Source organism: Glutamicibacter soli (assembly GCF_052322135.1).
In the GTDB taxonomy this organism is placed as follows: domain Bacteria; phylum Actinomycetota; class Actinomycetes; order Actinomycetales; family Micrococcaceae; genus Glutamicibacter; species Glutamicibacter soli.
On the sequence record NZ_CM125969.1, the window covers coordinates 224,525 to 1,143,056 of the forward strand.

Sequence of the window (918,532 nt, forward strand, 5' to 3'; positions counted from 1 at the left end):
GGTGCTGGCCTACGGCATCCGCACGGACTTCCGCACCCATGCGTTCCCCGGCTCGGCCCGGCTCATGGAGCTGGCGCACTCGCTTGAAGAGTTGAAAACGATTTGCCGCTGCGGGCGCAAGGCCATGTTCAACACCCGGCGCATCGGCCAGAACGTGGTGTTCGACGGGGACCAGGTGGCCATCGACGGCGAGGACGTTTGGTACGAATCGCTGTGCGCGGCCTGCTATCTGGAGCTTTCCGGGGGAACGCTCGGTTAATCCTGCGCGGGGGCTGGCGCCGGGGAAAGCAGCCCGGCGACGGCCCGCTGCAGGCCCCAGTCGTAGCCGTCGCTTTCCTCCGAGTCCACGTCCAGCTGGATGAGGTTCTGGCGGTAGGCGACCGAGCCCAGCACGTGGTTGAGCAAAAGCTGCTGGCCGAAGCGCGCCTGCTCGGCAGTCAGCCCGGCCCGTTGCAAGAGGGCACGCAGGAGCAGCACCGGCTGAAGGTCCTTCACCTGCATGGCGCTGGCAACCTCGATGACCTCGGGGCTGTCCTGGATGGGAAGCAGCGCCAGATAGAGCTTGCGCATCAATTGCAGCACCGCCTCGCCCGGCGAAGCGAAGTCCTCGGCCCGCACCGCGAGCGCCGGGGTGTTCAGCAGCTTCGCCGCGACCTGGGCCAGCAGCTCCTGCTTGTTCTTCACGTGCCAGTACAGGGCGCCGACCTGGACATCCAGTTCCTTGGCCAGTCGACGCATCGACAAATCAGCCAATCCGAACTGTTGCAGGATGTCGACCGCGGTATCCACGACCGTTAACTGAGTCAATGCCATGCCTCAAGTCTAGACGTACGCCCTGTCCCACGGACCGGCGGCTATGCGCCGGCGAACTGGTGCTGCAGGATTTCAGCCTCCCCTGCGGCCGGTTGCGCGTGCTGGTGCGCCAGCCGCCGGATTAACGGACCCAGCTGGGCAGCAGCAGTCTGCGAGTGCTCCGGGTGCCACTGCACCGCTGTGGCCTTGGCGGAGTCGTGGACCACTGCCTCGATCACGCCGTCGCTGGACATGGCCGCGATCTGCAGCCCCGCCCCGAGGGCGTGGATGGCTTGATGGTGCGAGCATAGGTGGAGGTCCCCGGACGACAAGTCTTCGGCCAGCGCTTCGGCGACAAAGCCCACACGGGTCTGCGCAAACGGATCCGTCCCTTCGCGCCGGTGGTCCTGCACGTTGTGCAGGTGCTGCACCAGGGTTCCTCCCAAGGCGACGTTGAGCAGCTGCATGCCCCGGCAGATGCCCAGCAGGGGAGTGCCGGTGGCCATTGCGTAGCGGATGGCGGCGATCTGAATGCGGTCGGCCTGCGGCTCGTGGGTTCCGGATCCCGGGTAGTCTTCAGGGCCGTTGTAGAATTCCGGGTCCACATCTTCGCCGCCCATGATGATGACGGCATCCGAACAGTCCACGAGCTGCTGCACCTGTTCCAAGGACAGCTGCCAGGTCGCGACAAGTTCCGGTTCATGCCCCTCCGCGAGGATCTGTGTGGCGGCGCTGGCATTGAGCTCGTCCAGCTCCAGCTGGAATCCGGGGTCGTGCTCGCGAGTGTCGCGGATATGCAGGACGGCAATTTTCATCGGTTCCATGTCGGGCTCCATTTGGCCTTGGCCGCTCCCGGCAGATGCGTCGGAGCGGTAAATTCGCGGGGTGCCCTGCCAGTGTAAAACCGCGTGATTTCGTGATTAGGTCAGGATTGTTTCACCGGGATTTCCGGAAATTCTTCAATAGCCTTCCGTTAACAATCCCGTGCTGGCGTGTATGAATGTGCTCTCGAAAATACTCCCGGAGTGAATGCGAGGCAAAAATTATTTCGGGCAGCGACGCGCAATTTACATAAATGTCACGACCGCGATATGTGGCTCGAATAATGAAACATTCTGTTTCTTCGCAGAAACAAAATCGAAAGCACCGCGGAATCTCACGTCGATAGTTTGAACCCACTCGCACTCAAACTCTTCGAAAGGGGTCCCGAGATGGAAGCTGCTGACATGGCTTGGCTGCTGGCTGCATTCGCCATGGTCCTGCTGATGTTTCCTGGGCTGGCAATGCTGTACGGCGGCATGCTCAACGGACGCAACGTATTGAACATGATGCTCATGGTGCTCAGTTCACTGGCCGTGACCGGCGTCGTCTACGTCGTGGTCGGCCACGGGCTTGTACTCGGCGACTCGGTCGGCGGACTGGGGCTCATCGGCAACCCGCTGGACTTCTCGTTCTACACCGACTTCATGAGCGATGACGAGGCCGGCGGAACCTTCTGGGCGGCGTTCTACGTCTTGTTCGCCGCGATCTCCGCCGCCCTGGTGGCCTCGGGCGCCGCAGGCCGCATGAAATTCGGATCCTGGCTGGTTTTCGTGGCGTTGTGGGTTCTGGTGGTCTACAGCCCGCTGGCGCACTGGGTCTTCGCCTTCGACAATCCGGAAGCCGGGACCGTGGGCGGTTGGATGCGCAACCAGCTGGGCTTCCATGATTTCGCCGGCGGCACCGCGGTGCACATGAACGCCGGCGCCGCCGGCCTGGCGCTGGCGGTGGTGCTGGGCCGCCGCAAGGCGCAGGCCGGACGTCCGCACAACCTCCCGTTGATGATGATCGGCGTGGGCCTGCTGGCCACCGGCTGGATGGGCTTCAACGGCGGCACGGCCGGGGGCGCGAATTTCCTGGCCCAGTACGTGGTGCTCACCACCTTGCTGTCGCTGTGCGGCGGCATGCTCGGATTCATCGCGATCGAACGGATCCGCGACGGGCATGCCACCATGCTGGGCCTGGGAACCGGCGCGATCGCCGGCATGGTCGGCATCACCCCGGTGGCCGACGTGGTCGGCCCGGTCGGCGCCATCATGGTCGGCTTCTTGGCTGCGGCGGCCGCGGCCTGGGCCATCACCTGGAAACGCCGCCACCGCATCGACGACTCGCTGGATGTCTTCGCGGTGCACGGCATCGCGGGCATCACCGGCTCGCTGTTCGCCACGTTCTTCGCCAACCCGGCGGCTCCCGGCGAGATGGCGGGCATCGTCTTCGGCGGGGCGTTCTCTGAGCTGGGCAGCGAGCTGATCGCCATTGCGGTCACGCTGGGCTACAGCTTCGGCATGACCTTCGCGATCCTGTGGGTCATGAACAAGATCCGCCCGATCCGTGTGGACGAGGCGGACGAGGAAGCCGGACTTGACCGTTCGGTCCATGCCGAAACCGCCTACGACAGCCGTCCGTTCTAAGTCCCGCATCGAAAGGCAGGCAAATGAAACTCGTCACCGCAGTGATCAAGCCGATCCGGCTCGAAAGCGTGTGCGCCGCATTGGAGAAAGCCGGATTCACAGGAATGACCGCCACCGAGGTGCAGGGCCGCGGCGTCCAGGGCGGGCGCACCGAATACTACCGGGGCCAGGAATACTCGGTGAACTTCCGCACCAAGATCCGGCTGGAACTGCTCGTTCCGGACGCGAAGGTGGACAGCGCGCTGGACACCATTCTGGAGGCCGCGCGGACAGGCCCGGATGGCGAAATCGGCGACGGCAAGGTCTGGGTTGCCTCGCTGGAGCAGATCATCCGCGTCCGCACCGGCGAAACCGGCGAAGCGGCCATCTAGAAATCCACCAACCACCAGCTTCCGCACTTCATTCACGAAAGGTCCACCAATGACCGCAATCAACTTCCGCTACCTCAGCGAACAGGACATGATCGCCGCCGGCGTCACCGACATCGCCCGCTGCACCGACGTCATGGAAGAGGCATTGATTCTGCTCCGCAACGGGGACTACATGATGGCCGGCGAAAACGGCAACTCCCACGGGGCGATGATCACCTTCCCCGAGGTGCCGGTCCACGAGGGCATGCCCTGCGACGGCCCGGACCGCCGCTTCATGGCGATGCCCGCCTACCTCGGCGGCCGCTTCGGCACCACCGGGGTCAAGTGGTACGGCTCCAACACCGCCAACCGCGCCAAGGGCCTGCCCCGCTCCATCCACCTGTTCACCCTGAACGACACCGATACCGGGGCGCCGATGGCGATCATGAGCGCCAACCTGCTCAGCGCCTACCGCACCGGGGCGGTGCCGGGCGTGGGCGTCAAGCACCTGGCCAGGGAAGATGCGAAGATCGCCGCCGTGGTGGGGCCGGGGGGTGATCGCCAAGTCCGTCATCGACGCCACGCTGACCCTGCGCCCGGGCATCGACACCGTGCGCATCAAGGGGCGTTCGGCCGCCGGCGTGGAAACCTTTGCCGCGTACATCCGCGAGAACTTCCCGCAGGTGGCCAACGTCATCGCAGCGGAAACCATCGAGGAGGCCATCAAGGACGCGGACATCGTCATGGCTACCACCAGCACGGACATCGAGGGTTCCGGGGCCTTCCCGTACTTCCCGGCCTCCGCCATCAAGCCCGGGGCGCTGTTCCTGCTGCCGGCCGCGGCCAGGTTCGACGACGACTTCGTGATCAACCAGGCCCGCCTGGTGCTCGATGCCCGGGGGCTGTACGACGCCTGGGCCGAGGAATACGACACCCAGGCCTACGAGCTGCTGGGCATCCCCGGTACGCACTTCCACGACCTGATGCGCGAGGGCAAGCTGCCCGAGTCCAAGCTGGAGGAAATCGCGGACGTGGCCACCGGCAAGATCCCCGCGCGCCGCAATGACGAGGAGATCATCCTCTACTCGGTCGGCGGCATGCCGATCGAGGACGTGGCGTGGGCGACGGACCTGTACCGTTCGGCGGAGCAGAAGGACCTCGGCCAGGTGCTGAACCTGTGGCAGGCCCCGGTGCTCGCGTAGCGGCACCCGGCAAGAGACCCGGGCTTCGGAAACGGAGCCCGCATGGATGTAGTTCCCCGGACGGCGGAGTGTGGCCCCCGTCCGGGGAACTGCTATTTAACTGCTATTTAACGTCCGCGCCCGACCGCGTGGCGGGTGGGGCCGGATGCGCCGGACGGCCGATAGCATGGGGTCCTAGTGATGCACGGGGAGGTGCTTGTTGATGAGGCCAGCGGCCGAAGTTCTGTTTTTTGCGGCATCCGGCGCGGGGATTCTTTTGCTGCCGGGCTATGCAGCGGGCTGGCCGCAGCTGGCCCTCGCGGTGGTGTACTGGCTGGCGACACGCAACGCGGCGCGTTCCCAGCCGCGGTCGGTGGCGAGAGTCTACCGCCGCAACACGCTGATCCTCTTTGCCGCATGCTTGGCGGCCCTGCTGGGATTCACCACGGCCGCGGGGCTGCTGCTGCTCGTGCTCGGCCTGGTGGCCGCGGTACGTGCGCGAAACTACGGGCACCCGAATCCCGACCGGAACGATGTCCCGGCGCTGTTGAAGTCCTTCTGACTGGAACGAGCCTCGGGTTGCCGGTGGCAGCTTCGGCGGCGCGGGCGAAAGCCCGGGGCCGCATCCGGAATTCTCCGGATGCGGCCCCGGGCTTTCGCGCAGGGGGTTCGTCTGGCGCGGGGATCAGCTCAACAAGCCCTGCAGCGCGTCAGCCAGTGCCAGCGCGCCGAGCTCGGCATCCGCATCCTCGACGTATTCCTCGGGGGAGTGGGAGATGCCGCTGGGATTGCGGACGAACAGCATGGCGCTGGGAACGTGCCCGGCGAGCACGCCCGCATCATGGCCCGCTCCGGTGTCCAAGACGGGAGCGTTGCCCAGCGACGCGCCCAGCCTGCGGGACAAGTCGGCGTCGAAGCCGACGGTCGGACTGAGCGACTCCTGCGAGAATTCGAAGCCGCAGTCTTCTTCCGCCGCGATCTGCTGCGCGGCGCGGTGGATGTCCTGGACCACGGCTGCGGTGACCGCGTCGTCCGGGTGCCGGACATCCAGCCAGAAATCCACGCGCGAGGCAATGACATTGGTGCCGCCGGGAACGGGGTGCAGCCTTCCGACGGTGGCGCGGGCGTTGTCCTGGGCGCGGGCAATCTGCTGCACGGCGGCGATGGTCCGGCCGGCGGCGACCATGGGGTCGCGGCGGTCGCGCATGAGCGTGGTGCCGGCGTGGTTGCCCTGCCCGGACATGGACAGCTTCCAGCGCCCGTGGCCCAGGATGGATCCGCCCACGGCCACCGGATGCTGCAGCTGTCCAAGCCCGAGCCCCTGTTCCACATGCAGTTCGACAAAGGCGCCGAGCTGTCCGAGCAGCGCCGGATCCGCTCCGATGCGCCGTACGTCCAGCCCATGGTGCGCGGCGATTTCGGCGAAGGTGTTGCCGTCCGGATCGCGCAGGTTCAGCGCCTTGTCCCGGTCGATGGCGCCGGTCAGCAGCCGTGAACCCAGGCAGGCCACCCCGAAGCGGGATCCCTCCTCCTCGGGAAAGACTGCCAAGACCAGTGGGCGGGTGGGTTTCAGGTTCCTGGACCGCAGGATGTCCACGGCGGCCAGCGCGCTGGCTACCCCCAGCGGCCCGTCGAAGGCCCCGCCGCCGGGGACCGAGTCCAGATGGCTTCCGGTGGCCACGGCGTCCGCACGGATCCCGGAGGGAAGGTCCCACCAAGCCCACAGCGCGCCGTTGCCGTCCTGCTCCACGCTCAGCTGCCGCGCGGCGGCCTGCTCGGTGAACCAGCCGCGCAGGTCCAGCTCTGCAGTGGAATACACGGGACGGGTGTAGCCGCCGCGCAGCCGGTCCCGCCCGATGCCGGCGATCTGCCCCATCAGCGAGGCGACGGTGGAAGCGGGGATGGTGCTGGCGGTGTCAAGATGCTGCATGCGATTTCTCCTGCGGGTTCGCTCTAGGCCAGGGCCTTGGCATGGGAGGACAGGCGGAAGAGCTCCGGAACCGTGCCGGTTCCGGTGGCCAGGTCTGCGGCCAGGTCACCGAGCAGCGGGCCGAACTTCGCCCCGTGTCCCGAGCAGGGGGACATGATGGTGATGCCCTGGGCTTCGTCCATGATGAAGTCCTCGGTGGGCGTGGACGTGAAGATGCAGGTGGTCTCCGCATACGGGGTCGGGTCCAGACCGGGCAGGTAGCGCTTGACGTAGTCGATGACGCGTTCGCGGTTGGCCGGATCGATGCGCCCGTCCTGCGCCGCGGCGCTGTCCATTCGGCGCCCGCCCATGTATTCGGCGACCTTTTGACCGCGGAACCCGGCATCGCGTCCGCCAGGCAGGCCATAGGACTTGAATGCTGGATCCTTGTGGATATACGTGGGCCAGGCTAGGCGGGCCTCGGGATCCTGGTTGCGGTAGGGGAAGTGGTATGCGTTTTCCTGGTAGACGTCCATCGTCGGCACGCTGCCTGCGAAGCCCGCGGGCAGCGGCAGGTTGCCCAGCAGCCCGGGCAGCCACCCTCCGGCGGCCACGACGATTCTGGACCCGAGGTAGGAGCGCCCGTCCGCGCTGTTGACCCGGTAGCCGCTGCCGGCTGCTTCAACGGATGCGACGGGCCAGTTGGTTTCGACCCGAGCACCATGCGCCTTGGCCTGGGCGACCATGGCCTGCACCGACCGTTCGGCATCGATGACGCCGGCACCCGGATGCCAAAGCACCTCGGTGTCGAAGTCGATGCCCGCGAAGCGGTCGCGCGCTTCGGCTGCGCTGAGCAGTTCGTGCTCGACTCCCGCGGATTCCAATACCGACGCCAAATGGCGGGGGTTGCGCAATGCCCCGTAGTCGACCGAGCCGTGCGGGGAGATCAGCTGCTGCCCGCTGGCCAGCTCAAGTTCGTCCCAGGCGGTCCGCGCCCTGCAGACCAGATCCGTGTAGAAGCTGTCAGGGTAGGCGTAGCGGAAGATGCGCGCCGAGCCATGCGAACTGGCATCGGCCGCGGCGGGAACCTTGCGCTCGAGCAGTGCGACTTCGTGGCCGCGCTGGGCGAGCTTCCATGCGGCTGCGGCACCGCTCAAGCCCGCTCCGATGACAATGTATTCGGCGGATGGGGCGTGGGTCTTCTGGCTCATTGTGTGCTCCTGGACGACGGTGTGCGATTGTTCCGCTTCCAGTAACCCACAAAAATTATTATCTAGTCCAATACTATTTTCAATGAAATTATTAGTGTTCGTGCAACAATAGATGCATGGAACTTCGACAGCTTCAGTACTTTCTCGTGGTGGCCGAGCACCTGCACTTCGGGCGCGCCGCCGACTCGCTGCGGATGTCGCAACCGCCCTTGACCGTGGCGATCAAGAAGCTTGAGCAGGAGCTCGGGGTGCGGCTTTTCAGCCGCACCACGCGCAGCGTCGAGCTGACCCCTGCGGGGCGCGCCTATCGCGATCGGATAAGCCCGCTGTTGGCGGATCTTGAGCGGGCCAACCATGAGTTGACCGAGGCCGGGCTTGGGCTGCGGGGCAGGATCGCCGTGGGTTTCGTCAGTTCGGCCAGTTATGCGGCCCTGCCCGGTGCCATTAGGCTATTTCGCGAGCTGCGGCCCAGTGTGGATCTTGCGCTGCGCCCGTTGACCACCGATGAGCAGATTGACCAGCTGCTGGATGGGAAGCTGGATCTGGGAATCCTGCGTGACCCGGCTCCGGTTCCGGGACTCGTGCTCACCGAGGTGCTTGCCGAGCCGCTGGTAGCGGTGATCCAAGCGGACCACCGCCTCGCGGGGCAGGCGGAGCTGGAGATTGAGCAGCTTTTGGGTGAGGACTTTGTGCTCTTCCCCTACAAGTACATGAATGGTTTCTACACCTTGGTGCATTCGTTGTTCGAAGGCTTTTCCCCGCCACGCATCGTCGAACGCGCCATCCATCAGGAAACCATCCTGGGGCTCGTGGCCTCCGGGCTCGGGGTGTCGATCCTTCCGGCCTCGGTGTCGCGTTTCCAGATGCCGGAGGTGGTGTTCCGGCCGATCGCCGGCAATCCGCGCAGCGCCCTCTATGCGGCGGCGAGCTCGGATAATCCCGCGGCGGACGTGTTTCTGCGATGCCTGAAGGAAGCCGCGGGAACAACCTAGACTGATCGGTCTAACTAGACTAGTCTGTCTATTTAGACCGACCTGTCTACTTGGAGGTTCCCTTGTCCCCGCGCCTTGATGCCAGATCCAAGCTCCTGGATGCCGCGGCCCGGCTCTTCTATGCCCACGGCATTTCCGCCACGGGCATCGATGCAGTCATCGCGGAAGCCGGAGTGGCCAAGATGAGCCTCTATAACAATTTCGAATCCAAGTCGGGGCTGGTGGCGGCCTACCTGCAGGCCCGCCACGAGGAATGGCTGGAACTATATCGCGCCCGCCTCGGTGCGTCCTCGGATCCGGTCGGCGGCGTGCTGGCCATCGTGGACGCCTACCTCGACCATGCCGAGGCCGGTTATGAGCATGGTTTCCGCGGCTGCGGGCTGCTGAACGCGGCCGCGGAGCTGCCGGCGGGAGACCCCGGACGGTCCATCGTGGCCGGGCACAAGGCCCAAGTTGAAGACCTGCTCCGCGAACATCTTGAATCGCTGACCGATTCCAGGCAGGCCGCCGCGCTCGCCGAACAGATCTCTTTCCTGCTTGAGGGCGCCATCTCGCGGGCCGGCCTGGAAGGCCACAGCGAACTGCTGCACCGAGCCAAGTCGCTGATCACCAGCATGGTGCGTGCCCTGTGAAAAATCCGGCCGGCGGTGCGCAGGGCACAGCGGTGCTGATGCTGCTGGCGGCTTCGGTGCTCTGGGGAACCACCGGCACCGCCGCGGCGCAGGCCCACGGCGTCTCGCCCCTGGCCATCGGGGCTGCGTCGCTCGGCATCGGCGGGCTGCTCCAAGCGGTGCTCGGCGCACGTTCCCTGAAGGCAGCCCGAGTCCCGTTGGTGATCAACCGACGCCTGGTCATGCTCGGGGCCGTGGGCATCCTGGTTTATCCGCTGGCCTTCTATTCGTCCATGCATCTGGGCGGCGTCGCCCTGGGAACCGTGATTTCGCTGGGGACCGCACCGCTGTTCTCCGGACTTCTTGAGCGGCTCATCGACGGAATCAAGCTCACCACCCGCTGGTATCTGGCGGCGGCGCTGGGCATCTCCGGCAGTACGCTGCTGGGATTCGCCAGGGCCGCGGGGGACAACGCCAATGCCGATACGGTCTTTCCCAGCTGCCTGCTGGGACTTGCCGCCGGTGCCAGCTACGCAGTCTATTCCTGGGCCGCCGGACGGCTGATGGCCAACGGGATTCCACGGAAGGCAGCGGTGGGAGCGGTTTTCGGCCTGGGAGGTTTGCTGCTGATGCCGGTGTTGCTGGCCACCGGGGCGCCGCTGGTACAGGATCCGCTGAATTTCGCGGTCGCCGCCTATATGGCTTTGGTCCCGATGTTCCTGGGATACGTCCTGTTCGGGATCGCCCTGTCCCGGGTCCCGGCCAGTACCGCAACCACCGTCACGCTGAGCGAACCTGCCGTTGCCGCGGCGCTCGCCGTGTTCCTGCTGGGCGAGCGCGTGGGCCTGATGGGGTGGATTGGCATGGTGCTGATCGCCGCGGCGCTGGTTGTCCTGCTTCTGCGGCCCCGGTCCCGGGTGCCGCTGCGAGCCGGCGTGCTGCTGGACGTCGACTAGCTCCGCGCGTAGGGCTGCTGCAGTTCGGTGACCCAGTCGGACTGGTCCTCCGGTTCCGAGCGTACGTACAGTTCCCGGCACGGGCCGCTGGGGGCCGAACCCCGGTCGAGGATTTCCTGGTGCACCGCCTGCCAGCTTTCGTGGATGCGGTCCATGGACCCCAGATGCACCCCGCATAGCGCCGCCGGCTGCGCGCCAAGCTCAACGATGTCGCATCCGGCCACCGCCGGCCCTGCATATTCGAAACCCGCCGTGACTTCCAGCCCGTCTTCGACCGGACGGTACTGGGCAATGGCCATGGAGTCGGGAATTTCGGGAAGCGCGGCCTCGACTTGGGCGAACATGCCGCCGATGACGGTCGCGATTTCGGGCTGGGACTGCACGGTACGTGTCAGCGCGGCGAGTCGCAGCGCCGGCAACGGCTTGTCGATCAGTTCGATCCTGGACATGTGGTGCTCCTGTTCGATGAGATCCAACCGGCGTTGGACATCCGCCAGCCGGGTGGTTGCCAGTTCGTACTCGGCGGCGACATCAGACCTGCGGGCTTGAAGCAGGTCCTTGAGCCGTTCGAGATCTGCTGCGCCTTCGAGCATCAACGAGATTTCGGCCAGGCCGAACCCCAGCTGCCGCAGCGCGACGATCCGGTGCAGCCGATGCAGCTGCGAGGGATCGTAGGATCGATAGCCGCTGGCCCGGTCCACGTGAGCGGGGACCAAGAGGCCAGCGGTGTCCCAGTGCCTCAGCATGCGGTGGGTCACCTGGCCGATCTGCGCGAACTGCCCAATGGTCAACATGTCTTCAGTTATCCCATCTGACACGGTGTCAGGGTCAAGAATGAGGCAGATTTTCTTGCTGTCACTTGACGGAGACGCTGAGCATCATCGCCTTCAGGGTTCGGTATTCCTGCGATTTCATGATTTTCTTGGCCGCTTCGATTGTTACGTGGTCGTCGTCGATGCCCAATGCCTCTGGCAGATCGCCATCGGACTCGAAGATGGTATAGAAGTCGGCGACGGGCATGAAGTAGGACAACGCAGGGTCCGTGCCGCGGTCCTCGGCCCTTTCTTTGGTGCTCAGGAACATGACGAACTTTTCGTCATTCGAGTCGTCTCCGGATTCGGTCTGGACGAAGTGCTCCGCCACGAACACTGCGGGGGTGTGCAGCTTCGCCGGAACCTTTTCGGTTTCCAAGGTGGTGCGCTTGTAGGTGGCAAGATCGCCGTCGGTGTCCTTGGCTGAATTCGCCTCGAACGTGGCGATGGAGTGGCCTTTTTCGGTGACGATGTCCCAATCCTGATAGGGATTATCCGGATCGGGAGACGGGTCGTCCAAGTCATCCACGCGGATGGTCCAGTTGCTTGGATACTTGAAGGAAATGCCGTGGACGGCAAAGGTCTTCCAGTCGCGGGTGTCGACCTCGGCGGCTGACTCGGTTTCGGTGGTGCTTGGCGATTGCCGCGTTGGCGTAGCGCTCGGGCTATTTGTCATGGTCGGGCTTGATGATGCGGCCGTAGGAGTGCTGGAAGCCGTGGCCGAATCGCCCGCCGGCGCGTCCGGGGAGCCCGGCGTGCACGCGGCGAGAAGTGCCGCGATTGGAATGAGAGCCAGAAGACGAGGCTGCGTTTTCATCGGTTGTCCTTGCGTTGTGTACGGTCCTGTCGGTGCGGTGCAAACGGTGCGTGCCACGTGGTGCAAATGACTATCCGGCGCCGTCCATCCATACTGCCGTAGCTGCAGGATTAATCAAGGCTATGGAGTGAATTGAAGCCCAATGCATACCGTTTTTCCGGGCTTCTCGACGCGTGCAGAACCAGCCCACCACGCGCCGGAAGGCTTCCCGGCTCGCACTTCCGCTAGCGGTTCGGTAAACTTTGGTCGTAAGAGCCCCTAACTCTTGCGATGCCCGGCTCGGGCAAGTGAGCAGGACAGGGGCATATTTTTTGCCCGGTACCGTGCCGGGCCGGCGCGAAGCACGCCGCAACCGCTGCTTTTTATGCAAGGGGGAGGATCCCATGCCAGCAATCGTGATCGTCGGAGCCCAGTGGGGCGATGAAGGTAAAGGAAAGGCCACCGACCTGCTCGGCGGCAAAGTCGACTACGTAGTGAAGCCCAATGGCGGCAACAACGCCGGGCACACCGTGGTCGTTAACGGCGAAAAGTACGAGCTCAAGCTCCTGCCAGCCGGCATTCTTTCCCCTGACACCAACCCGATTATCGGCAACGGCTGCGTGGTGAACCTGGAAGCCCTCTTCGCGGAAATCGACGGCCTGGAATCCCGCGGTGCGGACACCTCGCGCCTGCGCGTCTCGGCCAACGCCCACCTGGTGGCCCCGTACCACCAGACCATGGACAAGGTGACCGAACGCTTCCTGGGCAAGCGCGCCATCGGCACCACCGGTCGCGGCATCGGCCCCGCCTACATGGACAAGGTCGGACGCCTGGGCATCCGCGTGCAGGATGTCTTCGACGAATCCATCCTGCGCCAGAAGGTCGAAGGCGCGCTGCGCCAGAAGAACGAACTGCTGGTCAAGATCTACAACCGCCGCAGCGTCATCGCCGAGGACATCGTGCAGTACTTCCTGTCCTACGCCGACCGCCTGCGTCCGCTGGTCATCGATTCCACCTACGTGCTGAACAAGGCGCTGGACGAGGGCAAGGTCGTGCTCATGGAAGGCGGCCAGGCCACCTTCCTGGACGTCGACCACGGCACCTACCCGTTCGTGACCTCGTCGAATCCGACCGCCGGCGGCGCATCCGTGGGCTCGGGCATCGGCCCGACCCGCATCACCCGCTCGATTGGCATCATCAAGGCCTACACCACCCGCGTGGGCGCAGGTCCCTTCCCGACCGAGCTGTTCGACGAAATGGGCGAGTACCTGCAGAAGACCGGCGGCGAATTCGGCGTGAACACCGGCCGCCCGCGCCGCTGCGGCTGGTACGACGCGGTACTGGCCCGCCACGCCTCGCGCGTGAACGGCTTCACCGACTACTTCGTCACCAAGCTGGACGTGCTGACCAACATCGAGCAGATCCCCGTCTGCGTGGCCTACGACGTGGACGGCGTGCGCCACGATGAAATGCCGATGACCCAGACCGACTTCCACCACGCGAAGCCGATCTTCGAGTACTTCCCGGGCTGGACCGAGGACATCTCCGGAGCCAAGACCCTTGAGGATCTGCCGGAGAACGCCCGCAACTACATCCTGGCCCTGGAGAAGATCAGCGGCACCCGCATCTCCGCCATCGGCGTGGGTCCGGACCGCGACCAGACCATCGTGCGCCACGACCTGCTGAGCGACAAGCTCTAAACAGGAGAAAAGCATCGAGCCACCTGCCCCTCCCGGGGCCGGTGGCTCGATGCTTTTGTGGTTGCTGCGCAGGCTAGTTGCGGGTTTCCGCCATGACGCCTTCTTCCTGCGATTTGCCCGAGACGCGCAGGTTCCAGTGCGCGAGCACCCCGGAATCGGTGGGCTTGGAGGCCAGCGACACCACGATGAAGGTCAGCGCGGAGGCGATCAGGCCGAAGTAGATCGGCTCGTTGGCGTAGACACCGTCGAACTTGTTCTCGGCCTGGATCTCCAGCACGATCATGGTGCCCAGGGTGACCAGCGTGCCGGCCGCCATCGAGGCGGTGGCCCCGAGGCCGTTGCCGCGCTTCCACAGCAGGCCGCCGATGATCGCGACCAGCAGTCCGCCGACCAGGATGTCGTAGGCGATGGTCAGCGCCGCAACCACGTCGTCCACCAGGATCGCCAGCGATACCGTCACCACGCCGAGCGCCAGCACCCAGATGCGGTTCGCGCGCACGTCGTGCTCCGGGTTTTCGTTCGAGTTCACTTCGATGGTGCGGCCGAACCAGCCGGCGACAAACGCGGTGACGTCGGTGCGGGCCACGGTCGCGGCGGCGATCAGCGCACCGGAAGCGGTGGACATCATGGCCGCCACGGCGGCCGCCATGACCAGGCCGCCCACGGCCACCGGCAGCAGCTGCGTGGCAACTTCCGCGTAGACGACATCCTTGTTGGTATCGGCCCCGGTGATGTCCGGCAGCGCCACTCGGGCGGCCATGCCGATCAGGGCGCCGGCTATGCCGTAGATGATGCAGTAGATGCCGGCGGTGGTGCCGCCCCAGCGGGCGACCTTCGGCGTCTTGGCAGTGAACACGCGCTGCCAGATGTCCTGGCCGATCAGCAGGCCCAGGGTGTAGACCACGAAGTAGGTGATGATGGACTGCAGCCCGATGCCGGTGATGTCGAAGAACTCGGCGCCGATGCGCTCGCGGATGCCGTCCATGCCTCCGGCCGCGTTCAGCGAGAACGGCAGCATCAGCGCGAAGATGCCGATGGTCTTGATGACGAACTGGACCTGGTCGGCCAGGGTGATGGACCACATGCCGCCGATGGTCGAGTAGACCACCACGATGGCGCCGCCCACGGCGATGGCCACCCACTTCTCCCAGTCGAAGAGCACCACGAAGATCGTGGCGTAGGCGCTGGTCGAGGTCGCGCACAGCATCAGCGTGTACGCCAGCATCACGATGCCGGAGGTGTTCGTGGCCGATTTGCTGCCGTAGCGCAGGCTCAGCATCTGGGAGACAGTGAAGACCTTCAGCTTCTGCAGCGTCGGGGCGAAGGCCAGGGACAGCAGGATGACGCCGGCGCCGATCGCCGCGACAAGCCACATGCCGGAGATGCCCCACTTGTAGCTCAGGCCCACGCCGCCCACGGTGGACGCGCCGCCCAGGACCACTGCGGCCATGGTGCCGGTGTAGAGCACCGGACCAAGTCGGCGCCCGGCTACCAGGTAGTCGCTGCTGTTTTTGGTCCGGGACTTGCCCCACCAGCCGAAGGCCAGCATGGCCGCGAGGTAGACCGCGACTATCGTTCCGTTAATGAATTCCATGGGAGAACCTAACTGGAGAGTTTGACTAGCCGGTGATTCCTGCCAGTAAACATTAGTTTTCTAATAGAATATTATTTCAACGTGATCTGGTCAACATTCCGGGTTGCGCGACGCCGTTTGGCGGGAGTGGATTTCAGTGATGAAGGACACTGTCCCACTGTTCGGAATTCTGTAGACAATATGAGCAAGGATATGCATGAAGTCGCGCATCATGTCATACTCGCGTAGCAATAGGTATTCATGCTGTGCAATTACTCTGGTTTTAGTAGTGTTTTTTGACGACGCAACGTTGCATCGCACGATCACAATGATCTTTTAACTCGTTGTTGCGTCTGACGACCTAGAAAAAGAAAGACGCCCCTAGAACATGAGTGAAAACGGTCAAGCGCAGATGCGGAAATCTGCCGGACATGTAATTGTCGATACGCTCGCCGCGCACGGTGTTGAGCGCACCTATGTCGTTCCGGGGGAGAGCTACCTCGACGTCCTTGACGGACTGCATAATTCGCCGATCGAGACAATCGTCTGCCGCCACGAAGGCGGGGCGACCTACATGGCCGAAGCCGACGGAAAGCTGCACCAGCGCCCGGGCGTCGCCATGGTGACCCGCGGCCCCGGCGCGGCCAACGCCCACGTCGGGCTGCATACCGCATGGCAGGACTCCACCCCGCTGGTGCTGTTCGTCGGCCTGATTCCCTTCGAGCACCGGGAAAAGGAAGCGTTCCAGGAATTCGATCCGAAGGCCTGGTTCGGCACCGGCGCCAAGCGCGTGATGATCCTCGACCATGCGGAGCGCGCCAGCGAAATCGTCGCCGAGGCAATGTTCGCGGCGATGTCCGGCCGCCCCGGCCCGGTGGTCGTGGGTCTGCCCGAGGACATCATCCGCCATGAAATCTCCGCCGAGCTGCACCCGGAGATTCCGGTGGCCACCGGCGGCATGACCGTGACCGACTGGAAGGCGCTGAACTCGGCCCTGCAGGAAGCCGAGAAGCCCTTGTTCGTCTTCGGCGGCAACGACTGGTCGCACGAGGGCGCCGCGGACTTCACCCGCTGGCTCGAAGAGCACGACCTGCCGGCAGCCGCGGAGTGGCGCTGCGAGGGCACCGTCCCGTTCAGCTCGCCGTCCTACGTCGGCCCGATCGGCTACGGACGTCCGAAGCCGACCTACGACCTGCTCGAAGAAACCGACCTGCTCGTCTTCGTCGGCACCGTTCCGGGCGACGTGATCACCGACGGGTTCAACGTCCGCCAGAACTGGGAAAAGAAGAACTTCATCGTGACCATCGACCCCGCCCTGCGTGGTCGTTCAGGTCCGGTTTCCCATCAGATCGTGGCCAAGCCGGACGTGTTCGTCCGCGACCTGCTGCTGATGGACCTGCCGGTCAAGGATTCCTGGAAGGAATGGACCTCGCGGATGCGCGGCGAGCAGGAGAAATTCGCGCAGCTTCCGCCGGCAGCTCCATCCGAGGGCCAGGCCAAGATGGCCACCATGATGGCCAATCTGGTGCAGTCGCTGCCCGAGGACGCCATGGTGACCTTCGGCGCCGGCGAGCACACCAACTGGGCTCACCGCTACTTCCCGACCAACGGATACGCCTCGATGATCTCGGCGCGCAACGGCTCCATGGGCTACTCCGTGCCGTCCGCCGTGGCGGCGTCGCTGAGCTACCCGGGCCGCCGCGTCGTCACCATCGCCGGCGATGGCGAGTTCCTCATGAACGGCCAGGAACTGGCTACCGCCGCGCAGTACGGCGCCACCCCGCTGGTGATCATCATGGACAACCAGCAGTACGGAACCATCCGCACCCACCAGGAGCGCCAGTATCCGGAGCGCGTCTCCGGCACCCAGCTGGCCAACCCCGACTTCGCGCTGATGGCCCAGGCCTTCGGTGGATTCGGCGTGCGCGTGGAGCAGGACGCCGAGGTTCCGGCGGCGCTGGAAGCGGCGCTGAAGGCCATCGACGAGGACAAGAAGTTTGCGCTGATCCACCTGATCGTGGAGCAGGGCGTCAAGGCCTACTAGGGGCTCCGTTCCGCGCGGCTGGTGTCGTGCGGAGGGGATTCCCCGGCTCAATAGACGTATAATTCCAGCGGGTGTCCTTTTTGGGCGCCCGCTGGATGCCTTTAAAAAGGCATTGCTCTGCTGTGCAGGAATCCGCGGCAGGGACGACGAGACTCGGGGAGCCGACAAACCGTGAACGAAGCCCTAATTGCCAGCCTGCAGCGCGCCGTTGAGCAGGCCCCCGAAGATCTGGAGCTCGGGCTGCACCTCGCGCAGCTGCTCCACGGAGCCAACCGCCAAGCGGAAGCACTGGCTCAGCTGAATCTCGTAATCCAGAAAGACCCCGGAAACGCGACTGCGCTGGGCCTGCTGGGCCAGGTGACCGCGGCACTGGTCGGCGGCACGGCTGCCGCCGAGCGCCCCGTGCAGCCGCCGCAGCCAACAGCGCCGGCCCCCTCCGCATCTGAACCCGACCCGGGATCCGGAACGGATGCAGCGGACGGCGGCTATGACTGGACCGCGGCCGCCGCGCAGTTCAGCGACGCGCTGGCCGCGCCCTTCATCGAGCAGCCCCTCCAGATCAGCGAGGATTCCGGCGCGCTGGAGCCGCCGCTGGAGCCGGCGGGCGAACCGGTGACATTGGCCGACGTGGGCGGGCTGCAGGCGGTCAAGGACCGGCTGAACGAATCCTTCCTGGCTCCCATGCGCAACGCGGCCATCGCCAAGGCCTTCGGCAAGTCGCTGCGCGGCGGGTTGCTGCTCTACGGCCCGCCGGGCTGCGGCAAGACCTTCGTGGCCAGGGCGGTTGCCGGCGAGCTGCAGGCGAACTTCATGGCCGTGACCATGACCGACATCCTCGACTCGCATGTGGGAGGTACCGAGAAGAACCTGAAGGCAGTGTTCGACAAGGCCCGCGCGAACGCCCCGACGGTGCTGTTCCTCGACGAAGTCGACGCGCTGGGCCTGCGCCGCGGCTCGCTGACCGGTTCCGCCTCCTGGCTGCGCCAGATGGTCAACCAGCTGCTGCTGGAAATGGACTCGCTCTCGGCCAACAACGACGGCCTCTACGTGCTGGCCGCCACCAATCATCCGTGGGATCTGGACGAGGCGCTGCTTCGCCCCGGACGACTGGACCGCTCCGTGCTGGTCACCCCTCCCGATGCCGAGGCCCGCGGGTCGATCCTGCGCCACCACCTGCAGCGCCGCCCCATCGCCGGTATCGATCTCAAATGGATCACCTCCCGCACCGACGGGTTCTCCGGAGCCGACCTGGAGCATCTGTGCACCACGGCCGCGGAGAAGGCCATGATGCAGTCCATCGAACGCAATGAGGTCGTTCCCGTGGACATGGGCCATGTCCAACAGGCCATCGGGGAGGTCAAGCCTTCCACGTTGCCGTGGCTCGAATCCGCGCGGAACGTGGTCCGCTTCGGCAACGAGCACGGCCGCTACGACGACCTGGCCGACTACCTGCGTTCGCGGAAAATGCTCTAGGGCGCACAGGAAAACTCGTCTGATGGAATTCGACGTACTGCGTACCCGGGTCAGCCACCACCTGGCGACCAGCCGCGCCGCGGAAGCGGTGGACCTGCTTAAGGAAAACCTGCAGCAGCACCAAGAGAATCCCGCATTTTGGGTGCACTACGCCTCCGGGCTGCTGCATCTGGACCGCCACGCCGAAGCAGCTGATGCCGCGCGTGCAGCGCTCAATCTGGATGTCGAGCAGCCCGAAGCGGGACTCTTCCTGGCCTTCGCGCTGATGCGGCTGGGGCAGCGCGACGAAGCCCTGCAGACGGTGTACTGGCTGATCGAGACCTGGCCGGAATTCGCTGATGCCCACTACCTGCTGGGCCTGATCCTGGCCGGTTCCGTGCGCAGCGCCGAAGACCGCATGCTGTCCCGGCAGGCCACCGAGCATGCGCTTCGGCTGCAACCGGAGAACCCCGAGTACTATCTCGGTGCGGCGATGGCCGCCCGGGTCTCGGGGGACCACCGCGCCGCCCTGGCCCACCTGCAGGCGGGCCTGGGCATCGACCCGCACCACCAGGGGATGCTGCGCTACGCCGCCGAGGTGGAGAACGGCCAGCAGCTTGTCGGCGACCGCGGGCAGCTGCTGCGCGGCCTGCTGGCCCGCGACCCCCTGAACCAGGGGCTGCACGAAGACTTCGCCGAAACCTTCATCGAAAAGCAGCGCGTCTACCGCAACCGCTTCTGGATCTTCATCCCGCTGCTGGCCTGCCTTGCCATGTTCGACTCGCTGGCTGAGGCTGCGGTCTTGGTCATCATGCCCGCGTTGATCGTGCTGGTGTCCGGCGCCTTCGCGCTGTGGAACCGGAAAACCTTCAAGAAAGCGTCCGAACCCCTGCCGGCAGGGTACGCCGGCGACATCCGCGCCCGGCACCCCTGGGTCTTTCGGGGGCTGCGGCTCTACCGGGCAAGCTGGGTCGCCGGGCTGGTTGGCGCGCTGCTGGCCTGCTTCGATGCCGCAAGCCTGCTGGGGACCGTTGTGCTGCTGCTTGGCGTGGCGGGCAGCCAGCTGGCCGCCGCATGGGTCGACCGGGAGGCCGCCGGTGTTCCGCAGGATCCCGCGGACCGCGAGGCGCGTCGGCTGTTCCTGCTGCGCCGCAGCGGGTGGCTGGCCTCCGGGTTCTGGATGCGGGTGCTGATGGTGTGCATCAACCTGGTGCTGTTCGGCTACTGCGCCGACGGCGGCAGCAGGCTGGCCACGGTGCCACTGGCGGCGCTGGGCTTGGGCCTGCTGTCAGTGGCGGTGCCCCTGATCGTCGCGCACATCCGGTTGGGCGCGGCGGGCAACGCATTTGCCTACGGCCAGGTCGTGGGTGCCTCCTCCAAGCACCGTCGCGCGGCGCTGGTCCACGGCAACGTGGCGGGGATCTACTTCATCGGGTTGCACCTGGTGCCCGGCCTGTTGGCGACTGGATTCGCCGCCGCGCTGCTGGTCATGGGCCCTTCCGGACTGGCCCCCACCGGCCCGTTGCCGATGGATCCCAAGCGGTCCGAGCTGGATTTCAACCTGCTCGACGAGAGCCTTGACGAGCTGCGCACCCAACGCCCGGAGATCGTTGAACTGCCCTCGCTGCCGGCCGTTGAGCTGCCCTAGCGGCCGTTGCCGCGAGGCATGGATCACGATGGCCCGGGTCGTCTTGGCACATGGAACGCCACAGCTTAAGATGAAGTGCTACCGAACTGCGCGCGCAGTTCACTTCCCGAGCACGAGGTGGAAAAACAGATGGCACAAATGAGCGAGGAGCTCATTGAGCAGTGGGCAGATGCCACTGCCGAAATCTACAATGAGTCCCTGACCGGTATTAATCTGACCAGGTTGCCCGATGCCGTGGCTCAGTACACTGATCTCTTCGCCCAGAGCGAGGACCTGACGTTCAATGAGGGCGCCACCCCGACCGACTACTTCGAGCACCATCCGTTCGTGGCGATCACCGCGATCCTCAACAGTCCCGATGCGCTCGAGGTGCTGGACTCGGACGCGCAGGACGCCTTGGACTCCATGGCCGACTTCGCCGAGGCCTGGTACAACTTCGACCTGGAGCAGGAGCCTGAACTCGGCATCTCCGAGGCGGACGAAGACGAAGACTGGTAAATCATCCCTCCCGCCCGGCCACCACGCCGGAAGGAAGGGCCGCAGGCCGGTTCACGCAGCGCCCCGGGCGCCGCGTGAGCCGGCCTGCGTTCTCCGAGCTTGCGCCGCAGCGTCCCGCGGCAGGGGCCGCGGGGCTTCCAGCCCTTGGCAAGACGGGCCGCGGATGGGACGATGCCGGTATGAGCCAGTTCAGCGTGTTCGAGAGCACCGTGACCATCCATCTTCCGGTGCATCGCGTCTGGGAGCTGCTGACCGACTGGGCGGCGGCACCCCTGTGGATGCACGGCATCGGATCCATGCATTCGGATGACCCCCAGCTGCGGGTGGGAACCACCTTGACCTACCGGGTCGCCGGGCACGAACGCCGGTACGAGGTCCGCGACCTCATCGAGAACCGGCTGCTGGTGCTGCACACCTCGCAGAACCCCGACGGGTTGTCCTACCGCTACGACCTGAAGGACGACGCCGGGTACACCGAAGTGGTGCTCCAGGTGGCAATCATCAATCCGGACCTGAGTGTGGAGGAGTGCGAGGAGCTGGCCGGGCATGTGCGTGAAAGCGAGGAAGACAAGCTCGACCAGCTGCGCATGTACGCCGAAACCGCTCCCTGACCCGACTCAGCCCTGCGCCGCCGCCGGGTGCGCGCCGCGCTCATAGGCGGCGCCGGGAACGAAGTCGGTTCCGGCGAAGAGCTGGTCGACGGTCACCAGGGTGTAGCCCTGCTCCTTGAGCTTTCCGACCAGGTCCGGGACCGCCTGGACCGAGCTCTCATGGATGTCGTGCATCAGGATGATCGAGCCGGGCTTGAGCTCTTCCATGGCGATCTTCACGGTCTTCACCGGATCGTGGTGCTTCCAGTCCAGCGTGTCCACGTCCCACAGCACCAGCGGGTAGGGGACCAGCCGGTCGTAGACCACGCCGTGGCTGCCATAGGGCGGGCGCAGCACATCGGGCTTGCGCCCGGAGGCCTTCTCGATGGCCTCGTCGGTCCACTGGACCTCGTGCTCGATCTTCTCCTTGGTCAGCGTCGTGATGTCCGCATGGTCCCAGGTGTGGCTGCCCAGCTCGTGCCCCTCGGCGACCATGCGCTTGACGGTGTCAGGGTATCTGCCCACGTTCTTGCCCACCATGAAGAAGGTGGCCGGGGCGTCGGCTTCCTTCAACTCATCCAGCAGCCGGTCGGTGAATTCGCCCGGCCCGTCGTCGAAGGTGAGCGCCACGCACTTGGCAACGGTGCAGTCGACCGGCGCGGCGCTTTCCTCCGGCGGGGCGCTCGCCGTCTCGGAGGGGGCGGGGCCGGAAGCGCACCCGGTGAGCAGGCCGAGGCTCAGCAGCACTGCGGCGGCGCGCGGCAAGATGGTGGACGAAGACCTCATGCGTCCACCATCTCGCTTTTCGCTCCGCGCCGCATCAATGCCACGCATCCGGTGCTGGATTTTCGGTGAACAACTAGCCGTTCTCCAGTTCAGCCACGGGATCCGGGGTATCCAACGGATTGGCCAGCTCGTCCTTGGCGAATTTCCCGGCTTTCCAGGCGATGATCCCGAAGACCGGGGAGATGACCCCGGCGCAGATGAAGATCGCCTGCAGGCTCAGCAGCTGGCTCAACGGCCCGGCCACCGCCATGGACACCGGCATCAGCGCCAGCGAGACGAAGAAGTCCAGGCTGGAAATCCGTCCCAGCAGGTGCTTCGGCACCCGCCGCTGCAGCAGCGTGCCCCAGATGACCATGCCCGCCGCGTCGGTCAGCCCGAAGACCACCAGGATGGCGAAGAGCATCCAGGCGGCGTCGACATAGCCGACGAGGGCCAGCGGCAGCGTGCCCAGGCACCAGCAGGCGGTCATCAGGCTGAGGTAGCGCCGCGGGAACCGGGAGGAGGCGATCAGCAGTGATCCCGCCGCCGAGCCGATTCCGAAGAACGCCAGCGCGTAGCCGAACAGCGTGGCGTCCCCGTGCAGCTGGTCGCTGACGATGAACGGCAGCAGCACCTCGAAGGGCCCGATGAAGGAGAACACCGAGACTGCCGAGAAAAGCAGCGTCCAGCGCAGCCAGCTGGTGCGCATTGTGTAGCCCACGCCTTCGCGCAGCTGTGTCAGGATGCCGGGCTGGCCGTGTTCGTCTTCCGGGGCCGCGGTGTCGTATTCCGGACGCCGCCGGATGAACTGCAGCACCGCCAGGGCCGTAAGATGGCACAACGCCACCCCGAGGATCGCATGGGCGGGGGAAATCAGCGCGACCAGGAAGCCCGCGGCCATGGGCCCCAGCGCGGTCTGCACGACCGGGCGGACAGTTCCCTCCAGCCCGTTCGCGGCCAGCAGCTGTTCCCCGGGAAGCATCCTGGGCAGCAGCGCGGAATACGCCGGGTAGAAGAAGGCCGCCCCGGCCCCTGCGAAGAAGCCGGTAACGCTCAGGTGCCACAGCTGCACCGCGCCGGTCAGCGACAGCACCGCGGTGCCGGACATGACCAGCAGGTACAGCCCCTGGATGCCGATCACGATCCTGCGGCTTGAATAGCGGTCGGCCGCGATCCCGCCGACCAGCACCAGCGCCAGCAGCCCGACGCTGTTCACGGTGGCGACCACCGACAGCTCCATCGGCCCGCCGCCCAACGCGCGCACCTGGTAGACCATTGCCACGGCCCACATGCCCGAGGCGAAGGTTGATGCCACCATGGCGCTGGCCAGCAGCGCATAGTCCCGTTGTGAAAATGGCCTGACCAGGCGCTGCATGGAAGTCGTCAAGGTGCTCATGACGTGCTCCTGTCCCGCATGTGTAGAAATCAATCATCAGGCCACTGATTGAATTTTGTCAATCACTATTTTTGCGATCTTGCGGGCAAAACAGCGGCGCCGGCGGCCCCGGGAAAATCGGGGCCGCCGGCGCCGTGGCCAGCTGCTGGAACTACTCGGAGTCGTGGTCGGTTTCCAGAACCTTGACCAGTTTGTCCAGGGCTTCCTCGGCGCCCTCGCCCTCGGCGCGCAGGATGACGGTGGTGCCGTATTCGGCGCCAAGCCCCATGAGGGAGAGGATGCTGGAGGCGTCCAGCGCGTCTTGGGCCGGTTCGCCTTCCAAGGCGATGGTGACCTCTACGGGGGCCTCGGCCGCGGCTTCGGCGAAGATGGCTGCCGGGCGGGCGTGCAGTCCCACGCGGCTGCCGATGATTGCTTGACGTTCTGCCATGACAGGCTCCTTTGATCTGGTGGTTTGTTTTCTTGGTTCTATAGGCCGAAGCGGTCCAGCTCCGGCAGTTCGGCGCGCACGAGCCGCCGGGCCTCGGAGGCCGAGTCGGCGTCCAGGGCGAGCGCTGCCAGACGTCGGGCGGCGGGCAGGTCCACCGTGCGCAGCACCGCCGCGACCGGGGACAGCGCCCGCTTGTTCATGGACAGTGTGTTCACGCCCAGGCCGACCAGCACCACGGCTAGCGCCGGGTCGGCCGCGGCCTCGCCGCACACGCCCACCGGCTTGCCTCCGGCGCTCCGGGCACCCTCGGAGGTGGCCTTGATCAGGTGCAGCACCGCCGGCTGCCACGGGTCGTTCAGCTCGGCCATGGCGCCCAGCTGGCGGTCGGCGGCCATCGTGTACTGGGTCAGGTCGTTGGTTCCCAGCGAGACGAAGTCGCAGCGGGACAGGATGCCGCCGGCCAGCACCGCCGCGGAGGGAACCTCGATCATGGCGCCGCCGGTGTGCAGGCCCGCCTCGGCGACCATGGCCGCGAACGCGCCGGCCTCGGCCGGGGTGGAGATCATCGGGGCCATGGTCCAGACCTCGGCCTGGTGCTCCCCGGCCGCCTGCGCGATGGCCGCCAGCTGGCGGGACAGCACGCCGGGGCTGGCCGCGTCAGTGCGGTAGCCGCGCACACCCAGGGCGGGGTTCGGCTCGGTGGTGTCGGTCAGGAAGGGCAGCGGCTTGTCCGCGCCGGCATCCAGCGTGCGCACCACGACCTTCTTGCCGGCGAAGGCCTCGAAGACCGCGCCGTAGGCGGCTACCTGCTCCTGGTGCGTCGGCTCGGCGTCGCGGCCCAGGAAGCAGAACTCGGTGCGCAGCAGTCCCACGCCCTGGGCACCGGCGGCCGCGGCCGCCTGGGCATCAGTCCCGCTGCCCACATTGGCCAGCAGCGGAACCAGATGCCCGTCGGCCAGCATGCCGTTGCCGTCGAAGTTCGGCAGCGGTTCGCGGTTTGCGTAGGTGGCTGCCAGGTGCTCCTGCTCGGCGCCGGGGTTCGTGGTTACGGTGCCGCTGATGCCGTCGGCGAAGACCAGCATGCCGTCGTCCAGCGCGGTGGTGCCGGCGGCGGCGACGATGGCGGGCAGGCCCAGCGAGCGGGCGATGATCGCGGTGTGCGACTGCGGCCCGCCGTCGGAGGTGACCAGGGCCAGTACCTTGGCCGGATCCAGGGTGGCGGTGTCGGCCGGGGCCAGATCCACCGCGGCCAGCACGAACGGCACGTCCGAGTCCGGGATGCCCGGGGCGGGCACCCCGCGCAGCTCGGCCACGATGCGGGCGCGCACGTCCAGCACGTCGCCGGCGCGTTCGGCCATGTAGCCGCCCAGCGCCGCGAGCTGGGTCGCCACCGCGTCGGCGGCTTCCCAAATGGCCGATTCGGCGCAGGTGCCGCCGGAGACCAGCTTGCTGGCGGACTTGAGCAGGGTGCGGTCGCTGGCCATCAGCGCGGTGGCCTTCAGCACGGCCTGCGCGTCTCCGGTGGCGGTGGCCGCGCGGGCCTTGAGGGCTGCGGCGACGGACTGCGTGGCCGCGGCCAGGCGCTCGATTTCAGCGTCGGCGGTGGAGCCTTCAGGCAGCGGGGCGCCGTCGGCCGGGGCGGTGATCGGATCGGGCATGCGCAGCACCGTCCCGATCACGCGCCCGGCGCTGACGCCGACGCCGTGGTAGGAAACCTGCTGCGTGCTCATGCTGCGACTCCTGCCGATTCGGCGGCTGCCGGCTGGGCCTGGACGGCCGGGGACTTGCGGACGAACTTCTTCAGGATGATGACCAGCAGCGCCGAGATCACCGTACCAATCACGGTGGCAAGCAGGAAGAGCGGCCAGGTGTTGTTCATCGCGAAGAAAACGAAGATGCCGCCGTGCGGGGCCTGGCTGACCACGTTGAAGACCATGACCAGCGAGCCGGTGACACCGGCGCCCACCATGGAGGCGGGGATGACGCGCAGCGGGTCGGCCGCGGCGAACGGGATGGCTCCCTCGGAGATGAAGGCGGCGCCCAGCAGCCAGGCGGCCTTGCCGTTCTCGCGCTCGGCCCCGCTGAACAGCTTCGGGGCGATCACGGTGGCCAGGGCCATGGCCAGCGGCGGCACCATGCCGGCGGCCATCACTGCGGCCATGATCATCAGCGGGGCGGGGTTCTCCACCAGCGAGCCGGCGCCCAGGCCAGCCACGGCGAAGGAGTAGGCGACCTTGTTGACCGGACCGCCCAGGTCCACTGCCATCATCAGGCCCAGGATCAGACCCAGACCGGCGGCTGCCACACCCGACATGCCCGAGAGCCAGTCGTTCAGCGCTTCGGTCAGGCGCGCGATCGGCCCGCCGAGCACCAGGAACATCAGCCCGGAAGCGATGATGGAGCCCAGCAGCGGCACGATGACCACCGGCATCAGCCCGCGCAGCCAGCGCGGCACGGACCAGGAGTTGATCCAGCGGCAGGCCAGGCCGGCGATCACGCCGCCGACGATGCCGCCGATGAAGCCTGCGCCCATGAATCCCGCCACCGCGCCGGCGGTGAAGCCAGGGGCGATGCCCGGACGGTCGGCGTAGGCGTAGGCGATATAGCCGGCCAGCGCCGGGACCAAAAAGCCCATCGACAGCGAGCCGATCTTGAAGGCGGCGGCGCCCAGGTAGGCGAGCAGCCCTGCCTCGGGCAGGTTCCAGAGCGTGTTCTCGCCCAGGTAGGTGTCGGCCACGTCGGTAATGGCGTAGCCGCCGAGCAGGAAGCCCAGCGCGATCAGCAGGCCGCCGCCGGCGACGAACGGGATCATGTAGGACACGCCGGTCAACAGCGCGCGCTTCAGCCCTCCGCCGAAGCTTTCCTTCGTGGCGTCCGGACCCTGGGCGGGATCCTCGGCCGCAGCTGCAGGGACCCGGCGGGCGTGCGGGTCGGTGGAGGCCGCCACCGCGTCGGTGAGCAGCTTGGCCGGCTCGTCCACGCCGCGCTTGACCGGCACCTGGATGACAGGCTTGCCGGCGAAGCGGCCGCGGTCGCGCACGTCCACGTCCACGGCGAAGATCACCGCGTCCGCCTCATTGATCAGCGCCGCATCCAGCGGGGTGGAGCCGGAGGAGCCCTGGGTTTCCACGGCGAAGTCGATGCCCAGCTCAGCGGCGGCCTGGGCCAGCGCGTCGGCAGCCATGTAGGTGTGCGCGATGCCGGTCGGGCAGGCGGTGACCGCGACGACCTTCGCGCGCTTGGTGACGGCCGGTTCGGCCGCTGCCGGTTCAGTCGCGGCCGGGGCTGCTGCTGGCGCGGCCGGGGCGTCGGAGATGACCTCGGCGACCAGGTCCACGATTTCCCGGGGGCTCTTGGCCTCGCGCAGCGCGGCGGTGAAGCTCTTCTTCACCAGCGCGCGGGCCAGCTTGGAGAGCAGCTTCAGGTGGTCCTTGTCCGCGCCTTCCGGGGCGGCGATGAAGAAGATCAGGTCGGCCGGGCCGTCCTTGGCGCCGAAGTCCACCGGATCGGCCAGCCGGGCCATGGCCAGGGTCGGGGCGGTCACCGCGGCCGAACGGCAATGCGGGATCGCGATGCCTCCGGGCACGCCGGTGGCGGTTTTCGCTTCGCGGGCCAGCGCGTGCTCGGCCAGTTCCGCGGCATCGGTGGCCCGGCCCTGCGCGGTGATCTGGTTGGCCAGATGCGTGATGACGTCATGGGTGGTGGTGCCCAGGGAGGCATCCAGAGTGACGAGTCCGGGGGTGATCAGATCGCTCATGGTTAGGATCCTTGTCTTGGCGTGAGAGCGGTGACGGCGACAGCGTCAGTGCGGAGGTCGTGGCGGGTGGGAATGGTCGAACCGGGCAGCGAGGCCGCGGCCGTTCCGTAGGCGATGGCCAGGCGCAGTTTCTGCGCCGGGTCCGCTCCCGCCGTATCTGCCAGCAGATAGCCGGCCAACGATGAATCCCCGGCGCCCACGGTGCTGCGCACGGTGATCGGGTCATGGATTCCATGCCAGGAGCCGTCCGCGGTGGACAGCACCGCCCCGGCGGCGCCCAGCGTGGCGAGCACGGCGCCGGCTCCGCGTTCCAGCAGCGTGGCGCTGGTGCGGGCAGTGAGTTCGGGGGAGGCTTCCAGCTCGTCCTCGGTGAGCGTGGATCCGGCCAGTTCGGCCAGTTCCTCGCCATTGGGCTTGAGCAGGTCCGGGACGTGCTGCGGGCCGTGGGCGAACAGCTGGCGCAGCGGGGCTCCGGAGGTGTCCACCGCGATCTTCGGGCAGCCGGTGCCCAGCCTCTGGCGCAGCCGCGCGGTCAGCTTGGCGTAGTAGTCGTCCGGGACCCCTGGGGGCAGCGAGCCTGCCATGACCAGCCAGGACGCCGAGGTGGCGGCCAGCTGCTCGGTGATCAGCTGTTCCAGCTGGGCCAGGGTGGCGGCGCCGAGCACCGGGCCCGGTTCATTGATCTTGGTGGTGACGCCTTGGCGGTCCACCAGCGTGATGTTGGTGCGCAGCGGGGCCGCGATGGGCAGCGCGCGGTGCGGGAGCTTGTCGGCGGCCAGCGCCATGACCAGCGGGTCGCTGGCGTCCCCGGGCAGCAGGGCCAGGGATCCTGATCCCGCGGCGGTGATGGCTCGGGTGACATTCACTCCCTTGCCGGCCGCCTGCACGCGGCTGGAGTCGGCGCGCTGCACGGCCCCCGGCACCAGCGCAGCGCCCAGCTCGATGGTCTTGTCCAGCGCCGGGTTGCAGGTCAGGGTGACGATCATGCCACGATCACCTCGACGTCGGCTGCTTCCAGCGCCGCGGCCAGCTCGGCGCCCGGCTGCCGGTCGGTGACCAGGGTGTCGATGGCGTCCAGCGACGCGAAGCGGACCAGGGTTTCCTGGTCGAATTTCGAGCCGTCGGCCAGCAGCACCACGCGGCGGGCGCTGGCCACCAGCGAGCGCTTGACCGCCGCCTCCAGCGGATCGGGGGTGCTCAGCCCGAAGTCCGCGGCGAGCCCGTTGGTTCCGATGAAGGCGATGTCCGCGCGGTAGTTGGCGTATTCCTGGGCGGTGCGGGCGCCGCTGGCCGCGCCGGTGATGCCGCGGACGCGTCCGCCGATCAGCTCCAGGGCGATGTGCTGGCTCTGCACGAGCACCGAGGCAATGGGCAGCGCGTGGGTGATGACCACCAGGCTGTTTCCGGTGTTCGTCTTGAGCATGCGCTCGGCCAGGATTTCGGTGCTGGTCCCGGCGTCCAGGATGACCGAGGCCTCGGAGACCGGGATCAGGCTCAGCGCGCGCTGGGCGATGCGGGCCTTGGCCTCGGCATGGATGGCGGTGCGCACCACGTAGCTTTCCTCGCGGGTGCTTGCTTCGCTGGTGGCTACGGCGCCGCCGTGCACGCGGCGCAGGTGGTTCTCGGATTCGAGCTGCGCCAGGTCCCGGCGCACGGTTTCACGGGTGATGCCGAAGCGGTCGGCGAGCTGCGCCACGGTGACTTTTCCGTCGACCGCGAGCTGCTCTACGATCAGCCGGTGTCGTTCTTCGGCGAACATTTCTGCCTCCGCTGGGATTCATGACCTGCAACACATGGATCTGTGTTTAGATGACTTTATGCCCGATTGCGTGGCTGGGTCAAGTGAAATGCGGAGAAACTTTTGGCTTTATCTGTGTTTGAGTGGGTTTTGCGGGCCGCGGGTGCGCCGGACTAGCGGATCTGGTTGCGGCTGGCGTAGGCGGTCGAGCTGTTGAACTCCTGCCCGTCGAACAGCTCGTCGATGGTGACTGGGGAGTAGCCCTGCTGCTTCAGCCGCTTGATGAGCTCGGGCACGGCCTTGACCGTGCTCTCATGGATGTCGTGCATCAGGATGATCGATCCGTCGCGCACTTCCTCCATGGCGATGCTCGCGACCTTCGCCGGGTCGCGGTGCTGCCAATCCAGCGTGTCCACGTCCCACAGCACCAGCGGGGCGTCGATGAGCGCATCGACCTGGGCGTTGTGCGCACCGTAGGGAGGACGCACGGTGCCGGGATGGACGCCGGTCAAATCCTTGATGATGGCAGCCGCCGTGTCGATCTCGTGGGTGATCTGCGAGCTGCTCAGCGCGGTGAGCGCCTTGTGGTCGTGGGTGTGGCTGCCCAGCTGGTGCCCTTCGATGACCATGCGGTGCAGGGTTTCCGGGTACTTCTGCGCGTTCTGCCCCAGCAGGTAGAACGTGGCCGGGACATCCGCGGCGGCCAGGTGGTCCAGCAGCCGCTCGGTGTGGCGCCCCGGCCCGTCGTCGAAGGTCAGCGCCACGCACTTGGACTGGTCGCAGTCGACCTCGGGGCGCGGATGCAGCCGCATCGGCCCGGCCGGCGCCACTACGGCGGGGATCTGTGGGGCGGCTTGCGCGAGAACGCCGGTGGACCCCGAAAGCCGAGGGCTTTCCTGGCCGGGAAGCAGCATCGTCACCGCCTGCTTGGCGAAGCCGTCCTCGGCTTGGACCTGCGAGGTGCAGGAGGCCAAAAGCAGTGCGGACGCGACGACAGGGAGCACCGCAAGGCGGCGGGAACGGGGAGGCATTAATCAACCTTCCCGCGCCGCCGCCGCGGTTTTCAAACTGGCGGACCGCGTCGTCCGCAAACTCCACCGAATTGTTATCAAAACCGCTGAAAACCACCGGAATTCCGGGGATAAATGTGCCTTGGGTCTCAGTCGGGCGTGCGGGGCGCTACCCGCGGACCTTCTGGGTTCCGCGATTGAGCAGGTACACCAGGTAGATGCCGCCGATGCAGACAGTTACCACACCTACCGGCAGTTGGATCGGGGCGAAAAGCCGCTGGGCCAGCAGGTCTCCCAGCGCCAGCAGGAAGGCCCCGGTCAGCGCCGTCGGGATCAGGTTCAACGAGCCCCCGCCCACCAGGCGCCGCGCCAGCTGCGGGGCGACCAGCGCAACGAAAGCGATCGGGCCGGCCAGGGCGGTCACCGCGGAAACCAGCAGGACCGCCAGCGTCACCAGCACCAGCTTGGTGTGCTCGACCTTCATGCCCAGGGCGCTGGCCAGGTCGTCGCCCATCTGCAGCATCTGCAGGGACTTCGAGCCGACAAGCACCGCGGCCAGGGAGGCCAGCACGACAATCGACACGGGAATCACCCCGGCCCAGGTCACGCCGTTCAGGGTGCCGGCGCCCCACACTGCGGCGGCCATGGCCACGTCCAGTTCCGCGCGCAGTACCAGGTAGTGGTTGAACGAGGCAAGCACCGCGGAGACGCCGATGCCCACCAGGATCAGCCGGAATCCGTGGGTGCCGTTGCGCCAGGCCAGCAGGTACACCACGAAGGCGGTCAGCAGGCCGCCGGCCAGCGCGCCGAGGCTGGTGGCGAGGAATCCGCCGCCGACCACCGTCAGCACCACCAGCGCCCCGGTGTAGGCGCCGGTGGAGAAGCCGATGATGTCGGGGGAGCCCAGCGGGTTGCGGGTCAGCGTCTGGAAGACCGCGCCGGACACGGCCAGGCCGGCGCCGAAGACCAGTGCGGCGGTCGCCCGGGGCATGCGCCATTGCCAGACGACGGTGGTCTCCAGCCCCTCGCCGCCGCCGAAGAGGATCGTCAGGACCCGCCACGGGCTGAGAGAGTACTCGCCGCCGGATACCGCGAAGACGGTGGCCAGCAGGACGGCGGCCGCCAGGGCAAGCCCGACCGAGCGGGAGCGGGTGGAACGCTTGAGGCTCCGGGTCTTGTTGGTCGATACGATGCTCACAGGGCCGCCGCCTTGGGGCTGCGGGCCAGCATGATCAGCATCGGCGCGCCGATGAACGCGCAGACCACGCCGGCCTGCAGCTCGCCGGGAAGCATGACGCGGCCCAGCACGTCCGCGACGAGCAGGAGCATGGGTGCCAGCAGGCAGGTGTAGGCCATGACCCAGCCGGTGCCGGAACCTGCCAGCCGGCGCGCGGCATGCGGCGCCATCAGGCCGATGAAGCCGATGGCGCCCACCGCGGCGGTGGCCGAAGCAGCCAGGATGGTGATGGCGATCAGCACCAGGATGCGGGTGTTGCGCACGTTCACGCCCAGCGCGGTGGCCGCGTCGTCTCCGAGCGCCAGCCCGTCCAGCGACCGCGCGCAGAGCGCAGCGAGCAGGATTCCGACGGCGGTCAGCAGCGCCAGCGGAACGATGATGGAGGCGTCCCGGCCCTGCAGCGAACCGATGGTCCAGGCGCGCAGCTGGTCGAAGGCCTGCGGGCGCACTAGCGACAGGGCGGTGCCAAGTCCGGTGAAGATCGCGCCGATGGCTACACCCGAGAGCACCAGGCGCACCGGGTCCGAGGAACCCGCGCGGGGACGGCCGATCAGGTAGACCAGCGCTGCGGTGAGCAGGGCGCCGAGGAAGGCGAAGGGGACATAGCCGGCGAACCCCGAGACGCCCAGGAACCCGACAGCGGTCACGATGGCCAGCGAGGCGCCGGCGTTGACACCCAGGATGCCCGGTTCGGCCAGCGGGTTGCGTGTCAGCGACTGGGCCAGCAACCCTGCCACACCCAGCCCGGCGCCGGCGAAGACTGCCAACAGCGCGCGCGGCAGCCGCGAGGACAGGATGAGGCTGCGCTCGACGGACTCCACGGGATCTGCCAGCGCGGAAAAAATTTGTTGCAGGCTCAGGGATTTTGAGCCGATGGTCAGCGACACGGTGGCCAGAGCGACCAGCAGGACCGCCAGCATCCCGAGAATCAACAAATGTTTGCTCGGTGACTTGCTACGTTGCAAATCATCGGGTGGAGATAAGGTCTTCACGGTGTGGGGGTCGCACTTTCACGCTGAGAATGGTGACTGGAACACCTTATCGTGAATGTGGCAGTAGATGATGCTTACCTATCAAGGTGCGCAACTGAATACGGTATATTGGCGTTGTGAATTTCTTGAACACTCGTACTTCGTGGGGCCGCACCATCCTCGGCGCCACCGCTGCACTCATGGTTGCAGTCACCGCCGGCTGCGGCGCAGCCACCAGCACCTCGGACTCCAACGCCGGTAACAAGGACGTTGCCGTAGGCGGCCAGAGCTTCACGACCGCGGATGAGGAAACCGCCAAGTTCGGCTCGGATGCCGAAGCCGGCCAGTTCCCCCGCACCGTGACCCACGCCAACGGCACCACCGAAATCCAGGCCAAACCGCAGCGCGTGGTCGTGCTGGATACCGGTGAGCTGGACGCGGTGCTCTCCCTGGGCGTCACCCCGGTAGGCATCCCGTCCACCGAGGGCGCGAACTCCGTGCCGAGCTACCTGGCCGACGAGGTCAAGGATGCCAAGACCGTGGGCACCATCCAGGAGCTGAACCTGGAGGCCATCGCCGCGCTGAACCCGGATCTGATCATCGGCTCCCAGCTGCGCGCAGACAAGCTGTACAGCCAGCTCAACCAGATCGCCCCGACCGTCTTCTCCATCCGCCCGGGCTTCCCGTGGAAGGAGAACTTCCTGCTGGCCGGCGAGGCGCTGGGCGAGGAAACCAAGGCGGTTTCCGTGCTGAACGACTACCAGGCCAAGGCCACCGCGCTGAACGAGGACGTCGAGGGCGATCCGAAGATCTCGCTGCTGCGCTTCATGCCGGAGAAGATCCGCCTGTATGCCAACAAGTCTCTGATCGGCGTGATCCTGGCCGACGCCGGATTCTCTCGTCCGGACAACCAGGACATCGACGACCTGGCCGCAGAAATCTCCGCGGAGAACCTGGCGGATGCCGACTCCGACTGGCTGTTCTACACCTCCTACGGAACCCCGGAAGCCACCGGCGAGAAGGCCGCGGTGGAAGGTCCGCTCTGGGGCCAGATGCAGGCGGTCAAGGACGGCCAGGCCATCCGCGTGAACGACGACGTCTGGTTCCTGGGCCTGGGCCCGACCGGCGCCAACCAGATCCTGGACGACCTGCGCGGCTACTTGGTCAAGTAGCGCCGAAAAAGACAACACAGCGGTGCCGCCCTTCATTCAGAAGGGCGGCACCGCCGTGTTCGTCCCGGAGATTCCCTAGGCCAGCAGCTGGCGCTTGGAGGAAATCACGCCGGTGTTGAATCCGGCCAGGCGCAGCCCGCCGTGGAAGCGGGCATGCTCGATCTTCACGCAGCGGTCCATGACCACGTTCAGGCCCGCGGCCTCGGCACGGTGGGCCACTTCTTCATGCCAGGTGCCCAGCTGCAGCCACAGGGTCTTCGCCCCGACCGCCAGCGCCTCGTCCAGCACGCCCGGGATGTCCTCGTGCTTGCGGAACACCTCGACCAGGTCCGGGGACTCCGGCAGGTCGGCCAGCGACTTGTACACCGGCTGGCCCAGGATCTCGTCCAGCACCGGGTTGATGAAGTACACCTTGTACTTCGAGGAGGACAGCAGGTAGGTGGCCACGAAGTAGCTGGCCCGCGAGGGCTTGTTCGAGGCGCCGACAATCGCGATGGTCTTGGTGTCGCGCAGGATGTTCAGGCGCTGCGCGGCGCCCGGGCCCTGCCAGGTGCGTTCAGCGGTGCTCATTAGTTCGCTCCCTTCGAAGCGGCGGGAACGGCGCAGGATGCTCCGTCGTAGGCCGGTGCCGCGAAGTCGGACTCCAGCGTGCCTTCCTGCGAGGCGGCCAGCGCCTGGTCGAGGTCCCAGAGGATGTCCTCGACGTCCTCCAGGCCGACCGACAGGCGGATCAGGTCTTCCGGAACGCCGGCGGCGACCAGCTGTTCGGCGCTGAGCTGCTGGTGGGTGGTTGAGGCGGGGTGCAGCACCAGGGTGCGGGCGTCGCCGATGTTCGCCAGGTGGCTTGCCAGCTGCAGCGCGTCGATGAACTTGGCGCCGGCCTCGCGGCCGCCCTTGACGCCGAAGCTGAAGACCGAGCCGACGCCCATCGGCAGCAGCTTGGCTGCCTGCTCGTGCTGCGGGTGGGATTCCAGCCCCGCGTAGTTCACGTAGGTGACTCGCTCGTCGGCTTCCAGCCAGGCGGCGACCTGCTTGGCGTTGGAAAGGTGGTTGTCCATGCGCTGGGGCAGGGTCTCCAAGCCCTGCAGCAGCTGGAAGGCCGACTGCGCCGGCAGCGCCGGGCCGAAGTCGCGCAGCTGCTCGCTGCGCAGCTTGGTCAGGAAACCGTATTCGCCGAAGTTGGCCCACCAGGAGACGTTGCCGTAGCTGGCCACCGGCTCGGTCATGGTCGGGAACTTGCCGTTGCCCCAGTTGAAGGTGCCTGATTCGATGACCACGCCACCCAGGGTCGTGCCGTGGCCGCCGATGAACTTGGTGGCCGAGTGGATCACGATGTCCGCGCCGTGCTCGATCGGGCGCAGGATGTACGGCGGAGTCAGCGTGGAGTCGACCACCAGCGGGATGTCGTGGCGGTGCGCCACCTCGGCCAGTCCGGCCAGGTCCGCGATGTCTCCGGAAGGGTTGGCCACGACCTCGGTGTAGACGGCCTTGGTGTTCTCGCCGATCGCCGCCTCGAAATCGGCCGGGTCGTTGGAGTCGACGAAGGTGGTGTCGATGCCGAAGCGGCGCAGCGAGACGTCCAGCTGCGTAATGGTGCCGCCGTAGAGCTTGGCCGAGGCCACGATGTGGTCGCCGGCCTGGGCCAGCGCGGCGAAGGTGACGAACTCCGCGGCCATGCCGGAGCCGGTGGCTACCGCGCCGAGGCCGCCTTCCAGCGAGGCCATGCGTTCCTCGAACGCGGCAACGGTCGGGTTGCCGATGCGCGAATAGATGTTCCCGTACTTCTGCAGGGCGAACAGGTTCGCGGCATCGTCGGCGTCCTTGAAGACGAACGAGGTGCTCTGGTAGATCGGCACCGCGCGGGCGCCGTGCTCGGCATCGGGGGTGCCTCCGGCGTGCAGCGCGCGGGTGCGGAATCCAAACTTGTGGTCTGCCATGGTGGCTTATGACTCCTTGTCGATACGTTCTTGGCCTCCGTGCCGAACACGGAAGCCATCGAGGCAGGAATCCCGGTCAATGTCGCTTGAACGCCGGGTAGGCGGAAAGCAGCTCCATCGTTTCTGGCGGTAGCACCGTATCCACCGGCTGTGGCAGGTTGCTGCGGCGTCATCGAACCAGATCTCTCGGCCGCTCGGGATGGTTGTAACAATCTTCGCAACATGACCGAAAATGACCCAACTATGAGTCGTAACGTTGCGTATTGCTTCCCTCGCCACAGATTCTTCGATACCTTTGCGCTGCGCTTATGCTCGAGTCATGGACACCGCGCTGGCATTGGTACGACATGGGCAGACCGACTGGAACCTGGCTGGCCGCCTGCAGGGCCGCACCGATATCGAGCTGAACGAGACCGGACGCCACCAAGCACGCAGCCTGGGGCGCTTCCTGAAGGGCAAAGGCTGGGATCTGCTGCTGGCCTCCCCGCTGGCCCGCGCCCAACAGACTGCGGCGCTGATCGCCGAGCAGCTTGGGGCGGAGACCGGACCGGCGGTGCACACCCTGACCGAGCGCAGTTTCGGCCCGCTGGAGGGGCGCATCATGGCCGAGGTCAGCGATCTGGAAGCCGCCGAGGTGCAGCACGAACTGGAAACCCACCAGCAGATCCTTGACCGGGCGCTGCCTGCGCTGCTCCAGCTGGTGCAGGAGCACGCGGGGCGCAGGATCATGGTCGTCAGCCACGGCGCGACCATGCGCACTATCCGCGACGCGCTCGCCGGAAGCCGGCAGCCCCAGGGCGTGGAGAACGGCGAAGTGATCGACATCGACCTGAAGCGGCTGGAAGAAATCGCCGCTGACTTGGACACGGTGCGCCTGTAGCTGGCTTCTCCGATTGCGCCTTGGCGCCGCGGAGCAAAAAATTTTCGCTCCCGACCTCACAAACGGCGCCTGCGGTACGTTTACAAGGTGAGAGCCCGCAAGGGGAAGCAGCTGCCGGGAGAGCCATGCAGATACCGTTCGAACGGATTGTCCAGGACCATGGGCTGGCCGTGCTGCGTGTGTGCCGTGCCCTGCTGGATGAGCATCGCGCCCAGGATGCGTGGTCGGAAACGTTCCTAGCCGCGCTCAAGGCCTATCCGGATCTGCCGGATGATGCCAACGTGCAGGCCTGGCTGGTCACCATCGCCCATCGCAAGGCCATCGACGAACTGCGCAAGAACCCGTCCGAGGTGTTGGCCGAGGTGCTGCCCGAGACAGAAGTCGGGCAGGCGGGACGGCCCGAAGCCAGGATCATGGATGGAGAACTGTGGCAGGCGGTCAAGGCGCTGCCTCAGAAGCAGCGTTTCGTGCTCGCCTACCGGTACCTGGGCGGGTTGAGCTACGCGCAGATCTCGCAGATCCTTTCAGGTTCCGAAGCGGCCGCCCGCCGCGCGGGCAGCGACGGAATCAAGAACCTGCGTGCCCATTGGAAGCACGCGCAGATGCTGGAGGAGTTGTCATGAGCGAACGGACTACCGCCTTCCCGGCGACGCAGGACGAAGAGCGGATCCTGGCCGAATTGAACAAAAAATTTGTTCATGATGCCCGCCGCCAGCAGTTGATCGAGATCTCCTACCGCATTGTCGACAGCCCGATCGGAGGGCTGCTGCTGGCCTCCACGGAGGCCGGGCTGGTCCGGGTGGCCTTTGAAACCGAGGGGCATGAGCGCATCCTCGATGTCCTGGCGCACAAGGTGGGCCCGCGGATCCTGAAGGACGACAGATCGCTCGACGACGCGGCCAGGCAGCTCGACCAATACTTCTCCGGCGCGCTGCAGGAGTTCAGCCTGCCGCTGGACCTGCGGCTTTCCACCGAGTTCCGTCGGCAGGTGCAACTGGAGCTGGGCCGCATCGCCTACGGGCAGACCCAGAGCTACGCCCAAGTGGCCGAGCACATCGGCAAGCCGAAGGCGGTGCGGGCCGTCGGCTCGGCCTGCGCCACGAACCCGCTGCCCATTGTGCTTCCGTGCCACCGCGTGCTGCGCACGGACGGTTCGCTGGGCGGCTACCTCGGGGGACTGGGCGTGAAAACGCAGCTGCTGAAGCTGGAGAACCCGGAATTCGGCGGCGGCGAAGCCACCCTGTTCTGAGCATGCCGCCAACACTGTGCCGGCAGCAACTGCAAATGAAGAGACCGGTGGCCGCCGCCTTCCCGAAGGAAGGCGGCGGCCACCGGCTTCTCAGCTAGAAGCTAGCGCAAGGGAACTAGTTCTTGCGGGCCAGCTCGAAGCGGTCTGCGTCCATGAGCTTGGCCCAAGCCGCTGCGAAGTCCTTGACGAACTTCTCCTTGGCATCGTCCGAAGCGTATACCTCGGCGAGGGCGCGCAGCTCGGAGTTGGAACCGAAGACCAGATCCACGCGGCTGCCGGTCCAACGGCCGTCGGTGGTGGTGTAGGTCTGCTCGTCTGCCGACGGGGTCCACTCCAGGCCGAGCTCCAGCAGGTTCGCGAAGAAGTCGTTGGTCAGTGCGCCCGGGGTGTCGGTGAAGACGCCCAGGTTGGAGCCGTCCCAGTTATTGCCGATAACGCGCAGGCCGCCGAGCAGCACGGTCATCTCCGGAGCCGACAGGCCCAGCAGGTTCGCGCGGTCGATCAGCAGGTACTCGCTTGGCAGGTCCAGGAAGCCCGAGTCGTAGTTGCGGAAGCCGTCGGCGACCGGCTCCAGCCAGGCGAACTGCTCGACGTCGGTCTGCTCCTGGGTGGCGTCTACACGACCCGGGGTGAACGGAACTTCTACCTGCTGGCCTGCGGCCAGGGCAGCCTGCTCGACACCCACGTTGCCGGCCAGGACCACGACATCGGCGAAGGAAGCCTTGATCTCGGAGGTGGCGTTGAACTGGTCAACGATTTCCTCGAGCTTGGCGATCACCGGCTTCAGCTGCGCTGGCTGGTTGACCGACCACGAAACCTGCGGCTCCAGGCGGATGCGGCCGCCGTTGACGCCGCCTCGCTTGTCCGAGGAACGGAAGGTCGCTGCGGCCTTCCACGCGGTGGAGACCAGCTGCTGCACCGACAGTTCGGCGCCGTTGATCAGGGACTTCAGCTCGGCGATTTCCTTGGCACCCAGGGTGACCTCAGGAGCTGCCGGCAGCGGATCCTGCCAGAGCAGATCCTCGGCCGGAACCTCCGGGCCGAAGTAGCGGGACTTCGGGCCCATGTCGCGGTGGGTCAGCTTGAACCAGGCACGGGCGAAGGCATCGGCGAACTGGTCCGGGTTCTCCTTGAAGTTCTTGGAGATCGGGCCGTAGATCGGGTCGAAGCGCAGAGCCAGGTCGCTGGTCAGCATGCGCGGTTCGCGGTGCTCCAGGGTATCGAATGCCGGCTGGACCAGGCCTGCGCCGCCGCCGTTGACCGGGCGCCATTGCTTGGCACCTGCCGGGGACTCGAAGAGCTCCCACTCGTAGGCGAAGAGGATGTGGAAGAACTCGTTGTCCCAACGGGTTGGGTGGTAGGTCCAGGTGACCTCGAGGCCGGAAGTCACGGTGTCCGCGCCCTTGCCGGTGCCGTGGCCGTTCTTCCAGCCCAGGCCCTGCATTTCCAGCGGGGCTGCTTCCGGATCCGGGCCGATCTTGTCATCGGCGTGGGCGCCGTGGGTCTTGCCGAAGGTGTGGCCGCCGGCGATCAGGGCTACGGTCTCTTCGTCGTTCATGCCCATGCGGCGGAAGGTTTCGCGGATGTCGATGGCCGAAGCCAGCGGATCCGGGTTGCCGTCCGGGCCCTCAGGGTTGACGTAGATCAGACCCATCTGGACTGCAGCCAGCGGGGCTTCCAGGTCACGCTTGCCGGTGTAGCGCTCGTTGTCCAGCCACACCTTCTCCGGGCCCCAGTAGACGTCGTCGTCAGCTTCCCAGACGTCCTTGCGTCCGCCGCCGAAACCGAAGGTCTCGAAGCCCATGTCTTCGAGAGCCACGTTGCCGGCAAGCAGGATCAGGTCGGCCCAGGAGATGGCCTGGCCGTACTTCTTCTTCACTGGCCACAGCAGACGGCGAGCCTTATCCAGCGACACGTTGTCCGGCCACGAGTTCAGTGGCGCGAAGCGCTGCTGGCCTGCGCCGCCGCCGCCACGGCCGTCGTGGGAGCGGTAGGTGCCGGCGGAGTGCCATGCCATGCGGATGAAGAACGGACCGTAGTGTCCGAAGTCTGCTGGCCACCAGTCGTGGGACTGGGTCATGATTTCAGCCAGATCGGCCTTGACGGCCGCCAAGTCGAGGGCGCTGAAGGCCTCGGTGTAGTCGAAGTCCTCGTCCAGCGGGTTCGAAACCTGCTGGTTCTTGGCCAGGATCTTCAGGTTCAGCTTGCTCGGCCACCACTCGGTGTTGGCGTTGCCCTGGGTTGGGTGCACTCGGCCAGCGCCGACTACTGGGCACTGACCTGCTGTCGTCTCAGACATATGCTCTTCCTTCCGGTTTAAGGGGTTTTTGGGGCAGCGTCCGCCGGGAGGCTTTCAGCCCATCCGGCGGGGCTTGGGAACTAAGGGGTGCTTTTCAGCTGTTCAAGGCTTGGCAATCCGGGCATTTGCCCCAGTAGATCACTTCGGCTTCATCTATCTGGAAGCCGTGATCGTCTGAGGCGTGCAAACACGGAGCTGCCCCGACCGAACAATCGACATCCGCCAAATGCCCGCAGGAGCGACACACCACATGGTGGTGATTGTCGTCAACGCGGGTCTCATAGCGGGCGATGTGCCCCTGAGGCTGGATCTGCCGCACAACACCCAGACTCGTGAAGAGCTTGAGCGAGTCGTATACCGCCTGGTGGGACACATGCGGATGCTCCTCATGCACAGCCGAAATAATGGTTTCGGTGTCGGCATGGGGGTTCGCAGTCACCGCCGCGAGTACCGCAACACGAGGTTGCGTCACCCGCATGGATGCCTCTTTCAGCACCTGCTCGATCCCTGCCTTTGATGTCATGTCTCAAGCATGCCTACTTATTTTGAATGAGTCAAGATAAGAATTGGTGTGTTGCGGGTTACTTTTTTCCGAACAAGGGATGAATGTTCTCGAATATCGCTTGACATGTATATATGCGTCTCCATGGATGTAATTGGTTTCAGGGATCCCGACTCTCCTTGATCCATGTGGTGGCCACGGAACTGCGCGCTTCGAGGTGGCGGGCGCCGCTCTCGGGCGTAGCGGGGCATCTTTGAGCGGTGTGAATTTCTTGAATTCACGATCATGAGAAAAAGTTTTCTGCAATCTTTCAAAAATCCTTTGTCGAAAATATCCGAATATATCCAACTTTATTGCGGTATAAATTAGACAAATTCAACCGGCGACGAAGCTCACATTTGATGCCTGCATCCCTCTAGTCACGGGAAACATCGATTGTAATTCCGTGGAATAGAAGCGCTGACTGATTTGTGAAGTTTGACCTTGCTGTCGATCTCGCTAAAGATGGAAAAGCCCTAATTGGGCCCGTTTGAGCCAAGGTTCGACAAATAATTTCCGCCAAATTGCCTGGTTTGTACGTAGAGTATGGGCACAAGCACGCAAGCTTTCATCGTGTGCCGCGGGTCGATCTTGGATTCAGTGAACCGAAGCAGTCAAAGCAATCCTCAACCGAATGCACTAGCCGGATGGCGTTCCCCCGCAAGGGAGCTGGCGCCCCCGATAGTCAGGTGGCCGATATGCTCGGCCCCTGCCTGGCTGGTGGGGAAAGAACGCAATGAAGCAGAGTGACCAATCAATAGAAGAGATCGTTGGCGAGCTGCACTCAGCTCGGCAGCGTAAGCCGAAGAAGTACAAGCTCGAAGGCACCGACTACTGGGTGTTCGGCATTGCCGGAGCACTCGCACTGGCCTTCATCATCTGGGGTTTCATCACGCCCGATGGACTGGGCACAGTAGCGGACGCAGCCCTTGACTGGGTCATTACCAATACGGGCTGGCTGTTCATCATCGCCGCCTCGGTCTTCGCCGTCTTCGCCATCGTCGTGGCGGCCAAGAACTTCGGCCGCATCCCGCTGGGCAAGGACGACGAGAAACCTCAATTCAGCACGGTGTCGTGGATTTCCATGATGTTCGCAACCGGCATGGGCATCGGACTGGTGTTCTACGGTGTCGGCGAACCCCTGTTCTTCTACATGTCCCCTCCACCGGGAACCGTCGAGGGGCAGACGGATGCGGCGCTGAGCACCGCCATGGGCACCACGCTGTTCCATTGGACCCTGTTCCCGTGGGCCATGTATGCAATCGTGGGCCTGGGCATGGCCTACGGCAGTTTCCGCCTGGGGCGCCCGCAGCTGTTCTCCTCGATGTTCACCCCGATCTTCGGCGACCGGGCCATCCATGGATGGGGCGGCCGCGTCATCAACATCCTGGCCATCATCGCCACGCTGTTCGGCTCGGCCTGTTCCCTGGGGTTGGGCGCGTTGCAGATCGGCGGCGGCATCCAGGCCACCGGCATGATGGAAAAGGTCGGATCCGGAGTCCTGGTCGTGATCATCGCGATCCTTACGGCGCTGTTCGTGGCCTCGGCGGTCTCCGGCATCGAGCGCGGCATCCAATGGCTGTCGAACACCAATATGGTGCTGGCAGTGATCCTCGCCCTGATCGTGTTCATCGGCGGGCCGACCCTGTTCATCCTCAACGTCATCCCGAACGCCATCGGTTCGTTCATCGGCGACCTGCCGCAGATGGCCTCGCGCACCGCGGCCTCGGGCGATGAAGCGGTTTCCTCCTGGCTGTCCTCGTGGACCGTGTTCTACTGGGCCTGGTGGGTCTCCTGGACCCCGTTCGTGGGCCTGTTCATCGCGCGTATTTCCCGCGGCCGCACCATCCGCCAGTTCGTGACCGGCGTGCTGCTGGTGCCTTCCACGGTGACTCTGCTGTGGTTCGCGATCTTCGGCGGCGGAGCCATCGGCATCCAGGAGCGCGCGGAGCGTGCCGGGGATACCTCGGCGCAGTTGGCGCAGATCGTGGACGGCGCGCCGGACATCAACTTCGACCTGATTCTCTTCGACATGCTGGGCCAGCTTCCGGTTGCCGGATGGGTGTCGGTAGTGCTGATGGTGCTGGCAGTGCTGCTCATCGCGATCTTCTTCGTCACCGGAGCGGACTCCGCGTCCATCGTGATGGGCGCCCTGAGCGAGAAGGGCGCCGAGAACCCCACGCGGAAATCGGTCGTCTTCTGGGGTGTGGCCACCGGAGCGGTGGCTGCCGTGATGCTGCTGGCCGGCGGCGACAATCCAGCCGAAGCGCTGAACGGCCTGAAGAACATCACCATTGTGTCGGCGCTGCCGTTTGTCGTCGTGATGCTTCTGTTGTGCGTGGCCATCTGGAAGGACCTGAGCAAGGATCCGCTGGTGCTGCGCAGCACCGTGGCGCGCCAGGTCCTGGAGAATTCGGTCTCGCGCGGCGTGGACCGCCATGAGGGCGGCGGATTCAGTCTGATGACCACCGAGATTCCGGTGGTCGAGGCGGCGAAGCTGGGCACCGAGGACGGGACGGTGGTGGAAGAGCGCGAAGTGCTGCTGGCCACCGAACCAGCTGACCCAACCGAGCCAACCGACACGGCCGGGCCGAAGCCCGGCGATCCGAAGAAATCCTGACACCGACTGATGGGCTGCCCCGGCAAGGCAACCGGAACTGAACAAGCTGGCCGGGCCCGTGCATGGTGCACGGGCCCGGCCAGCTTCTAATCAGTGCGGACAGCGGCTGCGGTCAGCCCCGGGCGCGGCAGATCTCGTTGATTTCCGGGATGCACGGCTCATTTTGCAGGCTTGTCGTGTCGCCCAGCGTGGTGCCCTCGAAGAGCTGGGTGAGCAGGCGCCGCATGATCTTCCCCGAGCGGGTCTTCGGGACGTCCGGAACCAGCACCACATCGCGCGGCTTGGCGATCGGGCCGATCTGAGCGGCCACGGTGCCGCGCAACTGGGCGATGAACTCGGCCTGGCGTGCGGCGGTGGCCTCATCGGGATCCAGCGCGATCAGCGACTTGTCCAGCGGGACCACGAACGCGGTGGCCGCATGCCCGGTCTTGGCATCCTGGGTCGGGCAGACCCCGGCCTCCACCACGCCGGCGTTGGTGACCAGTGCCGACTCGATCTCGATGGTGGACAGCCGGTGCCCGGAAATGTTGATCACGTCGTCCGTGCGGCCGAGGATGTAGATGTCCCCGTCCTCATCGAAGCGCGCGCCGTCCCCGGCGAGGAACCAGCCCTGCTCGACGTATTGCTGCCAGTAGCTGGTGTAGTAGCGCTGCGGGTTGCCCCACACGGTGCGGGCCATGGACGGCCCGGTCTCGGTGATGACGATGTTTCCCTGCTGGTTCGGCCCCACGGTGTTCCCCGCTGCATCCACGATGTCCACGCTCACCCCGGGCAGGGCGCGCGCGGCGCAGCCCGGCTTGAAGTGGGTGTCGGTGGGCAGCGGGGAGAGGATGGTCGCCCCGGACTCCGACTGCCACCAGGTATCCACCATGGCGATGCCTTCGGCGGTGTCGCGGCCTACCTGGGAGCGCAGCCAGCGCCAGGCCTCGGGGTTCACCGATTCGCCTACGGTGCCGCCGATCTTGATCGAGGACAGGTCATAGCTGGCAGGGATGCCGTCCGGGAACCAGCCCATCAGCGAACGGACCAGGGTCGGCGCGGTGTAGTAGCTGGTCACGCGGTAGCGTTCGATGATCTCGAAGTGGCGTCCCGGGTGCGGGGCATTCGGCACGCCCTCATAGATGACCTGGGTGACGCCGTTGGCCAGTGGACCGTAGATCTCGTAGGTGTGCGCGGTGACCCAGGCCAGGTCCGCGGTGCACCAGTGCACGTCGTCGGCGCGCTGGGTCCGGTCGGGGTTGGCGAACAGCAGGTTGTAGCTGTAGGCCGCCTGGGTGAGGTAGCCGCCGGTGGTGTGCACCAGGCCCTTGGGCTGGCCGGTGGTTCCGGAGGTGTACATGATGAACAGCGGCGTCTCGGAGTCGAAGAACTGTGGGGTGTGCTCGGTGGACTGGGTCTCGACGACCTCGTGCCACCACACGTCGCGGCCTTCGGTCCAAGCGATGTCATCGCCGGTGCGGCGGATGACCAGCACCTTCTCGATGCTGTTCTCCCCGGACACGGCCTGGTCGGCATTGTCCTTCACCGGCACCGAGGTGCCGCGGCGGAACTGCCCGTCGGTGGTGACCAGCAGCTTCGCCTTGGTGTCTTCCACGCGGAATTTCAGGGCCTCTGCGGAGAACCCGCCGAAGACCAGCGAGTGGATGGCGCCGATGCGGGCGCAGGCCAAGGTGATCACCACGGTTTCGATGAGCACCGGCAGGTAGATGACCACGCGGTCGCCCTTGGTGATGCCCAGCTCCAGCAGCGCGTTGGCGGCCTGCGAGACGCGTTCTTGCAGGTTCTTGTAGGTGACCGCGATGCGGTCGCCCGGTTCGCCCTCGAAGTACAGGGCCACCTTGTCCCCGTTGCCGGCGGCCACGTGGCGGTCCGCGCAGTTCACTGCGGCGTTCAGCGTGCCGCCCAGATACCAGGAGATCTGCGGGCCGCGCTGGGCCTGGGGATCCGCGGGAATGATCTGGCTGGTAGTGTGCCAGGGGGTTTCCCAATCCAGAAGGTTTGCCGCCTCGTCCCAGAATTCGTGGCGGGCTTTGTCCCGGTTGGTGAGATCTTGGTCGGATGAAATTTTGTCTAATACAGGAGCGGACAAGATGTCAGCCATATTTTCTCCAGGTTGGGTGGACGCGAGCTAGTGGCCCGTTGGAAGGGTGTGAATCGCGTGCGTGATGCGGTTATACGGTTTGTGCCGTTGGGGCCGGTGAATCGGTTTCGGCAAATCCATCTGGCGATTCGGTGGACTGTTCCTTGCGGGCAGTGGATTCGGTGCCGAAGAACAGTGCCATCGAGCTGCAGAAAACAACAATGAAGATGCCCATACCGACCAGGCCGTAGCCCTTGAGCCAGTCGTAGCTCAGCAGTAGGGCGACCAGTGCGGCCACGGCGCCCGCCGTAAACCGAAGCGAGATACGGCGTCGGGATGGAGCCGCATTCAGCTGCCAGCGGGTGGTTGCCAAGGTCACGAGAACCAGAGTCGTCAGGTTTGCGATCATGCCGACCCAGACCGGATGCGTCCCCAAGAAGAATGCCGTGGCGGACCAGCCGCCGACATGGTTCCAGAGTACGCCGGCGGTGAAACCGGTAATCATGGAAGCGTAGACAGCCTTTCGGGTGGCCAGCGGCCAGAAGAACACGGCAAGTACCGGGGCCAGAGTTGCGCCGTTGCGCAGGGTCCAGGCAAGGATGTTCCACCAGGCCGACTGCTCGGTGCGCAGGATGCTGAAGATGATCATCAAGGCGGTCAAAGCCACCAATGACCAGCGGGTATAGCGAATGAGCTGTGCTTCGCTCGCCTTCGGATTGACCGCGCTGCCAAAGTCCTTGCCCATCGACGTGGCGCCGGAGAACTGGCATGGTCCAGCCCAGCCCATGGCGCAGGCCCAGACCCCCAGGAAGAACAATCCAACCAGCGGCGCAGGGAGCACCTGTTCAAGGTAGTGCGGGATCGCAACCAGCGGAAGCTGCTGGTTCGGGTTGATGACGGCGGCGGAAGTGCCGATGAGGGCACCGATCAGAATGAACGGAATACCGAAAATAGCGGCCGTGTACAGGCCCTTCTGGCCGTCTGCCGGGGTGCGGCAGGACAGCGTCATCTGGAAGGCTGCCTGCGCCAGCGGGACATTGACGATGAAGGTGCCGAACCATGCTGCAATGAGCGAGACTCCGGCGTTGCCGAGATCGAACATTGCCGGGTCAGCCGCGGCGAAATCCTTGAGGCCTGCAATGCCAGGCTTGGCCAGAATTGCGTAGGCGCCCACCAGGAGCATGCCGATAAATGCGATGCAGTTCATGGTTTGGTTGAATGCCACCGAGCGCATGCCGCCGCCTGATAGATAAGCCAGCAGCAACAGGGCCGTGAAGATCACTGCCAGATGCAGGCTGATGCCGGTGAAGGCGCTCAGTGCGGAGGCGAAAGCAATGGTAGTTGCCACCGACCACATAGGGAAGGTGAAGGCGGTGATAAGTCCCGAGATGCCTTTGGCCGCGCGGCCGAACCTGTCGCCGATGATACCCGTGACCGTGACCACCAGTTTTTCGCGCAGGGGCTTGACCAGTAACAACGCGATGAGGAGGATCTGTACGGTTTCGGCGACGCCGTACCACAACGCGGAAATACCCGTGCGGTAGCTCAACTCCATGATGGCGATATAGGACGAACCCGAGAATAACCCGGTGATGCAGAACGCAACTGTCCAGGGGCTGAAGGACCGTCCGCCGACGAAGAATCCGCCGCTGGCTGCGGCATTTCTGCGCTGCACAATACGTCCGCCGAACAGGACGAGCACGGTGTAGATCAGGGCGAAACCGATAGTCCAGAATCCTGCGGCGCTCATACCCGTGCCTCCTTCTTCAGCGTTGCGTAACCCAACGCGGCGTTGCATGCTGTCTCCGCGTCATCTTCATGAACTTTCTCGGCGAAAACCCATGCGGTATCCAGTGAGACGCCGGCAGCGAGCACCAGATTGATTGCAGGGCAGCGTTTGTGGACCTGAGCTTTCAGCTCGTCAAGCAGAAGCGCATCGGCTAGTGATGTTTCGAGGTGGATTTCAAGCCGGCAAGAGTGGAAGAACGGCGAAACATCTGCAGTTCCCGCGAAGCCTCGCGTGTCCTGCGTGGCGATGGCGTAGGTCTGCAACGCGGTGAAGGGAACGCCGAGTTCTTTGGCGACTTGCTCTACCACGACGGAGACGCACCCGTTCAGTGCTCCGATGACGAACTCCATGGGTGTCGGGGCCGTATCGGTACCGCCGACTGGCACAGGTTCGTCGATGTCATAGCTGAAATTGCGTGTTTCGACGGTCGTTCGCATGGATCCCTGCCAAGTTCCTTTGGCACGAATTCGTTTGTTGAACGAAGCGTTTTCTGAGGGCGCGGAATGGCGCAGATCGGCAGAAGCCATGATCATCTCCATCGGTCCTGGCGGTAGCACCGGCCGTGAATTCCGGGAATTCAACGGTGGTTGCTGCGGCGTCGTAGAGCCAGATCTCTCGGCCGCTCGGGATGGTTACGCATCCATTACACGCATTCGAACGATTTCATTGCAAATCCTGCGTAACATGAAAAATATTCGATGTAAGCGCGTAATCTGTGGGATATTTCGTTATTTATTTCATTGAGCGTTGGTTTGATCGATCTTTGCCCCTCTTCCTTGGGTCATCTTCGGCGGTTCGCGGCAATCGGCACTCGCGAGCCCCTGCCACCCGTGCGTTTTCAGCGACGAAATATGACTTCGGGGCTTGGAGCCGCCCGATTGTTACGGCTACAAATGATTACGACCCATCCAGAGCGGCTGAGAGATCTGGCTCCACGACGCCGCAGCAACCACCCATGACAGGGACGGTGCTACCGCCAGGATCGATGGAAAGAATCGAGGACTTTTTATGTCTTTTGGCGCACCCCAAAACGATTTTGAGGTGGACTTCAACACGCTGAGCACCCCGGGCGCCGGCAATGCGCTGGAGCTCGACGAGTTCACCGAAGACCGTCCGACCCGCCAGCTGCTCAAGGTGACTCCGGGGCCGGGGGCCGACGAAGACTACGAGCGCCTTGCAGCGATTTTCCGTCCGGTGTTCGCCCAGATCGCCGCCGGCGCCAAGGAGCGCGACCGCAACCGCATCCTGCCCTTCGAGCAGGTGGGCCTGCTGAACCGCGACCGCTTCGGGGCGCTGCGCCTGCCGGTCGCCGACGGCGGCCACGGGGCCCGACTCAGCGACGTCTTGCGCCTGCTCATCGAGCTTTCCGAGGCCGATTCCCATATCGGCCAGCTCTGGCGCGCGCACATTGCCTTCGTCGAGGACGTGCTGCGCCTGCAGGACGAGCAGCTGAAGGCCAAGTGGTTCGCCCGCATCGCGGCCGGGCAGATCGTCGGCAACGCCTACACCGAAAGCGGCGGCAACGCGCTGGGCACGCTGAATACCAAGGCCAGCCAGGTCGACGGCCGCTGGGTGGTCAACGGCGAGAAGTACTACTGCACCGGCACCATTTTCGCTGACTGGACCACCGTCGCGGTGGCCCATCCGGAGCGCCCGGGACGCCAGATCGCCGTGGTCTCCACCCAGCACAGCGGGGTGAAGATCCTGGACGACTGGGACGGCTTCGGCCAGGGGCTGACCGGCACCGGAACCACCGAGTTCCACCAGGTGCCGGTGGACAGCTTCATGCCGGAGGATCCCAACGACCCCGAGGCCTCGATCTTCCAGCTGGTGCTCATGGCGGTGCAGGCAGGCATCGGCCGCGCGGCGCTGAACGACATGCGCAGCTCGGTGCAGGCGCGCACCCGCAGCTTCACCACCGGCACCGGCGTCCCGGTGCACCGCGAACCGCAGGTGCTGCAGCTGGTGGGGGAGGTCTCCGCGGAGGTCTTCGCCGCGGACTCGGTGGTCATCGGAGCGGTGCTGGAGGTCGAAGCCGCGCTGCAGGACGCGCAGCTGAACGCGGAGGAGCGATTTGCGGTCTGCGAGCTGGCCGCCAACCGGGCGCAGACCATCGTGCAGCCGCTGGTCATCAGCGCCACCAGCAAGCTCTTCGACGGGCTGGGCGCCTCGTCCACCCGCAGCAGCTGCAACATGGACCGGCATTGGCGCAACGCGCGCACCATCGCCACCCACAACCCTGCCATCTACAAGGCGCGCATCGTGGGGGACTACGAGATCAACGGGGTCCAGCCCCAGCGCCTCTCGGTCACCGGCGACCTCGCCGCACCCACCGGGCACCACGCCGGCTAGCGGCCGCCGCGCCGTGCACCCACCAGACTTCCACTTCTCAACCACGAACAAGGGGCACATCCATGAGCGAGAACCAGCCACATAACGCGAAGCGGGAAATCCTCTTCAACGCCTTCGACATGAACTGCGTCGCCCACCAGTCCCCGGGCCTGTGGCGCCACCCGAAGGACAAGGCCGCCGACTACAAGACCATCGGCTACTGGACCCACCTGGCCAAGGTGCTGGAAAAGGGCAAGTTCGACGGTCTGTTCATCGCCGACGTGCTGGGCACCTACGACGTGTACAACGGCACCAACGAGTCCCCGCTGCGCACCGGCGCCCAGGCCCCGGTCAACGACCCGTTCCTGCTGGTCTCCGCCATGGCCGCGGTGACCGAGAACCTCGGCTTCGGCGTCACCGCCGGCACCGCCTACGAGCACCCGTATCCCTTCGCACGCCGCCTGGCCACCCTCGACCACCTGACCAACGGCCGCGTGGGCTGGAACGTGGTCACCGGCTACCTGCCTTCGGCCGCCCGCAACATGGGCCAGGAAGACCAGATGGAGCACGACGAACGCTACGACCACGCCGACGAGTACCTCGAGGTGGTCTACAAGCTGCTCGAAGGCTCCTGGGAAGACGACGCGGTGCAGGCCGACAAGGAAACCGGCGTCTACACCGACCCGGCCAAGGTGCACCCGATCAACCACGATGGCAAGTACTTCAAGGTTCCGGGCATCGCCATCACCGAGCCGAGCACCCAGCGCACCCCGGTCATCTACCAGGCAGGCACCTCGCCGCGCGGCCTGAAGTTCGCCGCGCAGAACGCGGAGGCGGTTTTCGTGACCAGCCCGACCCGCGAAATGCTCAAGGACACCGTCACCAAGATCCGCGACCATGCCGAGGCCGCGGGCCGCGGCCGCTACGACATCAAGATCTTCGCGATGCAGACCATCATCACCGCCGAGGATTCGGCAGCAGCCCAGGCCAAGTACGAGGACTACAAGTCCTATGCGGACATCGAGGGCGCCATGGTGCTGATCTCCGGCTGGATGGGCATCGATTTGTCCACCTTCAACCCGGACGAGGTCATCGGCGCCGACGTGAAGTCCAACGCCATCCAGTCTTCCGTGGCCACCTTCCAGAAGGCCAGCGGCGACGAGGGCAACCCGTGGACCGTGCGCCAGCTGGCCGAATGGGTCGGCGTGGGCGGCTTCGGCCCGATCACCGTGGGCTCCGGCGCCGAGGTCGCCGAAAAGCTCATCGACTGGGTGGACTACACCGACGTCGACGGCTTCAACCTGGCCTACGCCATCACCCCGGGCACCTTCGAGGACATCGTCGAGTACGTGGTTCCCGAGTTGCAGGCCCGCGGCGCGTACAAGACCGAGTACGCCGACGGTTCGCTGCGCAACAAGCTGTTCGGCGCGGGCGACCACGTCAAGGACACCCACCGCGCGGCGTCCTTCAAGGTCTCCAACCGCTTGGCCGCCCAGGTCTGATCCCGGAACTACCGCACGGCCTACCGGCCCCGGAGCCCCGTCAAGGGCGGCGGGGCCGGCAGGCCGTTAACCAGTCGTGCCGCTGCGCCACAGGTCAGTGGATCGGCACGCCGGCGCTGTCCACGACCCACCACACGTCGCTGACCGCCTGGCCCTTGGTGTCGCCGGGTTTGCTGTCCGAAACGTAGTAGTACATGGGCCAGCCGTTCAGCGTCAGCTGCGGCTTGCCATCGGTGCCGGTGATGGTGCCCAGCTTCCCGGTGATGCCCTTGGCATCGCTCAGCGAGGCCGGGCCCGAGGGGACCGGAGGCCACAAGTCGAGGCATCCGCCGGTGCAGGAGGAATCCCCGGAGTTCTGCGTGTCCTCGTCGAACTGGTAGATGCTCATGCCCCGCTGGTCGGTGGTGATGCTGCCCAGCTCGGTCCGCCGCATTTCAAGGATCGCTCCGTTCTGCTTGAGATTCGGCACCGGGCTGCTGCCGGTATTCGGCACCCCGTAGTTCGAGGTTCCGGAATTGCCCTGGCCTGGATTGTCCTGGGCTGAACCGTTCTGGCCGGAGCACCCGGCCAGAACCAACGTCAAGGCTGCGGTGAGGACCGCGGCTTTCGAAAATGCCTTGCCCATGATCGTGCTCCTTGTTCGTCCTGGTTCCTCCCGCAGCGCCGAGGGCGGGAGCGTGGGAAACCGTACAAGGTGAGAACGAGATAGAGCCCGCTCCGGTTCAGCATCCCGCAAGCTTTTTTGCGCGGGCAGCCAGTGGCTTGGAACGCTGTGCCCCGTCCGCAGGCCGGACGGGGCGCAGGAGCGGCGCAGCGGGCGGCGCCCGCCGGGCTACTTGGCCGGCTTCACCACCATCGCGGAGCCGCCGCCGCGGCGCACTGGTTCGGCCGCCGCGGTGAGCTTGCCGTGGGAGTCGACCTCCACGGCCGCTACCGCGCCGATTTCAGCCTGCGGGGTGAACGAGTCCCCGGCAGGGGTCAGCTTGTGGCCGAAGGCCTCCAGCGCGGAACCGTAGGCGGTGATGAACTCCGGTTCGGCCGTGACCGCCGCGGTATTGCGCTGCGAGGCGCGCGGGGCGGCGATAGCCTGGCCGATGTCCATACCCAGGTCGATGCGGTTGACCAGGGTCTGCAGCACCGTGGTGATGATGGTCGAGCCGCCCGGCGAGCCGATGGCCAGCGCCGGCTGCCCGTCGCGCAGCACGATGGTCGGGGACATCGAGGAACGCGGGCGCTTGCCCGGTTCGATGCGGTTCGGATCCTCGGGGTTGTACACCGTGGAGAAGTCCGTCAGCTCGTTGTTCAGCAGGAAGCCGCGCCCCGGAACCATCATGCCGGACCCGCCGGTCTGCTCGATGGTCAGCGTGTAGGAGACCATGTTGCCCCAGCGGTCCACCACCGACAGGTGCGTGGTGGACACGTTCTCGGTGTCCTGCTCGTCCACCGGTGCGCCGGTTTCCGCCGGGCACAACCCGTCGAAGTTCTCGACGTCCCCGGGAGCCACCGGCTTAACGGCCGCACGGGTCGGATCCAGCGCGCAGGCTCGTTCAGCGCCGAAGAGCTGGCTGGTCAAGGTCCTGGTCGGCACATCCACGAACGCCGGGTCGCCGACGAACTTGCCGCGGTCGGCATAGGCCAGTGCGGTGGCTTCCAGGTAGTGGTGCAGCGCGGACGGGGTCTGCATGGAGGACAGGTCGAACTGCTCCAGGATGTTCAGCGATTCGCCGATGGTGGTGCCGCCGCTGGAGGACGGGGCCATGCCGAAGACCTCGAGCCCGCGGTACTCGACCTTGGTCGGCGCCTGCTCCACCACGGCGTAGTCGGCCAGGTCCTTTGCGGTGATGAAGCCGGCCGGCACCGGCAGGTCGGTGTCCGCGTTCTTGGGCGGCGCGGTGACGGTGTCAGCGATCTCCTGCGCAAGCTCTCCTTGGTAGAAGGCCTTCGGCCCGCTCTTGGCCAGCAGCCGGTAGGTGGCCGCCAGGTCGTGGTTCTTGAAGATGCTGCCGACCTTCGGGGCGTCCCCGCCGGGCAGGTAGAGCTCGCTGGTGTCGGGGAACGCCTCGAAGCGCTTCTTGTTGTCCAGCGTCTGTTCACGGAAGGTCGTATCCACCACGAACCCGCGCGACGCGGTCTGGATGGCGGGGTGCAGCACCTTCTTCAGGTCCTGGGTGCCCCAGTTGTCCAGCGCCCGCTGCCAGGTGGCAAGGGTTCCCGGAACGCCGACCGCGGCGCCGCTGGTGACCAGCTCGGGGGTGAAGTTGTAGGGTTTGCCGGTGGCCGGGTCGATGAACGCATCGTGCGGCATGGCCGCCGGGGCGGTCTCGCGCCCGTCGATGGTGCTGACCTTGCCGGTTTTGGCGTTGTAGTACATGAAATATCCGCCGCCGCCGATGCCGGCGCTATAGGGTTCGGTAACGCCCAGGGCCGCCGCAGTGGCGACCGCCGCGTCCACGGCGTTGCCGCCCTTGCGCAGGATCTCGATTCCCGCTGCGGAGGCCTGGGGGTCCACGGAGGCGACGGCGCCTCCGCTGCCCTGGGCGATGGGGTCCTTCTCGGTCTGTCTGGGATCGGCGCTCGCCGGTACTGCGGATGCTGCTCCCAGTCCTAGGGCCAGCGCTGCGGCGCAGGCAAGGGCCCGGATACGTGGTCGTGACATACCTGAATCTCCTCAGAAGATGGGGATGAAGTATGCGCCAATGTACGGGACAAACATCATTCCAGCGCCGCGTGACACGCGCCACATGCTGATTTCGGCCGATTATTAAACCGGCCGCGGGCATGGAAACGCCCGGGCGCACGCAACGCTGCGTGCCCCCCGGGGCGTCCTGCCGGCCTGTGCTTCGGCTACTTGATCGGGGTGCCGGCGGCATCCAGCACCCACCAGACGTCTTTCACGCCCTGGCCTGCGGTGTCGCCGGCCTTCTTGTCGCCGGCGAAGTAGTACAGCGGCCACCCGTCCAGCGTCAGCTGGCTTTCGCCGTTCACCCCGGTAATGGTGCCGGTCTTGCCGGTGACCCCGTCAACCGTGACATCGGTTCCGCCCGGGACCGCTGGCCACTGGTCTTCGCAGGGTCCGGTGCAGGCCGAGAAATCGGCGCCCTGGGTGTCCTTGTCGAACTGGTACACCGTCATGCCCTTGCCATCGACCACGATCTTGCCCAGCGAGGAGTCGGCGAGCGCCAGGGACGCGGCACCCATGTCGCCGCTCGGGCTGCTTTCCGCCGGGGCGGAGGACGCGGCGCTGGACTGGGCGTCGGCGGAGGGGGAAGCGGTATCGGTGGATCCCGAGTCGTTCGCGCATCCGGTCAGGGCGAATGCCAGGGCCGCGATGGCTGAGGTTGCTGCGCACCAGGACTTCAGTGACGATTTCATGAGCTGTGCCTTTCTCGTGGTGTCCGCGTGAGCGGCTTGCCTGCTACACGAGGCGCAGCCCGTCCCGGTTCACTGATCCAGCAAATTCTTGTCCATCGGCGACTGCAGGACCGTCAGCCCGGCCAGGGTCTTCACCGTCACCTCGGCGATCTGGTCGACCGGCAGCGAGGTGGCGGCCTGGAGGGTGATCTCCTTGCCGGGCACTGCCTTCCACGTGGCGACCTGCATGGTGCTTCCCTTGGTGTCGGTCACCAGCAGCGCGTAGGACCACGGGCCGTTGGCGTCGCCGAATTCGTAGCCTGCGGGATAGTCGCAGTCGATGTTCAGCCGGGTGCCCCACGCCACCGACTCGAAGCCGACGTCGGCGCTCAGCGACTGCCCGGCAACCTGCTGCAGGGCAAGCACCGGTCCGGGCGCGGCAGGGCGCAGCAGGAACGGCAGGCCGATGCCCAGGATCACGGCGACGGCGGCCGCGGCCAGCAGGAACATGCGGGTGCCGCGGCGCCGGCGCGCGGAGGCCGCGCGCCGGGCGGTCTTCTCGAACAGGTCCGCCGGGGGCTGCGGCACCAGGGCCGTCACCTCTTCCGGGTCGTGCGCGCGCGAGAGCAAGCCCGGCAGCGCGCTGAGCTCGGATACGGCGCCCTGGCAGCGTTCGCAGTTCTCCAAGTGCTCTTCGAACAGCCGGCGGTCGGCCGGCTCCAGCGCGCCCAGCACATAGGCGGCATCCCATTGGGCGAACTTCTCATGCTCGCTCATCGTGTTACTCCCCGTTCCTGGAGGGCCAGCTTCAAGGCCCTCATCCCATAATGCAGCCGGGACTTCACGGTTCCGTCCGCGATGCCCAATTCCGTTGCGATCTGCTGCGTGCTGTAGGCGCCGTAGTAGGCCAGCACCACCACCTGCCGGTGCGGTTCGCTGAGCGCAGCGAGCGCGTCATGAATGAGGATCTCGTCGAAAATCTGGTCGGCGTGATCCGCGGCGGGCTGATCAGGCAGCCGTTCGATGCTGCGTTCATGCCGTGAGCGTGCGCTGCGGGACTGGTCGATCACCAGGTTGCGGGCCACCGTGAACATCCACCCGCGGACCTCTTCCACCGGCTCGTCGAGAATCCGCGGGGAATTCCAGGCTTTGAGCAGGGTCTCCTGGACGATGTCCTCCGCCTGGTACGAGTCTCTGGTCAGCGAGAAGACATAACGCCACAGCGGCTGCGCGAATCTTTCATGCAGCAGCCGCAGGGTGGCGTCATCGCTGGTTGTCACGCGCCCCTTTCGCGGCCAGGATTTTCGGACCTGATTCTCACTCATGCAAGTTACACGAGCCAGCCGGGCTTTTTGTTCACCCCCGGGCCAAGGATATTCGCGCCGGGCCGGTGTGCGCTCGCCGGGACGGGGGCTGCCGGATTCCCGGCGCCTGCCCTAGCTGTCCAGGGCCTGCTTGATGGCCTTGCCCAGCGAGGTGGGTGCGTGGCCGATCAGCCGGGCGAGGTCCGAGCCGTGCACCTCAAGGGCGCCGTCGCGGATACGCACGTCGGTGTCCACCAGGATCTCGGCGTAAACCTTGGGAATTCCGGACTGTTCGTAGATGCCGGCCAGGGTCTGCGGGTCCAGATCCCGGTAGGTGACCTCTTGCCCGGTGGCGGCGCCGAGCGCTCCGGCCAGCTGGCCGAGCGTGAAGGGCTTGTCTCCGCCGAGCTCGTAGATGGTTCCCCCGGCAACCTGCTCATCCAGCAGGACGGCCGCTGCAGCCTCGGCGAAGTCCGCGCGGGTGGCGGCGCTGATTTTTCCCTCGCCCGCCGCGCCGAGGATCACCCCGCTGTTGAGGTAGCCCATGAGCTGGTCCGTGTAGTTCTCGGTGTACCAGCCGTTGCGCAGCAGGACATAGGGGATCCCGGATCCTGCCAGCAGGTCCTCGGTGGCCACGTGTTCGGCGGCCAGCTTCAGCTGGCCGGTGCGCGCGTTGGCGATGGATGTGTAGGCGATCAGCGACACGTCAACACGCCGGGCGGCATTGATGATGTTCTCATGCTGCGGGATCCGGTGGCCCACGTCGCTGCCGGAAATCAGCAGCAGCCTGTCGACGCCTTCGAGGGCCGCGACGAGCGTGTGCGCCGCGTTGTAGTCGGCGGCGCGGGTCTCCACGCCCTTGGCTGCCAAGGCGGCGAGTTTCTGCGGGGACCTGCCGAGCGCGACCAGGCTGCCCGCTGGGGCGCCCCGGGATAACAGCGCATCGATAACGAGGGTGCCGAGTTTTCCGGTAGCTCCGGCGACTGCGATCTTCATGAGTTTCCTCCGTTGACGGTTACCGTTGCCAACGACGTGCCGGCCGAAGGCATTCCCGCGGCCGGTGGCAGGTCGGTGCAGAACTTCCGAAAACCTAGGATGCGGCGCTCAGCTCGCTGGCGCTTGCCTTCAGCAGGTCCTCGAAGATCGCCTTGTTCCACTGGAACCCGCGCTTCGCCTCGTCCAGCACCGCTTCGGCATGCGAGGTGTTCGCCCCGAAAACATCGAGTTTGTCGCGGTAGGAATCCTTGTAGATTTTTGGCTTGTCGATGGCCTCGAACTTCCACATGTTCAATGCTTCATCGGGAATGGAATAGTGGCGGGGTACGAGCTTTCCGATGGCTAGGCCGCCGGACAGGTCTCCCAGGTAGCGCAGGTAGTGGTGGGCGACGAGGCGCGCCGGTTCCGCAGCCGAGGCGCGGATTGCCGCAACGTAGGCCTCGGTGGCCGGCAACGCCGCTGGGATCTCCTTCAACCCGTGGGCCGGCAGCAGGACATCCAGGTCTTTTGCAATCTGCCCACTGCGTTCAAGTGCCGCGTCCAAGATTTCGCCAAGTTCCGGATCCGCGGCAAGCACCCGGACTTCTTCTTCCAACGCACCGTAGATGTAGTGGTACTGGGCAATCAGCAACATGTAGTCGCGTGCCGAGCGTTCCCCGCCCATCAGCGTGGTGATGAAGTCGCTGGATTCTGCGGCGTGGTGATCTTCCTGGGTGACGCTGCGAAGCCGGGCGGAAAACTGTGTTGCGTCGGTGGCGCTCATGTTGCCCGTCTTTCTTAGCGAGATTGGAATGGCGAAATTTTTTATTAAGGCTAACCTAATTTCCGGTTTCAATCGAGGGTTGTTCCATTCTGCAGGAGACGGTGATTTCCGTGTTCACCGGACGGCGGACGCATCGGCTTGGGAAGGGCGGGCCGTGGTCGCTGATATCGCGATTTTGTCCAACCAGCTCCTTCATCCATGGAGCCGCAACAGATCTTGCTTCCTGGTGCCGAGTCAAGAATTTGTCAGAGCTGTCGACAAGAATCGTCACAAGACGCTTTGTGACGTGCAAAATGACTCGTTTCAAGAGCGTTGATAACCGTTGCTGGGTTTCATGACGTTTTACTTACGTCACGCTTGGTCATATTCAACTCCGTGTTCGACACTGAAATTGTTCAAGAAATTGGACACCACACCATCCAGAGCGACTGAGAGACCTGGCTCGTTGACGTCGCAGCAACCACCCGACATCGGGAGCGGTGCTAAGGCCAGGACCGATGGAGATTGCTAGATTTCGCAACGGTCCTTCAAGGGGAGATCTCTGCCTTCCCTCGAACTCGCTACAAGCGGATCGTTGAACATCAGGCGTAATCCTCGGGTCCAACACCGAGAGGAACACACGAAGATGCGTACTTCGCACCTGAGCTTGAAAGCAGCGGCCCTTGTCACCGTCCTAGGCCTGACGCTGACTGCCTGCGGCGGAAACTCGACAACTGCCGCCCCAGCGGAAGGCGCCCCGACCGCCTCCGGCGAACCGGTTGAAGGCGGCACCTTCACCTTCGCCGAGGTCACCCCGATCAACAACTGGCAGACCCAGGCAGCGCGCTTCTACGAGAAGGCCAACGTGCTGAACTCGGTCCTTGACCGCCTGACCTACTTCGACGTTGAATCCGGCAAGCTGGTGGGCTGGATTGCCAAGGATTTCAAGGCGAACAAGGAGCAGACGGAATTCACCTTCACCATTCGCGACGGAGTGACTTTTTCGGATGGATCCGCGCTTAATGCCGAAGCGGTCAAGCTGAATCTTGACGCGCTGGGTCTGGGCATCAAGGATGCACAGATCGCTCCAAACGTGGACTTCGGCGCCTACAAATCGGCCGAGGTCGTGGGGGAGAACCAGGTGAAGGTGACGCTGAAGCGTCCCGATGCCAACTTCCTGCGCGCTACTTCTTCGGTCGCCGCAGGCCTGGTCTCCCCGAAGACCTTGAAGCTGGACAATGCAGGCCAGTCAGCCATCGCCAAGATCGTCGGTTCCGGCCCGTTTGTCTTCGAATCGGAAAAGCCGGACGAAGAAGTGGTGTTCACCAGCCGCGACGACTACGCCTGGGCCCCGGAAACCGCCCCGAACCAGGGCGACGCATACCTTGACTCCCTCGTGGTCAAGTACCTGCCTGAAGTCGCAAGCCGCGCCGGCGCCGCCCAGTCGGGCCAGGTCGACCTGGTCCGAGGTCTGCAGCCGGTGGACGAGCAGGTACTGGCAGCCAACGGCGGCCAGGTCTTCGCCGCGCAGGGAGTGGACCTGACCACGAACCAGGCAGCAGTGCGCATCGGCTCCGGCAAGCTGGCGGACGCCAAGGTCCGCCAGGCGCTGCAGGTCGGAATCGACCGCCAAGCCATCAAGGACACTGTGCTGTCCGACAGCTACGTCGTGGCGGGATCGATCTTGAACCACAAGGCCCCGGGTTTCGTCGACCTGTCCTCTGAAATCGCCTACAACCCGGAGAAATCAAAGCAGCTCCTGGACGAAGCAGGCTGGAAGGTCGGCGCCGACGGCATCCGTGAGAAGGACGGCGAAAAGCTGGAAATCACGGTGGCCACCTCGAACAACTCGGTTGTCATCAAGCCGGCCTTCGAATTGATCGAGCAGCAGTGGCGCGACCTTGGCGTGAAGCTGGTCAACCGCGCGGCCGACAACACCTTCCTGGTCAACGCACTGGTCGACGACAAGGTCGAATTCTTCGGCACCCGCCAGTTCGCCCTCGGCGGCCTCGGCCCGGTGTACGCGCCGGCCAACAATACCCAGACCCTGAACTCCGACGAGGAACTGAACAAGCTCTTCGCCAAGGAACAGGCGGCAACCAGCGAAGAAGAGCATCTGAAGCTGGTCGAGGAAGAACAGCGTGCACTGGTGCTGGACAAGGCCCTGACGCTCGTACTGTGGGACGAGGTCCAGGTCTACGGCGCGAACGAGTCAGCCCACGTCGAGTTCACCTCCGGTACCGCCCCGATCTTCCAGGGCGCTTGGAAGAGCGAAGGCTAGGAGTCGAAGCCATGGGCGGATACATTGCCAAGCGCGTAGGCCAGGCCCTGCTGGTGATCTGGCTTGCCTACACCGCGGTATTCATCGCAGTTCAGTCGCTTCCCAACGACCCGGTGACGATTTTCCTGAACTCGGACTCGGCAGCTGATCCGGCGACTATCGCGCAGATGAAGGAGTACTACGGGTACGACCAACCGGTCATTGTCCAGTACTTCTCCCAGCTACTCGGTCTGCTGCGTGGAGATCTGGGATACTCCCTGTCCAGCGGCTCTGAAGTATCCGCCCGCATCGGCGAAGTCGCCGGTTCAACGTTGGTGCTGGCAGGCTCGGCCTTCGTTGTCGCGGTCGTTTTCGCTGTGGCGCTCACGGCCGCGGCCAGCCTGGCCCGCGGCGCCAAGCTGCGCAACCTGCTGCTGAATCTTCCGCCGCTCATGGTTTCCATCCCGGTCTTCTGGCTTGGGCTGGTGCTGCTGCAGCTGCTGGCGGTCCAGCTCGGCGTGATGTCGCTGTTCCCGGACGATTCGTTCCTCTCTCTGGCGGTGCCGATTTTCGTGCTGGCGGTGCATTTGAGCGCACCCATCGCCCAGGTGCTCATCAAGAGCGTGCAGGAAGTCAACACCCAGCCATTCGTGGACGTGCTGCGGGCCAAGGGCGCCAGCGAATCGTGGATTTTCTACCGCCATACGCTGAAGAACGCCGCGCCCGCCGCGCTGTCCATTGCCGGCATCACCATCGGAACGCTGCTTGCCGGGTCGGTGATCACCGAAACCGTTTTCGCCCGTGCAGGGTTGGGCCAGCTGATTCTCCAGTCGGTCACCGTCCAGGACATCCCGCTGGTCCAGGGGCTGGTCCTGCTGACCGCCGTCGTGTTCACAACAGTCAACCTGCTGGTTGACCTCATCCATCCGAAGCTCGATCCGCGTATCATCACCGCCCGCTCCGGTTCGCCCCGCGCGCTTGCGGCCTAGGGAAGGAAAAGTCCATGAGCCTTCTGGCAGACAACGTCGATACGACCGCCGCACCCCTGGCCGCTTCCGAACAGCCGGTTGCGCGGACCTCGGGATCCTCCGCGGCGCGGCGCCGGCTGGCGCGGTGGTGGGTCCTGGTTCCGCTGGCCATCGTGCTGTTGTGGGCCTTGGTTCCCTCGCTGTTCACCGGCCACGACCCGATCACCGGAGTGCCGGCGGACAAGCTCCTGGCTCCAAGCTCCGAGCACCTGTTCGGCACCGATCACCTGGGACGCGATGTCTTCTCCCGAGTTGTGTACGGAACCCGGCAGACGCTGCTCACCGCGGGGCTTGCCTGCCTGATCGGCAGCATTGTCGGTTCGATCCTCGGGCTGCTTGCCGGAACCGCCGGCAGGTTTGCCGATAGCGCAGCCATGCGCCTGGTGGATGTCATCCTGGCAGTCCCGGCGTTCCTGATCGCCCTGATCCTGGTGACAGCGACCGAACCCGGCCCGCTGTCGCTGGGACTCGGTGTCGGCATCGCTTCCATTGCGGCCTTCGCACGGCTGGTGCGCACCGAGGTGCTCCGGGTCCGTTCCCGGGACTTCGTGCAGGCCGCGCTGATGAGCGGGGGCGGATACTTCACCGTTCTGCGCCGACATATCATTCCACACGTGATCGGGCCAGTGCTCTCGCTGCTGGCCGTTGACCTCGGCGCGGCAATCCTGGCGATCTCGGGGCTCGGTTTCCTCGGCTTCGGTTCCCCGCCGCCGACCCCGGAGTGGGGTCTGCTGATCTCCGAGGGACGGCAGTACCTTTCTGTCGCCTGGTGGCTCACCACCCTTCCCGGCCTGGTCATCGTTGCCGCAGTGATGCTGATGGCCACCTTGGGGCGAGCCGTCAACAAAGCCTTCCGCTTCTAGCGCCGTACCCGGTTGAAAGGAGAGATCCATGAATGCCCCACAGAATACCGCCAATCCGGTGATCCGGATTGAAGACCTCACGGTTCAGTACGCGCAGGGAACCATCGCCGCGGACAACATCAACCTCCAGATTCCCGGCGGGCAGATCGTTGCCATCGTCGGCGAATCCGGCTCCGGCAAGTCGACGCTGACCAAGTCCCTGATCGGTTTGCTGCCCCAGGGCACCAAAAGCACCGGCAGCGTGCGCTTTGGCGGCACCGAAGTGACCACGTTGAACGTGCACGAATGGCGCAAGATCCGCGGGGCAGGCATCGGGCTGGTGCCGCAGGACCCGGGCGCCTCCCTGGACCCGGTGAAGACCATCGGCTCCCAGGTGATCGAGGTGTTCAGGCTGCACCCCAGCCGTTCGGTCCCCAAAGCCCAATGGCGTTCCAAGGCGATCGAGCTGCTGGAAAGCGTGGGCATTGACCGCGCCGAAAGCAGGATGTCGCAGTACCCGCATGAGCTGTCAGGCGGGTTGAAGCAGCGTGTACTGATCGCCATTGCGTTCGCACTGAACCCGAAGCTGCTCATCGCCGATGAGCCTACGAGCGCGCTGGATGTCACCGTGCAGCGGACCGTGCTGGAGATCTTCGTGTCGCTGGCACGCAAAAACGGAACCACCGTGCTGTTCGTGACCCACGACCTGGCCGTCGCCACGGATATCGCCGACCGCGTCCTGGTCATGAACTCCGGGCGCATCCTCGAAGACCGGAGCGTGGCGGAATTGGTCTCCCAGAGCATCGACCCGTATACCAAGGCGCTGCTTGACCAGGCCTACGCCACCGCGAACCAGCAGGACACGCGGAGCACCGATGACCTGGCGATCTCGGTCGCGAACCTCGGCAAGGTTTTCGGCAAGGGGACTGCGGCCCATACTGCGGTGTCTTCCGTGTCCTTCGACGTCGCCCGGGGGACCACGTTCTCTCTGGTCGGCGAATCCGGCTCGGGAAAATCCACCACCGCGAAAATCATCATGGGCCTGCTCGAAGCCAGCAACGGCAGCGCGCGAGTCAACGGCAACGAGGTGACCGGCATCGGAGGAAAGCAGCGCTACGCGCTGTGGCGCGAAGCCCAGCTGGTCTACCAGAACCCGGACTCCGCGCTGGATCCCCGGCAGCGGGTCGAAGCGATCATCGCCGAGCCAATGGTCAACTACCGCCTGGGCGACGCGGCCTGGCGTCGCGCTCGCGTGGCCCAGCTCATGGAACAGGTCAATCTGGGTGCGGAGCTTGCCTCCAAGCGGCCCGGCGAACTGTCGGGCGGCCAGCGGCAGCGGGTGGCCATCGCCCGGGCACTGGCAAGCGGCGCTAAGATCCTGGTGCTCGACGAGGCGCTGAGCGCACTGGACGTCCTGACGCAGGAACAAATCCTGGAACTGCTCGATACGCTGCAGCGCGAGAAAAACCTCACCTACCTGTTCATCTCCCACGACCTGCACGTGGTTGAACGCATCAGCCACCAGGTCGGCGTGATGCGCGGCGGCGAACTGGTCGAGGTCGGATCCGTCGCACAGGTCTTCTCCGACCCGCAGCACGAGTACACCCGAACACTGCTGGCAGCGAACCCCGGCCGCGTACTGCGCGAGCTCGCCGAGACGCGCAGCCGCTGAACATCCACGAACCACTTATTTCACTGAATTCCGAAAGAGATACTATGAGCACCGACGCCCTGGAATCGACCCTGACCATTACCGCACCGTACGGCAGCGAAGCCGCCTACCAGCAGCTCTCGGCCCGCTTCAGCGAGGTATTCGCGCGTATCGCCGAAGGCACCCGGGAACGCGAACAGCAGCGCATCCTGCCTTTCGAGCAGGTCCAGTGGCTGAAGGACGCCGGATTCACCACGTTGCGCGTGCCGGCAAGCCACGGCGGGGATCCGGTCAGCCACGAGCATCTTTTCCGCCTGCTCATTGAACTGTCGGCCGCCGACTCCAATGTGTCGCACCTGCTGCGCAGCCACTTCTCCTTCGTGGAAACCATTGCGCTGCAGCCGCAGGAATTCCAGGATCGCTGGTTCCCGCGTGTGCTCGCCGGGGAGATTTTCGGCAATGCCGCCACCGAGCGCGGCGGCAACGCGCTGGGCAGCACCAACACCAAGCTCGTCAAGACCGATGCCGGGTGGGTGCTGCGCGGCGAGAAGTACTACACCACCGGCTCGATCTTCGCCGACTGGGTAGTTGTCATGGCGACCACGGACGGCGTTGAGGGGCGCCAGTACGCGGTGGTCGACCGCCATGCCCAGGGCGTTGAGATCCTCGACGACTGGGACGGCTTCGGCCAGCCGCTGACCGGCACCGGCACCGCGATCTTCACCGACGTCGCGGTGGACGAGCAGAACATCATCCAGCGCAAGGTGGCCTCCACCCTGGAGCCCGCGTTCTTCCAGCTGTGCCTGCTTTCGGTGCTGGTCGGCATCGGCAAGGCGGCCCGCAACGAAGCCGCCCGCATTGTGGCCACCCGCACCCGTACCTTCAACACCGGCTCCGGCGCGCTGTTCAAGGACGACCCGCAGATCCAGGAGCTCGTGGGACGCCTGGCCTCCAACGTGTTCGCCGCGGAATCGATCGTGGTGTCGGCGGCCCGCGACCTGGACGCCGCGCTGGACCCGAGCCTCGGACTGGATGCGGAGGCCTCCTTCCTGCGCGCCGAGCTCGCGGTGCAGCAGGCGCACGTGGCGGCCCCGAAGCTGGTCCTGGACGCCACCAGCGAGCTCTTCGACGTCACCGGCGCCTCGGCGGTCTCCACCTCCAAGTCGCTTGACCGCTTCTGGCGCAATGCCCGCACCGTCGCCACCCACAACCCGGTCGCCTTCAAGGCCCGCTCGGTGGGCGACTACTTCATCAACGGAACCATCCCGATGGGCCTGCACTCGATCGGCGAAGCCAAGGGAGCCAAGTAGCCATGGGAACCTTCGACTCGCGGCCGCGCTTCCTGCTCTCGGCCTTCCTGATGAACACCTCCAGCCACATCCTCGGCGGCATGTGGCGCCACCCTCAGGCCGAGCAGCACAAGTTCAACGAGCTGGCGCTCTGGGTGGAGCTGGCCAAGAAGCTGGAAGACGCCAAGTTCGACAGCCTGTTCTTCGCCGACGTGGTGGGCTTGTACGGCGACCACGAGGGCGGCTGGGCCTCGCTGGTGCGCAAGGGGCTGCAGGTTCCGAGCCAGGACCCGCTGGTGCTGCTCTCCGCGCTGTCCGCCACCACCAGCGACATCGGGCTGGCCATGACCAGCTCGGTGGTGCAGGCGCACCCGTTCCAGTTTGCCCGCCAGGCCTCCACGCTCGACCACCTGTCCAACGGCCGCGTGGCCTGGAACATCGTGACCAGCGTGCTGGAGAACGCGCACCGAAACTTCGGCGGCGACAACCTGGTCGCGCACGACGACCGCTACGCCTGGGCCGAGGAGTACGTGGAAGCCGCCTACAAGCTCTGGGAGGGCTCCTGGGAGGACGATGCGCTCAAGGCAGACAAGGGGTCGGGCATCTACGCCGACCCGGCCCGGGTCAACAAGATCAACCACCGCGGCCAGCTGTACTCGATCGACGGACCGCACCTGGCCCTGCCCAGCGTCCAGCGCACCCCGTTCCTGTTTCAGGCGGGGTCCTCGCCGCGCGGCTCGCAGTTCGCCGCCACCCATGCGGAGGCGACGTTCCTGTTTGCGCCGCACCCGGAATACGTGGCCAAGAAAAACGCCCAGCTGATCGGCAACCTCGAAGCCGCCGGCCGCACCCGCACGGATATCAAGGTCTTCGCAGGGCTCTCCTTCGTGGTCGGTTCCACCGAAGCAGAGGCCAAGGCCCTGGAAGCGGAATACGACCAGTATCTAGACCTGGAGGCCATCGTTGCCCATATTGGGGGAGGCATCGGCGTCGACCTCGGCGGGCTGGACTTGGACACTCCACTGGGCGCGGTGAAGACCGAAGGCGCCCAGGGCGTGCTGGAAGCGGTACTGGCCTCGACCCCGGGACGCAATCCAACCCTGCGCGACCTGGCGAACTACCGGGCCAAGGCCCAGCAGATCGTGGGCACCCCGGAACAGATCGTCGACGAGCTGGAGCGCTGGCAGGATGCCGGGATCGACGGGCTGAACATCATGAACCACGTGCTGCCCGGCTCGTACGACAACTTCATCGAAGGCGTCCTTCCGGAGCTGCGCCGCCGCGGCCTGGCGCAGAGCGAGTATGCGCCGGGAAGCCTGCGGCAAAAGGTCTTCGGGCGCGGGGACAAGCTCCCGGCAAACCATCCGGCAGCCCAGTACCGCGGCGCCTTCACCGAATACTCGGCCGCAAATTCCGAGGCCAGCCTGCAGTACCAGGGCTAGCAACAAAGCTTGGCAGGCAGATCCAACTGGGAGGGGATCTGCCTGCCATTTCCTGATCCGCAGACTTTCACCGGCAACGGCGGTATCGTTGCGCACATGGGCACCAACCACGTAAACGATCCCGCAGTCATCCGGCGACTGCTGACAAATCGAGGCCGCTGGGCAGTTGTCGGCCTGACCAACAATCCGCGGCGCGTCGCGCCTTCGGTCGCACGCTTCCTCCAGGACTCGCTGGGCATGGAAATCATTCCGGTGTCGCTCACCGGGGAGTCGGTATTCGGCCGGAGCGGTTACGAGAAGCTGGCGGAGATCCCGGGCACGATCGACGTCGTGAACTGCTTCGTCAACTCGCAAAAAGTCGGCGAAATCGTAGACCAGGCAATCGCTGTCGGTGCGCGGGCAATCTGGCTCCAACTAGGGGTAATAGACCAGAGCGCGGCACAGAGGGCAGCCGCTGCCGGCTTGGACGTCGTCATGGACACCTGCCCCATGATCGAATTTCCGCGTATTTAGCGACCCGGTATCGTCGGGGCGCCGATAGCCCAGCACGAAGCCGATTCAGGCTGATACCGTTGGCTCCGAAACGTGGATCGTTGAGGGAACCGGGGAGCTCACAATGTCGGGCAATGGATCGTCGCATAGCGACAAGGAACGCACGGAAAATGCCTGGCGGGCCTTGTGCCTGCAGATGCCCCGCGCCTATGAAGACCATCCGTTCGGGCCGGAAACGACAGTCTTCAAGGTCGCCGGCAGGGACCGGGAGAACGGCAAGCTGTTTGCCTTGATCATGCACCTGCACGGCGAACTGCTGCTGAACCTGAAATGCGAACCCGCGCTGGCTGACCAGCAGCGAAGCGAGCACCCGGAGATCACCCCGGGATATCACATGAACAAGAAGCACTGGAATTCGGTGCGAATGGGGCTGGACGAGCAAACCATGCGCGAGCTCATCGAGGACTCCTATGATCTGGTCGTCGACGGAATGCCGAACCGGGACAAGGAAGTCATCCGCCGTTCCTGGTGAATGCCGGCCAAGCCGGCAAGGCAAAAAGTATCGGGAGGGGCGGCTCTCCACCGTATTGGGGGTAAGTGGAGAGCCTCGCTGCCGCACAAATAACTTGGGGGATTATTTGCGCCGCCCCGGCAACAATGGATGGTTGTAAGCGCCATCCTAAATTCAGTCTTGTCAGGATGAATTTGGAATTCAATATACGGCTCAATCATTCACTACCTATATTTGCCCAGGCTGCTACCTGCAAATAGAAACAAGCGGCTCCTGCTTTCGGCATCGCCCGGGCCGGACGCCTCTATCCAAGGCACCGGGCCTGCGGCGCATGGTCCTGCTTCCGGGAATCTGGGGCCTGAGTCCAGGTCGGGGACCGGAGCCTTCGCGGATGCTTGAGGCGAGCCGACGCGGGGCATTGACAGCGCATCGTCGAATGAGAACCATGGATTCATGAGCCTGTTCATTACGTGCCCCGTCCAGAGCATCGAGCGAGCGACTGCGTTCTACACAGCCCTCGGTTGGACGCTGAACTCTGAGATGTCCAGCGAACAGGTCGCCTGTTTCGCGATCTCGGCTGATCAGTATGTCATGCTCGGCAGCCGTGAAATGTATGCGAGTGTCGGAGGCGTGGAAGAACTTATCGCCGGGCCCGATACGCCCTCGAAGGTCACGGTGTCATTCGACCTGGGCAGCCGCGAAGCGGTCGACGAGCTGGTCGAGCGAGCTGGAGCCGCAGGAGGAAAAATCGGCGACACCGATGACTATCCGTTCATGTACCAGCGGCAGTTCGACGACCCGGACGGATACCACTATTCTCCGTTCTGGATGAAGGACGAGGCCGGCCCGACCACTTGAGCCCCTATCTGCCTCATGCCTTCTTGCCAGCCTCCGGAGAAGGTTCTGGCCGGGACCTGTGGACCACGGTTTCGCCAAAGGGACCAAGAATACATGTGCTGAAGGGCCCAAAACGCCGGTGGATCAATAGACTGGAAGCATGTACTTCATCGTTGTTAAATATCAGGTAAAGCCAGAATTCACCGACAGCTTCATGGACCACGTTGCCGAGTTCACCAAGGCCACCCGCGCCGAAGAAGGCAACCTGTGGTTTGACTGGTCGATCAGCGTCGAGGATCCCAACGAGTTCGTGCTCGTCGAGGCATTCCGCGATGACGAAGCCGCTGGCGCCCACGTCAACTCCGCACACTTCGCAGCCGGCCTGGAGTCCATGCGCCCGCTGCTGGTATCCACCCCGAAGATCGTCTCCCGCAAGGTCGACGGCGAGGACTGGGACACCATGGGCGAACTTGTCATCGACTAATTCACTCATTAAGCGTTGAAGGCGCGGACCCCGAACGGGGTCCGCGCCTTCGCTCTACGCAGCTGGTGCGGCGGTCAGCCTAGTGGCTGTTCTTGTTTCCGAAGCGGCGTACCAGCAGCAGGAGGATGCCCAGCAGGACAATGGCACCAGCGGCAATGCCGATCCAGGATGCGCTGAAACCGGTCTGCGCCAGGTCATCACGGTCATTCTGGTTGCCGTTGTCCGTCGGGGTGGCCGAAGCTGTCGGCGTGGCCGAGCTGGTCGGCTCGCCCGACTCGTCAGGAGTCTGTGTCGGGGACGGGCTTGCAGTTGGCGATGCGCTTTCCGAAGGCGTCGGGCTGGCTGGCGGCTCGGCGGCCACCACGGTGAACGTGGTGGAGATGCTTTCGCGCTGCACCTGCGAGATCAGCAGCTCGTAGTCGCCGGCCTCGGTGCCCTCGGCAATCGGCAGTGTGAAGCTGGTGGTTCCCTGCGCATCCGCCGCCGAGATGTCGGTGATTTCCAGCTCCCCGTTGAAGGCCGAGGCGGTGATCTGCGCGCCTTCCTCCAGACCGGAGACGGTGACCTCGATGTCCTGGCCGGCTTCTGCCTCGGTGGCGGAAAGCTCGACCTGGGCCCAGTCGGTGCCGGCGATCATCGCCCGTCCCAGCGGGGCTGGATCGACGACATCGTGGGACTTGAAGTAGTTCACGGTGGCATCTAGATCGATTTGGCCGGAATCCGCATGGTCGGCACCCTCGGCGAAGGCGGTGAAGTTGTCGCCGCCGGCCGCCAGGAACGCATTGGCCGCGACCTGGAAGGTGGCAGTTTCGTCCAGCGGTTCTCCGTTGAAGGTGATCGTCTTGATGTGCTCGCCGCGTGGGGCGTCTTCGACGTAGGTGTAGGAGAGTCCCTCGGAGATGCCCAGATGCAGCTTGGAACGCTCGGAACCCTCCGGCTGCCACTGCTGCTCCAGCGCCTCGCGGATTTGGGCGCCGGTCATTTCGAAGGTGATCAGCGTGTTGGCGAACGGCTGAACGTCTGCGGCGGCCTTGTAGGTCACCGTGCCGTCCTCGCCGTAGAGCAGGTCCGCGCGCAGGCCGCCCGGGTTCATGAACGCGATCTGCGCCGGGGTTCCGGCGAAGTCCTCGTTCGAGGTGGCCCAGAGGTGGATATCAGCTACGGTGTTGCCCAGCGTGGACTCCACGCCGCGGTCGGATCCCGGAATGTCGCCGCCTCGCAGGATATCGGCTGAAATTTCGCCGACCTTCACGTTGCCGACCTCTTCGGAATCCGCCAGCGCCTTATCGACGATGGATTGCACCGTTTCGTTCGCGGTGTAGTTCGGCTGCCAGTCGCCAGCCTCGCCCTCGGTTGCCAGTGGCAGCAGCGAAGGGGTGGAATCCACGACATCTCCGGTGGCGCTGTCGATTTCCAGGGAGACCTTGCCCAGCGTAGTGCCGTACTGGTGGGCCTGGATGACCGGGCGCTCGACGCCGTCAGGGCCCGCGACCATGCAGTCGTAAGCCTGGTGGGTGTGGCCGGAGACAATGGCTTCCACCTGCTCGCTGGCACCGCGCAGCAGCTTGCCGTAGCTGGTGTCCTCCGCTGCGATGGTCTCGCAGGTGTCGCTTTCGGAGCCGTTGTGGGTCAGCAGCACCAGCACGTCGGCTTCGCCGTTGCCTGCATTTCCATCCGACAGCTGCTTCGCGACGCGGTTGACGGCTTCGAGCTCGCTGCCGAAATCAAGGTCTTGGATGCCCGTAGGGGTGACCAGCGACGGGACGTCTTCGGTCACGGTGCCGATGAAGCCGACATTGATGCCGTTGACTTCGCGAATCGCGTATTCGCGCAGGGCTGGGGTCTTGGTGCCCTTCTTATACACATTCGCTCCGAGGGCGAAATCTTCGCCATCCTGTCCCGACGCGGCGGCGTAGCGGTCGACGACGCGCCCACTGAGGTCCGCGAAGCCCTTGTCGAATTCGTGGTTGCCGACCGCGGAAACATCGAGCCCGCCTGTAGCCAGCGCGTCGATGGTCGGGTTGTCGTCCTGCGAAGCCGAGGCGAAGGTCGAGGCTCCGATGTTGTCGCCAGCTGAGACGAACAAGGTGTCCGGGTTTTGCGCGCGCAGTTCGTCGACTGCTCCTGCCAGGACTGCTGCGCCGGCAGAGTCGCTGTTGGGAGCGATGCGCCCGTGGAAATCATTGATGTCCAAGATGTCCAAGGTGAAAGTTTCGGCAGCTGGCGCTGCCACCGTTGCGGCCTGGGCTACCGCGCAACCGGCCGCAACCAAGGATGCGGTAGCCAGGGAAGTCAGCGAAATGTTCTTGATCCGCCTGAGCGCAGGCATAGATTCTCCTCAGAGTTAAGCGTGTGACTTCTCTCATGTTTATCCCATGAAGGTGAACCTGTCGATGCTTGAGCGTAAATTTCACGTATAAAACAGATCTTTTTGTGCAGCAAGAGTCCTGTTCGGTGGGTTGCATCGCTGGAAATGCCGCATGCCCTGCCGAGCCGGCAGGCATGCGATGGAAATGGGGCGCAGGCTTTACCTCTGGCGCCTGCTGCGTGAATCGCCGGCGGTCACGGAGGATGATCCGACGATGCCGCTCAGAAGCAGCATGGCTGCCGCAATGAACATGAGGGTTGACGCGACCCAGCAGGTTGTTGCCAGGGAGCGCTGGGGGTTGTCCAGGGCGAACACGAAAATGCAGACGCTGGCAAGCAACAGTACTACGCCAAACAACCGTGACTTCATTGTGCACCCTTGAACTGTCGATTTTCGCCAAGTAATCGCGAAAACAATTCGCTATCAGCTGGAATAACATCCATGATGCCATATCTCCAGCCGGTTGAACATACATCCAGGGTGGTAATTTACTGTGAAATACTCAGCCCGGGGGCTGAGTGCGGTGCCGGAGGGCTTCTGCTATATGCAGGAGGTCAGGATCTTCTTGATGGAATCATGCTCGGCTTGTGTCATCCATGCACCGTACTTGGCCTTGACCTGGGTCTGCCGCGACACGTATTCGCAGCGGAAGTCCTTGTTGGGTGGCAGCCATGTTGCCGCGTCCTTGTCGCCCTTGGCGGCGTTTGTGGGTCCGTCCGAGGCGAGGAGATTCAACGGATCGTTGGCGAACTGGAGGCGCTCATCCTTGCTCCATTTCTGGGCGCCCTTCTGCCAGGCGTCCGACAGCGCGACGACATGGTCGATCTGTACGGCGGAACTTGTGGTTTGGCCGCGCTCGAAATTGATCGTCTTGCCCGTGTAGGGGTCATGGAAAGTTCCGCTCAATACCACGCAGTCGACCCGGGCCGGTTTGTATTCAACATTGTCCAGATCGCGAGCGAGGATATCGTTGCGCGCATCGCAGCCGTTGTTGTCGGTATCTTTCCATCCGTTGCTGAATTGCTCGCGAGAGTAGCCGGTCTTCGGTGCGCGACCCTTGATGGCGATGTCTTCCAATTGGTTCAGGGACGTGGCATACGTCGCCTGCTGATCGGCTGTCGGGGTCGCGGCCTGGGCGCCGTTTGTCCCGGTGAAATCCGTGGAAGCCAGCGATGAGCAGGAAACCAGTCCGAGGGTGGATGCGACGAGAACTAGGGACAGGGTGCGGCGCAGCAGTCGCATGCGGTGGTACTTCTCCTTGAATATGCGGCGGGACTGCAATCCGCGGTCCCAGCATTCGACTCTATGTGCCTGCACCGACGAAACTCTGATTCGCTCCAGGTGTCTTGCTGTGATTCTCTTCTCGGAAGTTGGCAGGCTGAATTGAAAAAGTTACCATTTTGCCGCCATAATCCGCTGTGACAAGTATTGTTTTCTTTCGGTAGGCGAAATATGGTCAGCATGATGCTGATTTGAATGACCATCGGGATGTTGCTGTGAAGAAGTTTCTGTATCCACTGCTGGCCGGCGTACTGCTGCTCAGTGCCTGTACGACACCCGTATCCAAGCTTAAACCCGTGGAACAGCAAGATCTCGGCGGGTATGACTCGGCCTGGGAAGCGGAACAACACGGTGACGATCCCTACGCGAAGTATTACCAAGAAGGTGTTCCGATTTTCTCAGAGCTGCAAACACAGGTTCTGCGAGCTACCCCGATCTTCGGCGACCTTGATACGCGTGATGATGGGGACGAATTTGCCATGGGACTTTCGGGATTTTTCCGATCCACGACCTTTATAGGCGAAAATGGCGAGCAAGAGGTTATCAACGATTCGACATCCATGAGCGGCACCGCGGAAGAAGCGGGTGATTACAAGGTTGAATTTGGTTGCTGGGGTGTTGGGCGCGCGGCCGTGCAGGTTTTCATCAACGTAGATTTTCCGGAAATTGGCATGGAGCCATCGGTCGAGATCCCATTGACCTGCGAGGTCCCCGCAGCAACCACCCACGGCGAGTTTGAAATCGGTCCATCCGCCGAGAGCTACAGCATTTTGGTTTCCGGTGATCCCGAAACCATCGGATCCTACGAACTCAACCTGTACCAAAATGATGGCAAGTGAGCGAATGAAGAAAATGCTGCCTCTGCTCGGAGCTGTAATTCTTGCGCTCACGTCCTGCACAACTCCGGTGTCCCAGCTCGGCCCGCTAGATCGCGAATCGCCCAGGCAACAGTCAAACACCCTCCAATTCCAGCAACCCGTCGAGGAATCGTCGCCTGAGGAGATCGCCCACCGCCAAGAAGTTGCACTGCACTACCCGCCGCTGATGTATCTGGCGATGGTCGGAATATCCTCAGACCCTACCGCTATGGACGGCATAGGATTCTGGCAGGGCGAAATCGAGCAGCGCGGATATCAAGGGTTGGTTGCATGGAACGCCGCACGCTTTCTGTACCAGCAAGGCGGAACCCTTGCGCCGGAAGAACTCTCCTTGGAAACAGATGGCTTACCGGGTCCCTATTTGATCAAGTTCAGTTGTTCAGGCGTGGGCCAGATCGACCTACGCGTCAGGGATGGGCAGAGCGCCCTGAAGCAAAAAATTGTCCAGTGCTCGACAGATCCGAATGTCGTGGAATTCGAACTTGACGAGAAAAATATCGAGAATCTGGTCATCGAGCTGATCCCGGAGCTCTCGGCTCCGGCGGGTTTTGAAGTCCAGGTCATCCAGTAGCTCCGGAAACACCCGGCGAAGACACGTGTTCGGCCGTCCCGGACGGCTTGTGGTACTAATGGGACGTAGTGACACGGGGTGCCGCCATGCGGCTGAGATAAAACCCGTCGAACCTGATCCAGTTAGCACTGGCGAAGGGAATGTCCTGGATACCTCGATGCCACGCATCTACGCCGGGGTCCCGTTCGCCTTGACACATCTTCAAGGAGTTCGAGCACCATGAACGCACACGCAGCAACCGACACCGCAGCATCCACCACCACCGCACTGCCGCTCAAGGAACAACTGGTGCTGGTCACCGGCGGCGCCCGCGGGCTGGGCGCGGCCATCAGCGCCGCTTTTCTGGACGCCGGGGCGAAGGTCGTCGTCAACTACCGCAGCTCGTCGCAGGCGGCCGAGGAACTTGCCGCCGCATTCCCCGGACAGGCGCTGGCATTGCAGGCCGACGTGCGCGACGCCGCCGGGCTGAAGGACCTGGCCGCCGCCGCGGCCGAGCACTTCGGCCGCCCGATCACCACCTTGGTCAACAACGCGCTGGTGGATTTCTCCTTCAACGCAGATGCCCGTTCCAAGGCAGACGAGCTGTCCGCCGAAGAGCTCACTGCCCAGTTCGCCGGTTCCGTGCTCGCACCTGTCGCCGCGATCCAGGCAGTGCTGCCGGGCATGCGCCAGGCGGGCTTCGGACGCATCGTCAACATCGGCACCAACCTGTTCCAGCACCCAGTGGTCCCGTACCACGACTACACCGCGACCAAGGCGGCGCTGCTCTCGCTGACCCGCACCTTCGCGGATGACCTGGGCCCGGAAGGCATCAACGTCAACATGGTTTCCGGGGGCCTGCTGCGCACCACGGATGCCTCGGCCGCCACTCCTGAAGAGGTCTTCGACCTGATCGCCTCCGGCACCCCGCTGCGCCGGGTGACCTCGCCGGCCGAGCTCGCCGACGCGGTGCTGTTCTTCGCCTCGCCGCTCTCGCGCGGGGTGACCGGACAGAACCTGATCGTCGACGGCGGCCTGGTCAAGGGATGAGCGCATCGAGGAAGCAGGCCCGGTTCAACCTGTTCATCTACGGCGCGGGGCACCACCAGGCGGCCTGGCGGGCGCCGGATTCCCCGGCCGAGCGGCTGGGCGAGACCGCGTACTACGTCGAATTGGCGCAGCTGGCCGAACGCGGCCTGCTGGACGCGGTGTTCCTGGCCGACGGCCAAGCCGTCTCCCCGGAGGCCGCGGCGGCAGGTCCTACTTGGTTCTTCGAACCGTTTACGCTGCTGTCCGCGCTGAGCCAGAAGACCAGCCGGATCGGTCTGGTCTGCACGGTGTCCTCCAGCTTCTACACCCCGTTCCACGCCGCGCGCATGCTGGCCAGCCTGGACCGGCTCTCCGGCGGCCGGGCCGGCGCCAATGTGGTCACCAGCATGTGGGATACCGAGGCGCAGAACCACGGGCGCGAAACCCTGGGCGACCATGCCTACCGCTACGGCCGCGCCGACGAGTTCATCACGGTGCTGCGGGGGCTGTTCGGATCCTACCCCTCAGCGGCGGTGCGGGCCGACCGCGCAGGCGTGTTCACCGACCCGCGGCAGCTGTCGGCCATCGACCACGCGGGCGAGCACTTCGGTGTGCGCGGGCCGCTGAATATCCCCGACGGGCCGCAAGGCTCCCCGGTGCTGTTCCAGGCAGGGGCCTCCGCCCAGGGGCGCGAGCTCGCGGCGGCCCATGCCGAGGCGATCTACGCGGTGGCCGCCGACCGGCAGATGGCGCTGGACTACGCACAGGACGTGCGGTCCCAGGCCGCCGCGGCCGGGCGCGATCCGCAGGCCCTGGCCATCATGCCGGGGCTGGTCGCCTACGTGGGCCGCACGCTGGAGGAGGCCAAGGACAAGCAGCGCCGGCTCAACGACCTGCTGCCCGTCGAGCAGGCACTGGCCCAGCTGGCGTTATTCGTGCAGCAGGACACCAGCGCCTGGGAGCTGGATGCACCGGTGCCCGAACTTCCCTCCGCCGCAGACTTCACCGGCCCGGCCGGACGCTACACGACGATCCTGCGGTTGATCGAGATCCACCAGCCGACGGTGCGCGAGCTGCTCGGGCTGCTGGCGGCCGGGGGAGGGCACTGCACCTTGGTCGGAACGCCGGAGATGATCGCCGACGAGATCGAGCTCTGGCTGGATACCGGGGCGGCTGACGGCTTCAACCTGATGCCGCCGAGCCTGCCCGACGGCTTGGCGGATTTCGTCGAGCTGGTGATCCCCGAGCTGCAGCGCCGCGGACGCTTCCGCACCGCCTACGAGCACCGCACGCTGCGCGGCAATCTGGGCCTGCCGGCGCCGGTGGCCGGGGGACGCGCTCGCCGGCCCGCATTAGGAGCTGCGTCGTGATGCGCTGGCGGGAAGACAAACGAAGTGGATTGCGTTCGTGGATTCTTCTCCGGGGCCGGCAGGCCGCCGGCACAGCGGTCAGCGCATCAGCCGTCCTTCGCGCAGCGTCCAGTAGGAGGAAATGTGGCTGGAGCGCTTCGACAGGTTCCAGCGCTCGCAGATGCGGCTGATGGCCTTGACGGTGCTTCGTTCAGCATGGGCCACGACACCCAGGCCTTGGCGCGGGACCGCCAGCGTCTGGAAAGCCTCGGCCAGGACGTCGCTGCGTCCTGCCGGCACGCCGTCGCGGGAAAGCCAGCGTAAATCAATGCCCTGGGGATGTTTCACGTCAAACATTGCTCCTTCGCCGGCAATTTCAAGCAGCGCCACACCCTGCGCGTACTCCGGCAGAGTTTCGAGGATCTTGGAGATCGCCGGTATCCCGGCTTCATCCGCGGCCAGCACATAGTAGTCGGCGCCCAGCTGGATGGAGGTCTTGCTGCGCGCCGGGGAAATGACCAGCGCCGCACCAGGCTCGACAGTGCCTGCCCAGTGCCCGACAGTTCCGGGCTCGCCGTGGATCACGAAGTCGATGGCCAGCTCATCGACCACCGGATCGATCCAGCGGATGGTGTAGGACTTCGAGCGCGGCACCTGCTCGCGCGGCAGCCGCTGGCGAAGCTCTCTCAGGTCGTAGGGCGGAACCAGCCCGAGGGCGGGATCCGCGGCATACACCTTGACGTATTCATCCAGTGCGCCGTTGGAGCGGTAGCCGTCGAGCTTCGGTGCGCTGGCCACGAGGCGCACCAGCTGGTCGCTGAGCTTCTGCACCCGGGTGATGGTCAGGACATGCTGGTCGACCTTGTGCCGAGGGGCTTCGACGTGGCTGACCGGCGGTGAATAGCGGGCCAACGACTCCTCGTAGGTTTCGGAATACGGCCGCGTCTCCTGCGCGGCAGCGGGTGCTGCGTCAGACGCCGCGCCGGGAGCCGGCGGAGCGTAGTGGCTCGGCCTGAATGAGGTGCGCAGCGTCTTGTCCAGGACCTTGCGCGCCGCGGTGAGCGCCGCCGCGGCCCCGGCCCGTTCGGCGGCGGCCAGCAGTTCGTCGGTCTGCTGCTCGTTCAGCAGCGACCCCCTGGCGATGCTCTGATACAGGTGTTCCTTGGCTGTTGCCTGCCCGGCTTGGGCTCCGGCCTTCTCGGCAAGCTTGAGCACCTCAAGAGTCAGGCCCTCCTTGGCGGAGAGGGACACCTGGGGGCCGTACTTGTTGTATTTGTGCTTCGACATGGTGTGCCTTCCCGCGCTGTTCGGGCTACTGCTCCTAGCCTGAGTATGAGCGAATCGGACCGGCCAGGCAAGGGCGAGTCCCACTGGCAGGGGTCTCTGCCGGCAGCCGGAAAACGCCCGCTTTGCGAAGAGGAATCCGCTTCCGTCCGATATTCGATTCGGTCGACAATAAACAGGTCAGCTCACTAAAATTAGCTCCATGTCTGATACTTTGCCGCCATGCCCGAACTGCTCCAGCGAGTACGCCTACCAGATGGATGCGCTGCTGGTCTGCCCCGAATGCGGCCATGAATGGAACGCCGAGGCCGAGACGGCTGAAACTGCCATGGCGGTCATCAAGGACGCCGTCGGAAACGTCCTGCAGGACGGGGATACCGTCAGCATCACCAAAACCATGAAGGTCAAGGGGGCGCAGAGTGCGCTGAAGGCCGGAACGAAGGTGCGCAATATCCGTCTGGTGCAGGGCACCGGAGACCACGACATCGCCGCCAAGGTCGACGGCTTCGGCCAGATGGAACTGAAGTCCTCGATCGTGAAGAAGATCTAGGTCTCGGATCTTTCCTGCTAGGTCAATGCCCGCCCCTTCGGTTGAAGGGGCGGGCATTTCCCTCTGCGCCTACTGTCCGGGGAGCGGGGCCGCCGGGACGGCCAGGCCGATGAGCTCGGCCAGCCGCTCGCGGTTCTGGTTCGCGCCGAATGCCGGCTGCCCGGGCTGCAGCCGCACGCCCTCGGCCAACGGGCCGATCGGCAGCGGATCGAAGCCGAAGGCATCGATGATCCGGCTGGTCTCCTCCACGTCCGCGGGACGGTCGCCGGCCAGCGCAATGGCCTTGCGCTGTTCGGCGCCAGCTGGACGGGCTTCGTCCTCAAGGTCGTGGTAGCCCATGTGGTTGAATGCCTTCACGAGCCGCGAGCCCGGCAGGAAGTCCTGGATCAGCGCGGAGGTGGAAACCCCCGGGGTGTTCAGGTCGTCGCGGATCCCGTCGGTCTCCCACCAGTAGTTCATGGCGTCGATGACCAGCTTGCCCTGAAGCTGCGCGGCCGGGATGCTCCGGTACTTGCCCAGCGGCAGGGCGAGGATGACGATGTCGGCCTGGCCGGCGGCGGTGGCAGGGTCCACGGCGACCGCGCCCGGGGTCAGCACCTCGATGGTCAGCGCGATGGCGCTCGGGTCGCCGGATCCGGCGATGAGCACCTTATAGCCTGCCGCCAGCGCGCGGCGGGCGAGCACGGTGCCGATCTTGCCGGCGCCGAGGATGCCGATGGTCTGCTGCTCCATGTTCTCTGCCTCCTGGCTGCTTAGTTGTTGATCTTGGCGGGCTTCTCGGCGAGCATTTCGCGCACCAGCGGGATGACCTTGGTGCCGTAGAGTTCCACGGCCCGCAGGCGGGCGCCGGCGTCCACTGCGCCGCCCGAGTAGATCAGGTCGAAACGTCCGATGTCCAGGCTCTGCACGGTGGTGGCGATCTTGCGCGCCACGGTCTCCGGGGAGCCGATGTACAGCGAACCTTCGGCGGCTTCATGCTCGAATTCGCTGCGGCTCATCGGGCTCCAGCCGCGCGAGGCGCCGATCCGGTCACGCTGTTCCTTGTAGGCGTCGAACATCAGCTCGCGGGCCAGCTCGTCGGTATCTGCCACGAAGCCGGGGGAGTGCAGGCCCACCGGAAGGGTCTCGTGCCCGAACTGGTCGTTGGCCCGGCGGTACAGGTCCACGTACGGGGCGAAGCGCTCCGGGGAGCCGCCGATCACGGCGAGCATCATGCGGAAGCCGTAGTGGGCGGTGCGGATCACCGACTGCGGCGAACCGCCCACGCCCACCCAGGTCTTCAGGCGCCCGGACTCGGTCTTCGGGAAGACCTCCACGTCCTGCAGCGCGGCGCGCGTGGTGCCGTTCCAGGTCACCGGCTTCTCGCCCAGCAGCTCGTTGAACAGGTTGATCTTCTCGTCGAAGAGGATTTCGTAGTCGGCCATGTCGTAGCCGAAGAGCGGGAAGGACTCGGTGAACGATCCACGGCCCAGCATGACTTCGGCGCGCCCGTTGGACAGGGCGTCGACCGTGGCGAAGCGCTGGAAGACGCGCACCGGGTCGTCGGAGGAGAGCACCGTGACCCCGGAGCTGAGGCGGATGTTCCGGGTGGCTGTCGCGATGCCTGCCAGGACGGTTTCGGGGCTGGAGATGGCGTACTCAGGGCGGTGGTGCTCGCCCACGGCGATCACGTCCACGCCGGCCTGGTCTGCGACCACGGCTTCCTGCACCGTGGCGCGGATGGCTTGGGCATGCGATACCAGCTCGCCCGACGGCCCGCTGGGCACGTCGCCGAAGGTGTCGATGCCGAATTCGATGTTCTCGATGGCGTTCATCTGCAGTCCCCGTTTCCGAAATAGGTTGATAGCCCAATCATGCATCAAACTTGTTGACGTGTCAACTATAGGAGATGAGATGGTGCGCGGCGGCCCGGAAATGCGCGACGGCGGCCGCTCCCGAAGTGGGAGCGGCCGCCGTGGCGCGGCAGTACGGTCGGGGCTAGCCGAAGTACTTTTCCATGGTGCCTTCGTGGGCTTCGCGCAGGTCGTCCACCGAAACGGTGAACTCGCCCTGGACCTCCAGGGCGCCGGACTGCGCGTCGACGACACCCAGGCGGGCCACGGTGACGCCGCGGGCGCTGGTCATGTCGTTGAAGCGGACCTCTTCGCTGCGCGGCACGGCCACCAGGGCGCGGGCCTGCGACTCGGAGAACAGCGCGGTGAACGCGTCGATGCCGTCGCGGGACTTGATCTCGTCAAGTGCCACGCGGGCGCCGACGCCGTAGCGCAGCACCATCTCGGACAGCGCGGCGGCCAGGCCGCCCTCCGAGAGGTCGTGCGCCGAGTCGATCATGCCGTCGCGGCTGGCGTTGATCAGGATCGCGCCCAGCGCCTTCTCGGCTGCCAGGTCGACCTTCGGCGGCAGGCCGCCGAGGTGTCCGCGCAGGTTGGCGAACTCGGAGCCGTCCAGTTCATCTTTGGTGGTGCCGATCAGGTAGATGGCCTGGCCGTCGGCCTCTTCGCGCCAGCCCGACGGGGTGCGGCGGGCGACGTCGTCCAGCTTGCCCAGGGTCGCAACCACCGGGGTCGGGTGGATGGCCTTGTCGCCGGTCTGGTTGTACAGCGAGACGTTGCCGCCGGTGACCGGGACACCCAGCTCCATGCAGGCGTCCGACAGGCCGCGGATGCCCTCTGCCAGCTGCCACATGACGTCCGGATCCTCGGGGGAGCCGTAGTTCAGGCAGTCGGAGACGGCCGCGGGGATGGCGCCGGAGGTGGCGACGTTGCGGTAGGACTCGGCCAGCGCCAGCTGGGCGCCGGCGTACGGGTCCAGGTAGGTGTAGCGGCCGTTGGCGTCGGTGGCGATAGCCACACCCAGGCCGGTTTCCTCGTCGATGCGGACCACGCCTGCATCATCCGGGGAGGCCAGGGCGGTGTTGCCGCCCACGTAGCGGTCGTACTGGCGGGTGATCCAGGACTTGTCGCACATGTTCGGGCTGGCGATCAGCTGAAGCACGGCGGCCTTGAGCTCTTCGCCGGATGTCGGAAGGTTCTTCCCGGCCTCCGAGGAGCGGAAGGTGTCGGCCTGCAGCGCATCCTGCCATTCCGGGCGGGCGTACGGGCGGTTGTATTCCGGGCCGTCCACCGCAACGGTGCTCGGGTCCACGTCGACGATGACCTCGCCGTTCCAGGTGATGGTCAGGCGGTTGTCGTCGGTCACCTCGCCCAGCCAGGAGTACTCGACGTTCCACTTGGCCATAACGGCTTCGAAGGCTTCCACGTTCTGCGGGGAAACCACTGCCATCATGCGTTCCTGCGACTCGGACATCAGGATCTCGCCCGGGGTCAGGGTGGAGTCGCGCAGCAGCACGTTGGTCAGCTCGACATTCATGCCGCCGTCGCCGTTGGCCGCCAGTTCCGAGGTGGCGCAGGAGATGCCCGCGGCCCCCAGGTCCTGGATGCCCTCGACCAGCGAGGCCTTGAACAGCTCCAGGCAGCACTCGATGAGCACCTTCTCGGCGAACGGGTCGCCGACCTGCACTGCAGGGCGCTTGGAGGGCTTGGTGTCGTCGAAGGACTCGCTGGCCAGCACCGAGGCGCCGCCGATGCCGTCGCCGCCGGTGCGGGCGCCGAAGAGCACCACCTTGTTGCCCACGCCGGAGGCGTTGGCCAGGCGCAGGTCCTCATGGCGCAGCGCGCCGACTGCCAGCGCGTTGACCAGAGGGTTGCCCTGGTAGATCGGGTCGAACACGGTCTCGCCGCCGATGTTCGGCAGGCCCAGCGAGTTGCCGTAGCCGCCGATGCCGGAGACCACGCCGTGCACCACGCGCTGCGAATCCTCGTGGTCGATCGCGCCGAAGCGCAGCGGATCCATCACGGCGATCGGGCGGGCGCCCATCGAGATGATGTCGCGCACGATGCCGCCGATGCCGGTGGCGGCACCCTGGTACGGCTCCACGTAGGACGGGGAGTTGTGCGACTCGATCTTGAAGGTCACGGCCCAGCCGTCGCCGAGGTCGGTGACACCGGCGTTTTCGCCCATGCCGACCATCAGGTCCTTCTTCATCTCGGGCGTGACCTTCTTGCCGAACTGGCTCAGGTGGGTCTTGGTGGATTTGTAGGAGCAGTGCTCGGACCACATGACCGAGTACATCGCCAGCTCCGCCGCGGTCGGGCGGCGGCCCAGGATCTTGACGATCTCGGCGAATTCGTTGTCCTTCAGGCCCAGCTCGGCCCACGGCAGCTCGACCTCGGGGGTCACTGCCGCGTTATCGACGGTGTCGATGTTGAATGCTTGAGTCTGCTCGCTCACTTCTTGCCTCCAACGAGGTGGGTCAAAACACTGGTGAAGAACGTCAGGCCGTCGGTGCCGCGGTGATCCGGTCCGAAGCCTGCCTCGATGGCGTGCTCCGGGTGCGGCATGAGGCCCACGACGTTGCCCGCCTCGTTGGTGATGCCGGCGATCGAGCGGCGCGAGCCGTTCGGGTTCCAGCCCACGTAGGAGAATGCGACGCGGCCTTCGCCCTGGAGCATGTCCAGGGTCTTCTCGTCGGCGACGTACTGGCCGTCCTGGTTCTTCAGGACGATGGTGATCTCCTGGCCGGCTTCGTAGCCGTTGGTCCAGGCGGTCTGGTTGTTCTCCACGCGCAGCACCTGGTCGCGGCAGATGAACTTCAGGTGGTCGTTCTTGATCATCGAGCCGGGCAGCAGGTGCGCCTCGGTGAGGATCTGGAAGCCGTTGCAGATGCCCAGCACGGGCAGCTTGGCGTCCGAGTTCGCGGCGTCCACGATCTTGCCCATCATCGGGGCGAAGCGGGAGATGGCGCCTGCGCGCAGGTAGTCGCCGTAGGAGAAGCCGCCGGGGATCACCACGGCGTCGACGTCCTGCAGGTCGGTGTCGGCGTGCCACAGGGACACTGCCTGGGCGCCGGCGGCGCGCACTGCACGTGCTGCGTCGCGGTCGTCGAGGGTGCCCGGGAAGGTCACCACGCCGATGCGGGCGCCCGACAGTTCAGCGGTTGGCGTCGAGTAGTCGCCAATCAGGGGAAGTTCGGTGCTCATTAGTCCGCAACGACCTCGACGTTGACAACATCTTCGATGACCGGGTTGGACAGCAGGGTCTCGGCGGCCTCGCGGGCCTGGGCCAGGATTGCGTCGGTCACCTCGCCGTCTACGGTGAGTTCAAAGCGCTTGCCCTGACGGACGGCCTCGAAGGAGTTGAATCCCAGGCGGGGCAGTGCTCCCGCAATGGCCTTACCCTGGGGGTCAAGGATTTCTGGCTTGAGCATGACATCTACAACGATGCGGGGCATCCGGCGTATCTCCTGTGCGCGAAGGGGTTAAATGCCACACGGAGACGTGCCGTCTCACACCAAGGGGATTTGGCGCTCCGCGAGCTTGCCTACCCAGTCTAGCGGGAATGTGACGGGTAAAACCGGCCTGTGCAGGCCTAGAACTGTTTCTCCTAGTTATTCGCCATGTGATTTTAGGCTCATGAACCGATTTCCGGGTGCCGCGCGTAAGCTGGACGGATGGAAATCACAGCCGACAACCCCTGCCCCTGCCGAGCGCTCGACGCGGACCAGGCCAGCTATGCGCAATGCTGCCAGCCGTTCCACGAGCACCGGGCCTCGGGGCAGGTGCTGCCGGCGACCGCCGAGCAGCTGATGCGCTCGCGCTACAGCGCCTTCGTGCTGGGCCTGGCCGATTACCTGCTGCAGTCCTGGCATGAAACCACCCGGCCGGCAGAGCTGCTGCTGGACGAGGACCTGCACTGGGAAGGGCTCGACATCGTGAAGACCCGCTCCGGTGGGGCCCAGGCGTCCCGCGGGGTCGTGGAGTTCACCGCGCACTATTCCCAGGACGGGCAGCGCGGAAGCCAGCATGAGGTCAGCACGTTCGTGCGCGAGAACGGGGCCTGGTTCTACCTCGACGCGCTCTACTAGCTGCTGGCCGCGACGAGCATGTTCAGCATCTGCGTCTGCTGGCGTTCCTTGGCCAGCGTGAAGGCATCCGAGCCAGTCTGGTCCTTCAGCGTCGGATTCGCTCCGTGGGTCACCAGCAAGCGGGCGATGGTGATGGAATTCGTGGTTCCCTGGCCCAGCACGATGGTTTCGTGCAGCGCCGTCCAGCCCAGATCGTTGACGTGGTCGACGGGAATGTCGGTCTTCAGCAGCGCCCGCACGGAACCGACCTGACCGTTCTCGGCGGCCACCGACAACGCGGTGCCGCCCACGCGGTTGGTCGAGCGGGTGTCGGCGCCCTTGTCCAGGAATGCGCTCAGCGTGCTGACCATGCCCGAGGCGCTGGCCCGCAGGAATGGCGACTCCTGGTAATCGTCCTTGGCGTTCGGATCCGAGCCCGCATCCAGCAGGTGCTTGCAAATGGCTGCATTTCCCACGATCACCGCGCGCATCAGCGGCGTGCGCCCGGAGGAATCCTTGGCGTGCAGATCAGCTCCGGCCTTGACTGCCTTGCGCACCGCATCCGGCTTGCCGTCCTCGATCGCGCGGTACAGCGCCGAGGTCTGCTTTGAGAGGCTGGCGGCCGCAGTCGGCAGCGCGCTGAGCGTCGCCCCCGCCACCGCGCCGGAGGACAGTGGCGCAACGCTCGCCGTAGGCGCAGCAGGGGCAACCGGGGCAGTGGTTTTCGGTGCTGCCGTGGGTTCCACCGATTCGGCGCCGGCGGCGGACTTCTCCGCTTCGGCTTTCGCCTGCGTCGTGGCCGGAGCCGGGGGCGCGGAGGACGCCGGGGAAGCAGGTTGTTCAGCGGAGGGCGACGGGCTGGACTGGACGCTTTCGGCCTGCGGCGCCGCTGGCCCGCACGCGGTGCAGGCGCCGATGACGGCGGCCAGCGGAAGAGCCAGCAACGCAACACCGCGACGGGTCGTGGTGAATCCGGTACGAGGTGCCATCGTTCCTTTCGCGGTCCGCAAACCTCGTTCGCAGCCGCAACGCGGCGTTGAACACTGCTCGGTAACTTACGTGATCTGCAATTGAGCTTAGCGCTCGAAGCTGAAAATTTGCGGGCAATCCGCGTCGAGAACTCTTGGCGTTCCGCCCCCGGGTTCTTCGCTAAAATCGTAGGCACCATGGAATGCCTTTATTTCTCCGCCGACCGCTGCCGCTCCTGCATCCTGATGACGGTGCCCTACGACCGACAGCTGCAGTCGAAGGTGGACCGCTGCCAGGAGCTGCTCTCGGATTTCGGGCAGCTGACCTTCCTGCCTGCCCAGGCGAGCCCCGAGCAGGGTTTCAGGAACAAGGCCAAGATGGTCATCTCCGGCACCACGGACAACCCCACCATCGGCATCCTCGACGCCGATGGCCACGGTGTTGACCTGAGAAACTGCGGTGTCATCGATCCCGCCCTGCGGGCCATGTTCCCGGTCATCGAACGCTTCATCCACGAGCTGAAGCTGATCCCCTATGACGTTCCCAAGCGCAAGGGCGAATTGAAGCACGTGATCCTGACCCTCTCGGATACCGGGGCGATCATGGTCCGCTGGGTGCTGCGCACCAAAAAGCACTTCGTGGCCCTGCGCAACTCGCTGCCGCAGTTCGTGGAGAAGATGCCCCCGGGCTCGGTGGTGTCGGTGAATTTCCTGCCCGAGCACAAGGCGGTGCTCGAAGGGCAGGAGGAGATCATCCTCACGCGCCGCACCACACTGCAATTCGAGCTCAACGGCATCCCCATGCACCTGCGCCCGCAGGGCTTCTTCCAGACCAACACCCACATCGCGGCGGCGCTCTACCGCCAGGCCCGCCAGTGGATCAACGACGTGGATCCGGAAAGCATCTGGGACCTGTACAGCGGCGTGGGCGGCTTCGCCCTGCACTGCGCCGGCGAAGGCCGCACCGTGCACGGCATCGAGACCAGCACCGAGGCAGTCGAAGCCGCCGCCACCAGTGCCCGCAGCCTGGGCCTGGAGGGCGTGGAATTCATCGCCGGCGACGCCACCGAGTACGCGCTGGGCGCGGGATGGGCCCCTAACGCGGTCATCGTGAATCCTCCGCGCCGCGGCATCTCCGCCGAGCTGGCCGCCTGGCTGAACGATTCGGACGTCGAGCACCTGGTCTATTCCAGCTGCAACGCCGAATCGCTGGCCCGCGACCTCAAGCGCCTGGACAAGTTCACCCCGCAGCTGGCCCGCGTCATGGACATGTTCCCGCAGACCGAGCACTACGAGGTCATCGTCAAGCTGCAGCGCAGCGCGGCCTGAAGTCCCGCTAGCGGTCCAGCGTCGCGGTGCGCCGGTCCAATCGGCCCATGATCTCGTCGACCAGATGCGGATCGACATTCGGCTCGCGCCGCGCCTTGAGCAGCTCGGCACGGGCAGCCTGCAGCGCGATGCCCTGGATGGCGTCGGCCTTGGCGATCACCGCGCGGATCTGCGTGTACTTCTCGTCGGTGATCGCATCGTGCGGGTCCGGGTCGGTGGCCAGGATGGTGTGCAGCGAATTCATGCGCCGGCGCACCGCCTGCTGGTAGTTCTCCGGCAAATCCTGCAGCTCCACGTTCTTCTTCAGCGTCGCAATGGCCACTGCCTCGGCCCGGCGGGCCAGCGCGCGGCGCGCCCGCTTGGTGTCCTGCTCATTGCCGCGCAGCTTCAGCACACGCATCAGCGCCGGCAGCGTCAGCCCAGGGATCACCAGGGTCATCAGCAGCACCGAGCACGCGGCGACCACCACGAAGTTGCGTCCCTCGATCGGCGCGCCGTCGGCGGTGACCTTGGGCAGCGCCAGCGCCAGGGCAAGCGTGGCCAGCCCGCGCATGCCGCACCAGGTGAGCACCAGCGTGTCCTTGGCGGCGGAGATCCTGGGGTTCTTGCGGTTGGGCAGGTAGTAGGTGGCGAACATCCACACGGCGCGCACGCCGATCACGACCACGCAGATCGCGATAATGCCCGGGATGAAGCCCAGCAGGTTGCTGCCCTCCTCCTGGATCACGGAGTTCATCTCGATGCCCATCAGGCCGAAGGCCAGGCCGGTGGCCAGCATCTCCAGCACCTCCCAGAAGGCGTGGCGGGTCAGCCGCTCCTGCGAATCCTGCGGGCGGTCGCGGCGCACCATTTCCAGCGCGGTCACCACCACGGCGATGACACCTGAGACGTGCACCTCCTCGGCCAGCATGTAGACCGCGTAGGGAGCCACCAGGGTCGCGGCGCAACGGGCCGCGAGGTTCGGCACGAAGCGGTTCAGCGCGCCAATCAGCCAGCCCATGGCCAGACCCAGGACCACCGCGCCGGCCGCGCCGAGCAGGAACTGCGGGATGATTTCCAGCCCGACCTCGGACTGGTTCTCGGTGGCCTGCACCGCGAGCTGGAAGATCACGATGGCCATCGCGTCGTTGAACAGGCCCTCGGTTTCCAGCAGCGAGGTCAGCCGCCGCGGCATCTTCACCTTGGTGGCGATCGCGTCCACCGCCACCGGGTCGGGCGGGGCGACCACGGCGCCGAGCGCCAGCGCCAGCGGAATCGAGGCGATGGGGGCGAAGGCCCAGGCCGCAGCGGCGACCAGCCCGGCGGTGACCACGATGAGGATCACGGCCAGGCGGATCAGCGCCTTCCAGCGGAACCGGAACACCGACCAGCTGCTGCGCTGCGCCGTGGCGAAGAGCAACGGCGGCAGGAAGATCGGCAGGATCAGCTCCGGATCGATGTGCATCTCCGGCATGAAGGGCAAAAAGCCCGCCAGCGTCGCGAAGATCAGCATCAGGATGGGATAGGGGAGCTTGATCCGCTCGCCAATACCCACGATCAGGATCGTGGCGAACAACAGTGCAATGACCAGCAGGAAAAACTCCATAGTCTTCCTATTCTAGTTCTCAGCCCCGCAGGATCAGGGATTTTAGTTGCTGTTTAACGCGCCATCGCCCAGCAGCGGAGCCGCGGCAGCCCAGTCGTCGATGGCGCAGCCGTTGTGCCGGTCGAAGGAGACGCTCACGCTGCGCCCGGCCAGCGTCCCGGTGATCTGCGCGGTGTCGGGGCCTCCGTAGATCTCGGTGCAGATCCGGTTCTGGTTGGCCGCGGGGGAGAGCACGGCGGGGTTGGAAGCGAGCAGCGCGCAGGCCGCCTCGGCGGTGGGCAGGGTGCTGCCCGCGCCGACCTGCTCGCCCTGGCACCGCAGCCGGTATTCGCCGGATACCGTCGCGCCGTCATTGCGGACCAGGATCTCCAGGTCCGTCGGGGAAGCCTGGGGTTCCGCCGCGGAACAGCTGGCCAGCGCAATTCCGGCGGCGAGCGCCGCGGCCGCAATCAACAACCCGGAGGCCAGCGGAGGGTGGCGTTTCAGCGTCTGCGCATCATCCATGGGCTCATTCTGCACGCCAGCCGCGCACATTGCCAGAGGTCGTGGCCGCAGGGCCGATCGGTCCGTTTATTCGGGCAGCACCAGGGCATTGGCCACCTCCAGCAGCCGGGCGCGCAGCACCTCGGCCCGCTGCGCGAAGTCCTTCTGCAGGCGCACGTACTCGGCCTTGCCCTCCGGGGTTTCGATGCGGATCGGCTCATGGCCCCAGTCGACCAAGTCGTAGGGGGAGGCCTGCATGTCCATGGTGCGGATGTCCCACGCCAGCTCGAAGCAGTCCATTACCAGGTCGCTGGGCACCGCGGGCGTGAGCTTGTACGCCCACTTGTACAGGTCCATGTTCGCGTGCAGGCAGCCGGGCTGCTCCAGGTCGCGCTGGGTATCACGGGTCGGCTGCAGCTCGTTGAGCGGCGCGGCCTGCGGGGTGTAGAAGCGGAACGCGTCGAAATGCGTGCAGCGGATCCGGTGCGATTCGACCACCTCGTCCGTGCCGGCGGCGCCCAGCCGCAAGGGCAGGTACTCGTGGCGGATGCCGTTGACCTCGGACTTGTAGGCCATGGCCCACTCGTGCAGGCCGAAGCAGGCGAAATTGCCCGGACGCTGCGCGGTACCGGCGAGGATGATGCGGGCGAACCGGATGGCCTCGGTGCGGGCCTGGCCGAAGGCCTCGGCATCCAAAGCCCAGCCGGGTCCGGCGGCGGTGTCCACCGGCCGATAGAACTTCCAGCTCTCGCGCTGCGCGGCCTCGGGCCCGGAAAGCACCACATCCATCCCGGGATGCCAGCGGTAGAGCTGGCCGGGCTTCTGCGTGTAGTAGGTGAACAGGAAGTCCTCGATGGGGTGCTTGCGCCCCTTCATCCTGCGGGCCACGAAGGGCTCGCCGAAGGCGCGGGCGCGCTGCTCGTGCGCGGCCGCCCGGGACAGCCAGTCGGCGGGAGCAAGGACCTCAAGGGTTTGGGGCATGGCTCAATTATCCGGTCTCGCGCGCGGCAACTCCACCTTTGGTACGCCAGTTCACACCTCCCCCAAACGCCGGGGGAGGCTGGCGGACGGCGCCGCGGCTGCGCATACTGCAAGGCAGGAACACCAAAAACCCAGAAGGCCGCACGATGAAGGAACCATTATGGGAGCCGCCGCTGGCCGGCACGGAAGCGCAGCACCTGTTCGGCATGCTTGACCGGCTGCGCGCGACCTTCCGCTACAAGGCCGACGGGCTGGGCATCGAGCAGCTGCGCTTCAGGCTTGCGTCCAGCGCGCTGAGCCTGGGCGGGCTGCTGCAGCACCTGGCCGCCGTGGAGGACGAGAAGTTCATCTGGCTGATCGCCCGGCGCAAGCCCGAAACGCTGCTGGCGCTGACCGCGGACGGGACCGACCAGTTCCAGGTCGTTGGCGAGGATCCCGCTGCGGTCTACCGGATCTACGACCGCGCCGTGGCCGCCAGCCGGGAGATCCAGCTCGAACTGCTGGAACCCGGGGCGCTGGAGAAGCCCAGCGCGCTGGATTTCGGCGGCGAACACCCCAGCATCCGTCGGCTGGTGTGCGACGTGATCGAGGAATACGGCAGGCATGCCGGCCATGCGGACCTGCTGCGCGAGGCGCTGGACGGCCGCGTCGGCGAGGACCCGCCCTGGGACTACCTGCCGCCGTGGTATCCGCGCAGCTGAAGGCAAAAAGCTGCGGCCCGCACCGCCACCGATCGGGTGGAGGTGCGGGCCGCAGGTGGCGGCGGATGCCGGGGGCAGATCCGCCAGGCGCCTAGCCCATGGCGATCGCGCCGAACAGCACGCCGGAGGCGAGCATGACCAGGCTGACCACCAGTGCACGCCACAACACCTTCTTGTGGTGGTCGCCCAAGTCCACGCGGGCCAGGGAGACCAGCAGGAGGATTGCCGGGACGAGCGGGGACTGCATGTGCACCGGCTGGCCGGTGATGGAGGCGCGGGCCATGTCCACCGCCGGAACTCCGAAGTGCGCTCCGGCCTCGGTGAGCACCGGCAGGATGCCGAAGTAGAAGGCGTCGTTGCTCATGAAGAAGGTTGCCGGGATGGAGATCAGGCCGGTGATCACCGCCATGTACTGGCCCAGCGAATCAGGGATGATCGTCACCAGCCACTGGCTCATCGCGTCGACCATGCCGGTGCCGGACAGCACGCCGGTGAGCACCGCGGCCCCGAGCACCATGGAGACTACCGCGATAATCTCGCTGGAGTGCGAGGCGATCATCTTGACCTGGTCGGAGACCTTCGGGAAGTTGACCACCAGTGCGATGGCGGTGCCGATCATGAACAGGTAGGACAGCGGCAGCACGTCCACGACCAGCAGCACCATGATGGCAACGGTCAGCGCGAGGTTGAAGAAGAACAGCTTCGGGCGCAGGGTTTCGCGGTTCGGATCCAGCACGGTGCCGTCCATGGTCGCGGTTTCGGTGCCGTCGCCCTTGGTGGCTACGGCTTCCAGCACGGCGATCGGGGAACCGGACACGCCGCCCCGGGTCTTGCCGCCCTTGCCGGAACCGCCCTGGCCGCCGGCGAGGTTGCCGCCGCCGAACGAGGTGCCCCACAGCTCGGGATGCTCGCGCTGCATGCGGCGGCGCTCGGCGATACCCATCTGCCAGGCGAAGATGCCGATGACCACCAGGGCGATGCCCAGCGACGGGAGCATCGGGACGAACACGTCGGAGGCCTCGACCCCCAGCGCCGCGGCGGCGCGGGCGGTCGGACCGCCCCACGGGACGATGTTCAGCGTGCCGTTGGTCAGGCCAGCCACGCAGGTCAGCACAACAGGGCTCAGGCCCAGGCGCTGGTAGATCGGCAACAGGGCCGCGGTCACCACGATGAAGGTGGTGGAGCCGTCGCCGTCCAGCGAGATCACCGCGGTCAGCAGGGCGGTGCCCACGACGACCTTGGCCGGGTCGTTGCCGACCAGCTTCTGGATGCCGGCGACCAGCCGGTCGAAGAGCCCGACGTCGATCATCAGGCCGAAGTACATGATGGCGAACATCAGCAGCGCCGCGGTGCCGGACATCGACTTGATGGCGTCCATGATCATGTCGCCCAGGCCGAAGCCGGCGCCGGCGAACAGGCCGAACGCGGTCGGGACGATGATCAGCGCCAGCAGCGGGGTCATGCGTTTGGTCATGATCAGGACCATGAAGGTGATGACCATGAGGAATCCGAGTGCAACGAGCATTGCCCCGACCTCCTTGGATCGTGGTGCCACATCGGCGTGGCATCCGGTGGAATGAGGAATCCCTTCCACGCTACGTGTCGGCGCTCACGTTGCGGGGCTTGTGCTGATTACCGCCCCCTTTTGGTCATTGGAATCTTTTTGCTCATAAAACTCACTCGGGCGCACTCCGGTGGATATGCTTGGTGCCATGCATTCCTCCCGACCCGGAACCCGGCACTTCGCCTCGCGCATCATGCGCCTGCAGTTCATCGTGGTCGGCTTCCTGATCGTGCTGGTCACGGCGGGAACGCTCTACGCCAGCTACAACCAGGTGTTCAACCGGGCCGAGGACCGCTCGCTGACCATCGCGCGTTCGGTGGCAGTCATGCCCTCGGTGGTCCAGGAGGTCGAGCGCTACGCGGCCCAGGACCGGCTCGATGTCCAGGCGCTGAGGACCGGCCCGCTGCAGGAGACGGCCCAGGCGATCGTGAACCGCGGAGATGCATACTTCGTCGTGATCACCGAGGACCGCGGCCTGCGCCTGAGCCATCCGAACCCCGCAGAACTGGGGCTGAAGGTCTCCACCGAGCCGGTGGCCCTGGCTGGTATCGAGGACGTTTCGCGCGAGCACGGCACCCTGGGCGAGTCGGTGCGCGCCAAGGTCCCGATATATTCCTCTTCCGGCATGGTCATAGGCGAGGTATCGGTTGGCGTGACCACCGATTCGCTGACCGGGGCGCTGGCGCAGTCCTTCAGCTGGATCGCGCTGTTCGCCCTGCTGGCCGCCGCGCTGGCGGTGCTCGCCGGACGCTACACGGTGCGCAAGCTCAAGCGGCAGACCCTGGGCCTGGAACCCTCGGAGATCGCGCAGCTGGTCCGCGACCAGCAGGCGGTGCTCTACGGCGTGACCGAAGGCGTCATGGGCATCGGCGTGGACAACCGGATCACGGTGCGCAACAAGGCGGCCCGACAGCTGCTGGGCCTGCCGCACCGCACGGAGCTGCAGGACGTCGTGGGGCGCCACTACGCGTCGGCCGGGCTTGATGCGGCCCTGGTGCGCGCCATCCGCGAGCACGACAAGGCGCCGCTGCGGTTGAACGCGAACGGGAATTCGCTGATCGCCCGCGTCACGGACGTGAACCGCGACGGCGTGGATCTCGGGCAGGTGGTGCTGTTCCACGACGTGACCACCGTCGAGGCGCTGGGCACCAAGCTTGACGCGGTGCAGGACATGGCCGATGCGCTGCGCGCCCAGCGCCACGAATTCGCCAACCGCATGCATGCGGTGCTGGGGCTGATCAACCTGGGCAAGATCGAGCAGGCCGAGCAGTACCTGCAGGAAGTCATGGAAACCGGGCCGAAGATCGCCCAGGTCCCCGGGCTCGAGGCAGTGCAGGACGCCTACCTGTCGGCATTCATCTCCGCCAAGGCGGTGCGCGCCCACGAGCAGGGCATCGAGCTGCGCGTCTCGCCGCAGTCGATGCTCTTCGGGCAGATCGCCTCCGCCCATGACGCGCAGGACGCCACCGCGGTGCTCGGCAACCTGCTGGACAACGCCTTCACCGCCGCGCTGCGCGGCGCCGGGGAACCCTGGGTGGAGGTGGACCTGCTCTCCGAGGGAACCACCTTGCACCTGGCCGTGGCGGACTCCGGGCCGGGCATCACCACCGGCCTGGACATCTTCTCGCCCGAGGTCTCTACCGGCTCCGCCCTGGGCGGCGAGCACGGCGCCGGGGTGGGGCTGCCGCTGATCCGCCGGCTGGCCCAGTCGCGCAGCGGGGACGTCTGGGTGGCAGACCCCGGGGGCGCCGACGGCGGGGCGGTGCTGGCTGCCCGGCTGCCCGCGGCGCTCGCCGAACCCCGAACCCCCACCGAAACCCCAACGGAAGGACAGCGCCCATGAGCGGCAAAACCACGGGAAACTACCGAGTGCTGATCGTCGACGACGACTTCCGCGTCGGCGCGCTGCACGCGGAGATGGTCAACGCGCTGCCAGGCTTCCAGGCGCTGGAACCGGTGCAGGATCCGCGGGTGGTGCCCAAGGTCGTCGCCGCGCAGAAGCCGGACCTGGTCCTGCTGGACCTGTACCTGCCGCATGTCAGCGGGCTGGAACTGCTGCCAGCCCTGGGCGTGGACGCGATCATGATCTCTGCGGCGACCGAGCCGGAGAACATCTCCCAGGCGATCTCGCGCGGGGCGCTGTCCTTCATCATCAAGCCCTTCGGCGCCAAGACGCTGTCCTCCAAGCTCAAGGGCTGGGCCCGCTACCGCCGGCAGCTGGAGGGCGCCGGGCAGCTGGACCAGCAGGGCATCGACCGGCTCTACAAGACGCTGCAGGGGGTGGACGACGCGGCCGCCGCAGGCGCGAGCGCCGCGCCCACCGAGCAGGCGGTGCTGGCCTGCGTGAAGCAGTCGGCGCAGCCGATGAGCGTCGCCGAAGTGGCCGAGGCGGTGGGCGTCGCGCGGGCCACCGCGCAGCGCTACCTCGCAGCGCTGGTGGCCAACGAGGCGCTGGAGCTTCAGCTGGGCTACGGGACGCGCGGCCGCCCCGAGCACCGCTATATCTCGCGTTAGGTGGCGTCCCAGAGGCGGCGGTAGAAGTCGATCTTCCGTTCATCGGGCTCGATGCCGTAGCCGGCGTACACCTCGGCCTGGACCCCTGCCCCGAAGTTCCATTCGGTGCTCCATGCGGCCACCGCCAGATCGGCCCAGCGGTCGCCCACGCCCAGCTCGCCGAAGTCCACGTGCCCGGTGACCTCGTACCCGGGGCCGACCAAGGTGTTCGGCGCGCAGGCGTCCCCGTGGCAGACCACCAGGTCTTCCTCGGGCGCCTCGGTGAGGAAACGCTCGCGCAGCTCGCCTGCGAGCCAGCCCGCGCGGGTGGCCACGTCCCAGCGGAACGGGCAGCGCTCGACCGGCAGCGCCTCGTGCAGCCGGCGCAGCCCGCGGCCCAGTGCGCGGGCCGCCAGCTTCGGTTCGGCCTTGCCGACATCGGAGACCAGGTTCTGGCCGGGCAGCGCGGCGGTGACCATGAGCTGGCCGTCGTCGAACTCCTCCAGCGACAGCACCCGCGGCACGGCCAGGTAGTCCGCGGCCCAGCACAGGCGCTCGGCCTCGAGGCGCAGGTCGAGCTCATCGGCGGCGCTGCGGCCCGCCCCGTTGGCCGAGGCCGTGTACGGGGACCACTTCGCGAAACGCTGCGCCGGTCCTTCGCCGAGGCGGTAGGTCACCCCGCCCAGCGCGTTGAGCCAGACCCCGTGGACCGCCTCGCCCCTGGCAGCCTGGAGCACGCGGGGCGGCACGGGAAGATTCTCCGGCGGGGCGGCGGCGAGGAAAAGGGGTTTGCTCATGCACCCAGCATGACAGCGCCGCGTCCGGCCCCGCAAAGCCCGCCGGCGCGTTAACGCCGCAGGCGGCCGGGCACCGAAGTGCCTGGCCGCCTGAGGATCCAGCGGATGGTGAGCCTAGCGGCCGGTGCCGCCGTATACGGTAGCTTCCACCTCGGTGTCCAGGTTGAACGCGGTGTGGATGGCGCGCACCGCGTCGTTGAGCTTGTCGGCGTCGGTCACCACGGAAATGCGGATCTCGGAGGTGGAGATCATGTCCACGTTCACTCCGGCCTGGTGCAGTGCCTCGAAGAAGGTGAAGGAGACGCCCGGGTTCGAGCGCATGCCGGCGCCGATCAGCGACAGCTTGCCGACCTCGTCGTTGTGCTCGATGTCCTCGAAGCCGATCTCGCCCTTGGCGGTGTTCAGCGCGTCCAGCACATGCTTGGTCTCGGTCATCGGCAGGGTGAAGGAGATGTCGGTCTTGCCCGAGCCGCGCGTCGAGATGTTCTGCACGATCATGTCGATGTTGGCCTGGGCCGCGGCGATCACGCCGAAGATCTGCGCCGCCTTGCCCGGGATGTCGGGGACACCGATGACGGTGACCTTCGCCTCGGAATGGTCGTGGGCAACACCGGAGATGATTGGCTGTTCCAAGGGTTCTCCCTCTTGAATCTTGATCTTGTCGTTGGGGTCCGGGAGCACCCAGGTGCCCTCGTTGGTGCTGAAGGAGGAGCGCACATGCAGCGGCACTCCGAAGCGGCGGGCGTATTCCACGCAGCGCAGGTGCAGGATCTTGGAGCCGCTGGCCGCCATCTCCAGCATTTCTTCGCTGGTGATCTGCTCGATCTTGGTTGCGGAAGGAACCACTCGGGGGTCGGCGGTGTAGACGCCGTCCACGTCGGTGTAGATCTCGCAGACGTCGGCGCCGAGCGCTGCGGCCAGCGCCACCGCGGTGGTGTCGGAGCCGCCGCGGCCCATCGTGGTGATGTTCTTCGATTCCTTGCTCATGCCCTGGAATCCGGCGACGATGGCGATGAATCCGCGGTCGATGGCGCGGCGCACGCGCTGCGGCGAGACCTCCATGATGCGGGCCTTGCCGTGGGTCGAGTCGGTGATCAGGCCGGCCTGGGAACCGGTGAAGGAGGCCGCGCGTTCGCCGAACTGGTCGATCGCCATGGCCAGCAAGGACATGGAGATGCGTTCGCCGGCGGATAGGAGCATATCCATTTCGCGGGCGGGCGCCTCGTCGGTCAGCTGGCCGGCAAGGTCCAGCAGGTCGTCGGTGGTGTCGCCCATGGCGGAGACCACCACGACCACTTCGTGGCCCTGGTTCTTGGTGTCAATAATTCGGCGCGCGACGCGTTTGATGCCTTCGGCATCCGATACGGACGAACCGCCGAACTTTTGCACAATTAGGCCCATGGGCACTCACTCCACCTGTTGAAAGCTGTGGCTCGCGCGCTTGTCCGAAGCACCGCCGACACCGCGGGTGGCGGGCGCAGGAAAATGCCGCGCGAGACATCTACCAGATAAATATTGTGACAGCTTCGCTCGATCATGACCTACTTGTGACGTTAACGGTTGGTCATATTGCCTAGAGGGCGCCGGGGAATGTGCCTTAAATCGCTCCCTATCCCTTGGTGCGAGCCAAAATTTGTCGCCAAAAGGACTTCCACTCCGACACCATCTCGGGGTTCCCAGCCTTAGTAACGTTTACGGCAATGCTGACTTTTTCGCCCTTGAGCCCAATGTCTACTTGGGTCTTGGTGCCGTCGCTGAAACTCGCCCGCCAGTAGCGCCAACGTTCGCTGGAGCTGAGCGCAGGGTCCTCGGCCAGCGTCTGCCCGTTGAATTCGGCCAAGCCGGAAACCGCCTGCAGCCAGCGTTCCAGTGCGCCGTCCAGCGTCGTCGGGAGCGTAGCGGTGGTCGATCCCTGGAAGCTTCCATCCTGGGCCTGGCCGGGAACTCGGCGGCCGATTTCCTGTTCGAAGGCCACCGCGACACTCTGGGCCCACCATTCAGGGTTCTTCAGGTCCTTCGGCATCAGCGTGGCGGCCAGCTGGGCAATCTGCTGATGGACCAGCTCGGTCGCCGAAGCCTCATGCAGGGCCTTCGACCATTGGCTCCACGGCCGTCCGGTGGCGCGGGCGATTGCTTCGGTGTTGCTGCTTCGTGTTGCCATGCTTGAAATCTAGCGTGAATGCACCGCACCCTCCAGTTGGGGACGTGTTATTGCCTGCAATAGGCGCACACGATGGAACGCGCCAGCATCAGGCGTTCGTTCTCCGGGACATTTCGGCGCAGCTTCGATTTTCTTGTCCGGATCCATAAACGAAAGGAGCCGCGGACTTCGATATGTGTCGAAGTCCGCGGCTATTCCGACGGCGTCCGGAATCTAGGCGGAGTCGAAGTCCAGGTTCAAGCGGCCGATCAGCGTGGTCAGCGCGCCGAGGTCGTCATCGCTCCATTGCTCCATGCGGGCCCTGAGGTCCAGCCGCCAGTTGTGCAGCCATTCGCGCCGCCGGGTCACCGCCAGCTCGGTGGGCAGCAGCTGCGAGACCCGGCGGTCGTCCGGATCCACTTCGCGGGTGACCAGGCCGAGTTCCTCGAGCTTGGTGACCATGCGAGAGAGCGCCGCCTTGTCGATCAGCAGGCGGTCGCAGATCTCGGACTGCGAGATGCCCTTGGAGCGAACGACCAGCCCGAGCACCGGCAGCGCCGCCGTCGTCAGCCGGTGCTCCATGCGTGCGGCGACTTCCCGCTTGGTGCGGGCGATGACCGCGATGAAGTCCAGCAACTGCTGCTCGGCGGCCTCGTAGAGTTCGGCGCGCTCAGCGCTGGTGCTGGCGACGCGGCCGTTCACGGTATCCATGGGCCTTCCTACGCCCCGGCGGGGGAGCCGGGCTTCTTCTCGTTGTCGCCGTCAGCGGTGGCAGGGGCTTCGGTGAGCAGGGTGCCTTCGGCGCGCTGCGCCTCCAAGCCCTTAGCGCCGTCAACGGCAGGGACCGAGGCAGGAGCCTGGCCTTCGCCTTCCTGATGGCGTTCAACCGCGGTCTGCGTGCGCAGCTTCTGGTTCGGCAGCAGGCACACGGCCACGACGGTGATCAGGGAGATCGGGGCGGCCACTGCGAACAGCGCCGCGACACCGTCGCCGTACACGGATTCGAAGATCACTCGCACCGGCTCAGGCAGCGTGGAGATGCTCGGCAGGCTGCCGGAAGCCAGCTGCGCGGAGACCTCGGCGGCCTTGTCACCCAGCGTGGCCATCGCCTTGGCCAGATCGGACTGGCGGTCGGCGATCATGTTCGGAATGTTGATTGCCAGCAGGGCGCCGAGCCCTGCGGTGCCGGCGGTGCCGCCCAGGGTGCGGAAGAAGTTCACGGCCGAGGAAGCCACGCCGAGTTCATTGACCGGAACGGCATTCTGCACCACCAGGACCATGTTCTGCATGACCAGGCCGACGCCGGCGCCCAGGATGAACATGTACACGCCCACCAGGACGAAGTTGGTGTCGTAGTGGATGGTGCCCAGCAGGAACAGGCCGACGACCTGAAGGATCGAGCCGGTGACCACGAAGGCCTTCCACTTGCCGAAGCGGGTGATCAGCGCGCCGGCGATGGTGGAGATGACCAGCAGGCCGGCCATCATCGGGAAGGTCATCAGACCGGCCTGGGTGGCGGTCGCGCCGCGGGCCATGATCATGTACTGGCTGAGGAACACCGAGGTGCCGAACATCGAGACGCCGATGGCCAGCGAGGCGATGACTGCAAAGGTGAAGGTGCGGTTCTTGAACAGATCCAGGTTCAGCAGCGGTTCGGCCGCCTTGAATTCCGTGAGCACGAACAGTGCCAGCAGAACCACGGAGCCGCCGGCCATCAGGTAGCTGGTGGTGGAGTTCCAGTCGAACTGCGAGCCGCCCATGGACATCCAGATCAGCAGCAGGGCTACGCCCGAGGACAGCAGCATGATGCCCAAGTAGTCGATCTTGACCTTGCGCTTGGCGAAGGCCGGAAGATGCAGGGTGCGCTGGATCAGCAGGATCGCGACCACGGCGAACGGCAGCGCCACGAAGAAGTTCCAGCGCCAGTTGATGGTGTCGGTGATGAAGCCGCCGATCAACGGTCCGCCCACGGTGCCCACGGCCATGACGGCGCCGAACAGGCCCATGTACTTGCCGCGTTCACGCGGGGAGAGGATGTCGGCCATGACGATCTGGCTCAGGGCACCCATGCCGCCGCCGGCCAGGCCCTGGACGACGCGCATGGCGATCAGGAATTCGGTGTTCTGCGCGAAGCCCGCGGCGGCCGAAGCCAGTACGAACATGGCCAGCGCCAGCTGCAGCAGCAGCTTGCGGTTGCCGAGGTCGGCGAGCTTTCCCCAGATCGGGGTGGAGATGGTGGTCGCCAGCAGCGTGGCGGTGACGACCCAGGTGAAGGCGGTCTGGCCGCCGTCCAGATCGGAAACGATCACTGGAAGTGAACTGGAAACGACGGTGCCGGCCAGGATGGAGACAAACATACCCATCAGCAGGCCCGTCAGGGACTGCATGATTTCGCGGTGGCTCATCTTGGGCTGGGCGACCGGTGCGGTTGCGGTCATAAGCGCTCCAAAGAAGAAGAGAAGAAAGGTTGATTCTCGTCAACTATAAATGATTAGTTGACAATCATCAACCATGTGTGGGGTGCTCCACAAAAGTGCCGCGGCGGGAATAAAAACACCCCGCCGACGGCGCGCTGAGCGCGGACGGCGAGGTGGATCCTGCGGAGAGCGGGTGGTCAGCGGGTCGCGCTGCGATGGTCGTCCATCTCCGGAACGACGAAGCGCGGCTGCGTTTCCGCACCGGCCTCGGAAGCCGGCTCCGGGTTTTGCTCGGCGGGCTGGTCCGGCGCAGGGGTGTCCTTGCGCGGCTGCGGCTCGGGAACCGGCAGCTGCGGCGCAACCTGCGGGGCGGCGGCCCGTCCGGCAACCCGGCGGCCCTCGAAGGCGCGCGCCAGCGTGACCTCGTCGGCGTACTCCAGGTCGCCGCCCACGGGGAGGCCGGAGGCCAGGCGGGTGATCTTGATGCCCAGCGGGGCCAGTGCGCGCACCAGGTACACCGCGGTGGCTTCGCCCTCGAGGTTCGGGTCGGTGGCCAGGATCAGCTCGGTGATCGAGTCGTCGGCCAGGCGGGTGACCAGCTCGCGGATGTGCAGCTGCTCGGGTCCCACCCCGGCCAGCGGATTGATGGAGCCGCCCAGCACGTGGTAGCGGCCGGCGAAGGCCCGGGTGCGCTCGATCGCCAGCACGTCCTTGGACTCCTCGACAATGCAGATCGTCGTGCCGTCGCGGCGCTCATCGCGGCAGATCGCGCAGGTGTCCTGCTCGGAGATGTTGAAGCAGATTTCGCAGAACTTCACCTTCTCCTTGACCAGCTGGATCGAGGCGGCCAGGCGGGTCATGTCCTCGGCGTCGGCATCGAGAATGTGGAAAGCGATGCGCTGCGCCGATTTCGGGCCGATCCCAGGCAGCCGACCGAGCTCATCGATCAGTTCCTGTACAGCACCTTCGTACACGTGCGCCTTCTTTCGTCGCTTGCAGGGATAGGTCTTGAGCGGCCCGCGGGCCGGTTGCGGGGAGGCCAACGCACCCCGCCAACGTACACACTAGTGTCTCACTCCGACAGTTGGTATGGCTGCCGGATCGGTCACAGGCTGCGCTTGATTTCCACGATGTTGCCGTTCACGTCGCGCTGCTCGATGACCATGCCGCCGAGCAGCCGCTCGACCGCAGGAACGCCGATCAGGGCGGAGTCCTCCACCTCGATGTCGTCGTCGCTCGGGACGAACTCGTAGGGATCCTCCATCGCAGGTTCGGGCGGCAGCGGCGCGCCACCCCAGCCGCTGGCGGACTGCACCGGCGCGGCGGCCGGAGCAGCGTCCTTTGCCTGGTTCATCAGCTGCTGGTAGCGGCTCATGCGCCCGGAGCCTGCGCTCGGACGCGGGTCCGCCGGGGTGCTCGCGGGCTGCGCGGCCGGATCCGGGGCGCCCCAAGACGGAGCGGTTTCCCGGGCAGGGGCCTGCGGCGGCTGCGCGGGCCGGAACTGCTGCGGAGCGCCGTGCGGCGCCGGGGCAACGGGTGCCGAAGCTGCCTGCTGGGACGGAGCTTGCTGCGCGGGGGCCTGGGACTGCGTCTGGATCGGTTCAGGAGCCTGCGGCTCGGGCTCGCGGGCGCTGGCCGCCGGCTCGAAGGAGTCGGTGGTGCTGCCCGGGCGCAGCGGCGTCGAGGACACCGGGCGGTCGATCGAGAAGCCGGGGCGTTCGGCCTGGCGGGCGTTCATCCCGGCGGTCATGCGCGGGCGCGGAGCCACCGGCGGGCCGTCGAAGGAACGCGGGGCGCTGCTGCGCTGCGGGGCCGGAGCCACCGGAGCCTGGAAAGTAGGTGCTTCAGGCTGGATCGGCTGGACCTGCTGGACCGGTGGCGCGGCGGGAGCCGCTGGCTGAGCCGGAGCAGGCGACGGAGCCTGGGGTTTCGTCGCTGCGTAGGGGTCGCCGAAGGTGCCGTCGTCAGGGAACGGCGGCTCGTCCATGTACGGCTCGTCGTACGGCGGAGGCACGTCGTCGTAGCTGGATACGTAGCCGTTGTCTCGCGCGGGCGCGGCGGCAGCCGGCGCAGCGGGTGCCGGGGACCTGCGTGTCGCCGGAGCGGCCGCGGTCCGGGCCGATGCAGGCTTCGAGGGGCGCGAAGCTACCCCAGCGGAATCAGCCTTGATGAACTTGGTTGGTGCTGGGGTTGGCGCCGGGATCGGCCGGCGCTCACCTTTTGGGGAACCACCGCCTGCAGGGTTCGAGCCGCCTTCGGTGATGACAACCTCGATCGGCCCGCCAGCCACCTGCGAAAGCACTCCGGTGAGCGTCTGCATCATGTCCGGCCGGTTTCTCAGATTGACGATCGGACCGGAATTGCTGAAGGCAAGCGTCAGCGTGCGGCCGTCGAATCCGGCGACCGATCCGTAGTTCGACACCATGGAGTGCAGCACGCGCGAGTTGGACTGCAGCTGTTCCAGAATCTGCGGCCAGGCCTGCTGGAACTTGGTGACCGGAGAAGCTCCGGCTGGAGCAGCCGTTGGCTGGTTTCCCTGCTGAGGGTGCTGCTGCTGGTACTGGTTCTGCTGCTGGGCGGCCTGCGCCTGCTGGCGCTGCGCCGCTTCGCGTTGGGCTTGTTCGCGCTGTGCCTGCTCTCGGGCGGCCTGTTCCTGGGCTGCGCGTTGGGCTGCTTCGCGCTCGGCCTGCTGGCGCTGGGCGGCTTCACGCTGCGCCTGTTCACGGGCGGCCTGTTCCTGGGCTGCACGCTGGGCTGCTTCATGTTCGGCCTGCTGGCGTTGGGCGGCTTCACGTTGGGCCTGCTCACGCTGAGCTTGTTCATAGGCGGCGCGCTGCTGTGCTTCGGAGTCCGGCTGGATTGGCGGGACCGGGGCGACATGCTGCTGCTGGTGTTGCTGCGGTGCCTGGCTCTGCTGAGCCGGGTTCTGCAAGTGCTGTGCCTGTTCGTAGGCGGCGCGCTGCTGTGCTTCGGAATCCGGCTGGATTGGCGGAACCGGGACTGCCTGCTGCTGTTGCGGGGCCTGGTTTTGCCGGGCAGCGGCCTGGGCTTGCTGCTGCGACTGCTGCTGGGCGCGGGTTTCTGCCGCGCGGCGGGCGAATTCAGCCATGGCAGGGTTCTGCTTGACGTCGTCGATGGAGACACCGGTCCCGAAGGACAGGTCTTCGCCGCTGGCTGGATCCGGCACCAGGCTGAACGGCGCGACGCCGTCGGGGCGCTCGGCCGGAACGCTCGGGCCGGGCTGGATCTCGGTGGTGACCGGGTTCCGGTCTTCCTTCGGTCCCCAAGTGGCGCCCCAATCGGCGTCCGCGCCGGTGTTCAGCGAGGCTGCCGCTCCCGGATCCAGCGGAGCGTTGAGATCGTCCGCGGCCTGAGCCTGGGCGGCGGTCTGCTGCTGTGCGTCTGGCTGCGGCTGGGCAGGCGCCTGGGAAGCGTGCGGAACCTGGGATTCTTGGTGCCGCTGGGCTGGCTGGGTGTGCTGATCCTGCGGGGCCGATGCGGGCTGCGCCGGAGCCTGCTGCACGGGAGCCTGCTGAACCGGTGCAGGCTGGGTTTCGGCCGGAGCTTCTGCAAGCGCTTCGGGAATCGGCTCTCCGTCGCGGCGGGCCTTGGCCGCGGCCAGAGCCTGGCGTACGGCGGCGGCGCCCTGGCGCGCTGCGCCAGGATTCGGCGCCGAGCCCATGGAGACGGCAACGTCCTCGGATCCCTCGCCATCCAGCGCGGGCAGCGCCCCGCCGGTCATGGCATGGCGCTCCAAGCGGTCCAGCCGGGCGGCGAAGGAACTGTCCGAGCTCTGCGAACCGGGAAGCAGCAGGCGCGCGGCCAGCAGCTCAAGGTGCAGGCGCGGGGAGGTTGCGCCGGTCATGTCGGTCAGCGCCTGATTGGTGACATCGGCCCAGCGGGACAGCTCGCCGGCTCCGGCCAGCCCGGCCTGCAGGTGCAGGGCTTCGAGCTGGTCGGCGGGAACTCCGCGCAGGATCTTCTCCAGGCCCTCCGGCATCGCCTTGGCGATCACCAGGTCGCGGAAGCGCTCCAGCAGGTCCTCGACGAAGCGACGCGGATCAAGTCCGGTCTGGATGATGCGGTCGATCGCGCTGAACAATCCGGCCCCGTCTGATTCGTGCAGGGAGAGGACGACCTCGTCCAGCAGCGTGGAGTGGGTGTAGCCCAGCAGCGCGATGGCGGTTTCGTAGTCCAGGATCCCTTCGCGGGCGCCGGCCATGAGCTGGTCAAGCACCGACAGGGTATCGCGGACCGAGCCTGCTCCGGCGCGAATGACCAGCGGCAGCACGCCATCGGCCACCGCGACGTTTTCGCGGTCGCAGAGGACCTTGAGGTATTCCAGCAGCGCCTCGGGCGGCACCAAGCGGAACGGGTAGTGGTGGGTGCGCGAACGGATGGTGCCGATGACCTTGTCCGGCTCGGTCGTCGCGAAGATGAACTTGATGTGCGCCGGCGGCTCTTCGACGATCTTCAGCAGCGCGTTGAAGCCTGCCGAGGTGACCATATGGGCCTCATCGATGATGAAAATCTTGTAGCGGTCGCGGGCAGGGGCGAACGTCGCACGCTCGCGCAAGTCGCGGGCATCTTCCACGCCACCGTGGCTGGCGGCGTCGATTTCGATGACGTCCAGGGAACCGGGGCCGCCGTTGGCCAGCTCGACGCAGCTCGGGCAAGTGCCGCAAGGGATCGGAGTGGGACCCTGCTCGCAGTTCAGGCAGCGCGCGAGGATGCGGGCCGAAGTGGTCTTGCCGCAACCGCGCGGTCCGGAGAACAGGTATGCGTGATTGACCCGGTTCTTCTCCAGAGCGGTCATCAGCGGAGCGGTAACGTGCTCCTGTCCAATGACGTCGGCGAAGGTATCGGGACGATATCTGCGGTAAAGCGCTGTAGTCACACCGGTTCCCTATCGGTTGCGCGATGCCGGGGGCATCAGCTGTTGGACAATGTTTTCAGGCCTCACGATCCACGGTTCGCGCGGAAGCGCGGCTGGGTCGAATGCCTCCAAGGCTGCCTGCAAATCCTGACCCGGCAAGCCCAATGACTCTAGCAAAAATGCACGTATTTCGGCTGGATGCACACCTTGTTCGGTGATCTCTTCGAGCGTTACAGCGCCATCGCGCTTGGCCAGCCGCTGGCCCTTCTCGTTCAGCGCCAGCGGTACGTGCGCGTACGTCGGAACGGTATAGCCGAGCAGCTGCGCGAGGTACGCCTGGCGTGGTGCCGACGAGAGCAAGTCATCGCCGCGGACTACTTGGTCGATTCCGCTGGCCGCATCGTCGACGACGACCGCCAAGTTGTACGCCGGTGCACCGTCGTTACGCACCAGGACGAAATCATCCACCGTCCCCGTGTAGCTGCCGGCGAGCTCGTCCTGAACAGTAAAAACGTTCGCTTCGGCGCGCAGACGCAGCGCCGCTGGCCTGTGCCGGGCCTTTTCGGCACGCTCTTCCGCGGTGAGGTTCCGGCAAGTTCCAGGATAGGAGCCCGGAGCGGCATGCGGAGCGCTGCCGGCCTCGGCAATGTCCTTGCGGGAACAGAAGCATTCGTAGACCAGCCCCTGCGCTTTGAGATCATCCACAATGGCGCGGTATACAGGCAACCGATCGGACTGACGCACCATTGTTCCGTCGAAACTTAGACCCAGCGCTTTGAGCTCGGCAAGCTGCTCGTCTTCGGATCCGGCACGAACGCGATCCAAGTCTTCGACGCGCAAAAGATAATCGCGGCCAGTGGAGCGGGCGAAAAGCCAAGCCAGGACAGCGGTGCGCAGGTTGCCGATGTGGAGGCGCCCTGACGGGCTAGGGGCGAAACGGCCAGCGCCCACGTGGACTCCATTCGGCTTGCGTAAAAAGTAAAGACCCCTCATGCACCTGTCAGAGCCCATCTACCCTTGCTACCTTCCGGTCCTGGGGGAGTTCAACAGGATGACACCACACGAGGGGTCACCAAAAATACTACCCGAGGAAGGGGTGTGGATAAAAATCGTAGGGCGTGCGCTTGCTCTCACCGGGTGCCCGCAAGTGAAAGTGAACCAAAAATCTGATCAGATTTCTCACGCGGCTCGTTTCCGGGTGGCCAGTCAATTGCTTGTCGGCGACTAAGGCCGGAGTTGACGCAAAATTTTGATCAAGAAATTTGTTCAGGCGAAGATCGGGCGTAGGCGGCTGAGATTTGTAATCCCTTGCGCTTGCGGTTTACAGAGTTAAAAATCTTGTCAAGATCTTTTAGTGCCACTGCGTGGGCTAGTGAGCTTGCGTCAGATGCACTCGTTGTGACGGCATTGCCCAGAATTCTGATCAAGAAATTTGATCAGGAAGACAACTAAGTCGCCAAGCGCCGGAGGCGGCGGCCTGCGCTGAAGGTCTCGGCGAACTGAACGAAAAATTTGATCAGAATTCGTCGAGGTCTCCAACTTGTACTCGCGGCTGCAGCCCTACGCATGATGAGCGAGGGCTGTTGCATATCTTGACCGGAGAATACGGCCATTTGGACCAGAACGACATGGCGATGTGAGCCCTTCTGAACGGGTCCACGACGTACGGGAAGAATACTTTGAATGTCGTGCGGCTGTCGAAAGAACTTTAGGGCTGGGTTTCTGATCAAAAAAATGGATCAGCATCTCATCAACTGGTGATCTGTTGCGGAGGCTATCCAGCAGCGGCTTCTGGAGGGTCGTACCAGCCAAGTACCCTGCGAACGCGATCAGTCATCTCAACCTCGGGAAGGACCGGCGTCTGGTTTCTCTCGAAGTCGAAGTTCTGTACTGATTTCACGCTCCCCGGAACCTCAAGACAAACAATCCCATTAGGTGTGCGCCAGTTGACAGATCCATCAGGGCGATAGGTTACTTCCCAACCCAACGCGTGTTTGAACAGCTGGTGCCTTTTGCATAGGAGTTCGGTATTAGTGCGTGATGTGTGGCCTCCCTGCGCCCAGCCATCAATATGGTCGGCCTCTGACTGCTCGGCCAGCCGATTGCAACCGGGAAAACGGCACTGAACGTCGCGGAAACGCAGAAGATCCTTTAGCGCCTTGCTTGGGCGATACTTTTCCCGGGCAACATCAATCGCGGCACCCGTCCACGGGTCTGTTAGCACCTTGATGAACGATGGTGCATCCCTTGCAATATTCAGTGCTGTACCAATAGGTATCGGACCGTAGCCTTCTAGCTCGGCGAGGGACTTTTTGGGGTCGGCCAACATTTCCAAGGCAGGGATAGTTACGGCTACGCGCGCTTTCAAAGGAGTGCCATTCGTGTCAGGCCAGCCATCAATCATTGCATCGCGGAAAATGTCAGCTCGGCGCTGCCGCTCGGTGCGCTCATCATCCTCATCAACATTCGTCACGGCGAACCAGTTGACTGTGTTGATCATACTGAAAATATCCTCCGCGGGAAGATAGACCTGAATCGTGGCCATGCCATTTTCATCCGCCCACCACGTAATGGAGCGACCTTCACGTGCCTCTTTATGTCGTTCGTCAAGGGGCTTCGGATGAAGCCGCTCTCTCATTCGGCGGGCTCTTTGCGAGATCGCTGAGTCTGTAGCTGTCTTGGCCAGGGGAAGCAATACGTGTTCCATCTGTTTGATGTCTTCAGGCTCCAGATCCTGAGATTGCTTGACTATTTCTTTGGCCGCTTTCGTAGTGATATCGCCATTGGCCAGAGCTGACAAGGTATCTACGCACAAGTTGCGCAGACCTTCCGCGGTGAACAGCTTGCCTTGAATGTGAGTTTCCGAATCTCGCATGGCGACTGCCGCTTCGGCGATGAAAGACGACCTGACCGTGATCTCGTCAGCCAAATTGACGCCGTAGTACTTAGCCGACAGCTCTCGGGCCTGATCGTCCTCCTGATCGAGCAAGGAATCTTGGACGCCCCTGTTGGCAGATTCGCGGGCACACATTTCCAAGGTGTCCGCCATGAGTGACGCTTCGGCTGCGTCCAGCATGCTTCGAAGCCGGCCGATGGCTTCAAGACGCCTGAACCCGTCAGCTGGTGTATCCACAGGCGGAAGGTTGTATAGATCCAAGGCGGTGGACGCGAATTTATTGAAGAACTTGTGCTGGTCAAGTTCCGCGTCCCACACTCCTCCTGAACCGAAATTCTTTCGAAGACCAGGAGGATACATCGGTAGACGATGGGCATCATCGTCGCTGTGAAATACCTCTCTTTTGCTCATGTTTTGAGTATCCTCCGCACTACGGACAGTTTGGTGGGGCCTGTTGCAGCGTGGGGAAAGCGCGGAAAATCGGCTAAATCTAGGGGATCGCGGAGTCGCTCGGAAAGCGATTTGCCAGCGCGTGGTCTTCGATTCGTGATTGTGTGGAAATTTAGATATGCTTGATTCTGCTCCACGGAGCAGACTGAGGAGGATTCGCCTAGCGGCCTATGGCGCACGCCTGGAACGCGTGTTGGGTTAACGCCCTCAGGGGTTCAAATCCCCTATCCTCCGCCAATGGAAAACCCCCGAGAAATCGGGGGTTTTTTCGTTTAATTTCACTGGAACGGGATCCCCGCCGTCCACGCGATCTTGAAGTGTTCTTGCAAGATGTCGGATTGCCAGCTGATTCGCCGTTACCTCCAAAGACAACTTGTAGTTTCGAGCCCTAGACAGCAATTGGACGCCTCAAAGTGATACGCGGTTCCCCTAGGATCTGGTCTTGGGCGAAGTTCAGCGAGGCGCTTTTTTGCTGATTCGCTGGCAACTTCCGGTTTGGTCGCGTTAAAGGGAGATAGGCGTATCATCCGAGGCGAAGGCGGTCATCCAAGTGCTGCCTGTGGAGCGGGAAGTTGTGGGCCATGTCCGTAGTCATCAGTGAGATTGCCATTGATTGTAAGAATCCAATGCTTGTTGCCAAGTTTTGGTGCGAAGTATTGGGCTATGAAGTTCGAGAAGAAGCCGCAGGCTTGGTGACCATTGGGCGGCGCGGAGATGGGTCAAATGAAGCAGTGATCTGTTTCGCGCAGGTGCCAGAGGAGAAGAGCATCAAGAACCGGATGCATCTTGACCTTCGGCCGCAGGGTAGTTCGCAACAGGACGAAGTCGACCGTGTGCTGGCGCTGGGGGCGCAGTACGCGGACGTCGGGCAACGCGACGACGAAGACTGGGTTGTTCTTTATGACCCGGAAGGTAACGAGTTCTGCGTGCTCTCCGGTAGCATTTAGTCCACGCAGCGGTCTGTAACGTTAGGCCGCCGCGATCGCCTTAACAGGGGATTGGGGAAAAACGTGGTTGGGGAAATAGCAAAGGCTGTCGTCATTGAGTACGACGAAGCCGTGCGTGGAAAAATGACAACTCTGCTTCGGCAGATCGGGTTTGCCATACAAGAGGAGTCCAGCGGGCAAAGGGGAGTTGCGCTGGCCCATAGGGCAAAGCCGGATCTCATTGTCGTGGGCTTTGGCCTGCCCGATATCGATGGCATCGAAACGATTCGCCGCTTAAGCGCCCATCTTGACGCGTACATCTTGGCGGTGATGGACGTCAGCGAAGAGATTGAAGTGGTTTTGGCCTTCGATGCAGGAGCAGACGGGTATTCTCCGAAGCCGCTGCGTGAACGTGAATTCCGGGCCAGGATCGATTCGTTCTCGCGACGTCAAGCCCGCATCAACCAGATGTTGAGCGACAGGCAGGGCTCCGCCGTCGAGGTGCTGAGTCATGGCGCGTTGCGCTTGGACTCTTCAACGTGGGAAGTTCATCTGGATGGCATGCCCATCGTCCTGACGGCTACCGAATTCACCCTCCTCCATGTGCTAATGCAAGTTCCGGGCAGGGTGCGCAGCAAGAAAGAGCTTGCTCGGAGGGTCAGCCTTGAAGGCGACGATCTTGAGCATGGCTATGTTTCCGACTCGGACGTTCGAAGCATTGAGGTTCACATAGCAAACCTCCGGCGCAAGTTAGGTGACTCTGCGCGTTCTTCGCAGTGGATTGAGACCGTGAGGGGCGTTGGATACAGATTGGTAAATGATCCCGGTTCATACTAGTGATACCTGAAGCTTTTTAAAGAAAACTATTGGATTTTCGGAGGCTTGATGCAATCTTGAGCTAATTGATAACACAGCTTAAGTGTGGTCTTGCACAATGAGTCCCATGGCCGAAAGGTCTAGCGAGAACTACGAAACTGAACGATGGCTGGTTTTTGGGGGAATGGCCAAATCGCCTTGGGGGAGGCGTCGGGTAAGACAGCAAGCTCGCGAAAAACGTGAAGACTTCGATGCGGTGGCGCAATACCCCGTCGAAGTCTTCACGTTTGTTCTGTCCGGAACCCGGTCGCTCATTGAGCTGTTGGGGTCAGGCGGTAGCCCGATTCTGGATCAGCTGCGGGTAGTGGATCGCAGCGGTCTGCGGATGGGCGCGCAGCCAACCCTTGAGCACGTTGGCCCCGTATGAGGCCAGCATCGGGTTGTGCGGGTCGTCTGAGACGCCGCGCGCGTCGGCGGCCAGCTCGGCCGGAAGCTCAACCTTGTCGATGACAGCGTCCAGGCGCGGGGAGTAGAAGAACGGCACCGAATAGCGGTCGACATTGGCCGGCGGGGCGATTACGCGGTGGATGGTGGCCATCAGGTAGCCGTCGGTGGCGACCTCGAGCATTTCTCCCAGGTTCACCACGAGTGCCCCTGGAGTCGGCGGAACCTCGATCCACGAATCCTGGCCGTAGGGCTGGACCTGCAGCCCGCCGACCTGGTCTTGTAGCAGCAGGGTGACGAAACCGTAATCCGCATGCAGACCGACGCCCTGGTTGCCGGCCTCCGGCACGATGCCGCCGCCCACGTAGTGCACCAGCTTGCCCATCCATGCGGGAGCTCCGGAGAACGGTTCGTCGAAGTAGTCCTCGCCCAGGCCCAGACCGACGGAGATCGCCGAGAGCAGTTCATGCCCGGTGCGGTTCATCAGCTCGGCCCATTCCATGGCGTGTTCGCGCAGTTGCGGGAAGTCCTCGGGGAACTGGTTGCGGCCCTGCAGGTTCAGGTACGGCTTGTCGGCCGGCACGACGGCCAGCGGCTCACGGTCCGGCCCGTAGTCGATCTGTTCGCGCGAGTCGGCGCGGCCTCGGGTGATCTCGGTGCCCAGGCGGGTGTAGCCGCGGAACTGGGCGCTGTTGCGGTTGTCGAGCCCGATCTTCTCCTCGACGGGCTTCGCGAAGAACTCGGCAACCGTGTCCAGCAGTTCCTGATCCTGGTTGGCGCGCGAGGCGTACCCGACGATCTGGAAGAAGCCGACGCGGTGGGCAGCGTCGAGCAGTGCGGCAACGAACTCGGGATTGAACGTGCCATCGGCATTCCGGGAAGTGGAGATATCAAGGACTGGGATCTCGGTTACTACGTTGTTCATAACCCTAGGGTGCACCCGACTGATGGATTGTTACTATCTAAAATGACGCACCGTTCCGCCACGTTTCAGCCGTTGTAACAATCCTTGCCAAGCCCTGAACCTGGGCGCATACTTTGCGCTCGCAGGGGTTCGGGACCGGATTTATCTGCGAAGCGGATGTTTGAGGTTCGCGATTCGGCGGTGGTCCGTTCGACGTGCATAATGCCCGATTCAGCGCCCGGCCCGGTGATCTGGTCGCTTCCTCGGGTAATTTGTTACGCGGGTGCCTATGCTTGAAGGGTGATTTTCAGAGCAGTGGGCGATTCGCGTCCGTACCCCGAGCACGAGTTGACCAGCACCCGCGACTGGAGCGCCATTCCGCCCTCGCAGGTCAAGCTCGACCAACTGGTAACCACCAAGTCAACGCTTGATCTGGAAACGCTGCTCTCCGAGGATTCGACGTTCTTCGGCGACTTGTTCCCGCACGTCGTGCGCTACCGGAACGTGCTGTATCTGGAGGACGGGCTGCACCGGGCGCTGCGCTCGGCGCTGCACCACCGTTCGGTGATCCACGCCAGGGTCTTGGATCTCGACGCGGATTAGGTATGCTTTCGCCACAAAGGGGAGCTGCCTGAAAGTGGGTGCGATGATGCACGAACGCGAGGACCCTGCGACGTTGCGCGGGGCTCACATCGTTGGCGAGCGAGAGCTGAGTTTCGTGTCCAACGCCCAGGCAAAGCGCGACGCGCGCAAGCGGCAGAACGTCATATTCTCGATCATGGCAATCATGGTGCTCGTGGCGTTCATCGCCGCCACGCTGGCCTTCACCGGGGTGCTGAAGATCGGCGGCGCGCCGACGGCGGTGCAGGCCGACGACCAGCCCGCGGAGCAGATTGCCAACCCGGCCTGCCCCACGGCCAGCTTCAGCTACCAGGACCCCGCAAGCTTCAAGGTGCGCGTGCTGAACACGACCACCATTTCGGGACTGGCCGGCAGGACCGCGGAGGCGCTGAAGGAGCGAGGCTTCCAGATTTCGGCCACCACCTCGGGGCTGGACAGGTATGAGGACAAGGTCGCCGTGGTGCTGGCCGGCCCCAAGGGGTACGCGCAGGCGCTGACCATCCAGCGTCAGGTGCCCGGCTCCGAGTTCGTCTACGACGAGATGATGTACGGCACCGAGGTGGACCTGGCGCTGGGCACCGGATTCGAGAACCTGGTCAAGGACCGCAAACTGAACACCGCCCCGGGCACGCTAGAGTGCATCGCGCAGCAGTAGCGGGGAACCGGCCCGGCAGCCGCTAGTTGGCGCCGACGGTTTCGGCGTGGACCTGGGTCAGCGCGTTGGCGAAGACCTCGGCCGGCTGCGCGCCGGAGATGCCGTACTTGCCGTCGAGGATGAAGAACGGCACCCCGGTGACGCCGATCTGGCGCGCTTGGGCGATGTCCGCGTTGACCTCGTCGGCGTAGCTGCCTGCCTCCAGCGCGGTGTGCAGCGCGGCGGCGTCAAGCCCGACCTCGGCGGCCAGCTGCAGCAGGGTGTCCACGTTGCCGGTGTCCAGGCCCTTCTCGAAGTGCGCGGAGAGCAGCGCTTCCTTCATTTCGCCGCCCAGCCCCTGCTGCTTGGCATGTTCCAGCACACGCAGCGCGGTGAACGAGTTGGCGACCACCAGCTTCCGGAAATCGTAGGACAGGCCTTCCTCGGCGGCCTGGGCGGTGACGTGCTCCAGCATGCCCTCGACCTGGGCCGGATCCATGCCCTTGGCCTTGGCCAAGTAGTCCAGCTCGCTGCCGTCGTAGTGCTCGGGCAGGGTCGGATCCAACTGGTAGGCGTGCCAGTAGACATCGACGTCCTGGGCCAGGCCGGAGGATTCCAGACCGGATTCGAAGCGGCGCTTGCCGATGAAGCACCACGGGCAGGCGATGTCGGAGAAGATATCCACGCGCAGGCGCTTGGCGTCGGCGGGATTCTGGGAAGCAGTGGTTTCACTCATGCCCGTATAACGCGCCGCGGCGCGCAGGCATTCCTTCAACGGGGCGTTGCCCGCGGCACGGGATAATGGCTTCAGGCGGGAAACCGCAGTCGGGGACGGAAAGGACGGGACGGCGTTCGGTGGCCAGGAATCTGGGATGGCGCGGAATTTTCTTCGCGGGGACGATCACCGCGATGGCGGGGTTCGTCGACGGCGTGGGCTTCATCCACCTCGGCGGCTACTTCCTGTCCTTCATGTCCGGCAACTCGACGCGTTCCTCGGCAGCCCTGCTCACCGGCGATGCCGGCGGCTGGTCCATGGCCATGGGCTTCGTGGGCAGCTTCGTGGGCGGTGTGGTGGTGGCGACCGTGCTCACCGCGCGGGCCGCGCGCTACCGCCGTCCGATCGTGATGTACCTCAGCGGTGCGCTGCTGGTCACCGCGGCGCTGCTCGGTTCGCTGGGCGAGCTGGGTTTCGGCGGGGCCTGCCTGCTGGCGGCCTCGATGGGCGCGGTCAACGTCTCCTACACGCGTTCGGGGGAGGTGTCGCTGGGCCTGACCTACATGACCGGCACGCTGGTCAAGCTCGGCCAACACCTGGGCGGCGCGATCCTGGGGCTGCTGACCGGCTCGGACCGCGGGTCCGGGCGGCTGCTCTGGGTCCGCTACGCGGTGCTGTGGGCGATGATCACCCTCGGCTCGCTGGCCGGGGTATTCTCCTACCTGCATCTGGGCCTGTCCAGCCTGTGGATCGCGGCCGGAGGCATGCTGCTGTGGGCCACGCTGGCGCTGGCGGCGGAACGGTGCACCGGGCCGGAGGTCCAAGCCCCCGCCCCGGCGCGCCGCGAGATCCATTAGCTGGGAGCCGGACCGTCTAGCGGCCGGTGGAGACAGCTTCCGAATCGCGCTCGCGGCCGTCCGCCGAAGGACCGCCGGAGGTGCCGCGCACCGCGAAGCGGTAGACCACGGCAAGGATGGCCAGCCACGCAACGCCGGTGTACAGGGCCACGCGGGTTTCGGCGCTCAGCGCCAGCAGCACCACGATGAAGACCATGAACGCCATGGCGATCCAGGCGGTGGCCGAACCGCCGGGAACCGCGTACTCGCGCGGGCCCTGCGAGGCCGCCGCGGCCTCCTTCTTCTCCGCCCGGCGCATGGCCAAGTAGGAGGCGAGGATCATGATCCAGACCCATACTGTCGCGAAGGTGGCGATCGAGGCGATGATGGTGAACAGCTTTTCGGGCAGCAGCGCGTTGAGCACCACGCCGACCAGCAGCACAATGGTCATGATGAGAACGGTCATCCACGGCACGCCGTTGGAGGAGACCTTCGCGAAGGACTTCGGGGCGTGGCCCTCGGCCGACATCGCGAAGAGCATGCGCCCGGCGCCGAAGGTGTCGGCGTTGATCGCGGACACGGCGGCGGTGATCACCACGGCGTTGAGCACGTGGGCCGCGGCCGGGATGCCCAGCGCGTCGAAGATCTGCACGAACGGGCTGGCGCTGCCGTCGATCTGGCGCCAGTCGAAGAGCATCATGATCACTGCCAGCGAGGCCACGTAGAACAGCAGGATGCGCCACGGCACGGTGTTGATCGCCGCAGGCACCGACCGCGAGGGGTCGTCCGCCTCGCCGGCGGTGATGCCGATGGTCTCGATGCCGCCGAAGGCGAACATCACCACGGCGAAGGACAGCAGCAGCCCGATGAAGCCGTTGGGGAACAGCGTTCCGGCGGCCATCAGGGTGTCGATGCCGGTCGCGGTCTGCGCGTCGGGGGCGTTGAAGCCGAAGATGATCAGCGCGATGCCGCCGCCGATCATCGCGATGATGGCGCTGACCTTGACGATCGCCAGCCAGAACTCGGTCTCGCCGAACACCTTGACCTTCATCAGGTTGATCGCCGCGATCAGCAGCACCACCGCTAGCACCCAGATCCAGGTGGCGACGTCGGGGAACCAGAAGCCCATGTAGACGCCGAAGGCTGTCACGTCGGCGATCGCCACGATCGCCATCTCGAAGGTGAAGGTCCACCCGGTGATGAATCCGGCGAAGCGGCCCAGGTAGCGGGAGGCGTAGTGCGCGAACGACCCGGAGACCGGATGCTTCACCGCCATCTCGCCCATGGCGCGCATGACGATGAAGACGGCGGCGCCGCCGATCATGTAGGCGAACAGCACGGCCGGGCCGGCGGCCTGGATGGCGGCGGACGAGCCGTAGAACAGGCCGGTTCCGATGGCCGAGCCCAGGGCCATGAAGCGGATGTGGCGGGCGGTGAGCCCGCGGGCGAGGGATGCCTTGATTTCGGTCACGATGAACTACTTGGATCCTCATATGGGGGATGGGGTGCGCGTGTCCCTGCGCCGCGCTGGGCGGGCGGAACATACCAAATCGTACGTGGGTCGGCAAGCAGATGGGGTAAAAATGTGTCTGGGCAAACCCGTGGGATTGCCCACACCCGCCGGGCGCGGACCCGTCGCGGTGGAAGAATGGTACGCATGAAGCTGGGATTCGTCCGCCATGGACAGACGCAATGGAACCTCGAAGGCCGCCTGCAGGGAAGCAGCAACATCCCGCTTAACGACACCGGGCGTGCCCAGGCTGCCGCGGCGGTACAGGTGCTCGCCGGCGGGAACTGGGACGTGGTCGTCTCCTCCCCGCTGGACCGCGCGCGGCAGACCGCGCAGATCATCGCCGACGGGCTGGGCCTTGAGCTGGGCCCGAGCTACGAGCTGCTGGTCGAGCGCGACTACGCGCAGGGCGAGGGCATGATCGAGGCCGAGGCGCTGCGCCGCTGGCCCGGGAAGCTCGGCGGCGGCATCGAGCCGCTGGAATCGGTGGTGGACCGCGGGCTGCGCGCCATCGGGCAGATCATGGAGGACTTCCCCGGGAAAAACGTCGCGGTCATCTGCCACGGCACGATCATCCGGTATACGCTGTCGGATTTCGCCGGCTACACGCTGGATACCATCCGCAACGGCTCGGTGGCGGTGCTCGAGCAGGACGAGCGCGGCCGGCTGCGCCTGGAACTGGTCAACGACCAGGCGCCCGCCGCGCTGTAGCGCCCGAGGGCCGGGTTAGGCGCCCGGAACCACGCGCCGCACGCTGGCGGTCAGCTGCGAGTCGTGCTGCCGGTTCTTGATCGCGGCCAGCCACGATCCCAGATCCAGGTAGGCCCGGGTGCGCACCGGCGGCGCGGAGAGGAAGACGTCGTGCAGGGCGTCGGCCAGCCGCACCAGGTGCAGCTCGCGGCCCAGGTCCAGGCTGCGCTCGGCGATCTGCTGCACGTTCAGCGCGACGTCCGACTTCGACGCGGCGTCCTGCCAGCGCGGCAGCAGGTAGTCCTTGGCCGAGAGCATCACCAGCACCGGCATCTGCAGGTCCAGGCCCTTCTTGACCTTCGCCTGCGCGTCGAAGACCGCGGAGATGAACCCGGTGGTGATCTTGAAGCCGTTGACCGGGCGCCAGGCCAGATCGTAGTCCCATTCGCCCTCGAACTGGCTGGAGACCGTGCGGGTGTAGAAACCGGGGTCGATGCTGGGCAGGAAGCGGTGCGGGTTGCGCGCGCTGGAGGCCTGGAACAGCCTGGACAGCGCGGTGCGCCCCAGCTCGCTGGCCTGGAATTCCAGCCACGGGCTGTTCAGCGCGAGCGCCTCGATCTTGTGCGGGTTCGCCGCCGCGTACAGCGACGCGCTCAGCCCGCCGGTCGAATGCCCCAGCAGCACCACCCGGGTGCCGGGGTGGGCGCTGGTGATGATGCGCAGCGCCGCGTCGAACTCTTCGAAGTACTGCTCCAGGTTGTTGGTGAATCCCGGCGGGGTCTGCCCGGCCGGGTCGCGCTCGGCGTCCAGCGGGAGGTTGCGTCCGTAGTGGCGCAGGTCCAGGGCGTAGAAGTCGGCCCCGGCATCGGTGAGGAACCGCGCCAGCTCGCCCTGGAAGAAGTAGTCCGACCAGCCGTGCACGTAGAGGATCGACAGCCCGCGCAGCGGCGGGGCCAGCCGCGGGAGGCGGGACGGCCGGCGGTGGCGGACCAGCGTGGCGGTGGAGCCGTCGAGCATCGGCAGCGTGCGCCGGGAGAAGCCCTCGCCCAGCAGGTCGGGCTCCCACAGCTGCTCGGCCGGGTTTTTGAACTGGAACGCCATGTGTTCAGCCTACCCAACACCGCAGGGCCGCAGGGCGCGAAAAACGGCATCCACCCGCGGGACTGGTTACCAACGGATGAATGCCGCAATTCGTGGCCGATTCACGAGGACGACTGGTTGACAATCGGCCGGGTCTCTAGGTGCTGCCTGCCTGCGGGGCTAGCCTGCCATTTCCAGTACTGGAACTGGCATGTCCAGGTAGCGCAGGTAGGCGTTGCGGGTCATGAAGGTCGGGAAGTCGTCGCGCAGTGCGCAGGCCTCGAAGATCTCCATGGCGGATTCGAAGCGGTCTCCCTCGAAGCGCTCCATGCGGTCCATGGTCTCCTCGGCCAGCTCCTGCACCCAGCGGCGGGTGACGATTTCGCCCTCGTCGGTGATGGCCGACTGGTGGATCCACTGCCACAGCTGCGAGCGGGAGATCTCGGCGGTGGCCGAATCCTCCATCAGGTTGCGCAGCACCACCGCGCCGTTGCCGCGCAGCCACGACTCGATGTAGCGGATGCCGATCTCGATGTTGTCGCGGATGCCCTGCTCGGTGATCTTGCCTTCCAGGCCGGCCACGTCCAGCAGCGCAGTGGCGGAAACCTGAACGTCTTCGCGGGTGCGGCCGATCTGGTTCGGGTTCTCGCCCAGCACCTCGGTGTACACCTCGCGGGCCACTGCCACCAGGTCCGGGTGGGCCACCCACGAGCCGTCGAAGCCGTCGGCTGCCTCGCGGGCCTTGTCCTCGCGCACCTTGGCCAGATTGAGCTCGTTGATCGAGGCGTCCTTGCGGCTTGGCACGAAGGTGCTCATGCCGCCAATGGCGGTGGCGCCGCGGCGGTGGCACGCACGCACCAGCTGCTCGGTGTAGGCCCGCATGAACGGTGCGGTCATGGTCACCGAATCGCGGTCCGGGAACACGAAGCGCGGTCCGCGGGAGCGGAAGTTCTTGATGATCGAGAAGATGTAGTCCCAGCGGCCGGCGTTCAGGCCCGAGGAGTGCTCACGCAGCTCGTAGAGGATCTCCTCCATCTCGAAGGCCGCGGTGATGCACTCGATGTGCACGGTGGCGCGGATGGTGCCGCGGTCGATGCCCAGCATGTCCTGCGCCATGTTGAACACGTCGTTCCACAGGCGTGCCTCCAGGTGGTTCTCCAGCTTCGGCAGGTAGTAGTACGGGCCGCGGCCGGCTGCCATCAGGCGCTTGGCGTTGTGGAAGAAGTGCAGTCCGAAGTCAACCAGCGAGGCCGACATCGGTGCGCCGTCCACCCGCAGGTGCTTCTCCGGCTGGTGCAGTGCGCGGGGGCGGACCACGATGGTCGGCAGCTGCTTCAGGTCGTGGGTGGCCAGCTTGTACTCGCGGCCGTCCGGTGCGGTGAAGTCCAGCTCGTTGTCAAGCACGCGGATCAGGTTCACCTGGTTCTTGATCACGTTCTGCCAGGTCGGGGAGCAGGCGTCCTCCATGTCGGCCAGCCAAACGTTGGCGCCGGAGTTCAGTGCGGCGATTGCTGCCTTGCGCTCGATCGGCCCGGTGATCTCCACGCGGCGGTCTTCCAGGCCCGGTGCGATCGGGGCGACCTGCCATGAAGCGTCCTCGCGGATGTTCCGGGTTTCTTCCAGGAACTTCGGGTCGCGGCCGTTGGCGATGCGGGCCCGGTTGAGCTGGCGGCTCTGCATCAGCTCGTTGCGGCGGTGTTCGAAACCCTGGTGCAGTGCGGAGAGGAAGTCCAGTGCCTCGCTGGTGAGGATCTGTTCCTGGTAGCGCACTTCGGTGGCGGTGATGGTGATGTTGTTCAGGGTGATCGGGGTGTTCATGGCAGCGTCCTTAAAAGCTTAAAAATGGTGGTGGTGCCGGCTGACGTCATTGTCAGCCGGCACCATCGACCCGTCAGGGTCTAATGGAATTGGCCTTCTTCGGTGGAACCAACCAGCGCCAGGGTGGAAGCGTTCGGGTTCAGCGTGGTGGAGATGGCATCGAAGTAGCCGGTGCCGACTTCGCGCTGGTGCTTCGTGGCGGTGTAGCCGTCAGCCTCGGCAGCGAATTCGCGCTCCTGCAGTTCGACGTAGGCGCTCATGCCGTCCTTCGCGTAGCCCTTGGCCAGATCGAACATCGAGTGGTTCAGTGCGTGGAAGCCGGCCAGGGTGATGAACTGGAAGCTGAAGCCCATGGCGCCGAGTTCGCGCTGGAACTTTGCGATGGTTGCGTCGTCCAGGTGCTTCTTCCAGTTGAAGGAAGGGGAGCAGTTGTACGAAAGCATCTGGTCCGGGAAGTCCTTCTTGACTGCCTCGGCGAACTTGCGGGCAAGTTCCAGGTCCGGGGTGCCGGTCTCCATCCAGATCAGGTCCGAGTACGGAGCGTAGGCCTTGGCACGGGCGATGCATGGCTCGATGCCGTTGCGGACCTTGTAGAAGCCTTCCGGGGTGCGCTCGCCGGTGATGAATTCCTGGTCGCGCTCGTCGACGTCGGAGGTGATCAGGGTTGCCGCCTCGGCGTCGGTGCGGGCGATGACGACGGACGGGGTGCCGGCGACGTCAGCTGCCAGACGTGCTGCGTTCAAGGTGCGGATGTGCTGCTGGGTCGGGATCAGGACCTTGCCGCCCAGGTGGCCGCACTTCTTCTCCGAGGCCAGCTGGTCTTCCCAGTGGACGCCCGAAGCGCCGGCGGTGATCATGGACTTCATCAGCTCGTAGGCGTTCAGCGGGCCGCCGAAGCCGGCCTCGGCGTCTGCGACGATCGGGACCATCCAGTCCTCGACGGTCTGGATGCCTTCGGAGAACTCGATCTGGTCTGCACGCTGCAACGCGTTGTTGATGCGGCGGACAACCTGCGGAACCGAGTTAGCCGGGTACAGCGACTGGTCCGGGTAGGTCTGGCCCGAGAGGTTTGCGTCGGCTGCAACCTGCCAGCCGGAAAGGTAGATGGCTCGCAGGCCGGCCTTGACCTGCTGGACTGCCTGGTTGCCGGTCAGTGCGCCCAGTGCGTTGGTGTAGCCGCCGGTCGGGGTTTCCTCGGTGAGCTGCTTCCAGAGCTTCTGGGAACCGCGCTTGGCCAGGGTGTGCTCTTCCTGGACCCGACCCTGGAGCTTCACGACGTCTGCAGCGGAGTAATCGCGGGTGACGCCTTCCCAGCGGGGGTTGGTTGCCCAGTCGTTTTCGAGGGCGGCGACGCGGTTCTCGATCGAATTCTCGTTGGTAGTCATGTTGCTGGCTCCTTCGCACAAGCTCGGTGTTCGTTCGGACCGGTGAACCTGGCGGTTTCGATCCGGTGAACTTCTTCGTGACAACAACTATTCCCTGCCTGCAACCCCTCCAACAGGGGAATTTCAGATTAAGATTCGCCGTTCTTCGTTTTTCTGGAAGGTTTGCACTTCTTGATGCTGATTGTGATCCAAGAGGCAGAAAGTCGCGATTTTGGGTCGAAATCGGTGTCAAGAAATCACGGAATTCCTTGTCTGAATGTCGGTGAGTGGGGTGCCTCCTTCGTTGCGGGAACTGCGACATGAAGTTGACATAGCAGGTGAGGGGCGTGCTTCGAGGCTGTATCCGGGAAACTTTTCGAGGGCTCGATGCGGATTCGGGGGCTGGCGAATTGCGCGCTTCCCATATGCCGCATGCTGTGCGCCACCTCACTGTCGCGCGAAAAGTGGAGGGGATATATCCGCGTGTGGCCGGTCGAAGAAATGGCGTTCTTTCAAAATGCTGTATTTCGCGATCGCCGGGGATTCGGGCGCAATTTCCGCGACACGGGGTTCTGGAAGCGCCGCAGGCACGCTTGGTCCTAGAAAAATGTGGCCCAACTGGCCCTTTGGGGTCGAGCAAGCGTTTGGCATAGTGACTTGAGCCACAGAAAAGATGAAACAAGAATATAGTTCTAGCCATGGCGTTTCGTTTGCGAAAGGGCGGACTGCACGCTGCGGACAGCGCGGCAGCTACACGAGCGCACAGCCAGCCACGACGATTTCTGGGGCATTTCAACCTGCCTTCGGATGAACGAGGGCAGCACGGTCGAAAAGATGCAAGGGAGACAAACGTGTCGAGTACCAAGGGTTCGGGCCTGAGTATTGCACCCGGGATCCCGCTCAAGCTGAGCGCGGTCGTGGGATTCTTGATCTTCGTGGAATTCACCAGCGGATTCGTGCAGGGCTACTACCTGCCGCTGTACGGAGCGCTGAGCCAGCGGCTTGGCATCTCCGATGCGGACATCACCTGGTTCGTCACCCTCTGGACCCTGTCCTCCGCGGTCTGCATACCGGTGCTGGCCAAGCTGGGAGACATCTTCGGGCATCGCAGGATGCTGCGGGTGGCGGTCTTGGCGGTGCTGGTGGGCGTCTGCTTCGTGGCGTTTTCCGGGAACTACGCGCTGGTGCTCATCGGGCGCATCCTCACCGGACCCCTTTCGGTCTGGCTCCCGCTGGAAATCGCGATGGTGCACGACCGGATTTCCGGGGACCGCGCGCGGCGTTCGGTCGGGTTGCTCATTTCCTTCCTGACCATCGGGGTGATTGCCGGCATGCTTGCCTCCGGTGTCATCGCCGGGCTGGGCTGGAACTTCACCACGGTGCTGCTGGTGCCGGCCATCGTGACCGGGCTGTGCATGATTGTTGTGCTGTTCCTGGTGCCCGAATCCACCGTGCGTTCGAAGTCCACCGTCGACTACCTGGGTTTCCTCGGCCTGGGCGCCTCCATGGTGACCATGCTGCTGGGCCTGAGCGGCATCCAGAAATTCGGCATTTCCTCTCCGCAGGTGCTGCTCACGCTCTTCGCCTGCGTGGTCATCACGGTGGCTTGGGTGTTCTGGGAGTCTAAAACCAGTTGCCCGGCGATCGACCTGAAGCTGGTCTGCTCGCGGCTGATGTGGCCGCCCTACCTCTCCGCGTTCCTCTACGGCACCGTCATGCTCGGCACCCAGACCATCGGCACGACGTTCCTGGCGGCCAAGCCGGAGGAAGTCGGTTTCGGCTTCGCCCTGGCCCCCGGGCTCATTTCGCTGCTCAGCGCCGGGCTGACGCTGCTCAGCTGCATCGCCGCGGCGATCTTCGCCTACGTGGCCAGGGTGACCGGCATGCGCGGGGTGCTGCTGCTCGGGGTGTGCCTGGGCGCGGCCGGACTGCTGCTGCTGGTCTTCTTCCATGACGTGTTCGCCATGGTCATCGCCTACCAGTGTCTGGCCGGACTGGGCTTCGGCATGCTGATGGGGGCCATGCCGGCGCTGGTCGCCGAGATCTCCCCGGTTGACCAGACCGGCATAGCCACCGGCATCTACAACTCGGTCAAGACCCTGGGCGGGGCAGTGGGCGGTGCGGTGTTCGGCGTCATCCTGGCCTCCACCGTGGGACCGGCCCAGGGCGCCTCGATAGACTCCTACCGCCTGGTGTGGATCATCTGCATCGCCGCGCTGGCGCTGTGCGTCATTTCGCTGCTGTTCATGCGCAACGACAAGGCCCCGCAAGCCGCGAAGCAGGCGCTGGAAACCGACCTGGCGCGGTAGGCTTCGCCGCCGCGCTTCACTACCGTACCCAAGAAGACCGGAGAACCCATGACATCGCAGACCATCATCTATCCCGCCCGCGCGGTCCACACCATGGATCCGTCCCGTCCCGCCGCCCAAGCGGTGGCGGTGCGCGAGGGGCGCATCCGCGCCGTGGGCAGCCTCGACGAGCTGCTGGGCTACCCGGACTGCGTGGTGGACGAGCGCTACCGCCACAAGGTGATCGTCCCGGGCTTCGTTGAGGCGCACGCCCATGCAGGATCCGGCGGGATGTGGGACGGACAGGTCTACGTGGGCTACTTCGACCGGACTGACCCCCAAGGGACAGTGTGGCCCGGCTGCAGGGATGCGCAGGCGATCCTTCGCCGGCTGCGCGAGGCGCTGGAACAGCTGGAGCCGGGCGCCCCGCTGAAGGCCTGGGGGCTGGATAACATCTACTTCCCGGACACCCGGATCCTGGCCCGGGAGCTTGATTCGGTCGCCGAGGACCGGCTGGTGCAGATCACCCACGCCAATGGCCATGTCGCGGTAGTGAACAGCGCGACGCTGCGCGCCGCAGGCATCGACGGCTCCACGCAGGTTCAGGGCGTGGAGAAATACCCCGACGGCACCCCCACCGGCGAACTGCGCGAGTTCGCCGCGCTGGGACTGGTGCATGAGCTGTTCGGCGGCGGGCTGCTGGAGCTCTCGGAGAAAAGCCTGCGCAACTTCGCGCAGGACGCGGTCAACCACGGGGTCACCACCATCACCGACCTGGGCAGCATGCGCCCGCTGAGCGAGGAAGGCCGGCGCGACTACTCGGACACCGTGGACGAGCACTTCCCGGTCCGGCTGAACGTCTTCCAGTTCGGAATGGGGCTGGGCACCGGGCCGCTGGCCGAGCAGACCGCGCGGCAGCTGGCTGGGATCAGAACGCTGGGGCACGAGAAGCTGCGCTTCGGGCATGTGAAGCTGATGCTCGACGGGTCCATCCAGGGGTTCACCGCGCGCCTGCAGGAACCGGGCTACCTGGGCACGCGCGAGAACGGCATCTGGAACACGTCCCCCGAGGAATTCGAGGCGGCCTTCAGCGCCTTCCACCAGGCGGGGCTGCTCATCCACGTGCACTGCAACGGCGACCAGGCCAGCGAGCTGTTCCTCGACACGCTGGAAAAGGTGCTGATCAAGCACCCGCGGCCGGACCACCGGCACACCATGACCCACTCGCAGCTGACCACCCAGGCGCAGTACCGCCGCGCCGCCGCGCTGGGCGCCTGCGCGAACATCTTCTCCAACCACCTGTGGTTCTGGGGAGACCAGCATGCGGACAAGATCCTCGGGATCGACAGGGCCTCGCGGATGAATGCCGCGCGCTCCGCGCTGCGTGCCGGGGTGCCGATCTCGCTGCACTGCGATACCCCGGTCACCGAGCTGAATCCGCTGCAGACAATGAAGCATGCGGTCACCCGGTTGACTCCGTCGGGCAGGGTGCTGGGCGACCACGAGCGGATCAGCGTCGAGCAGGCGCTGCACGCGGTGACGCTGGGCGCAGCCTACATGCTCAAGATGGACCACGAGGTCGGCTCCATCGAGGCCGGGAAGCGGGCCGACCTGGCCATCCTGGACGAAGACCCGTTCGAGGTCGAGCCCGAAGCGCTGGGCGGCATCCAGGTGCACGGTACGCTGCTGGGCGGGGTGCCCCAGCAGGCCCGCCACGGCGCGGCGCTGCAGGGACGGCGATGAGCAGCGCCGTCCCGCTGACGCTGCTCGGCGGCTACCTCGGGGCGGGCAAGACCACGCTGGTCAACGACCTGCTGGAACAGTCGGCGCAGCGCATCGCGGTGCTGGTCAACGACTTCGGCGCGGTGAACATCGACGCGAAACTCATCCGCACCGCCCGCTCCGATTCCGTCGAGCTGGCCAACGGGTGCCTGTGCTGTTCGCTGCGCGACAGCGTGGCCGAAACCCTGCAGCCGCTGGCCGGCCGCGGGGACTTCGACCGGGTCGTGGTGGAAGTTTCAGGGGTGGGCAACCCGGCAAAGCTCGCGCCCTGGCAGGGTTTTCCCGGGTTCGCGCCCGGGGGACTGGTGGTCTGCGCCGACGCCGGGGCGATCGGCAGGCAGCTGCGCGACGGGTTCATCGGCGACACCGTGCTGGACCAGCTGCGGGCGGCCGAACTGGTGCTGCTGTCCAAAACGGATCTGCTTCCCGAAGACCGGGCAAAACAGGCCGCGCAACTGGTGAGCCAGGCCGCCCCGCAGGCCGCGGTGCTCGCCTCGCCGCATGGCGCGGACCGCATCGCCGCATGGCGCGGACCGCATCGCCGGTCTTGAACGCTGGCTCGGGGCGCTGCCGGACCAAGCCGGGGCGCGGGAACTGGAACCGGAGCCGACGCCGGAGCACGGCGGGAACCACCCCTTTGCCAGCCTGGCCCTGCGCGGGACGCGGCCGGTCGACCGTGAGCGGCTGGAGCGCGCGCTGGCCGGGTGCCCGCAGGTCCTGCAGCGCGCCAAGGGCTTCCTCCGGCTCCAGGACAGCCCGCAGCGCCGCACGCTGGTGCAGTACAGCGGCTCCGGCCTGGAGCTCGAAGACTGCGGGGCCTGGTCCGGTGCACAGGAACCGCAGCTGGTGCTGATCGCCGCCGGCGAGCGCGCCGAGGACGTGCTGGCCCAGATCGCCGCCGCGCTTCCGGAGCTGCAGGCCTCGCCGGCGGATGGAACCTCCTAAGGGAGAGTGTGAAAATTTCCACCATAATTCGCGCCGATGCCGGTGAATTGCGGGTAACCATGGGAAATATGCCGGATTCTACTGGAAACTTTGCAACTTCTTCCCTTACTCTGGTCGTGTGACTGCTACCACATGGAATCGAGATGCCCGTCCCGAGGGGCCGGCCGCCGGCGCCGGAGTCGAGGAAGAGCTCGACGTGATCGCCCTGGGGCGGCGCATCCGCTACCTGCGCAAGGAAAAGGGCATGACCCTTGACGACATCTGTGCGCTGGTTGAAACCGCGCCAAGCCACCTGTCGCTGGTGGAGAACGGCAAGCGCGAGCCGAAGCTCTCGCTGCTCAAGTCGCTGGCCGCGGCGCTCGGCGTCAGCGTGGACGACCTGCTGGGGGCCGAGCCTCCCTCGCGGCGCGCCGCGCTGGAAATCGAGCTCGAACGCGCGCAGCGCGGTCCGCTCTACGACTCGCTGGGCCTGCCGAAGGTGAGGATCTCCAGCCGGCTGCCCATGGACGTGCTCGAATCCCTGGTCGGGCTGCAGCGCGAGCTGGAGCACCGGCTCGACGAGCAGGCGGCCACCCCGGAGGAAGCCCGCCGGGCCAATACCAAGCTGCGCGAGGAAATGCGCCAGCGCAACAACTACTACCAGGAGATCGAGCAGGAAGCCGGACGCATCCTGAAGGCCGCCGGGCACACCGGCGGGCCGCTGTCCCACCACCGCTCGGCCGATATCGCCGAATACCTGGGCTTCAGCCTGCGCTACGTCGGCAACCTTCCGCACTCCACCCGCTCGGTCACCGACCTGAAGAACCACCGGATCTACCTCACCCAGTCCACCCGCGCGGACCACGACCCGCGTTCGGTGCTGCTGCAGGCGCTGGGCCACTATGTGCTGGGGCACCAGACCCCGGTGAACTACGCCGATTTCCTGTCCCAGCGCGTGGCCACGAACTATTTCGCCGCGGCGCTGATGATGCCGGAGAAGGAAACCACCGACTTCCTGCATCAGGCGAAAAAGGAACGCGCGCTGGCCGTGGAGGACATCCGCGACGCCTTCGCGGTGTCCTACGAGTCGGCCGCGCACCGCTTCACGAACCTGGCCACCGAGCACCTGGGCATCACCTGCCACTTCCAGAAGGTGCACGAGTCGGGCATCCTGCATAAGGCCTATGAGAACGACGGGGTGAACTTCCCGGCCGACCACACCGGAGCCATCGAGGGCCAGACCATCTGCCGCTACTGGACCAGCCGGGTGGTCTTCGACGTGGCGGACAAGTTCCGCGCCTTCGAGCAGTTCACCGACACCGTCAACGGCACCTACTGGTGCACCGCCCGCACCGAGCGGCACTCGTCGGGGCTGTATTCGCTGTCCATCGGCGTGCCCTTCGAGCACGTGAAGTGGTTCCGCGGGCGCGACACCAAGGAACGCTGCCAGTCCAAGTGCCCGGACGAGAACTGCTGCCGCCGCCCTCCGGCGGATCTGTCGTCCACCTGGTTCGGCAATGCGTGGCCGGCCACGCGCGCGAATACGCACCTGCTGGCGGCCATGCCCACCGGGGCCTTCCCCGGCGTGGACGAGACCGAGGTCTATAAGTTCCTGGAGGAACAGGCTTAACCCATTGACGCCGGAAGGGCGGTAAAACGTGAAGTACGTGATTGGATGCACCGCGGATGAACGCGGCCGTGAGGCGATCTCGCTTGCACTGACGCTGGCGCGCTCATTGGCCGACCCGTCGACCGTCAGCTTGGAGCTGGTGCACATCATCAGGGGCGAGGCGCCGGAGAACACTGCCACGCAGAGCGAGAAGACCTTCCAGCAGTTTCAATACGATACCGCCATGGGCTGGATGCAGCGCTGCCTGGACCTGGTCCCGTCGGCGCTCGACGCGCAAATCCACATTCGGTTCGCGGATTCCATGGCCGGCGGCATGCTTGAAGCCGTCGCGGCCTTCAACGCGGACCTGGTGGTGATCGGCGCGGCGAGCCACGGCCCGCTGCGGCGCTTCACGGTAGGCAGCGTCGCCAACGCGCTGCTGCATTCCTCCCCGGTACCCGTGGCGCTGGCCCCCTCGGGGTACCGCCCGCCCCGGCTGCTGACGCGCATCACCTGCGCCCTGGGCACCAGGTCGGGGTCCGAAGCGGTACTGCAGTCGGCTGTCGAAGCCGCCGCGGCGCGCCACGTCCCGCTGCGTCTGGTGTCCCTGGTTGCGCTGGATCTCAGCCAGGCCCAGGGCATCAGCAACCTCGGCCAGCGCACCCAGGCGCATTCCAGCCGCGTGCTCGACGAAGCGGTCAGCGCCGTCGCCCACCGGACCGTGGTGACAGCCGAGGTGGCCCAGGGGCGTTCCATCGAGGCCGCGATCAACACCCTGGACTGGGACGAGGAAGAGCTGGTGCTGATCGGCTCAAGCCGTTTGGCCGAGCGCAGCAAGATCTTCATGGGGGCCACCGCGAACAAGATGCTGCGCGCCCTGCCGGTGCCCATGGTGGTGGTGCCGAGGTACCACATTGCCGCCGGCTCCGAACCCGCAGCCAGGCTGTAGGCGGTGACCGTGCAGGAGGAGGGCGCCCGGACAGTCGAAACGCAGGCCTTGGCCCCGATTTCCATCGGGGAGGATTCAGCCGAGCCGCTGTACCGGCAGCTCCGCCTGGCCCTGGAGCACCAGATCCATACGGGAAGCATCGTGCCAGGCTTGGCCCTGCCCAGCTCCCGCGAGCTCTCCCGTGAACTCGGGCTCTCGCGCAACACCGTGAATGCCGCGCTGCAGGAGCTTCTCGCCTCCGGGCTGATCGAGTCCAGGGCGCGCCGCGGATACTTCGTGAACACCCAAATGCTCTCCTCGAGGAACGTGCAGCGCGGACCGGGGAACTCGGGCGCTTCGCCCATCGACGTGCAGCGGCACATCAAGTCCCGCGTCGGGGCCGGGCGCCCCGAGATCACCAAGATCGGCAATTGGAGGGACTACCCCTACCCATTCGTCGCCGGCCAGGTGGATGAACGGGACTTTCCCCGCTTGGCGTGGGCTCGGGCGCTTCGCGAATCACTGGACCCGCCGCATCTGCACTATTCGCTGCGCGACTCGGTGGACGAAGACGACCCGTATCTGGTGGACATGCTCTGCCAGCGGGTGCTCCCGGCGCGCGGAATCATCGCACACCCGGAAAACATCCTGATTACCGCCGGGTCGCAGCAGGGGCTGGACCTGCTGGCGCAGACGACCATGGACTCGCGCACCACCGTGGCGGTGGAGAACCCCGGCTACGTGGACGCCCGCCACACCTTCGCCCGCACCGGCGCGCAGCTGCTGCCGCTGGAGGTGGATTCCCACGGGATGGTGCCGCCCGACTCGTTCGAGCGGATCGACACGGTGTACCTGACCCCGAGCCACCACAGCCCGACCAACGCGACCCTGAGCGTGACCCGCCGCCGCGCAATCCTCGACGCCACCGCGCGCAGCGGCACGCTGGTCATCGAAGACGACTACGACAGCGAATTCCGCTATCGGGGCAAGCCGACGCCTGCCCTGAAGGCGCTGAAGAATTCAGGCCATGTGGTGTACCTGGGATCCTTCACCAAGTTCCTGGCCCCCGGCCTGCGCATGGGCTACTTGGTCGGCGACGCGGCGCTGATCGCTGAATTGCGCACCCAGCGCCGGTACCGGGTCAGGCATATCGCAGGGCATCCGCAACGGGCGATGGCGCTCATGATCGATTCGGGCCAATACCAGCGCACCATTTCCCGCCGCAGGACCCAGCTGCAGCGCAAGTGGGTCAGCCTGACCGACGCCCTGCACGAGCATCTGCCCTGGGAGCTGAATACGCCCCCGGGCGGGGTGAGCATCTGGATCCAGGGGCCGCCGGACCTCGACTGCCGTGAGCTGGGCGCGCGGTGCCTGGAACGCGGAGTGGTGATCGAGCGCGGGGACATCTTCTTCGACAGCCCGGAGCTGCACCGGAACCACTTCCGCCTCGGGTTCGCGGCGATCGACGTGGAATCCATCGAGCCGGGGGTGCGGATCCTGGCCGACACGATCAAGACCCTGCTCGGCCGGCAGGCGTGAGCCCGCGGCGCTGGTCTTAGGAAAATCGGGGCGAACTGGGTCTGGGTGCCGTGCGGTTAATGGGTGACAGTTGGGACAATCAATCGCTACCAGGAGAAAGGCCCGACAATGCCCAGTCCCACGATTTTCCTCGACTCGGCGGCCCGGATCGACACCGCGAACCCGCAGCGCAGCGCGCTGATCGACCTCGGAGCCATCAGCGGCAATGTTGAAACGCTGCGCGGGATCGCGGGCACCGCGAAGCTGATGGCGGTGCTCAAGGCCGACGGCTACGGCCACGGGCTGGTCCCGGCAGCCCGCGCGGCCCTGCGCGGGGGCGCGGACTACCTGGGCACCGCCGTCCTGGAGGAGGCCTTCGCCTTGCGCGCCGCAGGAGTCGATGCCCCGATCTTCACTTGGCTCAATGCGCCCGGGAGCAACTACCTCCGGGCCATCGAGGAAGATATCGATCTGGCAGCCTACGACTGCGCCCAGCTCGAGGAGATCTGCCACGCGGCCCGGCAGGCCGGGCGGCCCGCGCGCGTCCATCTGAAGATCGACACCGGCATGTGGCGGGGCGGGGCAAGCGCCGAGGACTGGCCCCGGCTGTGCGGCGCGGCGCGGCGCGCCCTGGACGCCGGGCTGATCGAGGCCACCGGCATCTGGTCGCACCTGGCCGCGGCCGACGAACCGGAGAACCCGTCGACCTCGATGCAGCTGGCGGCATTCCGCGCCGCGCTCGCCGTGGCCCGGGACCTCGGAATCACCCCGAGACTGCGCCACATCGCCAACTCGGCGGCCACGCTCAGCAACCCGGAAGCCCACTTCGACCTGGTGCGGCCCGGGATCTCCGTCTACGGCATCAACCCGCTGCCGCCCGAATACCGCACCTCCCGGATGGACCTGCGCCCGGCCATGACCCTGCGCGCGGCCGTCGCGCATGTGAAAGCCGCCCCCGCCGGCGCCGCGGTGAGCTACGGGGGAACTGAACGCGCCGCGGCCGCCACCCAGCTGGCCATCATCCCCCTCGGGTACGCCGACGGGGTGATGCGCAGCGCCAGCAGCAAGGGACCGGTGCAGATCGGCGCCGGGAGGTACCGGGTGATCGGGCGCGTGTGCATGGACCAGTTCATGGTCCAGGTCGGTTCGGACGCCGTGGTGCCGGGCCAACAGGCCCTGCTTTTCGGGCCGGGAACCGACGGGGAGCCGCACCTGGACCAGTGGGCCCAAGCCGCGGACACGATCCCGTACGAAATCCTGACCCGCATCGGAACTCGGGTGCCCAGGATCTATCTCGAGTCGATTCCCGCCCCGGACGTTCCTGGTACCTAAAAAGTTGGTTCATTCTGGCTCTGGGAATGGACCCAGCAAGCGGGCAGAGTGATACACACCACATGGTGTCTCCATGGGTCACTAAAGGAGGAAAAAGATGACGACTTCAGATATCCGCACGCGGGCACAGCGCCACCTTTACCCGCACTTCACGACGGGGCAGATCTGGAACAGCGACCAGCTGCCGATCATCGTGCGCGGCGAGGGCAGCTACCTGTTCGACGAAGACGGCACCAAGTTCCTCGACGGACTGGCAGGCCTCTTCTGTGCGAATATCGGGCACGGGCGCCAGGACATCCCCAAGGCCGCCTACGAGCAGATGTCCAAGCTGGCCTACTGGACCAACTGGGGCTCGGCCCATCCGGCAGCCGTCGAGGCAGCCACCGCCATCGCCAACCTGGCTCCGGGCGACCTGGAGACGGTGTTTTTCGTCAACTCTGGCTCCGAGGCGGTGGAGTCGGCCATCAAGTTCGCCCGCCAGTACCACCGAGGCCAAGGCCAGCCTCAGCGCACCAAGATCATCGCCCGGAACATGGCCTACCACGGCACCACCCTCGGCGCCCTGGCGGTCACCGGCATTCCGGCCTACAAGGAGCCCTTCGGCACCCTGATGCCAGGAGTTTTCCACGTGCCGAACACCCTGGGTGAGAGCATCCCGGAGGGCGGCAGCGCAGCCGACCTGCCCTCGGTGCAGGCCATCCGCGAACTGATCGAGCGCGAAGGCGCGGAGACCATCGCCGCCCTGTTCGCCGAGCCGGTGCAGAACTCCCGCGGCGCACTGGTGCCGCCGGCCGGCTACTGGCAGGAACTGCGCGCCATCTGCGACAAGCACGGCATCCTGCTGGTCGCCGACGAAGTCATCACCGGTTTCGGACGCCTGGGCGAGTGGTTCGGCAGCATCAAGTTCGACGTGGTCCCGGACCTGATCACCTTCGCCAAGGGCTCCACCTCCGGCTACGCCCCGCTGGGCGGCGTGATCATCCGCAAGCCGCTGGCCGATGCCATGCTGGCCAGCGAGCAGGCAGGCATCTTCACCCACGGCGCCACCTGGGGCGGGCACCCGGTATCCACCGCGGTGGCGGTCGCCAACCTGCAGGCGCTGGCGGAAGAGAACATCACCGGCAACGTGCGCAGCCTCGAACCCTACTTCCAGAACGGCCTGGACAAGCTCGTGGCGGCCCATTCAAGCATCAAGGAATACCGGGGCGCAGGCTTCTTCTACGCCATCGAATTGATGGGCGACCGGAACAGCGGCCGGGAACTGAGCGCCGACGAGTCCAAGGCGCTGCTCACGCAGGTCATGCCGCAGGCCATGCGCGAGGTCAACCTGATCACCCGCCCGGACAACCGCGGAGCCACCATGCTCGTGCTCTCGCCGCCGCTGGTGGCCGACCAGGACGTGCTGGACGACCTGCTGGGCAAGGTGGACCACGTGATGAGCGCGGCCGATTCCTACCTCCGCCTCGGCGCACCGTCCCTGGCGCGGGCCTAAGGGCGGAAGGGCACACCATGCTGTTGGCCAGCGCGGTGCCGCAGCACGCGGACATCGACCCCATGCTGCATGAACGCTTTGCCCGGGTTCGCGCAGGCGGCGGCGCACAGCGCATCATCTTGCCGGAGGGCGACGATGCGCGGGTGCGCCAGGCCGCGGACATCCTGCGGTCGCTGGGCGCCGAACCCCGGCTACTGGGGGGAAGCTCGTCCGGCGCCGCCAGACAGGACCTTGTGCAGCTGCGCAGTGTCGCGGTGCTGGAGCATCTGGAGCGCGCGCTTGGCGCCCGCGGGCCGGAGGCCCTGCCCGAAGCGCTGGAGGATCCGCTGGCGGTCTCGATGGCGGCGGTGGCGGCAGGCGAGGCGCAGGCAGTAGTCGCCGGCGCCACCAGCCCCACCTCGCAGGTCATGCGGATGGCCTTCCGGGTCGTTGGCCCGTCAACCCCCGGCGGCACCGTCTCCTCCAGCTTCCTGATGCGTTTGTCATCGGGAGAGTACCAGTGCTTCGGCGACTGCGCGGTGATCCCCGATCCGACGGTGGAGCAGCTGGCGCAGATCGCCATCGCCACGGCAGATAGCTTCCGCGCCCTGACCGGCGGGGAACCGCGGGTCGCGATGCTGTCCTTCTCCACCGCAGGCAGCGCGGAACACGCCAGCGTGTCGGTAGTCCGCGAGGCCACAGCCAGGGTGCGCGCTCTGCGTCCCGGGCTGTGCATCGACGGGGAGCTGCAATTCGACGCCGCGGCCGACCAGCTGGTGGCTGCGGCCAAGGCTCCGGACTCGGCCGTCGCAGGACGGGCCAACGTCTATATCTTCCCCAACCTGGCGGCCGGAAACATCGGGTACAAAATCACCCAACGGCTCGCGGGCGCGCAGGCCTACGGCCCCATCCTCCAGGGGTTGGCCGCGCCGGTGAATGACTTGTCCCGCGGGGCGAGTGTTAGCGACATAGTCAATGTCTCCCTTATTTCCTTGGTGCAGGCGGCAGCCTACAACCCCCCTGGCGGCGAAACTCGTCGCGAGAGCGGCCCGCACCACCAACGAGCGAGGTTCTCATGAAGGTGACAACACCACAAGGCAGCAACCAGGCGGCAACACCCCAGTCTTCGGGAGGTGCCGGCATGCCCGGCGCGGCCCCGGGCAGTGAACAGCCCGAACGTCTTGCCAAGACGCTGAAGGCGCGCTGGGTCTGGGCCATTGCCCTGGGCTCCGCGGTCGGCTGGGGCGCATTCATCCTGCCGACCGACTGGCTCGCGGTCGGCGGGCCGGTCGGGGCGATCAGCGGATTCATGATCGGCGGCGCGCTGATGGTCCTGATCGCGGTCAGCTACGGTTTCCTGATCAAGTCATTCCCCGTGTCCGGCGGCGAGCTGGCCTTCGCACTGGTCGGCTTCGGCCGGACGCACGCCTACTTCTGCGGTTGGTACCTGACGCTGGGCTATACGTGCATCGTGGCGCTGAACGCCTCGGCCATGGCCTTGCTCTTCCGCAAGCTGATGCCCGATCTCGTCCAGCAGGGATACCTGTATACGGTGGCCGGCTGGGACGTCTACATCGTTGAAGTGGTCATTTCAATGACCGTGCTCGTCGTGTTCGCATTGCTCAACATCCGCGGCACCGCGCTCTCGGGGCGCATCCAGTTCATCGCCTGCGTGATCATGCTGATTGCCGTGGCCTGCATCCTGGTGGGTGTGCTGATCAGCCCGCAGACGGTGCTGTCCAACGCCACCCCCGCCTTCCCTGCGGGTGTGAACCCGGTGGCAGCCATTGCGGCGATCGTGGCCATCGCGCCGTGGGCCTTCATCGGCTTCGACAACGTGCCCCAGGCGGCCGAGGAATTCGACTTCCCGCCGGCCAAGGCCATGCGCTTGATCGTCCTGGCGCTGCTGGCAGCGGCCGTGCTGTACTGCGCAATGATCGCCTCGGTGGCATTCAGCGCACCATGGGAAGCCCTCGCCAACGGCGACTCGGCCTGGGGCAGCGCTGATGCGCTGACCGGCGTCATGGGCGGAATCGGCATGCTGCTGCTGAGCATCGGCATCACGATGGGCGTGAGCACCGGCTTGAACGGATTCTATGTATCCGCCAGCCGCATCCTGCTTGGGATGGGCCGTGCGCAAATGGTTCCCGCGATCTTCGCCCGGCTGCATCCCAAATACAAGACCCCGCACTACGGCGTGCTCTTCGTCGCAGCGGTCTGCCTGATCAGCCCCTGGTTCGGCCGTGCGGCACTGACCTGGGTCGTGGACATGTCGGCGGTCGGCGTGACCGTCGCCTACCTCTACACCTGCCTGTGCGCGTTCAAGCTCTTCCGAACCACGAATTCCAAGCGCGGCCAGAGCGAGCTGGGGGACGTGAACTCGACATCCAAGAAGGTGCTGAGCCTGCTGGGAGCCATCACGGCGCTGACCTTCATGGCGTTGCTGCTGATTCCGGGATCCCCGGGCGCTCTGGGCAAGGAATCGATGATCGCACTGGTGGTCTGGACCCTGCTGGGAGTGATTTTCTTCCTGATGCGCCGCAAGCACAACAAGACGCTGAGCGATGAACAGGTCGACATGCTGGTGCTGGGCGCTCCGCGGCCAAAGGGCACCGAATTGCGCCAGGGTTCCAGGAGCTAGGAAGCAGCACTGCCCACAAGAATACCGTTGTTGCCGGCCCGTGGAAGGGGCCGTCAACAACGGTATTTTTCAGCGGATGCGGAGCATACGCTGCAGCAGCTGCAGGAATTCGCGAATGCCCTGGGCGGTGGCCAACTGCCCGGTGTCCAAGGTGGTGCTGCAGTCGCCGAAGTAGTTGCTCATGTCCAATCCGACTCCGAGCGCGCCCACGTCGAGCCCGGTGCCTCGCGCGGCCCAGACGGCGTTGACCAGGTCGTGCTGGAGATATGACTCACCGTTGGCATTGCCGGTGGCGGCGTCCGACGGGCTGCCGTCCGACAGGACAATGAGCAATCGGCGCTCGGCAGGGGACTGGCCGAGCCGCTCAGCGGCCCAGCGAACAGCTTCCCCGTCGATCCCTTCCTTGTAGCGGGGCTGATGCAGCAGCGCCCCCAGGGAGAGCCGGCTGTTCCGCCAGCTTTGCTCCTCGGTCTTGAACACCAGGTGGGCCAGTTCGTTGAGGCGGCCGGGGTTCGGCTCAGCGCCTTGCTTGCGCCATGCAGCCAGCGCGCGGCCGCCGTTCCAGTTCCCGGTGGTGTATCCGAGGACTTCGGTGGGCACGTCGCAGCGCTCAAGGGCGCGCAGCAACAGGTGCAGGAACGCGGCGACCTGCGGCGCGTGATGGCGCATGGAACCCGAACAGTCCACCAGGAAACTCACTGCGGCGTACGGCGCCGAGCAGTGCTGGTCTTCGAGGAAGATGCGCCGTTCCTGCGGCATGGCGACAAGCTGGGCCAGCCGTGAGCCATCGAGCAATCCCTGCTCCGCACCACCGCAGCGCCCATCGACATCCGGCTGGCAGAGCAGGGCCCGAAGCTGTCGGGACAGCAGCGGCTGGTTGACCCCGGACCGCGCGGCGATGTCGTCGACGGTCTGGCGGTATTTTTCGAGTTGCGCACGGCGTATGGATTGGGCGGCAGGTATCTGCCGGTCGAAAGCCGTGGTGAAAATCCGGTAGTTTCCGGGGTCCGCCGCGCTGGCGCCGCCGTCGGACAAGGCCGCCTTGCCATAGTGCTGGGCTTCGTTGGCGACATCAAGATGCAGGGTAAATCCGCGCACGTCCTTTGCCGAGCGTGCAGGGGGTTGAGACCGGCCTCGTGCCGCCCGCCGTGCGGAAATATCCGCGTCAACCAGCGAGGCGATTTCCTGCGCTATTAATGCATAGGCCTGCTGGTCATGGCGGATCGCGCGCAAATTGGAAATGGCTGCGCCGAGCCCGGGAGGGAAGGCGGCCCTGGTCGCCTCGATGCGGTCGCCGATGTCGGTGGGCAGTTCGACCCCGTTGACCTTGGCGTGGGCGAGAACGCATACGGCCCAGAGCAACTGGCCCAGATCGGTTTCCGCCAGCGTTGACCCGTGAAACTGCCAGGCCCAGTGCCAGAAAGTGTGCCTGAGATTTGTCTTCACTCCCGGCAGGGAGCACAGGGATTCGCAGCGCAGCTGTTCGAGCAGTTCAAAGATGAAGCGTCCGCCGTCGGATTCCGGCAGGCGGCTTTGATGGCATTCCAAGGACGAGTGCCTGGTGCGCAGGGCTAGCCCGTCACTGGCCCCGCGCGCCAGACGGATATCGCTGCCGTCGAGTCTCGGGTACAGGTGCCCTGCGTTATACGGAAGCGGCAAGCCATGCTTCCACGCAGTTCCGCCGCGAAGCTCCAGCTGCGGCTCGGAGCTGACCGCGCGCAGGCTCGCGGCCTGCAGCCGCCGAAGCAGCTCCGTGCCCTGTGCGGCGCCCATCTAGGCCACCAAATCAGAAGAATCCAGGGATTCGGCAAGATCCGCATCGAAGCAGCGCTGGTAGTACTCGGCCAGCAGCGGGCGCTCGGCATCATCGCATTTGTTCAAGAACGACAGCCTGAAGGCGAGTGCCGGGTCCTGGAAGATTTCGATGTTCTGCGCCCAGGTGATCACCGTACGCGGCGACATCAGCGTGGAGAGGTCTCCTGCCGCGAATCCTTGGCGGGTTAAGGCCGCCAGCTCGATCATGCGTTCAATGAGCGTCCTGCCGGCGTTTCGGGCTGCCAGATGCGGGACACGCGATGCGACGATGTCCAGTTCCTGCTCGGCCGGCAGGTAATTCAAACTGGCCACGACATTCCAGCGGTCGAGCTGGGCATGGTTCAGGCGCTGCACGCCGTGGTAGAGACCCGTAAGATTGCCCAGTCCCACGGTATTGGCAGTGGCAAAAAGCCGGAAGTCAGGATGCGGCCGGATGACCCTGTTCTGATCGGGGAGAACCAAAGCACCATCTTGTTCCAGCAGGCGTTGGATCACGAACATGACATCAGGTCGTCCCGCGTCGTATTCGTCCAGGATCAGCGCCATCGGCTGGCTCATGGCCCAGGGCAGGACGCCTTCTTGGAAGACTGTCATCGGCTGGCCGTCGCGCAGGACGACTGCATCTTTTCCCACCAGGTCCAGTCGGCTGAGCTGCCCGTCGAGGTTCACCCGCATCACCGGCCACCGCAGCCGGGCCGCGACCTGCTCAATGTGGGTCGACTTGCCGGTTCCATGCATGCCTTGGACCAGAACGCGGGATTTGTGCGTGAAGCCGGCCAGGATGGCGAGGGTAGTTGACCTGTCGAATTGATATGAAGCGTCCAGCGTCGGGACCTGTGCCGTGGCGCGGGTAAAACGGCTCACCGTCAGGTTGCTGTCGATCCCGAAAAGCCCTCGGACGTTGACGTTTTCCCTGTCCGGTGCGTTTTCCTCGGCGACCGCTTGAGGGATTTCGGTAGTTTCCGGGACGTTCATGGGGCTCACCATCCTGATGCTTGGAGTTCGGAGTTGTCGGTCAGGTCTTCGATACGGGCAATGTCCGCGGCGGCGCGCTGCATCAGGGGAAGGAGGCCTTCGAGATCAGCTGCGCTCTTGCGCATGATCGGGGCTTGCACCGCAACACACATATTCGATCGTCCCGATGCATTGGGGACGAGCACTGCGAGGCACACCAGTCCGTCGAGGTATTCCTGCTGATCCAGCGCGTAGCCTTGCTGGCGGATCCGTGCGAGTTCGAATTCCAGTGCGGGGTAGTCGGTGAGCGTGTGGGCGGTGAAGCGGGTGAGCCGATCGTTGTTCAGCAGCCTTTCGCGCTGCGCGGTTCCGAACTGCGAAACAATCAACTTGCCGCTGGCAGAGCAATGCGCCGGAACCCTGGAACCCGGGCCCAGGTGGACGCGAATCGGTTCGGTCGTCTCCACGCGGTCCAGATAGATGACCTCGTTCCCGGACAGCGCCGTGACATTGCAGCTTTCGCCGATCTGGGCCACGAGGTCTTTCAGGATGGCGTTGCGCGCCCCGTTGCGGGTGTCGTTGAGAAGAGTATCCTCGGCAAGCCGGCGCATGCGCGAGCCTGTTGCGTAATGCCGGCCGTCGCTGTGCCGGGTCAAAAGGTTGGAACTTTCCAGCTGTTGCAGCATGCGGTGCAACGTGGGTTTGGGAATGCCGGTTTGGTCGACGAGTGACTGCAGGGTGAACAGCTGGTCGCGGGTGGTGATGAGTTCCAAAAGCGCGATCATTCGCAGAGCTGGCGTTTCACCTTGTACTGCTCCGCTGGGGCCCAAGGAGGGTTCGGTGAGGTTTTCCATTAGTTAGCTCCTAGCCTTGCGAGTTTCATTAAATATTAGCATTTGAAACAAAAAGCTGAACAGGGGTTGACGAATGTGACCCACGACGCATAGTTTTGATCTCAATCCCACTTTTTGTGGAATGTGCAGGCAAAAAATGAGACACAATCAAATGGCTCCTTAGGGGTCCGATGTCCGAAGGGGGCAACATGTCCGAGCAGATCATCGAATCAGCAAACGCCGAGGTTCAGAACTCGGTGGCCAAACGCGAAGCGGTCAAGGGCGCGCAGAAAATGACCTCGTCCGAGGCTTTTGTTGAAACGCTGGTTGCCAATGACGTCACCGATATCTTCGGAATCATGGGATCAGCCTTCATGGATGCCATGGACATCTTCGCTCCGGCAGGCATCCGCCTGGTTCCCGTGGTGCATGAACAGGGTGCAGCGCACATGGCCGACGGTTATGCCCGCGCTTCCGGCCGCCACGGTGTGGTGATCGGGCAGAACGGCCCGGGCATCTCCAACTGCGTGACCGGAATTGCCGCAGCATTCTGGGCCCACAGCCCGGTTGTCATCGTCACTCCGGAAGCCGGCACCAACACCATCGGCCTGGGCGGATTCCAGGAGGCGAACCAGCTGCCGATGTTCCAGGAGTTCACCAAGTACCAGGGGCATGTCACCCATCCGCATCGCATGGCTGAATACACCGCACGCTGCTTCGACCGGGCCATGAGCGAGATCGGCCCGACGCAGCTGAACATTCCTCGCGACTACTTCTACAGCGAGAGTGTCACCGAGATTCCGGCGCCGCGTCGTGTGGACCGCGGCGCCGGTGGAACCAAGTCCCTGGATGAAGCGGTGCAGCTGCTGGCCGAGGCCAAGTTCCCCGTGATCATTTCCGGCGGCGGCATCGTCATGGCAGACGGCGTCGAAGAGTGCAAGGCCCTGGCCGAACGCTTGGGCGCCCCCGTGGTCAACAGCTACCAGCACAACGACTCCTTCCCTGCGAGCCACCCGCTGTGGGCTGGCCCGCTGGGCTACCAGGGCTCCAAGGCAGGCATGAGCCTGATTGCCCAGGCGGACGTGGTTCTGGCCTTGGGCACCCGGCTTGGCCCATTCGGTACCCTGCCGCAGTACGGACAGGAATACTGGCCGAAGAACGCCAAGATCATCCAGGTGGACGCCGACCACAAGATGCTTGGACTGGTCAAGAAGATCTCCGTGGGTATCTGCGGCGACGCCAAGGCAGTGGCCACCGAGCTGGTTGCACGACTGAAGAACCAGGCGTTGGCCTCGGACGCCACCAAGGCCGAGCGCGCGGCGACGATCCAGGACGCCAAGCAGTCGTGGGAAGCGGAACTTGATAACTGGACCCATGAAAAGGACGACTACTCCCTGGACGTCATCGAGGAGGCGGAGCAGGAAGAAGGCAACTGGCTGCACCCTCGTCAGGTATTGCGCGAGCTGGAAAAGGCCATGCCTCGCGACGTGATGGTGTCCACCGATATCGGCAACATCAACTCGGTAGCCCACAGCTACCTGCGGTTCGAACGTCCGCGCAGTTTCTTCGCACCGATGTCCTTCGGCAATTGCGGTTACGCGTTGCCGACCATCATCGGCGCCAAGGCCGCGGCTCCGGAGCGCCCTGCAATCGCCTACGCAGGTGACGGAGCTTGGGCCATGAGCATGGGCGAGGTGCTCACCGCGGTACGCCATGACATCCCGGTGACTGCCATCGTGTTCCGCAACCGCCAGTGGGGCGCCGAGAAGAAGAACCAGGTCGAGTTCTACGGACGCCGTTTCGTGGCAGGCGAACTGGACAACGGCGAGAGCTTTGCAGAAATGGCACGCAGCATGGGTGCCGAGGGTGTTGTTGTCGACAAGCTGGAAGACGTAGGTCCTGCGCTGCAGGCAGCCATCGACGCGCAGATGGTCGACGGCAAGACCACGGTTATCGAAATCATGTGCACCCGCGAGCTGGGCGATCCGTTCCGCCGCGATGCGCTCTCCACCCCGGTCCGCCACCTTGAGAAGTACCAAGACTACGTATAAGTCATAGGTGCCAGCAACTCAACACTCCGATGCCCCTGAACCGTTTATGGTCCAGGGGCATCGGTGTATCTCGAATCCAGCGTTGATTCAGCCGCTGGCAAGGCAGGAAGCCATCCCGAGGCATGCTTCGGAGGCTGCCGGAAAATTGCGAGTCCCTCGGCGCCGGTGATGTTGGCACCTAGCAACCTAGCAACCTAGCGTGTTGCGTATCTGTCGTACCGTTCGGGCAACGGTGCCGGATGCATCGATGACGGTCCAGCCCTGCTGTGCCGCCATCGTCAGATATTCTCGTCGACTCGAAACCAGATAATCCAGTGTCTCGAAATCCTCCGCGCGCGCAACGATACGTTCCTGCGCGAGTGCGGGGTCAACGTCCAAGACGATGATCTGGGATTCCCGGACCATATATTTCGCAAGTTTGGGAAGCAGCAGGCCCGCTGGCTGGCCGCGGAGCCTGCGGAGCACCAACTGGCAGTGCAAGTGGCGATCCATGACGGTTAAGCCGTCGAAACGCGTTGCGGTAAAGGAATTGACTGCGACATTGAGCGTGCGAATGCACGATTCAAACAGGTCGAGCATTCGTACGGGGATCGTGCGGCCCTTGTCCGTGAATTGACGGGTGAACCAGCGACGCCCAGCCGGGTTTGCGACATTTCTTGCGGCTATTCCATCGCGTACGAGTTCATCGACCAAGGCATTGATGGTGGTGGTCTTGCCGCTTCCATCGCTGCCCACGATGATGAGTGTTCGGGAGCCCCCAGTCGGCAGCGGGGAATCGGTTCGGGGTTCTATAACGGTTAGCGCCATGGATGCTCCTGATGGACGTGGCGGGTGTAGTAGTAGAACGAACGAGCAAAAGAGTGGATTCCAGAATCAAGCTGTGAATTCGGTGAACAGATTTCAGGGTAGCGAAAGGCATGCGGAAATGAAGCGAGCCGTGGCCTGGGCAAGACCTGACCCGTCCTGCTCCGGGGTGCGCCCCGAGCGTGCCACCTTGAACGAGTGGTCTCCGCCTTCGAACCAAACCAGTTCGGTGCGGTTATTCAGCTTGGATGCCACATCCGCCATGATCTGCGGGTTGGCGAAGGGATCTCGGGTGCCTTCGAGGAAAAGCATCGGAACCTGCAACGGGTACAGGTGCTCGTCGCGCAGCTTCTCCTCTTTCTTCGGCGCATGCAGCGGGTAGCCGAGGAAGACCAAGCCTGCGGTGTCCATTCCCTCGGACACGGCCACGGATGCCATGCGGCCGCCGAAGGATTTGCCGGCGGCGAAGATGGGAAGATCGCCGGCAAGGTTCTCCGCGGCCCAGTCGCGCACGTGATTCCATACTGAGACAGCCGTCGGCGCCTTGTCCGGAAACTTCTTGCCTGCATCCATGTAGGGGAAGTTGAAGCGCAGGACGCAGATACCCAGTGCGGCGACCGCCTGCGCGTAGCCAGCCATAAACGGGTGGTCCTTGCCGGCTCCGGAGCCGTGCGCTACGACTAGCAGTGCGGTTGGATCATCCGCGGTGTCCAGCAGGGCGCTGACCGCACCGGATTCAACCGGGATTGAAAGTTCTAGGCTCATGGGACCAGCGTAGATGGCTTAGCCATTGATGGACTCATCGTATTCTTCGACGCTGGTGTCTTCGCCGCCGCGTGCTGTGACGGTCAGTTTCTCCAAAGGCTGCAGACCGTCGTTCTTTTCGTTGATGCGGATCATCATGTTGCTGGATACAAACCCTGATGCCGGCAAATCGTAGGTGCCGTCCATCCATGGTCCATCCTCGAGGGTTACCACAAGTTCACCGGGTGCGGGAGATTCAACTTTGTCGATGTAGGCATGCGGATCGCTCGGAATGCACTGACGGTAGATCTTGAGGCTGGTGATTTCCGCTTTGCAGAACGATTCGTAGGTGTCGTTCATGCTGTTCAGCCATTGGACGTATTTCTCCTGCGCCCAGGCTTCGCGGTCCTCCGGATCGGCCCCGGTCAATGCGCGGGTGTAGGTGCCTGAGTACTTGTTGTTTTCGGTGGAGAACGTAATGGTTTCAAGTTCGGGCGAGTCCTTGCCGATGCTCTCGAACATGATCAGACCCATGAATCGAAGCTCATCGGTCGGCCCTTGGTAGGACTCCTGCATTCCGTCCTTGTTGAAGACCATGTCATTCGCGAGCTTGATGTCGATGACTCCGGATTTGGGCGAGGTCCAGCCGGTCATTAAGTTGTAGGGGTACAGGAATCCCTTGGTGGACTTGATCCCGGAATTGTCAACCCACATCTGGATTTTCTCGTCGGCCCAGTCCTGCCCGGAATTCCGGAGTGGTTCCACCGATTGTTCTGCGGACTGGGTAGATGACGGTGCTACGGCCTCGGCGGCAGGGCTCGACGCGGTCGAACCCACTGCCGGGGGAGCCACCTCGGGCTGCTGTGGCGGGGCGGAGCTGCAACCAGACAGCAGGAATGCTGCGGTAACTGCAAGGCCCAGAATGCGGTTTCGGATGACGACCTCCAAGGATATGGCAGAATCTCCAGTCTATGTGCACGGCCGAGAAGAGCCTTCTTCGCACGCAAAAATGAACAATTCGCCGAACGCGGCTGGAAATACGCTAGCTGGCCGGGGTCGCTGCCACCAGTTCGGCCTTGCGGAGCAGCGGGTGCTTGACCAGCTCCCCGCCCAGCGCGTCCAGGATCGCCTGCGCGGAGTCGCCGTTGAAGACGAACACCGGCCCGTCGAAGCGGAAATAGACGTCCTCATGCCATCCGATGGTGCCGTCGCCCAGCGCACGGTGCAGCGCCAGCACGGTTGCTTCCAGATCCGCATCTAATTCCTCGGCCAGACGGGTGCGCAGCAGCACGTATTCGCTGGTGCCCAGCGCGGTGCGCTCGCCGTCGACCTCGATCCATGAACCGCGCGCCAGCCCGTTGGCCACCAGCCAACCGCTCACGGCCGCGACCAGCTTCTTCAGGTCCGGGCAGGAGACCTCGAACTGCACATCGCTGGAGAGCGGTTCCTCGTGCTCCGAGATCGCGGTTCCCGAAGCGACCACGCGCGCGGCGCACTGCTGCTTGGCCGCCGCCACTTCCAGCAGGGCCTGCTCCTGCTGCTGGCGCAGGCGGACGGTCATCGGCTGCGCGAAATGCACATCGATGCGGTGGGTTGCCGGCTGCGCGGACTTCTTGGAGAAAAGGCCCATGAGACTAGTCCCCGTGGGGATCCGATAAGCAGAAGACGATGCCGAAGGGGTCACGCAGTACGCTCCACCCGAAGTCGGGGTCATCCGTGTGCTCCTCGACCAGGGTGGCCCCGGCCGCCAGCAGCTCGTCGACTTCCTTGGCTCGGTCGGCCTTGGCCTCAAGGTCCAGATGCACCCGGTTCTTGCCTTCAGCCACCTCGTCGACCTGCTGGAAGCCGATTCTGGCCGGGAACCCGGGAATCGAGAGCATGGTGAAGCCGGGGTACTGGCCCGCGTATTCGCCGTGCAGCACCAGCCGCCACCAGGCAGCCGCCGACTGCTCGTCCAGGGTATCGAGAGTGATCATGCCGATATTCGCCATGGGTACCAACCTACCGGGGCGCGGGGATCTTGGGTAGGGCAACGCAAGCAATTGACCGGGACGGCGAAGGGCGGCCTGCGGGACCGTTGCCGGTTCCCGCAGGCCGCCCTTCGCTGGTCTGGCTGCGCTGGCTAGCTGCCGAAGAAGTCCATGACCTTTTCCTCGGCTGCCGGCGGAGCCGGGGGCGCGACCTGCTTGGCGACCTTCAGCTTCCCGTCGGCGTAGTCCACGGCGATGGTGTCCCCGGCGGCGACCGCGTCGTTGATCAGCAGGTCGGCAATCGCGTCCTGGACCTTGCGCTGCACCAGGCGGCGCAGCGGGCGGGCGCCGAACTCCGGGTCGTATCCTTCGTCGGCGAGCCAGGCCACAGCGGCGTCGCTGACATCCAGCGAGAGCTCCTGGTCGGCCAGGCGCTCGCCGGTTTCGGCCAGCACCAGCTTGACGATCTGCCCGATCTCCGACTGGCTCAGCTTGCTGAACAGCAGCACCTCGTCCAGCCGGTTCAGGAACTCGGGGCGCATGAACTCGCGCACCTTGCCCATCACCTTGGCGCGGATCTCGCCGGCCTCGCTGGCCGCATTGGCCGAGGTGAAGCCGAAGTTGCCTGCCTTGTTGGCCAGATACTCGCCGCCCAGGTTGCTGGTCATCAGGATCAGCGTGTTGGAGAAATCCACGGTGCGCCCGGCCGAGTCGGTCAGCCGGCCGTCGTCAAGCACCTGCAGCAGCACGTTGAACACGTCCGGGTGGGCCTTCTCGATCTCGTCGAGCAGGATCACCGAGTACGGGTTGCGGCGCACCTTTTCGGTCAACTGGCCGGGCTGGTCATGGCCGATGTAGCCCGGAGGCGCTCCGATCAGGCGTGCCACCGTGTGCTTCTCGCCGTATTCGCTCATGTCCACGCGGATCATCGCGTCGGCCGAGCCGAACAGGTTGGTCGCCAGGGCCTTGGCCAGCTCGGTCTTGCCCACGCCGGTCGGGCCGAGGAACAGGAAGGAGCCGATGGGGCGCTGGGCGGGGGACAGGCCGGTGCGGTTGCGGCGCACCGCGCGGGCCACCGCGGCCACGGCTTCGGACTGGCCGATCACCGAGGCGTGCAGCGACTCCTCCAGCGTCGACAGGCGCGCCTTGTCGTCTCCGGAGATCCGCGAGGCCGGGATGCCCGTGGAGCGGGAGATGACCTCGGAGATCTGGGCTTCGTCGACCACGCGGGTGATACCGGCGTCGCCGGCCTGCTCCGCCGCGGCAATGCGCTCGCTCAGCGCGGTGATATGGTCGCGCCAGGCTCCGGCGTCCTCGAAGCGCTCCTCGGAGATCGCCCGGGCCTTGTCGCGCTCTGCATCGACCAGCTCGGCGCGCAGGCCCTGGACGTCCTCGGTGTCCCCGGCCGCGATGGAACGGCGGGCGCCGGCGATGTCGATCAGGTCGATCGCCTTGTCCGGCAGGCGGCGGTCCGTCAGGTAGCGGGCCGACAGGCTCACCGCGGCCTTCAGCGCCTCAGGGGTGTACTGCACCTGGTGGTGGTCCTCGTAGGATTCGCGCAGGCCCTCGAGGATCGCCAGCGCGATCTCCTGGGACGGCTCCTCCACGGTGACCTTGCCGAAGCGGCGGGCCAGCGCGGAGTCCTTCTCCACCTTGCGGAACTCGTCCAGCGTGGTGGCGCCGATCAGGTGCAGCTCGCCGCGCGCCAGGCGCGGCTTGAGGATGTTGGCGGCGTCCATGTTGCCCGATTCGCCCGAGCCCGCGCCGACCAGCAGGTGCATCTCGTCGATGAAGACGATGGCCTGGCCCTCGGCGTCGGCGACCTCTTCCAGCAGGCCGGTCAGGCGCTGCTCGAAGTCGCCGCGGTAGCGGGTGCCTGCGAGCATGCCGGGCAGGTCGATGGAGATCAGCTGGGCGCCGCGGATCTGCTCCGGGACCTCATCCGCCACGATGGCGCGGGCCAGCCCCTCGGCGATGGCGGTCTTGCCCACGCCGGCTTCGCCGATGAGCACCGGGTTGTTCTTGGTGCGGCGGGCCAAGATCTCGATGACCTGGGCCAGCTCGTCGTCGCGTCCGATGACCGGGTCGATCTGGCCGTCCGCGGCCAATGCGGTCAGGTCGGTGCCGTAGCGCTCCAGCATCGAGACGTCGGACTCCTCGGAGTCCTGCGCCTGGCCGGACTGGGCACGCTGGACCTGCTCCATGGCTGCCTGCTGCAGCGACTGGCCGGTGATCCCGTGCTGGGCCAGCAGGTTGCTGACGGGGGATTCCGGATTGAAGACGAAAGCAAGGAACAGGTGGTCCGGGTCGATGTAGGTCGAACCGTAGTTGCGCGCCACCTGGTAGGCGTCGAACAGGCTGCGCTGTGCGGCGGAGGAAAGCCGGGTCGGCTTCTCCTGCTGGTCCTGGCTCTGCGGCAGGTGGGCGATGGCATCCTTGGACAGGGACTCGATGTCCGTGCCCATGGCTTCGAGGTGCGAACGGATGGGTTCGGTGCGCAACAGCGCAATGAGAAGGTGGAGCGAATCGATTTCGTCATGGCCGTGCTCATGCGAAATCGAGGCTGCGGTGGTGACTGCCTCATGGGTGCGTGCGGAAAGCAGGCGGGTGATATCGATCGGCCGGGCAGCTTGAGCGCGCGAGGAAAGGAACCGGGAGAGGAATTCCTCGAACGAGCCGTTGTCGGGTGAGCCGAAGAATGCTGGCAAGTGAACCTCCTAGTAGAAACTTGAGCGGTCTATGCTCATGTTCAACGTATTCGGCACAAATCTATTCCCGGCACCTGCCGGGAAGGCGTGTTAGGAGACCTATTTCACCATCGGCGAAGCTGCTTACTGATCGCGTGGAATCTCGATGAGGCCCATGCGCGTAGCGGCGACCAGCGCTTGGACGCGGTCGCGAACTTCGAGCTTGGAGAAGATCTTGGCCATATGCGTTTTTACGGTGGCTTCTGAAATCTTCAATTTTCGGCTGATTTCAGTGTTATTAAGTCCGTTCGCCAGAAGGTTCAGAATTTCCACCTCGCGCGCAGTGAGGCCGAGATCCTCGATCAGATCCCGGACTTCCTGACTGGTGTCCCGGTATGCCGATTGAATTGCGGAGACGAGATCCGAAGAAACCGAGGGGGAAATGGCTGCGGTTCCGTTGTGGACCGCATGGATCGCGCTGATGATCTCAGCCGGTTCGGTGTCTTTGACCAAGTAGCCTCCGGCTCCGGCAGCCAGCACGGGGACGAGGTAATCGTCCGAGGAGAAGGCGGTGATGGCCAGGATTGCGGGGCTGTTTCGAGTGGCCTTGATTTCGCGTGTAGCCTCGACGCCGTCCATGACCGGCATCTGCAAATCCATCAGAACAACGTCGACTTTATTGTCCCGGCAAAATTCAACCGCTTTTAATCCGTTATCTACAGATTCAAGCGTTACAATTCTCTGATCCGTTGCTAGGATTGTGCCCAGCGCATTCCGAATTAGAGGCTCGTCGTCGACGATGAGCACTTTGATCTGCTCCATCAGTTTCCTTAGAAAGATACTGCAGGCCAGGTCCGGACTGCTCACTCGAAACTATATATAAGAATACTCAACCATGGGGTGTGTTATGAAGGCACTGAAGATGCTCGCGGTAGCGGCATTGGTACTTGCGCCGGTTACTGCAGTTGCAGCTCCGGCATCGGCCGCAACCGCTGGCAGCCAGCTGATCTCGAAGGGTGGCGCAGTTGCGACCCCAGCTGGCTGGGGCACTGACTTCTCGAACTGGTTCTGCAAGAACTACGGTCTGGCCTGCTAAGAACTTCATCTGCTTGACTTCACCATCTAGCCAGTGAAGTATTCGGCGTATGAAAGCAAGGCTGAAAGACACCCTGACCAAGCAGTTTGCTGGTCGGGGTGTCGTTGTTTGGGGTGGCACCGCAGTACTGTTGGCGATTTCAGCCACCGAGATCATCACCATACTTCAAGATGGATTTAACGAAGCGCCTGAGAGGGCGATCCGTGGAGCGCTAGCAGGAGTGGTGCTTTGTACGGCGCTGATTATTGGCCGTCGCTGGGTTGGCGCGTCTTTGGGTATTTATATTGCCTCAGCGTTTTTTTTCTTCGGGAATGGGCAACTTCTCCTCTGGATAGTGCTTTCTTCTGTGGCGTTTTCGGCATTGGCTGCAACAGCATCATCCAAGCAAATTCGCGTTTGGTACCTGACTCTCTTTGTAGGTTGGATGGTGCAGTTCATTGCAAGAGCTGGTGACGATGCGATCCTAATTCTTATGGTGGCACCGTTTGCGGCATTGTCTTTCGCGCTGACGCGGAGCATCTTCGTTCTGCGTGAACGGAACGTCAAAGCAGTCAAAGATATTGAAGAAGCTGGCCGCAGGGCGCAGCAATCCATCGAAGACGAGCGGAAGAATATCGCACGCGATCTCCACGACATCGTGGCTCATGACATCACTGTAGTTGCGATGCAGTCCAAGGCTGCAAAATTCGCCAATGATGGACAGATGGCGTTGGATGCAATCGACGTTATCGCCAAGCTCAGTACCGAAACTCTTCATGACCTGCGCCTGATGCTCAATGTCTTGCGTACGGATGGAACCATGGCGGATCCGGCCGTGAGCGCCTCCGACAAGCCAGCGGCAACTACGGTTTATGCGGTCCAGGGCGTCGAGCTTTTCTCCCAACGGCTACGTGAGGCGAATTTTGTTGTGTCCTCGCACACCGAGGAAAAAATTTCCGACCTCCCGCGCTCGGCGCAAACCGCGCTCTATCGAGTCATGCAGGAGGCGACGACCAACGTCATTAAGCACGCATTGCCTGGCGGTGAATGCTCCATCTCTCTGACCGTTCATGGCAACGAGGCACGGCTTAAGATTACTAATCAGACCACGGATTCGAGCTCTGGAAAATCTTCCTTGCCAATCGGCGGCAGCGGCCTTATCGGCATGGAGGACCGCATGAAGGCTTTCGGCGGAAGATTCAATACTTCAGAGCGCAATGGGCGCTGGATTTTGACGGCCAGTATCCCGTTCTAGGCCTACCCTCCTACTAAAGTATGATTTCGCAATTCTTGCAGACACGATAAGTTATAGATGTATCGGTGAAGACCGATCACCGGTTAGGTACTTGGTGGTGTTTTGCGAGTGGCACCACGAAGGACCAAGGGTGATTAAAAGGTACGTTGCGTTACTGAGCGGACGATCTTTCATCGGCGTTGTGCCCCCATCGCACGCCGTTGTCCGCAAGTGACGTAACGTACCTTTTATAACGCAGGGCTTATGCGCATTCTAGTGACAGTGTTCACAAAGCGGCAATAGCGGCACGGGAACTTTATATCCTATTCACCAAGGATCCGTGAAAACTGCGAAAGCGAGCCCATGACCATTCAAGCTGAATCCAGCATCTACGAAGCACTTTCGATCGATCCGGCTGCCGCCGATCAACTTTTCTTCGAAGCCCGCAGCGCGAATTCATTCAGCGATGAGCCAGTATCCGATGAAACCCTCGATGCCATCTACGACGCGATGAAGATGGGTCCTACGCTGATGAACAATCAGCCGCTTCGCATTACCTGGGTCAAATCGGACGAAGCACGGCAAACCATCGCTGGAACCATGTCGGGAACGAATGCGCAGAAGGCGCTGACCGCTCCTGCGCTGGCGGTGCTGTCCTTCGACACCGAGTGGCATGAAGAATTCCCGAGCTTCTTCCCCCACGCTCCAGAGCGCAAGTCCATGTTCGAGAATCCCGACGTGCGCACCGCGGTGGGCAACAACAATGCCTGGCTCCAGGCCGGATACTTCATCATGGCCGTGCGCGCCGTCGGCTTGGCTGCCGGCCCCATGGGCGGTTTCGACAAGGCTGCTGTCGACCAGGCCATCAACGCGGACAACAACCACAAGTCGTTCCTGATCGTGAACGTCGGCAAGCCAGGCGAGAACCCGTGGTTCGACCGCCTGCCGCGCCACTCAAGCGAGCTGGCAACCCGCAGCATCTAGCGGATGGGTTGTTCAAGGAAATAAAGGCTGAAGGAGTGCGACGCATCTGTCGCACTCCTTCAGCCTTTAAGGTTTTCCGCGATGCGCCCTATTTGACCACATCGGCCTCAGCATCCTCGGATTCCGCGTTGCCGCCAAGTACGTGGTCGGAAACCTTGGCGAGCGCACGTTCCAGCGCGGAGCGCAGAGCGACAGGCACGGTGATCTCCTCGTCGATCACCACAAGCCCTTCGCGCTCGAAATTGCGCAGCAGGCTTTCGACCTGCGGGATGACAATCTCAAGGCTCGGGATCAGGTGGTGTTGCTCTTCCGGCAGGTCGTCGGTGGTTGGAACCTGCAGCGCGAACTCCGTGCGCGGAGGCGTGCTGGAGGCCGCGTTGCTCAGCACGCCGGCCGTCATTTCCGCGATGGTCGACTGGCCCGGGGTTTCCAGCGTATTGATCAGCACGTGCGAGAAGAGGACTTCCGCGATGAGTTCCTTGACCAGGCGTGAGCCGGGGCCGGTCGAGCCGAGCAATGCCTGGGCCAAAGGCTCGGTCGGCATGGCGTTCGGTGCCTGGTAACGCAGCATGGCGGTGCCGATCAGCGCGTCCCAGTAGGCCGAAAGGCGCGGGACTTCGGCCAGGCTGGATACGGTTGTGCCGTCTTCCGGCTCCCAGAGGACCGATCCGGCCGCCGCGGGTTCCGCGCTCTCGTCGACGGTGATCAGCAGGCCCAGTGCGGACGCCGCATCCTGAAGGGTCTGGCCGGTCAGCACGCCTGAAGGCGAAGTGGGTTTGCCTTCGCCGACCCAGTTGACCAGCTCGCGGGCGGCATAGACGTACGGCATGGATTCCAGCGCGGCGTTTGCCTCGTCGTCTTCGAGGAACGGTGCGATGATCGGCGAATCGCCGGCCATGCGGGAGAGGAACTCGAAGGTCTGCTTGAAGTCATCCACGCTGCCGCCGAAGTTGGCGGTGGTGCCCAGGAAGGTCAAATAGTGCTTGAGGATCGCCGCGCTGGCCTCGGCAACTTCCTTGCCCAGTGACGACAGATGGCCCAGCTGTTCGCCGAGAACTTCAGGGTCAAGCGTCTTCACGTCCACGGACTTGCGCAGCTGGGCGTGCACGGTCAGCAGCGTGGTCAGCCCTTCCAGCGCCGCACGGGTTTCGCTGGCAGGACGGCCCTCTTCCTGGAAATGGCGGAAGAGCTGGGACTTGAAAGGCTGCAGATCCTGTCGGACCTCGGATTCAAAGGGAACCGAGCTTGCGCCTTCACGGCGGGCTGGATGGCCCTGCGACTGCTTTTTCTTGGCTGGTTTGCGTGATGCCATAAGTTTGCTGATTTTCCTTAGCTAGGCAGGAAAGATGATTCCACTCCAGTCTACGCAGGCAGCGAAATCCTCGACCCACAACTGTGCGAATCAGTGGTGCTCCGGAGGCTTTTTATCCGTCGAAGCGTGATTGGCCGAAATAAATACGGCGCTTGAGTTTGATCTCCGTATAAAACGCAGATCACAGGTTGGTGTGTCCTCGCTCACCGTCGAATCCTCAGGACTCGTTGATTTTCGCCCTGTTTCACGCAAAAGTGAGTTGCGACGGCCCCGTGTGGAGGGGCTCTGAAAACTTAGGAGTGTGGATCATGGGTGCAGCTGTTCCTGATCATGTTGTAGTTGTCGGCGCAGGTTTCGTTGGCCTGTCGACCGCTTGGTACCTGCAGGAAGCCGGCGTCAAGGTGACCGTCGTGGACCGCGGCGGCGTGGCCTCCGGCTCGTCGTGGGGCAATGCCGGCTGGCTGACCCCGGCGCTGACCCTGCCGATCGCCGAACCGTCGGTGTTCTCCAACGGCCTGAAGATGATGCTGGATCCAGCTTCGCCGCTCTACATTCCGCTGAAGGCCGATGGGAAGCTGCTGCGCTTCCTGCTCGGCTTCGCCTGGCACTCGACCCCGAAGAAGTGGGAAGAAGCCATGCGCATCTTCTCCGAGGTGGGCCACACCGGCCTGGACGCATTCGACGAAATCGCCGAAGACACCTCCGCGGGACCGGGCGCCCGCGAGCTGACCAAGCCTGCAGACCCGTTCCTGACCGGCTTCGTTTCCATGAAGGACCGCGACGCGCTGCTGCATGAGTTCGAGATGATCCACAAGACCGGTGGCCATGTCGACTTCGACCTGCTTTCCGGGGACCAGCTGCGCAGCATCGAGCCGACCCTGTCGGACAACGTTGCCGCCGGCATCGCCATCAAGGGCCAGCGCTACCTGAACCCGCCGAAGTTCATGGAATCGCTCGCCGAGTCTGTGGTCGCCCGTGGCGGCGACATCATCGGCGCCTTCAACGTCACCGACGTGCGCGACAACGGCGGATCGGTCACCGTGATCGGTTCCGAGGGCCGCGCCATCACCGCCGACCACGTGGTGCTGGCAACCGGCGCATGGATGACCGACCTGGCGGCCAAGTTCGGTGTCAAGGTGGTTGTCCAGGCAGGCCGTGGCTACTCGTTCACCGTGGAACCGGAGAGCATGCCGACCCACCCGATCTACTTCCCGTCCCAGCGCGTGGCCTGCACCCCGCTCGGCGACCGCTTCCGCGTGGCCGGCACCATGGAGTTCCGCGACGTCAACCACAAGCTGGAACCGAAGCGCATCGAGGCCATCGTGGCCGCGGCCACCCCGGTCTACAAGGGAATCAACTGGGAGAACCGCAAGGAAGAATGGGTCGGCGGACGCCCGTGCACCGCTGACGGCCTGCCGCTGGTTGGCCAGACCTCCTCCTCGCGCGTCTCGGTCGGTGGCGGGCACGGCATGTGGGGCGTCGCCCTCGGCCCGCTGACCGGCAAGATCCTTGCCGCCCAGATCACCGGCCAGGCCGCACCGGCCATTTCCCGCCATTTCAACCCGCTGCGCAAGGGTTTCTAGCCCGTTTCGGTCCACACCCGGAACGTGAAAAGGCGAACCGGCCTGCACGCACCCATTCAGGTCGTGCAAGCCGGTTCGTTTACGTTTAACCGCTGCTCAGGGGTGGCGCGATGATTCCCCGGCCAGCACCGAGCGGTAGCCTTCGCGGTACCCGGGGAATGCCAGCGTGAAGCCGGTGGACAGCAGCTTGGAGTTATCGATCCTGCGGTCCGCGGCGCGCCGGGCGGCGGGTTCGGCGGCCGCCGGGGGAATCGGCAGGTCCAGCTCGCCGGCCAGGAACGTGAAGATGTCCTCCAGCTGCGCCGGTTCGTTGTCGGTCACCAGATACAGCTGCTCGGCGAGGTCGCCCAGTTCCGCCACATGGACGATGGCCCGGGCCAGGTCGTCGCGGTGGATGCGGTTGGTCCAGTGCGATCCGAAAGGCAGCCGTGCGGTGCCGTTGCGCACCTGGGTGATCAGGTGGTTGCGTCCCGGGCCGTAGATGCCCGAAGCGCGCAGCACCGTCACCGGCAGTCCCGAATCGAGCAGTGCCTGCTCGGTGCGGGCCAGCACCACCGAGGTTTCGCGGTTGGGTTCCGAAGGAGTTGACTCGTCCACCCAGTCTCCGTGGTCTCCGCCGGAGACCGCCGAGGAGGAAACATAGATGATGCGCTCAAGCTGCGGCGCCTGCTCCTTGAGTGCGGCGACCAGCTTGCCGGCCACCTGCAGGTAGGCCCGCTCGTAGCCCGGCACGTCGCGGCTGGCAGGCACCGGGGTGAGCACCGCGATCCGGGTTTCCGGGTCGATCCGCGGCCAGGGCTCGTCGCCCTGCAAATCGACGTCCTGGCCGTGCAGCGGCGCGGGCAGCTTGGAGCTGTTCCGGCGCCATCCGGTCACCTCATGGCCGAGGGCGGCGAAGCGCAGCCCGGCTTCGGTGGCCACGTCGCCGCAGCTGATCAGCAGAATTTTCACGGTACTCCTTGGCTGGAACGGTGCGGGCTGCGGATGCCGCGCTCTCCCAGCGTAGGTGCAGCCGTGTGCCCTGGCCATTTCGGGCTTCACAAATAGTCGTCGGCACGGTGTCGATCAAACAGGGTACAATTCCAATTGTTCGAAAGTTTATGCGAATAAATTCTCCGTGGGATGGATCGAAGCAGGTGAGAAAGCGGTGGCAGATGCGCAGCCGTACGTGCCGGAAGGCGCCAGCCAGGGGCCCGTGCAAGCGGTCTCCGCGATGGGCTTTCCTTCCCCCGCCCGCGACTATTTCGACGGCGGATTCGACCTGAACCGCCTGCTGGTCAAGGACCGGGTATCCACCTTCATCATGCGCGTGGGCGGAGGATCCATGCAGTCCGCCGGAATCTACGACGGCGACGAGATCATCGTGGACCGCTCGATGCCGGTACGCCACAACTCCGTGGTGGTCCTGACGCTCAACGGCCAGCTGCTGGTGCGCCGCTGGCAGATCGACGGACAGCGGGTCGGGCTGCTGTGCGACGAGTCCACTCTGCCGGTGGTGCTCGCCGAGGGGGACGACGTGAGCGTCTTCGGAGTGGTCACGAGGTGCCTGCACCATGTTCGGTGACCACGTCGCGCTCGTCGACGTCAACAACTTCTACGTCTCCTGCGAGCGTGTTTTCGACCGTTCGCTGATGAACCGGCCGGTTGTGGTGCTCTCCAATAACGACGGCTGCGTGGTGGCCCGCTCCCAGGAGGCCAAGGACCTGGGCATCGGGACCGGCGAGCCGTTCTTCAAGGTGCAGCGCTACATGCAAACCCACAACCTCGCCGTGCGCTCAAGCAACTACGAACTCTACGGCGACATCTCGGCGCGGGTCATGGAATTGCTCGGCCGCTTCGGCACCTGGCATGAGGTGTACTCCATCGACGAATCATTCGTCGGACTTGAGGGCGGCCTGGAACAGGTGCGCACCACGGCCGCGCAGATCCGTTCGTCCATCGACCGCCTGATCGGGGTCCCGGTGTGTGTCGGGGTGTCCTCGACCAAGACGCTGGCCAAGTTCGCCAACCACGTCGCCAAGCACAATGCGAACCTCGGCGGGGTGTGCGTGCAGGACCTCATGGACCCGGACGTGCTCGCACGGATCAAGTCGCTGGTGCCGGCCACGGATGTCTGGGGCGTCGGGCGCAAGACCGGCGCCAAGCTGGCCGGCATGGGCATCGAATCCATTGCGGACCTCGAAGCAGCCGACCCGATGCTGATCCGGCGAAAATTCTCGGTGGTCCTGCAACGCACGGTGTTCGAGCTCAACGGGCAACGGTGCATCGGCCCGGTCGAGGAGCGCAGCGACAAGGGGCAGGTCATGTTCACCCGATCCTTCTCCTCCCCGGTGCGCACCCGCGAAGCCATGGAAGAAGTCATGTCCATCTACGCGCAGAAGGCCGCCGCGCGCCTGGCCAAGGAAGGCCGCTATGCGTCGCTGCTGACGGTGATGGCCGGGACCAGCCGCTTCGCCCAGGGGGAGGCCTCCTTCCCCAGCACCCAGGTGCGGTTGCCCAAGCCCACCCGCGACCCGATCCTGCTGACGCGTCTGGCCGTGGCCGCCATGAACGGGCTGATGCACACCGGCGTGGACTATGTGCGCGGCGGAGTCATCCTCTCCGGGCTGAGCGACTCCCCGGGCGAAGCGCAGCTGGACCTCTTCGGCCAGGGCGGGAATGATCCGGAGCACGAACCGGTGAACGTCTCGGGCGTGGTGCAGGACATCTCGGCGCGATTCGGGGCCAAGGCCATTGGCCTTGGACGCGCGGGGATCGCGCAGGCTCCGGCATGGTCGATGAAGCGGGAGCACATCTCCCAGCGCTACACCACCGAGTGGGACGAGCTGCCCCTGGTGAAGGCCTGAGATTCCCGGCCCGCCAAGCCAAGTTTCCTCGCAGGATCGAATGGAAGAATGTTCCCATGACACCTTGTACGCGCCGGCTTGTTTCGCTGGGTATGCTTTCCGTCCTGGTGCTGGGCGGCTGCAGCGCCGCCCAGCCCGGCAACCAGAACCCCACCCCCAGCGCGTCCGCAACGTCTGCACCGGGGGTGGGCAGCTCAGCGTCCGCAAGCCCGCAGCCGTCCTCCACTCCGACCGAAGGCCCGGAGCAGAGCTCAGCGCCATCCAGCCAGGGCACCGAGTCCTCGACGCCCGCTGGCGGATCCGGCGTGCGGGAGCAGGCCGAGGCGCTGGTTGATGAGATGACTCTGGATGACCAGGCGGCCAGCCTGGTGATGGCCGGTGTTCCAGCCACCGGCGCCGGCGCAGCGCAGATCGCCGCGCTGGAGGAGCAGGGTATCTCGAATGTCTTCCTGCGCGGACGCTCGCAGCTCTCGGTCTCCCAAACTGCGGCGCAGGTCCGGAAAATCACCGACGCCCTGGACCGGAATGTCCCGGGCAAGCTGCCGGTATGGGTGGCCACCGACCAGGAAGGCGGCTTCGTCCGAGTCCTGCAGGGCCCCGGGTTCACCGAACTGCCCACTGCGTTGACACAGGGTGCCTGGTCCCAGGCCACGCTGAAATCAAGGATGTCCGCCGTTGGCGGCGAACTGGCCGAGGCAGGCATCAACGTGAACCTGGCGCCAGTGGCCGATGTGGTTCCTTCCAGCATCGGCACGGCCAACGACCCGATCGGCTACTTCGGCCGCGAGTATGCGAACAACGCCGCGGATGCCGCCGCGGACGTGCTGACGATCAACCAGGCGCTGGCGGCCGAAGGTGTCCAGCCGGTGGTCAAGCACTTCCCGGGGCTGGGGCGAGTCACCGCGAATACCGACACCTCAAGCTCCGTCACTGACACATCGGTTGGCGCCGGGTCCCAGGATCTTGAGCCCTTCAAGGAAGCGATTGCGCAGGACCTGTCCTGGGTGATGGTTTCCAACGCCCGCTACACGCAGATCGATGGGAAGAACGACGCGCCATTTTCGTCCAAGGTGATCACCGGGTTGCTGCGCGACAAGCTGGGATACGACGGACTGGTCATCTCCGATGACCTGTGCGAGGCGGAACAGGTGTCGAGCGTTTCGGTGGGGCAGCGTGCGGTGAAATTCGTTGCGGCCGGCGGCACCGTGCCGCTGTGCGTGAATACTTCGGACGCCGTCACGATGGCCGCGGCGCTGGCTCGTGAAGCCAAATCCGACAAGCAGTTCGCTGCCCAGGTCCGCGAGGCGGCGGTGATGGTGCTGGAGGAGAAGCTGGAAGGAAAATAGCCAGACTGCACCTCGGGGGAATCGTTTTTAACAGGCGGCGGCCCGGACGACTTCTTACTCGCGAAGAAGCCGTCCGGGCCGGTCTATTGCTGGGACGCTGGCTGGGAGCCTGCGGTCCTAGCGGATTTTGAGCACCTGGGCACGTTCGCCCGACTCATTGTGCAGGTGCAGCAGCAGCGCCTTGGCATCCTTGGCGTTGCGGGCAACCGAGACTGGCAGGCGGGTGTCGTCCAGGTCGGTGAACAAGGTTCCGGTTGCGCCGAAGTCGACCTTCGGAGCGGTCACATTGAACTTGACCCATCCGGTCTCGTCAATCGGAACCATCGAACCCTCCTCGTTGGTGTTGTACCAGGAGTAGCTCGCCACGCGGTAGGAGATGTCCGACGACTTCTCGGTCAGGCCCAGAGCAGCCAGCGACACCGGGAGGATTGCCGTGTTGGTGTCGAAGCTGTTGGTGTCCACATCGCCCAGTACGCCGTTGACCGGCTGCAGGTCGACCTGCTGGAGGGTCTTCAAATCGAAGGTTGCCACCAGATCGAGATCGATCTCGTCGATCGCGGTGGTGAAGCTGACAAAGTCGGCCTCGCCATCGTTGTTGGTGTCGATCTCGACATCAAGCTCGGTTCCGCCGGCCAGGTGAGCCCAGTTGGCGTAGGTCGAAATACCGACATTCAGCAGACCGTCGGCGACACCGGTGCGCGGAGCTGTGGTCGAGGCACCGACGTGCTGCAGGTCCATCGACCGTGCGCCTGGAATGGCGTCCAGCGAGGACGGGCCGCGCTTGCTGCTAGCGCCCAGTTCAAAGGCTCCCATCAGGGAGAAGACTTGGCTTGGGCCCTGGCCCGCGATGACGTCATCACCCTTGAGCGAAAGTTCCAGAGCCGAATCGTGCTTGCCGTTCTTGACCTTCTTGACCTTGGCCGACATGTCGGCGACTAGCTTCGGAGCAGCCTGGACAGGCACGCGCAGGGTTGGCGCGGACTTGCTGGTCAGCTCTACGCGTCCGGTGGCGTCTGCCAGCCACGCGCGGTCGAGGCCCGACTGCTGGGCGTCCATGGTTGGATCCATGGTCTTGGCCCAACGCTTCGGATCAACCTGCAAGGTGACCTTGACCTTGGTGCTCTTGCCCGGGGCGACAGTCACCGAACGGCGGTCGAGGCTGTAGGTGGCACCCGGAATCTCGGTGGCAGGTACATACTTCACCGCGTAGGTCTGGGTCTTCTTGCTGGTGTTCTTCACCGTGATGTCGCGGCTGGCCTTGTACTTCTTCTTGCCCTCAAGCTCGACAACCCCGAAGACAACGCTGGTCAGATCCGAGTCCTTGGACGCGTAGGCGTAGGCCGGAGTGGAGATGGCCTTGTCTGCCATGACGCGGCCGGCGCCCACGCGGTTCGGACCGTAGACGTCGCCGTCGGCATCCTTGATGTCGGTGGCGGCGGTGTTCATCACGATGCTCTTGGCCTGGGCCGGCGTCAGATCCGTGTCCTCAAGCACCAGTGCTGCAATGCCGGCAACCAGCGGGGTGGCCATGGACGTACCGGACATGACGGCGACGCCGTTGCCGGTGCCCACGCCGACCGAACCGATCTGGGTACCCATGGCGGCGACATCCGGCTTCACGATGCCGTTGGACCCATGCACGCCTCGCGACGAGGACGAGTTCAAGGTATCGAGCACACCGGAAGGGCTGGAAGCCGCGCCGGCGAAGTCGGGGGAGAGGGTGACCTTCAGCGTTCCGGCCTCGGCGGCAGGGCGCAGCTTGGTGGAATTATCCAAGGTCAGCTGGGCGCCGGGGATGGTCGTGTTGCCGGCGATGCCGGCGTCGAAGACGTTGGCTTCGGAATCCAGCAGGACACCGGTGGCGCCTGCAGCCTCCGCGTTATTGAATCGAGCTGCGGAACCGCAGGGGAATTCGCCGTTTTCACTCCACTGCAGCCAGACCCACTTGCCCTTCAGCGAACCGGGCTCGAACGGGCTGCAACCGAAGGCGTTGGACGAGGGGGCCATAACAACTTCGCCGGTCAGCTCGGCAGGATCTGCGTTGGTGTAATTGAAGTTCGCAGAGTACTGGCCAGCCACGTCACCGGCGACATCTGCCGGGGCGTCGACGCGAATCTTGTCCATGGTGAGCTTCGAGCCGACCGAGTTTGCCACGGTGAGCGAGCTGCGGGAGTTGCCCGGCGAGCCGCCCACATCGGTGACGTCGCCGGCGTTGCCGGAGGCCACCACGGAGAGGATGCCTGCAGCCGACAGCGCATCGACGATGTCATTTTCCGGATCTTCCACTGGGGAGTGGTCCGAACCGAGGGACATGTTCACCACGTCGGCGCGGTCGGAGAAATCGCCGTCGCCGTTGGGATCAAGTACGTAGTCAAGTGCCTGGCCCACCACGTCGGATGAACCGGTGCAGCCGAAGACGCGGATGCCGATCAGCTGCGCCTCCGGGGCGGAACCGGGACCGACCTTCATGCCCATGACGTCGTCAGCCTTGAGCTTGGAGTAGTCGCCGGTGAAGGTGGTGCCGTCCGCGTTGACGCCGTACCCGGCTGCGGTGCCTGCCACGTGGGATCCGTGCCCGGCGAGTTCGCAGTCCAACGGGTTGGGATCAGGATTCGGGATCGGCTGGTAGTCGTCGGCATCCGGGTCGGCGTTGTAGTTGTCTCCGACCAGGTCCCAGCCGCCGATGAACTTCTTCGGGTCCAGCAGGCCAGAATCCGCAGCGGGAAGGCCCTTCGATGCCTGGGCTTGCTTGTAGCCCTCCAGGGTTCCGGGGCCGCCGAAGCTGGCGTGGGTGTAGTCGATGCCGGTGTCCAGCACCGCGATCTTCACCCCGTCACCGGTCTTGTCCAGTGCCGTCCACGACTCCAGCGCGCCGGTATCGATAACCGACCCGCGGTTGGATGGTTTCTTGGGAACAATGGCGCTGATCTTGGCGACATCCGTGCGCTCGGCCAGTGCCCGGAGCGCGTCTGCGTCACCGGTCAATGCCACGCCGCGCACGGCGTTGGACGTCGAGTAGATGACCTCGGAATCCGCCTGGGCGGCGAGCTCCTTGCCCTTCTGCTTGACCTCTGAGCGGATCTTCTTGACCTTGGCCGCATCCTTGGACTTGCCGGACTTCTTGACCTCCTGGAAGGCTCCGTCGCCTTCCAGCTGGACGAAGACCGAGACTTCTCCGCTGGCCTTGGCCAAGGGCTTGGAAACCTTGAGGTTTGAAAGGGTATCGCTGCGGGTGACGGACAGCGAAGCTGCCTCATCCCCGTCCGCAGGTTGTGGAATATTGACTGCGCTTGCCGGACCGCCGATGGTGACCGCCAATGCCAAAGCAGTGGCTGATCCCAGCAGCAGGCGCGGCAGTGTGCCAGTGCGCCGTGTGACCATGATTCTCCTAGCCGAGCTGGACAGCGGAAATGCTCCCGAGGCCGGGCGGCCGATACGACAAAGCGGTGCGTGCCATGATGATCGTCCAGGGGCCGACGTCCGCCGAAGCATCAAGCCCCTAGTCTGGAATCATAGGTGACGCACGCCATATATCAAGGGGATATTGAACAATTATTGCGGGCCCGGCGGGCGGCCTGAATCCGTCTTTCATATTCAGTTGGCGGAAATTTCAACGGAGAATCGCCGATAGGTCAACGTGCGAGAGCCAAAATTTTTAGATTATTCCGTTCCGGGGCACGCGGCCTGTGACGGAAAGTGCATCGGCAGGGGAGGCGACGCCGGCGGAACAAGGCATGTTTCCCTGCTCCGCCGGAGGCCAGCTAGACGCGTTGGATGAAGCTGTCCACGCGCTCATCGAGCTGGATGATGCGCTGCGCAACGACCGCCATGGGATCGGGATTGATGGGGTCCTTCGGCGGAGCGATGCGTACGTTGGCGGAGCATTCGAAACGGGTGCAGAGCAGGGTGCCCAACGTGTCCCCGTCGCGGCCGGCCTGGCCGGAGCGGCGGGTGGTGAACATTCCCACCGCGCACGGCAAGGTGACGTCGCGACACATCTCGCACATGGCGGCGCTGCCACCCTTGCGCGCGCCGTCGGTGGCGCGCAGCAGCAGGCCGCGGGTTTCCCCTGCGGTATTCGTATAGATCATGTAGCCGCGCTGCGGCATCTTGGGATCGCGCCATCCGAGGTATTCCAGCGACTCCCAGTCGAGGCTGTTGAAGTTTTCCGGCAGGGTGAGTTTTTTGGCTTCCTGGCGGCTGGCGTTGATGAAGCTGGCGCGGATGGTTTTTTCGGTCAATGGCTGCATGGTAATTCCTTGGAGGTTCCGTCCGGTGCCCGGCGGGAATGCCGGACGGCGCGCCAAAGGCGCTGAATAGTGGGAAGGATCGGGTCCCGTCTAAGGCGCGGAAACGATGCAGGGCAGCAAGGCATTGGCCGTCAACGCTGGAGTTGAAGCCGTGCTATTTGCCAGTTGCCCCGTCCGCCGCAGGGACGAACGGGCAGAGCGTCAAAGTGGCGTGCATCGCCGACCGCCCTTTCCCGTGCCCAGGCACGCAACAAATTGAGATACTTCAACCACTTTAGCAAGCCGGCCCGCTTGCCCCCAAGAACGTCTGGTCAGGTGGTTAAATACAGACGCCGAGGAGAACGGTGGTTTTCCTCGGCGTCGGCGGTTCCGCGTGCAGGGCGGACTAGCGGCGGCCGCCCTGCCACAGGGCGTCGAATGGAGTCTTGCCGGCGACGCGGTTGCGGATGCCTTCGGTGACGAATGTCTTCGCGGTGCGTGCAGCCTCAAGCGGGGTCGCGCCCTTGGCCAGTTCGGAGGTCACTGCGGCGGCCAGGGAGCAGCCGGCGCCGGAAACGGCGACTTCGCCGATCTTCTTCTCGCGCAGGATTTCGAGGGTCTCGCCGTCGTAGAACACGTCCACGGCGTCGTCGCCCGCGATGCGGACTCCGCCCTTGGCGAGCACCGCTGCGCCGGAGATTTCATGGATCTTCTTGGCCGCGGCCACCAGATCCTCTTCCGAGGTGATGGTCAGCCCCGAGAGCTGTTCGGCCTCGAAGTGGTTCGGGGTGACGAAGGTGGCCAGCGGCAGCAGGTTGGCCTTCAGCGCCTCGTCGGTGTCCAGGGCATGGCCTGGCTCCTGGCCCTTGCAGATCAGGACCGGATCCAGCAGGATATTGTCCCACTCCTGGGACTTCAGTGCGGTGGCGACGGTGTTGATCGTGGCAGGCGAACCCATCATGCCCAGCTTCACGGTGCCGAGCTTGCCTTCGTAGCAGGTCTGGATGGCTTCGAGCTGGTCGGCGATGACCTGCTGATCCACTGGCACGAAGCGGTGGTTCCAGGAATCCTTGGGGTCGAAGGACACGATGCAAGTCAGCGCGACGATGCCGTAGGTTCCCAGTTCCTGGAAGGTCTTCAGGTCGGCCTGGGCACCGGCGCCGCCGGTGGCCTCGGAGCCTGCGATGGTCAGGGTGAGCGCAGGGCTGCTTCCGGTGTTTGTATTAGTCATAGTCCCATGAATGGTTGTGCGTACTGGTGGTTACTTTTAGCCCTGTTGCCAGAAGCTGAGGTCGGTGGCCTTGGACCAGCCTTCGGCCAACGTTCCCGCATTTTCGCTGGACGCGACCAATAACAGCCATGGTATACCGTGCCCGTAGGCAGCTCCGGCAAAGTTCGCGAGAATCGCCCGGCGGGCGGTATCGGGGTCGCTGGGCGCATGCAGGTCGGGATCCGACAGCAGGCCGAAGTTGGAACCGTAGTGCATTCGGCCGCGGGCAACCGGGCGATCGAAGTCCGTGACCTCGACGACGTCGTAGTCGTTCATGGGGGCTTCGAACAATGCCGAGGTGTCGGGAAGTTTCACGACCTGTTCGACGTCCTCCGGCTTGCCTGCCAGCAGCGACATCTTCGCGGTTTCCTTCCAGCCTGCATCCTGCAGGCCTGCCGCGGTCTGTTCGTCGACAGGTCCGAGGAAGATCAGTCGCTGGGCATCGGCCGGAGCGGTCCAGGAGGCATCCGGCCAGTATCCGAGGACCTCGACATCTTCGCCGTCATGGTTAACCGAACGAATCTCGCCGGGAGTGGGAAACGAAGCGATGCGGTCCCGCAGGAGCGCGTACGCCTCGGTCCAGGCTGGCAATTCACGTCGTGTTCCGCTCATGTTGTATCGCACTCCTTCGAAGCCAGTGTCACCGGTTGTCACTTCCGACTTTACGCCCAAAACATGGCACCGCCAGAATGCGAACCGTGAACGTCCTGTGCGAGGCGTGGAGCTCCGCTGTCGCTTGCCGCGCAGGGGCCCGAATCAAGAAGCTTTGAAAACCTTCGGATCCGATGCTTGGCCTTCCTCTTGATCCCGAATCGAGTTTCCCGAATCCATGAGGGACAGGACATCTTCGAACAAAGAGCGCACCACCGGCAGCCTGCAGAGCACCGCGAACTTTGCGACCACGGGCGCGGCGTTGTTCATGAGCAGCATCGAGCGTCGCTGGTTGGCTGACTGGTCGTAGGCCCAGGCGGAGAACAGCTGCCGCGACAGGAGCCAGAGGAATTTCGGCAGATCCCTACGGATGCCCAATGGGGGCAGCGGCCGTGCGCCGGAAACGGCTTTTTCCCAGAGGGAGAATTCCACCGCGGAAAGTTCGTTGTCCATCAGATCCTGGGACAGCAGAACCTTCAGGAATGCGGGCCCGAACTCATGGTAGGGCTGCATGACATGCAGGCCCGAGGTGAAAACTGAACGGATGTTGCTTTCGAGTGTGTTTCCTTCATTGAGTGCGGCGTGGCATTGATCGAATTGCTCGGTGCGCAGATTCAGCAACAGCCGGGCGACGATGTCCTCCTTGGAGGAGAAGTAGTAGTAGGCGTGGGAAAGCGAGACCCCGGCGCGCGCGGCAATGACACGCATGCTGGAGGCTTTATACCCTTCGGCGGCAAAGCAGTCCAGCGCCGTGTGCAGGAGTTTGGCTTGGGTTTCCTGCCCTTTGAGCGTGCGCGGCTGAATGGTCATGTGGACGATTCTACCGAGTTTTTGAACGCGTTCAAAAACATGTCGAGTTCATGCGGAAGTAGGGGAGGCTCGTCACCAGGCTTCTTCGTACCTCGATTTCATGTTCCAAAGAAGTTCAAGTGAGATGTCTCTTTTGCAACTCTTGAATACGCGAATCATTGTTACTATGAAGTAGGTCACTCGGCGGGGCGTGCTGGTGCATGGGATACTTGCTGGGTAAGTGCTAATACAGCGGGACAGCATGCTGAACGCCCTGCGCATCTCGAACCACGTACCGTGGCGAGGCGGCATCGGCCAAGGGCGGTCCTGGCGAACCACTTTGACAAGGAAAATAATCATGGGCGAATCCAACGCCAAAACCACTCTGCCCCCATCTTCAAAGGCGGTTTTCGCCGCTGCGGGGTCCCCGTACTTCTCCACCGTTCTGACCCTGATGGGAGCGGTGGTCATCCTCTCGAACATCGGCGCTTCCAAGGGCGTCACCCTAGGCCCGCTGGTGACCGATGGCGGGTTCTTCCTGTTTCCACTGGCCTATATCCTCGGCGACGTCATTTCCGAGGTCTACGGGCTGAAGGCGGCGCGGCGGTCGATCATCACCACCTTCGTGCTCGCATTCTTCGCGGTGGCCTGCTTCTGGATCATGATCCAGCTGCCAGCCGCCGACTTCTACGACGGCCAAGAAGCCCTTGAGCGTACGCTCGGACCGATCTGGCAGATCGTTGCCGCCTCGGCCGCCGGTTTCCTGGTGGGCCAGCTGGCCAACTCGTGGGTGCTGGTCAAGCTCAAGGAACGCACGGGCGAACGCGGACTGGTCGCGCGCCTGATCGGTTCCAGCGGCGTCGGCGAGCTGCTGGACACCATCATCTTCTGCGCCATCGCAGCTCCGGTCATCGGCATTGCCGACGCCCCGACGTTCATCAACTACGTGGTGGTCGGTTTCCTCTACAAGACCGCCGTGGAGATTATTTTCGTCCCCGTCACCTCGTTGGTGATCCGCTGGTTCAAGAAGCGCGAGCCGGGATACGGGCGGCTGGCGGCCGGACAGGAGTAATCCTCCAAGTCATCATTTCGAGCGACTCCCTGCCGTGCTCGCGCTCGATACGCTGGGCAGATGGCGACAGAATCAGAGACCCGGACGCATCTGGAAGCCCGCGGACTGGTCATCGGCTATCCGGAGCGCACAATCTGCGGCCCCCTGAACCTGAAGATCGGCACCGGCGACGGGCTGGGAATCATCGGTTCCAACGGCAGCGGCAAATCCACTTTGCTGGCAACCCTGCTCGGACGCACCCCGGCCCAATCCGGTGAAACAGCGTTCCGCGGCCTGCCCCTGGACGAGGATTCGCTGGACTTCCGCCGGAACGTTGCCGTGCAGGTCAGCGACGGCGCGTTCTTCGAAGAACTGAGTGTCGCCGAGCACCTGGAAATGGTGGCACGGGGGCATTCGGTGCCCGGCTGGGAAAAGAAAGTCCAGAACGAGCTGGAGTTCTTCGAGCTCACGACGGTCGCCGGCCACCTTCCGGGGGAACTCTCCTCGGGACAACGGCGCAAGCTGCTGCTCGCCGCGACGCTGATCCGCCCGGCCGAGCTCCTGATCCTCGACGAGCCCGAACAGCGCCTGGACCTGAGGATCCGCCAGCAGTTCTACGAGCGGCTGGCCGGGCTGCGCCGCGAAGCGGTCAGCATCTTGGCGGTGACGCACGATCCTGCCATGCTGCGGCTGTGCCTGGACCAGGCGCTCCTGCTGGACGGCGACACCGGGGAATACCTGGAGTCCGAGCGCGGAGCGCAGTGGCTTGAACGCTAGTCCAGGCATGCCATCGGCCACCAGTTACGATCCGCGCGAGATCCTTCGACGTGTGCGTTCGGCGCGCAGTTTTTCCGAACGCTTCGACTCGTTCTCCGACATCTACGTCTGGGTGCTCGCCGCCATCGTGGCGCTGACCTATCTGGCCAGCGCCCTCTATGGAACGATCTTCGTGCTGCTGGGCGAAGGCGTGCCGCACCTGGAGCTGGCCAGCGCGCGGTGGAGCCTTGATGCGGTGGTGCTGTTCCTGCTGCCGGTGCTGCTGTTGTTGGTCTTCCGGCTCATGCTTTATCTCGGTCCCAACGCCGTGGGACCCCAGCAGGCCGACTGGTGGTTGCCCCTGCCGGCGGACCGCCGGGTGCTGCTGCTCCCGGCTTGGCGCCGTGCACTGGGGCTGGGCGCCGCTGCCGGCATTTTCCTCGGGCTGCTGTGGGTGCTGGCGCTCTTCGCGCTGACGGGTACCTGGTCCCCGCCGCTGCTGATGTGGGCAGTGGGCTTTTTCGCGCTGGCCGGGCTCGGCTCGGCGGCAGCGGCCGGAGTGCTTCAAGGCGCCGGACGCCAGCAGGCCGCGAGGCGGTTCTGCTCCGCAGGGCTGCGGGTGCTCGCCGCCAGTTATGTGCTGCTGTGGGCGTCGCAGCTGTTCGGGATGGGCGCAGCCGACGCCGGGCAGGTGGCCTGGCAGCAGTCGCTGCTGGAGGTCGGGCTCTGGATGATTTTGTGCAGCGGCGCCCTGGCCGCCGCCGTGCCATGCATTCTCTGGTCATCGCGGCGGCTTGCCGGAACCCCCGGGGCGGCGCTGCGCGAGGGCGGGCTGCGCCAGCAGCAGCTTGCCGGAGCGATCATGCAGGCCGATGCGCGCGGCGTGCAACTGGATGCTGGCCGCAGGCGGAACCGCGGCAGTGGCCGGCTTGCCCGCGGGCTGCCGGTGGCCCTAGCGGTTATCGTCCTGCGCTGCGTGCGCGGAGGCTACTGGAAGCCGGCGCTGGGGTTCAGCGCGGCGATCCTGGTGCTGCTGCTCAGTGTCCGCGCTGCGGCCAATCCGCTGGCACTGGCCGGGGCTCTGGCAATCCTGTTGGTGGTCCTGGGCACGAGCCTGGCCGAGGTGCTCCGGCCCACCGCCACCCATCCGGAGCTCGGGCTGATGATCGGGGTGGCCCGCAGCCAGATGGAGCGCGCAATGACCGTGGTCGCTGTGGGACTGTCGTTGGCGGTCCTGGGCTTCTGGAGTCTCGGGCTGTGGGGTATCGGAGCGCTGGCGGAGGCGACCTGGTGGGCTTGGGCCGCGGCCGTGCTGTTCGCCGCGCTGGGCCTGGCCTCGGCAGGCCTGGCGCACGCGCGGCGTGCGGAGCGCGACTGGGAAGAAATCTTCGCCGGAGCCGCGAATGAGATGTCCCTCGCGGTGGTGCTCATCCCGCAGGCCTGGACCCTGTTGCGCGCAGCCGCCTCGGGAGCTGCGCTGTATGTCCTGATCCTCGCCCCGGCGGCCGCCGTCCCGTGGGGGATCTGGGCGGTGTGCCTGCTCAGCGCCGCCCCGTCGCTTAAAAAGATCGCCGGGTGACGAACCCCGAATCCTGCGGAGGTTCGCCGCCCGGCGGGTGGTGCGCGGCTCCTACTTGGCAGGCTGCGCTACCGGCTGGCCTTGGGGATCCGGTGCGCCGGCGTAGTAGCTGGCCAGCACCCGCTCCTTGAGCTGGAAGAACGTTCCGTCCTCGATCGCCTGGCGGGCGGACTCGACCAGGCTCACGGTGAAGTGCTCGTTGTGGATCGAGATCAGCGTGTGGCTGAGCAGCTCCTTGGCCTTGTACAGGTGGTGGATGTAGGCGCGGGAGAAATTCTGGCAGGCGTAGCATTCGCAGCCGTCCACCAGCGGGGTGAAATCGCGCTTGTACCGTGCTCCGGAGAGGTTGAAGCGGCCCCACGGGGTGTAGAACGCGGAGTTGCGCGCGACGCGGGTCGGGGAGACGCAGTCGAAGGTGTCAGCGCCGTTCTCGATCGCGGTGAAGATGTCGTCCGGCTCGGAAATGCCCAGCAGGTGCCGCGGCTTGTCCTCGGGCAGCTCCTCGGCGCACCAGCCGACGATGGTTCCCAGGTTCTCCTTCTCCAGCGCGCCGCCGATGCCGAAGCCGTCGAATGCCATGGCGCCGAGATCCCGGCAGGCCTTGCGGCGCAGGTCTTCGTACTGCGCGCCCTGGATGACCCCGAACAGCGCCTGGTAGTCCTTGCCCTCGCGGGAATCGGTCAGCGAGAAGTGCTCGGCAATGCAGCGCTCGGCCCAGCGGCGGGTGCGCTCCAGCGACTCGACCTGGTAGCCGCGCGAATTCTGCAGCGTGGTCAGCTCGTCGAAGGCGAACATGATGTCCGCGCCGATCTGGTGCTGCACGCCCATGGAGATCTCGGGGGAGAAGCGGTGGCGGTTTCCGTCCAGGTGGGACTTGAACCAGACGCCGTCCTCGTCCACGTTGGCCAGGCGTTCCTTGCCCGGGGCGACCGCGTCGTCCGGGCCTGACTGGTCCACGGACTTCATGTCGATGACCTTCTTGAAACCCGAGCCCAGGCTCATCACTTGGAATCCGCCGGAGTCGGTGAAGGTCGGGCCGTCCCAGCCCATGAACTTGCCCAGACCGCCGGCCTCGTCCAGGATGTCGGCGCCCGGCTGCAGGTACAGGTGGTAGGCGTTGGACAGCACCGCCTGGGCGCCGAGCTGCTTGACGTGCTCGGGGGTCAGCGCCTTGACTGTCGCCTTGGTGCCGACGGCGATGAACGCAGGGGTCTTCACTTCGCCATGCGGCGTGCGGATCACGCCGGTGCGTCCGAGCATCGGGGTTCCGTCCTCGGCAGTCAGTCGGGTCCCGACTTCAAAGCCGAATTCTTGCTGGCGCGGGTGGGGGGCACTGGGATCAAAGTTCATATCGGGCACGTACCAAGTTTGCCGTATTAAAGAGCCGGTGAGTAAAACGACAGTGTGATCCGGCCCCGAAACCTAGGCTTTCACATGGGAAAGAGCGAATAATGGAGGCTGTCTTGTTGTGTGCAACGCGACGGAAGGAAGCTGTGGGTCTAGAGCAATTGAAAGAATCCGCGAAGTCATTGATCACGCTAGGCCCTGCCCGCAAGGACCACTGGATCGGCCTGCGTACCGCCGTCGGCGTTTTCGCCCCGCTGATCTTCCTGATGGCCATCGACCGCCTGGACCTGGTGGTGTTCGCGGTCTTCGGCGCCTTCGTCGGCGTCTACGGCCGGGTGGACGGCTACTGGAACCGCCTGCGCATGCAGGTGCGTTCAAGCGCGCTGCTGTTCGGCGTCATCGCCGCGGCGCTGGCCGCTTCCCACCTGTGGATCGCCCACGACCAGCCGGAGCTCAAGGCATGGCAAATCGTCGGCGCCACGACGCTGGTTGCGGGGCTCTGCTCGGTGCTCGCTGGATTCCTGCGGCTGCGTCCGGCCGGTTCGCTGTTCCACATCTTCGCGTTTGCCGCGATTGCCTCCATTTCCAACCCGGTCCCGGCCTGGCAGGGACTGCTGGTGGCGGTGCTGACCATGATGCTGGCGCTGGTGATCGGCGCGGCCGGAGCATTGGGCCAGTGGTCGAGCCTGTGGCAGCGCACGCCGCTGCCACCGCTGTCGGACAACGTCCGCTCCGCGATCTGGTGGGAAGGGCTGTTCTACATCCTGACCGCCGGCATCGCCGGAGCCCTGGCCAACATCGTGGGAAGTCGGCTGGAAGCCGGCCACAACTACTGGGCCATGGTGGCCGCGGTGGTGCCGCTGGTCGGGCACACCACCAAGCTCAGGATGCGCCGCGGCATCCACCGCGTGCTGGGAACCCTGGTCGGGCTGGTGCTCATGGCGCTGCTGATCGTGCTGAATCCGCCGTTGTGGCTGCTGCTGACGCTGATCGGATTCTTCCAGTTCATGGCCGAGATGCTGGTCATGCGCAACTACTTCATGGCGCAGATCTTCGTCACCCCGCTGGCGCTGGTGGGCGTCTCCGTGATGTCGGGACTGTCCACGGCGCTGCTCTACGACCGCATGGTGGAAACCGTGATCGGTTCCGTGGTCGGAATCCTCGGGGTGCTCCTAGGGAGCTGGTTTGGCGGGATCAAGCGGCGCCAGGCCGGCATCGACCCGCCAAACCCGGGCAAGCAGTTCTAGATATTCACTCCGACGTGGGCTAATGCCTGCCGAAGAATATTTTCGCGGCCTCCGGCGAACTCGCCCTGGATGTCGCTGCTCAGCGCTTCGGCAGGGGTGAGCCAGGTCAGTTCCAGCGCGTCCTGGCGTGGCGAGGACTCGCCGCGCACCGGCACGATATAGCACATGGAGACCGCATGTTGGCGGTCGTCGGTCAGCCCGGTTTCGCTGGGCGCCGGGAAGTACTCGGCCACGGTGAACGGCACCGGGGACGCCGGGAGCTGCGGCAGCACCATGGTGCCCAGATCCTTCTCGATGTGCCGGATCAATGCGGCACGGATCGTTTCGCGGTACATGACGCGTCCGGAGACGAAGGTGCGCAACATGCGCCCGTCGTTGTCCGCGGTCAGCAGCAGGCCGACCTCGTTGACGTAGCCCAGCGGGTCCAGGCGCACCGGAATGGCCTCGACGTACAGCATGGGAAGGCGCTGGCGGGCCTCGTAGAGATCTTCCTCAGAGAGCCATCCAGGGTAGGGATCAGGCGTGCGCACGTTCATGGTTCCATCTTGGTACACAAACACCTCTTAGGCCATGAATCTGTATCCGTGTTGCGCAACTCACCAATCTGCTGCGCCCGCGCCCTAGTATCGCGCCGAGGCGCTCTGTAGAATTGATTGGGCTATCCCAATCAGAATGCATCTGACCCTGGACCGGCCGACCATTCCCGCACTTCTCTTGGAAGCAGACCTGTTGTGTCACACGCTCCGGACCGCTTGAGCAAACAAAATTTCACGACGATTGCCGTGCTGATCGTCTCCAGCTTCGTTGTCATCCTCAATGAAACCATCATGAACGTGGCACTGCCCGTGCTGATGGAGGAATTCAACGTCACCGCCGACGCCATCCAGTGGCTCGCCACGATCTTCATGCTGACCATGGCGGTGGTCATCCCGACCACCGGATTCCTGCTGCAGCGGCTGAGCACCCGCAAGGTCTTCGTGCTGGCCATCGGCCTGTTCACCCTGGGCACCGTGCTGGCCGCGGTCTCCCCGGGCTTCTCCGTGCTGCTGGTCGCCCGCGTCATCCAGGCCTGCGGCACCGCGATCATGATGCCGTTGCTGATGACCACGATCCTCGACCTGGTGCCGCCGGCACGCCGCGGGGTGCTGATGGGCAACGTGTCGATCGTGATCTCGGTGGCCCCTGCCATCGGCCCGACCCTGTCCGGCATCATCCTGCAGTACCTGTCCTGGCGGTTCATGTTCATCGTGATCATCCCGATCGCCGTGGCGGCGCTGCTGATCGGCACCCCGCGCCTGTCCAACGAACCGGGCGACAACTCCGCGCCGCTGTCCATCCCGTCGCTGATCCTGGCCGTGCCGGGCTTCGGCGGCCTGGTCTACGGCCTGAGCGGCCTGTCGGCCGGCGTGACCCCGCTGGGCCTCGGGATCCTGGCGGTCTCGGTGCTGTGCCTGACCGCCTTTGTGTTGCTGCAGGTCAAGCTGCAGCACGGGGACAAGGCCCTGCTGGACCTGCGCTCGCTGACCTACCGCGACTTCACGCTGTCGCTGGCGCTGATGATGTGCGCGATGATCTCCCTGTTCGGCGTGATCATCCTGCTGCCGCTGTTCTTCACGACGGTGCTGGGCATCGAGACGCTGACCACCGGCCTGATCATGCTGCCCGGCGGCCTGCTCATGGGCCTGCTGGCCCCGCTGGTCGGCAAGCTCTACGACAAGGTCGGCGCCCGCCCGCTGATCGTTCCGGGCTCCATCATCCTGCTGGCGTCGCTGTTCGGCTACGCGCTGATCCTGAACGCCGCCACCCCGATCTGGCTGCTGGTTCTGCTGCACCTGGTCATGAGCCTGGGCCTGGCCTTCATCTTCACCCCGGCGTTCACCACCGCGCTGAACCCGCTGCCGCACCACCTGCACTCGCACGGCTCGGCGCTGCTCTCCACCCTGCAGCAGCTGGCCGGCGCCATGGGCACCGCGCTGATCGTCGGCGTGGTGGCCGCGTCCACCGCCTCGAAGATCGCCGCAGGCACGGACGTCGTCACCGCGACGGTTCAGGGCTTCAAGCCCGGCTTCCTGGTGGGCGCCGCGTGCAGCATCGGCATCCTGGTCATCGGGATCCTGCTGGGCGGCAAGAAGCAGGAGACCCAGCAGCCTTCCGACCAGGCTCCGGTGGCATCCCACTAGCCAGAGCGGAATTCTCCGGCTTTGCCGCGCAGCCCGGCACCCTCGTGGTGCCGGGCTTTTGCGTGCCAGCGGGCTCCCGGGCACCGGGATCCGGATCTTCACCTTTGCCCATGCGGGCGATAGGCTGACCGGAGATTCACGACTATCGAAGGGGTTTGCATGCAGCTACGGGATTCGGTCGCGCTGGTGACTGGCGGACTGTCCGGGTTGGGACGGGCCACGGCCCAGAAACTGGCTGCGCAGGCCAAGCACGTGGTGGTGCTGGACCTGCCGCGCGAGGACGGGGATGAAATCGCCGCGGCGATCGGCGCGAACGTGCGCTACGCCCCGGCGGACGTCACCAGTTCCGAGGAAGTGGCAGACGTGATGGAGCGCGTGCGCGAGCTGGGCCAGCTGCGGGTGCTGGTGAACTGCGCAGGGGTGGCAACCCCGGGCAAGGTGCTGGGACGCGAGGGCGTGCTGCCGCTGGAGAAGTTCGCCAAGGTGCTCCAGATCAATGTCAACGGCACGTTCAACGTGATCCGCCTGGGCGCCGAGCTGATGGCGCACAGCGAGTCGCTCATCGACGCGCAGGGCACCGCCGAGCGCGGGGTCATCATCAACACCGCCTCCGTGGCGGCCTTCGACGGGCAGATCGGGCAGCCGGCCTACGCCGCCTCCAAGGGCGCCGTGGCCGCAATGACGCTGCCGCTGGCCCGTGAGCTGGCGCAGCACCAGATCCGCGTCATGACCATCGCCCCGGGCATCTTCCAGACGCCGATGATGGCAGGGCTGCCGCAGGCGGCGCAGGATTCGCTCGGCGCGCAGGTGCCGCACCCTTCGCGGTTGGGCCGCCCGGAGGAGTACGCGGCCTTGGTGGAGCACATCGTGGCCAACCCGATGCTCAACGGGGAGACGATCCGTTTGGACGGCGCGATCCGCATGGCGCCGCGCTGAACCCGCGGCGCAGACGGGCCGGACTCAGAAATCCAGGGTCCGGCCCGCCTGCACCCGGTGCTCGGCGTGGCTGATCTGGAACCGCCGGTTCTCCGCGCAGACGAACACCACGATCGCCAGGAACACCCACAGCACGCAGGCCCACAGCGGGGTGGCGCCCAGCATCCAGCCCTGGGCCGCGGCAGCGGCCAGCGCCAGGCCGAACCCGCTGGCGAAGGCATGCCTGCCGCGTTCGGAGTGGGCGAACACCGCCGCCGGCACCGCGGCGGCCACCGCGACCAGCGACACCGCCAGCGCATGGCCCGGCTCGTTCCAGCCGGCGGCTGCGAACACCAGCTGCAGCGTGTAGACCAGGGCGAATCCGGCGAAGAAGCCCAGCGGCATGTCCGTGGCGATACGCTCGGTCCGGTTGCGGGCGGTATTCAGGTTCAGCTGGTGCACCCCGTACAGCGCGATCCCGGCGGCCGCCGCGGAGACCGCCGCGGCGGTCCAGGGCAGGAACCCGGAGGCGAGCGTCAGCGCGCAGCTCAGCAGGGCCGCGGCGCTCAGCGCATGGATGCCGGCGGCGCGCTGCCGGCGCGAGGAGAGCTGGGCGGGCAGGGCGCTGAAGGCGGCGCTGGCGATCAGCGCGATCCCGATGACCGGCCAGATCACCGCATGCACCAGCCCGGTATCCAGCAGGCTGGCCTGGGTGCGGGCATCCATCCCGGCGCCGAAGGCCAGCGAGGTGGCCAGCAGCAGCACCCCGGACAGGGCGAACAGCCCGGCGCGGACCTTGTCGAAGACTTCCACCGCGGGATTGGGCCGCAGGTCAGGGGCCGTATAGGGCAGCTCGAACGCAGGCCTGCGCGTGGACTCGGCGATGGCCCGCTGGGCGGAGCCCACCAGGGTGCGCAGCTGCATATTGGGCTGTGGCTCGGCCATGGCATACCATCCTTCGTCGGGCCCGTGCAGGGGTGTGCAACAGCCTAGGGTAAATATGCCGAGGTGAGAAGAGGCGCTAGGCGGCCGGGGCTTCGCGCAGGCTCTGCGCGGAACTGAAGCTGCGCGCGGCGCCGGTGATCGGGTCGGTGAAGGAAATGGTGTGCGCCAGCAGCTGCAGCGGGCGGTCGTAGTCGTCCGGCGCCAGGTCCCACAGCCGCGGGTAGAAGGCATCGTTGACGATGCCCAGGCCCAGCGAGGCGAGGTGGATGCGCAGCTGGTGGGTTTTGCCCGAATGCGGCTCCAGATCCATCAGCGCCACCTCGGTGCCCGCGTGGAATCCGGCGCTGCGGCCGATGGCCTCCACGCTGATCAGCGTCTGCGCGTTGGGCTCGCCGTCCTCGACGATCGAGCGCAGCTGGCCCTTCACCTTGGACATGCGGTTCTCGTAGGTCATCGGCATGCCAGCCAGCAGGGCGCGCAGTTCTTCGCTGGTGCGTTGCTGGCTGTGCTCCCCATTGGCCTGCAGCACCACGCCGGTCTCCAGCCCGTCGCCGGGGGCCAGCGCGACCACCGCCTTGTAGCGTTTGGCGATCTCGCGGCGCTCGAAGAGCATCTGGTAGGCGCCGCGGGTTTCCGGGTTGACGGCGAAGAGGATCACCCCGGCGGTGGCCCGGTCCAGCCGGTGCATCGGCACCAGATCGTCGATGCCGGTCTGGTTGCGCAGCCGCACCAGGGCGGATTCCTGGATGAACTTGCCGCCCGGAGTGGTGGGCAGGAAGTGCGGTTTGTCCACCACCAGCAGGTGCTCGTCCTGGTGGAGGATCTTGGCTTCGAAGGGGATCGGGATCTCCACCGGCAGCGAGCGGTAGTACCAGATGAACTCGTGCTCGCCCATAGGCGTCTGCCGGTCCAGCTTCACCCCGCCGATTCCCACGATCTCGCCGTCATCGAAGCGGCGCAGGATGCCCTCGGGGTCCACATGCCCGAACCGTTCGAGCAGATACTGGGCCACCGTATCCCATGGACCGGTGCGCGGCAGGTGCAGACGGGTGGCGTTGACGCCGTTGCGGACGGGGAGCGGAGATGCCATGGCCATGGCTCCCATTCTTTCATCTTTGCCCCGGGCCGTTGTCCTCATCAGTGCGCAGCCGGCTGGCAGGAAGGGCAGAAGTAGCAGTCTCGCTCCAGGCCCGAATCCTCGGCCGCGATCTTCAGCAGCTGGATCTTCGCGCCGCAGCGCAGGCAGGGCTTGCCGGCGCGCCCGTACACCCAGTAGGGCTCGCGGGTCCGGGCCAGGCCGGTGGTGACCCTGCGGGAACGCTCCTTGTTGACTTCCAGCAGGCGCTGCGACATCTCGATGACCTTCCCGAGGTCCACGACCTGTCCCACGGGCGTGAGTGGGTGCAGCCGGGTGAGGAACAGGACCTCGCAGCGGTAGATGTTGCCCACCCCCGCCATCAGCCGCTGGTCCAGCAGCGCCTCGCCGATCCCGCGGTGCGGCTGCGCCCGGAAATTCGCGGCCGCCGCCTGCGCGTCCCAGCCGGGCCCCAGCAGGTCCGGGCCCAGATGCCCGACCAGCTGCGCTTCCTCGGCAGTGGGCACGAGCTTGACCTGGGCGATGTCGAAGCCGACCGCCACGACGCCGTCGCAGGCGAGCACCACGCGTGCGGTGTGCGCCGGACGCTTGAAGCGGGCTCCCGGACCGTAGAGATCCCACCGCCCCTCCATGAGCAGGTGCGAATGCAGGGTCAGCGGCGGCTGGTTGAAGGCAGGTTCCGCCGTGGCGGGAGGCTGCAGCCGCATGAGCAGGTGCTTGCCGCGCGGGAGGACCTCGGACACCGTGTAGCCGGCCAGGTCCACCGTGGACAGTGCCGGGACCCGGAAGTCCGAACGCAGGATGCTCTTCCCGGCCAGCGCATGGTGCAGCCTTGCGGTGGCCCGGTAAACGGAATCGCCTTCCGGCATGGTGCATCTCCTTTGCTGCTGCCAGCCGCCGCGTACAGCGCGCTGGTGTCCAGGCTACCGCCGGAAGCGGATGCCCTGCGGGGTCGAGTAGAAACCGGCGCCCAGCAGGGCGGCGGCCGCCGGGTGCTCCTGCACAGGTTCGCCGTTGACCGTGGCGATGGCGATCTTGTCCACCCCGGCACGGCGCAGCGCCGCAACCAGCCTGGCCGCCAGCAGCGCCCAGGCCTGCTCTCCGGGTTCGCCAAAGGCCAGCACGGTGCGTCCGCCGCGTTCGAGGTACAGCACCAGCTCGCCGTCCAGCATGCCCACGATCGCCCCGGCCTTGCGCCCGGGGCGGTGCCCGGTCTGCGTGGCGGGCCACGGCAGCGCCGCGCCATAGGGGTTGGCCGGGTCGGTGGCGGCTAGCACCACGGCTTCGGGCTGGCGGCGCGGGTCCTCGGGCAGCACGAAGCCGCGCAGCCGGTCAATGGTGTTCGAGGTGGAGAACTGCGCGGCGCCCAGCTTCTCGATGAAGTAGCCACGGCGCGCATGCCCGGCCTCCTCCAGCTTGGACAGCACCCGGTAAAGCTGTCCGAAGCCCCCCGGCACCGCCTCGGCGGCCACCGAGCCGCGGGTCAGCACCCCGTAGCGCTCAAGCATGATTTCCGCGGTGGCGTGCGCGGCGATGGTGGGGTCGCGCACCGGCTCGGGCAGCAGCGCCCAGCGCGCCGAACCGCGGGTGCTGCGCGCATGCACCACGCCCTGCTCGCGGGCCATGCGGCTGAGTCCGGACAGCCGGTTCAGCCGGGCGGCGCGGGCGCGCGGGGCGGGCTTGGCGATCTTGTGCGCGGTGCTGCCCCCGGCCAGGTAGCCGCGCACCGGCGCCAGGGTGTCAGGGGAGATGAACCCGGCCCAGAACAGCTGCCAGCAAGCCCCGGTGATCTCCTGCTCGCTGGGCGGGCGCCCCTCGCCGGGGTGGATGCGCGCGGCGATCTCCTGCACGAAGTACGCGCCGGTCGGGTCGAAGGATTCAAGCACCCGGCGGGCCAGCGCATCCAGCGGCGCGGGGTCCGGGATCGGCAGGCTCAGCGGGGCATGCTCGGCGGTATGCAGCGAGAGCCAGCCGTCCTTGCCCCCGGCCGCGCCGGCGCCGCAGATGAGCACGTCCCCGGCGCTGGTCAGCTCGTCCAGCCAGGCGCTCTGGTAGCCGGGCAGCCGGGCAGGCAGCACAAAGGACTCCAGCGCGGAGGCGGGCAGCTCGACGCCTGCCAGCTGCATCGCCACCTCGTAGACTCCGTCGCTGCCCTCCAGCCGGGAGCCGACCTGCTGCCAGGCCGGCAGGAAACGCGCGAAAGCCAGCTGGTCCACCGGCTCCACCTCGGCGCGCAGGGCGGCCAGCGAGCGGGTGCGGATGGTGCGCAGCACCTGCACGTCGCAGTACTCGTCCCCGCTGACGCCCTCGGGAATCAGCTCCACCGGGCGGAATGCTCCCAGCGAGAGCCGCCCGGCGGCGGTCATGGCATCCAGCACCGGGCGCAGCACCGCCACGCCCAGGCCCAGCACCCCGGAGATCTCGGTGAGCGTGAACGGGGCGTGGGTGCGGGCATAGCGCGAAACCAGGTCCTCGACGGGCTGGGCCGCGGGCTCCAGGAAGGCGGCGGGGATGCCGGTGGGCAGCGGGGTGCCCAGTGCGTCGCGCAGCTTGGCCGCGTCCTCGATTCCCGCGTAGGCCAGCTGCCCGCCGATCCGCAGGGTGAACGCACGCCGGGTGGCCACCAGCGATTCGGCGTGCGCGCGGGCCGCCGCCTCGGCCAGCGGGGCCTGCTCGTCGGCAGGATCACGCAGGCGTTCAGCCAGCTGAGCGGCGGTCAGGGGGCCCAGCAGCCGCAGCAGGTCCGCGGCCCCCTCCATGCCGGCCAGCCGGCGCTTGGGCGCCAGGTACTGCAGCTGCTGCGCCAGCTCGGCGATGACCTGCGGATCCAGGATCTCGCGCACGTCGTTGCGGCCCAGCAGCTCGCCCAGCAGCACCGGGTCCAGGCTCAGCGCCGCGGCCCGGCGTTCGGCCAGCGGAGCGTCGGATTCGTAGAGGAACTGCGCCACATAGCCGAAGAGCAGCGACTGCGCGAAGGGCGAAGGCAGCTCGGTGGTGACCTCCACCAGCCGGATGGCGCGCGAAGAGACCTGGGACAGGATCCGGGTCAGCGCTGGCAGGTCGTACACGTCGTTCAGGCATTCGCGTACGGTTTCCAGGATGATCGGGAAATCCGGGTAGTTGCGGGCCACGTCCAGCAGCTGGCTGGCGCGCTGGCGCTGCTGCCACAGCGGGGTGCGCTTGGTCGGGTTGATGCGCGGCAGCAGCAGCGCCCGGGCGGCGCATTCGCGGAAGCGCGCGGCGAACAGCGCCGAATTGGCCACCTGCCCGGTGACCAGATCCACGATCTCGTCGGACTCGAACGCGAACAGCTCGGCCCCGGGCGGCTCGTCGTCCATGGCGGGGATGCGCAGCACGATCCCGTCATCGGCGGCCATCGCGGAGGCGTCCAGCCCCCAGCGTTCACGCACCCGCGCACCGACTGCCAACGCCCACGGGGCGTGCACCGCCAGCCCGAAGGGCGAATGCAGGATCACCCGCCAGTCGCCCAGCTCGTCGTGGAAGCGCTCCACCACGAAGGTCTGGTGGTTGGGGACCTGCCCGGTGGCCTCGCGCTGCTCGCCCAGGTAGTTCAGCAGGTTCTGCGCGGCGAAGGCATCCAGTCCTCCTGCGCCCAGCTCTTCGGCGGCCTCGGAGCGTTCGCGGGCCAGCAGGCCGGTGGTGAATTCGCCCAACGCCGCGCCCAGCTCCACCGGGCGGCCCAGCCCGTCGCCGTGCCAGAAGGGCAGCTTGCCGGGCTGGCCGAAGGCGGGGGTGACCAGCACCCGGTCGTGGGTGATGTCCTCGATGCGCCAACTGGTGGCGCCCAGGGCGAACACGTCGCCCACCCGGGACTCGTAGACCATTTCCTCGTCCAGCTCGCCCACGCGTTTGGGCGCCTTGTCGTCCTCGGATCCGGCCAGGAACACGCCGAACAGCCCGCGGTCAGGGATGGTGCCGCCGGAGATCACGGCCAGGCGCTGCGCTCCGGGGCGCGCGGAGAGCACCCCGGCGTCGCGGTCCCAGATGATCCGCGGCTTGAGCGTGGCGAATTCGTCGGAGGGGTACTTGCCGGTGAGCATGTCCAGCGTGGCCAGGTACACGCTGCGCGGCAGCTGCTGGTAGGGGGCCGCGCGCCGGACGGTGTCGAACCATGCCTCGACGTCCAGGTCTTCCATGGCCACCGCGGCAAGGGTCTGCTGGGCCAGCACATCGAGCGGATTGGCAGGGATCGCCATCTTCTCGATCTTGCCCTCGCGCATGCGGGTGACCACCAGCGCGGTGGAGAGCAGGTCGGCGCGGTGCTTGGGGAAGAAGATTCCCTGGGAGACCGAACCCACTTGGTGGCCTGCGCGGCCCACGCGCTGCAGTCCGGAAGACACCGAGTTGGGGGACTCGACCTGGATCACCAGGTCCACCAGCCCCATGTCGATGCCCAGTTCCAGCGAGCTGGTGGCGACCACCGCGCGCAGCCGGCCGAGCTTCAAATCCTCCTCGATGGCCGCGCGGGCGTCCTTGGAGACCGAGCCGTGGTGGGCGCGGGCCAGCAGCGGCGCCTCGGGATCCGCGGCCGCGGTGGACCCGGCCTGCGCCATCATCACCGCGGGGGAGGAGGACAGCTGGTTCTCTACCGCGAAGCCCTCGCGCTCGGCATAGATTTCATTCAGCCGCCCGGTCAGCCGTTCGGCCAGCCGCCGGGAGTTGGCGAAGATGATGGTCGAGTGGTTGGCCAGCACCAGGTCCACCAGCTGGTTCTCCACGTGCGGCCAGATGCTGGCCGCGGCTGCCGGAGAGGAGCCGGGGCCCAGGTCGTGGGCGGCGGCAGCGGAGGGCAGGTCGGTCATGTCCTCGACCGGAACCCGCACCTCAAGCTCCCATTGCTTGGTGGATTCCGGGCGCACGGTGTTCACCGGGGCGGAGCCGGCCAGGAAGCGCGCGACTTCCTCGGGCGGCTCGACGGTGGCTGACAGGCCGATGCGCTGTGCCGGGGCGGCGAGCAGGGAATCCAGCCGTTCCAGGGACAGCGCCAGGTGGGTGCCGCGCTTGGTGTTGGCGATCGCGTGGATCTCGTCGATGATGACCGTGTGCACCTGCGACAGCGTGGTGCGCGCCTGGCTGGTCAGCATCAGGTACAGCGACTCGGGTGTGGTGATCAGGATGTCCGGGGGATTGCGCAGCAGCTGCCGGCGCTCGGAAGCGGGGGTGTCGCCCGAGCGCACGCCCACCGAGACCGAGGGCTGGGAGAGTCCCAGCTCGTGGGCGGTGGCCCGGATGCCGGCCAGCGGGGAGCGCAGGTTGCGCTCCACATCCACGCCCAGGGCCTTCAGCGGCGAAATGTAGAGCACCTTGGTGCCGGTGCCCGTCGGATGGTCGCTGTCCTGGTCCAGTCCGGGCAGCGCCGGGGCATCCAATTCCGCGTGGTGCAGCCGATCCAGCGCCCAGAGGAAGGCCGCCAAGGTCTTGCCGGAGCCGGTCGGGGCGATGACCAGCGTGTGGTTGCCTTCGGAGATGGATGTCCAGGCACCGACCTGTGCGGTGGTCGGCTCGGTGAAGACTTCGGTGAACCACTTCTGGGTGGCCGCGCCGAAGCGGGTCAGGACATCGCTCATGGAATCGATCCTACGTTCTGTCACGGACAGCTGGAGGGCTTATTCGCCCTCGGTGATTTTGCGCAGTGCCGCCAGATGGCCGACGTAGGCACGGCGGCCTTCCTTGCTCAGGCAGAGACGCACGTGGCTGCGGCCGAGCTTGGCGAAGCGTTCCACCTCCACGTATCCGGCATCGGTGAGCTGTTTCAGGTGTTTGCTCAGCACTGAATCGGCAACGTTCAAATTTTCCTTGAGGTGCGCGAACTCGGCCCATTGGACGGGTGCGAGGCTTGCGCAGATCCGCAGGCGCAACGGTGCGTGAATCAGGTCGTCAAAGCGTGGTTCAGCAGGCTTGCTCACTGCCGTCCTCCACGCGTTCCTGCGTCAGCGAAGCACGCATTTTGTGGGCTAGGACCCCGAGGATTGCACAGCAGACAACCATCTTTCCCGCGGCTTCGAACCAAGTAGATGCCTCCCACATACGCAGGAACATCGTGGCCAGAATGATCACCACCAGGTAGCAGCCAAAGGCTGTCGAATTGCCGGGCAGTGGCCGCTGCTTGGCGCGTTTGCGTAGAAAGACAGCCAACCAAATAATCAGGGGAATGAACAACGCGAAAAGCGAATACAGAATCTGGTCTGGAACGAGACCGTCGATACTTGTCAGCGTACTGATCAGCAGGACTACACAGGTGGTGAATCCGCGCGGAGAGTCGCTGCTTCGGACCATGTTCTGAGAGGCGGCCTGTGCGTCGGCAAGGAGACTGGAGGCCTCGTGCTTGGTCGGGTTCGCGGCTTCTTGCGGGTTCATGTTCCCTCACTTTCCGTTACGGAAAGTTTTGTCTTTCCAAGATGGAAAGTCAAAGATGGCTAAACGTGGTGGTACTTGCCGCCGGCCAGGATGTCCTGGGCGCGGTACAGCTGCTCGGTGAGGATCAGGCGGACCAGCTGGTGCGGGAACACCAGCTTGGACAGCGACCAGGTGAAGTTCGCCCGCGCGTGAACGGTTGGATCAACGCCGTAGGCTCCGCCGATGATGATCACGACATTTCGCGCAGAGTCGATCGGCGTGCGCAGGGTATTGGCCAGCGCTGGGGAGTCGACGTTCTTCCCGCGCTCATCGAGCAGCACCACGAAGTCCCGGTCGTCGATTTTGGCCAGGATGCGGGCCGACTCCTCGGTGCGTGCCGCGTCGTTTTCCCGCGAGGAATGCGAGAGCAGCTGCCACGACAGGTCGAAGGGTTTCTTCAGCCGCTTCTCATAGCGGGAGATCCCCTCGTCCACCCAAGACTCATGCTTCTTGCCGACGGCCAACACCTTGATTGTCATGGTTCTATTCTTCCGCATAGCCGCCGGTCAGCGAACACAGGGGGTCTGTGGATACGATGGAGACCATGCGATCTTCATGGTTTTTCCGCCCGGGTCAGCGATCACGCGGCGTGCAGGCGTTGTGGATCGCCTTTGGACTCATCGTGGTGCTGTTCTATTTCACCCGGCGAATGCTGGTCTCCCTCAGGATCGGGGGATGGTCCAAGGATGTCGACCTGCCGGTCGAGCAGTGGGTTCTGGCTCACCAGGATCCTGTGTGGCACTCGGTTGCCACCGTGCTCTATCTCTGGGGATCAACGCCCGGCATGACGGTGACCATGGTGATCCTGACGGCAATCATTTGCCTGTGGGCGCGCAGCTGGTGGCCTTTGGCCACGGTAGCCTTCACCGCCTTGGGGTCGGTGCTGCTGACGGTGGTGCTCAAATCAGTGCTGCAGGTTGCGCGCCCGACTGGCGTGCCCGGAGGCCCTGCGCCGCCGGGGTCCTTCTCGTTCCCCAGCGGGCACACGCTGAATGCGGCAGCTCTGATTGGCATCGCCACCTACCTGGCTGTGGTCTACGGATTGCGTCGCTACGCATACCTGCTGGGCGGCATAGCGGTGTTGTTCGTCGCGGCCATGGGAGCCTCCAGGGTCTACCTTTCCCACCACTGGGTTTCTGACGTCCTAGTCGGGTTGCTCATTGGCGCAGGCTGGGCGGCTGTTGTGGCTATCTTGCACTATTTCTTCGTCCCCTCGAAGAGGATTCGGCAATCTTCCTAGCTTGCTGAACATCCCCGGGTGGATGTGACATTAACTTCAAATATGATTCCGACATCGCGGGCCGACTTATCGGCCTGCGATGCGCTGCTTAACGACCCTGTTGGTGTTGCTCAACTAGCCCGGAGTTCAAAAGCGCCGCTTTAGCGCACGTCAGTACGCGGAACCTCGGGAGATTTCATGTTGTTCAACAATCCATTGGAGAATTTGGGCATGATTCCGGGGCGCTGCCGGCGAGGCACACCTTTTCCAGCGACTGAGAATTTGCCCCGATTCTTTCTCACTCGGTGAGAATTTCGATTTGTCCTCGCCGCATACATGACAGAACAATGGTTCATTGTGCCAATTTCCGCCGGCGGGCGGACCCGCACGAAAAAGTTGTTCACGGCCGTCCACGGCCTCTCGATGAAGGTGCCATGAGCGTAAGGAAAGAGTCCGATTCACAGACCGCACGGGTCTTGTGGATTCTCTCTGCATTGGCGAAGGTTCCGCAGGCAAGCGTGCGCGAGCTGTCCACCGAAACCGGCATTCCGGTGAGCTCGGTGTACCGTCTGCTGGACCACTTGGTGTTCTCCGGCTTCGTCCACAAAACTTCCTCCGGACACTACGGCGCCGGCGCCGCGGCCGTGCAGCTTGCCGAACGTTACTGGGATTCCAGCCTGGCGAGCGGAACCGTCGCCCCCTACCTGCGCCAGCTGTCGCAGGACTCCGGCGAACTCGCCGCCTTCATCGTGGCCCATGGCGCCGAATCGGTGTGCGTGGAAACCATCGAGTCCACCCAGGCGTTGCGGTGCAGCTACTCGGTGGGCACTTCCCACCCGCTGACCCTCGGGGCCTCGGGCACCATGCTGATGGCCCTGATGTCCCGGGAGCAACGCGCCGAAATCTTCGACTTCCATGATGTCGATGCTCCGTCGAGGACACGCCTTGAGCAGGCCTGCGAATCGGCCTTCCGAGCGGGCTACGCAGTCAGCCTCTCTGAGGTGGAGGAAGGCGTCTGGTGCGTCAGCTCCCCGGTCACGGACCTGAACGGAGAGCTGCAAGCAGTGGTGAGCCTAATGGCTCCCGCCCAGCGCAGCCTCGAACGCCAAGCTGAACTGATCCAACAAACCTGCAGAACCGCACTGAGCCTGAGTGGAGGAATCAAATGACCTGGAAACAGGCAACCGACTGGACCGGACGCAACGATGGTCCCGGTCCGGAGCATGCCCGCTGGCACAACACCATCCAGGCCTGGACAGCCGGGGCCGAACCCGGCGCCGCGCTGCTGGGTTTCGCCAGCGACGAAGGCGTGCGCCGCAACAAGGGCCGAGTGGGTGCGCGCGACGGGGCGCAGGCCCTGCGCACCGCGCTGTCCTCCATTGCCCTGCACGAACCGGTCAAGCTCTACGACGCCGGAGACATCGAGGTCGACGGCGAAGACCTGGAATCCGGGCAAGAGGCCTTCGCGGACGTGCTGGCCCAGCTGCTGCGCGAAGGACACTTCACCGTGGGTCTTGGCGGAGGCCACGAAATCACCTTCGCCAGCTACGCCGGACTGGCCCGCGCCCTCGGCGAAGACTCCAGCTGGAGTCTGGGCATACTGAACATCGATGCGCACTTCGACCTGCGCGAGGCGCCGCTGCCGAGCTCCGGCACCGGTTTCGCGCAGATCGCCAAGGCCCAGGCAGCCGCCGGGCGCCCCTTCCGCTATGCGGCCGTGGGCATCAGCGAAGCAGCCAACACCAAGGTGCTCTTCGACCGCGCCGCCGAGCTTGGCGTCGAGGTGCTTCTGGACACCGAATGCCATCTGGGCAACCTGCAGGCGGTGCGCGAATTCATCGCGAACTTCGCCGACTCGGTGGACCACCTGTACCTGACCATCGACCTGGACGCGCTGCCGGCCAGCGTGGCACCGGGCGTCAGCGCCCCGGCCGGCTTCGGCGTCAGCCTTGAAATGGTCCGCGAGATCGTCTTGGCCGCCGCCCGCAGCGGCAAGCTCAAGCACGCAGATATTGCTGAGCTCAACCCTCTCTTTGACATCGATCAGCGCACCGCCCGCACTGGCGCGCGACTGCTCAATGACCTGATCTTGAACCGAGGTTAAGATATATGGAATTACAACTATCCTTGGTCCAGACCGCGGCACTGGCGCTGATCCTGCTGGTCTTCGGCGAGTTCGCCCGCCGCCGCGTCGCCTTTCTGGAGAAGTTCTGCATCCCGGCCCCCGTGGTCGGCGGCTTCCTGTTCGCCCTGCTGGTGCTCGTGCTGCGCCAGACCGGCACCGTGGAAATCAGCCTGGACACCTCCCTGCAGACCCCGGCGATGATCGCCTTCTTCACCACCATCGGCCTGGCAGGTTCGCTGGCGACCATCAAGAAGGGCGGCAAGCTGCTGCTGATCTACCTGGTGGCCTGCTGGACGCTGGCCTTCGCGCAGAACATCATCGGCATGGGCATGGCCAAGCTGCTGGGCGTGGACCCGATGCTGGGCATCATGGCCGGCGCGGTCAGCCTCGAAGGCGGACACGGCGGCGCCGCGGCCTTCGGCCCTACCGCTGAATCCATGGGCGTCGAAGGCGCCACCACCGTGGCCATCGCCTCGGCCACCTTCGGCCTGGTGGCAGGCAGCCTGATCGGCGGCATGCTCGCCAGCTTCCTGATGCACCGCCACAAGCTGGAAGTTCCTGCCAAGCCGCAGACGATCGCCCAGAAGGTCGGCGCAGGCTACGGCGTGAAGAAGCTTGCAGGCGGCGGCGGTTTCGCCGGCGGCCCGGCCACCGGAGAGGACCTCGACGAGGCCATCAAGCAGCCGGGCGACGAGATCAGCAACTACTCCTCGATCCTCTCCACCTCCACCATCATCGGCATCATCATGGTGCTGGGCATGCTGCTGGGCGACTGGATCGCGCAGATGACCGGCTTCTCGCTGCCCGCCTACGTGGGCGCCATGATCGCCGCGGTGATCTTCCGCAACCTGAACGACAAGTTCAACTGGGTGAAGATCAATGACGACTCGGTCAACCTGATCTCCCAGCTGACCCTCGGCTTCTTCCTGACCCAGGCCATGATGAGCCTGAAGATCTGGGAACTGGCGAACCTCGCCGGCCCGCTGTCCATCATCCTGCTGGTGCAGCTGGTGTTCATCACCCTGTTTAGCGCGATCGTGGTCTTCCGCATCATGGGCAAGAACTACGACGCGGCCACCATGGTCGCAGGTTTCATGGGCCACGGCCTGGGCGCGACCCCCAACGCCCTGGCGAACATGGACTCCTTCAACGCCAAGTACGGCGTGCGCTCGGAGAAGGCGTTCCTGATCGTGCCGCTGGCCGGCGCGGTGCTCATCGACCTAGTGGCGCTGCCCTGGATCGTATGGTGCATGAACCTCGTGGCAGGTTAAATCCGCCCAACACCAAGTGCCCTCGGCGCATCGGGAATACGATGCGCCGAGGGCACTGCTGTCTGCACGGGATTAATTCAGCACCCGCACCGGTTTGCCCTTGGCCCAGGCCCGGATGTCCGCGGCCGCGTCCTGGTAGAATATCGCGAACTGCTCCACCGTCACATAGCCGATGTGCGGGGTGGCGATGACCCCACGGGTTGACGCCAGCCGGTCGCCTTGCGGCAGCGGCTCCACATCGAAGACGTCCACCGCGGCCAGGTAGAGCTGCTCGTTTTCCAACGCATCAATGAGCGCATCGGTCTGCACGATGCGGCTGCGCGAGGTGTTCACGAAAATCGCGTCAGGCTTCATCCAGGCCAGCTGCTTGGAGCCCACCACCCCGGTGCTGCGCTCGGAGAGCTTGAGGTGGATGGTCAGCACGTCGCTGGTCGCGAACAGCTCGTGCTCGCTGACCTTGCGCACGCCGACTTCCGCAGCGCGCTCCGCGGTCAGGTTCTGGCTGTAGGCGATCACGTGCATGCCGAAGGCCAGCCCGATCTTCGCCACGCGGGAGCCGAGGTTTCCCAGCCCGTAGACGCCCAGGGTCTTGCCCGACAAGCCGATGCCCATGGTGCTCTGCCACCCTGTGGAGTGCTCCAGCGGGCGCTGCGCGGAGAAGATCTCCACATCCAGGCGCCGGGCCGCGGCGAGGATCAGCGCCCAGGTGTGCTCGGCGGCGTCGGTGGCGATGTAGCCGGTATGGCTGACAACCACTCCGCGCTCCGCGGCCGCGTCGAGGTCGATGGAGCCGTTGCGCCGTCCGGTGGTCACCAGCAGCTTCAGGTTCGGCAGGGCCTGCAGCCGGGAGCGCGGAAACGGCGTGCGTTCGCGCATCGCGACGATGACGTCGAAGGGCTCAAGCGCCGCGATCACGGTGGCGTCGTCATGCCCCAGGAATTCGGTGAAGACGCTCAGTTCGGCGTCCAGCTCCTGGGCCAGGGACTGGAAATCGGCGAGCGTGCGGGAGATGTCGTGGTAATCGTCGAGGACGGCAATTCGCATGGCTCAATACTAAGCACCACCGGTGCCGGGAAACGAGAGTATTTCCCTTATTTCCGCTGACCAGCACGCACTCTGGCAGACTGGGTGGAAACTTCCGGGTGAAGGGAACATCCATGGACTTGAAACAATCCCTGCTCGCCGGGCGCCGCGGCCGCCGGCTGCTCAGCAGTATCGTGCTGTCCGGGACCGCCCCCGAGGCGCAACACCTGATGCGTTCGGTGTTCGACGCGTCCTTCGAATTGGCGCAGCAACGAGGCGACGGGGTTGTGCGCTTCACCATGGCCGAGGAAAGTGCAGGTGCAGAGCCGCAGGAATCCGCCGCGGATGAAACGGCGCCATCGATTGCCCAGATTGCGCAGATGCTCCGCACCGTGCCCCTGCCCGAAGCGATGCCCGAGCTGATTCGCTCAGCGCTGGCGGACAGCGTCGATTGGGCCATGTACTGGCAGCCTCCGGATGCCGAGGACACCTTGTTCGGCGACCCCCGACTCGTTCAAGCACTGGAGCGGGTAGCAGAGCATGTCGCGTCAACCGGCATCATCCAGAGCTGGATGGGCGCATCCACGCAGGCGAACCAGTGGATGATCACCTGGACGGGCGAAAGCGCCGAAGGCCAGTGGGAACCGGGCCTTGAACCTGCGCAATCCCAGCTGAAGGCGTGGAACCTCGATCTCGCGGAGAAAGAACGCGCCAGCAAGGCAGACCTGCGGGAAAAGATGGACCAGCTGGCCAGCGGGCACTGGTGGTCGAATCCGCCGGGCGGGCTGTACCGCAGCTTCGGAACCTTCGAGCTTGAAGAGCCCATCGGCCTGGCTTGTGTGGAGGACGGCATGGGATGGAGCTCGGCGCTGGTGCGGCGCCTGCAGATCGAATGCCGGAAGCCGGTATTCCACATCACCGAGCCAAGGCACTGGGCCGATTTGTGCCGCCGCTACCCGCTGGAAGTCAGCGCAACGATGCGGCGCAACTGGTTTGAAACGACCGGGCGCGACGGGCTCTGGGTCCAGCCGGACTGGCAGGCCGTGGCCGAGGACTACGACGGGGTGCATCTGGGCCTTGGCGCCTATCTGGCCGGAGCGGGGGAGATCATCGCGGTGGATGCCCGGCGCGCCAGCGTCATCGCCGGATGGAACCCCGATGAGACCTACTGGTTCACCGATGCCGTGCAACCGGTGGACGAGGTGCGTACGTGGGGAATCAGTGATGCGGGTGGGCGCGATGTTTGGTTGCGAAGATAGCCTTTGCGGTGCGCATGGACCCGGCATTCAGGACACTCCAGCGGGACGGTCCGCACTCGCGCAGCTCCAAGCTGTTCGGGTGCAAGCCGCCCCGCAGATTTTTTAGCGCCAATGCGCGACATCGCGGCGGCTAATGCGGTTCGGCGCGCCGCATGCGGATGAATCCCACCGCAAACGGCAGGAGAACCCATAGGGCAAATGAGGACAACGCAGTGCCTATACTTCCGTCGCCGATCAAGGAATTGGACATCGAGGCGGTTTGCAGGAAAGGTCCGATGCCACCGGGCAGCAACAACAGCAGATTGTCGATGAGCAGCACTTGGATGATCACTATCACCACCGAAAGCGGCGTCGACAGCAACGCGGAGCCCAATGCCGCACCGCTCAGCGAACCGGCAAACGACAACACAATTAGCATGCCGAGGACCTCCAGAGAACCTTGGGCAGTCCAGGCCATCCCAAAGGCGCTGGCCAGCCCGAAACTAACTGCCAGGCCGGTCGCGATGAACGCCGCGCAAAGAGCGACGCCGATGAGCACGGAGGTCACCAGTTTCGCCAGGAAAACACGGTGGCGACGTGGTTCCAACGCCAGAATCATCAGTATGTCCCGATGCTGCCAATCCATCGTATAGACCAGAATTCCAAGAATTGGGGTTCCCAAGGCAGCGCATACGGTAAACGCCATCATGATGACTGAGAAGGACAACTCGGCTTCCTCCTGGGCAATTAGCACCCAGCACACTCCGAAGGACAGCAAGAGCCCAAGCCCAAGCATGCTCCACAGCACTGACTGCCCGGAACGAACCGTTGTCAGTTTCCGAAATTCCAGCCCCACCAAGCGGCCCAGTGTGGGCCGGGATCCAACAAGCGGTTGCCGTTCTGGTGTATCAGTGGTTTTCATAGTCAAAGTACTTCCGTCCGGTGAACACTGTATTCACCCTGTGTAAGGCGCAGGTAGGCTTCCTCCAGCTGGTGTTCCTGTTGCGATCCCAGCGAGGTGATCAGTATTCTGTGCTCCATGGCAATCTGCGCCACCTGTCGATTGCTGGCCTGGACCTTGAGCCAACCAGGGACGGCATGGTCCGAGACGGCAAATCCATGAGCCAGCAGCAACTTGGCGAGTTTCTCCGGCTCGTCGGCTTCGACGCTGACTTGTGAATCCGGGTTGCTGAGATCCGACAGCGTGGATTCCGTCGCGACGCTGCCGCGGTCGATGATGACCACGCGATGAGCGTAGGATTGCAGCTCCTGCAGGAGATGGCTGGAAACCAAAACGCTTCCCCCGTCCTGGGCGAACCCTGTCAACAAGCCGCGCAGCCAGCTGATGGCTTCGATGTCCAGCCCGTTGACGGGCTCATCCAGGATCAGGCACCGAGGACGCCCCAGGATTGCAATTCCAAGCCCGACGCGCTGGCGCATCCCGAGAGAGAGGGACTTGAATCGTCGTTTGGCAACAGATTCCAATCCCATTTGCTCAATAACTTCGTCGCGGCGGCTGTTGCTGATCCCGAGCATGCCTGCTGCAAGACTGAAGCTGTCGCGAACATTTCGTCCTGGATGCCGAGCGGCTGCGTCCAGCAGCGAACCGACTGCCGCTCCCGGGTTCGGCAGGTCGGAATACCTGACCCCGTCGTAAAGAATGGAGCCTGAATCGGGGGTGCCCAGACCCAGCACCATTCGCATCAGCGTAGATTTTCCGGAACCGTTAGGGCCCAAAAGGCCGGTGATTTGTCCTGCAGGTATCGAGCACGATATCTCCTTGAGGATATGCGCCTTCCCGTAATGCTTGGATACCGAAGAAACTTGGATATGCATGCTTATTCAACGCCCTTTGGGATTCGATGATCTACCATTGCGCCAATGATCGAGCCGATGAAAGCTATGGCCAGCGCGCCGACGAGGGTCAGAACGCTGATCAGCGGGTTGGACTCCCCGGCTGTAGCAAACGAGGTAACCACCCGGCCGAGGACCACTAGTACGGCGACGGCAACAGCAACGGTGATGATCCAAAAACCCTTCGATGTGGCTTTCCCCTTGGTGAACGTTTCGGCGAAACTTTTCTCCGGACCGAAAAGTTCCAATGGGGTGCTTTGAGCCGCCTCGGATTCCGCGCGGACTTCCCGGAGGGTTTGTGCGACGACGGACTCCGGCATGCGGCGCCAGCGAAGCTGATAGGCCAGGTTCTTGAAGTATTCGTCGTTCATCATGTCAGTGCTTCTCTTCGTCTAGTAATTGATTGGTGACCGCAGTGAACTCACGCCACATTTTGGTCTCCGTTTTCAGAGCAACAAGGCCGGCGGCGGTGATTCGATATGTCTTGCGGCTTGGGCCGTGCTCCCCTTCTACCCATTCAGTCTCGACCAATTCGTCGTCGACGAGGCGTCGGAGGAGCGGATACAGGGTTCCTCCGCCAACATTCCCGAGGCCGTAGCCCGCCAACAATCCGATAACTTCATGCCCGTACGTTCCGCTGTGGCGATGGATGGTCCTCAGCACACATAGCGTCAAGGAAGCCTTGAGCCACCCGCTGGGCCATTTCTCCGCTTGATTCATAACTAGATCGTAATCCGATCTACAAAGGAAGTCAATGAAGGTCGCTTTGCGTTGCCAAGGAGCAGTAGCCAGCTGACCGCAAGGACCAGCGCAATATCCATGCCGAGAATCACGGGACCTACCAACAGCTCGCTGGCTGTTTCCGAAAGGGATATAACCATGAGATTGGCGATCAAGTGAGTGGCTGCAGAGGCAATCCATGAGCCAGTCAGCGCACATATGGCGAATGCCGCCAAGGAAAACAACGCTCGATCAGCAACTAGCCAGGGGTTGCTGATCGGGTGGGCTAGGCAGAATCCAACAGTCGCTGCAGCTGGGATCATCCATCGATGGCGTGGACGAAGATGCTTGCGCATCCTCCAGGGAAAGTACCTGAAGGCAAGCTCTTCGGCACATGAGGCGAGGGCCAGCCCGATGAGCACTGCGGGAGACGTCCACTGGGCGACTCCCGCGATCAAGGCGAATAGGACGGCGACCACGCCTATGAATTTTCCGGTAGACGGGCTTCCGGCTTCTGGATATTTTTCAGGGTTGTTGCAGATCAGGTAGGCGGCCGTGGCCGCGGTTGCCATAACGAGCGCGCCAAACCATTCGCTCGCCACGAGGTGATCCCATGCTAGCGCCAGGCTAGCGAGAGTTAGCATGGCGCTGATGGCCACATATGCAAGAAGTCTTGTCATTTCGAATTGGGTTCTACAGGGTCGCCCGCGTTGCTCGCGGGCGACCCGCTAGATGCTAGAAGAAGTAGTGCCAGAGAGCGTCGAAGAGCTCCCAGAGGCCACCCGAGGCAACGAAGTCGATTCCCCAGCGGATCCACGAAGCGAGGCTATTCCACCATTTCTTAAACGCGTTCCATCCTTTTTTGACGGCGGACTTCATGCTGTTCCAGATTTGAGGAGCATTTTTCTTGATCCAGTCAATGACTGGCTTGATGCTGATTCTCTTCTGCGCGTCGGAGGCCGAAGCTGTTCCGAGATCCGGGGAGGCGACGCTGCGCGTGCCGCTATCCGCAGCAATGGATCCGGACGATACGGTGCTCGCCGACGATGCGACAGTTTGGACGGACGAGATTGAGGGCTGGGCAATGGCGCTAGCGGCTCCGGTAACTGGCGCAAACAGCAGGGCGCCACAGAGTGCCGCAGCCAGGGTGCGACGCTTGATCGGATTGGCCGATGGCGTCGTCTTTCGAGCTTGACTCATTTCGAGTTCCTTTGTCTCTCTTGTGAATGATGATGGTCCTGCAGGATCCGAGACTAATGTATATAAATCCATCGCATTTATGTCCAATACGACAAAATGTTAAGGCAAGCGTGGTGCGTTCGGATATCCTGTAGCGGTTTGGCGGCAGAGTCATGTTATATTGCCGTAAGTTGACTAAACCCCAATTCATTCACGCTAAGTTATCAAGTATTAGCAAGCAAGATGACCTATCTTTGTCTTGAGATCATTCTGAATGCTTGTAGATGCGGTGCGTGTTTGGCCCCTGTTCGGCCGCCTGTTGCGTCTGGGGGATTGACGCAGTTCGCGGTTGGCGACACAAAACACTATCTGTTAGTGTTTTGAACTGCTTTCTGATGGGTTGCGCAGTCCGTCCGTTCGGGCGCGGCCTAGCCGCACTTCCGAAAAAGGTATTTAAGGTCGGAACTTGCTTTTGCCTGTGCGGCAACAGATGCGTACGCGACAGCCTTGTGGCTTCCGTCAGATCGTTCGCCGACAGGCAATGAATGAGTAGCAGATGACCCGGTCGATTCGAAACGTGGCCCGTGCGCGGCACGCGATGGCGGTTGCAGAAGCAACTCGCGCGGTGCCGTGGCCTCAAAGATTTTCAGCGTTGGTTCGAATGCCAGGTGTAATAGCGCCAAAGTTAAAGGTGCGCTGGGTGCCAAACGACAACGGGCTGTTCCGCCGGCCCCACGCATTCACGGACGCGGGGGCCAGCGACGAAGCATCGGCATTCGCGTCTGTGCCGGCCGCAGACCAAGAGCAAGGTGCAGCGGTTCAACCGGACGATGCTGGAGCAGTGGGCGTACGCGATCCGGTACCGCGCGGTGGCTGAGCCGGTTGCTGCTTTGCAGGGGTGGCTAGGTTATGAGAACTACCGTCGAGGGCAAGCTTCGCTGAAGGCCCGAGTACCGACCGACAGTGTTCTCAACCTTGGCAACACAGCTAGGAGGCCTCGTACTCGGCCAAAACTTTCTTGCCGATCTTGAACGCGACGTTGGCCGCGGGCACCGAGCAGTAGATGGCGCTCTGGAGGAAAACTTCCTTGATTTCATCAGGGGTCATGCCGTTGCGCAGGGCCGCATGCACGTGCATTTCCAGCTCCTCCCAGTAGCCGCCGGCGATCATGGCGGTCAGGGTGATGGCGCTGCGGGTGGTGCGCGGCAGGCCGTCGCGGGTCCAGATGGTGCCCCAGGCGTAGCGGGTGATCATCTTCTGGAACTCGTCGGTGAAGTCGTTCGAGGTGCTGGTGGCGCGGTCGACGTGCTCGCCGCCGAGCACTTCGCGGCGCACCACCATGCCGGCGTCGTAGGTGTCGCCGGGCAGGCGCTGGGAGTCAGTCATGTAGCTAGGCCTTTGCTAGTTGGCGGTGAAGAAGTTGATCAGTTCTCGTGCGGTCGCGGCCGGGTCCTCGGCCGGGGCCAGATGGGCCACGGTGTCGATGACGGCGAAGGCTCCCTTCGGGGCGTGCTCGGCGATGAACTGCGCGTCGCTTGGCGGGCAGACCTGGTCGTGGGCGCCGTTCAGGCCCAGGATCGGATCGGTCATGGCCGCCAGCTGCTCGCGCAGGTCGAACCCGGCCAGCGCACCGCAGACGTGGGCGTAGGAGAAGCGGTCGGCATCCTGCAGGTTGTGCAGCAGGTTGGTGGAGGTGACCGCGTCCTTCTCGATGAAGCCGGGGGCGAACCAGCGCTGCGCGGAGCCGACCACCATGGTCGGGGTGCCGGCCTGGGCGACCAGCTCGGCGCGTTCGGTCCAGGCTTCCGGGGTGCCGATCTTCGCCGCGGAGCAAACCACGGACAGAGCCTTGAAAACGCCTGCATGGTCGTTGGCCAGCTGCAGGGCGATGGCCCCGCCCACCGAGACTCCGGCGTAGTACAGCGCCGCGTCCTGGCCGATGACCCCGTCGCCGCGCAGCGCGTCGATGGCGTCCATGACGCCCTGGGCGAGCTGCGCCATGGTGAACGGTTCGGCGGACGGCTTGCTTTCGCCGTGGCCGGGCAGGTCCCAGGCGATGAGCTGGAAGTGGTCCTTGAGGAAAGGCGCGGCCGGCCCCCATAGGTGCAGCGAGGAGGTGCCCAGCGAGGGGCCCAGGATCAGCGTCGGCAGCGAGGTATCGAGGTTCAGCAGCGAGGGGGTTAGTTGTGGGACAGCCATGATTCCTTCCACAGGGCATAATCGGCAAGAACTGTATGGGTGAAGCGTGCGGCGCTGCCCAGGTATCCGGCGGGATCCAGCAGCGCGTCGAGCTGAGCGTCGGAGAGGTCCGCGTGGGAAACCTCCAGGCGCAGCAGCTGGCGCAGCCCGATCGGCTCGGTGAGCGAACGCAGCACAAGTTTCTGGATGGAGGGCTTGCCGCCGGTGATGACCGGGGCCAGCACGGTGGCGATGCGCTCGGAGAGCACCGCATCCCCGCCCAGGGCGAGGTTGCGGGCCAGCGCCGGCTCGTTGACGGTCAGCCCGTTGGCCAGCACATCCGCGTGCTCGGCGGCGCCAATTGCCAGGCGCAGCAGCTCGCGCAGCGCCGGCCATTCGGCATGCCAGCCGCCGTCCGGGCGCTCGTCCGCCGCGGTGCCGGCGGCGGTGAAGAGCGTGGAGACCAGGCCCGGGGCGCCCAGCGCCGCGGTGCGCAGCAGCAGCGAATGCACGGGGTTCTGCTTCTGCGGCATGGCCGAGGAGCCGCCCTTGCCTGCCTCGCGCGGTTCGGACAGCTCGCCGATTTCCGGGCGGGAGGCGGTGAGCACGTCGGTGCCGAAGGTGCCCAGCGCAGCGATCACCGCGCCCAAGGCGGAGCCTGCCTGCAGCAGCGGCACGCGGTTGGTGTGCCAGGGGACCTGCGGGTCGGCCAGCTGCAGCTGATTGGCCAATTGCGCGGCCAGCTGCGCGCTGTCCGCGGCGCTGTCCGAGGTCGAGAGGAACTGGTCCAGCGAGGCGAGGGTGCCCACCGCGCCGCCCCACTGCAGCTGCAGTCCGGCGGCCACCGATTCCAGCTGGCGGCCGGCGGCGAGCACCGCCGACAGCCAGGAGGCGGCCTTCCAGCCGAAGGTGGTGGGCAGCGCATGCTGGGTCAGCGACCGGGCGATGCACGGGGTGTCGTCGTAGCTGCGGGCCAGTTCAGCCAGCCCGGAGGCCGCCGAGCGCAGCCGAAGGAGCAGCTCGCGGATGCCGCGGGACAGCAGCAGCATCAGCGCGGTGTCGATGATGTCCTGGCTGGTGGCCCCGCGGTGCAGGGCAGTGCCTGAACCGGCCGGAGCGCCGTCGTCGACCAGCCGGGCGCGCATCATGCCCAGCAGCGGGATCAGCGCGTTGGCCCCGTCGGGGGTCAGCGCGGCCAGCTCGGCCAGGTCGTAACGCCCAACGTCGGCTACCGCCTCCACGGCGGCAGACTGCGCGGCGGTGCACAACCCGGCGGCCGCCTGCACGCGCACCCAGGCGGCCTCGACATCCAGCATCGCCTGCACGAAGGCCGCGTCATCGGCCAGCCGGGCGCCGGCCCCGCCGGCCCAGACCGGGTTCAGCACCCCGTAGTCGGCATTCATCATGGCAAAACCTCACTTGTGGCAGTACGTCCAATACCCCGCCGGGGTGGAAGGCCGCGGTGCGCGGGCACCTGCAGCTTCCACCCTAGCGGGGCACATGGTCTTCTTGTATTCAGCTTTCGCGCGGGTAGGACAGGAACACGGTCTCGTCCTCGCCCTGCAGGCGGATGTCGAAACGCAGCGAACCGTCCGCCTCGCGGGTGGCGATCAGCGTCTTGCGGCGGTCCTCGGGCAGCGAGGTCAGCAGCGGGTCATTGGCCAGCGCTTCGGTGTCCTCCGGCAGGTAGATGCGGGTGAACAGGCGGTTGAGCAGTCCGCGGGCGAAGACGGTGAGCATGATGAACGGGGCCTTGCCCTCCTCGGTGGCACCCGGGTTCACCGTCGTGAAGGTGTAGTGGCCCACGTTGTCCACCGGCACGCGGCCCCATCCGGTGAAGGTGTAGCCGTCGCGGACCAGCGAACCGTCGGCCGAGGCCACGTTGCCGTGCTCGTCCGCCTGCCAGATTTCAAGCATCGAGTCCGGGATGACCTCGCCGTTGCCGTCGTAGACCACGCCGTGCAGGCGCACCGCGGCCGGGTGGGCCTGGTTGACCAGCTCGCCGCCCTTCTCGAAGGGCAGCGCGTAGCCGTAGAACGGGCCGATGGTCTGTCCCGGGGTCGGGACGAGCTTCAGTTCAGGTGCCTGTGCCATTTAGTTCTCCCCCTCTTCGTCTTCCATCCAGGTGCGGTTGCTGCCGGTGAGCACGATGTCCCAGTTGTAGCCGGTGGCCCATTCGTGGCTCGTGATCGAATGGTCGTAGGTCGCGACCAGGCGGTCGCGTGCCTTCTGGTCGGTGATTGCCTGGTAGATCGGGTCCAGGGCGAACAGCGGGTCGCCCGGGAAGTACATCTGGGTGATCATGCGCTGGGTGAAGTCGGTGCCGAACAGCGAGAAGTGGATGTGTGCCGGGCGCCAGGCGTTGTGGTGGTTCTTCCACGGGTACGGGGCCGGCTTGATGGTGGTGAAGGAGTATTCGCCGTTCGGTCCGGTGATCGCGCGGCCCACGCCGGTGAAGTTCGGGTCGATCGGGGCCGGGTGCTGGTCGCGCTTGTGCACGTAGCGGCCGGCAGCGTTGGCCTGCCAGACCTCGATCAGCTGGCCCGCAACCGGGCGGCCGTCGCCGTCCAGCACGCGGCCAGCCACGACGATGCGCTCACCGATCGGTTCGCCGTTGTGCTGGATGGTCAAGTCGGATTCGAGGATGTGCACGTCGCGCTGGCCGAAGGCCGGGGAGTGCAGCTCGATGGTCTCCGGGTCGGTGTGGTGCAGGTCCTTGGTCGGATGGCGCAGCAGCGAGGAGCGGTAGGGCGCGAAGTCCACGCGCGGCTGCGTTTCTTCCTTGGCCCCGGCCAGCACCTGCTGGCGGTAGGCCGCGTGGGCGTCGCTGATTTCGGTGCTGATTTCCTCCTGTGACGCGGTGGACGCGGCGGGATCCAGGACGTGGGCGTTCTCGAAGGACTCGTCCGGTGCGGTCTGGGTGCTCATCGGTGGGCTCCTTTCGTGGTTTGGTGGGCGTGGGGTGCGGGAATTAGGAGTGCGGCCAGCCGGTGTAGGACTCGGCCAGGTACTGCATCCCATAGCGCGAGGAGGTCACGGTGTCGAGCTCCCCGAGGGCGCGCTGGGCCATGAACGGATCGGCGTCCACCGGCGTGTGCAGCATGGAGGTCATCCAGTAGGAGAAGTTCTGGGCCTTCCAGACCCGCTTCAGCGCGAGGTCCGAGTAGCCGCCCAGCAGCTTGTCGCTGCCGGTGGAGAAGAACGAGTCGAGCGCTTCGAAAAGCACCTTGACATCGGCGAATGCCAGGTTCAGGCCCTTGGCGCCGGTGGGCGGCACGGTGTGCCCGGCGTCGCCGATCAGGAACATGCGCCCGTGCGAGAGTGGCTGGCGCACAAAGGAGCGGAAGCCCAGCACGGTCTTGTCGAAGATCGGCCCGGTCTTCAGCTCGAAGCCGTCAGGCCCCGCCACGCGCTTGTTCAGCTCGGTCCAGATGCGGTCCTCGCTCCAGTTGTCCACGTTTTCGTTCGGGTCGCACTGGAAGTACATGCGCTGCACGGTTTCGCTGCGCTGGGAGATCAGCGCGAAGCCGTGCGGGGAGTTCGCGTAGATCAGCTCCGGGGAGGACTTCGGAGCCTCGGTGAGGATGCCGAACCAGGCGAACGGGTAGGTGACCTTGAAGTCCTGCTTCACGGAATCAGGCATCTGGCGGCGGGCGAAGGAGCGCGAGCCGTCGGCGCCGACGATCACGTCGGCGTGCACCTCGAATTCGACGCCCTCGGCGTCGGTGAAGCGGAACTTCGGGGTGCTGGTCTCCATGTCCAGGATCTCGGTGACCTCGCAGTTGAAGCGCACGTCGCCGTTGTCGCGGGCGCGGGCCGCAGCGAGGTCCACGAACACCTCGTTCTGCGCGTAGAGGGTGACGGTGGCGTCCACCAGGTCGCGGAAGTCCAGCGGGTGGGATTCGCCGTTGAAGCGCAGGTCGATGCCGGCGTGCTCGTCGCCGTGGGTCAGCACGCGCCCGTCGACGCCGGAATCGGTCAGCATGGCTACCGCCTGGGCCTCCAGGATGCCGGCGCGGTGGGTGTTGCGGATGGTCTCGTGGTCGCGCATCTCGACAACGACGTTGTCGATGCCTGACTTGGAGAGCAGGTGGGAGAGCATCAGGCCGGCGGGGCCGCCGCCGATGATGCCGACCTTGGTTTTCAGAATACGGGCTGCCTGCGCCATGGAGGCTCCTTTGCGTGTACTGCCATGTGTTGTGGGAGAGGACCGGCCAGCGCGGCCGCGTCGTCAACATGGACGCCGACGTTGAATCCTCTACAGCATGACGGTGCGGTGCCTCACACTTCGCCTTTGTTCTTATTGAATGGGAAAAGTGTCGGTGTGCGGGATGGTGGCTTGAGGGCCGTGACGACTTAGGCCTCGGCGTGTGAGGTGGCCTAAGCTGGCGGTAGCGCCCTTCGGCCTTCCGAGGGGCTGGCAATCATGCTGCACTACTGAATGGATGGTCATGGCCAGGGGCGCCGAACGACGAATTGGAGTCCTAGGGCACGGGGCCATCGGATCCCTGGTCGCCGCCCAGATAGCGGCCGGCCATGTGGCCGGGGGAGTGCTGGAAGGCGTGATCCTGCGCCGCCGGCAGGATCTTCCCTATGAGCAGTTTTCCCTGGACGAGGCGCTGGAGCGCTGCGACATGATTGTCGAATGCGCCGGGCAGCAGGCCGTGCGTGAGCATGCGGTGCGCATCCTTGAAGCCGGCGCGGACCTGTTGGTGATCTCGGTGGGAGTGATGGCAGACCGGGAATTCGCCGCGCGCCTGGAGCTGACAGGGCCTGGCCGGCTGTACTTCAGTTCCGGCGCGGTGGGCGGCTTGGACCTGCTGGCCTCCGGAGCCCGCATGGGTGCATTCTCCGAGGTTGTCATCACCACCCGCAAGCTTCCTACAACCCTGGCCCAGCCATGGATGAGCCAAGCGCAGCGCACCGAACTGGAATCTTCCGCGGCGCCGGTAGAGGTTTATTCCGGATCGGCGCGGCAGGCCGCGCAGCAGTTTCCCAAGTCCCTGAACGTCGCCGCGGCGGTGGCCCTGGCGGTCGGGAACTGGGATGTGGTCTTGGTGCGCCTGCTGGCCGACCCCGACGCCGCCTTGACCGAACACGTGATCGAGGCCCGTGGCGCCAGCGGGGAGTACAGTTTTTCGATCAGGAACCAGCCCTCGGCGCATAACCCGCGCACCAGCGGCGTGGTGCCCTGGGCGGTGCTGCGCTCGCTGGAAACCGCGCTCGGCGCGCGCGGAGGCCTTCTCTAAGAGCCGGTTCTAGGCGTCCGCCGCGTAGCCCAGCGCGCGGGAGATGCCGCGCGCCGCGGTGCGCAACGCCAGCGCGGCGGCCGGTAGTGTCGCGGAACCGCGCGGCACCACCACGGACAGCACCGCCAGCGCGTAGCCTTGCAGGTCCAGGATGGGCGCGGCCACGCCGGTGGTTTCCTCATCGATGTAGCCGTCCATGGAGGCGAAGCCGTTGCGGCGGATCTCGGCCATTTCCGCGCGGAAGTTCGGGTGGGTGGCCAGCATCAGCTCGCGGTGGCGTTCAAGGAACCCGTGGATGGCCTCCGGCCGGGAGAAGGCAAGCAGCGCCATGCCCATCGAGGTGCGGTGCACCGGCATGCGCCCGGCCACGCTCGCCTGGTTGACCACGGATCCCGGGCGGGAGAGCCGCTCGATGATCAGCACCTCGTCCTCGTGCAGCAGGGACAGCTGGGTGTTCTGCCCCAGCAGCGCGTTGATGTCCTCCATGAAGGGCAGCGCCGCCTTGCGCAGGCCCTGCGTCGCGGCGCTGCGGTTGGCCAGCTCCCACAAGCGCAGGCCCAGGGTTACCTGGCCGTCCTTGCCGCGGGAGAGCAGTCCGTGGGACACCATCTCGTCGAGCAGCCGGTACATGGTCGCCTTGGGAATCTGCGCGCGCCGGGCCAGCGCCAGTACGCTCATCGACGGCGTGTGCTGGTCGAACGCGTCGAGGATGCGGACCAGCCGGTCCAGCATCGAATCCCCACTGGGCGAATTGGCCATGGAACCTACTCTAACTGCCCGATCCGGCAGGCGGTCGGACGACGAACGCCGGGCCCTTGGGAGGGGCCCGGCGTTGCTCGAATGGAATTGATTGAGTGCGCCGCTAGGCGCTCTTGGGCTTCGGGATCTGCGCGATGACTAGGACCGCGATCAGCGCCGCGCCTCCGTAGAGGAAGAACGCGCCCGGGTAGGCGGTGCCGGCGGCCACCATCAGGCCGGTGACGTAGGGGCCGATGATCGCCCCGAAGCGTCCGATGCCCGAGGCCAGGCCGATACCGGTGGCCACCATGTCACGCGGGTACACGTGGCCTGCATACACGTACATCAGGCACTGCGAGCTGAAGACGAACACGCCGGTTACGAACAGCACGGTGTTCAGCAGCACCTGGCTGCCGAACGGCACTGCCAGCAGGACCAGGAAGACCGCGGAGGCGGCGAACCAGAGCAGCGAGATGAGCTTGATGCCCTTGGCATCGGCCGCGTAGGCGCTGATGATCAGGCCGGCGATCGCGCCGAGGTTCAGCACGAAGAGCATGGTCAGCGAATCGGCCACCGGGTAGCCGGCGGCGCCCATGATCTTCGGCAGCCAGGCGTTCAGGCCGTAGACCAGCACCAGGCCCATGAACGCGGCGATCCACAACCCGATGGAGCTGCGCAGGTACTTGGGCTTGAGCACGTCCATGATGGAGGTCCGCTCGCCGGACGGGGTGATGTCGCTTTCGGGCAGCTTGAACCACAGCAGCGCCAGCAGTACCAGGCCCAGGCCGCCGCCCAGGTAGTAGAGGAGCGACCAGTGGACCCCGGCGGCCTTGCCGGCCAGCGAGGCCAGTACCGCACCCAGGTGGTAGCCGACCATCGGCAGGTTGTTGGCCAGCGCGCGGCGTCCCACCGGGGCGTTCTCCTGCATCAGCGCCAACGCCACCGGCATGCAGCCGCCCAGGCCGAGACCTGCGATGAAGCGCACCAGGCCCATCAGGGTGGCCGAGGGCATGATCGGGAAGATGAGGGTGAAGATCGAGAAGACGAGCACCGCGAGCAGCAGCGGGCGGCGACGCCCGAAGCGGTCCGCCAGCCGGCCCATGAAGGCCGCGCCGACGCCCACGCCGATCAGGGAGAAGGTGTTGACCCAGTTCATTTCATCGACGCTGAAGCCGCCGACGTTCGGGTCGGTGAGCACTGGGATCGTCGCGCCCAGGGCGACGATGTCGTAGCCCTCGAAAACCACGATGAAGAAGCAGAGGGCGGCGATCCAGCCACCGAGTTTGACTCGGGTGGTGCCGGCGGATGTCGTGGCCAATTCAGGTCCTTTCGAAAACTACTCGCCATGAATGGTGACGCTTATCATGACCTAGTGAGACTAGCACCTCATTCGCAGTGTGGACAAATGTTCACTCTGCGAACTCCTTGAATCGATCGCTTTCATCCAAACCCTTGAGGTCGCAGGTGTGGGACTGGTAAAGTTCTTATTATGAACTTAAGTTCACACAGTGAACTTTTCAATCGTGATGGAGCAGTGACTATGCAGAAGGCCTACCTGTACGACGCAATCCGCACCCCGTTCGGCAAGATCGGCGGCACGCTGTCCGGGCACCGCCCTGACGACCTGGCCGCGCATGTGGTGCGCGAGCTGGTGGCCCGCTCGGCCTCGCTGGACCCGGCAACCATCGACGAGTCGATCTTCGGCAACGCCAACGGCGCCGGCGAGGAAAACCGCAACGTCGCGCGCATGGCCACCCTGCTGGCGGGGCTGCCCACCTCCATCCCCGGCACCACGATGAACCGCCTGTGCGGCTCCTCGCTGGACGCTGCCATCGCCGCCTCCCGCCAGGTCGCCACCGGGGACGCCGATCTGGTGCTGGTCGGCGGCGTCGAGTCGATGAGCCGCGCCCCGTGGGTGCTTCCCAAGACCGAGCGCCCCTTCCCGATGAGCAACCTCGAGCTGTCAAACACCACCCTGGGCTGGCGCCTGGTCAACCCTGCCATGCCCGGCGAATGGACTGTCTCGCTGGGCGAGGCCACCGAGCAGCTGCGCGAACGCCACCAGATCACCCGCGAGGACCAGGATGAATTCTCCGCCCGCTCGCACCAGCAGGCCGCCGCGGCCTGGGACGCCGGCAAGTACCAGGACCTGGTGGTCCCGGTGCCGCCGGCGAACAAGCGCGGAGCCGAAGTCACCCGCGATGAAACCATCCGCGCGGACTCCACCGCGCAGACCCTGGCCGGGCTGCGCACAGTCTTCCGCACCGGAGAGAACGCCACAGTCACCGCCGGCAACGCCTCGCCGATGTCCGACGGCGCCTCGGCGGCCTTCATCGGCTCCGAGCGCGGCGGCCAGCTGCTGGGCGCCAAGCCCATCGCCCGCATCGTCTCCAACGGAGCCTTCGCGCTGGATCCGCAGTTCTTCGGCTTCGCGCCGGTGGAAGCGGCCAACAAGGCAGTCGCCAAGGCCGGGCTGACCTGGAAGGACATCGCCGCGGTCGAGCTGAACGAGGCCTTCGCCGCCCAGTCGCTGGCCTGCGTGCGCGCCTGGGACATCGACGAATCCATCGTCAACGCCTGGGGCGGCGCCATCGCCATCGGCCACCCGCTGGGCGCCTCGGGCCTGCGCATCCTTGGCACCCTGGCCCGCCGCTTGGCCGAATCCGGCGAGCGCTACGGGGTGGCCGCCATCTGCATCGGCGTGGGCCAGGGCCTTGCCGTGGTCCTGGAAAACACCACCGCCTGACAGCTGACCAACGGGGGATGCGAACCCCCGGCCCCACGACATTCTGAACCTAGAGAGGCAACAAGATGGCACCACGCATCGCCACCAGCGCGGCCGACGCGGTCGCGCAGATCACCGACGGCTCCACCGTCCTGATCGGCGGCTTCGGCAACGCCGGGCAGCCCATGGAACTGATCGACGCGCTCATGGAGTGCGGCGCCACCGACCTCACGGTGGTCAACAACAACGCCGGACAGGCCGACGCCGGCCTGGCGCTGCTGATCAAGGAGCGCCGGGTCACAAAGATCATCTGCTCCTTCCCGCGCCAGTCCGACTCCTGGCACTTTGATGAGGCCTACCGCGCCGGGGACATCGAGCTGGAACTGGTCCCACAGGGCAACCTGGCCGAGCGCATCCGCGCCGCCGGCGCCGGCATCGGCGGCTTCTTCACCCCGACCGGCTACGGCACGCTGCTGGCAGAGGGCAAGGAAACCCGCATCATCGACGGCAAGGGCTACGTCCTTGAATCGCCGATCCACGCTGACTTCGCGCTGATCAAGGCGCTGCGCGCGGACAGCTTCGGCAACCTGGTCTACCGCAAGACCGCACGCAACTTCGGCCCCATCATGGCCACCGCGGCCGCGCAGGCCATCGTCCAGGTGGACGAAATCGTGTCGGCCGGCGGCATCGATCCGGAAAACGTGATCACCCCGGGAATCTACGTCGACACCTTGGTGGCGCTGGGAGGCAGTAACTAATGACTACGTACACGCCAGAAAAACTCACCCGCGATGAAATGGCGCAGCAGGTGGCAGCGGACATCCCCGCCGGCGCCTTCGTGAACCTGGGCATCGGCCAGCCGACCAACGTCTCGAACTTCCTCACCGCCGACCAGGGCGTCACCCTGCACACCGAGAACGGCATGCTGGGCATGGGCCCGGTCGCCACCGGCGATGACATCGACCCGGATCTGATCAACGCAGGCAAGATCCCTGTCACCGAGCTGCCCGGCGCCAGCTTCTTCCACCACGCCGACTCCTTCGCGATGATGCGCGGCGGGCACCTGGACGTCTGCGTGCTCGGCGCCTTCCAGATCTCCGAAGAAGGGGACCTGGCCAACTGGCACACCGGCGCCGAAGGCGCCATCCCCGCCGTGGGCGGCGCCATGGACCTGGCCATCGGCGCCAAGCAGACCTGGGTCATGATGAGCCTGTTCACCAAGGCCGGCGAATCCAAGCTGGTCAAGGAGCTGAGCTACCCGGTCACCGGGCTGGGCTGCGTCTCGCGCATCTACACCGAAGTGGCGGTGTTCGAGCTGCGCGATTCCAAGGTGTTCGTCCGCTCCACCCACGGCATCAGCTTCGAGGAATTGGAAGCCCGCATCCCGGTGGCGCTGGAGCGCGCCTAAGCGGATCGGCTTTGGCAGACCAAGTAGATTAGTGGGGGTGCCCGTTGCGGGCGCCCCCACTGGTATTTTTCGACGAATTTCAAAGGATGGCCGATGAGCGAGCAGAGTACGGGCACCGCCGGCGTGCAGTCCCTGGCCCGCGGCCTGCAGGTGATCAGCAGCTTCGACGCGGAGCACGCATCCATGACACTCTCCGAGGTGGCAGCCCGCACCGGCCTGTCCCGCGCCACCGCCCGGCGCTTCCTGCTCACCTTGCAACAGCTGGGCTACGTCCGCTCGGACGGCAAGTACTTCGAGCTGACTTCCAAGGTCCTGCAGCTGGGCTATGCCTATCTTTCCAGCGCCACGCTGCCGCAGCTGATCGAGCCGGTGCTCGAGAGCCTGTCGGCGGCCGTGGGCGAGTCAGCCTCCGCCGCCGTGCTGGAAGGCAGCGAGATCATGTACGTGGCCCGCGTGCATACCCGCTCCATCATGCGGGTGGGCATCTCGGTGGGCACCCGGTTCCCCGCGGCCAACACTTCGATGGGCCGGGTTCTGCTTGCCTTCTCGGACCCTGAAACCGTGGATCGGATTCTTGCCGACGGCGTACAGTCGTTGACCGGCCACGGGATCGACAACGCCGAGGATCTGCGATCCGAGCTTGAGAAAGTTCGTGCTCAGGGATACGCGCTTGTCGATCAGGAACTCGCGGTTGGGCTGCGTTCGGTGGCAGTTCCGGTGCTCGACCGGGAAGGAAACATCGTGGCCGCCATGAACGTGTCGATGAGCGTCGCAATGAACTCGAATGACAGCGTGTACGAGGCCGCTGAGCAGGTGCTCCCCAAGCTGCAAGAGGCGGCAAACCAGGTTCAGGAAGCCCTGGTTGCACGCCGCTGACTGCATTTTCCGCTGGTCTGGAACGCCTGGCTAATTGCGAATGCCGTCATCGGCGGTGAGCGGCAGGCTGGAATTCGAGATGTCTCGCAATGTAGCGGTTAGGATGTTGTCGCCTTTTGCCGCGACCACGCAGCGCCGGGAATCATTGGATTCCTGTTGTTCGACAGTTAGCTGAGTGGTGAAATTTGCGCTGCTGATTCCCAGATACCGTTCCGCGGCTTCCACGCAGTTTGCCGTTTCCGTTGATTCCGGAGCGAAGGTTTTGACGACCTCGGCCGTATGGATTTCGTTGCATCCGACATCACTATTCGTTTTCGCGTCGGAGCACAGTCTCATGAACTCGGAATTTTTGCTAGCCAAAAACATCGCCGCTGTCGTATTGAGCTGGATTTCAGGCGGCAAAGTCAGCACGCACCCTTTTCCCGACACCTCAGTGATGTCCAGACCCTGTCGCAGCACGTCAACACCCGGGACACCACCCAGATATTTGACCAGGGTTTGCTGGTTACAGGACTGAGCCGACGCAAAGATTTCTGCATTGTGCGGACTGTCACAAGCGATTCGATTCAGATTGCCCTGCTCAGCAAGAAAGCAACCCTCGTCAAAATCGTCGGACGACGAGGAAGAAAGCAGGTTGTCGGCTTCTGATGGTGTTGTTGCCGGAACTTGCGTCGCAGGGCTGGATTGGCTGGTTTGCCCCTGGTTGACGGCGAACTGGGAATCGGATGAACCAAAAATGTTTGTCCACAGGGTCGAACTGTCGGCAAGGAAGCCAACAAGCAGGGCTGGGACGGTAATGGCCCCGGCAATTGTCCACTTCGGCCATTTTTTCTTGGGCTTGTTTATGCCGGCGTGCTGCTTCTCAAAGTTCTGGTTTCCCGAGTTCATGCGATCGGCCTACTGGATCTTGATGTCGTAGAAGACCGCAAGTGCAGATCCGTCGCCGCAGTTTTCCGCTTCCTCATCGAGATATGTTTCAATTCGCAGCGCGTTGACTTCGGGAATGTCCACGCTGAACGACTGATAATTGTTGAACGGCACGCGATAGACCTCAAGTTCCTTGTTATTGCCTATTACCCGCACAACAAGTTTTTGATCTGTAGAAACGGAAAGATTGTCCTGTCCGACAGAGAAATCGAGCTTTTCGAAGATATTTCCCAGTCGAAGTTCCAGGGTTTGAGGGTTGTAATCGCCGCAACTAGGGCGTGTCTCTTATATCCGTAGCCAGACCAGAATCGCTGCCAACACCACTCCCGCACGATACGTGACCGCAAGCTTGTCATAACGAGTCGCAAGCCCCCGCCACTGCTTCATCAATCCAAACGCCCGCTCGACCACGTTGCGATCTTTATACTTCTCAGCATCGAACCCCGGCGGGCGCCCACCCGCGCGACCCCTACGCTTCCTGGCAGCGATCTCGTTAGATTTCTCCGGAATCACAGCAGTGATGCCCCGCTTACGCAGGTACGTGCGGTTCACTCGTGACGTGTAACCACGATCAGCAAGCAGCGACTCGGGGCGCGTCCGCGCGTTCCCCGACCCGGTTCTTGGCACTCGAATATCGCCGATTACTTCCTGGAGCATCGCGCCGTCGTGACGTTGCCCACCCGTGACCACAATCGATAATGGGCGGCCATGCCCATCGACCGCGAAATGCACCTTCGTGCTCAACCCTCCGCGCGATCTCCCTATCCCATGACCTTCCGGTTCAACCTCGCATAACGGCAGATTCTTGTAATTCGATAGAGCCCCCTGTGTCCTGGTCCGGACGCGGAAGGTTCGTGCCGTGCTGGTGAGCACGGCTGATCGTCGCGTCAATCGACACGTTCCAGTCAATATCACCTACGGCATCGGCCTCGGCGAGGATGTGCGCGAATACGCGGTCCCAGGTGCCGTCGGTTGCGTAGCGGCGATGCCGCTTCCAGACGGTCTGCCAAGGGCCATACCGGTCAGGGAGATCACGCCACGGGATTCCGGTCCGGTAACGGTAGATGATGCCTTCTACGACGCGGCGGTTGTCACTGAAGGGACGGCCTTTACGGCCTTCGTTCGATGGCAGGAGTGGTTCGACTCGTTCCCATTGCGCATTCGTGAACTGCGTAAATCTAGACCTTTGTGCCACGACTCAATCATGGCGCGTGCACACAACTAGATTTAGGAGACACGCCCTAGAAATTTCTTGCCCGATGCCGTTAACGTTCGATTTGCTGGCGATGTTGTATCGGTTCTGCTTCCATTCTGAATCCGGGCGGACGAAATCGGACAGTACCAGCGAGCGGCCGGCATCCTCCGGCCCGATCATCTTTACCCCATCGTCCGGTTCGGAGCTGGACGTGTCGAAGTCGTCGGTCTCGACAGGCTCTGTGGGTTCGAGTTCGGCCTCAGTGGTAACAGTCGGAACGGCTGATGTTGGAGTTGCCGTAACAATTTCTGTTGCCGTAACTGTCACCGTTGCGGTTGGTGCTGCGGTGTCACTGCCTTCCGCAGAGCTGCAGGAAGCCACAAACAACGTAATTGCTCCCAGCAAGAGGAGCGCACAACTTTTCCGCATCAAAGTCCCCAAATCATGAATGTCCAGTTTCGTTCATTGAACCATCGATCACTTTGCGGCATAAGGGTGATGGGCGATTATTTCGCATAAATGATCTGTTATTACCCTCTAAGACTGAAATTCAGTAAACCGCGGGGGCCTCAGCAAGTCAGGACCCTGGCGACTTAATGGTTGTCCAGCCATGCATCACGTGCTTGAGAAATTGGTCTCGGATATAGATTTTGGATTGGATACCCGCAATCATAATTTGCGGCTAACAACTTGGGCGCTATGTCTGAATGTTTCGCAGCGCCCTCCGGCGTGGCGGATCGATTCGACTCTCGCCTTGGGTCACCGCGATACCCTATGTGTTAGGTAGCAGCTTGGGGAACTACCCGATGCGGGCAAATCATCGGTTGGTAGAGGCTACCTGAGTAATCGAAACTCTTGTTAAAAACTCATCGGGGGAATGATGTCGGCACGCGATTGGCTTTGCCGGATTGAATTTACTGGTCGCAAACTCCTCGACCCTAAACTGGGATTATCGGCGAAGAAACTGCGCGGCCGGAAGTACCCCTGGCATCTGTGCCTGGTGGCGACCACCTTCTGGGTCGGGGAGATTTACGACCCCCAGGCCGCGGACGGCTCCCAGGTCATCAGCGCCTACGACGGCTGGTGGTACGAACGCTTCGGCGGCTGCGACGGGGTCATCGAGGACGGAATCTGCCAGACCGAGCCGCGCACCGCTCAGAACGGCTTCTTCCCCAGCTCGATGACGCCCCAGCAGAACCCCTTCTACCTTGACCTGCCCTTCGACGATGTGAACAACGATGCGGCCTTCGCGCTGCGCGGCCAGATCCCGTGGGCGCAGGATCCGGGGTATGCCGGGAAGCTGGAGGACCGCGAGTTCTCCTATATGAAGAACCGCTGGGTGCAGCTGCAGTACAAGGGCAACACCTGCTACGCGCAGATCCAGGATGCGGGCCCGGCCGAATACGACGACTTCGACTACGTCTTCGGCGACGGAAGCACCGGACCGAAGAGCACCAAGTTCGACGGCGCCGGGCTGGACGTCTCCCCGGCGGTGGTCGGCTGCCTGGGCTTCGAGGAACTGAACAGCACCCAGTCCGGGGTGTCCTGGCGCTTCGTGGACGATGTGGACGTGCCCGACGGGCCGTGGAAAACCATCGTCACCGACTCCGGCTACGACTGGACCAGCGGCGGACCGGGGAACTAGGGCAGCCGCGGATCAGGCTGGCGCGCGGTCCAGCAGCCGCACCAGCTGCTGCACCGTGTCGGCGGTCAGGAACCCGTCCTGGTGCCCGCGCGAGATGTCCAGGTGGTAGCTGACCCCGTCGCCGGCCAGCAGCGCCAGCTTGGCCAGCACCGGGTCGCCCAGCGCGTCGTTGAGCACCTGGTACCAGAGGTCGCGCCCGCGGCGCAGCGCCGCAGAGGCATCCTCGTTGCCGCGCTGGGCCAGCCGGGTGGCAGCCACGACCATGCGTTCGAGCGGCGAGTCCTCCTCCATGGAAGAGGCGAAATAGTAGTGCACCGCCTGCGCGGGATCCGCGCTCATCGTCGCCACGTCCGCGTCGATCAGCTCGTTCAGGCGCCTCACCAGTTCGGTGTCCAGCGCCTGGCGCGAGCGGAAGTGGTGCAGCAGCCCCGCCTTGGACAAGCCGCTGCGCTTGGCGGTGGCATCGATCGTCGCCTCGCGGGCGCCGTGCTCGTAGAGCAGCGCCACGTAGGCGTCGAGGATGATCTCCTGCTTGGTTGCGGTGCTCATGGGCGCGGTTTCTCCAGGGGCTCAGGGCTGCAAGTTTACTTTTCGACGATACCCCACGGCGAGCCATAGCCCGCCGGTTCGGCCGCAGCCAGCAGGTCGAGGAACGGGGTGGCCTCGAAGGCCTCCGGGCCGAGCACGCCGGCGCCTGACCAGGTGCCGTTGGCCAGCAGCTCCAGGGCGATGACCGGGTTCACCGCGGTCTGCCAGACCACTGCCTGGGAGTCGTCGCGGGCCATGGTGTCCTCGTTGTCAGCCACGTGGTACAGGTAGCGCGAGCCGGTGGACCCGTCCTTCAGCGTGCCGGTGACCAGCACGCCGGCGCAGGTCTTGCCCTTCATCAGCGGGCCCAGGGTGGCGGGATCCGGCAGGCAGGCGGCGACGACGTCGCGCGGGGAGACCTGCACTCCGCGCACCGGGACCGGGTCGGTGGAATCCAGGCCCAGCTTGTTCAGGGTCTTGAGCACCTCGATGAACTCGTTGCCCAGGCCGTACTTGAAGTCCACGCGCTGCGCGTCAAGCCAGCGCGGCATCATGGTGACTTCCTCGTGCTCCACGTTCACGCATTCGACCTCGCCGATGCCTTCCGGGAACTCGAAGACCGTTGGCTCGGAGAACGGCGCGGTGGTGTACCAGCCGCCCTTGGCCTTGTCGAACATCACCGGCGGGTTCAGGCATTCCTCGATGGTGGTCCAGATGGAGAAGGACGGGGCGAACTCGTAGCCTTCCACGCTCAGGTTGGCGCCGTCGCGCACGCTGAGCTCCTCGATCGTTTCGAACAGCTCGTCGGCGGCGTAGCGGGCCAGCACGTTGGACAGGCCCGGCTCCACGCCGATGCCCACCAAGGCCAGTTGCCCGTCGCGCTCCCATTCATCGGCCACGGCGAATTGCTCGTCGCCCAGCTTGATGTGGGTCTGGGTGAACGGCTGTTCGGGGTGGCGCTGGGACAGGCTCATGGCCATGTCCAGGTAGGTGACCCCGGCGGTTTTGCAGGCGTTGAAGATCGGCATCACGAAGCGCGGATCCACGGCGTTGAGCACGTGGGTGGCCCCGGTGGAACGGATCAGTTCCACCAGCGAGTCCTCGGACGAGGCATCGACCTGGGCGGCGGCGTAGCGGGCGTCGCCAATGGCCTCGATCAGCTGCTGCGGGCGGGCGGGGTCGTAGTCGGCGATGGTGAGCTTTTCGAAGAAGCTGCGGCGGGAGGCGATGCGGGCCGCCGCGGAGCCGACGCCGCCGGCGCCAATGATCAGGATCTGCATGGAAGGTGTTCCTTTGGTGGAGTAGCCGGGGGGGAGGAAGTTGCTCGGGTAACGGGGCCTGGGGCGCCTAGTTCTCGGGACGCCTACTGCTCCGGAACCAGTACCGGGGTGTCGCGGTTCAGCGAGCGGCCGGCGAAGTAGTCGCGCGACGCCGGGCGCAGCGCCCACAGCCCCATGACGACCAGGCCCAGGGCCAGCGAGCCGACACCCATCACGAAGGTGCCGCTGATGCCCAGGATGGTGGTGGTGCCGTATTCCGGGTCGAGCATGCTGATGGCCGAGTAGATGAACACCGCTGACATCATCAGCCCGCCGACCAGCGGCATGACCAGGCGGAAGCACAGGTTGCGCAGCGAGTCGGTCAGCGAGGAGCGGAAGTACCAGATGCAGGCGAAGGAGGTGATCGCGTAGTACAGGGCCACTGCCAGCGAGGTGCTTTCGATGGTGTCGGCCAGGATGTCGCCGGAGATGATGGTCATGCCCACGTAGAAGACCAGCGAGGCCGAGCCGGTGAACAGCGTCGAGAATGCAGGGGTCCTGAAGGCCTCGTTGACCACGCCGAAGCGCTTGGGCAGCGCGCCGTAGACGCCCATGGACAGGGTGCCGCGGGCGGTGGGGAGGATGGTGGTCTGGCAGGTGGCCAACGCGGAGATCGCCACGGCAAGCACCAGCAGCCAGCCCCAGGATCCCATGGCGTCCAAGCGCAGCGCGAAGAACACGTCGTCCGCGCCTTCAGGGTTGCCCAGTCCCTTGCCGGTGTCGCCGATGCCGGCGAACATCATGGTCAGCACCGTGATGCCGATGTAGGTCACCAGCAGCATGGCGGTGGACAGCAGTGCCGCCAGGCCCGGGGTGGTCCGCGGGTTCTTGGTTTCCTCGGCCAGCGCCAGGCAGGTGTCCCAGCCCCAGTAGATGAAGATCGCGATCAGCACACCCTGCACGAAGCCTGCAGGGTTGTCGGTGGCGAAGGGGTTGAACCAGTCCCAGGAGAACTTCAGGCCCAGTTCCGGCATGGTCTGGATCGCGAAGTACAGCCCGATGCAGAAGGCGATGATCGCCGCGTACTGCAGGGCCATCAGCAGGTACTGGGTGACCGCGCCGGTTTCCACGTCGCGGTAGGAAATCCACGTCATGGCGATGATGATCAGCGCGCCGAACGCGGTGACCAGCACCTTGGAGTCGGCGATCGAGCCGTCGCCGATGAGCAGCAACAGGTACTTGGAAGCGACCTCGGTCTGGCTGGACATCACGATCACGCCGGCGACCATCACTGCCCAGCCTGCCATCCAGCCGGTTTTCGGGCCGAAGGCTTTGGCGGCCCAGGTGAAGGCGGTGCCGCTGTCGGGGATCGCGGTGTTCAGCTCGCGGTAGGCGAAGGCGGTCAGGCACATCGGGACGAACGCGACGATCAGCGCCGCAGGGGTCTGCGCCCCGGCGGCCATGACGATGAAGCCCAGGGTCGCGGCCAGCGAGTACAGCGGCGCGGTGGAGGCCAGGCCGATGACGGTGGACTGCACCAGCCCGAGCTTTCCCGCCGCAAGCCCCTTGCTGGTCAGCTTCGGGGGTCTGCTCGTGTGCTGCTGCGTCGTCGTCATACGTGGAAGTCCTCCCGGGAAATACGTCAAGCATGAAATTTAACCAACCAACTGGTTGGTCTGCTATATCCTGCCAACTTCGGGGAAGTGAGTCAAGTTACACCCCCGGGTGACGCGCTGCACCACCGGGTGTGGGCGGGGTTACTTTGAATCGTTCAAGGAAACCTTCCCGGTGCGGTGTTTCCGCGGGCTGCGGATCCGGCGGCGCGGCGGTCCCTTCGACCGCAGGATGAATCAAGTGTTTCCTCGATTCTCATCCAGCGTTAATTCCTCCGTGGCTGGTCCTTTGCCGGACTTCGGCACAGTTGACGGCATCAAGGAGACCTACAGGAGGAACAAACCCATGACGTTGCGACCTCTCGCACTCGGCACCCTGGCTCTGGGCATGGCAGCAGGCATCGCGGTTCCAGCGGCGGCGGCTCCGGTGGACCACTCGGCGCAGGACGCCACCCTCATCGGCCACCGCGGGGCGGCCGGCGTGGCCCCCGAGAACACCCTGTCCGCCATCAAGGCCGGCAGCCAGTCGGGCGCCGACTACATCGAGATCGACGTCCAATTGAGCAAGGACGGCGTGCCCTTCATCTTCCACGACGAAACCCCGAACCGGACCACCAACGCCAAGGACGTGTTCCCGGGCCGGGAAAACGACCCGATCACCTCCTTCACCTGGGAGGAGCTGCAGCAGCTGGATGCCGGATCCTATTTCTCCGCGGCCTTCGCCGGCGAGAAGATCCCGCACTTCGACAGCGTGCCCGGAGCCCTGGCCGGCACCACCGGCGTCTACATCGAAATCAAGTCCCCGGCGAAGTCCCCGGGGGTGGAGCAGCTGGTGGCCGACGCGCTCGCCGAGGACAAGGGCTGGTCGCGGCTGCTGGAGCAGGACCGGATCGAGGTGCTCGGCTTCGATGCCGCCTCGAACCGGACCTTCGCCCAGCTGGCTCCCGAGGTGCCGCTGCAGCAGCTGGCCGGAAGCGTGCCGGACGCCGCGACCCTGGAAAGCTACGCGCAGTTCGCCGACTCCTTCGGCACCAGCTACCGCACGCTGGATGCCTCCGGCGCGCAGCGCGTGAAGGACGCCGGACTTCAGCTCGGGGTCTACACGGTGAACTCGACCGAGGCCGCCGAGCAGTCCCTGGATCTGGGTGTCGAGCGCATCACCGGCGACTTCCCGCAGCAGGTGGCGCGCCACCTGTCCGGGCGCAAGCCCTTCCCGTCCAACGACGGGCTGGTGATCGCGGAATCGGTGAACGACGTGCCGGGCAACGACCTGCAGCCTGAAACCGGGGAGCATGTGGTGCTGGAGAACACCGGGCGGCGCACGCTGTCCCTGGAGGGCTACCTGGTGCGCGATGCGGCGAACAACGTGATGCGCATTCCGGCCGGCTACCAGCTGGAGCCGGGCGAGCAGCTGCGCCTCTACCCGGGGCCGGGCACCAACAGCGCGCAGGCGGTCTACCTGGACGGCGGCGTCGCGGTGCTCAACAACGGCGGCGATTCGCTGGCGCTGTGGAACGCCAAGGCGAAGCTGATGGACACCTACGCCAACTAGGAGCGGTCGGAAAGCAGCAGGTCCCGGGCGAATACCCGGGACCTGCATCTCGTTAGCGGCGCGGGCCGTGCCCGTCGTCGGCCCGGGGACCGGAACGCTGCGTCAGCAGGTGCTCGAGGATCGGATCCAGCACTGCCAGCCCGTCCTCCACCCCGCCCGAGGAGCCTGGCAGCGTCACCACCAGCGTGCGGCCGGCGAATCCGGCCACCCCGCGGGTGATCACCGCCATGGGCGTGGAGCTTTCGCCGCGGCGGCGGACGGCCTCGATGATGCCAGGCAGCTGCACGTCCAGCAGCGGGGCGACCATTTCTGGGGTCTGGTCATCGGGGGAGACCCCGGTGCCGCCGGTGGTCAGCACCACCGAGGCCCCGGTGGCGATCTCCGCGTCCACCGCGAAGCGCACCGGCTGCCCGTCGGCGACCACCAGCGGGCCGGTCACGGTGAAGCCGCGCTCGGCCAGCCATCCGGCGAGCACCGGTCCGGTGGTGTCCGCGGCGCGCCCGGCCGCGGCGCTGGTGGAGGCCACGATGACCGAGGCGCGCCTACTCACCTGCATCACGGGCCCAGTCCCCGCTTTTGCCGCCGGACTTCGCCAGCACCTTCACCTCGGTGACCTCTGCCTGCTTGTCCACGGCCTTGACCATGTCGTACAAGGTCAGCGCCGCGACGCTGGCGGCGGTCAGCGCCTCCATCTCCACCCCGGTCACGCCCTTGGTGGTGACCTGCGCGGTCACCAGCACCGCGGAGTCCTGCGCCTCGAAGTCCACCGACACCTTGGAGATCGGCAGCGGATGGCACAGCGGGATCAGCTCCCAGGTGCGCTTGGCGGCCATGATGCCGGCGATGCGCGCGGTGCCCAGCGCCTCGCCCTTGGGCAGGTTGCCGGTCATCAGCATCTGCACCACCTCCGGGCGGGTGGTGAACAGCGCCTGCGCGGTGGCCACGCGCTTGGTCACGGCCTTGTCGCTGACGTCGACCATGTGGGCGCTGCCGTCCTCGCGCAAGTGGGTGAGTTTCTCAGACATTCATTCTCCAAACATCGATCATGGTTCCGGCGGCCAGCTGCTCGACTCCCACCGGGATGTGCACCAGCGCGTCCGTGCGGGCCAGGTCGTGCACGAGGTGCGATCCCGGATCCAGCACCCGGACCTTTCCCTGCTCCAGCAGCGCCCGGCGCACCTGGTGCTTGCCCGCAGGCGAGTGCACCTCCGCGGCCAGCTCGTACGGTTCGGGGACCGGCGCAGGCAGTGCGGCCAGCTGGCGCAGGGCCGGGGCGAGGAACAGTTCCAGCGAAAGCAGCGCGCTGACCGGGTTGCCCGGGAAGCAGAGCACCGGGGTGCCGTCCAGCTGCGCGAAACCCTGCGGTCCCCCGGGCTGCAGCGCCACGTGGTGGAAGCTGCCGCCGCGCGGGGCCAGCGCCTCGCGCACCACCTCGTAGGCGCCGGCGCTGATGCCGCCCACGGTGAGGATGAGATCGACCTGCCGGGCCTGCGCCTCCAGCGCGAGGCCCAGTGCCTGCGCGTCGTCGGGCAGCCGCAGGGTGTCCACCTGCGCGCCGTAGCCGCGCAGCGCGGCGGCGAGCATGGGCGAGTTCGAATCCGGGATCCGTCCGGCCTGAGAGGTTCCGTCCATCAGTTCGTTGCCGGTGGTGCACACCAGCACCCGCAGCTTCCTGCGCACCGCTACCTCGCGCACGCCGCTGGCCGCCAGCGCGCCGATCAGCGTGGGGGTCAGCCGCGCCCCGGCCTCGGCGACCAGTGCGCCTGCCTGCAGGTCCTGGCCGACGGGGCGGATGAAACGCCCGGGCTCGGACGGTGCGGTGAAGGTCGCAGAGCCAGTTGGCCCGCCTTCGCCGGCGCGCACCAGCTGCCCGAAAACGCCGTCCGAGGTGGCTTCCACGGGAACGACGGTGTCAGCCCCGGCCGGGATCACTGCCCCCGTCATCACCGGGGAGACGGTGCCGGGCAGCAGCTCGATCTGCCGATCCCCGGCCGCGGCGGTGAAGCCCAGCGGCAGGACGACCGGGTGCTCGTTGCTGGCGCCTGACAGCTCCGCGCTGCGGGCGGCATACCCGTCCATCTGGGAATTGGTGAAGGCGGGGATGGGAAGCAGTGCAGGCAGCTGGGCCGCGGCAACCCGTCCGGGCAGGTCCGCGGCTTCGACCGGCAGCGTTTCGGAACCCAGCGCCGCGATCGCCGGGACCAGCAGTGCGGCGATTTCCGCGCGGTGTCCATCCAGGGTGCAGGCCATGGCTTATCCGCCGGCGAAGGGCGGCAGCACGTCCACGGTCAGCTCGCCTTCCGGGCCGAGCTCGCCGTCATCGCGCCTCACCACCCCGTTGATCAGGAAGCTTCCGGCGCGCAGGACCTGGGCCATGGGATCGCCGTAGGCGCCGACCAGTTCGGCCCGCAGCTGGGCCAGGGACTCGGCGCGCGGCCAGCTCTCCTGCTCGGTGCCCGCCGCGGCCGCCGCGGCGGCGAAGTAGCGTATCGTAATCTGCGACATGACTTCATGCTATCGCCTATCATCCGGCGCGGCCGGGCGCGTAGGATCCGACTATGAGTGATCGCGCGTTTAAGCCCCTGGTCGACCCGGCCCCGGCGCTGAGCGACGAGCAGCAGGCCCGGGCCCAACGCCAGCTTGCCCTGCCCGGATTCGGGCCCGTTGCCCAGCGCCGCCTGGCCGCCGCCCGCGTGCTGGTGATCGGCGCCGGGGGACTGGGCAGCGCCAGCATCCCGTACGTCGTCGGAGCCGGGGTTGGCACCGTGGGCATCGTGGATGACGACGTGGTGGAACTGTCCAACCTGCACCGCCAGATCACCCACACCACCGCGAACATCGGGCTGCCCAAGACCGCCTCGCTGGCCGCCGCCGCGCGGGCGCTGGATCCTGGCGTGCGGATCATCGAGCACAACCTGCGGCTGACTTCCCGGAACGCGCTGGAAATCTTCTCCGGCTACGACCTGGTGATCGACGGCAGCGACAACTTCCCGACCCGCTACCTGAGCAATGACGCAGCCCAGCTGATCGGCATCCCGCTGGTCTGGGGCTCCATCCTGCAGCACCACGGGCAGGTCTCCGTCGCCTGGCATGAGCACGGCCCGGGCTACCGCGATTTGTTCCCCGTTCCTCCGGCCCCGGGCACCGTGGCCGACTGCGCTACCGGGGGCGTGCTGCCGGGACTGTGCGGCACCATCGGCTCGCTGCTGGCGACCGAAGCCCTGAAGCTGATCACCGGTATCGGCGCGCCGCTGGTGGGCCGGGTGCTGGTCTACGACGCGCTGGGTGCCAACACCCGCACCTTGGAGTACTCGCGGGATCCTGCCGCGACACCGGTGACCAGGCTGATCGACTACGAACTGTTCTGCGCGGGCGGGCTGCAGGAACCGGCGCAGATGGCTCCCGAAGACCTGGTTGCCGCCCTGCATTCCCAGGATCCTCCGGTGCTCCTGGACGTGCGGAACCAGGACGAGCGCGACGAGCTGAGCATTCCCGGCTCGATCTTCCTGCCGCTGCCCCAGCTGGAAGCTGCGGTGGACGCGGGGCAGGACTTGCCACAACTGCCCGAAGAACTGACCATATACTGTGCCAAGGGACCGCGTGCCATCCGCGCCGCCCAGCTGTTGGCGCGTCGGGGCATCACGACCCGCTACGTGCCCGGGGGAGTACCGGCGGTGGCCGCGCTCGCGCCCGAACTGACCGTCTCGAAAAGAGGAATGGATTGAGCTACGCGCTGATCACCGAGGACGTTATCGATGAAGCCGCCGTGCAGGCTGCCGTGCTCAGCGACACCGCGGGCGCCGTGGTCATGTTCCATGGCATCATCCGCAACCACGACGGCGGGAAGTCGGTGAATTCCCTGGACTACTCTCACCATCCCGAAGCCCAGAAGTTCCTAGAGAACATCATTGCCGAAGAAGAAGCGCGCACCGGCCTGAGGCTTGCCGCGGTGCACCGTGTTGGCCCTTTGACCATCGGGGATGCCGCGCTCATCGCGGCCAGCGCCGCCTCGCACCGCAAGGAAGCCTTTGACGCGATCGAGAACCTGGTGGAACGCATCAAGGCGGAGGTACCGATTTGGAAGCGCCAGCATTTTGCTTCCGGGTCTTCTGAATGGGTGGGCCTGTAGGCTCGCCGCTAGATGCGCAACCCTTCGAAGATTATTAACTTCGCCTAGTTCGGGTGTTCGATTCAGGAAGGTAATGGACCGCGCTCGGTCGACGTATGCAGGACGTACGCATGGGGCACGACATGTGCACACCGGTCGAATCAACTTGGCATAATTGAAGAGTTGAGGGCAGTAGCGCTCGAAAGTAGGCCCGGCAGTCCTCCGGAGGTGCGACGAGCCGGGTTAGCGTCAACCAAGACATCTGTCTACGTTTCAGAACCCTGCAGCAGTCTTGAGGACCAACCATTCAGCAGCTCGCGCAGTTCTGCAGGTTGCACCTCGCTGATCTTCGCCTCGCATAGCGCCAGACCGAACGCCACCCAGCGCAGGTCCGAGTCCTCGGCCCGTACCAAACAGCTGTGCTCATCAAGCTGCTGAATCTCGAACCACCTGCCGATCCGCGACTCCAGCTCGTCCGCTCTGGCATGCACCCGGGCGCTGACCCGCAGGTTTCCGGCTCCGCGCAGTCCGGCGCGGACGAACTGCGCCGCATCGCCGCCCGGGATTTCCCGGGGTGCGAAGCGTAGCGCCCGAGGCTCGGCATTTTCCGCCCGATCCACCCGGAAGCTGCGCCAATCAGCACGGTCCAGGTCGTAGGCCACCAAGTAATAGCGGTTGCCTACGTTGACCAGTTTGACCGGCTCCACTCGTCGTGAACTGGCATTGCCCCGTGCATCGCGGTAGTCGAAGGCAATACGTTCGCGGTCGCGGCATCCCTGGGCGAATACCACCAGCACCTGCGGATCCACCGGTTCCGGGGTGGAATGCTGCGAGTCAAGCGGGACGGTGCTCGCGGCCAGCGCCTGGGCCCGCTGCCGAAGTTTGGCCGGGAGCACCGGAACCACCTTGGACAGAGCGCGCAGCCCCGCATCGGCCAGCGCATCCTCGCCTCCGTGGATTATCGACTGCAGGCCGACGACCAGTGCCACCGCTTCCTCGTCGTCGAGCACCAGCGGAGGCAGCGCCGCACCGGCGGCCAGCTGGTAGCCGCCGCCCACACCGCGTTCGGCCTGCACCGGGTAGCCCAGTTCGCGCAGCTGGTCCACGTCGCGGCGCAGGGTACGCAGCGAGACCTCCAGGCGCTGCGCCAGCTCCTCGCCGGACCAGTAGCGCCGGGTCTGCAAAAGCGAGAGCAGGCGCAGGGATCGTTGGCTGGTACTCATAAAAATATTCTGCCTCTATTTAGGACAGAAACTGGCACTTATGGCTCCTATCGTGGATTTATCAGCACATCAAGAACGAGGAGCAAGACCATGAGCACCACCATGAAGGCCACCGAAACCACGCTCACCGGAGAGCGCGCCGACCTGCACCAAGCCCTGGCCAACGCCCGCCACTTCCTGCGTTTCACCGCCCAGAACCTGACCGACGAGCAGGCCACAACCCGCACCACCGTCAGCGAACTGACCCTCGGCGGATTGGTCAAGCACGTGAGCGCGGTGGAGCGCCAGTGGCAACAGTTCATGGTCAAGGGCAAGGCGGCCATGAATTGGGACGGGATGGACTTCAGCAATCCGACGCCGGAACAGTGGGAAGCCTTCGCCGTCGAATTCACCATGCAGCCCGGCGAGACACTTGAAGGGCTGCTGGAAAGCTACGCTCAGATCGCCGCAGAAACCGATGCGCTGCTGGCTGACATCGATCTGGACGCCACGCACGAGCTGCCCAAGGCCCCGTGGTTCGTGGACACCCACTGGTCCGTACGCCGCACGCTGCTGCACATCATCGCGGAGACCACCCAGCACGCCGGGCATGCGGACATCATCCGCGAGTCCCTGGACGGCCAGAAGTCCATGGGCTAAGACGGTACTTACGGTTCGGCGAGCGGACAAGGATAATTGAGCCTTATTCTGGCCATTTATGGCTGAGCCAAAGTCGCAAGGGGTCCAAATGTCCGTCCGAACCGAATCCGCCAGCGGTCTGATTTGGAACACTCAGAAGGAACAAATTCTTTTGGGCTCGGGCATCAAGAAAAAGCTGGTTCATGTTCGTGTCCGCTCGCTTCCCCAAAATGGTTATTTCATCGAGGAACTCGCTGCGGCTTGCCCCGAGGTCGGGGCCCTCACCATGGAGTTGGACGAATCCGACGCCCGCGGAACAGCCGTTGCCGACCTGTCGGGACTTGAAGCACTGGAGAATCTGGAATTCCTGAGTGCGGCGCCGCATGGCGAAGTCGTCGTCTCGGAGCGAATTGAGGTTTCGGATCTTCGACTGCGTAGGCTGTCCACCGGATATTTTCCGGGAATGACCGAGAATCTGGTGGGCGCACCGCGACTCAATGCCCTGGAAGTCGACGGCTCCACCATCGACATTTTGCTCGACGTGCGTGCGGACCTTCGGGAACTGACATTGTTCCGGACCCGAAAGTCCGACTGCCCCGCGGCGTGGAACGAAGTCTCAGGACTTCAGGAGCTGAACATCGATCAGGCAGGAACGCTCAAGGCCTACCCGCCGGAAAATGGATGGCCTCCCAGCGTCAGCATCCGCTGGGCCAAATCGGTGAAGGGCCTCGTCGAAGCGTCGCAGACTCGGCCTTTCCAACACCTGTACCTGAACGGCATCAGGCTGTTCGACGCTAGCTCCTCTCTATGGGATTTGAGGGCGGAGAGCATCTTCATCGATTTCGCAGACAAGCCGCCGAAATGGCTGGTCGAGGCTTGGCCCCACCGTCCCGCTGATTGGTCGGAGCGGTTCAAGGTCGCCTATCACCCGAGCCTTCCCGACTCGGAGGATTCGTTCAATTGACGAATTGCTTGGCGCCCGCAGCGGGCAATTTCCAAGGCACCTAGCTACCCGCCGATGTAGGACATCTCGATGCGCTTGCGGTTGCCAGGGGTGAGCGCGGCGCGCAGCTCCGAGTAGTTGTCGTCGCGCTGGCGCCAGCGACCGGTCAATGCCCGGGCCAGTTCCGCGTCATCGGCCCCGCCGCGCAGCAGCGCGCGCAGATCGAAGCCGGAGCCTGCGAACAGGCAGGTGAACATCTGCCCCTCGGCCGAGACCCGGGCCCGTGAGCAGGCCCCGCAGAACGCGTTGGTGACACTGGAGATGACGCCGATTTCCCCGCCGCCATCCGCGTAGCGCCAGCGGTTCGCGGTTTCGCCGGGTTCGGTCTTGGTCACCGGTTCCAGCGCCCAGCGCTTGTTGATCCGGGAGACCACTTCCGCCGAGGGGACCACGTCGTCGAGCTTCCAGCCGTTGGTGGTGCCCACGTCCATGTACTCGATGAAGCGCAGGATCTGCCCGGTGCCGCGGAAGTGCTCGGCCAGGGACAGGAGCTCGTCGTCGTTGACCCCGCGCTTGACCACAGTATTGATCTTGACCGGGCCCAGCCCCACCTGGCTGGCGACCTCGATGGCGTGCAGCACCCGGGAGACCGGGAAGTTCACGTCGTTGATCGACTTGAAACGGGCGTCGTCCAGCGAGTCCAGCGAGATTGTCACGCGGCGCAGCCCCGCGTCCTTGAGCTGCTGCGCCATCACCGGCAGCGCGGAGCCGTTGGTGGTCATCGCCAGGTCCACCGGCTTGCCGTCCGGGGTCGCCAGCTTCGAAAGCATGCCCACCAGGTCGACGATGCCGCGGCGCAGCAGCGGCTCGCCGCCGGTCAGCCGCAGCTTGTGCACCCCCAGGGACACCGCCACGCGGGCGAGGCGTTCGATCTCCTCGAAGCTGAGCAGCTCGGAGCGCTCGCGGAAGGCGAAGTCGCGCCCGAAGATCTCCTTGGGCATGCAGTACACGCAGCGGAAGTTGCAGCGGTCGGTGACCGAGATCCGCAGGTCGTGCAGCGGCCGGGAGCGTGCGTCGAGCAGCGCTGCCGCAGGTTGTGCCTTCATCCTCCCAGCGTAGCCCCTTGCCCGGCCGCTGCGAAGAGGCGCGAAAGTTCCAGCTCACCGGCGGTCACCTTGCTCCCGTCAGCGGCCTTGGCGGTTGTAGCATGGCAGGCAGGAGAGAACCGTCCGCCACTTCTAAGGAACCCCATGCGCCTTTCGCCGCCCGCCGCACTTCGCGCCCTCGCCCTGCTGGCCGCCGGGACCCTGGCGCTGGCCGGATGCGCGGGCCAGCCGGGCTCCCAGGATGGCGACGCAGTGGCCACCGCGGCGCCCACCAGCACGCTGACCATCTCCGCCGCCGCCTCGCTGCAGCGCTCCTTCGACGAGATCGTCAAGGAGTTCACCACCGCGCACCCCGAGACCGCGATCTCCACCATCGCCTACGACGGCTCCTCCACGCTGGCCACCCAGATCGTCGAGGGCGCCCCGGTGGACGTGTTCGCCTCGGCCGACGAGAAGAACATGGCAGTGGTGACCGACGCCGGCCTGGGCGGCGACCCGGTCATCTTCGCGACCAACACCCTGGTCATCGCGGTGCCGAAGGGCAACCCGGGCAAGGTCAAGTCCCTGGCGGACCTGGCCGGGGCGACCACCGTGCTGTGCGCCCCGCAGGTGCCGTGCGGCTCGGCCTCCGCCACGCTGCTGCAGAACCAGGGGGTTGAGGTGAAGGCCGCGAGCCAGGAGCAGAACGTCACCGCGGTGCTGCAGAAGGTCATCGCCGGGGAGGCGGACGCGGGCCTGGTCTACGCCACCGACGTGGCCGGCGAGGATGCAGTGGAATCCATCGTGCCCGCGGGAGCCGAGCAGGTCGTGAACTCCTACCCGATCACCGCGCTGGGCGAGCAGCCCGGCGCCCAGGACTTCGTGGACTTCGTGCTGGGCCCCGAGGGCCAGCAGATCCTCAAGGACCACGGTTTCGGCAGCGCCTCGGCGGGCGCCGATGGCTAGCGACACCGGGGTGCGCGCTCCGGGGCTGGCCATCGCCCCGGCGCTGCTGGGCATCGCCCTGCTGGTCATGCCGCTGGTGGCGCTGGTGGCCCGCGCCGGCTGGGACACTTTCCTCACCGACGTGACCAGCCCCGCCGCGCTGGACGCGCTGTGGCTTTCCCTGCGCACCGGCGCCGCGGCCACCGCCGCGTGCGTGCTGCTGGGGGTGCCGCTGGCGGTGCTCATGGCCCGCAGCGGCCCGAAGCTCGCCCAGCTGCTGCGTGCCCTGGTGGCGGTGCCGCTGGTGCTGCCGCCGATGGTCGGGGGCGTGGCGCTGCTGTTCCTGTTCGGGCGCACCAGCCCCATCGGGCAGTTCATCGACTCCGTCTGGGGGTTCACGCTGCCGTTTTCCACCGCCGCGGTGGTGATCGCGCAGAGCTTCGTCGCGCTGCCCTTCCTGGTGCTCTCGGTGGAGGGCTCGCTGCGCTCGCTGGGCACCGGGTACGAGCAGGCCGCCGCGACCCTGGGCGCCGGGCGGTGGATGGTGCTCACCCGCATCACCCTGCCGCTGGCCGCCCCGGGCCTGGTCGCCGGGGTGATCCTGTGCTTCGCGCGGGCCATCGGCGAATTCGGCGCGACCGCGCTGTTCGCGGGCAACGCGCCGGGCATCACCCAGACCATGCCGCTGGCCATCTACACCGCGTTCAACGGGGCCGGCGACGGGCGCGACGCCGCCGTGGCGCTGTCCCTGCTGCTGCTTGGCGCCGCCGTGCTGGTGCTGGTCTGCGTGCGCGCCTGGCGGCCAGGAGCCCTTAAATGAACGGGGCGCTGAAATGACGCTCACCGCCCGGCTGGAGATCCCGCGCACCGGCTTCACCGTGCGCGCCGAATTCACCGTGGAGTCCGGTCAGGTGCTGGCGCTCATGGGTCCCAGCGGCGCCGGCAAGTCGACGATCGTGCACGCGCTGGCAGGCATCCAGAAGCTGGGCGCCGGGCGGATCGAGCTGGACGGCGCGGTGCTGGCCGACGCCCGCACCCACGTGCCCCCGCACCGCCGGCAGATCGGCCTGCTGGGGCAGGACCCGCACCTGTTCCCGCACCTTGACGCGGCGAAGAACATCGCCTTCGGGGCGCGCGCCGGCGGCATGGACAAGGCCGCCGCCGCCCGCGAGGCGGCCCGCTGGCTGCACCGCCTGGGCCTGGGGGAGATCGCCGGGCAGCGCCCCGCCGCCCTGTCCGGGGGCCAGCGCCAGCGCATCGCCCTGGCCCGCGCGCTGGCCGCCGAGCCGCGGGTGCTGCTGATCGACGAGCCTTTCGCCTCGCTGGACGTGGAAGCCGCCGTGGACATGCGCCTGCTGGTGCGCGAACAGCTGCAGCGCACCGGCATCAGAGCGGTCATCGTCTCCCACGCCGCAGCCGACGCCCAGGCGCTCGCCGACCAGCTGCTGGTGCTCGAACGCGGGGCCGCCACCCACCACGGGCCGGTGGCGCAGGTCTTCGCCGCGCCGGCCACCCGCTTCATGCGCGCCGTCGTCGCCACGCTGCCAGCCGGCGCCCCCGCACAGCTCAAGGAGGCCATCGATGGCGCCTGATTCCCGTTCCGGCGCAGGCCCAGGCGCCGCCCCGGTCCCGCCCGAAGAGCACCTGCGCGCGGTGCTCCAGCTGGTCCGCCCGCTGCCGCCGGTGCAGCTCTCGTTGGCCGAGCCGGGGGACTTCGCCGCCCTGCACGGGGCCGTGCTGGCGCAGGATGTCGCCGCCGCGCACCCGCTGCCGTTGTGGGAGAACTCCGCGATGGACGGCTACGCGGTGCGCGCCGCGGACACCGCGCAGGCCCCGGTGGACCTCCAGGTGCTCGGCGTGGTGCCGGCCGGCAGCGGGGCCGACCCGGTGCTGGGTCCCGGGCAGACCGTGCGCATCATGACCGGCGCCCCGCTGCCCAGCAGCGCGGATGCGGTGGTGCGCGTGGAGGACACCAGCGGCTTCCACCCCGGCACGGTGCGCATCAACACCGCCGTGCAGCCCGGGCGCGACGTGCGCCGGGCGGGGGAGGACCGCGCCGCCGGCGCCCCGGTCGCGCTGGCCGGGGAACCGTTGACCGCCGCCCGGCTCTCCGCGCTGGCCGCCGCCGGGGCCGCAGCCCTGCTGGTGCGCCCCGCCCCGAAGATCGCGGTGCTGGTCACCGGCGCGGAACTGCGCACCCCGGGCAGCGCGCTGTCCCGCGGGCAGATCCCGGAGTCCAACTCGCTGCTGCTGGCAGGCCTGCTGGCCGAATCCGGGCTGCCGGCGGCCACCGTCGAGCACTGCCCCGACGATCCCGGGCTGGTCCGCCAGCGGCTGGACGCGCTGGGCGCGCAGCATGACGCGGTGATCTCCACCGGCGGGGTGGGCCCGGGCGAATACGACGTCATGCGCCAGGTCCTCGAGCAGGAGCCTGAGGTGCGCGCGGTGCGCCTGGCCCTGCGCCCCGGAGCCCCGCAGTGCGTGGGCCGGCTGCGCGCCGGCGCGTTGGTGTTCGCGCTGCCCGGCAACCCGGTCAGCGCCGCGGTCGGCTTCGAGCTGTTCGTCCGCCCCGCCCTGCGCGCCCTGCAGGGCCATGCCTCCCCGCGCCGCCCGGTGCTGCGCAGCACCGTGCTGCGTGGCTGGAAATCCCCGCCGGGCCGGCTGCAGGCGCTGCCGGTGGTGTTCGACGAGCACGGCGGCTGCGCCCCGGCCGTGGACGCCGCCAGCATCTCCCACTCGGTCGGCGGCTTCGGCGCCGCGCAGGGCTACGCGCTGATCGGCCCGGACACCTCCCAGGTCCGCCCGGGCGACACCGTCGACGTGCTCAGGCTGCAGCCGTGAGCGCCGGGCAGTTCCAGGCGCTGGTGCTGGCCGGCGGGCGCGGCTCCCGGCTGGGCGGGGCCGACAAGGCAGGGCTGCTGCTGCACGGGCGCCGGCTGGTGGACCGCGCGGTGGACGCCGCCCGCCGCGCCGGCGCCTCGCGCGTGGTGGTCATCGGCCCGGACACCGCCGGCACCCTGGCCGACGCGGTGCTGCGCGAGGACCCGCCCTTTTCCGGACCGCTGGCGGCCATCGCCGCCGGCCTGCCCGAGCTCACCGCGCCGTGGACCATGGTGCTGGCCTGCGACCTACAGCGCCCGGCCGCAGTGGCCTCCGCGTTGGCCGCCGCGCACGCCGCCGCCCTGGCGGAAGGCTCGGCCGGCGACGGCGCGCTGCTGCGCGATGCGGACGGCCGCATCCAGTGGCTCGCCGGGATCTACCGCACCCAGGCCCTGCGCACGGCCTGCACCGCCCTGGGGGACGGGGTCGCCAACGCGCCGGTGCGCCGGGTGCTGGGCGAACTGGACCTGCAGCAGCTGCCGGTGGACAACGACACCAGCAGCGACATCGATACCCCGCAGGCGCTGGAGCGCGCCCGCCAGAAGGAGAGGAACACTATGGGACAGTACCTGCCGCCCGAGGCCCTGGAGGCCTGGCTGACCGCGGCCGCCGCGGAGCTGGAGCTCGACGCCTCCGCCGTGGACATCGCCACCGTGCTCGACGCCGCCAAGCACGTCGCCCACGAGGTCGCCCGTCCGGCCGCCCCGCTGAGCACCTTCCTGCTCGGTCTGGCCGTCGGCAGCGGCAAGGGTGATCTCGCCGGGCTCTCCGCCCAGCTCATCGAGCGCGCGCACCGTTGGGCCGACGAGCACCCCGACGAATAAGCCCACCCAGTCAACCTGCTTTTCTGTGGATGGCCGGCATTGGACGATTGGCATTGAACGCACTCCGGCACCGGGCTGCTTTTGCACCGCGGGGTCGGAGGGCGTTTGCTGTTGCCCGGGTGGTTGTCCACATCCCGCCACCAACCGCCCCCACACCCAGCCTCATCAACCTACACTATGTCCCAACTTTCGAACCACACCTATAACATGCGGGGCGCTTTCAGGTCAAAATAAGTCTTCACATTCCCGTTATTCCGTCATATAATGGAGGTATGTTCGACTCATACGAAGCAGAGGAAGACTACTTCGAAGTCACTCCCTGGAAAGCCGGGACCTTCGAACAAAACCCCTGTCTGGACCCCTGGGATGCCACCTTCATCAACACCGCCCTGGGCTCTACCGACCCCGCTCTGCAGCTGCGGGTGCTGGAACAATGCGAACGGTTCAAATCCTTCTACGCCTCCATCCAGGCCCGCGCCGCCGCCCGCCTGGACTCCCTGACCGGCACCACCCCCGAGCACCACCCGTTGAGCGTCGAACGCGGCACCGCCCACGCCATTGCCCTGGCCCGCCACCAAACACCCCAAGGCTCCTTGGTCTACCTGCGTCGTATGCGCAACCTCATCCCCGACATGCCCTACCTTTTCTCGCGCTTCGAACATGGCCACCTCGGCGAAGAGATGATTCTGGCCATCATGACCCCCTTGGACGATTCCACCACCGCCGAGCGCCGCGAATTCGACCGCTTCTACGAGCAGCACCCCGACCTGTTCGACGGCGCCAGCACCACCCAAGCCAAGGACACCGCCCAAAAAGCGGTCGATCTCATGCGCGAAACCCCACGCACCGAAGAGATCGAACACGCCACCGCCGAACGCTACGTGCGCATCCGCAAGGGTAAGGACTGCATGCACATTAACGGGAAAGTCTCTCCTGAGATCGGGTTGGCCCTGGAGGACTTCCTCACCCGCGAAGTCGACAAGGCCCTGGCTGCCGGCGACCCCCGCTCGCGCAGTCAACTACGCGCCGATTTGTTCACCCGCGCCATCACCGGCCACAAACTCGATGAACCCCTGCCGGTCACCTTGCACGTGAACCTGGTCATGACCGACCGGGCCCTGTTCATGCGCACCCCAGACACCGCCAGCCTGCCCGGCTACGGCAGCATTCCGGCCGAATACGCCCGCCAGCTCATCGCCGACATTAAAGCCTCCTTCGGTGCCACCCCGCCCCAGCACATCCAGGAGAACTTCTCCGCCCGCGTGCACGCCTACCCGATGTTCCGTCGCCTGTTCATGGCCCCCAACTCCCAGGACCTGGTCACCATGGACTCCCACGAACGCAGCTACCGCGGCCAGCTGCGCCACCTGATCCAGCTGCGCGACCAGTTCTGCCGCACCCCCTACTGCACCAACAAGCCCGAACACCTGGACCACGTCCGCCAAGCCGCCAGGGGTGGGCGCACCAGCTTCGGCAACGGCGCCTTCAAATGCGCCAGCTGCAACCTCGCCAAGGAAGCGCCCGGCTGGGAAGAAGAAGTCGAATCCAGTGCCCCGCACCGCATCCGCATCCGCCCCACCTCCGGCGTCGAATACGTTTCCTCCAGCCCGCCGACCACCGGAATGGGACGGCTGAACCGCATGTTCTACGACGGGGAACACCTCATCCCGCCGGTCCCGGTGAAATACCCGCCACCCGATCCCGACGGCATCACCATCTACTAACCCACCACCAACCCGCCACGCTGGCATGACGGCATGGACGCTATGCCCTGTGGGCAGGCCCCTACCCCCTATTCCGGGGCTGGAGCCTGCCCACCACGCGCGCGTGCGAAAAACGGCCACTCGAATTCGCAGTACAGCAAATGCCGCCGTCTGAGGATGACGCGGTGGTCCGGTGGATCCATCACACACAGATGGATCGCACCGAAGCGAGATCCTCAAATTCGTAGAATAAATTTCCCTGGTGTCCTAGGCTGGAGCCATGGAGCCATGGAGCCATGGAGCCATTACGCCTCAGCCTTGCAGGTATCACGCTTATCGTCATGGCAACAATAGGGGTGGCTCTACTTCTCCAAGGAGATGCCGCAAATGCCCGGAGCACCTTCGCCCTCGGCATGATCGTGGGGCCGTCAGCGGCGCGTCGACGGTCTACCAAGTCAAGGCGTGGAAGCTCCAGACGCAGTCAGTGATCCATTTCGGGATCATGTTGGTCACGGTGCTACTCGCGATGTATCTCAGCGGCTGGTTCGCCTTGGGCAACGCCATGGACTATCTGCAGGTGCTCGGCATATTCCTCATGGTCGGCGTGGCCTTGTGGCTTCTGTTCTATCTGATTTTCGGGGAGCTTCAGCCCAGGTTCTCCTTCAAGCAGGTGAGCAGCTGATCCACAGCGTTTTAGGCATTTGTGCCGGTTCCACCAGAGTAGTGGAACCGGCACAAATGCTTATACGGTTATCGACTGCGCCGTCCGCGATTGTTCGGAGGAGTCGTGATCGGATCCCAGCCGCGGCGTACCGGGCGGGCGCCGGCACCCCGGGACTCATCCCGCGAACGGTAGACGATGTACGGGCGGAACAGGTACGGGATCGGCGCCGAGAACACGTGGACCAGACGGGTGAATGGCCACAACGCGAACAACAGGCATGCGGTGATCACGTGGAGCTGGAAGAAGATCGGAACCTGCTCCATCATTTCCGGGTGGGGCTGGAAGATGATCATCTGCCGAATCCACGGGGAGATCGACTCGCGGTAGGAGTAGCCCGCCCCGAAGACCTGGTACACCAGCGTGGCTAAGGTGCCGAAGAACAGCGTGGCCCCTAGGAACACGTACATGATCTTGTCCATCGGGGTCGTTGCCAGGAAGACCGGGCCGACCGTGCGGCGGCGGTAGATCAGGATCGCCAAGCCGGCCAGCGTCAGGATGGCAGCCGCGGTGCCGAGCCATGTCGCGCCCAGATGGTACATGTGCTCGCCGATGCCGATGGCGTACAGCCATTCGCGCGGGATCAGCAGGCCGACCACGTGGCCGGCGATCACCATCAGGATGCCCAGATGGAACATCGGCGAACCCCAGCGCAGCAGCCGGCTTTCGTAGGTCTGGCTGGAACGGGTGGTCCAGCCGAACTTGTCGAAGCGGTAGCGCCAGATGTGCCCGACGATGAAGACCACGGCGCAGGCGTAGGGAAGCACTACCCACAGCAGAAGCGATCCGGTACTCACGGGTTCCCCCTAGGACTGAACGGTGGAAGGTTTCCAAGGAATGAAAGGCCCACGGTTTCGGTGGGAGGCCCTTCGCTGACCAGCGCCAGCACCCGCTCCTGGGTGGCTGCGTCGACCGGAGGCAGGGACAAAGTGATGGTGCGGACCAGCGGTGCCCAGATGCTGCCAGTCGCTTCCAGCGCGGCGCGCAGCACCTCGATGCCCTCCACATGGGCGGCCAGCAGGGCCTCGGCGATCTCGTCTTCGCTGCGCGCGGAGAATTCCAGCACCGCGGGCAGGTAGTCCGGCAACTCCTCGGCCTCGAAGTCCCAGCCGGCGGCCCGGTACGCCTCGATGAAGGTGACCAACGCGGTGCCGCGCTTGCGGGTGTCCCCGGTAGCGAAGTAGCTCAGGTACAAGCTGCACTTGCGCTTCAAGTCGAAGGTGTCCACGTAGTCGCGCTGCAGCTGCCCGGCCCCGGTCTGCCGGGCGGCGTCGATGAACCCGGCGAAGAGGCCGGCGATCTGCGGGGGAACCCGGACCAGATGGGACTCGAGCTCGTCGAGCCGGGCGAACCAGGCCTCGTCCGGGTAGTCCAGCAGCAACGAGGCCAGCATGTGCACCCTGGAGCGCTCGGAGCGGTTCATCCTCACCGGCTCCAGCCGCCCGGGCAGCGGGCGGGTGGGGGTCGCCCGGTTGAATAGCCGCGGAATCATTTTTTCTCCTCAGGCGGGAACAATCCCTCGGGTTTGCCGTTGCCGTCCCAGTTCAGCAGGTTCACGCGCCCCGGACTGGATGGCCGGTCCGCTGTCTGCCGGTTCTTCAGCGAGTGGAAGTTCTCCACCGCCACCGGGACCGAGGCGCCGGAAGAGGAGCCGAATGGTCCGGCGCCGCCCATGCCAGGGCCGTCCTCGAAGTCCAGCGAGCAGCCCATTTCCTCCAAGTCGTGGGCCTGCTCGGCGTGTGCGGCCGGGATGACGTAGCGTTCCTCGTACTTCGCGATGGCCAGCAGCCGGTACATCTCTTCCATCTGCGCGCCGCTCATGCCCACCGCGTTCGCGATGGACTCCTCGCGCGTATCGTGCAACGAGATGCCGCGCATGTAGGAGCGCATGGCCGCCAGCTTGCGCAGCGACAGTTCCACCGGCGCCGGATCCCCGGCAGCGAACAGCTCCGCCAGGTAGCCCACCGGGATGCGCAGCTTGTCGATCGCGGCGAACAGGTTGTTCACGTCCTCGCCGTCGTTGCCGGTGTTGGTGACCACGTCCACCACCGGGGAGAGCGGCGGGATGTACCAGACCATCGGCATGGTGCGGTATTCCGGGTGCAGCGGCAGCGCGACCTCGTAGTCGCGGATCAGCCGCCAGATGGGGCTGGCCTGCGCGGCGGCGATCCAGTCCTCCGGAATGCCCTCGGCGCGGGCGGCCTCGATGACCGCCGGGTCGTTCGGGTCCAGCAGCACGTTGCGCTGGGCGTCGAGCAGCTGGTGCTCGTCCTCCACGCTGGCTGCCGCGGCCACCGCGTCCGCGTCGTAGAGCACCAGGCCCAGGTAGCGCAGCCGTCCCACGCAGGTTTCGGCGCAGACCGTGGGCAGGCCGACCTCGATGCGCGGGTAGCACAGCGTGCACTTCTCGGCCTTGCCGGTGCGGTGGTTGAAGTAGACCTTCTTGTACGGGCAGCCCGAGACGCACATGCGCCAGCCGCGGCAGGCGTCCTGGTCCACAAGCACGATCCCGTCCTCCGCGCGTTTGTACATCGCGCCCGAGGGGCAGGAAGCCACGCAGGAGGGGTTCAGGCAATGCTCGCAGATGCGCGGCAGGTAGAACATGAAGGCCTTCTCGTACTCGGCCTTCACCTCCTCGCTCATCTTGGCCAGCAGCGGGTCCTGGTCCATGGTCTCCAGCGAGCCGCCCAGGTTGTCGTCCCAGTTCGCGGACCAGGAGATCTTCATGTCCTTTCCAGTCAGCAGCGACTTCGGGGTGGCCACCGGGGTGTGCTCGCCGGAAGGCGAGTTCAGCAGCATGTCGTAGTCGTAGGTCCACGGCTCGTAGTAGTCGTGGATCTCGGGCAGCTTCGGGTTGGAGAAGATGCGCGAGAGCTTGTGCAGGCGCCCGCCGTCGCGCAGCCTCAGCCGACCGCGCTTGTTCAGCGTCCAGCCGCCGCGCCACTTGCCCTGGTCCTCATAGGTGCGCGGGTAGCCGACGCCGGGCCGGGTTTCCACGTTGTTGAACCACACGTACTCCACCCCGGACCGGTTGGTCCAGGCCTGCTTGCAGGTCACCGAGCAGGTGTGGCAGCCGATGCACTTGTCCAGGTTCATCACCATGGACATCTGGGCCATGACCTTCATCGGTACTGCACCTCCTGGTTGCGGCGGCGGATCGTGGTGACCTCGTCGCGCTGGTTTCCGGTGGGGCCGAGGTAGTTGAACGCCCAGGCCAGCTGCCCATAGCCGCCGATCAGGTGGCTGGGCTTCATGAGGATGCGGGTCAGCGAGTTGTGGATGCCGCCGCGTTTGCCGCTGGTTTCCGCGATCGGCACATCCACAGTGCGGTCCTTCGCGTGGTACATGTACACCGTGCCCTCGGGCATGCGATGCGAGACGATCGCGCGGGCGACCACCACGCCGTTGCGGTTGTAGGACTCGATCCACTCGTTGTCCCTCACTCCGATCTTCGCCGCGTCCTGCGGGGACATCCAGATGGTGGGGCCGCCGCGGGAGAGCGAGAGCATGAACAGGTTGTCCTGGTACTCGGAGTGGATGGACCACTTGGAGTGCGGGGTCAGGTAGCGCACCGCGACCTCGGCGTTGCCGGACTGGTGCGAGCCGACCTCGCCCAGCCGCGCGTCGCCGAACAGCCGGTGCATGTCCAGCGGCGGCCGGTAGATCGGCAGCGTCTCGCCCAGCTCCTGCATCCAGTCGTGGTCCAGATAGAAGTGCATGCGCCCGGTGAGCGTGTGGAAGGGCTTGAGGTGCTCGACGTTGATCGCGAACGCCGTGTAGCGCCGACCGCCGTGCTCCGAGCCTGACCACTCCGGGGAGGTGATGACGCTGCGCGGCTGCACCTGCACGTCCTTGAAGGAGATGCGCGAGCCCTCGTGCTCCTCGGAGAGGAACGCCATCTGCTGCCCGGTGTGCTCTTCCAGCTGCTTGAAGCCTGCAGTGGCCAGCCGTCCGTTGGAGGTTCCGGAGAAGGCAAGGATCATCTCGCAGGCCTTCTGGTCGGTGTCCAGCTTGACCGCGCCCTCGGCTGTGGCCCCGTTCAGGCTTCGCAGCGTCTCGATCTCCGGGGCGACCTGGTACTTCACTCCCTTGGTGACCATGCCGAGTTTCCCGGTCAGCGGTCCCAGGGTGCTCCAGCGCTCGTAGAGGTTCGGGTAGTCGCGCTCCACGACCGCCAGCTTGGGCATGGTCAGCCCCGGCACCCGCGGCGCATCCTGCGGCACCTGGCCCTTAACGGTGGCCATGGCATCCGGGGTGTCGTGCTGCAGCGGGGTCGCGACCAGGTCCTTGCGCTTGCCCAGGTGGGTCGCGGCGAACTGCCCGAAGCGCTTGGCCATCTGGCCGAACAGCTCGAAGTCGGTTTTCGTCTGCCACGGCGGGGCGATCGCCGGGTTGAAGGAGTGGATGAACGGGTGCATGTCGGTGGAGGACAGGTCGTACTTCTCGTACCAGGTGGCGGCCGGGAAGACCAGGTCGGAGAACAGCGTGGTGCTGGTCATGCGGAAATCCGCGGTGGCCAGCAGGTCGAGCTTGCCCTCCGGCGCCGCCTCGTGCCAGGCCATGTCCACCGGGCGCGAGCCTTCCGGGGTTTCCGGGGCGCGCACCGAGGCGTCGGTGCCCAGCAGGTGCTTGAGGAAGTACTCGTTGCCCTTGCCGGAGGAGCCCAGGATGTTCGCGCGCCAGATGAGCACCACCCGCGGGAAATTCTGCGGGGAGTCCGGGTCCTCGCAGGCAAAGGCCAGCGAGCCGTCATTCAGCGAGTCCACCACGTGGGCCGCGGGCTCCTTGCCCGCCGCCTCCGCCTCGTCCACCAGGTCCAGCGGATTGCGGTTGAACGTCGGGTAGTCGGGCATCCAGCCGCGCTTGATCGATTCGACCAGGCAGTCGGCGGTGGTGCGGCCGTCGAACTTGCCGGTGGCCAGCGGGGAAGCCAGCGAAGTGGCCGGCAGCCCGTCGTAGCGCCACTGGTCGGTGGCCAAATACCAGAAGGCGGTGCCGATGGTGTGCCGCGGCGGGCGGCCCCAGTCGCCGGCGGCCGCGTACTGCTGGTAGCCGGTGATAGGGCGGACCTTCTCCTGCCCGACGTAGTGCGCCCAGCCGCCGCCGTTCACGCCCTGGGTGCCGGTCATCATGGTCAGCGCCAGAAAGGTGCGGTAGATGGTGTCCGAGTGGAACCAGTGGTTGGTGCCCGCGCCCATCAGGATCATTGAGCGGCCCCCGGACTTCTGGGCGGTGTCGGCGAACTCGCGGGCGATGCGGATCGCCTGCTGCGGCGGGACCCCGGTGTGTTCCTCCTGCCAGGCCGGCGTGCCGACGGTGGAGGCGTCCATGAAGCCCCTCGGCCAGTCGCCGGGCAGCGAATCGCGCCCCACGCCGTACTGGGCGAGCATCAGATCGAATACCGTGGTCAGCTGCTTGCCGGCGATCCTCACCACCGGCACGCCACGAGAGAGCACCCCGGATCCGCCGGCATGCTCCTGCCCGGCCTCGGGGGCAAGGTCGAAGCGCGGCAGGCTGATCGCCGCCGCCTGCCCGTCCCAGCTGTCCAGGTCCATGACCGAGAGCATGGGAGTGATGTCTCCCAGATCCAGGTTCCACTGGCCCTTGTCCGCGCCGGAGAAGCGGTGGCCCAAGGTGCCGCGCGGGACGCGGGCGGTGCCGCTCGCATCCAGCAGGGCGGGCTTGAATGCCGCGTTCTCCTCCTGCTCCAGGCCCAGGTCCGCGGCGGTTAGGAACTTGCCGGGCACCGGGGTGCCGGTGGCGCTGTCGATTTCCACCAGGAACGGAGAGTCGGTGTAGCGGCGCATGTAGTCCTCGAAGGGCGCGGTGCGCTTCTCGACGTAGTGCTCCTTGAGGATCACGTGACCCATGGCCATGCCCAGCGCCGCGTCGGTGCCCGGCTGCAGTGCGACCCACTCGTCGGCGAACTTGGTGTTGTCGGTGTAGTCGGGGGAGACGGTGACGACTTTCTGCCCGCGGTAGCGCGCCTCGGCCATGAAGTGGGCGTCGGGGGTGCGCGTGACCGGGACGTTCGAGCCCCACATGATCAGGTACTGCGCATTCCACCAGTCGGCCGATTCAGGCACGTCGGTCTGGTCGCCGAACACCTGCGGGCTGGCCACCGGGAGGTCGGCGTACCAGTCGTAGAAGGAGAGCATGGTGCCGCCGATGAGGTTCAGGTACCTGGAGCCGGCGCCGTGCGAGACCATGGACATCGCCGGGATCGGGGAGAACCCGGCGATCCGGTCCGGGCCGTATGTCTTGACCGAGTAGACCTGGGCGGCCGCGGCGATTTCCAGCGCCTCGTCCCAGGTGGTGCGGATCAGCCCGCCCTTGCCGCGGGCCTTCTTGTAGCTCCTGGCCTTGGCCGGGTCCTCGACGATCGAGGCCCAGGCCTCCACCGGGTCGGGGTGCGCGGCCTTGGCCTCGCGGTACAGCTTGGCGAGCACGTCGCGGATGTACGGATAGCGGACCCGGGTGGGGGAGTAGGTGTACCAGCTGAACGCCGCGCCGCGCGGGCAGCCGCGGGGTTCGTATTCGGGGGAGTCCGGGCCGACGGAAGGGTAGTCGGTCTGCTGGGTTTCCCAGGTGATGATGCCGTCCTTGACGTACACCTTCCAGGAGCAGGACCCGGTGCAGTTCACCCCGTGGGTGGAGCGGACCACCTTGTCGTGAGACCATCGGTCGCGGTAGAAGACGTCGCCTTGGCGCCCTCCGGAAAGGAACATTGCTCGCAGGTCTTCACTGGTATCGCCGCGGCGCAGGAATCTGCCCATGGAAAGCAGCGAATCAGCGAGAGGGCCATCAGTGGCCGGCGGTGTGCGGTGTGGCCGATCTGTCATGGCTGGGTCTCCCTAACTGTGACTCGTACCACCAGCTTCGTCCTAAAGTTCGAGAGTTTCAAGGGGTGGGGTTCTAAAAGGTGTAGATCGAGTACCCGGTGTTCACTGGCGCGAATTTAGTCCCGGACTCTGGCGCGGGGCTGGATCTGCGTTTAGGGTGCTCAATAGAAGCTGTGTGAAAACTCTGTAACTTTGCCCCGTGGAGGGTTGAAATGAGCACGAATTCCGCACCGTCATCGGCGACCGCCCAGCCCGAGCTGCGCGGCCAATTTCCGCAGGTTCTGCTGGCCACCCTGGCCAGCGCCGTCGGCTTCTGGGCATGGATGCTGATCGCCCCGATCCAGAAGTACTACTCCGAAGGCATGAACCTTTCCGAGGGCCAGATCTCCCTCATGCTGGCCACTCCCGTGCTGGTCGGAGCGCTCGGGCGCATCGTCACCGGAGCGCTGACCGACCGCTTCGGGGCGCGCAAGATGTTCACCGTGGTGCTGCTGGCGTCGGTGCCGGCCGTGCTGCTCGTGGCGCTCGCCGGAACGATCGGAAGCTTCGTGCTGCTGATCGTCGCAGGCACCCTGCTGGGCATCGCCGGCACCATCTTCGCGGTGGGCGTCCCGTTCTCCAGCGCCTGGTACGAGCCGAAGCGGCGCGGCTTCGCCAACGGCGTGTTCGGCATGGGCATGATCGGCACCGCGGTCTCCGCGTTCTTCACCCCACGGCTGCTCAGCGGCTTGGGCTACTTCGGCACCCACCTGTTCATCGCCGGGCTACTGGTGGCCATGGCCGCGCTGGTGTGGTTCTTCCTGCGCGAGTCCCCGGCCTGGACGCCGAACGCCCAGCCGCTGGTCCCCAAGGTGATGGGAGCGCTGAAACTGCCGATCACCTGGCAGATGTCCTTCCTCTACGGCATAGTCTTCGGCGGGTTCGTGGCCTTCTCCACCTTCCTGCCCAAGTACCTGACCACCATCTATCCCGACCAGGTGGACCCGGTGGGCGCCGGCACGCGCACCGCGCTGTTCGCGGTGGCCGCGGTCATCGCCCGTCCGATCGGCGGCGTGCTAGCGGACAAGTTCGGGCCGAAGGTCATTGCGCTGATCTCGCTGGCCGGCATCGTGTCGCTGGCCTACATCGTGGGCCAGCAGCCGGAGGAAGGCATCCTCACCGGAACCGTGTTCATCCTGATGGCTTCCGCCATGGGTCTGGGCATGGGCGCGGTGTTCGCCTGGATCGGCCCGTCCACCCCGCCGGAGAAGGTCGGAGCGGTCTCCGGCGTGGTCGCGGCCGCCGGCGGCCTGGGCGGCTACTTCCCGCCGCTGGCCATGGGCGCGACCTACCATGCAGAAACCAACTCCTACGCGCTGGGCCTCTGGCTGCTGGTGCTGGTCGGCACCTTCGCGCTGGTGGTCGCCGGAATGCTGCGCGGCTCCCGGGACAAGGCCGCGTAGCAGGCTGGACTCATGGAAGAGCAGGCGGCGCTGTACAGCGAGCAGGGAGCCGTCATCGGCCGGGCCCCGCGGTCCCGGGTGCGGAGGGAGAACCTGCGCCACGGCGCCACCGGAATCGTGGTGTTCAACCCGCAGGGACAGGTCTACGTCCACCAGCGGACCTGGAGCAAGGACCTGTACCCCGGATTGTTCGACTTCACCGCGGGCGGGGTCATCCAGGCCGGGGAGGACCCGTTCGACTCGGCGCGCCGGGAGGCGGCCGAGGAGCTCGGGGTGCGCGGCGAGCTGGTGAGCCTGGGCGAGGCGGACTACGCCGACGCGCACGCCAGGTACCGCGCGTTCCGCTATTGGACGATCGCTCCCGGCCCGCTGGAACTGCAGGCCGCGGAGGTGCTGGGCGGGGAATGGATGGAGGTTTCCGAGCTGCTCGCCCAGGTCGACGCCGAGCGCTGGCGCTTCATGCCCGACGCGGTCGCGTTATTCCTGCCGTGGCTTGCTTCCTTGGCGGCGCTGCCGCCGGCCGCCGGCCGGTAAAATCGTGAACCATGGCTATTGGCGCAACTATACGGACCTTTGACATCCAGCTCTCCGACATGGATCGAGGGGTGTACGAGGAACTGTCCCTGCGCGTGGCGCAGCACCCTTCGGAAACCGACGCCTACTTGGTCACCCGGTTGCTGGCGTACTGCCTGGAATTCGAGGAGGGCATCGCCTTCGCCGCGGCCGGGGTGTCCAACGGTGAGGAGCCGGCCGTGCTGGTCAAGGACCTCACGGGCCTGACCACCGCCTGGATCGAGGTCGGCGCGCCTGACGCGCAGCGCCTGCATGCCGGCAGCAAGCTGGCGGACCGTGCGGCCGTCTACACCCACCGCGACCCGCAGCGGCTGCTGGCCTCCTGGAGCGGGAAAACCATCCACCGTGCCGAGGACATCGTGGTGCGTTCCTTCGACTCGAAGTTCGTCGACGCTGCCGCGGCAGAGCTGACCCGCCGCAACATCATGTCCCTGTCGGTCACCGAGGGCCAGCTTTACCTGGAGCTTAACGGCGCCTCGCTGGAAACCCAGATGCAGGAACACCAGATCGGCTAGGCGATGCGTCGGAAGCGGGGGCCCTCGTAGTCCCCGCGCTCGACGAGATCGTCGAACATCTCCAGCGGGCGGGCCCAGAAGCTGTAGTCGCCGTAGAGCGTGCGGTAGAAGACCAACTGCTCCTCGGTCTCGCTGTGCCTGCCCACGGCGAGCACCTCGTAGCGCTGTCCCTTGAAATGCTCATAGATTCCGGGTTCGATGCCCATGGATACGATCCTTCTGAAATGTTGTTGATCTGCAGATAGTGCGCGCGGATGGAACCGCGCGGCAACCGAATGGCATCTCCCGGGCGCGGTGGCCACGGGCCGTTTGGATGCGACCGGTCCGCCGGGGTTTTTGGTTCGCCGTGGCGTTTGGTCCGCGATTCGTCTTGCGGGTATCGCTGGCTGCGACATATGGCTCAAGCACGACGATGCGAAAGGCACCATCATCATATCTACGGCGGAACAACCGCGGCCTCCGACCTTCCCGAGCGGAAGAAGTCGATACTTGACGCGATCTAAACTGTGGCGCGCTGGCGGGAAATCCCTACCGTCGATACTTGCTTCCCCATCCGTTTCATTTTGGATTTTCAGGAAGTGGAAAAGTCAGTAGGCTAGCGATCTTCGACAGGAAAGGATTTCGATTTTCGCCGAAGCAACCAGCATCACGCATCTGCGGAGAATGGGATTGCCCATGGCCAACCATCCAGACGCAGGTATTCTCATTGCAAGAAGTGCCGTGCCACGTAGGCGCGCAGAGGCCTCTGTGCAGGCGACTGATATCTGGGGGGATACGGTGATCTACCACTTCTTCGGCTGGTCTCTGGTGCTGTGATGGCGGCAGAGACCAGCTTTCTAATTTGCCCCCCCAACAGAATGCCAAAGATGCCTCTTCTCGTGCATATGGGCCGCGAGCATGCTTGAAAGCCAAGACCCTCCCCGTGACCGTGCCGGCCGGCGAAAGTGGCATTGAAGAGCCAATCCTGAGTTGGTGGAGAGCGATCAATGGAGCAGGGGTCCTACTTCGCAAAGTAGGACCCCTGTCCTTGTCGTGCAGGCTAGGCCCGTTTACGCGTAAGCAGTCCCCAAATAATGAGGACGAGCAGCGAACCACCGATGGCCAGCAACCACGTCGAAAGCGACCAGAATTCGTTCACTCCGACACCGAATGCCGCGGAACCAATCCAGCCACCAATGACGGCGCCGACAACGCCGAGGAGCAACGTGGCGATCCAGCCGCCACCCTGCTCGCCTGGCTTGATCGCCTTAGCAATCGCACCGGCGATGAGGCCCAAAACAATCCAACCAATGAAACCCATAACTTCCTCCTAGTGGATCGAGTGACTTCGTTCAGCATCTGGACTGAGATGCACTTTATGAACGATAGCGTACCGATCAGTATGTGGTAAGCATGGACACGAGGGCATTTATTAGGCATTCGCCGAAATTCGGTTGTCTGCTGCGCAATATTGACACTTGTGCCATCCGCGATAGCATCCGTTGTGTCTACGATATCGGCTTGCGACAACTGGTTGCAGAGTAAAGCAATCCATCTGCGTGCCTCGATTGTTCGGTGCACGGTTCAGTTCGACGCCACAGATTATCGCCCTGGCATTCTGGGAAGGGTGAACAGGGTTAGGGGGTGTCGGGGAAACTTAGTATTCAAGTCCTGCCGTTGCCAAAGAAAAACAGGATCCTGCGTATTGAGGCGGGAGCTGGTCGGCGTGTGGAGGTGTTTCGGGCCCAGTAGGCAATGCCTGTTCCTTCTCCGACCCGATGAGCCCCTTGCCTCATCCAGCCGGAGGAGGACTGGGTTCTGCACCCGGGCTCCTGAGGGCACGCGTGCGTAGCCCGTCCGGCAGCCCCGGCAGGCTAGTGGTGTATTTCGTCCTGCTTACGCGATGCTCACAAAGGACACCTCAGACTGAGGTTTCCTGGGCGCAAGCGTGCGGGCCGGCGTGGTGGTGGAAGCCGTTCTCGCCATGCATGAGGGGCATGCCACGGCGACCTTCCACTGGACGACGCGCCCGCGCCCGGTGCGCAGCGTCTGATCATTAAAAGAAGAAAACCCCTAGCTAACTAGGGGTTTTCATTGGCGGTGACGGTGGGATTTGAACCCACGGTACGGGGTTACCGTACACAACATTTCGAGTGTTGCACCTTCGGCCGCTCGGACACGTCACCAGACCTGATAACTCTATAACGAACATCTGGCGAATGCCAAAACGAAGGGGCTCCAATCGGGCGCAAGTGGCCCGAAACACAGTTTTTCCGGCTGCGGCTCAGCGCTTGGATCTGAAGAAGTCGTGCAGCAGGCCGGCGCATTCCTGCTCCCTGACGCGGGGATAGACCTCGACCCAGTGGTTCAGCCGCGGTTCGCGCACGATATCGAACACCGAGCCGCAGGCCCCGGCCTTCTCGTCCCAGGCGCCGAACACCACCCGCGGGATGCGCGCGAGCACGATCGCTCCGGCGCACATCGCGCAGGGTTCCAGCGTGACCACCAGGGTGCAGTCCTCCAAGCGCCAGCCGTCGTCCTCGCCGCGCGCGGCCAGGGCGGAGACCGCGTTGCGGATGGCGACGACCTCGGCGTGGGCGGTGGGGTCCTTCAGGGCTTCGCGTTCATTGCGGCCGGTGGACAGCAGCTTTCCGTCGGGGGAGATGACCACCGCGCCGATGGGGACGTCGTCGGTGGCCAAGGCGGCCCGGGCCTCGTCCAGCGCGAGGTCCATCCAGGCTTCGTGTTCACGGTTCATAGTGCTCCAACCATACGTGTTCGGGTGCCGCCGCCGGGGACGGCGGGCGGTTTTACTGTTCGCTTGGGCACATAATCCGGATTTCCGTCGGGGAATTGCCGGAATTCCTCGATCGGGCAAAGGCCGGGCTGATAGATTTTGATGCATGCGCGTACAGGTAGTCGACCACCCGTTGGTGGCACACAAGGTCTCAGTTCTTCGTGACAAGAACACCCCGTCCTCGATTTTCCGCCAGCTGACCGATGAACTGGTCACCCTGCTGGCCTACGAGGCCACCCGCGAGGTGAAGACCGAGCAGGTCGAGGTCGTCACCCCGGTCGCGGTCACCACCGGTACCACCATCGCCAAGCCGACCCCGCTCGTCGTCCCGATCCTGCGCGCAGGCCTGGGCATGCTCGAAGGCATGACACGCCTGGTGCCGACCGCTGAGGTCGGCTTCCTGGGCATGGCCCGCAACGAGGAAACCCTGGACATCATCACCTACGCCGACCGCGTTCCGAACGACCTGTCCGGACGCCAGGTGTTCGTGCTGGATCCGATGCTGGCCACCGGCGGCACCCTGGCCGAGGCCATCAAGTTCATCTTCGAGCGCGGCGCCAGCTCGGTGACCTGCATCTGCCTGATCGCCGCGCCGGAGGGCGTCGAACGCCTGAAGTCGATCCACGGCGACGACGACCGCGTGCACGTGGTGCTGGCCTCGCTGGACGAGAAGCTGGACGATAAGTCCTACATCATCCCGGGCCTGGGAGATGCCGGCGACCGCTTGTACGGCGTCACCCCGCCGATCGCCTAGTTTTCCGGCGCCGGCGGTTCTCCGCCGGACAACGCGAAAGGGGCTGCCCGCACCACTGGTGCGGGCAGCCCTTTTCTCAATCCCCGATTCGCTCCTGCCCCTGGGCTAGACCGAGGCCTTGGGGGAACGTCCGGCTGAGCCGGCGGGTTCGGCGTCCTGGTCGATGAGCGGGAGCCTGACCTCGAAGACGGTGTCCCCGGGGACCGAGCGCACCGAGATGCTGCCGCCATGGGCTTCCACGATGCTCTTGGCGATCGGCAGGCCCAGCCCGGTGGTGCCGTCCGAGCCGGAGCGGGCCTTGTCCGCGCGGGTGAAGCGCTCGAAGACCGTGGGCAGGAAATCCGCGTCGATGCCTTCGCCGGTGTCGTGCACCAGCAGCACCGCCTCGTTGCTGTCCGGGTCCTGGCGGACCGTGGCGGTCACGGTGTTGCCGGGACTGGTGTGCTTGCGGGCGTTGGCCAGCAGGTTCGTGATCACCCGGCGCAGCGAGGAGGAGTCGGCGTAGACGAAGGTCTGCGGGTCCTGGCAGTCGAACTCCCAGATGTGGTCGTCCGCGGTGACCTTGAAGTCCTCGGTGATGTCGGCGGTGAGCAGCCCCAGATCCAGCTTGGTGCGGCGGAAGGCGTTCGCCTCGTCCAGCCGGGCCAGCAGCAGCAGGTTCTCCACCAGCGAGCCCATGCGGTGGCTCTGCTGCAGCACCCGCTCCACCGAACGCTGCCCGTCGGGGGAGAAGTGCTCGGTCGCGGCGAGCAGCTCGGTGTAGCCGCGGATGGAGGACAGCGGGGTGCGCAGCTCGTGCGAGGCGTCGGCGACGAACTGGCGCATCTGCGCCTGCGACTTCTCGCGGGCGGTCAGCGCCGTGGAGACGTTGTCGATCATCGCGTTCAGGGCGTAGCCCACGTTGCCGACCTCGGTGCCCGGGGTCGCGTCCTCCTCGGCCACGCGCTGGGTCAGTTCGACCTTGCCCGAATCCAGGTCGGTGTCGGCCACCGAGGCCGCCACCCCCGCCACGCGCTTGAGCGGAGCCAGCGAGCGGCTGATCAGCCAGGAGCCGGCCAGGCCCGCGCCGACGATCAGGATCATCGCGATGAACAGCGTCAGCCAGGCCATTTCGCGCAACGCCACGTCGGTGTCGGACAGCGGCAGGCCGACCACCAGCACGGTGTTGGTGCCGGCGTCCTGCACCGCGACCAGGTAGTAGTCGCCAACCGTCAGGTTTGCGCGGCGCGGGTGGAATGCTCCGGGGGTGTGCAGGTCGCTGACCGGCAGCTGCACCATCGGGATGGCGTCCTGCTGGCCCAGCTGCTTGAATTCACCGGTCTTCTTGTCCAGCACGCCGCCGACGAAGACCAACCGGTCGAAGCGCGCGGTGAGCGTGCCGGCGGACTGGCCGGGGGCCTCGATCCGGCCGTTGCCGGCTTCCTGCGAGTAGTTCAGGGCGCGCTCGGTGGTCAGCTTGAGCTGGTCGCCGAGCTGGTCCATGAGCGTCTGGCGCATGCCGGCGTTGTAGAGCAGCCCGAGCAGCGCGGAGACTGCCGTGACCGACGTGAGAAGGATGATCATCAGCTTGCGCTGCAGCGCATGCGGAGAACTCACCTTCGGGGTGGTGGTGAACATGCTCATGCAGCGGGCTTCAAAACGTATCCCACGCCGCGCACGGTGTGAATCATCGGTTCGGCGTCGACGTCGATCTTCTTGCGCAGGTAGGAAATGTACAGTTCAACGATGTTCGCCTGGCCGTCGAAGTCGTAGTGCCAGACATTGTCAAGGATCTGCGACTTGGACACCACGCGGCGCGCGTTGTTCATCAGGTAGGAAAGCAGGTCGAACTCGGTGGCGGTCAGCTGGATCTCGCGTCCGGCGCGGGAGACGTCGTGGGAGTCGAGATTCAGCACCAGGTCGCCGACCACCAGCTCCGCGGTATCTGCGGTGGTGGCTCCGGAGCGCTCGACCAGGCGGTGCAGGCGGATCAGCACCTCCTCCAGGCTGAAGGGCTTGGCGACGTAGTCGTCGGCGCCGGCGCCCAGGCCTTCAATGCGGTCCTCGACTGCATCCTTGGCGGTCAGGAACAGCACCGGGACGTCGGGCAGGTGGGTACGGACCTTGCGCAGCACCTCGGGACCGTCGAAGCCCGGCAGCATCCAGTCCAAGACCAGGACGTCAGGGGTGAAGGAACGTGCGGTGGCGACGGCTTCGGGGCCGTCATGGGCCATGGTCGCTTCCCACCCGAGCATGCGGGTTCCCATGGCTACCAGTTCGGCGAGCGATGGCTCGTCGTCAACCACCAGTACCTTGATCGGCGTGCCGTCCGGATGGGTGAGACGTGGAAGCTGGGCGGGAGAGAATCGGGAATCGTTCATGTTTAAGAGCATCCCCTATTGCCTTGGGCTGACTTTATGATTTACCTGTGCAGAAGCTATGTCCACATGACGATTTTATGCGAGATATTTGCAATCAGATAGCGCTTAATTTGGTCAAGGGTGCAGAACGGCGAATGTTTGAAGTGTGAACATCGAATGTCAATGAATGAATATTCAGACCTCTGCATAGGGTAGGCATACTGCGCATTGATCCAAAAAATCCTGAACATATTGAGTAGTTAAGCGCTTAGATCGCCATGTTTTGCCTAAAGTGGCGCACGTCACTTTCGGACACATCCGTCTCACATCGTGGACATGGGTGCTTATTGTTACTTGCAAGTTCCCAATGTTACGAGGAAACTAGAGGTGTGAGTAAGGCGCAGAGCAGTAAATGGAACCCCGGCGGGACATCGCCGCTGGCCTCCCTTTGCTGTTGTCGAATGCTCGGCGTCAGCGGCACCGCATCGAATTTCTGAGTTACTGGAATTCGGTTCACGGGCAGCCGTTGACGGGAAACCCAACTGCTGCTGGTGGACGAAGGCCGCTGGCAGCGCAAGCAAAACCCGAAGCATCAGCGCCAAATCACTTGGCCTTCGCACACATAGAGGAAAAGCAATATGTCGGCAGGATCCGGATACGTTCACGTTTCAATTCGCAATGCCCAGAACCGGGCAGCGGCGGCGCAGCGCGCGGCCGCAGGAAGCTATGCCCCGGCAGGCTATCGCCCGCTGCGCGCCGTTTCCAACGTGCATGAGACCCGCGAACCAATGCATCAGCCTGCCGCCGCACCTGTCCAGTCAGCAGGAGCCCAGAGCGCTGACACCTCGGCCCGCGGCTTCGTGCTGTATGTAGGCCTGGACGAAGCGGCAGCCCAGGCCCAGGGCACCTCGCTGGGCAAGCTGGCCACCCAGGTGCGCGCCTTCCTGGCGACCCTGTCGCCGCAGGCCCAGACCCACGCGGCCGTGGCACTGGCACCGACCAGCGCCCAGGGCGAGCCGATCGACGTCGTGCGCCAGGCGCTGGGCGATCCGACCCTCTCCCGCCGCCCGCGCGCCGAGGCGCGCCCGAGCACCCCGCGTCCGTCGGGCGTGCTGATCGACCTGTCGCGCCGCGAGGTCTACCTGGACGGCGAGACCCTGAACCTGACCTTCAAGGAATTCGAGCTGCTGAACTTCCTGGTGGAGAACGGCACCCGCACCGTGGGCCGCGAGGAGCTGCTGGAAAACCTGTGGCGCAATGCCGACGAGGTGCCCAACGAGCGCACCATCGACGTGCACATCCGCCGCCTGCGCTCGAAGCTGGGCCGTCTGGCGAACACTGTGCGCACCGTGCGCGGCCAGGGCTACCGTTTCTACGAGCACCCGGAGGTCGTTGTCTGGGCGGCGCCGGAATACTCCATCTAGTCTTCGGAGTCGGCGTCCCTGGGCGGGACGAACCGGCGGCGCGGCGGGCAAACCATTGGGTATGCCCGCCGCGCTTGTCTTAAGCTGGGGACTATGAATGCTGCCCAGACCCGCCGCCTGATCCTGATGCGCCATGCCAAGGCGGACTACCCGCTGGGCGTGCCCGACCACGAGCGCCCGCTGGCCTCGCGCGGGAACCGCGAAGCCCCCGCCGCCGGGGCCTGGCTCGTGGAGAACGACCTCATCCCGGACTACATCATCTGCTCCGACGCGCTGCGCACCCGGTCGACCTGCGCCTGGGTGCTCTCCGAGCTGGGGGAGAAGGGCCCGACCCCGTACATCGACTCGCGCATATATACCGCCTCGGTCTCCGCGCTGTGCTCGATCATCAACGAGGTGCCGGACACCGTGGGCACGCTGCTGGTCATCGGGCACCAGCCGGTGCTGCAGGAGCTGGCGCTGCGCCTGGCCTCGGCCGACTCCGACGAGGAAGCGGTCTACGAGCTGGCGATGAACTACCCGACCCTGGGCACCACGGTGCTGGAGACCGGCCACCCCTATTCGCACTTGGACGCGCGCGACGCGAAGGTCACCCACTTCGCCGTTCCACGGCCCTGAGCCCCGGCCAATCCGCGGGTCGGACGCCTGCGGCCCAAGATGAGAAAACCCTCACGGGATTCTCCTGACCATCTCATCGGATGTCCACGTTCGGTTAACCCTGGGCGACTTCACTGTAAATAGTCGAGCCGAACGGCCGGCCGCGGGGCCCAGGCTCCCCGTGGAAAGCGAGCAAGGAGAACCCGCCATGGGTATTGCACCAATCATCGAAGAGCACCCAACCCCATCGGCCGCGCCGTCGAGCGACCGCCAGGAGCTGGGCGCCCGCACCGTGGCCGCCATCCGCACCGCCTACACCACCCGCTTCGTCGGCGCGCAGCTGCAGCGCAACCCGGGCGACTTCCATCTTCTGGGTGGCGCCGCGCTGGCCCCTGCCGCCGGAGACGTGGTGGTGGCCCGCGTGACCGAGATCGGCCAGCACACCGCGCTGCAGTCGGCCGAGGGCCGCCGCCAGAAGCTGTTCGTCGGCCAGCTGGTGCTGGTGGCCTACGGCGACCGCTACGCCCCTGACCAGTTCCTGGCCCACGTGCCGCTGGACCTGGGCCCGTGCCAGCTGGTGGCCGGCGGCGGCGTGGCAAGCCGCGTGGAATCCATGCATGCTTCCATCGAGGCGGCTACCGAGCTGGAGCCGCTGGGCCTGCTGGCCCGCGACGGGCAGGTCGTGAACCTGGCCGACTTCGCCCCGCTGCAGGTGCACACCCCCTCGGCCGGCGCGAGCGCGCAGCCGGCCCGGACCGGCGTGCCGGTCATCGCGGTGCTGGGCACCTCGATGAACTCGGGCAAGTCCACCACCCTGGGCTGCCTGGTCAACGGGCTGACCAATGCCGGGCTGGATGTTGCAGCCGGCAAGGCCACCGGCACCGGGGCCGGCAACGACCCGAACCTCTTCAAGGACGCCGGCGCGGTGTCAGTGGCCGACTTCACCGACTTCGGCTACCCGACCACCTACATGGTGCGCTACGAGCAGGTCCGCGACCTGCTGGTGGCGATGATCCGCGAGCAGGCCGCCACCGGCGCCGACGTGGTCGTCATCGAGATCGCCGACGGATTGTTCCAGGGCGAGACCTCCCGCCTGCTGAACGACCCGGTCTTCTCCCGGCACGTGGACCGGGTGCTGTTCAGCGCCCAGGACGCGCTGGGCGCGCTGGCCGGCGAGCAGATCCTGCTCTCCGCCGGACTGGACCTGGCCGCGGTCTCCGGGCGCCTGACCGCCTCCCCGCTGGCCGCCGACGAGGCCCGCGCCAACCTGCGCACCCAGGTCATCGACACCTTCGAGCTGTGCGACCCGCAGGTCGCCACGGCGCTGCTGCCGCGCTCCTAGCCGCGGCGGCGAAGGCAAGCCATGCAGGAGAAGACGGACACCGGGATGGGCGCGCGGGCGCGGCGCGGCAGGCTGCCGGCCCTGTGGGCCCCCGGGCGCCGGGCGGCGTTGTCGTGGCTGCTGGGCCTGGGGCTTGGCATGGGCGCGCTCACGGTGCTGCTGGCCTGGCTCACCGGGCAGCTGACCCGCGCCTTCACCGTTTCCGGGCTCTGGCTGGTGCTGGGCCTGGCGCTCGCGTTCGGGCTGGGCAAGTTCGCCGAGCGGGTGCTGGCCGAGGAGCTGGGGCAGCACTACGTGGCGCAGCTGCGCGGCGGGCTGCTGAAGCAGTCGCTGACCGCCGACCGGGCCCCGGGGCTGGGCATCACCGTCGCCCGCTCCACCAACGACCTCTCCTCGGTGCGCAACTGGGTGATCCAGGGCATCGTGCCGCTCATGGCGGGCATCCCGCTGCTGCTCTTCGCGCTGGCCGGGCTGTACCTCAGCGCGCCGCCGCTGGCGCTGGCGCTGCTCATCCCGCTGGGACTGGAACTGCTGCTGCTCGGGGTGCTGGCCCCGGGAGCCTACGGCGCGGCCCGGGTGCTGCGCCGGCGCCGCGGGGCGCTGGCCTCGCGGATCGCCGAAACCCTGGACGCCGCCACCTCCGTGCGGGCCGCCGGGGGCGTGGGGCGCGAGGTGGGCCGGCTGCAGGGCGCCGCCGCTCGCATGGCAGCCGCCGCAGTGCACCGCGCGCGATTCGCCGGGGCGCTGCGCGCCAGCGCGCTGGCCGTGCCGCTGATGGGCAGCGTGCTGCTGGTGGGCCTTGCCTCCAGCGCCGGGCTGCCGGCCTCCGCGATCACCAGCGGACTGCTGCTGCTGGGCATCAGCAGCGCGGTGCTCGGGGAATTCGGGCGCATGGTCGAATACCGGCAGAACTACAAGGCCGCCCGGCGGATCCTGGCCCCGCTGCTGGCCCAATTGGCCGCGCGCGGCACCGGCGCCGGGACCCGGCTGCCGGTGGGCGCGCCTGGCAACACCCCGGACGTGGTGCGCCTGCAGCCGGCCGCCGGCCCGGACGGGCGGGCCTGGCCCACGCTGCTGGCAGGTCCGGGCGAGCGCATCGAGGTGGGCGGCGGCCGGGCCGCGCAGCAGCTGCTGCATCGGCTGGCCACCACCGGGCTGGCCTCGGATCCCCAGCCCCACGGGGCCTGGGTGGGCGGACGGAACCTCGGGCTGATCCCCGAACGCAGCCGGCGCCGGCTGCTGGGCGCCGCGCTGTCAGGGATGGTGCTCGAACGCGGGTCCATCGCCCGCGCGCTGCGCTACCGCCGCCCGCAGGGAAGCCTGGAGGAGGCGCTGCGGCTGGCGCAGCTGTTCGGGCTGGATGTCGACGAGCTGCCCGACGCGGAGGCGACCATGCTGCGCCGCGGCGGCGAACCGCTGGACGACGCGCAGCGCGCCGGGCTGCTGCTGGCGCGGGCGCTGCTGGAGAAGCCGGCGCTGCTGGTGCTCGACGGGCTGCCGGGGGCGCTGTCGCCGGGCGCCGCCCGCGAGGCGGGCAGGCTGCTGCAGGACTACCCGGGGGTGCTGCTCTACCGCGGGACGCTGCCCGGACTGCAGCCCACCCGCGGCTGGGAACCGCAGGCGCGCACCTAGCGAACGTCCCGGGACATCGCGCGCAGCCCGTGCACCGTGGCCATCACCGCCAGCGTATTGGTGTCCAGATCCGGCGGCGCCTCGCCGTCGGACCGTTCGCGCGCGGTGAGCAATGCGGCGCCGAACATCGCGCGGGCGGAAGCGGCCAGCAGCGGCTCGGGCACCTGCACCGCGCGGCGCAGCGCCTCGGTGATCTGGTCGGTGATCCGGTGGCGGAACTCCTGCACCTGCTCGCCCCACGGGCTTTCGCCGCGCTGCTGCTCGCTGACCCACAGCTGGGCGTAGGAGGGGTACTCCTGCACGAAGCCGAACGCGGAGCGCACCATCGCCTCCAGCGCCGCCATCGGATCCTCGACCGCCGCGTCCCGGCCCAGCTGGTCCAGCAGCTTGCGCGCGCCGAACTCCAGCAGCGCGCCGATCATCTTCTCCTTGGAGCCGAAGTTGTAGTAGACGGTGCCCTTGGAGACCCCTGCGGCGCGGGCGATCTCGTCGACCGACACCGCGTTGACCCCGCGCCGGCCCAGCAGCGCCATCGAGGCGGCGAACAGCCGCTCCTTCGAATCGGTGGCGCGCACCCGCGGGCGGGCGCCGAACTGCCCTGTCATTCGCCCAGCTCCGGCTGCAGGGTCTTCAGCGTCCAGGTCTTGTGCAGGCGCACCGCCAGCAGGCTGCAGCCCAGACCCAGCAGCGTGTAGCCAACCAGCACGCCGCCGATGGCCGACAGCATGCCCAGATCCGCCCCGTACATCAGGTGGCGCATGCCCAGCACCACCGAGCTCATCGGCAGGATCTGGTGCAGCACGTGCAGCGGCTCGGGCAGCGTCTCCCAGGGGAAGGTGCCGCCGGCGGTGACCAGCTGCAGCACCATCAGCACCAACACCACGAACTTGCCGGCGGTGCCCAGCAGGGCGTAGATGCCCTGGATCAGGGCGCTGAAGCACAGCGCCGCGAGAAGGAACAGGCCCCAGGTCAGCCACGGGTGGGCGGTGTTCAGGCCGAGCCCGAAGTGCACCACCGCGAACAGCAGGCTGGTCTGCAGCAGCGCCAGCCCGGCGAAGGGCAGCCAGCCGCCGATGGCGATCTTCCAGTTCACGCCGTTGGAGGCCAGCGCGCGGGTGGTGATCGGGCGGACCACCTGGGTCAGGATCAGCACGCCGATGAACGTCGCCAGGGTCATGAAGAACGGGGCCAGCCCCTCGCCGTAGGCGTGCGCCTCGGCCTGCTTCTGCTGGGTCACCGAGACCGGGTCGCCGATCACGTTCGCCAGCTTGTCGCTGGTCTTCGCATCCGGGTCGGGGACCTGTCCCACGCCGTCCGCCAGGCCGCTGGACAGCTCGCCCGAGCCGTCCTCCAGCTGGGTGGTGCCGTCCGAGAGTTCGCCGACGCCGTCGGAGAGCTGCACCAGCCCGGAGTGCAGCGCCCCGGAGCCGTCCACCAGCGCCCCGGCGCCGGAATCCAGCTCGCCGGCTCCCGAGGCCGCCTGGGTGGCGCCGTCCAGCGCGTCGTGCTGGCCGCCGGCCAGGGTAGAGGCCCCGGAGGCCAGGGTCTTGGCGCCGGACGCCAGGTCGGAGCCGCCGTCGGCGGCCGTGGAGATGCCCTCCACCAGGGAGGGGACCGCGGCGTTGAGCTTGCCGGTGCCCGCGGACAGGGTGCCCAGGCCCTTGGCGAGCTCGGCATTGCCGTCGGCCACCTGCTGGGAGCCGCCGGCCAGCGCGTCAAGGCTTGACTGCACGGCGCCCAGCTCGGCGCGGACCTTCGCCGCCTCGTCCTTCACCGCCTGGCTCGCGGTCGAGTCGTCCACGGCGCCGGCGAGGTCCTTGGCGATCTTCTCCGCCTGTTCTTCGCTCAGCGCGCCGGAGGCCACGAGTGCATCCAGGCGCTGGGACATCGCATCTTCCACCTGGCCCAGCCGGTCCTTCGCGTCGACCTGCAGCTGGTCGATCACCTCGATGGCCCCGTCCGCGGTGGCGGCGAGCTTGGCATTGCCGTCGGCGACCTGCTTGGAGCCGGCGGCCAGCTGGTCGGCGGCCTTCTTGGCGCTGTGCGCTCCGTCATCCAGCCGCTTTACCGAGTCAGGCAGCGCTGCGGTCTTGGACTCCAAGGTGTCCAGCCCGGCGGAGAGCTTGCCTGCGCCGGCGGAGAGTTCGGCGGCGCCGGAGGCGAGCGAGTCGGCCCCGTCGGCCAGCTTGCCCTGCCCGGCGACCAGCGAATCCAGCCCGGTGCTCAGCGAGCTGGTGCCGTCCTTGAGCGCGAGCGTGCCGTCGGCCAGCTGGGAGCTGCCGTCCACCAGCTTGGTGGTGCCGTCGGCCAGGGTGAGCACGCCGTCGCCCAGGGACAGGGTGCCCTCGTAGACCTGCTTGGCGCCGTCGGCGGCCTCGCCCATCGACTGGTGGATGTCCACGAAGCCGGCGATCATGGCGGAGGCGGTTTCGGTGCCGACCTCGTTGGCCACCGAGGTGCGCACCTCGCCGGCCAGGGTCTTGGCGAAGTTGCTGACCATGAAGTTGTTCGCGTCGTTGGTCAGCAGCTCGATGTCCGCCTGGGTGGCGTCCTTGAAGTCCCCCGGGGAGGTCAGCGCCGCGGAGAAGTCCTCGGGCAGGATCATCGCGAAGGCGTAGGTGCCGTCGGAGACCGCCTGCTCGGCCGCTTCGCGGGTGTCCAGCTGGGCCCAGCTGAAGGTGCCGTCCTCGTCCAGCGACTCGACCACGGTGTCGCCGACCTGCTTCTCCTTGCCGTCGACGGTGGCGCCCTCATCGAGGTTGACCACCGCGGCGGTGACATTGTCCAGGTTGGACTGCGGATCCCAGTTGGCGTAGAGGTAGAGCGCGCCGTACAGCAGCGGCACGCAGGTGATGGCGATGAGCGCGAGCTTGGGCAGCGTGCCGCGGGTCATGCGCTTGAGTTCGGAAAGCGCCAGACGCAGTGTCGTCATGGGTTAGTCCTTTGCTTGGCTGGGGTCGCTGGCCGGCCGCGGGGTCGGCGTGGGGGTGTCCTGTTCTTCCGGCGTTCCAGGTTCCGCGCTGGCCGATGGGTCTTGAACCGGTTCGGAAGGCTCGGGTTCGGCGGGCTCCGATTCGGCGGGCTCGTGCGGCGGTTCTGCGACGGCCGGCACCATGGCGGTGGCCGGCTCGATCGGCATAACCGGCTCGGCAGGCTCACCTGGTTCGGACGGTTCGACGTGCTCGTCCAGCCCGGTCCGGATCCGGTCATCGGAGTCCTCGGAGGTTTCTTCCGGCGCGGCGTCGGGGAGCGGTGCAGGTGCTTCATCCGATGCGAGGCCATCGGCCCATTCGGCCACCCCGAGGTAGGCCACCGGACCGGTCCAGCTGTCGGGGATCCGGGCCACCGTGGCGACCACGGCGAACTGGCGGTCCGACAGGGCAAAGCGCTCCAGGGCTTCGAGCCATGCCTCGTCCTCGCCCAGGTGCCGGTCGGGCGAATCCACGACCAGCAGCCTGATCTGCGGATTCTCGGCGGCCAGCTGCGTGAGCATCTCGGTCATGCGCACTGGATCGACCGCGTCGACCCAGTCGCCGGCGATGTCGCCGTAGCCGTGCTCCGCCATCCACTTCTTGGGATTCGGCTTGCGCCACGGCGGCGAGGGGATCAGCGAGAGGTCCTCGCTGACCACGTCCCGGACCTTCAGGTGCGCCTCGGGATCGTTGATGTTCGGGGAGTCGACCACCGCGCTGTGCTTGCGCAGGTGGGCCAGGCGCGAGCTGCTGCCCCAGGTCACCGTGCCGCCGCCGGGCTTCATCCGGCCTGAAAGCAGCAGGGCCAACGCGGTGCGCGCGCCCTGCGGTTCCCCGGCGACAAGCAGCATTTCCCCGGGCGCGACGCTCAGGGAAGTGGGCGGAACCAGTTCGCTATGGCGTCCCTGGAATGAAATCGAGTCTGCAACAAGCACGTTAACGAGACTAATTGAACTGACCGGTCAGTTCAATTAGTGGGAATATCTTTTGCATCACCTCTGGACGTAAAGCGCGTAATGCATTTGGATGATTCATGAGCTGTCACCGAGTGCGCCCGGGGGAATTCACGGCGAATTCAAGTTCGTCTGGTTTATTCGGTGCTGAGCTTACGGCGCGGTCACCTGTCCGCGCTCACGACACCGACGTTGGGAATCACATGCGCAAACGCACCAGCATGGCTCTTGCGGCCGCTGTTCTGGGCGCCAGCCTCGCGGCTGGCGGAATCGTGCCGGCCACGGCCGACGACCCCGGAATCACCTCGATCGAGGAAATCCAGGGAACCACCGACGCTTCTCCTCTCGCGGGGCAAAAGGTGACGGTCCAGGGTGTAGTCACCGGGGCCTATGCCGAAGGCGGCATCCGCGGCTTCTACCTGCAGACCGCGGGCAGCGGCGCGGAGATCTCGCCGCTGGGCAGCTCCGGCATCTTCATCTACGCGCCGCGGCAGGTTTCCTCGCTCGCCGTGGGCGACCACGTGGAAGTCGCGGGCACCGTGTCCGAATACTTCGGTCTGACCCAGATCAGCGCCTCCGGCGTGCAGCAGCTGGACGAACCGGCCGAAGCGGTCAAGCCGCTGGCGATCGCGCTGCCGGCCTCGGATGCCGCCCGCGAGCGCTTCGAATCCATGGTGGTCGACCCGCAGGGTCGGTTCACTGTCTCGGACAACTACTCGCTGAACCAGTTCGGCGAGGTCACCCTCGCGCAGGGAACCAGCAGCATCGTGCCCGGAGAGCGCACGCTGCGCCAGCCCACCGACGTCTTCGCCCCGGGCAGCGCCCAGGCCCTGCAGCTGGCCGCCGAGAACGAGCAGCGGGCCATCGTGCTGGACGACGGCGCGACGCTGAACTTCTCAAGCGCCTCCAACACCTCGGTGCCGCTGCCGTACCTCGATGCGCAGCGCCGGGTCACCGTGGGAGCGGCTGCGACCTTCACCGATCCGGTGATCATGGACTACCGCTACGACCTGTGGAGGCTGCAGCCGACCGGACAGGTGACCGGTGCGCAGGATGCTGACATCCCGGTCAGCTTCGAGCAGATCGACAGCGGCGAGCCGGAGGACGTCGGGGGCAATGTGAGCGTCGGCAGCTTCAACGTGCTCAACTACTTCACGACTACCGGCGACAGCCTCGAGGGCTGCACCTACTACAACGACCGCCAGGGTGTTCCGGTGACGGTGCGCGGGGGCTGCGACGCCCGCGGCGCGGCCACGGAGGCAAGTCTGGAGCGGCAGCAGTCCAAGATCGTGGCGGCGCTGAACAAGTTCGACGCCGACGTCGTGGTGCTTGAGGAGATCGAGAACTCGGCGCGCTTCGGCCAGGACCGCGACGCCGCGCTGGCGCACCTGGTTGGCGAGTTGAATGCCGCGGCCGGGGAGAACCGCTGGAGCTACGTGCCGAGCCCCGGCGCGGTTCGGGCCGACGAGGACGTGATTCGCACGGCGATGATCTACCAGCGCGATGCGGTGAAGCTGATCGGCAAGTCCACGATCCTCCAGGACCCCGCCTTCGACAACGCCCGCGACCCGATGGCCCAGGCCTTCCAGCGTGTGGGCGGCAACCAGAAGACCCGCTTCCTGGTGGTTGCCAACCACTTCAAGTCCAAGGGATCCGATCCCAAGGACGGGTCGGCCAACGCCGACAAGGGCGACGGCCAGGGCGCGTGGAACGCCGCGCGCGTCGAGCAGGCCACCGCGCTGGTCGAGTTCGCCGATTCGCTGAAGAAGACCTCGAACACCGACCAGATCCTGCTGGCCGGTGACTTCAACTCCTACTCGGCCGAGGATCCGATCAAGGTGCTGGCCGATGCCGGGTACGTCGACCTGGGCGCCAAGGCCGATTCGCGCAGCTACCTGTTTGCCGGGCTGACCGGTTCGCTAGACCACGTCTTCGCCTCGAAGCCGTTGGCGCGGAAGGTGGCAGGACAGGACATCTGGAACATCAACGCGACCGAATCCATCGGCTACGAGTACAGCCGCTACAACTACAACGTGACCCAGCTGGTCACCGGAGACCAGTACCGCTCCTCTGACCACGATCCGGTGCTGGTGGGCCTGCAGCTGGACAAGAAATAGCGGCGCCAGGCTAATAGCTGCCGGGCCCGGTCGCCTGCGCGCAGATTGCGTGCACGCGACCGGGCCGCTTGCGTCGACGCCCCGACGGCAGGGAAATTGGGGGTTGACACTTCGTGGATCCCCGGGCAATCTTAGTGGAGATGATTTGTGAGAGCGCTCACACGGTTGATGCGCGAGTGCTGTTGCGACTCATGCTGCATCGGAAACTCTGCGGAGTTTTATTTTTTCCTCAATTTTGAGAGCGCTCTCACGACATCTCGGGACGCTCGAAATTTCACTCGCAAGCTCAGCACTCTGAACGGAGTCACCGTGGACATCACACGCACATCCCGCATCGCCAAAGCGGCCGCCGTCGCCGGAAGCCTGGCCCTGCTGGCCACAGGTTGCGGCGGCAACAACAACGCGACCAGTGAACAGCCGGCATCCCCAGACAACCCGATCACCCTGACAGTGACCACCTTCGGCACCATGGGGCTGGATGACCTGTATACGAAGTACGAATCAGAGAATCCGGGAGTCAAGATCCAGGCGACGAACATTGATACCGGCGGCAACGCGCTGACCGACTGGAAAACCAAGCAGGCGGCAGGTGCGGGCCTTCCCGACGTGCAGGCCGTCGAGGAGGGGTGGCTTGGCCAGGTCATGACCGTCTCCGACTCGTTCACCGACCTGCGCGACTACGGCGCGGGTGACATTGCCGGCCAATGGGTCGACTGGAAGGTCCAGCAGGCCACCGACGACGAAGGCCGAATCATCGGCTACGGCACCGACATCGGGCCGATGGGGCTGTGCTACAACGCGGACCTCTTCAAGGAAGCGGGCCTGCCCAGCGAGCGCGATGCGGTGGCCGAACTCTTCGGTGGCGACAACGCCACCTGGGAGCAGTTCGTCGACGTTGGCAAGGACTACGTGAAGGCCTCGGACAAGGCCTTCTACGACCAATCCGGCTTCGTATGGAATTCCATGGTCAACCAGCTCGACGAGGGCTACTACAAGGCCGACGGAACCTTGAACATCGAGGGCAACACGCAGCTGCGCGAGCGCTGGGACCTGCTGGCCGATGCGGCCTCCAACGGACTGTCTTCCGGGCAGACCCAGTGGGACTGGGGCAAGGGACAGGCATTCGTCGACGGTTCCTTCGCCACCATGCCGTGTCCGGGATGGATGCTCGGAGTCGTCAAGGGGCAGATCGAGGGCGCCGGCGGCGATTCGACCGGCGGTTGGGACTTTGCCGACGTCTTCCCCGGCGGCCCTGCGAACTGGGGCGGAACCTTCCTGACCGTGCCTGCGACCTCGCAGCATCCGGCCGAGGCGGCGAAGCTGGCCCAGTGGCTGACCAGCGCGGATTCCCAAGCCGCCGCCTTCGAGGTGGCCGGAACCTTCCCGAGCAGCCTCGACACGCAGCAGTCCGAAGCGGTGACCGGAGCCAATGACCTGACCAAGTTCTTCAACGACGCGCCGATCGGGAAGATCCTGGCCAACCGCGCCGAGGGAGTCAAGGCCCAGTTCAAGGGGCCGAACGACTCGGTCATCCAGGAGCAGGTCTTCGGCCCGGCCACCATCGCGCTGGATTCCGGAACGGATGGACAGAAAGCGTGGAACGACGCGCTGGCAACCTTGAAGGACCTGGACATCAAGTAGCGGCCGACGCAATCGGTACCCGGGTCTGCCGACCCGGGTACCGAGGAAGAAGCGAACAATTTTCATGAGCACCATGACCAACAAGCCTCCCGGAGCCAGCACCGGGCCTGCCGGGCGCAAAGCTCGGCCGTCAGCACCCACACCCGAGAAGCTCCGGGAGGACCAGCTGACCGGGAAACAGCGGCACCGCCACTTCTTCAGCCGGCTGGACTACAAGTACTCGCCGTACCTCTACGTTGCACCGTTCTTCATCCTCTTCGCACTCGTCGGGCTCTTCCCGCTGGTCTACACCTTCGTGGTCTCCATCAACGACTGGGATCTGCTGGGCGGAGCGGGGGAGTGGGTGGGGCTGGAAAACTATACCGCGGAGTTGTCCTCGCCGCTGTTCTGGAACTCCCTGTTTAATACGTTCAGCATCTTCCTGCTCTCGGCCATCCCGCAGCTGGCGATCGCGACGTTCATCGCCGCGATGCTGGACCAGAACCTCCGAGCCAAGACCTTCTGGCGCATGAGCGTGCTGGTGCCATATGTGGTGACCCCGGTCGCCGTCACGCTGATCTTCTCCAACGCCTTCGACGAAAAATACGGCTTGATCAACAACCTGCTCCAGGTTTTCAACGTGGATCCAGTGGCTTGGAAGACCTCCGTGTTCCCATCCCACCTGGCCATAGCCACGATGGTGAACTGGCGCTGGACCGGATACAACGCGCTGATCCTGCTGGCCGCCATGCAGGCGGTTCCGCGCGAGCTGCACGAGTCGGCCGCGCTCGACGGCGCGGGCAAGCTGCGCAGGTTCTTCTCCATCACCCTGCCCAGCATCCGGCCGACCATGATCTTCGTGATCATCACGGCCACCATCGGCGGAATGCAGATCTTCACCGAGCCGAAGCTTTTCAACGCCAGCAGCTCGGTCCCCGGCGGACCCGACCGCCAATACCAGACAACCGTGCTGTATCTGTGGGATCTGGCGTTCAATCGCGGGGACTTCGGCCGGGCTTCGGCCGTGGCCTGGATGCTGTTCCTGATCATCATCCTCATCGGAGTCATCAACTTCCTGTTGTCCAGGAAGATCGCTTCCTCCGGCGAGAAGCGCGCCGGCCGCCGGCCAGCGCGTCGCGGCCGGAGAGCCGGCAAAACCGCCATACCGGCCAGCGGACAGGACATGGCAGAGGCCAGGAGGAGAAACCATGGTTAACCAGACCCTTAATAGGGCAGCCCCGCTGCCGCGACGCAAGCGGTCCCATAGCTTCACAACCGAAAGCCGGCCGGGATTCCTGGTCTACGGCATCCTGCTCGCGTTCTTCTTGGGCAGCACCTACCCGCTGTGGTATTCGATGGTCATCGGATCCTCGGATTCTGGGGTCTTCGCTTCGGCCAGGCCTCCGCTGCTGCCGGGCGGACACTTCTGGAGCAACGTGGCCGAGGTGTTCAACACCGTCGACTTCTGGGCGGCCCTGGGCAACAGCCTGGTGGTGTCCTCCGTGATCACGCTGTCGGTCGTGTCCTTCTCCACGCTGGCCGGGTACGCCTTCGCCAAGCTTCGTTTCCGCGGCCGCGAGGGCCTGCTGGTTTTCGTGATCGCGACCCTAGCGGTGCCCACCCAGCTGGGCATCATCCCGCTGTTCATGATGATGAAGGAATTCGGCTGGACCGGTTCGCTGGGAGCCATCATGATCCCGACCCTCGTCACAGCGTTCGGGGTGTTCTTCATGCGCCAGTATCTGGTGGACATCATCCCCGATGAACTGATCGAGGCCGCCCGCGTGGACGGCGCCAGCATGATCGGCACGTTCTGGCATGTGGGGGTTCCCGCCGCCCGCCCGGCCATGGCGATCCTGTCGCTATTCACCTTCATGACCGCATGGACCGACTACCTGTGGCCCATGCTGGTGGCCCCGCAGACCCCCACGCTGCAGGTGGCATTGAGCCAGCTGCAATCCGCCCGCTACGTCGACTACACCATTGTGATGGCCGGTGCGCTGATGGCCACCATTCCGCTGCTGGTGCTGTTCGTCGTGGCCGGCAAGCAACTCGTTTCCGGAATCATGACAGGAGCTGTCAAAGGCTAATGACTCGACATCTATCCCAATCATTCGCGTGGCCCGAGCACTTCATCTGGGGTTCGGCCACGGCGGCGGCACAGATCGAAGGCGCAGCGCATTCCCACGGAAAAGAGGATTCCATCTGGGACGCGTTCGCCCGCACTCCCGGGGCCATCGCTGGCGGGGACGACCTGCAGGTCGCGGTGGACCACTACCATCGCTACAGCGAAGACGTGGCCCTGATGCGCGAGCTGCATCTGGACTCCTATCGGTTCTCCACCAGCTGGGCCCGGATCGTGCCCGGAGGGCGGGCCGTCAACCAGCAGGGGCTGGACTTCTACTCGCGGCTGGTCGACGAGCTGCTGGAGCACGGCATCCTGCCCTGGCTGACGCTGTACCACTGGGACCTGCCGCAGGCACTGGAGGAACTCGGCGGCTGGGCCAACCGGGATACCGCGTTCCGATTCCTGGAGTATGCCGAGGTGGTCCATGCGAAGCTGGGGGACCGGGTCACCCACTGGACGACATTCAACGAGCCCTTGTGCTCATCGCTGATCGGCTACGCCGCTGGCGAGCACGCGCCGGGACGGCGGGAACCTGCCGCCGCGCTGGCCGCCGTGCACCACCAGCATCTGGCGCACGGGCTGGCCACTGCCCGGCTGCGCGAGCTGGGAGCAGAACACCTGGGCATCACCTTGAACCTGACCAACGCGGTGCCCGATGACCCCGCCGACCCGGTGGACCTTGAAGCCGCGCGCCGAATCGACGCCCTGTGGAACCGCATGTACCTGGACCCGATCTTGCGCGGCGGATACCCGGCAGACCTGTTGGAGGACGTCGGCGACCTCGGACTGAATGCGGTGATCAAGGACGCGGATGCGATGCTCATCGCGCAGCCCATCGATTTCCTCGGCGTCAACCACTACCATGACGACAATGTGTCCGGGCATCCGCTGGCCGCTGGCGAACCGGCGGCCCTGGTACCCACGGATTCGCCGAAATCCTCGCCGTTCGTCGGCAGCGAGCACGTCACCTTCCCCACCCGCCACCTTCCGCGCACGGCCATGGGCTGGGAGGTGAACCCGCAAGGGCTGCGCGTGCTGCTCAACCGGCTGCGGGACGACTATCCGAACTTGCCGCCGCTGTACATCACCGAAAACGGGGCGGCGTATGAGGACGCGGTCACCGCACAGGGCACGGTGGAGGACCCGGAGCGGGAGGAATACATTTTCAGCCATCTGGACGCGGTGGCCGGGGCCCTCTCCGACGGGGTGGACGTGCGGGGCTACTTTCTCTGGTCGCTGCTGGACAACTTCGAGTGGGCCTGGGGCTACAACAAGAGGTTTGGAATCATCCACGTGGACTACCGGACGCAGCAACGCACCATCAAGAACAGCGGCCGGGCCTACGCCAGGCTCATCGCCGCCAACCGTACAATGGCATGACGCCCGGACCCGGGGTGCGGCGATCAAACCGCGCCCCGGATCCCCAGCGTCCAGGATCGGCGAAAGCCCTTGAAGTAAAGAGAACAAGCATGTCCGAAGCACGCAAGCAGCAACCGACGCTGGAACTCGTTGCAGAGCGCGCCGGGGTCTCCCGCGCCACGGTGTCCCGCGTCGTCAATGGTTCGGAGAAGGTCAAACCGGAAGCGATGCGCGCGGTGGAACAGGCGATCCGAGAGCTGAACTACGTGCCCAACCGGGCGGCCCGCTCGCTGGCCCAAGGAAGAACCAATGCGATCGCGCTGGTGGTTCCGGAAAACACCGCAAAATTCTTCGCCGATCCGTATTTCGCAAAGGTGGTCCAGGGCGCCGCCCAGTATCTGGCTGATACCGAGTTCATGCTCTCGCTGCTGCTGTCCACCGAATCCGATCCCGGGAAAACCACACGCTATCTGCGCGGCGGCAATGTGGACGGCGCCCTGGTGCTGTCCCACCACTCCGCCGACCGTTCCTACGCGGATCTCGGCGGGCAGCTCCCGCTGGTGTTCGGCGGCCGAACCATGAGCACCGACCAGAACGAAATCTACGTGGTCGACATCGACAATATCGCCGCGGCGAAGCAGGCCACCAACGTGATCATCGATCGCGGACGCCGGCGCATCGCCACCATAGCCGGACCGCAGGATATGGGAGCGAGCCTCGACCGCCTGACCGGGTTCACCCAAGCGCTGGCCGAGTCGGGACTCGAACCAGCGGCGGTGCTGGAAGGCGATTTCACCCCCGATAGCGGACACCACCTGATGAGCCAGCTGATCGAATCGGGTGCAGACATCGACGGGTTGTTCGTGGCCAGCGCCCAAATGGCTTTCGGCGCGCTGCAGGCGATGGCGGGCGCCGGGCTCAATATTCCGCAGGATGTCTCCGTGACCACGGTCGACGACGACGCTTTCGCACGCAACGCCGTCCCGCCGCTGACCACGATTGCCCAGCATCCGGAGCGCCAAGGGGCGGTCATGGCCGAGATACTGATCAAACGGATCAATGGCGAAAGTGTGCCCGAATGGAGCATCATGGACACCGAATTGATCCTGCGCGCTTCGCACTAGCACTCTCCAGGATGTCCTGCGTTCCGGCGGGAAGCCGGAACGCAGGTTAAAACAGAAATTCCCACTCTTTCGAGCGGGAATTTCACTTTGTGCGCCCAAAGGGATTCGAACCCCTGACCTTCTGTTCCGTAGACAGACGCTCTATCCAGCTGAGCTATGGGCGCATATTCATTTGTTTGCCGCCTTGACGACTTGAATAACAATACACGAGATTCCGCGGCGGCAAAAATCGAAAAGGCCAAAAGTGCCCGGTCTCACATTGAAGGGAAGTCCTGCCCGGCAAGTGCCTCGTCGGGCCCGGTTTCCAGCAGGCGCTGGTAGAGGTTGTGGTCTTGCCAGTGGCCCGCGATCTTCAAATAGCGCGGCGCCATGCCGATCTGCTCGAAGCCGCATTTTTGCAGCACCCTTTGCGATGCGTGATTGTGCAGCAGCGTGCTGGCTTCGATGCGGTGCAGGCCAAGGGCCGAGCCGGCGATCCGGCAGGTGGCGCGCACCGCGAAGGTCGCTAATCCCCGGCCGGCCAGCTTGGCATCCATCCAGTATCCGAGGTTGGCGCTTTGAAAGGGCCCCCGGACAACCCCGGTGAGGGTGAAGCGTCCGATGATCCGGCCCTCCTCGAAGAGCGCCGCCGGATAGGCGAGCCCGGCGGCGTGGCTACCGAGCTGGATTTCGAGATTCCTCCGCTGCCAGTCCGGCGTGAAGAATTCCTCGGTGCGCTCGGGTTCCCAGGGGGCCAGGTGTTCCCTGTTTCGACGATAGGCGGCGGCCAATTCCTCAGCGTCGCCCAGGTGAAGGAGGCGCAGTATCGCGCCGTGGCTTGAACTCACTGGAAATTGCATAACGCTCCTCGGGAAGCAAAAAAATTCCCACTCTTTCGAGTGGGAATTTCACTTTGTGCGCCCAAAGGGATTCGAACCCCTGACCTTCTGTTCCGTAGACAGACGCTCTATCCAGCTGAGCTATGGGCGCATATTTATTTGTTTTGCTCCGCCGTGGCGAACCTCGAATAACTATACAGGTGGTTGCGTGTACGTACAAATCGAGGGCGCGTATCGCCGGGAAGCGGCGGAAAACCGGTTTTATGAAGAACCGAAAAGGGTACCGGTCTACGTGACCTTCATCACATTAACGCGGGGTGTTGAATTGGCAAACCCCCGGAATTCCGGGGATCTGTACTAACTCAGTTTAGCCCACCTTGAATCGTGAGGTTTGAGTCACAGGGTTTGGGGAAGTGCCACCCCCTAGCCTTGTTTTATCGCTAGTTCAGCCCAATGGAGGGAATCGACAATGAGCACGAGCTCGGATCAGAACGTAATCGACGCAGCGCCCACTTCGCATGTGAAGCTGGCAGCCTGGGTCGAGGAAGTTGCCGCACTGACGAAGCCGGATCGTGTTTATTGGGTTGACGGATCAGCTGAAGAGAATGACCGCCTGTGCGCCGAGCTTGTTGAAGCCGGCACCCTGGTCAAGCTGACCGACCCGAACTTCCCCAACTCCTACGCCGCATTCTCCGATCCCAAGGACGTTGCCCGCGTAGAAGAGCGCACCTTCATCTGCTCCGAAAAGGAAGAAGATGCGGGCTTCACCAACAACTGGGAAGACCCGAAGATCATGAAGGAGCGTCTGAACGGCCTGTTCGACGGCTCCATGCGCGGCCGCACCATGTACGTGATTCCTTTCGTCATGGGCCCGCTGGATGCAGAGCAGCCAGCCTACGGTGTCGAGCTCACCGACTCCGCCTACGTTGTCACCTCCATGCGCATCATGGCCAAGATCGGCAATGAAGTCCTGCGCAAGATGGAAGCGGAGAACGCTTTCTTCGTTCCTGCACTGCACTCGATTGGTGCCCCGCTTGAGCCGGGACAGGAAGATGTCGCCTGGCCGTGCAACGAAGACAAGTGGATCGTGCACTTCCCTGAAGAGCGCGCCATCATGTCCTACGGCTCCGGCTACGGCGGAAATGCCCTGCTGGGCAAGAAATGCTACTCGCTGCGCATTGCCTCGGCCATGGCCCGCGACGAGGGCTGGCTTGCCGAGCACATGCTCATCCTGAAGCTGACCAGCCCGCAGAACAAGTCGTACCACATCGCGGCCGCCTTCCCGTCGGCCTGCGGCAAGACCAACCTGGCGCTGCTGGATCCGACCATCGACGGCTGGAAGACCGAGACCCTGGGCGATGACATCAACTGGATGCGCATCGGCAAGGACGGCGAGCTGCGCGGCGTGAACCCGGAATACGGCCTGTTCGGCGTGGCACCGGGCACCGGCTGGTCCACCAACCCGAACGCCATGCGCGCCATCACCAAGGGCAACTCCATCTTCACCAACGTCGCGCTGACCGACGAAGGCGGCGTGTGGTGGGAAGGCATGACCGACGAGGCTCCTGCGCACCTGACCGACTGGCTGGGCAACGACTGGACCCCGGAGTCCGGCACCAAGGCAGCGCACCCGAACTCCCGCTTCTGCACCCCGATCGACCAGGTCGACATGCTGTCGCAGGACTACTACTCGCCAAACGGCGTGAAGATCGACGCGATCCTGTTCGGCGGCCGCCGCAAGACCACCATCCCGCTGGTGACCGAGGCCCGCAGCTGGACCAACGGCATTTTCATGGGCTCGACACTGTCCTCGGAGACCACCGCGGCAGCTGCCGGCGCCGTGGGCCAGGTCCGCCGCGACCCGATGGCCATGCTGCCATTCATCGGCTACAACGCCGGCGACTACCTGAACCACTGGGACCAGATCTCGGGCAAGCTCAACCCAGAGCAGATGCCGAAGATCTTCCTGGTCAACTGGTTCCGCCGCACCCCTGAGGGCGGCTTCGCCTGGCCTGGCTTCGGCGACAACTCGCGTGTCCTGAAGTGGGCAGTCGAGCGCATCGAGGGCACCGCGGACGCCAAGGAAACCGCCATCGGCTACGTGCCAACCGGCGAAGCCCTGGACCTGACCGGTCTGGACGGCTTCACCCCGGCCGACGTGGAAACCGCCGTTGCGGTGAACACCGACGAGTGGCTGACCGAGGTCGAGAGCATCGAAGAGTGGTACGCCAAGTTCGGCGAGGCGCTGCCGGCTTCGCTGCGCGCCGAGCTGGACGGCCTGAAGGCCCGCCTGAGCGCCTAGGCATTACAAGAGGATCCCCGGCCACCCGCCATCCGCCCTTCGGGGCGGAGCACGGGTGCCGGGGATTTTTTGCGCCCGCCGGGATTCCTAACCCAGCTTCGGCTGGTGGAAGCGGTCCGCGGTGTAGACCAGGGCGCTGGCCGCGACGATGGCGCAGGCGAGCGCGGTGATCGAGAAGGCAATGGGAGAGTTATCGCCGCTCAGGCCGACCAGCGGGGTGGCCACCGCGCCGATGAAGAACTGCGCGCAGCCCAGCAGCGCGGAGCCGGATCCGGAAACCTCGCGGACCTCGGCCACGGCCAGCCCGGTGGTATTGCCCATGGTGAAGCCCACCGAGGTCACCATGACGAAGATGACCGCGCCCAGGGCCAGGCTGCGCACCCCCAGCTGGGCCATGACGGCCATGGCGATGCTGGAGGCCAGCAGGACGCTCAACGCGATGCTGATCGTGCGGCGCAGCGGTACGCGTGTGGCCAGCCGGGCCGAGACCAGACCGGCGGTCACCAACCCCAGCGAATTGATGCCGAAGAAGACCGCATAGCCCTGCGGGCTCAGGCCCATCACGTTCTGGTACAAGAATGGCGAGGCGGAGATGTAGGCCATCATCGCGCCGAAGGCGAACGCGAACTGGATCATGTAGCCCACGAACCGGGGCTTGGACAGCGCGATGCGCAGCGGCGCCACGAAGCTTCCCGTCGAGCGCTGGTGCTGCGGGTGGGTTTCCCGGTAGATGCCGAAGGAGCCCGCCGCCATCAGCAGCGCAATCAGAGCGATGAACCACAGCACGGTGCGGAAACCGCCAAACTCGCCGAGCACCGAGCCGATCAACGGTGCCACAGCCGGTGCCACGCCGCCGAAGGTCATCAGCAGCGAGAAGATGCGGGCGGTCTGCACGCCCCGGGTGGTGTCAGCGACGATGGCCTTGGAAATCACCAGGCCTGCCGCGCCGCCCAGGCCCTGCAGGGCGCGGGCTATCGTCAGCGTCGTCAGCGTAGGCGCCACGGCTGCCACGATGGATGCGACGACAAACAGCGCGGTGCCCCAGCGCAGCGGCTTGGCCCGGCCCAGCCGGTCGGAGAGCGGCCCCCAGAAGATTTGGCCGAAGGCGATGCCCATCAGGAACGCGGTCAGCGTGAGCTGGATTCCCGAAGCGGACGTGGCGAATTCGCGGGTCATTGCCGGAAAAGACGGCAGGTACATGTCGGTGGCCAACGGGCCGGTGGTGCCCAGCAGGATCAGCAGGGCGAACAGCGGCGGCGTCAGGCGGGAACGTTCAGGGGCATTGGGCATGAGGCAATTCTATGGATCGCTGCAGGTGAACTGGGAAAGATGACCGCGCAATGCGCGGCGTATGAACCAAGGTCACAATCGGGGAACACTTTTCCCACGCCCGGGCGGGTGGGTGCAAAATCAACTAACTGTGAAAAGATGAAGTTATGGTTTTGGCACGATTGATCCTCGGGCTGTTGTGCTTGTCGCCGATGACCGGCTACGAGCTCAAGAAGCATTTTGACTCCTCTATTAACCACTTCTGGAATGCAGACAAGGCGCAGATCTACCGCACCCTGGCCCAGCTGGTGGACCAGGGGTACGCCACCGTGCGCACCGTCCCCCAGTCGAACTATCCGGACCGGCAGGAACACCACATCACCGAGGCCGGCCGGGAAGTGCTGAACCAGTGGCTTTCCAGCGGGGCCGCCCGCTCCCCGGAACGCGATCCGTTCATGGGGCAGGTCTTCTTCGCCGCGGAGCTGGAGCGCGAGGGCATCGAGCAGCTGCTGCTCGAACGCCGCCAAGCCACCCAATACGTGCTGGACGACTACCTTTCCCAGCGCGAGGGGATCGACATGCGTGCGGCAGCTGACCGCCGCAGCTTCCTCATGGCCGCCACCTTGGACCATGCAATCAGACAACAGGCCGCCGAGCTGGAGTGGCTTGACGCAGTATTGGAGCATTTGCCATGACCTCTGCCAACGACCAGGGAAAGAACCCTATGGCCGATCCGGCGCGGGACGCGACCGACTATCCCGAGGTGCATCCGGCGCGCCGAAAGCCCGAGGACAGCGCTCCGGTGCAGACCCTGGTCTTCCTGCACGGCGGCAACGTGGGCAACTGGAGCTGGGATCCGCAGGTGCTGGCCTTCGGGGACTTCAACATCCTCACCCTGCATCTGCCGGCGTTCGGCGCCCGGTTCGAGGAGAACTGGGAGGGCCTGGACTCCGCGGCGGACGATGTCGCAGCGCTGATCGCTGACGAGGTTTCCGAGGGCGGCGTCCACCTGGTGGGCATGTCCCTGGGCGGCGTCATCGCCCTGCACGTGGCGGCGCGCCACCCGGAGCTGGTCGAGTCGGTATTCGCCACCGGGGTGTCGATCGCACCGCTGGGCACCGCGGCCAAGGCGGTGCAGCGTATGCAGCTGAAGCTGATCGGCAGCGAGTGGTATTGGAAGTTCCAGGCTGGCGCCTACGGCATGGTGGACAACGAGCGCGAGCTGTTCGCCGAGCACGGGGTCAAGCTCAAGCCGGAGAACATGCGCGCGATCATGGGCGACCTCGATTCCGGCGGACTGCCGGCGGACCTGTCGGCCTACACCGGTCCCGCCCTGGTGCTGGCCGGCGCCAGCGAGCCGAAGTTCGTCCAGCGCTCCTTCCCGGCCATCGCCGAGGCCCTGCCGCAGGCGGCCATCCGCGTGGTTCCCGGCATGCACCACCAGTGGAATATCGAGAACCCGCTGCTGTTCAACTCGGTGCTGCGCCGCTGGATCACCGGGCAGCAGCTGCACCAGGTGCTGCGTGAGCCGGTGGAGCCCAAGCTGCGCGGTGCATCGTTCAAGCGCACCTCCACCCTGGAGGAAATCGACCCGCAGGAAGCAGAAGCCGCCGCCGGCGCGGCGCAGGCCCCTGACGCCGGCGCGGCCGATAGCGGCCAGCCCGCCCCGGAATCCAAGGCCAGGGGCTTCGCCGACCGGCTTGATCCGCGCAAGCTGGACCCGCGCAAGCTCGACCTGAAGAGCGCGCTGTCCAAGAAGCCCCCGGTGGCCAAGCGGCCTTCCGAATCCGACGGCTCCGCCGAATAGTTTCCCGGCAGACAGAACAGCCCGGACTGGACCCCCATATGGCCAGTCCGGGCTGTTCCGGTCTAGTGGGCTGCGCGCCTTAGGCGGCGAGCCAAACGTCCGGTCCGAAGACCTCGTAGTGGATGTGCTCGGCCGGTATGCCGGCGGCCAGCGCCTGCGAGCGCACCGCGTGCATGAACGGCAGCGGGCCGCAGAGATAGACCTGGCTGTCGGCGGTCAGCGAATCGGTCAGGTCCATGTAGCCGGCCTTGGCGTCCAGGCCCTCGGGCAGCTCGCCGCGCTCGAACCAGGTGCGGATCTTGGCGTTGGGCAGCTGGCCCAGCGATTCGAGCATCTGCTCGCGCAGCGGCCAGGAAGCGAACTCCTGGTCGGCATGCAGCACGGTGATCTCGCGGGTGGAGCCCGCCGCGGCCAGGGTCTGCAGGGCCGCGGCGCTCGGGGTGCAGCCGATGCCGGCCGTGGCGATGACCAGCGGGGCGCCCTCGGTGTCGATGACCAGGTCGCCGTACGGGTTGGACAGCTCCACGACGTCCCCGACCTTTAGCGAGTTGTGCAGGACCGGGGTGAATTCGCCGTCCACGTCCAGCTTCACGGTGACGGTGCGGCGGGTGGTGGACTCGACGTCGTTGCTCAGGGTGAACTGGCGGACCTGGCGGATGCCGTCGGCCATCGGCATGCGCATGGAGACGAACTGGCCCGGCTTGGCGATGGTGGCGGCGGTGTCATCGGCCGGTTCGAAGCTGAAGCTGACCGAATCCGCGCCGGTCGCGGTGCGCTCGACGAGCTTCCAGTTGCTGTAGATGGTGGCGTTGGCCTGCCGGGCGTAGAGGCCCTTCTCGATCTTGATCAGCGCCTGGGCCATCAGCCAGTACACCTCGGTCCAGGCTTCGGCGATTTCCGGGGTCAGCGCGTCGCCCAGGTCCTCGGCGATGGCTGCGAACAGGTGCTCGTACACGATGCCGTACTGCTCCTCGACGACGCCCAGCGAGGTGTGCTTGTGGGCGATGCGGGACAGCATGGTCTCCGGGGTGGTTTCCGGGTTGTTGACCAGGTAGGTGGCGAAGACCGCGATGGATCCGGCCAGCGCCTGCTGCTGGGTGCCGTTCTTCTGGTTCGAGCGGGAGAACATGCCATCCAGCAATTCCGGTCGGGCGGCGAACATGCGCTGGTAGAACTTCGGGGTGATGCTCGAAATTCGTTCGGCGATGATCGGCAGGGTTGCTTCGATGACCGGGCGGGACTGGGTGGACAGCATGGTGTATCTCCTCGGAGAGTGTCTGGTTTATCTTGCATTTGAAATGCAAGATTTATGCTTTAAGTTCTACGCCACGTAGAAACGAATTGCAAGTTGAGCTGCGGCACATCCGGAAAATTCCGGTTTGACTAGTGGTTTTCTGGTGGGAAAGATTACGCGCTGCGTCGCACGGTGGGGAAAGGCAGCAGCGTGATGGCCGGGGAAGTCTCGCAGATCTCCTGGATCGTCAGCGGATCCAGGGCCGCGTAGAAGGCCTCGCGGGCCGCGCGCAGGGCGCCGCGCAGGCGGCAGCCGCCGGCCAGCGGGCAGTTGCCGTTCGCGTCGTGGTCGGTGCAGTCAACGACGTCCTCGCGCTTGTCCAGGGTGCGCAGCAGGGCGCCGACCGAGGTCTGCAGGCCGGTCTGCGTGATTGAGGCGCCGCCGTTGCGGCCGCGCACCACGTCCAGCACGCCCAGCGTGCGCAGCTCCAGGACCGCCTTGGTGACGTGGTTGTAGGGCACCGAGACCAGGTCCGCGATCTCGCGGCTGGTCAGCTGGCCGGCTCCGGGCGCGCCCAGCACCATGACGGTCCGCAGGCAGACATCGGCAAAGGCGCTGAGTTTCATGTTCTCCAGTCTACGACGACGCCCTCCGGCCGGTCAGCGGTGCAGGTCACTGCTGGTCGGCCGGAGGGCGTGAAGTTGTTGCGGGCTCGTTTTAGCGGGCGTTGGCCCAGACGGCTTCTGCGGCTTCGGCGGCAGGGTCCTCGAAGGTCCACTCGCCGCCCGGCTCGGCCGGCATCAGGTAGGGCTGCACGATGGCCAGCGCGGCGCCGACCTTGTGCTCGGCCACCACGTGGATGGCGTCCTGGTCGTTCTCCTGGAGCAGCACGTCCGAGGCGATGGCGATGGCCTCGAAATGGGTGCCCTGCTGGTTGAGCACCTCCACCAGGTCCGCGGCCATGGCCTCGGTGTCGATGTCGGCTTCCGGATCCTCCGGGTCGTCCGTCGGCGGCACCGCGATCAGGCGCAGTTCGCCCTCGTCGGAGCCTTCCTGCGGCTCCAGGCCGATGGCGAAGGGCAGGAAGACGCCCTGCTCCTCCAGCTGCTCGCGGGCCACGCCCAGCGCGGTGCTCAGCACCTTGTTCAGCGCGTCCTTGACGCCTTCGTCCAGTGATTCGAAGTTCATGGCTGTCCCCTAGTCGGTTGGCTGTTCTTGGCGCACGATCGCCAGCACGGCGTCGCGGATCGGTTCGATGATTTCTGCGGTCGCGCCCTCGCCGTTGAACCGCAGGTACGGTTCGGTGTTCGACGGGCGCAGGTTGATCCACCAGCTGCCGTCGGCCGCGGCGATGGTGGTGCCGTCCATGGTGGAGATCTCCACCGGCTGGCCCTCGAAGCGGGCCACGACCCGGGCGGTGGCCCCGGCCTTGTCCTCCACCTCGGAGTTGATCTCCCCGGTGGCGACGTAGGGCTCGTATTCGGCGCCCAGCTGGGACAGCGGCAAGTCCTGCCCGCCCAGCGCCGCCAGCACGTGCATGGCGGCCAGCATGCCGGTGTCGGCATTGTAGAAGTCGCGGAAGTAGTAATGGGCCGAGTGCTCGCCGCCGAAGACCGCTCCCTGCTCGGCCATCTCCGCCTTGATGAACGAGTGGCCCACACGGGTCATCACCGGGGTGCCGCCGGCGCGGGTGACGAATTCAGGCACTGCCTTGGAGGTGATCAGGTTGTGGATGACCACCGGGCTTGCCTCGCCGGCAGCCTGCACGCGGGCGATTTCGCGCACTGCCACCAGCGCGGTGATGGCCGACGGGGACAGCGGCAGGCCGCGCTCGTCGATGACGAAGCAGCGGTCGGCGTCGCCGTCGAAGGCCAGGCCCAGGTCCGCGCCGTGCTTGAGCACCGCCGCCTGCAGGTCCTTGAGGTTCTCCGGCTCCAGCGGGTTGGCCGGGTGGTTCGGGAAGGTGCCGTCCAGCTCGAAGTACAGCGGCACGATGTCCAGCGGCAGGCCGTCAAGCACCGCGTCGCCCAGCACCGCAGGGGTGGTCAGCCCGCCCATGCCGTTGCCGGCGTCCACCACGATCTTCAGCGGGCGGATGGCGGACAGGTCGACCAGGCTGCGCAGGTAGCCGGAGTAGTCGGCCAGCACGTCGCGGCGGCTGACCGAGCCCTGCGGGGCGTCGGAGGAGACCGGCAGGCCCTCGTCGAGGTACTGCTGGGCCAGGTCGCGGATGTCGTACAGGCCGGTGTCCGAAGAGATCGGCAGCGCGCCGGCCTTGGACATCTTGATGCCGTTGTACTGGGCCGGGTTGTGGCTCGCGGTGAAGACGACGCCGGCGGCGTCCAGCTGGCCGGAGGCGAAGTACAGCTCGTCGGTGGAGATCTGCCCCAGCATCACCACGTTGGCGCCGCGGTAGGTGGCGCCCCGGGCGAAGGCCGCGGAGAATTCGGCCGAGGAGGGGCGCATGTCGCCGCCCACCAGCACGGTGTCCCCGGTCAGGCCCAGGATGTCGACGAAGGCCGCGCCGATGGCCTCCACTGCTTCGGCGTTCAGCGACTGTCCGACGATGCCGCGCACGTCGTAAGCCTTGAAGCTCTGGCTCAGATCAATTTCTTCACTCACATCTTTCAGCCTACCGGCTGGAACGGCACGTTGGCCGGTGGATCACGCCGTGGACCATGGGAATTGCCTTACATTTCAGGCCCGTGCCGCACCGCGGATCCCCAGCGCGCGTGCGGTGCGGGCATTTCGTGGGTGGGAACTGAAATACTGGGGGCATGGATGCCTCACTGCACTCGGACCTGCTGTCCTCCGCCACGGCCAAGCTGCGCGCCCTGGTGCGCAACCCGGACGCGCAGTTCCACGACGGCCAGTTCGAAGCGATCAGCGCGCTGGTGGCCCAGCGCCGCCGCGCCCTGGTGGTGCAGCGCACCGGCTGGGGCAAGTCCGCGGTGTACTTCATCGCCTCTCTGCTGCTGCGCGAGCAGGGCTTCGGGCCGACGCTGATCGTCTCCCCGCTGCTGGCGCTGATGCGCGACCAGGTGACCGCCGCCGAACGTGCAGGGGTGCGCGCCGCGGCGATCAACTCCGCGAACGTGCTTGAATGGCGCGAGATCCTGGAGAAGCTGCAACGCGACGAGATCGACGTGCTGCTGGTCTCCCCGGAACGGCTGAACAACCCGTCCTTCCGCGAACAGCAGCTGCCGATGCTGCTGGACCGACTGGGTCTGCTGGTGATCGACGAGGCGCACTGCATCTCCGACTGGGGCCACGACTTCCGCCCCGACTACCGCCGCATCCGCGATTTGATCAACAAGCTGCCTGCCGGGCTGCCGGTGCTGGCGACCACCGCGACGGCCAACTCCCGGGTGGTGGAGGACGTGGCCGAGCAGCTGGCCGGGGGAGCGGGGGAAGTGTTCACCCTGCGCGGCACGCTGGCCCGCGATTCGCTGCGCCTGGGGGTGCTGCGGCTGCCGTCCCCGCGCATGCAGCTGGCCTGGCTGCTGAGCCATATCGAGGATTTCACCGGTTCGGGCATCATCTACACGCTGACGGTCTCCGCCGCGGAGGACATCGCCCGGATGCTGCGCGAAGCCGGCCACCAGGTGGCCGCCTACACCGGGCGCACCGATCTGGAAGAGCGCGAACGCCTGGAAGCGGCATTGAAAAACAATGAGGTCAAGGCCCTGATCGCCACCAGCGCGCTGGGCATGGGCTTCGACAAGCCGGATCTGGGTTTCGTGATCCACATCGGAGCCCCCAGCTCTCCGGTGGCCTACTACCAGCAGGTCGGCCGCGCCGGCCGCGGCAGCATCAACGCCGACGTGCTGCTGCTCCCGGGGACCGACGACGCTGAGATCTGGGAGTACTTCGCCACCAGCTCCATGCCTGACCAGGTGCGCGCCACCGCGGTGCTGGAGGCGCTGGGCCAGGCCGACGGAGCGATGAGCGTCCCGGCGCTGGAGAGCGCGGTGAACTTGCGCCGTTCCCCGCTGGAACTGCTGCTGAAGGTGCTGGCCGTGGACGGCGCCGTGGAACGCGTGGCCGGCGGCTGGATGCGTACCGACCTGCCTTGGTCCTACGACGCTGACCGCTACAAGCGCGTGGCCGCCAGCCGCGTGCACGAACAGCGGCTGATGATCGACTACGAGAACACCCGCGGCTGCCGCATGGAGTTTTTGACCGCGTCGTTGGACGACCCGCGCTCCGCTGCCTGCGGGCGCTGCGACAACTGCGCCGGCGCCTGGTACAACGACCACATTCCCGAAGAGTCCAAGGACAACGCGCAAAATGCCCTGGGACGCGCCGGGGTGAGCATTGAACCGCGCAAGCTCTATCCCTCTGGACTGAATCGGCTGGGGCACACGCTCAAGGGCAAGATTCCCGAGGACGAGCAGGTCTCGATCGGCCGGGCGCTGGCGCGCCTGACCGATCTTGGCTGGGGCAACCGGCTACGCCAGCTCTTCGCCGATCCCGCCGACCGCCCGATCGACAAGACAATGTTCGAGGCCTGCATCAAGGTGCTCTCGGAATGGAACTGGGAACAGCGCCCGGTGGGCGTGGTGGCGATGCCGTCCTCCACCCGCCCGCAGCTGGTCACCTCGCTCGCGCAGCAGCTGGCCGCCGTGGGTCGGCTGAGGTACCTGGGACAGCTTGAATACCGGGGGAAGCCGCCGCAGAACGGGCCGGGCGGCAACTCGGCCTTCCGTGTTGCGGCGGTGGCCGATGCCTTCGAGATCCCGGAACCGCTCGAGGCGCTGCTGGCCAATGCCCCGGGGCCGGTCATGCTGGTCGACGACCTGACCGATTCGCGGTGGTCCTTGGCCATGGCCGGAAGGGCCCTGCGCATCGCCGGGGCTCCCGGTGTTTTGCCTTTCACTTTGGGAATCGCTGGGTAAATGTTCAGTTAAACGAAGTACGCTGGATGTATGGAATTTCTCATCTGGCTCATCGTCATCATTGCCGTGATTGGCCTGGGCTACCTCGGGTTGCAGTCGCTTCGCAAGAAGAACTCCGCGGAAGTTGCCCAAGCGGTGACGCGTGAGGCCGCGCAGGCGGCTAACGCGAAACTGGACGATGCCTCGCGCAACGCCATCTACCGTAACCTCGCCAAGGGCGATGTCATGGGGGCGGTGCAGAATTACCGCGCGGTGACCGGCGATACGGTGAAGAACTGCGTTATTGCCGTGCGCAGCCTCGACAAGTACCCGCAGACCGCACCGGCCAAGGAGCTTCCGGTCAGCGAAGAGGACATCCAGGCGCTGCGCGAAAAGCTGGAAGCGCAGACCGCCATCGATGAGGGAACCCCGGCTTCCGAGCCCGCCCAGGCAGAGCAGCTCCCTGCGGCAGGCCCGGCGTCTTCCGAGGATTCCTGGGTCATTCCGCAGGAATGGCATGACCAGTTCGGCTCCGAATCCGAGCCAAGCGCCACCCACTTCAAGATGGCGTTCGAACTCGACGGAGAGCAGCGTGAATTCTCCAGCGAGCAGCTTCCGCCCAATGAATACGACCAGCTGTTTTCCATGCTGCGCGATTCGAACTTCGCAGGCGCCGCAAGTGTCCTGCACGGCTACACGGGGCTGCCGCTGGAAGACCTGGAGCGCATGATCGCCTCCTCGCCGATGTCCGGAGACAACATCCAGGGCAATGTGGCGGACTTCCGTTTCGAGGGCCAGGGACCCGACGGTCCGGTGCACTTCGACGCAGCAGATCTGCCGGAAGCCGAACGCGAGGCGCTCTTCGACGCCATCGCCGATAACGACCTGCAGAGCATGACCGACATCATCGCCCGCCACACCTCGCTGCCGGACGACATCGTGCAGAACATGCTGCGCACGTTCGTCAAGCGCCAGGACTAGGTGCCGGCGTCGCGCGACTGGGAGATCCATGAACGTTGGGGACACGCCGTTGTACCAGTGGAAATGACTTGTTAGTCTGGATTCCACATTTCGCCGCAACGAATTGTGGAAGGGGATCGACCATGCCAGACAAGAAGGCCGACAGGTCCCAGCCGGGCGAGACAATCGGCGACGACGCACTGCGCAACGAGTTGCTCAATGCCGAAGCAGCCAAAAACCTCAAGCAGGCTGAAGACCAGGTCAAGGAGACGGCTCACGACGTTGAACGCAACCTCAAATAGATAGTGCTTTGCGAAAACCCCGGGTTTAGACCCGGGGTTTTCGCGTATCCGGAAGCGGCGACGCCACAAGCGCCCGGAATTATGAAACCGACGCGCGGAAAATTCCTCGAGAGTGTCCTTGTTCACTGTTTTCTTCAAGCAAATAAGGTTTAAACGCTCCTACCCAGAGCGTGAGGCTCGTCGCTACCTAGTTTGTCTTTGCAAACTACCTAGTTTTAGCGATCTGGTCGATATTTCTTGCTTCGGGATGAAATGAGCGGTAATCTCAGAAGTGCGTTAAGCGGTTGACTGGACATTATGGGGATGCTTCTGGTCGCTGGAACATTTGGTTGGGGGACCGGGTGTTCACCGTGTAGGCCCCGCAGGATTCGTTAGGATTCTGCGGGGCCTGACCATTTAAGTTGGAGAATGCCGGAACCGGACGTGCGGATCGCTTTACCGCGGCGCCGGATAGTCTCGGGGAGGAAGCTTGTTAAAAGCAAAACCCCCTAGTCATCTAGGGGGTTTTTGGCGGACACGGGGGGATTTGAACCCCACCCCAAAATCGGCTCGGAATCCGATTCTAGCCCGGAATCATGCGGATATTCAAGCGTTGACCCAGTTTCGAGAACAGCACTAAACAGCACTTGGAAACACTCTGAAATGCTAGGCATCCCCCCAATGGGGGGAGGTTTTCGTGTCACGCGGTGGCCAACTGTCGGCTTCTCGTTATAGGCTTGTCGCAACCTCTCATTCGAACATATCTACGAACAATTAGGGGAAGTAGTGCCTGAGAGCATCGACCAGACCAACGAGAAAAGCGCCACCGTTTTCACGATGACGCTTTCCCGCCTAACCGCAACAGATGTTGCAGCGCTTTCGCTAGTTACCGGACTCTGCCCCGGTGAACTCTTCGATAGCCTTTCGAAGCACTTCGCCAGGATCCAGATTTAGTTCCTTGCAGATTAGTGCGAAGAGCGGAGCCGGGATATCGCGCTTGCCGTTGATGTATCGGCTAAGTGAAACCAGTTTGATTCCGGTTCGCTCTGCCAGTTCCTTGACTGGCATTCCAGTTCGACCGCCCGTGACGTCTTGAAGCTGCTGGGCAATCGACTGGGATAGTGGGTTATTTATGTCCATATGGACACTATAGCACCAATTTGGACGTGAGCGCGTCCGAGTTGGTGCTTTATTACTTTATGTCCAAATGGGCTTGTGCGCGTCCAAATGGACGTGTACAGTCATAACCATGAACAACGAAATCGCAGAAAAGATTGCCAACGCAATCAACCGCACAGACGGAGCAACCCGATCCAGCACTGCGCTCGCATCAGGCATCGCCCGCAACACGTTCACCCGCAAGATGAACGGAGGCGGCGTAGACTTCACAGCCTACGAAATCGCCCGCATCGCAATCGCACTCAACATCCACCCAGCAGAACTCCTACCAAAGGAGTTCAAGAGCAAGAACGCTCACAAGGACGCGGCATGACACGACGCACCGCATCCTACGCAACAACTGAAGACCTCGCCGCAGAGTACAACATCAAACCGATCACCGTACAGCGCCGAGCAGCAGACGGAACCTGGCCAGCCGGCAAAGTAGGGAACCGATACAGGTTCTCCCCGGAACAGCAGGAAGAAATCCGCCAGATAGTCCTCGGCAACCGAGGCAACCGGTTCGACAAGAACCGCATCGCGGAAGCACTCCGCAAAATCGCCTAATCAGGCATCACACCACTCTTTGTATTACTTCCCCTTGGGTTCGTCCCTTGGAGTAAGGACTAATTGTCATGCCTAAAATCAGTTTGGCTTTCATGGAGAACAAGGCTCGTGAGGCTGTTCCAGAGCTTCCCCGCAGCGCTTATAAGAAGCTCGGGAAGGTCGCCTATAAGAGGTTCCAGGCGTTCACGTATGAGCCGTCTGAGGCTGAGGTGTTGGAACTGTTCCGCACGATTGTTTACGGGGACCCTACCGGCGATACAGCAGTACGTCACCTTATGAACCCTACTGAGTGCGAGCATCACGCGTCAGTTCAACGACGGCTAGCTGCCGCATAGGGATGGTAGTCATGCGCAAAACACTGCCGATAGCTGAACGCCTAGCTGCTAGAACCGAACGTCAGGGCGACTGCTTAGTGCTGACATCATCCATTCTCAGCAACGGGTATGGGTCGATACGTGCTGATGCTCCAAGCCGAAAGAATCTCAAAGCTCACCGGGTAGCTTACGAGCTCCACTACGGCCCTATCCCAGATGGGTTGGTGATCGACCATATCTGCAGAAACCGATCATGCGTAAATCCTGAGCATCTTCGGGCTGTGACTAAGAAGCAGAACTCTGAGAATCGGTCTAGGTTCAATGCTTCAACTGATTCTCACGTTCGTGGTGTTCATCTGAACAAGAAGGCGAATCTTTGGGGAGTCCGCGTGAAGCATAACGGTGTCACTCACTGGGGTGGCTATTTCAAGACAGTTGAGGAAGCGGACAAGGTTGCTACTGATTTACGCAATCGTTTGCATACTCACAATGACGCTGATCGCGTCACCAAATAAACGAAACCCACCAGCGGCTATCTGGTGGGTTTCTTCATTCCCGAAAGGAACAAACAACATGAGTAAGTCTAACCGATTCGATCCTGAGGCTGGCAAGGACTACGGGCGTTGCCGCGACTGCGATTTGACTCTGGAAACGAGAGAAGATGCTGAGTCTCATATGCATTCCAGCATGCAAGACGATGGCCGCGGTGGTCGTGCAAGCCATTCCGTTTCGGTTCTGAACCCACCACGACAGGCTCGTATCGATAGCGAGGTTCGTTGGGCGGTTTCAGGAGCCTTAGATGATGCCGTGGCTCAGTTGGAGAGGCTGTTGCGTGATGCTTCTGAGGATGAGATCAGTTCGGCGTTGTCTGGCTACCCGGATTTTCGGGATGCTTGGGAGGGGTTCTGTGATGAGCGGTAAGCCTTTGCCAGTGCCGATGGTTTTGGATGATCGTGCTGAGTGGTTTGAGGCGGCGAATAAGGGTATGGATGCTCTGATTGCCAGGAACTTCTCATTCACTGCGGACGATCTGAGGGACATGATTCCAGCCCCTTCTAATCCGAATTGGGTTGGCGCGGTTTTTACGGCGTATCAGTCGATGGGTTTGATCCGGTATGTGCAGCATGAGCGGTCGCGGTCTAGGTCGCGTCGTGGTGGTGCTGTAGCCCGGTGGGCGGCGGTGAAACAACGTGGATGAAATCGACTTTGAAACCCGCGCATGGGTTGCTGTTATCGGCCTCATGTCTGCACTTCTATTCGTAGCCTCGGTGAAGATCGTCGGGGCTTTACTCATGCTCACAGTAGGGAAAATCTGATGGAAAAGAATGTTGACGTTGAGCGGTTGAATCGGCACCTGAGCGAGTTGGCTTGGGCTCCAACTGTTGAAATTAGTAGGGCTGAGCTCGTTGCTGTCCTGTCCCGCCTCGAACAGGCTGAACAGGCCGTCGCAAGAGTGCGTGCGAAGCATGCTGAACGGGTTCTGGTTTATCCGAACGGAGCCGAGGAACACTATTGCGCTGCCGAAGAAAACTCAGCATGGCCATGCGATACCATCCGCGCCCTGGACGGTGATGGATGCCGGTTGGCTGACGACGCGCTCGGAGGTGACAACAATGGCTGATCTGTACGAGTTCAAAATGCGGTACGCCCAAGCCGATAAGACCGGTTACTACCACACCCGCTGGGATCAGGGTGGCGTCGCCGAAGTCATCGCATCGACCCGCGAAGAAGCGCACCAGAAGCTCTTGACGCTACTGGGCAGCTGCCCCCGCGGATTCGGATGGGGCTGGGCAGTCAAAATCCTATCCATCCGCGACCACCGAATCGTAGCCAAGGAGAAAACCGATGGCTAAGCAAATCTGCAAGGACTGTGCAGGCCGTGGATGGATTGCCGGGCCACTCTACGCACTGGAAGGTAGCTACAAGTGCCCCACCTGCGACGGCGCGGGTAAGGTCCACCGACCCCGCTGGAAAGTCGCGTGCATCAATTGGAGCCACCCCGGCGTGCCGAAAGCACTTGCATATCTGGTCGACAAAGACGGCTACTCAGTATTCGGCAGAGTATTCCCCACCCATGCCGAAGCCATCCGTTACGCCGACCGGGCCGCAAGATCAGGAGGTCCCAGCAATGGCATGCAAAGTTGATGACTGCGACGGAAAAGTGTTTGGGCACGGATGGTGTCAAAAGCACTACAACCGCTGGCGCAAATACGGCGACCCGGAGAAAGTCAACATCATCCGGGGAAATGATACCTCCAGATTTTGGGGGCATGTAGACAAGAGTGGATCGTGCTGGCTGTGGACTGGCCGTCTGAACCACGCGGGTTACGGGCAGATACGCATGGGTTCCATGAAACAAGCTCACCGAGTTTCCTATGAAATGACATTTGGTCACATACCCGAAGGTCTGGTAATTGACCACCTATGTCACAACCGTTCATGCGTTCGCCCGGATCATCTGAGGGCGGTCTCGGTGAAGCAGAACTGTGAGCATAAAAAGGGTGCAAGTAGGAGCTCAAAAACTGGCGTCCTGGGCGTATGGGTCGATTCAACTCGAACACCAGATAAGTTCTCAGCTGCTGTCAGGCATAACGGGAAGAAATATCACCTAGGGCTATTTGACTCGTTGGAAGATGCCGAATCTGCTGTCATCGCTAAGCGTCTGGAATTGTTCACGCATAACGAAGTGGACAAAGCCCATCACGCCCGCACCACCAAGAACGGAGACAACAAATGAGCGAAGTGAAGAAGTTCAAGAGTGCCCTAGATAGCCCGGTGACGCTTGAAGTTGAGGGGAACATCAATTCCCAGGGCGTTTTCTTGGCTGTTGATAATAGCACGATCCTACTCGCCCCGTCTGATGCGCCTGCCTTGTGCCTGGCTATCCTCGAAGCGGTGGGGGTCACTCGACAGGGGGAGGACTTCCTAGCCGGCGCGTTGGAAAGCTTGCAGTTCCACATCGAGGAACAGGAACGCGCTACCGCCGAAGCTCGGGAGCGGGTGGAGTTGGAAGCCGAAGCGCTGGAACTGTTCAACGTTGTGCGTGAACACGACGGGGAGCCCAGGGTAGCAACTTGGGACGGGTTCCATGCTGGAACCATGGAAGTCTACTTACTTCTCGCCCGCCGTGCCCGTGAGCTCGCTAAGGAGGCCACCAAGTGAACCAGCCCCCGCTAAACCCGGACGCTTTTGATGCTGCTTGGGAGGCGCTGTATGAAGCGTTTTCCGGGCGGATAGGTGATCTGAACGGCAATGACTGCGAGCGCATGGCTGAGACTGCGATCACCGCTTATCTCGCCGCCGCGCTGCCGGAAGTGACCAACGTCGAGCAGTGGGACGCGTTGCCCATCGGCACTATGGTTCGCGTTCACTTCAACGGCAATTCCGAACTCATCATCCGATGCCCAGCTAATTCGGGCGCCGGAATCGGTGGCATGTCATTTGTCGGCGGGCGCTGGTGGACTGAAGTGTTCACCGTATGGAGTGCAGACAAACTCGAAATCAAATACATCCCGGAGGTGAAGCGATGAGCATCCTCGAAATCCTCGAAGCGCACACGGTGAAGCGTCCGTGGAGTGAAGCGTCACGGATGCGGTGTAAGTGCGGTGAAACCGTAACCGCTGAGACAGAGGGGCAACTGTACGCCCTGCATCGCGCTCATGTTGTGCAGGTGCTCGAACAGCACGAACGGGAAGCGAAGGCCGGTGCGGTCGAGGGAACGGCAAAGTATCTACGGAAGCGGTTCAAACGTGTGGATAACCCTGAGCACATTTTCGGCGCGAACCTAGCGATCATGCTCATCGCCGAACATGCCGAAGAGATCAGGAACCCCTCATGATCGGTTCTTGGTTTTGGGAGTTCATATTTTCCGCTTACACGCATTGGATGCACTCATGGCTATAGGAGGCCAACAATGACTGGTAAAACCCGTTCGTTTGAGCGACCAACCCTACCCGTGTTCCAAGCATTCTGTGCTTGCGGATGGGTCGGCAAAGAGTGGTCGTTTGAAGCCACCGTCAGGGAAGAACAACAGGAACACAGGTGCGAACAATGAGCGACTACACGCCAACCACCGAGCAGGTACGTCACGCCTACCTCGACCACATGGAGTTTGCGGCTCATGTTCGCGGAGTTGACTCGTACGACAAAGAATCAGGTGACGCATTCGACCGCTGGTTAGCCTCAGTGAAAGCCCAAACGATCACAGATGTTGCCGACCAGATGCGTGACAAGTTCACAGCAGCATGGTTACGCGGCAAAGCACGAGAATACACGCACGGCCCTCGCAAAATTGTGGGGGCCTTCGCAATATCCGAAAGCAACCAGGAGGCCGACTGTGGCGACACTGATTTATGACTTGGATGAAGTCGAGTATCACGCGCACGAGGCTCTTGGATCCACGAGTATCAAGACTCTTTCGGATACGGGGATCAGCATGGCCGAGGTCAGAGTCATGCTGTCCACGAATGAGCACAAGCGGGTGTTTGATACCGGCACGTTGGCTCACGCATTGATCCTCGAAGGAAGCCTTGACCGGCTCGTGGAACGTGTGGACGTGGACGCATGGCGAACCAACGACGCGAAACAGGCGAAAGCCGCCGCTTATGCTGCGGGGAAGATCCCGATCAACAACAGCGAGGTCGATTCGATTCTTGCCCCGGTGGAACGCATGGCAGATAGCGTCATGAACCACCAGCTCGCATCCTCGTTGTTGACTGACTTCCAACCGGAGGTTAGCGCGTTTTGGGAGTCCGATGGCACACCGTTGAAAGCTCGTTTTGACGCGTACCGGCCAAACCACGGGCAGATCATCGACCTGAAAACAACCCGGTCAGCACGCCCCAACGACGTCCGCAAGTCAATCAGCGACTTCGGCTACTACATCCAAGCGCAACACTACTTGAACGGCGCACAGGCGGTCACAGGCTTCGTGCCCGACTGGAAGTTCATCTTCGTGCAAAACTGCGAACCCTACACGGTCAGTGTTGGTTCACTCGACCCCGAAGCGCTCCGACAAGCACAAGCACGCATCAACATCGCACTACGCCGATACCAGGAAGCCCAGTCATCGGGTAACTGGCCAGGCTACGAAACCGAATACACCTACACCCTCACGCCGTGGGAAAACATCCGAAACGAGGAAATGGAAAATGAGTGAAATTGTCCGCGTCGAACCGCAGCAGATCACGATGGCCGAGCAGATGCAGTGGTCGCAGATCGTCACCGAGGGCGACCTTGTGCCGCAGGCTTACCGTGGCAAGCCCGCCAACGCTTTAGTAGCTATCGGGCTTGGGCAGGCCATGGGGCTCGCGCCGGCAGAGTCCTTGTATCGCATCGACGTGATTCAGGGGAAGCCCACCGCCTCCGCTGAACTGATCGCGTCGAACGTGCGCAAGGCTGGCCACAAACTCCGCGTGGAGGTCGACGAGCAGGCCAAGAGCGTCCGGGCAACTATCTGGCGTGCCGACGACCCGGAGTACCCGCACACCGTGGTCAGGGACATGGCGTGGGCGCAGCAGATGGGGTTGTCCAACAAGGACAACTACAAGAAGCAACCCGTGACGATGCTTCAGTGGCGTGCCATCAGCGCGGTTGCCCGCCTCGCGTGTTCTGAAGCGCTCTACGGTGTCACGTACACGCCGGACGAGATGGAAGACATGGGCGAGATCAAAGCCCATTCCCCGCGCACCCCACAGCCAGCGCCAGCGCAAGAAGCACCCACGGTGCCGATGATCAACGAAGCCCAGTGGGGTGAGATCGTCACGGCCGCGACCGCGAAGGGCATCGAAAACCCTGGCGCGTTCGTCGCCCAAACCCTCGGGCGGCAGTTGCCCGGACCGAACGCAATCAAGGCAGACGAACTTCCCCTCATCATGAACACCCTCAACGAAATGGAGGCCATCAACAATGGCTAATGACACGGTGATTACCGTTATCGGCAATCTGACTGCGGATCCGGAGTTGCGTTTTACGCCTTCGGGTAGCGCGGTTGCGAATTTCACGATTGCTTCGACCCCGCGAACCTTTGACCGGAACACCAACGAGTGGAAGGACGGGGAAGCGTTGTTCTTGCGGTCGGCTGTCTGGCGTGAGGCCGCTGAGAACGTCGCTGAGACGCTAACCAAGGGCATGCGCGTGATTGCGCAGGGGCGGTTGCGTATGCGTTCTTACGACGATAAGGAGGGGAACCGTCGCACTGTGACCGAGTTGGAAGTGGACGAGATCGGCCCGTCGCTGACTTTCGCTTCCGCCAAGGTGACCCGTACTCAGCGGTCAGGCGGTGGCGGTACTCGTGCACCACAGCAGAATCAGCAGTCGGCTCCACCGCAGCAGGTTACTCCGCAGCCGAATGGTGGGGGTTCTTGGGCTGGTACTCCGGCGCAGGATCCTTGGGGTACTCAGTCGCAGCAGAACCCGGCGCAGGGCAACGGTGGCGGCTGGGGCAACCCGGGCAACGACGAACCGCCGTTCTGAGTTATCCACACCTAATCAACAAGCGCTAACCCAAACCGGGTAGCGCTTTTTTCATGCACCAAACACGGGGCTGGTTTCACATCTTGGGGGTGAGTAACCAGCCCCAAACCACAACCAAAGGAACAACAATGTCAGCAGTAGACACCGAACCAATCCGCCCATGCCAAGGCTGCAAACGACCAACCAGACCCAACGGATGGTCGCCCGAAGAATACCCCGGCACCGTCACCTACGGCGGATACGGGTACTGCACGAACTGCCGACGCGCACAGGTCAAAGAAGAACAAGCAAAGATGTTCGGGGAACCGCAAGCCGACCGCCCAACCACCGAACAAAACAAGGCCTCGTTGCTCGCCTACTTCAAGGAGCGCCGCCCATACCGTGAAGCACTCGGACAAACCCACTTCCCCGACCCACTAAACCCCTGGCCAACCCCAGCCTGCGGAACCCCAGCAGGCTACAAACACCACGTAAAGCGCAAAGAAAAGATCTGCGACCCGTGCAGGAAAGCCAGATCCGAACAGCGCCCCACACGCCGCACACGAGAGCTGAAGCCCTGCGGAACATACGCCGCATGGATGCGACACGACCGCAAAGGCGAAGAAAAAGACCTCGCCTGCGAAAACGCTTACACACTCCACAAAGCCGAGCAAAGAGAACGCGCACGAGCACGAAGGGCAGCCGCATGAATGAGTGCGATAAGTGCTGTCGTGGGTCCGCACCGTACTTCATGTGCCGTCGAAGTATGGACTGTATTTGCCACAAGATCCGTGACGAACAAGCCCGAACAACCCCGAATAACCTCCCGTGGGCTGATCACACGGCCAACACAGCAATAGGAAGAACCAAATGAGCATGTACAACGTAGGCGACCGGGTACTGGTCGATGCCGTCGATGGATCCACCGGGTTCGTAGAAGTGGAAATCACCGCACTCGAATACAACTACTTCAACGACCTCCGATACCGGGCAGGAAAACGAATCATCCACCCCAAAGAAATCCAAGGACACGCACAAGCACCCGCGCAGGAAACCGACACGGACGAACCCAACGAACGCGCCCGAATCCTTGCCGAGTCCGAACAGCTGATCAACGGTGACCGGGCGAAAGACTACGGCGACCCAAACGAAAACTTCGGCCGCATCGCCAACCTATGGAACGCACAATTCGCCCACAAACTCAACCAACCATTCACCGCACAAGACGTGGCCTACGCACTCATCCACCTGAAAATGTCACGCCTCGCAAACACCCCAGGACACCGCGACTCACTCATCGACGTCTGCGGATACGCCGCACTATCAGGAGAACTCAAATGAAACTCGAACAAGACCACCTCACGGAACTTGCAGAGCTTCGATTCGAGAAGCAGCAACTCGGATACCACCTAGCAGAAATACGAACCAAGCTCCGCGGAAATAACCACCATCGAGGCCTGATTGCGGCGCGAGTTAGAAAGCTCAATCGCCTAAAAGAAGTCGATACGCGTCTCGAAGAACTAAAGACTCTGATCGCAAGGAAGCCCTTTTCACAAATCGACCTAGTAGTTCTCATTGAGCGCTTGGCTGAACTCGAAGCAACCATCGTTGACCAAGGATACGAGGGCGGCCTCAGAGCATTGAGGGCATTCATCAAAGTCGTCATTGCAGACCAGAACCGCCTCAGCTCATTGGAAGGAGCAAGCGAATGACCACGTATCAGGCAGCAGTGAAGCGTGACCATGACGGTGCTGTTGCGGCGCTCATGGACGCGTACCTTGCTTACGGGCAATACCCGAACCATGAGGAATCTTTCCTCATCAACACCATCGTCACAACCTACATCGGCGCACCACTATCCTGCGCGCAGATCACCGAAGCGTTGGCGACGTGCCATGACATCCATTACCGGCGCACCACGCAACCCAACCTCATGTACCACGGTGCCGAGGTCATGCCAGAAGACGACCTCTACCAGGACGCTCTAGCCGACTACGAACACGACAACGAACTCACGTTGTACCGAATCATCCAAGAAGCAACCAAGTAAGGAGGCCAGCATGGGCTGGTTCAAAGTTGACGACCAGTTAGCCTTCCACCAAAAAGCCGTCGTCGCAGGAAACGCTGCAATGGGGTTATGGGTGCGCGCCGGCTCATGGTCATGTGCCCAACTCACAGACGGGTTCATAGCAAAAGCTATGGCAAATGCTATGGCAAACGAATGCGATGCCGATGCGCTTGTTCTAGCCGGACTATGGGACGAGGTCGAAGGCGGCTACCAGTTCCACGACTGGTCCGAGTTCCAACCAAGCGCCGAAGATGAGCGCGAAAAGCGAAAAGCCCGGAGTTTAGCGGGTAAAAAGGGTGCAGCCGCCCGATGGGCTAACAAACCGGATAGCAAATCGCATGGCAAACCGCATGGCAAAAACATGCGGTCGCAATGCCCCGACCCCGACCCCGATCCCTTAAATACTTCTTCCCCAACCCCTTCTTCACAGGAGGAAGAAAAGAAGCCAAGAAAGAAACCCTCAACCAAAATCCCAGACAACTGGCAACCCACCGAAGAACACGCAAAACGAGCACGAGACAAAAACCTCAACGTCAACGAACTCGCAGAACACTTCAAACTCCACGCCGAAACCCACGACCGCCGAGCCGCCAACTGGAACTCAGCATTCACCATGTGGATCACCAAAGCCCAACCACGACAAGCAACCGCCTGGGGATAACCCCAAGCGGTATTTCTTTACCCGAAAGGAGGCCACATGTCCGACCTCAACCACGCCGAACTATCCATCATCGGCGCACTCATCCTCTCCCAAGGCCGAGTCCTAGACGACCTCGAATTCGACCCAGCCGACTACACCCAACCCGTGTACGAGAAGATCCACCGCGCAGCAATGACCATGAAAACCGCTGGGCAACCCGTGGACATGGTCACCATCGCCGCACACATGCACAGCAACGGCGAAAAACTCGACCCCGCCTTGCTTCCGAAAGCCATGGAAACCACACCCACCGTGGCAAACGTCGGACACTACGCCAACATCGTCACCCAAGCCGCCATCGCACGACGCCTCATGGTCGCCGGACAGAAGATCCACCAACTCGCACAAACGAACGGTGGTTCACCGGAGGTCGTGGAGGAAGCACGCAAGACCCTCGACGATGCTTCAGCAAAAGAAACATCAGCACCAGTCACGTTCCTCGCCGAAACACTCGAAGAAACAATCGACCTGCTCGAATCCGACGTACGAGCCATCCCAACCCCCTGGCCACAAATGAACCGACTCATCACCGGCCTACAACCCGGAGCCGTGTACGTCGTCGGAGCCCGCCCAGCAGTCGGCAAATCAGTGATCGCAGTCCAACTCGCACAAGCCATGCTCAACCACGGGTCAGTCGCATTCATCAGCCTCGAAATGAGCCGAAACGACCTCAACCTCAGGATCATGGCGAACGAGCTGAAGATCCCGATGAACCGATTCATGGAACGAAACCTCGAACCATCGGACTGGCAGAAAATCGCCACATGGACGCAAGCACAAACCACCCGGCCGCTCGCAGTCCTCGACCGCCCATCATCGTCCATCACCGAAATCAAACGGTTCATCCGATCCACGCACCGACGCAAACCACTCGCCGGCATCGTTGTGGATTACCTGCAACTCATGTCGCAACCCAACGGTGACCGCCGTCCACGGCATGAGTTCGTATCGGACATGTCCCGTGAGCTGAAGATTCTCGCCATGGAATACGGGGTGCCAGTGATCGTCCTATCGCAGCTGAACCGCAACAGCACCAACCGTGCCGAAGCGTTACCGATGATGTCAGACCTGCGCGAATCGGGATCCATCGAGCAGGACGCAGACGTAGTGCTCCTGCTGCACCGCGAACCTTATGGGGAAGCTTCGGTGGATATGAAAATCGCGGTCGCCAAAAACCGGCGCGGACAAACCGGAGCCATCGAACTGGTCTTCCAAGGCCACTATTCCAACGCACACGACCCAGGAGCGTGAACCCAGTGAGAGAACACCTAGCCGAGCCTATGCGCCTCGGGGGCGTCATGGCCGAGTACCTGCTGGAGCTCGAAGCAACATGCGCTAACTACCAAGCCACTCTCAACGAGGGTGGCCATTCTTTTGCCACCAACCAGGAGGACCAGTGATCAACTTTTTTGTGCCGGGCATCGCAGCACCTCAGGGGTCGAAAAAGGCATTCAAGCGGGGGAAGAAGATCGTGCTCGTGGAGATGAGCGAGAAGCTTCCCGCATGGCGTGACGCGGTGGCTCGTGTTGCCGAGGGTCATGCGCCGGACGAACCATTGGATTGCGCGTTACGGGTCAGCATGGACTTCTACCTGCCAGCACCAGCGCGTTCACGTTTTGGGAAGCACCCTGCTGGCGTCCCGGATCTCGATAAGCTCGCACGTGCTGTCAACGACGGCATCACGGCCGGCGGACTTTGGGTGGACGACTCACGTGTTTGCTCATTGCACGTCCGCAAACACTGGGCAGCGGATACACCCGGCGTGCGCGTGACCGTTGAACCACTGTGGGACGCGCTAGAACGCGCCCTATAGCGCCTAACAGCCCCGCAACGGGCAAATACTCACCCAACACTATTCCAGCGCCCCCTAGGGCGCTTTATTCATTCCAGGAGCAAACGCATGGAGCTTTACCATGACCATTTCCAAAACCACCGACGCTACAACATACCGCCAGCACAACTAATCATTGCTGATATTCCGTACAACATCGGCACCAATGCCTACGGGTCAAACCCCCAGTGGTACGAAGACGGAGACCGAGCCAACGGCGAATCCGAACTCGCTGGAAAGCGTTTCTTCGACACCGATGAAGACTTCCGCATCAGCGAATTCATGCACTTCACCAGCCGCATGCTCAAAAAAGAGCCGAAGGAAAAGAACCAAGCTGGCTGCATGATTGTGTTCTGTGCCTTCGAACAACAGATGCAAGTCATCGAAGAAGGCAAAAAGTACGGGTACAAAAACTACATCAACCTCGTCTTTCGAAAGAACTTCTCACCCCAGGTGCTCAAGGCAAACATGCGTGTGGTAGGCAACACCGAGTATGCGATCATCCTGTACCGCGACAAACTACCAAAGTTCCGCAACAAGGGCCGAATGATCATGAACTGCATGGACTGGAAGCGGGACAGCCTCACACCGAAAGTCCACCCCACACAGAAACCGATCGGGGTCATCGGCCAACTAATCGAAACCTTCACCGACCCCGGCGACGTAGTAATCGACCCATGCGCAGGCTCCGGAGTCTCCCTGCTCGCAGCGGAGAACCTTGGGCGCAAATCGTTCGGCTTCGAAATCAACAAGAAGTTCGTTCACGGCTTCGAAACGCAGATGCGCCCAAACGTCCGAGAACTACTTTTCTAAGCGCCCCAACGCCGGGCGCTATTTTCATACCCGAAAGGCAACACCATGACCGCGTTCGTCAAAATCGCAGACACCTGGATCGAAACCGAATCCATCGAATCCATCACCGCAACACAAAAAGAGAACTACCTCGCGGCGAAAATTCAAACCGTCAACATCATCACTCGATCAGGACAGAAGCACACAGGAGAAATGGTCGAGTCTGAAGTCATCAAACTGCTGGAAAATCTGACTGGAACCAACCGATGACCCGCCGCAAGCAAGGCCACCCAGCACGCACCAACCGGGATGCGTTGCATGTGGAAGTCGAAAAACTCGCAACACGGATCACAAAGCTAGTTCCAGCGATCATCCGCGACCCACGGTTCGATCCAGAAGATGTCACCACCGCCAAAGCCGGATCCATAGCCATGCTCCACCTACTCGCAGTCATGGCCGACCGCCCAACCCCCGCCGAAATCTACGGCCACGGAAAACACGGATACCACAAATCGAAGGACAACAAATGAACACCGTAACCATCCACCTGCGCAACGGAAAAGAACTCACCTTCAAAGGCGAAAACCTTCGGGTAGAAACCCTCAGAAGTGGAAGTGAACTCACCAAGATCAATTGGACCGGACTCAAATATGGAGATTCGCCAATTTTCCTCGACCTATCCGAGATAGTCGCGGTCACTCAGGATCTCGGAGAAGCACCATGACCACCTACACGATCACGTCGCAGCACGGCACACACTGCCTCATGCTCGGAACCATGCTCATCGCACAATCTTCTGACCTCGAAGCCCTCGAAAGAGTGCGAGCCGGACTCGAACACCGCCACCCAGACAGGAAACAACCATGAGCCGACCAAGCATCGGGATAATCATCGAACACCAACGCCACGCATACCGGGTCCTCGAAGTCCGCGAACCACTCGATAGCAACTACCTCTACGAAGTAATCGTCGAACGACTCACCGGACACGCGCCCGGAACACACCACGGGATGAGGATCAAAAACCAACACAAACACTGGCGCGAAATCGGTGAACATTACGCAGTCTGCAACTGCTGCAACGAACTACCACCATGCAGTGGTATCCGCGCTGAACGAGCCGTTCAGCAGTCTGTCGAAGCCATGAAAGTCCCAGACGGATACTGCCCAGCCTGCAAAGAGCCAATCACGCACCGGCAAAAGAAATACGTGTTCCCCGGCCCGAACCTACTGAACCCATTCGGAGCCGACGGAGTGCAGTTCCATCAGCGCAGCAAATGCCAGTCCAGCGCCGCGGCCTACGAAGAAAAGTGGGTGAAAGCAGATCCCACCCGGGCGCGCTCGCTACTAACTCTCACCTGCCCAGGCCACGTGATCGTGCATCACGACGGCACCGGCGAATGCCACCGCGCAGACGGCGAAAGTTGCCCGCACATTCATGCTCGGCATCAGAGTTATTCCGCCTGCTATACCCAATCCCACGGGTGTGGGAAAGAATGCCCACGCAACGGCCATCCAGGATGCCGACTGCACCCCGACCTCACACCCGCCGGAACCATGAAAGGAATGATCCCATGATCCCCGCAATCATCTGCTGCGTCGTAGCCATGATCATCATCTTCACCGTGCTACTCGCATACGCCTGCGCAAAAGCCTCAACAAGGCCATACCCAACCAAGCCAGGGGCTTGTGAAAACAAGTACAAGAACAACCAGTGAGAGCAAGGAAAACACCCTAAAATCCGCATGATCACGCGGAATTTTGGTAGAATTAGGGATATAGAAACGGCCTACGAAGAGACGGGAATCTCGACGCAGGCCTAACCCGAATTCTGACCTAACCAGAAAGGGGGCTAGCAGACATGCTACCCAAAAACCCTTCCGCAAAGAAAATCTGCTTTACCAAAGGATGCGAGAAAGCATCAGTCGGAAGAGGCATGTGCGGAACACACTATGCAGCGTGGCGACGGGGCGGGGGTGTTACACGTGAACCCATCGTCAAGCCAAAAATCTGCATCATCGATGGTTGCTCAAAGAAAGTCATAGCACGCGGGTGGTGCCAAACCCACTATGGCCGGTGGCACGCCTATGGAGATCCGAACAGAGAACCAGGAGTCAAAGAGACGCGCTTCTGCTCCATCGACGGGTGCAACGAAAAGCATTATGGCAACGACCTTTGCAACCTTCACTATCAGAGGCTCCGGTTCAACGGAGATCCGAACAAAGTCCAGAGAATCCGAAACGATGACGAACTTCGCTTCGATAGCTTCGTGGACAAATCGGAATCATGCTGGAACTGGCAAGGCTACCGAAACGACCACGGATACGGGCGACTCAGCATTGGGCAGAAACCCATCCTGGCGCACAGGTACTCGTATGAGCGTCACTGCGGAGAGATACCCGAAGGTCTACTGGTAGATCACATGTGCCACAATCCAGCATGCGTAAACCCGGAGCACCTGCGTTTGGCCACGAATAAACAAAATCAGGAAAACCTGTCTGGACCAAGAGCAGATAACCGGCTTGGGGTTCGCGGGGTATCACTGACACGCACTGGGAAGTATAAAGCCAAAGTTGGCCATAATGGCGAAGTGATCGAAGTTGGAACGTTCGACTCACTAGAAGAAGCCGATCTTGCAGTTCGAGCCAAACGCAATGAGCTTTTCACGCACAACATACTCGATCGCAAAACGGCATAACTAGAACGAGGGCCACCAAACCGGTGGCCCTCAACTATTTAAGAAAGGACGGAACGATGACTGAGAAGTCTCAATGCTTTCTGTAAAAACCACATGGGCGGCATGAAAAACCAATACCCCAACAGAGACAAAGCCCTACAACAAGCAATCTGGCACGCACGCAAAGGACGAGGCGGCACATTCACCATCGTCGTATGCAAGTCAGACCCCCAGATATTCCATGTCATATCAAGCAGAGAGGCCAAAAAATGAGTAAGACGCGCACCACAGCAGGCGAACTCATTGCGATGCTCAGCGAACTAGACCCAGGCACGCACGTCTACGTCGACATCGGCTCATACGACTGGGAAGAATCAGACGCCATCGAACTTCGAACCACACAAGGAAGCATCTACGGAAACAAGAGCAACGGAGACGTACACCTCACCGGACTAAAAGCCGAAGACGTGGAACGGGCCAACACCATCGAAGGAGAAACACTGTGACCTTGCGATCCCTCGCGCAAGAGCTGACAGAACCGCACCTAACAATGATCGGCGGACAAATCGGAAAGGTGCCTGGACTATTGACCGAACTGCGTGAAGCAGTCAGCGGATCAAGCGACACAGGTGCAGGAGGAGCATCAAGCAAAGCACGCATCCTCGTAGACGCATCAGCCCTAGACCTACTCAACAACATCACCGACGAAGTCCGCATCGCGTACACCAACCGATACCAAGATGCTGCGCCCATCCTCGAAAAATGCATCATCAGAATCAGCCAGGACGCACACGAACCGGACTGGGAAACAACACTCGAAGCAACACTGAACTGGGCTAAAGGCCAGATCGAAACCTATCTTCGACCCAAGAAACTACGCAGACTCGACGGCGTAACCTGCCCAGCCTGCGGACAAGCAACCTACAGCGAAGACAGGCTCACCGCACTCTACGTAGACTGCTGGGCAGACAACGAAAACCTCAAACCCCACCAAGAATGGAGCGTTGAATGTAAAGCATGTGAAGCGCACTGGACAGGAACAAACGAAATCAAATGGGTACTAGTTGCACTGACCGCACGCACCTGTTAATCTGGTACCAGCTGCGGATACGTGTACCCACAGTCAGAAGCTTCAACCAAAAGGTTGGGGCTTATTTTATTGCCAAAAAACGGCAAGACCCCCGGACGCTGGCCAAACCGGGCGAACAAGCCAGCACCCCCGCGCAGACCTTCCCCCCAACGAAGTGTGCGCTGGGATACGAGAAGTCGCTCGCCTCGTATCCGGCATGCACGTCACTACCGTGCATAGAGCGTCAAACTTACAAAGCCCAGCTACCTTGGGGCCAGCGCGGCTGACTGGCTAACGATCACCCGCAACGCCGCCCGCGTCAGAACCATGGACAACTGACGCGGGTAGCAACAACAAAGGCGGTGACACGATGGCACGAGCCAAACGCATCTGCCCCAAGCCTGGATGCCCACAGGCCGCAGTCAAACGCTATTGCACTGAGCATGAGCGAGAGTACGAACGCGCACGAGGCAACAGCACCCAACGCGGATACGACTCTAAGCATCAAACACTGCGTAAGCAATGGCGCGAACGTATTGATCGAGGCGGAGTCAATTGCGCATCATGCGGACTGCCAATCCATCCAGGCACACCATTCGACCTCGGCCACACTGACGACCGCACAACATACAAAGGCGCAGAACACGCCCACTGCAACCGCTCAGACGGCGGACGCAGAGGACGCGCACAACAGAACTGAACCTGTGGAAAACTACCCGCAACAACCCACACAACCCCCACCCGGGGGGACCTAAGACGTGGTCAGACCAGACCGCCGGTGAGGTGGCTGAGATGCGCGGAGGGTTCAGAAGTTTCTGACTAGGCGTTTTTGGATGCTCTTCTTTCTGCTGGTGTTTGGGTTGCTCCACACTCGGTGCATCGGTAGTCTCCGGAGTCCATGCTGAAGTGGTATTCCTTCGACCAATGGTGATCTTCGTGTGGTGGTTTCCCTGACTTGGACCATGCGTCTTCGAGCTTGTTGGCTTCTTCGAACTGCATCTTTTCTTCTCTTTCTTGAGGTGGTGAGCACTTATGGCCCGTGGTGGTGCTCGTAATCGTTCTGGGCCTCAGGCTGATCCTACTTCGGGGCGCAGTGATGCGCGAGGTGTGAAGTTGGATGCTTTGCCGAATGAAGGGCGTGTCGGTGAGCCGCCTCTAGCTTGGCCTTTGGGTTCGCCGGCCGTTTACATCGACGTGATCGTGAACGGTAAGCCATCCCGTGAGCTTGATGAGGTTGCGACTGCCGAGCGACGTGATGCTGAGCTGGCTCTATGGGAAGAAGTTTGGACTTATCCGCAGGCTTGCGCTTGGGAGTTGGATCGGTGGCGTTGGAACATCGTGGCACTGTATGTCCGCACGTTCCTAGTCTGCGCTGGTCCTGAAGCTAAGGCGGCTGACAAGGCTTCGTTGCATCGTTTTGGCGATCAGTTGGGTCTCACTCCGGCTGGTTTGAAAGAGAACGGTTGGGCGATTGCACGCAGTGAGGTTGATATGAGGCGTGCTGAGAAGCCTAGCTTGTCGGTTATTGACGAAACGGAGCAGGAGCGCCCTCAGCGTCGTTTGAGGGGGTGATCTTGTGTCTGATTTCAAGGTTGATTTCCCAACCTTGGGCGATGTTGTTGATGCTTGGATCGCTCAGCATTGCAAGGTTCCGAATGGTTTTGATCGTGGTGCTTCGTTTGTGGAGTCTGACTGGCAGTTTTGGTGCACGGCGAATCATTATCGTGTGAAGGACGCAGCGCAGTGGGATCCTGTGAAGCCGTTGCGTGCTCAGGCGTTCCATTACCGCCGTTCTCAGATTGTTGCCCCACAGAAGACAGGTAAGGGGCCTTGGTCTGCTTCGATTGTTGCGGCTGAGGCTGTTGGGCCGACGTTCTTTGGTGGTTGGGCTGAGAAGGGCGATGTGTACCGCTGCGAGGATTTTGGTTGTCCTTGTGGCTGGTATTGGGAGTATGAGCCTGGTGAGCCTATGGGGATTCGTCAGCCGTCGCCGTTGATTCAGATGCTCGCTACGTCTGAGGATCAGGTGGATAACGTTTATGGTCCGTTGAAGGCGATGATCCTTTTGGGTCCGCTTGGTTCGTTGATGAAAGTCCGTGAGGGGTTCATTCGTATCCTGGGCGGTGAGGGTGGCGAGGATTTCGACAAGATCGAGGCTGTTTCGTCGTCGGCTGCTTCTCGCCTTGGTAATCCGATTAGTTTTGCTTTGCAGGATGAGACTGGCACTTATACGAAGACGAACAAGTTGATCAAGGTTGCTCAAACTCAGCGTCGTGGTCTTGCTGGTATGGGTGGTCGTTCGATTGAGACGACGAATGCTTGGGATCCTGCTGAGGCTTCGTTGGCGCAGCAGACGTTTGAGTCGCAGGCTCCGGATATTTTCAAGTTTTATCGTCAGCCGCCTGCCGACTTGTCTTACAGAAATAAGCGTGAGCGCAAGCGGATCCATGCGCATGTTTATGATGGGTCGCCTTGGGTGAATCTGGATGACATTGAAGCGGAAGCTGTGGAGCTTTTGGAGACGGATCCGGCGCAGGCTGAGCGGTTCTTTGGGAATCGTTTGGTGTCTGGTTCTGGTGCTTGGTTGAAGGATGGTCTGTGGGATGCAGCTTACGCAGGTAACTTGGTTGCCGAGTCCGCCTGATGGCACGCAGATCACGCTTGGGATGGACGGTTCGGAGAATGACGACTGGACCGCGATCCGTGCCGAAACCATTGACGGGCACCAATTCACGCCGCGTTATGGGCCGGATAAGCGGCCTGCCGTGTGGAATCCCGCCGAATGGGGTGGAGAGATCCCGCGTGGTGAGGTTGACGCTTGCGTTGATGAGCTGATGACCCGTTTCAAGGTGAAACGCATGTATTGCGACCCCCACGGCTGGTATACGGAGATCGGCAACTGGTCGGTCACGTATGGCGATGACGTTGTTTTTGAATGGAACTGTTCACGAATTTCTCGCATGTTCGAGGAAATTGTACGGTTCCAAACAGATTTGCGTGAGAAACGCATAACTCATGATGGTTGCCCGTATGCGGCGATGGCGTTTGCAAATGCCAGGAAGATCGCTAAGCCGGGTCAGAAGTACATTCTTGGGAAGCCTACGCAGCATCAGAAGATCGATGTGGCGATGTCTTCCATTCTTGCTCATACCGCTGCGGCGGACGCTCACACTGCTGGTTGGGGCGAGGAAACCGATAACCGTATGTGGTGTTTTGGATAGGGGGCCGTTTTGGCGTTGACCAATGAGATGACCTCTCTTGTCCAGGGGCTTGAGGATAAGCTTTCTGCTTTGTCTAGCAAGGATTTGCTGAACGACAGGTATTACGAGGGCGCTCAGCGTTTGGAGCATATTGGGTTGGCTGTGCCGCCTGAGCTTCGCCGTTTTGAGACTTCGGCTAATGCTTGCCGGATCACGGTGGATTCGGTGGCGAACCGTCAGAAGTTGAAGACGTTCTATCTGCCTGATTCGGATGAGGCTTCGGCTGAGTTGCGTGATGGTTGGGATGCGAACAACCTTGATTCTGAGTCGCAGTTGCTCAGCAAGGAGAAGCTGATCCTTGGGCGCGGTTTCGTGTCTGTGGGCACGAACGAGGAGGACAAGGATCATCCTCTGATTCGTGTTGAGTCGCCGCGTGAGATCGCTGTGGATGTGGATGTGCGTCATCGTCGGATGAACGCTGCTGCACGGTTCTACGGCGATTCTGTGGAGCCTGGGCGCGCTGAGTTTGCGACGTTGTATCTGCCGAATCAGACGCTCTGGTTGGAGCGTGGTTCTGGTGGTTGGAACGTTGTTGATCGGGATGATCACAAGCTTGGCCGTGTGCCGTTGGTGATGTTCTTGAACCGTCGTCGCTTGGGGCGCTGGAACGGTGTTTCGGAGATGGCGGACGTTATCCCGCTGGTTGATGCGGTCGCTCGCACGCTGACTAACTTGCAGTTGGCTGGCGAGACTCATTCTGTGCCTCAGAAGTATGTTCTTGGCATGTCCAAGGGCGATTTTGTGGACAAGGATGGGAAGCCTATCCCGGCGTGGGAGGCCTATTTCAATGCGATTTGGGCGAACGCGAACAAGGACGCGAAGGTTGGCCAGTTCGCGGCGTCGGATCTGAAGAATTTCCATGAGACGACGAACCATTACATGCAGCTGATTTCGGGTATCACGGGTTTGCCGGTCCGTTATTTCGGGCAGAACACGGCGAATCCTCCTGCTGAGGGTGCGCTGATCGCTGATGAGTCGCGTCTGATCCAGAACGTTGAGGCTAAGAACGCTGAGGATGGCGACTCTTGGGGCTGGGTCATGGGCTTGTATGAGCGTTTCCGTACTGGTGAGTGGGTCAACGGTAACCGGATCGCTACGGAGTGGTACAACCCTGCTACTCCGACTCAGGCGCAGACAGCTGATGCGGTGACGAAGATGTATGCAGGCGGTAATGGGCTGTTGTCTTTGGAGTCTGCTTGGGATTCCTTGGGCTGGTCTGAGGCGCAGAAGAAGCGTGAGTGGGAACGCCGTGAGCGTGAGTCTCGCATGAGTCTGACCATGTTGGAGAAGGACGTTGAACAGGAGCTCTAATGTCGGTTCCTGTTGCGGTGGTTTCTCAGTACAAGGCTAGTCAGCGGTTGCAGTCTCAAGCGGCTCTTGCGGCGCGGAGAGCTTGGGGGCAGGTTCAGGCCAGCTCCATCTCGGAGTCGTGGGAAGCGATTCTCAGGTCTTCGGGGCTGATTGCTTCGGTGTCTGCTGGCCAGTTGGCGAACGCTACGGCGGGGGCAAGCTATTCGGCCGATGCGTTGGCTCAGCAGGGCTTGTATGAGCCTCCTGAGGCGTTCGTGAACCCTGCCGGGTTTGCTGGTGTTGCTGCTGATGGGCGCACGCTTGAGGGATTGTTGTATTCGACGGCTCCTTATGTGAAGACGCTCATTGGCGGCGGCATGGACGTTTCTACGGCTATGGGTGCTGGTGCTAAGCATGTGCAGATGTTGGCGAAGACTACTGTTGCTGATGCTGGGCGTGGTGCTGCTGGCGTGGATATTGCTTCTCGTCGCGGTGTTGGTTATGTCCGCATGTTGAACCCGCCGTCGTGTTCGCGGTGCTCGGTGCTGGCTGGCAAGTTCTACCGTTGGAACACTGGTTTTCGCCGGCATCCTGGTTGTGATTGCGTGCATGTGGCTTCGACTGACAAGGCTGTTAGTGGCGGTAAGTCTGAGGGTCTGATTCATGACCCGTACGAGTATTTCCATGGGCTGTCGGAGGCCGAGCAGAACAAGCTTTATACAAAGGCTGGCGCGCAGGCTATCCGCGATGGAGCTGACTTGTTCCAAGTAGTGAACTCGCGCCGCGGCATGAAGCCTGGTGGTTTGGTCACTACTGAGGGCACTAGTCGGCGTGGCAATTTCGGGCGCGCTAACGGACCACGTCTGACACCTGAAGCGATCTACCAGAAGAATCTTTCACGCGCTGAGACTTTGAAGGAGCTTGAGCGGTACGGCTACATTCTGCCGGGTGGTCAGGATCCTTTGGGTGCGATTCGTGGTCAGCGTGATGGTTTCGGCGCACTGGGTCGTGGCGGTACACGTGTTGGTGCCCGCCAAGCGGCGCTAGAGGTTCGCAGGACGGGCGAACGCAAGCCGAACGACCGCTACAACATGACCGAGGCTGAACGGCGCTTATTCGAAGCTCAACTGCGCTGGAATGCCGTCCGCGAAGGACGTAACCCCTACAGCTCGAAGAAGCCTCTAACCCCTGATATTGCCGCGAGAGTTGAGAAAGACTTCCGGCGCTGGTTGGCCACGGGCGGCCAGGTTTTCTAATCAAGTTTTTGTTCTTCCCTTGCGTGCGATGCGCCGGGGTTATTTGCCGTGCGATGCGGCTGTCAATAAGGAGTATCCAATGTCTGATGCTGTGAATACCGAGACCAGCGAGAGTGCCGAGGCTTCTACTGCGACCACTGAACAGGTGCAGTCGCAGGAAGATAAGCCACTCGGTGAGAACGGTGAGAAAGCGTTGAAGGCTGAGCGTGAAGCACGCAAGGCAGCAGAGGCGCGTATCGCTGAATTCGAGGCCAAGGAGAAGGAAGCCGCGAAGGCGAACCTCTCCGAGGTTGAACGTGCTCAGGCCGAGGCTAGGGAAGCGCAGGAAGCTAGCGCTAAGGCTGCTGCTGAGCTTTCCGTGTACAAGCTGGCGGCTAAGCATGGCATCACTGATGAGGATGATTTGGAGCTCCTGTCTGCGGCCCCGGATGAGGCGACGCGTGAACGGCTTGCCGTGCGTATTTCTGCCGCCGGGTCTGCGCCAACCCCGAAACCGGACCTTTCGCAGGGCGCGAAGGGATCCGACAAGAAGTCCACCACTGGTCAGCAGTTCGAGGACTTCTTCAACAGCAATCTCGCAAACTAAGGAGCTGAAAAGCTATGGCAGGTATTGACCTGAACCGTACGTCCACCAACGTTGCGGCGCTGCTTCCAAAGGAAATCTCGCAGGAGATTTGGAGCAACGCTGTCAGCGATTCGGTGATCATGCAGGCTGCACGCCGCATCAACCTTCCAGGTTCGGGCGTGACCATCCCGATCATCACCGGCGATGCTGAGGCTGACTGGGTGAATGAGACCGATGAGAAGCCTGTATCTCAGGCGACTGTCGGCAACAAGTCGATCACCCCGTACAAGCTGGCTGTCATTGAGCTGTTCTCTGATGAGTTCCGCCGTGACCTGCCGGGCCTGTACGCTGAGCTGGCTCGCCGCCTGCCGTCTGCACTGGGCAAGAAGTTTGACCAGACCATTCTGCATGGCACCGCGCCGGGTTCGAACTTCGACGTTCTGACCAATTCGACCGCAGTTTCCTTGGACGCCACCGACACCATTGGTGATCTCGCTACCGCGCTGACCACTGTTGGTGCTGCTGGCGGCGACCTGTCGCACTGGATGATCTCCCCTCAGGCTGAGGGTCTGGTCATGACCGCCAAGGACGGCACCGGCAACTACGCGTTCCTACGTGATGCGCGTACCGACCGTGGCGCTATCGGTTCGATCTACGGCCGTCCGGTGCTGAAGTCCAACGCCGTGTACGCGAACCCGACCGACCCGACCCCGGACACCATCGGTTTCGCCGGCGACTTCGCCAACTCCGCCATCTGGGGTTCGGTCGAGGGCATCAAGGTTGACATCAGCAACCAGGCCACCGTGAACAAGGGCGGCACCCAGATCAACCTCTGGCAGCGCAACATGTTCGCGATCCGTGCCGAGGTTGAGGTGGGCTTCATTGTCCGCAATGGCGCTCACTTCGTGAAGCTGACCGGCGCGACTTCGGCTGACTAATGCTGTTGGTGAATCCGTTTACCGGGAAGCTGGTTGATGCTCCTAAGGAGCACGTTGATCAGCTTCTCGGTGCTGGCTTCAAGAAGCAGGAGTCAGCTGCGCAGGATCCTAAGGGTTCTGTTCCGGCCCGTCGTGGCCGTCCGCGTAAGACTGATAACTAGGTTAGGGGGTGCGCCGTGGCGTTTGTCGTGGTGTCTGATGTTGAGGCGCGTATGGGGCGCTCCCTAACTGTTGCTGAGGCAACTCAGGTTGAGGCGTGGATTGAGGATTTGGAAGCTGTTGTTTTGCAGCGGGTTCCGGATCTTCAGTCTCGGATTGAATCTGGGGAGATTTCGGCGGCGGTTGTGAAGTCGGTTTTCTGTTCGGCGATTATTCGTGTTCTTAGGAATCCGGGTGGTCTGCGGCAGCGTACCGAGTCGATTGATGACTATTCGGTGACTGAGACGATTGATTCGTCTAGCTCTGCTGGGTTGCTGTACTTGTCGGATGATGAGTGGGCGTTGATTATTCCTGGTGCTACTGGGGATGCGTTCAGTATTCGTTCGTATGGTGCGCCGGATCGGTTGTCGGGTTGGTGGGTTCATCCTGATCAGTGGGTGCCGTACCCATGATGGATGCTCAGGCTGTGACGTTGCGTGGCCGGTTGGCTGCTGAGGCGTTGATGATTGACATGTGTCGTGTTGAGCGGTCAATCGGTGAGGTTACTGATCCGGTGACGGGTGTTGTCACTGACGGTTGGGAAACGGTGTATGAGGGTGCTTGCAAGGTGCAGGGGCGGACGGCGCAGGCGACTGTCCCTGAAGCTGGTGGGCACGCTTTCACCGTGGAACAGCTGATGATTCATTTGCCGGTGTCTGCTCAGTCCAGGTTGGATGACCGGGTGACGATCCAATCGGCCGCGATGGATCCTGATCTGGTTGGTGCGATGTTCCGGCTCACTGAGTTGGCGCGTGGCACTTACCGTACTGCTGACCGTTGGAACGTTGAGTTGGTGACCGGATGAGCGGCGCTGATGAGCTTCGGAAGTTCGCACAGGACTTAGGCAAGGTTGCTGGCAAGGCGGTTCCTGACACTGACATGGTGCTGAAGAAGGGAGCGCAGAACATCAAGGATGACTTGGTGTCTGAGGCTCGCGGTTCGAAGCACTTCAAGGGCATGGCTGGTTCGATCAGCTATGACCCTATTGGTGGTATGGGTTCGCTCGGGTACGAAATCGGCCCTTCGAAGGATCGACGTGGTGGCGCGTTGGGTAACATCGCGTACTTTGGCACGTCGCGTGGCGGTGGCACTTTGGATCTTGAGGGTCCGCTTGGTCGTGAGTCTCCGGCGCTTGAGCGTGAGCTTGGCAAGCTGGTGGATAGGTGGGGTGATGCTCTTGAGTAGTCATTCTGAGTTCCTGGCTTTGCTTGCCACCTTGCCGAGTAAAGCGCCAATCCACAAGGGCACTGTGCCGGCTAACCCTACTTTCCCGTATGTGTTGGTGACTCGCGTGATCCCGTATGCGTCTGGGCGGTCGTTGAATCGTACTGTTCATGCGCGCACGAATCGGTGGTTACTGACCATCGCGGGGCTGAACGATACGTCGGTGGGGATCATTGCTGAGCAGTGCCAGCAGGTCCTTGAGGGTGCCCGTGTGGGCGGGCAACGGCTAGAGGAGATCCCTAACCGCCTCGGCATCGAACCCGACCTTGACGTGACACTCACTAACGGGGCCAACCCGTTGTACACAAAGCAAGAGTGGCACGTTTCTAACTAAATAATTTCCAGTTCAAGGAGTCATGCGTTTTCGTATGGCTCCTTTTTCAATGCCCAAAAGGTGGTTTCGCTATGGCGTTTGTACGCGTCAAAGACAAGGACACCGGTCATGAGTTCGACGTCCCGGAAACGGATTGGCGGATTGAGGCTGGGCTGTTCACCCGTGTTTCTGGCAAGGATTCCGTGGTTCGTCCGCGCCGGCCAAAACATCGTGTCGCATCAAAAGGTGTGACTTCCAAGCCGTCTTCGGCGGCCGAAAAGAAGGAGGCCAAGAATGGCTGAAATTCCTGCAACTCCGGCTGACGGAAATGTTGCCGTCTGGGTTGCCCCTGCTGTAGCTGCAACTGGTGCTCCGAAGCTGACTGAAGTCAGTGCCGGTGCTGTGGTTGACATTTCTTGCTACCTGACTGCGGATGGGTACAACGAGACTCTGGATGAGCAGGTGATCGCTGATGAGCGGTTGTGCTCGACTGAGACTTACGAGCAGCCGGGTCGTTCGCAGCGCACTTTGAGCGTGACTTACATTGACAACACGAACTCTGAGAACGAGGCCACCGACAACAAGGCCAAGGACACTCTGGTTCCTGGTTCGGTGCATTACCTCATTGTTCGTCGTGGTGTTGCGTTCGATGAGCCAGCTGCGGTGGGCCAGAAGGTCACTGTGTTGACTGTGAAGGCTGGGCAGTATTCGAATCTTCCGCCTGAGGCTAACTCGGTTTTGAAGACCACTCAGAAGCTGTTCATCACTGGCAAGACCCAGGTGGACGTGCCGCTAGTAGCCTAGCAATTCTTCAATGCTGGGTTGGAATTTTAGTGGTTTCAGCCCAGCATTGATAACACTTTTCTGGTAGAATTGGGATATTAATAAACCCCCACGTTGCGCTAACAACTGGGGGCACGGACAACACTCTAAGGAAGTGCTGACTTGTCTATTATTGCATGCTCTGTAGCTGGATGCGAAACGCCGAAGTTGAAGCGTGGTATGTGCGAAAAGCACTATCAATACCATCATCGAAACGGGTTGCTAGGTCAGGCCAAGAGAGGCCGTGTCTGCTCGATCGAGGGTTGCGAGCGAACCATTACCGGCAAGGGCATGTGTTCCATGCATTACCAACGGGCAAGGCGCGGCATTACGGACGTCAACATCGCCGATCCGGTGCGCGTATCTGGGCAGACAACTTGCACCTTCGGAGATTGCTCCAAGCCAGCTTTGTCCCTCCACTTGTGCTCGATGCATTATTGGAGGCAGCACGATTTCGGCCCGGAGGGTCTTGACCGTATTTCCATACACGATCCAAGGCATATCGTCGGGTATTCGGCAGTACATCAAGCACTGCGTCACAAGCGCGGCCCTGCCCGGAAGTTTGACTGCAACCACTGTGGAGGGTCTGCTGAGCAATGGGCCTTCGATCACAAGGTAGATGAACCTTTGTTTGACGCTAAGTGTCACAACATGCCGTACACCACTGACCTGAGTCATTACATCCCACTGTGTATCAAGTGCCATGTGGCATTGGATATGCAGCATTCCTACTAGAACTGATTGAAACCCGCTGGCTTCTGCTGGCGGGTTTCCTTATGCCAGCCGTGTGGCGCGCCTTGACAGGGAGCGCGTCGCACGGCTTTCCCTGTTTCCCTGTCCCAATAGTTTTAGGAGTACCCAGTGGCTTTGAAGGTGAAGCGTCCGGAGCGTCTTGTTGAGGTGTGCTTGGATGGTGCGCTCGTTGCAGAGTACGAGGCTGTTGAAGCTGAGTTGGAGATCAAGCGCCGTGAACGTGTTGTGGACAAGCGCATGAACGATCCTATTGTGGCGTTGGAGCGCCGTAAGGGCGAACTGTGGCTGGCTCAGAAGAAAGAAATGGTTGTCTTCAAGCTTCGTGCACTTCCTCGTGCGAAGTGGTCTGAGATCAAGCTGAGCAACCCGCCGCGCAAGGATCATGCTCTCGATGAGCATTATGGGTTCAATACTGACAAGACGTTCGATGCTGCGATGTCTGCTGAGGGAACCATTGTTGAGGTGACTCAGGGCGGAGAGCCAACTGAGTTCACTGGTGAGGATTGGGCTGAGTTTGCTGCGGATCTGACCGCCGGCCAGTTTGGTGCTTTTCAGGTCGCTTTGAATGAGATGAATGGGGGCCATTCTGAGGTCCCTTTCTCACCGACCGGATACAAGATGATCCAGGATTCCGACGCGAACTCCAAGTAGCCCGGTCTTTAGGGATCTCGCATGATGAGTTCTTGAATTGGGATGAGCGCGAGCAGGATAAGATGCTCGCGCTCAAACTGTATGAGGATACTCGTTTATGCCCGATGTGTGGCGGTCCGATTGAGGAGTGCACGAGTTCTGAGAACGAGATGCGTTATCGGGTTGATCCGCCGACTCGTTGCCATAAGCAGACTGCGATTCTCCGTTATATGGAGGGTGATGGTCAGTGGGATAAGCGCCCTCATAATCGGGCTCTTATGCTTGGCGCTCGGCTGGATCCGCGGTAGTCGCCATCTGTTCTTCGTAGATGCGTCGTTGCAACTGGTAGCTCTCTGTGGCGGCAGTCGCGGATTGCTTCAGGTATCCCACGGCCATCAGCAGTAGACCGAAAGTTATTCCAGAACCACCCGCAGCTATCACCGCTTCGCCGCCGGTGAACATTCCTAGAACGATCAAGCCCGCGCTGATGCAAGCAAGTACAGCTCCGGTTGTTACGAATGCGTCGCCGGCCATCGCGGATTTGTTTGGCAACGGCGATGCTGTGTTGTTTTTACTCATACCTCCGATCTTATCGGGGGTTTTCTTATTTAAGGAGTCCTGTTGACGCGAACAGTTAAATTAGAATTGACGGCCAGCGTCTCGGGACTTCAAGCTGGTTTGCGCACTGCTCAGCGTGCGACTGCGAATTTTGCTAAGGATCTTGATTCTTTCCAGAAGAAGCATGAGCAGTCACTGGACACGATTGGCGGCGCTGCCGGCAAAGCCGGCCTTGCAGCTGCGGCAGGTCTGGCGATGGTTGGCAAAGCTGCTATCGATTGGGAATCCGCTTGGACTGGCGTGAAGAAAACTGTGGACGGCACTCCGCAGCAGCTTGGGAAGGTCGAAGATGGGCTCCGTAATCTGGCCAAGACCTTGCCGTCTACCCATGAGGAGATCGCTGGTGTAGCTGAGGCTGCTGGTCAGCTTGGTGTTGCGACGAATGACATTGTGGGCTTCACGAAGACCATGATCGACCTCGGCGAGACGACGAACCTCACCGCCGAGGACGCGGCGACAAACATTGCTCAGATTTCCAACGTCATGGGCACTATGAAGCGTGAAGGCACTGACGGTGTTGAACGATTCGGTGCTGCTCTGGTAGCCCTTGGCAACGATGGTGCTTCGACTGAGGCTGAGATTCTTTCGATGTCTCAGCGTATTGCTGGTGCGGGTGCGACGATTGGCGCGTCCGAGTCGGATGTGTTGGCGCTGTCTAACACGCTCGCGTCGATGGGTGTGAATGCTGAACTTGGTGGCGGCGTGATGACTCGCGTTCTCCTGAAGATGCGCACTGCTGCGGATGAGGGTGGAGAGTCTCTAGAGTCTTTCGCAAAGGTTGCCGGCGTTTCGGCGGATGAGTTCGCAACAAAGTTCCGTGAAGCTCCGATGGAAGCTTTGGACCTTGTTGCTCAGGGTATCTCTCGGGTGAACTCTGAGGGTGGCAACGTTACTGCGACTTTGAAAGACATGGGGATCAAGGGTACTGAGGAAACTCAGGTCATGTTGCAGCTTGCCAATGCCGGTGATCTTTTGGCGGATTCGCTGACTCTTGGTAATCAGGCGTGGCAGGACAATACGGCGCTGTTGGCTGAGGCCGAGCAGCGGTACAACACCACTGAAGCGAAGATCAGTATCGCGTGGAACAAGATCAAGGATGCAGCTATTGAGGCTGGCGGAGCTATCCTGCCGATGGTGGCCAACATTGCGGATGCGATTGGTGGTCTTGCGGATTGGTTTGGAGACTTGCCTGGTCCGATTCAGAAATTCTTGACTGTTCTCGGCGGAGTTGGCGCTGCTGCTGGTCTGGGAACGGCTGGTCTAATCGCGGTTTCGCGTCAAGTGAGCCAGTTGTCCGAAGCGTTCGGAACAATTTATGGTTCCGGGGGCCGCGCTCAGGGAGCAATCAAAGGTGTTGGTAGGGCTCTTGGCGGCATAACCGCTGTGGGTGCTGGGATCATCGCATCTAAGCTGGCTATCGAGGCTATCAATCAGGCAGCTCGTGAGGGTCAGCCAGACCTTGAAGAATACTTCAATTTGCTGGCAACTGGCGGGTCAACCAGCGCCGTCCCTGAACTTGATTTCGGCGGCGGTGGCCGCGCCGTAGAAACCTACCGCAAGCAGCACGAAGAACTGGCTGGGCTGAGTGATGAGGCTGTGCGCGCTGCTCGTGCCATCGAGCAGATGGGCAAGCTGAATAGCCCCGTTGGCTGGCTTGAAGATATGAACGTTGGCCACTTGGCAGACGCTACGAATGAAGCCAAGCGTTTCCAGGACGCTATGGGAGCCACTGCTCGCTTGTTCGAGATGGGTGAGGTTTCCAAGGGTCAGGAGGCTTTGCAAGGGTTCGCCGATAAGCTCTCGCTGAGCGATGAACGTGTTGCCCAACTGATCAACAATGTTCCTCAGCTGAAGTCGGCTCTCATGGGTTTGGCGACTGAGCAGGGTATTCAGATTGATCCGAATGACGAGCTTGGTCTAGTTGATCTGGCTCTTGGTCGGATCAAGACTAGTGCGCCGGCCGCTTCCGGTGGTGTGGATCAGGCGAAGGCTTCACTCGAAGCTATGGGTGTCGCCGCTGATGGAACTGTGGATGAGCTGGACAAGATGCTGGAAAGCCTGCTGGCTTTGTCTACTGGGACTCTGTCTACTCGTGCTGCTGAGCGTCAGTTCCAGGAGTCCATTGATGCGGTTACTGAGTCGATCAAGACCAATGGTAAGAGCTTGGACGAGACAAAGGAGAAGGGTCGCGCTAACCAGGCGGTCTTGGATCAGGTGGCTTCGTCCGGTCTTGCTGTTGCTACGTCGATGGCTGAGGCTAAGGATTCGCAGGGTAACTATGTGAATTCACAGGCGGACGTGCAGAAGTCGTTACAGTCCACCTATGATGCCACGGTTAAATCTGCTGAGGCGTTCACTGGGAATAAGAAGGAAGCTGAAGCTTTAGCTCGTGAGCTTCTGGGCATCCCTAAGGGCGTTTCGGTCGAGACGTGGATGGATACTTTCGCTCGTGACACGGCGGAGCAGACCACAGCGGCTATTGAAGCTATGCCTGGTTACAAGGTTGTGCAGATCGCGGTTACTGAAGACGGAACTGCCGGCAGTGTCCAGTCGAAGATCAACGAGGTCACTGGTAAGACTGAATATGTGTTCGTCTCTGATGATGGGACGGTGCAGACGGTTCAGGCTGCGATTGTTTCCATCGACGGTAAAAACGTTCCTGTGTATGTGACTGATGATGGCACTGTGGTTGGTACGCAGGGTCAGATCAATGGCATCAAGGGCAAGAATGTCACCGTGACTGCTACTGCTGAGACTGCTGGCGCTGAAGCTCAGTTGAACTGGGTTGCTCGTCCGCGTACTTCGTCTATTCGGCAGCAGATCACCAAGGAAATCACTTCTATCGATAATGGGCCGGTGACTGGTCAGTTTGGTGGCCCTCGTCGCGCTAATGGTGGTTCGGTGTTTGGTCCGGGTACTGAGACTTCGGATTCGATTCCGGCGTGGTTGTCTACGAATGAGCATGTTCTTAGTGCGCGTGAGGTTCGTGGGCTGGGCGGTCACGGCAGTGTTGAGCGGTTGCGTGCATTGGCGCGTAACGGCCAAGCGCCAGCGTTCGCCACTGGTGGTCGTGTGGGTTGGTCGCAGGGGAAGGACAAGAGCCTGTCCGCGGCGGCGAAGATCGCGACAGCTGAGCGGAAGCAGGCCGAACGGGATCTGAAGGAAGCGGAGAAGGCACTGTCCAGTGCTGACAAAGCTGCTCAGAAAGCTTCCCGGCGTAGTGCTGACACTAAGGGTGGGAAGAAGAACGCGGCGGCTAAGACTTCGGCTAAGGCTGCTGCACGTGCGGCAGCGGACGCGAAGAAGGAAGCCGCAGCCAATGTGAAATCAGCGAAGAAGGCTGTGGATCGGCTGAAGAAAGCTGAAGACGCGGCCAAGGACCGGTTCAGCGACTCGCGGGCCCGCACCGGCCGTTTGTCTGAGGCAACGTTTGCTCTCCAACGGGACATGAAGCGCGGATCCATCACGGATGCGTTCACTTCAGGTTCCGGCATGAGCGTGGTCGACCGGTTGTTCGAGCAGTCGAACAACAAGGACTTGTCCACTGGGGCACGCAAGCAGATGCGGTCTTTGGCGTACAAGCTGGAGTCCGAACTGCTGCGGTTGGAGAAACGATCCGACAAGCTCGCTGAGTCTTTTGACAAGGCCAAGAGCAAGCGTGATGATCTCCTATCGGTGCGTAACAGTGTCGCGTCCGGGCTGCAGGGCGAGACGTCCCTGTCGGGGCTGATCAGTGAGCATCAAGCCACCCGGTACGGGAAGGTTACGACCGCTGGCATGGTGCAGCTGGGTAGGGCGAAGGTCGCGAAGCTGAAGGCTTTCGAGCAGAAGCTTCGCCAGCTGGGCGCCAAGGGCGTGTCCGGGGTCCTGGTGCAGGAGATCGCTGAGATGGGCGTTGAAGCTGGTACTGAAGCGGCGAACATCTTGCTTGCTTCGCCAGCGAATGACCTGAAGGCGTTGAACCAGGTTTACGCGGATGTGGAGAAGTACTCGCGCTGGTCGGGGGATCGGGTGACCGATGCTCTGTCTGGGGGCATGTACAAGTCCGGGTTGCATGCGGCGAACGGCCTGGTTGCGGGGTTGGAGTCCCAGCAGAAGCAGGTTGAGGACGCGTTCTACAAGCTGGGCAAGTCTGCTGAGACCTCGTTCAAGAAGTCTCTCGGGATCAAATCCCCATCGCGCAATGCGATGGGCTGGATGTCTGACGTGGTGGACGGGTCGGTGATCGGCATTGCGAAGAACACCGGCAAGCTTGAGAAGGCGATGCTGGGACTTGGGCAGGCTGGCGAGAACGCATTCTCCATGCAGGCCGCGTTATCGGTGCCTCCGTCGTTTGAGGTTGCGCGGTTTGCCCAGGCGCAGGCCGCGCCTCCGCAGTTCACGGTGATCGTTGAGAACCCGTGGACTGGCGAGCAGGTCGAAGCGAAAGTGCGAGCGGTCGCTGACCAGTCGGTCGCTGCCGGGCAACGGGCTGTCGCAGCCGGCGTGCGCAACAGCCGCGGGTAACCAATAGCCAACAGGGGGCTGGTCGCAGGTAGCGGCCAGCCCCCTGTTTGGCCGGTGTTCTGTTCAACCACACGATAAAGAGGATGTGAGCCGATGGCCTACGAGGTTACAGCCGAGATGACATCACAGACCGGCGAACCGCCCAGGGTGGCCTTGACCATCTTAAACATTCCCGGCGAGCAAGTCCTGAGGGTGGAACGCACCGTCTCAGGAGAAACGACCATTGTTCCGCGAGCCCGAAGGGTGCGCGCATCGACCGCCGTGCTGGTAACTGACTTCTTCCCGGGGTTGAATGTGCCGACCACGTATGTGGTGTGGGTTGGAGGTCAGGCCATGGCAACAACTACCATCACCGTGGCCTCCGAGGTCGGGTGGATCCAGGACCCGATCTACCCGGATCAAGCCATCCCGGTGTCAGGGAATCACGTAGCGGGAGCGTTGATGCTCACGAGCGACTCGCTGCAAGAGGTGAACTATGGTGCTGGCGGTGAGCAGATCCGAACGCTTGGCTCACGCTACGGGGTGGTCATCGGGGCGAACCGGTCCGCCGCGCAGAACGTCGTGCTGGCTGGTTCGTCGATGGATCGTGGCCTTGATGCCAAGATCAGGGAACTGGTAGCGCAAGCCGCTGTGCTGGTGCTGCGTCCACTGCCTGAAATGCTGCCCCTGCCTGGGGTGGCTTACCTGCATGCAGATTTCACCGACTCCCCGTTCACCACGCACTGGGGCGGAAACCTGGCAAGGTTCACGTTGTCGGGGAACTTGGTGCAGGCGATCACCGCCGCATACCGGTCAGGGCTTGCAACATACCAGGACGCCAGCACCGTCCTCTCGGGGTATACCTATGCTCAGGTCGCAGCCCTTCGTGCTGGGTTGCAATACGTTGACGTTCACAAAGACCCAACACGTGTTTAGGAGAAACGGTGGCACGAGAAATTTCTGAGACCCTCCAAGACGCGTTGGGCGGGTCCATGCCGGATGCGCGCATGACGTTCCACGCATGGTACGACGGGGAAGCGATGAATGAAGGAGAACCACTGCCGGTGTCGTCGTGGTCGTTGAATTGGGACGGCGGCGCGGACACGCTCATGCAAGGGGAATTGTCGCTCACGGTCGCGGACTCCACCGGAGAGCTCGCGCCGTGGGGATTCGACGAAGCGCTGGCTGTCGGCGGGGCGGAGATCCAAGCCAGGTTCGAGCATGCTGATGACGTGGTGGAGCTGGGCTGGTTCCGCAACCAGACCAGCTCACCTAACGAGCAGTGGACGGTTGGCCGTGACGGGTTATCGTTCAACAGTGTTGGTGCCTCGGTGCCTGTCAGTGGGAACGAACGTACCCAGCTGTTGATCAACGATGCGTTCCGGTCCCCGGAATCCCCGCGACCGGGTGGGACCGTCGTTTCGGAGATCCGCCGGCTGTGCGCCGGTATTGTGGCGGTCGTTTTCACGGGTGTCACTGATCGGTCGATCCCGTTGGACATGACCTACCGTGAAGATCGGATGGCGACCATCGCGGATCTGGCCAAGCTTGCCGGGGCCGGGTTCCGCATGACCGGTGACGGGGCTTTGGAAATCTACAAGCTCGTTCGCCCGCTATCAGCGCAGTGGGAGATCCTGCCGTGGGCAGGAAACATCCTGATCAATGTTGCCAGAGAGCAATCCGCGGACCGTATCTACAACTCGGCGGTGGCTACGGGCAACAATGCGGGCTTTGAAATTCGTGAATACGCGGATGCAGAGGGTGTGCTGGGCCCGGAAGGGCCGATGGGGCGCAAAACACTATTCGTTCAGTCGATGGAAACAACCCGTGATGGTGTTCTCGCCGATGCGCGAGCGGCGATCACCAAGACCGGGGTGGAAACCACCACGCAACTGAAAGTGACGTGTCTGCCGCACCCTGGCATGCAGATTGGTGACTGGGTGCAGGTCGTTTCACCGGCCGGCGCCGGCACTGTTCAGGGGTTGAAGGGGCGCATCGTGAGCATGGGGTTGAGTGGTAACGCGGAGTCCTTTGACGCGATGGCGTTGACTGTCGAATGTGATACCGCCGAGGTGCAGCGCATCGCCCAGATTGTGAGGTCATCACGTGAATGATGCCCTCATGTTAGCGCAGGTGCTGGGCAAGAGCAGCATGAAAGTTCGGGTGGAGAGCGGCTTCTGCGAGGAAGGGTCGAAGGTCTCCATCGGCGGTAACGTCCTTTCAGCGGTGTGGCTGAGCCATGTCGCCGCTGAACCTGGTGATCCGTTGACGATGCTGATCATCGACTATAACGATTCGACGTCCAGCGCACCGATCGTTGTAGGTGTCACGGGCATGTTTTCGCCGGCCCCCGTGGCGGTGCCGTTGCCCCTGGAAGGCACGGTGAAGACGTGGGCTGCCGGTTCGTTGACTGCCACCGTGACTACCACGCAGGGGGATAAGACTGCGGTGGTCTTGTCCAATTACACTCCGGTGGTCGGTGATAGGGTGCGCCTGCTCTGGCAAACTGCACCTAACGGCGGGGTGGTCTGCTCCGTGTTGGCGAAGATCGGTGCGGTAGCGCCGCCTGAACCGCCCGCGCCGCCGCCAGCAAAGCCGAAGCCCGAGAAACCCACCGCACCACCCCCGAAGCCAGCTACCGGTTCCACCGTGTTCGCTGCCTCCAATTCGGGCACGTGGTCCACCGGCACCGGATCGTGGAACTCTTACTACGCCACTGAGGTCATGACCGGGAGCGGTTATGGTGCGCCCGGTTCGCAGCATGGTGCGTGGTTCTACCATGACAAGCTCTCGAAGCTTGACGGGAAGAAGGCCACGCGGGTGCAAGTCTGGTTGCCGGTGCGGAAACGGGTTGGTAACTACAACTCGGAGACCACGTTCAGCTTGAACCTTCACACGGCGAAGAAACGACCGTCTGGAAACGTGAATGTGGTGGCCAGCATGAGCGTCACCCTGCCTGCCGGAAGCCGGGCCCAGTGGGTCGACGTGCCCAAAGCCTGGGGCGAGGACCTGATCCGGGGCCACGGATTGAGCATTAGCGGCGGCGGGTACGCAGGATTCGCGGGCGTTAAGAACGACATCAAGTCAGGTCGAGTCAGAATTTATTGGGAGGAATAATGCCAGAGACACTATGGAATAAGATCCGGGTTCCGGCACAACCGGATATGTGGGATCTGGTCCCAGATTTGAAGAAGCTCGCGGAATCGGTGAACGTGCCGGTGGTTGTCGCCTCGGCGTCTGAGCGTGATGCGTTGACGGGGCCCGCGGGCGGGCAGGTCCCCGAAGGCGCGTCGGTGATCCGCACTGATCTGGGTGGTGTTCGGGAAACCCGCATTGGTGGGGTTTGGGTTCGTCAGAACCCTTTCCGGCATCTTCGCTTGAATTCGGACCAGAACGTGGCGAACGCTAACTACACGACGATTTCCCTGATCGCTAGTGGTTCGGGTGACGATAGCGCTTCGGGCATCAGCGTTTCGGGTGGTATTGCTACGGTGTCCCGGTCGGGGATTTATGACATCGAGGGGCAGGTGACGTTCAATGCTAACGCGACGGGCGTGCGTTACGCGGCGTTCTTGATTGGATCTGATCGTTATCGCAGTTTGGGTGTAGCCGCGGGCAGTGCGTCTATGAGTGTAAACAACCATGTGAGGTTGCACATCCCTGCGGGTACGACAATCGCTTTCCAGGCGTATCAGACCAGTGGTGTGACGTTGACTTTGCCTGCGGGGATTGACACGACGCGGTGGTCGATCATGAAGGTCGGGTGACGTCGTGTGGATCAGATCCCTTGGGCGGCGATAGGTGCGCTCACGCCGTCGGGCATGCTCATGTTGGCGGTGTGGCTGATCCTGACTGGTCGTATCGTGCCGAAGTCCACCTACGAGGTGATGGTGAAAGCGCGGGATGATTGGCAGGCTACGGCGCAGAAGAAGCAGGAGATCATTCACACGTTGGCTGAGACGGTGCGGGAGCAGTCGGTGGTGTCTCAGACTGCGGCGAAGGTCATGACAGCGGTTCAGGAAGCGAACCGGGCTGGTGATACGCCATGAGTCTCTGGAAGCGCCGCCGACAAGTCGAAGCCGAAGCGTTGGAAGCTAAGGCTGCGAAGATCGAAGCCGACATCGAACTATCCGCCGTCAAACAAACACAACGCGAAGTGTCCAAACAATCGGAAACCCTCCGCGAAATCAACCGCACCAACCACTTTTCAGAAGGCCTCACCAAGGCATTCCGAGGAAGGCCAGCATGACAATCCAACCACTCACCGGCATCCTCATGTCCATTGCCTTACTGGAAACGCTGATTGTGATGATCGGGTGGCACGGTTTGACGGGTGGCACGTGGACACGCTTTCCTGCTGGGCGGGTGCTCATGGGGTTGCTGGCGGTCATGTCGGCAATCCTCACACTCGCGTCGTTCTCTGGGTTCTTCCCGGCGTTTCCCGGCAGGCCGTGGGTGTACATCGGCCTCTACACACTGCTGATCGGTGTGCTCGGCTGGCTTGGCTGGACGATCTTCAGAGAACAACAGAAACACAACAAGGACTAGCAACTGCTAGTCCATTTTTATGCCCCGTCACGGTGTGTGGCGGGGCTTCGTCATACCCACCGAAAGGGCTGGCCCATGCGCGAGCAGCTGGTCAAACACAAGGACAAGATTTACGACGGCACCAACGGGTGCACGTCGATCACGGTCCACGAAACCGCCAACACTTCCAAGGGCGCCGACGCCCAGGCCCACGCGAACCTGCAGTCCTCCGGCAACGTCCGGCAAGCGTCCTGGCACATCACCGTGGACGACACCGAAGCAATCCGCTCTTACCCAGACACCGCGCAATGCTGGCACGGCGGCACCCGCGAAGCTGCGGAATCCTCCATCGCCGTGGAGATCTGCGTCAACTCGGACGGCGACTACGACCAGGCATTCGAGAACGCAGCCAAGGTCGTCCGGGATCTGCGCCGCCAGCACGGCATCGGCCGCTCGAAGGTGTACGACCACGCGCACTGGACTGGCAAGGACTGCCCGTCGAAGATGCGCGCTGCAGGCCGCTGGAATGAATTCCTCGACCTCACCGAACCCAACCCGAAGGAGAAACCCGTGGGAATGATCAGCCCATTCGAAGGCCGGCTTACCGGCCATCATAACGACCGCGGAGGATACCCAGGGCATAAGGGCTTGGACATTGCCCCGCCGAAGCCGGGTCAGGTCGGCATGCCCGTATACGCGGCGTTCGACGGCACGATTCGCGTGCTGCATCGTACGGCGAAGCCCGGCAACAAGAACAGCACATGGGCCAAGGGGCGCACAGGCAACGGCATGCTGGTCTCCAACCCGGACGGCGAAGGCAACGGCTACAACCACATGCGCCCCCTGGACCACTTCAACGTGGGGGACAAGGTCGTCGCGGGGCAGCTGCTCGGCTACAACGACCGCTCCGGCAACCAGACCGGCCCGCACCTGCACTTCGAACTGTGGGCCGACTGGCGCAACTCGAACTCCGACTACGCGCCGGAGAAAGCCTTCGACAAGTTCGGCATTGATGAGGGTTCGGCACCGGAGCGTACCAGTGTTGCCCCGGTGAAGCCCGCCGGCGGCGGGTCCAAGCCAGCGGCCAAGCCATCCGTGCCGGCTGATGTGGTGAAGAAGCTCAAGGCCATGGGCTACAAGAACCCGGACACGGGCGACGTCGAGAAGTACCAGGCATGGCACGGACTCGTCCCAGACGGCAACTGGGGCGACCGCACAGAGGCGAAGTACCAAGAAGTCGTCCGCGCCCAGAACGCCACCAAGAAGATGAAGGGCGTCCCGGATAACTGGGCCTCCGACGGCTACTGGGGTGCCACCTCGAAGAAGTGGGCCGGCTACACCTCCGGCCGCAACGGGTGGAACAACCCGCACGGCTACCTCACCAAGAAGTACATCAACAATCTCAAGAAAGTGAAGGCCTGGTAATCATGTCCGAAACTGCTGCTGCCCTTTGGGCTTCCATCGTCCGCACCATCGTCCCGCTCGTGGTCGGCGGTGTGCTGTCGCTGGCCGTGGCCATCAACGTTCCGTTGGACCCGGAGTTCGAGAAGCTGCTCACTGCTCTGCTAACCGCTGCGCTGACCGCACTGTACTACGTCCTGGTGCGTCTCTTCGAGACGTACATCAGCCCGAAGCTCGGCTGGCTGCTCGGCTACGCCAAGTCGCCGGACTCGTACTCGGAAAACACCACCGGCAAGCACGTAGCCGAATAAGTGATAGTAAGGAATTCCCTTACTATCACTTAGAAAACAAGTGATAGTAAGCAAAAGAACCGCCCCATCCTCAGCGCGAGGGTGGGGCGGATTTCTGCGTTAACAACTAGAAATCCAATGGGTAACCCTGCGACTCAGCATCTTGCAATGTGATCACGTCAGCTTCACCGATCATGCCCCCAAGATCAATCGTCATCTTCGCGAACTCAGACGGTAACTCATCACCCGTAACTACAATGAATTCCTTCACCGCGCCCGGCTTTGCAGAATACTGCTCAGACTCAAACGCCGCTGAATAAAGATCGAACAACTCCTGATGCTGCTTCCACTCATCGCTCTCGGCTGTAGCGTTTTCAGGGGCATCTGGTAACGCCTCTTGAGTTGCCTCTACTAGATCCAAGGTGCGCATGAAAGTGTACTCCTTGCCAGCCTCATCGTAGCCGAATAGACCGTTCACGAAAGCATCCTCGAAGCCTTCGCGGTTATCAATTTTCACCGTCCAGAACTGAAGTACGTCTTTATAATCTTCACCCTGCGCCTCACTGCTCGCCTCAAGGAACGCCTTCAGTTCTTTGCTCGGCTCTCCCGACCGGGTTACCTTGCCAAACGTCATCCCCGTGGCGAAAGCAAACTCAGGCTCTTCCGTGCCACTGGACTCGGCAGCTGGCTTCTCTGTAGTTTCAGGTTTTACGGTGTCCGGTGCAGATGATTCGGACACAGCGGGCGGGGCTGGTTCTTCCGCTGTCACGGAGCAGCCAGCCAACGCAATAGACGATAATGCGATAGTGGACAGGACGACATAAGTCTTCTTCATATGGGTCTCCTAAGCGGCATGAGTGATTACTAACGAGTGTAGATGATCGGTGCGACAAGTTACGCTTCGATCGGCTCATCAATGATCTCGTTGACTTCAACCTCTTTAGGCTTCCCGGCGAGCGCGGTTTCCACCATTGCAGCAGCACGGAAGTGAGCATCAGGCACAAGGTGTCCATAGGTTTTCGTGGTGGTGGTGATCGACTCATGCCCTAACCGGTCTGCCAGCTCGAACAGGTTCATTCCTCCGGCGATCATCATGGAAGCGTGCGAGTGGCGGATGTCGTGGATCCTTGGCCGGCGTTCGATCTTCAGCGGGTCAAGTTCACTAGCCTTGGCAAGTTTGACCGCATCGTACCAAGCGTCAAGCCATTGTCGGTGCTGCGGGAATACCGTGGTGTCAGGGGAGATGCTGAACACTCGCTGTCCCGCGCTGGTGGACTCTACGCGCTCACGGATAGCGGCAACCGTAGACGGTGCGAGAGCCACAGTTCTACGTGCTTTCTTTGTCTTTGGTGCACCGATGCTCCAACCGTCTTCTACCTCCTGGAATGACTTTGTGATGCGCACAGACGGTATCTCAGCGTCCAGCTGGAAGTCTGACGGGGTGAGCGCAGTTGCTTCGCCTAGGCGCAGTCCTGAGCCGATCAGCAGGAGCCACATTGGTTTATGCCAGCGCGTAGCGTGGTCGATAATCTTGTTGATCTGTTCCATGGTGAGGAACATTGCTTTGTCTTCGGTCGCGTCATCCTTGGGCAGTAGCCGGCCGTTGCATGGATTGTCGGGGCGGAGCCGACGGCGCACAGCGGAGTTCATCCCGGCGTGAATGAAGCCGTGGACGTTGGCGATGGTCTTCGGGGAGCAACCTTTTTTCAGCATGTACTTGATCCAGCGGATCATGTCGTCTTCGGTGACTTGGTCTACTGGCAGGTGCGAGATGGGTTCGAAGTGGTTCTTGATGTAGCCCTTGTACCGTTTGATGGTGTAGTCGCGGACGTTGATCAGGCGTTCAATGTGGCCGCGTGCGACTTCTTCGAATGTGGGGGACTGGGAGGACTGCCGGAGTAAGGCGCGTTCTGCCTGTTTGGTGTCTTCGCCTACTGCTTCGAGTAGTGCTTTCCATTTGTCGGCTTCACCCTGAGTCTTGAATGACATGCGGGTTCTCTTGCCCTTGTCGGTCCATTCGACCCTGTAGCTGGTGATTTTGCCGTCTTTATTTTTGCGTGGTTCTACGCTTGCCATGAATCGACTCTACCTATCCTTGGGGGGATTTTCGCCGATAATGGGGGGAAGCCCGGAAACTTCGTTGAGTTTCCGGGCTTCTCGTGGCGGACACGGGGGGATTTGAACCCCCGGTCGAGTTTAACCCCGACCCTTCATTAGCAGTGAAGTCCATTCGGCCGCTCTGGCACGTGTCCATCCGCTGTTTCCAGCAGAATTAAGCCTACCCGAAGATGGGCGCGTGTTCCAAAACGAGGGTTCTACCTGACCTGGCGCCATAAGAACTCGTAGCTGGTCGCCAGCATCTTGGCCGTGGATTCATTGTCTGTCGACCCTGCGTGGCCACCGCCGTCCGGCTCGTGATAACGCACGTTCTCGATGCCCAGATCCATCATCTTGGCCGCCATGACGCGTGCCTGCGACGGTCCCACCCGGTCATCCGAGGTCGTTGTCCAGATCAGCGACGCCGGATAGTCGTCGTGCGCGTGAGGCTGGTCCGAGAGCCGGTGGACGGGGGAGAAGGTGCGCAGGAATTTCCAGTCCTCCTCGACCTCGGGATCGCCGTACTCGGCAATCCAGGAATGCCCGGCGGCCAGCTGGGTGTAGCGCTGCATGTCCAGCAGCGGGACCCCGCAGGAGATCGCGCCGAACAGCCGCGGGTATCCGGAGATCATGTTGCCCATGAGCAGTCCGCCGTTGGACCGGCCGGTGGCCGCCAAATGCGCCCGCCGGGTGACTCCTCGGGCCACGAGATCCTCGGCGATGGCCGCGAAGTCCTCGTACGCGCGGTGGCGCTTCTCCCGCAGCGCCGCGCGGTGCCAGGCCGGGCCGTATTCCCCGCCGCCGCGGATGTTGGTCATGACATAGACCGGGCGGCGGCCGCTGGCGGTGCTGCGGCTGAGCCATCCGGCGCCCATGGCCGGTGCATAACCGGGAATCATGCTGTGCTGGAACCCACCGTATCCGTCCATGAGCACCGGGTTCTTCCCGTCCAGTGGCATCTGCCGGGCCGAGACCTGGAAATACGGAATCCTGGTTCCATCGGCCGACCGCGCGAAATGCTGCGTGACTTCGAATCCGGTGGCATCGAAGCGCTCGGGCGAGGTCTTGACGGCAGCCTGGCCGCCGCCCACGGTGCCCCGCAGCAGCGTGGTTGGCGTTATGAAACCGGTGATGGTCATCCAGTAGTCGTCCGGCCGTTCGCCATCCTCGTCATCCACCGCGGCCACCGAGACGCTGAGCATCGGGTCTTCCAGCGGAAGCGTGGACTGATCAAAATTTTTGATCAAGTCGATGACGCGGACTTCCGCGGCAACGTCCTTCAGGACCGTCAGCAGCACATAATTCGCAGTGAAGCTCAGCGACTGCAGCGAGGTGCTGGCATCCGGGGTGAACAGTAGCCGTTCCAGCGTGCCGTCCTCCAAGAACGACTCAAGCTTGGCCAGAGCCAGCGAGCCGGCGGGGATCAGCTGGCCTTGGTGCGTCCAGTCGGTCTGCGGGGCCAGCAGCAGCCACTCGCGGTGCAGGCTGACCTCGACATCGGTGGGCACCTCGATGATCCGGTGCTCTGAGCCGAGCATCACGCCGGTGCGCGAGTTGTAGAAGTCGATGGCATCCGTGGTGACGATCCGCTCGAATCCCGGGGTGGAGTCGAAGTAGCCGAAAGCTGCCACGTGCGCCAGATCCACCTCGTAGACGACCTCGGCGGCTTCGAGGTCCGCCCCGCGGGAAAGCCGCCGCAGGGTGCTGGCGTAGGTGGAGCGCGTCGTGTTCGCCTCGGTGGTGGCGGACCCGACCAGCAAGGTGTCCGCATCGATCCAGGAGACGTTGGTCTTGGCGACGGGCAGGTCGAAGCCGTCCTCCGGGAAGTCGAGGGCATCCAGGTCGAATTCGCGCACCCGCACCTGGTCGCCGCCGTCGGGACTGAGCCGGATCAGGGCACGGCGGTGCGGTTCGCCTTCGGCGGGACGCAGCAGCTGCGAGCCGGCGAAGTGCCACTCGCTGCCTTGCTGCTCGGCGTAGGCGTCGAGGTCCAGCAGGGTTTCCCATCGGGGCGAGTCCGTCAGGTAGGAATCCCAGGTGGTGCGGCGCCACAAGCCCAGGCGGTGCTCGGCGTCGCGCCAGAAGTTGTAGTAGTGGTTCCCGCGCTTGGTGACCATCGGGATGCGGTCCTGGGAATCAAGCACGGTCTTGATGCGCTGGACGGTGCCGTCGAACTCGGTGTCGTACAACTCGGCCTCGGTGCGTTCGGTTTGCCGTCGGACCCAGTCCAAGGCGGTTGCATCGTGGATTCCCTCGAGCCAGGTATAGGTATCGGGCAGATGGGCGGCGGTGGAAGCGCGGTCAGTCATGCTCACAGTCTAAGGCTCGGTGCGGAACGTGCGCCGGAGGGTAATACCCTAGGAGTGTGAGCACCTTGACGCAGAACCCCCGACCCGAGTTCAGCCTGGCCATCGTCGGAGCCGGGCCGCGCGGCACGAGCGTTGTCGAGCGCCTCGCCGCACTGGCCCAGAAGCTTCCCGATGCGGCGGTGCGTGTACGCGTGACAGTTTTCGATCCGTACCGTCCGGGCTCGGGCCATGTCTGGAGCCCGAAGCAGTCGGACCACTTCCTGATGAACACTCCGGCCTCCTTCCCCACGGTGGCCCCGGAACGCCGGGGCAGCGAACCCGGGCTGAGCTTCCGCCAGTTCGTCGCCGCGCAGGGGGACGGCAAGCGGATGAGCGAAGCCCACGCTGCGCAGCTGCACGGCATCCAGGACGGCACCTATCCTGCCCGCGCGCTCTACGGCGAATACCTGGAGCACGTGTACGACACGAGTGCCGCGATCCTGGCCGCGCACCCCGGCTTCGAAATTTCCCATGTGCAGGCCGAGGTCGTGGCCGTGCGCCCCGAAGCGAACGGCTACCGCGTGGAATTCCGCCGCGGCCCGGAAGGGCAAGGCACAGCTGAAACGCTGGAAACCGACGGAGTGGTGCTCGCCCTGGGGCACCAGAGCGCGGAACTGAACCCGTGGCAGAAGCAGCTGCAGCGTTCGGCCGCCCAGTCCGGTGCCACCTACATGCCCCCAAACGTGCCAGCGGACCTGGACTACTCGCAGTTCGCCGAGGGCCAGCCCGCACTGGTCAGGGGACTGGGGCTGAACTTCTTCGACGGCATGGCGGAGCTGACCGCCGGCCGCGGAGGCATCTTCCGGGAAGTCGGCGACGAGCCCGGCTCCCGGTTCGAGTACGTGGCCTCCGGGCGTGAACCGCAGCTGGTGGTCGCCTCGCGCCGCGGAACGCCGTACTGGGGCAAGCCTGTGGTGGACCAGTTCATCCCGGACGAGATCAGCCTGCACCATTTCGACGCGGAAGAGCTCATCGGCAGGCTGGCCGAGGCGCGCGCCGGGAACCCAGAGGCGGCGCTGGTCTTCTCCCGGCATATCTGGCCGAGCCTGCACCGCGACATCCTGCTGGCCTACTACCGCCAGTGCGCCGTGAACTGCGACGGCCGCTGGGAGATTCCGGCCGCCGAATTCATCCGGTCGCTCGAGGCGATCCTGGACGCTGAGCACCACGAAGGCAGCCAGGTCTGGCTGGGCAAGCTGCGCGAATTCATCGCCGGCTTCCCGGAGCTCGAATGGCTGGACGTGCCGGCCCTGGCCCGCCCCTTCGACGAGGTGGGCTTCGGCTCCAGCGAGGAGTACCAGCAGGCGGTACGCGACTACATGCAGGAGAACGCGCGGCGCAGCGCCGCCGGACTGGAAGATCCGCTCTCCCGCGCCATCATGACCATGAACCTGGGGCGCATGGTCATCAAGGACCTGGTCGCCAATGGGATCCTGGACGAGCAGTCACGCATCGAGGAAGTGCAGGCGCACTTCGAGCCGCTGGTCGAAGGACTGTCCTCCGGACCGCCGCTGCAGCGCATCGAGCAGCTGCTCGCGCTGTCGCGCGCCGGACTGGTGACCTTCGTCGGGCCGGATCCGGAATTCGGTTTCGACGAGGTCAACGGCCAGTTCACCGCCTCGTCGCCCTGGGTAGATTCGGAAGTGCACACCGCCCGGACGCTGTGCGAGGCCATGATGCCCGCCAACCGCGTCCTGCAGAACGACACCCCGCTGATCACCCAGCTGCTGTCCGAGCATGTGGCCCGGGTGCACACCTGGAACAACGCCGAAGGCGGGGTGCTGCCGGGCAGCGGCTTCGACGTGGTGGGACAGCCCTACCGGCTGGTCAACAGCGAGGGGATGGCGCACCGGGGGATTTTCGTGCTGGGCTTGCAGCTGTCCTCGGTGCAGTGGGGCACTGCCATCGCAGCCCAGGCCGGGAGCATCGAGAACCCCGCGGCCAGAACCTTGCAGGACGCGCAGTATGTGGTCAACGAGGTCGCCCGGCTCGTGGGGCTTCCCTACAACGAGCTGCAGCTGGAGCACGGCGCACCCGCTTATGAGATGCAGCCGTAGGTTCCAAGGAGTTCCCGTGGAATGAAAAACCTCCGGAACTCGGGGAACCGAGAACCGGAGGTTTCTACTCACGCGGATGGTATGGGATTTGAACCCATGAGACGGGGTTGCCGCCTACTGGTTTTCAAGACCAGCTCCTTCGGCCGCTCGGACAACCATCCAACCCGAAAAATTATACGGCATGAATAGCTAGGGACAGGAATTGGCAACGATGAACGACGTTATGAACGCCTATATTTACCGCGAAGCCGGCGGCCCGGAAGTGATCGAAGCGCAGCAGCGCGAAGTGCCTGTGGCGGGGCCGGGGGAGGTGCTGATCAAGACCGCGGCCTTCGGGCTCAACCGGGCCGATGTCCAACAGCGCCGCGGCGTGTATCCGCCGCCGCCCGGCGCGAGCGACATCCCCGGACTGGAAGTGTCAGGAACCGTTGCGGCACTGGGTGAGGGCGTCACCGGGTGGAACCTCGGGGACCGGGTGGCCGCACTGTTGGCCGGCGGCGGCTACGCCCAATACGTCAACGTCGCCCAGGAACTGCTGATCCGCATCCCCGACGGCATGTCCTTCACCGACGCGGCCGCGCTGCCCGAGGTGGCCGCCACCGTGGTGTCCAACCTGTTCCTGGAAGGCGGGCTGCGCCAGGGGCAGAGCCTGCTGGTCCACGGCGGCGCCGGAGGCATCGGTTCCATGGCGATCCAGCTGGCCAAGGCCGCCGGGGCTACCGTCTACGTGACCGCGTCCTCGGCCGACAAGCTGGAGTACTGCGCGCGGCTGGGCGCGGATGCGGGGATCAACTACAAGGACGAGGACATCCTGGAACGCGTCAAGGAACTGACCGGCGGCCGCGGGGTGGATCTGATCCTGGACGTGGTCGGCGCCAAGTACCTGCAGTTGAACCTCAAGGCGCTCGCCGTCGGAGGCCGGCTGGTAGTCATCGGACTGCAGCAGGGTGCCAAGGCGGAGTTGAACCTGGGAGTGTTGCTGGCCAAGCGCGCCAGGATCATCGGCACCACGCTGCGGGCCAGGCCGCTGTCCGAGAAGTCGGAGATCATCCAGGAGACAGTGCAGCGCGTGATGCCCCTGCTGTCGGAGGGCAAGCTGGAGCTGAACGTCGGCAAGTCCTTTGAATTTTCCGAACTGGCCAGGGCCCATGAATATTTCGACTCCGGCGTGCATACCGGAAAAATTGTCATCGAAGTTTGATTTGTCCCCATCGGGTGGGCGTAGAGTGACAGGCATATCCCCAACATCGTGACCTGAGGCATAGCCGCGGGTCACGTGCATCACTTGTCCCCCTACGAGGAGGTTGCTCCGAGTGAGTACCCAGAACACCCTGCCCCCAGCCGGCGTGGATCCGGATGTGGCCGAACAGGAAGAGAAGCGCTGGACCCCGCTGCGCATCGCGGTGTGGATCGCCATTGCGCTGGTCGGCGGCATCGCCTGGTCCATGCTGGCTTTCTCCCGCGGCGAGACCATCAACGCCATCTGGTTCGTCTTCGCCGCGGTGGCGACCTATCTGATCGCCTACCGCTTCTACTCGAAGTTCATCGAGCGCAAGATCGCCAAGCCCAACGACTTCCGCGCGACCCCGGCCGAAAGCATCAACAACGGCCGCGACTACGTGCCCACCGACCGGCGTGTGCTCTTCGGCCACCACTTTGCCGCCATCGCCGGCGCAGGCCCGCTGGTCGGGCCGATCCTGGCAGCCCAGATGGGATACCTGCCGGGCACCATCTGGATCATCGTCGGCGTGGTGCTGGCCGGAGCAGTCCAGGACTATCTGGTCATGTTCTTCTCCATGCGCCGCGGCGGCCGTTCGCTGGGCCAGATGGCCCGCGAGGAGCTCGGCCTGATCGGCGGCACCGCCGCGCTGATCGCCACCTTGGCGATCATGATCATCATTACCGCCATCCTGGCGCTCGTGGTGGTCAATGCCCTGGGCGAATCCGCATGGGGCGTCTACTCGGTCGGGCTGACCATCCCGATCGCGCTGTTCATGGGCATCTACCTGCGCTTCATCCGCCCGGGCAAGGTGCTGGAAGTGTCGATCATCGGCTTCGCGCTGCTGATGTTCGCCATCATCTCCGGACGCTGGATCGCCGAGTCGCCGTGGGGCGCCGAGCTCTTCCATCTGGATCGCACCACCATCGCCTGGGCCATCATCATCTACGGATTCATCGCCGCGGTGCTGCCGGTCTGGCTGCTGCTGGCCCCGCGCGACTACCTGTCGACCTTCATGAAGATCGGCGTGATCCTGCTGCTGGCCGTGGCGATCCTGGTGGTCCAGCCGCAGATCAGCGTCCCGGCCGTGTCCGAGTTCGCTTCGCGCAACGACGGACCGGTGGTGGCAGGGCACCTGTTCCCGTTCCTGTTCGTGACCATCGCCTGCGGCGCGCTGTCCGGGTTCCACGCGCTGATCTCCTCGGGCACCACCCCGAAGCTTGTCGAGAAGGAAAAGCAGACTCGCTTCCTGGGCTACGGCGGCATGCTGATGGAATCCATGGTGGCCATCATGGCGCTGGTCGCGGCGATCTCCATCGACCGCGGCGTGTACTTCGCGATGAACGCCTCCTCGGCGGCCACCGGCGGCACCGTGGAAACCGCGGTGGCGTTCGTGAACTCGCTGGGCCTGGCCGGGGTGAACCTTGAACCGGGCACGCTGAACGAGCTGGCGAACAACGTCGGCGAGAACAGCGTGGTCTCGCGCACCGGCGGCGCACCGACGCTGGCCGTGGGCATCGCCCACATCATGCACCAGTGGTTCGGCGGCACCGCGATGATGGGCTTCTGGTACCACTTCGCGATCATGTTCGAGGCGCTGTTCATCCTGACCGCCGTTGACGCCGGTACCCGCGTGGCCCGCTTCATGCTGCAGGACACCATCGGCAACTTCCTCCCGAAGTTCAAGGACAATTCGTGGCGTCCGGGCGTCTGGGTGTGTACCGCCATCATGGTGGCCGGCTGGGGATACATCCTGATCCTCGGCGTGACCGACCCCCTGGGCGGCATCAACACGTTCTTCCCGCTGTTCGGCATCTCCAACCAGCTGCTCGCGGCCATTGCGCTGGCGGTCGTCATGGCCATCATGGCCAAGCGCAACCAGTTCAAGTACCTGTGGGTGGTGGTGCTGCCGCTGGCCTTCGCCGTGGTGGTCACGTTCGTCGCCAGCTGGCAGAAGATCTTCTCCCCGGACGTGAAGGTCGGCTACTTCGCCAACCATTTCGCGTACAAGGACGCGCTGGCCGCCGGCGAGACATCGCTGGGCTCGGCCAAGACCGTGGAGGCCATGGAAGCGGTGGTCCGCAACACCGGTGTCCAGGGCTGGCTGTCCGTGGTCTTCCTGATCCTGACCGCCGTGGTCATCACCTCGGCCATCGTCGCCACGGTGAAAGCGAAGATTAACGGTGGAGGAGTGGACACCGAGGATCCGGTGGTCGAATCCAAGATGTACGCCCCGTCGGGGCTGATTTCCAGCCCTGCCGAGAAGGAGCTGGCGGCGGCCTGGAAGCAGGTTGCCCCGGAGCACCGGATCCACCGGGGCGGGCACTAGCGATGGCCGGCCTGCGCGAACGCCTGGGCCAGGCAAAGCGGTTCGTCGACGGGGTGCTGGGCGCCGACAAGTACCAGCACTACCTGGAACACCACGCGCGGACCCATCCGGGGCAGACCCCGATGACCGAGCGGGCGTTCTGGAGGGACTACTCCGACTGGCAGGACAAGCACCCGCAGGGACGCTGCTGCTGACGCTGCGCATCCCCCGGGAAGAGCGGGCAACCACCCGGTGGTTGCCCGTTCTGCCGTCGTGGGTCGATTATGGCGTTCTGGGGTGCCGCCAACATCCGCGTCGCCGGCTCAGGGCTCTCGGATGATAAGTTCCTACCGTTCCTCGCCCAACTCGTCGGTGATCTGGACAAACGCTCCTCCAGCACCAGTGGCCGCAGCGGGCGCTCCGTCTCTAGCTCGATGCAGCGCGAGCGGATCTTGGACGTGGCCGATTTGGCGGCGCTCCCACGGGGTCGAGCGATCTTGACCAGCTCGGGCATGCCGGCTGGACTGATCGAGCTACAGCACTACTCCACCAAACCCTACGGAGAAGATGTGCAAGACTCGCAACGATATTACGAGGGACAGTTGAAGATCTAGCGAATCGCAGAAGTTGATTCCCGTTCGTCTGTTGCTACGACGAATATCGTTGCTCTGTCTGTTGACTAGGCTAAATAATTTTAAAGTTTTGAGGCTGGTCTTCAGCCTCTCGTTTCGTAAGATAATTGGCTAAATAACGTTTAGGATACTTTTTCCCCAGAGCGTTCTTTTTGGTATTTCGCGCGCGCCAGTTATAGCAGAATCTATGTGCTGGCTATGTGTCAGCTTAATTTCTTATCGAAAATTGGGGTCAAAGTGTACCTTCTCAGAGGGGATACCTCTGCGCGCCTGTGGACAGATTTCACAGTACGCAAGAGAAAAATCCTATCGACTATCGCGATCGCCAGCACCAGCGCATTGCTGGCCTCAGGACTCATCGCCCCGTCGGCGTTCGCCGACGAAGAACCGCAAGACGCCACACAAACCGTTCAAGACGTCACCGAACGTCCCGACGGGGTGTCCGCCCAAATTACCGCGAAAGCCACCGGCCACCGCGTCGAGGATTTGTCCCTCCGCACGGCCACCGAACAGGTGTTCGCCAACCCGGATGGAACCTGGACGTCCGAGACGACCTCAGCAGCCCGCTTCAAAGAAGAAAAAGGCAGCTTCGTGCCCTTGGGCACCGACGGGGAGCTCACCGACGCCGCATCCCCGGTCGTAGGTGATGGCACCGAGCTCACCGTCGCTGACGGCAAGGACGCGCTCGGTGATGGTCCCACCCAGGATTCGGTTGTGCTCGCTGAGCTGGAGTCCACCGGGGAGCACGAAGGATCTACCATGAAGCTGGGGTGGGAGGGCGAACTACCTGCCCCGCAGATCAGTGAGAACCAAGCCACCTATGCCGATCAGGTGCAGGTACCCGTCATCGAAGATCCATCCGGCGACGTCATGCCACAAACCTCCACCGTGGACCCAGTCCCTTCGGATACTCCTGCCGAGTCTCCCCGCGACACCAAGGCTCCGGAGGTCGCTGATGAGCAGCCCGCAGAGGGCGAGGATGACTCGTCTTCCGTCCCGACCCCTGAGCCTTCAGAGTCCTCCGCTGATTCATCGGAGCAAGCGGCCGAATCAGAAGCGCCGTCACTCGACATGCCCGCCGAATCCCAGCCGGTGGATGCGAGCGTGATCGTTGAGCCGCTGCGGTCGGGCTTCTCGCACCGCACCGTGCTGGAGCAGGCCCCTGAGGGTGAGGTGTCGCTGCGTTTCCCGATCAAGCTGTCCAAGGGCTTGAAGTTGAGCAAAGACCAGGACACCGGTGACCTGCGCGCGGTAAACAGCAAGGGCGAGACCGTGTTCTTCGCCCCGGCCCCACGATGTGGGATGCCAAGATCGATGAAGCCTCCGGACTGCACCCGGCCGAACGCCTGGTGGAAACCACCCTCACCGAAGAAGACGGCGTCCCGGTACTCACCTTGAACGCTGACGCCGCATGGTTGCAAGATCCGGAACGTCAGTACCCGGTCACCATTGACCCGACCTGGTCTTCCAATGCCTCCGATACCTGGGTGCAGGCCGACGTTCCCGGCTCCAAGGCCGGTGATCCGGAACTACGTGTGGGAACGTTCAACGGCGGGACATTGAAGTCCCGTTCTTTCCTGCAGTTCGCTTCCACCGCGCTGGACGGGAAGAAGATCACCAAGGCCGAACTGCGAATGCACAACTACCACTCGTACTCGTGCACCTCTTCCCCGGTGAAGGTCCAACGCGTCACCAGCGAATGGATTTCCACCGACGTCCGCTGGACCAAACAGCCAACCGCCACATCCAGTGGCGAAGGCACAAACAACGTGTCCAAAGGTTACTCTTCGAGCTGTGCTGCCGGGTACGTCTACTACCCGATCACTCCGATTGCCCAGTACTGGGCAGATAACCCCACCAAGAACTACGGGGTGCGGTTGATCGCGGCCGATGAGACGAACAACTACACCTGGAAACGCTACCGCTCAGCGAACTACGTCACAGGTGCGAACGATCCGAACGAACCCACATTCGTCGTCACCTACAATTCCTACCCCGGCACCCCCTCTGGTGTTTCTTTCAACTCCGGTGAATCGGTAAAGGATGGTTCAGGGAAGCTATGGGTGAAGTCGAAGACCCCGACGTTCCGTTCGACGGTCACCGACCCGGACGGTGGGAACGTCAAAGCCGAGTTCGACATGACCGGTACCGGCACACTGAGCAAGCAAGCCGGTTCCATGGTCGCCTCCAAGCAGGTTTCCCTTTACAAGGCCAACTTGGCAGAAAACGGCACTTATACCGTCAAGGCCTGGGCCAATGACGGGACGCTGCGGTCCAAAGCGGCCGGAGCTGCCACGACATTCACGGTCGACTCAATTGCACCCACAGCCCCGACCATCAGCTCATCAGCCGGGATCACTAACAACGGCTGGCAAGCATCTAAGCCTGGGTCGAACACCTTCACGTTCTCTTCCAGCGCGGACACCGACAAGTTTTCTTATCAGCTCAATAACGAGGCCTGGAAAACTGTCGCGGCTTCCTCTGGGAAATCTACGGTGTCTTGGAACCCGACCGGGGCGAACATCCTGCGGGTAAAAGCCATTGACAAGGCTGCCAATACATCGGGCACCATCACGTGGACCTTCGGCAACGGGGTGGCTTCCTTGACTTCTCCTGCAGCCGGGTCCACGACCTCCGATTCGTTCAAAGTCACCGGCCAAGGCCCCACCTCCTCCACTGGAGCGGTGACGCCGAAGGTGTATTGGCGCGAAGCTGACAGCGTGACCGCCGATACCGCCACCTACGGTTCCAACGCGGGATGGCATGAAGCAGCATCCCTGCCAGAGATCGCAGCGGGTCAGCCAGTCAAACTCGATACCATGATCGACATCTCTGCGGCTCCGGCCGGGAAGCTCAAAGAGCTGGGCAAGGACCGTATCGCCGCACTGGTGGAGCTGCAGGTATGTTTCGACTATGCCGGCGCACCAGCGGCCTCCAAGCTGCAATGCACCACCAACAAGTCCAAGAAACCAGTTCAGGTCACCAAGCTGCCGCACGCGTTCGGGGATAACTACCCCGTGGCCGAGGCCGGCGACGGCCAGGTCGCTCTGACCACTGGTGAGCTGAATCTTTCGGAAACCGATGTCGAGGTCAACGCCGGCAACACCGGCTTATCAGTAAGCCGTTCCTATTCCTCCTATTCCGGGATCGGAGCCAACTCCCGCATCTTCGGCAAAGGCTGGCGCGCTAACATCGACGGCCCGGACGAAGGCCTGGCAGGACTGCTGGTCGCTGAATCCACCGCATTGGATGGCACCATCACCCTGATCAGTGATGATGAAACCGCGGCGGTGTTCCGCCAGCCAGGTAACGGGCGTGTATCTCTGAAAACCGGCACCTATCAGCCTGCTAACGAAGATGCCATTGCGTCTGGTTGGAAACTGGTCGTATCAGGTTCAGGAACCAGCGCGCGGATCAAGATCACAGAAGAAGATGGAACGGTCACCACGTTCAAGCGCGGCGCCAACCTTGAGGGCAACCCCAAGATTTGGGAATGGATCGCCGAGACCGTCACCGGCGGCAACGGCACCGGGACTAGCAAATTCGTTTCGAATACCGCCGGTCAAACCACCATGGTCATCGCCGGTACTGAAACGAACCTTAACTGCGAAGCAGCGACACTTGTGCATACCGAGACGACTGCGGTGAAGGGGTGCCGTCGCATCAACCTGTCCTATGACGCCGCAGGCAAGATCACCAAGGTCACCTACACCGCCTGGGATCCTGCCACGAGCGCCATGAAGACCGTCAATATTGCTGAATACGGCTACGATGGCGCCAGCCTGGACTCCCGATTGACCAGCGTCAAGGATTCTCGCACCGGAGACATCACGACCTACACCTACGGGGCAGAATCTGCGGCAGGGGTACCCCTGCTTGCCTCAACGGAGGAGAAAACCAGTAGCGGCACCCGAGTAGATGCGCCAACCTACTACAAATACGGTAAGGCCAACGATTCAAACCGGTCCGATTGGCTGGAACTGGTCGAGCGAGGCAATGCCATCGATGGAAATACCAGAGTGCAGTATGCTCGGTTCGTGTATGGCCTGAACCCGTCAGGGGACGGAGCTAACACGCCCAAGCTGGCAGAGAGCCAGGTCAAGCTCTGGGAACAGGACGGTACCCACAAGCCGGTGACCGGTTATGCAGTGTTCGGTCCAGGCAAGAATATTGGTTCGTCCAAAGCGGCTTCGGTCGCGATGGCGGATTACAAGTACGCTGACCTGCAATACGTTGATGCGCAGAACCGCGTCGTTAACACCGCCTCCTATGCGGCAGGTGCGTGGCAGCTCACCGCGAACGTGTTCAACGCGGAGGGGAATATCGAGCGGGCCTATGATGCTAGAGCGATCCGCACCATCCAGGCTGCAGCAGGAACCCCCGCGAACGTCGTCAATGGGGTGTTGAACAGCCATGAAGAACACGCTCAGGTGAATGTCTACTACTCAGATCTGGAAACGCTGATTGACAAGGAGGGTAACGGACTCTCAACGAAAACTGACGCCACGGAGAAAGCTGAAGAAATTTCCAAGAATGAGGCGACCGCCGAGTTCCTGCGAGGCTACGTCACCGACACCTATTCACCGGTGACCACCGATGAAAACGATGAGCCCTCCCGGGTACATACCAAGACCAGCTACACTCCGATCACGGATGTTGATGCAGGGGGCATGCCGCGCATGCTGCCGACAACGGTGGCGACTTCGAAGGCCAGCTCCGGGAAGATTGATCGCGACGCTGACAACGAACCGATCATCACCCAGGTGGAGAACGGTTACAACGCCTACACCGTCGACAAGAACGGGAAGGCGACCACCGATAAGAACAATCTGCGTTCAGGTTGGGTGATCGGTTCACCCACTAAGGTCACCCAAGTCATGAGTACCAGCGGTGACAACATTGTGACCGAGACCCGGTTCGATGACCAAGGACGCGTGATCGAATCCCGGCAGCCGAAGTTCGCCGGCGCTGATGCTGGAACGACGAAGAGCATCTACTACACCGCTGGAGCGAACGCAGCGGATAGTGACTGCGGAAGCAAACCGGAATATGCGGGGTACTTGTGCAAGAACACCCCGCAGGGTGCCGGGTCGGTCGCTAAGCATCAGACCGGGTTCAACATCTACGGCCAGCCAGCCACGTTCACCGAGTCCTCGACCGGAACCGATGGGGCCAAGCGCATCACCACCCAGACGTACCGGGCTGATGGCCAGGAAGAGAAGACCACGGTCACCACTAGTGGAATCACCACCACTGCGGTACAGCCGGTGGAGAAGCTCTACGACGTCACCGGAGTACAGAACGGCGTGCGGGCAGTAGCTTCCGGCTCCCTGCCGCAATCCGAAGTGAAATGGACCCAGGACTTGTGGGGACGTACCACTTCCTACACCAACTCACTAGGAGAAACGACTACCACCGAATACGACCTGTTCGGCAACGTCTCCAAGACGGTCTCCCCGGTCTCGACCACTACGTATAAGTACGGGGCCCTATCCAATGACGCGGAGAACATGGGTGAATACCAAGGTGTAGTCACCAGCATGACCGTGTCCAAACACGGCGGCACCAACACCGCAACCTACAAAGCCACCTACGACGGGGATGGCAACGTCCTCACCCAGGCCATCCCCGGGGGCTTCATCCAGAGGATGGACTACGACGAATCCGGCAAGCAGGTCCGCCTGGCCTATGACGGACCGTTGAAAGCCGAAGACGGCACCAGCTCGATCGGCACCTGGATCGCGTGGGAACTGAATCGTGACGTCACCGGACGCATCATGGGTGAAACTACCCCTGAAGGAGATGTGCTCGCTGGCACCTCGACTGCCGGGGACCGTGCGGCGGCCTATGACCGTGCGTTCACCTATGACCGGGCTGGACGTCTCACCGAGGTCAAGGACATCACCGCTACCCCGGGAGAAACGGTGAACACCGACCCCGAGGAAGGGGCCGTGACTCCAACGACGGTGCGGAAGTATGCATTTGATAAGAACGGCAACCGCGCCTCGCTGACCACCACGGTCAACGGCACCCAGACCGCTAAGCGGACCTGGGCCTACGACGCCGCAGACCGTGTCGGTGTGGGCGCTGGGTATGTGTATGACGGGTTGGGACGGCAGACCACGATCCCAGCCGCCGATGCACCAGCAGCTGCTGGCGGGGTCAAGGCCGGGGCTGGGGCGATCACGGTGAAGTACTTCGCTGATGACGCTGCCGCAGCCATCACCCGCAACGGCACCACCTCTACCATCGCCCGGGATCCTGCAGGGCGCCGCCTGACGGTGACCTCGTCCGGAACCGCGGCTGCCGGAACCGAAACCAAGCACTACGCCGATGATTCGGATAACCCTGCCTGGACCACTCGTAAGCAAGGCACCGAAACCATCACCACCAGGTACGAATCCACCATCGGTGGAGACCTGGCGTTGACCATCACCGGGAACACTGTGGAACTTGCGGTGAATAACCCTCACGGGGACGTGGTCGCCACCGTGCCGTTGACCGGTACCGGGGCAGGGCAAGGTATCACCGGATGGGCGCAGTACGACGAGTACGGCAACCAGCTCACCGAACCAGTGAACACCGGCGCCACCACCTACGGATGGCACGGAGCCGATGAACGCGCCGTAGACACCAGCGGGCTGATCCTGATGGGCGCTCGACTCTACAACTCGGTCACTGGGCTGTTTAGCAGCCGGGACCCGGTCGAGGGCGGCAACACCACGACCTACGCCTACCCACAAGACCCAGTGGGAACGAATGACCTTAGTGGACTCTTTCAGTGGGGAAAATGGTTAGATCGAGCAAGCACAGGGCTCGCTGTCGCAGGTATGTTTGGGTGTGCGCTCTGTGCCGCAGGTTCTGCGGCTATTGGGCTTGGCAGAGGTATCTATAAAATACGTAACGGAAAAAAGGGCGAAGGCTGGGTAGATATCGCGGGCTCGGTTACCTTTGGCGTAGGTAAAGGACTTCGAGCTGCGGGTAAACTGTGGAAAAAATCCCAGATGAAGAAGTACCCTAAAGGTCACCGAGTCAACAAATATAAAAGGAAGAAAATAGCAAGAAAGTACCGAAAGTACAACAACAGAGTTGTAAAACGCTATGACAGATTTGACCGAATCTGGAGCACTGGTACCGCAAGCTATTCAAGCTATGGGATGTACACAGATTATAGGGCGTATAAAAAATCAAGACAAAGGAGGTAGTGTTCGTGGAAAATAACAAAAAAATATCATATTTGACAAAAAGTGATATTTTAACATCCTCATTATTCGGCATTGCCATCATTGCCTTGATGATATACATCGAAGAGTATGGATTTGCCTTGGTATTATCGCTGACAGTAGTTAGCGGTCTGATAATTAGCGCAAAAAAGCTTCGCTGGTCGCAAAAGTCTTGGGATGCAATGATGAGTAGCCTCAGAACGTCTAGTTTCAATTCAACATCAGCTCCACGGATCGGATATTGGATTGCTCGCACAACGTCCAGTTCAGAACGCACAACATACTGGTTCGGAAAAAGCTTTCTTGACCATTATGAATTCACTCGAGTGCCATCCAAGCTCGGAGAGAAATTCGAGACTACATTCGACGAGTCGAAGTATCCTCATTTTCAAAAGAAGAGTACGAAATATTCGATCGACGAACAAGCAATTAAAAACTTGTCGAAGTTCGTAAAATTCTAATATCTCGAAGATCGTTCTTTCGCATTAAGGAAACCTATTTTATAATACTGCCGAGTCGCAGAATGAATTCACCATTATTTAAATGAAATTCACTTAGCATATATCGGTATTTAATTATTGAAATACATCTGACAATCAATGCAATAAAACCTGGCCGGCTGAACTTAGCTGGCCAGGTTTTTCACTGTCCTCCCGAAACCACCGATGAGCGGAAGTACCCCTCCGGCGCCTCAGCCACCGGGAACATCTCTGGAAGCTGCGGGTGCATCACCTTGTCATACGCATGGAACGGGCCGTCCTGAGCGGTGAGCCGATCCATCAACGGATAGAAGTAGTCGCGATAGAACACCAAGATCTGCTGCGGTCCATCCCACCGCATCTGCTCCCACGTCTCCCACAACGCGGTAACCACCGAATACACTTCCGAGTACTCATACCAGTTCGGCGCCCACGCATGCCCCGAAGGACCGCACTTCCGCAGGTAACGCGGTAGCGCGTAGCCGCGCAACCACTGCTGCGCGTCCTCATACACGAAAGGCCGCTCCGAGACTGCGTGCTCGGTATCCTGCGGCGAGGTCGCCGGCTGCGCCGCGGGTTCCTGGGGCTCGTCACCGTCCAGATCCAGCTCATCATCATTCGGTGGGATGCCGACCATCGCGACAGCTCCTGTCCTTGGGTGCGGGCCGGCGCTGCCGCTGCCATACCGCGTTTGCGGTGCTTCATCGCCGTCTGCGGATTCTGGGTGCTCGGCGGCAACGGAAAATCAGCGTCCTTCCCGCCCTTCTGCTTCCAGACAGCGATCACCCGTTCCGACGCGGCACTATGCCGATCCAACGCCAGCGTGCCCGCATCCTCCGGGCCAGCCCCCGCCGGGGACGTTGTGCCCGCTTCCTTGGCTTCAGCGGTGCCAGCGTTGACCCGGTCAAGATGTTCTTGACCCTCAGCTCGTTCAGCTTGCCGCAGATGCGCGGCCTCGTCCTGCTGGGCTTCCGCCGCCTCGCCAGTAGTGGTCTCTCCGGTGGCAGCTTTGCACCCTCGGGCACCAGGTGCGGGAACTTCCCGGCAATCGCCCGGTCCACCTCATCGTCATGCCCATACCACGACGGAACAAAACTAATCGTGTCGCGCCCACCAATGGACGGGTCACGCACCGTATCCGCCGGCATCAGTTCCAAGCGACGCAGCACTTCCTGTTTGCTGATCTCCACAGGACGTTCCAAACCATCGTTGTAGTCATAATCCCGGAACGTCCCCTGCGGCTGCGCAAACCACGGCTCCTGGCCCATGGGTGGCTGCTCGGCCTTGGCTCGCTGGCCAGCCAAATAGTCATCCAGCGCATCGCGCAAGGCACGGTGCCGGTCAGTGGCCGCCGTGGGATGATCCCGATTCAGATCCTCAACGTTGATCCCGAACTGGTTGCGGATACGGTCAGCGCCAGCCATGAATGCCTGGGAGGCGGCTTCGTGCCGGCCCGCCAGTTCACTAGCCACGATCATACGATCTGCAATCGCTTCGCTGCCAGCAGTGTTCCAAAACTTTGGAGAGGATAAATCGCGGTGCACAAGCTGCGCGATGTTGCGTTCGTGTTCTGCGTTGGCGTTCGCTTCCGCACCTCGCATCTGCGCCCGACGCTGAGCGTGTACGACCAGTTGCATCCCTGAACCCAACTCAGCCTGCGCGACGCCACCGAAGTCCACTTCGATACTCCACGCGGCGGTACTGCCCGGTAGGCTTGGTACTGACTTGAAACGACAACTTGCAAAGTAGAGCGATGGCATTCTTCTCACGTTTGCGCGCACAGCGTGCGGCAAATCGCGAATTGGGCGAGGGCGTGTGGCGCCGTGCCCACGATCGCTTCACCCGATCCCTGGACCGCATTTTCCAGGTGCTCGAAGGCATCAACGACGTCGAGGTCTACAACCAGCTGGTGAAGCCGGCTAACGAGATGGCCGACCTGCTGCCCATGGTACGCCAGCTGTGCACCGATGCCCAGCGGATCACTCCCAGCGAGGATGAGGTGATTCCGCAGGCCACCGCCAGCGTGCACCGCTCGCTGACCAAGTCTGCCAACGACCTGGCGACCACCGCCCAGGTGATCGCCATGATGCGCATGCAGGCTGAAGCCGGTTCGCCGATCAATGTCCTGTCCGTCGTGCACCGCGCCCAGATCGTGAAAGAGGACGTCAACCGGGCTGCACAGCTTTTGGAAGCGCTCAAGTAAAGCTACCTTACGATGTTCCTGAAAATCCCTGCGGCCAGGGCTGGGGATGCACTAGATTAAGTGCATGACCCAAACTGTTCCAGAACTGAAATTCCACGACGGAAACACCATCGACCAGCTCGGCTACGGCGTATGGCAGGTGCCTGACGCCGAGGCTGAAATCGTGGTCGGCAAGGCCATCGATGCGGGCTACCGCCACATCGACACCGCCAAGATCTACGGCAACGAAGAAGGCGTCGGCCGCGCCATTGCCGCATCCAGCGTCCCGCGCGAAGAACTGTTCATCACCACCAAGGTGTGGAACGCCGACCAGGGCTACGAGAACACCCTGGCCGCTGCCGACGCGTCGCTGCAGCGTCTGGGCTTGGACTACGTCGACTTGTACCTGATCCACTGGCTGCAGCCCAAGCGCGGCACCTACGTGGACACCTGGAAGGCCTTGATCCAGCTGCAGAAGGACGGCAAGGCCAAGTCCATCGGCGTCTGCAACTTCACCATCGAGGCGCTGGAAGAGCTCTACGCCGAGACCGGCGTGCGCCCGGTGATCAACCAGGTGGAAACCCACCCGTACTTCCCGCAGTCCGAACTGCGCGCCTACGAGGCGCAGCACGGCATCCTGCACGAGTCCTGGTCCCCGTTGGGCCAGGGCGGCGACCTCCTGACCGACCCGGTTCTGGTGAAGATCGCCGAAAAGCACAAGGCCTCCGTGGCGCAGGTGGTCATCGCCTGGCACCTGGCCCTGGGCAACGTGGTCATCCCGAAGTCGGTGACCGATGCGCGCATCATCGAGAACTTCGCCTCGCTGCAGCTCACCCTGGATGACGAGGACCTGGCCGCGATCAACGGCCTGGACCGGGGAGCCGAAGGCCGTATCGCCGCCGACCCGGCCACCGCAGATTTCGCCTAGCACCCACTGCGGATGCGAAAAGGTCCTTGGTTTCAGCTGAAACCAAGGACCTTTTCTTCACATGGAGCCCCCTGCCGGATTTGAACCGGCGACCTGCTCTTTACGAGGGAGCTGCTCTACCCCTGAGCTAAGGAGGCCTGCGCCTGCAAGCAGGCACTGTGTAACTTTATCCAAGTAGAACTAGCAACGTCAAAACGACGGGCGAATTCGCGCTGCCAATTAGCAGACGGTGCCCGCTTCGGGGACCTTGCCGTCAATCAGGTAGCCGTCCACGGCGTCGGTGATGCACTGGTTGGAGCGTCCGTACGCGGTGTGGCCGTGGCCCTCGTAGGTCAGCAAGGTGGCGTTCTGAAGCTGTTCGGCCAGCGACTGCGACCAGGCGTATGGGGTGGCCGGGTCGCCGGTGGTGCCGACCACCAGGATCTGATTGGACCCCGGAGCGTCCAGCGACTCGGGCTGGCCGGTGGCCTTGTAGCTCCACTTGTCGCAGGTGAGCTCTCCGTAGGCCAAGTACTTGCCGATCGTCGGGGAGGCCTCTTCCAGCGCCTTGGCGTCAGCCTCCATGGCCTGCTCGCTCGCGTCCATCGGGCGGTCCAGGCAGTTGACCGCGGTGAACGCATCGGTCGAGTTGGACCCGTAGCTGCCGTCCTCCTGGCGGTCGGCGGACAGGTCGGAGAAGTACAGGATCGAATCCACGTCGCCCTGCATGGCCGCGGCCATGCCCTGGGTCAGGTACGGCCAGTTCATGTCGTCGTACAGCGGGATGATGAAGCCGTTGATGAAGTCGATGATCGGCACGGTGCGCCCGTCAGAGGACTCCAGCGGCTGCTCTTCGATGCGCGCGAAGAAGTCCTGCAGCTGGGTTTTGGCCTCGTCGAGATTTCCGGTGAACGGGCAGTTCTCGCCTTCAAGGCAGTTCTGCAGCCAGGCGTCGATCTCGCCTTCGAAGCCCTGGGCCTGGGCCAGGGTCAGTTGCTGCGCTGTGGCCAGCGGGTCCATGGCGCCGTCCAGCACGAACCGGCCGACCTTCTGCGGGAAGAGATCGGCGTAGGTGGAGCCGAGGAAGGTGCCATAGGAGTAGCCCAGGTAGTCAAGCTGGGTGTCGCCGAGCACGGCGCGGATGATGTCCATGTCCTTGGCCGCGGAGACGGTGTCCACATGTCCGAGCAGGTCTCCGGTGTTTTCCGCGCAGTCCTTGGCGTAGTCCTCGGTATCGGCCTCGACCTCGTCGCGGTCCGCCGGATCCCAGGCCTTGAGGTTCTCCTGGCGGCTAGCGTCGATTTCCTTGTCGGTTTGGCAGGTCACCGGGGTGCTCTGCCCCACGCCGCGGGGATCGAAGCCGATGATGTTGTAGGCACGCTGCAGGTCGTTGCTGAGCATCAGCTGGACCGATTCGGCGACCATGTCCAGCCCCGAGCCGCCGGGGCCTCCGGGGTTGACCAGCAGGTTGCCCTGCGCGCCGTCGACGGCGCGGCGGTTCAGCGCCAGCGTGATGCTGTCCTTTTCCGGTGCGGCATAGTCCAGCGGGACCTCGATGTCAGCGCATTCGATGGTGCTGCCGCACTTTTCCCAATCAACCTGCTGGGTGTAGTACTGCTGAAGTGCAGGGACCTCGGTCTTCGTAGCGTCGGCTGCGTTGCCCGCGCTGTCCTCGCCGGAGGTCGGCGCACAGGCGGTCAATCCCAGGGCGAGCGCGGCGGCCGTGGCGGACAGGCGGTACAGGTTGCGTCGTGCGGACAAGATGGTGGTTCTCCTTGGGGGTGGATGCGCAGTCCGGGTGGGGGAATCCGGGAAGCTAGCGGCGGCCGGGGTTCTGCAGCAGCCGGGCCATGAGGGCCTCGAGCGCCATGAGCTGGTTGACGTTGGCGGCGATGCGCTGGCGGGTTTCATCGATCGCGTCGATCTGCGACAGGGTCTTTTCGCGGCTCTGGTGGGCGGCGAAGGCGTTGAGCTTCTCGCGCAGGTGCTCGTTGACCAGCTCGACCTGGGTGTGCAGCTGCAGGCTGAGCACGTCGCGGAAGAAAGTGGTCAGGTCCGTCAGGGTGCGGTCGATGGCGTCGAAGCTGGCCCGCCGGGCGAAGCGCTTGGCGTTCTCTTCCAGCTCGCGGAACTGCCCGCGCAGCCCGGCGGGGATGTTCTCCTCCTCGCCCAGGCCGTTGGCCTTGCGCAGCTCGGCGACCTTGTGCTGCAGGTCGGCGCCGGTGATGTGCTCGGCGCGCTCGGCCGACAGCTTCGAGATCTCCGCGGCGGCCTCCATGGCCTGCGGCAGGGTGGTCACGCGCAAAGGCAGGGTGACGACCTTCTCGCGCTGGATGCGGGCCTGTTCGTCGCGGGCCAGCAGGCGGGCCACGCCGATGTGCGACTGCGAGGCGCGGGCGGCGAAGCGCGCCAGTTCCAGGTCCAGTCCGTCGCGGCGGACCAGCAGCTGGGCGACCTCTTCGGTGGAGGGGATGGACAGGTTCACTGCGCGGCAGCGCGAGCGGATGGTGACCAGCACGTCGGCCGGGGACGGCGCGCACAGGATCCAGATCATGTTCGCCGGTGGTTCCTCGATGGCCTTGAGCATCACGTTGCCGCTGCGCTCAGACATGCGGTCGGCGTCTTCGATGATGATGATGCGCCAGCGGGCCTGGGAAGCCTTGTCCTGGGCCTGGGTGATGATCTCCCGCACGTCCCTGACCTGGTACTCGAACTTCTCGGTCGAGATGAAGGTGACATCCGGGTGCTTGCCGGCAACGACGCTGACGCAGGTGGGGCAGGCGCCGCAGCCGGCGGGGGATTGGGTGCACTGCAGCGCCGCGGCGAAGGCGCGTGCGGCGGTGGTGCGCCCGGAACCCGGGGGACCGGTGAACAGCCATGCGTGGGTGGGGTCGCCCTGGTCGACCTGCTCGGTCAGCGTGGTGATGACACGCTGCTGGCCTGCCAGATCCGCGAAGACCGGGCGGATCACAGCAGGTCCTCCAGATGCGCGGTGATCTGCGCCTGCAGCTGCTCGATGCCCTGGTTGGCGTCGAGCACCAGGTAGCGTTCCGGCGACTTGGCGGCCAGGTCCGCGAAGGCGGTGCGGATGCGGTTGTGGAAGGCATCCGGCTCGGATTCTAGCCGGTCCGATTCCTCGACGCCGCCGGTGCCGGCGATGCGCCGGGAACGGCCGTCGGCCGCGGAGATGTCCAGCAGGATGGTGGCGTCCGGGGCCAGGCCGCCGGTGGCGAAATTGTTGATGGAGGCGACAGCCTCCACGCCGAGCTCGCGCCCCACGCCCTGGTAGGCCAGGGAGGAATCGACAAAACGGTCGCAGACCACGTGGGTGCCGGTTTCCAGCGCCGGGATGATGACCTGCTGGACGTGGGCCGCGCGGGCCGCGGCGTACATCAGGGCCTCGGTTCGGGCGTCGATCTCTCCGTGCCCGTGCTCCAGCACCAGGGCGCGCAGCTCCTCGCTGATCTGCGTGCCGCCCGGTTCGCGGGTGGTCAGCACGGTGGCGTTGCGCTCCCGCAGCCACTGGCTGGTGCGCTGGACCTGGGTGGACTTGCCGGCGCCGTCGCCGCCTTCAAAGACAATGAACAGGCCGCGGGCAGGGGCGGACGAATCGATACTCACCCCACTAGCCTAACGAACCTGCCTGTGGATCCCGTGCGATGAAATGAAGTGAAACGCTTCGGGACGCAGACAAACGCCAGGCGTAATCTGGTGGATATGACCAACCCCGCAGAATCCGCCGCCCCTGTTGCCTCTTGGGATCCCAAGACCTTGATCGTTGCCGGGGGACGTCCGGCCCATGGGCTGGACGCTCCGGTCAACCACCCGGTGACCTTCACCTCCACCTACCACTCGCAGGGGATCGCCGCTGCAGGCGAAAAGGTCTACGCGCGGTTCTCGAACCCCACCTGGGATCCCTTCGAGCAGGTGCTCGGCGCGCTGGAGCGCTCCGAGCTGCCGGCGCTGGTGTTCTCCTCCGGCATGGCGGCGATCGCCGCGGCGCTGAGCCTGGTGCCCGAGGGCGGGACCATGGTGCTGCCGGCCCACTCCTACAACGGCACGCTGGGCCTGGCCAAGGAACTGGAAACTGCCGGGCGCTTCACCCTGCACCCGGTGGACGTCGCCGACACCGAGCAGGTGCTCGGCGCGCTGCAGGGCGCGGACGTGCTGTGGCTGGAATCTCCCACCAACCCGATGCTGGAAGTCGCCGAGCTTCCGGCGCTGCTGGCCGCCGCCAAGGCGCAGGGCGTGCTGGGCATCGTGGACAACACCTTCGCCACCCCGCTGCTGCAGCGGCCGCTGGAACTGGGCGCGGACCTCGTGGTGCACTCGGTGACCAAATATCTGTCGGGGCATTCGGATGTCATCATGGGCGCGCTGGCCACCCGCGACGAAACGCTGCACACCAAGCTGCACGGCTACCGCACCCTGCACGGGGCGATCGCCTCCCCGATGGACGTCTTCCTGGCGCTGCGCGGGGTGCGCACCATGGCCGTCAGACTGGAGCGCTCGCAGGCCAACAGCCAGCTGCTCGCCGAGCGCCTGGCCGCGCACCCGAAGGTCAATGTGGTGCGCTATCCGGGCCTGCCGCAGGATCCCGGCCATGCGCGAGCCAGTGAGCTGATGGATGGCTTCGGCTCGGTCATCGCCTTCGAAGTCGGGTCCGCCGCGCAGGAGGCGGATGCGGTGGTCGCGGGCTTCGGCCTGATCACCGCGGCCACCTCGCTGGGCGGGGTTGAAACCCTGGCGGAACGCCGTGCGCGGCACGCCTCGGAGCCGGCCACTGTCCCGGCGAACCTGATCCGCCTTTCGGTGGGCATCGAGGACGTGGAAGACCTGTGGAACGACCTGTCCCAGGCGCTGGAACGGATCTGAGGCCAGCGCGGATATCAGTCGCGTGGCATGTGAAGCGCGGAGCACGAGTCGACGGTAAGGTGAAAACATGCAATTCATGAATCTTGCGTTCCTGATCGAGGCCTACATGCTGCGCGCCCTAGGGATTGTCATCCTGGTGCTGGCCGTCTGGGCAGTGGTTGATTGCCTGCGCCACCCGGCAGACCGCTTCGCCCAGGAGGGCAAGCGCACCAAGGGCTTCTGGACCGCGCTGACCGTCGGCAGTGCCGTGGTCGCGGCGTTGTCCGTGCTCAGCGCCGGCAGCGGCGGATTCCTCCAGCTGATCGGCGCCTGCGTCGCCTGCGTCTACCTGGCCGACGTGAAGCCCGCAGTGAGCGGCAAAGGCGGCGGCTGGTACAACTACTAGCCCGGTCCTCCGGCGAAGTTTTCGGCTCAACCCGGGTCGCAGCATGTAATACATGTCGCGGCCCGGGTTTTGCGTTCGGCGGTAACGTTCAGCCGGAGATGCCCCGCCATTGGATAAGATGGAAATCATGAGCCACACTTTGATTTTGCTTCGCCACGGACAGAGCGAATGGAACGAAAAGAACCTTTTCACCGGTTGGTACGACGTGTCGCTGACCGAAAAGGGTCGCGCAGAGGCCGCCCGCGGCGGCCAGCTGCTGGCCGAGGCAGGCTACAAGCCTGAGGTTCTGCACACCTCGCTGCTGACCCGCGCCATCGTCACCGCGAACCTGGCACTGGAAGCCGCCGGGCGTTCGTGGATCCCGGTCAACCGCGACTGGCGCCTGAACGAGCGCCACTACGGTGCGCTGCAGGGCAAGGACAAGGCCCAGACCCTGGCCGAATTCGGCGAGGACCAGTTCATGCAGTGGCGCCGCAGCTACGACACCCCGCCGCCGGCGCTGGCCGACGACTCCGAGTTCAGCCAGATCGGCGACGAGCGTTACGCCTCATTGGGCGACGACGCGCCGCGCACCGAATGCCTCAAGGACGTCCTCGAGCGCCTGCTGCCGTACTGGGAGAACAACATCAAGGCCGACCTGTCCTCAGGCAAGACCGTCATGGTGACCGCGCACGGCAACTCGCTGCGCGCACTGGTCAAGCACCTGGACGGCATCAGCGACGAGGACATCGCCGGACTGAACATCCCGACCGGCATCCCGCTGGTTTATGAACTGGACGACAACTTCCAGCCGATCACCGCCGGCGGAACCTACCTGGATCCAGAAGCCGCGGCCGACGCCATCAAGGCAGTCGCCAACCAGGGCCGCTAGCCAACCCGGCTTTTCGGCGGCACCGCCCCGGCCACCTCCCACAAGCTTGGCCAGCGGTGCCGCCGTTGCTGTTTAACGGGAGGTTGCCGTGAAATCTCTGGCTGTGAGCGAAACCATGACTAAGGATTGTCTTTTTGGTATTACTATGCTGTAATCTCCTATTTCGAATAGGCTCAATGGCTCACGTTAGGAATGCAATTCGTGGCAACTGATTACGACGAAGTCCGCCCGGACGTTGCCGAGGCGCGCAAGGCTTCTCTGGACGCGGTTAAGTCCGCCAACGCACCAGACGCCAAGTCCGTGGTGCGCGAGCTCGACGAAACCGATCACACCGACGGCATGGACCTGCCAGGTGCAGACCTGTCCAACGAGGAACTGACCGTTACGGTCATTCCGCAGAAAGACGACGAATTCATCTGTGGTTCGTGCTTCCTGATCCGCCACCGTTCACAGCTTGTACGTGAAGAGGGCAATGTAGGATTCTGCGTCGAGTGCGAAGGCTAAGCCTTCCCTAGACGCCGTGCTCTGCGAATGCGCAGAACACATTGACTGTAGAGGCCAACCGCCGAGGTGGCCTCTACAGTCGTTTAAGCCGGATTTCCGGGCCGCGTCAGGGGCTTGCCGTCGATTAAGCCAGGACGCCGCGGGCGCCGGGGAATTCTCCCCGGCGCCCGCGGCGTTCAAGCTGGTTTGGTGCGCCTAGACCTCTGACGGATCCCATTCACCGGTCACCAGGTAGGTGACCTTGCGGGCGACGGAGACGCCGTGGTCGCCGAAGCGCTCCAGATAGCGGCTAGTCAGCGACACGTCGACGGTGGTCGGCGCATTCGCGGTCCAGGCCTCGTCGGCCACCTGGGTGAACACGCTGGCGTGGAGGGCGTCCAAGCGGTGGTTCAGCTCGATGATGTCGCGGGCAATCTGCAGGTCGCGGGTGTCCAGGAGCTTCGCGACGGCCTGGGCGATCTGGATGTCGAGTTGGGCCATTTGCGAGAAGGTGCCGGTGATTTCCGACGGCAACGCACGGCTCGGGAAACGCAGGCGGGTCAACTGGGCCAGGTGGCGGGCCAGGTCTCCCATGCGTTCCAGCGAGGCGCTCATGCGCAGCGAGCCGACGATCATGCGCAGGTCCGAAGCCACCGGACCCTGCAGCGCGAGGGTGTCGATGGCGCGCTCATCAAGCTGGTTCTGCAGGAAGTCGATCTTCGCATCGGCGGCGATCACTTCCTGGGCCAGCTCCACATCGGCGTTGGCCAGCGATTCCCACGCCCGGTCCATGGCGACGGCAACCTGGTTCGCCATCTCAATCAGCTCTTCGCCGATCTGCTGCAGATCGGCCTGAAATACCTTGCGCACGTAATATTCCCTTTCAAGGTTCGGAAGGTGCTCACGCCCGCGTGAACATGGTTCTGTTTTCGGGCATGGCGGAGGGTCTGAATCCAGAATGCCAGCGGGTGATTAACGATTATTCCCGGAAAGGTGAACGTTTGGTGAACAGCGCGCCGAAATGGCTGTTTTCGCGTCATCTGCGGACAAAAGTCCCATGGATGAAAGATAGTCTAAAGATGTGAACGAAGTAATCTCGATCTTGATTGCCGCGGTGCTCGGGTTGGCGCTGGGAGTCGTGGGCATCTTGGCCTTCCGGTTCTCGCAAAACCGCACCGCCCGGCTGCCCGAGGTCGACGAGCCAGTCTTGCCGGAAGGCGCCGCCGCGGTGCTCTCCGTGATCGGGCGCGCCTTCGTCATCCTCGACGACGTCGACGGAGTGGTCCGCGCCAACCCCGCTTCCTACGCCTACGGTCTGGTCCGCGGGCACACCCTGGTGCACGACGAGCTGCTGGCGCTGGTGCGCCAGGTGCGCGCCGACGGCGTGATCGCCGAAAGCCAGTACGAGCTGCAGCGCGCGACCCTGGGTGCCGGGCAGCTGATCGTGCATGTGCGCGTGGCCCCGCTGGGGGACGAGTACATCCTGCTGCTGGCCGACGACCGCACCGAGATCACCCGCACCGAGGCGATGCGCAACGACTTCGTCGCGAACGTCTCGCATGAATTGAAGACCCCGGTCGGCGCGATCTCGCTGCTGGCCGAGGCGATCAGCGAAGCTGCCGACGACCCGCAGGCGGTGCTGCGCTTCTCCACGCGCATGGGCAAGGAATCACGGCGCCTGGCAGCCTTGGTGCAGGACATCATCGAGCTTTCGCGGCTGCAGTCCAGCGACGCGATCACCCACGGCCGCGAGTTCCAGCTCGCCCCGGTCATCGCCGAAGCGGTGGACCGCAACAAGCTGCTCGCAGAGGAAAAGGGCATCACCGTCTCGGTGGGCGGCAGCCTGGAGGAAGAGCTCCACGGGGATCCGGATCTGCTGATGACCGCGTTGCGCAACCTGATCGACAATGCGATCCGCTACTCCCCGCCGAACACCACCGTGGGCGTGGGGGTGCGGCAACGCGACGGCTACGCCCAGATTTCCGTGACCGACCAGGGCCCCGGCATTTCAGCGGAGGACCAGGAACGCGTATTCGAGCGCTTCTACCGCGTGGACGGCGCCCGCTCGCGCCAGACCGGCGGCACCGGGCTGGGCCTGAGCATTGTCAAGCACGTGCTGGCCAACCACGGCGGCGAGGTGTCGCTGTGGTCGCAGCCGGGCCAGGGCTCCACGTTCACACTCAGACTTCCCATGATGGATGAAGAACCGGCTGCAGCGCTTGAGCCGGCCGCAGATATGAAGAAGAAACAAGCGGTTGCCGCGTCTGCGGAAGACCGTGAAGGAGGACGCCGATGACCCGCATCTTGATTGTCGAGGACGAGGAATCGCTTTCGGACCCGCTGTCCTATTTGCTGGAGCGGGAGGGATTCGAGGTCAGGGTCGCCGACGACGGGATTGTCGCGGTGAGCGAGTTCGAACGCCATGGCGCGGACCTGGTCCTGCTGGATTTGATGCTCCCCGGCCAGCCCGGCACCGAGGTGATCCGCCAGATCCGCCTGAACAGCCAGGTTCCGGTCATCATGCTCACCGCCAAGGACTCGGAGATCGACAAGGTGGTCGGCCTGGAGCTGGGCGCCGACGACTACGTCACCAAGCCGTACTCCTCGCGCGAGCTGCTGGCCCGCATCCGGGCAGTACTGCGCCGCCAAGGCGAAAGCGAAGAGCTGGTCAGCAACGTGGTGACCGCCGGCCCGGTGCGCATGGACGTGGAGCGCCACATCGTGTCGGTCAACAACGCCGAGGTGGCCATGCCGCTGAAGGAGTTCGAACTGCTGGAAATGCTGCTGCGCAATGCCGGACGCGTGCTGACCCGCGGCCAGCTGATCGACCGCGTCTGGGGCAGCGACTACGTGGGCGACACGAAGACCCTGGACGTGCACGTCAAGCGCCTGCGCTCGAAGATCGAAGGCGACCCGGCGGCGCCGGAACTGCTGGTGACCGTGCGCGGCCTGGGATACAAGTTCGTGGCCTAGCGGGAACTGCCCTGCCGGGAGCCGCTGCGGGCGGCGGCCGCCGGCAAGCAGAAAACCCCGGCGGTGCCTCACTGTGCAGTGGGCGCCGCCGGGGTTCGTCTGTTCTGAAGCCTAGTGTCCGGACTCGGACTTAGGGCTTGGAACCAGGTGCTCGTTGGTGCTTGCCTCGTAGCCGCCCGGAACGAAGTCGCGGTATTCGGCCAGGGTTCCGTCAACCACTGGAACCGAGAAGTCTACGGTCGTGCCGGACACGGTGAACTTGGTGTCGGCGTGCTGGCCGGCCATGATGCCCAGGTCGCTGATGACGGTCTTGTTCTTCTCGTCTTCCAGCTTGGTCTGGCCCTCGGCGGCGACCTTGACGGTGACAGGCGAGGCGTTGCCGGCCTTGATCTGAAGGCTCAGGTCGGACTTGCCATCGTTGACGACGGTGCCGATCAGGCGAGCGTCGGTGGCCTCGGCGTTGGTCACGAACATCAGGTTGCGGACCTCGGCATCGGCAACGTCGACGTTGATTCCGTCGCTGGCTGCGTAGTCGATATCGGTGGCCTGCTGGTTGATGGCGCCACAGCTGGTGACACCGAATGCCAGGGCAGCCACAGCGAGGGACGCGGCAACGCGGCGTCCAACGGTCATGCGTGCGGTGATCACGACACTAACTCCTCGGTGAGAATAATGAGATGCTTCGGTTCGCGGCCGCGTGAAACGGTCGGCACCTAAGGATCAGTGCAGACAGCCGTATTGACCACGATTACCTCTAAGCCTAGCCGTTTTTTGGTCAAAGACGCGATTTAGCGACGTGCAACACACACTTTTCGACAGCTTGTAGACAGGTTGCCCGATGGGGAAAGGGGCAGGTGGGCAACGTGCACACTCTTTTCATACCACGTTCCTCCGGCGATTGGAAGAGGGAATTCCGCATGATTTCGCGGTTATTCGGGGCACGGTGGAACCGGCGTCCGCGCCAGACATGGTAGACTGGAAGGTGGGAAAGGGGTTTATCCACATGGTTTTTGAGGTTGGCGAGACTGTTGTCTACCCGCACCACGGCGCTGCAACGATCGAGGAGATCAAGCTGCGCAAGATCAAGGGCGAAGAGAAAATGTATCTCAAGCTTCGCGTAGCTCAGGGAGACCTGACTATCGAAGTTCCCGCCGACAAGATTGATCTGGTTGGCGTGCGAGACGTGGTAGATCCGGAGGGCTTGAACCATGTGTTCGATGTCCTGCGTGCTGAATTCACCGAAGAGCCGACCAACTGGTCGCGCCGTTACAAGGCGAACGTTGAGAAGCTTGCTTCCGGTGACGTCATCAAGGTGGCTGAGGTTGTCCGCGACCTGTGGCGCCGCGAGAACGACCGAGGCCTCTCCGCTGGCGAGAAGCGCATGCTGGCCAAGGCGCGCCAGGTCCTGATCAGCGAAATGGCGCTGGCCAAGGATCTCGACGAGACCAAGGCCGAGGGGTTGCTGGACGAGGTTCTGGCTTCCGCCTAGGAAGAATCACCTGACAACACCGCGGGGCGCATCACGCGCACCCGCGGTTTTGCATTTAACCCGACGGCCGGTGGCCGTCGCCCGGGCGCGATAAGCTCTTCCCTGTGAACCAAGTGAAACAGCGCAACGCATCGGTGATCCTGGTGGCCGCGGGAATGGGCACCCGGCTGGGCGCCGGAATCCCCAAGGCCCTGGTGGAAATCGCCGGCAAATCCCTGGCCGAGCACGCGGTGGACCGCATCCTGGAAGTGCCCGGGATTCGCGAGGTCATCGTGGTGACCCCGCCCGATGACGACCGCCTGGCCGAAGCGCTGCGTGGCTACCCCGATTCGGTGCGCACCGCCCCCGGCGGCTCGAGCCGCGCCGGATCCGTGCGCAACGGGCTGGCTCAGGTCTGTCCGGATGCCGAGCTCATCCTCGTCCACGATGCCGCCCGCCCCTTCGCCCCCGCCGCGTTGTTCCAGCGGGTGCTGGAGCAGCTGGAAGTTCCCGGCTGCGACGCGGCCATCCCCGCGCTGCCCGTCACCGACACCATTTCAGTCGTCGCTACGGACCCTGCCGGCAGCGAGCTGGTGGTCCAGACCCCCGACCGCTCGACCCTGCGCGCGGTGCAGACCCCGCAGGGATTCAGTGCCGCCACGCTGCGCGAAGCGCACGCCGGGCTCGGGACGCTGAGCGAAGAGCAGCTCGCTGCGGTCACCGACGACGCCTCGATCGTCCGCGCCGCCGGCGGCGCGGTCCATGTGGTGGCAGGGGACGCCCGGGCGCTGAAGGTCACCCACCCGGATGACCTGGCCGCCGCCGAACAGCTGGCCGCCGCAACCACCGAAGCACCCCACAGGAATGAGCCCCAGGACATGCTGCTGCCCCGCGTCGGCACCGGGATCGACATCCACGCCGTAAGCACCGACCCGGAGCGCGAAATGTGGCTGGCCGGGCTGTACTTCCCGGAAGACATCGGGCTGTCAGGGCACTCCGACGGCGACGCCGTGGCCCATGCCGCCTGCGATGCACTGTTCTCCGCCAGCGGCATCGGGGACCTGGGGACCCACTTCGGCGTCGACCGCCCGGAGTTCGCCGGGGCCAGCGGCGTCAGCCTGCTCACCGAAGCGGCGCGCCTGGTCCGCGAGGCAGGATTTGAGATCGGTAACATCGCGGTGCAGTTCGTCGGGCGGCGCCCGCGCTTCGGCGCACGCCGCGAGGAAGCCAACCGCGTGCTCTCCGCGGCGGCCGGAGCACCGGTGAGCATTACCGCCACCACCAGCGACGGGCTGGGATATGAAGGCGCCGGGGAAGGCATCACCGCCTACGCGACCGCACTGGTCTACGAACGCCCGTAGGCTCCATCCCGGAAGCTGGCGGGGCGGCGCTCAGCGCGGCGAGCTCCAAGCCCCGCACGCAAGCGGCAGGTTCTTCGGATAACCTTAAACCGTGAGCCTGCGATTCTATGACACCAAATCCGCTTCCGTACGCGACTTCCAGCCACTGACCGACGGTGAAGTGAAGCTGTACTACTGCGGCGCCACCGTGCAGGGCATGCCGCACGTGGGGCACGTGCGCAGCGCCATCGTCTTCGACGTGCTGGTGCGCTGGCTCGAGTACCGCGGCTTCGCGGTCACCACGGTGCGCAACGTGACGGATATTGAAGACAAGATCCTGGAAAAGTCGGCGAACTCCTTCGCCGAGGATTTCACCGCCGACGAGTACTACACGCCGCGCGAAGAATGGTTCGCGCTGGGCTACCGGTTCGAGCAGGAATTCGCCCGCGCCTACGAGACGCTGGGCGTGCGCCGCCCGACCTACGAGCCCCGCGCCACCGGCCACATCACCGAGATGCACGAGCTGATCCAGCTGCTGATCGACCGCGGCCACGCCTACCCGGCCACCGACGGCTCCGGGGACGTGTACTTCGACGTGCGTTCCTATCCGCAGTACGGCGCGCTGACCCGCCAGAACATCGACGACATGCAAGCGGCCACCGACGCGGATCCGCGCGGCAAGCGCGACCCGCGGGACTTCGCGCTGTGGAAGGGGCACAAGGACACCGATCCACTCACCGCGTCCTGGCCGAGCCCCTGGGGACGCGGACGCCCGGGCTGGCATCTTGAATGCTCCGCCATGGCCACCAAGTACCTCGGCACCCACTTCGACATCCACGGCGGCGGGCTGGACCTGCGTTTCCCGCACCACGAGAACGAGCTGGCGCAGTCCGCGGCCGCCGGCCACGGCTTCGCCAACTACTGGATGCACAACGGCATGGTCACCTACGAGGGCGAAAAGATGTCCAAGTCGGTGGGCAACACCATCTCCCCGCAAGAGATGCTGGAGCTGGCCGACGCCCGCGTGGTGCGCTACTTCCTGGGCCAGGCGCAGTACCGCTCCATGCTGGACTACCGCCCGGACTCCTTGACGGAGGCCGGCGCCGCGGTGGAGCGCATCGACACCTTCATCTCCAACGCCCGATACCGGCTGGGCGAGGCCGCCCAGGCCATCACCGCCACGCACGTGCCGCAGGCGTTCGGCGCCGCGATGGACGACGACCTGAATGTGCCGATGGCGCTGGCCTCGCTGCATGAGACGGTCCGCCACGGCAACGCCTCGCTGGACGCGCATGAGGACGGCGCGGTGGCCGAGGCGCTGGGCCAGGTACTGGCGATGACCCGGGTTCTGGGGCTGGACGACGCCCGCCAGGACACCGGAGCCGCGGCCTCGGCCGAACATCAGGTGCTTGACACGCTGATCCAGGCGCAGCTGGCTGAACGAGCCGAAGCCCGCGCCGCCAAGGACTGGGCCCGCTCGGATGCCATCCGCGACGCGCTGGCCTCCGCCGGAATCACCGTAGTTGATTCAGCGGACGGCGCCCGCTGGACCCTCGAGAACTAAAACGACTTCAAACCAAAGGACAAGCAGATGAGCAAGAAGGGCCCAACCAAGGGTAGTGGCGGTAAGGGACGCAGTTCCCTCAAGGGCAAGGGCCCGACCCCCAAGGCGGAAGACCGCCCGTACCACAAGGCCTACCGCAACAAGCAGCTGGCCGAGCGTTCGGCTGCCAAGCGGACCGAGAACAAGCGCACCGACCGCATCCGCGTCAACGCCGAATACGTCACCGGGCGCAACTCCGTGGTCGAAGCGCTGCGCGCCGGCATTCCGGCCAAGGCGTTGCACGTTGCCATCCGCATCGACGTCGACGACCGCGTCCGCGATTCCCTGAAGCTGGCCGCAGAGCAGGGCATCCCGCTGATGGAAGCCTCCAAGACCGAGCTCGACCGCATGACCGACGGCGCGATCCACCAGGGCCTGGCCCTGCAGATCCCTTCGTACGAGTACAAGGATGCAGTCCAGCTGGCGGCCAAGGTCGTCAAGGACTACGAAAAGGGCTACCGCACCGCGCAGCCGCTGCTTCTGGCCCTGGACGGCATTACCGATCCGCGCAACCTGGGCGCCATCGTGCGTTCGGCTTCCGCCTTCGGCGCCGACGGCGTGATCATCCCCGAGCGCCGCAGCGTCGGCATGACCGCTTCGGCCTGGAAGACCAGTGCCGGCGCAGCAGTCCGCGTCCCGGTGGCCAAGTGCACCAACCTCACCAATGCCCTGAAGGAAATCAAGGCCGCAGGCATCTTCGTGATCGGCCTGGACGCCGGCGGCGACATGCAGCTGCCGAACTTCGAACTGGCAACCGGTCCGCTGTGCATCGTGGTGGGCTCCGAAGGCAAGGGCCTGTCCCGGCTGGTCCGCGAGCACTGCGATGCGATCGTCTCGATCCCGATCAACTCCGCCATGGAATCGCTGAACGCGTCGATGGCGGTGGGCATCTCGCTGTACGAGGTCTCGCGACTGCGTGCAGAAGAAGCCAAGTAACTGCATCCCTGACCGATAAGGCTGTAATCCACGCACTGAAATGCGCAGATTACAGCCTTATTGCGTTAAGTGAGCCGCTTCATAAACATGTTTTTTGGGGTGATTTCGGGAATTCAAGCCTGTTTGAGCGGGGAAATCCCCGGAATCATGCGGAATTCCCGTCTCCTATCCGGGGAATAGGCCGATTTTGCGTGGGGGCGCAGGGCGTGTAAAGTTTTATCTCGCGCCGCTGACACGGACCGAACGGAAACGGACGGGAAGTCAACGCGAAGCGAACAGGCTTGGAACGCCGAGTTGACACTGGTCAACGAGGTGGTAAGCTTGAAAAGTTGCTCCGGAGCGAAGCAGCTCGAACCCTTCGGGTTCGGGATGCGGTGTCGAGAGTGTTTGTTGTTTGAGAACTCAATAGTGTGCCAAGTTTGTTGATACCAAATTATTTTTGTTTGGTGAATACGAAACATTTTGCTTGGGATGATGCACCCCCGTGTGTTGTTCCGAGTGTTTTTATTCGCCAGGATTTCATCACCACGTGTGGCTCCGTCTTTTTCCGGTGGGGTTGTGGTGGCTTTTTGTTTTTTATGGAGAGTTTGATCCTGGCTCAGGATGAACGCTGGCGGCGTGCTTAACACATGCAAGTCGAACGATGAAGCCCAGCTTGCTGGGTGGATTAGTGGCGAACGGGTGAGTAACACGTGAGTAACCTGCCCCTGACTCTGGGATAAGCCCGGGAAACTGGGTCTAATACCGGATATGACTTTTGACCGCATGGTTGAGGGTGGAAAGATTTATCGGTTGGGGATGGACTCGCGGCCTATCAGCTTGTTGGTGAGGTAATGGCTCACCAAGGCGACGACGGGTAGCCGGCCTGAGAGGGTGACCGGCCACACTGGGACTGAGACACGGCCCAGACTCCTACGGGAGGCAGCAGTGGGGAATATTGCACAATGGGCGCAAGCCTGATGCAGCGACGCCGCGTGAGGGATGACGGCCTTCGGGTTGTAAACCTCTTTCAGTAGGGAAGAAGCGAAAGTGACGGTACCTGCAGAAGAAGCGCCGGCTAACTACGTGCCAGCAGCCGCGGTAATACGTAGGGCGCAAGCGTTATCCGGATTTATTGGGCGTAAAGAGCTCGTAGGCGGTTTGTCGCGTCTATCGTGAAAGTCCGAGGCTCAACCTCGGATCTGCGGTGGGTACGGGCAGACTAGAGTGATGTAGGGGAGACTGGAATTCCTGGTGTAGCGGTGAAATGCGCAGATATCAGGAGGAACACCGATGGCGAAGGCAGGTCTCTGGGCATTTACTGACGCTGAGGAGCGAAAGCATGGGGAGCGAACAGGATTAGATACCCTGGTAGTCCATGCCGTAAACGTTGGGCACTAGGTGTGGGGGACATTCCACGTTTTCCGCGCCGTAGCTAACGCATTAAGTGCCCCGCCTGGGGAGTACGGCCGCAAGGCTAAAACTCAAAGGAATTGACGGGGGCCCGCACAAGCGGCGGAGCATGCGGATTAATTCGATGCAACGCGAAGAACCTTACCAAGGCTTGACATGTTCCAGATCGCCTCAGAGATGGGGTTTCCCTTCGGGGCTGGTTCACAGGTGGTGCATGGTTGTCGTCAGCTCGTGTCGTGAGATGTTGGGTTAAGTCCCGCAACGAGCGCAACCCTCGTTCCATGTTGCCAGCGGGTTATGCCGGGGACTCATGGGAGACTGCCGGGGTCAACTCGGAGGAAGGTGGGGATGACGTCAAATCATCATGCCCCTTATGTCTTGGGCTTCACGCATGCTACAATGGCCGGTACAATGGGTTGCGATACTGTGAGGTGGAGCTAATCCCTAAAAGCCGGTCTCAGTTCGGATTGGGGTCTGCAACTCGACCCCATGAAGTCGGAGTCGCTAGTAATCGCAGATCAGCAACGCTGCGGTGAATACGTTCCCGGGCCTTGTACACACCGCCCGTCAAGTCACGAAAGTTGGTAACACCCGAAGCCGATGGCCTAACCACCTTGTGTGGGGGGAGTCGTCGAAGGTGGGACTGGCGATTGGGACTAAGTCGTAACAAGGTAGCCGTACCGGAAGGTGCGGCTGGATCACCTCCTTTCTAAGGAGCTAACCAGTTTTGGTTGCCCATGTCTGTGCCCGAGTGTGGTGCAGGTGGGTTGCTCGAGGGTGGAATGTCAATGAACTCAACACTGGGAAACGGGTTTTCGAGGGCGATCGTGTGGTTGTTTTCGGGGGTTCGGGTGTTGGCATGGTTTGTGTTGTGTGGCGTGTGTGGTTTAGTACGCAGTGCCGGCCCTCTTGTGGGGTTGGTGGTGTTGGAAGGGCGCATGGGTCGTGTGATGCGAATGAGTATGTTTGGTGCACTGTTGGGTTTTGAGGCAACAAGCCTCCTGGCCGCCTGGTCCCTTTGCGGGGTTTGGTGGGTTGGGTGCTTGGTGTTTCGGTGTTTGTCCTGTGTCTGCTGGCATGGTGTCCTGGCTGGTCCTTTTGGGGCTGGTGTGTGGGGTGCTGTTGTTGGGGGTGCGGGGTTGTTGTTTGGGAACTGTATAGTGAACGCGAGCATCTTGCAGACAAGATGAGCTGTGCGTGCCTGTCCTGGGTGTGTGTGGTGTTTGAGTCTTGTTTGTAGTGATTTTGTTGATTGTTTTATAGCTCAATTTTTGAGAACTTTGTTTTGTGTTGAAGTTTTTAAGGGCGCACGGTGGATGCCTTGGCATCAAGAGCCGATGAAGGACGTGGGAATCTGCGATAAGCCTGGTGGAGTCGATAACCGGACGTTGAGGCCAGGATTTCCGAATGGGGGAACCCCGCACCATGTTATGTGGTGTGACCTGCAGCTGAATGTATAGGCTGTGTGGAGGGAACGCGGGGAAGTGAAACATCTCAGTACCCGCAGGAAGAGAAAACAATAGTGATTCCGTTAGTAGTGGCGAGCGAACGCGGATGGGGCTAAACCGGTTGGTGTGTGATAGCGGATAGGCGTTGCATCATCGGGGTTGTGGGGTCCACATGTACCAGTTCTATCTACGCTGGTGGGATGAGGTGCAGGCGTATAGGTGAATCGGTTGGAATGCCGGACCAGAGAGGGTGATAGTCCCGTAGGTGTAATGCGTGTCTGCCGTTCTTGTGTGGATGCCCGAGTAGCACGGGGCCCGTGAAACCTTGTGTGAATCTGCCAGGACCACCTGGTAAGCCTGAATACTACTTGATGACCGATAGTGAATCAGTACCGTGAGGGAATGGTGAAAAGTACCCCGGGAGGGGAGTGAAATAGTACCTGAAACCGTGCGCTTACAATCCGTTAGAGCAGCCACTTGTGGTTGTGATGGCGTGCCTTTTGAAGAATGAGCCTGCGAGTTAGTGTTACGTCGCGAGGTTAACCCGTGGGGGGAAGCCGTAGCGAAAGCGAGTCTGAATAGGGCGAGTGAGTGGCGTGATCTAGACCCGAAGCGAAGTGATCTACCCATGGCCAGGTTGAAGCGCGTGTAAGAGCGTGTGGAGGACCGAACCCACTTCAGTTGAAAATGGAGGGGATGAGCTGTGGGTAGGGGTGAAAGGCCAATCAAACTTCGTGATAGCTGGTTCTCCCCGAAATGCATTTAGGTGCAGCGTTGCGTGTTTCTTGCTGGAGGTAGAGCTACTGGATAGGCGATGGGCCCTACAAGGTTACTGACCTTAGCCAAACTCCGAATGCCGGTAAGTCAGAGCGCAGCAGTGAGACTGTGGGGGATAAGCTTCATAGTCGAGAGGGAAACAGCCCAGAACGCCAACTAAGGCCCCTAAGCGTGTGCTAAGTGGGAAAGGATGTGGAGTTGCTGTGACAACCAGGAGGTTGGCTTAGAAGCAGCCACCCTTGAAAGAGTGCGTAATAGCTCACTGGTCAAGTGATTCCGCGCCGATAATGTAGCGGGGCTCAAGCACACCGCCGAAGTTGCGTCATTCAAACATGTCATTGGCCTTTGTGGTCCAGTGGTTTGGATGGGTAGGGGAGCGTCGTGTGGACGGTGAAGTCGCGGTGGAAACCAGCGGTGGAGGCCACACGAGTGAGAATGCAGGCATGAGTAGCGAATGACGGGTGAGAAACCCGTCCGCCGAATGATCAAGGGTTCCAGGGTCAAGCTAATCTGCCCTGGGTTAGTCGGGACCTAAGGCGAGGCCGACAGGCGTAGTCGATGGACAACGGGTTGATATTCCCGTACCGGCGAAGGACCGCCCATACTGAGCAATGGATGCTAACCATGACGGATTCCAGCGTTGATGCCTTTTAGGTGTCTTGTTGGTTGGTGTGGTGGGAACCGATGTTGTGAGGTCAGCGTATTAACAGGTGTGACGCAGGAAGGTAGCCGAGCCAGGCAATGGAATTGACCTGGTCCAAGGGTGTAGGAAGAACGGTAGGCAAATCCGCTGTTCATTGTTTCTGAGACCTGATAGGCGCCCCGTTTGTGGGGTGATTCGGTGATCCTATGCTGCCTAGAAAAGCATCGGCGCGAGGTCCCAGTCCGCCCGTACCCTAAACCGACACAGGTGATCAGGTAGAGAATACTAAGGCGATCGAGAGAATCATGGTTAAGGAACTCGGCAAAATGCCCCCGTAACTTCGGAAGAAGGGGGGCCTGCCCCGTGAACCACCCTTGCGGTGGGGAGGCGGGTGTGGGCCGCAGAGACCAGGGGGAAGCGACTGTTTACTAAAAACACAGGTCCGTGCGAAGTCGCAAGACGATGTATACGGACTGACTCCTGCCCGGTGCTGGAAGGTTAAGAGGACCGGTTAGCACACTTGTGTGCGAAGCTGAGAATTTAAGCCCCAGTAAACGGCGGTGGTAACTATAACCATCCTAAGGTAGCGAAATTCCTTGTCGGGTAAGTTCCGACCTGCACGAATGGAGTAACGACTTCCCCGCTGTCTCAACCATGAACTCGGCGAAATTGCAGTACGAGTAAAGATGCTCGTTACGCGCAGCAGGACGGAAAGACCCCGAGACCTTTACTATAGTTTGGTATTGGTGTTCGGTGCAGCTTGTGTAGGATAGGTGGGAGACTGTGAAGCTCGGACGCTAGTTCGGGTGGAGTCATCGTTGAAATACCACTCTGGCTGTACCGGTCACCTAACTTCGGACCATGATCTGGTTCAGGGACAGTGCCTGATGGGTAGTTTAACTGGGGCGGTTGCCTCCTAAAATGTAACGGAGGCGCCCAAAGGTTCCCTCAGCCTGGTTGGCAATCAGGTGTTGAGTGTAAGTGCACAAGGGAGCTTGACTGTGAGAGTGACAGCTCGAGCAGGGACGAAAGTCGGGACTAGTGATCCGGCGGCACCTCGTGGAAGGGCCGTCGCTCAACGGATAAAAGGTACCTCGGGGATAACAGGCTGATCTTGCCCAAGAGTCCATATCGACGGCATGGTTTGGCACCTCGATGTCGGCTCGTCGCATCCTGGGGCTGGAGTAGGTCCCAAGGGTTGGGCTGTTCGCCCATTAAAGCGGTACGCGAGCTGGGTTTAGAACGTCGTGAGACAGTTCGGTCCCTATCCGCTGCGCGCGTTGGAAATTTGAGAAGGGCTGTCCTTAGTACGAGAGGACCGGGACGGACGAACCTCTGGTGTGTCAGTTGTACTGCCAAGTGCATCGCTGATTAGCTACGTTTGGAAGGGATAACCGCTGAAAGCATCTAAGCGGGAAGCCTGCTTCGAGATGAGATTTCCATCCACCTTGTGTGGGTGAGGCCCCCAGCTAGATTACTGGGTTGATAGGCAGGATGTGGAAGCAAGGACCAAAGACTTGTGTAGCTGACCTGTACTAATAGGCCGATGGCTTACAACACACTATCTAAACTGTGTGTCGACAAAATACGTTTTTCTGATTGTTCGCGTTCACTATGCGGTTACGAGACAACAACCTCGAACCACAAAATAAGAGACTTTGCAAGGACGAATCCACCGGACCACCATGGTTGGTTTGTGTGCTTCGTGATTGTTACGGCGGTCATAGCGTGGGGGAAACGCCCGGTCCCATACCGAACCCGGAAGCTAAGGCCCATTGCGCCGATGGTACTGCACTCGTGAGGGTGTGGGAGAGTAGGTCACCGCCGGACTTAACTTGAGAAGTGGGAGGCTCCAACAGTGTTGGGGCCTTCTGCTGGTTTAACCGGTGGATCCACGGGGCGGGTGGTCTGGCCGGGACGGCCTGGCTGGCCAGCTGGCTGGTGCGGTTGGCTTGGCCGGTGGGGTGGGGGAGTAGAAGCTCCCCCGTTTTGTTGTTTAAGCGGGGTTTTCGGTGGCGGCGCGGTGCCCTCTGGGCGGTCTGGGGTGCTGTCCTGCGGCCGGCCCCGTGGGGATGGCGTGGGGCAAGGGGAGCGCTGCCGGGGCCGCGGCGCGGTGCGGTTGGCTGCGGAGCGGGGAAGAGCCCGGACCACAACAAACCCCTCGGCAAGAGATGCTGAATATTGACGTCCGAGCAGCATAGGCACGATTCGTCAGGCATGTTCGGGTCGGTAATGCCTACCGATCCAGGAAAAGGTTTTGAATTCCGCCTGAGCACTTGAGAATCCACAGTGAGTCTTTGGCCACTGGAGGAAGAAGTCAACGGGCGCGGGACCGAATGCTGGTCCTTTTCAACTGCTCTCTCTGCGCTCACGAGCAGGCACCTTCAGTTTGGCACCGAACTCGTTGACGAACGTCTCGAAGGGATTGGGCGAAGTTGTCATTACCCGAGGCTGCATCGCTGCTGATAAACGAGGAGTGCCCCGATACCCTTGACAGCGCCAAGGCGATGATCGAGCCGCACGAGGCTTCTGAATCGTTGAAAAACAAGTACTCCAGGGTAGGAGCGGGTGCCAGTTGGCAATAGACCGGTACGGGCGTTTTGCGCGGAGTTCTCCCGCCCGTCCTTGCCTGACGGGTTCACCCGATTGCTGATGCGGGCCTCTGTACAGAAAACGTGGCAGAGAACGTGGCGACCAATGGATTGCACTCCATGATGCCGGCCATAGGCTTCGCGACCACGGATTTTTCGATACCCACAGGGCATACTCCTGGATAGAGCAATCGCGAGGAAGCTCCAACCCACGGACACGTATGCGATGGATATTTCCCGAACCGCCAGGGGACCAACATTTGGTGATGGCGCTAGTCCGGCCTTGCGTTTAGCAGCGCCGTGCGAGTTCCGTTGGCGACAAGTTCTCGGCGTACGTGTGCTTCAGCCATTTGCATGGCTTAGTCTCCCTTGAGTCATGCAGTTACTCATGCTGGGACCTGTGTTCCTTGAGTCGATACCTTCATCGTCGTGCCGGCGGCTCGAGGAGCCTCGACCTCGTATCGTGGCAACCGATGCCGGCCAGCCATTTGCGCATTGCGGTGGCGCGGACCTTGCCTCATTTTCCCTAAACGAAGCCTTCGACGATGCCCAGATGGTCGTCGATGGTCTTAGCCTGGCAGAGTATCCAGACCCGGGCGGGACCTCGGCACCCGTTCGATCAGCTGCATAACCGTGTGGCGGAAAGTGCCTGACGATTCACTGACGGAGTGAAATGACAACGCTGTTTCGTCGTAAGCTCTGTAGATTTCTTAGATGCCTCGGCCATGGCTCGTACGGAGCGGCTTCCGTGATCCGATGCGCATTGACGACTGGAATCGTCATCATTGATGGTGGAGCGCCAATGGGCATAGGTGACTTTTCATATGGCTAGTGACGAGAAAGAGATGATTGCGCCACGGTTCGCGGCCGCCTGCCGCAGCCTTTCGTCGGCGCTTACTGTCGCTCCTGGCGCTGTCAGATGTAGTGTCTGAACTATGAGCCCGAATGACCATGAAGTCAGACCACGCATGCGACGCAATAAGAAATTGCTTGATGAGCTCACGGCGAGATTTCCTGCAGGCATGGTATCCGTTAGTGATTCCGTGCTCATGGAAAATTCGAGAGATTTCGGCCAACTGGCAGATGAGCCCATGATGCCACTCGCTGTCGTTTTTCCAACAAAAGTTGGGCAAGTTCAGGAACTAATGCAGCTGGCCAGTGAACACCGGCTCTCGGTGATCAGCCGCGGTGCTGGTACTGGCGTATCGGGCGCCGTCCATGTCACTGATGAAGCTATCATCCTGAATCTCAGCAAGATGAACAGGATCATCGAGATTCGGCCTCAGGACGAAGTCGCGGTCGTCGAGCCCGGCGTGATTAACCATCATTTGAATCTTGCCGTCTCCGAGTTCGGTCTGATGTACGCTCCGGATCCGGCAAGTTACAAGATGTCGACCATCGGTGGAAACATTGCGACGAACGCCGGGGGATTGCGTTGCGCGAAGTACGGTGTCACCCGGGAGTCGGTTCTTGGGCTAGACGTTGTCTTGGCGGACGGGAGCCTAATACATGTTGGAAAGAATACGTTCAAGGGCGTTGCCGGCTATGATCTGACAGCCTTGTTCACAGGTTCCGAAGGAACATTGGGTGTGATCGTTCGCGCGGTGCTACGGCTTCGTTATTTGCCCGTTGACGAACGAGACGTCGCATTAGTTTTCGAGGATCTTGAAGTTGCTGTCGAAGGAGTCCAAAGGATTGCCAAGGCACGTATCCAACCAGCGATTCTGGAGTTGATCGATCACGCAACGATGAAGGTCTTGGACGCACAGTATGGGACAGCTCATGCTGGCAGTGGCGGTGCAATGCTGCTCGTTCGACTAGACGGATATGGTGCAGAGCAAGAAGAAGCGGTTCTTCGTGAAACCTTCAAGAACGACTCCGTACGGCTGAGCGAGAGCGGCGATGAATCTGCAACGGCTCTCATTGAAATGCGTCGCACCAGCCGTGGAGATGCGAAAGACGATGCGTACCGTACTGGTGAAGACGTAGCCGTCCCCAAAAGTCTCATGGTTGAGTACGTTCATCGTGTGCAACAAGCCGCGACGCAAGAACAGGTTCAGTTGAGGCTGATTTCCCACGCCGGTGACGGAAACCTGCATTCGACGTTCTACGTTGACCCCTCGGATGGGCCGAACCCGCTGGAGCGACTGGACCGCGCTGTGCAGGAGTCCGTTCGCATTGCCCTTGAAATGGGAGGCACGATTACGGGCGAGCACGGCGTCGGACTCATCAAGAAAGACTGGCTCCCCTGGGAGCAATCCAGCCAAGTTATCGAATTGCAGCAAAAGATCAAGGGGCTGCTGGATCCAATGAACATATTGAACCCGGGCAAGGCGATATAGACTGCGACAAGCGCTTCTATTACGACAGATACGTACGATGACAATCGAATCGAAGCCTCGATTATGCGATCTGAGGTAACCGGGTGTAGAGTAAAAACGTTCTTGATCACGGGATATGGCGCAGTTTGGTAGCGCGCGTCGTTCGGGACGACGAGGTCGCAGGTTCAAATCCTGTTATCCCGACCAGAACGCAAGGAGGAATCTTCGGATTCCTCCTTGTTGTTTAACTGAAGCTCGCAAATGCAGGCCGAACAGGCAGCGAGTCTTAGATCACTATCGAAAAGCTACTCAGGATGTGCGATATCCAGAATTACTGTGTATAGTTATATCTCGTGCTAAGGCATCCAAAAGATCATTACCTAGGTAATTGATTCTGGCGGAGGCCAAGTCATATTGGGATATGGTGTAATTGGCAACACAACGGTTTCTGGTTCCGTCATTCTAGGTTCGAGTCCTGGTATCCCAGCGCTTCACCGGAGCAATTCGGTGAGCTGAAGGAAACTTCAGCATACGGCCCCATCGTATAGCGGCCTAGTACTCCGCCCTCTCACGGCGGCAACACGGGTTCGAATCCCGTTGGGGTCACAAATCTAAACGCGGAACTTCGGTTCCGCGTTTTTTGTTTAACCAGTTCTTCTTGTCCGTCCGCAGGAAGAAAGTTCTTGACTCCGGGCTAGAGGCCAAAATGTGGGCTATAGGCAATAAAGTGTGTCTGGCCCGGACAGGTCGCCAAGGCCAGACCCCACTATTCACAAGATTCGCCACGCTGGCTGCAGAACCAATGAGAACCGGATAAGGGCTTGGGCCTATGGTGCGTACAAAGCGGAGTAGCTATGCGTTGGGGCCCGACTAGTTTCTTGGACCCAAAGTTCATGGTCATGCCAAGAGCTTAGGATAAGGAGCTGCGCACTTGGGCCGACAGCAATCGAAAGCAGTATGGCGACGCCCTGTGGGGCAACGAATGGTTCCACTAATTGACCGAACACCGATGGCGGCACTACAAGCCGGCCTTGTTTCCCGATGAGGTCAGACTGTATGAAAATTCGAGTGGGGTCCAGGCACGTGCGGTCAGCAAGCCATCGATTCATGGACATCTCCGCTAGCCCGCGCTTATTGGGTGACAAGTCATATGATTCTGGTCTGCGTTGAATTTGACGCCGCGAACGTCAACAGGCGGGCATTGACACTGCTCTCGTCGGACATGTCCAACACAGGGTGCAAGACATCTGCTGTATCAGTGGACCATGGATGCGACTACTAGCCAGGAACCATCCCGGATTGCTGTCGTTGGGTAAGCGGTTTGTTTTAGGAGGGAAGGTCGCCCTAGGGCTTAGTCTCACCGCGGTTACACGGAAACTTGGCAGCGTCAGATACCAAGACATCGTCGCAACGGATACCAGGAGTGAACCCATACATCGAACCGGGCAGCTATGAAACCCAATGAACTGTAGCTGGCGTCATCAGCTCATGCTGTCGACGGGATAAGGCCCATTGCCATGCTGTCCGTTCTGCCGGTGACCTCCGGCAGCATTCGGAGAGAACACCGCTTACAAGATTTCGACTGGCTGGCCCCGAGCCCGCAGTATCCAGCGAGCAGGGAACCGCGCTCTCCACAGACCGGAGCTCGTGCTGTCACGTTGGTGTGGCGCGGCAGCCTGTCCGGAGAGCAGGCGACATTGGGGAACTGCTTATCGTGCGCACCGGCCCTCTAATGCCTGTGGCGACAGTCACCCGGAAAAGTAGCCCTACGATTTGTAAGTGCCGAAAAAGGTGTGTATAGTTTTTATCTGTCGCCGAAACAAGGTTCGAGGAAATCTGAACCGAATTCGAAGCGAAAATCCCCGAGATTCAAATGATCTAAAAGATTTTTTTTGCAATTTCGGAAACTAACGCTGGACGATATCGCCTCCTGGAATAGGGGTGGCGGAGAACCGGTAAGTGTTTGTTGTTTGAGAACTCAATAGTGTGCCAAGTTTGTTGATACCAAATTATTTTTGTTTGGTGAATACGAAACATTTTGCTTGGGATGATGCACCCCCGTGTGTTGTTCCGAGTGTTTTTATTCGCCAGGATTTCATCACCACGTGTGGCTCCGTCTTTTTCCGGTGGGGTTGTGGTGGCTTTTTGTTTTTTATGGAGAGTTTGATCCTGGCTCAGGATGAACGCTGGCGGCGTGCTTAACACATGCAAGTCGAACGATGAAGCCCAGCTTGCTGGGTGGATTAGTGGCGAACGGGTGAGTAACACGTGAGTAACCTGCCCCTGACTCTGGGATAAGCCCGGGAAACTGGGTCTAATACCGGATATGACTTTTGACCGCATGGTTGAGGGTGGAAAGATTTATCGGTTGGGGATGGACTCGCGGCCTATCAGCTTGTTGGTGAGGTAATGGCTCACCAAGGCGACGACGGGTAGCCGGCCTGAGAGGGTGACCGGCCACACTGGGACTGAGACACGGCCCAGACTCCTACGGGAGGCAGCAGTGGGGAATATTGCACAATGGGCGCAAGCCTGATGCAGCGACGCCGCGTGAGGGATGACGGCCTTCGGGTTGTAAACCTCTTTCAGTAGGGAAGAAGCGAAAGTGACGGTACCTGCAGAAGAAGCGCCGGCTAACTACGTGCCAGCAGCCGCGGTAATACGTAGGGCGCAAGCGTTATCCGGATTTATTGGGCGTAAAGAGCTCGTAGGCGGTTTGTCGCGTCTATCGTGAAAGTCCGAGGCTCAACCTCGGATCTGCGGTGGGTACGGGCAGACTAGAGTGATGTAGGGGAGACTGGAATTCCTGGTGTAGCGGTGAAATGCGCAGATATCAGGAGGAACACCGATGGCGAAGGCAGGTCTCTGGGCATTTACTGACGCTGAGGAGCGAAAGCATGGGGAGCGAACAGGATTAGATACCCTGGTAGTCCATGCCGTAAACGTTGGGCACTAGGTGTGGGGGACATTCCACGTTTTCCGCGCCGTAGCTAACGCATTAAGTGCCCCGCCTGGGGAGTACGGCCGCAAGGCTAAAACTCAAAGGAATTGACGGGGGCCCGCACAAGCGGCGGAGCATGCGGATTAATTCGATGCAACGCGAAGAACCTTACCAAGGCTTGACATGTTCCAGATCGCCTCAGAGATGGGGTTTCCCTTCGGGGCTGGTTCACAGGTGGTGCATGGTTGTCGTCAGCTCGTGTCGTGAGATGTTGGGTTAAGTCCCGCAACGAGCGCAACCCTCGTTCCATGTTGCCAGCGGGTTATGCCGGGGACTCATGGGAGACTGCCGGGGTCAACTCGGAGGAAGGTGGGGATGACGTCAAATCATCATGCCCCTTATGTCTTGGGCTTCACGCATGCTACAATGGCCGGTACAATGGGTTGCGATACTGTGAGGTGGAGCTAATCCCTAAAAGCCGGTCTCAGTTCGGATTGGGGTCTGCAACTCGACCCCATGAAGTCGGAGTCGCTAGTAATCGCAGATCAGCAACGCTGCGGTGAATACGTTCCCGGGCCTTGTACACACCGCCCGTCAAGTCACGAAAGTTGGTAACACCCGAAGCCGATGGCCTAACCACCTTGTGTGGGGGGAGTCGTCGAAGGTGGGACTGGCGATTGGGACTAAGTCGTAACAAGGTAGCCGTACCGGAAGGTGCGGCTGGATCACCTCCTTTCTAAGGAGCTAACCAGTTTTGGTTGCCCATGTCTGTGCCCGAGTGTGGTGCAGGTGGGTTGCTCGAGGGTGGAATGTCAATGAACTCAACACTGGGAAACGGGTTTTCGAGGGCGATCGTGTGGTTGTTTTCGGGGGTTCGGGTGTTGGCATGGTTTGTGTTGTGTGGCGTGTGTGGTTTAGTACGCAGTGCCGGCCCTCTTGTGGGGTTGGTGGTGTTGGAAGGGCGCATGGGTCGTGTGATGCGAATGAGTATGTTTGGTGCACTGTTGGGTTTTGAGGCAACAAGCCTCCTGGCCGCCTGGTCCCTTTGCGGGGTTTGGTGGGTTGGGTGCTTGGTGTTTCGGTGTTTGTCCTGTGTCTGCTGGCATGGTGTCCTGGCTGGTCCTTTTGGGGCTGGTGTGTGGGGTGCTGTTGTTGGGGGTGCGGGGTTGTTGTTTGGGAACTGTATAGTGAACGCGAGCATCTTGCAGACAAGATGAGCTGTGCGTGCCTGTCCTGGGTGTGTGTGGTGTTTGAGTCTTGTTTGTAGTGATTTTGTTGATTGTTTTATAGCTCAATTTTTGAGAACTTTGTTTTGTGTTGAAGTTTTTAAGGGCGCACGGTGGATGCCTTGGCATCAAGAGCCGATGAAGGACGTGGGAATCTGCGATAAGCCTGGTGGAGTCGATAACCGGACGTTGAGGCCAGGATTTCCGAATGGGGGAACCCCGCACCATGTTATGTGGTGTGACCTGCAGCTGAATGTATAGGCTGTGTGGAGGGAACGCGGGGAAGTGAAACATCTCAGTACCCGCAGGAAGAGAAAACAATAGTGATTCCGTTAGTAGTGGCGAGCGAACGCGGATGGGGCTAAACCGGTTGGTGTGTGATAGCGGATAGGCGTTGCATCATCGGGGTTGTGGGGTCCACATGTACCAGTTCTATCTACGCTGGTGGGATGAGGTGCAGGCGTATAGGTGAATCGGTTGGAATGCCGGACCAGAGAGGGTGATAGTCCCGTAGGTGTAATGCGTGTCTGCCGTTCTTGTGTGGATGCCCGAGTAGCACGGGGCCCGTGAAACCTTGTGTGAATCTGCCAGGACCACCTGGTAAGCCTGAATACTACTTGATGACCGATAGTGAATCAGTACCGTGAGGGAATGGTGAAAAGTACCCCGGGAGGGGAGTGAAATAGTACCTGAAACCGTGCGCTTACAATCCGTTAGAGCAGCCACTTGTGGTTGTGATGGCGTGCCTTTTGAAGAATGAGCCTGCGAGTTAGTGTTACGTCGCGAGGTTAACCCGTGGGGGGAAGCCGTAGCGAAAGCGAGTCTGAATAGGGCGAGTGAGTGGCGTGATCTAGACCCGAAGCGAAGTGATCTACCCATGGCCAGGTTGAAGCGCGTGTAAGAGCGTGTGGAGGACCGAACCCACTTCAGTTGAAAATGGAGGGGATGAGCTGTGGGTAGGGGTGAAAGGCCAATCAAACTTCGTGATAGCTGGTTCTCCCCGAAATGCATTTAGGTGCAGCGTTGCGTGTTTCTTGCTGGAGGTAGAGCTACTGGATAGGCGATGGGCCCTACAAGGTTACTGACCTTAGCCAAACTCCGAATGCCGGTAAGTCAGAGCGCAGCAGTGAGACTGTGGGGGATAAGCTTCATAGTCGAGAGGGAAACAGCCCAGAACGCCAACTAAGGCCCCTAAGCGTGTGCTAAGTGGGAAAGGATGTGGAGTTGCTGTGACAACCAGGAGGTTGGCTTAGAAGCAGCCACCCTTGAAAGAGTGCGTAATAGCTCACTGGTCAAGTGATTCCGCGCCGATAATGTAGCGGGGCTCAAGCACACCGCCGAAGTTGCGTCATTCAAACATGTCATTGGCCTTTGTGGTCCAGTGGTTTGGATGGGTAGGGGAGCGTCGTGTGGACGGTGAAGTCGCGGTGGAAACCAGCGGTGGAGGCCACACGAGTGAGAATGCAGGCATGAGTAGCGAATGACGGGTGAGAAACCCGTCCGCCGAATGATCAAGGGTTCCAGGGTCAAGCTAATCTGCCCTGGGTTAGTCGGGACCTAAGGCGAGGCCGACAGGCGTAGTCGATGGACAACGGGTTGATATTCCCGTACCGGCGAAGGACCGCCCATACTGAGCAATGGATGCTAACCATGACGGATTCCAGCGTTGATGCCTTTTAGGTGTCTTGTTGGTTGGTGTGGTGGGAACCGATGTTGTGAGGTCAGCGTATTAACAGGTGTGACGCAGGAAGGTAGCCGAGCCAGGCAATGGAATTGACCTGGTCCAAGGGTGTAGGAAGAACGGTAGGCAAATCCGCTGTTCATTGTTTCTGAGACCTGATAGGCGCCCCGTTTGTGGGGTGATTCGGTGATCCTATGCTGCCTAGAAAAGCATCGGCGCGAGGTCCCAGTCCGCCCGTACCCTAAACCGACACAGGTGATCAGGTAGAGAATACTAAGGCGATCGAGAGAATCATGGTTAAGGAACTCGGCAAAATGCCCCCGTAACTTCGGAAGAAGGGGGGCCTGCCCCGTGAACCACCCTTGCGGTGGGGAGGCGGGTGTGGGCCGCAGAGACCAGGGGGAAGCGACTGTTTACTAAAAACACAGGTCCGTGCGAAGTCGCAAGACGATGTATACGGACTGACTCCTGCCCGGTGCTGGAAGGTTAAGAGGACCGGTTAGCACACTTGTGTGCGAAGCTGAGAATTTAAGCCCCAGTAAACGGCGGTGGTAACTATAACCATCCTAAGGTAGCGAAATTCCTTGTCGGGTAAGTTCCGACCTGCACGAATGGAGTAACGACTTCCCCGCTGTCTCAACCATGAACTCGGCGAAATTGCAGTACGAGTAAAGATGCTCGTTACGCGCAGCAGGACGGAAAGACCCCGAGACCTTTACTATAGTTTGGTATTGGTGTTCGGTGCAGCTTGTGTAGGATAGGTGGGAGACTGTGAAGCTCGGACGCTAGTTCGGGTGGAGTCATCGTTGAAATACCACTCTGGCTGTACCGGTCACCTAACTTCGGACCATGATCTGGTTCAGGGACAGTGCCTGATGGGTAGTTTAACTGGGGCGGTTGCCTCCTAAAATGTAACGGAGGCGCCCAAAGGTTCCCTCAGCCTGGTTGGCAATCAGGTGTTGAGTGTAAGTGCACAAGGGAGCTTGACTGTGAGAGTGACAGCTCGAGCAGGGACGAAAGTCGGGACTAGTGATCCGGCGGCACCTCGTGGAAGGGCCGTCGCTCAACGGATAAAAGGTACCTCGGGGATAACAGGCTGATCTTGCCCAAGAGTCCATATCGACGGCATGGTTTGGCACCTCGATGTCGGCTCGTCGCATCCTGGGGCTGGAGTAGGTCCCAAGGGTTGGGCTGTTCGCCCATTAAAGCGGTACGCGAGCTGGGTTTAGAACGTCGTGAGACAGTTCGGTCCCTATCCGCTGCGCGCGTTGGAAATTTGAGAAGGGCTGTCCTTAGTACGAGAGGACCGGGACGGACGAACCTCTGGTGTGTCAGTTGTACTGCCAAGTGCATCGCTGATTAGCTACGTTTGGAAGGGATAACCGCTGAAAGCATCTAAGCGGGAAGCCTGCTTCGAGATGAGATTTCCATCCACCTTGTGTGGGTGAGGCCCCCAGCTAGATTACTGGGTTGATAGGCAGGATGTGGAAGCAAGGACCAAAGACTTGTGTAGCTGACCTGTACTAATAGGCCGATGGCTTACAACACACTATCTAAACTGTGTGTCGACAAAATACGTTTTTCTGATTGTTCGCGTTCACTATGCGGTTACGAGACAACAACCTCGAACCACAAAATAAGAGACTTTGCAAGGACGAATCCACCGGACCACCATGGTTGGTTTGTGTGCTTCGTGATTGTTACGGCGGTCATAGCGTGGGGGAAACGCCCGGTCCCATACCGAACCCGGAAGCTAAGGCCCATTGCGCCGATGGTACTGCACTCGTGAGGGTGTGGGAGAGTAGGTCACCGCCGGACTTAACTTGAGAAGTGGGAGGCTCCAACAGTGTTGGGGCCTTCTGCTGGTTTAACCGGTGGATCCACGGGGCGGGTGGTCTGGCCGGGACGGCCTGGCTGGCCAGCTGGCTGGTGCGGTTGGCTTGGCCGGTGGGGTGGGGGAGTAGAAGCTCCCCCGTTTTGTTGTTTAAGCGGGGTTTTCGGTGGCGGCGCGGTGCCCTCTGGGCGGTCTGGGGTGCTGTCCTGCGGCCGGCCCCGTGGGGATGGCGTGGGGCAAGGGGAGCGCTGCCGGGGCCGCGGCGCGGTGCGGTTGGCTGCGGAGCGGGGAAGAGCCCGGACCACAACAAACCCCTGATTTCGAATCGCTAGTCCTTTCACGGCCTTCGTGCTTGCCGCCATTGGGATGAATGGCTCGCAGCGGCAGCGGTGGTAGCAGACTTCACCCATCCTTGCTTCACTGCGTAGTTGTGCTGGCTTTGCCGTTCCTGGGTACATGGCAAACCATCTGCGCTGCCGCTGGCGCGCACCCACGCCGCTCTCAAGCTCCAATCCAGAGCCGGACCGGCATGGGATTGCCAGGCGCTGTATCGTGGCCGGAGACTGGCGCCTGAGGCCTTCTGGAAGCTTAGATCGCCAGAAAGCATCTATGGCGAAGGCCACGTTGCCGAAAGAGTTCCTCGATTGGCGTGGAGGGCGGAGATCCTGCTATAGTTATGGAGTTGTCGCAATCGCGAATGACACCGTAGTTTTCCCACGGCCAAGCTGTGCGGGTTAGAGTTACGGCGATCATAGCGTGGGGGAAACGCCCGGTCCCATACCGAACCCGGAAGCTAAGACCCACTGCGCCGATGGTACTGCACTCGGGAGGGTGTGGGAGAGTAGGTCATCGCCGGGCACAATGTGCCGAAGGCCCCGAGATACCTCGGGGCCTTCGATGTTTAACAAGTCGATAAGGGTAGTGAGGCGGCGTCAGCAGCCGCCGGAGATACCGACGAAGACCAAGGGCTCGGATCCTCATGGATCCGAGCCCTTGGTCATGCGTCAGAGTCTTTGTGGACTAGCCAAGTCGCAGATCGGTTTCCGTATCGAACAGGTGCACATGCTGCAGCTTCGGTGCGATGTTCAGCCGCTGGCCACGGGCCGGTGGGGTGCGGCCATCAACGCGGACAACGATGGTCTGCGGGCGGCCTGCCAGCTCGGCGGTTGCGTAGACATAGGCATCGGCGCCGAGCTCTTCGACGACGTCGATGGTGATCTCCACACCCTCGCCTTCGCCAACGAACTCGATGTCTTCAGGTCGGATGCCCAGCGTAGTGCCGCCTGCAGCGCCTGGCGCGCTCAGGACGGTATTGCCGAACTCCACTTGGCCATTGCTTGCTTCCAGCTGCACGAGGTTCATGGCTGGCGAACCGATGAAGCCTGCAACGAAGACGTTGCGCGGACGGTCGTACAGTTCGCGGGGAGTCCCGACCTGCTGCAATTCACCGTCCTTGAGCACCGCGACGCGGTCGCCCATGGTCAGCGCCTCGACCTGGTCGTGGGTCACGTACACGGTGGTGACACCCAGGCGGCGGGTGAGCGACGCGATCTGGGTACGGGTCTGGACCCTCAGCTTGGCATCGAGGTTCGACAGGGGCTCATCCATCAGGAAGACCTGGGGGGAGCGAACGATGGCACGGCCCATGGCCACACGCTGGCGCTGGCCGCCGGAGAGGGCTTTCGGCTTGCGGTCCAGATACTGCTCCAGATCGAGAAGCTGCGCGGCTTCCTTCACACGGCGGGCTCGTTCGACCTTGTCGACGCCGGCGATCTTCAGGGCGAAGCCCATGTTCTCGGCGACGGTCATGTGCGGGTAGAGCGCGTAGTTCTGGAAGACCATGGCGATGTCGCGGTCCTTCGGCGGAACGTTGGTCACGTCCTTGTCGCCGATGAGGATGCGGCCGGAGTTGACTTCCTCCAGGCCGGCAAGCATGCGCAGGGTGGTTGATTTGCCGCAACCCGAGGGGCCGACCAGAACCAGGAATTCGCCGTCGGCGATCTCCAGGTCGATTCCGTCGACGGATGGCACAAGAGCGCCCGGGTAAATACGGGTGGCCTTATCAAAGGTCACAGTTGCCATAACGACAATCCTTTCACGGGCAGGTACGTGCCCGACGATCCGAAGTGAAAGTGAATTGGGACACCGTTAGTCTCGCATGGAAATCAGACTTTTCAAAAGATCCGGGATATCGAATGGCGAATCAATACGCTGCGTCGCCGCCGTGTCCCCGCTGCCGACCTTGATTCCGAGGTCGTTTTCGGTCAGCACCTTGAAGCCGTTTTCATCGGTGACGTCGTCTCCGATGAAGAGCACCGACTGGACATCCAGGGTGCGGCGCAGCCAAGCCAGCGCCTCGCCCTTGTGGGCGTTGAGCACCGAGGCTTCAAGCACCGCCTTGCCCGACATCAGCTTGACGCCCTCCAGTTCCTGCAGCGATTCCAGCGCTTCGGCCATGGCCGCCTGCGCGGCCTGAGGGCTGGCCTGGCGGACATGCAGCACGGTGGCCGAGGGCTTGAATTCCAGGTTCACGTTCTCGTGCCTGTCCGCGATCGCCTGCAGCCGGCCGGTCAGGGTGCCCAGCAGCTGCGTCTGGTCGAGGCTGAGCGGCGCGTCGGACCAGCCGTTCGAGAACTGCTCGGGGACCAGCCGTTCGGCCCCGTGGGACCCGATGCGGATGGCCGGCAGCGGCTCCGGGTACACCTCGGCCAGGGACTGCAGATTGCGTCCGGAGATCACCGCGGTGTAAACGCCGGCCATTCGTCCCAGCTGCTCCACCAGCACGGCGGATTCGGGCAGCGGCCTGGCATCCTGCGGCCGGTCGACCAGCGGTGAGAGCGTTCCATCGAAATCGAGCGCGACCAGCACCCGGGGATGGCGGGCGAAATCCTGCAGCGCAGCGGAGAGCTGCGGCGAAAGAGGTGACACGTGCTTAAGCCATCCTTCGGGGGCGGTAGTTTCGGCGGTTTGCGGCAAGTTAGGTGCGGGCAACATTCTCCTTGGCCGGAACGGATTTCGAGTTGATGTCTGCCAGCTCCGACAGGAAACGATCAGACCAGCCGGCCACGTCGAATTCCTCCAGATGGTGGTTCATGCGCTTCATGCGCTTGGCCTGTTCGGCCTCGTCCATGTTGACTGCCTCCATGATCTTGACCTTCATGCCGTCAATGTCATGGGGGTTGACCAGCACCGACTGGGTCAGCTGGTCGGCGGCGCCGGTGAACTCGGAGAGCACCAGCACGCCCCGCCCGTCCTGGTGCGCTGCCACGTATTCCTTGGCGACCAGGTTCATACCGTCGCGCAAGGCAGTGACCAGCAGGACGTCTGCCGCAAGGTACAGGGAAATCATTTCGCGCAGGGGATAGGAATGGTGCAGGTAGCGCAGCGTAGTGTGGCTGAGCGTATCGTGCTGGCCGGTGATCTGGCCGACCATCAGTTCTACCTGATCGCGCAGTTCCATGTACGAACCGACGTTTTCGCGGCTGGGGCTTGCCACTTGGATCAGGCATACCTCGCCGGCGTGGAGCTGTTCGTCCGCCAGCAGCTCGCCGTAGGCCTTGAGCCGGTGGCGGATACCCTTGGTGTAGTCCAGCCTGTCCACGCCGAGCATGATGGTTTTCGGGTTTCCCAATTCATGCCGGATCTGCGCGGCTCGCGCAATGATCTGCGGATCCCGGGACAGCCGCTGGATCTGTTCATAGTCGATGGAGATCGGGTGGGCGTCGGCGCGGCAGATATTCTGCAGGTCGTTGTCCAAGGAAGGGGTCGCCTCACGTCCCTTGGTTTGGTAGTCCGTGAATCGGCGCAGGCTTCGCAGGAAGTTGGTCGCGTCGGTTTCGCGCTGGAAACCGACCAGGTCGGCACCGGCCAAACCCTGCAAAATCTGCTTGCGCCACGGCAGCTGCGCGAACAAGCTCGCGGCGGGGAAGGGAATATGCAGGAAGAAACCGATCTTGAGGTCAGGACGGGCCAAGCGCAGCAGACGCGGCACTAGTTGCAACTGGTAGTCGTGCACCCACACCGTGGCGTTGGGCGCCGCGATCCGCAGCACCGCGTCGGCAAAGCGCTGGTTGATTTTTTGGTATCTGTCCCACCAGGTGCGGTGGTACGACGGCGGAACGATGACGTCGTGGTAGAGCGGCCACAGAGTCGAGTTCGAGAAACCTTCGTAGTAGAGCTCGAGGTCGTCTTCGCTTAGCGGCACCGGCACCAGATGGATACCGTCCTTGTCGAAGCTGTCCAGCTCTTCATCAATTCCGCCGTGCCAGCCAACCCATGCTCCTTCCGAAGCGGACATGACGGGTTCCAGTGCGGTGACCAGTCCTCCGGGTGCGCGCTGGAATCCCTGGGTGCCGTCCGGGTTTGTGACCCGGTCAACCGGCAAGCGATTGGCAACAACGACGAAGTCGGATGTACTAGCCATGTGGCCATCTTGTATCGAGCTACTCACGACAAACTCCTGGCTTAACCTTCAACCTGCAAACCGGCCGTTTAGCGATCCCCGGATTGGTGCGAATCCCTGCCCTGCAAGTTCATTGACTTATGCCTTGAGCCTAGTGAAATATCAGGGTCAACGGAATTATGTACAGGATTTACTCCGATAGTGACGTAAACAACCACATTGAACTGGTCAAGCACAGTCATGTATCGAGGCCTGCCTGATGCAACAATTCCACCGGACGCGCTATGTGGCTTAAGTCCGGGCTTTGGCGGCAATTTGAGGAGCATATGCGCCTCCTGTGAACGTGCGGGATTATCAATGAACTAGGTAGACCGGGTCCCGGCATTGGCTAAACTTGATTGCAGATGACAGTATTCCGCTGAGCAAGGAACCATTAAATTTATGTCTACGAATAATCCGCGGCCGTCGAAGGCTGAGCGTACGGCAAGCGCCCGCGAGAAGGCTTCGCAGATGCGCGCCGCACAGGAAGCAGCCGCCAAGCGCAAGTCGCTGTTCGTCAAGCTTGGCGTGCTGGGTGCCGTGATCCTCGTGATCGCCCTGGTAGTTACCCTGATCGTGCAGAACAACAATGCCAAGGTTGCCGATTCCGGCGCCGTTCCTGCGGGCGGCAACGCCGCTGGCGGCATTCTGGTCACTTCCCCGACCACCCTGGGTGAGCGCACCGTGGAGAATGTCGACGTGAAGTCCCTCGAAGTCCCTGCCCAGCAACCGGCAACCCCGGAACCCCGCGACCTGACCGTGGGGAAAAAGGGCGAACCGGTCAATATCACCATGTACGCCGACGTGAATTGCGTCCACTGCGCGGACTTCGAGGCCACCTATGGCCCGCAGATCAACGAGTGGCTGGCGGCCGGCGACATCACCGTGGACTACCGCAACGTCGGATACCTCGACGGCGGCTCGCCGACCAACTTCTCCTCGCGCGGTGCCAACGCGCTGGCCTGCGTTGCCAACGACAACCCGGCAGCGTACATGCCATTCGTGACCGCGATCTGGGGCCACTACCAGCAGGGTGAAATGAAGAACGCCCAGCTGGCCGAGATGGCGATCGCCGCCGGTGCCAGCGACAAGGTCACCAGCTGCATCGAAGACGGCACCTTCCGTCCGTTCGTCCAGTACACGACCGACGTGGCCAAGTACGACGGCGTAAGCGGCACCCCGACCTTGGTGGTCCAGGGCAAGGTCCTGGATCTGGCCAAGGACGATTTCCCGACCGTGGTGAACGCAGCCATCGAGGCGAACAAGAAGTAAATCCGCTCGGGTCGGCGGAGAACGGATGCGGATCGGGTAGAATTCCATATTGATCTCGCGCCAAGACCGGAGGGGAGAAAGCCAGCGACGGCTTTCTCCCCTCCGGCATTTAAGACGGCGACGGGCTCAATTCGCACAGTGGCCGGGTTCTCCGATATTCTTATGCGGTACGCCCCCTTAGCTCAGCTGGCCAGAGCGTCTGTCTTGTAAACTGAAGGTCACCGGTTCGAATCCGGTAGGGGGCTCGAACAAATCCTCGGAGTTCTGCATGAGCGCAGGTCTTCCGGGGATTTTTTGCTGACTGCGGCTTTTCCCGGCTCGCCGGTGCCGGTCCGAACCCGGCAAACGTGCCTAACCACTCGCTGGAAGTTGGATGAAATAGGGCGTGGCCCACGTCGTCCTCGGTAAAATTGGACCAAAGGTATTTTCCCGTGCGCGGATCCGCGCGACCGGGGACCACAATTACAAGGAGACCAATCATGGCCGGTGGCCTAGTAGCCCTGCTGGATGATGTAGCCGCGCTGGTCAAGGTCACGGCCGCGTCGCTGGACGACATCGCGCTCGGAGCGGCCAAGGCCAGCACCAAAGCCATGGGCGTGGTGATTGACGACGCTGCGGTCACCCCGCAGTACGTCGACGGAATTTCTCCCAAGCGCGAGCTGCCGATCATCTGGAAGATCGCGGTAGGCTCCATCCGCAACAAGCTGCTGTTCATCCTGCCGGCCATCTTGCTGCTGTCCACTTTCCTTCCCTGGGCGCTCACCCCGATCCTCATGATCGGCGGCGCCTACCTGGTGTTCGAAGGCGCGGAGAAGATCCTCGAGGCCATGGGGCTGATCGGCCATCACGGCGCCGCCGAGGACGGCAAGGTCCGCGACGAAAAGGTGATCATCGGCTCGGCGACGCGCACCGACTTCGTGCTCTCGGCCGAGATCATGGTGATCTCGCTCAACGAGGTGGTCCACGAACCGTTCCTGACCCGGGCGCTGATCCTGGTCGCGGTGGCTTTCCTGATGACCGTCCTGGTGTACGGGGCCGTGGGCCTGATCGTGAAGATGGACGACATTGGCCTGGTGCTGGCCCAGAAGCAGCGCCAGTTCTCGCAGAAGCTCGGCCGCGGCCTGGTCAAGGGCATGCCGATCGTGATGTCGGTGCTGAGCAAGGTCGGCGTGGTCGCGATGCTCTGGGTCGGCGGGCACCTGTTGCTGACCGGCATGGACGAGCTGGGCTGGCACGCGCCGTACGGCTTCGTGCACCACGTCGAGATGCTGGTCCACGACGCCTCCGGTGCCGCTGGGGGCGTGCTGGGGTGGCTGGTCAACACCGCTTTCTCCTGCTTGGCCGGACTGATCATCGGCTCGTTGCTGACAGTCGTCATCCTCGGGATCAAGAAGCTGCTGGGCAAGAACAAGCCGGCCGCGGCGCACTAGCTATTGCCGCCGCGCAGCGTGCGTAGAATTATTGGATCGTCTCCGAAGGCCAAGCTCCTCGGCCCGGCCATTCTGTCCGGATGCCATGGAAAGATCGATGTGTGTTGAGTAGAGAACAGACCAAGCAGGACCCCGCAGGGCGCCACGCCCGCGGTGCGTACTTCACTCCGGAACCCGTCGCACGCTTCATGGCCCAGTGGGCGCTGGGCGAGCACGGGCACCGGGTGCTTGAGCCTTCCTGCGGCGAGGCGCAGTTCCTCGCCGCCGCGCATGACATCGTGGACGACGGCCGCGGCTCGGTGGAGCTGTTCGGCATCGAGCTGCACGAGCCCTCGGTGCAGGCAGCCCGTGCGGTGCTGGACCGGCAGGGTGCCGCCGCGCAGATCACCCACGCGAATTTCTTCCATGTCGCCGGGAGCCATGACATGGACGCGGTGATCGGCAACCCGCCCTATGTGCGCTACCAGCTGCACCGCGGCGAGGATCGGAAGCTCTCCCGTGCCGCGGCCCGCGAAGCCGGCGTCGAGCTCAACGAGCTTGCCAGCATCTGGGCGGCCTTCGTGGTGCATGCCACCAGCTTCCTGGCTCCGGGCGCGCGCATGGCCCTGGTGCTGCCGGCCGAGCTCATGTTCGTGAACTATGCGGCCCCGGTGCGCCGGATGCTGCTCGAACGCTTCGAGCGGGTGCACCTGGCGGTCTTCGAGGAACGGCTGTTCGCCGACGCGCAGGAGGAAGTGGTGCTGCTGCTGGCCGAAGGCTACGGCCAGGGCTCCAGCACCGCGCTGCGCCTGCACCAGTTCCGCAACGCCGCGGACCTCGACCGGTTGGGCGAGGGCATCGAGCACACCCCGGCCAGCACCTCGGAGCGCTGGACCGGATCGCTGGTCGGCCTCGAAGCGCAGGGCGTGCTGGAGCAGTCCCTGGCCGCGGGCCGTTTCGCGCCGCTGCAGAGCTGGGGCGAGACCTCGCTGGGCGCGGTGACCGGCAACAACAAGTGGTTCACGCTCTCCCCGGCCCAGGTGAGCGAGCTGGGCTTGGCCCCCGAGGACCTGGTGCGCATCTCGCCTCCGGGTTCCCGGCACCTGCGCGGCCTGGAACTGGACAACGAGCAGTGGGAGCGCCTCGGTGCCCATGGCAGCGCCACCTACCTGTTCCGGCCCGCCGCGCAGCCTTCCGCGGCCGGGCACCGGATGGTTGACGCCGGGCAGGTACTGGCGGTGGACAGCGCCTACAAGTGCCGGGTGCGCAGCCCCTGGTGGCGGGTGCCGCTCTTGTCGGTGCCGGACCTGTTCATGACCTACATGAACGCCGACACCCCGCGGCTGACCGCCAACGAAGCCGCGGTGCACCACATCAACTCGATCCACGGCGTCTACCTGGGCGCCGACGTGCGCGGGCTCGGGCGCGAGCTGCTGCCGCTGGCCTCGCTGAATACGCTGAGCATGCTCGGCGCTGAAATGGTGGGACGCTCCTATGGCGGCGGAATCCTGAAGCTCGAGCCGCGCGAAGCGGACCGGCTTCCGGTGCCTTCGGCCCCGGCAGTGGCGGCCCATGCCCCGGCGTTGCGCGAGATCAAGGACCAGGTGCGCGAGCATCTGGCCCACGGCCGCAAGGCCGAAGCCACCGCGCTGGTCGACGGGATTGTCCTTGAACAGCTGCTGGGCCTGGATCCCGCGGCCATCGCCGCGGTGCACCAGGCCCGCGCCGACATGTTGGATCGCCGGAAGGCACGAAGTAAGACGGTGAAAAACTAGACGTGGCAAACCCTGCGATTGAAAAGACCCTCGCCTTTGCGGAGTTCGACACCACGCTGATGTCCGCCGCCAAGGATTCGCCCTGGATCCGCAGCGGCGCGGTGACCGAGGAATTCAATCCCTCCTACGAGGTGCTCGAACGCCTGCTGAGCATCCCGGTGCGCTCCAAGGCCGCCACCCGCTCCGGGCGCTTCGCCCAGGGTGTGGACACCTGGCTGGCCCACGAACTGCGCCGCGCGGGATTCGACGCCGACCTGGTCTGGCCGCGCACCGAGGCGCCCCGTGTGCTCTCCAAGGACATCCTGGAGCTGCTGCGCCGGCTGCCCGAGCGCCTCTCCGAGGAGGTGCACGAGGCCATCATGGCGGGCAAGGCGGGAAGCACGGACGCCCGGATCCTGGGCCGCGCCTACATGAAGCAGACCGACGTGGTGATGACCCACTGGTCCACCGGGCCGGAGCTGCTGCTGAGCACCAAGGCGATGACCTCCTCATTCGGCAAGAACCTGTCAAACCGCTACGAGGAGGCCTACGGGGACGCCGCGAACCTGCGCGCCCGCTATCCGCTGGCCGCCGTCGGATTCTTCTTCGTCCAGCGCGCCACGATCCTGGAATCCGAGCCGGCGGCCTACCGCCGCACGGTGGACATGATCCGCAAGCTGCGCGATTTCGGAGACGGCTTCGGCTACACCGCCACCGGGCTGCTGCTCGTGGACTGGGACGATGAAGCAGAGAACCCACAGGTCAAGTGCGTGCACTCGCCGGTGCCCGCGGATATCGCCGCGCCGCAGTTCCTCAACGCGATGGTGGACGAGGTTCTGAAGGTCACCCCGATCGACCTGCATGAGGCAGCCCGCGCTCGCCGGGCCGGAGAAGTCGCCCCGCTGCCCGGCCACGAAGCTGTGGACGAGCAGCAGGAAGCGCTCTTCTAGAACGCCGGATCGACGCTGGTGGTTCCCAGCCAGTCGTTGTCCGGGGCCTCCATGCCGAGCCTCGGGAAATGCTGGTCGGCCTCTTCGGCCTCCGGGCCGATGTGCAACGTAGGCACCAGCGAGGGAAGCTGTCCCAGCTCCGCACCCAGCTCCATGGCCAGCGACGGCGCCGGCTGGGCCTGCACCGCCTGTTCCAGCGCCGGCTGCAGCGATACCGGTGCGAGGGAATCCTCGGCCGGCAGGGCAACCAGGACGACGTCCTGCACAGCGGGTTCAGGCTGCGGCAGCCCGGCGGCCCAGTCGCGCGCGGCGTCGGTAGCCCGGTAGATGAACTTGGTCTGCCCGTCCTGCTCGAAGGTACGCTCGCGCTCCCACAGCTCGGAACGTTCGTAGTACGCCCACGAGGCGGGGTTCGCAGAATCGATGATGGTGATCGGCGTGCCTCCGGCGTGCAGCGCGAATTCGAGGCGCATCGACGCGACATGCTGGCGGATGCCCATGCGGCGGTAGTCCGGGCGCACCGCCATGGAGCCGAGCTCGAGCGCGTCCATGGCGCTGGTCGGGGCGATGATCGAATCGTGCACCACCCCGGCGGCGACCAGGAGCTCGCCGTCGCGGACGGTTACGACCGCGCGGGCGCGGTCCATTTTCTGGTGCCAGCGGGCATCGGTCACGGCGTATAGGCCAGCCAATTCAGCACGTTCGGCCTCATTTGGAGACAGGCATGACAAGGCAAAAGTCAGGTTTTCAAACACTGGGGTACGGTCCTAAAAAGCTAAGAACGAACGAAAAAGTGGCTTTGCTTCCCGGGGAAAAATCCGTTCGGCGGTTTCGTTGGCCTTGAGGGGACCGTTGCCGGCGGCTTCCGGCAGCTTCCTTGTAGGGCCCAGTTTGAGCTCGATGAGCTAGAAAAATTATGGGGTCTGAAAGTGCACTTTGACAAGTTGAAACGAGGGCTGCGAAGTGAACTCTAAATAAACGAATTGCCACCGTTTTTCAGTGCTTGTCATCGACCATTTTGGAGGTTTTTGATTCCCTCGGCGCGTGGTGTTCCTGGCGGTCGAAGCGGCCCGGGGATGGCGCCGATTCGGCACGATTTGGAACGTAGGTCGGAATGCGGCTAGGATTATCTAGGTGCTGAACCGGAAACGGACAGCGCAGATGGATCTTTAGCTCAGTTGGTTAGAGCGTTCGCCTCACACGCGAAAGGTCGCTGGTTCGAGTCCAGTAAGATCCACCGGTAAAAAAGCCACCGCAGAAATGCGGTGGCTTTTTCGCATCCGGGCTGGCCGCTAGTTCTGCGAGCCTTCGGTGAGCAGCTCGTAGATCCTCGGCTTGACCTCGGTTCCCAGCATTTCAATGCTCTTCATGAGGTGCTCGTGGGGCAGCGAACCGGCGGAGTACTTGATATCGATGCGGGACAGTCCGAGCGTGCGGACCGCCTTGGCCATCTTTCGTGCCACCGTCTCGGGGCTGCCTGCCATCATGGCGCCCTGCGGACCCATGGCCGCTTGCAGCTGGATGCGGCTGGCAGGACCCCAGCCGCGTTCGGCGCCCAAACGGTTCATGGTGCGCTGGTAGTGCGGCCAGAGCAGCTCCAGCGCTTCTTCGTCGGTATCGGCCACGAGTCCGTGGAAGTGGGCCCCGACCGGCTGTTCCGGTTCGCTGAACTCCTTCAACGCCCGGTGGTACAGGTCGACCAGTGGTTCGAAGGCCGCGGGCTGCCCGCCGATGATGGCCAGGAAGAGCGGCAGGCCATGGCGTGCGGCGCGGATGACTGACTGCGGGCTGCCGCCCACTCCGACCCATGTCGTCAACGGCTTGCCTTCGAGCAGCGGGTAGACCTGCTGGCCGCGCAGGGCCGCTCGGTGGCTGCCGGACCACGACACCGGATCGCCGTGGCGCAACTTGGCCATCAACGCGAGCTTCTCCTCGAAGAGCTCCTCGTAGTCTTCGAGGTCGAGACCGAACAGCGGGAAGGACTCGATGAACGAGCCGCGCCCGGCGATGATTTCCGCGCGGCCGTTGGACAGCGCATCCAGGGTGGCGAAGCGTTCGTACACGCGGACCGGATCGTCGCTGGACAGCACGGTGACTGCGGTGCCGAGCTTGATGTTCTGCGTGGTCGCCGCCAGCGCCGCGAGCACCGTCTCGGGTGAGGAGATCGAGAAGTCATCGCGATGGTGTTCCCCGATCCCGAAGAAGTCGAGTCCGACTTCTTCGGCCTTCTGGCCCTCGGCCAGCACGTTGCGGATCACCTGGGCGTGGGACAGCGGGGTTCCATTGGCGTCCTCGGTGATATCGCCGAAGGTCTCGGCTCCAACCTGCGGAAGTTTCACGGTGGTGTTCATGGGTTCGGCCTCTCGCTATATTGCATGCATATACATCTAATTTCCCACTGGGCGTAACTTGCCCCGCCCCGGAACTATTCCCCCCGGGGGCGTGCCACGCCCGAATGTGTTCGGCGATACGCCGTGATTTGGAGGATTCCCCAGCAACTTCCAGAAGTCGGGTTGTATCGTGATTTACATGCAACATCGAACGTTTCGGGAAGGTGATCCGTGGCGCAGTTGAACAACGACCAGTTCTCCGGAAATCCACGTGGTGCGGGGGACGATCCGGATCCGGCCGTCGGCGCATTGCCGCGGATCAGCACCAGCGAAATCAAGATGGGGCAGCTTGCCGAACCCGAGCATCATGAGGAGCCCACGGCCTCGGAACTGCCGCTGAACACTGCGGTCAGCGCCAGCGTCGCCGCGGCCCCTGCCTCGGACCCCGAATCGCGCACCGGCCGCGTTCACACCACGGACGAAGGCATCACCCTGGTGCCCACGCGGGCGAACCCGGTGGCCCGCAGCCTGCTGGCCAAGATGTGGATTTCCACCTCGCCGCCCACCCAGGCGCTGGACATCGTGGATCGCCTGCAGGGCACCCCCTACGCGAACCCCACGGTCAACAAGGACCAGGACGCGTCGGCCCGCCGCACGCTGGAGTTCGCGCTGGACCTGGGCGAGACACTGATCCGCTACGGCGCCGGCGCGCTGGAAGTGGAAACCAGCATCATCGCGGTGACCGCGGCGCTGGGCCTGAGCTACCTGGACGTGGATATCACCAACCAGTCGCTGCACCTGAACTACAGCCCGCCGGACGCCGAAAGCTACTCGATCCTGCGTGTGGTGCGTTCCTCCACGGCGAACTACGCGGGCCTGGTGCTGGTGCACCAGCTGGTCTCCGACATCATCGCCGGCGGCGTCTCGCGCAGCGAGTCCGCCAAGCGGCTCAAGGCGATCATGCGCAAGCCCAAGCCGTTCCCGCGCTGGATCGTTGCCAGCGGCAACGCGGTGTTCGCGGCGGCCTTCGTGCTGTTCATCGGCGGGTCGTGGCTCGGTGCGCTGGTGGCCATGGGCTCGTCCTCGATCGTCTCGCAGATCGGGCGCTACGGCGCCCGGTGGCGCGTGCCGGCCTTCTTCACCATTGCGGCCTCCACGTTTGTGGTCACGGGCATCGCGCTGGTGAGCTACGAGCTGCATGCGCCCATCGACCCGGCGCTGGTGGTGTCCGGCGGCATCCTGCTGCTGCTTCCTTCCGGGCGGTTCGTCTCCGCTCTGCAGGATGCGATCAATGGGTTCCCGGTGACCTCCGTGGGCCGCCTGTTCTCCGCGGGACTGACCTATACGGCCATCGTCTCCGGCATCTCCACCGCGCTGGTGATCTCCTCGGTGCTGGGCTGGGACAGCGTGGACGTGCACCAGATCGACAAGATCGCCTACCCGGCCTGGCTGCTGGTGATCCTGGTGGCGGTGGCGATCATCGCCGGCGCCGTCACGGAACAGAGCTCGGTGAAGCTGCTGCTGCCCACCGCCGGGATCGCCGTGGGCGGCTACCTGATCCAGCTGTTGTGCGAGTACATCGGGCTGGGCGTCCGGGCCACTCCGGCGGTGGTGGCCACGGTCATCGGCTTCGCGGCGCGCTTCGCGGCGGACAAGCTGCATTCCCCGCAGCTGGTCATCGCGGCTCCAGCGGTCATGTTCCTGCTGCCGGGCCTGATGATCTTCCGCGCGATGTACTCCATCGTGTTCGACTCCAGCGACATGTCCAGCGGCCTGGTGGAGATGTTCAACGCCTTCGCGATCATGCTCTCCATCGCCGGCGGCGTGGTCTTCGGCGACACCCTGTGCCGGCCGCTGACCTCCAGCGCGCGGCGCGAACGGCGGCTGATCCGCCGCCGCTGAATGCGGCTACAGCGCAGGCAACGACCAGTCGATCGGCGGCTGTCCGGATTCGGACAGCCGCCGATTGATTTCGGAGAAGGGCCGCGAGCCGAAGAACCCGCGCGAGGCGGACAGCGGCGAGGGGTGGGCGCTGGCCAGCTGCGGCATCCGGTCCATCAGCCCCGCCAGCTTCTGCGCATGCCTGCCCCAGAGCAGCGCCACCGGAGGGTTCTCGCGCTGGTTCAGCGCGCTGATGGCCGCTTCGACGACCGCGGACCAGCCCAGGCGCTGGTGCGCCCCGGCATGACCCGCCTGGACCGACAGCGACTGGTTCAGCAGCAGAACTCCCTGCTCATGCCAGGCGCTGAGATCCGGGTGGGCTGCCGGGGCAATGCCCAGATCGTCGTTCAGCTCCTTGTAGATATTGGACAGCGACCGGGGCAGCGGACGCACCGAAGCCTGGGCGGCGAAGGCCAAGCCGTTGGCATGGCCCGGGGTCGGATACGGATCCTGTCCGATGAGCACGACGCGCACCTGCGAGCGCGGAATGCGAAGTGCGCGCAACATCACGTGCGGTTCCGGGAGGATCTGCTCTCCGGCGGCGCTGCGTCGTGCCAGTTCAGCGGCGATCTTCCGGAGCTTGCCATCGAGTGGCAGCAGCACCGGGACCCAGTCCTGGGCGATGAATCCGCGCTCCGCCATGGATCTGGCGCCGTGGTGGAAGGGGAAATCCTCCGGCTCGTAGCGGGGGACCGGTACCGGCTCCGGGTCGCCGAACAGGGAGGGCTGCAGGTTGTCCATGGCATCCATTCTGCCGGTATTATGGCGTGGCTGTGCCCGCGGGCGCGGCGCAGCACAGGCGAGTTGGTTAGAATATCGGTGGTATGTCCGCCACTGGCGGAGCAGAACGCAGGGCCGAGACCGGACTTTGCCGGGTGAAGGAAAGAGGTGTGGACGCATGGCTGAGGGTGAAGTGCTGGTGGATTTCGTGATGAATCCCGACTCGGAACTCGATGAGCGTTCCCAGCAGATCCTGAACATGGAAAAGTTGTGGTGGAAGTATGCCGGCGCCAAGGAACAGGCCATTACCAAACAGTTCTCCATGTCGCCGACGAATTACTACCAGCTGCTGAACCAGCTGATTGAGACGGACGCGGCGTTGGCTTACGACCCAATGCTGGTCAAACGCCTGCGTAGGCTTAGGTCTACCAGACGTCGTGTGAGCGGTACCGTCGGCTCCGGACGCTAGTTTCCGGAACCGGCCGCGACCAGTCAGACCTCGAGCAAGGACAAGAATGACCAACTACCCACGTGACGAATTCGATCGCGTTCCGGAGTTCAACACCCGTGTGGGTTCGCACCACGCCAACGGGTGGGCGCAGTCTGCCGCCTCCACGACGTCCGGTGGAAAACTTCGTTGGGTAGTTATTGCAGCAGTGCTTGTCGTCCTGGTGGGCGCATTCGCCTACTTCTTCGGCCCCGGCGGCCTGAAGCCGATTGTCGGCTCCGCCCCGAACCCCACCGAAACCACCTCGGCAGCCCCGAGCGAGGACGCCACCTCCAGCCCGAGCGAAACCGAAAGCGCCACCCCCTCCGCCTCCAGCACCATCGATGATGACGACGTGCTCTTCGGGCAGCTGATCGGCGTCTACAACGGCGCCAGCATCGCAGGCATCGCCTCGGCCGGCGAAGACGCCCTGTCCGAGGCCGGATTCACCAATATCACCGCCAGCAACTGGACCCGCCCGGCCGAGACCTCCACCGTGTACTACACCTCGGAGGCCTATCGCACCACGGCCGAAAAGGCCGCTGAGGTGCTGAATATCGACGAGGTTCTGCAGACCCAGAACATTCCGAACCGGGTGACCGTGGTGATGGGCTCGGACGACACCCTCGAAGTACGCTAACCCCGCAGTATCCAATTGCTTCGCTGTGAGCCGATCAGCTTGCACTCGCAGGGCGAGAGTGCCAATATTTGTATTAGCACTCATGCGTTGCGACTGCTAACGCCGATCGGCTTTTCGCGTTTTAACCGCAGCCGGTCCGGCCTCAGACGTCGCTTCGCAGGGAGCGTGAAGAATACCTCAGATAGCGAGAGCTGACGCGGCTGCAGGCCCGATGCCCAGCCGTTGCACTCGTCCGTCGCGGGCGCTGTCTGTCGGTTGCATTTTCGCAAAATCGTCCCGAAAGGACCGAAAGCCACTATGGCCAAGATGATTGCATTTGACGAGGAAGCACGCCGCGGACTTGAGCGCGGCCTGAACACCCTTGCAGACGCCGTAAAGGTGACCCTGGGCCCACGCGGCCGCAACGTTGTTCTGGAAAAGAAGTGGGGTGCCCCGACGATCACCAACGATGGCGTGTCCATCGCCAAGGAGATCGAGCTCGAGGATCCATACGAGAAGATCGGCGCAGAGCTGGTCAAGGAAGTTGCCAAGAAGACTGACGACGTCGCAGGCGACGGCACCACCACCGCAACCGTTCTCGCCCAGGCACTGGTCAAGGAAGGCCTGCGCAACGTTGCCGCCGGCGCCGACCCGATCGCGCTGCGCCGCGGCATCGACAAGGCCGTAGAGGCCGTCACCGCCGAGCTGTTCGCCGCCGCCAAGAAGATCGAGTCCAAGGAGCAGATCGCTGCTACCGCCTCGATCTCCGCAGGCGACCCTGAGATCGGCGGCCTGATCGCCGAGGCTCTCGACAAGGTCGGCGAGCAGGGCGTCATCACCGTTGAGGAGTCCAACACCTTCGGCCTCGAGCTGGAGCTGGCCGAGGGCATGCGCTTCGACAAGGGCTACATCTCCGCATACTTCGTCACCGACGCAGAGCGCCAGGAGACCGTGCTGGAGGACCCATACATCCTCATCGTGAACTCCAAGATCTCCTCGGTCAAGGACATGGTCACCCTGCTGGAGAAGGTCATGCAGTCGAACAAGTCGCTGCTGATCATCGCCGAAGACGTCGAGGGCGAAGCCCTGGCCACCCTGATCCTGAACAAGATCCGCGGCCTGTTCAAGTCCGTTGCCGTCAAGGCTCCGGGCTTCGGCGACCGCCGCAAGGCCATGCTGACCGACATCGCCATCCTGACCGGCGGCCAGGTTGTCTCCGAGGAGATCGGCCTGTCCCTGGACAACGTGGGCCTGGAAGTTCTGGGTACCGCCCGCAAGGTCGTTATCACCAAGGACGAGACCACCATCGTTGAAGGCGGCGGCGAAGCCGACGCCATCGAAGGCCGCAAGGCCCAGATCGCAGCCGAGATCAAGAACACCGACTCGGACTACGACCGCGAGAAGCTGCAGGAGCGCCACGCAAAGCTCTCCGGCGGCGTCGCCGTGCTGAAGGCCGGCGCAGCCACCGAGGTGGAGCTCAAGGAGCGCAAGCACCGCATCGAAGATGCCGTGCGCAACGCCAAGGCAGCGGTGGAAGAGGGCATCGTCGCCGGCGGCGGCGTAGCCCTGATCCAGGCCGGCGCAGCAGCCTTCGAGAAGCTGTCGCTGGAAGGCGACGAGGCAACCGGTGCGAACATCGTGCGCGTCGGCATCGAAGCTCCGCTGAAGCAGATCGCCCTGAACGCCGGCATGGAGCCAGGCGTTGTCGCCGACAAGGTCAAGGGCCTGGCTGCCGGCCACGGCCTGAACGCCGCCACCGGCCAGTACGTCGACCTGCTGGAAGCCGGCGTGAACGATCCTGTGAAGGTGACCCGTTCGGCCCTGCAGAACGCCGCATCGATCGCAGGCCTGTTCCTGACCACCGAAGCCGTTGTCGCGGACAAGCCAGCTCCTGCCGGCGCCGCACCAGCCGGTGACGACATGGGTGGCATGGGCGGCATGGGCGGCTTCTAAGCTTCCCCGCCCGGCTCGGCACCCCGCCGAGACTACCTGGTGCCTGTGGCCCGTTTCCCCTGGGGAAACGGGCCACAGGCCGTTAAAAGCCGGAAGCTATTCGCCGAGCCAGCCGCGCAGCACTGAGATCTCCGCGCCGACGTTGCTGCGGGCCGCGTTTTCCCAGCGGTCGATGCCACGCACGGTGCTGTAGATGTTGTCCTTCTCCAGCAGCGAGCCCAGCACCTTGATCCGTCCGGCAGCCAGGGCCGGGCGCGGGAAATGCGCGTACTCCTGGTAGATCGCCTGGGCATAGCGCTGGTAGGCCGGCTGCGGGCGGGCCAGCACCTCAAGATCCGCATCGCACAGGATCCGGCCCAGGCGGTCGTGGTCGCCGGGGGAGTGCCCTGCGGTGAGCAGGATCAGTTCGCTGACCCTGGACACCGCCCCGGGGCTCAGCAGCCCGTAGAGGCGCTCGCGGGCAAGGATCGCGGACTTGGCCTCGTCGTCCGAGGCTCCGTGGTACACCGCGTCGTGGAACCAGGCGGCCAGCTGCAGCAGCATGCGCTCCTCGCCGTCGGCCTGGTCCTTCGCCAGCCAATCCAAGGCCTCCAGCACGGACAGCAGGTGGACCCTGTCGTGGTATCTGCGATGCGACTGCGACCAGCGTTCCAGCAGCTCGCGGCCCAGCTGGGGTTCGGTGGGCAGAGTTCGGGCCCAACGGCGGGACAGCACCGGTCCCAGCTTTTCCGGGCGGTACTTGGCCGGGATGCGCAGCCCGGAGGCGATCAGCGCCCGAGCCAGGTCGCCGGCCGAAACCTCGTGCGCGCCGTCCCGCACCAGCTCGGCATAGCGGGACTGCGACACGTCGTAGTGGTCCCTGTCGAACGCGCGCTCGGGTAGCTGGTGCGCACGGGCAAAGGCATGCAGTTCATCGAGCGTCGCATCGGAAACCAGATGCGAAAAGAGCGTTCCATGGGCAGGCCATGACGGTGGGTCGATCAGGATGCTCATAGGCTCTAGCCTACGTGTTGGTAACGGTTTTGAAGTCCCGTTCGGGGGCCCTGGGCACGGGTGGGCAAAGTCCCGTTGTAAGAGACGTGGAATTACTTGGCGGCGGTGCATTCTTCGGATAGGTTGTACTTTAATCATTCAGCACTTTCACAGGCCATAAATCTGTCATCACTGAAGCGGAACGCCTCGGCGTCCCGCAACTGCCTGTGACTTCTTTGGGGAATCGAGACACCATGTCGCCTAAGATCAATACCACCCTGCTTTCGGCAGCGGTTATTTCTGGACTTCTCGTCTCTGCCGCTCCGGCACAGGCTACCGAAACCACGGACGATGCCCTCCAGAGCATCACCGTTGCACAGCAGGAAACCCAGACCGAGCCGGCAGCGCCGGCGGCCATTGAGGCCCCCGTGCAGCAGCCTGCCGTCGAAACCCCTGTCGTGCCTGCGCCGCCAGTCGCCGAAGTGCCCACCGACAACGTGGAAGACATTGCAGTGGAAGCCCCGGCAGAGCAGACCGTCGTCCAGGAGTCGCAGGCCCCAGTCGAGGACAGCGTCGAGGAAACGGCTCCGGCTGCACCGGTGGAGGAGAATGCTTCAGTTGAGGATTCGGCTCCCGCGCAGGACCTAGCTGCCGGCACCGAGACCGGCGCGACCCAGCCAGCGGACGAGACCAGCTCCGCAACCGATGAGACGGTCGACTCCGACTACATCGAAGGAGTCGAATCGGACAAGGACTCTTTGGCATCGTTCCTCGAATCCGAGGCTGTCCAGCAGCTGTCGGACGAGTTCGGCGATCTCGACTCTGACATCTCCGAGGAGGAGCAGGCCTTCTGGGAAAAGGTTGATGCATTGCTGCCTGAGGGCAGCGAAGGCTGGGATGATGCCCAATGGGATGCCTTCTACGAAACCGAAGAAGGACAGCAGCTGCTGCAGCTGATCGAGGAAGAATTCGGTACCGAAGATCCGGAGATCTCCGACGAGGACCTGCAGTTCCTCGAAGAGATGATGGACCGTCTCCCCGCAGGCGCTGAAGAGTGGACCGATGAGCAGTGGGGCGAATTCTTCGCGACCGAAGATGGCCAGGAGTACCTAGCGCTCGTGCTGACCTATCTTTTGGATAGCGTCAGCAGCGAAGCGGAGCTTGAAGAGCTCCTGGAATCGATCTGGGCGGAGTTCCCCGGCGATCAGCAGTGGCTCGAAGATTTCCTGGCTTTCTACTTCGGTGAAGAAGCACCGGAGGGCGAGAAGCCCGAGGCGAAGCCCGAAGCCAAGCCTGAAGCAAAGCCATCCGAGAAGCCGGTAGAAATCAAGCCGGCAGGATCCATCGACAAGAAGCCGGAGAACACCGGCTCCGAATCGGCCAAGGGCGACGCGAAGCCGCAGGCCTCGGAGAACGAACTAGCTGATACCGGTTTCAACGGTGCGCTGCTGGCGGCTGCGGGCGCGGGTCTGCTGCTGATGCTGGCCGGAGCCGCCATGGTTCTGCGCCGCCGCAAGGCCTGAGCCTCGTAGCCAACGCATGGATGCTGGCCGCTGGATCATCTTCCCTGAAGCTGATCCAGCGGCCCGTTCTTTGTGGTTTTGGCGCTGTTTTCGCTGGGGATGCGCCGTTTAGTAGCGGAACAGCGAGGTATTGACCTGCTCGACTTCCTCGTACTGCGCCGAGGCATGATGCAACGCCGTGGCGATGTTGCCCAAGGCTTCTTCGATGCGCAGGTGGGTGCTTCGCCATTCGGCCACGATGGCCTGGAACGATGCGGCCGCCGAGCCATGCCATGTGCCCTGCAACTGGTCCAGATTCATCTGCATCGTGACGACTTCTGAACGCAGGCGGTCGATGGTGCCCATAACCGCTTGGGACTTGGCCTGCATTTCGCCGGTGTTGGTGGAGAACGTGCTCATGATTCCTGCTCGCCTTTCATCGGATCGTGATGACCTAACGATAGGAGCTATGGCACCGAAGCAGAGTAAGCCGCAGGCCGGTTGTGGACAATGAGGCTACGACTCGTCGTGCTCCGGATGGAAGTCGAAGTCGTCGTCGCGCGGCTCGGGCATCGGAACGTAGGGCAGCGAGATGGCCATGGTGGCGCCGCCGCCTTCGGTTTCGCTCAGCGACACGGATCCGCCGTGTTGTTGGACAATGGCTGCGACAATTGCCAGCCCCAGGCCGGAACCGCCGGTTTCGCGTTGGCGCGAGGCATCCGAGCGGTAGAAGCGCTCGAAGATTCGCTTGGCGTCCTCTTCGGGAATGCCGTGGCCGTGGTCGCGGACCTCGAATACTGCGTCGAGGGCACCGGCCACCAGCGAACGCACACCCACCGCGATCTCGATCGGGGTCCCTTCGGGGGTGTAGCGCAGGGCATTGGTCAGCAGGTTGGCGATGACCTGGCGGATGCGGGCGTCGTCTCCGACAGTGCTGGCGGGGCTGGGCTGGTTGCTGGACAGGCCCACTAAGGTGACCTTGCGGTCGGGCGCCCGCACCCGGGTGTCCTCCACGATGTCCTGTCCGAGCACCAGCAGGTCGACAGCCTGCTTCTCCATCGGGCGCTGCTCGTCCAGGCGCGCCAGCATCAGCAGGTCCTCGACGAGCTGCGCCATGCGCTTGGATTCGCTCTCAATGCGCCCCATCGCCGAATCGAGGGCTTCGGGGCTCGCCAGTCCGCCGTGGCGGTAGAACTCCGAGTAGCCCTGGATGGTGACCAGCGGGGTGCGCAGCTCGTGGGAGGCATCCTGAATGAAGCGCCGCATCTTCTGTTCGGAAGCTTCGCGGTCCTTGAAAGCCTTCTCGATCTGCGCCAGCATCGAATTCAGCGAGCGTGAGAGCCTGCCGACTTCCGTCTCCGCAGGATAGTCCGTCACGCGCTGGGTGAGGTCGCCGGCGGCGATCATGGACGCGGTGCGCTCGACCTTCGTCAGCGGTTTCAGCGACCGGGTGGTGAGGGCATAGGCGATCATGGACATGACCAGCGCGGCGAGCAAGCCGGTGGAGAGCACCAGCACCGCCGCCTGCTGCGCGGTGTTGTTGACGGTGCTCAGCGGGATCGCCAGGAACAGGTTAAGGCTGCTGCTCTTCAGCGGAATCACCATGGTCCGCCACCCGGCGGAGTTCGCCTGGATGCCCGGGATGGTCACCGGCTTGTTCGGCGTTTCCAGCAGCTTGTCGATATTGGCCGGATTCAACAGCGGCGAATCCAGGGCCGTGCTCGGCGAAACCCGCGAGCGCGGCATGATGTAGACGATTTTCCCGTCTTTATCACGGATGTCGGCGTAGGAGCTGTTCAGCCCGAGCAGCGTCGGGTCGAAGTCCTTGAAGCCGTCGGGGTCCCCGGGGTTGTCCACCGAATACAGGTAGGCCTTGTTCAGACCAAGCCCCATGGTCGGTCCGGCGGCGACCAGCTGGTCATCGATCTGGTTGGTCATCGAGATCCGCAGCGTGTGGGCCGAGCCCACGGCCGTGGCTACGATGGCCAGGATCATCAGCCCGAACATCACTGTCACCAGTTTGGTGCGCAGCGTGGTGCGCCGCCAGAGGGAACGAATCGACTTCATAGGATGACTTTACAAGTCCCTTGCTCGTGGACGGACGCGGCTAGCGGCGGTCCGGGGTGCGCATCAGGTAGCCGACGCCGCGTTTGGTCTGGATCAGCGCAGGCCATTCGGGGCGGTCGACCTTGCGGCGCAGGTACGAGATATAGGACTCGACGATCGACGCGTCGCCGTTGAAGTCGTACTCCCACACGTGGTCCAGGATCTGCGACTTGGACAGCACGCGGTTCGGGTTCATCATCAGGTAGCGCAGGAGCTTGAACTCGGTGGGGGAGAGGTCGATGATCTCGCCGGCGCGGCGGACCTCGTGCGCGTCGTCGTCCAGCTCGAGGTCGGCGACCACGATGGTGGCGTTCTCTTCCTCTCCCGATGACGTGCGGCGCAGGACTGCGCGGATGCGTGCGACGACCTCGTCCAGGCTGAACGGCTTGGTGACATAGTCGTCGCCGCCCACGGTCAGGCCGGTGACCTTGTCCGAGGTGTCGTCACGTGCGGTGAGGAACAGGACCGGGAAATGGCGCCCCGCGGCGCGCAGCTTGCGGGTGATGGTGAATCCATCCATGTCCGGAAGCATCACGTCGAGCACTGCCAAGTCAGGTTCCTCGGCCTCAACCGCTGCCAGGGCGTCCCGGCCGTTGGCTGCGGAGACAACTTCGAAACCTGCGAAGCGCAGGGAAGTGGACAGCAACTCGCGGATATTCGGCTCGTCATCGACAACGAGAAGTTTTGCCTCTGGGGTTTTTGCACTCATGAAACCCAGTGTGCCTAAGAAGTCTGGGAGCTGCCTGTATGAATGCTGGGGTAGAAAATTAGTTGTTGCGACGCCGGATGACGTTGCCGATAACGACTGCAACGCCCAGCAAGAAGGCGACCGGAAGGCCCCAGACGCCCAGAATCATCAGGAAGGGCGGGATGCTGATTTCCTGGAAATAGAGCACCAGCGTCGCAGCCAATGCCAGGGTGGAAACTACGGCAACGCCGATGGCTAGACGCGAAACAACGGACAGGGTGACGGATAAGGTGCTCACCGTTCCTACTTTACCGTTGCCGTCCCGGAGGAGGGAGTCCCGAGTCAAAGAGCGCCCAAGGTGATTTTGTGTCCGGATGAATGACATAATCAAAGGTAAACGACTTGGTTCGACTCCGTGCGTCGAGCACCCGGGAAAAGAATTCGAAAAGCCCGGTGAAAGCTCCGCGGAAGCGAACACCTGAATATGCATGGTGCTGAGCAGGCCTCGGCCATGCAGCTACGCACGAGAAACGAACGAGGTATTACAGCATGCCTACCGGCAAGGTTAAGTGGTACGAGAAGTCCAAGGGCTTTGGATTCATTACCGCAGAAGACGGCAAAGAGATCTACGTCAACGCAGCGGCCCTGCCCGACGGCATGCATGAGCTGCGCCCGGGAACGCGCCTTGAGTTCGGTGTGGCCGAGGGCCGTCGCGGACCGCAGGCCTTGAGCCTCCGGGTGCTCGAAGCGGCCCCGTCGGTGGCTCGCGCCAAGCGCAAGAAGCCCGAAGCCGAGGCCGTCGTCATCGAGGACCTAATCAAATTGCTGGACAGCGTTTCGAATACCTTGCGCAATGGGCGCTATCCTGAACATGCATACGGCAAAAAGGTAGCTACCGTGCTGCGCGCGGTAGCCGACGATCTGGACGCATAAACAATGGCCCGTAAACCCAAGCTGGACACCCTCCTCGCTGAAGCGGTCGATACCGCGCGGCTATCCCTGGCTGAAATCGCCGGGGAATCCGAAATCGGCGAACACCTCGGCGTCACGGCCGAGGGTGAGCGACTTGTCACCCATAGATTTATCTCCCATAAAAAGGGATACCAAGGTTGGACATGGTTCGCGACACTCGCGCGGGTGCCACGGGCCAAGGCCAAAGATCTGACAGTGTGCGAGGTCGGGATCATTGCCGGCGAGGATTCACTGCTGGCTCCTGCCTGGGTGCCGTGGGCGGATCGTCTGGCCAAGGAGGAGATCGAAGCCGCAGAGGCCGAGAACAGCGCCGTTGAAGGCGAGCAGCCTACAGAGGCTGAGACCTCGGCGGCCGCGCAGGATGAGCAGGGTTCGGAGCAGCCGCAGGCAATTCCTGAGGGAGAAGCTGACGCCGTTCCTGCACAGGACGAGCTCGCGACCGACGAGGTTGCGGACGAGGAAGAGCTGCAGTCGGTCAAGTCACCGGCTCGACGCCAGGTCCGCCGTCGGCGCACTGCCCAGCGAACCGCCGCACGTCGCCGCGCCGCGCAACGCAACCGCGCACGCAAGGACGGCTAGCGCCGAAACAGGCATACAGCGAAGGGCTCGGACCATGTGGTCCGAGCCCTTCGCTGTTGTGGTGTCGTGCGTCGTGGGGATTAGAGCTGTTCGATCACGTAGTCGATGCAGTTCAGCAGTGCCTGGACGTCGCTCGGATCGATCGCGACGAAGGTTGCGATACGCAGCTGGTTGCGGCCGAGCTTGCGGTAAGGCTCCACATCGACCACGCCGTTGGCGCGAAGCGCCTTGGCGATGGCGGTGGCGTCGATCTTGTCGTCGAAGTCGACGGTGGAAATGACGTTGGAGCGGTGTTCCGGATTCGCCACGTACATCGCAGCGATGTCGGAGGCCTCGGCCCAGGCCTGGACCTTGGCCGCGGATTCGGCGGTGCGCTCAGCGGCCCAGGCGAGTCCGCCGTTGGCGTTGATCCATTTGATCTGGGAATCCAGCATGACCAGCGTGGTCAGTGCAGGGGTGTTGTAGGTCTGGTTCTTCAACGAGTTGTCCAGAGCGGTCTTCAGGTTCAGGAAGTCCGGGATCCACCGGTCGGTGGCGGCGATTTCCTCGATGCGCGCAATGGCCGCCGGGGAAACGAACGCGATCCACAGGCCGCCGTCGGCTGCGAAGTTCTTCTGCGGCGCGAAGTAGTAGACGTCGGTTTCGGCCAAGTCCACGGCCAATCCGCCGGCGCCGCTGGTGGCGTCGATGACCATCAGTGCGTCATCGTTGGCGCCAGCTACGCGCTTGACCGGGGCTGCAGCGCCGGTGGAGGTCTCGTTGTGAGGCCATGCATAGACATCGACGTCGGCTTCGGCGGCGGGAACAGGAACGCTGCCCGGCTCGCTGGTGATGATGGTCGAGGCAGCCAGGAACGGGGCCTTGTCCGTGGCTTTGGCGAATTTGGAGCCGAACTCGCCGAACGACAGGTGCTGCGCCTTGTTGCGCACCAGGGAGAAGGCGGCCGAATCCCAGAACGCGGTAGCGCCGCCGACACCCAGCAGAACTTCATAGCCCTCTGGCGCGTTGAACATTTCCTTCAGTCCGTTCTGGACCGATGCCACAAGGTTCTTGACCGGAGCCTGACGGTGCGAGGTGCCCAGGAGGGAATCCGCTGCCTCAACAATCGCCTGGACTTGCTCTGCGCGAACCTTGGACGGACCGGCGCCGAAACGACCGTCGGCTGGCAAAAGATTCTGTGGAATGGTGATGTCCGTGCTCATCGTGCTCCTCGATATAGCTATAGATTGAAGGGCTGAAAACCCGCTGTTCCGCGGCGCGGAATAAGGTGGGTGGGTTCAGGCGTTTCAGTACTATCTTCGCAAACCGTGAGCGTTTCAGAGAAAAACCGGACGGAGGGTTACGACATCCTCGGTGGCCGGCCCCGTAACGAATATGTCCAGCGCACCCAGTAGAGTGTGTAGTGACGTCTCATTATTTTTACGAACTTATTGTTGTGACTTCCAGGAGCGGCTGCCGTGTCTGACCTTATCGATACAACCGAGATGTACCTGCGTACCATTCTTGAACTGCAAGAAGAGGAAATCGTGGCCTTGCGCGCCCGAATCGCAGAGCGTCTGGGCCACTCAGGCCCGACTGTGTCGCAGACCGTAGCCCGGATGGAACGAGACGGCCTCGTCGTGGTTTCCACCGACCGCCATCTTGCCTTGACCCAGAAAGGTCACGAACTGGCAACGAGCGTCATGCGCAAGCACCGCCTTGCTGAACGACTGCTGGCAGACATGATCGGGCTCGACTGGGAGTACGTCCACGAAGAAGCCTGCCGCTGGGAGCACGTCATGAGCGAGCGCGTCGAGCGCCGGCTCTACGACTTGCTGGGGAAGCCGACGGTCTCCCCGTACGGCAACCCAATTCCGGGTTTGGAGGTCCTTGGCGGGCCAAAAGTGAGCGAAATCTCATCGGAAGTTCAGAACCTTGACCAGGCTCTTTTGGATGGAGTGGAAGGACCGCTGGCAATCGAGCGCCTCGCGGAACCTATCCAGACTGACCCGATCCTGCTGGGACAGCTGAATGAAGGCGGAATCCGCCCTGGGGCGATTGTCACCCTTGAGCGTGCTGAAGACTACATCGTCGTGCGCGTGCAGGGTGTAGAGGGCGCCTTGGAGCTTCCGGTAGAGGTCAGCAGCCATGTATTCGTCAAGTCCCACAAAAGATAACGAAATTGTAACTTTCCCTTTTGACGGGTAACGTTAGTACACGGTGCACGGGGTTAGACCCGCACCGGCCCATACATTGCGCGAACGCCTAGTATTGCCCTGCGCGCGGATGGGAAGTCAGTTTATGGGGCAATAGCGGGGGACCCACTTTCCGACGTTTACGTCTAGGGGTGAAGTCCTGCCAAAAGCAGGCCGGCTCATTCTCAGGAGCCGAATCCGACAGCTAACTTCGTAGGCGCTACATGAGAGGAATGTTTTGGTAGAAACCAAGACGACCGGCCGCCGCGCCGCCGTTGTTGAGCTGGATGTGATTGGCGAAATCGCAGCTGCCGCTACCGAGCGTGCGGGTGGACGCCGCGCATCGCGGGTGAGCGAATCGGCTGTTGCCATCGAGCCTGCAGCACCGGTGCATGCCAACTACGTAGGTCGCCGTTTCGAGGAACGCGCACGCTACGGCATCGCCCCTACCCGCCAGATGCTGGTGCTGGAAGATGCAGACAGCAATGTCATTGCTCTGCCGGGCGCAGTCGCTGCCCAGCCTGAATCCGCAGAGATCTCGAGCAATGTCGAGTTCATCTCGCAGCTGGACGCTGATACCAAAAAACCATCGCGACTTGGCTTTAGCCACAAAGTCGCTGCAGTTGCCGCAGTTTCGGGCCTGGCCCTTGCCGCTATCGCGCCACAGTTCTCGGGTTCGTCCAGCGACGACGTGGCCGTTGCCGCCGAACGCACCGCAACTTCCGCAGTCGTGGACGTCACCGCGCCAGGATCGGCTGGACTGGAAGTTGAACGCGCAGCGCTGACTTCCGAACTGAACCCTAATGTTGCGGGAGAAGAGAAGCTCTCCGAGGTTATGGCAGCCTCTGGCGGCAACGTCACTGCCATCAAGTCGACGTCCGGGTTGCTTGACCGCCCGGTGAAGTCGAACCGCATTACCTCGCCTTTTGGGCACCGCAATAACCCGACCGGCGCTGGCACCATGATCCATGGTGGTACAGATTACGGTGTGGCCTGCGGCACTGAGGTTTACGCCTCCGCTTCGGGTACCGTAACCGTCGCAGGCTGGGCCGGGCACTCCGGCAACCGGGTAATGGTGGACCATGGCGATGGACTGGAAACCGGTTACAGCCATAACACGAAGGTTCTGGTCAACGTGGGCGACAAGGTCAAGCGGGGAGATCTGATCGCGCTGAGCGGCACCACCGGCAACTCGACCGGTTGCCACGTGCACTTCGACGTCATAATCGACGGGCAGTTCAAAGACCCAGCCGGCTGGTTGTAACGTTCTTCGTCACCATTCCGTGACCTAAACGTGACATTTGGAAAATCATCCTATAGGCTTATACGCGTGCCAGGGGGATCTCCCTGAGCAACATTGCGTGAGAACCGAGCACTGCCAACACGCAATGTGCAGTTATAAACAACTCGTACGGCAGTGGCGGGGGAACCAATATCGGGTCGTTAGTTTGAACTAACAACCCTAGGGGTGAAGTGGAAGAGAAGGAAACTTCGAATCCACCGAGGTAACTCCACTTCGAACCCGACAGCTTACCTCGTAGGTATCAAGGAGAGGCTTTAAAAAGTGACCAAGCGTCAAACTCATGGACGTCGCCGCGCCGATGTGCCACGTACCAATTCTCTGGAAGCGATCTCGCAGGCTGTTGCATCGAACGCTGGCTCTGTAGGTCGTCAGGCAGCAGTCGTAGCTGCAGCTTCCGGTCTGATCATCACCTTGGGCGTGCCTGGCCAGGCAACTGCTCCACGCGACGTTTCCGCGGCTCCGGTTGACACCATCAACCCAGAGCGCGTGGCAGTCAAGGCTGTCAGCGTTGCCGCAGACAAGAAGTCTTCGGTTGATATCGAGCGCGCCAGCTTCACCGCCGACGAGAAGCCGGAGCCGGTTGTTATCGCAGTGGCCAACGAGGTCACCTCGACTTCGTCGAACGCCACGGCGCCGACCACCCGTTCCAACCAGTCGTCCTCCAGCAGCTCCTCGGACGACTTCGCTCCGGTGACCCGCCAGAACGTCAACAGCCAGTCGAACTCCACCCAGTCGACCAGCACCAAGAAGAAGGCCAAGAGCAGCTCTTCGGTCAACACTTCGAACCTCTCAGGTATCGCGGCTACCGCTGCCAAGTACGTCGGCGTTCCATACGTATGGGGCGGCAACGGCCCATCGGGTTGGGACTGCTCGGGCTTCGTGAAGTACGTTTACGCACAGCACGGCATCAACATCGCCCGCGGCACCTCGGCAATCCTGGGTTCCGGCCAGTTCAAGCGCACCAGCAACCCTAAGCCGGGCGACTTGGTATTCCAGAACGGTGGCGGCCACGTAGGCATCTACCTGGGCGGCGGTCAGATGATCGGGGCACAGAACCCAACCGTGGACACCATGATCCACTCGGTGAGCCGTAACCCGCTGTACGGTTACTACACCCTGGCTCGCTAAGCCTAAAAACTTTCCATAAGCCGCCGAACGTGAAAGACGTTCGGCGGCTTATGCCTTTAACCAGGATGAACATCTGGGTCTTCGCAGATGAACTTCGCAGAATATCTTTCTTGAACCCTCACATAGCAGAGGGCTGATCCTTTAGGCTTGCGATAGAGCCTCTCCGTAGGGAACGCGAGCCCCACCAATGCCAGATGGCGGCTATCGGTTCGAGAAGGAAGTACTGCAAGATGCGAACACTGGTTTTGAATGCCGGCTACGAGCCCCTGGCCGTGGTGACCTTCCGTCGAGCCCTTTTGCTGGTGATGGCGGAGAAAGCCACTATCGTCCTGCAAGATGACTCGTCGCCCGTGCGCAGCGCTCACGGCGAGTTACCGCGGCCAACGGTAATCGTCTTAAAGCGCTATGTACGACGCCCCTACAGGGACATGAATCATGTCACCCGTAGGGGCGTTCTCCGTAGGGACAGGTTTACCTGCGCCTACTGCGGCAAGTCCGCCAATACCATCGACCATGTCATTCCCCGTAGCAGGGGCGGTCAGAATACCTGGGAGAACCTGGTAGCGGCCTGTCTGGCCTGCAACAGCCGTAAGGCCGACAAGATGCTCGCACAGCTCGGCTGGCAGCTCCGCGTCACCCCGCACCGCCCGCGCTATGGCGGGCATCTGGTCTCGGGGCTCAACCAGATCGACGATTCGTGGGATGTCTACCTCCAGGCGGGCTGACACCGCGCAACTGCAGGCGGGAGACCTCGACTAGGCCTTGGCGCGTTCAATTGCCGACGGGAGCACGTGCTCGCGCAGCAGCGGCGCGAGATCGTCACGCAGCAGCGCCTGCTTTGGATCGATCCAGAGCAGCTCTTCAAGCTCGGCCAACGGTTCGAGCTCGCCGCTGAAACGCCCCGAAAAAAGATGCGCGTGAATCGAGGTCGAAGCCTCGTTGGCGGCAGGGCCATGCCACTCGCCGCGGTACTCGAGCTCGTCCGGTGCGAACTCGACACCGAGCTCCTCTTTAATTTCTCTAATGACAGTTTGTAAAGGTGACTCGCCTTTCTCGGGTTTGCCGCCAGGCTGCATGAATTTGCTCGTCCCGCGTTTGCGGACCAGCAATATTTCTCCTTGGTTGTTGATTAAACAAGCGGCTGATATAGTCAATTTTTTCTTCATGAATTCACAATATCGCGTGTGCGAAGCCGTCGCAGGTGGTAACGTGCATAAGTGGATCTCCAACGTTTTTAGTTGTTGTTCGCCGTGGTCTTATTACTCGCAATTTTTTGACCGAGTGGGTGGTGACAGGTGAAAGCCGAGGAACGGAAAGATCGATCCATCAAATTTATAGATCTATGGAGCATTAATGCGACGGGGTACCAACCTAGGGCGCTTGGGAGACTTCAACCAAGCCGTAATTCTTGAATCCATCCGCAGGGCACCGGATGGAATCAGCCGCGTCGAACTGGCAAGTTCGACGGGTCTGTCACCGCAGACCATTTCAAATGTTGTGCGTCGTCTTCTTGACGACGGCATCGTGCGTGAAGACCGCACCATCGTTTCCGGCCCGGGCAAGCCACGCACCGTGCTCGAGCTGGAAGGAAACCGTCTGGTTTCGATCGGTATCCATCTGGACCCCAGCATTCTGACCTTCGTGGCCATGAACCTGCGCGGCGAAGTCCTGCGCGAGCGCAGCATCGAAGTCCCGAACCTCGAAGTGGCTTCCGAAACCGTGCAGCTGATGGCGACCACCGTCAAGGAACTGATCGCAGAGATCCGTGTTCCGAAGAAGCATATTGTCGGAGTGGGCATTGCCGTGCCGGGTCCGGTGAACGTCGAGGAAGGCGTGGTTCTGAACCCGCCGCTGCTTGACGGCTGGGCCGACGTCGAACTCGTCAACCCGCTGCGCAAGCTCCTGCGCCTGCAGGTCATCATCGAAAAGGACACGATTGCCTCCGCAGTTGGGGAACTGTGGCAGTCGAAGGAAGAAAAGACCGACGACTTCGTCTTCGTGTACTGCGGCCACGGCTTCGGCGCCGGCATCGTCATCGATGGCGAAGTCCACCACGGTTCGAGCAACAACGCCGGCGAGATCGGGCATTACTCCACGGGCCACAAGTCCGTGTTCTGCGAAGAGTGCGGTGCAGATGACTGCCTGGCTTCCGGCACCTCCTACGAATTCATCGCGTCAAAGGCCAAGGAACGCGGCCTGGAACTGCCGGCCTACGAAATCCTCGGCCCAGAACAGCGCGCAGAAGGCATGAACCGCCTCACCGAGCTGGCGCTGGAAGGCAATGCCGTGGCCAAGGAACTGGTCACCGAGACCATGGTCATGGCTGGCGAAGTCGCAGGCCAGCTGGCCAACGCGCTGGATGTCCGCGAGGTTGTCTTCGGCGGTCCGCAGTGGGACAAGGTCAGCGAGCTCGTCGGCGCAGACGTCGACGCAGCGGTCAAGCGCCGCTTCGGCTTGCGTACGGTGCACGACATCGACACCCGCACCTCCGCGCTGGGCGCCAACGTCGGCGCCGTCGGCGGCGCCTGCGTCGTCATGGACGCCTCGCTGTCGCCAAAGGCCACCGCTTTGCTGCTGCGCTAAGCGTTCATCGCAGCTAGGCCGCCAAAGGGCGCGTTCCCCGTGGAACGCGCCCTTTGGCGCGTCCGGGAGCTGACGCCCGGACGCGGCAGACGAGAAAGGCGCTTCCGCACGATGAATATCGCGGGGAAGCGCCTTTCTCGTATTGGTGCCCCTGGCCGGAATCGAACCGACGGCCTACCCTTTAGGAGAGGGTCGCTCTATCCTACTGAGCTACAGAGGCTGGGCGTGAAAACACCAACAAGACTATCCTACTAGGTACTTGCTGTCGTGAACCACGCTGCCACGCTAGGAGCTCTGGTCGCGGACCTCGGCCATCTTGCGCTTCAACGACCGGTTGGCCCGGGAAAGGCCGAGCCCGATGATCAACCCAGCGGTGATGATCAGCAACGCCCAACGAATCGTGGTGAGGATCGATGCGAACATGACCGCTCCGGCAGTCACCTCGTTGGCGGTGAACAGGGCATCGATAGCGAAGTTCTCCACGATATCCGCCACGGCGAACCCCAAGGGGGCGCACCACGCCAGCAACCGGGTCCGGCGGTTCGGAATCCAGCGGATGAACAGCAGCATGCTCATGGCGGCGGTGAACATCGGGAAGAGCATGCCGGCGGTCTTGTGAACGTAGTTCAGCTGCCCCCGGGCGTCCTCGTCCATGGCGCTGCGCAGCGCTTCAATATCCTCCACCGTGTAGCCGAAGACCCGCTGGTCCGGCATGGACAGGTTGTTGCTGAGATCGGTCATCTGGCTCAATGCCATCCCGTGGAGATAGATAAACAGAAAAAGACTGATGGCCAATCCAGCGGAGATCAGCAGCATGGGATTGGATTTGTTCTCGTGGGAAGTGCTTTGGACGTTGTATTTGTTCAGCTTCCGGTCCAGAGCCTCACCCTGCTGTTCGACGAACTGGGAGGGTTTGCGGTATTTCTTGGACTTCCTGACCTTCTTTGCCATACCTTCCATTATGCCCGGTAGGCTGTGTCCCGGTTCGCTCGGCCGGCATCACGATACTGTCCAATGCGGCACGTAGACTGGCTACACCATGGATTTCCTTTTTGATGACTTCGCTCCTGAACCCACAGCTCGGGCTTTGCCGACCGCGGACGAACTGCTGGTAGGCATGAACCCGCAGCAGGAAGAGGCCGTGCGCTATGCAGGGGGCCCGCTGCTGATCATCGCCGGCGCCGGCTCGGGCAAGACGCGTGTGCTGACCCATCGAATTGCGTACCTGCTGGCAACGGGGCGTTCGCGCCCGCATGAAATCCTGGCCATCACCTTTACCAACAAGGCCGCCGCCGAAATGCGCGAACGCGCCGCCGAGCTCATCGGCGAGGACCAGGCGAAGAAGATGTGGATCTCCACGTTCCACTCGTCGTGCGTGCGCATCCTGCGCCGCGAAGCTGCCACCATCGGCTTGAAGTCGAACTTCTCGATCTACGACTCGGCGGATTCGCTGCGACTGATCACCCTGGTTTCCAAGGGGTTGGAGATCGACCCGAAGCGCTTCACGCCCAAGGCGATCGCGCACAAGATCTCCTCGTTGAAGAACGAGCTGATCGACGACGAGGACTACGCGGCCACCATCAACACGAACGACCCGTTCTCCCGGGCCGTCTCCGAGGTCTACCGCGGCTACACCCAGCGCCTGCGGGCGGCGAACGCGTTGGACTTCGACGACTTGATCGGCCAGGTCGTCTACATGTTCCGCGCGTTCCCGGCCGTGGCGGACAACTACCGCCGCCGCTTCCGCCATGTTCTGATCGACGAATACCAGGATACGAACCACGCCCAGTATTCGCTGGTTCGCGAACTCACCGGGCCCGACGGGAAGACCCCTCCGGGCGAACTGACAGTGGTGGGCGATTCGGACCAGTCCATCTACGCCTTCCGCGGCGCCGACATCCGGAACATCATCGAGTTCGAGAAGGACTACCCGAACGCGGCGACGATCAAGCTGGAGCAGAACTACCGTTCCACGCAGAACATCCTGACCGCTGCCAACGAGGTCATCAAGCTCAACCCGGACCGCAACGACAAGCGCCTGTGGACCGCCAGCGGCGACGGCGAGCAAATCGTCGGCTACGTGGGGGAGTCCGAGTCGGACGAAGCCCGCTGGATCGCCGAGGAGATCCTGCGGCTGAACGACGACGAAGACGTACGTCCCGGCGACATCGCCATCTTCTATCGCACCAATGCCCAGTCGCGCGCGCTTGAAGAGCAGCTGATGCGCGTCGATCTGAAATACCGGGTGGTCGGCGGAACCCGCTTCTACGACCGCAAGGAGATCAAGGATGCGTTGGCATACCTGCGCGCCCTGGTGAACCCGGAAGACGACATCAACGTCCGGCGCATCCTCAACGAGCCGAAACGCGGCATCGGCGACCGCGCCGAAGGCGCCGTCGCCGCGCTGGCGGAGCGCGAGCGCATCTCCTTCATGGAAGCGCTGCGCCGCTCGGACGAGGCTCCGGGCCTGGGCACCCGGGGCATCAAGATGACCGCGGCTTTCGTGGCGCTCATGGACGACCTGAAGATCGTGGCCGAAGGCTCGGGCCCGGCCGAAGCGCTGGAAGCAGTGCTTGAGCAGACCGGATACCTCGAAACCCTGCGTTCCTCCAGCGACCCGCAAGACGAGTCCCGGGTTGAGAACCTCGCGGAACTGGTCGCCGTCGTGCGCGACTACGTCAACGACGAACCGGAGGGCGGCCTGGCCGGATTCCTGGAACGGGTCGCGCTGGTGGCCGATGCAGACCAGATCCCGGAAGCCCCTAGCGATGACGAGGGCGCAGCCATGGCGGCACGCGAGGGCATGGTGACCTTGATGACCCTGCATACGGCCAAGGGCCTAGAATTCCCGGTCGTGTTCCTGACCGGCATGGAGCACGGCGTCTTCCCGCATCAGCGCTCCATGACCGATGAAAAGGAGCTGGCCGAAGAGCGCCGCCTGGCCTACGTGGGGCTGACCCGCGCCCGCGAGCGCCTCTACCTGACGCGTGCCGAGCAGCGAAGCCTCTGGGGACAGGCGCAGTACAACCCTGCCAGCCAGTTCCTGGAAGAGGTTCCCTCCCAGCTGATCGACTGGAAGCGCGAGGGATCGTCCTTCGGCCCGGGCCTGTCCTTCGGTTCCAGCTCGGTGAATTTCGCCACGAGCCGCTACGAGCGCGGAAGCCATTGGGGAGCAGGTTCGTCGGTGGCGAACAATACTGTCCGCGGGCACAACGCCGCTCCGGTGTCGAAGCAGCGTGTGGTGCAGAACAAGGAGATCGTGATCCCTAAGGTCGGGCAGTCGGTCAAGCATACGGCCTTTGGCTTGGGCACAGTCGTCGCGCTAGAAGGCGCTGGCGACAAAACCGTGGCCAAGGTCCAATTTCCGGATTCCGAGAAACGACTTCTGCTTCGGTACGCGCCCCTCGAAATTGTCGAGTAGTCAACCCCATTGCGATATTGGCTTGGTCACAGCGATAGCCAATCGGTGAAATGCGCGGAATCTCTACAACTTGTAAAAGTGGGAAGATCGCGAAAGTAAGGATAGTCTGAGAAATGCGCACGGGCTAAGACGCCGTTTCGGCGTCTGTTTGGTTGCGGTGCGCTCTCTTTGGGTACGGCGCGGACACTGGTCCGTGACTGTGCCGCGAGTCAGCATGAACTTCGAACGAAGGACACAAACCCGTGGACCTGTATGAGTACCAGGCGCGCGATCTATTCGAGGCACACGGCGTACCCGTGCTTGCCGGTATCGTCGCTTACACCCCTGAAGAAGCCAAGGCAGCAGCTGAGAAGATCGGCGGCGTCGTAGTCGTTAAGGCTCAGGTCAAGGTTGGCGGCCGCGGCAAGGCTGGCGGCGTTAAGGTTGCCAAGACCGCAGACGAGGCTTTCGAGCACGCATCGAACATTCTCGGTATGGACATCAAGGGCCACACCGTGAACAAGGTCATGATCGCACAGGGTGCGGACATCGCCGAGGAATTCTACTTCTCCGTGCTGCTGGACCGCGCAAACCGCAACTACCTGGCCATGTGCTCCGTCGAGGGCGGCATGGAGATCGAGCAGCTGGCAGAGGAGCGCCCGGAGGCGCTGGCTCGCGTTGCAGTTGATCCGCTGGTCGGCATCGACGCCGAAAAGGCCGCCGAGATCGTCGCAGCTGCCGGTTTCGCCGAGGAACTGCGCGCCAAGGTCGAAGAGACCCTGCAGAAGCTGTGGACCGTCTTCAAGGAAGAGGATGCAACCCTCGTTGAGGTCAACCCACTGGTGAAGACCGGTGCAGGCGACATCGTCGCACTGGACGGCAAGGTCTCCCTGGATGACAACGCTTCCGAGGTCCGCCACCCGGCTCACGAAGAGCTCGAGGACAAGGGCGCAGCCGATCCGCTGGAGGCCAAGGCCAAGGCTGCAGGCCTGAACTACGTCAAGCTGGACGGCGAAGTGGGCATCATCGGCAACGGTGCAGGCCTGGTCATGTCGACCCTGGACGTCGTCGCCTACGCTGGCGAGAACCACGGTGACGTGAAGCCGGCGAACTTCCTGGACATCGGCGGCGGCGCCTCGGCTGAGGTCATGGCCAACGGCCTGGACGTCATCTTGAACGACCCGCAGGTCAAGTCCGTGTTCGTCAACGTCTTCGGCGGCATCACCGCTTGCGACGCAGTGGCCAACGGCATCGTCGGCGCGCTGAACACCCTGGGTGACGCAGCGAACAAGCCGCTGGTTGTCCGCCTGGACGGCAACAACGTTGAAGAAGGCCGCGCCATCCTGGCCGAAGCCAACCACCCACTGGTGACCCTGGCAGCAACCATGGACGAGGGCGCCGACAAGGCCGCCGAGCTCGCCAACGCAGCGAAGTAAGAGGGATAAGCGAACAATGAGCATTTACCTGAACAAGGACTCCAAGGTCATCGTCCAGGGCATCACCGGCGGCGAAGGCACCAAGCACACCGCCCTGATGCTCAAGGCCGGCACCAACATCGTCGGCGGCGTGAACGCACGCAAGGCCGGCACCACCGTGACCCACGGCGAGCAGGAGATCAAGGTCTACGGCACCGTGGCAGAGGCCAAGGCCGAGACCGGCGCTGACGTGTCGATCGTCTTCGTTCCGCCGAAGTTCACCAAGGATGCAGTGGTCGAGGCCATCGAGGCCGAGGTCGGCCTCGTTGTGGTCATCACCGAAGGCGTGCCGGTGCAGGACTCGGCTGAGTTCTGGGCCCTGGCCCAGTCCAAGGTCGACGCCGACGGCAACCAGATCACCCGCATCATTGGCCCTAACTGCCCAGGCATCATCACCCCGGGCGAGGCGCTGGTCGGCATCACCCCGAACAACATCACCGGTAAGGGCCCGATCGGCTTGGTCTCCAAGTCCGGCACCCTGACCTACCAGATGATGTACGAACTGCGCGACCTGGGCTTCTCCACCGCCATCGGCATCGGCGGCGACCCGGTCATCGGCACCACCCACATCGACGCCCTGGCTGCGTTCGAGGCGGATCCGGAAACCAAGGCCATCGTGATGATCGGCGAAATCGGCGGCGACGCCGAGGAGCGCGCAGCCGAATACATCAAGGCGAACGTCACCAAGCCGGTTGTCGGCTACGTGGCAGGCTTCACCGCCCCTGAGGGCAAGACCATGGGCCACGCAGGCGCCATCGTTTCCGGCTCGGCTGGCACTGCCCAGGCCAAGAAGGAAGCACTGGAAGCTGCCGGCGTGAAGGTGGGCAAGACTCCTTCGGAGACCGCACGCCTGCTGCGCGAAGTTTTCGCAGCCCTCTAAGCGAGGCTTCGAAGCCCGGATAACCCGGGTGAGAGCGTAATGGCCGCCTGTGCCACGGGATTACCGTGGCGCAGGCGGCCATTTTCCGTCTCCACGGCGTTGTGGCGACGGATCAAAGATTTGGGAAACAGCCCCAAGCCGGGTCTGGGATGCCGGCCCGGGGGTAATGCGGTGCGCGGGGAGCTTAGCCCCGCAGGCCGGTCGCGGCCTCGGTGTCCACCCTCAGGAATGAGGATCCAATGACCGCGAAGGCGCCCGGAATCAACAGCATCCGGTGCTTCGGGTTGTAGAAAATCTCATCCAGCGGAGAAGCTAGGACCTTCCGGATTTTTTCCAGAAGCCGGTCGTTCTCCAGGAGCAGGCGCTCCTGCTCGGTTTCAATCACCACACGATCTGCTTCCGTCGTCACCGAAGCGTTCATCCAGTCGTCGCTCGGTGTACTCAGAGTCTCCGATTTGATCAGGGACACGGTTATAACCGCCTTCATCTTGCGCTGCCCCCTGAAGAAGACCTCCATGGGGGTGCCCTACTTGTGCGTCCGGTGTGGCGTAACGCACATGAGGTGGCATATTGAATATATCGCGTCTTGCTGGTAAGCGCCTGCTAAACCACGAAGAGTTAATCAACCTGTTACTCGAGCAGGCTCCGGATGTCCTGCGCGGTCAGTGCCTTGGAGAAGCCATCGGCCTCGTCCATGACGGTGTTGATCAGCTTCCGCTTGGAATCCTGCAGGGCCACGACCTTCTCCTCGATGGTCCCCTTGGAGATCATGCGGTAGACCATCACCTGGCGCGTCTGGCCGATGCGGTGGGTACGGTCGATCGCCTGGGCCTCCACGGCGGGGTTCCACCACGGGTCAAGCAGGAAGCAGTAGTCGGCCTCGGTCAGGTTCAGCCCGAAACCGCCGGCCTTCAGCGAAATCAGGAACAGCGGGGCTTCGCCCTCCTTGAACTGCTCGATCACCTCGGCGCGGTTGCGGGTGCTGCCGTCCAGGTAGACGAACTTGATCCCGAGTGCGGTCAGCTTCCCGGCCAGCACCTTCAGGTAGGAGGTGAACTGGCTGAACACCAGGGCGCGGTGGCCCTCGTTCAGCACGTCGTCGAGCTGGTCGAATAGCGCCTCGAGCTTAGATCCGGGCACCTCGGCCAGCTCCGGGTCCACCAGCGAGGGCTCCAGCGCGAGCATGCGCAGGTGCGTGAGCGACTGGAAGATGGTGAAGCGGTTCTTGTCCAGGTCCTCGACCAGGTGCAGGATCTTCTGGCGTTCGCGGTTCAGGTGGGTGTCGTAGATGTGCTGGTGCTCGTCGGACAGGCGCACCAGCACCTGCTGCTCCTGCTTGGCCGGCAGGTCCAGCACCACGGATTCCTTGGTGCGGCGCAGCATGAACGGCTTCACGCGGCGCTGCAGCAGGGCCAGGGTGTCCTTGTCGCCCAGCACCTCGATGGGGCGGGCGAACTGCCGGTTGAAGCGGCTGACGTTCATGAACAGCGACGGGGAGGTCAGCGACAGCAGCGCGCCGAGCTCGGAGAGGTTGTTCTCCATCGGGGTGCCGGTCACCGCCAGCTTGAAGCTGGTCTGCAGGTTCACCGCGGTGCGGTGGGCCTTGGTCGAGCGGTTCTTCACGAACTGGGCCTCGTCCAGGATCAGCCCGGCGAAGCGCTGGGACTCGTAGATCTCGTCGTTCAGGCGCAGCAGCGTGTAGGTCGTGAGCACCACGTCGTAGCCTTCGGCCAGGTCGCGCAGCTGACGGGCGTCGCCCAGCGTGGAATCGATGCTGATAACGCGCAGGCTCGGCGCGAAGCGGCGGACCTCCATCTCCCAGTTAGAGACCACGGAGCTCGGGGCGACCACCAAAAACGGTGCGCGCACCCGCTGGGCCGGCGGCAGCTCGGCGCAGGCCTCGGGGTCCTCCCACAGCTGGTGGGCGTGCAGGACCAGGGCAATGGTCTGCAGGGTCTTGCCCAGGCCCATGTCATCGGCCAGGATGCCGCCGAAGCCGCCCTGGTAGAGGCGAGCCAGCCAGCGGAAGCCGTCGACCTGGTAGGGGCGCAGGGTGGCCTGTAGGGTGTCCGGCACGGAGGCCTGGCCGCCTTCGGCGACGCGCAGCAGCGAACGCATGCGCCCGATGAACAGCTCGGCTCCGTCGATTCCCTCGGCCAGCTCGTCCAGTTCCTCGAACAATGAGATCTGGAAGACCGAGAGCTTCAGGTCGGCGTCCTTCGGCTTGTCGTTCAGCGCCTGGGCCTCGTCCACCAGCGCCTTGAGCTTGGCGAAGATCGGCTGGTCCAGGGAGAACCACGAGTTGTCCGGCAGCTTCAGCTTCATGGCGCCATTGGTCATCGCCTTCACGATGTCCGCGAAGGGCACCTCATGGGAGCCGACGGAGATCAGCAGGCCCAGATCCAGCCAGTCGTTGCGTTCGTGGTCCACGGCGTTGATCTTCAGCTTGGGCAGCTCGCGCAGCTGGCGGTAGACCGGGCGCGGCCCGGTTTCCTCCAGCTTGACGGTCTTCAGCGCGCCCAGGGCGGGAACCAGGTCGGAGACGAAGGCGATCATCTGCTCGCCGGAGTAGAACTTGGGGGACAAGTCGGGGTTGCCGACACCCATGACCTGCTCGAAGACCTCGTTGACCGCTGCGCGCAGGAAACTCTCCGCCTCCGCGTCGTGGGGCTTGTGCTCGTCGTCCACCCCCGGGTAGCTGATGGAGAAGTCCAGGGTGGCCGATTCCTTGGAGCCTTCCTCGGTCTGCTCCACCTTGTAGTCGACCTTGGCGCGGACGAACGGGGGCTTCAGCTCAGGGAAAACCAGGGCCTCGGAGATGCTGCGCACGCCGAAGGTGCGGGCCATGCGCGGATACTCCGTATCGAAGAACAGCTGGTGGTCGGCCGCCGGAATCTGGAGCCGCTGGTGCGAGTCGTACCAGTTCAGCTGCTTGTCTGAGAGGCGGTCCAGGCTCGGGGCGATCAGGATCTGCTCAGGGTCCTCAAGCTGGACGTAGAAGCCGTGGTCGCCGATGGTGCCGGCGGGGCTGTAGTCCTCCAGCGTCAGGTCGTGGCCGGCGGCATGCAGGATGCCGTGCACCTGCAGGTTGTCCTCGTCATCGAGGTCCGCGACCATTTCGGTCCAGGATTGCCCGCCGACCAGGACCGACAGGTCGTTGCGGGTGCCGATCAGCTCGATGCCCAGCTCATGGGCTTCATCGAGCAGCGGCCAGAGCAGGTTCGAGGAGTACTCGTCCAGGAACAGCCAGTCCTCGTCGGTCTTGAAGTTGGTCTGGGTGTTGCTGCGGGCCATCGCCGCGAACCTGCAGAACCAGTGGTGCTGCGCGCGCAGCAGGTTCCAGCCGAAGGTCTTGAAGCCAATGGTGGTCCAGCGCAGCTGGCCGCGCACCCAACGGCCCTCGGAGTTGCGCACCATGGGGCGCACGCCCAGGCGGAAGCGGCGGTTGCGGTGGGTGGCGTGCGGCAGCTTGCCGGTCGGCATCCATTGCTGCTGCTGGGTGGTGTTCTTGGCGTCGAAAAGCAGGAACTGCAGCGCCATCGGCACCACCGGGTCGTTGGGGGAGCCGACCAGCCCGTCGCTGGGGCGCGGCTCGCGTTCGGCGTACCAGGTGTCTGCCTGCTTGGACCAGGTGGTGACGACCTTCTCCTCCATCTTGGTGGCCACCTTGGCCAGCCCGGAGAGCTTGTTGGAGGTCAGCACCAGGGCCGCGATGTGCGGGCAGATGCCGGGGGTGTCGCAGCTGCATTCGCCGGAGTCGATTTCCCAGCCGGCGGCGCCGCGGCGCAGCTGGACCATGGGCGAAAAGTCCTCGCCGCCGGCAAACACGGTGCCTTCGATCTGCCCCGATGACTCATCGAATTCAACATCGACCACGGCATTGGCTTCGTCGGCGAGTTTCTTGCCGTGGAAGAAGGGAACATTGCCCAAGAACGCCAGCAGGTGCCTTGCGTCGATGGTCGGTGGAACGGCATTAGTCATCCGCTAATCGTTTCACGTTCTGGCCCGTCGTGAAAGTTGAGAGCCCCCTACTGTGAATAATCCCTAACTGTCACGTAGCGTGGAGCCATGTCCCAAGTCTGGCCGTATCTTCCGGCGCGCGCCGTCAACATCACCTCACTGGCGGAATTCGACCGCTTGGCGGCCGAAGCGCTGGGTTTCCAGCGCTCCCGCGGCCGCAGCTGGCGGGTGCACCGGGTGGATCTGCGCGGGCGCGATACGGTGCTCGCCGCGCTGGACCTGGCCGAGGCGCTGTTCATCGACTGCCAGTTCAGTGAAGCCGGCCGCGCCTTGGTCCAGGGCACCGGCGGGTTGTGCATGGACTCGGGGGAGCAGCTCCCCTTCCGCACCAGCGACCGCGGGCTGTACACCCCCGAGGAACTGTACGAGGGAATCAGCACGCAGACCTATGAGCATGTGCCGGACGCGCGGATCTACACCTACTCGCAGCAGCACGGTCCGCGCCAGCTGCTGAGCGACGACCAGGCGATGGCATCGACGCTGCACGACCACCACGTGGGGCAGGCGCTGATCTCCGAGGTCTACGACGGCGCCTTCAAGGACACCCCGATCATCGGAGTCATGGGCGGGCACGCCCTGAGCCGAGGCACCGAGCAGTACGCGCAGGCGCTGGACCTCGGGGCGCGGCTGACCCGCGCCGGATACGCCGTGGCCACCGGCGGGGGACCGGGAGCCATGGAAGCGGCGAACGCCGGTGCCTGGCTGGCCGACCGCGGGCGGGAGGAGATCTCCACGGCCCTGCAGATGCTGGCGGCGGAACCGGACGCGATCCACCGGCGCACCGGCTGGGCGCGCACCGCGCTCGCCGTGAAGGCCCGCTTTCCCTCGGAACGCACCTCGCTGGGGGTTCCGACCTGGTTCTTCGGGCACGAACCGCCGAACCTGTTCGCCACGCACATCGCCAAGTTCTTCGCCAACGCGACCCGCGAGGCGCTGCTGCTGGAGCAATCCAACGGCGGGATCGTGGTGCTGCCCGGTTCCGCCGGCACGGTGCAGGAAATCTTCCAGGACGCCTGCGAGAACTACTACGCCACCGGGGCCAGGGTGGTGCCGCTGGTGTTGGTCGGCCGCGAGCATTGGACCCGCACACTGCCGGCTTGGCAGCTGCTCAAGGCGCTGGCCGCCGAGCAGATCATGGAGGACAAGATCGCTCTGGTCGATTCGGTGGCCGAAGCGGTGGAATTCATCGGCGGCATGCAGTCGCTGCGCCGGCGCACCAGATTCTGAGAACGGCAACGGCCGCCGCCTGGTGAAGCAGGCGGCGGCCGTGGGAATGGCTCATCGAGCCTGCGGGGCTCAGGCCACGTTGGTGCCGAACAGCAAGCCGAGGCAGTAGGTGACTGCGGCGGCGCCCCAGCCGATGGCCAGCTGGCGCAGGCCGCGCTTCATCGGCGAGGCCCCGGACAGCAGCCCGACAATGCCGCCGGTGATCATCAGCGCGGCGCCGACCAGCAGCACCGAGGTGATGATCGCAGCCAGGCCTGACATGCCGAAGATGTAGGGAAGGATCGGGATGACCGCTCCGGAGGCGAACAGGCAGAAGGAAGTCGCCGCGGCGCCGGTGGCCGAGCCCAGTTCCTCGTGCTCGTTCGCCAGCTCTTCGGCCCGGGCTTCCGGGTTCAGCGAGAAGGACGGGTTGCAGTCGCAGGTGAACAGGCCCATGCGTTCTGCAGCGCGGTGCTCGGCATCCTCGTCGGTCATGCCGCGGGCCTTGTAGATGAGCACCAGTTCATTGGCGTCCAAATCCAGGTCAGGGGCGGCGGTCAGCGTCACCTGAGTGGGACGCGAAGCCGTGAGCAGCTCGCGCTGCGAACGCACGGAGACGTATTCGCCGGCGGCCATGGACAGCGCGCCGGCCAGCAGGCCGGCGATGCCGGAGAACAGCACCAGTCCGGAGGAAACACCGGTCGCCCCGATGCCCATGACCAGGGCCAGGTTGGAGACCAGGCCGTCGTTGGCGCCGAAGACCGCGGCGCGGAAGTTGCCCGACAGCTGCGCGCGGCCCGCGGTGGCCAGGGCGCGGACGACTTCCTCGTGGACCTGCTCGTCGGCGGCCATCTGCGGCGACGCGTCGGCATCGGTCGCGTAGGGGGTGCTGCTTTCGGCCCGCTGCGCCAGCGCGAGCACGAACACCGAGCCGAAGCTCAGGGCGAGGAAACGCAGGAAGCTGCGACGCAGCGAGGGACGCACCGGGCGGGCATGCGCCCCGAGCTTGGTGCGCCAGTATTCCTCATGGCGTTCTTCCGCCGCGGCCAGTCCCAGCAGGATCTGCTTTTCCTGTCCGGTCTTCTTCTGGGCCAGCGCGCGGTAGATGGCGCCTTCGGCGACCTCGTCCGCAACGTACTTGCGCCAGCGGCGGATCTGGGCGGGGGTGGGCTCAGTCGTGGGGCTGTGTGACATCACGAGGATGACTCTCCTACGGCTTGGGATTTCTCAACGAAACCCGGGATTCTGTTCAGCCTCTCAGTTTAGCCAGCGAGATGGTGCCGGGGAATTTGGCAAGCCTAAAAGCAACGCTGCGCCCATCGGGCTGCCCGGCGGACGCCACGAACACCACCAGCTCGCCGGCCGCGGGATCGAAGACCGGGCGCCGGGAGGAACGGGTGATCAGCCGCTCAAGGTGCGCCGGGTCTGAAATGTAGCGGGTGTACCAGCGGTCCTGCACGGTGAACTGCACCTGTCCGGTCTGCAGATCGATGATGGGGAGGACGGAAAATGCCATGACACGACAACTCTCGCTGAGCTCTTGCCCGCGCATCGGTCGATGCCCGGACCGCTTCTTCATCCGAACCACCCATGAACCTGGGGTTGGTGCGCGGCCAGTCGGAGCTTGGCGCCGCGTCTCGTGAAGCAACAGTGTCGATGCTACCGCCGCAATATTAAGTCGTGAAGTTTCATTCCGTAATATGAACTCCGCGCGAAGCCCTAGTCGGAGCCTCGCTTGGACTGCGCGGTCTGCTGCAGCCGGTCGCGCTGCTCCTGCCATTGCCGGGGCGTGTAGTCCGGCAGGTTCGGCGCTTCCGCGCGCAGCCCGACCTGCCCGTCCAGCAGCTCGCGGACGATGTCCAGATGGCCTGCATGGCGCGAGGTCTCTGCGATCATGTGCACCATGAGATGTTCCAGGGTGGTGTGCCGGTGGCGGACCCACCAGGGGACTTCGGCCGGGGAGGCGAGCTCCAGCTGGTCGAACCCGGCCTCGGCGAAGGCGATGGCCCGCTGGTAGAGCTCGATGACCTGCTGCGCGCTGGCATCGGCTGGCGGAATGAAATCCGCCTGCGGGTCGTCGATGTCCAGCAGCTGCTGGACGTAGGAGTCGTTGACCGGCCGATTGAGGCACGCACCGAAGTAGCCGTACTCGGTGATCGCCAGATGGTGCACGACGCCCAGCACGTGCGTGCCGGTGGGGGTCATGGGTTGGCGGGCCAGCTCCTCGCCGAGCTGCCGGCTTTTGAAGATGACTGCCTGCCGCGCGTCGTTCAGGTATTCGCGCAGCCTGGCCGCGGTGCTGTTCGGGGTGCCGTCCATGGACCGAGTGTAGGTGCAGGCCACGGTTCGGGGAACCCGCTTCAGGAAATGGGAAGCCACCGAAGCCAAGGTGTCATATTCTTCCGCTCCGGTTGGCCGGAAGTTGCGTATTGGTAAACTGGGGACGCAGAGCGGCCGGCAGAAGTACACTCCAGCGGTCGCTGCCTATCCTTCGAGTGAACAGGTCCAGGTGCCCCACGGATGAAAGCTCTGCCCGTCGAACCCTCAGGCTCGTCAATCAACATCGGAGCACGGCTGCGCGGCGTCCGCCAGCAGCAGCACATGACGATCGACCAGGTCGCCGAGCTTTCCGGGTTGACCAAGGGGTTTCTTTCCCGCGTCGAACGCGACTTGACCAGTCCGTCGGTCTCCACGCTGCTCAAGCTCTGCGAGGTGCTGGGGATCGAGGTCGGGACCCTGTTCGAAGTACCGGACACGACTTTGGTGCGACTGGGGGATGCGCCGCGCATCTCGCTGGGAGGCTCGGGCATCACCGAGAAGCTGGTCACCCCGCGCGGCGAAAAGCGCGTCCAGGTCATTCGCGCTGAAGTGGAACCCCGGGGCAAGGGGGAGAACGAACTGTATTCGGTGGATTGCGAGCTCGAAGTGCTGCACGTGGCCTCCGGGGTGTTCACGCTGGTGCTGCCCGAACGGGTGGTCGAGCTCGCTGCGGGGGACACCATGACCTTTCCGGGGCGGGAACCGCACAGCTGGGAAAACCCCGGCGATGAACCTGCCGTGGTGCTCTGGACCCTGATTCTCTGAGTCTGTGCAGTGGCTCCCGGGGTGGTGTGACTCCCCGGACAGAGCCTGCCGCGAAGAGGCGCCGCGTTCACGGCTGGCCACTGCACCGCGTATTCTTGGAATAGTGCCCGCCGACGCAGGCAGGCTAGTGAAGACAGGAAGGAGTGCAATGGCGACTGGTAAATCCACCGGAAGCGCGGAGTCCAAACCGCACGAATTGCGCTCCATCAGCTGGTGGGCTTCGGCCCTGGTCGGCATCCTGGTCGGATCGACCCTTGCGTGGCTGCGGACCCAGCGCAACTTCTTTTTCCTCGGCGCCGCCATTCTCGCGGTCGTCATCATCATGCTGGGTGTGCGCACGATCCGCCGCCGGGCGCGGCATCCGGAAATGATGGAGGCCCGGACGTCCTGGGCCTACAACATTTGGGCTCTGGTCCTGATCGTCCTAGCCGGACCGGTGCAGCTGGTCTACGTTCCCGACGACATCAGCGAGCTCACCATCAAGTCGATCATCCTTTCGGTTGGATTCTGCCTGGGAATTCACGAAGTCGACCGCGCGATGGTCAAGGGTGCCACCTCGGCGAAAAAAGCCTGATCATCGGCCGGAAGGACGCCATCCCGCGCCGCGTTCTTTGGAACTTTTGACTTTCCCTTTGGTTTATTCGTCCAAGGATTTCTCCCCGCCTCTTTCGTAATGTGATCCACATCATTATTTTGAAAGGGGTTGCCATGACGCAAGCAGCGGCGAACCAGCAGGGCGCTGAGCCAGGACTCAAAAAGGTTCTCGGCAAGTGGGACGCACTGGCCATCGGCGTCGGAGCCATGATCGGCTTCGGCTGGGTGGTGCTCACCGGTGACTGGATCACCACCGCCGGCCCGATCGGCGCTTCGCTGGCCATGCTGGTCGGCGGCGGCATCATGGCGGTCGTCGGCCTGACCTACGCCGAGCTCGTCGCGGCCATGCCCAAGGCCGGCGGAGAGCACAACTACCTGCTGCGCGCCATGGGTGCCCGCTGGTCCTTCGCCGGGTCCTGGGCCATCGTCGGCGGCTACATCACCATCGTCGCCTTCGAAGCGGTCGCGCTGCCCAAGTCGGTGCAGTACATCTTCCCCAACCTCTCGCAGATCAAGCTCTGGGACATCGCCGGCTCCGAGGTCTACCTGACCTGGGCCCTCGTGGGTGTGCTGGGCGCCGTGGTGATCACCTGGATCAATATCCGCGGCATCAAGACCGCCGGCCTGGTGCAGACCTTCGTGGTGCTCTTCCTGTTCATCATCGGCGCGATGCTGCTCACCGGCTCCTTCGCCAGCGGCGAATCGTCCAATATGGAACCGTTCTTCGACAACGGGCTGGCCGGGTTCTTCGGGGTCATGATCGTAGTTCCGTTCATGTTCGTCGGCTTCGACGTCATCCCGCAGTCCGCCGAGGAATGCGACATCCCGCCGCGCAAGATCGGCAAGTACGTGGTGATCTCCGTGCTGATCGCCACCGCCTGGTACGTGATGGTGGTGCTGGCCACCTCCTCGGGCCTGGGCCCGGCGGCGATCGCCGGTTCCGAGATGGCCACCGCGGACGCCATGGGCGCGCTGTTCAACTCCGAGATCATGGCCAAGATCCTGATTGCCGGCGGCATCGCGGGCATCCTGACCTCGTGGAACTCGCTGCTCATGGGCGCCTCGCGCCTGATGTACGCCATGGCCACCTCCGGCATGCTGCCGCGCTGGTTCGCCGTGCTGCACCCGAAGTACCGCACCCCGCACCACGCGCTGCTGTTCATCGGTGGTCTGTCCGTGCTGGCTCCGTTCTTCGGCACCGCGATGCTCGGCTGGCTGGTCGATTCCGGTTCGCCGTCCATCGTCGTGGCCTACCTGCTGGTGGGCGTGGCCTTCCTGATCCTGCGCCGCCGCGAACCGCAGATGGACCGCCCGCTGCGCATCGGCGGCAAGGGCAACTTCGGCCAGGTGATCGGCGTGATGTCGGTGCTCTTCTGCGCCGGCCTGATCTCCCTGTACCTGCCGGGCATGCCGGCGGCCATCACCTGGCAGCCGTGGGCCCTGTTCGCCGCATGGTGGGTGTTGGGAACGTTCTTCCTGTTCCGGGTCCCGCGCGGCGTCCAGCCCGGCGAGAATGCCGAAGAGGAACTGCTGCACCTGCTGAGCATCCGCCAGCAGTCCAAGCTGGGCGCGATCGGACCCGACGGCGCGGCCGCCACCTCCCGCAGGGGGCGCCGCCGGCAGGCAACCAACGCGAAACGCTAAAACCGACAGGAAAGCCCCGACCGGAAGGTCGGGGCTTTCCCGCGCCGCAGGGCTTGCCGGTCCGGCTCAGCCTTGGTTGCGGCGCAGCGCCAGCCAGAGCGACGCCGAGATATCCGGGTCATCCAGATCGATGCCCAGCAGGTCCCCGGCCACGGTGATGCGGTGGCGCAGCGAATTGCGGTGGATGCCCAGCGCGCGCGAGGCGTCCTCCCAATGCCCGCGGTGGCGCAGGTACTGGGTGACGGCCGACAGCAGGTCGGCACGGGTGTAGGCGGCCAGCGCCTCCACCCACGTCTGCGCGCTGGCGTCGAAGTCCGCCCCGGCGTCGCTCAGCTCCCCGGCCGGGGCGCCGGACAGCGCCTGGCGCAGCGCCGGAAGATTCGCCGGCAGCTCGGCCAGCGTGAGCGGGGCGGAGAGCACCGCACGCAGGCTCCGTGCGCGCTCCCTGGCCCCGGCGTCCGGTTCCTGCGCCGGGGCGGCAGGGGCCTTGCCCAGCTGGGCTTCGTCCAGCAGCAGGTAGAGCACCGCATCATCCGTGAAGCGCAACTGGCAGCGTGCCGCGGCATCCGCCACCGGAGGCAGCGCGGCGCTCGCCGGCAGCGCGCCGAGGGACTGGATTGCGGAGCGGGCCTCGGCCTCGTCGCCCACGGACAGCGCCAGGACCCTGACCCGGGAGGGCAACTCGTCCATGCCAGCCTCCTGGGCAACCAGCCGGGCGGATTCAGGCTGCCCGTGCAGCAGCAGCTTGGCGGTGGCTCCGCCCAGGGCCGCATTCGTGCTGACCATCAGCTCACGCTGGCGGGCGCGCAGCGAGAGCAGCATGCACACGGTCATGATGATCTGCCGGTCGGCCTTGGTCAGCGTGCGTCCCGAGCCCACCCCCAGGAAGCCGTGGATCCTGGTCCCGGCCAGGATCGGATACAGCACCACGGCCTGGCCGTTGATGCCGAAGGTGGACGCCGAGGGCATGCCGGTGCGCGGGAAACGCTGCGACTCCTGACGCAGCAGGGGCACGAAGCCCTGCGCGGAAGCGGGGTAAACGGTGGCCGGCTGCGGGTCGTCAGGGAGGAACGCGGCCCAGCCGCCCAGCGCCTGCGCCAGCCCGCGCACCACCGCGTTGATGGCATCGGAACGGATCGCGGCCCGCGCCAGCGCGGTCTGGGTACCCAAGGAGCTCATCAGGTTCACCGTGTCGTCCCTGGCCGAGAGCCGCCAATAGGCACGCGAAACGCTCTGGAAGGGCGCGCCGTCCGGAACGATGCCCAGTTCCACTCCGGTCTGCCGGCAGGCGTCGATCACGTGCTGCGGAACCGTGTCCAGCCACGGGCCGAGACCCAGGCCCAACGCCTTGACGTCCTTGTCCTTCAGCCGCTGCATGTAGGCCAGCGAGGCGGTGGCCGAATGGCCGAAGGGCATGCCGGTGGTCAGCAGCAGTTCGCCGCCCTCCAGATAGGTGGTGGGATCCTCCAGCTCGGAAATGTGCACGCCGGTGACCGGGGCGGCGCTGAAGGTGGTCGAATCGGCGGGGAAAAACTCGTTTCCGAGCTCTGACCCCAACTGCAGCAAGGTGATCATGGGTAAATTATCCAATCATTTACCGCTCGTTGGACATAAAAGCTAATGACGCGTGTCACATGGATTTCTATCGTTGGATGCATGACCGAAACTCTTGCGGCGCGCGACGCCGAAACGCTGACCCAGACCCGCTACCTGGCCACCGCCATTCCGGGACCGCGCTCCACCCAGCTACACGAGGAACGTGTGCAGCAGGTCAGCAGCGGCCTGGGCATCACCCTGCCGGTCTTCGTCTCCCGCGCCGACGGCGGCATCATCGAGGACGTCGACGGCAACCGCCTGATCGACTTCGCCTCAGGCATCGCCGTGACCTCGCTGGGCGCCTCCAACCGGCGGGTGGCGCAGCGCGTGGCCAAGCAGCTGGAAGCCTTCACCCACACCTGCTTCATGGTCACCGAATACGAGTCCTTCACCCAGGTCTGCGACTGGCTGAACCGCAACACCCCGGGCGACTTCGACAAGCGCACCGCACTGTTCTCCACCGGCGCCGAAGCCGTGGAAAACGCTGTCAAGATCGCCCGCGCCGCCACCGGCCGCGCCAACGTCCTGGTCTTCGACGAGGCCTACCATGGCCGCTCGCTGCTGACCATGGGCATGACCGCCAAGGTCAACCCGTACAAGCTGAACTTCGGCCCGATGCCGGAGCATGTCATCCGCGCCGCGTCGGCCAACCCGCTGCGCCCCGCTGTCGAGGGCGGCGTCGAGGCGGCGCTGGCCTCCGTGGAGGCAACGCTCATCGAGAACGACCCGGGCAGCTTCGCCGCCATGGTGATCGAGCCGATCCAGGGCGAGGGCGGCTTCATCGTCCCGATGGCCGGCTTCATCCCGGGCCTGCGCCAGCTGGCCGACAAGTACGGCATCGTGCTGGTCATCGACGAGATCCAGGCTGGTATGGGCCGCACCGGCACGCTGTTCGCCTCCGAGCACGAAGGTGTGGCCGGCGACCTGATCCTCACCGCCAAGGCGCTGGCCAACGGCGTCCCGCTGTCCGCGGTCACCGGGCGCACCGAGCTGCTCAACGCCCCGCACGCCGGCGGCCTGGGCGGCACCTACGCCGGCAACCCGCTGGCCTGCGAAGCCGCGCTGGCGGTCTTCGAGCAGTTCGAGGACGGCGGTCTGCTGGAAAACGCCCAATTGATCGAGCGCGTGGCCCGCGAAGTGCTGGAGCCGCTGCTTGAATCCACCGCTGTGGTGGCCCAGGTCCGCGGCCGCGGCGCCATGCTGGCGGTCGAGTTCGCCGACCGCGGCACCTTGGCCCCGCGTCCGGAGCTCGCCGCCGCCGTTTCCAAGGCCTGCCACGCCCAAGGTGTGCTGACCCTGACCTGCGGCACCCACGGCAACGTGCTGCGCCTGCTGCCTCCGCTGGTCATCGGCGAAGCGCTGCTGCGCGACGGACTTGAGGTGCTTGCGCAGAACATCGTCGAGCTGGCCGGCTAACCGCCCGCCGCTGGCCTGCGGACCGGCTCCGCCGCCCCTGACCGGGACGGCGGAGCCGGTCCCTTTTGTTGCGCCGGGAAGTTTCGGGGACTCCGGAGTTTCGCGACGGCCAGCGCCTTGACGTGGCGCAGATCGCAAAATAGCATAATAGGAAACTGAAGTTTCATATTAGACAACTAGTTGCGGACTGGTCCGGGTTGTCGGAAGGATGCTCCCATGAAGGAAATCAGGATTGAAGAGAACGGCAACCTCGGTCCCATCAACGCGGCCCAGATTCCGCGTTATGCGGGTGCCGGCACCTACGCCCGCCTGCCCCGCCTGGACCAGGTGCAGCAGGCCGACATCAAGATCGTCGGCATCCCCTTCGACACCGGGGTCTCCTACCGTCCAGGGGCCCGCTTCGGTGCCAACCACGTGCGCGAATCCTCGCGCCTGATCCGCCCCTACAACCCGGCCACCGACACCTCGCCGTTCGCGCAGAGCCAGGTCGCCGACGCGGGGGACATGGCGGTGAACCCGTTCAACATCCACGAGGCCATCGAGACCATCGAGCACGAGGCGCTGGAACTGACCGCCGACGGCTCCACCCTGGTGACCCTGGGCGGCGACCACACCATCGCGCTGCCGCTCCTGCGCGCGGCCGCCCAGCGCGCCGGCGCCCCGGTGGCGATGCTGCACTTCGACGCGCACCTTGACACCTGGGATACCTACTTCGGCGCCGAATACACCCACGGCACCCCGTTCCGCCGCGCGGTGGAGGAAGGCATCCTGGACACCGAGGCCATCTGCCACGTCGGCACCCGCGGCCCGCTCTACGGCAAGAAGGACCTGGAGGACGACAAGCGCTTCGGCTTCGGCATCGTGACCAGCTCGGATGTCTACTACCAGGGCGTGCGCGAGATCGTTGACAAGCTGCGGGTGCGCATCGGCAACCGCCCGCTGTACATCTCGGTGGACATCGATGTGCTGGATCCTGCCCACGCCCCGGGCACCGGCACCCCGGAAGCCGGCGGCATCACCAGCCGCGAGCTGCTGGAGATCCTGCGCGGGCTGCGCGGGCTGAACATCGTCGGCGCGGACATCGTGGAGGTCTGCCCGGCCTACGACCATGCCGAGATGACCGGCGTGGCCGCCAGCCACGTCACCTACGACTTGATCTCCCTGATCAGCGACTTCCGCAGCCGTGGCGGGGTGAACGCCCGATGACCGCCGTACAGGACACCGTACAGGGCACCGCGCAGCGCAACGGCGGCGACCTGGTCATCGAGACGCTCACCGCGCTGGGCACGAAAACCGTGTTCGGCATCCCCGGGCAGCACGCGCTGGGGCTTTTCGACGCGCTCTCGCGCTCTGAGCTGCACTTCGTCTCCTCGCGCGTGGAGAACAACTCCGCCTTCGCGGCCGACGGCTATTCGCGGGCCACCGACGAGGTCGGGGTGCTGTTCCTGTCCACCGGTCCCGGCGCGCTGACCTCGCTGGCCGGGTTGCAGGAGGCCTATGCCACCGGCGTGCCGATGGTCGTGATCGCCAGCCAGATCCCGCTGGACGGACTGGGCGCGCGCCGCAAGGGCATGCTGCACCAGCTCGACGACCAGAAGGCCTCGGCCGCGAACGTCACCAAGTTCCAGCAGACGGTGCACCACGCCTCCGGCATCCCCTCGGCCATCCAGGACGCCTGGGCCAGGGCTATCACGGTGCCCATGGGCCCGGTCTGGGTGGAGGTGCCGCAGGACGTATTGCTGGCCCCGGTCATGGTGCCTCCGGTGCGCGACGCCCTGGCCGAGGCCTACGAGCATCCGCCGCGCGTGGAACTCATCGAGGAGGCGGTGCGCTGGCTGTCCGAGGCCAAGCGCCCGGTGATCGTGGCAGGCGGCGGCGTGCGCCGCGCCAAGGCCCGGGCCCAGCTGCTCGAAGCGGCCCAGACGCTGCAGGCTCCGGTGCTGTGCACCCCCGGCGGCAACGGTGCCTTCCCCTGGGAGCACGAGCTTTCGCTGCAGTCCTGGGTGGAGGACCGCTACGTCTCCGAGGTCCTGGAGGACGCGGACGTGCTGGTGGTCATCGGCTCCTCGCTGGGCGAGGTGTCAAGCAACTACTTCACCCTGGCCCCGCGCGGCCGGCTGATCCAGATCGACGCGGAACCGCGGGTGCTGGAGTCGAACACCCCGGCCCTGGGCATCCGCGCGGACGCCGGGGCGGCGCTGGACTTCCTGAACGCGCAGCTGCGCCGGGAAGGCTTCGCCGCCCGCGCCGAGTGGCGCGGGCGCAGCCCGCAAGAGGTCGTGGCCGACACCCTGGCCAAGGTCGAAGCCCGGCTGGATGCCCAGGACCTGGGCCTGGAGCGCCGTTTCATGGCGGACATCCGCGAGGCGGTTCCGGCGGATATGCAGACCTTCTGGGACATGACGATTTCCGCCTACTGGGGCTGGAGCTGCTGGGATTCGCGGCAGGGGCAGTTCCATTCGGCGCAGGGGGCCGGCGGCCTGGGCTTCGGCTTCCCGGCGGGCATCGGCGGGGCGATCGGCCTGGGCGAGCGGGTGCTGGCGGTCAGCGGCGACGGCTCGGCCATGTACTCCATCGCGGAGCTGGCCACCGCTAAGCAGCATGAGGCACCGGTGACCTGGCTGATCGTGGACGACGGCGGCTACGGCATCCTGCGCGAATACATGGAAGGGGCTTTCGGCAAGGCCACCGCCACGGAACTGGCCCGCCCCGACTTCGTCGCGCTGGCGAAGTCCTTCGGCGTCCCGGCCCGCGAGGTGCAGCCGCAGGATGTCGGGCAGGCGCTGCGCGAATCCTTCGCGGCGCAGGGCCCGAACGTCGTGGTGGTCAAGACGCTGCTGAAGATGTTCGCGCCGACCCACCTCTAGCGCCGAAACGCGGCTGGGGGCGGCACCCGTACGGGCGCCGCCCCTGGCCGCGTTCTGCACTGTAATTGGTGTTCCCAGTATGGTGCTCAGTGCGTGAAATGGTAGACGATGCCGAACATCATCGTTGAGAAGCCCAGGCTGACGCCGATGAGCAGCGGCACCCAGTCCTGCGTGTGACTCTGGGATGCCAACATCACTGCGAAAGCACCGAAGAGAATCATCACTCCGATCCCTCCCAGGATCAACCCTCCGCCCCCGTGATGACGCACGGCGGAGTGTGCGTTCCGGTGGAATAGTGGTTCCATACTCGTATCGTACGACCGGGAATCTCGAATTCCGAGGGGTTTGCGAAAGATCTTTGGAGTTGTCAGATTACATCGCGGACCCGGTGGTGCGCAGTGCATGCATCCGCTCGGCCGCCCGGGACAGCGAGGGGTAGTCGGCGCCCGGCCCCTGGGCGATGAATCCCGGGCACAGGTGGTCCGCCGCCGGCTCGGATCCATAGCCCAGCCCCCGGTAGCTGCCGCCGGCCATGCGCACCAGATGCGCGCCGGCGGCTACGTCCCACACCTTGGTGTCGAACCCGATGGTCGCATCGCTCCATCCGGCGGCCACATGCGCCAGCGCCAGCGCGGCGGACACCTTGCGGCGTACCGTCGCGAAATCACGGATCCACCCGCCCAGCAGCTCCAGGGCCAGCGGGCCGTCGGCCTGAAGCGATTCGGCGCCGGGGTAGTCGGTCATCAGGTTCGCGCGCGCCTGCTCCGGACGCGCGGCCGGGCTCAGGACCTGCCCGTTGAGGTAGGCGTGGGACAGATCGGCGCTGAATTCGTCCCCGGAGACCGGGTCGATGATCGCCGCGGCGACCAGCCGGTCGTCGACAGCCGCCGCGATGGACACGCAGAAGAAGGCAATGCCGTGCACGAAGTTGCTGGTGCCGTCGATCGGATCCACGATCCACTGCACGGCGCCCGGCGCGGCGGTGCCGGCTTCCGTCTCGACCTGTTCCTCGCCCAGTACCCAGGAACCTGGAACCGCTGCACGCAGCGAACGGGTGATCAGTTCCTGGCTCTGCCGGTCGATCGCGGTGACCAGGTCGTGGGTGTTGGTTTTCTCCTCCACCCGCACGCCGCCGCGGAAGGCGCCGCGCAGCAGCTCGGCGGCCTGCCTCCCGGCGGCCAGCGCGGCGCTTCTCAGGGTTTCGGCGGAGGATTCCAGGTGCGCTTCGGAAAGATCAATCACGACTCCAGCCTATCGGGAGTGAGACCCAGAAAACGTTGACCAAGGCAACTATCTAAACTTAGAGTTGAGTGGAACCCCCGAAGATAGGCAGGCGATATATTGTGCAGTGGCCAGTGAACAAGGCTCCGACCGAGCTGCTCGGACGCCTGCTGGACGAGCTGGCGCGGACCTCGCGGCTGCTGCGTTCCTTCTCGCACCTGGACCAGACCGATCCCGAAGTCTCCAACGCTTCGCACCATGTGCTCAAGACCCTGGACATGCGCCAGCCCACGCACGCGGCCGACCTCGCCAGCCATCTGGGCATCGGCACGGCGGCGATGAGCCGGCATCTGGCCGAACTGGAGCAGGCGGGACTGCTGGACAAGCGGCCCAGCGACCTGGACGCACGCCGCCAGGTCCTGTGGGTGACCGAAGCCGGCAGCGACCGGCTCGAAGCCCGGGCCCAGCTGCGCATCGAACGTCTGCGCCCGCTGCTGCCCGACTGGGACAACGACCGCCTGACCTTGATCGCCGACGCGCTGGGCGAACTGAACAACTCGATGATCCAGGGCATCCATGAACACCGCGAGCTGCAGGCCGAAGAACCGCGAAGCGGCTCGGATGGCTAACCGGACTCCGCGGGCCGCGGGCCCGACCGACCTGGCCGAGGCGGCCGCCGACACCCCGCAGATGACCCAGCGCGAGGTGCTGCGCTCCATCGCCGGCGTGCTGGCCTCGTTCTTCGCGGCGATGCTCGCCGCCACCATCGTCGCCATCGCGCTGCCCACCATCATGGACAAGCTCGGCGGATCGCAGACCGACTTCAACTGGGTTTTGTCCACCACCTTGCTGGCCAACGCCGCCACCACCCCGATCTGGGGGAAGATGGCGGACCTGTTCAACAAGAAGAAGATGCTGCAGGCGGGCATCCTGGTCTTCATCCTCGGGTCCTTCCTGGCGGGCATGGCCTGGTCCATTCCGGTGCTGCTGGCCGCCCGCGTGATCCAGGGGATCGGCATGGGAGGGCTGACGGCCATGGGCATGGCGGTGATCGGCACGGTCATCGCCCCGCGCGAACGCGGACGCTACTCCGGGTACTTCGGCGCCGTCATGGCGGTGTCCACCGCGGCCGGCCCGCTGCTGGGAGGATTCATCGTCGACTCGCCACTGGGCTGGCGCTGGTGCTTCTTCTTCGGCATCCCGATCAGCGTGCTGTCCATGATCCTGATCCAGAAAACCCTCCACCTGAGCCACCAGAAGCGCAAGGTGCGCATCGACTGGGGCGGGGCGCTGCTGCTGACGGTGGCGGTCTCCACGCTGCTGATCTGGGTGTCCTATGTGGGCAAGGACGAGTTCTTCGCCTTCAACTCCTGGCAGACCTACACCATGCTCGGCGGCGTCGCGGTGCTCACCGCGGCCCTGCTGCTGGTCGAATCGCGCGTCGTGGAACCGATCATTCCGCTGAAGATTATCACCACCCGCACCACCTCGCTGGCGATCATCGCCTCCGTGGCGATCGGCGTGGGCATGTTCGGCAGCGGGGCGTTCATCGGGCAGTACTTCCAGATCGCCCGGGAAGCCACACCCACCGCGGCCGGGTTGATGACGCTGCCGATGATCGCGGGGAACTACTGCGGCTCCGTATTCTCCGGCCAGATGATCACCCGCTTCGGACGCTGGAAAATCTACCTGGTCATCGGCTCGCTGCTGAACGTGGCCGGGCTGGGCCTGCTGGGCTCCATGCACCACGACACCGAGTACTGGATCCTGGCCATCGGCATGTTCCTGAACGGCGTGGGCATGGGCTTCATGCTGCAGAACCTGGTGCTCGCTGTGCAGAACACCGTGAAGGTCACCGACATCGGCGCGGCCAGCTCCTCGGTGGCGTTCTTCCGTTCCGTGGGCGGTTCCGCCGGCGTCGCGTTCCTCGGCGCGATGCTCTCCACCCAGGTGGCCTCCCTGGTCTCCGAGGGCCTGGCGAAGCTGGGCGTTGACACCTCGAAGGGCGGTTCCGGAGACTCGCTGAACCTGTCGGGCATGCCGCCGGCAGTGCGCGGCGTGGTCGAATCCGCCTACGGGGAAGCCACGGGACTGGTCTTCCTGGTCTCGGCAGCGGTCGCGGCCATCGCCTTCATCTGCATCCTGTTCATCAAGGAAGTCCCGCTGCGCAAGACCATCTAGGACCTGCGCCGGGACGCTCCCGTTCCGGCGACCACCGCAGAGCCCTTCCGAACCGGGCGGGGCCGCCCAGGAAAGGAACTGCCGTGCCGCACCCACGTTTTCCAACATTCCGCCGGTTCAGCGCCGCCGCGCTTGCCGCGACGCTGTGCCTCGCCGCCGTTCCGGCGGCGCAGGCCACCGAAGCGCCGCAGGGGTGCAGCGGGACCGCCGATCCGGACACCTGCCAGACGGTCATCGGGTGGGCCGCCGCGCAGCTCGGCGACGTGCCCGGGGACGAAGCCGAGCTCGGGGCCGCGAACGGGATGCTCTCCACCTATGTGGACTTCGCCAACCAACCCGGATTCCCCGCGGACTACGCGGCCGAAGCCGCGCGGCGCAACGCGGCCCTGCTGATCGCCTGGGAACCCTACGACTGGGAGAACCGCAGCGTGGACCAGCCGGAATACCGCCCGGCGGCCATCGCGGCTGGAAGCCACGACGACTATCTGGTCTCCTGGCTGAAGCAGGCCCAGAAGTACGCGGCGAACCAGCCGATCCTGGTGCGCTTCGCCCCGGAAATGAACGACGCCATCCGTCCCTGGTCCGTCGGGGTGAACGGCGGGAACACCGCCGCCGACTACGTGCGGATGTTCCGGCACGTGTACCAGCTCAAGGAACGCTGGGCGCCGGATGCCGCTTTGGTCTGGAACCCGCTGGTGGCCGGATCCGCCCCGGATGGGACACCCGTCGACTTCGCCTCGGTCTACCCGGGCGCCGACTCCGTGGACATGCTGGCGCTGGACGGCTTCAACTGGGCCGACGCCAACGACCCCGCTGTCAACTGCAACTGGCAGTCCTACGACGACGTCTTCGGCGCGCCCGTGGCGCAGCTCAAGCAGCTGGCCGGCGGCAAGCCCTGGGGCATTGCGGAGGTCGCCTCGGCCTCGCGCGGCGAATCCTTCTTCACCGCGGGAGGTGAATGCGCCCAGGCCTGGGGCTCCTGGGTGTTCCAGTGGCCGCAGAGCCCGCCGTTCTACGCCGAGGCCGATGACTGGATCACCCAGGCTGGCTGGATGAAAACGATGATGCTCCAGGCGCACGCGGACGGCGCGCTGTTCGTCAACCTGTTCAACATGGACAAGGAAACCGACTGGCGGCTTGAATCCACGCCGGCCGGAACCGAGGTGCTGGGCCGGATCGACGCCACCGGCTCCTTCAGCTTCGGCAATGAGCGCAGCTCGCAGCTGATCCGCGACGCGCTGCACCCCGAACCGGCAGCCCCGTAGCCGCCGCCGGGCGTCTGTGCGACGGCAAACCGTCCGAGCTTTTGTGCATTCTTCACAAGAACTTGGGCAGAACAACCCAAGCTCGTGACGGCGCGCACACCTAGGGTAGAGAAGGACGAAATCAACGAGTAGGGGAGCATCATGAGCGGACTTCGACCATTGGAAGGAATTGTCGTCGCTGACTTTTCCCGGGTTCTCGCCGGACCCCTGAGCACCATGACGCTCGCCGACCTGGGTGCGCGCGTCATCAAGGTCGAACGCCCGGAAACCGGGGATGACACCCGCAGCTGGGGCCCGCCATTCTCCGCGACCGGCGCCACCTACTTCGAATCGGTCAACCGCAACAAGCAGTCCATCGCGCTGGACCTGCGCAACGAGCAGGACCGCGAGGTCGCCCGAGACCTGGTTTCCAAGGCCGACGTGCTGGTGGAAAACTTCATCACCGGCGGCATGGACAAGATGGGCCTGGGCTACGAGGAGCTCTCGGAGCTGAACCCGTCGCTGATCTACGCCTCGATCACCGGCTTCGGGTCGGCGGGCGGATCCAAGATCCCCGGCTACGACTTCATCGTGCAGGCCCTGGGCGGGCTGATGTCCATCACCGGCGAAGCCGATGCGGATCCGATGAAGGCCGGCGTGGCGCTGGTGGACGTGCTCACCGCCAAGGACGCCACCATCGCGATCCTTGCGGCGCTGCAGAACCGGCAGAAGACCGGCCGCGGCGCGCACATCGAGGTCAATCTGCTCTCCAGCCTGCAGGGCGCGCTGGCCAACCAGGGCCAGGCCTACCTCGGCGCGGGGAAGATCGCCGGGCGCATGGGCAATGCGCACCCCTCCATCGTTCCCTACCAGCTGCTGGACTGCCAGGACGGCTCGGTGGCCGTGGCCTGCGGCAACGACGGCCAGTTCGTCAAGCTGTGCGCCGAGCTCGGGGTTCCCGAGCTGTGCGGCGACCCGAGGTTCTCCACCAACACCCAGCGCGTCGCGCACCGCGAGGAGCTCATCCCGCTGCTGGAACAGGCCCTGCGCGCCGACACCGGCGCCAATTGGCAAAGCCGCCTGACCGAGGTCGGCGTGCCGGCCGGCAAGGTCGCGAACATCGCCGAAGGCCTGGACTACGCCGCCTCGCTGGGCCTGGAGCCCACCATTGAAGTGCTGGACGCGCAGGGCGTCGCGGTCGGCGAACAGGTGCGCCACCCGGCCATCTGGACCCCGGCGCTGGACACCCCGCGCCAGGCCCCGCCCAAGCTCGGCGAGCACAATGACGTGGTGCGCGGATGGCTGGGGGCCGCCGCCACCGTCTAGGGCCGGTTCCTAGAATCCGTGCGTTTCAGCGTGCCGCAGCGCAAGCCACAGGTGCGCTGAAACGTCCGGGTCATCCACATCCACGCCGATCAGCGAATTCACCAGCTGCATCCGGTAGCGCAGCGTGTTGCGGTGCAGCCCCAGTTCCCGGGCCGCCTCTTCCCAGGTGCCGCGATGGCGCAGGTAGCTGGTCACCGTGGCCACCAGGTCCGCCCTGGCATACTCGTGCAGCGCCTTGACCCAGTTGGACGCCTTGGATTCGTCGCTGGAACCCAGATGCGTCAGCATGCCCTTCGGCGCCCGCGCAATCGCCGCGCGCAGCGCCTGGAAGATGGCGGGGATCTGCGCTCCGTGGATTTGGGCGGAGAGCACGGCGGCCGTTTCAGGGATCTGGTTTTGGTTCTCGGGGGAGAAGCCAAGCACCTGGAACTCGGTGCCCTCCAGATCATCGAAGGGGCGCTCGCCCAGCGGGGCCACCAGCGACGCGTCAAGCAGGGCAATCAAGGACGACTCGTGTTCGAACACGAAGGGCGTGGCCTTCAACGCCGGCCCCAGGTCGTAGGGTTCCGGGCCCAGCAGCCCGCGGGCCGACTCGGCGGCGAATGACACCGGGATGCTTCCCTGCGCGCGCAACGCCAGCAACCGCAGCGTCGAGGGGACATCGGGCAGTCCCGAATCCTCGGCCAGCATCCTGGCCGCTTCCAGCTGTCCGCGCACCGCGAGCTTGGCCACCGCGCTGCCCAGCACCGCCGTGGACTCGGCCTGCTGCTCGCGCTGGCGCGAGCGCATGGCCAGCAGCACGCAAACCGTCGTGATGACCTGCCGGTCCGCCGGGGTCAGCCGCCGTCCCGGACCGAGCGAGAGCACCCCGTACACCTGCGCGTTGACCAGCACCGGATACAGCACCACCGGCTGGTTCAGGATCTCGAAGGTCGCGGTGCTGGGCGCCTCCAGCTTGTCGATGCGGTGCGTTTCCCGCCGCACCTTGGGCATGAACTGCTCGGCGGACGGGGGCCAGACGGTTTCTCCCTCGCCGAAGCGCGGCACGTAGGCCGCCCAGCCGCCCAGCGACTGCGCCAGCCCGCGCACCACCGCGGGCACTGCGTCGGGGCGCATGGCGGCTCGCGCCATGGCGGTCTGGGTGCCCAGCGAATCCATCAGGTCGGCATTGCTGCTGCGCATGGCCAGATTCCAGTAGGCGCGCGAAACGTTCTGGAACGGCACCTGGTCCGGGACCACCACCACTTCCAGTTTCGCTTCCGCGCAGGCCGCGGCCAGCGCCGGCGGGATGGCGGTGAGCGAGGGCCCCAGCCCGATGCCCAGGACCTTGACCGACTTCTCCTGAAGCCGCCGCACGTAGACGGCCGGGTCGACCTGGCCGCGGGCGAAAATCATCCCGGTGGTCAGCAGCAGCTCGCCGCCCGAAAGATACGGGGTCGGGTCCTCCAGCTCGGAGACGTGGACGCCGGCAATCGGGGTGGTGCTGTAGCGGCCCGATGGACCGGGCTCCAGGTCCGACGCGAGGGCGGTGCCGAGCTGAAGAAGCGTGATCATAGAAAAAGTATCCGACAATTCGGACTCTCTTGTACAGAATGTCTAAGGCGCGAATCACAATTGTTGCGTAATTTCAGAGGTAAGCAATTCGTCGGTGTGTGACGCAGTCCCGGCCAACGGGACGGCAAGACGCCGAACCCCACGTTTCAACACCTCTTCAAGGAGACCACCATGGCACTGGCAGAACGCGTTTTGGACCCGGCAGATCTGATCAACTTCGACGCGCTGCTGACCAGCGAAGAGCTCGCCCTGCGCGACTCGGTGCGCGGCTTCGTCAACGAGAGCATCAAGCCGAACATCGCCCGCTGGTACGAGGACGCAGTCTTCCCGCTGGAGATCGTGCCGGAAATGGCAAAGCTCGGCCTGCTGGGCATGCACCTGGACGGCTACGGCTGCGCCGGACGCTCGGCCGTGGAGTACGGCCTGGCCGGAGCGGAGCTGGAAGCCGGCGACTCGGGCCTGCGCACCTTCGTCTCGGTGCAGGGTTCGCTGGCCATGAGCGCCATCTACAAGCACGGCTCCGAGGAGCAGAAGCAGGAGTGGCTGCCGCAGATGGCCGCCGGCGAGGCCATCGGCTGCTTCGGCCTGACCGAGCCGACCGCGGGCTCGGACCCGTCCAGCATGAAGACCTTCGCCCGCCGCGACGGCGACGACTGGGTGCTGAACGGCTCCAAGCGCTGGATCGGCCTGGCCAACGTCGCCAAGGTCGCAGTGATCTGGGCGCAGACCGACGAGGGCATCCGCGGCTTCGTGGTGCCGACCAGCACCCCGGGCTACAAGGCCACCCCGATCGAGCCGAAGCTGTCCATGCGCGCCTCGATCCAGTGCGAAATCGAGCTGGTCGACGTGCGCCTGCCGGGCTCGGCAGTGCTGCCCGAGGTCAAGGGCCTGAAGGGTCCGTTCTCCTGCCTGAATGAAGCGCGCTACGGCATCATCTGGGGCTCCATGGGCGCCGCCCGCGACGCCTTCGAGGTCGCCCTGAAGTACTCGCAGGAGCGCCTGCAGTTCGACAAGCCGCTGGCCGGCTACCAGCTGACCCAGCAGAAGCTGGTGGACATGGCACTGGAAATCAACAAGGGCTTCCTGCTGGCGCTGCACATCGGCCGCCAGAAGGACGCCGGCACCCTGGACCTGCACCAGATCTCCGTGGGCAAGCTGAACAACTGCCGCGAAGCCATCGAGATCTGCCGCGAGGCCCGCACCATCCTGGGCGGCAACGGCATCACCCTCGACTACTCGCCGCTGCGCCACGCCAACAACCTGGAATCCGTGCGCACCTATGAGGGCACCGACGAGGTCCATACCCTGATCCTGGGCAACAAGCTGACTGGCGTTCCGGCCTTCCGCTAAACCGGCCGAACCGCACGAGAGAAGGCATATTTCGATGACCCTATCGACCTCCGCAAACCTGCTCGCCCAGCTCGACCACTACATCAACGGTGTCTGGGTGCAAGGCGAAGGCGGCATGATCACCACGCAGAGCGCCTCGGACTCCGCCGTGGTCCTGGCCTCCGGCAACGCCGCCAGCGCGGACCAGATCGACCAGGCATTCCAGGCCGCCGAAGCGGCCCGGAAGTCCTGGGCGGCCACCCCGATGGCCGCCCGCGGGGCGATCCTGGTCAAGGCGGCCGCCTACCTGCAGGAGAACTCCGCCAGCTTCGGCGAGCAGCTTTCCGCTGAGGAAGGCAAGACCAAGGCCGAAGGCGTGGGCGAGGTGCTGCGCGCCGCGCAGATCCTGACCTACTACGCCGCGGAGGCTGAGCGCGCCGCCGGCACCGTTTACCAGTCCCCGCGCGCCGGGGAGCAGATCATGGTCACCCACAAGCCGCTGGGCGTGGTCGGCGTAATCACCCCGTTCAACTTCCCGATCGCCATCCCGGCCTGGAAGATCGCCCCGGCGCTGGTTTTCGGCAACACCGTGGTGTTCAAGCCTGCCAGCTTGGTGCCGCTGCTGGCGGTGCGCCTGGTGGAGGCCCTGGCCCACGCCGGCCTGCCGGCCGGCGTGCTGAACCTGGTCATCGGACCGGGCTCGCTGGGCGATGCGATCATGGAGCACCAGCACCTTGACGCGCTGAGCTTCACCGGTTCCACCGGGGTGGGCCGTCGGCTGTGCGCCGCCGGCGCCGCCCGCGGCATCCCGGTGCAGGCTGAAATGGGCGGGAAGAACGCCTCCGTGGTGCTGGCTGACGCGGACCTGGACCTGGCCAGCGAGCAGGTGCTGTTCGGCGCCTTCCGCTCCACCGGTCAGAAGTGCACCGCCACCAGCCGGCTGATCCTGGACGAGTCGATTGCCGAGGAGTTCCTGGCCAAGCTCACCGGCCGCCTGGATTCCTGGGTGACCGGCGATCCGCTGGATCCTTCCGTGCACATGGGCCCGCTGGTGGACGCCAAGGCCGCGGTCTCGGTGCGCGCCGGGGTTGACAAGGCGATCGCCGAAGGCGCCACCGTGGCCTACTCCGGCAAGGCTCCGAACGGCGGTAGCTTCATGGCGCCGACCATCCTGGAACTGCCGGCCGGGCCGGCCGGACGCGCGAACACCGCCTGGCGCGAGGAATTCTTCGCTCCGGTGCTTTCCGTAGTGCGCGTGAACGGGACCGAGGAGGCCTTCGAGGCCGCGGAGGACTCTCAGTTCGGGCTGAGCCTGGCGCTGTTCACCCGCGACCTGTCTGTGGCGCTGGCCGCGCAACAGACTCTCGATGTGGGGATTTTGCATGTAAATTCGGAATCAGCGGGTGCCGACCCGCACGTTCCGTTCGGCGGAGCCAAGGCCTCAGGCTATGGTCCCAAGGAGCAGGGCGCCGCCGCGCGCGAGTTCTACACGCACACCACCACGGTGTACCTGCGCGGCTAGTGACGTAACAGTACCCGAGCAGAAAACAGAGGAATCAATGACGATCGAACGCATTCTGGTAATTGGCGCAGGAACCATGGGACGGCAAATTGCCATGAGTTGCGCGCTGGGAGGCTACACGACCATCCTGCAGGACATTTCCGAGCAGGCCCTGGCCGCAGCCCGCACCGAGCTGGAGGGCTGGGCCGCCTCCCGCGTGGCCAAGGGCAAGCTGAGCCAGGATGAGTCCGATCGGGCGCTGGGGCTGCTGACCCAGTCCACCGACCTGGCCAGCTCCGCCGCGCAGGCGGATCTGGTCATCGAGGCCGCGGTGGAACGCCTGGACATCAAGGAGCAGATCTTCGCGCAGCTCGGCCAGGCCGCTCCGGCCCACGCCATCCTGGCGACCAACTCCTCGACCCTGCCTTCCTCGCGCATCGCCGCGGCCAGCGGACGCCCTGAACTCGTGTGCAACATGCACTTCTTCAACCCGGCCCTGGTCATGAAGTGCGTGGAGGTCGTGCGCAACGAGCAGACCAGCGACGCCACCGTCGAGGCGGTCACCGCGGTCGCCAAGCGCCTGGCCAAGCAGCCGGTGCTGGTGAACAAGGAGATCCCGGGCTTCATCGCCAACCGCATGATGGGCGCCATCAACCGCGAAGCGCTGGACCTGGCCGCGGCCGGGGTGGCCAGCATCGAGGACATCGACACCACTGCCCGCACCGCGCTGGGCCACCCGATGGGCCCGTTCGAGCTGATGGACCTGGTGGGCCTGGACGTGGTGGACTTCATCGCGCAGGCAACGTTCGAGGAGACCGGGCTGGAGACGGACAAGCCCCACGCCCTGATCGTCGAGAAGGTCCAGGCCGGCAAGCTGGGCCGCAAGAGCGGCGAGGGCTTCTACCCGTACAAGGGCTGAGCCCCCGCCCGTTGCGGGCATACGCAGGACCCGCAGCGCCAACCGGTGCTGCGGGTCCTGCGTTTAATGGCTGCTGGCGCCTACTGCCCGACCTCGGGCTGCTCGCCGAGCTGGAAATGGCGCCCGGAGATGGAGCGGACGTGGATGCGGATCCAGAAGTCCTTCTGCGTCGGAACCCAAGGGCTCACGCCGCTTTCGCGGGCTTCCTGGATGTCGGCCTCGTGCTCGAGCACCTCGGCGGAGCCGTGCACCACGACGGACCACGCTTCGTCGGCGAGAATCCCGTCGGCTTCGAAGGCCACCTTGTCGTTGATGGTCATGGATGCCAGCTTGTTGCCCGGTGCGGTGCGCAGGAAGAGCTTGCCCTTGTGGACCCCGTAGTTGACCGGGACGATATCGACATCACCTGCGACGGAGGTGGCAACGCGACCGTGCGAGGTATGGGCCAGAAGTTCCCAGGACTGCTCCTCGTTCAGGACGAGGACCGGATGGTTGTTGTCGTGATCGTATTTCATACTCTGATCTTTCTACGTAAAGTAGAAAACCGCAAGGTCTGCGACACATTGTGATTGGTTAAGCCTGCCGACGGCAGGCATGAAAGACTTGGAGCATGAGTCACGCTGCAAGCGACGGAGTTGCGCGCCATGTCGCCTCCCGGTTCGAGGACGGATACCACCACTGGAGGGTCCGCAACGCGGAACGCAAGGGCTTGGGTCCGGTCATCCTGCCCTACCTCGGCTACGGCTACGCCAGCAGCGCCGGCGGCTGGATCCGCGTGCTCGCGCGGGTGGTGCTCGCCAAGCCCGGCGCCTTCGAGGACGGCCACCACCAGGCGCAGGTCATCGCCGACGGCATCCGCGGTTTCCGGAATTTCACGTCCCCGATCCTGCCGGGCGGCAAGGTCTCCATCGAGGTGGCGGGCCAGCGCTTCGAGGTGCAGGCCGACCGCGGCGGGGTCATCGACGCGAAGCTGGCGGTGGACCTGGACCCCGGGTGGCACGAGGTCTCGCTGCGCGCCCACGACGGCGATGACGCCAGCGCGAAAATCCTGGTCATCGACGAGAGCCAGCGCTTCGGCGTGATCAGCGACGTGGACGACACCGTGGTGGTCACCGCGCTGCCGCGCCCGCTGCTGGCCGCCTGGAACTCGTTTGTGCTCTCCGAGCATGCGCGCGTGGCAACCCCGGGCATGGCGGTGATGATGCAGTACATCCTCAAGGAGCACCCGCACAGCCCCACCATCTACCTGTCCACCGGTGCGTGGAACGTCGCGCAGACGCTGCAGCGCTTCATGTCGCGCAACCTCTACCCGCGCGGACCGCTGCTGCTGACCGACTGGGGGCCGACCGACCGGGCCTGGTTCCGCAGCGGCCAGCAGCACAAGGTCGACCAGCTGCGCCGGCTGGCCGAGGAATTCCCGAACATCTCCTGGGTGCTGATCGGCGATGACGGGCAGCACGACCCGGCGATCTACGCCGAGTTCGCCCGCCGCTACCCGGAGCACGTGCGCGCCATCGTGATCCGCCAGCTGACCCCTTCCGAGGCGGTGCTGGCCGGCGGCCGCTCGCAGGAGCTGTGGCGCACCACGCCGGGGATCCCCTGGGTCTATGAGCCCGACGGGGCGCGGATCCTCCAGGGGCTGGCCCGGCTCGGGCTGGTCGATTTCGATACCGATTTCCAGGAGGAAGACTAATGAGCGGTGCACCGCTGCGGGTCCAGGTGCCCATGCGCTGGGGCGACATGGACGCCTACGGCCACGTGAACAACGTGAACTTGATCAGGCTGATGGAGGAGGCGCGCATCGCCGGGTTCGGCGTGCCGGGCGGCACCGGGGCGCCGGGCATGGACCCGAAGGCGGATATCTTCTCCGCGGTGCCTGCCGGGGTGCAGATCCTCGTGGTCGAGCACCGCGTGCGCTATTCGCGGCCGCTGGAATACCGCAACGTCCCGGTGAACGTGGATCTGTGGGTGGCCAACATCAAGCCGGCCAGCTTCGAGATCTGCTACGAATTCCGCGACCCCATCGAGGACTACCTCTGCGTCAAGGCCGCCACCACCCTGGCCTATTTCGACCCGGCGGTGGGCCGCGTCCAGCGCCTGAGCGAGGCCGAGCGCCAGGGGCTCGCGGCGTTCGAAGGGGCGCCGACCTTCGCAAAGTAGGGCGCACGGCTTGGGTGAATTAGGATTGAGTTATCTAGTCTTATTCAGATAGGAAGTGCTACCGTGGCCAATCCCCAAGCCGAACGCCCGCAGGGTGGCGGGCGCGCTGCCCGTCCGCAGACCGTACTGCAGGTCATGAAGCGCGAGCAGATTGCTCCGCACCTGGTGCGCCTGACCCTCGGCGGCCCGGGCTTCGAGACCTTCGTCGACAAGCCGGTCACCGACCGCTACATCAAGATCCTGTTCGCCAAGCCGGAGCTCGGTCTAACTCCTCCCTACGACATGGATGAGCTGCGCGAGAAGCTGGACATGCAGGACCTGCCGGTGCGGCGCACCTACACCGTGCGCAGCAGCGACGCGGAAGCCGGAACCATCCAGGTGGATTTTGTGGTCCATGGCGACGAAGGATTGGCCGGCCCCTGGGCCCGGGACGCCCAGATCGGCGACACCGTCTGCTTCTCCGGCCCCGGCGGCCTGTACTACCCGAAGGAGGAATTCGACTTCCACTTCCTGGTCGGCGACGAGACGGCCATCCCGGCCATTGCCGCGGCGCTGGAATCCATGTCCGAGCACATGCGAGGCGTCGCGATCATCGAGGTTTCCGCCGCCGAGGACGAGATGGACCTCAAGGCCCCGGCCGGCGTGGAGATCCGCTGGGTTCACCGCAACGGAGCCTTCACCCCCGAGAACACCAAGCTGGAGTCCGTGGTGCGCGACTACCCGTGGCCCGAGGGCACGGTGCAGGTCTTCTCCCATGGCGAGCGCGAAGTGACCAAGAAGCTGCGTGGCTACTTCTACAACGAGCGCGGCGTGGACCGCCGTGACATGTCGCTTTCCGCCTACTGGGCCTTCGGTCGCGCGGAAGACGACTTCCAGGCGGAGAAGCGCAGCCCGGTCGGCCAGATCTTCGAAGAAGCTCCGCTCCAGAGAAGTTAGAGTCACCTAAGTTAATTTTTATTAAATTAGCATGCAGGGGTTGACGTTATTGCCCACTGCCGGGTTATGCTTATTCCAGAGCTTCTCCCGTGTGTGGTCGGGAGAAGCTGCAAACTTGACCGATGCGAATCGGCTTGTTCACCGCGAGCCAGGAAATGCTCATCCTGCTCTGGTGGTCGGCCTAGCCGGCTTGAAATAAGGGGAATAGGGAAGCGGTTGACCTGCTCAGTCAGCCGAGTCGCAGAAAGATGAGACCTGCCGGGATCGCACACCCCGGCAGGTCTCATTTTTTGTGCCGTCGCGGCCGACACCGCGCGGCGGGAAGCCTACCGGGGCCAGATTCCGGAGGTGCCGCGGCGATGGGACCCGAGCAGGTGGGTGTCGACCATGCCCACGGCTTCCATGAGGGCGAACATGGTGGTCGGCCCCACGAACTTGAAGCCGCGCTTCTTCAATTCCTTGGCCAGCGCCTTGGACTCCTCGCTTTGCGTAGGGATCTCCGACATGGCGCGCGGTCTGGGGGTTTGCTCCGGCTGGTGCGACCAGATGAGCTGCGCCAGCCCACCCTCGTCGCGCAGGGCCAGGGTGGCCTGCGCATTGGCGATCGTGGCGCGGATCTTCAACCGGTTGCGCACGATGCGCGGATCCTCGATGAGCCGCTCGAAATCCGTTTCGGAAAACAGGGCGACCTTTTCCGGGTCGAATTGCGCGAAGGCGTCGCGGAACGCCTCGCGCTTGGACAGGATGATCGCCCAGGACAAGCCCGACTGGAAGCACTCCAGGCTCAGCCGCTCAAAGAGACCGGTCTCGTCGGTGATCGGCATGCCCCATTCGGTGTCGTAGTACCGGCGCAGCATCTCGTTGCTCGAAGCCCACAGCGGCCGGGCCAGCCCGTCATCGCCAATGATCAGGTCGTTGCTCATTCCTCCATCTTGCCATTGGCGGATGGCGCCAGGATTGAGCGACCCTGTTGCGCGGCGGCTTGAAATGCTATCATCGTCATATGGCGATAATAGAGTCACAGATCCATGCAATGGAAGAGGCCCAGCAGCGCCTGCAGCTCGCGGCGCTGTTCCATGCGCTGGCCGACCCCACGCGGCTATTGATCCTTGAGCACCTGAAAACCGGTGAGCACAAGGTCAAGGACCTCACCGAGCATCTGGGCCTGGCGCAGAGCACCGTCAGCGCGCACCTTTCCTGCCTGAAGGACAGTGGCCTGGTCAGCGTCCGCAGCCAGGGCCGCGCGAGCCTGTACTCCCTGAGCCACGCCCAGGACCTGGCCGCCGTGCAGAGCCAGGCGCTGCGCCTGGGGCGCCCGGCCAACCGCAACCACCAGTGGCATGAGGGCCACCCCTCTCCGGAAGGCGGGGTGTAGCTCCATGGGCCACGACCACTCCCACGAGCATTCCCACGACCATTTCGCCACCAACCGGACCCGGCTGGCCTGGGCGCTGGGCATCACCGCCAGCATCCTGGTCGCGGAGGTCATCGGCGCGATCATGACCAACTCGCTGGCCCTGCTGGTGGACGCGGCGCATATGCTCACCGACACCGCCGGGCTGCTGATGGCGCTGACCGCTGCCAACCTGATCATGCGCAAGCCCACCATGAAACGCACCTGGGGCTTCCGCCGGGCCGAGGTGCTTTCCGCGACCCTGCAGTCGGCGCTGCTGCTGGCCGTGGGCATCTACGCCGCGGTGGACGCGGTCCAGCGGCTCTTCGACCCGCCGGAGGTCCAGCCCGCCGGGCTGCTGGTCTTCGGCATCATCGGTTTGCTCGGCAACATCGCCTCCATGCTGATCATCGCCGGGGGACGGGGCCACAACCTGAACATGCGCGCGGCCTTCCTGGAAGTCGTCAATGACGCGCTGGGTTCGGTCGCCGTGATCGTCGCGGCCGTGGTGATCGCGCTGACCGGCTGGATGCGCGCCGATTCCGTGGCTGCGCTGCTGATCAGCGCGCTGATCGTGCCCCGCGCCGCCACCTTGCTGAAGGAAACCACGCACATCCTGCTCGAATCCACCCCGCGCGGCCTGGACTTGGGCGCGGTGCGCACCCACCTGGAAGGCCAGCCGGGCGTGCTCGCCGTGCACGACCTGCACGCCAGCCAGATCGCCTCCAACCTGCCGGTGCTCACCGCGCACGTGGTGGTCAAGAACGAGATGTTCGACGCGGACGCTGCCGGGGGCCTGCTGCGCAACCTGCAGCAGTGCGTGGCAGCGCACTTCGAGGTCAGCATCGAGCACTCGACCTTCCAGATCGAACCGGAATCGCACAGCGTCACCGAGCGCCATACAGGGTGCTGACCGAGCGGCGCGCACCCGCGGAACCAGCGTCCAGGATGCCGGCTCATACCCAGGTATGAGCCGGCGGCATCCAAGACCGGCCTGTCGGCCGATACGGGTTTCTCTTGGCCTTTTATAGTCTTGGAACATGACATCTGAAACTCTGCCCCTTACCGAATACGCGGTCTGCGCCCGAGGTCTGACCAAAAGCTACGGACATGACAGCACCCGCGTGGAGGCGCTGCGGACAGTAGACGTCGCCTTTGCCCGTTCCCGCTTCACCGCCATCATGGGCCCCTCGGGCTCCGGCAAGTCCACCCTGATGCACTGCCTGGCCGGGCTGGACACCGCGGACGCCGGAGAGATCATCATCGGCGGCCGCGACCTGATGAACCTGAACGACGACGAGCTGACCATGATGCGCCGCGAGCAGATCGGCTTCGTATTCCAGTCCTTCAACCTGGTCCCGACCATCAACGCCAAGGACAACATCCTGCTGCCGCTGTCGCTGGCCGGCAAGAGCCACGACCGCGAATGGTTCAACACCGTCATCGACGCGTTGGGCCTGCGCGACCGCCTGAGCCACAAGCCGCACGAGCTTTCCGGCGGCCAGCAGCAGCGCGTCGCCGTGGCGCGCGCCCTGCTCACCCGCCCCGAGGTCGTCTTCGGCGACGAGCCCACCGGCAACCTGGATTCCCGCACCGGGGCCGAGGTGCTCTCGCTGATGCGCACCTCGACCCGCGAAATGGGCCAGACCATCATCATGGTCACCCACGACCCGGCCGCCGCCTCCTACGCGGACACCGTGCTGCTGATGAAGGACGGCAGCATCGTGGGCCAGCTGGATGACCCGACCGTGGCCACCGTGACCGAGGCACTGGCCTCGCTGGCGGAGTAGTCGATGCTGCACGTAGCCCTCGCCAATATCAAGACCTATGCACGGCGCTATATCGCCGTGGTCCTGGCGGTCGCCATCGGCACCGCCTTCCTCGCGGCCACCCTGGCCGTGAACACCTCGACCCGCGCGACCTTGAAGAATTCGCTGGGCGACACCTACAAGAACGCCGATCTGGTCGCCTTCCAGGACTGGGAACTGGTGCCGGAGGACGATCCCGACTTCGAGTACACCGAACTGGCCATGGAACAGGTCGAGGACATCCGCAAGCTCCCGGAGATCTCCACCGCCTACGGCACCGCCTACGAAACCGGTGAACTGCACACCGCGGACGACGGCTATGGCGTGCTGCTCCAGCCGGTGTCCGCCGAGCAGAACCTCGGCGGCATGGAGCTGCTCGAAGGCCGTGCCCCGCTGAACGCCGACGAGGTCATCCTCGACGACGAGCACGCCGATCGCATGAAGGTCTCGGTGGGGGACACCGTCGGCCTGACCACCTCCGAGTCCACCAAGGACATGAAGGTGGTGGGCATCCAGCGCACCAGCACCGATCCGCAGCTCTCCGGCTACGCCATGGTGGGCCTGCCGGAATCCGTCTGGACGAAGATCGCCGGCGATTCCGGTTCCTTCCAGAACATCGTGATCGATGCCAAGGACTCCCTCCCGGCCGCCCAGCAGGCGCTGGCCGCGTACTTCGCCGAGCACCAGATGAGGGACGTCTCGGTACTGACCGCCGATGAAAAGGTCATCAAGGACGTCGCCATGCTGACGGACGGCACCGACCAGCTCACCGTGGTGCTGCTGGTGTTCGCCCTGGTCGCTCTGGTGGTCACCGGCCTGGTCGTGGTGAACACCTTCAACGTGGTGATCGCCCAGCGCACCCGCGAACTGGCGCTGCTGCGCACCCTGGGCGCCAAGCGCAAGCAGATCCGCAGCTCCGTGCTCATCGAGGCCCTGGTCATCGGCATCGTCGCCTCGGCGATCGGCGTGGCCCTGGCCGTCGCGCTGATGGCAGGCCTGATCCAGCTGCTGCACGTGATGGTGCCGAGCCTGTCCTACGCCACGCTGGCGCTGGATGCCAAGGGCCTGGTGATCCCGGTGGTCGTGGGCATCGCAATGACCGTCATCGCCGCGAGCCTGCCGGCCCGCCGCGCCATGAAGCTCGCCCCGCTGGCGGCCCTGCGTCCCTTCGACGCGGCGAGCGTGAAAAACCGCGCCGGCAAGCTGCGCATCGTCATCGGGATCCTGCTGGCCCTGGCCGGCGCCGGGCTGCTGGCCTGGGGCGCGATCGACGGTTCGCTGCCCATCGCCTTCCTCGGCGGCCTGCTTTCCTTCCCGGGCATCCTGATGCTCGCATCGCTGTTCGTCCCGGCCAGCGTCTTCGGCATCGGCAAGCTGGTGGCCGGGCGCTCGGTGGCTGGCAAGCTCGCCGCCCTGAACGCAGTGCGCAACCCGGGCCGCACCACCGCCACCGCCACGGCCCTGCTGATCGGAGTCACCCTGGTTTCCATGATCATGGTCGGCGGACAGACGGCCAAGTCCAGCCTGAACACTTCCCTGGCCGGCGAGTTCCCCGTGGATCTGACCCTCTCGCTGTATGAGCGCCAAGTCGACGACGCGAAGACCCAGGAACTGGCCCGCGAGCTGGCCTCCTTGGACGGCATCGAGGAAACCTCGACCTTCGTGGCCGGCACCGCGGAAATCAAGGGCCGGGAGGACGAAGCCCCGGTACAGCTGATGGGCGTCGATCCGCAGGGCTTCTCCAAGACCGTGCTGGACCAGAGCATCGTGCCGGCGGACGGGCAGATCATCCGCTTCAACACTGGCACAGAAGAACAGCCCAAGAAGCTGACCGTCGGCGGCAGGGAACTGGACGTCAAGGTGTCCTCCGCGGCGCTGTACCAGGACCTGGTCACCAAGGACACCTTGGAATCGTTGAAGCTGGCCGACTCGGAGAACGAGTACGGCGGCGTGCTGATCAAGGCGGCCCCCGACCTGTCCAACGCCGACATCACCGCCCTGGTGGAGCAGATCGCCGATGTGGCCAACGTCGAGTCGTACATGATCGACGGCGGCGTGGTGCAGAACGCCATGTTCTCCCAGGTTATCGACGTGCTGCTGGCCATCGTGTCCGCCCTGCTGGCCGTGGCGGTGCTGATCGCGCTGATCGGCGTGGCCAACACGCTCAGCCTCTCGGTGCTCGAACGCACCCGCGAGAACTCGCTGCTGCGGGCCCTGGGCCTGAAGAAGAAGCAGCTGCGGGCCATGCTGGCCCAGGAAGCCGTGCTGATCGGCGGCGTGGCGGCCCTGCTGGGTCTGGTGCTCGGCGTGGTCTACGGACTGCTCGGCGCGCATGCCACGCTCTCTGCGGTCGGCGAGATGTCCTACGAGATCCCGTGGCTGCAGCTGGCCCTGGTGCTGGTAGTCAGCATCGTGGCCGCCCTGCTGGCCTCGGTGACCCCGGGACGCCGCGCTGCGAAGCTCTCCCCGGTCCAGGGGCTGGCGACCGAGTAGCCTGGCGCCTCGCGACCGGCAGGCAGACGCCCGGGGCCGATGACTTCACGTCATCGGACCCGGGCGTTGCTCGTATACCGCTGGTTCGATGAACATCGAGCTGATGCGTTGTCGGGTGTAACCAGGCAAGACCGAACGAGTCGACCAGTGGCTCCAGTTCCTGAACTCCAATATGCCGGCGGTGCTGGAAGCCCTGGAGGGGGAGCGGATGTACGTCTAGACGTTATTCAGCGAGACGCTGGACGGGGCTGAGTACCTGTATTGGTACAGCATCCAGGGACACGGCAGCACCGAGGCCCGCGACTCGGGGCACTGGATCGACCGCACGCACCTGGAGTACTGGGACGAATGCATCGATCCCGAGTTCGCCCCGCAGACGCTGGCCACGCGGGTGAGCATGATCCCGCAGCGCCTCCTGGAACAGATGCAGCAGCCGCGTCGAGGGACGGCAAGGGCCCGCAGCACGCTTTGCCGGATGCGTGGCTCAGCGTCCTGCGGGCCCTTACCTGCGCCGCGCAGCTAGCGCAGCGTGATGGTGGTGGCCATGGCCGGGGAGCGGCCGGTGGTGACGAAGCCCGAGATGTTGGATCCCGGATGCTTGATGATGTCCGTGATGGATCCCAGGTGGCGGCTCAAATCGATCTTGTCTTCCGGGGCTGCCAGCACCAGGTGGAAACCGAATTCCTGCAGCGCGCGGATGCCCGCCGCGGCATATTCGGAGTTGGCCTGGATGAACGCCTCGTCGATCATCACCGTGCCGAAGGACGTGAACCCGGCGGTGGCGAAGCCGAGCTGGTAGGCCAGCGCGGCGCCCATGATGAACGAGGTGAAGCGCTGCCCCTCGCCGCCGGAGAGGGTGCCAGGTTCCAGACCGGTCTCCACCTCGCCGTTCGGCTTGTGCTCGTTGCAGCTGATCACCACATGCTGGCGCACGTCAAGCACCGTTGAACGCCAGGCCGAAAGGCCGGGATCGCTCAGCGCCGAGACCAGCGCCTCCAGCGCCTGGTAGGAGCTGGCCAGCTTGCCCTCGTCCTTGGTGGTGTAGGCGTCCTGCAGCGCGTTCTTCAGGTCCTTGCGGAAGGTGGCGGCCTCCATCGGGATGGAGCTTTCCACCTCCAGGCGCAGCAGCGAGCCGTGCTCGAAGGCCACCTCGCCGAGGATCTGGTTCAGCGGCTTGATGCGCTCGGAAATCATCCGGCGCTCCTCGTCCAGCAGCTGCAATAGGTCGCTGAAACGTTCGTAGGAGCGGTTGGCGAAGTATTCGCGGAACTGCGCCTCGTGGTGCGGCAGGCCGTCGGCGACGATCTGCTCATGCAGCTGGGCGTAGTGCTCCGCGGCCTCCGGGGAGGTGCCGTGGGTCTGCGCGTGGGAGCCGCCGAATTCACGGGCGAAACGGCGGAAGGTCTCGCTCAGCGCCCCGCCGATTTCCTGGCGCCGCGCGGTCAGCTCGCTCAGCTGGCCCGCCAGCTGCAGCCTGGCCTCGGCGAAGGCGCTGGAGATCTCCTCGGAGGCCGGGCTGCTGCCGGCGCCGATGGTTTCCAGCAATCCGCCGAGCAGCTCGTGGCCGCGCAGCGCCGCCGGGACCCGCTCCAGCCAGTCGCCGCTGTCCGCGGGACCGGCAGCCAGGACCTTTTCGGCCCGCTCGATCTGCAGGCCCAGCTCGCCGGCGCGGGAGCGGACCAGCGCCAGGTCTCCGACCAGCTGCTCGGACTCGGCTTTGGCTGCCTCGATCTGCGCGCGGACCCGGGAGGAATCCCCGGAGAGCGTGAGCGCGTCGCCCAGCTTCTGCTCGCTGCGGCGCAGCGCCTGGAGCGCGGGGGCCGCATCCAGCTGCGCGAAGGTGCGCTCGTCCTCGATCAGCGCGCCGAGCAGCTGCGCCTTGGCCAGCACCTTGGCCTTGGCGGCGCTGCGGTCATCCGCGGCATTCTTGGCGTCCTGCACCTTGATTTCCAGGCGCGCGGCCTTGGACTGCAGCTCGGAGATCTTCGCCTCGTTGGTGAAGCCCAGCAGGTATTCGGAGGCCGGCAGGGTGCGGGTGTCGCGCTCGAAGAGGCCGGTGCCGGTCTTGATGGTGCCGGCCGGGGTGATGGCCTTGGGATGGATGTGCATGGCCGCGTCGTTCTCCACGCAGGCCAGCGGATAGTCGGAGGTGATCTTTGCACGCAGCCAGGCGCCGGCCTCACCCGGGGCGAAGTCCAGCTTGGTGACCAGGTCCGCCGGACCGGCCTCGGCCTCGCGCGGGGCCAGCGAGATGTCCGCCCAGCGCACCCGGCCCAGCCCGTCGAGCTTGTCGATGGCGTGGGTGACCTGGGCCAGGAACTCGCCGGGCACCAGGAGGGTGCGGGCCACCGAGTGCAGTGCCTTCTCCGCGGCCAGCCGCCACATGGCGCAGTCGGCGGAGACGTCCATCAGCTCGCCGGCGAAGGGCAGCTGCTCCTCGCGCAGCGAACAGGCCGAGGCGATGGCGCGCCGGGCCGCGACCGAGCGGTCGTCGATGTTGGTGCTGCGGCGCTGGTAGGAGCGGATCTGCTCGGCCAGCGTGTCAGCGCGCTTGCGCAGGTTGACCAGCGAGGCCATGGCCTCGTATTCAACGGTCTGCGCGTCCTTGGTGATGGAGTCCAGCTGCTGCAGGGTGCGGGCGGCGTTGGCACGCAGCTCGTCCAGCCCGGTGGCGCTGAATTCGAAGGCCAGCCCGGCTTGGTCGGCCTGCTCCTGCAGGGCGCGCAGCACGCGCTCCTTCTCGCTCAGCGCCTTGCGTGCGGCGTCGGCTTCGCGTTCCAGCAGCATCAGCGAGGCGGAGCCGGCCGAATCGTGCGCGGCCTCCAGCGACTGCAGCTGGTCATCGAGCTTGGCCTTGCGTTCGCCCAGCTCGGCCTGCCTGGCCGTGAGCTGCGCATGCTCGGCGCGGTGCGCCGCCAGGTCGTTGCGCAGCACCAGCTGGCGCACCTGCGCTTCGAGCTGCGCCAGCTCGGTTTCCAGCAGCTGGCGGGTGGCGCCGATCCTCTCGGCCAGCGAGCGGTAGGCGCGGTCCTGCTCCGGCACGGCGGCCAGCACGTCGCGCTGCGCGCGGGCGGTGTCCAGCTGCCGGTAGATGCCGCGCAGGTGCGCGAAGTCCTCCACCGCGGCGGCGGCGGCCTTCAGCGTGGCAGGTTCCTCCAGCACCTCGTGGCGGAAGAACTGGTTCACGCCCTTGGCCAGGCCCTTGCCGTTCTGCAGGGTGCGCAGCAGGGCGAAGGCCTTGTCGCTTTCCACGCCCAGGCGGCGGCGCAGCCGGTCGATGAACGCCTTGTGGGTGTCGAAGGCCTCGGCCGGGGCCAGCGCCTTGGACAGCGAGGAGACCGTGAAGCGGCGCGGGCCGTGGTTCTCCAGCTCGGCGATGTCCAGCGCGCCCTCGCACAACAGGTAGTGCTTGGACACCTGGCCTTCCAGCCCGGCGTCCGGCAGGTCGAAGACCGCGCCGGCGCTGACGGTGTTGCCCATGCCGTCCTGGTAGCTGAGCAGCACGGCGCTCCAGGTGGCCCCGGGGCGCTGGAACACGGTGCCGGCGCTGGTCTTGAACTTGCGTCCGCGCATGTAGGAATAGGTGGTGCGGCGGTCCTCGCGGGTGGCCGCGTCGTTGGCCGACTCGTTCAGCCGCGGGCTGGCGAAGAACACGTGGCCCATGGCGTCGAAGAGCGTGGACTTGCCCACGCCGGGATGGCCGGTGACCAGCGTTCCGGCGCGGTCCACCCCCAGGTCGTGCAGCCCGTGGAAGGTTCCCCAGTTCACCAGCTGGACGCGCGAGAGGCGGTGCTGGCCGGGGTTGATCTCGCCGCCCAGCGGCAGCGTCATTTCAATGCTCATCGGCTACTCCTGCACCAGTGCGTCGGTCTGTTCGGATGCGTCGGACTCGTCGGGCTCCGCCTCGGCGAGGTTAAGCACGCCTTCGTTGGCGTCGATCGCCGCGATGTAGCGCGGGATGTCCTGGATGGAGGCCAAGGGCAGGGCCATGGCCAGCGCCGGGGAAATGCGGAACTCGTCGGCCAGCTCGGTATTGGTCAGTAGCCGCAGCGAGCCCAGCCGGGCGATGGCCGCATCGCAGGACTCGGCGAAGCGCTTGTCGTCGCGGTCGGCGGCGGCGCGGTGCTCGGCCAGGATCTCGTGCATGCCCGCGCGGGAGATCACCGCATCGGCCCCGGTGCCCGACTGCTGCTCCAGCAGCAGCCGCAGTCGCAGGGCCAGCAGGGTCTCGTCGCGCTTGAGCGGGCGGCGCGGGGCGATCGGCGCGGTGTGCGCCTGCTCGATGTCCACCGGCGCCAGCATGGCGATCTTGCGCTCCATGTCCAGGCTCAGCGCTAGGAAGATCTCCGAGAAGTACTTGGTGACAGCGCCTTGCGAATCCAGCAGCAGCTGCCAGGCCGCGGCGTCCACGGAGCCGTCGAGGTACGGGCCGCGCAGCAGCCGCACCAGCAGCTGGCGCAGCGGGAGCGGGAAGCTGCCGGTATCCCCGTCGAACAGCGGATCGGTGATCGGTGCGGCATATGAGTCGGTGTAGGTCATAGCGGCTCCTTCGTGAAGCTCAGGGCGGGCAGGTAGGCGGTGCGCGTGGAACCATCAAGCTGGGTGAATTCGATGCCCAGCAGCTGCGACTCGTCGAGGTTCTCGCCGTTGGTGCGCCCGATCTCGATCAGCGCACGGATGGTATTCAGGTGCTGGTGCTCGGCGGGCAGGGCCGCGAACACCTGATCCAGCGGCACCGGGTCCTGCGCGGCGCCGCGCAGCCGCTGAGCGATCGCGCTGCGCAGCGCCGGCATGTCGGCCTCCGGGGTGCTGGGGGTGCGCACGATGTCCTCGGCGCTGAATTCCGGGGCATGGGCCAGCGGCGGCGGAGCCACATGCTCGGAGGGATCGTAGATGCCCAGCCCGTGCAGGGTGACGAACTGCGGGGCGAACAGTTCCAGCGGGGCCAGCCCGCTGCGCGGCTTCAGGCCCGCGGACTTGCTGATCGCGGCCTCCGCCTCGCGCACCGCCCGGCGCAGCAACTCGGCCTGCTTGTAGTCCTCGGACTGCACGAAGGCATGCAGGGACTCGGAGAGCTTGCCGTAGGAGGTGTGCACCTCGGCGGCCTGGCGGCGCAGCTCGCGCAGCAGGTTGGTGAGGATCTGGCGTTCCGGGGTGTCCAGGTCGTCCACGAAGTCGCGCTCCAGCACCTCGGCCAGCGCCGCGCGGAAACGCTGCTGGGCTTCGGGGGAATTCAGGAACTCGGTGAAGCCGCGGAAGGTCTCGCCCTCGGCGGTTGAGCGCAGCTGCCGGTCGGCTTCCAGCACCTGGCCCACCGCCACGCCCTTGGCGGTGGAGGCGTCCAGGATTCCCTCGCGCAGCGAATGCAGCATGTCCTGCACCCCGTCGCGCATGCGGCGGAAGTCCGCCGGCAGGCTCGCGGCCAGATCCAGCACCGAGCGGGCCGCGGACAGCGCGGTGGTGCGGGAGAGCACCGCCGGATCGGTGCCGGAGCGCAGCTGGTCGATCTGCGCCTGGCGCTGGGCGATCTGGGATTCCAGCGCGCGGATGCGCGCCTCGGGATCCGGGTCGGTTTCGTGGGCCAGGGATTCCAGCGAGGACAGCAGCGTGTTCAGGCGCGAGGAGTTCAGGTGCGAGTCGTCGGTGGAGAAATCGGCTAGGAAGCGCAGCGTGCGCAGGGTCTGGGCGCTGGGCTCGTAGACGAAGCGCCCGTCGATCAGCGGACGGGCCAGCAATCCCTGCTTGACCCAGGTTTCGGCGAAGTCCTGCGCACTGTAGGTCTGCGGGATCTGCTCGTCGCTCGTGCGGGCGGTTTTCAGGAAGGAATCCAGCGAAGCGTGGAACAGTTCCAGCGCGATGCGCGGGCGGTCCGCGGTGAACTCGGCGCGGATGAAGGCGACCGCCCAGGGCTGGGCCGTTAAGAGCCGGTACGCCGCCGAGCTTCTGAACTGCTGGGACTGGATCCACAGGCTATTCGCGCGGTGCGAGGGCTGCATGCATTTCCTTGATCTTCGTGACGCCTAACCTCCTAATTCTAGAGCATCCGGCTTCACGCCAGATGTGCGCCCCCTGCGCGGCAGATGCCAGTTTTGTATCGATTGGAGTAATGAACTGCCATTCGGTGTTTTTGGCAGGGCTGCCTGTGTAGTGTCGGAACGAGACGATGACAACGCCGTATCTGCTGGTTTTCGGCGCGTTTCGGGCATGGAGGTCGAAGATGATGAAGTTCGCACGGTTGCTGGCCGCAGGGATCCTGGTGGCGGCGCTCGCCGGATGCAGTAGTGAGCAACCCAACCCGCAGGACGCGGCGAACGACGCGTCGGCCGCCCCGGACGCCTCCGCCCAGGCCGCGCAGGAAGAAGCCCGCGTGGCCGAGGCCAAGGCGGAGATCAACCGGCTGGCCGACGGCTACGACTACCCGGCCGCCATCAAGATGGCTTCCAAGGACCCCAGCGAGGAACTGCAGAAACTGGTCCCGGGGCTGGAAGAGGAAAAGTCCCAGACCGTGGCCTGGGAGAAGCCGAACCAGATCCCGCACCTGTTTTTCCACTCGCTGGTCATCGACACCGACCGCGCCTTCGACGGGGACGGCGAAGCCCAGGGCTACAAGGACTACATGGTGACCCAGAAGGAGTTCACCGCGATCATCGAGGAGCTCTACGCCCGGGACTTCGTGCTGGTGAACCCCGCGGACTTCGCCGGCCCGGACAAGAAGGGGAACATGGCCTACCGCAAGATCATGCTTCCCAAGGGCAAGCAGCCGCTGGTGCTGTCGGTGGATGACGTGAGCTACTACGAGTACATGGACGGCGACGGGTTCGCGAGCAAGCTGCTGGTGGACAAGGACGGCAAGGTCCGCAACGAATACACCGATGCCAAGGGCAAAACGCATGTGGGAGCCTACGACGTGACCACCATGCTCGACGACTTCATCGAGGAGCATCCTGACTTCTCCTACCGCGACGCCCGCGGCCTCGTGGCCATGACCGGGTACAACGGCGAATTCGGCTACCGCACCTCGGCCAGCCAGTACCCGGAAAACAAGAACATCAAGAAGGACCAGAAGGCCGCGACCGAGGTCGCGGACGCCATGAAGGACGAGGGCTGGATCTTCGCCTCGCACTCCTGGGGCCACATTTCCACCGGCACCGTGGACATGGCGCGCTTCAAGCGGGACATGAAGCTGTGGAAGGAAGAAGTCGAGCCGATCGTGGGCAAGACCGAGCATTTGATCTACCCGTTCGGCTCGGACATCGCCCGCACCGCCAAGTACTCCGGAAGCCGGTACGAATACCTGGAAGACCAGGGATTCAAGTACTTCTACGGCGTGGACGGCACCATCCGCGCGTGGATGCAGCAGACCGACGACTACCAGCGCCAGATGCGCATCAACATCGACGGGCTGCAGTTCGACAAGGAACTGCGCGGGGACCGTCCGGTGCTCTCCGAGTTCTTCGACGTCAAGAAGGTCATCGACCCGGCACGCTGAACGCGCGCCGGGCCGGCGGACGGCGGGATCCAGCCGGGCTAGAGCGCCATGAAGGCGCCCAGCTGGGATAGGGCCGCCGGGCTGGAGGGCAGGTAGTCAGTCAGCCGGTCGCTGCGCACGATGACCGCTTTCCACTGGCCGCGGGAGATCGCCACGTTGACCCGGTTGCGGTTGAGCAGGAAATCGATGCCGCGCGCCGCGTCGGCCGCGCTGGAGCAGGCCATGCTCATCAGCACCACCGGGGCCTCCTGCCCCTGGAACTTGTCCACGGTGCCGACCCGCACGTCCCCGAGCCCCTCTGATTCCAGGACCTCGCGCACCATGTTGACCTGCGCGTTGTAGGCGGCGACCACCAGGATGTCCGAGGCCGCCAGCGTGCGGGAGGCGGCGTTTTGTCCCGGGGACCATTGCATGCCCAGATGCTCGCGCACCAGCGCGACGATTTCCGCGGCTTCCTCCGCGCTGCTGACGGTGTTCCCGCGGTGCTCCACCAGCCGGGTTTCCACCCCGGCGGCGCTGCCGGCCAGGCTGCGCTGGCCGGCGGCCTGCGCGGAGAACAGCTGGTGGTCGTAGCTCAGCGCGGAGACCTTGGCGCACAAGGCCGGGTGCATGCGCCACGAGGCGGCCAGGAAGTAGCCCAGCTCCCGGGGCAGCACCGGGCGGCCGTTGGACAGCCAGCCGAGCGCCGATTCGTCCACCGGCTGCGGATGCGAGCCCTGGGTCACCTGCGGCAGCTGCTGCGGGTCGCCGAGCAGCAGCAGGTTGCGGGCCGCCCGGGACACCGCCAGGGTGTTGGCCAGCGAGAACTGCCCGGCCTCGTCGATCACCAGCAGATCGAGGCTGCCGGCCGGCACCCTGGATCCGGTCATGGTCCAGGCGGTGCCGCCGATCAGCGCGCCGTCCCGGCCGGACAGCACGCGCTCCAGGTCCTCCTTGTCGGTGCCGTGCCACGGCACCGGGTCCTTGTGCTTGACCTCCTTGGCCACCAGATCCGGGTCGACGCCGGCGGAAATGGCCTTGCGCAGCACGTTCTCCACCACCGCATGGGACTGCGCCACGACACCGATCTTCCATCCGGCATCCACCAGTTCGCGGATCACGTGGGAGGCGACGAACGTCTTGCCGGTGCCCGGAGGGCCCTGCACCGCCAGGTACGAGTTGTCCAGGTCCTGCAGCGTGCGCACCACGGCCTGGTAGACCTGGGCGCTGCCGTCCACCACGGCCGGCTCCACCGGCGCGGCCAGGGTCTTCAGCCGTGGCGGGATGCGGCGCAGGATGTCGATGCCCGGCTGCTGCGGCAGCACCGGGACAGTGGATCCCACCGCGATGGCGAGCTGCGCCAGCGCCTCGTCGATGCTCTTGGTGGCAATGGGCTTGTCGGGGGTGAGCGCGACCGGGAAGGCCCCGTATTCGGGGATCTTGCCGCTGGTCTTCTCCGCGATGGTGATCCAGCCCTCGCCCACCTCCACCACCGTCGCATTGAAGGCGCCGCCGCGCAGCGCCTTGTCGTCGACCTCCATGCCTTCGGGCAGCGGGCCGGCGAACATGGCGAACACCCCGGAGCCGGGGGAGAGCAGCGAGCCCTCGGCCAGGGTGCCGTGCAGCCTTGAAATCCTGGTCACGGTGCGGGCCCGCGGCGTGGGCTTGTGCCAGTCTTCGAGCACCTGCGCCGAATCCACCATGAAGACCCCGCGCACGTCCGCCCACTCGTCCATGTTTTTGCTGAGCCGGTCGAAGTGGTCCCACCAGTACTGCTTCTTCTCACGCCGGTTGTAGCCTGTCGCGGCGGCGACCATCGCGATGGCGCGGTCGTCCGCGCCGAGCGCCTCGCCCTCGGGCAGCGCCGCCAGGTACTCCTGCAGGCGCAGCTCCTCCGGGGCCGGCTCGTACTCCTCGACGGCTTCGGGCACAGCCGAGTCCGGAATCAGCGTGTGCGGCTGGAAATCGACAAGGGACAGCAGCCAGTCGCGCAGGCGCAGCGTCGAGAGGCAGTCGTATTCGTTGTAGTCGGCAATGGAATCCAGCACCTGCTGCGCCTCGGCATCGGCGCCTGAATCGCGGGCCTGCATGTACTGGGCGTAGGCGACCACCGAGGCGCCGGCGTCGGTGACATCGCCCGAGCGCAGGTGCTCGCCCATGTACAGCGGTTCAAGCTTCTTGATCGAGTAGGAGCGGGTGGAGACGACCAGCGAATTGCGCACGGTGTCGTACAGGTCGATCAGCAGGTTCTCGCGCAGCCACTGGTCCACCTCGTCCTCCCCGGCGATGTGGACCTGGGAGAGCTTGCGCAGGGCGCTCTTCTCATAGGCCGCGTAGTGGTAGATCTTCATGCCCGGGAAGCGGCGGCGCCGCTGTTCCACGTACTCGATGAAGTCGAGGAATGCCCGGCGTTCGCCGGCCCGGCTGTGCGCCCAGAACGGACGGAACACCGGTTTACCGGTGTCGTTCTCGATCACTCCGAACAGGTATTCCAGGCCCCATGAATCATCCAGCGGTTCCTGGTAGAGCGGGTCGCCCTCGAAGTCGAAGAAGATGTCCCCCTGGTCGGGGTTGGGCAGGCTGGTGATGGTCTGGTCCGACTTCACCCGGTAGGACACGTTCTGGATGGTGGTGGCCAACGGGTCGGCGCCCACCTGCATGCGGGCCTGCTCCACGGCGCGGGCCAGCGAGGTCTTGGGATCGGGCTCCAGCGCGGCGAGCTGGTCGATTGTGGAAATGCCCTGGCGGCGCAGCTTTTCGCGCTGGGCCATGGACATGCCGGCGACCAGCAGCAGGTCGCGGGTCTGCTCCACCTGTTCGGCGCACAGGCTGCATCGGCCGCACAGGCGCAGCTGGTCCGAATCCCAGGCCACGGGCTGGCCGGAGGCCTGGTGCTCGCGCACCATGGACAGGAAGTGGTCGCGCTGCGCGCGGAAGACCGGCAGGATCTCATCGATGCGATGGGACGAATGGGTGCCGTCGCCCAGCACCAGCGTGGTGTGGGGGTGGACCTCGATGCCCTCGGCCATCATCTGGTCCGCGTAGGCTGCGACTTGGAGCAGCGCGCTGACGCGGGCATGGCGGGCAAGCTTCGTGTCCCACACGGCCCAGGATCCGTCTTCCTGGCGGACCAGGAAGTCGGCGAAGCCGACAAATGACCCGTCGAAGAAGGTCGCCTGGAAAATGACGTCGGCACCGCTGCGCAGCACTGCCAGCGTCTGCTCATGGGCCCGGCGCAGGGACTGCTCGGTCATCTCCGGCCGGTCGGTGAATTTCTTGACCCCGGTCCCGGTCTGCGGGTTGTACTCGCCGTATCTCTGCACAAGCTGGTCCAGGACGCGGTGTTCGTGCACGTCGCCGAGCACCGCGGTGCGGTGCAGCATTTCGTCGGTGACGGCGTCCGGCTTCTCTCGGCGTTCCAGCCGGACGTCCAGCAGGAACAGCGACTGGTACTGGCAGTCGACGGCGATTGACAGGTCGCTGGCCGAGTATACGAGGTGCTGGTTCAAAAAGAACACGGGGCCGGTGCCTTTCGCCGACTAGATAGTTACCTAGTCAACGTAGCACTCGACCCCGACAAAAGGATTATTGGGATTCCTACTGGTCAGCGGCTTTCTTCTTGCCGCCCAGGAGCAGCGAGAGCAGACCGACGCCTGCGGTGACGGTGTTGACTGCAGGCCATGCGCCCATCGACTTGGCCATCGGGTGGGACGCGCCGAAGCCTGAAACGTAGGCGGAGGCCAGGGTGACTGCCCGCGCGGTTCCGGCGTCCTTCTTCCAGATCATGAATGCACCCACGCCTGCCGCACCCAGAACCACTGCCGCCAGTGGACGCTTCTTGGTGGCACGACCGGTTGCGTAGCCGCCAGCCAGACCGGTGACTGCCAGTGCAGTTGATGCCAAACGTGACACGATGAACCTCCAGTGAGATATGTTGTTTTGCTTCATCCATCGTATGGCTGCCAGCTGTGACTATTCATAGAACTTCTCCCTGCACGTGTCGTGCGGTTCGGTTCGCCGGCCCGGGCTTGGAAGAATGGAACCGAATATAGTCCAGGGCTCGCGCAGCCCGAGCGGAAGAGCGGCGAATGAACCTGAATATCGGCGAAGCATGGGCTCGTCTGGCCGAACCGGTTGCTGTCGACCTGCAGGCCTGGCAGTGGGCAGCCTTGGCCGTCGCCGTCGGGTTGCTGGTCCTGCCGCGCCGGATCTGGCGCATCACCGGGCTGTACTCAACACTCATCCACGAGATGGGGCACATTGTCTCAGCGATGCTCACCGGGCGATTCGTCATGGGCCTGCGTCTGGGATGGGACCATTCCGGCGAAGTGGTCAGCCGCGGCCGGGGAAAATTCTCGGTCATTTTCTCGGGCCTTTTCGGGTATCCGGCGCCGTTGTGGGTGTCGGCGGTGATGCTGTGGGCGATTTCCGAGGGTTATGCCGGCCGGGCGCTGGGCGTCTACGCGCTGTTCTTCCTGCTGGCCTTGTTCTTCGCCCGCAACTGGCCCGCGGTGGTGGTCTGCCTGGTCACCTCCGCGGTGGCCCTGGCCGTGGTGTTCTTCGCCCCGGCCGGCACCTATGTCTACCTGTCGCTGCTGATTGCCGGCTTTCTGCTGCTGGCCGGAGTCAAGGACTTCATCAAGGTCATCGGAGTGCACACCTGGCGGCGGCGCGATCTGGGGCAGTCCGATGCCTACCTGATAGCCCGCGCGACCGGTACCTTCGCCACCCTGTGGCTTGTGGTGATGCTGGCGCTGGGGACTGCGGCGTTGCTGTGGGCCGTGAGCAGCCTAGTCGGACTTTTCTGAGGCATGCTTGTCCACTGATTTCTTGGTCGCCCATCGGGTGACAGCCCAGGCCGCCGCGGCAACCAGGACGATCGGCGCGACCTTGGCCTTGCGTTTGGTTTTCCCTTCCGGGTCCACCGCCATGTCCTGTAGCGGATCGCCGCCGTGCTTGATGCGGATTTCCTGGGCCTGGACCAGGTCGCGGTAGTTGGACAGGGACTTCTTGGCCACCAGCGTTGAATCACGCAGCGGCAACTGGACCTCTTCGGCGGACGGCATTCCGGTGCGCAGCTGCCTGAGCCTGATGAATTCGATGTCGACCAAGGCTCCGAGGATCAAGGCGATATTGCTGACCCAGCAGGCGACGATCAACACGATGACGCCGCCGATGGCCCCGTAGGTTGCCGAATAGTTGGCGAAGTTGCTCAGGTAGATGCTGAAGCCTGCCATGGAGAGTCCCAGAATGAACATCGCAGTGACAGTGCCCGGCGAGAACCACTGGAAGCGCGGGCGCTTCACGTTCGGGGTGTAGTAATACAGCAGCGCAAGGACCAGCAGGAAAACCACCAGCAGTGCGGGAGGTTTGGCCAAGTTGAAGATCGTGACAAAGCTGTCGCCCAGGCCGAAGATGTTCCCCAGCGCCTGCGCGACGGATCCGGAGGCGACCAGCAGGACCATGGTGATGACCGCCAAGACCATGATCAGCAGGGTGATCAGGAACATCTGCGGGCGGCGCTTCCACTGGGGCCGGCCTTCGGTTGCGCCGTACAGCCGGTTCATCGACCGGCCGAATGCGGCAACGTAGGCCGAGGTGCTCCACAACGCACCCAGCGAACCTGCCACGATCGCCAGCGTTGTCCCGGCCGCATGTTCAGCCAAGGTGTCGAGCAGCTGTTCGGCCGTGTCCAGCAGCTGCTTCGAGTCGCCGGTCAGTACTTCGCCGTTCGGGGCCAAGGCCATGTGCAGCACCTCCAGCATCCATTCGGTGCCGCTTTCGGTGGCGCCCGCGAGCGTCAACAGCGAAATGAGTGCGAGAAGTCCGGGGAACATGGCGAGCACCATGTAGAAGGACAGGGAGGCGCCGCCATCGAGTCCATCGTTTCTGAAGAACTCGCGCACTGCGCGCGGATAGCAGAGGTAAGCCTCCCGCAGCCTGTCCTTCGCGGACCTTTTCGTCATGGGCATGAGCTTCCTCTGTTGCCCAATGCCGGGCTCTTGGCGTTGCATCTTGGTTTCAGCCTACAGAAGATCGGATTCGCACGTTCCGCAACTGCGCCCTGCCTAGGGATAAATACGGGATTATGCAGTATCGGGCACTCATTTCTCCGCTCGCGGCGCGGTATCGAAAAGATGCATGTGTCGTCGGGCACACCGGGCAGGGAACCCTTTGCTGCTTGGATTGAATAGCTCAGACAAAATGAAGTGGTTCCATATCACAATTGGGGTCCAGGAATCCATTTCGAAAACATAACGCTCGGGGTGCTTCGATGTGGGAATCAGGGCTTGGGGAGAAGATTTCTTAAATTTTTTTTTCTGACTTTGACCTCGTGTTTTAGTGTCCCTGAGAATTCACTGAGTTGCCAAGGTGGCGGGGAGGTGCGCTATCGTCTTTCATAACGTTTCGATAACACTCGCGGTGTTATGGGGAAACAGGTACTGCCGGAACTTCCGAACCGCTCGTCAGGGCAGTGCTTAATCAACGTCGAAATGCGACGCTGAGCGGTGCACAAGGATGGTCTTGGAAGGCCTGAGTGCGGAAGAGCACTGGAGAATAATGATCCAGCAGAAGACTAAGAAGATTGTCCGTCGCGGTGGAGCCACCCTGGCCGCGTTCGCAGTTGCCGGCGGCGCCATGGTTGCCACCACCGCACCTGCCTCGGCAGCAAGCACCTGGGACAAGTTGGCCCAGTGCGAGTCCGGCGGAAACTGGTCCATCAACACCGGTAACGGCTACTCGGGCGGCCTGCAGTTCTCGCCGTCGACCTGGAAGGCCTACGGCGGCAAGGGTTCGGCCCATAACGCGTCGAAGGCCGAGCAGATCCGCGTGGCCACCAAGGTCCAGCAGGGCCAGGGCTGGGGCGCATGGCCAGCTTGCACCGCCAAGCTTGGCATCAGCGGCTCGCCTAAGGGCACCGCCACTAAGCAGGCAACCTCGACCGCCAAGAAGTCGAGCACCCAGACTTCGCAGAAGGCCAAGTCGTACAAGTCGTACTCGAACGACTACGAGCGCACTGCTTCGCGCAGCGCAGCTCCAACCCAGTCGGTCAAGTCGGTCAAGTCGACCAAGTCGGTTGCTCCGGCAACCTCGGGCAAGCGCGTCGCCGCAGCCCCTGCTCCGGTGAGCTTCAACATCGACGTCACCGATTCGGGCAAGAACTACACCGTGAAGTCCGGCGACACCCTGGCAAAGATTGCCAAGAAGCTGGACATCAAGGACTGGCGCGGGCTGTTCGTCTTGAATGACGACCAGCTGAGCAACCCAGACCTGATCATGGTCGGACAGACCCTGAACGTTCCTACGAAGTAATTTCGCAGAACGATTCCCGAGTCCCACGATTGGCATTCAGCCGGTCGTGGGACTCGTCTTTTAAGGCGTCGGAAGCCTCTGGAATCGCGTACTCGTTTTATACCTATATATAAAGGTATAAAAGCGGCATATGGTGGCGTCATGAAAACCGATTTCACCCATCCGCAACCGGCCGTGCAATGGGACATTCTGGGTGCAGGATTCCAAGAATCCGCGTTGCTCGAACGGCCCGGCACGAGGGGCGGCGCTCCCGGCAGCTGGTGGGGCGGGGCGCTGGATGTGGAAGGGCTGGCGAGCCACAGCGTGGGACTAGTCGGCCAGGCGGTCGCCGAGCTGTCCGCCGGACGATGCGAGCTGCGCAGTGGGCCGTCCCAGCTGGCCGCGGGCTTCGAGTCCTTCCGGCACCTGAAGATCGCGGGGCGCACGGTGCAGGCTTTCGCGCCGCTGTCCGGATTCTTCCCGACCGCCCGGGGATGGATCCGGACCCATGCAAACTATCCGCACCATGAACGTGCGCTGTTGGATGCGATGAATGCCAGCGGCCCTGAGCAGCTGACTACCGCGCTCGCGCAGTCCGATGCCTTCGAAGCCCAAGAACGCATCGTGGCCGCCGGAGGCATCGCCGCCGCGGTACGCAGCCGCAAGCAATGGCTCGACGAACCGCAAGCGCAGCCGGCAGCGGCAGGACCCTGGGCGCAGTTCGAGTTGTCCGCAATGCCCGAGACCGGCGTGTGGCGGTTCCATCCGGAGTCCCGGCTGCCCCTGGAAGGACTGAAAATCCTGGACTTCACCCGGGTCATCGCCGGTCCCACGGCGTCCCGGACGCTGGCACTGCTGGGCGCGCAGGTGCTGCGCGTGGACGGACCCCGGATCCCGGAACTTCCCGACCAGCACATCGACACAGGATTCGCGAAGCGCAGCACGGTGCTGGACCTTGCCACGGTGCCGGGGCTGGCGGCAGTCCACGAGCTGCTGGCGCAGGCGGATGCGGTGATCCTGGGATACCGGCCCGGGGCCTTGGAAACGCTCGGACTGTCCGCCGAGAGCCTGCGGGAGCGCTACCCGCAACTAGTCATCGCCCAGCTGTGCGCTTGGGGCTTCGCAGGTCCGTGGGCATCCCGCCGCGGGTTCGACAGCATCGTGCAGGCTGCCACCGGCATCGCGGACGCGTACCGGACGCCGGGCGGGAAACCCGGAGCTCTTCCGGTTCAGGGGCTGGATTACGCCGCCGGATACGGTATTGCGGCCGCGGTGATCGCCTTGCTTCGGGCCCGCACCGAGCGGCAGCGGACCGGGACCGTGCGGTTTTCGCTGGCCAGGACCGCGCAGGCCCTGTTCGACTTCGGCCGCCCCGCCGCCCCGGCAGTGGAGCTCGGAACCCCAGCGACCGCCCGCCGGGAGAGCGGCTACGGCATGCTCGACTACGCGCTGCCGCCCTTCGAGCTCAATGGCGCGCAGCTGGACTACCCGCAGGCGCCGACGCGCTACGGCACGGACCAGCCCGCGTGGGCCTAGCCTTTGAGGAGGGCCGTGGCGAAATGCCGCGCGCCGGGTCCATAGGCCCGGGACAGGGCGAGGAAACGTTCGCGGCTGGGCCGGCCGGGCCAGTTGCCAGGCAGCATGGCATCAGGCAGTCCGGGATCGAGGTAGGGCAGCGCCCGCCAGGCGTCGACCATGGCCACGTAGCCGCGGTAGGCGGCGGCCGGCGAGGCTGGCTGCGCGTCCAGCGCGGCGGTGCTCTCCAGGAAGGTTGAATGCATCGATTCCAGCCGGCCGAGGTCCCACCACTGCCGTGCGGCCTGCATGGCGCCCTCGGGGAAGTCCGGGGTCTGCGTGGTGAAGACGGTGGCGTAGGAGCGGACCTCCAGCGCGCCGAGGACCTGGAGCACTTCCTCGCGCAGGTAGCCGGGGAAGATCCACAGCCCGGCATTGACCAGGCCGCCGCCGAGCTGCAGGAAGTGCTTGCGCACCTGGTGCCGCAGGGGTCTCATGGTCTCCGGCAGCGAATAGGCCACCAGGCACCATAGTTCTTCGTCCGCCATTTGGCGTGGCGTGAAGATCCGGCGGTCGCCCCGGGCGAACATCGCGTGGGCCGCGGCGGTGACCTGCAGGCTGGAGGTCCCGGCGGCCTCCAGCACGCCGCGGTCCGCCAGCCGCGAAATCGCCGTCTGCGCGGTCGGGGCCGAGACCTCGGCGGCCGTGGCCAGCGCCAGGATCTTGGTGCGGGCTACCGGAGCGGCTTCATGGCGCAGGTACAGGCCCGCGATGGTGCGGATGATGGAGGCGGCGCTGCCGGTACGCGCCTCGAAATCATCCAGGGTGAAGGCGACGAGCTGCGTGCTAGCTGCCAATTTCGGTGCGCACCGCAAACAGCTCGGGGAAGAACGTCAGGTCCAGGGCGCGCTTGAGGAAGTCGACGCCCGATGAGCCACCGGTGCCGCGCTTGAAGCCGATGGTGCGCTGCACCACACGCAGGTGGCGGAAGCGCCAGGCCTGGAAGTTGTCCTCGACGTCCACCAGGTCCTCGCAGGCCTGGTAGAGGCTCCACAAGGTGTCCTCGGATTCGTAGATGTCCTTGTAGACCGGGATCAGCGATTCCTGGAAGGTCCACGGCTTGGTGACATCGCGTTCGAGCACCTCTGCCGGGATGTCGTAGCCGTGGCGGGCCAGCGCCGCGAGGAACACGTCGTAGAGGGTCGGCTCGTTCAGCAGGTTGCTGAGCAGCTCGTGCGCCTTGGGATCCGCTTCGTGGACCTTGAGCATTCCGGCGTGCTTGTTGCCGAGGATGAATTCCACCGCGCGGTACTGGAAGGACTGGAATCCCGAGGAGGATCCGAGGAAGCCGCGGAACTGCGCATACTCGCGCGGGGTGAGCGTCGCCAGCACTGACCACTGCTCGGTCAGCGTCTTCTGGATGTGCTTGACGCGGGCAAGGCACTTCAGTGCCTTGCCGATGTCGTCGGCGCCCAGCAGGCGGCGCGCCTCGACTAGCTCGTGGAGCATGAGCTTGAGCCACAACTCCGAGGTCTGGTGCTGGATGATGAACAGCATCTCGTCGTGGTGCTCCGGCACGCTGACCGGATGCTGCGCGGAGAGGATCCGCTCCAGGTCGAGGTAGCTGCCGTAGGACATCGTGTTGTGGAAGTCGGTGCGGACCCCCGACTCGATGTCACGCTGATTGGTTCCATGCTGGTCTTTGCTCATGGAGACAAGAGTATCAATATCGTTTCGCTCGTCACAATAATGAAATTCGCAGTTTTCGCGCACGGGCAGTCAGTCTTTCCGGGCCTCGGGAATAGATCTCCGATGTTGCGGGTTGTTACATGCATACGCATCTAAACCTCGGGAAAGGCGTGAACATGAGCAAGTCCGTTGTGGTGATCAGTGGTGGCCTGGGAAGCCCGTCGAGTTCCTCGCTGCTGGGACGCCAGCTGGGCGAATCCATCGCCGGGCAGCTGGCGCTCGCCGGCGTGCAGGCCGACGTGGCCAACATCGAGCTGCGCGAGCACGCCAGCGACATCACCAACAACATGCTCACCGGATTCGCCGCGCCAACCCTGCAACGGATCATCGACGCGGTGGTCGGCGCCGACGTGCTGGTGGCCGTGACGCCGGTCTTCACCGCCTCGGTATCCGGCCTGTTCAAGTCCTTCCTGGACATCCTGGATCCCAAGTCGCTCAGCGGCAAGCCGGTAGTACTCGCCGCCACCGCGGGCACCCAGCGCCACCAGCTGGCCATCGACTACGCCATGCGGCCGATCTTCGCCTACCTGCGCGCGCAGGTCATGCCCACCACCGTCTTCGCCGCGTCGGAGGACTTCGGCGGCCAGGGCATCTCAGGCACCCTGTCCGACCGCGCGCAGCGCGTGGCCCGCGAGGTGGCCATGGCCCTGGCGGCCTCCGACGGGGAGCTGAAGCCCGACGCCGATCTGGGCGACACCCGGTCCATCGCCCCGTCGGTCAGCGAAACCGCCGACCCCAACGACGAGATGACCTCCCTGCCCTTCGAAGCGCTGCTGGCCAACGTCCGCTCCGGGGCCAGCTAGGCCAGCCCCGGAACCCGTGAATCCCGCGGGGCGCCGAGCTCCAAGCCCGGTGCCCCGCGGGATTTTCCATGCCTGCCGGCATCTCGACCGGATTCGTCGAGGGCAGGGAGAAAATGTTAGTACGATGTGCCATGCCTGCTGAACACCGATAACATCAAGGATTGTGGGTCGAGCAGCGACGCGACGGCGTTCGGCGGTGCCCGCGCAGCTTTGTACTACCAGTGAAAGGTGTAGCAGTCGATGCTATCCGAGGAAACAATCACGGCAATCGCCGATGAACTGGTCCAAGCAGGAGTCACGCGTACCCCGGTGCCCCGCCTGACTGCCCGCTACCCGGAAATGACCGTCGAGGACTCCTATCGGGTGCAGAACCTCTGGCGCCAGCGCTCCGAGGCCAACGGCCGTGTGCTGGCAGGCCGCAAGATCGGCCTGACCTCCCGCGCCATGCAGATGGCCACCGGCATCACCGAGCCGGACTACGGCATCATCTTCGACGACATGGTCCTGGACTCCGGGTGCACCGTGAAGTGGGACCAGTACACCCACCCGCGCATCGAAATGGAACTGGCGTTCAAGCTCAAGAAGGACATCAAGGGCCCGAACGCGAACATCTTCGACGTGCTGGAAGCCACCGAATACGTCATCCCCGCCCTGGAGATCCTCGATTCGCGCATCGAGATGGAAGGCCGCACCATCGTGGACACCATCTCCGACAACGCGGCGATGGGCGCCATGGTCATCGGCGGCAATCCGGTGCGTCCGGAAGCCGTGGACCTGCGCTGGGTCTCAGGCATCCTGTTCAAGAACCAGACCGTGGAGGAAACCGGCGTCGCCGCCGGCGTGCTGAACCACCCGGCCGCCGGCGTGTACTGGCTGGCCAACAAGATCGCCGCCCACGGCGATAAGCTCAACGCCGGCGAGATCATCCTCGCCGGATCTTTCACCCGTCCGATGTGGGTCTACGAAAACGACACCGTTTTCGCCGACTACGGACCGCTGGGAACCGTGACATGCCATTTCGAGTAGAACCCGATGCCTCGCTGAAGGACGCGCTCAAGGACGCCGACCACGCCCTGTCAGGGGTGTGGGTCTGCTCGGGCTCCCCGCTGGTCGCAGAGATCTGCGCCGGCGCCGGCTTCGACTGGCTGTTCATCGACGGCGAGCACTCGCCCAACGACCTGGGCAGCATCCTGGCCCAGCTGCAGGCGGTGCGCGGCTACCCGGTGGTGCCCGTGGTACGCCCGCCGGTGAACGACCCGGTGGTCATCAAGCAGTACCTGGATCTGGGGGTGCAGTCGCTGATCATCCCGATGGTCAATGACGCGCAGCAGGCGGCCAACGCTGTCGCGGCCTGCAACTATCCGCCGGCCGGCGTGCGCGGCGTCGGCTCGGCGCTGGCCCGCTCGGCCCGCTGGAACCGCATCCCCGACTACCTGAACCGGGCCGGGGAGACCATCACCGTCATGGTGCAGATCGAATCCGCCGAAGCGGTGGAGAACGTCGAGGCGATCGTGGCCACCGCGGGCCTGGACGGCATCTTCATCGGGCCTTCGGACCTCGCGGCCTCCATGGGGGTGATCGGCCAGCAGAACCACCCCGAGGTGGTCGCCGGCGTGATGAAGTCCATTGCCGCGGCCCGCGCCGCCGGCAGGTACGTGGGCGTGAACGCCTTCGATGCGGCCACCGCGCGCAAGTACATCGAAGCCGGGGCCCAGTACGTGGGCGTCGGCGCGGACGTGGCGCTGCTGGCCCGCTCCACCGAGGCGCTGGCCGCCAGCTACCGGGCCGAGGCCGCGGGCGCAACGCCTGACAGCTACTGACCCAGGCGATCTGCCTTACCCAAGGTGCCATCATTGCGCGTCGATCATGATCGGTCGGCGCCGATGGTGGCACCATGGAAGATGATGAGCCGCGAAAAGAAACCCATGAAGGCAGTGATGTTGCGCCTGCGCAACGGCTGGCCGATGCCCCTTGCCCTGCAGGGAGTCTTCGAGATGCTGCAATCGGTCGTGTTCGCCCTGGCGCTGATTGCCCTGCCGCTGGTCGCTGTCTACTTCAGCGGCGGCTTCCTGGAGGACTCCTTCGAGACGATCCTGCAGTTCGCCGGGTTCGTCTGGCTGCTCATCCACGGTGTGCCCATCGAGGTCTTCAACTTGGGGCCCGAGACGGATCCGAGCTCGGTCACCGGCTGGCTGACGCTGATGCCGCTGGGGCTGAGCCTGCTGCCCTTCCTCTTCTGCCTGCGCGCCGGGCGCCGCATTGCCCGCGCCTCCTACACCGACCAGCTCTGGCAGGGCCTGCTGGGTGCCATCCTGGCCTACGGGGCCATCGGCACCGGCGTCGGCTTCCTGGTCGCGAACGACTACGGCCGGGTCAATATCCTGGCCGCCACCTTCATTCCGCTGATCATCGCCTCGCTGGGCCTGATCATCGGCGCCCGCCGCGAGGCCGGCTCCTGGGGCCGGCTGTTCGGCATGGACACCGCCGCCTACCTGCACAGCGTCTCTCCGCACCGCCGCTGGGCCGGCTCCTACGTATGGCATGTGATCGTCTCGGGCTTCATGGGCTACGTGGCCGCCGTGGGCATCTCCGGCATCCTGCTGACCATCACCCTGGGGCTGCACTGGACCGAGGTCGCCAACGTCTACCAGGAACTGCGCCCCGGGCCCATCGGGTCCGCCGCACTGACCCTGCTGCAGCTGGCACTGATCCCCAACGCGGTGTTCTGGGTGCTCTCCTGGATCAGCGGCGGCGGGTTCAGCCTGGGTGCGGGCAGCACGCTGTCCACGCTGGAAACCACCGTCGGCCCGCTGCCCTCGATCCCGATGCTGGCGGCGCTGCCTTCCGGCGAGCCGGCCAACCAGTGGCTCTACCTGCTGATCCCGGTGCTGGCAGGCATCCTGGCCGGCTGGTACTTCCTGCGCGTGGGGGAGAACCACCTGGAAGACTGGTTCGCCCGCCGCATCCCGTTCAACGCGCTGGCGCTGGGCGCCTCCACCGCCTGCCTGGCCGTGTTCACCGGTATCGTGGCCGGCCTGATGTCGCTGGCCGGTTCGTGGCTGTCCTCCGGCTCGCTGGCCATCGGCCGGCTGACCGAGATCGGCCCGCACGCCTGGGTGACCGCCGGGGCGCTGGCCCTGCAGATCGGTCTGGGCACCGCCATCGGCTACCTGATCGCCCCGCTGTTCGAAACCGACCCGGTGCTCGAAGGCTAGCGCCGGCGGCGGATCGGTTCAGGCGTCCAGATCCCAGAGGTGGTGCACCACGTCATGCCAGGCATACTGGTTCAGTGTTTCCACCGTAAACGCGGCGCCATTTGAGCGTATGCCCCTGCGGGAATATTTCTCCGGACTGATGCTTTCAAGCCTGGCGGCATAGGCCTCGGCCGCCGCGCGCAGCTTCTGCGACGCCTGTTCCGGGCTCAGCGTGTTGTAGTGGCCCTGCTCGGCGGCAACATCCTGGTCCCAGTTCGGAAAGCCCGGGTCGGCCTGCTCCAGCATCAAATCCAGGCGCCCGAGCATGACTTCCAGCATCTCGGCCACGTGCACCACGTACTCCTGGTCGCTCCAGCGGGCGGGGTTGCGGCGGGTCGCGGCCCCCGGACGCTCCAGCACCGACTGGTAGCGCTTGACCACCTGCGGCACCTGCGCCACGGTTTCCTGCACCGACAGGGTGCGCACGTCGACACCGCACTCGGGGCACACTTCATGCAGGACGAAGGTCCAGTCCTTGTCATCCGGGACGATCTGGCTCATGGTCCACTCCTTGGTTGCTCGGCCGGAAATTCAGTCTAGGCCTGGGCCGGGCCCATGGACAGGGGGCCGGTTCGATGTGACGAAGTTCGAAGGCCGCAGCAGGCACCGGGTCGGTGCAGGCTTGCCGCCAACCGTAGAATGGAAGATATGCGTATTGTGGTTTTGGTGTCCGGCACCGGTTCGAATCTCCAGGCAGTCATCGACGCGGTCGCCAGCGGCGAACTGGCAGATGTGCAGATCGCGGCGGTGGGCGCCGACAAGCACGGCACCTACGGGGTTCAGCGTTCGGCGGCCGCCGGCATCGAGACCTTCGTGGTGAACTTCAAGGACTTCGCGGACCGCGGCGAGTGGAACCACGCGCTGACCGAAAAGTGCCTGTCCTACGCCCCGGACTACGTGGTGTCCTCCGGCTTCATGCGCATCGTGGGCGAGGAATTCATCAACGCCTTCGACGGCACCTACATCAACACCCACCCGGCCCTGCTGCCGTCCTTCCCCGGCGCCCACGGCGTGCGCGATGCCATGGCCTACGGCGTGAAGGTAACCGGTTGCACCGTGCACATCGCGGACGCCGGCGTGGACACCGGCCCGATCCTGCGCCAGGAAGCCGTGGCCATTCTGGACACCGATACCGAAGAGACCCTGCACGAGCGCATCAAGGTGGTCGAACGCCGCCTGCTCATCGCCACCCTGGCGGACCTGGCCGCCAAGTAGCCGCCGCCCGCCGGCCGCACCCTAACGAGACTGAGATGACCGAACACGCTTCCCCGGCCGCGGCCGGCGACCCCGAACTTTTCACCGCCGAGGAACTGGCCACCGCGCTGAAGGTGCTCTCCGTGGTGCACCAGCTGGACTCCGAGGACGAACGGCATATCGCCGTGCGCCGCGCGACCAGCAACATGTTCAAGGCCGCCAAGCGCTACCGCAAGTCCCAGAAGCGCGCCGAGATCAGCGCCGCGGACCGCGCGCTGATCGAGCGCACCGCCACCGGCTCCCCGCAGCGGCTGGACGACGAGACCCTGGGCCTGGATTTGAGCACTCCGACCCTGGAACAGAGCGCCGGGGAATTCCGCAAGCCGCGCGGCTGCTACATCTGCAAGCAGCGCTACACCACGGTGGACGCCTTCCACCACTACCTGTGCCCCGACTGCGCCGCCGCAGGCCGCGAACGCCGCGACGCCCGCGCGGACCTGACCGGCAAGCGCGCGCTGCTCACCGGGGGACGGGCCAAGATCGGCATGCACATCGCCCTGCGCCTGCTGCGCGACGGCGCCCACACCACCATCACCACCCGCTTCCCCAAGGACGCGGCCCGGCGCTTCGCGGCGCTGGAGGACAGCGCGGACTGGCTGCACCGGCTGCGCATCGTGGGCATCGACCTGCGCGACCCCGCCCAGGTGATCTCGCTGGCCGACCGCGTCGCGGCCGAAGGCCCGCTGGACATCCTGATCAACAACGCCGCCCAGACCGTGCGCCGCACGGCGAACTCCTACCAGCACCTGATCGAATCAGAGCAGCAGCCGCTGGCCGGGGAACTGGCCTTCGGGCAGGGCGGCCCGGAGCTGTGGGGAGAAGCGAACCCGCCGGCCGAGCACCCCCGCGCCCTGGCCAGCGCCTTCCGTCTGGAGGACTCGGCGCTGCTGGCCCCGAGCACGCTGGGCAGCTACGATGCGCAGCAGCTCGCGGACCTGGCGATGACCGCCGGCTCCGCCTCGCTGGAGCGCATTGCCGCGGGCACCGCCATCGACGCCGGCGGGCTGGTGCCTGACGTGGTCACCGAGAATTCCTGGACGCAGATCCTGGGCGACGTGGATGCGCTGGAGATGCTGGAAGTGCAGCTGTGCAACGTCACCGCGCCCTTCCTGCTGGCCTCCCGGCTTCGCCCGGCGCTGGCCGCCTCCGAGGCGCGCCGCAAGTACATCGTGAACGTTTCGGCCATGGAGGGCCAGTTCTCCCGCCGCTACAAGGGCGCCGGGCACCCGCACACCAACATGGCCAAGGCCTCGCTGAACATGCTCACGCGCACCAGCGCCGAGGAAATGCTCAAAACCGACCGGATCCTGATGTCCGCGGTGGACACCGGCTGGATCACCGACGAGCGCCCGCACGATTCGAAGGTGCGGATGGTCGCCGAGGGCTGGCACGCCCCGCTGGACCTGATCGACGGCGCCGCCCGCGTCTACCAGCCCATCGTTGACGGCGAGCGCGGCATCGACCTCTACGGCTGCTTCCTCAAGGACTACGAACCGTCCCCGTGGTGACGGACGGTCAACCAGCAAAACCCGTGATGGCGGGGCAGTTCGCAAAGAACTGCCCCGCCATCACGGGTTAATGGGACCTAGCTGCCAGGCTAGGCGCGGCTGGTGGATCAGGCCAGGGTAAAGCGCAGGGTGCGCACCTCGAAGGCTCCGAGCTTGAGCTGAACAGAATTTTCGTTCACTTCCACCGGCTCCAGCGGATCTTCCAGCAGGCTCGCCGTGGCGGCCGAGGCCACCGGGCGGTTGAGGCTCAGCGCGCCGGAGGCGCGGCGTCCCAGCGATTCATACACCCGCACCACCAGGTCCCCGGAGCGGTCGGCGGCCAGCTTCACGCTGGAGACCACCAGGCCGTCGCCGGAGAGCGCCACCAGCGGCTCGACCTCGCGGGCGCCGGAGCGCACGGTTTGCGCGCTGTTCAGCAGTGCGCCGGCTTCGGTGGCGCTGGCGATGTCCGCGCCGATGACCAGCCCGTAGCGGTGGGTCTGCAGCCCCTGGTCCGTCTGCGGATCCGGGAAGCGCGGGGCGCGCAGCAGCGAGAGCCGCACGGTGGTGGTGACCCGGGCGTCCTCGGCGTCGCGGGTGACGTCGAACCCGTAGATCGAGTCGTTGACCAGCGCGGCGCCGAAACCGGGTTCCTGGGCCAGCACGAAGCGGTGCATCGAGGTTTCGAACTTCGCCGCCTCCCAGCTGGTGTTCACGTGGGTGGGGCGCTGGTGGTAGCCGAACTGCGTTTCAGCGATCGTCTGCTCGGCGTGGATATCCAGCGGGAAGGCGACCTTGAGGAACTTCTCCGCCTCGTGCCAGTCGGTGCTCTGGGAGATCTGCACGGTGCGCTCCCCGGGAGCCAGCGACAGTTCCTGGACCACCGTGGAGTTGGAAAAGCTGCGGGTCACCGTCACGGTGGCAGTGCCCCCGGTTTCGGAGAGCTGCAGGCTGTCCGCCGAACGCAGGTCGGTGACCTGGTTGCGGTAGTACTTGTCCACGTCCCAGGCATCCCACATGTTCGGGAAGTCCTGGTGCAGCTGCAGCAGGTTGGCTTCCTTGCCCTCGGCAATGGTTTCGCGGCCGGTGGCCAGGTCCACGGCGGAGGTGATCAGGCCTTCGGAGTTGATGACCACGCGCACCAGCTCGTTGCCCAGCACGTATCCGCCGTCCAGGGCTTCGGCCCGCACCGGCTGCGCCGTGGCGGGCTCCAGCTCGCGGGCCGCGCCGAAAGACACCCCGTGGCGGGTGTAGGCCGCGGCATTGAACTCCAATTGCAGGCCGCCGGATCCGGCCAGCACCTGCTGGGCGCGGGCGATCAAGGCCCGGGCCTGGGTGATGGCCTCGGCGTAGCGGGCCACCACCTCGCGGTGCACCCAGGCGATGGAGGTGCCTGGCAGGATGTCGTGGAACTGGTGCAGCAGCACCGTCTCCCACAGCTCGTCGAGCTGCTCGTAGGGGTAGGGCTCGCCGGTGTACACCGCAGCGGTGGCGGCCCACAGCTCGGCCTCGACCAGCAGCTGCTCGGTGCGGCGGTTGCCCTGCTTGGTCTGGTGCTGGCTGGTCAGGGTGGCGCGGTGCAGCTCCAGGTAGAGCTCGCCCACCCACACCGGCGGGTTGGGCAGCTCGGCCTTGGCGCGGTCGAAGAAGTCGTTGGGATGCTCCCAGGCCACCGTGGCGCTGCCTTCCAGGTTGGCCAGGCGCTTGGCCTTGCCGGTCATCTCCCGGGTGGTGCCGCCGCCGCCGTCGCCCCAGCCCACCGGGGCGATCGAATTGTTCGTGACCCGCGCTTCGCGGAACTGGCGGGCGGCCTTGGCCACTTCCTCGCCCGAGAGCTGGGAGTTGTAGGTGTCCATGGACGGGAAGTGGCTGAACATGCGCGAGCCGTCGATGCCCTCCCAGTCGAAGGTGTGGTGCGGGAACTTGTTCTGCTGGTTCCAGGAGATCTTCTGGGTGAAGAACCACTCGAAGCCGGCGCGGCGCATCAGCTGCGGCAGGGCGGGGGAGTAGCCGAAGGAGTCAGGCAGCCAGACGCCCTTGGAAGTGATGCCGAATTCCTCGCGGAAGAAGTTCTGGCCGTAGAGGAACTGGCGCACCAGGGATTCGCCCGAGGGCATCACGGTGTCGGATTCCACCCACATGCCGCCCAGCGGCAGGAAGCGGCCCTCGGCCACCTGGCGCTTGACCCGGTCCCAGACCTCGGGGCGGTGGGTCTTCAGCCACTTGTACTGCTGGGCGCTGGACATGCCGTAGAGGAATTCCTCCTCGGTCTCCAGCAGCTCCACCATGGAGGAGCAGGTGCGCGAGACCTTGCGGATGGTTTCGCGCAGCGGCCACAGCCAGGCCGAATCGATGTGCGAGTGCCCGATGGCGGAGATCCGGTGGGCGCTGTGCTCGGCCGGGGCGGCGAGCACAGCCGCCAGCTTGTCGCGGGCGTCCTGCGCGGTCTGCGGGACGCGCTGCAGGTCCAGCACGTCCAGGGCATTGTCCATGGCTTGAAGGATCTGGAAGCGGCGCGGGCCGTCGGGCAGCTGCTCCTGCAGGTCGAAGAGCACCTCCAAGTCCAGGGCCAAATCGTGCACCACCGGTTCGAAGACCGCCAAATCCAGGCGGCGCAGCGTGTAGAGCCGGCGCGAGGAGGAAGTGAGGATGTCGCCCTGCTCGGTGGGCAGGAAGGGATGGTAGTCCAGCAGCACCGGGTTGGAGGCCGCTTCCATGTACAGGTCCACCACTTCGCCGCCCTCGGCGGCCGCGGCGACCGGCACCCATTGGTTGCGCGGGTTCAGTGCCTTGATGGTGATGCCGTCCGGGCGGTAGATCAGCCCTTCGCACTGGAAGCCGGTCATGTTGATATCGAAGCCCAGGTCAATGACCGCCTCGACGCGGCGCCCGGCCCAGGAGGCGGGAACCTGGCCCTGGAGGTGGAACCAGGTGGTGCCCCAAGCCGCGCCCCACGGGGTGCCGACCGAGGCCGGGGTGTACTCCAGCGCAAGGCCCTCGGCCGGCGTCACCGGTTCACCGGGCAGTTCGTGCCACGACACCTGCAGCGGAATGCTTTCCGAGTAGATGGCCGGACGAATTCGTTCGTCTAGTACGCGCTTGACTCGTCCGATGGTCAGCGAAGTGTCGTCGTGCATGAAGACCTTTCAAGGGTGGGACCTGCTTCGGTACAGCTCACTGGCCACACTACCGAAAAAACCGGGGCGCGAGCTGGTGCAACTCCCCCTGGCCGCGGGCGCAAGCTGGCAGTTCCCTGCGCGCGGGAAGCGCGCCCCGCGGTCTCCCGCAGGATCGGGCCGTACCAGCTTCGCGGCCTTCGCATGGTGTTGGCCGGAATCCTATCGACCGCGCGTGAAGCCTTCTGAGTTCGACAAATCGAGATGGGGCAGGCGAAAACAGGCGTCTTTTCAGCGCAGATCCGGATGAAGCCCAGCAGATGCCCAAGTTCTGGAACTACACTGAATGCCTCCCAGAATGGAATGATCGCTTCCACTTCGTCAGATCTCCCATCAACGACTACCGTTAGAACGTTGCGGGGCAGGAAAGTTGCCCCGGGCACCCTGGAAACTGTGAAAGGTGGGGAAACGCATGCGCTCAGATGCACTACGACGACGTAAGCAAATTCTCCGCACGGCTCGTGAACTCTTTGCAACCCATGGCGCCAATGTGGCCATGGAATCAATCGCCGAAGCCAGCGACGTCGGTATCGGCACGCTGTACCGGAACTTCGCCGCACGCCCCGAACTTGTTGAGGAAGTCACCCTGGACATGCTCCAGGACGTCCGGCAGGCCGCCGAGCGCGCCGCCGCCGGCCTGGCCCGGGGCGAGAACCAGGCTTGGCAGGAATTCCTGGACGCCCTGGTGGGACTGAACCTGGGTGCGCTCAGCGAATCGCTGAGCCTGCAGCTCCCGCAGACCATCGGCGAGCGGATCATGCAGCCTCAGCGGGACACCGCGCGGGTGGTCAGCCAGGCCCTGGAACTGGCCAAAGCGGCCGACCTGGTCCGCCAGGACCTCACCGGCAACGAGCTGATCACCGGCATCGGACTGGCCACTAGGCCGCTGCCGCGCGCCTTCGCCAAGGCCGCTCCCGGGATCGGCAACCGGCTGACCCGCATCATGCTCGACGGCATGCTGCCCAATCCGGCCATCGGAAATCCCTAGCCGAGGCGTTCAGCCCAGCTCCCGCCCGCGGGTTTCCGGAGCGAACTTCGCCATGAACAGCACTGCGAGCAGCACCAGCGCGGTGGCGCCGGCGAACAGCCAGGACAGGCCGACAACCGGCCAGAGCGCGGCGAACAGCAGCGGACCGAAACCTGCGGCGAAACGGGACATGGTCGAAGCCCAGCCGAAGCCGCTGGCCCGCAGTTCGGTGGGATACAGCTCGGAGACATAGGCGTAGAGCACCGGGATCGCCACCTGGACCACCACGCCGAAGACCAGGATCCAGCCCACGGCGGTGGCCGGGACATCAAGGCTCTGCGCCACCACAACCAGCACCAGGCCCGAGAGCGGGCCGAAGATGCCCAGCAGCCACTTGCGCCCGATCTTCTCCACCAGCAGCGCGGCGATGACCACGCCGATCAGGCCCATCAGCGCCATCACCGCGGTGGCGAAGAAGGACGCTGACTGCGCCATGCCCGCCTCGGTCAGGATGGTCGGAAGCCAGGTCAGAGCCAGGTAGTAGACCAGCAGGATGGTCACGAAGAGCAGCCAGCTGGTGGCCGTCAGCTTCCACGAATGGCGCCACAGCGAGGCAGCCTGCTCCCACCAGCGCGGGGCCTTGGGAAGTTCGTCCTGCTCGATCACGTACTCGCGCGGCGCAGCTCCGGTGCGCGCCACCAGCTGGTCGATGACCGCGCGAGCCTCGGATTCACGGCCCTTGGCCGCCAGATACAGCGGGGATTCCGGGATGGAGCGGCGCACCACGTACACCATGAAGGCCGGCAGGATCATCACCACGAGGATCAGCCGCCAGTTGTTGGAGGTCGCCATGACCCAGCCGGAGACGAAGAACGACAGGGCGGCGCCGACCGGCCACCAGCCGTCCATGGCGGTCAGCACGCGGCCGCGGTACCTGGCCGGGGTGAATTCGCCGACCAGCGCGTAGTCCACCGGGATGCAGCCGCCCAGGCCCACGCCGGCCAGGAAGCGGAAGGCCACGAAGAAGCCGAAGTTCGGCGACAGGGCGCCGAGCACGGTGAATAGGGCGAACATCAGCAGCGTCAGGCTGAAGGCGTTCTTGCGCCCGTAGCGGTCGGCGATGCCTCCCCAGAGGAACGCGCCGATGGCCATGCCCACCAGGTTCGAGGTTCCCAGCAGCGCCGCGGTCGGCCGGTCCAGCCCCCATTCCTGGGCGACCAGCGGGATCAGCGCGCCGTTGAGCGTCACGTCCCAGGCGTCGAACATGAAGCCGAGCCCGCCGATGATGAAGATGGTTCCCTGGACCTTCCACTTGAACGGAAGCTCCTGCACCACATGGGTGCCGGAGGGGAGGGTGGCTGTGGACACGGTGGTGTACCTTTCGCACGGTGCAGATGATGTGGCTTCTACCGCGTCGAAGCTTAGCCGATATCCGCGCGCGGCGGGTACCCGCCTTACGTCTGATTGCCTAAGCCGTCAAGGCCTTTTGCAAGTTCGGGTAAGGGAGTAATCTCTGGACATGGGAGTAGATTGGACCGCTCTCGAAGAGGCGATACGGGTTGCAGCCCTTCGACACGCGGCTGAAGTAATTGAGGCACACCCGGAGCAGACCTTTTATGCGATTGCCCTGCACGGGGTGAGCACCGAAGAGAGCGAAGCCATTGCGATGCCGTTGCTGGCCCTGAACTCGGTTCAGGCCCTGGCGCGCGACCGGGCCGCCGAATCCCGGGAACAACTGGTCGAACGCGGCGAAGACGTGGATGAGCCGGATGACTACGAGGATCGCCCCGACGCTGACGAGCACAACACCCTGGAACCCGAGCCGCCGGTTGCCGACGAGGATTCACTGGTGATTTCGGACTCGGAGCACGATGAGGACTCCGAGGACGAGGAAGACGCGGACGACGGCGAGGACCTGGATACGGTGCTCGCGGTCATCGAAGCGGACCTGGACGAAGACGACGCGGAGAGCTTCTACTCGGACAAGTGGGAGCCCAGCGACTGGCACTGGTCCTCCATCGACCTGTGCGAGGAACCTGCGGCCGGCATCTGGTCCCAGGCCCTGACCGACCAGGCATCCCGCGAGGGATGGGAACCGACCATCAAACGCTATTACCACTGCCTGGTGGCGGTGGCCCACTCGCTGCGCGACGAGTTGAACGCACGGACCTCGGTGGATCTGGTGTCCTACGTCGCCGACGAGGACCATGCGGAGAAGCTGCTGCGCCTTTGCCTGACCGATCAGCAGCTGGCTACGCATTTTCCGCAGCTGGGTGATCTGGTCCAGGGGCACTGACACGAACTGAGGGGCAACCGGCAGATTTCGCTAGAATAGGGGCGGCGGCCTTTCGCCGCCCGCCCCATTCATTCTCACCGCCGGGAGAAAATTTTCGTGAGTAAGACCGTCTTGGACAAAGTCGCTATCCGCCGCGCATTGATTTCCGTCTACGACAAGACCGGCTTGGAGGAACTGGCCGCTGGACTGCACAACGCAGGCGTCCAGCTGATTTCCACCGGTTCCACCGCCAAGAAGATCGCCGCCGCAGGCATCCCAGTGACCGAGGTCGAGCAGGTGACCGGTTCGCCGGAAATGCTCGACGGCCGCGTCAAGACCCTGCACCCCATCATCCACGGCGGCATCCTGGCTGACCGCCGCGTGCCCGAGCACATGGACACCCTGGCCGAGCGCAACATCGGACAGATCGACCTGGTGGTCGTGAACCTGTACCCGTTCGTGCAGACCGTCGCCTCCGGCGCCGCGCAGGACGAGGTTGTCGAGCAGATCGACATCGGAGGCCCGGCCATGGTCCGCTCCGCCGCGAAGAACCACGCCGCCGTGTCCATCGTGGTCGACCCGAGCTTCTACCCGCAGGTCATCGAGGCAGCCGCAGCCGGCGGCTTCGAGCTCAAGACCCGCCAGCGCCTGGCCGCCAAGGCCTACGCGCACACCGCCGCCTATGACACCGCGGTCGCCACCTGGACCGCCAGCCAGTTCCTCGACGAGGACGGCGACGGCGTCATCGACTGGCCTGCCTACTCCGGCGTCGCCCTGCAGCGCGCCGCAGTGCTGCGCTACGGCGAGAACCCGCACCAGCAGGCCGCCCTGTACGTGGACGAGGCGGCCCCTGCCGGCATCGCCCAGGCGGACCAGCTGCACGGCAAGCCGATGAGCTACAACAACTACGTGGACGCCGACGCTGCGCTGCGCGCGGCCTTCGACTTCGACAAGCCTGCCGTGGCAGTCATCAAGCACGCCAACCCGTGCGGCGTAGCGGTGGCCTCCGAGGACGCAGCAGACCCGATTGCCGACGCGCACCGCAAGGCGCACGCCACCGACCCGGTGTCGGCCTTCGGCGGCGTCATCGCGGCCAACCGCACTGTCACCAAGTCCATGGCAGAAACCGTGAAGGGCATCTTCACCGAGGTCGTCATCGCACCCGACTTCGAGCCGGAAGCCGTTGAGATCCTCTCGGCCAAGAAGAACATCCGCCTGCTCGCCCTGCCGGACGGCTACGGCCGCAACAGCAACGAGCTGCGCCAGGTCTCCGGCGGCATGCTGGTCCAGGCCGGCGACAGGATCGACGCCGCCGGCGATGATCCAGCCAACTGGACCCTGGCCGCCGGCGACGCCGCCGACGACGCCACCCTGGCGGACCTGGCCTTCGCCTGGCGCGCGGTGCGTGCCGCGAAGTCCAACGCCATCCTGCTGGCCAAGGACGGCGCCGCGGTAGGCATCGGAATGGGCCAGGTCAACCGCCTGGACTCCTGCAAGCTGGCAGTGGAGCGCGCCAACACCCTGGGTGTGAAGGTCGAATCCGGTGCGGATGCAGCCGGTGGTGCGGAGAACGCCGATACCGCGGCCTCCGAGCAGCGCGCCGTGGGCGCAGTCGCCGCCTCGGATGCGTTCTTCCCGTTCGCCGACGGCCTGCAGATCCTGATCGACGCCGGCGTCAAGGCAGTTGTCCAGCCGGGCGGCTCGGTCCGCGATGAGGAAGTCATCGCCGCCGCGAACGAAGCAGGCATCACCATGTACTTCACCGGTGCACGCCACTTCTTCCACTAGGAACCAATCGCGCCGTTCCGGGCCGTGCCGCCAACGCTTTTCGCGCTGGCTGCACGGCCCGCGGTGCTTAACCGAGCACTGCAGCTGGGGGAGCGCCGCCCGCAGCTGCAGTACAGTCATTGGTTCGGAAATGATGTTCGGCAGCGAGCGGTGCCGGAGCTTGGGTCAAAGCCGTGGAAGTGTTCGCGGGAAAAACGCGAAAGAGTACGGTGAAGCCGCATAGCCGGAACCCCGGAGTCGGGTCCGGGGCAGCCGAAACACTGTCTGCCCCGCCAGCAAAAAGCATCTTTTTTCTGCGGTTGGCGAATCCCCATTTCAGCCCGTGATCACGGGGCAGGATCGCTGCCCGAGATGCCTGAATCCAGCCCGGAGAGGTCCAAAAAGCCCGGGATTTCAAGGTTTTCATAGTAAACTTGTACGCTATGGAATCTCACACGCCACGTCCGCACCCGTCAGGTACGGGATCGAAAGCGACCGAAAAGGGACGTGAAAAAGACCCAAAACAACACCGGGAACGCAAGGGCGAACGCGTGCTCAACGCCCTGCGCCATGCCAAGGAACCGTCCTTCGGCATCCATCCGGGATTGATCCCCGGCATCAGTGTTGAAGACACCGGAGCCACGTTCCCGACCCGCCGCGGAGTATTCATTTCCGCGTTGGTTGCCGTCCTCGCGGTACTGCTCTGGGCCATCATTGCCCCGACGAATTTGAACGAAGTCGGCGTGGGCATGCAGACCTGGGTCGTCACCCACTTCGGCTGGCTGTTCAACGTCATCGTCCTGGGCATCGTGCTGTTCATGCTGGTAGTCGGCTACGGGCCCACCGGCAAGATCCGCCTCGGAGCGGATGACAGCACTCCCGAATTTTCCACCACGTCGTGGATCTCCATGCTGTTCGCCGCGGGCCTGGGCATCGGCTTGATCTTCTACGGCCCGCTGGAACCGCTGAGCCACTTCAAGACTCCGCCGCCATCCACCGATGCGCAGGCAGGCACCAACGACGCGGTGCTCCCGGCGATGACCGACTCCTTCCTCCACCAGGCGACCTTCGCCTGGTGCATCTACGCCTTGGTCGGCGGCGCGCTGGCGTACGTCTCCTACCGTCGTGGGCGCCTGCCGCTGATCTCCTCCCTGTTCGAACCGGTGTTCCCAAACGGCAACAACCGCGTGCTGGGCAAGATCATCGACGTTTTCGCCGTGCTGGTGACTTTGTTCGGCACCGCGACCTCGCTGGGCATCGGCGCACTGCAGATCCGCACCGGTACGAGCATCGTCACCGGAGCGGAACTGGGCAACGGGTTCGTGGTCGTCGCGATCAGCCTGCTGACCGTCGTCTTCACCATTTCGGCGGTGGCCGGCATCAAGAAGGGCATCCGCCTGCTGTCCAACACGAACATGGCGCTGGTCATTTTCATGGCGATCTTCGTGCTGGTCACCGGACCGACCATGTACATCCTGGACCTGCTTCCGGCCTCGGTCATCGCCTTCTTCGACAACCTGCCGCAGATGCTCACGGTCTTCGCCAGCGAGGGCACCGTCGAGAAGGAATACCTGACCGCCTACACCACCTTGTACTGGGCGTGGTGGATTTCCTGGTCGCCGTTCGTGGGCATGTTCATCGCCAAGATTTCCAAGGGCCGTTCGCTGCGCCAGTTCGTCACCGTGGTGATGCTGGTTCCTTCGGCGATCTCCATGATGTGGTTCACCGTCTTCGGCGGCTCCGCCATCTGGATGAACCTCAACGGCCAGGACATCGAAATCCAGGGATCCGGCGAGAACGTCATGTTCGACCTGCTGGCCAACCTGCCGATGAGCCCGGTGATGTGGATCGTCGCCCTGCTGGCGATCCTGGTGTTCTTCGTGACCGCCGCGGACTCCGCGTCGAATGTCATGGGTTCCATGTCGCAGTCCGGCCGCCCGGTGCCGTCCAAGCCGGTCACCATCGTCTGGGCCGTGGCGCTGGGCCTGATCTCCATGTTCCTGCTGCTGGCCGGCGGGCGCAATGCGCTGTCCGGGCTGCAGTCGATCATGGTCACCTGCGCGTTGCCGTTCGCGATCATCCTGATCGGCGTGATGATTTCCTGGGGCATCGAACTGCGCAACGACCCGCTGATGATCCGCCGCCGCTATGCGCTGGAAGCCATCAAGGGCGGCGTCCGCCAGGGCATCGACGAGCACGGCGACGACTTCGTCTTCGGGATCTCGCAGGTTCCGGAGGAACTCGGCGCAGGTGCCGACTTCGACAGCGAGGATCCGGCGCTGACCGAGTGGTACACCGACAATGCGCCGGAATTCACCGGCGAGCAGCCGCAGGTCGAGGCCGGTGGCCCGAAGCCTGCTGAGCTGACAGGGAAGGACGTGCAACCGAGCCTCGAAAAGGCAGAGGACGACGACGCCCCGGAAACGGTCAAGAGCTGACCTGATCCAAAAGTCGTTCCAATGAAGTCCACCGCTTTTCGGCGTTTGCCAAAAAGCGGTGGACTTCTGTGTTCCGATCCGGGGAATGCGCTTGGCGGCGTATTCCCAGCGCTATGCCAGCGTTCTACTGCGGCGTGATGGCAGCCTGCTTGAGGTAGACAGCCAAGCCACCTCAGTGTTCGGCGCCGGCGTTGAGCAAGGCGTGAGCGGAAAAGAAATTGTTCAACAACTACTTGCCCAGATTGTTCAACAACCTGTATTGTCTTGTGCGTTACATTAGTTCTGTGACAGCAGTCACCGCTACCGCAACGGATGAAATCATGTCTACTCCCGATTCGAAGCCTCAGGCTACGTCAAAAGCCCGGCGCACAGCGCTGCTGGGCGCCATGTTCCTCATGGCCACCAGCGCCATCGGCCCTGGTTTCATTACCCAGACCACTGAGTTCACCGTGCAAATCGGTGCGGCCTTCGCCTTCGCCATCGTCGTATCGATCCTCGTCGACATTGCGGTGCAGCTCAACGTCTGGCGCGTGATCGGCGTCAGCGGCCTGCGCGCCCAGGAGCTGGGCAACAAGATCATTCCCGGCGTCGGCTGGCTGCTGGCCGCCTTGGTCTTCATCGGCGGCATGGTGTTCAACATAGGCAACATCGCCGGCACCGGCCTGGGCCTGAACGCGATGCTGGGTGTGGACGCCAAGATCGGCGGTGCCATTTCCGCAGTGATTGCGATCCTGATCTTCCTGTCCAAGAAAGCGGGCATGGCCCTGGACCGCATCGTGGTGCTGCTGGGCGCCATCATGATCCTGCTGATGCTCTATGTCGCCATCGTCGCCGCGCCTCCGGTTGGCGATGCGCTGCGCAACGTGGTGCTTCCCGAGCAGGTCGACTTCCTGATCATCACCACCCTGATCGGCGGCACGGTCGGCGGCTACATCACCTATGCCGGCGCGCACCGCATGCTGGACTCCGGGACCACCGGCGTCGAGCACGTCAAGGAGATCTCCAAGACCTCGGTGCTGGCCATCATCGTCACCGGCATCATGCGGGTGCTGCTCTTTCTGGCAATCCTCGGCGTCGTTGCCGGCGGCGTGGCACTGACCAGCGACAACAAGGCAGCCGAGGCATTCGGCGCCGCGGCAGGAGATATCGGCCTGCGCTCCTTCGGCATCATCCTCTGGGCCGCCGCGCTGACCAGCGTCATCGGCGCCGCCTACACTTCGGTTTCGTTCATCACCAAGAGCACCACCCCCGAACGCACCCGCAACCTGATCACCGTCGGCTTCATCGCCGTCTGCGCCGTGATCTACGTCTTCCTGGGCAAGGCCCCGGCAACCTTGCTGATCTTCGCCGGCGCCTTCAACGGCCTGATCCTTCCGGTCGGCCTGGCCGTCCTGCTCTGGGTGGCCTGGCGCCGCCGCGACCTGATGGGCGGCTATAAGTACCCCAAATTCCTGCTCTTCATCGGCGCCCTGGCCTGGCTCCTGACGGTCTTCCTGGGCTACAACTCCCTGTCGGGGCTCTCGGCCCTGTGGAATGCCTAAGGCGGATTACCCATGGCAAACGTTCGAGACTTGAGCATCAGCGAGCGGGCGGCCCTGAGCCCCCGCGAAGCGCGCGAGTACTTCCGCCAGGGACAGGTGGTGCCCACCGCGGGCTTCAGCGCCGGCTACGCGCAGGCGAACCTGATCATCGTGCCGCAGGCGCTGGCCTTCGACGTGCTGCTTTTCGCCCAGCGCAACCCCAAGTCCTGCCCGATCCTCGGGGTCCTGGAAGCGGGGCAGGTGTCCAACGAGCTGCTGGCCGGTGGCGACATCCGCACCGACGTCCCCAAGTACGTGGTGTACGAGAACGGCGAAAAGGTCGCCGAGCCAACGGATCTTGCCGAGTACTGGCGCGAGGATCTGGTGACCTTCATCGTCGGGTGCTCCTTCACCTTCGAAGCGGCGCTCATCGAGGCAGGCATCTCCGTGGCCCACATCGAGCAGGACGTCAACGTGCCCATGTACAAGACGACGCGGCGCAGCGCCTCGGCAGGATCCATGTCCGGGCCCATGGTGGTTTCGATGCGGCCGATTCCGGCCTCGCAGGTTGCCGACGCGGTGCGCATCACTTCCCGCTACCCAGCGGTGCACGGGGCGCCGGTGCATATCGGCAACCCGGAGGAGCTGGGCATCACGGATCTGGGCAAACCCGATTTCGGCGACGCCGTGCAGATCCCGGAAGGCTGCATTCCGGTGTTCTGGGCCTGCGGCGTCACTCCGCAGGCGGCGGTCATGGAATCGCGCCCGGCTTTGGCCATCGGCCACGCGCCAGGGCACATGCTGATCACTGACGTGAAGGATACGTTCTACCAGGTGCCATAGGCTCCAAATACGCAGCAAAGCCGCAGGCGGCGCACCCCATCGGGGATGCGACGCCTGCGGCTTTGCGTTCTGTATCGATCAGTCGACCGGCGCGGCAGAGCGCTGGGCCGCGCGCAGCTTCTCGGCCACTTCGATGGCGTCATTGCTCGGCGCATCGGACTTGGCATCGGGGCGGGCGATGAACAGGTACAGCGCCCCGGTTCCTGCCACCACTGCAAGCCCGATCAAGACGATCCAGTCGGCCAGGACATCGCCGCTGGAACCGGGGACCGCGAGCAGCACCATGGCGAAGAGGCCGTAGGCCAGGGCCAGGATGTTGACCAGCATGCCGGCGGCGCCCAGCGAGAACGGACCTGCAGGCTTCCAGCCGCGAAGCCGCTGGCGCAGGGCGGCCAGCACCACTGACTGGAAGGCGACGTAGATGCCCAGAATGGCGAAGCCGGTGATCTGGGTCAGCAGGGTCTCCGGCCCGAAGTAGATGAACACGCACAGCAGCAGCGGGATGCAGCAAGCCACCAGCAGGGCATTGGACGGCACCTTGTTGCGCGGGGAGACCTTTGCGAGCCAGCGGTGGCCCGGCAGCATGCCGTCACGGGCGAAGGAATAGATCAGCCGGGATGCGGCGGCTTGCAGCGAGAGCACGCAGGACAGGAACGCGGTCAACGCAACCACCAGGAAGATCTTGGCGCCCACGGCGCCCAGCGAAGCTTCCAGGATGGCCGGGATGGGGTCCACGTCTTCGCCGTTGACGATTTCCTGGAGGTTCGGGGCTGCCAGCACGTAGCCGGTGAATGAGATGAGTGCCGACACGCCGCCGACCAGGATGGTCATCATCATGGCCTTGGGGATGCGCCGGGCTGGGTTGCTGACCTCTTCAGCGACGTCGCCGCAGGCCTCGAAGCCGTAGAAGAGGAACAGGCCGGCCAGCGCCGCGCCCATGAGGGCCACGCCGTAGCTCCCGTCGCCCTCAACACCCATGGAGTCGAAGAAAACGCTGAACGGCTGCTCGCGCTTGAAGACCAGCAGGTAGAAGCCCACGGCGATCACGCCGATCAGCTCTGCGGCCAGGCCGATGCGGGCGATGCGCGCGAGCATCTTGGTGCCGGAGAAGTTCAGCAGCAGGGCGATGAGCAGCATGGCCGTGGCGAACCAGAAGGTGGTGACCTCGGTCAGCTCGACATTGAAGGTGCTGGCCACGAACCCGGAGCCGAACTGGGCCACCGAGGTGATGGTGACGATCATGGCCCAGATGTAGATCCAGGCTGCCATCCAGGCATAGCGCTTGCCCCAGAGCCTGCGGGTCCACGGGTAGATGCCGCCGTGGATCGGGTACTGCGAAACCACCTCGCCGAAGACCAGCGAGACCAGGAACTGCCCCGCGGCCACGATGAGGATCCAGAAGACCGATGGCGGACCGCCGGTGGCCATGGCCAGGGCGAAGAGCGAATAGACGCCCACCAGTGGAGACAAATAGGTAAAGCCCAGGGCGAAGTTGGCCCAAAGGGACATTGAACGGTCAAAGGACTGTTCATAGCCCAGGACGGCCAGATGGTTCCCGTCTTGGAGATCGTGTTGTGAATTCATGGAATCCTCGTTGCGAGCGTACGCAGAAGCTACGTGTGAAGTGTGACACACCGAGAATAACACTTAAAGATTCTATATAGAAGGTTTAATTTTGGCTGCGCACCACCAGCAGGCTCGTACCTGTTACCACGTCCGAATTTTCAAGGGATTCAGGGGCAATCAGGGCACCCAAGCCGTCCCGCGGATCAGAGGAAGTGATCACCCGGCCGTGCGCGGAGACCAGCGCGGCTGGCCCGTCCAAGCCCAGCAGCAGGCGCTGGAGCGCGGGTTCGACATCCCTGACCCGAAGATCCAAACCGACAATTCCTTCGGCGCTGCCGGTGACCGGAATAGTCAGCGTCAGCACGTAGTCGCAGATGCACAGGTGATCGACGAACGGACCGGTGATATGCCGGCGTCCCGAGGAGTGGGGGACCGAATACCATTCAAGGCTGCGGTAGTCGCGAACATAGTCCGCGTACTCGCGCTGCTCCAGCTGCAGCCGATTGATTTCGGAACCGGCAGCGAACAGCGGATTGTCCTGCATCGGTGCCAGCCACCATTCGAACCGCATCTGCCCGGCGCTTTCGCCAATGTAGCCGGCGCCGACGATGCCGTTGGCATCATCCAGAAGCCATGGGCGCACCAGATCCTGGACGGTGGCGCCCAAGTGCTCGGCAGGTAGTTGCGCGATCTGGGTGTGCAGCGCATCCAAACGTTTAAAATACCGCTCGAACCATTCTCCAAGCTCGGCTGCGACGGCCATCAGGCCACCTCCAGTTCTTGTTTGCGGCTGATCAGCCAGGTGGACAGCAGCGTGAATGATTCCTGGCATGCCGCGCGGCCCGGCGCCGCGTCGCGTGATGCCAGGGCCTGCGCCATGGCTCGGTCCAGTTCTGCGATCCGTCCGGCGAGCGCTTCATCGCGCAGACCCAGCCACATGAGCTGCCCGTACTGCGCTTGGAAGCCGATTTGCTCGCGGACCAGCCGTGGGGACTGGGACAGCACGCACAGTTCCAGCAGGAATCCTCCGTGGTCGCGGGCGGCGTTGGCCGGGGTCGAGAAATCCGCGCGGTCGAGCCAGGCTTCCAGGGCTTTCGCTTCGGCCGAAGTGCACACGTGGGTGGCCCGGTCGAGCGCACCGCTGGTGATGACGTCGAGGTAGACCGCGGCATCGAGCAATTCGGTGCGCGAGATGCCGCGCAGCCTGGAGGTCATCAACTGCTGGGAGGCATTGGGGGCTTCGGTGCGGACGAAGGAACCGCCTTCGCGGCCGCGGCGGGTTTCCAGCAGACCATCCTTGCGCATGTCCGCCAAGGCTTCGCGTGCTGTCACCACGGCAACACCGAACTTCTTGGCCAGATCCGTTTCGGTGGGCAGGCGCTCGCCGGGAGCCAGCACACCCAGCAAGATGGCATCGGTGAGCCGCTGGGCGACCTGCGCGGTGCGGGTGTCGGAGCTCAAGGGAGCGAAGACCGCCGTGCGGGAGCCCTTGGCTGGTGATGTCTGCTCCGTCATCAGGCCGCCTGTCGCCCGGGGCGGAAGGCGGAGTGGCGCTGGCTGGTCCGCCTCGTGAGTGCGCTGCGCATCTGTCGACCTCTCTGACGCTGGAATGTATCGGCTGTCCTTCTCCTGGGAGGGGAAAATATCCAGCCCAGGTTTGATCATATCGACAAGCGCTGGACGCCGGATTGCCAGCTGCGCCGCTGGGTCGCGTGGAAGCGGCGTCATGAATCCGTCTTTGCGCTGTGAATCATGACACACTGGCGTGAATGGTGGACAGTTGGTCGCCATCACTTCTTGAACGTGAAAGAAACATCGGTCTATGGCACAACAGGCAAAATATTGGTTTCCCGCAGCACTGTGCCTGCTTCTGGTGGGATGGGGAGCCAACCAATACGTCGCGCTGCTGGTGCATTACAGGCAGGACCACGGCTTCTCGGAAGTGCTGGTGACCTCCTTGCTGGGCATCTACGTGCTGGGACTGGTACCGGCACTGCTGCTCGGCGGGCGCGCCTCTGACCTGCGTGGACGCAAACGCCTCACGATGATCGCGGTGCTGATCTCCATTGCCGCGAGCCTTGCCTTGATGCTCTCGCACCTCGGTCCCTTGCCGCTGTTCGCCGGCAGGCTGCTGGCCGGCACGGCGACCGGCCTGGGCATGGCGGCTGCAACAAGCTGGGTCAAGGAGCTCTCCCAAGCACCCTGGGATCCGAACTCGACGGCCGGATCCGGGGCCCGGCGTGCCTCGCTGCTGACCTCCACCGGATTCTGCCTGGGCCCGGTGGCCGGGGGAATGCTGGTGGCGTGGGCGCCGATGCCGGATGTCCTTCCCTACGCAACTCACATCCTGTTGTGCCTGCCGGTCCTGATCCTGCTGCGCAAGCTCCCCGAAACCAGGCAACGCCAACTCCCGCAAGCCACGGCACCCGGTACCCAGACCCGGCCAATACCGGGCGGTGCGGCGCAGCAGCGCGGCGGCAAACGGTTCTGGGCGGTCATCGCACCCGCCGCCCCGTGGGTGTTCGCGGCGGCGACCATGGGCTTCGTGGTGATTCCGGAGATGGTTCCCGCCATGGGCGGTGCGGCACGCCATACCTACACCACCGTGGCGGTGGCGCTGACCATGGGATGCGGTGTGCTGATCCAGCCGCTGGGACGCAGGGTCGATACCGTCAACAGCGCCCGCACCCTGCTGCTGGGCGTCGCAGTGGTGCTTGGCGGCATGCTGGCCATCATCGGGGCGATCCTGCTCAACAGCCCGGCGCTTGGCCTGGGCGCTTCGGTGCTGCTCGGTTGCGGCAATGGCCTGTTGATGGTGGGCGGGCTGCTTGAACTGCAGCGCGCAGCGGGCCCGGACGAGCTTGGCTTGCTGACGGGCTTCTTCTACACCTTTGCCTACGCCGGGTTCCTGGCGCCCACGGTGATTGCCCTGATGGCCCAGTGGGTCTCCAGCCTGTGGATCATGGGCGCCGTGGTTCTCCTGTGCCTGCTGTCCCTTGCAGTGGTTGCCGTGAATTCACGCAAGCACCTGCCCCGTGCGCTGGAGCGCATCGACTCAGGGGCAGCGCTCGCGGCTCCCGAGAACGCCTGAACCTGAGCCGCGCCGGCAGGCCTAACTGCCGTCGGCGTCCATCCGCTCCTTCAGATGGGAGAGCAACTCGGTTTCCGCGACGTCCAGGTAGTTGCGCAGCGCGGCCGCGGCCTGCTCGCGCTCGCCGTCGCGCAGCATCTCGACCAGCGACGCGTTGAGCTCGACGTAGTGCGAGTGGAAGTCCGGGGCATCGCTCATGGCGTGGAAGACCAATCGCATCTGGGCCAACACCCGGGTCATCAGCTCCTGCAGCTGGGCGCTGCCGCTGGCGCGCACAACCTCCTCGTGGAAGCGCTGGTTGGCGGTCGCCATCGCCTCGATCTTCCCGGAGGCCAGGGCGGTGCGGGCCTTCTTGATGATCCGTTCAAGGGCTGGCACGTTGAGCTTCGGGCCCCAGTGCAGCGCCGCGGGTTCGATCATGCGGCGTACCGCATAGATTTCCTTGACATCGTCCATGCCCGGGGAGGCGACAAACACCCCGCGGTTGGGGATACGCGTAATGATCAGCTCGTTGCCCAGCACGGTGAATGCCTCGCGCAGCGTGTTGCGCGAGACGCCCAGGGCCTGGGCCAGAGCCTGCTCGGAGAGCTTCGTTCCCGGGCGCAGCTGCCCCTCGGCGATTTTGGTGCGCAGCACCGAGGCAACCCAGGCGCCGGTATGGGCGTGGGTTGCCTCCTCCTCCAGCGGGAGAGCACGAATCAGGTCATTCACGAGCATGCTTCCAATCTAATTCACCCTGAAGGACGCAGCGCAAAGCGTTAAGCGATGCGCCCCATGTCTTCCCCGCGGGAAATCATGGTTCCCGGGGTCTGCGCGCCCCGGGTGAAGGTGCCGGAGGCGTGCGCGGTGACGTTGGATTCCATTTTCATGGCTTCCAGCACTGCCACGGTGTCGCCGGCGGCGACCGCGGCGCCGTCCTCGGCCACCCACTTGACCAGGTTCCCGTTCATCGGGGCGCTCAGGGTGGCTGCGCTGGCGGCGGCCTCGACGTTGTCCGCGGCGGCTTCCATGGCGGCCCCGTGCCCGCCATGGCGGATGGAATCCACCAGCGAGGCCGGCAGGCCGATGTTCATGGCCTTGCCCTCGATTTCGATGGTGAGGGTCTCTCGTTCGGCGCCCGGCTGGGCGGCGGCGATTTCCGGGCTGGACGCGAGGTCCTCGGCGAACTCCGCCTCGATCCACGTGGTGTAGACCCCGTAGGCGTCATCCCGGGTGAACTCGGCGTTGCGCACCACGGCGCGGTGGAAGGGAAGCACCGAGGGCACTCCGGTGATGACCATTTCATCCAGGGCCTGCTTCGCGCGGCGCAGCGCCTGGGCGCGGGTGGCTCCGGTGACGATCAGCTTGGCCATCAGCGAATCGTAGTAGGAGGGGACCACCGAGTTGGTGCGTACTCCCGAATCCACGCGGATGCCAGAGCCGGTCGGAGCCTCGAAGCCGGTGATGCGTCCGGGGCCCGGCAGGAAGCCGCGCGCCGGGTCCTCGGCGTTAATGCGGAACTCGAAGCTGTGCCCGGTCGGGGCCGGATCCTCGGTGAAGGACAGCGGCTCGCCGGCGGCGATGCGCAGCTGCTCGGCCACCAGGTCCACGCCGGTGGTTTCCTCGGTGATCGGGTGCTCCACCTGCAGGCGGGTGTTGACCTCCAGGAAGGAGATCAGCCCGTCCGGGGCCACCAGGTATTCAACGGTTCCGGCGCCCACGTAGCCTGCCTCCAGGCAGATCGCCTTGGCGGAGGAGTGGATGGAGGCGCGCTGCTCGTCGGTGAGGAAGGGGGCCGGGGCCTCCTCGACGAGCTTCTGGTGGCGGCGCTGCAGCGAGCAGTCGCGGGTGCCCACCACCACGGCGTTGCCGTGTGCATCGGCCAGCACCTGCGCTTCGACGTGGCGCGGCTTGTCCAGGAAGCGCTCGACGAAGCATTCGCCGCGGCCGAACGCCGCGGTCGCCTCGCGCACCGCCGATTCGTAGGAGGCCTCGATGTCTTCCATCGCGCGGACCACCTTGATGCCGCGTCCGCCGCCGCCAAAGGCCGCCTTGATGGCCACCGGCAGGCCGAACTGCTCGGCGAAGTCGCGCACCTGCGCGGCGTCGGCCACCGGGCCGTCGGTGCCCGGCACCAGCGGGGCTCCGGCGCGCACGGCGATCTCGCGGGCGGTGACCTTGTTGCCCAAAGCCCGGATCGCTTCGGGGGACGGGCCGATCCAGGTCATGCCTGCATCGATGACCGCCTGGGCGAAGTCGGCGTTTTCGGCCAGGAAGCCGTAGCCCGGGTGCACCGCGTCGGCGCCGGCACGGGTGCCGATCTCGATGATCTTGGCGATGTCCAGATAGGTGTCGGCGCTCTGCGAACCGTTCAGCGCGTAGGCCTCGTCGGCGCGGCGCACATGCAGGGCGTCGGCATCCGGATCCGAGTAGATGGCCACGGAGACCAGCTGGGCGTCGGTGCAGGCACGGGCGATGCGGACGGCGATCTCGCCGCGGTTGGCGATCAGTACTTTTTTCATGCGCGGTGTTCCTTCAGGGGAGTGCGGGAGCCTGGGTGGGATGTCAGTTCAAAGCGGATCAGCGAGCCAGGGGGCAGCTGGGCGGCGGCGGGCAGGTCTTCGTCGACGACCGCGGCGATCACCGGGTAGCCGCCGGTGACCGGGTGGTCGGCCAGGAACAGCACCGGAAGACCGGAGGGCGGGACCTGCAGCGAGCCCAGGGCCACGCCCTCGGAAGGCAGCTCGCCCGCGCGCACCCGTTCCAGCGGCCGCGCGTCGTCCTGGCCCAATTCCAGCCGGACGCCCACGCGGTTCGAATCCGCGGAGGCCTTCCAGAGCTGGCCGGCCAGCCGGGCCAGTCCCGGGGCGCCGAACCAGTCCTCGCGCGGGCCGGGGGTGATGCGCAGCGTGAAGACGCCGTGCTCGTCGGGCACCGGCAGCGGCGAGGGCTCGGGGTTGCCCACCACCTGCAGGCCGGAGACTTCTCCGACCGGCAGCAGCTGCCCAGCGCGCAGCGGCGCGGGGCCGATGCCAGACATCGAGTCGCTGGAGCGGGAACCCAGCACCGCAGGGACGTCGAACCCGCCGCGCACGCCTAGGTAGCTGCGCAGTCCGGCGCCGTTCGGGGTGAGGGCGAGCAGCTCGCCGTCGAGCAGCGCGAAGGGCGTGTCCATGGGGATCTGCCGGAATTCGTGGAAGTCGTCGCCGTCCACCGGGGTGATGTCCACGGTGGCGCAGGCTCCGGAGACCGCGAGCACCGCATCCCCGCGGGCGCGCAGGGTGAGCGTGCCCATCAGGTTCTCGATGACGGCTGCGCCTGGCTGGTTGCCGACCAGGCGGTTGGCCTGGGCGGCGGAGATGGCATCGGCCCAGCCGGCGGTGCTGACTCCCAGATCGCCCAGGCCCGGACGGCCAGCGTCCTGGATCAGCGACTGCAGTCCCGGATCAAGGATCTCCAGCTGGGCGGCGGAGGACGCCGGGCGCTCGGTGTCTGGGGCCGGTTCGGCGGCGGGGGCGTCCGCCACGGTCAATGCGGCGCGGCTGGGGATGAACTGCACGCGGTCCTGCGGGCGGATCAGCGCGGGGTTCTCGCGCTCAAGGTCCCACAGCACTGCATCGGTGTGGCCGATCAGCTGCCAGCCGCCGGGGGACTGGCGGGGGTAGACGGCCGAGTACTCTCCGGCCAGCGCCACCGCGCCGGCGGGGACCGCCTTGCGCGGGGTGGCGCGGCGCGGCACGTTCAGCAGCTGGTTCTCGCCGCGCAGGTAGGCGAAGCCCGGGGCGAAGCCACCGAAGGCCGCCCGCCAGGTCTGCTGGGAATGGGCGTTGATGACCGCCTCGGGGCTCAGCGAGGTCAGCCGGGCCACCTCGGCCAGGTCTTCGCCGTCGTAATGGACGGGCACAGTGATCAGCGAACCGGTCGCGGCCGCGGAGGACCCCAGTTCCAGGGTGCGCACGGTCTTGGCGATGGCCTGAGCGTTGGCCGCGCAGTCGGCCTTGATGAACACGGTGCTCGCCGCGGCGAGTACGTCGAGCTGTCCGGGCAGCGGGCTGGTGCGCAGCAGGGCCGACAAGCCCAGCACTGAATCCAGGTCCGGGAGCTCTACCAGCACCGAGCGGCTGCCGGCCAGTCGTACGTCGCGCTGGCTCATGCAAAACTCTTAATGCTCACGCCGGCGGATTCCAAGCCTTCGCGGACCGCGGCGGCCATGGCCACGGCTCCGGCGGTGTCGCCGTGCAGGCAGATGCTTTCGGCGGGCATGGTGATGGTGCTGCCGTCCACTGCCTCCAAGGTGCCCTCGGTGGCCAGACGGATCATGTTCGCGGTGACTGCCGCCGGGTCGTGCAGCACGGCGTTGGCTTCGCGGCGCGAGACCAGGGTGCCGTCCGGGTTGTAGTTGCGGTCGGCAAAGGCTTCGGCCACCCCGCGCAGCCCTGCCTTCTCGGCCTTGGCCAGCGCCACGGATCCGGGCAGCAGCAGCACCGGCAGGTCTTCGCCGAAGGCCTTGATGGCGTCCACGACGGCCTGGGCGTGCACCTCGTGGTGCACGATCGTGTTGTAGAGCGCGCCGTGCGGCTTGACGTACTTGATCTCCCCGCCGGCCGAGCGGGCCAGAGCCTGCAGGGCGCCGAGCTGGTAGAGCACGTCGTCGGCCAGTTCCGTGGCCGAGCAGTCAACGAAGCGGCGGCCGAATCCGGCCAGGTCGCGATAGCCCACATGCGCCCCGATGGTCACCGAGGCGGCGACCGCGTCCTTGCAGGTTTGGCGGATGGTGCTGGGGTCGCCGGCGTGGAATCCGCAGGCGACATTGGCCGAGGAGACGGAGGTGAAGATGGCGGCGTCGTCGCCCATGCTCCAGTTGCCGAAGGACTCGCCGACATCGGAATTCAGGTCTATGAATGGCATTGTGATCCCCGTCTCGATAAATGTGTTGCTTACAGAATGCACCAAAAACCAAGATTGTTCAACAATCTCTCGTCGTATGGCGCTGGGAGCACCAAGGCTGGAAAGAGCATGGGAATTAGCAGGCTTCATGGAAACGGCCTGCCCGAACCCATAGCGTGGCAAAGACCTTGCTGTTCACCGTATCGCGGAGCACCGCGCGGGACAGCCGAAGGCATTCCGAAAGAATTCCAGGACGAAGGAGCACGCAATGACGACCGAATCAGCACATCCCACCAATCCGGAAGCGGACCGCCGGGACAAGGCTCCGGGGCAGACCTCGAAGCACCTGACCACGAGCCAGGGATCCCCGTTGACGGATACCGACCACTCCTTGAAAGTGGGCGAGCGGGGACCGATCCTCCTTCAAGACCACCATTTGCGCGAGAAAATCATGCACTTCGACCATGAGCGCATCCCGGAGCGCGTGGTCCACGCCCGCGGCGCCGGCGCCCATGGAAAGTTCGTCAGCTACGGCAATGCCGCAGACTTCTGCGTTGCGGATTTCCTGAAGCCGAACAAGCAGACCGATGTCTTCGTGCGCTTCTCCACGGTAGCTGGCTCCCGCGGTTCGATGGACACGGCCCGCGACACCCGAGGCTTCGCCACGAAGTTCTACACCGAGGAAGGCGTTTTCGACCTCGTGGGGAACAACATCCCGGTCTTCTTCATCCAGGACGGAATCAAGTTCCCGGACATCGTCCACGCGGTAAAGCCCGAGCCGGATCGGGAAATTCCGCAGGCCCAGTCGGCGCACGATACCTTCTGGGATTTCGTCTCCCTGCACACCCCGGCGCAGGCCCACACCATGTGGAACATGAGCGACCGCGGGATTCCGCGGTCCTACCGCATGATGGAAGGCTTTGGCGTGCATACCTTCCGCATGATCGGACCGGGCGGCAAGGCCTCCCTGGTCAAGTTCCACTGGAAGCCGAAGCTCGGTGTCCACTCGCTGACATGGGAAGAAGCCCAGCTGGCCGCAGGAGCGGACCCGGACTTCCACCGCCGGGACCTGGCTGACGCGATTGATGCCGGCGCCTATCCGGAATGGGAGCTGGGCGTCCAGCTTTTCGAGGATGACGGCACCGCGACCTTCCAGGGCATCGACCTGCTCGATCCCACCAAGTTCGTCCCGGAAGAGCTGTGCCCGGTGCAGCTGATCGGCAAGATGGTGCTGGATCGCAATCCATCGAACTACTTCGCCGAAACCGAGCAGGTTGCCTTCCACCCGGGCCATCTGGTGCCGGGCATCGACATCACCGATGATCCCTTGCTGCAAGCGCGCCTGTTCTCCTACCTGGATACCCAGCTGACCCGCCTGGGCGGGCCGAACTTCGCCCAGATCCCGATCAACAGCCCGAAGAACCCGGTCAACGACATGTTCCGGGATGGCTATCACCAGCACAATATCCATGAGGGCATCGCGCCCTACAAGCCGAATTCGCTGGACGGCGGATGCCCGTTCATGGCGGAGCTGGCCAACGGCCAGGAATTCCCGGCCTTGGAGTACCCGCAGGAAACCGCGGGCACCAAGCAGCGCAGCGAACCGGTGAGCTTCTCGGACCATTACTCCCAGGCGCGGCTGTTCTACCGCAGCCTCAGCGCCCAGGAACGCGACCATATCAAGCAGGCCTACAGCTTTGAATTGGGCAAGTGCGCGGATAACACGATCCGCGAGCGCCAGGTCCAGTGCCTGGCGGAGATCGACGCGGACCTCGCCGCCGCGGTGGCCAGCGCGCTCGGGCTGCCGGCGCCTGCGCCGCAGCAGGACATCGACGATCTGCCGTTGAGCCCGGCCCTCTCCCAGGTTGGCGGCACCTGGCCGGTGGACGGACGCCAGATCGGGATAGTCGTCGGCTTGCCCGGCTACCCGCAGGACAAGGAGCTGGCCGAGACGATCCGCGCCAAGGGGATGACCCCGCTGATTGTCGCGCCCCATGGCGGGAAAACCGAGTCGGGGATGGAAGTGGACCGGACCTATTTCACTACCCGCTCGATCGAGTTCGACGCGCTGGTGCTTGCCGGCGCGCTGCCTCCGGCGGCCGATGCGCAGGTTCCCCTGGACACCAAGGCAGGAGCCGGCGTGGGCGTGCCGCAGTCGGCGGATCCCCGCGTGGTCCTGCTGGTGCAGGAGGCCTACCGCCAGAGCAAGCCGATCCTGTGCTTGGATGAAGCGGCCTATGGCGCGGTGAACGCCGCCGGGCTGCCAAGCGGCGATCCGGGCGTGGAACTGGTTGACGCGGACGCACTGACCGGGGTCTTGGAGGAACTGGTCTCCCGGCACCGCGTGTGGGGCAGGTTCCCGGCCGAGGGCTAACCAGTCCTGCTGCACAAGCCAGCGGGCCGGCAGGTACGAATCTCGTACCTGCCGGCCCGCTGTCCGTTGTGAAGAAGCGTGCAACTCCTATCGCTGGGTCGAGTCCTTCTTCTGCTCGTCGTCGTCTTCGTGGCCGAAGGGAATCGGAGACGAGGTCGGGGAATCCGGGACGGTGGTGTTCTTGCCCTGCGGATCAGGGGTCTTGTCTGGTGCGACGGTTTCGTCGTGGTTGTTGCCCATGTTCTCTCCCTTGTCTTCGGTAGCGTGCCGACCGCTCAAGCTGCTCGGCCTCCGCCTGGGTTTGGCAGATGACCTAACCCTAGCGAGCTGCGCTTCACGAGGCTCCCAACCTTGGCGGAGGCTGGGAAACTGCCCGAGGCCCTGCCTCGGAGGGATGCGGCTACCTGCCCGTGGGCGCGGTGCCGCGTCCGATGAACAGCGAGAGAACCACCGTTGCGCTGGCCAGCACCGCGCCGATGAGGAAGGCCATGTGCGCGCCGTCGAACAGGGCCTGGACGGCGCTGGTTCCGGAAGCCTCCTGCGCGGTGGACAGCAGGGTCAGGATGGTGACGAACAGCGTAGTGCCGATCGCGCCGCCCAGCTGCTGGCCGGTATTGAAGATCGCGGAGCCATGGCCGAACAGGCGCGGATCCACCGAAGCCATGGCCGAGGACATCAGCCCGGTCATGAGCAGCGCGAATCCGATGGAGAAGACCACGTGCGCGGTGGCGAACAGCCACAGCGGGCTGTCGGCGCGCACGCCCACATAGAGCCACTGGCCCCCGGCCAGCATGGCGGTTCCCGGGATCAATACCGGGCGCGGGCCGAAGCGGTCGTAGACGCGCCCGAAGACCGGGGAGGCCACCGCCTGGGCCAACCCGCCCGGCAGGAGCATCAGGCCGATGGTCAACGAGTCCAGTCCCCGCCCGGATTCGAGGAGGATCGGCACAACCATGAGCGAACCGAGCAGCGTGCCGAAGGCGATCATGATCAGGATCATGGCCAGCCGGAAGTTGCGCGAGGCGAAGGGAGCGAGATTCAGCAGTTCCCGCCCCTCGCGCGCCAGCCCCCGCTGGCGGCGGATGAACAAGACCAGGGACAACGCGCCGATGGCGAAGCTGGCGATGGCCATGGCGGGGTTCTGCGAGGCGTGCTCGATGCTTGAAATGCCGTAGACCAGCAGGCCGAAGGCCACTGCGGAAAGGAGCACGGACGCCGCGTCGACGCGGGTTTTCTGCGCGCTGGCGGGAACCTTGAAGAAGACGACGCCGAGAACGAGGACCAGCACCGCGATCGGCAGCATCATGGCGAAGATGTAGTGCCAGCCCCACGCGTGGACCACCGCGCCGGAAACGGTGGGTCCCACGGCCGGTCCCACGCCGATGACCACGGAGTTCAGCCCCATGACCGTGCCGCGGCGCTGCGCCGGCACCAGTCGCAGCGTGGTGGTCATGAGCAGGGGCAGCACAATGGCCGTGCCCAGCGCCTGGACCATGCGGGCGGCCAGGAGCAGCACGAAGCTGGGAGCCAGCGCCGCGACGGCGGTGCCGATGATGAAGCTGATGATGGCGAACATGAACAGCGAACGGTGGGTGAAGCGCTGCAGCAGGAAGCCGGTCGTCGGAATCACCACTGACAGGGTCAGCAGGAATCCGGTCGTCAGCCACTGACCCGTGGCAGCTGAGATCTGCAGGTCGTTCATGATGCCGGGCAGCGCCACGGTCAGCACCGTCTCGTTGAGGATCATCATGAAGGCGGCCAGCGCCAGGGCCGCGATGATCCCGGTCACCTGCCGGGTGGACAGCTGGGGGCCGGCCGGCGGCGCGCTCTGGGCGGTTTGAATGTGTTCGGTGGACACGGTTACCTCGTTCTTGAAGGGAAGACTCCAAGATTCTGTCATAGTCTGACACATTTAAGGGAGGATTCTGTCAGAGTGTGACAGGAAATATGCTGGAGTACCCGGGATACCATGGCGACAGGCAACCGAACGCAAGGAGTGCACGGTGGGAATCCGAGACGAACGCAAAGCCGCGACCTTGCAGGGCATCCGGTCCGCGGCCTTGGACATTCTGGAAGAGCAGGGCTTCGACGCGGTGACGGTGGGGCGCATCGCCCAGCGTGCCGGAATTTCCGAACGGACCTTTTTCCGCTACGTTCCCTCCAGGGAAGCGGCCATGCTGCCTGCCGAGCGCGGGCTGTTTGAAGCGGTGGAGGGCTGCGACATCCCCGACGGCGCGGATGGGGCAAGCATTCTGCGCCTGCTGTTGGCCGCCTTCCGGAGCATGCTGCTGGAAGAAGTCCAGGGCAATGAATTCCGCCGTGTTTCGCGGCTGATGGTGGCCGAGCCGCGGTTGCTGCTGGTGGCCACGCGGCAGGAGCAGGAGCTGGTGGCCGCGGTTTCCGATTACCTGACCGGACGCGGGCTGCTCGCGGCCATGCCTGCGCTGCTGATCGGCGAAATGCTCGCAACCTGCTGGCGCGTGACCTGGCAGTGCTTCGGCCTGGCCGAGCGGTCCGGCGAATCCGCGGACCCTGCTGGCATCTTCGATGAGGTGGCGGCATCGCTCGGCGTGCTGACGGCGCAGCTGGCCGAATAGCGAACATGGCGCTTGAGTTATCGACGATTAACTTAAATGTGACGAACTGCTCGTAGCCCCTCCCACCCGGCAATTGGGCGAATTTTAGGGCTCTTTCGGCGTATTTTCCGGGACTGGAAAGTGTGGCGCGGAGCAAAATCGGGTAGATTTGGAACGTTGAGTTCAGGGCGGATAACCCCGCTTCCGCACGACGTTCAGGGAGAAGCCACACCTATGGCCAAGATTATTTACACCCACACCGACGAAGCGCCGATGCTGGCGACCCACTCGTTCCTGCCGATCGTGGAGGCCTTCGCCTCGACCGCCGGTGTGGAGCTGGAGACCCGCGACATCTCGCTGGCCGGCCGCATCATCGCCACCTTCCCGGACTACATCACCGAAGAGCAGCGCATCGGCGACGCCCTGGCTGAGCTTGGCGACCTGGCCAAGACCCCGGAAGCTAACATCATCAAGCTTCCGAACATCTCCGCGTCGATCCCGCAGCTGAAGGCCGCGATCGCCGAGCTGCAGGCCGCCGGCTACGCCCTGCCGGACTACCCGGACAACCCTTCCTCCGACGAAGAGACCGACGTCCGCGCCCGCTACGACAAGATCAAGGGCTCCGCCGTGAACCCGGTGCTGCGCGAGGGCAACTCCGACCGCCGCGCACCGCTGAGCGTGAAGAACTACGCCCGCAAGTACCCGCACTCGATGGGCGCCTGGGCCGCGGACTCGAAGACCAACGTCGCCACCATGGGCGTTGACGACTTCGCCTCGAACGAGAAGTCCATCGTCATCGACAAGGACAAGTCGATCTCCATCCGCTTCGTCGGCGAAGACGGCGAAGTCAAGGTCCTGAAGAAGCCTTTCAAGGTGCTCAAGGGCGAGGTCATCGACGGCACCGTCATGCACGTGGCAGCCCTGCAGGACTTCCTGAAGGCCTCCGTGGCCCGCGCCAAGGAAGAGGGCATCCTCTTCTCGGCACACCTGAAGGCCACCATGATGAAGGTCTCCGACCCGATCATCTTCGGCCAGGTCGTCAAGGCCTACTTCTCCGAGCTGTTCGACACCTACGGGGACGAGCTGGCGGCAGCCGGCCTGAACCCGAACAACGGCCTGGCCGCCATCCTCAACGGCCTGGACGAGCTCTCCGACGACGTGCGCGCCGGCGTTGAGAAGCTGATCGCCAAGGGCCTGGAAGAGGGCCCGGCAGTTGCCATGGTCGACTCCGACAAGGGCATCACCAACCTGCACGTCCCATCGGACGTCATCGTGGACGCTTCCATGCCTGCCATGATCCGCCTGGGCGGCAAGATGTGGGACGCCAAGGGCGAGACCGCAGACACCCTGGCCGTGCTGCCCGACTCCTCCTACGCAGGCGTCTACCAGGCCGTGATCGAGGACTGCCGTGCCAACGGCGCCTACGACCCGACCACCATGGGCACCGTGCCGAACGTCGGCCTGATGGCCCAGAAGGCCGAGGAATACGGCTCCCACGACAAGACCTTCGAGCTGGCCGCCAACGGACATGTGCAGATCGTCGACGAGAACGACACCGTGCTGATCGAGCACCAGGTCTTCACCGGAGACATCTGGCGCGCCTGCCAGACCAAGGACGTCGCCATCCGCGACTGGGTGAAGCTGGCAGTGAACCGCGCCCGCGCCTCCCAGACCCCGATCGTGTTCTGGCTGGATGAGAACCGCGCCCACGACGCCGTGCTGATCGCCAAGGTCAACGAGTACCTCAAGGAGCACGACACCGAGGGCCTGACCATCGAGATCCTGTCCCCGATCGAGGCCACCAAGTACTCGATCGAGCGCATCCGCAAGGGCGAGGACACCATCTCGGTCACCGGCAACGTGCTGCGCGACTACCTGACCGACCTGTTCCCGATCCTGGAACTGGGCACCAGCGCCAAGATGCTGTCCATCGTGCCGCTGCTGGCAGGCGGCGGACTGTTCGAGACCGGCGCCGGAGGCTCCGCTCCGAAGCACGTGCAGCAGCTGGTGTCCGAGAACCACCTGCGCTGGGATTCGCTGGGCGAATTCATGGCACTGGGCGCTTCCTTCGAGCACCTGGCAGTCACCACCGGCAACGCCCGCGCACAGGTCCTGGCAGACACCCTGGATGCCGCCACCGGCACCTTCCTGCTGGAAGACAAGTCGCCGAAGCGCAAGGTCGGCGAGCTGGACAACCGCGGCAGCCACTTCTACCTGGCCAAGTTCTGGGCCGAGGAACTGGCCAAGCAGGACAAGGACGCCGAGCTGGCATCGGCCTTCGCCGACGTTGCCAAGGCACTGGGCGAGAACGAGGAAACCATCGTGGCCGAACTCGCCGAGGTCCAGGGCAAGCCGGTCGACCTGGCAGGCTACTACCGCCCGAGCGAGGAAAAGACCAGCGCAGTGATGCGTCCAAGCGCCACCTTGAACAAGGCCCTTGAACTGCTGACCAACGCAGTCTCCAAGTAACCCTCACCGGTTGCGCGCCGCACGGCACCACCCCTTCGGGGATGGTGCCGTGCGGCTTTTAACCACCGGTTACCCCGGGAGCATCGAACCACCTGCAACTGGCCGCAAACCGGCCGGGGAACCTGAAAACGGCTGGCCGCGGAATGTTTTCGGCAGACTCCCAGGTTTTGCGGTGCAACTCACACAGCGCAGGAAATTTCCTTGTGGGCACTGGGTATTTTCGAAGTCCCACGAGGTAACCAACAGGTGAAAACCGATTGTCTCTTTGGCTCTTCCCAGAGTGTGAAACTAAAATCGGTGTGTTAGGCGTTTTTTCGCGCTCACCGAACTCAGGAGAAGTATGGCTCTACGTGAAAATCCAGTGGTAGTCCGTGCCCTGCGTTTCCTCGGCGTCGGTGGGTTCTGCTTCATCGTGACCTTGGCCGTGAACTACGGCCTGAAGTACACCGTGATGGAAGACCATCCGACCACTGCATTCCTGATCGCCAACACCGTGGCGACCGTGGTGTCCTACGTGCTCTCGCGCCAGTACACCTTCCAGGATCGCAATGATGCGCACCGCAAGCGCATCCAGGTCATCGGCTTCTTCGCGGTCTCCGCGATGGGCATCGTGATCAACTCGGCTCCGCTGTACATTTCGCGTTGGGTCTTCGGCCTGCACTACCCGAACGTCTCCTTCCTGTTCCAGGAAGCCGCCGACTTCATCTCCGGACCGATCATCGGCACCGCGCTGGCGATGGTCTTCCGCTGGTGGGCCCTGCACAAGTTCGTCTTCCCGGATGCTTCCAAGAAGGAGCAGAAGGTCGAGCTGGCCGCCTAGCCCGCATGCCGCTTCACGGGATCGCATCCCGAAAGCTCTTGGACACACAGAAACAGCCGCCTTCGGAAAGATGGAACTTTCCGAAGGCGGCTGTTTCTATGCGTGCGAAGCTGGGAGCCGTTGCTGCCGCAACGGCAGCCCCGTTCCCAGCCGCTGGGCAGCAGCTGGGAACGGGGCTGCGCGCATGCCGGTCTAGAGTCCCCGGCCGGCTTCCCACAAATTGTCTGCTGTGCCGGTGAGCAGCGCGTTCAGCGATACCGCCTGGGCATCGGTGAACGAGGCGATGTAGTCCACGATGGCCCGCGCCTGCCCCAGACGCTGCACTTCGTCCGGGCCCGCCTGGAGGAACAGGTGCGGGCTGACTTCGCGCAGCTGCCGGTATTCCTCCGTGGTGGCCTCCACCGAGTCCAGCAGGCGGCGCGGGGCGCGGCCTGCGTCGTCGGGGTCGTTGAGCCAGCCATGGAAGCCTTCGGCCAGCGAGCGGATGATGCGGGTCTGTCCGCGCTGGTACACGGCCAGATCCGGGCGTTCGAGCACGAAGCGGGAATGCACGAACTTCAATACGATGACGTCATGCCAGGCGGCGTCGCCGAGCCTGACGTGGCCGCTGCGCACGGTCGGGGTGCGTTCCACAGACACCGACTCCTGCAGCCTGTCGATCCAGCGCCGGGTGAAGGCGGTGACCGCCCGGTCCGCTTCCAGGCCGCCGTCATAGGGCACTGCGAGCAGGCCTTCAACCAGGTCGTGCCCGACCCTTTCCACGGATTCACGGAAGGCATCTGCTTCGGCGATCCATGGATCCTTGGCGCGGGTGCGCCGCCAGGTCAGTTCCAAGGCATGGCCCGGGTGGCGCGCATCCAGCTCGGACTGCTTCAAGCTGTTCAGCTGCGTGGAATGCTCCAGCCAGGCGCGCAGCTCGGCGGAGACGCTGGTGTACTGCAGCACCCCTGCACGGTAGAAGTCGTCGAGGTCGTGCACCGCGTAGGCGATGTCGTCCGCGATATCCATGACCGAGCTTTCCACGGTCTGCTGGTACTTGGCGATGCCCGGGAAGACCGAGAGCACGTCCCGCATTTCGTCGGCATCCACGTCATAGGCGGAGAACTTCACGGCCCCGGCGGCAGGGTCGATGCCCACGCCGCGCGGCAGCAGTTCCGGTGCCAGCGGGGCCAGGGCGCGCCACTCGTTGCGGGTCCACGGGTACTTCAGCACCGCCGCGCGCACGGCCCGAGTGAGGTTCATGCCGCGCGCGGTCGCGTCGCAGCTGTCCAGCGCGGTGAGGATGCGGAAGGTCTGCGCATTGCCCTCGAAACCGTCCGGAAGCCGGAGCACGCTGCGGGCCACCCGGTCCAGTTCCTGCTCGCCCAAATGGCCGAACGGCGGGTGGCCGAGGTCGTGCGCCGCCGCGGCGGCCTGCACGACCACCGGGTCGCAGCCACCCAACTCGCTGACTAGTCTTCTAGTTGCTTCGTCAGCTGTCCGCAGCCTGATGGCGATAGAGCGGGCCACCGCGGACACCTTGAGCGAATGGGTCAGCCGATTGTGCACCAGCGTGCCGGAGCCCGCCTGCGGGATCACCTGGGTGACCGAAGACAGACGCGAAAAATAGGGGGAGAAGCGGATCCGCTCGATATCGACGCGGAATTCGTCCTCGTTGGCTACTCGCGGCTCGGCGATGGCTCGGTCGCGGCCGCCGCTCTGGTGTGTTTTTTCCCTGATATCCATCGTAGGATCCAGCCTAGATGACACCGGGCAGGGAGGGATGGTTTGCTGGTGGTTGCGTGTCTGAAGTGGACGGAGCCGCCACGGCAAAGCCCAGTCGAGCAGGTGCCGTGGCAGCCAAGGGTCGAAGCCCGTTGCGCTGCAGGGGCGGCGTGCGCCGCGACTAGCCGTTGGAGGGTTCGGGGCGGTCGGCCCAGATGCCCCTGCTGTGCGTCAGGTGCTTCTTCATCAGTTCGGCGGCGAGTTCGCCGTTGTGGGAGATGATCGCCTCGAGGATCTCCATGTGCTCGACCGCGGACTCTGTCAGGTCTCCGTGGTCTGCGAGTTTTTGCAGTCCTTGCATCCGCGCCTGGTCGCGGAGCTGCTCGACGGTGTTCACGAGGCGCCGGTTCCCCAGAGTCTGAAGCAGCGCCTTGTGGAATAACCGGTCGCTGTCCAGGAAAGACCGTACATCGCCTGCCTCGGCGGCCAAAACGATGTCCTCGGCGAGGGTGCGGAAAGGGCCGGGGTCGCGGTCTCCGAATTTCTCTGCGGCTTCCCGCATGGCCGGAACTTCAAGCATGGTGCGGATCTTGAAAATTTCATCCAAATCCTGGTCGGTCAGCTGCGGGACGCGGAATCCCTTGTTCCTGATGACCTCGACGATGCCCAAGTTGGCCAGATCCATGACCGCTTCGCGCACCGGAGTGATGGAGACGCCGAGCTCGGCGGCGACCTTGACCACGCTTTCCACCTGCCCGGGCGCAATGTCGCCCATGACAATTGAGGTGCGAATGGCGTTGCGAGCCTGCTCCCTGAGGCTGACAGCTCTCAGGGGAGGGCGGCTGCTGGTAGTCATACTACTTGTTTACCATGTTCATTCGGCGGGATATTCATTCTAGAACCAGGGAAGCACTTCTAGCTCCGGTCGGCCACGATGTTGAACGGCTCGTCACCGGCAAGCAGTCCCCGGACCTGGCGGACCGCCAGCTCGCTGACCAGCTTGAGGAATTCTCCGGTGTCGCCGGCCATATGAGGGGTGACCAAGCAATTCGGTGCGGTCCACAGCGGGTGCCCGGAGGGCAGGGGTTCCGGATCGGTGACATCCAACGCCGCCCGGAGGCGCCCCTTGTCCAGCTCCTGCAGCAGAGCCTCGGTGTCGACGATGGGGCCGCGGCCTATATTGACCAGCAGCGCGCCGTCGCGCAGGCGTGCAAGGAACTCTGCATTGACCAGTTTCTCGGTTCGGGCGGTATGGGGCAAGGCTACGATGACGACATCCGCCTGCGGAAGCAGTGCTTCGATGGCGTCGATCCCGTGGACGAGCGTGCCATCATCCAAGGTTCTGGACTTCGACGCCACCGTAATGACCTGTGCAGGTCTGAACGGGGCAAGACGCTCGGCAATGGCACTGCCGACTCCTCCGGCTCCCAGCAGCAGGACCACCGAGCCGTGCAGGGAGGATGTCCAGATGCGTTCCCAGTGCTGTTCACACTGTTGTTCCAGGGCTTTGGGCAGCTCACGCAGGCTGGCCAGGATCAAGGCAAGGCAGTGCTCCGCCGTGGCGTCTTCCACCGCGCCGCGGGAGTTGGTCAGCGTGGCGTGCTGCGGCAGATGCTCTAGCACCCACTCGTAGCCGATGGACAAGAGGTGCACGTGGCGCAGTTCCTTGATGCGGGCAACACGCGATCGCAGCTCGGGGTTCGACGGGCGCTCGGTGACCAGCACCTCGGCTTCCGGCGCATCCTCGGGATCGTCGTTGATATGCCAGAGGATCGGTTCAATCCCGGGAATCTGCAACGCGTCGACGAGTCGCTGCCAGGGGACGAGAACACGCAAGGTCACGGTACTTCCAATCTTCGGTAGGTATCTGGCTATTGTGTCCCGTTGCCTTGCGGCGGGACAAACCGGGGGTCGAATTGGAAGCGCAAAGAAATATTTGTCGTCATTCATCGGTGCAGAAATGATCCAGCGGATAGAATCTGGCCATGACCCAAACTTCAGAGCGCGCTGGCCGGAAGGCCACAGCAGGTTCCACCACAACGATGGTTGTCGGCTGGACACTGGTATTGATCGGCTTGGGCATATTCGTGCTGGGCGAACCGGTGGGCGGCGGACTGCTGGTGGTGTCCGGGGCCGTGCTTCATGCGGGCGCGATGATTGCCGAGTCCGTCAGACGCTAGGCCTTTAAACAGTTCAGGCCCCGGGGCAATATCCCGGAGCCTGAAATGTAGGAAAGAGGTCTAGAGGTTAGTAGAGCTTATTGGCACCACCATCTGCCATGAGAGTCTGGCCGGTGACGTACTTGGCGTCATCCGAAAGCAGGAATGCGACAACCGGTGCGACGTCGGTCTCGGGATCGCCGAAGCGGCCCAGCGGAACCTTGGTCAGCGACTGCTCGTACAGGTCTGGGAAGGCCTGGCTCCAGGCCTTGACGCCGTCGGTCAGTGCCATTGGCGAAACCACGTTGACGCGGATGTTGTTGGCCGCCCATTCGTTGGCGGTCACGCGGGACAGGCCGCGGATGGCTTCCTTGGCCGAGGCGTAGGCGGCCTGGGTCGGCTGGCCCACCATGGCCGAGCCGGAGCCGAAGTTCACAATCGAACCACCGTTGTCCTTCAGGTGAGGGTAGGCGGCGAGCATGAACTGGCGGGTGGCCAGGAAGCCGGTGTTGAACGAGAGATCCCAGGCAGCTTGGTCCAGGTCGGTGAACGGTGCCTGGCGGGAAGCGTGCGCGTTGTTGACCAGGCCGTTCAGTCCGCCGAAGTTCTCCACGGCTGCGGCAACGGCTGCATCTGCGGTTTCCTGCTTGCTGACGTCGCCGGCGATGAAGGCCAGCGAGTCGCCGACTTCTTCCTTGAGCTTGGCTCCCGCTTCGGCGTTGAGGTCCACTGCGACGACCTTGGCCCCGCGGCGGAGCAGGACGCGGCTGATGGCCCCGCCGATGCCGGACGCGCCACCCGTAACAATGATGACCTTGCCTTCAAGCTGCATGCTGAACTCCCTTCGAAAATCATGGCGATCCGAGGTAGCTCATCTCGGGTCGGTGGGGGCGACCCCCTGAATAACTCAGAGTCTACTCGCTATATTCGACAGCTCGTAGAAAAGGTCACCTAAGTCAATCGTTCAGCTGACCGCGGAGCAAAACCCTTGTCTGATCAAGGGTTTCGCGATTCAATCCAGAGGCGAATCGCTCCAACCTGGTGCTTCTGGTTTCCTCGGATCTGGCAATCATCAGTTGATGCAGGATGCGGTACCTCGGCTGCGATTTCAATGAGGTGAAATTCTGGGATCAGCAAGAGCCCGACGACTAGAATGGTCCTTTGTTTTCCCTCACAGATTTCCTCATGGTCTACGCATATGAAACGGGTGTGGAGAGCACTTAAAGGATTCTTCATGAAGCCGAGTCAAGCCGCCAATAGACCATGCGGAAATACTTGGACATCGTTATTCAGCGCGCGTCACTCGGACTCTTCGCCCAATTGCGCAATAAAACGTGCGATGCGCGCAGCCCTGGTCCTCTCGGTCTTGGCAATCATCAGCTGATGCAGGATGTGATAGCGCGGCTGGGACTTCAGTGCTTCGAAGGCGGCTTTGGCGGCTGGCTGCGCATCCAAGGCACGTTGCAGGTCCTCGGGAACCTGAGCCGTCGCTTGCCCTTGGTAGGCGCCGTCCCACCTGCCGTCGGCCTTCGCCTTGTCGATCTCCACCTATCCGCGTGGGCGCATCCTGCCCTGCTCGATCAGCGCTGCCACGAATTGCGTGTTTTTCTCCGACCAGACTGACGCCTTGCGGCGGGGAGTGTAGCGCTGCAGGAATGTTGCTTCGTCGCGGCTGCGGCGCTGCCCGTCGATCCATCCGCTGCACAATGCTTCTTGCAGCGCGTCGGCAACCATCAGGGATGTTGGTTCGGTGGTGCCCTTCTTGGCTACGAGCAGCCAAACTCCGTCGCTGGTTTCTTCATTCTCGTCAAGCCAGGCACGCCATGCAGCGACATCTTTGAGGATCAGCGGGTTGTCATAGTCCATGGCAACTATTGTGAAGTGAATCTTTCCCGTTGGAAACAGTGGGGCTGAAAGCTTGTGCAGACGTGCGGAGGCTTGCTGCGCTTAAATCCCCATCACCTGCTCCATCCCCACCCTGTCAGTGATCGGATCGGAGAAGCTGCGGGAGAGGATCAACTGATCCTTAATCACCCGTTCTTCTTCCATCGGAATGCAGGGAATCCCGCGCAGCTCTAAAACGGTGCGCATCTGCACAATGGAGAACTTATCCCTGATCCGCACCTCGTTCGCATCCCGGAGGTCTTTAGCCGTCCAGATCCCTAACGCGCGCAGCCGTTTGGTCAGCCGGGGGCCGATACCCCACACCTCAACTACCGGCAGACGCGCCAGCAGGTTCTCGGTGGTCTGCGCTGGGGCCCGATCCCACACGCACACCCCACCCAGTTCCTTGATGTGCTTCGCCGTCTTATTGGCTAGCTTTGCGAGAGTCTTGCTTTTCGAGATGCCTACGCAGACGGGTAAACCGGTCAGCCGGAACACCTCCGCCTTGATCTGCTCACCAAGGGTTTGCAGCTCATCCAGGGTGCCGGACACGCCCAGGAACGCTTCGTCAATGGAATAGACCTCCACCCAGGCCGAGAAGCGGCCCAACAGTCTCATGACGCGGGTCGACATTTCCCCATACAGCTCGTAATTAGAGGACTTCGCGACCAGCCCGAGGCGGTCAGCGTCGGCCGCGAGTTTGAACCAGGGCGCACCCATCTCAATCCCCAGGGTTTTGGCTTCGCTGCTGCGCGCGACCGCGCAGCCATCATTATTGGACAGCACGATCACCGGGCGGGCTTCGAGCTTCGGGTCAAAGACACGTTCGCAGGAGACATAGAAGCTGTTCACGTCCACGTGTGCGATGTATTCGCCCCGCTGTGCCGGGTCGGGGGAGTCTATGTTGGTAACCATCGGTATCACTTTCGTTGATATTCGCTAAGAAGAGTTGACCCAATGACACCTTTATTGAACCCATGATCTATCTAAGCGAATTGGTTTCTTAAAATATAGAACATAGGTTTGACAGTTTGGATAAATAAATGGGTAGCCACCTCGAACTCTTCGCGAGGTGCCTACCCATAAGGTGGTTGTTATTTCTTGCTTGAGATTCGGTGAATCCATGGAGGAATCCGAGGGTGACCGGCTGTGGTTCACCGCAGCATCTTCGGGTAACAATCACAGCGACTCGGCCATATCTGGACGGCTCTGGCCTCATCGGAAAAGATTAGTAACCAATACTTTGTCGCCGATTCTGGGTTTACCAAGTGCCGGAGAAGAACTATGCCTAGCTACAGCGACGGTTCAGCAGCAGAGTGTCGGTATACACGCTGGTGGGCTGTGTTCAGAGCGAGTGCCACATGCCTGTCCAGGCAGTAGCTGTGACCATTACATCTTTTGTGCCATTAGATGGGCAACCTGATCTCATTGGCGAACCAGTCCTGCAATTGCGTCACCCAGGAGCCCCACAGGCCGGTGGCCATCAGAATTCCAAGAAGAATCAAGATGCCGCCGCCCGCGCGCATGATCGATAGCTGGTGCCGACGCAGGAACTTCATGGCACCCATTCCGCGTCGCAACCCCACTGCGATGAAAAGGAATGGCAGCCCCAGCCCCATGCAATAGAAGAATGTCAGTAAGGCGCCCTTCGCAGGGTTGGGGTCAAGGCCGGTACTCATTGTCAACACTGCGGCAAGTGTGGGTCCGATACAAGGTGCCCAACCAAGCCCGAAGGTCACACCCAGTACCGGGGCACCCCACAAGCCAGCCGGTGGTTTGCGGTGCATCTTCGCGTCGCGTTGCATGAAAGAAAATCCACCCATGAACACAATGCCCATGAAAATCACCAGCACACCGAGAAGCTGAGTGACCCAGGCACCTTCGAACCGCATCCATGCGGCGATTTGAGAAAAGACCACTCCGGCGAGCACGAAGACGGCAGTGAATCCGAGGATGAACAGAGCAATACCCGCGACCATGCGGCCACGTTTCTGCTCGACGAGATCAGCACCAGATAGCCCAGTCACGTAGCCAAGATAACCCGGAACCAAAGGAAGAACGCACGGCGACAGAAACGAGACGAGGCCGGCAAGGACGGCCACGGGAACCGCAAGCAGCAAGGATCCATCTTGGATAACCTCAGCAAAAGGGTTGCTCTGGACCGAAATTGCCAAGGTGGTGGTGAGCGGCAAATTCATCACAGCGACTCGGGGTCTGGGGAAGATCCTTACGGAAATTCACGCTAAGGACGGACCGGTATTGATTTCGTATGTGGATGTTGAAATTTGGCCTGTAGGACCATCGTTACAGCGGTTGGCGCTAAGCGTATGATCCTGGTCCCCAGCTGAGGGTGAAGTTAATGACGCTCGCGGAGGTTTTTCTCTTCGGACATGTGCCGTTCAGAATTTGACCGCACTCCGCAGAGAAATCAGCGATCACTGGCCCTTGACGGATCCGGAGTCTTGCCCGAGATGGCGGTAGAGCGTCGCGCGGCTCCACCCGACCAAGCGTGCTGCGTCCTCTGCGGTGCGTCCCCTCGCGCGGGCGTCCTTCGCGATCGCGAGCTTGTCCGCGATCACGGCCGGGTCCGAGAGCGGCCGGCCGAAACGGGTGCCCGATTGCCGGGCCGCGGCGATCCCTGCGTTGACGCGCTCAACGATCAGCTCACGCTCATACTCAGCCAAGGAAGCCAGCAGGTTCAGCATTATCCGCCCGGTCGAGGTCGCCGGGTCGATCCCGTCCGAAATAGACCGGACCTGCACACCGCGTTCGCGCAGCAGGTTCACGGTGTTCAGCACATCGATCAAGGAACGGCCGAGCCGGTCGACCCGCCAGACCACCACGGTGTCCCCGGCCTCGGCGTATTCCAGCAGCTTCTTCATCCCGGGCCGCTCGATCGCCGTCCTGCTGCCGGAGGTGACATCGGCGAACACATCCCGCTTTTGCACCCCGTCCTTGAGAAGCGCGTCGAGCTGCAACTGCGCATCCTGGCTCGAAGTACTCACACGCGTGTATCCCAAATGTCTCACATGGCCATTTTGTCTCAAAAACTCTTGGATGCCAACCTCGTAAGACGTTTTACGGCAAGACGACTTTTTGGAACAAACTGCCTCCCGGGACTTCAATGCGACCGATTGCCAAAGTTGGTGCAGTTCTTATGTCTCAAAAAGCTTTAGGTTTTCAAGACGCCTCGCGACCGTCAGCGGTTGGTCTGACCGCTTTCCCCTGTCGGTAGGTGCGCCACTGCGGTTGTAGTGCAGCGGACACCTGAGATTGAAGTCCTCTGCTTCAGGTGGGTTTCGCTTAGGCGCAGCAGGACAGTTTGGCGACGTCGGTGGTGAAGGCCTTGGCGACGATCCTGATGCCCTCGGCCATCGTCAGGTAGGGGCTCCAGGCGGCGGCGACCTGTGCGACTGTCATCCCCGCTTCGAGGATGTAGACGCCGGCGGCGGCCAGTTCCCCGGCGTCCCTGGCGACGGTGGAAATGCCCAGGATCCGTCCGGTGCCGAGCTCGGCGACGACCTTGATGAAGCCGCGGGTGTCGCGGTTGACCACGGCTCGCGGCACGTACTCCAGGGGCAGGACCCGGCACTCGCAGCGGATCCCGGCAGCGACGGCTTCCTTCTCCGTCATGCCGACCGACCCGATGGCGGGACTGGTGAAGGTGACCCGGGGCAGGTGCCGGTAGTCAACCTCGGCGACGGCGTCGGTGAACGCATTGTCCACGGCCAGGGCGCCGTGGGCCGCGGCGACGTAAACGAACTCCCGGTGTCCGGCCACGTCCCCGGCAGCCCAAATGCGCGGGTTGGACGTGGCCAGGCGGGAATCAATCACGATCTCGCCCGTGGCGCCGGTCTTCACGGCGACGGCGTCAAGATTCAACCCGTCGATGACGGGGCGTCGGCCTGTGGCCACCAGGAGCCGGGATGCCCGGAACGTTTCCCTGCCGCCGGCCACGGATGCCGAGACCAGGACCCCTCCGTTGGCGTGATCGCGCTCCACAGTCTCCGCGGAGGCCCGCCGGACCACCCGGATCCCCTCGTCGGCAAAAACTTCGGCCAATGCCTTGGATGCCTCCGGTTCCTCCTGCGAGGCCAGCCGGGAACGGACCAGCATGGTCACCCGGGAACCGAGCCGGGAGAAAAGCTGCGCCATTTCCAGGGCAACATAGCCCCCGCCCATGATCAGCATTGATTCGGGGATCTCGTCCAGTTCCATCGCCGTCGTCGAGGTCAGGTACCCTGTCTCGTCCAGTCCAGGGACGGGAGGCGTCCAGGGGGCGGAGCCGGTGGCCACGAGATAGTGGTCGGCCTCGATCGTTTTTTCGGCACCGTCCGGGGAGGCGACCCGGAGTCGGGGTTCGTCCTGGGTTCCGGTGAACGAGGCCTCCCCTTCGAGCATGGTCCACCCGTGGTCGGCGGCCAGTTCAATGTACTTTTCCGTTCGCATGCTTTCCACCAGCGCGGCCTTGCCCCGGATCAGGGCCGGCATGTCCACCGGGCCCGCCGAGGCCGCCACCCCGGGGAAGCGGGCCGCGTCCAACGCCACGTGACGTGCCTCCGCGGCGGCCAGGAGCGCCTTTGAGGGCACGCACCCGGTGTTCACGCACGTCCCGCCCACGGTGCCGCGCTCCACCATCACGACCCGCTTGCCCAGTCCGGTGGCCCGGATCGCGGCCGCAAACGCGCCGCCCCCGGAACCAACAACCGCCAAATCGAACTGTTCGTTGCTCATCAAGATACCTCTTCACTGTCGTTCAAGACTTCCCATGAACCATCATGAACCTTCCAGTACAATGGAAGGTCAAGTTGGGTGGCCACCGAAGGAGGAATCGGGGAACATGAGGATCGGACAGCTCGCGGAAGCAACAGGCACGACGACCAAGACCCTGCGGTTCTACGAGGAGTCGAGGCTACTCCCTCCCGCCGAGCGCCTGGCATCCGGCTATCGGGACTACGCCGAGGATGCCGTGGGGCAGGTCGCGTTCATCCACCGCGGACAGGCCGCCGGGCTGACCCTCGGCCAGATCCGCCAGATCCTGAAGATCCGCGAGCACGGCCAGACACCGTGCTCGCACGTCCAGGGCCTGCTCGGGCAGCGCCTCGGGGAACTCGATGCCCAGATCGCCGAACTCCTGGCCCTCCGGGAAACCATTTTCCAGCTCCACGAAAAGGCAAGCAAGCCGGAGCCGGATTCCTGCTCCGCCGACCAGGTCTGCCGCTACATCTGATCGATGTCCCACCCCGCTGGTTGCGGGTCGCGCGGCCGGGAATACCTGCCAGGCGTTAAAGGTGGGCGCCCATGGACCGCGCATCCCCACGAGGGCTTGGCGGCTTCATGGTCGCCCGTTGGACTGGCGCCGGGGCGGGCCGAAGCACCTTCCGAGGTTTGTGGCTACGACATTTAGCGTTGAAAACCACACGTTTCATCAGGCTTACGTCTGTTTGGGGTTTACCCTAACAAGTCATTTGAGGCCTAGCGCGCAATTTCACGTCGTTACTCCCGAAACCCCGACTCCTGAAGGGTATCTATCAGGGCCTTAAGCGTGGCCTTTTCGGCCGCTCCAAGGACACGTGACGCGACCCGTCCCTGTTTGTCGAGCACCAGCGTGGTGGGCACTGCCTGCAATGGGACATATTGGGTCATAGCCAGCCGGATTTCACCTTGGGTGTCTTGCACCGATGGGTATGAGATCCCAAAAATGCGCTCGAAGGCTTGTGCGGCTTCTTTCTCGTCACGGATATTGATGCCGATAAATTCGGCCTTCACTTTAACTAAGGCAGCAAGCATGCCGGCGCGCAAGCAGGTACGCCGTCCCAAGCGCTGTGCTTGGGACTCGCTGAGGGTTTTCATGTTGTCAGACTCCTGAGAGGTTTGCAGAGACGGTTTGTGAGATCGGCGCCGGTTTATACATGGTTGTAGAACTGGATTTATGCACATGCCCATGGTTTCGTGAGCTACTTGACGTAGGAGAATACTCCCATCATGCCGCGTTCCGCATGATAAGCATTGTGGCAATGTGTGAGCCATTGGCCCGGGTTATCGGCATCAAATTGGACGGTGACAGTTTCCCGTGGACGGACAATCACGGTGTCCTTTCGTGCCCCGGACTGCCCGATTTGGAAGGTATGGCCGTGGATGTGCATCGGGTGCCACATGTCGGTGTCGTTGATGAATTTCACTTCCACGCGCTGTCCTTCTTTCAGATCAAAGGTATGCTCAAAGGGCTTGGCCATGTCGAAACGATGGCCGTTGATGCCCCAGTCGTAGTTCTCCATTCCGCCGGTCAACCGCAGCTCGTGGACTTGGTCCGGCGTCTTGACCGCAAGATTCACGGAAGGGTCGGCGGTGAGCTGTCCACCGTCAACGATCTCTCCGGTCAAGGCCGTCGGGAGATCACCCTTTCTTGGGGCCGTACCTGTCCCGGTTGCAATGAGACCGTAGGCCATTTGGGCTTTCCCTTCGGCCAAGGCCAACAACGGTGTGAAACCATCTTGGATCGTCAAAAGCGCGTCGATGCGCTCTCCCATGCCCAAGACGACGGCGTCAACCTCAGCGTGAACGACCGGGAATCCATCGGTATGGGTCACGATAAGTTTCTGTTTCGGAACTCCGACCCGCTAGGCAGTGTCGCCCGCGGCGTTGACAATACGCAATCGAACTCGATCCCCGGGTTGTGCCATAAAAACCTCGGGTTTTTCGATGGTGGTGCCGTTGAACAAATGCAACGGATAGGCCACGTCACCGGCATCTCCGCCCAAAAAATCGCTGGTTGCACCCATGAGCATATGGCCCATCACCATGCCGCCGTCTTCGCTACCGTGGCTCATTCCACTCATCGGTGCCATCCCCTTAGCGAGCTCCTTCATCGCTTCATCAGGCGTTCCGGTGACACCATCAAGCCAGTCATCCAAGACGATCACCCACTCCTTGTCGTACTGCAATGGTTCTTGCGGATCATCAATGATCAGAGCGCCATAGAGGGCGCGTTCGCGCTGCATCTCGACGTGGGAGTGATACCAATACGTGCCGGGATGTGCCAGCTTGAAGTCATAGGAATAACTGGTCGCAGTCTCCACTGCCTCCTGTGTGAGTCCCGGCACGCCGTCGGCGTTGTTGCGTAAGGCAAGACCGTGCCAGTGGATGCTGGTGGATTCAGGAAGCTCATTGGTGAGGTTCAGGTTGAGCTGGTCACCGACCATGCCACGTAGTGTGGGGGCGACCAGCTTCTTGTCGTATCCCCATGTAGTGATCTTCTCTCCGGCCATTGCCGTGCTTATCGACTCTGCCTTCAGCGTTTTCGTGACCGTCTTTCCGGTACTGGGGCGCAAGTTTTCGACTTCTGCGATGAGCGGGTCGGTGGGCAGGACTCGGGACACCCCGGTGGAGTTCTGGGCCTTGGGTGCGCAGGCGCTTAGGGCAGCAGCTGCGGTCGTGGCAATGGACAGTCCAAGGAAGGAACGTCGGTTGAATTGGTAAGTCATGAAGCAGTCCTTTATGAAGTGTGAGTCTTGGGGGAGCATAGGAAAATAGAGGATGGCGGCCAGCTCGTGGCACGCAGTCAATCCAACGGATTACGGTTTTTACGCAGCCTCATGCCGCTTTGGTGGTCCGCCGTGTCTGCAATGCCGCTGGCCGCCGTCTGGTATTTCGACTCCTAGCTCTCTGATCTTGGAGGAACACGGTGCCTAAGAGCTAACCTGCGGTGATTAGAGATCGTGACCGACGTTCGGCGGGTCGTTGATCTGGCCGAAGCCTACATTTCCGGTTACTGAAGATAGCGGTGGTAGATACTGGTTGCCATTCCATCCTTGGAGAATCGCTGCTCGACGCATGTCCAACCGTGCTTCTCATAGAATTTACCTGCCCCGTTGGCACCGGCCGCGGTGGCGAGCTCGGCCAACCTAGCATGGTCCGCTGTTGCACGTTTAAGGAATGCGTCCATCAGAAAAACGCCTATTCCTTCACCACGCCGATCTGGCAACACCACAAGTGATGTAATGACAGCAGGCGACGGTATCACTCTGTCGCTGGATACCGGGCTAGCGGTGCGTCCTAGCAGACGACGGGCATAGGGACGTGCGCGGGTGCCCAGAAAATGTAGAAGTACACGTGGCCGGATGGAGAGCGCCGCGAGACCCGAGAGGAGAAGTCCCCACTTCTGGTTGGCTAGTACGTCAGCGATGTGGCGGACTTGGTTGGTCGAGCCAATTAGGAAGCCTATTGGCTGTTCATCGTCACTCACGGCGACAAGGGCAATCCCGAATCGTTCGGTGAGGAACGTTTTCATCCAACGACGTACGAAGTGGTTTCCTAAGTGGGGGAATAATCCATCTGGAAGGTAGCGGATCATGTCCGAGGCCATCCTGCTCAGGTCTTGTTCTGTGGCATCTCTGATGACGACAGGTGAGCCGGTGCCGGGATTCTTTGAGGTTATTCGGCTCATGGGGTTTTCTCGGTGAAAGTCGCTCCGTCGTCCGTGGAGTGTGAGATACCCGTACTGGTGGCCACCCAGATCCGCACGTGTCCGCCATCGTCGCCGGTGGCGGCAATGGCAGCCGGTTGCCCGGTGACGACTCCAGCAGTCTTTTGCCAAGTGCGTCCGGCATCGCGGCTGAGCTGTACCGCACCATCCGGTTCCACTCCGACGACGACCGATTTGCTGGCAAAAGCGGTCAGCAGCAGGACCGGAGCGTCTTGGGGTAAGGTCCAGGTTTTCCCGCCATCTTCAGAACGGTGTACTCCTTGTTCGGTGGTGGCCAGCACGACTTGGGACAGCGGGCTTCCGGCGAGATGATAGGGCTGGATGCCGGCATCTATGGTGTTCCATGTGACCGTGTCATCGGTCACCCGCAGTGTGCCGTCAAAACCGATGACGCTCTCGCCGGTGACGGCCAAGGCGTGGAAATCGGATTTGCCTTGAAGAGAGAGCGGTTCCCACGTGGACCCGCCATCAGTTGATCGGATCAAACCCGCCGGGTCGGGCAGACCGGTCTCAGTCGACGGGTGCCCGGAAGCGTAATACTCGTCTTTTCCGGCGGTGGCGAATCCCATCAGGTCAATGGTGGGCCCGATTTTCTGCGGTTCGTCAGCTGTGGCATCGAAGAGTCCCTCATGGGTGGCCAAATGGATGCACCCGGAATCCGGGTCAACGCTCATGCCGTGGACGTGGCTGAAGACTGCGACGCTGGCAGCTTCTTGCGCAGCGGGTCCTTCGCTGATTGACTGCGTGCAGCCCGTGAGTAGGGCCATAGAGAGCGCGGCGACGGACAAGACTGCGCGTTTTTGAGCGCGCAAAAGTGAGTTCTGTGTAAGCATGGTGGTTCCTTGAATCAATCAGAAGTGCTGCTCAGATGGGTCAGGGGAGGCGGCACCCTAGGCAGCAGCGGCAACGTGGAGTCTTTAGAGGTCGGCTAGCAGGGTCTTCATGGCCTGAATTTCGGTTCCCTGGCTGGAGACAACATCCTTAGCCAGCTCGACGGCTGCAGGATTCGATCCGTTGGCGACTTCGTCCTCAGCCATAGTGATGGCCCCCTCATGGTGGGCGATCATTTGGGTCAGGAACAACCGCGAAGCTTCGGTGCCCTGGGTGGCTTCGAGGTTGGAAAGGTCCTCCGGGGTCATCATCCCGTCCATCTCATGGCTTCCGGACATCTTCATAGGCTCGCCCCAGGTCTGGAGCCAGTCGTTCATTTTCTTGATTTCCGGCCCCTGGGCGGCTTTGATGTCCTGGGCAAGCTCGGTAACCCGGGGATCCAGGTTTTTCTTGGCCAGCATGATGTCGCTCATCTGGACAGCCTGTTCGTGATGAGGCGTCATCATCTGCGCGAACATGGCATCGGCACTATTGTGGTCGGCTGCAGCATCGGAGGCCGACGTCGGCATGCTGCCATGATCCATGCCGGACATAGTGCTTTCAGGTTCGGTGGTGCCAGCGTCCGTGGAGCATCCGGACAGGACGAGTGCTGCTGCAAGAGCGGTTGCCGAAATGGAAGTCAGGCGTTTCATGTGGGTATTCCTTCAAAGTGTTCTCAAACGGGGTATCCATCAATACCCGGCCAAGACGGCACACAAGGGTGCGCACGAATAGCCGGAGCTCTCCCCGGTATGGGGAAAGCGGCCGGCGTTTTTATGTGCGACTGATAGAGAGTTCGATGAGTGAGGGAGTCCACGGCAACCGGTTTGCCGGTGCAGGCATGACTGGCGGGGCGCGCAGCCCCTTGCCAGGAATAATGAACCAACGCTTAGGAAGAAACCACAAGACGGCCAGGACAATGACTATGAGTACGCACATGGCAGCCATGAGATGATGTTCGCCATTGCATGGCCCGTAGCAGGTACTATCTGCCTCGCCACCGACCGTCCCATCTGTGGCCATTACGGGTGGACCGTGATCGTGGGAGACTGCTTGGTGCGCAGAGGTCGCGCTCAGACCAGCAGTATCTGGCGCTTGGTGGGACGTTCCTAAGACATGCATCCCCAAGATTCCGAGGATGATTCCGGCCAAACCCAGCATAAGAATAACCGGGCGGCGGCCAGCAGGATTGTCCGGTGCAGAGACAAGCAGAGACAGGAAACGACGAGGCGTCATAACCTGATTCATCGCATCCTGCCTTTCCACCTGAGTGAAGGTTTTTCATCTCAAGGGTACTGGCGCATCCTGTGCCCGGCAAAAGAAAGCGCTTGAAACTGGTCTAGTGTGATTAATGTATGGTGTCTGGATCGAGATTGATGCGTCGCAGCAATTGGGCGTTGAGCGCGACCACGATGGTGGACAGGGACATCAGGATCGCTGCGATGGCCGGAGAGATCGACACCCCAGCAAACGCCAGTGCTCCGGCAGCCAGCGGGACCGCAATCACGTTATAGCCGGTGGCCCACGCCAGGTTCTGGATCATCTTGCGGTAGCTGGCTCTGGATAGTTCCAGCATAGACATCACCGCCCGCGGGTCGTTGCCGGCCAAGACAACCCCCGCCGATTCTATTGCCACATCGGTGCCGGCACCGATGGCAATGCCAACCTCGGCCCGAGCCAGTGCTGGGGAGTCGTTGACCCCGTCCCCGACCATGGCCACTTTCAGGCCGCGGGCCTGCAGCTCGGCAACCTTCTTATCCTTGTCCTGGGGCAGGACTTGGGCGAAGACCTCGTCGATGCCCAGCTTTCCAGCCACTGCTTCGGCGACCTGCTGCGCATCACCGGTGATCATCGCGACTTTGAGGCCCCGGGACTGCAACGCGGCAACGGCCTGGCGGGAATCGGCGCGGATCTCATCTTCCAAACTCAGGGCACCAATCACTTGCCCAGCACGAACCACGTGGAGTACGGAGGCGCCTCGCTCGACCCAAGGCTGAGTCTGCTCCTGCAGTTCTCGCGGGATCGTCAGGGCTTGGGAGTCAAGCAAGTTCGGTCCGCCGATCATGATGTCGGCTCCATCGACGTTGGCGGTCACGCCACGCCCGGTCAGCGAGGTAAATTCGGTTGCAGTCGGAATCCGGATGTCTCGGGCCCGGGCCGCTGCGACGATAGCCCGGGCCGAGGGATGTTCGCTGTCCGCCTCAACTGCGGCCGCCAGTGCCAGCAAGTCGTTATCGCTGAGACCAGGGGCTGTGGCAATGCCGGTCAGAGCAGGCTGGCCCAGAGTTAGAGTGCCGGTTTTGTCGAAGAGGACCACATCGATGGTGCGCATCCGTTCCAAGGCCATGCGGTTCTTGATCAGCACTCCAGCCCGTGCCGCCCGTTCGGTGGAGATCGCGATGACCAGTGGAATGGCAAGGCCCAGTGCGTGCGGGCAGGCGATGACCAGAACGGTGACGGTGCGGATAACCGCCTCGTTGGGACTGCCCAGGAGCACCCAGGTGAGGAAAGTGATGATGCCGGCGCCCAGAGCGAAGTAGAACAGAAAAGCCGCTGCACGGTCCGCTAGCGCTTGGGCTTTCGAGGAGGAGGCCTGGGCCTCAGAGACCAGACGCTGGATTCCGGCTAGAGCGGTATCTGACCCGACGGCTGCCACCTTGATGCGCAGGGAGCTGTCCGTGGCCACAGTGCCGGCCACTACGCTGTCTCCGGGACCTCGCGGTACGGTCTTGGATTCGCCGGTGATCATCGATTCGTCCAGTTCCGCTTGGCCTTCGGTGATTTCCCCGTCAGCAGGCAGCCGGCTACCGGAGCGGACCAGTACGATATCGCCGACGGATAGATCGCTGATTCGTACTGTGTCCGTGCCCTCTGCGGTGACGCGTTCGGCTTCATCAGGTAGCAGTTCTGCCAGAGCATCTAGTGCGCCGCGCGCCGAGCCTAGGGCGCGCATCTCGATCCAGTGGCCCAGAAGCATGATCACTACCAGCAGGGCCAGTTCCCACCAGAAGTCGAGGTTGAAGTTGCCGATGCCTAGCGTGGTGATCCACGAGGAGAGAAAGGCGATAGTGATTGCCAGCGTGATCAGCAGCATCATTCCAGGCTGCTTGCTGCGCAGTTCTTTCCAGCCGCCCTTCAGGAAGGGCAGTCCTCCGTAGAACAAGATCACCGATCCGAGCACCGGAGCGATCCAGGCGGCGCCGGGGAAGTCCGGGATCTGATAGCCGAAGAGGTGGGCGAACATCGGGCTGAAAATTACCACCGGGATTGAGAGTGCCAGGCTCAGCCAGAACTTATTCTTGAACATCGCGGTACTGTGTCCTGCGTGCTCGCCGTGGCTGTGGACGGCGTGTTCATCGTCAACTGCCGAATGCGCATGGCCAGCCGGCGTCGCCTGGCCATGAGTCGGCTGTTCAGACATCGGGTGTCCCGTGTGACTGTCTTTGGATGCGAGAGTGCGACCCCCGTGCCCAGGGGAGACTGAGTGGCCGTGTTCCCGGTTCTCCGGTGCGTGGTTCATGATGGCTTCCCTCCTGGACCCCCGAGGGCGGCCTCGAATTCTCGTCTGAATACGCCGGCCCTAACACTGGCGGCAACCGCCCGTTAAGTCCCGCGTAGGTTCAGAATATACCCCATGGGGGTATAAATCGAGTTTTCTGACAAGACTCATCTGTCCACTCGTGCCCAACAACAGACGATTAGCCGATGGCCGCCAACAGCAGGGCACAAGCTTTTTCGCACCGGCGGCAAGCTTCAGCGCAGACCTGGCAATGCTCGTGCATGCCAGCATGCTTCTCGCATTCGGTGGCACACTGCTGGCAGGCTGTCCGGCAGGCTTCAAGCATTGCCTTGACTGCCGATGGGTTCTGGCCGGTTTGGCGGGTCAGCACGTTGACGGTGGCGTTGCAGATATCGGCGCAGTCGAGATTGGTCCGGATGCAGAGACGCAACTCGGCGACCATGTCTTCGGCCAAGCACGCGTCGGCACACGCGGTACAGCTCTGGGCGCATTCGAAACAGGCGGCGATACAGTCCGCAAGCTTTTGAAGGACCGGGTCATTGGGTTTGTTGGGGTGGGTTTTCAGCATGGAGATGATGTGACTCATTGATTTTGCTCCTTAGTCTCGATGGATACCGCGGACGCTACCACTTTGAGATCGTGAACTGAAGCCTTTAAGCAACTTGTACAGTAGCGCAACAAACACGACCCCGCATGAGCGTCGGATACACAAATTTCAGCGATGGCGCATAGCTGTTTCCTTACCGTTAATGCAGCATCGTTTCCAAGAGTGAGTATGTCTGCTGCCGGGGTATCGGAAAGGTTATGGATCGAGTCCACGAGCAGTACCACCGGTCAGCTTAAGCACCGCCAAGAACCGTAAATCTTGGTGCCGAGGAAGAAGAAATTTGCAACTATATAGCTTCTCGGGTCCAGGGTCCGGTGACTGCATACTTGGAAGCCCAGCGGGAGAAGGAACTGGGCGAGATCATCGCTGCGGAGAATTTGAAGCCGGAAGAAACAGCCCAGTTCATCGATGCTGCGTTCCGTGAGGGAAGCATTCGGGCCTCGGGAACAGCGATCACCAAGGTCTTGCCTCCGGTGTCTCGTTTTTCAAAGGAGAAGAACCATGGGGAGAAGAAACGGCGGGTGGTGCAGAAGCTTGGGGAGTTCTTTGAGAGGTTCTTTGGGTTGGTCTCGAAAAGATAGGGATGGCTGAGGTCGGACGGTGGCGCACTGACCGTCCCATAATCGGTCGTTTTAGGTTTATTGGAGCCAACGAACCAACGTGGTATTTGCCGCGTCGTTAGGCAATGTAGCATCCCGCGGTGCCTGCGAGATGCGTCAGCGCGAAAATGGGGATTCTCAGTTATACACAATACGAACTTAGCTCCGGACTCCGCTAGTCAGGAGGGGCGACGTAAGACATCGGACGTGGTGGGCACCTTCCGAAGTCCTGAGGAATCGCCCATATTCGGAGAGCCAAAACGTAGCACTGTGAGCAGCACGAATTTTTTGGGGACCGGTGTCGACCGGTGGCTCGCTGATGGCCGATCCTCGACTGCGGTTAGCACTCCACGACGTTGACGGCTAGGCCGCCCATGGCGGTTTCCTTGTACTTGTCGCTCATGTCCTTGCCGGTTTCGCGCATGGTGATGATGACTTCGTCCAGGCTCACGTGGTGTTCACCGTCGCCCATGAGCGCCATCTTCGCCGCGTTGACCGCCTTGGAAGCGGCAATGGCGTTGCGCTCGATGCATGGAATCTGCACCAGGCCGCCAATGGGATCGCAGGTGAGGCCAAGGTTGTGCTCCATGGCGATCTCCGCAGCGTTTTCCACCTGGGCGGGGGTGCCGCCGAGCACCTCGGCCAGGCCGCCGGCGGCCATGGAAGATGCCGAACCGACCTCACCCTGGCAGCCGACCTCGGCGCCTGAGATAGATGCCTGCTCTTTGTAGAGCACGCCGACGGCGCCGGCGGTGAGCAGGAAGCGGACAATCGCGTCGTGCTTTTCCTCTTCGTTCCAGTACTTGGCGCCCGGAGCGTAGTGGATGGCGTAGAAGAGCACCGCCGGGATGATGCCCGCGGCGCCGTTGGTTGGTGCGGTGACCACACGTCCGCCGGAGGCGTTCTCCTCGTTGACCGCCAGGGCAACCAGGTTGATCCATTCCTGCCAGTAGACGGGGTCGCGGTCCTTGTCCTCCTTTTCAGGCGCTCATGCCATTCGGGCGCGCGGCGGCGGACCTTCAGACCGCCGGGCAGCACGTCGCTGCGCTCCAAGGCTGAATCCTTGCAGGCTTCCATGACCTCGTAGATGTGGATCAGGCCGGAGCGGATCTCTTCGGTGCTGCGGTAGGCCTCTTCGTTGGCCATCATGATCTCAGCAATTGACTTGCCGGTGGCGGCGCAGTGTTCCAGTAACTTGGCCGCGGTGGTGAAGGGGTACGGCTGCTGCTTGACCTTCTCTTCGAGGTTCGCTTCGAGGCGTTCCTCGGCGCCTTCGCGCACAATGAAGCCGCCGCCCACGGAGAAGAAGGTCTCGTTGGCCAGCTCGTTGCCCTCGGCGTCCAGGGCGATGAACTTGACGCCATTGGTGTGGCGCGGCAGGACCGTCAGCGGGTGCTGAATCATGTCCTCGACCTTGTAGCCGATGTCCTTGCGGGCATCCAGCTGCTCAGCAAGGCGCAGGATGCCGGTGGCCGCCATGTCCGCCAGGCGGTCGTCGACCTGGGTGGGCAGCACGGTCTCAGGCTCATAGCCTTCCAAGCCGAGCATGATCGCGGTGAAGGTGCCGTGGCCCTTGCCCGTGGCCGCCAGCGAACCGTAGACGTCGACGCGGATGGACGCCAGGGCATCAAGCTGGTTTTCGCGCACTACGTGTGCGATGAACGCGTGCGCTGCACGCATTGGCCCTACGGTGTGGCTGGACGAAGGTCCGATGCCTACCGAAAAGAGATCGAATACGCTAACCGCCATGGCGGGTCACATCCTTAGAAACTTTGGGTATCCAGGTTTACTCAGACCGGATCAGCGGTGGGGGTGGCAGGCTTGCTTCTGCCGGGTGCCGAGCCGGGATTCAGCAGGCCAGCCAAAGCCCATGGCAACACCTGATCTCATAAGCAAACAACTGCTCCGTGTTGCACCCGGCACCCCAGTAAGCAATGATTAATCTTGAGAATTTCTCCAGTTGCGGAGTGCAGAAGAGTCCGTAACGAGCTCGCCAAGTCCTTGTTGATTCATCGCATCAAGGCCCAGATTTGTACGGGATCTTGAGTCAGAGGCATTGCTGCTTTGAGGACGAAGAAGCGAATTAGCTAGATGTAAGAGTGATGCGGCAACTGGCATCTGGACACCTGCGATCTCCCCTAGAGTCAATAGTGGTACAAGGCCAGTCTGCGAGTCTTCCACCAGGAAACGATGAGTTAGCGTCGTAGGTGCGATGACTCCTTCGTAAGCTGCGGTTCCCTGTATAGCCGTATGCAGATTCCCGGCAGGGGCACCCAGCGAACCCACTAAATAGTCAACTGTGGACGAAGCCTGTATTCCGAAAGCCTCGGCAGTTTCCAACCGCTCGCGGTCTAACTGCTCAATCACTGCGGCAACACTGGGCGTTGCACCATCTATATAGAATCTGAACTTTTCATCATTCTCGATGCGTGCCGCGTTGAATACCATTGGAACCACATGCAGTGAGAATCCGACGTTGTCGAACCCCGTTGACAGAATGCTATGAACCGCCGATAAATTAAGCTCGGGTACTTGATTCAAGATAGCGTCGATGGAATTTCCCGGAAGGCACGAGACAGAAACCTTCTTCTTCCGGCTGGAAATTGTTACTTTTCCGTCGTGCGCAGCACGGCAGCCAAACGGAGTGGTCGAAGTTTCAGCGACAAGAACGTCTGGGCCGCCGTTTAGCGCGATTTTTCGGGCAACTTCTAAGGCGCCGAGAGTTCCAGGTGAGAGCAGAAGAATATTCTGGGATGGTTCGAGTAATGGAGCGAGGCCTTGAGCGATGTGCCCGAGCGCATTGCCAACGGTGCAAATGATGATGAGTTCTGCGCCGATCACGGCCTCGGCCAGATCAGTAGTTGTTAGTTTGATAGTTCCAGTGCCTTGAATGGCTCCTTGCAACTCGATTTCGCCATGTTGCGAAACTGGAAGCAGCCAGCGTTGCACCTCGTCAGGTGCATTTCTATTCCAAAGTCGAATCGTGTGTCCAGACATTCCGAGAAAGCCTGCAACGGCATGACCCAGGTTGCCTGCTCCTATTACAGTGATCGTTGTCATGGTGCCTTCGTGGTTTGTGGCTGATTGGCCGAATGGGGACTTTTGTTCCATTGGGTGATGATCAACCGATGGTTTATGTGCACTTTTGGTATTTATCGCCATGATGCGCTGCCTGCTGTCCTCGGATACCTGAGGATGCCAGGCAGCGCATGCTGCGGCGCTCTGCGCGATCTAGCCGTTCAGTTGTCAGCTCTCAGGCCTGTGTCAATGGCTGGAAAGTCGGCGTATGGATGAAACTGATGACTGATCTCGCGCATTTGTTACCTGAGGGGTACGCCAGGGCCCAGGGGGAGACCGAGGGCATACCAGAGGCCATAGAAGGCGGTCCACCCGATGAGGATTGAAACGGAAACGGGCAGAGTGAAAGCCATGAGTGTACCGATGCCTGCATCACGCTTATATTTCTGTACATATCCAAGTGCGAGAACGAAATATGCACTCATCGGAGTGATGGCGTTAGTGACCGAGTCACCGATCATGAACGAGACCATGGCCGCTTCAGGCCGTATGCCGTAATACATCATCATCGGCACCAGAATCGGTGCGAATATCGCCCACATCGCTGATCCGCTAGTCACGATCATGTTGGTGAATGCAATCGCCAAAATGATGATCAGCAGCACCAGGAAATGCGGTGCCTGGAGGTCTTGGAGAAGTGCAGCACCGTTCACGGTGAGTACGGATCCCAGGCCAGTCCAGGTGAAGTAGGCCAAGAACTGTGAGACGGCGAAGAAGAGCACCAGTACAGGTGCCATGGCAGCCACTCCAGCGATCATAGCCCGTGGAATGTCACCGAAGCTTTTGTATTTTCCTGTCTTGAATCCGTAAACGGATCCGATAAGGGTGAACAGCAGCGAGACGAATACGCCGATCTCAGAGAAAACTACTGACTGGACGAGCTGTTGCCCTGGCTCAATAAATGGGGAATTTGGCACGAACAGTAGCAAGATGACTATAGCTACGAAAACAACAGCTGAAACTAGCGCGGTGATTAGGGCGCGTGTTTCATGCTTTTCGATGTGTATGGATTGTGGTCCATCGAGATCGAGAACGTCTCCGGGAACAATCCGAAAATCTTCTCGTTTGCTCAGAACAAGTTCAACAACGAGCGTGATGATCAGCGCGAGTACAAGCGAAGAGGAAGCAGAAAAGAAGTATGTTGCTGCCGGCGTAATTGATGCTTCCGGGGCGATCGTTTGGGCCGCTGCAGAGGCTAGCGAAGACCGTATCGCGTCGGAAGGCGTGATCAAGGGGCTTGCGTTGAATCCTGCGGATACTGAAACGTAGGACACCATGACGCCAAGCATGGGGTGCCTTCCAGCGGCACGAAATGCCAAGGCACCCAGCGGGATCATCACCAGATACGCAGCATCCCCCATAATGTGGGCGATCATTCCGCTAAAGGCGATGGCGAAGGTGACCCAGCGTTTGGGCAAGCGGACGATCGTGAGGCGCAGGAGCGCTTCCAGGATGCCGCTTTTCTCAGCAACGGAGACACCCAGGAGCACGACGAGCACGATCGCAAGAGGCGGGAAACCCGCAAAATTATCGAAGGCCGAGGTGACAGCGAAGTTTAGGCCGTCTAGAGAAAACAGGTTCTGAACCGTGACATGTTTGTCTGAGTTCGGTATTTCAACAGTGGTTCCTGCAAGTGCCCAACTTACCACTCCGAGGAGCAAGGCCATGACCCAGAAGAGCCAGAACGGATGCGGCAACATATTGCCCAACCGTTCTACGAAATTAATGAATTTGAGTAATGTTGCCATGGCTCGCCCATTGGTGCGAGTGTCCTGAACCTGGCTCATTTCCGGTCTCCTTTGAACGGATTGATTCTGGCTATTGCTCGCCTATGCGAGTCGGAATGTGGGCCTCGAAGGAGCGGCTGCCATCTTCAAAGCGGCCAATGCGGTAGGGGCTTAGCAAGTCCGATTCGGTGCCCTCTAGAATTTCGGCAGCAGCTAGTTTCCCTAACAATGGGCCGAGAGTTACTCCGCTGTGGCTCACGAGTGTGTAGACATTTGATCCAGCGTGTGCGGATCCCACGATCGGCATTCCATCAGCAGGAAGTGACCTTGCACTGAGCCGTAGCTCAAAACGTTCTGGTTTGATGCCGGTTAGGTCAATGAAGCGGTTCTGCAGTTCAACCCCAATGGGATCACCGGCGGTGGTGGCCGAAGCCGGATCTGCTTGAGGGTTAAGATCCAATGCCTGGACTACGACTTGTCCTGGAGCGCTTGGGCGAAGGTTGATTGTTGGTTCGTGAACTACTGCTCGAAGATTGAGTTGCGGTGCTAGTGCGTAACCTAGAACCCCGATCGTGGCGGACCCTTTTGCCACTTCATCGTGCATTGGAAGGTCGATACCGGCGGTCAAAGCTAGGCTTTTCGACCATCGCCCAGCAGCAAGAACAACTCGATCTGCATGGATAACTTGGCCATCCATAAGTTCAACTGAAACCGAAGTGAAATGATCGGCTATAGAACGGACAACTCCTGGAGTTACCTGAACGCCTGCCGTTTCAGCAGCAATGCGTAGGTTGTGCATGAGCTTTTTGGGGAGAACGTACCCTTCCTTGGGGAAGTAGGCGATTAGTGCCGCATTCTCTCTTGGAGTAATGCCGGAGAGTTCCTCAGCTTCATGCGCATTCACGAGACGGAAGGGATACTGATGCTGCTCGAGCTGCAAAAGTCGCTCTCGCAGACCTGATTCCTGTGCTGCATCGGCTATGAAAAGGCCACCGGACTCGGTATAAGAAGATTCCATGCCAAACTCACGATGCAGAACTCGGTGTTCTTCCATGCCGGCTACGTTGAGCTGGTGGTAATTAGGATCAAGCTTTCCGCTGGCGTTAGTCCAGGCATAGCTAGTTTCAGAAGTCCTGCCGAGAGTTTCCTGGCTGTCTATGAGTTCAACGCTGGCGCCTTTACGGGCGAGGTTCAAGGCAACGCTCAGGCCTAGGATCCCTGATCCAATAGTTATGATTCGCATGGTGATTTCCTTCTTATTTAGTGTTTGGTGCAGGAATTTCGACGAAGAAATCCGCCAGATCGGGTCGGATAAGAGAGGTCGTGGTCTCTAGAATTCGACCATCAGGTGCCTTCAGCTCGCGTCGTCGTTGGAGAGCTGGCGTACCTTCAGGCACTCCGAGTAATTCGGAGCGTTGGTCTGTGATGCTGACAGGTTCCAAATAGACCCTGATCGTGTCGACCGCGACGCCAAGTTCAGTCAGATGCTGAAGAATGATGAGGTTTTCCAAATCCGAATCCAAAAGCCGAGGGGACAGCGCGAAGTAGAGAACGTGCGTCTCGATAGCAACTGGAGTGTCATTGCTATCTAGCTTTCTTCTGACAAGCTCTATCACTGCATCTTTCGGCGAGGCCCCTGGTAGTTGAAGTGAGGCATCGGAAGCAATCGTGATCCGTGAAGATAAGATCTCGTGCCTGCCGGCTGTTCCATGCTTGGCGTCTTTAACAGAAGCAAACTGGAGAAGATTGATTTGCTGCCTTGTTTCAGAAACGAATGAACCAGAGCCTTTGCGGCGTTCGATCAGACCAGCATTCATCAGATCATTGAGCGCCTTTGAAGTAGTTGCCCTACTGACTCCGTACTGTTCCCTCAGTTCATGTTCGCTAGGCACACGAGCGCCTGGAGCTAACTCGCCCTCAATAATCTTCTGCTCTAAGTCTCGATAGATAGCCCGATGCATCGTCATGAAGATGACCGTACAGGTTAAAAGTTGTTATGGCAAGATGTATTCGTGGCTGGATTTCGTTGTGCTGAAGCGAGACACTCAGCAGTTCCGGCAGTCCTATGAAGGCAGATCTGAGGATGAATAGGGCTGGGGTGATGAATTCACAAACGATCGTTTTTGACCAGACAACCAAGAACCAGGAATCCCCGGCGTATGACTGTTAGTTTCAATTGGCGGTTTATCACCGTTAAAAATGGAGCATCGCACAGCACCACCCACTTTGGTTTTAGATGGTTGAAGGCGGGGCGCTAATTTCCCGGTGGAAATAGTGCCCCGCCTTCAACGGCAACGAAACCAGCGCTAATGCAGGACGTTGCCCGGCTGCTGGGTGAGCTGCTTGCGGTGGATACGGGCAGCACGAAGGCCGTTGGCAATCACGATGACTTCTGCGACCTCGTGAACCAGCACTACCGCGGCTAATCCAAGCACTCCGGTAATAGCCAAGGGCAGCAGGACAACGATGATCGCCATTGACAGGACGATGTTCTGATTCATGATCGCTCGGCCCCGTCGGGCATGGGACAAGGCTTGCGGGATCAGTCTCAAGTCATGGCCGGTGAAGGCTACGTCGGCTGATTCTATGGCGGCATCGGCACCGGTAGCGCCCATCGCAATCCCCACGGTAGCGCTAGCCAAGGCAGGGGCATCGTTTATCCCGTCACCGATCATCCCTGTAGGAACCTGCTGCACCGACGAAGCGATTTCACGGGCCTTGTCTTCAGGTCGCAGTTCGGCATGAACGGTGTCTATACCGGCGATTGAAGCCAGCGCGTGGGCAGTACGGGAGTTATCGCCGGTGAGCATCACCACGTCGATTCCCTGGTTATGCAGGTCTCGAATTGCCTCGGCCGCTTCAGGGCGTAGTTCATCGCGCACGCCGATCACGCCAATGACCTGCTCTGCACGGGTGACCATGACGCAGGTTTGCCCGGAGGCCTCCATGGATTCAACAGCGGAAGCAAGCGATCCTGGGGCAATCCATCGAGGACTGCCGACCCCGACCTGAACACCATCCAGGACGCCGGTAATGCCGTGTCCTGGCTCTTCGTTAACCGCCGCTGCCTCCGGGATCGCGGGTACTGCTGCGGTGATGGCCGTAGCTAGAGGGTGGGTGCTGTGCTGTTCCAGGGCGGCAGCAACGGCGAGCACCTCTTCGCGAGTCGCATCATCAACGGTCTCGACTTGCGTGACCACTGGCTGATTGCGTGTGAGTGTTCCAGTTTTATCTACCGCGATGCGGCGCAGGGAACCAAGCCGTTCGAAGGCTGCTCCGCTTTTGATGATGACACCGAACTTGCTGGCAGCTCCGATGGCGGAAACAACGGTGACAGGAACGGCGATGGCCATCGCGCAAGGCGAGGCTGCGACCAGCACGATCAGTGCGCGGGTGATCCAGGTTTCGGGATCGCCGAAGATCGCTCCAAGCACAGCAACCAGTACGGCCAGGACGATGACACCGGGAACCAGCGGGCGGGCAATGCGGTCAGCGAGCCGTGCCCGTTCGCCACGTTCCGACTGGGCTTGCTCGACCAGGCTCACCAACGTGGTCAGGGAGTTGTCCGTGCCGTTTGCCGTTGCAGTGACTACTAGCGCGCCGGATGAATTGATGGAACCAGCAGCAACCTGGTCGCCTACGGTTACTTCCACGGGAATTGATTCCCCCGTGATAGCGGAGGTGTCCAAGCTGCTTGATCCTTGGCTGACCACGCCATCGGTTGCCAAGCGTTCACCAGGCTTCACGCGCAGGGCATCGCCAATCTTGATCTCTGCTGCACTGACCACGACCGGTGCGTCGTCACGGATGACGGTGGCCGTTTCCGGGACGAGCTTCAACAAAGAGCGCAGGCCCGAGCGTGCCCTGTCCATGGCTTTGTCTTCCAGGGCTTCGGCAATGGAATACAGGAATGCCAGGGCTGCGGCTTCTTCGATATATCCGAGGATGACCGCACCGGTGGCGCTGATGGTCATCAGCAGCCCAATGCCGAGTTTCCGTTTCGTGAACAGGTTTCGCAGGGCGCCGGGCACAAAGGTAAAAGCGCCCAGCAGCAGGCCGATCCAAAACAGCACCAAGGCCACGATGGCGGCGCTTTCGCCGTGGGTGCTCCATTCAAGGACGAGCCCAGCGAGGAAGAAAACGCCTGAGGCTATGGGGACGAGCACGTGCCAATCCCGCCACCAGGGCAGTTCCTCTTCGAATTCTTCGGTGGGTTCCGGTGAATCGCAACCGCAGGCGGAACTCATGCTTGCTCCTCTTGTTCTCGATCGGCGCTGGTGGCGCAGTCAGGGCAGGAAGAGTCCAGGCAAGGTACTTGATCATCGACGGCCAACGTCACGTCAACCAGGGCGCTCAGGGCGGTGGTGAGGTGAGGATCGGTGATTTCGTACCGGGTTTTGCGGCCTTCCATTTTCGCCACGACAATTCCGCAGCCGCGCAGGCAGGTCAAATGGTTGGAAACGTTGGCGCGGCTCAGTCCTAGGGCCTGGGCAAGTTCCGCTGGGTATCCGGGTTCGTGCAGCAAGGACAGGAGGATGCGTGACCGGGTGGGGTCGGCCATGGCGCGGCCAAGCCGGTTCATCGCATCGATCCGTGATTCAATGTTCATCATACGATGTACTGTACAGCACTTGATGTACTAGTGGCACCGCCCAAAATCGATGGTTTTTGGGATGAAAAATAGCGTCATCCGAGCTGAGTGCTCGAATGGCGCGATGATGCTGTTATTGGATTCCCGAAACCTGGGCTCGATACTGCTGTGCCCGAAATGCTGCGTTAGCGATTTCGGGAAGCGGTGGGCGGGGTTGCTAGTACTTCGATCACTTTGGAAACAGTGATGCTTTAACAACACGCGACGGCAACAGCTCACGTCGTCTCAGTTATTGGCAGGGACCTTGTCCAGGTAGTCGGGTAGCTCATCCACGGGAATGACGACCACGTCGTACGCGGGCCAATCGATGTCCTTTAACTCATCGACAGTACTGGTGATCTGCTTGACATTGACTTCGCCCGTTCGAGGGACCACGAAGACTTCGATGTGCTGGACTTGTCCCAATTCGCGGGATCTAACGGCTGATTCTTTCACCCAATCCAGGTGTGTCATCTGGTCTTCTATCCGCGTGACCAATGGGTGCGGATCGGTGCCGTCCAGGCCGGTGGAGCGTCGGTCGAGAAGATCCGTGATAGCGGACCGGGTGTTGTCCCAGCCGTCTTTGAGGATTCCGCAGGAGATCAACAGCGCCGCTACGGCATCCAACCACCACAGTCCGATACCTATTCCTGCGACGCCTACTATTGATGCGGCGTTAGTCTGCCAATCGGCCTTGGCCATTTTTGAATCAGCGTAGAGCAGCTTGTTGTGCAAAGGTTTGGCGACCTTGATCTTGAGCCGGCCCAGAATGACCGCTGGAATAACAATCACCGCCATAACGATGATCATCGGCCATCCCTGCCAGATCGTATGGCCGAATAGATTCATGGTGCCAATGGTTGGATGTTCCATTTTCACCAGTGCAGAGATGGACTCGTAAGCCAACATGGCACCAACGACCAGCAATGCCACCCCGGCGACGAGGTGCCCGGCGCCCATTGACCGGTGGTAGCCGTAAGGGTGGCTGGCTTTGCGTGGTTTGCGTGTCCAGCTCAACGCGATGAGGAAAACGAGCTGTGGCAGCACCGAAAGCATGTCTTCCACCCAGGCTGTTCGCATGGCTTGGGAATTTCCGACAATCAAAGCGACGAGGGTGATCGTGCATGCGGCGTAGCCGATGCTGATCCATTCCAGTTTGGCGGCCCGGCGCATTTGCTGTTTCTGTTCGTTGGGCAGATGGGTTCCTGGCGAACTTTTCATGGCATCTCCTAGGTCTTGTCGAGATAGCTTTCCAGTTCGAAGAGGAATGCATTTTCACCGGGGGGCGTCAGCATGACGATCTTGATTTCCTTGCCGTCTCCATTCACGTGTGTTGTGTAGGGGCGGGTCATTCCGACTTTCTCGGACCAGGGAGTCTTTGAGCTGATTCCGCCAGCCACCAGATCCAGGCGCCCGGCTTCCAAATCGGTCACGAGTTGTTCCTCACCGGCAACGGTCCACTTCACGTCCGCGCCCAGGCTGTCAGCGAAGCCTCTGACCACCGTGACATCGTTACCCTGCGGTTGCCCGTCAGCGACCTTCACGAAATCCTCGTTGGGGGTGACACCAACGTTGATCGTTCCGGAACGCACTTCATTCAGCGTTCCTTGTGGATCTGTCGGGATGCCCTGGACGCAACCTGCTATCAACGGCACCGTGCCGAGGCCCAACAGAAGTCTTTGCAGTGTTCCTTCTTTGGCTGGCACGACGTGGTCTTCCCTTCGTTCATCGTCCGGCGTGGGGCCGAGACTGTGATCACCCCACTCTAGGTCGGGTATAGCTAGAGTTCATCCGAATTCATAAGATTGGGGGAAACCACCAGAACCCCCGCCCAGAACAACAGGACAGATCTTCTCTGAACATTTGCTGAAGCCGTTCCATTATTCCGGGGGTGGGTGGGATTCTGGAACGGTACGATGCCACCCACAGAGGAAGGCCGGCACGCCGCAACCTAAACCTCAGCGGCAACTCCCCGGAAGGCAAGGACATGAGCGCAAATCACTTTCAGATCCTGGCTAACAGCGAGGCCTGGGTGGTCACCCTCGGTGGGAAGCTTCTGGCAACCTGCCACTCGCGCGCCGGAGCCTATGAAGCCGCCCGGTTGAAAGCTGAGGAGCTGGGGTCTGGAGAGATTTTCGTCCACGATGCTGCTGGTGAACTCGAATTCCATGAAAATGTTCGTTCGGCCGTGACCGAATAAAGGGGTGGCTATTCCGTGCACAACACCAGGAATATTTACTTGGGAGGAATCTCTGAGGGAACAGTAAAGTGTTGTTCGGCTGAGTATCCGCACTTCAGAATAGACTTTTCCATAGACAGGGATTCTGAATTCCAGTAGATGTACGGCCGGAGTAGAAACGTACGTCATTGGTTTCTATAGTGTTGGGGTCTTACCGGCTTGTGGGAACGGTGCTGGGTAAATCCTTACAGTGGTGAGCTCACCCCGTTGCCGACGCGTAGGCTCAAAGAAGTTGATATCTAGTGAACAATCCTGGAACTTATGACGAATACTCCCCGTAAAGACATCCATCTCTCCCTGACCGGCGATCAATATGACGATCTGACCAGTGCCTTGGAAACTCAAAGGAACAGCTTTGAGCACTTAGCCGCTGAAGCGAGCAATGGTTTTGGGTATCTTGATACCGCGTATTGGACCCATCGAGTCACCGAAGTGCAGCAATTGATCGATACGGTGCATCGACTGGCATTGGGAGCAAACCCTCAGGGCGTGAAGCAGGAAGCACAGGGGAACGCAGCAAAGCACTTGCCCCCAGACTCGGGCACCGAGGTTGCTCCCGAGGACTAAGGGCACCAAACCTGGCCGAGAGCGTCGAGGCTACTCGACCAGCCATAGCGAAATCATGTTCGTGGTCTTCTGTGCAGAACTGCGGGAGGGGCGCCAGTGGCCGGAACTTCTAGAACGTTACGACTGGTGCCGCAGGCATGACCGATAACTGGCCTCGATGCCTGGAACTGGTACCCTCCGCAGATTAACGCTGGCCAGCAGGACCTAAGCGCTGAAACGGTGCGCGTAGCTCCTGCTCTCGTTGGCCGGCTGGAACGCCGGAACCGGGTGGGCCACCGAACTTGCATCCCAGTACTTAGCCCGGAATGTGACCAGCCCATGCTGCTCGGCACGAGCGAAGAGATCTTGAATGGGGGTGGAATCCTTCTCGACGTCCACACTCCGCAGGGCAGGGTTAGGGGTGGAGACGTAGAGGAACTTTAGTTCATCGAGCGTTGAGTCGAGCATGGCCACCAAGACCGGGCGGCCGTGCATGGAGACCAACCCCATGACGTCATTGAGAGGCTCTGTGGGAATCGACATCACGATTGGCATTCCCTGGACCCACCCGTGCTTAGTCAGGTGTTGGCGCCCCTCGCGGGAACCGAGCAGTTCACTCACGCGCTCGGCGGTTTTGGTGCGTACGATACGTCCTGGCATTGGTACTACCTCCACTGTGTTCTTGAGTCTTCCGAGTGATCCCCATCAACTTGGAACAAGTCACCACGCAAACCGGCTACCTTTCATCCTGCCTGTTTGCGGTGTTATTTGTATCCTAGAAGATTAGTAGTCCCAGCGATAGAGGTCCATTCAGGCTGAATTAAAGTCCATGTCAAGACGGAAATGCGCGCTGAATAGAGCTCTGGAATGGGCGTCTGCGAAGTCGATGAAACATTAAACTTCGACTTATATGTCCTAGTCAGGGGCTTTTTAGGAACGTTTAGGATCTGTGTGATTTGGATCAAGAGTGCACTGATCTTTTATGGAGCGAATCTTCTCAGGATTCATGCAGGTAAACGAGGTGTAACCCGTCGTAATCTAACCGTGATAAGGAAAAACGGACCCTCTCAGATCATTTCGATCGGTGTAGGGATCTAGGGGGATTTCGTGGATGGCGGCACTGTGGGACCAGTACGCTACTCGAAAAGGAATGATCCGGCTTTCAGGGTGCCTGGTGCAAAGTTCTTGAATCATCATCCCGGGGGTGGTTGGCTCCACGCGGGTGAAGATCGGGCTGGGAACAGTAATATGCCATAGCTGTAGGTTCTCTGTTTGATCATCACTGAGGACAAGGAGCACGGCTCGTCCGTGGACGGAGACTAAACCCATGATGTCTTCCACGCGTTCGGCAGCGTGTGCGAAAACTACCGGCATGCCTTCTATCCATCCATAGGATGAGAGATGTCTTCTTGCTTCGGGGCATCCCAGCAGTTCTTGGATGCGTTGGGTGGCAGGGGTTTATAGTTCAGGGGTATTCATTTATGCCTCCGCTGATGTCAGCTCGCCAAAAGGTGATCGTTCACGAAGTCCGCAGCGTGAAGTTGCGGAAGGGTTCCCCGTGTTTCGCTGGTGGGCGCTCGGTGATCATCGTGGAGTGTTTCTTTGAGGATACCGCCTAAGTTCACAAAATGAGATACCCATCTAAGCAGAGGCTGCGCGGGTTGCCTTAGAAGAAGTTCTCTGTCGGTTGTTCTTTGATTCGCCGGACGCGCATGGCCCTGACCGTGCCCCGGGCTCTTCGCAACTTGAGCTGCCGGTTCGCAGGCATGGACGAGTTTTGTTTCGGTGCAGATTTGGGACTTGGTGAGGGCGGGCCTGCGGCATGGAAGGCGTGCAGCTCCGGTGCATATTTCTCTCTGGCGCCAACATGCAGATTAACCGTCACCCCATTGGTGAGGCATCAGTCGGCGATTTCACGCGCTGTCAGACCAGCGGCATACATCATGTCCTATTCCTGGTGCTGTGAGACGTTCCAACCTGTCGTGGCACTCAGCTACGCTACTCTTTTTGGGCCTTTGAACCGGAACAGCGCAGGAGATACTCGATCTATCGTTTCGGCGTCATATTGAGTACCGCAAATGATCTTCTATGGGAAAGTGTGTGTTGACCGCAGTTCGGTCCTTCGCAGCTGAGAACCTATGGCTCAAAACAACAGTGTGGTTCAACCAAAAAAGTTGAACCACACTGTTGCCATCAATTTTTTCTTACCGCGATGTGGATTACGAACAGCCCAAACTTATTTCTGTCCGGTAATATCTTTCGCCGCGTCTTTAACGTGTTCGCCGGCCTGCTTCGCTTTGGCTTCAGCTTGATCTTTCACCCCATCGGCTTGCAAGGAGGCGTCGTTGGTAGCTTTGCCAGTTTCTTCCTTGGCCTTACCACTCATCTCCTGAGCCTTATTCTGAATTTTGTCGCCCAAACCCATGATGCACTCCTAGTTCGTTGACTTAACGGATAGTGGAAACTGTAGCTCCAGGTAGCGAATCTCGTTCGAGACTTAGTGTTGCCTGAAAGTCGCGAGGAGCCAAGATCCCAGAGTTCTTCTACGCTTGGCCCTTGTAATCCTGGACGCTGCTCTTGGCTTCTTGCTTCAGATGCTCGGATTCGCTCACGGCCTCCGCTTTCACCCGATCCACGGACTGCTGAGCGGTGTCCTTGAGGTCATCCACTACGGCCGACACCGGCTCTTTCATGTCTTCAGCCACCTGCTTGGCCGCATCGCTAAGCTCAGTCGTCAACGGCTCGGCCTTGTCCTTCAAGCGTTGAACCATCTCTTCCTCCTGGCGGCTTCCCGGAATAAGGGACGAGGCGAGCAGCCCTGCACCGAAAGCGATGAGCCCGGCGGCCAGGGGGTTGCCGCGGGTCTGCTCTGCGACCTTCTGCGGTGCTTCATGGACTGCGTCGCTGGCATCGTGCGCTGCTTGCTGGGTTCGTTCGCTCACGTCTTCACTCCGTCCCATGACTGTTTCCTTGACCCTGCTCACCGAATCCTTGATTCTGGCGGTTTGCCGGTGTGCGATGTGGCTGGGGCTGACCTTGTCGACAATCGCATCGACATCGTTGCGCAGCTCATCGCGGGTCTGCGCGATGTCTGCTCGAAGTTCATTTGAATCCTTGCTCATCGGGTTTCCTCTTTCGGATTGAAAGCTGACGGGATCTTCTTCACTGTTTGGGCGGTCTTCGGCATGCCCTTGACCGACTTGAGCTGCTTGCGCGCCACGACCGCGAGAATCGCGGCAATGACTGCCCAGATCACCGCGACGATCACCGCGGACCAGCCATGGCCAGTCCACTGGCCGATTCCTACCCATGCGGCTACGGAGAGGAAAAGCAGGACGAAATGCGCTGCGATCCCGGCTCCGGCGTACATCCCGGCCCCCTTGCCCGCATTGCTCGCGGACTCCTTCAGCTCTGTCTTGGCCAGCTCCACTTCCTGCCGGACCAGGACCGAAACGTTCTGCGTCAGGTCGCTGAAGAGGGTTCCCAGAGTGTTTGGTTCTTCCATCCGGGGGTTATGGGGGCGGGTATCGGGGTTCTCTGGATGAGGTTCGTAGTCTGGAGCAGAATGACTCATCGGTGCCTCCTACCGGTAGTCTTCAGGGCGCGGGTTCAGCCCTGGGTATTTCTGAAGTGGATTGTCGTTCAGCTCGTCCTCGGTCGTGCCGGTGCGAAGCGCCGATGGATCGGCCTGCCCCACCGGTGGCGGCGTGACACGGGGAGCGGTCTTCAGCGGTTCGGCGTGCGGTCGCTCGGAAGGATAGCTGGTGCCCGCCGGGGCATTGGCGGTTGCCTCTGGCGACTGCCGCTGACGTTCTTTCGAGGCGCTGGCATTGCGCGTGATCCTGCCGGCCAGCAGGCCAGCGCCCAGGGCGATGCCCAAGAACGCGCCGGGGCGTTTGCGGGCGAAATCCTTGACCTCGTCCACCAGATCGCCCGGTTCGCGTTGGTCCAACCAGTCCGCGACGCGGCCACTGTGGTGGGATGCCTGATCCACCAGCGTCGCCGCGGTGCCAGAAGCCTGCGATTGGTCGAGCATGGTGCGGAACTCGTTGCTGATGTCTCTGAGGTTTTCGGCCACCTTGCGTTGCTGCACCGAAGTTTGCTCGCGCAGGTCTGCACTGAGCTCTTCGAAGAGATGGGAAGCTTGCTCCTTCGCCTGGCCCGCGACCAGGGTGGCTTCCTGCTTCGCGGTGTCCATGACTTCGGCTGCCGAATGCTGGCCCTCGGCGGCAAGGTCCTTGGTCGCCTCGCCGGCCTGGGCTAGCTTGGATTCGTCCTCGTCGCCGTGGGCAGCGCCGAAGCGCGATGCAGCGTCGGTTTCCACGTGTTCGGGGAGGAACTGGTCATTCACTGGCGGAACTGGCGGAGCCGGGGCCACCGGTGGCTGGGGAGGGACTCCCGTCCCGCTGGCCGGCTCGGACCGATCGGGAGACGAGCTGGTGTTGGGAAAATTCTCGTTGCTCATGTCATACCTTCCTGTACTTAGGGAACTTCTTCGGTATGACAACGAGAGTAAAGGCACCCAGCCTGGGATACTGACCTAAGAAAGGATCATGAGGTTGCACTCAGGTTGAACTGACATGAATATCCGGGCAGAGACGCAGGAGCACTACTGCCTGATAAGTCTTATGGTGCGATGTGGTTAAAACCTTAGATCACGCCATCCCACTAGTGTCGTGGTCCTGTCGCATTCCCTTCGAAGGGGTCATCGTCGGACTCTTCGTTCCTGTCTGCAGAGACGCGCAGATCTTTACCTTCGCGGACATCTTTCTCCTCCTTCGCTAGTTGCTTCTCGCTGGCTTTGATGTCACGCGGCGGAAGCTGAATCGAGCCCTCTGCGAGGATGCCGGTCTGCAGCTCACGCGCCCGTTCAATTTCAGCATCGAACACCACACCAAAGAGCAGCGACAGGTTGCCTATCCAGATCCACAGCAGCAACACGATCACGCCGCCGATGGCGCCGTAGGTCTTGTTGTAGTTCGAGAAGTTCGAAACGTAGAAGAAGAATCCCAAAGTTGCCATGGCCAGAACCAGCAGCGCAATGGATGATCCGAGGCTGATCCAACGAAACTTAGGTTGCCGGACATTCGGCGTCCCGTAATACAGCAGTGCGATCATGGACACCGCGGCTACTATGATCACTGGCCATTTGGCGATATTCCATATCAGGATCGTTGTTTCACCGAGCCCGAACACCTCCCCGATGCTTTGCGCCACCGGCCCGGACACCACAAGCAGGACAACCAGCAAGGCCGCACACAGCAACAGCGTCAAGGTGAGCAGCAACATGATCGGCTTCAACTTATACACGGGGCGTCCTTCTTGGACGTCGTAGATCTGGTTGATGGAGCGGCCGAATGCGCCCACATAACCCGACGCGCTCCACAACGCACCGACTAAACCGACCGCTAAGGCCAGTCCGGCGGACGGCGCTGCGGAGAGTTGTTCGATTGGCTGCTTGAGGGTCTCGACAACTTGGTCGCTGGCGAACTGGTCCAGAATGCTCACCATGTTTTTCGTCGTGGCTTCGGCTTGGCCTACCAGCCCCAATAGGGAGACCACGGCAAGCAATCCGGGGAAGATGGAGAGCATCGCGAAGTAGGTGAGTGAGGCAGCTAAATCCGTACACTTATTGCGTGAAAACTCGCGGATAGAGCGCTTGAAAATGTATTTCCATGAACTGCCATGAAGATGCGCTGGTGAATCCGGTTTCGAATCGTCTTCTGGTTCAGGGGCATGTTGGTACTTATCTATGGTATCTGCGGCAGTGCCCTCATCCACCTGGGGCAGATTCTGACTGGGGCGATCCCCGGCAGAATGTGAGTTGGCCATTTTGAAACCTCCACGGCATCTTCCTTGGCGAGTAAACGATGTGCCACATTGAATCAGTACCAAGAACCAGCAGCAATGGCATTGCAGCAACCCTCAGGTACTCTGGCACCGGGGACGGCAACGTCCTTACAAGGCCCTGATTCTGCGATAGAGCGTGGCCCGGGACATTCCCATGTCCTTGGCGACTTGGGTTGCTGGTTCACCAGATCGAACCAGCTTGGCCGCGGTGCGGATTTGGGATTCGGTGAAGGTGGGGCGACGGCCGCCGAGGTCGCCGCCAGTGGTGCGGCGTTTGGTGACGGAGTCGGTGATGCGTTCGCGTTTGATCTCCAACTCCATTTGGGCCAGGGCTGCCATAACGGTGAAGACCATGGCGCCCATGGGGGTTTTGGTGTCTACGTCGCCGCCACCCAGGTTCAAGATGCGAAGTCCGATATTGCGTTCGCGTAGCTCTTCGGCCAGTTCGAGCATTTTCTGGGTGGAGCGCCCGAGTCGGTCCAGGGTAGTGATGGCGAGGGTATCGTCCGGGTGCAGGGCGGTCAGTGCTTTATCCAGTCCGGGGCGTTTGGCGAGTGCTCCGGATTGGCCGTGGTCGATATAGAGGTCATCACGGCGGACCCCGGCAGCAAGAAGATCCTGGATTTGTCGGTCGGCATCTTGGGCTTTGGTGGATACGCGGGCATAGCCGATCAGCTTGGTCATCGGTCCCTCGAAAGTGTCTCGCAACTAATGGTGTAGACCCGATTCTACGCCATTGGTTGCGACACATAGTTGCGAGAATTTTGGACCATTGAGTTCCCGCGGATTTTTCATCAGGAGCGTGGTGCGTGGTGAGACGTCTTGCAACCTATAGGTTACAAAACATATTGCGGGTCACTCTCAAATCCCAGGGTCCCTTCACGGAGTTGGATAAGTCAGGGACTCGCCTCGGATTTATTGAATATGGAAACTTGGCGGAAGTTAGGTGTCGGAACCTGCCGTGTAGAAGCAGAGCCTCGAAGCAGAGCGCGCATAACGCTCCTTGTAAACTCGATGGGTATGGAGCTTCATGAGCAGTTGTCGATAGCTATCGCGGTGAGCGACGCTCGCTATACCGCTGGACGTTTGCTGAATGCGGGCGATCACCCTCGGTCATGGCCATTTTCCCAGTGGGGAGTTATGGTCGCATTTGAAACGCAGAAGCATTTGAAAGACGTTCACGGCACTTCCTTGAACTTTGATTGGGAAGACGATGTGGCAGAGGCCGCCAGGCATGGCGGAAAGTTTTTCGACGTGCGCTCTACGCAAATCGATAGCATCCTTAACGACTTTCGTCTTTTGGCAGAAGCGACGACAAGGGCGTACTACCCTGAAGATCGACGTGGACGTGCTTTTGATTTTCTCCGAGCTGACCTGTCGGTAGTTTGCGACAGATCCGAATTGGTCTTGACTAATGTCACTGGGCACTTCATGGTTGGTCTTTCTCCCCACCGAGGAGCTGATCTTAATTTGTGGGGACCTCATATTCGGAAGCTTACGATGGGGATCGGGCAGATGGCCGGCGCTCTCACCGGAATGAATGTTCAAGAACTTTCAGTTCATGGAAGTCATATTGATGGATTCCCTACTTACTTAGACGGGGACATTGCCAAGGTTGTCCCAGCTACCTTCGGTGGGGAGTTTGACACCGATTTTGCGCTATCAATGATCAGTATCCAGTCCACGGTTCAGTCTGCGCGACGTTGGGCGCATGCGGAGTGCTGCAACACGTGCATTGCGGCAGCACTCAAGCATCGGTTTGTTGTCCTGCATCATTCTGTTCGCTCGATCCTGCAGTTGCGTGAACGTGCTGAGGTCCGGGGTCCGGTTGCAGCGGCATATGTTAAGTCCCTATCTGATTCCGCTGATCTTCAGAAAATTGTTTCCGATCCATTTCGTAAGTTAAGGAACGGTTGGTTTCACCTTGGTCTTGGAGACATCGCTGCTGATCTACCAAAGAATCCGAACATCTTATCGCCCGTTATAACTTACACGCGTATGGAAATCGAAGAATTTGCTGACCTAGTAAATCAATGCCTCAATCTGTTGGCCGAAACCATTGACGCATGGCTGCTAGAGGGTGGTGATAGTGGGTTCACATTATTTGATTTCCTCCGTCAGCCGTCGGAGTGAGGACTCGCATGTATGCCGATGATGAGCACACCCGCCAAGATGCTCGGGTAATTTTAAGACGGCTGGTTTAGAAACTTATTCCAAGTAATTTTGGACCAATCGTGCGAGGGAGAAGCTGCAGCTAGCCGCGGAACTAGCCGGCCTACGGGATAGAAATGCCATTCTCGGTTTTCCACGTTCCAAATAGATAGGTTAGATCGTGCTGTGGCAAATCTAAGGTAACTGGTCGCTGCAGATCGGAGTGGGTGGTTACGTCTTTCTTCTCTGGTACCCAGGCAACAAATGGTTCTTCGGTAGGAATATTCATTGTGATCGAATCTTGGGGTGGCTCGGTATGGGGTATTGGTTCCACTGAGGTGGGTTTCATCAATGGGTGTGTTACCACAAATTGAGGAGTGGGGTATGAGGTGCCACCAATTGTTCGGGTTCCTGCAGGTGCTAGGACGTACTGAGGGGTTTGGTCCGCAAGTGCTGTTATTTTTATCGTGCCGCGTCTAAGCGGGACGACGTTCCCTTCCCACAGCAGCCTCATCTGTCGTAGTTCCACGATCTCTCGGATCGTGGCAGGATCATTAGGTATTAACAGATGTTCCGAGGTGATCTGCTCAATAGTGACTAGATCTTGCAAAAATCCAATACTGATATCCAGATCCTGGATGTTATCACTAGAGTGATCCTCCAGCTTGAGAGCTATAAAATCTCTTTCAAGGACTTTGAATTGCAACAAACTACCTTGCTTGCAAGCTCTCTCAAATAGGTATTTGTCCAATACCATCTTGTTTGTGGCTAATGTTAAAACTTTAGTCTCCAGTTGCAGGTCGCATGCGACGTCGCCTTCGATTCGGAAAGTGAACCGGTACTCGATACAGCCCGCTACAAGAACATGCCACTCCATGCGCTCTTCGTGCGTTCCGCGGTGAGTGACCGCCGCATCGTATTCTGTTACCAGTGATCCGTCTGAGGATTCAATTTGGAGTTTAACGTGGTTCCGGTCGTCTAAGCGAAGCATCTCAGTGACGGTGAACTGTCGGAAGTCCTCGGGGAACTGCTGATCTAATACATCAATTCTCGGCATCTCAGTACCAATTGGTGCGAAATGCGCTGTCCCAGTTTCAACGATTTCTTTAGTGCCTACAACGACGTCTGTAGAGGTAGTTTCTTGAGGTAACTCTAAGGCGCCGAGATCCGCCAGCTCGGAGACGAGCTCCATTGTCCTAGCGCACAAAATGGCTACAGAGGAAAAGTAGGATACTGCTGCTGAGTAACGTTCTTTAATAGGTAGGAGAGTTCCTGGAGCCTTTTTTCCTCTGACATCAACATGTACGAGGTCGCCATAAAGCCACGCTAAGGCTAACTGGCTGTCGGAGACTTCAGGCGTAGATTCGCTACCGTCTTTCCTTGCCATCTGGGTTGAATATCGCAGTGCTATCGGTTCCGCTTCGTTAAATTGCCCCCAGGCGTTACCTAAGACCGTGTATTTTTCACGAAGCGCATCCGAATTGGTTTGTGCTTTTTCGCGCCGCCGTATGACAGCCTCGATTGCTTTGAGCACTTCGACATAGTGGATCGATTCGGTTTTTAGGAGAAGAGGTCTAATCCGGGAAGCTAAGGACTCGAAGATTTCCTCGTCCGGGAGTTTTCGTCGGAGTTCGATTGTTCCGTCAAGGTTGATCTTCCCAGACATCTTAGGATTTGCGAGCGTTTCAAGTTCGCGCGGTTCTTTTGCTAAGGAATGCGCAGCAATGCGTCTTGCTCTGAGGACGAACCTCCTGAGTGTTTCTTCGGCCTTCTGAAACTGTTGATCATCATTTGACACCATGCGGGGGAGTATGCCTCTCGTCGTTAGAAGGAAAGATTAATTATTTACAAAGGATGCCTATGCTGAACCATTCCAGAAATGATGTCGCCAATTTACTGCCGGCATAATTTCTGGGACAGTTCACGCAGGATTGCTCGAAACTAGATGCCTTAACTAGCGCGTTCCATTTCTTAAGAAGTGATCTTTCTCAGCGCTCGGTACACGGTACTACGGCTGACGCCGAGCACTTCACCGATCTGCGCCACAGTCATGTCCTTCTGTTCGTAGAGTCTTTTGGCAGTGCGCAACTTATCGGAGGATAGGGAGGGCGGACGGCCTCCAGTGCGCCCGCGGGCACGAGCTGCTTGCAGTCCCGCATTTGTACGTTCGCGGATGAGGTCTCGTTCGAATTCGGCGAGAGACGCGAAGATGTTGAAAACGAGTCGGCCGCCGGAGGAGCTTGTGTCGATGTTCTCCTGCAAGGACTTGAACTCGATTCCTTGTTGTTGAAGCGAATCCATGTGGTTGATCAGGTGCCGGATGGAGCGGCCGAGACGGTCCAGGCGCCAGACCACGAGAGTGTCACCAGGGCGAATCTGGTCCAGGAGCTTATCAAGCTCTGGCCGTGACTCGAGGGCGCCGGAGGCGGTGTCAGTAAAGACGCGATAGCAGCCCGCTGCAGTGAGTGCGTCGTGTTGGAGTTGTGCGTCTTGGTCACCAGTAGAGACTCTGGCGTATCCGAGGAGGTGTCCCATGCGTATAAATGTATCAATACTCGTGCAATGGTCACTGTTTCGATGCATAGTTTATGGCATTGGGTTTTGCGACGAAACGCACCTAAAAATCTGTTGAGTTTTCAGCTGTTGAAAATTTTCGGCGAAGCCGACGGATGGATGTGTCATAAACGACCGTTTTTGATGTCCTGCAAAAGGAACGCTCTGCGGGACACCGCAGCCCGTTCCTTCCCACCGCTGTCCATCGTGATGTGTTCCAGCATTGGTAAGCTCTCAGGCGGACGCCACCACGGCATCCACTTGCTGGTGGGGATAGCGGTGTTCTGAACCGTCCCGGAAATCATGCCGTTAGTTATTTAGCGGCATTATTTTTGCGACGGTTCATACGCAAGATCTCCGCAGACACGAGGATTTTCTAGGACAGTGTTAGGGGATACTGATTGCGCTATTTGGTCATCCCGCTGTCGATGACGGAATGATCTCCCAGGTGGCGTCACGTCTAGTCGTGGAAGTCCAATGCATCGCCGGCCTCTCGCGATGCTTGATTGCGGGCAAAGTCGGATTTGATGGCGCAGGCAATGAACACCGTAGGTTCTCTTGCCTGAATATGTTTGACGATTTCGCAGCACAGCAATGCGCGTACGCGATCTAACACAGATTCGGCGCTACTCAGTTATGTTCAAATCTGTGCCTGGGCGAAGCAGCCGATGCCGCTGGTTGCGCTCAGTTGCGTTTCCTCTACGTCCCACATATAAAGAAAATGCACGATGAAGCAATGGCCAATGAAGAGCACTGCAGACGATGAAGAGAATCGAGCCACTGATAACAATTGCAACGGCAGCTGCGCGCTCACCGATGTCACCGACGACTTGGTCAGCGCCACCGGGCTCTGTCCTGCATCGGTGGTAATCAGCACGATGCCGCCGGAGCGCCCGCGAAAGAGCGCCTTGAAGTCTTCCGCGGGGGCAGCGACGGCTCCGCCACTGCGATTTTAGACGCGGGCGCCGACAAGCTCCTCGCGCAGCACAGCGGCCCCGGCGCTTAGCGCACTTAGCTTGGCCAGTGCCACATCACGGGGGAACGGCGCCATGCCGCAATTGGTGCTCGGGATGAGCTTGTCAGCATCCATGTACGCCAGCGCCTTGCGCAGGGTTTCCGCCACCTCGTCAGGGGTCTCGACCTGCTGATTCGCCACGTCGATGGCGCCGAGCATGACCCGCTTGCCGCGCACCAGCTCCACGACCTCCACCGGGACGTTCGAGTGGTGGGATTCCAGGGAAATGGTGTCGATGGAGGAGCGCTGCAGCAACGGGAAGGACTTCTCGTAATGGCGCCATTGGGTGCCCAAGGTCGCCTTCCAGTCGTTGTTCGCCTTGATGCCGTAGCCGAAACAAATATGCGCCACGGTCTCGGCCTTCAGGCCCTCGCAGGCGCGCTCCAGCGCTGCCACGCCCCAGTCGGCCACCTCGTCGAAGAACACGTTGAACGCCGGCTCGTCGAATTGGATGACATCCACGCCCGCGGCTTCCAGTTCCTTGGCCTCCTGGTTCAAGATGGCCGCGAACTCCCAGGCCAGCTTCTCGCGGCTGCCGTAGTAGCCGTCGTGCAGGGTGTCCACCATGGTCATCGGGCCGGGCAGGGTCCACTTGATCTGGCGGTCGGTCAGGGTGCGCAGGAACTTCGCATCCTGCAGAAAGACCGGGGCCTTGCGCTCCACCGCGCCGACCACGCTGGGCACGCTGGCCTCATAGCGGTCGCGGATCAGCACCGTCTGCTTGTTCTCGAAGTCAACGCCTGACAGGTGCTCAATGAAGGTGGTGACGAAGTGCTGGCGGGTCTGCTCGCCGTCGGAAATGATGTCGATCCCGCGCCGGGTCTGCTCCAGCACCGCGGCGCGCATCGCGTCCTGCTTGCCCTCGGGCAGCACCGCCCCCTCAAGCTTCCACGGCGACCACAGGGTCTCGGTTTCCGAGAGCCACGAAGGCTTGGGCAGGGAGCCGACGATGGAGGTGGGAAGCAGGGTGTTGGTCATAACTGGTCCTTTGAATTCGTGAGGTGTTCAGGGGCGCTTAGGCGGCGGGGACGGCGTAGCCGGCGGCCCACTCTTCGAGCAGTGCGCGGTTCGGGGTGATGAAGTGTTCTTCGGTGTACTTGCCCTGGCTCGCGCCCAGGCGGGTGCGTTCCTCGCGGTCATAGGAGACCAACGTGCGGGAGAAGTCCTGCACCTCCAGGCTCGGACGGTAGACCGCCGGGGCCGGGGAGTTCGCGTTGTAGATCTCCGGGCGGTAGATCTTCTGGAAGGTCTCCATGGTGGCAATCGTGCTGGCCAGCTGCAGGTTGGTGTAGTCGTTCAGCAGGTCGCCCCGGAAATAGAAGGCCAGCGGCGCGACGGAGCCGGCGGGCATGAAGTAGCGCACGCGCAGGCCCATCTTCGCGAAGTACTCGTCGGTCAGGGAGTAGTCGTCCTGCTGGTATTCCAGGCCCAGCACCGGGTGGCTGTTGCCGGTGCGGCGGTAGGTCTTGGAGGTGGAGACGCTGATGCAGATCACCGGCAGCTGCTCGAAGCGCTGGCGGTAGGCTTCCGAGTCAAGGAAGTGCTGGAAAAGCCGGCCGTGCAGCTCCCCGAAGTCCTCCGGGACCACCGGTTTGCCCGAGGCGTCGGCAGTTGCCGGCAGCAGCACGCTGAAGTCGTAGTCCCGCACATAGGAAGAGAAATTATTGCCCACGATGCCGTGGGTGCTCGTCCCGGTGTAGCGGTCCAGGATGCTGGTGTTCAACACCTCCAGCAGCGGGAAGTCCTGCGCCCCCTGTGCCGAGTCGAAGTGCACGTTGGCGGAGATGATTTCCAGCTTCAGCGTGAAGCGCTCGCCGTCCGGATTGTCCCAGTGCATCAGGGAATTCAGGCGCAGGTCGATCATCGTCAGCGCGTTGCCCAGGTTCTCCCGGCGGTTCTCGCCGCGGGCCAGATTCGCGAAATTCGTGGTGATGCGCGAACTCTCGGCTGGAGTGTAGTCCTGGTTGAAATCGGTGCTGGAAATGCTGAAGGTCAATGCGTCTGCCATGGCGGCCAATCTGTTGCTCATGGGCCTGGACAGGCCTGAATCAAGTGGATGCCTCAATCATGCAGGGCCTTTTTCGATATCGGGTAACTGGGGCTAACTATGGATTGATATAGACTCAGCCTATGGTTCAAAAGGCAAGCGGCTTGACGCTGCAACAGCTTCGCTACTTCACCACGGTCGCGACCGAGGGCTCGATCTCCGCGGCCGCTGACCTGCTCTACGTGGCCCAGCCGAGCATGTCTGCCGCGATGAAGGAGCTCGAAGCACGCCTGGGGCGCACGCTGCTGGTGCGTTCAGCCAAGGGCGTGACGCTCACCGTCGAGGGCGCTGAATTCCTGGGCTATGCCCGCCAGGTGCTCGAACAGGTGCAGCTGCTGGAGCATCGCTACCTGGGCCGCCCGCCTTCCCGCCGCCTGCTGGGCATTTCGACCCAGCACTACTCGTTCTCCGTGGATGCGTTCGTGCGCATGGTCCAGGCCAGCGGGGCCGAGGAGTACGAGTTCTCGCTGCGCGAGACCCGCACTGAGGAGATCATCGAGGACGTGCGCACGCTGCGCAGCGAAATAGGTATCCTCTACCGCAACGACTTCAACCGCAAGGTCATCGACAAGCTGCTGCGCGAATCCCGGCTGGTGTTCCACCCGCTGTTCCTTGCAGATCCGCACATCTTCATCTCGCGCACCAACCCGCTGGCATCCCGCCGGCGCGCCACCCTGGAGGACCTCGAGGACCTGCCCCGGCTGACCTTCGACCAGGGCGCGAACAACTCGTTCTACTTCGCCGAGGAAATCCTCTCCACCCTCTCCAGCAAGCGCGAGATCAGGGTCTCGGACCGCGCGACCATCTTCAACCTCATGATCGGCCTAGGCGGGTACACGATCTCCACCGGCATCATCAGCGACGAGCTGGACCCGTCCATCGTTGCCATCCCGCTGGATATCGACGAGCGGATCGAGATCGGCTGGATCGACCACGCTGCGATCCCGCTGACCGAACAGGCCCAGCGCTACCTTGAGGAAGTACGCTCGGTGGTCTCCGAGTTCGGCGTTCACTTGCTGGGCTGAAACGTCATAGTGAGTCTTCAATTCGTCCTCACGCGACACATATAAGCCCATAATTCCCGGAATTCAGGGGTTTTTGCCCCATTTAGCGCGTCACATGGGCCATACGGGGCATGGCCCAGCATGACGAAACCGCGACATATGACGGGCCGCGGCACTGCATTAAGCGCCGGCCGCGCCCCCGCTTGCGCCTGCCGGCACCGGTGGCCAACCATGGAACTACTTACCCATCTAGAGCGACTAAGAGATCTGGCTCGTCGACGTCGCAGCAACCATCGGGAAACCGAAAGGTGCTAATGCCAGGAACGATGGAGCAGCTCCGAGCCGCGTTATAAACCGCGGCGCTGTGCCTCGTACCGTGATGTCCAGGCCGGCAATCGGCCTGGCACCGGCGGTGCGCGGCACCGTGTTCGGTGCACTCTCTCGTGGACTACACAACGAGAAGGAGTACTGCCATGGCCCAGCCACGAGACCTCGCACAGCAGTCAACCGCGGCGATCCACGCCGGATACACCCCGAGCGGGGACTACCGACCGCTGACCGTGCCGCTGTATTCCTCCGCGGCCTACGAATTTCCCTCGCACGCCGATGCGGTGGAGAAGTTCGCGCTGCGCCAGTCGGGCTTCACCTATTCGCGCACCGGGAACCCCACGGTGTCGGTCTTCGAGCAGCGCGCCGCCGCATTGGAAGCCGGAGCCAACGCGGTGGCCACCGCCACCGGCCAGGCTGCCGTGGCGCTGGCGCTGCTGGCGCTAACCCAGGGACCCAAGCACATCATCGCCTCCAGCCAGCTGTACGGCGGCACCGTGGACCTGCTCACCGATTCATTCAACGACTTCGGCATCCGCATCAGCTTCGTGGACCCGGATGACCCGGCGGCATGGGAGGCCGCCATCGAGGAAGACACCCGCGCGTTTTTCCTTGAATCGGTCACCAACCCGCTGTCCACGCTGCCGGATTTGCCGGCGCTCAGCGAGATCGCCCACCGCCACAACATCCCGGTGGTCGTGGACAACACACTGGCCACCCCTGCAAACTTCCGGCCGCTGCTGCACGGCGCGGACATCGTGGTGCATTCGGCCACCAAGGCCCTGGCCGGCCACGGCCAGGTGCTCGGCGGCGTGGTCGTGGACTCCGGGACCTTCGACTTCTCGGACCCGGTCCGCTGGGCGCAGGTCGCCGCGCCGCGGGCCCGCTACGCCGGCACCTCGCTGCTCGAACGCTACGGGGCCGGAGCCTATTCCATGCTGGTGCGTTCCAAGTTCCTGCATGACTTGGGCCCGACCCTGCCGGCGGCCAGCGCCCATGGCATCCTGACAGGCATCGAGACGCTGTCCGTGCGCACCGCCGCGGCGCAGCAGAACCTGCTGCTGTTGGCAAACTTCCTGCAGGCGCACCCCGCGGTGGCGCAGGTGCACCACCCCAGCCGGCCCGGGCACCCGCACTTTGAGCGGGCCAAACGCTTCTTCCCGCGCGGCACCGGCAGCGTGCTGGCGGTGGAACTGCACGACGAGGCCCTGGTCTCCGCGTTCATCGACAGCCTGGAGGTGATTGTGCTGGCCGCCAACATCGGCGACACCCGCACCATGATCGCCCACCCTGCCACCATGACCCACTGCCGGCTCTCCGAAGCGCAGCTGGCCGACGCGGGCCTGAACCGCGCGGTGCTGCGGATCTCGGTAGGACTGGAAGACCCCGCAGACTTGATCCGCGACCTGGACCGCGCGCTGAATGCGGCCCAGGCCGCCACCCGAGAGGAGAGCTTCGCATGAGCGGCTTCAACACGCTGGCGGTGCACGCCGGCCAGGAAAAGGATCCGCACACCGGTGCGGTGATCCCTCCGATCTACCAGACCAGCACCTTCATCCAGGACGGCATCAACGTGCTGCGCGCGGGCCACGAGTACTCCCGCGGATCCAACCCGACCCGCAACGGGTTCGAAACCCAGCTCACCGCTTTGGAAGGCGGAGCCGCAGGCTTCTCCTTCGCCTCCGGGATCGCGGCGGAAGACGCGCTGCTGCGGGCGCTGCTCGCCCCGGGCGACCACATCGTGCTGGGCGCCGACGGCTACGGCGGCACCAACCGGCTGATCACCCGCCTGCACCACAAGTGGGGCATCACCGCCAGCGCCGTGGACATCACCAACCTCGATGCGGTGCGCGCAGCGCTGCGCCCGAACACCGCGCTGCTGTGGGTGGAAACCCCCTCCAACCCGCTGCTGGGCATCGCTGATCTGGCAGGCTGGGCCTCCGTGGCCGCGGAAGCCGGCGCGCTGCTAGTCGTGGACAACACCTTCGCCACCCCGTACCTGCAGCGTCCGCTGGAATTCGGCGCGCACGCGGTGGTGCACTCGACCACCAAGTACATCGGCGGGCACTCGGACGTGCTTGGCGGCGCGGTGATCGTGGGGGAGCACCTGCACCGCGGGCAGTCGCTGGCCGAGGCCGTGGGCTACCAACAGTTCGCCGGCGGCGCGGTGTCCGGGCCGCAGGACAACTACCTGGCCTCGCGCGGGCTGAAGACCCTGGGCCTGCGCATGGAACGCCACTGCACCACCGCCTCAACGCTGGCCGGATGGCTGGAGGACCGGCCGGATGTCACTCGTGTCTACTACCCGGGGCTACCCGGGCATCCAGGACACGAGCTCGCCACCCGGCAGCAGCGGGACTTCGGCGGGATCCTCTCGCTGCAGTTGGCTGACGAGGCAGCCGCCCGCGCCTTCGCCGAGTCTATGGAGCTCTTCCAGCTCTCGGTGTCGCTGGGCGGGGTGGAATCCCTGGTCTGCTATCCGCGGGAAATGACCCATGCGTCGTTGATCGGCACCCCGCTGGAAATCCCTGCGAATCTGGTGCGGCTGTCGGTGGGCATCGAGGAAGCCGACGACCTGTTGGGCGACCTGGAACGCGGGTTCGCTGCAGCGGCAAAGGCGTCCAGGGCCGGCAGTATTCAGCACCAGAGCTTTGCTACCGCTTGATCTGCCGTCAGAAGATTGTCCGGTGGTCTTCCGCACCGGAAAGCTCGCGTCGACGGCAAATCGTTGGCACGGCTCAGTTAATTCTCTCCTGTGGTGCGCGCCATGCACGGAATACTGGGTTCCAAATGCGATGATCTCCGGTAACTGTGATTGGGGAACCAAAATGACAACTGCATTCCGGGAGCCGAACAGGTCGCAAAATCCAATGAAAACACTTGGCATCGCGGGTGCGGTGGACATGGTCGGTTTGAACATCACCGTGCTGGCCTTCTTTGCCTTGTGGCTGATTGCCGACAGCGCCGCCATTGGCCGCATGGAATCGGAATCCAGTATTGATCCGGGCCAGATGCTTCCGAACTCGGAATTGATGTGGTTGGCAGCGCACGGTTCCGTGCTGATGGTTGTCGTTCTGGATTTGCTGGCTATTGTGTTGCTGGTCAAGAACACAGGTGTCCTGCAGCATGCCGCCATGGAAAATAGGTCTCATGTCTCTTGAAGAATCCAATGACGTTGAAAGCCACTCGCGTGGGTACCGCAATCCTCAACGGAGGCCGGGGTAGGTCTGGGACGCTGAGAACGGCCAGCTAGCCATGTAGGGCGACCGGTTTACGGGCACCATAGCCATCCGCCGTTAGAGGTTCGGATGAGCGCAACGGACCCTCGGTAGTCCTAGCGTGGGTGTATGAAGCACATAACTCTGGAGATCATTAATGTAATTGATCTTCCTGCCGCTCCGATTTTCGTCACCATGTCGGTCGCTGGCGGCCTCGTGAAGTCCGAGAACGCCGTCGCCGTGGCCAATCCGTAGCTCACCGACCAGTGCCATCGAACATGAGTGACCTCTCATTCTTTGCGCGGTGGCAACACCTTGGAGCTAACGCCTGAGTTTCCTGATCGCCCAAGCTACTGTAGATCCAGCAAGGAATAGAAGCGCGGATGCTGTGAATAAGCGGGGGTAGGCAGAAGAATCCGGGACATCGGTCCTACTGCCTAGATCCGGCGTCAGTTCTCCTGCCACGTCTGCTGCAGGTGCTCTGCGATTCCGTCGGTTCTGGACAACTTTATTGAACACAGGGCCTATGGTTCCAACTAGCCAGATCAAACCACCCCCGGTGATACCGGCCGCTGCGGAGGCGAGGAAGAGCTTGCGCTGGACGTTTGTCTCCTCTTGCTGGTCGATGCCGGCTAACCGAAATCCCGCGCTGGTGTCAGCACTTCGAATGGGAAGCCTCCATGTGGGAGCAGTCGGGTCTACTACCTGTGGGCTTGAGATGGTCGGTACGTACTCGGCTGGGAGATCTCTGGGTTGGATGCTGACCACAGATTCAGTAGCTACCGACTGAATGTCCAGAAGGTCAGTGACAGCGGGCAATGTCATGGTAGCGATACGAGGGAAGGCATAGCGGTGATGGGATCCCGCAAAGGCTTCAGTGGGCGCAGACGTATTGCCTTGGAGAGACACAGCCCAGCCCATACCAGCTTCTCCGATGGTCGTATCCCGGAAATCCGTTGGCCAGATACGGGTCATAACGCAGTCGTCATCAATTGAAAATTCGAGTCCGATCCCACTTACCCTCGGATTCGAATCCGTCGGCGGTATCGGAGGCGCAAATCTGAGCTCTTCGCCGTTGCTCGTCTTGCGCAGATGAACGTCCTTCATCGCTCCACAAAACCCAACCATCAGCTCCCCGGCTTGGTCTGGCGGCACAGCAGCGGCGCTATCTCCTTTCAGGACCATGTCGAATTTAGTCAGGTTCGGAGAAGGGTAGAAGCGCAAGTCAATATCCACGCGGACGGGCGCCGATGCTGATCCATGCTTCACGCCGACGAAAATCGCACCGGGCATATTCAGCTTTGGGACGGAAGTGAGGGCTGGCTCAGAAAAGTGCCATGCTCCGAAAGCTGACAGGGCAGTCACGACGAGCGCTGCCACCATTTGCGTCTTTTCATACGTCTTCACCATCCAAGCAGTCTATGAGAACGCGCTTGATGTTGGGTCCTATTGGGTTGGGTACGTCATGACGTCGGAGTGATTGGCTTCCGCTCCTATGCTGAAGGGGGTCGTGTTACCGGCGGTATGCATCGCATGCCTCCTGCGAATGGGACGGCCCAGTTTATCAATCGATAACCGTCGGGAATGGTGGTCAAATGGGCCCCTACCGGCAGGCCAGATAGCGCCAGGGTTACAGAGATTTCCAGCCCGAAAGCGCCTGTGAAAGTACCCACGCGTGTGGTTTCTCAATTCTGTGTCATCGACTATCTCTGCGGTCGTAGCCATATGGAGGGGGAAACGATGCATCGGACGGTGACGGAGAATTTCAACATCTTAGGTCCGATCCGATTATCGTAGCCTTCAGTAGCGTAGTAGATAAAGCATTGGCTGGCGTCAGTCCATGATGAATTCATGGTAAGGCGTTTGGTGTTACCGGCATCAGAAGTCTTGTATTCCCTGGAGTGCAGGCTGGAGAAACCGGCCTGTGTCGGAAGCGCCGCGACGGTGAGGCCGCCGGTGGTCAGCGCTCGAGCGGCGGCAGGCATGGCAACACGTGCCAGATTTTGCAGTTCATGATGCCTCGCGGAACCGCCCCGGCGCGGGAAAGCCGGAACCGGCACGCAACACAACGTGCAGTGATACGCCCCGTACTGACTGCTGTCGCAAGCTGGTGCCATCGGACGACCTGATCTGAACGAACCGCAAAAGTCGGGCGTGACTATGCTTCCCCTCGGGATAGTGGATGGTGAAGGGTGGGAACATGATCGGAATTCTGAATCGGCTCATGGAGCAGATCGAACAGCACCTTGATGCCGAGATTGATTTCGGCCAGTTGCTGGCGGGCTCGGGTACCACCGTGTACCACGTGCGCCGCATGTTCTCTTCGCTGGCAGGAATGCCGCTGTCCGAGTATGTGCGCCGTCGGCGCATGACGGTGGCGGCTGCAGACTTGCTGGAAGGCCAGGATCTGCTGGGCCTTGCCGTGCGCTATGGCTACGGCTCGGCAGAGGCCTTCGGCCGGGCGTTCCGTGCGGTGCACGGTGCGGGCCCGGGCGATGTCCGCCGTGATGGCGGCCCCCTTCGAAGCCAACCAATACTCAGGTTCAGCCTGACCGTCGAAGGGAGTGTCCCCATGGATGCCCGAATTGTTGAACGCCCGGAATTCAAGCTGGTGGGCCACGCTGCCCGTGTGCAATTGATCCACGAAGGGGCCAACCCGCAGATCCAGGCCCATATCGCCTCGTTGCCAGTCAGCGAGCATGCCCGGCTCAAGGAGTTGGGCAACACCGAGCCGGCAGGCCTGCTCCAGGTCAGCGCGGATGTGGATGCAGACTACCGGGAGGGCACCGAGCTCACGTACCTGCACGGTGTCGCGATGCTGGATGGGAACGTGCCAGAGGACCTGGATGCCATCATGGTTCCCGCCGGGACCTGGGCGGTGTTCCGCACGTCGGGACCCTACCCTGCGGCCTTGCAGAACGTCTGGGCTTCCACCGCTACGCAGTGGTTCCCGTCGAACCCGTGGCTGCTGCGCGAGGGGCCGTCCATGGTGGCGGTGCTTGAGCGGTCCGAGGACTTCAGCACCGCCACCTGCGAGCTGTGGCTGCCCGTGGAACGCGGATAGGGCAGCCGGCCCGCCGCGGATCAGGAATTGGCGACCAGATGCTTGGCGGCCAGGCCCAGATAGGTGTCGGCGTTCTTCTTCAGTCCGGCGACCTCTTCCTCGGTCAGTTCGCGGCGCACCTTGGCCGGGACACCGGCCACCAGCGAACGCGGCGGAACCTGAGTGCCTTCAAGCACCAGGGCTCCGGCGGCCACCAGCGACTGCTCGCCGATGACCGAGCCGTTCATGATGGTGGCGCTCATTCCCACCAGGCAGCCGTCACCCACGGTGGCCCCGTGGACCACTGCGCTGTGCCCGACGGACACCCCTGCGCCCACGGTGCAGGGGTATCCGGTGTCGGCGTGCAGCACCACGTTGTCCTGCAGGTTGCTGCCTTCGCCCACGTGGATCGGCGCCGAGTCTCCGCGCACGGAAACGCCGTAGAACGCGCTGGAACGATCGCCCATCACCACGTCGCCGCTCAGGGTGGCGGTAGGGGCGGTGAAAACATCCTGGCCGACCTGCGGCGTATGGCCGTCGATGGTAATAATGTGAGTCATGGCACCACTGTAATAGGGGCGGATAGGACCCTGCGACTATTACGAGAAGACGATGGTGCGCTGTCCGTCCAGCATGACGCGGTGCTCAGCGTGCCACTGCACGGCGCGGGTCAGCGTGCGGCCTTCGACGCTGCGGCCCAGGGCCACCAGCTGCTCCGGAGTGCGCGCGTGGCTCACCTGGGTGACTTCCTGGTCGATGATCGGACCCTCGTCCAGAGCCGAGGTGACGTAGTGGGCGGTGGCGCCGATCAGCTTCACGCCGCGGGCGTATGCCTGGTGGTAGGGCTTGGCTCCCTTGAAGGACGGCAGGAACGAGTGGTGGATGTTGATGACCCGACCCTCCATGCGCTGGCACAGCGAATCGGAGAGGATCTGCATGTAGCGGGCGAGCACCACGAGCTCGATGTCGTAGTCGTCAACCAGCTTCAGCAGCTCGGCCTCGGCCTGGGACTTGTTAGAGGGGGTGACCGGCAGGTGGACGAAGTCCACGCCGTAGAACTCGGCCATGGACTTCAGCTCCAGGTGGTTGGAGACGATGACCGGGATGTCGATGGCCAGGGTGCCGGCGCGCTGGGCGAACAGCAGGTCGTTCAGCGCATGGCCGGCCTTGGAGCACATGATCAGCGTTCGGGTGCGTGCGGTGGTGTCGTCCACGCGCAGCGACATGTGGAACTCGTCGCGGATGGGAGCCAACGCCGCACGCACCTGCACCAGGGACTGCTCGGTTGCCACCTCGATGCGCATGAAGAAGGTTCCGGACTCGGGGGACTCGTATTGCTGGGACTCGGTGATGTTGCAACCGGCACCCAGCAGACCTCCGGAAATGGCATGGACGATGCCGGGACGATCTACGCAGGACAGGGTGACGGTGTACTTGTTCATGCATTGAGGTTAACCGTCTAACGCCCTGCGTGCACATTCGACGCCTACGGTTACGTCTTCCGGCGTCCCGTGTTGCTGCTATTTGTCTGCTTCGTCAGGCGAATCGGCGAAGATCGTCACCCAGATATCGGTGCCATCAGCCACCTTGACGGTGACGGTTTGGCTGGCAGCCGGGTCACTGATGTCAAACAACCCTGCGGCTCCGCCGTTCAGCGAGCAATCACTTGAGACCTCCTTGCCGCCTACGCCGTCGAGGGAGGCAGACCATTTGCCGGTGCCCGAGCACTGGACGGCTACGCCCAGGTGGGAGTATCCCGGGGGCATCGGTTCTACGTCGAAAGAAGTGGTGCCCGCACCGGCAACCTGCTGGCGAATCTCTGATGACGGGCTGCCGTTCTTGAGCACCGAAGCCTGGGCTTCGAAGATATCGGAAGTTTTTGGTGCGCTTTCCGGGCTTGCGCTGCCGGTAGTGGGGCTTGCCCCAGTTGTCGTTTCACCGGCTGGATCTGCCTGACCGGTGCAGCCAACTGCGGCAACGCTCAAGAATACGAACAATGAGAAAGCACTAGCCTTCCTGAGGTTTTTCATCTCGGGAGACTACAGTCGGGAACAATTAAAGTCGATCGTTTGCAGAAATAAGACAACAGCACAGAATGCAGACGGCCATCCAGCTACGCCGCGTCATCGGCTTGCCTGGCTGGGAACCTGTTCGACGCTGTGCGTGGAGCGACGAACCAGCGTTTGTAGCGGCTTCAGACGGGGCATACGCGGGGAATCGGTCAGGTGCTCCGCCCCGCATACGCCGGCGAGGTTCCGGACTATGCCGGAACTGCCGCCAGGAACCTGCTGGCTGCCACCGCAGCCTTGCGACCGGCGCGAGTGGCGCCCAACGTGGAGGCCGAGGCGCCGTAGCCGACGAAGTACATACCCGGAAGCTCAACCGCGCTGACCGAATCCTCGGCGATCAGGATGCCGCCGGCTTGCGTGTGCAGGTGCAATGGGCGCAGGTGGTCGTGCGCATGGCGGAATCCGGTGGCCCAGAGGATGGCGTCGATTGGCTCGGTGCTGCCGTCCTGGAAGTGCACGCTGTGCGGGCCCAGGAAGTCGATCTTTCCACGGGAAACCAGCGCGCCGGAATCGATGGCCGCCTGCATCACCGGGTTCAGCATCAGACCGGTGGCGCCCACCACGGAGGTCGGCGGCAGGCCCGCGCGGGTGCGCTCGTTGACCTGGCGCTCCACCTGGACGCCCCAGCCGGCGCTCGGCGTGCGCCAGTCCGGCTCGGATCGGGTGGACCACAGGGTGTCCACGCCGGCAGCGCGCAGCTGCACGATGAACTGGGTGGCGCTGGCTCCGCCGCCCACCACCAGCACGCGCTGGCCGGCGAACTGCTCGGGGCCGATGAAGCCGTTGGTGTGCACCTGCGGGCCGTCGAATCGACCCGGGTAGCTTGGCCGGTTGGGGTTGGTCCAGGTGCCGGTCGCGTTGATGATGCTGCGCGCCTGCAGCGTGCTTCCGTCGGCGAGCTCGACCGTGAAGATGCCGTCCTGGTGGGTGACCGCGCGGACCTCGGCATTATGGCGCACCGGCAGGTTCTTCTCCCGCTCGTAGGCGCCGTAGTATTCGGAGACGACCTCGGACGCCGGACGGGTCGGGTCCTGGTTATCGAAGGGGAACTCGGGCAGCGATGCCACCGCGTGGGTCTTGCTCAGGGTCAGCGTGCGCCAGCGGTGCTGCCAGGCGCCGCCCGGACCCGGATTGGCATCCAGCACCACGTAGTCCTCCCAGGGCTTCAGTCCCCGGCGCTGAAGATGGAATGCGGCGGACAGTCCCGCTTGCCCCGCACCGATCACGATGTTCTGGTAATACACTGCTGCCTCCTTACCCCTGTAACCGGTTCCGCAGGACCTTCATTCCGCGTGAGGCGGTTGTCACACGGGCTATGGCTGGGCATTGGATAGAATTGAACCCGTGACTGGCGTTTGGTGGACTACCACCGGGGAGCTAATCGTGGGAGCCGCGCGCCTGGGTTCGCACACCACCTGCCTTGGCAACAGGGCCCCTACGGAAGGATGAGCGTGAGCGCACGCATTCTCGACGGCAAGGCCACCGCGGCCACCATCAAGCAGGAACTGACCGAGCGCGTTGCCAAGCTGAAGGCCGCCGGCCACAGCACCGGACTGGGCACCATTCTGGTCGGCAACGATCCTGGCTCGGCCTGGTACGTGGGCGGCAAGCACAAGGACTGCGCCGAGGTGGGCATCGAATCCATCCGCGTGGACCTGCCGGAGGAAACCACCCAGGACGAGCTGCTGGCCAAGGTGCGCGAACTGAACGAGAACCCTGCCTGCACCGGCTACATCGTGCAGCTGCCGCTGCCCAAGCACATCGACCAGGACGTCATCCTGGAAGCCATGGACCCGGCCAAGGACGCCGATGGCCTGCACCCGATGAACCTGGGCCGCCTGGTCGCCAACGTGAACCGCCCGATGGCCTCCCCGCTGCCCTGCACCCCGTTGGGCTGCGTCGAGCTGCTGGCCCGCCACGACATCGACCTGACCGGCAAGCACGTGCTGGTGGTCGGCCGCGGCGTGACCATTGGCCGCCCGGTCGGCCTGCTGTTGACCCGCCGCGACGTGAACGCCACCGTCACCCTGGCGCACACCGGCACCACCAACCTGGACGAGCTGCTGGCGCAGGCCGACGTCGTCATCGCCGCCGCCGGCTCGGCCCACATGATCAAGACCGCCAAGCCGGGCGCCATCCTGCTGGACGTGGGAGTTTCCCGCGTTGACGGCAAGGTCACCGGCGATATCGACCCGGCCCTGTACGAGGTTGCCAGCTGGATCTCCCCGAACCCGGGCGGTGTGGGACCGATGACCCGCGCGATGCTGCTGAACAACGTGGTGGAAGCCGCGGAGCGCAACGCCGCGAAGTAGACGCGAAAAAACCAAAACCGACAGCCCGCCAGTGAATTACTGGCGGGCTGTCGGCTTTCTAGTATGCGCGCGCGGCGGTCTTTCCTGGACCTACAGCGCGTCCTGGGCTACGGGTTGCGCCGCGGTGCGCTTGTCGAATACCAGCGCCCCCACTTCCTGCTCGGCCTGGTTGCTGATGGACAGGTCGATGCCGCTGCGGTCGCGGACCAGCGAAACCGCAACCAGTGAGATGGCGGTTAGCCCGATCAGGTACCAGGCCACCGCGTCCGTACCACCGGTCGCCTGCACCAGGGCGGTGGCGATCATCGGGGCGAAGGCGCCGCCCAGGATCGCACCGAAGGCGTAGGAGATCGAGACTCCGGAGAAACGCACCGAGGCGGGGAAAAGCTCGGAGTACAGCGCCGCCTGCGGACCGTAGGAGAAACCAAGCCCGACCGCGAACAGCGCAAAGGCCAGGTAAAGCAGCGGCAGGCTTGCGGTGTTGACCAGCCAGAACAGCGGAAAGATGCACAGCAGCTGGCTGACGAAACCGATCTGGTAGGTCCGCTTGCGGCCGATCTTGTCGGCCACCAAGCCGGAAAGCAGAGTGAAGACGAACCACATGACTGCGCCGAAGGACACGGCTAGCAGCACCTGGGTCCGGTTGAAGCCGACCGGACCTTCCGGATCGGTCATGTAGGCCTGCAGGAACCCGCCGGTGGTCATGTAGCCAGCGGCGTTGTTTCCGGCGAAGACCAGCGCGGCGATCAGCACCAGCAACCAGTGCTTCTTGAACAGCACGACGATCGGTACCCGGGTCTGGGCCTTCTTCTGGGCGATTTCCTCGAACACCGGCGACTCGTCGACCGAGCGGCGGATGAAGTATCCGACTATGACCAGCACGAAGCTCAGCAGGAACGGAACGCGCCAACCCCAGGCCACGAACTGCTCGCCGGGGGAAATCACGCCGGTCATCAGTGCCATCATGGCCGAGGCCAGCAGCATGCCCAGCGGAACACCCAGCTGCGGGTAGGCGCCAGCCCGACCGCGGCGGTTCGTTGGCGCATGTTCAACTGCCATCAGCACGGCGCCACCCCATTCGCCGCCCGCCGAAATACCCTGCAGGATACGCAAGAGCAGCAACAGGACCGGAGCGATGATGCCGGCGGTCTCATAGGTCGGCAGCACGCCGATGAGCGTGGTGGAGGCACCCATGAGTGTCAGCGTGAGCACCAGCATGGCCCTGCGGCCGATCTTGTCGCCGAAGTGACCAGCCAGGAATGCACCCAGCGGACGGAACAGGAAGGAGATGCCGACGCTGGCAAAGGAGAGCAGCAGGCCGATCTGCGAACCGGCGGGTTCGAAGAACAGGTGGGCGAAGACCAGACCAGCCGCGGTGGCGTAGATGAAGAAGTCGTACCACTCGATGGTGGTGCCGATGATGGTGGCAAAAGCGACTCGTCGCTGGCTGGCGGTGGCGCCGTGTTGCCGGGGAGGAACAGTACTCACGGGTTTACCTCTGATTGTGTGAACGAACAGTGCAAGTGCGAACCATCGGGCTCCTCGTGGGAGTGTCCGGTTCGTGGCAGCCGTGGATCAGGCCGGGATCGGGGTGCTTCGGGCAAGCTCCTTCAAGGAGGCCGATGCTTCCAGCATGGGCGCGGTGATTGGCGTCCCGCTGGAGAGGAGTTTTCGGGCGGAAATGTGGTCCGCGGGACGGTTGACGGATTCCACGGTGGTCAGGACGCCGCCGCGGAACAGGGCGATGGAGAATTTGCCGGTGTCCGGCTCGCCCAGCAGCACCGCGTCATCGGTTGGCGCGGACAACCCGGCGATCTGCAGCCGGTGTTCGCCTTGGACGCTCCAGAACCAGGGAAGCTCGCGGTATTCGGTTGGCTGGCCGGTCAGGGTGAGCGCAAGCGCCCGGGCTTGGTCATTGGCGTTCTGCACGGATTCCAGCCGCGCCCGCTCCGAGGTCGCAGCCAGAGGGAAGTTTGCGCAGTCGCCCAGGGCGTAAATCCGTTCATCCGAGCTGCGCAGGAAAGCATCCACCATGATGCCATTGTCGCAGGCCAGCCCCGAATCCGCCGCGAGCTCCGTATTGGGCAGGACGCCGATGCCGTAGACCACCAGGTCTGCCTCGTAACCATGTCCGGCAGTGGACAGGACCTGAAGATGACCATCTTGCGCTTCGATGCGCTCCACGCCTTCGTTGCAGCGCAGGTTGATGCCGCTGCCGCGGTGCGCCGCGGCAAACCAGACGGACAGCGGCTCGGATGCTGCGCGTCCCAGCGGGCGCGCGGCGAATTCCAGCACTGTGACCTCCAGCCCGCGCTTCCTGGCCGCAGCGGCGAACTCCAGTCCGATGAACCCCGCGCCGATGACTACCACGCAGCGCGCCTCGGCCAGCCGGCGCTGGAGAGCACGTGCATCATCCAAGGTGCGCAGGCCGTAAATTCCCGGCAGCTCGCTTCCGGCACAGCCAAGTGGGCGGTTGCGGGCGCCGGTGGCGATCACCAGGCGGTCGTAGGACAGCTGGGTGCCGGTGCTGAGCGTGACGATGCCGGTGGCCCTGTCGATGGATTCGACCCTTGCCCCCGGGATCAAATCGATATCGTGCTCGGCGTAGAAGCTTTCCGGGCGCAGGGCCAGGGGCCCGGACGCGGCATCCGCCGCAACATAGTCCTTGGACAGCGGAGGGCGCTGATAGGGCAGTTCAGTTTCCTGGGTTATCAGTGAGAGCGGGCCCCGGTGTCCTGCCTCGCGCAGGGAAGCCGCCAGCTGCACTCCCGCGTGCCCGGCCCCGATGATGACGATGCGTGGTTCCATGGCTAGACCTGGTCGCTGGGTACGGTGACGCGCAGCTGCTGGGTGGCACCACCGAGGCGGACCTGGCAGCCCAGGCGGCTGAAGTCCGTGCGTTCTGCGGCTGTGCAGTCGAGCATTTCGTCTTCGTCCTCGGAGATGTCCGAAAGGCCTGCGGCATCCTCCGGCGCGACATAGACATGGCAGGTGGCGCACATGGCCTGTCCGCCGCATTCGCCGACGATTCCGGCAATGCCGTTGGAGACTGCGGCGCGCATGATGTTGCCGCCGTCAGCGACCTCGACCTCGGTAGCGGTGCCGTTGGGCTGTTCGAAAATAATGGTTGGCATTGAAAGCTCCTATACGAATGTGGTTACGAATCCCAGATGACCGGCATCTTGGTCATGCCGCGGAAGACCCAGCCGGCATCGATGCTGGCCGACTGCGGATCCAGTCGAAGATTTGGAAGGCTGCGGAACACTTCGGGAAGCGCTATCCGCGCCACCTGCGCGCGGGCGATCCAGGTGCCGGCACAGAAGTGCACTCCGCCGCCGAAGGCCAGGTGAGGCTTCTTTTCCCGGAAGATGTTGAACTCCTCGGGATCGGTGAAGACCTTCGGATCGCGGTTGGCCGCGCCGAGCACAACACCCAGACGCGCCCCGGCAGGCAGCTTGATGCCCTCCAGCACGAGATCCTGCGTGGTTTCGCGGGGATACATTCCGATGGGTGCCACCCAACGCACCGATTCCTCGAAGGCACGTGAAAACAGGCCCGGGTCCTCCAGCACTGCATCCAGCTGTTCCGGGTTGGAGAGCAGGGCCCACACTGTGGTGGCCAGAACATCGCGCGGTTCGTTGAGCCCGCCCCCGATGGTCATTTTCAGATTCGCTCGGATGGCTTCCAGAGGGATGGGCAGTGACGCCAGATTCGAAAGCAACGACCGGTCCGGATTGGCAGCGAGGTAGGGGAGCATTTCATCGATGGCGGCGTCAACTTCCGCCGAGGATGCGGCAGCCTTGGCCCAGACCTCTGGATCATCCGCGTAGTTGCCGGTCCCGTCGATCAACGTCTGGCTCCAGCGCTGCATGTCCGCCTGCGTGGAATTGTGGAAGCCGCAAATGAGGCGAAGGTTCTCCGCGGTGTAGGGGGCCGCGTAGTCCCATACAAAGTCGGCGCCGGGTCCCTTGGCGACGAGCTGAGCCAGGTACTTTTCGTTGTTGGCAGCGAAGATGTCGTTCCAGTGCTTCTTGATGGTGGCCGGGCGAAGGGTTGCGCCGTAGGAATCGCGGTCGACCTGGTGCTCCGGGTTGTCCTTGCGCAGCATTGAATGACCCATCGAACGCTTCATCAAGGAATTGCGTTCGTCGGCGGAGAAGAGCGCCTCGTTTTGCTCGATTTCGTGGCAGGCGCTGTACGAAGTCACCATGTACCGGTTCACTTCCGGTACCCAGTGCACCGGAGCTTCTTCGCGCATGCGCTTGTAGATCGGGAAAGGATTGGTGTAGAGGTCGGAGATTTTCACCCAATCCGCAACCGGCGCTTCGCGTCCTTCGCCAGTCGAGGTCTCGATAGCCGCGGGGACGGTCTGCGCTGACTGCGCCCCGGTGAACGGGCAGGTGGCCGGTGTCTGGCTCATGGGAATGTGCTCCTGGATTGAAAGGCTAACTTGGTATCAAGTGTGAGGCGGGACATAACCACGGGTAAAATGGTTATATTCGTTCAATATCCACGGTTCTAGTGAGGTTGCGTGCCGCGTTTTACCCTTCGACAGCTTGAATGCCTCGCCGCAGTCGGCCATGGCGGATCCATCGCGGCGGCAGCCGAGCAATTGAACCTGTCCGCCTCTGCAATCACAGGCGCGCTCAATGAACTGGAACGCATACTGAATACGCAGCTGACCATTCGTCGAAAAGCGCACGGGGTGAGCCTTACTCCTTCCGGCAAGTACGTGCTTGAAGAGGCCCAGGGAATTCTGCAGGCCTCCAGCGACCTACAGGAGATGGCCAATGGCGCAGGCACGCTGCTTGCCGGTCGGGTGCGGGTGGGCTGCTACTCTTCCCTCGCTCCCACCGTGCTGCCAGAGCTGCTGGCTGAATACAGTTCCAGATTCAACCAGGTGGAAGTCGACTTTTTTGCCGGGACGCAGCAGGAAATATTTCACCGGCTCGCCAACGGCATGCTGGACTTGGCCTTTGTCTACGACTTCGGCTTGCCCGAGGGAATCGAACGAACGGTTCTGTATACAACCGAGCCGAACGTGCTGCTTCCCTCGGACCATGAGCTCGCTCGGGCCCCCAAGGTTTCGCTGGCGCAGTTGTCGAAGGAACCGATGATCCTGCTGGATGTCCCGCCCAGCCGGGAGCACACCGAGGCACTATTCGAAGCGGCCGGGGTCAGCCCGTGGATCCGCTACCGAACTGCGGATTTCGAGGTCACCCGATCGATGGTCGCGAGGGGACTGGGCTACGCGGTCCTGGTTCAACGGCCTGCAGCAGATGTCTCATATGAGGGTTTGCCCCTCGCCGTGCGCTCGATCCATCCGGTGGCCAGGAAAGTACGCATCACCATGGTCCGCTCCCTTGCAGTGCAACCGTCCAAGGCTGCAACTGCCATGCACTCGCTGGCACTGGAACTGTATTCCACCAAACCTGCCCGTAGCTGCCTCTGAGCCGATACTGCTAGAGGGATAGCAGCGGTACGCCGGAAATCGGGCGTACACGGCAGGGTGCGGCGACATCGACCCGGCCCTGTACGAGGTTGCCAGCTGGATCTCCCCGAACCCGGGCGGCGTGCGCCCGATGACCTGCGCGTTGCTGCTGAACAACGTGCTGGAAGCCGCGGAGCGCAACGCCGCGAAGTAGAAGTCTCGGGGTGAAAGCCGGCGGACGCCCCCGAGCGGGACCGTCAGCCAGCATTCATCCACGATCTTGGCAGGGTCGAAAAAGTTCTCCCCGTTCAAGCCAATGAACTGTAAGAACTTGTAGCTCGGGATTGGACGAGGAGCGTCGAGGTCAGCCTCCCCTAAGGGCGATGCCTCGCATCCGCCTACTACGCATGGGCGACGTAGCTCAGACAATTCATAGGCCCTGAGTTGGGTCTTTGCTGTGGCTTGCCGGACTGGATTCGGGAGGGACGGCGATTTGAGAGCATGCATGCGCCGAAGCCGACTGGTGGATTCTTGTCGGCATAGTGATTATTGCGAACGTCGAGACGCTGGCCAGCCATCATGCTACTGGTGCCTGATGCTGGCAGGCGGGAGTCCAGCGGGTTAAACACTGAAGCATCCCACGGTGACTGCGGGATGCTTCAGTGCGAAAGGGCTTCTTTCAGTTATAAACAAGACCAGATTAACATCCAGTGGGGTAGCTCAGTTCATAAGGTCTGGATCATCCAGCGAACGTTCAGCATCCGGTTTTCCCAAGGCGCCCGGACGGGTGTTGTACGAGGTCTCGTAGTCCCTGTCGCTGCGCACATAGCACGGAATTTCAAAGGTGATCGCGCTGTGCGCCCAGTACCTGACCCGGAAAGTCCTCGCGCCTTCAGGCGTGCCTTTGGCAATGAACTGGCTCATCACTTGGCCCTTGGCTTCTACCGGTACATTCTCCAGAGCCGGATTTGGCACCGAGACGAACCAGAAGCTCAAGTCGTCGGCCCTGATGTCATAGATTGCAATCAGTACGGATCGTCCATGGACTGAAACGAGGCCCATCACATCATCAACGAGTTCGTGCGGCTCCGCCAGCACGATGGGCATTCCTTCCCTTCAGCCGTAGGAGGCGAGATGTACGCGGGCTTGGCGGGATCCGAGGATGTGTTTGACGTGATCGGCTGTTTGGGTTCGCAGTTCGTGGGTTGACATGGCTAACCTCCGCTCTGTAGCTCTTCCGGTATCTCCGAGGAACCACACCGCAATGAGTCAAAGTGGTTGTCCTGATGGCAAAGCAGGCCACGGATATTATCGCGGAGTGTCTTTTGGACTGTACGCGTCTTTCACTTTAATAGATACCCTTTGGTCATGGGCTGCAATGAATACCCCGTGAACATAGCGTTGGTATCCAGAGGTTGCCCAGACTCGAAATGCGCCGAGACCTTGGTCCTGGTAGTGCGAAGGCACGGAACAATGGCGTCTGCGGCGCAGGCGGACTCGCAGTAGGTAGCCGGACCAATTTGACCACGGAACGCGGGAATCTTGCTGCCCGTGCTCTTCGCAGGCTATCCATCTTACGGGACGCTTCGTCAGAGGCTACTCCGTACGACGGCACTGTCCAGATTGACGGTGGCACGGCTGGATCCCAAACCATTTCGACAGGCAGCCGTGCTGGAGCCCCGCAGCCGACCCCAGGCTCACACATTGGATACCTGCCGCGCTGGACCAAGCAATGCGCTGGACTCTCGGTCCGGGTCAATCCAAACGAGCCCAACTGGATTCGGAACATTTCAATCAGGCAGGCGGAATTGCACGATGTTCACGCCGAGGACTGGTACCCGCCGACTTGGATAGAGCCCATGGTGCTACACAAGAACTGGATGATTCCGACTGCGATCGAAGAGGGCGGGGCTTCGCCCGCAAGCATTTAGGGAGAGAACTCCGATCCCAGCCCGTGCCTAGCACCATGAACTGATCGATGGAGCAGAGCAAGAGCCGGAACCGAAGCTTGATTACCTCGAATTAGCAGAGTTGCCCGATGTTGGAGTCATTCAACGTGTCGGCAGTGAGTAGCGGGTAGACGGCGTACGCTGCGCTTGCATCTGCGGGCAGGACGGGATTAAGTGGGCCACCGCGGTGTGCTTCCAGAATTTCACGCGAAATTCCATCACGCGGGATGAGCCGAGTTCGTGGAAGAACTCCCCTGTGGTGCACTTGGAAGGTGACGGCTGCTTGACTTTCAGCGCTGGCTGCGGCGTCGTGACATAAAGCAGCTGCAGTTCCTCTGTCTCGGGGTTGATCATCGCTACTAGGACATCACGTCCGTGGATGGAAACCATGCCCATCGCATCGGTGAGTGATTCGTTCGGCTGGGTCATCACGATGGGCATGCCCGGCTCCCATCCATAATTCGACAGATGAGCTTTGCCTTCGCGGGTGGCGAGAAAATCAGCGACTCGGACAGCTGTCTGGGTTCTAGCGATTCGACCTGGCATTTAAGATACTTCCCTTTCCTGCACTGCTCATTTGATAAGTGATGAGGAGGTGGAAACCTCCGTAAGCGGAACTCAAAAAATAGCCCCAACTTTCGACGCTGCCGCATTGGCGGGCAACGGATACTGCGCTGATTAGGCGATGCTCAGGTCCGACGGTGTTCCACCCCGGCCAAAATCGAGACCGCCTGTGGGGGTTGGCGAGGGGGCGATGAATGGCTGTTCCAGCCAATCTTGCTGCGGATGCAAAGCTACGTCCAGAGGTTCCGAGGGAAGCGCTAGGTTTTCTTTGCCGGCGACCGCAAATTGTAGATTGCGGACTTCGAACTGGATGCCCAGGGAGTTCTCCATTTGTGGCAGCAGCGTGTCATTCACGTATTGCATCAGCTCAGAAACATGGTCTTCGCTTTTCGCGGTGCATGCCAGGTTCAAGACCAATTGATCCGGGGTACCGGTAATGGTGCATATAGCCGAATGAACCGTATCTTTGCTCCGGCACTCGTGTGATCCGAAAGCGGCGATCTGCTGCATCCGCTCCGCCCATGCGTTGGCAGGATGCGTCGAGGGATCTACTGGAACTGCTAAGGATTCTTTCATTATTCACTCCGGTATTGATAGCTGTTTCGTAGTAGAATATATGTAGACAGGCTAACTATTAGCTAGGTTACATTATACTTTTTTGATTAGGCAAGCTGACCGCAGGCAATGGCGAGGAAGGAGCATCGGGAGGTACGAGCGATGAGTTCGTACCCGGCGGAGGGAATTCTCATGAGTAGTTATGGAGCAAGTGGATATTGGTATGACACGGCTACCACGGCGCCAGGGGCCGTTGATTTGTTGAACCTGATGCGCAGGTATCGAGAGTCGGAACGTAAGATGCGGGCCAAAACGCGTGGATCCATGGGAATGAACGAAACCGATATGTCCGCTCTGCGATTCCTGCTCGGTGAGCATCGTAAGGGGGTGATTCCGCGTCAACGGGATTTTGCCGAAGAGCTGGGCATCTCTAATGCATCCGTGTCGGTGTTGATAGACCGGTTGTGCCGCGACGGGTATGCCGAGCGCATTGTCCACCCTGCCGATCGCCGCTCGGTGGGGATCGTGCCCACCGAATACAGTGATTCCGAAGTTCGCGGAACGCTGCACAAGATGCATGAGCGCATGATGGATGCAGTGAACACCCTGACCGCTGACGAGCGGATTGGGGCGGCCAAGTTCTTGGCAGCCATGATCCGAAGTGTTGAAGCCGACGAAGCGGAAGAAATTCAGTCCCGCGAATCCGCGGTTGCTTCCTCCTCGTTGCCAGATCGGAAATCTGATAGGAATTCAGCTTCCTCGGCTTCGGATCATCTGCGGTAGTCCGAGGGTTGCATGGAGGTTGGGAATCGACCGGACTCCCGCCGCCGCAGACCGGCGTGGAAGCCACCAGATCCACCTGGGGTGCGAAGTCGATTTCAGCTTCTACCGTATCGTTCCTGATGAAAATCTGACGGTCGCCCTTCGTCTTAGGTTCAGGAACGTAGATTAGGAAAATAGTAAATTCAACTCGTTCTGGAAGAATGGAGTGATAGCTAATGCCACGTAAGCGTCTTGATGTTTCTCTCAGTCATGATGAGTTCGAAGATCTTAACAACGCTTTGGAAGACCATCGGGATGGGTTCAAGAGGATGGCGCAGGAGGCAATCAACGGTTTCGGCCTCGAGCCCGCCTACTGGACCGGTCGAGCCGAAGAAGTGGAAGGTCTTCGTGAGTCGGTGCACGAGCATAGTGCTGACGAACCTGACGTTCCACCTGCGGATTCGGATCTTCCACGGGAGGCAGAATCGGCTCTGGATCTGGATCCCGAATCCGAGCCACGCAATTAATTGGTTCGGAATGCCTAATCATCCCATCCGCCCGACGCGGGTATTGTCTCAAGAATCCAACCGAAAGAGCGGTCCACCACATTGTGTGGTGGACCGCTCTACGATAGGACCAATTAGGCGCGCTTGTGGGTAAGAAGCCCCCAGATCACCAGAACGATCAGCGAACCACCGATAGCGAGCAGCCACGTAGAAAGGGACCAGAAGCGGTCGATTTCGACATCGAACAGCGCTGAACCGATCCAGCCACCCACGACCGCGCCGAGCTCACTTTCCGGCAAAGCCGGGCAAAGAAAACCCCGCCCCAGCGAAACAAATTCGCTGGAACGGGGTTTGCGCCTAACAGGGGGGCAACGCTACTTGGAAACCTCTTCCGTCTGGGCTTCGATGGCGCGCTTGTCGAATACCAGGGCGCCGACTTCCTGCTCAGCCTGGTTGTGGAAGGACAGGTCGATGCCGCGGCGGTCGCGGATCAGGGAGACCGCGATGAAGGCGAGCACCACAACCACCAGCAGGTACACGGCCACGGCGGTGGTGCCACCGGTTGCCTGGACCAGCGCCTGGGCGATGGTCGGGGCGAAGGCACCGCCGAGGATCGCGCCGATGGCGTAGGAGATCGAGACGCCGGAGAAGCGCACAGAAGCCGGGAACAGTTCGGAGTACAGTGCCGCCTGCGGCCCGTAGGTCAGGCCCAAGCCGATGGAGAACAGGCCGAAGGCCAGATAGAGCATGCCCAGCGAGCCGGAGTTGACCAGTGCAAAGACCGGGAACAGCGATGCGGCCAGAACCACGAAGCCGATCTGGTAGGTGCGCACGCGGCCGATCTTGTCCGCCATAACGCCGGCGATCAGGGTCACGACCAGCCATACGGCGGCGCCGAAGGCCACGGCGATGAGCACGTCGGTGCGCTCCAAGCCGATCGGTCCCTCGGGATCGGTGGTGTAGGCCTGGAAGAACCCGCCGGTGGTCATGTAGCCTGCGGCGTTGTTGCCAGCGAAGACCAGCGCGGCGATGAGCACCAGCGGCCAGTGCTTCTTGAACAGGACGAGGATCGGGACCTTGGTCTGCGCCTTGTGCTCGGCGATCTCCTCGAAGACCGGGGACTCGTCCACGGAACGACGAACGAAGAAGCCAATGGCGATCAGGATGATCGAGACCAGGAACGGCACGCGCCAGCCCCACTCGAGGAATGCATCGCCGGGGGAGATGACACCGGTCATCAGCGCCATCATGCCGCTGGCCAGCAGCATGCCCAGGGGAACGCCAACCTGCGGGTAGGAGCCCGAACGGCCGCGCTTGCCTTCCTCGGCATGCTCGACGGCCATCAACACGGCGCCGCCCCATTCGCCGCCGGCGGAGATGCCCTGGATGATGCGCAGCAGCAGCAACAGGATCGGAGCCCACAGCCCGGCGGTCTCGTAGGTCGGCAGTACGCCGATCAGCGTGGTGGCAGCTCCCATGAGCGACAGGGTCAGCACCAGCATGGCGCGGCGGCCGATCTTGTCGCCGTAGTGTCCGGCCAGGAAGGCGCCGAGCGGACGGAAGAGGAAGGACAAGCCGACCGAGGCGAAGGAGATCAGCAGCGCGATGTCCTTGCCGGCGGGCTCGAAGAACAGGTGGCTGAAGACCAGGCCTGCCGCGGTGGCGTAGATGAAGAAGTCGTACCATTCGACGGTGGTACCGATGACTGTGGCGAACGCGACGCGCCGTTGGTTTGCGTTCATGAAGTGGGCAGCTCCTTGGAGAGGTGAATCACTTCAGTGTGACACCACACATAGGTAAGGTAAACTTCAAATACCTGTAGAACTTCTGAAGGTTGGCTTATGTACACGATGCGGCATCTTGAAATCATGGCCGAGCTTCCGGACCATAGGACCCTTGGATCCGCCGCGGACGAACTGCGTATTTCCGAGTCAGCGCTGTCCCAGGCGATTACCGCCATCGAGAAGCTGGCCGGCGAAACGCTGTGCCTGCGGCGCAAGGCGCACGGCTTCACCCTGACCGCCTCCGGAGTGCATTTTTCGGCGATGGCCCGCAAAATCATCTCCGATGTTACGGAACTGGCGGCCACCTTCCCGCAGCAGGAAGGCGTGCTGCGCGGGCGCGTGCGCTTTGGCTGCTTCGCCTCGCTCTCCCCGCACCTGATCCCCTCGACCATGCAGGGATTCGACCACCCGCAGGTGGAACTTTCGGTGCAGGTGGGCACCCATGAGTCGCTGCTTCCGGCGCTGCGCAATGCGGACCTGGATGTCGCCTTCGTCTATGACCTGGGCTTGCCTCCGGACATGGAGAAACAGGAGATCTACGAGACGCATATGCAGGTGGTGCTGCATCCGGAGCACCCGCTGGCGCGTCTGGAACGGCCGCTGGAACTTGCCGACCTGGTGGACGAGCCGCTGGTGATGTACGAATCCGATCCGTCCACCGAATACGTGCTCCAGCTGTTCGCCGCGCAGGGCCTGAACCCCAAGGTCATCGCCGAGGTGCCGCAGATGATCCTGGTCTCCGCGATGGTCGGGAGAGGTCTGGGCTACGGCCTGCTGATGCGCCGCCCGAACAACGCCGAGATGTCCTTGGAGGGCAAGCCGCTGGCCTTCCGCGACCTGCATACCCCGGTGTCGCCGACCGCTCCCAGCTCCCTGAGCTCGGTCGTGGCGATCACCCCGCTCGGGGTCAAGGTGCCGGCCCGGGTGCAGGCGCTGATCGAGCACTGCCGCGAAGCCATGGCGGATTCCTGGTAGCCCTACCCAAGCGCCGGCGGCTCCCGCATAATGGGGCGCAGGAGGCATCATGATTGGCACATGGCAGGCATTGGTGATCGACTGCGAAGACCCGGACTCGCTGGCGGCGTTCTACGAGCAGCTGCTGGGCATGGTCCGCATCGACAACGACCCTGACTGGGTGAGCATCGGCGACGCGCCCGACCGGCCGGCCGTCGCGTTCCAAGCCGTCAGCCCCTATGTCGCGCCCGAATGGCCGGGGCATGTGCACCCGCAGCAGATGCATCTCGACGTCAGGGTTAAGGATCTCGACCTGGCCGAGGAGCTGGTGCTGAACCTCGGCGCCCGGAGCACCGGGCAGGGGACCAAGACCTTCCGTGTCTACCTCGACCCGCAGGAGCACCCCTTCTGCCTGGTGAGCTGGTAGCCGCGCCCCGCTACCACACCCGTCCGCAGCTAGCTAGCCTCCGGCTCCGTAGGCGATCTTCGCCGCCTGCAGCCTAGTGCTCACCCCGAGCTTGGCAAGCACCGCCGACACGTGCGTTTTCACCGTGCTTTCCCCAATGCCCAGACGCTGCGCCAGCTGCGGATTGCTCAGTCCCTCGCCGATTCCCTGGAGCACCTCACGCTCCCTGGCAGTGAGCCCCTCGGGCAGCACCACGGGCGGCGCCGCGGCCAGCGCCCGTTCCATGACCCGGGCGGTGACCTGCGGATCCAGGACGGATTGGCCGCGGCCCGCCGCGCGCACCGCGTCGATGATCGCCTGCGGCTCGGCGGTCTTCAGCAAGAAGCCGTGGGCGCCGGCCTGCAATGCGCCAAAGAGGTAGTCGTCATCGTCGAAGGTGGTCAGCACGATCACCCTTGTTTGCCCGGAAATCTGCGCGGTCGCCGCGATGCCGTCCATCACCGGCATACGAAGGTCCATGAGCACCACGTCTGGGCTGAGCGCCCGGGCCATGGACACGGCCGCGGCACCGTCCGCCGCCTCCCCGACAACTTCCAGGTCCTCTGCCGCCTGCAGCACCAGGCGGATGCCCAGGCGCACGGTTGAATGGTCGTCAACAAGCAGGATCTTCATGGATTCCATCCTGTAGCTGGGCGGCGGTGGGCAGGGTGACCTGAACCTGGAACTGGGGGACGGGGCGAATGTCGCAGCTGCCGCCTACGGCCTGGGCTCGGGTGCGGATGCTCTGCAGCCCGATGCCGCTGCCGAAGCCGTGTCCGACATGCTCCGGGACCGGGTTGCTGGCATGGATCCAAACGCGGTCCCGCAGCTGCTCCAGACGCAAGCTCAGAGTGCTGCCCGGGGCGTGCTTGGCGTGGTTGACCAGCAGCTCGCGCACCGTGCGGTGCGCGGCGGTGTGCACGGCGGCGGGGATGGACTCAGGGTGCGGCACCGAGTACTCCAGCTCGATCTCTTCGGAAGCCTCGGCGACCAGCTGCGGCACGTCGGTCAGCCGCGCCGCCAGCGCCGGGGTTCCCGCATGCAGCATACGCACCATCTCGCTCATTTCCTCCAGCCCGGTCACGCTTTCGCGGCGGATGGCCGCCAGCGGTTCGTTGCCCGGCGCGGCCGCCAGCGCCGCTCCGGAGAGCAGGGCGATGGAGGAGAGCCGGGCGGAGAGCACGTCGTGCATTTCGCGGGCCAGCGCGGTGCGCTCGGAAATCCGGGCCGCGTGGTGCTCGGCGCTCAGCCGCTCCGCCCGCGCCTCGGCGGCGGCGGCCAGCGCCGCGGAACGCTCGGCCTGCGAGGCGGAAAGGTCCTGGGCGGTGCGCACGTTCTGCGCCCACAGCATCGGGGTGAACAGGATGAAGCCGGTGAGGAACAGGCTCAGCACCACCTGCTGCGCCAGGTGCGTGGCATCCCAGGCGAGCACCGCCATCACCAGCGACACCAAGCACATGAGCGTGAACGAGATCCGGCGCAACGTCAATCCGCCGAGCAGGAAGACGCTGAAGACCGCCTCGAAGGCCATGAAGTATCCGGCAATGCTGCCCAACGCCAGCAATCCCAGCCCGGAAGAGGCCATGGCCAGCACGGCGGGCAGCAGCCAGCGCCTTCGCAGCAGGACGGCGCCCAGGCCCAGCAGCAGCACCGGGAACCAGAGCCAGCCAGGCAGCCCGGAAAGCGGCGGGTTCACCACGCCGAAGGCGTGCAGCACCGCGGCAAGCAGCAGATACATCCCGGCCGTCTCCGGCTCGTCCTGGCCGCTGCCGATACGCCGGATCAACGTCGTCATGATTCCAGCATGCCCCATCCGCAGGGCGGCGAGGCATCCGCCTTAAGGGGGAGATTGAGCCGTCCTGCTGCCCGATACCCCTGCGCCGCGATCCGGGACAGGCTGGAAGCATGGACATCTTCACGAATGCCGCACCCGCCTCACTGGTGGTGCTCGCGCTGATCGACGCCACCAGCATCGGCACCCTGGTCATCCCCATTTGGCTGCTGCTGCGCCGCGACTACCGCCGGGCGATTCCCCGGGTGCTGCTCTACCTCGGACTGCTGGCCGGCTTCTACTGGGCGATCGGTCTGCTGCTGCGCTCCGGCTTCCAGCTGGCGTACTCCCGGATATCCTTGGACACCCCGATGATGCGGCTGGTTGGGCTGGCCCTGGGGGCGGGGATGATCATCTGGGCCTTGACCTACCGCACCGACGAGCAGAAGCTCGTCGCGGCGCGCAAGGCCGGGACCGCAAGCGGTGAGACCGTCAAGGCCGGCGGGCTGCAGGGAACTGCTACCGGCCAGCCGCAGGTTTCCGGGGCGCTGCGCCGGAGGCTGGGGACCGCGCTGGATACCCGCACCGGGGTCGTGGCGCTGGCCTTGCTGGCGGGGCTGCTGGAGCTGCCCACCATGCTTCCCTACCTCGGCGCCATGGGCGTGTTGCAAGGCGCCGGATGGAGCTCCGGGGTGCAGGTGCTGGTGCTGGCCGGGTACTGCCTGGTGATGATCGCTCCGGCGCTGGTGCTGGTGGGTGTGCGCAGGGCGGCCGGGGACCGGATGGAGCATTGGCTGCAGGCTGCGGGAAGGAAACTAGGTCGCTACGCGCAGGAGACGCTGGGCTGGGTGGTGGGCATCGCCGGGTACTTCCTGATCAGGTTCAGCCTGGACGGGGTGCAGCTGCGCGAGCTGGTCGGCAGCGTGCTGGGATAGCCACGCTGTGGGCGAAAGGACAGCCGCGCGATTGGCCTGCATCCGGGGATGATGCGAGAATTGAAGGCATGGAACCTCTAGGCAGCAGCGCGAAGCAGGGTCGGAAAATCACCCTCAACGCATCGACCCTGGCAATGTCGGTCATGGTCATCGTCCTTCTGGTGGCGGTCATCTTCGCCGCCAATTCGAATGAGATCGTCGGCTGGTTCGTCGTCGTCATCTCCGCCGGCTGGCTGCTGCTCGCCGGGTTCATGATGTTCGGCCTCAAGCGCGGAGCGCAGAAGATCAACAACTCGCTGCGCGAAGCCACCGCCGCGGCCACCCCGCGCGCCCAGGCCGGCACCGTCGTGGTCGACGAAGCCACCAGCCAGCGCGACATGAAGCTGGACCACTCCTTCAAGATCGTCCAGGTCCAGGCCCGCGTCATCGCCGAGCAGCGCGAGCTGAAGAACCCCGAGTCGGAAGAAATGATCGACCGGGCCCTGGACACCATCCAGATGACCGCGAGCAACGCCCGGGATATGATCAAGCCGGCCAAGCCGCTTGACGGCGAAATCATCGGTTAACTTCAAACTTTTCGAGACGGCTTCGGCCGTCTCGTTGTCTTTAAGGACCGCATGCATCTGATTCCCGTGGTCTATGTCGTTTTCCGGCGCGAGGACCGGATTCTGTTGCAGCAGCGCCGCGGAACCGGGTTCATGGACGGGCATTGGGCCTCCGGCGCCGCCGGGCATGTCGAGGCCGGGGAAACCGTGCAGCAGGCCGCCTGCCGCGAGGCATTCGAGGAACTGGGGTTGAGCATCGAGCCGGGTGGCCTGGAGCCGCTGGCCGTGCTGCACCGAGCCCCGAACCGCGTCGACTTCTTTTTCCAGTGCACCAGCTGGTCCGGCCAGCCCAAGCTGATGGAGCCGGACAAGGCCGCCGAGCTGCAATGGTTCGACCTGAAGGCGCTGCCTAGTCCCGTGGTCCCGCATGAATTGCATGTCCTGGGCCAGTTGTGCTCCGGCGTGCCTGGGATCGGATCATTCGGCGATTTCACGCCGCCTGCCGGGCTGGACTAACCAGTACTCCAGACGATTCGCGCAGGCTGATGGGAGCTGCCCGCGCGGAGGGAGGCTACGTTCTCCGCACTCGGCGTTTCCCGGAGGGGCGCGAGTCGATCAGCGGGTAATCAGCACGCGAATTTTGTAAGCTGGAAGGGTGATACCAACCAGCGTGGAAATTCTGAGCAAGAACGCCGGCGCCCTGCGCGTGGCTTCGGTCAACGTCAACGGCATTCGCGCCGCCTACCGCAAGAACATGGCAGATTGGGTCGCCGCCCGCGACGTCGACATCCTGTGCCTGCAGGAAGTGCGCGCACCGGACAAGGTGCTGCGCGAACTGATCGGCGAGGGTTGGCACATCTTGCATGCCGAAGCCAAGGACAAAGGCCGTGCAGGCGTGGCAGTGCTCTCCCGCGTTGAGCCGGTGGCCGTGCGCGAGAACATCGGCGACGAGTACTTCGCCGACTCCGGACGCTGGGTGGAAGCGGACTTCGAGGTCAACGGGGAAACCTTCACCGTGGTCTCCTGCTACGTGCACTCGGGCGAACTGGGCACCCAGAAGCAGGAGGACAAGTACCGTTTCCTGCAGCGCATGACCGACTACCTGCCGGCCCTGGCGGCGGAAAAGGACCATGTGCTGGTGGTGGGCGACCTGAACGTCGTGCACACCGAGAAGGACATCAAGAACTGGAAGCCGAACCACAACAAGCGCGCCGGCGTGATGGATGAGGAGATCGCCTACTTCGACGGCTTCTTCTCCTCGGTCGGCTACAAGGACGTGGCCCGCGAACTGGCCGGAGACGTCCAGGGCCCCTACACCTGGTGGTCCTACCGCGGACAGGCCTTCGACAACGACGCCGGTTGGCGCATCGATTACCACATGGCCACCCCGGCGCTGGCCAGCAAGGCCATCAAGTCCCATGTTGACCGCGCCTCAGGCTACGACCTGCGCTTCTCCGACCACGCACCGCTGGTCGTCGACTACCAGTTTTAAGGAATTTTCATGACTAAGTCCCGCGTTCTTTCGGGCATGCAGCCTTCGGGCGACTCCCTGCACCTGGGCAACTACCTCGGCGCACTGGTCAACTGGGTCAAGACCCAGGACGAGTTCGACGCCTTCTTCTTCATCCCCGACATGCACGCCATCACCGTGCCCCAGGACCCGGCCGAGCTGCGCGCCCGCACGCGCAAGACCGCCGCCCAGTTCATCGCCGGCGGCATCGACCTGGAGAAGTCCACGCTGTTCGTGCAGTCCCAGGTGCCCGAGCACGCCCAGCTGGCCTGGGTGCTGAACTGCATCACCGGTTTCGGCGAGGCCAGCCGCATGACCCAGTTCAAGGACAAGTCGGCCAAGGGCGGCGCGGACGCGGCCAGCGTCGGCCTGTTCACCTACCCGGTGCTGATGGCCGCCGACATCCTGCTCTACCAGCCGCAGGGCGTTCCGGTGGGCGACGACCAGCGCCAGCACGTGGAGCTTGCCCGCGATTTGGCCAAGCGCTTCAACCACCGCTTCGGGCAGACCTTCACCGTGCCGGAGGCCTTCATCCCGAAGGAGGGCGCGCGCATCTACGACCTGCAGAACCCGACCTCCAAGATGTCCAAGTCCGCCGAGTCCCCTGCGGGCCTGATCAACGTGCTCGACGAGCCGAAGCTGATTGCCAAGCGCATCAAGTCCGCGGTCACCGACGCGGACACCGTGATCGCCTACGACAAGGCCGAGAAGCCCGGCGTCTCCAACCTGCTGGACATCCTGGCCGCCGTGACCGACCGCCACGTGCCGGACCTGGTCGCTGAATTCGAGGGCAAGATGTACGGGCACCTGAAGGTGGCAGTGGCCGACGCCGTGGTGGAGCGCCTGGCTCCGATCCGCGCCCGCACCCTGGAGCTGCTGGACGATCCGGCGGAACTGGACCGCCTGCTGCTAGCCGGGGCCGAGAAGGCCCGACAGGTTGCTTCCAAGACCGTGGCAGATGTCTACCAGAAGGTCGGCTTCCTGCCGCCGCTGGGTGTCTGACATGGATAACCTTGAACCCCGATTCACGCTGGGCGTGGTGATCCCGGTGCCGCAGCCGCAGCGGGAGACCCTGCGCGCCTGGCGCCGGGAGTTCGGGGGAGCGGACACCGAGGTGATCGCTCCCCACATCACGCTGGTGTCCGGGTCCTACCTGAACACCTGGGAGAAGGCCGCCGCGCAGGTGCGCCAGGTGGCGGGTCAAACCGCGAGCTTCACAGTGCAGCTGGGTGCCGCGCGGACCTTCCGTCCAGCCAGCGAAGTGGTCTACCTGCCGCTGCTGGACGGGGCGGAGGAATGCTGGGCGCTGCACCGCGGGCTGCTCTCCGACGCGCTGCGCCACGAGTCGAACTTCGCGTACCATCCGCACCTGACCATTGCGCAGAACGTGCCCCCGGAGAACCTGGACGCCGCGCAGGCAGCGCTGGACCAAGTGGGCCTGTCCTTCGAGGTGAGCTCGATCCAGCTGTTCGACACCCGCGGCGGGCAGTGGAGCCTGAGCGAAGAGATTGAACTGGGCTAAGGCCCGCCGACACACGAAAAGAACGCCAGCCCAAAGGCTGGCGTTCTTTTCGTTGAAGGTCTGCTCGGCAGCCCAAGCCTCTGGCTCGGCCCATGCACGCAGCATGGCGGCGCCGTTGCAGATGCCCCGCGGTGGCAGTTGCCGGGCAAGGGGTTCGGCGGACTTCAGGCCCCGCGGGGGACCGGGGAACGGCTCTTTCCTCCAGCAATGCCAAAAGGCCCGAACCATGAAACTGGTTCGGGCCTTTGCTTCGCGTACTTAGACGGTGCGCGAGAGGATCGCCTGCTTGACCTCGGCGATAGCCTTGGTCACCTGGATGCCGCGTGGGCACGCTTCGGTGCAGTTGAAGGTGGTGCGGCAGCGCCACACGCCTTCCTTGTCGTTCAGGATCTCCAAGCGCATGTCGCCTGCATCATCGCGCGAGTCGAAGATGAAGCGGTGCGCATTGACGATCGCTGCCGGGCCGAAGTACTGGCCATCGGTCCAGAACACCGGGCAGGAGGAGGTGCAGGCGGCGCAGAGGATGCACTTGGTGGTGTCATCGAAGCGCTCGCGGTCCTCGACCGACTGGTAGCGTTCCTTGGTCGGCTCGTGGCCCTTGGAAATCAGGAACGGCATGATCTCGCGGTAGGACTGGAAGAACGGTTCCATGTCCACGATCAGGTCCTTCTCCAGCGGAAGACCCTTGATTGCCTCAACGGTGATCGGCTTGGAGGTGTCCAGGTCCTTCAGCAGGGTCTTGCAGGCCAGGCGGTTGCGGCCGTTGATGCGCATGGCATCCGAACCGCAAATGCCGTGGGCGCAGGAACGGCGGAACGACAGCGAGCCGTCGTGGTCCCACTTGACCTTGTGCAGGGCGTCCAGCACGCGGTCGGTGCCGTACATGGTCAGCTTGAAGTCTTCCCAGTAGGCCTCTGCAGTGGTCTCCGGCAGGTAGCGGCGAACGCGCAGGGTGATGTTGAAGGTTGGGATCTCTCCGCCGCCACCAACACCGGCCTTCAACTCAATCTTTGATGGTGGTTCTGGCAGTTCGGTGCTCATTAGTACTTACGCTCCATTGGCTGGTAACGGGTGAAGACAACCGGCTTGGTTTCCATGCGGATGCCGGCGATGCCCTCGGTAGTAGCGTTGTGGTCGCGGTAGGACATCGAGTGGACCATGAAGTTCTCATCGTCGCGGTTCGGGAAGTCCTCGCGGTAGTGACCACCACGTGATTCCTTGCGGTGCAGCGCTGCGGTGGTCATGACCTCCGCCAGGTCCAGCAGGAAGCCCAGTTCCACGGCTTCGAGCAGATCCAGGTTGAAGCGCTTGCCCTTGTCCTGGATGGACACGTTCTTGTAGCGTTCGCGCAGGCTCTCGATGACCTCCAGAGCGCCCTTCAGCGAGGTCTCGTCGCGGAACACCTGGACGTTGGCGTCCATGATCTCCTGCAGGGCCTTGCGCAGCTCTGCGACGTTCTCGGTGCCGGTGGAGTTCAGCAGGCCGTCCAGCTGTGCGGTGACCAGGGCTTCAGGGTTCTCCGGCAGCTCGACGAAGTCAGCGGTCTTGGCGTACTCGGCGGCGGCGATGCCGGCGCGGCGGCCGAAGACGTTGATGTCCAGCAGCGAGTTGGTGCCCAAGCGGTTTGCGCCGTGGACCGAAACACAGGCGACCTCGCCGGCTGCGAACAGGCCCGGGATGGTGGTGTTGTTGTCCTGCAGGACCTCGGTCTCGATGTTGGTCGGCACGCCGCCCATGGCGTAGTGCGCGGTCGGGTACACCGGCACCGGGTCGGTGAACGGCTCGACACCCAGGTAGGTGCGGGCGAATTCGGTGATGTCCGGCAGCTTGGATTCGATGTGCTCTGGCTCCAGGTGGGTCAGGTCCAGCAGCACGTAGTCCTTGTTAGGACCGCAGCCGCGGCCTTCGCGCACTTCGTTGGCCATGGCACGGGCCACGATGTCACGTGGAGCCAGGTCCTTAATGGTCGGAGCGTAGCGCTCCATGAAGCGTTCGCCGTCCGAGTTGCGAAGGATTGCGCCTTCGCCGCGGGCGCCCTCGGTGAGCAGAATGCCCAGGCCTGCGAGGCCCGTCGGGTGGAACTGGAAGAACTCCATGTCTTCCAGCGGCAGGCCCGAGCGGAACGCGATGCCCATGCCGTCGCCGGTCAGGGTGTGGGCGTTGGAGGTGGTCTTGAAGACCTTGCCTGCGCCGCCGGAAGCGAAAATCACGGACTTGGCCTGGAACACGTGCAGTTCGCCGGTGGCCAGGTCGTAGGAGACGACGCCGGCAACACGCTTCTGCATGTACGCGGTGCCGTCTTCGCGGAAGGCTTCTTCCTCAACCATCAGCAGGTCCAGCACGTAGTACTCGTTGTAGAACTCAACGTTGTGCTTGACGCAGTTTTGGTACAGGGTCTGCAGGATCATGTGGCCGGTGCGGTCTGCTGCGTAGCAGGCGCGGCGCACGGCGGCCTTGCCGTGGTCGCGGGTGTGGCCGCCGAAGCGGCGCTGGTCGATCTTGCCCTCAGGGGTTCGGTTGAACGGCAGACCCATTTTTTCCAGATCCAGCACGGCGTTGATGGCTTCCTTGGCCATGACCTCTGCTGCATCCTGGTCGACGATGTAGTCGCCGCCCTTGATGGTGTCGAAGGTGTGCCACTCCCAGTTGTCTTCCTCGACGTTGGCCAGTGCGGCGCACATGCCGCCCTGGGCCGCGCCGGTATGGGAGCGGGTTGGGTAAAGCTTAGTTAGCACTGCGGTGCGTGCACGCTGACCGGATTCGATCGCTGCACGCATACCTGCACCGCCGGCACCGACGATGACTACGTCGTACTGATGTACCTGCATTCTTGATGCTCTCTTTTCTACAAAAAACTGTCTGGCTAAAAGTTCGGCTCTAAAACGGGGGTTTTAGGGTTTTAGCACTGTGGCAGGGTGCTGCCCGCGACGCATGGGTCGAAGGTGAAGATCACCAGGGTGCCGAGCACAACGATGAAGATCGTCGCGACGTACAGGATGCCCTTGAGCCATGCTCGGGTCGAGTGCTTCTCTGCGTAGTCGTTGATGATGGTGCGCACGCCGTTGGTGCCGTGCAGCATGGCCAGCCACAGCATGGCCAGGTCCCAGAACTGCCAGATCGGGTCGGCCCACTTGCCGGCGACGAAGCCGAAGGAGATGGCGTTGATGCCGTCGCCAACGATCAGGTTGGAGATCAGGTGGCCGAAGATCAGGACGATCAGGGCCACGCCGGATAGGCGCATGAACAGCCATGCGAGCATTTCGAAGCTGCCGCGGGACTTCGGACCGCGCTTGTACTTCGGGTCGATGCGCTGGCTGCGTGGAGCAGGAATGGTGACGCTCATGGCTTAGTGTCCTCCAAATGCGAGGGAGAGATGGCGGATGGCGAAGCCTGCGAAGACGACGACCCACAGGATCATGACGCCCCAGAGCATCTGGCGCTGGTACTTGGTGCCCTGCTTCCAGAAGTCAACGAGGATCAGGCGCAGACCGTTGAATGCGTGGAAGAGAATGGCCGCGACCAGGCCGGTCTCGCCCAGTGCCATCCACGGGGTCTGGTAGGTGCTGATTACTGCGTTGTATGCATTGGCATCCACGCGCACGAGGGCCGTATCCAGCACGTGAACGAGTAGATAAAGAAAAATTACGACACCGGTGACTCGGTGTCCCACCCAGGACCACATGCCTTCATGGCCGCGGTATAGGGTGCCTGACGAAGTCTTCGACACTGAACTAACCTCCAAGGCTCGCAACGGCGCATGTGTATATTGCACACAATGAGATTTGACGCACTTGTGCGAGCGTTCCTTGTGCGAGTCTAAACCACTTGCCGGGTCTCAATCTATTTCGTGTCTCGATCCTGTGAGTATGTTCACCGAATAGTGTCGTCTATGCGGTAAAAGGCTCGCAAAGCCCGAATATTAGGTCATGCGGGCCTTGTCTATTTACCCTGCAGGTGTCGCTCTCAATACCGGTATTTCCCGGAGAATGAATTAGTCTGGAATGCGTGAATGCAGACCTATTAGCCCGATTCCACGGCGTGATTCCCGCCGGCGGAGTCGGTACCCGACTGTGGCCCCTTTCCCGTGCATCGGCTCCCAAGTTCTTGCACGATCTGACGGGATCGGGCTCGACCCTGATCCGCGCCACCTACGACCGCCTGGTGCCGCTGGCCGGCGACCGCATCATGGTGGTGACCGGACGCGCCCACCGCGGCGCCGTGGTCGCCCAGCTGCCCGAGCTGTGCGACGAGGATCTGGTCCTGGAGCCGGAGCCGCGCGACTCCGCCGCGGCCATCGGCCTGGCCGCCGCGATCCTGTCGCTGCGCGACCCGGAGATCATCATGGGCTCCTTCGCAGCTGACCAAGTCATCGAGCCTGTCGAGGTTTTCCAGGCGGCCCTGGGCGAGGCGATCCACACCGCCGCCAGCGGCAAGATCGTGACCATCGGAATCCACCCGACCCACCCCTCCACCGGCTTTGGATACATCAAGACCGGCGAGCAGCTGGACGTGGCCAGCGCCCCGAGCGCGCGCGGCGTGGTCGAGTTCGTCGAGAAGCCGGATGAGGACACCGCCCGCCGCTACCTGGCCAGTGGAGGTTTCCTCTGGAACGCGGGCATGTTCGTGGCCCCGGTGGGCCTGATGCTCAAGCACCTGCAGGCCAACGAGCCGCAGCTGCACGAGGGCCTGATGAAGATCGCGCAGGCCTGGGACACCGAGGCGCGCGACGAGGTCATGGCCGAAATCTGGCCGGGCCTTCCGAAGATCGCCATCGACTACGCGGTGGCCGAGCCCGCCGCCGCGGCAGGCGACGTGGCGGTCATCCCCGGCGTGTTCAACTGGGACGACGTGGGGGACTTCGCCGCCATCGGACGGCTGAACAAGGCCAGCGCGGATGAAGGCATCATCAATCTCGGTGATAAGCAAGTGCGCGTCTACGCGGACAGCGCCACCGGCGTCGTCTACTCGGACCGCCCGCGCGTGGTGGCCCTGGTCGGCATCGAGGACGTCGTGGTGGTCGACACCGCCGACGCGCTGCTGGTGACCACCAAGGACCATGCGCAGAAGGTCAAGCAGACCGTCGAGCAGCTCAAGGCCGACGGCGCGACCGAAGTGCTCTAGACCTGCCCACGCGCCGGCCTCCCGCAGCGTGCGGGAAGCCGGCGCGTGTCCAGTTTCACGAATAAATTGGCCAACCGGGTCGTGACCACACCGAAGGCAACTGCCTTCGGCCACGTTAGCCTGTGCTTCTGCTGTGCGTAACCGGGGTGGATCCTTGGCCGGTTGGTATGTTTGAAGTCATGACTACGGCCAATAGCGAGTCCGATTCATCCGATGCCGATACGGCGCAAAACCCCGGAACGCCACGCACCCGGATCAACAAAGTGGTATTTTTCGGCTCAGCATCTCTGGTGCTGGGCATTGCTCTTTGGGCCATCTTCGACCGCGATTCGGCGGACCTGGCCATTTCCACCGCCGTCGACTGGATCGGCAGGAACTTCGGCTGGTATTACACGCTGATCATCGTCGCGGCGCTGCTGTTCGTGATCGCGGCAGCCGTCTCGAAGGTCGGCAAGACCCGGCTGGGCCCCGACCACGCCCGGCCCGCCTTCAACATGTTCACCTGGGCGGCCATGCTCTTCGCCGCCGGCATCGGCATCGATTTGATGTTCTTCTCCGTTTCCGAGCCGATCACCCAGTACCTGGCCCCGCCGACCGGGGAGGGATACACCGTGGAGGCCGCGCGCCAGGCCATGGTCTGGACGCTCTTCCACTACGGCCTGCTCGGCTGGGGGCTGTACGCGCTGATCGGCATGGCCCTGGGCTACTTTTCCTACCGCCGCAACCTGCCGCTGTCCATCCGCTCGGCGCTGTATCCCATCCTGGGCAAACGCACCTCGGGCTGGAGGGGGCACACCGTGGACATCGCGGCGATGCTGGGCACCATCTTCGGCATCGCCACCTCGCTGGGCATCGGCGTGGCCCAGCTGAATTACGGGCTGCACTTCATGTTCGGGATCCCGGAGAACCGCAGCTGGCAGATCATCCTGATCGTCATCGCCGTGGTCATGGCCACCATTTCGGTGCTCACCGGCGTGGAGAAGGGCATCCGCCGGCTCTCCGAGCTCAACGTCCTGCTCTGCGTCGCGCTGATGCTCTTCATCCTGGTCACCGGCGGCACCGCCTACCTGATGGACGGCATCATCACCAACGTCGGGGACAGCATCGCCCGGTTCCCGTCCATGGCGCTGGACACCTTCGCCTACGACCGCCCGGAATCCTGGCTGAACGGGTGGACGCTGTTCTTCTGGGCCTGGTGGATCGCCTGGGCCCCGTTCGTCGGCCTGTTCCTGGCCCGCATCTCCCGCGGCCGCACCATCCGCCAGTTCGTCACCGGCGTGCTGGTGGTCCCCTTCGCCTTCATCCTGCTGTGGATCTCCATCTTCGGCAACAGCGCCCTGCAGCTGGTGCGCTCGGGCAACGAGGAGTTCGGCGAGGTCGCCATGAACACCCCGGAACGCGCGTTCTACAGCCTGCTGGAACAGTTCCCGGCTGCACCGTTCACCGCAGCTGTCGCCACCTTCACCGGCTTGCTGTTCTACGTGACCAGCGCCGACTCCGGCGCGCTGGTCATGGCCAACTTCACCTCCCACCTGAAGGACCCGCAGGCCGACGGCTCCAAGCCGGTGCGGCTATTCTGGTCTCTGGCCACCGGCCTGCTGACCCTGGGGATGCTCTTCGTGGACGGAGTGCCGACCTTGCAGGGAGCCACGGTGATCATGGGGCTGCCGTTCTCGTTTGTGCTGCTGTTGATCATGCTCGGCCTGTTCAAGTCGCTGCGCATAGAATCCGCGCTGGCCAGCAGCTACAAGAACACCATGCACGAAGCGCTGACCAGCCGGCTGGGTTCGGTGAACGACCGGCGCAGCTGGAAGCAGCGCCTGGCCCGCTCGATGACCTATCCGGGGCTGAAAGCGGCCCGGCGCTATCTGGACGAGGTTGCCCGGACGGCGCTGGACGAGGTGGCCGAGGAATTCCGCCGCCGCGGGGCGGACGTGGAAGTCACCCTCGAGCCGGTGCCGAACCTCCAGCTTCCCTCCCTGGACCTGCTGGTGGCCACAGGCGTCGAACGGCCGTTCAAGTACCAGGTCTACCCGGTGCAGCTGCCGGTGCCCCGGTATGCGCGTTCGGCTCCGGGCAACGACGTCTACTACCGCATCGAGGTGTTCTCCCAGGAGGGCAGCCACGGCTACGACCTGATGGGGCTGAGCAAGGAGCAGGTGATCGGGGACATCCTGGACCAGTACGAGGCGCACCTGGGTTATCTCGACGGGCAGCTGCAGGCCGACGAGCCCAGCCAGGTCAACGCCGAAGCGGTGATGACCACCCGCTGGGAATCGGACTTCGCGCACACCGTACGCGAGGAGTCCTAGGACCCGGCGCGGCGGCCGGCGCGGCGTTGCGTCCCGCCGCGGCGCCGTGTCCCGTGTTTCGCGGTTGGCGGCCACATTACGGATAAACTGTCTTCCTCAGGCTCAAGACGCGTATTGTCGAAAGGTGTCTTCAGTGAGTGAATTAGGAAATTTAGGGTCGGTCAAGGACTGGACCGAGTCCTTAACGCCCGAGTTGATCGAGTTCCGCCGCGAACTGCACCGCAACCCTGAGCTTTCTTTCGCTGAATTCCAAACCACCGAACGCATCCTTGAAGCCCTGCGCTCTGCCGGGCTGGACCCGGTGAAGATGGAACGCACCGGAGCCTACGTGGACGTCGGTGAAGGCCCCATCCGCCTTGCCCTGCGCGCTGACATCGATGCGCTGCCGGTGCTGGAGGAAACCGAGCTCGACTACGCCTCGACCATCGAGGGCATCGCCCACTCCTGCGGCCACGACATCCACACCACCGTGATGCTGGGAACTGCGCTCGCGCTGGGCCGCATCCAGCAGGCAGGACAGCTCGCGGGCCGGATCCGCGTGATCTTCCAGCCCGCCGAGGAGAAGCTTCCCGGGGGAGCGGTCTCGGTCATCGAGCAGGGAATCCTCGACGAGGTCCCGCGGATCCTGGCCCTGCACTGCGAGCCTCGCATCGACGCCGGGAAGATCGGCACCCGCATCGGCGCCATCACCTCGGCCAGCGACACCATCCGCATCGAGGTCAACGGCCGCGGCGGGCATACTTCCCGCCCGCACCTGACCGAGGACATCGTCTTCGCGATGAGCCAGATCGCCACCCAGGTTCCCGCCGTGCTCGGCCGCAAGGTCGACGTGCGTTCGGCCGTGTCGGTGGTCTGGGGGCAGATCCACGCCGGCAGCGCGCCCAACGCCATTCCCGCCACCGGCTACCTGGCCGGCACCATGCGCTGCCTGGACGGCGACGTCTGGTACGAAGCCGGGGAGCTGCTGGATGCAGCGGTGCGCCAGATCGCCGCGCCGTACGGGGTGGAAATCAAGCTGCAGCACACCCGGGGCGTCCCACCGGTGGTCAACGCCCCGGCCGAAACCGCGCTGATCGAATCGGCGGCCCGCCAGGAGTTCGGGACCGATTCCATCGAGCTGACCCCGCAGTCCATGGGCGGCGAGGATTTCGCCTGGATGACCCAGAAGGTGCCCGGCGCGATGCTGCGCCTTGGCACCCGCACCCCGGGCGGCAAGATCTTCGACCTGCACCGCGGCGATTACGTGCCTGATGAGAGGTGCATTGCGGTAGGCGTGCGGATCATGTGCGCGGCCGCGCTGCAGGCAATCGACGCGGCGAACGGCATTCGGGCCAAATAACCGGAGAATTTGCCAATAATTTTTCGACTCCACTAGTCACACCGTGAATTGGCGAACTGACTTGGGCATTGACGTTAAGCGCTTGCCGTATGCCGCTCCGGAATTTAGCGAATTGTAATGTTTGCCGTCTTTACCAGTGACATATCTCCGATAGGCTATGGAGACGATGGGAACGTTCGCTCCTCTGAGGCGCGTGCGGTGGGCATCGGCAACGGCGCCCTGCGTGGGAAGAAAGGCCTCACGGCTCCCGGTTATCTCGCATAACTTTTTGGAGGATTAGATGCGCTTCGTATCGCGCAAGACCGGCATGGCCGCGGCCATGATCGGCATTTCTGCTTTGGCATTGACCGCCTGTGGCGCGGCCCCGGAAGAAACGGCCCCGAAGGCCGAAAACCCAGACTACACCGGTTGCATCGTCTCGGACTCCGGCGGATTCGATGACCAGTCCTTCAACGAGTCGTCCTACCGCGGCCTGAAGAATGCCGAGAAGGACCTCGGCATCAAGATGCAGGAGGCAGAGTCGAAGTCCAACGCCGACTTCGCCACCAACCTGCAGGGCATGATGAACAACAACTGCGACCTGACCGTCACAATCGGCTTCCTGCTCGGCGACGCCACCAAGAAGGCCGCAGAGGAAAATCCTGACAAGCACTTCGCCATCGTCGACTTCCAGTACGACGAGCCGATCAAGAACATCAAGCCGATGATCTACGACACGGCCCAGGCCGCCTACCTGGCAGGCTACGCTGCCGCCGCTTCCTCCGAGACCGGCACCGTCGCCACCTTCGGCGGCATCAAGATCCCAACCGTCACCATCTTCATGGACGGCTTCGCCGACGGCGTTGCCAAGTTCAACGAGGACAAGGGCAAGGACGTCAAGCTGCTGGGCTGGGACAAGGACAAGCAGGACGGCACCTTCACCGGCGACTTCGAGAAGCAGGACAAGGGCAAGCAGGTCACCAGCAACTTCATCGCCAGCGGCGCTGACGTGATCATGCCGGTAGCCGGTCCCGTGGGCAAGGGCGCAGGCGCCGCAGTCAAGGAAGCCAACACCGGCGGCAAGGACGCCAAGCTGGTATGGGTTGACTCCGACGGCTACCTGACCGCTCCTGACTACAAGGACGTCATGCTGACCTCGGTCATCAAGACCATGGACAAGGCCGTTGAGGACCTGGTCACCGCCGACTCCAAGGGCGAGTTCGACTCGACCCCATACATCGGCACCCTGGAGAACGAGGGCGTAGCCCTGGCGCCGTTCCACGACTTCGACTCGAAGGTCTCCGACGAGACCAAGTCCGAGATCGAGGCGCTGAAGGCGCAGATCATCTCCGGCGAGCTGAAGGTCGAATCCCCGTCGAGCCCCAAGTAAGGGTCTTGAGCCAATAACGTCACAGAGCGCGTCACCGCTCGCCGCAGCAGCGGTGAACGGAGACGCGCTCTAAGACTGCCCACTGCAACACACCGAACAATGAAGATGGTGGAATCGTGAAACTCGAACTCCGGGGAATCTCGAAAGCCTTCGGTTCTTTCTACGCCAACAAGGACATCGACCTGGTCGTCGATGATGCCGAAATCCACTGTCTGCTCGGTGAGAACGGCGCTGGAAAGTCGACACTGATGAACGTCCTCTACGGGCTGTACCAGCCCACCGAAGGACAGATCCTGCTGGATGGAAAACCAGTTGAATTCAACGGCCCGGGCGATGCCATGGCCGCCGGCATCGGCATGGTGCACCAGCACTTCATGCTGATCCCGGTCTTCACCGTGGCCGAGAACATCGCCCTGGGCGCCGAAGCGACCAAGGCCGCAGGCGTGCTTGACCTGCAAGTCACCCGCAAGAAGATCCGCGAGATCTCCGACCGCTACGGCTTCGACGTGGATCCGGATGCGCTGGTCGAGGACCTTCCGGTCGGCGTGCAGCAGCGCGTGGAGATCATCAAGGCGCTGGTCCGCGACGCCAAGGTGCTGATCCTCGACGAGCCCACCGCGGTGCTCACCCCGCAGGAAACCGACGAGCTGCTGGAGATCATGCGCCAGCTCAAGGCCAACGGCACCTCGATCGTGTTCATCTCGCACAAGCTGCGCGAGGTGCGCGCGGTCTCCGACGTGATCACCGTGATCCGCCGCGGCCAGGTCATCGACTCGGTCGGCGCCGAAACCAGCACCACCGAACTGGCAAACCTGATGGTGGGCCGCGCGGTGGAGCTGAACCTGAACAAGGAGCCAGCCACCCCGGGAGCGGCTCGCTTCCAGGTGCGCGAGCTGAGCGTGGTCAACGAGCTGGGCGCCACCACCCTGGATGCGGTCAGCTTCGACATCCACGAGGGCGAGATCCTCGCCGTGGCCGGCGTGCAGGGCAACGGCCAGACCGAGTTGACCGAGGCGATCCTGGGCACCCAGCCGGTGGCCGCCGGATCGATCTCGCTGGACGGCACCGAACTGGTCGGCAAGTCGGTCAAGCAGGTGCTGCGCTCCGGGTTGGGCTTCGTCCCCGAGGACCGCTCGGTCCACGGCCTGGTCTCGCAGTTCACCATCGAGGAGAACCTGGTCCTGGACCTCTACGACCGCCCGCCGTTCGCCAAGGGCATCTCGATGAACCTGGGCGAAGTGAAGAAGAACGCGACCAAGCAGATCGCGGACTTCGACGTGCGCACCGACAACCAGCTGAACCCGGCCTCCAGCCTCTCCGGCGGCAACCAGCAGAAGGTCGTGATGGCCCGCGAGCTGTCCCGAGACCTGAAGCTGTTCATCGCCTCCCAGCCCACGCGCGGCGTCGACGTGGGCTCCATCGAGTTCCTGCACCGGCGCATCGTCGCCGAACGCGACAAGGGCACCCCGGTGATGATCGTGTCCACCGAGCTGGACGAGGTCATGGAGCTGGCAGACCGCATCGCCGTGCTCTACAAGGGCCGGGTCAACGGCATCGTGCCGGGCAACACCTCCCGCGAGGTGCTGGGCCTGATGATGGCAGGCGTCAGCGCCGAGGAGGCCTTCGCCCAGGCAGACTTCGCCACTTCCGCCAACGAACCGGTGGAAGCCCAGCCGGTGCCGCTGGAGACCACCGAACCCACCGACACCCAGGAAGGAGAAGCACAGTGAGCGAGATCAAGGCACCTGTTCTTCCCGACCCCAAGAAACCGGGCAACGACCTGTTCAAGTCCATCACCCAGGGACCTGGACTGGTCTCCGTGCTGGGCGTCATCGTCGCGCTGGTCATCGGCGGCCTGCTGATCGCGATCACCGACGAGAAGGTCGGCGAGGCCGCAGGCTACCTGTTCGCCCGACCTTCGGACTTCTTCTCCGCGCTGTGGAGCGCGGGCACCGAAAGCTACGTGGCGCTGTTCAACGGCTCCATCTACAACTCCTCGCAGGGCTTCGCCCCGCTGCTGGAAACCCTGACGGTCTCCACCCCGCTGATCTGCGCGGGCCTGGGCGTGGCACTGGCCTTCCGCGCCGGCATGTTCAACATCGGCGCCCAGGGCCAGCTGATCATCGGCGCCACCATGGCAGCCTACGTCGGCTTCGCCTGGCACCTGCCGGTGGTCGTCCACCTGCTGCTGGTGATCGTCTTCGGCCTGCTCGGCGGCGCGCTGTGGGGCGGGCTGGTCGGCCTGCTCAAGGCCCGCACCGGCGCCCACGAAGTGATCCTGACCATCATGTTCAACTACGTGGCGCTGTACCTGCTGGACTTCCTGATGAACACCGAGGCGTTCCGCCGCCCGGGCGAGACCAACCCGATCTCCCCGATCCTGGACGCCAACGCGATCTTCCCCTCGCTGCCCGGCTCCCGCCTGCACCTGGGCTTCCTGATGGCCATCTTGCTGACCATCGGGGTGGCCTGGCTGCTGAACCGTTCCACCATCGGCTTCGAGTTCCGCGCCGTCGGGCACAACCCGGACGCCGCGCGGACCGCCGGCGTGAACGTCGCCCGCTCCACCATCCTGGCCATGGCCTTCGCCGGCGCGCTGGCCGGCGCCGCCGGCGTGGCGCAGGTGGCGGGCACCGAGAAGGTGCTCACCGCAGGCGTGGCAGGCTCGCTGGGCTTCGACGCGATCACCGTGGCGCTGCTGGGCCGCTCCACCCCGTGGGGCACCTTCTTCGCCGGCCTGCTCTTCGGCGCCTTCCGCGCCGGCGCGGTCAACATGCAGATCACCACCGGCACCCCGATCGACATCGTGCTGGTTGTCCAGTCGCTGATCGTGCTGTTCATCGCGGCTCCTCCGCTGGTCAAGGCGATCTTCGGACTGAACCGCAAGAAGAAGCGCACCAGCGCTACCGAATCGATTAAGGCAGGTGCCAAGTGACCGCCACGCTTCCCTCGATGTCAGCGATCTCAGTGCTTCCGAGCAAGAAGACCCCGATCATCTTCAGCGTACTGGCAGTCATCGTGCTGGTCAGCTTCGGCCTGCTGGGCAACTCGCAGACCGCGAGCTTCTCGCTCACCTCCGCCGGCGACGCGTTCTCCCTGCCCGACCTGGTCTTCCCGGGCCGCGCCTCGAACATCGTCATCGGCGTGCTGCTGGCGGCGCTGGCCGCCTACTCCTGGATGCTGCGGGCCAAGGGCCGGGTGCTCCCGGTCTGGGCCGTCGCGGTGGGCGCGGTGCTGTTTGTGCTCGCGTTCCTGATCTGGGTCGTCTCCGGCGCCAACATCAACTCCATCTCCCTGGCCAGCCTGCTGGCCGGCGGCGTGGTGCTGGCGGTGCCGCTGGTCTTCGGATCGCTCTCCGGAGTGCTCTCCGAACGCTCCGGCGTGGTCAACATCGCCATCGAGGGCCAGCTGCTGGGCGGCGCGTTCACCGCGGCCATCGTGGCCTCGGTAACGCAGAACGCCTTCGCGGGTCTGGTCGCCGCCGGCATCGCCGGCGCGGTGGTCTCCCTGGTGCTGGCGCTGTTCTCCATCAAGTACCTGGTCAACCAGATCATCGTCGGCGTGGTGCTGAACGTGCTGGTCTCGGGCATCACCGGCTTCCTGTTCACCACCGTGATGCAGGAGGATCCGGAGCTGTACAACTCGCCGGTGCACCTGCCGACCATCGCGATCCCGGGCCTGTCCGCCATCCCGGTGATCGGCCCGATCCTGTTCAAGCAGTCGGTCATCGGCTACCTGATGTACATCGCCGTGTTCCTGGTCTGGTTCGGCCTGTACAAGACCCGCTGGGGCCTGCGCGTGCGCGCGGTGGGCGAGCACCCGAAGGCCGCCGACACCCTGGGCATCAAGGTCAACCGCACCCGGTTCTGGAACGTGACCCTGGGCGGCATCGTCGCCGGCATCGGCGGCTCGTTCTTCACCCTGGTCGCCATCGACTCCTTCACCAAGGAAATCTCCGGCGGCCGCGGCTTCATCGCGTTGGCCGCGGTGATCTTCGGACGCTGGAACCCGCTCGGCGCGTTCGCCGCGGCGCTGCTCTTCGGCTTCGCGGACAACCTGCAGGTGATGCTCACGATCATCGGCACCCCGGTGCCGAGCCAGTTCATGGCCATGATGCCGTACCTGGTGACGATCTTCGCGGTCGCCGGCCTGGTGGGACGCTCGCGCGGCCCCGCCGCCGTGGGCGATCCCTATGTGAAGGAATGACCCGTTCCCATGAATAACACCACCGCGCCGTGGTCGCAGCTTGAAGCTGCGGCCGCGGCCGCGTTGTCCAAGGCCTATGCACCCTACTCGAACTTCCGGGTCGGCGCCGCGGCGCTGAGTAGCGACGGGCGGCTGGTTTCCGGCTGCAACATCGAAAACGCCGCTTTCGGGGTGACCCTGTGCGCCGAATGCTCCATGCTCGGCGAGCTGTTCGCCACCGGCGGCGGCACGCTGGACTACTTCGTGTGCTTCGGTCAGCTCAAGGACGGCCCGCTGGAGCTGATCACCCCGTGCGGCCGCTGCCGCCAGCTGCTCTTCGAGCATCGCGGGCCCGACCTGAGGATCAAGACCGCCTCCGGGATCGTGGGCATGGACCAGCTGCTGCCGGACGCCTTCGGACCGCACAACATCATCGACTGACCAGAGAACAGAACGAAAGGCCCCACCCATGGCTGCCGAACAATTCAGCGCCGTCGAAGTCATCCGCACCAAGCGTGACGGCGGCGAGCTGAGCAACGAGATGATCGACTGGACCATCGACGCGTACACCCGCGGCGTCATCGCCGAGGAGCAGATGGCCGCGCTGAACATGGCCATCTACTTCCAGGGCATGCACCGCGCGGAGATTTCCCGCTGGACCAACGCCATGATCAACACCGGCGAACGCATGGACTTCTCCACCCTGGCCGACCCGGCCGGACGCGGCCTGGCGACCACCGACAAGCACTCGACCGGAGGCGTGGGGGACAAGATCACCCTGCCGCTGGCCCCGCTGGTGGCCAGCTTCGGCGTGGCCGTCCCGCAGCTCTCCGGCCGCGGGCTGGGCCACACCGGCGGCACCCTGGACAAGCTCGAGTCGATCCCGGGCTGGCGCGCGGAACTGTCCAACGAGGAGCTCTTCGCCCAGCTCTCCACCGTTGGCGCGGTCATCTGCGCCGCCGGCGCCGGGCTGGCCCCGGCGGACAAGAAGCTCTACGCGCTGCGCGACGTGACCGGGACGGTGGAGGCGATTCCGCTGATCGCCTCCTCGATCATGAGCAAGAAGATCGCCGAGGGCACCGGAACCCTGGTGCTGGACGTCAAGGTGGGCTCCGGCGCGTTCATGAAGACCGAGTCCATGGCCCGTGAGCTGGCCGAGACCATGGTGAACCTGGGCACCGACGCCGGGGTGAACACCGTGGCGCTGCTGACCAACATGGACACGCCGCTGGGGCTCACCGCGGGCAACGCGATCGAGGTCCAGGAGTCCGTCGAGGTGCTCGCCGGCGGCGGCCCGGAAGACGTCATCGAGCTGACCGTGGCCCTGGCCACCGAGATGCTCGCCGGCGCCGGCATCCGCGACGTGGACGTGCGTGCGGCGCTGAACGACGGCCGCGCCATGGACAAGTGGCGTGCCATGATCTTAGCGCAGGGTGGCGACCCGGACGCGAAGCTGCCGGTGGCCCGCGAATCGCACACCGTGCTGGCCCCGGCCGAGGGCGTGCTGCTGAAGCTGGATGCCATGGACATCGGCTTGGCCGCCTGGACCCTGGGCGCCGGGCGCGCCCGCAAGGAGGACGCGGTGCAGGCCGGCGCCGGCGTGCGGCTGCACGTCAAGCCCGGAGCGCGGGTGCGCCGCGGGGAGCCGATCGCCACGCTGCTGACCGACACCCCGGAGAAGATGGAGCGCGCCATCGAACTGGTGCAGCGCTCCATCCTGATCGGCGCGGACAGCGACCGCCCGGACATGCGCTTGATCCTGGACCGCATCGCCGCGAAGTAGCCTGCCAAACCGCCAGCCGCCCCCGCACGGGGGCGGCTGTCGGCGTTTAAACCGGAGCCACGCTGGGCCCAAGGAACTCGAGGAAGCCTCCGGGCGTTAAAAGATTCAACTCATCCCCGGGATGGAGAAGTGTCCGGTGCAAATCACGACCTTGGTAGGGTGCGCGCCGGCGGGATTCTGGTGGAGAATGAACTAAGAGCGCGGCAGCGAGCCACCGCGTGCAGCGAGGAAGCGATACACCCACCGATGGAATTGGTCAACGAAGCGATCATGCATACGGCCACCGCATGGTGGATCCTGCCGCTGCTCTTTGCCTTCTGCCTCATCGACGGGGTCTTCCCCGTCGTCCCCTCCGAAACCTTCCTGGTGTCGCTGGCCGCCGTGGGCATCAGCACCGGAAGCCCCAACCTGCTGCTGATCTTCGTGATCGGCGTGTCCGGGGCGATCATCGGTGACCAGATCACCTTCCGCATCGGCCGGAGCATCGGCTACCGGCAATACGGGTGGATGCAAAAGGGCCGGGCCAAGAAGATCCTCGACTTCGCCACCCGCAAGCTGGAAACCTCCGGCGCGTTGCTGATCTTCACCGCCCGCTACATCCCGCTGGGACGCGTCGCGGTGAACATGACGGCCGGGGCCACCGGTTTCTCCTACCACCGCTTCACCTTTTTCGACGTCATCGGCTGCATCACCTGGGGCGCCTACTCCGTGGGCATCGGCGCGCTGGCCGGCAACTGGCTCTCGGAGAACAAGCTGCTGGGCATCGGCGTCTCAGTGGTCATCGCCGTGGTGCTCGGCTACGTCATCGACAAGATCGTCAGCCGGGTGCTGGAGCGGGTCCACCGCCGCAAGCTGCGCCAGCTGGCCGCGAAGCGCGGCGGGACGCTGGGAAAAGCTATCCAAACCGTGCCTCCGGGTGAGCAGCCGGAGATTTAACCTCCGGGGCCGGTAGCCGTCGACAAGATGTGTCCAGAACTTCAGCCGTGGTGGCTATCAGTCAGCCCGAAATGCGACTAGGCTCAATGGTGTGACTGAAGAAATGATTCATGCTGCCTACGATCCCGAGTTCGACTTCCGGGATCTGCCAAAAGTTTCTCTGCACGACCACCTCGACGGTGGTCTGCGCCCGTCGACCATTATCGAGCTTGCCGCAGAGGCCGGGCACGAGCTGCCCGCAACCGATGCCGAGGCTTTGGGCAATTGGTTCCGTGAATCGGCCGATTCCGGCTCGCTGCCGCGCTACCTGGAAACTTTCGAGCACACCCTTGCAGTAATGCAGACCCGCGAGGCCCTGATCCGCGTGGCCCGCGAGTTCGTCGAAGACCTGGCCGAGGACGGCGTGATCTACGCCGAAGTCCGCTACGCCCCGGAACAGCACCAGCGCCAGGGCCTGAGCCTGGACGATGTCGTGGACGCCGTGCAGGAAGGACTGGACCAGGCCTGCGAAGAACTGAACAGCGAAGGCCACCCGATGCAGGTCGGCCAGCTGCTGATCGCCATGCGCCATGCCGACAACGGCGTGGAAATCGCCAAGCTGGCGCTGCGCCACCGCGGCCACGGCGTGGTCGGCTTCGACATCGCCGGCGCCGAGGAGGGCTTCCCGCCTTCGCGCATGAAGGAAGCCTTCGACCTGCTGGCCGAGAACCTGTTCCCGACCACCGTGCACGCCGGCGAAGCCGCCGGTCTGGACTCCATCAAGGACGCCATCCTGGTGGGCCGCGCCCAGCGCCTGGGCCACGGCGTACGCGTGGCAGAGGACATCGAGATCGAATTCGGCGGCGTGGACGAGGACGGCGAGGAAGTCGGCGAGGACACCGGCCTGGTTTCGCTGGGCCCGGTGGCCAACTGGGTGCGCGAACGCGGCATCCCGCTGGAAATCTGCCCTTCCTCCAACCTGCAGACCGGGGCCACCGCCGAATTCGGCGAGGGCATCGAATCGCACCCGATCGACCTGCTGGTGCAGACCGGGTTCAACGTCACGATCTCCCCGGACAACCGCCTGATGTCCGGCACCACCCTGTCGGACGAGTTCGAGCTGCTGGTCGAGGCCTTCGACTACGACCTCGAAGACCTGCTGGACCTGACCCTGAACGCGGCCGAGGCGGCCTTCGTGCCGCTGGAGATGCGCGAACTGCTCGTCGAGTACATCAACGACTTCTACGACCACCTGCTGGACGGCGACGACGAAGATGACGAAGACGAAGACTTCGATGACGAGGACTACGAGGAAAACTAGCCTCGCCAGTTCCTGAGCACAGCAGCACCAAGGCAGCCTGCCCGGAGAATTCCGGGCAGGCTGCCTTGTTCAATCTCTAGATGTTCAATTTCTAGAACGGGTACTTCTTGGGAGTGCTCTGCACGCCCACCCAATGGTCGGTGGTGAACTCCTCGATGGCCCACTCGCCGTTGAAGCGGCCCAGTCCGGAGTTCTTCTCGCCGCCGAACATCACGTGCGGCTCGTCGTTCACCGGGATGTCGTTGACGTGCGTCATTCCTGCCTTGATGCCGCGGGCGAAGCGCACGCCCTTTTCGACGTCGCGGGTGAAGACCGCGCTGGACAGCCCGTAGCGGGTGTCGTTGGCCAATTCGAGCGCATGCTCTTCGCTGTCCGCCTTGGCGATACCCACCACGGGTCCGAAGATCTCCTCGCGGAACAGCTCCATCTGCGGGGTCACGTCGGCGAAAACGTGCGGCGGGATGACCCGGCCCTGGATCGCCCCGGAGAGCACCTCGCGGGCTCCCTCGGCCCGGGCCTGCTCGATCTTGGCGGTGACGGAGGCCAGCTGCGCGTCGTTGATGACCGGGCCGATCAGGTTCTTGCGCTCCGCCGCATCGCCGAAGCCCAGGGTGGACACCAGCTGAGCGTACTTCTGGACGAACTCGTCGTAGACCGGCGCCTGCACGATGATCCGGTTGATCGCCATGCAGATCTGGCCCTGGTGCAGGAACTTGCCCAGCGCCGCGGCCTTCACCGCTTCCTCCAGGTCCGCGTCCTGAAGCACCACGAACGGCGCATTGCCGCCGAGCTCCAGGGCCACGCGCTTCATGTGCTCGCCGGTCACCGCGATCTTGCCGACATTCTGCCCCACCTCGGTGGAGCCGGTGAAGGACACCAGCGAGGGGGCCGGATGGGCGACGAAGTAGTCGCCGATTTCCGAGCCGGAACCGACCAGCACGTTCAGCACGCCGGCCGGCGCCCCAGCTTCCTCGAAGGCCTTGGCCAGGACGAGGGCGCCGGAGAGCGGGGTGTCGGAGGCGGGCTTAAGCACCACCGTGTTGCCCAGCGCGAGGGCCGGGGCCACCGAGCGGGCGGAGAGCAGCATCGGGAAGTTCCACGGGCTGATCACCGCGACCACACCCAGCGGCTCGCGGTAGACGCGGTTCTCCTTGCCGGGGAAGTTCGAGGGCATGATCTTCCCGTGCACGCGGGACGGGAAGGTTGCCGCTTCGCGGATCGCGGCAATGGTGCCGCCCAACTCGATGTTGGCCTTCAGCTGCGCGGAACCCGACTCGGCGCTGAGCAGGGCCAGGATGTCCTTGTAGTTGGCCTGCAGGTAGTCGGCGGCCTTTTCCAGCACGGCGGTGCGGGCGGCCGGCGGCAGGGCAGCCCATGCGGACTGGGCCTCGGCGGCGGCCTGGTAGGCGGCGTCCACGTCAGCGGTGGAAGCCTGGCGGATTTCGGCAAGCACCGCATCGTCGAAGGGATTGGAAGAGGTCAGCGTGGAGGCGGAGGTGCCCTGTACCCACTGGCCGTTGATGAACAACGAGGAGGGCAGCTTCGCAAGGAAGGCTGGGCGTTCGGTTTCCTGCACGGTCATGGTCAGTCCTTTGGCTTGGAGGGTGAGGCTTAACGCAATGCTAGCCCGGATGTAACGCTCATTACAGGCGGCGGTGTTCGGACCCTGTCAGGGGCCGATTCCGCGGGGATAGGATGAATGCATGCCCAGCGAGAGAACTTCCATGGACCACCTGATCCAGACCGTGCGCACCCTGCGCGAGAAATGCGCGTGGACTGCGGCGCTGACCCACGAATCGCTGCGCACCTACCTGATCGAGGAAAGCTACGAGGTCCTGGATGCCATCGGAGCGGGGGACGCGCCGGCGCTCAAGGAAGAACTGGGCGACGTGTTCTTCCAGATCCTGCTGCATTCGCTCATCGCCGAGGAGCAGGAAAGCTTCACGCTGGAGGAGGTCGCAGCCACCCTGGACGCCAAGCTGCTGCGCCGCAATCGCCATGTTTTCGATGCCCAGGGGAATGTCCGCCAGGACGTCGTCAGCGACGTCGATGAAATCATCCGGGTCTGGGACGCGGCCAAGCAGGCCGAGCGGGGCGGCGCCCCGCGGGTGCGCCGCAACGCCGGCCTGCCTGCCGGCCTTCCCTCGTTGACGCTGGCGCAGAAGCTGCTTGACCGCCATACCAGGGCGGATTCCCCGGCCGCCGGGGAACACCGGATCAGTCCCGAGGTGCGCGGCCGCGTGGTCGATGAACGCAGCCTCGCCGCCGAGCTGATGGCGCTCACGGCGCGCGCCGAACAGCTGGGCTTGGACGCGGAATCGGTGCTCCGCGACCAGCTGCAGCGCAGCTACGGGGTGAAGGCGGACGAAACATCGTCGCCCGAATCAGGTTCAAAGCGCTAGGCTAGAGACAGGCAACGGCGCCAACGGTCACTCAGCGACCGCTGGCTGGCCAGCCCATTGACCACCCCTTTCTACAAGGAGTCCATACTCATGGCATTGATTGACGCCATTCACGCGCGCGAAATCCTTGATTCCCGCGGCAATCCGACCGTTGAGGTCGAGGTCCTGCTCACCGATGGTTCGCACGGCCGCGCCGCCGTTCCATCCGGCGCCTCCACCGGCCAGTTCGAGGCAGTAGAGCGCCGCGACGGTGACCAGAGCCGCTACCTGGGCAAGGGTGTACTGGGCGCAGTCGAGTCCGTCATCGAGGAAATCGCTGACGAGCTGGAGGGCCTTGACGCCACCGACCAGCGTGCCATCGACCAGGCAATGCTGGACCTGGACGGCACCAGCAACAAGTCCAAGCTCGGCGCTAACGCCATCCTGGGCGTCTCGCTGGCCGTGGCCAACGCCGCCGCAGTCAGCGCGAACCTGCCGCTGTTCAAGTACCTGGGCGGCCCGAATGGCCACGTCCTGCCGGTTCCGCTGATGAACATCCTCAACGGCGGCTCGCACGCCGACTCCGATGTTGACATCCAGGAATTCATGATCGCCCCGCTGGGCGCCGAGTCCTTCTCCGAGGGCCTGCGCTGGGGCGTCGAGGTGTACCACAACCTCAAGGACGTGCTGAAGGAAAAGAACCTTTCCACCGGCCTGGGCGACGAGGGCGGCTTCGCGCCGAACCTGCCGAGCAACCGCGCGGCACTGGAACTGATCACCGAGGCAATCAAGCGCGCCGGCTACACCCCGGGCGAGGACATCGCCCTGGCCCTGGACGTCGCCTCCTCCGAGTTCTACGAGAACGGCGCCTACCAGTTCGAAGGCGAAGCCCGCACGGCCGCCCAGATGAGCGACTACTACGCAGCCCTGGTTGCCGACTTCCCGCTGGTTTCCATCGAGGATCCGCTGGACGAGAACGACTGGGACGGCTGGAAGACCCTGACCGACGCCATCGGCGACAAGGTGCAGCTGGTGGGCGACGACCTGTTCGTGACCAACCCGCAGCGCCTGGCCGACGGCATCGAAAAGGGCACCGCCAACTCGCTGCTGGTGAAGGTCAACCAGATCGGCACCCTGACCGAGACCCTGGACGCCATCACCCTGGCCCAGCGTGCCGGCTACACCACCATCACCTCGCACCGTTCGGGCGAGACCGAGGACGTGACCATCGCGGACATCTGCGTGGCCACCAACGCAGGTCAGATCAAGACCGGTGCCCCAGCCCGCTCCGAGCGCGTGGCCAAGTACAACCAGCTGCTGCGCATCGAGGAAGACCTCGGCGCCTCGGCAGTTTACGCTGGCAAGAGCGCGTTCCCGCGTTTCAACAGCTAATCACCAGCTAAAGCGAATAAGCTCGTCGGTAGTGGATACCGGCGGGCTTTTCGTTATTTAATGGAGATATCGTCGATTTTCCACGGATGTACCACTTGCAGAACACCATGGGGAATGGGGGAATATGGCCCAGCGACCACCGCGCATGCCACGAAGGAACACCCCTCACCAGGGACAGGGCAAGCCGCTGGAATTCCCGGAGGCCGCGAACCGCGCCGCCGCCGGCCAGGCGCCGGCCCCCGAGCCCGAACCGGCGACCGATGCACTGCATATCGTGCGGGACACCGAACGCCCCGCGTCCGCGCCGAAGGTCCGCAAGCTTCCCAGCCCCTCGCGGTCCACGCAGGCCCATTCCACGCCGGGTGGCTCCAAGCCCGGCAGCTCCAAGCCTTCGGCCGCCAAGCCTGCCGCCGGCAAACCGGCAGCACCGGCCGGCCGCCGCGCCAAACCCGAGGAACCGGGCGCCCCTGCTCCCCAGCGCGCCGCCCACCCCGAGGGTTCCAAGCGTCCGCTGCGCGAGCGCGCCAAGGAAAAGCAGAACGAGCGGCGCCGCGAAGACCGGGCCAAGTTCTCCATGGCAGTGCGCCGCAAGCCGGGCCAGAAGCCCGAGCCGCAGGCGCCGGTCCAGCAGGGCGAACCGGTGGCGGCCCACCGCTTCTCCGGACGCATCGCCGCGCTGATCGTGGTCTTCGCCTTCTTCGCGGTCATGCTGGTTCCCACGGTGAACTACTACCGCACCCAGATGGCCCAGATCAACGAGCTGCGCGCTTCCATCGCGGCGATGGAAGCCCAGCGCGACGAGCTGAAAGCGGAGATCGCCCGGTGGGATGACCCGCTGTACATCAAGCAGCAGGCCCGCGAGCGGATAAACTTGGTGATGCCCGGTGAGAAGCTCTACATGGTTGTTGGCGAGAAGCCCGAAGACCAGAGCGCCGAATCCGGCAACGGCAGCACCTACGAAGTGCGCCAGGAACTGCCCTGGGTCGATGCGCTCATCGACTCGATCACCCGTTCCGCAACAGACTGACCGACGACGCAAAGAGACGAAACGTGACTGAACAGCCCATCCGCGAAGCCCTGGACGCCGCCGGACGAGTACCCAGCGAGCAGGACCTGGACACCCTCAGCCGCCAGCTGAACCGTCCGGTGCGGGATGTGGTGGAAATCGGTGCACGCTGCGTGTGCGGCAACCCGCTGGTCGCCACCACCGCGCCGCGGCTTTCCTCGGGCATTCCGTTCCCGACGACCTACTACCTGACCCACCCGGTGATCACCTCCGCCGTGTCGCGGCTGGAAGCCGCCGGGCTGATGAACGAGATGAACGATCGCCTGGCCGCCGAGGCGCCGCTGGCCTCCGCCTACGCCGCGGCCCACGACTCCTACCTGGCCAACCGCGACGCCATCGGCGAGCGTTCGGGCACCGGGGCGGTGCCGGAGATCGCCGGCGTCTCGGCCGGCGGCATGCCGACGCGCGTGAAGTGCCTGCACGTGCTGGTGGGCCATTCGCTGGCCGCCGGCGAGGGCGTGAACCCGCTGGGCGACGAGGCGCTGGAAGCCATCGCGCCATGGTGGACCAAGGACAAGTGCTTCTGCGTGGGCGCCTGGGACACCGAGGGCCAGGCCCCCAGCCAGGACCGTTCGCGCCACGTGAAGACCCAGGAAAAGGTCGACCCGGCCGTCAAGCGCGCCGAACGCGCCGCGAAGCGCGCGGCCCGCGAGGCCGCGCAGAACGCCGGGGAGCAGAAGTAATGCGCGTCGCCGGTATCGACTGTGGGACCAACTCCATCCGCCTGCTGATCGCCGACGTCGCCGCGGATGGCAGCGAGCTGCGCGACGTGGTGCGCACCATGCGCGTCGTGCGCCTGGGCCAGGGAGTGGACGCCACCGGCGCCTTCGCCCCCGAAGCCTTGGAGCGCACCTTCGCGGCGGTCAAGGAATACAAGAAGCTGTGCGACGAGCACCAGGTCCAGGCCATCCGCTTCGCGGCCACCTCCGCCGCCCGCGACGCCTCGAACCGCGAGCTGTTCACCAGCAAGATCACCTCGATCCTCGGCGTCGAGCCGGAGGTCATCAGCGGCCAGGAGGAGGCCCAGCTGTCCTTCGCCGGAGCCGCCTCGGTGCGCGCCGGCAAACCCGGGCAGGTGCTGGTCATCGACCTGGGCGGCGGATCCACCGAGTTCGTGCTGGGCGACCAGAGCGGCCCGCTCGCGGCCGCAAGCCTGGACATGGGCTGCGTGCGCGTGACCGAACGCTTCCACCTCGATGGGCTGCGCTCGCGACAGAGCCTGGAATTCCTGGATTCGACCCTGCAGACCCTGGACGGCGTGGTGGACGTGAGCCAGGTCGACGCGGTGATCATGGTCGCCGGCACCTGCACCACCCTCACCGCGCAGGCGCTGGGGCTGAGGCAGTACGATTCCGCGGCCATCCACGGAGCCGAGCTGAGTTTCGCCCAGATGAGCCAGGCTACCGCCTCGATGCTCTCCTATACCCGCGAGCAGCGCCAGGCGCTGGGCTTCATGCATCCGGGCCGCGTGGACGTCATCCAGGCCGGCGCGGTCATCGTCGAGCGCATCCTGGATTACCTTGAGCGCGCTAGCGGACACCGCGAGATGCTGCTGGTCGCCTCGGAGCACGACATCCTCGACGGCATCGCGGCCTCTGCCGCGCAGCGCGCTTGATTACACCGCAGGCAAGACAGGGCAGGAGATGACCTTGAAACAACCAGTACGTTCCGGCCGCCCGGCCGGCGCGCGCACCGCCGTTTCGGCCCTGCTCGCGACCCTGCTGGCCTTCGCGTTCCTGCTGCCCAGCTCCGTGGCGCAGGCCGACGACATGCGCAACGCCGAATACTGGCTGAAGTCGCTGGGAGTCACCGATGCGCAGAAGGAAACCAAGGGCGAGGGCGTGAAGGTCGCCGTCATCGACACCGGCATCGACACGAGCCACCGCGACCTCAAGGGAGCCGTGGTGGGCGGCGCCGACATGTCCGGGGCCGGGGGTGCCAAGGGCGATAAGCCCATCGGCGTGATGAGCGAGCACGGCACCCTGGTGGCCACCCTGCTGGCCGGCCGCGGCAACAACCAGGGGGAAATCGACCGGGTCACCTCAGAGAACCAGCGGTTGAAGTCGGCTTGGGAACAGGCCAAGAAGACCGCCGAGGAAGATGACAAGGACGTCCCGGAGGAACCCGAATACGAAAAGGTCCCGGCACTGACCGGCGGCAAGGACGGGGTGCTCGGCGTGGCGCCCAAGGCCGAGCTGCTGTCCGTGTCGCTGTGGATGGGCGACGGCAACCCATCGGGCATTTCCGTGGAGCAGCAGATCCCCAAGGCGGTGAAGTACGCCGTGGACTCCGGAGCCAAGGTCATCAACATGTCCCTGGGCTCCACCAGCCCGGCCTGGCCCGAAAGCTGGGACGAAGCATTCAAGTACGCCGAGGAGCGCGACGTGGTTGTCGTGGCCGCCGCAGGCAACCGCTCCGGCGGCATGAACCAGGTCGGCGCGCCGGCCACGATCCCGGGGGTGCTGACCGTCGCGGGCGTCGACGAGAACGGCAAGGCCTCGCAGGACTCCTCCACGGAGGGCATCTCCATCGGCGTGGCGGCCCCGGCGGAGAAGCTGGTCGGCGGGCTGCCGGACAACGGCTACGCCCGCTGGTCGGGCACCTCCGGCGCGGCGCCGCTCGTGGCGGGCGTGGCGGCGTTGATCCGCTCCAAGTACCCGGACATGCCCGCGGAGCAGGTCATCAACCGCATCCTGAAGACCGCCAAGGACACCGGTGCCGACGGGGTCGACAACCTCTACGGCTACGGCATCATCGATGCGAACGCCGCGGTGAATGCGGACGTCCCGGCGGTCAGCGAGAATCCGCTGGGCACCATCGCCGAATGGATCCGGGTGCACCGCCGCAATAGCGACCAGGCCTCGGACGTGCCCGACCCGGGCGTTTCCAAGGAGAAGTCGGACCTGAAGCAGGTGGCGGCTCCGGAACCGATCGCCCCGGACACTTCGACCCCGGCGCTGCAGCCGATGCTGGTCATCGGCGGATCGCTGATCCTGCTGCTGGTGCTGGTCATCGGCGGTGTGCAGGTCGGCTCCAGGGCCCGGAAGCAGGCCTTGACAGCCCAAGTGCACTCGGCCAAGCTCAGCGATTTGCCGGTCGGCAAGCCCAATGAGGGACGCGACCTGTTCGACGATATTCCCGAGGACGAGAAGTAGATGATGACCCGGTGTCCGCAAGGATGCCGGGTCATCTCCTTATTCACTGCTCTTTGTCCGTGGATTCCCTGTCGGAAGAGACGGGCGGGGCGCCCGGGGCCGGCGGGGCCGGCAGGGCCCCGAACGGCGCCGCGAATTCACCGGTGATCCTCTGGTACCGGGGAACGGCGGCGATCCAGAGGACGAGCCCGATCAGCATTGCGGCAACGGCCAGCCCCAGCAGCGCGAGGTCGCGTTCGGTGGCGGGGCAGCCGGCGGAGCTGTCATCGATCTCCGGGCAGCTGCGCCAGGGCTGGAGGAACATGATCACGCTGCCGGCAGCTCCCAGCAGCGTCAGCAAGGTGGCCAGGCAAATCAGGAACCTTCGGAATGCGCGCACGACCCAACCATTGCACGTCCGACGCGCCTCGGCCGGGCGGCCCCACAGCGTGCCGTCCGCCAGCTTGCGTGGACGGCGCTTGCGGGCAGTGAAACAGCCGTGAAAAACACGGAATCCGCACCCTGATCACCGGCTGCCATGGCGAATGCTCCGCACCGTGGCCGGACGGGCGACGGTTACGTGATTAAACATACTCATTAAGTTAGTGAATATTTTCACTAACTCCGAAAATCCGCGTAGAATCGACAGTATGTCGATCATCGAAAGCTCCCAGAAGCGTCCTCGCATTCTCGTCGTTGGCGGTGGCTATGTTGGCCTGTACGTTGCGATGAATCTGCAGAAGAAGGTTAAGTCCCACGGCGGCATCGTCACCGTGGTCGACCCGAACCCATATATGACCTACCAGCCGTTCCTGCCGGAAGTTGCAGGCGGCCAGATCGAACCGCGCCACGTCGTGGTCTCCCACCGTCAGCACCTCAAGCACTCCGAGCTGATCAACGGCCGCGTGCTGAGCATCGACCACGCCAGCAAGAAGGCCGTCATTGCTCCGGTCAACGGCGAAGAGTACGAACTTGAATACACCGATGTCGTGATGTCCGCCGGTGCGGTCACCCGCACCTTCCCGATCACCGGCCTGGCCGAGCAGGGCATCGGCCTGAAGACCATCGAAGAGGCCATCGCGCTGCGCAACAAGGTTGCCGAGCGCATCGAGTCGGCTTCGAACATGACTGATCCTGAAGCCCGCAAGCGCGCCCTGACCTTCGTGGTGGTCGGCGGCGGCTTCGCCGGCATCGAGACCATCGCCGAGCTCGAGGACATGGCACGCCACCTGGTAAGCCTGAACGACCGCGTGCAGCAGAGCGAAGTCCGCTTCGTGCTGGTCGAGGCCATGGGCCGCATCATGCCTGAAGTGACCGCCGAGCAGGCCGAATGGGTTGTCGAGCACCTGCGCAGCCGCGGCATCGAGGTCCTGCTGAACACCTCGCTGGCCGACGCCACCGATGGCTACCTGCAGCTGATCAACATGGCCGACAAGTCCCCGGCCGACGCCTTCTACTCGGACACCCTGATCTGGTGCGCCGGCGTCATGGCCAACCCGATGGTCCGCTCCACCGATTTCCCGATCGAGCAGCGCGGCCGCATCGAGACCCGCACCGACCTGCGCATCAAGGACGCGAATGGCGATGCGCTGGAAGGCGCCTGGGCAGCCGGCGACGTTTCGGCAGTCAAGGACGTCACCGGCGGCCTGCCGGACGGCACCTGCGTGCCGAACGCGCAGCACGCCGTGCGCCAGGCCAAGCTGCTGGCAAAGAACCTGTACGCAGCCCGCTACGGCGTTGGCCGCATCAAGGAATACAAGCACAAGAACCTCGGCGCCGTGGCAGGCTTCGGCAAGAACAAGGGTGTTGCCAAGGTCGTCGGCATCAAGCTCAAGGGCTGGCCGGCATGGATGGCCCACCGCGGCTACCACGGCATGGCCATGCCGACCTTCGAGCGCAAGTTCCGCGTGGTCGGCGACTGGATGGTTGCCTGGTTCTTCACCCGCGACGCGCTGCAGCTGAACAACCTCGAAGCACCCCGCACCGCCTTCGAGGAAACCGCCAAGCCGAAGAAGTAGCACTTCGCGGCCGATGATCGAATCACGGGTTGGGGATCGCCTTGCAGGCGGTCCCCAACCTGCGTGCCGGGCAATTTCCCGTTTCCCGAATCGATCGCGTAGGATTTTAGAGTCCTGCCCCTATGGTGGAATTGGCATACACGGCTGACTTAAAATCAGCTGCCGCAAGGCTTGTGGGTTCGAGTCCCACTGGGGGCACCACATTTGAAAGCTCCGGACTTCCCGCAAGGGCGTCCGGAGCTTTAGTGCATCCAAGCGCAGCCTCTGCGGCCGTCCCGCGGCCCAATCCGGGATTTTCGCTCATGGAGTAGAAATTTCGGTCTCCAAAGGCTGAAATCATCCCTTTGACTGAGCAGATTCACAGCAATTATCAATACTGTTAAGAACAGCAATATTTCGTACTGCCTGCCTACTGACCAGACAACCTACGGGGGAATAATCTTGAGCGGCAACCCAATCTTTGGTTCGAAGAACCAGGCCGACGCATGGGCCACCAAGCCCGGTGCTCCGGTTGGATTCCGTGACACCGCCAACCTGAGTGCCGAGCAGCTGGACAACATGTACCAGCAGCCGGCCGCCACCAGCGCCGACATGGGTCGCATGACCATCGGCGACACCATCAACAAGACCATTTTCACCCTCGGCCTTGTGGTGATCGGCGCGGCCATTGGCTGGGTGGTTCCTGCCCTGATGCTTCCCGGCGCCTTGGTCGGTTTCGTCCTCGGCTTGGTCAACGCCTTCAAGAAGAAGCCTTCCCCGGCGCTGATCCTCCTCTACGCGGCAGCCGAAGGCCTGTTCCTCGGCGGCCTGTCGCAGTTCCTCGACGGTCTGTACCCAGGCGTTGCCATCCAGGCAGTGGTCGCCACCTTCGCCGTAGCCGGCGTGACCCTGGCCTTGTACCGCTCGGGCAAGTACCGCATGACCCCGAAGCTGAACAAGATGTTCATGGTCGCCATGATCGGCATGGTCGTCTTCTCGCTGCTGAACATGGTGCTCATGCTCACCGGCGTCGTCGACGGCATGTTCGGCCTGCGCAGCGCCGGCGGCGGGGCGCTGGGCCTGATCATCGGCGTGCTGGCGATCCTGCTGGCCACCTACGCGCTGGTTTCGGACTTCACCATGATCGAGGAACTGTCCAAGCAGGGTGCCCCGGCCATCATGGCTTGGCGCGGCGCCTTCGGCCTGACAGTGACCTTGGTTTGGCTTTACACCGAGATTCTGCGCATTCTGGCAATCCTGCGTGGCGACGAGTAGCCATATTGAATTAGATTTCGAGGACCAGTGCCCATATCGGGTACTGGTCCTTGTTTTTTGTCACAATTTGGACATGGAATCCATCGGCGTGCACTCGGCGCGGTAGCGTAGGGACATGAAAAGTAATCGGTTAGAGCGTCTGCGCCGTCTGCGAGGCAACCTGCCGACCCTGAAGTCTGCCCAGCCCGCCGTGGTCCCCGTCGAGTCGCTGGACCTGCGCACGGCCGAGGACCTGCCGTACGGGGTGCGCCTGGCGGCGAGCTGGGCCTGGCGCCTGCTGATCATCGTCGCCGCGCTGGGGGTGGTCTTCTGGCTGCTGTCCAAGGTCTCGCTGCTGCTGATCTCCGTCATGGTTGCCGCGCTCTTGACCAGTCTGCTGTCGCCGGTCGTCAAGATCCTGCACGCCAAGCTCGCGGTGCCCCATGGCTTGGCCGTGGGCATCACGCTGATCGGCTTCCTGGCCTTGGTGACGGCCGGTCTTTCGATCGCGGGCCAGCGCCTTGGCGCCGGGTTCGCCGACCTGTGGACGCAAGCGCTGACCGGCATCCAGCAGATCCAGGACTGGCTGTTCAACGGTCCCCTGCAGCTGACCAATGACGACCTGCAAACCGTGCTGGACGACGCCCTCACCGAGCTGCGCGGCAACGCAAGCAACATCCTGAGCGAAGCCATCAGCTGGGGCTCGGCGCTGGGCCAGATCCTCACCGGGGTCCTGCTGACGGTCTTCTGCCTGATCTTCCTGCTGCTGGATGGGCGCAGGGTTGGGCTGTTCCTGATCAACCTGCTGCCGCGCCGCGCCAGGCCCGCCATGGACGGGGCGCTGACCCGGGGCTGGTCCTCGCTGGTGCGCTACGTGCGGGTGCAGATGCTGGTGGCGCTGATCGACGCGCTGGGCATCGGCTTCGGCGCATTCTTCCTGGGTGTCCCGCTGGCCCTGCCGCTGGGCGTGCTGGTGTTCATCGGCTCCTTCATCCCGGTGGTCGGCGCGCTGGTCACCGGAGCACTGGCCGTGCTGCTCGCGCTGGTCTCCAACGGCTGGGTCAATGCGTTGATCATGCTGGCCATCGTGCTGCTGGTGCAGCAGGCTGAATCGCACATCCTGCAGCCGCTGATCATGGGCAAGGCCGTGAGCCTGCACCCGCTGGCCGTGGTGCTGTCCGTGGCCGGAGGCACCATGGTGGCGAATATCGCCGGAGCCCTGTTCGCCGTGCCGCTGCTGGCCGTGTTGAACACGGTCGTCAAGTACCTCTCCCGGCGCAGCTGGGAAGACGATCCATTCGTCGCGCAGAACTACGGCACGAATCTGGCCGGTGCCAGAGCCCCCGCATCCGACCCGGAAGCTGCGGCCACCCCAGCGGCTCCACCAACATCATCACCTGCGCCGACACCCCGGCTTCCCGAGCATCCCGAGGACAAGAATCATGAGCACTGAAACCAAACTTCCGGTCAGCCTGGCGGATATCGAGGAAGCCGCGAAGGTCCTCAAGCCGGTTATCGCGCTGACCCCGGTCGAGCACTCCCGCGTGCTGTCCCAGCACCTGGGCGGCGAGGTCTACCTCAAGTGCGAGAACATGCAGCGCGCCGGATCCTTCAAGGTCCGCGGCGCCTACGTGCGCATGGCCAAGCTCAGCGAGGAGGAGAAGGCCCGCGGCGTCGTCGCCGCCTCGGCAGGCAACCATGCCCAGGGTGTCGCGCAGGCCGCCAGCCACCTGGGCATCAAGGCCCGCATCTACATGCCGCTGGGTGTCGCCCTGCCCAAGCTCACCGCAACGCGGGACCACGGCGCCGAGGTCGTCTTGTTCGGCGACACGGTGGACCAGGCCTTGGCCGAGGCACAGCGCTTCGCGGATGAAACCGGCGCGGTCTTCGTGCATCCCTTCGACCACCCCGACATCATCGCCGGGCAGGGCACCATCGGGCTGGAGCTGCTGGAGCAGCTGCCGGAGGTGGACACCGTGCTCATGGGCGTGGGCGGCGGCGGGCTGCTGGCCGGCGTGGCCATCGCGCTGAAGGAACGCGCCCGCGAGCTGGGCCGCGAGATCCGCGTGGTGGGCGTGCAGGCGGAGAACGCCGCGGCCTACCCGCCGTCGTTGGCGGCGGACGCCCTGGTGCCGCTGGACACCGTGCACACCATCGCCGACGGCATCGCCGTGGGCAAACCCGGCCAGCTGCCCTTCGCGATCATCAAGGAGCTGGTGGACGACGTCGTCACCGTCTCCGAGGACGCGCTGGCCCGCGCCCTGGTGGTGCTGCTGGAGCGCAACAAGCTGGTGGTGGAGCCGGCCGGCGCCGTGGGCGTCGCGGCGCTGCTGGAGAACAAGCTGGAGGAGCACGGGATCAACCCGGCGACCACCGCGGTGATCCTCTCCGGCGGCAACATCGACCCGCTGCTGATGCTCAAGGTGATCCAGCGCGGCCTGTCCGCCGCAGGACGCTTCCTGACCATCCGCATGATGCTTCCGGACCGCCCAGGCGCCCTGGCGCAGATCTCGCGCATCATCGCCGAATCGGATGCCAACGTGACCCGCCTGGACCACACCCGCATCGGCGGATCGCTGTCCATGGGCGACGTGGCGATCACCATCGATTTGGAGACCAAGGGCCACGAGCACTCCAAGATGGTGCTGAACAACCTGCGCGCCGAAGGATTCGACCCGCACATCACCAATACCGCAGGCGGCTCCGTCGCCTAGCCGGAACCCGCAAAAAGCCGCTGGCCGCCCCCGGAAGGGGGCGGCCAGCGGCTTATGGTCTTGCCTGGCGGGTGCTAGGCGGAGAACGGCTTGGCGGAGATGATCTCCACCTTGATGTCGCGGCCGTTCGGGGCGGCGTAGGTCAGCTTGTCGCCCACCTTGGCGCCGTGCACTGCCACGCCGATAGGGGACTGCTCGGAGTAGACCTCCAGGTCGGTGTCGCCGGCAACCTCGCGCGAACCGAACAGGAAAGTGGTCTCGTCGCCGGCGATGTTGGCCACGACCAGCATGCCCGGCTCGACAACTCCGTCATCGGCTGGAGCTTCACCGACATGCGCACGGCGCAGCAGGTCCTTCAGGTACAGGATGCGCGCTTCGGCCTTGCCCTGCTCCTCGCGGGCTGCGTGGTATCCACCGTTTTCCTTCAGATCGCCCTCGGAACGGGCCTGCTCGATACGGGCAACGATCTCGGCGCGGCCCGGGCCGGAGAGGAAGGTCAGTTCATTATTGAGCCGATCGTAGGCTTCCTGAGTCAGCCAAACGATGGGTTCGTTGCTGTTGGTGCTCACGGTTGTACTTCCTTTGGTCAGTCGGGACCTCGCCGCACCTTCCTCAGGAAAGTGGAAAGCCACCTGTACGGTGGCCTCGACGAAGTCGGATTCGGTACGTTTGGCGGATGCCGCATTCCTACAGATGCAAGCAAAGACCCCGCCAGCAACATGTTCCGGTTTGTCTTTCCGGTCATGCGCCGATGCGGGGCGAAACGTATCTTTTCATCGATAGTAGTCGCCAAACCTGAATAAACCCAATAGTTTCAGCTATCAGGTGAGTCAACAGGGGAAATGTCAGCCTTTGAAGTCCTGCGGGACGACAGTGCATTCCTCGATCCCGGCGGTGACGGCCAGGTTGTCGGTGTGCAGATCCACGGTGAGCGTTTGCTTCACCACGCCGGTCTGTTCGCCCGGATCCAATACGATGGTCTTGAATCCGACGATGGCTTTGGTTTTGTTCATGGCGCGAACATCGCACTGCACCCGGTCCTTGGCGTTGTATTCAACCGCGATCGTCGCCTGGGCCATGGTGGGGGACTCGACGTCGAAACCGACGTCCTGGTAGGAAAGCGCGTCATAGTTCGAGGAAGCGAAATAGGCTGCGCCGGCGATTCCAATGACCAGGGCCGAACCGATCAGGATGTTCCGGTTCTTTTTCGACAGGTGGCGTTTCTTGGGGTTGTTGTAGCGAGCCGTTAAGCTTGGATCAGACATTGCGCGCCTTGCACCACTCTCTTGCCTTGGCGGTGGCCCGGTATTCAAGGGCCTTCCGTTCATTGGGTCCTGGATGTTAAGTCTACCGTTGACTCGCTCCGGGGAATAACGGGAGGTCGGACAGTGGTTGAGATAGAGGGCGGGCGCGAAAGCCCCGCGCGAGTGTACAAAGTGCTGAAGGAAGTTGACCAGTGGAGAACCACGTGATGAAAAAGATCGCCCCTTCCCAGGGCCTGCGGCTCATGGCGATCCATGCGCATCCCGACGACGAGTCATCCAAGGGCGCCGCGACCATGGCGGCCTACGTCGACGCCGGCGCCGAGGTCATGGTCGTCAGCTGCACCGGCGGCGAACGCGGGGACATCCTCAACGCGGCGGCCGGCGAGCTCGCCCACGCGCACCGCGACCTGGCCGGAGTGCGCCGCACCGAAATGGCTGAAGCCGCCGCGGTCCTGGGCATCAAGCACCGCTGGCTGGGCTACGTCGACTCCGGGCTCCCCGAGGGCGACCCGCTGCCCGAGCTTCCCTTCGGCGCCTTCGCCCTGCAGCCGGTGGAGACCGCCTCGGCCGGCATCATCAAGCTGATCCGCGAATTCCGCCCGCACGTCATCGTCACCTATGACGAAAACGGCGGCTACCCGCATCCGGACCACATCCAGTGCCACAAGGTTTCCACCTTCGCCTTCGAGCACGCCGGAAACCCGGAAATGTACCCCGAGCTGGGCGCCCCGTGGCAGGTCGGCAAGCTCTACTACGACCGCGCGTTCTCCCCGGAGCGCTTCCGCACCCTGCACTACGCGATGCTCGAGTCGGGCTACGAATCGCCCTACACCGAGCGCGTGGCCCAGTGGGAAGCCGACGAGGACAACCAGATGTTCAAGTGGGTTTCACCACACACCACGACCACCCAGATCCTGTGCGCCGACTACTTCTCCCAGCGCGATCAGGCCCTGCTGGCGCACCGAACCCAGATAGATCCCGAGGGATTCTTCTTCGCCGTTCCGGAACACGTCTATGCTGAAAGCTGGCCGTGGGAGGACTACACCTTGATTTCCTCCAAGGTGGCCACCGAACTGCCGGAGTCCGACCTGTTTGCCGGACTAAGATAGTTCCCAATACCTTCCAGCTGTAGAAATGAGTTGTCTGTACACCGTGAATGCGATTTACGCGTCCGTGATCCTGGCATCGACCCGCAATACCTTCGGCACCGAGAAGGCCAGCGACTACGGTCCCGGTTTCCTCGGCTTCGTCTTCACCGCCGTGATGGTTGTCGCCGGCATCTTCCTGATGCGTGACATGGTCCGTCGTGTACGCCGTGTGCGCTACCAGTCCGAGGCCGAGCAGCGCCAGCAGCAGATGATGGACGAAGGCGAAAAGCGCACGCTCGAAGAGCCGGACGAGCCGATCGACCCGAAGACCAGCGAAGACAAGTAGTCCGTGCTAGCTTGAAGTCGTGGCTCAGCGACTTTCAGGCTCTTCGAGCCAATACCTCAGGCAACATGCGCACCAGCTAGTGGACTGGTTCCCCTATGGGGACCAGGCCTTCGAACAGGCGCGCCTGCGCGATGTCCCGGTGATGCTCTCCATCGGGTATTCGGCCTGCCACTGGTGCCACGTGATGAGCCATGAGTCCTTTGACGACCCCGCCATCGCGCAGCTGCTCAACGAGCATTTTGTCGCCATCAAGGTGGACCGCGAGGAACACCCGCTGGTGGACGACACCTACATGATGGCCACCCAGGCGCTCACCGGCGCCGGGGGCTGGCCCATGACCATCTTCGCCCTGCCCGACGGCAGAGCCTTCCACGCCGGAACCTACTATCCGGCCGTGCCCCGGGGCAAGACCCCCTCCTTCACCCAGGTGCTCAACGCCGTGAATGAAGCCTGGGAAACCAAGCGCGACGGGCTAGCCGAACAGGCAGACATGCTCGCCGGCCACCTGGCGGAGCTTGGCGCCAGGCAGGGCGCCTTGTTGTCCCTGCATTCGGCGCTGCCCGCGCAGCAGTCCCAGGAAGCTGCAGTGACGCACTGGATCTCCGCCACCCGACCTGAGGGCGGCACCACGCCCGCACCGAAATTCCCGCCCACCTGGGCGCTGAAAACCCTGTGGCGCTCGGCGCTGGCCGGAGGCAGCCGCGGCGACGAGGCCTTCAACGCCGCAGCCACCACGCTGGAGGCGATCCTGTGCGGCGGCCTGCAGGACCATCTGGGCGGCGGCTTCGCCCGCTACTGCGTGGACGAGCACTGGTCGGTACCGCACTTCGAGAAAATGCTCTACGACAACGCCGGGCTGCTCTCGTTGTGCGCCCGCAGCGCCGTGCTCGCCGGGGAATACGCGCGCGGCGCCGCCGGCGCCCAGCAGCAGCGCGCCGAAGCCCTTGCCGCAGCCGCCCGGGCCGCCGCCTTGGACACCGCCGAATTCCTGCGCCGCGAGATGCGTGTCGGCGCGGACGGCGGCGGGCCGCAGGCCCTGGCCAGCTCGCTGGACGCCGATTCGCCGCGCGAGGGGAAGAACATCGAAGGCGCCTACTACACGTTCTCCCGGGCCGAACTGAACGCGGCCCTCGACGGGCTCGACGCCCTGCCGCCGAACCTGGTCCGGCTCGCCGAGGTCGCCGAGGATCCCGGGCGCTACTGCCTGTCGCTGGCCCGATTCCCCCATGCCGGGGAAGAGCCGCTGTGGAACCAGCTGAAACAGGAGCTCGGCCTGGTGCGGGCCACACGCCAGCGGCCCGGGCGGGACGCCAAGGTCATCGCCGGATGGAACGGGCTGGCTATCGAGGCCCTATGCGAGGCCGGCACCCTGCTGGACGCACCCGAATTGCTGGAGATGGCCGAGGAGGCCGCCACCGCGGTGTGGCAGGCGCATTGGGACCCCGAAACCCGCCGCTTGGCCCGGGTCAGCTTCGACGGGAAGGCCGAGCACTCCAACGAGGGAACCTTGCAGGACTACGCGGCGCTGGCCCTGGGACTGCTGGCCCTTGACTCCGCGCGAGGCAACGGGCCCTGGGCAGCGCGCGCCGATGCGCTGCTGGGACGCGCTGGCGACTTCATCGATCCTGGGACCGGGGTGCCGCGCGATGCGGTGCAGCTGGATGCGCGGCTGAGCGCCCAGCGAGCGGCCGGCGCGGCGACAGTGCTGGATGACGCCATCCCGGCCGCCGGTGCGTTGTACGCCATGGCGCTGGCGCGCCGGGCGGTCACGGCCATGGCGGACGGCGCCTGGACCAACGCCCAAGCCGCCGGCCTGGAGCGGGCGGGGGAGCTGACCGTGCATGCGCTGGCGCTGGCCACCGAAGTCCCGACCCAGGTCGCCACCGCGCTGGAAGTCCAGGCCGTGCTCAACGCTCCCGTGCAGTACGCGACCGTGGGCGGCGCGCAGCCGGATCAGCTGGCGCGGCTGCGCCGGCTGGGCCGGTCGATGCGACTGGAACTACGCGAGGAGAAGGACGCAGCGGGTCCCGCGGGGACGCTGCGCATCCAGGGATGCCGCAAGGAGCTGTGCCAGGCCCCGGTGGATTCGTTGGAGCGCTTTGTGCAAACCCTGCACCACCACTGAATCACCGCTTCCGCCACGCAAGATGAAGGGAACGGGCGGGCGGACACGGTAGATTTAGAATCTAGGGTTTTTGACTTCCAATGAAAGGCAGGGCGCGGTGCAGCTTCCCAACCTCGCGTACCGTTTCTATGAACGGCGCCTGGCAAAGTCGCTTCCTGCCGACAAGCTGCCGCACCACATCGGCGTGATGGTGGACGGCAACCGCCGTTGGGCCAAGCTCGCTGGAACCCCGACGGTCGCCGGCCACCAGGCCGGCGCGGACAAGATCCTGGAGTTCCTGGACTGGTGCGAAGACCTGAACATCAAGGTCGTCACCCTGTACATGCTCTCCACGGACAACCTGAACCGCGAGCCGGGGGAGCTGCGCGACCTGCTTGAAGTCATCGGGTCCACGCTGGACCGGCTGGGAGAGACCAACCGGGTCAAGGTCCAGCAGGTCGGGGCCCGCGACCTGCTGCCGGCGGAGCTGGCGCAGAAGCTGGCCGCGCTGGAATCCGCAACGGCGAACCGCGGCGGCGTGCACGTGAACGTGGCCATCGGCTATGGCGGACGCCGGGAAATCCTGGACGCCATCAAGTCGCTGCTGCGCGATGCAGCCAAGGACGGGCGCACCCTCGAACAGGTCACCGACCAGCTGTGCACCGATGACATCGAGTCCTACCTGTACACCAAGGGACAGCCCGACCCGGACCTGGTGATCCGCACCAGCGGGGAGCAGCGCCTGAGCGGCTTTTTGACCTGGCAGAGCGCCTACTCCGAGTTCTACTTCTGCGAAGCCCTATGGCCGGATTTCCGCCGGGTAGATTTCCTGCGCGCCCTGCGCGATTTCGCCGACCGCCAGCGCCGCTTCGGCACCTAGGAATCCGCGGTGCGGCAAATATTGGGAAAAACGTTGCCTACTCGTAACCCGACACGATGTTCGCTGCCCGGGGTTTGGGGCTATCGTGGGCACTAAGGCGGGGGCAAGCAGCCCCCGCTGAGCGAAGGGTTTCCCACTAGATGACCACAGCAGCGTTCACCGGTTTCACCGCCGGATTCGCCCTTGGACATCCGGTGCCGGGAGTCCCCACACATGCGTGGGGAATGCTCCCCACGCCGGAACCGAGAATAGGTGCGCTGCCATGACCCGAAATGCTGACGAGGCTGTCCGGACCTACGTGATCGATACGTCGGTGCTGCTCTCCGACCCGCGGGCGATGTACCGCTTCGAGGAGCACCACGTGGTGATCCCGCTGACCGTCATCACCGAGCTGGAGAACAAGCGCAAGGACCCGGAACTCGGGTACTTCGCCCGCCAGGCCCTGCGGCTGCTGGACGACCTGATTGCAAGCCACGGCGGGCTATCCCGCGCGGTGCCGGTCTCCGAGCTCGGTGGAACGCTGCGTATCGAGCTGAACCACATCGCCGCCGAGGTGCTGCCGGTGGGAATGCGGACCGGAGAGAACGACACCCGGATCCTCGCCGTGGCCAAGCACCTGCTGGACCAGGGCCAGGACGTCGCCCTGGTGACCAAGGACCTGCCGATGCGCATCAAGGCCTCGGCCATCGGCATCCATGCGGAGGTCTACCGCAGCGAACTGATCACCTCCACCGGTTGGAGCGGAATCCAGCAGCTGGAACTGGGCGAGGACGCCATGGCTTCCCTCTACGAACGCGAACAGCTGGCCAACCTGCCGGAGATCGCCGACGCCCCGGTCAACACGGGTTTCGTGATCACTTCGCCGCGCGGCAGCGCGCTGGGGCGCAAGACGGATGCCACGACCTTGAAGCTGGTGCGCGGCGACCAGCAGGCCTTCGGGCTGCACGGGCGCAGCGCCGAGCAGCGCATCGCCCTTGACCTGCTGATGGACCCCGGGGTAGGCATCGTCTCGCTGGGCGGCAATGCAGGCACCGGCAAGTCCGCCCTGGCGCTGTGCGCCGGCATGGAAGCTGTCATGGAGCGCCGGGAGCACCGGAAGATCACCGTATTCCGTCCGCTGTATGCGGTCGGCGGGCAGGAACTGGGCTACCTGCCGGGCTCCGAAGGGGAGAAGATGGGCCCCTGGGCCCAGGCGGTCTTCGACACCCTCGGCTCCATCGTGTCCAAGAACGTGATCGACGAGGTGGTGGACCGCGGCATGCTGGAGGTGCTGCCGTTGACCCACATCCGCGGCCGCTCGCTGCATGACGCCTTCGTGATCGTGGACGAGGCGCAGTCCCTGGAACGCAATGTGCTGCTCACCGTGCTCTCGCGCATCGGGCAGAATTCAAAGGTGGTGCTGACCCATGACGTGGCCCAGCGCGACAACCTGCATGTGGGACGCCACGACGGCGTGGCCGCGGTGGTGGAGCAGCTCAAGGGCCACGCGCTGTTCGGGCACGTCACGCTGACCCGCTCCGAGCGTTCGGCCATCGCCGCGCTGGTCACCGAGATGCTGGACGGACCCTACATGGGTTAGCCGCGGCCGGCGTCCTTGCGCAGCTCCCACGGGATCGGTGCCCTGACATCGGTCAGCGTGGGAGCCGGGGCGGTGAACAGCGAGTCGATGTAGTACTCGTCGTGCGCCAGGACCTGCAGGCTGATTTCCGGAACCCGGCTGCCGGCATCCAGCACGCGCCGGTGCACGCAGATCCCGGTGTCCGCATCCAGCATGACCAGCGTCCTGGTTTCCGGCGGCACCAGCGCGAAGTCAGCCAGGCACGGCCGGTAGCTGTACCCAGCGGACAACACCGCCGCCAGCGCCGGGCGCCCGGAGAACTCGGTCTCGGCCAGCTCGTGGATGTAGGTCGGATGGTCGAAGGCCAGATCCAGCGAGGCTGGCTCCGCGCCGGCAATCTCGAACGGGTCGAGCATCGTGGACAGGAAGGGCAGCGGCAGCAGGTCGCCGAACCCGGCGATCTCCGGGCGGCGCAGCACCAGCCGGTCGCTGGTGAAGACCGGGGAGGTCAGGCCCGCAGGCAGCTTCCACGAGGAGGCGGAGGCGGTGGCCACGTAATCGCGTCCGCGGTCGGCGGTGAAATGCTCGCGCTGGTAGACCGGCCGGCCGGCCTCGTCGAAGGCCGCGGCGGCCTCGCGCTGCCGCAGGATCAGCTCCAGGCGTCCTTCCAAGCCCCGGGCCGGGTCCTGGAACTCCTGCGGCACCTGGAAGGAGATGCGCACCGATGTGCTCAGCCAGGGCGCGGAGCGGGCGAGGGCGCGCACATGCCGTCGGGCCGCCGAATCGGGCAGCGGGTGTCCGGGGAAAAGCGGGGGTGCTGCTGGCTGGGTCATGACTCCAGTCTAGGAGCCGAAGCCGCGAATAGCACCGGTTGTGCACATTCCCGCCGGGACCGCCGACACCGCCGGCGCCCGCGCCTATGCTGGAAGCATGATGGAGCACAGCACGGTGCAGATCCTGGCCGTCGCCCGGGAATCGTGGGCGACGGCGCTGCTGGTCGCCGCGCTGCTGCTTTGTTATGCAGGGTACGGGTACGCGCTGTCCGCCGCGGATATCGCCGGGCACCGGCTGCCCAACCGGCTGGTCGCCAGGTGGCTGCTGGCCTCAGTGGTCATCCTGGCGCTGCTGGGCGCGGTCCGCATGGATTTCTGGCCGGTGCTGCGGGCCCTGTTCGGCATGGCGCTGCTGTGCGGCGGGTACCTGCTGGTGTCGCTGGTCTCCTCCGGGGCCATGGGCATGGGGGACGTGAAGCTGGCCTCCGTGCTCGGGTTGAACCTGGCGTATTTCTCCCTGCCCTCGCTGTTCCTCGCCACGCTGCTGGCCTTCGTCATGGCAGCGCTGTTCGTGCTGGGCGGGACGATCCTGCGCCGGCTAACGCTGAAGTCGGCGGTGCCCTTCGGCCCGTTCATGATCCTCGGCGCGCTCATTGCGCTGTGTGTGGCACGATAGGTTCATGCCCACCCCTGAATTCATCACGAATCTGAGAACCCATATCGGACACGAAATGTTGTGGCTGTCCGGGGTGAAGGTCGTGGTTTTCGACGAAGACCGGGTGCTGCTGGTGCGCCGTGCTGACAACGGCAAATGGACCCTGCCGGCAGGAATCATCGAACCCGGGGAAGAAGCCTCGCACACCGCAGCGCGGGAGGTGCTGGAGGAAACCGGGGTGGAATGCGAAATCACCGACCTGCTGGGCGTGGGCATCACCGCGCCGACCGTGTACCCCAATGGCGACCATGCGCAGTACCTGGACCTGGTGTTCAAGGCGGCGCACCGGTCCGGCCATGCGGTCCGGGGTGATGACGAGAACCTCGAGGTCGGCTACTTCCAGCTCGATGAGCGGCCGCAGCTTCCGCCGCTGCATGAGCGGGCCATCGACTGGGCGCTGAATCCCCGCCCGGGCGGCTACTTCGCCGCCTGACCGGTGCCGCGGCCGGCCCTCGGTCCCCACAAGGCAAAGAGCATGCCCCGCACCACGGTGCGGGGCATGCTCTTTTCCGAAACAGTTCAGATCCGACACCGGGTCAGCTGTTGCGCTGCTCCTTCGGGTCCTGAACCGGCACCGAACCGGAGTCCGGCTCGTCCTGCGTGGCAGCCTCCGGCCGGGCGACGCCACCTGACCGCTGGGCGGCCTCCATGGCTTCGGCTTCCTCGCCGGCGATGGCCTCGCCACGGGCCACCATGCCCGCCTGCTCGGAGAGCGGGACCTGCTTCAGGAACAGCGCCAGCCCGAAGGCCACGGCCAGGAACGGAATCAGGTACCAGAACACCGGGGCCAGCGAGTCCGCGTAGGCGGTCACGATGCCGTCGCGCAGCGGCTCGGGCAGCTGCGAAAGGGTTTCCGGATCCAGCGTGGCGGTGGCCCGCCCGGCATCCTCGGGGCCGGCCCCGGCGCCAGAGAACACCTCCATCAGCTTCTCGGAGAGCCGGTTGGTGAACATCGCGCCGAAGATCGCGACACCCAGCGAGGCGCCGACCTCGCGGAAGTAGTTGTTGGTGGAGGTGGCCACGCCGACCATCTGCGGATCCACGGCGTTCTGCACCACCAGCACCACCACCTGCATGATCAGGCCCATGCCCGCGCCCAGGAAGAACAGGTACACGCAGATCAGCCACAGCGGGGTCTGCGCGGTCAGCGTGGTGAAGCACAGCATCGCGATGGCGGTGACCACGGTGCCGGCGATCGGGTAGCCCTTGTAACGGCCCGACTTGGTGATGGCGATACCCGAGTAGATCGAGGTGCCCATCATGCCAGCCATCATCGGCAGCATCAGCAGCCCGGAAACCGCCGCGGAGGTGCCCGAGGACATCTGCAGGAAGGTCGGGACGAACGCGATGGCGGAGAACATGCCGATGCCCAGGGTGAAGCCTATGGCGGTGGCATTGATGAAGACCTTGTTCTTGAACAGGCCCAGCGGGATGATCGGGTCCGCGGCGCGGGACTCGACCAGCACGAATAGCAGCGCGGCGGTCACCAAACCGGCGCCCCACGCCCAGGTTTCCAGTGCGGCCCAGCCGTGGTCGGCGGAGCCGCCGAAGTCGGTGAAGAAGATCAGGCAGGTGGTGGCGATGGACAGCAGGATCACGCCCAGGACGTCGATCTTCTTCTCGGCCTTCTTGCTCGGCAGGGTCAGCGTGAACCAGGCGATCAGGAAGGCGGCGACGCCGATCGGGATGTTGATGTAGAACGCCCACTGCCAGGAAAGGTGGTCGACGAAGAAGCCACCCAGCAGCGGCCCGGCCACCGCGGACAAACCGAAGATGCCGCCCAGCGGGCCCATGTACTTGCCGCGCTCGGATGCCGGAACGATGTCGGCGATGATGGCCTGCGAGAGGATCATCAAGCCGCCGCCGCCCAAGCCCTGCATGGCGCGGAACACCACGAAGGTCCAGAAGTCGGTGGAGAACGCCGCGCCCACCGAGGCCAGGGTGAACAGGGCGATGGCGATCAGGAACAGGTTGCGCCGGCCCAGCACGTCGCCGAACTTGCCGTAGATCGGCATGACGATGGTGGTGGCCAACAGGTAGGAAGTGGTGATCCAGGCCTGGTGCTCCACGCCGCCGAGCTGGCCCACGATGGTGGGCATGGCGGTGGAGACGATGGTCTGGTCCAGGGAGGAGAGCATCATGCCGGCGATCAATGCCGAGAAGATGATCCAGATGCGCCGCTGGGTCAGTGCCAGCGGTGCATCACCCGAGGGCTTGCCGCGGGAAGTGGTGGTGGTCATGGCTGTCCTTGCAGGAGTTCTTGGTTTACGGGTTCGGCCGCGTCAGGGGCTGGGCGAGGATATTTCGGGCTTTTTCCATGTACTCCAGGAATTCCTCGGTGATCGAGCGCTCGCCGGAGCCCTTCACATAGCGGTCCACGGATTTCATGACTGCCAGATGCAGGATGTGGACCAGGACCACCAGCTGCGGGTCGTCGGGTTCCACGCCTTCGCGGGTGGCCATCAGCTGCAGGAATTCCGCTTCCTTTTCGGGACCGACCTGCATCATGCGCTGCAGCAGCTCGGGCTCGCGGTGGATGACGGAGAAGAAGCCGTGGGTGCTGACGATGGCCTGCTCGTCGTGCGTCAGCTGTTCCAGCGCCAGCTCGACCAGGTCGGCCAGCAGGGTGGGGGAGATCCCGGTGAGCCCCTCGGGGCGGGCGGCCATGAAGCGTTCCACGGCGCCCTCGGGGATCTCGTCGGTGTCGTGGCCGAAGACCGCGTCCAGCTTGGTGGGGAAGTAGTTGAAGAACGTGCGGCGTGAGATGCCCACGTGTTCGCACAGCTGCTCGACGGTGAAGCCGTTGTAGCCGTGCTCCGCCGTCAGCGTGCGGGCCTGCCGGGTGATCGCCAGCCGGGTCTTGAGCATACGGGCGCTCAGATGAGGGCCCTGGCCCTTCGCCGCGGGATCATCTTTTGCACTATTCTCCATAAAGTGCAGTTTTGCACTTTAATGCTGATAGTGCAAATAAGGTGACCGGATGCACACCGGCTTCGACAGCTGCCTAATCTGCGACATAGGCTCGGGGAATGACAAGTATCGAGCTCTGCCCGCCGACCGCCGCCCTGCATGACTCCTGGCTAGCGAGCTGGGACGAGTGGGAAACCACCGACCAGGACGGCGCCAGCGTCTTCTTTGCGTCGAAGTTCGGCTGGGACCTGCGCACGCCGCAGGGGTTCGCCCAGTGGGTGCAGCTGCTCAATGAGATGGGCGAGCCGGGCGCGGTGCCACCGGTTGGCTTCGCCGCGCAAAGCACGCTGTGGCTCGAGCGCGGGGGAGAGTACCTCGGGGCGGTGAGCCTGCGCCACGCCCTGGTGAACGACTTCCTTCAGGAAATCGGCGGGCATATCGGATACGGGGTCCGCCCATCAGCCCGAGGCCAAGGGCTGGCCAAGCTTGCGCTCGCCGGGGCGCTGGAGCAGGCCCGGGCGCTGGGCCTGCGACGCGTGCTGGTCACCTGCAATGACTCGAACATCGCCTCAGCCAAGACCATCGAGGCCTGCGGGGGCGACATGGAGCGCGTCGTGCCGCGGGAGGAAATCGCCGAGCCCTTCGGCGCGGTCGAGGACCTGCGCCGCTACTGGATCAGCCTGTAGCAGCGGACGGGCCGGGCTAACCGGCCGGTAGCACCTGGCCCAGCACCCGCAGGGTGTTGCCGCCCATGATGGCCTGGATCTCCGCCGCGGAACGGCCGCGATCCATCAGCTCTTGGGTGACCAACGCAAGCTGGCTGGTGTCCCAGGCGACCTCGGTGGATCCGTCGAAGTCGCTGCCCAGCGCGGCGCTGTCCAGGCCTCCCACCGCAATCACGTGCTCGATGGCGTCCACCACCGCATCCACGTCCAGCCGGCAGACGGCGGCATCCCAGTAGCCGATGCCGATGACCCCGCCGGTGGCGGCCACGGCGCGGATCTGCGCATCGCTCAGGTTGCGGTTCACCTGGCAGGTGGCCTGCACGCCGCCGTGGCTGAAGACCACGGGCCGGGTGGCCATGGCCAATACCTCGTCAATGCTCTGGTTGCTGGCATGGGCGAGGTCGATGACGATCCCCAGCTGCTCCATGCGGGTGACCGCTTCGCGGCCCAGGTCGGTGAGCCCGCCCTTGGCCTCGCCGTGCATCGAGCCGGCCACTTCGTTGTCGAAGAAATGCGTCAGCCCGGCCATGCGCATGCCGTCGGCGAAGAGCACGTCCAGGTTCTTGAGATCTCCCTCCAAGTTCTGCAGCCCCTCGACCGAAAACAGCGCCCCGGTGACATTGGCGCCCTGGGCGCGCTGGGCCAGCAGGTCTTTCAGCTGGGCCTTCGTGGTGATGGTGCGCAGCGCCCCCTCGGAGCGCTGCGCGGCGTCGCGCAGCTTCTTGGCGTGGAAGCGCGATCGTTGCAACGGCGAGAACCAGGTCTTCGGAGGCTGCAGCTGGGCGATGCTCAGCAGCGTGATGTTGTCCGAATCCGCGCTGTTCGACTCGTAGTTCTGGCCCGCCGGGGACTTGGACACGGAGGAGAAGATCTGCAGGGCCACATTGCCTTCCTGCAGCCTCGGCAGGTCGACGTGGCCGCGGGTGGCGCGTTTGAGCAGGGAGCGATCCCACATGAGTGTGTCCGAGTGCATGTCCACGATCTGCAGCTTGCCATGGACGGCCTTCGCCTCGTCGCCGAGCTGAGGCAGCGCAGTGTCCGCCAGCTCGTTGTGGCTGCGTTCGACGATCCCCGGGGCGAAGATGAAAAACGCGGCGAGGGCGAGGACCAGGAACGACCCGAGGCCCAGTGCCAGTCGCTTGAACAGTGTGCGTGTGGTGCGGCTCATAGTGCCGAGACTAGCAAAGGGACCGGGCCGCGGGGAGGCTACGTCCCGGGAACAAACCAGGCGCGGGCGTGCTTGAAGCGAACAGCGTGCCCGGCAATCCCGAACGGGCGCAGATCGATCTTGTCCACCACTCCGACCGATGGTGCGGACGCGGGGCGCGGTCCTGCGAATTCTCCATCGCCCCGACCCACCTCGAGGGCGCAGTCGGCATAGTCGACGATGTCCACGGTTCCCCGCGTCGTTGCGGTTCCGGGGTAACCGGTGAAGGCGCTGCCGCAATACCCGATCACCAGCGGCGAGCTGCAGGTGAAGCCGCCTGACTGAGGCAGGCCGGAGAGTTCGTCCCAAAGCCACAATGAACCGGCCAGGCTGGCGAAGTCCCTGGGCGAAAGCAGGTTGATCGCGTCAATTCCATGGATGGGGCAATGGTTGCTGGCCGAGACGTCCGTGCTTTCGCGGATCTCCTCGGCGTCTTCCGGGAACATCTGCACCAGCTCAGCGACGCAGATGCACCTGTATTCGCTGGTATCCCGCTCGATATTGATCTGTCCGCCGGACGGTTCGTCCTCGTCCCAGACGAGTTCCACGGGGCCCGGGCCTGTCGGCAGCCGCCAGGCATAGCGGCCGACCAGGCCGCGGGCCAAGACGCCGAGCAGTGCACGAAGCAGCAGGACCGCCGCGAGTGCGGCCGCCAGCAGCGCGGGTATGGCCCACAGGTCGGATTCCGAGGCCTGGTCCAATGCGGCGGCGGTCAGCCCTTCTTCCGCGGCAAAAATGCGAAGGGTCCACCACCACAAGCCCGCCGCGAGGAGCCCGGCGCCAAGCCCCCACAGGCCTTCGGCAGCGGATCCCAGCAGCAGCTTGGTACGTGCGCCGCGCTCCGGCGCAAGCCCGGTCCCTGCCGGCAGGGACCGGGCCAGCGCCCGCACCTGCAGCGTCTGGCGGGCCAGGAGCGTGAAATCGAACAGCAGCCACAGCACTGCCAGCAGCGTCCCGGCCCACCAGAACACGGCCTCGGGCGAGGAATCCAGGGTATGCGCCACGGCGGCAATGCCGAGCAGCAGCGGGGCCAGGCCCAAATTGAACTGGTGCAGGTACCAGCCGGCGAGGCTGAAAATCACGACCAGGCCGATGCTGGCCAGGCCCAGGACGTCGAGCAGCTGGAAGCCACCGTCCCAGGCCTCGGCGTCCGGGTCATTCCAATGCTGGAAGCCGACGAAGATGCCAACCGTGGTGAGCAGCACCAGAAGCCAGGAGATCCGTTGGGCCAGCGCCCGGGGCGGCCTGCGTGTCACGGCGGCCCACTCGGCGCTGGAAGGCGCAATCTCGGTGTACGTCGTGGAACCTGCTGTGCTTGTCATTCCTTGATTTTGGCCTGCTGGGCGGTGAAGTCCAAAAGCTGTGGCGAGGGCGCGTCACGAACTGCCTGGCGGCGCGCAAAAGCCCGGCGCAGGCATGTGCCTGCGCCGGGCTTGAAGGCGGTTCCGCTAGTGCTTGCCCACCATGGTGGAAACATCCAGCAGCGCATCCAGCTGCGCTTCGGTGACCTCGCCGCGCTCGACGAAGCCCAGCGCCACGGTGGCCTCGCGGACGGTGAGCCCGTCGGCCACCGCCTTCTTGGCGATTTTGGCCGCGTTCTCGTAGCCGATCAGCTTGTTCAGCGGGGTGACGATGGACGGGGAGGCCTCGGCCAGGAAGCGGGCGCGCTCCACGTTGGCGGTGATCCCGTCAATCATCTTTTCGGCCATGACGGTGGAGACGTTGGCCAGCAGGCGGATCGATTCCAGCAGGTTGGAGGCAATGACCGGGATGCCCACGTTCAGCTCGAAGGCGCCGTTGGTACCGGCCCAGGCGATGGTGGTGTCGTTGCCGATGACCTGCGCGGCCACCTGGATGGCGGCTTCGGAGATCACCGGGTTGACCTTGCCCGGCATGATCGAGGAACCCGGCTGAAGGTCGGGGATGGCGATTTCGCCCAGGCCGGTGTTCGGGCCCGAACCCATCCAGCGCAGGTCGTTGGCGATCTTCATCTGGGAGATCGCGATGGATCGCAGCGCCGCCGAGGCCTCGACCAGGCCGTCGCGGTTGGCCTGCGCCTCGAAGTGGTTGCGCGCCTCGGTGATCGGCAGGCCGGTGTCTTCGCGCAGGAACTCGATGACCTTTTCCGGGAAGCCGTCCGGGGTGTTGATGCCGGTGCCCACGGCGGTGCCGCCCAGCGGAACCTCGGCCACGCGCGGCAGGGCCGCCTGGATGCGTTCGATGCCGTAGCGCATCTGGGCCGCGTAGCCGCTGAATTCCTGGCCCAGGGTGACCGGGGTGGCGTCCATCAGGTGGGTGCGCCCGGACTTGACCACGTCGGCGAACTGCGCGGACTTGGCTTCCAGCGAGGAGGCGAGGGTTTCCAGGGCGGGGACCAGGTCGTTGATCAGCGCGGCGGTCGCCGCCACGTGCACCGAGGTCGGGAAGACGTCGTTGGAGGACTGCGAGGCGTTCACGTGGTCGTTCGGGTGGACCTCGGTGCCGCTGCCGGACTCCTTCAGCGCGCGGGTGGCCAGCTCGGCAATGACCTCGTTGGCGTTCATGTTCGAGCTGGTGCCGGAGCCGGTCTGGAACACGTCGATGGGGAAGTGGGCGTCGTACTTCCCGCTGGCCACCAGGTCGGCCGCCGCGATGATCGCTTCGGCGCGCTCTGCATCGAGCACCTCCAGCGTGCGGTTCGCGTGCGCCGCCGCCTTCTTCACCTGGGCCAGGGCCTTGATGTGGGCCGGCTCCAAGGTCTTGCCCGAAATCGGGAAGTTCTCCACCGCGCGCTGGGTCTGGGCGCGGTACAGGGCTTGTGCCGGAACCCGGACTTCGCCCATGGTGTCATGTTCGATACGGAAATCGTCACTGTTGATCATAGGGTCAGCGTACGCCTGAACCGCCAGCGAAAGACAGGCTTCGGCGAAAACATCACAACCAACAGTGACGATGTCCGGAACAGGGAATAAGCCCTGTCAGAAGATGGTTTAGGCTCCGTGGCCAGAGCGCCTAGGCGACATCCAGGCCGAGGCTGGAAACCAGCTGCGCCTTGCCGTCGTCCAGGTGGTACGCCACGCCTGCCACTGCGGTGCGGCCCTCGGAAATGGCCTTGGACAGGACGGTGGAGAGCTCCACCAGGCGGTCGGTGGTCTGCTTAACGTGCTCCACCACGGTGCCGTTGACATCGGTGATGCCCTGGCGCTCGGCGGCCTGGACCGAGGGGGCGATGTGCTCCACCAGGTCGCGCACGAAGCCCTTGGGCATGACCCCGCTGTTGCGGCTGTTGATGGCTCCGGTGACCGCGCCGCAGGAGTTGTGGCCCAGGATCACGATCAGCGGGACATTCAGCTCATCCACCGCGAATTCGAGGGAGCCGATGCTGGCCAGATCGATCACATGGCCGGCGGTGCGAACCACAAACATGTCGCCCAGTCCGACGTCGAAGATGATTTCCGCGGCAAGTCGGGAGTCGGAGCAGCCGAAGATCACTGCGAAAGGCTCCTGGCCGGCGACCAGCGACTGGCGGCGGGCGCTGTCCTGGTTCGGGTGCTCGGTTTCGTCATTGACGAACCGCAGGTTGCCGTCGCGGAGCTTCGCCCACGCTTCGTTCGGGGTCATGGAATGCTGTGTGGTTTCTTGAGGCATGATTTGGATTCTATCCGGTGCAGTGTTCGGATATCGAATAAATGACGCGCCTCGACGTCAAAAGTGAAGAAGCTACTTGGCGTCCGCGGAGACCAGCCGGGCCATCTCGAGAAGTTCAGCCTCGCCGGTGTCGCTGGACAGCACGAAGGTCGAGTCCTTCTCCTCGGAGATCAGGTAGGTCTTGGCATCCTTGGTGCGGACTTCCCATTGCACCCCGTCGATCTGCTTGGTGCCGGCAGGCAGCGCGGAGTCGGTGATCAGGGCGACCCAGGTCGGGTTCGAGTCGACGGCCTGGCGAACCCAGACGAATTTGCTGTCCTCGATGACTACGCCGAACTCCCAGTAGGGCACACCCTGGGCGGTGTTTGCCTGCCAGCGGGCGAAGTTCACGTACTCGTCCTCCGCGAGCTCCGGAGCGAAGAGTTCGGTGCCGGCCATTTCCGAGGCGCCCTGCGCGGTGGCCTGCAGGTCCACGGCGGACTCGAAGGCCTTCTCGTTGGGGGTCGGATTGAGCAGGTAGAGGGGGATGAACACGGCGATGCAGAACGCAACCGAGATGATCATGCCCTTGAGCGTCTGGTTGGCACGCTTGGACTGCTTTTCCGTCAGCTGCGGCTTGTACGGAAGATCCGCAAAGGTCGCTTTCGGGTCGTTCAGGTCGCGGCGCGTCGGCTCATCGCTGATCGCGGGAGCGGTCCCGGCATCAGTCGCTGGGGTGTTGTTCTCAGTATTCTCGGGCTGCACGATACCCATTCTCCCCGAAGTTTCTGTGGATTTCGAACTACAGTGCCCAAGCCCACGTCGCAGTGTGCGCAGGATAGCTGCGACACAACATGCGTCGCAGAAAGCAAAGAGGATAGAATGGCAGTGTTTGCATAGGCGCAATGACTACGACTCAGTGATGGGATCTTTCGTGACCGAAAAGAACAACTACGCCCACCTATCTTCGCGACTGTCGGTAACCGACGCGGAGCCGGACCGTAACCTGGCATTGGAACTTGTCCGTGCCACGGAGGCGGCGGCTATCGCCTCCTCGCCATGGGTTGGATTCGGTGACAAGAACGCCGCTGACGGTGCTGCAGTGGATGCGATGCGCGGCCTGCTGTCCACCGTGAACTTCAACGGCGTCGTGGTGATCGGCGAAGGCGAAAAAGACGAAGCCCCCATGCTCTTCAATGGCGAACAGGTCGGCAACGGTTCAGGCGCCGAGTGCGATGTGGCAGTCGACCCGATCGACGGCACCCGCCTGACCGCCCTGGGCCTGAACAACGCCCTGTCCGTGCTGGCAGTGGCCGACCGCGGCAGCATGTTCGACCCGTCGGCAGTCTTCTACATGGAGAAGCTGGTGACCGGCCCGGAAGCCGCCGAGCTGGTTGACCTGCGACTGCCGGTGAAGCAGAACCTGCACCTGATCGCCAAGGCCAAGGGCAAGAAGATCAGCCAGGTCACCGTGACCGTGCTGGACCGCCCACGCCACGCGGACCTGATCGAGGAAATCCGCGAAGCCGGCGCGCGCACCAAGCTGATCCTGGACGGCGACGTGGCCGGAGCCATCGCCGCGACCCGCGAGGGCACCGGCGTGGATGCGCTGATGGGCATCGGCGGCACCCCGGAGGGCATCGTGACCGCCTGCGCCATCAAGGCGCTGGGCGGCGTGATCCAGGGCCGTCTGTGGCCAACCGACGAGGCAGAGAAGCAGAAGGCCATCGACGCGGGCCACGAACTGGGCCGCGTGCTGACCACCAACGACCTGGTCACCTCCGATAACTGCTACTTCGCAGCCACCGGCATCACCGATGGCGATCTGCTGCGCGGCGTGCGCTACAAGAACAACCGCATCCACACCCAGTCGATCGTGATGCGCGCCAAGTCCGGCACCATCCGCTTCGTCGAAGGCGAGCACAAGCAGGACAAGTGGGACGCTTACACCCGCTAGGCCCCTGACGGTCGCAGAACAGCTGGCCGGAATCGCATCGAGCCGCAGACTTCCACGGAAGTCTGCGGCTCGATGCGTTTAATGGCGTGGCGGCGGGTGCCTGCCTAGCAGCGCTGCGCGCTGGCCGCGAACAGCCATCCGGAGCCCGGAGTCAGGCAGGTGGCGGTGGCGGGAAGCTCCGCGGCGGACAGGAAGACCGAGTCGCCCCGGCGCAGCAGCTGTTCGCCCTGCGTTCCGCGCACGCTGAACTCGCCCTGGGTGCACAGCAGGATGCCGGCCCCGTGCAGGTCCAGCGGCTGCGGGAGCGGGTCCCCGGCACCGCTGATGACCTGGAGCTGGAACTCGTCGAATTCCGGCTGGTACAGCAGGCTGGAGGCGCCCAGCGCTTGCGGCGCGAGCAGCGGGGGAGCCGAAGGCTGGGCGATGGTCACGTCCAGCAGCTCCGGGACGTCGATGTGCTTGCTGGTCAGCCCGCCGCGCAGCACGTTGTCCGAGTTGGCCATGACCTCGATGCCCAGCCCGCGCAGGTAGGCGTGCACGTTGCCGGCGGCCAGGCTGATGGCCTGGCCGGGTTCGAGGACAACCAGGTTCAGCAGCAGCGCCACCAGCACCCCGGCATCTCCCGGGTAGATCCCGTTGATCTCCACCAGCTGCGCGAAATGCTCGCGTTCCCGAAGTTCCGGGCTGGCCTGGATGGCTGCGCAGATCTGCTGCACCACCGGGGCGACCCCGCCCGGGCGGGCCAGCACGAACTCCAGCGCCGCGGCCAGCGGATCCTCGCCGCGCAGCAGGCCGGACAGCTGGGCGACGGCGGTGCGTGCCTCATCGGCCAGGGCCGGGCCCAGCAGCTCCAGATCCGCGAGGATTTCCTCGGGCCGGCGGAATCCGGACAGCGCGGTGAAATCGGTCAGCGCGTAGAGCATCTCCGGCTTGTGGTTGTCGTCCCGGTAGTTCCGGTCGGCGGCATCCAGCGCCTTGCCCGCGGCGTTTTCCAGGGCGTAGCGGGCCTTGGCCTGCTGCAGGGTCGGATGCACCTGGATGGACAGCGGCTGGGCCGCCGAAAGCACCTTGAACAAAAACGGCAGCCGGCCGAAGCGCTCGGCGACATCCGCGCCCAGCATGGCCGCGGGGTCGTGGGCGATGAGCGCGTCCAGCCCCTGCCCGGTGCCGGCCACCCGGCTCGGGCATCCCGGGTGGGCGCCGAGCCAGAGCTCGGCCTGCGGGCTTGTCGTATTTTCCAGCCCCAACAAGTCGGTGATCTGGCTGTCAGATCCCCAGTGGTAGTCCCTAATCGTGTTGTTCAGTTCGAACACGTCTTGTAGCCTTCGCCTTTCACAAACGGATGTGGATTGCCAGTCGGTCGGGGGGTCTTAACCGTTTACGGCACCGAGCATTCGTCGTTGTTCGCGGCAATCTGGGCGATGCGGGTCGTGTACCCCATCAGCTCCAGCTGCACCAGGTATTCCTCGGTGATCGGGCTGCCGTCGGGCTGCGTGAACTCCTCCTGCTCTCCGTTGGAGAGCTTCGGGGCGTTGTTCACGTCGGTCGCATCCTCGGGAGCCTCGGACTGCTCCGGAGCCTGCGAGGCCTCGGTGGTCTTCTTGGACTCTTCGGTCTTCGCGGACTCGTCGGTCTTCTTTTTTTCCTTCTTCGGGGCGTTCTGCTTGTCGATGATCGACTGGATGCGCTCCTGGATCTGGTCGAACTTCGGGTAGGTGGAGAATGAGCGCGGGAAGTCCGGGGCGCCCAGGGTCAGTCGGGCGAACGGGGTGGAGGACACCTTCTCGGCCAGCGATACGAAGGAGCCCAGCTGGCTGGCGGGAATATTGGTTTCCACCAGCTGCTCGCCGGCGGACATGATGCTGGTGAAGTTGGTCAGGATGGTCTGCGGGGTGAATTGCTTGATGATCGCCTGCTGCAGGCACTGCTGGCGCTTGATGCGGTGGTAGTCGTCGGTGAAGTCGCGAGAGCGGGCGAACCAGAGCGCCTGCTTGCCGTTGAACGTCTGGACTCCCGGGGCGAACCAGTGGGTGCGCAGGTTGGTGCCTTCCCACTTCTTGCCGTTGTACGGCACCCAGCCGCCCGAATCGATGGTGACCCCGCCCAGCGCGTCGACGAACTGGGAGAAGCCGGCCATGTCGACCATGACGTAGCCCTGGACCGCGAGGCCGGTGGTGCCCTCCAGAGCATCCATGGCCGCCTGGGCGCCGACGTTCTTCACCGAATCGGGGAACAAATCGGCGTGGTTGTCCTCGGCGTCGCGGTAGATGGCGTTGAACAGGCACTCGTTGCCGCAGTTGTAGCCGTCGGGCCAGGCCTTCTTCATGGGCGAGTCGTCCGCGAAGCGGGCGCCCTGGAAGTTGCGCGGCATGGAGATCAGCAGGGTCTTGCCGGTCTTCGCGTCGACGGACAGCAGGGCGACCGAGTCGGTGCGCACGCCCTCGCGGTTGTCGCCGGAGTCGGCGCCGAACACCGCGATGTTGTAGCGTCCGTTCACCGGCTCGAAGGCCGGTCCCGCTTCGAAGACCTTTTCAATGGTCTGGCGTCCGGTGTTGACCAGCGACGCGCCGTAGATGAACAGGCCGCTGGTGGCGACTACTGCCGCCAGGGTGAAGACCGTTACGATCACGCGCATGCCCGGGGCGAGGATCTTCGGCTTGATGATCACCAGGGTGTTGATGAACATGATCAACCAGAGCACCGCCAGGGTGCCCAGCACGATAACCAGCACCATCTGGAAGTTCGGGTGGGCCACCCATCCGAGGATGACCGACCTGTTGATGAAGTACAGGGCCGCCAGGCCGATGACGGCCAGCCAGCACAGCATGGTGACAGACACTGCAATGCGTCCCAGCTTGCGGTTGCCCGCAATCAGCTGGGCGCTGCCCGGGAAGAAAATGGTCAGAATGACCAGGATCAGGGCGCGTTTGCTGCGCTGCGGCGAGCTGATGCTCTCCGGATTGCGCAACGGATTTGGAGCGCGGTGACTGGCAGAACCCATGTACTTATATGACTTTCCCTAGGAGGCGAAATTCTCGTTCGCGACTTCTTCACGCAGCGATGCGCCCTTGGCATGGGCGGAATCGCGCAGAGATTCAGCGAACTGAAGCAACTTTACCTGTAACGACTCGGCCAGCTCGTCGGTTCCCGACGCAAGCATGCGCACTGCGAGCAGTCCGGCATTGCGGGCTCCGCCGATCGAAACAGTTGCCACGGGGACCCCCGCCGGCATCTGCACGATGGACAGCAGGGAGTCCATTCCATCCAGCTTAGCCAGCGGAACTGGTACTCCGATGACAGGAAGCGGTGTAACTGATGCAAGCATGCCCGGAAGGTGGGCGGCGCCGCCGGCTCCGGCGATGATCACGCGCAGGCCGCGTTCGTGGGCCTGCTTGCCGTAATCGATCATTTCGGTCGGCATGCGGTGGGCCGAGACGACGTCGGCTTCGAAGGGAATGCCGAATTCGGCCAGGGCCTGGGCGGCCAGGCGCATGACCGGCCAGTCCGAATCCGAGCCCATTACGAGGCCGACAAGAGGTGCTTCAGTCATAACGAAATTTTCCTTGGGTCAGGTGGTCAAACGCTGCCGCCCCCGCAGGGGGAGCGGCAGCGCTCTAGGTAACAGGCTAGGCGGTGGCGGGCACGCCGTCGCGGATCAACGCGGCAACGAGGTCGGCGCGCTGGCGAAGTTCATCTACGCTTTGCCCGGCGTTTGCCACCACGTTCACGTGGCCGATCTTGCGGCCCGGGCGCACCGACTTGCCGTAGGCATGCACCTTGACCTCGGGCGCGGCGGCCAGGGCCGCGGCGAACGCCGAGTACAGGTCCTGGTTGGCGCCGCCCAGGTAGTTCTTCATGACGGTGACACCCAATTCACGGGTTTCGCCCAGCGGCAGGTCGAGCACTGCGCGCAGGTGCTGCTCGAACTGGCTGGTGACCGAACCGTTCATGGTCCAGTGGCCGGTGTTGTGCGGCCGCATGGCCAGCTCGTTGATCACGAAGCCGGCGCCGACGCCGGGGGTCTCGAATAGCTCGGCGGCCATCACGCCGGTGACGCCGAATTCCTCGGCGATGCGCAGCGCGGCGTTGGCCGCGGTGCGGGCGGTGTGCTCGGAAATGTCCTGGGCCGGGGCGATGACTTCGTCGCAGACGCCGTCGACCTGGATGGTGTGGACCACCGGCCAGGCCTTGGCCTGTCCCGACGGGGTGCGGGCCACCATGGCGGACAGCTCGCGGGAGAAATCGACCTTGTCCTCGGCCAGCAGCGGGCCGTTCTCGAACCAGTCGGCCGAATCGCGGGCCTCGCCGGCGTCATCCAGGATGCGCACACCCTTGCCGTCGTAGCCGCCGCGCGGGGTCTTCAGCACGATTGGCCAGCCGATCTTGTCGCCGAAGGCGACCAGCTCGTCGACCGAGTCGACCTTGGCCCAGGCCGGGTTGGGCAGTCCGAGCTTTTCAATGGCTTCGCGCATGACCAGCTTGTCCTGGGCATGGATCAGCGCCGCCGGTCGCGGCTGGATGTTGACGCCCTCGTTGATCAAGGTGGTGAGGAACTCGTTGGGAACGTGCTCGTGGTCGAAGGTCACCACGTCCTTGCCCTGGGCGAATTCGCGCAGGGTCTGCAGGTCCTTGTAGTCGCCCACCGGTGCATCCGGGACGCTGCGTGCGGCCGAGACGTCCGGGCCTTCGGCCAGGACATGAAGTTCAAAACCAAGGTTCAGGGCCTCAGGGGCCATCATTCGGGCTAGCTGCCCGCCACCAATTACACCAATTTTTGGAAAGCTCACCCTACTAGATTAGCGAACCAGCGGTGGATGCCTTGAATGGGGGAAGCCGGATGACTCGCTTTGTCCGGCCAACTATCAGGAATTCTCGCTAAAATGGCGGGATGTCGTCTCTGCGCTTGCCGCCGAGGGCGACGGTTAATACACAACCTGCGGGGCAGATCGCCCCCGGGACACCGAGCAGCCAGTGCCGCGAGGACGCTGGCCGCGCCGCGGTGCAGGGCTGGCTGGAGGAAAATGTTCGAGCGCATCAGACTGAAAATCACCGGACTCATTTCGCTGCTCTGGCGTGAGGTGGCCAAGTTCGGTGTGGTCGGCGGCGTCGCGTTCATCATCGACTCCGGCATTTACGTCTGGCTGCTCCACGGCCCCATGAGCGATTCCCAGGTGAAGGCGAAGATCATTGCCGGCGTGGTGGCCACGCTGTTCTCCTGGCTGGCGAACCGCTTCTGGACCTTCCGCCACCGCCGCCAGGCCAATGTGGTGCGCGAGCTGGTGATGTTCTTGATCATGAACGCGATCGGCCTGGGCATCGCGGCCGCCTGCGTCTGGGTGACCAAATACTGGATCGGCCTGACCGACCCGACGAGCCTGTTCATCGCCGGTTCGGTGGTGGGCCTGGTGCTCGGCACCATCTTCCGCTTCTTCGCCTACCGCTTCTGGGTCTTCGGAGCCGAAATGGACCAGGAAGAGCAGTTCGCCCACGACCACGACCTGCTGGCACCATCCACGCACCAGGCGCCGGGCGGCGCGAAGCCGGCAACCGGCGCCGCGAGGTCCGGGGATTCGGATCCCGCGGACACCGGGAGCGTTCCCACCGTGGTCAACTAGCTGGCTGGATCAGGCCCCGGGAGAGTAGTCGGCGGTGATGCGCTCGCCTTCGCACAGCCGCTCGGTCGCTTCCACCCCGTCCTCCAGCAACACCAGGGCGTCCCCGGCGGCCCACTGCGCAATGGCGTAGGGAAGGAATTCCAGAACCGGCAGGCCGGCCCGCACCAGGATGGTTCCCTTGGCTTCGGCCGAGGTGGCGAACAGGGTCTCCAGATCGATGCGGTGTTCGTCGCCGGCAATCGCGGTCGCCGCGCCGGATACGGAGGACGGGAAGAACTGGTCTCCAAAGGAGCGGACCGAAGCGTTGAAGTCCTCGGCCACCGGTCCCAAATCGCCGCCGAAGGATAGTGCGAGCGCTGCGGGGTCGACGGCCAGGATTTCGCAGGACGCGGGAATGCCTGGGTCGGTCGGGGTGGCGGTGACCCACAGGACGGCTTCGGCAGCGCGCTCATGCGAGGGGGCTACCAGGGTCGCCCCATGGTGCAGCGAGGCCAAGGCCAGCACCAGCGACTTCCAATGCGTCGGCAGGTCGACCACGACCACCTGGTCTTCTTCGAGGTCGAAGGAGTCGGCCAGCAGGTTCGCGCTTTTCGCCACCCAGTTGTCGAACACCCGTCCCGATAATTCAATACGTTCTCCGCTGGCTCCGTACCAGGTGAGCCACGGCGAAGCCGAAGCCCGGTGGGGCGCCAGGAGGTTTTCCACGAAAGTGCCGGAAATCAAGTTGAAACTCACCTGTACCTTTAATCTTCTTAACTGAGAATTCGCCGGGAATTCAGGCAAGTTGCGACTCGCCCGGTTGATCTGCCCGTTTAGACGGCGTGTTGTGCCGAGAGTTTGCTGGGAAGTGTTCTTAGAATACCTTCCCCGCTTGACTCAGGCTTAGTTACAAAGATGTAATTAGATGGTGAGTTCGGCTCGTACCATCATTTTCGATATTTCGATGGAATAAATGAAGCCGAATGGATCGGGCGCTAGGATGCCCCGATCTTCTCAAACCAACGTGAAAGGTCAACATCACCATGGCGAAGCTGGAGCAGGGGTACTCCGAATTTTCGACCTCGGCTGTTGCGTCCGCCCAATACGGGCTCGAAGACGCACCGTCGGATTGGTTTGTCGATCCGCAAGCCGGAGAGTTCGCGCGCCTTGCTGTCGCGGCGGACCTGGAGTCAGCCGCTGACAACTTCCTGAAGGACCACGAGACCGCTGAAACCGTCGAGGAGATTCCCTCGGCAGGTTCGTGGGCCCCGGAACTGGATGAAGACGACGAAACCCGCGAAGCGATCAAGGCCGTATGGCTGGGCGTCGGCGGGGAAGTGGATGAAGGCGAACTTGGCTGGCAGGCCCGCGCCCTGTGCGCGCAGACCGATCCTGAGGCGTTCTTCCCTGAAAAGGGCGGCTCGACCCGCGATGCTAAAAGAGTTTGCGGGGCATGTGTTGTACGTTCGGAATGTTTGGAATACGCGTTGAGCAATGATGAGCGCTTCGGCATTTGGGGAGGGCTCTCGGAGCGCGAACGCCGCCGTCTACGGAAACGAGCAATCTAATTCGCCCGCCAATTCATGTCACCGCCATCGTTGCTACGCACGATGGCGCTGACTTTTTACCACGCACTTTAGCCGCGCTGCGAAACCAGTCCCGGCCCATTGAACGTTTCATCGGTGTTGACGCATCGTCCACCGACGGCTCCTTGGAAGTCCTGAAGGCGAACCTGCCGTCGAACGCGGCCTTGGTCGTCGCGGATGAAGGATCGCTCGGCCTGTCCCTGGACACCGCGGTCGCCGAGCTGCCGCAGGCGCGCGAGGACCGCGACGAATGGCTGTGGATCATCCACGACGACTCGATGCCGGCTCCCGACGCGCTTGAATTCCTGACCCGCACGGTTGAAGCCTCCGAGTCGGTCACGATTGCCGGCTGCAAGCTGCTTGACATCGACAACCCCCGCCACCTGGTGGAGGTGGGCCTGAGCGTCGACCGCAAGGCCCAGCGGCTGACCATGATCGACACCGACGAAGTCGACCAGGGGCAGTACGACGGACGCAGCGACTACTTCGCCGTGTCCTCCGCCGGCATGTTCATCCGGCGCGACATCTTCGAGCAGCTCGGCGGCTTCGACCTGGCGCTGCCGGGCCGCGGCGACGACGTCGACATCTGCTGGCGCAACCGGCTGGCCGGCCACCGCGTGATCGTGGTGCCCGAAGCGAAGATCTACCACCAGGTGGAGATCGTCGAAACGCTGGCCGGCCCGCGCGAAGCCAAGCGCGCCGAGGTCTTCCAGCGGCTGAAGTACGCTTCCGGCCCCGGCCTGCCGTTCGTCTGGATCGGCATCCTGCTCGGCGGCATCGGCCATTTCCTGGTCTCGCTGCTGGCCAAGGACCCGGGCCACGGCTTCAGCCACCTGGGCTCGACCCTGCGCGGGCTGTTCTCCCCGGTGAAGCTCGGCGCCTCGCGCCGCAACGTCAAGCAGATCCGCACCGTGCCGCGCCGCCAGGTGCGCAAGCTGATGGTGTCGGGCTCCCAGGTGCGCGAGTACCGCCGCAACCTGAACACCGGCCGCGAGGACTCGCGGGTCTTCGGCGACGGCAGCGGCTCCGAGGGCGCGCTGGAACCCAGCGGCGACAATTTCTCGGATTTCGTCTCCATCGCCCGGCCGCCGCGCACCACCGCGGTGCTCTCCCTGGTCTTCGCGCTGCTGCTCGCCGCCGCCGCCTCGCTGGTGGCCTGGCGTACGCTCTTCGGCGCCGGCGCGCTGTCCGGAGGGGCGGCCCGGCCGTTCTCCCAGACCCTGGGCGAGATCGGCGCCAACGCGTCCTCCTGGTGGCAGAACACCGCCACCGGCCTGAGCGCCGCCCCGGACAACAGCGATTCGCTGTTCTGGTTCTTCTCCCTGCTGACCCTGGACCACGCGAACCAGGCCTCGGTCTACCTGTACTTCGCCGCCATGCCGTTGGCGGCGCTGTCCGCCTGGTGGGGTGTGGGAGCGCTGAGCCGTTCGCGCGCCGTGCGCTTCATCGCCGCGCTGCTCTGGGCCTTGTCCCCGTCGCTGGTTTCCTCCCTGGCCTCGGGCCGGGTCGGCTCGGTGCTGGTGCACCTGATGCTGCCGCTGCTCTTCCTCGCGGTGCTGCGCGCCATGGATTCCCAGGTGGCCCCCGAAGGCCAGGGCGTGCGCGATGCCAAGCAGCGCACCACCTCGGCGTGGACCGCTTCGGCCTGCGCCGCGCTGATCCTGTGGGTCATCTCCGCCGGCTCCATGGCCTTCTTCCTGACCGCAACGGTGCTGGTCTACGTGCTGGCCTTGGTTTCCCCGCACCGCTCGCGCACCCTGTGGTGGATCCCGGTTCCCGCACTGATCTGGAACCTGCCGCTATTGATCTCCGCGCTGGGCACTCCGCGCCTGCTGTTCACCGAGCCGGGAGCGCTTAGCGCGTTCTCCCCGGCCTCGCTGTGGCAGATGGCGCTGGGCTTCCCCGAATCCTTCGACGCCGCGGCCACCCCGGTGGGCTGGGGTTTCCTGCCCGAGGGCCCGTGGGCCCTGGTCGCCGCGTTGCTGGTCGGCGCCCCGCTGGTGCTGCTGGCGGTTTTCGGCACGCTGAGCAGCTCCGCCAGCGCGAGCGCCACCATGCGCCGCAATTCGCGCCGCCTGCTGTGGGGCGCGGCCCTGTCGCTGGCCGCCGGATGGGCCGTCGGATTCATCCCCGTGGGGCTGGATTCGCACACCACCGTCAGCGCCTACACCGGCCCGTTCGTCTCCATGGCGTCCTTCGCGCTGCTGGCGGCCGCGGCCAATGCCAGCGCCGCGCTGCGCCGCGAAGACCTTCCGCGCGCCCTGCGGCTGCCCGGCGGACGCCCGGTGCTGGGCTTCATGGCGGTGCTGTCCACCGTGGCGATCCTCGCCAGCGGTGCGGTGCTGCTCGGGGCCCAGCTGAATCCGGCCAACCCGGATGGCACGCTCACCGCGCTGAACGCGCCCCAGCAGGTCGGCTCCTCGCAGGAACGCACCATCCCTGCCACCGCCTCCGACGCGGGCCGCTCCGATTTCCACGAACGCACCTTGGTGCTCACGCCCCGGTCGTCCGGGGAAATCGACAGCATCGTGGTCTCCGGCAACGGCGAAAGCCTGGATACGCTCAGCCGCTATTCGCAGGTATCCACGCTGACCGGTTCGCTGCTGGACCCTGAACGCAACGAAAAGCCCGCCGTGGATGCCGTGCAGCGTGAAGCGGTGGCCATGCTGCTGTCCGAATCCGGGCTGGACGCCCGCGAGCAGCTGCGCGATTTGGGTGTCGGCTACGTGGTGCTGAACGAAACCGGCGAAGCGGTCTCCTCGACCGTCCGCCTGCTGGACTCCGCCACGGGCCTCGCCTCCGTGGGCCAGACCGACAGCGGCTGGCTGTGGCGCGTGGACTATTCCACCACCGATGCCGCCCGGGGCGCGGGCTTCGCCCGACTGGTCGCGGAAGACGGCACCGTCACGGTGCTGCCGAGCAACCGGGCCAAGATCCAGAACGTCCAGATTCCCGCCTCCGATTCCGCCCGGACCCTGGTGCTGGCCACCGCCGCCGACCCGAAGCTGCGCGCTTCGATCGACGGGCAGGCGCTGCGCACGGTGTCCTACCCGGAGGATTCGCAGACCCGCTGGGCCCAGGCCTACGAGGTCCCGGCCTCCGGCGGAACCCTGGCGCTCAGCCACCGCGAACCGCTGGCCGTGCCGATGCTGGTCCTCAGCGGCCTGGTTCTGCTGATCACCGTCCTGCTGGCGATCCCGGTGCCGAGCACCCGCCGCCTGGCGAACTACCGCAACGACTCCTACCGGATCCGCGAAACCCAGCGCGATCCCCAGGAAGTCGCCGACGGCGAGCAGGTGCTCGCCGCCGCGCAGCCCGGAGCCAGCCAGGTTCAAGAGGCCGGCCGTCCGCGCAGCCGCCGCGAGGCACGCGCCCAGGCCAGCCAGATTCGTGAAAACTTGACCCCGAAGCTCAGCGACCGCATTTCGGACGATGAGCCGGAGCAGGAGAAGAACCAGTGAGCGACCAGAACAACGAGAACACCCAGGGTTCCTCCGCCGAACCCCAGGTGCCTGCGGGCCAGCCCGAAACTCAGACTGGATCCGCATCCACGCAATCCGCGCAGCCGCAACCGGCGCAGCCCCAGGCGGTTCCCTCCGCGGTGCCTGCCGCGGCCCCGGTATCGGCCGCCGTCACCAAGGCCGAGCTGAAGGCCGCCAAGGCCAAGGCCAAGGTCGATGCCAAGCTGGCCAAGGTGCGCGAGAAAGAAGCGCAGATCCAAGCCAAGGCCGATGCCAAGGCACAGGCCAAGGCCGCGAAATCGAAGAAGATCGAACCCGCGCCAACGGAACCGGCCAAGCCCGAAGCGGCCAGCACGGACGCTCCGGCTGTTCCGGACGCCGATTCACGGTCTGCCGAAGCCAAGATTCCCGGCGCACCGGCAGAGCCTGCGGCCCCAGCCCCGGCAGCGAAGTCTTCTGCGGCGCCGTCCGTTGATGACGCCGCCCAGAGGCCCGCAACGGAGGTCCCCGCAGAGGGCAAGGCCGACGCCGGCTCGCTCCCGGCGCCTTCGGCCGATGCCGCTGCCAGCGCACCGCAGAAGAACGGCACTTCGCCCGCGCCTTCGACCGCTTCTGCCGCCGCTGCTGCTGCCGCGGTACAACCGGCGTCCCCGAACAAGCCAGCACCCGAGGCCGGGAAAGCGGCCGAGGCCAAGGCCGCCGAGGCAGCGCCGGTGGCGTCCAAGAAAACCAAGGGCTCCACAACATCCGCAGAACAGGCCGACACGTCGAGAGCACCGGCGGCGGCACAGAAGCCGCAGGAAAGCCCCAAGGCCGCACGCCGCCGCGAGAAGCTCGAACGCGCCCGCGCGGCCGCCGCACGGGATGCCGAGCATTCACCGACCCGCCGGAAGACCGGCGCGGTGCTGCTGAGCCTGGCCGCGGTGCTCGCCTCGGGCGGACTGGTCGCGGCGGGCTCGCTGCTGGCCCCGAGCCCTGACACCACCACCCTTCCGGCCGCGGTGACCAGCCTGCCGGCCGGCGACGCGTTGAGCGTCTGCGCCTCGACCCCGCAGCTGCTCAAGGGCGTGGACGGGACCGATCCGCAGTTCGCGCCGGGCGCCAAGGAAATCTCCAGCAACCTGCGCAGCGTCGTGGTCTCCGACCTGGCCAAGCGCATCCCGGGCTCCACCTTCTCCGCCCTGGGCGGCAGTTCCCGGCAGACCCTGACCGAACGCATCGACGACGCAGAGGCTTCCGAGTCGCGCAGCGCTGACGATCAGGGCCTGACCGGACGCTCGGCCAAAGTCAGCACCGTGAACAACGCCGACGGCAAGCAGCTCTTCGAGGTGCAGCCGCTGGGCCAGCTGCCCTCCATCGGCAGCACCCTGCGCAGCTACCAGGCCAAGGACGGCGACCTCGCCGGCCTGGCCGCGGCGAGCTGCCAGGTGCCTGCGTCGACCTGGCGCTTCACCGGGCTGCAGACCACCACCGGGTCCACCTCGGTGCTGCACCTGGCCAACCCGACCAGCACCTCGGCCCAGGTGGCAGTGGACCTGCGCGGCCCCGAGGGGCCGATCGACACCTCGACGCTGCAGAATGTGGTGATCGCCCCGGGTGAGCAGCGGGCCATCGTGCTCGGCGGCTACGCCCAGGACCTTTCGGCGGTGGCCGCCACCGTGACCAGCACCGGCGGCAAGGTGACCGGATATGTCCAGCAGGCAGCGCTGCGCGGACTCACGCCTTCGGGTGTGGACCTGGTCGCCGGGAACGCCTCGGCTTCCAACACCCAGGTGATTCCGGGGGTGTGGATCGACAACAAGAACAACTCCGCCAAGCTGTCCAAGGACAACAAGTCCCTGGTTCCGCAGCTGCACGTCGCCGCGGCGGGCGCTCAGGGCGCCGGCTACAAGGTGAAGGTGCTGGGCGCCGGCGGCGAGGTGGCGGCAAGCTTCGAGCGGAACCTGGCCGCGTCCTCCAACGCGACCTCGGTCCAGAACCTGGACCAGCTGGCCGGCGGCTACTACACCCTGGTGGTCGAGGCCGACGCCCCGGTCACTGCCTCCGTGAAGATGGTGCGCGGCGCCGACCCGAAGGACGCCTCGGACACCGCATGGGCGGTCAGCTCCAACCCGCTGGCAGGCAACCAGGTCATGCCGTTGTCCGCCAACGGCACCGGGAAGTTCGTGATTGCCGCGACTGACGCCGATTCCTCGATTGACGCGGTGGTCGTCGCCAAGGACGGCAAGCTGCAGAAGACGCAGAAGCTGAACATCAAGGCCGGGACGAGCACGGTCTTCGATCCGCGCGAAACCAGCGAAGACGCCCAAGCGGTGATCTTCTCCTCGGACGCCAACGCCTATATCGGCCAGGTGATCCTGGGATCCGAGCAGTCCATCGGCTGGGCCTCCATGCCGGCGGCGAACGCCGGGCGCGAAGGCATCGTGGTCAACGTCGGGGGATGAGATTCCCCTCCTGCAGCACAGGGCCTGGAACCGGCAACGGTTCCAGGCCCTGTGCTGTCTCGGGAAGCCGCCCGCCGCAGGGCGGGGGAGCGGGGCTAATCGCCGTCGCCGTCGCATTCGGTCGCGGCCACAACCAGGCATTCGAAGTGCGGGGGCTCAAGCAATGCCAGGCTTCCGGGCTGGCCGGTGTCCGCGCACCTAGGCATCCTGTTGCCCGGTGATGCTTCGAGGACCAGCTGCACGTCCTGGGCGGGTTGCGACCTGTCATCAGCGGGAATCGAAAAAGCCAGCTTGTCCATGACGAACCTTTCATCGGTTCATCAAGTGTAGATTCCGCGCCGGCGCGCGCCAAGGCTTGGGTGCGTCAGAAATCCGGGTCTTCGGGGAAGTAGTCGGGATCGACTTCGCTCACCGGGATCATCCAGAGCTCGGATACCTCGTGCACCACGCACTGGTGCACCAGATCCACCAATTCCACCGGGCTTGCGGCCAGCTGCTCCAGCGGCAGCCGGAAAATCGTAATCTGGGCGCGGTCATGCGCGGTCGCCGTGCGAGAGCAGGACAGCGGCACCCGTTCGCCGGCACCTTCGGCTTGGGAGAGCAGCGTATCGGAGGGCACCGGCTCAATGAGGAAATCGATTTTCAGCATCCGCGATTCCCAGCGTTCGGCCAGGCGCTGGGCGCTGGCCATGACCGCGTCGTCGAAGCGCTCGGGACGGTTGCGGTACGCCGGCAGGTGCATGGGAACCAACGGCCCGCGCCGGCCCCTGCCATGCCGGTTGCGGCGTGGCCCGCTGGGTTCATCCGGCAGTTTGGCGTTCATGCCTCCAGACTACCCCCGGGAACCCAATTGCCGGTCAACCGTCGCGGACGCGAGTAGACTGGAGGGCGTGGATGGTCTTCGTATTTGCTCTCGCCCAGCCTGCCGTGAAACGGCCCGCGCAACCCTCACCTACGTTTATGCGGATTCGACCGCGGTGCTGGGGCCGCTGGCGACCTATCCGGAACCCCACTGCTACGACCTGTGCGCGAGGCATGCCAACCGGTTGACAGTGCCCAGCGGGTGGAGCCTGATCCGCGGCACCATCCCGGATGTCATCGAGCCCGAGGACGAATTGAACGCGCTGGTCGAAGCCGTCCGTGAACCCCGGCCAAGGGATCGCGCCCCGCGCCATGCAGCCATCGCCGAGCCGGATGCCGCCGAATCGCGCGGCCCGCGCTTCGATGCCCGCGTGCGGCTGGCCATGCTGCCGGATGCCCCGGACAACCAGTAGCGCCGCACCAAGTACCACGCCACGCGCCGCCCCGTAGCGGGCGCCCGCCGCTGCCAACGGACCCCGTGCGGGGAACCGGGCGGCGGCTTTCGCGTTTCCACGGCACGATAGGCGTCCTCGCGGAACTGCGCATGTGGCGCACCCGGTGGCCAAATCAGGTGTGGCTATGCGCTGGATGCGAGTTTCTGCTGGATATGCTAAAGGCGCGAGGCCTGTCACCATGCCCGCACGCCACCCCAAACATCACTTGATCGCGCAAATTGCAGGAGGACTCCTCATGGCTGAGGCTGCGAAGGACCCCGTAGGGGCCCCGGATCCCGGAACCACGCAGATGCCCAAGGCCTCGCTGAGCCAGAAGGCCGAAGAGCTGGCCGCTCGCCTGGAAGAGCACAAGAACAAGGCCCAGGCGGACGCGGCGGCCAAGGCCGCGGCCGAACGCCGGGCCGCTGCCAAGGCCGTGATCAAGGGCGACGCTCCCGCTGCCAAGCCGGAAGCCGCCAAGCCTGAACCGGCCAAGCCAGCCGAGCAGCCGGCGCAGAAGCCTGCTCCGGCGAAACCTGCAGCTGCGGCCAAGCCAGCGGAATCCAAACCCGCTGCCGCCAAGCCCGCTGCCGCCAAGCCGGCCGCAGCGGCGGCGCCAGCAAAGCCCGCGGCCAAGACCACCGTGCAGCCAGCGGCGAAGGCCGCGCCGACCGCCGCAGCTGCTCCGGCGGCCTCCGCGAAGGCGGAAACCCCGGTGGAGGACGTCATCCGGGCGATCAAGCTGCCCCACGAAATCGCGGCGGAAAAGGCTGCGAAAGCGCAGGCCGCCCCAGCCCCCGCCACGGCGGCGGACGCCGTGGTCCCGCCGGTGTCCGTGGCACCCCAGAACGAATCCAACGCCTCCACCGCTGCTGCCGTGGCCCAGGCCCGCTCCCGCGTTTTCGGCAGCTCGGGCCCCGAAGAGGAGCCCTCGGAAGCCGCCATGAAGCGTCGCGTGGCCCGTGAGCGCGCCTTGAACTCCAAGCCCGCAATGGCCCGCCCGGCGCAGATCCTGGTTGCGGTGATCTTCCCGATCCTGACCTTGATCGCCGCCATCCGCCTGGTGGCGACCCCCGGATTCCTGGCCTTGTCCTACGGGCGCCCTGGATTCCCCAACGACATCTACGGGTTCAGCGCCGCCGAACGGCTGACCTACGGCAGCTACGGGGTCGACTACCTGAACAACTTCGCCGGCCCGGAGTTCCTCTCGGGGCTGGTGCTGCCCACCGGCTCGGCCATGTTCACCGCCGGGGAAGTCCAGCACATGGTGGACGTGAAGAACCTGATCGGATTCGCCTACGTCCTGGGCGCCTGCCTGGCCGTGCTGATGGTCATCGGCATCTGGTACCTGGCCAAGCGCTACGCCGGCGGCGTGCGCCGCGCGCTGTTCTCCGGAGCCATCGCCACCCTGGTGCTGATCGCTGCGCTTCTCGCCATGGCGTTCATGGGATGGCAGTCATTCTTCAGCGACTTCCACGCGCTGTTCTTCTCCGAGGGAACCTGGACCTTCAAGCTCAGCGACACCCTGATCCGCCTGTACCCGGAGCAGTTCTGGATCGATTCGGCCGCGGCCGTCGCCGGACTGATCCTGCTGACGGTGGTCATTGTGCTGATCTCCTGCTGGCCCACCGGACGCCGCCGCGAAGCGGCGCGCCTGCGCCAGGAAGCCCGCGCCTTCGGACTGGGCAACTAGGCCGCACGCAGGCTGCAAAGCACGGAGGCTGGCCCACCACGCATCGTGGTGGGCCAGCCTCACTGCTTTTGCGGGACAACGATTCCTAGCGCTGGTAGAGCTCATCGGCGCGCTGCGCGAAATCGCGCAGCACGTCCTGGCGCTTGAGCTTCAACGTGCTGGTCAGGTGCCCCGATTCCTCGGTGAACTCCACCGGAAGCACCACGAACTTGCGGATGGACTCGGCCTTGGACACGGTGGAGTTCGCGAGGTCGAGGTAGCTTTGCACTTCCTGGATCACCTGCCCGTTGGCCGCGGCCTCGGCCAGCGACATGGAACCGAGCCCCTTGGCCTTGGCCCACAGCACCAGCTCCTCCGGATCCAGGGACACCATGGCGGCGATGAACGGGCGGTTCTCGCCGACCAGCACGCACTGCGCCACGATGCGCCCGGCGCGGACCATTTCCTCCAACGGGCCGGGGGAGACGTTTTTGCCGCCCGCGGTGACGATCAGTTCCTTCTTGCGGCCGGTGACCTTCAGGTAGCCGGCCTCGTCCAGCACGCCGGTGTCGCCGGTCTTGAAATAGCCGTCGGCGTCGAAGGCCTCGGCGGTGGCTGCGGGGTTCTGGTGATAGCCGGCGAAGACGCCGATGCCCTTGATCAGGATTTCCCCGTCCTCGGCGATCCGGACGCTGGTGCCCGGGATCGGGCGGCCCACGGTGCCGACCCGGGTGCGGGTGGCCTGGTTGACGGTGGCCGGGGCGGTGGTCTCGGTCAGGCCGTAGCCTTCGACCAGCTGGATGCCTGCCCCGCGGAAGAAGTGCGCCAGTTCCTCATTCAACGCGCTGGCCCCGGAGATCGCGTAGCCGCACTCGCCCCCGAAGACCGCGCGCAGCTTCGGGTAGAGGACCTTGCTGAACAGCGCATAGCGGGCGCGCAGCCCCAGCGGCATGCGGGCCTTCTGCCCGCGGGCCTTGGCATCGCGGATCCGGGAGACCTCGATGGCGGTCTGCTCGGCCTTCAGGAACAACTCGCCCTTGCCGCTCGCCTCGGCCGTGGACAGCGCGGTGGTGCGGATCTTCTCGAACACGCGCGGGACTGCCAGCAGGAAGCCCGGCTTGATCGCTGCCATGTCCTGGGCCAGGGTGGCGGTGGAATTCGAATGCGCGATGACGGTCCCACCGTGGATGCAGGTCTGCTGGACGGCGCGGGCCAGCACATGGGCCAGCGGCAGGAACATCAGCGTGCGGCGGCGCTCGCCCAGGATGTCTTCCATGTGCGCCGCCAGATTGTGCGCCACCAGCGCGAAGTTCGCGTGGGTCATGTTGCAGCCCTTGGGGCGTCCGGTGGTGCCGGAGGTATAGACCATCGTCGCGGTATCTGACAGCTTCATCGACGCGCGGCGCTGCTCGATGAGCTGCTCATCGACCTCGTGCTGGTCGACCAGCAGCTTGTGCAGCCCCACCGAGGGGATCAGCTCCTTGTTCGACCCGTCGGAGCCTTCGAACATGTGGGTGATGACCGGTTCGCCCAGCTGGGCTGCGGCCTGGCGCACATGCGAGCGCAGCTCGTGGTCCTCTGCGAACACCACACGCGCCCCGGAATCACGCAGGATCCATTCAATCTGGAAGGGGCTGGAGGTTTCGTAGATCGGCACGCAGACGCCGCCGGCGAACCAGATGGCTTCCTCTGCCAGCGCCCACTCGTAGCGGGTGCGCGAGATGATGGCGACCTTCCCGCCGGGCTGCAGGCCGTCGGAGACCAGTTTCATGGCCAGCCGCTTGACGTCGGCCAGGAATCCGGCGGCGGTCACTTCATGCCAGGTGCCCGAGCGCTGGACCATGAACAGGGCCTGCCCGCCGGAGGCCGCGACGCGGTCCAGGAGCAGGTTGGTGGCGTTCACTTCGGGCGCCAGGTCCGTCAGCTGCTCGACGTGCACTTCTTGCATGGAAGATGATTCCTTTGACATCGTTGGTGACGCGTTCCATAGGAAAACCGCGCCAATAGGTGGTGCGTGGGGCGCGGCGGCAGCGGGGGGACTATCCCCAGTTGGGGATCCAGCGCAGCGCACGCCAGTACTCATCATCGATCAGCTCGCCGCTCCAGATCGGCCAGAACAGGGCGGAAACCAGCAGCAGAACTGCCAGGAACACGGAGACCGCGGCAACCCGGGGGCGTGTAGCCGCGCCCCGGCGAGGATCGCTGGAAATGAACTTCCCTATCATATACGTCAGCGCGAGGACCATGGCCGGAACCATCGGCAGGGTGTAGAAGAAATACATGGTGCGCTCGGGGTACATCAGCCAGGGCAGGAAGCCGGCGGCGCCGGCCGAGAGGATGGCCCCGGCCCGCCAGTCGCGGGCGCCGATCCACCATAGGATCAGCAGCAGCATGCTCAGCGAGCAGGCCCACCACATCACCGGGTTCGGCAGGTCGGTGATGACTTCGGTGCAGCGCGAGACGTCGCACCCGTTGACACCCTGGTCGTAGCCTTCGAAATAGAACATCACCGGGCGTCCGGCGAAGGGCCAGGTCCATGGGGAGGACTGCCAGCCGTGCGGGGATCCCAGGCCCGTGTGGAAGGTGTAGCCGGCCTGGTGGTATTCCCACAGCGAGCGCAGCGGCGCCGGCAGCCAGCTGATTCCCTCGCCCGGATGCTCCTCGGCCCAGTGCCGGTAGCGCCCGCCGTTGGTGGCGAACCAGCCGGCCCAGGTGGACAGGTAGGTCAGCAGGACCAACGGCATCATGGTCGCGAAGGCGTAGATGCCGTCGCGCGCCAGCGCGGAGCTGAACCACTTGTGGATGCCGGCGGTGCGCCGTGCGGAGAAGTCCCACAGCACGGCCATCACGCAGAACACCGCGACGAAGGAGAGCGCCGACCATTTCACGCCCACCGCGCAGCCGAGCATCACCGCGGCAGCCAGCCGCCACGGCCGCCACCAGAGCATGGGGCCGCGGGTCAGCAGGAAGTCGTCGGGCCGGTTGCCGGCGGGCACCGCGAGTTTTTTCGCCAGGGACAGCCTGCCGTGGGCGCGGTCCTTGAGCAGCGCGTAGAACGCGGCGCTGATGAAGAACATCAGGAAGATGTCCAACAGCGCGGTGCGCGACATGACAATCGAGTGCCCGTCGACTGCCATGAGCAGCCCGGCGATGCCTGCCAGGTAGTGCGAGCCGAACAGCTGCCGGGCGCTGAGCGTGACCAGCAGGACCGCCAGGGTGCCGAACAGCGCGGCGGAGAAACGCCAGCCCATGCCGTTGAAGTCCCCGAAGAGCAGCATGCCCAGGCCGATCAGCCATTTGCCCAGCGGCGGGTGCACCACGAAGGATGGCTCGTTGGTCAGCCGCGGATCGCCGGAGATGAACTGCTCGTTGATATCTTCTTCCCACTCGCGCTCGTAGCCGCTTTGCAGCATCGAGTACGCGTCCTTGACGTAGTAGGTCTCGTCGAAGATGAGCATGTGGGGGTGCGAGAGGTTGATGAAGCGCAGCAGCCCTGCGATGAGCGTGACCGCCAGCGGAATGATCCACATCAGCGGCCCCCGGGGAGCCGTCGCGGTCAGCAACCGCAGTTTCAGGCTCTCCAAGGTGAAGGCTTGGCGCGCTGATCGCACGTGACCGGTGTCCGGGGTTTGCAAGGCAGTGGGGCTCATCAAGAGTCATGCTACCGGCGCGCTTGGGAGAATGTGCGCTTTTCCTACTTCGCGTAGGCTAAAGAATGTGCAGAACTCAGAGAATGAGGGCGTCATCGTCCTGGGAGCCACCCCCATTGGCAATTTGTCCGACGCGTCACCGCGCCTGAAGGAAATCATGGTGAGCGCAGATATCATCGCTGCGGAAGACACCAGGAACTTCCACCACCTGGCCAACGCGCTGGGGCTGAAGATCAACGCCCGGGTCATGAGCTTGCATGAGCACAACGAGGCCCACAAGCTCTCCGAGGTGCTGGAGCTGGCCAAAACCGGAGCCACCATCCTGGTGGTCTCGGACGCCGGCATGCCCGCTGTCTCGGATCCCGGCTACCCGTTGGTGGCCGCCGCCCTGGACGAGGGAATCCGCGTCACCGCGGTGCCCGGCCCGTCAGCGGTGCTCACCGCGCTGGCCTTGTCGGGCTTGCCGACCGGCCGCTTCACCTTCGAGGGCTTCTTGCCGCGCAAGGCCGGCGAACGCCGCAAGCGCCTGGACGCGCTGCTGCACGAGGAACGCACCATGGTGTTCTTCGAAGCCCCGCACCGCGTCGCCGATTTCCTGGAAGCGGCGATCGAGGCCTTCGGCGCCGACCGGCAGGCGGCCGTGGCCCGCGAGCTGACCAAGAAGTTCGAGGAAGTCCGCCGCGACAGCCTGGGTGAACTGCACCATTGGGCGTTGGAAGGGCTTCGCGGTGAAATCGTGGTGGTGGTGTCGGGGGCTCCTGAACCGGAAGCGGCCTCCATCGAGGACCTGCTGCCCAAGGTTGCGGAACTGGTCGACGGCGGGACCCGGATGAAGCAGGCAGTCGCGGACGTGGCGGAGCAGCACGGCGTGAAAAAACGAGACCTTTACGAGGCAGTCTTGGCTGAACGTAAGGAAAGTGAAATATAGGCGTCTTGGCGTAGGCTGAATGCACAATGAATCTGCGCTTTCGTAGTGCAACGGGCGATTTACAGCGCCAGCGTGCCGAGAATAGCGTTGGGATCAACGAAGATTAGCTTCATTTAGAGTTTCAGGAGATGTGCGTATGTCGATTACTGCTCAGCGCGAAGCCGAGTTGCTCGCCAAGGTGCCAACCGGCCTTTTGATCAACGGCGAATGGCGCGATGCCTCGGATGGCGGCACCTTTGACGTGCTCGACCCGGCCACCGGACAGAAGCTGCTCACCCTGGCCAGCGCCACCAGCGAAGACGCCATGGCCGCCCTTGACGCCGCCGATGCAGTACAGGCCGAATGGGCCCTGACCGCTCCACGCGAACGCGCCGAGATCCTGCGCCGCGCCTTCGACCTGGTCACCGAGCGCAAGGACGACTTCGCGCTGCTGATGAGCCTGGAAATGGGCAAGCCGCTGGCCGAGGCCTACGGTGAGGTCACCTACGGCGCCGAGTTCCTGCGCTGGTTCTCCGAAGAGACCGTGCGCCACTACGGCCGCTACATCACCACCCCTGAGGGCAAGAACAAGGTCCTGGTCCAGCACAAGCCTGTCGGCCCGTGCCTGCTGATCACCCCATGGAACTTCCCGCTGGCCATGGCCACCCGCAAGGTCGGCCCGGCAGTTGCCGCAGGCTGCACCATGGTGCTCAAGCCAGCCAAGCTGACCCCGCTGACCAGCCAGCTGTTCGCCGCCACCATGATGGAAGCCGGCCTGCCGGCCGGCGTGCTGAACGTGGTCTCCGGTGCTTCGGCCTCGAAGATCTCCGGCCCGCTGATGCAGGACGACCGCCTGCGCAAGGTGTCCTTCACCGGTTCCACCCCGGTGGGCAAGCAGTTGATGAAGGACGCCGCGGACAAGGTGCTGCGCACCTCGATGGAACTGGGCGGCAACGCGCCGTTCATCGTCTTCGAGGACGCCGACCTGGATGCGGCAGTCGAGGGCGCCATGGCCGCCAAGATGCGCAACATGGGCGAGGCCTGCACCGCGGCCAACCGCTTCCTGGTGCACCAGGACGTGGCCGAGGAATTCACCGCCAAGTTCGCCGCCGCCATGAAGGCGCTGAAGCCGGGGCGCGGCACCGAGGCCGACTCCACCGTCGGCCCGCTGGTCGAGGAAAAGGCCCGCGACGAGGTCCACGCACTGGTTGAGGCAGCCGTTTCCAACGGCGCCACCGCCATCGTCGGCGGCGCGCCGGTCGAGGGCCCGGGCTACTTCTACCAGCCGACCGTGCTGGCCAACGTGGCCAACGATGCCGAGATCCTGGGCCAGGAAATCTTCGGCCCGGTGGCACCGGTGACCACCTTCACCTCCGAGGAGCACGCCATCAAGCTGGCCAACGCTTCGGAGTACGGCCTGGCGTCCTACATCTACTCCAAGGACTTCAACCGCCTGTTCCGCGTGGCAGAGCAGATCGAGTTCGGCCTGGTCGGCTTCAACGCCGGCGTCATCTCCAACGCCGCGGCGCCGTTCGGCGGCGTGAAGCAGTCGGGCCTCGGCCGCGAAGGCGGCGCCGAGGGCCTGGCCGAGTACACCACCGTGCAGTACATCGGCATCGCTGATCCGTACGCGGCCAAGTAGGCGGCACCGGTAGAACGCCGACGGGCGGTCCCCTTGCGGGGCCGCCCGTCGGCTGCTTTAAACCGTCCTAGCTCGCCGTGCTCCGGGCGGCCCGGGAATCGTCAAGCCGCCGCAGCCTCGCCGTCCGCAGGGACGCGGGGAAGAGCGCTGCGGCCAGCCGGGCGCGCAGCGGCAGGGACAGGTGCAACTGCGCGCGCACCGACTGCAGGTCGGAAACCAGCTGCTTCGCGGCGCCCGGCTCCGGATGCCGGGAGGCGTAGAAGCTGGCTTGGATGGCAGTTTCCAGCCGCCGCAGTTCGGCATCGAGCCCGGTGAAATCGTCCCCGAGCCTGCGGGTGTAGTCGCTGACCGACTCCTGCTCCCCGGCCCGCCGTCCGGCATCGGCGCCGATGGCCTGCAACTCCACCCACAGCGCCTCGGCCGCGGGCACCCCGCCGGCGGCGATCAGCATCTGGCGCTGCCTGGCCAGGTGCCGGCGCCGCAGCGGGGCCAGCGAGAGCGCCCCGCCGACCACGACGGCCAGCAGCGCCAGCGCCCACCAGCCGTTGGCGGGTTCTCCCGGAGCCGCCTGCGGCGCGGCGGCCGGGGCGCTGGCCTCGGGCGATTCCGCGGGGCGCTGGGTGGCGCGGTCCGTGGGGACCTCCTCGTCGCCGAATTCCGCAGGCCCGGCGGTGCTGGTTTCCTGCGGGGCGTAGCTCGGCGGCTGGCCCTGGCCAGGGGTCGGCTCGAAGGGCACCCAGCCCAGCCCCTGGAGGTAGAGCTCGGGCCAGGAATGCGACTGCTGGCCGGTGACCGAATACCCGGTCAGCTTGGTGCCCGGCTCCAGCCTCGACTCCAGCTCGCTTTCGGCAGCGTCCTTGCCGACCTGAACGGTCTTGCCGTTGGCCTTACCCGGCGCGTAGCCCACCGCGATCCGCGAGGGGATCCCCGCCTCCCTGGCCATCAGGGCCATGGCGGAGGCGAAGTGCACGCAGTATCCCTGCCGGCGTTCAAGGAAGGCTTCGACCACACGCTTGTTCGCGCCGTCGTAGCCTTCGCGCAGCGGGGTGCGCTCCGAGTACACGAACTCGCGCGAGCGCAGGAAATCCTGAATCGCCACGGCCTTCTCGAAGTCGCTGCCGGTGGAGTCGGCATCCTTGTAGGCCTCGTCCAGGGCGCCGTCCAGGGAGGTGCGCAGTGTATTTTCCGGGTCCTCGGGCAGCTGGCGGTAGACCTCGCCGGGCTCGTCCTGCGGCACCCCGCCGAAGAAGCCCAGATTGCGGGCCATCTGCGGGCTGAGGTCCAATTCCGAGTACGCCACCGAAACATCCCCGGTCGCCGCTACGGCATCGCCGCTGAGCCGGGCCACCGAGGATTCGGGGACCCAGTTCCAGTTGCCGACGATGCCCTCCACGAAGTAGCTGCGGTTCGGCAGCGGCAGCACCGGGGAGGAGATGCCGTTGGCCCATTCAAGCCTTGCCACCTGTTCGTTGGCGTTGAAGGTGGTGAAGTCCTCCTGCATGGCGGTGTTGCCGAAGTAGGTGTCCTTGGGCAGCGCCTCGTTGGGTTCCCAGCGGGCCTGCGACAGGTCCTCGATGACCGAGGTGCGCAGGTACGGGGCCTTGTCCGAGCTGGTGTAGTAGCTGAGCACGGTGCTGCCGTTGTTGGCGCGCAGGTCCCGGCCCAGGGTCAGCAGCGGATCGACGTTGCTGGCCAGCAGGTCTCCGGAGGGGCGGATGCCTTCCGGGAACATGCCCTTGCGGAAGCCCGGCATCCAGAAGCCGGCAGCCAGCATCGCCGCAATGCAGACCAGCGCGGTGGCCCCGAGGAATCCGAGCTGCCGCGGGGCAGGGAATTTCGGATGGGCCGGCGGCTGGCCGCCGCGGAACAGGTAGGGCAGCAGGGCCGTGTAGCCCAGCACCGCCGCGAGCAGCAGCGCCAGGTTCCAGATGCCGGCGCCTTCCTGCTTGAACAGCGAGGCGATCACCGGGGCGAAGCACAGCGGGGCGATCACCAGCAGCGCGACCTTGCGGAAGCTTGTCAGCAGCTCGATGAGCAGGCTGATCGCCACCGCGCAGACCAGGATGGCGAAGGCCACGTAGCGCGAGTAGGCCACCGGCGGCACCTGGGTGGACAGCTGCAAGGCCGCCTCGGAGAGCACTGCGTTGAACCACTGGAATCCGGTGAGCGTGTACCCGGTGGACAGCATGGCTTCGTGCTGGACCAGGGCGACCAGCGCCACCAGCATGGCGACCGGGTAGGCGACCCAGCGCAGCCCGGTGATTCCGCGCAGCACCCCTGCGCTGAGGTGGATGGCCAGCACCGGCAGCACCAGCGCCGGGAACCACGCCCGGCCTTCCACCACGCCGGTCAGCGAGGCGAATCCGGCGAGCACCGCCACGGCCAGGCAGAGCGCTGCCGCGGTGCGGGCCAGCAGGTTGTGGGTCATCGGCGCGGCGGGCGCCGGCCGCCGGGATTCGGGGTCCGGGGCCGGGAGGGCGGGGGAGTCGTGCAGGGTTGCGCTCATGAGACACCTCGCGCGTCGTCCAGGGAACCGTTGCCGTGCAGCAGGTGGATGTTCCATCCGGTGCGGGCCATCAGCTGCTGGACCTGCGCGTAGCGTTCGGGATGGGCGGCCAGCAGGAACAGCTCCACGTGGCGCACCGTGCGGGACAGGGCCGCCAAGGCGGCGGCCTGGTCGAGGCTCACCTGGCCGAGAATCATGATCACCGGTTCTTCGCGCATCGAGAGCAGCTCGCGGTGCAGATTCGCTCCGATCAGGTCCTGGGCCTGGTGCTGGCCCGGTGCGGCGGGCAGCGGACCGAGTTCGGCGCTGGCCAGGTGGAAGTCCTCGAAGCTACAGCGGGCGGCATACTCGGAAAGCCGCAGGGATTCCCCGCCCACCAGCGGGCTGCCGTCCAGGTCCCGGAACAACAGCTGGTAGCCGCTGTCCGCGTAGCGCTGGCCGATGCTGCAGGCCAGCGACAGCGCGTTCTCGAAGCGGCGGCTGCTGGACAGTTCCGGGCCCAGGCCCTGCGGAATGCCGATCCGCAGGTCAGCGCCGCCGGATTGCCAATGCTCCGCGGTGCGGTCAAGCACCATCAGCGCCTGGGCGGTGGCCACGTGGTTCTCCTGGCGCACCATGAGTTTCCCGTGGCGCGCGGTGGCCTTCCAGTGCACCTGGCGGATCGAATCTCCCTGCTGGTAGTCGCGCGTGGCCACGTCGTAGTAGTCGGCGGTGGTGCTGCGGGAGAACCGGGCGTCGCCGGTGAGCATGCGTTCACCCAGCGAGGCGAAACGCGCCAGCGGGTGGATCTGGGCGCGCACCGGCACCGGCTGCGGCTGCCCGATGGACACCATGCCGCGGATCAATCCCAGCGGATCGGAGATCACCTGCCGGGCCGGGCCCAGCAGGTGGACGCCGCGCGAGCGGAACACCAGCTCGTAGTCGACCGCGCCGGGGCCCTCCAGCTCGGGTCCGGGGCCGAATTCTTCGGGCAGGGTTTCGCGGATGCGCACCTCGTCAGGGCATTCGAGGGTGACCAGCGCGGGCTCCGCCACGGTGGCCGCGGGGGAGTGCAGCGCCCGGCGCAGGCTGGTGGTGCGCCGGGCGCGCAGGACGAGCAGCCAGCTGGCAATTGCCAGCGCGGCCAGCCCGACGCCCAGGGCCATGAGCTCGTGGCGCCCCAGGACATAGGCCAGGGCGATCAGCCCCGCCCCGGCCCCCAGGGTGTACCAGCCGCGCGGGGTGAACAGGTCCAGATGCCACCGGCGCAGGGCTTCGGGGCCCGGCTCGGAGCGCGTCCAGGACAGGGCGTTGCGCGAGTCGAAGCGCTGGGGCTTGTCCATGGGCTCACCGCCTAGCTGACCGGCGTGCTGGCCAGCAGTTCCTGCACGACGGACGCCGGTTCCACCCCGTCGGCCAAGGCCCGGCGGGTGAGGATCAGCCGGTGGCTGAGCACCATTTCCGCCACCGCGCGCACGTCCTCGGGCAGCACGTGGTCCCGCCCGGAGATCGCGGCGTGGGACTTGGCGGCGCGCACCCACTGCAGCAGCGCGCGCGGCGAAGCGCCCAGCTGCACCTGCGGGTGCTCGCGCGAGGCGCGCCCCAGATCCACCACGTAGGCGCTCAGCCGGTCGGTGACCGTGACGAGCTTGACCTGCTCGATCATCCGGACCAGCTCCTCCAGCTGCAGCACCGGAGCCAGCGACTGCAGCGGCTCGTCCCGGTGGTGGCTGCCGAGCATCGCCAGCTCGTCGTCCCGCCGCGGGTAGCCCATGGAAATCCTGCCCATGAACCTGTCGCGCTGGGCCTCGGGCAGGGCGAAGGTGCCTTCGGAGTCGATGGGGTTCTGGGTGGCGACCACCATGAACGGGCGCTGCAGCGGGTGGGTGATGGAATCCACCGTCACCTGCTGCTCCTCCATGCATTCGAGCAGCGCGGACTGGGTTTTGGCGTTGGCGCGGTTGATCTCGTCGGCAATGACGATGTTCGCGAAGATGGGGCCCGGGTGGAAGGTGAACTCGTGGGTCTGCGGAGAATACACGGAGACGCCGGTGACGTCGCTGGGCAGCAGGTCCGGGGTGAACTGGATGCGGTGCACCGAACCGTCCACGCTGCGCGCCAGGGACTTGGCCAGCATGGTCTTGCCGACCCCCGGCACGTCCTCCACCAGCAGGTGGCCCTGGGCCAGCAGCACCACCAGGGCGTTGGTGACCGCTTCGGGTTTGCCGGTGATGACGGTTTGCACCGCTTCGAGGACTCGCTGGCAATTGTGCCTGAACGACGAGTTGAGCGAAGGCAACGTTGGGTTTGCGCTCATGCGCATCCTCCTGACGGGTTCAGCCTGTCCGCAAGGTCGTTGCGGGCAGTCGAATCCTGATAGCTGTTGCACATATCGTATGGGGTTCTTTTATCCAGCAACAGACTCTAATTGCCCGAATCCGGCCCCGTCGGCTTCACCTGCGCGCGGGCGGGGTGAGAGAATGACTGGTGGGCCCAGCGCCCGGAAGACCAGCGGATGTGAAGGACCAGCGGTGCCAGCAAAGAACGAAGCGACGAACTCCGGCGATATCTACGCCGGCATCCCCACGGCCTACCGCCCCGACGCCCAGCAGGCTGCGGCCGCGGACGGGGAGCGGGGCCGCTCCGGGACCAATGAAAAGGGCGGATCGAAGCGCAACCTGCGGTATCCCGAAGCGCCGGACCCGCTGCCGGTGGCGGTGGTGGACAACCACACGCACCTGGACTTCCTGGACGGAGAGGTCCGGGTCGAAGCCGCCGACGCGCTGGCCGCCGCGGCGGCCGTGGGGGTCAAGGGCCTGATCCAGGTCGGCTGCGACGTCGAGTCCTCCGAATACGCCGTCAAGGCGGCCAACGATTTCCCCAACGTGCTGGCCGCCGTGGCCATCCATCCCAATGATGCGGCGCGGCTGGACGAACACGGTGCCCTGGATGGGGCAATCGCCCGGATCGAGCAGCTGGCCGCCGACGAGCGGGTTCGCGCCATCGGGGAGACCGGACTTGACTACTTCCGCACCGGCGAAGAAGGGCACGGCGCCCAGGAATACTCCTTCCGCGAGCATCTGCGCATCGCCGTGGAGCAGAAAAAGGCCCTGCAAATCCACGACCGTGACGCACACGACGATGTGGTGCGGATCCTGAAGGATTCGACCCTGCCCGAGCGTGTGGTCTTCCACTGCTTCTCCGGCGGCGCCGAGCTGGCGCGGATCTGCAACGAGAACGGCTGGTACATGTCCTTCGCCGGGACCGTCACCTTCAAGAACTCGCACGAGCTGCGCGAGGCGTTGAGCCTTGCCAAACCCGAGTTGCTGCTGGTGGAAACTGACGCGCCGTTCCTCACCCCGCACCCCTTCCGGGGGCGTCCCAACGCCAGCTACATGATCCCGTACACGGTGCGTTTCATGGCCGAAACCCGCGGTGCCCAGCTGGCGGAATTCTGCGCGCAGCTGGAGGCGAATACCCGCGAGGTGTACGGGGCATTCTAGACCCGTCGAATGTGTTGATGGCCATATGACTGTTGCTTGAAATATAACAATTCGGTTACGGTAGATGCAGATGTGTTGCACGACGGCGCCCAATTACAGGGCGGCTGGTTGACGCGCAGCCTGATCCTGGTTCCACAGCTTGGGAAACACGGCGCAGAAACTGAATGATAGACAGGCGGCCAAGCCGCCGGGCCGGACAGCATTTCCGGGGCACCTTCCGGAGCCCGGCCTACAAACGATGGGGATCTCACTACCGTGACTCACTTGCTCAAGAACCGCTGGGCTAAATACCTGGTCCAGGCGCTCGCCGTGGCCCTGGTGATTGCCGGCACCGTTTTCTATATCGCCGGCCAGAAATCAATCACCATCTCCGTCGATGGCGAGAGCAAGGTGGTCACCACCCGCGCCGCCACCGTAGCCTCCGTGCTCGAGCAGCAGGACATCACCCTGGATGAGCGCGACGAGATCTCCGTGGCAACCGACGCCCCGGTGGTCGACGCACAGAACATCGAGATCAAGCGCAACAAGTCGGTCCAGGTCAACCTGGACGGCACAGAACGCGTGGTGCACACCACCGGCATGACCGTCGCCGATCTGGTCGAGGAGCTCGACCTGGAAAAGGGCGCCGAGATCTCCATGGATGAATCGCAGAACCTGGCCGCAGTCGCCAGCGACATCGAGATCATCACCCCGAAGGCAGTCACCCTGCAGGTGGACAAGAAGAAGACCGAGGTTTCGACCACCGCGCAGACCGTCAAGGAACTGCTCGCCGAGGAAAACGTCTCCCTGGGCAACGACGACGAGGTCAACGTCAAGGTCAAGAAGGACACCGAGAAGGACGTCGAGACCAGCACCAAGATCGCCGACGGCCAGCAGATCGAGGTCATCAAGGTCAGCATCAAGACCTGGGATGAGACCCGCGACATCGCCTTCGAGACCGAGAAGGTCAAGGACAAGAACCTGGCCAAGGGCAAGACCAAGGTGGAAACCAAGGGCGAAAAGGGCGAGCGCGAGCTGACCCTGCGCCAGGAGACCCGCAACGGCAAGAAGGGCGAGGAAGAAGTCCTGAAGGCCAAGGTCACCAAGAAGCCTGTTGCCGAGGTCGTCAAGGTCGGCACCAAGGAAGAAAAGAAGGAAGAGAAGAAGGAATCCTCTTCAAAGTCCACCAAGGCCCCGTCCGGCAGCGTCTCCTCGACCTGGGCGGCACTGGCCAAGTGCGAGTCCGGCGGCAACTGGTCGATCAACACCGGCAACGGCTACTACGGCGGCCTGCAGTTCTCGGCTTCCTCGTGGCGTGCAGTGGGCGGCACCAAGTACGCGCCGCTGCCGCACCAGGCAACTCCTGCCGAGCAGGTTGCCGCAGCCGAGAAGCTGCGTGCCAGCGGCGGCTGGGGCCACTGGCCAGCCTGCTCGTCCAAGCTGGGCCTGCGCTAAGCACCGCCCCGGACACTTCATTGAGCGCAACGCGCCGGTTCAGCGAACCGGCGCGTTGCGCTTTTTCCGCGCCCGACTCAGGCTGAACTAGAATTGAGAACGTGATGTCTAAGGAATCTTTGCCGCTGCTTGGGGCCACCGAAATCCGTCGCCTGGCCGATGAGCTGGGGATCCGGCCCACCAAGACCCTGGGCCAGAACTTCGTGATCGATGGGAACACCATCCGTCGCATCGTGGCGGCCGCCCACGTCTCCCCGGAGGAAACCGTGCTGGAGGTCGGGCCGGGGCTCGGTTCGCTGACCCTGGGCATCATGGACGCCGCCGACAAGGTGGTCGCCGTGGAGATCGATCCGCCGCTGGCCAAGCGCCTTCCGCAGACCATGGCCGAGTTCCGTCCGGGCCGTGAAAAGGACCTGACGGTGATCCTCTCGGATGCCATGAAGGTCACCGAGCTTCCCGGGGAGCCCACCGCGCTGGTGGCAAACCTCCCCTACAACGTCGCGGTTCCCGTGGTGCTGCACCTGCTGGAGCACTTCCCCTCGATCCGCCACGGTCTGGTGATGGTCCAGGACGAGGTGGCCGACCGCATGAGCGCGAGCCCGGGCAGCAAGATCTACGGCGTGCCGTCGGTCAAGGGTGCCTGGTACGGAACCATGCGCAAGGCCGGGGTCATCGGCATGAACGTCTTCTGGCCGGCCCCCAAGATCCATTCAGGCCTGGTCGGGTTCACCCGCGACAAGGACCGCAGTGATGCGCCGGACCGCAAGCAGGTCTTCGCGATCATCGACGCCGCCTTCGCCCAACGCCGCAAGACCCTGCGCGCAGCGCTCTCCGGCTGGGCAGGGTCCGGCATGCGCGCCGAGCAGATCCTCACGCTGGCGGGCATCGACCCGAAGGAACGCGGCGAGAAGCTGGATATCGACGGGTTCATCGCAATCGCCCGCGCCGCCGAGCAGGTCCCGGCCGAACCGAAGCCAGAGTCCTAGGCATGGCCAAACAGCGAGTTATTGCCACTGCGCCGGGCAAGATCAATGTCTATTTCCGTGTCGGCCCGCCCCGCGAAGACGGCTACCACGAGGTCGCCAGCCTGTATGTCGCGGTGTCGCTGCTGGAGCAGATCGAAGCGACGCTGCGCGAGGATAACGAACTGCAGCTGAGCCTTGAACCTGGTTCCGCGGTGGTTTCAGACCCGGAGAACTTCCCGCTGGGCGAGCACAACCTGGTGTACAAGGCCGCGCAGCTGCTGCGCGAGCACACCGGGTGCACCCTCGGCGCGAACCTGCATATCACCAAGCGGGTGCCCATTGCCGGCGGCATGGGCGGCGGTTCAGCGGATGCTGCGGCAACCCTGGTGGCCTGCAACGAGCTGTGGCAGACGGGCCTGGACCGCGAGGAACTTGGGCGCCTCGGAGCCCGGCTGGGCGCGGACGTGCCCTTCGCGTTGATGGGCGGCGCGGCCATCGGCCTGGGGGTGGGGGACAAGCTCGCCCCGCTGCTGACCCGCGCCAAGACCCAGTGGGTGCTGATCCCCGCCAGCTACGGGCTGTCCACCCCGCGCGTCTACGCCATGCTCGACCGGTTGCGCAGCGGGCAGGAGATCGCGGTACCCCAGGAAGTGGACCCGGATGTCATCGAGGCATTGATGCACTCGGACGCCCAGGCCCTGTCGCAGGTACTCGTCAACGACCTGACCCAGGCCTCCCTGGCCCTGGCTCCGGAGCTGGGCACCGTGCGCGACTTGGCCGAAGGCGCCGGCGCGCTGCGGGCCATGGTCTCCGGCTCCGGCCCGACCCTGGCTCTGCTGGTGCGCGATGCCGAGCATGCCGAGCAGGTGCGGGCCCAGCTGGGCGATGAAGTCGGAGTTGCCACGCTGGCTGTCAGCGCTCCGGCGCCCGGCGCGAAGGTCGAGCTCTCCGAGTAACCTCCGGTTATTTTGCCCCAAGCTCTTGTCGGGCCGTTGCCTGGATCATAGGGTGAATCCTGAACCCACAAAGTGAAGCACGTTCATTTTGTGTCGCGGTAGTGAAGGATTCTCATGATCAACGGACACGTGTCCCATTGGTGGGAGCACATCGGTCTGCCCGAAGCCCGTCCGACCCTCACCGGCCACCACACCGCCGACGTGGCCATCGTGGGCGCCGGATTCACCGGACTGTGGACCGCCTACTACCTGGCCAAGGCGCAGCCGGGGCTGAAAATCACCGTGGTCGAATCGCGCCACGTAGGCTACGGCGCCTCGGGGCGCAACGGCGGCTGGCTGACCAACACCGTCACCGGCGGCCGCGAACGCTATGTGAAGAGCCACGGCCGCAGCGCGGCCGAGGCCTTCCAGGACGCCATGAACCGCACCGTCGCAGAGGTCATCGCCGTCTGCGAAGCCGAAGGCATCGACGCGGATATCCAGCAGGGCGGCGAATTCGAGATCGCCTACACCCCGGCTCAGGAACACCGCCTGCGCTCGCACGCGAAAGCCGAAGCCCAGTGGGCGCACACGGACACCAAGCTCCTTGAAGCTTCCGAGGCCTCCGCGAAAATCAATGTCGCCGGAACCCGGGCGGCGCTGTGGCACCCGCATGCAGCGCGCATCCACCCGGCGAAGCTGGTCAAGGCCCTGGCCGAGGTGGTTGAGCAGCTCGGCGTCACGATCTACGAAAACACCCACGTCACCACCATCCGCCCGCGCCAGCTGGAATTCGAGGGCGGAACGCTCAATGCTGAATTCATCCTGCGCGCCACCGAGGGATTCACCTCCGGCATCAAGGGCCATAAGCGCCTGTGGCTGCCCATGAACTCCTCGATGATCGCCACCGAGCCGCTGAGCCAGGGCATCTGGGATGAGCTGAACTGGAGCCAGGGCGAGGTGCTCGGCGACTTCGCCCACGTCTACATGTATGCCCAGCGCACCGCGGATGACCGCATCGCCATCGGCGGGCGCGGGGTGCCGTACAAGTTCGGCTCGCGCACGGACACCGACGGCCAGACGCCGCAGGTCACCGTCGACGGGCTGACCGAGGTGCTGCACCGGATGTTCCCGCAGACCGCCTCCGCCCGCGTGGACCATGCCTGGTCAGGTGTCCTCGGGGTGCCGCGCGACTGGGCGGCCACCGTGGGCCTGGTTCCGGCCACCGGCCTTGGCTGGGCCGGAGGCTACGTGGGCACCGGCGTGGCCACGACCAATCTCTCCGGGCGCACCCTGCGCGATCTGGTGCTGGGCGACTCCACGGAGCTGACCGCGCTGCCGTGGGTCAACCACCGCGTACGCCAGTGGGAGCCGGAACCGCTTCGCTGGATCGCCACCAAGGGGCTGTACGCAGCGTACGGCAAGGCTGACCGCAGCGAGCTGGACGGGCGCAGCACCACCTCGCCGATCGCCCGCATTGCGGACTTGATTACCGGCAAGCCCTAGCCAGGACACCTGTTGCGTGGAGGGGTCGGAAGCACCGCCTGAGATTAGCTGGCCTCCGGCTCGGGACCGGCCACGTAGAGCAGCGCCCTGTCGTAGTCGCTGTGCAGGTCAATACGTGTCAGATGCTTGAACCGGACATTAACGACGTTCTCGTACCAGCGTGTGTTCGCATTGATCATGTGGATCCACGCTGATTTCCGGCGCAATTCGACAACTGTGCCAATCCACAATTGGTCCGGGGCACGCACTTCCTCGTAGAGCAGGATCAGCGGCGCGGCGGCAGAAGCCGTAGCGTAGATGCTCCCGCGATTCAATGAACGGCATGAATTTGCGCGTGAGCTTCACCCTTTCGAGGTCTGCAATCCGCAGGATCATGTATCCGTTGAAGTACGCTCCGTCGCGCAAATTCACGAGCAGGACCCAGTCCTAGCCCAGCTTTTGGACGATTCCGTCCTCGTGCTCGCCCGGCGCAACACTGCGCGTGAGCCTCACTGGAATCTGCTCGTTGAGCGATTTGGCCAGCTTTCGCCGGATCTTCGGCGTCGTCTGTTCCTTGCTCACAATCCGCCCGCCTTCGATGCGGCCTGTCCCATGCGCTTGATGGCTTCCACCAGGATCGGGCGGGGGAGCGCGAAATTCATGCGCACGAACCCGGCAGAGCCTTCGCCGCATTGGGCGCCCTCGACCAGTGCCACGCGGGCCTGGCTGAGGAAGAACTCGGCCGTTCGTTCGCCGTGCCCCAACGCCCTGGCATCCAGCCAGCCCAGATAGGTCCCCTCCGGCGGGAGCCAGAACACCCCGGGCAGATGCTCTTCCAGCAGCTCGGTGAGCAGATCCCGGTTGTCCCGAAGATAACCCAAGACCTGCTGGCGCCACGGTTCCCCGCTGTTGTACGCCGCGATGGCAGCCAGTTTGCCAGGCGTGGAGGCTCCATGACCGATGAAGAATCCCTTGTCCCGCCAGAGTTCCGGATCGGCCGGGTTGGAAAAGAACAGTTGCGCGCACTTGAGCCCCGGCATGTTGAATGCCTTGGTCGCCGAGGTTGCCGTGATGGCGTGCACAGCAGTTTCCGGCGACAGCGAGGCATAGGGCACATGGGCCCCCTCGAAAACCAGCGAGGAATGGATCTCATCCGAGAAGACCCTGGCTCCGTGCTCCTGGACGACTTCCGACAGCGACTGCAGTTCCTGCCGCGTGTAGACCTTGCCGATGGGATTGTGCGGATTGCACAACAGCACCAGACCGCCGCCGTTCTGCAGCGCTTCGCGGATGCCAGACAGATCCATCTGCCACCCGGAGCCGTCGCGCAGCATCGGCACCTGGATAATTCGGCGGTTCTTGAGCGCCGGATAGGTCAGGAACGGCATTGTAGGCCGGGGTTGGAACCACGACCGCGGCCTGCGGTTCCAGGAAGATGTCCAGCACGGCACCAAGCCCGGCTAGCACATCGGCAATTGGCGCGATGAAATCAGGATCGGGCGTCCAGCCGAAGTTCCTGCCGTAGTAGTCGCTGGCCGCTGCCGCCAACTGCGCATCGAGCGCCGGAGGCGGGTAGCCGAAGAGTTCCGACTCGGCGTAGTCGCGCAGTGCTCGGCGGATGGGGGTGGCCAACGGGTAATCCATCTCCGCCACCCACGCCCCGATGGCGTGCTCATGGGCGGTCCACTTCAGCGATCCGTTGGCGCGCAGCTGCTCTTCGGTCAGCCCATCCCACTCAGCGGTAGACACGGAAGCCCACCCTTGCCGGGCGGTGTTCTCCCAGCACCATCTCAACTTGTGCCCGCGCCTGGTCCTCGATCGAGTCAGGGCTCAAGGCCGCGAGGTATTCGCGGTGTTCGCTTAATGCGGCGATGGCGGCATCGATGTCCTGCTGTTCGATCTGGACGCAATGCGTCGGCGCCCCGTCGGCGAAAACAGCGATCATCTGCACTTCGGTATGCGGTGGATCGGTGAGATCGGGGAAGATCCAGGAGTTGGCTGCGTCGGAGACCGCATCGAGAACGGCTCGGCCCACGGCCTGGTGGTCTGCCGAGTTCCGGTAGACGCCGCCGAAGGTGCGTTCAAAGTTCAGTGTGATGACCACATCGGGGCGGTGGCGTCGGATCGCTGCGGCAAAGGCGCGGCGCAGCTCGATGCCGTATTCCAGCCGGCCGTCGGGCAGGCCTAGGAATTCAAGCTCCTGAACTCCGACGTGGGTTATGGCCCGGCGCTGCTCGATTTCGCGCAGCGGTCCTGCCTGCGCCGGGGCGATGGTCTCGATTCCTGCTTCGCCGGCCGTCGCCAAGACGTAGGCTACCTCTTTGCCCTGCCGGGTCCACCGGCTCACCGCCAGCGCGGTCCCGTACTCGGGGTCGTCGGGATGCGCCATGAGCACCAGCGCCCGCTGCCAGTTCTCGTCGAAGACTTCCAACTCGGGCTTGTCGATTCGCGTGGTATCCATGGTCTGATTCTTCCCCAAAGGGCTGCGCAACACCAGCAATGGCGGAAACGCTAAACGGCATGGACTTGGAACTTGATGGAAAAATTGTGCTTGTCGTCGGAGGGACCGGGCTGATCGGCTCCGCGGTGGTCAACTGGCTGCAGGCCGAGGGAGCGATCGCTATCAGCGCCGCACGTTCCGCCAGCACGGACCTGCAGCTGGATGCAAGCGATGAGCACTCGGTGCAGGCTGGCATCCAGCAGGTGATGGACATGCATGGACGGATCGACGGCTTAGTGCATGCCGCCGCACCCAGCGCTAGGACACTGGATCCGGCCGGGAACTCCGACCCGGCCCGTGTCATGGAAGCGGTGCAGGGAAAGGCTCTGGGGTTCTTGCGCATGGCCAACGCGGTGCTGCCGCATATGCGGGCAGCCGGCTCCGGACGGATTGTCGGGGTCTCCGGCCAGAACGCACTGGTGACCGGAAATATCGCAGGTTCGGTGCGCAACGGGGCGCTGATCACCATTGCGAAGCACCTGGCCGATGAGCATGCGGGGACAGGGATCGGCATCAATACCGTAAGCCCGGGAATCGTCAGCGAGCATCCGGCGACCTCGGTAGCGCCTGGCGGTTTCGGCGATACGACGCCGACGCAGGTCGCCGAGGTGATCGCTTTCCTGCTCTCGCCGCGGGCCGCGGAGCTCAGCGGTGAATCGATGGCGATCGGGCACCGGGTGCGCGGCGTTGTGTCGTTGTAGCAGCGAAAACGGTCGTTTTTGGTGTCCCATAAGCCTAACCTCCTACGGGACTGCTCAGCAGTAAGCTGGCCTCGCTCTGCTGATAATTCATACCGACAGGTGGAGCAAGGCTTAGTCAGCGATCGATTCCGCAAATTGCGTGGCGTCTTGGGGGTTGGCCAATACGACTTGGTACCGGTGACCTTTTGAATCTGAGAAGGTTACGGAGGCAGATCCTCCCATGTTCAATCTCGTGAGGGAGTCGCGTTTATGCGTCGTGACAGGCCAGTTCACCAAGCCAAGGTTCATGCCGTTATCCGATGCGACCGACACATCATGCACGTTCTGTCGCGGTACAACCCGTTTCCAGGCAGGGCCGGTAAGAATGACCGATCTCGTGTCAACCGTCACCGTGATCTGTGCCAGCCGCCAGCACCACACAGCAGCAAAGATCAGTGCTATAGCCAATAGGTAGAAACCCCCAAGAAATTCGAAGATAGCAACCACAACGAAAACAACCGCAAGAACCCAAGGAACCCTCTGCGGTGCAGATCTACTTCATCCTAGGCAAACCAGAGATGATTAAGTGGTTCACTTCTACTTGGTGGATCAAGGGTGAAGCACTTTGGAAATCTCAGCTGCTAATGAGCGCACACAACTGTTGAGCGCTAGTAATTTGTTCCCATGGTCGTTCGTACTTCAGCAAGGGTTTGGTTGGCTCCAAAGTTTGCTCGTTCATTTCCGCGTTGAAGAACCTGGCTGATATACCCAGATCCTTAGTCAGTTTGTTTCGACATTCTCGGTGGCCCGCCAGAAAATCGTTAATGGCATCCGCCGTCAACTGTTTAAGCGCACCACTGCCAGAATCTCCAATCCTCTCGGCAATAGCTTCGGGGCTCTCTCCTAAACACAATGCAGCAGTGGATAGCAATGCTGATACTCCCGGACGTGTTTGCGGATCGAAAGTAATTCTGCGATCCGAATCTGTGGTCGTGCGGCGGACAACTTGGACAGTTTCATCTGGCGACATTCCAAGAGAAATAGCGTTGCCATAACTCGTGGATAGAGACACGCACGGGCAACGCGTTGATTTCGAAGCGCAAAATGTTAAGGGTTTTAGGTGCGACGATTCATTTACTAAGAAGGATCGATTTTAACGAAAATGGTCGATAGGATGGCGTTATACTCAAGCGGGTCGCATCGTCATCAATCGAAATAGAAGCTCATGCCGCGTAAATTTGCAAGTATCGCACTAGCTGGCGCACTGCTATTGGGAGGGGCGACTGCCGCCCATGCAGCAGTATCGTCACCTCCGGAAGGTGGAACTTGGGATCGCGGGACAAATCTCGTCTGGTCATACTCAAAGTATTTCAATCAGAACAAAACACACAGCTCGGCTGTGAAGGATTCCAGTGGAAACACCAAAAGTAGCGGCTGGGTTGCAAAGAATACCTGGGCAGACGCTCGCTTTACGTCGCGCTGGCCAGGCGTTCACTACTACTACAACGTGCGCTGATCGAATACTTTGCCATTGAGTAAGCCGGGCTCTTGATATTGAGCCCGGTTTGCTTTGCTTGCTGACCATAAATCGGAGATTTGAAACCTATTGAAGAAGCTTTTGACAGCGTCCTCCCTTATCGCCGCGGCAATCTTGGTACTTTTGGCAGGTATTTTTATCAATATTTCTGATCGATATTTCCCGCTAGGTGCAGGTTCAACCGTGTTGGTCTCTTTGGAAGACTCCACGGCTTCCAGAGCGGAAGTCCTCCAGAGCCTGACCGAGTGGAGTGATGGTACAGCCGTTCCCCTATATTTACAGGCTCCTGCCGATGAAGATCCGACTGCGCGAGTTCTCTACTCATTAGGATCGGCTTCCCCAGAGGAAAGACTTGCTCCGACCTCTTTCTTGCCGTGGCATCACATGGAGATACTTTCCGCTGCGGATCTCGGTAGCCATAGCCTTGAAGCATCCTACGTGCCCGCTGACGCAAGCGCAGAGCAGCGGGCATCCTTCACAAAGGTCATTGAAAGCCTGGGAGGCCAGGCTTGGTGGACGAACTACGACTGGCGACAAATGCTAATGCAATCACTGGCTGAAAGTGGGGCTGCACTTGCACTGCTGACTTCCGGGGTCCTTGTAGTCACGAGCGTGCTGATGTGGGGTTTGTCGAGAGCTCGGCTCCACGATCTCGAATTCTTGGCGGGGAAGTCCAACGTTGAGATCATAAGGGGCGATCTCGGTGTCCTTATTCGCCGCGTTGCGCTTCCTATAGGGCTGCTTGCTTCCGTAGCGGGGGTCACTGTTCTCATCTTGAGTGGCCTGCAATATGCAGTGGAATTCATGTCCACGCTCGCAGTTGCTTTGCTGATACTGCTCAGTTTCATATTGATAATATGGGCCCTTGTCGTGGCGCTGTCATGGCCGACTCGGCAAGCTATTGCACGAAGAGAATTTCCTGGAGCAGGCTTTGGCGCACCTAGTGAAATGTTGCGTCTACTATCGGTAGGCATCACCGCGCTAACGCTTCCTTTTCTCGTGTCAGGATTAATCGGCGCGCAGCAGGCGGCAGATCAGGCGCAAGAGTGGTCTCGGCTGGACGGATGGGTTTCGATTCGGGCTTCGTCTGCTGATGGAGAGCTGGAGGACCCAGTCAAGGAAGCGGCAAGGGCTATGTCGAGTAGGGAGCAACTGGCTTTCTCTAAAGCAATAAGTCTATATTCTGGGCCTGCCGGATCAGATTCGAGTGATCCGACTCTATCTGTAATTATTACGGACATGACTTTCCTAAAGCTGATGGGGATCGAGTCGCTAAACGGGGCGGATTGGAAGCCTGCACAAGAGGCAGATCTCCCTCAAGACGCCGCGCAGGTCATGAAAGATTCACTACCTCTATGGCTTGCTGACTCAGACGGGCTTAAGGCTTCCGGGGTGCACTTTATGCGGTGGCAGGGAGAAAAACCCTTTGCGGCGATCAGTGGAGTCACGGGAGAGATGGAATTCGAGAGTACTCCGACCGTCATCGTCGTGGACAACGCAGGAGAATCGCTCACGGGCAATTTGCTGTTGTCTTCAGCTTCAACGGGTAATTTGCTATTTAGCAATGCCGATGCCGTGCGGCAGTCTTTCGATGCCAACGGAGCCAGCGATGTAATCCTCTCTGTTGATCGCGCCGCCGATTCCGGCCTCCTTCGCGCGCAGCTGCTAAACCAGACTTTGTGGCTCAGATGGCTGTCGTTGGGGTTGGTCCTTTCTGCTTTGGCTTTGACTATTGCGGTCGGAGCCCAAGTCTGGGCACACAGGCTTTCCCGGAGAATATTCGTTCAGCGTACAGCCGGATTTAGCTGGGCTTGGATTGCTCGCTGGCGCATCATCTGGGAGTCAATATCCGCAATCTTCATTTCGGCCTTGAGTGTGCTTTTTCTCAAGCAACTGGAACTGTCGCCCTGGTGGGCTTTAATTCTTCCTTTGACGTACCTTCCAATGAGCGTATATCTACACAGTCGCGCTCTACGTCACCGCTTCACGAGTCTCATCAGCAGAAGCCCTTGACCTCGATTGGAGCAGTAGAAATTATCCCGCAACTTTTGACTACGTTTGGTGGATCCTTGAAATTACAAATGTCCAATGTCAGCGTTAAAGCTGCGTCAAAAAATGTGCTGACTAATATCGATGCGCTGTGCCTTCCAGGCGAAATCACAGGGCTCGTCGGTGTGAGCGGCGCAGGAAAGACGACTGCCTTGCACTGCTTGGGTCTATTGATCGCCCCTGATGAGGGTGCAGTGCTGGTCAATGGTGAGGCCACGGCAAAGTGGCCTGATAAGAAGCGCCGACTTTTCTGGCGAAATCAAGCGACTTTCATCTTTCAAGACTACGGTCTGGTGGATGAAGAGAGCGTGGCATATAATATCGCACTGGGCGTACGCAGCAGGAAAGCTCAGGAGAGCATTGATGACGCTCTTGCCATGGTCGGTTTAGAAGGGCGTGGCTCTGAGACCATTTCACGCCTTAGCGGAGGTGAAAAGCAGCGTGTGGGCTTAGCACGAGCCATCGCAAAGGGAGCAACCTGTATTTTTGCAGATGAACCAACAGCTTCCCTGGACGCCAAGAATCGGTCCATGGTGATTCAGCTGCTGCGTGAGCGAGCTCAAGCAGGCGCAACAGTTGTACTCGCAACCCATGACGAAGAGGCAATGGAAGCCTGTAATTCTCTTATCCGCCTGGTCCCTCCCGCTCAAATGGATTGAGAATCTAGAATCAGCTGGCTCCATGTCTCAGGGGAATTTTACTTGCTATGAATCAGTGCTCTCACTCCAGCCTGACAGGCAGGGATCCGCCCGCAAGAGCAAGGCTGACCGGGCATTTTCGCGCCGCCATCCGCTCACCCTCGCAGAACAAACATCCCATCCGGAACTTCAGCGAGATTCCTAGACCCGGGCGCAGAGAATACACTCACTGACCATGGCGACCCAGCGTGGAAAGGGCTGAGGTGCCAGTCCGAGAACCGGTGGGAGAGTGTCAATCCCGACCCGGCCGCTGCCTTGTCTTGATCCATGGGGCCGCCCTGAATGACAGTGGTGGTTCCGACGACGAAAATGCCCCCGGCTTCCAGCAGTTCTGCAACCTGGCGGAAGGTTTTGCGCAGTTCATTCGCTGACAGAAAAGACGGAACGTTCCCCGACATGAGTACGACGTCGTAGGCCCCAGGGAGGCCGTTTAGGGGCAAGGTCCCAGGCTCAATGTCGACGGCGGCCATACGGCGAAACCACGACGGATCATAGAGGTCCCGGGCAACTTCGAGGACTTCTGGCGTGGGATCAATTCCGTAGGCCGCGTGGCCCCGGGCTCGCAATCCGTTGACGGCATTGCCGATTCCGCATCCGATATCGAGGACACAGGCACATCGCCTGCTCATCATGTCAACGAAACGTACGTCGACTTCCATGTCCGTTCCGGCAAGTACATGCCGCCTCATTTTCGCTGCGTAACCCTCGTAGTCCCGACCTGTGCTCATCGCCCCAGTCTCCCACGAAACGTACATTGGCTTGGGTAGCCACACAATAAGTAGATGGCTGCTCACTTCGTCGTGTCCGCAAGCGGAACGCTCTACGGGACACAGTTTAAGATACTGAAATAATTGGGCCGGCGGGTCGACGAAGCCAGACTGTAGTGAACCCCTCGGCCATGCCTTCTTCGAAATCAAATTTGAAGCCACGTCGTTCGTAAAATGCTTGGGCTGTCGAATTTCCTTTCACAAATTCGATCCTTACATCGTGTGCGGGACCGATAGCAGTAAGAGCTGTGTTCATCAGTTCTGTGCCGATTCCGCAACCGTGGGCTTTCGGCACAACATAGATTTTCCATATGACAGGTTCGCCCTCAAACTGCCCTACAGTGAGAGTGCCCACAGCTTCGCCATTCTGAAAAGCAATGTACGTCGTATCATCGGCAATAGAAGCGCTTACCGAGTCGTGTGACCACCAAGTATTGAGGTTATCCATTACGAAATCTGGACTCGTAAAACTAAGATAGGTAGCTGGCCACGTAATAATCCCAATTGACCGGATGGTCGGCACATCATTAACGTTTGCTGGGCGAATCGATATGTTATTCATGACCCCAAACCTATCGGAGTATAGGTTGTTTATGGGGAATCTCAATGAAACACAAACGCCCCTGCTTGCCATTCCCTCAATTCCGATTCCACGGCACGTCGAAATAGCGCACTCTGCACCGCCTGTTGAGGAACTTGCGAGCGTTCTCCTTCGAAGCTGGAACAGTTGCGTCGTTCCGTAAGGGGTCTGTCCAGATTCGCGTTCCTGACCGTTCCGTAAGCCGGTCCTCATTCGGGACATAAGTCTTGTTGGCTTGGCATATTTTCGAATCTCCGGGTTTCCAAAGATTTCAGATTCCCGTATACCCCGCCCACAAAAATGCCCGGTGAAGGTGCCTTATGCGGATATCAAAGTTGGTGGGTGTGGGATGGGATCCAGTACAAACATGTCGTAGCTTATTTGCTGGAAATGCATTGGCCATTGACTATTTCGCTCGGCTGATTTCGACCGATTCTGCTTCAAGCGTGAAGTCAGTTTGCTCGGATTTCTTGCCATTTGCTTGAGCCGTCACAGTGTGCACTCCGGGGTAGTACTTGCGTGTCGTAATGGGCCTGAACGAATGGGTTTTGCCCAGGGTGACAGTCTCGCCTGGCCCGATTTTCCGTGTGGCAAGTTTGAATGTCTTGGCCCCATGGGAGCCATTCGCCCTCAGGAAGCCGACGCTGTAATCGATGGCAACGTTGGCTTCAGTGCCACCATGGTTCGTGACCTGTGTGCTGAATGCGATCTCACCGTTCCAGGGGATGCGGTCGCTGGCAAGCAGCGGCGCGGAGATCGAAAGATCGTCACCGGAAAAACCGAGGAGGGACAACGCTTCGGGGTGGCCCTGCTTGGCCAGTGTTCGCAATCCGTGCCGAAGCACCCACGCGGTGTTTTCGTCGGCGTTGCCAGCCCATGCGGTGGCCGTCTCGATGAGGGCTCCCAGATCAACCCGGCTGAGGTCATTGAGGTGGTTCGCGACCGATCGGCGAACGTATTCCGCGGGATCCCGGTAGCTGGCGTCGAGAATGGCGCGGGTCTCTCGGGGATTGGCGACGAGCCAAGGGACACGTTTTGCCCAAGGAAGGTACGCGCGAGTCCCCTCGGTGGCCAGACGGCGAACGTGTTCATTCTCGTGCTGTGTCCAGTTTTGCGCGTGCTGGAGCGCGCGTTCTGGCCGGTCGATAATCATCGCGCGGATCGCGAATTCGCAGGTCAGTCTGTCGGTAAGCAGGGCAAGCGTTTCCATGGCCGCATCGAAGTCTTCGATGGTTCCGGAATCAAGTGCCTTGGCGGTGATGAGCTCGGAAACGGGCCAGATCATCCAGCCGGTGAGCAAGGGATCGTTCAGAGCCTCGTGAATGATCGTCCTGGTGCTGGCGAAGTCCGCGGGAAGGTCTTTCAGCAAGGCGTTCCGGACGATATCAACTCGGTCCCGCAGCCGCATGTCGGCGACGAGTCCAGCTGAATTTTTGAGATGGCCCAGTCCGATTCCGGGCGCAACGTCTTGCAGCGAAGTACGCAATTGCGCAATCACGGTTGGGTTGATGAGTTCGTCCATGGATCCCATAAGTTGTCCTTCAAGTGCGCTTGCTAAGGGTGAGCTGCTTGGCCCGTCAGACGGCTGGCGGGCCGGAACGATCGAGGAAAATAAATTCGGGGCATTTCGTCTGCTTCTCGGGAGAGGCGGCGCCCCCACGCTTTAGCGATCAACGACAGAAGCCTCCTGACAGTCGAATCGAGTGCCGGATTCAGCCAAGCCGTGAATACATGTACATGTCCTTACGTGCTCCACCAATTTCTTCCCAACTGCGCAACAGACCTTCTCGCATGTAGCCGCAGTGCTCAGCTGTCTTCCATGAGCCTTCGTTCCAGGGCTCGACATAAAGTTCCAAACGATGAATGTCCGGCAGTTCGAGCCCCCATTGAGAGATCGCTTCCAAGGCAGCAGAGGCAATTCCTCGGTTGCGGTGCGACGGGCCAACCCAATAGCCGATGCTGGCTCGGCCATGATTGGAGTTTTTCAGCCATAGTCCGATCTGGCCCAATGCCTGATCCGAGTCTGCATCCGCGATGGCAAAAGAATAGCCTGATCGTTCAACGAGCCGGTGGTGCTGCCGATCGATGAACTCGCTGATTTCTTTCCGGGTACCGTTGCGGGGAACTGTTGTGATCAGTGGAATCAGCGGATCGGAGGAAGCATCTTGAACCAACGGTGCGTCCCCTGCGTTAAACGGGCGAAGACGATAACCACAAGCATCTATGACAGGCTGAATCAACGGGTCCATCTTGAAAGACTAACTGGTCGATGGGGCTATTGGCTCCGTGAATCTTGCGGTGTGCGCGGGACGGCGCACATATCAAGCATCGGGAAGTCAGCCAGACAGCAGCTTTTTCAACACATTATCATTGGCAGGTCGATTGCACACACGGGATCCGAGAACCGAAACGCCATTCGGATTAGATGGGATCGGCCTTGCCTCAGAGGAATCTCCGATGGATCAAGTCCTGGCTCAAGGGGTGCTTTTCCTATGCCAGTCGGTATGGGCTGACTGGGATTCGTACGTGACCAGCGCGCCGCAGGCATCGCAAACCGGCATCCGGACACCCCTGCCGCTCTGCGAGTACCCGTCATGGAGAGGCACGGAGTCCAGGCCCAAAAATTCTCGAACACTCGCTTTGATTCTCATGCTTCAAACCTAATGCACGGCACTTCAGCTCCCATGAATTTGCGTGACAACAAGGGTTGGATATTCGATCCCCGCAGTGCAATAAACAACAATGACGCGAGACCGCATCTGAAGGGACTACAAGGTTGTCGGACCTGTGTCTCGAAGAGTGCAAGCTGCTTTCACACGGAGGGGATCCAGAAGGCTGCGGCAAACTACCAAGCGGATTTCATGGAGTTGGTAGGAGCAAAGACATGATAAGAATCTGCTTTTGGCAAGTTTGCCACGAAGCAAAAGCAAAGCGATGGCTACCACCGAACAGATGTCGAACTTTAAATGGTTCTCAACTTTGAGTGTTCGGGGGTAGCCATCGCTGCCCGAGCTAGACCGGGCAAGTATCGATCAAGCTGGCTTTAGGATCAGCCGACGATCTCGGAGAGTTCCAGCCAGCGTTCTTCCAGCTGGTCAACCTGGTCCTGCAATTCGCTGATCTCTGCGGTCAGCTTGCCTAGCCCCTCGTAATCAGACTGGTCATGGCCGGCCATCTTCTCATGGATCTTGGCGATCTTGTCCTGCAACTGCCCGACCTTGCGCTCGTTGGCGTTCAGCTCCTTCTGCGCGGCACGCAGCTCGGCGCCGCTGGGGCCTGCGGGCTTTGCCTGCTCGGTGCCGGATGACTGGGCGGGGTTGGAGCCCGACCCGGTGCCCTGTGCGCTGCGCAGTGCCAGGTACTCGTCCACGCCGCCCGGAACATGACGGAAGTTCCCGTCCAGGATCGCGTACTGCTGGTCGGTGACGCGCTCCAGCAGGTAGCGGTCGTGGGAAACCACGATCAGCGTGCCCGGCCAGGAGTCCAGCAGGTCTTCCAATGCGGCGAGCATGTCGGTGTCGACGTCGTTGGTCGGCTCATCGAGGATCATGACGTTCGGCTCGTCCATAAGGATCATCAGCAGCTGCAGTCGGCGGCGCTGGCCGCCGGAGAGCTCGCGGACCTTGGTGGACAGGTGCGCGGAGGAGAATCCCAGGCGTTCAAGCAGCTGGGCAGGGGTCAGGTCCTTGCCGTCCACGTTGAAGGTGGTGCGGAAGCGGCCGAGCACCTCGCGGACCAGGTCCTCGCCGATCTGGTCCAGTTCGCGGAACTGCTGGTCCAGCACTGCCAGCTTCACGGTCTTGCCGCGCTTGATCTTGCCGCTGGAGGGCTCCACGGTGCCGGCGATCAGGCCCAGCAGGGTCGACTTGCCCGCGCCATTGGCGCCCAGCAGGCCGGTGCGCTCGCCGGGGCCGATGCGCCAGGTGAAGGGCTTGAGGATCTGCTTCGGGCCGAAGGATACCGAGGTGTCCAGCAGGTCGATGACGTCCTTGCCCAACCGGCTGGTGGCCATGCGCTTGAGTTCCAGCGGGTTGCGCACCGGAGGTACGTCGGCGATGAGCTGGTTGGCGGCCTCGATGCGGAACTTCGGCTTGGAGGTACGGGCCGGTGCGCCGCGGCGCAGCCAGGCCAGTTCCTTCTTCATCATGTTCTGGCGCTTGGATTCGGTGACCGCTGCGATGCGGTCGCGTTCCACACGCTGCAGCACGTAGGCAGCGTAGCCGCCTTCGAAGGGCTCGACGATGCCGTCATGCACCTCCCAGGTGGTGGTGCAGACCGCGTCGAGGAACCAGCGGTCGTGGGTGACGACCATCAGCCCGCCGGAGTTCTTGGACCAGCGGTTGTTGATGTGCTCGGCCAGCCAGGAGATGCCTTCGACGTCCAGGTGGTTGGTCGGCTCGTCGAGGATCACAACGTCCCAGTCCTGCACCAGCAGGGCTGCCAATGCCACGCGGCGGCGCTGGCCGCCGGAGAGCGTGCCCACTGTTGCTTCCCAGTCCAGGTCTGCGACCAGGCCGGAGATGATGTCGCGGGTACGGGCGTCGCCGGCCCATTCGTGGTCGGCCATGTCGCCCACTACGGCGTAATGGATGGTCGAGTCCGAGTCCAGGGTGTCGCTCTGGTCCAGGACTCCCACGCGCAGGCCGTTGCGCTGGGTCACGCGTCCTGAATTAGGCTCGATCTTGCCCGAGAGCATGCCAAGCAGCGAGGACTTGCCTTCGCCGTTGCGTCCAACGAGTCCGATGCGGTCGCCGTCGGAAATGCCGATGGTCACCGAGTCAAAAACGACGTGGGTTGGATATTCCAGATGCAGGGCTTCGCCCCCGAGTAAATGTGCCACGTCTCCAGTTTACTTTCCGGGGCAAATCGAGACGCCAAACTGTGGGGGAACAGCCATATTCCAAAGTTGCCTCCGCACCGCGTGTGGAATAAAGCAGAGAATAAAAGTGAGTCTCAATACGGTGTTTTGCGATTTCACACAGCACCGCAGGACATGGCAGAATACATAGCGTGCTTGGCTGGTTTACCTGCTGACCACATTTTCCGCCCTGGTGTAATGGCAACACGCCAGCCTTTGGAGCTGTGCATTCTAGGTTCGAATCCTAGGGGCGGAACAACGTTCCAAGCGCCGCCGCCGCGGCGCTTTCTTGGTATCAAAGTTCGGTTGCCCCCAATCTGCGCGATAGACTGGATCAGGGGTTTTTCTTCACTGCCCAAAACCCCGAAGCGACCCGCAGGAGAAAAGCAACTTGAGCGATCAGGTCAACGCACCAGTAGCCGTTATCGTCCTCGCCGCCGGCGCAGGCACCCGAATGAAATCGGCGAAGCCGAAAATCATGCATGAAATCGCAGGTCGCTCCATGGTTTCCCATGCGCTGCATGCGGCCTCTGCGCTTGAACCCCGGAACCTCGTTGCGGTGGTCCGCCACCAGCGCGACCTTGTTGCCGAGCACATCCTGACCCAGTTCCCGAACATCACCATCGCGGACCAGGACGATGTGCCGGGCACCGGACGCGCAGTGCAGCAGGGCCTCGAAGCCATCGACCCGCAACTTGAGGGCACCGTCGTGGTGACCTATGGCGATGTGCCATTGCTCACCAGCGAGGTGCTGCAGGAACTGGTCGCCACCCATGAGTCCAACGGCAACTCGGTGACCGTGCTGACCACCGAGCTGGACGATCCTTCCGGCTACGGCCGCATCTTGCGCGACGCGAACGGGGACGTCTCCGGCATCCGCGAGCAGAAGGACGCCTCGCCTGAGGAGCTGGCAGTCAAGGAAATCAACTCCGGCATCTACGCCTTCGATGCGCAGATGCTGCGTTCGGCACTGACCGAGGTCACCACCGACAACGCGCAGGGCGAAATGTACCTGACCGACGTGCTGGCCATCGCCCGCTCCCACGGCGGCCGCGTGGCCTCCTCCCGGATCGAGGACCGCTGGCAGATCGAGGGCGCCAACGACCGCGTGCAGGTCTCCAACCTGGCCCGCATCTACAACCAGCGCAAGAACGAATTCTGGATGCGCCAGGGTGTCACCATCGTTGACCCTGCCACCACCTGGATCGACGCCGAGGTCATGATCGGCCAGGATGCCACCCTCAAGCCGGGAACCCAGCTGCACGGCGAAACCATCATCGGCGCTAATGCGACGGTCGGCCCGGACACCACCTTGACCAACGTCGTGGTTGGCCAGGGCGCAACAGTCAAGCGTAGCGACGCGACCGACTCGCGTATCGCCGACGGCGCGTCCGTGGGTCCATTCGCCTACCTGCGTCCGGGCACCGACCTGGGGGCCGACGGCAAGATCGGCGCCTTCTACGAAACCAAGAACGTGACCATTGGTCGCGGCTCCAAGCTCTCGCACCTTGGCTATGCCGGGGATGCTGAAATCGGTGAGTTCACCAACATCGGTTGTGGCAACATCACCGCCAACTACGACGGAGAAAAGAAGCACCGGACCAAGATCGGTTCGCACGTGCGCACCAGCTCGAATACCGTGTTCGTCGCCCCGGTTGAAATCGGGGACGGCGCCTACACCGGCGCCGGTGCAGTCGTCCGCAAGAATGTCCCGGCCGGTGCCCTGGCGCTGTCCGTGGCCCCGCAGCGCAACACCGAGGGATGGACGTTGGAAAAGCGTCCGGGTACCTCTTCGGCAGACGCCGCGTTCAAGTCCTCGCTGAACACCTCGGCCTCCGAGTAGTTCCGCGACGGATTTTATTTCCTCAGTACACCTCATACGTGATAGCGAAGCGAGCGAGAAAGCATAACAATGAGTGAAATCCGCCATAACGTCAACAAAGAGCTGGTGCTTGCCAGCGGACGTGCGCACCCGGAACTAGCTGACGAGGTGGCCAAGGCCCTCGATATCGAGAAGCTGCCACTAAATGCCTATGACTTCGCCAATGGCGAGATCTACGTGCGTTCGGACGAATCGGTCCGCGGCAAGGACGTGTTCCTGCTGCAGTCCTACCCGGCCCCGTTGAATAACTGGCTGATGGAACAGTTGATCATGATCGATTCGATGAAGCGCGCTTCCGCCCGCCGCATCACCGTCGTGGCGCCGTTCTACCCGTACGCCCGCCAGGACAAGAAGGGCCGCGGCCGTGAGCCGATTTCGGCACGTCTGGTTGCCGACTTGTTCAAGACCGCAGGCGCCGACCGCGTGATCTCCTGCGACCTGCACACCGCGCAGATCCAGGGCTTCTTCGACGGCCCGGTGGACCACCTGTTCGCCTTCCCGCTGCTGGCCGACTACATCAAGTCCAAGGTCGATGTGGCCAACGTGACCGTGGTTTCCCCTGATACCGGCCGCGTGCGCGTCGCCGAGCAGTGGGCAGAGCGCCTGGGCGGTGCCCCGCTGGCGTTCGTGCACAAGTCGCGTGACTTGACCGTGCCGAACCAGGCCGAGTCGAAGACCGTGGTGGGCCAGGTCAAGGGCCGCACCGCGATCCTGATCGACGACATGATCGACACCGGCGGAACGATCGCAGGCGCAGTGCGCGTGCTGAAGGAAGCCGGCGCCAAGGACGTCATCATCGCCGCAACCCACGCAGTCTTCTCGGATCCAGCCGCGCAGCGCCTGGCCGAGTGCGGGGCCACCGAGGTTGTTGTCACCAACACCCTGCCGATCCCTGAAGAGAAGCGCTTCGAGAACCTTACCGTTCTTTCGATCGCCCCGCTGCTCGCTCGCGCGATCTCCGAGGTCTTCCACGACGGTTCGGTCACGAACCTCTTCGACGGCCGCGCCTAGCAGCCCTCGTTTCGCAAGTCTGCGGCCGGTACCCATGGGGTACTGGCCGCAGGTGCGTTAATAGCCACGTGGTGTTCTGTTGGCTCTCCGGCTTGGCGGCGTAGGGAACCAATGAATCGGGATGCCGTTTGTTGCGGTGTTTCACCCGCAGTATAGAGGGTGGCGGTGGCCATCTTCCGGCTCAGCGGATCATCGAGCCATTGGGCGAGGAAGTCGTGGGATTCGCGGATCCAATCGGTGCCCTTGACGAGGATGGATCGTTCCCTGAGGATCTGCAGCGACCGCTCTCTATCGCTGCACGGTTCGACGTAGAGAACGTGCTCGACCGGAGCCAGAGCGTTCGCCGTTTGCAGTGCATATCGTGCCTGCGTATAGGATGCATGTCCCGCTCCCAAGGCCACCACCGTGCCGGGATATTCCGCCATGGCCCGCACTACAGCATGGGCACGCGCCTTTTCCCACTCTTGCTCTGCGGCAACACGACCGACAGCCTCGGTTCGTCCAATTAGCCGTGCAATGCTCCAGCCGACTTCATCATAGTAGGCATCGCCAACATCATCGAGGTCAATGAATTCCACGGAGAGTTCTTGAGCGATGAGTTCGCCCAGCGTGGATTTTCCGCTGGCAGCCGGTCCGAGTAGGACCACGCTTGGTGTCGTTGGCATAGTCTTGAGTCTTGCATGACGTGCCACAAGCAGCAGGAAGCGATGGAATGAAATCGAAGTGTGTCGTCATTGGCGGACTGAGCCGCCAAGATATCGAGAAGCGGCTTGCTGCTGCACCAGTGGAACTGAACGACTACGCCCGCGTGCTGCTGGCTCATAAGATATTCGACTCGGTGAGCCTGGCGGAACCGGTGAATTTCGCCAGTTTTCGATTGCAGGATCTCGGGTTGCGACAGCCGGCGACGCTGAAGACGATATTCGAGCGTGCCACCAGTAGGGGTCTTGCGCTGTGCCCTCCTGCGGCCGGGCCCTACCTTCGATTGGCAACTTTGGATCAGCAGAATTCGGTGAATGCGGTCCTGAGCGCCGGGAAGAATCCCTCCGATTCACTGACCATTTCGTCGCTGCCGTTGGGCGGTGATGACTTTCCGAAAGGTTTCTATTTGCGGGTGGTCGATGGCGTGCCATGGCTGCGGGGCTACCGTTGCGACGATGCTTATGAGTTCGCTCCGGAGGATGCATTCATTTTCATGGTTCCTGGGCTTGGGTGATCTGGCAGTGGCGTTCGCTACGGATTTTTTCCAAGAGTCCTGCAACTGGTAGAATTATTCACTGTGCCCAGGCGAGGGAACCACCAGCGATGGTGTGACCGTTATCGACAAGGCCGGAAAAGCTCTTTCATCTTCTAGATGTTGGTTGCTTCCCGAGTCCACGCAAGGGCCTAAACGAAGCAATCATTTCCTAAGGAGAATCATCATGGCATCTGTCAACCTTGACGCCGTTGTACGCACCGATTTCGGCAAGGGCGCTGCCCGCCAGGCCCGCCGCGCAGGCCAGATCCCAGCAGTCGTTTACGGTGCAGGCTCCGAGCCGCAGCACGTTCTGCTGCCAGCACAGGCCACCACCCTGGCCGTTCGCGACCGCGGCGTTGAGCTGGTCCTGAACATCGAGGGCACCGAAGTGAAGACCACCATCAAGGACATCCAGATCCACGCGCTGAACCGCACCGTTGATCACCTGGACCTGCTGGTCGCTGCCTAAGCATTGCGATAAGGCATTTAGCTAAGCATCATGAGCAATGACACTTGGCTCGTAGCCGGGCTCGGGAATCCCGGGCCCGGCTACGCTGGCAATAGGCACAATATCGGGCAGATGGTGCTCGACGAGCTGGCCAACCGCGCCGGCTCGAAATTCAAGACCCACGCATCGCGCGCCCAGATCGTCCAGGGCCGCATGGGCGTGGGCGGTCCTCGCGTGGTCCTGGCCAAGCCGATGACCTATATGAACCTCTCCGGCGGCCCCGTGGGCAATCTGGCGAAGTTCTTCGGCATCGGGGTTGAGAACTTGATCGTGGTTCACGATGAGATCGATATTCCGTTCGATACCATCAAGCTCAAGCGCGGCGGGGGAGAAGGAGGCCACAACGGCCTGCGCGACATCTCCAAGGCCATGGGCTCCAAGGACTACTTGCGCGTGCGTACCGGAGTGGGTCGCCCGCCCGGACGCATGGACACCGCCGACTGGGTCCTGCAGGACTTCTCGAAGTCCGAAAAGCAGGTGCTGCCATTCTTGATCGACAACGCGGCCGACGCGGTGGAGTTGTTGATGTCGCAGGGGCTGGAAGCAGCCCAGGGCAAGTTCCACACGGCCTGAAAACTTTCGGGAATGCTCCGGACCAACCGGTCCGGAGTTTTCCATATCCGCTGCAGTCCAGCGCAATTCAGCGCGGCCGGGGCACATGCCCTGAATGAGGAGAATTCTTCTCCGTTTCCCTGTTATTGTTTTTGAGCATATTAGTCTTCGCTGACCAGCAGGAAGTTATCAAGCAAAGCGAGTGATACCGGTGCCCTCACACCACACCCCTCAAGACCAGTCTCTGCAGCTCGAGCGTCGGAACAACGGTGGGCTGCCGCGGGGCGAGAACGGCTTGCCGCTGAACGGCGCCCAGGCCTTCAGCGAGTCCTCGGAGCGAGTCGTCGCCTACCTCAACGCGCATACCCCGCTGGCCGACTGGTCGGTGTCGCGCGTGGTGCACGGGGAGCAGGTCCACGTGCATGTCCATCAAGAACAACTGCTGAGTACCGGGGCGCGAATCGACTGGAACGAGTCGTTCTGCAGCCGCATGGCATCCGGTGCCGCTCATGTGGTGCGCGATTCCAGGGCTGACCCGGATTACTCGGACCTCGGCGCCTCCGAATATGTGGGGGCCTATGCGGGCTATACCATCAGCGACGACCGCGGCGAGATGTTCGGCGTGCTGTGCGGAGTCCGGCCCGAACCGCTGTCCGATGACGAGCAGCTCGACGAGCAGCTGTTGAACCTGCTCAGCGAGCTGCTGTCCACGCAGCTGGAGCTGGCGCGAGGCATCGACCGGGAACGGCGACGGATCGAGATGTCCGAGGCGCTGGCGAACACGGACGCGTTGACCGGCCTGCTCAACCGCCGTGGATGGGACGCCATCGTTGCCGATGCCCAAGAGCGGCTGGAGAGCTTCGGCGATGCCGTGGCAGTCGCCATTGTCGACCTCGACGGACTGAAGCAGGTTAATGACACCCTGGGGCACGCTGCAGGCGATGACCTGATCGTGCGTGCCGCCCGGACCTTGAGGGAAGCAGGCACGACCGCCTGCCATGTAGCCCGATATGGCGGGGACGAGTTCACGATCCTGGCCAACGGGGTTGTTCCGTCACAAGCCGCAACATTCTTCGAGACCTTCGACGCGGCGCTGGAGTCCGCCGGCATCGCGGCATCCTGCGGTTTCGCCGCAGCGGAGCCGGGACTGGCCAGCCTCGCGGACTGCTTGTCCACGGCGGATCGCATGATGTATCAGCGCAAGCACGGCGCGAGGTAGCTCCGGAATTCGGGCAAATTCGGGTCTCTCGGGCGATTGGCGCGGATTCCGCCTTCGTTATGGCTGGGGCCCTTCGAGACCTCAACTGGCACGTCCTTAAGGCGAAACTTACTAAGGACTAACTTAGGTGTGCAACGGAGTCCGGAGTGGAATAATTACCTAATGTACCTATTGCCTAATCGCATTGCAGCCGGATCGGACGGCGGAGTGCGCGGCGATTCATGACGAGAATTCGGAGGACCCGTGCACACCATGACTGGTCAGACTGGAACGGCCGAGGCGCTTACCGCCAACGAGGTGGCACGCATCAAGGCGGACTTCGAGATCCTTGAGCACCAGGTCAACGGTGCCGATATCGTGTACCTCGACTCAGGCGCCACGAGCCAGAAGCCGCGCTGCGTTTACGAGGCTGAACAGCACTACTACGAAAACGCCAACGCCGCGGTGCACCGCGGTGCGCACACCCTTGCCGTGGAGGCTACCGACCTTTTCGAACAGGGCCGCGAAACCGTGGCGAAGTTCATTGGCGCCAAGACCAACGAACTGGTCTGGACCTCGAATGCCACCGAAGCGCTGAACCTGATCAGCTACTCGATGTCCAACGCCTCGCTGGGACGCGGGGGAGAAGCCGCCGCGCGGTTCCGACTCGGCCCGGGCGACGAGATTCTCACTACTGAACTTGAGCATCACGCGAACCTGATCCCGTGGCAGGAGCTCGCCTTCCGCACCGGCGCGACCCTGCGCTACGTGCCGATCGCAGAGGATGGCTCGCTGCGCTACGACCTGATCGATTCGCTGGTCACCGAACGTACCAAGCTGGTGGCTTTCACCCATGTTTCGAACGTCTTGGGCACCATTACCGATACCCGTCGCTTCGTGGACGCCGCCCGGAAAGTCGGCGCCCTGACGGTGCTGGACGGCTGCCAGTCCGTTCCGCACCTTCCGGTGGACGTCAAGTCCCTGGACGTGGACTTCATGGCCTTCTCCGGGCACAAGATGCTCGGCCCGACCGGCATCGGCGGCCTCTATGGCCGTGAAGAGCTGCTCAACGCCATGCCGCCGTTCCTCACCGGTGGATCCATGATCACGGTGGTGGACATGGAGCACGCGGAATACCTTCCAGCTCCGCAGCGCTTCGAAGCCGGAACCCAGCGCATCTCCCAGGTCCATGGTCTCGCCACGGCCGCCAGCTACCTCGACGAGATCGGCATGGACCGCATCGCGGACTGGGAAGAGCACTTGGGTGAGCTGCTGTACCAGGGCCTGTCAGCCCTGGAAGGCGTGCGGGTCTTCGGCCCGGCCGATGCCAAGCGGATCGGCACCGTTCCCTTCGAGGTCATCGGAGTGCACCCGCACGACGTAGGCCAGTTCCTGGACTCGCGCGGCATCGCCGTGCGCGTTGGCCACCACTGCGCGCAGCCGCTGCACCGCGCCCTAGGTGTCACCGCGACCACCCGCGCCAGCACTTATCTGTACAACACCGAAGAAGACATCAAGGCCCTGATTGAGGCAGTCGCTTCGGTTCGTGAATATTTTGGAGTTTAAAATGAACGAACTCGATCAGCTGTACCAGCAGGTCATCCTCGACCATTCAAAGCGCCGCATCGGTTCCCCGCTCGTGGAACCGGAGGGCGGCCACCGCCACGGTGAATCGCACCAGCACAACCCGATCTGCGGGGACCAGATCCGCGTGCGCGTGGAGCTGGAAGGCGAGAAGTTCACCGCCATGAGCTGGGAAGGCGACGGCTGTTCCATCTCCATGGCCTCAGCCTCCGTGCTCAGCGAAATGCTCCCGGAGCTGACCCGCGAAGAGTTCCTGGACAAGCTGGATCTCTTCCGGGAAATGATGCGCTCCAAGGGAACCATGACCCCTGATGAAGAGATCCTGGAGGATGCCGTGGCCTTTGCCGGGGTGTCCAAGTTCCCTGCCCGCGTCAAGTGCGCCATGCTGGCCTGGGTGGCGGCAGAGGTCGCCATGCTGGAAGCAGCATAACAACACGCTGAGCCAAAAAAATCTCTGGTTCCGCCCGAGGGCGGAACCAGAGATTTTTTGCGTTGCGATCCAGTCAGGGACTAATTGTCCTCACCCTGCTGGTAGACATCTGGGATGCCGTCCTTGTTGTCGTCGCGGGACTCGCGCGCCGCGATCTCCTTGTAGCGGCGGTTGCGCGGAATCAGCCACAGGGCGCCGAGGATGGCGGCGATGAACGAACCGGCCAGGATGGCGACCTTAGCGTGCTCGTAGTGCGCCGACTCCAGGCCGAAGGACAGCTCGGAGACCAGCAGTGAGACGGTGAAGCCGATACCTGCCAGCAGCGTCACGCCGAACAGGTCGCCCCACTTGGCGTCCTTGTCCAAGGATGCCTTGGTGAATTTGGTCAGCACCCAGGTCGAGCCCATGATGCCGATCGGCTTGCCCAGCACCAGGCCTAGTACGATGCCCCAGAAGACCGGGTCGGTCAGCAGCCCGCCGCTGCCTGATTCCGGGGAAATCACGGTCACGCCGGCGGCGAAGAACGCGAAGACCGGGATGCAGAAGCCAGAGGACAGCGGACGGAAACGGTGCTCGAACTGCTCGGCCAGGCCGATGCCTTCGCGTCCGTCGGTGCGCTTGACCGGGACGCAGAAGCCCAGGATCACGCCGGCGATGGTGGCGTGGATGCCGGATCCGAAGACGAAGATCCAGGTGACGATGCCCAGCGGCAGCAGGATGACCCAGGCGGCCCACAGGCGGGTGGCGAAGAACTTCGCCAAGGTGCGGGCCAGGACGGTGAACAGGATGATCGGAATCAGGGCCAAGGCCAAGTAGGTCGGCTTCAGATCGTCGGTGAAGACGAACGCGATGATCACGATGGCGATCAAGTCGTCAACCACTGCAAGGGTCAGCAGGAAAATGCGCAGCGCGGTCGGCAGGGAAGAACCAATGACCGCCAGCACCGCCACCGCAAAGGCGATGTCGGTTGCCGTGGGAATCGCCCAGCCCTGCATCAGCTCGCTGCCGAAGCCTCCGGAGGCTGCAGCCACGATCACGAAGATGATGGCCGGGACGGCCACGCCGCCGAACGCCGCCGCCACGGGAACCGCGGCGGTCTTGACGTTGCGCAGGTCGCCGATGACGAATTCCTTCTTCAGCTCCAGACCGGTGAGGAAGAAGAACACTGCCAAGAGGGCATCGGCCGCCCAGTGGCCGATGGAAAGATTCAGGTCGACCCCGAAGAGGGTGGGGCCGAAATGGAAGTCGCGCAACGCGAAGTAGGAATCGCGCATTGGGGTGTTGGCCCAGATCAGTGCCAGCACCGCGCCGACAATCAGGACCAGGCCGCCGACGGTCTCCTTGCGCAGGATGTCGCCGATACGCACGGATTCGCTATAGCTCGGCCGGGAAAATAGGTTCTTTGGGGAACCCGAAGAGGGAGTGTTGGTCATGCGTTGTACTCGCTTACTTCGTTAAATGAACATTTCACGCCGACCAGACTTCCCGGCACACCGTATTCAACCCTAACGTAATTCACGTCCCAAAACGCAGACGCCCGGAGGCCTGGCGAAAAATCGCAGGTCCGGGCGTCTGTGTCGGGCGTCATAATCGACGCCGTCGAGGCTACTTCGAAAGCCAGGCGTTAACCTGCGAAGCCTGCAGGTTCAGGGCCTTGCCGAGGTACGGCTCGGCTGCCGAGGCGAGCTTGCCGCCGATGAACGGAATCGATGAGGAGACTTTTCCCTCAATCGCGAATTCGGTGGTGTCGCCCTGGGCGGTCAGCTTCTCGCTGCCCGACACCGACACCGGCACACCGGCGACATCGATCTTCACGCTGGCCGAGCGGTTGCCTGCGGCATCCGGGGCGCTCCACTGCTCGACCTGGGTGACCTGGATCGAGGCGCCGACGAACTTGCGGGCGATGTCCGGCACGCGGTCGGTAGGCATGGCGCGAACGGTGGTCAGGGTGAAAGCTCCTGCGGTGTCGCCGCTGACGGTGAAGTCCTGCAGGGTGCCGTTGGCCAGCGAGGTCAGGTGCTCAGCGAAGCCGCGGTCAGCCAGCGTGGCGATGACCTGGTCGGCCGGATGGGCGATCTGCGTGCTTGCGTTCAATGCCATGAATGGGTATCCCAATCTAGAAATCTGGGCGGCCGGGAGAACCGGCAGCTGCCGGTCCCGGGTACTGGACACCATTAACCCTATCTGTTCACCTCGATTAGGTAGGCTAGGAAGGCATCAAAACAACATATTGGCATTTAGCCGGCCGCGGAATCGTTTTGCGGTCGGTGTTCGTGGTGTCATACCGGGCTGAACGCCTCGTGCGCGTTGGCCCCTAACCTGCCCGAGAGGACACGAAAGCCGCATGAGCCTAGTTGGACTTCATGATTTCCTGCGCGAGGAATCGTCATTCCGCCGTATCCGCCAAGGTGCATCACAAAGCTTTTCGACCCGCAGCGAAGAGCTGGAGATCGCGGCGCCGCAGGGCATGCGCCCGATTCTCGGAGCCCACGTCAGCCAGGGCCTGTCCGAAGGACACGAGCGCGCGGTCACGCTGATCGTCACCGCGACCGGCCGAGAGGCCGAGGACATCTCCGCGTCGCTGGCCGCCTACCTCCCGTCCAAGCACGTTGCCGAATTCCCTTCCTGGGAAACCCTGCCCCACGAACGGCTCTCCCCGCGCAGCGACACCGTGGGCCGTCGCCTGGAGGTACTGCGCCGGCTGCATGACGGGGACCCGGACCTGAAGATCATCATTGCGCCGATCCGCGCCGTGCTGCAGCCGCTGGTGGCGGGCCTGGGCGAGCTGCGCCCGGTCACCCTTGAACTGGATGCCGAGCCCGGCTTCGACACCGTGATCCGGGACCTGGCCGCGGCGGCCTACGCCCGGGTGGACATGGTGACCCACCGCGGCGAATTCGCAGTGCGCGGCGGCATCATCGATGTCTTCCCACCCACCCTGGAGCATCCGGTGCGCGTGGACTTCTTCGGCGACCAGATCGACACGATGCGCTACTTCTCCATCGCAGACCAGCGCTCCCACGACGGGGCCGGGCCGAGATCGATCACCGCGACCCCGTGCCGTGAAATGCTCATCACCCCCAAGGTGATGAGCCGCGCGGCGAACCTCAAGGCCAGCTTCCCGGCCGCCACTGAAATGCTCACCAAGATCGCCGGAGGCATCGCGGTGGAAGGCATGGAGTCCCTGGCCCCGCTGCTGGTGGACAAGATGGTGCCGCTGCTCTCCCTGCTCCCCGAATCCTCCATCGCACTGGTCATGGAGCCCGAACGCGTGCGCGCCCGCGCCCACGACCTGAACGAAACCAACGCCGAGTTCCTGGCCGCGGCCTGGGCCTCGGCCTCGGACGGAGCTAGCGCCCCGCTGGATTTGAGCACCGCCGAAGCCGGGCGCAAGCTCGAAACCGGCGATTTCGCTTCGCTCGCCCAGACCGTCGAGCACGCGCGCCAGGCCAAGGTCTCCTGGTGGGCGGTCACCTCGCTGGGCTCCGACGAGGAACTGGACCTGGGCGCTGCGACCATCCGCGTCCCGGCCCGCGAACCGCACGGCTACCAGGGCGATATCGAAGCGATGATGGAATTCATCGCCTCCCGGGTGGCGGACGGCTGGCGCCTGGTGGTTGCCACCGAAGGCCCCGGCCCGGCCGCGCGCCTGTCCGAGCTGTTCGGTGAATACAAGATCCCGGCCCACCGCGTGGAAGACCTCTCGGCCGAGCCCACCGCAGGGCTGATCGAAATCACCCAGGCCGCCGCCGGTCGCGGGTTCGTGTTCGAGGAGCTTAAAACCGGTTTGCTGACCGAGGCGGACCTGCTGGGACGCTCCAGCGCCTACCCGAACCGCAAGTCCCGCAAGCTCACGGTCAAGCGCAAGCGCAATGCCGTAGACCCCTTGAGCCTGCAGGCCGGGGACTTCATCGTCCACGAGCAGCACGGCATCGGCAAGTTCGTGGAACTGGTGTCCCGCAAGGTCAACGGCGCCGGCAAGGACGCCAAGCGCGAATACCTGGTGGTCGAATACGCCTCCTCCAAGCGCGGCGCGCCAGGGGACCGGCTTTTCGTCCCGATGGACCAGCTGCACATGATCACCCGCTACGTGGGCGGCGAGGCCCCGACGCTCTCCAAGATGGGCGGCTCCGATTGGGCCAGCACCAAGTCCAAGGCCCGCAAGGCGGTCAAGGAGATCGCCGGAGACCTGATCAAGCTGTACTCCGCGCGCATGGCCAGCCGCGGCCACGCATTCGCCAGCGACACCCCGTGGCAGGGCGAACTGGAGGAGGCCTTCGCGTTCATCGAGACCCCCGACCAGCTCACCGCCATCAACGAGGTGAAGGCGGACATGGAAAAGGAAATCCCGATGGACCGGCTGATCTCCGGCGACGTGGGCTTCGGCAAAACCGAAATCGCGGTGCGCGCAGCGTTCAAGGCTGTGCAGGACTCCAAGCAGGTCGCCGTGCTGGTGCCCACCACGCTGCTGGCCTCCCAGCACTACCAGACGTTCACCGAACGCTACTCGGGCTTCCCGGTCCGCGTGAAGACGCTCTCCCGCTTCCAGACCGCCAAGGAATCCAAGGAAATCCTGGCCGGGCTCAAGGACGGCAGCGTGGATATCGTGATCGGCACCCACCGGCTGCTGTCCAAGACCGTGGAGTTCAAGAACCTGGGCCTGGTGATCATCGATGAGGAGCAGCGTTTCGGCGTGGAGCACAAGGAAGAGCTCAAGAAGATGCGCACCAACGTGGACGTGCTGGCCATGAGCGCCACCCCGATCCCGCGCACCTTGGAGATGTCCCTGACCGGCATCCGCGAAACCTCCACCCTGGCCACCCCGCCGGAGGAGCGCCACCCGGTGCTCACCTACGTGGGTCCGCGCAGCGACAAGCAGATCAGCGCCGCGATCAAGCGCGAGCTGATGCGCGACGGCCAGGTGTTCTTCGTGCACAACCGCGTCTCCTCCATCGACCGGGTCGCCGCGGAACTGCGCGAGCTGGTTCCCGAGGCGCGCGTCGAGGTAGCCCACGGCAAGATGAGCGAGTCGCGTCTTGAACGGATCATCCAGGACTTCTGGGAGAAGAAGTTCGACGTGCTGGTCTCCACCACCATCATCGAAACCGGCCTGGACATCTCCAACGCCAATACGCTGATTGTCGACCGCGCGAACAACTACGGGCTCTCGCAGCTGCACCAGCTGCGCGGACGCGTGGGCCGCGGTCGCGAACGCGCCTACGCCTACTTCTTGTGGGACGCGGAGAAGCCGCTGGGCGAGGTGGCCCTGGAACGCCTGAAGGCCGTGGCCGCGCACAACGAGCTGGGCTCGGGCTACCAGCTGGCCATGAAGGACCTGGAGCTTCGCGGCGCCGGCAACCTGCTCGGCGGGGAGCAGTCGGGCCACATCGCCGGGGTGGGCTTCGACCTCTACCTGCGCCTGGTCGGCGAGGCGGTTGCCGACTACAAGGGCGAGGGCGAGGAAGAAGCCACGGAGATGAAGATCGACCTGCCGGTCAACGCGCACCTGCCGCACGACTACGTGCCGGGGGAGCGCTTGCGCCTGGAGGCCTACCGGAACATCGCCTCCGCGGAATCCAGCGAGGCGTTGGCCGAGGTCCGCGAGGAGCTCGAAGACCGCTACGGCAAGCTGCCGCTGCCGGTGGAGAACCTGCTGCGCGTCGCGGCCTTGCGCATCCGCGCCCGCGCGGTGGGTCTGCACGACATCCAGCAGGTCGGCAACCACATCAAGCTGTCGCCGGCGAAGATCGAGGACCTGCCGGCCAGCCGCCAGGTGCGCCTGGAACGCTTGTACCCGGGTTCGGCGAACAAGCCGGCGCTGAACTCCATCTTCATTCCGAAGCCGAAGACCTCGCCGGTCGGCGGCCGGGATCTGGCGGACGAAGCCATGCTGGACTGGGCGGAGAACCTGGTCTACGCGATCTTCGAACCGACCCCAGCAGCTGCGGCCAAGGGCTAGCGAGTTTCGGGCAGATGCCTGTTCCCTAGCTCCTGCGCGTAGCGGCGCACCGGTCCAGCATAAAGTTGCAGGGCCGGTGCGAGCGCCGTCAGAGCGGTTTTCAATGCTGCCGACGCTTCTGCGGCGTCGAACAGCGCGAGCGCCAGGAACGCCTGCGCATCGGCATGCAGCGGGTCGTCGGGCCCGATGTCCTGAAGCACTGCGGCCGCCGGTCCGGGTTCACCGATATTCCTCAGGCTGCTGGCGAGCTGGATTCTTGCCTCGCTGCATTTGGCAGGGCTCAGCGTCCCGCTTTCCAGAGCCATCCGGTACAGCGGTATTGCTTGTTCTTCCTCGCCGAGGTAGTCGTGCAGGCTGGCCCGCTCGAATGCCGCATGCCCGGCAGGAATCCCGGACTCCACAAGGAGCTCCAGCTCCACACCCAGCGTCATGGCATCCCTGCTCGGGGCTGCTTGCCAAAAGTCATCAAGCCGTTGTTGCCAAGAATCCATGATCAACTCAGTCCCTGCTGCGCACATGCTGCGCCAAGGCGACGGTCGAGGGGGCCGGCAGCGCGCCGTGGAAGTTGGCGGGGCGGGGTCCGCGCAGCGTGCGCAGCGCATAGACGATGACCACCAGATCCACGACTTCCTGCAGCAGGGCTCCGGTCACGGCCGGGATCACGCCCGTGGTGGCGACCAGCATCAGCCCCACGCTCAGACCGATGCCGATCCAGATGGCGCTGTGCGCGACACTCAGGGTGTAGCGGCTGATGGCCATCACCTGGGCCACGGGTTCCAGCGAATCACGCAGGACCACCGCGTCGGCGGCCTGGCCGGCAGCGGTGGAACCGCGCGAACCCATCGCCATGCCGATGTCCGCGGCGGCCAGCGCCGGGGCGTCGTTGGTGCCGTCGCCCAGCATGAGCACCGGCCGGGGCTGCATGTCCTTGAGCAGCTGCACCTTCTGTCCCGGGCGAAGCTCCGCTTCGATCTTGCCGATGCCCACCTGGGAGGCAACTGCCTGCGCGGTCTGCTCCACGTCGCCAGTGAGCATGACCTGGTTCTCCACGCCGTGGTCGCGCATCCAGCGCAGCACCGCGGAGGCCTCCGGGCGCGGCGCGTCAGCCATCAGGATCACGCCGGCGAAGCTGTTGTCCACCGCGACGTAGGCTGCTGACTGCCCGGGTTCAAGCTCGACCCGCTGCAGGGACGGGTCCAAGGCGGCGATGAACGACGGCTTGCCCACGGCCACCCGGCGTCCGTCCACCAGGGCGCTGACGCCGTTGGTGGCGACTTCCTGCGCGTCTTCCGCCGGGAGCAGCGGCAGCCCGCGGTCGGTGAGCGCCGCAATCAGGCCTGCGGCCATGACGTGGGTGGAGAACTGCTCGGCGGAAGCCACGAGCTGCAGCAGTTCGTCGGGGTCATGCTGGGTCTGGATGCCCACCAGCGCAGGGCGGCCCGCAGTCAGGGTACCGGTCTTGTCGAAGGCGGCGCTGCGTACCTTGGCGAGCTGCTCAAGCACGGCGCCGCCCTTGACCACCACACCCTCTGTGGATGCACGGGACATGCCGCCCAGGAAGGCGACCGGCACGGCAATCAGCAGGGGACAGGGGGTGGCGAGCACCAGGACCTGGGCGAAACGCACCGGATCCCCGGACACCGCCCAGGCGATCCCGGCAATCAGCAATGAAAGCAGGGTGAAGGGAACCGCGAACTTGTCGGCCAAGCGCACCACCGGCGCCTTGGAATCCTGAGCCTGCCGCACCAGCGCGATGATCTGCTGGTACTGGCTGTCGCCGCTGCGCCGCAGCGCCTGCAGGTACACGGCCTGCGACCCGTTGACCGAACCCGACATCACCTCGGAACCCCTGGCATGGACCACCGGAACCGGTTCTCCGGTCAGCGAGGATTCGTCGAAGCTTCCAGCCTCGGAACGCATCAGGCCGTCAACCGGCACCAGCTCGCCGGGGCGCACCAGCAGCAGGTCCCCGACTTCCACCTGCTCCACCGGGACGTCGGTGACATCCTGGCCGGATTCGTCGGCAGCGAGGTGGGCCTGCAGGGGAGAGCGGTCAAGCAGCGCGGAGAGCTCGCCGGTGGCCCGGCGCTGGGCGAAGTCCTCCAGGGCTTCGCCGCCGGAAAGCATCAGCACGATGATCAGGGAGGCCAGGTACTCACCGACCAGCAGGCAGGCGATGATCGCCACCAGCGCCAGGATATCCAGCCCGTAGCGGCCGCGCAGCAGATCCTTGACCATTCCCGTGCCGATCCACAGCACGGCGACTGCGATGGCAGTCCATGCGATCCACCGGCTGGCGGTGTCCATGCCGGCCAGGGCCGTGGCACCGGTGGCCAGCAGGGCGATGACCGCAACGGCCAACAGCGGATAGCGTCGAATCTGTTGTCCCAGCTTCACGATGTCTCCCTATCGACTGGTCAGCGCCTGTGAACCGAATGATCTCACCATAGCAACGATGGCCGGTACGGAGCCGGGATAAGTTCGTGGATGAAGTTCAACGGGCCAGTCGTGCCGGAAATATCAGACAGCTTTTCTCATCCGCCTAGGAGTCCTGGCCGGGATCCTGGTCCTCGGACATCCAGCGGCGGTTCGTTTCCTTCGCTGGACCCTTGATGAGCTTGTAGACCACGACGGCCAGAACCACGGTGACAATCAGCGGGACAATGTAGAGGACAATGACTTCAAACGCGTTGGGTATCAATGGATTCATGGATCCTACACTACGGGCCGGGATGCCGGCCGCGCCGGAACCAGCGCCTGGGACCTGGGCCGAACCCCGGTTAAAGCAACAGCGGGGAGGCCCGAAGGCCTCCCCGCTGTGATGAAGCATTTTTACTTCTGGAACTCCGAAGCGGAGGCAACCAGTTCCTCGGCCTTGTCGCCGCGGCCCATGATGTGCATCGGCACTGCGAAGGCGATGATGGTCAGGCCGAAGCAGAGGATGGACGGGATCCAGGCGTTTTCAAAAGACCAGAACGACAGCGAGTACAACGCGCCTGCGAAGACTGCGAAGAAGATAACGAAGGCGACCAGGTTGCCTGCCAGGCGACCTTCACCGGAATGGGCAGTGTTCTTGCCGTTCGAGTACACTTTTGCTCCTTGTTGGCTTTCGGTGCGGCTGCCTAGTAGCTGGAACCGCTTTGCTCTCCCTCTAGGATAGCAACTCCTGAGCTGGAACCTAGCCTTGTTGCACCGGCTTCGATCATTGCACGCGCGGTTTCCAGGCTGCGCACGCCGCCCGAAGCCTTCACACCCATCTCGGGGCCGACAGTGCGGCGCATCAGGGCCACGTCTTCCACGGTGGCGCCGCCGGTGGAGAAACCGGTGGAGGTCTTGACGAAATCGGCACCGGCGGCCTTGGCTGCTTCGCAGGCCAGGACCTTCGCGTCCTCGGTCAGCAGGCAGGTCTCGATGATGACCTTCAGGATCGCTCCGCCCTCGTGGGCGGCCTGGGCGATGGCGAAGATCTCATTGACCAGTGCGTCGCGGTCCCCGCGCAGTGCGGCGGCGATGTCGATGACCATGTCGATCTCGTTCGCGCCGTCGGCAACGGCCTGGGTGGTTTCGAACACCTTGGTGGCGGTGGCGGAGGCGCCCAGGGGGAATCCGATCACCGTGCAGGTCAGGACGTCCGAGCCCTCCAGCTCGCGGGCGACAGTCGAAGTCCACACCGGGTTCACGCACACGGACTTGAATTCGTACTTCTTGGCTTCCTCGCAGATCGCCACGATCTGCTCGCGCGAGGCGTTGGCCGCCAGCAGGGTGTGGTCGATGTAGCCGGCGATGTCGCGGGCGCTTAGTTCAGTCATGATGTCCTCGAATTGTTGGTGCCGCGTTCTGTGGCGGCAGGTATTAATTGGCGTTCAGGTACGCGGCCAGTTGTTCCTTGATGGCCAGGACCTGGGTCGTGGCATCGAGGCGCGCCTGGGCGACCTGTTCGATGTCATCCACCGGCTCGATGGTTTCCAGGTAGCACTTCAGCTTCGGCTCGGTTCCCGACGGGCGGATGATGACCCGCGCACCGGAGAAGGTGTGCAGCACCATGGCATCGGTGGCCGGGAGCTTCTCGGAGCCCTGGGAGAGGTCGGTGACCTCGCTGACCGCGGATCCGCCCAGATGCTCCGGGGGATTGGTGCGGATCTTGTCCATGAGCACTGGAATCTGCGCTAGGTCGGTGAAGCGCAGGGAGAGCTGGTCGGTCACGTGCACGCCGTGGCGGGCTGCCAGCTCATCCAGCCGCTGCGGGATGCTGCTTCCGGCGGCCTTCAGCTGCGCGGCCAGGTCTGCGAGCATCACGCCGGCGGAGATGCCGTCCTTGTCGCGGACCAGATCCGGGGCGACGCAATAGCCCAGCGCCTCCTCGTAGCCGAAGCCGAGGTTCTCCACGCGGGAGATCCACTTGAAGCCGGTCAGGGTTTCCTCATGCTCGCGCCCTGCATCCTTGGCGATGGCAGCCAGCATGCGCGAGGAAACGATGGAATTGCCCAGCTTGCGGCCCTCGGGCAGGCGGGTGGCCAGGTGGTCGCCCAGCAGCCAGCCCACTTCGTCGCCGCGCAGCATGCGCCAGGCGCCCTGGTCCTCCACTGCCGCGGCGCAGCGGTCGGCGTCCGGGTCGTTGGCGATCACCAGGTCCGCCCCGACTTCGCGAGCCAGTTCCAGCGACAGGTCGATGGCGCCCGGCTCCTCGGGGTTGGGGAACTTCACGGTGGGGAACTCGGGGTCCGGATGCTCCTGCGCGGCGACCATGTGCACGTCGCTGAATCCGGCGTTCAGCAGGGCTTGGCGCATGGTGTGCCCGCCCACGCCGTGCATGGCGCTGACTACCACGCGCAGCTGGTCGCGGTCCGGCTGCGCTTCAATGACCGGGCCGATGGCGGCCAGGTACTCGGCTTCGATATCGCCCTCGGCGCCCGTGGCGGGCAGCACCAGCCATCCGGAGTCCGCCTGCGGGATCCGCGAGACCGGCTGCTCGTGGTCGATCAGCTCCGCGATCCGGGCGTCGACGGGGGAGACGATCTGCGCACCGCGGCCGGCGTCGTTAGAGGCGCGGCCGCCGACGTAGACCTTGTAGCCGTTGTCGCGCGGAGGGTTGTGGCTTGCGGTGACCATGACGCCGGCTTCCGCAGCAAAGCGGCGTACCGCCCAGGCCAGCACCGGGGTGGGCAGCGGCGCTGGCATCAGCAGCACCTCGAAGCCCGCGGCGGTGAATACGGCGGCCGAATCCCGGGCGAATACGTCCGAGTTGTAGCGGGCATCGAAGCCGATGACCACTTTCGGGGTGTAGGCCCCGTCGGCTTGCTGCTCAAGGAAGCGGGCGATGCCCGCTGCGGTGCGCAGCACCACGACGCGGTTCATCCGCATGGGGCCTGCGCCCAATTCGGCGCGCAGCCCGGCGGTGCCGAATTCCAGCACCCCGCTGAAGCGGTCGGCCAGGTCCTCCATTGCCGCGGCGTCGGTCCCCGCGCGGGAAACCAGCTCCTGCAGCTCGGTGCGGGTCGCCTCGTCCGGGTCCGCGGCCGCCCAAGCGGTCGCAGTCTCAAGCAGCTGGCCCTGTGCGGATACGTTTTCCATTCTTCTCCCTGCCTAGTTCTTACTCACACGCGCGTTACGAAGCGGCGACCGGTTGGCCGCCGCCCCGGCCCGGGCCTAGAGGCGGGCGATGATCTGCGCCAGGAGCTTGGAAATGCGCGGGCCGGCGGCCTGGCCGGCTTCGATGACTTCCTCGTGGCTCAGCGGCACCGGGCTGATGCCGGCAGCCAGGTTGGTCACCAGGGACATGCCGAAGATCTCCATGCCTGCATGGCGTGCGGCGATGGCTTCCAGCGCGGTGGACATGCCCACCAGGTCGGCGCCGATGCGCTTGGCCATCTGCACCTCGGCAGGGGTCTCGTAGTGCGGGCCGGTGAACTGGGCGTACACGCCCTCGTCCAGGGTGGAATCGACCTCGCGGGCGATGCCTCGGATGCGCGAGGAGTACAGGTCGGTCAGGTCGACGAAGGTCGCGCCCTCCAGCGGGGAGGCAGCGGTCAGGTTGATGTGGTCGGAGATCATGACCGGGGTGCCCGGGGCCCAGTTTTCGTTCAGGCCGCCGCAGCCGTTGGTCAGCACCAGCTGGGTGCAGCCTGCAGCCGCCGCGGTGCGGATCGGGTGGACCACCGCGCGCACGCCGCGGCCTTCGTAGAAGTGGGTGCGGGCGCCGAGCACCAGCACGCGCTTGCCGGATTCGGTCAGGATCGAGGAAATGGTGCCCTTGTGGCCTGGGACCGCGGCGGCGTGGAAGCCCGGAATCGTGGTGGCGTCCAGCGTGTGGGTGGTTTCGCCGACCAGCTCTGCGGCCTGTCCCCAGCCGGAGCCCAGGACCAGGGCGATGTCATGCTTTGCTACTCCGGTCTGCTCGGCGATCGCCTGGGCAGCCTCGGCAGCGAGAACTTGTGGGTCATTATGCATATCAGTCACGTGAAATACGCTACCGTCCACAAGGCGCTTTGTCAGGCGAAACCAGTGCTTCACAACCAAAATCACGCCCGGGGGCCGACGGCGGCGATGTGCGCAATATCCGCCCATGGTGAACAATAGGAAGCGTGAGCGCAGAACGTAGGAATGAAGCAACCCGATTGGTAATTCTCGGCGGCGGTCCCGGCGGCTATGAAGCGGCCATGGGCGCGGCCCAGCTGGGAGCCAACGTCACCGTGGTGGAACGTGCGGGCATGGGTGGTTCAGCCGTGCTGACCGACGTTGTGCCGTCGAAGACCCTGATCGCCACCGCGGACGCGGTGCGCCGCGTCAAGCACGCGGAGACCTTCGGCGTCCACGTGGACGGACTGGATTCGGCAGTAACCGACTTTTCGGTGGTCAACCACCGTTTGCTGGCCCTTGCCAAGGAGCAGTCCGGCGATATCCGCACCACCCTCGAACGTGCCGGCGTGCGCATCATCATTGGCGAAGGCCGCCTGGTGGACAACCGCACCGTCCAGGTTTCCCGCCCCGACGGATCCGAGCAGACCGTCGAAGCCGACGCGATCCTGTTGTCGGTCGGCGCCCATCCGCGTGAGCTTCCGACCGCGAAGCCGGACGGGGAGCGCATCTTCAACTGGACCCAGATCTACAACATGAACGAGGTGCCCGAGCACCTGATCGTCATCGGTTCCGGTGTCACCGGTGCCGAGTTCGCCTCCGCCTACAACCTGCTGGGCGCCAAGGTGACCTTGGTCTCCTCGCGCGACCGCGTGCTTCCAGGCGAGGACGCGGACGCGGCCGGCGTGCTGGAGGACGTGTTCAAGTCCAATGGCGTGAACGTCGTGGCCCAGGCCCGCGCCGAAGGCGTGGAGCGCAAGGGCGACAAGGTCTTCGTGACCCTGGCCGACGGCCGCGTGCTGGAAGGCAGCCACTGCCTGGTCGCAGTGGGTTCCATTCCCAACACCGAAGGCCTGGGCCTGGAAGAGGCCGGCGTGCAGCTGACCAAGTCCGGACACATCCAGGTTGACGGCGTATCCCGTACCACCGCCACCAACATCTACGCCGCCGGCGACTGCACCGGTGTGTTCGCGCTGGCTTCCGTCTCCGCCATGCAGGGACGCATCGCCGTCGCCCACCTGCTGGGCGACTCGGTCAAGCCGCTGAACCTCGACCTGGTGGCCTCCAACATCTTCACCTCCCCGGAGATCGCCACCGTCGGCGTGACCCAGCGGGCCGTGGCCGAAGGCAAGTACCAGGCCAACATCATCAAGGTCGACCTGAACACCAATGCCCGCGCGAAGATGATGAACGTGGACCAGGGCTTCGTCAAGATCGTTTCCCGCAAGGGGTCCGGAACCGTCATCGGCGGCGTGGTCGTGGCGCCGCGCGCCAGCGAACTGATCTTCTCTCTGGCTCTCGCCGTGCAGAATTCGCTGCATGTGGATGACGTGGCTGAGACCTTCACGGTCTACCCGTCGCTCTCTGGCTCGTTGGCCGAGGCGGCACGCCGCCTGCATCGCCACAGCTAAGCGCCGCATGCGCAGAGCCGCCGTTCTTCCGACTTCCGGACGAGCGGCGGCTCTTCTCGTTTGTGACCTCGACTAAAACTGAATTGTTGCCAGGCTCTTCCTAAGACGCCATTGCTCTGATATTGGAGTATGCGAATACATTACACATCGTGCCGGATTCGAGGGTATGCGTATTTTCGCAAGTGGGATGTCGAATCGAGGGTTCGAGATTGACGCAATCGAATCAGGTGTCCAAATGCTGGACATGGATATCCGTATGCTGAGCACCCGGGCATAGGATTGTTACATTCGATTCTCGCTCATCACTAAGGAGACGCCTCCATGTCGAAGGCCAACCCCGCGGTAGCGCCTAAGGAGAATACCCGTGGCCGGGTGCTGTTCGCCAGCATGATCGGCACCACGGTCGAGTTCTTCGACTTCTACGCGTATGCCACTGCATCTGTGCTGGTTTTCCCGGCCCTGTTCTTCCCGAATGCCACGACGATCAATGCGATCCTCTCCTCGTTCGCCATCTTCGGCGTGGCCTTCCTGGCCCGCCCGCTGGGCTCGGTCGTCTTCGGCCACTATGGCGACAAGCTGGGCCGCAAGGGCACCCTGGTCGCGTCCCTGCTGTTGATGGGCATCTCCACCTTCCTGATCGGCTTCCTGCCGCCGGCCCAGGGCATGTGGACCGTGCTGGCCCCGCTGGCGCTGGTGCTGCTGCGCTTCGCCCAGGGCCTGGCGCTGGGCGGTGAATGGTCGGGCGCCGCGCTGCTGGCCACTGAGAACGCCCCGAAGAACAAGCGCGCCGTCTACGGCACCTTCCCGCAGCTGGGAGCTCCAGTCGGCTTCATCATCGCCAACCTGATGTTTGTTTTCCTGCAGACCTCGCTGACGCCAGAGCAGTTCATGGCCTGGGGCTGGCGCATTCCGTTCTACTTCTCCGCAGTCATGGTCATCATCGGCCTGTGGGTCCGTCTGAAGCTGGTTGAATCGCTGTCCTTCCAGAAGGTGGTTTCCCAGGACAAGGTCCTTAAGTCGCCGTTCAAGGCGACCATGAAGCACCATTGGCGCCCGGTTGTCGCCGGCACCTTCATCATGGTGGCCACCTACGTGCTGTTCTACCTGATGACTTCCTTCACCCTGACCTACGGCACCGCCCCGGCCACCGAGGAAGCGGCCCGTGCCGCGGCCGAGGCCAAGGGCAAGGTCTTCGACGCGGCAGGATTCGTTCCGGGCCTCGGCATCGACCGTCCGGTCTTCCTGACGATGCTGATCATCGGCGTGGTGTTCTTCGGCATCTTCACCGTGGCCTCCGGCCCGCTGGCCGAGAAGTTCGGCCGCCGCAAGTTCCTGATCTGGGTCACCGTGGCCATCCTGGTCTTCGGAGCCGGCTGGACGCTGTTCTTCGGACCGGGCCAGGGCGCCGCCATGGTGGGCCTGATTGTCGGCTTCACCCTGATGGGCCTGACCTTCGGCCCGATGGCCGCCTACCTGCCGGAGCTGTTCCCGTCGAACGTCCGCTACACCGGGTCGGCCATCGCCTACAACATGTCCTCCGTGATCGGCGCGGCCCCGGCCTCCTTCGTGGCCATCGCACTGTGGAACGCCGGTGGCGGCAACACCGTGGGCGTGGGCATCTACCTGGCCATCGGTGCAGTCCTGACCTTGATCGCGCTGTTCATGACCCGGGATACCTCGGACGTGGACATGGAAGAGTTCGTCGAGTAATTCGTCGCGGCTCCGCCTGATAAAACAATCGAAAGGCTCGCGTCAACCCGTTGGGGTTGATGCGGGCCTTTCGCCCGCTTAAGCAGGCAATGCCCACCCTGTAACTCGGTTCCATGCACACAGCGGTATTTTCGCTGGGACAAGGCCTCGGGCCGGCAGCCCTTACAAACGACGTTCGAACGTGGAAGCATGGCAGTGTCGCGCCAAACATCCAGAGGTGAGGATCCAGCATGAGAATCGCAGTGGCCGGAGGGACCGGCGTTATCGGGAAACAAGTTGTCGAGCAGGTTCTTGCGGCAGGGCACGAACCGGTTGTGTTGTCGCGTTCAGCGGGTTGCGACCTGACCAATGAACACTCGGTGCGGCAATGGCTTGTCGACTGCTCCGCGGTGATCGATGTTTCGGGATCGTCAACCACCAGCGCCTCGGCCTCCATGCGCTATTTCACGCAGTCCACCGCAAACCTCCTGATCGTCGGCCGCGAGTCCGGAGTGGAAAACCATGTGGCGCTGTCCATCGTCGGCGCGGCTCAGATCGACGCCGGATACTATGCAGGCAAGGCGGCGCAGGAGCGGATGCTGCGCGTCCTGCCCGGCGGCTACACCTTGCTGCGCACCACCCAGTTCCATGAATTCGTGGGACAGAACATCAACAGAATGTCGGCTGGACCGGTCCAGGTGGCGCCCAAGATGCGCCTGCAGCCGATTGCCGGTAGCGAGGTGGCGCAGGCACTGATTGAACTGGCGGTGCAGCCAGCAGCGGGAATCATGCAGGATCTGGCAGGCCCCAAGGAAGAATGGATGCCGCAGCTCTTCGCCCAGTATTTGGCCAAGCAGAACCAGTCGCCGAAAATCATCGAGGTGCCCTTGCCCGGCGCAATGGGCAAGGCCATGCGCGACGGCGGGATCCTGCCGGGGCCTGGAGCCAGGCTGGGCACCGAATCCTATACCGAATGGTTAGGCAGGCAATAGCAGGCGTGGGTGGTGAACTAACGAATCGCAGGTCGGCGAAGAACCTCTACAAGTCCGATGACGGCAATGAGCGCAGCAATCCCGCTGGTCACGTATAGGGGCTCTTCCAAGGCGAATGCGGCGTCGGAGTTCCAATCGTAGAATGTGTCACCGACGGAGTTCATGTTTGCGAAAGAGAAGAAGAAGTATGCCGGAGCTCCCAGCGCGATTATCGCTCCCCAGGAAGTCAATGCCGCCCAGTTTGAGGCAATGAACCGGCGCTGTGAAACGAGGAATCCCCAACCCAGCGCCAACACTACGCCCAACGACGCGAAGACGATTCCTCCGTTCTTCGAGTAATTCTGCTCGGCCCGGCGCATTTCAGCGACAGTTTCCTCTAGCGGCAATTCACTTGCAGCGGTGACAGCCCAATCATTCATCAAGAATGCACCGAAAAAAGCTTGCATGCAGATGACGAGCACACCAAAAATAACCACGCTGATTCGCATTTTTTCAGTCTAGCGGGAGTCCGAACGGTCAAGGTTACTTGTCGCAGACACGATTTGGTTGCAGTCCCTAAAGAGGCCGCTGCGGAGAGGCAGTAGCTGCCATCAGAGACGGTTGGCGTTTTGGTCCGCCCCGCCGGGGGTGTCGGCCCGGAGTCACCCGACATGCCATGTCCGCCATGGCGGGCGGCTTTCCGGGATACACAATGTTTCGTGGCCAGGCAACTACTCTGGCTTCATGGACTACATGACGCCCAGCAAGACGCAGCGCGCCTTGCTCGACAAGCTCATCGCCGCGGCTGAACCCGGACTTGCCGCTGCCCTGCAGAGCCAGTTCGAGGGAGCCTTGGTAGCCCCGGAGGAACACTGCTCGGAATGCTTCAAGCTGAAACCCGCCAATCGCAGTGTCCGTTTGCCCCGAGGCGTTGGCCGCCCGGTGTCCTTTGACATAGCTGAAACCGCGGAGGCGACGACGGCTGTGGACGTCCTGCTCTGGCATGAGGGCGGTTACATCGAGTCAGTGGAGATCAGCTGGGTGGGCGATGCGCACCCGAAGCTGGAAGACATAGATCTGGAATCCCGTTGATACGCAACGGCCGCCGCGACCCGAAGTTACCGGGTGGCGGCGGCCGTTGCGTGAGCTGCCGGGAGCTCCGGCAGCGCCAAGCGTTTTACTTTTCGTCGCTGATCGTGGCGATCACGGCGCCCGACGAAAGGGTTTCACCCGGGGTGACTTCCAGACCCGAGATGATGCCATCGCGGTGTGCGGTGATCGGCTGCTCCATCTTCATGGCTTCCAGCACCACAATCAGGTCGCCCTCGGAAACCTCGGCGCCGTTGTCCACGGCAACCTTCACGATGGTGCCCTGCATCGGGGAGCGCAGCTCGGCGCTGTTGCCGCCCGCGGCCCCGGCTGCCTTGCGGCCCGGCTTGCGCTTCTTCTTGGCTGCGGTGCTCTTCTCCGCGCCGTTGGAGGATGCCGAGCCCAGCGATGCCGGCAGGGTCACCTCCAGGCGCTTGCCGCCCACCTCGACGGTCACCGAGGTGCGCTCGGTGTCCTGTTCCTCGGCCTGCTCGGTCGGGAACGGATGCGGGGCGATGAAGGTGTCGAATTCGGTCTCGATCCAGCGCGTGTGCACGCGGAACGGGCCCTCGGCCGGAACGAAGGCCTGGTCGCTCATGACGGCGCGGTGGAACGGCAGCACGGTGGCCATGCCCTCGATCTGGAATTCCTCCAGGGCACGGCGGGCGCGGGCGGCGGCGATCTCGCGGGTCGGGCCGGTGATGATCAGCTTGGAGATCATCGAGTCGAAGTTGCCCGAGACGCTCTCGCCCTGCTCGATGCCCGAGTCGACGCGCACGCCGGGGCCCGACGGGAGGGTCATCTTGGTGATGGTGCCGGGGGTCGGCATGAAGCCGCGGCCTGCGTCCTCGCCGTTGATGCGGAACTCGAAGGAGTGGCCGCGCAGCTCGGGGTCGCCGTAGCCCAGCTCTTCGCCGCGGGCGATGCGGAACTGCTCGCGCACCAGATCCATGCCGGCGACCTCTTCGGAAACCGGGTGCTCGACCTGCAGACGGGTGTTGACCTCCAGGAAGGAGATGACCCCGTCCTGGCCCACCAGGAATTCGCAGGTGCCGGCGCCGGAGTAGTTGGCCTCGCGCAGGATGGCCTTGGACGACTCGTACAGGCGGGTGATCTGCTCCTCGCTCAGGTAGGGGGCCGGAGCCTCTTCCACGAGCTTCTGGTTGCGGCGCTGCAGCGAGCAGTCGCGGGTGGACACCACCACGACGTTGCCGTGCACATCGGCCAGGCACTGGGTTTCCACGTGGCGCGGGGCATCCAGGAAGCGTTCGATGAAGCATTCGCCGCGGCCGAAGGCCGCCACGGCCTCGCGGACTGCGGATTCGTAGAGCTCGCCGATTTCCTCGCGGTTGCGCACCACCTTGATGCCGCGTCCGCCCCCGCCGTAGGCAGCCTTGATGGCCAGCGGCAGGCCGTGCTCGTCGGCGAAGGCGTAGACTTCCTCGGCCGACTCGACAGGATCCTTGGTGCCCGGAACCAGCGGCGCGCCGACCTTCTCTGCGATGTGACGCGCCTTGACCTTGTCGCCCAGCTTGTCGATGGCCTCGGGGGACGGGCCGATCCAGGTCAGGCCGGCGTCGATAACCGCCTGGGCGAACTCGGCGTTCTCCGAGAGGAAGCCGTAGCCCGGGTGGATTGCGTCGGCGCCGGAGCGCTCTGCCGCATCAAGGATCTTCTCAATGCGAAGGTACGATTCTGCAGCGGTGGTGCCGCCCAGCGCATAGGCCTCGTCGGCCAGGCGTACGTGCAGGGCATCGCGGTCGGAGTCTGCATAGACGGCAACCGACTCGATTCCCTCATCGCGGGCGGCACGGATAATGCGCACTGCAATTTCGCCGCGGTTGGCGATAAGTACCTTCGTCAATGGATTCATCATGAACCTTGTCTTCAAAAATTGGGGTTTCTCATCTAGGAGCCTATCGTTTTTGTGGGAACTATATGTAGTTAACCGCTCAAACCCGGGTGTTTGGCCAGAAACTTTGGAGGATTCCTACAAAATGTGCCTGCTGATGGAGAAAGCGTCGGTCAATGATTAATTGACGCCTACAACAGGTTTCCGCCCGTCCCGGTCCCTGCGAGTTCAGGCGCGGGCACGGTGGCGGCGCACGGCAGCGCGATTCGCGCAGCGCACTGAGCAATAGCGCTGGCGTCCGTTGCGGGTCACGTCTACCACGACGTTGGTACACGGGGAAGCTTCGCAGCGGTGCAGGCGATGCATGCCGCGCGTGGTCAGGTGCAGCGCGGTGCCGGTGCAGATGACCGATCTGAGTACTTGGGGCATGCTTTGGCCATCGTCGCGGTAGTGCAGATGCCAGCCCTCGTTGTCGTGGTCGACCAGGCGCGGATAGGCGGCGGCCGAAGCCAGTTGGGTGTTGAGCAGCTGCGCGCGCTCCAGGTCCGAGGGCGCATCGACCACGGCAAGCCAATCGTCAATCACCGAACGCACCTGGGCATGGTCGTCGGGCAGCCGCGGGAAAGGCATGGACATGCCTACCTCGCGGGTGCGTTCCTCGATGCCGTCACGGTCCGAAGGCCAATGATTGGCCAGGGAAGACGCGAGCAGGACGGCGTATTCTCCGTAAGGGTTGAGTTGCATAAGGACATTACACCATGCTGAACTCATGACGAACACAGCCAAGGCAGAACAGCCGGAAACCCTGAACCACCGCGCATGCGACAAGCACAGCTGGGAAGTCGAATCCCGGCACTGGACTTCCGAAGGCGAGGTGGTCTACACGCAATGCAGCGCTTGCGTTACCCGCCACATGCAGCTGCGGCCAGTTGCGCAGCAATTATCGATGGGCAGCCATGAATTGCGTCTATAACTCGACGGGACGCGCCGGCGCCCCGGCCTGCTAGCGTGTCACGACGTGCGGAATGAAATTCGCGAAGTTGTCGGTGATTGGCCCGTGGCTTTCGCGGATGGCCAGCCCCGAAGGCTCGCCATCGATCATCCAGACGCCCAGCACCGTGCTGACATCCTTGTGCTCGTCCTCGCGGTGGAAGACCGGCGGCAGGGCGAGCTCCTGGAGGATGAACCCTTCCTCGCCGTAGCCCTGTACCTCGCCCAGGGTGAGTTCTCCGTTGGGGCTGTGCAGGGTGATGTCCGCGCCTTCCCGGCTGAGCAGCGGTTTGCGCACGTAGCCCAGGCGTTCCAGATATGACGGCTGCTGGCCCTCGAACCAGGCAGGCAGCAGGTACTGCGAGCGGTCCGGGTCGTTGCCGAAGAGCTTCCACAACACCGGCAGGATGGCCTTGGTGCTCCACAGCATCTTGTAGGGCGGTTCGATCCAGATGGTGCCGCCCTGGTAGGAGGCGCCGTTGAACCCGGAATCAAGCATGTCGTTGAACAGGGCATCGGCGTGCTCGCTGTGGACCATGTGTTCCCACGGGTAGAGCTTGAAGATGACCTGGATAGCCGGTCCGTCTTCCCCGGCGCGGTAGCGCCCTTCGCCGTCTACCCACAGGTTCTCGATATAGATGGTCTCGGTACGGTAGCCGGCCGCGGCGCAGGTGTCGCGCAGCACCAGCGTATTCATCTCATCCTCGTGGGAGGTGTCTTCCGCGCTGCAGGCGAAGTAGACCGTGGGCATGCTACCGATCTTGCGGGTAATCAATTCCAGGTTGCGCTGCCAGGCGACAACGAGGTCCTCGTACATGTTGGTCCACTGGGTGGCGCCGAGGTTGCGGTTGTCCTCGAACCATTGCCACTGCACGAGGGATTCGACCAGTGAGGTCGGGGTGTCGGCATTGAACTCGTAGAGCTTCGGGATGCGCTGGTCTGCTTCCGGATGGTCCAGCCCGCCGAAGCGGAAGTCGAAGCGTCCGTACACCGAGCTGCAGGCAGGCTCCTCGTTCCAGCTGTCGATGATCGCGCGCATGGCGCGGCGGGGAATACCGAATCGTGCAAGGTCGGCGGCGCCTGAGGGGGAGAGCAGGTAGTCCCCGGCCTCCTCCAGCATCGCGAAGACCGATGCCGAGGCGCGGTGCAGGACCTCGATTTCCTTGGGCGACAGCTCGTAGTAGGCGTCATCGCGCCAATAGCGGTAGAGCTCGGGAGACGTGCTCACCCGATCCTCATGGGTGTAGACCAGCCCGGCCGCATTGACCTTGGCAAGGTAGTCCGGGCGGGCGGTAGTCATTTTGCGCTGCATCGTGCTTAGCCTCCCGAAGACCCGCCGCCGAAGCCGCCCGAATGGCCGCTGCCGCTGTTCTGCTTGGAAGTCGAGTTCTGCTTGGAGGGCGAGCCGAATCCGGCCGGCTTGCCGGTAGACGCCGAGTAGCCGTTGCGCACGGTGCCGGAAAGGCCTGCCTTGCTGCGGGCGGCCGCATCATCGGAGCGGAAACGCTGGGTGGACTGCGATGGATCGAGCTTGGTGCCCGGGCGCAGGCCGCCGGCGTAGCGGCCGATCATGAAGAACATCAGCGCGGTGCCGATTCCGGGCCCGTGGTGTTGCGTGGAAGTCTGCTGGGCATCATCGCACTGGGTCTCGTCGACAATGACATTGTCTTCATCCACGCAGTACACCGTGTCCTCTGCGGCCGCAGTGCTGGGGTCTGGGGTGGACTCGAAACCGGAGTCGCTGCCGCAGCTGGTCAACACCAGCGCCGCAGCGGTGGCTACCGCTGGCAAGGTGAATCGTCGTTGGACGTTCAAGATCTAGGTACTTTCTGAAGGGAATAGGATTCCTACAGCCATGCTATCTAGTTCAGGCAGCAGGTCGGTGCAATGACAGCACTTGCCGCCGCGCGCAACTACCGGGACTGCTCACACCGGGCCGCAGCTAGACGCCGACACCTGGAGCCGATAACCGCTGCCTGCGGCCGGGGGATACCCCGTGATTGTTCCAGCAACCAGCCGCCAACGAGGTAACGATTCTGACTCGTTTTCGAGCAATCAAACGCTGTCCTCACGCTCTCCGATAGGCTCTGGTCAACGGGAACTAAGGAGCATGCCTAGTGAGAATCCGTTTTCTTGGCCCGGCCCTGCTGCTCGGCATGAGCGTCGCAATGCTCGCCGGCTGCGCAAGCGGTTCGGGCATTCCCGCCATCCACCAGCAGGCGCAGGAAGAAGACCGTTGGCCCGGCGACCAGGCATTGCTTTCCGACAGCGGCATGGCCGTTGACACGTCCAGGCTGCTGGCCAGCCACAATGACTTGGACTACTACGTCGCCACCTCCGAAGACCAAAAGATGGCATGCCTGTTCAAATTCGAGCACGCTGATCCCAGTGAAGGGGCGATGGGTGGATGCGGCGGGCTGGGCGGAACAGATTTTATCGTCGAATTTTCAACGCCCGAGGGCCACACGGCACTCGTGCGCAATGACGCCGAGATCCGCAATTACGAGTCCAAGGGATGGCAGCAAATCCACGAGAACATCTTCATCAAGGGTCCCTGACCGAACCACAAAGCGGAGCCTGCCACGAAGAATTCGTGGCAGGCTCCGCTTTGTGGTGATCTAGCTGGATGCTACTTCCAGAGGTCGATGATCTGCACACCCGCTTGGCCCAGCAGGGCGCGAAGCGTGGAAACGTCCAGCCCCACAACGTTCTGGAAATTTCCCTCGATTGACTCGATGAAGGAAGCCGCCAGTCCGTCAATGGTGAATGCCCCGGCGCAGGGCAGCGGCTCCCCGCTGGCCACGTAGGCTTCGATCTCCGCCTCGCTGACCGTGGAAAAATGCACCACGGTGGAGGAGATCCGGCCCTGGGCCGCCTCCGGGTTGGCCGTGTCGATGAGCCAGTGGCCCGAGTGCAGGACTCCGGTCGAACCGCTCAGCTGCTGCCAGCGCTCGCGCGCCACCTCGGGAGTGTGCGGTTTGCCGTAGGCCACGCCGTCCAGCTCGAACACCGAATCGCAGCCGAGCACCAGGGTGCCTTCCCGGTGGTCAGCGGCTGCGACATCCTCCGCCTTGGCCTTGGCCAGCAGCAACGCTGTTTGCGCCGGAGTCCGCGGGCCGAGCTCGTCCACTGCGGACTGGAGCACTGCATCCTCATCGACATTCGACACCTGGGTATCGAACGCCAGACCTGCATCGGTGAGCACCTTCTTGCGGCCCCAGGACGCGGAGGCGAGCAGCAAGCGCGCCGGAGTCTCTACGACTTCACTCATACGGTGACATCCTCCTTGGCGCCGGCGGCGCCGCCATGCGGGTTGTTGTTGTCCTCGGCCTCAAGCATGGCGTTCAGCTTGGAGCCTTCCACGTCGACATCCGGCAGGATCTTGTCCAGCCACTTCGGAAGGTACCAGGCTTTGTCGCCGAGCAGGTGCATGAGCGCCGGGATCAGCGTCATGCGCACCACGAAGGCGTCGAAGAGCACACCCACCGCCAGGGCGAAGCCCAGCGGGCGGATCATGGACAGGTGCGAGAACACGAAGCCTGCGAACACCGAGATCATGATCAGCGCGGCGGCTGTGACCACCGGGGCGGCCATGGAGAATCCGGAGCGCACCGCGTCGCGGGCATGCTCGCCATGGGCGAAGCGCTCCCGCATCGCGGAGACCAGGAAGACCTGGTAGTCCATGGCGAGTCCGAACAGGATGCCGGTCAGCAGGATCGGCAGGAAGCTGAGCAGCGGGCCGGGCACGTTCACGTCGAAGACGCTGGCCATCCAGCCGAACTGGTAGACCATGACGCTGGCACCGAAGGCCGCGGCCAGCGACAGCAGGAACCCGCCGGTGGCCAGCACCGGCACCACCACTGAACGGAAGACCAGCAGCAGCAGGATCAGCGACAGGCCCACCACGATGGCCAGGTACGGAACCAGCGCCTCGGTGACCTTCTCCGACACGTCGATCTGGGCGGCCACTTGGCCGGTCAGCGAGATCGTGGCGCCGGTGGCGTCATGGAACTTCGAGTAGTCCGCGCGCAGCTGGTGCACCAGCGCCTCGGTGGCTTCCGAGGATGGGCCGTCGGTCGGGATGACCTGGATCGCTGACAGCGTGCGGTCCTCGGTCATGGTCACGGGGATGGCAGCCACCACTCCGTCGTAGTCGCGCAGCATATCCGCCACGTCCAGCGACATGGTGTCGGCGTCGCGCTGCGACAGTCCTTCCGGCAAGTCCGCGAGGACCAGCAGCGGGCCGTTGTAGCCGGCGCCGAACTTGTCGCTGGTCTGCTCGAAGGCCTGGAAGGCCTGCGAGTCGGCCGGCTCGGCACTGCCGTCCGGCAGCGCGGTGCGCATCTGGGCCGAGGGCAGGGCGATGGCGCCGAGCACCACAACCACCAGCAGGACGGCCGGGATGGCCACCTTGGTCACCGTGCGCACCCAGCGCGAGGAGATCGGTTCCTTGATCGTCGGGTTCTCCGCCTCGACGGCGGCCTTGGCACGGGCCCGCTTGGAGACCAGCCGGTTGCCGGCCAGCGACAGCAGCGCCGGCAGCAAGGTGATGTTCAGCAGCACCGAGCAGAGCACGGTGAACGCGGCCGAGAGGCCCAGCACGCTCAGGAACGGCAAGCCCGGCACGGTCAGCGCAGCCAGCGCGATGATCACGGTCAGGCCGGCGAAGACCACCGCGTTGCCGCTGGTGCCCACGGCGCGCGCGATGGATTCGCCCACGTCCATGCCGCCCAGCAGCTGCGACCGGTGCCGGTGGATGATGAACAACGCGTAGTCGATGCCCACCGCGAGACCCAGCATGAGCGCCAGCGCGGGGGTAATCGAGGCCATGTCGATCAGCGAGGAGAACGCCAAGGTGGTGCCCACGCCGGCGCCGACGCCGAGGATGGCCAGCAGCAGCGGCAGCCCGGCGGCGACCAGCGTGCCCAGCATTGCCAGCAGCACGATCGCGGCAATCACCACGCCGATGACTTCGGCCGCGCCGAAGATCGAGGACATGTCCTGCAGGATCTCCTTGGAGAACAGCACCTCGACGCCGTTGGCCTGCGGGCCGGCGGCGATGGCGGTGATCATGTCTCGTTCGGAGGTGGTCAGCGCATCGGTCTGCACCTTGAAGGTCACCTGCGCGACGGCGGTGCTGCCGTCCTCGGAGACAAAGCGCATGCCATTGCTGGAGTTGACCTGGCGGGAAGCGAACTCAAGCTCGGCCCGGCCTGATTCCAGGTCCTTCTCGGCGGTGGCAATGTCCTTTTCCGCCTGCTCCAGCTCGGCGGTCTTTTCCTTGACGGTCGCTTCGCCTTCTTCAAGCTTGGTCTTGGCCGCGGCCAGCTCGGCCTTGCCTGCCTCGAACTCCGCCTTTTTTTGGTCGAATTCAGCCTGCCCGGCGGCCAGCTGGGACTTGCCTGCACGCAGTTCGGCCCAGCCGCTGTTCAGCTTGGCGCGGTTGGCGGCGAGCTCCGACTTGGCGGCGTCCAGCTGGGACTTCGCTCCGGTCAGTTCGGTCTTGGCGGACACGAGCTTCCCGCGGTTCTTGTCCAGTTCAGCCTGGCCGGTCTTCAGCTCTGCGGCTCCGGCGTCCAGCTGCTTGCGGGCGGCGTCCAGCTTGGCCAAGCCCTCCTGGGCCTTGGCAATGTCGGCAAGTGCCGCATTGGCTTCGGCCTTGCCTTCCTGTACGGCTGCTTCGACCTGCGGACGCTGCTGCTGCATTCCGGCCAGAGTGCCTTCTGCGGTGGCGAGAGCGGTCTTCAGCTCGGTAATTTTCTCAACGTCGCCTGCTAGCTCTGCAGCTGCGAGCTGGTCCTTGAGGACCGGAATTTGCTGTTCAAGCTGGGCGATTCCCGCATTGAATTCAGCGAGCTTCTGATCGGCTTCCTTCAGCCCGGCGGTGGCCTGCGTCTTGCCCTGCGCGAGCTGCGCCTCGACCTTGCTGCGCGGCTGGCCCTGGAGGATTGCCTCCATCCCGGCCTGGTGTTCCTTCTCGCCGGCATCGATCTTGGCCTGGGCGGCGTCGAGCTTCTTCTCTCCGGCCTGGAACTGCTTTAGTCCCTTGTCGTACTGCGAGCGGCCGGCGTTGTACTCCTGCAGGCCCGCGTCGTACTTCTTCTGCCCGGCATCCAGCTGCGCCTGGCCGCTGGTCAGCTGCGCTTCGGCCCGCTCCAGCTCGGCGCGGCCGGTGGCCAGCTGCGCCGCGGCCGCATCGATCTGCGGCTGCCCGGCGGCGATCTGGTCCTGGCCCTTGTTGTACTCGGCCCAGCCGTCGGTGATGTCCTGCTGGGCGTCTGCCAGCTGCTGCTTGCCGTCGGCGATCTGCTTTTTGCCGTCGTCCAGCTTCTTCTGCCCGTCGACCAGCTTCTGCTGCGCCTTGTCCAGCTCAGGCTTTGCATCGTCAAGCTGCTCCTGCAGCTTGAACGGGCTCGTGGCGTCCACCACCTGCGGGTGCAGGCCCAGCTGCTCCAGCGAGTCGGCAATCGACTGCTTCTGCGCTTCGTTCAGCGGCTTGCCCGAGCTTTCGCGGAACACGATGGAGCCCGAGCCGCCGGCGAGATCCGGCAGCTCTTCCTTCATCCGGTCCAGGGTGCGCTGGGTTTCGGTGCCCGGGATGGTGAAGGTGTTGGACAGCTGCCCCATGAAGAGGCTGGCGGAAACGCCGATGAAAATGAACGCGGCGAGCCACATCGCGATCACGCGGTAGTGGTGCCGATGAGCCCACCGGGCGAGGCGGTAAAGCATTGAAGCCATGGGATCAGTCTTCCTGGAGTGGTAGCGCGGCGGTGGTGGGCAGGGCGGCGAATCCCTCGTCGAGGGTTTTCATCGCCTGGGTGATCAGATGGTGGAACTCGGCGACCAGCTCGTCGGAGAGTTCCATGGGGGATCCGTTGGGGCTCGGGAGCCGTTCGATCCATTCATCGAAGGCTGCCTGTCCGGCGCCCAGGATGGCGTGGGTGAACACGCGGATGGAGAAGCTGTCGGCCTGCGGATAACGGCGGGCGACCCGCTGGATGACATCCGTGGTAGCGATCTGCCATTCGTCCATGTTGGCCGGGTAGCAGCCGGTCGGGGAATCTGTCTTGAGATAGGCGCCGAACAAGGCGACCTGGCCCAGGAGCTTGGCGACCTCGTCGGATTTCAGCGCCAGCACGATGGCCTCGATCAGCGGCATCGTGTCGGTCAGCTCGTTGATCGACTCGACCATGGTTTCCAGCACCGCATGCAGCGGGTAGGACAGGATCGCGTCCACCGTGGGGAAGTAGTTGAACAGCGTGCGCCGGGAAATGCCGGCGGCCTCCGCGATCTGCGTGGCGGTGATGCCGGCGCCGTGCCCCTCGTGAAGGAGATCCGATGCGGCGGCGACGATCGCCTGCAGGGTGGCTTGCTTGTTTTTTTCGCGGCGATTGCCGACGCTGAGGGAAGTCACATACTTACACTACGTGCAAAGTTGCACTCTGTGCAAAACAAAAATGAGTGCAACGTGCATTGCGGCACTGATGATTTCGGCTATTCCGTGGTGCGGTTGCCGGTCTGAACTGGATTGGGGGCTCCAGCCATAGCACGGGCTGACAAGCCGGCCAGCCGCTCCAGCGGACCGCGTCCCAGGAAAATGGCCCAGAGGGTGCTTCCGATCAACAGCGCCATCACGGTGAGGGGCAAGGCCGTATCCGACATGAGCATGCCCCCGGGCCCGGCAGCAATAAAATAGCTGACCAGATGGGCGCAGTAGGCGGTCAGCGGCATCGAGCCCATGGCGGCCACGGGCAGAGCTATCCAGCGCAGCGGCGCAGCAACCAGAAGACACAGGCCGAGAACGATGAGGGCGAACCCGCCCGAGCCGATAATTTCCGCAGTGGCGCCGGAGTGCGGTTCTGGGCTGAAAAACGCCAGCCATGCGGAGGTCCCGATTTCTTCGGGGCTGATTGTCTGCGCAAGCTCTGCCCAGCCCATGCCGGAGAAATACGAAGCATCGTAGGAGGAGCTATCGGGCCATTGGTCTGAAGAAAGCCCCGGCTCATCCATGCTTTGCCGCTCGGGGACCTCCTCCGGCGGCACGCAGCTCACGTAGGAACCGGGCTCGCCTTCACAGTACATCCCGCCCAGATCGAGTTTCTCTGCCGGCACATACTCGGGCATTGGCATGCTGGAATCACCGATCAGCTCCTCACCGTCAAAGCTTTCTTCCAAGAATGGCGTGACGGATCCCGGCGCGGGGATGAGGGCTGCACCATAGCCGATGAATGCCAGCACCATTCCAGCGGCCAGGAGCTTGCCGGCCGTGGCTGCTGAGGCAAGTCGGAATTGTCCAATGGCCATCCCCGCAAAGATCAGCGCCAGCCAGGCGGCGGCCGAGTAGATGCCGAAGAACGTCAGCATGACTCCGGGGGCGGAGGGTTCCAAGAGGACGGTCTTCAACACTGCTCGTGTGGCGGGGCCCAGCACAGCGCAAATAACCGACAACACCAATAGTTTGCCTGCGCTCCAACGTAGAAAGGGTATTGCCGCTACGTAAAGCACTCCGTAGATCGTCAAGATCACCGCGATGGGAGTGTTCAGCAATTCTAGGACCAGGCCAATGGCAAAGATGAAGGCGCCTCGACCCAACATGGCAAGCCTGATCTGGGGGAGCTCAGCAGCCGAGGGGCGCGACCTGCCTCCTGTCATGAGGCTGATGGAGATGCCCGCCAGCAGGGCGAAAAGGAGAGAAGACCGGCCGTTGGCCAACGCGCCCCAGGTGCCCGGTGCGAACAAGTCGACTTCTTCGGGCGTATCAAGGTGCGCGACGACCATTCCCAGAATTGCCAAGCCGCGAGCCAGGTCCAATCCCATGACACGTGGGGGCCGTCCAAAATTCTGCAGCCGGGTTCGGAAGCTTGCCTGGGAATGCGCGGGAGCTACCGGATCTTCGCTCTGTTCGATGGTCGTCACAAGCTGAATCTTATAGTCGATTTCGTGTGTGACCTGTAACAATTTGGATACTTTTATTGCCTTGACATCGCTTTGCCATTTCCCGGCAAGAGCTCTGGGGGGGGCTTAACTGAAGTGACCACCAAACCCCGAAGGGTTTGGTGGTCAAACGACGGCGAATATTCGGTAGCTAGGCCTTGGCCGGCTCCAGCTCCTCGGAGGAAGCCTCGTCGTCGAACGGGTTGCCGTTGCGCGGCGCGTTGTACAGATCCAGATCCAGGATGTCCTCGCGCTTGGCGACGATGGTCGGGACCAGTGCCTGCCCGGCGACGTTGACCGCGGTGCGGCCCATGTCCACGATCGGATCCACGGCCAGCAGCAGGCCGACGCCGGCCAGCGGCAGGCCCAGGGTTGACAACGTCAGGGTCAGCATCACGATGGCGCCGGTGGTGCCAGCGGTGGCCGCCGAGCCCAGAACCGAAACCAGGGCGATCAGCAGGTAGTCGGCCAGGGTCAGGTCGATCTGGAAGAACTGGGCCACGAAGATCGCGGAGATCGCCGGGTAGATCGCGGCGCAGCCGTCCATCTTGGTGGTGGCGCCCAGCGGCACGGCGAAGGAAGCGTAGCCCGAGGGCACGCCGAGGTTGCGCTCGGTCACGCGCTGGGTCAGCGGCAGGGTGCCGATCGAGGAGCGTGAGACGAAGCCCAGCTGGACCGCCGGCCAGACGCCGGAGAAGTACTGCTTGATGGACAGGCCGTGCAGGCGGACCAGGACCGGGTAGAGCGCGAAGAGCACCAGGGCCAGGCCGACGTAGATCGCCAGGGTGAACTTGCCCAGGGCGCCGATGGTGTCCCAGCCGTAGGTGGCGACGGCGTTGCCGATCAGGCCCACGGTGCCGATTGGCGCGAGACGGATGATCCACCACAGCACCTTCTGGATGATGGCCAGGATCGATGCGGAGAAGTTCAGGAACGGCTCGGCGGCCTTGCCGACCTTCAGCGCCGCCACGCCCACGGCGATGGCGATCACCAGGATCTGCAGCACGTTGAAGCTGACCGAGGTGCTGGCGACGCCGTCCTCCATCCGGGTGCTGGCGCCCAGGCCCAGGAAGTTCGACGGGATCAACCCAGTGAGGAAGCCCAGCCAGTCGCCGGTCTTGCCGGTGTACTCTTCCGGGGTTCCTTGCCCGGTGTTGGCTCCCGGCTGGAAGACCAGTCCGAGGACCATGCCGATGGTCACGGAGATCAGCGCGGTGATGCCGAACCACAGCAGGGTCTGCCAGGCCAGTCGGGCCGCGTTGGTGACCTTGGAGAGGTTTGCAATCGAGGCGACCACAGCGAAGAAGATCAGCGGTATGACCGCCGTGCGCAGCAGGGCCACGTAGCTTGAGCCAATGATCTGCAGGGCTTCACCCAGACCGTTGGGCTGTTCGGCAGTGCTGCCGGTGTACTTGGCGGCCAGGCCGAGCAGCAGGCCGACAATGAGAGCCGCGATGATCTGCGGCCCAAAGCTTGTCATCCAACGTGGTAGTCGGGAAGAAGGTGCGGTTTTTGACATGTCACACACCGTAGGCCTTAAATTCCCGGGGCGCGCAGTTTCTGTTACGCAACATGACGAATGCGGATTTCCTGTGATTTGTAACGCCCATGGAAAGCGGGATTGAGCCGCGGATCACTGCCAAGTGGGGAATTTCCTGCCGGGATTTCGAAATATGACGGCTGGATTAGACGGCATGAAACGTGAGCGCTACACGCTAAACGCGGGTGGTGGTTGACAACGCGGCGCTCCGGCCAACAGGTCTCCGCTAAGCGGGGAAAGCCTCGCCGCGAACATTGACAGGCAAGTGGATGCTTGCCTATTCTCGTTGCATGGCGGATCTATTCAAGGCTCTGGCAGACAGCACGCGGCGCATCATCATGGACGAACTCGCACAGCGCGATGGCCAGACCCTGTTCGAAATCTGCGGGCGGCTGGCCATGATCCACGAGCTGGCCATGAGCCGGCAGGCCGTCTCGCAGCATCTGGCGGTGCTGGAAGAAGCCGGTCTGGTCATCTCGCGCCGGGAGGGCCGCTATAAGTTGCACCACCTGGATACCGCTCCGCTGCGGGAGATCGCCGAACGGTGGCCGCAAACCCATACCAACGACCAAGGGACGAACCAATGAAGATCTATATCACCAGCGTCTTTGTCGACGACCAAGCCAAGGCGCGCGAGTTCTATACCAAGGTGCTGGGTTTCGTGGTCAAGCACGACATCCCGGTGGGGGAGGACAGCTGGCTGACGCTGACCTCGCCGGACGCGCTCGCCGGTCCCGAGCTGCTGCTGGAGCCCTCCGGCCACCCGGCGGTGGCTCCGTTCCGCGAAGCGCTGGTCAGCGACGGCATCCCATTCACGTCCTTTGCCGTGGAGGATGTCAACGCCGAATACGAGCGAATGCTTGCCCTGGGTGTCGTCTTCACCCAGCCGCCCACGGAAATGGGTCCGGTCACCACCGCGGTCTTCGATGACACCTGCGGCAACCTAATCCAGCTGTCCAACTACAAGGACTGAATTCGCGGCAGTCCGCAAACGGCGACAGGGTTCCCTCGACCGCGTGGTCGAGGGAACCCTGTCGCATTCATATAAGTTTTCCGGCGGCTTCTCAGCCGTCCAGCAGTGCGCGCTTGAGCGTGTCCAGGCCGACCGAACCCAGCTTCAGCGCCCGGGTGTGGAAGGCCCGCACATCGAAGTTTTCGCCCTCGCGGGCGGCCAGCTCATCGCGGATCTGCTCCCACAGGCGCTGCCCGACCTTGTAGCTCGGAGCCTGCCCCGGCCAGCCCAGGTAGCGCGTGAATTCGAAGTCCAGCTGTCCGGGGGAATCGTCGAAGTTGGCGCGCAGGAAGTCGTAGCCCTTCTCCGGGGTCCAGATTCCTTCGCCCCATGCGGCGGGGATCTCCAGCTCGAGATGCACACCGATGTCGAAGACCACGCGGGCCGCGCGCATCCGCTGCGCGCCGAGCATTCCCATGTAGTCTCCCGGGTCGTCCAGGTAGCCCAGCTGCTGCATCAGCCGCTCCGAGTACAGGGCCCAGCCTTCGCCGTGTCCGGAAACCCAGCACAGGTTGCGGCGCCACTTGTTCAGCGTGTCCGCCTGCAGTTGCGCGGTGCCGATCTGCAGGTGGTGGCCCGGAACGCCCTCGTGGTACACCGTGGTGAGTTCGGACCAGGTGGTGAACTCGTCCTCGCCCGGCGGAATGGACCACCACATGCGTCCGGGGCGGGAGAAGTCCTCGGACGGGCCGGTGTAGTAGATGCCGCCGTCCTCGGTCGGGGCGATCATGCACTCGATGCGGTCCATCGGCGCCGGGATGTCGAAGTGTGTTCCGGCCAGGTCCCGGACCGCGGCGTCCGCCTTGGACTGCATCCATTCGCGCAGCGCGTCCTTGCCGGCCAGCTTGCGCTCCGGATCCGCGTTCAGGATCTCCTTGGCCTCCGCGATGGAGGCACCGGGCTTGATCTGCTGCGCCACGCGTTCCTGCTCGGCGATGATCCTGCCCAGCTCCTCGACGCCCCAGGCGTAGGTCTCCTCGAGATCGACTTCGGCGCCCAGGAAATCGCGCGAGGCGAGGGCATACTGCTCGCGTCCCACGGCGTCCTTGGCCGGGGCCGCGGGCAGCAGCTCGTCTTCCAGGACCGAGGCCAGTTTGCGGTAGGCAGCCTTGGATGCGTCGGCGCCGGAGGCCAAGGCTTCGCTCAGCGAGGCGTCCAGCTTGGCGCCGTCAGCCGCCAGCTCGTCGAAGAAGCCGCCGTCCTTGGCGTAGTCCGTCGACTGCTCCATGACGATCTTCACCTGGCGGCGTGCGGCGACCAGCCCCTTGGAAGCAGAGTCGCGCAGGGACTCGATGTAGCCGTCCATGGCGGCCGGCAGATTCGCCAGTCGCCGGGCGATATGCCCGAAGTCCTCGGCCGAGTCCTGCGGCATGAGGTCGAAGATTGCGCGGATCCCCTGGGCCGGGCAGGCGATGTTGTTCAGTTCGGTGCGGCCGGTGGCAATGATCTCCAACTCCAGCCCCAGGCGTTCCTGCATGGCATCGAGGGTGACCTTGTCGACGTCGTCCACGGGCTGCAGCTCTCCGAGCTTGGCCAATGTGTTGCGGGCGGCCTCGGCGTAGCGCCGGGTTCCCTCGGGAGAGTAGTCGCCGTACAGGCTTTCGTATCCGGGCAGTCCCAGTTCCGCCCCGAGGTCCGGGTAGATCCGCAGGGTGTGCTCGAAGTGTTCATCTGCTACGGCGTCGATGGCCGTGGCGGCGCGAGGTGATGTCTCGTTGTTCATGCGGCAAGCCTAGTTGATCTGAAACAGATGTTGAAGAGATGAAGTGAAAATGAATCGACGGTGCCCACCGGCGTCTGAATGGCGCCTCGGAGGAAACGGAGCTATGGTGGTTAACTATTGCCTACCTATCGGTAGGTAGGAATCGAGAATCACCTCGCGTCAACCTTTTTGAGGAGAAGCAGATGCCCACAACCCAGACCGCCGCCAAGGTCGGTGCCTGGTTCGCCATCTCGCTGGCTCTGGTCACCATCTTGGGGCCGGCCGGCACCGATATGTACCTTGCGTCCCTTCCTGACATCGTCGCGGACCTGAAGGGCACTGAATCCATGGGCCAGCTGACCTTGACGGTCTACCTGCTCGCCATGGGTGTCGGGCAGCTGGTCTTCGGCCCGCTCACCGATGCCTTTGGCCGGCGCAAGCCGCTGCTGGCGGCGCTGGTCGCTTTCCTCGCAGCCTCCTTGTGGGCGGCCGGCAGCCCGAGCCTCGAGGTTCTGCTCGGAGCTCGTGCCCTGCAGGGGCTGGCCGCGGCGCTCACCTTGGTGGTGGCGCTGAGCATGGTGCGCGACGCAGCCCAAGGGGTGCGGGCGGCGCAGCTGTTCGCCCTGCTGATGACCATCGAGGGTTTGGTGCCGGTGCTGGCACCGACCGCCGGCGGATTCATCGACCAGCACTTCGGCTGGCGCATGGTGTTTTTGGTGCTGGCCGGCCTGACCGCCATCGCCACCGTGAACACCACCTTCACCATGCCCGAAACCCTTCCCAAATCCTCGCGGATCCAGCTTCGCCCGAGGGAAATCCTGCGCACCTACGCGCGCATCGCCAAGGACCCTGCCTTCCTGCTGCCCACGCTCGGGCTGTCCTTGGTCTTCTTTTTCCTGTTCGGCTACATCGGCGGCGCGCCGTTCGTCTACCAGGGCGAGTTCGGCCTGGACGCAGGGCAGTTCGGGCTGCTCTTCGGCTGCACCGGGCTGGCAGTGATGCTCGGCGCCATTCTCACCGGGCGGATGGTTTCCCGCTGGGGCGCGGCCAAGTTCGCGTTCATCGGCACCGCGCTGGTGCTGGGCGGGGCGGTGCTGGCCTTCGCCCTGCATGCGGCCGGGCTGGGGCTGGGCGGCATCGTGGCTGGCATGTTCCTCTCCCTGTTCGGCCTGGGGGTTGCCGAGTCGACGCTGATGGCGTTGGCCATGGGCTCGCAGGACGTTTCGCTGGGTTCGACCGCCGCCCTGCTCGGCGCGCTGCAGCTGACCATTTCCTCGGCGGCCACCCCGCTGTCCGGCCTCGCGGTCGAAGCCGGGGTTCCTGCCTGGCTGGGATTCCTGATGGCGGGCGCGGCGGCGGCTCTTGTTATTGTGGGTATCAGCGCCAAGCGGGCGCCGGTGCTGACCGATTTGGAAAGCCACTAGGAACCACGAGCACGGATCAAGCGGAGCACTCAGCGCACCATGTCACTTTCCCCCTCGGCCCAGAAGATCTGCGACGTCGCGGTCAAGCACTTCGCCCAGTTCGGCTACGACGCCTCGTCCCTGGCAGCCATCGCCGAGGGGGCGGGCATGCGCAAGCCCTCGCTTTATGCGCACTTCGCCGGCAAGGACGCGTTGTTCCTGCAGGTGCTGGAAACCGCGCTGGACGAGGAGAAAGTGGTGGCCCGCGCGGCCCTGGCCGCAGGGGGCGGGTCTTCGGAGGTTCCGGGAGACGGCTATATCTCCGGGCTCCAGGAGCGCTATGACGGTTCGCCGCACTTCCAATTCCTGCTGCGGACCGTCTACGCGCCGCCGGTGGCCCTGCGCGAGCAGGTCATCGAGAAGTACCGCGGCTACGAGTCCGAGCTTCGGGCGGCCTTTATGGAAGGCCTTGACTCGAACCTCGCGGAGGACCGGGCGATTCTGCTGGCCGAGGCGTTTCTCGGAGTGGTCGACAGCCTGCAGGTCGAGTTGATCTACAACTCCCCGCAGACCTTCGAGGTGCGGCGCGATGCCATGCGCCGGATGCTGGGGACGTTCGCCGCGGCGCTGTGACGCAATATTGCCACCGGCACGAAGCGGCCATGCAGTCATAGTGCAGACAAGAATGCCGGAGCATCCCAAGGGAGGTGCTCCGGCATTCTTGTCGCTGGCGTGTTTAGCGGCGTCCCAGGTTCCAGGACAGGCGCGGGGTGCTCAGCGCATTGCGCTTGCGCAAGCGCGTCACGCGCTTGGCCGCCGGCACGGCGCGTGCGGTCTGCTGCTCCTGGCAGTCCAGCGCCATCAGCAACGCGGTCACCGCGGCCAGCTCTTCGGGCGTCGGGTTGCCGCGGGTGACGGTCAGCTGCGCGGCAGCGGAGGCGTGGGCCTGCTGATCCATGGGAGAACTCCTTGTGCGTCGTGGAAGAAGGGTGTGTGCCGCAGGGTCCTTACAGCGGGATGTTGCCGTGCTTCTTCGGAGGCAGGGTGGCGTGCTTCTCGCGCAGCGCGCGCAGCCCGCGTACCAGCTGCAGGCGGGTCTCGCTCGGGGCGATGACCGCGTCCACGTAGCCAAGCTCGGCGGCCTGGTACGGGTTGAGCAGCTCGGCCTCGTAGTCGTCGATGATCTGCTTGCGGCGCGCCTCGACGTCTCCGCCCTCGGCCTCCACCGCCGCCAGGTCGCGGCGGTACAGGATGTTGACCGCGCCCTGCGCGCCCATCACGCCGATCTGCGCGGTAGGCCAGGCAAGGTTCAGATCCGCGCCCAGCTTCTTGGAGCCCATCACGATGTACGCTCCGCCGTAGGCCTTGCGGGTGATCACGGTCAGCTTCGGCACGGTGGCCTCGGCGTAGGCGAAGAGCAGCTTGGCGCCGCGGCGGATGATGCCCTGGAATTCCTGGTCCTTGCCGGGCAGGAAGCCTGGCACGTCCACCAGGGTCACGATCGGGATGTTGAAGGCGTCGCAGTGGCGCACGAAGCGCGCCGCCTTCTCCGAGGCGTTGATGTCCAGGGTGCCGGCGAACTGCATCGGCTGGTTGGCCACCAGGCCTACGGTGCGGCCCTCGATGCGGGCGTAGCCGATCAGCACGTTTGGCGCGTACAGCGCCTGCATCTCGAAGAACTGGCCGTCGTCCACCACGGACTCGATGACGGTGCGCATGTCGTAGGGCTGGTTGGCCGAGTCCGGGATCAGTGTGTCCAATTCCAGGTCGTCCTCGGTGACCTCCAGCTCTTCGTCGAATTCGGCGATCAGCGCATCGGAGAGGTTGGAGGAGGGCAGGTAGTCCAGCAGGTCCTTGCAGAACTCGATGGCGTCTTCCTCATCGGCGGCCAGATAGGTGGCGGTGCCGGTGTTGGCGTTGTGCTGGCGCGCGCCGCCCAGGGTCTCCATATCGATTTCCTCGCCGGTGACGGTCTTGATGACGTCAGGTCCGGTGATGAACATGTGGCTGGTCTTGTCGACCATGATCACGTAGTCGGTCAGCGCGGGGGAGTAGGCGGCGCCGCCGGCGCTCGGGCCCATGATCAGCGAGATTTGCGGGACCACCCCGGAGGCGTGCACGTTGTTGCGGAAGATGTCCGCGAACATGGCCAGGGAGGCCACGCCTTCCTGGATGCGGGCGCCGCCGCCGTCCAGGATGCCGATGACCGGGCAGGAATTGCGCAGCGCGAATTCCTGGACCTTGACGATCTTCTCGCCGTTGACCTGCGAGAGGGAACCACCGTAGACGGTGAAGTCCTGCGAGTAGACGGCGACCTGGCGGCCGTCCACGGTGCCGTAGCCGGAGACCAGGCCGTCGCCCATCGGCTTCTTCTTCTCCATGCCGAAGGCGGTCGAGCGGTGGACTGCCAAGGCATCGAATTCTACGAAGGAACCCTCGTCCAGCAGCATCTCGATGCGCTCGCGGGCGGTGTGCTTGCCGCGCGCATGCTGCTTCTCGACGGCTGCCTGTCCACTGGGTGCTTCGGAGAGCTTTTGGCGGCGGCGGAACTCAGCGAGCTTGCCGGCGGTGGTGGACAGGTCGATTGCTTCGTCTGCCTCGGTACGGCCCTGCGTCATGCCCTGGTCTCCCTCGGATCGGTCTCATTGTGTAGGAATGGCACAAGAAAATTGCCAACCAAGCCAGTCTAACTGGGAAAACAGCCAGTTTGTTTGTAGGAATCTTACAAATTGGGGCAATCCTGAGCATGACCCACCCCAGAATAAGTTACTCAACAGTAGCTTGCGCGCCCCATCTGCCGTAACCTAGATCACATGACTATTGAATCGCGAACCCTCATCGCCCCCGAGCATTCCCGGCTGGCCGGACGCACCATCCTGATGAGCGGCGGCAGCCGCGGCATCGGCCTGGCCATCGCGACCGCCGCTGGCCGGGCGGGTGCCAATGTGGTGCTGCTGTCCAAAACCGACACGCCGCACCCAAGCCTGGAAGGCACCATCCATACCGCCGTGCAGCAGATCAACGACGCCGGTGGCAAAGGACTGGCCGTGGTGGGCGACGTGCGGGTGGACGAGGACGTGCAGCGCGCGGTGCAGCAAGCCATCGATGCCTTCGGCGGCATCGACATCGTGGTGAACAATGCCTCGGCGATCAACCTGGCCAAAACCGACCAGCTGGACATGAAACGCTACGACCTCATGCAGGACATCAACGTGCGCGGCACCTTCCTGCTGTCCAAGACCGCGCTGCCGCACCTGCGCGAGTCCGCTCACGCCCACATCCTGACGCTCTCCCCGCCCCTGAACCTGGATCCCAAGTGGGCAGGGATGCACCTGGGCTACACCATGGCCAAGTACGGCATGTCGCTGACCACGCTGGGCCTGGCCGAAGAGCTCAAGGACGCCGGCATCGCGGTGAACTCCCTGTGGCCGGAGACGCTGATCGACACCGCCGCGATCCGCAACCTGCCAGGCGGCCAGCAGATGGTCCACGGCGCGCGCAGCGCGGACATCGTTGCGGACGCCGCCATGGCGATCCTCTCCAGCGATCCTGCCGGAGTCAGCGGCAATTTCTTCACCGACGGCCAGGTGCTGAAGCTGGCCGGGGTCGACGACTTGAGCGGCTATGCGCTGGATCCCGAGGTTCCGCTGGTGGAAGACATCTTCCTGTAAAGCCAGCTGCCGCACAGGCCCGCGTGGCTTAGGGTGGTTTTCATGAGCATTGAGAAGCACTGTGCCCGCGCCGCGCTGGATCCGGCCGTCTTCGACGCCCTGGCCGGCGAGCTGGGACTGGGCCTGGTCAGCATCCGTGAAACCTCCGGCTCGACCAACACCGAGCTGGCGGACCTGGCCGCCTCCGGGCAGGCCGGGAACCTGAGCGTGTACTTCACCGAGCACCAGCAGCAGGGCAAGGGGCGGCTGGGCCGCGACTGGGTCACCCCGGCCGGGTCCTCCCTCACCGTCAGCGTGCTCGCGGTGCCTGGAGAAAGCATGCCCACCGACTCGCTGTCCTGGTACACCATGCTCGCGGCCCTGGCCTGGTGCCAGGCCGTTGAAGAACTCACCGGGGTGGCAGCCCGCATCAAGTGGCCCAACGACGTGCTGGCCGGGGACAAGAAGATCTGCGGCATCCTGGCCCAGCTGGTCTCCTCGCCGAAGGGCTTCGGCGTGGTGGTCGGCACCGGTATGAACGTGGACCAGGACGCCACCGAGCTGCCGGTCCCCACCGCCACCTCGCTGCGCCTGGCCAGCGGATCGCCGGTGTCGCGCAGCGCCCTGCTAACCGGCTATCTGCGCCGCTTCGCCGCCCTGGATATCGCCTTCCGCGAAGTCCGCGGCAATGCCGCGGCCGGGATGAATGGCTTCTCCGGGGCCAGCCTGGCTGGCATGGTCGCCGCGAAGCTGGCTACGCTCGGACACGACGTCCGTGTTGAATTCCCAGATGGGAGCCTGCTTGAAGGCCAAGCGGTGGACCTTGAACCCGACGGCGCGCTGCTGGTGCGCGACGGCGCCGCACGCACCCACCGGGTGCTGGCCGGGGACGTCCACCATGTGCGGCGCGCCGATGGGAAGTACGCCTAACCTGCTAGTGCAACTGCACCGGGACTAGTATTAGTAGAACTGAGGCTTCAAGGACCAACCAGGGCAGGAGGGACGAGGATACTGACGATGAAGGTGCCGCTGCATGAGAGGGAACGCGTGATCATCAAGACGCGTGAACATTCCAAAGTGCTGAGACAACCAATTGTCGTTTTCCTGCTGCTGACCGTGGTCTGCACGTTCCTGCTCGGCTACCTCAGCCGCACCGACCTTTCGCCCTGGCTGGCGGAGAACGCCGGACTGTGGGTCGTGGTGACGCTGGTCCTCTGGGCGGCGCTGACGCTGATCTGGTGCGTGGCCCCGTGGGTGCGCTGGCTGCGCAGCCGGATCGTGCTGACCACCGAGCGGATCCTGTTCCGCTCGTCCTTCACCTCCGGCAAGCTGCAGTCGGTGGGTTTGTATACGGTGCGCGACCTGATTGCCCACACCAAGAAGCAGAACGCCATGACCCGCGCCGGCACCTTGGATATCGTGCTGGGCCATGGCTACGTCAGGATTGCCCACGTTCCCTCCGTCCCGTACTTCAGGTCCCTGGCCATCGACGCGATAACCAACCTGCGCAACAACCAGTCCCCGGTGCAGACCGAGGCATCCAAGAGTGAGGGCATGGCTCCATGAGCACCGAGCACAGCAATACGCCACGGGCCGACACTCCGCAGTCCGCCTCCGTCGCGGCCCACCAGGCCCGCGAGCACGCCCCGGTGGAGACCGCCCCCGAAGCGGATCCGATCCTGGAACTCGCCCAGGCCATGGAGAAACCGCTGCAGGTCCCGGCCCACACCCCCGACGCCATCCGCGACACCGTCGCGGCTTTGGAACGCCAGCTGATCGGCGGGCAACGCGAGCTGCGCCGCCGCGAGGTGGCGGCCGACGCCGGCATCTCCTTGCATTCGGCCCGCAAGCTCTGGCGCGCGATCGGCTTCCCGGAACTCAGCGACGACGACGTTTTCTTCACCAAGCGCGACGAGGAAGCGCTGGCTACGATGGTCGGCATGGTGCGCGAAGGGCAGCTGACCGAGGAAACCGCCATCTCCCTGATGCGTTCGGTGGGCCAGATGACCGACCGCATGGTGGTCTGGCAGATCGAGGCGCTCGTGGAGGACATGATCGCCAACCAGAACATGTCCGACCGCCAGGCCCGGCGCCAGCTGTTCGACATGCTGCCGGACCTGATTCCGCAGATCGAGAACCTGCTGCTCTACTCATGGCGCCGCCAGCTGAACTCCGCGGTGCACCGCATGGCGTTGCGCGCCGAGGCCGGCGTGGCCGCCTACAACCAGGGCGGGGGCGGGGACGACGACACCCCGCTGCCATTGGCCCGCGCGGTGGGTTTCGCGGACCTGGTCTCCTACACCTCGCTGTCACGGCGCATGAACGAACGCACGCTGGCCAAGATGGTGCAGCGCTTCGAATCCAAGAGCGCGGAGATCATCTCCGTGGGCGGCGGCCGGCTGGTCAAGACCATCGGCGACGAAGTGCTGTACGTGGCCGAAACCCCGCAGGCAGGCGCCCGGATCGCGCTGGCGCTGTCGCAGGAGTTCGAAGCCGATGAAATGCTGCCGCAGACCCGCGGCGCGGTGGTCTGGGGACGCATCCTCTCCCGGCTGGGAGACATCTACGGACCGACGGTGAACATGGCCGCCCGGCTGACCTCGCTGGCTGAACCCGGCACGGTGCTCACCGACGCGCTGACCGCCAATACGCTGAAAAACGATCCGCGGTTCGTGCTCACCGCCCAGGAAATCACCGCGGTGCGCGGCTTCGGGGAGATCCAGCCCTTTGAACTGTCCCATGGCGAGGGCACCGGATTGGTGGTGGACTGATGCACGCAGAAGCCCAGTCCGTCCCCTTCGTCCTCGCCGCGGCCGGGCGCACCGACGTGGGCCGGCGGCGCACCGAGAACCAGGACCGCATCCTGCTGGGCCAGGTGGCCTATGCGGTGGCGGACGGCATGGGCGGCCACGAGGCCGGCGAAGTAGCCAGCCAGCTGGCCGTGGAGACCATGGAAGAGCTGTGCACCCGCGCGGCCAAGACCTCCGTGCCGAGCCTGCCCACCATGCAGCAGGTCCAGCGGCAGGTGCAGCTGGCCGATGACCGCATCCGCGAGGCGCTGGAGTCCCGCGGCGGCACCACGCTGTGCGCGCTGGTGCTGATCAAGGCCTCCGGGCAGGGCCGCGACTCGGTCACCGCGCCGGTGGCCATCCCTCCGTGGACCCAGGGCTTCGCGGCCCAGGGCACCACCGACGTCATTTCGAAGATCACCCCGGAAATGCTCGAGGCCCACCGCCGCGGACAGGACCCGGCCACCGCCGCGATGCCTGTTATCGAGGAAGTGCCGAACCTGGCGCTGGTCAACGTGGGCGACTCGCGCGGCTACCGTCTGCGCGACGGGGCCCTGCAGCAGCTGACCCGCGACCACTCTGCCGTGCAGGAAATGGTTGATGCCGGCCAGATCACCGAGCTGGAGGCGCGGAACCACCCGCACCGCAACCTGATCACCCGCGCGCTGGGCGCCGGGGCCGAAAGCCATCCGGACATCACCGTGCTGCAGCCGCGCATCGGGGACCGCTATCTGCTGTGCTCGGACGGGCTGAGCGGCGAGCTGACCGAGGACCTGCTGCAGAGCCTGCTGGTCAGCTACAAGGACCGCGAAGTTGCCGCCGAGGTGCTGACCGGTGCCGCGCTGGAAGCCGGAGGGCGGGACAACATCGCTGTGATTGTCATCGACGTGCTGGCGCCCCCCGTGCCGCCTGGGACCGCAACCCAGGCTCCGGCACTGTAGGCCCGCCGGCGTCGTGGCGGCTCCTGGGCCAGGGGCGCACGCTGCCGCTGGTTCAGGGCATTGGATTCCTGCCGCCGTTCCCTGGCGCGCCCTCCGCCGCTGATCCAGTCGCCGCAAGCCCACGTCGGCGGGCCGGGGAGGGCTTCTGGCAATGTGGTGTGGGCGTGGTGAATCCGTCGGCTCCCTGGGGCACAATTGGATACGTGAGTGAAAATGACGTAACGCCAGTTGAGACCACGAACGCCCCGCCTGCACCGGCGCGTGAACGACACGACGAGCTTGTCGAGGCAATCCGGACGCATCGGGAAGCCTACTACCAGCAGGATGCCCCGCTGGTCTCGGACTCCGAATACGACGCGTTGTTCCAGGAGCTGGAACTGCTCGAAGCCCAATACCCCATCCTGGCGGGCCAGGATTCACCCACCCAGGAGGTCGGCGGCGAGGTGTCCGCGGCCTTCGCCCCGGTGACCCACGCCAGCCGCATGTACTCGCTGGAAGACGTGTTCTCCCTGGAGGAATTGGACGCCTGGCTGGAACGCGCCGGCGCCAACGCCAACCGCCTGCACCCGCAGATTCCCGTGCGCTGGTTGTGCGAGGTGAAAATCGACGGCCTGGCCCTGAACCTCACCTACCGCGACGGCAAGCTGGTCCGCGCCGCCACCCGCGGCGACGGCACCACCGGCGAAGACGTCACCCACAACGCCATGACCATCAGCGACATCCCGCAGCAGCTCTCCGGTTCGGGCTGGCCAGCGGAATTCGAGGTCCGCGGCGAGGTCTTCATCGCCACCGACGACTTCAACGCCTACAACGAGGCGCTGATCGAGCAGGGCAAGGCGCCGCTGGCCAACCCGCGCAACGCCGCCGCCGGCTCGCTGCGCCAGAAGGACCCGGAACAGACCGCCAAGCGCCCGCTGCGCATGTTCGTGCACGGGCTGGGGCGCAGCCGCGACTTCCCGATCACCGAGCAGTCCCAGGCCTACGAGCTGATGCGCGAGTGGGGACTGCCGGTGTCCCCGTACGGCCGCGTGGTCGAGTCGCTGGCCCAGGTGAGGGAGTTCATTGCCGAGCACGGCGAGAAGCGCCATGAGCTGATCCACGACATCGACGGCATCGTGGTGAAGGTCGACGACCTCTCCACCCAGGAGCAGCTGGGCTACACCTCGCGCGTGCCGCGCTGGGCCGTGGCCTACAAGTACCCGCCGGAAGAAGTGCACACCAAGCTGCTGGACATCCAGGTCCAGGTCGGGCGCACCGGCAGGGTGACCCCCTTCGGCGTGATGGAACCGGTGCTGGTGGCAGGGTCCACCGTGGCCCGCGCGACCCTGCACAACCAGGAGGTCGTCAAGGCCAAGAACGTGTTGATCGGGGACACCGTCATCCTGCGCAAGGCGGGAGATGTGATCCCGGAGATCGTCGGCCCGGTGCTCGCGCTGCGCGACGGCACCGAAGTCGACTTCATCATGCCCACCGAATGCCCCTCCTGCGGCCAGCCGCTGGCCCCGGCCAAGGAAGGCGACGTGGACATCCGCTGCCTGAACGCGGAATCCTGCCCGGTGCAGCTCACCGAACGCGTCGCCTACCTGGGCGGACGCAGCGCCCTGGACATCGAGGCGCTGGGCTACGAGGCCGCCGCTGCGCTGACCAGCGGGCCGGGCGAGGACCCGGCCACCCAGGGCGGGTTGATCCTGCCGGCGGGCCCGGGCCCGCTGCGCAACGAAGCCGAGCTCTTCGACCTGAAGGACAAGCTGGATCAGCTGGCCGAGGTCAAGGTCTGGCGCGAAAAGCGGGTCAAGGGGGAGGGAACGGGCAGGTTCGATCTGGTGCCCTACTTCTTCACCAAGGCCACCGCGAAGAAGCCCTCGGTGCCGACCAAGAGCACCGAGAAGCTGTTCGACGAGCTGGAGAAGGCCAAGGGCAATCCGCTGTGGCGGGTGCTGGTGGCGCTGTCCATCCGCCATGTCGGACCCAACGCCTCCCGCGCCATCGCCACCCGCTACGGTTCCATGGACGCGCTGCTTGAGGTCATCGATGCCGGCAACGCGGTGGAGGAGCTGAGCCAGATCGACTCGGTGGGCTCCATCATCGCCGAGGCCCTGGTCGACTGGTTCAAGGTCGACTGGCACCGCGAGATCGTCAGCGCCTGGCAGGCGGCCGGGGTGAAGATGGTCGACGAGCGCGACGCGAACATCACCAAGAACCTCGAAGGCCTGGCCATCGTGGTCACCGGGACACTGGAGAACTACTCGCGCGACACCGCCAAGGAAGCGATCATCGTGCGCGGCGGCAAGGCCACCGGCAGCGTCTCGAAGAAAACCGATTTCCTGGTGGCCGGCGAGGCCGCCGGATCCAAGCTGGACAAGGCCCAGTCGCTGGGGGTGCCGGTGCTCGATGAAGCCGGTTTCGGCATCCTGCTCGAACAGGGGCCGGATGCAGCCCGCGAAGCGGCGCTGTCCGCACCGGAAGGAGCATAAAGCCATGGATCGAGCCATTTCCCACGATCCGCTGGTGCTGCTGGCGCGCAGGGCGGCAGCAGCCGGCGCCGAGGTCCTTGCCCGCCGTGACGAGTCGAAGTTCAACACCAATGAGAAGTCCGCAGCGGGGGACTGGGTCACCGACTTCGACCGCGCCGCGGAAGAAGCCATCCGGGCGACCATCGTGACCACCCGGCCGAATGACGAGCTGACCGGGGAGGAATACCCCAGCGACCGGCCGGCCAATCCCAGCGGCCTGCGCTGGAGCATCGATCCGCTGGACGGCACCACGAACTTCGTGCGCAATATCGCCTACTACTGCTCATCGGTGGCGGCCTGCGAGAAGACCGAGGACGGGATCGAGCGCTGGGTGGCCGCTGCCATTGTGGCCCCGGCGCTGCACGTCGAGTACTTCGCCGGACGCGGGCTGGGCGCCTGGAAGCAGGACCTGCACACCGGCAAGATCACCCAGCTGCACGGACCGGCCGACACCGAGGCCCGAATCCTCGCTACCGGTTTCGGCTACGACCCCGAACGCCGGGAATTCCAGGCATCGGTGCTGCAAGAGGTCATCGGGGACTACGTGAACGTGCGCCGGCTGGGCTCTGCGGCGCTGGACTTGTGCCTGGTGGCCGAGGGCGCGCTGGATGCCTACGCCGAATTCGGCACCCGGGAATACGACTGGGCCGCCGGCGCGCTGATCGCCGAGGAAGCCGGAACCCTGGTCGGGCGGCCCGTGGGTTATCCGGGATGGCAGTACGCGGGACTGGTGGACTCTTCCAAGCTGCCGATGCCCGAGTGAGCGCAAGCGCCGTGAACGTCCCAGCCGCCTAATTCAATACCGTGCCGAGCAGATTGCTCGCATAGTGGATCACCACGCCGACCAGCACACCGCCGCACACCTGGGAGGCGGTGTGCTCTCCGCTGCGGATCCGCGCCCAGGACAGCACCGCGATGCCGGCGACGACCACAGGCATGTACCCGCCCATGCCGTCGGCGGCCTGCAATGCCACATAGGTTCCCACCGACAGGTGCACGGAGACCTTCCACCACAAATTGACCACCGACACGACAAGCAGGCCAAGCAAGATCGCCAGAACTTCGCGGAACATCGCTGCGCCGGCATTCATGACCTGGAGCAGCAGCAGGCCGCCGAGGATGGACCCGGCAGCCAGCGCGTACAGCCGGTGCCGCTGCCGCCGCTGCGTCACGTGCATGTCGGTGACCATGCCGCGCAGCTTCGCCGCCAGCAGCACCAGCCACGGGATGATCGTGGTGAACAAGGCGGCGACCAGCGCGTCGGACCAGCCCACCTGCGCGCGGCGCAGCGGCGTTGAGAGCAGCAGCAAGGTCGCCAAGGCCGCCGGTGAAAGCACATGCGAAAAAACGAGTGCCAACTGTCGGACTTTCTGGGCAGCGGGAGCACCTGCGGTGAGCTGCATGGAGTAGTACCTCGCAAGTCGTCATCTTTGGTATGCTCCCAAGCCTAGTGCGGACCGGGGTTTTCGCTCCGGCGCCGCAGTTTGCGGAGGCATCCCGCCTCCACCGGGCGGGCCAAGCGTGGCAGGAGATGCGGGAGGGACAGCATGCTCAAGATAGCCAGTGGGGTAACACGATCGGCCTTGATCCTGGCCGGGCGGGTGGGAGTTGCCGCAATTGGAATCGTGGCCTCAATGCTCATACCCGATACAGGACAAGATGAATCCTGCGAACTGAAAACGCCGTATCTGGTTGGCGGCAAGGGCGCTGCAGGGGAAGACCTCGAAGTGGTGGTGGATCCTGCTGGATGCGACCTGGACCTGCGTGATGGGCAGCTGATCTATCTTGAATTCTCGGTGACGGATGCCCCAGTACCGCAAGAGGGCCAGAGCCAGGCGCAGATGGCGGCGGACGGCTCCATGCAAGCGATGCTGCCGGTGGATCCGCGGAACACGAGCGGCCAGCTGGTGGTGAAGGTCTACGTCGGCGTTCCGGGCTGCGACGAAGACTACGCCGCGTGTGCCGCATGGATCCATGAACTGGATACTCGCATTGAAGTCTTGAAATAGTCAGCCTACGGTTCCCAGAAGGAAACTATTCCGGCTGCGGATCAGCCGTGGCATGTACCAGCTCAGCACGAGTCTTTCCGCCAGCCAGCCCAGCGGGCCCCACGGGGCGGCGAAGCTGATCTTGTCGATCATCACGGTTTCATGGCCGCAGTCGATGAACTCGTGGACGTGCCGGAAGTGCTTGAACGGGCCACGCAGCTGCTCGTCCGTGAATGATGTGTGCTTCTCCAGCGCGGTGATCCGTGAGGTCATGCGCAGGAGAACGCCAAAGTGCGTCGCCCGCCAAGTCACCTGCTCGCCGAGGCCGATCATTCCAGTGGTGACACCGGCGACGGCCCGCTCTGCGGAATCCTTCATGGATTCCGTGTGAGCGTCGATATTCAGGGATTTGTCCCACAGCGCCTGGACGCTCTGGGACGTGCGGGAGACGCACTCGAAGTAGACGGCCATAAGGCCAGACTAGACGACGACCAGATTCTCTTCGGAAATTCCGGCTGCCGCATCGTCGTAGTATTCGCGCTGGGTCAGCTTGGACGCAGCTGCCTCGTCCAGCACCACAACGGCGTCGCGGTGCAGCTGCAGCACCGAGCCGGGGCATGCTGCGGACAGCGGGCCTTCGACCGCGGCGGCAATGGCGTCGGCCTTGCCGGCGCCGGTGGCCACGAGAACCAGGCGGCCGGCATCCAGGATGGTGCCAAGGCCCTGGGTGACGCAGTGGGTCGGCACGTGCTCGATGCCTGCGAAGAAGCGGGCGTTGTCCTCGCGCGTCTTGGATGCCAGCCGCTTGATGCGGGTGCGGCTGGTCAGCGCGCTGCCTGGCTCGTTGAAGCCCAGGTGGCCGTTGGCTCCGATGCCCAGGATCTGGACCTGGACGCCGCCGGCTGCCTTGATTGCGGCATCGTAGGCATCCGCGGCTGCCTGGACCGCGATTACCGAGTCGCCGGTGCCCTGCGGCACGCAGAGGTTCTCCGGGCGCAGGCCGATGACGTTGCAAACCTCGTTGACCAGGGTCTGGCGGTAGGACTGCTCGTGGGTGTCTGGGATGCCGATGTACTCGTCCAGCGCGAAACCGAGCGTGTCAGAGAAGTCCGCGCGTGATTCGGAGACCGCTTTGCCCAGTTCGCGGTACAGTCCCAACGGGGATGAACCGGTAGCCAAGCCCAGCACCTGCCGCTTGCCGTTCCCGTGCTCGGCCAGGCCGGCCAGGACGTTGTCAGCGGCGATACGAGCTACCTGGTCGGCGCTCGAACCAATCAGTACGCGCATAGAAGGAGGATCCAATCTTCAAATAACGGGGTGCGCCGGGCGGCGCCGCGGCCAGCCGGAGTCAGGGCAAGGGCAGGACCGTGAAATTACTATTCTTGCAGGTTTCGTGCGTCGCTAGCACTTTTGCGCCGCGGGAATCTGCAACATCTCGATCACGGTGCGCGCCAGCACCGGTGAGGCTCCGTAGGTGGTGATGTCGGCGCCCGGGGCGGGCCAACCGAAGTTGACCACCAGTACGCGGCGTCCGTCCTGGCGCAGCTGGGCGGCAAGCTCATGCACGGCATGGGTCTCGGACAGGGCGCGGGCCGCGAGCAGCACCTTGGCGCCGGGACGCAGGTCCTCCGCGGCCTCGGTCGGAGCGACGCTCGACAGGCCCCACGGCACGTGTCCCACTGCCATGTTGCTGTCGGTGTCCACCTGGACCAGCTGCACTTCGGCAGGATCCGCGATCCAGCCTTCGACCTCGGAGGAGGTTTCGAAGGCCTTGGACCAATCGCCGGTCACCAGCTCGCATGGTTCGCAGGCCTCGTCCTGCACCCGGTAGTGGGTGGCCAAGGCGGTGTTGCGGGCCGCCGCATCGCGCAGGCGCTGGGGATCCAAGGCGCCTTCGTGCACCGCGTGGAGGATGGCGTTGACAACCTGTTCGTAGTCTTCGCGTTTCATGTCGGTGCCCAGGCACAGCAGGTCGGCCCCGGCGCGCAGCGCACGCACGGCGGCCACGGGGATTCCGGTTTCCGCGCTGGCGCCGGCCATGTCCAAGGCGTCGGTGACGATCACGCCGGTGAACCCCAGTTCATCGCGCAGCAGCTTGCCCAAGATGGCACTGGAGAAGGTGGCGGGGTTCTCCGCGTCCAGCGCCGGGACCATGATGTGGCTGGTCATGATGGCGGCGATGCCGGTCTGGATCGCCGCGGTGAACGGGGCCAGCTCGCGTTCGGCCAGGGTGACGGGATCCACCGCGACCACCGGCAGCGACAGGTGCGAGTCCGTGGAGGTGTCGCCGTGGCCGGGGAAATGCTTGGCGCACGCGGCGACCATTTCCCCCTGCAGCCCCACGGTGAACGCGGCCGTGTGCATTGCCACCTTGCGCGGGCTGATCCCGAAGGAGTGCACCCCGATGACCGGATTCTGCGCGTTGGTGTTCACGTCCGCGTCGGGCGCCAGGTTCAGGTTGAAACCGTAGGCGCGCATCTCCCTGGCGATGGCGCGGGCGCTGGCGCGGGTCAGCTGCGGGTCGTCGAGTCGGCCCAGCACCGCGTTGCCCGGCTGATTGGAGCCGTCGCGGTAGTGCAGCCGGGTGACGTCTCCGCCCTCTTCATCCAGTGCCAGAATGGCGTTGGGGGACGCCTGGCGGATCTGGGTCATGAGGGCGGAGAGCTGTTGGGTGTCCTGGATATTGCCGCCGTAGATGCACAGCGACCCCATGGGATCCGGTAGTCGAACGGTGGCACTATTAACGAACCATGTCTTTGATTGATAAATTTCGCGTGACCTGCGACGGACTGGTTATCGAACCAGCCGCGCCAGCCGACTTTGAGCGAGTCGGCGACCTTACCGTTGACGCCTACCTGGCGGCCGGGCACTTCGACGATCCCCAGCACGAGTACATGCAGTTCGTCCGCAGGGTCGCGGACCGCGCGGCCAAGGCGGAAGTCTACGTGGCCCGTCGCGAGGGCGCGGTCATTGCCTCCATGACCCTGGTTCCCTTCGGCAGCGAATATGCCGACATCGCCCGCGCAGGCGAACTGGAGATCCGCATGCTCAGCGTGGATCCCGCGGTGCAGCGTTCGGGTGCAGGGAAGGCCATGGTGCTTGCCGCGATCGAGCGTGCACGGCAGCTTCCGGGGGTGCAGACGGTCTCGCTGACCACCGGAGGAAACTGGACCGCGGCCCGGGCCCTTTACGAATCCCTGGGATTTGCGCACTGCGCGCAGCGCGACTGGTACGTGCCCAATACCGAGATCCTGCTGGTCGTTTACACCATGGATCTCGGTTAACGGTCATGTCATTGTTGGTTCTCAGCGCCGGGCCATAGAATGGCGCCATGAGTGCACTTCGCCGAAAAGTCATTGCCCTGTCAGTTGCGAGCCTTGTTGCAGGCACCCTGAGCGCCTGCAGTTCAGCCCCTGCAGACCCGGCTCCGTCGGCAGACGCGCTGGCCGCCGCGCTGAATTCCGGCGACTTCTCGGGTGTCGCGTTCAGCAACTCTGATGCGGCCGCGGCCGCGGCGACGCTGGACACGGCATTCGGCAAACTAGATGACATCAAGCGCACCAGCACCGTCAGTTCGGTGGCCACGGATGACCAGAAGCAGGACGGGGTCACCACCGCTACCGCTACCATCCAGACCGTCTGGGATGTGGATGAGACCGAGACGGATCTGAGCTACCAGACCCAGGCCGTCTGGCAATACGACGACGAAGGCAAGAGCTGGCAGCTGCGCTTCGACCCCTCGATCCTCGCGCCGGACATGGCCGAAGGCGACTTCCTGGCGGCCAGATTCGAGCCAGGCCAGCGCGGCAACATCACTGACGGGGAAGACAAGAACATCGTCACCGAGCGTCCGGTGATCAATGTCGGCATCGACAAGACCCGGGCGACCAGCGATGAATGGGCATCCTCGGCAAAGGCGCTGGCCAAGCTCGTGGACATCGACGAAGACGCCTTCGCGGCCAAGGTCAAGGCCGCCGGCGAGAAAGCCTGGGTGCAGGCCATCGTCCTGCGCGATGACGCAACCCGCGAGGTCACCGACGAGCAGATCGCCAAGATCCCGGGAGCCGTCGGGCAGGCCGACCAGATCCCGCTCGCTCCGACCCGCTCCTTCGCCCGGCCGCTGCTCGGCTCGGTCGGCGAAGCCACCGCGGAAATCGTCGAGAAGTCCGAGGGCAAGATCCATGCAGGGGACCAGGTAGGCCTCTCCGGCTTGCAGGCAACCTACAACGACACCCTCTCGGGCACCTCAGGGGTAACCATCTCACGCTACAACGCGGCCAAGGAAGCCCAGTCCGAGCTGTTCTCCAGCAACCCGGTGGACGGCAAGGACGTGCAGCTGACGCTGGACCAGGACCTGCAGAAAGAAGCCGACGATTTGCTGCAGGAGGCCGAATCCAACTCGGCCATCGTGGTCATCCGGCCGTCCGACGGCGCGGTGCTTGCCGCATCCTCCGGCCCGGTGTCCTCGGGACTGAACACCTCATTGCAGGGGAAATATGCCCCGGGCTCATCTTTCAAGGTCATCAGCGCCCTGGCAATGCTCCGTGACGGCGCGAGCGCCAGCACCAAATTCGACTGCAAGGCCACCACCGTGATTGACGGCAAGACCTTCAAGAACTTCGACGGCTACCCGGCCTCGGCACTGGGCAAAATCCCGCTGTCCGAAGCCATCGCCCAGTCCTGCAACACGGTCTTCGTCGACGAAGGCGAAAAGATCGGCGGAACCAAGCTGGCCGAGGCCGCGGCAGCCCTGGGGCTGACCGGGGAGGACGGCACCGGCGCCGGCGCGGTCCTCGGTTCGGTGCCCACCGATTCCACCGGAACCGAGCAGGCGGCGAACATGATCGGCCAGGGCGTGGTGGAAGCCTCGCCGCTGGGCATGGCGACTGTCGCAGCCTCCGTCCAGGCCAAACAAACCGTGTCGCCCACGCTGGTGATCTCACCGGAACCCAAGGCGCCTGAAACCGCGAAGTCCAAGCTCACCGAGGAGGAAGCCAGCGAGCTGGCCACGATGATGGCCGCCGTCGTCGACCACGGAACGCTCAAGGACCTGAAGGGCACCGGCACCGGGAAGATCATCGGCAAGAGCGGCACCGCCGAATACGACAGCGAGCGCAACGCCCACGCCTGGGCCATTGCCGCCCAGGGCGACATCGCTATTGCCGCTTTCGTCGAGGACGGCAACGGCGGAGCGCAGACCGCAGGTCCGCTGGTGAAGGACATGCTCAAGGCCGCGAGCAAGGAATAGTTCCGGATGGTTGAAATCATCCAGCGCGGATACGCTGGGGATCAACCGCAGGCCAACAAGAAGTCAAAAACCCTCGGCATAGCCGAGGGTTTTTGCGTAGCCGAGCAATGCGAACCAACGCAGTCGATGATGCGAAGTGCATGCAGGGCAAGAATGCGCGGCTTCGGAGGAATCCTGCCTAAGCGGCGGGCCGTGACGGCGTGCCGCGCGAGCGAAGTTTCGCTTCCATGAAGTGGGAATTCGCTCGGACCCGGATGAAAGCTAGTTCCTGTCGTTCAGGGCATAGCTATGGATCTCGCCGGTTTCGACATCCTGCACGATCACCGAATCGAAATCATCAATTTTGCCTGTATCGATTAGAACGCGGAGATAGTCATTTGGCTGGCTAGTGTGTCCAACGGGGTCAGAACTCGTGGTTGGCTCCAGCCCCAGCCATTGGGCAACGCTGTGCTTGTTGTTCTCCTGCTGCAACACGGCGTTGGCCGGCGCTACTGCCACCGTCGTCAGAGCCACCAGCGCGGTAGCGAGAATGCCTGCAGAAGCTTTGAATTTCAGTGCCATGTGCGTATGTCCTTGGGATGTAAAACCGGAGTTGACCAGATGTTGCAAGCCTATGCTGGGTCGGTGGTAGAACTGCGCAGCGGGCGTGTACCGTGTGTCGAACTGCAGCGCCACCGTTCCGGTTCCTCAGGCGCCAGTGGAGAAATACTCATCGGCCAGCAGGCCGTACACCAGCTGGTCGTGGAACTTCCCATCGTGGAAGTACGCTCCACGCTCCCGGCCTTCCAAAATGAAGCCCGACTTCTCGTAGGCGCGCTTGGCGCGCGAGTTGAACGCAGCGACCTTCAGGGCGACTCGGTGCAGACCCAATTCCTTGAAACCATAACCGCACATGAGTTTCACCGCGCGGGTTCCCAATCCCTTGTCCACGTATTCCGGGCCGATCATGATGGACAGGTCGGCGGCGCGATGGGGGAGCGTGCCGCCGTACAACGTCACATGACCCACCAGGGCACCGGTGGCTTTCTCGAAAATGCTGAAGCCTGCCTCGCCGCTCTCCGGCCGATTAACGCACCAGGACGCAAACATGTCCGCCAGATGCTGGGATGGGCGGGGCTTGATGACCCTTTGCTGCAACACGGCCCACCGCGGATCGTTCCACCACGGTGCTAGCACCTCGAAGTCCTCCGGTTCGGACTCGCGCAGTACCACTGCATCGTCTTCCAGCAGCGTTGTCCCGTAGTCCTGGGCTTGCTGCCCGGTGGTCCACTCGCAGTTAGTTTCCATGCAGCCTATGCTAGGCATAAACGTCCTGGCTCCTAATCATTTGGTGCAGTGCTTGTGCCAAAACAACCCACCTGAAAGTCGATGCGCATGGGAATCATCTACAACACGACGATGAAGCCGAGCAAAAACGAGCTGGTTGAAGACTGGCTGGTCCGCCAGGATTTCTTCACCGGCAAGAAGAAGCCGCAGCTCATCCACGTCGGGGGGTTCCGGCTGGAAGACCCTGCCGGGGAGGTCGGCATCGAGTTCCGTCTTTATGCGGATAACGCCGATCTGAGCGACGTCATCTACCACGTACCGCTGACCTACCGGGACGCGCCGTTGCCCGGGGCCCAGAAGTACCTACTGGGTACCAGCGAGCATGGCATCCTCGGCACCCGCTACATCTACGACGCCGAAGGAGACCCGGTCTTCAACGCGCAGCTGCAGGCGTTCGCCGACGGCAAGGCCGTCCCGCAGCACCACACCGAATCCTTTACGGACGAACCGCGGGTCGCCCTGACCAAGGACGCCGCCGGAAAGAAGCTGCAGATCATCCGCCGCCCGGTGCGCTTGGCCGGAGCCCAGTCCGGGGTCGTGGGATATTGGGAGAACGCCCTGGGGCAGGAGCTGACCGGTTTGGTATTGCGCACAGCGTAGCTGATGCGCCACATTACGGCCTGATGGCAGTCCGGCACGGGATAGACTTGTCTATGAAACCCATCCGCCCATTCTAGGGAGATATATGTCTGCCATCAGCCGTGAGGACCTTGTGCACCTGGCACAGTTGGCCCACATCGAGATGAGCGACGCAGAGCTGGACAAGATGACCGGTGAACTCGACGCTATCGTCGGTGCCATCGCGTCTGTCAGCGAAGTCGCCTCCTCCGACATTCCAGCAACCAGCCACCCGATCCCGCTGACCAACGTCCTGCGCGAGGACGTGGTGGGCCAGACGCTGAGCATTGACGACGTGCTGCTCAACGCGCCGGATTCGGACTCGGATCGCTTCAGGGTCCCGGCAATTTTGGATGGTGAATAATCCACGTGAACGAACTGATTAAGCTCTCCGCCGCCGAACTGGCAGCCAAGCTGCGCGCCGGCGAAACCACCTCCGTGGAAGCCGTCCAGGCGCACCTGGACCGCATTGCCGAGGTCGACGGCACCCTGAACGCCTTCCTGCACGTTAACGCCGAGGAAGCGCTCGCCGTGGCTGCAGAGGTGGACGCCATCCGCGCCGCCGGCGGCGCCGAAGCCGAAGCGCTGCACCCGCTGGCCGGCGTGCCGATCGCCATCAAGGACCTGATCGTCACCAAGGGCCAGCCGACCACCGCCGCATCCAAGATGCTCGAGGGCTGGATGAGCCCATACGACGCGACGGTGATTGAGAAGATCCGCGCCGCGAAGCTCCCGATGCTGGGCAAGACCAACCTCGACGAGTTCGCGATGGGTTCCTCCACCGAGCACTCGGCCTACGGCGTGACCCGCAACCCGTGGGACCTGGGCCGCATCCCGGGCGGCTCCGGCGGCGGCTCGGCAGCAGCCGTGGCGGCCTTCGAAGCCCCGCTGGCCCTGGGCACCGACACCGGCGGCTCCATCCGCCAGCCGGGCGCGGTCACCGGCACCGTGGGCGTGAAGCCGACCTACGGCGCGGTCTCGCGCTACGGCGCCATCGCCATGGCCTCCTCGCTGGACCAGATCGGCCCGGTGTCCCGCACCGTGCTGGACTCGGCGCTGCTGCAGGAACTGATCGGCGGGCACGACCCGAAGGACTCCACCTCGCTGCCGCAGGACCTCGAAGGCCTGGTGGCCGCCGCGCAGACCGGCGCCGCCGGCGACCTGTCCGGTGTGCGTGTTGGCGTCATCAAGGAATTGCAGGGCGAGGGCTACCAGAAGGGCGTGCAGGCGCGCTTCAACGAGTCCCTTGAGCTGCTCAAGAACGCCGGCGCGGAAATCGTTGAGGTTTCCTGCCCGAACTTCAAGTACGCGCTGGGCGCCTACTACCTGATCATGCCTTCCGAGGTCTCCTCGAACCTCGCCAAGTTCGACGGCGTGCGCTTCGGCCAGCGTGTGCTGCCGACCGAGGGCCCGCTCACCATTGAGCGCGTCATGGGCGCCACCCGCGCCGCCGGCTTCGGCGACGAGGTCAAGCGCCGCATCATCTTGGGCACCTACGCCCTGAGCGCCGGCTACTACGACGCCTACTACGGTTCGGCCCAGAAGGTCCGCACCCTGATCCAGCGTGACTTCGACGCCGCGTTCGAGCAGGCCGACGTGCTGATCTCCCCGACCGCTCCGACCGTGGCTTTCGAGCTCGGCGCGAACGACAACGACCCGGTTGCCATGTACCTCAACGACGTGGCCACCATCCCGGCAAACCTCGCCGGCGTCCCGGGCATCACCGTGCCCGGCGGCCTGTCCGAGGGCCTGCCGGTGGGCATCCAGTTCCTGGCTCCGGCCTACGAGGATGCCCGCCTGTACCGCGCCGGTGCCGCACTGGAGACCCTGCTGGAAAAGCAGTGGGGCCACACCCTCATCTCGCAGGCACCAGCCATTGACACCGCTTCGATCGCGCAGGAGGCCTAGGGAATCATGAGCAACTACACCGATGAACTAGTCGATTTCGACGAGGCCCTGGATCGCTATGATCCGGTGCTGGGCTTCGAAGTCCACGTGGAGCTGAACACCAAAACCAAGATGTTCTCCGACGCCCCGAACGCCTTCGGCGACGCCCCGAACACCAACGTCACCCCGGTGGACCTGGGCCTGCCAGGCGTGCTGCCGGTGGTCAACAAGACCGCCGTGGAGTACTCCATCCTGATCGGCCTGGCGCTGAACTGCCAGATCGCCGAAAAGTGCGGTTTCGCCCGAAAGAACTATTTCTACCCGGACACCCCGAAGAACTTCCAGACCTCCCAGTACGATGACCCGATCGCCCATGACGGCTGGCTGGACATCGAGCTGGAGGACGGCGAGGTCTTCCGCGTGGAGATCGAGCGCGCCCACATGGAGGAGGACGCCGGCAAGCTGACCCACATGGGCGGCGCCGCAGGCCGCATCCAGGGCGCCGACTACTCGCTGGTCGACTACAACCGCGCCGGCGTGCCGCTGGTGGAGATCGTGACCAAGCCGATCGTGGGCGCCGGCAAGCGCGCCCCGGAGCTGGCCCGCGCCTACGTGGCAGCGATCCGCGAGATCGTGAAGAACCTGGGTGTCTCGGACGCGAAGATGGAACGCGGCAACGTGCGCTGCGATGCCAACGTTTCGCTGATGCCGAAGGACGCCGAGAAGTTCGGCACCCGAACCGAGACCAAGAACGTGAACTCGCTGCGCGCGGTGGAGCACGCCGTGCGTTTCGAGATCGAGCGCCACGCGGCAGTGCTGGATTCCGGGAACAAGATCGTCCAGGAAACCCGCCACTGGCATGAGGACACCCGCTCCACCACCTCGGGCCGTCCGAAGTCGGATGCGGATGACTACCGCTACTTCCCGGAGCCGGACCTGGTGCCGATCGTCACCACCGCCGAATGGGTCGAGGAGCTGCGCTCCCGCCTGCCGGAGCCCCCGGCAGACCGCCGCAAGCGGCTGAAGGCCGAGTGGGGCTACGCGGACAAGGAGTTCCGCGACGTCGTGAACGCCGGCGTGCTGGACGAGATTGAGGCGACCATCGCCGCCGGTACCTCCGCCGCCGTGGCCCGCAAGTGGTGGATGGGCGAGATCGCCCGTCTGGCCAAGGCCGCCGAGAAGGAGATCGCGGATCTGGGTGTCACGCCGCAGACCATCGTTGAGCTGAACTCGCTGATCGAAGCGAAGAAGATCAATGACAAGATCGCCCGCCAGGTCCTGGAATTCGTGCTGGCAGGGGAGGGCTCCCCGGCGGAGATCGTCGAGAAGCGCTCGCTGGCAGTCGTGAACGACGACGACGCGCTGGGCAAGGCCGTGGATGACGCCATCGCGGCCATGCCTGACGTGGTCGAGAAGATCAAGGGCGGCAAGATGCAGGCCATCGGTGCGCTGATGGGCCCGGTCATGAAGGCCACCCGCGGCCAGGCCGACGCCGGTCGCGTCCGCGAGATCGTAATGGAGAAGCTGGGCCTCTAAGGTTCGCTGCTCAAACAACTGAGGCTCCCGTTTCCGTCGCTGACGGAAATGGGAGCCTCGTTTGTTGAATCGGATCAGAGGGGCGCGACAGTAATGCTGTTGAGCGTTCCGCCCTGGACGAATCCGTCGACATTGACCGCGACTTCTTCGAAAGCGTTCAAATGTCCCGTGGCCGAATCGAAGATGAACGAATACCGGTAGGTCAACGTATCGGTGGGTTCGCTGTCCCGCAGCAATTGCCTCCGGGCACCTTGGAAGTCATCGCAATTCCCGCCGACGTGGTCGGGTGCGATGACACTGGGACGAACAATCGGCTGAAAACCACGGATGATCTTGACCGTACTTCCTGCGTCATCCCGATCAAGCTGCTGCAAATCACCCGGTAAGCCCGTCCGCTCCGACCATTTGGCCCCAGCGGATCGGGTCATCACCAGGTCTGCATTAGGATTGCTGGATGACCACCGCCCAACCACTTTCGGGTTTTCCCGAGGCTGAAACGTCCATCGATCTGGCCCTCGTGGAGCGGCTGGTCGCTAGCCAGGCGCCGAAGCAGTGGGTGCGGCTTCCCATCTCCTACCTGGCCACGGGATGGGACAATGAGGTCTATCGGCTGGGGGAGCGGCTGCTGGTGCGCGTGCCCCGCCGGGCCTTGGCCGCGCAGCTGGCCGAGCGCGAACGGCTATGGTTGGACCGGGCCGCGGCCGACAGCGGACTGGATCTGAGTGCGCCGCTGTTTTCCGGGATGCCGACCGCGGAATATCCCTGGAGCTTCTCCATCTGCCGTTATGTTCCCGGAGTGAGTGCAGCCGGCATTTCCCGTGTCCAACGTGACCACTATGCGCGGCAATTTACGGGATACCTGCGCTCCCTGCACGCAGTGGCCCCGCCAGAGGCGCCGCGCAGCGCCTTCCGCGGAAGGCCGTTGCGGGAGCTGGACGATGCAACCCGCGGACGCATTGAGCTGCTGCCCACCGCGCAACGGCCAGCAGCCCAGTCCATCTGGGAAGCCGGGCTGAAGGCCGCCGAATACAACGGACCGGCACACTGGCTCCACGGTGATCCGCACCCGCACAACACCATCGTCCAGAACGGGCCGGACGGTTTCGAACTAGCTGCGCTGGTGGACTTCGGCGATCTGTGCGCGGGCGATCCCTCGTCGGATCTGGGCATGCTGTGGCTGCACTTCAGCGCGGATAGCCGCGACAGCGCGCTGGCCGAGTACGGGGTCCTCAAAGGCAGTGACACGTGGCTGCGGTCCCGGGCTTGGGCCCTGCGCTACGCCATGCTCACCTCACCGCTGGGACCCGATGACCCGCTGGGAAGAATCGGCCTGGAAACTCTGCGGGGGCTGCTTCGACACTAACTAGTCGCCCGGCGCATTGCGAAAGAAAGCATCGCAGATGACAGAATGATGAGAGTCTTCCTTTGCCAGAGTGCGAGGTCAGAGAGAAAGGTGCCCTTGCCATGACCCGCAGGTCAGATCCGGCTCGTGCCAGGAATTTCGCGTCGGTGCTCCAGGAAATCTTCGCGGATCCCGGGCGCTCGCGCAAGGACATCGCGAATGCCATCGGCATCAGCGCCGCCTCGGTGACCAGCATTGCCGCCAGCCTTCTGGAACATCGGCTGATCAGCGAATCTGCCCCGGTCGCCGCGGGGCAGGGCCGTCCGAGGGTTCCGCTGAGCGTTGACACCGACTCGAACCTGGTTATGGGGATCCACCTCGGCCCGCGAGTCACGGGTATCGTGCTGACCGGGCTGGACGGAGTTGCCAAAGCCTCCGTGCTCGTCCCGCACTCGGGGATGACCGCAGCAGAGGCCTTTGAACTGGTGATCGCCCAGGCAGAGACACTGGTCGCGGACCATGCCGACGGACGGCCGGTCTTGGGCACCGGGGTGGCTACCGGAGGCATCGTAGATCGGGAGCAAGGGCTGATCGTCGAGAACGCCGGAGCCGGATGGTCGCAGGTTCCTGCGCAGCGGATGCTCGAAGCCCTTCCCCAACCGCTGGTCCTGGATAACAACGCCCGCGCCGCAGCCCAGTCCGAGTTGTTCTACGGGCAAGGCGCCAAGGAATCCGACTTCCTGCTGATGGTGATTACCTCCGACCTCGGGGCCGTACTGGTCAGCGACGGCCAGATCCGGGCCGGGCGTTCCCAGCATGCGGGAAACATCGCCCACATCCAGGTTGACGCAGCTGGCTATCCCTGCGCCTGCGGCCGGCGAGGCTGCCTGCAGGTCATGGCCACCGATGAAGCGACCGTGCGCCGTGCCCATGATCTCAATCGCACCGACGTCATTAACTACGGAGACATCGACCGGCTTTATGATGCCGGGGATGCCCAGATTCGGCAGCTCGTGGCACAGCGCGACGGCTATGTCGCCACGGCCGCCGCCCTGCTGTTCGACCTGCTGGACCCGGGGCTGCTGGTGATCGCGGGAACGCCTGCCGAGCGGCCGGAAACCCTGGCGCACGTGCAGCGGACTGTTACCGAGAAGTCCGTGCAGCAAGGAGTTGCCGGGCAGCGTGTGGTGTACTCCAGCGACCACGAGCTTTCGCTGTCGATTTTTGCCGCGAGCATTATGGTCAACGAGGTGTTGAGCAGTCCTTTGGCGTTCATCGAGAACCTGCAGCAGCTGGTTAGCGCTAAGTAATTTTTTTCCTGTTCTTGACATCACACCCCGGTCATGTTTACTTTATTTCATAAAATAAATAAATGTGACGGCAGCAACACCTCGGCGAACAGGCCTGGAATGCCGCATGTAGGAGGAAACAGGATGAAGCAATCCAGGAAATTGGCGCTTGTCGCCGGCGCCGCATCGCTGATGCTCGCCGCGACCGCCTGCTCGGGCTCCGGCAGCAAGGCCGCGTCTGGCAACGGCTCGGACATCGCGACCTTGTCGTTCATGACCAGCGAGCCGAAGAGCATCGTTCCGCAGAAGGATCCGGGAAGCCAGATCGGCATGGCGCTGTGCGCCAACCTGATGGAAGTCAATGTCGAGAGCCAGGAGCTCGAACCGCTGGCCGCCAAGTCCGTGTCCAGCGATGACGCCAAGGTCTGGGACATCGAACTGCAGGACGGGTGGACCTTCCATGACGGAACGCCGGTCACCGCGAACTCCTTCGCCGACGCCTGGAACGCCACCGCCACCGGCGCTAACGCCTGGCAGGGCAACGGAACCTTCGTCTCCTTCGCGGGCTATGACGAGCTGAACCCGCTGGACGGCTCCACGGCGAAGGCCACCGAACTGTCCGGCGTGAAGGTCGTGGACGACACCCACCTGACAGTGACCCTCAAGGCCCCGAACCGTGATTTCCCGGCAATCCTGAGCACCAACCCGACCTGCCCGATGCCTGAAAGCGCCTTCGACGACGAGGCAGCCTACGATGAGGCGCCGGTTTCCAACGGCCCGTACAAGTTCGTTTCCTGGGACCACAACCAGCAGGTCGTCATGGAGAAGTGGGACGGATTCAAGGGCGCTGCCGGCTTCTCCGGCGGCGCGCAGCAGCTGGTCGGAAAAATCTACACCTCGATCGACCCCGCCTACACCGACATGACCGCCGGCAACCTGGACATGATCCGCAACGTGCCTGCCACCATGGTCGACAAGGCCAACAGCCAGCTGGGCGAGGAATCGCTGTTCGAGGTCAAGATCGGCTCCAAGCAACAGACCCTGCAGATCCCGGCCTATGTCGACGAGCTGTCCTCGAAGGCGCTGCGCGACGCCGTGTCGATGTCCATCGACCGGGAGGCCATCGCGACCTCGCTGCTCAAGGGCCATGCCCAGCCATCGGATTCGCTGGTGCCTCCGGCGCTGGACTCCTACGTTGAAGGCTCCTGCGACGCCTGCACCTTCGATCCTGAGAAGGCCAAGAAGATCCTGGCCGATGACGGCGGATTCGACGGCACCCTGGTCATCGAAAGCAACTCCGCTTCGGACCAGCAGCTGGTCCAGGCCATCGCCAAACAGATCCAGGACAACCTGGGCATCAGCGTGCAAATGAAGCCGATGCTCGGCACCGAGCTCTCGGAGCGCCGCAACAGCCAGAAGCTCGAAGGCGCCGCCTTCGGTTTGTGGGGCTGGTCCTACAAGTCTTCGGACCAGTACCTGAGCCAGTATGAAACCGGCGGCGACGGAAACCTCGCCACCGCCTACTCCAACCCGAAGGTCGACAAGCTGCTCCAGGCAGCCCGCGCCGAAATGGACGACGCCAAGTCGGCCGAGCTGTTCAAACAGGCCGAAGCGATCATCATCAAGGACCTGCCGGCCATCCCGCTGTTCATCCCTACCGACTACGGACTGCAGTCCAAGTGCGCCGTGCTCAACGACGTCCAGGGCGACCTACAGTACTACCGCGCCGGCTACGGCTGCTAGCACGAACCGTGACAGGAAGCCGGGCGCCGGAAATGATTTTCCGGCGCCCGGCTTGCCGGAAACACACAGACAAAAGGGGTAACCAATGCTGGGTTATACCGTACGGCGCATCCTGCAGATGATCCCGGTGCTGCTGGGCGCCACCTTCATCATCTACGCACTGACATTCTTGATGCCCGGCGATCCGATTTCCGCGCTGACCGGCGAGCGCCCGCTGCCGGAGGCCACGGTGGCGCAGATCCGCCAGGCCTACCACCTGGATGACCCGTTCATCATCCAGTACGGAAACTACATCCTGGGCGTCTTCCGCGGAGACTTCGGCATCGACTTCTTCGGCCGTCCGGTGCTCGACCTGATCCTCGAACGCCTCCCCGCGACCTTCGCCTTGGCCATGACCGCCTGGGTGCTCAAGCTGTTCGTCGGCCTGATCATCGGAGTCTACGGCGGACTGCGCCGCGGCCAGGCAGGAGACCATTTCGCTTTGGTATTCACGGTGCTGTTCATGGGTGTTCCCGGGTTCGTGATCGCCCTGGGCGCGCAGACCTACTTCGGGGTGCACCTTGGCTGGGTGGATCCGGCCGGCATCCGCGCGGGCTGGCCCATGGCCTTCATCCTGCCGGCGCTGGTCATGGCCCTGGAAGCGGCCGCCGGCCTGGCCCGGCTCACGCGCACCTCGCTGGTGGACGTGCTGCGGGCCGAATACCTGCGCACCGCCAAGGCCAAGGGCCTTTCACCCAAGCGCATCATCTGGGGCCATGCCCTGCGCAACGCGATGATCCCGGTGGTCACCTACCTGGGCTTGAGCCTGGCCGGAATGCTCGGCGGCGCGGTGATCATCGAGGCGATCTTCAACATCCCGGGCATCGGGGGACTGATGGTCAGTTCCATCAACAACAAGGAAGGCACCATCGTGGTCGGCATCGCCACCCTGCTGGTGCTGGTGTACCTGGTCTTCAACCTGCTGGTTGACCTGACCTACGGCTTGATCGACCCACGGGTGAGAATATGAGCACGACAACAACGGTTAATCCCCTCGACGGCGCCAAGGCAGTGGACCGCGCCCCGGACAAGGTGCGCGGCGCCCACCGACGCTGGTGGCTGAAACCGCGCTTCGTCATTTCGGGCGCCATCGTGCTGCTGATGATCGTGATGGCCGCGTTCCCTCAGCTGTTCACCGGATTCGGTCCGGGTCCAACCGAGAACTGCGACATCCTCAAGTCCAACCAGCCACCCAGTGCCGAGCACCTGTTCGGCATAGACATCCAGGGCTGCGACTACTACACCAACGTCATCTACGGCGCCCGCGCCTCGATCCTGGTGGGCATCGTGGTCTCGGCCATCGCCTTCGGCATCGCCGCCCTCGTTGGCGCCCTGGCCGGCTACTTCGGCGGCTGGGTGGATGCGGTGATTTCCCGCATCTGCGACATGGCCTTCGGCCTGCCCTTCATCCTCGCCGCCATCGTGGTGCTGCAGCTGTTCGGCGAACGCAATGTCTGGACCGTGATTTTCGCGCTTGCCCTGTTCAGCTGGCCCGGCGGCGTGCGCTTCATGCGCTCTTCCGTGCTGGAGGTGCGCAACCGCGAATACGTGCAGGCCGCCCGCCTGCTCGGCGCCGGCAACGGCCGTATCCTGCGCAAGCACATTGTGCCCAACGCGATCACCCCGCTGCTGGTGTTGCAGACCCTTGGTGTGGGCGGCATGATTTCCGCCGAGGCCGGTCTGACCTTCATCGGCATCGGCCTGACCCCGCCGGCGGTCTCCTGGGGCCTGCAGCTGGCGGCAGCCCGTGAGTATATCGATGCGGCGCCGCACCTGCTGATGTTCCCGGCGATCTTCCTGACCATTACCGTGCTCGGTTTCGTCCTCTTCGGCGAGGCCATGCGCGATGAATTCGACCCGAAGGGCAAGTGATGAACAAGCCGCATGAAGCAGCACCGTCATTGCTGGAGATCAAGGACCTCCGGGTGGAATTCGCAACCCGCCAGGGGGTGGCGACCGCGATCAACGGGGTCAACCTCTCGCTGCAGCGCGGGCGCTCGCTGGGAATCCTGGGCGAGTCGGGTTCCGGCAAGTCGGTGACCGCCCGAACCATCATGGGCCTGCTGGATACTCCTCCGGCGCGGGTGACCCATGGGCAGATCCTGCTCAACGGGGAAGACCTGTTGGCGGTCAGCGCCAAGCGCCGGCGCAGCCTGAACGGCGCCAGCGTGGCCATGGTGTTCCAGGATGCGCTCAGCGCGCTGAACCCGGTGCATCCGGTGGGACGCCAGATCGGCGAGCTGTACCGGGTGCATCGTGGCTACAGCCGGGCGGCGGCCAAGCGGGCGGCCATCGAGATGATGGACCGCGTGCGCATCCCGGCCGCGGCCAAGCGCGTGAACGACTATCCGCACCAGTTCTCCGGCGGCATGCGCCAGCGCATCGTGATCGCCATGGCCTTGGCCCTGGATCCGGAACTGCTGATCGCCGACGAGCCGACCACCGCGCTGGACGTCACGGTCCAGGCACAGATCCTTGAACTGCTCAAGGAACAGCAATCGGAAAACAACATGGGGCTGATCCTGATCACCCACGACATTTCGGTGGTCCGCGAGGTGACCGACGAGGTGGCAGTCATGTATGCAGGACGCATCATCGAGCGTGGCCCGACCGCCGAGGTGCTGGCGCATCCGGCGCACCCCTACACCCGGGGCCTGGCCGCGTCCATCGCTAGCGAAGAGCTCAAGGGGCAGCAGCTGCCTGCCATCCCGGGCAGCCCGCCGGATCTGCTGCGCCTTCCGCAGGGCTGCTCCTTCGCCGCCCGCTGTCTGCTGGCCGACCAGGCATGCACGGCCACGATTCCCGTCCTGCAGCCAGTTGCGCTGCAGCGCGACACCGCGTGCTTCAAATCCGAGGAGGTGCTGGTCCATGCTTAATACCCAGCTTGAACAACAGCCGCAGGATTCAGTCCAAGGCCCGCTCATGGAGCTTCGCGGCGTCAAGATGCACTACCCGGTGGCCCGGGCGATGCCCTTCGGCCCGCGCAAGACCGTCAAGGCCCTGGACGGGGTGGACCTGGAAATCCGGCAGGGCGAAACCCTTGGCATCATCGGGGAAAGCGGCTGCGGCAAGTCCACGCTGGCCCGCGTGCTGAGTGGACTGGAGAAGCCCACCGAGGGACAGGTCCTGTTCGAAGGCCAGGACATCAACACCCTGCACGGAGCTGAACGGGCGCAGATGCGCCGGAACATCCAGCTGATCTTCCAGGACCCCTACGCCTCGCTCAATCCGCGCATGACGATCGAGCAGATCCTCATGGAACCCTTCGAAATCCACCCCGACGCCGTGCCGCGGTCCGGGAGGCGGGCCAAGATCGCCGAACTGATGGAACTGGTGGGGCTGAATCCTGACCATCTGGAACGCTATCCGCACAACTTTTCCGGCGGGCAGCAGCAACGCATCGGCATCGCCCGCGGCATCGCGCTGAATCCCAAGGTGCTCATCTGCGACGAGGCGGTCTCCGCCCTGGACGTTTCGGTGCGCGCGCAGGTGGTGAACCTGCTGGCCTCGCTGCAGCAGGAACTGGGGTTGAGCTACGTGTTCATCGCCCATGACCTGCAGATCGTGCGGCATATTTCCGACACGGTGGCCGCCATGTACCTGGGACGCGTCATTGAAACCGGCACCTACGACCAGGTCTACGACCGCAGCGCGCACCCCTACACGCAGGCGCTGCTGTCCGCCGCGCCGGAGCTTCGCCAGGAGCCAGGCAAGTCCCGGCAGCTGATCATGCTGCAGGGCGACCCGCCGTCTCCGATCGATCCGCCCAGCGGCTGCCGTTTCCACACCCGCTGCCCCGTGGCCCGCCCATCCTGCGCCACCGCCGAGCCGGGCCTCGACCCGGTGGGCGAGGGCCATGCGGCACGGTGCTTTTTCCCCGGGCCTATTGGCCCAACCAACAATTAGTCAGAGCGCACCGACAGGTGACGACAAGGAGAATTCCCATGGATCTTAAAGTTGGAATCGTAGGCTTCGGCCTGCGTGCTTCCCTGCACCGCTATCTGCAGCGCCCCGGCGAGGGCAGCGTGGTGAGCATGGTGTGCGACATCAGCGAACGCGGCCGTGCCGATGCCGCGCAGGCCCTGCCCGAGGCGCTGATCACCGCCGAGCTGGACGAGCTGCTGGCAGCTGACCTCGACGCGGTCCTGGTGCTCACCCCTGATTTCACGCACCGCGAGGTGGTGGTCCGCACCCTGGAGGCGGGCATCCCCACCTTCGTGGAAAAGCCGCTGGACATCACGTTGGAGGCGGCAGATGACATCCTGGCCACCGCGCAGCGCACCGGAACCCGGTTGTACGTGGGCCACAACATGCGCCACATGCCCGTGATCTGGCAGATGAAGCAGCTGATCGACTCGGGTGCCATCGGCGAGGTCAAGGCCGTGTGGTGCCGGCACTTCGTGGGCAACGGCGGGGACTACTACTTCAAGGACTGGCACGCCGAACGCCGCTACGCCAACACCCTGCTGCTGCAGAAGGGCGCCCATGACATCGACGTGATCCACTGGCTGGCCGGGGGCTACAGCACCCAGGTCTCCGGAGTCGGGGCACTCGCCGTCTACGGCGGGGTACAGGACCGCCGGGACAATGCCGACCGGCGCATGCGCGACTGGTTCTCCCTGGAGAACTGGCCTCCTGCCGAACAGCGCGACCTGAACCCGAACCTGGACGTTGAAGACCTATCCATGGTGCAAATGAAGCTGGACAACGGAGTGCTCGCCTCCTACCAGCAGTGCCACTTCACCCCCGACTACTGGCGCAACTACACGGTGATCGGCACCGAGGGGCGGCTGGAGAATTTCGGCGACGGACCGGGAGACTTCATCCATGTCTGGAACACCCGCACCACCCACGGTTTCGCCGAACCGGATGTGAAGGTGGAAATTCACGGCGACGAGGAAGGGCACGGCGGCGCGGACCCGAACCTGATCGCCGAATTCCTGCGTTTCGCCCGTGAAGGGGGAGCCACCGAGACCTCACCGCTGGCGGCCCGCGCAGCGGTGGCCGTGGGGGACCTGGGCGCCCGCTCGCTGCGCGATCAGGGGCAGACGCTGCAGATCCCTTCCCCGGACCAGGACGTGGTGCGCTACTTCGAAGCCGACCAGCAGGCCGAAGCAGTCAAATAGCCGGAAAATGACCGCAGGGCTCGGTGAACCGGACGGTTCACCGAGCCCTGCGTTGTCGTTTTGGCCCGTCGTGCTACTCGACCTCTATGGCCAGTTCCGCCAGCTGGTCCATGTGGGTGAAGATCCTGCTGGCACCGGCCTGGCGCAGTGACTCGGGGTCGGTGCTGGTCGGACCGCCGGAGGAATATCCGTAGACCGTCGCCCCGGCGCCGACTCCGGCAGTCACGCCCGTGGCGGTGTCCTCGATGACCAGCGCCTCTCGGGGATCTATGCCCAGCGCTTTGGCGGCCGCGAGGTACACGTCCGGGGCCGGCTTGCTGCGCGGGAACTCCATGCCGCTGAACACCCGGTCGCCGAAATACTGGTCGAGCCCGGTCAGTTCCAGCTGCATTTACACCTTGGCGCGGTCCGCGCCGGTGACGCAGGCGATCTTCGAGCCGTAGACGCTGGCGACCGCCGCCACGGCCTGGGCGGACCCTTCCACCGGGCGCAGCTGCGTGCGCAGCGCCTGGTCGCGCCGGGCCCGGAACTGCGCCAGCCAGGCATCGTCGATGCGTACCCCTGTGTGCTGGTAGATCGGTTCCCACTGGTCCTTCAGCGCCTTGCCGATGAAGATCTTGATGCTCTCTTCCATGCTGATCTCCCAGCAGTTTTCCCGCAGGATGTCCCGCAGGACGGAGTTGGTGATGAGCTCGGAGTCCACCAGGACCCCGTCGCAGTCGAAGAGGACGGCGGAGAATTTCTGCTGCAAGGCGTGGGATTCCCATTCGATTAGAAGACGTGGAGAGTGTTTGACCGCGGATTGCAGGAGCAACACTGGGGCAGCGGGCATTCGCCGCCGCCTAGAACAAGATTAGTTTGTTCCCGGGCACCACGCTGTTCCATCAGCGCCAGCCCACTTGCCTCCGCTCCGGCTGCTGTTTTGTTCCGGCCTGCGATGGATGGAGCGGAACCTTACGAATAGGCGGCGATTCGGCGGTCCAGTTCGTTGCGCACCTGCGGCCACTCCGTCTTCAAGATCGAGAAGACCACGGTGTCGCGCAGCGATCCGTCCGGCATCCGACAATGGGCCCGCAACACTCCGTCCTGCTTGGCGCCCAAGCGGCTGATGGCCATGCGCGACTGGAAATTCATCCAGTGCGTGCAGAACACCACGACTTCGCAGCCCAGCGTTTCAAAGGCGTAGCCCAGCAACAGGCGCTTGCTCTCGGCATTGGCCCCTGAACCGCGGGTGCTGGCGGCGTTCCAGGTGTAGCCGATCTCCACGCGGGGCAGTCCGAGGTCGATGCCGCAGTAGGTGGTCATGCCTATAATCCTGCCGGGCAATCCGGTAGCGGGATCATTGAGTCGGGTGGTGAAGGCCAGCATTGAGCCTTCCGACTGCCTCGCCAGGCGCTTGCGGATTTCTTCGCGCATGTCTCCGGGACGCGGTACCGAGGTATACCAGAGGTTCCACAGTTCGCCGTCGCTGGCTGCCTGTACCAGATCGTCATGGTGGTCCATGGACAGTGGCTCGAGGGTGACATGGGTGCCGCGCAGGGTGACGGGGTCAAGGATTTTCATGCGAATACTGTACGTGCTGAGAAATCTCTGCGGCACCCCTGCGCGTCTACGTTCTCCCGGGCGGAAGGCAAACGCCGGACCGGGGACCGGTTCATTCGGTGCCCTTCGGATGATCCGCAGACGAAGCCGGTGAGCGCATCATTATTGCCCCGCCTGCCGCCGCCACCGCGCAGGCGACTGCTAGTGCGCCCAGGCCCAAGGGCAGCGTCGCCGCCCCGGCCACCAGCCCCACGAGGATCGGGCCCCCGGCATCTCCGACCTCCCGCCCGAGCTCGGCGCTGCCCATGGTGCGCCCCATGCGTTCTGGCGGCGTGGTTGCGGCGAGTCGGGCAAATCCTAGTGGCGTAATCAGCCCGACCCCGAGGCCGATTGCCGCGGCGCCAAGCAGAATCACCGGCAGGGACGGGACCACCGCGAGCAGAGCTACTGCGGCAAGCAGCAGTGCTGCGCCGGCGGATATCAGGGTATTGACCCGTTGCGGGGCAGAATCGTGGATCCGTCCGGTCAGAGGTTGCACGAGGGCAGATATGACGGCGAGGATGCTGACAGCGCCCATGCCGATGATCGGGTCAGCACCGAGTCGGGCTGCTAGCAACGGGATGAAACCCACCGCGACGCCCAAAACCGCGGTGGCAACGGCCAACAGGAGTACTGGTCCGAGGAATGCCGGCGCCGTGGATTGTTTCACAATATCTGCCAGCGTGGAACAGTGTTTCGGCAGGACCGGCACGGAAGGCATTGAGATGGCCGTCCACAGGGCTGCGACCAGTGAGAGCCCAGCCAGCACCAGGAACAGTGCCGGCAAGCCCGCCCACGTGATGAGGGCCGCTCCGAGCAGCGGGCCGCCGGCATACCCGAGCCCCTTCCACGAACCGTATTTGCCAAAGTAGCGTCCAGCGAGAAAAGGCCCCACCAGCCGGGCAACGGCCGAGGAAGAAGCGGGGGAGAAGCCTGCGGCGGCCGCACCTTGGGCCAGCCTCGCTAGGGCGAGCAGCAACGGTGATGCGGCGAAGACGCCGAGCAGCGAGGCCGCCGCGAAAACCAGCAGTCCTCCCACGATTACCGGCTTCACGCCGACCCGGTCGCTTAGCGTGCCGAAGACGGGTTTCAGGATCACCTCGGCGATGTCATATGTCGCCAGGATCAAGCCGAGCGTGGCAAAGGCCAGCCCGAGATTCTCCGTTTCGGTGCCCAGCGCAGCAGCAACGCCGTGGGCGCCGAATGCCGTCGTGAATCCCGCCAAGTACAGCGGACCCAATCCGCCCTTCTGATCAACCACGCACCCAGCGTAACCATGGTGGATTGGCGTGGACGAGAGGAAACGGATGAATTCTTGGCACGTTACGCGAAGGAAATCGGCGTGGCACGGGCCATCGGCGGCGTTCGCCAAGCAGGTCCGTCGCAGTGGTTTTCCTCAGAGCCCCCAGCGCGCGCTGAATTCGTCGAATCCAGAGCGCGAGGAGCTCTTGAACATGTGCATTCACCTCAGGGTGCATGTACGCGTGAAGCTATCCTCCGACAAGCTCTTGGATGGTCTGCCGGATCGCTTCAACGACAGCCACGACGGGCTCTCGATAAAGATGCTCCGCGCGGATCAAGACGTCGATTTGTCGACCTGCTGAAAGGCCTTTGATTGGTCGTAAAGTCACCGTGTCGTCCAGGGATTTCCGCGCGGTATAGCGAGGCAGGATCCCGAGGCAGCCGCTGGCCTCGATCAGCGACCCTGCGGTGGCGTAGTCGTTGACCCGATGCTCGACCGTCGGTGCACGGCCGGCCAGGGCGGCAATCGTTTCCAAGACGTCGGCAGGGGAGTAGCCGGATCTCGACACAACCCAGCGCTCGCCGATCACCTGTTCCGGAGAGAGCTCTTCGAACGCTGCCAGCGGGTGATCCCGGTGCAGCGCGATATCCAAGGGCTCGAAGGCCAGCGGGATGACTGCCACATGGTTTTGCGGCCACGGCGCGGTGTGGGGCATGCGGTGCGCCAGCACCAGGTCGTAGGCGGATGTCAGCGCAGGGAAGTCCTGTTGCGAGACATCTTCGTCGGAAAACCTCAGGGGTGGCAGCGAGCGCTCCGTCCACGTCAGCAGCGGGGCGAAGATCGTCTGGCCGATGGAATGGAATCCTGCGACCTTGACGGGGGTCTGCCGGTCCTGATCCTGCGCCTGGATCTTCGCCGAAGCCTCGGCCAGGGTCGAGGCGACCTGCGCCGCGGCCGAAGCCAGCAGCCTGCCTTCGGCGGTCAGAACCAGGCGCCGGCCGTCCTTCATGGTCAATGGTGCCGCGAAATTGCGCTGGAGCTGGGCCAGATGCTGGGAAACGGCCGAGGGGGAGACGTAGAGTGCCTTGGCTACGGCGTTGACGCTTCCCAGGTCCTCCAATTCGCGCAGGATTCTCAGCTGATGTAATTCCATGAAGTAAATACTAAATCGTCAGATCAGTATTTCGATGATCAACTAAGGTGTCATCCGTGCTTGGTCGGTGCGACACTTGAACTGATCCCACCATTCGTGCTCATGACGCAGCTTCTTGATCAAAGGAATCCCTGATGAAAGCCTTGTACAAGTCCGGACCACACGCCGGTTTGGAACTCGTTGAACGTCCGGAGCCGGAAGTAGGCGTCCACGACGTCAAGATCCGCGTCATGACCACCGGCATCTGCGGCACCGACCTGCACATCGAAGCCTATGACGAAGCCGCCAAGGCCATGATCAACACCCCGCTGGTCCCGGGCCACGAGTTCTACGGCGAGGTTGTCGAGGTGGGCGACTTCGTGCATAACGTCAAGGTCGGGGACCGCGTCTCCGGCGAAGGCCACGTGGTGTGCGGGCTTTGCCGCAACTGCCGCGCCGGCCGCAAGCACATGTGCATCAACGTCAGCTCCGTCGGCGTGCAGCGCGACGGCGCCTTCGCAGAATTCGTCTCCATCCCGGAGAGCAACGTCTACGTGCACCGCGACGAACGCATCACCCCGCTGCTGGGCGCCATCTTCGACCCCTTCGGCAATGCCGTGCACACCGCCTTGCAGTTCCCGATGGTCGGCGAAGACGTACTGATCACCGGCGCCGGACCGATCGGCCTGATGGCCGCCGCAGTGGCCCGCCACATCGGCGCCCGCAAGATCGCCATCACCGACATCTCCGAGCAGCGTCTGGAGCTGGCCAAGACCATGGGCGTGGACCTGGCGGTCAACGTCGCCAAGCAGCGTATCAAGGACGCCCAGGGCGAGCTGGGCATGATCGAAGGCTTCGACTACGGCATGGAGATGTCCGGTCACAAGACCGCGCTGCCGGAAATGATCGAGAACATGAACCACGGCGGCAAGATCTGCATGCTCGGCCTGCCCAGCGAGTCCATCGACATCAACTGGGGCAAGGTCGTGACCCACATGCTGACCCTGCGCGGCATCTACGGCCGCGAAATGTTCGAAACCTGGTATGCCATGAGCGCCATGCTCACCAGCTCCGAGCTGATGCGCGAGCGCATCTCCTCGGTCGTCACCGATTTCCTGCCGGCCAGCGAATGGCGGCAGGGCTTCGAGGCAGCCCGTGGCGGCCACGGAGGCAAGGTCGTGCTGGACTGGACAGTCTTCAGCAGCTAAGAATCGCTCGGATCAACAAGGAGTAATTGGGAATGTATACCGACCTCAAGGAACAGCTTGCCGGGGAACTGGATGAGCTGCGCACCGCGGGCCTGTTCAAGGCCGAACGCCACATCGACTCGGCGCAGTCCGCGTCCATCCTGGCCGGCTCGCTGGGCCAGGACTCCCGCAAGGTGCTGAACTTCTGCGCCAACAACTACCTGGGGCTGGCCGACGACCCGCGCATCATCGAGGCCGCCAAGCAGGCCATGGACGAGCGCGGCTTCGGCATGGCTTCGGTCCGCTTCATCTGCGGCACCCAGGACCTACACCTGGAACTGGAGGCAGCCGTCTCCAAATTCCTGGGCACCGAGGACACCATCTTGTTCTCCAGCTGCTTCGACGCCAACGGCGGCGTCTTCGAGTCGCTGTTCGGCCCGGAAGACGCCATTGTCTCCGATGCGCTGAACCACGCCTCGATCATTGACGGCATCCGCCTGTCCAAGGCCGCCCGCTTCCGCTACGCCAACCAGGACATGGCAGACCTGGAAGTCCAGCTGCAGGCCGCGGCCGCCATGAACGACGGGGCCGGGGCACGGCGCACCATCATCGTCACCGACGGCATCTTCTCCATGGACGGCTTCATCGCTCCGCTGGAAGCCATCTGCGACCTGGCCGAGCAGTACAACGCGCTGGTCATGGTGGATGACTCGCACGCCGTGGGCTTCATGGGCGCCACCGGCGCCGGCACCCCGGAGCATGCAGGGGTTTCGGACCGCGTGGACATCTACACCGGCACCTTCGGCAAGGCGCTGGGCGGCGCCTCGGGCGGCTACGTGTCCGGCCGCGGCGAAATCGTTGCGATGCTGCGCCAGAAGGCCCGCCCGTACCTGTTCTCCAACTCGCTGGCCCCGGCAATCGTGGCGGCGACGTTGAAGGCGCTGGAGCTCGTGGAGGGCTCCGGCGAGCTGCGCGAGAAGCTCCTCGAGAACGCAGCGCTCTTCCGCCGCCGCATGAGCGAGGAAGGCTTCGACCTGCTGGACGGGGAGCACGCCATCGTCCCGGTCATGTTCGGGGATGCGGTCAAGGCCGCAGAGGTGGCAGGCAAGATGCTGGAGCACGGCGTCTACGTGACCGCCTTCAGCTTCCCGGTGGTTCCGAAGGGCGCAGCGCGCATCCGCGTGCAGCTCTCCGCCGCCCACTCGGCCGAGGACATCGAGGCTTGCGTGCAGGCCTTCGTCGCCAGCCGCTGACCAGCTCGGTTGGCCCGGCGCCGTGTTTCAATAGGGATGACGAGTTGGCATAACCAAAGGCGGAGGGCTCATGGCTACCAGGGATGAGGTGGCGCGCTTGGCCGGCGTATCTCCCAGTACCGTGTCCTACGTGATCAGCGGCCGGCGCACCATTTCCGAGGCGACCAAGGCCAGGGTCCTGGCGGCCATGCGGGAGCTGAGCTACACCCCGGATGCCTTTGCCCAGGGCCTGGCCGGGTCGCGCCGGGGGATCCTTGCCCTGCACTTTCCTACCAGCGTGGACGGCTATTCTTCCACCGAGTTCGAATACGTCACCGCCGCCATGGAGCGTGCCCGCGCGCTGGGCTACCACATGCTGTTGTGGTCCAATCCGATGACCGATGTCATGGGATTGGAAAGCTTGGTCGGGCAGAAGCTGGTGGCCGGGGTGCTGCTCATGGAAGTGTCGATCAATGACCCGCGCTTCGATGTCTTGCGGCGCGCGGGCATACCTTTCGCTTCCATTGGCCGGCCCGATGACAGCGCTGACCTGTCCTATGTCGATAATGATTTTGCCGAGGCCGGGCGCATGGCGGTGGACTACCTGGCAGGCCTCGGCCACCAATCCATCATGTACATCAACGTCTCCGTGGAAGACCAGGACGCCGGCAACGGCCCGGCCATCCGCACGGCCCGTGCCATCTCGGATGCCGTGCGCGTCCAAGGCATGTCGATGCGGGAGGTGCCGGTGGAAAACAACGCGCGCGGCGGCCGCGCGGCGCTGGACGCCTATCTGGACCTGCACCCGCGCCCTACTGCGGTGCTGGCGCTCAAGGAATTCGCCACCGCTGGATTCGTCAACGCCGCGGGCATGGCATCGTTGCGCATCCCCGAAAACCTCTCGGTGATTGCACTGGGTGTCGGTGATCGATCGGCCGAAATGGTTGCCCCGGCACTGACCACGGTGGCACCGCCGGGGGAGGTCGTTTCCCATGCGGCGGTCGACGCACTGGTGCAGAAAATCGAAGGCAGTTCCCAAGGCGCCGTGCAACAGCTCATCGCGCCGCTGATGACGGTCCGCGACAGCACCGGCCCGGCACCGCGCTGACAGTTCCACGCCAAATTCTCCACGCTGTTCCCGCATAGGTGTTGACGCGCGTCGATGACCTGCGTCACTATTGAGGGGATCATTCGTGCCAGGCCGCTTCACTCGGCAAGGTACTAGTCAACGTGGAGGGCATCATGAAGAAAGCACAACGCAGGCTGAAGCTCGCGCCGGTTATCTCGATGGCAGCCATCGGCATGCTCCTGGCCGGTTGCTCGGGCGGAGCAGACCCCAATGACCCCAACGCCTCCGGCGGCGCGGCCGCCCAGGTGGGCCAAGCCGACGGGGTCGTCGACATCTATGGTCCGGTCACCGGCCTTGAAGCGGAATTGCTGGAAAAGTCGTGGGCCAAGTGGTCCGAGGAGAACGGCATCAAGATCCGCTACACCGGCGACAAGAACTTCGAATCCCAGATCGGGATCAAGGTCCAAGGCGGCGACACCCCGGATTTGGCAGTCTTCCCGCAGCCCGGCCTGCTGCAGGCCACCGTGGCCCAGGGCAAGGTGCAGCAGCTGCCCGAAGCAGTGCAGTCCCAGCTGCAGAACAACTGGTCCGAGGATTGGCAGAACTACGGCAAGGTCGATGGTGTGCAGTACGGCGTGCCGCTGATGGCCAGCGTCAAGGGCTACATCTGGTACTCGCCCAAGCAGTTCGAGCAGTGGGGTGTGAGCGTGCCTCAGACCTGGGATGAGATGACCGCACTGGGCGCCGAAATCTCAAAGAAGACCGATGAGCCGGCCTGGTGCGCCGGATTCGCTTCGGGCGAGGCATCGGGATGGCCGGGCACCGACTGGATTGAAGACGCGGTGCTGCGCCAGTCCGGACCCGAGGCCTATGACAAGTGGGTAGCCGGCGAGCTGGAATTCACCTCGCCAGAAATTGCCAGCGCCTTCGATTCCGTTGGAAAGATCCTGCTTGACCCCGAGCAGGTCAACGCCGGATATGGCGATGTGAAGTCGATCAACGCCACCGCCTTCGGCGATGTCGGTACTGCAGTGGCCAAGGGAACCTGCCCGCTGACCCACCAGGCCTCCTTCCTGGAAGGATATGTACTGGATTCCAAGAACGCCGATGGCGAGAAGGCCACCGTGGCACCTGACGGAGATGTCTGGGCCTTCGTCGCCCCGCCAGTCAAGGCCGATGACCCGGTATCCATCGTCGGCGGCGGCGAATTCGTGGCAGCCTTCTCCAACGATGAAGAGACCGCCAAGGTCCAGGAATACTTGGCCAGCGCGGATTGGGCCAATAGCCGAGTCTCGCTCGGCGGCGTGATCTCCGCCAACTCCGGACTTGATCCAGCGAACGCCAGCAGCGACCTGCTGCGCTCCGCCGTTGAACTGCTACAGGATCCGAACACCACCTTCCGCTTCGACGGTTCTGATCTGATGCCCAAGAGCGTCGGCTCCGACTCCTTCTGGAAGGGCCTGGTGGACTGGATCGACGGCAAACCGACCAAGGAAGTGCTTGAAAACATCCAGTCCGGTTATGACTCCTAGTCACCACCTTGCCAGCCGCCAACGGCCGGGAACCCCGGCCGTTGGCGAGATTACAGGAGCCTGAGGCCATGTCCGAATTCTTCCAATGGCTTGCCGGCGTCCCGCCGCTGATCCAGGTGCCGGTGGTGCTGCTTGCCTTCGCGATCCTGATCGGGGCGATCCTCGGCTTTGTCGAGGTAGCGACCAATGGCGGACGAGCATTTACCGTGGTGCGTTTTCTCGCCGCGGTCGTGGTTCCTGTGGCGATCCTGCTGGTACTGGGCCTGTACAACTCGGTGATGTGGGTGGCCGCGCTGGCCGCGGTGCTCGGCGCGGTGCTGTTCTTCGTGGACCGGCGCTCGCGATCCGGAGCCGGCTCGCTGCTGCAGCTGTCCGGCTTCCTGGCTCCGGCCATGCTGCTGCTCGCGATCGGATTGATCTACCCCACGATCCGCACCGCCATCAGCGCCTTCATGGCCAATGACGGGTCGGGCTTCGTGGGCCTGGGCAATTTCCGCTGGGTGTTCACCAGCCCCGATGGCCTGACCGCACTGCTCAACACCCTGATCTGGGTTCTGGTGGCGCCCGTGGTCTCCACCATCATCGGATTGGCCTATGCGGTCTTCATCGACAAGAGCCGCGGCGAGAAGTACTTCAAGCTTCTGGTATTCATGCCCATGGCGATTTCCTTCGTGGGCGCTTCGATTATCTTCAAATTCTTCTACGACGTTCGCCAGGGCGATCAAATCGGCGTGCTCAACGCGATCATCACGGCATTCGGCGCCAAGCCGGTCGACTGGCTCGGGCTTGAACCGTGGAACACGTTGTTCCTGGTGGTCATCCTGATTTGGACACAGGCGGGATTCGCCATGGTCATCCTGTCCGCGGCCATCAAGGGCGTGCCGGCTGAGCAATTGGAAGCAGCGGCCCTGGACGGAGCCAGCCCATGGCAGCGCTTCGCCAATGTCACCCTGCCGGGGATTCGTTCCACGGTTATCGTCGTCTTGACCACCATTTCCATTGCGTCGCTCAAGGTCTTCGACATCGTCTCATCGATGACCGGCGGCCGCTCGGATACGACGGTCCTGGCCTACGAAATGGTGCGCCAGTTCCAGCTCGGGGCACGCACCGGATACAGCTCGGCCCTGGCCGTCATCCTGTTCATCCTGGTACTGCCGATCATCATCTACAACGTCCGACAGCATAAGAAGCAAGGGGTAATGCGATGAGCACCGTGGGTGAATCCTCTCGGCGCCTGATGGCGGCCACCGAGAGAACCAGCGGGAAACTGCGCAAAGCCACCACCTCCCGCGGAGCCACGATTGCGGCGTTCATCATTGCCGCAGTGTGGACCATTCCCACCTTCGGGCTGTTCGTCTCCTCCTTCCGGCAGGCTGACGACATCAAGACCTCGGGCTGGTGGACGGCCCTGTCCAACCCGTCGTTCACGCTGGATAACTACGCGCAGGCCTTTGCCTCCGGCGACAGCCTTCCGCTGTCCAAGGCCTTCCTGAATTCGCTGGTCATCACCATCCCGGCGGCCGTTGTGCCGATCCTGATCGCCAGCTTGGCAGCCTACGCTTTCGCCTGGATCAACTTCAAGGGACGCAATACGCTCTTCGTGCTGGTTTTCGCACTGCAGATCGTCCCAATCCAGATGGCGCTGGTTCCGCTGCTCCAGCTCTTCTCGGACGGCGTGAAAATTGGCGGGCTATACATCCTGCCCGGTTTGGGAGTCAACGGATTGGACGGCGCCTACGCCAAGGTCTGGATCGCCCACACGATCTTCGCCTTGCCGTTGGCGATCTTCATGTTGCACAACTTCATTTCGGAGATCCCGGATGAGGTCATAGAGGCCGCGCGCGTTGACGGTGCCGGGCACGGGAAGATCTTCTCGAAAATCGTCCTGCCCTTGACAATGCCGGCCATTGCTTCCTTCGGAATTTTCCAGTTCCTCTGGGTATGGAATGACCTGCTAGTGGCAACGGTCTTCACTTCGGGTGGAGAATTGCCGATTACGAAGGCGCTCCAGGACCTCTCGGGTACGTACGGGCAATCCTGGGAACTGCTCACCGCAGGTGCTTTCATCTCGATGATCATTCCGCTGGCCGTTTTTTTCGCGCTGCAGCGGTTCTTCGTGCGCGGATTGTTGGCTGGCGCCACCAAGGGTTGAGACAACGTGGATTGCATCAGCGCACTTGGCCCTCGGCTCCCCGATGCATTTGGCATTTGCCCGGGGAGCTAGGCATTGGTCAATTAGCCGGATGCTGGCAAGCTGCGTCTGGAATCCCAGAGCGCAGCAGGATCTGACAATGGATGCGCTTTCCGAATAACGCGTAGCTTCTGATTGACGACGCAATCGGAACTGTTCTGGGAAACTGCGTGATTCCAGTGCCGACTCGCCTCACCACATTGCCCGATTCTTGCTAGCGTCTGGCACTCGGTGCGGATCACGCCGCGGAAGCCGCGAGGCGTTTGTCCGGAAAGTACTACGGGACTGGTGGCCTTGCATTGACCCGATCGAAAACCAGCTAGCTCGGTAACGGTGAACTTCGCATTCTGATTTGTCAGTGGGCATGGGTCTGCCCGGAACCGCAGGGATCAGAAGGCAAAACCCATGAAGTCTCCTGCGGCTGCAATGGCCAGGTTTCCCCGGGCGATTTCGCGAATGAACATACGTGAAGATTCGAGGACCGGTGGGATCCTTCGCGGCAGTCCCGAGTTTTGTGCAGCTTCGCCAATGCCCGGGCTTTGACCCTAGCTAGGGCCTCGTCGCGGGTCGGGGCTCCAAAGATGGCCATGGGACCGGCTTCGATTCCAAGCCGTTCACCCCGGTCGGAGTGCCGGGGTCTCTGCCAAGTCATCTCGTCTACCCGGTTTGTTCCCTCATCGGTTTGTTTTCACGGTGCTCGTTCCAACTTTGGGGGACAAATCAGACCGGTGCTCTTTTTTGATCCAAGCTTTAAAAGGCCCCGCGACCAGATTTTTGTTCTGCTCAAGGGGCTTTGCTCAGGTCCGGGGTATGAGGACTTATTCATCTGTGAGATCCAGTGAGATGACCGCCATGAAGCCGCGGCCGCTGATGCGCGGCGAATCCTCTTCGCCGCCGATCACGGTGTCGCGAAGCTCCAGCGCCGACTCGGAGTTCTCGCGCAGGACGCTGGCCTTGCCCTGCAGCAGCACCCCGAACTGGGAGCCGAACAGGTGCTGTTCACGTTTCTTCGACAGCTCCACGATGCGCACGTTGCCGCGTACCTTGCCGTTGCGGGTGATGAGGTTCAGCGCCAGGATCTCCCCGGTGGGCAGCGCCGCGGAGGTGGCCGCCGCGCCGGGGAACTTGAAGGGACGGTAGATCTCCAGCGCCTGCGAGGCGTCGTCGACGGTGAGTTCAAGCAGCTCCCCGGCGATGACCGTGAGGGTGCGTTCGCAACCGTCGTAGGGCGTGAAGTCCCCGGCTTTCTCGATGGATGCGACCGAAATCCGCCAGTCCCAACCGCCTTCCGGAGCAGTGGCCAGTGATCCGTCATCGGCCAGGATGCCCTTGGCGATTTCCCGGATCTGCCCCTGGGCTGCTCCCCACGGTTTCTTGGGGCTTGAAGAAAGCTGGATCTGAGTTCCGGTGGACAGCGAGGCATTGCTTTGGCTCATGGTTCGAGCCTAATCGTCCGGACTCGTGAATGCGGGCCCTGACACTTATTGAGCTAGCTACAATTTGCCGTGCACGGGAGCAACACCGTGCGCTGCCGCCGCTGGAACCAACTGGAACAACCAATGGGACGCCGAGCCGCTCGCCGGTGGGCCCCAAGGCCAGGGAGGCACTGGAGCCCCTTCCGTGCGCATAGGATCAGCGCATGGGGAAAAACAACCTTCCGCAGGTGCCGGCCGCAAAAAATGTTCTCTCGGTGCTGCGTTATATCGCGGCACAGGCGGGCCCTGTCGGCGCCGGCACGATCATCAGGGATGTCGGATTGCCCCGGTCGACGACCTACCACTTGCTGGCCGCATTAATCGATGACGGATTTGTAGTCCACCTGCCCGAGGAACGCAAATACGCGCTGGGTGTGACCGCCCATGAACTGGGCACGGGGTATTCCAGGCAAGCACCATTGCAACGGATCGCGCGGTTCCCGATGCAGCGGCTTGTTGAACGGACCAAGCGCACGGCGCACCTGGCCATCATGCACGGCCGCGACGTCATCTACGTCATTGAGGAGCGTGCCAAAAGACAAGCTGAACTTGTCACCAACCCCGGGGTGAGGCTGCCGGCCCATCTCACCGCCAGCGGGCGAGCCATGCTGGCGACATTTTCTTCGGATCAGCTGGCGGCCCTGTACCCGGGCCCGGAAGCCTTTCCCACGAGATACGAGACCGGAGTTCATTCCGTCGAAGCGCTCAAAGAACTTCTGGCCCAAATTCGCGAGGTGGGTTACTCCTGGGAACAGGACGAAGTGACCGAAGGGTTCTCGTCCATCGCCGTCCCCGTAAAGGACCACGCGGGGCACGCAGTTGCCAGCGTGACTCTGACCATCGCCAACAGGGCGAAAGCCGGCAAAGCGGTTTCGGCCCGCAGCGCATCGCCCGGGCTCGCGGCAGAGAGAACGGTGCACTTGGAAGACCTGGTGTCCCAGTGGCTTCCCGAGGTGACCAGAACAGCAACCGAAATTTCCCGCCGCCTACGTCCGGCCGGTTAAGACGAACTTGTCAGCGGTGACGCCCCGCGCAAGGACCGCCCCGTCCGGCAAATCAGAAGATTCCTGCCCACATCGCATCAAAGTCTCGTATCCCAGACTGATTAGTGTGCCTCAGGGCACATTTCCGCTCGTATGAATGCTTGGATGGAAATCAAGCAACGGGCCGCAGAACACCAACCTGCGTCTTCATTATTACGAACGAAGGAATTTCGATGAGCTTCACCCAGCACGACCCGTCACGGGTCATCCGAGCACCTCGCGGCACCACCCTCACCGCCAAGTCCTGGGCCACCGAAGCCCCGCTGCGCATGCTGATGAACAACCTCGACCCGGAGGTCGCCGAGCGTCCCGAAGACCTGGTGGTCTACGGCGGCACCGGCCGCGCCGCCCGCTCCTGGGAAGCCTACGACGCCATTATCAAGACCCTGACCGATCTTGAAGAGGATGAGACCCTGCTGGTCCAGTCCGGCAAGCCGGTCGGCGTGTTCAAGACCAACAAGTGGGCGCCGCGCGTGCTGATCGCCAACTCGAACCTGGTGGGCGACTGGGCCACCTGGCCCGAGTTCCGCAAGCTCGAGGCCGAGGGCCTGATGATGTACGGCCAGATGACCGCCGGTTCCTGGATCTATATCGGCACCCAGGGCATCCTGCAGGGCACCTACGAGACCTTCGCCGCCATCGGTGTCAAGCGATTCAACGGGACCTTGGCCGGCACCTTGACCCTGACCGGCGGCTGCGGCGGCATGGGCGGCGCCCAGCCGCTGGCGGTCACCCTCAACGGCGGCGCCTGCCTGATCGTTGACGTCTCCGAGGACCGCCTGCGCCGCCGCATGGGCAAGCGCTACCTGGACGACGTGGAGCTGGACCTGGACGCGGCCGTCGCCAAGGTCACCGTAGCCAAGAACGAAGGCCGCGCACTGTCCGTGGGCTACGTCGGCAACGCCGCCGAGGTCTTCCCTGAACTGCTGCGCCGCCAGAAGGCCGGCGAGATCTCCATCGACATCGTCACCGACCAGACCTCGGCCCACGACCCGCTGTCCTACCTTCCGGTGGAATACACCGTGGAGCAGTGGGACGCCGAGGCGAAGGCCGACGAAATCGGCTTCACCAAGAAGGCCCAGGCCGCCATGGCCGCCCACGTCGAAGCCATGGTCGGCTTCCAGGACATCGGCGCCGAGGTCTTCGACTACGGCAACTCGATCCGCGACGAGGCACGCAAGGGCGGCTACATGCGGGCCTTCGAATTCCCGGGCTTCGTTCCGGCCTACATCCGCCCGCTGTTCTGCGAGGGCCTTGGCCCGTTCCGCTGGGTGGCCCTGTCCGGCGATCCGGAGGATATCCGCGTCACCGACGAGGCGCTCAAGGAGCTCTTCCCCCAGAACGAGCACCTGCGCCGCTGGCTCGATGCGGCCGCCGAGCACGTTGAATTCGAGGGTCTTCCGGCCCGCATTTGCTGGCTGGGCTACGGCGAGCGCCACAAGGCCGGCCTGCTGTTCAACAAGCTGGTCGCCGAGGGCAAAATCTCCGCACCGATCGTGATCGGCCGCGACCACCTGGATTCCGGTTCGGTGGCCTCTCCGTACCGTGAAACCGAAGCCATGAAGGACGGCTCGGACGCGATTGCCGACTGGCCGCTGCTCAACGCCATGACCGCGGTGTCCTCCGGCGCCAGTTGGGTTTCGCTGCACCACGGCGGCGGAGTCGGCATTGGCCGCTCCATCCACGCCGGCCAGGTCTCGGTGGCCGATGGCACCGAGCTGGCAGCGGCCAAGCTCGAAGCGCTGCTGACGAACGACCCGGGCATGGGCGTCATCCGCCACGTGGATGCCGGCTATGAGCGCGCGGTAGAAGTTGCCAGCGAGCGCGGCGTGCGCATCCCGATGGCGGAGTAGCGACATGTCGAATGACGGCGCCATCGGACGGCTTGTAGAACGCGAACGCAAGGACGACGGCCCGCGCGGGGTCTGGCGGTTCTTCGTCTTCTCCCTGATCGGGATCTTCATGTTCTTCATCCCCGTGAATATCGGGGGCAAGGAGACCATTCCGCTGGACCACCTGGTGGGCTGGATTACCGGCCTGCTGGGTCCCAGCGTGAAGTACTTGATCCTGGGACTCATCCTCGCGGGAACCGTCTACCCCTTCGCCACCGGCAGGTGGAAGGAATCCAGGCTGAAGACGCTCTTCGCGTTCCTGAACGTGCTGGGTCTGGCCACGGGTATTGCGCTGGTCTTCAACGTGGGACCGGCCTGGCTCTTCGACCCGGATATGGGTCCTTTCCTGTTCAACAAGTTGGTGATCCCGGTAGGGATGATCGTTCCGATTGGCGCCGTCTTCCTGGCCCTCTTGGTCGGCTACGGACTGATGGAGTTCGTCGGCGTGCTGGTGCAGCCGGTGATGCGCCCGGTGTGGCGCACCCCAGGCCGCTCGGCCATCGATGCGGTGGCCTCCTTCGTGGGCAGCTACTCGCTGGGTCTTTTGATCACCGACCGCATGTACCAGGCAGGCCGCTACACCGGGCGGGAGGCGGCCATTATCGCCACCGGCTTCTCCACGGTCTCCGTCACGTTCATGCTGATTGTGGCCAAGACTCTGGACATCATGCATCTGTGGCTGCCGTACTTCTTTCTGGCTTTCGGCGTCACCTTCCTGGTGACCGCGATCGCCGTGAGGATTCCGCCGCTCAGCCGCATCCCGGATGAGTACTTCCACCTGTCCACCCCGCAGCCGGAGGCGAAGGTCACCAGCCGACGCTTCGCCACGGCGTGGAAGGAAGCCATGGGGATGCTGGGCAACGCACCGAAGCTCGGCGCGAACATCCGCGAGAATTTCAAGGACGGGTTGCTGATGGCCATGGCCATCCTTCCCTCCATCCTCTCCGTGGGCCTGATCGGCCTGGTGCTGGCCCGCTTCACCCCGGTCTTCGACTGGCTGGGCTACCTGTTCCTGCCGATCACCTGGGCGCTGGGCCTGCCCGACCCGCTGCTGGCGGCCAAGGCCTCCTCGGTGGGCATCGCGGAGATGTTCCTTCCGGCGACCATCGTCGCCGGGCACGAATCCGACGCGCTGCGCCTGGTCATTGCGGTAGTCTGCGTGTCGGCGATCATTTTCTTCTCCGCCCTGGTGCCCTGCATCCTCGCAACCCGCATTCCCATCAAGGTATGGCATCTGCTGGTCATCTGGGCGCAGCGTGTCGCCCTGACCCTGCTGATCACCACCCCGATCGCCTACCTGATGGTGGGCAGATAGGACCATGACGATGCCTACACACGGCGTAAATTCCCTGCTAGCCGCGATCAGCGGCGAGGGCCGCGACGCCAAGCGCGGCGGCTACTCGCGCCCGGTCTACTCGGACGCCGAGATTACGCTGCGCGAGTGGTTCATTGCCGAAGCCTCCGTGCGTGGGCTGGAGGTGTCCACGGATGCCAACGGCATCATCTGGGCTTGGTGGGATCTTCCTGGGTCCGCCGGGGACGACACCTCGCGCAAGGGTTCGCTGGTCACCGGCTCCCACCTGGACTCCGTGCCCGGCGGCGGCGCCTTCGACGGCCCGCTGGGCGTGGCCAGCGCGCTGGCCGCCTATGACGTGCTGGCCGACCGGGAAGCCTCCGGCGAACTGGTGCGAAACCGTGCCCTGGCGCTGGCCGTCTTCCCGGAGGAGGAAGGCTCGCGCTTCGGGGTGGCCTGCCTGGGTTCCCGGCTGCTCAGCGGCGCCATCGACCCGGTGAAGGCACTGAACCTGCGCGACGCGGAGGGCAATACCTTCGCTGACATCGCCGCCGCCAACGGGCTGGACCCGGCGCGCATGGGCCGCGACGAGAAGGCCCTGGCCCGGATCGGCGACTTCATCGAGCTGCATGTGGAGCAGGGCCGCGGGCTGAACACCGAACAATACACCGACGCCGCCGGCCGCGGGCCGGCCGTCGCGGTGGGCAGCTCCATCCTTGGCCACGGCCGCTGGCGGCTGAGCTTCAGCGGCCAGGGCAACCACGCCGGCACCACCTTGATGATCGACCGCGCCGATCCAATGGTGGCCGCAGCCCAGCTGGTGCTCAAGGTCCGCGAGATCGCCACGGCGCAGCCCGACGCCCGCGCCACGGTGGGCCGGCTGGAGCCGGTGCCCGGCGGCACCAACGTGATCGCCTCCCGCGTGGACATCTGGCTGGACGTGCGCCACCCGGAGGACGCGGTCACCGCCCTGCTGGTGGAGAAGATCCACGGCCAGGCGCAGAAGATCGCCGCCTTCGAGGGCTGCTCCGTGGTGCTGACCGAGGAATCGCTCTCCGGCACCGTACACTTCGACGCCGCGCTGAGCGCCTCGCTGGAACGCTCCGTGCACCGACTGGTCCCCGACGCCCCGGCGCTGCCCACCGGCGCCGGCCACGACGCCGGCGTGCTGGCCGCCTACCTGCCCACCGGCATGCTGTACGTGCGCAACCCTTCGGGCATCAGCCACTCGCCGGAAGAATACGTGGAAGACGCCGATGCCGAGGCCGGCGTGCTGGCCCTGGCCGACGCCCTGGAGGACCTGCTGTGAGCGGAAAAACCACTACCGTTCCGGCGCCGGTCAACGCGCACTCGCACGCCTTCCACCGGATCCTGCGCGGCCGCACCCACCAGGGGGAAAACGGCGGAGCCGGGAACTTCTGGACCTGGCGCGAACAGATGTACGCCGCCGCCGCCGGGCTCACCCCGGCCGGCTACGAGCAGCTGGCCACCGCGGTCTTCGCGGAAATGGTCGTCAACGGCTACAGCGCGGTGGGGGAGTTCCACTACCTGCACCACGACGCGACCGGTGCGCCCTACGCCGGGACAGATGAGCACGGCATGGAGCTCGCGCTGGGCCGCGCGGCGAAGGCCGCGGGCATCCGCCTGGTCCTGCTGGACACCTGCTACCTGCAGGGCGGGCTGGACGCCCTGGGCAACGCCATCGAGCTGAACGAAACCCAGCGGCGCTTCACCGACGGGGACGCCGCCGGCTGGCTGGCCCGCCACGCGCGGCTGCGCGAGGCCCTGGCCGAGCTGGACGCAGGGGAAGGGCTGCTGAGCCTGGGAGCCGCCATCCACTCGGTGCGCGCGGTGCCGCCGGCCCAGCTGGAGGCCATCGCCGCCGGGCTGGACCCTGCCTTGCCGCTGCATGTGCACCTGTCCGAGCAGCCGGCCGAGAACGCGTCCTGCCATGCGGCCTTCGGACTGAGCCCGACCGGGCTGCTTGAACGGCACGGCCTGCTGGCCCCGCGGCTCTCGGCAGTGCACGCCACCCACCTGAGCGATGCGGACATCGCCGCACTGGGCGCCGCCGGCGCGGGCATCGTCATGTGCCCCACCACCGAGGCGGACCTGGGCGACGGGATCGGCCCGGCCCGCGAACTGGCGGACGCCGGCGCCGTGATTTCACTGGGCAGCGACCAGCACGCGGTGCTGGACCCCTACCTGGAGCAGCGCGCCCTTGAACACGGCGAGCGGCTGCGCAGCGGGCAACGCGGGCGCTTCTCCCCGGCGGAAATCTCCGCCGCCGCCCGCGAGGGCGGTCTGCGCTCGCTGGGCCTGGCGGAGAACGAGGACCACCTCGTGGTGCGCACCGACACCATGCGCACCTCCGGGTCGCGCACCGCCCAGCTGCCGCTGAGCGCCACCGCCGCAGATATCGCGCAGGTCCACGTCAATGGCAAGCTGGTAGCCAGCAATGGCCTGCACACCACGCTGGGGGACCCGGCGGACCTGTACGCGGCATTCTTCGACAAGTATCCGGAGTTTTCATGAGCAGCACACTGATCACCAACATCTCCGAGGCCTTCATCTCGGACGCGGCGCACACCCTGGTCGAGAACGCCGCCATCCTCATCGAGGGCCAGGACATCGCCTGGATTGGCGAAGCCGGGCAGGCCCCGGAAGCCGACACCGTCATCAACGCCGGTCAGCGCGCAGCGCTGCCGGGCTGGGTGGATTCGCACAGCCACCTGGTGTTCGCCGGGGACCGCAGCCGCGAGTTCGTGGCCCGCATGGCGGGGCAGGACTACGCCGCCGGCGGCATCGCGGTGACCACCAAGGCAACCCGCGCCACCACTGACTACGACCTGACCCGGCTGGTCATGGGACGGGCCGCCGAAGCCCTGGCCGGAGGCACCACCTACCTGGAAACCAAAACCGGCTACGGGCTGAACGTCGAGGAGGAAGCGCGCCATGCGCGTATCGCCTCCACGGTGGTCGACCAGGTGACATTCCTCGGAGCCCACCTGGTTCCCGCGGACATGGATGCCCAGGAATACACGGACCTGGTCTGCGGAGAGATGCTGGAACGTGTGCTGTCCTTTGTGCAGTTCGCTGACGTGTTCTGCGAACGCGGCGCGTTCAACGAGGCCCAGTCGCGCCAGGTGCTCGCCGCCGCGAAGGACGCCGGGCTCGGCCTGCGCGTGCACGGCAACCAGCTGGGCCCGGGCCCCGGTACCAAGCTGGCCGTTGAATTCGGCGCGGCCAGCGTCGACCACGTGAACTTCCTGGACGAACAGGACGTCGCGGCGCTCGCCGGATCCTGGGCGGACTGGGATGCCCAGTCCCGTACCGGCACCGCGGGAACCGTGGCCACCTGCCTGCCAGCCTGCGACCTGTCCACGCGGATGCCCTTCGCCCCGGGCCGTGAGTTGATCGACGCCGGGGTGCAGATCGCCCTGGCGTCGAACTGCAACCCGGGAACCTCCTACACCTCATCCATGGCCTTCTGCGTCAGCACCGCGGTGCTGCAGATGCACCTGAGCATCGAGGAAGCCATCGTGGCAGCCACCTACGGCGGCGCGCTGGCGCTGGGCGTGCAGGACCGGGTGGGAAGCCTGGAGGTGGGCAAGCGGGCTGACATCCAGCTGCTGAACGCCCCATCCGTGGCGCACCTGGCCTACCGCCCCGGCATGAACCTCTCCGGTCCAGTCTTCCGCGCCGGCGAGCTTGCCTCGGGCAGGTTCTAGCGCGCCAGCTAGTGATGCCGGGCACCTTCGTGGTAAACAAGGTGTATGGCTAACACTGCATTCAAAGGTACCCCTGTCCAGACCATTGGCGACCTGCCGGCCGTAGGCTCGCAGGCTCCCGCCTTCACCCTGACCGACACCGGCCTGGCCGACGTCACCAGCGAGTCGCTGGCCGGCCGCCGCGTGGTGCTGAACATCTTCCCATCGGTTGACACCGGTGTGTGCGCAGCCAGCGTCCGCCGCTTCAACGAACTGGCCGCCGGCCTGGAGAACACCACCGTGGTGTGCGTCTCCGCCGACCTGCCATTCGCCATGGCCCGCTTCTGCGGTGCCGAAGGCATCGAGAACGTCGTATCCGGCTCCGTGTTCCGCTCGGACTTCGGCTCCGACTACGGTGTCACCCAGATCGACGGCCCGCTGGCCGGCCTGCTGGCACGCTCGGTTGTCGTGCTGGACGAGTCGGGCAAGGTCATCTACACCCAGGTGGTCCCGGAGATCACCACCGAACCTGACTACGATGCAGCTATCGCAGTCCTGAACTAGCAATCAGCCGGCGGCCGTGCGCCGCTGAGGTGATTGCCCAATGGCGTCTTTGCCGACCTGTGGTCGGCGAAGACGCCATTTTTGTATGCGCCCGGCCCCGCTGTCCAAGATTCCCCAACGACTTTGCTCCAGGGGATTCTCAAGACGCACTTCTACCCCTATACTCTTTGTAGATTGCTTATGATTGTTATGAGCCAAAAAGAATCACAAAACATCAGGCACGTTTCACTGAGTAGTCAAACGGTTTCACTGTGAATGAGCAAGGGAGATTATCGATGAGCGAGCAGTCAGTCCTGGGTGCGCACATGGAGCGGGAGCTGGTTTCCCAGCCAGAGATGTGGCGCCGCGCCATCGCCCAGCAGCAGTCCGAAGACCTGCTTCCGACCAAGGGCGCCAAGGTCGCGGTCGTCGGCTGCGGCACTTCCTGGTTTATGGCCGAAGCCTACGCCGCCGCCCGCGAAGCCGCCGGCCACGGCATCACCGACTCCTTCGCCGCCTCCGAGGCGCGCATCGCCACCCGCGACTACGACGTGCTGGTGGCCATCACCCGCTCCGGCACCACCTCCGAGGTGCTGCAACTGCTGACCGAGCTGGACGGCAGCCTCCGCACCGTCGCGGTCATCGGCGACACCACCTCGCCGATCGTGCAGCAGGTCGACGCAGTGGTGGAGCTGCCCTACGCGGATGAGCAGTCGGTGGTGCAGACCCGCTTCGCCACCACCGCGCTGGCCTACCTGCTTTCCAGCGTCGGCGAGGACCTGGAGCCGGCCATCGCGCAGGCGCAGCAGCTGGTGAACTCCGCCACCCCGCAGGAACTGCTGGATGCCGAGCAGTTCACCTTCCTGGGCCGCGGGCTGTCCGTGGGACTGGCCCACGAGGCCGCGCTGAAGATGCGCGAAGCCGTGCAGGGCTGGACCGAGGCCTACCCGGCCATGGACTACCGCCACGGCCCGATCTCCATCGCTGCGCCAAACCGGGTAACGTGGATGCTTGGCGCCCAGCCCGAAGGCCTGGACGCCGACGTGACTCGCACCGGCGCGATCTACGTGAACGAGGACCGCCATCCGCTGGCCGACCTCGCATACATCCACCGGGTGACCTTGGACCGGGCTCGCGCGCGCAATCTCAATCCGGATAGCCCTCGCAACCTGACCCGATCGGTCATCCTGGAAGGCTAAAGGCCATGAGTGAACATTTCCTGCTCTTTGACGTCGGAGGCACCGACATCAAGGCGGGGCTGGCCAACACCACCGGCGAAATCCTCCAGGTGCTGCGCGAACCAACCCGCAAAACAGCACCGGAGGAATCCGCCGCCGAACTGGTCACCCAGCTCGGCGAAATCTCGCGCCGCCTGACGGCCGACTCCGGCACCACCCCGGTCTCCGCGGGCCTGGCCGTCTGCGGCCTGGTCGACCCGGAGACCGGCACCGGCATCTTCTCCGCCAACCTGGGCTGGCGCGACGCGCCGCTGCAGGCGATGGCCTCCAAGGCGCTGGGCATCCCGGTCGGCTTTGGGCACGACGTGGCCATGGCCGCGCGCGCCGAGCTGGAACTGGGCAGCGGGGCCAAGGACGCGGCGCTGCGCCGCAACGCCGTGGTCATGGTCATCGGCACCGGCATCGCCACCGCGCTGATGGTCGACGGACGGCTGGTCAGCGCCGGGGGATACGCCGGGGAACTGGGCCACGCCCAGGTGCCCGGCGGGCTGCCGTGCGCCTGCGGCGCCACCGGCTGCCTGGAAACCCTGGGCTCCGCCGGCGCCATCGCCAAGCGCTACCTCGCCGCCACCGGCAAGCGCGGGGGAGCAAGGGAAGTGTTCGCCGCCCGGGCCGCCGGGGACGAGATCGCCGCCGGCATCATCCACGATGCCATCGAGGCGCTGACCTTCACCATGGCGCAGCTGTGCTCCTCGGTCGCCCCGGAGGGCATCGTGCTGGGCGGAGGGCTGGCCCAGGCCGGGCCGTCGTTCTTCGCCGAACTGCGCGAATCCCTGCACCGCAGGCTGTCCTTCCACCGCGAACCGCGGCTGATCCCCGCGCACCTGGGCGCCGACGCCGGCCTGCAGGGCGCGATGATCCTCGCCCGGGACGCGGCCGGACGCTCGACCCGCATCGCCCTATGATCCTCACGCTGACGCCGAACCCGGCCATCGATGAAACCTACAGCGCCCCCGGGGTCGCGGTGGACTCCAGCCACAAGGTGGTGCGCAGCCACAGCCAGGCCGGAGGCAAGGGCCTGAACGTCGCCAGGGTGCTGCACTCGCAGGACTTCGCCGTCCACGCGCTGTTCCCCGCCGGAGGCGCCTCGGGCCGGGAGCTCACCGCCGAGCTGTCCGCCGCCGGCATCGTATTCACCGCGGTCCCCGTGGCTGGGGCGACCCGGCGCTCCATGGCCTTCGTGGACCCGGAGGCCGACACCACCACCATCTTCAACGAGGCCGGATCCGCCCTGGATGCCGCCGAATGGGAGTCGCTGACGCAGGCCTACCAGGGGCTGCTGGAGCGCGCCCGGGCGGTGGCGATCTGCGGATCCTGGCCTCCGGGGACCGAACGCGAAACCATGCGCGCGCTGATCAAGGCCGCCGTGCAGCGGGAGGTCTACACCGTGGTGGACACCAGCGGCCCGCTGCTGCTGGACGCCGCGGCCTGCGGCGCGGTGCTCAAACCCAACCACCACGAACTGCTCGCCGCCACCGGCGCGAACTCGCTGGCCGAAGGGGCCGCGGACCTGCTGGAGCGGGGCGCGGCGGAAATCTATCTCAGCGCCGGCGAAAACGGGCTGTACCACTTCACCGGGGAGACCCCGGTGGTGGCCCATGCCAAGCTGCCGCGCAAGCTGACCGGCAACCCCACCGGAGCCGGGGACTCGGCAGTGGCCGCGTTGCTGTCCAGCAGCGTGGCGTCGCTGGATCGCGAGTCCACCTTGCGCCGGGCCGTGGCCTGGTCCGCCTCCACGGTGCTCATGCCCACCGCCGGCGCGCTGTCCCCGAAGCACGAAGCGCTGCTCGCCGACGTTACCTACCGCATCCTGCCCGAGGGCGAGGACATCTAAAGGAGAAAACTCCCATGCCGTTGGTTCCAACAAGTCAGATCATGCAGGCCGCCGTAGCCGGGGGCTACGGCCAGGGGGCGTTCAACGTCATCCACCTGGAGACCGCCCAGGCGCTGGTGTCCGGCGCCGAGCAAGCCGGATTGCCGGTGATCCTGCAGATCAGCGAGAACTGCGTGAAGTACCACGGGGGACTGCGCCCCCTCGCCGCCGCCTCGCTCGCGCTGGCCGAGGAAGCCAGCGTGCCGGTCTCGCTGCACCTGGACCACGCCGAGGACGAGGAACTGGTGTACCGGGCCCTCGACCTGGGTTTCGGCTCGGTCATGTACGACGGGGCCAAGCTGCCCTTCGGAGAGAACGTGGCCGCCACGCAGCGTGTGGTCGCCGCGGCACGGGCCGCATCAGCCACGGTGGAAGCCGAGCTGGGCGAAATCGGCGGCAAGGACGGAGCCCACGCCCCTGGCGTGCGCACGGACCCGGACGAGGCCGTGCAGTTCGTCGAGTCGACCGGCGTCGATTCGCTGGCCGTGGCAGTGGGCTCCTCGCATGCGATGCTGGAACGCGGCGCATCGCTGGACCTGGACCTGATTTCCCGGCTGCACCGGGCACTGGAGGTCCCGCTGGTGCTGCACGGCTCCTCGGGCGTTCCGGATGCGACCCTGGTCGCGGGCATCGAGGCGGGCATGCGCAAGATCAACGTCTCCACCCACCTGAACGGGTTCTTCACCCGCGCCGTGCGCCAGTGGCTGGCGGCCAACGAGCAGGCGGTGGACTCCCGCAAGTACCTGGGGGCGGGGCGCACGGCCATGGCCGCAGAGGCCGCCCGGATGCTTGAGTTGTTCGCCTCCGCCGGGCGGAGCCGCGCCTAGCAGGCCACGTGTGAGCGTTTCTGATTTCTTGGATTGTTTCCTGGTCGAAAAATATCAGTCACACCCTTGACGCTTGGTGTGGCGCACTTCATACTTGAGGTGAACATGATTTTTCTTGATTGAATGTTCCCGAAAAAATCATAAAAGAATCACTCGCTTTGGTGCTGCGGCATCCCGAACCCTGAGGAACACCATGAAACGAACCAAGCGCTCCGCGGTACTGGCTCTCTCGGCCGCAGCGGCACTGCTCCTGACCAGCTGCGGGTTCTCCGGCGGCAATGACAGCGGCGGATCGGCCGAGTCCGAAGGCGCACAGACGACCTTGGAAATGCTCGTCCCGACCTACTCCACCGGCACCAAGGCGCTGTGGGAAGGCGTCATCGACGACTTCGAGACCGAGCACCCGAACATCAAGGTGAACCTCGAAGTCCAGTCGTGGGAGAACATCGAGAACGTCCTGAAGACCAAGCTGCAGGGCAACCAGGCGCCGGACATCTACAATGGCGGCGCCTTCGCGGAATTCGCCGCGGAAGACCTGCTGGCCCCTGCCAGCGACGTCGCCTCGGCCGAGACCCTGGCCGACTTCCAGACCGCCTTCGCCGACGCGGAGAAGTACCAGGACACCCAGTACGGCCTGCCGCTGATCGCCTCCGCCCGCGCCCTGTTCTACAACAAGGACCTGATGGAGGAAGCCGGGGTCAAGAACGTCCCGACCACCTGGGACCAACTGCATGACGCTTCCAAGGCCATCAGCGACAAGACCAAGGCCGACGGCTACGGCATGCCGCTGGGCAGCGAGGAAGCCCAGGGCGAGTCCCTGATCTGGTTCGCCGGCAACGGCGGCAACTTCGGCGATGCGCAGAAGATCGCGGTGAACACCCCGGCCAACCTCGAAGCCGCGGAATTCATGAAGAAGATGATCGACGACGGCGTCACCCAGAACGACCCGGGAGCCACCCAGCGCACCCCGATGCTGAACACCTTCATCCAGGGCAAGCTGGGCTTCGCCTACGCGCTGCCGCAGACCGTGGGCCAGATCAAGAAGGAAAACCCGGACCTGGACTACGGCATCGCCGCCGTGGCCACCAAGACCGGCTCGCCGGCCACGCTGGGTGTCGCCGACCGCCTGATGTCCTTCAAGAACGACGGCAGCAAGTCGGCCGCGGTCAAGGAGTTCTTCGACTACTTCTTCTCCGCCGACGTCTACACCGACTGGGTGTCCACCGAGGGCTTCCTGCCGACCACTAAGTCGGGTTCCGAGAAGCTGGCCGGGGACGAAACCCTCAAGCCGTTCCTGGACCTGCTGCCGAACGCGGTGTTCTACCCGACCACCAACCCGGCCTGGAACGCCACCGACGGCGCGTTCAAGTCGCTGATGGGTGAAATCGCCACCGGCAAGTCCGCCCAGGAAGTGCTGGACGCAATCCAGGCGAAGGCCGACGCCGCCAAGTAAACGGCAGGCGACCTAGTTCGCAGGGGAGGCCCGACGTCGCCACGCCGGGCCTTTCCTGCTGGATCGGCACATGATTTTCCGGTCCCCTCCCGAACAGCATGCAATGAAAGCGAGCCTTCCATGAGCTCCCCAGTGCCAGTCAAAGCACCGGCCGGACGCAAGCTCCGGCGCAGCACCGATACCCAGTCATTCATCTCCTCGCTGCCGTGGATCGGCCCGGCGCTGCTGCTGATCTTGGCCATCGTGGTGTTCCCCGCCGGCTACATGATCTACAACTCCACCCGGAAGATCTCCTCGGTCGGCACCGACCTGCACTCGGCGGGCCTGGCCAACTTCTCCACGATCTTCGCCGATCCGGCGCTGCCGCGGATCCTGGCCAACACCTTCTTCTGGGTGGTCTCGGTCGTGCTGATCACCGTCGTCATCTCCCTGGCGCTGGCGCAGTTCCTCTCCAAGCCATTCCCCGGACGCACCATCGTGCGCATGGCGGTGATCGTCCCCTGGGCCGCCTCCGTCGTCATGACCACCACCGTGTTCTACTATGGCCTGGACCCGAACTACGGCATCTTCAACCACTTCTTCGTGCAGATCGGCCTCATGGACGAAGGCTTCGGCTGGACCAAGAACGCGATCCCGGCCATGGCGGTCTCGGTGGTCGTGGCAATCTTCGTCTCGATCCCGTTCACGACCTACACGCTGCTCGCAGGCCTGCAGGCCGTGCCGGGCGACACCCTGGAAGCCGCCCGCATGGACGGGGCCGGCCGCTGGAAGACCTACCTGTTCGTGGTGCTGCCGCAGCTGCGCTCCGCGCTGGCGGTGGCGGTGCTGATCAACATCATCAACGTCTTCAACAACCTGCCGATCCTGAAGGTCATGACCGGATCCATCCCGGGCAACAGCGCCGACACGCTGATGACCTACATCTTCAAGGTCCTGCAGTTCGACCGCCGGCTGGATTTGTCCTCGGCCCTGTCGGTCGTGAACTTCGCGATTGTGCTGGTCATCGTCGCCATCTACGTCAAAACCGTCAAGCCGATGCAGGAGGTGTGATCGTGGCTTTCCTCGATACCGAAGACCGCGCCAGCCGCAAGACGGTCATCGGCCGCATGATCATCGGCCTGGTGGTCGTTATCGTCTTCCTGATCCCGTACGGCACCATGATGATCGGCTCGCTGAAGACCCAAGCCGAAATCCTGCAGATCCCGCCGAGCTTCATGCCGCAGGACGGGCTGCAGTGGTCCAACTACGTCAGCATGTGGGACACCCCGGAAACCCCGGTGCCCTACAATCTCATCTCCACCATCGTGATCTCCGTGTTCGCAACCCTGCTGGTGCTGCTGGTGGCCACCCCGGCCGCCTACTTCACCGCGCGCTTCAAGTTCCCGGGCAAGATGGTGTTCATGTTCCTGGTGATCGTCACCCAGATGCTGCAGCCGGCGGTGCTCACCGCCGGCCTGTTCAAGCAGATGCTGGCCTGGGACCTGAACGACACCTGGCTGGCCATGATTCTGATCAACGCGGCCTTCAACCTGGCCTTCGCGGTGTGGATCATGCACTCCTTCTTCGCCGGGGTGCCGCGCAGCATCGACGAGGCGGCGCAGATCGACGGCGCCGGCAAGCTGCGTGTGCTGTTCACCATCAACCTGCCGCTGGTCTGGCCGGGCATCGTCACCGCGGTGATCTTCACCTTCGTGTCCTGCTGGAATGAATTCGCCGCCTCGCTGGTGATCCTGTCCACCGCCGAGAACCAGCCGCTGAGCGTGGCGCTGACCAAGTTCGTCGGCCAGTACGCCACCGCCTGGCAGTACGTCTTCGGCGTCTCCATCGTGGCCATCGTCCCGGTCATCGTCCTCTTCGCGCTCATCGAGAAGCGCCTGATCGGCGGCCTGGCCGCCGGAGCGGTGAAGTAATGGAACCGAGCACGGCCCTGGAAATCGTCGCCACCAGCGGGCGGTGCTCCCGGACGGCCACGGCCGCCGGGGCTGACCGCATCGAGGCCTGCGAAGCCCTGGAACTGGGCGGCATCACCCCGGGACCCGAAGTCCTGGACGACATCCTGGAACACCGCCCGGCGCTGGGGGTGCACGCGCTGCTGCGCAGCCGGCCCGGCGACTTCCACTACGAGGACGCGGAGTTGCGGGTCATGGAACGGCAGGCGAGGCGGCTGGCCCGCTCCGGCGTGGACGGGCTGGTGCTCGGGGCGCTGGACGCCGGAGGCGCGGTGGACCTGGAAGCCGTGGCACGGATGGCCGCGGCCGGCCTGGAGGTGAATCCGGAGCTTGAAATCACCATGCACCGGGCCATCGACGCCAGCGCGGATCCGGTGGCCTCCGTGACACAGCTTTTGGCACTTGGCATCCACCGAGTGTTGACTAGTGGAGGGCGAGACGCCGCCGGCGAGGGCTTGGAGGTCATTGCCCGGATGGCGCAGGCGGCCGCCGGCAGGATCCAGATCATGGCCGGCGGCGGCATGAGGGCGCAGGACATCGGCCCGGCGCGCGGCGCCGGTGCGGCTGCCGTGCATTTCTCCGCCAAGACACACTATGCCGGCACCATCAGGGTGTCGGAGCAACAGGTGCGCCAGCTGCGCAGCACGCTGAACGCACTGACCAAGTAAGGGGCAGGATCCATGAAACGCGAGGAGCGGCTTAACCACATCCTCGACCTGCTGGCCAGCCGCGGCCAGATCGACGTCGATGAGATCGTGCAGCAGCTGGACACCAGCCCGGCAACCGCCCGCCGGGACCTGGATTCACTGGCCGCGGCCTCGCTGCTGACCCGCACCCACGGCGGAGCGGTCTCCAACTCCGTGGCCTACGAGCTGCCCTCGCGCTACCAGCGCGAGGAGCACGACGAAGAGAAGGCCCAGGTGGCCAAGGCCGCCGCCGCGCTGGTGCGCAAGGACATGGTGGTCGGCTTGTCCGGAGGCACCACCACCAAGGCCATCGCCACCGAGCTGGGCTTGCGCCAGGAACTGGTGGGGGAGCCGGGGCGGGTCACCCTGACAGTGGTCACCAACGCCGTGAACATCGCCTCGCTGCTGGCGGTGCGCCCGCACATCCGGGTCATGGTCACCGGCGGGGTGCTCAACGACCGCTCCTACGAGCTGGTCGGCCCCATGGCGCAGTCCTCGCTCGCGAAGATCACCCTCGACCTGTCCTTCGTGGGGGTCAATGGGCTGGATGCGGACACCGGCCCGATGGTCGGCGACGAGATGGAAGCGGCGGTCAACGAACAGCTGATCCGGCAGTCCGCGCGCAGCTTCGTGGTGGTGGATTCATCCAAGATCGGCCAACGCTCGTTCGTCATCCTGGATACCGAACACCTCACCGGGATCATCACCGACGCCAAAATCACCGCGGCCCAACGCAAGGCCCTGGCCGCCGGGGGCATGCCTGTCCTCGGCTAGCCGCACCCGCATGGCAGGACCCGACCGGAAGCCCGGCAGACTAACGCGGGCGGGAGCCCGCCGCCTCGGCCGCGGACAGGATGCGCGGGCCGATCTTGCGCATGAGCTTGTCCAGCCGGGGACTGTCGCTGCGCGTGAGCGTGTCGGAGAGCCGTTCAAGGCTCATCAGGCCCAGCCAGATCCTGGCTCTGCGGGCCTGCTCGGCATCCGGGGCAATCTGCTCGATCAGGTCCTGCCCATGCCACAAGGACAGGTAGGCCGTATTCAACGCAGGGTCCCAGGCGCAGGCAAGATCCCAGTCCAGGATTCCGACCAGCTTCCCGTCCACCCAGTGCATGTTGTGGCCAGCGAGATCGCCGTGGACCAAGCTGGTTGGGCTTTGCGCCAGGTAATCCAACTGATCCCACAGGAGCGCGGACGCCGAGCGGAGCTCTTCCGGAAGCGCATCGAAGCATTTCTGCTGGCGCGCCGGCGTCCACGGACCTCGAAATGCAAAGGGCTCGGCCAGTTCATCTTCCAGCGGCTGCAGGTGCACCTCGGCCAGCTCCCGAACCAAGCGGCGAAGTGGCGCAGGGTCTCCGCTATGCGGTTCGTGGGCGCTCCCCGGTACGAATACGGTGGCCACCGAAGATAGCCCGTCGATGGTCAGGATGTCGCTGCAGTCAGTGGGAAGCAGGTAATCCAGCTGCTCGGCAAGGAGCCGGTGGAGCCGGACGCTGCGCGGCATCTGGGCACTGGCTTGGGGTGTACGGGCCATGCGGATGACAGCTTGCTCGTTGGCCAGCAGCACGGTGTGGAACTGTCCGCCCTCGTTGACGACCCCTCCTTCCCAGGGCAGGTCCGGGCGCAGCATCGTGCCCAGGTTCATCTCGGCTTCGGTGGCGGGACGGGACACAGGCAACTCGCTTCGCGGATCAGGGAAAACAGCTTCTTCAGGCTATCGCATGGCGTCCCGATCGCTGGGTGTCCGCACAGCGTGCGCGGTCTATGATCAAAGACGTGAATGCACAGACCAGCACCCAAACCGTGGACCGGCGCACGCTGAAGATCGAGATCGCGCTGGTGATGGCCCTGTGCCTGGGACAGAGCGCGGTGTACTCGATCATCAGCTTCGCCGACAAGGTCACCAAGGCGCCGCTGTCCGAGCAGACGACCTCGATGAACAACCCGCTGAGCACCCGCGAGTACTTCGACCTGGCCTACCAGCTGCTGGACATCGTTTTCGCCCTGGTTCCCGTGCTGCTGGCGCTTTATCTCATGAAGCGCAGCACCGGCACCACCGTGTCGATGATCGGCTTCGACCTGCGCAAACCCGGGCGGGATACGCTGCTGGGCGCCGGCCTGTTCCTGGCCATGGGCCTGGGAACCCTCGGAGTCTACGCTGCGGGCAGGGCTTTGGGCATCACCACGGCGCTGTCCACCGCGAACCTCGGGGACTACTGGTGGAGCGTCCCGGTGCTCATGCTCTCGGCCGCACGCCACGCGGTGCTGGAGGAAGTGATCATGCTCGGCTTCCTGTTCACCTACGTCCGCAAGCTCAAGCTGGGACTGTGGACCACGATCCTAGCCTCGGCGCTGATCCGCGGCAGCTACCACCTCTACCAAGGCATCGGGCCGATGATCGGCAACGTGGTCATGGGTGTGGTGTTCGGCTGGGTCTACCACCGCTACGGCCGGGTCATGCCCTTGGTGATCGCGCACTTCCTGCTCGATGCCATCGGCTTCGTCGGCTACCTGCTGCTCGGACCGGCGATTGGCATCGGCGCGTAGCCTTCCCATAGCCTTCTGACATGGAATTAATCGAACTTTCCGAGGCCTGGGTCGAGCGGGCTGTCGCGCTGTGGGAACACACCGGGCTGACCCGACCGTGGAACGATCCGCACGCCGACGCCCGCAAGGCCCTCGCGGGCCCTGAGTCCACCATCCTGGCGCTCGTCCAGGGGGAGCGGCTGGCCGCCACCGCCATGGCCGGAGATGACGGGCATCGCGGCTGGCTTTACTACGTCGCCGTCGACCCCGACTTGCAGGACCAGGGCTGCGGGTGGCGCATCGTCGAAGCGGCAGCAGAATGGCTGCGCGCCCGGGGAACCGTCAAGGTCCAGCTGATGGTCCGCGCCGGCAATGACTCGGTTACGCAGTTCTACGAAAAACTCGGTTTCGAACGCCTGAACGTCGCAGTGCTGGGCAAACGGCTGGTTCCCTAACCAGCAGGGTATTTGAAGCGGACGTCCAGAAAAAGCGGATAAAGTTACTCCGGTACAAAATATCCGCCAATCTGATGAAAGACTTCCTGATGAGAGAGCATCCGTCAGGAACTCGAAGGGAAGACATGCAGTTCGCCGAACTCTGGAGCAAGTCGCGGGCTTGCCTCGCGCTGATGGCGATGCTGATCTTCACCGAGCTCTTGGCGCTGCTGGTTCCGGTGGAGACCGAACATACCAGCAGGGAAGGCCTGAGCGTCGCCTCCTCCTTCGGCATGCTCTTCTGCGGCGTCGTGCTGGGCACCTACGCCGCATGGGTGGGCGGCCGCTTCGGCATCGCGGCCCTGCGCCGGGTACGCGGACCGCACCGCATCGCGGCAACCGCCCTGCAGCTGCTGGCGCCCCCGCTGGTTGTCGGCGCCAGCGCCTACCTGCTGGGCTACGCGACGGTGATGTACCGGATGGGCGAAGTGTTCGTCCCCGACCCCGGACTATTCCTGCTCTCCATGCTCATGATGCTGGGCCTGTGCCTGGGCGGTTTGGGGCTGGGACTGCTGTTCGCCCCGAAGCTGGCCATCGGGCTGAGCATCGTGTTGTTCTCCGGACTGCAACTGCTTTCCCTGGTGGCCCCTGGCCCCATGCTGAGCAACATGGCAGGGCTTTCAGAGTGCTGCACCCGGGATTCGGCACCGAATCCCATAGTCATCCAGGCAGTCGCCCTGTGCTATCTGGGCTGGTCGATGTTGGGCGTGTTGGCCATCTGCGTCAAGGCGCAGAACATGAACCGAATGGCGCGTCGCGCGCTGGCCGTGGCCGGAGCATTGTCGCTGACAGTGCTCTGGGGCGGCGGGGCGCTGGCGGCGCAGGATGCGGGCGAAGAGCAGCAGCTCAGCCGCACCTCCGAGCTACGCTGCGAAGAACCCGGCGACGGGCACGAGTACTGTTTCTGGCCCGGGGAAGCGGAGCACTGGAACGACTGGAGGTCTAACATCACCGCGGGTGTCGGCCAGTTGGAACAGGCCACAGGAATCCAGCAGCCGCGCATCATCACCAGCAGCAAGGCCCATGCCGAGGCAACCGGCGGTCTGCTGCTGGGCTTCGAGGACCGCTATTCCCCGGAAACCGTCAAGTGGGATCTGGCCATGAAAATGTCGGTCAACCCCACCGAACAATGTTTGGGCAGCCTTGCGGCGAGCCACGGCATTGTTGGCACCTCGAGTGCCGCTACCGAAGCGCAGCGGCACATGTGGGCGCAGTCCAACCTGCTGTACCAATGGTGGACTACAAAGGCAGACCGGGAATTCGTCGACTCAGCCCAGTCTGAGCAGCTCGACGCGCTGAACGCGCTGGACGAGCAGTCCCAAATCAGCTGGGTGAAACGGGCGGCCGCGGGAGTCGAAAACTGCCAGCTGGTGCAGCTACCCGGATCCTAGGGCTGCACCAACCGTCCAATTAACAAGCAAAGGTAGGTGGGGACTCCATTGTCCCCGCCTATCTTGTGCTGTGGTCCCCGATGTTCCTAGAGAACGACCGTGCCCTTGGCGGTATTGAAAGTTACCGACAGGATGCCCGGCGTCCCGTTGGGAGCTTGGTACTTGGTGGTCACCGGTCCGAGATTCACGTTCTCCGGCTGCCCCAGCCATTCAAGCACGCGCTCGCGGGATCCTGCAATGTTGATCTCGCTGATTTCACCGGTAGGCTCCAGCGCGCGCGACGGATGCAGGTCCTCGGTGCCGTCGTCCCAGCGCAGCAGATAGGGCACCTGCGGATCCGCGATCAGGCCCTTGATGCCGATCTGCTGCCAGGTCAGTTCGCGGCCGTCGGGGAACTTGCGGTTCCCGGGAACTGCCTTGCGTTCCAGGCGTTCTTCCGCTCCGCTCAGGTCGTCCAATGACACGCACCAACCCATCCAGCCGCCGCCCAGCTCGGAGCGCGCGCGCACGGCCTGTCCGAAAGGTGCCTTGAGGCTGGCCGGATGGTTCAGTACCTCGACGACCTCAAGGTACTGGTTGTGCTTCAGCGGGAAAATTACATTGCGAGTTCCAAACCGTGGATGCACGCCTCCCTTGACGAATTCCAGGCCCAGGGACTCTGCAATTCTTTCAGCGGTTGGCATCAGCCCATCCGGGCCGCATGCGTACGTAACGTGATCTAGCCTCATCATGTGCCAATCATGACAACAATGTGATCCCAGTCTCTACTTAGGTGATCCTAAGATCTGGACTCTTGTCGAATTCTGTGCAATAAGACGTCGCTCGGACGTGAATATGACCGATTGAGACTCTGGATCCGGCCTCGGGTTGCCAAGATATTCGATTTTCGGGCACACTGGTGGCAGGTCATGAGTCCCAGTAACAAGCCCCGGCTTACTGGGCGGCAACCCTCCAACCGCGGTGGGGTGCCCCGGGTGAAGACCTGGCCCTTGAGCCGCTCGGCGTCAAGGACAAGCGCGGGTTACCCCTCTGGCAGCACCTCGTTGAGGTTCTTCCCGGTGGTGTGTGTTCAGTGGTGTACCCCCATAGTTACAGAACTTTTGGAGGCTGCCATGAGCAACAATTGGTCGTTTGAAACCCGTCAGATCCACGCAGGACAGAGCCCTGACCCGGTTACCGGTGCTCGCTCCCTGCCGATCTTCCAGACCACGTCCTTCGTCTTCCCGAGCGCCGAAAGCGCCGCAGCGCGCTTCGCCCTGCAGGAGCTGGAGCCGATCTACACCCGCATCGGCAACCCGACCACCGAGGCCGTGGAAACCCGCATCGCCGACCTCGAAGGCGGCGTGGGCGCACTGCTGCTGTCCTCCGGCCAGGCGGCAACCACCTTCGCGATCCTGAACATCGCCGAGGCCGGCGACCACCTGGTGGCCAGCCCGAGCCTCTACGGCGGAACCCAGAACCTGCTCAAGCACACGCTGAAGAAGCTGGGCGTCGAGGTCACTTTCGTTTCCGACCCGGACAACCTGCAGGAATGGCGCGACGCCGTCCAGCCGAACACCAAGGCGTTCTTCGGCGAGACCATCTCCAATCCGCGCCAGGATGTGCTGGACATCGAGGGCATTTCCGCGATCGCCCACGAGGTCGGCGTGCCGCTGCTGGTTGACAGCACCCTGGCTACCCCGTACCTGATCCGCCCCATCGAATGGGGTGCGGACATCGTGATCCATTCGGCCACCAAGTTCCTCGGCGGCCACGGCACCGCGATCGCCGGCGTGATCGTAGATTCGGGCAACTTCGACTTCTCCAAGGATCCCGAGCGCTTCCCGAGCTTCAACACCCCCGACGAGTCCTACAACGGCCTGGTCTACGCCCGCGACTTGGGCGTCAATGGCATCCTCGGCGCCAACCTGGCCTACATCCTCAAGGCCCGCGTGCAGCTGCTGCGCGACCTGGGTTCGGCCCCGGCGCCGTTCAACGCGTTCTTGATCGCCCAGGGTCTGGAGACCCTGTCCCTGCGCATCGAACGCCACGTGGAGAACGCCTCCGCTGTCGCGAACTGGCTCGAAGCCCGCGCCGATGTGGAAGCTGTGGCCTACGCCGGCTTGGAATCCTCGCCGTGGTTCGAGCGCGGACGCAAGTACAGCCCGAAGGGCGCCGGCTCGGTGCTGGCCTTCGACCTGCCCGGTGGAGTCGAAGCCGGCAAGGTTTTTGTGGACGCATTGCAGCTGCACTCCCATGTGGCGAACCTGGGTGACGTCCGCTCGCTGGTCATCCACCCGGCCTCCACCACCCATGCCCAGCTCTCCGACGCGGAGCGCCTGGCCGCCGGGGTGCGCCCGGGACTGGTGCGCCTGAGCGTCGGGCTGGAGAACATCAACGACATCCTGGCCGACCTCGAGCTTGGGTTCCAGGCGGTCGCAGCCCTTGAGGGCAAGGAACTGCAGGAAACCCGCTAGGCATGGCATCCATTGTGACTACCGAAGACACCATCGGCACCGAAGAGCTCGCCGAAGGGACCCACGGCATTTTGCGCCGTGCGTCCGTGGGCGAGTACTCCTTCGAGTTCGGCGGCTACCTGCCGCAGGTGGCCCTGGCCTACGAAACCTGGGGGGAGCTGAATTCCGAGCGCAGCAACGCAGTGCTGGTGATGCACGCCCTGACCGGAGACGCCCACGTCTCCCGGGGCGATTCGCAAACCGACGGCTGGTGGGAGGACTTCGTCGGCCCCGGCCTGACAGTGGACACCGACCGCTTCTACGTGGTCTCGGTGAACATGGTCGGCGGTTGCAATGGATCCACCGGCCCCGCATCGCTGGATGAGCAAGGTGTGCCGTGGGGTTCGCGTTTCCCGTTCGTCACCATCAAGGATTCGGTACGGCTGGAGCAAAGGTTGGCTACACAGCTGGGAATTGAGCGCTGGCATACCGTGCTCGGCGGGTCCATGGGCGGAGCCCGGGCCCTGGAATACGCGGTTGAATTCCCTGAGCAGGTCGCGAACCTGGTGGTCATGGCTTCCACCGGCCAAGCCAGCGCAGAACAGATAGCGTTCGCGCAGGTGCAGACCCAATCCATCCGGCTTGATCCGCATTTCGCCGGGGGAGACTACTACCAGAACCAGGCGCGCCCGGACGAGGGGCTGGGACTGGCCCGCCGGCTGGCCCACCTGACCTACCGTTCCGAGGCGGAGCTGGAGCACCGCTTCGGCCGCAAGGCGCAGGACGGCGAGGTCCCCGATGCTCCCTTCGAAGGGCGCCGTGGACGCTACCAGGTGGAGAGCTACCTGGACCACCAGGCCAGCAAGCTGGTCAACCGCTTCGACGCGAACAGCTACCTGGTCCTCACCGAGGCCTTGATGAGCCACGACGTGGCCCGCGGGCATGAATCCTTCGAACACGCGCTGGCGCGGCTGGAACAGGTCAACGTGCTGGTGGCGGCAGTGAAGTCCGACCGCCTGTACTACCCGGAGCAGTCGGTGAAGCTCGCTGCTTCCCTGGCCACGCCCAAGCCGGTGCACTACATCGATTCGCCGATCGGCCACGACGGATTCCTGACAGACGCCGCCCAGCTGGACGGGGTGCTGCGCACACTGGTTTTCGACGAGGACTAATCGAGAGCGACATGGCATGGAACGAAGGCCGCACCACCAGTTATCGGTGATGCGGCCTTCGGCATGTTCGGGGCTAGGGAGCGCTGTCGCCGGCTCCCAGCGAGTCGTTCGGCGTGCTCTCGGCAAAAGGCGTCGGGGTGGGGCGCTTGGCCGTGATGCCGTCGCCTGAAGACTGGTGGCGCAGCCGGCGCAGTACCCACGGGGCCAGGTGCTCGCGGGCCCAGTGCAGGTCCTCGATCCGCGCTTCCTTCCAGCTGCGGGTGTCCTCGACTGCGTCGATGCGGGTGTCAAGCGTGTGCGGGACGTTCAAGGCATCCAGTGCCATCGCCGCAATGCGCTGGTGGCCCAGCGGCGAGAAGTGCAGGCGGTCCGCAGACCACATCACCGGCTGGTGCAGTTCGCGCAGCGCCCACATGTCTGCCACGATCGCGTCGTAGCGTGCGGCGACGGTGCGGACATTCTCGTTGTAGATGGCCACGCGGCCGCGGATGCTTCCGAGCACCGGAGTATCCCGGATATCCGGCCCGGTGAACAGCAGGATGGTGGCCCCCGTGGAATTCAGCCGGGAAATCGTGGAATCGAGCTGGTCGGCGATCTTGTCCGGATCCCCTCCCGGGCGCAGCACGTCGTTGCCTCCGGCGCAGATGGAAATCAAGTCGGGCTTCAGATCAATGGTCGGCTGGACCTGCTCCTCGATGATCTGGGCAATCAGCCGGCCGCGGATCGCGAGGTTGGCGTAGGCGAAGTCAGGCACGCCCCGACTGAGCTCCTGGGCCAGACGGTCGGCCCAGCCGCGGAAGGACTGCGGGGCCAGGGGATCGGGGTCTCCCACGCCCTCGGTGAAAGAATCGCCGACCGCTACATAGCGCCGCCAAGGGTGCACCGTGGAATTCTCGGAATCAGGAGTTTCGAAACTTGGGGAAATAGCCACAAGCTACATTGTTACTCGTTAGTAACGTTGTGTCAACGATTCGAGAAAACTATCCGAGCAGGACCTTGCTGCGGGCCTCGGCGTATTCCTCGGCGCTGATCAACTGCTTGGAACGCAGATCGTCCAGCTCACGCAGCCGGTCCTCCTTTGACTGGGCCGGGGCGAGCAGCGCGGACTTCGAGGCCTTTGCCGCGATGTCGGTCTGCACGGTGAAGATGTCAACCCCGGCGTTCTTCGCCGCCCGGTAGTTGCGTACCCAGACAACGATGATGAATACGACCACCAGCGTGAAAATGACAATGAAGAGTATGGACAAAATGCTGACGCCGGCAAAGGCGGATTCCATGGTGCCGGTCGGGTCGGAATCGAACAGTGTTTCCGGATCGTTGAGCTCTTCGATCAGTTCCGGCGGGGCGTCATCAAAATTCATCGCGGAGGCTGCTTTCGGTGGGTGGAGAAAACATCGTTCATCTATTTCCACAAGTCAACCACGATGGTTGAGCCAACGCCCCGAGTAAATCCAAACGTTACAGAATTGCAACGGGGCGATTGGTACTTTTGGCGTCGTCCGATGCGCTGGCGAGGGGCGGGGGTCGCTAGGCTTAGAGCACTATGACTAATCCTGAAGCATCCACGGTTGCGCTGATTTCCCGCAATGATGAATCCCGACTGGGCACGCCGCTGCTGGTGTTCCTGCACGGCTACGGCTCGAATGAAGAAGACCTGATGGGCCTGTCGCGCTATTTGCCGCAGGAATTCACCTATCTTTCGGTGCGGGCTCCGCTGCAGGCCGGACCGGGGTTCAGCTGGTTCCCGCTGTCGCAGGAGATCGACTACTCTGTCGACGCAGTGGCGCAAAGCGTGAAAGACCTCTGGGCCTTCCTGGAACCGATTGCGGCCCAGCACTCGTCCCTGACGCTGCTCGGCTTCTCACAGGGCATGGCCATGGCCACGTCACTGGCCCGCTACCAGCGCGAAGCGGTGTCCGCAGTGGTCGGCCTGTCCGGTTTCGCAGTAGAAGCCGCGGAACTGGAGATCTTCGATGACGCGAAGCTCAAGGCCAACCCGTTGCCGCTGTTCTGGGGTCGGGACCTCGCTGACCCGGTCATCACCCGTGACAAGATCGAATTCACCCTTGGCTGGGTTCCGTCCCACACCGAGCTGACCAGCGAGACCTACCCGCAGATTGCCCACTCTGTGAGTATGGAAGAAATCCACGATGTCGATGCCTTCCTCAAACGCGAAGTCTTGAAGCTGGAGTCCTAGATTCGACGCGCAGGGCCTGAGTACTTGGCTCAGACCCTGTGGACCACGATGAATGGTCTTCAGTCTGGACAACTTTTTACCGATGAGGCACCGAGTTTCGGGACGAGTAGCAACGTAGTTCTGGACTAGTGGCGCGACCTATCGCGGTTTCGGGGTAGGCATCAGAGGGGCCATAAAAATGATGGAGAATGGGAACGAGCTAGTTCGCTGGTCGTCGTGCTCTGGTTAATGCAACCATTCAAACAGTTCTTTCGGCGTTCCGAATAGGGTACCTTCTCCGGGCAATTTTGCGGGCGGGGTATACGGGACAGCCAGTTTTCAGCGGATTTCAGAATTGGTTGCATACCTAGTCAGCTGGTTTTTCGTCCCGTTTGGATACCGGCTTGCGCGACAATTTGAAAAAATCAGCACAGAGCAACACTGAACGAACCTATAACGCGAATCTGCTTGGCCGAAAGTAGTGCTGCAAGCAATTGCAAGTCTTGTGGGAACCGGGCTGCTCGCGCGGCCCAAACAACTTGCTGTCAGAGATCATCTACGTCGACAGGAATTCAACATGCAAACTATCGAAGCCGCGCAACGCTGGGCGACAACATGGGCCAACGCTTGGCCACTCAAGGACGTGGATGCAATTGTTGGCTTGCAAGCTGATGACGGCGTCCACTGGGCCTCGATGTTTAGACCATTGAGTGGGTCTAGCGGTCTGCGCACCTATTTGGAGGAATGCTTCGCGGAGGAAAGCAAACCGGCAGAAACTTGGTTCAGCGAACCAATCGTCTATGGAAGTTCGGCTTCCGTCGAGTACTGGGTGGTCATGTACATCAAGGACCAACCAATGACCGTTTCGGGATGCACAGTGCTTTCATTCGACGATTCAGGATTAGTAACAACGGCGCGAGACTACTCGCATGTCAAAGAAGGACACCACTTGCGACCTGAGCATCCATTCAACGCCTGACATCACACTCTGTCCCGTTCAAAGTTTCCTTTGTGGGAAGATATTGGCTTTGCGGGTAGCAGCTACGCGAGGGCCTATGCTCGAATCATGGATGAAGTCTTGCAAGTGCGACGGCACGTCGACGAGCCTGTCAAAGTTTTGCCTACGGACAGCCTGACCCTGTGCAGACCTGATCACAGGTTCGCGCACGGATAATAAGTTTCACCTATTTGGCCGAGGACCCTTCTTAAACCAACGCCAGATCGACTCCGTCAAGTCAAAAATTCCTTCAATCAGGGGATCAGCGCGTTCTGAAAGAAATTTAGTCCCTGCATAAAGTGCTCCGGCGACAGCAAGGATTAGACCGAGCACGCATTCAAGAACAGTGACCCAATGAGATGTGGTCCAACTTTGTGGCGAACCAACGACAACGACATGATCTGTCCTTTCTGGATCCTGAACCGCTTCTACGATTGTTCCTGGTTCAGGATTTTCAATGAACCAGCCGCCGTCAAGCGTGACTTCTTCACCACGGAACTGAGCGTAATACGTATCTTCAGACCGCCTGCTCGGGTGCACCGCCAATAATATTGCGATGTCTTTAGGTTGGCTCACAACCAATTGCGCGTTATGCCGAACTTCGGTTCTCGCTATAGTCGAGGGTACCGCCACGCATGAAATGGCCAGAACAACAAAAGCAATGGCAAGCACGTCCCTCGCGGGTAGTGGCCAAGAACGAATTCGCCGCCACATTTTTTCTTCTTTTGTGCCAAACCAACGATGCAATCTTTTATGCCAATTGGGCAATGCCGCACCTTTCTAGGAATTGGTTTAAACACGACAGCACGAGCATGATGCTGTGAGCAAAAGCAGTGTTGAGCCGCAAACAGGACAATATTGATACGGAAGAAGTCTAACTGTGCCACGGCTTTGAGAGGTTGTGTGCGCCTGTCGTCCTGTAGAGGGGTCCCTCAGTGGAACGATATGCACCTCCACCCTGGTGATTGTTGATGCGACATTTCGCATTATCGGACGCACGTCCGCCATCGGATACCTGGGTAGATTCATAATGGACGTATTCGATTCGAAGAGAGGCCGTGGATACGGATCCAACTTCATCCCCTTTTGACGATACCCGTCAGCCATATGGAAATACCTACATCGCGAGAGTCTCCAACGGCAAACAACTAGGCTTTGCTCTTGTCGTCACCGTGAGTGGGGAAAGACCTTGGTACCGGCGATCTAAGAATCTACCATTCCGTGGATTCCTTGCCGGATATCTTGACCTATGGGAAACAGGCAGAAAGGTGCCGAACGAAGAGTCAACTGTCGATGGTGTTTCCATGGACTCACAAGATGCACTGATTGATTTCATCGACGGCTGGAGATCGAATGGCTCGAAGGTGATTCGATGGCCTCTGCGATCAAGCTTTTCGAGGCCTATTAGCCGCGAATGGTTGTAGCGACCCGCGCTGCTCCGGAGTCGCGTATGGCGTTCGAATTATGGGACACCAAAAGCGATCGCTTTAGCCTGTAATCGTCAGATTGTCGCTTCGCGCTGCCACCAGGCACTTTGAAGCCAGAAGCTTTGACACAAAACGAGTCGTCTACCGTATATCGGTAGCAGAACAACGTCCTTCATATTTGATTATCTTCGTCCAGTCGTCACCAGAGAAAAACCGCTAGGCAAAGACCAAGACTTGCCCTTTGAACACCTTGATCTATTCCCAATCAGTCGGCAAGCGCCTCCGCAGCCCTCGGGACGAGTTGCCTTGGAGTGGGTCTCAGCGGTGTAGATCCGGGCGTTTCAAGAAGCGTGGCTTAGCGATTGTGTATGCCGCTCTAAATCACAAGGGCCTCCCAACCTTTTCGGCCGGGACACGGAACCAGTGCTGGTTCTCGCGATTGGCAAGCACCGGCGGGTGTTCAAGCTGGCGCAATTTTGAATGCTGGCCGTCCAGCGTCCATCGCAGAAGCCGAACTTCCTTGAACTAGGCGCGGCTGGAAACCTTCACGCATTCTCCGTTGACGCACACCACGTCGTCCTGGCGGATCTGTGCGCCGCGGCGGGTTTCCACCTGGCCGTTCACGGTCACTTCGCCCTCGGAAATCAGTTCCTTGGCGTGGATGCCGTCTTCGGCAAGATTGGCCAGCTTCAGCAGCTGTCCCAGCCGGATGGACTCGTCGCGGATTTCAAGTTCAAAAGCTTCGGAAGCACTCATGTGCTCCATTCTTCCCTATGCACGGGGTGTCCATGCGCTGCTGTGGCAAAAGAGCGGGGAAGTTCACCTGCCGATAACTTGGACCGACTTAGTTTCACAGGCCTTGAAACGATAGTCTTGGAGGGTATGTATTTTTCTACGGACCGCAACCAGCGGCCTCGTAATTTCCTATGGAGTTGATATGGCGCCACAGTCCAAGCTTGATCAGGTCATTTCCCTCGCAAAGCGTCGCGGGTTCGTCTTCCAGGCCGGTGAAATTTACGGCGGTTCCCGCTCCGCATGGGACTACGGGCCCCTGGGCACCGAACTGAAGGAAAACATCAAGCGCGAATGGTGGCAGAACTTCGTGCGCGGCCGCGAGGACATGGTGGGTCTTGACTCGTCCATCGTCCTGCCCAAGGCCGTCTGGGAGGCCTCCGGCCACGTCGCAACCTTCACCGACCCGCTGGTCGAGTGCACCCAGTGCCACAAGCGCCACCGCCAGGACCACCTGATCGAGGCCTTCGAGGCCAAGAAGGGCCGCGCCCCGCAGGACGGCATGAGCGAAATCGCCTGCCCCGACTGCGGCACCAAGGGCCAGTTCACCGAACCGCAGCAGTTCTCCGGCCTGATGAAGACCTTCCTCGGCCCGGTGGACTCCGAAGCCGGCCTGGCCTACATGCGCCCGGAGACCGCCCAGGGCATCTTCGTGAACTTCGCCAACGTGCTCACCGCCAGCCGCAAGAAGCCGCCGTTCGGCATCGGCCAGATCGGCAAGGCCTTCCGCAACGAGATCACCCCGGGCAACTTCATCTTCCGCACCCGTGAGTTCGAGCAGATGGAGATCGAATTCTTCACTGCTCCGGAAGACGCACCGAAGTTCTTCGATGCGTGGGTCAAGGACTGCTGGGACTGGTTCCTGGACTTGGGCATCAAGGAAGAGAACCTGCGCCAGTTCGACGTTCCCGAGGATGAGCGCGCCCACTACTCGGCCGGCACCATCGACTTCGAGTACCGCTTCGGCTTCCAGGGTTCGGAATGGGGCGAGCTCATGGGCGTCGCCAACCGCACCGACTACGACCTGTCCAGCCACGCCAAGGCCTCGGGCGCCGAGCTGAGCTACTTCAACCAGGCCACCGGCGAACGCTACACCCCGTACGTGATCGAGCCGTCCTTCGGCCTGACCCGTTCGATGATGGCATTCCTGGTCGACGCCTACACCGAGGACGAAGCCCCGAACACCAAGGGCGGCGTGGACAAGCGCACCGTGCTCAAGCTCGACCCGCGCCTGGCTCCGGTCAAGGCCGCGGTGCTGCCGCTCTCGCGCAACGAGAACCTCTCGCCGAAGGCCAAGGACCTGGCCGCCGAGCTGCGCAAGCGCTGGAACATCGACTTCGACGATGCCGGCGCCATCGGCCGCCGCTACCGCCGCCAGGACGAAATCGGCACCCCGTTCTGCATCACCGTGGACTTCGACACCCTCGAGGACCAGGCAGTGACCATCCGCGAGCGCGACACCATGGCCCAGGAGCGCGTCTCCCTGGACCAGGTGGCGACCTACCTCGCCGAGCGTCTGAACGGAGCCTAGGCGCCCGATGAATGAACTGGAATTCCGCCCCTGGCGTTCCGGGGACGACCTTGAGCTGCTGCAGATCTTCGGCGACCCGCGTTCCCCGCAGGCCCACCAGGATCGCACCATGCTGCGCGAGAACAGCGATGCGCCGTTCTCCCGCACGCTGGTGGCCACCGTCGACACGGTGGCCGTCGGCGCGGGCGTCGTCTTCGCCTCGTCGCTGCACCCGCAGCGGCTGTGGCTGTACGTCGAGGTCGCCCCGGACATGCGCCGCAACGGCGTGGGCACCGAACTGGTGGCGCGGCTGCGCGAGCAGATCCCGGCGGGGACCGCGAGCGAGCTCAAGGCCCGCTACACCGTGACCGCCGGCGACAGCGCGCAGGCCGCCGCGGCGTTCTGCGCCGCGCTGGGCCTGGGCGAAATCCAGGTCTCGCGAGACGTCATCATCGAACCCGGAGCCCTGGCGGAACCGGTGTTCGACACCAATGACCGCGTCATCGAGGAGCTGTCCACCGGCAGCGTGGAACTGACCCGCCTGGTCATGGACTTCTACAATGCGGTGCACGCGGACTGGGACCCGGCGGCCATGACCGTGGGCTCGGCCCAGCGCATGCTGCTGGACGAGAACACCGGGGCGCAGGCCGCGCTGGTGCTGCGCGACAAGCCGAAGTCCGAGGGCGGGGTGCCGCTGGCCTTCGCCGTCAGCTACATCCCTGCCCGCGAGAACGCCCCCTCCGACGTGCTGGTGGGACACAACCCGGCTTTCAGCGACGACGAGGTGGCCGAGGCGGTGCGCGACATGGTCGCCATGCTGGTCTACCAGTACCCGGTGAAGCTCGAAGTCGACTCGTCGATGTTCGTTCTCTCCTCGCTGGTCGATGCGCTGGCCAGCGTGGAGCAGGCCACCGTCATCTCCACAACCCACATCATGGCGAGCGACGCAGCTCGCTAGCCATGGCACACTGCAACGGGACCTGCATTGCAGGTCCCGTTGCAGTTTGTGAACCGGACATCTACCGCACGAAAGCCAGCTCTTGACCTCCCGCACCACCACGCCGGGCTCCCGCACCGGCGGCACCCTGCTTTTCATCCTGCTCAGCGTCGGTTCCGGGCTGCTGCTGTCCATCCAGTCGCGCATCAACGGTGCGCTGGCCACGGCGCTGGGCGACCCGATCGCCGCGGCCACGTTCAGCTTCGGGGTGGGCATGCTGGCCCTGGTGCTCACCGCGCTGGTGGCACCCACGGCCCGTCGGGGCGTGCGGCGGATCCCCGCGGTGCTGCGCGCGCGCCGGTTCCCCTGGTGGTACCTGGCCGCCGGCGCGGTCGGAGCGATGATCGTGTTCAGCCAGTCCGCCACGGTCCCGCTGATCGGGGTGGCCCTGTTCACCGTCTGCCTGGTCACCGGGCAGTCCATCGGCTCCATGGTGATGGACCGCGTGGGCTTCGGCGGGGCGGTGCCGCGCAAGATCAACGCGCTGCGCGTGACCGGCGTGGTGCTGACCATTGCGGGTGTGGTGTGGGCGGTGAACCCCGGCGCGGCCGGAACCGAGCTGGCCAGCCAGCTGCTGCCCATGGGCTTCGCCTTGCTGGTGGGCATGCTGATGGGCTTCCAGGGCGCGGCCAACGGGGCGCAGTCAGCGGCCTACGGCAGTGCGATCGCCGCCACCATGGTGAATTTCGTGGTGGGCTTCGCGGTGCTGGCCACCGTGCTGCTCGCGCGCTTGGCCGGCGGGGTGGAGCTTGCGCCGCTGCCCACCGAGCCCTGGTACTACATCGGCGGGCTGCTGGGCTGCATCTTCGTGGGCCTGACCGCCACCGTGATCAAGCGGCTGGGGGTGCTGGTCACCAGCCTGGCCGCGGTGGGCGGGCAGCTGGTCGGTTCGCTGGTGCTGGACATCGTGGTGCCGGCCGCCGGCAGCCACGTGAGCACCGCGACGGTGCTGGGCACCTTGCTGACCCTGCTGGCGGTGGCGCTGGCTTCGGTATCGGGGGCTCGCGGGACCACCGCAGCGGTGGAAACCCGGCAGAAAATCCACCGCTAGTTCTGGACGAAACGCCGTTTACCTGGTGTTTTCCTTGCCCGAGTAGGCTGATTCCATGAACAGCGAGCAGCACACCCCAAGGGGATCGGCGTGGGAAGTGTTCCGGGTCTTCCTGAAGCTAGGATTAACCTCTTTCGGCGGGCCGATAGCGCACCTGGGCTACTTCCGGACCGAGCTGAGCGAACGCCGCCGCTGGGTCACCGACACGCAGTATGCGCAGCTGGTGGCCCTGTGCCAGTTCCTTCCCGGGCCTGCCTCAAGCCAGGTGGGTTTCGCCCTGGGCCTGCATCGCGCCGGGATGCGCGGGGCGCTGGCCGCCTTTGCCGCCTTCACGCTGCCCTCCGCGGTGCTGCTGGCGCTGTTCGCCTACGGCGCCTCGCTCTTCTCCGGGACGATAGGTCAGGGGGTGCTCTCCGGGCTGAAGATCGTGGCGGTGGCCATCATCGCCCAGGCGGTGCTGGGCATGGCCAAGACGCTGACCCCGGATGCCACCCGCGCCACGATTGCGGTGGCCGCCGCGCTGGCCGCCCTGCTGCTGGGCGGCAGCCTGGGACAGGTGCTGGCGATCGTGCTGGGTCTGGCGGCCGGCTACTTCTTTTGCCGCACGCCTGAGCTTACACAGGCAGGGAGCTCGGAGGCGCCGCTGCGTTTCACTGTCAGCCGCCGTGCCGGCGCTGTCAGCCTGGGCACTTTGGCCCTGCTGCTGGTGGGTGCCCCGATTGCGGCGGCGGCCACGGGGTGGGGAGCGCTGTCGCTGTTTGACGCGTTCTACCGTTCGGGCGCGCTGGTCTTCGGCGGCGGGCATGTGGTGCTGCCGCTGCTGCAGGGCGCGGTGGTGGACACCGGCTGGGTCTCGAACCAGGATTTCCTGGCCGGATACGGAGCGGCGCAGGCAGTGCCAGGGCCGCTGTTCACCTTCGCCGCCTATCTGGGAACCATCTCCACGGTGGGTCCTGGCGGCGTGCTCGGTGCAGCGATCGCCTTGGCGGCCATCTTCCTTCCCGGCTTCCTGCTGCTAGTGGGGGTGCTGCCGTTCTGGAACAAAGTGTCAGCGCATCCGCGGGCGCAGGCCCTCATGCGCGGAGCCAACGCGGCGGTGGTGGGTATCCTGGCCGCCGCGCTATACAGCCCGGTGTTCACCAGCGCGGTCACGGGAGCAGGACAGTTCGCCCTGGGCCTGCTGTGTTTCGTGCTGCTGGTGTCGTGGAAGCTTCCGCCGTGGAGCGTGGTGGTTATCGGCGCTCTGGGAGGAGTTCTGCTGGCGCTGGCCGGAGCCTGAGGACCTTGGTGCCGGCCGCTTGGTCATGCGGGCCGCGGCCCTCGCGCTGTACCTCGGGCATCAGCAGATAAATCGCCGGCAGCACGTTGGCGACAACCGCCGCCGTGTAGAGCCAGACCGGAAACATGCTGCTGGCGGTGGAAGCGATGGCCGCGAAATTCCAGACGGAGAAAGGCGCGATCTTCTACGGCAGCAGCTTGCCCGCGATGCGCAGCAGGATCTGCGGTAAGGAAGCCCGTTCACCGGTGCGCCCGTCGACGACCTGGAGCTGCAGCCGGCGTTGGCCCAGTGTCGCCCGGGCGGCGGAGGACTCGGTGGGAAACAGGGAGCTGCCCACGGGCAGCGCCAGGACCGCGAACCCAGCAGCTGTGCGCCGGTCGGGCTCAGCTCAAGCCAGTTATAGATCTTGCCGGTGCTTAACCAGAGCAGAGCGACGGTGGCCGCGAGCGCCAGCATCCACCCGAGGATCACCAGGTAATCCACGAGCGAAGCCAGAACCCGACCCCAAAAAGCGGGTCTGGTCGACTCCTGCGCGCCCGCCACGGCTGTACGCTAACACGGCTCCGGAGGCCTGCCATGGCTTGCGGCGTTATCAGCCCAGCCCGCTGATCGTGTAGTCGCGGATGATTGCGCTGGTCATTCGTCCCCACAAGCTCGAAGCCCCGCGTTCTTGGTGGGTCCTGAACGCCTCTGGATCGGTGAAACGTTCCTCGACCAACCAGATCAGCGGATCCTGCGTCGGTGCGACCTCGAAAAGGATGCAGCCTGGCTCCTTGCGGGTGAGCTCGATATGCCCGGGGAGATAAGCCGTCACCAGTTCGGCTTCCGTCGTGTTTTTGCACAGCAGCTGGCCGCTCAAGCGCACGTGGTCCATTCGTCAATTCTCCGTTTCGGTTGAGTCCCGGTCGGATTCCTTCGCCCGTTGATGCCTAAGGGTTCAATACCGATCGACCCCTGCAGGCTTCGAGCCCGAAGGCAAGAGGCGAAGGCGCCCTGGCCTGTCGTTGTCCGCCGTGGGATCACGCGTCGTCTCCGGCCAGGAGCGCGCCTTCCTTGCCGCACCCCTCGCGGCGGTGCCCGGGATCAGTCCGCCAGTTCCGTGAAACTCACCTGTCCGTCGGGTCCGGCCACGGCCAACAGCGAGCCGGGCAGGGTGGCCAGGGCCTCGGTGATCCGGTTGGCCAGCTGCTGGGTGATTTCCTCGGGCAGCCGGGGGCCGCTGGACGCGATCCAGCGCACCGCCAGGCCTTCGGTGAGCTGCAGCGTGGACAGCAGGTGGTCGCTGCCGTGCGGCGCCACCACGATGAGCGTCCGTGCTGCTGCCGGGGCCGGCTCGGTCGGAACCGGGGAGCCTGCGGACGGGGCCGACGGGGCTTGGGGCCGTCCGGCGGCCAGCCGTTCCCGATCCGACTTCCACAGCGCGAAATGGTAGGCCGATACGCCCGCGGTGGCGAGCAGCCATCCCAGCGGGCCGCGGATGTAGTCCAACAGGTTCAGCGCAGCAGACGTGCCGGCCACCAGGATCTCGAAGACGCGGTAACCGACAATCAACAGCGCAACCAGGGCGACCACGGCGCTGACCCCGAAGAAGAGCACCAGGTACACGCGCCGGGACTCTGGATCTGCCGGGACCCCCGGACGGAAGTACAACGCCCAGAACACCACACCGACTACTGCCAGCGCGATGCCGGTGCGCAGCACCGACGGCGCGGTGTCGGAATTCAGCGGCGAGGAGACCGAAGCGAGCAGCGCGTTAACGACCATGCCCAAGCCGCTGGCCAACAGCGCGAGTGAAATGCCGCTGATGATCTGCCGCGACACCGTTACCACCAGCAGGCCGCGGCCGACGAGCTGCCAGTGGTGGTAGATCCAGAAAATGGCTCCGGACAGCAGCGCGGAGATCGCCAACGGCCCCGAGTCCGCGAAACGTAGGCCCATCTCGGTGAAATCCCACGGCAGCGGCATGACGATGTTCAACGTCGCCGTGGCCGCCAGCAGCGTGGCCAGCGCGGCCAGGCAGACGCCGACCAGCATCACCACGAAGGAGTTGAAGTTATCGCGCAGGGCCTGGACTCGTTGCAGCTTCCAATGCCAGAACCACAATGCGGCGGCGCCCAACACCCAGATCACCGAGCCCAGCAGGCGCGGCAGCGGACTGTGGCCCACCAGAGTGACGGAGGGAACGAACAGCAGATCCAGTGCGGTGCGCAGTGCCACGGCCAAGGAGAATGCGGTCAGGCCCAGCGCATAGGCGTTGCCCAGGCAGGCCGCAAGGTGCGGCAGTTCGCGCGGCGCGTACTTCACTGAATTCAGCATCCGGAATTGCCAGAAGGCCACCAAGCCCCAGCCCACGACGGTGCCGGTCAACTCCTGCCAGGAATTCGAGGCAATGCCGTCGACCTGGCCGGACAGCAGCCGCAGCAGCGCGACCGAGGACATCACCAGCGCGATCAGGTAGACGGCAGCCCCCTGCAGGGACCAGATGGCCGAATCGGTGGGGTGCGCGTCGATTAGCTTCTTGCGGATCCACACCCACAGCAGCCAAGCCAACGGCCCGGGGATGACGGTGAAGGCCAAGGCGGTGGCCAGGACCAGCTGCCGGTCGTCGTCGACGACCAGGCCACGCAGGGCCATGCCGACGAGCAACGACAGCCCCGTGCCCAGCAGGATCAGCAAGACCAGCAGCAGGCCGTGCAGGATCAGGCCGCGCAGGGCATTGACGGTCTGCCCGGTGGCGTATTTCGACGGTGAGCTCATGGCTAGAGCCCCATTTCTTCGGCGGTGCACAGGCCCATCTGCCACGGTGTAGCGGTGATCAGCCAGGTGCCGTTGACCTTCTTCAGTTCGAAGACGTCCTGCGATTCGTAGGATTCGAAGAACAACCCGCCTTCGCTCCCATAGGCCATGGACACGGTAATGGTCGACGTCTGTTCGGTGGTGGCCTCGCGAACCAGGCTGACCTGCGCGGTCTCACCGCCGCTCGAGTAGGGGTCGCAGACCTGCTTGTCGCCGCCGTCCTCGACAAGCTTCTGCGCCGCGGACAGGTCCGAGGACTGGAACGCGAGCACGTAGCGCTGGACCACCCCGGCAGGGGTGTCCGCATCGCGCAGCGGAGGAGCAGGGCGCAGGGAAACAACAATCAGGGCGGCTATAATCAAGCCCACACTGATTGTTGCCAGGGCGATCAATGCGCCCTTCGCAGGCATAGAAATACTTGTCATAGCCTAATTTTCTACTACCGCGGATTGATAAACCAGTACTGTGACATTGCGGTTTGATCAAGATCTCACCACTGGATTTGCCCCCATGGGCGATAATGGAGTGGTGACGACCCTGACTGATGTGCAAAGCGAAACGCCGACCCTCAAGCTGCCCCCGCTGCAGCTGGGCAAACTCACCATCGAGACCCCGGTGGTGCTGGCCCCGATGGCCGGCGTGACCAACCGCGCCTTCCGCCGGCTGTGCCGCGAATACGGCGGCGGGCTGTATGTCACCGAGATGGTCACCGCCCGCGCGCTGGTCGAGCGCAACCCGGAATCCATGCGCATCATCTCCCATGACGACGACGAGGACATCCGCTCCATCCAGATCTACGGCGTGGATCCGGCCACCGTCGGCGCCGCCGTGCGCCTGGTGGTGGAAGAGGACCGCGCAGACCACATCGACTTGAACTTCGGCTGCCCAGTGCCCAAGGTAACCCGCAAGGGCGGCGGCTCGGCCCTGCCGTGGAAGACCGACCTGTTCACCTCGATCATCGAGGCGGCCACCCGCGAGGCGGCCAAGGGAGATGTCCCGCTGACCGTGAAGATCCGCACCGGCATCGACAACGACCACCAGACCTACCTGGAATCCGCCAAGATCGCCCGCGACCACGGCGCCGCCGCGGTGACCCTGCACGCGCGCACCGCGGGCCAGTACTACGCCGGCCACTCCGACTGGTCGGCCATCACCACCCTGCGCGAGGCCATGGACGACATGCCGGTGCTGGGCAACGGCGACATCTTCAGCGCCGAGGACGCCATCGAGATGGTGGAGCAGACCGGCGCCGCCGGCGTCATGGTCGGCCGCGGCTGCCAGGGCCGCCCGTGGATCTTCGGCGACCTGCAGGCGGCCTTCGAGGGTCGTGCCGACCGCATCCGCCCCGGCGTGCGCAAGGTCGCGGACACCGTGTACCGCCATGGCGAGCTGCTGGCCGAGTTCTTCGAGGACGAGGGCAAGGGCATGCGCGACATCCGTAAGCACATCGCCTGGTACTTCAAGGGCTACCCGGTGGGCGGGGAGATCCGCTCCCAGCTGGCCCAGGTCCCGTCCCTTGCGCGTCTGCGCGAACTGCTGGACCAGCTGGATTTGGACCTGCCGTACCCGGGCGAGGCCGCCGAAGGCACCCGTGGACGCGCCGGCCACCCCAAGAAGACCCACGTCCCTGACGGCTGGCTGGACACCCGCACCATGACCGATGCGCACCGCGAAATGATCAAGGCCGCCGAGCTGGACATCTCCGGCGGCTAGGCCAGCTTCTACGCCGACGGTGGATAACCCCGGCGGCCCGCCAATTAGTCACTAGACTTGGAGCTATGACTCAGATCCCCGGATACACCGATGCCGATGCGGAACGCTGGGTGCCCGAGCCGGCCAAGAAATCCTACCGCACCGCCTTCGAACGCGACCGCGCCCGCGTGCTGCACTCCTCGGCGCTGCGCCGGCTGAGCGCCAAGACCCAGGTGGTCGCCCCGACCCAGGACGACTTCGTGCGCAACCGGCTGACCCATTCCCTGGAGGTGGCCCAGGTGGGCCGCGAGCTGGGCGCCGCGCTGGGCTGCGATCCGGACGTGGTGGACACCGCCTGCCTGGCCCACGACCTGGGCCACCCGCCCTTCGGGCACAACGGCGAGAAGGCGCTGGACAAGCTGGCCGCTGGGATCGGCGGCTTTGAGGGCAATGCCCAGACCCTGCGGCTGCTGACCCGGCTGGAAACCAAGACCTTCAGGCACAACGGCCACTCGGCCGGGCTGAACCTCTCGCGCGCCTCGCTGGACGCTGCCTGCAAGTACCCGTGGCTGCGCGCCGACGCTCCGCAGGTCGACGGGAAACCCACCCGCAAGTTCGGGGTCTACGCGGATGACGCACCGGTCTTCGACTGGCTGCGCTCGGTGCCCGAGGCCCAAACCGGCGTGGTGTGCATGGAGGGCCAGGTCATGGACCTGGCCGATGACATCTCCTATTCGGTGCATGATGTGGAGGACGCCATCGTCGGCGGCAACCTGCAGCTGCGCTGGCTGAAGCAAGACGCTGCCCGTGCGCGGGCGCTGCAGGTCACCAAGGACTGGTACCTGCCCACCACCGCGGAAGAGGACATCGAGGCGGCGCTGCGCCGCCTGGAGCAGAGCCAGGAATGGGTGGCGCACTTCGACGGATCGCGCCGCTCCATGGCAGGGCTGAAGGACATGACCAGTCAGTTCATCGGGCGCTTCGCCGCGGCCGCGATGGACGCCACCCGCGCCCGCTACGGCACCGGGCACCTGACCCGCTACAACGCGAGCCTGATCGTCCCGGAAGCCACCGCGCACGAGATCGCGGTGATGAAGGGCATCGCCGCCAGCTACGTGATGACTTCTGAGGGGCGCCAGCCGCTCTACGAGGACCAGCGCACGCTGCTCTCGGAACTGGTCCAGCTGCTGATGGAGACCGGCCGGGACAACCTGGAGCCCATCTTCGCCGCGGACTGGGAGGACGCGGCGGATACGGACGCGCAGCTGCGCGTGGTGATCGACCAGGTTGCCTCGCTCACCGACGTGTCGGCCACCCAGTGGCACTCCTACCTGGTCAAGGGCGAGGCCCCGGACGCAACGCTGTTTTAGAAGGGAATCATGGCAGGGCTGATCAAGCGCGAAGACATCGACGAGGTGCGCAACCGCACCGACCTGCGCGAGGTCGTCGAATCCTATGTCACGCTCAAATCCGCGGGCATCGGCTCCTTCAAGGGGCTGTGCCCGTTCCACGACGAGCGCAGCCCCTCCTTCCACATCCGCCCGCAGCTGGGCACCTTCCACTGCTTCGGCTGCGGGGAGTCGGGCGACGTCATCGCCTTCATCCAGAAGATGGACCACTCCTCGTTCACCGAGACCGTCGAGCTGCTGGCCGCCCGCATCAACTACGAGCTGCACTACGAGGACGGCGGCCCGGGCCCGCGCCGCGAGGACTACGGCAAGCGCCAGCGCCTGGTCGACGCGCACAAGGTCGCCGAGGAGTTCTTCCGCGCCCAGCTGGAAACCCAAGAGGGGGCCGCGGCGCGCGAGTTCCTCACCGGCCGCGGCTTCGACGAGCAGGCGGTGGCGCACTTCTCGGTGGGCTACGCGCCCAAGGGCTGGGACGGGCTGCTCAAGCACCTGCGCAGCCGCGGCTTCGTGGACGAGGAGCTGAAGCTCACCGGCATGTTCTCCGAGGGCAACCGCGGCATCTACGACCGCTTCCGCGGCCGGGTCATGTGGCCGATCCGCGACCTGTCGGGGGCGACCATCGGCTTCGGCGCGCGCAAGCTCTACGAGGACGACCAGGGCCCGAAGTACCTGAACACCCCGGAGACCCAGCTCTACAAGAAGTCCCAGGTGCTCTACGGGCTGGACCTGGCCAAGAAGCAGATCTCTAAGGGACGCCAGATCGTGGTGGTCGAGGGCTACACGGACGTCATGGCCTGCCACCTGGCCGGCATCACCACCGCGGTGGCCACCTGCGGCACCGCCTTCGGCACCGACCACATCAAGATCTCCCGCCGGCTGCTGCAGGACGACGGCACTGGCGGCGAGGTGATCTTCACCTTCGACGGCGACGCGGCCGGTCAGAAGGCGGCGCTGCGCGCCTTCGAGGAGGACCAGCGCTTCATCGCCCAGACCTACGTGTGCGTGGAGCCAACCGGCGCCGACCCCTGCGACCTGCGCCTGCACCGCGGGGACGAGGCGGTGCGCGAGCTCATTGAGAACAAGCGCCCGCTGTTCGAGTTCGCCATCCGCGCGGAGCTGAAGAAGTTCAACCTCGACACCGTGGAGGGGCGCGTCCAGGCGCTGCGCCAGACCGCGCCGATCGTCGCGGCGATCCGCGACTCGGCGATCCGCCCGGCCTACGCCCGCGAGCTGGCCGGCTGGCTGGGCATGAACAACGAGGACGTCAACCGGTCGGTGGCAGCGTCCATCAAACGGGCCAAGCTGCCGCGCAACGCCGCCGCGGCACAGCCCCCGGCACACGCCCAGGACCACGCGCCGGGAGCCCAGGCGGCGCCCGCCTTCGAGCGCCCGGACAGCCGCGATCCGGTGATGCGCCTTGAACGCCAGGCCCTGGAAGTTGTCATCCAGCAGCCGCAGCGCCTGGCGGATGAGCAGTGGCAGGCCTTCTACGAGGCGCGCTTCATGGCCCCTGCCCACGCCGCGGTGCATGACGGGATCGTGGCGGCCTCCACCGCGGGCGCCTCCGCCGCTTCCTGGGTGGAGGTCATCCGCGAGGAGGTGCCCGAGCAGCTGCGCAGTTTCGTCTCCGAGCTTGCGGTGACCATCATTCCGGCGCTGGACGAGCACAACCTGAATCGGTACTGCTCGGATATCATCAACGGATTGATTGAGCTTCAAATCACACATCGCAAGGCGGAGCTGATCGGCAAGCTGCAGCGCGCCGAGGTGGATCCGGACGGCAACGAATATTCCCAGATCAACAAGGAATTGATGGAGCTGGAGATGCGCCGGAGGATCCTTCGCGGAACCTAGCGCACCGATTTTGCATTCGGGAATACCTCGGGTAAAGTTATATCTCGTTGCAATCCTCCATAGCTCAATTGGCAGAGCATTCGACTGTTAATCGAAGGGTTACTGGTTCAAGTCCAGTTGGAGGAGCCAAGGAAAATCTCCCTGCCGTATCACACGGCTGGGAGATTTTTGTTTCCCCGGAAATCAGTGCTCCCAGAGCCTGCGCGATTCCAGGTACCAGAAGTAGGCGAACAGCCCGATCTGGAACCATTCAACGATGAACACCGCCTGCCGCACCCCCAGCCAGACGAGGACCGGCCAAGCGGCAAGGCCCGCTCCCATCAGCCAGAGGATCGCCGCGTAGTGGGTCCGCCGTCCGCCGCTGGTGTCGCCGTCGCACAGGCCCCCGGTTCCCAGATGGCTGGCGATGGCCACAGCCATCGAGCACACCAGCAGGAACGCCGCGGTGATATGGACGCCGGCAAAGTACGTTCCCTCGATAACCCGCCATATGACCAGCAGCAAGAATGCTGCCAGCAACAGCCCGCACAAAATCATCAAGAAGCGCCGCCGCGGCGTGCCCAGCAGGTCGGGGCTCGGCCAGCGCCGGGTCCGCCGGCCCAGATAGGCAAAGACCGCGGTGACGATGAGCACCGCGATGATGGCCACGCGCACGGACAGGACGGCGCGCGAACGCCCCGCCTCATCGAGCAGGGCCAGCGAGGCTTCGAAGCGGGTGGGAACCAGCGCGACGAACATGGCGTAGAACCCCGCCAGGTTCAGGGCCAGATCCTCCATCGGCGTTCCGGAATACACGACCAGCAGGATGCCGGTGGCGACCACCATGGCGACGAACAGGTCCCGGGCCGGTCCGAGGTAGTAGGAGCTGATCGAGTCCTCGATCCGGTGGTTCACCACCGCGTAGATGAGAATCGCGACGATCAGCAGCAGCGGCACGACCAGCAGCATCAGCCGCACGTAGCGCAGGGTCTCTAGTCCGTGGGGACGATCCGTCATGTTGCCCATAACCGCATTCTGCACCGGGGCGGCAGGCTCTGGCTAGGGGAAAGGGAGGGAATATCGAGTGGAGCCATTCTGTCGGTTGCCCTTGGAATGATGAATTCCAGGTCGTTCAAGACCTCGGCAGGCAGGAGGGCTGCACCTTCTGCCGCTGCTGAAACCCGGTGCGCCGAGCGCGCCATCATCACTCGAGGAATCATTCATGTCTGTTGGAAATCAGCTGGACCCCGGCGCCCAGATGCCGGCACCGGCACCCGCCCCGGTTGCGAAGTCGTCCGCCGGAAAGGGCCTGGGCGTCGCGGCCTTGGTCATCGGCATCGTTGCACTGTGCCTGTGCTGGGTGCCGATCGTCAACAACTTCGCCGCGGTGCTGGGCTTCATCGCCCTGGTCCTTGGAGTCATCTCGCTGATCATCGCGTCCAAGAAGAACGGCGGCAAGGGGCTGGGCATCGCCTCGACCGTCATCGCCGTCGTGTCCATCGTGCTGGTTTTCGTCACCCAGGCCGCCTACGTGAAGGCGCTGGACGAGCTGTCGGCCACCATCGAGGATGCCAGTGACGGCGAAGTCGCCGCGTCCGAGGAAGTGCTGGAACAGGCGCAGGATCCGGCCCAGGCTCTGGGCCTGGGGCAGTCTGCCGGCATCGGCGAATACACGGTCAGCGTGGATGCGGTGAACCTGGAAGCCGACAAGGAAATCGCCGCCGCGAATCCGTTCAACGAGAAGCCTGAGGGCCAGTACGTGCTGGTCGACCTCACCACCGAATTCAACGGTGCCGAGGAGGGCGACCCGTGGATCGACCTGACGGTCGAGCTGGTCGGCTCCGATTCGCGCATCTACAGCACCACGAGCAGCATGGCGGTGACTGAGCACCCGGCAACGGATGTGCCGACCCTGACCGCCGGGGGCGAAGGCTCCTACCAGCTGGCATTCGACGTGCCTGCCGCGGCGGTCGAGGACGCCAAGATCCGCGTGACCGAAACGCTGTCCTTCAAGGACGAGTCCGGCCTCTGGGCCACCAAGTAGATCCAGGTCGCACGAACAGCCGCAGGATTGAATCCTGCGGCTGTTTGTTTTTGGCCGTATCGTCCGCTCGTGGCCTCAGCCGCGGGTCTTGCTCCTGAATACGAACAGGGAGACGACCCATGCCGCTGCGAGCAGGCCCAGCAGCCAGGCCACGGAGACCCAGATCGACGCATCCAGAGCGGCCCCGGTGAGCAGCGAACGCAGCGAATCAACGATGGCGGTGATCGGCTGGTTCTCGGCGAACCAGGCTACTGCGCTCGGCATGGAATCGGTGGGAACGAACGCCGAGCTGATGAACGGCAGCAGGATCAGCGGGTAGCTGAACGCGCTGGCCCCGTCCACGGTCTTGGCGCTGAGCCCGGCGATAACCGCGATCCACGTCAAGGCCAGGGTTGTCAGCAGCAGCAGGGCCGCGGCGGCCAGCCAGTCCAGGACGGTGGCCCGGGGCCGGAAGCCGGCCAGGAAGGCCACGCCGATGACCAGCAGCAAGGAGACGGCGTTGGCCGCCAGCGAGGTCAGCACATGGCCCCACAGCATGCTCGAGCGGGAGATGGGCAGCGAGCGGAGCCTGAGCATCATGCCCTCGGACATGTCCAGGAACAGCCGGTAGGAGGTGTACGCGACGCCCGAGGCGATGGTGATGGCCAGGATTCCGGGCAGCATGTATTTCACGTAGGATTCGCTGCTTCCGGTGTTGATCGCCCCGCCGAAGACGAAAACGAACAGCAGCATCATGGCAATCGGGGTGATCGCGGTGGTGATGATGGTGTCGGGGCTGCGCAGGATGTGGCGCAGCGAGCGTCCGGTGAGAATGCGGGTGTCGTGCAGCGCGGCGATGCTCATGATCAGGCTCCTTCCGGGGCGCCGGCGGAGCCGACGAAGGTCAGGAAGATGTCTTCCAGCGTCGGTTCCTTGAGAACGTGTTCGATCGTGGCCGGCGGCAGCAGCTTGCGCAGATCGGCCAGGGTGCCTTCCTGGATGATGGTGCCGTCGTGCAGGATGGCGATCCGGTCCGCCAGCTGTTCGGCCTCGTCCAGGTATTGGGTGGTCAGCAGCACGGTGGTCCCGGAAGCCGCCAGCTCGCGGATGATGTTCCACATCTGGATCCGGGACTGCGGGTCAAGGCCGGTGGTCGGCTCATCCAGCAGCACCAGCGGGGCGCCTCCGACCAAGCCCATGGCCAGGTCAAGCCGCCGGCGCATGCCGCCTGAGTAGGTCGAGGGCCGGCGGGCGCCGGCTTCGGTGAGGTCGAAGCGTTCGAGCAGCGCGTCGGCTGCCCGCTCCGGGTCCGGATCCCGGCGCAGCCTGGCAAGCAGGATCAAGTTTTCCCGGCCGGTGAGCACGCCATCGATGGCGGCGAACTGTCCGGTCAGGCTCAACGACTCGCGCACCTGGCGGGGCTGGGCCGCGGTGTCGAAGCCGTTGACCAGCACCTGCCCGGCGTCGGCGGACAGCAGCGTGCTGATGATCTGGACCAGCGTGGTCTTGCCGGCTCCATTGGACCCCAGCAGCACGTAGATGCTTCCGGCGGGCACTGCCAGGTCCACCCCGCGCAGCACGTGCAGGTCCTTGTAGGACTTGCGCAGCCCGTGGACCTCGATTGCCTGCATGGCTACTGCCCTTCTTCCTTCCGTTCGGCCTGGTCGATTGCCTCGATCAGCCGGGTGCGTTCCTTGTCGATCCAGCGCTGGCCTCCGTAGGCCGCGGTGAATTCCTCGGCGAATTCCACCGGGTTCTCACCGACGACGTCGCGTACCGGAGTGCCGGCCGCGGCGGCATCCTCGAAGAGCTCGGCCAGGTCTCCGAGCATGGCGACCAGGATGTCTCCGTCGGTGACTCCGCCCTGGTAGAGGAAGTAGCGCTGCAGCGCGGCGGCAGTTTCCTTGTACGGGGAGGCCAGTGCCTCCAGCCGCGCGACGTTGCGCTTGTACTGCTTTTTCTGTTCCAGGGATCCGGTCATCATTTCGATCCATTTGGCTGCCATGATTCAGTGTCCTTTACTTTCGTGGGGGAGGTTGTCGATGCGGCTGACCAGCTCGTTCCAGGTGGACCAGAAGTCCCTGAGCTGGGCCCTGCCTGCATCGTTGAGGGTGAAGACCTTGCGCGGCGGCCCCTTGGCGGAGGGGACCTTGTCCACCGCAACGAGCTTCTTGGTTTCGATGCGGATCAGCAGTGCGTAGATGGTGCCTTCGGCGATGTCGGTGAAGCCGCGTTCGCGCAGTTCAGCGGTGATCTCGTAACCGTACGCGGGGCGTTCAGCGAGGATCGAGAGGACAATGCCTTCAAGGGTGCCTTTCAGCATTTCGGTCATCTGTGTTCCCATGGCATCTCCTGTCTACTTAGCGATGTTGAGTACAGGTAGATAGTAGAACTCAGTAGTGGTAGTTAGCAACACTTAGTAGTGAAGTTTTTTCCAGTTCAGGGCAATCGCGGTTCCCACATGGAATTGGGCGCGCACAAATTTTCCGGTCGGAAGACCCCGACAACTAACTAGGCTGGGAACCATGGACGATGCAGCAAGATGGCGGTTGATTGATGAGGAACGCCAGCGCTTGGACAACGTGCTGGCGGCGCTTCAGCCCGGGCAATGGGAGCTGCCGACGCTGTGCGAGGACTGGGACGTGCAGCACGTGGTCGCGCACCTCAGCGCGGCGGGGTCCACCGCGACCCCGGGGTGGCTGGTGAACATGGCACGCTCGGGGTTCAACACCGACCGGCACAACACGCGGCTGCTGGCCGGCCAGCTGGGGCGGGACTTCTCCGAAACCTTGGCGCGCTATCGCCTGGCCCGCACCCGCCGCATCGCCCCGTTGGGCTCCAGCCAGGGTTTGCTCGGCGAGGTGCTGGTGCACGGGCAGGACATTGCCCGGCCCAACAACCTGGCTTTGGAGCCATCGGCCCCGGCGGTGCGGGAGGTCGCAGAGTTTTTCGCAGCCAAGGATTTCGCGGTGAACAGCAAGGGTCTGGTCAAGGGGCTGGCCCTGGTTGCGCTGGACAATGATTTCGCCACCGGGGCCGGCCCTGAAGTGCGCGGAAGCCTGCTGGATCTGGTGATGGCAATGGCCGGGCGGCGCGAAGCCTGCCCCCGGCTCGAGGGCGACGGAGCCGCCGCCCTCGCCGCCCGCATCGGGTAGGGCGCCGCAGCGGAACACAGCATGGTCCCGGCGTGGCGCCCGTAGAGAAGAAAGGGCTACTTCATGGCAACGAGCGCCGAAGCCAACGGGTTCTCCAACTCTCCGGCATACAGCAGTCCGCCGGACTGGTCCGCAAGATTCAGCATCTGCTGGTTGTTGCGCAGCTGGAGGCGGTTCAGGCAGGAGAGCGGGAATGCTTGAACGAACAGCCCCAACCGGTCGAAGTCCTCGGCGAATAACGGGTACGCGCTGCGGTAGCCCAGCAGGCGCTGGGAGACGATGGGCCAGAAGTCGTCCTCGCCCAGCACCTCTTCGGCATCCAGCAGCGGCGCGAGGAAGCGGAAGAACGAATCGAAGACATCGGTGAAGATCGACAGCACCGGGTCGCCGCCGGTGCGTACCCGGCGAATCTCTTCGGGCAGTTCAACCCTGTCCGAGAGCACCGCAATCTCCTCGCCCAGGTCCTTGAGCAGCACCCGCTGCACCGCCCCGTCCTTGAGCACCAGGATGACGTTCTCGCCATGCGGCATGAACACCAGGTCATAGGCGGCCAGGCAGTGGACCAGGGGAACCAGATACGCGTCAAGGTAGGCGGCCAACCACTGCTCGGGGTCCAGGCCGCTGCTGCGGATCAAGGCCGCGGCGAAAGACCGGCCCTGGTCATCGACGTGCAGCAGGCTTGCCATGGTGGCCAGGCGCTCGCCGTCGGCCAGCGCGCCGATAGGGGATTCCCGCCACAGGGCTGCAAGCATCTTGCGCTGCGCCGCCGAAGCGTCGGTGGCTGCCTCGAACTGGGGGTTGCGGTATCCCACCGCGGCGACTTCGCGCAGCAGCGCCACCGGCTGGGTGGAAAGCACCGCGTCCTTCTCGAAAAGCTCGCCCAGCCATTGGTTGATCGCCGGGGTGGCCTTCATGTATTCGGCGCTCAGGCCCCGCATGAAGCCCATGTTGAGGATCGACATGGCTGTCTTTACGTAGTGCCGTTGCGGGGCATCGACGTTGAAGAAGGTGCGGATGGACTGCTGCGGCTGGTAGTGATCCGCGCTGGCGCCCAGCCAGATCAGCTTCCGGGCGGCGATGTCGTTCGCAAAGGTGATGGACAGCCTGTTCTCCCACTGCCATGGGTGCACCGGCATCAGGATGTAGTCCGCTGCGGTGTCGCCGGTGTCGCGGAGTGCGCGCTCCAGCACCCCCTCCAGCCGTGCGCGTTCGCCCGGGTCCAGTTCATCGGCCAGCAGGCCATCGTAGTCCAAGGTGTCGATCGAGCTGAAATGCGCCCGCGAACGGTGGGCCGCGACCCAGCCCAAGGGCAGTGCCGTTCCCGTCTCCGGGGCGTAGCGCAGGTAGTCTGCGCGGCCCAATCCCATGCGCCCGTTGTTGGCGACGAAGCATGGATGTCCTTCGGTCATAGCCGCTTCGATCCGCTGGAACGACTGCGCTGCAGTGCCGGCGAACTGCGCCAGCTGCGCGCTGGAGTGCGAGGCCTGCAACTGCTTGTAGCAGTGGCTGCTGAGCGTCGAGGAGAGCTCTTCCAGGTAGGTGGGCAGCTGCGCTTCGCTCAGGGTGAGCTCCTGGCGGTAGAGCGTGACGAAATCGAGCACGTCGACCCCGGCCGGCTGCCAGGAACCGTCAGCGAAGCGTTCGTGGATGATCGAGGACGGCTGCACCAGCCAGTGGTTCATCCGGTACCGCCCGGCGGTGAACCGGTAGCGGTGCCCGTCCTTGTGCAGGCTGTACCACTGCTCGCCGTGCTCTGCCGGTTCCAGCAGCCGTTCATGGCTGAATTCGCCCAGCGCCTTGGCCAGCACATGGCGGTTGGCGCGTTCCCAGCGCTCGGGGGACAGCACGGTACCGGTCAGTACCGCGCCGGTGGCCTGTTCGAATTCAGCGCGGGTGATGATCGACAGCAGCGCATGCTTGGTGCCGCCGTCCGCCTCGGTCAGCCGCACCGGGCCAACGGGCCTGAAGCCCACCCTGGCATTGAGCGCATGGATCGACTTGTTGCGCAGGTCCGGTTCGACGATGATCCGCTGCACCCGCGGATCGTCGAAGCCCTGCTGCACGGCGGCGGCCAGGGCACGGTAGGTGAACCCCGCTTCGGGTGCGGTGGCGGCCGGGGCCAGGAAATGCAGACCGAGATCGCCGGGAATGTGGCGGTAGGCACCGGCCAGCGGGGACTCCAGCGGATCGTAGAGTTCCACCAGGAAGCGGGGATCCTGGTGCTCCAGTCCCAGCAGCACTTGGTAGCGCGGCGTGTCCAGCAGCTGCGCGTAGGCCGACTCCACCTGTGCAGCGGTGGCGTGGCGCATTCCCCAGAACGCCGCGTGCTCGGTGGCGATCCAGGAATGCAGCAGCTGCGTGTCGTGCGGCAGGCTGACGGTTCGGAATTTAAAAGTCATGGGTGCTCCTAGGCGTGGGTGGCCGTTGCGGTGGGCAGGGTGTCGAGGGACGCGGCGCCGAAGCGCTGGAAGGCGATGCGTTCTTCCACCGGGTAGGCGGTGCTCCTGGTGATCCGGTTGAGCAGCACCGAATTGCGGTAGGCGCCCATCCCCAGATCGGGGGCGGTGAACCCGTGGGTGTGCAGCTCGGCGTTCTGCACGAAAATGTCTTCACCGATCCCGTACTCCCGGTCAACGTCCAGCCGCCCGTCGGGCAGGGTGTTGATCCGAGAGCTGATTCCGGTCAGGAAATCGGGCAGCTGGCTCTTGTAGCCGGTGGCCATCACCAGCTCGTCGGTGACGAAAGACAAATCCTGCGCCGTGCGTTCGTGGCGTAGCTTCACGGCCAGGCCTTCGGGCCGCAGCTGGATGTCGGTGGCGGCGCACCCGGTGCGCAAATGGACGTCGGGGCGGCCGGCCACGCTGCGTTCGTAGATCTCGTCGTAGATCTCGTTAACCAGGTCCGCGTCGATGCCCTTGTAGAGCCCCTTTTGTTCGGCGGCCAGCTGGTCGCGCGACTCCTGGGGCAGCGCATGGAAATGGTCGATGTATTCCGGCGAAGTCATCTCCAAGGTCAGCTTGGTGTATTCCAGCGGGAAGTAGCGTTCCGAACGGGTCGCCCAGATGAGGTGGTCTTCGTCCGGCAGGTTGCGCAGCAGGTCCAGGAAGATCTCGGCCGCGCTCTGCCCGCTGCCCAGCACGGTGGTCACGTGCGGGCGTGCCGTGCGCGGCTGCAGCAGGCGGTCGCGATGGCTCAGGTAATCGCTCGAATGGACGGCGCGGGCCGCGGCGCCCTCGCCCAGCACCGGCGGGAGGTAGGGCTGGGAACCGGTGCCGAGCACCAGCTTGTCGCAGCTGAATTCGTCAACGCCCCCGGCGCTGAGCACGGAGAGGCGGTAGCTGCCCGCGGAGTGCTCGACCGCCAGCACCCGGTGGCCCAGGTGGACGCTGGCCAGTTCCCCGGCGGCCCAGGCGAGGTAGGCGCTGTACTCGGAGCGCAGGGCATAGAAGTCTTCGCGGATGTAGAACGGGTAGATGCGGCCCTGCTGCTTGAGGTAGTTCAGGAACGAGAACCGGCTGGTGGGATCCGCCATGGTAACCAGATCGGCCATGAAGGGGACCTGGAGGTGGGTCCCGGGCAGCATCATGCCCGGGTGCCAGCTGATAGTTTCCCGGGCTTCGAAAACGGCCAGGCTCAGCTGGTCCAGCGGTTCGGCCAGCGCTGCCAGACCGAGGTTGAAGGGGCCGGCCCCGATGGCAATGACGTCAAAATGCTTCACAGTGATACTCCAGCTTCGAAATCGGAAAGTACTTCGCGTCCTGCCTTGCAGATGGCATCGAGGATGGCGCTGATATCGGACAGGGACGTGTTCGGGTTCAACAAGGTGAGCTTGAGCAGGCGCTCGCCGTGGTGGGTGGTGGCGGCGATCATGGCTTCGCCGGAGGCATAGAGCCGGTGGCGGATCTGGTCGGCGAGCTGGTTCTTCTGCGCCTGCGGCAAGGAAAGATGCGGTTGGTTGAAGGCGAAGACCAGCGTGCTCAGCTGCACCGGGGCGGCCAGCCGCAGCTCGTCGCGCAGGGCCACCTCGCGCTCGGCCATCTCCGCCAGCTCGATCACCTGGTCGAACATGGATCCCAGCCGGTCTGCGCCCAGCGTGCGCAGCGTCGTCCATAGCTTCAGGGCATCGAAGCGGCGCGTGGTCTGCAGGGACTTGTCCACTTGGTTGGCGCTGCCAGCGGCTTCGGAGCGCGGATTGAGGTACTCGGCGTAATGGGCGATGGAACCGAAATCCCGGCCGCGGGCCAAAATGAGCGCGCTGGATCCGATGGGCTGGAAGAACGACTTGTGGTAGTCCACCGTCACGGAGTCCGCGGATTCGATGCCGGCTAGACGGCTGCGGTGGTGCCGGGAGATCAGCAAGCCGCACCCGTAGGCGGCGTCGACATGCAGCCAGGTTCCGTGCTCCGAGGCGATGCGCCGCAGTTCGAGCAGTGGATCGATGGCGCCGAAGTCGGTGGTGCCGGCCGTTGCGCTGATGCTCATCGGCTGCAGCCCTGCCTGCAGATCCGCATCGATCTGCCGGCGCAGGGCGGCTGGATCCATGCGGTGCAGGGAGTCGGTGGGAATCGCTACGGCTGCCTCGCTGCCCAGGCCGAGCAGCATGGCGGCATCGCGGATGGAGAAATGGGCATCGGCAGAGCAGTAGATCCGGAGCCTCGACAGGCGGTGGGGCAGCGGACCGTCCAGCTTGGAGGCCGCGATGTTCCGGGCGATCAGCATGGCTTGGAGGTTGGATTGGGTGCCGCCGGAGGTGAAGATCCCATCCGCGCCCTGGACATCGAAGCCGATGAGGCCTGCGGTCCAGTCCACGAGCTTGCGTTCGATCAGGGTTGCCCCGGCGCTTTGATCGAAGGTGTCCATCGACGTATTCACGCTCGTGACCACTGCCTCGATGGCTGCCGCGGGGATGGCCACGGGGCAGTTCAGATGGGCGGCGTAACGGGTGTCGTGGAAGTAGATCGCATCGCGCAAGTAGAGATGCTGGATTTCCTCCAAGGCCTCGGTGAGATTGCCCAGCGGGCTGTTCAGGTCCACCGCCTCGATGGCCGGCCGGAGTTGATCTGGGGTTGCGCCGGTGGCGGGAGAGGCCACGGTGGATAGCTGCGCGGCCACATGGCTCACTACGCGGGCGGTCTCGGTTTCGAATTGCGCCGCGGTCTGCGCGCATAACAGCGAGCTGTCGCCGGGCGGCGAATCGACGGTGACTCTTTGCATGGAAGGCATTGGCGTACCCATGTGTATGCTCCTCAGCTTGGCGGATATGTATGGTCAGGCTTACCTAACGAAAACTATTAACAGCATAGGATAATTAGTTAATGCAAACCGGGTAACTCGAATAGAAAGTTTCGTGACGCAGGGGTCGTCGGCCAGCATTCTGTGGTATGGGAGCAGGTTTCTCACCCGTTTGACTTGGTGGTTTCAGTGCTCCGTGCGCCCGACTCGGCGCCGGTAACGGAGTGTTTTCCGCCGAATCGGTCAACTTGAAACTTTGAGCTAATCGATCGACTTGCATGAGGGGCAAAAATGGCACCTTGACTGGTAAGTTTCAGTAACCAAAGGAGGGTCCGCATGCCTGATCTGCACAAGTCGCAACGAATGTTGCTGCGCTCGAATGCTGCGGACGCCGCCGGCAGAAATCTTGGTGATTTCACCGTGGAACTGCTCTTCATTTCTACGTTGGCAGCCGACGCCTTCGACATGGGTCTGCTCAACGCCCTGGGAACGCTGGCGTTCGTGGCGGCCACGCTCCCAGCGAGATATTTGGTCGATCGGCTCGGGCCATTGCAGGTTCTGCGGCTTGGTCTCGGAGCCAAAGTCGCGCTCATGGGGTGCCTGTTGATCCTCAGCGCCGCCGGGGCGCTGAGCGTCGCGCTGGTGCTGGTCTTGGCGACACTTCTGGGCTTCTGCAACGTTTTCAGCGAAACATCGCAAGCGGCCGCCGCCCCGGCGCTGGCCGATGAGCGGACATCGATGGCCAGGCTCATTGCGCGGCTGGCCGCCGCCGACCAGGCCTTGAGCATCATCATTCCTGCAGCTGCGGGAACGCTGTTCGCGCTTTTGGGCGCTCCGCCGTTGCTGGCTGCCGCCGCGGCCCTACTGCTCGCGGCCTTCGGCACCTCGTGCGCGGTCCGGGGGAAGACAGCTACGCGTCCAACCGAGACTGAAGCCGTGGGAAGCGCTTCGCGACAGGGGGCCTTCGCCGCCGGTTTGCGATACGTGTGGGACAGCCCGGTACTCAAGGCGCTGACCTTGAGCGTCGCGTTCTCCAATTTTGGACTGGCGATCGGCTCCGCCGTCGAAGGACTTTTTATCATCAATGAGCTGGGGCTGGGCGCTGCAGGGTTCGGCCTGTATGCGGCGCTGGGCGGGCTCTCCGGGCTGGCAGGTGCCCTGCTGGCACCGCGGTTGGCCGAAAAGTTTACGCCACGCGAGCTCGCCTTGCCGACCATCGCTGGACAAATTGTCTTATCGGGGGTGGTGCTTGCCGCCGGATTCGCTGCGCCGCCGCTGGCCATCATTCTGCTCGTGGTACATGCCGCAGGATGGGGCGTGCTCATCTTGGTGTTCAATGTGTCAATGGCAACGTGGGTGGCTGAGATTACCCCGGAACAGCTGCTGGGGCGCGTGACCAGCGCACGTCGTTTGTTCACCTTCGGCGTCGTGCCGCTCGGAGGCCTGCTGGGTGGAGGGATCGGCGCGGTCTTCGGAATTCGCGCGGCCTTGGGCGCCTGGGTACTGGCGAACGTCCTGGGATTGGTTTGCTACCTGTCGCTCGCCATGGCGGGCCGGCGTGCGCAGGATCCGTCTGTCGATGAAGAAGTCCCCGAACCGTAGCGGATAGGCTTAACTTCCCATACGCTGCCAACGACAAAGGCGACTCACCTCGTGAAACTCGTGATCGATGCCCGATATACCCGCATTACCCACCACGATGGGATCAGCCGTTTCACGGCAGGGCTGATCGCGGCGGCCTCCGAGCTGGCCGAGGTCACGATGCTGGTCAACGATCCAAGGCAACTGCCGATGCTGCCGGAGGTGCCCTACTTGAAGGTGTCATCCCCAACCAGCGCACTGGAGCCGCTGGTGGCGTTGCAGGTCAACAAGCTGAACCCCGACGTCGTGTTCTCGCCGATGCAGACCATGGGAACCTTCGGTCGCAAATACCCGGTAATCCTGACCCTGCATGACCTGATCTATTATTCGCATCCCCATGCCCCGAAATTCCTGCCGGCTCCGATCCGGCTCGGCTGGTTCCTCTTCCACCAGGTGTATTGGCCGCAGCGCTGGCTCCTGAATCGGGCAGATGCGGTGGCCACGGTCTCCAATACGACAGCCTCCCTGATGCGCAAGCACAACCTGACGCGCAAGCACATTGGATTGGTCTCGAATGCGCCCAGTGGAACCTTCGCTCGGCGCTCGGAAACTGCCGAGCCCAAGAAGACCCTGCTGTACATGGGTTCATTCATGGAATACAAAAATGTCGAGACGCTGCTTGCCGGCATGGAATTCTTGCCCGACTTCGAACTGCACCTGCTGAGCGGAATCGCAGAGCAGCGCCGCAGCGAACTTGAGCAACAGATGCCCGAGGGGGCAAAGGTCATCTTCCATAACGGCGTCAGCGACCAGGAATACGAAGAGCTCTTGGGAGAATGCACCGCCTTGGTGACCTTGTCGCGTGAAGAGGGCTATGGGCTGCCGCTGGTTGAAGCCATGAGCATGGGAACTCCGGTGGTCGCCACCGACATGCCGATCTTCCGGGAGGTCGCGGATGATGCAGCTCTCTTTGCCGCACCAGACGACCCCCGAGGTTTTGCGGACCAAGTGCGCCGGTTGGCAGATCATGAGACTTGGAGCCGGTATTCGCGACTCGCGGTGCTGCGCGCAGAAAATTATTCCTGGGAGCGCTCTGCCCGCCAGTTGATCGAGCTCGCGGAATATGCTTCAAATCACAGGGCAAAGTTGAGGGGGAGCGCGAGAAAAGCTTTCCGATCCAAGCGGTGAAACCCGGAAATTCAAGGCGAAAATACCCATCGGGCGCGGGGGCGCCGCCGATTTGAAAACCCGGCTTGGCCAGTGATAAAGTATATCTCGTTGCAATCCTCCATAGCTCAATTGGCAGAGCATTCGACTGTTAATCGAAGGGTTACTGGTTCAAGTCCAGTTGGAGGAGCGAAATAGACCTCCCAATCGCCTGTGGTGATTGGGAGGTTTCTCTTTTTCGTAGACAGAAGTGCTCAGGTACTGGTCAGGGCACGCACAAATTTTTGCATCGCTTATAGTCAGCCGGTTTCAGGCGATAGACTTTCGAACGAGAACAGATACACCCGTGGCATGAGATCGAGCCATGAGTATTACGCCTGAAGACTGAGTCGCCCGCGACAACTGGAGTGCTAGCGTGAGTACTACCGGTTATCCGGCGATCAAGAATATGGAGAAACCATGTCTGAAGCTGAATCGACGCAGACTGATGAAAGTCTGAAGTCGAGCGTCAAGAGTGCCAAAGCGCAAGTTGAAGGCCTCAAGGAACTTGTTCCGCAGCAGATCTCGGACGAACTCAAGCTCGCGACAACCTTGCTCAAAAGCAAGGGCATCAGCTTGGGCATGGCCGGCGCCATGGCAGGCGCGGCCTTGGTCCTCGTCCTGCTTTTCGGCATTGCCGCCGTGGTCACGTTGATCAACGTACTGGCAATTTGGCTCCCCGGCTGGGCAGCAGCGCTGATCTTGGCCGGATTCTTCCTGATCCTTGCCGCAATTCTGGGACTCGTCGGATACCGCAAGATCAAGAAGGCCATGCCGCTCAAGCCTGAAGCAGCGATCCGCGGCATCCGCCACGATATCGGTGTTCTCAAGGACGGCAGCAACTTCGACGTCAGCACCTTGGACGAACCGCTGAAGAAGAAGTCCGAAGACGCCGAAGGCAAGGACTCCAAGCCCAGCGAGCCGAAGCCTCCGGCACCAAGCGCCGACGAGCTCATCCTGCGCACGAAGCGGCGCCGCCGCCAGATCCAGGCCCTGCGCGACAACCTCGGCGAAAGCATCCAGGTTCCGTTGGCCAAGGTCGACAAGGTGCGCCACTTCGCTGAGAGCACCGGTGAGCGCGTCAGCAATGCCGCCGCCAAGGCACGCAGCTTCGTTCGCCCGTCATCCACTGCCGGTGAAGACCTATCGGAGTCCGACAGAGCCGCTGCAGAACGCATGGAAAAAGCCAAACCTCTCGTCGTAGCAGCAGGATCGGCAACCGCCTTGGCGGTTGTGATCCGCAAGCTCTTCAAGCGCTCCTAGGCTTTGATGCCCAGGGCGGACACGCAACGCCTCGCGGCATGAAAACAACAAGGCCAGAAAGGCACTGACATGGTTTGGATCGCTATTACAGCGGCTCTATGCAGTGCCTTTTGCCTTGCCTTCGGTGCGCATTTCCAGGCCATGGCCGTGCGCAATTCAGTGGGCGGGCTCGACCTGAAGATCGGGAACATCAGCAAGCTCGTGTCCAACGGACGCTGGATGAGCGGATTGCTCCTGATGGTCCTGGGCATGGCGCTGAATGTCTTCGCACTGGCGAACGCTCCGCTGACGGTCGTGCAGCCGATCGGCGCCATCGCCTTGGTCATCACCGCCTTGGTCAATGCCAGGGAATCCGACCTGACGATGAACCGGCCCACGGTACTGGCAATCGCCAGTTGCATGGTCGGCTCGGTGGGCTTCGTGCTCATGGCCATCATGGTGACGAATACCAACCAGAGCATGACGCAGGCCGAAGCCCACCTGATCGAATTCATCCTCGCCTGCGTGGTGGTTGCGGTGGCCCTGTGCACCGTGCTGTTCCACAAAAAGCTCGGGGCCTTCTTCTACATCGCCGGCGCTGGAATCCTGTTCGGGTTCGTCGCCGTGCTGGTACGCATGATTGCCGTGGCAGTCCTGGATCTGGGGGACTCCAGCCTGTCCAAGCTGCCGTGGCTTGCCGGACTCTCCGTGGTCGTCGCAGGCTTGATCGGCTCGTATTTCGTGCAGAAGGCCTACTCCAAGGGGCCTCCTGATCTGGTCATCGCGGGACTGACCGTCATCGACCCGATCATCGGCATTGCCATCGGCGTGATCATCCTCGGAGAGCTCCGGCCGGATGTTCCGGTATTGATCTCGCTGGCCATGCTGGTTGCCGGCATTTTGGCAATCATCGGCGTGGTGGCCCTGTCCAGGCACCATCCCGACGTCATCGAACGGCGGGCCAAGCATGCAGCGCAGGGCAGGAAGAGCCCGCAGGGCGAACAAGAATAGCAGTGCTTCGCAGCACGCAATGGAATCTGTACATGTTGAACGACAAAGGATGCTTGTGGCCGAGGATAAACCGCTGACCATCGTCATCGCCGCCGATACCTACCCGCCGGATGTCAACGGCGCCGCCATGTTCTGCTACCGCCTGGCTACGGCCATGCACGAACGCGGACACCGGGTCCACGTTTTGGCCGCGCGCGGTGAGTCCGGCCGGACCTACACCGAGGTTCGCGACGAGGCCATCGTCCACCGGCTGAAGTCGCACTCCGTGCCGACCCACGATTATTTCCGCATCGTTTTCCCGTGGGAGGTCAATCGGCAGATCGATAAGCTGCTGGCGGAGATCAAGCCTGACGTAGTGCATGCGCAAAGCCATTACATGATCGGCCAGCACACCATCGCCTGGGCGCGGAAGAACAAGGTCCGCTCCATCGCGACGAATCACTTCATGCCCGAGAACCTGGATCCATTCCTCCCGTTCCCGGTCTGGTTCAAGAAGATCGTCGCGCACAACTCGTGGCGGGACATGGGAAAGATCTTCGGCCGCGCCGAAGCCGTCACCACACCGACGCCACTGGCCGCGAAGGCCATGCGCGAACGAGCCCGGCTCAAGGACGTCCTTCCGCTGTCCAACGGGATCGAGGTCGGGAACTACGAACTGGCTGCAGGGGAGACCGTCTCCAAGAACGCGGAGCCGACCATTCTCTTCGCAGGCCGCCTGGCCGTGGAAAAGAACATCAACGAGTTGATTGAAGCACTGCCGCTGATGCACTCGGTGCCGAACGCGATTCTCGAGATTGTCGGAGGCGGAGAGCAGCGCAAGAACCTGGAACGCATCGCGGCCGAGCAGAAGGTCAGCGACAGGGTGCGATTCCTGGGCCATGTATCGGACGAGGAATTGCGCAAGGCCTACCTGCGCTGCGACGTGTTCTGCCAGCCGGGCACCGCAGAACTGCAGTCGCTGGTGACCTTGGAGGCGCTGTCCGCGTCCAAGCCCGTGGTGCTGGCCAACGCCATGGCCCTGCCGCACCTGGTAGATGAGGGCGTCAACGGCTACATGTTCACTCCGGGTGACCGGCAAGACCTTGCAAAGAAGCTGGAGAAGGTCCTGCAGCTCGACGAAGCTGGCCGGGCCAAGCTGGGCAAGGCTGGGCACCGCAAGGTGCTGAACCATGCGCAGGAGAAAACAATGAATGCCTTTGAAGCCCTGTACCGCGGACACAAGGTGACCATGCACTAATTGGGTTCGGGCCCGTGCGCCGAATCGGCGTTTGGGCTGGTGATGCCCTAGAATATTTCGAGTGTGCTTCCCCTGAAACTTCAGGAAAGCTCGCGGATGGGGAGTTAGCTCAGTTGGTTAGAGCAGGGGACTCATAATCCCTTGGTCGTCGGTTCAAGTCCGTCACTCCCTACATATCGGGTCGCCCGGTGATCTGCGCCAGCAGATCGCCGGGCGATTTTTCGGTTTCAAGTCTTCAGTGAATTGCCTGCAGTCCTGTTGAAACGGCGCAAGCCTAATGCAAAGGCAACAGGATCGATGGCCGCAGATCCCTGATAAGCAGCGCCGGATCAATGTATTCGCCATCGAGTCGGACACCCCAGTGCAGGCAACGCTTCGAGCAATGCGCTCCGGTGGCCACGGTTCCGACGTTGTCTCCCGCCTCGATCCAGGTGCCGACCGCGAGCTCGCTGCTGACAGGTTCCAGGCTGGTGACAAAACCAGAGCCGTGGTCGATCACAAGCACTGGTCGGTCCACGACCGTGGAACGGAACGCGACCTTTCCCCGGTGGGGTGCCAGCACGCTTGTGTCCTCGGCTGCCCGCAGGTCCACACCGCGGTGCCCGGCGAGCCATTTCTGTTCGGGCTTGTCGAACGGGGTCAGGATTGCGGGCTCGCCGGCCAGCGGCCATTGCCATCCCGGGCGGGCGGCGGCTGTGGGCAAGGAGCCTTGTGCGGCCGTGTTGCCAGATGTGCCCGCGGCAGTCAGCATGATGCCCAAAATCAGCAGCTGGATCAGTGCGAGTAGTCGAAGAGGTTTCATGGATCCACCCTGCGATGCCCCGGGCCGACCAGTATCGGATTCACCGCTGATTGTGGGCAGCGCGGTGGGCGCTAGATCACCTTGCTCTCGGGCGAAGCGGCCCCTGGGGGTGTAGTACACTGAAAAGTGCAGTTTTCTGTCAGAGGTGTGTCCAAAATCGGATGCTCCGGGCAGGAAATTGACTTCGCGCATGAAGTTCTTCCTCGCGCAAGCGGGGAAGCCGGCCGTTCCAGTGGTCCGAGAGAATCGGTGGACGGCGTGCGGAATGCCAAGCATTCCGGGGTTCATGCCAGGGCGGATGTTCACAATGTACATCTGCAACAACCCAAACAACTAGGGCAGTTACCGCGGGCGTTCGTGCGCCCGGTCCGCTACTGCTGAAAGGAGTTGCGACATGCCAGTCGTAACCATGCGAGAGCTGCTGAACAGCGGCGTACACTTCGGCCACCAGACCCGTCGCTGGAACCCGAAGATGAAGCGTTTCATCCTGACCGAGCGCAACGGCATCTACATCATCGACCTGCAGCAGTCGCTGTCGTTCATCGACCGCGCCTACGACTTCGTCAAGCAGACCGTTGCACACGGCGGCTCGGTGCTGTTCGTCGGCACCAAGAAGCAGGCTCAGGAAGCAATTGCCGAGCAGGCTAACCGCGTTGGCCAGCCATACGTGAACCAGCGCTGGCTAGGCGGTATGCTGACCAACTTCCAGACCGTCTCCAAGCGCGTTCAGCGCATGAAGGAACTGGAAGAGATCAACTTCGACGACGTTGCCGGTTCGGGCCACACCAAGAAGGAACTGCTGCTGCTGAAGCGCGAGCTGACCAAGCTGCAGAACAACCTCGGTGGTATCCGCAACCTGACCCGCACCCCGTCGGCTATCTGGATCGTTGACACCAAGAAGGAACACCTGGCAATCGACGAAGCTCAGAAGCTGGGCATCCCTGTTGTCGCCATCCTGGACACCAACTGCGATCCTGACGAAGTCACCTACCCTATCCCGGGTAACGACGACGCCATCCGCTCCGTCAACCTGCTGACCCGCGTTGTTGCCGACGCGGTGGCAGAGGGCCTGATTGCCAAGAACAACAAGGCTGCAGGCAAGACCGAGGGCGCCGCTGAGCCACTGGCTGAGTGGGAGCGCGAGCTGCTCGAGGGCGAGAAGGCCAAGGCCGAGGCTACTGCCGAGACCGAGGCTCCAGAAGCCAAGTAGTCACTTCCGTGACTTCTGGAGTTTCCCTTTAGGCACTAGCGTGCTGTGAAGGGAAACTCCACACTCTCGTGGGACGGGTTGGGTATCCGACCCGTCCCACGGGCAAACTAACTTGAAACTCCTAGCTGAATGGGATTGCACGTGGCAAACTACACCGCTGCTGATATCAAGGCACTGCGCGAGCGCACCGGCGCCGGCATGATGGACGTTAAGAAGGCTCTGGACGAGGCCAACGGCGACGCCGAGAAGGCCATCGAGATCATCCGCGTCAAGGGCCTGAAGGGCGCTACCAAGCGCGAAGGCCGTTCGACCGCCGAGGGCCTGGTTGCCGCCAAGGTCGAGGGCAAGGCCGGCGTCATGATCGAGATCAACTGCGAGACTGACTTCGTTGCCAAGAACGACAAGTTCATCACCCTGGCCAACAAGGTCCTGGACGCAGCTGTCGCCTCGGGCGCAGCCGACGTCGAGACCCTGCTGGCTTTCGAGGTTGACGGCAAGACCGTTGGCGACACCGTCATCGAAGAGGGCGCAATCCTCGGCGAGAAGGTTGTTGTCCGCCGCGTAGCACGCGTTGAGGGCGAGCACGTTGCTGCTTACCTGCACAAGACCAGCAAGGACCTGCCCGCCCAGGTTGGCGTGCTGCTGGCTGTCGACTCCGCTTCGGAAGCTGCTGCTGCCGTGGCCCACGACGTTGCAGTGCACACCGCCGCAATGGCACCGACCTACCTGACCCGCGACGAGGTTCCAGCAGACAAGGTTGCCGACGAGCGCCGCATCGCTGACGAGACCGCTCGCGCCGAAGGCAAGCCAGAGGCCGCCCTGACCAAGATCGTTGAAGGCCGCCTGACCGGCTTCTTCAAGGAGCTTGTCCTGGTTGACCAGGCTTTCGCCAAGGATGCCAAGAAGTCCGTTGGTTCGGTTCTCGAAGAGGCCGGCACCAAGGCTGAGGCCTTCGCTCGTTTCCGCGTAGGCGCCTAAGCTTCACCGCTGAAGGCAATCGCACGAAATGTGTTCGCGGCCGCTAGCCGGCCGCACTAGAGAAAAGGGAGGTGGGCACCGAGCATACACTCGGTGACTCGCCTCCCTTTTCTCGAGCCCGGATCTCAAGGTAGCTTGGGACTCGGGATGATCCCCTCACCACAGAATTACCAACTGCAGGAGTTAGACCCCATGTCAACCAGCCCAGAAACCAAGCGTCGCCGCGTACTGCTCAAGCTCTCAGGAGAAGTTTTCGGCGGCGGCAAGGTGGGCGTCGACCCGAAGACCGTGCGCGGCATCGCCGAGCAGATTGCCCAGACTGTGGGCGAGGTCGAGGTGGCGATCGTCGTCGGCGGCGGCAACTTCTTCCGCGGCGCCGAGCTGTCGGCTTCGGGCATGGACCGCTCCCGCGCAGACTACATGGGTATGCTCGGCACCGTGATGAACTGCCTGGCCCTGCAGGACTTCCTGGAGCAGTGCGGCGTCGAGACCCGCGTGCAGTCGGCCATCGCCATGGCCCAGGTCGCGGAGAACTACATCCCGCGCCGCGCAATCCGCCACATGGAAAAGGACCGCGTGGTCATCTTCGGCGCCGGCGCCGGCCTGCCGTACTTCTCCACCGACACCGTCGCGGCCCAGCGCGCCCTGGAAGTCGACGCCGACGAGGTGCTGATGGCCAAGTCGGGCGTGGACGGCGTGTATACCGCCGATCCGAAGACCGACCCGACCGCCACCAAGCTCGACACGCTGACCTACACCGAGGCGCTGGTCAAGAACATCCGCGTGATGGACCAGACCGCCATGACCATGTGCCAGGACAACAAGCTGGACATGCTGGTCTTCGGCATGGAAGGTGAGGGCAATGTCACCCGCGCCATCCGCGGCGAGCGAATCGGCACCACCGTCACCGCATAAGCGGTGAACGTGGCATAGGATTGTTCTAGATTTATTTTCCCTTGGTGGAAACAGCAATGAGTACTTGAGGAGTACCGGTGATTGACGAAACCCTGGCGGAGACCGCCGAAAAGATGGACCGCACCATTGAGGCCGCGAAGGAAGACTTCGCCACGATCCGCACCGGCCGTGCACACCCTGGCATGTACTCGAAGGTCATGGTGGACTACTACGGCTCGCCGACCCCGCTGCAGCAGCTGGCTTCCTTCGCCGTGCCAGAGGCCCGCACCATCACCATCACCCCGTTCGACGTGACCGCCCTGCGCGAGATCGAAAAGGCGCTGGGTGATCCAGAGGTCGGCGCCAACCCGTCGAGCGACGGCAAGATGATCCGCGTGACCCTTCCGGTGCTGACCGAGGAGCGCCGCAAGGAGTACGTCAAGCTGGCCCGCGCCAAGGGCGAGGATGCCCGCGTTGCACTGCGAAACCTGCGCCGCAAGGCCAAGGACGCCATCGACAAGTTCGTCAAGGACGGCGAGATCGGCGAGGACGAGGGCAACCGCGGTGAAAAGGACCTGGACGCACTGACCAAGAAGCACGTTGACGCAGTCGACGAGATTCTGAAGAACAAAGAAGCCGAGCTGCTGGAAGTCTAATGCCAGGCTCGACAGATCACACTGAGGGCACGGCTTCGGCGGTGCCCTCAGTGGCATCCGGTGAAGCCAAACCCCTGACCCGCCGCGAGGCGAGAGCCCTGCACGAAGCCCAGCAGAAGGAAGCCAAGCGCCGCGGCAAGAAGCCTGCCGCGCGCGAACCCGAGGACGCAGGCCCGCCGCAGCCGGTGCTTGAACCGGGGATGCCAGCCGCGAGCGCCGCGGTGGACTCGCAGCAGGCCAAACAGCGCGCCAAGGCGGCTTTCACCGCAGAGGACCGCTCACCGGTTCCTCCCGAGGAACTCAAGGTCGAAGGTCCTGCCGAGCCCCCTCCGGTCAGCGAGTCCAAGGACCTGGCTGAAACCGGTGAACCGGACGCCGCCCGGGCCTCGATCCCGACCGAACTGCTGGTCGGCGCGCCGGCCGAGCCCAAGAAGTCCCGGGCCGGGCGCAACCTGCCGGCCGCCATCGGCGTCGGACTGCTCATGCTCGGACTGGTGCTCGCGGGCCTGTTCCTCTACGAGCCTCTGCTGGTCGGACTGATTGTGGCCCTGGCCGGGGTGGGCAGCTGGGAAGTCGCCCGTGCGACCACCCACGCCAAGACCTCGGTCCCGCTGGTTCCGCTCTTCCTCGCCTCGGCGATGCTTCCAATCAGCGCGATCTGGGGCGGGCTGGAAGCCATGGGCTTCACCTACATGATCTGCCTGGTCATCGCGCTGCTGGTGCGGTTGACGGAGGGGCTGAAGGGGGCCGCGGCCTCGGTGATGAGCAGCGTGTTCATCATCAGCTGGGTCCCGCTGCTGCTGTCCTTCGCGCTGCTGATCCTCGAGGAGCCCAACGGCCAGTGGCTGATCGCAACGATCCTGCTGCTGGCGGTCAGCAACGACACCTTCGGCTATATCGTCGGGGTGCTGTTCGGCAAGCATCCCATGGCCCCGAAGATATCGCCCAAGAAGTCCTGGGAGGGCTTCGCCGGCTCGATGCTTGGATCCATGGCGGTCGGCGCCCTGGCCATGCACTTCTGGCTGGACATGCCATGGTGGACCGGCGTGATCCTGGCGTTCTTCACCACGATCGCGGCAACCACGGGAGACTTCTCCGAATCCATGATCAAGCGCGAGCTGGGCATCAAGGACATGAGCAACCTGCTGCCGGGCCATGGCGGCATCATGGACCGGCTGGACTCGGTGGTCTTCGTCGTCCCGTTGGGCTACCTGATCTCCCACTTGCTGACATGGAGTGTTTCCCTGTCATAGGCCGCAACCCCGGCGCGGTGTGATCCTTTCCCATGGATGACGCCCGCCGGTGTGGCTTTTAACCCATGCCTTGGCTCACGCCATAGAATAACTAGGGATCGCGGATCACCTCGATCAGCCCCTGACTTTATCGAGAGAAGAAGGATCAGTCGTGTCGCAGCAGCAAGATGCTCCGTTTTCCCGGGTCCCGGATTCGGAATTCGGCTACAACGTCAAGCAGGTTGATGCGTTCCTCAGCCGCGCCCGTGCCACCTTCAACGGCGGGGGCAACGACGACAGCGTGGTCACCAGCCACCTGATCCGCCGCACGACCTTCGCCCCGCAGAAGGGCGGCTACCAGGCCCGCGAGGTCGACGGCGCGCTGGACCGGCTGGAAGACGTCTTCGCCAAGCGCGAGCGCGACGACCTGATCGCCCACCAGGGCGAGGAAGTCTGGCTGCAGCAGGTAGGCCGCCTGGCGGCGATCCTGCGCGGGCGACTGCACCGTGCCAAGGGGGAGCGCTTCCGCCGCCCCTCGCGCACCAACGCTTCGAGCTACAACGTCGAAGACGTGGACCGCTTGTGCGACCAGCTGATCGACTACTTCGAGAAGGACGTGCCGATGTCAGTGGACACCGTGCGCCGCGTGGAGTTCCGCTCGTCCACCGGAACCGACGGCTACGAGGAGTCGCAGGTCGACGCCTTCCTGGATCGCGTAGTCGAGCTTATGGCCTCGATCGACTAGCTCGGCCCGTGCGGGAAACCAGCATCCCACCGGCCACAATCAGGCCTACCCCGGCCAGCTGTGCCAGATCCAGCGCCTGACCAAGCATGAGCCACCCAATTCCGGCGGCCCACACCGGATTTAGCGCGGTCAGTACGCCGAACAATGCGGAACTGATCCGGCGCAGGGCGATCAAGTCCACCGCCTGCGGAACCACGGAAGACAACAAGGCACAGGTCAGTGCCAGGCCGAGCGCCGCGGGCTGCGGGGCATGGCTGGAGAACCACCAGATCGCGATCGGCAGCCAGGCCAGGGCGCTGAGCAGGCTGGCCGCGGCCGCACCGGTGAGCCGATCCAGCCGTGAGCCAAGCGAACGGTTCAACACGATAAAGGCCGCCCACGCGGCGGCCGCGAGCAGGCCCAACGCCAGCCCAGGCACGTCACTGCTCGGCCCCGGGGCACACAGCAACACCACCCCGCCGGCCACGACCAGGGCCCACTGCCGGGCCCGGTGCGAGCCGGCCGCGCAGAGCGCCACCGCGAGCGGACCCAGATATTCCAGGGTGACCGCCAGCCCCAGCCCCAACCGGTCGATGGCCAGGTACAGGGACAGATTCATGACCCCGAAAACCACGGCCAGTGCCGCGGCCAGCACCCAGCCCGAACCCCGCAACACGCGCAACCTCGGCCGGGCCAGAACCATCAGCACAACGGCACTGACCAGCTGTCGAATGATCACCACGCCCAACGGACCCAGCGCGTCAAAGGCGCGCGCACCAAAGGCCGCACCGGTCTGATTGGACAGTGCGCTGGCCGCGACCAGTGCGGCACCGGAACGCTGCCAGTGGGCGGCGCGAGGTTCTGCGGAAGTCTGCGGGTTAGCCATATCCACAGGTTAGGGTCCGGAATGTTCGGGAACCTAGTGCAAAAAATGACGGTGCCATACGCTTAGGTTATGGACTTTTCGCTACGCGAGGTGCATTATTTTGTGACCTGTGTGCAAACCGGCTCCTTCACCGCGGCCGCCGCGCGGCTCTACGTTTCACAGGCGGCGGTGTCCCGCACCATTGCAAGCCTTGAACGTACGGCCGGGCGCCCGTTGCTGCGGCGCGTGCCCACCGGCTGCGTTCCCACCCAGGCCGGTGCCGAGCTGCTCGGCGCGGCCCAGAGCCTGCTGGCCGAAGCCCGTGACTTTTCCAACCTGCTGCACGGCGAGGCCCGCACCCTGCGCCTGGGCTACGCGTGGGCCGCGCTGGGACGGCGCACCATCGCCCTGCAACGGCGCTGGGCCGAAGACCATGCCGGGGTACAGCTGGAACTGATCCGGAATAATACGCCGACCGCGGGACTGGCCGAAGGCCTGTGTGAGGTGGCGGTGTTGCGCCGGCTGCGTCCGGAGGACGGCTTTGCCTCGACGGTGGTGGGGATCGAGCAACGTCTGGCCGCCTTTGCCAGCGATGATGCAACCTGGGCGCGCCGCCGCTCGCTACGCATGGCAGAGATCGGTGCCCGCACGGTGGCCGTGGACACCCGCGGTGGTACAACCGACCGGTCGCTGTTCGACGCCCGGCACGCCCCCGAGCACTGGGTGGAGACCATGGATGTGGACTCCTGGCTGGATCTGATCTCCACCGGACGTGCGGTCGGCACCACCGCCGAATCCACCGCTCACCATCATCAGCGGCACGGGATTCGCTACCTGCCGATTTCCGACGGCCCGCCCATCGAAGTGTCCCTCGCGTGGCGCAGGGGACGCGCACCGGCCGGCCTGCAGGAGCTGATCGACCTGGTGCGCGACCTGTACGGCTATACGCCCGGGGTCCGCGACTGACCGGCGGCCCGCCCGCTGACCACCGCACAGAGGGCACAGGCCAGTGCCACAAGGGCGAGGCTGGACGGATAGGAGAGTAGCGGTAGGAGCGTGGCCAGGATGGTGGGCAGCAGGAACCCGCTGTAGGCCAGGGCGTAATACACGCCGGTCAGGCCCGCCAGATCCTGGGCGGTGGCGATGGCCTGCACCTGAATGAGTCCCGCGACCACACAGATGCCGTAGGCGGCACCCAGCATGATGGCCACCGCCAAGGCCAGGGCCGGGCTGTCGGCCCACGCCGCGATCGCGGAAAGGACCATGCCCACGGTCATCAGTGCCATGCCCAGACGCAGCGCCCGCCCGCCGGTGTGCCGGTTCAGCCAGGGCACCAGATTCTGGACCAGGGCACCGGTTCCCAGGGTCAGGACGGTCAAAATCGTCGCATACAGCGTGCTCCACTGCCCCAACCGGTCATCCACGCTCGCGGGAAGTATCGCGTAGGCTACCCCGGCAGCACCGAAGATCCAGGGCGCGCTGGGGACAATCACCCTGCGGAAGGTGTGGTGCGAAGCCGAGGGGACGGCCAGGTCCTGATACCAGGTCTTGGTGCTGCGGGCCGACACCGGAAGCGACTCGGGGCTGCGCAGTAGGACGAGCAGGGCCATCAGGCTGAGCACCAGGTGCAGCAGATAGGGGCTGACCTCAGGAAACGGGGCCCACTGGGCCAGTAGGCCGGTGGCAACGGCGCCCAGGCCAAAGCCCAGGGTCAGCGTCAGTGACGAACGCTTGGCACCGGTGGAGGTATCCGCGTGCCGATCGAAGGGTGCGCTGGACAGTTCCTTGATCCAGCTGGAACCCACCGACATGGCTGCGCCGACACCGAATCCGGCCAACACCCGTCCCAGACATAGGACGGTGAACATCTGGGATCCGGCGGCCAGCATGATGCTGGCGATAATGCTGGCTCCCATTCCGACCAGCAGCACGGGTTTGCGTCCGTGTTGATCGGAGAGCGGGGCAAGGAGCAACAACCCGGGGATCAGGCCACCCACATAGGTGCCCAAGAGCAGATTGGCCTGCCACGGCTGGTAGTTTTCGATCTCTTCGTACAGGTGGAGGAGGGGAGTGAAATGGTTTCCACCCCAGGCGAGCATGAATACCGCAAAGGCCACCGTGAGATAGCTGGCTTTGCGGTTTGAATACGTGGTCATTAACTTGATTTCTTTGGGAAATGGGCGTCGGTGATATGACGGGTGATGGCTTGGGAAAAGCCGGTGGCATCGCCGCTGCGAGCCAGGGTGGCGAGCAGTTCGTGCTCGTCGAGGAAGGTGTGCAGCTGCTCCGGGTGTTCCAGGCAAACCTCGTAGGTCAGCCGGGCCAGCCGGGGCGCGAGCGATTCGAGCAGGTCGGTGAGCACCGTGTTGCCGGCAACCTGCACCAGAGCTGCGTGAAAGGCGAAGTCCGCGCCCGCAAAACCCAGCAGGTCCAGGTTGGCCACCGCCGAGCGTTGGGCGGACAATGGTTGCTCCAGGGCCGCGGCCAGATCAGCTAACGAACCGGGAGTCGACGCCAGGGCCTGCAGGGCCCCACGCTCAAACAGACCACGGGTGGCCAGCAGATCGCGCCGTTCCTCCAGGGTGATGGTCTTGATGACCGCGCCCTTCTTGGGCATCAGCCGGACCAGGCCCCAGCGTTCAAGCTGCAGCATGGCCTCGCGCGCCGGGGTGCGGCTGACGCCGGAGGTGGCGGACAGCTCGGCTTCGGTCAGCAGATGACCGGCAACCAAGGAGCGCTCGACAATGCGGTGCGCCGTCTGGGCCGCCAGCTGGCTGGCCAGGGACTTGTTGCGGGCTTCGTTTTCCCACGGAAGCAATCCGTTCATGCCATCCAGCGTAGCGCTTAATGCATGCATCAATAAATTCATTAGCCGGTCACGGGTGTTCAGCGACGGCCGAGATGGATCAAAATTGTGTGCTGACTAGAACTTTGCGCTGCGATCCGGGACATGTAACAGAGTCATGACCCGGTCGGCATTCACCGGAATACTGCGTCGGGTGGAGCGGGAAACCACGATCATGACCAGAAAGGCCAGCGGGACGCTCCAGGCAGCCGGCTGGCGCAGCATGTGGAACCAGAGGGTGTCGACCTCGGGCAGCAGGCTGGAAATCATCAGTGCCAGGCCGCAGGCGGCCGCGCCGGTCAGCATGCCGGCAATGGCTCCGCGGGCGGTCAGCGAGCGCCACCAGATGCCCAGCAGCAGCAGCGGGCAGATGGTCGAGGCGGTGAAAGCGAAGACGTTGCCGATCGCTCCGGCCAGCGCCAGCGAGCTGGTCACCACCGCGATGAACACCGGCAGGGCGGTGGCCAGCACGGTGGAGATGCGGAAGCCCCGCACGGTCCCGGCGAAGAATTCCTGGGACAGCGCCCCGGCCAGCGAGACCACTAGCCCGGAGGTGGTGGACAGGAACGCGGCGAAGGCGCCGCCGACCACGATCGCGGTCAGCGCGTCGCCCAGGAACCCGTCCAGCACCGCCGAGGGCAGCAGGAGCACCGTGGCGTCGGTCTCCGCGTTGCCGCCCAGCTGCGGGGCGTATAGCAGACCCAGCACGCCGAGCGTGGTGGGCAGCAGGTAGAACACCGAGAGCAAGCCCAGCACGATCACGGTGGTGGAACGTGCGGCCTGCCCGGTGGGGTTGGTGTAGAAGCGCACCAGCACGTGGGGAAGGCCCAGGGTGCCGAAGAGCAACGCGAGGATGATGGAGATGGTCTCGTACAGGTTCAGCCCGGCCACCGATTCCAGCTGGGTCGCGATGCTGTCGAGGCGCGCGGTGCTGGACTGCTCTGGGATCACCTGGATGAGCAGGAAGATCGTGGGGACCACGAGCGCTGCCAGCTTGAACCAGTACTGGAAAGCCTGGACGAAGGTCACCGAGCGCATGCCGCCGGAGACCACCGTGATGCACACGACCGCAGCCACGATCACCGGGCCGAGCCATCCGGGCAGCCCGGTGGCGGTCGACAGGGTCAGGGCCGCCCCATGCATCTGCGGGACGATGTACAGCCAGCAGATCACCACCACCAGGTAGGTGGTGATCTTGCGCAGCGACTTGGATTCCTCGAAGCGGATCTGGGCGAAGTCGGGGATGGTATAGGCCTGCGAGCGGCGCAGCGGCGCGGCGACGAACAGCAGCAACATCAGGTAGCCAGCCGTGTACCCGATGGGGAACCAGAGCCCGGACTGGCCGGAGAGCACAATCAGCCCCGCCACACCCAGGAAAGAGGCGGCCGACAGGTATTCGCCGCCGATGGCGGAGGCGTTCCACCACGGGCGCACGGTGCGGCTGGCCACGTAGAAATCGCTGGTGGTGCGCGACAGGCGCAGCCCGTGGAAGGCGATCAGCATGGTGGTCACGCAGACCACCACCAAGGCCAGGGCTGAAAGCAGATTAATCACGGCTGATGCTCCGGTAGCGTTTTTCATTGCGGGCCGCCGCGCCGTTGAACAGCATGCCGGCCACGATGATCAGCGGATAGATCCCCACCCCGAGAATCCACCATGGCAGGGGTATATGCCACAAAGTGAATTCATAGACTGTCGGCCAGAGGGCCAGCAGCGCACTGATACCCACGAGCATGGTCAGCAGCCCTGCTGCCACGGCGCAGGCCAGCCGCAACTGGGAGCGGATCAACTGCTGGACGTAGAATTCCTGGGCCGTATGTTCCGGCTTGACCGCGGAAACGGTCAGCGAGGCATTCTGGGGAGCCTGGACGCGTACCCGCTGCGGACGCTGCTGGGCAAAGCGTCCAGGCAGGGGAGCCTCCGGGGAGTCGCGCTTCACGGAATCACGCCGGGCCTAGAGCGGGCGGACGCGGTTGGCGGCCAGGCGCTCGCGCAGGTAGGGCAGGGCGCGCCGGGAGATCGGCAGCTCGGTCCCGTTGACCAGCACGGCCGCCTTGCCGGTCTGCAGCCGGACGTTTTCGATCTTGTCCATGCTCACCAGGTAGGAGCGGTGGATGCGCACGTAACCAGACTCCGCCCATTGCTGCTCCAGATCATTCAGCGGGACGCGGATCAGATAGCTGGAGTCCTTGGTATGCAGGCGCGCGTAGTCCCCCTGGGCCTGGACGTAGGCGATGTCGCCGCGGGGGATGAGCTTGGTGATGCCGCCCTGGTCCACGGTGATCATTTCGGGTTTGGCGGGGGCTTCCTCCACGAGCTCGCACAGGCGGCGCACGGACTCGGCCAAGCGCTGCGGGCGGATGGGCTTGAGCACATAGTCGACCGCGGCGAGCTCGAAGGCTTCCAAGGCCTGGTCCTCGTCGGCGGTCACGAAGACCACCAGCGGCGGATTGGCGAAGCGGGAGATGACCCGTGCGATATCAAGGCCGGAGAGCGCGGGCATGTGGATGTCGAGGAAGAGCGCGTCCACTTCGTTTTCCTCCAGCGCTTTCAACGCCGCGGCGCCAGAGGTTGCGCGGTGGATTTTCCCGATTCGGGAGTCCTGGCTCAGGAGGAACGCGATCTCTTCCACTGCCGGAAGTTCGTCGTCGGCGACAACCACATTAATCATGAGTTGATTCTATCGTTTCTGTTGTGTTTGCCTTCGGGACCCATGGAATTCATTCGTCGATCGATGCCGTGCCAGGAGCCAGGAACTTCGGGATGCGCAAGGTGATCTGCGTACCTGCGCCTGGCGCGGTGTCGATGATCAGCCCGTTCGAATTGCCGTAGAGCTGGCGAAGCCGCACGTCAACGTTGCGCAGACCCACATGCATGTTGACCGTGGTGCCTGCCAGCACGCTGGACAGCTGCTCCGGATCCATGCCCACGCCGTCGTCTTCCACGCTGATGACCGCGTGCATCCCGTCCTCGGTAGCGGTGATGGAAATAACCCCGCCGTCGGGCCTGGCTTCCAGGCCGTGGCGCACCGCGTTTTCCACCAGCGGTTGCAACGAGAGGAACGGGATCCTGGTCGAGAGCACTTCCGGGGCGATCTGCAAAGACACCTTGATGCGGTCGCCGAAGCGGGCCTTTTCCAGTAGCAGGTAGCGGTCGATGGCCTCCAGCTCCTCGGCGAGGGTGGTGAATTCCCCCCGGCGGCGGAAGGAGTAGCGGGTGAAGTCAGCGAATTCGATCACCAGCTCGCGGGCGCGGGCTGGATCCGTGTTGATGAACGAGGCGATGGCGTTCAGCGAGTTGTAGATGAAGTGGGGCGAAATCTGCGCGCGCAGGGCCCGCATCTGCGCTTCGAGCAGCATCGCCTTGTTCTCATCCAATTGCGCGGTGGAGACCTGCGCGGAGACGAAAACCGCCACCTCCGAGACGGCGCGGACGAATCCAGCCCCGGCACGCGGGGTCAGGGCGGTCACCGTACCCACCGGCTGGTTTCCCACCATGATCGGGGCGGCCACGAAATCCTGGCCGGAGAGCCGCTTCACCTGCGTTTTGCCGGTGGCCAGCGCGGTGCTGAATGCTTCCGAAGCTTGCTCTTCGAGATCCGCGGTGAATTCGATGCCGGCATCCGTGGCAAGGATGTGGCGGGTGTCGGAGATCAGCAGGACCGGGCAGTTCAGCAGCCTGCGCAGCGCCTTGGCGCTCTTCGCGGCTCCTTCCACCGTCAGCCCCCGTTCCAGGTGGGGAACGGCGACGGACATGTGGTGCAGGGTGGTGAAGGTCGCTTCCTCCGCGTCGGTGCCCATCTCCTTGGTTGAGCGGGAGATCTTGAATCCGAAATACCCGATGACGGCAATGCCGACCGTCACGATGGTGACGATGAGGGTGATCTGCAGGGCTGGGGACATACATCAATCCTAAGGTCACAACCCGTTGCCCGACCGCTTGTCGTCGATAGATGTGCCGTTGGGCGCAGGTTTTGCTCCGCTGAGCCATGGCTGGACCCAAACCCCTAGTCGGGGACGGAACTTTCGCAGATAGTGAACTTAGTCACAGTCAAGATGTGCCTTGCATCACATCAGGTTTCAATCATCCAATCACCCGCACAAGGAGGGCATCATGAGTGCCAATCCCCACCACAATGTCGAAGACGACATTGATTTCGTGGCGGAGAGCAAGTCGGAGGAATTCCAGGAACTGCGCCGCACCCACCGCAGCTTCGTATTCCCCATGGCTATCTTCTTCCTGGTCTGGTATTTCGCCTACGTTCTTTTGGCCGATTACTTCCACGACTTCATGTCCATCAAGGTCCTGGGCAACATCAACATGGGCATCGTCCTGGGCCTGCTGCAGTTCGTGTCCACCTTCGCCATCACCGCAGCCTACGTGAGCTTCTCCAACAAGAAGCTCGATCCGAAGGCCACCAAGATCCGTGAGCGTCTGGAGAACCAGGGAGCAGATCAGTGAACAACCTAACCATCCTTGCGGCGGCGGCTGAGAAGACCACTGTCGGCAACCCGCTGGTGAACATCGCCATCTTCGTCGCCTTCGTCGGCGTCACCCTGGTGATCGTGCTCCGAGCCAGCAAGAACAACAAGACCGCCGCTGACTACTACGCCGGCGGACGCTCCTTCACCGGAACCCAGAATGGCACCGCCATCGCCGGCGACTACCTGTCGGCGGCATCCTTCCTGGGCATCGTCGGCGCCATCGCCATCAACGGCTACGACGGCTTCCTATACTCCATCGGCTTCCTCGTGGCCTGGCTGGTTGCCCTGCTGCTCGTGGCCGAGCTGCTGCGCAACACCGGCAAGTTCACCATGGCCGATGTGCTTTCCTTCCGCCTGAAGCAGCGTCCCGTGCGCATCGCCGCGGCGATCTCCACCCTCGCGGTGTGCGTGTTCTACCTGCTGGCGCAAATGGCCGGCGCCGGCGCACTGGTGTCCCTGCTGCTGGGCATCGACTCCAAGGCAGGCCAGTCGCTGGTGATCGTCATCGTCGGCGCGCTGATGATCCTATACGTCCTGGTCGGCGGCATGAAGGGCACCACCTGGGTGCAGATCATCAAGGCCTGCCTGCTCATCGCCGGCGCCCTGATCATGACCGTGTGGACCCTGGCCATGTTCGGATTCAACTTCTCCGAGCTGCTAGGCAAGGCCGCCGAAGTGGCTGGCAACCCTGAGATCCTGAACCCGGGCATGCAGTATGGCAAGTCCGAAACCTCAAAGCTCGACTTCATCTCCCTGGCCCTGGCCTTGGTGCTCGGCACCGCAGGTTTGCCGCACGTGCTGATGCGCTTTTACACCGTGCCAACCGCCAAGGAAGCCCGCAAGTCGGTCGTCTGGGCCATCTGGCTGATCGGTGCCTTCTACCTGTTCACCCTGGTCCTCGGCTTCGGCGCCGGCGCCCTGATCGGCCCGGACAAGATCAAGGCCGCCCCGGGCGGCGTGAACTCCGCAGCCCCGCTGCTGGCCTACGAACTGGGCGGCACGCTGCTGCTGGGCCTGATCTCCGCGGTGGCCTTCGCAACCATCCTGGCGGTGGTAGCCGGCCTGACCATCACCGCAGCTGCTTCCTTCGCCCACGATGTCTACGCATCGGTCATCTCCAAGGGCAAGAGCACCCCGGAGAAGGAAATGAAGGTTGCCCGTCGCACCGTACTGGTCATCGGCGTCTTCGCGATCGCCGGCGGCATCGGTGCCCAGGGCCAGAACGTCGCCTTCCTGGTGGCGCTGGCCTTCGCGGTAGCCGCCTCGGCCAACCTTCCGACCATCCTCTACTCGCTGTTCTGGAAGGGCTTCAAGACCCGCGGTGCAGTCTGGTCGATGTACGGTGGCCTGGGCTCGGCCATCCTGCTGATCATCTTCTCGCCGGTCTTCTCCGGTGCGGCAACCTCGATGATCCCGAGCATCGATATCTCGATCTTCCCGCTGGCCAACCCGGGCCTCGTCTCCATCCCGCTGGCATTCCTGCTCGGCTGGCTGGGCTCGATCACCGATCCGGGAAGCGAGGATCCCAAGAAGGCGGCGGAAATGGAAGTTCGCTCGCTGACCGGTGTCGGTGCAGAGAAGGCAGTCGACCACTAGCCTTCTGCTCAATCACCTAGCGGAAAACCGATGCGGACGGGATCAGCCACTCAGGCTGGTCCCGTCCGCATTTCTGAGCCGCCATGCTGTGGCGCGCCGCTGCGCGGTGTCATGCATCGACCTGCCTGAGGGCGGAGCAGCCACCTCGGATACGGCGGATTGGGTGTTCCTGCCGGCCTTGCCAAGCGCTGGCCCGGGACAGTCGGGCGACCCGGCAGTCAGGTGCTCGGCAGACCCGGTGACGCGACTTTCCGGACGGGGAAATCCATGGACGCAAGCGCGTGGAGGGGTCGCTGATTGCGAAAAAGACACATTGTTACGCGAGGATTTTCAACGTTCCGAACGAAATTTTTGGGGACTTGGAGACGCGGATTAATGACTTTCCTGCTAGCTCGGAACTTGTGCGCCAGCGGTGATTTCATGGCCGCGGCCAGGGATTGAAGGCCGGAATTACGGCGCGGAAGGCAGCATCTACGTTCGCCCAACTGCACGTGAAGCCGCAGTTCGAGCGAGTGGGGTGGAGCCTTGAAAGTTCGTGGATTTCGAGTGGCGATGCGCGAAGTCGTGGAAGAAGTTTTGCCTGGATACACGAATCAGGTACCTTGAATTTGCAAGTTGCGACGTAAATGTCGAGAACTGCACCAAGTATTGATCTAGGGGAATTATCAATACGCGTACCTTTTCATGAGCAAGAGTCTTTGCGATGGGGATCGTGAAGTCTTAAGTCATTGTTTGTGATTTCCGGACAAGCAGCTAACTGCTTTTCTGGTTAATTGGTGCGCCGACTTTTTGGGGGAAATCGGCTTATGCCATGGTCATCTGTAATTTCTGCTGCCTTGAGCCTTTCGGCAGCACTCGTCTTCGCGCTTCCAAGCCAGCGCAAGCATCTCAAGCGGCGTTTCCGCCGCGGTTCGCAACTCATCGCGGTACTGGTCGTGGGATCCATAGTCCTGGCCATGGTCAACCTGCTCGTGGCCAGCGGCCCATGGCAGTCGGAGCCATTGCGCGAAATGGCAATCCAGGTCACCCTCGTCTTCGCCTTCGGCATGGCGATCTTCGCGATCACCAACCAGATCGTGCCCGTCGTTCCGCAATCGCAGCAGCGGGTTGTCTTGGCGATCGGCGCCCATCCCGACGACCTTGAAATTGCCTGCGGTGCCACCCTGGCCAAGCTGGCCGATACGGGACACGAAGTTCACGTGCTGGTGATGAGCAACGGCGCGGTCGGAGGTGACGAAGCCGTTCGCGAAAACGAGGCGATGCGCGGAGCCCGTTTCATGGGAGCCAAGAGCATGGTCACTCACAGCCTTCCGGATACCAAGCTGTCCGATTCAACGAACGAGATGGTCCAGGCCATTGAAGAACGGGTGACGGTCCTGAATCCCGACCTGATTTTCACGCATTCCGAGCACGACCAGCACCAGGACCACCATGCTGTGCATTTCGCCACCCTCCGTGCGGCCCGCCGGCATTCGTCGATCCTGTGCTTTGAGAGCCCGTCGGTCACCAGGAAGTTCAATCCTGCCGTGTTCATCGACGTAGCCGACTACATCGGCGTCAAGGTCCATGCGGTGGCTCAGCACGCCGACCAGAAGGGCAAGCCCTACATGACCGAAGAGAATCTCAAGGGTATTGCCGCTTTCCGCGGCAACCAGGCCAAAACGAAGTATGCCGAGGGATTCGAGCCAGTGCGCCTGCTCGGTTCCGCGATTGGAGTGTTCTAAATGCGAATCCTGATTACCGGAGCGAACGGACCAGCCGGCCGAGCCCTCGGGGCGCAGCTTGCCTCAAGCGATTTCACCGTCATCGGCGCCGACATGGACAGCACTGCCAATGAGTACTACGCGGTCATCGAGAAGGTCCCGGCGGCCAGCGACCCGTCGATGATCGGCCGCTTGGCCGAGATCATCCGCGAGCACCATATCGACGTGCTGATTCCCACGGTCAGCGACGAGCTTCCCGCCGTGGCGGCTGCCGGCGCCGAGCTGGCTGGATGCACCGTCATGATCGGATCGCCGGAAGCCGTATCCACCGCCCACGACAAGTGGCTGACCATGCAGGTCCTGGCAGCGGCCGGGGTGCCGGTCCCGCGCTCGGCGCTTCCAAGCAGCTTCGAGAACCTGGATGCGGCCTTCGAGGCGCTCGGCCGTCCACTGATCGTCAAGCCGCGAATCGCCCGGGGCGGCCGCGGGGTCGGCGTGGTGGGGAACCACAGCGATCTGGATTTCTCCGCGCTGGATGATTCATGGGTCCTGCAGGAATTCGCCAGCGGGGAAGAATTCGCGCCGATGGTCTTCAACGGCAACGGCGAGAACGACCTGGCAGTGGTCGTCCGCAAGACCGAGCTCAAGCAGGGAGTTGTGGGCAACGCGGTGTCGACCGAGCGCGTGGCAGCTGATGAAGCCGTGGACGTGCAGCAGATCGCACTGGACGCGGTGCGCGCGGTGGGCCTGGAATACCAGGCCGACCTCGACATCCGCCGCCTCGCCAACGGCCAGCCGGTGGTGCTGGAAATCAACGCCCGCTTCGGGGCGAACTCCCGGCAGGCTCCCGAGCTGCTGTCCACCGTGCTGCGCGCATCGTCCCGCGCACTAGCAGCCGCCGGGGGCAGGCCATGACCGAATTCCTGAATGGTTTCTTTGACGGGATCACGACGCCCATCGGCATGGTGGTCGTGGGGCTGTTCATGGTCGGCGGCGGGCTGATCCTCGGAATGGGTTTGGTCAAGCTCTGCTTCATTCCCATGTCGCTGGCGTTTGTCGCCCGCGAGCGCCGCCGCGCCAAGAACAACAAGCAGCTGGTCTTCGAATCCCGTCCGCGCGTGAGCATCGTGGTGCCCGGATACAACGAGGAAGTGGTCATCTCCAACTGCGTGGAGTCGATCCTGCGCAGCAACTACGAGGATTTCGAGGTGATCCTCGTTGACGACGGGTCGACTGACGGCACCGCCAGGATCATGGATGAATGGGCGGCGAAGGACCACCGGGTCTCCAGCATTTCCCAGCCAAATGCGGGAAAGGGCGCGGCGCTCAATCGCGGGTTCGCGGCCAGCGACGGCGAGGTAGTGCTCTTCGTCGATGCCGACGGCGTGTTCGGCGAGGAGACCATCAACGAGATGCTCAAGGGATTCAACCACCCCAGCATCGGCGCGGTGTGCGGGGACGACCGCCCGGTCAACCTGAATACCGTGCAGACCCGCCTGCTCACCGTCATCTCGCACCTGGGTACCGGCGTCGTGCGCCGCGCCTTGGCGCTCATCGGCTGCCTGCCCATCGTGTCCGGCAATTCCGGTGCGTTCCTGCGCTCCGCCTTGAACGTGGCCGGCAATTTGGATGAGCGGATTATCGGCGAGGACCTCGAACTGACGTGGCGCATCCACAAGGCCGGATACCAGGTGAACTTCGCGCCGCGGGCCCTGGTCTACGCGGAATCTCCGTCAACCCTGCGCGGGTTGTGGAAGCAGCGCGTACGGTGGGCGCGCGGACTGCTGCAAACCATCAAGATCCACAAGTCCATGCACGGAAATCCGCGTTTCGGAGCCTTCGGCTTCTTCCTCGTCTTCAACACCTTCAACATGGTCGCCATGCCGGTGATCCAGCTCCTGGTTCTCTTGTCGATCCCGGTGATGTTCCTGCTGGGAAGCAACCCGATTGGCGATGGCGTGTGGGCTTTCCTCGCGTGGCTCGGCATTCTTGTCTCGATTGCACTGGCCATCTACGCCATCGCGCTGAATCGCGCGGCGGCGGATCTGCGCCACCTGTGGACGATTCCGCTTTGGCCGATCTACTCCGTCTTGATCGGGCTGACGATGCTCAGCGCACTGTTCAAGGAGATCACCAACAAGCCTGCGAACTGGAACAAACTCGATCGCTCCGGCGTCGTGTCGGTCGGCAGGTAGCCCTCCGGACCTTTGTGAAGCCTCCCTGCTGCGCCCGCGCGATCGCGCCCGCGCCGCAGGGAGGCTTTGTGCCGTTGCTCATGCAGGTTGCTTGCGCGCAGGCCCGTCTGCCAGCGAATGCTCCAGCAACCGCGTGGTGCGGTAGGGGACCAGCTCCGCCATCGACAGCGCCGAATCGGCCCGGTTGACCCCTTCGATATGCAGCAGCTGGCCGTGGACCCGGAAAAGTTCTTCGGCGTCCTTGGCGGCGACCCGGACCAGGATGTCCGCCGAGCCGGTCAGTCCGTGCGCCTCGAGCACCTCAGGGATCTGTTCCAGCTTGGCCGCGATGTCCTCCAAATGGCGTTGGTCCACATGAAGCTCGACGAATGAGAGCAGCCCGTAACCCAGCGACTTCGCGGGGATGCGCCGGTCGAGCGAATCGAGGACCTCGTTCTCCAATCGGGTGATGCGGGTCTGCACGGTATTGCGGCCCAGGCCCAAGGTGGTTGCCACGGCTGAGGCGGTCCGCTTGGCGGCGGTGGACAGGGCAAGCAGGATGCGGCGGTCCGTCTGGTCAAGTAGCTGCATAATGAGCACGTTAGCACCGATACCGGAGGGCGGACAGTGCGTTTTGCCCGAATTCGAATCTGGCCATTGTGCAATCTGCGTTGCGTGAGTAGCATCACATTAAGCCTGAAGTGTGAAACTGCCTCGGGCACCGACTACGCGAGAGTAAGGATGCTGATCGTGTCCACCAAGCACATCGATGTAGCCGCGGAGTGCATACCTACGCACCAGCTGCTGAACGTCGCCGGGGAACGGGTCCCGGACCGAGAACTAGACCATTACGTTGCCAAGCTGACCGAGTCGGACTTGGCGGATTTTCTGCGCGACATGGTTGTCCTGCGGCGGCTGGATCACGAGGCGACCGCCTTGCAGCGCCAGGGCGAACTGGGCCTGTGGGCCCCGCTGCTCGGCCAGGAGGCTGCGCAGATCGGTTCGGTGCGCGCCGCCCGCGATTCCGATTTCATCTTCCCTTCCTACCGCGAGCACGGCGTGGCCTGGGCCCGGGGTGTTAAGGCCGAGGACCTCCTCAGCGTCTGGCGCGGGGCACAGTCCAGCGGGTGGAACCCCAACGAGGTCAACATCGCCTGCCAGCAGATCGTGATCGGTGCGCAGACCCTGCACGCCGCCGGCTACGGCATGGGCATCAAGTTCGACGGAACCGACGACGTGGCCATCACCTACTTCGGTGATGGCGCCACCAGCCAAGGCGACGTCAGCGAGGCCATGGTCTTCGCCGCCAGCTACCAGGCGCCGGTGCTGTTCTTCTGCCAGAACAACCAGTGGGCCATTTCCGAGCCGGTGGCGCTGCAGAGCCGCACCCAGATCGCCGACCGGGCCCACGGCTTCGGATTGAAGACTTGGCGTGTTGACGGCAACGACATCCTGGCCGTCTACGCCGCGACCCAAGCCGCCTTGGCGCACTGCCGCAACGGGCTGGGCCCGACATTCATCGAAGCCGTCACCTACCGCATGGGTTCGCACACCACCGCCGATGATCCGACGCGCTACCGCAAGGATGAAGAGCTTCAGAAGTGGAAGGCCAAGGACCCGATCGACCGGCTGGTCAAGTACCTGCACGTGATCGGCGCCGACGTCCAGTCCTATGAGCAGCGCGCGCAGAACGCCGCCGACGACCTGGCCGCGCAGCTGCGCGCCGCCATCACCGCGATGCCTGACCCCGCGGTGGGCGAGCTGTTCGACAATGTCTATTCCGAGGCGCACGAGCCCAGCACCCGGGCACGCGAGGGCTACCTCAGCTACCTGTCGGAGTTTGAGGGGGAGGGGCACTGATGGCCACCACCATGCTCAAGGCGCTGAACCAGTCGCTGCGCGATGCGCTGACCGAGGACGAGAAAGTGGTCCTGCTCGGCGAGGACATCGGAACCCTCGGCGGGGTCTTCCGCGTCACCGACGGATTGAAGAAGGACTTCGGCGAGCACCGGGTCGTCGACACCCCGCTGGCAGAGTCCGGGATCGTGGGCACCGCCATCGGCTTGGCCTACCGCGGCTACCGGCCGGTGGTGGAGATCCAATTCGACGGGTTCACCTATCCGGCCTTCGACCAGCTGGTCTCCCAGCTGGCCAAGCTGCACTACCGCTCGCGCGGCCGGGTGAAGATGCCCGTGACCGTGCGGATTCCCTACGGCGGCGGCATCGGCTCGCCCGAGCACCACAGCGAATCCCCGGAAGCCTACTTCGCCCACACCGCCGGGCTGCGTGTTTTCGCGCCGTCCAGCGTGCAGGACGCCTACACAATGCTGCGTCAGGCCATCGCGAGCGATGATCCGGTGATCTATTTCGAGCCCAAGCGCCGCTACCACGAAAAGGCTGAGGTCGAGCTGGCTACGCCGGAGAGCGACTCCTCGCCGAAGGCCAAGGTGCTGCGCGAAGGCGACGACGTCACTGTCGTTGGATACGGCCCGACCACCTACACGCTCATGGACGCGGCGCAGGCGGCGGAAGACGAAGGCGTCGGCCTGGAAGTCATCGACCTGCGCAGCCTGGACCCGCTGGATATCGACACCGTTGCCGAATCGGTGAAGCGCACCGGCAAGCTCGTGGTGGTGCACGAGGCCAGCCGCACCAGCGGGATGGGGGCCGAGATCTGCGCCCAGATCACCGAGAGCTGCTTCGACTACCTGGAGCACGCCCCGCTGCGGGTCACGGGCTTCGACGTCCCCTACCCGCCATCCCGGCTTGAAAGCCACCACCTGCCTGATCTCGACAGGGTGATGCATGCGGTCGACACCGTGATGCGCCACCACGAGGCAACCGAAGGAGCTGCCAAGTGATGACCGCCCAAACCTTCAAGCTGCCGGATCTCGGCGAAGGACTGACCGAGTCCGAGGTGCTGAACTGGAAAATCAAGGTCGGCGAGCACGTCAGCCTGAACCAGATCATTGCCGAAGTGGAAACCGCCAAGGCAGTGGTTGAGCTTCCCTCGCCCTTCGCTGGCATCGTGCAGAAGCTGCATGCCGACGAGGGCCAGGTGGTTCCCGTGGGAGGCCCCTTGGTGACCTTCGACGACAAGCCTGTGGACTTGGACGGCAAGGGCGGTGCACAGCCAGGAGCTGAAGCCCCGGGGGAGAAGGAGGGCGCCGCCGAGCGGACTCCGACGCTGGTGGGCTACGGCGCTCCGGCGGCCAGCGGCAAGCGTCCGGCTCGCCGCGGCCGCGGCAAGACCGTTGCCGCCGAGGGGTCTGCTGCCGCAAGTGCTGCCGCGGTGCCCGAAGCGGCGCGGGCCACCGTGGCACGCAGCACGCCCCCGGTCCGCAAGCTTGCCCGAGACCACGGCATTGACATCGCCGAGGTGAGAGGCAGCGGGCCCGATGGCCTGGTGCTGCGCCGGGATATTGAAGCTCTGGTCAGTTCTCCCGCGGCACCCGCTGTAGAATCGCGGCCTGTTGCGGGCGAGTCGGCTGCCGTGGATGGGCAGAGGCGGGTGAAGATCAGCGCCATGCGACGGGCCACCGCGAATGCCATGGTGCAGTCGGCATTCACGGCGCCGCATGCCACCGAGTTCTTGACGGTTGATGTCACGAAGTCGTTGGAACTGATCGACAAGCTCCGCGCCCGCCGCGAATTCAGGGACCTGAAACTGAACATCACGTCGCTGACGGCACTGGTGGTTTCACGCCTGCTGCTGAACTTCCCGAGCGTCAATGCGCGCTGGGACGGCGAGAACGATGAAATTATCCAATTCGCGGACGTGAATCTCGGTATGGCGGTCGCCAGCGACCGCGGACTGCTTGTCCCCGTGCTCAAACAGGCGCAGAATAAGCCACTAACATTGTTGGCCGCTGAATTGACTGAGCTCATCGACCATGCGCGGGCCGGCAGCCTGACGGCGTCCCAGCTGACCGGCGGTACTTTTTCAATCACTAACGTTGGGGTGTTCGGCGTCGATGCCGGTACACCTATTCTGCCTCCGGGGCAGACAGGGATTCTCGCCTTAGGCCAAGTCAAGCCTAGGCCTTGGGAGTACCGAGGGGAAGTAGCACTACGGCATACTTCAACGCTGGCCTTGTCGTTCGACCACCGGGTCGTGGATGGCAAGGAAGCCAGCGAGTTACTTGCCGGTATCGGTGCGGTCCTTGAGGATCCCGGAATGATGAACTTTTTTCTTTGATTGCGTATAGCCTTTGACTTGTAATCATATTATAAGTTTGAGTGACTAAAAGATTATCAAGCACTACTTTCACGATTATTCATTGGTTGTTTCGCAATCTTTGATGTAATCTCATTCACTAAGTGCTATAGCTCACGCTATACCGCACGGCTCCGCGAATTGCGGAAGCAGCAACGAACTGTTGAGGAGAAGAAGGATGCGAATCTCGCACGCATCGAAGGCCGTAGCTCTGTCCGCGGCCCTGGCATTGACCCTGTCGGCATGTGGCGGCGGCTCGTCTGAAACCCCTGAGGGTAGCGGCGACGCCCAGGCAGGCGACACTTCATACGTCGTTTCGGCAAACACCACCGAACCGCAGAACGGCCTGCTGCCGGCCAACACCAACGAAGTTGGTGGCGGCCGCGTCATGGATCTGATCTTCACCGGCCTGGTGAGCTACACCGCCGATGGCAAGACCCAGAATGAGCTGGCCGAGTCGATCGAAACCACCGACTCACAGAACTACACCATCAAGATCAAGTCCGGCCAGACTTTCTCCGATGGCTCGCCAGTGACCGCTGCTTCGTTCGTGGACGCCTGGAACTTCGGCGCCGCTGCAAAGAACGCCCAGCTGAACTCCTACTTCTTCGAGTCCATCAAGGGCTACAAGGAAGTTAGCGCAGAGAACGCCAAGAAGGACACCATGGAGGGCCTGAAGGTCGTGGATGACACCACCTTCACCGTAGAGCTCTCGCAGCCTGAGTCCGACTTCCCGCTGCGACTTGGCTACACCGCCTTCTTCCCGCTTCCTGAAGCAGCGTTCGAGGATCCCAAGGCCTTCGGCGAAAAGCCGGTCGGCAACGGTCCATACACGCTGGCCGAGTGGAACCACGACGTCAACCTGAAGCTGGAAGTCAACGAGAAGTACGACGGTCCACGCAAGGCCCAGAACGGCGGAATCGACTTCAAGGTATACCAATCGACTGACTCGGCATACCAGGATCTCATTTCCGGCAACTTGGATGTCCTGGATCAGGTTCCGCCAAGCCAGCTGGCGTCGTACCAGAGTGACTTGGGTGACCGTTCGGTCAACTCGCCATACGCAGGCAACGCGACCATCACCATCCCGGGCTACCTGGATCACTTCAAGCAGGGCGAAGAGGGCAACCTGCGCCGTGCCGCTATCTCGCAGGCTATCGACCGCCAGCTGGTCATCGACAAGGTGTACCAGGGCGGCAAGGTCATCGCCAAGGACTTCACCGCACCGGTAATCGACGGCTACTCCGACAGCATTCCAGGCAGTGAAGTGCTGACTTTCAACGCCGAGGCCGCCAAGAAGGCCTGGGCCGACGCAGATGCCATTTCGAAGTGGGATGCAGATGCAGAACTGTCCATCGGCTACAACGTTGACGGCGCCGGCAATAAGGAATACGTCGAGGCTGTTGTCAACCAGCTGAAGAACAACCTGGGCATCAACGCCGTAGCCAAACCATACAGCTCCTTCAAGGAACTGCGTGAGCAGGTCACCGAGCGCAAGATGACCGGCGGCTTCCGTACCGGCTGGCAGGCCGACTACCCATCGCTGTACAACTTCCTCGGCGCCCTCTACGGCACCGGCGCAGGCTCCAACGATGGCGACTACTCGAACAAGGAGTTCGACGCCAAGCTGAAGGAAGGCTTGGCAGCGACCGATCCTGCTGCAGGTGCCGAGATCTTCAACCAGGCCCAGGAAATCCTGATGAAGGACCTTCCCGCCATCCCGCTGTGGTACCAGGCTGTTCAGGGCGGCTGGAGCGAAAACGTCTCCAACGTCGAATTCGGCTGGAACGGTGTCCCGCTGTACAACGAGATCGCCGGCAAGTAATTACGTTCAGCGTTTAGCCTGATCAAAGGCTCGAATAGCTGGGAACAACGTCAAGGGAGACCCGCAACAACTAGGGTCTCCCTTTGGCGTGTCTGTCCTGCCTCGCAAAAAAGTAACGTCGGATAATCTCCGACGGAAAGAGGAAAATAATGGCCAAGCGCCCTCTGGTGTCTCGAGGTGAGATGCAAGCATGTTAAGTTTTACCCTCAAGCGCATTGCGCAGCTGATTCCGGTATTCATCGGAGCCACGTTGCTGGTGTACTTCCTGGTTTTTGCGACCCCGGGTGACCCGATCGCGGCACTATCCGGTGGCAAGCCGATGACGCCTGCGACCGAAGCAGCGCTTCGCGCACAATACAATCTTGACCAGCCATTCTGGATCCAGTACGGGCTCTACCTGAAGAATCTGGTGACCTTCGATCTCGGCATGTCCTTCTCTGGCCAGCCTGTGGCCGACCTGCTTGGACGGGCTTTCCCAGTGACCGCCCGTTTGGCGATCCTGGCATTGTTGATCGAAGGCGTTTTCGGCATCATCTTCGGCGTGATCGCCGGTATGCGCAAGGGCAAGTTCTTTGATTCGACCATTCTGGTTGCTTCGCTGATCGTCATCGCGGTTCCGACCTTCGTGCTCGGCTTCGTGCTGCAGTTCGTGATCGGTGTGAAGCTTGAATGGGCCAAACCCACTGTCTCCGGTGCCGGCACGTGGAGCGAGCTGATTCTCCCCGCCATGGTTCTGGGCTTGGTTTCGCTGGCCTACGTGATCCGCTTGACCCGTACCTCCGTGATCGAGAACAAGAGCGCGGACTATGTGCGTACCGCTACGGCCAAGGGATTGAGCCGCAACCGTGTGGTGCGTGTCCACGTCCTGCGCAACTCGCTGATTCCCGTGGTGACCTTCCTTGGTGCCGACCTCGGATCGCTCATGGGCGGCGCCATCGTGACCGAGGGTATCTTCAACGTCCCCGGTGTAGGAAACCTTTTGTACCGAGCGATCCTCAAGGGCGAGACGCCCACCGTTGTCGCCGTGGTCGGTGTCCTGGTGATCGTGTTCGTGATCGCCAACTTGATCGTGGATATGCTGTACGCCCTGCTTGACCCTAGGATCCGTTATGCCTGAGAACCAGAACTTCAATTCCGAGGCCGGCCTGCCCGTCAACCGCCGAGGTGGCAAGGTCTCCAAGTACAAGATCGAGCACTATGTGGCTCCGTTGGACGAGACACCTCTGCAGGCAGTCGACTCCGTCAAAGAGACGGGCAAGCCGCTGTCCATGTGGGCCGAGGCCTGGCGCTCGCTGCGCAAGCAGCCTTTGTTCATCATTTCCGCAATCCTGATTCTCGCTGTCATCATCGTTGCCGCGTTCCCTCAGTGGTTCACGTCGCAAGACCCCACGTATTGCGCGCTGGAAAATTCGAACGAGCCGGGGCGTGAAGGCCACATCATGGGCTTCAACCTCCAAGGTTGCGACATCTACTCCCGCGTCATCTACGGCACGCGTGCTTCCCTCCTAGTCGGCATCTTCACGACCTTGATCGTAATCATCGTTGGCGGCACCATCGGTGCGCTGGCAGGCTTCTACGGAGGCTGGATCGACACCATCCTGGCTCGCTTGGGCGACATTTTCTTCGCCCTGCCGCTGATCCTCGGTGCAATCATCGTCATGCAGCTGCCCGCCTTCCGAGACAACAAGAGCGTCTGGACGGTGATCATCACGTTGGCCATCTTCGGCTGGCCGCAGCTGGCCCGCATCACCCGCGGTGCCGTCATCGAGGCGCGCAATGCGGACTTCGTCAAGGCTTCGCGCTCGCTGGGCCTGTCCAAGTTCAAGTCGTTGGTCAAGCACGTGCTGCCGAACTCGATCGCCCCGATCATCGTGGTTGCGACCGTGAATCTCGGTGTATACATCGTTGCCGAGGCAACCCTGTCCTTCCTGGGCGTTGGCTTGCCGCCGGATATCATGAGCTGGGGCAACGACATTGCCACCGCCCAGACCCAGCTTCGCAGCAATCCGATGATGCTGATGTGGCCAGCACTGTTCCTTTCAGTAACTGTCTTGAGCTTCATCATGCTCGGCGATGCAGTGCGCGACGCACTGGATCCCAAGGCCCGGAAGGGAGCCTAGCCCGTGAGCGAGAACGCAACTCCCAAGCCGCTGCTTGAAGTCAAGGATCTGGCGATCACTTTCTCCACTCCTGACGGACCGGTGCACGCGGTGCGCGACGCCAACTTCACCGTGATGCCCGGCGAAACCGTGGCCATCGTGGGCGAGTCCGGATCCGGCAAGTCGACGTCGGCACTGGCCGCCATCGGCCTGCTGGCCGGCAACGGCCGTGTGTCCGCAGGACAGATCCTGTTCGACGGCGAAGATATTGCCAACGCCAGCGAAAAGCGATTCGTTGAGCTGCGCGGCAACCACATCGGCATGGTTCCGCAGGACCCGATGTCGAACCTCAACCCGGTATGGAAGATCGGATTCCAGGTCAAGGAAACCCTGAAGGCCAACGGCTTGGCGGGGGACAATCCCAAGAAGCGTGTGGCCCAGGTGCTGGCCGACGCAGGCCTGCCCAACCCGGAGGCCCGCGCCAACCAGTACCCGCACGAGTTCTCCGGCGGGATGCGCCAGCGCGCGCTGATTGCCATCGGCCTCGCCTGCCGTCCTCGCCTGCTGATTGCCGACGAGCCGACCAGTGCGCTGGACGTGACGGTGCAGCAGCAGATCCTGGATCACTTGGATACCATGACCAGCGAGCTGGGCACCGCCGTGCTGCTGATCACCCACGACCTGGGCCTGGCCGCAGAGCGTGCGGAGAAGGTCGTCGTGATGTACAAGGGCCGCGTGGTCGAGTACGGGCCAGCGCTGGAGATCCTGCGCAACCCGAAGCACCCGTACACCCAGCGCCTGATCAACTCGGCTCCATCGCTCTCCGCTGCACGCGGCGACAAGCATGAGGCCATAGTCGAGGAGACCTCCCCGGCCAAGGGCGAGCCGCTGCTGTCCGTCAGCAACCTGACCAAGGTCTTCGACATCCGCAAGGGTTTCGGCAAGAAGGAAAAGTTCACCGCGGTGGACAACGTCTCCTTCGAGATTCCGAAGGGCACCACGACTGCAGTTGTGGGCGAATCGGGCTCCGGCAAGTCGACCATTGCGCAGATGGTGCTGAACCTGCTGGATTCGACCAGCGGCGAGATCACCTTCGACGGCCAGCAGATCGGCAACCTGAGCGAGAAGCAGCTGTTCAAGTACCGCCGCCGCGTCCAGCCGATCTTCCAGGATCCGTACGGCTCCCTGGATCCGATGTACTCGATCTACCGCACGATCGAGGAGCCGCTGCGCATCCACGGCATCGGAAACTCGGCCTCGCGCCAGAAGAAGGTCAAGGAGCTGCTTGACCAGGTCTCCATGCCTGCGGCAACCATGCACCGCTTCCCGAACGAGCTCTCCGGCGGCCAGCGCCAGCGCATCGCGATTGCGCGTGCACTGGCCCTGCAGCCGGAAATGATCGTCTGCGACGAGGCGGTTTCCGCGCTGGACGTCCTGGTCCAGGCCCAGGTGCTGGAGCTCCTTGATGAGCTGCAGCGCGACATGGGGCTGACCTACCTGTTCATCACCCACGACCTTGCAGTCGTGCGCCAGATCGCGGACAACGTCTGCGTGATGGAACGCGGAAAGATCGTCGAGCAGGGTTCTGTCGACGATATTTTCGACGCGCCGAAGAGCGATTACACCCGTAATCTGCTGGCAGCCATCCCGGGGGCAACCCTGATCTAGCCGACGCTGAGCACGCCGAAAAGAACGCCGCAACCGATACCGGTTGCGGCGTTCTTTTCAGTTTTGATGACATGCCTGCCTGCCTTGATGACGTGCGAGGACATCGATATTCAAGATTTGCTTGAGATTATTACGGGAATCTTCCGGCGTTACCAAACTGTTATAAACGACTCCGAGGCAAGACTTGGACTCAGCTGTGCATCTGGTTGATTTTTCCCAATCTGAAAGAAACCCTTGAAATCTTGCGGATGTGAGGCAACTCGCATTAACTCGCCGGTAACATGCGAAATCCTGCATTAACTTTTCGTGGCCTTCCCGTGACTATCTGAAGCGAGTCTTTCTATATCCAAGACCGGAAATTCCCGTTAGTCTATTGCTCATTGGATCGGGTGTGACTTGATCCACACTGATTCGGAAGTTTCAGAACTCGTATCAATCGAAGATCTCAAGGAGGCGAAATGCGGTTCCAACGCGTTTCGAAGGCAGTCGTCGTAGGCGCAGCGATGGCACTGGCGCTGTCTGCATGTGCCCCAGGCGGAAGCGAAACCAGCCCATCGGCCAGCGAATCCGCAGGCGGGGGCAACGCCGGCGCAGAGGCGACCACTACCGGTCTGGCGGACCTGGGCGACATCGCGACCAAGGATGGAGCCATCAAGGTTTCCATCGGCGCCCCTGAATTCATCAGCTACAACGGCAACACGCCGCAGACCTACTCCACCTACAACTCCGGCATTACCGACCGGATGTTCGCGAGCTTCGTCTACTTCGGTACCGACGGGAAGATCTACCCGAATGAGGACCTGGGAAGCTTCGAGAAGATCAGCGACGACCCGCTGACCATCAAGTACACCATCGCAGACAACGCCAAGTGGTCCGATGGCACCGACATCACCACCGCCGACGCGGTACTCGCGTGGGCTACTCAGAACCTGAACCTGAATTCGGGATCAAAGGACAAGCCGCTGTTCAACTCGGTCTCCACCGACCTCGGCGATACCGTCCCGAAGGGCCCTCAGGGCGATCCTGCGGGCAAGGAGTTCACCGTTGAGTTCAAGGCCCCGGATCCGGACTGGCAGATCCAGACCTGGATGCTGCACCCGGCCCACGTCGTGGCCAAGAAGGGCGGCCTGAGCACCGAAGAGTTCGTCGCTGCTGTTCGCGATGGCGACTCCAAGAAGCTTGAGAAGGCCGCAAAGTTCTGGAACGAAGGCTGGACCACCAAGCCGGGCACCCTTCCTGACGAAGCAGACATTCCGGTTTCTGGCCCATACAAGCTCAGCTCGTGGAAGGCCGGCGAGTCAGTCACCCTGACCGCCAATGAGAACTACTACGGCACCCCGGCGGCAACCAAGGAACTGAACTTCCGCTTCCTTGCCGATTCCGGCATGGTCCAGGCACTGCAGAACAAGGACCTCGACGTCATTGGCCCACAGCCGACCGTCGATACCCTGGAACAGCTCAAGGGGCTGGGCAGCGCCGTCAACATCCAGCAGGGTGACACCCTGACCTGGGAGCACCTGGACTTCAACTTCGTCAAGGGCAACACGATGACCAATCTGGAGCTGCGCAAGGCCTTCGCCATGTGCGTTCCGCGCCAGGAAATCGTCGACAACCTGATCAAGCCGCTGAACCCTGAGGCTCAGGTCATGAACCTGCGCGAAGTCTTCCCGTTCCAGGAGAACTACGCGGACACCGTGGCAGCAGCCTATGACGGACGCTACGACCAGGTCGACATCGAGGGTGCCAAGAAGATCCTCGAGGAACAGGACGCAGTCGGCACCAAGGTGCGCATCGGCTACTCGGCGCCGAACGAACGCCGCACCAACGAGGTCGCGCAGATCAAGTCCTCGTGCGACAAGGCGGGCTTCGAGATCGTGGATGCAGGCGACCCGAAGTTCTTCGCACCGGGCGGAACCCAGGAGCGCGGCGACTACGAGGTAGCACTGTTCGCGTGGGCCGGTTCGGGCCAGATCACATCCGGCCAGAACATCTACGCGACAGGCAAGCCGCAGAACTACGGCAAGTACTCGAATGCTGAGGTCGACGCCGCGTGGGAGACCCTGGCCACCTCGCTGGACCCGGCAGTCCACGCGGAGCAGACCAAGAAGATCGAGAAGCTGCTGTGGGATGACCTGTTCGGCATCCCGATGTTCGCCCACCCGGGTCTGAGCGCCTCGGGCGCAGACATCCAGAATGTCCGCCACACGGCAACCCAGAACGGCATCGTCTGGAACGCCGAGCAGTGGATGCGTGCTGAGTAGGCCTTCGGCCTGAACAAACGCATACACCAGCTGTGAGCGCCCGCGGGGCCCGATCATCATCGGGCCCCGCGTCGTGTCCGGCTCCAACATCGCGGAGGCGGGAGCGCCACAAGGCGAGAAGAAAGAGGACGTTAGTACCGTGTTGAAATTCATCCTGAAGAGACTGGGGTCGGCCGCCGGCGTGCTGTTAGCCGCATCGCTGTTGCTCTATATCCTGGTCATTAATTCCGGCGACCCGCTCGGCGATCTGCGTGAAAGCAACGCGGAAAACCGCGAGTACCTGATGCAGCAGCGCACCGAATACATGAACCTGGAACAGCCCTGGTACCTGCGGTACCTGACCTGGCTGACCGGTGTTTCCAAGTGCTTCGTGGGCGCCTGCGACCTGGGCCGCAATATCAACGGCATCGAGGTCACGGACCTGCTGGCCAACGCCGCATCATCAACCCTGCGACTGGTGCTGCTGGCAACAGTCATCGCAGCCATCCTGGGCATCGCCATCGGCGTGCTGACCGCCGTGCGCCAGTACTCGGGTCTCGACTACCTCGTCACCTTCCTGACCTTCCTGTTCTTCTCCCTGCCGGTGTTCTGGGCCGCGGTGCTGCTCAAGGAATACATGGCCATCGGCTACAACAACTGGCTGGAGAACCCCCAGATCTCACTGGGCACCAGCATCCTGATCGGCGTGGTCGCAGGTCTGGTCCTGCAGATGCTGCTGGCCGGTTCGCTCAAGCGCCGCGGCATCACCTTCCTGGCCACTGCCATCTTCGTGCCGCTGCTGCTGCAGTACAGCGTGTGGCTGAACTTCTACCGTTTCCCGCAGATGGGACCGGCAGTCATCATCGTGCTGACCGTGCTGCTGGCGCTGTCCGCCACCGCCATGAGCGTCGGGCTCAAGGAAAAGCGCGTGCTGTACCCGGCCTTGATCACCGCGGTGCTAGTGCTGGGCATGTACTACGCGACCTTCTGGCTCCTGGCGGAACCGAACGGATGGCTGCTGCTGGGCGGTGCCATCCTGGCCGTGGTCATTCCGGGCCTGATCGGCAAGCTCATGGGGGGCCGCCTGTCCAAGGCCGCCATGGGCGTTTCGGTGACCGTCGGCCTGGTCGGCGCCGGCCTGACCGTGCTGGACCACATCTTCCGCGCGTGGCCTGGCTTCCTGGACCTCAAGGGACGCCCCATCGCAACCATCGGTTCCTCCACCGCGAACCTTGAAGGCGGCTTCTGGGACCATTTCCTGGACAACGCCACCCAGCTGCTGCTGCCAACCATCGTGCTGGCCATCATCTCGCTGGCAAGCTACTCGCGCTACACCCGCTCATCGATGCTGGAAGTGCAGCAGCAGGACTACATCCGCACCGCACGCTCCAAAGGCTTGAGCGAACGCACCGTGATCTTCCGCCATGCATTCCGCAACGCGCTGATCCCGATCGCCACCATCGCGGCCTTCGACTTCGCCGGCCTGATCGGCGGCGCTGTGGTAACCGAGACGGTGTTCGGCTGGAAGGGCATGGGAGACCTGTTCAATACCGGGCTGCATGCGGTGGACCCCGCACCGGTCATGGCATTCTTCCTGGTCACCGGCACCGCAGCGGTGCTGTTCAACCTCCTGGCAGACATTGTGTACGCGATTCTCGATCCGCGGATCCGGGTCTAGGAAACTAAGGACATTCGATGAGTAACACAAACGACAAGATGCCAGGGAACCTGACATCCATTGCAGAGGTCGAAGACGCCAAACTCGCTGTCTCGACCGAAACTTCCAAGAGTCAGTCGCGGATCGTCCTGGAACGCTTCCTGCGCCACAAGCCGGCCATGATTTCCGCGATCGTCCTCGTGCTGATCACTTTGCTGGCATTCACCTCGATCGGCTACGGGCCGATTCCCGGCTGGTGGAAACAGAGCTACCTCGACGCCGGCGCCGTGGTCAACGGCGGCAAGCCCACCTTGTCGCTGCTGCCCACCTGGCTCGGCGGCTCGGGCATCCAGATCGGCGAGCACCCCTTCGGCCAGGACTCCATCGGCAAGGACTACTTCGCCCTGGTCATGAACGGGACGCAGAAGTCCATCATCATCGGCGTGGTCGTCGGGCTGGTGGCCACCGCGATCGGCGCAGTCGTCGGCGCGCTGGCCGGATATTTCCGCGGCTGGATCGACGAGGCGCTGATGCGCATCACCGACCTGTTCATCGTCATCCCGCTGCTGGTGCTGGCCGCGGTCTTGGGCCAGATCGCCGGGCGCGGATCCAGCTCGATCATCCTGCTGGCGCTCATGCTGGGACTGGTGTCCTGGACCGGCATGGCGCGCCTGGTGCGCGGCGACATCCTGTCGCTGCGTGAACGCGAATTCGTCTCCGCGGCCCAGGCCATGGGCTCCAAGACCTCGCGGGTGATTTTCAAGCACCTGCTGCCCAACACCATCGGCGTGATCGTGGTGAACTCGACCTTCCTGATCGCCGGGGCGATCCTGCTGGAATCCTCGCTGTCCTTCCTGGGCTTCGGGGTCCAGCCTCCGGAATCCTCGCTGGGCCTGCTGATCAGCCAGTACCAGAACGCGTTCACCACCCGACCGTGGCTGTTCTGGTGGCCGGGCATGACCATCGTGGCCATCGCCCTGTCGGTGAACTTCCTGGGCGACGGCCTGCGAGATGCCTTCGACCCACGCCACAGTGGCAAGCGCCGCCGCCGCGCGGGCCTGTTTGCCATGCCAACCCGCAAGGAGAAGCCATGAGCCACGCCGCACCAACCAATGACTCTGCCGGGGGCTACGCGCTGAGCTTCAACAACCTGCAGGTGACGTTCGAGACCGCGGGCCCCGACGTGCACGCGGTCAAGGGGCTGTCGCTGGCAGTGAAGCCCGGCGAAGTGGTCGCGCTGGTCGGCGAGTCCGGCTCCGGCAAGTCGGTGACCTCCACCGCCGCCATGGGCCTTCTGCCTGAGAACGCTAACGTCTCGGGCGTGGCCAAGGTGGGCAACGTGAACGTGGTGGGCCTGGAAGCCGGGAAGATGCGCAAGATGCGCGCCACCGACATCGCCATGGTCTTCCAGGAACCGATGACCGCGCTGAATCCGGTGCTGACCATCGAGCGCCAGCTGACCGAGGCGCTGGAACTGCACGGCATCGCCTACGGCAAGGAAGCCACCGCCCGCGCCGTGGAGCTGCTGACCCTGGTCGGCATTCCCGACCCGGCCAAGCGCATCAAGCAGTACCCGCACCAGTTCTCCGGCGGCCAGCGCCAGCGCATCGTGATTGCCATGGCGATCTCCTGCGACCCGAAGGTCATCATCGCCGACGAGCCGACCACCGCGCTGGACGTGACGGTGCAGGCCGAGATCCTCGACCTCTTGCGTGAGCTCAAGGACCGGCTGAATACCGGCATCCTGCTGATCACCCACAACATGGGTGTAGTGGCGGACATGGCGGACCAGGTGGCCGTGATGTTCCAGGGCAATCTGGTGGAGACCGGCACCGTGGAGCAGGTGATGCTGCATCCGCAGCACGAGTACACCCAGCGCCTGCTGTCGGCGGTGCCGAAGCTTTCGCCGGTGGTGATCGACGCGAACGCCGCCCACGCCGAGCAGACCGCCTCCGCGGGCCGCGAGCTGGTGCTTGAAGCCAAGGACCTGGTGCTGGAATACGACATGCGCGGCACCAAGTTCAGGGCCGTTCAGGGCGTGAGCTTCGACGTGGCCAAGGGCGAGGTGCTGGGCATCGTGGGCGAGTCCGGATCCGGCAAATCGACCGTAGCCAAGGCGGTGATCGGCCTGCTTCCGGTCGCCGAAGGCACGCTCTCGGTGCAGGGGCACAACCTGCCCAAGCTGTCGCCGCGCGAAGCGCGCAAGGTGCGCAAGTCGATCGGCGTGATCTTTCAGGATCCCGCCGCCTCGCTGAACCCGAGGTTCCCGATCGGCGAATGCATCACGGAGCCGATGGTGGTGCACAAGGAGGGCACCAAGGCCAGCCGCATCCAGCGCGCCATGGAGCTGCTGGACGCGGTGAAGCTGCCGCGCAGCGTGGTCAACCGCTATCCGCACGAGCTCTCCGGCGGCCAGCGCCAGCGTGTGTGCATCGCCCGCGCGCTGACGATGAACCCGGAACTGCTGATTGCCGACGAGCCCACCAGCGCGCTGGATGTCTCGGTGCAGGCGGTGGTGCTGGAAATGCTCCAGGACCTGCAGCGGGACTTCAACTTCGCCTGCCTGTTCGTCAGCCACGACCTGGCAGTGGTGGACATGCTCGCCGACTACGTGGTGGTCATGCAGTCAGGCCGTGCGGTGGAGCAGGGCAAGGTCAAGACCGTGCTGCACGCCCCGCAGCACGACTACACCCGTCGCCTGCTGGCGGCCGCTCCGGTGCCGGATCCTCATGAGCAGGCGGTCCGCCGCGAGGCCTGGCGGACGCTGAACGCCACCAGGTAGCGCCGGCCGGGGCGCGGCGATTCGCCCCGGCAACGCACTGAGCCGGTTCCCGCAAAGGGAACCGGCTCAGTGCATCAATGCTTGGCGCCGCTAGTCCAGCTGCATGACGTTCTCGGTGACGACTTCTGCGCGGGCGTTGGAGAAGATCTGCTCGGTGCCCACGGTCTTGAAGCCGCGGCGCTCAAGGACCTTGATGGAGCCGAGGTTGTCCTGCACCACGTGGGCCATCAACGGTCGCTTGGTGAACTCGGCCAGGAACGCATCCACCGCGCTGGTGGTGATGCCCTTGCCCCAGAACTTGGTGGAGGTCCAGAAGTTGATCTCGGGGGCTTCGCCGTCGAAGACCAGGATCGAGCCGGCGACTTCGCCTTCGTGCTCGATGGTGCGCACCAGCACCGTGGGATCGTTCAGGATCTGGTTCCAGTGGTGGTCGAACACCGAACGATCAGCAGGGTTGCGCGCCTGGTAAGCGGCCATCAGATTCGCTTCTGGTTCCTGCTGGTGAGCGAAGAATGCGTCCAAGTCGGAAGCGCGGACCTCACGTAGCTGCACGGCAAAGGCCTTTCGATCGGGTGGGAAGCGTGCCGGTTGGCAGGCTTCAAAGAGCAAGGGCTTAGAACTAGGTTACCGGTGAAGTCAGCGCCGCAAGCGCCATATTGGACAGCAGCGGCTTTAATCCCGACTTTTTGGTGCGCGGATTGTGCGCCGAATGCGCGGTCGAGTTCAGCAGGCCGAACACCGCGTGCGCGCGGAAGCGGTGCGACTGCGCCGAGTCCCTGGGATGCAGCTTGGCCAGCTGCGCGGTCCACAGCGCGATATAGGAGTTCTGCAGCTTGCGCACCAGCGCCAGCTCGGCCTTGGGCAGCGATTTCAGGTCCCGGTCCTGCACCTGCAGGATGTCGGGGCGCGAGAGCGAAAAATCGGTGTGGAAATCCACCAGCCGGGAGAGCACCTCGATCGGCTCGCCGCCGGCCTCGGCCGCGGCCTGCCCGCCGTCGTGGATGTCCTTGGACATGTCCACCAGCAGGGCGATGAGCACCGCCTGCTTGCCGGCGAAGTGGCGGTAGACCGCCGGGCCCGAGATGCCGCACGCGGCGCCCAGGTCTTCCAGCGACACCCCGGCGTAGCCGTGCTGGGCGAACAGGCGGGTTGCCTCGCGCAGCAGCGCCTCTCGGCGTTCGGCCTTGGCGCGCTCGCGGTCCGTTGGCTCATGCAGCGGCTGGTACCTTGCCACAGGCATCATCTCCTTGCGAATGCCGACCCCGACTATGGACAACTGTGATGCCTGCCACTAGTGTCAAAAATGTGGCTGATACTAAAAAATATCGGCGATCAGTTAACGAATATTAACCATACGCGCCTTGGGTGTGAGCGGCCAAGTAATGCTGGCCTCAGGGCGACACGACCCGTCATCCAGTGCCGGCACACCGCGCAGCTGGATGGGGAACCCCGATGGAGAGAGAGCCTCATGCTTGATCTGGAACTCGATGAGCAATACCAGGACCTGGTAAACCTCGTTCGCGACTTCGCCCAACAGGTCGTGGCCCCGCAGAGCGCGGCCAACGACGCCAACAAGACCTTCCCCTATGACATCGTGAAGCAGATGGGTGAACTGGGCTTGTTCGGGCTTCCGATTTCCGAGGAATACGGCGGCTCGGGCGGCGACTACTTCCACCTGGCCCTCGCGCTGGAGGAACTGGGCAAGGTGGACCAGTCGGTGGCCATCACCCTGGAAGCCGGGGTGTCGCTGGGCGCCATGCCGCTGTACCGCTTCGGCAGCCAGGAGCAGAAGCTGACCTGGCTTCCGGAACTGGCGGCCGGGGAAAAGCTGGCCGGCTTCGGGCTGACCGAGCCCGGGGCGGGATCCGATGCCTCGGCAGCGCTGACCCGCGCCCGGCTCGAGGGCGGCGAATGGGTGATCGACGGGGGCAAGGAATTCATCACGAACTCCGGTACGGATATCACCTCCCTGGTCACGGTCACCGCGGTGACCGGCATGGACGAATCCACCGGAGAGAAGCAGATCTCGGCTATTATCGTCCCCTCGGGCACCCACGGGTTCACCGTCGCTCCCGCCTATGACAAGGTCGGCTGGAGGGCCAGCGACACCCATGCGCTGCACTTCGACGGCGCCCGGGTGCCGCATGAGAACCTGCTCGGCGAGCAGGGGCGCGGCTATTCCTACTTCCTGGAGATCCTCGACGAAGGGCGCATCGCCATCGCCGCCCTGGCCACGGGCGCAGCCCAGGGATGCCTGGACGAGGCGGTGGCCTATGCCAAGACCCGCACGACCTTCGGCATCCCGATCGGCAAGAACCAGGGAATCTCGTTCATGCTGGCCCGCATGGCCACCCGCGTGCATCTGGCGCGCCTGGCCTACTACGCGGCGGCGGCGAAGATGCTGGCGGGCAAGGACTTCAAGGTGGAGGCCGCGCACGCCAAGCTGGTGGGCAGCGAGGCGGCCATGGACAACGCCCGGGACGCCACCCAGATTTTCGGCGGCTACGGTTTCATGAACGAATCCCTGGTGGCCAGGCACTACCGGGACTCCAAGATCCTTGAAATCGGGGAGGGAACCACCCAGGTGCAGCAGCTGCTGATTGCCCGCAGCCTGGGGCTGTGAGCGCCGGCGCGGAGGCGGCGCTCTTTGGGACCTCACAGTTAGAAGAACCATAATGGATGGGTGAGCACCAAAGATTTTTCTCCCGAACCAGGGCGGCCGCGCCGCGTCACGTTGATCGGTTCCACCGGGTCCATCGGCACCCAGGGGCTGGATGTCATCGACAACGCGCCGGAGCAGTTCAGCGTCGCCGCGCTCAGCGGCGGCTACAACCTGGAGCTGCTGGCGCGCCAGGCGGTGAAGTTCCGCCCTGCCGTGGTGGGCAGCGCCGTGGATTCCACGCAGGAGCTCGCCGACGCGATCGCCGCGGCCGCGCAGGAGGCATCGGTGCACGGCTACGCGCCCGAGCTGTTCGCCGGCCCGCAGGCCGCCACCGAGGTCGCCGGGTTCGCGGACGCCGACGTGGTGCTCAACGGCATCACCGGCGCCATCGGCCTGGAGCCGACCATCGCCGCGCTGAAGGCAGGGCACCTGCTGGCGCTGGCCAACAAGGAATCATTGATCATCGGAGGCCAGATGGTCAAGCAGTTCGCCGCACCGGGGCAGATCGCCCCGGTCGACTCCGAGCACTCGGCCCTGGCCCAGGCGCTGCGCTCGGGCACCCCTGACGAGGTGGCCAAGCTCATCGTCACCGCTTCCGGCGGGCCGTTCTTCGGCTACAGCTACGACCAGCTTCGCGATGTCACCCCGCAGCAGGCCATGGCCCACCCGACCTGGGACATGGGCCGCGTGGTGACCACCAACTCAGCCACCATGGTCAACAAGGCACTGGAAGTCATCGAAGCGCACCTGCTCTTCGACGTGCCGCTGGACCGGATCGAGCCGGTGGTGCACCGCCAGTCGATCATCCACTCCATGGTCGAGTTCATCGACGGGTCGGTCATCGCCCAGGCCTCGCCCCCGGATATGCGCCTTCCCATCGCGCTGGGCATCAACTGGCCGCACCGCGTGGCCGGCGCCGCCACGGCCTGCGACTTCTCCACCGCCTCCAGCTGGACCTTCGACCCGCTGGACGAGTCGGTGTTCACCGCGGTGAAGCTCGCCAAGCAGGCCGCCGCGGCCTCCGGAACCCACATGGCCGTGTACAACGCCGCGAACGAGGTCGCGGTGGATGCATTCCACGACGGGAAGATCCGCTTCACCGACATCGTGGAGACCATCGAGCGCGCGCTGGATGACTACACCCCGGTCAACGCGGAGCCCAGCGTGGAAGTGGTGCTCGAGACCGACAAGTGGGCTCGCGCCCGCGCATCGAAGATCCTGGGGGCCGGCGCATGAGCACCGTGCTGTTCATCCTCGGAGTGGTCTTCATGGTGCTGGCCATCGGGGTCTCCATTGCGTTGCACGAGGTCGGGCACCTGGTGCCGGCCAAGCTGTTCGGGCTGCGTGTGCCGCAGTACATGATCGGCTTCGGCAAGACCCTGTTCTCCTTCAAGCGCGGGGAAACCCAGTATGGCATCAAGATGCTGCCGCTGGGTGGCTACATCTCCATGGTCGGCATGTACCCGCCGCGCCCGGCCGCCGAAGGCGAGGCGGGGGCGCCGCGGAAGAAGCCGAACCTGTTCCAACGCGTGTTCGGCCAGATGGTCGATGACGCGCGCTCGCAGGCCAACGAGAACGTCAAGCCCGAAGACGAAGGCCGGATGTTCTACCAGCTGCCCACCTACAAGCGGATCATCATCATGCTCGGCGGACCGTTCATGAACCTGGTGATCGGCTTCGTGCTGATCGGCATCGTGCTCACCAGCTTCGGCATCGCCACCACCACGACCACGGTTTCCGAGGTCTACAAGTGCATCGCCACCGCGGAGAACGCCGACCAGACCGAATGCTCGGCCTCGGACCCGGCCGCTCCCGCCTACGAGGCGGGGCTGCTGCCCGGCGACACCATCACCTCGGTGAACGGCATCGCCGTGGCGCAGGGGGAGTGGAACAAGCTCACCGACGTCATCCGCGAGAACCCGGGCCAGCCGGTGTCCCTGGAGTACACCCGCGACGGCACCAGCCGCAGCACCACGATGACCCCCTACCTGACCGACCGCCCCGTCACCGACGCCAACGGCTACCCGGTGAAGGGCGCGGACGGCGAATACGAAATGGCCAAGGTCGGCTTCGTGGGCATGAGCTCCACCGTGGAGAACCTGCCCCAGCCGCTGCGCGAGGTGCCCGGCGTGGTGGGCACCCAGCTGGCCAACATCGGCAACGTGATCCTGCACCTGCCGCAGCGCATGGGCGATGTCGCTCGGGCGGCCTTCGGCAGCGAGGAGCGGGACCCGAACGGCCCGGTGTCCATCGTGGGGGTCGGGCGGATTGCCGGGGAAATCAGCGCGGAAGACTCGATCTCCGTGGGGGACAAGTTCGCCACGCTGCTCTCGCTGGCCGGCGGGCTGAACCTCGCGCTGTTCGCATTCAACCTGATCCCGCTGCTGCCGCTGGACGGCGGCCACGTGGTCGGCGCGCTCTACGACGGACTGAAGCGCACCGTCGCCCGAATCTTCAACATCAAGAACGTCAAGCCGGTGGACACCATCAAGATGCTGCCGCTGACCTATGTGGTGGTCGTGGCCATGCTGGCGATGGGCGGCCTCTTAATATACGCGGACATCTTCAAGCCGATTCAGTTGTTCTAGGCGCAAGGATTTAAGCTGAACCCATGACTGTTTTTGCTGTTGAATACGTATACGCCGAGAACTCCGCGCAGCTGCGCAACGAGCACCGCCCGGCCCACCGGGAGTTCCTCGGAGGTTTTGTGGGCGACGGACCGGTGCAGCTGCTGGCTTCAGGCCCGACGCCGGTCAACGACGGCGCCTTGCTGATCCTGGCCGCGCAGTCTGAGGCAGCGCTCGTCGAGGTGCTGGAGCAGGACCCGTTCAGCACCACCGGTGCCCTGGCGCAGCGCATCATCACCGAGTGGAACCCGGTGACCGGCCTGCTCAAGGACTTCGCTTCCTAGAAGCCGCCATTCCACGCCCGCCCGGCGCCTGCACTGCGCAGCTTGCGCAGCGGGCGCCGGCCTGCGTTTGCCCGTGGGAGACTGGGGAGATGGACCTGCACATTTCCCGTTCGCTGGTGATCCCGGCCGCCGAGCTGTCCTGGCACTTCAGCCGCTCTTCCGGGCCCGGCGGCCAGCACGTGAATACCTCGGACAGCCGGGTGGAACTGTCGTGGTCCATCGCCGGGTCCAGGGCGCTCTCGCCCTGGCAGCGGCAGCGGCTGCTGGACAAGCTGTCCTCCCGGCTGACCGGCGGGATGCTCGTGGTCGCCTCGGCCCAGGAACGTTCGCAGTGGCGCAACCGGCAGAATGCCCAGCAGAAGCTGGCCGAGCTGGTGGCCGCCGCGTTGCGGCCCGACCCGCCGCAGCGCCGGGCCACCAAACCCACCAGGGGTTCCCAGCGCCGCCGGCTGGAGACCAAGTCGAATCGCTCAGCGACCAAGCAGCTGCGCCGCCGCCCGCCCATGGACTAGATGCGGCATCCTCCGCCAGTGAGCCAGATCACCGGAAATCGGGGAATGGATCCGGGTTGCCTGCGGGTTGAATGTAGATGAAGCGTCAGCTTTCTAACTTTCCCCTTTCTTTAGGAGTATTGCCCATGGCAACCAAAGTCCTCACTCTCGTAGGTTCCCTGCGCAGCGGCTCGACCAATCAGCAGTTGGCCGAAGCCACCGTCGTCAACGCCCCGGAAGGCGTCGAGGTCGAACTGTTCGCAGGACTGGAGAACATCCCCTTCTACAACGAGGACAAGGACGTGGCAGGCAGCGTCCCCGCCGCGGCGCAGGCACTGCGCGATGCAGCCACCGCAGCCGACGCGCTGATGCTGGTCACCCCCGAGTACAACGGCACCATGCCGGCCGTCCTGAAGAACGCCATCGACTGGCTGTCCCGTCCGTTCGGCGCCGGCGCCGTCAAGGACATGCCATCAGCGGTCGTGGGCACCGCCTTTGGGCAGTACGGCGGCGTGTGGGCGCAGGACGAAGCCCGCAAGGCCCTGGGCATTGCCGGCGCCAAGGTCCTGGAAGACGTCAAGATGGCCATCCCGAACTCGGTGGTCCGCTTCGCCGAGCTGAACCCGAAGGACGACGCCGAGGTCGTCGAGCAGGTCGCCGGCGTGCTGAACAGCATCAAGGCCGTCGCCGAAGCCAACTAGGTTTCTGCCCCGCCGCAGCGGATTCCCGCGCGGCAAACAAGTAGAAAGGCCACGGTTCTTCCGTGGCCTTTCTCGCATAGACCACCGCTTTGAACGAGTCGGTGACATACTTGGGTAGAGAGTATTACCCACAATCCATTCGGAGGCATCCATTGACTTCGGTCAGCCTAGGCATGCCGGCAGCCCCACCGCCGGTTCTCGCTCCACGTCGTAAGACCCGCCAGATTCAAGTCGGGTCGGTTGGCGTGGGGTCTGACTCGCCGATTTCGGTTCAGTCGATGACCACCACCAAGACCCACGACATCAACGCCACCTTGCAGCAGATTGCAGAGCTGACCGCTTCGGGCTGCGATATCGTGCGTGTCGCCTGCCCGACGGACAAGGACGCCGAAGCGCTGAAGATCATTGCGATGAAGTCGCAGATCCCGGTGATCGCCGACATCCACTTCCAGCCGAAGTACGTCTACGCGGCCATCGAGGCCGGGTGCGGCGCCGTGCGCGTGAACCCGGGCAACATCCGACAGTTCGACGACCAGGTCAAGGAGATCGCCCAGGCCGCCAAGGACCACGGCACCTCGATCCGCATCGGCGTCAACGCCGGCTCGCTGGATCGCCGCCTGCTGGCCAAGTACGGCAAGGCAACCCCGGAGGCACTGGTCGAATCCGCCATCTGGGAAGCCTCGCTGTTCGAGGAGCATGGATTTCACGACTTCAAGATCTCGGTCAAGCACAACGACCCGGTGGTCATGGTCCGCGCCTACGAACTGCTGGCAGAAAGCGGCGACTGGCCGCTGCACCTGGGCGTCACCGAGGCCGGACCAGCCTTCCAGGGCACCATCAAGTCCGCGACGGCTTTCGGTGCGCTGCTGTCCAAGGGCATCGGCGACACCATCCGCGTCTCGCTCTCGGCCCCGCCGGTCGAGGAAGTCAAGGTCGGCAACCAGATCCTCGAATCCCTGAACCTGCGCCCGCGCAAGCTGGAAATCGTTTCCTGCCCGTCGTGCGGCCGCGCCCAGGTCGATGTCTACACCCTGGCCGACGAAGTGACCGCCGGGCTTGAAGGCATGACTGTTCCGCTGCGCGTGGCCGTGATGGGCTGCGTCGTCAATGGTCCGGGCGAAGCCCGCGATGCAGACCTTGGCGTAGCCTCCGGCAACGGCAAGGGCCAGATCTTCGTCAAGGGCGAGGTCATCAAGACCGTGCCCGAGGACCAGATCGTGGAAACCCTGATTGCAGAAGCCAACCGCTTGGCCGAGGAAATGGACTTGGGCGATGACGAGAATCCTGCCGCGGGTTCTCCAGTGGTCTCCGTCAGCTAGATCTGGCCGACGAGTCGACGAGGGACAACCGCGCATCTTGGGCCGCAGGGACACTGCGGCCCTCATCGAGCTGCTCGACCGTGACCCCGTGGCCAACATCTTCACCAGGTCCCAAGTGGAATTGCACCGCTCGGCAGTGCCGGACGGGTTCGCCCACGTGCTGGGGGTCGACGGTGAAGAAGGCCTGCTGTCCGCATGCTGGGTGGGCGCCAACATGGCGCCCACCGCCATGCCGGACGATCACGCCCACGAATACGCGCTGATGGCGCTGGCCACGCGCCAGCGCTTCGCCTCCATCTTCGGTCCGGCATCCACCGTGCTTGCCATGCACGAGGTGCTTCAGGACGGGCCGCAGCCGATATTCGACGTGCGCCGCAACCAACCGCTGATGGAGATCCGCACCAACCCCGAAGGCATCCAGCGCCGTCGTCTGCGCGTGGCCCAGCCCGCGGAGTTCGACAAGGTCCTGCCTGCCAGCGCAGCCATGTTCGAAGAGGAACTCGGGTATTCGCCGCTGGAAAACGGCGGCAGCTTCTACCGGGGCCGCGTTCGCCAACTCATCCGCCAGGGCCACACCCTGATTGACACGGACGAGATGGGGCACATCGTTTTCAAGGCCGACCTGGGAACCGTCACCGAACAGGTCGCGCAGATCCAAGGCGTCTGGATCAACCCGATGTACCGGGGCCACTCGCTGGCCGCGGGGTATATGGCATCGACCGTTGACTACGCCCTTCAGCAAGCGCCGATCGTCAGCCTGTACGTCAACGACTTCAACGAGGCGGCGGTACGCACCTACCTGAAGGTCGGTTTCACCCAGGTTGGAACCTTCGCAACGGTCTTGTTCTAGGCCGAACCGGGAACGGGGCCGGCATCCGGCATCCCGCACTTGCCCCGGTCCATCCCATAGACTCGATTGCAGTCTCTGTAAACGACGGGAAGTGAAGTGCTGGCGCATCGACCACAAATTCTGCGGGCGGCATCCCTGGCCGTCGTCGCGCTCGTGATGGCCTCCTGCAGCGCCCCGGCGCCGTCGGACACCAATGATTCACTGGGCCCTGCCATTGAACGCAACGCCCAGCAGCTGGAAGAGGCGCTCAACCAGTTCGCCGGCGACCAGCCGGGGGCCACGGTGATCACCGACGCCCAGCTGCGCTCGATGATTCCCAAGGCGCAGCAATGGCTTGAAGACGTGGAGGTGAACCCCAGCAAATGCGGAATCACCTTCGCCGCCCCCATCGCCGAGCAGCTGCAGAATTCAGTGATGGGCGCCGTCGAAGCGGGGGACCGGCTGATCACCGTCGCCGTGTACCCTGATTCCGAAACCCTCAAATCCCAGTGGGACGCGCAGGCGGCCGCCAGCGCGGACTGCTCTCGTTACTCGGTCAAGGTCGATGGCGAATCCCGCGCCTTCCATCTGGCCAAGCAATCGGTCCAGAGCACAGCGAAACTCACCGAGGGGTACGTTGTCACCGGCAGCGACGGCAAGAAGACCTCCCAGCAGCTGGTAGTCCGCGCCGCCACCGCGAATATCCTGCTGGGCGTCCAGCAGGATACCAACGGGGCCACGATGCCGGAACATCTGGCAGCCGCTGCCGAAACCGTAGACAAGCTCATCGAGCAGCTGAACTGACGCAGAGCTGAAATCCGTCCCCGACACCAAAACATAAGGAAAATACTTCATGTCACATCGGTTCCTCTGGTTCCTTCCCCTGGCCGCAGCGCTTGCCTTGACCGGTTGTTCATCCGCAGGCCAGACGCAGCCGGAACCAGAGCAGGCCCAGACCCAGTCGCAGGACGGGAACCTGGATGCAGGGCAGGTTGAAACGGTGGTCAGGACCCTGTTGGGGGAGGATCCCTCGCTGACGGTCGTCGGAAACGAGACCATGCAACAGCAGCTTCAAATGGCCAAGGGCATGGGCTCGACCTCCGGAATCACCCCGGAAAAATGCGCCAAGCAGATGGAAAAATACACCGTCACCGACCTGACCGCGTCGGTTTCCGCCACCGGAAGCGTCACGGCTGAAAGCCTGGGCAAGGTGGTCCAGGTCTTCTCCATTACGGATGAAGCGACACGCAAGAAAATTTCCGATGCGCTTATGCTGGATGACATTTCCGGCTGCGAAAAAGTGACAGTGGAACAAAGCGGCGAAAAGCTGAGCGCCGATCGGCAGATCCTGCCCTTGAAGGTCGACGCCGACCAGTCGCTGACGATGTCCACCCAGATGGACGTCGGAGGTGGGCAAAAAATGAGTTCAGTAGTTGTGCAGGCATTGAAGGGCAACAACTTCGTCATCGTCACTTTCCAGACCGGGCTCGCCGAGTCGGCAACGATGTCTGCAGAAGCTGTCGAATTGATTAACAAGGCCTTCGCTGAAATAGAAACGCTCAACTAAGCGGTAAAAATGTTTTATTTCTAGTTGGTTGTGAAATAGAGTTGTGTCCATCACCACCAACTGGGAGGACAAAACATCATGAAGAAGCGTTCATTCCTGCTGCTTCCGCTCGCTGGCGCACTGGCGCTTTCCGGCTGCGGCGGCTCGGGCAGCGACACCACTGAGGGATCCGCGGACGCCGGAGCCGCCCAGGCGCAGTCGGCCCCTGCGACCGCAGCGCTGAGCACCGAGCAAGCCACTGCCATCGTCACCAAACTCGCCGGAGATTCCAGCGGCGCCCAGATCATGGACGGCGACACCATCGCCGCTTCGCTGCCGCAGGCCAAGAAGCTGATCGAGCAGATGGAAATCAAGCCGGAGAAGTGCGCGGAGTTCGTCAGCCAGCAGGGTTCATGGGACATCGAAGGCATCAACATGGCTGTTGCCGTGCTGATGGATGAAGCCACTATGGCCTCGACCAGCTACAGCGTGGCAGGGTATGAGGACACCGCGAAGCTGGACAAGATCACTGAACAGGCCAAGAACAAGGACCTGCAGGGCTGCGATTCATTCAGCATGGCGGTATCCGGCCAGGAAGTCGAAGCCAGCGCGAAGATCCTGGACGCTTCCTCGGATGCCGACCTGACCTACGCCACCAGCAGCGCCATGAAGATGAACGGCACCGAGGTGCCCGGCGGCAGCTACCAGATGCAGGGACTGGTCGGAAACAACGCGGTCTCGGTGGCCATGACCGGAACCGGTTCAAAGTCCGAGGCCGACATGCTCAAGAAGCTCACCGACGAGCTGAACAAGGCCGTCGCTGAGGTCAAGGCAGTGGCCAAGTAGCCACGCGAAAGCACCCGGAAGCGGGGGCCGGAATTTCGGGGATAACCTGTTCCGGCCCCGTTTTTGTGGATTTCGAGGCCCGGGAAAATCCCCTGATTTCTTTTGTGAAAACCAGTGACGCGGGGACGATACAGGCGTACAGTTCTCATTCGTGAATACGAATATTGGGACGCTGAACGTCTCTCAGTCTTCGAATTCGGACTCGGCCCGCCGCCGCCTCTACCGGTGGTTGAATGACCAATCCGTGGGCCACGAAGACCCCGGCGATGACAAGAAGCACGCCGGAAAATGGTGGCAGGTCATGTGCCTCTCGGGCCTGGACTACTTCTCCACCCTGGGATACCAGCCCGCCATCGCCGCCCTGGCCGCCGGGGCTTTGGCCCCATTCGCCACACTGATCCTGATTGCCGTCACGCTGGGAGCGGCCTTGCCGGTATACCGCCGCGTCGCCGCGGAATCGCCGCACGGGCAAGGATCCATCGCCATGCTCGAACGCCTGCTGCCGCACTGGAAAGGCAAGCTATTGGTGTTGATCCTGCTGGGATTCGCGGCCACCGACTTCATGATCACCGCGACTCTTTCCGCGGCGGACGCCTCCGCCCACCTCATCGAGAACCCCTTCACCCCCGCATGGTTCACTGGCAAGCAGATCCCCTTGACGGTGATCCTGCTGCTCCTGCTCGGTGCCTTGTTCATGCGCGGATTCAACGAGGTCACCTGGATCGCGGTGACGCTTGTCGGCACCTTCTTGACCTTGAACTTGGTGGTCATCGCCGTCTCATTCACCAATATCGCCGCGCACCCGGTCGTCCTGGGCAATTGGATGGACTCCTTGCTGGCCGCGCACGGCAATCCAGTGATGATGCTGCTGGTTTGCCTCATCGTGTTCCCGAAACTTGCCCTGGGCCTGTCCGGATTCGAAACGGGTGTGGCCGTCATGCCACAGATCAACCTGAAACCTGGTGAATCGGCCGCAGATCCCTCCAGCCGCATCCGCGGCGCCCGCAAGCTGCTGACCACCGCCGCCTTGATCATGAGCAGCTTTCTGGTGCTGTCCTCGGTGGCCACCACGGTGCTGATCCCCGCCCCGGAATTCCAGGAAGGCGGAACCGCCAACGGCCGCGCCCTGTCCTGGCTGGCGCACCGGCTGATGGGGGACGGCTTCGGCACCGTCTACGACGTCTCCACCATCCTGATCCTCTGGTTTGCCGGCGCCTCGGCCATCGCCGGGCTGCTGAACCTGATCCCGCGCTATCTGCCGCGGTTCGGCATGGCGCCCGAATGGGCCCGTGCCGTGCGCCCGCTGGTGGTTGTGGTCATCCTGGTGGCGCTGGCCATCACCTGGCATTTCGAGGCAGACGTCAATGCCCAGGGCGCGGCCTACGCCACCGGCGTGCTGGTGCTGATGAGCTCGGCCGCCATCGCGGTGACGATCTCCGCCCGGCGGCGGCGCGAGCGCGGAAAAACAATCCTCTACGTATTCGTCTCGCTGGTCTTCCTCTACACCACGGTGGTCAACTGCTTTGAGAGGCCCGAGGGCCTGAAGATCGCGGCGTTCTTCATCGGCGCCGTGCTGCTGGTGTCGCTGTCCTCGCGCTTCCGCCGGTCGACCGAGCTGCGCGCCACCTCGGTGCGCTTCGACGCGGTCGCGGAACACCTGATTTCCGAATCAGCGCGGCGGGGGATCGTGCAGCTGATTGCCCACGAGCCGGCCAACACCACCAAGGCACGCTACCGCCGCAAACTGCACCATGCGGTGCTGGCAAGCCACATCTCGGACAAGGCCCCGGTGGTCTTCCTGGAGGTCAAGGTCTCGGACTACTCAGACTTCGCCGAGGATATCGAGGTCCGCGGCATCACGCGGCATGGCTTCTGGATCCTGGAGGCGACCGCGCCGTCGGTGCCCACCGCGATCGCCGCGATCTGCCTGGCGATCAGGGACAACTACGAGGTCATGCCGCACATCTACTTTCGCTGGACCGAGGGCAACCCGCTGAGCAACCTGGCCCGCTTCCTGCTCCTGGGGCAGGGCGAAATCGCGCCGCTGACCCGCGAGGTCCTGCGCGAAGCGGAACCGGACCTGCAGCGCCGGCCCTGGGTGCACGTGGGCTAGGAGCCTGTGCCCGGTGCATCGTGTGTCGGCGCCGGAACCGCAGTGCCCGGGCGAAGAGCCGAACCCGGTAGGATTGGAGGTGGTTGCCACGACGGCAGCTCACAACAGATTTTGCCTAGCACGGCGGCAGCTGCTCATCCATGGGTCTGCCGTCATACGGAAAAGGACACCACGCGTGGTTTTGAAGCTTTCCACAACGTTCCTGCGCACCCTGCGCGAAGATCCGGTTGACGCCGAGGTTGCCAGCCACAAACTCTTGGTTCGCGCCGGCTACATCCGCCGCGCCGCACCTGGCATCTACACCTGGCTCCCGCTGGGTCTGCGGGTCCTGGCACGTGTGGAAGCCATCGTCCGTGAAGAGATGAACGCCATCGGCGCCCAGGAAGTCCACTTCCCGGCGCTGCTGCCGCGCGAGCCGTACGAGCAGACCGGCCGCTGGACCGAATACGGCGAGGGCCTGTTCCGCCTCAAGGACCGCAAGGACGCCGATTACCTGCTGGCTCCGACCCACGAGGAAATGTTCACCCTGCTGGTCAAGGACCTGTACAACTCGTACAAGGACCTGCCGGTCTACCTGTACCAGATCCAGAACAAGTACCGCGACGAGGCGCGCCCCCGCGCAGGCCTGCTGCGCGGCCGCGAATTCATCATGAAGGACTCCTACTCCTTCAACATCGACGACGAAGGCCTGGACGAGGCCTACATGGCCCACCGCGGCGCCTACCTGAAGATCTTCGAGCGCCTGGGCCTGGAAGTTGTCCCGGTGTTTGCCCAGGCAGGCGCCATGGGCGGCTCGAAGTCCGAGGAATTCCTGCACCCGACCGCCATCGGCGAGGACACCTTCGTGCGCTCGCCGGGCGGCTACGCGGCCAACGTGGAGGCAGTGACCACAGTGGTCCCGGAGGCCATCGACTTCACCGATGCCCCGGCCTTCGAGGTGCTCGACACCCCGGATACCCCGACCATCGACACCCTGGTCGCCGCCGCCAACGAGTTGCGCCCGCGCACCGACCGCGCCTGGGAAGCCAAGGACACCCTGAAGAATGTCGTGCTGGCGATCACCGACCCCGAGGGCAACCGCCACCTGGTCGTGCTGGGTGTTCCCGGCGACCGCCAGGTCGACGAGAAGCGCTTGGAAGCAACCATCGGCGCGGCCCTGGGCATCAACGGCGAGGTCGAGGTCGAGCAGGCCACCGCCGAGGACCTGAAGAGCCACCCGGAGATTGTCACCGGCTACCTGGGCCCCGCCCTGGGACTGGACCAGCAGCTGCTGGGCAGCGAAACCGAGCACGGCGTCACCTACCTGGTCGACCCGCGCGTGGTCTCCGGAACCACCTGGATCACCGGCGCCAACGAGAAGGGCAAGCACGTCTTCGGCCTGGTGGCCGGCCGCGACTTCACCTTCGACGGCACCATTGAAGCTGTCAACGTGCTGGAAGGCGATCCGGCACCGGACGGCTCCGGTCCGTTGCGCACCGAGCGCGGCATCGAGATGGGCCACATCTTCCAGCTCGGCCGCAAGTACGCGCAGTCTCTGGACCTGAAGGTCCTGGACCAGAACGGCAAGCTGCAGGTTGTCACCATGGGCTCCTACGGCATCGGCGTCACCCGCGCGGTGGCGGCGCTGGCCGAGGCCTACCATGACGAGAACGGCCTGGCCTGGCCAAAGCAGATTGCCCCCGCCGACATCCACATCGTGGTCACCGGCAAGAGCGCCGAGCTGCTGGAAGCCGGCGACAAGCTGGCCAAGGAATTCGAAGCCGCCGGCAAGGAGGTCATCTTCGATGACCGTCCGAAGGTCTCGGCCGGCGTAAAGTTCTCCGACGCCGAGCTGATCGGTGTGCCGACCATCGTGGTCGTCGGCCGCGGCCTGGCCGACGGCCTGGTCGAGGTCAAGGACCGCGCCACCGGCGAACGCCGCGATGTGCAACTGAGCGACGTGGTGGTCGAGCTGTCCGCCTAGGACGCCAGCCGGCGAAGCCCTGACAATTGAATAGGAGAGTAGCGCGGTGCAAGAGGTTCTCGATTTCCTGTCCGTCAACGGCGAACCAGTCTCCCTGTGGCCCCTGCTCCTGCTGCTGTTGGCAGGGTTCGGGGCCGGGTGGATTGATGCGGTGGTTGGCGGCGGGGGATTGATCCAATTGCCCGCGCTGCTGCTCTTTCCCGGCATCAGCCCGGTCCAGGCGCTGGCAACGAACAAGATGGCATCCATCTTCGGAACCGCAACCAGCGCCGTGACCTATTACCGGCGGACCAGTCCAGACCTGAAAACCGCCATACCCATGGCGCTGACCGCGATGGTCGGCGCCTTCGGCGGCGCGGCGCTGGCCACGATGCTTCCGGCCGCCGCCATCAAGCCGATCATCATCGCCGCGCTGGTGGCGGTATTGCTGTTCACGATGCTCAAGCCCAGGGCCGGCGAACTTTCCCGCCTGCGCTACAGCGGCAAGCAGCACTACCTGCGCGCGGTGCTCATAGGCCTGGTGATCGGCGGCTACGACGGGATGATCGGCCCGGGCACCGGGTCCTTTTTGATCATCGCCATGGTGACGGTCCTCGGGTACAATTTCCTGCAGTCGTCGGCGAAGGCGAAGATCGTCAACCTGCTTACCAACTTCGGCGCCCTGGCCTTGTTCCTGCCCACCGGCCACGTGCTGCTGGGCGTGGGGCTGGCCATGGGCGTGATGAACATGCTCGGCGGCTATCTCGGCGCCCGCATGGCCATATCCAAGGGCAGCAAGTTCATCCGCATTGTTTTTGTGGTGGTAGTTGCCGCGCTGATCCTGAAGCTCGGTTCCGATCTGGTCTTGGGAAACTGACCCGGAGCGGCCGCGGCAGGGCCGTGGAAAAGGATAATGCCCATTGCGTGCCCGGCGAAGACCCGGGTACACAATGGGCTTGTGGTTATCCTCCCCCAAGGAACACCACAATCGATTCCGTTGAGTGACGCAAAGTTCGTCATGCCGAACAGATTGCGGTGAAGACCGCTCAACCGATTAGGAATCTTTATCTCTATTACGCGTGGTCGAGAACCTGCGCGTATTTCAAAATGCCTCTCCAAGGTGCCCGAAGAGATCCATTTCCCTTAAATCATCGCTTAGAATTCGAGGTAAAGCGTCATACCAGGACGGTATGTTCAGGCCGGCAGCGGGTCGTCCGGGCGGACGAAACCCGAGCGATAGGCCAACGCGACCACCGCGGCGCGGTCCCGGGCACCGGTCTTGAACAGGATCCTGGCAACATGTGTTTTCACCGTCGCCTCGCTGAGCACCAGCGACTCGAGAATCTGCTGGTTTGACCGTCCGGCGGCAACATGGCGCAGGACTTCCTGCTCCCTGCGGGTGAGCACCTGGCGGATGTCAATCTGCTCATCGCTGCGCTCGCGCAATTTGGCCACCAGCCGCGTGGCCGCGGTGGCATCAAGCCAGGTATCCCCGCCGGCTACCCGGCGCAGCGCATCGGCAATTTCGGTGGGGGACGCGTGCTTGAGCAGGTAGCCGCTGGCGCCGGCCTGGAGCGAGGAGACGACGATGTCCTCGTCATCGAACGTTGTCATGATCAGCACCCGGACCAGATGGTCCGGGTCACTGCCGTTCTGCCGGATGAGCTCGCTGGTTGCGGTGACCCCGTCCATGCCCGGCATGCGCACATCCATCAAAAGCACATCGGGAGCGACCTCTTGGGCGAGCGCCAGGGCTTCGGCACCGGATCCAGCCTGTCCGACGATTTCAATGTCGTCCTCCGCGGAGAGAATCATGCTGATCCCGGCTCGAACCTGGGGCTGGTCGTCAACAATCACCACTCGAATCACGACGCCTCCTGGGTCTTTGCTGTATCCGTACTTCGCTGGTCGGAGGCGGAAGCATCTTCGGGCTTGTCGACCGGAAGCGAGGCCTTGAGCAGGTAACCGCCAGGGGTTGGGCCGTGGCTCAGCGAACCACCGGAGACTCCGACCCGCTCGCGTAGTCCGAGCAGCCCGAAACCGCCGGATACCGCAGGCCTTTTCGCGACCCCGGAAATGGACGTCACGGAGATCGTCAGTTCCGTCGGCATCCAGTGCGTCGCGATTTCCACCCGGCAGCCTTCGCCACCGTGCTTCATCGCATTGGACAGGCCTTCCTGCACAACGCGGTAGCCGGCATGGCTGATACTGGGGTCCAGCATTTGCGCTTCGCCGTTGCAGGTCACCACGACATCGAGGCCGGAATCCTGCGCTGACGAAACCAGCGAGGGGATGTCGTCAAAGGAATGCGACTGCCCGACCTGGGATTCTTCCTCGCTGCGCAGCATGCCCAGCAGTCGGTGCAGCTCGCGCATGCTCTGCTCGGCGGTCACCTGGATGTCGGCGAGCACCGGGTCGACCTTCTCGAACTCTGCGCCCTTCTTCAAGATTGCGCGCACACCGGCGACCTGTAGCACCACAGCGGTCATGGAGTGCGCTACCGAGTCATGCAGGTCGCGGCTGATGCGCAGGCGCTCTCCGGCGCGGGCTTCCTCCAGCGCAGCGTCAGCCCACCGCCGTTCGGTTTGCAACCGGTGCTCGGTTCTCCGCTGCGTCCGGGCGGCGAAGTAGCAGAGGAATGCAACTGCGGCATAGAAGCCGATATTCCACGCCATCAGACCCAGCAGATCCTCGGATCGGCCGTCGTAGCTCACGGAGCTGTAGGTCGCCACGAAAACAGGCAGGATCATTCCCGCCAGTGCCGTATTAGCCACTCGCGTGCTCGAATGCCGGACCATGAGGAAAAACGCCATGTAGGTTCCGACGATTCCAACGATGGAGGCCACCGCGAGACCCAGCAGCGAGATGAGGAGGAAAACGCTGAACCCTATCCAGATCCTGCGCTGGATCAGCAGGACCGCATACGCGCTAATCAGCGCTGCGGGGACCAGCCACACCGGCAGCACCGCACCGCCCGGCGTGGTGACGGCTCCTTGCCACAGGAACAGGTCAAATACGAAGGCGAACAGGCCGACAACTACACGCACAACGTGCCGGCGCTTTAGCATCCCGGAAGCCATGGAAACAGCCGGCACCAGGGGGATTCCCCGAGGTCGTCGTCGGGGTCCAGACCTTGGAAGCCTGGCGGGAAGGCGTCGTGCCCGACATGCAGGGTGCCCGTTTCCAGGAGCAGCAGGGTCCAAGGCTCCCAACCCTTGAGCTCGCGGCCGACGTAGCGGATCGTTGCGGGTTCGACATGCTTGCCGTGGATATCAACATGGACGGACTCGCCCAAGCCGCCAGCCTGGACCAGGATTGCGTCGGATCGGATAGCCCAGCCGACCAGCAACAAATCGTCGACATGGACCGGATATGAACGGGCAACAGGAAGCAAGGGGCGATTTTTCCCCGACGTTGCGCCCCCGGAAGTCTCTGACATGGTGTTCTCCTCAAGCGAGTGCCGTTAGAAGAATCGTGACACATTCGCTATCCGGGTGCATCATCCGTGCACTGTATGTCTGCCTCAGGCCCTTGACACCGTCGGCCAGCTGGCGCAGGGGAGGTCTGTGCCGTAGAGCGCTCCGGGCAAGGAAGCTGGTTTCAGGCTGTGTATTGGGGAAAGTATGTTGAGCCGATGCGGTAACCCTGTTTGAATGGCCGAAAGGGTACGTACAGAACACGCAGACTTCGGGGTGGGCAGATGTCCGATAACAACCAGACGAATCCACTGGGTACGGAAGCGCAACCGGGCACCAGCATGACCGGGCTTGCCGGCATTGACGGGGAATTTGAAATAGCGGTCAAGACGCAACTGGACAAGCCGCAAAGGCTGCGCGCGGATTCATGGAAATATGTCGTTAAACGCTCCCTGCATGAGTTCTCCAGGAACAAATGCACCGATCTGGCCGCGGCGCTGACCTACTACACCATGCTCTCGATTTTCCCGGCATTGCTGGCAGTTGTCTCCTTGCTGGGCGTCGTCGGGCAGGCGGAGACCACCACTAAATCGATGCTGTCGCTGCTGGAGGAATTCGCCAGCCCGCAGGTGGTAGAAACGCTGCGCCAACCCATCGAGCAGCTGACCTCGACACCCGCGGCGGGGCTGGCTTTGGCCGCTGGTCTCTTGGGCGCGATCTGGAGTGCCTCCGGGTACGTCGGTGCGTTCGGCCGGGCAATGAACCAGATCTATTCGGTGGATGAAGGCCGTCCGTTCTACAAGCTCAAGCCGATGATGCTTCTGGTGACGCTTTTCCTGCTGGTTGCCGCGGCGGTCATGGGCGCCTTGTTTGTGCTGTCCGGTCCCATCGCCCAGAAACTGGGCAACTTCATCGGGCTCGGGGAATCGGCGCTGCTGGTATGGAATATCGCCAAATGGCCGGTGATGGCCGTCTTCGCGGTCATGCTGGTCGCGGTGCTCTACTACGGGACTCCGAACGTCAAGCACGCAAAGTTCAGGGTGCTCAGTGTCGGGGCCTTTGTCGCACTCATCGTCCTGGCACTGGCCACGTCCGGCTTCTTCTTCTATGTCTCCAACTTCGGGAACTACAACAAGACCTACGGCGCGATCGGTGGCGTCATCGTGCTTCTGCTCTGGATCTGGATCGCCAACTTGTCGCTGCTCTTTGGCGCGGTGCTGGATGCCGAGCTCGAACGCGGTCGCGAACTGCAGGCAGGTCTCAGCGCCGAGCATTCCCTGCAGCTGCCGCCGCGCGATGTCGCCGGACTGCAAAAACAGACTCAACAGAAGGAGCAGGACATTCGCGACGGCGAACAGATCAGGATCGTGAGCGAAATCGCCGCGGTCGACAAGGTCGAGCAGGAATCCGGGCAACGGGAACGCGATTAGAAAACGAAACGCCAGCCGCTTCGGGCCGCCCGCAAGGAGCTGGACCGGAAGTGCGGCTGGCGAAGATGGAGTCGAATTCAGGCGCGGCGGACGTCGACGGCGCTGGGCAGCCCCGGGTACTTCACTCCTGCAGACTTCTGCAGTGGAGGAATTGCGTGGGCGATTGCGCTGTGTGTCAGCGGTGCGACCCGGAAGGTCAGGCATGGGGTCGATTGCGCTTCGCGGTAAAGGTCCAAGATGGAGTCCTTCGCGTCGCGTGGGGCGACAACTTCAAGATCGGTGCATCCAATCACGACATAGGTGAAGCAAAGGTCGTTGGACTGCGGATCCAGCGTCGCGATCAACACCGGCGGTTGGTGCACTACTGTCAAGGCCATGACATCGGTGAGCTTCTCGTCATGCTGGGCGATGACGATGGGCATGCCCTCGCTCCAACCATGCTCCTTCAATACCTCTCGACCGTGGCGCGACCCGATGGTCTCCGCAGCGAGCTCTGCGATCTTCGAGCGGACAATGCGTCCTGTCATGGTTTTCTACCTCTATCTGATGGGAGCAAAACGAGTGGCTGCACTGGCTGAAGCCTGGCACTCGAAGCGGAATATTCCTCTCCGGAAAAATGACGGATTCGATGATTTAAAATCTCGAATTTAAAACTTCTAATAATTAGACCCTAACTCTCATAGGGCAAAATTGCGAGGTCGAATCATTCGGTTCGAACGGGGAGCGATCCGGTTCTCCGAGGATGCCGATCTTCGGAAAGTACGTAAAGGAACTGGTCGATGTAGGTTTTATCGAGAGCTGAGGACGGCAGGACGGTAGCTGTCGTGCCGATTTGAAGTTTTTATGAACCAGGGAATTCACTTGGCGGAAAGCGAAGATTTCACTTGGTGGGCACGAGGCCGCAAGAATAAACTTGCCGCCGGAATGCTGGATTTATTTTTACTGCTGTGGTGGTGTGGAATTCGGTAATGGTTCGAGAATTGGACGGTGCCGGTTCGGTTGCGCGGCGGAGACCTGGAAGCGAGCGCTCTACTCGGCGCGCGAGCGCAGGATGCGCTCCGCCTCGGACTGCGACTGCTGGGCGCCCAATGCACTATTGACGACACCGGCAACGGTGGATCGCTGGTCCCCGGTGATATTCCCCGCCGCCGCGAGCAGCGCATTCGAGTAGTCGGATTGTGCCGCAGCGGCGACCTTTTCCAGCCGGTCCAGCCCGTTCTCCGGGAGCTCGTAGGCGGGCAGGCGGAGATCCGGGCAGTCCTCGGGCAAGGCTGAACGCAGGGTGCGCAGCTGTGAGTTCAGGGCGGTCCGCTGCTTTTCTGCTGCTTGCGCCGTCGCGTTGCTTCCCCTGGCCGCGTTGAGCTGCAAGGTGTAGTCCAAGGCGTATCCGCGATCCAGGGCGCGGGCCAGCACGACGGATTCAAGGAGTTCCTGGTCTGCTGGCGACGACGTGCCTTCGATCAAGCTGTGGTCAGCAAGGCATGCCACGGTTTGCGCGGCCTCCGGCGAGTCCGCCTTGCCTGCGCTGATTGCCGGGGGCAGCTGTGCCGCTTGTTTCTTGTCCACCAGCTTCAAGGCGTCCCGGGCATCGAAGTTGATCTGGAACGCTATTCGCGCCAAAGTCTCGCCACGCTGGAGATCGGGATCAGCGAACTCGGGAATGCTCGAACTCAAGGTCGCGACCGACGACGCCAAGGCGGCCAGTTTTTCGGGGGAGTAGCTCTCCGGCGCGTCGGCCGGAGGCTGGTCGTCGAAATGCAGCTCGCCCAGCAGGGCCGCGCCCTGCGAGAGCGACGTGCCCAGATCGGCAAGCGCCGCGGCGATCTTCTCGTTCTCGGCCAGGGAAGCCATCGCGGCCGCCTGGCTTCCCAGGTCGGCCAGTTGGGCTCCGTACCCCCACTGCGCCTGTTGGTCGGCCGAAGCCTCGCTGACTGCATCCGGAAGGCCGCGGTCGACTAGCGCGCCGCGGAACACTGTGACGCCGATTCCCCAGGTGGCGGCCCCGGCAATGGAAGCGACCAGCACCGGGGCGATCCAGCCGGGGGCGCGTTTGGCCGGCGGCTGAACGGGCTTTGCGGGGCGGGGCGATGGATCAGTCATAGCGAAATGATCATCCCATGAAGTGGGCCGGCGACCCGGCCTTTGGCCATTCTTCCGTGGCGTGGTGCAAAAGACTGGCGTGAGTTCCTTCACCTGAGCCGGTCAACGAGTTCTCAAGCGGGGTTCGGGGAGATACGCTTAACGGACAACATCGAATAGCGTGGGAGGATATCCATGACCGGTATGCCGGCCGATACCGAACAGGAAGCGCAGCGTCTGAGTACTGCGTTGAAACCGGAAGTAGAATCCCACGGATTAATTCTGGAAGAAGTCTCTCTTCGCCCGTCGGGCAAGCAGATGATCATCCAGGTCATCGTCGACAAGGCCGACGGCCGCGAGTCGGTGAATCTCGATGCGCTCGGTGAAGTCACCACCACCATTTCAAACGCCTTGGATAAGGACGTCGTCTACGCCTCGGCATCCCCCTATGAACTTGAAGTCAGCTCGCCAGGCCTGTCCCGTCCGCTGACCGCGCCACGCCACTGGGCGCGCGCACTGAACCGCATGGTCAAGCTCACGCTGACCGACGGCACCAAGCTTCGCGGACGCATTAACGAGGTTTCCGACGACGAGGTCGTTATTGCCGAACACCGGGAGCCTGCCAAAAAGGGCATGAAGACCAAGATCCTTGATCCAGTCAGCTACTCCTTTGAAAACATCCGCAAGGCCGTGGTCGATCCGGAGCTGAACTTCGACGACGAGCTGTTTGACACCATTGACACTGAAGATTTGGAGGGCTAGGCGTGGATATTGATCTCGACGCACTACGCATTCTGGAAAAAGACCGCGATATCCCGATGGATGTCCTGATCCCGACCATCGAGTCCGCGCTGCTGCTTGCCTACAACAAGACCGAAGGCGCCATGCCCGGCGCCCGTGCCCACATCGAGCGCAGCAACGGCCACGTCTCGATCCTCGTTGAGGACCGCGACGCAGCCGGCGTGCTGCTGGGCGAATTCGACGACACCCCGCACGGCTTCGGCCGCATCGCGGCGTCGACCGCGCGCCAGGTCATCATGCAGCGCTTGCGCGAAGCAGAGGATGCCCAGGTTGTCGGCGAATACGCCGCCCGCGTGGGCACCCTGATCTCCGGTGTCATCCAGCAGGGCTACTCCTCGCACATGGTGCAGGTCAACATCGGCGCCGTCGAAGCGCTGCTGCCTCCCGTGGAGCAGGTGCCGGGCGAGAAGTACCAGCACGGCAACCGCCTGCGCGCCTACGTGGTCTCCGCGGAACGCGGCAACAAGGGCCCTGCCGTGACCTTGTCGCGGTCGCACCCGAACCTGGTTCGCCTGCTGTTCGAAATGGAAGTTCCCGAGATCGCCGACGGCACCGTCGTGGTCGAGGCACTGGCCCGCGAAGCCGGGCACCGCACCAAGATCGCCGTCCGCGCCACCAAGCCGGGCGTCAACGCCAAGGGCGCCTGCATCGGCGAAATGGGCACCCGCGTGCGCGCCGTGATGAACGAGCTGAGCGACGAGAAGATCGATATCGTTGACTACAACGAGGATCCGGCCAAGTTCATCGCCGCCGCCCTGTCGCCGTCGAAGGTGGTCTCCGTGGAGATCCTGGATGAAGCCGAACGCCGCGCCCGCGTGGTGGTTCCGGATTCCCAGCTTTCGCTGGCCATCGGCAAGGAAGGGCAGAACGCCCGACTGGCCGCCAAGCTGACCGGCTGGCGCATCGACATCCTGGCAGCTTCGGGCGGCAAGGAGCCCCAGTACTAGAACTGGCTGGGATAAGTTTGCGGTCTGCCGCGGTGCGCCCTGAACGTGTGTGATACCAAACTCACGCGCACACCGGGGCGCAAACGCGCTAGACTGGTAGTTGGTTCATTTCAACGGGAAGGTGGCGACGGCGCTCGCATGAAGCTGCATCAGCAACGCACGTGCATTGGCTGTCGGACCTCTACCTCCAGAAATGATCTGATTCGTTGGGTTCTCACCGAGCAGGCACCGCTTCACGCGGTGCTTCTTGATGTCGGCGCTTCCGCCCCTGGGCGGGGCGCCTGGACCCACGGGATTGAAAAGTGTGTGCGGCAGGCAGTGCAGCGACGAGCGTTCTCCAGGGCTTTCAAGTCCGCGGTCAACGCCGATACGGTGCTCGCGCAATTCACCGCATACGAAGATCGACCGGCCGCAGGCCGGCCATCTGGCAAACATGATGAAAGCGGGTCAGAAATCTGATGGCAACCCGATGAGTCCGCAATGTTGAGCGCACACCGATGAACAATCAGTTCTGCGTGATCCACCGTGCGGCGGAAGAATTTCACGAATTACACAGCTGATCTGCCAGAACACCTAAGTCCCCAGGGACTCGGGGTTTATGCAGATCACATCAAAACAGGAGAGATGTGGCTAAACCCCGCGTTCACGAGCTCGCCAAAGAGCTCGGAATCACTTCGAAAGAAGCACTGACCAAACTGCAGGACATGGGCGAGTTCGTTCGCTCCGCGTCCTCAACCGTTGAGCCCCCGGTCGCCCGCAAGCTGCGCGACGCATTCCCGGGCGCCAATGGCGGCGCAGCCAAGCCTGCCGCCGCACGTCCGGCGGCAACCCCGGGCGCCGGCCGCCCGGCTGCTCCGAAGCCAGCTGGCGCCAAGACTGCTGCTACTCCGGGCCCGCGTCCGGCAGCCAAGCCTGCCGACGCCGCGCCGAAGACCGCACCGGCTGCCCCAGCGGCACCGGCAGCCCCGGCTGCACCGAAGGCCCAGGCCACCCCGGGGGCACCTGTTCCAGGTGCTCCGAAGCCAGGCGCCCGTCCGGCTCCGAAGCCGGGCACCCCGCGTCCGGGCAACAACCCGTTCAGCTCCCAGCAGGGCATGCGCACCGGCGAATCGACCGACCGCCGTGGCGGCGGCCGCGATGGTTCGCGCGCTCCTCGTCCGGGTGCTCCGCGTCCAGGCGGCCCACGCCCGGGCAACAACCCGTTCAGCTCCCAGCAGGGCATGCGCTCCGAGGGCGGCCAGGGCGGCCCGCGTCCATCACGCGACGGCCAGCGCGGCCCGCGTCCGGGCGGCGCAGGCCAGGGCGGTCCACGCCCATCACGCGACGGCCAGCGCGGCCCGCGTCCAGCTGGCCAGGGCGGTCCACGTCCAGCCGGTGCCGGTGGCCCGCGTCCAGCCGGTCAGGGCGGCCCACGTCCAGCCGGTGCCGGCGGACCACGCCCAGCAGGCGCACCGCGTCCGGGCGGCACCACTGCCACCCCGCGCATGATGCCTAACCGCACCGATCGTCCGGCTCCAGCCGGCGGCGGTCGCCCAGGCGCAGGCGCCGGCGGCCGTGGTCGTCCAGGCGGCGCAGGTGGCGGCGGCGGTACCGGTGGCGGCTTCCGCCCAGGTGCACCACGCGGCCGCGGCGGCGTGGGCGGTGCCTTCGGCAAGGGAGGCGCCGGTCGCGGCAAGCAGCGCAAGTCCAAGCGCGCGAAGCGCCAGGAATTGGAGCAGATGAGCGCTCCGTCGTTGGGCGGCGTGAATGTTCCACGCGGCACCGGCGACACCGAGATCCGTCTGCGCCGCGGCGCATCGATCACCGATTTCGCTGACAAGATCGGCGCAAACCCGGCCGCACTTGTGACCGTGCTGTTCCACCTCGGTGAAATGGCCACCGCCACCCAGTCGCTGGACGAGGCAACCTTCGAGGTCCTCGGCGAAGAGCTGGGCTACAAGGTTTCGGTCGTCTCCCCGGAGGACGAGGACAAGGAACTGCTCGAAGGCTTCGGTCTGGACCTGGATGCCGAGCTCGAGGCTGAGGGCGAGGACGTGCTCGAGGAGCGCGCCCCGGTCATCACCATCATGGGCCACGTCGACCACGGTAAGACCCGACTGCTGGATGCCATCCGCCAGTCCAACGTGATCGAGGGCGAGCACGGCGGCATCACCCAGCACATCGGCGCCTACCAGATCACCCACGAGCACGAGGGCCGCGAACGCGCGATGACCTTCATCGATACCCCGGGCCACGAGGCGTTCACCGCCATGCGTGCCCGTGGTGCCGAGGTCACCGACGTGGCTGTGCTGGTGGTCGCAGCGGACGACGGCGTCATGCCGCAGACCGTTGAGGCGCTGAACCACGCGCAGGCCGCAGGCGTGCCGATCATCGTCGCAGTGAACAAGGTCGACAAGCCGGAAGCCAACCCGGACAAGGTCATGGGCCAGCTCACCGAGTACGGCCTGGTGCCCGAGGAATACGGTGGCGACACCATGTTCGTGAAGGTTTCCGCGCTGCAGAAGCTGGGCATCGAGGAACTGCTCGACGCCGTGCTGCTGACCAGCGACGTCATGGAGCTGCAGGCGAACCCCGACAAGTCCGCCCGCGGTGTGGCCATCGAAGCCAACCTGGACAAGGGCCGCGGTTCCGTGGTCACCGTCCTGGTGCAGTCAGGTACCCTCGCAGTCGGCGACACCATGGTGGTGGGCACCGCCCACGGCCGCGTGCGCGCAATGTTCAACGAGAACGGTGAGAACCTGGACATCGCCCTGCCGTCGCGTCCGGTGCAGGTTCTCGGCCTGTCCTCCGTGCCGCGTGCAGGCGACAGCTTCCTGGTCACCGAGGACGAGCGCACCGCCCGCCAGATCGCCGACAAGCGCGAGACCGCTGAGCGCAACGCCATGCTGGCCAAGCGCCGCAAGCGCATCACCCTGGAGGACTTCGACAAGGCAGTGGCCGAGGGCAAGATCGATACCCTCAACCTGATCCTGAAGGGCGACGCCTCCGGTGCCGTCGAGGCACTGGAAGACTCGCTGATGAAGATCGACGTGGGCGAGGACGTGCAGCTGCGCGTCATCCACCGCGGCGTCGGCGCGATCACCCAGAACGACGTCAACCTGGCGACCGTGGACAACGCGATCATCATTGGCTTCAACGTGCGTCCTGCTGAGCGCGTTGCCGAAATGGCCGACAAGGAAGGCGTTGACATGCGCTTCTACTCGGTCATCTACGCAGCCATCGACGACATCGAAGCGGCGCTCAAGGGCATGCTCAAGCCGGAGTACGAAGAAGTGGAGCTGGGCACCGCCGAGATCCGCATGGTCTTCCGCTCCTCGAAGTTCGGCAATATCGCCGGTTCGATCATCCGCTCGGGCACCATCAAGCGCAACACCAAGGCCCGCCTGGTGCGCGACGGCAACGTGGTCGCCGACAACCTGTCGATCGACTCGCTGCGCCGCGAGAAGGACGACGTCACCGAAGTCCGCGAGGGCTTCGAGTGCGGTATCGGCCTGGGGTCGTTCAACGACATCAAGGAAGGCGACATCATCGAGACCTTCGAGATGCGCGAGAAGCCACGCGCCTAGCAGCAACCCGCTGGTAGCTTCGTGACTTGCCGATTCGTGGGCGTTTGACCGCTTCCAAGCGGTCAGGCGCCCACGAATTTTGAACCATAAGGAGATAATCATGGCTGATTCAGCCCGTGCCGCACGCCTTGCCAAGCGCGTGCAGGTCCTCATGGCCCAGTCCCTGCGCACCGTCATCAAGGACGAGCGCATCGACAACGTGACGGTGACCGACGCCCGCGTCACCAACGACCTGCAGCACGCCACCGTGTACTACACGGTGTTCGGCGACGACACTGCCAAGGCAGAAATCGCCGAGCTGCTGTCCAAGCGCGGGGGAGCCCTGCGCAAGGAGCTGGGCCGCAACCTGACCATCCGGCTGACCCCGACGCTGACCTTCGTGGCCGACGAGATCCCCGAGGGCGCTTCGCACCTTGAGGAACTGCTGGCCAAGGCCCGCGAGAAGGACGCCGAGGTCGCGGCCCTGCGCGAAGGCAAGCACTTCGCCGGCGACGAGGACCCGTACAAGAAGGACGAGGACCAGGACGCCGAACAGGCCTAGGCGCACCTGCGCTGCCTGGCCCGGATCCGGGGCCCAAAGCCGGGAAATCCCCGGCGCCTGCACGATGCATATCGTGCAGGCGCCGGGGATTTCGTTTTTCCCGATACCTTGCGCCGCCCGCGGCGACGCGGCTCATTCCACCGTGAACTGCACCCGGTGCCAGCCTGACGCTCCGTCGGGCACCGGGTCGGCGCGCTCTTCGGTCTGCAGCTTGCCGCTGCGGTCGTAGGCCCGCACGGCGACCGCATGCGTGCCGGGCGCCGCGTCCTCCCAGCGGTAGCTCCATTGCCGCCAGGTATCGAGCGTCGCCTCCTCGGCCAGCGTTGCCTCGCGCCAGGAACCGCCGTCGATGCTGACCTGGACCCGGGAAATGCCGCGGGTCTGCGCCCAGGCGCTGCCGCCGAGATCCACCCGTCCGGCGGGCACCGTGGCGAAGGACTGCGGGGTGTCCACGCGGGATGACATCTTTATCGGGCCGCGTTCGGACCAGCCGCGGGTGGTCCAGTAGGCCGCCTTGTCCGCGAAGCGGGTCACCTCGAGGTCCACCACCCATTTGGTGGCCGAGACGTACCCGTAGAGCCCGGGAACCACCATGCGCACCGGGAAGCCGTGCTCCATGGGCAGCGCCTCGCCGTTCATGCCCACGGCCAGCAGCGCCATGCGTTCATCGGTCAGGGCTTCGAGCGGGGTGGACGCGCTGAATCCGTCGATCGAGGTGGACAGCACCATGTCCGCGCCCGCGGCCGGCTTGGCGCGGGCCAGCACCTCACGCAGCGGATAGCCCAGCCACTTTGCGTTGCCCACCAGATCCCCGCCCACCGGGTTCGAAACGCAGGTCAGCGTCAGGTAGTGCTCCACCAGGTCCTGGCTGAGCAGCTCCTGAAAACTCATCGTGAACTCGTGCTCCACCAGGCCATGGACCCGCAGCGACCACTGCGCCGGGTCGATGCCGGGCACCCTCAACGCGGTGTCGATGCGGTAGAAATCCTGGTTCGGGGTGACGAACTCGGGCATCCCCGCCAGATTGACCTGGGCGCCCGGCGGCACCGCGGGAGCCGTGGTCTTGGCGGCCGGAAGCCGCAGGGCCTTGCGAGCCAGCTGCGCGGTGTTCCGGGCCGCGGACAGCGACGTGGACAGGATGGCGGCGCCCGCCGCGAGCACCACGGCCCCGGCGGCCCCGAGCATGAAGTTGCGCCGGGCCACGCCATCGGGCGACTCCGAGTGCGCGGGATCCAGCCGGGAAGCCAACGAGCACAGCCACCGCAGGACAAGCAGCGCCGCCGCGGTGCCCAGGGCGGTCGGGACCAGATCCAGCGGACCGGTGGATGAACGCGAGATCACCGCGGCGCCCAGGATCCCCGCCAGCACCAGCACCGCTGCCGAGGCCGCGGCGGTGCTGCGCCGCGCCAGCAGGCCGATCAGCGCGGCGAGCACCACGGCCACCGCGCCCATCGAGACGAACAGGGCCAGCTTGTCGTTGGTGCCGAACAGCGAAATCGCCAAGTCCTTCAGCCACGGCGGGGTGAAGTCGATGACAGCGGAGCCCAGCGCCACCAAAGGTGCTGACGACGAAGCGAAAAAGGCTGACGCCAGCTGGGCGAGGCCGAACAGCACCCCGGCCGAGCAGAGCCCCGTCAGCGCATACGCTCCGCGTGCTCCCAGGCTGCGCCTTGGTGTTTCCTTCACGGCATGTCACCTCCGGTGAGTAGCTGCCGCCCGGCGTTCCGGGTCGGCTGGTCCTTCAGCAACTGGTTCGGAGCCGGGCCGGGGGCGGATTGGCCCGGGCATGCTCAGAGTTCCTGGACCATCAGCGGTTCGGTGGTCGGCGCCGGAGAACCCGTGGCCGGTTCAACGGTGATGCCGAAATGCGAGACCCCGTCCATGGCACCGGTAAGCAATTTCAGGCCGTCGGCCCCGGTGCCCGGCAGCATGCCGGCCGGCTGGGCGCCGTCGGCGGAGATGAGCCACAGCTCGTAGCCCTTGTCCTTGGACAGCTCGGGCATTCCGGCGGTGGTGACTGCCATCAGGCCCCGCTCGACGGAATAGGACAGCGTCACCGTCGCCCCGTCGGCCATGGTCTGGGTTTTGGTTTCCACATCCGGCGCGCCCAGCAGCTCGGTGAGCTCGGCCTGGCGAGTGCTGAGATCGGTGAGCTGGGCCTGCAGCTGGCGCTGTTCGGCCTGCTGCAGGTAGACCACGGTTCCCAGCCCCGCCGAGCCCAGCAGCAGGATGGCCGCGGCCAGGGCGAAGAACTTCGCGGACTTGCGGCGGGCAGGCCATCCCTGCCGCGCGGGCACGGAATCCGGGGCTGGCGCGTGCTCGGGCTGCGGAATTGCCGCCGGCTCGTCCGCTCGTTCGTCCGCGGGATCCTCCGCCGGCAGCTGCGGGCGGCGGGCGATCTCCTCCATGAGCCGGGATTTCACCCTGGCCGGCGGGGGCACCGGTGCGCTGCCCAGCGCCAGCATGGCGGCGGTCTCGTCCATGGCATCCATGTCGGCTTGAAGCGCGGGGGAGTTCGCGGCCTGCGCCAGCAGCCTGGCGCGTTCCTCGTCGCTCAGCGCATTCAGGGCGTAGCTGCCGGTCAGCTCGTTCTCGTTCCGTTCCACTACGCCACCCCCATCAGGTCTCGAAGCTTAATCATGCCATCGCGGATGCGCGTCTTGGCGGTGCCCACCGGGATTTTCAGCAGGTCGGCCACCTCGTGGTGCGTGTAGCCCCCGAAGTAGGCCAGTTCGATGGCGGCGCGCTGGGCCTCGCTCAGGCGCTTGAGCGCCTGCACAATGCGCCGGCTCTCGTCATGCAGGATCGCGTTCTCTTCCACGTCGTTGTATTCCGTGCCGATCTCCTGCAGCCCCATGCGCAGGTCTCGTTCGCGGCTTGCCTGGCTGGAGCGGATGCGGTCCACCGTGCGGCGGTGCGCCAGGGTCAGCAACCAGCCCGCGGCGCTGCCGCGGGCAGGGTCGAAGCGGGCCGCATGCTGCCAGGCCTGAACGAAGACTTCCTGCAGGATCTCCTCGCTTTGCGCCTCGTCCCTCAGCAGGCGCCGCACCAGGCCGTACACGCGCGGCGCGAGGCAGTCGTAAAACTGCTCGAAGGCGCGCTCGTCGCCGCCGGCGATACGGCGCAGCAGTTCCTCGGGTGCTGCCGTCACCGGCTCTGGAACTGCGTCGCTCATCTCCGAACTCATGGACCCAAGAATCTCATGCACGAGGCGATCATTCCCATGGCTCTCATCCACCATTCAGTTTCAGGGGCGTTCCCCGCGGGTTCCGGGGCGCGCGGCGCACGGCGACGCCCGGCTCCTGTGCCGGAACCGGACGCCGCCATGGCTGGTTTACGTCGGACAGAATCCAGGCGCCGCGGCTACTTGTCGGCCGGCGGCATCAGGACGGTGTCGACCAGGTAGACCACCGCATTGGCGGTCTGGACTCCGCCGCAGACGACCTTGGCGTCATTGACCATCAGGTTGTCTGCGCTGCCTGTCACTTCCAGGTCCCGGCCCTCAACCGTGGTGTGCGTTCCCGCGATGTCGGCGGGCTGGATCTCCCCGGGAACCACATGGTAGGTGAGCACCTTGGTCAGCATGTCCGAATCCTTGACGACGGCGTTCAGGTCCTTCTCCGGGATGGCGGCGAAGGCTTCGTCTACCGGTGCGAAGACGGTGAATTCGGCCCCGTTCAAGGTGTCGACCAGATCGACGTCCGGGTTCAGCTTCCCGGAGACGGCCTTGGTCAAGGTCTTCAGCAGCGGGTTGTTGGACGCCGCGACGGCGACCGGGTCCTGGGCCATCCCGGCGACCGAGCCGTCGCCGCTCGGCACGGCTTCGGCGTAGGCCGAGCATCCCGAGCCGACAAGATTCGCGGTCGGGTCCATGCTGCTGTCCGCGGCCGGGCTGCTTTCGGTGGCCATCTCCGAGCTGGAGGCTTCGGGGGCGGGTGCGCTCGATGATTCCGGGGTGTCGCTGTCCATCGAACAGGCACTGAGTCCCAGCGCGGCGACCGCGATCAATCCCAGGGCTCCGGCGAACGTTCTCTGCGTGTGCTTCATGTCGTTCTCCTCCTGTGGCGACGGCAAGAACCGTCGTGGTGTCCCTCCCCGTCGGGGCGGGCTTTCACACGGTATTCGGGGCGCGGCACGGTGCGGATTGGACCGGATCGAAAAAATTTTGCAACCTCCGCACCAAGCACGCGCGCCGGCCCTCCCCCGATGCAGGGGAGAACCGGCACGCGCGCTGTACGGCTAGTGGGCGGGGCGCCTAGATCAGGTCCTCGCCACGGCGCTTCGCCTCGCGGGCTTCGGAAATGAAGGCCTTGGAGATGACGATGGCGACGACGGCCACGATGACCGGCCAGATGAGGACGTAGAGGCTGAGGGCTAGCATTTATTCACGCTCCTGGGCTGTTCTGGTTGAGTTGCGGCTGCCGGCAGGCACTGCAGCGACCGGCTGTTCCCCGGTATCGAAGTCTCCGGCCCGCTCGGCGATCACCGCGAAGTCGAAGTTCTGCGTGGACCTGAAGGACATGAGATAGCAGATGATGGTGCTGACCGAATAGGCGACCAGCGAGGCCGACAGGGTCGTGTAGTCGCGCAGGAAGCCGAAGCAGAACGGCGCGGCGACCACGCTGGCCCCGATGCCGATAACCATTGCCGGGCGCAGGCCGAAGAAGCCGAAGGCCATCAGGCCCAGGACGATGCCGATGCCCAGGATGGCCAGCAGCTCGATCAGCACGGCGGTGATGCCCGTCATCGGGATCAGGTCGAAACGCACCGGAATGAATACCGCCAGCGCGGCGATCACCGAAACGGTGAAGGCCTTGTTGGTGACCTTCTTCCAGTAGAAGCTCGCCAGCACCGGGAACACCAGCGCGCCCCACAAGGCGCCGACGAAGACCAGCAGGTCCAGGATGTTCATCTGCATGCTGGCCAAAGCGACGGCCAGGGCTGTTGCGGCGACCATCGTCAGCCGTCCGACCAGCAGCATGGTTTTCGGGTTCGCCTTCTTCTTGCCCGCGATGTTCTGTCCGTAGATGTCGGCCATCATGATGGAGGACAGCGCGGAGAGGTCCGAATCGGCGGTCGAGGACAGCGCGCCGATGATCATGATGAAGAACAGCGCCAACAGGATGCCCGGGAGGTAGCTTGCCGCCATTTCGGGGATGATGTTGTTCAAATCCCCGCCGGTCGGGGTGAAGCCCAGATACAGCGCCAGCACGCCGAGCATGCCCACGCCGATGACCATGGCGCCGTAGCCGATGGTCGCGGTGATGAAGGTCGGCTTGATCAGGTCCTCGCGCACCGCGAACAGCCGCTGGGCGATGGTCTGGTTGCCGATGGCGTAGGCCAGCACCGCGGCGATGTACGGGGCACCCTGGTTCAGGAAGGCCTCGGAGGAGAAGAAGTTCGACTGCTGCGCGGTGAGGTTCGCTGCCCCGGTCTCGAACGCGGCGGGGAATCCCGCGGCGAAGAAGATGAACGGCACGATGATGGCCACTGCGCCGAGCATGGCGATGACCTGCATGAAATCGGTGAGCACCGAAGCGCGGAACCCCGACCACAGGGTGTAGAGCAGCACGCCGCCGGCCACGGCGAATACGCCCTGGATGAAGTTGAAGGGGGAGAGCATCGAAATCAGCACGCCACCGGCGATGAAGTTGGACATCAGCGAGATGACCGAGCCGACGACGTTGGACCCTGCCAGCATGAGCTGGCTGGAGCGGCCGTGGCGTACGTACATGACCTCGGCCAGCGTGTGGGCCTTGGGCGCCACCTTGCGGATGCGCTTGCCGAAGGGGTAGATGAACAGGATCATCAACGCGCCCCACAGGCCGTAGTGGATGGGGCCGCTGATTCCGTAGGTGTAGCCGGACGACGCCGAGGCATACATGGAAGAGGCCCAGATCCAGGTAGCGGTCATGCTTGCCGCCGAAATGCCGAAGCCGATTTTATTGCCGGCGGTCATGTACCCGTCGGCATTTTCGTTTTTCTTACCAATGCGAGTGGAAACGAAAAACGTTCCACCGTAAAACAAGACCAATAAAAGTACAATGGTCAGAGCGCTGAAACCGACTGCTTCCGGGTTCACACTCCACCTCCTTAGGATCGACGAGTTCGAGAATCGACACCGGATCGGACAAGGATCCTCCGCGGTGCATGGTTCTGCACGTCTCATCCCGCACACTGCGATGGCGGGGTTCGATTAGCCGACGCACACAAGCCCTGGGGCCATCAATCACTCTCCGTCCGTTCTTCGGCTCATCTCTTTCCAGAACCAGCCTATTTTTACGCGCGCTGAGTCAGTTCGCTGTCGTCCTCATACATGCCTAGTTGAGGCCTAATACTTGGTGAATGGCTGAGAATTCGATCCTGATTGAATCGAACGCACCGAGTAAAGTGCTCGGTGACAAAATTGCCATTCGTGCGCGGTTCTTTCCCAACTGACGGCGAAATTCAAGCCGGTCAGAGAACCCGTCGATGCTCCGCTCGGTCGAGACGGCAACTGTCCTGCGCCTGCAGTTCACCGGAAAACCGGTGTTGTGGAGCTCGTCATGTCCGACTAGCGCCGTAGATCCGGCGGGATCATCGACTGTTTGAGCGTAGCATGAATCACAGGACTCTGCTCAAATCGCTCCGGATTAGTATCTCAAGTCAGGGCTTAGTTCGTGTCGCATCGCCTCCTATTTCGATAATTCAAAAATGGTGATAAATCGTTATCTGGGGTTGAAATTCGTCGAAAATGAATTATTATTTTGGCGTCTATTTCCCGCTCGCAACACGTGGATTCTGAAGAGTGGATATTTCCCGCGGAGTCATGCCGGAACGGCGTCGTGCCCTGTTCTCCGACCGTGAGGACGAAAAGGTCGGGCTGTTTCGCGGCAGTCGTATGCCTGCAACAGGTTCTGATCGGCGGAATTCGGCGGCCCGCAGGTGAACCTGGCGCTGACATGACAAAGGGCCCGCGCTTCCCGAAAATTTTCGAGGAGCGCGGGCCCTGAGAATGACGTTATGCGGCTATGCCAACTCGTACCTGAGGCGAATGACCGCTAGTCCGATGAGCGAAAGGACTGCGATAGCCATGTAGTAGAAACTTGGGGCATCCAGGGAACCGGTTGCGCTAATCAGCCAGGTGAGCACGAGTGGCGCGATGCCGCCGAGTACGGTGACACCTACGTTGTACGTGACCGAGATTCCTGATCCGCGAATCGCTGCAGGGAACAACGACGAAATCAGCGCCGGAAGTGGACCGAAGTAGAACGCCATGATGACACCCAGCAGAGCGATCACGACGATCATGACTGGAACTGTGGGATTACCTGTCATCAACTTGAACAGCGGCCAGGCTCCCACGAGCGCGGCCACCGCTGCCCAAGTCATAACGCGCGCTGGCCCCACCCTGTCGGCAAGATGGCCGATGAACGGCACGCTGACCAGCGTTACGATGCCAGCAACCACGCCACCCAGGAATGCGGCATCGGCAGGGATGTGCAGATTCTGTACGGCAAATGTCGGCATGTAGAGAATCATGTAGACAGAGATCGTGGCGACGCCGATCGCCGCTGCTCCGGCCAAAAGCCGTCCGTAATTGTGGGCAAAAAGCTGCCCCAGCGGAGACTTCGACTTTTCAACCTTGATGAATTCTTCGGTCTCTTCGAGCCGTGCTCGGATGTACAGCCCGACCGGACCGATGAGCAAACCGACAAAGAACGGAACGCGCCATCCCCAGCTCTCCAGGGCCTCGGTGGACAACTGTGTAGTCAGGACGAACCCGAAAGCAGAAGCGAGCAGCATGGAGGCTCCTTGTGCCGCGACCTGCCAGGAGGAGTAGAAGGCCTTCTTGTGCGGGGCGGTTTCAATGAGAAACGCCGTGGCGGTGCCGAATTCGCCACCCGCCGAGAAACCCTGGAGCAGGCGTGAGAGCAGGATGATCAAGGCGCCCCAGACACCCACCATTTCGTAGGTCGGGGCAATGGCCATGATCAAGGTGCCGACCATCATGAGCATCAATGTGAGGGTCAGCGCAGCTTTGCGTCCCTTGCGATCAGCGTAGCTGCCCAGAACCATGCCGCCCAAGGGACGGATGACATAGGAAATAGCGAAGGTGGCGAATGTGAGGATTAGCGCGAAGGTTGCATCCGACTCGGGGTAGAACAATTTGGCGATTGTCGTGGCGAAGGTTGCATAGACAATGATGTCGAACCATTCCAGGGCTGCGCCGATGGAAGAAGAAATCACTGCCTTGCGTGCGTCGGCAAGCTGCTGCGTGGTCGGGGATTGCGGTGAAGCGGTCATGAGGAAAGTTCCTTGATCAGTTGATCCATGAATCCTTCGCAGGCAACGATTTGTTCGAGTTCAATGAATTCGTCCGGTGCATGGGCCTGGGCGATGTCGCCCGGACCGCAAACCACGGTCGGAATGCCTGCGGCGGCGAACAGTCCGGCCTCCGTGCCGTAGGTGACCTTGTCGTCGGCGGCGATGGCGCCGCATCGAGCGGCAAGATCGACGATCTCTTCCGACGGGGCGGTGTCCAGGCCCGGGGCACCTGCTACCTGCTCGAAGGTCATGGATGCCTGTGGGTTCCGGGCGCGCATTTCTTCGCCCAGTTGGCTCGCGAAATTCTTGATTCGGGCGGTCAGCGCCTCGCGGTCCACGACCGCCAGCGAACGGAACTCAAAATGCACTGTGCAGTCTGAAGGGATCGTATTGACAGCAATTCCACCGTTGATCAGATTCACGTTCATTGTCGTGGTGGGTTCGATGAAAGCCGGGTCGGAAGGGCCCTCCGTCCGCAGCTCATGGGCGATCTCTTCCACGAAGCTGGCGAAACGAAGGCCGTAGGAGATGGCGTTGAGTCCTTCGCTGGGCAGCGATGAGTGCGCTGCGACCCCGTGGAAGGAAACCTTGAAAACATTCATGGACTTGTGCCCGCGGATTGCGCGCATACTGCTTGGCTCACCGACGAAGCAGCCGCGAGGGGCCAGTTCCTGGCTCACGATTTCATCAACGAGGCTCACCGCACCGATGCAACCGATTTCTTCGTCATAGGAGAATGCGAGGTGAATCGGCTGCGAAAGCTTGGCGGAGATGAACTCGGGCAGTTTGCCCAGGATGACCCCGATGTAGGACTTCATGTCGCAGGTGCCACGCCCGTACAGCTTCTCATCACGCTCATGGACAGTAAACGGATCGCTGGACCAGTTCTGTCCGTCGACCGGGACGACGTCGGTGTGGCCGGAGAGGACCACGCCCCCGCGGCGGCTTCCATCGTCCGCCGGAATGGTTGCCAGCAAATTGGCCTTGCTTCGATCTTCGTTGTAGATCCGTTTGGAATCGATTCCGACCGCTTGAAGTTTTGCTTCGAGCAGATCGATCAGCGGCAGGTTGGTGTCCCTGCTAGTGGTGTCGAGGGCAATGAGGTCGCTGATCTCGCGAAGGCTTGCCGATGATGGGCGCGTCATGAGGTTCCTTGATGTAGGTTTTATCTTTGGTTGAAGACATATTGTCATGGGTGAGTGGGCTCACAAAAATATGTTTCCCAAACGGACGAATCGTCAAAGGACGTTGAATGGGCTGCGAGCGAAACATCACCGGATTTTCGCTTTTGCGGCCAATTCAGAAGTACGCAAAGGGCTAGTCAACATGCGGTCGGAACCAGCGCAGCGTGGTGATATGGATCGAGGATTACGGCAATGTGATGTCCTTCTGGGATAACGGAGGCCCAGCTGGTGGGTGGAAAAATATTTCCCCGACTTCTCCACATCCCGCAACCACCTCCCGCCGCCACCCGTAGACCCGGCGCAGGCTGGGGCCATGAGTATCCACCAGCTCGCCGCAGCACTCCAGGTCCTGCACAACGCCATCACCACGAGCATCCCGCGCGGCGCGGCCGCCGCCCTGCTCGAGGTCATGGCCTCGTGCTGCGCCCTGCTGGCCAAGCTCTCCGAAGCCCTGCGCGGCATCGAGGACCCTCGGGTCGCCGCCGCCCACGCCCACCTGATCGAGCAGCTGTTCCACGACACCCAGCGCGAGCAGCTGCGCAGCCAGATCCATCTGGAATCCACCGGCGCGCACCTGCTCGAAGACGACGAGCTGGACGCCCTGCGCCAAGCCAGGGACCAGCACGCCTACCGGCAGCTGGACCTGGCCACCGCTCCGCGCCTGCACGCGGGCCGCGCCCACTACACCAGCACCGCGGACTTCGCCGCGGCCTGGCTGGGGCTGAACTACTACGGGGCCGCGTCCCGGCTGCACGATGCGCACCTGCTGATCGCCCGCCGCGCCATGGACGGCGGCACGCTGACCCCGCGGCTGGCCGGGCTGGCCCGGCTGTACCAGGCTCCGGGGGCCGTGGACCCGCGCCGGATCGCGCAGGCGGCCCGGGCACTGGACAAGTTCGAACCGGCCGACACCTGCTTCGAAGGAATCCCGCTGCCGCCGACCGCCCGGCACGCCGACGGGGCACTCATGGAAGAGCACGTACTCGCCGCCTTGGCCGAGCCGAACCGCACCACCAGCGAGAAACAGGTCTCCACCTTGATCTCCGACTACCGGCGCGAGCACGGCAAGCAACGAGCCCCGGAGACCGGGATCTTCTTCCGCGGCACCCGCGCCGGGGTGGACTGCTACGACCTGCGCGCGGCGGGGGAGCAGGCCGAGCAGTTGCGCTCGTTGATGGGGCAGGCGGACAACCCGCGGACCCAGGCCGGCAAGGCCGCCCGGGCCGCCCGGGCCGGTTCCTCGAACCCCGACCGCTCGGCGGCGGACGCCGAGGCAATAGAACGCGGCGAGGTGCAGACCGACCCGTTGTTCAGTTCGGATGCCCCGGCTCCCGACTGGTCCGGCATCAATTCCGGCCCCGACAGCAGCCCCGATGCCGGTCCCGGCCCCGATGGCGGCACTGGTGGCGGCCCGGCCGAGGAAGGCCGGGAGAATCTCATTGACTTTGATACGTGGCATAGCGCGGGCAAAGGCTCGCAGGGTGCCTCGGAGGGCCAGTACGGCCAAGACATCTCGGAGAGCCAGCACGCTCAGGAGTCCTCCGAGGGCCAGGAAGGCCAGGATTCCGGGGGTGCGGAAACCGGCCACGAGGATGCAGGCCATGGCTTCGGGGATGCCGCCGGGCAGCCGCGGACCGAGTACAGCGACCAGGACCCGGAGTTGGGCGGCGACGCGGACGTGCCGCCGGCCCAGCGCCGGTTGAACGCGTTCCTCGCAGCCCTCAGCTCCGGTCCGGCGGGGCCGGGGGCCAAGACCATCGCGCCGCGGGTCGGGATCCACATCCAGCTCAAGGCCCTGGAGGATTTGCGGCACCCCGAGATGCTGACCTCGACCACGGACCACGGGGTGGGGCTCGACGCGGCGGAAACCGGGAGGCTGATGTGCGAGGGAGCGATTTACCGGGTGATCTTCGGGCCCGACGGGCAGCCGCTGGATGTGGGGCGGACCCAGAGGTTCTTCACCGAGGCGATCAAGCGGGCCGCATTGGCCCGGGACCGAGGGTGTATTGTGCCCGGGTGCACCGCGCCGCCGGAGATGCTTGAGTGCCATCATGATGATTGGTGGGAGCATGGCGGGAAGACCAGTTGCCGTAATGCGTCGTGTTTGTGCCGTCGGCATCATTTGGCGATCCATGCCGGGTTGCTGACCTTGGTCAAGATCGGGGGATTGGCGTATATCTTGTTCCCGAAGCATGTGGATCCGTTGCAGATACCGCAGCGGAACCGGCTCTACACCGCTGCCTAATTCCTGTTGATGGGTAGACAGAGTATGCGCAGACTTCGGTCCGGGGGATCTTGAGATCGTTGACGGGTCGTCTGGCAGATCCAGAGCTTCGCAAGCAACCGCTACAACTTTCATACTCTTTGCGGATAGGTTAATCGACTTGGAATTGTCACGCTCTGACCACCATCGCTCCCACGCAGGATTATTCGCCGGACAGGAGAAATCCGTGCAGGTCTCTCCAGAGACCTGCACGGATTTCGGTTTCCTATTTCACTCAGCGATGGCCATGATGGCTGTGGCCCAACGTTGCAGTGACTATTGATCCGGACGGCGTCAGCGCGTTCGTGCTGACAGCCATCCTGTGCCCGCTGATGGCGACATCGGAGGCCATCGGCGCTGGGAGCACATTAACTGCCTTGCCCTTCACGATCTTGGATACGCCTCCGCCGAACAGCTCGGTCACGTAGGTGCTTCCGCGATCATCCACTGCGATGCCGGTGGGCGCGCTCAGGCCGCTGGCCACGAGGTAGCTTTTCTTGCTGTGGAGATTCAACTTGTAGATCTTGCCCTTGGACATGGACTCGCCCGGAGCTCCCGGCAGTACGGTGTAGTACAGCCAATTGCCTCGAAGTTCGATGTCGGTAGGAACGGCCTGGGCCCAGTAGGTGCGTCCCATCATGCAATCGGGAACCGTCAGTCCTGCTTCTGCGGCTGCAGCGACGGCTGCTTCATCGATCACAACAGGTTCGGCGGGGAGCACTTTGACTACGCTCGCCTTGCCGTGTGAATTCACCTTCCACAGTGCGTTGCCGCCCGCGTCGCCCACATAGACATTGCCGCGCGACACGGAGGTGGAATACGGATGGGAATAGACCTCGCCGGTGGATTGCATCCATGGAGCTTGATCCAGACAGGTCTGAGGGGCGTCGCGCACACCGTAGACGGTCTTACCGTCCGGGTTGAGCTTGACTTCCCACTTGGTCATGTCGGTGATGGTCCGGGTCTTGCCATGGTGGCTGATGGACTTGAGCAATGCCGGGCCGATGGCCTCTGGATTTTCATCGGTGCCCGCCACGTTTTCAAAGTAGTAGGTGGTGCCGCGAGAGTACGACACTGCTCCGATTTCCTTACCCGGCGCAGAAGCCAGAACCTTTTTGGTTCCGTCCGATGCCACCGACGACAACATGCCGGCGAAAGATTCTGCGACCAGGATGTTGCCGTGGGATCCATAGGCCACTTTCAACGGCCCGCCGAGCCCCTCGATGAGGGTTTCGACATGCTGCACCGTCGTCCGGGAGTTATGGTGGGAGTCACCGCCGGCTTGTGCCGGGGCGATGTTCAACGTTGTTGCCAGAAGCGCCCCCGCAGCAACAGCTGCGAATGCACGGAATTTCATGGGGTGTTCCTTGCCTTGCTGGTGACTCGCGATCCATCACAGGGATCGCGCGATGTGGATCGTCACCCGCAAGATCCGTGGAAGTCATCATGCGCAAATACTCCCCTGATGGCGCGCGGCCACAGGGAACAGTTTTTGATAGCCCCAAGAATTTTGCGAGTGAGTGGAAGCCGTGCGAGGCGGCTCGCGGCGAAGTGCCCCAGCCACCTCGTCCCCAACGTCACAGGCGTGATAAAACCACGCAAGTGGTTAGAGTTTAGGAGTGTTGACGTCGCCGGTCAATCGTTTCCGAGCAGTAACCTTTGGTTCCGGCCCAGGATCCGGGACGTCGTTGAGGTCTGCAGAAATTCCGGCGTGAACATATTTTTTGTTCATTCTTCGCTGCGCGGACGGCGTGGGGCCAGCGCTCGGCAGCGCAGGGGGTGTGTTGCAGCCGGCATCGCGTTGGCGCGCTATCGCACAGCCGAACTCAACGCGGTGTTTTCCGGGCCTGATGGGCCAACAGCGCGCTGGTGATGGGATCGACCACATCTGCGTCCCAAACAGGCTAATGACCGGGGCAGCGCCTATACTGGAACGCGTGAGTAAAGCCGGGCAGAACACTGAAGAGCAGGCCTCTGGCCTCGTACTAGTCGATAAAGAACAGGGCATGACCTCCCACGATGTGGTTGGTCGTATCCGCCGACTGGCGGGCACCCGCAAGGTCGGGCATGCCGGAACGCTGGATCCCATGGCCACTGGCGTGCTGGTCATCGGCGTCAACAAGGCTACCCGCCTGCTCACTTACATCGTCGGCCACGACAAGACCTACACCGCCACCATTCGCCTGGGCCAGAGCACCGTTACCGACGACGCCGAGGGCGATATCGTCTCCGAGCGCATCGCCGCTGCGGTGACCGACGAGGACATCGAGCGCGAGGTGGCCAAGCTGCGCGGGGACATCCAGCAGGTCCCGAGCCAGGTTTCTGCGATCAAGGTCGACGGCAAGCGCTCCTATGCGCGCGTTCGCGCCGGCGAGCAGGTGGAACTGAAGTCCCGCCCGGTGACGATCAAGCGCTTCGACATCCACGAGATCCGCCGCGAGAATGGCGGCAAGATCCTGGACGTGGACGTCACCGTCTCCTGTACTTCGGGTACCTACATCCGCGCCCTGGCCCGCGACCTGGGCGAAGCCTTGAACGTCGGCGGCCACCTGACCGCGCTGCGCCGCACCGAAGTCGGCCCGTACAAGATCGAGCTGGCCCGCACCCTGGAGCAGCTGGCGCAGGAGTTCGAGATCCTGCCCCTGGAAAAGGCTGCCGCGGCGATCTTCCCGAACCGCACCGTGAGCGTCGACGAAGCAGTCGAGCTGTCCTTCGGCCGCCCCATCGCCGCGTCATCCAAGACCATGGACGTCGCGGCAGACCAGCCCGTGGCCGCTTTCGCGCCCAACGGCGTGCTGGTCGCGCTGCTGGAAGACAAGGGCGACAAGGCCCGCACCACGCTGGTTTTCACCGCCAAGTAAGCCGCGGACCCGGAACGTAATCCAGGGAGGATTGCCCTTTTGATTGTCATGAACGGCTTTTTCGTCGCCGGCGCGATTGTCTGCGCGGTGGCGCTGCTTGTCGCGGTGATCGCCACGATCATCCGCGAGCACCCTGACGACTGGGCCCTGGTCGGCGCGATCGCCACCGAGGTGTTCCTGATCGTCTACGGCATTGCCGCGGCCATCCGCCAGGCCGGGGGAGATGCTGTGGCAGGAGACCCGATCGAGTTCTGGGGCTACTTCATCACCGCGCTGATCATGCCGCCGATCGCGTTCTTCTGGGCCGTCAGCGAGAAAAGCCGCTGGTCAAACGCCTTGCTCGCGGCTTCGGCACTGGTCACGTTCGTAATGTTGTTCCGCATGGAACAGATCTGGCAGTAGGAGCCTCCACATGAGTCAGAAGCCACGCAATTCGCGCATCCTGCAGGCGGCCGAAGCCAAGAAAACCGCTGACGGACCCAAGCCCAGCCGCACCACCGGCCTGGGCCGGGTCATCATCGCGGTCTACGGCATCCTCGCCCTGGCTGCGACGGTGCGCGCCGTCTACCAAATTGTGAGCAAGTTCGACGAAGCCCCGGAAGCCTACGTGCTGTCGCTGATTTCCGGCCTGATCTACTTCGTCGCAACCTTCTCGCTGTCCTCGGCCAAGCCGCGCGCGTGGATGGTGTCGCTGTGGGCCGTGAGCATCGAGCTGGTCGGAGTGCTGGTGGTCGGCACGCTGTCGCTGACCCACCCCGAGATCTTCGCCCACCCGTCGGTGTGGAGCGGTTTCGGAGAAGGCTACGGATACATTCCGCTGGTGCTTCCGATCATCGGCCTGTGGTGGCTGTACCGTAATCGTAGTGAGCGTCACAGCTAAACCCGTGTAAGAATTGCTTCGGCGGGTTTTTTGATCTGCCGAGGAAAGTACCCATAAAGGAGCAAAGTGCACTATTGGAAGGGCCTGGACGCAGTCCCCACTGACGTGGCTCCCACCGTTGTGACCATTGGCAACTTCGACGGGGTCCATCTGGGACACTGCGAAGTCCTGGACGCCGTCGTCTCGCTGGCGAAGCAGCGGGCGGCCAAGTCGGTGGCCATCACCTTTGAACCCCACCCGGCATTGGTGCACCGCCCGGACAGCGCACCGGAATTGATCATGGGTCTCGCCGACCGCGTGGACACCCTGGCCAGTGTGGGCCTGGACGCCGTCCTGATGATCCACTACACCCTGGAATTCGCGGACCAGAGCGCCGAGGAATTCGTGAAGTCCATCATCGTGGACACGCTGCACGCCACCGCCGTCGTGGTGGGCCATGACGTGCGCTTCGGCCGCAACAACTCCGGCGACTTCGAGTTCATGCAGGAACTGGGCCGGAAGTACGGCTTCGACGTCATCGGCGTGGACGACGTGGGCGACAAGCGCCGCCTGTCCTCCACCTGGGTGCGCGAGGAACTGGCCGCCGGCAACGTCGAAGCCGCCGCCTCGATCCTCGGCCGCCCGCACCGCATGCGCGGTGAAGTGGTCCACGGGGCCGCCCGCGGCCGGGAACTTGGTTTCCCGACTGCGAACCTGTCCTCCGACGCCTCCGGCATCATCCCGGCCGACGGCGTGTACGCCGGCTGGCTGGTCGACGAGGCCGACGTGCGCTGGCCTGCCGCGATTTCTGTGGGCTCCAACCCGACCTTCGAAGGCATCTCCCGCGTCGTGGAAGCCCACGTCATGGACCGCCCTGACGAGGGCGTCGAGGACTTCGACCTCTACGGGCAGCAGGTCATCGTCGAATTCGTCTCGCACCTGCGCCCGATGGTCGCCTACCGCGGCATCGAGGCCCTGATCGACCAGATGGCCGAGGACGTCGAGCAGGCCCGCGCGGTCCTGGCGCTGGAGCAGCACTAGGCTCGATGGCTGAAATTCCCTCGCTGCCGCGGCGCGCCTTCACTGTCGACGCCGCGCGGCGCACCGACCTGGCCTCCGCCTTCCAGCACGGGGCGGACAGCTACGACAATATCCGCCCCTCCTATCCGGAGCAGGCGCTGGACTTCACGTTGCAAGCGCATCCGAAGACAGTAGTGGACATCGGCTGCGGCTCGGGCATCTTCACCGAGCAGCTCGCGGGCCGAGGACTGGAGGTCAGCGCGGTTGACCCGTCCGCCGACATGCTCCGGGTGCTGGCCGAACGCCTGCCGCAGGTGGTGAGCACCTGCGCCGTGGGGGAGAATACCGGGCTTCCCGGGGACGCTTTCGACCTGGTCACCTACGCCCAGGCCTGGCACTGGGTGGACCACCCCAAAGCCAGCGCCGAGGCGGCGCGACTGCTGCGCAGCGACGGCTGGCTGACGTTGCTGTGGAATCAGCTGGATGTCACCGTTCCGTGGGTGCACCGGCTGGCACGGATCATGCACGCGGGCGACGTCCACCGGCCGGAGCTGGAGCCGCCGTTGGGGACGCAGTTCTCAAAACCCGAGCACGGGATCTGGCACTGGTCTATGGAACTGGATTTCGCTCAGATCGTCGAACTCACCAAGTCCCGCAGCTACTACCGGCGAGCCAACGAATCCACCCGTGCCAAGGTCGAAGCGAACCTCGCCTGGTACTGGATGGAGCATCTGGGCCATGCCGCCGAGACGAAGGTGCAGGTGCCCTATCTCACGCATGCCTGGAGGGCGCGTCGGCGCACCCGTCGATGATATGATTATTGATGGCCTTCGCTGCAGTCCGCGGTTGCGAGATGCCACCGCGAGCGTCTGACGCTCGCATTTGAATGAAACGCGGTCCAACTCTAGGAGTTTGTTATGGCACTGGATGCCGCAATCAAGAACGAAATCATCAAGGCTTACGCCACCCACGAGGGTGACACCGGTTCGCCTGAGGTTCAGATCGCCGTTATGTCCCGTCGTATTTCGGACCTGACCGAGCACCTGAAGATGCACAAGCATGATCACCACACCCGCCGTGGCCTGATGGCTCTGGTTGGTCGTCGTCGTCGTATGCTCGGCTACCTCAAGAACACCGACATCGAGCGTTACCGTTCGCTGATCGAGCGTCTGGGCCTGCGCAAGTAGTCTCCGGCTGTTCAGCCGAAACCCCCGATTCCTGCCGGAATCGGGGGTTTTCGCATCTGCCGGTGAGGAAGCGGCTACTCAGCTGGCTGGGTGGCGGCTTCAGCGGCTTCTTCCGCTTCGGCTGCTGCAGCCTTCTCGTGGTGAATCACCTCGGCCAGCAGCTTTTCCATTTCTTTGGCTACGCCTCCGGCGGAAGCAGGATTCTGTCCTGTCACCAGCCGGTCGGAGACCTGGACGTTCTCCTCGAAGTCGTCCGCTGCCACGTGGGTGGCTCCCTGCTCCTCCAAGCGGTCCGCCAGCAGGAACGGGACGATCTTCTCCTTGCCCACCGTGATCTCCTCCGAATTCGTGAAGGCGGCGACATGCTTGCCCGTCAGCAGCTTCATGCCGTGGTCGAGTTCCACATCAAGCAACCCAGCCGGGCCGTGGCAGACCGCACCGACGATGCCGCCCTTGAGATAGATGCTTGAAATCAGCTTCTGCAGGCCTTCGTTGTTCGGGAAGTCCCACATGGTGCCGTGGCCGCCGACAAGATAGACCGCGTCGTACTGCTGCGGGTCTATGACTTCAACCCTGGCGGTGTTGTACAAACCGGCACGGGTTGTTTCATCCTGGGTAAATGCCACCTGAATCGGGTCCGAGGCATCCACGGCGTCCCGCGGTGGCTGACCTCCCTTGATGGATGCGAAATCCACAAAGTGCCCGGAGTCGCGGAAGACCTTCCACGGGTGGGCAGCTTCGGCGACGTTGTAGCCGGTCGGTTCTCCCGTATCACCGAGTTCTGAAACGCTGGTAAGGACCATGAGGATTTTCTTCAAGGTGTGCTCCTTTCGCTTTCGTATCCCCAGCCTTGTTGATGGTTCCCGGTGATTCAAGGAATTGGAGGGACTTGCCAGCTAGGTCATTGAGAGCTGATATCCGGCTTTGATGTCCAGGACGGACCTCTGGCGGCATTCGGTGCAGGTCTTTTGCGGTCGAGCCCGAGAATCTGATCAAGATTTTTTGATCAGGAATTCTGTTCGAAAACCACGCTCTGTGTCCAGTGCGGAGGGCCTGAGCAAGATTTCTGATCAATGATTCTGCTCGAAAACCATGTTTGTTCCGGTCGTGCTTGTTGTTTACCGGTCCAAGAATCTGATCAAAAAAATTGATCAGAAAAACAGTTCACCAAGCAACCATGCACGAAAGTTGTGTTGGGGAATGCTCCAGCGCTGAGCTTGCGATGATTCATCAAGCGCGCGGTGGGGCGGTGGGAATGTGACAGAATCCGAATCAGTGGCAGTTCGTCGAATGGTGTAGGTGACGGGAGGGCTTGGAAATGGCCGGAAAGCACCAGCACCGTGCACAGGTTCTTGACTGGATCTTTCGGGTAGGACTGCTCTTCAAAGGCATCGACGGTCTCCTGGAAATCGTCGGCGGCGGGCTCTTTCTCCTGTTCAATCCCGACCAGCTGGATACATTGGCCAGAATACTCACGCAGCATGAACTCTCTGAGGATCCCGGGGACCTGATTGCCAACTTCCTGCTCCATGCCAGCGGGTCGCTGACTGTATCGGGCTCATGGTTTCTCGCCGCCTATCTATTGCTTCACGGGATCGTCAAGGTGGTATTGGTCTAGGCAGTGTTGCTAGACAAACTCTGGGCCTATCCGTGGATGATTGCTTTCCTGCTGATTTTCATTGGTTACCAGAGCTACGAACTGATTGTCGGTTTCAGCGTTGGTCTGCTGGCACTGACGCTCTTCGACGTGTTCATTGTTTGGCTCACGAGACGCGAATATCGAATTCAGCGCCGCCACAGGCAGAATCACGGAAATATCGACGTTTAGCGGATTCTTTGAACTGTGGAATTATTGTCATACGGAAGTTAACTTTCGTTTTGACTGGTGACCGGCGTTAGGCTTGAGGCACGTTCGAGCTTCACCGTGTCAAGAAAGCGAGTCGTCATGACCCAGCCAGTTCTTCAGCGTCAACTTTTCGGCCCTGGTCCCAGCAACCCGTACCCGGAGGCCACCGCGGCCCTTGGCCTGCCGTTGCTCGGACACCTTGACCCGGCATTCATTGCCCGCATGGACCGGGTCTGCGAATCGCTGCGCACCCTGTGGGGTACGTCCAACGCCCGAACCCTGCCGCTGAGCGCCACCGGGTCCGCAGGCATGGAAGCCGCCTTCGTGAACACCATCAACCCGGGTGATGTGGCAGTGATCGCCATCAACGGCCTGTTTGGCGAGCGTATGTGCGAGGTGGCTTCGCGCGTGGGTGCCGAGGTTGTCCGGGTAGACCACGAGTATGGAACTCCGATCGATGCGCAGCGAGTGGCCGAGGCCCACCCGAATCCGACGGTGATCGCCGGAGTCCACGCCGAGACGAGCACCGGAGTGCTGTCCGACATCGCCGCGTTGGGTGCCATCAAGGGCGACGCTCTGTTGATCACTGACGCGGTGACGTCCATCGGCGGCATGCCCGTGCTCGCCGACGAATGGGGCATCGACGTTGGTTATGCCGGCACCCAGAAGTGCATCGGCGTGGCACCCGGACTGGCGCCGTTCACCATTTCGGACCGCGCCTTCGAGCGCCGGGTGCAGAAGCCGCAGTCCTGGTACCTGGACTTGGGACTGCTGGGCGGATACACCACCGGTTCCACCGGCGGAGGCCGAACTTACCACCACACGGCGCCAGTGGCCATGGTGGCTTCGCTGGAAGCAGGCCTTGATCGCATCCTCAGCGAGGGTCTTGACTCGGTGACTGCGCGCCACCAGGCTGCCGGTACGGCTCTGCAGGACGGCCTGCAGGAGATGGGCCTGGAGCTGTTCGCGGCGGAGGGCTACCGCCTGCCGCAGCTGACCACGGTGAAGGTTCCCGAGAATGTGGATTCTGCCAAGGTCCGGGGCTACCTGCTGGAGCGGTTCAATATCGAGATCGGCGGCGGCGTGGGACAGTACGCAAATACGGTGTGGCGCATCGGGCTGATGGGCCCCAATGCCAATCCTTCATCGGTGGCGCTGCTGCTGTCGACCTTGAAGGAAGCCATCGACAAGGCATAGCTGCAACACCGCGTTGGTGCTGCAATCCACGGCACACAAGGTTGACGGGCTGGCGCCCGCCGAAGGAATTCGGCGGGCGCCAGCCCGTTGCTGCCTTTCCGGCCGGAAATCAGTCGGCGAGCCCGTCGGGATGGTGGGCAAAGTCCAGCCGGACGCTGCCGTTGTCGGTATCGAGCGTGGCCCAGCCGCCGATGGGCAGGGTGAACATCGGGCTGGTGTGCCCGAAGTCCAGATTGGCGACTACCGGCACGGAGGACAGCCGCGGATGCTTGGCGAGTACCTGTTCCAGCAGCGACCGAGTGATCTTGGATTCGAGCTGAAACCTGCCGATGGCAAGGCCCCGGATCTTTTCAGCCCCTGGCATCTGCAGCAACGAGGCGAGGCTGCGCGCGAATTCATCGGCGTCTGCGGCGCCGTCGTCCTCGAGGAATAGCAGCGAGCCAGCCAACTCGGGCATCATGTCGCCGCCCTGCAGCAGCCTCAGCGTGCCGAGGTTGCCTCCGATTACCCGGCCTGTTGTCTGCCCGGGATTAATAATCCATGGGCCGTCGGTGCCATGTATGATGCGGTGTTCCTGGTCCATGAACCACAGGTCGTCGGTAAACTCCGTGCCGTGCTCGATGGACCAGGACATTTCGTGGGTTGCCTGCCGGAACCACTGGCCGGTTGGCTCGAAATGGTCACGCATCCCGAAGGAGGACCAGTGAGCTCCGACGTAGGTGATCAAGCCGGTTCTGGCGTAGATGGCGTTGGCAAGTACGGTGAAGTCCGAATAGCCGCAAAAGACCTTGGGATTTGCGGCAATGAGGTCCCAGTCCAGGTAGGGCAGCAACTCGTTGGCGTTGAACCCGCCGATGACGCTGATGATCCCGTCGACTTCCGGATCCGCGAACGCGGCGTGCAGGTCGGCCAGACGGGAAGCGATGGGGGAGCTGTCGAAATCGTCCAGCTCATCGACGTGCTCACCATACTGCAGCCGGAGCCCCATGGCGGTGAAGCGCTCGTTGATCCACTGCGTATTGTCGTGGTGCATCACATAGGCTCGGGAGCAGGACGGAGCGATGGCTCGCACCGTGCAACCCGAGGCCAGACGCCGGGGAATCATCGGGGGCTTGGGAATATCGCTCATGGTCTCATCCTAGGCATGCGACTCCCTATTGGAAGTCGAGAACAAAAAACGCTGGAGCGATTTCGTTGAATAGCCTGCAATGGCGGCTGCCCCTAGGTACATAGAAATTTCCCGTCAACAGCCTGTACTTGGGGCATTGGATATTTCACGAGCAGGGTCCCTTTTGGAATTTCACTCTGATATTTGATTCAACAGATGGAAAATTCTTCTGAATCCTCTTATCAACAGAATATTTGTTGGGTAGTCTCGGCGGTAGCATCCTTACTGCATTGAGAAAGCAGGTCCATTCGTGAAAGCGCTATTCGATTTAGACTTCCGCAAATTCGTCACTCCGTCGATCATCAAGATCGTTTACATCCTGATCATGCTCTTGCTGATCGTGAGCTATCTTGCCTTCGTGATAGCCAGCTTCCGCGCCAATGGCGCATTCGGCTTCGTCGTCTTGATTCTGATTGGCCCGCTGTTCTGCCTGATTTATCTGGTACTTGCGCGCGCCGGTCTGGAATCACTGCTTGCGCAGATCCGCACGGCGGAAAACACCGCAGAGCTCGTGCGGTTGGCCGGCGGGACTCCACCGAGCGATCAAGGTTCATTCCAGATTAATCCGATTCCTCCAACAGGTCCTTCGGCACCGCGAGCCTCGGGGACTCCTGGCCCGGGCGCCACCGGCAACCAGCCACCTGCTGGCCCCAATTCGGGCAACGGCCCCGAGACGCCTCCGAACCCTTACAAGCAGTAAGTTCATGACCCAGCTCTAGACGCGCCGCCAACTCTCGCGCCGGTCAGCCCTTGTGGCGGCCGAATGTAGCCTTCGTTGAATGCTGTGAAACATGCTGTGCGCCGCCTGTTGGATGGCAGATGCCTCCTCCAGCCCAATGCCAGCGACCTGGAAGGTACAAAGAAAAACCGCGCCACCCTTCGGGGTGGCGCGGCCTTGTCACTGCGGTGCTACTGGGCGGACTTGCGCCCCACGGCAACGTACCAGGCGACGGCGCTGACGACATGCATCAGGCCGAGCCAGGTGCCCGCGGCAAAGCTGTCGGTCACCACGTAGGAGCTGGCGATGGAGCCCAGCGCGAGAATGACGCCGATCCAGCGGGCTGCCGGAAGGATGGACGGCTTGAGCCAGCCCAGGTAGAGGGCTACGGTGCCCATCAGCAGGATCGGCACGAAGCTAGCCACGCTCACCAGGGTGTAGGTGATTTCGTCGAACGGCGCCCCGGTCACGTCGAAAGATGCCCCGGCGGACATTCCGGTGAAGTACAGCGCGGAATTCACGGTTGTCGCGCCCACAGCAAGAATCAGCAGTTCGACCATGCTGACCCTGTACTTGGGTCGTGCTTCGGCCCGGGCGATGACGGCACTCATGTTTTCTTTTCTCCTGGTTGGCGGGATTCTCCACACCACCATACGTGTCGCCCGAAGGGAAAGCCCGGTATTCAGCGGAAGTGAGAGCGACACCACCAACGCCGTGACTTAAACGTAAAAAGCCTAGTGAAAGCGCCTAAACGCTTTACCGTTGGGTAATATTCCCTTTGTCGAAACCAGGTAGTTTCAAAAAATGGCCCTGTCCCCGAAAAGGGGACAGAGCCGGAGAATCAGTGGATCGCCAGCGGCGCTTTTCCTCCATAGTGGGCTGCAAGCTTTGCCAGTCCTTGGTCGATCGTGACCTCAGGCCGCCAGTCCAGTACCCGGTGGGTTTCGCGCTGGTCGAACCAGTGCGCGGTGGACAGCTGCTCGGCCAGGAATCGAGTCATGGGCGGTTCGTCATGGACCAGGTTGCGGGTGCCGGCGGCAAGCCAGGCGCGTTCGATGACCGCCCCGGCGCCGCGGGCCAGCCAGCCCGGCACGCTGAATCTGGGGGCGGGCGCCCCGCCGGCCTGGCAGATCCCGGCGATCAACTCGCCGACCGGGCGCGGTTCGCCGTTGGTGACGACCAGCGGGAGTCCCTGAGCCTGCTGCATGCGCTCCAGCCCCCGGACGATGGCGGCCACCGCGTTGTCGATGTAGGTGGTGTCGATCAGCGCCGCGCCGTGGTCCAACAGCGGCAATCGTCCGCTGGCGGAGCGTTCGATGACGCGCTCCACCAGTTGGGTGTCGCCCGGGCCCCACACCACGTGTGGGCGGATTGCGGCGACTCGGAACCGGTCGCTGTTGCGGGACAGGGCTTCGAGCTCCGCCGCGGCCTTGGACCGGGCATAGTTGCCACGGGCCCTGGACGGGTCGGCAGGACCCGCCTCGGCTCCGGCCAGCGGCTCGCCGAAGTGCGCGACCGAAGGCGAGGAGACGAATACGAAGTCCTTGACCCCGGCCGCCTCGGCGGCGTCCAGCAGGTGCCTGGTCCCGTCGATGTTCGTGGCGACGAACTCCTCCCAACGCCCGGTGAAGGACACCTTGGCGGCCAGATGGATGACGGCGTCCATGGAGTCGACCGCGCGGGCGATCTGCGCCGTTTCGGTCAGCGAACCGAGTACCTCGTCGGTGGCGCCTTGGGATGCGCGGCGCTGGAAGGTGCGTACCTGGTGGCCCTTCTCGCGCAGCCGCTGCGCGACAGCACCGCCGAGCATGCCGCTGGCACCGGTGACCAGCACCCTGCGCGCGGTTATCGGCTGGTTGCGTGGAGTCATGGCTTGCGGATCCTTCCTCCTGCCAGCGTGGCGGAGGCCCAGCCGGCCAGGTGCGCCCGGTCGATCTTCGAGTTGTGGCGGATGTCCGTGGGCAGCTCGGGGACCACCAGCACGGCCGAGACCTCGACGCCGGCGGCCGCGACGGCCTGGCGGACCTGCTGCGACAGCCCGGGGGAGGCAGGGGCCGGCTTGCGGGCCGGCGGCACGGTTTCCATCACGATCACCGCGCTCTGCGTCCCGGACGGGCCGACCGGAACCAGCGCGGTGCGTCCGGCACCGGGCACCGATTGCGCCAGGTTCTCGGCTTCCACCGGGGTGAGCGGGCCGCTGGCGGTGCGCAGCACATGGCCCAGGCGGCCTTCGACCCACAGTCGTCCCTGGGCGTCGAGGTGCCCCACGTCGCCGGTGCGGTGCCATCCGGGGATGGAGGTGCTCAGCTGCTCGGTGATCCACAACCGGTCGTAGCGGTCCTTCACATGTGGGGCGCGGACCAGGATCTCGCCGGTCAGCCCGGGCTCGGTGGACGGCTCGGCAGCGGGCTCGCCCGCGGCGTCCAGCACCGCGATGGCCACGCTGGCCCCGGCGACCGGGGTGCCCACGCAGACGCCGTTGCCGGAACCTGCCGCGCGGATGCCGGCCAGGTCGATGTCCGTGACCGGCAGGGCCTCAGTCATGCCGTAGGGGGTGTGCACCGAGGCCTGCGGGGCCAGCTGCTGGACCTCGGCCAGCAGCGGCTCCGGGATCGGCGCCCCGGCCGACAGCAGCAGGGACACCTGCTCCAGCGCCCGGCGCTGCGCGGTGGTCAGCTCATCCCGGGTAGCCAGCACGTTGGCCAAGGCTGCCGGGGAAGCGAAGACCACGGTGGCGTCGATCGCGGCGGCCGCGTCGGCCAGCGCGGCGGCGGTGAGCGTCTTCGGTGCGGTCACGTCCATGTCCGGGGTCACCGAGGTGGCGCCCAGGGCGGGTCCCAGCAGTGCGAACGGCGCAAAGCCTGCCACCAGCGCGGAGCCGGGCTTCAGCTGGTAGGTGGCGGACAGGGTGTCGCGCATGGCGGCCAGCTGGCGATGGGTGTACACCACGCCCTTGGCCGGGCCGGTGGAGCCGGAGGTGAATAGCACCGCTGCATCCGCGTCAGGGTCCGCCGGGGCGAAGTCCCCGGCCTGCGGGGCGCCCGCGGCGCCGGCCTCCAGCAGCTGCGGTACCGAGTGCCCGACGCCCAGGACCTTGGCCAGGGCCGGCGGCAGCTGCGTGGCGGAAATGCGCGTGCCCGGCCAATTCAGCGCCTTGGCGCCGATGAGCGCGCGCTGGATGCCGATCAGGAACTGCGGCCCGGCGCCCTTGATGGCCCGGCCCAGTCCCCTGGTGCCCAGGCCCGCGTCGGCCACCACGATCACCGCGCCCAGGCGCAGGCAGGCGTAGATCAGCGTGGTCAGCTCGATGCCCGGCGGGACCAGCAGGTTGACCCGGGAGCCGGGGCGCACGCCGATCCGCTCCAGGCCCTTGGCCAGGGCGTTCACGCGCTGGCCGAGCTGCGCCCAGGACAGCGTGCGAGGCGGGCTGATGTCCACCACCGCGGGGCTGTGATCCGCGGTGCGCTCGTCGAGCTGCGCGAGCATCGGACGGTAGTCCTGCAGGCTGCCCGCGCGCACGGTCTCGCCGGCGCCGGCGGACTGGAGCCAGTCGAAGATCGGGGTGGCGATGTCGCGGTCCTCGGCCACCAGGTGCCCGGCGCCCTCGAAGCGGTGCACCTTGGCCTGCGGCAGGCGGTCCATCAAGTCGCGCAGGTAGCGGTCGGAGAAGACCGGGTCCTTCGGTCCCCACAGCATCAGGGCCGGCACGGTGAGTTCGCGGATGGCCTCGGAGATGGAATCCAGGGCCGGGCGGCTGGGATGGCCGGGTGCGAAGGGGATGTCTGCGACGAAGTTGCCCACCCCGGTGCGCTGCGCGGCGCTGGTGTAGGGGGACATGTAGGCCTTCCTGACCTCGGGGGCCAGCGCGGGGGTGGCCAGCGAGTGGGTGACCCGCAGGAACGCATCGGTGCTGGTGGTGCCCCAGCCGTGCACCGCCGGGTGGGAGGCCAGCTGCAGCGCGGCGGGCAGCTCGAAGCCGGCCGGGTGCACCGCGGTATTGGTCAGCACCACATTCGCCAGCTGCCCGCGGTGGGCCACGGCCCAGCCCAGGGAGATGATCCCGCCCCAGTCATGGCCCACGGTGGTGACCGGGCCGGACAGCTGCAGCGCAGCGGTCAGGTCGCCCAGGTCGTTGACCCGGTCGGCCAGGCGGCGGAAGACTCCGGTGCGCTCGGAGAAGCCCATGTCCAGCTGGTCCACCGCGACGATGCGCCAGGGCAGGGCGCGCCGTGAGACGTGGGCGAACAAGGATCGCCACAGGTAGGACCAGGTGGGGTTGCCGTGCACGCACAGCAGGGTGCCGACCGGGGTGATGCCGCGGGATTCGAGTTCAGTCTGGTTGTCCAGCAGGTGCCAGCGGTGGCTGGTGCCCGGGACGTCGACCAGGGAGGTGGACGGAACTGTCAGGTGGCGGGAGTGCTGCTGGGCGACGCCGGGGAATGGGCCGGTCACCAGGCCAGCTCCATCATCGCGGTGTTCAGTCCCGAGCCCACCCCCATGCACAGCACCCGGTCCCCGGGCTTGAGCGACTTCGCCTCCTGCCACAGGGTCATCGGCAGCGAGGCAGGGCCCACGTTGCCCCACTTGGGGAAGGTCACCGGGACCTTGTCCTTGACCAGGCCCACGGCCTTGATGATGGCGTTGGTGTACGACTTGGAGACCTGGTGCGTGACGTAGCGGTCCATGGACTTCCAGTTCCAGCCGGCGGCGTGCGCCTCGTCCCAGGCGTCGACCACCAGTTCCAGCCCGTTGTCCAGCAGGCCCTTGCTGTCGGTGTACATGCCGGCCGGCCCGCCCACGCACAACTCGTGGTGCGCGGTGCCGGCACGGGAGACCCCGCCCAGGATCTTCGGCTTGCCCGGGTGCGCATCGGCAGGGCCGATGACCGCGGCCGCCGCGCCGGAGCCCAGGGTGAGGGTGGCGAACTGGCGCAGGTAGTCCTCGCGGGTGGAGTTCGGGTCGTTCAGCCGCTGGAAGGTGACCTCCTGGGTGGGCTGGGCGTCCTCGCCGGCGACGATCAACGCGTAGCTGATCTGCCCGGAATCGATCATGTTCGCGGCCAGGGTCATGCCGTTGACGAAGCCCAGGCAGGCGTTGGCGATGTCGAAGTTCATCGCGGAGGAGGGCAGGCCCAGGCCGTGGTGGATCTTGGACGCCACCGAGGGCTCCAGATTGCGGCGGGTCACCGAGGTGTTGATCAGCAACCCGATCTGCCCCGGCTCGATGCCGGAGGCCTCCAGCGCCTGCTTGCCGGCCGAGATCGCGGCGTCGTCGAAGGTGGTTCCCGCGGACCACCAGCGGCGTTCGGCGACGCCGGAAACACGTTCGAGTAGTTTCTTGGACAGGCGCAGCCGCTTCAGACTCGGGGCCAGCCGCTCGTCGAATTCGGCCGAGCTGAGCACCTGATCGGCCAGCACGCTGTTCACCGAGAGGAGGGCTACATTGTTGTGTCTGAAGGTTGCATTGCCGTTCAAAATTAAGCCTTTACAGGGGGACAGGCGTGCCAAACGGGGCCACGGCGCCGGGTGCTCGGTGGGCCCGTCGGGGAGCCAACGAGCGGGTTTCCTCCTCTAACGGTATTCCCTCGGGAGCGGTTCACCCTATTTCCTGCGCAATTTCAGCCAATAGCCCGAAAAAACCCCTGCGTAGCTGTGCAGGTCCTGATAATCCGCCATGAGTATGGGTGGTGATCCGGGCTTCCCGGAGGCCTCGGGGATTCCATGCTCGGCCTGGAACCGGTTTCGGGACCCGCCCCGGAGTGGGATCCGAGCGGCTGGCGGCGGGCCCCGATAAACTCGTGGCCGTGCAACCCGTGATACCACTGCGTCGAATGCTCACACTGCGCATCGTGCTGGAAGGCTCCGAACCGGCCATCTGGCGCACCCTGGAAATCGATGACGGCATCATGCTCGACGAGGCAGGGCTGGCGCTGCAATGCGCGATGGGATGGGAGCACGCGCACCTGCAGGCCTTCCACAGCGACCCACCGTATGAGCGCCGGGGTGCCGCGGACCCCATCACCTGGTACGAAGAGCGCAGCCGGTGGGAGATCGGGATCGGCGAACCGCAGGAGATCACGACGCTGGGCCAGGCGCTGAACGCAGCGGACGGCGAACTGTACTTCGAATACGACTTCGGCGATTGCTGGATGCACAAGATCACCGTCGAGTCACAGCGGGCCAAGGCCCGGGACGAGGCTCCCTACCGCGTCATGGACGGGCAGCTGCGCGCCCCGCTGGAGGACAGCGGCGGGATCCACGGCTGGCAGGAGAAGCTCTCGATCTTCCGCGGCGCCCCGGCCCCGGATTTCCTCGATGCCCAGCACATCGTGGACTGGATGCACTGGCGCGGGGGACGCTGGAATCCGCTGGATCCCGCCGAATTCCGCAGGGAGGTGGCCAACCTGCGCCTGGACATGCTTGCCGCGCAATTCACCGGCGGCAACGGCTTGGGCCGCTGGTTCGAAACGATGGAACCGGAGCTGCGCAGGGCGCTGTCCGTGCCTGCCGCGCAGATCGGCTTGAGCTTGGACCCGGCAGGCGGCGCCGCACCGCCGTGGTTCGTGGAGCTGCTCCGCCCCTTCGCGGTGCTGATCGAGCTGTGCAGCGAGCCGGTGAAGCTCACCGCCGCCGGCTGGCTGCCGCCGAAGGTCGTCGGCGAGCTGCTGGACCGCGCGCAGCTGGCGGGCATCGACTACGAACGCGGGGCCACCCAGCGCGAGAACAACATGCCTGCGGTGATCCGGCTGCGCGAAGCGGCCCAGCAGATGGGACTGCTGCGCAAGACCAAGGGGGTGCTCGCCGCGACCCAGCGCGGCCGCAAGCTCATGGACGATCCGGCGGCGCTGGCCTGCCATGTGGCCCAACGGCTGGCCCGGCCCAAGGGAGAAGGTCCGAAGGGCCGGGACATCGAGAGCGATTCGACGTTCGCCGGGTGGATGATCCGCGCCGGCGGCTTCATCCCGGACCGGATGCAGAAGTACTCGCGGCACCCCGAGCTGTTCATGGACAAGTCCGAGCTGCTGGAGATGTTCGGCTACTGGGATCCGAACCAGCGTGGACCGGTCAACGACCAGTCCCGCCTGCCCGCCCTGCAGTTCTGGTACCTCATCGAACGCCTGCTGGAATTCCGGATGCGCGCGGCGGGGATGGAAGCGCACGTCCCGCAACGGCTGGCCGAGCTGTCGCGCTACCTGCTCCAGGAATAGCCGGCCGGATGTTCCCCGCAAGGCAGGACCGAGTGGCCGACCAGAGGGACCGAACTGTCGCAGCCGTTCGATAGATTGGCAACAGGCCCAAGGGCCGGGGAATGCCTGACGACAAGGGGAATGCATGAAGAATGAAACCGACCGCGACAACCGTGTACGCGGGGTGCTGCTGGGGCTGGCCGCGGGCGACGCACTGGGCGCCGGCTACGAATTCAAACCGGCCATGGAAGCCGGCGAACCGGTCGGTATGATCGGCGGCGGCCTGGGGGACTTCGCACCCGGCGAATGGACCGATGACACCTCCATGGCGATTGTCATGGCGCAGGCGCTGGCGGCCTCCGGCGGGACGGCGTCGGAGGAAGCCTGCACGCAGATGGTGCGGGGATGGGCCGACTGGGCCAAGAGCGCACCGGATGTCGGTGTGCAGACCAGCGCGGTGTTGCGGGCGGCGGAATCCCTCGCGCGGCGCGGCGGGCGGGAGCTGCCGGTGGCCGCGGATGCCATCCAGGCTGCGGAGGACGCGCACCAGCGGACGGGCCGCTCGGGCGGCAACGGGAGCCTGATGCGCACCGCACCGGTCGCTCTGGCGTACCTGCACCGTCCGGTTGAGGAAGCCTTCGCGGCCGCCGCAAAGCTCAGCGCCCTGACGCACTTCGACCCGGAGGCCGCAGAGGCCTGCGGGCTGTGGACTGCGGCCATCCGCCATGCGGTGCTCACCGGGCAGCTGGATCTGCGCTGCGGGCTGCACCTGCTGGAACCGGCCCGCGTAGGACTCTGGGAACAGCGCATCAGTGCCGCGGAAGCCGGGGCGCCGAAGGACTTCAGCAACAACGGGTGGGTGGTTGAAGCCTTCCAGGGTGCGTGGAGCGCCATCAGCGCCGCCACCGGCCACGGCACCGGGCAGGCTCCGCTGGACCGGCGGGTGCTGGTTGAAGCGCTGGAAGCCGCGGTGCGCGGCGGGGTGGATACCGACACCGTGGCGGCCATCGCCGGATCGCTGGTCGGGGCCGCCTGCGGCGCCCGCGCGATTCCGGGGGAGTGGCTGGGCATGCTGCACGGCTGGCCGGGGCTCAAAGCTGTGGACCTTGGCGATGCGGCGCTGGAACTGGCTGCAGGCCATTGACCCATAGCCACGCAGCGGCTGAGCAGATACTCCGTCCGGCCCTCCGCGGCTGGGTCCCTCTCGGATTGAAGTGGCGGTGCTGGTATCCATGGCACGTCGGCGGTGCCCGGATGCCCGCCAGCGGGTGAGGTTGCCAGTCGAGCAGCGAGGGGCTCTGCGCGGCGCCGCAGCTGGCGGCAGCTTGACCGGCAAAACGTCAGACGTCTAACGTTTGAACAATGACCGAACAGGTAGATTCCCTCCCAGCTCCATCTCCCGCAGCAGCGGATCCGGCCCCGCCGGCCGCTCACAGCGGATACCGCAGGGCCACCATGGCGCTGGCCCTGGCAGCTGTCGTTCTCCTGGGTTTGAATCTCCGCGTCGCCGTGGCCAGCGCTGCGGCGCTGTTTCCTGCCTTGCAGGAACTGCTGGGCTACGGTCCCGTGGTGGCGGCGCTCCTGCCGACGATTCCGGTTCTGTGTTTCGCCTTTGCCGGGTTGGCGACAACCCGGCTGATGCGGTGGTTAGGGCTGGAACGGTCCATGATGCTGGCGCTGGTGATGCTTACCGCGGGGCTGTCGATCCGCTTGGCGCCCACCACGTCCATGCTGTTGCTGGGAACTATCGTGGCGATGTCGGGGCTGGCTGTGTGCAATGTGGCCATGCCGTCGTTTGTCCGCAAGTATTTCCCGCAGCGCACGGCGGGCATCACCAGCCTGTATTCCATCACCATGTCCGCGGGAGCTGCCCTGGCATCCGGAATCAGCGTTCCCATCGCCCTGCAGCTGGATTCGCCGTTGGCGGCGTTGGGCGTCTGGGCCATTCCCACGCTGGCGACCCTGGTTGTGGTGGCTCCGCTGGCGATCGGCGCGCGCCGTGAAAAGCCGGCGGTTGGCGCTGCGGGCCAGGTGTCGCCCTGGCCGCTGTTGGCGACCCGCCGCGGCCTGCTGATCACCGGGCTCTTCACGCTGCAGGCCCTGCTGGTGTACAGCATCGTGGGCTGGCTGCCCTCGATCCTGGTTGACCGGGGCATGGATCCCACGGCCGCCGGCATGCTGCTCGGCGGGCTTCAGCTGGTCACCATTCCCGCCACGGTGCTGGTCATGGCCCTGGCCGCCCGGGGACTGCTCCGGGCTGCCTTCATGATTGCCAGCTGCGCCGCGTTGGCGGGTTTCGTGTCCCTTGAGCTGCTGCCGGTTCAGCTGGCCCTGCTCCCGACCGTGTTCCTCGGAATTGGCTTCACCATGTTCCCGCTGGTGATGCTCTCCATCAGCCGCAGCGGTGAGAGCGTCGAGGAGTCCTCGGCCATGTCGAGCCTTGCCCAATCGGTGGGTTACATTGTGGCAGCCATCGGGCCGTTCTCGCTGGGGCTGCTCTCCTCGCAGCTGGGCAGCTGGAGCGTGCCGCTGTGGCTCCTCGTGGCAGCGGCGGTGCTGCAGGTGCTCCTGGCCCTGTGGCTCAGTGCGGGGACGCGCACGCGCCGTGCCGGCCGGCTTCAGCAAGTCGACGCGGGCGCAGGAAAGTAGGCGGGATGTCATCGACGCAGCACTTTTCGCGCCGCGGCCCGCTGTCGCATGAAGTCACCGACTGGCTGCGCGAACGCATCGTGTCCGGCCAATGGAAGCGCGACGAACGTATCCCCTCTGAATTCGAGCTCATGGAGCAGCTGCAGGTGTCCCGTGGCACCCTGCGCGAGGCCATCAAGGCCCTGAGCCATGCGGGCATGCTGGAAGTCCTGCGCGGCGACGGCACCTACGTCCGGGCGGCGAATGAATTCGACGGCGCCGCCCAACAGGTGTACCGGGAGCACAAGGACACCGACGTGCTTCAGCTGCGCTTCGCATTGGACACCCAAGCCGCACGGCTCGCGGCGCTCCGTGCGGATGCCGGTGAGATGGCCAAACTGCGCGAACTGCTCGACGACCGACGCCGCGCCTGGCATGCAGGGGACATCCAGGCATGGATCGACGCGGACTGGAAGTTCCACCTGGTGGTAGCCGAAGCTTCCGGAAACCGGCTGCTGCACGAGGTCTACACGAGTTTCAACGACATCTTCCACGGAACCAAAATGCACCAGCGGCTGCTCGACGGCTTCGACGGATGCCTGGCGGCCGGGCATGAGGAGCTGCTCGGGGCCATCGAGGCACGCGACGAGAAGACGGCCGCCGCCAGCGTTCTGACCAATCTGGAGTACTGCATGAGCTGGGCGCAACGCGACTGAGCACTCCGCCGCACCCCGGGTTCCGCGCCGGCCTGCCCGGGAGGATCAAAATGCCGTGAAAATCGTCGGTCGGTGCTCATCGGCTGCGGCGTTGGTACGCACCAGTGGTTCGGGGACGACGTGGGCGAAGCATGCTCGTTCTCCAGGACGAGTTGCCTGGCCCTCGTGGGGCTGGACAGCGCCATGAAAATCAAGACCCCGGACTTGCTTCGTTCCACCGCAGCCGGTTTTCGGGCAGGCCGTCCCCTCGGGGCGCGCCACGTGATACCTGGCCCACTGCAGCTCTGGCGGTTTCCCGGTAGGCTTAGACATGGGTCGGTGCATCGTGCGCCGCGCCCCGAAAGAAAACAACTCCCAGGACTGACCGACCGTTGGTCCCGACCGCCAGTTTCGCGGTCCTCGGTAGTGATCTTCGCGGAAACCCCCTGGGGTTCACGCGCGGGTCTCGATCGAAGACCAGATCTGGGTAGGGCCACACGGTTCGCTCACCGTCGCATGGGAGCGATCGAAAGGAGC

Annotated in this window: 820 protein-coding genes, 18 tRNA genes, 7 rRNA genes, 1 other RNA gene, 12 pseudogenes and 11 riboswitches (1 of these 869 only partly in view); of the genes and pseudogenes, 485 read left to right on the plus strand and 373 right to left on the minus strand. The window is 64.0% G+C overall.

Annotated features, from left to right (window positions below):
- Positions 1-259, plus strand: partial view of a thymidine kinase gene (locus tag ACTX90_RS01155; protein WP_047118150.1) — the end only. The gene continues 365 nt to the left of window position 1, outside the view; the window shows 259 of its 624 coding nt (coding positions 366-624); its start codon lies off the left edge, out of view; the stop codon is at positions 257-259.
- Here ACTX90_RS01155 and ACTX90_RS01160 read toward each other — a convergent pair.
- Together ACTX90_RS01160 and ACTX90_RS01165 are read right to left on the minus strand one after the other, a co-directional pair.
- The gene (locus ACTX90_RS01160) at positions 256-813 is read right to left on the minus strand and encodes a TetR/AcrR family transcriptional regulator (RefSeq protein WP_047118149.1); all 558 of its coding nucleotides are present in this window, start codon (positions 811-813) and stop codon (positions 256-258) included. The genes ACTX90_RS01155 and ACTX90_RS01160 overlap by 4 nt on opposite strands.
- Positions 814-854: 41 nt before the next feature.
- Positions 855-1,616: a gamma-glutamyl-gamma-aminobutyrate hydrolase family protein gene (locus tag ACTX90_RS01165; RefSeq protein WP_424678642.1), complete on the minus strand. Its 762-nt coding sequence runs from the start codon at positions 1,614-1,616 to the stop codon at positions 855-857.
- Positions 1,617-2,003: 387 nt separating this feature from the next.
- Between ACTX90_RS01165 and ACTX90_RS01170 the strand changes: the two genes are divergently transcribed.
- The 5 genes and pseudogenes from ACTX90_RS01170 (at position 2,004) to ACTX90_RS01190 (ending at position 5,335) form a co-directional block, all read left to right on the plus strand.
- Positions 2,004-3,242, plus strand: coding sequence for an ammonium transporter (locus ACTX90_RS01170; protein WP_053797208.1), 1,239 nt, complete (start codon positions 2,004-2,006; stop codon positions 3,240-3,242).
- A 23-nt stretch (positions 3,243-3,265) separates the two neighbouring features.
- Positions 3,266-3,613, plus strand: a complete 348-nt coding sequence (locus ACTX90_RS01175) for a P-II family nitrogen regulator (protein ID WP_047118147.1) — start codon at positions 3,266-3,268, stop codon at positions 3,611-3,613.
- A gap of 133 nt (positions 3,614-3,746) precedes the next feature.
- A pseudogene (locus tag ACTX90_RS01180) lies at positions 3,747-4,076 on the plus strand (tyramine oxidase subunit B); the annotation flags it as partial.
- Positions 4,077-4,146: 70 nt separating this feature from the next.
- Entirely contained in the window at positions 4,147-4,794 is a 648-nt protein-coding gene (locus ACTX90_RS01185; protein ID WP_443442756.1) for a Rossmann-fold NAD(P)-binding domain-containing protein, read from the plus strand.
- A gap of 202 nt (positions 4,795-4,996) precedes the next feature.
- Positions 4,997-5,335 (plus strand): hypothetical protein, encoded by a 339-nt coding sequence (locus ACTX90_RS01190; protein ID WP_443442758.1) that lies wholly within the window; start codon positions 4,997-4,999, stop codon positions 5,333-5,335.
- Positions 5,336-5,458: 123 nt separating this feature from the next.
- Here ACTX90_RS01190 and ACTX90_RS01195 read toward each other — a convergent pair whose 3' ends face one another.
- A complete protein-coding gene (locus tag ACTX90_RS01195) occupies positions 5,459-6,703 on the minus strand; it encodes an allantoate amidohydrolase (RefSeq protein ID WP_443442760.1) in 1,245 nt (414 codons plus the stop codon).
- Positions 6,704-6,726: 23 nt separating this feature from the next.
- On the minus strand, positions 6,727-7,893 hold the full coding sequence (locus ACTX90_RS01200; RefSeq protein ID WP_443442762.1) for an FAD-dependent oxidoreductase: 1,167 nt from the start codon (positions 7,891-7,893) through the stop codon (positions 6,727-6,729).
- Positions 7,894-8,009: 116 nt separating this feature from the next.
- On the opposite strand from ACTX90_RS01200, the gene ACTX90_RS01205 reads away from it, so the two are divergent.
- From ACTX90_RS01205 to ACTX90_RS01215, 3 genes are all read left to right on the plus strand, one after another.
- On the plus strand, positions 8,010-8,885 hold the full coding sequence (locus tag ACTX90_RS01205; RefSeq protein ID WP_120991567.1) for a LysR family transcriptional regulator: 876 nt from the start codon (positions 8,010-8,012) through the stop codon (positions 8,883-8,885).
- Positions 8,886-8,947: 62 nt separating this feature from the next.
- Positions 8,948-9,517, plus strand: coding sequence for a TetR/AcrR family transcriptional regulator (locus ACTX90_RS01210; protein ID WP_231736029.1), 570 nt, complete (start codon positions 8,948-8,950; stop codon positions 9,515-9,517).
- A complete protein-coding gene (locus tag ACTX90_RS01215) occupies positions 9,514-10,452 on the plus strand; it encodes a DMT family transporter (RefSeq protein WP_443442765.1) in 939 nt (312 codons plus the stop codon). Before ACTX90_RS01210 ends, ACTX90_RS01215 begins: the two co-directional genes overlap by 4 nt.
- Here ACTX90_RS01215 and ACTX90_RS01220 read toward each other — a convergent pair.
- Entirely contained in the window at positions 10,449-11,246 is a 798-nt protein-coding gene (locus ACTX90_RS01220) for a MerR family transcriptional regulator (protein ID WP_113607569.1), read from the minus strand. The genes ACTX90_RS01215 and ACTX90_RS01220 overlap by 4 nt on opposite strands.
- A gap of 61 nt (positions 11,247-11,307) precedes the next feature.
- A complete protein-coding gene (locus ACTX90_RS01225; RefSeq protein ID WP_113607570.1) occupies positions 11,308-11,940 on the minus strand; it encodes a hypothetical protein in 633 nt (210 codons plus the stop codon).
- A 524-nt stretch (positions 11,941-12,464) separates the two neighbouring features.
- On the opposite strand from ACTX90_RS01225, the gene ACTX90_RS01230 reads away from it, so the two are divergent.
- Entirely contained in the window at positions 12,465-13,760 is a 1,296-nt protein-coding gene (locus ACTX90_RS01230) for an adenylosuccinate synthase (RefSeq protein WP_047118139.1), read from the plus strand.
- A 73-nt stretch (positions 13,761-13,833) separates the two neighbouring features.
- Here ACTX90_RS01230 and ACTX90_RS01235 read toward each other — a convergent pair whose 3' ends face one another.
- Positions 13,834-15,354 carry a sodium:solute symporter family protein gene (locus tag ACTX90_RS01235; RefSeq protein ID WP_443442768.1) on the minus strand — a complete coding sequence of 507 codons (1,521 nt, stop codon included), beginning with the start codon at positions 15,352-15,354 and terminating at the stop codon, positions 13,834-13,836.
- Positions 15,355-15,721: 367 nt separating this feature from the next.
- On the opposite strand from ACTX90_RS01235, the gene ACTX90_RS01240 reads away from it, so the two are divergent.
- The 5 genes from ACTX90_RS01240 to ACTX90_RS01260 all read left to right on the plus strand — a co-directional run bounded on the left by ACTX90_RS01240 (position 15,722) and on the right by ACTX90_RS01260 (position 21,586).
- Positions 15,722-17,377: a thiamine pyrophosphate-dependent enzyme gene (locus tag ACTX90_RS01240; RefSeq protein ID WP_113607572.1), complete on the plus strand. Its 1,656-nt coding sequence runs from the start codon at positions 15,722-15,724 to the stop codon at positions 17,375-17,377.
- 171 nt (positions 17,378-17,548) lie between these two features.
- Positions 17,549-18,850, plus strand: a complete 1,302-nt coding sequence (locus ACTX90_RS01245; RefSeq protein ID WP_443442770.1) for an ATP-binding protein — start codon at positions 17,549-17,551, stop codon at positions 18,848-18,850.
- A gap of 22 nt (positions 18,851-18,872) precedes the next feature.
- Positions 18,873-20,477, plus strand: a complete 1,605-nt coding sequence (locus ACTX90_RS01250; protein ID WP_443442772.1) for a tetratricopeptide repeat protein — start codon at positions 18,873-18,875, stop codon at positions 20,475-20,477.
- Positions 20,478-20,606: 129 nt separating this feature from the next.
- Positions 20,607-20,975, plus strand: a complete 369-nt coding sequence (locus ACTX90_RS01255) for a hypothetical protein (protein WP_146956065.1) — start codon at positions 20,607-20,609, stop codon at positions 20,973-20,975.
- 179 nt (positions 20,976-21,154) lie between these two features.
- Entirely contained in the window at positions 21,155-21,586 is a 432-nt protein-coding gene (locus ACTX90_RS01260) for an SRPBCC family protein (protein ID WP_047118133.1), read from the plus strand.
- Positions 21,587-21,592: 6 nt separating this feature from the next.
- Here the strand turns inward: ACTX90_RS01260 and ACTX90_RS01265 are convergent, their stop codons facing one another.
- From ACTX90_RS01265 to ACTX90_RS01310, 10 genes are all read right to left on the minus strand, one after another.
- Positions 21,593-22,351 carry a polysaccharide deacetylase family protein gene (locus ACTX90_RS01265; RefSeq protein ID WP_443442775.1) on the minus strand — a complete coding sequence of 253 codons (759 nt, stop codon included), beginning with the start codon at positions 22,349-22,351 and terminating at the stop codon, positions 21,593-21,595.
- A 73-nt stretch (positions 22,352-22,424) separates the two neighbouring features.
- Positions 22,425-23,726 (minus strand): MFS transporter, encoded by a 1,302-nt coding sequence (locus ACTX90_RS01270; protein WP_120991563.1) that lies wholly within the window; start codon positions 23,724-23,726, stop codon positions 22,425-22,427.
- A gap of 151 nt (positions 23,727-23,877) precedes the next feature.
- A complete protein-coding gene (locus ACTX90_RS01275) occupies positions 23,878-24,156 on the minus strand; it encodes an HPr family phosphocarrier protein (RefSeq protein ID WP_443442777.1) in 279 nt (92 codons plus the stop codon).
- Positions 24,157-24,194: 38 nt separating this feature from the next.
- Positions 24,195-25,886 (minus strand): phosphoenolpyruvate--protein phosphotransferase, encoded by a 1,692-nt coding sequence (ptsP, locus tag ACTX90_RS01280; RefSeq protein WP_443442778.1) that lies wholly within the window; start codon positions 25,884-25,886, stop codon positions 24,195-24,197.
- Positions 25,883-27,913, minus strand: a complete 2,031-nt coding sequence (locus tag ACTX90_RS01285) for a PTS fructose transporter subunit IIABC (protein WP_047118129.1) — start codon at positions 27,911-27,913, stop codon at positions 25,883-25,885. The genes ptsP and ACTX90_RS01285 overlap by 4 nt, the downstream gene beginning before the upstream one ends.
- Before the next feature lie 2 nt (positions 27,914-27,915).
- Positions 27,916-28,899, minus strand: a complete 984-nt coding sequence (locus ACTX90_RS01290) for a 1-phosphofructokinase family hexose kinase (RefSeq protein ID WP_047118128.1) — start codon at positions 28,897-28,899, stop codon at positions 27,916-27,918.
- Positions 28,896-29,672, minus strand: coding sequence for a DeoR/GlpR family DNA-binding transcription regulator (locus tag ACTX90_RS01295; RefSeq protein WP_047118127.1), 777 nt, complete (start codon positions 29,670-29,672; stop codon positions 28,896-28,898). Before ACTX90_RS01295 ends, ACTX90_RS01290 begins: the two co-directional genes overlap by 4 nt.
- Positions 29,673-29,824: 152 nt before the next feature.
- Positions 29,825-30,682, minus strand: coding sequence for a polysaccharide deacetylase family protein (locus ACTX90_RS01300; protein WP_082123772.1), 858 nt, complete (start codon positions 30,680-30,682; stop codon positions 29,825-29,827).
- Between the two features lie 148 nt (positions 30,683-30,830).
- The gene (locus ACTX90_RS01305; protein ID WP_443442779.1) at positions 30,831-31,859 is read right to left on the minus strand and encodes a FecCD family ABC transporter permease; all 1,029 of its coding nucleotides are present in this window, start codon (positions 31,857-31,859) and stop codon (positions 30,831-30,833) included.
- Entirely contained in the window at positions 31,856-32,818 is a 963-nt protein-coding gene (locus tag ACTX90_RS01310) for a FecCD family ABC transporter permease (RefSeq protein WP_052772215.1), read from the minus strand. Before ACTX90_RS01310 ends, ACTX90_RS01305 begins: the two co-directional genes overlap by 4 nt.
- A 188-nt stretch (positions 32,819-33,006) precedes the next feature.
- On the opposite strand from ACTX90_RS01310, the gene ACTX90_RS01315 reads away from it, so the two are divergent.
- The gene (locus ACTX90_RS01315; RefSeq protein WP_047118124.1) at positions 33,007-34,041 is read left to right on the plus strand and encodes an ABC transporter substrate-binding protein; all 1,035 of its coding nucleotides are present in this window, start codon (positions 33,007-33,009) and stop codon (positions 34,039-34,041) included.
- Between the two features lie 75 nt (positions 34,042-34,116).
- Here ACTX90_RS01315 and ACTX90_RS01320 read toward each other — a convergent pair whose 3' ends face one another.
- Together ACTX90_RS01320 and ACTX90_RS01325 are read right to left on the minus strand one after the other, a co-directional pair.
- Positions 34,117-34,611 (minus strand): CoA-binding protein, encoded by a 495-nt coding sequence (locus ACTX90_RS01320; protein ID WP_047118123.1) that lies wholly within the window; start codon positions 34,609-34,611, stop codon positions 34,117-34,119.
- A complete protein-coding gene (locus ACTX90_RS01325; RefSeq protein WP_047118122.1) occupies positions 34,611-35,978 on the minus strand; it encodes an O-acetylhomoserine aminocarboxypropyltransferase/cysteine synthase family protein in 1,368 nt (455 codons plus the stop codon). The genes ACTX90_RS01320 and ACTX90_RS01325 overlap by 1 nt, the downstream gene beginning before the upstream one ends.
- Before the next feature lie 111 nt (positions 35,979-36,089).
- A riboswitch (SAM riboswitch) is annotated at positions 36,090-36,184 on the minus strand.
- Positions 36,185-36,297: 113 nt separating this feature from the next.
- Here ACTX90_RS01325 and ACTX90_RS01330 point away from each other — a divergent pair.
- The 3 genes from ACTX90_RS01330 (at position 36,298) to ACTX90_RS01340 (ending at position 38,107) form a co-directional block, all read left to right on the plus strand.
- Positions 36,298-36,858 carry a histidine phosphatase family protein gene (locus ACTX90_RS01330; protein WP_047118121.1) on the plus strand — a complete coding sequence of 187 codons (561 nt, stop codon included), beginning with the start codon at positions 36,298-36,300 and terminating at the stop codon, positions 36,856-36,858.
- Between the two features lie 125 nt (positions 36,859-36,983).
- The gene (locus ACTX90_RS01335; RefSeq protein ID WP_047118120.1) at positions 36,984-37,481 is read left to right on the plus strand and encodes an RNA polymerase sigma factor; all 498 of its coding nucleotides are present in this window, start codon (positions 36,984-36,986) and stop codon (positions 37,479-37,481) included.
- Positions 37,478-38,107 (plus strand): methylated-DNA--[protein]-cysteine S-methyltransferase, encoded by a 630-nt coding sequence (locus tag ACTX90_RS01340; protein ID WP_424573296.1) that lies wholly within the window; start codon positions 37,478-37,480, stop codon positions 38,105-38,107. Before ACTX90_RS01335 ends, ACTX90_RS01340 begins: the two co-directional genes overlap by 4 nt.
- Before the next feature lie 115 nt (positions 38,108-38,222).
- Here the strand turns inward: ACTX90_RS01340 and katG are convergent, their stop codons facing one another.
- Together katG and ACTX90_RS01350 are read right to left on the minus strand one after the other, a co-directional pair.
- Positions 38,223-40,406 (minus strand): catalase/peroxidase HPI, encoded by a 2,184-nt coding sequence (katG, locus tag ACTX90_RS01345; RefSeq protein WP_047118118.1) that lies wholly within the window; start codon positions 40,404-40,406, stop codon positions 38,223-38,225.
- A gap of 94 nt (positions 40,407-40,500) precedes the next feature.
- Complete coding sequence (locus ACTX90_RS01350) at positions 40,501-40,929, minus strand: Fur family transcriptional regulator (protein ID WP_424573297.1); 429 nt, start codon at positions 40,927-40,929, stop codon at positions 40,501-40,503.
- Positions 40,930-41,683: 754 nt separating this feature from the next.
- Between ACTX90_RS01350 and ACTX90_RS01355 the strand changes: the two genes are divergently transcribed.
- A complete protein-coding gene (locus ACTX90_RS01355) occupies positions 41,684-43,567 on the plus strand; it encodes a BCCT family transporter (RefSeq protein WP_047118117.1) in 1,884 nt (627 codons plus the stop codon).
- Positions 43,568-43,679: 112 nt separating this feature from the next.
- Here ACTX90_RS01355 and acs read toward each other — a convergent pair whose 3' ends face one another.
- From acs to ACTX90_RS01370, 3 genes are all read right to left on the minus strand, one after another.
- The gene (acs, locus tag ACTX90_RS01360; protein ID WP_424573298.1) at positions 43,680-45,668 is read right to left on the minus strand and encodes an acetate--CoA ligase; all 1,989 of its coding nucleotides are present in this window, start codon (positions 45,666-45,668) and stop codon (positions 43,680-43,682) included.
- Between the two features lie 70 nt (positions 45,669-45,738).
- Entirely contained in the window at positions 45,739-47,397 is a 1,659-nt protein-coding gene (locus tag ACTX90_RS01365) for a sodium:solute symporter family protein (protein WP_424573299.1), read from the minus strand.
- Positions 47,394-47,963, minus strand: coding sequence for an OsmC family protein (locus ACTX90_RS01370; protein WP_424573300.1), 570 nt, complete (start codon positions 47,961-47,963; stop codon positions 47,394-47,396). Before ACTX90_RS01370 ends, ACTX90_RS01365 begins: the two co-directional genes overlap by 4 nt.
- A 5-nt stretch (positions 47,964-47,968) precedes the next feature.
- A riboswitch (SAM riboswitch) is annotated at positions 47,969-48,071 on the minus strand.
- Positions 48,072-48,337: 266 nt separating this feature from the next.
- A riboswitch (SAM riboswitch) is annotated at positions 48,338-48,428 on the plus strand.
- 49 nt (positions 48,429-48,477) lie between these two features.
- On the opposite strand from ACTX90_RS01370, the gene ACTX90_RS01375 reads away from it, so the two are divergent.
- Both ACTX90_RS01375 and ACTX90_RS01380 read left to right on the plus strand, forming a co-directional pair.
- Positions 48,478-49,788: an acyl-CoA dehydrogenase family protein gene (locus ACTX90_RS01375; RefSeq protein WP_424678659.1), complete on the plus strand. Its 1,311-nt coding sequence runs from the start codon at positions 48,478-48,480 to the stop codon at positions 49,786-49,788.
- 62 nt (positions 49,789-49,850) lie between these two features.
- Positions 49,851-51,269 (plus strand): LLM class flavin-dependent oxidoreductase, encoded by a 1,419-nt coding sequence (locus tag ACTX90_RS01380; RefSeq protein WP_053797228.1) that lies wholly within the window; start codon positions 49,851-49,853, stop codon positions 51,267-51,269.
- Positions 51,270-51,363: 94 nt separating this feature from the next.
- Here ACTX90_RS01380 and ACTX90_RS01385 read toward each other — a convergent pair whose 3' ends face one another.
- The 7 genes from ACTX90_RS01385 to ACTX90_RS01415 form a co-directional block, all read right to left on the minus strand.
- Positions 51,364-51,894, minus strand: a complete 531-nt coding sequence (locus ACTX90_RS01385) for a COG4315 family predicted lipoprotein (RefSeq protein WP_443442783.1) — start codon at positions 51,892-51,894, stop codon at positions 51,364-51,366.
- A 207-nt stretch (positions 51,895-52,101) separates the two neighbouring features.
- The gene (ggt, locus tag ACTX90_RS01390; protein ID WP_443442785.1) at positions 52,102-53,925 is read right to left on the minus strand and encodes a gamma-glutamyltransferase; all 1,824 of its coding nucleotides are present in this window, start codon (positions 53,923-53,925) and stop codon (positions 52,102-52,104) included.
- Between the two features lie 188 nt (positions 53,926-54,113).
- Positions 54,114-54,641 carry a COG4315 family predicted lipoprotein gene (locus ACTX90_RS01395; protein WP_443442787.1) on the minus strand — a complete coding sequence of 176 codons (528 nt, stop codon included), beginning with the start codon at positions 54,639-54,641 and terminating at the stop codon, positions 54,114-54,116.
- Between the two features lie 69 nt (positions 54,642-54,710).
- Positions 54,711-55,397: an anti-sigma factor family protein gene (locus tag ACTX90_RS01400; RefSeq protein ID WP_443442789.1), complete on the minus strand. Its 687-nt coding sequence runs from the start codon at positions 55,395-55,397 to the stop codon at positions 54,711-54,713.
- Positions 55,394-55,900 carry a sigma-70 family RNA polymerase sigma factor gene (locus ACTX90_RS01405; RefSeq protein WP_443442791.1) on the minus strand — a complete coding sequence of 169 codons (507 nt, stop codon included), beginning with the start codon at positions 55,898-55,900 and terminating at the stop codon, positions 55,394-55,396. The genes ACTX90_RS01400 and ACTX90_RS01405 overlap by 4 nt, the downstream gene beginning before the upstream one ends.
- Positions 55,901-56,056: 156 nt before the next feature.
- Complete coding sequence (locus ACTX90_RS01410; RefSeq protein WP_443442793.1) at positions 56,057-56,920, minus strand: SDR family oxidoreductase; 864 nt, start codon at positions 56,918-56,920, stop codon at positions 56,057-56,059.
- Between the two features lie 94 nt (positions 56,921-57,014).
- Positions 57,015-57,683 (minus strand): biliverdin-producing heme oxygenase, encoded by a 669-nt coding sequence (locus ACTX90_RS01415; protein WP_113607589.1) that lies wholly within the window; start codon positions 57,681-57,683, stop codon positions 57,015-57,017.
- A gap of 412 nt (positions 57,684-58,095) precedes the next feature.
- Positions 58,096-58,187: riboswitch (SAM riboswitch) on the plus strand.
- Positions 58,188-58,308: 121 nt separating this feature from the next.
- On the opposite strand from ACTX90_RS01415, the gene ACTX90_RS01420 reads away from it, so the two are divergent.
- The 10 genes from ACTX90_RS01420 to ACTX90_RS01465 all read left to right on the plus strand — a co-directional run bounded on the left by ACTX90_RS01420 (position 58,309) and on the right by ACTX90_RS01465 (position 68,498).
- Positions 58,309-59,943: an ABC transporter substrate-binding protein gene (locus ACTX90_RS01420; protein WP_443442795.1), complete on the plus strand. Its 1,635-nt coding sequence runs from the start codon at positions 58,309-58,311 to the stop codon at positions 59,941-59,943.
- Between the two features lie 11 nt (positions 59,944-59,954).
- A complete protein-coding gene (locus ACTX90_RS01425; RefSeq protein ID WP_113607591.1) occupies positions 59,955-60,911 on the plus strand; it encodes an ABC transporter permease in 957 nt (318 codons plus the stop codon).
- 14 nt (positions 60,912-60,925) lie between these two features.
- Positions 60,926-61,813 (plus strand): ABC transporter permease, encoded by an 888-nt coding sequence (locus ACTX90_RS01430; protein ID WP_113607592.1) that lies wholly within the window; start codon positions 60,926-60,928, stop codon positions 61,811-61,813.
- Between the two features lie 28 nt (positions 61,814-61,841).
- Positions 61,842-63,464 carry an ABC transporter ATP-binding protein gene (locus tag ACTX90_RS01435; protein WP_443442798.1) on the plus strand — a complete coding sequence of 541 codons (1,623 nt, stop codon included), beginning with the start codon at positions 61,842-61,844 and terminating at the stop codon, positions 63,462-63,464.
- Between the two features lie 44 nt (positions 63,465-63,508).
- Entirely contained in the window at positions 63,509-64,753 is a 1,245-nt protein-coding gene (locus ACTX90_RS01440; RefSeq protein WP_443442799.1) for an acyl-CoA dehydrogenase family protein, read from the plus strand.
- A gap of 2 nt (positions 64,754-64,755) precedes the next feature.
- On the plus strand, positions 64,756-66,174 hold the full coding sequence (locus ACTX90_RS01445) for an NtaA/DmoA family FMN-dependent monooxygenase (protein WP_443442801.1): 1,419 nt from the start codon (positions 64,756-64,758) through the stop codon (positions 66,172-66,174).
- Between the two features lie 96 nt (positions 66,175-66,270).
- The gene (locus ACTX90_RS01450) at positions 66,271-66,687 is read left to right on the plus strand and encodes a CoA-binding protein (protein ID WP_424679283.1); all 417 of its coding nucleotides are present in this window, start codon (positions 66,271-66,273) and stop codon (positions 66,685-66,687) included.
- A gap of 103 nt (positions 66,688-66,790) precedes the next feature.
- The gene (locus tag ACTX90_RS01455) at positions 66,791-67,198 is read left to right on the plus strand and encodes an MmcQ/YjbR family DNA-binding protein (RefSeq protein WP_047118100.1); all 408 of its coding nucleotides are present in this window, start codon (positions 66,791-66,793) and stop codon (positions 67,196-67,198) included.
- A 432-nt stretch (positions 67,199-67,630) separates the two neighbouring features.
- Positions 67,631-68,035 carry a VOC family protein gene (locus tag ACTX90_RS01460; RefSeq protein WP_443442802.1) on the plus strand — a complete coding sequence of 135 codons (405 nt, stop codon included), beginning with the start codon at positions 67,631-67,633 and terminating at the stop codon, positions 68,033-68,035.
- A 139-nt stretch (positions 68,036-68,174) separates the two neighbouring features.
- A complete protein-coding gene (locus ACTX90_RS01465; RefSeq protein ID WP_047118098.1) occupies positions 68,175-68,498 on the plus strand; it encodes a putative quinol monooxygenase in 324 nt (107 codons plus the stop codon).
- A 79-nt stretch (positions 68,499-68,577) separates the two neighbouring features.
- Here the strand turns inward: ACTX90_RS01465 and ACTX90_RS01470 are convergent, their stop codons facing one another.
- Together ACTX90_RS01470 and ACTX90_RS01475 are read right to left on the minus strand one after the other, a co-directional pair.
- Positions 68,578-70,827, minus strand: a complete 2,250-nt coding sequence (locus ACTX90_RS01470; RefSeq protein ID WP_443442804.1) for a bifunctional metallophosphatase/5'-nucleotidase — start codon at positions 70,825-70,827, stop codon at positions 68,578-68,580.
- Positions 70,828-71,406: 579 nt separating this feature from the next.
- A complete protein-coding gene (locus ACTX90_RS01475; protein WP_443442806.1) occupies positions 71,407-72,108 on the minus strand; it encodes an HNH endonuclease family protein in 702 nt (233 codons plus the stop codon).
- A 254-nt stretch (positions 72,109-72,362) separates the two neighbouring features.
- On the opposite strand from ACTX90_RS01475, the gene ACTX90_RS01480 reads away from it, so the two are divergent.
- The 4 genes from ACTX90_RS01480 to ACTX90_RS01495 all read left to right on the plus strand — a co-directional run bounded on the left by ACTX90_RS01480 (position 72,363) and on the right by ACTX90_RS01495 (position 75,974).
- A complete protein-coding gene (locus ACTX90_RS01480; RefSeq protein WP_443442808.1) occupies positions 72,363-72,986 on the plus strand; it encodes a hypothetical protein in 624 nt (207 codons plus the stop codon).
- Positions 72,987-72,990: 4 nt separating this feature from the next.
- Positions 72,991-73,596 carry a hypothetical protein gene (locus ACTX90_RS01485; protein WP_443442810.1) on the plus strand — a complete coding sequence of 202 codons (606 nt, stop codon included), beginning with the start codon at positions 72,991-72,993 and terminating at the stop codon, positions 73,594-73,596.
- A gap of 64 nt (positions 73,597-73,660) precedes the next feature.
- Positions 73,661-73,754: riboswitch (TPP riboswitch) on the plus strand.
- Between the two features lie 61 nt (positions 73,755-73,815).
- A complete protein-coding gene (locus ACTX90_RS01490; protein WP_443442811.1) occupies positions 73,816-74,625 on the plus strand; it encodes a 3-oxoacyl-ACP reductase in 810 nt (269 codons plus the stop codon).
- Positions 74,622-75,974 (plus strand): NtaA/DmoA family FMN-dependent monooxygenase, encoded by a 1,353-nt coding sequence (locus tag ACTX90_RS01495; protein ID WP_443442813.1) that lies wholly within the window; start codon positions 74,622-74,624, stop codon positions 75,972-75,974. Before ACTX90_RS01490 ends, ACTX90_RS01495 begins: the two co-directional genes overlap by 4 nt.
- Before the next feature lie 78 nt (positions 75,975-76,052).
- Here ACTX90_RS01495 and ACTX90_RS01500 read toward each other — a convergent pair whose 3' ends face one another.
- Positions 76,053-77,240 carry a siderophore-interacting protein gene (locus ACTX90_RS01500; protein WP_443442815.1) on the minus strand — a complete coding sequence of 396 codons (1,188 nt, stop codon included), beginning with the start codon at positions 77,238-77,240 and terminating at the stop codon, positions 76,053-76,055.
- Positions 77,241-77,439: 199 nt separating this feature from the next.
- Here ACTX90_RS01500 and ACTX90_RS01505 point away from each other — a divergent pair, with 199 nt between their 5' ends.
- The gene (locus ACTX90_RS01505) at positions 77,440-77,787 is read left to right on the plus strand and encodes a zinc ribbon domain-containing protein YjdM (protein ID WP_443442817.1); all 348 of its coding nucleotides are present in this window, start codon (positions 77,440-77,442) and stop codon (positions 77,785-77,787) included.
- A gap of 69 nt (positions 77,788-77,856) precedes the next feature.
- Here ACTX90_RS01505 and ACTX90_RS01510 read toward each other — a convergent pair whose 3' ends face one another.
- The 5 genes from ACTX90_RS01510 to purS all read right to left on the minus strand — a co-directional run bounded on the left by ACTX90_RS01510 (position 77,857) and on the right by purS (position 83,077).
- Positions 77,857-78,519, minus strand: a complete 663-nt coding sequence (locus tag ACTX90_RS01510) for an NADPH-dependent F420 reductase (protein WP_443442819.1) — start codon at positions 78,517-78,519, stop codon at positions 77,857-77,859.
- 20 nt (positions 78,520-78,539) lie between these two features.
- Positions 78,540-79,601: an LLM class flavin-dependent oxidoreductase gene (locus tag ACTX90_RS01515; protein ID WP_424573316.1), complete on the minus strand. Its 1,062-nt coding sequence runs from the start codon at positions 79,599-79,601 to the stop codon at positions 78,540-78,542.
- 163 nt (positions 79,602-79,764) lie between these two features.
- Entirely contained in the window at positions 79,765-82,077 is a 2,313-nt protein-coding gene (gene purL, locus ACTX90_RS01520; RefSeq protein ID WP_443442821.1) for a phosphoribosylformylglycinamidine synthase subunit PurL, read from the minus strand.
- Positions 82,074-82,826: a phosphoribosylformylglycinamidine synthase subunit PurQ gene (gene purQ / locus ACTX90_RS01525; protein ID WP_047118086.1), complete on the minus strand. Its 753-nt coding sequence runs from the start codon at positions 82,824-82,826 to the stop codon at positions 82,074-82,076. The genes purL and purQ overlap by 4 nt, the downstream gene beginning before the upstream one ends.
- A complete protein-coding gene (purS, locus tag ACTX90_RS01530; protein ID WP_047118085.1) occupies positions 82,826-83,077 on the minus strand; it encodes a phosphoribosylformylglycinamidine synthase subunit PurS in 252 nt (83 codons plus the stop codon). The genes purQ and purS overlap by 1 nt, the downstream gene beginning before the upstream one ends.
- Positions 83,078-83,296: 219 nt before the next feature.
- Here purS and ACTX90_RS01535 point away from each other — a divergent pair, with 219 nt between their 5' ends.
- The gene (locus ACTX90_RS01535) at positions 83,297-83,710 is read left to right on the plus strand and encodes a YchJ family protein (protein WP_443442824.1); all 414 of its coding nucleotides are present in this window, start codon (positions 83,297-83,299) and stop codon (positions 83,708-83,710) included.
- Here ACTX90_RS01535 and ACTX90_RS01540 read toward each other — a convergent pair.
- Complete coding sequence (locus ACTX90_RS01540) at positions 83,707-84,678, minus strand: ankyrin repeat domain-containing protein (protein ID WP_443442826.1); 972 nt, start codon at positions 84,676-84,678, stop codon at positions 83,707-83,709. The genes ACTX90_RS01535 and ACTX90_RS01540 overlap by 4 nt on opposite strands.
- Positions 84,679-84,855: 177 nt before the next feature.
- On the opposite strand from ACTX90_RS01540, the gene ACTX90_RS01545 reads away from it, so the two are divergent.
- Positions 84,856-85,986, plus strand: coding sequence for a methyltransferase domain-containing protein (locus tag ACTX90_RS01545; protein WP_443442828.1), 1,131 nt, complete (start codon positions 84,856-84,858; stop codon positions 85,984-85,986).
- A gap of 7 nt (positions 85,987-85,993) precedes the next feature.
- Here ACTX90_RS01545 and ACTX90_RS01550 read toward each other — a convergent pair whose 3' ends face one another.
- From ACTX90_RS01550 to ACTX90_RS01560, 3 genes are all read right to left on the minus strand, one after another.
- Positions 85,994-87,571: a cation:proton antiporter gene (locus ACTX90_RS01550; RefSeq protein ID WP_443442830.1), complete on the minus strand. Its 1,578-nt coding sequence runs from the start codon at positions 87,569-87,571 to the stop codon at positions 85,994-85,996.
- Positions 87,572-87,613: 42 nt separating this feature from the next.
- Complete coding sequence (locus ACTX90_RS01555; protein WP_443442832.1) at positions 87,614-88,075, minus strand: hypothetical protein; 462 nt, start codon at positions 88,073-88,075, stop codon at positions 87,614-87,616.
- Positions 88,076-88,141: 66 nt separating this feature from the next.
- Positions 88,142-89,035, minus strand: a complete 894-nt coding sequence (locus tag ACTX90_RS01560) for a hypothetical protein (protein ID WP_047118081.1) — start codon at positions 89,033-89,035, stop codon at positions 88,142-88,144.
- 146 nt (positions 89,036-89,181) lie between these two features.
- Here ACTX90_RS01560 and ACTX90_RS01565 point away from each other — a divergent pair, with 146 nt between their 5' ends.
- Positions 89,182-89,736 carry a mycothiol transferase gene (locus ACTX90_RS01565; protein ID WP_047118080.1) on the plus strand — a complete coding sequence of 185 codons (555 nt, stop codon included), beginning with the start codon at positions 89,182-89,184 and terminating at the stop codon, positions 89,734-89,736.
- A 91-nt stretch (positions 89,737-89,827) separates the two neighbouring features.
- On the opposite strand, the gene ACTX90_RS01570 is transcribed toward ACTX90_RS01565, so the two are convergent.
- Entirely contained in the window at positions 89,828-91,261 is a 1,434-nt protein-coding gene (locus tag ACTX90_RS01570; RefSeq protein ID WP_047118079.1) for a CitMHS family transporter, read from the minus strand.
- Between the two features lie 187 nt (positions 91,262-91,448).
- Between ACTX90_RS01570 and ACTX90_RS01575 the strand changes: the two genes are divergently transcribed.
- The gene (locus tag ACTX90_RS01575; protein WP_113607608.1) at positions 91,449-93,143 is read left to right on the plus strand and encodes a sensor histidine kinase; all 1,695 of its coding nucleotides are present in this window, start codon (positions 91,449-91,451) and stop codon (positions 93,141-93,143) included.
- The gene (locus ACTX90_RS01580; protein ID WP_047118077.1) at positions 93,140-93,814 is read left to right on the plus strand and encodes a response regulator; all 675 of its coding nucleotides are present in this window, start codon (positions 93,140-93,142) and stop codon (positions 93,812-93,814) included. Before ACTX90_RS01575 ends, ACTX90_RS01580 begins: the two co-directional genes overlap by 4 nt.
- Here ACTX90_RS01580 and ACTX90_RS01585 read toward each other — a convergent pair.
- The 10 genes and pseudogenes from ACTX90_RS01585 to ACTX90_RS01630 all read right to left on the minus strand — a co-directional run bounded on the left by ACTX90_RS01585 (position 93,811) and on the right by ACTX90_RS01630 (position 107,330).
- On the minus strand, positions 93,811-94,590 hold the full coding sequence (locus ACTX90_RS01585) for a phosphotransferase (protein WP_443442835.1): 780 nt from the start codon (positions 94,588-94,590) through the stop codon (positions 93,811-93,813). The genes ACTX90_RS01580 and ACTX90_RS01585 overlap by 4 nt on opposite strands.
- Before the next feature lie 114 nt (positions 94,591-94,704).
- The gene (locus tag ACTX90_RS01590; RefSeq protein ID WP_047118075.1) at positions 94,705-95,991 is read right to left on the minus strand and encodes an aspartate kinase; all 1,287 of its coding nucleotides are present in this window, start codon (positions 95,989-95,991) and stop codon (positions 94,705-94,707) included.
- Between the two features lie 208 nt (positions 95,992-96,199).
- Positions 96,200-96,751 (minus strand): hypothetical protein, encoded by a 552-nt coding sequence (locus ACTX90_RS01595; RefSeq protein WP_443442837.1) that lies wholly within the window; start codon positions 96,749-96,751, stop codon positions 96,200-96,202.
- 213 nt (positions 96,752-96,964) lie between these two features.
- Positions 96,965-97,441, minus strand: coding sequence for a MarR family winged helix-turn-helix transcriptional regulator (locus ACTX90_RS01600; protein ID WP_161448558.1), 477 nt, complete (start codon positions 97,439-97,441; stop codon positions 96,965-96,967).
- 8 nt (positions 97,442-97,449) lie between these two features.
- On the minus strand, positions 97,450-99,168 hold the full coding sequence (locus tag ACTX90_RS01605; protein ID WP_443442839.1) for a DHA2 family efflux MFS transporter permease subunit: 1,719 nt from the start codon (positions 99,166-99,168) through the stop codon (positions 97,450-97,452).
- 362 nt (positions 99,169-99,530) lie between these two features.
- A pseudogene (recR, locus tag ACTX90_RS01610) lies at positions 99,531-100,121 on the minus strand (recombination mediator RecR); the annotation flags it as partial.
- Positions 100,122-100,252: 131 nt separating this feature from the next.
- Complete coding sequence (locus ACTX90_RS01615; protein WP_443442840.1) at positions 100,253-104,044, minus strand: DNA polymerase III subunit gamma and tau; 3,792 nt, start codon at positions 104,042-104,044, stop codon at positions 100,253-100,255.
- Between the two features lie 9 nt (positions 104,045-104,053).
- The gene (gluQRS, locus tag ACTX90_RS01620) at positions 104,054-104,974 is read right to left on the minus strand and encodes a tRNA glutamyl-Q(34) synthetase GluQRS (protein WP_060617044.1); all 921 of its coding nucleotides are present in this window, start codon (positions 104,972-104,974) and stop codon (positions 104,054-104,056) included.
- Positions 104,975-105,000: 26 nt separating this feature from the next.
- An RNA gene (gene ffs / locus ACTX90_RS01625) (signal recognition particle sRNA small type) lies at positions 105,001-105,097 on the minus strand.
- 700 nt (positions 105,098-105,797) lie between these two features.
- Positions 105,798-107,330, minus strand: a complete 1,533-nt coding sequence (locus ACTX90_RS01630) for an HNH endonuclease signature motif containing protein (protein WP_082123768.1) — start codon at positions 107,328-107,330, stop codon at positions 105,798-105,800.
- A 188-nt stretch (positions 107,331-107,518) separates the two neighbouring features.
- Here ACTX90_RS01630 and ACTX90_RS01635 point away from each other — a divergent pair.
- The 3 genes from ACTX90_RS01635 to ACTX90_RS01645 all read left to right on the plus strand — a co-directional run bounded on the left by ACTX90_RS01635 (position 107,519) and on the right by ACTX90_RS01645 (position 109,132).
- Positions 107,519-107,606: transfer RNA gene (locus ACTX90_RS01635), tRNA-Ser, on the plus strand.
- A gap of 344 nt (positions 107,607-107,950) precedes the next feature.
- Positions 107,951-108,316 carry a VOC family protein gene (locus ACTX90_RS01640; protein ID WP_047118070.1) on the plus strand — a complete coding sequence of 122 codons (366 nt, stop codon included), beginning with the start codon at positions 107,951-107,953 and terminating at the stop codon, positions 108,314-108,316.
- A 123-nt stretch (positions 108,317-108,439) separates the two neighbouring features.
- Positions 108,440-109,132 (plus strand): response regulator transcription factor, encoded by a 693-nt coding sequence (locus ACTX90_RS01645; protein WP_047118227.1) that lies wholly within the window; start codon positions 108,440-108,442, stop codon positions 109,130-109,132.
- Between the two features lie 307 nt (positions 109,133-109,439).
- Here ACTX90_RS01645 and ACTX90_RS01650 read toward each other — a convergent pair whose 3' ends face one another.
- Positions 109,440-110,480 (minus strand): isopenicillin N synthase family dioxygenase, encoded by a 1,041-nt coding sequence (locus ACTX90_RS01650; protein WP_047118069.1) that lies wholly within the window; start codon positions 110,478-110,480, stop codon positions 109,440-109,442.
- Between the two features lie 279 nt (positions 110,481-110,759).
- Between ACTX90_RS01650 and ACTX90_RS01655 the strand changes: the two genes are divergently transcribed.
- Together ACTX90_RS01655 and ACTX90_RS01660 are read left to right on the plus strand one after the other, a co-directional pair.
- Positions 110,760-111,062, plus strand: coding sequence for a type II toxin-antitoxin system VapB family antitoxin (locus ACTX90_RS01655; RefSeq protein WP_047118068.1), 303 nt, complete (start codon positions 110,760-110,762; stop codon positions 111,060-111,062).
- A gap of 43 nt (positions 111,063-111,105) precedes the next feature.
- Positions 111,106-111,735 carry a LytR C-terminal domain-containing protein gene (locus tag ACTX90_RS01660; RefSeq protein WP_052772209.1) on the plus strand — a complete coding sequence of 210 codons (630 nt, stop codon included), beginning with the start codon at positions 111,106-111,108 and terminating at the stop codon, positions 111,733-111,735.
- Between the two features lie 22 nt (positions 111,736-111,757).
- On the opposite strand, the gene ACTX90_RS01665 is transcribed toward ACTX90_RS01660, so the two are convergent.
- Positions 111,758-112,450, minus strand: coding sequence for a DsbA family oxidoreductase (locus tag ACTX90_RS01665; RefSeq protein WP_047118067.1), 693 nt, complete (start codon positions 112,448-112,450; stop codon positions 111,758-111,760).
- Positions 112,451-112,569: 119 nt separating this feature from the next.
- Between ACTX90_RS01665 and ACTX90_RS01670 the strand changes: the two genes are divergently transcribed.
- Positions 112,570-113,286: a YoaK family protein gene (locus ACTX90_RS01670; RefSeq protein WP_443442844.1), complete on the plus strand. Its 717-nt coding sequence runs from the start codon at positions 112,570-112,572 to the stop codon at positions 113,284-113,286.
- Positions 113,287-113,302: 16 nt separating this feature from the next.
- On the opposite strand, the gene ACTX90_RS01675 is transcribed toward ACTX90_RS01670, so the two are convergent.
- Entirely contained in the window at positions 113,303-114,679 is a 1,377-nt protein-coding gene (locus ACTX90_RS01675; RefSeq protein WP_082123781.1) for an amino acid permease, read from the minus strand.
- Positions 114,680-114,922: 243 nt separating this feature from the next.
- Between ACTX90_RS01675 and ACTX90_RS01680 the strand changes: the two genes are divergently transcribed.
- On the plus strand, positions 114,923-115,486 hold the full coding sequence (locus tag ACTX90_RS01680; RefSeq protein ID WP_047118065.1) for a histidine phosphatase family protein: 564 nt from the start codon (positions 114,923-114,925) through the stop codon (positions 115,484-115,486).
- Between the two features lie 15 nt (positions 115,487-115,501).
- Here the strand turns inward: ACTX90_RS01680 and ACTX90_RS01685 are convergent, their stop codons facing one another.
- The 3 genes from ACTX90_RS01685 to aceA all read right to left on the minus strand — a co-directional run bounded on the left by ACTX90_RS01685 (position 115,502) and on the right by aceA (position 119,748).
- A complete protein-coding gene (locus ACTX90_RS01685) occupies positions 115,502-116,566 on the minus strand; it encodes an alpha/beta hydrolase (protein WP_443442846.1) in 1,065 nt (354 codons plus the stop codon).
- Between the two features lie 159 nt (positions 116,567-116,725).
- Positions 116,726-118,363 (minus strand): malate synthase A, encoded by a 1,638-nt coding sequence (aceB, locus tag ACTX90_RS01690; RefSeq protein ID WP_443442848.1) that lies wholly within the window; start codon positions 118,361-118,363, stop codon positions 116,726-116,728.
- Between the two features lie 80 nt (positions 118,364-118,443).
- Positions 118,444-119,748 carry an isocitrate lyase gene (gene aceA / locus ACTX90_RS01695; RefSeq protein ID WP_113607620.1) on the minus strand — a complete coding sequence of 435 codons (1,305 nt, stop codon included), beginning with the start codon at positions 119,746-119,748 and terminating at the stop codon, positions 118,444-118,446.
- 830 nt (positions 119,749-120,578) lie between these two features.
- On the opposite strand from aceA, the gene ACTX90_RS01700 reads away from it, so the two are divergent.
- The 11 genes from ACTX90_RS01700 to ACTX90_RS01750 all read left to right on the plus strand — a co-directional run bounded on the left by ACTX90_RS01700 (position 120,579) and on the right by ACTX90_RS01750 (position 134,220).
- Entirely contained in the window at positions 120,579-122,036 is a 1,458-nt protein-coding gene (locus ACTX90_RS01700; protein WP_181728136.1) for an MFS transporter, read from the plus strand.
- A gap of 48 nt (positions 122,037-122,084) precedes the next feature.
- Positions 122,085-123,758 (plus strand): amidohydrolase, encoded by a 1,674-nt coding sequence (locus ACTX90_RS01705; protein ID WP_443442850.1) that lies wholly within the window; start codon positions 122,085-122,087, stop codon positions 123,756-123,758.
- Positions 123,755-124,348: a GTP-binding protein gene (locus ACTX90_RS01710; RefSeq protein WP_443442852.1), complete on the plus strand. Its 594-nt coding sequence runs from the start codon at positions 123,755-123,757 to the stop codon at positions 124,346-124,348. The genes ACTX90_RS01705 and ACTX90_RS01710 overlap by 4 nt, the downstream gene beginning before the upstream one ends.
- A complete protein-coding gene (locus ACTX90_RS01715) occupies positions 124,299-124,742 on the plus strand; it encodes a GTP-binding protein (RefSeq protein WP_443442854.1) in 444 nt (147 codons plus the stop codon). The genes ACTX90_RS01710 and ACTX90_RS01715 overlap by 50 nt, the downstream gene beginning before the upstream one ends.
- Positions 124,743-124,860: 118 nt before the next feature.
- Positions 124,861-126,351 (plus strand): helix-turn-helix transcriptional regulator, encoded by a 1,491-nt coding sequence (locus ACTX90_RS01720; RefSeq protein ID WP_183043213.1) that lies wholly within the window; start codon positions 124,861-124,863, stop codon positions 126,349-126,351.
- Positions 126,352-126,379: 28 nt separating this feature from the next.
- Positions 126,380-127,279, plus strand: coding sequence for a universal stress protein (locus tag ACTX90_RS01725; RefSeq protein ID WP_113607625.1), 900 nt, complete (start codon positions 126,380-126,382; stop codon positions 127,277-127,279).
- Positions 127,280-127,282: 3 nt separating this feature from the next.
- Positions 127,283-128,797, plus strand: coding sequence for a MocR-like pyridoxine biosynthesis transcription factor PdxR (gene pdxR, locus ACTX90_RS01730; protein ID WP_113607626.1), 1,515 nt, complete (start codon positions 127,283-127,285; stop codon positions 128,795-128,797).
- 108 nt (positions 128,798-128,905) lie between these two features.
- On the plus strand, positions 128,906-130,108 hold the full coding sequence (alr, locus tag ACTX90_RS01735; RefSeq protein WP_443442857.1) for an alanine racemase: 1,203 nt from the start codon (positions 128,906-128,908) through the stop codon (positions 130,106-130,108).
- Between the two features lie 97 nt (positions 130,109-130,205).
- Entirely contained in the window at positions 130,206-131,600 is a 1,395-nt protein-coding gene (locus ACTX90_RS01740; RefSeq protein WP_443442858.1) for an aspartate aminotransferase family protein, read from the plus strand.
- Between the two features lie 17 nt (positions 131,601-131,617).
- Complete coding sequence (locus ACTX90_RS01745; RefSeq protein ID WP_443442859.1) at positions 131,618-132,658, plus strand: phosphate acyltransferase; 1,041 nt, start codon at positions 131,618-131,620, stop codon at positions 132,656-132,658.
- Positions 132,655-134,220 (plus strand): APC family permease, encoded by a 1,566-nt coding sequence (locus ACTX90_RS01750; protein ID WP_443442860.1) that lies wholly within the window; start codon positions 132,655-132,657, stop codon positions 134,218-134,220. Before ACTX90_RS01745 ends, ACTX90_RS01750 begins: the two co-directional genes overlap by 4 nt.
- 69 nt (positions 134,221-134,289) lie before the next feature.
- Here ACTX90_RS01750 and ACTX90_RS01755 read toward each other — a convergent pair whose 3' ends face one another.
- From ACTX90_RS01755 to ACTX90_RS01765, 3 genes are read right to left on the minus strand one after another with little or no spacing between them, the layout of a single operon-like run.
- Entirely contained in the window at positions 134,290-135,993 is a 1,704-nt protein-coding gene (locus tag ACTX90_RS01755; RefSeq protein ID WP_443442861.1) for a cobaltochelatase CobT-related protein, read from the minus strand.
- Positions 135,994-137,010, minus strand: coding sequence for an AAA family ATPase (locus ACTX90_RS01760; RefSeq protein ID WP_120991499.1), 1,017 nt, complete (start codon positions 137,008-137,010; stop codon positions 135,994-135,996). It abuts the gene before it with no gap.
- A gap of 5 nt (positions 137,011-137,015) precedes the next feature.
- On the minus strand, positions 137,016-137,843 hold the full coding sequence (locus tag ACTX90_RS01765; protein ID WP_053797278.1) for an IclR family transcriptional regulator: 828 nt from the start codon (positions 137,841-137,843) through the stop codon (positions 137,016-137,018).
- 188 nt (positions 137,844-138,031) lie between these two features.
- Here ACTX90_RS01765 and xsc point away from each other — a divergent pair, with 188 nt between their 5' ends.
- A complete protein-coding gene (gene xsc / locus ACTX90_RS01770; RefSeq protein ID WP_220124912.1) occupies positions 138,032-139,873 on the plus strand; it encodes a sulfoacetaldehyde acetyltransferase in 1,842 nt (613 codons plus the stop codon).
- A gap of 186 nt (positions 139,874-140,059) precedes the next feature.
- Here the strand turns inward: xsc and ACTX90_RS01775 are convergent, their stop codons facing one another.
- The 7 genes from ACTX90_RS01775 to ACTX90_RS01805 all read right to left on the minus strand — a co-directional run bounded on the left by ACTX90_RS01775 (position 140,060) and on the right by ACTX90_RS01805 (position 146,900).
- Entirely contained in the window at positions 140,060-140,608 is a 549-nt protein-coding gene (locus ACTX90_RS01775; RefSeq protein WP_181728138.1) for an AAA family ATPase, read from the minus strand.
- Positions 140,609-140,773: 165 nt separating this feature from the next.
- Positions 140,774-141,442, minus strand: coding sequence for an alpha/beta hydrolase family protein (locus ACTX90_RS01780; RefSeq protein ID WP_443442864.1), 669 nt, complete (start codon positions 141,440-141,442; stop codon positions 140,774-140,776).
- A gap of 18 nt (positions 141,443-141,460) precedes the next feature.
- Positions 141,461-142,075 (minus strand): hypothetical protein, encoded by a 615-nt coding sequence (locus ACTX90_RS01785; RefSeq protein WP_443442865.1) that lies wholly within the window; start codon positions 142,073-142,075, stop codon positions 141,461-141,463.
- Positions 142,076-142,463: 388 nt separating this feature from the next.
- On the minus strand, positions 142,464-143,051 hold the full coding sequence (locus tag ACTX90_RS01790) for a hypothetical protein (protein ID WP_443442867.1): 588 nt from the start codon (positions 143,049-143,051) through the stop codon (positions 142,464-142,466).
- A gap of 4 nt (positions 143,052-143,055) precedes the next feature.
- Positions 143,056-143,397 (minus strand): VOC family protein, encoded by a 342-nt coding sequence (locus tag ACTX90_RS01795; protein ID WP_443442869.1) that lies wholly within the window; start codon positions 143,395-143,397, stop codon positions 143,056-143,058.
- Between the two features lie 146 nt (positions 143,398-143,543).
- Positions 143,544-146,099: an ATP-dependent Clp protease ATP-binding subunit gene (locus ACTX90_RS01800; protein ID WP_047118053.1), complete on the minus strand. Its 2,556-nt coding sequence runs from the start codon at positions 146,097-146,099 to the stop codon at positions 143,544-143,546.
- A 123-nt stretch (positions 146,100-146,222) separates the two neighbouring features.
- A complete protein-coding gene (locus ACTX90_RS01805; protein ID WP_047118052.1) occupies positions 146,223-146,900 on the minus strand; it encodes a response regulator transcription factor in 678 nt (225 codons plus the stop codon).
- 85 nt (positions 146,901-146,985) lie between these two features.
- Between ACTX90_RS01805 and ACTX90_RS01810 the strand changes: the two genes are divergently transcribed.
- The 3 genes from ACTX90_RS01810 to ACTX90_RS01820 all read left to right on the plus strand — a co-directional run bounded on the left by ACTX90_RS01810 (position 146,986) and on the right by ACTX90_RS01820 (position 149,371).
- Entirely contained in the window at positions 146,986-147,174 is a 189-nt protein-coding gene (locus ACTX90_RS01810; protein WP_047118051.1) for a hypothetical protein, read from the plus strand.
- Positions 147,175-147,223: 49 nt separating this feature from the next.
- Positions 147,224-148,408, plus strand: a complete 1,185-nt coding sequence (locus ACTX90_RS01815; protein WP_047118050.1) for a sensor histidine kinase — start codon at positions 147,224-147,226, stop codon at positions 148,406-148,408.
- Between the two features lie 342 nt (positions 148,409-148,750).
- Entirely contained in the window at positions 148,751-149,371 is a 621-nt protein-coding gene (locus tag ACTX90_RS01820; RefSeq protein WP_047118049.1) for a malonic semialdehyde reductase, read from the plus strand.
- A gap of 88 nt (positions 149,372-149,459) precedes the next feature.
- On the opposite strand, the gene ACTX90_RS01825 is transcribed toward ACTX90_RS01820, so the two are convergent.
- The gene (locus ACTX90_RS01825) at positions 149,460-150,683 is read right to left on the minus strand and encodes a hypothetical protein (RefSeq protein WP_424573335.1); all 1,224 of its coding nucleotides are present in this window, start codon (positions 150,681-150,683) and stop codon (positions 149,460-149,462) included.
- 308 nt (positions 150,684-150,991) lie between these two features.
- On the opposite strand from ACTX90_RS01825, the gene ACTX90_RS01830 reads away from it, so the two are divergent.
- On the plus strand, positions 150,992-152,266 hold the full coding sequence (locus ACTX90_RS01830; protein ID WP_047118047.1) for an NAD(P)/FAD-dependent oxidoreductase: 1,275 nt from the start codon (positions 150,992-150,994) through the stop codon (positions 152,264-152,266).
- A gap of 96 nt (positions 152,267-152,362) precedes the next feature.
- On the opposite strand, the gene ACTX90_RS01835 is transcribed toward ACTX90_RS01830, so the two are convergent.
- A complete protein-coding gene (locus tag ACTX90_RS01835) occupies positions 152,363-153,217 on the minus strand; it encodes an NAD-dependent epimerase/dehydratase family protein (protein ID WP_443442873.1) in 855 nt (284 codons plus the stop codon).
- 196 nt (positions 153,218-153,413) lie between these two features.
- Between ACTX90_RS01835 and ACTX90_RS01840 the strand changes: the two genes are divergently transcribed.
- From ACTX90_RS01840 to ACTX90_RS01850, 3 genes are read left to right on the plus strand one after another with little or no spacing between them, the layout of a single operon-like run.
- Positions 153,414-153,830: a LexA family protein gene (locus ACTX90_RS01840; protein ID WP_047118221.1), complete on the plus strand. Its 417-nt coding sequence runs from the start codon at positions 153,414-153,416 to the stop codon at positions 153,828-153,830.
- Positions 153,820-155,112 (plus strand): Y-family DNA polymerase, encoded by a 1,293-nt coding sequence (locus tag ACTX90_RS01845; protein ID WP_443442875.1) that lies wholly within the window; start codon positions 153,820-153,822, stop codon positions 155,110-155,112. Before ACTX90_RS01840 ends, ACTX90_RS01845 begins: the two co-directional genes overlap by 11 nt.
- A gap of 56 nt (positions 155,113-155,168) precedes the next feature.
- Positions 155,169-156,458 carry a glycoside hydrolase family 3 N-terminal domain-containing protein gene (locus ACTX90_RS01850; RefSeq protein ID WP_443442877.1) on the plus strand — a complete coding sequence of 430 codons (1,290 nt, stop codon included), beginning with the start codon at positions 155,169-155,171 and terminating at the stop codon, positions 156,456-156,458.
- A 117-nt stretch (positions 156,459-156,575) separates the two neighbouring features.
- Here ACTX90_RS01850 and ACTX90_RS01855 read toward each other — a convergent pair whose 3' ends face one another.
- From ACTX90_RS01855 to ACTX90_RS01875, 5 genes are all read right to left on the minus strand, one after another.
- On the minus strand, positions 156,576-159,839 hold the full coding sequence (locus tag ACTX90_RS01855) for a S8 family serine peptidase (protein WP_443442879.1): 3,264 nt from the start codon (positions 159,837-159,839) through the stop codon (positions 156,576-156,578).
- A gap of 380 nt (positions 159,840-160,219) precedes the next feature.
- Positions 160,220-160,708, minus strand: a complete 489-nt coding sequence (locus ACTX90_RS01860; protein ID WP_047118042.1) for an FBP domain-containing protein — start codon at positions 160,706-160,708, stop codon at positions 160,220-160,222.
- Positions 160,709-161,093: 385 nt separating this feature from the next.
- The gene (locus ACTX90_RS01865) at positions 161,094-161,918 is read right to left on the minus strand and encodes a hydroxymethylpyrimidine/phosphomethylpyrimidine kinase (protein WP_120991488.1); all 825 of its coding nucleotides are present in this window, start codon (positions 161,916-161,918) and stop codon (positions 161,094-161,096) included.
- A gap of 36 nt (positions 161,919-161,954) precedes the next feature.
- Complete coding sequence (locus ACTX90_RS01870) at positions 161,955-162,569, minus strand: hypothetical protein (RefSeq protein WP_147407293.1); 615 nt, start codon at positions 162,567-162,569, stop codon at positions 161,955-161,957.
- A 144-nt stretch (positions 162,570-162,713) separates the two neighbouring features.
- Complete coding sequence (locus ACTX90_RS01875; RefSeq protein ID WP_113607645.1) at positions 162,714-163,418, minus strand: TetR/AcrR family transcriptional regulator; 705 nt, start codon at positions 163,416-163,418, stop codon at positions 162,714-162,716.
- 337 nt (positions 163,419-163,755) lie between these two features.
- On the opposite strand from ACTX90_RS01875, the gene ACTX90_RS01880 reads away from it, so the two are divergent.
- From ACTX90_RS01880 to ACTX90_RS01890, 3 genes are read left to right on the plus strand one after another with little or no spacing between them, the layout of a single operon-like run.
- The gene (locus tag ACTX90_RS01880) at positions 163,756-164,469 is read left to right on the plus strand and encodes a queuosine precursor transporter (RefSeq protein ID WP_047118037.1); all 714 of its coding nucleotides are present in this window, start codon (positions 163,756-163,758) and stop codon (positions 164,467-164,469) included.
- Between the two features lie 60 nt (positions 164,470-164,529).
- On the plus strand, positions 164,530-165,225 hold the full coding sequence (locus tag ACTX90_RS01885; RefSeq protein WP_047118036.1) for an ABC transporter ATP-binding protein: 696 nt from the start codon (positions 164,530-164,532) through the stop codon (positions 165,223-165,225).
- 7 nt (positions 165,226-165,232) lie between these two features.
- A complete protein-coding gene (locus tag ACTX90_RS01890; protein ID WP_443442882.1) occupies positions 165,233-166,783 on the plus strand; it encodes a DUF6297 family protein in 1,551 nt (516 codons plus the stop codon).
- Positions 166,784-166,834: 51 nt separating this feature from the next.
- Here ACTX90_RS01890 and tgt read toward each other — a convergent pair whose 3' ends face one another.
- Positions 166,835-168,133, minus strand: a complete 1,299-nt coding sequence (gene tgt / locus ACTX90_RS01895; RefSeq protein ID WP_047118034.1) for a tRNA guanosine(34) transglycosylase Tgt — start codon at positions 168,131-168,133, stop codon at positions 166,835-166,837.
- Between the two features lie 179 nt (positions 168,134-168,312).
- On the opposite strand from tgt, the gene ACTX90_RS01900 reads away from it, so the two are divergent.
- Positions 168,313-169,377 (plus strand): FUSC family protein, encoded by a 1,065-nt coding sequence (locus tag ACTX90_RS01900; protein ID WP_443442884.1) that lies wholly within the window; start codon positions 168,313-168,315, stop codon positions 169,375-169,377.
- Here ACTX90_RS01900 and ACTX90_RS01905 read toward each other — a convergent pair.
- Positions 169,374-169,913, minus strand: a complete 540-nt coding sequence (locus ACTX90_RS01905) for an NUDIX hydrolase family protein (protein WP_047118032.1) — start codon at positions 169,911-169,913, stop codon at positions 169,374-169,376. The genes ACTX90_RS01900 and ACTX90_RS01905 overlap by 4 nt on opposite strands.
- Before the next feature lie 216 nt (positions 169,914-170,129).
- Here ACTX90_RS01905 and ACTX90_RS01910 point away from each other — a divergent pair, with 216 nt between their 5' ends.
- Positions 170,130-171,557 carry an MDR family MFS transporter gene (locus ACTX90_RS01910; RefSeq protein ID WP_231736008.1) on the plus strand — a complete coding sequence of 476 codons (1,428 nt, stop codon included), beginning with the start codon at positions 170,130-170,132 and terminating at the stop codon, positions 171,555-171,557.
- Positions 171,558-171,716: 159 nt separating this feature from the next.
- Positions 171,717-172,493 (plus strand): SDR family NAD(P)-dependent oxidoreductase, encoded by a 777-nt coding sequence (locus ACTX90_RS01915; RefSeq protein WP_047118030.1) that lies wholly within the window; start codon positions 171,717-171,719, stop codon positions 172,491-172,493.
- 24 nt (positions 172,494-172,517) lie between these two features.
- Here ACTX90_RS01915 and ACTX90_RS01920 read toward each other — a convergent pair whose 3' ends face one another.
- The 7 genes from ACTX90_RS01920 to ACTX90_RS01950 form a co-directional block, all read right to left on the minus strand.
- On the minus strand, positions 172,518-173,417 hold the full coding sequence (locus ACTX90_RS01920) for a hypothetical protein (protein ID WP_053797299.1): 900 nt from the start codon (positions 173,415-173,417) through the stop codon (positions 172,518-172,520).
- Positions 173,418-173,493: 76 nt separating this feature from the next.
- Positions 173,494-174,507, minus strand: coding sequence for a pseudouridine synthase (locus ACTX90_RS01925; protein ID WP_047118220.1), 1,014 nt, complete (start codon positions 174,505-174,507; stop codon positions 173,494-173,496).
- Positions 174,508-174,554: 47 nt separating this feature from the next.
- Positions 174,555-175,382, minus strand: coding sequence for a DNA-formamidopyrimidine glycosylase family protein (locus ACTX90_RS01930; RefSeq protein WP_047118028.1), 828 nt, complete (start codon positions 175,380-175,382; stop codon positions 174,555-174,557).
- Positions 175,383-175,436: 54 nt separating this feature from the next.
- Positions 175,437-180,101, minus strand: coding sequence for an ATP-dependent helicase (locus ACTX90_RS01935; protein ID WP_443442886.1), 4,665 nt, complete (start codon positions 180,099-180,101; stop codon positions 175,437-175,439).
- Positions 180,102-180,140: 39 nt separating this feature from the next.
- Positions 180,141-180,440: a transcriptional regulator gene (locus ACTX90_RS01940; protein ID WP_120991482.1), complete on the minus strand. Its 300-nt coding sequence runs from the start codon at positions 180,438-180,440 to the stop codon at positions 180,141-180,143.
- Positions 180,424-180,891 carry a hypothetical protein gene (locus tag ACTX90_RS01945; protein WP_443442888.1) on the minus strand — a complete coding sequence of 156 codons (468 nt, stop codon included), beginning with the start codon at positions 180,889-180,891 and terminating at the stop codon, positions 180,424-180,426. The genes ACTX90_RS01940 and ACTX90_RS01945 overlap by 17 nt, the downstream gene beginning before the upstream one ends.
- Positions 180,892-180,950: 59 nt before the next feature.
- Positions 180,951-181,409, minus strand: coding sequence for a 23S rRNA (pseudouridine(1915)-N(3))-methyltransferase RlmH (locus ACTX90_RS01950; RefSeq protein ID WP_183043211.1), 459 nt, complete (start codon positions 181,407-181,409; stop codon positions 180,951-180,953).
- A gap of 56 nt (positions 181,410-181,465) precedes the next feature.
- On the opposite strand from ACTX90_RS01950, the gene ACTX90_RS01955 reads away from it, so the two are divergent.
- The 4 genes from ACTX90_RS01955 (at position 181,466) to ACTX90_RS01970 (ending at position 185,545) form a co-directional block, all read left to right on the plus strand.
- The gene (locus ACTX90_RS01955; protein ID WP_052772206.1) at positions 181,466-182,170 is read left to right on the plus strand and encodes a phosphatase PAP2 family protein; all 705 of its coding nucleotides are present in this window, start codon (positions 181,466-181,468) and stop codon (positions 182,168-182,170) included.
- A 413-nt stretch (positions 182,171-182,583) separates the two neighbouring features.
- A complete protein-coding gene (locus ACTX90_RS01960) occupies positions 182,584-183,318 on the plus strand; it encodes an IclR family transcriptional regulator (protein ID WP_160309066.1) in 735 nt (244 codons plus the stop codon).
- Positions 183,315-184,253: a formimidoylglutamase gene (hutG, locus tag ACTX90_RS01965; RefSeq protein ID WP_047118026.1), complete on the plus strand. Its 939-nt coding sequence runs from the start codon at positions 183,315-183,317 to the stop codon at positions 184,251-184,253. Before ACTX90_RS01960 ends, hutG begins: the two co-directional genes overlap by 4 nt.
- Positions 184,254-184,258: 5 nt before the next feature.
- Positions 184,259-185,545, plus strand: coding sequence for a sodium/glutamate symporter (locus tag ACTX90_RS01970; RefSeq protein ID WP_047118025.1), 1,287 nt, complete (start codon positions 184,259-184,261; stop codon positions 185,543-185,545).
- 72 nt (positions 185,546-185,617) lie between these two features.
- On the opposite strand, the gene ACTX90_RS01975 is transcribed toward ACTX90_RS01970, so the two are convergent.
- The gene (locus ACTX90_RS01975; RefSeq protein ID WP_443442892.1) at positions 185,618-186,589 is read right to left on the minus strand and encodes a D-2-hydroxyacid dehydrogenase family protein; all 972 of its coding nucleotides are present in this window, start codon (positions 186,587-186,589) and stop codon (positions 185,618-185,620) included.
- A gap of 113 nt (positions 186,590-186,702) precedes the next feature.
- On the opposite strand from ACTX90_RS01975, the gene ACTX90_RS01980 reads away from it, so the two are divergent.
- Positions 186,703-187,827 carry a hypothetical protein gene (locus ACTX90_RS01980; protein ID WP_053797303.1) on the plus strand — a complete coding sequence of 375 codons (1,125 nt, stop codon included), beginning with the start codon at positions 186,703-186,705 and terminating at the stop codon, positions 187,825-187,827.
- Positions 187,828-187,957: 130 nt separating this feature from the next.
- Here ACTX90_RS01980 and ACTX90_RS01985 read toward each other — a convergent pair whose 3' ends face one another.
- From ACTX90_RS01985 to ACTX90_RS02040, 12 genes are all read right to left on the minus strand, one after another.
- Positions 187,958-188,728, minus strand: a complete 771-nt coding sequence (locus ACTX90_RS01985) for a hypothetical protein (protein WP_147407291.1) — start codon at positions 188,726-188,728, stop codon at positions 187,958-187,960.
- Between the two features lie 2 nt (positions 188,729-188,730).
- A complete protein-coding gene (locus ACTX90_RS01990; RefSeq protein WP_047118022.1) occupies positions 188,731-189,642 on the minus strand; it encodes an ATP-binding cassette domain-containing protein in 912 nt (303 codons plus the stop codon).
- A gap of 2 nt (positions 189,643-189,644) precedes the next feature.
- Positions 189,645-190,034, minus strand: a complete 390-nt coding sequence (locus ACTX90_RS01995) for a hypothetical protein (protein ID WP_047118021.1) — start codon at positions 190,032-190,034, stop codon at positions 189,645-189,647.
- Between the two features lies 1 nt (position 190,035).
- On the minus strand, positions 190,036-190,380 hold the full coding sequence (locus tag ACTX90_RS02000; RefSeq protein ID WP_047118020.1) for a PadR family transcriptional regulator: 345 nt from the start codon (positions 190,378-190,380) through the stop codon (positions 190,036-190,038).
- Positions 190,381-190,382: 2 nt separating this feature from the next.
- Complete coding sequence (locus tag ACTX90_RS02005) at positions 190,383-191,039, minus strand: CPBP family glutamic-type intramembrane protease (RefSeq protein WP_160309065.1); 657 nt, start codon at positions 191,037-191,039, stop codon at positions 190,383-190,385.
- A gap of 76 nt (positions 191,040-191,115) precedes the next feature.
- The gene (locus tag ACTX90_RS02010) at positions 191,116-191,580 is read right to left on the minus strand and encodes a hypothetical protein (protein WP_146956084.1); all 465 of its coding nucleotides are present in this window, start codon (positions 191,578-191,580) and stop codon (positions 191,116-191,118) included.
- Between the two features lie 966 nt (positions 191,581-192,546).
- On the minus strand, positions 192,547-192,945 hold the full coding sequence (gene pcaC, locus ACTX90_RS02015) for a 4-carboxymuconolactone decarboxylase (RefSeq protein WP_443442894.1): 399 nt from the start codon (positions 192,943-192,945) through the stop codon (positions 192,547-192,549).
- Between the two features lie 15 nt (positions 192,946-192,960).
- Positions 192,961-193,758: an alpha/beta fold hydrolase gene (locus ACTX90_RS02020; RefSeq protein WP_047118016.1), complete on the minus strand. Its 798-nt coding sequence runs from the start codon at positions 193,756-193,758 to the stop codon at positions 192,961-192,963.
- Positions 193,740-195,143, minus strand: a complete 1,404-nt coding sequence (locus ACTX90_RS02025) for a lyase family protein (RefSeq protein ID WP_443442896.1) — start codon at positions 195,141-195,143, stop codon at positions 193,740-193,742. The genes ACTX90_RS02020 and ACTX90_RS02025 overlap by 19 nt, the downstream gene beginning before the upstream one ends.
- A gap of 109 nt (positions 195,144-195,252) precedes the next feature.
- Positions 195,253-195,831 (minus strand): protocatechuate 3,4-dioxygenase subunit alpha, encoded by a 579-nt coding sequence (gene pcaG / locus ACTX90_RS02030; RefSeq protein WP_443442897.1) that lies wholly within the window; start codon positions 195,829-195,831, stop codon positions 195,253-195,255.
- Positions 195,832-196,665, minus strand: coding sequence for a protocatechuate 3,4-dioxygenase subunit beta (gene pcaH / locus ACTX90_RS02035; RefSeq protein WP_161448409.1), 834 nt, complete (start codon positions 196,663-196,665; stop codon positions 195,832-195,834).
- Between the two features lie 43 nt (positions 196,666-196,708).
- Entirely contained in the window at positions 196,709-197,905 is a 1,197-nt protein-coding gene (locus ACTX90_RS02040) for a 4-hydroxybenzoate 3-monooxygenase (RefSeq protein ID WP_443442899.1), read from the minus strand.
- Between the two features lie 283 nt (positions 197,906-198,188).
- Between ACTX90_RS02040 and ACTX90_RS02045 the strand changes: the two genes are divergently transcribed.
- Positions 198,189-198,986: an aspartate dehydrogenase domain-containing protein gene (locus tag ACTX90_RS02045; RefSeq protein WP_443442901.1), complete on the plus strand. Its 798-nt coding sequence runs from the start codon at positions 198,189-198,191 to the stop codon at positions 198,984-198,986.
- A 9-nt stretch (positions 198,987-198,995) separates the two neighbouring features.
- Here the strand turns inward: ACTX90_RS02045 and ACTX90_RS02050 are convergent, their stop codons facing one another.
- Together ACTX90_RS02050 and ACTX90_RS02055 are read right to left on the minus strand one after the other, a co-directional pair.
- On the minus strand, positions 198,996-199,745 hold the full coding sequence (locus ACTX90_RS02050) for an IclR family transcriptional regulator (RefSeq protein WP_113607661.1): 750 nt from the start codon (positions 199,743-199,745) through the stop codon (positions 198,996-198,998).
- 103 nt (positions 199,746-199,848) lie between these two features.
- Complete coding sequence (locus ACTX90_RS02055) at positions 199,849-201,042, minus strand: MFS transporter (protein ID WP_181728144.1); 1,194 nt, start codon at positions 201,040-201,042, stop codon at positions 199,849-199,851.
- 222 nt (positions 201,043-201,264) lie between these two features.
- Between ACTX90_RS02055 and ACTX90_RS02060 the strand changes: the two genes are divergently transcribed.
- The 4 genes from ACTX90_RS02060 to ACTX90_RS02075 all read left to right on the plus strand — a co-directional run bounded on the left by ACTX90_RS02060 (position 201,265) and on the right by ACTX90_RS02075 (position 204,733).
- The gene (locus tag ACTX90_RS02060) at positions 201,265-202,470 is read left to right on the plus strand and encodes a thiolase family protein (protein WP_443443971.1); all 1,206 of its coding nucleotides are present in this window, start codon (positions 201,265-201,267) and stop codon (positions 202,468-202,470) included.
- A gap of 65 nt (positions 202,471-202,535) precedes the next feature.
- A complete protein-coding gene (locus tag ACTX90_RS02065; RefSeq protein ID WP_443442903.1) occupies positions 202,536-203,207 on the plus strand; it encodes a 3-oxoacid CoA-transferase subunit A in 672 nt (223 codons plus the stop codon).
- Positions 203,207-203,857 (plus strand): 3-oxoacid CoA-transferase subunit B, encoded by a 651-nt coding sequence (locus ACTX90_RS02070; protein WP_443442905.1) that lies wholly within the window; start codon positions 203,207-203,209, stop codon positions 203,855-203,857. Before ACTX90_RS02065 ends, ACTX90_RS02070 begins: the two co-directional genes overlap by 1 nt.
- A 93-nt stretch (positions 203,858-203,950) precedes the next feature.
- Positions 203,951-204,733 (plus strand): IclR family transcriptional regulator domain-containing protein, encoded by a 783-nt coding sequence (locus tag ACTX90_RS02075; protein ID WP_443442907.1) that lies wholly within the window; start codon positions 203,951-203,953, stop codon positions 204,731-204,733.
- 30 nt (positions 204,734-204,763) lie between these two features.
- Here the strand turns inward: ACTX90_RS02075 and ACTX90_RS02080 are convergent, their stop codons facing one another.
- The 3 genes from ACTX90_RS02080 to ACTX90_RS02090 all read right to left on the minus strand — a co-directional run bounded on the left by ACTX90_RS02080 (position 204,764) and on the right by ACTX90_RS02090 (position 206,855).
- Positions 204,764-205,621: a hypothetical protein gene (locus ACTX90_RS02080; RefSeq protein ID WP_443442909.1), complete on the minus strand. Its 858-nt coding sequence runs from the start codon at positions 205,619-205,621 to the stop codon at positions 204,764-204,766.
- Between the two features lie 9 nt (positions 205,622-205,630).
- Positions 205,631-205,774, minus strand: coding sequence for a hypothetical protein (locus ACTX90_RS02085; RefSeq protein ID WP_443442911.1), 144 nt, complete (start codon positions 205,772-205,774; stop codon positions 205,631-205,633).
- A 171-nt stretch (positions 205,775-205,945) separates the two neighbouring features.
- Positions 205,946-206,855, minus strand: a protein-coding gene (locus ACTX90_RS02090) for an IS5 family transposase (protein ID WP_239464072.1) whose coding sequence is annotated in 2 segments (ribosomal slippage) — positions 205,946-206,485 and positions 206,487-206,855 — 909 coding nt in all. Because the reading frame shifts where the segments join, the coding sequence is not laid out codon by codon here.
- 1,000 nt (positions 206,856-207,855) lie between these two features.
- Between ACTX90_RS02090 and ACTX90_RS02095 the strand changes: the two genes are divergently transcribed.
- On the plus strand, positions 207,856-208,500 hold the full coding sequence (locus ACTX90_RS02095; RefSeq protein ID WP_443442912.1) for a hypothetical protein: 645 nt from the start codon (positions 207,856-207,858) through the stop codon (positions 208,498-208,500).
- Positions 208,501-208,512: 12 nt separating this feature from the next.
- On the opposite strand, the gene ACTX90_RS02100 is transcribed toward ACTX90_RS02095, so the two are convergent.
- From ACTX90_RS02100 to ACTX90_RS02110, 3 genes are all read right to left on the minus strand, one after another.
- A complete protein-coding gene (locus ACTX90_RS02100) occupies positions 208,513-209,049 on the minus strand; it encodes a TetR/AcrR family transcriptional regulator (RefSeq protein WP_443442913.1) in 537 nt (178 codons plus the stop codon).
- 35 nt (positions 209,050-209,084) lie between these two features.
- On the minus strand, positions 209,085-210,308 hold the full coding sequence (locus ACTX90_RS02105; RefSeq protein WP_443442914.1) for a saccharopine dehydrogenase family protein: 1,224 nt from the start codon (positions 210,306-210,308) through the stop codon (positions 209,085-209,087).
- An 83-nt stretch (positions 210,309-210,391) separates the two neighbouring features.
- A complete protein-coding gene (locus ACTX90_RS02110; RefSeq protein ID WP_443442916.1) occupies positions 210,392-211,903 on the minus strand; it encodes an APC family permease in 1,512 nt (503 codons plus the stop codon).
- Positions 211,904-212,246: 343 nt separating this feature from the next.
- On the opposite strand from ACTX90_RS02110, the gene ACTX90_RS02115 reads away from it, so the two are divergent.
- Positions 212,247-213,452, plus strand: coding sequence for a glycerophosphodiester phosphodiesterase family protein (locus ACTX90_RS02115; protein WP_443442918.1), 1,206 nt, complete (start codon positions 212,247-212,249; stop codon positions 213,450-213,452).
- 52 nt (positions 213,453-213,504) lie between these two features.
- Here ACTX90_RS02115 and ACTX90_RS02120 read toward each other — a convergent pair whose 3' ends face one another.
- The 4 genes from ACTX90_RS02120 to ACTX90_RS02135 are packed head-to-tail and all read right to left on the minus strand — an operon-like array spanning position 213,505 to position 215,957.
- Positions 213,505-214,008 carry a MogA/MoaB family molybdenum cofactor biosynthesis protein gene (locus ACTX90_RS02120; protein WP_443443973.1) on the minus strand — a complete coding sequence of 168 codons (504 nt, stop codon included), beginning with the start codon at positions 214,006-214,008 and terminating at the stop codon, positions 213,505-213,507.
- Positions 213,995-214,477, minus strand: a complete 483-nt coding sequence (moaC, locus tag ACTX90_RS02125) for a cyclic pyranopterin monophosphate synthase MoaC (RefSeq protein ID WP_113607672.1) — start codon at positions 214,475-214,477, stop codon at positions 213,995-213,997. The genes ACTX90_RS02120 and moaC overlap by 14 nt, the downstream gene beginning before the upstream one ends.
- Complete coding sequence (locus ACTX90_RS02130) at positions 214,470-215,702, minus strand: molybdopterin molybdotransferase MoeA (RefSeq protein ID WP_424573626.1); 1,233 nt, start codon at positions 215,700-215,702, stop codon at positions 214,470-214,472. The genes moaC and ACTX90_RS02130 overlap by 8 nt, the downstream gene beginning before the upstream one ends.
- A 3-nt stretch (positions 215,703-215,705) precedes the next feature.
- A complete protein-coding gene (locus ACTX90_RS02135) occupies positions 215,706-215,957 on the minus strand; it encodes a MoaD/ThiS family protein (protein ID WP_047117998.1) in 252 nt (83 codons plus the stop codon).
- 53 nt (positions 215,958-216,010) lie between these two features.
- Between ACTX90_RS02135 and ACTX90_RS02140 the strand changes: the two genes are divergently transcribed.
- Together ACTX90_RS02140 and ACTX90_RS02145 are read left to right on the plus strand one after the other, a co-directional pair.
- Positions 216,011-217,177, plus strand: coding sequence for a ThiF family adenylyltransferase (locus ACTX90_RS02140; protein ID WP_443442921.1), 1,167 nt, complete (start codon positions 216,011-216,013; stop codon positions 217,175-217,177).
- Positions 217,174-217,581, plus strand: a complete 408-nt coding sequence (locus tag ACTX90_RS02145) for a molybdenum cofactor biosynthesis protein MoaE (RefSeq protein WP_047117996.1) — start codon at positions 217,174-217,176, stop codon at positions 217,579-217,581. Before ACTX90_RS02140 ends, ACTX90_RS02145 begins: the two co-directional genes overlap by 4 nt.
- A gap of 245 nt (positions 217,582-217,826) precedes the next feature.
- On the opposite strand, the gene ACTX90_RS02150 is transcribed toward ACTX90_RS02145, so the two are convergent.
- Positions 217,827-218,783, minus strand: a complete 957-nt coding sequence (locus tag ACTX90_RS02150) for a helix-turn-helix transcriptional regulator (protein ID WP_047117995.1) — start codon at positions 218,781-218,783, stop codon at positions 217,827-217,829.
- A gap of 90 nt (positions 218,784-218,873) precedes the next feature.
- Between ACTX90_RS02150 and ACTX90_RS02155 the strand changes: the two genes are divergently transcribed.
- Entirely contained in the window at positions 218,874-219,422 is a 549-nt protein-coding gene (locus ACTX90_RS02155; RefSeq protein ID WP_231736006.1) for a DinB family protein, read from the plus strand.
- 88 nt (positions 219,423-219,510) lie between these two features.
- Complete coding sequence (locus ACTX90_RS02160) at positions 219,511-220,365, plus strand: hypothetical protein (protein WP_443442923.1); 855 nt, start codon at positions 219,511-219,513, stop codon at positions 220,363-220,365.
- A gap of 44 nt (positions 220,366-220,409) precedes the next feature.
- Here ACTX90_RS02160 and moaA read toward each other — a convergent pair whose 3' ends face one another.
- On the minus strand, positions 220,410-221,450 hold the full coding sequence (gene moaA, locus ACTX90_RS02165) for a GTP 3',8-cyclase MoaA (RefSeq protein ID WP_443442925.1): 1,041 nt from the start codon (positions 221,448-221,450) through the stop codon (positions 220,410-220,412).
- 144 nt (positions 221,451-221,594) lie between these two features.
- Here moaA and modA point away from each other — a divergent pair, with 144 nt between their 5' ends.
- The 7 genes from modA to ACTX90_RS02200 all read left to right on the plus strand — a co-directional run bounded on the left by modA (position 221,595) and on the right by ACTX90_RS02200 (position 228,463).
- On the plus strand, positions 221,595-222,395 hold the full coding sequence (gene modA / locus ACTX90_RS02170) for a molybdate ABC transporter substrate-binding protein (RefSeq protein WP_443442927.1): 801 nt from the start codon (positions 221,595-221,597) through the stop codon (positions 222,393-222,395).
- Positions 222,388-223,194, plus strand: a complete 807-nt coding sequence (locus ACTX90_RS02175; RefSeq protein WP_443442928.1) for an ABC transporter permease — start codon at positions 222,388-222,390, stop codon at positions 223,192-223,194. Before modA ends, ACTX90_RS02175 begins: the two co-directional genes overlap by 8 nt.
- 13 nt (positions 223,195-223,207) lie before the next feature.
- Complete coding sequence (locus tag ACTX90_RS02180; protein ID WP_443442930.1) at positions 223,208-223,966, plus strand: ATP-binding cassette domain-containing protein; 759 nt, start codon at positions 223,208-223,210, stop codon at positions 223,964-223,966.
- Positions 223,956-225,215: a molybdopterin molybdotransferase MoeA gene (locus ACTX90_RS02185; protein WP_443442932.1), complete on the plus strand. Its 1,260-nt coding sequence runs from the start codon at positions 223,956-223,958 to the stop codon at positions 225,213-225,215. The genes ACTX90_RS02180 and ACTX90_RS02185 overlap by 11 nt, the downstream gene beginning before the upstream one ends.
- The gene (locus ACTX90_RS02190) at positions 225,212-226,078 is read left to right on the plus strand and encodes an NTP transferase domain-containing protein (RefSeq protein ID WP_443442934.1); all 867 of its coding nucleotides are present in this window, start codon (positions 225,212-225,214) and stop codon (positions 226,076-226,078) included. The genes ACTX90_RS02185 and ACTX90_RS02190 overlap by 4 nt, the downstream gene beginning before the upstream one ends.
- A gap of 272 nt (positions 226,079-226,350) precedes the next feature.
- Positions 226,351-227,802, plus strand: a complete 1,452-nt coding sequence (locus ACTX90_RS02195; RefSeq protein ID WP_047117989.1) for an HNH endonuclease — start codon at positions 226,351-226,353, stop codon at positions 227,800-227,802.
- 463 nt (positions 227,803-228,265) lie between these two features.
- Entirely contained in the window at positions 228,266-228,463 is a 198-nt protein-coding gene (locus tag ACTX90_RS02200) for a DUF3021 family protein (RefSeq protein ID WP_443442936.1), read from the plus strand.
- A gap of 68 nt (positions 228,464-228,531) precedes the next feature.
- Here the strand turns inward: ACTX90_RS02200 and narI are convergent, their stop codons facing one another.
- Genes narI through ACTX90_RS02220 form a run of 4 tightly spaced genes read right to left on the minus strand, consistent with a single transcriptional unit; the run spans position 228,532 to position 235,344 of the window.
- Positions 228,532-229,299 (minus strand): respiratory nitrate reductase subunit gamma, encoded by a 768-nt coding sequence (gene narI, locus ACTX90_RS02205; protein WP_443442937.1) that lies wholly within the window; start codon positions 229,297-229,299, stop codon positions 228,532-228,534.
- A complete protein-coding gene (gene narJ, locus ACTX90_RS02210) occupies positions 229,296-229,994 on the minus strand; it encodes a nitrate reductase molybdenum cofactor assembly chaperone (protein ID WP_120991453.1) in 699 nt (232 codons plus the stop codon). Before narJ ends, narI begins: the two co-directional genes overlap by 4 nt.
- Entirely contained in the window at positions 229,991-231,628 is a 1,638-nt protein-coding gene (narH, locus tag ACTX90_RS02215) for a nitrate reductase subunit beta (protein ID WP_053797335.1), read from the minus strand. The genes narJ and narH overlap by 4 nt, the downstream gene beginning before the upstream one ends.
- On the minus strand, positions 231,625-235,344 hold the full coding sequence (locus tag ACTX90_RS02220) for a nitrate reductase subunit alpha (RefSeq protein ID WP_120991452.1): 3,720 nt from the start codon (positions 235,342-235,344) through the stop codon (positions 231,625-231,627). The genes narH and ACTX90_RS02220 overlap by 4 nt, the downstream gene beginning before the upstream one ends.
- 212 nt (positions 235,345-235,556) lie before the next feature.
- Between ACTX90_RS02220 and ACTX90_RS02225 the strand changes: the two genes are divergently transcribed.
- From ACTX90_RS02225 to ACTX90_RS02235, 3 genes are read left to right on the plus strand one after another with little or no spacing between them, the layout of a single operon-like run.
- A complete protein-coding gene (locus ACTX90_RS02225; protein ID WP_053797337.1) occupies positions 235,557-236,786 on the plus strand; it encodes an MFS transporter in 1,230 nt (409 codons plus the stop codon).
- A gap of 12 nt (positions 236,787-236,798) precedes the next feature.
- A complete protein-coding gene (locus ACTX90_RS02230) occupies positions 236,799-237,320 on the plus strand; it encodes an NUDIX hydrolase (RefSeq protein WP_047117984.1) in 522 nt (173 codons plus the stop codon).
- Between the two features lie 11 nt (positions 237,321-237,331).
- A complete protein-coding gene (locus tag ACTX90_RS02235) occupies positions 237,332-237,874 on the plus strand; it encodes a YaeQ family protein (RefSeq protein WP_443442940.1) in 543 nt (180 codons plus the stop codon).
- Here ACTX90_RS02235 and ACTX90_RS02240 read toward each other — a convergent pair.
- The 4 genes from ACTX90_RS02240 to tadA all read right to left on the minus strand — a co-directional run bounded on the left by ACTX90_RS02240 (position 237,871) and on the right by tadA (position 240,611).
- Positions 237,871-238,080 carry a DUF1653 domain-containing protein gene (locus ACTX90_RS02240; RefSeq protein ID WP_047117982.1) on the minus strand — a complete coding sequence of 70 codons (210 nt, stop codon included), beginning with the start codon at positions 238,078-238,080 and terminating at the stop codon, positions 237,871-237,873. The two genes, ACTX90_RS02235 and ACTX90_RS02240, sit on opposite strands and share 4 nt — an antisense overlap.
- 833 nt (positions 238,081-238,913) lie before the next feature.
- Positions 238,914-239,174: a GlsB/YeaQ/YmgE family stress response membrane protein gene (locus ACTX90_RS02245; RefSeq protein WP_047117981.1), complete on the minus strand. Its 261-nt coding sequence runs from the start codon at positions 239,172-239,174 to the stop codon at positions 238,914-238,916.
- Between the two features lie 774 nt (positions 239,175-239,948).
- Positions 239,949-240,039 (minus strand) — tRNA-Ser (locus tag ACTX90_RS02250).
- A 98-nt stretch (positions 240,040-240,137) separates the two neighbouring features.
- Complete coding sequence (gene tadA, locus ACTX90_RS02255; protein ID WP_424678738.1) at positions 240,138-240,611, minus strand: tRNA adenosine(34) deaminase TadA; 474 nt, start codon at positions 240,609-240,611, stop codon at positions 240,138-240,140.
- A gap of 145 nt (positions 240,612-240,756) precedes the next feature.
- On the opposite strand from tadA, the gene upp reads away from it, so the two are divergent.
- A complete protein-coding gene (gene upp, locus ACTX90_RS02260; protein ID WP_053797341.1) occupies positions 240,757-241,404 on the plus strand; it encodes a uracil phosphoribosyltransferase in 648 nt (215 codons plus the stop codon).
- Between the two features lie 105 nt (positions 241,405-241,509).
- On the opposite strand, the gene ACTX90_RS02265 is transcribed toward upp, so the two are convergent.
- Together ACTX90_RS02265 and ACTX90_RS02270 are read right to left on the minus strand one after the other, a co-directional pair.
- On the minus strand, positions 241,510-243,027 hold the full coding sequence (locus ACTX90_RS02265) for a sensor histidine kinase (protein ID WP_113607685.1): 1,518 nt from the start codon (positions 243,025-243,027) through the stop codon (positions 241,510-241,512).
- A complete protein-coding gene (locus ACTX90_RS02270; RefSeq protein ID WP_047117977.1) occupies positions 243,024-243,764 on the minus strand; it encodes a response regulator transcription factor in 741 nt (246 codons plus the stop codon). Before ACTX90_RS02270 ends, ACTX90_RS02265 begins: the two co-directional genes overlap by 4 nt.
- A gap of 617 nt (positions 243,765-244,381) precedes the next feature.
- Between ACTX90_RS02270 and ACTX90_RS02275 the strand changes: the two genes are divergently transcribed.
- The 4 genes from ACTX90_RS02275 to ACTX90_RS02290 all read left to right on the plus strand — a co-directional run bounded on the left by ACTX90_RS02275 (position 244,382) and on the right by ACTX90_RS02290 (position 248,738).
- The gene (locus tag ACTX90_RS02275; RefSeq protein WP_047117976.1) at positions 244,382-245,167 is read left to right on the plus strand and encodes a winged helix-turn-helix domain-containing protein; all 786 of its coding nucleotides are present in this window, start codon (positions 244,382-244,384) and stop codon (positions 245,165-245,167) included.
- Positions 245,168-245,260: 93 nt separating this feature from the next.
- A complete protein-coding gene (locus tag ACTX90_RS02280) occupies positions 245,261-245,785 on the plus strand; it encodes a SixA phosphatase family protein (protein WP_053797343.1) in 525 nt (174 codons plus the stop codon).
- Positions 245,786-245,972: 187 nt separating this feature from the next.
- Positions 245,973-247,106, plus strand: a complete 1,134-nt coding sequence (locus tag ACTX90_RS02285; protein WP_052772198.1) for a malic enzyme protein — start codon at positions 245,973-245,975, stop codon at positions 247,104-247,106.
- 21 nt (positions 247,107-247,127) lie between these two features.
- Positions 247,128-248,738: an ABC transporter ATP-binding protein gene (locus ACTX90_RS02290; protein WP_424678740.1), complete on the plus strand. Its 1,611-nt coding sequence runs from the start codon at positions 247,128-247,130 to the stop codon at positions 248,736-248,738.
- Here the strand turns inward: ACTX90_RS02290 and ACTX90_RS02295 are convergent.
- The 3 genes from ACTX90_RS02295 to ACTX90_RS02305 are packed head-to-tail and all read right to left on the minus strand — an operon-like array spanning position 248,735 to position 252,645.
- Entirely contained in the window at positions 248,735-249,343 is a 609-nt protein-coding gene (locus ACTX90_RS02295; protein WP_424678741.1) for a TetR/AcrR family transcriptional regulator, read from the minus strand. The two genes, ACTX90_RS02290 and ACTX90_RS02295, sit on opposite strands and share 4 nt — an antisense overlap.
- Entirely contained in the window at positions 249,340-251,670 is a 2,331-nt protein-coding gene (locus ACTX90_RS02300; protein WP_424573597.1) for a YhgE/Pip family protein, read from the minus strand. Before ACTX90_RS02300 ends, ACTX90_RS02295 begins: the two co-directional genes overlap by 4 nt.
- A 3-nt stretch (positions 251,671-251,673) precedes the next feature.
- A complete protein-coding gene (locus ACTX90_RS02305) occupies positions 251,674-252,645 on the minus strand; it encodes a P-loop NTPase family protein (protein ID WP_052772196.1) in 972 nt (323 codons plus the stop codon).
- Between the two features lie 221 nt (positions 252,646-252,866).
- Between ACTX90_RS02305 and ACTX90_RS02310 the strand changes: the two genes are divergently transcribed.
- The 6 genes from ACTX90_RS02310 to ACTX90_RS02335 all read left to right on the plus strand — a co-directional run bounded on the left by ACTX90_RS02310 (position 252,867) and on the right by ACTX90_RS02335 (position 261,011).
- The gene (locus ACTX90_RS02310) at positions 252,867-254,780 is read left to right on the plus strand and encodes an ExeM/NucH family extracellular endonuclease (protein ID WP_113607689.1); all 1,914 of its coding nucleotides are present in this window, start codon (positions 252,867-252,869) and stop codon (positions 254,778-254,780) included.
- Between the two features lie 309 nt (positions 254,781-255,089).
- Positions 255,090-256,421, plus strand: a complete 1,332-nt coding sequence (locus ACTX90_RS02315; protein WP_443442945.1) for an ABC transporter substrate-binding protein — start codon at positions 255,090-255,092, stop codon at positions 256,419-256,421.
- Positions 256,422-256,485: 64 nt separating this feature from the next.
- Positions 256,486-257,616 carry a carbohydrate ABC transporter permease gene (locus ACTX90_RS02320; RefSeq protein WP_113607691.1) on the plus strand — a complete coding sequence of 377 codons (1,131 nt, stop codon included), beginning with the start codon at positions 256,486-256,488 and terminating at the stop codon, positions 257,614-257,616.
- A complete protein-coding gene (locus tag ACTX90_RS02325) occupies positions 257,609-258,490 on the plus strand; it encodes a carbohydrate ABC transporter permease (protein ID WP_443442947.1) in 882 nt (293 codons plus the stop codon). Before ACTX90_RS02320 ends, ACTX90_RS02325 begins: the two co-directional genes overlap by 8 nt.
- Positions 258,490-259,908, plus strand: a complete 1,419-nt coding sequence (locus tag ACTX90_RS02330; RefSeq protein WP_053797352.1) for a GH1 family beta-glucosidase — start codon at positions 258,490-258,492, stop codon at positions 259,906-259,908. Before ACTX90_RS02325 ends, ACTX90_RS02330 begins: the two co-directional genes overlap by 1 nt.
- 89 nt (positions 259,909-259,997) lie before the next feature.
- Complete coding sequence (locus ACTX90_RS02335; protein ID WP_047117968.1) at positions 259,998-261,011, plus strand: LacI family DNA-binding transcriptional regulator; 1,014 nt, start codon at positions 259,998-260,000, stop codon at positions 261,009-261,011.
- A 90-nt stretch (positions 261,012-261,101) separates the two neighbouring features.
- Here the strand turns inward: ACTX90_RS02335 and ACTX90_RS02340 are convergent.
- From ACTX90_RS02340 to ACTX90_RS02350, 3 genes are all read right to left on the minus strand, one after another.
- Positions 261,102-261,175 (minus strand) — tRNA-Arg (locus tag ACTX90_RS02340).
- A gap of 90 nt (positions 261,176-261,265) precedes the next feature.
- The gene (locus ACTX90_RS02345; protein ID WP_113607694.1) at positions 261,266-261,850 is read right to left on the minus strand and encodes a GNAT family N-acetyltransferase; all 585 of its coding nucleotides are present in this window, start codon (positions 261,848-261,850) and stop codon (positions 261,266-261,268) included.
- Positions 261,851-261,906: 56 nt separating this feature from the next.
- Positions 261,907-261,980 (minus strand) — tRNA-Arg (locus ACTX90_RS02350).
- A gap of 318 nt (positions 261,981-262,298) precedes the next feature.
- Between ACTX90_RS02350 and ACTX90_RS02355 the strand changes: the two genes are divergently transcribed.
- The gene (locus ACTX90_RS02355; protein WP_443442949.1) at positions 262,299-264,131 is read left to right on the plus strand and encodes a phosphoenolpyruvate carboxykinase (GTP); all 1,833 of its coding nucleotides are present in this window, start codon (positions 262,299-262,301) and stop codon (positions 264,129-264,131) included.
- Between the two features lie 87 nt (positions 264,132-264,218).
- Here ACTX90_RS02355 and ACTX90_RS02360 read toward each other — a convergent pair whose 3' ends face one another.
- Positions 264,219-265,421, minus strand: coding sequence for a multidrug effflux MFS transporter (locus ACTX90_RS02360; protein WP_113607696.1), 1,203 nt, complete (start codon positions 265,419-265,421; stop codon positions 264,219-264,221).
- Positions 265,422-265,567: 146 nt separating this feature from the next.
- Between ACTX90_RS02360 and ACTX90_RS02365 the strand changes: the two genes are divergently transcribed.
- Positions 265,568-266,095: a PadR family transcriptional regulator gene (locus ACTX90_RS02365; RefSeq protein WP_047117965.1), complete on the plus strand. Its 528-nt coding sequence runs from the start codon at positions 265,568-265,570 to the stop codon at positions 266,093-266,095.
- Entirely contained in the window at positions 266,092-267,207 is a 1,116-nt protein-coding gene (locus ACTX90_RS02370) for an alpha/beta fold hydrolase (RefSeq protein WP_113607697.1), read from the plus strand. The genes ACTX90_RS02365 and ACTX90_RS02370 overlap by 4 nt, the downstream gene beginning before the upstream one ends.
- A gap of 79 nt (positions 267,208-267,286) precedes the next feature.
- Here ACTX90_RS02370 and ACTX90_RS02375 read toward each other — a convergent pair whose 3' ends face one another.
- The 4 genes from ACTX90_RS02375 to ACTX90_RS02390 all read right to left on the minus strand — a co-directional run bounded on the left by ACTX90_RS02375 (position 267,287) and on the right by ACTX90_RS02390 (position 271,072).
- Entirely contained in the window at positions 267,287-268,462 is a 1,176-nt protein-coding gene (locus tag ACTX90_RS02375) for a globin domain-containing protein (protein WP_047117964.1), read from the minus strand.
- A gap of 152 nt (positions 268,463-268,614) precedes the next feature.
- A complete protein-coding gene (locus ACTX90_RS02380; RefSeq protein ID WP_047117963.1) occupies positions 268,615-269,067 on the minus strand; it encodes an RrF2 family transcriptional regulator in 453 nt (150 codons plus the stop codon).
- Between the two features lie 91 nt (positions 269,068-269,158).
- The gene (locus ACTX90_RS02385; RefSeq protein WP_047117962.1) at positions 269,159-269,629 is read right to left on the minus strand and encodes a hypothetical protein; all 471 of its coding nucleotides are present in this window, start codon (positions 269,627-269,629) and stop codon (positions 269,159-269,161) included.
- 9 nt (positions 269,630-269,638) lie between these two features.
- Positions 269,639-271,072, minus strand: a complete 1,434-nt coding sequence (locus ACTX90_RS02390) for a phosphomannomutase/phosphoglucomutase (protein WP_443443974.1) — start codon at positions 271,070-271,072, stop codon at positions 269,639-269,641.
- 146 nt (positions 271,073-271,218) lie between these two features.
- Between ACTX90_RS02390 and ACTX90_RS02395 the strand changes: the two genes are divergently transcribed.
- The 3 genes from ACTX90_RS02395 (at position 271,219) to ACTX90_RS02405 (ending at position 274,580) form a co-directional block, all read left to right on the plus strand.
- Positions 271,219-273,339, plus strand: a complete 2,121-nt coding sequence (locus ACTX90_RS02395; protein WP_113607699.1) for a RecQ family ATP-dependent DNA helicase — start codon at positions 271,219-271,221, stop codon at positions 273,337-273,339.
- A 30-nt stretch (positions 273,340-273,369) separates the two neighbouring features.
- On the plus strand, positions 273,370-274,299 hold the full coding sequence (locus ACTX90_RS02400; RefSeq protein ID WP_424678755.1) for a hypothetical protein: 930 nt from the start codon (positions 273,370-273,372) through the stop codon (positions 274,297-274,299).
- A gap of 122 nt (positions 274,300-274,421) precedes the next feature.
- On the plus strand, positions 274,422-274,580 hold the full coding sequence (locus tag ACTX90_RS02405; protein ID WP_424678756.1) for a hypothetical protein: 159 nt from the start codon (positions 274,422-274,424) through the stop codon (positions 274,578-274,580).
- An 861-nt stretch (positions 274,581-275,441) separates the two neighbouring features.
- Here ACTX90_RS02405 and ACTX90_RS02410 read toward each other — a convergent pair.
- Positions 275,442-275,699 carry a helix-turn-helix domain-containing protein gene (locus ACTX90_RS02410; RefSeq protein WP_204676510.1) on the minus strand — a complete coding sequence of 86 codons (258 nt, stop codon included), beginning with the start codon at positions 275,697-275,699 and terminating at the stop codon, positions 275,442-275,444.
- Positions 275,700-275,808: 109 nt separating this feature from the next.
- Here ACTX90_RS02410 and ACTX90_RS02415 point away from each other — a divergent pair, with 109 nt between their 5' ends.
- From ACTX90_RS02415 to ACTX90_RS02625, 43 genes and pseudogenes are all read left to right on the plus strand, one after another.
- Positions 275,809-276,051 (plus strand): helix-turn-helix domain-containing protein, encoded by a 243-nt coding sequence (locus tag ACTX90_RS02415; RefSeq protein WP_204676511.1) that lies wholly within the window; start codon positions 275,809-275,811, stop codon positions 276,049-276,051.
- Positions 276,048-276,284: a helix-turn-helix domain-containing protein gene (locus ACTX90_RS02420; protein WP_443442953.1), complete on the plus strand. Its 237-nt coding sequence runs from the start codon at positions 276,048-276,050 to the stop codon at positions 276,282-276,284. Before ACTX90_RS02415 ends, ACTX90_RS02420 begins: the two co-directional genes overlap by 4 nt.
- A 346-nt stretch (positions 276,285-276,630) precedes the next feature.
- Complete coding sequence (locus ACTX90_RS02425; RefSeq protein WP_443442954.1) at positions 276,631-277,113, plus strand: HNH endonuclease signature motif containing protein; 483 nt, start codon at positions 276,631-276,633, stop codon at positions 277,111-277,113.
- Between the two features lie 58 nt (positions 277,114-277,171).
- Complete coding sequence (locus tag ACTX90_RS02430; RefSeq protein WP_443442956.1) at positions 277,172-277,519, plus strand: hypothetical protein; 348 nt, start codon at positions 277,172-277,174, stop codon at positions 277,517-277,519.
- A gap of 394 nt (positions 277,520-277,913) precedes the next feature.
- Positions 277,914-278,219, plus strand: coding sequence for a hypothetical protein (locus tag ACTX90_RS02435; RefSeq protein ID WP_443442957.1), 306 nt, complete (start codon positions 277,914-277,916; stop codon positions 278,217-278,219).
- Positions 278,212-278,451: a hypothetical protein gene (locus tag ACTX90_RS02440; RefSeq protein WP_443442958.1), complete on the plus strand. Its 240-nt coding sequence runs from the start codon at positions 278,212-278,214 to the stop codon at positions 278,449-278,451. Before ACTX90_RS02435 ends, ACTX90_RS02440 begins: the two co-directional genes overlap by 8 nt.
- Positions 278,452-278,672: 221 nt before the next feature.
- Positions 278,673-279,335: an HNH endonuclease signature motif containing protein gene (locus ACTX90_RS02445; protein WP_443442960.1), complete on the plus strand. Its 663-nt coding sequence runs from the start codon at positions 278,673-278,675 to the stop codon at positions 279,333-279,335.
- Complete coding sequence (locus ACTX90_RS02450; RefSeq protein WP_443442962.1) at positions 279,332-279,760, plus strand: hypothetical protein; 429 nt, start codon at positions 279,332-279,334, stop codon at positions 279,758-279,760. Before ACTX90_RS02445 ends, ACTX90_RS02450 begins: the two co-directional genes overlap by 4 nt.
- Positions 279,757-280,128, plus strand: coding sequence for a hypothetical protein (locus ACTX90_RS02455; RefSeq protein WP_443442964.1), 372 nt, complete (start codon positions 279,757-279,759; stop codon positions 280,126-280,128). Before ACTX90_RS02450 ends, ACTX90_RS02455 begins: the two co-directional genes overlap by 4 nt.
- Positions 280,125-280,436, plus strand: coding sequence for a hypothetical protein (locus ACTX90_RS02460; protein ID WP_443442966.1), 312 nt, complete (start codon positions 280,125-280,127; stop codon positions 280,434-280,436). Before ACTX90_RS02455 ends, ACTX90_RS02460 begins: the two co-directional genes overlap by 4 nt.
- Before the next feature lie 212 nt (positions 280,437-280,648).
- Positions 280,649-280,954 carry a hypothetical protein gene (locus ACTX90_RS02465; protein ID WP_443442968.1) on the plus strand — a complete coding sequence of 102 codons (306 nt, stop codon included), beginning with the start codon at positions 280,649-280,651 and terminating at the stop codon, positions 280,952-280,954.
- A complete protein-coding gene (locus tag ACTX90_RS02470; RefSeq protein WP_443442970.1) occupies positions 280,935-281,756 on the plus strand; it encodes a PD-(D/E)XK nuclease-like domain-containing protein in 822 nt (273 codons plus the stop codon). The genes ACTX90_RS02465 and ACTX90_RS02470 overlap by 20 nt, the downstream gene beginning before the upstream one ends.
- Entirely contained in the window at positions 281,749-282,513 is a 765-nt protein-coding gene (locus ACTX90_RS02475) for a hypothetical protein (RefSeq protein ID WP_443442972.1), read from the plus strand. The genes ACTX90_RS02470 and ACTX90_RS02475 overlap by 8 nt, the downstream gene beginning before the upstream one ends.
- Entirely contained in the window at positions 282,506-283,072 is a 567-nt protein-coding gene (locus ACTX90_RS02480) for a single-stranded DNA-binding protein (protein WP_443442974.1), read from the plus strand. The genes ACTX90_RS02475 and ACTX90_RS02480 overlap by 8 nt, the downstream gene beginning before the upstream one ends.
- 849 nt (positions 283,073-283,921) lie before the next feature.
- A complete protein-coding gene (locus ACTX90_RS02485; protein WP_443442975.1) occupies positions 283,922-284,392 on the plus strand; it encodes a DUF6378 domain-containing protein in 471 nt (156 codons plus the stop codon).
- A complete protein-coding gene (locus ACTX90_RS02490; protein WP_047119751.1) occupies positions 284,389-284,763 on the plus strand; it encodes a hypothetical protein in 375 nt (124 codons plus the stop codon). The genes ACTX90_RS02485 and ACTX90_RS02490 overlap by 4 nt, the downstream gene beginning before the upstream one ends.
- Positions 284,760-285,101, plus strand: a complete 342-nt coding sequence (locus ACTX90_RS02495) for a hypothetical protein (RefSeq protein WP_443442976.1) — start codon at positions 284,760-284,762, stop codon at positions 285,099-285,101. The genes ACTX90_RS02490 and ACTX90_RS02495 overlap by 4 nt, the downstream gene beginning before the upstream one ends.
- Positions 285,102-285,111: 10 nt before the next feature.
- Positions 285,112-285,780: a hypothetical protein gene (locus ACTX90_RS02500; protein WP_443442978.1), complete on the plus strand. Its 669-nt coding sequence runs from the start codon at positions 285,112-285,114 to the stop codon at positions 285,778-285,780.
- A 36-nt stretch (positions 285,781-285,816) separates the two neighbouring features.
- A complete protein-coding gene (locus ACTX90_RS02505; RefSeq protein ID WP_443442979.1) occupies positions 285,817-287,070 on the plus strand; it encodes a replicative DNA helicase in 1,254 nt (417 codons plus the stop codon).
- Positions 287,071-287,215: 145 nt separating this feature from the next.
- Entirely contained in the window at positions 287,216-287,632 is a 417-nt protein-coding gene (locus ACTX90_RS02510) for a RusA family crossover junction endodeoxyribonuclease (protein WP_443442981.1), read from the plus strand.
- An 87-nt stretch (positions 287,633-287,719) separates the two neighbouring features.
- A complete protein-coding gene (locus ACTX90_RS02515; RefSeq protein ID WP_443442983.1) occupies positions 287,720-288,463 on the plus strand; it encodes a DNA-methyltransferase in 744 nt (247 codons plus the stop codon).
- Positions 288,464-288,508: 45 nt separating this feature from the next.
- A complete protein-coding gene (locus tag ACTX90_RS02520; protein WP_443442984.1) occupies positions 288,509-288,712 on the plus strand; it encodes a hypothetical protein in 204 nt (67 codons plus the stop codon).
- A complete protein-coding gene (locus tag ACTX90_RS02525) occupies positions 288,709-288,972 on the plus strand; it encodes a hypothetical protein (RefSeq protein ID WP_443442985.1) in 264 nt (87 codons plus the stop codon). The genes ACTX90_RS02520 and ACTX90_RS02525 overlap by 4 nt, the downstream gene beginning before the upstream one ends.
- Positions 288,969-289,166: a hypothetical protein gene (locus ACTX90_RS02530; protein WP_443442987.1), complete on the plus strand. Its 198-nt coding sequence runs from the start codon at positions 288,969-288,971 to the stop codon at positions 289,164-289,166. Before ACTX90_RS02525 ends, ACTX90_RS02530 begins: the two co-directional genes overlap by 4 nt.
- Before the next feature lie 139 nt (positions 289,167-289,305).
- Positions 289,306-290,019 carry a hypothetical protein gene (locus ACTX90_RS02535; protein WP_152666877.1) on the plus strand — a complete coding sequence of 238 codons (714 nt, stop codon included), beginning with the start codon at positions 289,306-289,308 and terminating at the stop codon, positions 290,017-290,019.
- Positions 290,020-290,377: 358 nt separating this feature from the next.
- Positions 290,378-290,869: pseudogene (locus ACTX90_RS02540) on the plus strand (hypothetical protein); the annotation flags it as partial.
- A 36-nt stretch (positions 290,870-290,905) separates the two neighbouring features.
- Positions 290,906-291,139, plus strand: a complete 234-nt coding sequence (locus ACTX90_RS02545; RefSeq protein WP_443444061.1) for a hypothetical protein — start codon at positions 290,906-290,908, stop codon at positions 291,137-291,139.
- 248 nt (positions 291,140-291,387) lie between these two features.
- Positions 291,388-291,624 carry a hypothetical protein gene (locus ACTX90_RS02550; protein ID WP_443442988.1) on the plus strand — a complete coding sequence of 79 codons (237 nt, stop codon included), beginning with the start codon at positions 291,388-291,390 and terminating at the stop codon, positions 291,622-291,624.
- Entirely contained in the window at positions 291,621-292,208 is a 588-nt protein-coding gene (locus ACTX90_RS02555; protein WP_443442990.1) for a DUF7341 domain-containing protein, read from the plus strand. Before ACTX90_RS02550 ends, ACTX90_RS02555 begins: the two co-directional genes overlap by 4 nt.
- 1,092 nt (positions 292,209-293,300) lie before the next feature.
- Positions 293,301-293,759, plus strand: coding sequence for a hypothetical protein (locus ACTX90_RS02560; protein ID WP_443442991.1), 459 nt, complete (start codon positions 293,301-293,303; stop codon positions 293,757-293,759).
- Positions 293,760-293,763: 4 nt separating this feature from the next.
- A complete protein-coding gene (locus tag ACTX90_RS02565) occupies positions 293,764-294,831 on the plus strand; it encodes a terminase large subunit domain-containing protein (protein ID WP_443442993.1) in 1,068 nt (355 codons plus the stop codon).
- A complete protein-coding gene (locus ACTX90_RS02570; protein ID WP_443442995.1) occupies positions 294,791-295,408 on the plus strand; it encodes a terminase large subunit domain-containing protein in 618 nt (205 codons plus the stop codon). The genes ACTX90_RS02565 and ACTX90_RS02570 overlap by 41 nt, the downstream gene beginning before the upstream one ends.
- Positions 295,409-295,417: 9 nt before the next feature.
- Entirely contained in the window at positions 295,418-296,758 is a 1,341-nt protein-coding gene (locus tag ACTX90_RS02575; RefSeq protein WP_443442996.1) for a phage portal protein, read from the plus strand.
- Positions 296,758-297,993 carry a hypothetical protein gene (locus tag ACTX90_RS02580; RefSeq protein WP_443442998.1) on the plus strand — a complete coding sequence of 412 codons (1,236 nt, stop codon included), beginning with the start codon at positions 296,758-296,760 and terminating at the stop codon, positions 297,991-297,993. The genes ACTX90_RS02575 and ACTX90_RS02580 overlap by 1 nt, the downstream gene beginning before the upstream one ends.
- A 79-nt stretch (positions 297,994-298,072) precedes the next feature.
- Positions 298,073-298,579, plus strand: coding sequence for a hypothetical protein (locus tag ACTX90_RS02585; protein ID WP_443443000.1), 507 nt, complete (start codon positions 298,073-298,075; stop codon positions 298,577-298,579).
- Between the two features lie 14 nt (positions 298,580-298,593).
- Positions 298,594-299,496, plus strand: a complete 903-nt coding sequence (locus tag ACTX90_RS02590; RefSeq protein WP_443443002.1) for a phage major capsid protein — start codon at positions 298,594-298,596, stop codon at positions 299,494-299,496.
- Between the two features lie 176 nt (positions 299,497-299,672).
- Positions 299,673-300,107 carry a Gp19/Gp15/Gp42 family protein gene (locus ACTX90_RS02595; RefSeq protein ID WP_443443003.1) on the plus strand — a complete coding sequence of 145 codons (435 nt, stop codon included), beginning with the start codon at positions 299,673-299,675 and terminating at the stop codon, positions 300,105-300,107.
- A complete protein-coding gene (locus ACTX90_RS02600) occupies positions 300,104-300,499 on the plus strand; it encodes a DUF6093 family protein (protein WP_443443005.1) in 396 nt (131 codons plus the stop codon). The genes ACTX90_RS02595 and ACTX90_RS02600 overlap by 4 nt, the downstream gene beginning before the upstream one ends.
- Positions 300,496-300,879, plus strand: a complete 384-nt coding sequence (locus ACTX90_RS02605; protein WP_443443007.1) for a hypothetical protein — start codon at positions 300,496-300,498, stop codon at positions 300,877-300,879. Before ACTX90_RS02600 ends, ACTX90_RS02605 begins: the two co-directional genes overlap by 4 nt.
- A 444-nt stretch (positions 300,880-301,323) precedes the next feature.
- Entirely contained in the window at positions 301,324-301,533 is a 210-nt protein-coding gene (locus ACTX90_RS02610; protein WP_443443009.1) for a hypothetical protein, read from the plus strand.
- Positions 301,526-302,035 carry a phage tail tube protein gene (locus ACTX90_RS02615; protein WP_443443011.1) on the plus strand — a complete coding sequence of 170 codons (510 nt, stop codon included), beginning with the start codon at positions 301,526-301,528 and terminating at the stop codon, positions 302,033-302,035. The genes ACTX90_RS02610 and ACTX90_RS02615 overlap by 8 nt, the downstream gene beginning before the upstream one ends.
- Before the next feature lie 141 nt (positions 302,036-302,176).
- Positions 302,177-302,788: a hypothetical protein gene (locus tag ACTX90_RS02620; protein WP_443443013.1), complete on the plus strand. Its 612-nt coding sequence runs from the start codon at positions 302,177-302,179 to the stop codon at positions 302,786-302,788.
- A gap of 126 nt (positions 302,789-302,914) precedes the next feature.
- Positions 302,915-303,457 carry a hypothetical protein gene (locus tag ACTX90_RS02625; protein WP_443443015.1) on the plus strand — a complete coding sequence of 181 codons (543 nt, stop codon included), beginning with the start codon at positions 302,915-302,917 and terminating at the stop codon, positions 303,455-303,457.
- A 255-nt stretch (positions 303,458-303,712) separates the two neighbouring features.
- On the opposite strand, the gene ACTX90_RS02630 is transcribed toward ACTX90_RS02625, so the two are convergent.
- Positions 303,713-304,015 (minus strand): hypothetical protein, encoded by a 303-nt coding sequence (locus ACTX90_RS02630; protein WP_443443016.1) that lies wholly within the window; start codon positions 304,013-304,015, stop codon positions 303,713-303,715.
- A 42-nt stretch (positions 304,016-304,057) separates the two neighbouring features.
- Here ACTX90_RS02630 and ACTX90_RS02635 point away from each other — a divergent pair, with 42 nt between their 5' ends.
- The 10 genes from ACTX90_RS02635 (at position 304,058) to ACTX90_RS02680 (ending at position 314,778) form a co-directional block, all read left to right on the plus strand.
- Positions 304,058-308,560 carry a phage tail tape measure protein gene (locus ACTX90_RS02635; RefSeq protein WP_443443017.1) on the plus strand — a complete coding sequence of 1,501 codons (4,503 nt, stop codon included), beginning with the start codon at positions 304,058-304,060 and terminating at the stop codon, positions 308,558-308,560.
- Between the two features lie 93 nt (positions 308,561-308,653).
- On the plus strand, positions 308,654-309,475 hold the full coding sequence (locus ACTX90_RS02640; RefSeq protein WP_443443019.1) for a hypothetical protein: 822 nt from the start codon (positions 308,654-308,656) through the stop codon (positions 309,473-309,475).
- 8 nt (positions 309,476-309,483) lie between these two features.
- A complete protein-coding gene (locus tag ACTX90_RS02645; RefSeq protein WP_443443020.1) occupies positions 309,484-310,653 on the plus strand; it encodes a hypothetical protein in 1,170 nt (389 codons plus the stop codon).
- A 7-nt stretch (positions 310,654-310,660) separates the two neighbouring features.
- Complete coding sequence (locus tag ACTX90_RS02650) at positions 310,661-311,656, plus strand: hypothetical protein (protein WP_443443022.1); 996 nt, start codon at positions 310,661-310,663, stop codon at positions 311,654-311,656.
- Positions 311,656-312,306 (plus strand): hypothetical protein, encoded by a 651-nt coding sequence (locus tag ACTX90_RS02655; protein WP_443443023.1) that lies wholly within the window; start codon positions 311,656-311,658, stop codon positions 312,304-312,306. The genes ACTX90_RS02650 and ACTX90_RS02655 overlap by 1 nt, the downstream gene beginning before the upstream one ends.
- Positions 312,307-312,312: 6 nt before the next feature.
- Positions 312,313-312,588: a hypothetical protein gene (locus ACTX90_RS02660; protein ID WP_443443025.1), complete on the plus strand. Its 276-nt coding sequence runs from the start codon at positions 312,313-312,315 to the stop codon at positions 312,586-312,588.
- Positions 312,585-312,788, plus strand: coding sequence for a DUF7620 family protein (locus tag ACTX90_RS02665; protein WP_443443027.1), 204 nt, complete (start codon positions 312,585-312,587; stop codon positions 312,786-312,788). Before ACTX90_RS02660 ends, ACTX90_RS02665 begins: the two co-directional genes overlap by 4 nt.
- Positions 312,785-313,087, plus strand: a complete 303-nt coding sequence (locus ACTX90_RS02670) for a putative phage holin (protein ID WP_204676561.1) — start codon at positions 312,785-312,787, stop codon at positions 313,085-313,087. The genes ACTX90_RS02665 and ACTX90_RS02670 overlap by 4 nt, the downstream gene beginning before the upstream one ends.
- A gap of 75 nt (positions 313,088-313,162) precedes the next feature.
- Entirely contained in the window at positions 313,163-314,491 is a 1,329-nt protein-coding gene (locus tag ACTX90_RS02675; protein ID WP_443443029.1) for a peptidoglycan DD-metalloendopeptidase family protein, read from the plus strand.
- Between the two features lie 2 nt (positions 314,492-314,493).
- On the plus strand, positions 314,494-314,778 hold the full coding sequence (locus ACTX90_RS02680) for a hypothetical protein (RefSeq protein WP_443443031.1): 285 nt from the start codon (positions 314,494-314,496) through the stop codon (positions 314,776-314,778).
- A gap of 106 nt (positions 314,779-314,884) precedes the next feature.
- On the opposite strand, the gene ACTX90_RS02685 is transcribed toward ACTX90_RS02680, so the two are convergent.
- From ACTX90_RS02685 to ACTX90_RS02700, 4 genes are all read right to left on the minus strand, one after another.
- On the minus strand, positions 314,885-315,592 hold the full coding sequence (locus ACTX90_RS02685; RefSeq protein ID WP_443443033.1) for a hypothetical protein: 708 nt from the start codon (positions 315,590-315,592) through the stop codon (positions 314,885-314,887).
- A 59-nt stretch (positions 315,593-315,651) separates the two neighbouring features.
- Entirely contained in the window at positions 315,652-316,833 is a 1,182-nt protein-coding gene (locus tag ACTX90_RS02690) for a tyrosine-type recombinase/integrase (protein WP_443443035.1), read from the minus strand.
- 84 nt (positions 316,834-316,917) lie between these two features.
- Positions 316,918-317,009: transfer RNA gene (locus tag ACTX90_RS02695), tRNA-Ser, on the minus strand.
- A gap of 63 nt (positions 317,010-317,072) precedes the next feature.
- Positions 317,073-319,163 (minus strand): prolyl oligopeptidase family serine peptidase, encoded by a 2,091-nt coding sequence (locus ACTX90_RS02700; RefSeq protein WP_443443036.1) that lies wholly within the window; start codon positions 319,161-319,163, stop codon positions 317,073-317,075.
- A gap of 56 nt (positions 319,164-319,219) precedes the next feature.
- On the opposite strand from ACTX90_RS02700, the gene ACTX90_RS02705 reads away from it, so the two are divergent.
- Positions 319,220-321,259: an FAD/NAD(P)-binding protein gene (locus ACTX90_RS02705; RefSeq protein ID WP_082123756.1), complete on the plus strand. Its 2,040-nt coding sequence runs from the start codon at positions 319,220-319,222 to the stop codon at positions 321,257-321,259.
- A gap of 73 nt (positions 321,260-321,332) precedes the next feature.
- On the opposite strand, the gene ACTX90_RS02710 is transcribed toward ACTX90_RS02705, so the two are convergent.
- Positions 321,333-321,420, minus strand: a tRNA-Ser gene (locus tag ACTX90_RS02710).
- 62 nt (positions 321,421-321,482) lie between these two features.
- Between ACTX90_RS02710 and ACTX90_RS02715 the strand changes: the two genes are divergently transcribed.
- From ACTX90_RS02715 to ACTX90_RS02745, 7 genes are all read left to right on the plus strand, one after another.
- Complete coding sequence (locus ACTX90_RS02715; RefSeq protein WP_047118203.1) at positions 321,483-322,460, plus strand: NAD(P)H-quinone oxidoreductase; 978 nt, start codon at positions 321,483-321,485, stop codon at positions 322,458-322,460.
- Positions 322,461-322,572: 112 nt separating this feature from the next.
- The gene (locus tag ACTX90_RS02720) at positions 322,573-324,807 is read left to right on the plus strand and encodes a carbon starvation CstA family protein (RefSeq protein ID WP_424678758.1); all 2,235 of its coding nucleotides are present in this window, start codon (positions 322,573-322,575) and stop codon (positions 324,805-324,807) included.
- A gap of 2 nt (positions 324,808-324,809) precedes the next feature.
- Positions 324,810-325,001 carry a YbdD/YjiX family protein gene (locus ACTX90_RS02725; RefSeq protein WP_047117955.1) on the plus strand — a complete coding sequence of 64 codons (192 nt, stop codon included), beginning with the start codon at positions 324,810-324,812 and terminating at the stop codon, positions 324,999-325,001.
- Between the two features lie 69 nt (positions 325,002-325,070).
- The gene (locus ACTX90_RS02730; RefSeq protein WP_047117954.1) at positions 325,071-325,400 is read left to right on the plus strand and encodes a TraM recognition domain-containing protein; all 330 of its coding nucleotides are present in this window, start codon (positions 325,071-325,073) and stop codon (positions 325,398-325,400) included.
- 357 nt (positions 325,401-325,757) lie between these two features.
- Entirely contained in the window at positions 325,758-326,816 is a 1,059-nt protein-coding gene (locus ACTX90_RS02735) for a hypothetical protein (protein WP_443443037.1), read from the plus strand.
- Positions 326,714-332,623 (plus strand): DNRLRE domain-containing protein, encoded by a 5,910-nt coding sequence (locus tag ACTX90_RS02740; RefSeq protein WP_443443038.1) that lies wholly within the window; start codon positions 326,714-326,716, stop codon positions 332,621-332,623. The genes ACTX90_RS02735 and ACTX90_RS02740 overlap by 103 nt, the downstream gene beginning before the upstream one ends.
- Before the next feature lie 5 nt (positions 332,624-332,628).
- On the plus strand, positions 332,629-333,102 hold the full coding sequence (locus ACTX90_RS02745) for a hypothetical protein (RefSeq protein WP_443443040.1): 474 nt from the start codon (positions 332,629-332,631) through the stop codon (positions 333,100-333,102).
- Between the two features lie 181 nt (positions 333,103-333,283).
- Here ACTX90_RS02745 and ACTX90_RS02750 read toward each other — a convergent pair whose 3' ends face one another.
- Positions 333,284-333,757: a DUF4913 domain-containing protein gene (locus ACTX90_RS02750; protein WP_047117951.1), complete on the minus strand. Its 474-nt coding sequence runs from the start codon at positions 333,755-333,757 to the stop codon at positions 333,284-333,286.
- A gap of 145 nt (positions 333,758-333,902) precedes the next feature.
- Positions 333,903-334,880 carry a hypothetical protein gene (locus ACTX90_RS02755; RefSeq protein WP_443443041.1) on the minus strand — a complete coding sequence of 326 codons (978 nt, stop codon included), beginning with the start codon at positions 334,878-334,880 and terminating at the stop codon, positions 333,903-333,905.
- Here ACTX90_RS02755 and ACTX90_RS02760 point away from each other — a divergent pair.
- On the plus strand, positions 334,874-335,323 hold the full coding sequence (locus tag ACTX90_RS02760) for a hypothetical protein (RefSeq protein ID WP_047117949.1): 450 nt from the start codon (positions 334,874-334,876) through the stop codon (positions 335,321-335,323). The genes ACTX90_RS02755 and ACTX90_RS02760 overlap by 7 nt on opposite strands.
- A gap of 64 nt (positions 335,324-335,387) precedes the next feature.
- Entirely contained in the window at positions 335,388-336,230 is an 843-nt protein-coding gene (locus ACTX90_RS02765) for an aldo/keto reductase (protein WP_047117948.1), read from the plus strand.
- Between the two features lie 62 nt (positions 336,231-336,292).
- Here the strand turns inward: ACTX90_RS02765 and ACTX90_RS02770 are convergent.
- From ACTX90_RS02770 to tmk, 4 genes are all read right to left on the minus strand, one after another.
- Positions 336,293-336,367, minus strand: a tRNA-Thr gene (locus ACTX90_RS02770).
- 82 nt (positions 336,368-336,449) lie between these two features.
- A complete protein-coding gene (locus ACTX90_RS02775) occupies positions 336,450-337,970 on the minus strand; it encodes an alpha/beta hydrolase (RefSeq protein WP_244910914.1) in 1,521 nt (506 codons plus the stop codon).
- Between the two features lie 55 nt (positions 337,971-338,025).
- Complete coding sequence (locus ACTX90_RS02780; RefSeq protein WP_443443043.1) at positions 338,026-339,180, minus strand: DNA polymerase III subunit delta'; 1,155 nt, start codon at positions 339,178-339,180, stop codon at positions 338,026-338,028.
- Positions 339,177-339,830 carry a dTMP kinase gene (gene tmk, locus ACTX90_RS02785; RefSeq protein WP_113607708.1) on the minus strand — a complete coding sequence of 218 codons (654 nt, stop codon included), beginning with the start codon at positions 339,828-339,830 and terminating at the stop codon, positions 339,177-339,179. Before tmk ends, ACTX90_RS02780 begins: the two co-directional genes overlap by 4 nt.
- 96 nt (positions 339,831-339,926) lie before the next feature.
- On the opposite strand from tmk, the gene ACTX90_RS02790 reads away from it, so the two are divergent.
- From ACTX90_RS02790 to ACTX90_RS02805, 4 genes are all read left to right on the plus strand, one after another.
- On the plus strand, positions 339,927-341,084 hold the full coding sequence (locus ACTX90_RS02790; RefSeq protein WP_443443044.1) for a trans-sulfuration enzyme family protein: 1,158 nt from the start codon (positions 339,927-339,929) through the stop codon (positions 341,082-341,084).
- 67 nt (positions 341,085-341,151) lie between these two features.
- Positions 341,152-341,469, plus strand: a complete 318-nt coding sequence (locus ACTX90_RS02795) for a DUF2516 family protein (protein ID WP_052772188.1) — start codon at positions 341,152-341,154, stop codon at positions 341,467-341,469.
- A gap of 127 nt (positions 341,470-341,596) precedes the next feature.
- Positions 341,597-342,340: a phosphoglyceromutase gene (locus ACTX90_RS02800; RefSeq protein ID WP_443443046.1), complete on the plus strand. Its 744-nt coding sequence runs from the start codon at positions 341,597-341,599 to the stop codon at positions 342,338-342,340.
- A 201-nt stretch (positions 342,341-342,541) separates the two neighbouring features.
- On the plus strand, positions 342,542-342,844 hold the full coding sequence (locus ACTX90_RS02805; RefSeq protein WP_038993831.1) for a DUF4193 domain-containing protein: 303 nt from the start codon (positions 342,542-342,544) through the stop codon (positions 342,842-342,844).
- A 195-nt stretch (positions 342,845-343,039) separates the two neighbouring features.
- Here the strand turns inward: ACTX90_RS02805 and phoU are convergent, their stop codons facing one another.
- Positions 343,040-343,693, minus strand: coding sequence for a phosphate signaling complex protein PhoU (phoU, locus tag ACTX90_RS02810; protein ID WP_053797368.1), 654 nt, complete (start codon positions 343,691-343,693; stop codon positions 343,040-343,042).
- A 211-nt stretch (positions 343,694-343,904) separates the two neighbouring features.
- Here phoU and ACTX90_RS02815 point away from each other — a divergent pair, with 211 nt between their 5' ends.
- Positions 343,905-345,119 carry a sensor histidine kinase gene (locus ACTX90_RS02815; protein ID WP_113607710.1) on the plus strand — a complete coding sequence of 405 codons (1,215 nt, stop codon included), beginning with the start codon at positions 343,905-343,907 and terminating at the stop codon, positions 345,117-345,119.
- The gene (locus ACTX90_RS02820) at positions 345,116-345,796 is read left to right on the plus strand and encodes a winged helix-turn-helix domain-containing protein (protein WP_047117924.1); all 681 of its coding nucleotides are present in this window, start codon (positions 345,116-345,118) and stop codon (positions 345,794-345,796) included. The genes ACTX90_RS02815 and ACTX90_RS02820 overlap by 4 nt, the downstream gene beginning before the upstream one ends.
- Before the next feature lie 111 nt (positions 345,797-345,907).
- Here ACTX90_RS02820 and ACTX90_RS02825 read toward each other — a convergent pair whose 3' ends face one another.
- Positions 345,908-346,444, minus strand: a complete 537-nt coding sequence (locus ACTX90_RS02825) for a hypothetical protein (protein ID WP_047117923.1) — start codon at positions 346,442-346,444, stop codon at positions 345,908-345,910.
- A 355-nt stretch (positions 346,445-346,799) separates the two neighbouring features.
- Here ACTX90_RS02825 and ACTX90_RS02830 point away from each other — a divergent pair, with 355 nt between their 5' ends.
- From ACTX90_RS02830 to rrf (ACTX90_RS02900), 15 genes are all read left to right on the plus strand, one after another.
- On the plus strand, positions 346,800-347,285 hold the full coding sequence (locus ACTX90_RS02830) for a CarD family transcriptional regulator (protein WP_047117922.1): 486 nt from the start codon (positions 346,800-346,802) through the stop codon (positions 347,283-347,285).
- 104 nt (positions 347,286-347,389) lie between these two features.
- A complete protein-coding gene (gene ispD, locus ACTX90_RS02835) occupies positions 347,390-348,625 on the plus strand; it encodes a 2-C-methyl-D-erythritol 4-phosphate cytidylyltransferase (protein WP_443443048.1) in 1,236 nt (411 codons plus the stop codon).
- Between the two features lie 91 nt (positions 348,626-348,716).
- The gene (gene cysS / locus ACTX90_RS02840) at positions 348,717-350,168 is read left to right on the plus strand and encodes a cysteine--tRNA ligase (protein WP_047117920.1); all 1,452 of its coding nucleotides are present in this window, start codon (positions 348,717-348,719) and stop codon (positions 350,166-350,168) included.
- A gap of 27 nt (positions 350,169-350,195) precedes the next feature.
- The gene (gene rlmB, locus ACTX90_RS02845) at positions 350,196-351,143 is read left to right on the plus strand and encodes a 23S rRNA (guanosine(2251)-2'-O)-methyltransferase RlmB (RefSeq protein ID WP_443443049.1); all 948 of its coding nucleotides are present in this window, start codon (positions 350,196-350,198) and stop codon (positions 351,141-351,143) included.
- Between the two features lie 575 nt (positions 351,144-351,718).
- A 16S ribosomal RNA gene (locus ACTX90_RS02850) occupies positions 351,719-353,244 on the plus strand.
- A 580-nt stretch (positions 353,245-353,824) separates the two neighbouring features.
- Positions 353,825-356,963: ribosomal RNA gene (locus ACTX90_RS02855) — 23S ribosomal RNA — on the plus strand.
- A gap of 153 nt (positions 356,964-357,116) precedes the next feature.
- Positions 357,117-357,233 (plus strand): 5S ribosomal RNA (gene rrf, locus ACTX90_RS02860).
- The 16S, 23S and 5S rRNA genes sit together here, the layout of an rRNA operon.
- A gap of 1,696 nt (positions 357,234-358,929) precedes the next feature.
- Positions 358,930-360,336 carry an FAD-binding oxidoreductase gene (locus ACTX90_RS02865; protein WP_443443050.1) on the plus strand — a complete coding sequence of 469 codons (1,407 nt, stop codon included), beginning with the start codon at positions 358,930-358,932 and terminating at the stop codon, positions 360,334-360,336.
- Between the two features lie 109 nt (positions 360,337-360,445).
- Positions 360,446-360,522 (plus strand) — tRNA-Pro (locus ACTX90_RS02870).
- A 208-nt stretch (positions 360,523-360,730) separates the two neighbouring features.
- Positions 360,731-360,802: transfer RNA gene (locus ACTX90_RS02875), tRNA-Gln, on the plus strand.
- Between the two features lie 46 nt (positions 360,803-360,848).
- Positions 360,849-360,921 (plus strand) — tRNA-Glu (locus ACTX90_RS02880).
- Between the two features lie 1,545 nt (positions 360,922-362,466).
- Positions 362,467-363,992: ribosomal RNA gene (locus tag ACTX90_RS02885) — 16S ribosomal RNA — on the plus strand.
- Between the two features lie 580 nt (positions 363,993-364,572).
- Positions 364,573-367,711 (plus strand): 23S ribosomal RNA (locus ACTX90_RS02890).
- A 153-nt stretch (positions 367,712-367,864) separates the two neighbouring features.
- Positions 367,865-367,981 (plus strand): 5S ribosomal RNA (rrf, locus tag ACTX90_RS02895).
- Between the two features lie 757 nt (positions 367,982-368,738).
- Positions 368,739-368,855 (plus strand): 5S ribosomal RNA (gene rrf, locus ACTX90_RS02900).
- A 162-nt stretch (positions 368,856-369,017) separates the two neighbouring features.
- Here the strand turns inward: rrf (ACTX90_RS02900) and ACTX90_RS02905 are convergent.
- The 3 genes from ACTX90_RS02905 to ACTX90_RS02915 all read right to left on the minus strand — a co-directional run bounded on the left by ACTX90_RS02905 (position 369,018) and on the right by ACTX90_RS02915 (position 372,420).
- Positions 369,018-370,079, minus strand: a complete 1,062-nt coding sequence (locus ACTX90_RS02905; RefSeq protein ID WP_443443051.1) for an ABC transporter ATP-binding protein — start codon at positions 370,077-370,079, stop codon at positions 369,018-369,020.
- 66 nt (positions 370,080-370,145) lie between these two features.
- A complete protein-coding gene (otsB, locus tag ACTX90_RS02910) occupies positions 370,146-370,925 on the minus strand; it encodes a trehalose-phosphatase (RefSeq protein WP_443443053.1) in 780 nt (259 codons plus the stop codon).
- Between the two features lie 49 nt (positions 370,926-370,974).
- Positions 370,975-372,420, minus strand: a complete 1,446-nt coding sequence (locus ACTX90_RS02915) for an alpha,alpha-trehalose-phosphate synthase (UDP-forming) (protein ID WP_047118268.1) — start codon at positions 372,418-372,420, stop codon at positions 370,975-370,977.
- A gap of 420 nt (positions 372,421-372,840) precedes the next feature.
- Between ACTX90_RS02915 and ACTX90_RS02920 the strand changes: the two genes are divergently transcribed.
- The 5 genes from ACTX90_RS02920 to ACTX90_RS02940 all read left to right on the plus strand — a co-directional run bounded on the left by ACTX90_RS02920 (position 372,841) and on the right by ACTX90_RS02940 (position 377,823).
- Positions 372,841-373,710 (plus strand): DsbA family protein, encoded by an 870-nt coding sequence (locus ACTX90_RS02920; RefSeq protein WP_047118269.1) that lies wholly within the window; start codon positions 372,841-372,843, stop codon positions 373,708-373,710.
- A gap of 171 nt (positions 373,711-373,881) precedes the next feature.
- Positions 373,882-373,955 (plus strand) — tRNA-Thr (locus ACTX90_RS02925).
- 234 nt (positions 373,956-374,189) lie between these two features.
- A complete protein-coding gene (locus ACTX90_RS02930) occupies positions 374,190-375,140 on the plus strand; it encodes a DUF808 domain-containing protein (protein WP_443443055.1) in 951 nt (316 codons plus the stop codon).
- A gap of 104 nt (positions 375,141-375,244) precedes the next feature.
- The gene (locus ACTX90_RS02935; protein WP_443443056.1) at positions 375,245-376,894 is read left to right on the plus strand and encodes an HsdM family class I SAM-dependent methyltransferase; all 1,650 of its coding nucleotides are present in this window, start codon (positions 375,245-375,247) and stop codon (positions 376,892-376,894) included.
- Between the two features lie 2 nt (positions 376,895-376,896).
- Positions 376,897-377,823, plus strand: a complete 927-nt coding sequence (locus ACTX90_RS02940) for a hypothetical protein (RefSeq protein ID WP_052772240.1) — start codon at positions 376,897-376,899, stop codon at positions 377,821-377,823.
- On the opposite strand, the gene ACTX90_RS02945 is transcribed toward ACTX90_RS02940, so the two are convergent.
- Positions 377,820-378,497: a GNAT family N-acetyltransferase gene (locus tag ACTX90_RS02945; protein ID WP_443443058.1), complete on the minus strand. Its 678-nt coding sequence runs from the start codon at positions 378,495-378,497 to the stop codon at positions 377,820-377,822. The genes ACTX90_RS02940 and ACTX90_RS02945 overlap by 4 nt on opposite strands.
- Positions 378,498-378,986: 489 nt before the next feature.
- Between ACTX90_RS02945 and ACTX90_RS02950 the strand changes: the two genes are divergently transcribed.
- A tRNA-Val gene (locus ACTX90_RS02950) sits at positions 378,987-379,060 on the plus strand.
- A gap of 55 nt (positions 379,061-379,115) precedes the next feature.
- Here ACTX90_RS02950 and ACTX90_RS02955 read toward each other — a convergent pair.
- Positions 379,116-380,174, minus strand: a complete 1,059-nt coding sequence (locus tag ACTX90_RS02955; RefSeq protein WP_047118273.1) for an LLM class flavin-dependent oxidoreductase — start codon at positions 380,172-380,174, stop codon at positions 379,116-379,118.
- A gap of 210 nt (positions 380,175-380,384) precedes the next feature.
- Here ACTX90_RS02955 and ACTX90_RS02960 point away from each other — a divergent pair, with 210 nt between their 5' ends.
- Positions 380,385-382,055 carry a threonine/serine exporter family protein gene (locus tag ACTX90_RS02960; RefSeq protein ID WP_047118274.1) on the plus strand — a complete coding sequence of 557 codons (1,671 nt, stop codon included), beginning with the start codon at positions 380,385-380,387 and terminating at the stop codon, positions 382,053-382,055.
- Positions 382,056-382,061: 6 nt separating this feature from the next.
- On the opposite strand, the gene ACTX90_RS02965 is transcribed toward ACTX90_RS02960, so the two are convergent.
- Positions 382,062-382,835, minus strand: a complete 774-nt coding sequence (locus ACTX90_RS02965; protein WP_306462527.1) for a uracil-DNA glycosylase — start codon at positions 382,833-382,835, stop codon at positions 382,062-382,064.
- 157 nt (positions 382,836-382,992) lie between these two features.
- Here ACTX90_RS02965 and ACTX90_RS02970 point away from each other — a divergent pair, with 157 nt between their 5' ends.
- From ACTX90_RS02970 to groL, 3 genes are all read left to right on the plus strand, one after another.
- Complete coding sequence (locus tag ACTX90_RS02970; RefSeq protein ID WP_047118275.1) at positions 382,993-383,283, plus strand: DUF3263 domain-containing protein; 291 nt, start codon at positions 382,993-382,995, stop codon at positions 383,281-383,283.
- A gap of 46 nt (positions 383,284-383,329) precedes the next feature.
- Positions 383,330-383,941 carry a LytR C-terminal domain-containing protein gene (locus tag ACTX90_RS02975; protein ID WP_047118276.1) on the plus strand — a complete coding sequence of 204 codons (612 nt, stop codon included), beginning with the start codon at positions 383,330-383,332 and terminating at the stop codon, positions 383,939-383,941.
- 297 nt (positions 383,942-384,238) lie between these two features.
- Positions 384,239-385,873, plus strand: coding sequence for a chaperonin GroEL (gene groL, locus ACTX90_RS02980; protein WP_047118277.1), 1,635 nt, complete (start codon positions 384,239-384,241; stop codon positions 385,871-385,873).
- 96 nt (positions 385,874-385,969) lie between these two features.
- Here the strand turns inward: groL and ACTX90_RS02985 are convergent, their stop codons facing one another.
- The gene (locus ACTX90_RS02985) at positions 385,970-386,866 is read right to left on the minus strand and encodes a DUF4031 domain-containing protein (RefSeq protein WP_443443059.1); all 897 of its coding nucleotides are present in this window, start codon (positions 386,864-386,866) and stop codon (positions 385,970-385,972) included.
- A 233-nt stretch (positions 386,867-387,099) separates the two neighbouring features.
- Here ACTX90_RS02985 and ACTX90_RS02990 point away from each other — a divergent pair, with 233 nt between their 5' ends.
- Entirely contained in the window at positions 387,100-388,368 is a 1,269-nt protein-coding gene (locus tag ACTX90_RS02990) for an LPXTG cell wall anchor domain-containing protein (protein ID WP_047118279.1), read from the plus strand.
- Between the two features lie 108 nt (positions 388,369-388,476).
- Here ACTX90_RS02990 and ACTX90_RS02995 read toward each other — a convergent pair whose 3' ends face one another.
- The 4 genes from ACTX90_RS02995 to ACTX90_RS03010 all read right to left on the minus strand — a co-directional run bounded on the left by ACTX90_RS02995 (position 388,477) and on the right by ACTX90_RS03010 (position 391,439).
- Positions 388,477-388,767, minus strand: a complete 291-nt coding sequence (locus ACTX90_RS02995) for a WXG100 family type VII secretion target (RefSeq protein WP_443443060.1) — start codon at positions 388,765-388,767, stop codon at positions 388,477-388,479.
- 96 nt (positions 388,768-388,863) lie between these two features.
- On the minus strand, positions 388,864-390,414 hold the full coding sequence (locus ACTX90_RS03000) for a sensor histidine kinase (protein WP_443443062.1): 1,551 nt from the start codon (positions 390,412-390,414) through the stop codon (positions 388,864-388,866).
- A 40-nt stretch (positions 390,415-390,454) separates the two neighbouring features.
- Positions 390,455-391,162: a response regulator transcription factor gene (locus ACTX90_RS03005; protein WP_047118282.1), complete on the minus strand. Its 708-nt coding sequence runs from the start codon at positions 391,160-391,162 to the stop codon at positions 390,455-390,457.
- A 58-nt stretch (positions 391,163-391,220) separates the two neighbouring features.
- The gene (locus tag ACTX90_RS03010) at positions 391,221-391,439 is read right to left on the minus strand and encodes a hypothetical protein (RefSeq protein WP_047118283.1); all 219 of its coding nucleotides are present in this window, start codon (positions 391,437-391,439) and stop codon (positions 391,221-391,223) included.
- Positions 391,440-391,690: 251 nt separating this feature from the next.
- Here ACTX90_RS03010 and ACTX90_RS03015 point away from each other — a divergent pair, with 251 nt between their 5' ends.
- Entirely contained in the window at positions 391,691-392,074 is a 384-nt protein-coding gene (locus ACTX90_RS03015) for a cold-shock protein (protein ID WP_047118284.1), read from the plus strand.
- 3 nt (positions 392,075-392,077) lie between these two features.
- Positions 392,078-392,692, plus strand: a complete 615-nt coding sequence (locus tag ACTX90_RS03020; RefSeq protein ID WP_443443064.1) for a DUF3027 domain-containing protein — start codon at positions 392,078-392,080, stop codon at positions 392,690-392,692.
- An 80-nt stretch (positions 392,693-392,772) separates the two neighbouring features.
- Here the strand turns inward: ACTX90_RS03020 and serC are convergent, their stop codons facing one another.
- A complete protein-coding gene (gene serC / locus ACTX90_RS03025) occupies positions 392,773-393,894 on the minus strand; it encodes a phosphoserine transaminase (protein ID WP_047118286.1) in 1,122 nt (373 codons plus the stop codon).
- 255 nt (positions 393,895-394,149) lie between these two features.
- Here serC and ACTX90_RS03030 point away from each other — a divergent pair, with 255 nt between their 5' ends.
- The 4 genes from ACTX90_RS03030 (at position 394,150) to ACTX90_RS03045 (ending at position 398,022) form a co-directional block, all read left to right on the plus strand.
- Positions 394,150-394,848, plus strand: a complete 699-nt coding sequence (locus ACTX90_RS03030; RefSeq protein ID WP_047118287.1) for an iron-dependent transcriptional repressor DtxR — start codon at positions 394,150-394,152, stop codon at positions 394,846-394,848.
- Between the two features lie 76 nt (positions 394,849-394,924).
- Positions 394,925-395,102, plus strand: a riboswitch (cyclic di-AMP (ydaO/yuaA leader).
- A 2-nt stretch (positions 395,103-395,104) separates the two neighbouring features.
- Positions 395,105-396,130 carry a M23 family metallopeptidase gene (locus tag ACTX90_RS03035; RefSeq protein WP_424573648.1) on the plus strand — a complete coding sequence of 342 codons (1,026 nt, stop codon included), beginning with the start codon at positions 395,105-395,107 and terminating at the stop codon, positions 396,128-396,130.
- A 130-nt stretch (positions 396,131-396,260) separates the two neighbouring features.
- Positions 396,261-396,425: riboswitch (cyclic di-AMP (ydaO/yuaA leader) on the plus strand.
- A 5-nt stretch (positions 396,426-396,430) separates the two neighbouring features.
- Entirely contained in the window at positions 396,431-397,297 is an 867-nt protein-coding gene (locus ACTX90_RS03040) for a C40 family peptidase (protein ID WP_120990170.1), read from the plus strand.
- A 230-nt stretch (positions 397,298-397,527) separates the two neighbouring features.
- Positions 397,528-398,022, plus strand: coding sequence for an HNH endonuclease (locus ACTX90_RS03045; RefSeq protein ID WP_120990168.1), 495 nt, complete (start codon positions 397,528-397,530; stop codon positions 398,020-398,022).
- A gap of 30 nt (positions 398,023-398,052) precedes the next feature.
- Here the strand turns inward: ACTX90_RS03045 and ACTX90_RS03050 are convergent, their stop codons facing one another.
- A complete protein-coding gene (locus ACTX90_RS03050) occupies positions 398,053-398,463 on the minus strand; it encodes an NUDIX hydrolase (RefSeq protein WP_047118290.1) in 411 nt (136 codons plus the stop codon).
- Positions 398,464-398,650: 187 nt separating this feature from the next.
- Here ACTX90_RS03050 and ACTX90_RS03055 point away from each other — a divergent pair, with 187 nt between their 5' ends.
- Positions 398,651-399,880, plus strand: a complete 1,230-nt coding sequence (locus ACTX90_RS03055) for an ROK family transcriptional regulator (protein WP_047118291.1) — start codon at positions 398,651-398,653, stop codon at positions 399,878-399,880.
- Positions 399,881-400,023: 143 nt separating this feature from the next.
- On the opposite strand, the gene ACTX90_RS03060 is transcribed toward ACTX90_RS03055, so the two are convergent.
- Positions 400,024-400,100 (minus strand) — tRNA-Arg (locus ACTX90_RS03060).
- Between the two features lie 65 nt (positions 400,101-400,165).
- Complete coding sequence (locus ACTX90_RS03065) at positions 400,166-400,831, minus strand: hypothetical protein (protein WP_443443067.1); 666 nt, start codon at positions 400,829-400,831, stop codon at positions 400,166-400,168.
- An 88-nt stretch (positions 400,832-400,919) separates the two neighbouring features.
- Between ACTX90_RS03065 and pcrA the strand changes: the two genes are divergently transcribed.
- The 3 genes from pcrA (at position 400,920) to sucD (ending at position 405,635) form a co-directional block, all read left to right on the plus strand.
- Entirely contained in the window at positions 400,920-403,301 is a 2,382-nt protein-coding gene (pcrA, locus tag ACTX90_RS03070) for a DNA helicase PcrA (protein WP_053797386.1), read from the plus strand.
- A 242-nt stretch (positions 403,302-403,543) separates the two neighbouring features.
- Entirely contained in the window at positions 403,544-404,716 is a 1,173-nt protein-coding gene (gene sucC, locus ACTX90_RS03075; RefSeq protein WP_047118294.1) for an ADP-forming succinate--CoA ligase subunit beta, read from the plus strand.
- A 16-nt stretch (positions 404,717-404,732) separates the two neighbouring features.
- The gene (sucD, locus tag ACTX90_RS03080) at positions 404,733-405,635 is read left to right on the plus strand and encodes a succinate--CoA ligase subunit alpha (RefSeq protein ID WP_047118295.1); all 903 of its coding nucleotides are present in this window, start codon (positions 404,733-404,735) and stop codon (positions 405,633-405,635) included.
- A gap of 184 nt (positions 405,636-405,819) precedes the next feature.
- Here sucD and ACTX90_RS03085 read toward each other — a convergent pair whose 3' ends face one another.
- Entirely contained in the window at positions 405,820-406,152 is a 333-nt protein-coding gene (locus tag ACTX90_RS03085) for a hypothetical protein (protein ID WP_047118296.1), read from the minus strand.
- Positions 406,153-406,265: 113 nt separating this feature from the next.
- Positions 406,266-409,616 (minus strand): SNF2-related protein, encoded by a 3,351-nt coding sequence (locus ACTX90_RS03090; RefSeq protein ID WP_443443069.1) that lies wholly within the window; start codon positions 409,614-409,616, stop codon positions 406,266-406,268.
- 87 nt (positions 409,617-409,703) lie between these two features.
- Between ACTX90_RS03090 and ACTX90_RS03095 the strand changes: the two genes are divergently transcribed.
- The gene (locus ACTX90_RS03095; protein ID WP_113606885.1) at positions 409,704-410,882 is read left to right on the plus strand and encodes an LOG family protein; all 1,179 of its coding nucleotides are present in this window, start codon (positions 409,704-409,706) and stop codon (positions 410,880-410,882) included.
- 69 nt (positions 410,883-410,951) lie between these two features.
- On the opposite strand, the gene ACTX90_RS03100 is transcribed toward ACTX90_RS03095, so the two are convergent.
- The 3 genes from ACTX90_RS03100 to ACTX90_RS03110 all read right to left on the minus strand — a co-directional run bounded on the left by ACTX90_RS03100 (position 410,952) and on the right by ACTX90_RS03110 (position 413,180).
- Positions 410,952-412,055 (minus strand): VIT1/CCC1 transporter family protein, encoded by a 1,104-nt coding sequence (locus ACTX90_RS03100; protein ID WP_047118298.1) that lies wholly within the window; start codon positions 412,053-412,055, stop codon positions 410,952-410,954.
- Positions 412,056-412,110: 55 nt separating this feature from the next.
- Entirely contained in the window at positions 412,111-412,377 is a 267-nt protein-coding gene (locus ACTX90_RS03105; protein WP_443443072.1) for a hypothetical protein, read from the minus strand.
- A gap of 15 nt (positions 412,378-412,392) precedes the next feature.
- A riboswitch (SAM riboswitch) is annotated at positions 412,393-412,506 on the minus strand.
- A gap of 74 nt (positions 412,507-412,580) precedes the next feature.
- Entirely contained in the window at positions 412,581-413,180 is a 600-nt protein-coding gene (locus ACTX90_RS03110) for a DinB family protein (RefSeq protein WP_424678779.1), read from the minus strand.
- Between the two features lie 201 nt (positions 413,181-413,381).
- Here ACTX90_RS03110 and ACTX90_RS03115 point away from each other — a divergent pair, with 201 nt between their 5' ends.
- From ACTX90_RS03115 to ACTX90_RS03125, 3 genes are all read left to right on the plus strand, one after another.
- The gene (locus ACTX90_RS03115; RefSeq protein ID WP_053797390.1) at positions 413,382-413,945 is read left to right on the plus strand and encodes a helix-turn-helix domain-containing protein; all 564 of its coding nucleotides are present in this window, start codon (positions 413,382-413,384) and stop codon (positions 413,943-413,945) included.
- Positions 413,946-414,093: 148 nt separating this feature from the next.
- On the plus strand, positions 414,094-414,519 hold the full coding sequence (locus ACTX90_RS03120; RefSeq protein ID WP_047118301.1) for a hypothetical protein: 426 nt from the start codon (positions 414,094-414,096) through the stop codon (positions 414,517-414,519).
- A 134-nt stretch (positions 414,520-414,653) separates the two neighbouring features.
- Positions 414,654-416,183 carry an APC family permease gene (locus ACTX90_RS03125; protein ID WP_443443075.1) on the plus strand — a complete coding sequence of 510 codons (1,530 nt, stop codon included), beginning with the start codon at positions 414,654-414,656 and terminating at the stop codon, positions 416,181-416,183.
- A 66-nt stretch (positions 416,184-416,249) separates the two neighbouring features.
- Here the strand turns inward: ACTX90_RS03125 and ACTX90_RS03130 are convergent, their stop codons facing one another.
- Positions 416,250-417,758: a PucR family transcriptional regulator ligand-binding domain-containing protein gene (locus ACTX90_RS03130; RefSeq protein WP_443443077.1), complete on the minus strand. Its 1,509-nt coding sequence runs from the start codon at positions 417,756-417,758 to the stop codon at positions 416,250-416,252.
- Between the two features lie 81 nt (positions 417,759-417,839).
- Between ACTX90_RS03130 and ACTX90_RS03135 the strand changes: the two genes are divergently transcribed.
- The 3 genes from ACTX90_RS03135 to ACTX90_RS03145 all read left to right on the plus strand — a co-directional run bounded on the left by ACTX90_RS03135 (position 417,840) and on the right by ACTX90_RS03145 (position 422,062).
- Entirely contained in the window at positions 417,840-419,195 is a 1,356-nt protein-coding gene (locus ACTX90_RS03135) for an aminotransferase class III-fold pyridoxal phosphate-dependent enzyme (RefSeq protein WP_047118303.1), read from the plus strand.
- A 216-nt stretch (positions 419,196-419,411) separates the two neighbouring features.
- Positions 419,412-420,401 (plus strand): agmatinase, encoded by a 990-nt coding sequence (gene speB, locus ACTX90_RS03140; RefSeq protein WP_047118304.1) that lies wholly within the window; start codon positions 419,412-419,414, stop codon positions 420,399-420,401.
- Positions 420,398-422,062: a thiamine pyrophosphate-binding protein gene (locus ACTX90_RS03145; RefSeq protein WP_443443080.1), complete on the plus strand. Its 1,665-nt coding sequence runs from the start codon at positions 420,398-420,400 to the stop codon at positions 422,060-422,062. The genes speB and ACTX90_RS03145 overlap by 4 nt, the downstream gene beginning before the upstream one ends.
- 86 nt (positions 422,063-422,148) lie before the next feature.
- On the opposite strand, the gene ACTX90_RS03150 is transcribed toward ACTX90_RS03145, so the two are convergent.
- Both ACTX90_RS03150 and ACTX90_RS03155 read right to left on the minus strand, forming a co-directional pair.
- A complete protein-coding gene (locus ACTX90_RS03150) occupies positions 422,149-422,367 on the minus strand; it encodes a hypothetical protein (RefSeq protein ID WP_146955929.1) in 219 nt (72 codons plus the stop codon).
- A gap of 67 nt (positions 422,368-422,434) precedes the next feature.
- Positions 422,435-423,304, minus strand: coding sequence for an inositol monophosphatase family protein (locus ACTX90_RS03155; protein ID WP_443443082.1), 870 nt, complete (start codon positions 423,302-423,304; stop codon positions 422,435-422,437).
- Positions 423,305-423,405: 101 nt separating this feature from the next.
- Here ACTX90_RS03155 and ACTX90_RS03160 point away from each other — a divergent pair, with 101 nt between their 5' ends.
- The 4 genes from ACTX90_RS03160 to ACTX90_RS03175 all read left to right on the plus strand — a co-directional run bounded on the left by ACTX90_RS03160 (position 423,406) and on the right by ACTX90_RS03175 (position 428,034).
- The gene (locus ACTX90_RS03160; RefSeq protein ID WP_113606877.1) at positions 423,406-423,912 is read left to right on the plus strand and encodes a MarR family winged helix-turn-helix transcriptional regulator; all 507 of its coding nucleotides are present in this window, start codon (positions 423,406-423,408) and stop codon (positions 423,910-423,912) included.
- Entirely contained in the window at positions 423,905-425,464 is a 1,560-nt protein-coding gene (locus ACTX90_RS03165; RefSeq protein ID WP_443443084.1) for an MFS transporter, read from the plus strand. Before ACTX90_RS03160 ends, ACTX90_RS03165 begins: the two co-directional genes overlap by 8 nt.
- An 83-nt stretch (positions 425,465-425,547) precedes the next feature.
- On the plus strand, positions 425,548-426,729 hold the full coding sequence (locus ACTX90_RS03170; RefSeq protein ID WP_443443086.1) for a glycoside hydrolase family 26 protein: 1,182 nt from the start codon (positions 425,548-425,550) through the stop codon (positions 426,727-426,729).
- A 141-nt stretch (positions 426,730-426,870) separates the two neighbouring features.
- Positions 426,871-428,034 (plus strand): CaiB/BaiF CoA transferase family protein, encoded by a 1,164-nt coding sequence (locus ACTX90_RS03175; RefSeq protein WP_443443088.1) that lies wholly within the window; start codon positions 426,871-426,873, stop codon positions 428,032-428,034.
- A 9-nt stretch (positions 428,035-428,043) separates the two neighbouring features.
- On the opposite strand, the gene ACTX90_RS03180 is transcribed toward ACTX90_RS03175, so the two are convergent.
- A complete protein-coding gene (locus ACTX90_RS03180) occupies positions 428,044-429,588 on the minus strand; it encodes a helix-turn-helix domain-containing protein (RefSeq protein ID WP_120990145.1) in 1,545 nt (514 codons plus the stop codon).
- A 171-nt stretch (positions 429,589-429,759) separates the two neighbouring features.
- On the opposite strand from ACTX90_RS03180, the gene ACTX90_RS03185 reads away from it, so the two are divergent.
- The 3 genes from ACTX90_RS03185 to ACTX90_RS03195 are packed head-to-tail and all read left to right on the plus strand — an operon-like array spanning position 429,760 to position 433,337.
- Positions 429,760-430,938, plus strand: coding sequence for an acyl-CoA dehydrogenase family protein (locus ACTX90_RS03185; RefSeq protein ID WP_161449194.1), 1,179 nt, complete (start codon positions 429,760-429,762; stop codon positions 430,936-430,938).
- Positions 430,939-430,972: 34 nt separating this feature from the next.
- Positions 430,973-432,439 carry an aldehyde dehydrogenase family protein gene (locus tag ACTX90_RS03190; RefSeq protein WP_443443091.1) on the plus strand — a complete coding sequence of 489 codons (1,467 nt, stop codon included), beginning with the start codon at positions 430,973-430,975 and terminating at the stop codon, positions 432,437-432,439.
- A gap of 37 nt (positions 432,440-432,476) precedes the next feature.
- Complete coding sequence (locus tag ACTX90_RS03195; protein ID WP_161449198.1) at positions 432,477-433,337, plus strand: 3-hydroxyacyl-CoA dehydrogenase family protein; 861 nt, start codon at positions 432,477-432,479, stop codon at positions 433,335-433,337.
- A gap of 80 nt (positions 433,338-433,417) precedes the next feature.
- On the opposite strand, the gene ACTX90_RS03200 is transcribed toward ACTX90_RS03195, so the two are convergent.
- Positions 433,418-433,852 (minus strand): pyridoxamine 5'-phosphate oxidase family protein, encoded by a 435-nt coding sequence (locus ACTX90_RS03200; protein ID WP_047118312.1) that lies wholly within the window; start codon positions 433,850-433,852, stop codon positions 433,418-433,420.
- 95 nt (positions 433,853-433,947) lie between these two features.
- On the opposite strand from ACTX90_RS03200, the gene ACTX90_RS03205 reads away from it, so the two are divergent.
- The 3 genes from ACTX90_RS03205 to ACTX90_RS03215 all read left to right on the plus strand — a co-directional run bounded on the left by ACTX90_RS03205 (position 433,948) and on the right by ACTX90_RS03215 (position 436,433).
- Positions 433,948-435,030, plus strand: a complete 1,083-nt coding sequence (locus ACTX90_RS03205; protein ID WP_443443093.1) for an App1 family protein phosphatidate phosphatase — start codon at positions 433,948-433,950, stop codon at positions 435,028-435,030.
- Entirely contained in the window at positions 435,030-435,497 is a 468-nt protein-coding gene (locus ACTX90_RS03210; protein WP_047118314.1) for an acyl-CoA thioesterase, read from the plus strand. The genes ACTX90_RS03205 and ACTX90_RS03210 overlap by 1 nt, the downstream gene beginning before the upstream one ends.
- A gap of 63 nt (positions 435,498-435,560) precedes the next feature.
- Positions 435,561-436,433: a siderophore-interacting protein gene (locus tag ACTX90_RS03215; protein WP_342352846.1), complete on the plus strand. Its 873-nt coding sequence runs from the start codon at positions 435,561-435,563 to the stop codon at positions 436,431-436,433.
- Between the two features lie 326 nt (positions 436,434-436,759).
- On the opposite strand, the gene ACTX90_RS03220 is transcribed toward ACTX90_RS03215, so the two are convergent.
- Positions 436,760-437,356, minus strand: a complete 597-nt coding sequence (locus ACTX90_RS03220) for a DNA-3-methyladenine glycosylase I (RefSeq protein ID WP_047118315.1) — start codon at positions 437,354-437,356, stop codon at positions 436,760-436,762.
- Between the two features lie 80 nt (positions 437,357-437,436).
- Between ACTX90_RS03220 and ACTX90_RS03225 the strand changes: the two genes are divergently transcribed.
- The 5 genes and pseudogenes from ACTX90_RS03225 (at position 437,437) to ACTX90_RS03245 (ending at position 442,650) form a co-directional block, all read left to right on the plus strand.
- Positions 437,437-437,808, plus strand: coding sequence for an ArsR/SmtB family transcription factor (locus tag ACTX90_RS03225; protein WP_443443096.1), 372 nt, complete (start codon positions 437,437-437,439; stop codon positions 437,806-437,808).
- Between the two features lie 4 nt (positions 437,809-437,812).
- Complete coding sequence (locus ACTX90_RS03230; protein ID WP_443443098.1) at positions 437,813-438,739, plus strand: cation diffusion facilitator family transporter; 927 nt, start codon at positions 437,813-437,815, stop codon at positions 438,737-438,739.
- Between the two features lie 127 nt (positions 438,740-438,866).
- The gene (locus ACTX90_RS03235; RefSeq protein ID WP_047118318.1) at positions 438,867-439,616 is read left to right on the plus strand and encodes an ABC transporter ATP-binding protein; all 750 of its coding nucleotides are present in this window, start codon (positions 438,867-438,869) and stop codon (positions 439,614-439,616) included.
- 3 nt (positions 439,617-439,619) lie between these two features.
- Positions 439,620-442,127, plus strand: a complete 2,508-nt coding sequence (locus ACTX90_RS03240) for an FtsX-like permease family protein (RefSeq protein ID WP_443443100.1) — start codon at positions 439,620-439,622, stop codon at positions 442,125-442,127.
- 172 nt (positions 442,128-442,299) lie between these two features.
- Positions 442,300-442,650: pseudogene (locus tag ACTX90_RS03245) on the plus strand (DUF6176 family protein).
- Here the strand turns inward: ACTX90_RS03245 and ACTX90_RS03250 are convergent.
- From ACTX90_RS03250 to ACTX90_RS03260, 3 genes are read right to left on the minus strand one after another with little or no spacing between them, the layout of a single operon-like run.
- The gene (locus ACTX90_RS03250) at positions 442,647-445,970 is read right to left on the minus strand and encodes an ATP-binding protein (protein ID WP_443443102.1); all 3,324 of its coding nucleotides are present in this window, start codon (positions 445,968-445,970) and stop codon (positions 442,647-442,649) included. The pseudogene ACTX90_RS03245 and the gene ACTX90_RS03250 sit on opposite strands and share 4 nt — an antisense overlap.
- Positions 445,971-445,973: 3 nt before the next feature.
- Positions 445,974-446,666: a DUF4194 domain-containing protein gene (locus ACTX90_RS03255; protein WP_113606870.1), complete on the minus strand. Its 693-nt coding sequence runs from the start codon at positions 446,664-446,666 to the stop codon at positions 445,974-445,976.
- Positions 446,663-448,123: a DUF3375 domain-containing protein gene (locus ACTX90_RS03260; RefSeq protein ID WP_047118323.1), complete on the minus strand. Its 1,461-nt coding sequence runs from the start codon at positions 448,121-448,123 to the stop codon at positions 446,663-446,665. The genes ACTX90_RS03255 and ACTX90_RS03260 overlap by 4 nt, the downstream gene beginning before the upstream one ends.
- Positions 448,124-448,344: 221 nt before the next feature.
- On the opposite strand from ACTX90_RS03260, the gene ACTX90_RS03265 reads away from it, so the two are divergent.
- On the plus strand, positions 448,345-449,616 hold the full coding sequence (locus tag ACTX90_RS03265) for a polysaccharide deacetylase family protein (protein ID WP_231735998.1): 1,272 nt from the start codon (positions 448,345-448,347) through the stop codon (positions 449,614-449,616).
- A 38-nt stretch (positions 449,617-449,654) separates the two neighbouring features.
- Here ACTX90_RS03265 and ACTX90_RS03270 read toward each other — a convergent pair whose 3' ends face one another.
- Together ACTX90_RS03270 and ACTX90_RS03275 are read right to left on the minus strand one after the other, a co-directional pair.
- Positions 449,655-453,113: a TM0106 family RecB-like putative nuclease gene (locus ACTX90_RS03270; protein WP_113606869.1), complete on the minus strand. Its 3,459-nt coding sequence runs from the start codon at positions 453,111-453,113 to the stop codon at positions 449,655-449,657.
- A 79-nt stretch (positions 453,114-453,192) separates the two neighbouring features.
- A complete protein-coding gene (locus ACTX90_RS03275; RefSeq protein ID WP_113606868.1) occupies positions 453,193-453,507 on the minus strand; it encodes a hypothetical protein in 315 nt (104 codons plus the stop codon).
- A 176-nt stretch (positions 453,508-453,683) separates the two neighbouring features.
- Here ACTX90_RS03275 and ACTX90_RS03280 point away from each other — a divergent pair, with 176 nt between their 5' ends.
- Positions 453,684-454,403, plus strand: coding sequence for a M50 family metallopeptidase (locus tag ACTX90_RS03280; RefSeq protein ID WP_052772247.1), 720 nt, complete (start codon positions 453,684-453,686; stop codon positions 454,401-454,403).
- On the opposite strand, the gene ACTX90_RS03285 is transcribed toward ACTX90_RS03280, so the two are convergent.
- Complete coding sequence (locus tag ACTX90_RS03285; protein WP_052772248.1) at positions 454,386-455,561, minus strand: YihY/virulence factor BrkB family protein; 1,176 nt, start codon at positions 455,559-455,561, stop codon at positions 454,386-454,388. The genes ACTX90_RS03280 and ACTX90_RS03285 overlap by 18 nt on opposite strands.
- Positions 455,562-456,156: 595 nt before the next feature.
- Here ACTX90_RS03285 and ACTX90_RS03290 point away from each other — a divergent pair.
- Both ACTX90_RS03290 and ACTX90_RS03295 read left to right on the plus strand, forming a co-directional pair.
- Positions 456,157-456,909 carry a transglycosylase family protein gene (locus ACTX90_RS03290; protein WP_424573667.1) on the plus strand — a complete coding sequence of 251 codons (753 nt, stop codon included), beginning with the start codon at positions 456,157-456,159 and terminating at the stop codon, positions 456,907-456,909.
- A 141-nt stretch (positions 456,910-457,050) separates the two neighbouring features.
- Complete coding sequence (locus ACTX90_RS03295; RefSeq protein WP_052772249.1) at positions 457,051-458,424, plus strand: CoA transferase; 1,374 nt, start codon at positions 457,051-457,053, stop codon at positions 458,422-458,424.
- On the opposite strand, the gene ACTX90_RS03300 is transcribed toward ACTX90_RS03295, so the two are convergent.
- Both ACTX90_RS03300 and kynA read right to left on the minus strand, forming a co-directional pair.
- Positions 458,421-459,260 carry a PaaX family transcriptional regulator gene (locus ACTX90_RS03300; RefSeq protein WP_052772250.1) on the minus strand — a complete coding sequence of 280 codons (840 nt, stop codon included), beginning with the start codon at positions 459,258-459,260 and terminating at the stop codon, positions 458,421-458,423. The genes ACTX90_RS03295 and ACTX90_RS03300 overlap by 4 nt on opposite strands.
- A complete protein-coding gene (kynA, locus tag ACTX90_RS03305) occupies positions 459,250-460,113 on the minus strand; it encodes a tryptophan 2,3-dioxygenase (protein WP_053797411.1) in 864 nt (287 codons plus the stop codon). The genes ACTX90_RS03300 and kynA overlap by 11 nt, the downstream gene beginning before the upstream one ends.
- Before the next feature lie 155 nt (positions 460,114-460,268).
- Here kynA and ACTX90_RS03310 point away from each other — a divergent pair, with 155 nt between their 5' ends.
- From ACTX90_RS03310 to ACTX90_RS03325, 4 genes are all read left to right on the plus strand, one after another.
- Entirely contained in the window at positions 460,269-460,955 is a 687-nt protein-coding gene (locus tag ACTX90_RS03310; protein WP_443443106.1) for a CE1759 family FMN reductase, read from the plus strand.
- A gap of 240 nt (positions 460,956-461,195) precedes the next feature.
- Positions 461,196-461,981 carry a 2-oxo-hept-4-ene-1,7-dioate hydratase gene (gene hpaH / locus ACTX90_RS03315; protein WP_047118331.1) on the plus strand — a complete coding sequence of 262 codons (786 nt, stop codon included), beginning with the start codon at positions 461,196-461,198 and terminating at the stop codon, positions 461,979-461,981.
- On the plus strand, positions 461,966-462,775 hold the full coding sequence (locus tag ACTX90_RS03320) for an HpcH/HpaI aldolase family protein (RefSeq protein WP_082344630.1): 810 nt from the start codon (positions 461,966-461,968) through the stop codon (positions 462,773-462,775). The genes hpaH and ACTX90_RS03320 overlap by 16 nt, the downstream gene beginning before the upstream one ends.
- An 84-nt stretch (positions 462,776-462,859) precedes the next feature.
- The gene (locus tag ACTX90_RS03325; protein WP_286163524.1) at positions 462,860-464,170 is read left to right on the plus strand and encodes a cell division protein PerM; all 1,311 of its coding nucleotides are present in this window, start codon (positions 462,860-462,862) and stop codon (positions 464,168-464,170) included.
- A gap of 18 nt (positions 464,171-464,188) precedes the next feature.
- On the opposite strand, the gene ACTX90_RS03330 is transcribed toward ACTX90_RS03325, so the two are convergent.
- Positions 464,189-464,710, minus strand: coding sequence for a DinB family protein (locus ACTX90_RS03330; RefSeq protein WP_443443108.1), 522 nt, complete (start codon positions 464,708-464,710; stop codon positions 464,189-464,191).
- A gap of 147 nt (positions 464,711-464,857) precedes the next feature.
- Between ACTX90_RS03330 and purN the strand changes: the two genes are divergently transcribed.
- Entirely contained in the window at positions 464,858-465,424 is a 567-nt protein-coding gene (purN, locus tag ACTX90_RS03335) for a phosphoribosylglycinamide formyltransferase (RefSeq protein WP_113606860.1), read from the plus strand.
- Between the two features lie 35 nt (positions 465,425-465,459).
- The gene (locus ACTX90_RS03340) at positions 465,460-466,971 is read left to right on the plus strand and encodes an SDR family NAD(P)-dependent oxidoreductase (RefSeq protein ID WP_443443109.1); all 1,512 of its coding nucleotides are present in this window, start codon (positions 465,460-465,462) and stop codon (positions 466,969-466,971) included.
- Positions 466,972-467,078: 107 nt separating this feature from the next.
- On the opposite strand, the gene ACTX90_RS03345 is transcribed toward ACTX90_RS03340, so the two are convergent.
- Entirely contained in the window at positions 467,079-470,087 is a 3,009-nt protein-coding gene (locus ACTX90_RS03345; RefSeq protein ID WP_443443110.1) for an alpha-mannosidase, read from the minus strand.
- Positions 470,088-470,622: 535 nt separating this feature from the next.
- On the opposite strand from ACTX90_RS03345, the gene ACTX90_RS03350 reads away from it, so the two are divergent.
- Positions 470,623-471,114 carry a TetR/AcrR family transcriptional regulator gene (locus tag ACTX90_RS03350; protein WP_244910823.1) on the plus strand — a complete coding sequence of 164 codons (492 nt, stop codon included), beginning with the start codon at positions 470,623-470,625 and terminating at the stop codon, positions 471,112-471,114.
- A 9-nt stretch (positions 471,115-471,123) separates the two neighbouring features.
- Here the strand turns inward: ACTX90_RS03350 and ACTX90_RS03355 are convergent, their stop codons facing one another.
- Positions 471,124-472,461, minus strand: a complete 1,338-nt coding sequence (locus ACTX90_RS03355) for an MFS transporter (RefSeq protein WP_443443112.1) — start codon at positions 472,459-472,461, stop codon at positions 471,124-471,126.
- A gap of 268 nt (positions 472,462-472,729) precedes the next feature.
- Between ACTX90_RS03355 and ACTX90_RS03360 the strand changes: the two genes are divergently transcribed.
- The 6 genes from ACTX90_RS03360 to ACTX90_RS03385 all read left to right on the plus strand — a co-directional run bounded on the left by ACTX90_RS03360 (position 472,730) and on the right by ACTX90_RS03385 (position 479,936).
- The gene (locus ACTX90_RS03360; protein WP_342352845.1) at positions 472,730-473,389 is read left to right on the plus strand and encodes a hypothetical protein; all 660 of its coding nucleotides are present in this window, start codon (positions 472,730-472,732) and stop codon (positions 473,387-473,389) included.
- Between the two features lie 96 nt (positions 473,390-473,485).
- The gene (gene purH / locus ACTX90_RS03365; protein WP_443443113.1) at positions 473,486-475,156 is read left to right on the plus strand and encodes a bifunctional phosphoribosylaminoimidazolecarboxamide formyltransferase/IMP cyclohydrolase; all 1,671 of its coding nucleotides are present in this window, start codon (positions 473,486-473,488) and stop codon (positions 475,154-475,156) included.
- A gap of 530 nt (positions 475,157-475,686) precedes the next feature.
- Positions 475,687-477,573, plus strand: a complete 1,887-nt coding sequence (locus tag ACTX90_RS03370) for a BCCT family transporter (RefSeq protein ID WP_443443115.1) — start codon at positions 475,687-475,689, stop codon at positions 477,571-477,573.
- A gap of 91 nt (positions 477,574-477,664) precedes the next feature.
- On the plus strand, positions 477,665-477,853 hold the full coding sequence (locus tag ACTX90_RS03375) for a hypothetical protein (protein WP_152666776.1): 189 nt from the start codon (positions 477,665-477,667) through the stop codon (positions 477,851-477,853).
- Positions 477,854-477,893: 40 nt separating this feature from the next.
- Positions 477,894-479,114 (plus strand): NRAMP family divalent metal transporter, encoded by a 1,221-nt coding sequence (locus ACTX90_RS03380; RefSeq protein ID WP_047118340.1) that lies wholly within the window; start codon positions 477,894-477,896, stop codon positions 479,112-479,114.
- A 12-nt stretch (positions 479,115-479,126) separates the two neighbouring features.
- Positions 479,127-479,936 carry a putative hydro-lyase gene (locus ACTX90_RS03385; protein WP_120990107.1) on the plus strand — a complete coding sequence of 270 codons (810 nt, stop codon included), beginning with the start codon at positions 479,127-479,129 and terminating at the stop codon, positions 479,934-479,936.
- Positions 479,937-480,014: 78 nt separating this feature from the next.
- Here ACTX90_RS03385 and ACTX90_RS03390 read toward each other — a convergent pair whose 3' ends face one another.
- The 3 genes from ACTX90_RS03390 to ACTX90_RS03400 all read right to left on the minus strand — a co-directional run bounded on the left by ACTX90_RS03390 (position 480,015) and on the right by ACTX90_RS03400 (position 483,017).
- Positions 480,015-481,520 (minus strand): APC family permease, encoded by a 1,506-nt coding sequence (locus tag ACTX90_RS03390; RefSeq protein ID WP_443443116.1) that lies wholly within the window; start codon positions 481,518-481,520, stop codon positions 480,015-480,017.
- A gap of 85 nt (positions 481,521-481,605) precedes the next feature.
- A complete protein-coding gene (locus ACTX90_RS03395) occupies positions 481,606-482,265 on the minus strand; it encodes a PDC sensor domain-containing protein (protein ID WP_052772252.1) in 660 nt (219 codons plus the stop codon).
- A complete protein-coding gene (locus ACTX90_RS03400) occupies positions 482,265-483,017 on the minus strand; it encodes a FadR/GntR family transcriptional regulator (protein ID WP_047118343.1) in 753 nt (250 codons plus the stop codon). Before ACTX90_RS03400 ends, ACTX90_RS03395 begins: the two co-directional genes overlap by 1 nt.
- A gap of 307 nt (positions 483,018-483,324) precedes the next feature.
- Between ACTX90_RS03400 and ACTX90_RS03405 the strand changes: the two genes are divergently transcribed.
- Positions 483,325-484,593, plus strand: coding sequence for an MFS transporter (locus ACTX90_RS03405; RefSeq protein WP_047118344.1), 1,269 nt, complete (start codon positions 483,325-483,327; stop codon positions 484,591-484,593).
- Positions 484,594-484,614: 21 nt separating this feature from the next.
- Here ACTX90_RS03405 and ACTX90_RS03410 read toward each other — a convergent pair whose 3' ends face one another.
- The 4 genes from ACTX90_RS03410 to ACTX90_RS03425 are packed head-to-tail and all read right to left on the minus strand — an operon-like array spanning position 484,615 to position 489,480.
- Positions 484,615-485,310, minus strand: a complete 696-nt coding sequence (locus tag ACTX90_RS03410) for a GntR family transcriptional regulator (RefSeq protein WP_047118345.1) — start codon at positions 485,308-485,310, stop codon at positions 484,615-484,617.
- A 41-nt stretch (positions 485,311-485,351) separates the two neighbouring features.
- Positions 485,352-487,094 carry an acetyl/propionyl/methylcrotonyl-CoA carboxylase subunit alpha gene (locus ACTX90_RS03415; protein WP_047118346.1) on the minus strand — a complete coding sequence of 581 codons (1,743 nt, stop codon included), beginning with the start codon at positions 487,092-487,094 and terminating at the stop codon, positions 485,352-485,354.
- Positions 487,091-488,725: a 5-oxoprolinase subunit B/C family protein gene (locus ACTX90_RS03420; RefSeq protein ID WP_047118347.1), complete on the minus strand. Its 1,635-nt coding sequence runs from the start codon at positions 488,723-488,725 to the stop codon at positions 487,091-487,093. The genes ACTX90_RS03415 and ACTX90_RS03420 overlap by 4 nt, the downstream gene beginning before the upstream one ends.
- A complete protein-coding gene (locus ACTX90_RS03425) occupies positions 488,722-489,480 on the minus strand; it encodes a LamB/YcsF family protein (protein ID WP_047118348.1) in 759 nt (252 codons plus the stop codon). Before ACTX90_RS03425 ends, ACTX90_RS03420 begins: the two co-directional genes overlap by 4 nt.
- Before the next feature lie 247 nt (positions 489,481-489,727).
- Here ACTX90_RS03425 and ACTX90_RS03430 point away from each other — a divergent pair, with 247 nt between their 5' ends.
- The gene (locus ACTX90_RS03430; RefSeq protein WP_443443119.1) at positions 489,728-491,833 is read left to right on the plus strand and encodes a catalase; all 2,106 of its coding nucleotides are present in this window, start codon (positions 489,728-489,730) and stop codon (positions 491,831-491,833) included.
- A gap of 87 nt (positions 491,834-491,920) precedes the next feature.
- Here ACTX90_RS03430 and ACTX90_RS03435 read toward each other — a convergent pair whose 3' ends face one another.
- Together ACTX90_RS03435 and ACTX90_RS03440 are read right to left on the minus strand one after the other, a co-directional pair.
- Complete coding sequence (locus ACTX90_RS03435) at positions 491,921-492,073, minus strand: hypothetical protein (RefSeq protein WP_157359296.1); 153 nt, start codon at positions 492,071-492,073, stop codon at positions 491,921-491,923.
- Positions 492,074-492,233: 160 nt separating this feature from the next.
- Positions 492,234-493,691, minus strand: coding sequence for an MDR family MFS transporter (locus tag ACTX90_RS03440; RefSeq protein ID WP_052772253.1), 1,458 nt, complete (start codon positions 493,689-493,691; stop codon positions 492,234-492,236).
- 145 nt (positions 493,692-493,836) lie between these two features.
- On the opposite strand from ACTX90_RS03440, the gene ACTX90_RS03445 reads away from it, so the two are divergent.
- The 3 genes from ACTX90_RS03445 (at position 493,837) to ACTX90_RS03455 (ending at position 497,698) form a co-directional block, all read left to right on the plus strand.
- Positions 493,837-494,430 carry a TetR/AcrR family transcriptional regulator gene (locus ACTX90_RS03445; protein ID WP_052772254.1) on the plus strand — a complete coding sequence of 198 codons (594 nt, stop codon included), beginning with the start codon at positions 493,837-493,839 and terminating at the stop codon, positions 494,428-494,430.
- Between the two features lie 213 nt (positions 494,431-494,643).
- A complete protein-coding gene (locus tag ACTX90_RS03450; protein WP_047118350.1) occupies positions 494,644-496,878 on the plus strand; it encodes an NADP-dependent isocitrate dehydrogenase in 2,235 nt (744 codons plus the stop codon).
- A 340-nt stretch (positions 496,879-497,218) separates the two neighbouring features.
- Positions 497,219-497,698, plus strand: a complete 480-nt coding sequence (locus tag ACTX90_RS03455; protein ID WP_047118351.1) for a GtrA family protein — start codon at positions 497,219-497,221, stop codon at positions 497,696-497,698.
- Positions 497,699-497,890: 192 nt separating this feature from the next.
- Here the strand turns inward: ACTX90_RS03455 and ACTX90_RS03460 are convergent, their stop codons facing one another.
- The 3 genes from ACTX90_RS03460 to ACTX90_RS03470 all read right to left on the minus strand — a co-directional run bounded on the left by ACTX90_RS03460 (position 497,891) and on the right by ACTX90_RS03470 (position 501,244).
- Positions 497,891-499,423: a deoxyguanosinetriphosphate triphosphohydrolase family protein gene (locus ACTX90_RS03460; protein ID WP_047118352.1), complete on the minus strand. Its 1,533-nt coding sequence runs from the start codon at positions 499,421-499,423 to the stop codon at positions 497,891-497,893.
- Between the two features lie 160 nt (positions 499,424-499,583).
- Positions 499,584-500,258 carry a GntR family transcriptional regulator gene (locus tag ACTX90_RS03465; RefSeq protein WP_047118353.1) on the minus strand — a complete coding sequence of 225 codons (675 nt, stop codon included), beginning with the start codon at positions 500,256-500,258 and terminating at the stop codon, positions 499,584-499,586.
- A gap of 59 nt (positions 500,259-500,317) precedes the next feature.
- Positions 500,318-501,244: a 2-hydroxyacid dehydrogenase gene (locus ACTX90_RS03470; protein WP_047118354.1), complete on the minus strand. Its 927-nt coding sequence runs from the start codon at positions 501,242-501,244 to the stop codon at positions 500,318-500,320.
- A 143-nt stretch (positions 501,245-501,387) separates the two neighbouring features.
- Here ACTX90_RS03470 and ACTX90_RS03475 point away from each other — a divergent pair, with 143 nt between their 5' ends.
- Positions 501,388-501,582 (plus strand): hypothetical protein, encoded by a 195-nt coding sequence (locus tag ACTX90_RS03475; RefSeq protein WP_152666779.1) that lies wholly within the window; start codon positions 501,388-501,390, stop codon positions 501,580-501,582.
- 67 nt (positions 501,583-501,649) lie between these two features.
- On the opposite strand, the gene ACTX90_RS03480 is transcribed toward ACTX90_RS03475, so the two are convergent.
- The 7 genes and pseudogenes from ACTX90_RS03480 to merA all read right to left on the minus strand — a co-directional run bounded on the left by ACTX90_RS03480 (position 501,650) and on the right by merA (position 508,179).
- Positions 501,650-502,393 (minus strand): SDR family NAD(P)-dependent oxidoreductase, encoded by a 744-nt coding sequence (locus tag ACTX90_RS03480; protein ID WP_047118355.1) that lies wholly within the window; start codon positions 502,391-502,393, stop codon positions 501,650-501,652.
- 467 nt (positions 502,394-502,860) lie between these two features.
- Positions 502,861-503,109: a YdeI/OmpD-associated family protein gene (locus tag ACTX90_RS03485; protein ID WP_353579999.1), complete on the minus strand. Its 249-nt coding sequence runs from the start codon at positions 503,107-503,109 to the stop codon at positions 502,861-502,863.
- The gene (locus ACTX90_RS03490; RefSeq protein WP_353580000.1) at positions 503,110-503,427 is read right to left on the minus strand and encodes a YdeI/OmpD-associated family protein; all 318 of its coding nucleotides are present in this window, start codon (positions 503,425-503,427) and stop codon (positions 503,110-503,112) included.
- Positions 503,428-503,511: 84 nt separating this feature from the next.
- Positions 503,512-504,360 (minus strand): annotated as a pseudogene (locus ACTX90_RS03495) (Y-family DNA polymerase); the annotation flags it as partial.
- A 491-nt stretch (positions 504,361-504,851) separates the two neighbouring features.
- A complete protein-coding gene (locus ACTX90_RS03500) occupies positions 504,852-505,643 on the minus strand; it encodes a cytochrome c biogenesis CcdA family protein (RefSeq protein ID WP_047118359.1) in 792 nt (263 codons plus the stop codon).
- Between the two features lie 237 nt (positions 505,644-505,880).
- A complete protein-coding gene (locus ACTX90_RS03505) occupies positions 505,881-506,474 on the minus strand; it encodes a recombinase family protein (RefSeq protein WP_047118360.1) in 594 nt (197 codons plus the stop codon).
- A 274-nt stretch (positions 506,475-506,748) separates the two neighbouring features.
- Complete coding sequence (gene merA, locus ACTX90_RS03510; RefSeq protein WP_443443124.1) at positions 506,749-508,179, minus strand: mercury(II) reductase; 1,431 nt, start codon at positions 508,177-508,179, stop codon at positions 506,749-506,751.
- 106 nt (positions 508,180-508,285) lie between these two features.
- Between merA and ACTX90_RS03515 the strand changes: the two genes are divergently transcribed.
- Positions 508,286-508,675, plus strand: coding sequence for a heavy metal-responsive transcriptional regulator (locus ACTX90_RS03515; RefSeq protein ID WP_047118362.1), 390 nt, complete (start codon positions 508,286-508,288; stop codon positions 508,673-508,675).
- 266 nt (positions 508,676-508,941) lie between these two features.
- Here ACTX90_RS03515 and ACTX90_RS03520 read toward each other — a convergent pair.
- From ACTX90_RS03520 to ACTX90_RS03560, 9 genes and pseudogenes are all read right to left on the minus strand, one after another.
- Positions 508,942-509,211, minus strand: a pseudogene (locus ACTX90_RS03520) (TlpA family protein disulfide reductase); the annotation flags it as partial.
- A gap of 191 nt (positions 509,212-509,402) precedes the next feature.
- Positions 509,403-510,035 carry a multicopper oxidase domain-containing protein gene (locus tag ACTX90_RS03525; RefSeq protein ID WP_443443126.1) on the minus strand — a complete coding sequence of 211 codons (633 nt, stop codon included), beginning with the start codon at positions 510,033-510,035 and terminating at the stop codon, positions 509,403-509,405.
- Positions 510,036-510,065: 30 nt separating this feature from the next.
- The gene (locus ACTX90_RS03530) at positions 510,066-510,929 is read right to left on the minus strand and encodes a multicopper oxidase family protein (RefSeq protein ID WP_443443128.1); all 864 of its coding nucleotides are present in this window, start codon (positions 510,927-510,929) and stop codon (positions 510,066-510,068) included.
- A 284-nt stretch (positions 510,930-511,213) separates the two neighbouring features.
- Complete coding sequence (locus ACTX90_RS03535) at positions 511,214-511,891, minus strand: GNAT family N-acetyltransferase (protein WP_047118363.1); 678 nt, start codon at positions 511,889-511,891, stop codon at positions 511,214-511,216.
- Positions 511,888-512,763, minus strand: a complete 876-nt coding sequence (locus tag ACTX90_RS03540; RefSeq protein WP_443443129.1) for a F510_1955 family glycosylhydrolase — start codon at positions 512,761-512,763, stop codon at positions 511,888-511,890. The genes ACTX90_RS03535 and ACTX90_RS03540 overlap by 4 nt, the downstream gene beginning before the upstream one ends.
- Before the next feature lie 84 nt (positions 512,764-512,847).
- A complete protein-coding gene (locus tag ACTX90_RS03545; protein WP_047118365.1) occupies positions 512,848-513,453 on the minus strand; it encodes a DUF305 domain-containing protein in 606 nt (201 codons plus the stop codon).
- 121 nt (positions 513,454-513,574) lie between these two features.
- On the minus strand, positions 513,575-514,048 hold the full coding sequence (locus ACTX90_RS03550; RefSeq protein ID WP_353580001.1) for a DUF6153 family protein: 474 nt from the start codon (positions 514,046-514,048) through the stop codon (positions 513,575-513,577).
- Between the two features lie 100 nt (positions 514,049-514,148).
- Positions 514,149-516,221, minus strand: a complete 2,073-nt coding sequence (locus ACTX90_RS03555; protein WP_231735995.1) for a copper-translocating P-type ATPase — start codon at positions 516,219-516,221, stop codon at positions 514,149-514,151.
- A 277-nt stretch (positions 516,222-516,498) separates the two neighbouring features.
- Complete coding sequence (locus tag ACTX90_RS03560) at positions 516,499-516,906, minus strand: four-helix bundle copper-binding protein (RefSeq protein ID WP_038992381.1); 408 nt, start codon at positions 516,904-516,906, stop codon at positions 516,499-516,501.
- Positions 516,907-517,253: 347 nt separating this feature from the next.
- On the opposite strand from ACTX90_RS03560, the gene ACTX90_RS03565 reads away from it, so the two are divergent.
- Positions 517,254-517,508 carry a type I restriction endonuclease subunit R, EcoR124 family gene (locus tag ACTX90_RS03565; protein ID WP_229777393.1) on the plus strand — a complete coding sequence of 85 codons (255 nt, stop codon included), beginning with the start codon at positions 517,254-517,256 and terminating at the stop codon, positions 517,506-517,508.
- A 358-nt stretch (positions 517,509-517,866) separates the two neighbouring features.
- On the opposite strand, the pseudogene ACTX90_RS03570 reads toward ACTX90_RS03565, so the two are convergent.
- The 9 genes and pseudogenes from ACTX90_RS03570 to ACTX90_RS03610 all read right to left on the minus strand — a co-directional run bounded on the left by ACTX90_RS03570 (position 517,867) and on the right by ACTX90_RS03610 (position 528,667).
- Positions 517,867-519,275, minus strand: a pseudogene (locus ACTX90_RS03570) (L-serine ammonia-lyase).
- 189 nt (positions 519,276-519,464) lie between these two features.
- Complete coding sequence (locus ACTX90_RS03575; protein WP_082123794.1) at positions 519,465-520,688, minus strand: NAD/NADP-dependent octopine/nopaline dehydrogenase family protein; 1,224 nt, start codon at positions 520,686-520,688, stop codon at positions 519,465-519,467.
- Positions 520,689-520,846: 158 nt separating this feature from the next.
- Complete coding sequence (locus ACTX90_RS03580) at positions 520,847-522,391, minus strand: AbgT family transporter (protein ID WP_443443131.1); 1,545 nt, start codon at positions 522,389-522,391, stop codon at positions 520,847-520,849.
- A 31-nt stretch (positions 522,392-522,422) separates the two neighbouring features.
- Complete coding sequence (locus ACTX90_RS03585) at positions 522,423-523,574, minus strand: NAD(P)/FAD-dependent oxidoreductase (RefSeq protein ID WP_443443132.1); 1,152 nt, start codon at positions 523,572-523,574, stop codon at positions 522,423-522,425.
- 13 nt (positions 523,575-523,587) lie between these two features.
- The gene (locus ACTX90_RS03590; RefSeq protein WP_197413537.1) at positions 523,588-524,298 is read right to left on the minus strand and encodes a GntR family transcriptional regulator; all 711 of its coding nucleotides are present in this window, start codon (positions 524,296-524,298) and stop codon (positions 523,588-523,590) included.
- 339 nt (positions 524,299-524,637) lie between these two features.
- Entirely contained in the window at positions 524,638-526,578 is a 1,941-nt protein-coding gene (locus ACTX90_RS03595) for a heavy metal translocating P-type ATPase (RefSeq protein WP_047118369.1), read from the minus strand.
- Entirely contained in the window at positions 526,575-526,943 is a 369-nt protein-coding gene (gene cmtR / locus ACTX90_RS03600) for a Cd(II)/Pb(II)-sensing metalloregulatory transcriptional regulator CmtR (protein WP_047118370.1), read from the minus strand. Before cmtR ends, ACTX90_RS03595 begins: the two co-directional genes overlap by 4 nt.
- Before the next feature lie 264 nt (positions 526,944-527,207).
- On the minus strand, positions 527,208-528,182 hold the full coding sequence (locus ACTX90_RS03605) for a cation diffusion facilitator family transporter (protein ID WP_047118371.1): 975 nt from the start codon (positions 528,180-528,182) through the stop codon (positions 527,208-527,210).
- 8 nt (positions 528,183-528,190) lie between these two features.
- The gene (locus tag ACTX90_RS03610) at positions 528,191-528,667 is read right to left on the minus strand and encodes a transporter substrate-binding domain-containing protein (protein ID WP_231735994.1); all 477 of its coding nucleotides are present in this window, start codon (positions 528,665-528,667) and stop codon (positions 528,191-528,193) included.
- 281 nt (positions 528,668-528,948) lie between these two features.
- On the opposite strand from ACTX90_RS03610, the gene ACTX90_RS03615 reads away from it, so the two are divergent.
- Together ACTX90_RS03615 and ACTX90_RS03620 are read left to right on the plus strand one after the other, a co-directional pair.
- The gene (locus ACTX90_RS03615) at positions 528,949-529,161 is read left to right on the plus strand and encodes a DUF2188 domain-containing protein (protein WP_152666781.1); all 213 of its coding nucleotides are present in this window, start codon (positions 528,949-528,951) and stop codon (positions 529,159-529,161) included.
- Between the two features lie 300 nt (positions 529,162-529,461).
- Positions 529,462-529,767: a hypothetical protein gene (locus ACTX90_RS03620; protein WP_047118373.1), complete on the plus strand. Its 306-nt coding sequence runs from the start codon at positions 529,462-529,464 to the stop codon at positions 529,765-529,767.
- A gap of 204 nt (positions 529,768-529,971) precedes the next feature.
- Here the strand turns inward: ACTX90_RS03620 and ACTX90_RS03625 are convergent, their stop codons facing one another.
- From ACTX90_RS03625 to ACTX90_RS03655, 7 genes are all read right to left on the minus strand, one after another.
- Positions 529,972-530,406, minus strand: a complete 435-nt coding sequence (locus tag ACTX90_RS03625; RefSeq protein WP_047118374.1) for a hypothetical protein — start codon at positions 530,404-530,406, stop codon at positions 529,972-529,974.
- Positions 530,407-531,982: 1,576 nt separating this feature from the next.
- A complete protein-coding gene (locus ACTX90_RS03630) occupies positions 531,983-532,171 on the minus strand; it encodes a CsbD family protein (RefSeq protein ID WP_047118375.1) in 189 nt (62 codons plus the stop codon).
- Between the two features lie 118 nt (positions 532,172-532,289).
- Entirely contained in the window at positions 532,290-532,868 is a 579-nt protein-coding gene (locus ACTX90_RS03635; protein ID WP_060617041.1) for a DUF3618 domain-containing protein, read from the minus strand.
- A complete protein-coding gene (locus ACTX90_RS03640) occupies positions 532,865-533,251 on the minus strand; it encodes a phage holin family protein (RefSeq protein WP_060616989.1) in 387 nt (128 codons plus the stop codon). The genes ACTX90_RS03635 and ACTX90_RS03640 overlap by 4 nt, the downstream gene beginning before the upstream one ends.
- Positions 533,252-533,329: 78 nt before the next feature.
- A complete protein-coding gene (locus tag ACTX90_RS03645; protein WP_443443136.1) occupies positions 533,330-534,211 on the minus strand; it encodes a hypothetical protein in 882 nt (293 codons plus the stop codon).
- 203 nt (positions 534,212-534,414) lie between these two features.
- On the minus strand, positions 534,415-535,578 hold the full coding sequence (locus ACTX90_RS03650; protein ID WP_052772257.1) for a YihY/virulence factor BrkB family protein: 1,164 nt from the start codon (positions 535,576-535,578) through the stop codon (positions 534,415-534,417).
- Between the two features lie 126 nt (positions 535,579-535,704).
- Positions 535,705-536,280: a recombinase family protein gene (locus tag ACTX90_RS03655; protein ID WP_443443138.1), complete on the minus strand. Its 576-nt coding sequence runs from the start codon at positions 536,278-536,280 to the stop codon at positions 535,705-535,707.
- 336 nt (positions 536,281-536,616) lie between these two features.
- Here ACTX90_RS03655 and ACTX90_RS03660 point away from each other — a divergent pair, with 336 nt between their 5' ends.
- Positions 536,617-537,729: a hypothetical protein gene (locus ACTX90_RS03660; protein ID WP_152666784.1), complete on the plus strand. Its 1,113-nt coding sequence runs from the start codon at positions 536,617-536,619 to the stop codon at positions 537,727-537,729.
- 142 nt (positions 537,730-537,871) lie between these two features.
- Here ACTX90_RS03660 and ACTX90_RS03665 read toward each other — a convergent pair whose 3' ends face one another.
- Complete coding sequence (locus tag ACTX90_RS03665; protein WP_152666785.1) at positions 537,872-539,548, minus strand: hypothetical protein; 1,677 nt, start codon at positions 539,546-539,548, stop codon at positions 537,872-537,874.
- 170 nt (positions 539,549-539,718) lie between these two features.
- A complete protein-coding gene (locus ACTX90_RS03670) occupies positions 539,719-540,282 on the minus strand; it encodes a recombinase family protein (RefSeq protein ID WP_047118381.1) in 564 nt (187 codons plus the stop codon).
- Positions 540,283-540,309: 27 nt separating this feature from the next.
- Here ACTX90_RS03670 and ACTX90_RS03675 point away from each other — a divergent pair, with 27 nt between their 5' ends.
- Positions 540,310-540,588, plus strand: a complete 279-nt coding sequence (locus ACTX90_RS03675) for a hypothetical protein (protein ID WP_152666786.1) — start codon at positions 540,310-540,312, stop codon at positions 540,586-540,588.
- 352 nt (positions 540,589-540,940) lie between these two features.
- On the opposite strand, the gene ACTX90_RS03680 is transcribed toward ACTX90_RS03675, so the two are convergent.
- From ACTX90_RS03680 to ACTX90_RS03690, 3 genes are all read right to left on the minus strand, one after another.
- Positions 540,941-541,177, minus strand: a complete 237-nt coding sequence (locus ACTX90_RS03680; protein WP_052772258.1) for a flavin reductase family protein — start codon at positions 541,175-541,177, stop codon at positions 540,941-540,943.
- A gap of 75 nt (positions 541,178-541,252) precedes the next feature.
- Complete coding sequence (locus ACTX90_RS03685; RefSeq protein WP_047118382.1) at positions 541,253-542,293, minus strand: methionine synthase; 1,041 nt, start codon at positions 542,291-542,293, stop codon at positions 541,253-541,255.
- Between the two features lie 37 nt (positions 542,294-542,330).
- Entirely contained in the window at positions 542,331-543,323 is a 993-nt protein-coding gene (locus tag ACTX90_RS03690) for a putative oxygenase MesX (RefSeq protein WP_443443977.1), read from the minus strand.
- 122 nt (positions 543,324-543,445) lie between these two features.
- Between ACTX90_RS03690 and ACTX90_RS03695 the strand changes: the two genes are divergently transcribed.
- From ACTX90_RS03695 to ACTX90_RS03715, 5 genes are all read left to right on the plus strand, one after another.
- Entirely contained in the window at positions 543,446-544,387 is a 942-nt protein-coding gene (locus tag ACTX90_RS03695; RefSeq protein ID WP_047118383.1) for a LysR family transcriptional regulator, read from the plus strand.
- A gap of 221 nt (positions 544,388-544,608) precedes the next feature.
- A riboswitch (SAM riboswitch) is annotated at positions 544,609-544,699 on the plus strand.
- Between the two features lie 140 nt (positions 544,700-544,839).
- Positions 544,840-546,156, plus strand: a complete 1,317-nt coding sequence (locus ACTX90_RS03700; RefSeq protein ID WP_047118384.1) for an O-acetylhomoserine aminocarboxypropyltransferase/cysteine synthase family protein — start codon at positions 544,840-544,842, stop codon at positions 546,154-546,156.
- Positions 546,153-547,358, plus strand: a complete 1,206-nt coding sequence (locus ACTX90_RS03705) for a cystathionine gamma-synthase (protein ID WP_047118385.1) — start codon at positions 546,153-546,155, stop codon at positions 547,356-547,358. The genes ACTX90_RS03700 and ACTX90_RS03705 overlap by 4 nt, the downstream gene beginning before the upstream one ends.
- Positions 547,359-547,521: 163 nt before the next feature.
- A complete protein-coding gene (locus tag ACTX90_RS03710) occupies positions 547,522-547,854 on the plus strand; it encodes a hypothetical protein (protein WP_147407226.1) in 333 nt (110 codons plus the stop codon).
- 186 nt (positions 547,855-548,040) lie between these two features.
- Positions 548,041-548,166 (plus strand): hypothetical protein, encoded by a 126-nt coding sequence (locus ACTX90_RS03715; protein WP_286158850.1) that lies wholly within the window; start codon positions 548,041-548,043, stop codon positions 548,164-548,166.
- A 66-nt stretch (positions 548,167-548,232) separates the two neighbouring features.
- Here ACTX90_RS03715 and ACTX90_RS03720 read toward each other — a convergent pair whose 3' ends face one another.
- Positions 548,233-549,321 (minus strand): hypothetical protein, encoded by a 1,089-nt coding sequence (locus ACTX90_RS03720; protein WP_152666787.1) that lies wholly within the window; start codon positions 549,319-549,321, stop codon positions 548,233-548,235.
- A gap of 790 nt (positions 549,322-550,111) precedes the next feature.
- On the opposite strand from ACTX90_RS03720, the gene ACTX90_RS03725 reads away from it, so the two are divergent.
- On the plus strand, positions 550,112-550,975 hold the full coding sequence (locus ACTX90_RS03725; RefSeq protein WP_443443141.1) for a GyrI-like domain-containing protein: 864 nt from the start codon (positions 550,112-550,114) through the stop codon (positions 550,973-550,975).
- Between the two features lie 20 nt (positions 550,976-550,995).
- On the opposite strand, the gene ACTX90_RS03730 is transcribed toward ACTX90_RS03725, so the two are convergent.
- The 4 genes from ACTX90_RS03730 to ACTX90_RS03745 form a co-directional block, all read right to left on the minus strand.
- Positions 550,996-551,514 (minus strand): gamma carbonic anhydrase family protein, encoded by a 519-nt coding sequence (locus tag ACTX90_RS03730; RefSeq protein ID WP_443443143.1) that lies wholly within the window; start codon positions 551,512-551,514, stop codon positions 550,996-550,998.
- Between the two features lie 39 nt (positions 551,515-551,553).
- Positions 551,554-552,396 (minus strand): formyltetrahydrofolate deformylase, encoded by an 843-nt coding sequence (purU, locus tag ACTX90_RS03735; protein WP_443443145.1) that lies wholly within the window; start codon positions 552,394-552,396, stop codon positions 551,554-551,556.
- A 78-nt stretch (positions 552,397-552,474) separates the two neighbouring features.
- Positions 552,475-552,984 (minus strand): hypothetical protein, encoded by a 510-nt coding sequence (locus ACTX90_RS03740; RefSeq protein WP_443443147.1) that lies wholly within the window; start codon positions 552,982-552,984, stop codon positions 552,475-552,477.
- Between the two features lie 230 nt (positions 552,985-553,214).
- Complete coding sequence (locus tag ACTX90_RS03745; RefSeq protein ID WP_443443148.1) at positions 553,215-554,267, minus strand: flavin-containing monooxygenase; 1,053 nt, start codon at positions 554,265-554,267, stop codon at positions 553,215-553,217.
- Between the two features lie 90 nt (positions 554,268-554,357).
- Positions 554,358-554,434, plus strand: a riboswitch (ZMP/ZTP riboswitch).
- Positions 554,435-554,474: 40 nt separating this feature from the next.
- On the opposite strand from ACTX90_RS03745, the gene ACTX90_RS03750 reads away from it, so the two are divergent.
- On the plus strand, positions 554,475-555,335 hold the full coding sequence (locus tag ACTX90_RS03750; RefSeq protein ID WP_424572608.1) for a bifunctional methylenetetrahydrofolate dehydrogenase/methenyltetrahydrofolate cyclohydrolase: 861 nt from the start codon (positions 554,475-554,477) through the stop codon (positions 555,333-555,335).
- 90 nt (positions 555,336-555,425) lie between these two features.
- Here the strand turns inward: ACTX90_RS03750 and ACTX90_RS03755 are convergent, their stop codons facing one another.
- The 4 genes from ACTX90_RS03755 to ACTX90_RS03770 all read right to left on the minus strand — a co-directional run bounded on the left by ACTX90_RS03755 (position 555,426) and on the right by ACTX90_RS03770 (position 559,755).
- Complete coding sequence (locus tag ACTX90_RS03755; RefSeq protein ID WP_052772260.1) at positions 555,426-556,823, minus strand: MFS transporter; 1,398 nt, start codon at positions 556,821-556,823, stop codon at positions 555,426-555,428.
- A gap of 87 nt (positions 556,824-556,910) precedes the next feature.
- On the minus strand, positions 556,911-558,143 hold the full coding sequence (locus ACTX90_RS03760; RefSeq protein WP_443443149.1) for an NAD(P)/FAD-dependent oxidoreductase: 1,233 nt from the start codon (positions 558,141-558,143) through the stop codon (positions 556,911-556,913).
- A gap of 2 nt (positions 558,144-558,145) precedes the next feature.
- Positions 558,146-558,469 carry a 2Fe-2S iron-sulfur cluster-binding protein gene (locus ACTX90_RS03765; protein ID WP_443443151.1) on the minus strand — a complete coding sequence of 108 codons (324 nt, stop codon included), beginning with the start codon at positions 558,467-558,469 and terminating at the stop codon, positions 558,146-558,148.
- Positions 558,470-558,492: 23 nt separating this feature from the next.
- Positions 558,493-559,755 carry a cytochrome P450 gene (locus ACTX90_RS03770; RefSeq protein WP_443443152.1) on the minus strand — a complete coding sequence of 421 codons (1,263 nt, stop codon included), beginning with the start codon at positions 559,753-559,755 and terminating at the stop codon, positions 558,493-558,495.
- 111 nt (positions 559,756-559,866) lie between these two features.
- Between ACTX90_RS03770 and ACTX90_RS03775 the strand changes: the two genes are divergently transcribed.
- Positions 559,867-560,787, plus strand: a complete 921-nt coding sequence (locus tag ACTX90_RS03775; RefSeq protein WP_047118394.1) for a LysR substrate-binding domain-containing protein — start codon at positions 559,867-559,869, stop codon at positions 560,785-560,787.
- Positions 560,788-560,848: 61 nt separating this feature from the next.
- Positions 560,849-560,980 (plus strand): annotated as a pseudogene (locus ACTX90_RS03780) (bifunctional methylenetetrahydrofolate dehydrogenase/methenyltetrahydrofolate cyclohydrolase); the annotation flags it as partial.
- A gap of 506 nt (positions 560,981-561,486) precedes the next feature.
- Here ACTX90_RS03780 and ACTX90_RS03785 read toward each other — a convergent pair.
- The 3 genes from ACTX90_RS03785 to ACTX90_RS03795 form a co-directional block, all read right to left on the minus strand.
- The gene (locus tag ACTX90_RS03785) at positions 561,487-561,873 is read right to left on the minus strand and encodes a hypothetical protein (RefSeq protein WP_047118395.1); all 387 of its coding nucleotides are present in this window, start codon (positions 561,871-561,873) and stop codon (positions 561,487-561,489) included.
- A 944-nt stretch (positions 561,874-562,817) separates the two neighbouring features.
- Positions 562,818-563,156 carry a hypothetical protein gene (locus ACTX90_RS03790; protein WP_047118396.1) on the minus strand — a complete coding sequence of 113 codons (339 nt, stop codon included), beginning with the start codon at positions 563,154-563,156 and terminating at the stop codon, positions 562,818-562,820.
- 237 nt (positions 563,157-563,393) lie between these two features.
- The gene (locus ACTX90_RS03795; protein ID WP_152666789.1) at positions 563,394-563,855 is read right to left on the minus strand and encodes a hypothetical protein; all 462 of its coding nucleotides are present in this window, start codon (positions 563,853-563,855) and stop codon (positions 563,394-563,396) included.
- A 309-nt stretch (positions 563,856-564,164) separates the two neighbouring features.
- On the opposite strand from ACTX90_RS03795, the gene ACTX90_RS03800 reads away from it, so the two are divergent.
- Both ACTX90_RS03800 and ACTX90_RS03805 read left to right on the plus strand, forming a co-directional pair.
- Positions 564,165-564,617 carry a MarR family winged helix-turn-helix transcriptional regulator gene (locus ACTX90_RS03800; protein WP_231735992.1) on the plus strand — a complete coding sequence of 151 codons (453 nt, stop codon included), beginning with the start codon at positions 564,165-564,167 and terminating at the stop codon, positions 564,615-564,617.
- Between the two features lie 215 nt (positions 564,618-564,832).
- A complete protein-coding gene (locus ACTX90_RS03805) occupies positions 564,833-565,123 on the plus strand; it encodes a hypothetical protein (protein ID WP_146955906.1) in 291 nt (96 codons plus the stop codon).
- A gap of 113 nt (positions 565,124-565,236) precedes the next feature.
- On the opposite strand, the pseudogene ACTX90_RS03810 reads toward ACTX90_RS03805, so the two are convergent.
- Together ACTX90_RS03810 and ACTX90_RS03815 are read right to left on the minus strand one after the other, a co-directional pair.
- Positions 565,237-565,386 (minus strand): annotated as a pseudogene (locus tag ACTX90_RS03810) (GlsB/YeaQ/YmgE family stress response membrane protein); the annotation flags it as partial.
- A gap of 90 nt (positions 565,387-565,476) precedes the next feature.
- Positions 565,477-566,844: an MFS transporter gene (locus ACTX90_RS03815; protein WP_443443155.1), complete on the minus strand. Its 1,368-nt coding sequence runs from the start codon at positions 566,842-566,844 to the stop codon at positions 565,477-565,479.
- 99 nt (positions 566,845-566,943) lie between these two features.
- On the opposite strand from ACTX90_RS03815, the gene ACTX90_RS03820 reads away from it, so the two are divergent.
- Complete coding sequence (locus ACTX90_RS03820) at positions 566,944-567,861, plus strand: LysR family transcriptional regulator (protein WP_443443156.1); 918 nt, start codon at positions 566,944-566,946, stop codon at positions 567,859-567,861.
- 49 nt (positions 567,862-567,910) lie between these two features.
- Positions 567,911-568,267 carry a VOC family protein gene (locus ACTX90_RS03825; protein ID WP_113606810.1) on the plus strand — a complete coding sequence of 119 codons (357 nt, stop codon included), beginning with the start codon at positions 567,911-567,913 and terminating at the stop codon, positions 568,265-568,267.
- A 33-nt stretch (positions 568,268-568,300) separates the two neighbouring features.
- Here ACTX90_RS03825 and ACTX90_RS03830 read toward each other — a convergent pair whose 3' ends face one another.
- Positions 568,301-568,918 carry a response regulator gene (locus ACTX90_RS03830; protein ID WP_113606809.1) on the minus strand — a complete coding sequence of 206 codons (618 nt, stop codon included), beginning with the start codon at positions 568,916-568,918 and terminating at the stop codon, positions 568,301-568,303.
- Entirely contained in the window at positions 568,899-570,080 is a 1,182-nt protein-coding gene (locus tag ACTX90_RS03835) for a sensor histidine kinase (RefSeq protein ID WP_443443159.1), read from the minus strand. The genes ACTX90_RS03830 and ACTX90_RS03835 overlap by 20 nt, the downstream gene beginning before the upstream one ends.
- Positions 570,081-570,190: 110 nt before the next feature.
- Between ACTX90_RS03835 and ACTX90_RS03840 the strand changes: the two genes are divergently transcribed.
- The 6 genes from ACTX90_RS03840 (at position 570,191) to ACTX90_RS03865 (ending at position 574,568) form a co-directional block, all read left to right on the plus strand.
- Positions 570,191-570,991 (plus strand): GAP family protein, encoded by an 801-nt coding sequence (locus tag ACTX90_RS03840; protein ID WP_443443160.1) that lies wholly within the window; start codon positions 570,191-570,193, stop codon positions 570,989-570,991.
- Positions 570,992-571,059: 68 nt separating this feature from the next.
- Positions 571,060-571,557, plus strand: a complete 498-nt coding sequence (locus ACTX90_RS03845) for a hypothetical protein (protein WP_047118404.1) — start codon at positions 571,060-571,062, stop codon at positions 571,555-571,557.
- A 51-nt stretch (positions 571,558-571,608) separates the two neighbouring features.
- Positions 571,609-572,052, plus strand: a complete 444-nt coding sequence (locus tag ACTX90_RS03850) for an NUDIX hydrolase (RefSeq protein ID WP_120990025.1) — start codon at positions 571,609-571,611, stop codon at positions 572,050-572,052.
- Positions 572,053-572,191: 139 nt separating this feature from the next.
- A complete protein-coding gene (locus ACTX90_RS03855) occupies positions 572,192-573,028 on the plus strand; it encodes an exodeoxyribonuclease III (protein WP_443443162.1) in 837 nt (278 codons plus the stop codon).
- A 9-nt stretch (positions 573,029-573,037) separates the two neighbouring features.
- Positions 573,038-574,048: a tryptophan--tRNA ligase gene (gene trpS / locus ACTX90_RS03860; protein WP_424572592.1), complete on the plus strand. Its 1,011-nt coding sequence runs from the start codon at positions 573,038-573,040 to the stop codon at positions 574,046-574,048.
- Between the two features lies 1 nt (position 574,049).
- The gene (locus tag ACTX90_RS03865; protein ID WP_047118407.1) at positions 574,050-574,568 is read left to right on the plus strand and encodes a 2'-5' RNA ligase family protein; all 519 of its coding nucleotides are present in this window, start codon (positions 574,050-574,052) and stop codon (positions 574,566-574,568) included.
- 258 nt (positions 574,569-574,826) lie between these two features.
- Here the strand turns inward: ACTX90_RS03865 and ACTX90_RS03870 are convergent, their stop codons facing one another.
- From ACTX90_RS03870 to sdhC, 4 genes are all read right to left on the minus strand, one after another.
- Positions 574,827-575,609, minus strand: coding sequence for a succinate dehydrogenase iron-sulfur subunit (locus tag ACTX90_RS03870; protein ID WP_047118408.1), 783 nt, complete (start codon positions 575,607-575,609; stop codon positions 574,827-574,829).
- The gene (gene sdhA, locus ACTX90_RS03875; protein WP_047118409.1) at positions 575,609-577,396 is read right to left on the minus strand and encodes a succinate dehydrogenase flavoprotein subunit; all 1,788 of its coding nucleotides are present in this window, start codon (positions 577,394-577,396) and stop codon (positions 575,609-575,611) included. The genes ACTX90_RS03870 and sdhA overlap by 1 nt, the downstream gene beginning before the upstream one ends.
- Positions 577,397-577,467: 71 nt before the next feature.
- A complete protein-coding gene (locus ACTX90_RS03880; protein ID WP_047118410.1) occupies positions 577,468-577,911 on the minus strand; it encodes a succinate dehydrogenase hydrophobic membrane anchor subunit in 444 nt (147 codons plus the stop codon).
- Between the two features lie 3 nt (positions 577,912-577,914).
- Positions 577,915-578,250, minus strand: coding sequence for a succinate dehydrogenase, cytochrome b556 subunit (gene sdhC / locus ACTX90_RS03885; RefSeq protein ID WP_047118411.1), 336 nt, complete (start codon positions 578,248-578,250; stop codon positions 577,915-577,917).
- A 323-nt stretch (positions 578,251-578,573) separates the two neighbouring features.
- On the opposite strand from sdhC, the gene ACTX90_RS03890 reads away from it, so the two are divergent.
- The 11 genes from ACTX90_RS03890 (at position 578,574) to ACTX90_RS03940 (ending at position 592,913) form a co-directional block, all read left to right on the plus strand.
- Positions 578,574-579,689 (plus strand): mannose-1-phosphate guanylyltransferase, encoded by a 1,116-nt coding sequence (locus ACTX90_RS03890; RefSeq protein ID WP_113606804.1) that lies wholly within the window; start codon positions 578,574-578,576, stop codon positions 579,687-579,689.
- Between the two features lie 179 nt (positions 579,690-579,868).
- Entirely contained in the window at positions 579,869-582,001 is a 2,133-nt protein-coding gene (betT, locus tag ACTX90_RS03895) for a choline BCCT transporter BetT (RefSeq protein ID WP_443443165.1), read from the plus strand.
- A gap of 133 nt (positions 582,002-582,134) precedes the next feature.
- A complete protein-coding gene (locus ACTX90_RS03900; protein ID WP_113606802.1) occupies positions 582,135-583,340 on the plus strand; it encodes an amidohydrolase in 1,206 nt (401 codons plus the stop codon).
- 280 nt (positions 583,341-583,620) lie between these two features.
- Positions 583,621-584,709: a BMP family lipoprotein gene (locus tag ACTX90_RS03905; RefSeq protein ID WP_047118415.1), complete on the plus strand. Its 1,089-nt coding sequence runs from the start codon at positions 583,621-583,623 to the stop codon at positions 584,707-584,709.
- Between the two features lie 116 nt (positions 584,710-584,825).
- Complete coding sequence (locus ACTX90_RS03910; RefSeq protein WP_047118416.1) at positions 584,826-586,439, plus strand: ABC transporter ATP-binding protein; 1,614 nt, start codon at positions 584,826-584,828, stop codon at positions 586,437-586,439.
- Positions 586,436-587,644, plus strand: a complete 1,209-nt coding sequence (locus ACTX90_RS03915) for an ABC transporter permease (RefSeq protein WP_047118417.1) — start codon at positions 586,436-586,438, stop codon at positions 587,642-587,644. The genes ACTX90_RS03910 and ACTX90_RS03915 overlap by 4 nt, the downstream gene beginning before the upstream one ends.
- 17 nt (positions 587,645-587,661) lie before the next feature.
- Positions 587,662-588,915, plus strand: coding sequence for an ABC transporter permease (locus tag ACTX90_RS03920; RefSeq protein ID WP_082344940.1), 1,254 nt, complete (start codon positions 587,662-587,664; stop codon positions 588,913-588,915).
- Positions 588,916-588,924: 9 nt separating this feature from the next.
- Positions 588,925-589,335, plus strand: a complete 411-nt coding sequence (locus ACTX90_RS03925; protein WP_047118419.1) for a cytidine deaminase — start codon at positions 588,925-588,927, stop codon at positions 589,333-589,335.
- A gap of 28 nt (positions 589,336-589,363) precedes the next feature.
- Entirely contained in the window at positions 589,364-590,677 is a 1,314-nt protein-coding gene (locus ACTX90_RS03930; RefSeq protein WP_424678861.1) for a thymidine phosphorylase, read from the plus strand.
- 246 nt (positions 590,678-590,923) lie between these two features.
- A complete protein-coding gene (locus ACTX90_RS03935) occupies positions 590,924-591,613 on the plus strand; it encodes a DedA family protein (protein ID WP_443443167.1) in 690 nt (229 codons plus the stop codon).
- Positions 591,614-591,704: 91 nt separating this feature from the next.
- Positions 591,705-592,913: an adenosine deaminase gene (locus ACTX90_RS03940; RefSeq protein WP_113606800.1), complete on the plus strand. Its 1,209-nt coding sequence runs from the start codon at positions 591,705-591,707 to the stop codon at positions 592,911-592,913.
- Between the two features lie 91 nt (positions 592,914-593,004).
- On the opposite strand, the gene ACTX90_RS03945 is transcribed toward ACTX90_RS03940, so the two are convergent.
- The gene (locus tag ACTX90_RS03945) at positions 593,005-594,495 is read right to left on the minus strand and encodes an aldehyde dehydrogenase family protein (protein WP_443443168.1); all 1,491 of its coding nucleotides are present in this window, start codon (positions 594,493-594,495) and stop codon (positions 593,005-593,007) included.
- A 121-nt stretch (positions 594,496-594,616) separates the two neighbouring features.
- Between ACTX90_RS03945 and ACTX90_RS03950 the strand changes: the two genes are divergently transcribed.
- The 6 genes from ACTX90_RS03950 to ACTX90_RS03975 all read left to right on the plus strand — a co-directional run bounded on the left by ACTX90_RS03950 (position 594,617) and on the right by ACTX90_RS03975 (position 600,907).
- Positions 594,617-595,315: a MazG nucleotide pyrophosphohydrolase domain-containing protein gene (locus ACTX90_RS03950; protein WP_047118424.1), complete on the plus strand. Its 699-nt coding sequence runs from the start codon at positions 594,617-594,619 to the stop codon at positions 595,313-595,315.
- A gap of 90 nt (positions 595,316-595,405) precedes the next feature.
- Positions 595,406-596,686 carry a phosphopyruvate hydratase gene (gene eno / locus ACTX90_RS03955; protein ID WP_047118425.1) on the plus strand — a complete coding sequence of 427 codons (1,281 nt, stop codon included), beginning with the start codon at positions 595,406-595,408 and terminating at the stop codon, positions 596,684-596,686.
- A 145-nt stretch (positions 596,687-596,831) separates the two neighbouring features.
- Complete coding sequence (locus ACTX90_RS03960; RefSeq protein WP_235359880.1) at positions 596,832-597,713, plus strand: FtsB family cell division protein; 882 nt, start codon at positions 596,832-596,834, stop codon at positions 597,711-597,713.
- Between the two features lie 23 nt (positions 597,714-597,736).
- Positions 597,737-598,435, plus strand: coding sequence for a DUF501 domain-containing protein (locus ACTX90_RS03965; RefSeq protein WP_161447893.1), 699 nt, complete (start codon positions 597,737-597,739; stop codon positions 598,433-598,435).
- Positions 598,435-599,367: a Ppx/GppA phosphatase family protein gene (locus ACTX90_RS03970; protein WP_443443171.1), complete on the plus strand. Its 933-nt coding sequence runs from the start codon at positions 598,435-598,437 to the stop codon at positions 599,365-599,367. Before ACTX90_RS03965 ends, ACTX90_RS03970 begins: the two co-directional genes overlap by 1 nt.
- Positions 599,368-599,401: 34 nt before the next feature.
- A complete protein-coding gene (locus tag ACTX90_RS03975; protein WP_443443173.1) occupies positions 599,402-600,907 on the plus strand; it encodes a S8 family peptidase in 1,506 nt (501 codons plus the stop codon).
- Positions 600,908-600,950: 43 nt separating this feature from the next.
- On the opposite strand, the gene ACTX90_RS03980 is transcribed toward ACTX90_RS03975, so the two are convergent.
- The gene (locus ACTX90_RS03980; protein ID WP_443443174.1) at positions 600,951-601,286 is read right to left on the minus strand and encodes a hypothetical protein; all 336 of its coding nucleotides are present in this window, start codon (positions 601,284-601,286) and stop codon (positions 600,951-600,953) included.
- A gap of 250 nt (positions 601,287-601,536) precedes the next feature.
- Between ACTX90_RS03980 and ACTX90_RS03985 the strand changes: the two genes are divergently transcribed.
- The 5 genes from ACTX90_RS03985 to ilvA all read left to right on the plus strand — a co-directional run bounded on the left by ACTX90_RS03985 (position 601,537) and on the right by ilvA (position 606,851).
- Positions 601,537-602,904, plus strand: coding sequence for an NAD(P)/FAD-dependent oxidoreductase (locus ACTX90_RS03985; RefSeq protein ID WP_047118429.1), 1,368 nt, complete (start codon positions 601,537-601,539; stop codon positions 602,902-602,904).
- Positions 602,905-603,020: 116 nt separating this feature from the next.
- Positions 603,021-603,105: transfer RNA gene (locus tag ACTX90_RS03990), tRNA-Leu, on the plus strand.
- Between the two features lie 234 nt (positions 603,106-603,339).
- A complete protein-coding gene (locus ACTX90_RS03995; RefSeq protein ID WP_047118433.1) occupies positions 603,340-604,158 on the plus strand; it encodes a Bax inhibitor-1/YccA family protein in 819 nt (272 codons plus the stop codon).
- Between the two features lie 115 nt (positions 604,159-604,273).
- Entirely contained in the window at positions 604,274-605,590 is a 1,317-nt protein-coding gene (locus tag ACTX90_RS04000) for an AI-2E family transporter (protein WP_443443176.1), read from the plus strand.
- Complete coding sequence (gene ilvA, locus ACTX90_RS04005; protein ID WP_443443178.1) at positions 605,580-606,851, plus strand: threonine ammonia-lyase; 1,272 nt, start codon at positions 605,580-605,582, stop codon at positions 606,849-606,851. The genes ACTX90_RS04000 and ilvA overlap by 11 nt, the downstream gene beginning before the upstream one ends.
- 74 nt (positions 606,852-606,925) lie before the next feature.
- Here the strand turns inward: ilvA and greA are convergent, their stop codons facing one another.
- On the minus strand, positions 606,926-607,420 hold the full coding sequence (gene greA / locus ACTX90_RS04010) for a transcription elongation factor GreA (RefSeq protein ID WP_047118436.1): 495 nt from the start codon (positions 607,418-607,420) through the stop codon (positions 606,926-606,928).
- Positions 607,421-607,696: 276 nt separating this feature from the next.
- Positions 607,697-608,116, minus strand: a complete 420-nt coding sequence (locus tag ACTX90_RS04015) for a DUF4307 domain-containing protein (protein ID WP_181728045.1) — start codon at positions 608,114-608,116, stop codon at positions 607,697-607,699.
- A 203-nt stretch (positions 608,117-608,319) separates the two neighbouring features.
- On the opposite strand from ACTX90_RS04015, the gene mca reads away from it, so the two are divergent.
- From mca to phoH2, 5 genes are all read left to right on the plus strand, one after another.
- The gene (mca, locus tag ACTX90_RS04020; protein ID WP_443443979.1) at positions 608,320-609,225 is read left to right on the plus strand and encodes a mycothiol conjugate amidase Mca; all 906 of its coding nucleotides are present in this window, start codon (positions 608,320-608,322) and stop codon (positions 609,223-609,225) included.
- Between the two features lie 43 nt (positions 609,226-609,268).
- On the plus strand, positions 609,269-609,550 hold the full coding sequence (locus ACTX90_RS04025) for a hypothetical protein (RefSeq protein WP_053797498.1): 282 nt from the start codon (positions 609,269-609,271) through the stop codon (positions 609,548-609,550).
- Between the two features lie 19 nt (positions 609,551-609,569).
- Positions 609,570-611,675, plus strand: coding sequence for a thioredoxin domain-containing protein (locus tag ACTX90_RS04030; RefSeq protein WP_443443181.1), 2,106 nt, complete (start codon positions 609,570-609,572; stop codon positions 611,673-611,675).
- Positions 611,676-611,772: 97 nt separating this feature from the next.
- Complete coding sequence (locus ACTX90_RS04035; protein WP_047118439.1) at positions 611,773-612,534, plus strand: isoprenyl transferase; 762 nt, start codon at positions 611,773-611,775, stop codon at positions 612,532-612,534.
- A 262-nt stretch (positions 612,535-612,796) separates the two neighbouring features.
- Positions 612,797-614,113, plus strand: coding sequence for an RNA 5'-3' helicase PhoH2 (gene phoH2, locus ACTX90_RS04040; RefSeq protein ID WP_161447879.1), 1,317 nt, complete (start codon positions 612,797-612,799; stop codon positions 614,111-614,113).
- On the opposite strand, the gene ACTX90_RS04045 is transcribed toward phoH2, so the two are convergent.
- Positions 614,110-614,925 carry a hypothetical protein gene (locus ACTX90_RS04045; RefSeq protein ID WP_424572581.1) on the minus strand — a complete coding sequence of 272 codons (816 nt, stop codon included), beginning with the start codon at positions 614,923-614,925 and terminating at the stop codon, positions 614,110-614,112. The genes phoH2 and ACTX90_RS04045 overlap by 4 nt on opposite strands.
- Positions 614,926-614,965: 40 nt before the next feature.
- Between ACTX90_RS04045 and ACTX90_RS04050 the strand changes: the two genes are divergently transcribed.
- Both ACTX90_RS04050 and ACTX90_RS04055 read left to right on the plus strand, forming a co-directional pair.
- Positions 614,966-615,541 (plus strand): prepilin peptidase, encoded by a 576-nt coding sequence (locus ACTX90_RS04050; protein ID WP_443443183.1) that lies wholly within the window; start codon positions 614,966-614,968, stop codon positions 615,539-615,541.
- Positions 615,542-615,545: 4 nt separating this feature from the next.
- Positions 615,546-616,013 carry an NUDIX hydrolase gene (locus ACTX90_RS04055; protein WP_047118441.1) on the plus strand — a complete coding sequence of 156 codons (468 nt, stop codon included), beginning with the start codon at positions 615,546-615,548 and terminating at the stop codon, positions 616,011-616,013.
- Between the two features lie 103 nt (positions 616,014-616,116).
- Here ACTX90_RS04055 and ACTX90_RS04060 read toward each other — a convergent pair whose 3' ends face one another.
- Positions 616,117-617,820: an MDR family MFS transporter gene (locus ACTX90_RS04060; RefSeq protein WP_443443185.1), complete on the minus strand. Its 1,704-nt coding sequence runs from the start codon at positions 617,818-617,820 to the stop codon at positions 616,117-616,119.
- A 25-nt stretch (positions 617,821-617,845) separates the two neighbouring features.
- Positions 617,846-618,511, minus strand: a complete 666-nt coding sequence (locus tag ACTX90_RS04065) for a TetR/AcrR family transcriptional regulator (RefSeq protein ID WP_443443187.1) — start codon at positions 618,509-618,511, stop codon at positions 617,846-617,848.
- 98 nt (positions 618,512-618,609) lie between these two features.
- Here ACTX90_RS04065 and ACTX90_RS04070 point away from each other — a divergent pair, with 98 nt between their 5' ends.
- Positions 618,610-619,176, plus strand: a complete 567-nt coding sequence (locus ACTX90_RS04070; protein ID WP_161447873.1) for a GNAT family N-acetyltransferase — start codon at positions 618,610-618,612, stop codon at positions 619,174-619,176.
- 16 nt (positions 619,177-619,192) lie between these two features.
- Here the strand turns inward: ACTX90_RS04070 and ACTX90_RS04075 are convergent, their stop codons facing one another.
- From ACTX90_RS04075 to ACTX90_RS04095, 5 genes are all read right to left on the minus strand, one after another.
- Positions 619,193-620,383, minus strand: a complete 1,191-nt coding sequence (locus ACTX90_RS04075; protein ID WP_443443189.1) for a dipeptidase — start codon at positions 620,381-620,383, stop codon at positions 619,193-619,195.
- A 38-nt stretch (positions 620,384-620,421) separates the two neighbouring features.
- Positions 620,422-621,744, minus strand: a complete 1,323-nt coding sequence (locus ACTX90_RS04080) for a hypothetical protein (RefSeq protein ID WP_443443191.1) — start codon at positions 621,742-621,744, stop codon at positions 620,422-620,424.
- 126 nt (positions 621,745-621,870) lie between these two features.
- The gene (locus ACTX90_RS04085) at positions 621,871-623,283 is read right to left on the minus strand and encodes a class II fumarate hydratase (RefSeq protein WP_443443193.1); all 1,413 of its coding nucleotides are present in this window, start codon (positions 623,281-623,283) and stop codon (positions 621,871-621,873) included.
- Positions 623,284-623,413: 130 nt separating this feature from the next.
- On the minus strand, positions 623,414-624,049 hold the full coding sequence (locus ACTX90_RS04090) for a carbonic anhydrase (RefSeq protein ID WP_082123811.1): 636 nt from the start codon (positions 624,047-624,049) through the stop codon (positions 623,414-623,416).
- A gap of 72 nt (positions 624,050-624,121) precedes the next feature.
- Positions 624,122-624,793 (minus strand): DUF4245 domain-containing protein, encoded by a 672-nt coding sequence (locus ACTX90_RS04095; RefSeq protein WP_443443195.1) that lies wholly within the window; start codon positions 624,791-624,793, stop codon positions 624,122-624,124.
- A gap of 157 nt (positions 624,794-624,950) precedes the next feature.
- Here ACTX90_RS04095 and glpX point away from each other — a divergent pair, with 157 nt between their 5' ends.
- Complete coding sequence (gene glpX / locus ACTX90_RS04100) at positions 624,951-625,985, plus strand: class II fructose-bisphosphatase (RefSeq protein WP_161447863.1); 1,035 nt, start codon at positions 624,951-624,953, stop codon at positions 625,983-625,985.
- Between the two features lie 104 nt (positions 625,986-626,089).
- Here the strand turns inward: glpX and manA are convergent, their stop codons facing one another.
- The 4 genes from manA to ACTX90_RS04120 form a co-directional block, all read right to left on the minus strand.
- Positions 626,090-627,298, minus strand: a complete 1,209-nt coding sequence (manA, locus tag ACTX90_RS04105) for a mannose-6-phosphate isomerase, class I (RefSeq protein WP_443443197.1) — start codon at positions 627,296-627,298, stop codon at positions 626,090-626,092.
- A gap of 65 nt (positions 627,299-627,363) precedes the next feature.
- Positions 627,364-628,986, minus strand: a complete 1,623-nt coding sequence (locus tag ACTX90_RS04110) for an LCP family protein (RefSeq protein WP_443443199.1) — start codon at positions 628,984-628,986, stop codon at positions 627,364-627,366.
- A gap of 18 nt (positions 628,987-629,004) precedes the next feature.
- Entirely contained in the window at positions 629,005-629,535 is a 531-nt protein-coding gene (gene purE / locus ACTX90_RS04115) for a 5-(carboxyamino)imidazole ribonucleotide mutase (protein ID WP_053797509.1), read from the minus strand.
- Positions 629,536-629,611: 76 nt separating this feature from the next.
- The gene (locus tag ACTX90_RS04120) at positions 629,612-630,724 is read right to left on the minus strand and encodes a 5-(carboxyamino)imidazole ribonucleotide synthase (protein ID WP_443443202.1); all 1,113 of its coding nucleotides are present in this window, start codon (positions 630,722-630,724) and stop codon (positions 629,612-629,614) included.
- A 282-nt stretch (positions 630,725-631,006) separates the two neighbouring features.
- On the opposite strand from ACTX90_RS04120, the gene ACTX90_RS04125 reads away from it, so the two are divergent.
- Positions 631,007-631,600 (plus strand): GtrA family protein, encoded by a 594-nt coding sequence (locus ACTX90_RS04125; RefSeq protein ID WP_047118455.1) that lies wholly within the window; start codon positions 631,007-631,009, stop codon positions 631,598-631,600.
- 9 nt (positions 631,601-631,609) lie between these two features.
- On the opposite strand, the gene ACTX90_RS04130 is transcribed toward ACTX90_RS04125, so the two are convergent.
- A complete protein-coding gene (locus ACTX90_RS04130; RefSeq protein WP_443443204.1) occupies positions 631,610-632,335 on the minus strand; it encodes a TIGR03089 family protein in 726 nt (241 codons plus the stop codon).
- Positions 632,336-632,622: 287 nt separating this feature from the next.
- Between ACTX90_RS04130 and ACTX90_RS04135 the strand changes: the two genes are divergently transcribed.
- The 3 genes from ACTX90_RS04135 to ACTX90_RS04145 are packed head-to-tail and all read left to right on the plus strand — an operon-like array spanning position 632,623 to position 639,070.
- A complete protein-coding gene (locus ACTX90_RS04135; RefSeq protein WP_082123812.1) occupies positions 632,623-633,147 on the plus strand; it encodes a WhiB family transcriptional regulator in 525 nt (174 codons plus the stop codon).
- A complete protein-coding gene (locus ACTX90_RS04140) occupies positions 633,093-636,626 on the plus strand; it encodes a glycosyltransferase family 2 protein (RefSeq protein WP_443443206.1) in 3,534 nt (1,177 codons plus the stop codon). The genes ACTX90_RS04135 and ACTX90_RS04140 overlap by 55 nt, the downstream gene beginning before the upstream one ends.
- Positions 636,623-639,070: a DUF5719 family protein gene (locus ACTX90_RS04145; protein ID WP_443443208.1), complete on the plus strand. Its 2,448-nt coding sequence runs from the start codon at positions 636,623-636,625 to the stop codon at positions 639,068-639,070. The genes ACTX90_RS04140 and ACTX90_RS04145 overlap by 4 nt, the downstream gene beginning before the upstream one ends.
- A gap of 95 nt (positions 639,071-639,165) precedes the next feature.
- On the opposite strand, the gene ACTX90_RS04150 is transcribed toward ACTX90_RS04145, so the two are convergent.
- Both ACTX90_RS04150 and ACTX90_RS04155 read right to left on the minus strand, forming a co-directional pair.
- Positions 639,166-639,369: a hypothetical protein gene (locus ACTX90_RS04150; protein ID WP_443443209.1), complete on the minus strand. Its 204-nt coding sequence runs from the start codon at positions 639,367-639,369 to the stop codon at positions 639,166-639,168.
- Positions 639,370-639,434: 65 nt separating this feature from the next.
- Positions 639,435-639,893, minus strand: coding sequence for a metallopeptidase family protein (locus tag ACTX90_RS04155; RefSeq protein ID WP_047118458.1), 459 nt, complete (start codon positions 639,891-639,893; stop codon positions 639,435-639,437).
- A 67-nt stretch (positions 639,894-639,960) separates the two neighbouring features.
- Here ACTX90_RS04155 and ACTX90_RS04160 point away from each other — a divergent pair, with 67 nt between their 5' ends.
- Positions 639,961-640,344 (plus strand): DUF3499 domain-containing protein, encoded by a 384-nt coding sequence (locus ACTX90_RS04160; RefSeq protein WP_053797515.1) that lies wholly within the window; start codon positions 639,961-639,963, stop codon positions 640,342-640,344.
- 277 nt (positions 640,345-640,621) lie between these two features.
- The gene (locus ACTX90_RS04165) at positions 640,622-642,058 is read left to right on the plus strand and encodes a TIGR01906 family membrane protein (protein WP_443443211.1); all 1,437 of its coding nucleotides are present in this window, start codon (positions 640,622-640,624) and stop codon (positions 642,056-642,058) included.
- A gap of 85 nt (positions 642,059-642,143) precedes the next feature.
- On the opposite strand, the gene ACTX90_RS04170 is transcribed toward ACTX90_RS04165, so the two are convergent.
- Entirely contained in the window at positions 642,144-643,985 is a 1,842-nt protein-coding gene (locus tag ACTX90_RS04170; protein WP_424678877.1) for an AMP-dependent synthetase/ligase, read from the minus strand.
- 91 nt (positions 643,986-644,076) lie between these two features.
- Positions 644,077-645,687: a dolichyl-phosphate-mannose--protein mannosyltransferase gene (locus tag ACTX90_RS04175; protein WP_443443213.1), complete on the minus strand. Its 1,611-nt coding sequence runs from the start codon at positions 645,685-645,687 to the stop codon at positions 644,077-644,079.
- 67 nt (positions 645,688-645,754) lie between these two features.
- Here ACTX90_RS04175 and rsmI point away from each other — a divergent pair, with 67 nt between their 5' ends.
- Together rsmI and ACTX90_RS04185 are read left to right on the plus strand one after the other, a co-directional pair.
- Positions 645,755-646,615: a 16S rRNA (cytidine(1402)-2'-O)-methyltransferase gene (rsmI, locus tag ACTX90_RS04180; RefSeq protein ID WP_443443215.1), complete on the plus strand. Its 861-nt coding sequence runs from the start codon at positions 645,755-645,757 to the stop codon at positions 646,613-646,615.
- 136 nt (positions 646,616-646,751) lie between these two features.
- Entirely contained in the window at positions 646,752-648,236 is a 1,485-nt protein-coding gene (locus tag ACTX90_RS04185; RefSeq protein ID WP_047118463.1) for an NAD-dependent succinate-semialdehyde dehydrogenase, read from the plus strand.
- A gap of 67 nt (positions 648,237-648,303) precedes the next feature.
- Here the strand turns inward: ACTX90_RS04185 and ACTX90_RS04190 are convergent, their stop codons facing one another.
- The 3 genes from ACTX90_RS04190 to ACTX90_RS04200 are packed head-to-tail and all read right to left on the minus strand — an operon-like array spanning position 648,304 to position 653,038.
- The gene (locus tag ACTX90_RS04190; RefSeq protein WP_443443217.1) at positions 648,304-650,742 is read right to left on the minus strand and encodes a transglutaminase TgpA family protein; all 2,439 of its coding nucleotides are present in this window, start codon (positions 650,740-650,742) and stop codon (positions 648,304-648,306) included.
- Positions 650,739-652,064 carry a DUF58 domain-containing protein gene (locus ACTX90_RS04195; protein WP_443443218.1) on the minus strand — a complete coding sequence of 442 codons (1,326 nt, stop codon included), beginning with the start codon at positions 652,062-652,064 and terminating at the stop codon, positions 650,739-650,741. The genes ACTX90_RS04190 and ACTX90_RS04195 overlap by 4 nt, the downstream gene beginning before the upstream one ends.
- Before the next feature lie 11 nt (positions 652,065-652,075).
- A complete protein-coding gene (locus tag ACTX90_RS04200; RefSeq protein ID WP_443443220.1) occupies positions 652,076-653,038 on the minus strand; it encodes an AAA family ATPase in 963 nt (320 codons plus the stop codon).
- Positions 653,039-653,252: 214 nt separating this feature from the next.
- Here ACTX90_RS04200 and ACTX90_RS04205 point away from each other — a divergent pair, with 214 nt between their 5' ends.
- The 5 genes from ACTX90_RS04205 to ACTX90_RS04225 all read left to right on the plus strand — a co-directional run bounded on the left by ACTX90_RS04205 (position 653,253) and on the right by ACTX90_RS04225 (position 659,064).
- Positions 653,253-654,224: a TatD family hydrolase gene (locus tag ACTX90_RS04205; RefSeq protein ID WP_443443222.1), complete on the plus strand. Its 972-nt coding sequence runs from the start codon at positions 653,253-653,255 to the stop codon at positions 654,222-654,224.
- 255 nt (positions 654,225-654,479) lie between these two features.
- Entirely contained in the window at positions 654,480-655,658 is a 1,179-nt protein-coding gene (locus ACTX90_RS04210; RefSeq protein ID WP_047118467.1) for a resuscitation-promoting factor, read from the plus strand.
- A 104-nt stretch (positions 655,659-655,762) separates the two neighbouring features.
- Entirely contained in the window at positions 655,763-656,644 is an 882-nt protein-coding gene (gene rsmA / locus ACTX90_RS04215; RefSeq protein ID WP_053797523.1) for a 16S rRNA (adenine(1518)-N(6)/adenine(1519)-N(6))-dimethyltransferase RsmA, read from the plus strand.
- A 2-nt stretch (positions 656,645-656,646) separates the two neighbouring features.
- Positions 656,647-657,579, plus strand: coding sequence for a 4-(cytidine 5'-diphospho)-2-C-methyl-D-erythritol kinase (locus ACTX90_RS04220; protein WP_053797524.1), 933 nt, complete (start codon positions 656,647-656,649; stop codon positions 657,577-657,579).
- Between the two features lie 114 nt (positions 657,580-657,693).
- A complete protein-coding gene (locus ACTX90_RS04225) occupies positions 657,694-659,064 on the plus strand; it encodes an NAD(P)/FAD-dependent oxidoreductase (protein ID WP_443443225.1) in 1,371 nt (456 codons plus the stop codon).
- 44 nt (positions 659,065-659,108) lie between these two features.
- Here the strand turns inward: ACTX90_RS04225 and ACTX90_RS04230 are convergent, their stop codons facing one another.
- The 4 genes from ACTX90_RS04230 to ACTX90_RS04245 all read right to left on the minus strand — a co-directional run bounded on the left by ACTX90_RS04230 (position 659,109) and on the right by ACTX90_RS04245 (position 661,504).
- Complete coding sequence (locus tag ACTX90_RS04230) at positions 659,109-659,378, minus strand: hypothetical protein (RefSeq protein WP_443443226.1); 270 nt, start codon at positions 659,376-659,378, stop codon at positions 659,109-659,111.
- Positions 659,379-659,490: 112 nt separating this feature from the next.
- Complete coding sequence (locus ACTX90_RS04235; RefSeq protein WP_443443228.1) at positions 659,491-659,625, minus strand: hypothetical protein; 135 nt, start codon at positions 659,623-659,625, stop codon at positions 659,491-659,493.
- Positions 659,622-660,431, minus strand: coding sequence for a MalY/PatB family protein (locus ACTX90_RS04240; protein ID WP_443443230.1), 810 nt, complete (start codon positions 660,429-660,431; stop codon positions 659,622-659,624). The genes ACTX90_RS04235 and ACTX90_RS04240 overlap by 4 nt, the downstream gene beginning before the upstream one ends.
- Positions 660,432-660,778: 347 nt before the next feature.
- Entirely contained in the window at positions 660,779-661,504 is a 726-nt protein-coding gene (locus ACTX90_RS04245; RefSeq protein WP_443443232.1) for a PIG-L deacetylase family protein, read from the minus strand.
- Positions 661,505-661,563: 59 nt separating this feature from the next.
- Here ACTX90_RS04245 and ACTX90_RS04250 point away from each other — a divergent pair, with 59 nt between their 5' ends.
- Positions 661,564-662,244 carry an SDR family NAD(P)-dependent oxidoreductase gene (locus tag ACTX90_RS04250; RefSeq protein WP_443443233.1) on the plus strand — a complete coding sequence of 227 codons (681 nt, stop codon included), beginning with the start codon at positions 661,564-661,566 and terminating at the stop codon, positions 662,242-662,244.
- Positions 662,245-662,857: 613 nt separating this feature from the next.
- Here the strand turns inward: ACTX90_RS04250 and ACTX90_RS04255 are convergent.
- A complete protein-coding gene (locus ACTX90_RS04255) occupies positions 662,858-663,253 on the minus strand; it encodes a hypothetical protein (RefSeq protein WP_443443235.1) in 396 nt (131 codons plus the stop codon).
- Between the two features lie 195 nt (positions 663,254-663,448).
- Here ACTX90_RS04255 and ACTX90_RS04260 point away from each other — a divergent pair, with 195 nt between their 5' ends.
- The 3 genes from ACTX90_RS04260 to ACTX90_RS04270 all read left to right on the plus strand — a co-directional run bounded on the left by ACTX90_RS04260 (position 663,449) and on the right by ACTX90_RS04270 (position 666,468).
- Positions 663,449-663,739 (plus strand): lactococcin 972 family bacteriocin, encoded by a 291-nt coding sequence (locus tag ACTX90_RS04260; RefSeq protein ID WP_443443236.1) that lies wholly within the window; start codon positions 663,449-663,451, stop codon positions 663,737-663,739.
- 90 nt (positions 663,740-663,829) lie between these two features.
- Positions 663,830-665,773, plus strand: coding sequence for a bacteriocin-associated integral membrane family protein (locus ACTX90_RS04265; protein ID WP_443443238.1), 1,944 nt, complete (start codon positions 663,830-663,832; stop codon positions 665,771-665,773).
- Positions 665,770-666,468: an ABC transporter ATP-binding protein gene (locus tag ACTX90_RS04270; RefSeq protein ID WP_443443239.1), complete on the plus strand. Its 699-nt coding sequence runs from the start codon at positions 665,770-665,772 to the stop codon at positions 666,466-666,468. Before ACTX90_RS04265 ends, ACTX90_RS04270 begins: the two co-directional genes overlap by 4 nt.
- A 134-nt stretch (positions 666,469-666,602) precedes the next feature.
- Here ACTX90_RS04270 and ACTX90_RS04275 read toward each other — a convergent pair whose 3' ends face one another.
- The 5 genes from ACTX90_RS04275 to ACTX90_RS04295 form a co-directional block, all read right to left on the minus strand.
- The gene (locus ACTX90_RS04275; RefSeq protein ID WP_443443980.1) at positions 666,603-667,262 is read right to left on the minus strand and encodes a class I SAM-dependent methyltransferase; all 660 of its coding nucleotides are present in this window, start codon (positions 667,260-667,262) and stop codon (positions 666,603-666,605) included.
- A 79-nt stretch (positions 667,263-667,341) separates the two neighbouring features.
- Entirely contained in the window at positions 667,342-667,836 is a 495-nt protein-coding gene (locus tag ACTX90_RS04280) for a GNAT family N-acetyltransferase (protein ID WP_443443241.1), read from the minus strand.
- A gap of 424 nt (positions 667,837-668,260) precedes the next feature.
- Positions 668,261-669,376, minus strand: a complete 1,116-nt coding sequence (locus ACTX90_RS04285) for a DNA alkylation repair protein (protein ID WP_443443243.1) — start codon at positions 669,374-669,376, stop codon at positions 668,261-668,263.
- Between the two features lie 190 nt (positions 669,377-669,566).
- The gene (locus ACTX90_RS04290) at positions 669,567-670,103 is read right to left on the minus strand and encodes a GNAT family N-acetyltransferase (RefSeq protein WP_443443244.1); all 537 of its coding nucleotides are present in this window, start codon (positions 670,101-670,103) and stop codon (positions 669,567-669,569) included.
- 800 nt (positions 670,104-670,903) lie between these two features.
- Positions 670,904-672,694: an ABC-F family ATP-binding cassette domain-containing protein gene (locus ACTX90_RS04295; RefSeq protein WP_443443246.1), complete on the minus strand. Its 1,791-nt coding sequence runs from the start codon at positions 672,692-672,694 to the stop codon at positions 670,904-670,906.
- 202 nt (positions 672,695-672,896) lie between these two features.
- Between ACTX90_RS04295 and ACTX90_RS04300 the strand changes: the two genes are divergently transcribed.
- The 3 genes from ACTX90_RS04300 to ACTX90_RS04310 all read left to right on the plus strand — a co-directional run bounded on the left by ACTX90_RS04300 (position 672,897) and on the right by ACTX90_RS04310 (position 675,605).
- Positions 672,897-672,968, plus strand: a tRNA-Gln gene (locus tag ACTX90_RS04300).
- Positions 672,969-673,103: 135 nt separating this feature from the next.
- Positions 673,104-674,555, plus strand: a complete 1,452-nt coding sequence (gene glmU / locus ACTX90_RS04305) for a bifunctional UDP-N-acetylglucosamine diphosphorylase/glucosamine-1-phosphate N-acetyltransferase GlmU (RefSeq protein WP_443443247.1) — start codon at positions 673,104-673,106, stop codon at positions 674,553-674,555.
- A gap of 69 nt (positions 674,556-674,624) precedes the next feature.
- Entirely contained in the window at positions 674,625-675,605 is a 981-nt protein-coding gene (locus ACTX90_RS04310; protein ID WP_047118482.1) for a ribose-phosphate diphosphokinase, read from the plus strand.
- Here ACTX90_RS04310 and ACTX90_RS04315 read toward each other — a convergent pair.
- Positions 675,602-676,270: a shikimate kinase gene (locus tag ACTX90_RS04315; RefSeq protein ID WP_443443249.1), complete on the minus strand. Its 669-nt coding sequence runs from the start codon at positions 676,268-676,270 to the stop codon at positions 675,602-675,604. The genes ACTX90_RS04310 and ACTX90_RS04315 overlap by 4 nt on opposite strands.
- 20 nt (positions 676,271-676,290) lie before the next feature.
- Here ACTX90_RS04315 and ACTX90_RS04320 point away from each other — a divergent pair, with 20 nt between their 5' ends.
- The 6 genes and pseudogenes from ACTX90_RS04320 (at position 676,291) to sufU (ending at position 681,114) form a co-directional block, all read left to right on the plus strand.
- Positions 676,291-676,821, plus strand: a complete 531-nt coding sequence (locus ACTX90_RS04320; protein ID WP_443443981.1) for a hypothetical protein — start codon at positions 676,291-676,293, stop codon at positions 676,819-676,821.
- Between the two features lie 202 nt (positions 676,822-677,023).
- A pseudogene (locus ACTX90_RS04325) lies at positions 677,024-677,299 on the plus strand (50S ribosomal protein L25); the annotation flags it as partial.
- Between the two features lie 42 nt (positions 677,300-677,341).
- Entirely contained in the window at positions 677,342-677,923 is a 582-nt protein-coding gene (gene pth, locus ACTX90_RS04330) for an aminoacyl-tRNA hydrolase (RefSeq protein WP_047118485.1), read from the plus strand.
- 190 nt (positions 677,924-678,113) lie between these two features.
- Positions 678,114-679,121, plus strand: a complete 1,008-nt coding sequence (locus ACTX90_RS04335) for a GGDEF domain-containing protein (RefSeq protein ID WP_147407218.1) — start codon at positions 678,114-678,116, stop codon at positions 679,119-679,121.
- Between the two features lie 252 nt (positions 679,122-679,373).
- Entirely contained in the window at positions 679,374-680,666 is a 1,293-nt protein-coding gene (locus ACTX90_RS04340; protein ID WP_047118626.1) for a SufS family cysteine desulfurase, read from the plus strand.
- Position 680,667: 1 nt separating this feature from the next.
- The gene (sufU, locus tag ACTX90_RS04345) at positions 680,668-681,114 is read left to right on the plus strand and encodes a Fe-S cluster assembly sulfur transfer protein SufU (RefSeq protein WP_443443252.1); all 447 of its coding nucleotides are present in this window, start codon (positions 680,668-680,670) and stop codon (positions 681,112-681,114) included.
- An 80-nt stretch (positions 681,115-681,194) separates the two neighbouring features.
- Here sufU and nhaA read toward each other — a convergent pair whose 3' ends face one another.
- On the minus strand, positions 681,195-682,547 hold the full coding sequence (nhaA, locus tag ACTX90_RS04350) for a Na+/H+ antiporter NhaA (protein WP_047118487.1): 1,353 nt from the start codon (positions 682,545-682,547) through the stop codon (positions 681,195-681,197).
- 172 nt (positions 682,548-682,719) lie between these two features.
- The gene (locus ACTX90_RS04355; RefSeq protein ID WP_047118488.1) at positions 682,720-683,214 is read right to left on the minus strand and encodes a DUF2505 domain-containing protein; all 495 of its coding nucleotides are present in this window, start codon (positions 683,212-683,214) and stop codon (positions 682,720-682,722) included.
- 244 nt (positions 683,215-683,458) lie between these two features.
- On the opposite strand from ACTX90_RS04355, the gene mfd reads away from it, so the two are divergent.
- Complete coding sequence (gene mfd, locus ACTX90_RS04360) at positions 683,459-687,073, plus strand: transcription-repair coupling factor (protein WP_113606753.1); 3,615 nt, start codon at positions 683,459-683,461, stop codon at positions 687,071-687,073.
- On the opposite strand, the gene ACTX90_RS04365 is transcribed toward mfd, so the two are convergent.
- From ACTX90_RS04365 to ACTX90_RS04395, 7 genes are all read right to left on the minus strand, one after another.
- Positions 687,070-687,564, minus strand: coding sequence for a tetratricopeptide repeat protein (locus tag ACTX90_RS04365; RefSeq protein WP_443443983.1), 495 nt, complete (start codon positions 687,562-687,564; stop codon positions 687,070-687,072). The genes mfd and ACTX90_RS04365 overlap by 4 nt on opposite strands.
- A gap of 7 nt (positions 687,565-687,571) precedes the next feature.
- Positions 687,572-689,470 (minus strand): heavy metal translocating P-type ATPase, encoded by a 1,899-nt coding sequence (locus tag ACTX90_RS04370; RefSeq protein ID WP_424572551.1) that lies wholly within the window; start codon positions 689,468-689,470, stop codon positions 687,572-687,574.
- A 145-nt stretch (positions 689,471-689,615) separates the two neighbouring features.
- Entirely contained in the window at positions 689,616-689,783 is a 168-nt protein-coding gene (locus ACTX90_RS04375) for a hypothetical protein (protein WP_424572550.1), read from the minus strand.
- Between the two features lie 122 nt (positions 689,784-689,905).
- On the minus strand, positions 689,906-690,163 hold the full coding sequence (locus ACTX90_RS04380) for a hypothetical protein (RefSeq protein WP_053797537.1): 258 nt from the start codon (positions 690,161-690,163) through the stop codon (positions 689,906-689,908).
- A 32-nt stretch (positions 690,164-690,195) separates the two neighbouring features.
- Entirely contained in the window at positions 690,196-690,882 is a 687-nt protein-coding gene (gene deoC, locus ACTX90_RS04385; protein ID WP_120989897.1) for a deoxyribose-phosphate aldolase, read from the minus strand.
- Between the two features lie 43 nt (positions 690,883-690,925).
- Positions 690,926-692,644, minus strand: coding sequence for a phospho-sugar mutase (locus ACTX90_RS04390; RefSeq protein ID WP_424572549.1), 1,719 nt, complete (start codon positions 692,642-692,644; stop codon positions 690,926-690,928).
- Positions 692,645-692,719: 75 nt separating this feature from the next.
- Complete coding sequence (locus tag ACTX90_RS04395) at positions 692,720-693,520, minus strand: purine-nucleoside phosphorylase (RefSeq protein ID WP_047118493.1); 801 nt, start codon at positions 693,518-693,520, stop codon at positions 692,720-692,722.
- A 209-nt stretch (positions 693,521-693,729) separates the two neighbouring features.
- On the opposite strand from ACTX90_RS04395, the gene ACTX90_RS04400 reads away from it, so the two are divergent.
- From ACTX90_RS04400 to ACTX90_RS04410, 3 genes are all read left to right on the plus strand, one after another.
- Positions 693,730-695,058 carry an NAD(P)H-quinone dehydrogenase gene (locus ACTX90_RS04400; RefSeq protein WP_231736104.1) on the plus strand — a complete coding sequence of 443 codons (1,329 nt, stop codon included), beginning with the start codon at positions 693,730-693,732 and terminating at the stop codon, positions 695,056-695,058.
- A gap of 321 nt (positions 695,059-695,379) precedes the next feature.
- Positions 695,380-696,768 carry an MFS transporter gene (locus tag ACTX90_RS04405; protein WP_443443254.1) on the plus strand — a complete coding sequence of 463 codons (1,389 nt, stop codon included), beginning with the start codon at positions 695,380-695,382 and terminating at the stop codon, positions 696,766-696,768.
- Between the two features lie 230 nt (positions 696,769-696,998).
- Complete coding sequence (locus ACTX90_RS04410; RefSeq protein WP_443443256.1) at positions 696,999-697,739, plus strand: SDR family oxidoreductase; 741 nt, start codon at positions 696,999-697,001, stop codon at positions 697,737-697,739.
- Between the two features lie 17 nt (positions 697,740-697,756).
- On the opposite strand, the gene ACTX90_RS04415 is transcribed toward ACTX90_RS04410, so the two are convergent.
- Positions 697,757-698,227: a hypothetical protein gene (locus tag ACTX90_RS04415; RefSeq protein WP_443443257.1), complete on the minus strand. Its 471-nt coding sequence runs from the start codon at positions 698,225-698,227 to the stop codon at positions 697,757-697,759.
- Positions 698,228-698,462: 235 nt separating this feature from the next.
- On the opposite strand from ACTX90_RS04415, the gene ACTX90_RS04420 reads away from it, so the two are divergent.
- Complete coding sequence (locus ACTX90_RS04420; protein ID WP_047118499.1) at positions 698,463-698,810, plus strand: hypothetical protein; 348 nt, start codon at positions 698,463-698,465, stop codon at positions 698,808-698,810.
- An 85-nt stretch (positions 698,811-698,895) separates the two neighbouring features.
- Here ACTX90_RS04420 and ACTX90_RS04425 read toward each other — a convergent pair whose 3' ends face one another.
- Both ACTX90_RS04425 and ACTX90_RS04430 read right to left on the minus strand, forming a co-directional pair.
- Complete coding sequence (locus ACTX90_RS04425) at positions 698,896-700,680, minus strand: acetyl/propionyl/methylcrotonyl-CoA carboxylase subunit alpha (RefSeq protein WP_237562230.1); 1,785 nt, start codon at positions 700,678-700,680, stop codon at positions 698,896-698,898.
- Positions 700,681-700,887: 207 nt separating this feature from the next.
- Positions 700,888-701,403, minus strand: a complete 516-nt coding sequence (locus ACTX90_RS04430; protein ID WP_113606746.1) for a CGNR zinc finger domain-containing protein — start codon at positions 701,401-701,403, stop codon at positions 700,888-700,890.
- Between the two features lie 25 nt (positions 701,404-701,428).
- Here ACTX90_RS04430 and ACTX90_RS04435 point away from each other — a divergent pair, with 25 nt between their 5' ends.
- Positions 701,429-701,632: a hypothetical protein gene (locus ACTX90_RS04435; RefSeq protein WP_443443259.1), complete on the plus strand. Its 204-nt coding sequence runs from the start codon at positions 701,429-701,431 to the stop codon at positions 701,630-701,632.
- Between the two features lie 30 nt (positions 701,633-701,662).
- Here the strand turns inward: ACTX90_RS04435 and ACTX90_RS04440 are convergent, their stop codons facing one another.
- Positions 701,663-702,949, minus strand: a complete 1,287-nt coding sequence (locus tag ACTX90_RS04440) for a glutathionylspermidine synthase family protein (RefSeq protein WP_443443260.1) — start codon at positions 702,947-702,949, stop codon at positions 701,663-701,665.
- A gap of 17 nt (positions 702,950-702,966) precedes the next feature.
- Positions 702,967-703,464, minus strand: a complete 498-nt coding sequence (locus ACTX90_RS04445) for a hypothetical protein (protein WP_146955890.1) — start codon at positions 703,462-703,464, stop codon at positions 702,967-702,969.
- A 302-nt stretch (positions 703,465-703,766) separates the two neighbouring features.
- On the opposite strand from ACTX90_RS04445, the gene ACTX90_RS04450 reads away from it, so the two are divergent.
- Positions 703,767-704,207 carry a hypothetical protein gene (locus ACTX90_RS04450; RefSeq protein ID WP_443443262.1) on the plus strand — a complete coding sequence of 147 codons (441 nt, stop codon included), beginning with the start codon at positions 703,767-703,769 and terminating at the stop codon, positions 704,205-704,207.
- A gap of 71 nt (positions 704,208-704,278) precedes the next feature.
- Here the strand turns inward: ACTX90_RS04450 and ACTX90_RS04455 are convergent, their stop codons facing one another.
- From ACTX90_RS04455 to ACTX90_RS04475, 5 genes are all read right to left on the minus strand, one after another.
- The gene (locus tag ACTX90_RS04455) at positions 704,279-704,920 is read right to left on the minus strand and encodes a Maf family protein (protein ID WP_424678910.1); all 642 of its coding nucleotides are present in this window, start codon (positions 704,918-704,920) and stop codon (positions 704,279-704,281) included.
- A complete protein-coding gene (locus ACTX90_RS04460; RefSeq protein WP_443443264.1) occupies positions 704,917-708,387 on the minus strand; it encodes an MMPL family transporter in 3,471 nt (1,156 codons plus the stop codon). Before ACTX90_RS04460 ends, ACTX90_RS04455 begins: the two co-directional genes overlap by 4 nt.
- 4 nt (positions 708,388-708,391) lie before the next feature.
- Positions 708,392-709,063, minus strand: coding sequence for a TetR family transcriptional regulator (locus tag ACTX90_RS04465; RefSeq protein ID WP_052772276.1), 672 nt, complete (start codon positions 709,061-709,063; stop codon positions 708,392-708,394).
- A gap of 80 nt (positions 709,064-709,143) precedes the next feature.
- Positions 709,144-710,565, minus strand: a complete 1,422-nt coding sequence (locus ACTX90_RS04470; RefSeq protein WP_443443266.1) for a heparan-alpha-glucosaminide N-acetyltransferase domain-containing protein — start codon at positions 710,563-710,565, stop codon at positions 709,144-709,146.
- Positions 710,566-710,734: 169 nt separating this feature from the next.
- Complete coding sequence (locus ACTX90_RS04475) at positions 710,735-712,063, minus strand: dicarboxylate/amino acid:cation symporter (RefSeq protein ID WP_443443268.1); 1,329 nt, start codon at positions 712,061-712,063, stop codon at positions 710,735-710,737.
- Between the two features lie 350 nt (positions 712,064-712,413).
- On the opposite strand from ACTX90_RS04475, the gene ACTX90_RS04480 reads away from it, so the two are divergent.
- Both ACTX90_RS04480 and ACTX90_RS04485 read left to right on the plus strand, forming a co-directional pair.
- Positions 712,414-712,710: an ArsR/SmtB family transcription factor gene (locus tag ACTX90_RS04480; protein ID WP_053797552.1), complete on the plus strand. Its 297-nt coding sequence runs from the start codon at positions 712,414-712,416 to the stop codon at positions 712,708-712,710.
- Positions 712,707-713,096, plus strand: coding sequence for a VOC family protein (locus ACTX90_RS04485; protein ID WP_053797553.1), 390 nt, complete (start codon positions 712,707-712,709; stop codon positions 713,094-713,096). Before ACTX90_RS04480 ends, ACTX90_RS04485 begins: the two co-directional genes overlap by 4 nt.
- 91 nt (positions 713,097-713,187) lie before the next feature.
- Here the strand turns inward: ACTX90_RS04485 and ACTX90_RS04490 are convergent, their stop codons facing one another.
- Positions 713,188-714,858: a DUF885 domain-containing protein gene (locus ACTX90_RS04490; protein ID WP_443443270.1), complete on the minus strand. Its 1,671-nt coding sequence runs from the start codon at positions 714,856-714,858 to the stop codon at positions 713,188-713,190.
- A gap of 182 nt (positions 714,859-715,040) precedes the next feature.
- On the opposite strand from ACTX90_RS04490, the gene ACTX90_RS04495 reads away from it, so the two are divergent.
- Positions 715,041-716,261, plus strand: a complete 1,221-nt coding sequence (locus ACTX90_RS04495; protein ID WP_443443272.1) for a multidrug effflux MFS transporter — start codon at positions 715,041-715,043, stop codon at positions 716,259-716,261.
- 39 nt (positions 716,262-716,300) lie between these two features.
- Positions 716,301-716,873, plus strand: coding sequence for a TetR/AcrR family transcriptional regulator (locus ACTX90_RS04500; RefSeq protein ID WP_113606735.1), 573 nt, complete (start codon positions 716,301-716,303; stop codon positions 716,871-716,873).
- Between the two features lie 103 nt (positions 716,874-716,976).
- On the opposite strand, the gene ACTX90_RS04505 is transcribed toward ACTX90_RS04500, so the two are convergent.
- Both ACTX90_RS04505 and ACTX90_RS04510 read right to left on the minus strand, forming a co-directional pair.
- Positions 716,977-717,198: an acyl-CoA carboxylase subunit epsilon gene (locus tag ACTX90_RS04505; RefSeq protein WP_113606734.1), complete on the minus strand. Its 222-nt coding sequence runs from the start codon at positions 717,196-717,198 to the stop codon at positions 716,977-716,979.
- Positions 717,199-717,247: 49 nt separating this feature from the next.
- A complete protein-coding gene (locus tag ACTX90_RS04510; protein ID WP_113606733.1) occupies positions 717,248-718,858 on the minus strand; it encodes an acyl-CoA carboxylase subunit beta in 1,611 nt (536 codons plus the stop codon).
- Between the two features lie 195 nt (positions 718,859-719,053).
- Here ACTX90_RS04510 and ACTX90_RS04515 point away from each other — a divergent pair, with 195 nt between their 5' ends.
- From ACTX90_RS04515 to ACTX90_RS04545, 7 genes are all read left to right on the plus strand, one after another.
- On the plus strand, positions 719,054-719,911 hold the full coding sequence (locus ACTX90_RS04515; protein ID WP_047118514.1) for an SDR family oxidoreductase: 858 nt from the start codon (positions 719,054-719,056) through the stop codon (positions 719,909-719,911).
- 42 nt (positions 719,912-719,953) lie between these two features.
- The gene (locus ACTX90_RS04520; protein ID WP_443443275.1) at positions 719,954-720,820 is read left to right on the plus strand and encodes a biotin--[acetyl-CoA-carboxylase] ligase; all 867 of its coding nucleotides are present in this window, start codon (positions 719,954-719,956) and stop codon (positions 720,818-720,820) included.
- Positions 720,821-720,967: 147 nt separating this feature from the next.
- Complete coding sequence (locus ACTX90_RS04525; protein ID WP_146955887.1) at positions 720,968-721,456, plus strand: PH domain-containing protein; 489 nt, start codon at positions 720,968-720,970, stop codon at positions 721,454-721,456.
- Positions 721,453-722,661, plus strand: coding sequence for an adenylate/guanylate cyclase domain-containing protein (locus ACTX90_RS04530; RefSeq protein WP_047118516.1), 1,209 nt, complete (start codon positions 721,453-721,455; stop codon positions 722,659-722,661). Before ACTX90_RS04525 ends, ACTX90_RS04530 begins: the two co-directional genes overlap by 4 nt.
- The gene (locus tag ACTX90_RS04535) at positions 722,661-723,620 is read left to right on the plus strand and encodes a PP2C family protein-serine/threonine phosphatase (protein WP_443443278.1); all 960 of its coding nucleotides are present in this window, start codon (positions 722,661-722,663) and stop codon (positions 723,618-723,620) included. Before ACTX90_RS04530 ends, ACTX90_RS04535 begins: the two co-directional genes overlap by 1 nt.
- 203 nt (positions 723,621-723,823) lie before the next feature.
- Positions 723,824-726,094, plus strand: coding sequence for an NAD-dependent DNA ligase LigA (gene ligA, locus ACTX90_RS04540; RefSeq protein ID WP_424572537.1), 2,271 nt, complete (start codon positions 723,824-723,826; stop codon positions 726,092-726,094).
- Positions 726,095-726,098: 4 nt separating this feature from the next.
- Entirely contained in the window at positions 726,099-726,896 is a 798-nt protein-coding gene (locus ACTX90_RS04545; RefSeq protein WP_047118519.1) for an inositol monophosphatase family protein, read from the plus strand.
- Between the two features lie 28 nt (positions 726,897-726,924).
- On the opposite strand, the gene ACTX90_RS04550 is transcribed toward ACTX90_RS04545, so the two are convergent.
- Positions 726,925-727,491 (minus strand): hypothetical protein, encoded by a 567-nt coding sequence (locus tag ACTX90_RS04550; protein ID WP_443443280.1) that lies wholly within the window; start codon positions 727,489-727,491, stop codon positions 726,925-726,927.
- Between the two features lie 189 nt (positions 727,492-727,680).
- Between ACTX90_RS04550 and ACTX90_RS04555 the strand changes: the two genes are divergently transcribed.
- Positions 727,681-728,142, plus strand: a complete 462-nt coding sequence (locus tag ACTX90_RS04555; RefSeq protein ID WP_443443282.1) for a hypothetical protein — start codon at positions 727,681-727,683, stop codon at positions 728,140-728,142.
- Here the strand turns inward: ACTX90_RS04555 and ACTX90_RS04560 are convergent, their stop codons facing one another.
- The 3 genes from ACTX90_RS04560 to ACTX90_RS04570 all read right to left on the minus strand — a co-directional run bounded on the left by ACTX90_RS04560 (position 728,143) and on the right by ACTX90_RS04570 (position 730,833).
- Positions 728,143-728,592 (minus strand): SRPBCC family protein, encoded by a 450-nt coding sequence (locus ACTX90_RS04560; RefSeq protein ID WP_047118522.1) that lies wholly within the window; start codon positions 728,590-728,592, stop codon positions 728,143-728,145. It abuts the gene before it with no gap.
- Between the two features lie 9 nt (positions 728,593-728,601).
- Positions 728,602-729,408: a glucosamine-6-phosphate deaminase gene (locus ACTX90_RS04565; RefSeq protein WP_047118523.1), complete on the minus strand. Its 807-nt coding sequence runs from the start codon at positions 729,406-729,408 to the stop codon at positions 728,602-728,604.
- Between the two features lie 114 nt (positions 729,409-729,522).
- Positions 729,523-730,833: a glycoside hydrolase family 3 protein gene (locus ACTX90_RS04570; RefSeq protein WP_443443285.1), complete on the minus strand. Its 1,311-nt coding sequence runs from the start codon at positions 730,831-730,833 to the stop codon at positions 729,523-729,525.
- 38 nt (positions 730,834-730,871) lie between these two features.
- On the opposite strand from ACTX90_RS04570, the gene ACTX90_RS04575 reads away from it, so the two are divergent.
- Positions 730,872-731,405 carry a GNAT family N-acetyltransferase gene (locus tag ACTX90_RS04575; RefSeq protein WP_443443287.1) on the plus strand — a complete coding sequence of 178 codons (534 nt, stop codon included), beginning with the start codon at positions 730,872-730,874 and terminating at the stop codon, positions 731,403-731,405.
- Positions 731,406-731,452: 47 nt separating this feature from the next.
- Positions 731,453-733,369 carry a penicillin-binding transpeptidase domain-containing protein gene (locus ACTX90_RS04580; protein WP_443443289.1) on the plus strand — a complete coding sequence of 639 codons (1,917 nt, stop codon included), beginning with the start codon at positions 731,453-731,455 and terminating at the stop codon, positions 733,367-733,369.
- Between the two features lie 261 nt (positions 733,370-733,630).
- On the opposite strand, the gene ACTX90_RS04585 is transcribed toward ACTX90_RS04580, so the two are convergent.
- Together ACTX90_RS04585 and ACTX90_RS04590 are read right to left on the minus strand one after the other, a co-directional pair.
- The gene (locus tag ACTX90_RS04585; RefSeq protein WP_443443291.1) at positions 733,631-733,930 is read right to left on the minus strand and encodes a hypothetical protein; all 300 of its coding nucleotides are present in this window, start codon (positions 733,928-733,930) and stop codon (positions 733,631-733,633) included.
- Positions 733,931-734,056: 126 nt separating this feature from the next.
- Positions 734,057-734,656: a GNAT family N-acetyltransferase gene (locus tag ACTX90_RS04590; protein WP_443443293.1), complete on the minus strand. Its 600-nt coding sequence runs from the start codon at positions 734,654-734,656 to the stop codon at positions 734,057-734,059.
- 111 nt (positions 734,657-734,767) lie between these two features.
- On the opposite strand from ACTX90_RS04590, the gene ACTX90_RS04595 reads away from it, so the two are divergent.
- The 4 genes from ACTX90_RS04595 to gatB all read left to right on the plus strand — a co-directional run bounded on the left by ACTX90_RS04595 (position 734,768) and on the right by gatB (position 738,736).
- Positions 734,768-735,295 carry a maltokinase N-terminal cap-like domain-containing protein gene (locus ACTX90_RS04595; protein ID WP_443443294.1) on the plus strand — a complete coding sequence of 176 codons (528 nt, stop codon included), beginning with the start codon at positions 734,768-734,770 and terminating at the stop codon, positions 735,293-735,295.
- 85 nt (positions 735,296-735,380) lie between these two features.
- Positions 735,381-735,677 carry an Asp-tRNA(Asn)/Glu-tRNA(Gln) amidotransferase subunit GatC gene (gene gatC / locus ACTX90_RS04600; protein WP_443443296.1) on the plus strand — a complete coding sequence of 99 codons (297 nt, stop codon included), beginning with the start codon at positions 735,381-735,383 and terminating at the stop codon, positions 735,675-735,677.
- Positions 735,678-735,682: 5 nt separating this feature from the next.
- A complete protein-coding gene (gatA, locus tag ACTX90_RS04605) occupies positions 735,683-737,221 on the plus strand; it encodes an Asp-tRNA(Asn)/Glu-tRNA(Gln) amidotransferase subunit GatA (protein ID WP_424572527.1) in 1,539 nt (512 codons plus the stop codon).
- Positions 737,222-737,227: 6 nt separating this feature from the next.
- Entirely contained in the window at positions 737,228-738,736 is a 1,509-nt protein-coding gene (gatB, locus tag ACTX90_RS04610) for an Asp-tRNA(Asn)/Glu-tRNA(Gln) amidotransferase subunit GatB (RefSeq protein ID WP_047118531.1), read from the plus strand.
- Between the two features lie 74 nt (positions 738,737-738,810).
- On the opposite strand, the gene ACTX90_RS04615 is transcribed toward gatB, so the two are convergent.
- Positions 738,811-739,110, minus strand: coding sequence for a hypothetical protein (locus ACTX90_RS04615; protein ID WP_443443297.1), 300 nt, complete (start codon positions 739,108-739,110; stop codon positions 738,811-738,813).
- 80 nt (positions 739,111-739,190) lie between these two features.
- On the opposite strand from ACTX90_RS04615, the gene ACTX90_RS04620 reads away from it, so the two are divergent.
- From ACTX90_RS04620 to ACTX90_RS04655, 8 genes are all read left to right on the plus strand, one after another.
- Positions 739,191-740,099, plus strand: coding sequence for an aminoglycoside phosphotransferase family protein (locus ACTX90_RS04620; protein ID WP_052772281.1), 909 nt, complete (start codon positions 739,191-739,193; stop codon positions 740,097-740,099).
- A 101-nt stretch (positions 740,100-740,200) separates the two neighbouring features.
- A complete protein-coding gene (locus tag ACTX90_RS04625) occupies positions 740,201-741,388 on the plus strand; it encodes an ROK family protein (RefSeq protein WP_443443298.1) in 1,188 nt (395 codons plus the stop codon).
- A gap of 123 nt (positions 741,389-741,511) precedes the next feature.
- Complete coding sequence (locus ACTX90_RS04630) at positions 741,512-743,110, plus strand: peptide ABC transporter substrate-binding protein (protein ID WP_443443299.1); 1,599 nt, start codon at positions 741,512-741,514, stop codon at positions 743,108-743,110.
- Between the two features lie 85 nt (positions 743,111-743,195).
- Positions 743,196-744,119, plus strand: coding sequence for an ABC transporter permease (locus tag ACTX90_RS04635; protein ID WP_047118535.1), 924 nt, complete (start codon positions 743,196-743,198; stop codon positions 744,117-744,119).
- Positions 744,116-745,021 (plus strand): ABC transporter permease, encoded by a 906-nt coding sequence (locus ACTX90_RS04640; RefSeq protein ID WP_052772282.1) that lies wholly within the window; start codon positions 744,116-744,118, stop codon positions 745,019-745,021. The genes ACTX90_RS04635 and ACTX90_RS04640 overlap by 4 nt, the downstream gene beginning before the upstream one ends.
- On the plus strand, positions 745,021-746,025 hold the full coding sequence (locus tag ACTX90_RS04645; RefSeq protein ID WP_443443300.1) for an ABC transporter ATP-binding protein: 1,005 nt from the start codon (positions 745,021-745,023) through the stop codon (positions 746,023-746,025). The genes ACTX90_RS04640 and ACTX90_RS04645 overlap by 1 nt, the downstream gene beginning before the upstream one ends.
- The gene (locus ACTX90_RS04650; protein ID WP_424678931.1) at positions 746,018-747,055 is read left to right on the plus strand and encodes an ABC transporter ATP-binding protein; all 1,038 of its coding nucleotides are present in this window, start codon (positions 746,018-746,020) and stop codon (positions 747,053-747,055) included. The genes ACTX90_RS04645 and ACTX90_RS04650 overlap by 8 nt, the downstream gene beginning before the upstream one ends.
- A gap of 38 nt (positions 747,056-747,093) precedes the next feature.
- Positions 747,094-748,275 (plus strand): Gfo/Idh/MocA family protein, encoded by a 1,182-nt coding sequence (locus ACTX90_RS04655; RefSeq protein WP_424678932.1) that lies wholly within the window; start codon positions 747,094-747,096, stop codon positions 748,273-748,275.
- Between the two features lie 73 nt (positions 748,276-748,348).
- Here ACTX90_RS04655 and ACTX90_RS04660 read toward each other — a convergent pair.
- The 4 genes and pseudogenes from ACTX90_RS04660 to ACTX90_RS04675 form a co-directional block, all read right to left on the minus strand.
- Positions 748,349-749,107: pseudogene (locus tag ACTX90_RS04660) on the minus strand (HAD family hydrolase).
- Positions 749,108-749,229: 122 nt separating this feature from the next.
- Positions 749,230-749,838, minus strand: coding sequence for a GNAT family N-acetyltransferase (locus tag ACTX90_RS04665; RefSeq protein ID WP_443443302.1), 609 nt, complete (start codon positions 749,836-749,838; stop codon positions 749,230-749,232).
- 91 nt (positions 749,839-749,929) lie between these two features.
- Positions 749,930-751,117, minus strand: a complete 1,188-nt coding sequence (locus ACTX90_RS04670) for an MFS transporter (protein ID WP_443443304.1) — start codon at positions 751,115-751,117, stop codon at positions 749,930-749,932.
- 229 nt (positions 751,118-751,346) lie between these two features.
- Positions 751,347-752,252, minus strand: a complete 906-nt coding sequence (locus ACTX90_RS04675) for a LysR family transcriptional regulator (protein WP_053797580.1) — start codon at positions 752,250-752,252, stop codon at positions 751,347-751,349.
- A gap of 134 nt (positions 752,253-752,386) precedes the next feature.
- Here ACTX90_RS04675 and tdh point away from each other — a divergent pair, with 134 nt between their 5' ends.
- The 6 genes from tdh to ACTX90_RS04705 all read left to right on the plus strand — a co-directional run bounded on the left by tdh (position 752,387) and on the right by ACTX90_RS04705 (position 759,403).
- Positions 752,387-753,439 (plus strand): L-threonine 3-dehydrogenase, encoded by a 1,053-nt coding sequence (gene tdh / locus ACTX90_RS04680; RefSeq protein ID WP_424572522.1) that lies wholly within the window; start codon positions 752,387-752,389, stop codon positions 753,437-753,439.
- 32 nt (positions 753,440-753,471) lie between these two features.
- The gene (locus ACTX90_RS04685) at positions 753,472-754,671 is read left to right on the plus strand and encodes a glycine C-acetyltransferase (RefSeq protein WP_443443306.1); all 1,200 of its coding nucleotides are present in this window, start codon (positions 753,472-753,474) and stop codon (positions 754,669-754,671) included.
- A 70-nt stretch (positions 754,672-754,741) separates the two neighbouring features.
- Complete coding sequence (locus ACTX90_RS04690) at positions 754,742-755,758, plus strand: LacI family DNA-binding transcriptional regulator (RefSeq protein WP_047118545.1); 1,017 nt, start codon at positions 754,742-754,744, stop codon at positions 755,756-755,758.
- 134 nt (positions 755,759-755,892) lie between these two features.
- On the plus strand, positions 755,893-757,251 hold the full coding sequence (locus ACTX90_RS04695) for an ABC transporter substrate-binding protein (RefSeq protein ID WP_047118546.1): 1,359 nt from the start codon (positions 755,893-755,895) through the stop codon (positions 757,249-757,251).
- Positions 757,252-757,319: 68 nt separating this feature from the next.
- Complete coding sequence (locus tag ACTX90_RS04700; protein WP_047118547.1) at positions 757,320-758,459, plus strand: carbohydrate ABC transporter permease; 1,140 nt, start codon at positions 757,320-757,322, stop codon at positions 758,457-758,459.
- Complete coding sequence (locus ACTX90_RS04705) at positions 758,456-759,403, plus strand: carbohydrate ABC transporter permease (RefSeq protein ID WP_053797584.1); 948 nt, start codon at positions 758,456-758,458, stop codon at positions 759,401-759,403. Before ACTX90_RS04700 ends, ACTX90_RS04705 begins: the two co-directional genes overlap by 4 nt.
- Before the next feature lie 857 nt (positions 759,404-760,260).
- On the opposite strand, the gene ACTX90_RS04710 is transcribed toward ACTX90_RS04705, so the two are convergent.
- Entirely contained in the window at positions 760,261-760,878 is a 618-nt protein-coding gene (locus tag ACTX90_RS04710) for a HutD/Ves family protein (RefSeq protein WP_082123826.1), read from the minus strand.
- A gap of 203 nt (positions 760,879-761,081) precedes the next feature.
- On the opposite strand from ACTX90_RS04710, the gene ACTX90_RS04715 reads away from it, so the two are divergent.
- The 16 genes from ACTX90_RS04715 to ACTX90_RS04790 all read left to right on the plus strand — a co-directional run bounded on the left by ACTX90_RS04715 (position 761,082) and on the right by ACTX90_RS04790 (position 778,199).
- Positions 761,082-761,921, plus strand: coding sequence for an IclR family transcriptional regulator (locus ACTX90_RS04715; protein WP_443443308.1), 840 nt, complete (start codon positions 761,082-761,084; stop codon positions 761,919-761,921).
- A gap of 212 nt (positions 761,922-762,133) precedes the next feature.
- Positions 762,134-763,813, plus strand: a complete 1,680-nt coding sequence (hutU, locus tag ACTX90_RS04720; RefSeq protein WP_443443310.1) for a urocanate hydratase — start codon at positions 762,134-762,136, stop codon at positions 763,811-763,813.
- 4 nt (positions 763,814-763,817) lie between these two features.
- Positions 763,818-765,167, plus strand: a complete 1,350-nt coding sequence (locus ACTX90_RS04725) for a YjiH family protein (RefSeq protein ID WP_443443311.1) — start codon at positions 763,818-763,820, stop codon at positions 765,165-765,167.
- A gap of 4 nt (positions 765,168-765,171) precedes the next feature.
- The gene (locus ACTX90_RS04730) at positions 765,172-766,455 is read left to right on the plus strand and encodes an allantoate amidohydrolase (RefSeq protein ID WP_443443313.1); all 1,284 of its coding nucleotides are present in this window, start codon (positions 765,172-765,174) and stop codon (positions 766,453-766,455) included.
- Positions 766,452-767,681, plus strand: a complete 1,230-nt coding sequence (locus ACTX90_RS04735; RefSeq protein WP_443443314.1) for a formimidoylglutamate deiminase — start codon at positions 766,452-766,454, stop codon at positions 767,679-767,681. The genes ACTX90_RS04730 and ACTX90_RS04735 overlap by 4 nt, the downstream gene beginning before the upstream one ends.
- Positions 767,678-768,877 (plus strand): imidazolonepropionase, encoded by a 1,200-nt coding sequence (gene hutI, locus ACTX90_RS04740; protein ID WP_443443316.1) that lies wholly within the window; start codon positions 767,678-767,680, stop codon positions 768,875-768,877. The genes ACTX90_RS04735 and hutI overlap by 4 nt, the downstream gene beginning before the upstream one ends.
- 45 nt (positions 768,878-768,922) lie before the next feature.
- Positions 768,923-769,420 (plus strand): thiol peroxidase, encoded by a 498-nt coding sequence (gene tpx / locus ACTX90_RS04745; RefSeq protein WP_047118554.1) that lies wholly within the window; start codon positions 768,923-768,925, stop codon positions 769,418-769,420.
- 275 nt (positions 769,421-769,695) lie between these two features.
- Entirely contained in the window at positions 769,696-770,598 is a 903-nt protein-coding gene (locus ACTX90_RS04750; RefSeq protein ID WP_443443318.1) for an SIS domain-containing protein, read from the plus strand.
- A 5-nt stretch (positions 770,599-770,603) separates the two neighbouring features.
- Positions 770,604-771,542 (plus strand): ROK family protein, encoded by a 939-nt coding sequence (locus ACTX90_RS04755; protein ID WP_443443320.1) that lies wholly within the window; start codon positions 770,604-770,606, stop codon positions 771,540-771,542.
- Positions 771,539-772,471, plus strand: a complete 933-nt coding sequence (locus ACTX90_RS04760) for a 1-phosphofructokinase family hexose kinase (protein WP_443443322.1) — start codon at positions 771,539-771,541, stop codon at positions 772,469-772,471. The genes ACTX90_RS04755 and ACTX90_RS04760 overlap by 4 nt, the downstream gene beginning before the upstream one ends.
- 14 nt (positions 772,472-772,485) lie before the next feature.
- Positions 772,486-773,337 carry a class II fructose-bisphosphate aldolase gene (locus tag ACTX90_RS04765; RefSeq protein ID WP_113606707.1) on the plus strand — a complete coding sequence of 284 codons (852 nt, stop codon included), beginning with the start codon at positions 772,486-772,488 and terminating at the stop codon, positions 773,335-773,337.
- Positions 773,338-773,530: 193 nt separating this feature from the next.
- Positions 773,531-774,790, plus strand: coding sequence for an extracellular solute-binding protein (locus ACTX90_RS04770; protein WP_443443324.1), 1,260 nt, complete (start codon positions 773,531-773,533; stop codon positions 774,788-774,790).
- 132 nt (positions 774,791-774,922) lie between these two features.
- Positions 774,923-775,840: a carbohydrate ABC transporter permease gene (locus ACTX90_RS04775; protein ID WP_443443325.1), complete on the plus strand. Its 918-nt coding sequence runs from the start codon at positions 774,923-774,925 to the stop codon at positions 775,838-775,840.
- A gap of 2 nt (positions 775,841-775,842) precedes the next feature.
- Positions 775,843-776,700, plus strand: coding sequence for a carbohydrate ABC transporter permease (locus tag ACTX90_RS04780; protein ID WP_231735983.1), 858 nt, complete (start codon positions 775,843-775,845; stop codon positions 776,698-776,700).
- Positions 776,700-777,407: a copper homeostasis protein CutC gene (locus tag ACTX90_RS04785; protein WP_052772284.1), complete on the plus strand. Its 708-nt coding sequence runs from the start codon at positions 776,700-776,702 to the stop codon at positions 777,405-777,407. Before ACTX90_RS04780 ends, ACTX90_RS04785 begins: the two co-directional genes overlap by 1 nt.
- A 12-nt stretch (positions 777,408-777,419) precedes the next feature.
- A complete protein-coding gene (locus tag ACTX90_RS04790) occupies positions 777,420-778,199 on the plus strand; it encodes a DeoR/GlpR family DNA-binding transcription regulator (RefSeq protein ID WP_047118560.1) in 780 nt (259 codons plus the stop codon).
- Positions 778,200-778,239: 40 nt separating this feature from the next.
- Here ACTX90_RS04790 and ACTX90_RS04795 read toward each other — a convergent pair whose 3' ends face one another.
- Entirely contained in the window at positions 778,240-779,094 is an 855-nt protein-coding gene (locus tag ACTX90_RS04795; protein ID WP_060617033.1) for a phosphotransferase family protein, read from the minus strand.
- A 92-nt stretch (positions 779,095-779,186) separates the two neighbouring features.
- Between ACTX90_RS04795 and ACTX90_RS04800 the strand changes: the two genes are divergently transcribed.
- The 3 genes from ACTX90_RS04800 (at position 779,187) to ACTX90_RS04810 (ending at position 781,833) form a co-directional block, all read left to right on the plus strand.
- Entirely contained in the window at positions 779,187-779,969 is a 783-nt protein-coding gene (locus tag ACTX90_RS04800) for a CPBP family intramembrane glutamic endopeptidase (RefSeq protein WP_113606705.1), read from the plus strand.
- Positions 779,970-779,989: 20 nt separating this feature from the next.
- Complete coding sequence (locus ACTX90_RS04805; protein WP_047118562.1) at positions 779,990-780,403, plus strand: GNAT family acetyltransferase; 414 nt, start codon at positions 779,990-779,992, stop codon at positions 780,401-780,403.
- A 125-nt stretch (positions 780,404-780,528) separates the two neighbouring features.
- Positions 780,529-781,833, plus strand: a complete 1,305-nt coding sequence (locus ACTX90_RS04810) for a hypothetical protein (RefSeq protein WP_047118563.1) — start codon at positions 780,529-780,531, stop codon at positions 781,831-781,833.
- Positions 781,834-781,919: 86 nt separating this feature from the next.
- Here ACTX90_RS04810 and ACTX90_RS04815 read toward each other — a convergent pair whose 3' ends face one another.
- Positions 781,920-782,564: a VOC family protein gene (locus ACTX90_RS04815; protein ID WP_047118564.1), complete on the minus strand. Its 645-nt coding sequence runs from the start codon at positions 782,562-782,564 to the stop codon at positions 781,920-781,922.
- A gap of 173 nt (positions 782,565-782,737) precedes the next feature.
- Positions 782,738-782,856, plus strand: a riboswitch (SAM riboswitch).
- Positions 782,857-782,945: 89 nt separating this feature from the next.
- Between ACTX90_RS04815 and ACTX90_RS04820 the strand changes: the two genes are divergently transcribed.
- Positions 782,946-784,289 (plus strand): bifunctional o-acetylhomoserine/o-acetylserine sulfhydrylase, encoded by a 1,344-nt coding sequence (locus ACTX90_RS04820; protein WP_113606704.1) that lies wholly within the window; start codon positions 782,946-782,948, stop codon positions 784,287-784,289.
- Positions 784,290-784,291: 2 nt separating this feature from the next.
- The gene (metX, locus tag ACTX90_RS04825; RefSeq protein WP_443443329.1) at positions 784,292-785,440 is read left to right on the plus strand and encodes a homoserine O-acetyltransferase MetX; all 1,149 of its coding nucleotides are present in this window, start codon (positions 784,292-784,294) and stop codon (positions 785,438-785,440) included.
- A gap of 73 nt (positions 785,441-785,513) precedes the next feature.
- On the opposite strand, the gene ACTX90_RS04830 is transcribed toward metX, so the two are convergent.
- Positions 785,514-786,365 carry an SGNH/GDSL hydrolase family protein gene (locus ACTX90_RS04830; RefSeq protein ID WP_181728056.1) on the minus strand — a complete coding sequence of 284 codons (852 nt, stop codon included), beginning with the start codon at positions 786,363-786,365 and terminating at the stop codon, positions 785,514-785,516.
- Between the two features lie 55 nt (positions 786,366-786,420).
- Positions 786,421-786,801 carry a hypothetical protein gene (locus tag ACTX90_RS04835; protein ID WP_053797598.1) on the minus strand — a complete coding sequence of 127 codons (381 nt, stop codon included), beginning with the start codon at positions 786,799-786,801 and terminating at the stop codon, positions 786,421-786,423.
- A gap of 182 nt (positions 786,802-786,983) precedes the next feature.
- Between ACTX90_RS04835 and ACTX90_RS04840 the strand changes: the two genes are divergently transcribed.
- Positions 786,984-787,637, plus strand: a complete 654-nt coding sequence (locus ACTX90_RS04840) for an alpha/beta hydrolase (RefSeq protein WP_113606701.1) — start codon at positions 786,984-786,986, stop codon at positions 787,635-787,637.
- Positions 787,638-788,193: 556 nt separating this feature from the next.
- Positions 788,194-788,595 carry a nuclear transport factor 2 family protein gene (locus ACTX90_RS04845; RefSeq protein WP_113606700.1) on the plus strand — a complete coding sequence of 134 codons (402 nt, stop codon included), beginning with the start codon at positions 788,194-788,196 and terminating at the stop codon, positions 788,593-788,595.
- 201 nt (positions 788,596-788,796) lie between these two features.
- Here ACTX90_RS04845 and ACTX90_RS04850 read toward each other — a convergent pair whose 3' ends face one another.
- Complete coding sequence (locus ACTX90_RS04850; protein ID WP_443443331.1) at positions 788,797-789,381, minus strand: hypothetical protein; 585 nt, start codon at positions 789,379-789,381, stop codon at positions 788,797-788,799.
- Positions 789,382-790,565: 1,184 nt separating this feature from the next.
- Complete coding sequence (locus ACTX90_RS04855; protein ID WP_047118645.1) at positions 790,566-790,796, minus strand: RNA-binding S4 domain-containing protein; 231 nt, start codon at positions 790,794-790,796, stop codon at positions 790,566-790,568.
- A 181-nt stretch (positions 790,797-790,977) separates the two neighbouring features.
- On the opposite strand from ACTX90_RS04855, the gene ACTX90_RS04860 reads away from it, so the two are divergent.
- From ACTX90_RS04860 to chrA, 4 genes are all read left to right on the plus strand, one after another.
- A complete protein-coding gene (locus tag ACTX90_RS04860; protein WP_047118567.1) occupies positions 790,978-792,363 on the plus strand; it encodes a glycine--tRNA ligase in 1,386 nt (461 codons plus the stop codon).
- Positions 792,364-792,370: 7 nt separating this feature from the next.
- On the plus strand, positions 792,371-793,300 hold the full coding sequence (locus tag ACTX90_RS04865) for a GNAT family N-acetyltransferase (protein ID WP_047118568.1): 930 nt from the start codon (positions 792,371-792,373) through the stop codon (positions 793,298-793,300).
- Between the two features lie 82 nt (positions 793,301-793,382).
- Positions 793,383-794,390: a DMT family transporter gene (locus tag ACTX90_RS04870; RefSeq protein WP_113606699.1), complete on the plus strand. Its 1,008-nt coding sequence runs from the start codon at positions 793,383-793,385 to the stop codon at positions 794,388-794,390.
- A 55-nt stretch (positions 794,391-794,445) separates the two neighbouring features.
- Positions 794,446-795,669, plus strand: coding sequence for a chromate efflux transporter (gene chrA / locus ACTX90_RS04875; protein ID WP_113606698.1), 1,224 nt, complete (start codon positions 794,446-794,448; stop codon positions 795,667-795,669).
- A 184-nt stretch (positions 795,670-795,853) separates the two neighbouring features.
- Here chrA and ACTX90_RS04880 read toward each other — a convergent pair whose 3' ends face one another.
- From ACTX90_RS04880 to ACTX90_RS04895, 4 genes are all read right to left on the minus strand, one after another.
- The gene (locus ACTX90_RS04880; RefSeq protein ID WP_181728039.1) at positions 795,854-796,006 is read right to left on the minus strand and encodes a hypothetical protein; all 153 of its coding nucleotides are present in this window, start codon (positions 796,004-796,006) and stop codon (positions 795,854-795,856) included.
- A 255-nt stretch (positions 796,007-796,261) separates the two neighbouring features.
- Positions 796,262-796,543 carry a putative quinol monooxygenase gene (locus tag ACTX90_RS04885; RefSeq protein WP_443443333.1) on the minus strand — a complete coding sequence of 94 codons (282 nt, stop codon included), beginning with the start codon at positions 796,541-796,543 and terminating at the stop codon, positions 796,262-796,264.
- 209 nt (positions 796,544-796,752) lie between these two features.
- The gene (locus tag ACTX90_RS04890; protein WP_113606697.1) at positions 796,753-798,426 is read right to left on the minus strand and encodes a DUF5671 domain-containing protein; all 1,674 of its coding nucleotides are present in this window, start codon (positions 798,424-798,426) and stop codon (positions 796,753-796,755) included.
- 2 nt (positions 798,427-798,428) lie between these two features.
- Positions 798,429-798,890, minus strand: coding sequence for a hypothetical protein (locus ACTX90_RS04895; RefSeq protein WP_443443334.1), 462 nt, complete (start codon positions 798,888-798,890; stop codon positions 798,429-798,431).
- A gap of 85 nt (positions 798,891-798,975) precedes the next feature.
- Here ACTX90_RS04895 and dusB point away from each other — a divergent pair, with 85 nt between their 5' ends.
- From dusB to ACTX90_RS04915, 4 genes are all read left to right on the plus strand, one after another.
- Positions 798,976-800,178, plus strand: coding sequence for a tRNA dihydrouridine synthase DusB (dusB, locus tag ACTX90_RS04900; protein WP_082123832.1), 1,203 nt, complete (start codon positions 798,976-798,978; stop codon positions 800,176-800,178).
- A 65-nt stretch (positions 800,179-800,243) separates the two neighbouring features.
- The gene (locus ACTX90_RS04905; RefSeq protein ID WP_047118574.1) at positions 800,244-801,527 is read left to right on the plus strand and encodes a deoxyguanosinetriphosphate triphosphohydrolase; all 1,284 of its coding nucleotides are present in this window, start codon (positions 800,244-800,246) and stop codon (positions 801,525-801,527) included.
- Between the two features lie 9 nt (positions 801,528-801,536).
- The gene (dnaG, locus tag ACTX90_RS04910) at positions 801,537-803,420 is read left to right on the plus strand and encodes a DNA primase (protein ID WP_047118575.1); all 1,884 of its coding nucleotides are present in this window, start codon (positions 801,537-801,539) and stop codon (positions 803,418-803,420) included.
- Positions 803,421-803,473: 53 nt separating this feature from the next.
- Positions 803,474-803,549: transfer RNA gene (locus ACTX90_RS04915), tRNA-Asn, on the plus strand.
- 54 nt (positions 803,550-803,603) lie between these two features.
- Here the strand turns inward: ACTX90_RS04915 and ACTX90_RS04920 are convergent.
- Positions 803,604-804,425: a hypothetical protein gene (locus tag ACTX90_RS04920; protein WP_443443337.1), complete on the minus strand. Its 822-nt coding sequence runs from the start codon at positions 804,423-804,425 to the stop codon at positions 803,604-803,606.
- A 196-nt stretch (positions 804,426-804,621) separates the two neighbouring features.
- Between ACTX90_RS04920 and ACTX90_RS04925 the strand changes: the two genes are divergently transcribed.
- Positions 804,622-805,443, plus strand: coding sequence for a DUF4352 domain-containing protein (locus ACTX90_RS04925; protein ID WP_443443339.1), 822 nt, complete (start codon positions 804,622-804,624; stop codon positions 805,441-805,443).
- A 75-nt stretch (positions 805,444-805,518) separates the two neighbouring features.
- Here ACTX90_RS04925 and ACTX90_RS04930 read toward each other — a convergent pair whose 3' ends face one another.
- Genes ACTX90_RS04930 through ACTX90_RS04945 form a run of 4 tightly spaced genes read right to left on the minus strand, consistent with a single transcriptional unit; the run spans position 805,519 to position 807,766 of the window.
- On the minus strand, positions 805,519-806,286 hold the full coding sequence (locus ACTX90_RS04930) for an ABC transporter permease (protein ID WP_113606692.1): 768 nt from the start codon (positions 806,284-806,286) through the stop codon (positions 805,519-805,521).
- Positions 806,287-806,288: 2 nt separating this feature from the next.
- Entirely contained in the window at positions 806,289-807,053 is a 765-nt protein-coding gene (locus ACTX90_RS04935) for an ABC transporter ATP-binding protein (protein WP_443443341.1), read from the minus strand.
- A gap of 2 nt (positions 807,054-807,055) precedes the next feature.
- On the minus strand, positions 807,056-807,427 hold the full coding sequence (locus ACTX90_RS04940) for a DUF1048 domain-containing protein (protein ID WP_443443343.1): 372 nt from the start codon (positions 807,425-807,427) through the stop codon (positions 807,056-807,058).
- Positions 807,428-807,430: 3 nt separating this feature from the next.
- The gene (locus ACTX90_RS04945) at positions 807,431-807,766 is read right to left on the minus strand and encodes a PadR family transcriptional regulator (RefSeq protein WP_047118257.1); all 336 of its coding nucleotides are present in this window, start codon (positions 807,764-807,766) and stop codon (positions 807,431-807,433) included.
- 181 nt (positions 807,767-807,947) lie between these two features.
- Between ACTX90_RS04945 and ACTX90_RS04950 the strand changes: the two genes are divergently transcribed.
- A complete protein-coding gene (locus tag ACTX90_RS04950; RefSeq protein WP_047118258.1) occupies positions 807,948-808,577 on the plus strand; it encodes a maleylpyruvate isomerase family mycothiol-dependent enzyme in 630 nt (209 codons plus the stop codon).
- Positions 808,578-808,633: 56 nt separating this feature from the next.
- On the opposite strand, the gene ACTX90_RS04955 is transcribed toward ACTX90_RS04950, so the two are convergent.
- From ACTX90_RS04955 to ACTX90_RS04965, 3 genes are read right to left on the minus strand one after another with little or no spacing between them, the layout of a single operon-like run.
- A complete protein-coding gene (locus tag ACTX90_RS04955; protein ID WP_443443346.1) occupies positions 808,634-810,976 on the minus strand; it encodes a GNAT family N-acetyltransferase in 2,343 nt (780 codons plus the stop codon).
- Positions 810,977-810,984: 8 nt separating this feature from the next.
- Positions 810,985-812,295 (minus strand): lysine N(6)-hydroxylase/L-ornithine N(5)-oxygenase family protein, encoded by a 1,311-nt coding sequence (locus tag ACTX90_RS04960; RefSeq protein ID WP_443443348.1) that lies wholly within the window; start codon positions 812,293-812,295, stop codon positions 810,985-810,987.
- Positions 812,292-813,812 carry a pyridoxal phosphate-dependent decarboxylase family protein gene (locus ACTX90_RS04965; RefSeq protein WP_053797614.1) on the minus strand — a complete coding sequence of 507 codons (1,521 nt, stop codon included), beginning with the start codon at positions 813,810-813,812 and terminating at the stop codon, positions 812,292-812,294. Before ACTX90_RS04965 ends, ACTX90_RS04960 begins: the two co-directional genes overlap by 4 nt.
- A 333-nt stretch (positions 813,813-814,145) precedes the next feature.
- On the opposite strand from ACTX90_RS04965, the gene ACTX90_RS04970 reads away from it, so the two are divergent.
- The 7 genes from ACTX90_RS04970 to ACTX90_RS05000 all read left to right on the plus strand — a co-directional run bounded on the left by ACTX90_RS04970 (position 814,146) and on the right by ACTX90_RS05000 (position 820,258).
- Positions 814,146-815,411, plus strand: a complete 1,266-nt coding sequence (locus ACTX90_RS04970) for an MFS transporter (RefSeq protein ID WP_443443350.1) — start codon at positions 814,146-814,148, stop codon at positions 815,409-815,411.
- A 51-nt stretch (positions 815,412-815,462) separates the two neighbouring features.
- Positions 815,463-816,578, plus strand: a complete 1,116-nt coding sequence (locus ACTX90_RS04975) for a glycosyltransferase family 4 protein (protein WP_443443352.1) — start codon at positions 815,463-815,465, stop codon at positions 816,576-816,578.
- 96 nt (positions 816,579-816,674) lie between these two features.
- Positions 816,675-816,747 (plus strand) — tRNA-Asn (locus tag ACTX90_RS04980).
- Positions 816,748-817,016: 269 nt separating this feature from the next.
- On the plus strand, positions 817,017-817,859 hold the full coding sequence (locus tag ACTX90_RS04985; protein WP_052772603.1) for a phage holin family protein: 843 nt from the start codon (positions 817,017-817,019) through the stop codon (positions 817,857-817,859).
- 69 nt (positions 817,860-817,928) lie between these two features.
- Entirely contained in the window at positions 817,929-818,849 is a 921-nt protein-coding gene (locus tag ACTX90_RS04990; RefSeq protein ID WP_047121033.1) for a DMT family transporter, read from the plus strand.
- Positions 818,850-818,898: 49 nt separating this feature from the next.
- On the plus strand, positions 818,899-820,086 hold the full coding sequence (locus ACTX90_RS04995) for a glycosyltransferase (protein WP_047121034.1): 1,188 nt from the start codon (positions 818,899-818,901) through the stop codon (positions 820,084-820,086).
- A 98-nt stretch (positions 820,087-820,184) separates the two neighbouring features.
- A tRNA-Ile gene (locus tag ACTX90_RS05000) sits at positions 820,185-820,258 on the plus strand.
- Positions 820,259-820,360: 102 nt separating this feature from the next.
- Here ACTX90_RS05000 and ACTX90_RS05005 read toward each other — a convergent pair.
- Positions 820,361-821,080, minus strand: a complete 720-nt coding sequence (locus ACTX90_RS05005; RefSeq protein ID WP_443443355.1) for a M23 family metallopeptidase — start codon at positions 821,078-821,080, stop codon at positions 820,361-820,363.
- Between the two features lie 202 nt (positions 821,081-821,282).
- Between ACTX90_RS05005 and rpsB the strand changes: the two genes are divergently transcribed.
- The 6 genes from rpsB to ACTX90_RS05035 all read left to right on the plus strand — a co-directional run bounded on the left by rpsB (position 821,283) and on the right by ACTX90_RS05035 (position 826,603).
- Entirely contained in the window at positions 821,283-822,098 is an 816-nt protein-coding gene (gene rpsB / locus ACTX90_RS05010; protein WP_161447565.1) for a 30S ribosomal protein S2, read from the plus strand.
- A gap of 141 nt (positions 822,099-822,239) precedes the next feature.
- Complete coding sequence (tsf, locus tag ACTX90_RS05015) at positions 822,240-823,076, plus strand: translation elongation factor Ts (RefSeq protein ID WP_047121193.1); 837 nt, start codon at positions 822,240-822,242, stop codon at positions 823,074-823,076.
- Positions 823,077-823,268: 192 nt separating this feature from the next.
- Complete coding sequence (gene pyrH / locus ACTX90_RS05020) at positions 823,269-823,991, plus strand: UMP kinase (RefSeq protein ID WP_047121037.1); 723 nt, start codon at positions 823,269-823,271, stop codon at positions 823,989-823,991.
- 77 nt (positions 823,992-824,068) lie between these two features.
- Positions 824,069-824,626, plus strand: coding sequence for a ribosome recycling factor (gene frr / locus ACTX90_RS05025; protein ID WP_047121038.1), 558 nt, complete (start codon positions 824,069-824,071; stop codon positions 824,624-824,626).
- A 50-nt stretch (positions 824,627-824,676) separates the two neighbouring features.
- Positions 824,677-825,879 carry a phosphatidate cytidylyltransferase gene (locus tag ACTX90_RS05030; RefSeq protein WP_443443358.1) on the plus strand — a complete coding sequence of 401 codons (1,203 nt, stop codon included), beginning with the start codon at positions 824,677-824,679 and terminating at the stop codon, positions 825,877-825,879.
- Positions 825,880-826,030: 151 nt separating this feature from the next.
- The gene (locus tag ACTX90_RS05035; RefSeq protein WP_047121039.1) at positions 826,031-826,603 is read left to right on the plus strand and encodes a DivIVA domain-containing protein; all 573 of its coding nucleotides are present in this window, start codon (positions 826,031-826,033) and stop codon (positions 826,601-826,603) included.
- On the opposite strand, the gene ACTX90_RS05040 is transcribed toward ACTX90_RS05035, so the two are convergent.
- On the minus strand, positions 826,584-827,468 hold the full coding sequence (locus ACTX90_RS05040; protein ID WP_443443360.1) for an EamA family transporter: 885 nt from the start codon (positions 827,466-827,468) through the stop codon (positions 826,584-826,586). The genes ACTX90_RS05035 and ACTX90_RS05040 overlap by 20 nt on opposite strands.
- Before the next feature lie 69 nt (positions 827,469-827,537).
- Here ACTX90_RS05040 and ACTX90_RS05045 point away from each other — a divergent pair, with 69 nt between their 5' ends.
- Entirely contained in the window at positions 827,538-828,413 is an 876-nt protein-coding gene (locus ACTX90_RS05045) for a LysR family transcriptional regulator (protein WP_443443362.1), read from the plus strand.
- On the opposite strand, the gene ACTX90_RS05050 is transcribed toward ACTX90_RS05045, so the two are convergent.
- The 6 genes from ACTX90_RS05050 to ACTX90_RS05075 all read right to left on the minus strand — a co-directional run bounded on the left by ACTX90_RS05050 (position 828,389) and on the right by ACTX90_RS05075 (position 834,194).
- Positions 828,389-829,603, minus strand: a complete 1,215-nt coding sequence (locus ACTX90_RS05050; protein WP_443443364.1) for an MFS transporter — start codon at positions 829,601-829,603, stop codon at positions 828,389-828,391. The two genes, ACTX90_RS05045 and ACTX90_RS05050, sit on opposite strands and share 25 nt — an antisense overlap.
- Positions 829,603-830,274, minus strand: coding sequence for a GntR family transcriptional regulator (locus tag ACTX90_RS05055; RefSeq protein WP_443443366.1), 672 nt, complete (start codon positions 830,272-830,274; stop codon positions 829,603-829,605). Before ACTX90_RS05055 ends, ACTX90_RS05050 begins: the two co-directional genes overlap by 1 nt.
- 96 nt (positions 830,275-830,370) lie before the next feature.
- Positions 830,371-831,795, minus strand: coding sequence for a sodium/solute symporter (locus tag ACTX90_RS05060; RefSeq protein WP_443443986.1), 1,425 nt, complete (start codon positions 831,793-831,795; stop codon positions 830,371-830,373).
- 43 nt (positions 831,796-831,838) lie between these two features.
- On the minus strand, positions 831,839-832,231 hold the full coding sequence (locus ACTX90_RS05065) for a hypothetical protein (protein ID WP_052772604.1): 393 nt from the start codon (positions 832,229-832,231) through the stop codon (positions 831,839-831,841).
- A 15-nt stretch (positions 832,232-832,246) separates the two neighbouring features.
- Positions 832,247-832,963, minus strand: a complete 717-nt coding sequence (locus ACTX90_RS05070; RefSeq protein ID WP_047121040.1) for a LytR/AlgR family response regulator transcription factor — start codon at positions 832,961-832,963, stop codon at positions 832,247-832,249.
- Positions 832,964-833,012: 49 nt separating this feature from the next.
- Positions 833,013-834,194 carry a sensor histidine kinase gene (locus tag ACTX90_RS05075; protein WP_047121041.1) on the minus strand — a complete coding sequence of 394 codons (1,182 nt, stop codon included), beginning with the start codon at positions 834,192-834,194 and terminating at the stop codon, positions 833,013-833,015.
- A gap of 211 nt (positions 834,195-834,405) precedes the next feature.
- Between ACTX90_RS05075 and ACTX90_RS05080 the strand changes: the two genes are divergently transcribed.
- The 5 genes from ACTX90_RS05080 to ACTX90_RS05100 all read left to right on the plus strand — a co-directional run bounded on the left by ACTX90_RS05080 (position 834,406) and on the right by ACTX90_RS05100 (position 840,270).
- Entirely contained in the window at positions 834,406-834,753 is a 348-nt protein-coding gene (locus ACTX90_RS05080) for a DUF485 domain-containing protein (RefSeq protein WP_047121042.1), read from the plus strand.
- Positions 834,754-834,764: 11 nt separating this feature from the next.
- Positions 834,765-836,372, plus strand: coding sequence for a monocarboxylic acid transporter (locus ACTX90_RS05085; protein ID WP_047121197.1), 1,608 nt, complete (start codon positions 834,765-834,767; stop codon positions 836,370-836,372).
- Between the two features lie 836 nt (positions 836,373-837,208).
- A complete protein-coding gene (locus ACTX90_RS05090; RefSeq protein WP_443443369.1) occupies positions 837,209-838,096 on the plus strand; it encodes a PIG-L deacetylase family protein in 888 nt (295 codons plus the stop codon).
- Positions 838,097-838,990 carry an ATP-grasp domain-containing protein gene (locus ACTX90_RS05095; protein WP_047121043.1) on the plus strand — a complete coding sequence of 298 codons (894 nt, stop codon included), beginning with the start codon at positions 838,097-838,099 and terminating at the stop codon, positions 838,988-838,990.
- A complete protein-coding gene (locus tag ACTX90_RS05100) occupies positions 838,987-840,270 on the plus strand; it encodes a glycosyltransferase family 2 protein (RefSeq protein WP_113606683.1) in 1,284 nt (427 codons plus the stop codon). Before ACTX90_RS05095 ends, ACTX90_RS05100 begins: the two co-directional genes overlap by 4 nt.
- A gap of 78 nt (positions 840,271-840,348) precedes the next feature.
- On the opposite strand, the gene ACTX90_RS05105 is transcribed toward ACTX90_RS05100, so the two are convergent.
- Positions 840,349-840,840, minus strand: a complete 492-nt coding sequence (locus ACTX90_RS05105; protein WP_047121200.1) for an Lrp/AsnC family transcriptional regulator — start codon at positions 840,838-840,840, stop codon at positions 840,349-840,351.
- 150 nt (positions 840,841-840,990) lie between these two features.
- Here ACTX90_RS05105 and pdhA point away from each other — a divergent pair, with 150 nt between their 5' ends.
- The 11 genes from pdhA to ACTX90_RS05160 all read left to right on the plus strand — a co-directional run bounded on the left by pdhA (position 840,991) and on the right by ACTX90_RS05160 (position 856,736).
- Positions 840,991-842,109 (plus strand): pyruvate dehydrogenase (acetyl-transferring) E1 component subunit alpha, encoded by a 1,119-nt coding sequence (pdhA, locus tag ACTX90_RS05110; protein ID WP_047121044.1) that lies wholly within the window; start codon positions 840,991-840,993, stop codon positions 842,107-842,109.
- Entirely contained in the window at positions 842,109-843,110 is a 1,002-nt protein-coding gene (locus tag ACTX90_RS05115) for an alpha-ketoacid dehydrogenase subunit beta (protein ID WP_047121045.1), read from the plus strand. The genes pdhA and ACTX90_RS05115 overlap by 1 nt, the downstream gene beginning before the upstream one ends.
- Positions 843,110-844,447 carry a dihydrolipoamide acetyltransferase family protein gene (locus ACTX90_RS05120; RefSeq protein ID WP_443443370.1) on the plus strand — a complete coding sequence of 446 codons (1,338 nt, stop codon included), beginning with the start codon at positions 843,110-843,112 and terminating at the stop codon, positions 844,445-844,447. The genes ACTX90_RS05115 and ACTX90_RS05120 overlap by 1 nt, the downstream gene beginning before the upstream one ends.
- 196 nt (positions 844,448-844,643) lie before the next feature.
- Positions 844,644-846,290, plus strand: coding sequence for a peptide ABC transporter substrate-binding protein (locus tag ACTX90_RS05125; protein WP_443443371.1), 1,647 nt, complete (start codon positions 844,644-844,646; stop codon positions 846,288-846,290).
- A gap of 190 nt (positions 846,291-846,480) precedes the next feature.
- Positions 846,481-847,407 (plus strand): ABC transporter permease, encoded by a 927-nt coding sequence (locus tag ACTX90_RS05130; RefSeq protein WP_047121048.1) that lies wholly within the window; start codon positions 846,481-846,483, stop codon positions 847,405-847,407.
- Positions 847,400-848,410, plus strand: coding sequence for an ABC transporter permease (locus ACTX90_RS05135; protein WP_443443373.1), 1,011 nt, complete (start codon positions 847,400-847,402; stop codon positions 848,408-848,410). The genes ACTX90_RS05130 and ACTX90_RS05135 overlap by 8 nt, the downstream gene beginning before the upstream one ends.
- Before the next feature lie 3 nt (positions 848,411-848,413).
- Positions 848,414-850,057, plus strand: coding sequence for an ABC transporter ATP-binding protein (locus ACTX90_RS05140; protein WP_443443374.1), 1,644 nt, complete (start codon positions 848,414-848,416; stop codon positions 850,055-850,057).
- A gap of 458 nt (positions 850,058-850,515) precedes the next feature.
- The gene (locus ACTX90_RS05145; RefSeq protein ID WP_113606678.1) at positions 850,516-852,318 is read left to right on the plus strand and encodes an ABC transporter family substrate-binding protein; all 1,803 of its coding nucleotides are present in this window, start codon (positions 850,516-850,518) and stop codon (positions 852,316-852,318) included.
- Positions 852,319-852,457: 139 nt separating this feature from the next.
- Positions 852,458-853,975, plus strand: a complete 1,518-nt coding sequence (locus tag ACTX90_RS05150) for an ABC transporter permease (protein ID WP_047121051.1) — start codon at positions 852,458-852,460, stop codon at positions 853,973-853,975.
- Positions 853,976-853,992: 17 nt separating this feature from the next.
- Complete coding sequence (locus ACTX90_RS05155) at positions 853,993-855,048, plus strand: ABC transporter permease (protein WP_047121052.1); 1,056 nt, start codon at positions 853,993-853,995, stop codon at positions 855,046-855,048.
- Entirely contained in the window at positions 855,045-856,736 is a 1,692-nt protein-coding gene (locus ACTX90_RS05160) for an ABC transporter ATP-binding protein (RefSeq protein ID WP_047121053.1), read from the plus strand. Before ACTX90_RS05155 ends, ACTX90_RS05160 begins: the two co-directional genes overlap by 4 nt.
- A gap of 90 nt (positions 856,737-856,826) precedes the next feature.
- Here ACTX90_RS05160 and ACTX90_RS05165 read toward each other — a convergent pair whose 3' ends face one another.
- Positions 856,827-857,288 (minus strand): GNAT family N-acetyltransferase, encoded by a 462-nt coding sequence (locus tag ACTX90_RS05165; RefSeq protein WP_047121054.1) that lies wholly within the window; start codon positions 857,286-857,288, stop codon positions 856,827-856,829.
- Positions 857,289-857,355: 67 nt separating this feature from the next.
- Positions 857,356-857,976, minus strand: coding sequence for a TetR/AcrR family transcriptional regulator (locus ACTX90_RS05170; protein ID WP_047121055.1), 621 nt, complete (start codon positions 857,974-857,976; stop codon positions 857,356-857,358).
- A 228-nt stretch (positions 857,977-858,204) separates the two neighbouring features.
- Here ACTX90_RS05170 and ACTX90_RS05175 point away from each other — a divergent pair, with 228 nt between their 5' ends.
- From ACTX90_RS05175 to ACTX90_RS05240, 14 genes are all read left to right on the plus strand, one after another.
- On the plus strand, positions 858,205-859,359 hold the full coding sequence (locus ACTX90_RS05175) for an acyl-CoA dehydrogenase family protein (RefSeq protein WP_443443376.1): 1,155 nt from the start codon (positions 858,205-858,207) through the stop codon (positions 859,357-859,359).
- Between the two features lie 60 nt (positions 859,360-859,419).
- Entirely contained in the window at positions 859,420-860,634 is a 1,215-nt protein-coding gene (gene dxr / locus ACTX90_RS05180) for a 1-deoxy-D-xylulose-5-phosphate reductoisomerase (RefSeq protein ID WP_443443377.1), read from the plus strand.
- Positions 860,631-861,986 carry a M50 family metallopeptidase gene (locus ACTX90_RS05185; RefSeq protein WP_060617057.1) on the plus strand — a complete coding sequence of 452 codons (1,356 nt, stop codon included), beginning with the start codon at positions 860,631-860,633 and terminating at the stop codon, positions 861,984-861,986. Before dxr ends, ACTX90_RS05185 begins: the two co-directional genes overlap by 4 nt.
- 23 nt (positions 861,987-862,009) lie before the next feature.
- Entirely contained in the window at positions 862,010-862,309 is a 300-nt protein-coding gene (locus ACTX90_RS05190; protein WP_047121059.1) for a YciI family protein, read from the plus strand.
- 89 nt (positions 862,310-862,398) lie between these two features.
- Positions 862,399-862,821, plus strand: coding sequence for an alternative ribosome rescue aminoacyl-tRNA hydrolase ArfB (arfB, locus tag ACTX90_RS05195; protein ID WP_047121060.1), 423 nt, complete (start codon positions 862,399-862,401; stop codon positions 862,819-862,821).
- A 125-nt stretch (positions 862,822-862,946) separates the two neighbouring features.
- Positions 862,947-863,501 (plus strand): NAD(P)H-dependent oxidoreductase, encoded by a 555-nt coding sequence (locus ACTX90_RS05200; RefSeq protein ID WP_443443378.1) that lies wholly within the window; start codon positions 862,947-862,949, stop codon positions 863,499-863,501.
- A 152-nt stretch (positions 863,502-863,653) separates the two neighbouring features.
- Complete coding sequence (gene ispG / locus ACTX90_RS05205) at positions 863,654-864,820, plus strand: flavodoxin-dependent (E)-4-hydroxy-3-methylbut-2-enyl-diphosphate synthase (RefSeq protein ID WP_047121062.1); 1,167 nt, start codon at positions 863,654-863,656, stop codon at positions 864,818-864,820.
- A gap of 37 nt (positions 864,821-864,857) precedes the next feature.
- A complete protein-coding gene (locus tag ACTX90_RS05210) occupies positions 864,858-865,670 on the plus strand; it encodes a GNAT family N-acetyltransferase (RefSeq protein ID WP_052772606.1) in 813 nt (270 codons plus the stop codon).
- Positions 865,671-865,766: 96 nt separating this feature from the next.
- Positions 865,767-866,453 (plus strand): hypothetical protein, encoded by a 687-nt coding sequence (locus tag ACTX90_RS05215; RefSeq protein WP_113606674.1) that lies wholly within the window; start codon positions 865,767-865,769, stop codon positions 866,451-866,453.
- Positions 866,454-866,502: 49 nt separating this feature from the next.
- The gene (locus tag ACTX90_RS05220) at positions 866,503-867,216 is read left to right on the plus strand and encodes a hypothetical protein (protein WP_053797632.1); all 714 of its coding nucleotides are present in this window, start codon (positions 866,503-866,505) and stop codon (positions 867,214-867,216) included.
- A gap of 78 nt (positions 867,217-867,294) precedes the next feature.
- Positions 867,295-868,041, plus strand: a complete 747-nt coding sequence (locus tag ACTX90_RS05225; protein ID WP_443443381.1) for a hypothetical protein — start codon at positions 867,295-867,297, stop codon at positions 868,039-868,041.
- A gap of 301 nt (positions 868,042-868,342) precedes the next feature.
- Positions 868,343-870,154 carry an APC family permease gene (locus ACTX90_RS05230; protein WP_113606903.1) on the plus strand — a complete coding sequence of 604 codons (1,812 nt, stop codon included), beginning with the start codon at positions 868,343-868,345 and terminating at the stop codon, positions 870,152-870,154.
- A gap of 175 nt (positions 870,155-870,329) precedes the next feature.
- On the plus strand, positions 870,330-872,117 hold the full coding sequence (locus ACTX90_RS05235; protein WP_443443383.1) for a proline--tRNA ligase: 1,788 nt from the start codon (positions 870,330-870,332) through the stop codon (positions 872,115-872,117).
- Positions 872,118-872,184: 67 nt separating this feature from the next.
- The gene (locus tag ACTX90_RS05240; RefSeq protein WP_047121204.1) at positions 872,185-872,973 is read left to right on the plus strand and encodes a TSUP family transporter; all 789 of its coding nucleotides are present in this window, start codon (positions 872,185-872,187) and stop codon (positions 872,971-872,973) included.
- A gap of 317 nt (positions 872,974-873,290) precedes the next feature.
- On the opposite strand, the gene ACTX90_RS05245 is transcribed toward ACTX90_RS05240, so the two are convergent.
- From ACTX90_RS05245 to ACTX90_RS05255, 3 genes are read right to left on the minus strand one after another with little or no spacing between them, the layout of a single operon-like run.
- Positions 873,291-873,965, minus strand: coding sequence for a response regulator (locus ACTX90_RS05245; RefSeq protein WP_424572487.1), 675 nt, complete (start codon positions 873,963-873,965; stop codon positions 873,291-873,293).
- The gene (locus ACTX90_RS05250) at positions 873,962-875,176 is read right to left on the minus strand and encodes a sensor histidine kinase (protein ID WP_443443385.1); all 1,215 of its coding nucleotides are present in this window, start codon (positions 875,174-875,176) and stop codon (positions 873,962-873,964) included. Before ACTX90_RS05250 ends, ACTX90_RS05245 begins: the two co-directional genes overlap by 4 nt.
- Positions 875,158-875,490, minus strand: a complete 333-nt coding sequence (locus ACTX90_RS05255; protein ID WP_146955865.1) for a hypothetical protein — start codon at positions 875,488-875,490, stop codon at positions 875,158-875,160. Before ACTX90_RS05255 ends, ACTX90_RS05250 begins: the two co-directional genes overlap by 19 nt.
- A gap of 306 nt (positions 875,491-875,796) precedes the next feature.
- On the opposite strand from ACTX90_RS05255, the gene ACTX90_RS05260 reads away from it, so the two are divergent.
- Positions 875,797-876,942, plus strand: a complete 1,146-nt coding sequence (locus tag ACTX90_RS05260) for a YihY/virulence factor BrkB family protein (protein WP_443443387.1) — start codon at positions 875,797-875,799, stop codon at positions 876,940-876,942.
- A 77-nt stretch (positions 876,943-877,019) separates the two neighbouring features.
- Here the strand turns inward: ACTX90_RS05260 and ACTX90_RS05265 are convergent, their stop codons facing one another.
- On the minus strand, positions 877,020-877,469 hold the full coding sequence (locus ACTX90_RS05265) for a hypothetical protein (RefSeq protein WP_082124095.1): 450 nt from the start codon (positions 877,467-877,469) through the stop codon (positions 877,020-877,022).
- Between the two features lie 502 nt (positions 877,470-877,971).
- Positions 877,972-879,042 carry a hypothetical protein gene (locus tag ACTX90_RS05270; RefSeq protein ID WP_443443388.1) on the minus strand — a complete coding sequence of 357 codons (1,071 nt, stop codon included), beginning with the start codon at positions 879,040-879,042 and terminating at the stop codon, positions 877,972-877,974.
- Positions 879,043-879,216: 174 nt separating this feature from the next.
- On the opposite strand from ACTX90_RS05270, the gene rimP reads away from it, so the two are divergent.
- The 5 genes from rimP to rbfA all read left to right on the plus strand — a co-directional run bounded on the left by rimP (position 879,217) and on the right by rbfA (position 884,876).
- Positions 879,217-879,783: a ribosome maturation factor RimP gene (rimP, locus tag ACTX90_RS05275; RefSeq protein WP_047121074.1), complete on the plus strand. Its 567-nt coding sequence runs from the start codon at positions 879,217-879,219 to the stop codon at positions 879,781-879,783.
- A 2-nt stretch (positions 879,784-879,785) separates the two neighbouring features.
- Positions 879,786-880,769: a transcription termination factor NusA gene (nusA, locus tag ACTX90_RS05280; RefSeq protein WP_047121075.1), complete on the plus strand. Its 984-nt coding sequence runs from the start codon at positions 879,786-879,788 to the stop codon at positions 880,767-880,769.
- A gap of 138 nt (positions 880,770-880,907) precedes the next feature.
- The gene (locus ACTX90_RS05285; RefSeq protein WP_082124096.1) at positions 880,908-881,228 is read left to right on the plus strand and encodes a YlxR family protein; all 321 of its coding nucleotides are present in this window, start codon (positions 880,908-880,910) and stop codon (positions 881,226-881,228) included.
- 167 nt (positions 881,229-881,395) lie between these two features.
- On the plus strand, positions 881,396-884,335 hold the full coding sequence (infB, locus tag ACTX90_RS05290; protein WP_113606668.1) for a translation initiation factor IF-2: 2,940 nt from the start codon (positions 881,396-881,398) through the stop codon (positions 884,333-884,335).
- A 100-nt stretch (positions 884,336-884,435) separates the two neighbouring features.
- Positions 884,436-884,876 carry a 30S ribosome-binding factor RbfA gene (rbfA, locus tag ACTX90_RS05295; protein WP_047121077.1) on the plus strand — a complete coding sequence of 147 codons (441 nt, stop codon included), beginning with the start codon at positions 884,436-884,438 and terminating at the stop codon, positions 884,874-884,876.
- Between the two features lie 132 nt (positions 884,877-885,008).
- On the opposite strand, the gene ACTX90_RS05300 is transcribed toward rbfA, so the two are convergent.
- The 8 genes from ACTX90_RS05300 to argE all read right to left on the minus strand — a co-directional run bounded on the left by ACTX90_RS05300 (position 885,009) and on the right by argE (position 894,328).
- Positions 885,009-886,562: a molybdopterin-dependent oxidoreductase gene (locus ACTX90_RS05300; protein WP_443443390.1), complete on the minus strand. Its 1,554-nt coding sequence runs from the start codon at positions 886,560-886,562 to the stop codon at positions 885,009-885,011.
- A gap of 104 nt (positions 886,563-886,666) precedes the next feature.
- Positions 886,667-887,482, minus strand: a complete 816-nt coding sequence (locus ACTX90_RS05305) for an anti-sigma factor (protein ID WP_047121078.1) — start codon at positions 887,480-887,482, stop codon at positions 886,667-886,669.
- Complete coding sequence (gene sigK, locus ACTX90_RS05310; RefSeq protein ID WP_113606666.1) at positions 887,482-888,051, minus strand: ECF RNA polymerase sigma factor SigK; 570 nt, start codon at positions 888,049-888,051, stop codon at positions 887,482-887,484. The genes ACTX90_RS05305 and sigK overlap by 1 nt, the downstream gene beginning before the upstream one ends.
- A 188-nt stretch (positions 888,052-888,239) precedes the next feature.
- The gene (locus ACTX90_RS05315) at positions 888,240-888,923 is read right to left on the minus strand and encodes a fasciclin domain-containing protein (RefSeq protein WP_047121080.1); all 684 of its coding nucleotides are present in this window, start codon (positions 888,921-888,923) and stop codon (positions 888,240-888,242) included.
- Positions 888,924-889,131: 208 nt separating this feature from the next.
- Positions 889,132-889,257, minus strand: coding sequence for a putative transporter small subunit (locus tag ACTX90_RS05320; RefSeq protein WP_047121081.1), 126 nt, complete (start codon positions 889,255-889,257; stop codon positions 889,132-889,134).
- Positions 889,258-890,790, minus strand: a complete 1,533-nt coding sequence (locus ACTX90_RS05325) for a sodium:solute symporter family transporter (RefSeq protein WP_443443392.1) — start codon at positions 890,788-890,790, stop codon at positions 889,258-889,260. It abuts the gene before it with no gap.
- A 1,094-nt stretch (positions 890,791-891,884) separates the two neighbouring features.
- Entirely contained in the window at positions 891,885-893,162 is a 1,278-nt protein-coding gene (locus tag ACTX90_RS05330) for an MFS transporter (protein WP_424572478.1), read from the minus strand.
- Positions 893,159-894,328, minus strand: a complete 1,170-nt coding sequence (gene argE, locus ACTX90_RS05335; RefSeq protein ID WP_443443394.1) for an acetylornithine deacetylase — start codon at positions 894,326-894,328, stop codon at positions 893,159-893,161. Before argE ends, ACTX90_RS05330 begins: the two co-directional genes overlap by 4 nt.
- Positions 894,329-894,680: 352 nt before the next feature.
- Between argE and ACTX90_RS05340 the strand changes: the two genes are divergently transcribed.
- The gene (locus tag ACTX90_RS05340) at positions 894,681-896,612 is read left to right on the plus strand and encodes an HNH endonuclease signature motif containing protein (RefSeq protein ID WP_443443395.1); all 1,932 of its coding nucleotides are present in this window, start codon (positions 894,681-894,683) and stop codon (positions 896,610-896,612) included.
- A 253-nt stretch (positions 896,613-896,865) separates the two neighbouring features.
- On the opposite strand, the gene ACTX90_RS05345 is transcribed toward ACTX90_RS05340, so the two are convergent.
- A complete protein-coding gene (locus tag ACTX90_RS05345) occupies positions 896,866-897,987 on the minus strand; it encodes a ScyD/ScyE family protein (RefSeq protein ID WP_443443397.1) in 1,122 nt (373 codons plus the stop codon).
- A 649-nt stretch (positions 897,988-898,636) separates the two neighbouring features.
- On the opposite strand from ACTX90_RS05345, the gene truB reads away from it, so the two are divergent.
- From truB to rpsO, 6 genes are all read left to right on the plus strand, one after another.
- Positions 898,637-899,491 (plus strand): tRNA pseudouridine(55) synthase TruB, encoded by an 855-nt coding sequence (truB, locus tag ACTX90_RS05350; RefSeq protein ID WP_047121086.1) that lies wholly within the window; start codon positions 898,637-898,639, stop codon positions 899,489-899,491.
- Between the two features lie 48 nt (positions 899,492-899,539).
- Entirely contained in the window at positions 899,540-899,893 is a 354-nt protein-coding gene (locus ACTX90_RS05355; protein WP_443443989.1) for a hypothetical protein, read from the plus strand.
- A gap of 10 nt (positions 899,894-899,903) precedes the next feature.
- Positions 899,904-900,371 (plus strand): hypothetical protein, encoded by a 468-nt coding sequence (locus tag ACTX90_RS05360; protein WP_443443399.1) that lies wholly within the window; start codon positions 899,904-899,906, stop codon positions 900,369-900,371.
- 66 nt (positions 900,372-900,437) lie between these two features.
- A complete protein-coding gene (locus ACTX90_RS05365) occupies positions 900,438-901,391 on the plus strand; it encodes a bifunctional riboflavin kinase/FAD synthetase (protein WP_047121087.1) in 954 nt (317 codons plus the stop codon).
- A 5-nt stretch (positions 901,392-901,396) separates the two neighbouring features.
- The gene (locus ACTX90_RS05370) at positions 901,397-902,182 is read left to right on the plus strand and encodes a class I SAM-dependent methyltransferase (RefSeq protein WP_443443400.1); all 786 of its coding nucleotides are present in this window, start codon (positions 901,397-901,399) and stop codon (positions 902,180-902,182) included.
- A 105-nt stretch (positions 902,183-902,287) separates the two neighbouring features.
- The gene (gene rpsO / locus ACTX90_RS05375) at positions 902,288-902,557 is read left to right on the plus strand and encodes a 30S ribosomal protein S15 (protein ID WP_047121089.1); all 270 of its coding nucleotides are present in this window, start codon (positions 902,288-902,290) and stop codon (positions 902,555-902,557) included.
- A 74-nt stretch (positions 902,558-902,631) separates the two neighbouring features.
- Here rpsO and ACTX90_RS05380 read toward each other — a convergent pair whose 3' ends face one another.
- Complete coding sequence (locus ACTX90_RS05380) at positions 902,632-903,375, minus strand: type 1 glutamine amidotransferase domain-containing protein (RefSeq protein WP_047121090.1); 744 nt, start codon at positions 903,373-903,375, stop codon at positions 902,632-902,634.
- 500 nt (positions 903,376-903,875) lie between these two features.
- On the opposite strand from ACTX90_RS05380, the pseudogene ACTX90_RS05385 reads away from it, so the two are divergent.
- Together ACTX90_RS05385 and ACTX90_RS05390 are read left to right on the plus strand one after the other, a co-directional pair.
- A pseudogene (locus tag ACTX90_RS05385) lies at positions 903,876-904,385 on the plus strand (DUF2127 domain-containing protein).
- 117 nt (positions 904,386-904,502) lie between these two features.
- On the plus strand, positions 904,503-905,600 hold the full coding sequence (locus ACTX90_RS05390; RefSeq protein WP_047121092.1) for a pyridoxal-phosphate-dependent aminotransferase family protein: 1,098 nt from the start codon (positions 904,503-904,505) through the stop codon (positions 905,598-905,600).
- Positions 905,601-905,709: 109 nt separating this feature from the next.
- Here the strand turns inward: ACTX90_RS05390 and ACTX90_RS05395 are convergent, their stop codons facing one another.
- Positions 905,710-906,729, minus strand: a complete 1,020-nt coding sequence (locus ACTX90_RS05395) for a S66 family peptidase (protein ID WP_047121093.1) — start codon at positions 906,727-906,729, stop codon at positions 905,710-905,712.
- Between the two features lie 289 nt (positions 906,730-907,018).
- On the opposite strand from ACTX90_RS05395, the gene ACTX90_RS05400 reads away from it, so the two are divergent.
- Positions 907,019-907,468 (plus strand): DUF4282 domain-containing protein, encoded by a 450-nt coding sequence (locus ACTX90_RS05400; RefSeq protein ID WP_052772610.1) that lies wholly within the window; start codon positions 907,019-907,021, stop codon positions 907,466-907,468.
- A gap of 209 nt (positions 907,469-907,677) precedes the next feature.
- On the opposite strand, the gene ACTX90_RS05405 is transcribed toward ACTX90_RS05400, so the two are convergent.
- The 4 genes from ACTX90_RS05405 to ACTX90_RS05420 form a co-directional block, all read right to left on the minus strand.
- A complete protein-coding gene (locus tag ACTX90_RS05405) occupies positions 907,678-908,097 on the minus strand; it encodes a DUF6069 family protein (RefSeq protein WP_047121095.1) in 420 nt (139 codons plus the stop codon).
- Between the two features lie 230 nt (positions 908,098-908,327).
- The gene (locus tag ACTX90_RS05410) at positions 908,328-909,356 is read right to left on the minus strand and encodes an NAD-dependent epimerase/dehydratase family protein (protein WP_161449675.1); all 1,029 of its coding nucleotides are present in this window, start codon (positions 909,354-909,356) and stop codon (positions 908,328-908,330) included.
- On the minus strand, positions 909,353-911,938 hold the full coding sequence (locus ACTX90_RS05415) for an alpha/beta fold hydrolase (RefSeq protein WP_424572475.1): 2,586 nt from the start codon (positions 911,936-911,938) through the stop codon (positions 909,353-909,355). Before ACTX90_RS05415 ends, ACTX90_RS05410 begins: the two co-directional genes overlap by 4 nt.
- Complete coding sequence (locus tag ACTX90_RS05420) at positions 911,935-912,960, minus strand: 3-oxoacyl-ACP synthase III (RefSeq protein WP_443443404.1); 1,026 nt, start codon at positions 912,958-912,960, stop codon at positions 911,935-911,937. The genes ACTX90_RS05415 and ACTX90_RS05420 overlap by 4 nt, the downstream gene beginning before the upstream one ends.
- A 356-nt stretch (positions 912,961-913,316) precedes the next feature.
- Between ACTX90_RS05420 and ACTX90_RS05425 the strand changes: the two genes are divergently transcribed.
- The 4 genes from ACTX90_RS05425 to ACTX90_RS05440 all read left to right on the plus strand — a co-directional run bounded on the left by ACTX90_RS05425 (position 913,317) and on the right by ACTX90_RS05440 (position 918,016).
- On the plus strand, positions 913,317-914,693 hold the full coding sequence (locus tag ACTX90_RS05425) for a plasmid pRiA4b ORF-3 family protein (RefSeq protein WP_443443405.1): 1,377 nt from the start codon (positions 913,317-913,319) through the stop codon (positions 914,691-914,693).
- A gap of 124 nt (positions 914,694-914,817) precedes the next feature.
- The gene (locus ACTX90_RS05430; RefSeq protein ID WP_443443406.1) at positions 914,818-915,816 is read left to right on the plus strand and encodes an ADP-ribosylglycohydrolase family protein; all 999 of its coding nucleotides are present in this window, start codon (positions 914,818-914,820) and stop codon (positions 915,814-915,816) included.
- Positions 915,817-916,034: 218 nt separating this feature from the next.
- A complete protein-coding gene (locus ACTX90_RS05435; protein WP_443443407.1) occupies positions 916,035-917,321 on the plus strand; it encodes an MFS transporter in 1,287 nt (428 codons plus the stop codon).
- A gap of 5 nt (positions 917,322-917,326) precedes the next feature.
- Positions 917,327-918,016: a FadR/GntR family transcriptional regulator gene (locus tag ACTX90_RS05440; RefSeq protein WP_443443408.1), complete on the plus strand. Its 690-nt coding sequence runs from the start codon at positions 917,327-917,329 to the stop codon at positions 918,014-918,016.
- Positions 918,017-918,532: the final 516 nt, after the last annotated feature.

Coding starts and splice junctions, on each gene's coding strand:
- ACTX90_RS03320 (WP_082344630.1), top strand. CDS start 461,966: ATGCCATTTCGAGTAGAACCCGATGCCTCGCTGAAGGACGCGCTCAAG.
- ACTX90_RS01340 (WP_424573296.1), top strand. CDS start 37,478: ATGAGCGAACGGACTACCGCCTTCCCGGCGACGCAGGACGAAGAGCGG.
- ACTX90_RS02265 (WP_113607685.1), bottom strand. CDS start 243,027: ATGAGCATGTTCACCACCACCCCGAAGGTGAGTTCTCCGCATGCGCTG.
- ACTX90_RS03255 (WP_113606870.1), bottom strand. CDS start 446,666: ATGACCTACACCGACTCATATGCCGCACCGATCACCGATCCGCTGTTC.
- hutG (WP_047118026.1), top strand. CDS start 183,315: ATGACCTGGAAACAGGCAACCGACTGGACCGGACGCAACGATGGTCCC.
- ACTX90_RS03390 (WP_443443116.1), bottom strand. CDS start 481,520: ATGAATTCACAACACGATCTCCAAGACGGGAACCATCTGGCCGTCCTG.
- sigK (WP_113606666.1), bottom strand. CDS start 888,051: ATGAGCGACGCAGTTCCAGAGCCGGTGACGGCAGCACCCGAGGAACTG.
- ACTX90_RS05270 (WP_443443388.1), bottom strand. CDS start 879,042: ATGACTGATCCATCGCCCCGCCCCGCAAAGCCCGTTCAGCCGCCGGCC.
- ACTX90_RS02915 (WP_047118268.1), bottom strand. CDS start 372,420: ATGGCTAGTACATCCGACTTCGTCGTTGTTGCCAATCGCTTGCCGGTT.
- purQ (WP_047118086.1), bottom strand. CDS start 82,826: ATGAGCACCGAACTTCCCCTGATTGGCGACTACTCGACGCCAACCGCT.
- ACTX90_RS03515 (WP_047118362.1), top strand. CDS start 508,286: ATGAGGATCGGACAGCTCGCGGAAGCAACAGGCACGACGACCAAGACC.
- ACTX90_RS03640 (WP_060616989.1), bottom strand. CDS start 533,251: ATGGAAGAACCAAACACTCTGGGAACCCTCTTCAGCGACCTGACGCAG.
- sdhA (WP_047118409.1), bottom strand. CDS start 577,396: ATGCAGGTACATCAGTACGACGTAGTCATCGTCGGTGCCGGCGGTGCA.
- ACTX90_RS02150 (WP_047117995.1), bottom strand. CDS start 218,783: ATGAGTACCAGCCAACGATCCCTGCGCCTGCTCTCGCTTTTGCAGACC.
- ACTX90_RS01355 (WP_047118117.1), top strand. CDS start 41,684: ATGAAGCAGAGTGACCAATCAATAGAAGAGATCGTTGGCGAGCTGCAC.
- ACTX90_RS04590 (WP_443443293.1), bottom strand. CDS start 734,656: ATGGAAACTAACTGCGAGTGGACCACCGGGCAGCAAGCCCAGGACTAC.
- trpS (WP_424572592.1), top strand. CDS start 573,038: ATGACTAAGTCCCGCGTTCTTTCGGGCATGCAGCCTTCGGGCGACTCC.
- ACTX90_RS02105 (WP_443442914.1), bottom strand. CDS start 210,308: ATGCAGATCCTGATCATTGGCGCCGGCGGCGTCGGCTCCGCGGCGGCC.
- nhaA (WP_047118487.1), bottom strand. CDS start 682,547: ATGACCAACACTCCCTCTTCGGGTTCCCCAAAGAACCTATTTTCCCGG.
- ACTX90_RS04515 (WP_047118514.1), top strand. CDS start 719,054: ATGACTATTGAATCGCGAACCCTCATCGCCCCCGAGCATTCCCGGCTG.
- ACTX90_RS02410 (WP_204676510.1), bottom strand. CDS start 275,699: ATGGACATAAATAACCCACTATCCCAGTCGATTGCCCAGCAGCTTCAA.
- ACTX90_RS03450 (WP_047118350.1), top strand. CDS start 494,644: ATGGCCAAGATTATTTACACCCACACCGACGAAGCGCCGATGCTGGCG.
- ACTX90_RS03850 (WP_120990025.1), top strand. CDS start 571,609: ATGCATCTGATTCCCGTGGTCTATGTCGTTTTCCGGCGCGAGGACCGG.
- ACTX90_RS02685 (WP_443443033.1), bottom strand. CDS start 315,592: ATGAAGAAGACTTATGTCGTCCTGTCCACTATCGCATTATCGTCTATT.
- ACTX90_RS04085 (WP_443443193.1), bottom strand. CDS start 623,283: ATGATCAACAGTGACGATTTCCGTATCGAACATGACACCATGGGCGAA.
- groL (WP_047118277.1), top strand. CDS start 384,239: ATGGCCAAGATGATTGCATTTGACGAGGAAGCACGCCGCGGACTTGAG.
- ACTX90_RS04785 (WP_052772284.1), top strand. CDS start 776,700: ATGGAACCGAGCACGGCCCTGGAAATCGTCGCCACCAGCGGGCGGTGC.
- ACTX90_RS03675 (WP_152666786.1), top strand. CDS start 540,310: ATGGTCACTGTTTCGATGCATAGTTTATGGCATTGGGTTTTGCGACGA.
- ACTX90_RS05130 (WP_047121048.1), top strand. CDS start 846,481: ATGTTAAGTTTTACCCTCAAGCGCATTGCGCAGCTGATTCCGGTATTC.
- ACTX90_RS02715 (WP_047118203.1), top strand. CDS start 321,483: ATGAACGCCTATATTTACCGCGAAGCCGGCGGCCCGGAAGTGATCGAA.
- ACTX90_RS04495 (WP_443443272.1), top strand. CDS start 715,041: ATGCCCACAACCCAGACCGCCGCCAAGGTCGGTGCCTGGTTCGCCATC.
- truB (WP_047121086.1), top strand. CDS start 898,637: ATGACCTCCCACGATGTGGTTGGTCGTATCCGCCGACTGGCGGGCACC.
- ACTX90_RS03730 (WP_443443143.1), bottom strand. CDS start 551,514: ATGACTCACATTATTACCATCGACGGCCATACGCCGCAGGTCGGCCAG.
- ACTX90_RS01885 (WP_047118036.1), top strand. CDS start 164,530: ATGGCGACAGAATCAGAGACCCGGACGCATCTGGAAGCCCGCGGACTG.
- ACTX90_RS01745 (WP_443442859.1), top strand. CDS start 131,618: ATGCTGTTGGCCAGCGCGGTGCCGCAGCACGCGGACATCGACCCCATG.
- purN (WP_113606860.1), top strand. CDS start 464,858: ATGCGTATTGTGGTTTTGGTGTCCGGCACCGGTTCGAATCTCCAGGCA.
- ACTX90_RS05145 (WP_113606678.1), top strand. CDS start 850,516: ATGCGGTTCCAACGCGTTTCGAAGGCAGTCGTCGTAGGCGCAGCGATG.
- ACTX90_RS03185 (WP_161449194.1), top strand. CDS start 429,760: ATGGCACTGGCAGAACGCGTTTTGGACCCGGCAGATCTGATCAACTTC.
- acs (WP_424573298.1), bottom strand. CDS start 45,668: ATGGCTGACATCTTGTCCGCTCCTGTATTAGACAAAATTTCATCCGAC.
- ACTX90_RS04955 (WP_443443346.1), bottom strand. CDS start 810,976: ATGACTTTTAAATTCCGAACCGTCAGCCTGCCGCACGACACGCAGCTG.
- ACTX90_RS04125 (WP_047118455.1), top strand. CDS start 631,007: ATGTTCGAGCGCATCAGACTGAAAATCACCGGACTCATTTCGCTGCTC.
- purE (WP_053797509.1), bottom strand. CDS start 629,535: ATGACTGAAGCACCTCTTGTCGGCCTCGTAATGGGCTCGGATTCGGAC.
- ACTX90_RS04665 (WP_443443302.1), bottom strand. CDS start 749,838: ATGAAAATCCTTGACCCCGTCACCCTGCGCGGCACCCATGTCACCCTC.
- upp (WP_053797341.1), top strand. CDS start 240,757: ATGCGCGTACAGGTAGTCGACCACCCGTTGGTGGCACACAAGGTCTCA.
- rpsB (WP_161447565.1), top strand. CDS start 821,283: ATGCCAGTCGTAACCATGCGAGAGCTGCTGAACAGCGGCGTACACTTC.
- ACTX90_RS05225 (WP_443443381.1), top strand. CDS start 867,295: ATGAAGAAGCGTTCATTCCTGCTGCTTCCGCTCGCTGGCGCACTGGCG.
- ACTX90_RS02500 (WP_443442978.1), top strand. CDS start 285,112: ATGGGCTGGTTCAAAGTTGACGACCAGTTAGCCTTCCACCAAAAAGCC.
- ACTX90_RS02755 (WP_443443041.1), bottom strand. CDS start 334,880: ATGCCATCGCTCTACTTTGCAAGTTGTCGTTTCAAGTCAGTACCAAGC.
- tgt (WP_047118034.1), bottom strand. CDS start 168,133: ATGAACTTTGATCCCAGTGCCCCCCACCCGCGCCAGCAAGAATTCGGC.
- ilvA (WP_443443178.1), top strand. CDS start 605,580: ATGAGCACTGAAACCAAACTTCCGGTCAGCCTGGCGGATATCGAGGAA.
- ACTX90_RS01875 (WP_113607645.1), bottom strand. CDS start 163,418: ATGACCATTCAGCCGCGCACGCTCAAAGGGCAGGAAACCCAAGCCAAA.
- ACTX90_RS04535 (WP_443443278.1), top strand. CDS start 722,661: ATGCACGCAGAAGCCCAGTCCGTCCCCTTCGTCCTCGCCGCGGCCGGG.
- narH (WP_053797335.1), bottom strand. CDS start 231,628: ATGAAGGTCATGGCCCAGATGTCCATGGTGATGAACCTGGACAAGTGC.
- ACTX90_RS02730 (WP_047117954.1), top strand. CDS start 325,071: ATGGCGTTCTGGGGTGCCGCCAACATCCGCGTCGCCGGCTCAGGGCTC.
- ACTX90_RS03190 (WP_443443091.1), top strand. CDS start 430,973: ATGACCCTATCGACCTCCGCAAACCTGCTCGCCCAGCTCGACCACTAC.
- ACTX90_RS02795 (WP_052772188.1), top strand. CDS start 341,152: ATGCAATTCATGAATCTTGCGTTCCTGATCGAGGCCTACATGCTGCGC.
- ACTX90_RS03795 (WP_152666789.1), bottom strand. CDS start 563,855: ATGAAAGAATCCTTAGCAGTTCCAGTAGATCCCTCGACGCATCCTGCC.
- ACTX90_RS03085 (WP_047118296.1), bottom strand. CDS start 406,152: ATGGAGGTCTTCTTCAGGGGGCAGCGCAAGATGAAGGCGGTTATAACC.
- ACTX90_RS04310 (WP_047118482.1), top strand. CDS start 674,625: ATGAGTGAAATCCGCCATAACGTCAACAAAGAGCTGGTGCTTGCCAGC.
- ACTX90_RS04595 (WP_443443294.1), top strand. CDS start 734,768: ATGAAGCCGAGCAAAAACGAGCTGGTTGAAGACTGGCTGGTCCGCCAG.
- ACTX90_RS02975 (WP_047118276.1), top strand. CDS start 383,330: ATGACCAACTACCCACGTGACGAATTCGATCGCGTTCCGGAGTTCAAC.
- ACTX90_RS03410 (WP_047118345.1), bottom strand. CDS start 485,310: ATGCTCGTGAATGACCTGATTCGTGCTCTCCCGCTGGAGGAGGAGGCA.
- ACTX90_RS03905 (WP_047118415.1), top strand. CDS start 583,621: ATGCGCTTCGTATCGCGCAAGACCGGCATGGCCGCGGCCATGATCGGC.
- ACTX90_RS03415 (WP_047118346.1), bottom strand. CDS start 487,094: ATGAAAAAAGTACTGATCGCCAACCGCGGCGAGATCGCCGTCCGCATC.
- ACTX90_RS01200 (WP_443442762.1), bottom strand. CDS start 7,893: ATGAGCCAGAAGACCCACGCCCCATCCGCCGAATACATTGTCATCGGA.
- ACTX90_RS03310 (WP_443443106.1), top strand. CDS start 460,269: ATGAGCAAGTCCGTTGTGGTGATCAGTGGTGGCCTGGGAAGCCCGTCG.
- ACTX90_RS04435 (WP_443443259.1), top strand. CDS start 701,429: ATGACGAACACAGCCAAGGCAGAACAGCCGGAAACCCTGAACCACCGC.
- ACTX90_RS03325 (WP_286163524.1), top strand. CDS start 462,860: ATGAGCCGCGAAAAGAAACCCATGAAGGCAGTGATGTTGCGCCTGCGC.
- ACTX90_RS01575 (WP_113607608.1), top strand. CDS start 91,449: ATGCATTCCTCCCGACCCGGAACCCGGCACTTCGCCTCGCGCATCATG.
- ACTX90_RS03200 (WP_047118312.1), bottom strand. CDS start 433,852: ATGAAATACGATCACGACAACAACCATCCGGTCCTCGTCCTGAACGAG.
- ACTX90_RS01870 (WP_147407293.1), bottom strand. CDS start 162,569: ATGAGCGGAACACGACGTGAATTGCCAGCCTGGACCGAGGCGTACGCG.
- ACTX90_RS05440 (WP_443443408.1), top strand. CDS start 917,327: ATGTCATCGACGCAGCACTTTTCGCGCCGCGGCCCGCTGTCGCATGAA.
- ACTX90_RS01605 (WP_443442839.1), bottom strand. CDS start 99,168: ATGACCGCAACCGCACCGGTCGCCCAGCCCAAGATGAGCCACCGCGAA.
- ACTX90_RS01650 (WP_047118069.1), bottom strand. CDS start 110,480: ATGAACAACGTAGTAACCGAGATCCCAGTCCTTGATATCTCCACTTCC.
- ACTX90_RS04190 (WP_443443217.1), bottom strand. CDS start 650,742: ATGAGCGCAACCCTGCACGACTCCCCCGCCCTCCCGGCCCCGGACCCC.
- ACTX90_RS04475 (WP_443443268.1), bottom strand. CDS start 712,063: ATGACAAGCTTTGGGCCGCAGATCATCGCGGCTCTCATTGTCGGCCTG.
- ACTX90_RS01855 (WP_443442879.1), bottom strand. CDS start 159,839: ATGGTCACACGGCGCACTGGCACACTGCCGCGCCTGCTGCTGGGATCA.
- ACTX90_RS01395 (WP_443442787.1), bottom strand. CDS start 54,641: ATGAAATCGTCACTGAAGTCCTGGTGCGCAGCAACCTCAGCCATCGCG.
- ACTX90_RS03230 (WP_443443098.1), top strand. CDS start 437,813: ATGGGCCACGACCACTCCCACGAGCATTCCCACGACCATTTCGCCACC.
- ACTX90_RS05075 (WP_047121041.1), bottom strand. CDS start 834,194: ATGTCCCCAGCCCTGCAGATCACCCTCATCGTCACCATCGTGACGGTC.
- ACTX90_RS01555 (WP_443442832.1), bottom strand. CDS start 88,075: ATGGATGATGCGCAGACGCTGAAACGCCACCCTCCGCTGGCCTCCGGG.
- ACTX90_RS02590 (WP_443443002.1), top strand. CDS start 298,594: ATGGCAGGTATTGACCTGAACCGTACGTCCACCAACGTTGCGGCGCTG.
- ACTX90_RS04750 (WP_443443318.1), top strand. CDS start 769,696: ATGAGCGAGCAGTCAGTCCTGGGTGCGCACATGGAGCGGGAGCTGGTT.
- ACTX90_RS01270 (WP_120991563.1), bottom strand. CDS start 23,726: ATGAGCACCTTGACGACTTCCATGCAGCGCCTGGTCAGGCCATTTTCA.
- ACTX90_RS02180 (WP_443442930.1), top strand. CDS start 223,208: ATGACGCTCACCGCCCGGCTGGAGATCCCGCGCACCGGCTTCACCGTG.
- ACTX90_RS03000 (WP_443443062.1), bottom strand. CDS start 390,414: ATGAAGTCGATTCGTTCCCTCTGGCGGCGCACCACGCTGCGCACCAAA.
- ACTX90_RS03870 (WP_047118408.1), bottom strand. CDS start 575,609: ATGAGCACCGAACTGCCAGAACCACCATCAAAGATTGAGTTGAAGGCC.
- ACTX90_RS01465 (WP_047118098.1), top strand. CDS start 68,175: ATGTACTTCATCGTTGTTAAATATCAGGTAAAGCCAGAATTCACCGAC.
- ACTX90_RS04075 (WP_443443189.1), bottom strand. CDS start 620,383: ATGAGCCGCACCACACGCACACTGTTCAAGCGACTGGCACTGGGCCTC.
- ACTX90_RS03120 (WP_047118301.1), top strand. CDS start 414,094: ATGGCGACTGGTAAATCCACCGGAAGCGCGGAGTCCAAACCGCACGAA.
- ACTX90_RS01890 (WP_443442882.1), top strand. CDS start 165,233: ATGCCATCGGCCACCAGTTACGATCCGCGCGAGATCCTTCGACGTGTG.
- ACTX90_RS01175 (WP_047118147.1), top strand. CDS start 3,266: ATGAAACTCGTCACCGCAGTGATCAAGCCGATCCGGCTCGAAAGCGTG.
- ACTX90_RS04970 (WP_443443350.1), top strand. CDS start 814,146: ATGCCTGATCTGCACAAGTCGCAACGAATGTTGCTGCGCTCGAATGCT.
- ACTX90_RS01820 (WP_047118049.1), top strand. CDS start 148,751: ATGACCATTCAAGCTGAATCCAGCATCTACGAAGCACTTTCGATCGAT.
- ACTX90_RS02335 (WP_047117968.1), top strand. CDS start 259,998: ATGTCCGAAGCACGCAAGCAGCAACCGACGCTGGAACTCGTTGCAGAG.
- ACTX90_RS05320 (WP_047121081.1), bottom strand. CDS start 889,257: ATGCTAGCCCTCAGCCTCTACGTCCTCATCTGGCCGGTCATCGTGGCC.
- ACTX90_RS02045 (WP_443442901.1), top strand. CDS start 198,189: ATGGCCAGGGGCGCCGAACGACGAATTGGAGTCCTAGGGCACGGGGCC.
- cmtR (WP_047118370.1), bottom strand. CDS start 526,943: ATGATGAACATTGAATCACGGATCGATGCGATGAACCGGCTTGGCCGC.
- ACTX90_RS05340 (WP_443443395.1), top strand. CDS start 894,681: ATGAGTATCCACCAGCTCGCCGCAGCACTCCAGGTCCTGCACAACGCC.
- ACTX90_RS01475 (WP_443442806.1), bottom strand. CDS start 72,108: ATGCGACTGCTGCGCCGCACCCTGTCCCTAGTTCTCGTCGCATCCACC.
- ACTX90_RS02405 (WP_424678756.1), top strand. CDS start 274,422: ATGCCAGACAAGAAGGCCGACAGGTCCCAGCCGGGCGAGACAATCGGC.
- ACTX90_RS02920 (WP_047118269.1), top strand. CDS start 372,841: ATGTCTACGAATAATCCGCGGCCGTCGAAGGCTGAGCGTACGGCAAGC.
- ACTX90_RS02520 (WP_443442984.1), top strand. CDS start 288,509: ATGACCGCGTTCGTCAAAATCGCAGACACCTGGATCGAAACCGAATCC.
- ACTX90_RS05395 (WP_047121093.1), bottom strand. CDS start 906,729: ATGAGCGATATTCCCAAGCCCCCGATGATTCCCCGGCGTCTGGCCTCG.
- ACTX90_RS02655 (WP_443443023.1), top strand. CDS start 311,656: ATGCCAGAGACACTATGGAATAAGATCCGGGTTCCGGCACAACCGGAT.
- ACTX90_RS01590 (WP_047118075.1), bottom strand. CDS start 95,991: ATGGGCCTAATTGTGCAAAAGTTCGGCGGTTCGTCCGTATCGGATGCC.
- ACTX90_RS05345 (WP_443443397.1), bottom strand. CDS start 897,987: ATGAAATTCCGTGCATTCGCAGCTGTTGCTGCGGGGGCGCTTCTGGCA.
- ACTX90_RS01420 (WP_443442795.1), top strand. CDS start 58,309: ATGCGTACTTCGCACCTGAGCTTGAAAGCAGCGGCCCTTGTCACCGTC.
- ACTX90_RS02525 (WP_443442985.1), top strand. CDS start 288,709: ATGACCCGCCGCAAGCAAGGCCACCCAGCACGCACCAACCGGGATGCG.
- ACTX90_RS02400 (WP_424678755.1), top strand. CDS start 273,370: ATGGAATTTCTCATCTGGCTCATCGTCATCATTGCCGTGATTGGCCTG.
- ACTX90_RS04790 (WP_047118560.1), top strand. CDS start 777,420: ATGAAACGCGAGGAGCGGCTTAACCACATCCTCGACCTGCTGGCCAGC.
- ACTX90_RS05160 (WP_047121053.1), top strand. CDS start 855,045: ATGAGCCACGCCGCACCAACCAATGACTCTGCCGGGGGCTACGCGCTG.
- ACTX90_RS01300 (WP_082123772.1), bottom strand. CDS start 30,682: ATGCCTCCCCGTTCCCGCCGCCTTGCGGTGCTCCCTGTCGTCGCGTCC.
- ACTX90_RS02175 (WP_443442928.1), top strand. CDS start 222,388: ATGGCTAGCGACACCGGGGTGCGCGCTCCGGGGCTGGCCATCGCCCCG.
- ACTX90_RS04150 (WP_443443209.1), bottom strand. CDS start 639,369: ATGGACAAGCTGGCTTTTTCGATTCCCGCTGATGACAGGTCGCAACCC.
- ACTX90_RS01760 (WP_120991499.1), bottom strand. CDS start 137,010: ATGAACGTCCCGGAAACTACCGAAATCCCTCAAGCGGTCGCCGAGGAA.
- ACTX90_RS04885 (WP_443443333.1), bottom strand. CDS start 796,543: ATGGACCACGTGCGCTTGAGCGGCCAGCTGCTGTGCAAAAACACGACG.
- ACTX90_RS03845 (WP_047118404.1), top strand. CDS start 571,060: ATGGAACCTCTAGGCAGCAGCGCGAAGCAGGGTCGGAAAATCACCCTC.
- ACTX90_RS04710 (WP_082123826.1), bottom strand. CDS start 760,878: ATGAGCCAAAGCAATGCCTCGCTGTCCACCGGAACTCAGATCCAGCTT.
- ACTX90_RS03960 (WP_235359880.1), top strand. CDS start 596,832: ATGCCACGAAGGAACACCCCTCACCAGGGACAGGGCAAGCCGCTGGAA.
- ACTX90_RS03345 (WP_443443110.1), bottom strand. CDS start 470,087: ATGCACGACGACACTTCGCTGACCATCGGACGAGTCAAGCGCGTACTA.
- ACTX90_RS04675 (WP_053797580.1), bottom strand. CDS start 752,252: ATGGAATTACATCAGCTGAGAATCCTGCGCGAATTGGAGGACCTGGGA.
- ACTX90_RS05410 (WP_161449675.1), bottom strand. CDS start 909,356: ATGACTCCACGCAACCAGCCGATAACCGCGCGCAGGGTGCTGGTCACC.
- ACTX90_RS04570 (WP_443443285.1), bottom strand. CDS start 730,833: ATGGGGTCGCTGTGCATCTACGGCGGCAATATCCAGGACACCCAACAG.
- ACTX90_RS03660 (WP_152666784.1), top strand. CDS start 536,617: ATGGAGCTTCATGAGCAGTTGTCGATAGCTATCGCGGTGAGCGACGCT.
- ACTX90_RS01640 (WP_047118070.1), top strand. CDS start 107,951: ATGTCCGTAGTCATCAGTGAGATTGCCATTGATTGTAAGAATCCAATG.
- ACTX90_RS01860 (WP_047118042.1), bottom strand. CDS start 160,708: ATGCAGCCATTGACCGAAAAAACCATCCGCGCCAGCTTCATCAACGCC.
- ACTX90_RS03090 (WP_443443069.1), bottom strand. CDS start 409,616: ATGACTAATGCCGTTCCACCGACCATCGACGCAAGGCACCTGCTGGCG.
- ACTX90_RS01550 (WP_443442830.1), bottom strand. CDS start 87,571: ATGGAGTTTTTCCTGCTGGTCATTGCACTGTTGTTCGCCACGATCCTG.
- ACTX90_RS02290 (WP_424678740.1), top strand. CDS start 247,128: ATGCAGGAGAAGACGGACACCGGGATGGGCGCGCGGGCGCGGCGCGGC.
- ACTX90_RS02115 (WP_443442918.1), top strand. CDS start 212,247: ATGACGTTGCGACCTCTCGCACTCGGCACCCTGGCTCTGGGCATGGCA.
- ACTX90_RS01365 (WP_424573299.1), bottom strand. CDS start 47,397: ATGAGCGCCGCAGGATTCTGGACTATCGGTTTCGCCCTGATCTACACC.
- ACTX90_RS01445 (WP_443442801.1), top strand. CDS start 64,756: ATGGGAACCTTCGACTCGCGGCCGCGCTTCCTGCTCTCGGCCTTCCTG.
- ACTX90_RS04120 (WP_443443202.1), bottom strand. CDS start 630,724: ATGATGGCCCCTGAGGCCCTGAACCTTGGTTTTGAACTTCATGTCCTG.
- ACTX90_RS03595 (WP_047118369.1), bottom strand. CDS start 526,578: ATGAGTTCCGCCTGCGGTTGCGATTCACCGGAACCCACCGAAGAATTC.
- ACTX90_RS04110 (WP_443443199.1), bottom strand. CDS start 628,986: ATGGGTTCTGCCAGTCACCGCGCTCCAAATCCGTTGCGCAATCCGGAG.
- ACTX90_RS01995 (WP_047118021.1), bottom strand. CDS start 190,034: ATGATGAACGACGAATACTTCAAGAACCTGGCCTATCAGCTTCGCTGG.
- ACTX90_RS01675 (WP_082123781.1), bottom strand. CDS start 114,679: ATGGCCCTGGGCTCGGCCATCGGAACCGGCCTGTTCTACGGCTCGTCC.
- ACTX90_RS03420 (WP_047118347.1), bottom strand. CDS start 488,725: ATGAGCCAGCGCGACGTACGACTGGCCGGCAGCCGCTCGGTGCTGGTA.
- ACTX90_RS03455 (WP_047118351.1), top strand. CDS start 497,219: ATGGCTCTACGTGAAAATCCAGTGGTAGTCCGTGCCCTGCGTTTCCTC.
- ACTX90_RS05105 (WP_047121200.1), bottom strand. CDS start 840,840: ATGCAGCTACTTGACCAGACGGACCGCCGCATCCTGCTTGCCCTGTCC.
- ACTX90_RS01850 (WP_443442877.1), top strand. CDS start 155,169: ATGACACCTTGTACGCGCCGGCTTGTTTCGCTGGGTATGCTTTCCGTC.
- ACTX90_RS05175 (WP_443443376.1), top strand. CDS start 858,205: ATGCTTGATCTGGAACTCGATGAGCAATACCAGGACCTGGTAAACCTC.
- ACTX90_RS01160 (WP_047118149.1), bottom strand. CDS start 813: ATGGCATTGACTCAGTTAACGGTCGTGGATACCGCGGTCGACATCCTG.
- ACTX90_RS03935 (WP_443443167.1), top strand. CDS start 590,924: ATGGAATTGGTCAACGAAGCGATCATGCATACGGCCACCGCATGGTGG.
- ACTX90_RS02385 (WP_047117962.1), bottom strand. CDS start 269,629: ATGAACTTCGAATCACTGGACGAAGGCGTCAAGGACGCGCTGAACAAG.
- ACTX90_RS03430 (WP_443443119.1), top strand. CDS start 489,728: ATGACGACCGAATCAGCACATCCCACCAATCCGGAAGCGGACCGCCGG.
- ACTX90_RS04405 (WP_443443254.1), top strand. CDS start 695,380: ATGTCGAAGGCCAACCCCGCGGTAGCGCCTAAGGAGAATACCCGTGGC.
- ACTX90_RS04945 (WP_047118257.1), bottom strand. CDS start 807,766: ATGGGAACACAGATGACCGAAATGCTGAAAGGCACCCTTGAAGGCATT.
- ACTX90_RS04925 (WP_443443339.1), top strand. CDS start 804,622: ATGTCTGTTGGAAATCAGCTGGACCCCGGCGCCCAGATGCCGGCACCG.
- ACTX90_RS04440 (WP_443443260.1), bottom strand. CDS start 702,949: ATGACTACCGCCCGCCCGGACTACCTTGCCAAGGTCAATGCGGCCGGG.
- ACTX90_RS05330 (WP_424572478.1), bottom strand. CDS start 893,162: ATGACCGCTTCACCGCAATCCCCGACCACGCAGCAGCTTGCCGACGCA.
- ACTX90_RS03460 (WP_047118352.1), bottom strand. CDS start 499,423: ATGGATATCAGGGAAAAAACACACCAGAGCGGCGGCCGCGACCGAGCC.
- ACTX90_RS02050 (WP_113607661.1), bottom strand. CDS start 199,745: ATGGCCAATTCGCCCAGTGGGGATTCGATGCTGGACCGGCTGGTCCGC.
- ACTX90_RS01685 (WP_443442846.1), bottom strand. CDS start 116,566: ATGGCGTTCCAGTTCAAAAACCCGGCCGAGCAGCTGTGGGAGCCCGAC.
- ACTX90_RS02460 (WP_443442966.1), top strand. CDS start 280,125: ATGAGCATCCTCGAAATCCTCGAAGCGCACACGGTGAAGCGTCCGTGG.
- ACTX90_RS04810 (WP_047118563.1), top strand. CDS start 780,529: ATGCAGTTCGCCGAACTCTGGAGCAAGTCGCGGGCTTGCCTCGCGCTG.
- ACTX90_RS04640 (WP_052772282.1), top strand. CDS start 744,116: ATGAGCACGACAACAACGGTTAATCCCCTCGACGGCGCCAAGGCAGTG.
- ACTX90_RS04045 (WP_424572581.1), bottom strand. CDS start 614,925: ATGACCCAGCCAGCAGCACCCCCGCTTTTCCCCGGACACCCGCTGCCC.
- pyrH (WP_047121037.1), top strand. CDS start 823,269: ATGTCAACCAGCCCAGAAACCAAGCGTCGCCGCGTACTGCTCAAGCTC.
- ACTX90_RS03590 (WP_197413537.1), bottom strand. CDS start 524,298: ATGACGATGCATCGGGCTATCTATCGAGACTTAGAGCAGAAGATTATT.
- ACTX90_RS02765 (WP_047117948.1), top strand. CDS start 335,388: ATGACCCAAACTGTTCCAGAACTGAAATTCCACGACGGAAACACCATC.
- merA (WP_443443124.1), bottom strand. CDS start 508,179: ATGAGCAACGAACAGTTCGATTTGGCGGTTGTTGGTTCCGGGGGCGGC.
- ACTX90_RS04240 (WP_443443230.1), bottom strand. CDS start 660,431: ATGCCGTTCCTGACCTATCCGGCGCTCAAGAACCGCCGAATTATCCAG.
- ACTX90_RS02435 (WP_443442957.1), top strand. CDS start 277,914: ATGGAAAAGAATGTTGACGTTGAGCGGTTGAATCGGCACCTGAGCGAG.
- ACTX90_RS03235 (WP_047118318.1), top strand. CDS start 438,867: ATGACATCTGAAACTCTGCCCCTTACCGAATACGCGGTCTGCGCCCGA.
- ACTX90_RS03615 (WP_152666781.1), top strand. CDS start 528,949: ATGAGCGCAAATCACTTTCAGATCCTGGCTAACAGCGAGGCCTGGGTG.
- ACTX90_RS02070 (WP_443442905.1), top strand. CDS start 203,207: ATGACTACGTACACGCCAGAAAAACTCACCCGCGATGAAATGGCGCAG.
- ACTX90_RS01190 (WP_443442758.1), top strand. CDS start 4,997: ATGAGGCCAGCGGCCGAAGTTCTGTTTTTTGCGGCATCCGGCGCGGGG.
- kynA (WP_053797411.1), bottom strand. CDS start 460,113: ATGAGCAAAGACCAGCATGGAACCAATCAGCGTGACATCGAGTCGGGG.
- ACTX90_RS02790 (WP_443443044.1), top strand. CDS start 339,927: ATGACCAACCCCGCAGAATCCGCCGCCCCTGTTGCCTCTTGGGATCCC.
- ACTX90_RS02800 (WP_443443046.1), top strand. CDS start 341,597: ATGAGCCACACTTTGATTTTGCTTCGCCACGGACAGAGCGAATGGAAC.
- ACTX90_RS01665 (WP_047118067.1), bottom strand. CDS start 112,450: ATGAGTGAAACCACTGCTTCCCAGAATCCCGCCGACGCCAAGCGCCTG.
- ACTX90_RS02040 (WP_443442899.1), bottom strand. CDS start 197,905: ATGGCGCAGGCAGCCCGTATTCTGAAAACCAAGGTCGGCATCATCGGC.
- ACTX90_RS03105 (WP_443443072.1), bottom strand. CDS start 412,377: ATGGCATTTTCCGTCCTCCCCATCATCGATCTGCAGACCGGACAGGTG.
- rlmB (WP_443443049.1), top strand. CDS start 350,196: ATGAGCAAGAAGGGCCCAACCAAGGGTAGTGGCGGTAAGGGACGCAGT.
- ACTX90_RS04400 (WP_231736104.1), top strand. CDS start 693,730: ATGGGCGCGGCCCAGCTGGGAGCCAACGTCACCGTGGTGGAACGTGCG.
- ACTX90_RS02060 (WP_443443971.1), top strand. CDS start 201,265: ATGCAGAAGGCCTACCTGTACGACGCAATCCGCACCCCGTTCGGCAAG.
- ACTX90_RS04985 (WP_052772603.1), top strand. CDS start 817,017: ATGTCTGAAGCTGAATCGACGCAGACTGATGAAAGTCTGAAGTCGAGC.
- ACTX90_RS01990 (WP_047118022.1), bottom strand. CDS start 189,642: ATGCATATCCAAGTTTCTTCGGTATCCAAGCATTACGGGAAGGCGCAT.
- ACTX90_RS01310 (WP_052772215.1), bottom strand. CDS start 32,818: ATGCTGGCGGTCCTGCTGGTCGCTCTGGCCACCGTGTCGCTGACCATC.
- ACTX90_RS03770 (WP_443443152.1), bottom strand. CDS start 559,755: ATGAGCCAGACACCGGCCACCTGCCCGTTCACCGGGGCGCAGTCAGCG.
- ACTX90_RS02245 (WP_047117981.1), bottom strand. CDS start 239,174: ATGGGTTTCATTGGTTGGATTGTTTTGGGCCTCATCGCCGGTGCGATT.
- ACTX90_RS02740 (WP_443443038.1), top strand. CDS start 326,714: ATGTGGGATGCCAAGATCGATGAAGCCTCCGGACTGCACCCGGCCGAA.
- ACTX90_RS01515 (WP_424573316.1), bottom strand. CDS start 79,601: ATGAACGCCATCGAGAACATCGAATTCGGCATCGACACCTTCGGCGAC.
- ACTX90_RS03830 (WP_113606809.1), bottom strand. CDS start 568,918: ATGAAGATCCTGCTTGTTGACGACCATTCAACCGTGCGCCTGGGCATC.
- ACTX90_RS02270 (WP_047117977.1), bottom strand. CDS start 243,764: ATGAACGATTCCCGATTCTCTCCCGCCCAGCTTCCACGTCTCACCCAT.
- ACTX90_RS03920 (WP_082344940.1), top strand. CDS start 587,662: ATGTCAGCGATCTCAGTGCTTCCGAGCAAGAAGACCCCGATCATCTTC.
- ACTX90_RS05435 (WP_443443407.1), top strand. CDS start 916,035: ATGACCGAACAGGTAGATTCCCTCCCAGCTCCATCTCCCGCAGCAGCG.
- ACTX90_RS02610 (WP_443443009.1), top strand. CDS start 301,324: ATGGCGTTTGTACGCGTCAAAGACAAGGACACCGGTCATGAGTTCGAC.
- ACTX90_RS01485 (WP_443442810.1), top strand. CDS start 72,991: ATGAAGAAAATGCTGCCTCTGCTCGGAGCTGTAATTCTTGCGCTCACG.
- ACTX90_RS01755 (WP_443442861.1), bottom strand. CDS start 135,993: ATGGGCGCCGCACAGGGCACGGAGCTGCTTCGGCGGCTGCAGGCCGCG.
- ACTX90_RS02155 (WP_231736006.1), top strand. CDS start 218,874: ATGAGCACCACCATGAAGGCCACCGAAACCACGCTCACCGGAGAGCGC.
- ACTX90_RS04390 (WP_424572549.1), bottom strand. CDS start 692,644: ATGGAAAACGTATCCGCACAGGGCCAGCTGCTTGAGACTGCGACCGCT.
- ACTX90_RS04715 (WP_443443308.1), top strand. CDS start 761,082: ATGGGGAAAAACAACCTTCCGCAGGTGCCGGCCGCAAAAAATGTTCTC.
- moaA (WP_443442925.1), bottom strand. CDS start 221,450: ATGAAGGCACAACCTGCGGCAGCGCTGCTCGACGCACGCTCCCGGCCG.
- ACTX90_RS02535 (WP_152666877.1), top strand. CDS start 289,306: ATGAGCCGACCAAGCATCGGGATAATCATCGAACACCAACGCCACGCA.
- ACTX90_RS05355 (WP_443443989.1), top strand. CDS start 899,540: ATGAACGGCTTTTTCGTCGCCGGCGCGATTGTCTGCGCGGTGGCGCTG.
- hutU (WP_443443310.1), top strand. CDS start 762,134: ATGAGCTTCACCCAGCACGACCCGTCACGGGTCATCCGAGCACCTCGC.
- dnaG (WP_047118575.1), top strand. CDS start 801,537: ATGGCAGGGCTGATCAAGCGCGAAGACATCGACGAGGTGCGCAACCGC.
- ACTX90_RS03165 (WP_443443084.1), top strand. CDS start 423,905: ATGGCTAACCGGACTCCGCGGGCCGCGGGCCCGACCGACCTGGCCGAG.
- ACTX90_RS02295 (WP_424678741.1), bottom strand. CDS start 249,343: ATGACAGGGCAGTTCGGCGCCCGCCCGCGGGTGCGCGCCACCGATTCG.
- ACTX90_RS01295 (WP_047118127.1), bottom strand. CDS start 29,672: ATGTTCGCCGAAGAACGACACCGGCTGATCGTAGAGCAGCTCGCGGTC.
- ACTX90_RS01830 (WP_047118047.1), top strand. CDS start 150,992: ATGGGTGCAGCTGTTCCTGATCATGTTGTAGTTGTCGGCGCAGGTTTC.
- ACTX90_RS05430 (WP_443443406.1), top strand. CDS start 914,818: ATGAAGAATGAAACCGACCGCGACAACCGTGTACGCGGGGTGCTGCTG.
- ACTX90_RS02365 (WP_047117965.1), top strand. CDS start 265,568: ATGGTTTTGGCACGATTGATCCTCGGGCTGTTGTGCTTGTCGCCGATG.
- ACTX90_RS02665 (WP_443443027.1), top strand. CDS start 312,585: ATGAGTCTCTGGAAGCGCCGCCGACAAGTCGAAGCCGAAGCGTTGGAA.
- ACTX90_RS02310 (WP_113607689.1), top strand. CDS start 252,867: ATGCGCAAACGCACCAGCATGGCTCTTGCGGCCGCTGTTCTGGGCGCC.
- pth (WP_047118485.1), top strand. CDS start 677,342: ATGAGCAATGACACTTGGCTCGTAGCCGGGCTCGGGAATCCCGGGCCC.
- ACTX90_RS03630 (WP_047118375.1), bottom strand. CDS start 532,171: ATGGGTTTGGGCGACAAAATTCAGAATAAGGCTCAGGAGATGAGTGGT.
- ACTX90_RS04655 (WP_424678932.1), top strand. CDS start 747,094: ATGGATCTTAAAGTTGGAATCGTAGGCTTCGGCCTGCGTGCTTCCCTG.
- ACTX90_RS02690 (WP_443443035.1), bottom strand. CDS start 316,833: ATGGCAAGCGTAGAACCACGCAAAAATAAAGACGGCAAAATCACCAGC.
- ACTX90_RS04315 (WP_443443249.1), bottom strand. CDS start 676,270: ATGCCAACGACACCAAGCGTGGTCCTACTCGGACCGGCTGCCAGCGGA.
- ACTX90_RS05405 (WP_047121095.1), bottom strand. CDS start 908,097: ATGAGTGCCGTCATCGCCCGGGCCGAAGCACGACCCAAGTACAGGGTC.
- ACTX90_RS03385 (WP_120990107.1), top strand. CDS start 479,127: ATGGCAAACGTTCGAGACTTGAGCATCAGCGAGCGGGCGGCCCTGAGC.
- ACTX90_RS02490 (WP_047119751.1), top strand. CDS start 284,389: ATGAAACTCGAACAAGACCACCTCACGGAACTTGCAGAGCTTCGATTC.
- ACTX90_RS02285 (WP_052772198.1), top strand. CDS start 245,973: ATGGGTATTGCACCAATCATCGAAGAGCACCCAACCCCATCGGCCGCG.
- ggt (WP_443442785.1), bottom strand. CDS start 53,925: ATGTCACGACCACGTATCCGGGCCCTTGCCTGCGCCGCAGCGCTGGCC.
- ACTX90_RS01285 (WP_047118129.1), bottom strand. CDS start 27,913: ATGAGCGATCTGATCACCCCCGGACTCGTCACTCTGGATGCCTCCCTG.
- ACTX90_RS02020 (WP_047118016.1), bottom strand. CDS start 193,758: ATGGCTGTCCCACAACTAACCCCCTCGCTGCTGAACCTCGATACCTCG.
- ACTX90_RS02135 (WP_047117998.1), bottom strand. CDS start 215,957: ATGTCGCAGATTACGATACGCTACTTCGCCGCCGCGGCGGCCGCGGCG.
- ACTX90_RS04860 (WP_047118567.1), top strand. CDS start 790,978: ATGGCGCCACAGTCCAAGCTTGATCAGGTCATTTCCCTCGCAAAGCGT.
- ACTX90_RS01600 (WP_161448558.1), bottom strand. CDS start 97,441: ATGGATACCGTGAACGGCCGCGTCGCCAGCACCAGCGCTGAGCGCGCC.
- ACTX90_RS02225 (WP_053797337.1), top strand. CDS start 235,557: ATGAGCACGAATTCCGCACCGTCATCGGCGACCGCCCAGCCCGAGCTG.
- serC (WP_047118286.1), bottom strand. CDS start 393,894: ATGAGCACGGACATCACCATTCCACAGAATCTTTTGCCAGCCGACGGT.
- ACTX90_RS01585 (WP_443442835.1), bottom strand. CDS start 94,590: ATGAGCAAACCCCTTTTCCTCGCCGCCGCCCCGCCGGAGAATCTTCCC.
- ACTX90_RS04500 (WP_113606735.1), top strand. CDS start 716,301: ATGTCACTTTCCCCCTCGGCCCAGAAGATCTGCGACGTCGCGGTCAAG.
- ACTX90_RS02120 (WP_443443973.1), bottom strand. CDS start 214,008: ATGCAGGTGAGTAGGCGCGCCTCGGTCATCGTGGCCTCCACCAGCGCC.
- deoC (WP_120989897.1), bottom strand. CDS start 690,882: ATGACTGAACTAAGCGCCCGCGACATCGCCGGCTACATCGACCACACC.
- ACTX90_RS02280 (WP_053797343.1), top strand. CDS start 245,261: ATGAATGCTGCCCAGACCCGCCGCCTGATCCTGATGCGCCATGCCAAG.
- ACTX90_RS02965 (WP_306462527.1), bottom strand. CDS start 382,835: ATGGACAACCTGCAGCCCTCCCTGTTCGGCGACCCGGAGCCGGTACCG.
- metX (WP_443443329.1), top strand. CDS start 784,292: ATGGCATCCATTGTGACTACCGAAGACACCATCGGCACCGAAGAGCTC.
- ACTX90_RS03210 (WP_047118314.1), top strand. CDS start 435,030: ATGAGCGGTGCACCGCTGCGGGTCCAGGTGCCCATGCGCTGGGGCGAC.
- ACTX90_RS03685 (WP_047118382.1), bottom strand. CDS start 542,293: ATGACCAACACCCTGCTTCCCACCTCCATCGTCGGCTCCCTGCCCAAG.
- ACTX90_RS01950 (WP_183043211.1), bottom strand. CDS start 181,409: ATGACAATCAAGGTGTTGGCCGTCGGCAAGAAGCATGAGTCTTGGGTG.
- ACTX90_RS01510 (WP_443442819.1), bottom strand. CDS start 78,519: ATGGAGCAGCAGACCATCGGCATCCTCGGCGCCGGCAAGATCGGCACC.
- chrA (WP_113606698.1), top strand. CDS start 794,446: ATGAACAGCGAGCAGCACACCCCAAGGGGATCGGCGTGGGAAGTGTTC.
- ACTX90_RS01195 (WP_443442760.1), bottom strand. CDS start 6,703: ATGCAGCATCTTGACACCGCCAGCACCATCCCCGCTTCCACCGTCGCC.
- ACTX90_RS01165 (WP_424678642.1), bottom strand. CDS start 1,616: ATGGAACCGATGAAAATTGCCGTCCTGCATATCCGCGACACTCGCGAG.
- ACTX90_RS04635 (WP_047118535.1), top strand. CDS start 743,196: ATGCTGGGTTATACCGTACGGCGCATCCTGCAGATGATCCCGGTGCTG.
- ACTX90_RS03925 (WP_047118419.1), top strand. CDS start 588,925: ATGAATAACACCACCGCGCCGTGGTCGCAGCTTGAAGCTGCGGCCGCG.
- ACTX90_RS03050 (WP_047118290.1), bottom strand. CDS start 398,463: ATGAAGAAAAAATTGACTATATCAGCCGCTTGTTTAATCAACAACCAA.
- ACTX90_RS01790 (WP_443442867.1), bottom strand. CDS start 143,051: ATGGGCCTTTTCTCCAAGAAGTCCGCGCAGCCGGCAACCCACCGCATC.
- ACTX90_RS04725 (WP_443443311.1), top strand. CDS start 763,818: ATGTCGAATGACGGCGCCATCGGACGGCTTGTAGAACGCGAACGCAAG.
- ACTX90_RS04135 (WP_082123812.1), top strand. CDS start 632,623: ATGGCGAAGCTGGAGCAGGGGTACTCCGAATTTTCGACCTCGGCTGTT.
- ACTX90_RS03575 (WP_082123794.1), bottom strand. CDS start 520,688: ATGGCGATAAATACCAAAAGTGCACATAAACCATCGGTTGATCATCAC.
- ACTX90_RS03880 (WP_047118410.1), bottom strand. CDS start 577,911: ATGAGCGTCACCATTCCTGCTCCACGCAGCCAGCGCATCGACCCGAAG.
- ACTX90_RS03650 (WP_052772257.1), bottom strand. CDS start 535,578: ATGGCCAACTCACATTCTGCCGGGGATCGCCCCAGTCAGAATCTGCCC.
- ACTX90_RS03475 (WP_152666779.1), top strand. CDS start 501,388: ATGACCCAAACTTCAGAGCGCGCTGGCCGGAAGGCCACAGCAGGTTCC.
- ACTX90_RS01955 (WP_052772206.1), top strand. CDS start 181,466: ATGGAGACCATGCGATCTTCATGGTTTTTCCGCCCGGGTCAGCGATCA.
- ACTX90_RS03635 (WP_060617041.1), bottom strand. CDS start 532,868: ATGAGCAAGGATTCAAATGAACTTCGAGCAGACATCGCGCAGACCCGC.
- phoH2 (WP_161447879.1), top strand. CDS start 612,797: ATGACCCGAAATGCTGACGAGGCTGTCCGGACCTACGTGATCGATACG.
- ACTX90_RS01500 (WP_443442815.1), bottom strand. CDS start 77,240: ATGTCGAAGCACAAATACAACAAGTACGGCCCCCAGGTGTCCCTCTCC.
- ACTX90_RS04630 (WP_443443299.1), top strand. CDS start 741,512: ATGAAGCAATCCAGGAAATTGGCGCTTGTCGCCGGCGCCGCATCGCTG.
- ACTX90_RS03490 (WP_353580000.1), bottom strand. CDS start 503,427: ATGGACTATGACAACCCGCTGATCCTCAAAGATGTCGCTGCATGGCGT.
- ACTX90_RS02630 (WP_443443016.1), bottom strand. CDS start 304,015: ATGAGTAAAAACAACACAGCATCGCCGTTGCCAAACAAATCCGCGATG.
- rimP (WP_047121074.1), top strand. CDS start 879,217: ATGACCGGTATGCCGGCCGATACCGAACAGGAAGCGCAGCGTCTGAGT.
- ACTX90_RS02450 (WP_443442962.1), top strand. CDS start 279,332: ATGAGCGAAGTGAAGAAGTTCAAGAGTGCCCTAGATAGCCCGGTGACG.
- ACTX90_RS03330 (WP_443443108.1), bottom strand. CDS start 464,710: ATGAGCCAGATCGTCCCGGATGACAAGGACTGGACCTTCGTCCTGCAT.
- ACTX90_RS02130 (WP_424573626.1), bottom strand. CDS start 215,702: ATGGCCTGCACCCTGGATGGACACCGCGCGGAAATCGCCGCACTGCTG.
- ACTX90_RS03340 (WP_443443109.1), top strand. CDS start 465,460: ATGACCGAACACGCTTCCCCGGCCGCGGCCGGCGACCCCGAACTTTTC.
- ACTX90_RS04505 (WP_113606734.1), bottom strand. CDS start 717,198: ATGGATCAGCAGGCCCACGCCTCCGCTGCCGCGCAGCTGACCGTCACC.
- ACTX90_RS03670 (WP_047118381.1), bottom strand. CDS start 540,282: ATGGGACACCTCCTCGGATACGCCAGAGTCTCTACTGGTGACCAAGAC.
- ACTX90_RS01975 (WP_443442892.1), bottom strand. CDS start 186,589: ATGCGAATTGCCGTCCTCGACGATTACCACGACATCTCCCGCACGCTC.
- ACTX90_RS03285 (WP_052772248.1), bottom strand. CDS start 455,561: ATGACGAAAAGGTCCGCGAAGGACAGGCTGCGGGAGGCTTACCTCTGC.
- ACTX90_RS02140 (WP_443442921.1), top strand. CDS start 216,011: ATGAGTGATCGCGCGTTTAAGCCCCTGGTCGACCCGGCCCCGGCGCTG.
- ACTX90_RS04285 (WP_443443243.1), bottom strand. CDS start 669,376: ATGGACGAACTCATCAACCCAACCGTGATTGCGCAATTGCGTACTTCG.
- ACTX90_RS03110 (WP_424678779.1), bottom strand. CDS start 413,180: ATGGACGGCACCCCGAACAGCACCGCGGCCAGGCTGCGCGAATACCTG.
- ACTX90_RS04055 (WP_047118441.1), top strand. CDS start 615,546: ATGCCCACCCCTGAATTCATCACGAATCTGAGAACCCATATCGGACAC.
- ACTX90_RS01560 (WP_047118081.1), bottom strand. CDS start 89,035: ATGCCCCAAACCCTTGAGGTCCTTGCTCCCGCCGACTGGCTGTCCCGG.
- ACTX90_RS03205 (WP_443443093.1), top strand. CDS start 433,948: ATGAGTCACGCTGCAAGCGACGGAGTTGCGCGCCATGTCGCCTCCCGG.
- ACTX90_RS02395 (WP_113607699.1), top strand. CDS start 271,219: ATGGATGCCTCACTGCACTCGGACCTGCTGTCCTCCGCCACGGCCAAG.
- ACTX90_RS04695 (WP_047118546.1), top strand. CDS start 755,893: ATGAAGAAAGCACAACGCAGGCTGAAGCTCGCGCCGGTTATCTCGATG.
- ACTX90_RS03555 (WP_231735995.1), bottom strand. CDS start 516,221: ATGTCTGAACAGCCGACTCATGGCCAGGCGACGCCGGCTGGCCATGCG.
- ACTX90_RS01795 (WP_443442869.1), bottom strand. CDS start 143,397: ATGATCACTCTCGATACCCTGGACGAGCAGTCGGCGGCTGCCTGGTGG.
- ACTX90_RS03480 (WP_047118355.1), bottom strand. CDS start 502,393: ATGCAGCTTGAAGGCAAGGTCATCATTGTTACGGGTGGCGCGTCCGGC.
- ACTX90_RS01935 (WP_443442886.1), bottom strand. CDS start 180,101: ATGAGCGATGTCCTGACCCGCTTCGGCGCGGCCACCCAGAAGTGGTTC.
- ACTX90_RS04930 (WP_113606692.1), bottom strand. CDS start 806,286: ATGAGCATCGCCGCGCTGCACGACACCCGCATTCTCACCGGACGCTCG.
- ACTX90_RS01455 (WP_047118100.1), top strand. CDS start 66,791: ATGTCGGGCAATGGATCGTCGCATAGCGACAAGGAACGCACGGAAAAT.
- purS (WP_047118085.1), bottom strand. CDS start 83,077: ATGCCCCGCATCGTTGTAGATGTCATGCTCAAGCCAGAAATCCTTGAC.
- ACTX90_RS04185 (WP_047118463.1), top strand. CDS start 646,752: ATGTCGATTACTGCTCAGCGCGAAGCCGAGTTGCTCGCCAAGGTGCCA.
- ACTX90_RS03295 (WP_052772249.1), top strand. CDS start 457,051: ATGAAAACCGATTTCACCCATCCGCAACCGGCCGTGCAATGGGACATT.
- ACTX90_RS05005 (WP_443443355.1), bottom strand. CDS start 821,080: ATGCGCGAAGTCAATTTCCTGCCCGGAGCATCCGATTTTGGACACACC.
- ACTX90_RS03395 (WP_052772252.1), bottom strand. CDS start 482,265: ATGGCCGTCGCAGCCGAGCTTGGAGAATGGTTCGAGCGGTATTTTAAA.
- ACTX90_RS04485 (WP_053797553.1), top strand. CDS start 712,707: ATGAAGATCTATATCACCAGCGTCTTTGTCGACGACCAAGCCAAGGCG.
- ACTX90_RS01385 (WP_443442783.1), bottom strand. CDS start 51,894: ATGGGCAAGGCATTTTCGAAAGCCGCGGTCCTCACCGCAGCCTTGACG.
- ACTX90_RS03550 (WP_353580001.1), bottom strand. CDS start 514,048: ATGAATCAGGTTATGACGCCTCGTCGTTTCCTGTCTCTGCTTGTCTCT.
- pcaG (WP_443442897.1), bottom strand. CDS start 195,831: ATGGCACAGGCACCTGAACTGAAGCTCGTCCCGACCCCGGGACAGACC.
- ACTX90_RS03195 (WP_161449198.1), top strand. CDS start 432,477: ATGACGATCGAACGCATTCTGGTAATTGGCGCAGGAACCATGGGACGG.
- ACTX90_RS04510 (WP_113606733.1), bottom strand. CDS start 718,858: ATGACGCAGGGCCGTACCGAGGCAGACGAAGCAATCGACCTGTCCACC.
- ACTX90_RS01335 (WP_047118120.1), top strand. CDS start 36,984: ATGCAGATACCGTTCGAACGGATTGTCCAGGACCATGGGCTGGCCGTG.
- ACTX90_RS04890 (WP_113606697.1), bottom strand. CDS start 798,426: ATGAGCTCACCGTCGAAATACGCCACCGGGCAGACCGTCAATGCCCTG.
- alr (WP_443442857.1), top strand. CDS start 128,906: ATGCCCAGTCCCACGATTTTCCTCGACTCGGCGGCCCGGATCGACACC.
- ACTX90_RS03045 (WP_120990168.1), top strand. CDS start 397,528: ATGCGAACACTGGTTTTGAATGCCGGCTACGAGCCCCTGGCCGTGGTG.
- ACTX90_RS04165 (WP_443443211.1), top strand. CDS start 640,622: ATGGCTGAGGCTGCGAAGGACCCCGTAGGGGCCCCGGATCCCGGAACC.
- ACTX90_RS03725 (WP_443443141.1), top strand. CDS start 550,112: ATGATCGGAATTCTGAATCGGCTCATGGAGCAGATCGAACAGCACCTT.
- ACTX90_RS04255 (WP_443443235.1), bottom strand. CDS start 663,253: ATGTCGCCAGATGAAACTGTCCAAGTTGTCCGCCGCACGACCACAGAT.
- ACTX90_RS05200 (WP_443443378.1), top strand. CDS start 862,947: ATGGCAACCAAAGTCCTCACTCTCGTAGGTTCCCTGCGCAGCGGCTCG.
- sdhC (WP_047118411.1), bottom strand. CDS start 578,250: ATGTGGTCCTGGGTGGGACACCGAGTCACCGGTGTCGTAATTTTTCTT.
- ACTX90_RS03950 (WP_047118424.1), top strand. CDS start 594,617: ATGCCCAGCGAGAGAACTTCCATGGACCACCTGATCCAGACCGTGCGC.
- ACTX90_RS01220 (WP_113607569.1), bottom strand. CDS start 11,246: ATGTTGACCATTGGGCAGTTCGCGCAGATCGGCCAGGTGACCCACCGC.
- ACTX90_RS01290 (WP_047118128.1), bottom strand. CDS start 28,899: ATGATCGTCACCCTGACCTGCAACCCGGCGCTGGACAAGACCATCGAG.
- sucD (WP_047118295.1), top strand. CDS start 404,733: ATGAGCATTTACCTGAACAAGGACTCCAAGGTCATCGTCCAGGGCATC.
- ACTX90_RS02600 (WP_443443005.1), top strand. CDS start 300,104: ATGATGGATGCTCAGGCTGTGACGTTGCGTGGCCGGTTGGCTGCTGAG.
- katG (WP_047118118.1), bottom strand. CDS start 40,406: ATGTCTGAGACGACAGCAGGTCAGTGCCCAGTAGTCGGCGCTGGCCGA.
- ACTX90_RS04250 (WP_443443233.1), top strand. CDS start 661,564: ATGGACTTGGAACTTGATGGAAAAATTGTGCTTGTCGTCGGAGGGACC.
- ACTX90_RS02830 (WP_047117922.1), top strand. CDS start 346,800: ATGGTTTTTGAGGTTGGCGAGACTGTTGTCTACCCGCACCACGGCGCT.
- ACTX90_RS05095 (WP_047121043.1), top strand. CDS start 838,097: ATGCGAATCCTGATTACCGGAGCGAACGGACCAGCCGGCCGAGCCCTC.
- ACTX90_RS04940 (WP_443443343.1), bottom strand. CDS start 807,427: ATGGCAGCCAAATGGATCGAAATGATGACCGGATCCCTGGAACAGAAA.
- ACTX90_RS04225 (WP_443443225.1), top strand. CDS start 657,694: ATGATCAACGGACACGTGTCCCATTGGTGGGAGCACATCGGTCTGCCC.
- ACTX90_RS02570 (WP_443442995.1), top strand. CDS start 294,791: ATGCAGCTTACGCAGGTAACTTGGTTGCCGAGTCCGCCTGATGGCACG.
- ACTX90_RS04895 (WP_443443334.1), bottom strand. CDS start 798,890: ATGACAAGTATTTCTATGCCTGCGAAGGGCGCATTGATCGCCCTGGCA.
- ACTX90_RS02995 (WP_443443060.1), bottom strand. CDS start 388,767: ATGAGCACGTTCTCCACCAACACCGGCGAAATGCAGGCCAAGTCCCAA.
- ptsP (WP_443442778.1), bottom strand. CDS start 25,886: ATGAGCACGCAGCAGGTTTCCTACCACGGCGTCGGCGTCAGCGCCGGG.
- ACTX90_RS05170 (WP_047121055.1), bottom strand. CDS start 857,976: ATGCCTGTGGCAAGGTACCAGCCGCTGCATGAGCCAACGGACCGCGAG.
- ACTX90_RS01680 (WP_047118065.1), top strand. CDS start 114,923: ATGAAGCTGGGATTCGTCCGCCATGGACAGACGCAATGGAACCTCGAA.
- ACTX90_RS03115 (WP_053797390.1), top strand. CDS start 413,382: ATGAAAGCTCTGCCCGTCGAACCCTCAGGCTCGTCAATCAACATCGGA.
- ACTX90_RS04175 (WP_443443213.1), bottom strand. CDS start 645,687: ATGAGCCCCACTGCCTTGCAAACCCCGGACACCGGTCACGTGCGATCA.
- ACTX90_RS01415 (WP_113607589.1), bottom strand. CDS start 57,683: ATGAGCGCCACCGACGCAACACAGTTTTCCGCCCGGCTTCGCAGCGTC.
- ACTX90_RS02990 (WP_047118279.1), top strand. CDS start 387,100: ATGTCGCCTAAGATCAATACCACCCTGCTTTCGGCAGCGGTTATTTCT.
- argE (WP_443443394.1), bottom strand. CDS start 894,328: ATGACGCGCCCATCATCGGCAAGCCTTCGCGAGATCAGCGACCTCATT.
- ACTX90_RS03225 (WP_443443096.1), top strand. CDS start 437,437: ATGGCGATAATAGAGTCACAGATCCATGCAATGGAAGAGGCCCAGCAG.
- ACTX90_RS04580 (WP_443443289.1), top strand. CDS start 731,453: ATGAGTGCACTTCGCCGAAAAGTCATTGCCCTGTCAGTTGCGAGCCTT.
- ACTX90_RS05265 (WP_082124095.1), bottom strand. CDS start 877,469: ATGACAGGACGCATTGTCCGCTCGAAGATCGCAGAGCTCGCTGCGGAG.
- ACTX90_RS02325 (WP_443442947.1), top strand. CDS start 257,609: ATGGTTAACCAGACCCTTAATAGGGCAGCCCCGCTGCCGCGACGCAAG.
- ACTX90_RS01400 (WP_443442789.1), bottom strand. CDS start 55,397: ATGAGCGAGCATGAGAAGTTCGCCCAATGGGATGCCGCCTATGTGCTG.
- ACTX90_RS04170 (WP_424678877.1), bottom strand. CDS start 643,985: ATGCAAGAAGTGCACGTCGAGCAGCTGACGGACCTGGCGCCCGAAGTG.
- ACTX90_RS04245 (WP_443443232.1), bottom strand. CDS start 661,504: ATGGATACCACGCGAATCGACAAGCCCGAGTTGGAAGTCTTCGACGAG.
- ACTX90_RS03005 (WP_047118282.1), bottom strand. CDS start 391,162: ATGAGTGCAAAAACCCCAGAGGCAAAACTTCTCGTTGTCGATGACGAG.
- ACTX90_RS04375 (WP_424572550.1), bottom strand. CDS start 689,783: ATGAATCCATTGATACCCAACGCGTTTGAAGTCATTGTCCTCTACATT.
- ACTX90_RS03800 (WP_231735992.1), top strand. CDS start 564,165: ATGAACGAAACCGATATGTCCGCTCTGCGATTCCTGCTCGGTGAGCAT.
- ACTX90_RS03535 (WP_047118363.1), bottom strand. CDS start 511,891: ATGAGCCGAATAACCTCAAAGAATCCCGGCACCGGCTCACCTGTCGTC.
- ACTX90_RS02615 (WP_443443011.1), top strand. CDS start 301,526: ATGGCTGAAATTCCTGCAACTCCGGCTGACGGAAATGTTGCCGTCTGG.
- ACTX90_RS03400 (WP_047118343.1), bottom strand. CDS start 483,017: ATGACGGAGCAGACATCACCAGCCAAGGGCTCCCGCACGGCGGTCTTC.
- ACTX90_RS03720 (WP_152666787.1), bottom strand. CDS start 549,321: ATGGTGAAGACGTATGAAAAGACGCAAATGGTGGCAGCGCTCGTCGTG.
- ACTX90_RS02650 (WP_443443022.1), top strand. CDS start 310,661: ATGTTAGCGCAGGTGCTGGGCAAGAGCAGCATGAAAGTTCGGGTGGAG.
- ACTX90_RS04070 (WP_161447873.1), top strand. CDS start 618,610: ATGACAAGTATCGAGCTCTGCCCGCCGACCGCCGCCCTGCATGACTCC.
- ACTX90_RS01630 (WP_082123768.1), bottom strand. CDS start 107,330: ATGAGCAAAAGAGAGGTATTTCACAGCGACGATGATGCCCATCGTCTA.
- ACTX90_RS04935 (WP_443443341.1), bottom strand. CDS start 807,053: ATGCAGGCAATCGAGGTCCACGGGCTGCGCAAGTCCTACAAGGACCTG.
- ACTX90_RS04195 (WP_443443218.1), bottom strand. CDS start 652,064: ATGGACAAGCCCCAGCGCTTCGACTCGCGCAACGCCCTGTCCTGGACG.
- aceB (WP_443442848.1), bottom strand. CDS start 118,363: ATGAACACCCCGATCACCCTGAACAACATCACCATCACCGCCACCGAA.
- ACTX90_RS03540 (WP_443443129.1), bottom strand. CDS start 512,763: ATGCTTACACAGAACTCACTTTTGCGCGCTCAAAAACGCGCAGTCTTG.
- eno (WP_047118425.1), top strand. CDS start 595,406: ATGGCATTGATTGACGCCATTCACGCGCGCGAAATCCTTGATTCCCGC.
- ACTX90_RS03625 (WP_047118374.1), bottom strand. CDS start 530,406: ATGCCAGGACGTATCGTACGCACCAAAACCGCCGAGCGCGTGAGTGAA.
- ACTX90_RS01970 (WP_047118025.1), top strand. CDS start 184,259: ATGGAATTACAACTATCCTTGGTCCAGACCGCGGCACTGGCGCTGATC.
- ACTX90_RS03790 (WP_047118396.1), bottom strand. CDS start 563,156: ATGCCCATCGTGATGACCCAGCCGAACGAATCACTCACCGATGCGATG.
- ACTX90_RS04855 (WP_047118645.1), bottom strand. CDS start 790,796: ATGAGTGCTTCCGAAGCTTTTGAACTTGAAATCCGCGACGAGTCCATC.
- ACTX90_RS02970 (WP_047118275.1), top strand. CDS start 382,993: ATGGCTGAGGGTGAAGTGCTGGTGGATTTCGTGATGAATCCCGACTCG.
- ACTX90_RS02475 (WP_443442972.1), top strand. CDS start 281,749: ATGAGTGAAATTGTCCGCGTCGAACCGCAGCAGATCACGATGGCCGAG.
- ACTX90_RS03865 (WP_047118407.1), top strand. CDS start 574,050: ATGGATAACCTTGAACCCCGATTCACGCTGGGCGTGGTGATCCCGGTG.
- ACTX90_RS04770 (WP_443443324.1), top strand. CDS start 773,531: ATGAAACGAACCAAGCGCTCCGCGGTACTGGCTCTCTCGGCCGCAGCG.
- ACTX90_RS05115 (WP_047121045.1), top strand. CDS start 842,109: ATGGCCACCACCATGCTCAAGGCGCTGAACCAGTCGCTGCGCGATGCG.
- ACTX90_RS04760 (WP_443443322.1), top strand. CDS start 771,539: ATGATCCTCACGCTGACGCCGAACCCGGCCATCGATGAAACCTACAGC.
- aceA (WP_113607620.1), bottom strand. CDS start 119,748: ATGACTACCAACGAGAATTCGATCGAGAACCGCGTCGCCGCCCTCGAA.
- ACTX90_RS02585 (WP_443443000.1), top strand. CDS start 298,073: ATGTCTGATGCTGTGAATACCGAGACCAGCGAGAGTGCCGAGGCTTCT.
- ACTX90_RS02760 (WP_047117949.1), top strand. CDS start 334,874: ATGGCATTCTTCTCACGTTTGCGCGCACAGCGTGCGGCAAATCGCGAA.
- ACTX90_RS04000 (WP_443443176.1), top strand. CDS start 604,274: ATGAAAAGTAATCGGTTAGAGCGTCTGCGCCGTCTGCGAGGCAACCTG.
- ACTX90_RS02330 (WP_053797352.1), top strand. CDS start 258,490: ATGACTCGACATCTATCCCAATCATTCGCGTGGCCCGAGCACTTCATC.
- ACTX90_RS03175 (WP_443443088.1), top strand. CDS start 426,871: ATGAGCGGACTTCGACCATTGGAAGGAATTGTCGTCGCTGACTTTTCC.
- ACTX90_RS02680 (WP_443443031.1), top strand. CDS start 314,494: ATGTCCGAAACTGCTGCTGCCCTTTGGGCTTCCATCGTCCGCACCATC.
- ACTX90_RS03180 (WP_120990145.1), bottom strand. CDS start 429,588: ATGATCACGCTTCTTCAGCTCGGCACCGCCCTCGCGTCGGACCTGGAG.
- ACTX90_RS02930 (WP_443443055.1), top strand. CDS start 374,190: ATGGCCGGTGGCCTAGTAGCCCTGCTGGATGATGTAGCCGCGCTGGTC.
- ACTX90_RS04275 (WP_443443980.1), bottom strand. CDS start 667,262: ATGTACGTTTCGTGGGAGACTGGGGCGATGAGCACAGGTCGGGACTAC.
- ACTX90_RS04560 (WP_047118522.1), bottom strand. CDS start 728,592: ATGGCCGTCTACTTCGAGTGCGTCTCCCGCACGTCCCAGAGCGTCCAG.
- ACTX90_RS04355 (WP_047118488.1), bottom strand. CDS start 683,214: ATGGCATTGAACGCAAGCACGCAGATCGCCCATCCGGCCGACCAGGTC.
- xsc (WP_220124912.1), top strand. CDS start 138,032: ATGTCCGAGCAGATCATCGAATCAGCAAACGCCGAGGTTCAGAACTCG.
- ACTX90_RS02370 (WP_113607697.1), top strand. CDS start 266,092: ATGACCTCTGCCAACGACCAGGGAAAGAACCCTATGGCCGATCCGGCG.
- ACTX90_RS04430 (WP_113606746.1), bottom strand. CDS start 701,403: ATGCAACTCAACCCTTACGGAGAATACGCCGTCCTGCTCGCGTCTTCC.
- ACTX90_RS04800 (WP_113606705.1), top strand. CDS start 779,187: ATGATCAAAGACGTGAATGCACAGACCAGCACCCAAACCGTGGACCGG.
- ACTX90_RS03435 (WP_157359296.1), bottom strand. CDS start 492,073: ATGGGCAACAACCACGACGAAACCGTCGCACCAGACAAGACCCCTGAT.
- ACTX90_RS02670 (WP_204676561.1), top strand. CDS start 312,785: ATGACAATCCAACCACTCACCGGCATCCTCATGTCCATTGCCTTACTG.
- ACTX90_RS02025 (WP_443442896.1), bottom strand. CDS start 195,143: ATGATGAATGCCGACTACGGGGTGCTGAACCCGGTCTGGGCCGGCGGG.
- ACTX90_RS01490 (WP_443442811.1), top strand. CDS start 73,816: ATGAACGCACACGCAGCAACCGACACCGCAGCATCCACCACCACCGCA.
- ACTX90_RS01240 (WP_113607572.1), top strand. CDS start 15,722: ATGAGTGAAAACGGTCAAGCGCAGATGCGGAAATCTGCCGGACATGTA.
- ACTX90_RS01825 (WP_424573335.1), bottom strand. CDS start 150,683: ATGGCATCACGCAAACCAGCCAAGAAAAAGCAGTCGCAGGGCCATCCA.
- ACTX90_RS03065 (WP_443443067.1), bottom strand. CDS start 400,831: ATGGCAAAGAAGGTCAGGAAGTCCAAGAAATACCGCAAACCCTCCCAG.
- ACTX90_RS01945 (WP_443442888.1), bottom strand. CDS start 180,891: ATGAACCCGCAAGAAGCCGCGAACCCGACCAAGCACGAGGCCTCCAGT.
- ACTX90_RS03985 (WP_047118429.1), top strand. CDS start 601,537: ATGTCGATCATCGAAAGCTCCCAGAAGCGTCCTCGCATTCTCGTCGTT.
- ACTX90_RS02425 (WP_443442954.1), top strand. CDS start 276,631: ATGCGCAAAACACTGCCGATAGCTGAACGCCTAGCTGCTAGAACCGAA.
- ACTX90_RS03930 (WP_424678861.1), top strand. CDS start 589,364: ATGGCTGCCGAACAATTCAGCGCCGTCGAAGTCATCCGCACCAAGCGT.
- ACTX90_RS04730 (WP_443443313.1), top strand. CDS start 765,172: ATGACGATGCCTACACACGGCGTAAATTCCCTGCTAGCCGCGATCAGC.
- ACTX90_RS02480 (WP_443442974.1), top strand. CDS start 282,506: ATGGCTAATGACACGGTGATTACCGTTATCGGCAATCTGACTGCGGAT.
- ACTX90_RS03265 (WP_231735998.1), top strand. CDS start 448,345: ATGATGAAGTTCGCACGGTTGCTGGCCGCAGGGATCCTGGTGGCGGCG.
- ACTX90_RS03015 (WP_047118284.1), top strand. CDS start 391,691: ATGCCTACCGGCAAGGTTAAGTGGTACGAGAAGTCCAAGGGCTTTGGA.
- ACTX90_RS04015 (WP_181728045.1), bottom strand. CDS start 608,116: ATGTCTGATCCAAGCTTAACGGCTCGCTACAACAACCCCAAGAAACGC.
- ACTX90_RS04685 (WP_443443306.1), top strand. CDS start 753,472: ATGTATACCGACCTCAAGGAACAGCTTGCCGGGGAACTGGATGAGCTG.
- ACTX90_RS02160 (WP_443442923.1), top strand. CDS start 219,511: ATGTCCGTCCGAACCGAATCCGCCAGCGGTCTGATTTGGAACACTCAG.
- ACTX90_RS04565 (WP_047118523.1), bottom strand. CDS start 729,408: ATGCGCGTACTGATTGGTTCGAGCGCCGACCAGGTAGCTCGTATCGCC.
- ACTX90_RS03835 (WP_443443159.1), bottom strand. CDS start 570,080: ATGACGACGTTGATCCGGCGTATCGGCAGCGGCCAGGACGAGCCGGAG.
- ACTX90_RS01495 (WP_443442813.1), top strand. CDS start 74,622: ATGAGCGCATCGAGGAAGCAGGCCCGGTTCAACCTGTTCATCTACGGC.
- modA (WP_443442927.1), top strand. CDS start 221,595: ATGCGCCTTTCGCCGCCCGCCGCACTTCGCGCCCTCGCCCTGCTGGCC.
- ACTX90_RS04200 (WP_443443220.1), bottom strand. CDS start 653,038: ATGAGCGCAAACCCAACGTTGCCTTCGCTCAACTCGTCGTTCAGGCAC.
- ACTX90_RS01985 (WP_147407291.1), bottom strand. CDS start 188,728: ATGAAAACCACTGATACACCAGAACGGCAACCGCTTGTTGGATCCCGG.
- ACTX90_RS01765 (WP_053797278.1), bottom strand. CDS start 137,843: ATGGAAAACCTCACCGAACCCTCCTTGGGCCCCAGCGGAGCAGTACAA.
- ACTX90_RS02320 (WP_113607691.1), top strand. CDS start 256,486: ATGAGCACCATGACCAACAAGCCTCCCGGAGCCAGCACCGGGCCTGCC.
- ACTX90_RS02750 (WP_047117951.1), bottom strand. CDS start 333,757: ATGGTCGGCATCCCACCGAATGATGATGAGCTGGATCTGGACGGTGAC.
- moaC (WP_113607672.1), bottom strand. CDS start 214,477: ATGTCTGAGAAACTCACCCACTTGCGCGAGGACGGCAGCGCCCACATG.
- ACTX90_RS01565 (WP_047118080.1), top strand. CDS start 89,182: ATGAAGGAACCATTATGGGAGCCGCCGCTGGCCGGCACGGAAGCGCAG.
- ACTX90_RS01865 (WP_120991488.1), bottom strand. CDS start 161,918: ATGACTAATACAAACACCGGAAGCAGCCCTGCGCTCACCCTGACCATC.
- gatB (WP_047118531.1), top strand. CDS start 737,228: ATGAGCAACTACACCGATGAACTAGTCGATTTCGACGAGGCCCTGGAT.
- ACTX90_RS04865 (WP_047118568.1), top strand. CDS start 792,371: ATGAATGAACTGGAATTCCGCCCCTGGCGTTCCGGGGACGACCTTGAG.
- rbfA (WP_047121077.1), top strand. CDS start 884,436: ATGGCTGATTCAGCCCGTGCCGCACGCCTTGCCAAGCGCGTGCAGGTC.
- ACTX90_RS01230 (WP_047118139.1), top strand. CDS start 12,465: ATGCCAGCAATCGTGATCGTCGGAGCCCAGTGGGGCGATGAAGGTAAA.
- ACTX90_RS03665 (WP_152666785.1), bottom strand. CDS start 539,548: ATGGTGTCAAATGATGATCAACAGTTTCAGAAGGCCGAAGAAACACTC.
- ACTX90_RS02065 (WP_443442903.1), top strand. CDS start 202,536: ATGGCACCACGCATCGCCACCAGCGCGGCCGACGCGGTCGCGCAGATC.
- ACTX90_RS04520 (WP_443443275.1), top strand. CDS start 719,954: ATGAGCATTGAGAAGCACTGTGCCCGCGCCGCGCTGGATCCGGCCGTC.
- ACTX90_RS03220 (WP_047118315.1), bottom strand. CDS start 437,356: ATGAGCAACGACCTGATCATTGGCGATGACGGGCTGGCCCGGCCGCTG.
- ACTX90_RS03760 (WP_443443149.1), bottom strand. CDS start 558,143: ATGGAACCACGCATCGTCATCATCGGGGCCGGGCACGCGGGAGTGCAG.
- ACTX90_RS02380 (WP_047117963.1), bottom strand. CDS start 269,067: ATGAAACTCAGCGCCTTTGCCGATGTCTGCCTGCGGACCGTCATGGTG.
- ACTX90_RS03405 (WP_047118344.1), top strand. CDS start 483,325: ATGGCACAACAGGCAAAATATTGGTTTCCCGCAGCACTGTGCCTGCTT.
- ACTX90_RS01980 (WP_053797303.1), top strand. CDS start 186,703: ATGGACTTGAAACAATCCCTGCTCGCCGGGCGCCGCGGCCGCCGGCTG.
- ACTX90_RS04480 (WP_053797552.1), top strand. CDS start 712,414: ATGGCGGATCTATTCAAGGCTCTGGCAGACAGCACGCGGCGCATCATC.
- ACTX90_RS04290 (WP_443443244.1), bottom strand. CDS start 670,103: ATGGACCCGTTGATTCAGCCTGTCATAGATGCTTGTGGTTATCGTCTT.
- ACTX90_RS03465 (WP_047118353.1), bottom strand. CDS start 500,258: ATGACTACCAGCAGCCGCCCTCCCCTGAGAGCTGTCAGCCTCAGGGAG.
- ACTX90_RS01660 (WP_052772209.1), top strand. CDS start 111,106: ATGATGCACGAACGCGAGGACCCTGCGACGTTGCGCGGGGCTCACATC.
- ACTX90_RS05055 (WP_443443366.1), bottom strand. CDS start 830,274: ATGAACGGATTGCTTCCGTGGGAAAACGAAGCCCGCAACAAGTCCCTG.
- ACTX90_RS01715 (WP_443442854.1), top strand. CDS start 124,299: ATGGCGCGGACCGCATCGCCGCATGGCGCGGACCGCATCGCCGGTCTT.
- rsmA (WP_053797523.1), top strand. CDS start 655,763: ATGTCTAAGGAATCTTTGCCGCTGCTTGGGGCCACCGAAATCCGTCGC.
- ACTX90_RS04835 (WP_053797598.1), bottom strand. CDS start 786,801: ATGAATTTTGATGACGCCCCGCCGGAACTGATCGAAGAGCTCAACGAT.
- sufU (WP_443443252.1), top strand. CDS start 680,668: ATGAACGAACTCGATCAGCTGTACCAGCAGGTCATCCTCGACCATTCA.
- ACTX90_RS04065 (WP_443443187.1), bottom strand. CDS start 618,511: ATGGAGAATAGTGCAAAAGATGATCCCGCGGCGAAGGGCCAGGGCCCT.
- ACTX90_RS01440 (WP_443442799.1), top strand. CDS start 63,509: ATGAGCACCGACGCCCTGGAATCGACCCTGACCATTACCGCACCGTAC.
- ACTX90_RS02185 (WP_443442932.1), top strand. CDS start 223,956: ATGGCGCCTGATTCCCGTTCCGGCGCAGGCCCAGGCGCCGCCCCGGTC.
- ACTX90_RS01920 (WP_053797299.1), bottom strand. CDS start 173,417: ATGGCCGAGCCACAGCCCAATATGCAGCTGCGCACCCTGGTGGGCTCC.
- ACTX90_RS02420 (WP_443442953.1), top strand. CDS start 276,048: ATGACACGACGCACCGCATCCTACGCAACAACTGAAGACCTCGCCGCA.
- ACTX90_RS04700 (WP_047118547.1), top strand. CDS start 757,320: ATGTCCGAATTCTTCCAATGGCTTGCCGGCGTCCCGCCGCTGATCCAG.
- ACTX90_RS01380 (WP_053797228.1), top strand. CDS start 49,851: ATGAGCGAGAACCAGCCACATAACGCGAAGCGGGAAATCCTCTTCAAC.
- ACTX90_RS05260 (WP_443443387.1), top strand. CDS start 875,797: ATGTCCGATAACAACCAGACGAATCCACTGGGTACGGAAGCGCAACCG.
- ACTX90_RS02010 (WP_146956084.1), bottom strand. CDS start 191,580: ATGAGTCAAGCTCGAAAGACGACGCCATCGGCCAATCCGATCAAGCGT.
- ACTX90_RS05135 (WP_443443373.1), top strand. CDS start 847,400: ATGCCTGAGAACCAGAACTTCAATTCCGAGGCCGGCCTGCCCGTCAAC.
- ACTX90_RS01845 (WP_443442875.1), top strand. CDS start 153,820: ATGTTCGGTGACCACGTCGCGCTCGTCGACGTCAACAACTTCTACGTC.
- ACTX90_RS02075 (WP_443442907.1), top strand. CDS start 203,951: ATGAGCGAGCAGAGTACGGGCACCGCCGGCGTGCAGTCCCTGGCCCGC.
- ACTX90_RS02580 (WP_443442998.1), top strand. CDS start 296,758: ATGTCGGTTCCTGTTGCGGTGGTTTCTCAGTACAAGGCTAGTCAGCGG.
- ACTX90_RS04920 (WP_443443337.1), bottom strand. CDS start 804,425: ATGGGCAACATGACGGATCGTCCCCACGGACTAGAGACCCTGCGCTAC.
- ACTX90_RS04950 (WP_047118258.1), top strand. CDS start 807,948: ATGGACGATGCAGCAAGATGGCGGTTGATTGATGAGGAACGCCAGCGC.
- ACTX90_RS04705 (WP_053797584.1), top strand. CDS start 758,456: ATGAGCACCGTGGGTGAATCCTCTCGGCGCCTGATGGCGGCCACCGAG.
- ACTX90_RS02820 (WP_047117924.1), top strand. CDS start 345,116: ATGACCCGCATCTTGATTGTCGAGGACGAGGAATCGCTTTCGGACCCG.
- ACTX90_RS03280 (WP_052772247.1), top strand. CDS start 453,684: ATGAACCTGAATATCGGCGAAGCATGGGCTCGTCTGGCCGAACCGGTT.
- ACTX90_RS02865 (WP_443443050.1), top strand. CDS start 358,930: ATGAGCCCGAATGACCATGAAGTCAGACCACGCATGCGACGCAATAAG.
- ACTX90_RS02465 (WP_443442968.1), top strand. CDS start 280,649: ATGAGCGACTACACGCCAACCACCGAGCAGGTACGTCACGCCTACCTC.
- ACTX90_RS04690 (WP_047118545.1), top strand. CDS start 754,742: ATGGCTACCAGGGATGAGGTGGCGCGCTTGGCCGGCGTATCTCCCAGT.
- ACTX90_RS03585 (WP_443443132.1), bottom strand. CDS start 523,574: ATGCGAATCATAACTATTGGATCAGGGATCCTAGGCCTGAGCGTTGCC.
- ACTX90_RS03825 (WP_113606810.1), top strand. CDS start 567,911: ATGATTGGCACATGGCAGGCATTGGTGATCGACTGCGAAGACCCGGAC.
- ACTX90_RS03765 (WP_443443151.1), bottom strand. CDS start 558,469: ATGCCAACCATTATTTTCGAACAGCCCAACGGCACCGCTACCGAGGTC.
- ACTX90_RS01545 (WP_443442828.1), top strand. CDS start 84,856: ATGGAATGCCTTTATTTCTCCGCCGACCGCTGCCGCTCCTGCATCCTG.
- ACTX90_RS04990 (WP_047121033.1), top strand. CDS start 817,929: ATGGTTTGGATCGCTATTACAGCGGCTCTATGCAGTGCCTTTTGCCTT.
- betT (WP_443443165.1), top strand. CDS start 579,869: ATGACTACGGCCAATAGCGAGTCCGATTCATCCGATGCCGATACGGCG.
- hpaH (WP_047118331.1), top strand. CDS start 461,196: ATGCTATCCGAGGAAACAATCACGGCAATCGCCGATGAACTGGTCCAA.
- ACTX90_RS02300 (WP_424573597.1), bottom strand. CDS start 251,670: ATGACGACACTGCGTCTGGCGCTTTCCGAACTCAAGCGCATGACCCGC.
- ACTX90_RS03705 (WP_047118385.1), top strand. CDS start 546,153: ATGAGCGGCTTCAACACGCTGGCGGTGCACGCCGGCCAGGAAAAGGAT.
- ACTX90_RS04585 (WP_443443291.1), bottom strand. CDS start 733,930: ATGGCACTGAAATTCAAAGCTTCTGCAGGCATTCTCGCTACCGCGCTG.
- ACTX90_RS04620 (WP_052772281.1), top strand. CDS start 739,191: ATGACCACCGCCCAACCACTTTCGGGTTTTCCCGAGGCTGAAACGTCC.
- speB (WP_047118304.1), top strand. CDS start 419,412: ATGAAGGAAATCAGGATTGAAGAGAACGGCAACCTCGGTCCCATCAAC.
- ACTX90_RS01780 (WP_443442864.1), bottom strand. CDS start 141,442: ATGAGCCTAGAACTTTCAATCCCGGTTGAATCCGGTGCGGTCAGCGCC.
- ACTX90_RS01260 (WP_047118133.1), top strand. CDS start 21,155: ATGAGCCAGTTCAGCGTGTTCGAGAGCACCGTGACCATCCATCTTCCG.
- ACTX90_RS01805 (WP_047118052.1), bottom strand. CDS start 146,900: ATGGAGCAGATCAAAGTGCTCATCGTCGACGACGAGCCTCTAATTCGG.
- ACTX90_RS05120 (WP_443443370.1), top strand. CDS start 843,110: ATGACCGCCCAAACCTTCAAGCTGCCGGATCTCGGCGAAGGACTGACC.
- ACTX90_RS02485 (WP_443442975.1), top strand. CDS start 283,922: ATGAGCATGTACAACGTAGGCGACCGGGTACTGGTCGATGCCGTCGAT.
- ACTX90_RS04765 (WP_113606707.1), top strand. CDS start 772,486: ATGCCGTTGGTTCCAACAAGTCAGATCATGCAGGCCGCCGTAGCCGGG.
- ACTX90_RS01425 (WP_113607591.1), top strand. CDS start 59,955: ATGGGCGGATACATTGCCAAGCGCGTAGGCCAGGCCCTGCTGGTGATC.
- ACTX90_RS04755 (WP_443443320.1), top strand. CDS start 770,604: ATGAGTGAACATTTCCTGCTCTTTGACGTCGGAGGCACCGACATCAAG.
- ACTX90_RS03695 (WP_047118383.1), top strand. CDS start 543,446: ATGGTTCAAAAGGCAAGCGGCTTGACGCTGCAACAGCTTCGCTACTTC.
- ACTX90_RS02550 (WP_443442988.1), top strand. CDS start 291,388: ATGAGTAAGACGCGCACCACAGCAGGCGAACTCATTGCGATGCTCAGC.
- ACTX90_RS05250 (WP_443443385.1), bottom strand. CDS start 875,176: ATGGCTTCCGGGATGCTAAAGCGCCGGCACGTTGTGCGTGTAGTTGTC.
- ACTX90_RS02355 (WP_443442949.1), top strand. CDS start 262,299: ATGAGCACGAGCTCGGATCAGAACGTAATCGACGCAGCGCCCACTTCG.
- ACTX90_RS04995 (WP_047121034.1), top strand. CDS start 818,899: ATGCTTGTGGCCGAGGATAAACCGCTGACCATCGTCATCGCCGCCGAT.
- ACTX90_RS03710 (WP_147407226.1), top strand. CDS start 547,522: ATGACAACTGCATTCCGGGAGCCGAACAGGTCGCAAAATCCAATGAAA.
- ACTX90_RS05080 (WP_047121042.1), top strand. CDS start 834,406: ATGAGTGCCAATCCCCACCACAATGTCGAAGACGACATTGATTTCGTG.
- ACTX90_RS01235 (WP_443442768.1), bottom strand. CDS start 15,354: ATGGAATTCATTAACGGAACGATAGTCGCGGTCTACCTCGCGGCCATG.
- ACTX90_RS04220 (WP_053797524.1), top strand. CDS start 656,647: ATGGCCAAACAGCGAGTTATTGCCACTGCGCCGGGCAAGATCAATGTC.
- ACTX90_RS03260 (WP_047118323.1), bottom strand. CDS start 448,123: ATGCAGCCCTCGCACCGCGCGAATAGCCTGTGGATCCAGTCCCAGCAG.
- ACTX90_RS03840 (WP_443443160.1), top strand. CDS start 570,191: ATGGACATCTTCACGAATGCCGCACCCGCCTCACTGGTGGTGCTCGCG.
- ACTX90_RS01930 (WP_047118028.1), bottom strand. CDS start 175,382: ATGCCGGAAGGCGATTCCGTTTACCGGGCCACCGCAAGGCTGCACCAT.
- ACTX90_RS03785 (WP_047118395.1), bottom strand. CDS start 561,873: ATGCCCATCGTGCTGGCGGAGCCGCACGAACTCGTTGATGATGTGATG.
- ACTX90_RS02360 (WP_113607696.1), bottom strand. CDS start 265,421: ATGCCCAATGCCCCTGAACGTTCCCGCCTGACGCCGCCGCTGTTCGCC.
- ACTX90_RS01535 (WP_443442824.1), top strand. CDS start 83,297: ATGGAAATCACAGCCGACAACCCCTGCCCCTGCCGAGCGCTCGACGCG.
- ACTX90_RS05155 (WP_047121052.1), top strand. CDS start 853,993: ATGAGTAACACAAACGACAAGATGCCAGGGAACCTGACATCCATTGCA.
- ACTX90_RS01450 (WP_424679283.1), top strand. CDS start 66,271: ATGGGCACCAACCACGTAAACGATCCCGCAGTCATCCGGCGACTGCTG.
- ACTX90_RS03135 (WP_047118303.1), top strand. CDS start 417,840: ATGACCGAAACTCTTGCGGCGCGCGACGCCGAAACGCTGACCCAGACC.
- ACTX90_RS03500 (WP_047118359.1), bottom strand. CDS start 505,643: ATGAATTTGCCGCTCACCACCACCTTGGCAATTTCGGTCCAGAGCAAC.
- arfB (WP_047121060.1), top strand. CDS start 862,399: ATGGACCTGCACATTTCCCGTTCGCTGGTGATCCCGGCCGCCGAGCTG.
- ACTX90_RS03290 (WP_424573667.1), top strand. CDS start 456,157: ATGATCCAGCAGAAGACTAAGAAGATTGTCCGTCGCGGTGGAGCCACC.
- ACTX90_RS04060 (WP_443443185.1), bottom strand. CDS start 617,820: ATGACCACCACCACTTCCCGCGGCAAGCCCTCGGGTGATGCACCGCTG.
- ACTX90_RS01255 (WP_146956065.1), top strand. CDS start 20,607: ATGGCACAAATGAGCGAGGAGCTCATTGAGCAGTGGGCAGATGCCACT.
- ACTX90_RS05040 (WP_443443360.1), bottom strand. CDS start 827,468: ATGGCTAACCCGCAGACTTCCGCAGAACCTCGCGCCGCCCACTGGCAG.
- ACTX90_RS01740 (WP_443442858.1), top strand. CDS start 130,206: ATGACGACTTCAGATATCCGCACGCGGGCACAGCGCCACCTTTACCCG.
- ACTX90_RS03380 (WP_047118340.1), top strand. CDS start 477,894: ATGTCTACTCCCGATTCGAAGCCTCAGGCTACGTCAAAAGCCCGGCGC.
- ACTX90_RS03815 (WP_443443155.1), bottom strand. CDS start 566,844: ATGAACGCAAACCAACGGCGCGTCGCGTTCGCCACAGTCATCGGTACC.
- ACTX90_RS03425 (WP_047118348.1), bottom strand. CDS start 489,480: ATGCCATTCATAGACCTGAATTCCGATGTCGGCGAGTCCTTCGGCAAC.
- ACTX90_RS01960 (WP_160309066.1), top strand. CDS start 182,584: ATGAGCGTAAGGAAAGAGTCCGATTCACAGACCGCACGGGTCTTGTGG.
- pdhA (WP_047121044.1), top strand. CDS start 840,991: ATGCTGATCGTGTCCACCAAGCACATCGATGTAGCCGCGGAGTGCATA.
- ACTX90_RS03740 (WP_443443147.1), bottom strand. CDS start 552,984: ATGAAAAACCTCAGGAAGGCTAGTGCTTTCTCATTGTTCGTATTCTTG.
- ACTX90_RS04415 (WP_443443257.1), bottom strand. CDS start 698,227: ATGCGAATCAGCGTGGTTATTTTTGGTGTGCTCGTCATCTGCATGCAA.
- ACTX90_RS05190 (WP_047121059.1), top strand. CDS start 862,010: ATGACTGTTTTTGCTGTTGAATACGTATACGCCGAGAACTCCGCGCAG.
- ACTX90_RS02505 (WP_443442979.1), top strand. CDS start 285,817: ATGTCCGACCTCAACCACGCCGAACTATCCATCATCGGCGCACTCATC.
- ACTX90_RS04155 (WP_047118458.1), bottom strand. CDS start 639,893: ATGAACGCCAAACTGCCGGATGAACCCAGCGGGCCACGCCGCAACCGG.
- ACTX90_RS03820 (WP_443443156.1), top strand. CDS start 566,944: ATGTACACGATGCGGCATCTTGAAATCATGGCCGAGCTTCCGGACCAT.
- ACTX90_RS04555 (WP_443443282.1), top strand. CDS start 727,681: ATGCTCAAGATAGCCAGTGGGGTAACACGATCGGCCTTGATCCTGGCC.
- ACTX90_RS01925 (WP_047118220.1), bottom strand. CDS start 174,507: ATGGCATCTCCGCTCCCCGTCCGCAACGGCGTCAACGCCACCCGTCTG.
- ACTX90_RS02080 (WP_443442909.1), bottom strand. CDS start 205,621: ATGAACTCGGGAAACCAGAACTTTGAGAAGCAGCACGCCGGCATAAAC.
- ACTX90_RS04280 (WP_443443241.1), bottom strand. CDS start 667,836: ATGAATAACATATCGATTCGCCCAGCAAACGTTAATGATGTGCCGACC.
- ACTX90_RS03530 (WP_443443128.1), bottom strand. CDS start 510,929: ATGACTTACCAATTCAACCGACGTTCCTTCCTTGGACTGTCCATTGCC.
- ACTX90_RS03545 (WP_047118365.1), bottom strand. CDS start 513,453: ATGAAACGCCTGACTTCCATTTCGGCAACCGCTCTTGCAGCAGCACTC.
- ACTX90_RS02495 (WP_443442976.1), top strand. CDS start 284,760: ATGACCACGTATCAGGCAGCAGTGAAGCGTGACCATGACGGTGCTGTT.
- ACTX90_RS02195 (WP_047117989.1), top strand. CDS start 226,351: ATGTTCGACTCATACGAAGCAGAGGAAGACTACTTCGAAGTCACTCCC.
- ACTX90_RS03095 (WP_113606885.1), top strand. CDS start 409,704: ATGTCCCAAGTCTGGCCGTATCTTCCGGCGCGCGCCGTCAACATCACC.
- ACTX90_RS02375 (WP_047117964.1), bottom strand. CDS start 268,462: ATGCTGTCCACCCAGTCCCGCCCGGTCATCGAAGCAACCCTGCCGATC.
- ACTX90_RS04365 (WP_443443983.1), bottom strand. CDS start 687,564: ATGGATTCTTGGCAACAACGGCTTGATGACTTTTGGCAAGCAGCCCCG.
- ACTX90_RS05390 (WP_047121092.1), top strand. CDS start 904,503: ATGACCCAGCCAGTTCTTCAGCGTCAACTTTTCGGCCCTGGTCCCAGC.
- ACTX90_RS02675 (WP_443443029.1), top strand. CDS start 313,163: ATGCGCGAGCAGCTGGTCAAACACAAGGACAAGATTTACGACGGCACC.
- pcaC (WP_443442894.1), bottom strand. CDS start 192,945: ATGACTGACTCCCAGCGCCTGCCCGGCGACACCTACGACGCCGGCATG.
- ACTX90_RS02000 (WP_047118020.1), bottom strand. CDS start 190,380: ATGAATCAAGCGGAGAAATGGCCCAGCGGGTGGCTCAAGGCTTCCTTG.
- ACTX90_RS02440 (WP_443442958.1), top strand. CDS start 278,212: ATGGCTGATCTGTACGAGTTCAAAATGCGGTACGCCCAAGCCGATAAG.
- ACTX90_RS02515 (WP_443442983.1), top strand. CDS start 287,720: ATGGAGCTTTACCATGACCATTTCCAAAACCACCGACGCTACAACATA.
- ACTX90_RS05100 (WP_113606683.1), top strand. CDS start 838,987: ATGACCGAATTCCTGAATGGTTTCTTTGACGGGATCACGACGCCCATC.
- ACTX90_RS05070 (WP_047121040.1), bottom strand. CDS start 832,963: ATGATTAATGTGGTTGTCGCCGACGACGAACTTCCGGCAGTGGAAGAG.
- ACTX90_RS01275 (WP_443442777.1), bottom strand. CDS start 24,156: ATGGCAGAACGTCAAGCAATCATCGGCAGCCGCGTGGGACTGCACGCC.
- ACTX90_RS04645 (WP_443443300.1), top strand. CDS start 745,021: ATGAACAAGCCGCATGAAGCAGCACCGTCATTGCTGGAGATCAAGGAC.
- ACTX90_RS01915 (WP_047118030.1), top strand. CDS start 171,717: ATGCAGCTACGGGATTCGGTCGCGCTGGTGACTGGCGGACTGTCCGGG.
- ACTX90_RS04840 (WP_113606701.1), top strand. CDS start 786,984: ATGACTAATCCTGAAGCATCCACGGTTGCGCTGATTTCCCGCAATGAT.
- ACTX90_RS04845 (WP_113606700.1), top strand. CDS start 788,194: ATGCAAACTATCGAAGCCGCGCAACGCTGGGCGACAACATGGGCCAAC.
- ACTX90_RS03020 (WP_443443064.1), top strand. CDS start 392,078: ATGGCCCGTAAACCCAAGCTGGACACCCTCCTCGCTGAAGCGGTCGAT.
- ACTX90_RS03130 (WP_443443077.1), bottom strand. CDS start 417,758: ATGATCACCTTGCTGCAGTTGGGGTCAGAGCTCGGAAACGAGTTTTTC.
- ACTX90_RS03580 (WP_443443131.1), bottom strand. CDS start 522,391: ATGAGCCAGGTTCAGGACACTCGCACCAATGGGCGAGCCATGGCAACA.
- tadA (WP_424678738.1), bottom strand. CDS start 240,611: ATGAACCGTGAACACGAAGCCTGGATGGACCTCGCGCTGGACGAGGCC.
- ACTX90_RS05315 (WP_047121080.1), bottom strand. CDS start 888,923: ATGAAGCACACGCAGAGAACGTTCGCCGGAGCCCTGGGATTGATCGCG.
- ACTX90_RS04455 (WP_424678910.1), bottom strand. CDS start 704,920: ATGAGTGAAGTCGTAGAGACTCCGGCGCGCTTGCTGCTCGCCTCCGCG.
- ACTX90_RS04965 (WP_053797614.1), bottom strand. CDS start 813,812: ATGGGTACGCCAATGCCTTCCATGCAAAGAGTCACCGTCGATTCGCCG.
- ACTX90_RS02230 (WP_047117984.1), top strand. CDS start 236,799: ATGGAAGAGCAGGCGGCGCTGTACAGCGAGCAGGGAGCCGTCATCGGC.
- ACTX90_RS05220 (WP_053797632.1), top strand. CDS start 866,503: ATGTCACATCGGTTCCTCTGGTTCCTTCCCCTGGCCGCAGCGCTTGCC.
- ACTX90_RS01250 (WP_443442772.1), top strand. CDS start 18,873: ATGGAATTCGACGTACTGCGTACCCGGGTCAGCCACCACCTGGCGACC.
- ACTX90_RS03560 (WP_038992381.1), bottom strand. CDS start 516,906: ATGAGTCACATCATCTCCATGCTGAAAACCCACCCCAACAAACCCAAT.
- ACTX90_RS05050 (WP_443443364.1), bottom strand. CDS start 829,603: ATGACCACGTATTCAAACCGCAAAGCCAGCTATCTCACGGTGGCCTTT.
- ACTX90_RS03700 (WP_047118384.1), top strand. CDS start 544,840: ATGGCCCAGCCACGAGACCTCGCACAGCAGTCAACCGCGGCGATCCAC.
- ACTX90_RS02725 (WP_047117955.1), top strand. CDS start 324,810: ATGGCCGGCCTGCGCGAACGCCTGGGCCAGGCAAAGCGGTTCGTCGAC.
- ACTX90_RS05230 (WP_113606903.1), top strand. CDS start 868,343: ATGTGCCTCTCGGGCCTGGACTACTTCTCCACCCTGGGATACCAGCCC.
- ACTX90_RS04410 (WP_443443256.1), top strand. CDS start 696,999: ATGAGAATCGCAGTGGCCGGAGGGACCGGCGTTATCGGGAAACAAGTT.
- ACTX90_RS01410 (WP_443442793.1), bottom strand. CDS start 56,920: ATGAAGATCGCAGTCGCCGGAGCTACCGGAAAACTCGGCACCCTCGTT.
- ACTX90_RS05185 (WP_060617057.1), top strand. CDS start 860,631: ATGAGCACCGTGCTGTTCATCCTCGGAGTGGTCTTCATGGTGCTGGCC.
- mfd (WP_113606753.1), top strand. CDS start 683,459: ATGAGCCTAGTTGGACTTCATGATTTCCTGCGCGAGGAATCGTCATTC.
- glpX (WP_161447863.1), top strand. CDS start 624,951: ATGGGATCTTTCGTGACCGAAAAGAACAACTACGCCCACCTATCTTCG.
- ACTX90_RS01430 (WP_113607592.1), top strand. CDS start 60,926: ATGAGCCTTCTGGCAGACAACGTCGATACGACCGCCGCACCCCTGGCC.
- ACTX90_RS04905 (WP_047118574.1), top strand. CDS start 800,244: ATGACTCAGATCCCCGGATACACCGATGCCGATGCGGAACGCTGGGTG.
- ACTX90_RS01785 (WP_443442865.1), bottom strand. CDS start 142,075: ATGACCGGCTGGACCTCGCCCAAATCCGGAGTCATCGACATCAAGCTC.
- narJ (WP_120991453.1), bottom strand. CDS start 229,994: ATGATTCCGCGGCTATTCAACCGGGCGACCCCCACCCGCCCGCTGCCC.
- ACTX90_RS03150 (WP_146955929.1), bottom strand. CDS start 422,367: ATGGAACCACTATTCCACCGGAACGCACACTCCGCCGTGCGTCATCAC.
- ACTX90_RS03125 (WP_443443075.1), top strand. CDS start 414,654: ATGACGCAAGCAGCGGCGAACCAGCAGGGCGCTGAGCCAGGACTCAAA.
- ACTX90_RS03645 (WP_443443136.1), bottom strand. CDS start 534,211: ATGAGCAACGAGAATTTTCCCAACACCAGCTCGTCTCCCGATCGGTCC.
- ACTX90_RS01505 (WP_443442817.1), top strand. CDS start 77,440: ATGTCTGATACTTTGCCGCCATGCCCGAACTGCTCCAGCGAGTACGCC.
- ACTX90_RS02275 (WP_047117976.1), top strand. CDS start 244,382: ATGTCGGCAGGATCCGGATACGTTCACGTTTCAATTCGCAATGCCCAG.
- ACTX90_RS02530 (WP_443442987.1), top strand. CDS start 288,969: ATGAACACCGTAACCATCCACCTGCGCAACGGAAAAGAACTCACCTTC.
- tpx (WP_047118554.1), top strand. CDS start 768,923: ATGGCTAACACTGCATTCAAAGGTACCCCTGTCCAGACCATTGGCGAC.
- pcaH (WP_161448409.1), bottom strand. CDS start 196,665: ATGAGCACCCAGACCGCACCGGACGAGTCCTTCGAGAACGCCCACGTC.
- ACTX90_RS01905 (WP_047118032.1), bottom strand. CDS start 169,913: ATGAACGTGCGCACGCCTGATCCCTACCCTGGATGGCTCTCTGAGGAA.
- ACTX90_RS02955 (WP_047118273.1), bottom strand. CDS start 380,174: ATGAACACCACCGTGAAACTTCCGCAGGTTGGAGCCGAGACCTTCGGC.
- ACTX90_RS03350 (WP_244910823.1), top strand. CDS start 470,623: ATGGAATCAATCGCCGAAGCCAGCGACGTCGGTATCGGCACGCTGTAC.
- ACTX90_RS03655 (WP_443443138.1), bottom strand. CDS start 536,280: ATGACCAAGCTGATCGGCTATGCCCGCGTATCCACCAAAGCCCAAGAT.
- ACTX90_RS02100 (WP_443442913.1), bottom strand. CDS start 209,049: ATGAGCACCGCAACCAAGCAGGAGATCATCCTCGACGCCTACGTGGCG.
- ACTX90_RS02240 (WP_047117982.1), bottom strand. CDS start 238,080: ATGGGCATCGAACCCGGAATCTATGAGCATTTCAAGGGACAGCGCTAC.
- ACTX90_RS03240 (WP_443443100.1), top strand. CDS start 439,620: ATGCTGCACGTAGCCCTCGCCAATATCAAGACCTATGCACGGCGCTAT.
- ACTX90_RS05060 (WP_443443986.1), bottom strand. CDS start 831,795: ATGCTGATCGCCTTCCACGGGCTGCGCCTGTCGCGCACCACCAGCGAT.
- ACTX90_RS02985 (WP_443443059.1), bottom strand. CDS start 386,866: ATGAGCATCCTGATCGACCCACCGTCATGGCCTGCCCATGGAACGCTC.
- ACTX90_RS02700 (WP_443443036.1), bottom strand. CDS start 319,163: ATGACTGACCGCGCTTCCACCGCCGCCCATCTGCCCGATACCTATACC.
- ACTX90_RS04340 (WP_047118626.1), top strand. CDS start 679,374: ATGACTGGTCAGACTGGAACGGCCGAGGCGCTTACCGCCAACGAGGTG.
- ACTX90_RS03805 (WP_146955906.1), top strand. CDS start 564,833: ATGCCACGTAAGCGTCTTGATGTTTCTCTCAGTCATGATGAGTTCGAA.
- ACTX90_RS02220 (WP_120991452.1), bottom strand. CDS start 235,344: ATGACAGATCGGCCACACCGCACACCGCCGGCCACTGATGGCCCTCTC.
- ACTX90_RS01810 (WP_047118051.1), top strand. CDS start 146,986: ATGAAGGCACTGAAGATGCTCGCGGTAGCGGCATTGGTACTTGCGCCG.
- ACTX90_RS01750 (WP_443442860.1), top strand. CDS start 132,655: ATGAAGGTGACAACACCACAAGGCAGCAACCAGGCGGCAACACCCCAG.
- ACTX90_RS02345 (WP_113607694.1), bottom strand. CDS start 261,850: ATGCAATTTCCAGTGAGTTCAAGCCACGGCGCGATACTGCGCCTCCTT.
- ACTX90_RS04490 (WP_443443270.1), bottom strand. CDS start 714,858: ATGAACAACGAGACATCACCTCGCGCCGCCACGGCCATCGACGCCGTA.
- ACTX90_RS02430 (WP_443442956.1), top strand. CDS start 277,172: ATGAGTAAGTCTAACCGATTCGATCCTGAGGCTGGCAAGGACTACGGG.
- ACTX90_RS03970 (WP_443443171.1), top strand. CDS start 598,435: ATGCGCGTCGCCGGTATCGACTGTGGGACCAACTCCATCCGCCTGCTG.
- ACTX90_RS03690 (WP_443443977.1), bottom strand. CDS start 543,323: ATGGCAGACGCATTGACCTTCAGCATTTCCAGCACCGATTTCAACCAG.
- ACTX90_RS01435 (WP_443442798.1), top strand. CDS start 61,842: ATGAATGCCCCACAGAATACCGCCAATCCGGTGATCCGGATTGAAGAC.
- ACTX90_RS02640 (WP_443443019.1), top strand. CDS start 308,654: ATGGCCTACGAGGTTACAGCCGAGATGACATCACAGACCGGCGAACCG.
- ACTX90_RS04575 (WP_443443287.1), top strand. CDS start 730,872: ATGTCTTTGATTGATAAATTTCGCGTGACCTGCGACGGACTGGTTATC.
- ACTX90_RS04425 (WP_237562230.1), bottom strand. CDS start 700,680: ATGAATCCATTGACGAAGGTACTTATCGCCAACCGCGGCGAAATTGCA.
- ACTX90_RS01540 (WP_443442826.1), bottom strand. CDS start 84,678: ATGGCACCTCGTACCGGATTCACCACGACCCGTCGCGGTGTTGCGTTG.
- ACTX90_RS02235 (WP_443442940.1), top strand. CDS start 237,332: ATGGCTATTGGCGCAACTATACGGACCTTTGACATCCAGCTCTCCGAC.
- ACTX90_RS03100 (WP_047118298.1), bottom strand. CDS start 412,055: ATGTCACACAGCCCCACGACTGAGCCCACCCCCGCCCAGATCCGCCGC.
- ACTX90_RS02905 (WP_443443051.1), bottom strand. CDS start 370,079: ATGGCAACTGTGACCTTTGATAAGGCCACCCGTATTTACCCGGGCGCT.
- ACTX90_RS01595 (WP_443442837.1), bottom strand. CDS start 96,751: ATGGCAACACGAAGCAGCAACACCGAAGCAATCGCCCGCGCCACCGGA.
- ACTX90_RS04805 (WP_047118562.1), top strand. CDS start 779,990: ATGGAATTAATCGAACTTTCCGAGGCCTGGGTCGAGCGGGCTGTCGCG.
- rpsO (WP_047121089.1), top strand. CDS start 902,288: ATGGCACTGGATGCCGCAATCAAGAACGAAATCATCAAGGCTTACGCC.
- ACTX90_RS05425 (WP_443443405.1), top strand. CDS start 913,317: ATGCTCACACTGCGCATCGTGCTGGAAGGCTCCGAACCGGCCATCTGG.
- ACTX90_RS05045 (WP_443443362.1), top strand. CDS start 827,538: ATGGACTTTTCGCTACGCGAGGTGCATTATTTTGTGACCTGTGTGCAA.
- ACTX90_RS04815 (WP_047118564.1), bottom strand. CDS start 782,564: ATGATGAGGCTAGATCACGTTACGTACGCATGCGGCCCGGATGGGCTG.
- ACTX90_RS01330 (WP_047118121.1), top strand. CDS start 36,298: ATGGACACCGCGCTGGCATTGGTACGACATGGGCAGACCGACTGGAAC.
- dusB (WP_082123832.1), top strand. CDS start 798,976: ATGGGCGATAATGGAGTGGTGACGACCCTGACTGATGTGCAAAGCGAA.
- ACTX90_RS05370 (WP_443443400.1), top strand. CDS start 901,397: ATGGCTGAAATTCCCTCGCTGCCGCGGCGCGCCTTCACTGTCGACGCC.
- ACTX90_RS04650 (WP_424678931.1), top strand. CDS start 746,018: ATGCTTAATACCCAGCTTGAACAACAGCCGCAGGATTCAGTCCAAGGC.
- ACTX90_RS04260 (WP_443443236.1), top strand. CDS start 663,449: ATGCCGCGTAAATTTGCAAGTATCGCACTAGCTGGCGCACTGCTATTG.
- ACTX90_RS01205 (WP_120991567.1), top strand. CDS start 8,010: ATGGAACTTCGACAGCTTCAGTACTTTCTCGTGGTGGCCGAGCACCTG.
- ACTX90_RS05125 (WP_443443371.1), top strand. CDS start 844,644: ATGCGAATCTCGCACGCATCGAAGGCCGTAGCTCTGTCCGCGGCCCTG.
- ACTX90_RS03605 (WP_047118371.1), bottom strand. CDS start 528,182: ATGAAAAGTTCGCCAGGAACCCATCTGCCCAACGAACAGAAACAGCAA.
- tdh (WP_424572522.1), top strand. CDS start 752,387: ATGAAAGCCTTGTACAAGTCCGGACCACACGCCGGTTTGGAACTCGTT.
- ACTX90_RS02110 (WP_443442916.1), bottom strand. CDS start 211,903: ATGACGACGACGCAGCAGCACACGAGCAGACCCCCGAAGCTGACCAGC.
- ACTX90_RS01880 (WP_047118037.1), top strand. CDS start 163,756: ATGGGCGAATCCAACGCCAAAACCACTCTGCCCCCATCTTCAAAGGCG.
- ACTX90_RS04530 (WP_047118516.1), top strand. CDS start 721,453: ATGAGCACCGAGCACAGCAATACGCCACGGGCCGACACTCCGCAGTCC.
- ACTX90_RS03250 (WP_443443102.1), bottom strand. CDS start 445,970: ATGAGCATTGAAATGACGCTGCCGCTGGGCGGCGAGATCAACCCCGGC.
- ACTX90_RS04460 (WP_443443264.1), bottom strand. CDS start 708,387: ATGGCTTCAATGCTTTACCGCCTCGCCCGGTGGGCTCATCGGCACCAC.
- ACTX90_RS05285 (WP_082124096.1), top strand. CDS start 880,908: ATGAAGCTGCATCAGCAACGCACGTGCATTGGCTGTCGGACCTCTACC.
- ACTX90_RS04080 (WP_443443191.1), bottom strand. CDS start 621,744: ATGACAAGCACAGCAGGTTCCACGACGTACACCGAGATTGCGCCTTCC.
- ACTX90_RS01460 (WP_443442802.1), top strand. CDS start 67,631: ATGAGCCTGTTCATTACGTGCCCCGTCCAGAGCATCGAGCGAGCGACT.
- ACTX90_RS03620 (WP_047118373.1), top strand. CDS start 529,462: ATGACGAATACTCCCCGTAAAGACATCCATCTCTCCCTGACCGGCGAT.
- ACTX90_RS01350 (WP_424573297.1), bottom strand. CDS start 40,929: ATGACATCAAAGGCAGGGATCGAGCAGGTGCTGAAAGAGGCATCCATG.
- ACTX90_RS01580 (WP_047118077.1), top strand. CDS start 93,140: ATGAGCGGCAAAACCACGGGAAACTACCGAGTGCTGATCGTCGACGAC.
- ACTX90_RS02415 (WP_204676511.1), top strand. CDS start 275,809: ATGAACAACGAAATCGCAGAAAAGATTGCCAACGCAATCAACCGCACA.
- ACTX90_RS04395 (WP_047118493.1), bottom strand. CDS start 693,520: ATGCATAATGACCCACAAGTTCTCGCTGCCGAGGCTGCCCAGGCGATC.
- ACTX90_RS01705 (WP_443442850.1), top strand. CDS start 122,085: ATGACATCGCAGACCATCATCTATCCCGCCCGCGCGGTCCACACCATG.
- ACTX90_RS01570 (WP_047118079.1), bottom strand. CDS start 91,261: ATGCTCGTTGCACTCGGATTCCTCATGGTCATCACCTTCATGGTCCTG.
- ACTX90_RS01320 (WP_047118123.1), bottom strand. CDS start 34,611: ATGAGCACCGCTGAACGCACCTGGCAGGGCCCGGGCGCCGCGCAGCGC.
- ACTX90_RS02605 (WP_443443007.1), top strand. CDS start 300,496: ATGAGCGGCGCTGATGAGCTTCGGAAGTTCGCACAGGACTTAGGCAAG.
- ACTX90_RS03715 (WP_286158850.1), top strand. CDS start 548,041: ATGAAGCACATAACTCTGGAGATCATTAATGTAATTGATCTTCCTGCC.
- ACTX90_RS01710 (WP_443442852.1), top strand. CDS start 123,755: ATGAGCAGCGCCGTCCCGCTGACGCTGCTCGGCGGCTACCTCGGGGCG.
- ACTX90_RS03945 (WP_443443168.1), bottom strand. CDS start 594,495: ATGACCGTGCAGGAAACCGAACGCCCAGCCTTCCTTGCGAAGCTGCCC.
- ACTX90_RS01265 (WP_443442775.1), bottom strand. CDS start 22,351: ATGAGGTCTTCGTCCACCATCTTGCCGCGCGCCGCCGCAGTGCTGCTG.
- hutI (WP_443443316.1), top strand. CDS start 767,678: ATGAGCAGCACACTGATCACCAACATCTCCGAGGCCTTCATCTCGGAC.
- ACTX90_RS01325 (WP_047118122.1), bottom strand. CDS start 35,978: ATGGCAGACCACAAGTTTGGATTCCGCACCCGCGCGCTGCACGCCGGA.
- ACTX90_RS04545 (WP_047118519.1), top strand. CDS start 726,099: ATGGATCGAGCCATTTCCCACGATCCGCTGGTGCTGCTGGCGCGCAGG.
- ACTX90_RS01170 (WP_053797208.1), top strand. CDS start 2,004: ATGGAAGCTGCTGACATGGCTTGGCTGCTGGCTGCATTCGCCATGGTC.
- ACTX90_RS04420 (WP_047118499.1), top strand. CDS start 698,463: ATGGACTACATGACGCCCAGCAAGACGCAGCGCGCCTTGCTCGACAAG.
- ACTX90_RS04625 (WP_443443298.1), top strand. CDS start 740,201: ATGACCCGCAGGTCAGATCCGGCTCGTGCCAGGAATTTCGCGTCGGTG.
- ACTX90_RS01470 (WP_443442804.1), bottom strand. CDS start 70,827: ATGCCTGCGCTCAGGCGGATCAAGAACATTTCGCTGACTTCCCTGGCT.
- ACTX90_RS01225 (WP_113607570.1), bottom strand. CDS start 11,940: ATGACAAATAGCCCGAGCGCTACGCCAACGCGGCAATCGCCAAGCACC.
- ACTX90_RS03145 (WP_443443080.1), top strand. CDS start 420,398: ATGACCGCCGTACAGGACACCGTACAGGGCACCGCGCAGCGCAACGGC.
- ACTX90_RS05360 (WP_443443399.1), top strand. CDS start 899,904: ATGAGTCAGAAGCCACGCAATTCGCGCATCCTGCAGGCGGCCGAAGCC.
- ACTX90_RS02445 (WP_443442960.1), top strand. CDS start 278,673: ATGCCGAAGCCATCCGTTACGCCGACCGGGCCGCAAGATCAGGAGGTC.
- ACTX90_RS03055 (WP_047118291.1), top strand. CDS start 398,651: ATGCGACGGGGTACCAACCTAGGGCGCTTGGGAGACTTCAACCAAGCC.
- ACTX90_RS04090 (WP_082123811.1), bottom strand. CDS start 624,049: ATGCCTCAAGAAACCACACAGCATTCCATGACCCCGAACGAAGCGTGG.
- purU (WP_443443145.1), bottom strand. CDS start 552,396: ATGAACAAGTACACCGTCACCCTGTCCTGCGTAGATCGTCCCGGCATC.
- ACTX90_RS01370 (WP_424573300.1), bottom strand. CDS start 47,963: ATGGCTTCTGCCGATCTGCGCCATTCCGCGCCCTCAGAAAACGCTTCG.
- ACTX90_RS01645 (WP_047118227.1), top strand. CDS start 108,440: ATGACAACTCTGCTTCGGCAGATCGGGTTTGCCATACAAGAGGAGTCC.
- gatC (WP_443443296.1), top strand. CDS start 735,381: ATGTCTGCCATCAGCCGTGAGGACCTTGTGCACCTGGCACAGTTGGCC.
- ACTX90_RS05325 (WP_443443392.1), bottom strand. CDS start 890,790: ATGACCGCTACCTGGATCTGGGCCTCTTCCATGTATGCCTCGGCGTCG.
- ACTX90_RS01815 (WP_047118050.1), top strand. CDS start 147,224: ATGAAAGCAAGGCTGAAAGACACCCTGACCAAGCAGTTTGCTGGTCGG.
- pcrA (WP_053797386.1), top strand. CDS start 400,920: ATGGATTTCCTTTTTGATGACTTCGCTCCTGAACCCACAGCTCGGGCT.
- ACTX90_RS04820 (WP_113606704.1), top strand. CDS start 782,946: ATGAGCAACAATTGGTCGTTTGAAACCCGTCAGATCCACGCAGGACAG.